This window comes from Metapseudomonas boanensis (genome assembly GCF_018704125.1).
In the GTDB taxonomy this organism is placed as follows: domain Bacteria; phylum Pseudomonadota; class Gammaproteobacteria; order Pseudomonadales; family Pseudomonadaceae; genus Metapseudomonas; species Metapseudomonas boanensis.
The window spans coordinates 112,878-867,456 of the sequence record NZ_JAGTIS010000001.1; the positions used below are offsets into that span (position 1 = coordinate 112,878).

The window sequence follows — 754,579 nt, forward strand, 5'->3', positions numbered from 1 at the left end:
GGCGTTTACCTGACTGTAGTTGGAGCCACCCAGCTGATTCTGGTGAACCTGGGCCGGCTCAGCCTGGCCCCTGCCGCGAGCGAGGATATTCATTGATGGAGGCGCTGTTCGCCATAACCCTCGGGCTACTGGCTGCCAGTGGCGTCTACCTGTTGCTGCGTGCCCAGACTTTCCCGGTGGTGCTGGGGCTCACCCTGATTTCCTACGCGGTGAACCTCTTCCTGTTTGCCATGGGCCGGCTCACGGGCGATGCGGCAGTGCTCGGTAGCGGGGCAACCTACGCCGACCCTGTGCCGCAGGCACTGGTGCTGACAGCCATCGTCATCGGTTTCGCCATGACCGCCTTTGTCGTCGTGCTGGCATTGCGAGGTGTTGGCGACCTTGGCAGCGACCATGTCGACGGACGTGCCACGGAGGAGCAGACGCCATGAGTCACCTGCCGATCCTGCCTGTTCTGATTCCGCTCTTCGCCGGCGGATTGCTGTTGATGTTGCCCTCCCACGAGCGCTTGAAGCGGTCCTTATCCCTGCTCGCGACCCTTGCGCTGGTGCCGCTGGCCCTGCTGCTGATGGCAGAGGCGGATGATGGCCAGCTCCGGGTGTACGCCCTTGGTGGCTGGCAGCCACCGTTTGGCATCGTGTTGGTGCTGGACCGCCTGGCCGCGCTGATGTTGCTCGCCACCGCAGTCCTGGCTAGTGCGGCCGTGCTTTATGCCATGCGCGGGGACGATCGTTCAGGGCCTCGCTTCCACGCGCTGTTCCAGTTCCAGTTGCTGGGCATCAATGGTGCTTTCCTAACGGGCGACCTGTTCAACCTGTTCGTGTTCTTCGAGATCCTGCTGATCGCGTCCTACGCGCTGCTGCTGCATGGCGGCGGAGCGGAGCGGGTGAGGGCGGGCTTGCACTACGTGATCCTCAATCTGGCGGGCTCGGCGCTGTTTCTGCTTGCCCTGGGGACGCTTTACGGCATCAGCGGCACCTTGAACATGGCCGACATGGCGCGCTTCGTCGCGGCGGCTGATGCAGACAAGGCGCCGATCCTGGGTGCGGCCGGGCTGCTCCTGCTGCTGGTGTTCGCACTCAAGGCCGCGCTGCTGCCCCTGTACTTCTGGCTGCCGCGGGCCTATTCCGCGGCAAGCGCGCCGGTCGCAGCCTTGTTCGCAATCATGACCAAAGTCGGGATCTATTCCATCCTGCGTGTCCATAGTCTGGTATTCGGCCCAGGGGCGGGCGAGTTGGCTAATCTGGCCCAGGCCTGGCTCTGGCCGCTGGCGCTACTGACGGTCCTGCTCGGAGCGCTGGGTGCCCTGGCGGCACGGAGCCTCCAGGCACTGCTGGCTTACCTGGTGGTGGTCTCCGCTGGTACGTTGCTCGCCGCCATTGCCTTGGGAGGGCCAGGGGCACAGGCAGCGGCCCTGTTCTATGTGCTCCACAGCACCTGGGTTGCCGGGGCCTTGTTCCTGCTTGCCGACCTGGTCAGCCGGCAGCGCGGCGATAAGCATTGCCAGCTGGTCCAGGGGCCAGCCTTGATGAATCCACGCATCCTGGGGGCTGCGTTCTTCTTCGGTGCCATTGCGGTGGCCGGGCTTCCGCCGTTGTCCGGATTCTTCGCCAAGTTACTGCTGCTCCAGGCCGCATCTGAAGGTCAGGCGACGCTGGCGCTGTGGAGCGTGCTGCTGATTGGGGGCTTCTTTGTGCTCGTGGCCCTTAGCCGTGCCGGCAGCACCTTGTTTTGGCGCACCGGCCAGACCCAACTGGGCAGTGCCGAGCTGGACGGTGGTCGACTGTTCGCGACTCTCTTGCTGCTGGCCTGTAGCGTAGCCCTCGTGGTGTTCGCCCAGCCGTTGCTGGAGTACGCCCAGGCAAGCGCTGCACAGTTGAACGATCTGCAGCTTTACCGCGTGATCGTCGAGGAGAGCGGAACATGATTCGTCGTCTGTTACCGCATCCAGCCGAGAGCTTTTTGTTATTGGTTGTCTGGCTGTTGCTTGTGGGCTCGGTGAGCTTTGGCCATCTGTTGCTTGGAGCCTTCCTCAGTATCGTGATTCCGTTGCTCGTGCAGCCCTTGCTGATTGAGCGTCCGTATCGCTGGCATCCGCTCAGGTTGTTGCGCTTCCTGCTGATGGTGATGGGGGACATCCTGGTTGCCAACTTCCAGGTGGCGCGTCTGACCTTGGGGCCGGTCGAGCGCCTGCAGCCAGCGTTCGTCGAAGTGCCCATCGAGTTGGACAATGAATTGGCGATCAGCGTACTGGTGAGCGTGGTGTCCCTGACGCCCGGGTCGCTCTCAGCCGACTTGAGCACGGACCGCCGAACATTGCTGGTTCATGGCCTTCACGTCGAGGACAAGGTGGCCATGGTGGCCGAGATCAAGGACCGCTACGAGGCCCGGTTGAAGGAGATCTTCGAATGCTCGCCTACGTGATTCCCTTGTGCCTGATTTTTCTCGGCCTTGCGCTGCTGCTGACCCTGGCGCGCCTGATCAAGGGGCCGTGTCTGCCGGATCGAGCCCTGGCACTGGATACCCTCTACGTTAATGCGATCGCGCTGCTGACCCTCTTCGGTATCTGGAAGGGCAGCGCGCTGTACTTCGAGGTGGCTCTGCTGATCGCAGTTCTGGGCTTCGTCGGGACGGTGGCGGTGGCCAAATACATGTTGCGTGGAGACATCATTGAATGAGTGCCCAACCCATGGCCCTATGGCTGGAAATCATCGTCTCGCTGCTGCTCATCCTCGGTAGCCTGTTCGTGCTGATTGGCGCCTTCGGCCTCTATCGCTTGCCAGACTTCTTCATGCGACTGCATGGCCCGACCAAGGCGACCACGCTGGGTGTGGGCTCCATGGTGGTTGCATCGCTGGTGTTCTTCTGCGCGGTAGGAGATGGACTCAGCCTGCATGAGTTGCTGATCAGCCTGTTCCTGTTCATCAGCGCACCGGTCAGCGCCTACATGCTGGCCAAGGCTGCGGTACAGCAGCGCCTGCCCCTGGCCCCCAAGACCCGCGGCAAGCCCTGGGAGCAGTGAGACGCTGCAGCGTCACAGTTTCCACATGCCGCTGTGTCTGTTGATGACATCATCTGCTACCTAAAATCCGATTTTTTCGGAGATGAGCGATGGCACAGCATGGACGCCTGGTGGCGGTATTCTGCCTGGTGCTAGCCATGGCGATCTGGGGCAGCTCCTTTATCGCCTTGAAACTGGCTTTTCTCGAAGTGGCTCCGCATTGGGTGATCTTCGCTCGGATGGCGCTGGGTAGTGTGGTCTTCCTCCTGGCCTGGCGCTGGCGTGGCCGTATCGATGCCCGCCCCGGCGATTGGAAATACCTGCTTGGCCTCGCGGCTTGCGAACCTTGTCTCTACTTCATATTCGAGGCGCTTGCGTTGCAGCACACCAGCGCTTCCCAGGCTGGGATGATCACGGCCTTGCTGCCGATGCTGGTGGCAGTCGGCGCCTTTGCCTTTCTCAAGGAACGCATCAGCCGCAGCACGCTGGCCGGGTTCCTGCTGGCCTTTGTCGGTGCCATATGGCTCAGCCTGGCCAGCGAATCCGACCGCCATGCGCCGGAGCCGCTGCTGGGCAACTTCTACGAGTTGTTGGCGATGCTCTGTGCTACTGGCTACACGCTGTTGCTCAAGCACCTGTCGGCCCGTTACTCGGTATTCTTCCTGACCGCTTTGCAGGCCTTCGTCGGCAGCTTGTTCTTCCTGCCCCTGGCGTGGCTGGCTTCGCCGTTGCCTCCGGCTGTCAGCCCTCAGGGCTTGGGCGCCATGGTTTATCTGGGCATCGCGGTCACGGTGGGGGCTTATGGGCTCTACAACTTTGGCGTTTCGCGCTTGCCGGCCAGCCAGGCGACCGGGTTCATCAACCTGATTCCGGTCTTCACCTTGGTGTTCGCGATGATCTTCCTGGGTGAACGCCTGGCCCCCATGCAGTTGCTGGCCGCGGCGCTGGTATTCACCGGCGTTGCACTCAGCCAATGGGGTAGCACCGCGCCCGCTCCGGCCGGTGTGCTGGATTAGCCGCTCAATGAGCTGAGCCTGCCCAATGCTCTCGGGCACGCTGCGCATGCCCTGTTGGGCTTCGCAGGCTCAGCGCCAACCTTGTATCTACGGGGTCAGCCAGGCCAGCACTACGTCCAGCATGCGGTTGGCAAAGGCCCATTCGTTGTCATACCAGGCCAGCACCTTGACCAGCTCGCCCTGTACGCGGGTGTGGTTGAGATCAACTACGCAGGATACCGGGTAGCCATTGAAGTCCCGGGATACCAAGGGGAGCGCACTGCACTCCATCACCCCAGTCGGAAGCTCGCGGGCACCGGTTTCGATCAGGGCGTTGAGGGCGTCCCGGCTGACGGGGAGCCCGGCGACGACGGTCAGGTCGAGTAGCGACACGTTGGGCGTCGGAACCCGAATGGCCAAGCCGTCCAGACGGCCGGCCAGGTCCGGCAGGACCAATCCGATGGTCTTGGCCGCGCCGGTACTGGTGGGAATCATCGACAGCGTGGCGGCGCGGGCGCGGTAGAGGTCGTTGTGGCTCCTGTCCAGCAGGCTCTGGTCATTGGTGTAGGCGTGCACGGTGGTCACCAGGCCGCTGCGGATGCCCACGGCCCGGTGCAGCACCATGGCCAGCGGGGCCAGGCAGTTGGTGGTGCAGGAGGCATTGGAGACGATCTGTTGGTTGCCGAGCAGTTCATGATTCACCCCGTAGACCACGGTCAGGTCGGCGCTGTCCAGCGGGTGCGAGAGCAACACCCGCGGAGCCCCAGCGGTGAGGTGCTGCTCCACCTGGCCGCGCTCTTTCATCTTGCCAGAACACTCCAGAACGAGATCCACGCCGAGCTGGTCCCAGGGCAGGTTGACCGGATCACGCTCGCGTAGCAGGCGAATGGTCTGGCCGTTGATCTGCAGGTGGTCGTCGTGCAGGGCGACGTGGCCCGGAAAACGGCCGAAGGTGGAATCGAAGCGGGTCAGGTGGGCCCGCGAGTCGAAATCATCCAGATCGTTGATGGCTTCTATGCGCAGGCGCTGATCCAGGCCTCGCTCGAACAGTGCTCGGACCAGGGCGCGTCCGATACGCCCGTATCCATTGAGGGCGATTCGCAGCATGGCGGTCTCCTTCCTGTTGTCCTGTCTTCAGCTTAGCGAGGTACGGACGGAAGGAGAGGATCCAAGGCGGCGGGGCGGCCGGATCAGTCCGCGCGTGCACCGCCGAAATAGGCACAGCCGCGTTGCAGTTGGCCATTCAGGCGAAGTTCGGCGCTGAGATGCTGAACGGCTCCACTCATGCTGTCGATGCAGCGCTGTGGTGCAATCCAGAGTTCCAAGCGCTGGCCATTGGCCTCGCTGGTGAGATTGAAACGGCCTTCCGGCAGCTGCTCTTCCATGTAAGGCAGGGGTAGGGGCGGTTGGCCCGGTCGGTCGAGCACCAGGCCCTTGTCGCTGACATTCAAGCTCCAGTCCGGCTCGTGGCCGCTGGCGTGCAGCAGCAGTTGCTTGAAGTTCACGTCCTGGCAACCATGGCCTTCGCGCTGCAGTCGATAGAGTTTCTGGACATCCAGCTGGCCATCGCTGCCATTGGCCTGATGAGCGCCGAGGTTACCGGCGAGGTCGGCGAACAGGTTGCCGGGGCCGTCGGCCGAGAGATTGGCCGACTCGGGCGCCAGCCCCGTACCGCCGTGGTCGACAACGGTAAAACGACGTTGCTCGCCACAGGGGCGGAACATGATCTGGCCAGCGTCTACGCTGAGTTCACCCTGCAGGCGCACCAGATGGGTGACGGGTGCCTCCTTCGAAGGGCCGGCCAACATCTGGCAGGCGCCAAACAACGGCAACAAACTGAACAGCAGTGGGCGGGCAAGGCGCATCAAACGTCTCCTGGTGGGAGCGGCAACGTTACCGGGGCGTGGCGCCCAGCTCAAGTGGAGGTTGGGGACATGATCCAATGCAAACGTGTCTATGACGCGGTGGAGGAGGGGGATGGCCAGCGCGTCCTTGTCGACCGGCTATGGCCGCGCGGATGCCGCAGGGAATCGCTGCAACTGGCTGATTGGTTGCGCGACTTGGCGCCTTCGGACAGGTTACGCAAGGATTTCTGCCACGATCCGGCCCTGTTCGACGAGTTCCGCTTGCTCTATCGGACCGAGTTGGCCGCCCACCCGGAGCATTGGCAAGGGCTGCTGGACATTGCTCGCCGAGGCACACTAACCCTGCTTTACGCCGCCCGTCAGGAGCACTACAACAATGCGCGGGTGTTGGCGGAGTTCCTTGAGGAGGAGCTGGATCGCCAGGGCCCGTCCAGCTCGCCAGTGTGTTATGCCGACGAGCTGTAGCCGAGGGGCTGTTACCAGACGCGATAGACCTGACCGGTCTGCGCGCCTTCTGTGCTCTTGGCGTAGGCCAGCGCCGCCAGGGCCGCCGGTACTGCCTTGTAGCCACGGAAGTAGGGGGCGTAGGCGGGCAGGGCTTCTTCGATTACCGTCGGACTTACGCTGTTGATGCGCATTGCGCGGGGCAGCTCGAGGGCCGCACTGCGCACGAACGCATCGATCGCGCCATTGACCATGCTGGCTGAGGCGCCGTAGCGGATTGGGTCGTCGCTGAGCACGCCGGAGGTCAGGGTGAATGATGCGCCGTCGTTGGCGAACTCACGGCCAATCAGCACCAGGTTCACCTGTCCCATCAGCTTGTCCTTCAGTCCCACTGCGAACTCCGCCTCGCTCATCTCGGCCAGCGCACCGAAATGGACCTTGCCGACGGCGCTGATCAGGGCGTCGAAAGGGCCAGCTTGCTCGAACATGCTGCGTATGGACACCGAGTCGGTGATGTTCACGCGCAACTCACCGCTCTTGTGGCCAACGCGGATTATTTCGTGGCGTGCTTTCAGCTCGTTGTCGATCGCTCTGCCGATGGTGCCGCTGGCACCGATAAGAAGGATTTTCATGGCCTGACTCCTGGGTTATGGGGAGATACCCGGTCAGTGTAGAGTGACCTTTGTGGTCGATAATCCAGGCAATTGGAAAACGTTGGTTTTCAAATGGAAACAATCAAAGCATGAGCGAGATGGCGGATCTGGCAGCCTTTGCAGCATTGCTGGAGGCGGGTAGCTTCACCCGTGCGGCGGAGCGCCTGGGTTGTAGCAAGGGGCAGCTTTCCAAGCGGATTCGCGCGTTGGAGCAGGATCTCGGTGCCGCCTTACTGCACCGCACCACGCGCCGGCTCAACCTGACGGCAGCGGGGGCGGCCCTGCTGCCTGAGGCGCAGGCGTTGGTGGCTCAGGGTGAACGTGCGCGCCAAGCGGTACAGCGGCTGCAGGAGGAGCTGGCGGGCTGCGTGCGGCTTACCGTGCCGGTGTCCCTTGGCGAGACCTTCTTCGATGCGCTGTTGCTGGACTTCACTCGCCGCTACCCACAATTACGTGTCGAACTGGATCTACATAATGGCTATCGCGACCTGGTAGCGGATGGCTTCGACTTGGGTATCCGCTCGGGCATCGATCTGGACGAGCGACTGGTCGCCAAGCCGCTGTTCTCCTTGCAGGAGATAACCTGTGCCACTCCTGCGTATCTCCAGGCCCACGGCGAGCCCCTGCATCCCGCCGACCTCGCGGTGCACCAATGCCTGCTGAATACTCATTACAGCGGATTTGAGGAGTGGCTCTACCACCGCCAGCACCAATTGGAGCGGGTCAAGGTCGCAGGGGCGCTGGCAAGCAATCACTACAGCCTACTGAAGAAGGCTGCATTGGCTGGGGCCGGAATCGCTCGACTGCCGTCCTACATGGTGTATGACGAACTGGCCGATGGGCGGCTGATCTGGTTGCTCCGTGACTACCAGACACGCCAGGTGCCGGTATTCCTGATCCACCCCTGGCAGGGCGGATTGCCCAAGCGCACCCAGGTCCTGGCGGATTACCTGCTGGACTGGTTCGAGCGTAGCCGGCGGATGTTGGACGAGATTGCGATGGGGCGTGATGACGACGAGCGTTTCTAACCCGGCTCTGGTCGGGTGGAGGAGGCAGGGCTCCGAGGGCAAACCGCTGGTCTGTACTGCCAATGAACTCGCACCCACAAGAAAACGGCCCCATGAGGGGCCGTTTTCATTAGGAGTAGCGTCAGCCGCCGAGGTAGGCGTCGCGCACCTTCGGGTCGTTGAGCAGGGCATCACCGCTGCCTTGCATGACGATCCGCCCGTTTTCCAGCACGTAGCCGCGGTCGGCCAGCTTGAGCGCCTGGTTGGCGTTCTGCTCGACCAGAAAAACGGTCACACCATCACGACGCAGCTGTTCGATGATATCGAAGATCTGCTGGATGATGATGGGCGCCAGGCCAAGCGAAGGCTCGTCTAGCAGCAGCAACTTGGGCTTGCTCATCAGCGCACGGCCGATGGCGAGCATCTGCTGCTCGCCGCCGGACATGGTGCCTGCGCGTTGCTCGAAACGCTCCTTCAGGCGCGGGAACAAGTGCAGGACCTTGTCCATCTGTTCCTGATAGTCGCCCTTGGCGGTGAAGAAGCCGCCCATGGCCAGGTTCTCTTCGACAGTCAGGCGCGCGAACACGCGACGACCTTCCGGCACGACGGCGATGCTCTTGCGCATGATGTCGCAGGATTCCTGCCCCACCAGCTCCTCGCCCTCATAGCGAATGCTGCCGCTGGCCGCCCGCGGCGAGCCGCAGAGGGTCATCAGCAGGGTCGACTTGCCGGCGCCGTTGGCACCGATAAGGGTGACGATCTCGCCTTTCTTCACTTCCATGCTGACGCCGTGCAGCGCCTGGATCTTGCCGTAGAAAGTGGAAACCTTGTCGAAACTAAGCATGGCTCAGGCCTCCCCCAGATAGGCTTTGATCACGTCGGGGTTGCTGCGGATTTGCTCCGGCGTGCCGTCGGCCAGGGGGGTGCCCTGGTTGATCACATAGATGTGGTCGGAAATGCTCATCACCAGCTTCATGTCGTGCTCGATCAGCAGCACGGTCACGTTGTGCTCATTGCGCAGCATGGCGATCAGCGCCTTGAGGTCGTCGGTCTCACGCGGGTTGAGGCCGGCGGCCGGCTCGTCGAGCATGAGGATGCGCGGGCGCGTCATCATGCAGCGGGCGATCTCCAGGCGACGTTGCTGACCATAGGCCAGGGTGCCGGCGGGACGATTGGCGACCTCGGTGAGGTTGACCTTCTCCAGCCAGTGGGCGGCATAGTCCATGGCCTCGCGCTCACTCTTGCGGAAGCCCGGAGTCTTCAGCAGGCCGGCGAGGAAGTTGGTGTTGAGGTGGCGGTGCTGGGCGACCAGCAGGTTTTCCACCGCGGTCATTTCCTTGAACAGGCGGACGTTCTGGAAGGTCCTCACCACACCCTTGTGAGCGATCTTGTGGCCCGGCAGGGCCTCAATCTGCTCGCCATCCAGGCGGATGCTGCCGGAGGTCGGCTGGTAGAAGCCGGTCAGGCAGTTGAAGACGGTGGTCTTGCCGGCGCCATTCGGGCCGATCATGGAGACCACTTGTTTTTCTTGCACGGTCAGACTCACACCGTTGACGGCCAGCAGGCCGCCGAAGCGCATGGTGAGACCGCTTACTTCAAGAATCGCGCGGCTCATCGTTTCAGCTCCAGGTGGGGACGTTGCATCGGCAGCAGGCCTTGCGGGCGCCAGATCATCATCAGCACCATCAGGGCGCCGAACATCAGCATGCGGTACTCGCTGAACTCACGCATGAGTTCCGGCAGCAGGATCATCACCACTGCAGCGAGGATCACGCCCAACTGGGAACCCAGGCCACCCAGCACGACGATGGCGAGGATGGTCGCCGATTCGATGAAGGTGAAGGACTCGGGCGTTACCAGGCCCTGGCGCGCGGCGAAGAAGCTGCCGGCGAAGCCCGCGAAGCAGGCGCCCAGGGTGAAGGCGGAGAGCTTGATGATGGTCGGGTTGAGACCCAGCGCGCGGCAGGCGATCTCGTCCTCGCGCAGGGCTTCCCAGGCGCGACCCAGGGGCATGCGCAGCAGTCGGTTGATCACGAAGAGGGCGAGAAGGGCCAGGAGCAGGGCGACCAGGTAGAGGAAGATCACCTTGTTCACCGAGTTGTAGGCAAAGCCGAAGTACTCGTGGAAGGTCTGCAGGCCCTCTTCGGCGCGGCGCTCGAAGGACAGGCCGAACAGGGTCGGCTTGTCTATGTTGCTGATGCCATTAGGGCCGCCGGTGAGCCAGGTGAGGTTACGCAGCAGGATGCGGATGATCTCGCCGAAGCCCAGGGTCACGATAGCCAGATAGTCACCGCGCAGGCGCAGCACCGGGAAACCGAGGATGAAGCCGAAGAATGCCGCCATCAGGCCAGCGATCGGCAAGCACACCCAGAAACCCAGGCCGTAGTAGTGCGAGAGCAGGGCATAGCTGTAGGCGCCGACGGCATAGAAGCCGACGTAACCCAGGTCCAGCAGGCCCGCCAGGCCGACCACGATGTTCAGGCCGAGGCCGAGCAGCACGTAGATCAGGATCAGGGTGGCGATGTCCACGGCGCCGCGGGAGCCGAAGAATGGCCAGACCAGAGCGACCATGATCAGGCCGAGGATGGCCCAGCGCTGGGTGGACGGCAGGGTGAGGAAGTTGCTGGTCTTCTTCGACATGCCCGGCAGCTTGGGCGCGGCAGCCCAGGCGCCCTGGACTTTTTCACGCATCAGTTGCCAGAAGAACATGGCCACGGCGCAGGCCATGATGGCCAGCAGGGTGGGGGTATCGGCACCGGTGACTACCAGGCCCACGCCGACGACGCTGAGTTTGAGGCCGAGGATGGGGTAGGCGACGGCCAGTACCAGGAGGGCGCTGAAAAACGCCGTTTTGAGTCGAGTATTCATACCTTCTCCACCTCCGGACGGCCAAGGATGCCGGTCGGGCGGAACAGCAGGACCAGGACCAGCAGGCTGAAAGCCACGACGTCCTTGTACTGGTCACCGAAGATGTCGGCACCGAAGGCTTCGGCGACGCCCAGCACCAGGCCGCCGAGCATGGCGCCCGGAATGCTGCCGATGCCGCCCAGCACCGCGGCAGTGAACGCCTTGATGCCGGCAAGGAAACCGATATGCGGGTTTATCACGCCGTATTGCATACCCAGCAACACCGCGGCCACTGCGGCAAGTGTGGCGCCGATGACGAAGGTCAGGGCGATGATGTTGTTGGTGTTGATACCCAGCAGGTTGGCCATGCGGATATCTTCAGCACAAGCGCGGCAGGCACGGCCCAGGCGCGAGCGGGAGATGAACAGCGTGAGGCCGTACATGACCAGGAACGTGACCACGAAGATCAGGATCTGCATGTAGGAGATCACCACGCCGTTCATGGTGCTCTCGCCGAACACGAGGTTGCCCGGAATCAGGTTGGGGATCGCCTTGTCCTTGGAGTCCTGAGTCAGCAGTACTTCGTTCTGCAGGAAGATCGACATGCCGATCGCGGAGATCAGCGGGATGAGCCGGTTGCTGCCGCGAAGGGGGCGGTAGGCGACCCGTTCGATGCTGTAACCGTAGGCACTGGCGACGATGATGCTGGCGGCGAATGCCGCGACGATAACGATCGGCAGGCTTTCCAGGCCGAGCATGGTGAGCCCGGCGATTACGATGAAGGCTACGTACGAGCCAATCATGTAAACCTCGCCATGGGCGAAGTTGATCATGCCGATGATGCCGTAGACCATGGTGTAGCCGATGGCGATCAGGGCATAGGTGCTGCCAACGGTAAGCCCGTTAACCAGCTGTTGCAGGTAGTGATAGAGATCAGGCATTCCCTAACTCCTCGGGCATCACGAAAAGCGGCGCTTGTGGCGCAGCGGAGCCCGTAAAACACGGATAAACAAAGCCCACTGCTTGTGCAGTGGGCTTTGCGTTCAGGCGGGAAGCTTATTTAGCTTCGGTCTTGGTGCCGTCTTTGTGCCACTCGTACACCACGAAGCTGAAGTCCTTCAGGTCGCCCTTGTCGTCGAAGGCCAGGGTGCCGGTCGGAGTTTCGAAGCTGTTGGCGCGCAGTGCGGCAGCAACCTTGCTGGTGTCGTCTTCGCCGGCTTTCTTGATGCCTTCGGCGATGACTTGTACTGCGGCGTAGGCCGGGAACACGAACGGACCAGTCGGGTCTTCGTTCTTGGCCTTGAAGGCCGCTACCAGGGCCTGGTTCTTCGGATCCTGGTCGAACGACTTCGGCAGGGTAACCAGCAGGCCTTCGGAAGCCGGGCCAGCGATGGCGGACAGCTCTTTGTTGCCTACGCCTTCCGGCCCCATGAAGCGAACTTTCAGACCTTTCTCAGCAGATTGGCGCAGCAGCAGGCCAAGTTCCGGGTGGTAGCCGCCGTAGTAGACGAAGTCCACGCCAGCTTGCTTCAACTTGGAAACGATGGTGGAGAAGTCCTTGTCGCCGGCGTTGATGCCTTCGAACAGGGCCACTTTCACGCCTTTGCTTTCCAGGGTCTGCTTCACTGCAGTTGCGATACCTTCGCCGTACTGCTGCTTGTCGTGGATGACAGCAACGGTCTTCGGCTTGATCTTGTCTGCGATGAAGTTGCCGGCGGTCGGGCCTTGCAGGCTGTCCAGACCGATGGTGCGGAATACCAGCTGGTAGCCACGGGAGGTGATGTCCGGGCTGGTGGAGGCCGCGGTGATCATCAGGATGCCTTCGTCTTCGTAGATGTCGGACGCGGGCTGGGTGGAGCTGGAGCAGAGGTGACCAACGACGTAATGGACGCCGTCGTTGACGATCTTGTTGGCTACGGCAACGGCCTGTTTCGGATCGCAAGCGTCGTCGTAAACCACGCCTTCGAGCTGGGCGCCGTTGACGCCACCCGCCTTGTTGATCTGCTCGATCGCCATCTTGGCGCCAATGAACTGCATCTCACCGTACTGGGCAACCGCACCGGTCACCGGGCCAGCCAAGGCGATCTTGATGGTGTCGGCAGCTACGGAGTAGCTGGCAACACCGGCGAGAGCCATGGCGGCGAACAGTTTGGAAATCTGCTTGGTAGCCTTATTCATAGTGCTCCACTCTTATGTTTTTCGTTGTTTTTGTCCTGGGTTGCCGAAGCGGCAGGGCAGGAAATTGCATCCCGTCAAGACCCGCCGGCAACTGTACCGGAACAGTGTAGATTGCTGGTTTACGGCTTGAAAAGTCGGCTAGTGATAGCGGAATGATCTTGTGTCGCTTATCTGAAACAAACGTATAGAAAAACGGCGTGCCTTGCGTGCGGTTATAAACGTCAGGCCGGGCTTGTATGAATGTTGACCGACGCTATCATTGCGCCCCCAATCCATTCGTTACCAACCAACACAAAACAAGCCATGAACGAAGACGTTAGCACCCTCTATGCCAAGCTGCTTGGTGAAACCGCGGAAATCACCTGGCAGGAATTGCAGCCCTTCTTCGCCAGGGGGGCATTGCTTTGGGTCGAAGGTGACGAGGACCTCGTGGCGATTGCATTGGCCGTTGCCGAGGACGACAAGGCCAAGGTGGCCGAATTGCTCGCTGCCGGCAAACTGAGCAAAGTGGAGTCGGAGCGCGCCGAAGACCTGCTGGCACGCGACCCGCAACTTTGGGCCGTGGTGGTGGCGCCTTGGGTGCTGATCCAGGAGCGAGCTCAGGCCCCCGCATTGCACTGACAGAGCGCAACGGCAAACGCGAAAAGGCGAACTAGACTCAGCCTATTTGGTTCCCAGCGATCATTTGGAGGGTCACCATGTTCGAGCCAGGTCACGTCCATCGCGCCAATGTGCCCGGTATTCCGGGAATGCAGGAGTTCTCCATTGATGTCTACTACGAAGCGCGGCCCAATGCCACGGAAGGGACCATGCTGCACGTCCGCATGGTTGGCGAGATCGAGGGTAGGCATTTCGAAGAGGAGTTCGAAATGCATCGAGATACTGCCTTCAACTTTGCCAGCGTGATATCCAAGGTTGCGGTCAAGAATGGCTTGAGCGCCAACAGCACGCTGATCATGCGCAACCACAAGGAATACGACCTGATGTTCGAGGATATCCGTCGAATCCTGGGGGCCAAGCCGGGCGAGCAAGTCAACTTCGATCACCTGGACAAGGACGGCTTCTAGTTTCTTGCAGCACAGGTTGGGATGAGCCGCAGGCGAGGCCCAACAATGCCGGTTTCTCCGAGAGGTGCGGGTTCGTTAGCCCGGTCGTTGGGCTACGTTCCGCACCAACGTGGATTACCTGCACTGTCTCATGCGCTGACCCAGCGTTGTCGCATCCAACCGCTCAATGCATCCACGCCCAGCACCAGGATCAGCATGGCCAGGATCACGCTGGCCGCTTGTGCTTCCTGGAACAGGCTGAGGCTGACGTAGAGCATCTGCCCCAAACCGCCGGCGCCGACGAAGCCCAGTACGCTGGCCATGCGGATGTTGTTTTCCCAACGATACAGAGAATAGGCCACCAGTTGCGGCCAGACGCCCGGCAAGGTGCCGTAGCAGAAGGCGGTGACCCGTCCTCCGCCGCTCAGGCGGATCGCGTCGGCAGGTTCGGCCGGCGTATTTTCCAGGGCCTCGGCGAACAGCCGGCCCAGCACGCCGGCGGTGTGTAGCGCGAGGGCCAAGGTGCCGGCATTCGGTCCAAGGCCCGCAGCCAGCACCATCAGGGCCGCCCAGACCAGTTCCGGCACGGCACGCAGGGTGTTGAGCAACAGGCGTGCTGCGCCTTGTGCCACAACCCCGAAACGACCGGCAGCAGGAAGTGCGAAGAGCATCCCGAGCAGGGCTGCCAACAGTGTCCCGAGCGCTGACATGGCCAGCGTCTCCAGGGTGCCTTGGCCGATGGCCTGCAAATGCTGGAAGGAAAGGTCCGGCTTGAGGAAGCGCGTGGCGTACCTCGCCATCTGTTCCAGGCTATCTCCGGCGAGCAGCGCTCCCAGATCGATACCGAGCCAGAGGAAAGAAGTCGCGACTGCTGCCAGGAGACCGAGCAGCAACGCCAGATTACCCAGCCGTCTCACGCAAACCTCCCCCGCAGCAGGCGGCTGATCTGGTCCGCGAACAGCACGAGAATCAGGAACGTCAGCAGCATGCTGGCGACCTCGCCCCCGGCGAACATGCGCATCGACAGGTCGATCTGCTGGCCAAGGCCTCCCGCGCCGACAAAGCCCATCACCACTGAAGCGCGTATTGCGCACTCCCAGCGATAGACGGTGTAGGAGAGCATCTCCGCTGCCGCATTAGGCAATACGCCGTAGGCGAAGGCCGCCAGCCTCGGGCTGCCGCCGGCGATCAGGGCTCTTGCTGGCCGCGCATCCACCGACTCGAAAATTTCCGCATAGACCTTTCCGAGCATGCCACTGTAGGTGATGGCAATAGCCAGCACACCGGCGGTAGGGCCAAGCCCGACGGCACGGACGAACAGCAGTGCCCAGACAATCTCCGGAACGCTGCGCAAGAAAATCAGCAGGCCACGCACTGGCCAGCGTAGAGCTTGTGCCCACCAGGCTGGACGGCCGCCACGGGGCAGGGCGGAGATCGACAGTGCTCGACTGGCCCAGAGTGCCGCAGGCATGGCGATCAGCAGCGCCAGGCTCATGCCGGCGGTGGCGATAGCCAGCGTTTCCAGAGTGGCGTGCCCCAGCAGCAGGAGAAACTCCTCGCTGTGCTCGGGCGGCCAGAAGGCATCGAGGAACTGGCCCATGGTACGTGCGTTGTCGCTGTGCAACAGCACGCCGGGATTCAACTCGCTGAGTTTGAGCCCAGGCCAAAGCAACGCCAGCGCCAACAGGGTCAACAGCAAGCGCGGCAGCGCGGCGGGGTCGCGCGCAGAGGCTTTCAGCATCGCGGGATGTGCAGGATATGAGCGGGCACAGGCGGGGAGAGAGGCGCGCTGGCGTTCAGTTGTTCGTTGGCGTATAGCGCGTCCAGGTCCGCCTGGCTGACGTCGGTCGTTTGCCGGTCGAATGCGATCTGGCCATCGCGCACGCCGACTATGCGGGAAAAATGCGCCAAGGCCAGTTCCACCGCGTGGAGGCTCGCCAGCAGCGTGACGCCACGGGCACTGGCATCGGCACAGAGCACGTTCAGTGTGTGGTCGGCGAGCACCGGGTCCATGGCTGAAACCGGCTCATCGGCAAGGACCAGTTCCGGGGCCTGGTACAGTACCCGTGCAATACCGACCCGCTGCAGTTGCCCACCGGAGAGCTCGTCACAGCGTTGGAACAGCTTGTCGGTGAGGTCGAGCCGCGCCAGAGCCTCGGTCGCCCCGTCCAGGTCCGTCGGGTGCAGCAGGCTCGCCAGACTTTTCAGCAGAGACCACTGGCCCAGTCGGCCGGCCAGCACGGCGGTGACCACGCGCTGGCGGGGCGGTAAGGGCGGTGCCTGGTGGACCAGGCCAATGCGCGCACGTAGACGCTGTCGGGCGCTGCCGGGCAGCGACCAGGGCGATTCGCCGAGCAGTTCAAGGCTCCCCTTGGTGGGCTTCAGGCTGGTGGCCAGCAGCCGTAGCAGGCTGGTCTTGCCCGCGCCGGACGGGCCGATGATGGCGACCCGCTCGCCGCGCACAACGTGCAGATCGATCGAGCGGAGCGCGACCAAGCCATTGGCGTGGACCAGGTCCACGCCTTGTAGGCTTACGGTCACTTCAACAGGCCAGCGGAGCGAGCGGCTTCCTCGATGCCCTTGTAGTTTTCCGGCTTGGTCTCGATGAAACGACTGGCTGCCTGGAGGTCGAGAATCGCCTTGTGCTCGGGATTGGCTGGATCAAGGGCGAGGAAGGCCTTCTTGATCTTCTCGGCCAGGGCCGGGTCCAGGGTTCCGCGCACAGTCCAGTTGTAGTCGTAATAGGTCGGGGTTGTGGCGAAAACCTTGACCTTGGCAGTGTCAACCTTGCCTGCATCCACCAGCTTCTGCCAGACGCTGGCATTGAGCACGCCTCCGTCGACCTTGCCGGCCTGCACCCACGCCACCGTTGCATCGTGGGCACCGGAGTAGGCAACGCGGGAGAAGAACTGCTCAGGCACGATGCCGTCCTTCTGCATGAAGTAACGCGGCATCAGGCTGCCGGACGTCGACGACACCGAGCCGAAGGCGAAGGTCTTGCCCTTCAGGTCTTGCAGCGACTTCACCGCCGGGTCGGCACTGATGAACTTGCTGGTGAACTTCTCGTCCTGCTCGCGCTGCACCAGAGGAATTGCATTGCCGGTCTTCAGGCGCGTCTGCACGAAGGTGAAACCACCCAGCCAGGCCATGTCCAGACGGTCGGCGGCCAGCGATTCGACAACGGCCGCGTAGTCGGCCACGGGCACGAACTCCACCTTCATACCCAGTTCTTTCTCCAGGTAAGCGCCGAGTGGCTTGAACTTGCGCAGCAGTTCGGTGGGGGCTTCATCGGGAATGGCCGATACTTTCAGGGTTTCGGCAGCTTGGGAAATAACGGCGGACAGCGACAGGGCAATGCCGGCCGCGAAGGCCAGGGAGCGTTTGAACATGGGATTCTCCGGTTCAATAGCGGAAAAGGCACGCGGATTATAGTGGCCGCGCGATTGCATGGAAGCGCTATATGCATGACCTGAGGTTAATATGCGGCTTCGACCAACTGCCCAGGAGTCCCGGGATGACCGCTACGCTGCCTTCCATTGCATTTGCCGGCATCGGCCTGATGGGCCTGCCCATGACCCGTCGCCTGCTGGCCGCCGGCTACCCGCTCACGGTGTGGAACCGTTCCCCCGAGAAATGCGCCCCGCTGGTAGCACTGGGGGCACGCCGCGTGAACACCCCGGCTGAGCTGTGCGCCGAGGCAGACATTGTCATGCTTTGCCTGGCCGATACCCGGGTGGTGCGCAAGGTCGTATTCGGTGAGGGAGGTGTAATGGAGGGCGCCAAGCCGGGCCAGTTGCTGGTTGATTTTTCCAGCCTGGAACCGGACGCCACCCGCGAGATGGCGGCCGACCTGGAAGCGCGCAGCGGCATGCGCTGGGTCGATGCACCGGTTTCCGGTGGCACGCTTGGCGCCGAGTCCGGCATCTTGACAATCATGGCTGGCGGGCATGAGTCCGATGTCGAGCATGTACGCCCCATCCTCATGAACCTGGGCCAACGCCTCACGCGCATGGGTGGCGTGGGGGCTGGGCAGGTGACCAAGGTGTGCAACCAGATGATCGTGGCCTGCAATGCCCTGGTGATTGCCGAGGTCGTGGCCCTGGCGGAGAAAGCCGGGGTTGATGCCCGTCTGATCGCACCGGCCCTGGCGGGCGGGTTCGCCGACTCCAAGCCCTTGCAGATCCTGGGGCCGCAAATGGCCGACAGCCACTTCGAACCCATCAAGTGGCATGTGCGTACCTTGCTCAAGGACCTGGATACCGCAGTGCGCCTCTCCCGCGAACATGATTCAGCCACCCCCCTTAGCGGCCTTGCCGCCCAGTTGATGCGTTTGCACGGCAGCCAGGGCAACCTGGAGCGCGATCCGGCTACGCTGGTGGAGATGTTCCGGGAGAATTCACGATGAAGATTGCCGCCAACCTGTCCATGTTGTTCACCGATCGCCCATTGATAGAGCGGGTGATCGCCGCCCGCGTTGCAGGTTTCGATGGGGTCGAGATTCAGTTTCCCTATGAACTGCCAGCGATTCGCCTGAAGGAAGTACTGGAGGCTGCCGGGTTGCCGTTGTTGCTGATCAACCTGCCTGCAGGCGACTTGATGAGCGGCGGGCCAGGTCTTGCTGCCGTGCCGGAGCGACAGGAAGAGTTCGATGTCGGCCTGGAGCAAGCCCTCAGTTATGCCGCAATGACCCGGCCGCGCTTCGTCAATGTGTTGGCGGGCCGACTGGCGGATGGCGTCCCGCGCGATCGGGCGATGGCGTGTCTGGTGAATAATCTGCGCAAGGTCGCGGAGGCGTTCGCCGTGCTGCGGATCGGTGTCCTCTGCGAAGCGATCAATCCCCTGGATATGCCAGGCTTCCTGATCAGCACCCCCGAGCAATTGAGCGACCTGCTGCACCGAGTCGATCACCCCAACCTGCAGGCGCAGTACGACCTCTACCACATGGCTCGTCAGGGCGTTGATCTGGCGGCGGGGGCACGGCTGTTGGCTGGCCGTATTGGCCATGTTCAGTTTGCCGATTGCCCGGGCCGCGGTGAGCCGGGCACTGGGACCCTGGATTTTGCCTCGGCGATCCGCGCCCTGCGGGACAATGGTTACGAAGGTTGGCTAGGTGCCGAGTACAAGCCCACGGCACCGACCGCGGAAACCCTGGGATGGCTCGCCCAGTGGCGCAGTATGTAGGAGCGAAATCATTCGATAAGGGACGCAGCGCCCCGGAGCCAGTGTTTGGGCCTGGTTGGTAGAGGATTCGCCCCCACAGCAATTCGTGGGTGAGGTCTCGACGGAGGAACCGACGGGGCATTCCTGCAGGCGCCGCCACCTTTGATAGAATCCGCGACCTGTCGAAATTCCTAGTGAGTGAGCCATGAGCGAACCCATCCGCCTGACCCAGTACAGCCACGGCGCTGGCTGCGGCTGCAAGATTTCCCCCAAGGTGCTGGACGTGATCCTCGCTGGGAGTGGCGCGCAGAACCTCGACCCGCGACTGTGGGTAGGCAATGCGTCGCGTGACGATGCAGCCGTCTATGCCCTGGACAACGAGTGGGGCGTGGTATCGACCACCGATTTCTTCATGCCGATCGTCGACGACCCCTTCGACTTCGGCCGGATCGCCGCGACCAACGCCATCAGCGATATCTACGCCATGGGCGGCGACCCGCTGATGGCCATCGCCATCCTTGGCTGGCCGGTCAATGTGCTGCCGCCGGAGGTGGCGCGCGAAGTGGTGCGGGGTGGTCGCTCTATCTGCGACGAGGCGGGCATTCCTTTGGCTGGCGGGCACTCGATCGATGCCCCGGAACCCATCTTCGGTCTGGCCGTTACCGGTGTCGTGCAGAAGCGCCACATGAAGCGCAATGACACCGCCACGGTCGGCTGCAAGCTCTATCTGACCAAGCCGCTAGGCATCGGCATCCTCACCACCGCAGAGAAGAAGAGCAAGCTGCGCGCCGGCGACGTGGGCCTGGCCCGCGACTGGATGTGCACACTGAACAAGCCCGGCAGCCGATTCGGCAAGCTGGAAGGCGTAAAGGCCATGACGGACGTCACCGGCTTCGGCTTGCTTGGCCACCTGGTGGAAATGGCCGACGGTAGCGGCCTGACGGCGCGCATCGACTACGCCAAAGTGCCCAGCCTGCCCGGCGTCGAGTATTACCTGGAGCAGGGCTGCGTGCCAGGTGGCACGCAGCGCAATTTCGAGAGCTACGGTGAGCGCATCGCTCCGTTGCCGGAAGTGCAGAAGCTATTGCTTTGCGATCCTCAGACCAGCGGCGGGCTGCTGGTTGCGGTCACCCCGGAAGGCGAGGCGGAGTTCCTTGCAGTGGCCGACGAACTGAAGCTGCAGCTGGCTCCCATTGGTCAGCTGTTCGAGCGACAGAGCCACGCGGTCGAGGTGGCCTGATGCGCAGTGACACCGCGAACTACCGCGAAATCTTCCTCAACGACCTGCCGATGATGGACGCACGCGCGCCCGTCGAGTTCGCCAAGGGCGCATTCCCGTACACGGTAAACCTTCCGCTGATGACTGACATCGAGCGGCAGAAAGTCGGCACTTGCTACAAACAGCATGGCCAGGAAGCTGCCATTGCACTCGGCCACCAGCTGGTCAGTGGTGACGTCAAGGCCGCGCGGGTCGAGGCTTGGGTCGCATTCGCCCAGGCCAATCCGCAGGGATACCTCTACTGTTTTCGTGGTGGCCTGCGTTCGCAGATCGTCCAGCAATGGTTGAAGGAAGCCGGCATCGACTACCCGCGGGTCAAGGGTGGTTACAAGGCGATGCGGACATTTCTCATGGAAACGACCCAGGACGCGGTGGCTCAGTGCGACTTCGTCCTGGTCGGTGGCCTGACCGGTACCGGTAAGACCGAGGTGATCGCTGCGCTGGCCAACAGCCTCGACCTTGAGGGGCATGCCAATCACCGTGGCTCAAGCTTCGGCAAACGGGCCACGCCGCAACCACCACAGATCGAGTTCGAGAATCGTCTGGCCATCGACATCCTGAAGAAGCGCGCTGCTGGTTTCGATCAGTTCGTGCTCGAGGACGAGGGGCGCATCGTCGGAAGCTGCTCGGTACCGCTGGAGCTTTACCAGGGGATGCAGCAGTACCCGCTGGTGTGGCTGGAAGACAGCTTCGAGAGTCGCGTCGAGCGCATCCGGCGCGATTACGTGGTCGACCTGTGTGCCGAGTTCATCGTCACCCACGGCGAGGAGCAGGGCTTCCCGCTGTTTGCCGAGCGCCTGCGCCAGAGTTTGTCGAACATCGTCAAGCGCCTGGGCGGGGAGCGCTATCAGCGCATGGCCGCCTTGCTGGACCAGGCGCTCGATGAACAGGCCCGCAGCGGCGCCGTGGACCTTCATCGGGAGTGGATCAGCGGCCTGCTCAGCGAGTACTACGACCCGATGTACGCCTTCCAGCGCGACAGCAAGGCGGAGCGTGTGGAGTTCGCTGGCGACCAGGCGGCCGTGCTGCAGTACCTGCACGAACGTCGGTCGGCGCAGCGCTAGGCCGAGCCGGCAGGAAGTTTGAGCAAGGTGCTAGCCGCGTCATGTCGACGGAAGAAGGTAAACAGCGGCACCGTTGCCAGGCTCGATCCGAGTGCAATCGCTACCGATAAGAGGAAGTGAGCCGGCTCGTAGTAAATCGTTGCCTCGCTTCTCATGGCGGCGACGCCGAGGTCCTGCATGGCCGTGAGGCCAATGACAATGGCCAGCGTGGACGAAACGAAATGATTGAGCCGCAGGCGTGGGGTGGCGAGGGGCAGCATGCCCAGGAGGGAGGTAGCCGGGACCACTAGCAGGGATAGCGCCGTGGTCGGGACCTCATAGCTGATTTTTGGTTCATCGCGGAATCTGGGGGAGATGCGAGTTGACAGCCGGATAGCCGGTACTCTCTCTGTAGGAGCCAGCTTGCTGGCGAACATGCGCCATTCGCCAGCAAGCTGGCTCCTACAAGGTTTCGCGCGCCTTCGATTCACTCCGCCCGACAAGTCCGCCAAGGAGGTGTTGCAGGCTGCTTTCCGGGGAAGGCGGGAAGCCGGCGCCAGACAGTCGATCCGCTCGGATACGCGTCCGCAGTACAGGCAGTCGACGCGACGCACCGGCAGTTGCAGCAGGACGCGCTGATCCTGCAGGTCACGATCCCGCACCTGGCGGATGTGCTGCTGCTCGTGGATCAACAGGTTGGGTTTGGCACGCGGCTGCAAATCGGTAAGCGCTCGGCTTGGGGCTCAAGACTGATCAGCAGGGTGTCGTGAGTGGATTGGCGACAGGCGACGACCTCGTAGCCTGGCCAGAAAGGGGCAAGATCAATAGGATGCACGGCGACAGCAGGGGGTGGGGGTTGGGATGTTTGGCGATTGCCAATTTACCCACTTCCCCGACTGTCAACTCGCTCTTCCCCCAGACTCTGCGAAGAACCTGATTTTAATGGGGGCCTCGAAAGCCAGCATGGCGATGAAGTGCATCGCCCAGACTCCACCGCCCAGGCAACAAGCGCTCAGCCAGCACCAACGCCAACGAGTCTCGCGTCGGCGTGAGCCCGCTATCCGCTCTGCCATGTCGAACGCGCAATAGCCGGCGTCTGAAGCTACCAGGTAGGCCACGAGGATCAGCCAGGTGTTGTGCGTGCATGTCAGGAGGAGAAATCCGTCGCCCGCAGGCGGTTCGGCAGCAAAGCGCAAGCCCAGCCAGCCCATACGACATCCCCAGATAGTCGGATCAACTCCGCAGAAGGGTGGATGGCACTATGAGATCGGTACAGTCGATCGCACACAATAATTGGCACCATGGTGCCTGGCATCCCGGTGACCATACAGAAGGGATAGTCGGACGGTCCCTGGCGCTTTTGCAGCATCGGGTTACATAAACGCCGCGAATCTTCGCAGACAGTCACATACCGCTGGCCATAAATTGCGCCACTATCAGTCTGGCGCGTGGTCCGCCGGGTGCCGCATAACAAAAATGAGACCGATCCATGCAACATTCCCCTCAAGCCGCAAATGCCTGGCGAGTCCTGTTCCTGCTGTTTCTGGCCAACCTGTTCAACTTCTTCGACCGGACCATTCCGGCGATCATCATCGAGCCAGTTCGCCATGAGTGGAGTCTCAGCGACTTCCAGCTGGGACTGATCGGGACCGCCTTCACCCTGGTCTATGCGATTGCCGGTGTCCCCTTGGGGCGCATGGCGGATACCGGCGCACGGCGGAAGATCATGGGCTGGGGCCTGGCTGTGTGGAGCGGGCTGACGGCGGTCAATGGCCTGGCTTGGAACTTCTGGAGCTTCCTGCTGGTGCGCATGGGCGTCGGTATTGGCGAAGCCAGTTACGCACCAGCAGCCAACTCGCTGATCGGTGACCTGTTTCCGGCCCACAAGCGCGCCCGCGCCATGGGGATCTTCATGCTCGGTCTGCCGCTCGGGCTGTTGCTGGCCTTCTTCACCATCGGCTCCATGGTCAAGGCGTTCGACAGCTGGCGCGCGCCATTCTTCATCGCGGCGATTCCCGGCCTGATCCTGGCGCTGTTCATGTTCTTCATCAAGGAGCCGGCTCGGGGCGCGGCGGAGAGCGTCAAGATCCAGACCACACCGCTGGACCGCCCGTTGCGTAGGGTCCTGTCGATTCGCACCTTCTGGTGGCTGACCGTGGCCGGGCTGACCTACAACTTCGCTACCTATGCCTGCAACTCGTTCATGGTGCCTATGCTCCAGCGTTATTTCCTGCTGCCGCTGGAGCAAGCCGCCATCGCCACCGGGGTCATCACTGGCCTTACCGGCTTGGTTGGTTTGACCCTGGGAGGTTGGCTGGCGGACCGTGCTCATCAGAAGTCCGAACGCGGTCGTTTGCTGCTGGCATCCTTCAGCATGCTGATGGCTGCCTTGTGCACGGGCTATGCATTGCTTTCTGGAAAGCTCGAGGTCGGCGTTTTCGTAGCGGTGTTCAGTGTGGGTTGGCTATTCGCCTACAACTTCTACCCCTGCGTCTACACCGCAATCCAGGATGTGGTGGAGCCACGTCTACGCGCCACGGCGATGGCACTATTCTTCGCCGGCCTCTACCTGCTGGGAGGTGGCCTTGGTCCGGTAGTGGTGGGAATCCTTTCCGACCATTATTCCCAGATGGCGATGCTGGCCGCAGGGGCGAGTGAGATGACCGAGGCGTTCAAGGCAGTAGGCTTGCACAACGCCATGTACCTGATTCCTGCGGCCCTGACCCTGACCATGCTGGCGCTGTTCCAGGCCGCACGTTGTTTCGTTCGTGATGCAACGACCATGCGCGAGGGGATGTTGGCGGCGGCGGTTTGAGTCGAACGCCGGATACGACAAGGCCCGCATTAGCGGGCCTTGTTTCTGTAGCTTGGGCTTTGCTCCGCCCAACCTTCCGGGAGCCCCGTCAGCCGGCTACCAGCACCCGGATCGACTCCAGGCGCAGGGCCGCTTTCTCCAGTAGTGCCAGGCCTTCCTCGCGCTGATGGCGCAGAGCCTCCAACTCGCTGTCACGCACACTTGGGTTCACGGCTTTCAACGCGGTCATGCGGGCCAGTTCCTCATCCAGTTCCGCAACCAGGCGGCGCTGGGCTTCGGCTACGCGTTCGGCATGGCGCGGCGCGATCTTGGCCTCGGCGGCGTTGATCTGGGCCGAGAGCACATCGCGCTGGGCCTGCACGAACTTGTTGGCGCTGCCACGCGGGACGCTTTCCAGCTGGTCGTTGAGGGTGTCGAACCCGACCTTCGAGGCCAGGTCGTTGCCATTGGCGTCCAGCAGGCAACGCAATGCCTTTGGCGGCAGGAAGCGGCCGAGTTGCAGGGCACGCGGTGCCACTACCTCACTCACATAGAGCAATTCCAGCAGAACCGTACCGGGTTTGAGCGCCTTGTTCTTGATCAGCGCCACGGCAGTGTTGCCCATGGAACCGGACAGCACCAGGTCCATACCGCCTTGCACCATGGGGTGTTCCCAGGTGAGGAATTGCATGTCCTCGCGGGCCAGTGCCTGGTTGCGGTCGTAGGTGACGGTCACGCCTTCGTCGTCGCCCAGTGGGAAGCCGGCATCCAGCATCTTCTCGCCAGGCTTGAGCACCAGGGCATTTTCCGAGTGGTCCTCGCTGTCGATGCCGAACGCTTCGAACAGGGCTTCCATGTAGATCGGCAGGGCGAACTGGTCATCCTGCTCGACGATTTCCTCGACAAGGCGCTCACCTTCGCCAGCGCCACCGGAGTTGAGCTCCAGCAAGCGGTCGCGGCCGCTGTGGAGTTCACCTTCCAGGCGTTTGCGCTCGCTCTCGGCCTCGGCGACCAGCGTTTCCCAAGCACCATCATTGCCGGCTTCCAGCAACGGAAGCAGGCGCGGGCCAAACTGATGCTGCAGGGCGTTGCCGGTGGGGCAGGTGGCCAGGAACGAATTGAGCGCTTGGTGGTACCACTGGAACAGGCGTTCCTGTGGGCTGCCTTCCAGGTAGGGCACATGCAGCTGGATGGTGTGCTTCTGGCCGATCCGGTCGAGACGTCCGATACGCTGTTCCAGCAGGTCCGGGTGGGCCGGCAGGTCGAACAGCACCAGGTGGTGGGCAAACTGGAAGTTACGGCCTTCACTGCCGATTTCCGAGCAGATCAGCACCTGGGCACCGAACTCTTCGTCGGCGAAGTAGGCGGCCGCGCGGTCACGCTCGAGAATGCTCATGCCTTCGTGGAACACCGTGGCCGGAATGCCAGAGCGCACGCGCAGCGCGTCTTCCAGGTCCAGTGCGGTTTCCGCGTGGGCGCAAATTACCAGCACCTTGAACTTCTTGAGCATCTTCAGGGTGTCGATCAGCCAGTCGACGCGCGGGTCGAAACGCCACCAGCGCTCGGCCTCGTCGCCGTCTTCCTGTTGCGACTGGAAGCTGACTTCCGGGTACAGGTCAGGATGATCGCCAATGGGCAGCTCCATGTACTCCGAAGGGTTCGGCAGCGGGTACGGATGCAGTTGGCGCTCTGGGAAGCCTTGAACGGCTGCACGGGTATTGCGGAACAGCACGCGACCGGTACCGTGGCGGTCCAGCAGTTCACGGACCAGCCGCGGAGACGCCTCGGCGTCGCCGGCGTCGAGGGCATCGAGCAGACTTTCGCCTTCGTCGCCCAGGAAGCCCTTGATGGTTTTCTGCGCGGTCGCGCTCAAACGGCCCTGATCCAGCAGCTCCTGCACCGCTTCGGCAACAGGGCGGTAGTTGGCACTTTCGGCACGGAAGGCGTCCAGGTCATGGAAGCGGCTCGGGTCGAGTAGGCGCAGGCGGGCGAAGTGGCTTTCCAGACCCAACTGCTCCGGGGTCGCGGTCAGCAGAAGCACGCCGGGGATGACCTCGGCCAGCTGCTCGACGAGTTGGTATTCAGGGCTCGCCTGTTCCGGGTGCCAGACCAGGTGGTGGGCTTCGTCCACCACCAGCAAGTCCCAGCCGGCGGCAAAGGCTGCGTCCTGCGCACGTTCGCTGCTCTTCAGCCATTCCAGGGACACCAGCGCCAACTGGCTATCCTCGAAGGGGTTGTCGGCATCGCTCTCGAGGAAGCGCTCGGCGTCGAACAGGGCCACCTGCAGGTTGAAGCGGCGGCGCATTTCTACCAGCCACTGATGCTGGAGGTTCTCCGGAACCAGGATGAGCACGCGGCTGGCACGGCCGGACAGCAGTTGGCGGTGGATCACCAGGCCCGCCTCGATGGTTTTGCCCAGGCCCACTTCGTCGGCCAGCAACACGCGTGGCGCAACACGGTCGGCGACTTCGCGGGCAATGTGCAACTGGTGCGCGATCGGTTGCGCACGCGCGCCACCCAGCCCCCAGAGCGGCGCTTGCAGCAGGCGCGAACGATGCTCCAAGCTGTGGTAGCGCAGGGCGAACCAGTTCAGCGGGTCGATCTGGCCGGCGAACAGCCGATCACTGGCCAGGCGGAACTGGATGAAGTTGGACAGCTGGGTTTCCGGGACGGTGCGCGGCTCGTTCTGGGCGGTGATGCCGTGATAGACCAGCAGTCCGTCGATATCCTCGACTTCCTGCACGCTCAGCTTCCAGCCGTCGAAGTGAGTGATCTCGTCCCCTGGGGCGAAGCGCACCCGCGTCAGCGGGGCATTGCGCAGCGCGTACTGGCGAGTATCGCCAGTGGCCGGGTAGAGCACAGTGAGCAGGCGCCCATCCGTTGCCAGGATGGTTCCGAGCCCAAGCTCCGCTTCGCTGTCACTGATCCAGCGTTGCCCCGGTTGATACTGCTGCGCCATGCGTGTCTCCCCTGCTGTGAAAAAAGCCGACTATGTTAACGGAACGCCGAGCGCAGGGCGACGAGCCTGCGGGCCGTATGTCCGCAAAAGTTTAGCGAGCGACTTTAAAGTCGCTGCCGGAACAGCCGACAGACTGACCAAAGGAGGGCGCCGAATGTTGCCACCGATTCCCCAAGGCCTGGTGCAGGTCACTGCCCAGCAGGATGTGGTCAAGTCGCGCCTGGACATTCCCCCGGTCACCCCGGTGCAGGAAGGTGCCAGGGAAAGCGAGGTCGGCCTCGACCGGCGGCACCCCCAGGAGGCGGAAGAGATGTTGCGTGAGGAGCAGCGGCGCCGCCAGCGGCGTGGCTACACGCCCCAGGAGCTGGCTGATTTGTCGGTGAATGAGGAGGACCAGGCTGAACTTCGGGATCTGCCCCGTCAGGGGCTCTGGGTGGATGTGAAGGTCTGAGGCGAGCAGAATGGGCCGTCCCCTTTATCGAGTCACATCGCGGTGGATCTGTTCAGCGATATTCCCTTGACCCTGCCTGACGCTGAGTTGCGCTACGAGCCGAACTTCCTGTCGCCCGAAGAGGCCAACGGCTGGATGGAGCGCTTGTGCGCGGAAACGCCCTGGGAGCAACCGCAGGTGTTTTTGCATGGCCGCTATTATCCGGTGCCGCGCCTGGTGACCTGGTACGGGGACCCTGAGGCCAGCTACTGTTATTCCGGACTGACTCACCAGCCGCTGCCCTGGACCCCGCTGCTGGTGCTGGTGCGCGATAGGGTGCAGGGAGCCGTCGGACAGCCGTTCAATGGTGTGCTGCTCAACTATTACCGCGATGGCCAGGACTCCATGGGCTGGCACAGCGACGATGAGCCTGAATTGGGGCCAAACCCTGTGGTTGCCTCGTTGAACCTCGGGGGCACGCGCCGCTTCGACCTTCGCCGCAAGGGCTCCACCCGCATCGAACACTCCCTGGACCTCGCCAACGGCTCGCTGCTGGTCATGGCCGGGCCGACGCAGCATTATTGGCAGCATCAGGTGGCGAAGATCCGAAGTGTCTGCGCGCCACGCCTCAACCTCACTTTCCGTTGGATACGTCAATGAGCAATGACGAGAATTTGATCGACTTCGGTGCCGAGCGCGACAAACGCATCCACGATCTGCATGAGCGCCGCCTCAACGACGTACGCAAGGCTTTCGAGCAGGCGATGCCGCTGACCAAGGGCAAGAAAAAGTCGGCCAAGAAGCCGAAGAAGCGCTGACGGTCATCTGACCCCTTATCCCCATGAAGGGGCGGACGGGGGAGGTCGGGCAGTTCTGTGGCTTGCTGGGCCAATGAATTTGCCTCACAAGTCCTGCGCCATTGTCGAGATTGATCGCCCATAGGTTGTGCAGGGCCGAGTGGCGAAGCCCAACAATTGCTGTTTCCGAAGCCCGGGTCGTTGGGCTCCATTGCATTCAGCCCAACTGCTGATCGCCGCGAATGTACTCGCACCTCCCAGCTCTCGAGCCCCCATAAAAATTGACCTGCGTCAGTGTCTTGGCGGCCTTCGCCGTGGCGCTCTGCGGCCATTGACCCAGATCAATTTCCCATCGCTGCCGCGCGGCTAACTTGAACCCATCGAAGCAACAACGCTGAAGCAGGAGGCAGGTCATGTTCGTCGATGCAGTGGTTCTCGCCGGTATTGGCACCGTCGGTCTCATGGTCGCCTTCTTCGTAGGCGTCGGTTACTTCATCTGGAAAGACTCGCATAAGCGCAAGCCGCGCTGAGTCCACCAGGTTTACAGGCACGCAAGGCACCTCGGGCGACTTCGGTCGCCCTTTTTTTCTTGATTTCTCGTCTTCCAGCATCCCCGCCACACTCGTCACAAGCAGGTTTCAGTCCAGTCGTTTGTGCACTCTTGCCACGGCAAAGCCCAGCATCACCAAAGTAAACACACCCAGCACCACCAGTTCCAGCCAGAGGTCGGCCAGCCCGGCGCTGCGCAGCATGATGCCGCGTGTCAGGCGGAGAAAGTGCGTCAGCGGCAGGATTTCAGCGACCCATTGGGCCGCCTTTGGCATGCCGGCGAACGGAAACATGAAGCCCGAGAGCAGGATCTGCGGCAGAAAGGTGAAGAAGGCCATCTGCATGGCCTGGAACTGGCTGCGCGCCAGGGTCGAGATGAATACGCCCAGAGTCAGGCTGGCGAGAATGAACAGTAGTGCTGCGGCATAGAGCGCCCAGAGGGAACCGCGTACGGGAACTTCAAACAAGAGCCGGCCTACCAGTAGCACTACTGTCACCTGAACCAGGCCGATCCCGACGAAGGGCAGAACCTTGCCCAGGGTTAGTTCCCAAGGGGAAAGCGGTGTGGTGATCAGCATTTCCATATTGCCGCGCTCGCGTTCACGTACCAAGGCGATGGCGGTGAACAGCACCATCGTCATGGTCAGGATCACTCCGATCAACCCTGGGACGGTATTGACCGGCGCGAGGCGCTCCGGGTTATAGAAGTTCACCAGCTGGATGCCGGTCAGGTGCGGCCAGCCCGGCAGAGGGTAGGTCGCCAACTGGCGGGCGGATGCCTGTATCACCTGGTCTGAGCCGTCTACCACCAGCTGCAATGGCGGGCGGTCACGTCGCTGGAGCCGTGCTTCGAAGTCCGGCGGTATCACCAGAGCCGCGCTGATTCTGCCTTCACGCAGCAGGCGGTCGAGCTCCTGGGGGCTGGCCAGGTGGTAGCGGAAGTCCAGTACCTGGCTGGCGCCGATCTCTGCCACGACTTCGCGGGACTGGGCCGTGTTCGCCTGGTCCAGCACGGCGGCGTGCAGGCCGCGCACGTCCATGTTGATGGCGTAGCCAAACAGCACCAACTGCATGACCGGGATGCCGACGATCATCGCGAAGGTCAGGCGGTCGCGGCGAAGTTGGCGCAGCTCCTTGAGCACGATGGCGCCGAGGCGTCGCAGGTTCATGCGTGGGCTCCGGCATGCGTTTGAGGGTGGTGGGTCACGGCGACGAAGACATCCTCCAGATTGGCCTCGGTCTCTTGCACGTGCGCCTCGATGCCTTGGGTGGCCAGCCGCCGAGAGATGCGCTCGCGGGCGTCAGCCACTGCGCTGAGCACGCGCAACGAGTTGCCGATCTGGGCCATGGCGATTACCTCTTCGGCACCTTGCAGGGCGCGCTGCGCGTTGCGTGGTTGGAGACATTCCACCAGTAGCGGGCGGCCGGGCAGGGCGGCCATCAGCTCTGCCGGGCTGCCGTCGGCCACCAGCCTCCCGGCATCGAGGATGCCCAGGCGCGTGCAGCGTTCGGCCTCATCCATATAGTGGGTAGAAACCAGCAGGGTGGTTCCGGCCTCGGCCAGCTCGAACAGCGAGTCCCAGAACTCCCGTCGTGATTGCGGATCGACAGCGCTGGTGGGCTCATCCAACAACAGCAGGTCTGGTTTGTGTAGCACGGCTCCGGCCAGCGCCAGGCGTTGCTTCTGGCCGCCGCTCAGGGTGCCGGCCAGCTGCGTGCGGCGGTCCGTCAGCCAGTAGCGCTCCAGCAGCTCCTCGATGCGTTGGCGCCCATAGCGCTGGGGGAGTCCCTGAACGGTGGCGAGAAAGTCCAGGTTTTCGCCTACGGTCAGGTCTTCATAGAGGGAGAACTTCTGCGTCATGTAGCCGATCCGCCGCTTCAGCGCTTCGGCATCGCGGGGTATCTGGCAACCGAGTACTTCGATCTCCCCGGCGCTGGGCAGCAGTAATCCGCAGAGCATGCGGATGGTGGTGGACTTGCCACAGCCATTGGGCCCCAGGAAGCCAAATACTTCGGCACGATCAACTCGCAGGTCCAGCCTGTCGACGGCGGTGAGCTGACCAAAGCGCTTGGTCAGCCCTCGGGCCAGGATGACCGGCTCAGCGCTGTTCATTTTCGGGAACCATGGCTTGAACCGGCAGGCCGGCGGGGAGTTGCCGGGCCGCTTCACCTTCCAGCAACAGTTCGGCGCGGTAGACCAGGCGGCTGGCGTCATCGCCAGTCAGGGCGAAGTACGGGGTGAAACTGGACTCGCTGGCGATGCTGCGAATCCGTGCGTCGAAAGCGTCGCCCACGCCTTCAACCTGCACACGCAAGCGATCACCGATGGTGAAGTGCGGCCGCACCGAGGCGGGGATGTAGACCCGCGCATAGGGTGCCTCTCCCACCAGCAGGCTGACCAGTTCGGCATTCTGCGGCGGTTGGTCACCGGGTTTGAACGGTAAGGCGTCCACCCTGCCGGTACGCGGCGCGCGCAGGCTCAGGTGTTCGCGGCTGACTTCCAGTTGCGCTAAGCGGCCCTGGCTGGCTTGGAGCAGGGCGGTCGCCTGCTCGATCTGCTCAGGGCGTGTCCCGTTGGTCAGTTCTCGCAGTTGCGCGTCGGTGTTGCTGACTGCCGCCCGGGCTTGATCGCGGGTGGCGCGGGCGCGATCCAGTTCGGCAATGGCGACCTGTCGGCGCTGGTAGAGAGCTTCGATGCGCTGATAAGTGCGTTCGGCATCGACGAGTGCGGCTCGATTTCGATTGAGGGAGGCCCGCGCTGCATCCACGGTTTCGGTCCGTGCGCCGTTGTTGAGTTCTTCCAGGCGTGCCTGGACCTGGGCGACATCGCCCTTGGCCTCGAGGAGGCGCGCATCGAGTCGGCGCGGATCCAGTTCCAGCAGCAACTGCCCGGCCTGGACCCGATCGCCCTCGTTCACGCGCCAGGCGAGGATGGTTTCCGAAGCTTCAGCCGGCAGGCCGATGCGGTCCCACTCCAGAGTGCCGAGCAGCGGAGCCTGGCTCGTGTCATCACAACCTGCGAGCAAGGCGAACAACAGCAGGAAGGGCAGGGGGCGAATACTCATGGTTTGGCCTCCAGGCCGCGCTCGATCAGGGCCAGCGTGTGTCGGAGCATGGCTTCGTCGCCGAGCTCCGGGTTAGCAAAAATGCCGCGCCAGATGGGCGCGGCAGCGTAGGGCAGCATGGTCATGCCAATCAGGGACACCACCAGCAGCCGCGGGTCCAGATCGGGATTGAGTTGGCCGGCGGACTGGGCCTCGGCGAAGCGTTGAGCGAGTTGCATTGGCACCATCGGAGCAAAGCGGGTAGTCAGTTGGTCGCGCAGGGCGCCACCCTCGCATAGCACCTCGCGCACCCAGAGCGGCGGTAGCCAGGGATTGCGTCGGAGGTTGGCGCTCAGGGCCGTCACGAAGCCCGTAACCAGTTCGCGCGGATCGTTGCCAATCTGCTGAAGTTGCTCAGCGATGCCCCGGAATAGCGGCAGCAGGCGCTCCTCCACCAGGGCCTCGACAAGCCGTTCCTTATTGCCGAAGTAGTAATTGACCAGTGCCGGGGTCACACCTGCTTGCTGAGCGATGCTGCGCAGGCTGGCGGCCTGGATACCCTGATGGGCGAAGGCGTCGACAGCGGCATCCAGCAGGCGCTCCCGTTGCAACGGGGAATCGCCGGTCGGTCTGCCGGGGGAACGGTTGTGAGTCACTGCGGCACTCCCTGACTTCAAGTGAGCGATACGCAAAATTTAAATATGTATTTAATTAATTTTCAATTCTCAGCCGACAAGCGAGCAACCCTCTGGACGGCAATAAGATAGCTAGCTAATAATCAGCTTCGCTCATTGCCTGCCTTTTCCGGCACGCTATCTTCAGATGAAATTCTTACGGACTCCGTCAGTGCGCGACTCATTGCGTGCCTTCCTGGCGCCCGACATTCCGGCGCTGCAATTTGCCATCAAGACGCTGCTCGGCGGCGGCCTGGCGCTTTGGTGCGCCATGCGCTTTGGGCTCGAGCAACCGCAGTGGGCCTTGATGACAGCCTTCATCGTCGCGCAACCGCTGTCCGGCATGGTTATCCAGAAGGGCATGGCGCGCCTGCTCGGCACCTTCGTTGGTACGGCCATGTCGGTCGTCTTCATGGGGATGTTCGCTCAGGCGCCCTGGCTGTTCCTGCTCGCCTTGGGAGCTTGGCTTGGGCTCTGCACCGCCTCGTCGACCTTGCTGCGCAGCGCCTGGTCCTACTCGTTCGTGCTGGCGGGCTACACGGTGGCGATCATCGGCCTGCCGGCCATCGCTCACCCGCTCACGGTATTCGACCAGGCGGTGGCGCGCTGCACTGAGATATCCCTCGGAATCATCTGCGCCACCTTCACCAGCGCCCTACTCTGGCCGCAGCGAGTCGAGCGCCAGCTTGCCAGGCAGGCGAAGGATGCCTGGGAATTCGGCATCCAGACGGCACGTTCGGCACTTAAAGGCGGGCGGCAGGAACGCCAAGGCCTGGTAGGCGTGTTGGGGCGCATCGTTGCGGTGGATGCCCAGCGCGAGCATGCCTGGTTCGAGGGCAACCGCGGGCGGCAAAGGGCGGTGGCTTTGCGGGTGTTGAGTCATGACCTGCTCAGCTTGTTGCGCCTGGCACGAGGGGTGGCCAGGCAATGGCGCCAGCTGAGCGAGGATGAGGTGCATCAGTTAGCGCCTCGGTTGAGTCAGGTCGATCAGGCGTTGGCCGACCCCAATTCCCAGCGACTGGCCGAGTTGCTCGATCAATTGATCGAGGCTTCGGCCTCGGAAGACCTTTCGGCGGTACAGCAGTATTGCCTGGCGCGCCTGGCCGTCCTGGTGCGCCAGGCGGGGGCGGCACTGGGCTCGCTGCAGGCAGTAGAGCGGGGGCAGGCGCCAGGCGTCGCGCCATCGGCGCTGTCCTGGCATCGAGACCTGCAGACGGCCACTATTTATGGGCTGCGCAGCGCGTTGGCGTTCCTCGCCCTGTCCGCGTTCTGGCTGGCGACTGGATGGACGGCCGCCGCTGGTGCGCTGACCCTGACCTGCGTGGTGTGCAGCCTGTTTGCCAGTCGAGAGAACGCTGATCAGATCGGCTTCATGTTCCTGCGCGGAATCTTCTACGCCTTGCCTGTGGCGTTCTTCGTCGGGCAGGTACTGCTGCCGCAGCTCAGCGGCTTTCCCATGCTTTGCCTGGCGCTCGGGACGCCCTTGTTCTTCGGGGCCCTAGGCATGGCCAAGCCTGCACTGGGCGCCACCGCTACTTCTTTCTGCCTGCATTTCATCGTGCTGTGCGCCCCGCAGAACGCCATGCGTTATGACGTTGCGTTCTTTCTCAACGAGGCCATCGCCATGGTCCTGGGTGTTGGATTTGCCGTTCTGGCATTTCGCCTTATCGTGGTTCGCAATCCGGCATGGCTCAGTCGGCGCCTGCTCAAGGCTACGCTGGTCGACCTCTCACGCCTGACCAGGCAACCCTTGGCCAGTGCGGAAAACTGGTTCGGTGGACGCATGGCGGACCGCATCCTCCAACTCGCGCGCCATGCCCCGGTATTGCCGGAGCCGGTCCGCTCTCATTGGGCCGATGGCCTGGCCAGCCTGGATCTGGGCGATGAGCTCCTGCACTTGCGGCGCTGCCTGGCCGCCGGTGACAAGCCTGTGGGGCGTTCTGAGCAACAATTTCTGCGCCGCCTGGAAAAGGTTTTCCTGCAAGGCCCCGCGCCGCTTCATAGCCAGGCTCTGGATGAGCCGGTCGATGAATTGTTGAAGGCATTGCGCGCAGCCGGGAGCAGTATCGACAGGCGTTTGGCCCAGGCAGCTGTGCTGCAGTTGCAGCACAGCTGGCGGCAATGGTGCGAACAACAGGAGGCGAGCCATGAGCTTGCGTGAGTGGTCCCTGGGCGGCGTATTGCTCAGCCCATTTCTGATTTATGCATTGCTGGCGCTGTTGGTGACCGGTGTGCTGCGGCTTGGCCTGGAGCGCGTCGGCATGGCGCGCTGGATCTGGCATGAGGCGCTGTTCGATTGTGCGTTGTATGTTTGCGTGCTGGCTGCCCTAGTGGCGCTGACCGGGCACTGGTGAAGGAGAAGAAGATGCGTTCGATGTTGCGTGTGGCGGTCACGTTGTTGCTGGTGGTGGCGGCTTTGATCGCCGGCTATGGCCTCTGGCTGCACTACATGCTTTCACCCTGGACCCGTGATGCTCGAATTCGCGCCGACGTGGTGGTCATCGCTCCGGACGTGTCGGGCTGGGTCACGGATCTCAAGGTTCGCGACAACCAGCAAGTGAAGGCGGGGGATCAGCTCCTGGAAATCGACCGCGAACGTTATCAGGCTGCGCTGGAAAAGGCTCGGGCGGTTGCTGATACCCGCCAGCAGCAATTGCGACTGCGTGAGCACGAGGCGTCCCGGCGTGCCAGTCTGGGTCCGCAGGCGATCAGTGCCGAGCTGCGTGAGAACGCTCAGATCAATGCCGATATAGCCCGCGGTGAGTCCCGCGAAGCTCAGGCCGACGTCAAGGTCGCCGAACTGAACCTGGCGCGTAGCGAGCTACGGGCCCCGCGCGGTGGCCAGATCACCAACCTGCGCCTGGCCCAGGGCAATTTCGTGAGTGCTGGCGAACCGGTGATGGCGCTGGTGGATGACAGTTCGTTCTATGTGCAGGCCTATTTTGAAGAGACCAAGTTGCCGCGCATCAAGGTAGGCGCTCCGGCGGAGGTCTGGTTGATGAGCGCGGGACAACCGTTGCGCGGGACGGTGGAAAGCATCAGTCGCGGGATCACCGATCGTAATGCCAATCCGGATGCGCAGTTGCTGGCGAATGTGGAGCCCACGTTCAACTGGGTGCGATTGGCTCAGCGGATTCCGGTGCGGATCAGGCTGGACCAGGTGCCGGAGGATGTTCAGCTGAGTGCCGGGATGACGGCGAGTGTGACGGTGGAGGAGGAGTGAGGGGCTAGGTCTCACCCCAGGTTGCCTGTCTGATGTGAGCAGCCATCAGCCCGACTATCCCCGCACGAACAAAAAGCCCGGATCCAATCCGTAATGCTGTTCACTTAGGCATTGGCGGCAGCGCATATGAGGAGGGGCGTGATCGGCCTTCGGAGCAGTCTGCCACCTCAAGCCCGATTTCATGAAGGGTCCGTAGGAACGAGCTCTGCTCGCGAAGGAGGCGGGCTCGCGAGCAGAGCTCGCTCCTACGAGAGATACCTGCCCAACAGAAACAACTTCGTGATGATGTAAAACCAAAAACGCCGCCCTCCTGCTGAAGGAAAAGCGGCGTTTTTCTTATGTGAACAGCTTTACGGATCCAATCCGTGCTGTTCGCTTCAGTCGCAGACCTCGTCTCAGCCGATGGTGATCGGCGGCAGCTCCGGCAGTTCGACGGACAGCTGTTGCTTGGGCGCCAGCACCTCGGCTTCGCCATCCACCACTTGCTCGGCATTCTGGTTGAACACACGAGTCGCAATGCGCACACGATTCTTCGGCAGCTTCTCGAGGATCTCCAGCTCGACGGTCAGGCTGTCGCCCAGCTTCACCGGGCGGGTGAAGCGCAGTTGCTGGCCGAGGTAGATGGAGCCCGGGCCTGGCATTTCGCAGGCAATGGCCGCACTGATCAGGGCGCCGGTGAACATGCCGTGGGCGATGCGTTCCTTGAACATCGTGCCAGCGGCGTACTCGGCGTCCAGGTGCACGGGGTTGCGGTCGCCGGATACGGCGGCGAAGAGTTGGATGTCACGCTCTTCGACAGTCTTGGCAAAGCTGGCTTTCTGTCCAACTTCGAGGGCGTCGTAGGGGATGTTAGTGACCTGGCTCATGCGGTCTCCTTGGCTTGCGGTTGAAGGGAGCGACGGTGGGCAAGCGCTTGCTCCAGCCAGTCGATCAAGAATGCGGTCACCTCGTTACGATTGCTCTCGTTGAGCAGTTCGTGACGGGCGCCCGGATAAAGTTTCAATTGCACGTTCCTGATTCCGGCCAGGCGCAAGGCGTCAGCCAGGTCCTGCAGACGCCGGCCCTCACTGACCGGGTCGCGCTCGCCGCCGATCACCAGCAACGGCAGGTCGGGGTCGATCTGGGCCAATTGGCTGGGCGGTGTGATGCTCTGAAGCCCGCCCAGCAGGTCGAGCCACAATTGATTGGTGCAGCGGAAGCCGCAAAGCGGATCGCTGACGTATTTGTCGACTTCCTGCGGGTCGCGGCTCAACCAGTCGAAGGTTGTGCGATTGGGCTTGAAGGCCTTGTTGAACGAGCCGAAAGACAGAAAATCGATCAATGCACTGCGGCCTTCAAGGCCTTGTCGCCAGCGCTCGAAGCGGGCCACGAAGCTGGCCACGCGATACAGTGCGACGGGTTGGTAGTTGGAGCCGGAAAGGATGGCGCCCTGCAGGCTGCAGCTATGTCGCATCAGGTACGCCTGGCCGATGTAGCTGCCCATGCTGTGGCCCAGCAGGAAGATCGGGGCCTGTGGGTGCTGCTGGCGGATATGGTGGTTCAGGCTTGCCAGATCGTCCACCACTTTGGCCCAGCCATCCTGTTCGGCATATAGACCGAGAGTGCCGTGCTCGGCGCTCCTGCCATGGCCCCGTTGGTCGTGCGCATAGAGTTCGAAGCCGGCTGCCACCAATGCTTCGCCAAGGCGCGCATAGCGCCCGCTGTGTTCGGCCATGCCGTGGCTGAGCATGATCACCGCCCTTGGCGGAGCTTCGCCAGCCCAGTGGTTGACGTACAGGGGGACTGCATCGCTGGCGTCGAGCCAGAAGGCGTCATGGCGCATGGCTGATCCTTATGCCGGGGAGTCGGCGCATTGTGCACGGGTGGCCCGCCGGCGCAAAGTCCGGCGGCGGCCACTGGCGAGCGGTAATACGTGAGGGGCAAGATTCACCTGGTCAATGACAGTGCTCAAGTATTTGCGTGATGCCAGGGAGCTGCTAATTTCCGGGCAGCCCCGCAGCGCGGGCCAGACACTTTCAGGGCAGAGAGGACAAGAACAAATGCAACCTGATTTCTGGAGCGACAAACGCCCGGCCGGCGTCCCCAATACTGTCGATCTGACTGCCTACAAGTCGGTGATCGAAGTATTCGAGCGGTCCTGCAAAAAATTCGCTGACCGCCCGGCCTTCAGCAACCTGGGCGTGACCCTGACTTACGCCGAGCTGGATCGCCATTCCGCTGCTTTTGCTGCCTATCTGCAGAAACACACCGACCTCAATCCCGGCGACCGCATTGCCGTGCAGATGCCCAACGTCCTGCAGTACCCCATCGCGGTATTTGGCGCCTTGCGGGCCGGGCTCATCGTGGTGAACACCAACCCGCTGTATACGGCTCGCGAGATGCGTCACCAGTTCAAGGACGCCGGCGTGCGCGCACTGGTGTACATCAACCTGTTTGGCAAGCTGGTCGAGGAGGTGTTGCCGGACACGGAGATCGAATACCTGATCGAGGCGCGCATGGGAGACATGCTGCCAAGCCTCAAGGGGTGGCTGGTCAATGCCCTGGTGAAGAAGGTGAAGAAGATGGTTCCCGACTTCCATCTGCCCCAGGCGGTGTCCTTCAAGGATGCGCTCAAGCATGGCCAAGGGCACGCGCTGCGGCCGGTCAGGGTCGGCCTCGACGATATCGCCGTGTTGCAGTACACCGGCGGCACGACGGGAGTGGCCAAGGGCGCAATGCTCACCCACGGCAACCTGGTGGCGAACATGCAGCAGGTGGATGCCTGCCTGTCGCAGCTCGGGCCAAATGGGGCGCCGCTGATGAAGCAGGGCCAGGAGATCATGATCGCGCCGCTGCCGCTTTACCACATCTATGCTTTCACGGCGAATTGCATGTGCATGATGGTAAACGGCAACCACAACATCCTCATCACCAACCCGCGAGATATCCCCGGTTTCATCAAGGAACTCAAGAAGTGGCGCTTCTCGGCGCTTCTTGGCCTCAACACGCTGTTTGTCGCGCTGATGGACCATCCGGAATTCAAGAATCTGGACTTCTCCAATCTCAAGGTCACCAACTCGGGCGGCACTGCCCTGGTCAAGGCCACGGCCGAACGCTGGCAGGCGATGACCGGTTGCTCGGTCGTCGAGGGCTACGGTCTTACCGAAACCTCTCCCGTGGCCAGCACCAACCCATACGGCGACCAGGCGCGCCTGGGTACCGTGGGCATCCCGGTGCCGGGTACGGCATTCAAAACCATCGATGACAATGGCAGCGAACTGCCGTTGGGCGAGCGCGGGGAGCTGTGCATCAGGGGGCCGCAGGTGATGAAGGGTTACTGGCAGCGCCCGGAGGCCACGGCTGAAGTGCTCGACGATGATGGCTGGCTGCGTACCGGCGATATCGCGGTGATCGACCCGGACGGCTATGTGCGCATCGTCGATCGCAAGAAGGACCTGATCATCGTTTCCGGTTTCAACGTCTACCCGAACGAGATCGAAGACGTGGTCATGGCCCATCCAATGGTGGCCAGCTGCGCGGCTATCGGCGTGCCGGACGACAAGTCCGGCGAGGCAGTGAAACTGTTCGTGGTGCCGCGCGAGGGGGGGGTCAGCGTCGAGGAGCTTAAGGCCTACTGCAAGGAGAATTTCACCGGCTACAAGGTGCCCAAGCACATCGTGCTCAAGACGGCCCTGCCGATGACTCCAGTCGGCAAGATCCTGCGTCGCGAGCTGCGCGATATCGCTTGAGGAAAACGGGCAGGGCGGACAATCCGCCCTGCCGTGGCGGCATGCTCCCTAACTTGGCAACCGTGCCTTGCGCGCAGGATTTCCACCTTACGTCCCACGGCGATTTGGGTTGGAGCGGCTCTGAGGCCCCGGTTTGCGCCGTTTATCGGCAACTTAGAGTTAGAACTCCAAAAATGACCAACATATAAATGGTGGTCATTAATGTGACTGGCTGGGGCAGGTTTGGTACTAGTGAGGCTCTGGCAAAGCTGCTACTCTCGGCGCGCTTTTTGCCCTGCCTGGGGCGAAAAGTCGCATACAACACAACAAACAACTGCCTGAGGGCAGTGAAGATCAGCTGTTGCTTAGGAGTGGGCCTCCATGACCGAAAACTTCTGGAAGGACAAATATCCAGCAGGCGTTCCTGCTGAGATCAATGCCGATCAGTACGCCAATATCCAGGCGGTATTGAAACTGTCCTGCCAACGCTTTGCCGACAAGCCCGCTTTCAGCAACCTGGGCAAGACCCTGACCTACGGCGAGCTGTACGAGCTCTCCGGGGCCTTCGCCGCCTTTCTGCAGAACCATACCGATCTCAAGCCAGGCGATCGCATCGCCGTGCAGATGCCGAACATCCTGCAGTATCCGGTCGTCGTGTTCGGCGCCATGCGCGCCGGCCTGATCGTGGTCAATACCAACCCGCTGTACACCGCGCGGGAGATGGAGCACCAGTTCAATGATTCCGGTGCCAAGGCCCTGGTGTGCCTGGCCAACATGGCCCACCTGGCCCAGGAAGTCCTGCCCAAGACGGGCATCCGCCACGTGATCGTCACTGAAGTCGGCGACCTGCTGCCGACCTTCAAGCGCCTGCTGGTCAATGCCGTGATCAAGCACGTGAAGAAGATGGTCCCGCCCTATAGCCTGCCCCAGGCGGTCAAGCTCAACGATGCCCTGGCCAAGGGGCGCGGCCGCGCTTTCACCGAGGCCAGCCCGCAGAGCGGCGATATTGCCGTGCTGCAGTACACCGGTGGCACCACTGGCGTGGCCAAGGGCGCCATGCTGACCCACCGCAACCTGGTGGCCAACATGCTCCAGGTCAAGGCGCTGATGGGGGCCAATATGAGCGATGGCAGGGAGATTCTCATCGCTCCGCTGCCGCTCTATCACATTTATGCTTTTACCTTCCATTGCATGGCGATGATGCTGATCGGGGGCCACAACATTCTGATCACCAACCCTCGCGATCTGCCGAGCATGGTCAAGGAGCTTTCCCAGTGGAAGTTCACCGGCTTCGTGGGGCTCAACACTCTGTTCGTCGCCCTGTGCAACAACGAGGAGTTCCGCAAGCTGGACTTCTCTTCCCTCAAGGCGACCTTCTCGGGTGGCATGGCCTTACAACAGGCTACCGCAGAACGCTGGAATGACGTCACTGGCTGTGCCATCTGCGAAGGCTTCGGCATGACCGAAACCAGCCCCGTTGTGTCGGTGAACACCTTCGAGAAGAACGAGATTGGCACTATCGGCATCCCCGTCCCCTCGACCTTGTGCAAGGTAATCGACGATGCCGGCAACGAGTTGCCCCTGGGCTCCGTGGGCGAGCTGTGCGTCAAGGGTCCGCAAGTCATGAAGGGCTACTGGCAGCGCCAGGAAGCCACCGACGAAATCCTCGACGCTGATGGTTGGCTGAAGACCGGCGACATCGCAGTGATCCAGGAAGATGGCTACATGCGTATTGTCGACCGCAAGAAGGACATGATCCTGGTGTCCGGTTTCAACGTGTATCCGAACGAGTTGGAAGACGTCCTCGCCACCCTGCCAGGCGTGCTGCAATGTGCGGCCATTGGCATCCCGGATGAGAAGTCCGGCGAAGCGATCAAGATCTTCGTGGTCGCCAAGCCGGGTGCGAGCCTGACCAAGGACCAGGTGATGGAGCACATGCGCAGCAACGTCACTGGTTACAAGATGCCCAAGGCCGTCGAGTTCCGTGATGCGCTGCCGACCACCAACGTAGGCAAGATACTGCGCCGCGAGCTGCGTGATGAAGAGCTGAAAAAGCTTACCGCGAAGAAGGAGCAGGTCAAGGCCTGATACCTTTGTGCGGTGCACCCAAGGCCCCGCAATGCGGGGCCTTGTCGTTTGACGGGGAGTCATTTGCGCAGCGCTGCAGGCTGGCAGCTACAGGGTAGGTCGCGCTCCACCAAGCCACTGTCGACACCGCGTTTGGTTGCGATGATGGAGGTAAAAAGCGTCATCCAACCTTGTGCGCGACGGGGCGCCGCCATTGGGCGAAATCTGCGACAATCCCGCCCTTGCCGAACAGACCTGCCAGACCGAACGGACCCGATGACCGCGCAATCCCCTAGCCCCGAACAACTCCTGCAGCGCCTTGACCTGGTCATGTGTGGTGATCGCCATCGCCTGCGCCGACAACTCCACGAACTGCGCAAGCACCCGGACGAGGCGAAGCTGGCGCAGTGGGTGGAGCGCTTCCAGGCATCCGCGGCGAGGGTTGAGGCGCGGCGCACCAGTGTCCCGAAGATGCGCTATGACGATGCTCTGCCCATTGCTGCCAAGCGCGACGAGATCAAGGCGGCGCTGGAAAAGCATCAGGTTCTGGTGATCGCGGGTGAAACCGGCTCGGGCAAGACCACCCAGTTGCCGAAAATCTGCCTGGAGATCGGCCGCGGCACCCACGGCCTGATCGGACACACCCAGCCGCGTCGGCTGGCTGCTCGCAGCGTGGCGACCCGCGTGGCCGAGGAAATTGGCAGCCCTCTGGGCGAACTGGTGGGCTACCAGGTGCGCTTCGAGGACCAGTCCAACGAGCGCAGCCTGATCAAGCTGATGACCGACGGCATCTTGCTGGCCGAAACCCAACATGACCGCTACCTCGAGCGCTACGACACGATCATCGTCGACGAGGCCCACGAACGAAGCCTCAATATCGACTTCCTCCTCGGCTACCTGAAGACGCTACTGCCGCGCCGGCCAGACCTCAAGCTGATCATCACCTCCGCCACCATCGACCTGGAGCGCTTCTCCAAACACTTCAGTGATGCCCCTATCATCGAGGTGTCCGGGCGCACCTACCCGGTGGACACCTGGTACCACCCGCTTGCGGCCGAGGTGGATGAGGACGGCGAGGCGCTGTTCGACGACCTGTCCGTCGACCAGGGCATTCTCCGCGCACTCGACGAGATCGCCAGCCATGAACGCGAGGTGGGCAAGCGCCCCGGCGACGTGCTGGTGTTCCTGCCGGGCGAGCGGGAGATCCGCGACTGCGCTGAGGTGCTACGCAAGGCCAACTTGCGGCACACAGAAGTGCTGCCGCTCTATGCTCGGCTGACCCCGGCCGAACAGCAGAAAATCTTCCAGCCGATGCCGGGCCGCAAGATCGTCCTGGCCACCAACGTGGCGGAAACCTCGCTCACGGTGCCTGGCATCCGCTATGTGATCGACAGCGGCACCGCGCGGATCAGCCGCTACAGCTACCGCGCCAAGGTTCAGCGCCTGCCAGTGGAGGCCGTCTCGCAAGCCAGTGCCAATCAACGCAAGGGCCGCTGCGGCCGGGTCGAGCCCGGCATCTGCATACGCCTGTACAGTGAAGAAGACTTCCTCTCCCGCCCGGCCTTTACCGACCCTGAGATCCTGCGCACCAACCTGGCGGCGGTTATCCTTCAGATGCTCCACTTGCGACTGGGCGATATCGAGGCCTTCCCCTTCATTGAGCCGCCGGACAGCAAGGCCATCAAGGACGGCTTCACCCTGCTGCAGGAACTTTCGGCCGTAAACCGCGAGGGCCAGCTGACGCCGATTGGCCGACAACTCGCACGGTTGCCCATCGATCCGCGTCTTGGTCGCATGGTCCTGGAAGGCGTACGCCAGGGCAGCCTCGACGAAGTGTTGATCGTTGCCAGCGCGCTGTCCGTGCAGGACCCGCGCGAGCGTCCGATGGACCGCCAGCAGGCCGCCGACCAGGCCCATGCGCAATGGAAGGATGTCGATTCCGACTTCGCCGCACTGATCAATCTCTGGCGCGGCTTCGAAGAGCAACGCCAGGCGCTGGGCTCCAACGCCCTGCGCACCTGGTGCCGGAAGAGCTTCCTCAACTACCTGCGCCTGCGCGAATGGCGCGATGCGCATCGCCAGTTGGTGTTGATCTGCCGAGAGTTGAAACTGTTCCCGGAAAGCTCCCCACGTAGGAGCGAGCTTGCTCGCGAAGCAGGCTCCTCGGCGCAGAAGGTCGTCAGCGGCAGAGAAGTTCGCCAGCAGGCTGACTCCGGTAAGGGAGGGGAGATTCCCGGGCGCACTATCGACTACGCCAAGGTCCACAAGGCCATCCTCTGTGGTCTGCTCAGCCAGATCGGCCAGAAGAGCGAGGAGGGTGACTACCTCGGCGCACGCCAGCGACGTTTCTGGATTCACCCCGGCACGGCCATCGCCAAGAAGCGCCCGCAATGGATCATGGCGGCCGAACTGGTGGAGACCACCAAACTGTTCGCGCGCATGGTGGCCAAGATCGAACCCGACTGGCTGGAGCCACTGGCCGGCCACCTGGTGAAGAAGAATCATCTGGAGCCGCATTGGGAAAAACGCCGTGGCCAGGTGGTGGCCTACGAGCAGGTCACGCTCTACGGACTGATCATTGTCGGCCATCGAGCGGTGCACTACGGCCCAATTGACCCGGAAGTCTCCCGCGAGCTGTTCATCCGCGAGGGCCTGGTGCGTGGTGAAATCCACAGCAAGGCCAAATGCCTGTCGGCCAACCGTCAGCTGTTGGAAAAGCTCGACGAACTGGAGGCCAAGGCTCGTCGCCGCGATATCCTGGCCGACGAGGAAACCCTGTTCGGCTATTACGCGGCGCGCTTGCCGGCGGACATCTACCAGACTGCCAGCTTCGAGAAGTGGTACGAACGCGAGCGGGCCGGCAACCCCCAGCTGTTGATCATGCGCGAGGAAGACGTGCTGGCTCGGGAGGCCAGTGAAGTCACCGCTGCGCAGTACCCGGATAAGCTGCGCCTGGGCGAGTTGGAACTGCCGCTGAGCTATCACTTCGAGCCCGGCCATGTGCGCGATGGCGTGACCCTGCGTGTACCCGCGCCGCTGCTACCGCAACTGCCACCCGAGCGGCTGGAGTGGCTGGTGCCTGGCCTGCTGGAGGCCAAGTGCGTGGCCTTGGTGCGCAACCTGCCCAAATCGATTCGCAAGAACTTCGTGCCGGTGCCGGATTTCGTCAAGGCGGCCCTGGCCAAGCTGGTGTTCGCTCAGGGCTCGTTACCTGAGGCGCTGGGCCGTGAGCTGCAGCGCATGACTGGCGCCCGCGTGCCGGAGGATGCCTGGCCGGAAGCAACGGCACAGTTGGACAGCCACCTGAAGATGAACCTGGAAGTGGTTGACGCTCGGGGCAAGTTCCTCGGCGAGGGCCGTGACCTGGTGGAAATCACCGCACGCTTTGCCGAGGCCAGCCAGGCTGCGCTCGCTATCCCGCAGACGCAGAAGGAACAGAAACCGGTCGAGGCCAAGGGATTTACCGCATTGGCAGAAAAAGCCCAGCAGAAGGTCGCGGGCCTGTCCATGACCGTTTACCCGGCGCTGGTTGAGGAGGGTGGTACGGTCAAGGAGGGGCGGTTCCCGACCCAGGCCGAAGCAGAATGGCAGCACCGTCGTGCTCTGCAGCGCCTGCTCCTGCAGCAGTTGGCGGAAACGGCCAAGTTCCTGCGCGGCAAGTTGCCGGGCCTGACCGAGCTGGGCCTGCTTTATCGCGACATGGGGCGCGTCGATGCGCTAGTGGAAGACATCCTCCTGGCCAGCCTCGATACCTGCATCCTCGAAGGCGAAGCCGGGCTGCCGCGCGATGGTGCGGCCCTAGCCTCCCTGGCGGAAAAGAAGCGCGGTGCCTGGGCTGAGCATGCCGAGCGACTTGCCCGGCTTACCCTGGACATCCTCAAACTCTGGCACGGCCTGCAAAAGCGCTTCAAGGGCCGTATAGACCTGGCCCAGGCTGTGGCCTTGAACGATATCAAGGCGCAACTCGGCAACCTGGTCTATCCGGGTTTCGTTCGCGAAACGCCGGCGGAGTGGCTCAAGGAAATCCCGCGCTACCTCAAGGCCATCGAGCAGCGCTTCGACAAGATCGCTGCGCAATTGCAGCGCGACCGAGTCTGGTCCGGCGAACTGGCTGGCTATTGGGAGCAGTACAAGGCTCGCCTGGCCAAGCATGCGCAGGAGGGCAAGCGTGATCCCAACCTGGTGCTCTATCGCTGGATGCTGGAGGAGTACCGCGTGTCCCTGTTTGCCCAGCAACTGGGAACCAAGCTGCCAGTCTCGGACAAGCGCCTGTCCAAGCATTGGACGACGGTAGAGCCCTGATCCGGATGTGAGTGCGGATTCATTTGGACTTGTGAAATCACGTTCTTAGGGGCATCAGTCACTGGCTCTGCCTGTGACGATTGAAATGTTCCGACTAGCAGGATGAAGTCGGGATTCTGTGTAGGAGCGAGCTTGCTCGCGAAAGATCGAGCTCGGGCTGCTCGCGAGCAAGAACTCCCCGTCCCCCTTGCTCCTACAAGTTCAGCTGTGAGTCTGAGCGCGAAGATTGGTTCCGACCCCCTTCCAAGGGGCAAAAAGCAAGTTCATGTTCCAGGAGGGTGGATGTTTACTCGCAAAGCAGGCCCACGGCCGTAGGTCGGGTGGAGCGAAGCGATACCCAAAAGAGGTGGTGCAGGTGCCGGAAATCCCTCACCCCCGGTCTGTCTCCCAGCGAGCGAGGGAGATCAGTGCTCCACCTGCCACCAACTGGGCAACAGCCGCCGCACTTCCGGCCGGGAAAAACGGTCGTCCATCAGATGCACCACGCCTTGGTCCTCGGTGGTGCGAATGACCCGACCCGCCGCCTGCACCACTTTCTGCAGGCCGGGGTAAAGGTACGTGTAGTCGTAGCCGGCGCCAAAGAGCATGGCCATACGCTGGCGTATCTGCTCGTTTACCGGATTCAGCTGCGGTAGGCCGAGGGTGGCGACGAAAGCACCGATCAGGCGTTCGCCCGGTAGGTCGATCCCCTCACCGAATGCGCCGCCGAGCACGGCGAAACCAATGCCCTGGCTGCCGGTTTCGAAGCGCTGGATAAAGGTCTGCCGCTCGGTTTCATCCATCTGCCGTGCCTGGAGCCACGTTGGTACTTGCGGATGCTCACGGCCGAACAGAGCGGCCACTTGCTGCAGGTAGTCGTAGCTGCTGAAAAAGGCGAGGTAATTACCTGGCCGCCCGGCGTATTGCCGCGCCATCAGCTCGACGATGGCGGCGAGCGAGCGGGCTCGATGCTGAAAGCGGGTGGAAATGCCTTGAGCGACATGCACCTGTAGCTGCTGGGCGCTGAAGGGCGAGTCCACTTCCAGCCAGGGCGTGTTTGGGGCCAGGCCCAGGAGGTCACTGTAGTAATGACGAGGGTTCAGCGTGGCGGAGAACAGCACGGTAGAACGGCTGGTGGCAAAGCGTGGGGCGAGGAAGGGCGCTGGCACCAGGTTGCGCAGGCAGATGCGCGACAGGCTGCGCCCGGTCTTGGTGGGGCGCTTGGCGATGTCGAACAACGAGTGCCGGTCGAACTGCTCGGCCATCCGGCCGAATTGCAGGGCCTGGAAATAGAACTCCTGCAAGGTGCTGTCGACCGCAGCCGGATTGTCGGTGAGATAGTCGGTGATGGCTGAGACCGCATTCTGCAAGGCGCCGAGCAGCTTCAGCGGTGGCTCGTCGTGGGCCGCGTAGTCTTCGTCCTGTTCCTTGTTCAGGGCATTCCAGCAACGCTCGATGCGATCCAACGGTTTCTTCAGCACGGCGGGGGCGCTTTTGCGCAGCGCCTTGAACCCGAACTGGTCGAGTTCGACCGAGTACATCTTGCGTGCCCGTTCCACCAGGTTGTGGGCTTCGTCCACCAGCACGGCCACGCGCCATTGATTGGCGCTCGCCAGGCCATGGAGCAGGGCGCTGGAGTCGAAGTAGTAGTTGTAGTCACCGACGGCTACGTCGCTCCAGCGCGCCAGTTCCTGGGCGAGGTAGTAGGGGCAAACCTGGTGCGCCAAGGCAACTTCACGCAGGGCTTGGCGGTCCAGCCAGCGTTGCTCGACGGCAGCGTGGCGGGCGGCGGGCAGGCGGTCGTAGAACCCCATCGCGAGAGGGCAGGACTCGCCGTGGCAGGCTTTGTCCGGGTGTTCGCAGGCCTTGTCGCGGGCGACCAGTTCGAGCACCCGCAGCGGAATGGGTGACTCGGCCGGGCTCAGCTTGCGCAGCGAATCCAGCGCCAGTTGGCGGCCAGGGGTCTTGGCGGCGAGGAAGAACAGCTTATCCAGCTGCTGGCGCTCGAAGGCCTTGAGCAGCGGGAAGAGGGTGCCGAGGGTCTTGCCGATTCCTGTGGGCGCCTGGGCCAAGAGGCAGCAGCCGGTACTCACGGCCTTGTAGGCGGCTTCGGCGAGCTGGCGCTGGCCATGTCGGAATGTCGGGTGTGGGAATACGAGGGCATCCAGGGCAGCGCTGCGTTCGCCCGCGTGGGTGAGTTCCTGCTCGGCCCAGGCGAGAAAGCGCTGGCAGTGTTCCTCAAAGAAAGCGCGGAGACTGCAGGCCGTGTGGCGTTCGGCGAACAGGGTTTCCTGTTGGCTGCTGATATCGAAGTACACCAGCGCCAGTTCGATATCGCTCAACCCCTCCTTCTGGCAGAGCAGCCAGCCGTAGATCTTCACCTGCGCCCAGTGCAGTTCGCGGTGGTTGGCCGGCTGGCGCTGCAGGTCGCCCCGGTAGGTTTTCACTTCCTCCAGGCGGTTCATTGCCGGGTTATAGCCGTCTGCGCGTCCGCGTACCTGCAAGGGGCCGAACTCTCCGCTCAGCGCGACTTCGGCCAGGTAACCGTCGCCACGGCGAGCGGCTACCTGCGTGTGTCCGGCGATGCCTTCCTGGGCGGTGGGGGCGGGGGTGAAGCGCAGGTCCAGGTCGCCGCGCTTGGCGGTGAACTCGCAGAGCGCACGTACGGCAATGCGGTAGGCCATGCTCAGGCGTCCGCCCATTGCACGTAGCAGACTTCCACGGGGATGCCGTGCTGGGTGCAGTAATCCAGCCAGCGCAGTTGATTGTCCTGCAGGCGATCGCCCGGGCCTTTCACCTCGATCAGGCGATAGCGCTGCTCGTCTGGCCAGAACTGGATCAGGTCCGGCAGGCCGGCTCGGTTTGCCTTGATGTGGGCCAGGATGCGCAGGAAGCAGGCCTTGAGGTGCGCTGCCGGCAGGCAAGCCAGGGCCTGTTCCAGCAGCTCGTCGCTGAGGTTTCCCCAATAGACAAAGGGCGATAGCAGGCCCATCTTGGCGACATAGGTGCGACGGATGCTGGCTTTGTATTCGCCGCTGTCCAGTTGCGCCAGGCGGGCAGCGAACAGCTCCGCCCGGCGCAGGGCGAAGTCCGGGCTAAGCAGGTCTGCGGGGCCACTTTGGAAGGGGTGGAAGAACGCCCCGGGCAGGGTGCTGAAGATCACGTCCCAGCACAACAAGCCAAACAGCGAGTTGAGCAGAGTGTTCTCGACGTAATGCACGGGCGCTCGCTCTTCCTGTAAGTGCAGCAGCACGGCGTGCTCGACGGATGGCGGCTCCGGTGGCAGAGGTAGGGTCAGGTCCAGGCGCCGGACTGGCGAGCTCTCGGCCGGCGGTGTCCTGGGCAACCCGAGCTTGCGGCGCAGGCGCAGGAGGATGCGCGCGAGTTGCTGCTGCTCCTCCTCGCTCTCCGGCTGCTCGCTGGCGGCCTGCGCCAGGTCGAAGGCATCGGCGTATGCCGCGTACCTCTCCAGTACGCGAATGTGGCGTACCCGTGCGCCGGCGTACTCGCAGGTCGAATAAAGCTCCAGGGCCAGCCCGAACTGTCCGCCGCGTTCACAGTGCTGAGCGATCTGAAACAACAGCTTGCGCCGTCGGGCATCCAGCCAGGGGTTGGTGTGGGACTTGCGGGGGATGGCGGCCAGCACTTCGTCCAGATCGTCCCCAGTCTCGAAGCGTTCACGGCAACGGTGGAGGTGCAGGTAGTACTCGAGGTCGGCACGTTCGCGGAAGCCGCGCGCGGTGGCGTCGATCTCGACCTTTTCGTACTGGTAGATGCCCAGGTCGGCCAGGACGAACTCCGACCAGTCCTGATAGAGGTTGCCGAAGAACATCAGGCGCAGCCGGTCGCAGAGGTCCATCAGCGTCAGGGCGTAAACGCGATCGCGGCTGGCTGGCGCCCAATCGGCGAAGGTGCGCGGTTGCGGATGTTGATCCCGCAGGGCTTCGAGGCGCTCGGCCTTGCGCCCCTGAGCCTTGCCGAAGCAGGCATCCACTTCGGCCAGGGTCAGCAGCCCGAAGAGTTGTGGCAGTTCAAGCTGCGGTGCTTCATCGACCCAGCCGAGTTCCGCCAGCGGTGCTACGGCTTTGAGAGTGTCGCCAATTTCCGCGTAATTCAGCTTGCTGGCGCGAAACAGCGTGCCCTTGCGCATCACCATGCGCACCAGCAGCGCCTGGGAGCTACGAGGCAGGGCGGAAAAACATTCGATGAAGCTTTGCTCCTCGACGTCGAGCAGGTCGCTGTAGCGCTCGCTGATCCAGCCCAGAAGGGTGTGGAAGTTGTTCAGGTAGTAGAAAGGATCGTCGAGGGCGGCGGGCATGGTCGGGTTGAAGGCCGAATATCACTGTTGATCCATACAGATATCAGGCCTGCCCCTGAGGCGGCAAATGGAATTCGATGAGAGGGTTTAGCCCACTCGGCGCTCGGTCCTCACTTGCTTGCGCGCGGCGAGCAGATAGCAATCGGTATCGAGGCCGCCTTCCTGGCAGCATTGGCCGACCGGGGTGGTGCCGATGCGCAGGTTGCCGGAGCACAGGATGGGCGTGCGCTCGAGGCTGAGGTGGCCGGCTGGGCCATCGGTACTGGGATTCAGAGCAGTGGCAGGCGCATTTATCTCACGAATTCACTTCGCGGCAGGAAAATGAGACCGATTCTGCGGGCGCCGTGAGGTTCGAGAAATTATTTAATTTGTCGCGCCTGAAACTAAAAAACCTTTATTCAAAGCCTTCTGCCACGCGGGCCCCGTGCTTTCCGTGCGGGCAGCTTTTTCCTAGCCAGCGACTACAAAAATCATAATTTCGCGAATCCTTCGCTCTGAACAGAATGCGGCCAACACCCCCACAGTTATCCGCAACAGTAGAACAACACTGATCAGAATCAGAGGAGGCAAGCCATGACCGACCTGAATCAAACCGCGTTTCAGAAATACGCGGACAGGGCCGTTGAAAACATAGAAATAGATACGCTTGTCGTTGGCGCCGGTCAGGCCGGCGTGGCCATGAGTGAGCACCTGACCAAACTCGGGGTACCGCACCTCGTCCTGGAGCGCAATCGTATTGCCGAAGCTTGGCGCACGGGGCGCTGGGATTCGCTGGTTGCCAATGGTCCGGCCTGGCACGATCGTTTCCCAGGCCTGGAATTCGACGGTCTCGACCCCGACGCCTTTGCGCCAAAAGAGCAGGTTGCGGCTTACTTCGAGGCCTACGCCAAGAAGTTCAACGCCCCCGTTCGCACGGGCGTGGAAGTGAAGAAGGTGGTCCGCAATGCTGACCGTCCCGGTTTCACCATTGAAACCTCCGAGGGAGTGATCCAGGCCAACCGAGTGGTTTCTGCAACCGGACCTTTCCAGCGGCCAATTATCCCGCCGATCGCTCCTAAGGATGAGACGCTCACACAGATCCACTCTGCCGAGTACCGTAATCCGGGGCAATTGCCCGAAGGTGCTGTTCTGGTAGTGGGCGCCGGGTCGTCGGGGGTACAGATTGCCGATGAACTGCAACGTGCCGGCAAGAAGGTTTACCTCTCGGTTGGACCGCACGATCGTCCCCCGCGTGCCTATCGCAACCGTGATTTCTGCTGGTGGCTGGGCGTGCTGGGCGAATGGGATGCGGAGGCCGCCAGGCCCGGCAAGGAGCACGTCACCATTGCAGTGAGCGGTGCTCGTGGCGGTCATACCGTGGACTTCCGTGGCTTGGCGCATCAGGGGATCACGCTCGTTGGTCTGACGAAGTCGTTCGATGACGGTGTCGTGACCTTTCAATCGGATCTTGCAGACAACCTTGCTCGCGGCGATGAGAACTATCTGTCACTGCTTGATGCTGCTGACGCCTATATCGCCCGCAATGGTCTTGATCTGCCGGAAGAGCCTGAAGCCCGCGCTACGTTCCCGGATCCGGAGTGTGTGACCACTCCCATTCTTGAGCTCGATCTGGCCGAAGCTGGGGTGACCTCAATCGTCTGGGCAACCGGTTATGCAGTTGATTTCAGCTGGCTGAACGTCAACGCCTTCGACGCAAACGGTAAGCCGCAGCACCAGCGCGGCGTTTCCACCGAGCCTGGCGTTTATTTCCTGGGCCTGCCGTGGTTGTCGCGCCGTGGCTCTACGTTCATCTGGGGCGTTTGGCACGATGCCAAGCACATTGCTGACCATATCGCCACGCAGCGCAAGTACCTCGACTATCGCGACTCCTCGCAACGCCGCTCAGCAGACTGATCGACAGAAAGGTCCTGATGGCACGTGCCCTGATTCGCAGGTTCAAAAAGTCAGAATAATGGAAGCAAGTTGATGCCTACTCATACCCGCATTCGCATGTTCAATACCAAAGATACGTATCCAAACCAGACGCTGGACAACGACCTCTGCCAGGCTGTGCGCGCCGGCAACACCGTCTATGTTCGCGGCCAGGTCGGCACCGACTTCGAAGGCCGCCTGGTCGGGCTCGGCGACCCGCGCGCCCAGACCGAACAGGCAATGAAGAACGTCAAGCAGCTGCTGGAAGAGGCTGGTAGCGACCTGTCGCACATCGTGAAAACCACCACTTACTTGATCGACCCACGCTATCGCGAGCCGGTTTACCAGGAGGTCGGCAAGTGGCTCAAGGGTGTGTTCCCGATCTCCACCGGCCTGGTGGTGTCTGCCCTGGGGCAGCCACAGTGGCTGATGGAGATCGATGTGATCGCGGTGATCCCGGACGACTGGAAGTCGGCGCAGGCATAAGGAGCAGGGCATGACATTCTCCATCGTTGGTCGTTGCCCGGAAACGGGGCAGCTCGGCATTGCCATCAGCTCCTCCAGTATCGCCGTCGGTGCCCGCTGCCCCTGGCTGCGGGCAGGGGTTGGTGCGGTAGCGACCCAGAACGTGACCTTGCCGGCGCTGGGGCCGCAGATCCTCGATCTGCTCGACGGCCAACAGATGGAGCCGGCTGCAGCCCTCGAGCGTGCCCTGAGCAGCAATGGCTGGAGCCAGTATCGCCAGGTGACCGTGATCGACGGCCAGGGTCGCTCTGCTCTGTTCAGCGGTAGCGAGGCGCTTGGTCTCCATAACGCCGTGGCCGGAGAGCAGTGCGTGGCGGCTGGCAACTTGTTGTCCAGTCCCCAGGTCATCGAGGCCATGGTGCATGCTTTCGAAGCGGCGCCAGGTCAATTGGCTGACCGTTTGCTGGCTGCCATGCAGGCGGCGATGGCGGCCGGCGGGGAGGCCGGGCCGGTGCACTCGGCAGCATTGAAAGTGGTCGGGGATCTGATCTGGCCGATCGTCGACCTGCGTGTCGACTGGGCTGATGAGGACCCGATCGGCCAGTTGGGCGATCTCTGGCAGGCCTACAAGCCGCAAATGCAGGACTACTTGACCCGCGCGCTGGACCCGACGGCTGCTCCCAGCTACGGAGTGCCCGGCGATGAGTGAGCCGCGCAGCCAGGCCTTGCTGGCGCGTCTGGTGGGCTTTGCCACGGTCAGCCGGGATTCCAATCTGGAGCTGATCGAGTTCATTCGCGACTACCTGGCCGGTTTGGGGGTGGCGAGCGAGCTGTTCTATAACGCCGAGCGCACCAAGGCCAACCTGTTCGCCACCCTCGGTCCGAGTGACCGGGGTGGCATTGTTCTGTCCGGGCATACGGACGTGGTGCCGGTGGACGGGCAGGCCTGGACCGTGGATCCATTCAACCTGACGGAAAGGGACGGGCGGCTATACGGGCGTGGCACAGCCGATATGAAGGGCTTCATCGCATCGGTCCTGGCGGCGGTGCCGAGCTTGCTCGCCAAACCGTTGCGCATGCCGGTGCACCTGGCTTTCTCCTATGACGAGGAAGTGGGTTGCCTGGGTGTCAGGCCCATGCTGGCCGAGTTGGAAAAAAGACCGAACAAGCCACGCCTGTGCCTGATCGGCGAGCCGACTGAGCTCAAGCCGGTCCTTGGCCACAAGGGAAAACTCGCGATGCGCTGTCAGGTCCAGGGTGCCGCTTGCCATTCGGCTTACGCACCCTACGGCGTCAACGCCATCGAGTACGCGGCGCGGTTGATCGGCAAGCTGGGCGAAATAGGGGCCGAGCTGGCGAGGCCCGAGCGGCACGATGAACGTTTCGATCCGCCTTTCTCCACGGTGCAAGCCGGCACTATCAAGGGGGGGAGGGCGCTGAATATCGTGCCAGCCGAGTGCGAGTTCGATTTTGAAGTGCGCGCCTTGCCTGACTTCGACGCCCAGCAGGTGGCGGAAGAATTGCAGCGCTTCGCCGAGCATGAACTGCTGCCGCGAATGCAGAGCGTACAGCCCGACACGGGTATTCGCCTGCGACCGCTGAGCGCCTATCCTGGCTTGGCAACAGGCCCGGACAGTGAGGCGGCGCAGCTGCTGGCTCACCTGAGCGGTTCGACGGAGTTCGGTACAGTGGCATACGGAACCGAAGGCGGGCTGTTCGATCAGGCCGGTATTCCCGCAGTGGTGTGTGGCCCGGGGAGCATGGACCAGGGGCACAAGCCGGACGAGTTCGTCAGCTGCGAACAACTGGCTGGCTGCGATGCCATGCTGGACCGCCTTGCTACCTTCCTTCAGGTATCAGCCGACCGGTCGTCAGAATGCCCCTGAACGGCTTGGCGCATCCCTGTACGCAATTGACGCAGCATGCCCCGGTTGCTACCATTCCAGCCCTTATATTGGCTCGATTCCTTCGTTAAGAAGGCTGTAAGCCAATGTCAACGCCGCAATTTTGCGTCGCTGTCGGTAAGTTCCGGCAGCGGTGTTGATGGAGTTACGCAGAATACCAGCTTCGATTCTGCGTGCTTCTTTTGATGACTTGACCGCATTGGCTGGTAATGCGGAATCGGGCCGCTACTGGCCTTTGACTACAGGTATGAACATGAGCGAAAGCTTTGCAGAACTTTTTGAAGAAAGCCTGAAATCCCTCGACATGCAGCCGGGTGCGATCATCACCGGCATCGTTGTCGACATCGATGGTGACTGGGTCACCGTCCATGCCGGCCTGAAATCCGAGGGCGTCATCCCGGTCGAGCAGTTCTACAACGAACAAGGCGAGCTGACCATCAAGGTGGGTGACGAGGTCCACGTAGCGCTCGACGCGGTGGAAGACGGCTTCGGTGAAACCAAGCTGTCCCGCGAGAAAGCCAAGCGTGCCGAATCCTGGCTGGTTCTGGAAGCTGCTTTCAACGCCGAAGAAGTGGTCAAGGGCGTTATCAACGGCAAGGTCAAAGGCGGCTTCACCGTCGACGTCAGCGGCATCCGCGCGTTCCTGCCGGGCTCCCTGGTGGATGTGCGCCCTGTGCGCGACACCACTCACCTGGAAGGCAAGGAACTCGAGTTCAAGGTCATCAAGCTGGACCAGAAGCGCAACAACGTTGTCGTTTCCCGTCGCAGTGTCCTGGAAGCCGAGAACAGCGCCGAGCGCGAAGCTCTGCTGGAATCCCTGCAGGAAGGCCAGCAAGTCAAAGGTATCGTCAAGAACCTCACCGATTACGGTGCGTTCGTTGACCTGGGCGGCGTAGACGGCCTCCTGCACATCACCGACATGGCTTGGAAGCGCATCAAGCATCCGTCCGAGATCGTCAACGTTGGCGACGAGATCGACGTGAAGGTCCTGAAGTTCGACCGCGAGCGCAACCGCGTCTCCCTGGGTCTGAAGCAGCTGGGCGAAGACCCATGGGTTGCCATCAAAGCGCGCTACCCGGAAGGCACTCGCGTTACTGCTCGCGTTACCAATCTCACCGACTACGGCTGCTTCGCCGAGCTGGAAGAGGGCGTGGAAGGCCTGGTACACGTTTCCGAAATGGACTGGACCAACAAGAACATCCATCCGTCGAAAGTCGTTCAGGTTGGCGACGAAGTGGAAGTTCAGGTTCTGGACATCGACGAAGAGCGTCGTCGTATCTCCCTGGGCATCAAGCAGTGCAAATCCAACCCGTGGGAGGACTTCTCCGGCCGCTTCAATAAGGGCGACAAGATCTCCGGCACCATCAAGTCGATCACCGATTTCGGTATCTTCATCGGCCTGGAAGGTGGCATCGACGGTCTGGTTCACCTGTCCGACATCTCCTGGAACGAAGTTGGCGAAGAAGCCGTTCGCCGCTTCAAGAAGGGCGATGAGCTGGAAACTGTCATCCTCTCCGTCGATCCGGAGCGCGAGCGCATTTCCTTGGGCATCAAGCAGCTGGAAGACGATCCGTTCTCCAACTACGCTTCCATGCACGAGAAAGGCAGCATCGTTCGCGGCATCGTGAAGGAAGTTGATGCCAAAGGCGCTGTAATCAGCCTGGGCGACGAGATCGAAGGCGTACTGAAGGCCTCTGAAATCAGCCGTGACCGCGTTGAAGACGCGCGCAACGTGCTGAAAGAAGGCGATGAAGTCGAAGCCAAGATCATCAGCATCGACCGTAAGAGCCGTGTTATCAGCCTGTCCGTTAAGTCCAAGGACGTTGATGACGAGAAAGACGCCATGAAGGAACTGCGCAAGCAGGAAGTCGAGTCCACAGGCCCGACCACTATTGGTGATCTGATTCGTGCTCAGATGGAGAATCAGGGCTAATAACCCTGCTTCGCCAAGCAAAAAGGGTGGCCTAGGCCACCCTTTTTGTTGTCTGCGATCCTTGTCCGGGCTTTGGGCTGTTCAAAGACCTGTGGTCATGCTAAAACCTTTTAGAGCTGATCTAGCCGCTTGATATAGAAGGGAAAACCATGACCAAGTCGGAGTTGATCGAACGAATTGTTACTCATCAGGGGCAGCTGTCGTCCAAGGACGTTGAGCTTGCAATCAAGACGATGCTCGAGCAGATGTCCCAGGCGTTGGCGACAGGGGATCGCATCGAGATTCGTGGCTTTGGTAGCTTTTCCCTTCACTTCCGCGCGCCTCGAGTGGGGCGAAATCCTAAGACAGGCGAGTCTGTGAGGCTGGACGGGAAGTTTGTGCCGCATTTCAAGCCGGGAAAGGAATTGCGGGATCGCGTAAACGATTAGCGTTTAGCTCGGGTTCCCTGCAGGTGTGATCATTAGTCTGCTGTGAATATTGGCAATTCTGTTTTATGAGTATCTATGGGGATTGTCGTGGTCTCCTCGAGCTGGATGTGCGTAGGTCTGGGTTGGATGTATCGATGGGCGATGCTTGCAATCTCCTGAGCACTTGGCAGAATGTGCGGGCTTTCGCTTTCTAGCTTCGTGGGTGCAGCTAAGGCTGTGGCGAGCTATCTATATAAACAATTCAGAATAGAGATGGGTTTGTAGTGAACGATAGCGTTAGTCCCGCAAGTGTCCGGCAATATAATGAAATCGATCTTATCGAACTTGTTCAGTCGATCTGGAAGAATAAGTTTGTAATAGCTTTGGCTGCAATAGTTGGCGGTCTTTGTGGTGGCGGATATGCGTTTTTTAGTTCGCCAGTATATGAGGCTAAGGTTTCTTTTCTGCCTCCGTCTTTGAGCGATATCGCCTCCTTGAGTGCGGGGCGTAATGAAATGGGGTTGACTCCTTTTACTGTTGATGATGTGTATTCGGTATTTACCCGAAACCTCGAGTCCGACGACTCGCTCCGGAAGTTTTTCGAGTCGGTTTACTTGCCGTCACTGGGCCAGTCAGAGCGCGACGGGGTTTCGCGTGGGAAGCTCTATCGGCGCTTTATTAAAGAGTTCAGGGTGGTAGCTCCTGATCGGCTTCACCCTGATCGTTATTCCTTGATGGCGGAGGGTAAGGACCCTGGTCAATTAGTCCGGTGGATCACGGTCTACGTCGATCAGGTGGCGTCACGTTCGCTGGAACAAGCGACTGAGAATGCTCGGCGAGAAGTGGATGTCGTAGCTAATAATCTCCAGCAGCAGATCGCCTCGAGGCGGACGACAGCCAAGAATCGGCGCCAGGACCGCATCGTTCAGCTGAAAGAAGCCCTCCGGGTCGCGGAGGCTGTAGGGCTCAGTAATCCACCTGTATTCAGTGGTCAGACCAGCGATCAGCTTACGGCTGTGATGGAGGGTGACCTGATGTACATGCGAGGCTCCAAGGCTTTGAGGGCTGAATTGAACGCTCTTGAGTCTCGGGTGTCAGATGATGCCTTCATCCCCGGTCTTCGCACCTTGGAAGAAAAGCACGAGCTTTACGCCAGTATCAGGGCTGCCGACCTGAAAGTCGGGGTGTTCCGGCAGGATGGCGATGTTGTGATACCTGATGAACCGATCCGGCCCAAGAGGTCGCTGATCATTTTCCTGGGCGTAGCTTTGGGGGGATTGCTTGGCGGCCTATTCGCTGTCGTCAGGGCGGTACAGAAGAGACGGGCTTCTTATGCCTGATTACCCTTCTGGCGGCGAAGAATGACACACTTGGCTGAGATAGCGTTTTTTCCTGTCTGCAAGGCCTGTGCTGGTGTGGTTCCGAGTTTGTTGGAGTCAGATGCTGTTTCAGTCGGCAATATCTGTTCTGATCTTGAATTCTAATGTTCTGGAGTTTTACCTGATGTCGGGCATCAAGCAGGAAAGTGTCGCAAGATTTAAGAAAAAAGAAGCTGTTATTGGCATTGTCGGCCTTGGCTATGTAGGTCTTCCGCTAATGCTTCGTTATAACGCAATCGGCTTTCGGGTCTTGGGAATCGATATAGACGAAAGCAAGGTCGTCAAGTTGAATGCCGGGCAGAGCTATATTGAGCACATTCCTGGCGAAAAGATCGCCCTTGCTCGAAAGACAGGCTTCGAGGCGACTTCTGATTTTTCCCGAGCGTCCGAATGTGATGCCCTGATTCTCTGTGTGCCGACGCCTCTGAACAAGTATCGGGAGCCGGACATGAGTTTCGTGATCAATACCACGGATGCGATCAAGCCCTACCTGCGCAAGGGACAGGTCGTTTCCCTGGAAAGCACGACCTATCCCGGCACGACCGAAGAAGAATTGCTTCCCCGCGTTCAGGAAGGTGGCTTGCAAGTCGGCGAGGATATCTTCCTTGTCTACTCTCCGGAGCGCGAAGATCCGGGCAACCCCAACTTCGAAACTCGCACCATTCCGAAGGTAATTGGCGGTCACACACCGAATTGCCTGGAGGTTGGCGTCGCGCTCTATGAGCAGGCGATTGATCAGGTCGTTTGCGTGAGTTCTACCAAAGCGGCCGAAATGACCAAGCTGCTGGAGAACATCCATCGTGCCGTGAACATCGGCCTGGTCAATGAAATGAAGGTCGTGGCCGACCGAATGGGCATCGACATCTTCGAGGTGGTGGACGCAGCGGCGACCAAGCCGTTCGGCTTCACGCCCTATTACCCTGGACCTGGTCTGGGCGGCCACTGCATCCCGATCGACCCCTTCTACCTCACATGGAAGGCGCGTGAGTATGGCCTGCACACCCGCTTCATCGAGCTGTCGGGTGAGGTCAACCAGGCAATGCCAGAATACGTGGTCAGCAAACTGATGGATGGCCTGAATGAGCGCGGTCGCGCGCTGAAGGGTAGCCGCGTGCTGGTCCTGGGCATTGCCTACAAGAAGAATGTCGACGACATGCGCGAGTCGCCGTCGGTGGAGATCATGGAGTTGATCCAGGCCAAGGGCGGCATCGTCGCCTACAGCGATCCGCATGTGCCGGTCTTCCCGAAAATGCGCGAGCACCACTTCGAACTGTCCAGCGAGCCGCTGACCCCGGAGAGCCTCGCCAGCTTCGATGCTGTGGTCCTGGCCACCGACCACGACCGCTTCGACTACGACGCGATCAGCCAGCACTCCAGCCTGCTGGTCGATAGTCGCGGCAAGTATCGCGCGCCCCAGGCGCACATCATCAAGGCCTGATTTGCCTGGAGAATCGAATTTGAAACGTTTTGCCCTGATTGGTGCTGCCGGTTACATTGCTCCCCGGCACATGCGTGCGATCAAGGACACTGGCAACGAGCTGGTCTCCGCTTATGACATCAACGACTCCGTCGGCATCATCGACAGCATTTCACCGCAGAGTGAGTTCTTCACCGAATTCGAGCGCTTTTATGAGCACGCCTGGCGCCTGAAGCGCCAGCCGGAAACAGCGCTGGACTACGTTGCTATATGCTCACCCAATTACCTGCACCAGCCCCATATCGCGGCCGGCCTGCGTCTGGGTTGCGACGTGATTTGCGAGAAGCCGCTGGTGCCGACCCCCGAGGCCCTGGACGAACTGGCACTGGTGGAGCGCGAAACCGGTCGGCGGCTCTACAATATCCTGCAGCTTCGCCATCATCAGGCCATCCTCGCCCTCAAGGAAAAGGTGAGCAGCGCCCGCAGCGAGCACAAGTACGACGTCGAACTGACCTACATCACCTCCCGTGGCAAATGGTACATGGAGAGCTGGAAAGGCGATCCACGCAAATCCTTCGGTGTGGCGACCAACATCGGCGTTCATTTCTACGACATGCTGCACTTCATCTTCGGCAAGCTTCAGCGCAACGTTGTGCATTACACCGATGCCTACAAGGCCGCGGGCTACCTGGAGTACGAAAAGGCACGGGTGCGCTGGTTCCTGTCGATCGATGCTCACGACCTGCCGGATGCGGTGAAGGGCAAGAAGCCCACCTACCGTTCCATCACCGTGAACGGCGAGGAAATCGAGTTCTCCGAGGGCTTCACCGACCTACACACCGTCAGCTACCAGGAAATCCTCGCAGGGCGTGGCTTCGGTATCGCGGATGCCCGTCACTGTGTCGAGACGGTCAACACCATCCGTTCGGCAGCCCTGAGCACTCCCCAGAATGACGAGGGGCACCCGTTCCTCAAGACTCTTTCCCGCTGAGATCGCCATGAACTATCAGGTACATTCCAGCGCCATCGTTGATGATGGCGCGGTGATTGGCGAGGGCTCCCGGGTCTGGCATTTCGTGCACGTTTGCGCTGGAGCGCGGATCGGGCGCGAGTGCTCGCTTGGCCAGAACGTTTTCGTCGGCAACAAGGTCGTGATCGGCGACAAGGTCAAGATCCAGAACAACGTGTCCGTCTACGACAACGTCACCCTCGAGGATGGGGTGTTCTGCGGGCCGAGCATGGTCTTCACCAATGTCTACAACCCCCGATCGCTGATCGAGCGCAAGAGCGAATACCGCAACACACTGGTCAAGCGTGGTGCGACCCTGGGGGCCAATTGCACGGTCGTCTGTGGGGTCACCATTGGCGAGTATGCGTTTGTCGGCGCGGGCGCAGTAGTCAACAAAGACGTCCCCGCCTATGCGCTGGTAGTAGGGGTGCCGGCACGCCAGATAGGCTGGATGAGCGAGTTTGGCGAGCAACTGGAATTGCCTGTGGCGGGTGAAGGCGAAGCCCGCTGCCAGCACACCGGCGCCCGCTACCTCCTCAAGGGACAGCAAGTCAGCAAACTGGATGCATGAGACATGATTGAATTCATCGACCTGAAGGCCCAGCAGGCCCGTATCAAGGACAAGATAGACGCCGGTATCCAGCGGGTCCTGGCCCATGGGCAGTACATCCTCGGCCCCGAAGTGGCCGAGCTGGAAGAACGGCTGGCGGCCTTCGTCGGCGCCAAACACTGTATTTCCTGCGCCAATGGTACCGACGCGCTGCAGATCGCCCAGATGGCGCTGGGAATAGGCCCAGGCGATGAAGTTATCACTCCGGGCTTCACCTACATCGCCACGGCGGAAACCGTGGCGCTGCTGGGTGCCAAGCCGGTCTACGTCGACGTCGACCCTCGCACCTATAATCTCGATCCGCAATTGCTCGAGGCGGCCATCACTCCGCAGACCAAGGCGATCGTTCCGGTCTCGCTGTATGGGCAGTGCGCAGATTTCGACGCGATCAACGCCATTGCAGCCAAGCACGGAATTCCAGTGATAGAGGATGCGGCGCAGAGCTTCGGGGCCAGCTACAAGGGTCGTCGCTCCTGCAACCTTAGTACCATCGCCTGCACCAGCTTCTTCCCGAGCAAGCCGCTGGGCTGCTACGGCGACGGCGGCGCGATCTTCACCAACGACGACGAGCTGGCCAAGGTCATCCGCCAGATCGCCCGTCATGGGCAGGATCGCCGCTACCACCACATCCGTGTAGGCGTGAACAGCCGCCTGGATACCCTGCAGGCCGCGATCCTGTTGCCGAAGCTAGAGATCTTCGAAGAGGAGATCGCCCTGCGCCAGAAGGTTGCCCGTCAGTACGACGTGCAACTGGGCGCCGCCGGAGTGACCACCACGCCATTCATCGAGGCGCACAACATCAGCGCCTTCGCCCAGTACACCGTGCGTGTGCAGGATCGCCCCGCCGTGCAGGAGCGCCTGAAAGCGCTGGGCGTACCGACAGCCGTGCACTATCCCATACCTCTGAACAAGCAGCCTGCCGTGGCTGACGCCCGGGTTCATTTGCCGGTGGGCGATGCCGTGGCCGAGCAGGTCATCAGCCTGCCAATGCACCCGTACCTCAACGACGAGGATATACGCCTCGTGGTCAGCGGGTTCATTGGTAATGAGGGATGAGTCTGACCCGTTTGAAGGAGCGGTTGGCCAACAACCGCTTTCTGACGGGGGTTTTGACCCTCGCATCGGCAACGGCGGCTGGCCAGCTCATTCTCGTGCTGGCCACACCCCTGCTGACACGTCTCTACACGCCCGAAGAGTTCGGCCTGCTGGCCGTGTTCATGGCAGTCATGGCGGTGGTCCTGGTGGTCTCGAGCCTGCGTTACGAGTTCGCGATTCCACTGCCGCGCAATGCGGGTAGCGCTCGCCAGCTGCTTTATCTCGCCTTGGCCATCAACCTCGCGATGGCGGTGCTGTCGCTTCTGGCGGTGGTGCTGTTTCGGGACGATATTGCACGTTTGGTGAAGGCACCGCAGCTTTCCACCTACCTGTGGCTGCTGCCGCTGGGGATTCTGTTCGCGGGTACCTATAAGGCGTTGAGTTACTGGGCGATCCGGAACAAGGACTACCCGGTGATTGCCCGGACCAAGATCGTGCAGAGTCTGGCGAACGTCGCGACGCAGGTGCTGGCAGGGCTCGCGGGCCTCGGCGCGTTCGGCTTGATGCTCGGGCAGGTGGTCGGTCAGACCGCGGGGGCCGCGCGCCTGGCCACCGGCGCGCGCCTGCGTGGCGTGTTCTCGCTGGAGCGGTTGAACAGCCTTCGTTCGAGGGCTATGCTGCGGCGCCACCGGCATTTTCCCAAGTATGACGCGCCGGCCGCCACGGTCGACGTTTTGAGCGTGCAGTTGCCCAACCTGATGTTGGCGGGTCTGTTCAGCCCTATGGTGGCTGGCCTCTACATGCTGGCCGAGAGGGTCCTGTCGGCACCGATGGGATTGCTGGGACAAGCAGTAGGGCAGGTATTGTTCGGAAGCAGCCGAGACGCCATCCAGCAGGGTACCCTGGATCGACTGGCGATCAGGATCATCGCCAGTCTGTCGGCGATGATCCTGTTGCCGGCCATTGCTGTCTTCTTCTGGGCTGGCGACCTGTTCGCCTGGATCTTCGGCGATGTGTGGCGAGAGGCGGGCTTGTACGCCAGCTGGATGATTCTGGGGCTGTCGGTGCAGTTCCTCTATTCGCCTATTTCGATGGTGCTGATGGCGACCAACGGACAGAAGATCAACCTGTTCATTCATCTGTTCATGCTCCTGGCCAAGGCTGGCGCCGTCATCTTCGGTTACTACCTAGGTAGCCCGCTTGCAGCGGTCATCGGCTTCTCCGTGGTAGGGGTGGTCGGTTATGCCGGCGCGATACTCATAATCCTGGCGCATGCACGGAAGTACCGCGTCAGTTCCTGATTCTTATTGGATTTGTTGGGTCAATTATGTGCGGGATCGTCGGTGGCTTCTGGAAAGGAGCCGAGCAGGGCTTGGAGGGACGGCTGGAGGCAGCGCTACTGGCCATGCGTCATCGTGGGCCTGATGACAAAGGATTTGAGCTGACCCAGGTGTCTGGCGGCGTGGTCGCGCTTGGTCACACTCGGCTGTCCATCATTGATCTGAGCGCCGGCGGGCACCAGCCGATGTACTCGCCCGACGGTCGCTATGCGTTGGTGTTCAACGGCGAAATCTACAACTACCGGGAATTGCGCACGCAACTCCAGGCCAAAGGGATCCAGTTCCGGTCGGACTCCGATACCGAGGTCCTGCTGCATGCCTGGATCACCTGGGGGCAGAGTTGCCTGGAACGGTTCCAGGGCATGTTCGCCTTCGTCCTTCACGATCGCCAGGCCGAGACCCTGACCTGCGCGCGTGATGCCTTTGGCATCAAGCCGTTCTTCTACAGCTTCCAGGCCGGCCGCTTCGCCTTTGCGTCGGAGCTTCCGGCGCTGAAGGCCATGCAGCCTGGCAAGCCGCGTGTGGACTGGCAGCGCAGTTACGACTATCTGGTCAACGCAGACTACGACAGCCAGCCGCGCACTTTCATCGAGGGCATCCTGCACCTGCCGCCCGCTCACTGGATGGTGGTCGATCTCAAGGCCGGCACGCTGAGCGCGCCCAGTCCCTGGTGGAGGCCACGGGTGCGCGAGGACGCTCCAGTCAGTTTTGCGCAGGCGGTGGAGGCCGTTCGCGAGCAGTTCCTGGACAACATCCGACTGCATCTGCGCAGTGACGTGCCCTTGGGCGCAGCGCTGTCCGGCGGTATCGATTCTTCGGCGGTGGTCTGCGCCATGCGCTATGTGGATCGTGAAAGTCCGATTCACACATTCAGCTTCATCGCAGCCGGCAGCCCTCTTTCGGAGGAGCACTGGGTCGACCAGGTGAATGCCCATGTTGGGGCGACTGCGCACAAGTTCGTGGCATCAGGCGAAGAGTTGGCGCGTGACCTCGATGACATGATCCGGGTGCAGGGTGAGCCGTTCGGCAGCACCAGCATCTACGCCCAGTACCGTGTTTTTCAGCAGGCCAAGGAAGCGGGCATCACAGTGACCCTGGACGGGCAGGGGGCTGATGAGCTGTTGGCGGGTTACAGCGGTTACCCTGGGTTGCGCCTGAAGAGTCTGGTGGAGCGAGGCCAAATCCTCCAGGCGCTCCAGTTCGCGCGCAATTGGAGCCAATGGCCAGGCCGTAGCCAGCGTCATGCCTGGATGCATCTGGCGCAGCTGATGATCCCAGGCTCCCTGAACGAGGTGGCCAAGCGTGCCATTGGTCGCGAGACGACCCCGGCTTGGCTGAAGGCTGACGTCCTGAGCGATGCCGGCGTGACCTTCAAGGAGTTCGTGCACCCGATGACTACGGAAGGCTGTGGTCGCAGGGTTGTCGAGCGCCTGGGAAGCTCCTTGCAGTCGCGTGGTTTGCCGGAACTGCTGCGGCACGCGGACCGCAACTCCATGCGCTTCTCCGTCGAGAGTCGCGTGCCGTTCCTCACTTTGCCCATGGCTGACCTGCTGCTCGGCCTACCCGAAGATTACCTGATTTCTCCCAAGGGCGAGACCAAGAGTGTGTTCCGTGCTGCAATGCGTGGAATCGTTCCGGATCACATTCTGGATCGCAAGGACAAGATTGGCTTCGCCACCCCCGAGCGCGAGTGGCTGGTTGATATCGCGCCGAAGCTCCGTGAATGGCTGCAGGAGAGTGAAGAGATTCCATTCTTGCATAGTGACCGGTTGCTGCAGAGCTTTGATGAGGCGATGACCGGCAAGCGCCCATTCTCCTGGCAGGTGTGGCGTTGGGTCAACTTCTGCCGTTGGTACCGAATGATGGGGTAGGGCCCGATGCGGGTGATTCAAGTCCAGAGACGCAAAGAGGTTTGATGTCCACCAGTACGCTGTTCAAGTACGTTCGCGCCCAGTACGCCGCGCTTCTTTTCGCCTTGGCCCTTCTTGCGGGCTACGGCGGCATGGGCTTGGTCGGCTATTATGAAAGCGGTAACGCCTATTACCTCGATCTGGCGTTTCTGGCGTTGCTCGCGTCCGGTACTGTGCTTGCCTTTTCGCAGATATCGTTGATTCGCGAGACCATCATCACGCCAAGGGTCGTGATCGGTGTTGGTGTATTGTTCTTCATAGTGTTCGGTGTTTTCGCTTGTTTCGCGCTATTGGTACTCGCCACCGCCGAGGCTATCCCCTTGCTGGCATGGGTCAGTGGAGCAGACCCGGAAACCCTCGTCCTGCTGCGGGAAAAATTCCTAAAGGCCCGGGAGGGATGGCAGGCGGTCTTTCCCTACATCAATGGCTTGTTCACCGGTGCCTTGATCCCGTACTGCCTGGCCTACTTCTTCCTCGAGCGCTATCGCTGGCGCTGGCTCGCCTTTGGTGCGTTCCTGCTGTACTGCATCGTTTTCATCGAGAAGGTGTTCTTCCTCAAGGCCATGCTGCCGCTGCTGTATGTAGCATTCTGCGTGCGGGAAGGTCGAGCATCGACCTTTCTGTTGGTGATCGGGCTGTGTCTGGGGATCCTGTTCTTCCTGGGGGTCGTTTCGGGGTTTGGAACCAGTGTGGTCGAAACCAGCGTACCGTTCTTTTCCAATGAGTATCGTCCCTCCGGTACCTTCAATTTTCTGGCGTGGCGAGCAATCGCGGTGCCCGTATTCACGGCTGCGGATGCATTGGCCTACTTTGCCGAGGGCCTCCATTCGAACCATCTGATGGGGGCCACGAGCTCCCTCCTGGCGGCATTGTTCGGCCTGGAGCGTGTGGATTTCGAGCGTCTGGTGTTCGCCTACCAGTGGGGACAGACGGAAACGGGGACCGGGTCCGCCAACTCGGTGTACTTCGTGGATGCCTATGTCAATTTCGGTATCTGGGGTGTCATTTTTTTCTCGGCCATCATTGGTGTGCTGTTCCGAATGATTGCCCGGAGTCGTGATCAGGCATTGCACGCAATCTGGCCGCTGTTCGCTTTTGGCCTCTATGTTTCGGGGCTGGTGGGCAATCTGGCGAGTAACGGATTCCTGCTGGTTTTTGTCTTTTGTGGCATGACGCAAATTCGAAGTGCCATCAAGGCCAAATCGCCCGGTGCAGAGGCCGCGCATAATTCCGCCTCTTGCGAGGATGCAACGGGTTTTCCGGGGCGAAGTTGATTACTGTCGCCGGCGAGTCGGGCTCCTTGCTCATCGCCGGCATTGGAAATTGTCTTATTTAAAGGTTTGCCGAGGTACATGTGAAAATCCTGACCATCGTTGGGGCCCGTCCCCAGTTCATCAAGGCGGCTACCGTCAGCCGGGTCATCAGTCGGACCGAGGACCTTGCCGAGGTCATGGTTCACACTGGCCAGCATTTCGATGCGAATATGTCCGATGTGTTCTTTCACGAGCTGGACATCCCGCCCCCCGCTTACAACCTGGGCGTAGGCGGCGGCACCCATGGGCAGAACACTGGGCGCATGTTGGAGGGGATCGAGGCCGTGATGCTGAAGGAGCACCCGGATGCGATCCTGGTCTATGGCGATACCGACTCGACCTTGGCCGGCGCCCTGGCTGCGGCGAAGATCCATATCCCGGTCGTGCATGTCGAGGCCGGTCTGCGCTCGTTCAACAGGCGCATGCCGGAGGAGGTCAACCGCCAACTGACCGACCACATCAGTGCGCTCCTGTTGACACCCAACGATGTAGCGGTGGCGAACCTGGCCAAAGAGGGTATCCAAGGCGAGCAGGTTCAGAACGTGGGGGATGTCATGTACGACGCCGCCCTGTTCTTCGGTCAGAAAGCCGAGGAAACCAGCCAGATCCTGTCGCGCCTGGCGCTTGACTCGAAGGGCTACGTGCTGGCCACTGTCCATCGCCAGGAGAATACCGACGATCCCAAACGCCTTCAGCGCATTCTCGATGGCTTCTCGCGCCTGGCGCGCCCCGTTGTGCTCCCGTTGCACCCGCGGACCCGTCAGCGCATCGCGTCCTTCGGCTTCACGATTCCGGCCAATGTGCAGATCGTTGATCCGCTGGGCTACATCGACATGGTGATGCTGGAGAAACACGCCTGCCTGGTCGCCACCGACTCCGGCGGTGTGCAGAAGGAGGCCTATTTCCATGGCGTACCCTGCCTGACCCTGCGGGACGAGACCGAGTGGGTGGAGCTGGTGCAATTGGGCTGGAACACTCTGCTGTCGCCAGCTGACGAGGATTTCCTCGATAAGATCGCTGTCGTGCCAGCGCCCGGCGTAACCGGGCAGTTCCCGTACGGTAACGGCAAAGCGGCTGAACAGGTGATCGATGCCATCGTCAAGGCCTTTGGTTGATCACCGCCTGCAAGGAAGATCGCGCTTAATGAATATCCTCGTTATTTCGAGTTATTTCGGGCCAGAAACCTCGGTTGGGGTCCTCCGGATCAACGCTTTTGTCAAGTACTGGTCCAGGCTCGGCCATCAGGTGCACGTGGTGACCATGCCCTACGCGGGTGAGCTGCCGACTGGTCTGCGGGACAACCCGAATGTGACTGTGCATCAGGTAGCTCCTTTCCTGATCGGTGGTCGTCAGTCTGGGGGCGTCCAGGGGTACTCGAAAGGAGCCAAGGGGAAGCTCAGGAAGCTCATCAACTTCCAGTACTGGATCAAACGCAAGTTCCTGTCCAATTACCTGGACCCCCGCGTCCTCTGGTGGCCGCGCGCAGCGAACTTCGTCTGCAAGCAGCTCACACCGTCGATCAAGTTCGACTTCTTGATCTCCACCGTGCCGTCCTACACGGCCCATTCTGCAGCTGCGGCCGTGAAGTTCTTCAACAAGGACATTCGCTGGGTGGCCGATTATCGCGACCTGTGGTCCGGCAACCCGATTTTTCCGGGGTGCGGTCCTGTACGCGTGTTCGAGCGTGCTCACGAGCGCCTCGTGTTGAGTCAGGCGGATTTGATTGTTTCGATCAACGAGCCCCTGATCTCCGAGCTGACCGTGTTGCATGGTCGCAACCGTCGCTACCTGACTGTCCCGAACGGCTTCGACGATGGTGAAGTGGATGTGTTCCGCGCTATTGAGGTTCAGCGTCAGGACGACGAGGTGAGCATTGTCTACGCCGGAAGCATCCTGCCGGGTCTCCAGGATCCGACCCCGTTGCTGCAGGCCTTCAAAGAGTTGGCGATGGAAGGGAAGATCAAGCCAGGCGATCTGTCGCTTCGCTTTTACGGGGATTATTCGGCCCTCGAGAACTTCCCGCTAGCCTCAGATCCGGTGGTCCAGGACTACGTGAAACTATGTGGCAAGGTTCCACGGCAGGAAATCTTGCAGGTCCAGCGCAACGCCGATTTTCTGCTATTTCTCGGCTCCAAGCCGGTGGCGAGCAACGTAGGTTCCACCACTGGCGTGGTGAGCGGGAAGATCTTCGAATACCTGATTTCCGGTACCGAGGTCATGGCGGTAGGTGTCACCGATGACATGCTGGTCGCCGAGATGCTGCAGAAATCCGCCTCGGGCGCCCACTATGGTTTCGATGTCGCCAAGTTGAAGCAACGCCTTCTCGACTCAATGGCGTCGGGGGGGGAGAAGGTGGAGCCGAATATGAGCTATCTCGATCAGTTCCGCCGTAGTGTCCAGGCTGAGAGCCTGATCAACCAAGTCAAGAACCTGATGTAGTGGGTCAACGTGAAGCTATTGCTCGTATCCCAGTACTTCTGGCCGGAAACTTTCATCATCAATGACCTCGTGCGCAAGTTGTCGGAGCAGGGACATGAGGTGGTGGTGGCGACCGGAAAGCCCAATTACCCGGGGGGGGATGTCTTCGACGGCTACACGGCTGGCGGTGTGCAGCGTGAGCATTTCGCCGGCGATGTCGAGGTGATCCGCGTCCCGCTATGGCCGCGAGGGCAGGGCGGTGCCCGTAACTTGATCCTGAACTACCTCTCCTTCGTCACCACGGGCCTTGCACTATTGCCGTGGCTGCTCCGGGGTCGCAAGTTCGATGCGATCCTGGTGTTCGCGCCATCGCCGATCACGCAGGTCATTCCGGCCATCCTTTTGAAATGGCTGAAGCGCTCTCACCTGGCGGTCTGGGTGCAGGACCTCTGGCCGGAAAGCCTGGCCGCGACGGGTTTTGTGCGCGATCCTCGCCTTCTTCGCATGGTGGGCTGGATGGTGCGCGGGATCTACGCTTGCTGCGACACGCTTCTTCTTCAATCGCGCGCGTTTGCTGATCCGGTCGCGCGCTATGCTAGCCGCGGCAAGTTGGTCTATTACCCCAACTCCATCGCGTTGCCGGCCGAGACGACAGCGCCGATCAAGGTACCGTCAGAACTCCTCGATGAGATGGAGCGCAATTTCAGCCTGGTGTTCGCCGGCAATATCGGCACTGCCCAGGCCATTGAAACTGTGGTCGAAGCGGCAGGGCAGCTGAAGCACGAGCCCGGCCTCAAGCTCGTGCTGGTCGGCAGTGGTAGCCGGCTCGACTGGGTGCGCGAGCGCAAGGAGGCGCTGGGACTGGACAACCTGATCCTGGCGGGGCGCTTTCCGATGGAGGCGATGCCGCAGATATTCGAGCGCTCGTCGGCCCTGCTGGTCTCGCTAAAGGACGAAGAGATCTTCGCCTATACCATTCCCAGTAAGGTGCAGGCCTACCTGGCCGCAGGGAAACCGGTCATCGCCTCGTTGCGAGGAGAGGGCGCTCGCGTTGTCGAAGAGGCCGGAGCTGGGAAAAGCTGTGAGCCAGAGAACGCAGAGGCGCTTGTGGCGAGCATCCTTGCCCTCAAGGGAATGTCACCCGCTGAACGCGAGGAGGCAGGTGCCGCCGGTCGGCGTTATTTCAGTGAACATTTCGACATGGACCGCCAGGTGGATCGCCTAGTGGATATCCTTGAGTCGAGAGCCAAGAAAAAAGGGGGTGTTTGAGCGATGCGGGTATTGATTTTGGGTGTGACCGGCATGCTTGGGCATGACGTTTTCAAAGTACTGAGCGCGTCCACCACGCTGGAAGTTTGGGGTACGCTGCGCAGCCCAGCGGGGCTGCGCCATTTCAGTGATGACCAGCAGGCGCGTCTGCTCGCGGGGGTCGATGTGCTCGACCAGGACGCGCTGACCGCTGCCCTGGCGCGCGTACGCCCCGATGTGGTGGTCAACTGCGTGGGCCTGATCAAGCAGCTTGCCGATGCCAACGATCCGCTGGCCGCGCTGCCGATCAATGCCATGCTGCCGCATCGCTTGGCCAACCTCTGCGCGCTGGGCGGGGCGCGCCTGATTCACGTCAGCACCGACTGCGTGTTCTCCGGCAGCAAGGGGCTCTATGTAGAGTCGGACCTGTCCGATGCCGAGGACCTTTACGGCAAGTCGAAGTACATTGGCGAACTGCACGATTTGCCGCATGCGATCACGCTGCGAACGTCGATCATTGGTCACGAACTGGGTAGCAACTACGCTCTGGTGGATTGGTTCCTGTCCCAGGAGGGGCGCGTCAAGGGCTATCGCAAGGCAATTTTCTCTGGCCTGCCGACCGTCGAGTTGGCTCGGGTGATCCGTGACCATGTGATTCCTGCACCGGAACTGCACGGTCTCTACCATCTATCGGTCGATCCCATCGACAAGTACACCCTGCTCAGCCTGGTGGCAGAGGTCTATGGCAAGGACATCGAGATCGTTCCGGACGATCAGATGGTGATCGACCGGTCACTCGACTCCAGCCGCTTCCGTCGCGACGCCGGCTACACGCCGCCAACCTGGCGAGCACTCATTGAGCAGATGCGCGATCAGCGCTGAACGATCCCAAATTTGAAACTGGTGGCAAATATGTTTGATGACAAGGTCCTGATGATTACCGGTGGTACCGGATCGTTTGGCAATACCGTGCTGAAGCGTTTCCTGGATACCAACGTCAAGGAAATCCGTGTTTTCAGTCGCGACGAGAAGAAGCAGGAAGACATGCGCATCGCGCTGGCCAACGATAAGGTTAAATTCTTCATCGGCGATGTGCGTGACTACGACAGCCTGTCCAACGCCATGGTCGGCGTCGACTACATCTTCCATGCAGCGGCCTTGAAGCAGGTGCCGTCCTGCGAGTTCTATCCGATGGAAGCGGTAAAGACCAATGTCATCGGAACCGAGAACGTGCTCAATGCGGCCATTGCTGCGGGTGTGAAGCGCGTGGTCGTGCTCTCCACCGACAAGGCCGTCTACCCGATCAACGCCATGGGTATCTCCAAGGCAATGGCCGAAAAGCTCATGGTCGCCAAGTCCCGCCTCATTCCCGAGAGCGGCCCGGTGATCTGTGCGACCCGGTACGGCAACGTGATGGCCTCGCGGGGCTCGGTGATCCCGCTGTTCATCGATCAGCTCAAGGGCGGCGAGCCTCTGACCGTCACTGACCCGAACATGACCCGCTTCCTGATGTCTCTGGAAGACTCGGTTGATCTGGTGCTGCATGCCTTCGAGCACGCCGAGCAGGGCGACATCTTCGTCCAGAAGGCACCGGCCTCCACCGTGGCCGATCTTGCCCAGGCGCTCAAGGAGCTGTTCGTGCGTGACAACCTGGTCAAGGTGATCGGCACTCGCCATGGCGAGAAACTCTACGAATCGCTGATCTCCCGCGAGGAGATGGCCAAGGCCGAGGATATGGGCCGCTACTACCGCATTCCAGCGGACAATCGCGACCTCAATTACAAGAAGTATTTCGTCGAAGGGGAGACCCATATCTCCGAACTTGACGACTACACCTCGCACAATACCGAGCGCCTGGATGTCCCTGGCATCAAGGAACTGCTGCTGAAGCTGGATTACATCCAGGGAGAACTCAATGCTTAAGGTGATGACCCTGGTCGGTACCCGGCCCGAGCTGATCAAGATGAGCCGCGTAATTGTCGAGCTCGACAAGCAGGTCAACCATGTCCTGGTCCACTCGGGCCAGAACTACGACTATGAACTAAATCAGGTCTTCTTCGATGACCTGGAGATCCGCAAGCCCGACCATTTCCTGGGGGCAGCTGGTGAGACCGCTGCCAAAACCATCGCCGAAGTGATCTCCAAGGCCGACGAGGTGCTGGACCTGGAGAAACCCGATGCGCTGCTACTGTACGGCGATACCAACACCTGCCTCGCCGTGATCGCCGCCAAACGCCGCAAGATCCCGGTCTTCCACATGGAAGCCGGCAACCGCTGCTTCGACCAGCGTGTGCCCGAAGAGCTCAATCGCAAGGTGCTGGACCATTTGAGCGACATCAACATGGTGTTGACCGAGCATGCGCGCCGATACCTGATAGCCGAAGGCATCCGCCCTGAGACAATTATCAAGACTGGCTCGCACATGGAGGAAGTACTCGACTACTACATGCCGCGTATCCAGGCCTCGACTGTGTTGTCCAGAGAAAGGCTCGAGGAAGGCAAATTCTTCATCGTCAGCACCCACCGCGAAGAGAACGTGGACACCCCGGAGAATCTGCGGGACCTCTTGGCAACTTTGCGAGCGCTGGCTGATACCTACCAGTACCCGATCATAGTCTCGACGCATCCGCGAACTCGCAAGCGCCTGGAGGCGTTGGGTGAGTCGCTGGACCATCCGTTGATCCGTTTCGTCAAACCCTTTGGGTTGCTTGATTACATAAAGCTCCAGATGTCGGCGTTCTGCGTGCTGTCAGATAGCGGCACCATTACCGAAGAGGCTTCGCTGTTGAATCTGCCGGCCATTACAATCCGCAACGCCCACGAGCGACCGGAAGGTATGGATGAGGGGACACTGATCATGAGCGGCCTGAAAGCCGAGCGGGTTCTGGATGCGGTGCGAGTTATAACCAGCCAGCACGATCGCCACGCGCGGGTCATTCCGGTGGTCAGGGACTATCAAGCGGGGCCGGTCTCCAAGCAGGTAGTCAGGGTTGTCTTGAGTTATACCGACTATATCAACCGCACGGTCTGGTCCAAGGGCTCGCTGTAGAGGTGCTCGAATGCGTGTTTTGTTGACCGGCGCGACGGGTTTTGTCGGGCGCGCGGTTCTGGAACGACTGGCCAGGGCACAAGATGTCCATCTCGTTGCTGCCTTGCGGCGGTCGGTTCCAGGTCTGCCCGGCGTTGTTTCTACCGCGACGATAGCAGGAATAGATGGCAATACGGATTGGCGCCATGTCCTCGACGGCGTGAGTGTTGTCATTCACGCGGCCGCGCGCGTCCATGTCATGAACGAGATTGCGGCTGATCCGATAAACGAGTTTCGCAAGGTCAACGTCGAGGGAACCCTCACCCTCGCTCGACAGGCGGCGGAAGCCGGCGTTCGCCGCTTCATCTTTATCAGTTCGATCAAGGTCAATGGTGAAGGTACGTCTCCATCCAGGCCCTACCAAGCTGATGACCAACCTGCACCGGCGGATCCTTACGGTGTCTCCAAACTCGAGGCTGAGATCCAGCTCAAATCGCTGGCGGAGGCAACGGGCATGGAGGTAGTTATCATTCGCCCGCCGCTTGTGTACGGACCCGGCGTCAGGGCCAATTTCCTGAGCATGATGCGATGGTTGCAGAAAGGCATTCCATTGCCTCTTGGAGCTATTAATAACCGACGTAGTCTTGTTGCGCTGGACAACCTCGTTGATCTGATTGTGACTTGCATCGATCACCCGGGCGCGGCGAACGAGATATTTCTCGTGAGTGACGGAGAAGACCTCTCTACCAGTGAACTCCTTCGACGCATGGGCAAGGCGATGGGAAAATCTGCCAGGTTGCTGCCGGTGCCGGTCTGGGTGCTTGAATTGGGAGCAGCAGCTTTGGGGAAGCGAGCGTTTTCCCACCGGCTCTGTGGCTCTTTGCAGGTCGATATCTACAAAGCGCGCGCTCTTCTGGGGTGGACTCCGCCATTTGGTGTCGATGAGTCCCTCCAGAAGGCCGCTCAGCATTTCTTGGAACATCAAGCGAAATGACAATTTGGTGGTTACTGCCCGCCGTAATTCTCGCCTCTCTCATCTTGACTGGCGGACTGCGTCGCTACGCTTTGGCCCGACGTTTAATGGACGTCCCCAACTCACGTAGTTCACATTCCGTCCCGACGCCCAGAGGTGGGGGCGTAGCAATTGTGGTCTGCTTTCTTGTTTCCCTGCCGCTGCTTTTCCTGACTCAGGGGCTGAGTGGCGCAGCGATGTGGGCACTGCTGGGGGGCGGGGCTTGGGTTGCTCTGGTCGGTTTTCTGGATGACCATGGACACATCGCTGCTCGTTGGCGACTACTGGCGCATTTCATCGGTGCCGGATGGGTGCTCTGGCTAGTGGGAGGCATTCCGGAACTGCAGTTTTTCGGAGTTGTTTTAGATCTGGGTCTGTTCGGCTACCTATTGGGTGCCCTTTTTCTCGTATGGCTGTTGAACCTTTACAACTTCATGGATGGTATTGACGGCATTGCTAGTGTGGAGGCGATCTCTGTCTGCCTGGGGGGGGCGTTGCTTTACTACCTTCTTGGGCAGTCGCATCTCATGTTGCTCCCGTTGTTACTAGGGGCTGCTGTCTGTGGCTTCTTGTTCTGGAACTTCCCTCCAGCAAAGATTTTCATGGGCGATGCCGGAAGCGGCTTTCTGGGCATTACCCTGGGTGCGCTTTCCCTGCAGGCAGCCTGGGTAGATCCTCAGTTGCTTTGGTGCTGGCTAATCTTGTTGGGTGTTTTCATCGTGGACGCCACATGGACACTCTTACGTCGCCTATTGCGAGGGGATAAGGTGTACGAAGCTCATCGTAGTCATGCCTATCAATATGCTTCGCGGTTGTTTGGACGCCATCTGCCGGTGACGCTGGTTGTGGGGGCTATCAACATATTCTGGCTGGTGCCTTTGGCCTGCTGGGTAGCGGTGGGCGGTATCGATGGTGTGCTGGGACTTCTGTTGGCCTACGCTCCGTTGGCGATGTTGGCAATCAGGTTCAATGCGGGTAAGCAAGAGATTCCGGCATAGCGGTTCCGAGCATTCGTTTGAATATTGAGTGCTGTTTTTTATATCAATGCGCCAGAGATGCAGTGTTGAATTGCCTCGTTTTTGAGGCTTGTTCATTGAGAGGCCCAGGTTGGTCTAGATGAATTTGGGATAAGGAACCCTGAAGATGTTGCGCGAGTGGTTGTTGCGGCTTCCGCGTCGATACAAGCGGCTTTTGCAAGTTGCAGTCGACGTGTTCCTCGTCTGGGGTGCGCTGTGGTTCGCTTTTGTCGTCCGTTTGGGGGGCGATGAACTAGTCCATCCCTTCGGCGGGCACTCTTGGTTGTTCATCGTCGCCCCTCTGCTGTCGATTCCGCTCTTCATTCGATTCGGAATGTATAGGGCTGTAATGCGATATTTCGGCAATGATGCCCTGATAGCGATCGCAAAGGCTGTAACCTTGTCCGCGCTTCTTCTGGCGCTGGCTATTTATTGGTACCGAGATGCGCCGGAAGTGATTCCTCGGTCTCTGGTTTTCAATTACTGGTGGTTGAGCCTGGTGATGGTAGGCGGGCTTCGTCTGGTGATGCGTCAGTATTTTCTGGGCGATTGGTTCTCAGCAACACTCCAGGCGCCGTTTGTCAGCGCGGCCGATGGGTTCCCGCGTGTCGCTATCTACGGCGCAGGGGCTGCTGGTAATCAACTGGTTGCTGCGTTGCGCATGGGGCGTTCAATGCGGCCGGTGGCATTCATCGACGATGACAGCAATATTGCCACGCGCATTATCGCCGGCTTGCAAGTCTACAAGCCCAAGCACATTCAGCAGATGATTGAGCAAACCGGGGCCCAGGAAGTCCTGCTGGCAGTTCCCTCCGCTTCCCGGGAGCGTCGTAGGGAAATTCTGGCTGAACTGGAGCGCTACCCGCTGCACGTTCGCAGCATCCCTGGATTCATGGACCTCGCCAGCGGTAGAGTCAAGGTGGACGATATCCAGGAGGTCGACATTGCTGACCTGCTGGGGCGCGACGCTGTCCCTCCACGTAAAGAGCTTTTCGAACGTTGCATCCGTGGCAAAGTGGTCATGGTGACTGGTGCCGGTGGTTCGATTGGTTCTGAGCTGTGCCGCCAGATTTTAGGAAGCGGACCCAGGACCTTGCTGTTGTTCGAGCACAGCGAGTTCAACCTGTACAACATACAGATCGAGCTTGAGCAGAGAATGTCCCGTGAGGCGCACAGCGTGCATCTTGTACCCATTCTCGGGTCGGTCCGGAACATGTCCAGGTTGCAGGATGTAATGCGTACGTGGAACGTCGACACGGTCTACCATGCTGCGGCTTACAAGCATGTGCCAATCGTTGAGCACAATATCGCCGAGGGTGTCGTCAACAACGTGATGGGGACGCTTTATACGGCGCAAGCAGCTATTCAGGCGGGGGTTGATAACTTTGTATTGATCTCCACTGACAAGGCTGTCCGCCCTACCAACGTCATGGGCGGTACGAAGCGTCTCTCGGAGATGGTGCTGCAAGCGCTCAGTCTGGAGTCTGCTCCAGTGCTGATGGGGGATGACCCTTCGTTGCATCGGGTCAACAAGACCCGTTTTACCATGGTCCGATTTGGCAACGTCCTTGGTTCCTCTGGTTCGGTGATTCCACTTTTCCGCGAGCAAATCAAGCGTGGTGGGCCGGTCACGGTAACGCATCCGAACATCACCCGTTATTTCATGACCATTCCTGAGGCCGCACAGTTGGTCATTCAGGCTGGCTCGATGGGGCAGGGCGGTGACGTTTTCGTTCTAGACATGGGGCAGCCAGTAAAGATCGCCGAGCTGGCAGAGAAGATGGTTCACCTGTCTGGCCTTACTGTTCGTTCCGCGAGTAACCCCAAGGGGGATATCGCGATTGAGTTCAGCGGCCTGCGTCCAGGGGAGAAACTCTACGAGGAACTCCTCATTGGAGATAACGTCAGTCCTACCGAGCACCCGATGATTATGCGGGCTAACGAGGAGCACTTGGCTTGGGATGTCTTCAAGCACGTGCTTGCGGACTTGTTCAACGCAGTCGAGGCTGATGATTACCTGAAGGTGCGTCAAATCCTACGAGAAACTGTCAACGGCTACACGCCAGAAGAAGAAATTGTTGACTGGATTCATCAGCAACGTCGCATTGAGGCTTCAAGCTCCCGAAGCTAGCTTGTGGAGCGGCGGCATAGGCCGTTCTTCCACTGTTAGACAAGGAGCGTTTGAGATGTTGCGTATCAGGATTGCTTCGCTGGTTTTCTCGTTGGCAGCGATGTTCGCAGGTGTGGTACCTGCAGCAATGGCCGCCAAGGAACCGGTTGCGGAGGTGGCGGTTGCGACTGCCGCTGAGTCGGCCCGAATCAACCTCAACTCGGCAGATGCTGCTGCGTTGCAGGCAGGGCTCATAGGGATTGGGGAGACGAAAGCTAAGGCGATTGTTCAGTATCGCGATGAAAATGGCCCTTTTGCCTCGGTGGACGACTTGCTGGAAGTTAAGGGGATCGGAGCGAAGACACTGGAGAAGAACCGCGACAGACTGCGCATCGATTAATAATACGTGCACGGAAAAGCCGGCCTTTGAGGCCGGCTTTTTTTGTTTGCAGCACCGTTTTGGGCTGGGACTGATTCCGCCGGTATCGATGGTGCAGGCCGAGCGCGGCAGTGTGGCCCAAGGAGTCCCTGGTGAGAGTCCCAGAGCTCCAAATAAAAAGCCCCCAGCAAATGCTGAGGGCTTTCTAATTTGGCTCCGCGACCTGGACTCGAACCAGGGACCCAATGATTAACAGTCATTTGCTCTACCGACTGAGCTATCGCGGATCTGATGCGCGTATCTTACTGATTAGAAAGGAGAAGTCAAGCGCCTGGCTTGAGCTTCTCCTCGCTTTTTTCAGAGCACCTGGGCGATGGCGCGAGTGACGCTTTCCAGGTTGTTGTTGTTCAGCGCGGCGACACAGATACGACCGGTGCTGACAGCGTAGATACCGAACTCGTTCTTGAGGCGCTCAACCTGCTCGGCGGTGAGGCCGGAGTAGGAAAACATGCCGCGTTGGCGGGCGACGAAGCTGAAATCGCGTTTGGCACCGTTGGTGGCAAGTTGCTCGACCATGGCCAGGCGCATACTGTGGATGCGATGGCGCATTTCACCCAGCTCTTCCTCCCACATGGCGCGCAGTTCCGGGCTGTTCAGCACGGAAGCAACCACGGTGGCACCGTGGGTCGGCGGGTTGGAGTAGTTGGTGCGGATGACGCGCTTGACCTGGGACAGCACGCGGCCAGCTTCTTCCTTCGAGCCAGTGACCACGGACAGCGCGCCGACGCGCTCACCGTAGAGCGAGAAGGACTTGGAGAAGGAACTGGAGACGAAGAAGGGCAGGCCGGACTGCGCGAACAGGCGAACGGCTTCGGCGTCCTGGTCAATGCCAGCACCGAAACCCTGGTAGGCGATATCGAGGAACGGAACGTGCTCGCGCTCTCGCAGGACTTCCAGGACAGCTTTCCAGTCGTCCATGGTCAGGTCGACACCGGTCGGGTTGTGGCAGCAGGCGTGCAGAACCACGACGGAGCGTGCCGGCAGGTTCTTCAGATCCTCCAGCAGGCCGGCACGGTTCACGCCATTGGTCACGGCATCGTAGTAGCGATAGTTCTGGACCGGGAAACCAGCAGCTTCGAACAGTGCACGGTGGTTTTCCCAGCTCGGGTCGCTGATGGCGACAACGGCGTTGGGCAGCAGGCGCTTGAGGAAGTCGGCGCCGCTTTTCAGCGCGCCGGTGCCACCGATGGCCTGGGTGGTGACGACTCGGCCCTGGGCCAGCAATTCGGAGTCAGCACCGAACAGCAGTTTCTGTACCGCCTGGTCATAGGCCGCGATACCCTCGATTGGCAGATAGCCACGCGGAGCGTGGGCCTCGATGCGGGCCTTCTCGGCTTCAGCTACAGCGCGCAGCAGCGGAATGCGGCCCTGCTCGTTGTAGTAGACGCCCACACCCAGGTTGACCTTGGTCGTCCGGGTATCGGCGTTGAATGCTTCGTTAAGGCCCAGGATGGGATCGCGCGGAGCCATTTCGACGGCAGAAAAGAGACTCATGATGCGGCAGCTCGGAGGAGAAAAGTGAGGTAGGAATGCAGCCCCGAGCGAAGTGCGCTAGGGGTTGCGCAATCGGGCCGGTATTATAGCGGCCCAGGTCGCCTGCGGCGATAACGCTTGCAAGCTTTTCGCTAGGTATGACGCTGGTTGCGCGCAGGTGTCACATCCAATTGTCGAGGTCAGCATGTCGGAGTTCCAACTGGTCACCCGCTTCCAGCCTGCTGGCGACCAACCTGAGGCCATCCGTCAGATGGTGGAAGGACTTGAGGCAGGTCTGTCACACCAGACCCTGCTGGGTGTGACGGGGTCGGGCAAGACCTTCAGCATTGCCAATGTCATCTCCCAGGTTCAGCGCCCCACGTTGGTGCTGGCACCGAATAAAACGCTGGCTGCGCAGCTGTATGGAGAGTTCCGTTCTTTCTTCCCGAACAACTCGGTCGAGTACTTTGTTTCGTACTACGACTACTACCAGCCAGAAGCTTACGTACCTTCTTCTGATACCTATATCGAGAAGGACGCGTCGATCAACGACCATATCGAGCAGATGCGACTCTCGGCGACCAAGGCGCTCCTGGAGCGGCCTGATGCCATCATCGTCGCCACTGTTTCTTCCATTTACGGCCTTGGCGACCCCGCTTCCTACCTGAAGATGGTGTTGCATCTGGATCGCGGCGATCGCATCGATCAGCGGACGCTGCTGCGTCGCCTTGCCGAACTGCAGTACACCCGCAATGACATGGACTTCGCTCGTGCAACCTTCCGAGTGCGGGGGGATGTGATCGACATCTTTCCTGCTGAATCCGACCTCGAGGCCATACGTGTCGAGTTGTTCGACGACGAAGTGGAGAACCTTGCGGCGTTTGATCCACTTACCGGGGAAGTCATACGCAAGCTGCCCCGTTTCACCTTCTATCCAAAGAGCCACTACGTAACTCCTCGTGAAGTCCTGCTGGAGGCGGTCGAGAAGATCAAGGATGAGCTCAAGGATCGCCTCGAGCAGCTGCGTAATGCCAACAAACTGGTGGAGGCACAGCGCCTGGAGCAGCGCACGCGGTTCGATCTGGAGATGATTCTGGAGCTGGGGTACTGCAATGGGATCGAGAACTACTCGCGCTACTTGTCCGGCCGTGAGGCAGGTGCACCGCCGCCGACCTTGTACGACTACCTGCCGGCCAATTCCCTGCTCGTCATCGATGAGTCTCACGTCACGGTTCCCCAGGTGGGCGCCATGTTCAAGGGCGACCGTTCCCGTAAGGAGACGTTGGTGGAGTACGGCTTCCGGCTTCCGTCAGCGTTGGATAACCGGCCGTTGCGTTTTGATGAGTGGGAGGCGATCAGTCCGCAAACCATCTTCGTTTCGGCGACGCCTGGCCCTTACGAAGCCGAGCACGCTGGGCGGGTAATCGAGCAGGTGGTACGGCCGACGGGCCTGGTGGACCCGGAGGTGGAGGTACGGCCGGCGATTACGCAGGTGGACGACCTGTTGTCCGAGATTCGCAAACGCGTTGCTATGCAAGAGCGGGTTCTGGTCACGACCCTCACCAAGCGAATGGCCGAGGACCTGACGGATTACCTGGCTGACCACGACGTCAAAGTGCGCTATCTGCACTCTGACATTGATACCGTCGAGCGGGTCGAGATCATTCGGGATCTGCGCGTTGGGGCTTTCGATGTGCTGGTTGGAATCAACCTGCTGCGCGAAGGCCTGGATATGCCCGAGGTATCCCTAGTGGCGATTCTGGATGCCGACAAGGAGGGCTTCCTGCGCTCCGAGCGCTCCCTGATCCAGACCATTGGCCGAGCGGCGCGCAACCTGAACGGCAGGGCAATCCTGTATGCGGACAATGTCACAGGATCGATGCAGAGGGCCCTCGACGAGACCGAGCGGCGGAGGATCAAGCAGGTAGCCTTCAATGAAGCCCACGGCATCGTGCCGAAAGGGGTAAAGAAGGACATCCAGGACATCCTCGAGGGCGCCACCGTTCCCGGTTCGCGCAGCAACAAGCGCAAGGCCATGGCCAAGGCGGCAGAAGAAAGCGCACGCTACGAAAACGAGTTGCGCTCGCCGAGCGAGATCACCAAGCGCATTCGCCAGATGGAAGAGAAGATGTTCCAACTGGCGCGCGATCTGGAGTTCGAGGCGGCTGCGCAGTTGCGAGACGAGATTCAGAAGCTGCGTGAGCGGCTATTGAAGGTCTGACGCATGCACGTTCCCGGCGGGACAAGCAGCGTTCTTCTTGCGTGGGTAGCATTCCCGCAGGAGCCAGCTTGCTGGCGAAGATGTCCGCATTCGCCAGCAAGCCGGCTCCTGCAAAAAAAACACTGCCTCTCGTCCCCGCGAGGGATGCGCGCCTCGGATAACTCGTGTTTGATGGCGCAAAAACCCAGACGCCGCGATCTTCAGATGTGAATGGCATTCCCGTAGGCGCCAGCTGTTCAGTGCGCGGCGGCGCTGGCGTTGGCGGAGTTGCTGGCCGGCAGGGAGCGGGTGAGCAGCACAGCAAGCATGCTTATGCCGAGGGCGATGCCAATAAAGTGGAAGGCGTCGTTGTAGGCCATGATACTGGCTTGTTGATGTGTCATCTCGCTGAGCTTGCCTAAGGCTGCCTGCTCGCTGCCAAGTTTTTCGGTCAGCAATGCCAGGCGTTCGGCCACCTGCGGATTACTCGGTACCAAGGACTCGCGCAGGTAGTCGAGGTAGATCTTGGCGCGGCTGTCGAGCAGGGTGGCGAGCAGCGCGATGCCGATTGCGCCGCCCAGGTTTCGCAGGATGTTGAACAGACTCGAGGCGGAACCGGCGTCCTGTGGCTGTATGTAGGCAGTGGCGATCAGCGAGATGGTCACCATCACCAGCGGCTGGCCCAGGGCGCGAATGATCTGGATCTGATTGAACTGCGGGCCGGCGAAGTCGGGGTTGAGCACTCCGGATGCGAAGCTGGCATAGCCGAACAGGCCGAAACCCAGGGCGCATAGAAGTTTGGGCGGCACCACTTTCATCAGCCTGGGCACTAGCGGAATGAGAAAGAGCTGGGGAATGCCCATCCACATGATGACTTCGCCAATCTGCAGCGCGTTGTACCCCTGAATCTGCGCCAGATAGAGCGGAAGCACATAGATCGAGCCATAGAGCCCCATCCCCAGTCCGATGCTGGAAATGCTCGACAGGCCGAAGTTGCGGTTACGCAGTATCCCCAGGTTGATCAGCGGGTTGGGGCGCGATACCTGCAGGATGACAAACAGGATCAGGCTGACCAGCGCAACACTGCCGAGCCCAACGATCAGCGATGACTCCAGCCAGTCCTTTCGGTGCCCCTCTTCGAGGAAAACCTGAAGGCAGCCAAGTCCCAGGCCGAGGGTGACGATCCCGGCGTAGTCAGTGCGTTTCAGCAATTCCCAGTGCGGTGCCTTTTTCTCGAGTCCGTACACCAGCCCGGCGATCATCAGCAGGCCCGGGGGCACGTTGATGTAGAAGATGTATTCCCAGCCGAAATTCTCGGTCAGCCAGCCGCCGAGCGTAGGGCCGATAGACGGGGCGAAGGTGGCGGTGATGGCAAATAGCGCCATGCCCTTTGCTCGATGGTGCTCTGGTAGCTTGATCAGAGTCAGGGTGAACGCCAGGGGAATCAGCGCGCCACCGGTGAAGCCTTGCATGGCGCGGAATACGATCATGCTTTCCAGGCTCCAGGCCAGGGAGCAAAGCAGGGAAGAGGCAAGGAAACCTATGGACACCCAGACCGCCAGGCGCCGCGCCGAGAGTAGCTGCACCAGCCATGCGGTGAGGGGAATCATGATTATTTCCGCCACCAGATAGGAGGTGGAAATCCACGAGCCTTCCTCCAGGGTCGCGGATAGAGCTCCTTGGATGTCCTTGAGCGAGGAGTTGGTAATCTGGATATCCAGCACTGCCATGAAGGCGCCGAGCATGGCACTCATCACGGCGATCCAGTCGCGTCGGCTCGGCTCACCGGTCGCGCGGATCAGGGCATCAGCCGCCATGGGTTTCGGCCTTGAGGCTCACCTTGACCGTGACGGACATGCCTGGGCGAATGCGGCCCTTGAGCGGGTTATCGGCGGCGAATGTCAGCTTAACCGGGATGCGCTGGACCACTTTGGTGAAGTTGCCGGTGGCGTTATCTGGTGGCAGCAGGCTGAACTGGGCGCCGGATGCAGCAAAGAGGCTATCCACGCGGCCTTCGATCGGGGTGTCAGGGAAGCTGTCGAAGATCAGTTCAGCCTTCTGGCCTTCCTGCATATGGCTGATCTGAGTTTCCTTGAAGTTGGCCTGGACCCAGATGTCTTCATTTGGCACCAGCGACAGGAGATAAGCGCCAACTTGTATATATTGGCCGTTTCGGGCAGCACGTTGACCCACACGAGCATCGATTGGTGAGCGGATTTCGGTGCGGGCCAGGTTCAGCGCTGCCTGAGCCACGTCCGTGCGCGCGTTGGCGATCTGCGCCTGCAGGCGCTTGACCTCGGCATTCAACGCGTCCACCTGCTGACGTTGTGCCTTGAGGTCTGCTTCGGCCTTGGCGACTTGCGAGCGGGCCACGCGGGAGTCGGCGGAGAGGGTGGTAACGCGCTCCTCGGAAACGAATCCCGGCTTGCGCAAGGCCTGGGCGCGAGACAGATCGATCTGGGCGCGCCCCAGCGTGGCCTGACTGGCAGCGACATCAGCTTGGCTGGCGGCGATGGTGCTGGCTTGCTGTACCAGCTTGCTCTGCGCTTGGGCCAGTTCCGCCTCGCGGGTGGCGAGCAGCGCGCGGGCACGCTCCAGGGCCAGTTTGAAGTCGTCGGCTTCCAGTCGGACCAGCAGGTCGCCTTCCTTGACCGTCTGATTGTCGCTCACCAGGACTTGGTCGATGCGCGCGCCGAGCTGGCTGGAGATGCGGGTGATTTCGCCCTGCACGTAGGCGTTGTCAGTGCTCTCGACAAAACGACCGATCAACAACCAGTGGAGGAAGAGGCCGGTAGCGACCATCGTCACCAATGCCATGAAGATGAACAAGCGGCGTTGCAATTTGGCGGGCATGGCGAAATCAGGCTCGAACTCTTTTCAGAATGTTGCGAATCTAGCAGTGTTCCTTGCTCGCAAGTAGCCAGTACACTTCGGAAACTTTGTTGCTTATGGGGAACAATAATGGGGCTTGATGATGCGCTGATCTTCACCCGTGTGGTGGAGTGCCACAGCTTCACCCTGGCAGCGCAGAGCTTGGGCATGCAGAAATCCACCGTGAGCCGGCGCATCGCCCTGCTTGAGGAGCGCCTGGGCGTTCGCCTGCTCAATCGGACTACCCGCAAGTTGCGCCTGACTGAAGTGGGGCAGGCCTATTACGAGCGCTGTCGGCAGATCATGCTCGACTTTGCCGAGGCCGAGCAGGCAGTGATGCAGTTGCAGCAGGAACCTTCAGGTCTGTTGCGGGTGACGGCGCCGATCGAGTTCGGCCAGTTGTTCCTGGGCAAGGTGCTGGGCACCTTCATGCGCCAGTACCCGCAGATCACGGCAGAGGTGGAGATCACCTCCCGTAACGTAGATCCGCTGGAGGAGGGCGTGGATATTGCCATCATGATCGGGCAGCCGCAGGACTCAACGCTGATTGCGCGCAAGCTATTCGAGAGCGGGCGCCGGCTTTGCGCCAGCCCCGCATATCTGACTGCCCATGGCACGCCGCGCACAGTGGAAGCCCTCGCGGGTCACCGTGCTGTGTTGCTGCCGCAGGACTCGCAGCGCTACTGGTCCATTCAGGGCGTCAGCGTGCCGTGCCAGCGCGTGCTGTTCTGCAACAACATCACCTTCGCCCGTGAGGCGGTGCTGGCAGGGGCCGGGATTGCGGCGCTGCCGCTGATGTTCACCGACTCTGCCGTGCAGCGTGGGGAGTTGGTCGAGTTACTTCCCGAAGCCCGCTTACCTAGCGGCGAAGTCTATGCTGTGTACCCGTCCAGACGCTTTCAGGCGATGAAGGTCAAGGCCTTCCTCGACTTCCTCATGCGCAGTCTGCCCGTCCAGGAAGGCCACTTGCTGGAGCCGGAAGCGGCCAGCCTGATAAGATCGCGCCTTTGATCGATCCTCAGTTTCGAGAGTAACCATGACCACCGTCCGTACCCGTATCGCGCCGTCGCCCACCGGCGATCCGCACGTGGGCACCGCCTACATCGCTTTGTTCAACCTGTGTTTCGCGCGCCAGCACGGCGGTCAATTCATCCTGCGGATCGAAGATACCGACCAGCTGCGCTCCACCCGTGAGTCGGAGCAGCAGATTTATGATGCCTTGCGCTGGCTCGGGATAGAGTGGGATGAAGGCCCGGACGTCGGTGGCCCGCACGGGCCTTACCGGCAGAGCGAGCGCGGCGAAATCTACAAACAGTACTCCAAGGAGCTGGTCGACAAGGGCCACGCCTTCCATTGCTTCTGCACGCCTGAGCGCCTTGACAAGCTGCGCGCCGAGCAGACTGAGCGCAAGGAGACTCCGCGCTACGACGGCCACTGCATGCATCTGCCGCAAACTGAGGTCGAGCAGCGCATTGCCGCTGGTGAGCCCAATGTTGTGCGCATGAAAGTGCCCAGCGAAGGTGTCTGTGTGGTGCCGGACATGCTTCGTGGCGATGTCGAGATCCCATGGGACCGCATGGACATGCAGGTGCTGATGAAGACCGATGGCCTGCCTACCTACTTCCTCGCCAACGTGGTCGACGACCATCTGATGGGCATCACCCATGTGTTGCGTGGTGAAGAGTGGCTGCCGTCCGCTCCCAAGCTGATCAAGCTCTATGAATACTTTGGCTGGGAGCAGCCCAAGCTTTGCTACATGCCGCTGCTGCGTAACCCGGACAAGAGCAAGCTGTCCAAGCGCAAGAACCCGACCTCGATCACGTTCTACGAGCGTATGGGCTATCTACCGGAAGCCATGCTCAACTACCTGGGCCGGATGGGCTGGTCGATGCCCGATGAGCGCGAGAAGTTCTCCCTGGCGGAGATGGTCGAGCACTTCGACCTGTCGCGTGTGTCGCTGGGCGGGCCGATCTTCGATCTTGAGAAGCTCTCCTGGCTCAATGGCCAATGGCTGCGTGAGCTGCCGGTAGAGCGCTTTGCTGCGCAAGTGCAGAAGTGGGCGCTCAACCCCGAGTACCTGATGAAGATTGCACCCCACGTGCAGGGGAGGGTGGAAACCTTCAGTCAGATCGCTCCGCTGGCTGGGTTCTTTTTCTCCGGCGGCGTTCAACTGGATGCGAAATTGTTCGAGCACAAGAAGCTCAGCCCTGACCAGGTACGCCAGGTCATGCAGTTGGTGCTCTGGAAGCTCGAGTCGCTGCGTCAGTGGGAAAAGGACCGCATCACTGGGTGCATCCAGGCTGTTGCCGAACATCTGGAGCTCAAGCTGCGTGACGTCATGCCGCTGATGTTTCCGGCCATTACTGGACAGGCGAACTCGGTTTCCGTGTTGGATGCGATGGAAATCCTCGGTGCCGACCTCAGTCGCTTCCGTCTGCGCCAGGCCATCGAGCTGCTGGGTGGCGTTTCGAAGAAGGAAACCAAGGAGTGGGAGAAGCTGCTCGCTTCGATCGCCTGATGGTTGTGCGGCCGGGGTGTTAAGGCCTCGTTCCGGTCGCAGTGGGTAAGTGGTTGTTCTTTCAAATAAAAAAGTTCGACCTGTAGGAAAAATATTGTTGACAGCGGGATGGGGCGCCCCTAATATGCGCCCCGTCCTCGTGACGGGGCTATAGCTCAGCTGGGAGAGCGCTTGCATGGCATGCAAGAGGTCGACGGTTCGATCCCGTCTAGCTCCACCACTCCTTCAAGGAGTGGGTCACGAAAAGGCATGAAGGTTTCGTCCCCTTCGTCTAGTGGCCTAGGACACCGCCCTTTCACGGCGGTAACAGGGGTTCGAGTCCCCTAGGGGACGCCATATTCCAGCAGTGCAGACTTAGGTCTGTGCAGTCGAAGCGATTCGGGGCTATAGCTCAGCTGGGAGAGCGCTTGCATGGCATGCAAGAGGTCGACGGTTCGATCCCGTCTAGCTCCACCAAACACGATGCGCCACGCATCACAAGGGGCCAGCCGAGTGCTGGCCCTGTTGTTCGAAGGTTTCGTCCCCTTCGTCTAGTGGCCTAGGACACCGCCCTTTCACGGCGGTAACAGGGGTTCGAGTCCCCTAGGGGACGCCATATTCCAGCAGCACGGACTCTGTTCTGTGCAGCCGAAGCAATTCGGGGCTATAGCTCAGCTGGGAGAGCGCTTGCATGGCATGCAAGAGGTCGACGGTTCGATCCCGTCTAGCTCCACCAAATTTGATGCGCCACGCATCACAATGGGCCGGCTAAGTGCTGCACCTGTTGTTAGAAGGTTTCGTCCCCTTCGTCTAGTGGCCTAGGACACCGCCCTTTCACGGCGGTAACAGGGGTTCGAGTCCCCTAGGGGACGCCATATTCTGATTTCCCGCACTGCGGGCTTTTTAAGGGTCATTCCGTCATGGGGTGGCCCTTTTGTTTATCCCCTGCTTTTTCTATTCGGTTCCGATTGTCGGTTGGCGACGGGCGGTTGCCATATGCCTTGTCAATTTGTATTACGTGCGTAATATTATTGTCGTAATGCTAATGGGCATGATCATGAACGATAAGAAAGCTCTGACGCGTGAACGAATATTCCAGGCCGCAGCTTCTGCGCTGCTACGACGGGGGCCGCAACAGCCTGGCGTCGCAGAGGTCATGGATGCTGCCGGCCTTACCGTGGGTGGCTTCTACGCTCACTTCACGAGCCGGGATGCGCTGATGCTGGAGGTTTTCGACCAGCTCCTGCGTAAGCGTCGCGACCTGATGGCACTTATCGACCCGGCCCTGTCCGGATCCGAGCGCCGCTCCTTGGCCGCCAGCTTCTACCTGTCGCGCAAGCACCGTGATGCCACTGATGCGGGTTGTCCGTTGCCCAGCACCCTGGGCGTCTTGCCACAGCTGTCGGATACCTACCGAGCCTTGTTGGCTGAGCACCTCGAAATACTGAGCGCGCAGATGTGCGACCGGCCCGAGGATGCCGACAAGGCCTTGGCAGATCTTGCCCTGATGGTAGGGGGATTGGCCCTGGCCCGGGCCCTGGGGGCGGGCGATTTGTCTGATCGAGTGCTGCGTGCCGCCAAGTTGGCGGTCATCTGAGGAGCAAAGTGATGAATAGTCTGAGTCTGGTGAGAGGGGTCAATGCCACGTTGGGACGCTTGGCGCCGCAAGTCATTGCTCGGCGCATGCGCCGCCAGTTCATGACGCCGCGAAACTTTCCACCCAAGGACTGGGAGGCACCCTGGTTGGGCAGCGCGGAGCGCATCACGCTGCGCTTCGGTCTCTCGGCTTTGCGGTGGGGGAGCGGACCTACGGTTCTGCTGATGCATGGATGGGAGGGGCGACCGACCCAGTTTGCCAGGCTGATCGAGGCGCTGGTGGAGGCAGGATACGGCGTGGTAGCGCTGGATGGCCCAGCCCATGGTCGGTCGCCAGGGCAAGAGGCCAATGTCGTGCTCTTTGCTCGGGCATTGCTTGAGGCTGCGGCGGAGCTGCCACCCTTGCAGGCGGTGATTGGTCACTCGATGGGAGGAGCCAGTGCGTTGCTGGCAACTCAAATGGGATTGCGCACCAGGGCTCTGGTCACCATTTCGGCGCCGAGCCGTATCCTTGGCCCTTTGCGCAGCTTCGCCAACTTCATGGGGCTTCCTGCTCGTGCTCGAGCCCATTTCATCAGTCTGGTCGAGCGCCGGGCAGGAATTCCGGCTGCCCATCTCGATGTCCAGCGTTATGAGCTGGCGGTCCCCGGTCTGGTGGTGCATGCCGCGGACGACGCCGTTGTGCCGGCCAGCGAGGCGAAGGTGATACACGAGGCCTGGTTCGACAGTCAGTTGCTGCACCTTGACGCGGGTGGCCATCAGCGCCTGCTCGCCGATCCGCGCCTGATTGAGGCGGTCCTTTCCATGCTGTCCGATGTCCGGGCGCCAGCCTGTCTGGGTTAAGAGCCCGAAGCGAGCCGCGCTCCAGTTTGAGCCTGGGAACGATATGCTCTCGCTCCTTGCGACTATGCCTGCATTTTAGAGACGATATGCGCCGCCTTTATCGGTCGCGTCACCTTGCTGGAGGGCAGGCCTACGACGGTAACTCGCTGCCGGGTGATTTGGCGTGGATGGCTCGCTTCCAAGTCCGACAGGTCTCCGATGCGAGTTCGATTGTCGTACAGGAAAGGATTGCGAGACGCGGGTAGCTTGGATTGGGAGAGCTGATATGAGCCTGACGATGGACGTGGTATTGGAGCGGGCGCGACCGGTGTTGCCCGTGCTGGTGATTGAGGATACCGGGCTCGCTCTGGACTTGGCGGGGGCGCTGCACGCCGGCGGCGTGGAAGTGCTTGAGGTAACTCTGCGCACTCCGCGCGCTCTGGACGCCCTGGCGGTGATCCGCAAGACGTTCCCCGATCTGTTGGTTGGCGCAGGAACGCTCATTCATACCGAGCAGTTCCTGGAGGCGCGTGACGCCGGGGCACACTTTGCGGTCAGTCCGGGCTGCACCGAGCGTCTTGCAGCGGCGGCTGAAGACTCCGGCCTGCCCTATCTGCCTGGGGTCATGACCCCTTCTGAAGTGCTGCTCGCGCTGGAGTACGGCTACCGATCGCTGAAGCTATTCCCGGCCAATGGCAATGCGAGCGTGAAGATGCTCAAGAGCCTGAAGGGGCCGTTCACTGGCATCCGCTTCTGCCCGACGGGTGGCGTGACTCCGGATAATCTGCTGAGCTTTTTGCGCCTGCCTAATGTCGCCTGCGTCGGAGGGACCTGGATTGCCCCGTCCAGTCTGATCCGTGCTCGCGCCTGGGACCAGATCACCCAATTGGCCAGCGAAGCGTGCGAGCTGGCCAGCAGCCTGGAGCCTCATTCATGAGCTGGGATCTACCGACTCCCTTCGTCATCGACCTTCGCGTAGAAGCTGATGATATCGATGGGCTGGGCCACGCCAATAATGCCGTCTACGTCAGTTGGCTGGAGCGCTGCGCCTGGAGGCACTCCCAAAGCCTGGGCCTGGACCTGGCCGAGTATCGCCGCCTGGATCGTGCCATGGCGGTTCTGCGCCATGAAGTCGATTACCTGGCCGCCGCCTATGAAGGTCAGGAATTGCAGGTTGGCACGTGGATTGTCGAGTCTGATCAACGCCTCAAGATGGAGCGGCGTTTCCAGCTGGTGCGACCCGAGGACGGCACCACCTTGCTGCGCGCCAAGACCATTTTCGTCTGCATCGAACTGTCGAGCGGCAAGCCCAGGCGCATGCCGGTCGAGTTCGTAGAGGGGTATGGAAGGGCTCTGCAGGAGCCTTTTCCTTTGGAGCTCTAGCCGCGGCTCAATCTACCGACGGGGCGAGGAGCACTTCGCCCTGTCCCTGCACGACCCGCAGGTGGCGGACTTCGCCAGGTGCAATGGTGGCTGACTGGTTGGCAAACACTTTGTGTTTGCAGCGTTCCGAGCCGTACTGAACCAATCGAAATTCGATCTTGCCGGCAGGCACTTGAATGTTCACGGATTGCCCCGGGGCAATTTGGGTGACCTCTTCGCTCTGGATGTAGAGCGCAATATCGCAGGTGTTTCGGGCGTCCTCATCACGACTGATCTGGACTTCACCGATAGTGCCGGTCGGATACGGCGGTGGGGCAACAAAGGGCTCACTTGTGGCGACGGCGTTTGTGCTTGAGGTTGTCAGAAGAGCGAGCACCACGTAAGGCAGCTTCATCTCAGGTACCTCGTTTCATACCCTTGTACTGCTTTGACTGCTGGGCTTGGTCGTTGCTCCCTGTGTAAGTTCGTCGTTTGCTTTCATGTTCGGGCTGCTAGCTGCGTAAAATGCGCGCCTTTGTCCATGTGAGCCTTTGATCCATGCAAATCGCTCTGGCCCCGATGGAGGGGCTGGTCGACGAAATCCTTCGCGATGTCCTGACCCAGGTGGGGGGCATTGACTGGTGCGTGACCGAATTCATCCGTGTCTGTGACCGCCTGCTGGCGGCCAGCACTTTCCAGAAGCTGGCGCCTGAGTTGGAGCTCGGAGCGCGCACCCGCGCCGGCACGCCTGTGCGTGTGCAGTTGCTCGGGTCCGATCCGGTCTGCCTGGCCGAGAACGCTGCCTTTGCCTGTGAACTGGGCGCCCCGGTGATCGATCTCAACTTCGGTTGTCCGGCCAAAACAGTGAACCGCTCGCGAGGCGGGGCAGTGCTGCTCAAGGAGCCAGAGCTCCTGCATTCGATCCTGAGCGAGGTTCGTCGTGCGGTGCCGGCAGCCATTCCCGTGACGGCGAAAATGCGACTGGGCTTCGATAGCCCGGATAGCGCCCTGGATTGCGCACGTGCGCTGGCGGACGGCGGCGCGGAGCAGATCGTGGTGCATGCGCGGACCAAGGTGGAAGGTTACAAACCGCCCGCTCACTGGGAGTGGGTGGCGCTTGTTCAGGAGGCGGTGAAGGTGCCCGTGTTCGCCAATGGCGAGGTGTGGACGCTCGATGACTGGCGCCGCTGCCGGGAGGTCAGTGGAGTAGAGGACATCATGCTTGGGCGTGGCTTGGTGTCTCGGCCTGACCTGGCTCGGCAGATAGCCGCGGCTCGCGCTGGTCGGCAGGTGCAGGAAATGGGTTGGAGCGAGTTCCTTCCGCTGCTGCAGGACTTCTGGATCCAGGCTCGGCGCAAGCTAGCGCCGCGTTACGCGCCGGGGCGGCTCAAGCAATGGCTGGCCATGCTGACCCGCAGTTATCCCGAGGCTGTGGTGCTGTTCGCGGAGATCCGGCGGGAGGGCGACTGCGGACGCATTGATGCGTTGCTTGGTGTGCCAAGGCTGGAGCGAGAGTGGGCGGCGGCCGTTTAGTTGAGGGGGGCGTGTTCAGGCTTCAACTCCGCTTCCAGTCACTCTAGGTCTTGAAAAGCTTTCGACTGTCCCTATCTAGGGTTCTGCGGGATGCCGAAGTCGGGTCCCGCACGCGAAACACTTGCTGAATTTCAGGAGAACACCATGAGTACTGCATTTTCCCTCGCACCACTGTTCCGTCATTCCGTAGGCTTTGACCGCTTCAATGATCTGTTCGAGTCTGCTCTGCGCAACGAGAGCGGCAGCTCCTACCCGCCCTACAACGTCGAGAAGCATGGTGACGATTCCTACCGCATCGTGATCGCGGTGGCCGGCTTCCAAGAGGATGACCTGGACCTGCAAGTCGAGCGTGGCGTGCTGACGGTCAGCGGCGGCAAGCGCGAACGAAGTGACGAAAGTATCACCTTCCTGCATCAGGGGATTGCCCAGCGCGCGTTCAAGCTGTCATTCCGTCTGGCCGACCATATCGAGGTCAGGAACGCTGGTCTGCAGAATGGCTTGCTGAACATCGATCTGGTGCGCATCGTGCCGGAAGAGGCAAAGGCCAAGCGGATCCCGATCAATGGGCAGCGCGCCGCACTGGAAAACTGATTTCCCGGCCATGCCGGTCGAAGAGGGCGCCTACGGGCGCCCTTTGCTTTTCAAGATGGTCATTGCTGGGCCAGTTCAGTGCGTTGCCGACTGTTGGCGAGCAGGGTGCGGAACTCGGCCGAAGGCAGTGGCTTGCTGAATAGATAGCCTTGGTACAGGTGACAGCCCTGCTGTTCGAGGAAAACAAGTTGGTCGCTTCGCTCCACGCCCTCGGCAATCGTCTCCAATCCAAGGCTACGAGCGATGGCCACGATTGCGCGAATGATCTCGGCATCGTTCGAGTCATGGGTCGCTTCGCGAACGAAGGACTGGTCGATCTTCAGTGCGTCCACCGGGAGGCGTTTGAGGTAGGTCAGCGAGGAGTAACCAGTTCCGAAGTCGTCCATTGCGAAGCTGACACCCAGTTTCTTGAGGCGGCGCATCTTGCCGATGGTGTCGTCGAGGTTCTGGATCACAATGCCCTCGGTGATTTCCAGCTTCAGCATGGAGGCTGGTAGCCGACTATCGCTGAGCGTACGGGTCACGCGTTCGACAAAGTCACTCTGGCGGAACTGCCGGGGGCTGATGTTTACGCAGAGGCTGAACTGTTCCGCACTGACGAGGCCATCGCCAAGCAAGGATTTGCAAGCTCGGCAAGACTCGGCCAGGGCCCAGCCTCCCACCTCGAGGATAAGTCCGCTCTCTTCCAGTACCTGGATGAACTCCCCGGGGGACTGCGGCCCAAGAGTTGGGTGCTGCCAGCGCAGCAAGGCTTCAGCTCCAACCACGCGGCTGTCGCGTGCATCCACCTGGGGTTGGAAGTTCAGTTCGAACTCGCCGCGTGAAAGCGCCAGGCGCAGATCGTTTTCCAGTCGCAGGCGCTCGCTGGCAGCATCCTGCATGGTGCGGCGAAACATCTGGATTGCGTTGCGCCCGGAGTCTTTGGCTCGGTAGAGCGCAATATCGACGCGCTTGAGCAGGTCGGCCGGAGTTTCCCCGTGGTCCGGTATCAAGGCGATGCCAATGCTCGGGGTGACCTGGAGCCGATGACCGTCGAGTTGCATCGGCTCGGCCAGCAGGTTGCGTAGCTTTTCGGCAATCTGTCGGACCTGCCGGGTGACCTCCGCGCGTGTACCGTCGAGGCTGGTCAACAGCACGACGAACTCGTCACCACCAAGGCGGGCGACGGTATCTTCCAGTCGCACACTGGCTTCCAGGCGCGCGGTGACCATCTTCAGCACGGCGTCGCCGACGGGGTGGCCGAGCGAGTCGTTGATGTGTTTGAAATGATCCAGGTCGAGGAACAGCAGCGCACCGCGTAGCCCATGGCGCTTGAGCAGGGCAATCTGCTGGTGCAGGCGGTCCATCAGTAACGCCCGGTTAGGCAGATTGGTAAGCGAGTCGTGGTAAGCCAGGTGCTGGATCTGAGCCTGGGCGTCCTTCAGTGCACTGATATCGCGCGCAGTCAGTAGCAGACAAGGGACATTGTTGAGCTCGATCTGCTCCACGGATACTTCGACCGTCTTGCGGTTGCCGTCGCGGTGCTGGCCCAGCATTTCCAGATGGTGGACCCGACCATCGCGTCTGAGCATGTCGAGCATCTGCTGGCGCTCAGCCGGATCGGCCCAGATGTTCATCTCATGAGAAGTGCGCCCAATGACTTCGTCGGCCCGGTAGCCGGTGAGGCGGCAGAACCCGTCGTTTACTTCGATGTAACGGCCGGTGTCGCGCTCCGTGATGGTGATGGCGTCGGGGCTGGAGTGGAACGCCTTGGCGAACTTCTCCTGGCTGGCCTTGAGGGCCGCTTCTGCCTGCAGGCGGGTGGTGACATCACGGAAGGTGGTGGTGATGCAGAGTTGGCGCTCGACGCGGATGAACCGGCTGGCAATCACGCAGGTCAATGGCTGTCCATCCTGCCTGTTGAAGCAGGCCTCGGCGTTGTCGAGGCCCTGGTCGCGCATCAACTCGGCGAACAGGCGAGAGCGCTGTGCCTGATCTGCCCAGAAGCCGACGTCCTGGGCATTTCGGCCGACGATCTGCTCCGGTTGCCAGCCGAACACCTCGCTGAAGCTTGGGTTGACCTCGATGAATACGCCGTCGCGAATGCGCGAGACGCAAATCGGATCGGGGCTGGCCTGGAAGAGGGTGACGAATTTCTCTTCGGAGGCCGCCAGGCGCTGCTCGCGGCGTACCCGTTCACTGATGTCGATGACGATGCCCGTCATGCGTTGCGGACTGCCATCTTCAGTGCGGTAGAGCTTGGCCGTGCTTTCCAGGTAATGTAATTCGCCGTCGCTGAAGCGCGAGCGGTAGGTGACCTGATATTCCTGTGTACGACCTTCCACAAGGTCGCGGAAGGCTTGGCGCATGCCCTGTTGGTCCTCTTCAGGGACACAGAGGAATAAATCGTCGAAGTTGCCATGGAATGGTTCTGCGGCCAGGCCATGCAGCTTCGAGGTGCGGGCGGAGCAGTAGAGCGTCCCGGAGGGAATGTGCCAGTCCCAAGTGCCAAGATGGGCGGATTCCAGCGCCAGGCTCAAACGCTCCTGGCTTTCTTCAAGAGCCTTTGCCTGGGCGTGTTGCTGGGTTACGTCGCGAACCACGCCGACCATTCGGCGACGACCATCGGGCCAAGGCTGCAGGCTGCCGGTGATTTCCAGCCAGTGCAGGCTGCCATCCGGCCAGATCACTCGGTGGCGAAGCACGCGTTCCTCGAACTGCCCGGTGAGCGCCTCGTGTAACAGGCGCACAACCCGCTCCCTGTCGGCTTCGAAAATGAGGTCGAAGTAATCGAGCCGCTCCGGCATGGGGTGGCTCAGTGCGATGCCGAACAAGGCTCTGGCTCCACGCGACCAGCTGACCTTGCCGCTGTCGATGTCCCAAGACCAGGCACCCAGGTGCGCACCGTTCAAGGCCGCCAGGAGACTTGGCGCGTCTTGCCAGGACTGCTCGAACTCTACCGGGTCGAGGGCGGGAATATGCGGCGATGGAGCATTCGATTCGCTGTCTCTGCGCATGCTCGCCCCTGCCGGCAGATGGAAAATGCTGGGGGGGCGCTGACTCGCAGTTCCTTCACCACCCCTTTTGCTGTTGTCCGAGCAACTGTGCCTTCGCCGATCGACCTAGGCAAGGCCGTCGCGCTGGGCGTCGAGGAGCGCCATGAATGCTTTCGCTGCGTTCGACAAGGTCCGCTCGGTATGCAGGATGTAACCCAGGTTACGGGTGAGTTGAATGTCCTGGAGGGGCAGCCGCACGACCTGGTCATCGAGCATGGTGCGCGGCAGCACGCTCCAGGCGATGCCGATCGATACCATCATCTTGATGGTCTCCAGGTAGTTCGTGCTCATGGCGATGTTTGGCGTCAGCCCTTCGGCCTCGAACAAGCGCCGAACGATGTGGTGGGTAAAGGTGTTGCCGCCGGGAAATACCGCCGGATGTCGAGCCACGTCGGCGAGGAAGATGGTCCTGTCCCGAGCCAGCGGGTGTTCCGGTGCGGCGACGAAGTCCAGCGGGTCGTTCCAGACTGGGACAGCCTGTACCGGTAGGGCGGTTTCCGGTGCCAGGGTTATCACCGCCAGTTCCACGCGGCCATGGAGGATTTCCTCGTACGCCACTTCGGAGTCAAGGAATTGAATATCCAGCGCCACTTGCGGGTAAGCGCGGGTGAAAGCACGCAACAACGGCGGCAGACGATGCAGACCGATATGGTGGCTGGTGGCCAGAGTCAGGCGGCCGGTGATGTCGCCGGAGAGATTACTCAAAGCCCGGCGGGTATCGTCGAGCACGTTAAGAATCTGGTACGCCCGCGGCAGCAAGGCCCTGCCAGCTTCGGTCAGGCTGACTTCGCGGCCCAGCCGGTCGAACAGGCGGACGCTCAGCTGCTGTTCCAGCGAAGCAATGCGCTTGCTGACGGCGGGCTGAGTCAGGTGCAGGCGCTCTCCCGCCTCCGAGAAGCTGCCGGTTTCAGCGATAGCGATAAAGGCGTTGAGGCTGGCCAGGTCCATGATCAGGCTCCGAGGGTTGGACGGGCAGAATAGCACCGCATTCCTAGGTGGAATGCTTTAAATAAAAAATATGAATTTGAGTTATTCATGGCAAGCCCCTACGATCGTCCTCACAAGCAAAAGGGGCATTCGCCGTGATCGACCCCTGCGCATGGAAACACGCTGATGAGGACACACTGATGGCCGGCAAGACGCTCTACGACAAGCTCTGGGATGCACACGAGGTGAAGCGCCGCGACGATGGTTCGTCGTTGATCTACATCGACCGTCACATCCTCCATGAAGTGACCTCGCCGCAGGCCTTCGAAGGGCTGCGCCTGGCCGGACGCAAACCCTGGCGCATCGATGCCAACATCGCCACGCCTGACCATAACGTGCCAACCACTCGCGCCGAGCGTCAGGGTGGCCTCGAAGCGATCGCCGACGAAGTGTCGCGCATCCAGGTCAAGACCCTGGACGAAAACTGCGACGACTTCGGCATCCTCGAGTTCAAGATGAACGACGTTCGCCAGGGAATCGTCCATGTCGTAGGCCCGGAGCAGGGCGCCACCCTGCCGGGAATGACCGTCGTCTGTGGTGACTCGCACACGTCCACCCACGGTGCTTTTGGTGCCCTGGCCCATGGCATCGGCACTTCTGAAGTCGAGCACGTGCTGGCAACCCAGTGCCTGGTGGCGAAGAAGATGAAGAACATGCAGGTTCGCGTCGAAGGCCAATTGCCGGCCGGCGTGACTGCCAAGGACATCGTGCTGGCCATCATCGGCAAGATCGGCACTGCAGGCGGCAACGGCCATGCCCTCGAGTTCGCCGGTAGTGCCATCCGTGACCTTTCCATGGAAGGCCGCATGACCATCTGCAACATGGCCATCGAGGCCGGTGCCCGCGTCGGCCTGGTGGCGGTCGATGAGAAAACCGTCGAGTACGTCAAGGGGCGTCCCTTTGCGCCCAAGGCCGCTGACTGGGACAAGGCTGTTGCCGTCTGGGCCGACCTGGTGTCCGACGCCGATGCGCACTTCGATACCGTGGTCGAACTCAAGGCAGAAGACATCAAGCCGCAGGTCAGCTGGGGCACCTCGCCAGAAATGGTGCTGGCCGTCGATCAGCGCGTACCGGACCCAGCCGCCGAAGCCGACCCGGTCAAGCGTGGCTCCATCGAACGAGCCTTGAAGTACATGGGCCTGGCCGCCAATCAGGCGATCACCGATATCCAGCTCGATCGTGTGTTCATCGGCTCCTGCACCAACTCGCGGATCGAAGACCTGCGCGCCGCCGCCGAGGTTGCCAAGGGCCGAAAGGTTGCAGCCACCGTCAAGCAGGCGCTGGTGGTGCCGGGTTCGGGTCTGGTCAAGCAGCAGGCCGAGCAGGAAGGGTTGGACAAGATCTTCATCGAAGCCGGCTTCGAATGGCGTGAACCAGGCTGCTCCATGTGTCTGGCGATGAATCCGGACCGCCTGGAGAGTGGTGAGCACTGTGCCTCTACCTCCAACCGCAACTTCGAAGGACGCCAGGGGGCTGGTGGCCGTACCCATCTGGTCAGTCCGGCAATGGCTGCCGCTGCTGCGGTGACCGGTCGCTTCGTCGATGTTCGCGAGTTGCTCAAGTAAGGAGATTCGAGATGAAAGCCTTTACCCAACACACCGGTCTCGTCGCTCCGCTGGATCGCGCCAACGTCGATACGGACCAGATCATTCCCAAGCAATTCCTCAAGTCGATCAAGCGCACCGGCTTCGGCCCCAACCTGTTCGACGAGTGGCGCTACCTGGATGTCGGCCAGCCGAACCAGGACAACTCCAAGCGTCCGCTGAACAAGGACTTCGTGCTGAACTTCCCCCGTTACCAGGGTGCCAGTGTGCTCCTGGCGCGTGAGAACTTCGGCTGCGGCTCCAGCCGCGAGCATGCGCCCTGGGCGCTGGACGAATATGGCTTCCGTGCAGTAATCGCTCCGAGCTATGCCGACATCTTCTTCAACAACAGCTTCAAGAACGGCTTGCTGCCGATCATCCTGAAAGAAGAGGAAGTCGATGAACTGTTCCAACAGGTCGAGACGACTGAGGGCTATCAGCTCACCGTCGACCTGGCGGCCCAGACCGTCACTCGTCCTGACGGCAAGCAGTACAGCTTCGAGGTGGATGCCTTCCGCAAACACTGCCTCCTCAACGGCCTCGACGATATCGGCCTGACCCTGCAGGATGCGGAGGCGATTCGCACCTTCGAAGCGGGTTACCGTCAGCGCCAGCCGTGGCTGTTTCGGGACGCCTGAAGGCGTCCATCGGAGGATGTGATGAGCGACAAAGCCCATGAGCAAGTGGTCCAGCGCCAGTTCGGCGAGCAGGCCAATGCCTACCTGAGCAGTGCGGTGCACGCCCAGGGAGTCGAGTTCGCGCTGTTGCAGGCGGCGGTGCAAGGGAAAGGTGCTGCCCGTGCACTCGATCTCGGTTGCGGCGCGGGGCATGTCAGCTTCCATATCGCCCCGTTGGTCGGTGAAGTGGTGGCCTACGATCTTTCCGAGCAGATGCTCGATGTCGTGGCCAGCGCTGCCGACCAGCGCGGCTTGACCAACGTGCGCACTGAGCGCGGAGCGGCAGAGCGGTTGCCCTTTGCCGATGCGAGTTTCGACTACGTTTTCAGTCGCTATTCTGCGCATCACTGGAGCGACCTCGGGCTGGCATTGCGGGAAGTCCGCCGGGTCTTGAAACCCGGTGGCGTGGCGGCGTTCATCGACGTGGCCTCGCCCGGTAGTCCATTACTCGATACCTACCTGCAAGCGGTGGAAGTGCTACGCGATACCAGCCATGTGCGCGATTATTCCGTGGGCGAGTGGCTGCGGCAGGTCAGCGAGGCGGGGTTGTTCGTCAACAGTCATACGCGCCAGCGTCTGCGCCTGGAGTTTGCCTCCTGGATCGAGCGTATGCGCACGCCGGAGGTTTTCCGTGACGCGATCCTTGCCCTGCAGCAGGCAGTGGGCGAGGAGGTTCGCGAGTATTTTGAAGTTGCTGCAGACGGCTCGTTCAGCACCGATGTGCTGGTGCTCTGGGCCGAGCGTTGAGAATGTGCATGGCGCCTCTGGCGCCTAACGAGAGGAAAGCATGAGCAAGCAGATTCTGATTCTACCGGGCGACGGTATTGGCCCGGAAATCATGGCCGAAGCCGTCAAGGTGCTGCAGGTGGCCAACGACAAGTACCAATTGGGCTTCGAGCTGACCGAAGACGTCATCGGTGGTGCCGCCATCGACAAGCATGGCGTGCCGCTGGCCGACGAGACCTTGGAACGTGCGCGCAAGGCCGATGCCGTGTTGCTAGGCGCTGTTGGCGGCCCCAAGTGGGACAAGCTTGAGCGTGACATTCGCCCAGAGCGCGGGCTGCTGAAGATCCGTTCGCAACTCGGCCTCTTCGCCAACCTGCGCCCGGCCATCCTCTACCCGCAGCTGGCCGATGCCTCCAGCCTCAAGCCAGAAATCGTCGCGGGGTTGGATATCCTTATCGTCCGTGAGCTGACGGGCGGTATCTACTTCGGCGCGCCGCGTGGCACCCGTACGCTGGAAAATGGCGAACGGCAGGCCTATGACACGCTGCCCTACAGCGAGAGCGAAATTCGCCGCATCGCCCGTGTCGGTTTCGACATGGCCCGCGTGCGTGGCAAGAAGCTATGTTCGGTAGACAAGGCCAACGTGCTGGCCTCCAGCCAGCTCTGGCGCGAAGTAGTGGAAGAGGTCGCCAAGGATTATCCGGACGTCGAGCTCAGCCACATGTACGTCGACAACGCTTCCATGCAGCTGGTGCGTGCGCCGAAGCAGTTCGATGTGATGGTGACCGACAACATGTTCGGCGACATCCTGTCGGATGAGGCTTCCATGCTTACCGGTTCCATCGGCATGCTGCCTTCGGCCTCGCTGGACGCCAACAACAAGGGCATGTACGAGCCGTGCCACGGCTCGGCGCCGGACATCGCGGGGCAGGGGATTGCCAACCCGCTGGCGACCATACTGTCCGTATCGATGATGCTGCGTTACAGCTTCAACCAGACCGTCGCCGCGGACGCCATCGAGCAGGCTGTCAGCCTGGTTCTCGATCAGGGATTGCGCACGGGCGACATCTTCTCTGCAGGGGCTACCAGGGTCGGTACCCGCGAGATGGGCGATGCAGTGGTCGCGGCCCTGCGGAATCTGTAATCTGAAGGGCTCGCTGGTACGCCAGCGACCCACTTTTTCTTGAAAGGTGTAGTTGTCATGAAGCGTGTAGGTCTGATCGGTTGGCGCGGCATGGTGGGTTCCGTGCTCATGCAGCGAATGCTGGAAGAGCGGGATTTCGACCTGATCGAGCCGGTGTTCTTCACTACTTCCAATGTGGGTGGCCAAGGGCCTGCGGTCGGCAAGGAGATTGCCCCGCTGAAGGATGCCTACAGCATCGAGGAGCTGAAGACCCTCGATGTGATCCTGACTTGCCAGGGCGGCGACTACACCAACGAGGTGTTCCCCAAGCTGCGCGAAGCCGGCTGGAACGGCTACTGGATCGATGCGGCCTCCAGCCTGCGCATGCAGGATGACGCTGTCATTGTCCTCGACCCGGTGAACCGCAAGGTGATCGACCAGTCGCTGGAAGGCGGCGTGAAGAATTACATCGGCGGTAACTGCACGGTCAGCCTGATGCTGATGGCCCTGGGCGGCCTGTTCGAGGCTGGTCTGGTCGAGTGGATGAGCGCCATGACCTATCAGGCGGCATCCGGCGCAGGCGCGCAGAACATGCGCGAGTTGATCAAGCAGATGGGCGCGATCAACGGTGCCGTCGCTGACGATCTGGCCAATCCGGCCAGTGCAATCCTCGACATCGATCGCAAGGTCGCCGAGGCCATGCGTAGCGAAGACTTCCCCACCGAGAACTTCGGAGTACCGCTGTCTGGTAGCCTGATTCCGTGGATCGACAAGGAGCTGCCGAACGGCCAGAGCCGCGAAGAGTGGAAAGGCCAGGCCGAAACCAACAAGATCCTCGGCCGGTTCAAGAGCCCGATCCCGGTGGATGGCATCTGCGTGCGCATCGGCGCCATGCGTTGCCACAGCCAGGCGCTGACCATCAAGCTGAACAAGGATGTGCCGATCGCCGATATCGAAGGCATGATCAGCCAGCACAATCCCTGGGTGAAGCTGGTGCCGAACCAGCGCGAAATCAGCATGCGCGAACTGACGCCGACTGCCGTGACCGGTACTCTCAGCGTTCCGGTCGGCCGTCTGCGCAAGCTCAATATGGGGTCGCAATACCTGGGGGCCTTCACCGTCGGTGACCAGCTCCTGTGGGGTGCTGCCGAGCCCTTGCGCCGGATGCTGCGCATCCTGCTGGAACGTTGATGGCCGGGGGTACCGATGAGGCTCGTCGGTACCCTGCGGTCCTTGATTGCCTGCATGCGGGGCGGCGGTTAAAGTGCCGCTCCCCGCAGCGCCAGAGGTAATCCCCCATGAGCCAGTCCTTTGATATCGCCGTAATCGGCGCCACCGGCACCGTCGGCGAGACCCTCGTCCAGCTCCTCGAAGAGCGGGATTTTCCAGTCGATAGTCTTTATCTGCTTGCCAGCAGCGAGTCTGCCGGCAGTTCCCTGCCGTTCAAAGGGCGTAACCTGCGTGTGCGGGATGTCGCTGATTTCGATTTTTCACAGGTGACGTTGGCGTTCTTCGCTGCCGGCGAAGCGGTCACCCGCAGCTTTGCGGAGCGCGCACAGGTCGCAGGCTGCTCGCTGATCGATCTGTCAGGTGCGCTGACCCTGGACAAGGCGCCCTGCCTGGTGCCCGAAGCCAATGCGGGCGCGCTTCAAGGGCTAACCCGGCCCTATTCGCTGACCAGCCCCTCTGCGTCTGCTGTGGCACTCGCTTGTGTTCTGGCCCCGCTAGCAAACCAGTTGGGTTTGCGACATGTCACGGTCACTGCCTGTCTGGCGGTTTCCAGTCTTGGCCGGCAGGGTGTGAAAGAGCTGGCTCGTCAAACGGCTGAGTTGCTTAATGCGCGCCCGCTGGTGTCCCGTTTCTTTGATCGGCAGATTGCTTTCAACCTGCTGGCGCAGTCCGGTGATCCAGATTCCGAGGGGCACGCTGCGCTTGAGCGGCGCATGGCTGCTGAAATCAAGCAACTGCTGGGGCAGCCCGCCTTGTCGGTTGCTGCGACTTGCGCATTGGCACCCGTGTTTTTTGGCGATAGCTTCAGCGTTTCATTGCAGGTCGAGGGTGATGTGGACCTGCCGGCAGTGCTGGAACTTCTGCGCACGGCCCCCGGTGTCGAGTTGGTCGAAGAGGGCGATTATCCGACGGCGGTTGGTGATGCTGTTGGCCAGGATGCGATCTATGTCGGAAGAGTGCGGAGAGGGATCGATGGTCCGCGCGAGCTCAATTTGTGGATTGCTTCAGATAATGTGAGAAAAGGCGCTGCACTCAATGCCGTGCAGTCTGCCGAGTTGTTGATAAAACACTATCTGTAAAAGATACTTACCTGAAAGTTTGAAGAACTATTCTAGCTTGCTAATACTGGCTTGGCTTTGTCGTTGATGGGGAATCGCCGTCCGGGCGCATACAGGCAGCGACTTAAGACCTTCCTCCCGCAACGCGGGAAAAAGAAAATACAAGGGAATCACTCTATGGTTCGGGTTCGCAAACTGGTGCTGGCAATTGCGGCTGCATCCGCGCTGACTTCCGGTATGGCACATGCGCTTGGGCTCGGGGAGGTTACCCTGCGGTCCTCGCTGAATCAGCCGCTGGTCGCGGAAATCGAGCTGTTGGAAGTTCGTGACCTCGCTTCCGCAGAGGTCAAGCCAGGCCTGGCACCGGCCGAGGAGTTCTCCAAGGCAGGTGTGGACCGCCAGTATTTTCTGTCCGATCTCAAGTTCACGCCGGTGATCAAGCCTAACGGCCGAAGCGTTATCCGGGTGACGTCCACGAAGCCGGTGCGCGAGCCTTATTTGAACTTCCTCGTCGAGGTGCTCTGGCCCAATGGCCGGCTGCTCCGCGAATACACCCTGCTGCTGGATCCGCCGCTGTACTCGCCACAGACTGCTGTTGCTGCGGCTCCGCAAATTCCGGTAGCCGCTGCTGCTCCCGCGCCTCGCCCTGTGGTAGAGGCGGCGCCGGTAAGGACTGCACCGGTGGCACCTGCCGCACCGCGCCCAGCCGCGCCTGCGCCGGTAGCTCCTCCAGCAAGAAAGGCCGAGGCCGACCAGTACCGCACTACCTCGCGTGACACCCTTTGGGATATCGCGCAGCGCACACGCTCCGGCGGTTCCGTGCATCAGGCAATGCTCGCCATTCAGGACCTCAATCCGGATGCCTTCATCGGTGGCAACATCAATCGACTGAAGAGTGGTCAGGTGCTTCGACTGCCTGATGACCAACAGATCGCTAGCCGTTCGCAGGCAGAGGCCATTGCTCAGGTTGCCGCGCAGAATACCTCCTGGCGGGAAAGCCGCAGTCTGGCAGGCGAGGGCAAGCGTCAAGTGGATGCAACCAAGCGTGCAAGCGCCGGTGATGCGCCGTCCGAGGTAGAAAATAAAGACAGCCTGCGCCTGGTTTCTGCCGAAAGTGGCAAAGCTTCAAGCGGCAGTGACAAAGGTGGAGACGCTGAAAGCAAGGCGCTCAACGACAAGCTGGCTGTTACCCAGGAAAGCCTCGATTCCAGTCGTCGCGAAAACGATGAGCTGAAGAGTCGCGTCAGCGACTTGCAGAGCCAGATGGACAAGCTGCAGCGGCTTATTCAGCTCAAGGACGACCAGCTGGCGAAGCTGCAGGCCGATATGTCGGCCGTTGGCAGTCAGGCGCCTGCACCGACATCCGCGGCGGCGCCAGTTGCTGGTGAGGCCAAGCCACAAGTAGTAGAGGATCCGGTTGAACCGCCTGTAGATGCTCCTGCCGCAGTTCCAGAGGCGGCGTCACAACAACCGGCCGACCTGGAGGCTCAGGCACAGATGCCGATTGCCTCCGAGCCGTCTCAGTCAGTTGCACCGGCTGCCCCGGTAGTGTCGGAGCCGCCCGTGCAAGCCACTCCCGCAGCGGCTCCGGCACCTGCCTCGGCGCCTGTGGAGGAGCAGGGCGGTAACCTGTTCGACGATCTGCTGGCCAATCCGATGCTTCTGGGGATTGCCGGTGGGAGCGCGCTGGTCGCGCTTCTTGTATTGCTGATGATTCTTTCCCGTCGCAATGCCCTTAAGGAAAGTGAACTGCAGAGCAGCCTTGCGGCCCAGGACGACGAGAGCATCTTCGACACCGATCTGGACCTGAAAGACGATAGCTTCGCGGCATTTGCTGGCGCCGAGCTGGAGTCAGCAGTGGTCGAAACGCCTCCGACGAGCACCCCCAAGACCGAGGACAAAATCACGGCCCAGACGAGCGATGTGATCAGTGAGGCGGATATCTACATCGCCTACGGTCGCTTCAATCAGGCAGCCGAGCTGCTGCAAGGTGCCATCAATGAGGAGCCTCAGCGCGCCGACCTGCGCCTCAAGCTGATGGAAGTCTATGCTGAGCTGGGGGATCGAGAGGGCTTTGCTCGCCAGGAGCGCGAGTTGAACGAGATCGGGCGCTCGGCCGCGGAGATTGATCAGCTCAAGGCCAAGTATCCGGCAATCGTCATGGCAGCCGCGGGAGCGGTTGGTCTGGCCGCGATCGACGACATCGACAGTTTCAGCCTGGATAACCTAATGCTCGATGAGGTCGCACCGGCAGCGACCGTTGCGCCAGGGGAGGACCTTGACGACGCGTTCGATCTTAGTCTGGATGACCTTGATTCTGACCTGGAAATCGAGTTGGCAGGCGACAAGCCAGTTCGGACCGAGTCGGCCGAGCCAAGCCTGGAGTTGTCGGATACAGTCGAACTCGACGCGCCTGCCAAGCCGGTCAGTGACCTTGACTTCGATCTGAGCTTCAGTGCTGACGACAAGGCACTGCCGCAGGGTGAAGGTGCTATCGACCTGAGTGACGAGCTGGCTGACTTCAGCCTCGACCTTGAGTCGCCCGCCCAGTCGCTCGCGGACGAAGATGACTTCCTGCTCAGTCTCGACGAGGATCTGGACGTTCCGGCTGTTGCAGTCGAAGGGGTGGCCCCCTCTGTTGCCGGGCTTCCGGACGTCGGAGTCCAGGACATGCCGGCGGACTTCGATCTGTCACTGGCCAACGAACTCGGGATAGAGCCGCTTGCCGACAACGACAGTTTCGCAGCCCAGCTAGACGAAGTGAGCGCCGATCTGGATCAGTTGTCCGAGCGCTTGCAGCAGCAGGATGTTTTGACCGCTCGTGAGCCAGCAGCGCCTGCGCTGGCCGAAATGGCGCCGGAGGAGGATGACGATTTCGACTTCCTCTCGGGCACCGATGAAACCGCGACCAAACTGGACTTGGCTCGTGCCTATATCGATATGGGTGACACTGAAGGTGCTCGCGACATCCTCGACGAGGTTCTGTCCGAGGGCAGTGATACCCAGCAAGAGGAAGCGCGCGAACTGATCGCCCGTCTCAGCTGACAGATGACCCAAGCAGTACCCGCAGCGGCAGCCCCTTCGGCTGCCGCTGGCATTTACAGAATCGCGCTCGGCGTCGAGTACAAAGGCTCGCGCTATAGGGGCTTCCAGCGTCAACGGGCAGGTGTTCCGTCGATCCAGGAATCCTTGGAAAAGGCTCTTGCCAAAGTCGCTGGTGGCGCCCCGGTGGCTCTCAGTTGTGCGGGGCGTACTGATGCCATGGTGCATGCCAGTGGCCAGGTGGTGCACTTCGATACGCCGGTAGTCCGCACCATGCATTCCTGGGTCATGGGCGCCAACATGAACCTGCCGGGTGATATTAGCGTGACCTGGGCGCAAGAGATGCCCAAGCATTTCGACGCGCGCTTCAGTGCCATGGCGCGGCGTTACCGCTATGTGATCTACAACGATTCCATCAGGCCTGCCCACCTGGCTGAAGAAGTGACCTGGAACCATCGCCCGCTGGATATCGAGCGCATGCGTGAAGCGGCTCGGTGCCTGGTCGGCACCCATGATTTCAACGCATTTCGCGCAAGCCAATGCCAGGCCAAGTCTCCGATCAAGACCGTTCACCACCTGCAGGTCATCGAGCAGGGGCGTTTCATCGTACTGGACGTTCGCGCCAATGCTTTCCTCCACCACATGGTGCGGAACATTGCCGGTGTGCTGATGACTATCGGTGCCGGGGAGCGGCCGGTGGAGTGGGCGCAGCAGGTGCTTGAGGCGCGCAGTCGGCACGAGGGGGGCGTCACCGCTCATCCGTATGGGCTGTATCTGGTGCGCGTCGAATATCCGGAGGAGTTCCAGCTACCCGAGCGCTACCTCGGTCCGCACTTCCTTTCCGGTCTTGTGGATGTCGCCGGCTGACGCTGTCGTGGTCCTTTGCTAACATCCTTGGCCTTTATCTTGAAGGTGCCAGCATCTTGTCAGCTGTTCGCGTCAAAATCTGCGGAATCACCCGTGTCGAGGACGCCTTGGTCGCCGCTGCCGCTGGCGCGGATGCCATCGGCCTGGTGTTCTACGCCAAGAGTCCTCGGGCCGTGAGCGTCGAGCAAGCCAAGGCGATCATCGCTGCGCTGCCGCCCTTCGTGACCAGCGTCGGCCTCTTCGTTGACATGCCACGGTCAGAATTGCAACGCATCCTTGCCGAGGTGCCGCTGGACCTGTTGCAGTTCCACGGCAACGAAAGTCCGGAGGATTGTGTCGGTTATGGGCGGCCCTTCATCAAGGCCTTGAGGGTCAGGCCGGGAGACGATATCACTGCTGCGGTCGCGCGCTACCCGAATGCTTCGGGCGTGCTGCTGGATACTTATGTCCCAGGCATTCCCGGGGGGACCGGAGAGGCTTTCGACTGGGATCTGGTGCCGCACGATCTTTCAAAGCCGGTGGTGCTGGCAGGTGGCTTGACCCCCGCGAACGTCGCTGCGGCAGTTCGCCAGGTCAATCCTTATGCCGTTGATGTCAGTGGTGGGGTGGAAGCGAGCAAGGGAATCAAGGATGCCGACAAGGTGCGTGCCTTCGTTGGCCAGGCACGACTCGGTGCTTCGGGCTTATAGGTCGATTGGCAGGATCCCCTTCTGGCGCGTTGCCTGCATATGTGACGGACGGCTGCCCACTGCCGTCCATAAGCGAGTTGCCCGAGTAGGCACGGCCCGCGGGGCACGCAGCGTGGCTGCGTCGAGCGGGTCTGGATTGTTCGAGAGACGGCCCTGGTCGATATGACGCTGGTGCACGCTGCGCCAGATTGGGTCGCAACATTGAATTCGCTCAAGGGCATGCGCGGGGCTGGATTGACGGCGCGTGCCCGGGCCTGAAAGCTGTGGAGAACTAGAGCATGAGCAACTGGCTGGTAGACAAGCTGATCCCTTCGATCATGCGTTCCGAGGTGAAGAAAAGCTCGGTGCCCGAAGGCCTCTGGCACAAGTGCCCGTCCTGCGAGGCGGTGCTGTACAAGCCGGAGCTCGAAAAGACGCTGGACGTTTGCCCCAAGTGCAACCATCACATGCGCATCAATGCGCGTACTCGCCTGAACATCTTCCTTGACCCTGAAGGGCGCGAGGAACTGGGTGCTGACCTGGAACCAGTTGATCGCCTCAAATTCCGTGACAGCAAGAAGTACAAGGATCGCCTCGCCGCCGCGCAGAAGGATACCGGTGAGAAGGATGCCCTGATCGCGATGCGCGGCACTCTGCACAAGATGCCAGTGGTGGCCTGTGCGTTCGAGTTCTCTTTCATGGGCGGCTCGATGGGCGCTATCGTGGGTGAGCGCTTCGTTCGCGCCGCCAATGCAGCCCTTGAGCAGCGTTGTCCGCTGGTCTGCTTCTCTGCTTCCGGCGGTGCGCGTATGCAGGAAGCGCTGATTTCGCTGATGCAGATGGCCAAGACCTCGGCAGCGCTGGCGCGCCTGCGTGAGGAAGGCATTCCGTTCATCTCTGTGCTGACCGACCCGGTCTACGGTGGCGTTTCCGCCAGTCTGGCGATGCTGGGCGATGTGATCGTTGGCGAGCCGCGTGCCCTGATCGGCTTTGCAGGACCGCGAGTGATTGAGCAGACTGTTCGCGAAAAACTGCCGGAAGGCTTTCAGCGCAGCGAGTTTCTGCTTGAGCATGGCGCCATCGATATGATCATTCCGCGTGCCGAACTGCGTGACCGCCTGGGGCGCTTGCTCGCCCAGATGACACGCCAGTCTTCGCCGGTTGTCGCATGACGCAGAGAACCCTTGCCGACTGGCTCGCCTATCTCGAGCGGCTCCATCCCACCGCAATCGACATGGGGCTGGATCGCAGTCGCGTGGTTGCGGCCAGGCTTGGTCTTGGCAAGCCGGCGCCGAAAGTGGTCACGGTCACGGGCACAAATGGCAAGGGTTCGACCTGCGCCTTCCTCGCCTCGTTGCTGCGTGCCCAAGGCAAGAAGGTCGGCGTCTACAGTTCGCCTCACCTGCTGCGCTACAACGAGCGGGTCAATCTCGATGGTCGGGAAGCCGATGACCAGTCGCTCTGCGATGCGTTCGCCGCTGTCGAGACCGCGCGCGGCGAGATTTCGCTGACGTACTTCGAGATGGGGACGCTGGCAGCGTTCTGGTTGTTCCAGCGGTCGAATCTCGATGTCGTGGTTCTGGAAGTCGGCCTGGGTGGCCGGCTGGATGCCGTCAATCTGGTCGACGCCGACCTGGCGCTGGTCACCAGCATCGGCCTGGACCATGCCGACTGGCTGGGTGACACCCGGGAGAGCGTGGCGTTCGAGAAGGCAGGGATCTTCCGGCACGGTGTGCCGGCCCTTTGCGGGGATCTTGATCCGCCTCGGCCGCTGCTCGAGCAGGCCGGGAACTTGCAGGCACCGCTGTTCCTCCGGGGGCGGGATTTTGATCTGGCGCTTGGCGAATCGACCTGGCACTGGCGTGGTCTGGATAGCGCCGGCAAGGTGCTTGAGCTTCACGACCTGCCTTTGCTTGATCTGCCGATGGAAAACGCCGCCCTGGCCCTGCAGGCTTATGCATTGCTTGGCTTGCCGTGGCAGCCAGCGGCTCTGCAGGATGCGTTGGCAGCCACGCGTGTGACCGGGCGCCTGGATCGCCGTAGTGCCATGTGGCATGGCAGGCCAGTCACCCTCCTGCTGGATGTTGGCCATAACCCCCACGCGGCGGAGTATTTGGCGCAGCGCCTGATGAGCCGTCCTATCGCAGGGCGTCGTCTTGCCGTGTTCGGCTTGCTGGCCGACAAGGACCTCGTTGGCGTTTTGCGTCCGTTGCAAGCGCAGCTGGCGCATTGGAATGTTGCTCCGCTGCCCACTCCGCGCACTCGACCCGCTGGCGAGCTGCATGCGGCATTGACGAATCTTCACGCAAGCGTCAGTGTCCACGAAAATATCGCCGAGGCACTCGACGCCGCGTGTGAGCATGCTGCAGCCGACGATGAGATCCTGGTGTTCGGTTCGTTTTATTGCGTGGCGGAAGCCCTGAGCTGGCTGGAGCGCCTCGCAGAGGGGGAGTAAAGGGGAATGGCTGTGCTGGACAAGGGACTCAAGCAACGCATCGTTGGTGCGCTGGTGCTCGTAGCACTGGCTGTGATCTTCTTGCCCATGCTTTTCAGTCGTGAGGATGAGTTGCGCCAGGTAGTCGTCGAGGCGCCACCTATGCCGAAAGCGCCGGAGATGCCGCCGGTTGAGCTTGAGCAGGTGCAGGTCCCCGAGCCCCAGGCGCTCCCGCAGGAGCCTGTCCCGCCGCTGGATCCGGTTACGGGTGACCAGGCCGTGACACCCGATGCTGCTCCGGTGCCTGAGTCAGCACCGGCTCCTGCCCAGCCGGCTCCATCCGCTGCCCCCGGTGCTCCGGTCGAGCAGCCGGTGGCCCCTCCGGCACCCGCTCCGGCCGTGCAGACGCCGCCGCCCGCGGTGGCGAAAGTGGAAGAGAAGCGCCTGGATGCCAATGGCCTGCCGGTCAGTTGGTCCATCCAGTTGGCCAGCCTGTCCAGCCGGGCGAGTGCAGAAAACCTACAGAAAACTCTGCGCGGTCAGGGCTACAACGCTTATATCCGCAGTGTGGAAGGCATGAATCGTGTGTTCGTCGGCCCGGTCATCGAGCGGGCAGAAGCGAATCGCCTGCGTGACCAGCTGAGCCGTCAGCAGAAGCTGAATGGTTTCGTCGTCCGCTTTCAGCCGGAAAAGGGCTGATCGGAAAGGATTATTGGGACCTTTCTGATCCGCGGGTTACCGGAGTTGAAGGGCTCTGCTAAAATGCAGCGCCTTTTCAGTTTGTGGGCTGCACTGTGGCATTTACCTGGGTCGATTGGGCGATCATCGCCATCATCGCCATTTCCAGTCTGGTCAGTTTGAAACGCGGCTTCGTCAAGGAAGCGCTTTCGCTGCTCACCTGGATAGTCGCAGGCATCGTTGCCTGGACCTTCGGCGGCGCCCTGTCGCTGCACCTTAGCGAATTCATCGAAATGCCATCGGCCCGAATCATTGCGGCCTGCGCCATTCTTTTCGTCGCCACCCTGCTGGTGGGGGCCTTGATCAATTTCCTGATCGGCGAGCTGGTCAGGGTTACCGGTATGGACGGCACTGACCGTGTCCTCGGCATGGCCTTCGGCGCAGCGCGCGGGGCTTTGCTGGTGGTGTTGCTGGTCGGCCTGCTCAGCCTGGCGCCGGTACAACAGGATCCTTGGTGGCAGCAATCGACATTGCTGCCGCATTTTCTCATGGTCGCGGACTGGTCGAAGAACCTCATTCTGGGCTTCACCAGCCAGTGGCTTGCAAGCGGCATCAGTTCACCCAGCTGATGCGTAGCACCCAGAAGCGTGCCCTCTGCCGGTCCAACCGGGCGGGGAGGGCATTCGGAATTAGCCTGAACTACTAGCAGGGGTTGCGTCACATGTGTGGCATCGTCGGTATCGTCGGTAAGTCGAACGTCAATCAGGCGCTGTATGACGCGCTTACCGTCCTTCAGCATCGCGGCCAGGACGCTGCCGGTATCGTGACCAGCCATGACGGCCGGTTGTTCCTGCGCAAGGATAATGGCCTGGTCCGCGACGTCTTCCAGCAGCGTCACATGCAGCGCCTGGTGGGCAGCATGGGCATCGGCCACGTGCGCTATCCCACCGCAGGCTCGTCCAGCTCTGCCGAGGCCCAGCCGTTCTACGTCAACTCGCCTTACGGCATCACCCTGGCACACAATGGCAACCTGACCAACGTCGAACAGCTGGCCAAGGAAATCTACGAGTCCGACCTGCGTCATGTGAACACCAATTCCGATTCGGAAGTGCTGCTCAACGTGTTTGCCCACGAGCTGGCCCATCGCGGCAAGCTGCAGCCCACCGAGGAAGACGTCTTCGCTGCCGTTTCCGGTGTGCACCAGCGCTGCCGTGGCGGTTATGCGGTAGTGGCGATGATCACCGGGTACGGCATTGTTGGCTTCCGCGATCCGCACGCGATTCGCCCGATCGTCTTCGGCCAGCGCCACACCGATGAAGGCGTGGAGTACATGATTGCCTCCGAGAGTGTTGCTCTGGACGTGCTCGGCTTCACCCTGATCCGTGACCTGGCTCCCGGCGAAGCGGTGTACATCACCGAGGAAGGCAAGCTGTTCACCCGCCAGTGCGCCACCAACCCGGAATACTCACCGTGCATCTTCGAGCACGTCTACCTGGCCCGTCCGGACTCGATCATGGACGGCATTTCGGTCTACAAGGCTCGCCTGCGCATGGGTGAGAAGCTGGCCGAAAAGATCCAGCGCGAACGTCCGAACCATGACATCGACGTGGTCATCCCTATCCCGGACACCAGCCGCACCGCAGCACTGGAGCTGGCTAACCACCTGGGCGTGAAGTTCCGCGAAGGCTTCGTGAAGAACCGCTACATCGGTCGTACCTTCATCATGCCGGGCCAGGCGGCACGCAAGAAATCCGTACGCCAGAAGCTCAATGCCATCGAGCTGGAGTTCCGCGGCAAGAACGTGATGCTGGTGGACGACTCCATCGTGCGCGGTACCACCTGCAAGCAGATCATCCAGATGGCCCGTGAAGCCGGCGCGAAGAACGTCTACTTCTGCTCGGCCGCACCGGCGGTGCGCTACCCCAACGTCTACGGCATTGACATGCCCAGCGCCCATGAGCTGATTGCCCACAACCGGACCACCGAAGAAGTGGCTGAGTTGATCGGTGCCGACTGGTTGGTGTACCAGGACCTGCCGGACCTGATCGACGCTGTTGGCGGCGGAAAAGTGAAGATCGACCACTTCGACTGCGCGGTGTTCGACGGCAAATACATCACCGGCGACGTCGATGAGGTCTACCTGAACAGGATCGAGCAGGCGCGTAACGATGCGTCCAAGGCCAAGGCCCACGCGGTCAGCGCCATCATCGATCTGTACAACAACTAAGCGGCCAGCGGTAAGCGACCGGTTGCTCGCGGGCGGCCGAGTGGAGAGTGCGAGATGACACAAGAATGGGACGCCGGAAGGCTGGACAGTGACCTGGAAGGCGTAGCCTTCGACACCCTGGCGGTACGTGCTGGCCAGCGCCGCACGCCGGAAGGCGAGCACGGCGAGGCGATGTTCCTGACCTCCAGCTATGTGTTCCGCACTGCCGCCGATGCCGCCGCGCGATTTGCCGGCGAGGTGCCGGGTAATGTCTACTCGCGCTACACCAACCCGACCGTGCGCACATTCGAGGAGCGCATTGCCGCCCTCGAGGGTGCGGAGCAAGCCGTGGCGACGGCCTCCGGCATGTCGGCAATCCTCGCTATCGCCATGAGTCTGTGCAGCGCGGGCGACCATGTCCTGGTGTCGCGCAGCGTGTTCGGCTCGACGATCAGTCTGTTCGAGAAGTACCTGAAGCGCTTCGGCGTCGAGGTGGACTACCCGGCATTGTCTGACCTGGCCAGCTGGGAGGCGGCGATCAAGCCCAACACCAAGTTGCTGTTCGTCGAGTCCCCGTCCAATCCGCTGGCTGAGCTCGTAGACATCGCCGCGCTGGCAGAGATTGCGCACGCCAAGGGCCCGCTGCTGGTGGTGGACAACTGCTTCTGCACCCCGGCTCTGCAACAACCGTTGAAGCTGGGCGCAGACATCGTGATGCATTCGGCCACCAAGTTCATCGATGGTCAGGGCCGCACGATGGGCGGTGTGGTTGCCGGCCGTTCCGAGCACATGAAGGAAGTGGTCGGGTTCCTGCGGACTGCCGGGCCGACCCTCAGCCCTTTCAATGCCTGGATGTTCCTCAAGGGGCTGGAGACCTTGCGCATACGCATGCAGGCGCATTGCGCCAGTGCGCTGGAACTGGCCCAGTGGCTCGAAGGTCAGCCAGGCGTGGAACGTGTCTATTACGCTGGTTTGCCGAGCCATCCTCAGCATGAACTGGCGCGTCGCCAGCAGAGTGCTTTTGGCGCCGTGGTCAGTTTCGAGGTGAAAGGTGGCAAGGAGGCGGCCTGGCGGTTCATCGATGCCACGCGAATGATCTCGATCACAACCAACCTGGGCGACACCAAGACCACCATCGCCCATCCGGCCACTACGTCCCATGGCCGTCTTTCGCCCCAGGAGCGGGCGAATGCCGGTATCAGCGATAGCCTGGTTCGCCTGGCGGTCGGGTTGGAAGACGTGGCCGACATCAAGGCAGACCTGGAACGCGGACTCGCTGCATTGTGATCGAGTGGGGCCCGCAGACGCGTGATGCCAACAATGGCAAGGTCGCGTTGGTGACCGGAGCGGCCCGTGGAATCGGCCTTGGCGTTGCCGCCTGGCTGATTGCCGAGGGTTGGCAGGTAGTGTTGGCTGATATCGATCGTGCCCGCGGCTCCAAGGTGGCCAAGGCGTTGGGCAACAACGCCTGGTTTGTCGGCATGGACGTGGCCCACGAGAGCCAGGTTGCAGTCGGTGTGGCCGAAGTGCTCGGGCAATTCGGCCGCCTGGACGCACTGGTCAGCAACGCGGCGGTTGCAGAGCCCCACAACCCGCCCCTGGAAAGTCTCGATCTGGCGTACTGGAATCGCATTCTGGCGGTCAACCTGACCGGCACCATGTTGCTGGTCAAGCATTGCGCGCCCTATCTGCGCGCTCACCATGGCGCCATTGTTACCATCGCCTCAACCCGTGCGCACCAGTCTGAGCCGGATAGCGAGGCCTATGCCGCCAGCAAAGGTGGGCTGCTGTCGCTGACGCATGCGTTGGCGATGAGCCTGGCGCCAGAGATCCGCGTAAATGCAGTCACTCCAGGCTGGATCGACGCACGTGACCCCTCTGCGCGCCTTGAGGCGCCGCTCACCGAGTTGGACCATGATCAGCACCCGCTAGGGCGTGTCGGCCTGGTGGAGGATGTTGCGGCGCAGGTCGCCTGGCTGCTTTCCGAGAATGCCAGCTTCGTCACCGGCCAGGAGCTCCTGGTCGATGGTGGCATGACCCGGAAGTTGATCTACCTGGACTAGCCTGTGGCTCAGGGGATGGAACGCCGCTTGGCGGACTTTCCATCCTTCAGTTCCCGAACTGTCTGATTCGTCAATGGTGTGGCGGACAACACTCTACGTATCCACCGTTCCGCTATGCGGCATTCAGGTTCAAGGCTTGCGCAAGTCGATGGCTGGGGCTTTCTGGCCGTCGAACAATTCGACCGGCTCGCGCGGCAAGATGCTTGGGCGACCTTCCTTGTCATGCTCGCCGATGATGCGGATGTCGTTATATTTCTTGCCCGAAAGTGCCGCTATGCCTGCTCGGTCACGCACCACGGTAGGCCGCAGGAACACCATGAGGTTACGCTTTACATGGGTGTCCTTGGTCGAGCGGAACAGCCGCCCCAGTATCGGGATATCACCGAGCAGCGGGACCTTCGAGTCGGTCTTGGTGATGTCATCCTGGATCAGCCCTCCCAGCACAATCACCTGGCCGTCCTCGGCCAGGATGGTGCTCTTGATCGAGCGCTTGTTGGTGATCAGGTCCACCGCCTGGGCCGTCAGCGTGGCGCTGGGCGCGATGGAAGAGATTTCCTGTTCGATTTCCAGACGCAGGGTCGCACCTTCGTTGATATGCGGGGTGACCTTGAGCGTCACACCGATATCCTGACGCTCGATGGTGGTGAACGGATTGTTGGCGCCGGAGGCGTCGGTGGTGAAGGTGCCGGTTTGGAAGGGCACGTTCTGGCCGACCAGGATCTCCGCTTTCTGGTTGTCGAGGGTCAGCAGGCTTGGGGTAGACAGCAGGTTGCTCTTGCTGTTGGCTGAAAGTGCCGTAATCAGGGCAGCGAAGTGATCCGTACCGATGCCGATGATGGCACCGTCCGGCAGCGTGTCGGGAATTTCGTCATCGCGTATGGCGTTGAGCACCGTTCCCACGGAGAGCCCGGTATTACCGAAATTGACTCCGCCGAGCCCGCCGGTGCTGCCGCGGGCATCGACAGCCCACTGCACGCCAAGGGCGTCGGTGATATCGCCAGAGATTTCGACTATGGCGGCCTCGACCATCACCTGCGCACGCGGAACGTCGAGCTGGCGGACAATGTCCTCCATGGCATTGACCACATCGGGCTCTGCCAGCAGCACCAGGGCATTCAGGCTTTCATCTGCGCGAATCAGGATGTTCTGCTGCGGTCGGCTGGTGGCTGTAGCGGCTGGTTCTCCGCCTTCTTGCGGTTGCAAGCCTTCTGATAGCTCGCCGAGGGTCTCGGCCAGGCTCTTGGCATCGTTGTGGCGCAGGCGGATGACACGGGTGTTGGCCGAGCGAGCGGTCGGGGTGTCCAGGGACTGCGCCAGGGCGGCCAGCTTCGCCCGAGCGGCGGGTGGGCCGAGCAGGATCAGGCGGTTGGTACGGGCGTCGGCGATGACCTGGGTGCCCGAGGTTCCCTTCGACTGGCCGCGATTGATTGAACTGTTCAGCACTTCGGCGGCGTCCATGACCCAGGCGTTCTTCAGGTTCAGCACGGTGTAGTCGCGATCACCCTTCTGATCGAGTTGGCGCATCAGGTCCTCGATGCGGGCAATGTTCGCGCTACGGTCGCTGATGATCAGGGCGTTGGCCGAGGGTACTGCGGCCAGGTGGCCATACTGGGGAACCAGGGGACGAATCAGCGGGATCAGTTCGGTAACGGCGCTGTGCTGCACCTGGATCACGCGGGTTTCCAGGCGGTCGCCTGCTGACCGGCTACTGGTGGCCTCTGACTTGGCTTCGGCGTTAGGAATGATGCGTGCCTGGTCGCCTTGTGCGACCACGCTGAAACCATGAGTGGCCATCACGGAGAGAAACAGCTGATAGACCTCGTTCAGGCCCAGCGGGGCCTTGGATACTACGCTCACCTGGCCTTTCACCCTGGGATCGACGATGAAGGTCTCTCCAGTGATGTCAGCGATCTGGTCGATGAACTCGCGGATGTCGGCATCCTTGAGGTTGATGGTCCAGCCATCCTGCTGCTGCGCCGCGCTTTCCGGATTCGCAGCTGGGGCCGACAGCAGTGGCAGTGGTGTGGCCAGCAGGCCAGCGGCGAGCAGGGCGAAAGTGAGGCGCGAGAAAGTCATGGTCATCGTGTCATTCGCTTTCAAGAGGCTGTTCGGCTGTATCGTCGGCAGGCAGGCTACCGGACTCTTCCATTTCCTGGCGCAGTTTTTCCATTCGCTCGCGAAGTTCTGCCGCGTTGTCTTCCTGCAGGCCGCTGAGGTCATCGATCACGTTGCTGGCCGGTTGTCCCGGCGAGGCACTGCCGCTGGCCTGGATTCGCGAACGGGGGGGAGGGAAGCTCAGACTCTCCCGGCGACCGGCGCGTTCAAGTTCAACCCGGTCACGGTAGACGGCGTGAAGCCTGACGCCCGTGGTGATTTCTTCGCCGGCACGGAAACGGCGGGGCTTTCCGCCTTCGTACTGGATGATGGCGATGGAGTGTTCGGGCGTCTCGTGCACGAAGCTGCCGAGCAGCGTCAGGCGCAGGTTGGTACTGGGTGGCGGCGTGTTGTCCGATATGACCTGGACTGGCCCGAATAGCGGTTCGAGGTTGCTCAAGGGCTGTGCGTTGAACGTCTGGGCGGGCCCGCTTGGGCTTGAGTCGCTTCCTGTTTCCAGCAGGTGTGCCCATTCGATTGCCTGCCAGGCGAAGCTGGCGCACATCGCCACGGCGATCGATATGCCGACCAGCGCAGGTGCGCGATGATGCAGCCATTGCAAGGAGAACGGTCCGTGCAAGAGGGTTTTACTCCCGGTCTGAACTGATTCTAGTTATAGGAACTGGCGAATCTGTTTTGATCATAGCAGTTGCCTTACCTGCCATCGTCGCGCCAGGGAATGATGTAGGGCAAGTGACGATGTGCTAAAGATACCGTCGATTTTTTACGACCTTAGGTCGCCTTGTTCACAACGATCATGAGAAACCTGAGCCTCGGCTGCACAATCGTCAGATTGCGCTGCAATACTTGACTGGAGGTTGTCGGGAAAAGGCGTGCGCAGATGAACCCCCCACTTGTAGATGCACCTCTGCGGCGACTGCCGTTCGGTTTTGCCAGACGCCATGGCGTCCTGCTGATGGACGCCCCGGCATCGTGCCTGGCTCATCGGCCGGGGGTCGAGTTGGCGGCATTGGCTGAAGCGCGCCGTTTCGCCGGACGCAGCCTGCCGCTCAAACCCTTGACGATGGAGGCGTTCGAGCAGGCGCTTGCGGCGGTCTATCAGCATGACTCCTCAGCCGCCATGCAACTGGCTGAAGACCTGGGTGGCAGCCTGGACCTGGCCGCGCTGGCGGAGCAGATACCCGAAACCGAAGATTTGCTCGAGCAGGAGGATGATGCTCCGATCATCCGCCTGATCAATGCCATCCTCGGCGAGGCCATCAAGGAAAACGCTTCCGATATCCACCTCGAAACCTTCGAAAAGCGCCTGGTGGTGCGTTTTCGCGTGGATGGCATCCTGCGTGAAGTGCTCGAGCCCAAGCGCGAGCTGGCGGCATTGCTGGTGTCGCGGATCAAGGTCATGGCGCGGCTGGATATCGCCGAGAAACGCATCCCGCAGGACGGGCGCATCTCCCTGCGGGTGGCCGGGCGCGAGGTGGACATCCGTGTTTCCACCCTGCCGTCCGCCAATGGAGAACGGGTGGTGCTGCGCTTGCTGGACAAGCAGGCCGGCCGCCTCACGCTGCAGCACCTGGGCATGAGCGATCGCGACCGTCTCCTGCTCGAAGAAACGGTACGCCGTCCCCACGGCATCCTCCTGGTGACTGGACCCACGGGTTCCGGCAAGACGACGACGCTCTACGCCAGCCTGGTGACCCTTAACGATCGCACGCGCAACATTCTCACGGTCGAGGACCCCATCGAGTACCACATCGAGGGGATCGGCCAGACCCAGGTCAATCCCAAAGTGGACATGACCTTCGCCCGTGGCCTGCGCGCTATCCTGCGGCAGGACCCGGATGTGGTGATGGTTGGCGAAATCCGCGACCAGGAAACCGCCGAGATTGCCGTACAGGCCTCGCTCACCGGGCACCTGGTGCTGTCCACCTTGCACACCAACAGCGCCATAGGCGCCATCACTCGCCTCGTGGACATGGGGGTCGAGCCATTCCTGCTGTCGTCCTCCCTGCTTGGCGTGCTCGCCCAGCGTTTGGTGCGGGTGCTGTGCCCGCATTGCAAGGAGCCGTACCAGGCGGATGCAGCAGAGTGCGATTTGCTGGGCGTGGCGCCAGCCGCTGCGCCGATGCTCTATCGCGCGCGCGGCTGCGGTGAGTGCCACCAGCAGGGCTACCGCGGGCGAACCGGCATCTACGAGCTGGTGGTGTTCGACGACCATATGCGCAGCCTCATCCATAGCGTTGCCTCCGAGCAGGAGATGATCCGTCGTGCGCGCCTTTCCAGCGCGAGCATCCGTGACGACGGTCGGCGCAAGGTCATGGAGGGCGTGACCACCGTGGAAGAAGTGCTGCGCGTAACCCAGGAAGAGTAAATGGCCGCTTTCGAATACCTTGCCCTGGATGCCAGGGGCCGTCAGCAAAAGGGCGTCCTCGAGGCCGACAGCGCGCGCCAAGTGCGCCAGTTATTGCGCGAGCGACAGTTGGCGCCGCTGGAGGTCAAGGCCACTCGAACGCGGGAGCAGGCGGCTGGAGGGCGCTTCAGCCTCAGCCGAGGCCTGTCTGCGCGGGACCTGGCGCTGATCACCCGCCAACTGGCGACGTTGGTCCAGGCCGCATTGCCTATCGAAGAGGCGCTGCGTGCCGCTGCCGCGCAGTCCAGCAATTCGCGCATCCAGTCGATGCTGCTCGCCGTGCGCGCGCGGGTTCTGGAAGGCCAGAGCCTCGCCAGCAGCCTGCGTGAGTTCCCGGCGGCGTTTCCGGATCTCTATCGCGCTACGGTCGCCGCCGGCGAACATGCCGGGCACCTGGGGCCGGTTCTCGAGCAGTTGGCCGATTACACCGAGCAACGTCAGCAGTCTCGGCAGAAGATCCAGCTTGCGTTGCTCTATCCGCTGATTCTGATGTGCGCGTCGCTTGCCATCGTCACCTTCCTGCTGGGGTTCGTGGTGCCCGATGTGGTGAGAGTCTTCATCGATTCCGGCCAGCCGCTGCCGTTACTGACTCGTGGTTTGATCGCGCTCAGCGACTTTGTCAAACACTGGGGATGGTTGGTGTTGTCGCTCCTGCTGGGCGCGGTGCTTGGGGGGCGCTGGGCGCTGCGCGATGCCTCGGTGCGCCAGCGTTGGCACGGCGTGGTGCTGCGCGTGCCGCTGCTTGGGCACCTTTTGCGCGCCACCGATACCGCGCGTTTCGCCTCTACCTTGGCAATTCTCACCCGCAGTGGTGTACCGCTGGTGGAGGCCCTTGGCATTGGAGCGGAGGTGATTGCCAATCGGGTGATCCGCAACCACGTCGTGCAGGTGGCGCAGAAGGTCCGCGAAGGTGGGAGCCTGACTCGAGCATTGGAAGGTAGCGGGCAGTTCCCGCCGATGATGCTGCATATGATTGCCAGCGGAGAGCGCTCCGGCGAGCTGGACCAGATGCTTGCCCGCACCGCGCGTAACCAGGAAAACGACCTGGCGGCGCAGATTGCCTTGCTGGTCGGTCTGTTCGAGCCCTTCATGCTGATATTCATGGGCGCCGTTGTGCTGGTGATCGTCCTGGCGATCCTGCTGCCGATTCTTTCTCTTAACCAACTCGTGGGGTAATCGCGTGAATCTGCGCCATAAACACTCGGGCTTTACGCTCATTGAAATCATGGTGGTGGTGGTGATCCTGGGCATACTTGCAGCCTTGGTAGTGCCGCAAGTGATGAACCGTCCGGATCAGGCAAAGGTCACAGTCACCAAAGGCGATATCAAGGCCATCGGCGCCGCGCTGGACATGTACAAGCTGGATAACTTCAGCTACCCGAGTACGCAACAGGGGCTGGAGGCACTGGTCAGCCGGCCGTCCGGCAATCCCCCAGCGAAGAACTGGAACAAGGATGGCTACCTGAAGAGGCTTCCGATTGATCCGTGGGGCAATGAATACCAATACCTCTCTCCGGGCAGCAAAGGTGCCTACGATCTTTATTCTCTGGGGGCGGATGGCAAGGAAGGCGGTAGCGATAACGACGCCGACCTAGGCAACTGGGATAACTGATGGACAGCGGTCGACGTAGCCTGCAGTCGGGTGGTCTAAGCCGCCCCGGCTGCGTCGCGCCATGCTTGTGTGCCTCCCGTGGCTTCACGCTCATTGAATTGCTGGTGGTCATGGTGATCATCGCCTGCCTCGCGGGGCTGGCGGTAATCAGCACGGGCGTCGCCGGTCCGTCCCGTGAACTGAACAATGAGGCCGAACGCTTAGCAGGGCTCATCGGCGTCCTGGCTGACGAGGCTGTGCTGGATAATCGGGAATACGGCCTGCGCCTGGAGCGTGACCGATACCAGGTGCTGTTCTACGACGAGGGTCGAGGCCGGTGGCAGCCGCTGGATGACGGCTCCCGTCAGCTCCCCGAGTGGGCGCAGCTCGATTTCGAGCTGGAGGGCGAGCCGTTGGTGTTACCCAGCTCTGGGGACGGGAGGGAAGAAGGCGAGGAAAACCCTGCGCCGCAGTTGTTGATCCTGTCCAGCGGCGAACTCAGTCCGTTCCGGTTGGAGCTGGGCGAGCGACGCAAGGATGGTTTGAAACTGCAATTGAGCAGCGACGGCTTTCGCTTGCCGAGGGTCGAGGTGCTCGTCGGCAAGAGGCCTGGACGATGAAGCACGCTTGTGGCTTCACGCTGCTCGAGGTGTTGGTGGCCTTGGCAATCTTCGCAGTGGTCGCCGCCAGTGTGCTCACGGCCAGCGCCCGCAGTTTGCAGACGGCGTCTCGGCTCGAGGACAAGACCCTGGCGATGTGGATCGCCGATAACCGCCTGACTGATCTCCAGTTGCGCGAGGCTGCTCCGAGCAGTGGGCGCGAGCAAGGAGAGCTGGACTACGCTGGTCGTCGCTGGGAATGGCTCAGCGAGATCGAGGCAACCAGCGACCCCGCGTTGCGTCGCGTCACACTTTGGGTGGCCCCGCGACAACAGCGGAGCAAGGGCAAGCTGGAGGAGCGCGCCGTGGTCCGGCTTGTGGGCTTCCTGGGGGGGACGCCATGAAGCGCATGGCGGGCTTCACGCTGCTGGAGCTGTTAATTGCCATTGCTATCTTCGCAGTGCTCGCATTGGGCACCTGGCGAATGCTTGATGCCGTTCTGGATGCCGACGCCGCCACCCGCGTTCAGGAGCAGCAAGTGCGCGAGCTGGTCAGGGCCATGGCCGCCTTCGAGCGGGATGTGGCGCAGCTGGTGCCGCGCCCTGTCCGCGACGCCTATGACGACCCGCGCGCGGCGCTTCTGGGGGAGCATGGCGGCGAGAGCGACAGCCTCGAGTTGACTCGCAGTGGCTGGAGAAACCCCACAGGAGTGCAGCGCTCGCGCTTGCAACGTGTACGCTGGCAATTGTCGGGCGAGCGGCTGGAGCGGCGCTACTGGAGCGTCCTGGACCAGGCCCAGGACAGCCTGCCCCAGGTCCAGCAAGCCCTGGATGGCGTCACCCGGTTGCAGCTACGTTACCTGGATGACGCTGGTAGCTGGCAGGAGGTCTGGCCGCCCGCCGGGCTCGCCGAGGAGGAACGTCTAGAGCGGCTTCCCCGGGCTCTCGAACTGATCGTTGAACATCGTCGCTACGGCGAATTGCGACGTGTGCTGCGTCTGGTGGACACGCCTCCCAAGGACCTCCAGACCAGCGGAGGAGCGCCAAAGGATGAGCAGCAGGCTAAGCCCGATGAGGTCTCGGGCGATCAGGAGGTGACGCCATGAAGCGGCAGCATGGCGTTGCGCTGATCACCGTGCTGCTGGTAGTGGCCCTAGTCACCGTTGTGTGTGCTGGCCTCATCGCGCGCCAGCAGCTTGCAATCCGTTCCAGCGCCAATCAGCTCCATGTGCGTCAGGCCATGCAGTACGCCCTGGGTGGCGAGGCCCTTGCCCAGGCGATCCTTGTCCGCGATTTGCGTCAGGGTGACCCGCGCACGCCCATCGACCACTTGGGTGAAGCCTGGGCACGCCCGGTGAGCAACTTCCCCCTGGATGACGGCGGGCTCTTGAGCGTGCGAATCGAGGATCCCAGTGGCCGCTTCAATCTCAATAGCGTGGTTCGCCAGGCGCAAGTGAACGAGCCGGCGCTGCGGCAGTTCCGCCGTCTTTTGCTGCGCTTGCAGATCGAGGCTCCTTACGCGGATCGCCTGGTCGACTGGGTGGATACCGATCAGGAGCCTTCCGGCGCCAATGGCGCAGAGGACAACCAGTATCTACTGGGGCAGCCGCCTTACCGTGCGGCCAACCGATCAATCAGCGATCTCTCCGAGCTGCGGTTGGTGTTGGGCATGAGCGAGGTGGACTACCGCAAGTTGTTGCCTTTCGTCAGTGCGCTGCCCGAGGGCGCGGACCTCAATGTCAACACGGCAGGGGCAATGGTGTTGTCTACCTTGTCCGATTCGCTCGACCCAGAAGGGGCAGCCCTGTTGGTCGCAGCTCGAGGTGATAGCGGTTATCGCAGCCTGGATGCCTTCCTGGCTCAGCCCGCATTGGCCGGTATGGGGCTGGAGGCGGAAGGTTTGGCGGTCGGTAGTCAGTTCTTTCTGGTGACCAGTGAGGTTAGGCTCGCGGGGCGCCGACAGGTTTTGGTGAGTACCTTGCAGCGCGGCAGCGATGGCAAGGTACGGGTTATCTCACGTGATCTCGGGCAGAGCGGTTTGCCGCCAGAGCCCATTAAGGAGCCGCAGTCATGACTCAGGCCTGCATCTTCCTTCCGGTCGCGGCGTGCGGCGGGGCCGATGCCGAGTTGGAGGTAGTGCTTTGGCAGGACGGTAGTGCCCGCCACTTGCCGTTTGCCAGGGCCGTGGAGGAGGTCGCTTCGCCCTGGCGGATGATCCTTCCGGTCGAGGCGGTCACCTGTTGTGCCGTGCGCCTGCCGACCCGCAAGGCGCGCTGGTTGCGCCAGGCGCTGCCCTTTGCCGTCGAAGAGATGCTCGCTGAGGAGGTGGAGAAGTTGCATCTCGCAGTCGGCGATGTGTTGACGGACGGTCGGCACCGGGTCTTCGCCGTGCGGCGTAGCTGGTTGGTTGCCTGGCTTGAGTTGGCTCGGCAAAGGGGTTTGGCGCCGGTCTCCATCGAAGTGGATGCCGATCTGCTGCCCGGCGAGGGGACTCAACTGCTCTGGCTCGGCGAACGCTGGCTGCTGGGCGGTCAGGGGAACAGCCGCCTCAGTTTCCATGATGAGGATTGGCCGCACCTGCTGGCTGCGTGCCCGGTGCCTCGCTCAGGGCACGCTCCTGTTGAGAAACAGGTACTTGAGAGTGTGGACGCCTGGCGCATGGAGACGGACGGCTACGGCTGGTTGGCGATGCGTCGGGGCAGCGACCTGGCGCAGGGCGAGTTCGCCTTCCGGGAGGAACGACAGGATTGGTTGCGATGGAAGCCAGTGCTTGGGTTGGTGGGCGTCTGGTTGATGCTGCAGTTCGGCTTCAACCTTGTACAAGCGTGGCAGTTGCGCCATCAGGGCGATGCCTATGCCAGTACCAATGAAGCGCTCTATCGCGAGTTATTTCCTCAGGACAGCAAGCTAGTGAATTTGCGGGTGCAATTCGACCAGCACTTGGCGCAGGGCGAGCGTTCCGGTCAGGGGCGTCTCCTGGGTTTGTTGGGGCAGGCCGCGCAGGCACTGATCGCAGAAGGCGCCCAGGTAAGGGTCCAGCAGCTGGATTTCAGCGAGAGCCGTGGTGACCTGGCCCTGCAAGTGCTGGCGCCTGGTTTCGATGAGCTTGAACGACTGCGCGAACGCTTGATCGGTGCCGGCCTTGCCGTGCAGATGGGCTCAGCCAGTCGTGACGAGGCAGGCGTCAGTGCGCGCCTGGTAATAGGAGGATGATCATGCTCGACTCGATCAGGACGCCTTTGCAGGCTCAGTGGCAGTCCTCCGGACTTGCGGCCCGCTGGCGTGGGCTGCCGCAGCGTGATCGGCTGGCATTGCTGGTACTCGGCTTGTTCCTGTCATTTGTGCTGCTCTATCTCAGCCTATGGCTGCCTGCGGAACGCCGGCTTGAGGAGGCGCGCCAGCATTACCTGTCGCAGCGCGATCTGTATGCCTATCTGCAGCAACGGGCCCCTGAGGCCCGGGCGGTCCGCGTTCGGCCCCAGGTCCGAATCGAGCCGGAGCGGCTGCAGGGAATGGTCACAGCAACAGCGGCAGAACAAGGCTTGGCGGTGGAGCGAATCGACAGCGAAGCGCCCGGTGTGTTGCAGGTGAGCCTGCAACCGGCCGCGTTTGCCAGCCTGCTGCGCTGGTTTGCCGTGCTGGAAGGGCAGGGTGCGCGGATCGATGAGGCAGGCCTTGATCGCAGTGAGAACGGCCAGGTGACCGCTCGTGTGACGCTCCGGGTCGAGTGACGTTCGATCGGGTACGTTACTCGTTTCTGTTTCTCGGTGGTGCTTGCTGAGCGACGGTCGCTCCGAGTTGGTGCATCGTGGGTCGACCTCAATGTCCCAGTATGTTGCGGCGAGTGCGGTAAGCATTTGATTGCTGCGTGTCTTGGGGCGACCCTCCCAAGGATTGGATCCTAGGATCCAAATGACCTTTTTTGAAGAAAAATTCCATACGGGGTGTTGACTTAGCGAGGCTGTCTGCGTAAATTGCGCGCCTCGCAAGGCGAAGGGTGATTAGCTCAGCCGGGAGAGCATCTGCCTTACAAGCAGAGGGTCGGCGGTTCGATCCCGTCATCACCCACCATCCTTGTGAGATTTCGGACGTAAGTCCGGCCGACGCGCAGCGGTAGTTCAGTCGGTTAGAATACCGGCCTGTCACGCCGGGGGTCGCGGGTTCGAGTCCCGTCCGCTGCGCCATATTTCCATGTTCGAGTTAATCGGGCATGAGGCAGTAAGAGCCTTCGCGCTTGATCCTGCCAGACGTTCAAAAGGTTTCACCGGACGCAAGTCCAACCGACGCGCAGCGGTAGTTCAGTCGGTTAGAATACCGGCCTGTCACGCCGGGGGTCGCGGGTTCGAGTCCCGTCCGCTGCGCCATATACGAAAGCCCTCAGGTAGCGATACCTGGGGGCTTTTTCTATGGTCTCGAAATGTGCTCCATTGCCTTGTCTTCGCCTGCGGGGCGAAGGAGGGCCCGCCTGGTGGGTTCATTTCCCCCCCCCCCCCCCCCACGCACAGGTCTTGTGCGTCTGACATCCTTTTCGTTGCCTTGGATTAATGAATTGTTCATCTCGAACCACTAGTGTTCTGGCATGGTCTTTGTCTACAAGAACATATCGAACCCAGGAGAGCTGATGATGGACGATTACCAGGACGAAATTCTCGATTCCCGTGCTTCCGAACGGGACTATCTCGAGCCGGCGGACGACGCCACCGAGATGTGATCAGCCGGCGTGGCGCTGGTTGCGTCGGAACTCCCCTGGGGTGCTTCCACTCCAGCGCTTGAAGGCGCGCTGGAAGGCTTCGGCCGAGGCAAACCCGAGCAAGTACGCGATCTCCCCGAAGACCAGGTCGGTATCGCGGATGTAGGCCATCGCCAAGTCGCGACGGGTTTCATTGAGGATGGTGCGGAACTGCGTGCCTTCCTCGGCGAGTTTGCGCCGTAGTGTCCAGCTGGGCAGCTGCAGGCGCGCAGCCACTTCTTCCAGATCAGGTTCGCGACCGTGTAGCAATGGCCCCAGCAGTTGGATGATCCGCTCACGCAAGCTGCGCGTCCGCGTCAGTTGCTGCAACTCCCGCTCGCAAATCTCCAGGAGCTGCCTCCAGGTGCTGGGGCAGTGCTCCTTTCCTCGAAATGCCAGCGTTTCCTGCGTCAGGCGTATCTGGTTGCCGCTGGCGCCGAACTCCACGGGGCAGCCGAACGCGTCGCTGTAGCGTTCGGCATAGGCCGGTGCGGGAAACTCGATCTCGACCTTTTCCACGCTGATCTCGGTGCCGGCCAATTGGCTCAGGTAGCTCTTCCAGCCAGCGAGCACGGAATCCACGACAAAGCGGTTGTAGGCGTTATAGGGGCTGATCGAGTAGAAGCGCAGCCAGGCGCCGCGGCGGTCTTCGTGGAAGCTCGATTGCCCGCGATAGTTGCTGGCGTAGAGGCGTTCGAACCGGATCAGGCAGCGTGCGGCCTCGCGAAGGTTGGGTGCCTGGGCGGCACATACACCCGCTAGCCCCAATTGGCTCAAGCGGCTGAGCCGGCCCATAGCTAGTCCCATGGCTGGATTGCCACTCAACTGAATGGCCGCATGCCCGAGGCGCATATAGCGTGGAATCGATAGGCGCGCCTGGGGTTCGGCAAGGCGTGCGGCGTCCAGTCCGAATCGCTGTAGCAGGTCTGTGGCGGGGTGCCCTGATTCCTCGACGGCGGCTGCGAGGCTATGGACGAAGCCCACGGAGAGGTCGCCGAGCTTGACCCGCTGGCCTTTCATGGTGCATCCAGCCAGACATTGAGCAGATGAGCGCCTGGGGCATTGTTGGCCTGGGCGATGTCGGGGGGAGTCAGTGCACTACCGCTTGGCGCACCCTGCAAGGACCACAGGCGACCGCGAAGGAAAGTCGGCAGGCTCGCCGAGCCATTCGAGTTGGCGACGGTCACGTCATTCTGGGGGAAGCCTTGTGCCCAGCTGCGTTTGATCGTGATCTGCAATACGCCGGTATCGAGGTGCTGCAGCGTCACCTCCTGACTGCTTTCAGGCCAGGGCTGGCGGTAGGGTTTGCCCAGCACCTTGCCATCGGGGGAGAACGCCAGGGCAAGGTTGTAAAGCTCGCCGTGACCGCTGCGGAGCTTGCCTTCCTTGAAGTAGGGCGTGGGTAATACGATGGAGCCGGCCAGCAGGGTCACGCCGTATTCCCTGGCCAGGCCGCTGAAGAGCTTCTGGTAGTCCCGCGCCATTCGCTTCGCCTTAGTGCGCAGCAGGGCTTCTTCCACGCCCTGTCCTTGAAGGAACAGGCGGCCGATCAACGTTGGGTGGCTCAGTTTGAGCAGCGTATCGGCTTCGTCCAGCGAGCGGGCCTGATAAAGGCTCTGTTTCTCGCCGCGAAGCAGCAGCCAGGTGCCGATCTGGTCTGGCAGGGCAACCACAGTGTTCTTGTTAAGCAAGCCTGCGGTGCGGGCTGCATCCAGGCTCGCTGCCAGTTTGAGGCGCAGGAAGGCGGGGTCGCGGTAGTCGCTTGGATAGAGCGATGGGCGGATGACCAGCAGGTTTCCGCTCTCGGTGGCCCGGCCGTGATCACTAGCGACGCTGGCGCGAAGGTCCGAAAGGTAATGTGCGCGCGGGCGCTCGCCGGTCCATACCGCATAGGCAGTCAGGCAGGCAACGAGGACGGCGGCAAGAAGAGGCGTCAGGAGCTTGCGCATGGCGATCGACGGCAGTGTGTGTGCAGGTCAGGGTAGGTGAGCGGGACCGGATTGCCAAGTGGTGCTGTTAGTTACGGTCAGTAACTTGTCAGTTTCGATCATTGAGGCGAGGCGGACTGCTCTTTATCGTCTGGACCATAACCGACCCTGGCCCGCCGCAGGCTGGGGCATACCGTGAACAGCAATGCCTGTTATGGAGGAACCATGACCGACGCCCATTACCCGAACCTGCTCGCTCCGCTCGATCTGGGCTTTACCACCTTGCGCAACCGTACCTTGATGGGCTCGATGCACACTGGGCTGGAAGAGAAGCCCAATGGCTTTGAGCGCATGGCGGTCTACTTTGCCGAGCGTGCGCGTGGCGGCGTCGGCCTGATGGTGACCGGCGGTATTGGCCCGAATGCCGAAGGCGGTGTCTACGCCGGTGCAGCCAAGCTGACCACTCGTGAAGAGGCCGACAAGCACCGGATCGTGACCCGTGCGGTGCATGAGGCGGGGGGCAAGATCTGCATGCAGATCCTTCACGCCGGTCGTTATGCCTATAACCCGAAGCTTGTGGCGCCGAGCGCGATCCAGGCGCCGATCAATCCTTTCAAGCCCAATGAACTGAACGAAGATGGCATCGAGAAGCAGATTCAGGACTTCGTGACTTGCGCACAGCTCGCTCAAGAGGCGGAGTACGACGGGGTTGAGGTCATGGGCTCCGAAGGCTACTTCATCAACCAGTTCCTCGTTGCTCACACCAACCAACGTACCGACCGTTGGGGTGGCTGCTATGAGAACCGTATGCGCCTGCCGGTCGAGATCGTCCGTCGGGTGCGCGAAGCCGTAGGGCCGAACTTCATCATCATCTACCGCCTGTCCATGCTGGACCTCGTGGAAGGTGGCAGTACGTGGGACGAGATCGTCACCTTGGCCAAGGCCATCGAAGCCGCCGGTGCCACGCTCATCAACACCGGTATCGGCTGGCATGAGGCGCGCATCCCGACTATCGCCACCAAGGTGCCGCGTGCCGCGTTCACCAAGGTCACCGCCAAATTGCGCGGCGAGATCAGGATTCCGCTGATCACCACCAACCGCATCAATACGCCGGAAGTAGCCGAGCAGGTGCTGGCCGAGGGGGATGCCGACATGGTGAGCATGGCGCGGCCCTTCCTGGCTGACCCGGACTTCGTCAACAAGGCGGCTGAAGGCCGTGCTGACGAGATCAACACCTGCATCGGCTGCAACCAGGCCTGCCTTGACCACACTTTCGGCGGCAAGCTGACCAGTTGCCTGGTCAACCCGCGTGCCTGCCACGAAACCGAGCTGAACTACATCCCGACCACCCAGATCAAGAAGATCGCGGTCGTTGGCGCCGGGCCGGCAGGCTTGTCTGCCGCCACCGTGGCTGCCGAGCGCGGCCACCAGGTCACGCTGTTCGATGCCTCCGCCGAAATCGGTGGGCAGTTCAACGTTGCCAAGCGCGTGCCAGGCAAGGAGGAGTTCTATGAGACCTTGCGCTACTTCAAGCGCAAGCTCGAAATTACCGGCGTCGACGTGCGCCTGAACACCCGCGTGAGTGCTGAGGACCTGGCCAGGGGCGGCTTCGACGAGGTGATTCTGGCCACCGGTATTGCCCCACGTACTCCGGCGATTCCGGGCATCGAGCATCCGAAAGTCATCGGTTACCTGGATGCGATTCTCGAGCGCAAGCCGGTTGGACAGAAAGTGGCGGTCATCGGTGCGGGCGGCATCGGCTTCGATGTGTCCGAGTTCGTCACCCACCAAGGCGAGTCCAGTAGCCTGGACCGCGAAGTGTTCTGGAGGGAGTGGGGGATCGACCGCAATCTGGAGGCGCGTGGTGGTGTTGCCGGAGTCCAGGCTGAACCCCATGCGGCTGCGCGCCAGGTATTCCTCCTGCAGCGCAAGAAGTCGAAAGTGGGCGACGGTCTCGGCAAGACCACGGGGTGGATCCACCGTACCGGCCTGAAGAACAAGCAGGTGCAGATGCTCAACTCGGTGGAATACCTCAAGGTCGATGACGAGGGGTTGCACATTCGCATTGCCGAAGGTGAGTCGCAGGTTCTACCGGTCGATACAGTGATTGTCTGCGCCGGCCAGGATCCCCTACGGGAATTGCATCAGGGCTTGCTCGATGCTGGCCAGAACGTACACCTGATCGGCGGCGCTGATGTCGCCGCCGAACTGGATGCAAAACGTGCCATCAACCAGGGTTCGCGCCTCGCTGCCGAACTCTGATTCAGGACCCCGCCCGGGGGAGGTTCCCCGGGCGGCCAATCCATGTGGGGCCGCCCAAACCAGGTCACATTTCCATCTCGCCGCTTGTCTGTCGGGGCACGTTCACCAGGCGTCTGCCAACCCAGTCACATTGCTCGCGCGTTATTATCCCCTAGACTTGGCCGAAATCTGGACGAACGCACCCATTCCAGGAGCGGCCGTAGTCCAAGGAACGCCCCGTCCCGCCGGGACCCACCGTGTTGGCCTCGAGGTAGAGTGATGAGCATGCAGAAAAAGGCGCAGTTGGTAGAAGCCGTCGTCTTCTTCAGCGAGCACGGCGTTAGTAAGCAAATGCTCTATCCAGAGTTCGAGGCCATGCTCGATGGGGTGGTCGGGCTGCCTGAATTCGCGGACCAGCAGGTGCGGCTGGTTTATGTATTGTTAAATACCCGTTTGCAGGCGCGCTCTGCGGTTTTCTTCTACTTGGACTTCGATGAGAACGGTCGCGCCGACACGGGCTGGAACCTGCCGCTGCGGCAGCTTGCCGAGCGGGCCGGGCGTGGACCTGACCTTGGCGCCGGCCCCATCCGCCTAGCCTGTCGAAGCCAGTGCCCGGTGCCATGGCAGCAAATGCACCTCTGGGATCCCAATCTCGGGCCGGAAGGCAACGACCTGGTGCTGTTGCGCGACGCGCTCAAGGTCAACAGCCTGGGCTTGTTGCTCGAGGACGAGGCTACGCAGGCCCTGGATGCCGAGCGATTGCAAATTGCATCTGAAGACAGCTGGTATGCGCCGCCCGAACCCACCAAGGAGATGGCTGAGCAGCTTGCCGAGAAGATGGAGAAAGAGCACCGCCTGAAGGCGGCACAACTGGTTCGCCAGCAGCGCTTGCGGCTCGAGGCGATTAACCAGCAGAACGAGGAGGCCATGGCCAGGTTGCGTCAGGCCGCAGAGGCTAGTCGCATCGCTCTGCAGGAGCAGATCCATGACTTGCAGCATGCGCTGCGCCAGGAGCAGGACCTCAATGCGGGGCTGCAGGCTCAGCTGGCATCTGAAGTCGAGCGGTACCAGGCCAGCCGTGAGGAAATGACGCAGCAGCTCAGGGCCCTTGAGCGCCACGGACGGACCGAGGCCGACATCCTGCGTACCCAGTTCGAGGGCGAAGTCGAGGCGCGAGTCGCAGCGGTGGTCGCTGAGTACCGTGAGCAGATCGCGGTTCGGGATGTCGAGCTTGCCTGCCGCAACCAGTTGGACATGCAGTTCCAGGCGGAAATTGATCGCTTGCGGGTGGAGTGTCAGGCGCTAGCCGATCAGTCCGGTCAGGCCATGCTGGAACGTCTGGCGGAGTTGGGCGTGGTGTTCGTGGTGTATCACCCGGGCGCTGGCCACCTGACCATCCCGCTGCATGATCTCGTGCGTTACCAGGATAATCCCGAGGCTTATGCCGCAGCCAAGTGCTTCGTCTCGGAAACCCAGTACCGTCACTGGTTGGCCCATTACCAGCAGCCCAGTTGCGAGGCTAGCCTGCCTAATGGCGAACGTTGTGCGATGCCTATTGATCGAGTCGAAGCACCTAGTCGCTTCATCATCGGTGAATCGAACTGCTGCCCGCGCCACAAGGCCGGGGGGCGCCTGCGCACAGCTGGCTAGGGTACCTGCCGCTGGATCGACTGCGGTATCCTGCCTCGCTTGAATCGGATACCTCGGTCTCGAAATTGCCCCTGCATCTGCCTGATTGGAAACCCCGCGCTGAACTCAGAGCCTTGCCGCTCTCCTGGCTGGATGCGGCTGGGGTCGAGGTGGCCATGTTGCACCTCGAGGAAATCGACGCGCTGATCTCTGGCAACAAGTGGTTCAAGTTGGCGCCCCACCTCGAGCGTGCCTGGCAGGACGGTGCCGATGGCGTTGTCAGTCTGGGCGGTGCCCATTCGAACCACCTGCATGCCTTGGCTGCTGCCGGTAAACGTTTTGGTTTCCCTACCGTGGGCTTGCTCCGTGGCGAGCCTCAGGACACAGAGACTGCGCAGGAGCTGCAAGCCTTTGGTATGCAGCTCCATTGGCTGGGTTATGGCGCTTATCGGAGCCGGCATCAGGCCGGGTTCTGGGCCCCCTGGCTGCAGCGGTATCCAGGCTACGTCGCAGTTCCGGAAGGTGGCGGGGGCCTGGAGGGGGCTCGTGGTTGCATGGGGCTGGTGATGATGATCCGCGAGCAGCTCGAGTCGATCGGCTGGAAGGATTATGACGCGCTCTGGCTGGCCGCTGGTACCGGTACGACGTTGGCCGGCCTGGTGCTGGGTGAAGTAGGGCGGCACCCGGTCTATGGTGCATTGGCGGTTCCGCCGGGCCATGGTGTGGACAAGCAGGTGCGAGCCATCCTCCAACAGGCTGGCGTGCCAGATGAGGGCTACCACCTGGTGGATGCCAGTCGCGGGGGATTTGCGCGACTGGATGTGGCTGTGGCGCGTTGCCTGCTGGAAACCGAACAAGAAGCCGGAGTGACGCTTGAGCCGCTGTACACCGCAAAGGCCTTGCTGGCCTTGCGAGAGCAGGTAGAGGCCGGGGGTATTCCGCGTGGCTCCCGCCTGGTGGTGCTGCACACCGGCGGGCTGCAAGGACGTCGGTCCCTCGAGCTGCGTCTGCAGCAACTGGCTTCAGCGCCTGACCCGCGCTAGGGGTTCAGTGGCCAGCGGTCGCTGACTACGAAGGCTCGCTCGGCTTCAAGCCAATCTGCGTCCTCGCCTGGCACCATGCGCACCAACAGTTGGGCAGGCGCATCTTCAGGTAATTGCTCCAGCCAGTCCTGCAACCTTTCTGCCGGCCAGATCGCTGCATGTTCGCAACGCGCGGGCGCCAGCCAGGCATGGCGTGGCAAGGCCTGCCAATGGCCCTCAGCGCTTTGCTGGAAAAAATCCGATAGTGCGCTGCGGCGCAACCAGTGCCCGCGCAGGTGCGCCGGGTTGGCGCCGTGGGGCGCTGTGCAACCGCCGGGCCACGGGTAGAAGAGATAACCGCCCAGCCAGAGCTCCGCGCTGACCGGCTGGCTGCTGAACTGGGTGAGCGCCGGTTGGCTTTCGGGGCTGGCAGACAGCGGTAGCTGGTGCAGGCTCAGGTGCTCCAGCTTGCGGTCGAGCCGGTCGTGGCTGCCGGGGCCGAGCCATTCGGAGGGGCTGCTGCCATCGCCATGGCGCGGTCCGAGGTAAAGCTTGATCGCCAATTCGAGGTGGTGCACGCCTTCTTCATCTCGCAGCAGCAGGTCGAGTTCGCCGAGGGTGTGCCCGCCCAGGCGGATTGGCAGGTTGGCTGCCAGCAACTCGACGCCGGGCGCCTGGTCCAGGGCGAACTGCCAAAGGCGTTCGTAGTACAGCCCCAGGCGCCGGTTGGCGCTTTGTGCCAGCCAGGCATCGAGCGGCGCGCTATCCCGGTCCAGGCATCGCAGCCAGGCTTCCAGTCGCTCAGGCGCACGAGCCCAGTCGCTGGCGCTCAGCGGATGGCGCTGGCGCCACGGGGCCTGGCTGAGCAGGGGCGGGGACAGCAACGCCCAGGCCAGGTCGCGAACGCTGGGCTGGCGAAGGTGACGGGGCAGGTCGAGCATCGAGTCGAAAGCGTGCATGCTGCGAGCATAGCCGAGGGCGGTTTGCCGCTGCTTGGACCTTTCCCCCATAATTCCGCTATTCCTCCCGTTGCAGAGCCGTCCTGGAGCCCCATGGAGCAATTCCGCAATATCGGCATCATCGGTCGCCTGGGCAGCCCCCACGTGCTCGACACCATCCGCCGCCTGAAAAGATTCCTGCTGGATCGCCATCTCCATGTGATCCTTGAGGACACTATTGCCGAAGTACTGCCGGGCCACGGCCTGCAAACGTCGACCCGCAAGATCCTGGGTGAAGTATGCGACCTGGTAATTGTCGTCGGCGGCGATGGCAGCATGCTCGGCGCTGCTCGCGCCCTGTCACGGCAGAACGTGCCGGTACTTGGGGTCAACCGTGGCAGTCTCGGCTTTCTCACCGACATCCTCCCCGACGAGCTGGAGGTGAAGGTTGCCGAGGTGCTCGACGGCCACTACAGCGTCGAAAGCCGCTTCCTGCTGGAGGCGGAGGTGCGCCGCCATGGCGAAGCGATCGGTCAGGGCGATGCGCTCAACGATGTGGTGTTGCACCCGGGCAAGTCAACGAAGATGATCGAGTTCGAGTTGCACATCGACGGCCAATTCGTCTGCAGCCAAAAGGCCGACGGTCTGATCATTGCCACGCCCACCGGCTCAACGGCCTACGCGTTGTCGGCGGGCGGGCCGATCATGCATCCCAAGCTGGATGCCATTGTCGTCGTGCCGATGTACCCGCACACGCTGTCCAGCCGCCCGATCGTGGTCGACAGCAACAGTGAGCTGAAGATCGTGGTTTCGCCGAACTTGCAGATTTATCCGCTGGTGTCCTGCGACGGCCAGAACCACTTCACCTGCGCCCCAGGCGATACCATTACAGTCGCCAAGAAACCCCAGAAGCTGCGCCTGATCCACCCGCTGGATCACAACTATTACCAGGTCTGCCGGACCAAGCTGGGGTGGGGCAGCCGGCTCGGCGGAGGCGACTGATGAACCTCGATCCCAGTCGTGGCTACGACCTGATTGGCGACGTTCACGGTTGCGCGCTTAGCCTGGAGCGGTTGCTCGACCTGCTTGGCTATTGCAAGCGGGGCGATGTCTGGCAGCACCCGCAGCGCATGGCACTGTTCCTGGGTGACATCATCGATCGTGGTCCGCGGATTCGTGAGGCGTTGCATCTGGTGCACGCCATGGTCGAGGCGGGGCAGGCGCTGTGCATCATGGGTAACCATGAATACAACGCACTGGGTTGGAGCACGCTGGCACCCCCTGGCAGCGGGCGCCAGTTCGTCCGTGAGCACACCCCGAGGCACGCCAGGCTGATCAAGGAAACACTCGACCAGTTCGAAGGCCATCCGGCGGACTGGCACGACTTCCTCCGTTGGTTCTACGAGCTGCCGCTGTTCATCGATACCGGCCACTTCCGCATGGTGCACGCCTGCTGGGACGCCGACACGGTCGAGGCGCTGCGAACCCGATATGGCGACGGCCGCATAGACGAGGCGTTCCTGCAGGCCGCCGCCGATCCTCGGAGCTTCTCCAGCCAGGTGTTCGACCGGCTCCTGCGGGGCACCGATCTGCCTCTGCCGGGCGGTATGACCCTCACCGGCAGCGACGGCTTCACCCGCTCCGTGTTTCGCACCAAGTTCTGGGCTGACGATCCGCAGACCTATGGTGACGTGGTGTTCCAACCCGACGCCCTGCCTGAGCAGGTTGCCAGCCAGCCGTTGTCCCGGGCGCACAAGTCGCGGCTTCTCAGTTATGGCGCTGAAGAGCCCTTGCTCTTCATTGGCCACTACTGGCGACGGGGCCGCCCGGCGCCGATCCGGCCGAATCTGGCTTGCCTGGATTACAGCGCGGTGATGTACGGCAAGCTGGTCGCTTACCGGCTCGACCAGGAGCATCGCCTGGACCCGGATAAGTTCGTCTGGGTCGAAGTGGAGCGCCCCGAGGATCCCCAATGAGTGCGATTGAAGTATTACGTTTGCCCCTCTCGGTGGACCTGAGCGGTTTCATCGAGTTATTGCGGCGCCTGGATGTGCCGTTTCGGGTTAGCGAGGAATCCGGCGAACAGGTGTTGTGGGTGCCGGGGCCGCAGCTGGCGGAGCAGGTTCGCGGGCTTTACCAGCGATTTCCCGAGGGCGACCCGCAGTTCCAATTGCCGGGGCAAGCACCGCATGAGGAGCCGCGTGCCGGCCTGCTCAGTCAGTTGAAGGCCAGCCGCTTGACCAGCTTGATGCTGCTCTTGACGCTGATCGTGGCCGGGGCGACCGGCCTGGGCGACAACTTCTCGATAATCCGCTGGCTGAGCTTTCAAGACTTCCAGATCCACGGCGACTACGTCTACTTCGCCTCGCTGGCGGAAATGCTGGAGTCGGGGCAGTGGTGGCGCCTGGTGACGCCCATGCTGATCCACTTCGGCATCCTTCATCTTGCGATGAATGCGATGTGGTACTGGGAGCTGGGGCGACGCATCGAGTCTCGCCAGGGTGGTTTCATGTTGTTCGGTCTGACCATCGGTTTCAGCCTGGTGTCCAATTTTGCCCAGTACCTGACCAGCGGGCCATCGCTGTTCGGCGGCTTGTCCGGCGTACTTTACGGCCTGCTCGGCCATTGCTGGGTGTTCCAGCGCCTGGCTCCGTGCCCTGCTTACAGGCTCCCGCCAGGCGTCATGGTGATGATGCTGGTGTGGCTGCTGGTATGCCTGTCGGGTCTGATCACTGCGCTGGGGTTTGGCGCCATCGCCAACGCGGCGCATGTCGGCGGTTTGGTGGTGGGTTGTGCCACGGGGCTGCTAGGCGGTGCATTGGCGCGCGCTCGCCGTTAGAATGCGCAGTCTGTCTCAAACGCCCCCGTGAGCTGCCCATGTCGTCTTTCGCCCAACTGATCAGCAACATCACCCAGGATGTCTACGAGAGCCTCAAGCTCGCCGTGGAGATCGGCAAGTGGCCGGATGGCCGCAAGTTGACCCAGGAGCAGAAGGAGCTGTCTTTGCAGGCCGTCATCGCCTGGGAACTGAAGAACCTGCCCGAGGAAGAGCGCACCGGCTACATGGGGCCGCAGGAGTGCAGCTCCAAGTCCGAGCCGATTCCCAACCTCCTCTTCAAATCGAATACGGTCCACTGATGCAGGAACTCGGACGCGGCGCCCTGAGCAAGATGTCAGCGCGCCTTGAGGCTCCTGTGCAATACGGGTTTCGCCTGGATGACACGGAAATTGCTGCCAATCCGCTGATAGGCCAGATGTTGCGCCTGGAATACCTTGGCGCCATCCATTGCTGCCACTGCGGGCGCAAGACCAAGAAAAGCTTCAGCCAGGGCTATTGCTACCCCTGCTTTACCAAACTGGCGCAATGCGACAGCTGCATCATGAGCCCGGAGAAGTGCCACTACGACCAGGGCACCTGCCGCGAGCCGGAGTGGGGCGAGCGCTTCTGCATGACCGAACACCTGGTCTATCTGGCCAACTCATCGGGCATCAAGGTTGGCATCACCCGCGGCAGCCAGGTTCCCGTTCGGTGGATCGACCAAGGTGCCAGCCAGGCATTGCCCATCCTGCGCGTCGCCACCCGACAGCAGTCCGGGTTCGTCGAGGACCTGCTGCGCAGCCAGGTTGCCGACCGCACCAACTGGCGCGCGATGCTCAAGGGCGAGGCGCCGCCGCTGGACCTTGCCGCCACACGTGACCAGTTGTTCGACACTTGCGGCGAAGGCCTGCAGATGCTGCAGGAGCGCTTCGGCTTGCAGGCGATTCAACTCCTCACCGACAGCCAGCCGATCGAGATCAGCTATCCCGTGGATGCCTATCCGACCAAGGTCGTCAGCTTCGATCTGGACAAGACGCCGGTGGTCGAAGGTACCCTGCGGGGCATCAAGGGCCAGTACCTGATCCTCGACACGGGCGTGATCAACCTACGCAAATTCACGGCCTACCAGGTCGCCATCAGCACCTGACCCCCTGGCTTGTCATCCAGGTCGGCATGGATTCGTCCATACTCCGACCTTGGACCCAATCACCCCGCGCGGCCCAAGGTTCGGCGCCGCTGCTCAATCGAAGAGACGACCATGCGCACCGAGCAACCGAAAGTCATTTACCTCAAGGACTATCAGGCGCCTGAGTACCTGATCGACGAGACCAACCTGACCTTCGAGCTGTACGAGGATCACAGCCTGGTGCATGCCCAGCTGGTGATCCGCCGCAACCCCGAGCGTGCCGCCGGCGATTCGGGGGCGGGCTTGCCGCCGCTGGTGCTGGATGGGCAACAGTTGGAGCTACTGTCGCTGGCGATGGACGACCGCGTGCTGGGTGAAGGCGACTACCAACTGGACGATAGCCACCTGACCCTGCAGCCTGTCTCCAGCCAGTTCACCCTCGACAGCACCGTGCGCATCCATCCAGAGAGCAATACCGCGCTGGAAGGCCTGTACAAATCCGGCACCATGTTCTGCACCCAGTGCGAGGCCGAGGGCTTCCGCAAGATCACCTATTATCTCGACCGCCCGGATGTGATGAGCACCTTCACTACCACCATCACCGCCGAGCAGCATCGTTATCCGGTCCTGCTGTCCAATGGCAACCCAATGGCCAGCGGGGCGGAGGAGGGCGGCCGACACTGGGCGACCTGGCAGGATCCGTTCAAGAAGCCAGCCTACCTGTTTGCCCTCGTGGCGGGCGACCTCTGGTGTGTGGAAGACACCTTCACCACCATGAACCAGCGCGAAGTGGCGCTGCGCATCTATGTCGAGCCGGAGAACATCGACAAGGTCCAGCACGCCATGGACAGCCTGAAGAAGTCCATGCGTTGGGATGAAGAGGTCTATGGTCGCGAGTACGACCTCGACATCTTCATGATCGTTGCCGTCAACGACTTCAACATGGGGGCCATGGAGAACAAGGGGCTCAATATCTTCAACTCCAGCTGCGTGCTGGCCAAGGCCGAGACCGCCACCGATGCCGCCCATCAGCGCGTCGAGGCGGTGGTGGCCCACGAGTATTTCCATAACTGGTCGGGTAACCGCGTCACCTGCCGCGACTGGTTCCAGCTTTCGCTCAAGGAAGGCTTTACCGTTTTCCGTGATGCAGAGTTCTCCGCGGACATGAACTCGCGGACGGTCAAGCGCATCGAGGACGTTGCCTTTCTGCGTACCAACCAGTTTGCCGAGGATGCCGGCCCGATGGCTCACCCGGTGCGCCCGGACTCCTTTATGGAAATATCCAACTTCTACACCCTGACCGTGTACGAGAAGGGCGCGGAAGTGGTGCGCATGATTCACACCCTGCTGGGTGCCGAAGGTTTCCGCAAGGGGACGGACCTCTACTTCGAGCGCCATGATGGCCAGGCGGTGACCTGCGACGACTTCGTCAAGGCCATGGAGGATGCCAACGGCGTCGAGCTGACCCAGTTCAAGCGTTGGTATAGCCAGTCCGGTACGCCGCGCCTGCAGGTGGAGGAAAGCTACGATGCCCAGGCGAAGACCTACAGCCTGACCTTCCGCCAGAGTTGCCCGGCGACTCCTGGCCAGAAGGAAAAAGCGCCTTTCGTCATTCCGCTGGCCCTGGGCCTGCTGGACGGCAAGGGCAACGAGCTACCGCTGCGCCTGCAAGGCGAGGGAGCGGCTCAGGGTGTCGGCCGCGTGTTGGCGCTGACCGAGGCGGAGCAGTGCTTCACCTTTGTCGATATCCCCGAGCGACCATTGCCGTCCCTGCTGCGTGGGTTTTCCGCACCGGTGAAGCTGAGCTTCCCCTATAGTCGCGACCAGCTGATGTTTCTGATGCAACACGACAGCGATGGTTTCAACCGCTGGGAGGCTGGCCAGCAGCTCTCTGTCCAGGTCCTCCAGGAACTGATCGCCCAGCACCAGAAGGGTGAGCCGCTGGTGCTGGATTCTCGCCTGGTCAAGGCGTTCGACACCCTTTTGGGTGATGAGTCGCTGGATCAGGCGATGGTTGCCGAGATGCTATCGCTGCCGAGTGAGGCCTATCTCACCGAGATCAGCGAAGTCGCCGACGTAGAGGCGATCCATGCGGCCCGTGAGTTTGCCCGTGTGACCATCGGCGAGGCACTGTACCAGCCGCTGCTGGCTCGCTACCGCGCGAATCGAGCGCTTTCTCGCGAGACCGGCTATATCGCGGAGGCGGCGCACATCGCTCGGCGCACATTGCAGAACATCGCCCTGTCCTACCTGATGCAGAGTGGGAAGGCCGAGGCGCTGGAGGCTTGCCTGGAGCAATTCAATGACTGCGACAACATGACCGAACGCCTGTCAGCGCTCGCAGTGCTGGTTAATTCCGCCTTTGAACAAGCCAAGGCCGACGCCCTCCAGCGCTTTGCCGAGTACTTCAAGGACGATCCGCTGGTGATGGACCAGTGGTTCAGCGTTCAGGCTGGCTGCGGCCTGCCAGGCGGGCTGGAGCGGGTGCAGGAATTGATGAAACACCCGGCCTTCACCCTGAAGAACCCGAACAAGGTCCGCGCGCTGATTGGCGCATTTGCCAACCAGAACCTGGTCAACTTCCATCGCGCAGATGGTGCGGGATATCGCTTCCTCGCCGATCACGTCATCGCACTGAACGCGCTCAACCCGCAGATCGCCTCCCGCCAGCTGACGCCGCTGACCCGTTGGCGCAAGTACGATACCAGCCGCCAGCAACTGATGAAGGCCGAACTGGAGCGCATCCTCGCCTCCGGTGAACTTTCCAGCGACGTTTATGAAATCGTGAGCAAAAGCCTGGCCTGACCTGCCTCGACAGCCCACCTTCCAAGGTGGGTTGCCCCTCTTTAGGTCCCCCTCCTGTAAGTGTTACCGGTTAGCCCCGGTAACACTTTTTTGTTACCTGATGAAATAACTGCACTTCCCATCAGACGATTTTCGTCTGAAAAGCCCACAAAGCGCTTGACTAGAGCGTTTTTGGCATGGTCGTACAAGAACTTCAAGTGTGATCTTGAGTGACAAATCGAGCCAGATCGTCCGACAAGATCGGACACTTTTCTCGGGATTGATCAGTGGATGATCAGTCACTTGTTTGACTTAATTCTGTCGCCAGACTCTCGAAGGTTTTCTGACGCCTTCTGTCGAGTTGGCACCATGGTTGCAATCACCGCCTACCGTTTGGCCCCATTTCAGTGCATTCGCAATGGGGCGCGCTCTGCGCTGGGGAGTTCCTGGTGCACCAAGAAAAAGGCCGTCAAAACGGCTCAATAGCGGACCTGCCTGACGGGCCGCCCATAACAAAATGAATCGTCCACGGAGTAAGACTCGATGGAACTCAAGTCCCGCAAGCCCGTACTGCGTTTTGCGCCGGCCAAGGCAGGTTTTGCCTTTGCCGGCATCCTGCCGCTTCTGGTCGCTGCCCACGCCCAGGCGGTGGAATTCAGCTTCGCCAATAACGAGATCTCCGGTTCTCTCGACACCACCGTCTCCTATGGCCAGCTGTGGCGCGTGCAGGGGCAGGACAAGACCAACGACGACATCAACACCAACGACGGCAACCGCAACTTCGACACCGGGCTGGTCTCCGAGGTCTACAAGATCACTTCCGACCTGGAGGCGACTTACAAGAACTACGGCATGTTCGTTCGTGGTACTGCGTTCTATGACACTCAGATCATGGATAAGCGCAATGACTACCTGGACAACAACAATCCGATTCAGCCCAGCCAGAACTTCCCGAACGACGACAGCTTCACCTATCAGACCCGCCACAAGGCCGGCCGTGATGCGCAGATTCTCGATGCGTACCTCTATGGCAACTGGGACGTGGCCGACATGCCGGTTACCGGCCGTATCGGCAAGCAGGTATTCAACTGGGGTGAAGGCATCTTCTACCGTGGCGGCGTGAACACTACCAACCCGGTCGATGCCGCCAAGTTCCGCCTGCCGGGCTCGGAACTCAAAGAAGTGCTGGTGCCGGTCGAAGCCCTGAGCTTCAACCTCGGGCTGACCGAGAACCTGTCGATGGAGACTTTCTACCAGTGGAACTGGAAAGAGTCGGCCATTGACCCGGTTGGCACCTACTACTCCGAGACCGATCTCTTTGCCGAAGGTGGCAATACCGCCTACTCGACCCAGCGTGCACTGCTGCCGGTCGCTGGCCTTTACTCGGGCCTGAGCCGCTTCGGCGTCGGTGGGCTGCAGGGCGGCCGCACCGTCGATGCCAGCGGCAACATCAAGGTCGCCTCCATCGGTCCGGACATCAATGCCAAGAACGACGGCCAGTTCGGTGTTGCCTTCCGCTACATTGCTGAAGAACTGAACTCCACCGAGTTTGGTTTCTACTTCGTCAACTATCACGCCAAAGAGCCGACCATTGCCGCCAACCTGGGCGATTATGCAGGCTTGAACCTGGCCCAGATCGCTGGCCAGGCCGCAACCGCAATTGCGCCCCAGGTACAGCAAGCGGTGGCTGCTGGGGCGGGTATTTCCGTTGCCCAGCTGCAAGCGGTCCTTGCCAATCCGGCCTTGAACCCCGCCCTGGCACGTGCTTACTCCAATGCCCTGACAACGGCGGCCACCAGCGCTGCGGGCGGCGTGGCGACCATCGACGTGGCCAACCAGGTGAACGCCCAGCGCGAGTACGCCGAAGACATCCGCATGTACGGGCTGAGCTTCAACACCACTATCGGCGAAGCCTCAGTCTTCGGTGAGCTGGCCTACCGTCCCAACCTGCCGATCGGCATCGCCACCACCAACGACCTGCTGGGCGACCTGCTGCGTCAGGCTCCGCAGCTGGCCTCCAACCGTGTGGTCAATATTGGCGGGCAGCAAGTCCAGCTGGGTGACGAAATCCATAACTACGAGCGTGTCGAGGCCTTCAACACCTCGCTGGGCACTATCTACAACTTCGGCCCATCGCTGTCGTTCGACTCGCTGGTTGGCGTCGCTGAGCTGGCGTCCGAGCACCTGCGCGGCAGCGACCTCCAGTACACCGATTTCACCGGCCAGAACCGCTACTACTCTGGCCGTGGCAACAACTCCTATGTTTCCGGTGGCGATCGTGATGACCAGGTCAACAAGAATGCCTACGGCTACACGCTGTTGATGTCCGGTACCTGGAACGACGTATACGCTGGCGTGAACATTTCGCCGTACGTGGTCTACAAGGACGACTTCGAGGGTAACTCCTACCAGACCGGCAACTTCATCGAGGGTCGCAAGGCTTACACCCTTGGTGTCAAGGCCAGCTACCTGAACAGCCTGGAAGCCGAGCTGCAATACACCGAGTTCTTCGGCGGTGGCCAGAACAACTCGGTTCGTGACCGCGACAACGTCGGGGTCAATGTCAAGTACTCCTTCTAAGCCATCACACAACAAGGCGGGCGTCCATGGGCGCCCGACACAGACCCATCACGGAGAACCCTCATGCTGAAGAAGCTTTCGCTGATCGGCGCAGCCGTCGGCCTCGCGCTTTCCGCCAGTGGCTCGCTGGCGTCGGTTTCGGCTCTGGATGCCGCCAAGCTCGGCACCAGCCTTACCCCCTTCGGTGCTGAAAAGGCAGGCAACGCTGCCGGCACTATTCCGGCCTGGACTGGCGGCATTACCCAGGCTCCGGCCGGCTACAAGTCAGGCCAGCATCACCTGGACCCGTTCCCGCAGGACAAGCCGCTGTTCACTATCACCAAGGCGAATCTGGATCAGTACAAGGCGAACCTGACCCCGGGTCAGATCGCCATGTTCAATGCCTATCCGGACAGCTTCCAGATGCCGGTCTACACGACTCGTCGCTCGGGCTCGGCGCCGCAGTGGGTGTATGACAACAGCATCAAGAACGCCAGTACTGCCAAGTTGCTCGATGGTGGCAACGGCTTCGCCGATGCTTATGGCGGTATCCCGTTCCCAATTCCGCAGAGCGGGGTCGAGGCGCTGTGGAACCATATCGTTCGCTACCGTGGTTCCAACATCGTGCGTCGTGCCTCGGAAGTGGCAGTGCAGCGCAACGGCGACTATGCACTGGTGACTTCGCAGCAGGAAGCGCTGTTCAAGTACTACAACCCGAAAGGTAGCTATGCGGACCTGAACAACGTCCTGTTCTACTACCTGTCCTTCACCAAGAGCCCGGCACGCTTGGCGGGCGGTGCGACCCTGGTCCACGAGACCATGGATCAGGTCAAGGACCCGCGTCAGGCCTGGGCCTACAACGCCGGTCAGCGTCGCGTACGTCGTGCGCCGAACCTGGCGTACGACACTCCAATCGCTGCCGCCGACGGCCTGCGCACAGCCGACGACACTGACATGTTCAACGGCGCGCCGGATCGCTACGACTGGAAGCTGGTAGGTAAGAAGGAGATTTACATCCCCTACAACAACTACAAGGTTTCCAGCCCCGAGGTTAAGTACAAGGACTTGCTGCAGCCGGGTCACTTGAACCCTGCGGTTACCCGTAACGAACTGCATCGCGTGTGGGTCGTAGAGGGCAAGCTGAAGCCGGGTGCCCGCCACATCTATTCCAAGCGCACCCTGTTCCTCGACGAGGACAGCTGGCAAGCCGCTGTGGTTGACCAGTACGACGGCCGTGGCGAGCTGTGGCGTGTGTCCGTCGCCTACCTCAAGAACTACTACGACCTACCGACCACTTGGTCTGCGCTGGACGTGTTCCACGATCTGCAGGCCCGCCGCTACCACGTTCAGAACCTGGACAACGAAGAGCCGAACACCATCGACTTCACCCAGGCGATTCCGGATGACGGCTACTTCAAGCCTTCCGCCTTGCGCCGCCGCGGTACTCGTTGATCACGTGGTCTGGCCTGTCCTGATGCAGGATTACCCCGATCAGTCCTGATTCCAGGACTTCATAACGCCCGATGCAGTGCATCGGGCGTTTTGTATTTCGGGGTTTGGTTCGGGCGCTTCTGGCTTTGGATCTCAATAGCCTTGCGCACCATGCGACGGGCCTCCGCCAGGTTCTGGGGGCGCGGGGTCAGCAGAATGCTGGCCCCTCCTGAACAAGGGTCTTGCATACCAGGACTGGGCAGTAGCGAAAATCAGTCGCCTCGATATTCGCAACCGCTGGTGCAAGTCTCATGGATGCGGACTCTGGATAGCTCGGGCAACAGGGGCTTGAGTTGCTGCCAGATCCACTTGGCCAGGACCTCGCTGGTCGGATTTTCCAGGCCAGGGATCTCGTTCAGGTAGTTGTGGTCCAGCTGCTCGTAGAACGGCTTGAAGATTGCCTTGATCTCTGAGAAGTCTCTGATCCAGCCGGTGTAGGGATCAACTTCGCCTTCTATGTAGATGGCGACTCGAAAGGAGTGACCATGCAACCGACCACACTTGTGCCCTGCAGGCACGTGGGGGAGTCGATGGGCAGCTTCGAACATGAATTCTTTGAACAGTTCCACTCTATTGCGCTCTGAGGATGACGGCCAGGGTGCTGGCCAAAGCAGGCTTAGAGTTTACCAGCTATCCCCTGTCTTGACTCGAAGGACAAGCTCCTGGGGGGCGCTACTCTGGCTCGTCTCTGGAGCTGGTGTGCAATGTTGCAGCAGCTCACCTAGCTGCTTTGCCAGGTAAGTTTGAAAGCGACCATCACGCCAGTATTCGAGGTGGCTGAGAGGCGTATGCCGCTTGTACCAGAGGCCCACGGGCATGGGGACGTCTTCTCGAACGATGTCGGCGTAACCCCGGGCGGGCCGCAATGGATAGCCATGGAGGATCGCGGTGGCGAGTTGCATCCAAATCCTCCTTGATTTCCAGCGCTGCAATCTGCTGCACTGAATGACGGCTCTTCAGTTCACAGAGGTTGCAAGTACTTGCTGAGTTGGCCGCTATCCGCCAGCTCGAGAAACTCATCGCCCATTCGCTGGCTCTCGTTCATTGCTTTGCGCCAGTAACGCTCCCGTGCGTCGTCGTCCCCCAGGTAGCGCTTGAAGTCGTTCCGATCGGGTAGTTTTCCGTGGGGGAGGGTAGCCAGGTATTGGCGGGAGGGGGCTAGTAGCAACACGTCCTGCAGACGGTCTGCGTCGCCTTTTCGCCAGGGCAAGCTCTTATCGAACCAGCCTGGGATTACCTTGTCGGTAAAGTGCGGATAAAGAACGATATCGTTGCCGCGATAGGGCAGGTCCAGATGATAGTCGAGCAGGCCACCGTCTCGATATGTACCCGGTCCAACACCAGGTATGTCACGCACGCCTTGCATCACCATCGGAATGGAGCCGGAGGCAAGCAAGGCATGGCGCAGATTGTCGACCCCCAGCAGGTGGTAATGGGAGGGGAGGTCATCGAGGGCATGCAGGGGTGGTTGCTGTCGTGGGTCATGAAGAATGACCCGCTCGAAATGCCGGCTCAACCTGACTCGGCCAAGCAGGTTGTTGCCGATCACTGACGAAAGTCCAAGCCCCAGGGCTCCTTTGTGATCCTGAGCAAGCAGGCCATGGCTTTTGACCACCATCACATTGAGGCGGTAGAGCGAGTTTTCGAGTATTTGCGCATCCTGACCTTGCAAGAGGTCTTCCAGCATCAGGCCACATAGTCGGCTGACTTCCGCCATTGAAACGCCCTTGGGAAAGCGCTGCGCGGTATACAGGTCGCCAAGGCGGCGAAGACCGGCAACCGGGTCCGGCAGGCAGGCACTTGCAAAGCGCCAGGAACCGATGGATGCACCTATCAGGGCACGCTCGCGCGGAGCGCGTGGTAGCCAGTCCCCGAACAGCGCCAGGTCCAGGCCCTGAATGCCAAGGGCCTTGGGGCCGCCAGCCGCGCCCGGCAGTACGCCAACGTCAGCTGGCTTCAGGCCTTCTTCACGTATGCGTGAGAGCGCGCGCTTTCCTGCACGTAGGGTGAGGGATGGGAACTTGATCTGAACGGCGCTCATGCAGGCCTCCGAGATACGAGATGGCGATTATAGTGCCGCACGTATCGACACCAAGTCGCTTCACCGGCTGAATGATGCTTTCCGCGTTTGCTATGGTTTATCGATTGCGTTTAAGCAAATTCAGCTTCAATTAAGTGGCTCCAGGTAACTTGGCTCCATCGAAATCTGACAGTCCACTAGGAGCTGAGCCATGAAGAAACTCGCTACTCTGTTCGCCGCCACCGCTGTTCTTGCCGCTGCCGGTATGGCTCAAGCTCGTGATCTTGGCCCGGACGAGGCCCTCAAGCTGCGTGATGCAGGGACCATTCAATCCTTTGAGAAACTGAATGCGGCAGCGCTTGCCAAGCACCCTGGCGGAGCCATCAATGAGACCGAGCTTGAAGAGGAATACGGGCGCTACATCTACCAGGTGGAGTTGCGCGATGCCCAAAGCGTGCAATGGGATCTTGAGCTTGACGCTACCAGTGGCCAGATCCTCAAGGATCACCAGGACGACTGATGCGCTGGGTTTTGCGCTACAGCGGAATCATCGCCCTGATCCTGGCCTGCTTCGCTCTTGAGGCGATCGCGCGGGACCTGGATCAGGACGAAGCGCTGAAACTCCGCGAAGAGGGTGTCATTCTTCCCCTTGACCAGCTCATGCGCAGCGCCCTGGGGCAATACCCGGGGGCGCGCCTCCTTGAGGCCGAGCTGGAAGAGGAGGATGACGTCTACATTTACGAGGTGGAATTGCTGACCGCCGACGGTACAGTGCGCGAACTGGAACTGGATGCTCGGGACGGGCGCATCCTGAAGGATGAGGAAGACGACTGATGCGCTTGTTGTTGGTGGAAGACCATGTGCCACTGGCGGATGAGCTGACCAGTAATCTGGGACGGCAGGGATATGCCGTGGACTGGCTCACGGATGGCCGTGACGCGTCGCATCAGGGAGCCAGTGAACCTTATGACTTGATCATCCTTGACCTTGGGTTGCCGGGAAAGCCGGGGCTGGATGTGCTGCGAGAGTGGCGCGCAGGTGGTGTCACGACTCCGGTGCTGGTGTTGACGGCCCGCGGCTCATGGGCTGAGCGAATCGAGGGGCTCAAGGCAGGGGCCGACGACTACCTGACCAAACCATTCCACCCCGAAGAGCTGGCCTTGCGCATCCAGGCCTTGCTCCGCCGCGCTCATGGGCTGGCCAACCAGGCACAGCTGGAGGCTGCTGGCTTGCAGTTGGATGAAAGCCGCCAATGCGTGAGTCGACATGGTGAGGAAGTTCAGCTCACCGCGGCTGAGTTTCGCTTGCTACGTTACTTCATGCTTCATTCTGGTCAATTGCTCTCCAAGAGCCACCTGGCCGAGCACCTTTACGATGGTGAAACGGAGCGTGACTCCAATGTCATCGAGGTCCATGTGAACCACCTGCGGCGCAAGCTGGGGCGGGAGGTCATCGAGACGCGAAGGGGGCAAGGCTACCGTTTCACCGGTGGGAACCAATGAGTTCGATCCAGCGTCGGCTGAGTCTTGGCCTGATCGGCACCTTGCTGCTTGTCGGGCTGGTGCTGGCGCAGACGAGTCTCTGGTTGTTCGACCTGGGCTTGCGGCGTTACCTCGCCAAGGGACTGCAGAGCGAAGCTGAATTGCTGCTGGGATCGCTCGTCCGGGGGGCCAGCGGTCTCCAACTGGACGAGCAGCGTCTCAATCCTGCTCACCAGCAGCCGTATTCCGGTCGCTATTTCATTATTCAGTTGGACGATCATCCGTGGCGTTCCCGCTCACTCTGGGACAGCGAGCTGGCGATGCCTGCCCAGGTAGGCCTTGCTTCAGGGTTGCTGAAAGGGCCAGGGGGGCAGGAGCTACTTGCTTGGCGTGGTGATTATCGCCGCTTTGGTCGTCAGGTCCGGATTGCCGTGGCGCAGGACTACACCCCGGTGCTGGAAAGCTTCCGCAGGATCCAGTGGACGGGCATGGCGCTTGGGGTCGCAGGGTTGGCGCTCATTCTCGCCTTGCAGCGCATTACTGTGCGCCGGGCCTTGCGACCCCTGGAGGACGTGCGTCACCAGATCGCCCAGTTGCAGCAGGGGCAACGCAGCGAGCTCGACCAGCGGGTGCCGCTTGAGCTGGAACCGCTGGTGGCCCAGATCAACCACCTATTGGCGCATACGGAAGGTACATTGATGCGCTCGCGCAATGCCCTCGGCAACCTGGGGCATGCACTGAAAACCCCCTTGGCGGTGTTGATGAGCCTGACTGAGCGCGACGAGATTCGAGCTATGCCAGAGCTACGTGCGAGGCTGCGTGACCAGTTGGAGCAAATCGAGCAGCGCTTAGGGCGTGAGCTGGGGCGCGCGAGGATGGCCGGTGAGGCGCTGCCGGGCGCGCATTTCGATTGTGCAGCAGAGTTGCCGAGCTTGCTTGCAACCTTGACCATGGTTCATGGCTCCGGTCTTGATCTGGTCTGGCAAGCGCCAGAGGGGCTGCGCTTGCCGTGGGACCGCGAGGATCTTCTGGAACTGCTAGGCAATCTCCTGGACAACGCCTGCAAGTGGGCCGACAGCAAGGTGAGCCTGACCATCTCAGCGGAGAAGGAGGGATACAGCTTGTGTGTAGACGACGATGGCCCCGGCATTGCAGAGGGGAAGCGTGAAGAGGTGCTCAGTCGTGGAACCCGTCTGGATGAGCAGGTGGCTGGGCATGGGCTCGGCCTTGGCATCGTGCGTGACATTGTCGATGCCTGGGGCGGGCGCATGAGTCTTCTCGACAGCCCCTTGGGCGGTTTGCGCGTTCGCGTTGATTTGCCCCCGCGAAGCCCGGCAGGCAAGCCCGCTTGACCTGCCTCAGCGCAGGAATCGCGGGCGCTGATACGCTTCAATCAATCGATATTGAACAGGAAGGCAATATGCATCCCTTCGACTCGCCGCAGCCGCCACGCCTGGCAGTGCTTCTAGGTTATGCGGGGCTCTTGCCCTTCGCAAGCGGTGCCTTGGGCATCTGGTTCACCCCTGTAGGTTGGCGGCCGTTGGTGTTGGCGGCTCTGCTGGACTACGCAGCGGTGATCCTGGGATTCATGGGGGCTATTCATTGGGGATTGGCGATGCGGGCCCATGAGGAGAGCGAGGCCGCCCGTTTGCAGTTGGGGCTTTCAGTGATACCGGCATTGCTCGGTTGGTTCGCTGTAGCGGCGGTGTTGCCGGTATTGTTGGCTATAGGGTTGTTGCTGGTGGCCTATATCGGCCTTTACCTGGCCGATCTGCATGCGGTGCGCCTTGGATTGGCGCCGGCATGGTACGGACCGTTGCGTCGTCCACTGACGTTTGCGGTGGTCGTTTGCCTACTGGTTACCTGGTGCGGGTTACTGCTTGCCTAACCAGCGTTCCAACCAGTCGAGGGCTTGATGGCGTCGCTCCTTCCAGGAGCCTTCGAGTACGAGGTACGGTCGCTGATGTTGGTCCAGCCAGTCTCGGCAGTCATTGAAGAACGCTTTGCGGTCAGCCAGTTGTGGCTGGCACCGCTGGCCGTCGTCGATCCACTCCATTTGCTCGGGGTTCAGCAGGAAATGAAAGTCGTATCGCCGGGCCAGCAGTTCGGACTCCAGCCAGCCGGGGCAGGTCCCAAACAGCCTTTGGCTCCAGAGCAGGTTGCTCAGCAGATGGGTGTCGAGGATCAGCAGGGGCGGACGTTCGGCGCGCGCGGCATCCTCCCAGGCAAGCTGGCCACGGGCGATGGTGGGAATGTCGGTATAGCAGGTGTCACGCTGTTCCTGATCGATGAAGTGGCGGACGTACTCCCCGACGATGAGCCCGCCAGCCGCTGCCTGGATCTCGTTGGCCAAGGCGCTCTTGCCGCTGGATTCCGGCCCCGTCAGAGCCAATATCTTCATGTCGCCGCTAGGACCGGGTCGCGACGCCATGCATTCCAGCCTTGCACGGCGAGCAAAGTGAAAAGCGCATAAAGGGCTGCTGTGAGGTACAGGCCCTTGTCGAGGAACAGCACGACAAAAAGCACGTCCAAGGCAATCCAGAGTAGCCAGCACTCCACGCGCTTCTGAGCCATCCACCACTGGGCTACCAAGCTGAATGCAGTCAGGGCTGCGTCCATCCAGGGGGCTGCTGCATCGGTCCAGTTCGCCATGGCATAGCCAAGGGCCACGCTGCCCGCAGTGCCGGCCAGCATGCCGATACCCAGCTGTGCAGAGGTCAATCGGCTTACCTGGCGGCCACCTTGAGCAGCGCTGCTGCGGGTCCATTGTCGCCAGCCATAAAGTTGCAGGGCGGCATAGACCAGTTGCAGGAGCATGTCCGAATAGAGCTTCACTTCGAAGAATATCCAGCTGTACATCAGCACCATGACGAGGCCGATCGGCCAGCACCAGGGATTTTGTCGGGTGGTGAGCCAAACGGCCAGGACCCCAAGGGCAGCGGCGGAGAGTTCAAGCGGCGACACGAGAAGGCCTCAAAGCGTGGACGGGCAATTGTACCGACTTGCTCGTCCAGGTGCCGCGAAACGCATGGGCTTTCGGCCTCACTTTGGCTCGTCATCTCTGTTAGGATTTCGCCCGCCGTGGATGGGCATGCGTGACAGCCCGTCGTTTCGGAACCAGTGCCAATGGCTCTCGGTCTATCACGGCCAGCCTCACTGGGCTTACAGCTATCCGCACACTCAGCATGGGCCACCTTTAAGGCGAGCCTCGGGGGAATGTTTTGATGGATTTCATGACGGCCATGCAGGCCATCATTCTAGGGATTGTCGAGGGACTGACAGAGTTCCTTCCGATATCCAGTACTGGGCACCAGATCGTTGTTGCCGACTTGCTGGGCTTTACTGGTGAGCGTGCCATTGCCTTCAACATCATCATCCAGCTTGCGGCCATCCTGGCCGTGGTCTGGGAGTATCGGAACAAGATCATCGAAGTGGTAGTTGGGCTGCCAACCCAGCAAAAGGCGCAGCGTTTCACTGTTAACCTGCTGGTCGCCTTCCTGCCCGCCGTTGTGCTGGGCGTCTCGTTTGCCGACCTTATCCACCACTACTTGTTCAACCCGATCACTGTGGCGAGCGCACTGGTGGTCGGAGGTGTCGTGATGCTTTGGGCCGAGCAGCGCACTCACCGAATCCAGGCGGAAACAGTCGATGACATGTCCTGGAAGCATGCCTTGAAGGTCGGTTGTGCTCAGTGCCTGGCACTGATCCCGGGTACGTCCCGATCCGGCGCAACGATCATCGGCGGCCTTCTGTTCGGTCTTTCCCGCAAGGCGGCTACAGAGTTTTCCTTCTTCCTCGCAATGCCCACCATGGTCGGCGCTGCGGTTTACTCCGGATACAAGTACCGCGACCTGTTCCAGCCAGGCGACCTGCCGGTCTTCGCGCTGGGCTTCGTGGTGTCGTTCATCTTCGCAATGATCGCCGTGCGCGGGCTGCTGAAGTTCATTGGCAGCCACAGCTATGCCGCCTTTGCCTGGTACCGTATCGGCTTCGGTCTGTTGATCCTGGCGACCTGGCAATTCGGCATGATCGACTGGTCGACTGCCCAAGGCTGAGGCCTGTTCCAGAATCGTGGATCAAGGCGTGCTCCGGGCACGCCTTGATCGTTTCCGGGGGGGGCTAAAACCCAGTCGGAAACTGAATGATGAAGCGCGTCCAGCCGTCCGCTGATTCGCAGCGGATCTCGCCGCCATGGGCCTGTATGATAGAGCGAGTAATGGCCAGCCCCAGGCCAGCGTGCTCTCCGCCTTCCCGCCGAGCCGGATCAGCACGGACGAATCGGTCAAAAAGCCTTGGAATAAGCTCGGCAGCGATGACCGGCCCTGTGTTGGCAACGGTCAGGCGCAGGCCACGCGCATCGTGTTCCAGTTTCAGGTCGATGGCGCCTCCAGCAGGCGTGAAGCGCAGGGCGTTATCCAGCAGGTTGGAAAGCGCACGTTGAAGCATGCTTTGGTCAGCACTGACGCGCGCTTCGCCGGTGCGGCTGATCTGCACCTCGCTTTCTTCGGTCAGCGGGCTATAGAACTCGATCAGGGCATCCAGTTCTGCTGCCAGGTCGAGTGGCTCACGGCGAGCGGTGATCAGGCCGTGCTCCGCCTTGGCCAGAAACAGCATGTCGCTCACCATCTGCGCCAGCCGCTGCAGCTCTTCCAGATTCGAATGCAGCGTTTCGCGGTAATCATCTGCGCGCCGGGGATGGCTTAGGGTGACTTGGGTCTGTGTTAGCAGGTTCGACAGTGGTGTGCGAAGCTCGTGGGCGATGTCTGCCGAGAATGCGGACAGCCGTTGGAAACCGTCGTCCAGGCGTGCGAGCATGGCATTGAAGGCCCCCGTCAGCTCCACCAGTTCCTGCGGCACGCCATCCTCGGTGAGGCGGGTGGTGAGCGAACTGGCGGACACTCCGGCGGCAACGTTGGCCATCTGATGCAGGGGCCGCAGGCCCTGGCGTGCGACCCAAGCACCGAGAAGTGCCGTCGCCAGCGCGGAAAGCCCGACTGTAAGCCAGATCAGTGCCTGCATCCGTTCGAGAAAGTGCTGGTGATGGGTAATGTCCAGCAGCAGCGTGATGTCTGCGGAGCTCGGCCCGTCAAGCCGTAAAGGCGCGCGGAGCACCCGGTAGTCGATGCCGCCTTCGCGCCAGCGTTGCAGGCCTGGCTGGGGCGGGGGAGAGGTGCTCTGCCCCGTCAGCGTATTGAACCAGATTCGCCCATCGTTGCCGTCGAGGCGTAGGTCAAGGTCTGGGTGTTGGGTCAGCACTTGCCGCAAGGCGGGTAAGCTCCCGGGAAGTGCCGCCGCTGTGTCGACCTGCCTTAACGCGCTTCGGAACAGCTCAAGACGGCCTTCGAGCAGCTGCTGGTCGAGCTCAATGAAGTGCGCTTCGCTGGCTCGACTGAAGAGAGCGCCCGCGACCAGCGACACCGTTGCCGTGCAGGCGGCGAAGAGCAGGCTCATTCGGGCGGTGAGGGAAAGCCTGCGCATCATGGTTCGCGGCCCTCAAGGACATAGCCGATGCCGCGTATGGTGTGGATCAGCTTGGGTTGGAAGGCGTCATCCACCTTCGCGCGCAAGCGGCGGATAGCGACTTCGATGACATTGGTTTCGCTGTCGAAGTTGATGCCCCAGACCCGTGAAGCGATCAGTGCTTTTGGCAGCACTTCACCCTGGCTGCGGAGCAGGAGCTCCAGTAGGGCGAACTCCTTGGACGTCAGGTCAATTCGCTGGCCGTTGCGCTCCACGCGACGACTGAGCAAGTCCAGGCGCAGGTTGGCGGCTTCGAGGCTGGTGTCCTGCGGCATGGGACTGCCGCGGCGCAGCAGGGTACGAACTCGCGCAAGCAACTCGGCAAAGGCGAAGGGCTTCACCAAGTAATCGTCGGCCCCTAGCTCAAGCCCTTGCACCCGGTCCTCGATGGCGTCTCGGGCCGTCAGGAACAAAACTGGTTGTTGCAGGCCTGCCTCACGCATGGCTGCCAATACCTGCCAACCGTCGCGGCCTGGGAGCATCACGTCCAGGATCACCAGGTCGTGCTCACCGCTCACGGCGCGCGTTTGGCCGCTGAGCCCATCGGTGGCGAGTTCGACGAGAAATCCAGCCTCGGTCAGGCCCTGTCGCAGGGACTGGCCAGTCTTGGGTTCGTCTTCAACAATCAATAATTTCATGGCGTACTCATGCTGAATCTCGCTGCCTTATACCGTTACTACCGGGGAAGAGGCGCAAACTGACAAAGATGTAACACTTGAGGTCTGGCTTGCATTCGATTTTTCAGCAGTCGCCAGGATGTATACAATTGGCCAGATTCAATCCTCAGGTCCGCCCTATGCAACACCCTGCCGAACAATCGCCGCTGGGCAAGTCCAGCGAATATGTCAGCACCTACAGCCCTTCACTGCTGTTCCCCATCTCCAGGGCCACCAAGTGGAACGAGTTGGGGTTGACTGCCAGTAATCTGCCTTATGTGGGCGTGGATTACTGGAATTGCTATGAGCTGTCCTGGCTGACCGCATCAGGTAAACCCGTCGTGGCTATTGGTGAGTTCGCCATCCCTGCGGACTCGCCGAACATCATTGAGTCAAAATCCTTCAAGCTCTACCTGAACTCCTTGAATCAATCCGTGTTCAGCAGTGCGACTGAGTTGGAACGCGTTCTGGAGCAGGACCTCTCTGCGACCGCAGGTGCTCCGGTAAAGGTGCGCGTACGAACCCTGGTTGAGGTAGAGGCCGAGGGTGTGGCCAAGCTACCCGGAACCTGCATTGATGATCTCGATGTGAACATCAGCAATTATGAGCAGCCGCAGCCCGGTTTGCTGCGTGCCGATGCTGGCCACTTGGTCGAGGAAAGCCTGCACAGCCATCTGCTCAAGTCCAATTGCCCTGTCACCGGGCAGCCGGACTGGGGCACCTTGGTGGTGCAGTACAAGGGTTTGAAGCTCGATCATGCGAGTTTCCTCGCTTACCTGGTGAGCTTCCGCCAGCATGCGGATTTCCACGAGCAGTGTGTCGAGCGGATCTTCCTCGATCTACAGAAGCTGCTGCAGCCGGAGCTGCTGACGGTCTATGCCCGCTACGTGCGTCGTGGTGGCCTGGATATCAACCCATACCGCAGCACCCACGAGCAGGCTGTCGACAACTGTCGCCTCGTACGTCAGTGAATGAAAACCCCTGCACCTGAGGCCGGGGTTTTGCATCTGTGTGCTGGGTCAGATGCCCATGTTCGCCAAGCTTTGCAGGATGTTGCGCAGGGTGACGGTGAGAGTTGGATGGCGTGTTTCAAAACGCTCTACGGCCAGATTGACGCCATCTACCAGCGACGCGTCCGGAGCACTGGCGGCATCACGCGCCAGGCGCAACTCGATCTCTTGCATCAGTTCGATGAGTGATGCGCGCTCATCGTCATCCAGCGGCGGGTCCTCGGCCAGTTGATCGCGTAGGTCTTGCAGTTGCTGCTGCAGGCGTTCAGGCATGTTGTGCTTCCTCTTCCAATGACACTGGAGTGGACCTTCGCTCATTACCAAAGGTCCCGCATGCCTACAGATTAATCCAGCCAGGGCTGGCCTGCCTGATACGGGTCAAATGGGACACGTTGTCCAGATGTTGGCTTTACGGTTTTTCGCCCTTTTGCCGACGGACTGCAAGATCGACGAGGCATGGCCCGAGCTCACCGAGGTGGTCAATCACTGAATGTGCGCCCAGTCGGTAGAGCTCCAGGGTCGCCACTGCGCGAAGGCGATCGCGCTCTGTACTGTCGAGCGCGTGCCAGTCGGACGGAGCCTTGCCGCAGAGCACCCCGCTCGTGGCCAGTCCGATGGTCCAGAGCCCCGCATTCAGGCCTGCCTGCAGCAGGCGGGGGGATGCGCTGACCACGACACAGCCGGCCAGCCTGTCAACACCCAGGCTGCTCAATGCTTGCCAGCATTGGTCGGGCGCCGGCCAGGGGCGGCCAGCGACGGGGCTGCTGCCAGGCAGCCAGGCGGGTAGGGGGGTAGCGAGGTTCGCGCAGGTCTTCGGCGGCAGCTCGTCGAGCCAAGCGCAAGGGACCCCCTGAAACGCCTTGGGTTCGGCTAACTGCTCCAGATCTGTAACGGTTTCGGAGTGTTCAAGCGCAGCCTGTTGCAGGTGCTGCTCGAAGAGCTCTCGCTGCGCAGTGGTGGCTGGCGCAGCCAGGGCGTGAGCAAGCGCTGCGTCCGCTGGAAGAGCGCAAGCTTCCGCCAGCCTTCCTGCTGGACAGTTGGGCAGCAGTCGGCCGAGTGCCACGGGCAGGGTTCGGGCGCCGAAGTCGACCAGGCAGCCAGAGAGACCAAAGAGGATTGCGTTGAAGCGAGGCAGTGGGTTGCGTGGCATGGGACGTCATCCTGACGATATCGCCACAGGTTAATTGCCAGAAGTGACGCTTATGTGACGTCTTGAAGTCAGCGGCTTTGCGTCAATAGACGGCGAAGGGTATCTGGCACGGGAATTGGTCTGTTGCTGTCGTGATCGATCCAGACCAGTTTGCAATGCCCTTCGCCATAGGGTGTGTCGGGGGTCTCGAGTGTGCCGAGGCGATGCTCGACGACCAGGCTGCTTCTCCCCAAGGCACCGGCGTATAGCTGGATCACTACCGTTGCCGGGTGTACCACTGGCCTGAGGTATGTGTGCAGCGTCTGCAGCACCACTGGCCCATGGGGTACGTTGTTCATGGCGATGCCGAGGCTCTCGAACCACGCAACGCGAGCTTCTTCCAGATACTGGATGTAGAGCGTGTTGTTGACGTGGCCGTAGCTATCCATATCGCCCCAGCGAACTGGGATATGGGCAGTATGAAGTAACGTTTTTTCCTGCATCGACGCTGTCCGCTATGCTGGCTGGGCGGGGGAATGCCTTATACTGCGCGCCCTGCACAGGCGGTTGCGCGCCGCCACACTACGTTTCTCAAGGAGAGTCTGCAATGTATTTGAACGGTGCTCGGTGGGTCGATCGCCTTGGTCGCCTGGTTGCCTGCCTTGGCCTGACACTGCTCCCCGTGTTCGTCAGCGCGTCCGAAGATGATCCGTGGGAAGGCGTCAACCGGGCGATCTTTCGATTCAATGACACCCTCGACATCTACGCGCTCAAGCCGGTTGCCAAGGGATACCAGGCCGTCACTCCGCAGTTTCTGGAGGACGGTGTTCACAACATCTTCGGCAACATTGGCGATGTGCGTAACCTGGCCAACGACCTGTTTCAGGCCAAATTCCACGCTGCGGGAGTCGACACGAGTCGGCTGATCTTCAACACCAGCTTCGGTCTGCTGGGTTTCTTCGATGTTGCGACCAAGATGGGCCTGCAGCGCAATGATGAGGATTTCGGTCAGACCCTCGGTTACTGGGGCGTTTCCAGCGGCCCCTACGTCGTGTTGCCGCTCCTCGGTCCAAGCACCGTACGGGATGCGGGTGGCAAGATCCCCGATACGTTCGCTTCGCCGTACAGATACATTGATCACGTACCGACCCGTAACGTGACCCGTGCCGTGGACGTCGTAGATACGCGCGCCAACCTGCTTTCTGCAGAGAAGATGATCACGGGTGACAAGTACATCTTCATTCGTAACGCCTTCCTGCAGAACCGCGAATTCAAGGTCAAGGATGGCGAGGTGGTGGACGACTTCTAAGTCATAACCAATGCACGAAAGGCGGCCACTTGGCCTAATGCCAGTCAGCTAAGCATTTAGCCCAGCCCAGTAAACGGGAGAAGGGACCGAAAGCCTTGTCTGATTGGCATTGGCTACTTGGCCGCCTTTTTGTTTCCATTCTTTGCCGGGGATCAGCAGATCTGAATGACGGCGAAGCAGCGCCGCGCGGTCGTTGTTGGAGAGGTCTGGGCATGAGGTGGGGTATTGCCTGCCTCGATGCTCAATAACGGCCTTGTTGAGCGACTGCATCCTGATGAAACGGAGCGTCTCGCTCTCGTGGCGGTCATCCAGCTCCACGCTTATTCTCTTTTCTGATCGCTGAATCTCAATGAGCCTCTTATAACTTCCGGCGATTTCTGATGTAAAGGCGGGGCCTGGCCAGCTTGACTGGCTTGAATCGCCCAGCGGATGGGAGTACCGTCTGCGCCTTGAAGCGAACCCCCGTAATCGTACTCGGGCCTTAGGTCGGGTGCTTAGGTCAACCCATCCCTGGCGCCGTTTGCCTGGATACTCCATGCACAATCCCAGTGCCAAGCTGCTGATTATTGATGATGACGAGGTAGTGCGCGCGAGTCTCGCCGCCTACTTGGAAGACAGTGGGTTCAGCGTTCGACAGGCCAGCAACGGCCTGCAGGGGCTGCAGGACTTCGAGCGGGAGCGCCCGGACGTAGTGATCTGCGACCTGCGCATGCCCCAAGTCGATGGCCTGGAACTGATCCGCCGTATCTCGGAGTTGGAAGCTGAAACCCCGGTAATCGTGGTATCCGGCGCCGGCGTCATGAGTGATGCCGTCGAGGCCTTGCGCCTGGGCGCTGCGGACTACCTGATCAAACCCCTGGAAGATCTGGCTGTGCTCGAGCACTCGGTGCGTCGCGCGCTTGACCGTGCCGCATTACGGCTGGAGAACCGTCGCTATCGCGAGAAGCTGGAGACCGCCAATCGCGAGCTTCAGGCCAGCCTACATCTGCTGCAGGAAGACCAGAACGCGGGGCGTCAGGTGCAGATGAACATGCTGCCGGTGACGCCTTGGGAGGTCGATGGCCTCAAGTTCGCGCACCAGATCATTCCGTCGCTCTATCTCTCCGGGGATTTCGTCGACTATTTTCGCGTCGACGAGCGCCGCGTTGCGTTCTACCTGGCCGACGTTTCCGGCCATGGAGCTTCTTCGGCATTCGTTACGGTGTTGCTCAAGTTCATGACCACTCGCCTGCTCTATGAGTCCCGGCGCAACGGTACGCTGCCCGAGTTCAAGCCTTCCGAGGTGCTTGGGCATATCAACCGTGGCCTGATCAACTGCAAGTTGGGCAAGCATGTGACGATGTTGGGCGGCGTAATCGACGAAGATAGTGGAAAACTGACCTACAGCATTGGTGGGCATCTGCCTCTACCCGTGATGTTCAGTGAAGGTAAGGCCAGTTATCTGCCTGGCAAGGGCTTGCCGGTGGGGCTGTTCGAGGAGGCGAGCTATGATGATCAAGTCATCGATCTGCCGTCGTCCTTCAGTCTGACCTTGCTTTCTGACGGTATTCTGGACCTTTTGCCCGGCGATACCCTCAAAGAGAAAGAAGCAGCGTTGCCGGACATGGTATGTGCTGCTGGTGGCAGTCTGGATGGCTTGCGAAAAGTATTTGGGCTGGCCAGCCTGGGCGAGATGCCGGATGATATTGCCTTGCTGGTGTTGAGCAGGAACGTTGCATGAGTACCGGTAAAATTCAGTTCGCCGAAATGGACGGTACCTTCGTCCTCAAGTTTGTCGGAGAAATCCGACTGACCTTGTGTTCGGCCCTGGATTCCACCATCGAAAAGATCTTCACGGCGCTGAACTTCTCGGCGATCGTCATCGACCTCACGGAGACCCGGAGCATTGACAGCACTACGCTGGGCCTGTTGGCCAAGCTGTCCATCCTTTCGCGGCAGAAAGTAGGGTTGTTGCCGACTGTGGTGACCACTCACCCCGATATCACTCGGCTGCTCCAGTCCATGGGCTTCGACCAGGTATTCAATATCGTCGGTAATCCGGTGCCATGTCCGGAGTGCCTGGAAGACTTGCCGCCGCAGGACCAGACCGAAGAGATCGTCCGTACCAAGGTGCTCGAAGCGCACCGCATCCTGATGGGGCTCAACGAGTCCAACCGCGAAGCCTTCCACGACCTTGTCAGCGCGCTCGAGCGTAGCTGATTCCGGATTTACCAAACGTTGATTGAAGCGCACAGCCACACGGCTGTGCGCGGTTGGTGATTAGCGTCGGGCGGCCAGCAGGGCCTCCAGCTTCTCCTGGTCCCGGGCGAACAGGCGGATACCCTCTGCCAGCTTCTCGGTTGCCATAGCGTCGTCGTTCAACTGCCAGCGGAAATGCGCTTCGTCGAGCACTAGGCGCTCTTCACCTTGTGCGCCAGGGCTGAGCTTGCGATCCAACGGGGCTTGGTCGTCCGCCAATTGCTGAAGGAGTTCCGGGCTGATGGTCAGGCGGTCACAACCGGCCAAGGCCTCGATCTGCCCCAGATTTCGGAAGCTGGCGCCCATCACTACGGTCTTGTAACCATTGGCCTTGTAGTAACGATAAATGCGTGAAACCGATTGCACGCCAGGGTCGTCTGCACCGCAGAAATCGCGACCCTCAGCCTTCTTGTACCAGTCGTAGATGCGACCGACGAACGGGGAAATGAGGAATACTCCTGCATCGGCGCAGGCTGCCGCCTGAGCGAAATTGAAGAGCAGGGTCAGGTTGGTCTGAACGCCGGCGCGCTCCAGTTGTTCAGCTGCGCGGATGCCTTCCCAGGTGGACGCGATCTTGATGAGCACTCGCTCGCGCCCAATGCCCGCCTGCTCATAGAGGCCGATCAGGCGCTCGGCGCGACGCAACGTAGCGTTGGTGTCAAATGACAGACGTGCATCGACTTCCGTGGAGATTCGCCCTGGGATCACCTTCAGTATTTCTTGGCCAACCGCAACGCCGAAGCGGTCGCACGCCAGCCCAAGATCGCCCTGGCTGCCTGCGACGGCGCCGTCCAGCAGCTCCGCGTAACGTGGCATGGCGGCGGCCTTGAGGAGCAGGGAAGGGTTGGTCGTGGCATCCACCGGCTTGAGACGGACGATGGCGTCCAGATCACCGGTATCGGCGACCACGGTGGTGTACTGCTTGAGTTGGTCCAGCTTGGAGGTCATGGCAAAACCTTGTCGTGGTGGATGGGGTGACCTTACCCGAGCCGCTATGGCGGCTCAACGGGGGCGTAAGGCCTTTTTACAGGCTTCACGAGCTGACCCGCAGACCGTGCGACGAAGTTCCCTTGAAAGGACGAAGCGCATCGTTTGGCCACGACAAGCCTGCGATCAAACAGAAGGTGGGGATGCCGAAAGGCGGGCTGCCCGCCCGCAGGCCGAACCAGTCAGTGTCCGCGCAGTAGCTCCGCTGCTTGATCGAGCAGCGCCAGGGGGGCGTTCGTTTTGTGCACGTCCACCGACAGCAGTTGACGGAAACGCCGGGCGCCAGGGAAACCCTGGGCCAGGCCCAGGACATGGCGGGTGATGTGGTGCATTACCCCGCCTTCCTGCAGGTGGCGCTCGATGTACGGGCGCATGGCCGCCAGCGCCTCGGCACGGCTGGGCTGGGCGATGGTGCTGCCGAACAGCGCAGCATCGACTTCTGCCAGCAGGTACGGGTTGTGGTACGCCTCCCGCCCCAGCATCACGCCATCGAAGGTCTGCAGGTGCTCCAGGCATTCGGCCACGGTCTTGATCCCGCCATTGAGGATGACCTCCAGGTCCGGGAAATCCCGTTTTAGCTGGGCCGCGACGTCATAGCGCAGGGGGGGGATTTCGCGGTTTTCCTTGGGCGAAAGCCCTTCGAGAATGGCGATGCGCGCATGCACGGTGAAACTCCGGCAACCGGTCTCGCGTACCTGGCCCACAAAATCGCAGAGCTCTGCGTAGCTGTCACGGCCGTTGATGCCGATTCGATGCTTGACCGTTACCGGAATCTCCACGGCATCCAGCATGGCTTTCACGCAATCGGCCACCAGCCTCGGGTGGCCCATCAGGCAGGCGCCGATCATGTTGTTCTGCACCCGGTCGCTGGGGCAGCCGACGTTCAGGTTGACTTCATCGTAGCCAGCTTCCTGGGCCATCCGTGCGCACGCCGCCAAGTCTGCTGGCACGCTGCCGCCCAACTGCAGGGCAAGCGGGTGCTCGCTTTCGTCATGCCGCAGAAAGCGCGCCCGATCGCCATGCAGCAGCGCACCGGTCGTGACCATCTCGGTATAAAGCAGCGCGTGACTGGAGAGCTGGCGCAGGAAAAATCGACAGTGGCGGTCAGTCCAATCCATCATGGGTGCAACAGAAAACCTCCTGTTTACCGCTGGCCTTGATGTTTCGGGCCTTGTGGCTTGATTTATGAGGGTTTCTGCTGTGTTCATTTGCTTCCGTTTACGCTCGTTTTCGCTTGTTTTTGACCATGGGTTGCTACAATGTAGCAAATCGAATCGGGCGTGTAGCAAATCCATGGGAACTATCACTCTCCGCAAGCGCAAGGACGGCTCTGCACGGTATACCGCGCAGATCAGGATCATGCGTCAGGGCGCTACAGTTTATCAGGAAAGCCAGACGTTCGATCGGAAGGCCACTGCGCAGGCCTGGATCAAGCGGCGAGAAACGGAGTTGGCTGAGCCCGGTGCTATTGCAAAGGCCAATCGTAAGGGCGTGACGGTCAAAGAAATGATCGAGCGCTACCTTGATGAGTACGAAAAGATCAGGCCGCTGGGTAAGACCAAGCGTGCAACGCTCAAGGCGATTAGTGAAACATGGCTTGGCGAGCTTGAAGACACGCAAATCACTAGCCAGCAGCTGGTCGAGTACGGCAATCGACGAATGCAGGAGGACGGCATTCAGGCGCAAACGCTCGGGAATGACCTGGCCCATTTAGGGGCCGTATTGTCCGTCGTAAGACCGGCATGGGGGTTCGACATTGACCCGATGGCCATGCCTGATGCGCGTCGTGTGCTGCGCAACATGGGGGCTGTGACTAAGAGTAGAGAGAGGAGCCGCCGGCCAACGCTTGCCGAGTTGGACAGGTTACTGACCTACTTTTCCGAAATGCGCGAACGCCGCAAGCAGCAGATTGATATGGTGCGGGTGATTTTGTTTGCGCTGTTTTCGACGCGCCGCCAAGAGGAGATAACACGTATTCGCTGGGATGCCGTGGATGAGGTAGGGCAGCGCGTGTTGATCACCGACATGAAGAATCCGGGCCAGAAGTACGGGAATGATGTGTGGTGCCTGGTTCCAGATGAAGCGTGGCGACTGATCCAGTCAATGCCCCGCATTGCCGCGGAGGTGTTCCCCTATAACTGTCGGTCCGTGTCGGCATCGTTTACGCGTGCCTGCAGCTTCCTGGAGATAGGCGACCTGCATTTTCACGATTTGCGCCATGAGGGTGTTAGTCGGCTATTTGAGATGGGGTGGGATATTCCCAAGGTGGCCAGCGTGTCGGGACATCGGGATTGGAACTCGATGCGGCGCTATACGCACCTGCGGGGGAATGGTGATCCCTGTGATCCTTACAAGGATTGGCCATGGCTGGAAAGGGCAGTAAGCGGCCCAGTAGTAGGGGCTATGTCGGGTTAGGAGGCGCGGCTTACGCCGCGCCCCATCAACTTATTGTGTTCGGCTTTAGCTTTGCTGTGCTGGGCGTCGAGGTACGCAGCCAGGTCGTTAAGATGGACCCCCCGCGCCGATTTCTGGCTGCTCTCGATCGGCACCAGAGTGAGGTCAATCTGGCCTGAGGCGATCTTGAGCTTCATCTTCTCCGGCGTCAGGTGGCTGAAATAGTCGGCGCAGACCTTCTCAAGTGGGATGATTGCCAGCCCGTTGTACTGGGCCATCAGCAGAAAAATGGTATTCATACAGCGCTCCCGCAACCCAGCTTGTCGATGTCCACGTCCTTTTCCTTCAGTTCCTTCAGCGACAGGAAGAGCATTGGTCGTCCGTCGGCCATGCCGGCATATGGCTCGTACTTAACAAAGTAGGGTTCCTCCTGGATCAATTTGACGAACTGCGTGTCGCTGTCGATCACCGGTACGCAGCGCTGCTCGGCGTTGCAGAAGTGGATGTATTTGGCGTGCGCCAATACTGGGTCGAGGATCAAATACTCGGAAGTCACCGCGTAGTGCAGACCGGCGTGCAGGTAAACTTGGCCCACCGTGGCTGCCTCGCTGCTACGCGAAACAGCGATGATCACCATGAGCTTTTGCAAGACCAGATCAGTCTCACTTTGTACGGAGCTGTCGCGGTCATTGGCAAAACACTCGGTCACCGCCTTGATCACCGGCTTGAGGGCCTCTAGCGTCTTTTCCAGGTGCAACTGAAAACAGATTTCCTGGAGCTTCCACAAGCCGACCAGGCAGACCTGCAGTGAGTGGCGCGGGCGGTCATCCATCAGCTCGGTGACCATTTCCGACGCTTTGTCCATCAGCTGCTCAATCTCGTCGATCGAGGTGGTCAAGGCGCGGACCATAAGCGCCTTGCCCAGGCGGCGCAGCTGCATGCGGTGCTTCTTCGCGTCATTGAACTCGTCGCGATATGGGCCGCGCTTCTTCTTGGTAAGGTGGACACGGACGGCGCGTTCCTGGATCGCGGGAATCTCGATTTCCTGCTCGGAGATCACGATGCATGGGGCCGACGCTGGGATTGCTACCGCCTCGGCGCCGAAGCGGTTTAGGCTGCGCGCGTTCGGTCGTCCCTTCAGCGTAGCCTCGCCGTTCCAGGTCGCCTTGATCCGCTCGCCCACCTCGGCGTACTTGGCGGCGGTCATCTTCGACTTGTTGTATTCCTCGACGATGCGCGGCACGGTCGTGGTGCCGGCGAGGTACTCGAGCATGCCGTAGTGTGAGGTAGACGGCGCGCTGACCCCGTGGTCCTGCTGCATGTAGTCGGTGCCGTTCAGCCAGGTGATCAGGCCGGCGGTCATGCTCTTCCCGGAGCCGGCGCTGCCCCACAGCGAGAGCACCGGGAACTGGCTGAAGAGGTGCATCAGATGGGTGCGGAAGTGCGCTGCGACACACCAGCCGATCATCAACCCGACCTCGTACTTGCTGTTGATCCGTAGGAGGTTGGCCATGGCGTGATCCACCTCCAGGTCACCCTTCTCGGCCATGGTGCAGTGCGCGAAGTACGGACGGGCCTGCAGGGTGCCGAAGAACTGGTGGGTGCCGCGCACCTTGACGCTGTTCACGCTCATGTCCGGCTCGACGTAGGTGAACAGCGGGATGTCGTCTACGAAATCGAGGTGTATCCCGCAGGTGTGCACTCGGTAAACCTCGCCCACGACCTGATCCTCCTGGTTAAAAATAGCGGTCATGATTCGCTGTACGTCTAAGTCGGTGCCTTGGAAGGTCACGTCCATGCCGCTGAATTCACGGCTAAAGGCGTTGCGGCTGAGGAAGGAGTCTTCCTTGAACAATATCGTGCCCAGCTCGACGCCGCCCTTTATTACCGCCATGCGGGTGGCCACGCGGCGCGGACTGGAGCCGTCCTGTGGCACGTCGATAAACACGTCCTGCGGCTGCAGCAGGAAGTTGGTCAGGCGCCGCTTGGCCTCACCCGACCGTATGTAGTAGCCGTCGGCCAGCGCCTCGGCCTTCAAGTCGAGGTCGTTGTCGTCCGCGTTGCTGCTCCCTTTGGCGATGGGGCAGCCTTCACAGGGGCGCTTGCTCAGCAGGGCGCGGATCGCGTTGCAGCCGAAGCTGAAGCTCGGGGTGTGCTCGACGTAGCGCGCCTGCGCCTCGATGTGGTCGCGGCGCGCCTTGGGCGTGGTGAACTTGCTCGACTTGCCGTTGCTCGCCAGCCGTGAGGCCAAGCTGTCGGCGACGGTCTGCGGCACGCCGGCGCGGACGATGTAGGTGGCGAGCTGGGTGGCCTGCTGGTTGAAGCTGGCGTCGCCCTTCACGTCCTTGTTGTCGCAGAACGCCTGGATGCAGGCCGGCACCGGCTCGCGGATTTTCTCCATGTCCGACGAGCTGGCGATGATCACCACCTTGGGCTTGGCGTTGACGCGCTTCTTGGCCTCTTCAAACATGGCCTTCAGCTCGTGGACCACGAGGCCTTGCGGGTCATCGAACTCGGCGGCGCGCGGGCCTTTCACCCATTCGCGGTAGGTCGCCTCGTCCAGCCCCTCCAGCTCGTCGACGGTCACCGGCACGCGGTAATTGCCGTCGGCGCGCTGCAGGTTGGCGATGCGGAAACTGTTGCCCCGGCCGCCGCTGTAGACGGCGAAGTCGAGGCCGAGGACGAACAGCTCGCGGGCCATCTCCTTGTAGATTTCCGGCAGGCGCAGCATGAACCGGCGACTGGTGAACAGGCTTTCCGGGACCAGCACGTGCAGGCCCTTGGAGCCGGACAGGAAGACCTGGATCACGTACTTCGGCACACCCATCCTGACCAGCTTGCCGACCAGTTCCTTGCCGCTGGCGATGGCCAGCGGCAGGTTGTCCTTGCAGTCGATGTCGAAGTACAGCGGCCCCCGGTAGGCCAGCTTGTCGCGGTTACGCGGCACCTCGGGATCGGTGCCGTCGGAGACTATCTGGTCCACTGCCAGGATCGTGAGTTTCTTTGCGCCACTGGCCTTTGCCATTTCCACTGGGTTATCCCCGGATTTGAACGACAGAACAGTCCACGCATCTTTCTCAGAGCGCTGAATGTAGTGATACATATTATCCCCTTGTCGACTTTATGACTTCGGTGTGTCTCGTAAATAACTCCAGAGGAAGGCGTTCTCTTGCCCGGTTGATTCCTTTCGGTCGAAAACCGAGGAGTAATTGACGAGCCGGTCGAATACGGCGTTGTCTATGTGGTCAGCGAAATTGGTGAGGTACAATTAGGTCGCGAAGAAGTTTCTGGCATGCGGAGCGTATATGCCTGGCGTCCCTTGGTGGCGTTTGGAGTGCATGTTTGGAGTTGTTGTTATTTATATTTATCGAGCGCGCAGAAAATCCCTGTGATTTGAAGTTTGTGTAGTTGAGAGGGTTGGGGCTGAAGCCCCCGATGAGCTGAGGTGGAACTCGAGTTGCGGGGCTTTATTTCTTGTATTCAGCCTTCGCTTCGTAGGTTAATGAGTTTCTGGATTTTTTCCCAGGACTGCTAAGCAGGCTAAGGGCTTACTGGGTTTTCAGGTTGTGCAAAGTTGTAAGTGGTACCGCGTTGCTCGGCCTCCTTAGCCACATGTTCAGCAAGAGCAGTGAATGGCTGAACAGTGCGCATTTGTTTGGCCGTAATCCGTTGCAAGACCAGGGGGCGCTTGTTCCGGGGGTAGCGACGGCCATGCTCGTCGAACGTAGGGCGAAACAAGCGGTAGTCTTCTTCCTGGAGACCGCGAGTCTCGATGGTCTTGCGGAGATTGCTGGCGGTCGGGCGATTTGGCAGCGATACCACCAGCAGACTCCCCGGCGTCATCTGGCTGTACGCCAAGGCCAAGGAGTCGTAGATAACGGTGGATTGGCTGAACTGCTGGCCTCGGCCGCTAGCCTCGCTCGTCATGCGGGCGTAGCCGGGGGTGTCGGTCTCGATGACCTTGTATGCGATTTCGTCAGTAGTCCAGGCCGGTTTTGCAGAGGTGCCGTCCTTGATCCCCATGTACTTAACTCCTTTCGGTTATGGCTACGTGCGTCTACTGCCTGCTTCGAGTATGAACACACATCTGCAGATCTGCCGACAGAAGGCCTGGATTCATCGCGCTTTCCCGGGGAATGTTGCTCGGAATTCCAAGCAAGAGTGGTCGGAGCCCCATAACCCGTAAGCCCTGTGCTTGATCGCTTTGATGCGGTTATCCACAGCCGTCAGGGGGGGATGGCTAAAATTTTTAGATTTTTTTTTTCGCGCATTTCCGGAGAAATAGGCTATGGGTAGCTCTCCTTGATGCGCTTGCTCACGCCCTCCAAGACCCTGTTATGCACGGGAACTCACCACCACCAGCCGCTGATCTCAAAGGCTCTGACTGTCGCGACCAGGCGACGCTTGTCGAGCGTCTTAGAAGGAGTGCCAGTGCAGATTGGTCAGGCGCCTGACATGGCAGATGGGGTGCGGTTGGAGTAAGCCTTCAAGCTGGATTCGCAGGCGCTGGATCCGGCGGGGTAACAGCTCCAGGCAGTCGATCCATTCGGTCACTCTCCCACCACGCAGTCAGCCGACGTGGCGTAGCGGCAGACGGAGCGGAGCACGCTGGTCGAACAGGTTGGCCGCGATCGCGCGGGCGAGGTGCGCCCGAATCCTGTTGAATCCCAGGTTTTTCCCATTTGACGCCCTGAGAGGTGGCGGGAAAACCGCGCTGACTCGCCCAACAGTTCGGCGGTTGCTTCAAACAACTGCATAGCTCAACAACCGACTAAGAGGCTTAGGACGCGTTCGGCCATTCTCTTGGGCGTAGTTTCTCGCAGGAAAATTATTTTGGGAGGTTGAGTTTTAGAAAGCGTAGGTGACCTAAGGCAATGTGATTGTTAGGTAGATTTGATTATTCAGAAATATATCGCTCGGGGAGAGGTGAGTTGTGTGTTGGTTATGTAGATGCCTCAGGATGGATTGGTCCTTCCCAGTGATTTTGTACTGAGTACCGACGGTTTTTATTGAGTGGGAAATATGGCGAGGAGCTCTGGCTTGAGTTGTGTGGGAGTGTGTTTTTAAAAAAGGTGTGGGCGGGGTGGATTAATTTTTTGTAGGAATTTTATTGGGGCATCGCTGCGGATATTCAAAAATAATCTTGCTGATTTAGTGATTGGTTTGGTGTGTTGTTATATATCTGTATACGGATTTATATGTCTGTATTTGTCTTTGGGTTTTCAGTAATCCAGGTTGGGAGGTTTTAGGTGGTCTCCCAATAGGGCTGGCTCATGTGAATGCAGGAAAGTCCCGGCCTAAACCTCCCATATAAGTAGGTTTTGCTTTTTGAGAGGTGGGCTGTCACAGCATCTAGAACGTATATGGGAGAAGAACGATGGATATTGGTTATGCCCGCACCTCAACCATTGAGCAAGAGGCTGGTTTTGAGGCCCAGCTGCGTGAACTGGAACTATGCGGTTGTGAAAAAATATTCAAGGAGCAGGTGTCATCCGTTGCTCATCGTGCCCAGTTAGATGCGGCGATTGAGTTTTCCCGCGAGGGGGACACCTTCGTTGTCACCAAGCTTGACCGGTTGGCCCGTTCGATCGGGGACTTGCTCCAGATACTGCGCCGACTGGAGCTGAAGTTGGTTGAGGTGCGGATCCTCAATCTGGGCCTGGATACCAGCACACCCACCGGCAAGCTGATTTTGACCGTATTGGGCGGTGTGGCCGAGTGGGAGCGAACCATGATGCTCGAGCGGCAGCGCGAGGGGATTGCCAAAGCGAAGAAGGCTGGCAAGTACAAGGGGCGCAAGCCCATCCATGAGGACAAGCGGGCCGCCATTGTCAGCTTAGCGCGCGAAGGTGTGCCCAAAGCCAGGATTGCCCAGCAGGTAGGTGTTGGCCAGGCCACTGTTTACCGTGCGTTGGCGGCCAGTCGGGCGGCCGGCGCCAGCGATTAGCCGGGGCACGCATGACGCAGCGGGGCGTTGCGTGGGCTTCAAGGGATCAAGAGGGAAAAGGCTGCAGGTAAATGAAAAGGCCGTCCCTTAGACGCGGACCTGCACGCCCGGATCAAGCTGTGCTTGGAAGTAGGCATGTCGATCAGAAGTGCAAACCATTGTTTGCCAGTGCGCCAATTCCTCGGGACAGAAGAGGGTACAGGCACTCCTTGTCCTTGAGTGTGAACTATGAACGGGACAAATCCCTCTTCGAAAACTAGGCCTGAATTCGTCCCAAATTTCCCGCCAGGCAGCCCAGCCCCTTCGAGATAGTGGCCCTCACAGCAGGTGACGAAGCTAGAGCTTCATGTTCTGCTTTGTTAGTGGATTCTGCTTGGGGATTCATAGGATTACCCACCCTGTGCCAGCCGGCATAGGTCAGCGAGCCCTCTGCGATTGGTAGGGCGGCAGCATCCCCAACGCGCAGCATGCTTAGCGCAGGTTAGGAAGCGCACCTTCATATAGCTGAACTGGCGCCTGCTCAGTGTCACGGCGCGATGCGATCTGCCTGATCACTCATGCCCTGCCCGCTGGATGCGCTTTTCGCCCACAGGTAACCCGCATCGGTATTGACCACGTTCCCTCGCCGTGCGGCAGCCAGTCGTGCTGCCTGACATCAGCTCCGTTGGCTAGCGTGCAGACGACGCTGTGCCCCTGGGGTGCTTAACGTCCTGGTATTTGCTGAACCCGACGCATGAAGTCTTGTGCAGGGGGGGGCGGCCGTAAGGAGCCGGCAGGAAGGGGGCGGGGCTCCCGCAGGGTGGAGTATTGTCCTTCTACCTTTCCTTATTCTTATGTATATATATTTTATATTTAATAAATATTTATATTATTAGATGAGGAGGTCTGAAAAGAAAGGCAAGGTGCCGCGGTGAAAATTACCTAATCGGACAACCCTCAGAAATTAAGTCGCTAAGTCATCATGCTTGACACAGGGACTTGTTGGCTGTGTAGCCTGCTTGGGTTGGTGTTTTGCTTGTTTTTTGTTTTTTACAATAAAATCAATATGTTGTGATTTTCATCTGGATACTGTGTTTTGAGCGAAAAATCGTCATTAGCGCTACGCGCTCTACTGATTCTGGTGAAAATTGAAATTGCAAGAAAATAATCGTTAAAGTATCTGGGAAATGGTGAGTACGAAAGCGTAGAACTCAGAAACTCAATTTATGGTCAAAAAGTCGCTACGCGAAGATTGTTGCTTCATTTTCCGTGCAACTGCCACCGTTTCGCCTGCACATCGGTTCGGTGAACACAATCGCCGCCCCGCGTGAACTGGACATCACGATGCCCGCTGCCCGCTGCCCGCTGCCCGCTGCCCGCTGCCCGCTGCCCGGGTCGAGGGTCTACGCGAGACCGGACACCTGATCACGGCGCAGCGCCTCACCCAGCAGGACGAAAGCGGCCGAGCCCATCACGACGTGGCGCTGTACTGCCTGGGACGCCCCTGTCCGATCTAGAGGGCGCAGCCACCGAGTCGAGGATCACGAGCCGTTCATCCTCGCCACTCTGCTGCCACAGATCCTCGGCTAGGCCAGCCGCACTGGCCATCCAGCAGAGGTGGTCGCGCTGGTAGTGTGCACGGTCCTCGCGACCATTCTGCAGCCTCTGGGACTGGGCCGTGAAGCACTGATCCAGTAAATCTACGCCGCGCATCTGCACACCCACGAAGCTCCGGCAGGGTAGCGCTGATGGCCCTTGCGCTCCCCTCCCGCTGGAGCTATGGTTCGCCTGTCACGGTCAATCCCGTGACCGGGTTTGGCGACTCGAATATCAAGTTGGCGCTCAGGCGCCCCAAGACCATTGCTGGCGCTTTTTTTGTGCCTGCAATGCAGTGTCATGGTGGCTGTGCGTGGGAGACCGAAAGGTCTGCCGGGTGCCAACTTGCCCGGTTCGCCAACCCGCGCACAGCTGCCTCCCCTAATCGTTTGGCGACGATTCGTGGCAGCTCCATTTTTCAAGTTGGAGCGTCACCCATGACCACTGGCAATCCGTCTGCACACGCCTCCGCCTGGAGGGCTCGTGCCCTCGCTATCCTGCGCGGCATCTCCTCCCTGTCCGTCCGCCTGGCCCGCTACAACGCCGCTATGGCCCATGCCCGCGCCCCAGGAGCCGCCTTTTCAGCAAGCTGCAGGGGGCGTGCAATGAACGCGCCTCGCCCGGCGACCTCCAGCGCCAATGATGTCCTCGAGCTGGTCCGCGCCAGCCCTGAGCAGGTCGCCATGCTCGCTGCGCTACTGAAGGCCATTCGGATGGAGGTCATTGCGGACACACCCGCTCACCGCTTGGCCGCCCGCAGCTGGCAATCTGCTAATGATTGGGCGGAAGGCCTGGACGGTATGACCAAGGATCTCCAGCGGCAGTTGGACGCTATAGGAGGTGAGCAATGAGTAAGCTTGCCCGTATTGCCGGTCAGCACGGCAATCGCATGGTTGTCGCCGGCTGTGCCCTCAACACCATCGCCGACCTGCTCGGTTGTGATGGGGTGGAACACCACCTGAGCGCCCAGCAAGTCAACGGCCTGCACCATGCCGTCAAGGCGCTCGCCGGCTTGATACAGATCGCCGGCTTTGAGCTGTGCGAACACGCCGAACAGGAGGGGAAGCACTGATCAAGGCCAACTGGAACGATCTCCTCCCCACCACCGAGCAGATCCAGGCGTTGCCGCTGGATCTGCTGGCGCAGCCGGCCGTGCCTGCTCGGAGTGCCGCGTTACCCCAGGCTATGGTTATGGCGTTACCTCCATCGGGTATCTGCTCGTCGGCACAGTAGCCAGCGACGCCGGTTTGAGCCGCGTGGCGGCTGTAAAGCGCTGCTGGCGGCTGGAGGCCCTGGGCGAGTTGTCCGCCCGCTTGGTTGATCCCGGACTGGAAATCGCCGACCGGAGCGCGACCTGAGAGGGACTGACCGTGACGAACGGTAAGCGTCCAGCCAAGTCACCTTCCGAACTCCAGCATTAAGGGCGATGGTGTCCGCGTATTTTTAAGCGGACGCGATAGCCCTTATCGCCGGGATTGCCATGCGCCAACGAAGCTCTTACCCCAAATCGTTCAAGGCCCAGGTTGTTCAGGAGTGCCTGCAACCCGGTGCGACTGTCTCCAGCGTTGCCATCAGCCACGGCATCTACGCCAACGTCATTCGCAAGTGGCTACCGCTTTACCGAGATCAGCCACCAGCGGTGTTGCCAGCGTTCGTTCCATTGAGGGCCACGCCTAAACGGCCGGTTGAAGCATCGGCAATTATTGAGCTGCCGCTTGGCGAGCAATCGATCACGGTGAAATGGCCCGCCTCCGATCCTGAAGGCTGCGCCCGCTTTGTCCGTGGGCTCGCCCAGTGATCCGCATCGATACCATCTGGCTCGCTATCGAGCCGATGGACATGCGTGCCGGCACTGAAACCGCGCTGGCCCGCGTGATCGCGGTGTTCGGCGCGGCGAAGCCGCACTGCGCCTATCTCTTCGCCAATCGCCGCGCCAACCGCATGAAAGTCCTGGTGCATGACGGCGTGGGTATCTGGCTGGCCGAGCGGCGATTGAACCAGGGCAAGTTTCACTGGCCAGGCATCCGGCACGGCTCGGAAGTCGAACTCGACACCGAGCAACTTCAGGCTTTGGTACTGGGGTTGCCCTGGCAGCGGGTCGGTGCAGCCGGCGCGATCACAGTGCTGTAGCACCTGCCATTAGCCCATCGGTTTATCTCCGCTGACCGCCTGCTCTGGCACAATCAGCGGCATGACTTCCCCGCCCAATCTCGACCAACTGACACCTGACCAGCTGCGCGCTCTGGCCGCGCAGTTGCTGTCGCAAGTCGACACGATGGGCAAGAAGATCCAGCGCATCGAAACGGTCAACGAACAACTCGCCCACGAAATCGCGTTGCTCAAACGGCACAAGTTCGCCAAGCGCAGCGAGCAACTGAGCCCTGACCAGGGCAGACTGCTTGATGACCTGCTCGACACCGACATCGCCGCCATCGAGGCGGAGTTGAAAGCCGTCAATCCCCCGGTTGCCCCAGCCGAACCACGCCAACAGCCCAAGCGCACACCGCTGCCACCGCAGTTTCCGCGCACCGTGATCCGTCACGAGCCGGAGAACACCCAGTGCGCCTGCGGCTGCCAGCTGCAACGCATCGGCGAAGACGTCAGCGAAAAGTTTGATTACACGCCGGGCGTGTTCACTGTCGAACAGCACGTGTGTGGGAAATGGGCCTGCCGCCAGTGCGAAACACTGATCCAGGCACCAGTGCCGGCCCAGGTGATCGATAAGGGCATCCCCACCGCCGGCCTCCTGGCTCACGTGATGGTGACCAAATTCGCCGACCACCTGCCGCTGTACCGACAAGAGAAAAACTTTGGCCGTGCCGGCCTGGCCATCGCCCGCTCGACGTTGGCGCAGTGGGTCGGGCAAACCGGCGTGCAGCTCCAGCCGCTGGTCGATGCCCTGCGCGAAGCCGTGTTGGCCCAACGCGTGATCCACGCCGATGAAACCCCGGTGCAAATGCTCGCGCCGGGCGAGAAGAAAACCCATCGGGCTTACGTCTGGGCCTACAGCACCACGCCGTTTTCGGTACTCAAGGCCGTGGTGTACGACTTCAGCCCCAGCCGTGCCGGCGAGCATGCGCGCAACTTTCTTGGTCAGTGGAATGGCAAGCTTGTCTGCGACGACTTCGCTGGCTGCAAGGCCAGCTTCGAGCAAGGCATCACCGAAATTGGCTGCATGGCCCACGCCCGGCGCAAGTTCTTTGATCTTCACGCGGCGAACAAAAGCCAACTGGCTGAACAAGCGCTGCACTCTATCGCTGGGCTGTACGAAGTCGAACGCCAAGTGCGCGACATGAGCGATGAAGAACGCTGGCGAATACGGCAGGAAAAGGCTTCACCGATCCTCGACGCGCTGCATGACTGGATGCTGGCCCAGCGTGATCTGGTGCCCAACGGATCAGCCACGGCGAAAGCCTTGGATTACAGCCTCAAACGCTGGCTGCCACTGACTCGCTATGTCGAGGATGGTGCGGTACCCATCGACAATAACCAGGTCGAGAACCAGATCTGGCCATGGGCCCTTGGTCGCTCGAACTGGTTGTTCGCCGGGTCACTGCGCAGCGGCAAACGGGCAGCGGCGATCATGAGCTTGATCCAGTCGGCCCGCATGAACGGACATGATCCGTATGCCTATCTCAAAGATGTGCTGACGCGCCAACCGACGCAGAAGGCCAGCGCTCTGGCCGAGCTGCTGCCGCACAACTGGGTATCCGCCGGCAAGGTGTGATGCCCGTTCGCTTACGACGAACGTTCAACGCTGCCTGATGGTGGCGACGGGATCGGCTTGCGCGGAGAAAGGCTGAATCTTTGCTGGCGCTGGGAACCGTGGAGGAGGTGCCGCAAGCGCTCCGTTAGCGTCTCGATCAGCTATTACGTCAGCGTATTGAGGCAGCCCGAGCGCAAGCACGAACCAAGGTGCATTGGCTAAGGACATCGACTTGCTCTTGTCCGGCTTGGTGTTGCTGTCACCACCGGCGCCGATCGATGAGCTGGCGCTTGTCAGCAACATGCCGCTGGTCCAGGTCGAAAGCTTCGCGGCCTCTGCTGGAGCGCACGCTCCACGGCTTGATGTTCCGTGACGAGCCGACGTAAGACGTAATCCGTCGTATCCATGCCACCGACGGGGCCGCCCGCGCCGCGATAGTCGAAGCACTCTTCGCCTGTCAAGACGCCACGAACTATGCAGTCCGCGCTCCCATCTCTGCTGGGCCGCTAGGCTTTCGGCGTGTCTTCCTGGGGGAAGGCACGCCCCTTGGTGAGCGGCGCCCCGAAAACCTCCATGTCGCGTCGACCATGATCGAGCGTGGCATCCGCCTGGCTGGCAACGTCGGGTGACGCTCGGTGCCGTCTATAAAAGCGCTCGCCATCCCGACTGATGGCTGCTAGCTCCGCCGCTTGACGGATTTTCTCGCGCTGCTCTGTCCATACGATTTTGAGTTGATGGCGGTCGCCCTCCCGGACGATGTGTTCCCATAGGTCACGATGCTCCACCCGCTTTTTATCTTTCCTTCTCCAGCCTCGGAGTATCCACTTGGCAAGGTGGGTGCTGAAGCCCGGCAATGTATTGGACATCGATGTGCCTTCCGCGTCGATCTAGTGTTGGCACAGGTCACGTCGTACACCGAGACGGCGCTCAAATGCGGGTGTGCCGGTCCGCTCCGGGCCCAACGCGCCGTTTCCGGCGTGCCATCCACCAGGATGGCGAAGTCCGCGGAAGGCGGCCGGGGCGGAGCTGCTGCCTCAAAGGCGTTGGGCAGGTCCTCCACGCGATGCCGGGCCTTGCAGGCATTCTTGAGGACACGGGCATAGCCGGATTTACCTGCACCATTGTGGCCGAAAAGGATGGTCATGCCCTCCGGCACCAGGTCAAAGGCGCGACCGGACGGGAAACCGTTGACCTGATCCAGCCCGGATACTCCAGCCAGTCTGGCCGTGGCGCCACTGCCGGCGCCCGGGACGTCATCGATGCTGACCGGTCTGCTGGCGGTAGCGGCCGTGCCATCGTCTTCCTGCTCGCGGATCATCTGCAGGATGGCGTCGAGGTCGGCCTGAGAAATCTCGGGCCGCGCAAAGATGCGACGAAGTGCCTCTTGCTGCCAGGCTCTCAGTCCACCGGTCCACGCGATGATCTCGCCCAACAATGACATAGCAATCTCCTTTGCCGGGGCAGTCGATTAAAGGCGGTGGAGATGGGGATGGCAAGTGGCGAAGCGGGATGAGCTGGTGTCCTTCTGAGGGTACACCACGGGGCTATAGTCCTCTGTATAGCCGGCTCGCTTCCCGGGAAAGCCTATTGCCTTTAACCAGCGCCAGTCAGCTGGTTCACAGCGACAACAGCTGGAGGTGTGCGATGACCTGCTCCATGTACAGCACCAAGGCCTGGGCCGGGAGGTACTTTGACCGCTCGGGATGTAGCCGAGCCTTCTGGTTGGTGCTGTGCCTTGTCCTGATTCCTGCCGGGCCGTTGGTCCGGGGGGCCGAAGAATCATCCGAGACGAGCACACAAGCTGGACTGCTCATCTGGCTCGAACCCCGACCGGTGGAGGACGTCCGTTTCGTCGATGGTGAGGGGAAGCCGCGCAGCCTGGCTGACTTCCGGGGCAAGGTGGTCCTGCTCAACCTCTGGGCGACCTGGTGCGTCCCCTGCCGTCAGGAAATGCCGACCTTGGATCGCCTCCAGGCAAAGCTGGGGGGCAACGACTTCCAGGTGGTAGCGCTCTCGCTTGATCAAGGCGGGCTGCAGGTGGTACAGGACTTCTACCGGGAGATCGGCATCCAGCACCTCCAGATCTACCTCGATGAGCAGATGCAAACCATCCAAAGCCTCGGTGCCTTCGGCTTGCCGGTCACCCTGCTGCTGGACCGCGAGGGCCGAGAACTCGGCCGTAAAGCCGGTGCGGCCGAGTGGGACAGCCCGGAGGTCATTGAGTTTGTGCAGGAAGTGATGGCCTCCACAGCAAGGAAATAGTCTGCGATGAGCCTTAGCGACATCGGCATTCTCAGCGCATTTGCCGCGGGCATGATCTCGTTCCTGTCGCCCTGTGTGCTGCCCTTGGTACCTGGCTATGTGTCCTTCATCGCCGGCCGCTCGGTGGACGAACTGCAGGTCCTAGAAAGCCGTCGGGAGCGGATTGCAGTGATCGGCATGAGCTTGAGCTTCGTGCTGGGCTTTTCCACCATCTTCATTGCGCTGGGGGCCAGCGCCACTGCCATCAGCCGGCTGCTGATCGCCTATCGGCAGGAAACCAACCTGGTTGGCGGCATCATCGTGATTGCCTTCGGCCTGTTCATCACCGGTCTAATCAACCCGCGTTGGCTGAATATGGACGTGCGCTTCGTCCACCAACTCAAGTCCAGCGGAGGACCGCTGGCGGCCTATGTATTGGGAATCGCTTTCGCCTTTGGCTGGACGCCCTGTATCGGCCCCATCCTGGGCAGCATTCTGACGCTGAGCGCTGCCACCGGCCGCACGGGCGCCAGTGGCGTTGCATTGCTGTCGATCTACTCGCTTGGCCTGGGGCTCCCATTCCTGCTGACGGCTTGGTTCACCAATCATTTTCTCGCCCACATGAAGCGTCTTCGCCGTTGGAGTCGGGCCATCCATATAGGGGCTGGTGTCATTTTGGTAGGCATGGGTGGGGCCATGGTGACAGGCCAATTGACCGACTTTGCCTGGTGGTTGCTGGAGGTGCTTCCTGTCCTGGGCAGGATTGGTTAGCGCGATACACCCCACGAGAAATGGTGCGTTAGGCTACCCAGAATTGTGTGGTGGTTCAATTTCCTCGGACACCTCGATAGGTGGAAAATCCACTGAAAGAGGAGTCATTCATGAGTCGTAAACGCAGGGCATTCGATGCCAGCTTCAAGCTCCAAGTCGTCCAGATGATCAAGGAGCAGGGTCTGAGCGTCACACAGGTCTGTCCTGATCTGGATTTGGGGGAAACGGCAGTGCGCCGTTGGCTGCAACAGTACGAGGCGGAGCTCTCGGGACAACCCGGGATTGGTAAACCACTGACCCCGGAGCAGCAGCGGATTCGCCAACTCGAGGCCGAACTTCGCCAACTGAAGCAGGACAACGAACTGCTAAAAAACCGCCTCCCCGGCGTTCCGCGGCCCATTGGGTTAGAAACACGCCCGCTACACTGACTCGGCTGGACAGTGGTCGTCTGCTTTTTGGAGGCACCGTCCCCGTCAAAAAACCTGACCCAGGGGAAGCTGCGGACCCGTGAGTGGTGGCGCGTTTCGTGACCCCGTTTAGGAATGTGATCTGATCCGAGTCCCCGTCCAGCACTTCCGGTGAGTGGAGGGTTCTCATGAAGACGTCCAGTTCGCAGCGTCATGGCCTGCCGGTCATTCACGACCGGGCAGCCGGCATCGACATCGGTTCGCGCTTCCATGTGGTGGCAGTACCCGTCGATCTCGCCGAAGAGTCGGTGCAAATGTTCAAGGCGTTTACCGCCGACCTGGAGCGCATGGCCAATTGGCTGGTCGATCTCGGGATCACCACGGTGGCGATGGAGTCGACCGGGGTGTATTGGATTCCGGTCTACGAGATTCTCGAGAGCCATGGCCTGCAGGTCGTGCTGGCCAATGCGCGGGATGCTCGTGCGGTGCCTGGGCGCAAGACCGACGTCAACGACGCCCAATGGATCCAGCGCTTGTATGCCTGTGGTTTGCTACGGGCGAGCTTCCATCCCGAGCGCGAGATCGCGGCGTTACGCAGTTATCTGCGCTTGCGCGAGCGCCACCTCGATTACGCCGCCGCGCATATCCAGCACATGCAGAAGGCGCTCACCCACATGAACCTGCAATTGCAGCATGTGGTCACCGACATTACCGGGGCCACGGGTATGCGCATCCTTCGGGCCATTGTTGCCGGCGAGCGCGATGCACTAGCCTTGGCCAGGATGCGTGACACCCGCTGCAAGTCGAGTCTTGAGATCATCCGAAGTGCCTTGGTCGGCAACTATCAACCGGAGCATATCTTCGCCCTGGCGCAGGCGCTGGCCATGTACGACGCCTACCAGATACAGCTTGAGCGGTGCGACTAGCAGATTGCCCAGAGTCTGCAGCGACTCGCCCGGCAACGGCCTCGCCCCAGTGAGCCACTTCCCAAACCGCGGCACCGTACGCGACAGCCGAATGCGCTCAACTTCGATGTGCGCGCCATGCTCTATCAACTGGTCGGCGTCGATCTGACCCAGATCCACGGCATCGGCCCCTACTTGGCACTGCGGCTAATCGCCGAGTGCGGCACCGATCTGAGCCGCTGGCGTACCGCGCAGCACTTCACCGCCTGGCTGACCCTGGCGCCGGGGTGCCGGATCAGTGGCGGCAAAGTGCTGTCCGCCCACGCGCGCAAGACCAAGAATCGGGTCACCGCGCATCTGCGCCTGGCTGCGGTGACCATTGGCAGAACGAACACGGCGTTGGGCGCTTTTTATCGACGCTTGTCGGCGCGCATTGGCAAGGCCAAGGCGGTGACCGTCACGGCACGCAAGATCGCCATCCTGTTCTACAACGCGATGCGCTTCGGCATGGCCTATCAGGATCCCGGTGCCGACCACTACGAGCAAAAATATCGCGAGCGCGTGGTCAAAGGCTTGCACCGGCGGGCTGCTGAGTTTGGCTTCACCCTGCAGGCTGTAGAAGGTGTTTCTTAGGAAGGCATCGGCCTTCTTTGCCCGGGAGCTGAAGTGATTTACCGGTTGATCGCTCAGGAGCAGGGAAAGAAGGCCTCTATCGCACGACTCTGCCGGCTATTCGGGGCAAGTCGTTCGGGGTTCTACGCCTCCCTGTGTCGTGACCCTGGCTCGGCAATGCATTGCCCGGTTATAGCCCCCCTGAAGGCTTCATTCCTGGCCAGCGGACGCGCCTACGGAAGTCGCCGCCTGCAAGCCACTCTGAATGCCCAGGGCGTGGCTGTGGGGCGCCACCGCATTCGCAGGCTGATGAAGGAGCACCGGCTTCGACCAGTGTGGCGACGCAAGTTCGTCCACACCACCGACAGCAAACATGACCTGCCAGTGGCCGCGAATGTCCTGGAACGCCAGTTCGATCCTGCCGCAGCAAACCGGGCCTGGGCTGCGGATATCACCTACATCCGCACGCGCAGCGGCTGGTTGTACCTGGCCGCGGTGATGGACCTGTACTCACGCAAGATCTGGGCTGGGTCATGGCGCCGAACATGCCGGCAGAGCTGGTCTGCTCGGCGCTGCAAATGGCCATTGCCCAACGCCAGCCGCAACCTGGGCTGGTGGTGCATTCGGATCGGGGCAGCCAGTGAGGCTCATCGCAACCTGCTCGCCCGACACGGCCTAGTCATGAGCATGAGCCGCAAGGGCAACTGCTGGGACAACGCGGTGATGGAACGTTTCTTCCTGAACCTGAAGATGGAGCGGGTCTGGCACCGTGACTATGCCAATCATGCCGAGGCGATGACCGACATCGCCGACTACATCGTGGGTTTCTACAACGCTGTGCGCCTGCACTCCAGGCTCGGCTACCTGTCTCCCAACCGCTATGAGCGACAAGCAGCAACACACCCTATCGAAGTGTCCGAAATCATTTGACCACTACATTGTGCCCGGCCGTGATCGTTGACGGCGATCAAGAGTTCCTTCGCGTTTGACGCTTAGCTTCAGCATAGGTCCAGGCGTTTCTGGTTCAAATACCATGCCCCTCGTTGGAGAAAACATGATGAAAGCTAAGCGGTTTACTTCCTTGGCCTTGGGGCTATCCCTGCTGACCCACCTGGGCCTGGCCATGGCAAACCCGACTGGCAGCGTCTACACGGCCAACGAGCGAGCGGCGTCCATAAGCCAGGTAGATCTCGATACAGGCGTGATAAGCACGGTCGCCTTGCCCATCTCCCCGCATAATGTCCAGGTTTCGCCCGACGGCAGGATGCTTTTGGTTGTCGGTATGTCCGGACATACCGGTCATTCGAGTGGCGAAAAAGCCGGCGGGCAGTTGCTGGTTTTCAGCACCACTGCGTTGGACAGCCCTCTGTTCAGCCTTCCGGCAGGCAATCACCCGGCTCATGTGGTCACCGACTCTACTGGGCTGCGCGCCTTTGTTACCGATTCTGCCGCCAACCGGGTGCGTGTCTTCGACCTCAAGCAGCGCGTCGAGCTATCGAGTATTCCGACCGGGCTCTACCCGCATGGCTTGCGCTTAAGTCCGGATGGCCAAACGCTCTACGTCGCCAATATGCGAAGCGACAGCGTCTCGCTCATTGACGTTGCCACGCTCAAGGAGACGGTCCAAGTACCCGTGGGTAAAGGGCCTGTCCAGGTCGGTTTTGCTCCCGACGGACGCCTGGCGTTCGTGTCGCTCAGTGCCGCGAACCAGCTTGGCATCATCGACACAGCCGCGCGCAAGGTAATCGGCAAGGTTGGTGTGGGCCGTACCCCGATCCAAATGATGGCCACCGTTGACGGTCGTCAGGTCTACGTCGCAAACCAGGGCAGTGCTCGGAACCCGGATGATCGAGTCACCATCGTCGATCCCCAAACGCGCAGCAGCATTGGCACCGTGACCACCGGTAAGGGCGCCCATGGCGTGGCCATCAGCACAGATGGCGCATACGTGTTTGTCAGCAACATTGAAGCAGGGACCGTATCCGTCATTGATACGACCAGCCGCAAAGTGGTTGGTACACACAAGGTCGGCGCCGGGCCAAACGGGATCAGCTACAAGCCACCGAGAGCCAATTAGTCTCTCAACTCGCTGGTGGTCATATGTCGAGGATCAGCAAAGCTGTGAGAGCTGACGGTTGGGCCAGTGCTGGAATCTGCGCCTTCACACCACTGGTCCTGTGATCACAGCACTGCGATTCCCGACGGGCGTACTGAGTTCAGAGTATAAAATCGAAAAGGCGCTGGTGAGCGCCTTTTCGGCGGCTGTGGAGTTGGTTAGCGCGGCTGCCTATTCATTTGGTATTGGTGCTGCATCAGTTGGTCGATCATCATCTGCTGCATACCCATGTATCTATCCATCATGTATTGGTGCTGCTTCATCTGCTCCGGGGTCATCGTTGAGTACCGATCCCTCATATCCTTCCAGCCCATCATCCCGCTTTTCATCATTTGACGCCCCGTCATCCCTCTGCCCCACAAGTCACCCATCATGCCCATGCCGCGTTGCATCAATGCCTGATGCTCCTGCAAGAGATTTTGACGTTCCTTGGGGTCTTTGGTTTGCTGGATTTCGGTCATAAGCCCCGCCATCTTCTTCAGGTGCTCTTGAGCCTGCGCTATGTGCTTATCGAATTCTTCGACGTTAACGGCGGGTTGAAGGGCCTGGGGGGCAGGGCTTCCTTCCGCTCCTTGGGCGGCCAATGCCCAGGCTGGGGTGAGTGATACGGCAATCAGAAACGTGGCTAGCTTTATCGATTTCATATCATGTATCCGTTCATTGGGAAGGCGCAATTTGACCGCTCTGCGCAAGGGAGCAACACAATCCAAAATATAGCTCCGGATCGCCTATTTGGTTGATCTTGATCAAGAAGTCTGAATGCCTCTGATTTGAAGATGGCAATTAGGTTTCGGTGGTCTGGTCAAGGACTCTTAGAGGCCCTTATTTAGGTCTGAAAATAACTTTTCTGTAAGCTAAACGTAAGAGTTTACTTTAAGCGCTTTTTTGCTATACCCAAACATCCGTATGTACTACGGGGTTGAGATAAAATGCGAGGGGTTCTAAACGGCGCTAAAATGTCGGGCTATGCTTCATGCATGCATCGATGATTTGTAAAATATTCGAAATGCTATAGGGCTTTAACCATATTTTGAGGAGTGGATTATGCAGCACGAAGGGTCCGCTTATGGCTTGTGGGGATTGGTGATCATCAACTCACTGGTGTTCATAATTTTTGCATTCAGCTTTTTCAAACCTAAATCAGCTCGAGACTGGCGCAGTTTCGGTGCTTTTAGTGCGTTCCTGGTTGCTCTCTTTACTGAAATGTACGGATTTCCGCTAACTATTTACCTGTTGTCAGGTTGGCTCAGTAGCCGATTTCCAGGTGTCGATTTTCTTTCGCACGATGCTGGACATTTGCTAGAGGTCTTATTCGGCTGGAAATCGAACCCTCATTTCGGACCATTCCATATTGCTAGCGGCATTGTCCTGGTTTCCGGCTTCTGGTTGTTGGCGGCCGCTTGGCGGGTTCTATACAACGCACAGCGTGCTGGAGAGGTCGCGACTACGGGGCCTTATGCAAAAATTCGCCATCCCCAATACATCGGATTCGTGCTGATCATGTTCAGTTTCCTATTGCAGTGGCCGACACTTATTACGCTCGCTATGTTTCCGATCTTGGTATTCATGTATGCGCGATTGGCAAAAGCCGAAGAACGCGACTCACTCGTGCAGTTTGGTGACGCTTACCGAAATTACATGAATGACGTTCCTGCTTTTATACCTCGTTTCGGAGAGCAAAAGCCGGCCGTAAAATCCTAAGATTTCGTCGGCGCGAGATGCGAGATGGTTTGAGAGAGGAGAGAGTAATTATTTTTATGACTATAAAATGGCAGTTGAGCGAGATCGGAGCCACACTCTTGTGCTCCTTTTTACTGGTGTGTGGCGGGGCGATATATGTAAAAAATGCGTATGGTAAGCGGAAGTAATTATGTCGGATATTGGTCAGTCGGGTCGTTGCGAAGAGGTAAGGATTAACTTTATGTTGAACGATTAAAATTCCTGCTAGTGATGGGTGATGGGTAGGAGCATAGGCAGAGAGAGGCAAGCATGGGCATTCTGTTTATTTTTTCGGTGCGCAATTTCCTGGCTGGGTTCGTGATTTTGCTCTTACTGCAAGTCTATCGTCGTAGCCGCGGTGTGGCCGTCCTGCTGAGTGGCGAGTCGGCATTGCTGCTTAATGTGACTGAAGGTTTCACCGATTGCGTGAACTGTGGACAGCGGCTTCGTCGCGAGTCGTCGCAGATACAGTTTGTCGGTAGCCGCGGCCGGCTCAGGGAGGGGCTATGAAAACTGATATTGATCCTGTCTGCGGCATGACTGTGGAGCTCGCAAAAACGACGGCCAACCAAGAGTATCAGGGGCGCCGCTTCTGGTTCTGTTCGAGTAGTTGTCAGGACAGATTCACCCAGGCACCTGAGCGCTACATCTCCAGCGCGGTGCAGGAAAATGTTCGCCATGAGCACCGGCATCAAGGGACTTCAGAGGGCAGCTCGGAAACGGCGCTGCGTGCAGCTTCCGGGGAAAAAAACATCTCGCACGAAAAAGCTAAAGATCCCATCTGCGGAATGATGGTGGATAAGGCTACGGCACTTAAAAGCGAGCGCGGCGGACGCACTTATTATTTCTGCAGCGAGACCTGCCAGCGCACTTTCGAGTCACCTGAAACCGAACTAAAACGGATGAAAACCAGAGTGACCATTGCGCTGACCGGCGTAGTTGCGCTTGCCATCCTGCGTGCCGGCGCCTTCCTAGGTCTAGCTACCGGCGCCACCATCCTGACCTGGGTGCCTTTCGATGCACTGCCCTTTTTCACTTGGGGAGTATGGCTGTTCCTGTTGGTTACTCCCGTGCAATTCGTCGGCGGATGGGGTTTCTACAAGGGGGCATGGAACGCTATCCGCACCCGCAGCATAAACATGGATTTCCTGATCGCACTTGGCACCACGGTCGCTTACTTCTACAGCGTTGCGGTGCTGTTCTTTCCAGACGTCCTACCAGTCAAGGTCGAAGAGCGTGATGTCTATTTTGAGGTGTCGGCAGTAATTATCGCCTTTGTGCTGCTGGGTAAGTACATGGAGGAAATAATCAAGAAAAAATCCTCGGCTGCCGTCCGGCGGCTATTGGATCTGAAACCAGCCACGGCTCATGTGTTGCGGGACGGCAAGGAGGAGGAGATTCCAGCCGAAAGCATCATGGTCGGCGAAATAGTGGTCGTGAAGCCGGGTGAGAAAATTCCTACTGATGGTCAAGTTATCGACGGCGAAACAAGCATCGATGAGTCGATGCTGACTGGTGAGTCGATGCCGGTAGAGAAGAAGGTGGGAGCTGATGTGATCGGCGGCACACTCAACCGTTCTGGACTGTTCCGCTTCAAGGCCACAAAGATTGGCGCTGAGACCGCTTTGGCACAAATCATCAAGATGGTGGAGGACGCACAGGCAAGCACGGCGCAGATTCAGCGCCTGGCGGACAAGGTAACCGGCTATTTCGTTCCGGCGGTGGTGCTGGTCGCTACGCTCGCTTTCTTTGGCTGGTGGGCGTTTGGGAATTTTCCTCAGGGACTGCTTGCATTCATCGCCGTGCTGATCATTTCCTGCCCTTGCGCGCTCGGTGTTGCTACCCCGGCGGCATTGATGGTCGGAGTCGGCAAAGGGGCCGATATGGGCATTTTGATCCGCGGCGGTGAGATTCTGGAGCGGGCGGAAAAACTTACTACGGTGGTATTCGATAAGACCGGCACCATCACACGTGGCGAGCCGAATGTCACCGATGTAATTCCGCTGAAGGACTTGAGTGAGGCAGGAGTTCTAGCTCTGGCTGCTGCAGTCGAAATTGGCTCCGAGCATCCGCTCGGAGAGGCCATGGTACGGGCGGCTCAGCACCGCGGCTTAGCCCTCGAGGCAGCTCGCAATATTAAGGGCATTGCAGGTCATGGAATCCGCGGCGAGTTGAACGACGCCACAGTTTGGCTCGGGAACCGCCGTTTGTTTCAGAAGCAGGGCATTGTCATAACTCAAGCCGAGCAGGCCATGACGCAGTTGGAGGCGGAAGGGAAAACCGCAATGCTGGTCGGTCAAGGCAGTGATTTGTTAGGCATTATCGCGGTTGCCGACACGCTCAAGCCGGAGGCCGCCGAAGCCATCGTTTCACTCAAAGCACGTGGTATCCAGGTCGCGCTCTTGACTGGAGACAATCAGCGTACAGCCGATGCCATTGCCCGGCAGGTCGGCATTGAGCGCGTCATCGCAGAAGTGCTGCCTGAAGATAAGGTCGCGGTGATCCAGAAGCTTCAGCAAGAAGGTCAGGTAGTCGCCATGGTTGGCGATGGCGTTAACGATGCCCCGGCACTTGCCACCGCTGATATTGGGATCGCCATCGGCTCTGGCTCCGATGTGGCCAAGGAAACCGGCGGCATCATCCTCATCAAGAACGATGTGCGCGATGTCGTTGCCGCAATCCAGCTTTCGCGCGCGACCATGCTCAAGATCAAACAGAACCTATTCTGGGCTTTCATTTACAACACGATCGGCATCCCTATCGCCGCGTTCGGGCTGCTAAACCCCATCATTGCCGCCGCCGCCATGGCACTCAGTTCCCTGTCGGTGATCGTCAACTCCGCGCTACTCAAGCGATCTCGCATTGGAGTAAGTCAGGAGCCTATGTCATGAAACGCAGTGTTTTGACCGTCTGCATTTTAATAAGTACGGTCGGAATCGGTACGGTCTTTTACATGTTTGGGATGACATTTAAATCGCTAGTCGTCGCCGTGATCTTCGTGCTGTGTCCTGCTCTGGTTCTAGTGCAGACCATTCGGGGAATGCGCCAGTTCGATAGCGACATGACAGAGGCCCTTAAGCAACTGCAAAGGAAGAATCGGTTATGAAATTTTATGCGCTTTGTCACCCAGGTTCTCTGGCGCTATGGACACCTAAACTACTGCCTTGGCTCGCCGTGCTGTCGCTTCTGCTTGCGTTCTCGGCTGCCTACGCGGATCTCCCAGAACAACCGCTACGCAAGGATGGACTCGTTATCTACTACGGAGTGTTGCCGGCGAAACTGATGGCGCCGGGTGACCTGGCCGTAGGGGATACGCATATGTCGCCGAGCGGTACGCGCGGCGTCGCTACTCACCATGTCGTGATCGCCCTTTTTGATGAAGCGACCGGCAAACGTCTGCCTGATGCGACTGTGCGGGCAAGCGTCCAGCCCTTGGGCGGAGCAACCGAGGAAAAGACCTTGGAGCCCATGGAGATTGCCGGCACCGTGACCTTCGGCAACTTCTTCCGCATGGACGCCGATATGCCCTATGCCATCCATTTGCGTATCCGCCGCTCCGGTGGTGCCTCTTCGGAAGTGGAGGTGACCTTGCCATACCACCATCCGTCCCGTTAACCACCAAGGAGCACCGCCATGAGAACCCATGAGAACCCTCAGCGCAGCGCCGGACGTGTCAACTGGTTCTTCCTCGGCTTCATTGCCATTGCCGGCTACTTCCTGTTGACCGAGCACCGGGCCCACGTCGTTCCCTACCTGCCATTTCTGCTATTGCTGGCGTGTCCCCTCATGCATCTGTTTATGCATCATGGACACGGGGGGCATGGTGGACATGAACAGGCTAATCGCGGTGAACATGATGCGCATGGTGGGGGCTGCTGTGGCCATCAGGACAGCGACGAACACGCTGGCCATGCGTCCAAACCTAACGGGCAGCTGGGCGACACCACGCAGCGCCCAGACCGTCCAGCATGAGGGCCGTTCCATTTGCTGCATGCGACCCTGGCCGCATGCAGTGATGAGGAAACCAGCATGGCGAGCAAGTCCTGGATTGCGGCACTGGCGGTTCTGACAGCCGCCGCCGTCGGTTCTTACCTTGGCTTCCGCGCCTTGCAGCCGGCGCCGTTGCCGGAAGGCTTCGTATACGGCAACGGACATATCGAAGGCACCGAGATTCGCGTGTCCGCGGAACTTCCGGGACGCGTTATTGAAAATCGTATGGAAGAAGGCCAATTGGTACGCAAGGGCGATGCCCTCATAACCTTGGATGCTTTACCGACCTCAGAATCCCTTCGAATGATGAAAGCCGAGCGGCAGGTGCTGGCTGCGGAACTGGCTGCGCTGCAGCCTCAGCTGGTGAGCTGGCGACATCATCTGGAGAACGCGTCTCGTGAGTTTCAGCGTCTACAGGAGCTAAAAGGGCGAGGGTTCTCTACTCCGCAGCAACTGGATGTGGCAACCAACGCGCTGACTGAGGCCAAGAGCCATGTCAGCCACCTCAGCGCTAGCATGGCCAGTCTGCGGGCCAAGCAAGCGGTTGCGGAGGCGGCAGTGGTACTGGCGGAGGATCGAAACCAAAAGGTTACGGTGCGGGCTCCTCAGGATGGCACGTTGTTGGTCAAGGCTGTCGAGGTTGGGGAGCAGCTGCAAATCGGCCAGACAGTGGCGATGCTAGTGGATATCAATCGACTGGAGCTCAAGGTCTACGTCAGCGAACACGATCTCGGCCGTCTCGCGCTCGGCAACTCTGCGCGCGTTCGCGTCGATGCCTTTCCGGACACCTACCTCGAAGCTCGCCTGATGCGCATCGATGCCCATGCCCAATTCACCCCGCGGGACATCCATCTACCAGACGAACGCGCACGCATGGTGTATGGCGTGACTTTGGCGCTCGACAACCCGCAAGGTCGGCTCAAGCTGGGCATGCCCGCCGATGCCTGGTTGCGTTGGCAGGATGGCGCGGCCTGGCCCGCGACACTGCCAGTGCCGGCGGAGTAGGCCATGGACACGCCGGTGATCGCCGTAAAGGGCATAGGCCGGCTCTTCGGAAGTTTCCGGCCACTCGCCGATGTTGCGCTCTCGGTCGCGCCGGGGCAGCTGCTGGCTGTAGTTGGGCCAGACGGTGCCGGCAAGACCACGCTCCTGCAGATTCTTGCCGGGATCCTGCCGCTGAGTGAGGGCGAAGGACAGGTCCTGGGCTGGAACCTGCGCACCCAGCCAGAGCGCGTCGCTGCCCATGTTGGGTACATGTCCCAGGGATTCACCCTGTACGACCGCTTGACCGTGGCTGAGAACATCGCATTCGCTGCCGGAATCCGCAGTGTGCCGACCACCGTCTGGCAAGCGCGGGCACTGCGGCTCTTGGACATGGCGGGCTTGCAGCACTTCACAACCCGCCGCGCTGGCGCGCTGTCCGGCGGCATGCGCAAGAAACTGTCGCTGGTCTGCAACTTGATCCATGAGCCGAGCCTGTTGTTGCTTGACGAGCCCGGGCTCGGTGTCGATCCACTATCGCGGCGCGAACTCTGGCGTATTTTGCTGGAGTTCCGCGCGCAAGGCACAGCAGTAGTCGTTGCGACCTCGTATATGGACGAGGCCGAACGCAGCGACCGTATCCTGCTGTTGCATGAAGGTCGGCCAGTAGCGCTCGACAGCCCGGACGCGCTGAAGGCGAGCTGTGCTGGACGGGTCTACGAGTGGCCGTCGACGAGCGAGACGTCACTCGAGCGGCTTCCGATACGCAGCCAAAAGCAGCTGGCCGACCGGGTGCACGTGGTGCTGGAAAAGGCTGCGGTCGTGGGTTTGCCGGGCGATGCCCGTCCGGTGACGCCGAGCTTGGAGGATGTGTTCGTCGATCGCACCTCGACTGGAGTTGCGACAGTCGCTGTGCCCCTCTCCGTGAACGCGGAATCAAGGCCCTCGGAGGAAGCGATCGACACCCAGGGGCTGACCATCCAATTTGGAGATTTCGTCGCCGTAGATCACGTGAGCGTTCGTGTCGGCGCCGGCGAAGTTGTTGCGTTCCTGGGACCGAACGGCGCAGGTAAGACCACTCTGATTCGCAGTCTGTGTGGTTTGCTGAAGCCGAGTGCGGGCTCCGCCCATGTTGCCGGAGCTGACGTTGCCACTGAACGGCGACGGGTGCGCGGCCGTATCGGTTACATGTCCCAGCACTTTTCGCTCTATCCGGATCTGACCGGGGGCGAGAATCTAGCGTTCTTTGCCAGCGTTTACGGCTTGGACCGCAAAACGGCTGCCTCCGCGATCGTATGGGCCTCTGCCGTGGCCGGGCTCGTCGCCGATAACCGTTGGGTGTATGAATTATCTGGAGCTACGCGCCAGCGTCTCGCCTTGGCATGCAGCCTGTTGCACCGGCCACACATCCTCTTTCTGGACGAGCCCACCTCGGGCGTTGACCCTGCCTCTCGCTATCGTTTTTGGACCGTGATCCAGCAGTTGGCAGCAACTGGGATCGCGGTTGTCGTCAGCACCCACTATCTGGCCGAAGCCGAGTACTGCCATCGACTCTGCCTGATGCACAACGGCCGATTGTTTGCCCAGGGCAGCCTCGCCAGCTTGCGCACCCACTATGGTTTGGCGCCGGATAGCTCAGTCGAGGATGTTTTTATCGCCGGGATCGCAGCCCAGAACGCGTTAGGGGGGGAAGCATGAAACTCCTGCGCGTCATGGCAGTAGTTCTGAAAGAGAGTCGGGAGCTGATCCGCGATCCGATAACGATCTGGCTGTGCTTCTTGATGCCGCTGGTGATGCTGTTCCTGTTCGGTTACGCGGTCACGCTCGACGTGGAGAATATTCGCCTGGGCGTGCTCGACGAGGACCAGTCGCCGGTTAGCCGCGAGTTGGTGGAACGCTTTACCGCTAGCCATTACTTCCTGCAGGTGCGCAATTTTCCGCATCAGCACGCCATAACGGATAGCCTACAGCGTGGCGAAGTTAGCCTGGTGTTGGTCATCCCCCACGGTACCCAGCGCCAACTGTCGCGCGGTGCCGCGACTCCGGTTCAACTGATCGTCGACGGCAGTTACGCTGCCACCTCGCTGCTCGCCGCAGGCTACGCCGAAGCCATCGTCGACCAGTTCGTACCTCCTCCTCGTCCGGTGCTCGAGCCTGCCATCCGAGTCTGGTACAACCCTTCGCTCAGGAGCGTGAATTACATCGTGCCGGGGCTGTTTGGTGTGATTTTGATGGCGTTTCCACCCATGCTCACGGCGCTCGCCATCGTTCGCGAAAAAGAGAGTGGCACGATCCAGCAGATCTACGCTTCGCCCTTGACCGCACGCGAGTTCATGCTCGGCAAGTTACTGCCCTATGGGATCGTCGCGTTTCTGCAAATGGTGATGATCGTCGGACTCGGTTACGCCTGGTTCGACGTACCCTTCGCCGGCAGCGCGACCCAGTTGTTTGCCGTGTCTTTCCTTTATGTCCTGATCACGGTTGGGATCGGGCTCTTGGTCTCCACTATTGCGCGCACCCAAGTTATAGCCATGCTGATCGCGCTGATCATTGCGCTGATGCCGTCTTTCCTGTTTTCCGGTTTTCTTTTCCCAGTGTTCAGCATGCCGATGATGATGCAGGTCTACGCGCGTGCCTTTCCGACGAGTTATTTCATCGACTTCGCCCGTGGGGTCGTGCTCAAGGGCGTCGGCATCGAGGTGCTGTGGTTTAACGTATTGTGGTTACTCGCCTATACCGTTGGCGTTTTCCTGCTGGCCACGTGGCTACTCAAGAAGCGGGTGGCATGATGAACACGCGAGTCTTGAGCGGCCTGCTACGCAAGGAGTTTGCCCAGTTTTTCCGTGACAAGGTCATGATGTTCATCGTGCTTTGGCTGTACACGGTAGAGATCGTCATCTGCCCGCTGGCGCTGACCTTCGACGTGAAAAACTCGCCGCTGGCTATTGTCGATCATGATCGGACGCCCGCATCCCGTGAGCTCGTGCAACGATTCACAGCTACAGAAGCCTTTGATTTCGTCGCCGCGTTGGATCAGGAGTCTTCCGCCGAAGACTGGCTCGATCGGGGCGAAGCGAGCCTCGTGCTTGTCCTGCCGTCCGGCTTACAAAGGGCCTTGGTACGCGGTGAACGGGCGAGCTACCAAGTCTTGATCGACGGGAGCAATTCCAACGTTGCCGCCAACGTCAAAGCCTACGTTCATGCGATCAATGCCCTATATCTGCGCGACCGTTTTGCTAAGGAACCCGCTGCCATAAACGGGCTGCAAGCGGTCACCCGTGTTTGGTACAACCCGGAGCAGTCGAGCACGCTGTTCATGGCCCTGTCCATGATCGCGCTGGCCGGCATGATGGTGGGCACGGCCCTACCAGCAGCTTCCCTTGTGCGCGAGAAAGAGCAAGGCACCATCGAGCAGCTGTTGGTGACACCAATCCGTACCTGGCAGCTGTTTCTCGCGAAGACCCTGCCGCCGCTCATCATGTGCTTGCTCGCGATCTTTCCCGGCGTGTTGCTCGCGACCTGGTTGTTCGACGTGCCGATGCGCGGCAACTTCGGCTTCTTCCTGTTGCAAAGTGCGATTTTTCTCGAAAGTGCCATCGCCCTCGGGGTCTTCATCGGCGTTTACAGCCAGACCTTGCAGCAGGCGCTATTGCTGTCTTTCTTCGGGTTGTTTCCCATCCTGTTCCTGTCCGGCACGGTGACGCCCATCGACTCCATGCCTCCCGTTCTGCAAGCCCTCTCACTGTTCAGTCCGCTGCGTTACTACATGGACATTCTGCTCGGGGTGTTTCTCAAGGGCGCCGGTTGGCGCGAGTTGTGGCCCCAGACCCTGGCACTCGCGCTGATCGCCATGGCGCTGTTTGGTAGCGCGCTTTTCACCTTCAAGCGCCGGTACATCTAGTGGTAGGAGCCGCCTCACCAAGCGCATGCCGACGCGACCATTTGCACGGTGAACATACAACGAGGAGAAGCATCATGTTGGATCCGAAAGACGGTGCCTTCATCAGCGAACCGACCTGCTGCGAGATGCCGCCGAGAGGAGCGTGATCATGCCGATGCACAGTGTTCTTGAATTACGCGTCCGCCGGCTCGGCATCGATACCCACCAGCAGGCGGTGGCGTTCATGCCGCGGGATTGTCATGTCTGCCGCTCGGAAGGATTTTCCGCCTTGTCACGCATCGAACTGGTCAAAGGCACGCATCGCGTGATTGCGACGCTGATGGTGGTGGATGGGCGGTGGGTAGCCGGCGGCGAGGTGGGGCTATCGGAGTCGGCCTGGCTGTTACTCGGTGCGCAGGAGGGCGAAAGCGTTGCCGTGCATCATCCGGCGCCGGTGGAGTCGATGAGCGCCGTGCGCGGCAAGATCTATGGAAGTGCGCTGTCGCGGGAGGCGCTGGCCGCCATCGTGAACGACATCGATGCAGGCCGTTTCAGCGACGTAGAGCTGGCGGCTTTTCTAACCGGCTGCGCCGGCAACCAACTGTCGCTCACCGAGATCGGCTATCTGACCGAGGCCATGGTGGCGGTCGGCGAGCGCCTGCGCTGGGACCGACCGCTGGTTCTGGACAAGCACTGCGTCGGCGGCCTGCCGGGGAATCGGACCACGCCCATCGTGGTGGCCATCGTTGCGGCCAACGGCTTGTGCATGCCCAAGACCTCCTCGCGCGCCATTACCTCGCCGGCGGGCACGGCCGACGCCATGGAGACCCTGGCCCCGGTCGCTCTCGATTTGCCGGCAATGCGTAGCGTGGTAGAGCAAGAAGGCGGTTGCGTCGTCTGGGGCGGGGCCGTGAAGCTGAGCCCGACCGATGATGTCCTGATCCAGGTCGAACGGGCCCTGGACTTGGACAGCGAAGGCCAGTTAGTGGCCTCGGTGTTGTCGAAGAAACTGGCGGCCGGTGCCAGTCATGTGTTGATCGACATCCCGGTCGGCGCTACCGCGAAGGTGCGCGATCTGCCGGCGGCGATGCAACTGCAAAGGTTGTTGGTCGAAGTCGGCAGCCGGCTTGGCCTCAACGTCCTGGTGCATGTCTCGAACGGCGATGGCCCCGTGGGGCGGGGCATCGGGCCGGCGCTGGAAGCGCGCGATGTGCTGGCGGTGCTGCGTGGCAAAGCGCAAGCACCGCAGGATTTGCGTGAGCGCGCCCTCGACCTCGCGGGCCTGTTACTGGAAATGGCCGGCAAGGCGCCGACCGGTCGTGGCTATGCGCTCGCCGACGCAACCTTGGCGAGCGGCAGCGCCTGGCGGAAATTCCAGGCCATCGCGAACGCCCAAGGCGGGCTGCGCGACCCGCCGGAGGCGCGCTATCGGCACCCGGTCCTGGCCCGACATGGCGGCCGTGTTCGCCGCATCGACAATCGCGTGCTGTCGCGCATCGGGAAATTGGCCGGGGCGCCGGCGGCCCCCGCAGCCGGGCTCGTACTCGGTACCTCGCTAGGACTACGGGTCGAGGCCGATCAGCCGCTCTATACCGTGCATGCCGAAACCCCGGGCGAACTGGCCTATGCGCTGGAGTATGCGCAGCAGCACCCGGAACTCTTCCTCATAGAGGAGTACGCACCATGAAACCACTGCTGTTCTGTCTCGATGGCAACCTGGCCTTGCAGGCCGGGCTCGCGGCCCGTGCGCGGCTGCAACCCGCCGCCTGCCAACTGCGGCAGTTTCCCGACGAGGAAAGCTACGTGCGCGTGTTGAGCGACGTGCAGGGTCGCGACTCGGTGGTCCTGTGCAGCCTGCACCGTCCGAACAGCCTGTTCATACCGCTGTGCTTCCTCATGGAAAACCTGCGCGAACTGGGTAGCCGCTCCGTGGGCCTGGTCGCTCCCTATTTGGCCTATATGCGCCAGGACCAGCGCTTTCATCCGGGAGAAGTCATCAGCGCGCGCCTGTTCGCCGCCCTGTTGGCTCCGCACATCGACTGGTTGGTGACGGTGGATCCACACCTGCACCGTATCCATGATCTAGGCACCCTCTACCCGCTACCGCAGCGAGTGGTACATGCCGCGCCGGCACTGGCAACCTGGATCGCCAGCGAGATCGCCCGGCCGTTGTTGATCGGTCCCGACAGCGAAAGCGAGCAATGGGTCTCGGAGGTCGCCCGGCTGGCAAAAGCGCCATTCGTCGTGCTGCAGAAAGTGCGACTCGGTGATCGGCAGGTTGCGGTCTCCGTGCCCGATATCGAGCGTTGGCGTGAACACACCCCGGTGCTGATCGACGACATTATTTCGACGGGGCATACCCTGCTCAAAACCGCAGAGCACCTGCAGCAATCAGGCATGCGCCCACCTGTGGCGTTGGCGGTGCACGGCGTGTTTGCAGAACATGCCCAACGCGAACTGCAAGCGGCCGGCATTCAGGCCATCACCAGCAACAGCATCTCGCACGCCAGCAACGCCATCGACCTGTCGGAACTGCTTGCACACGCCATCGAGGAGCTTGCCCCATGACTTCCGCACTCGCTCATCACGAGCAGCACCATCTCGCCGCCCGTGCCGAAAGCTACCGCCACCACGATGTGCAGTTCGCCCAGTGGGCGGCAGGCTTCGGCGTGATCCGCCACCGCGACGACACCCAGGTGCGCGTCTTCGACATGGCGGTGGAGCTGGAACAGCGCGGGCTGGTCGCGAGCCGCGCCGCCGTGTACGAGATGCTGAGCGGACTCGATCGGATAAGCGCCATGGGCCTATGGCTGGTCGTGCATATGACTTATGCGCAGCGGGTCTACCGTGACGGCCGCGCATTGAACCCCGAGGATTTCAAACCGGATCCCCAGGGCCACACCGGTGGCGCCCTCAACATGGTACCTGCCTACGCGGGCTATCTCGCGATTAACGCGCTGACTGACATCACTCGCGGCTGGGTGATGGGACAGGGCCACTGCGTCGCGGCCATCGACGCCCTGAACTTGCTGCTCGGCAATCTGTCGCCGGCCCATGCCGAGCGCTACGCCCTGGACGACGCTGGTCTCTCGCGCTTCGTGCAAGACTTCTACAGCTATGCCATCACGTCGGAGGGGCGTCCGGCCTCGCCGCTCGGCAGTCATGTGAACGTGCACACCGCAGGTGGGATCAGTGAGGGTGGTTACCTGGGGTTTGCCGAGCTGCAGTATGTGCACATGCCGCTGCCGGGCGAGCGCCTGGTCGCCTTCCTCAGCGACGGCGCCTTCGAAGAGCAGCGCGGCAGCGACTGGGCGCCGCGTTGGTGGCGCGCCGAGGACAGCGGAATGGTGGCGCCGATCATGATCGCCAACGGACGACGCATCGAACAGCGTTCGACGCTAGAGCAGCAGGGCGGGGCTGACTGGCTGCAGAAGCATTTGCGCTTGAACGGCTTCGATCCCCTGCTCATCGATGGTACCGATCCGGCGGCTTTCGCCTGGGCCATCTGGGAGATGGAAGAGCGCTTGTCGGCTTGTACCCGGGCCGTGCTCGAAGGCCATGCCCAGTATCCCGTACCCCTGCACTATGCGATTGCCGAGGCCCCCAAGGGCTATGGCTTTCCTGGCGCTGGCACCAACCGGGCGCACAATCTGCCGCTCGAGGGCAATCCGGTGCGGGACGAAGTCGCCCGGGGCCAGTTCAACGATGCAGTGCGCTCACTGTTCGTGCCGGCCGACGAACTGACCCTCAGCCTAAGCCGGCTCAATAACCACGCCGAGCGGCGGCGAGTGCGGGAGCGCGATCATGCCATGACGCGCCAGACCGTGCCCGCCATCAACCGTGTTGTCCCGGCCTGGCGACCGACTGGCGACCGAGAGTCGCCGATGGCGGCCTTGGACACGCTGTTTTGCGAGATCGCTGAGTGCAATCCAGAGCACCGGGTGCGCGTCGGCAATCCCGATGAGCTGGCCAGCAACCGCATGAGCGCGACGCTGGCGCGCTGCCGGCATCGCGTATTCGTAACGGAAGCGGGGCTGCAGGAGGCGGTAGACGGCCAAGTCATCACGGCGTTGAACGAGGAAGCGATCGCCGGTGCGGCCTTGGGCAACAAGGGCGGGCTGAACCTCATCGTCAGCTACGAGGCGTTCGCGATGAAGATGCTCGGCACGCTGCGCCAGGAGCTCCTGTTCGCCCGCCATCAGAAGGAGGCGGGGCGACCGGCGCAATGGCTTGGCGTGCCGCTGCTGCTCAGCTCCCACACCTGGGAGAACGGCAAGAACGAACAATCGCACCAGGACCCGAGCTTTGCTGAATCCCTGCTCGGAGAAATGTCCGATGTCGCCGTGGTGCGTTTTCCCGCCGATGCCAACAGCGCCATGGCCTGTTTGGTCGATGCCTACCAACGGCGTGGCGAACTGCATGCCTTGGTGGTGCCGAAGAGCGAGCTGCCGGTGGTCTTATCGGCTGAGCAATCCGAGCGATTGGTCACCGACGGCGTGCTTTGCATCGCCGGTTCGGCTGGGGCGCCAGTCCAACTCATTGCCGTCGGTGCCTTCCAGTTGCAGGAATGTTTGAAGGCTTGGCGGCGCCTCAATGTCCGTGGAGTGGATGCATCGGTCTGTTACCTGCTCGAACCCGGCCGCTTCCGCCAGGGGCGTGACACCCTCGAATCGACCTACCTGTCGCTGGCAACCCAAACGCTGTTCGCCAATCCGGAGGCCGTCCGGGTCGTCGTCAGCCATACCCGGCCGGAGCCCATGCTCGGCGTGCTGCGCCCGCTCGACACGGGCCGCAAAACCCGTGGGCTCGGCTACTGCAACCGCGGCGGTACGTTGAACCTGGCGGGCATGCTCTTCGCCAACCGTTGCACTTGGTTGCACATCCTGAGCGCGGTGGCGGAACTCGTCGCGACAATGCCTGGGGAGTGGCTAAACCCATCGGAGTTGACCGCCATGGCCGGAGCGGGCGATGTCTTGTCGATTGTCACGTCCGGCCCGTGTGAAATCTGACCAACTCGGTTCCCGAACTGCCGGTGCATGCCCTGTACTGACTCGTATAAACCCAGGAGAAAGAATCATGAAACTACAGTTTCTAGGCGCCACCGGTACGGTGACCGGCTCCCGTTACCTCGTCACCGAAGGGAAGACGCGTATCCTGGTCGATTGCGGGCTGTTCCAGGGCGTAAAGGCCTTGCGCCTGCGCAATTGGAAGTCCTTTCCGATCGAGCCCGCCGACATCGACGCGGTCGTGCTGACCCACGCCCATCTCGACCACAGCGGCTATCTGCCGCGGTTGATCCGCGACGGCTTCGTCGGCCCGGTGTACTGCACGCCCGCCACCCGCGCCTTGGCCGAGATCCTGTTGCCTGACAGCGGCAAGCTGCAGGAGGAGGACGCGGAGCGCGCCAACCGCTACGGCTACAGCAAGCACCACCCGGCCGATCCCCTGTATACGGAGCTGCAAGCCGAACGCGCCCTCAAGGCGTTCGAAACGCGCGATTTCCACGACGTTTTCGAGATCGGCAACCTGCGCGTTCACTTCACCCCGGCCGGGCACATCCTCGGCGCCGCGTGTGTGCATGTTGAGAACCTCGAGCGTAAGTTGAGTTTCAGCGGCGATCTCGGCCGCCCGAACGATCCGGTGATGCAGCCGCCGATGCCGGTCGGCCGCGCCGACTATCTGGTGCTTGAGTCCACTTATGGCGACCGCCGCCACCCGGTGGTCGATGTCGCCGAGCAGCTGGCGACTATCGTCAACACCACCGTCGGCCGCGGTGGCACGGTCATGTTGCCGGCTTTTGCCGTCGGGCGGGCGCAGGCACTGCTACACCTGCTGATCCAGTTGCGCGCCACGGGGCGCATCCCGGCTGTGCCGTTCTACCTGGACAGTCCCATGGCCATCGACGTGACGGAGGTGTTTTGCCGATTCCGTGCCGAGCATCGGCTCACCGAAGCCGAGTGCCACGCCTTGTGCGAAGGCGTGACTTACGTGCACACGGGGCAGGATTCGCAGGCGCTCAGCGCCGATTCGTATCCGAAGGTCATCATCGCCGGCGCCGGCATGCTCACGGGGGGGCGTATCCTGCACCACCTCAAGGCTCTTGGCGGCAATCATCGCAATACCTTGCTGATCGCCGGCTACCAGGCCGAGGGCACGCGAGGCCATGCGTTGCTCCACGGCGCGCGCAGCCTGAAGATTTACGGGGACTACGTGCCGATCAACTGCCAAATCGAGGAAATCGACAGCCTATCCGCGCACGCCGACTATGCCGAGATCGGCGATTGGCTGACTCACTTCGAGCAGGCCCCCCGCCAAGTGTTCCTGACCCACGGCGAAGCACTTGCCGCTGACAGCCAGCGCCGTTACCTGGAAGACCACCTGGGGTGGAACGTCTTGGTTCCGGAAATGTTCGACGAGTTCGTTCTGGATTGATCGGGAGCGCGCGGATGGACATGGCTCGAATTTACGAAAACCACAAGGCCAGAGGCCTGCAAGCTATGCTCAATTCCGCCGGAGTTTGCCTCGACGGCAGTCGACCCTGGGACTTAGGGGGCACGATTCGAGTCTGTTCGGACGCCTGCGCCGACAGGGCAGCCCCGGTCTCGGCGAAGCGTACATGGACGAATGGTGGGACTGCGAGCAACCGGACGAGTTCGCCGCGCGCCAATTGCGCGCGGTCCGATCTCCAACTCGTCGGCAGTTTACCCGGACTCTGGTACGAATGGCGGGCGCGACTGCTCAACCTCCAGTCGCGTTGCCATGCCTGGATCGTCGGCAAGCGATACTACGACCTCGGCTACGAGCTGTTTGCATGCATGCTTGATCGCCGCATGACCTACGCCTGCGGCTACTGGCAGGACGCGGTCAGCTTAGAGGAGGTGCAGGAAAGGAAACTGGCGCGGATGTGCTGGAAACTCGGCCCGATGGTGGGGGCCCGGGTGCTTGAAATCGGCTGCGGCTGGGGCAGTTTCGCCGAGGATGCCGCTTCCCGTTATCGCGCTCAGGTAGTCGGCATCACTATTTCCCAGAACCAGACGGTTTACGCCGCCGCACGCTGCCGCGGACTGCCGGCGGATATACGCCTTCAGGATTACTGCGACGTGAACGGTCGCTTCGATCACCTCGTGTCCCTAGGCATGTTCGAATATGTCGGCGTAAAGAATTACTGCACGTACATGACGACCGCGCACCGTCTGCTGCGCGACGATGGCTTGTTTCTGCTGCATACCATCGGCAGCAACACGTCGGTGCATACGACCGGTTCCTGGATCGGCGAATACATTTTCCTGAACGGCATGCTACCTTCGATTGCGCAAATTGCCCCAGGCCATCGAAGCACGTTTCGTGATGGAGGACTGGCACAACTTCGGCGCCGATTACGACCAAACGCTAATGGCTTGGTACGCAAACTTCGAACGCCACTGGCCAGAGTTGGTAGGGCACCACTATCAGCGCTTTTTTCGCATCTGGCGTTACTACCTGTTGACCTGCACCGGATCGTTCCGCACGCGCAAGAACCAATTGTGGCAAATCGTGTTGAGCAAACATCGAGTCACGAACGGCTACTGCTGCCTGCGCTGAAATATCGACTAAGCCAGTAATCATGGTGACTCATGGTCAGTTCCATTACTTCACGGATGGGGCATGCAACTTCTAGGTCGAAGCCCTTCCAACCAAATACAACTGGAAAGGCGTTCATTTTTGCAACGCCTCTGAGAGCCGCACAGCGCGCGAGGCCTTCGCCAATTGGCCGTGCATCGCCCAGATTTCAAGATTATGGCGATACCACGTACCGGCTGAAAAAAGAGCGTGCTCGGTAGCGGCGGGGCGTGGTTGAGGAAACATCATGTCCGGTTTGAGAAGACTGCTCCAGGTCACCTACACCATCGGTTCCTATCTGTTCTGGTGGCTGTTGGTGCGTCTCCACCTGCGACGTGTCACGATGACGCCCGCGCAACGGTTGCGTTGCACCCTCGAGCGACTGGGCACCGCGTTCGTCAAGCTCGGTCAAGGTTTGAGTCTGCACCGCGATCTGCTGCCAGAGGAATACATCCACGAGCTGCAAAACCTGCAGGATCGGGTCGGGCCGTTTGCCAACGATGTTGCAGCTCGCGAAGTGGAGACCGCCTTAGGCAAGCCTATAGCCGAACTGTTTGCCGAATTCGAACTACGTCCACTGGCGGCAGCCTCGATTGCGCAGGTGCATAAGGCAAGGATGTGCGACGGCCGTTGGGTCATCGTAAAAATCCGGCGACCTGGCATCAAGACTGAGATCGATCGCGACATGCGATTGCTGCGGACGGTGATGCAGGTGCTGCTCACACTTTCACCGTGGCTGCGACGCTATGAGCCACTCACGATCATCGACGAGATCTGGACCAACCTGCGAAAGGAGACGGACTTTCGCAAGGAGGCGCACCAGATCGAGCATTTCGTCGGAGCCTTCCAGGACTCCGCCACCGTGCACGTGCCAGCCCTGATCGACGGACTCTATTCAGAGTCGGTATTGGTGCAGGAAATGAGTAGCGGGCGGCGTGTGGACGATCCAACGATCGGGGAAGACGGCGCACGGCTGGCGCAGGCGTTCGTGGAGGCTTATCTCCAGCAGGTATTCGTCATGGGTGTGTTTCATGGCGATCCACATCCGGGCAATTTGTTCGTCATGGAGAGCGGGAAACTCTGCTTTCACGACTTTGGCATCGTCGGGGTGCTGAATCCGCGGATACGACGCCATCTCGCAGCGTTCCTGCTGGCCTTCGTGCATCAAGACGGCGAATGGCTGCTTGATGCTGCCGTGGAACTGGGGTTGCTCGAGGGCGATTTGAAACGCGAGGAATTCCGCCAGGGCCTGCAGGAGATAATCGAAGAATATGCCGGGCTGCCGCTCAAGGAGTGGTCGCTCGCGGAAGTGTTCTTGCGCGTCGCACGCCTTGGGCAGGGGCGCCATATGCGTCTCCCGCACAATTTGCTGGTCCTGATGCGCGCAATGGCACTGATGGAGAACGCTGTGCGCAGCCTCGATCCGGAGTTCAATCTGTTGGGAGGCTTGCTCGCCAAGGCCGAGGCCGTGCTCAAAGCCACCGCCGCCGTCGGCGCCGAAACCGGATGGAGCCGGTTGCGCTTCGAAATGGCCTCCGGCGCGCAGGAACTGCCAGCCGAGCTCGGCGCCTTGATCCATCGCCTACGCGCCAATGGTCTTGAGATTCGGCTGCAGCATCATGGAATGGAGCACCTCGAAGGACATATCGATCGCGCCAGCAACCGCGTGGCCTTGGCGCTCGTGACGCTAGGTCTCTATATCGCCGCTTCGCTGTTGATGCTGAATTCCATCGGACCACGGCTTGGGGAGATACCGTTGCTCGCGGCGGCGGGCTATGCGTTGGCGTTGTGGTTCACCCTGCGCCTGGCGCGTGGAATATCCCGTTCAGGGAGACTCTGACGGAGATTCATAACCGCCGAGAGCCGTTGCATATCAGCCCTCGCGGCTAACCCACAATGGTTGACGCACAGGAGAGGTCATGAACGACATGGAGTTGGTGATCACTAAGCACGAATCGTTTCAAGCGCGCGCGTTCGAGATGTGCGAACACAAGGGCATCGGTCATCCGGATAGCTTGTGTGATGGTGTCGCGGAGGCTGTGTCGCTGGCTCTCAACCGAGCGTATCTGCAAGCCTTTGGACACATCCTGCATTACAACGTCGACAAGGCCTTGTTGATTGGCGGCCAAAGCCTGCCGCGCTTTGGCGGCGGACAGGTGCTGAAACCGATGCGCCTGATCATAAGCGGTCGAGCCAGTCCCTTGCCTGATACTTGGCTGTCTGAGCTGGTAAGGGACGTCGCATACCGCTATCTGTCTCAAAACGTGCGCTGTGATCCGGCGTTATTCGAAATCGAATGTGCGGTGCGTACTGGGAGCCCTAATCTGCAGCAGGCTTTCGTGCGCGGGACGTCCCGCGCCCTTGCTAACGACACCTCATTCGGAGTCGGTTTCGCTCCCTACTCGACCCTCGAAAAAAATGTGCTGCAACTTGGGACGCTATTGCACTCGGCAGCGTTTCAAGTGCGATTTCCGGCGGCGGGCGACGACTACAAGGTCATGGCAGCACGGGTTGGCGGAAGGTTGGCGTTCACCGTCGCGTTGGCACTCGTCGACCGGGAGATTCCCGATGCAGCAGGGTACTTCGCAGTCAAGGAGGCTATCAGGGAGCATTTACTCTCGACCCTGACGAGCCCTTGTGATCTTGCCATTAATACGCTCGACGATGCGCATGCGAGCACCGTGGATGGGATTTACCTGACCGTTTCCGGGTTAAGTTCAGAGCAGGGTGACGACGGCGAGGTCGGCCGAGGCAACCGCATGAACGGGCTGATCACCCCTTGCCGCAGCATGTCACTTGAGGCAGTGGCAGGGAAAAATCCGGTGTCCCATGTCGGCAAGCTGTACAACGCACTCGCATGGGAAATAGCACGCGCCGTCATTGCCGAGATCGAGGGCGTGGAAGAGGCCACGGTGCAACTACTATCGCGCATTGGCCAGCCGGTTGAGCGCCCAGCGCTGGTTGCGATCGAACTGGCGTGCCGCGGGCGCTTGACCTTGGCCATGCGCCAAGCGGTACAGAGTCTTGTACATGCACGGCTCTCGGACATCGAGTGTACTTCCTCACGTTTGGTACGTGGCGAGCTACCTGCCTTCTGATCCACAAGCCAGACCTGATCGGCGAGACCTGGAGCCGGGGGGGGGGGCGGCGCAACCTATGACAGAATCACTAGGCGGTTGGGTAGCTCGTTACGTTCATGCGTGGCTGGTAGGTGCTCTTTGAGTAGTACGCCGCACGTCTCGATGCAGGTGAGGAACCCCTGCAGTGTCTCACCACGCTTCACTTGGTTGGTGAAAGTCTCAACAATGGCCTGCCAGGTGGAATCATCCAGACGGCTGGAAATCCCCCGGTCCACCAGAATCTCCACATAGCGCTCGGCTTCCGAAACGAAGATCAACATGCCGCTCTCCGCCTCTGTGTTATGCAGGTTAAGTTCAATAAACTGCCGCCGAGCCAGGTTGCTGGCACGCCAATAACGTACTGAGCGAGGGATTAGCCGGGTTGTGATAGCGGGCACGCGAAACAGCAAGCCACAGCTAATGAAGGTTGCCCATTGCACTAACAGCAGATTTCCCGCGTTCAGCCAACCTCCAACGATGTTTACTGAGCCGGGCAGCAGCAAGGCGATCAGTCCGGCCCAGAGCAAGGGGATATAGGCATAGTCATCAGCCTGCGCCGCCAACACAGTTACAAGTTCGGCGTCGGTATCACGCTCGATCCGCTGAATCGCCGCAGCCACCTGCTGCTGCTCACTTTCAGTCAGTAGTTTCATTAATTCTCCGCAGAGTCACCAACCACCGGAGGCTCCACCGCCACCAAAACCTCCGCCTCTCCCACCAAAACCCCCTCGGCCCCTGCCATGTCGCATGCCGCCGAGCAGCGCACCCGCTAGCAAAGCACTGCGGCCATGCCCTCTTCGGATGAAGGTCAAGATGATGACGAACAGAATGACTAACAACGCCGGCAACGGCTCCTCGCCATCTTGGTTATCAGCGATTAAACCCTGTTCGCCTTGCAGTGGTTTGCCACCGAGCACCCAGATCATCGCTGCAGCCCCCTCGTTGATGCCTCGGGCAAAATCACCCTGTTTGAAGGCTGGCTTGATGATGTTGTTGATGATTAGCGATGACTGGGCATCGGTCAGGCGGCCTTCCAGGCCATAGCCAACCTCAATGCGAATCTGGCGCTCGTCCCGCGCGACGATTAGCAGTGCGCCATTGTCCTTCCCCTTCTGACCAATGCCCCAGCGGCGCCCCAATTCGACGCCGAAATCTTCGATGCTGCGCCTTTGAAGATCTGGAACAGTAACCACCACTACTTGATCGCTGGTTGCCTGCTCATGGGCCGCCAGCATCCGTGCCAGGCTGAGCTCGGCCTGGTTATCGAGCAATTCGGCACGGTCTACGACCCGGCCACTCAGTGCTGGAAATCCCACCTCTTCTGCCAGCATGCCAAGGGGGAAAGTGCAGAGAAAAACCCATGGGAGAAGCCTTGTCGCCCGCCACATCAGAACTTCACTTGCGGAGCCTGTTCCGCATCCTTCGCCGTGGACTCGAAGCTCTCGCGGAGCTGCAAGTCGCTGTAAAGCAGGCTATGCCAGATGCGCCCGGGGAATGTCCGAATTTCCGTGTTGTAGCGCTCAACTGCCGCAATAAAGTCACGACGCGCTACAGCGATACGATTTTCTGTACCTTCCAGTTGGGACTGCAGGGCAAGGAAGTTCTGGTTGGACTTCAGGTCCGGATAGCGCTCCGACACCACCAGCAGCCGGCTCAGCGCGCCGCTCAACTGATCCTGCGCCTGCTGGAACTGCTTGAGCTTCTGCGGATCATCCACCGTGCTTGCATCTACCTGGATGGAGGCTGCCTTGGCGCGTGCCTCAATCACAGCAGTAAGGGTTTCTCGCTCTTGCTGTGCGTAGCCCTTGACCGTTTCTACCAAGTTGGGAATCAAGTCAGCACGCCGTTGATATTGGTTCTCCACCTGCGCCCAAGCAGCCTTCACTTGCTCATCATAGGATGGGATGTTGTTGATGCCGCAGCCGGTGAGCAGCCACGACATGAGCAGGACCGTGGCTACGCGCCAGTTGAGCCAGTAGCGGTGCTTGGAATAGGTCATGCGCTTGTCCCATTTTGCGGATTGATTGGGCTTGGCACCGTCGGTTACGCCAGTTTTCCATTCTGAGTCTAGAGACTCTCAGCCACCGTGCTTGAGGCTCACTTGGCCGGCGCAGATGGCATACGGTCCAGCATCATCTGCATCATGGACTCCATCATGTCCATACGCTTTTCCATCATTTGCTGGCGCGCGACCATACCGCCACTCATGTCATTGTCACCTTGCATCCCCCCCATCCCCTGCATGCCACTGCCCATCATCTTCATCATGGCCATGCCGTCGTTCATCAGCTTCATGTGCTCGGCCATCAAGGCCTGACGCTCCGCCGGCGTCTTCGCTGCCGCCATCTTTTCATGCATGGTTTGCATGGCCTTCATGTGCTCGTCCATCGAGGCCATCATCTCGTTGCCCATGGGCTTGGCTGTGGCCCCCTTCTCAGCAGTCGCAGCTGCAGGTGCGCCGGCCGGGTGATGTGTCTCATGCTCGTCTGCGCTTTGTGCCACCGCCCCCAACGAGGCAACAGCCATACCCATCCCGATCAGCGCATTGCGAAGGTTCGACATGATGGTTTCCTTTCAAAAGTTGAATGATGACCGTTGTTACTCGTCTGTCGAGCCAGCACACGGCCTTAATGTTGGGCAGGGTCGCTATGCCTAGAAAACGTCTGCATGCGACCTGTTTTGTGTTCTCGCTCTTAGAAACATCGGTGTATTCGGAGTAGGAGTGCTCACCATGTCTGTAGCCAAACAAGCGCATCGACGGACACAGCAGCAGGAAAAGGCGATGCCTGTAGCAGGTGTTCGTAATGTTTGCGGACCACGTAGAAAATGCCGATTTCGGCCGGCATGATCGGTGAACTGCCAATCCTGCTCCTCCAGAAGAGCGGCTCGGCGCCCGCTTTGACGACTGGACTGATCCATGATTCGAACCTCGAGTGGAATAGAGTGCAACTGAGAACATTGAATCAGCTTAGGCGTCTTTGGCCCTATTAAGGCTTGATGCGTATCAAGAAAGGGGACGACCCGAGTTCACTTCTCCGGCCCACCCCGATCCATAGTTGCTCTGGGCGCTAAACGCGAACGAGGGGTGGTCGCTTGATGGTCACTCATCACGTGACAATCAAGTGCACAACTCATAAGTCATGCTTGCACCCTAGACAGCGTTTCCTGACAGGAACCTGAAGCCAAGATTACATTTTTGTAAGCTTGTGGTTGGGTAGGGCATTTGGTTGCACACTCAGGTTCCTAGCAATCGGAACATGCCCGTATGAAACTCCTGGTCGCTGAAGAGGAACCTAAATCAGGCACGTACATACAACTGGGCCTCACTGCAGCTGGATTCGATGTAGACCGAGTCATGACAGGTACCGACGCGCTTCAGCATGCGTTGAGCGAATCATATGACCTGTTAATTCTGGACGTGATGATACCCGTCCTTGATGGCTGGGAAGTCCTGCGAATGGTGCGAGCGACAGGTAACGACATTCCGGTGCTTCTTCTGGCATCACATGACGGTGAGGACGACCAGGGGAAAAGATTGGAACCGGTGGCGGACGATTACCTATGCAAGCCATTCACCTTTTCCGAATTGCTGGCCCGAGTCAGAACATTGCTCCGCCGCCGAAACCGCTCCCCCATACAAGCAATTGTGAAAATTGCCGACCTTGAAGTCGATCTGCTGAAGCGTCGGACAGCACGCGGCGGAAAACGGATTGATCTGACCGCTAAAGAGTTTTCATTGCTCGAGTTACTGCTACGCCGGCGGGGCGAAGTACTCCCCAAATCGTTGATCGCCTCCCAAGTCTGGGACATGAATTTCTACAATGACACCAACGTCATCGAAGTTACGATCCGAAGATTGCGAGCGAAAATTGACGACGAATTTGGGCTCAAGCTGATTCATACCGTCCGAGGCATGGGCTACATGCTCGACGCGCCGGAGTCCGAGTGACTAGTGTTTTCTGACCACACGTATGAGTCTGGGGCTCAGACTCCCCGATTTGGATTTCCTTCCTTGCAAAATCGTAATTGTTCGCTCTCGGAGCACGGACTAAACTGCCTCGCATGAACCGCTACCTGCGACTGTGTCTGCTCGTCCTGCTCAGCTTCGCGCTTCCCTTTAGCGGGATGGCGGGCGTTCAGTCGACGTCAGAGCCGTGCCCGATGAAAACGGCAGGCATGGCGAAGATGGTGGATATGGATCAGGACTGCTGCCACGACATGGGCGCACCTTCCGACCATGGAAAACCCTGCAAGCCTGGTCTGGAATGCAAGACCGTCAGCATCCTGCAGGTGAGATTCCTGAAGCCTGTTGTGGACCTGGCTTTCCCCGTAGCAACGACCTCTAGCAGTGATTTCCTGCCTGAGCGAACGCCATCCAGCATCTGGCATCCCCCCCGAGTTTGATTCCTGTTCCCTACTGACTGCCACGCCACTCACGCGGCGCAGCTAATTTCCGTTCGTGCCGCACGCCGCGCAGCGGAGCTTCACAGGAATCGTGACGATGAACCCCACACGCTATTGCACCGGTTGGCCAATCGCCGCCGTGTTGGCATCTGTAATTGGCGTACCCAGCCACGCCGCCGACTTGACCCTCGACGAAGCCTTGCGGCTGGCCGAGGACAACGCTCCATCTCTCGCCGCCCAGACGTACAAACTGCAAGCCGCCAGCAGTGCTGCCATCCCTGCCGGTGAACTGCCGGACCCAAAATTGATCCTCGGCGTGCAGAACTACCCCGTCGGCGGCCCCGACCGCTGGACCCTCAAGGAAGACTTCATGACCATGCAGATGGTTGGGGTCATGCAAGAAATGCCCAACGGCGACAAGCGTCGGGCCCGCAGTGAGGTCGCCAATGCGGCCGTCGATCGCGCGGCTGCGGATGGCCGCATCGAGCGTCTGAAGGTTCGCCAGGGCACAGCTGAAGCCTGGATCACCCGTTATTCGGTGGAGCGCAAGCAAGCGCTCTTTGGCGAGTTGTTCCGGGAGAATCGGCTCCTGGTCACCACGGTGAACGCGCAAATTGCCGGGGGACGTGCCCAGGCAGCGGATGCGGTGACCGCTAAACAAGAGGCGGCCCAACTCGCCGAGCAGGAGGATGAATTGGTTCGTCAGCAGACCGCGGCACGCGCTGCACTGCGCCGCTGGATCGGCACGGCCGCGGACGAGCCTTTGGTCGGCGAACTGCCAGTCTGGCCGATTGCGGCCTCGGAATATGCCGGCAAGCTGGAGCGCAATCCTGAGCTGGCGGCTTATGCGCACATCACCGGCGAGGCGGAAGCCAAAGTGCGAGAGGCAGAGGCGGAGAAGAAGCCCGACTGGAGCTGGGAGGTCGATTACCAACGCCGGGCCCGTGAGTTTGGCGACATGGTGAGCGTGGAGTTCACCTTCGACCTACCGCTGTTTTCAGGGGCCCGGCAGAACCCCACGATCGCTGCCCGCCGTGCCGAGCTCAACCAACTGGAGGCCGAGCGCGAAGTTCGTACGCGGGAAAGCGCCCAGCAACTGGAAGCGGACCTTGCTGAATACGAGCGCCTGAACCGCTCGGTCCGTCGCAGCCAGGACAGCCTGCTGCCGCTGGCGAAAGAGAAGGTCGACCTGACCACGGCCAGCTACCGCGCTGGCACAGGTGACCTGTCTTCCGTTATTGCGGCGCGCCGCGAGCTGATTGAGGCACGTCTGAATCACATCGACGTCGAGGGACAGCTTGCCCTGACCGGCGCCAGGCTCCATTTCACCTACGGGGAGAGTCACCAATGAGCGCACAATTCTGGAAAGGTGCGCTGCTGAGCGGCCTCTCGATCGCCTTGGGGTTAGCAGGCGGTTACTGGTACGCCTCCTCCGGCATGGACGACGCTTCCAACGCGACAGCCGAGCACGCCACTGCCGCTCAGGACGGACGAAAGGTGCTGTACTGGTACGACCCCATGAGCCCGCAGCAGAAGTTCGACAAGCCGGGTAAGTCGCCCTTCATGGACATGGAATTGATGCCCAAGTATGCCGACGAAGCCGCCGACAGTACCGCCATTAGCATCGACCCCAGGCTGACGCAGAACCTGGGCCTGCGACTGGCCACCGTCACTCGCGGCCCCCTTGCCAATAGCCTGGATGTGGTCGGTGTGCTGGCCCTAAACGAACGTGAGGTTGCGGTGGTCCAGGCACGTGCTGGCGGCTTCGTCGAGCGGGTCTACGCCAGGGCGCCAGGGGATGTACTCAAGGCCGGGGCTCCGCTGGTGGACCTGCTGATCCCGGACTGGGCCGCCGCCCAGGAAGAGTTCCGTGCGCTGAAACACAGTGGCGATGCCGCCCTGTTGGCAGCAGCACGTCAGCGCCTGCAACTCCTGGGCATGCCGGCGGCACTGATCAGCCAGGTCGAACGCAGCGGCAAGTCCCGACCGATTCTGACGTTGAGCAGTCCGATTAGTGGCGTCATCCAGGAACTGGATGTGCGCACCGGCATGACGGTGGCGGCCGGCACCAATCTGGCCCGGATCAACGGTCTGAGCAGCGTCTGGCTGAGCCTTGCCGTCCCGGAATCAGATGCTGGCTCGATTGCGCAAGGCCAGTCGGTTGAAGCACGCCTGCCGGCCTTTCCTGGCGAAGTGCTCGCCGGGACAGTCGATGCGATTCTGCCGGAAACCAACCCGGACAGCCGCACGCTGCGGGTACGGGTTGAATTGCCCAATCCCGATGGCCGCCTGCGCCCCGGCCTGACGGCACAGGTCCGTTTGAATCGTTCCACCGCGCAGAGCGTCCTGTGGGTATCCAGCGAAGCTGTCATGCGCACGGGCCGCCGCGCTTTGGTCATGCTCGCCGAGGACGGCGGGCGCTACCGGCCGGTGGAGGTCCGGCTGGGGCCGGAGAGCGCCGGCCGCATCGTGGTGACCCAAGGGCTCACGGAGGGCCAGCAGGTGGTCGCTTCCGGGCAATTCCTGCTTGATTCCGAGGCTAGCCTCAAGGGCCTGACCGCGCCCACCGAAAGCAAACCAACTTCCACTGCCGACCCCGTGCGGGACGAAGCCGAAGCGCAGGTCATGGCGATCGACGCTGCCAGCATTACCCTGGCCCATGGGCCATTCGAGACAGTGGGCATGCCGGGCATGACCATGGCCTACCCGCTGGCCGATCCCACCCTGATGGTTGGCATCAAGGCTGGTGACAAGGTCCGTGTTACGGTGCACCAGACCGACAGTGGTCTGGTGGTCGAGCGCGTGGAGAAGCTCGGAGGCCAGCCATGATTGCCGCGCTGATTCGGTGGTCGGTCGCCAACCGCTTCCTGGTCATACTGGCCACCCTGTTCGCCACCGCTTGGGGCGTCTGGTCGGTGCAGAACATACCGATGGATGCGCTGCCCGACCTCTCCGACGTCCAGGTGATCATCCGCACACCTTATCCGGGCCAGGCGCCACAAATTGTCGAGAACCAGGTCACCTATCCGCTAGCGACCACCATGCTTTCGGTCCCGGGGGCGAAAACGGTGCGGGGCTATTCTTTCTTCGGGGACAGCTTCGTTTATGTGATTTTCGAGGATGGCACCGACTTGTACTGGGCCCGTTCCCGCGTGTTGGAATACCTCAGCCAGATCCAGAGCCGCCTGCCGGCCACTGCGAAACCTGCGCTGGGTCCGGATGCCACTGGGGTTGGTTGGATCTTCCAGTACGCCCTGGTGGACCGAAGCGGCAGGCACGACCTGGCGCAATTGCGCGCTTTGCAGGACTGGTTCCTCAAGTTTGAACTGAAGACCCTGTCCAACGTCGCTGAGGTGGCCACTGTGGGTGGCATGGTCAAGCAATACCAGGTGGTGCTCGACCCTGTGCGTCTGGCCAGTCAGGGCATCACCCAGGATGCAGTGATCGAGGCCATCGGCAAGGCCAACCAGGAAACCGGGGGCGCCGTGCTGACCCTGGCTGAAGCCGAATACATGGTGCGCGCCACCGGCTACCTGAAATCGCTGGACGATTTCCGCGCCGTGCCGCTCAAACTCGTCAACGGCAGTGTACCGGTCACCCTCGGAGACGTGGCAACCATTCAGCAAGGGCCGGAGATGCGTCGCGGAATTACCGAGTTGGATGGCCAGGGCGAGACGGTCGGCGGCGTGGTTATCTTGCGCAGTGGTAAGAACGCTCGCGAGACCATCTCAGCAGTGAAATCCAAGTTGGACGAGCTTCGGAAAAGCCTGCCGGCCGGCGTGGAAATCGTGACTACCTACGACCGTAGCCTGTTGATTGATCGCGCGGTGACAAACCTCAGCCACAAGCTGCTGCTGGAGTTCATCGTGGTCGCTTTGGTCTGTGCAGTGTTCCTCTGGCACCTGCGCTCCTCGCTGGTGGCGATCATCTCTCTACCGATCGGCGTGCTCATCGCCTTCATCATCATGCAGAAGCAAGGGATCAACGCCGACATCATGTCCCTGGGCGGGATCGCCATTGCCATCGGCGCCATGGTGGACGCCGCGGTGGTGATGATTGAGAACGCCCACAAGAAGATTGAGGCGTGGCATGCCAAACACCCAGGCGAGGAGCTCAAGGGCCAGCATCACTGGCACGTGATGACCGATGCCGCCGCCGAGGTCGGGCCGGCGCTGTTCTTCTGCCTGCTGATCATCACCCTGTCCTTTATCCCGGTGTTCACCCTGGAGGCGCAGGAGGGCCGCCTGTTCGGACCATTGGCCTTCACCAAGACCTACGCCATGGCGACAGCTGCCGGGCTGTCGGTGACCTTGGTTCCGGTGCTGATGGGCTATTGGATTCGTGGGCGCATTCCCAAGGAAGAGCAGAACCCGCTGAACCGCTGGCTGATCCGAATTTACGAGCCCGCACTGGAGTGGGTGCTACGCAATCCTAAACTGACCTTGGCGGTGGCTGCAGTGGTCTTTGTCAGCGCCTTGTGGCCGATCTCGCGGTTGGGCGGTGAGTTCCTCCCACCGCTGGACGAAGGCGACTTGCTCTACATGCCCTCGGCACTGCCGGGCCTGTCCGCACAGAAGGCCAGTCAGTTGCTGCAGGTGACCGATCGCTTGATCAAGACCGTACCGGAAGTCAAACACGTCTTTGGCAAGGCGGGCCGTGCCGAGACGGCCACCGACCCGGCGCCATTGGAGATGTTCGAGACCACTATCCAGTTCAAGCCGCGCGAAGAATGGCGCGCTGGCATGACTCCGGAAAAGCTGGTGGAAGAACTGGACCGGGTGGTGAAAGTACCGGGACTGACCAACATCTGGATTCCACCGATCCGCAACCGTATCGACATGCTCGCCACCGGGATCAAGAGCCCGATTGGGGTTAAGGTTGCCGGGCCCAACCTGGCGCACATCGATGCTGTTACCCAGGCGGTGGAACAGGTCGCCAAGACGGTACCAGGTGTCAGCTCGGCGCTGGCCGAGCGCCTCACCGGCGGACGTTACGTCGATGTCGACATCGACCGCCAGGCCGCCGCGCGCTATGGACTAAACATCGCTGACGTCCAGTCCATCGTGGCCAGTGCCATCGGCGGCGAGAACATCGGCGAAACCATCGAAGGTCTGGCGCGCTTCCCGATCAGCGTGCGCTACCCACGGGAGTGGCGGGATTCGCCAGAGGCTCTGGAGAAGCTGCCGATCTTCACTCCGCAGGGCCTGCAAATCACCCTGGGCATGGTGGCCAGGATCAAGACCACCGACGGTCCACCCATGCTGAAAAGCGAAAATGCCCGGCCCTCCGGCTGGGTGTATATCGACGTGCGTGGTCGGGATATCGCCTCGGTGGTGGCCGACCTGCGCAAGGTCGTCAGCGAACAGGTCGAGCTGAAACCGAGGATGAGCCTCACCTACTCGGGGCAGTTTGAGTTTCTCGAACGGGCCAATGCCCGGCTCAAGCTGGTGGTGCCGGCCACACTGGCGATCATCTTCGTCCTGCTTTACCTGACATTTGCCCGGTTCGACGAGGCCTTGCTGATCATGGCCACCTTGCCCTTCGCCCTGACCGGAGGGATGTGGTTCCTCTACGTGCTTGGCTACAACCTATCGGTGGCCACCGGTGTTGGATTCATTGCTCTGGCCGGCGTCGCCGCCGAGTTCGGCGTGATCATGCTGCTCTACCTGAAGAATGCCTGGGCCGAACGCGAAGATGCCGGAGAAGTTACTGAGGAGGGTCTGCTCGCGGCGATTCGCGAAGGCGCCGTGCAGCGTGTGCGACCGAAGGCCATGACGGTGGCGGTGATCATCGCCGGCCTGCTGCCGATCCTCTGGGGCAGCGGCACCGGCAGTGAGATCATGAGCCGTATCGCCGCGCCGATGGTCGGCGGCATGGTAACTGCACCTTTGCTGTCGTTGTTCGCCCTACCGGCCGCCTACTGCCTGATGCGGCGTCGGCACCTACGCCTTCACCTGAACAATTGGCAAGCAGTTTCTGTACAACCTTAAGTGAGGGAACACAACTGCAGGAGGGAGTAGCTCCCCCTGCAGTTCTAGTTCTAATTTTATTTCGATTTACTTCCAATTTTGATCGAGTTGCAATCTGCCGCCTCCAAGAAGGGTAAGTATCCCTGCGGATTGCCGCTAAGTCCCGGCATCTGCCTATTTCTGACATGGCACTTACCAAAATGTAATTTTCGTCTCAGCTTGATGATAGGTAGATTTTCTACCCTTCCAGTGGGTATGCCGGCATTAAGGTGAGCGGAATGAAAACAATCCAAACAGTTATGGCGATATCGCTTCTGGCAGTTTCCTCCTTCGCAATGGCTGAAGGCGGTGCCGACCGGGTATTTGGCAGAATGCTCCAGTCCAATGAGAAGGCCATGGCGCAGTATGCTGAAACGCAAGGCAAAGCGGAACCGGCAGTAAACCACTACAAGTATGGGATGAAATTGGACATCGCCAAGGTGGTCAGCGTCACGCCCAGCAGCAGTGCCTGCGGCGTAGTGCCAGCGCGCATGACTTATGATGCCCCCCCCAAGGCGAATTGCACACCATTGAGTATCGCGTCCAAGGCTTTGGCTGTCCCCATGGCGGCTGATAAATGAATAACATCGAGATACTTTGAGCTTGGCTTTCTGGCTTTCTGGCTTTTTGCTGACAGAAAATTAATTTTGAAGTCATCCTCGTCTTAGTTGGCGTGTGGAACTATGGCCGTGGTGCGTATCAGCGGAGTTAGCGCACCACCTGTTCTTAATAAGAATCCAGTAACAGAAGAACTGCCAATCACGCCAGGAGTACAAATGAACAACAAGAGCCTTGGCCTATCGCTCATTGCGTTGGGTATCGGCGTTGGGCACGGCGCAATGGCCGATGAGCCAAAACCAGAAGGCTTCATTGAGGGCAGCAGCCTCACCATCCTCAACCGCAACCTTTACTTCAATCGCGATTTCCGCAAAGGACAGTCGAGTCGCACCGGTAACGGCTTTTCCGAAGAGTGGGCCCACGGGATCATCGGACGGTTCGAGTCCGGCTTCACCGAGGGCACCGTGGGGCTGGGGTTGATGCCTTCGCCATGCTGGGGATCAAGCTCGACTCGGGTGACGGCCGATCCGGTGCCGGCGGTTTGGTTGAAGTCATGCCCTACAACAGCGCTGGTCAGCCCGAGGATGATTACTCCAAGGTCGGGGGTGCGGTTAAGGCCCGCTACATGGATACCGTCATCAAAGCCGGTGATGTGTTCCCGGTGACGCCAGTGGTGCAATACGGCGATTCGCGCCTGCTCTCGGAAAGCTTCCGGGGGATCACCCTGGCCAACACCAGCATCGATGGACTGACCCTGCAGGGGGGGGCGCCTGCATGCGATGAGGCAGCCCAACTCCAGCAGCATGCGGGATGGTTTTGCGACCTTCTACGCCGGCGCGGTGGACTCGCCGTGGATTGCCTACTTCGGCGGTGATTACACAGTAAATGACAACGTTGCCGTCAGCCTCTACACCAGTCGCCTCAAGGATGCCTGGAACCAGTATTACTTCGGCAGTGCGACCTGAAAGTCGCATGGATTTCTGTTCCACAGGTTAACGCCCGACGGAACCGATTGTTCCACCACTCGTTCCCTACCCAGACAGGCGTGGCCGGTAACAGCTGGGTCTGAAGCTCTGGGGACAATGTAACCGCCGATACCTCGGTAGGTCGAACCGCGAGGCCAGACCGAATCTGCCAGCATCAAGGCGGAGAGGGGCTAGGGATGAACGGGTACGGCTAACACACGTGAACCTCATATAAACGTCGTCATAATAGCCAAGCCAAAGATGCTGACAGGCTTGTACCAAAAAGGTGTGCGGCCAGGCAGGGGCTCTTACCGATAGCCCCTCGTGGATGTGGTGCCGTCGGCGAAGTCGAGGAGCCCGACCCGTTCGGAAATCCATGCGGAACAGGGTAGGCCCGTAGCGTTGCCGATTTCGGCAGGTGCGCTGTAAAGCAAGCTGTTGATGCTGCGGGTAAAGGAATGTGGAAAAAGCGAAGGTCGCCCTGTAATGGGGTGAATACAGGTTGAAAGATCACTTGGCGCGAAAGCGAGCAGACTTCCACGCGGTCTTCCATGGCGAAATAACCTGATCAACCGTTGTATGGAGGGAAGCAGATGACAGTGTTCCTACCCCATGCTCTGGCAGCGGGTAGCACTGGTGCACCTTCGAACTTCGCATCAGCCTGGCCCCACTGCTGGAGCCAGATCGAGGCGCAAGTGAAACGACTCCAGGTACGTATCGCCAAGGCAACACGAGAAGGCAGGTGGGGCAAGGTGCAAGCCTTGCAGCGACTGCTGACTCGCTCGTACAGCGGCAAGATGTTGGCCGTGAAACGAGTGACGGAGAATAGAGGCAAGAGAACACCGGGTGTTGACGGCCAGATATGGTCAACGCCAGAAGCCAAATTCAAGGGAGCACACGCGTTACAGCATCGGGGCTACCGTCCCCAACCGCTGAGGCGCATCTACATACCCAAAAGCAATGGCAAGCAGCGTCCGCTGGGAATTCCGACGATGCAGGATCGTGCCATGCAGGCACTATGGAAACTGGCTATTGAGCCTGTTGCCGAAACGCGTGCAGACCCCAACTCATATGGATTCCGACCGCACCGGTCAACGGCCGACGCCATCGCTTATTGCTTCGACGTTCTGGCGAAACGCAGCTCAGCGCATTGGGTGCTCGAAGGAGATATTCGCGGCCGTTTCGACAACATCAGCCACGACTGGCTGCTCACCAACGTGCCCATGGATAAATCGATTCTGCGTAAATGGCTTCGAGCGGGGTATGTCGATCAGGGAGCCTTGTTCGCAACGGAGGCGGGAACCCCGCAAGGGGGAATCATCTCTCCGGTACTGGCGAACTGGACGTTGGATGGACTGGAAGAGGTCGTCTACGCAAGCGTGGCTGCAACAGCACGCCAGCGTCAGCCATTCAAAATACACATTGTACGGTATGCGGATGTTTTCATCATGACCGGCGCCACGCAAGCTGTACTGCAACATCAGGTTCGCCCCGCCATCGAGGCCTTCCTGAAACAGCGTGGCCTGGAACTCTCAGATGAAAAGACTCACATCACGCATATCTCACAAGGCTTCGATTTTCTCGGCCAGAACGTACGCAAGTACGCCGGCAAGCTGCTCATCACTCCGGCTCGCAAGAGTGTGAAAGCGCTGTTGGATAAGGTTCGGGAAATCACGAACGGAAACAAGGCGGCGACGCAGGCGAACCTGATCTTGACCCTCAACCCGGTGATCCGGGGATGGGCTATGTATCATCGTCATTTGGTCGCGGCTAAGCGCTTCGCGTGGATCGACCATCGAATTTGGCAGGTGTTATGGCGCTGGGCTGTCCGCCGGCACCCTATGAAAAGTGCCCATTGGGTGAAACAGCGATACTTTCGTACCGTGGGTCAACGGCACTGGTTTTTTGCTTCCAAGGAAAAAACACGCGGCATGAACCAACCGGTTTGGCTTTTTGCCGCCGCCAGTGTTCCGATTGTGCGGCATATCAAGATACGCAGCGCAGCGAACCCGTTTGATCCGGCATGGACGTTTTACCTTGAGCGCCGAAGAGCGCGTCGTCTGGTAGCCCGGTCTTATTCAGGCTGTTGGAAGGCTTGAGCCGTATGAGGGGAGACTCTCAAGTACGGTTCTCAGGGGAGGCAGGGGTGGTAACACCCCTGCTTTACCCGACCCTCGTTGAGCCATGCACTGGCCGATAATGTGGCGCTGATCGGTGGCTTCAATTACTACAAGGCTGTCGATGAGGGCAAACAGCTCCTCGGCAGCTTCAACAACAACATCTAAAGCGGCTATGCGCAGGGCTGGGACGCGGATGACACCAACGCTAACGCCGTCTACATGCGCCGGGATGCCAATGGCGATCCGTTCACCAATCAGAAACGCTGGGAACGGAATATCGAGGCCAAGTATGTAGTCCAAAGTGGCTCGCTCAAGGACCTGTCCTTCCGTATCCGCCAAGCCACCACGCGAGCAACCGACTTTGAGTCGGACTTGGATGAGTTCCGGCTGATCGTCGAATACCCGCTTGAAGTGCTGTAAGCGGCACTTGGGTGAACGGCTCGCAAGGTGTTCATCCAGATCCATCACCATTATGTCCATTGTGCTCCCTTGGAGGTAATCCTCGGTGCCGGCGGGCGCCTCTTTTTTGTCCGTCCGAAAGCTCAGCTGGAGCGACGACGGTCTAAACCCTGTTGCGCCACGGACCTGCTCATACGGCCACGTTGAACGACGCAACAAGCTCACTGCCGAATGCCCTGCGGGCGGTTGGTCCTCTACGTTGCCTGAGGCTCAAAGAGCCTGCATCCGCCGATCAAGGCCATCCCGAAAATCACATGAGTCAGCCAGGTGTCCCGGCCCCGCGCTTGCGTGAACCAGGGATAGAGTTCGGTAAATGCATGCAAGTTGAGGCCGTACAGCAGTACGCCATAGAGTCCGCCTACCACAAGGGCGACTGGAGTGGCGGGGCGGTAGGCGAAGAGCATGGCGATGGCGGCGTAGAGGATGGACAGGCCGAAATGAATCAGTGTCGCGACCGTCAGGATGTCCCAGCGCCACGCGGGAACGGTCGCCAGAATCGAAGGGCCCAGGACGATCGCTGCGGTTAGCTGGGCATCTCGTAGCAGCGTCGGTAGCATCGACGTGCCACCCATCCACCACAAGAGCATTTGCACTGCGGTCGCCAAAGTGCCTGCAGTAATGCCCGTCAACCCCGCGACCACGTGCGATGGTTGCGCATGCAGAGGACCACGCAGGCTGAGGGGCTTCATCTTCCGACCGCCACCACGCCCCAGCCCGCCAGTTGCATGGTGGGACCGTGTGGCCGACGTTTGCAGTCGCGTATGCAGGTGTTTGGCCAGGCCTATGCCGCCTTTGCACATGATGGCGTCGTGGTTCCAGCGAAAGATGGGTTCGGCCATCGGGCTGAGCAGGTTCATCCAACGTTCGGTGGTACGCACCTGCCAGTCGAAACACACTGTGGTTAATCCAGCTTCTTGGCTGAAATGCCAGCAGCCGATTCCTTCGAGGTCTCCTTCAACCCGCCCCTCCAGCAGGCGCAGACGTTCCACCCGGGTCACCCGGGTGACAAAGGCCAAACGGTAAGGCAGCGCGCTTTGCCATACAAAGCGCTGCCGAGCCCCCAGGCCGTCAGCATCGCCGCGGTCCAGGGTCTCAACGCACTGAACACCTGGCCACCAGGTCGGCCAAGCTTCGGCGTTGTAGATCGCATCCCACACGGATTCGAGGGGGGCATTGAGCTGCCATCGCGTGACCAGGTGGTAGTGATAACAATCCCGTCCGCCCATGCTCAATCCGCCCGTTCAAGGGGTGAAAAAGTTCTCGGAGAATCGGATGCCGATCGCCACGTCGGTCAGGTCAACGGTCTCCATCAGCTTGTTCTCTGCGTCAAAGCTCTTGACCCTTAGCGGGAACAAACTGTCGTGTGCCAGCCAGACTTGAAAGCGATGAACGCCGGCAACGCTGATAGAGGCTGCGCCGACAATCTCGATGCCAACTGCAGGATGCCCAGACACGTCGGCAGCGCCCAGGGCGACTACGTTGCCACGTGCACGTAACGCGACGAGAGTGTCCAGCAAGGCGCCCACATCGGAGCGATCGACCCGGTGGCCGCGGGGGCTACGCATCAAGGGATTGTCCGGGGCCAGGGGGAGCACCAAGGCATGATTCAGGCCGAATGGCCAGAGGCGGATACGGCGCGCCTCGGGATCGTAGATCAGTACGACGCCCCTGTGGGGTTCAGCGAACTCCATCCTGACCCACCCGGGCTTACGGAAGAAATACCGGATGACCTGCCGCTCGCCGTCAGCCGCCATCGAGCGCACAGTGGCTTTATAGGTGCTCAGCTCCTGGAAGCGAATGACCGCGTCGGCAAGTGGGTCAGCCATGGCTTCACCGATAAGTAGCGCAATGAGCAGAACACTCCATCGCACTGGCTACTCCTTGACCTCAAGCACTCCGGCCATACCGCGCTCGCGATGACTCTTGAAGAACAGCAGCCGATTGGGGCATTGGAACAGGTATTTCCCTGCCGGCAATTCAAAGCGCAGAACCTTCGTCGTCTCATTAATCGGCACATCCGCCAGGGATCCTCCGTCGGCGGTTTCCAAGACGAACCGGTGCGGGATGATGCCGGCTTCCACCCGCACGGCCAGCTCTAAGGGGCGGCCCGCTTTGACAACGACATGGTCAGGCTGGAAGAAATAGCTGCCACCGACGATAGCCACCCGTTGCAGGTCATCAGCAGCTGCACGCGCTGGCGAGATGCTGTCTGTCGCCCCGGTAGCCAGCGCGGAAGGCGAAAGCAAGGCGACGACCATGACACCCTGAAGCAACTTGGCTGGTGTTCTCGAGGCCAACTGGCTCCCTTGGTCGTGCATGCGAAAAGATCTGCCGTAGAGGACACGGAGCCAGCGTCCTGAAGCCTGAACCAGGGCTGCACTATCGTTCTCTGAGCAACGGAACACTGGCTGCGACATTGGCTGCAGAGCCTCTGAGACAATGTTGTTGCTGTGCCGATCTTCCGCTGAATCCTGAACTCATCATGGAACATCGAGCACTCCACTTAGAGTCTAGAACAGCGCTGCCGCGGGGCGATGGGGAGCAAAAAAGGAAACGCCGGCCAACCTGATGGCTGGCCGGACGTGCCGCTCGGATTTGAAGTTACTTGGCGGGGTAGTCGGCGATTACCTGGTCGGTGCCGGCCTGGGTCAAACCAATGACCTGGTAGGCGTCTTGTTTCCCGCCCACTTCCATTCCGGGAGAACCAGCCGGCATCCCCGGTACGGCAATGCCTCGCAGATCAGAGCGCTTGCTGAGTTCGACGACTTGCGCAGTCGGGACATGACCCTCGATGAATTTACCATCGATCACCGCCGTATGGCAGGACGCCAGCCGTGGAGCAACGCCGAGGCGCTGCTTGACCGAGGCCATATCCGACTCGACATGATCAATCACCTTGAAGCCGTTGGCTTCCAGGTGTTCCACCCATTTCTTGCAGCAGCCGCAACTGGCGCTGCGGTGGACATCAACCGTCAAAGCTTCCGCTGCTTGGGCGGCGGAAACCATGAACAGAGAGGCCAGCGCGACGAATCGCAACACTCGATGAGACCTAGCTTTCATGGACGTGCTCTTTGCCATCGGCATGGGTGTGGGTTTTCGGCGCCGGCGCTGCGTCGCCTTGCGCCTGCTCCATCTTGCGGCGGTTAGCCTCGCCTTCTTCGTCACCATGGTGACCGGTACCACCCTGGGCGGTCGGTTCAGCCGCATGATGATCCGCTTGCTGGCTGGCCGACTCACCGGCGTGGTGATCTTCAGCAGCCTGTCCAGTGCCATGGTGATCATTGCCTGCCTGGCTCGCCGCCTCACCGCCATGATGATCTTTGCCCGCGCCATCATGATGGCTGCCACCCGCGGACACGTTGTCGCCGTGCTGGCCTTCGTGGTTGTGCATCTGGGTTTCGCCGCCACCGTGCTGATGGCCAGCGCTGCTGGCCACTAGCGTGCGGTACTGCTCTGCGTCCAGGGAAGGAAGCTTCTGAAGGAACGCAACCATGCCCCAGATGTATTGGTCACCCATGCTCTTACCCCAGGCCGGCATGCCCGTGGCTTTGATGCCATGCTTGATGATCCAGAACGTACTTTGTGGGCTACCGTCAATGCCGACCTTGGTCAGGTTCGGCGGTGCTGGATAGAGACTCTGGCTCAACTCGGTCTGAGCCACGCCGGGAGCAAGGTGGCAACCGATGCACATGGAGTTGTAGTTGCCGGCGCCGGCGCGAATCAGCGCGTCGTCCTCCAGATTCGGCACTTCGAGATCCCGCGCCCGCACTTCGATCGAACGCTCCCGGGCCATAGTCAGAAAGGCGTGAACAGGAGCGAGATGCGGATCATCGGCGCCAACATTGACCAGGCCGAAATACGCCACGCCCATGATTCCAACAAAACCCACAGTGCTCGCAATGGCTAACGTCTTAATTGTTCTTTTCATGTCAGGTTCTCAAAACCACATCCGGATACCGGCAACAAAGCGTGCCTCTTCTACGTCCTCACCATCGTCGCGCAGCATGTCGGCGGTGTTGCCGTAGGAACGGCTCCACGTGACACCGATATACGGAGCAAACTCGCGGACAATTTCGTAGCGCAGGCGCAGACCGACTTCGGTGTTGGCCAGGCCTGAGCCAACGCCACGCTCGTGATCGTTCTTGCCGTAGAAATTTGCTTCTGCGGTCGGCTGCAGGATCAGCCGATTGGTCAGCAGAATGTCGTAGTCGCCTTCCAGTCGCGCGGCGGTCTGGCCATTTTCGCCAACGAAGGCGGTAGCTTCGGCCTCGAACGCGTAGAGCGCCATGCCTTGGAGGCCGAAGGCACCCCAGGTTTGTGGCGACCCGGGTTTGAAGTCCTGTCGAATACCGGTGACGACATCCCACCACGGGCCAATGGAGTGCCCCCAGAGCGCCTGAACTTCGGCCTCTTCAGTCACTCCGTTAGTACGCTCACCTTCCGACCGCAGCCATAGGCGATCGATGTCTCCACCAATCCAGCCAGAAGCATCCCAACTGAGCACGCTGCCCTCGTCGGCGTCCTGATACTCCAATTGGTCGAGCAGGAAGAAGGTGTTGGCCTTGCTGTCATGAATGCCGTGTCCCGGCAGCGGTGGGAAGGCCGCCTCACGATCGGCATCGGTCAGGACTGGAATAGGCGTCCGGCTGGTCGTGGTGGGGACCGTCTCCGCCGAACCCTGGTTCATCTTGCTGTGATCCATGCCCTGCATCTGGCCATGGCTCATCTTGCTGTGATCCATTTCCTCGGCCGCGCTCGCCAGGCCGGCATTCAGGGCGCTGAACGAGACCAGCAGCGCTAGGGCGGATGGAGCTGAAACCCTACTGATCATGGTCCTGGCTCGCTTTAGCCTTGTTCGCGTTGTACTCGTGCTTCATCGAGCCGTGGTCCTTCATCTGGCTGTGATCCATGCCTTGCATCTGGTCATGGTTCATCCTGCTGTGGTCCATGCCTTGCATCTGGCTATGGTCCATCTGCGCCTGGGCTGCCTGACCTTTCTGCTGGTGGGCATAGTCTTCACCAGCCAGGGCTGCCGGAACCATCAACGCGGCGGTCAGACCAACGGCCAACGCACTGCCCATTAACGTCTTGCACTTCATAATTTCGTTCATTGAAAGTTCCCTCATTCGTCCACACGGACTTCGCGGAACATGCCCATTTCCATGTGGAACAGCAGGTGGCAGTGGTAAGCCCAGCGGCCCAGAGCGTCCGCGGTCACGCGGTAGCTGCGTTTGGAGCCTGGGGGCATGTCGATGGTGTGCTTGCGCACCATGAAGTTACCGTTCTCATCCTCCAGGTCACTCCACATGCCGTGAAGGTGAATGGGGTGAGTCATCATGGTGTCGTTCACCAGGGTGATGCGGACACGCTCGCCATACTTGAGGCGCAACGGTTCGGCATCGGAGAACTTGATGCCGTCGAAGGACCAGGCGAATTTCTCCATGTGGCCCGTGAGGTGCAGTTCAACGGTGCGCCCGGGCTCGCGGCCATCCGGATCGATGAAAGTGCTTCGCAGGTCGGAATAGGTGAGTACACGGCGGCCGTTGTTGCGCAAGCCAATGCCTGGATCGTCCAGCTTGTGGGTCGGGGTCATGGTCTGCATGTCGACCAACGGGCTGTTGGTCTCGGATGCCGGGTGGGCCTGCATCTGACCACCCATGCTGCCATGGTCCATTCCGGCCATATCGCCCTGCATCCCGCTGTGGTCCATGCCAGCCATCTTGCTGTGATCCATGCCAGCCATATCGCCTTGCATGGCGCTGTGATCCATGCCTTGCATCTGGCTATGGTCCATGCCGGCCATGTCGTCCTGCATGCCGCTGTGGTCCATCCCTGCCATGCTGCCGTGATCCATGCCGGCCATGCTGCCATGGTCCATGCCCATGTCACCCATGCCGATCAAGGGACGGGGATCGATCTCAGGCACTGCAGCGCTCAGGCCCTCACGCACGGCCAGGGTACCACGGGCATAGCCAGTCCGATCCATGGACTGAGCGAAAATGGTGTAAGCCTGTTCGCTGGTCGGTTCGACGATGACGTCGTAAGTCTCCGCCACGGCGATACGGAATTCGTCGACGCTCACCGGCTTGACGTACTGGCCGTCGGCGGCCACCACGGTCATCTTCAGCCCAGGGATGCGCACGTCGAAGTAACTCATGCCTGAGCCGTTGATGAAGCGCAGACGAATCTTTTCGCCCGGTTTGAACAGGCCGGTCCAGTTGCCATCCGGCGCCTGGCCGTTCATCAGGTAGGTGTAGGTGTAGCCACTGACGTCGGCGAGATCAGTGGGGCTCATCTTCATTTCAGCCCACATCTTTCGGTCCGCCACGGTGGCAGCCCAGCCTTTCTCGCTCACATCGTTGATGAAGTCGCCAACGGTGCGCTTGTGGAAGTTGTAGTAGTCCGACTGTTTCTTCAGTTTGGCCAGGACGCGTGCCGGATTTTCGTCGGTCCAGTCACTCAGCATCACCACATAGTCGCGGTCGTACTGGAAGGATTCGGGTTCCTTCGGTTCGATCACGATGGGGCCGTAGACGCCGATCTGCTCCTGAAACCCGGAGTGACTGTGGTACCAGTAGGTGCCGTTCTGGTGGACCTTGAACTTGTACTCATACATCCCATCCGGGGCGATGCCATGGAAGCTCAAGCCCGGCACACCGTCCATGTTGGCCGGCAGGATGATGCCGTGCCAGTGAATGGAGGTGTCTTCGCTCAGGCGGTTGCGCACGCGCAGAGTGACGGTATCGCCTTCGCGCCAACGCAGAATCGGACCAGGAATGGTGCCATTGATCGTCATGGCCGTACGCGCGGAGCCCGTGATGTTCACTGGGCTTTCACCAATGAACAGGTCGAATTCGGTGCCGCTCAGCACAGTGGGCTGACCAGGGCTGGTCACCGCCCAGACAGGAGTACGCCAAAGGCCCAGCCCGCCCAGAATGCCGCCGGCGGCCAGGCCCTTGACGAAGGTGCGCCTTGAGGTTTTGCAATGCATGCCGTGTATATCCAATGAGTCAAAGGAGCCAGCGCTGAAAAACCAACGCGTTGAGGCTGCCGCACCAGGTGACTCCTACACCCTAGAGGGCTTGCCCGCGGTCGCCATCCTTGAGGCACGCCGCCGCGAGCATACAAACTGCCATATCCTAACTTTTCAGTTGATTACATTTCTGTAAGGTTGGCCAACGCGACCCGACTTAGCAGTTGGCATGCTCAACCGATTTGGCTTTCTCAGCGACCGACGACTCGGCCTTTTGCTGCTCCAAACGGTAGGTTTCCATCGACGCCTGCGCGAGCTTGTCAGCACGAGCCACGGTCCGATCACCACCACCAGCGGCCACGGCGAAGGACGAAGCAGTCAGGGCGGCAACAACGAACAAGGCTTTCATGGATTTCATAAGTGCATCCTCGAATATGGAAGGGGTAGCCCAGCAAACGTGCGGGCTGAGTGTCAGACTCGATGTCACCTTAGCTAGCGGGTCCTGTCATAAACCTGAGCTGAACATTACAGTTCTGTAAGGTTGGCATTTCCTTCTTGTAGAGCCTCCCGCTTGCTCTGTAGTGTCCAGGCCTGGCCGGGTAGGGACACTTCTTAGCGCTCTCTGGCCGGCTTGCCAGGTCCTGTACTTGCCGCACGCTACGCGAGCAACGAAAACCCGGCCGGACTCCGATCATCACCATGAGAGATAGCCTTATGTCGACCCAAACTACCGCCGCGACTGGCGCCGCGCTGGCCCTCGTTGCTGCAAGCCTGTTCGCGGCCCTACCTGCACAAGCCGCTCAAGATGCCAAAACTGCTGACGTGAAGTGCTTCGGGGTGAATGCCTGCAAAGGCCAGAACGATTGCATGACCGCCAAAAACTCCTGCCAGGGGCAAGGCGCCTGCAAAGGCCAGGGCTTCAAGTTGATGCCCAAGGCCAAATGCGATGAGGCTGGTGGCCGGACCAGCGAGTGATGTCTTTCCGTGGGGAGTGCTCGTCACTCCCCCTCGGGAGCTTTGAATGAACGAGCGCAGCACTCTTGGGTTTGGACTGGGGCTCCGTAGCGAGTACTACCACCAGATACTGGAGCAAGACCCCGCCATCGACTGGTTCGAGATCATCTCGGAAAACTACCTGGTCGGCGGTGGCAAGGCGCTCTACTTCCTGGATGCCATCCGGGAGCGGTACCCGCTGGTCATGCATGGCGTTTCGCTGTCGATTGGCGGTCCCCACACCATTGATCACGACTACCTGCGCCAACTGAAACTGCTCGCGGAACGGGTAAACCCCCTCTGGATCTCTGATCACCTGTGCTGGAGTCGTGGCAACGCGCATCACCTTCATGACTTGTTGCCGCTGCCGTTCACTCGGGAAAGTCTGCTGCACGTTGCAGCCCGGGTTCACTTGGTACAGGACGTCATCCAGCGTCCCCTGGTGTTGGAGAATGTTTCGGCCTACGTGCAATGGGCAGAGTCGACGATGAGTGAAGCCACATTCCTCCGCGAACTGAGTGAACTGACTGGCTGCGAGCTGCTCCTCGACGTCAACAATGTCTATGTGAGCGCCCGCAACCAGGGGTTTGACGCCTGGCAGTTCATCCAGGAGCTGCCCCCAGAGCGCATTCGCCAGATCCATCTGGCCGGTCACAGTGACTATGGCCACTACCTGATCGATACCCACGACCAACCGATCGCCGATCCGGTCTGGGACATTTATGCGCGGACGATCGAGCACCTAGGCCCCCGGGCGACCTTGATTGAGCGCGACGACCTCTTTCCCCCGCTGAACGAGCTGCTGACCGAGCTGGAGAAAGCCCGGACGGTCGCGGCCAGACGGTTGGTGGCTGCGCCATGCGCCTGATTACCATGCAGCAGGCGTTCGAGCGCTACCTACTGGATGGCGACAGCAGTGCGCCCGCTGAGCTATTGCAACAGCTGCGCGGGAGCGAGGTGCTCTCAGCCGAGGATGGCCTGCGGGTATACCACCATGCTTACCGGGCTCGACTGCTGTCCGTGCTACGCGAAGACTTTCCCGTCATCCACTACTGGCTAGGCACCGAGGCCTTCGAACAGCTGGCCCAAGCCTACATTGACGCCTGGCCGCCGCGGCATTTTAGCCTGCGCTGGCTGGGCGAGCAGTTTCCCGGGTTCATCAGCGGCTTCCTCGTCGAACCCCAGGCATCCCAGCTGCGAGAGCTGGCCGAGCTAGAGTGGGCCTTCACGCTGGCCTTTGATGCGGTTGACGAAATGCCTTTATCGCTCCAGGACATGGCCACCTTCGGGCCGGAGGACTGGACCGGCCTGACGGTGCGGCTACACCCCAGCGTCTGCTGGCTCAATTTGAGTTCAAATGCGCTGGAGATCTGGAAAGCGGCCAAGGCCGAAACCGCTATTCCCGAATGCCAGAAGTTGGAGCAAACGCTGACGTGCCTGGTCTGGCGACACGGACTGACCTGCCAATTTCGGACGCTCGACCCGCTGGAGGCCGCAGCGCTGCAGTTGATGGTGCGGGACCAGCTGCCGTTTGCCGATCTGTGCGTCGCGCTGTTCGAGACAGCTGGGGAACAGGCTCCCAGGCAGGCCGCTACCTGGCTCAAGCAGTGGATTTCCGAGGAGCTGCTGCTCAGGACAACCGGTGTTACAGCGCAGCCCGAAAGAGCTGCAGAATCGCCAAGTGTCCGGGATAAAACAGGTACCCCCAGCGCCGGACTGGTCAAATAGTGGGGGCAAATGCCTGACGTAGCAGCCAAAATCCCGCCATCGGCGTAGCAAATGCGGTGATGAGGGGGCCAGCGTCGCTACCGTGAGTCCGGTATGGGGCAACCACGCCCACCAGCAAGTCACCGTTACCCTGCGAGCCCAGGGGCGACTGCCTCAGTTGCAAGCGTTTGAACCTCGGTAAGCACCGGCCCCTTTCGGGACCGGCCTGATATCAGGGCCACTAGGCACTGACCCTGGTGGGATAGCCCAATGCCTGTACCAGTTCACTCACTCGCTCGGCTGCGACGGCACTTTCAACACTCACCTTCCCGGTATCGCGATCGACCATGACCTTGGCCTCCGAATCTGCTGCCTGAATGGCCTTGGTGATCTTGCTGACACAACTGCCACACCCCATACCGGAAACTTCCAAGACGAACTTAACGGATCCCTCATGCTGAAACGGCATCTCTTGCCGCACATGCAGCTTCGACCTTGACACGATGGCAAGGTCAAGCCCGCAAAGCATTCATCTCGGCCCCATGATGTCTACCAGCCCCTGCGCGGGCGGCAGACCTTGCTGCATCTTCAGGCGACCGCTGTCATCCCGGTAGAAGATCGCTGGCGTAGCAACCGCCCCGAGCTCACTCATTAGCGCCAGGTTGGCGTCAAGCTTTTTTTGGATGTCCGCGGGAATGTTTTGCAGCGCGCGGAGCTTGCTGTCGTTGCCGGCGGCTTCATGCTCTTTCAGAGCGACTTCCGGCTGCTTGGCTGTCAACAGGGCGGCGGCTTTGCCCACGCTATCGGGACTGAGCAACCCAACCATGATGTGACGCAGCTGGACCTTGCCGGACTCAACCCAAGGCCGCGCCTGGTGCCAGAACGCGTTGCAATATGGGCAGTTCGGATCGTCGAACAGATAGACAATTCGGGTGGCATTCTTGCTGCCATCGGCAATCCAGGTGCTGCCTTCCATGCGCGCCCACATCTCCTTGGCCATCGGCTCATAAACCAGTCGGTTCAGTGGTGCGCTCGTCAGGTCTTGGCCCTGGGCATCGAACAGGGTGCCGATCAGGACGTGCTGGCCATCGGCCGTGAGGTAGAGGGCAAGTCCCTGGCCGCTGTAGCGCGCGGCATAGCCACGCAGGCCGCCAGGCGCAGTGAACTCGCCCACGATGGTGGCTCCGCGAGCCTCAATCGCCTTTATTGGCGCTGGCAGCTCCTCGGCCTGCGTAACCGGAACAAGCAGTGAGCTGGCAAGGGTGAATAATAGGAAAAGGTACTTGTGGCGCATCATGGCTGAGGTCTCTCTCGGGTATTCGCCAGGGCCCCCACGAGTATCGTGGGGGGATCTTACCGACCAGGTACGATCTGGCGACTGGTCACACCAAGTATCTTCGCGCCGCTTGTACTAGCTTGGTAGCTGGCTGATTTAGCCAATGTCCGTGCGTCTCAGGCGCAGCGCGTTAAAGACTACCGATGCAGAGCTCACGCTCATGGCCAGCGCCGCAATCATTGGCGACAGCAGATGACCGGTGAGGGGATAGAGCACGCCGGCCGCTAGCGGTATGCCCATCGCGTTGTAAAGGAAGGCAAACCCCAAGTTCTGGCGCATGTTCTTCACCGTGGCCACGGACAACGTCCGAGCGCGCAGGATGCCAATCAGGTCGCCCTTCACCAGGGTCACTTGAGCACTGTTCATCGCAACGTCGGTGCCAGTCCCCGTTGCAATGCCGACATCGGCACGCGCCAGTGCGGGGGCGTCGATGATACCATCGCCCGCCATTGCGACTCGACGGCCGTATCCCTGCAGGTCAGCCACCAGCTCCTCCTTGTCCTGTGGCTTGACTTCGCCGTGGACTTCCTCGATACCCAGCTGGTTCGCGACCGCGCGCGCCGTGGTAACGTCATCACCAGTGGTCATGATGACGTTGACATCTACATTCTGAAGCTTGGTCACCGCCTCCTTGGAGCTCGGTTTGATCGAGTCGGACACTACCAGAATTCCGGCCAGCACCCCATCAACAGCCAGATACATAACGCTTACGCCATCAAGACGGAGCAGCTCGGCCCGGTCTCTGAGCGGGGATACATCCAAGCCGGCTTCTTCCATCATGGCGGTGTTGCCGAGTTGAAGCTGCTTGCCTTCCACTTGACCACGAACGCCAATGCCTGAGCCGGACTCGAAGGCATGTGGCTTACTCAGGACAATTCCGGCTGCCCGCGCATGGTCGACAATCGCATGGGCCAATGGGTGCACACTGCCCTGGTGCAGGCTGGCTGCTAGGCGTAGTACTTCCGACGGCGCGAACCGTCCTGTCCCCACGACGCGGTTAAACACAGGGCGGCCTTCAGTCAGTGTGCCGGTCTTATTCACGATCAACGTGTCGATCTTGCAAAGGTTTTCGATGGCGCCGGCGTCCCTGAACAACACGCCGCTACCAGCAGCCTTGCCGGTAGCCACCATGATCGACATCGGCGTCGCGAGGCCCAGCGCGCATGGAGAGGCGATGATGAGCACCGCTACCGCATTGATCAGGCCAAATACCCAACTAGGCTCTGGCCCGAGGAGCCCCCAACCGAAGAACGTCAGGATCGCAATCAGGACCACGCCCACTACGAAGTAGCCGCTGACGGCATCGGCCATTCGCTGCATCGGCGCTTTCGAGTGTTGAACTCGTGCCAGCATCTGCACGATTTGCGACAGCACGGTTTCCGCACCGACTTTTTGCGCTTCCATCACCAGGCTGCCATGGGTATTCAGCGTGGCCCCGATGAGGATCTCACCGGCCTTTTTCATCACTGGCACGCGCTCGCCGGTCAGCATGGATTCATCGACGGCACTCTCGCCTTCCAGCACGACCCCATCGACCGGGACCTTCTCTCCTGGGCGGACCCGCAGGTGGTCCCCCGTGTGAACGTGGGTCAGGGGAATGTCTTCCTCAACGCCACCGGCGTTGATACGCCGCGCGGTCTTGGGTGCGAGCCGTAGGAGTGCCTTGATGGCGGCTGAAGTCTGCGAGCGCACCTTCAGCTCAAGCATCTGCCCTAACAGGGTCAGCGAGATGATGACCGCGGCCGCTTCGAAGTAAACGCCGATGCGGCCGCCCTGCATGAAGGTCGCTGGAAAGGCTTGAGGGACCAAGGTCGCGGCCACGCTGTAGAGGTAGGCGGCTGCCGTCCCTAGGCCAATAAGTGTCCACATGTTGGGGCTGCGGTGACGGATCGAAGCGACCCCGCGCACGACGAAGGGCCAGCCAGCCCACAGGGTTACCGGCGTCGCCAGAACGAGTTCCACCCAGTTCTGAGCCGTGCCATGGAGCAACTGCATCTGGTGCGCGGTCATGGCCAGCAAGGTCACGATTACGCTCAAGGGCAGGGTCCACCAGAACCGTCGGGTGAAGTCCTTGAGCTCCGGATTTCCCTCCTCTTCCAGCTCTGGGATTACCGGTTCCAAGGCCATGCCGCAGATCGGACAGCTGCCGGGACCCGACTGGCGGATCTGCGGGTGCATCGGACAGGTGTATTCGGCAGCTCCTGCACTGGGTAGCTTTGCGACGGCAGGCTGGTCATGGTTGGCGTGCCCGTGGCCCGCATGTGCATGGCCGCCGGTTGAACCGATGTATCGCGCAGGTTCAGCCTGGAACTTGGTCAGGCACTTCTCGCTGCAGAAGCGATAGGTTTGCCCCTGGTACTGCTCGCGAAAGTTACTGTCCGGCGCTACTGCCATGCCGCACACCGGATCGTGCTGACTTCCATCCGGTTGCTCATGCTGGTGTGAGTGATCATGGTCGTGCTGGCACGATGCCGTGGGCATGGACTAGTTCCCTCTGTTGTCCGTCTTGGTCGAGTCTTCGCGGCTCTGGTGAGAGTGCCCACCGTGGTTATGCCCGAAGAGGTGCATCAGCGGGCAGAGCAGCAGGATCAAGTAGGGCAATGACTGGGAAAGGTGGCCGTAGTACTCCCGAGCCACATAGAACAAGCCGATCACAACCAGCATGATCAGCGCAATTTCCTCTTTACTCCGCCAGAGGGGCGTTGCCAGTTCGGGGTCATGGCAATGGGACTCCGTCATGATTCAACTCCAGCTGAGGTGGGGATGTCGTGTGCTGCCGCGTTCCTCAGCCAAGACGAAGCTCCTCGTTCCCCACTTGAGGCCAATCAGCATCGGTTACTTCACGTTGACCAGACCAACCATGCCGAGCTGATAGTGACCGGGCACGTTGCAGGCAAACTGCAAGCCGGTGGTTTTGCTGAAGGTCCAGATCAGCTCTTGGGTGGTCCCAGGTTCGACCAGCGTGCTGTTGGGGGCGTTGTGCTCCATGCCGACCATCTTCATGCCGCCCATCGTATGATCCATTGCCTGCATGTCGTGATTGCGCCCCGTCGGGCTGAGCGTGCCGTTCCGAAACATGGCTGCCATTTCTTTCTGGTGCGCGGCATGGGCGGCCGCTTTACCCAAGTTGAACTCGTGCAGCATTGCACCGTCGTTCTTCAGCACGAAGCGGATGGTTTCGCCGTCTTTGACATCGATGCTTTCCGGCGCAAAGTAGACATCGCCCATCTTCACCTCGATGGTGCGTTCAACTTCTGCCAAGGTGCCGGGGCGCCCTACATCATCCTTCGTGGGGCCATCATCGGCCTGGGCGATAGCACCGGTGAGCAGGGGGACAATGGCAATCAGGGAAGAAGCGAGCTTGGTGTTATTCATTTTGAACCTCGCAAGATGGTGTGGTTTGAAACGCCTCTGATGCTAGCCAGGCGGAGCTGCCGGCAGACTTACGCGAAAACTACAGATCTGTAAGGTTCGGCGAGGCCGCATGCCCCCGATAAGTGGCGCCGGGGGCATGGGTCGTCGACTCAACGCAAAACAAAGTCGCCCACCATTCCGGCCTGGTAGTGCCCCGGCAGGGTGCAGGCGAAGTTCAGGTTGGTGGCGTCGGTGAAAGTTCAGACGAATTCCTTGGTCGTACCGGGCTCAACCAGCACGGCATTCGGATCGTTGTGCTTCGCCTCTACAATTTCCGGATACCCGGGCGGGCTGGAGTCGCCAGGGCCCGTGTTGCGTTCTCGCCACACGATCGACTGCGCCTTGCCCGTTGGGGTCAGCGTGCCATCCTTGAGCGGGGCGGTCATCTCGCGTTGATGGTCGAGCTGGGATGCGCGTTGGCCGATGTTGAACTCGTGAATCAATGCGCCCTCGTTCTTCAGCACAAAACGGACGGTCTCGCCCGGCATCACATCGATCGACTTTGTGCCGTAACTGATGTCATCCAGCTTGATGAAGACGGTACGGGTGGCGGGTGTGGCCGCGGATTGCCGAGGAGCACTGGAATCAGTGCCAGCCGAGTCGGCAAATACGTGAGGCGTGCTGGCCAGCAGCAGCGCCGCGATCAGTGTCTTGGGACGGGAGCATTTCATGATGAGACCTCGCTGGGATGGTTGAAAATCTCATGCAATTGCCCACTTCCTGTCGGGCGGCTTACCCCAAACTACAAATGCGTCAGCAATAAAAAGTGCGGCGCCAAAGAGGCGCCGCTAGGCCAAAGGAGCAATCACGAAAGGCCTGGAAGATGGGGAAATTCTTTACGGATGACATTCTTTATCGGCCATCATCAGCTTGTGCTCGCGCATCATCTGCCCCAGGACGTCATCCACCAGCTTGTCATGCTGCTCCATCCAGGCGAGGTGCTCATCGGCCGTAATGCCGAGCTTGGGATGCTCGCTGTGGAGCTGGGTCATGATGTCGTCCAGCATCTTCATGTGCTCTTTCATGTGCACATGCCGCTCGCCTGCAGGTGCCTTTTCCGCCTGAATTAGCACGGCCTCAGCCTTGTCACGCATCTGCTGGATACGTTCGAACGCACGCTCACTTCCGCCTTCTGCCCAGACGGCAGAGGACAACAGTAGAGAACCAACCAGCAGCAGGGGTTTCAGTGATTTCATCGGGCAGTCTCCTTACAGGAAGCGGTGGCCGGCGCCTCTACGTCATCTCAGCGAGAGCCGGGGGAACGTTTATGGAGCGCTCATGCTTGCACCCTAGACAACGCTCCCTGACAGATGCCTGAAGCGAGGATTACATTTTCGTAAGGTTGTGGTTGGGGACCATCTTTGCCTGCAAACTCACGACACCTGACTTTTTTGGATATGCCGCGCATGAAACTCCTGGTCGCTGAAGACGAACCCAAAACCGGTATCTACCTGCAACAGGGCCTTAGCGAGGCTGGCTTCAATGTGGACCGGGTCATGACGGGCACCGATGCCCTTCAGCATGCGCTCAGTGAGTCCTATGACCTGTTGATCCTGGACGTGATGATGCCGGGGCTGGATGGGTGGGAAGTGCTGCGGATGGTTCGCGCCGCCGGGAAAGACGTTCCCGTACTGTTCCTGACCGCCCGGGACGGGGTCGATGACCGGGTGAAAGGGCTTGAGTTGGGCGCCGATGACTACCTAATCAAGCCCTTTGCGTTTTCCGAGCTCCTGGCGCGGGTCAGGACCCTTCTGCGCCGGGGCAACAGCGCACCGACCCAGGCGATCCTGCGAATTGCGGACCTGGAAATGGACCTGCTGAAGCGCCGCGCCATTCGCGGTGGCAAACGCATCGAGCTAACCGCCAAGGAATTCTCCTTGCTCGAACTGCTGATGCGCCGGCGCGGTGAGGTGCTGCCGAAATCGCTGATCGCCTCGCAGGTCTGGGATATGAACTTCGACAGCGATACCAATGTGATCGAGGTGGCTGTCCGCCGCCTGCGAGCGAAGATCGATGATGACTTCGCGGTGAAGCTGATCCATACCGCCCGCGGCATGGGTTACATGCTTGATGGGCCGGACCCAGAATGAGGCATCTCTCCCTGACGGCGCGAATGAGCCTGATGTTCATGCTCGCTGTCACTGCCGTGTTGACGGTGGCCGGTCTTAGTTTCAACCACTTGAGCCAGCGCCATTTCAAGTCGCTGGATCGCCAGATCCTGGTGGAAAAACTGGAGTCGGCGCAAAGCATCCTGCAGGGGCTACCCAGCGTGACAGACTTCACCGAGCTGAAGCCGCAGCTCAGTGCGTTGCTGGGTGCCCACCGGGACCTTGCGGCGATCATTCTGGACAGCCATGGCAAGGTGCTGTTCGCGGAGCCGGCTATGGTGAATGTTCCCCAAGGTCTCCGCGTCAGGTCAGCCCCCACCATGTGGGAGTGGGAAGATCAGGAGTTCATGTATCGCGGCTTGACGGCTGAGCTCAACGTCCCGGGTCTGACGGCCCCATTGACCCTGTTGTTAGTGCTGGACGTGACCCACCACATGGCCTTTTTTGAGGCCTTGCAGCGCTGGTTCATTATCGGCTTGATCATCAGCGCGCTGGTTAGCGCCGGACTGGGTTGGGTCGTCGCCCGCAGTGGCCTTCGCCCACTGCGACAAGTGACCCAGATGGCCGCATCGATGTCGGCCAGATCCCTCAAGGAACGCATTCCAATGGAGCCAGTGCCATTGGAACTGCAACAGTTGATGGCATCGTTCAACGCAATGTTGGCCCGGCTGGATGAGGCATTCATGCGACTCTCGAACTTCTCCGCGGATATCGCACACGAGCTGCGAACTCCGGTCAGCAACTTGATGACCCATACGGAAGTCGTGCTTTCCCGCAAACGCGACATCGGAGCGTATGAGGAAAACCTCTATTCGAACCTCGACGACCTCAAGCGCATGTCACGGATGATCGACGACATGCTGTTCCTGGCTAAGGCGGACAATGGTTTGATCGTTCCGCAGCGTGAGCGGATCGGTCTGGAGAAGATCGTCGGCAAGCTCTTCGAGTACTACCAGCTGATGGCGGATGAGCGGGAGATCACGCTCAAGCTTTCCGGATCGGGCAGTGCCCGCGGTGATGCGTTGATGTTGGATCGCGCCATTTCGAACTTGCTCTCCAATGCGCTGCGCTACACACCGCCGGGCAATGCCATTTCGGTGACGATCACCCAGACCAGCGCGACGACCACCCTGAGTGTCGAGAACCCGGGCGACACCATTCCCGCCGAGCATCTCAAGCTTCTCTTTGACCGGTTCTATCGGGCTGACCCTGCGCGCCGCGAGGGCGCCCCCAGCAATGCCGGCTTGGGGTTGGCGATCACCCGGTCGATCGTCGAAGCGCACCGGGGGTGGATTTGGTGCACCTCGGCGAACGGGCGTACGGCCTTTCACATGGAGTTTCCTCGGTCAGATGAGCCATAAGGAGTCAGAATGACCAAAGAGCAACTGAGACCTGAACTGGAGGAGCAGGCTCGCAGCTTTGTGGAACGGGACTGTGCTGAGGTGGTGCTGTATGCCGCCCAGCGTAGGACTGATCAGCAACCCTGGCGAAAGAAGCCCAGCTTGCTCGATGAAGCGTTCCAAGCGGAGGTGCGGAAAAATTGCGAATCAGCAGGACGCGGCAAACTGAGGCGTCTTCGGAGTGAACGCCACGCAGGGTATCGGCTGGCGTGGCAAGGCCTGGATCTCACCAGGACTTGGCGTTTTTCTCGGGCAGGCGGGTAGCCAAGATTGGCATTGCCACATGGCCCACCAGATCACCATCGGGTTAACCACCAATCTGACCGTTAGCACACCGGATATGAGCGTCACCGCACGTGCCGTCTGCATTCGAGCCGGCGTAGCTCATCGGGTCGAAGCGGTGGAGGTCATGTCGATCTACCTCGATGCGCTGTCCGCGGAGGCCCGTGCCCTTCATGCCGGAGCGGACCTCGCGGCCGTCGAGGTGCAAGACGTCGCCGCCCTGCAGGCCTTGCTGGAAACACCGGACCTCACTGCCCAAGACGTGCAGCAGTTGGTTTGCCATGTCCTTAACCTGAGCGTCACACCGGCCATTGATCCGCGGTTGCAGACGGTCCTCGTGGCCTTGCGCGCGTCGATGCATGGTCGACAGTACCTGGCCAGGCTGGTCCACCTTTCGCCGACCCGGTTTTCTCATTGGTTCGTTGAGCAGACCGGTTTGCCGCTGCGCAGCTACCGGAAATGGAGTCGCCTGGTCGCAGCACTGCAACACATTGCGGCTGGACGCAGCTTGACCGAAGCCGCCCATGCCGCCGGCTTCGCTGATGCCGCGCACTTTTCGCGGACCTTCCGCAATCTGTTTGGCCTCGATCCGACTTCGGCCCTGGGCCACGTCAGCCTGAGCAGCTGAAGTCAGCTTTTTCGTTCAAGCGTGTCCCTGGCCGAGCGGTGCAGAGTGATAGTCACCGCATGGAGGGCTTCACGATGGACAACTTCCTCAGGTTCATGATTCGTTGGTTCAGCTACCCGATCGCCTTTGGCGGCACTGCGGGTTGGATGATCTGGCTGCTTTACGGCGGCGTGCCTTACTGGCCCGCCACGCCCCTCATTGCCGCAGTGGGGATTGCTTTAGTGGCCATGCTGGAGCGCCTGCAGCCCTTTAGGGAACAGTGGCTAGAAGATCACCAGGACACCCTGACCGACCTGCTGCATATGCTCGTAAACCTGTCCGTCATCCAATTCACCGCCACGGTGCTGGCTCGGCTGGGCGATTGGGTGCCTGACGCAGTCCGCGTCTTTCCAACGGACCTGCCGCTGTGGTGCCAACTGCTTATCGTTGCGGCGATCCTGGACCTCAGTTTCTATGCCATGCACCGGCTTAGCCATCACGTGCCGTGGCTGTGGCGGCTGCATGCACCCCACCACAGTGCCGAACGACTCTACTGGATGAATGGCGAACGCCGTCATCCGCTGCATGCAGCGATCATGGCAGGGCCGGGGCTACTCGTACTGTTCGCGATGGGGACACCGTCCGTGCTGGCGGCGACCTGGTTTGGCATCCTCACCGTGCATCTGGCCTTCCAGCACTCCAACCTCGACTACTCACTAGGCCGGCTGCGCAATGTGATTGGGGTGGCGGATACGCACCGCTGGCACCACAAACGTGAGTTCGAGGATGCGCAGGTCAACTTTGGCGAGTTTTTCCTGGTCTGGGATCACCTGTTCGGGACATTCTACGACAGCGCCGGCAGGCTCGGCGATGCTGAGGTAGGGCTGCGAGAGCGAGATTATCCGACAGGGTATCGGGCTCAGCTGGCTGTCCCGTTCAGGCGCAGGAAGCAAGCGCAGGCGTGCCGCGCCAGTCGAACCGCCAGCTAGTCCCACCCGTCAGAGTTCCAGGCGTGGAACTCACCGTCGCGCCATTTGTCGCTAGACTCACGACAAATGGCGCGACACAGGAGTTTCAGATGTCCACCAGCACGCTAGGACGGGAAAAAAGTGCCATCGCGGAAGAACCTCTGCAGATCCTCCTCAAGGGGCAGGTCTCCCAAGACGACCGCATCGGTATCTTCGAGCTGACGGAGAAGGGCTTTTCGATCGAAGACGTAGTAAGGCTTGTCGAATCGGTCGGGCTGTTCAAGAGCCAGGCTCGGCTCAACCCGCCGAGTTAAATGGCCACCGCGACTGCCATCGGTTCCAGAGACACGCCGGAATGGCGGCCTGTGCAGGCGCTCCAAAATCACGATGATGCCCCTGACCTGATCGGCGGCAGATTAGGAAGGCTAGGGGCTGCTGCCGTTTCACATGGGTAACCAGAGGAAGGCACCAGCCATGGCCACCACACTTTCTTCATTTTTCTTGAGCTTGTCGAATCGCGATGCTACTGCCCGGTAGTGCTTCAACCGGGCGAAGGCGTTCTCCACCAGGTGCCAATTGCGGCAAAGCCTTCTATCCAGATCCGCGTTGCCTTTCACGGAATTACGCTTTCTCGGGATTACGGCCTTGGCACCTTGTCGTTCCACCTGCTCCCGTATTTTCGCGCTGTCATGGCCCTTATCCGCGACGATGGTTTCTGCCGCCGGCAGCTTCGCAATCAAGGCGGAGGGCCTGGGTGCAGTCATTGATCTGTCCACCCGTGATTTCAAACTCGAGGGGCAGACCCTGAGCTTCCACCGCGAGGTGAATCTTGCTGGTATTGCCAGCTTGACTTTTCCGATCGCTTCATCGTTGCCACTGGCAGCACCTGCACTGTGCTGGTGAGCCTTGGCATAGCTGCCATCAAGGAAAGCCCATTCCAGGTCGGGCTCAACCACTAGCCTCTTGAAGACCTTGAGCCATGTGCCGGAAACCGACCATGCATTGAAGCGCTTGTAGACCTTGTTCCAGTTTCCGAACGCCTTGGGTAAGTCTCTCCAGGGGCACCCCGTCCGCATGCGATACAGCATGCCTTCCACGGTCATGCGTAGGTGACGCTAGCTGTAGATAGCTTTGTGCAGCAGAATTCCCCGCAGCTTCGACCAGAGCTCGTCACTGAGCAGTAATCGGGGCATTGCAAACTCGTGTTGTTACGGTGTGAGAGCTTGAACAATACGAATTTTCTATTTTATATCAATGGGTTAGCGCGAAAAGGCAGCAGTCCCTAGCCGCTGCGCTTATGAAACTGCGGTGAATCGAGCGCTCTTCACGATGGCGCCAACGTACTGCACGGCGGCCACCTCATCCTCATGGATAAAGATTGGGTCGCAGTCGGCGTTGACGCTGTCGAATCGGTACTGCCCATCGCGGTAATAGATGAACTCCTTGATCATGGCCCGGCCCTTGGTGGTCTTCACCAGGACCTCGTCGCCAGCGACATAGTTCTTGCTGGGCTCGACCAGGACGAACTCGTTGTTCTTGATCCTGGGATTCATGCTGTTGCCGACGACCCTCAGCCCGTAGGCATCCGGATCCGAGCTGTAGATGTTCAGGAACCCCACACTGTGCTCGACGGGGGACTCCATCGCCTCGAAGTAGCCTTCCGGGCCGAGCACGGCCTTGCCCACTACGGGAACGCTCCCTGTCATCACCGGTATCGGATTGCAGGAGTCGTTACTCTCTGGCTGGAGTGGTGTCGCTGGGGTGGGGCCTTCTCGCTCTGGCCCAGTTCCATTCGCTAGCCACTCAGCGCGAAAGCCGGTGGCCTTGGCCAGCGCAAACACGTTTTCCGCTTTCAAGGCTTTGGTATCGCCATTTATCCACTGAGTAATCGCGGACGGAGCGACTCCGCACTCGTCGGCAATCTCCCGCTTCCGCTTGCCTGAGAGCTGAATCGCCCGGCTGATTCGTTCGTTCTGGTGCATATCCATAGCTTAAGCGAGCTTAATTTAAGCGTGCTGAATTGGCTATTCGTTCACTTGCGAGATTAATTTAAGTATGCTGAAATTTCGTTGTGTCCCAGAGGAGCTCTCCATGCGCACTCAAGATGCCGCCGACTACTTTGGCAATAAGAAAAAACTGGCGGAGGCCCTGCACATACAGCCGAGCGCCGTTACCCAGTGGGGCGAGGAAGTCCCGTGGGCGCGCCAGTACCAGATCGAAGTCCTGACCAGTGGAGCCCTGAAGGCGGGCCCGCAGCCCAAGACAGCCATGGATGATGCGCAGTGACAGCCACTGCGCCTGATGCCCCCAATATTTGCCGCCAGTACGGCGAGTCAACGTGAGTAAGAATGACGAACAAGAAGTCAGGCGACCGAGTTTTCACCTCGGCGACCCATAGCCCGGTAATTGCAGGGTTTCAGCAGCTCGTGAAGATCAAGGATGGAACATTCCCCTGGACGCAGATGGTGAGCCCCCGGGAAATGTACTTCGTGTACGACATGCTGGCGGCGGCTGAGGCCGACAAGGACTTCACCCTGACCCCGGCGCAGGGGCGGTTCGGCTTGAGAATTATCCACAAGCTGGAGTTGTCCCAAAGCCACTGGGCTGCTGATTCGGCGGCAGGACCCAAGACGGGCTCTGCATCGTCGAAGAAGGGCAAGGGGCTGTCGTCTCGTGCAGACGCAGTAGCCCGCCGGCAGGCTAAAAACCAGCTGAAGCGCGCGGGGGTGACGTGGACCAAGTCGACTCCTTCCGACCTTGATCTGGTCGAGATGCTGTGTTCGATTGGGGCAATCGAGCAGTCCGTGCCGCGAGCGAAAGCTCGGGAGGCACTGATTGCTTGGAGCCAGTCCGCATCGGCGGCCATCAAGAAGGGGTTAGTTGCACAGTGAACAATTGGGCGGGGCTATGCCGGCGATCTCCAGTGGGGCAGCGGGTTGTTGCCTCTCTCGCAGCAGCCTATGCGTCCGCGAGTGGTTCGCCACAGGCAATAAGCCGTTCTCACGCGTCATTAGGGAGGAGTGCCACAGTCACTCAGGTGGATCCGGGATGTTCATTGGCGCTGCCTTGGTATGACTGGCCAGTCCAACAATGAAACTGAACATTTATCGTCCGGGCCGGAGAGTTGGGTAAGCCGTGGCAATCAAACTGAAAATTTCTTCCGCCGATCCCGAAGAGGCCCGGCTGATTGAGCGGTACTGGGCGCAGGATGAAATTGGTGGATTCGTCGAAAAGGTCAATGCGCTCTTGCCGTTTCGAAATATAACAAAAAGCGCCATGTTAGCCGGTTTTATCAGGCAACACTGTCAGGCCGTAGATGAAAATCAACGCTGCCCGCAGTGTGGTGAAGGTATCGTCATCAACAGCCGTTCAGAGGCGAAAAAGTTTCCCCTGATAGCGACCAAACCGTGTGCGGCTTGCCAGTATGCGCTCGACGAAGCTAAGCGTGCGGCGCAGGCCAAAATGGAAGCCGAGCTTCAACGCCAATTGCGAATACGTACTGCGGCAGTGGCGTCCTGGACCGTCGACTATGGGGCCATTCCCGATGACATGGCATTACTGTTACGGGCCTTGGACCGAGCGATCGAACCGCGCTTGAGCAACGGCACGTTCACACGTGGTGACTGTCGCGGCCTTTCGCCGTACTACGTGGATAATTTTATCGATCAGCTTTGGCAGGCGGGCGTGATTCTTGATGATCCTGGCAGGTCGCCGCCGAACGCTTATTTCCTGAGGAATGAAGAGCTGCTGTTGCAAAGCAACCTTGCCACCTACTTTTTAGTCCCTGATGGGGGAGGGGGGGCAGGGGAACATGTCCTCGAAAAATTGCTGGGAAGAACGTATGGCGATCATTCCAGCCTGCTGCCGCTTTGGTTGGATTATGCGGTGGCTGATTGCATGGCTTACTTCTTTGGTCAGTGTGATCTGTATGGTCTGAGCATCTCCGCGGACGATGAAGGCGAAATAAAAAGCATCATCAGGGTAGCGTTGCGGACTTACAGCATTTCGCAGGTCTGGTCGCTGGCGTGGAAAGTGATCAAGGATGTCTCCAGTCTGGCCAGTCGTGAGTATTACAACAAACAAAGAGCAGCAACGACGCTTCCGGGCAAGCTTCGGCGGCATTTGGAGTCGATCCGGAAAGACTTGAAACCCGTTAAACAGTGGGATCGGCCGGAACGTCAGCCTGCCGGTACGTTGGGGCAGCTCTTTTACGAACTCTTTGGCTTGGATGAGGACTCGCTCGGCTCAGATGTGATGGCTGTGTTTTCCCAGCGGGATGCGCTCCAGGCGACTGCCAGCGAGGTTGAGGCCAAGCTCGCTCAGCCGGTACGCCGTTTTATGAGGGAGGCCTTGTCCCACGATGTGGGCGCCAATGTGATGCTCAGATTCACCGAATTGGTCCGCAGCGGTTTCGATGTGGCCGACGCAATCGACGAGATCTTTGGTACCCATCCGGCTATGGCGGCCTTGAGGTTAATGTTGGATTAGTCGTCGAAGGCTGTCCTGTACAGCAGGGGCAAGTGCGGCGCTTGCGTAAGGAGTGTCGAGTTTTGCCGAGAGCTGCTCAGGGCTGGAAAGTGGGGGTAGCCGCGGGGGATCGGACGTTCCAGCGCATCACTCTTTATCGCCAAAGCCGATCTCACCTAACCTGGCAGTGCGAATTCAGGTGTTGCTTGAAATTTGCTTAAGCAATGGATTTTCTATTTATAAGATCTTGATTTTAAAAGGCTATTGCTTATCGTCTTTCCAATCCATCATCGGCGCCACACAGAAGCGGCGGGAGAGGGCAGGGCGCGTGGAGCTGGGGGCTTGTGCTGGGATCATCTGCAACTTCTGGATTACGACTGTCTTCGCATGCAGCTGAGCAGGGCTGCAATGGGAAGAGACACGGATGCGCAGCGATGGTGCGCGGAAACGTTACGCAGTTTATCAGGAAAGCCGCATGCGCCGCTGGCTTGGGCTGGTCGGCTGGTAGCGGGGCGGTTTGCAAGGTATGAACTCGGCGCACAAGGCAGGGCATAATTGGACTTTTCGCCAAGCTGGAGCCCATTCCATGCAGCTCGATTTTTCCCAGATATCTCCACTGGATGCCTATCGCTGGCTCGCCTCGACGGTCACGCCACGGCCAATTGCCTGGGTTTCCACGCTCTCTGCGGACGGTGTCAGCAATCTGGCGCCGTTCAGCTTCTTCCAGGTCATCAGTGATAATCCGCCGACGCTGATGGTCAACATCAGCACGCGGGATGACGGTGAATTGAAGGACACGCTGCGCAATATCCGTGAAACCGGCGAGCTGGTGATCCAGCTGGTACCTTTCGCCCAAGCGGAACTGATGAATGCCAGTGCAGCGCGGTTGCCCCATGGCATCAGCGAGTTCGAGCGCTGTGGGATCGACAGCGAGTCATCAGCGTTGGTGCGTGCGCCCAGGGTTTCTGGGGCGCCGGTAGCTTTCGAGTGTCGCCTGGTGGAGGTGCAGCCCTATCCGAAGGCCAATCCGAACTGCCATCTGGTATTTGCCCAAGTGCTCCTGGCGCATATCGACGACGCCGTGCTGACCGAAGCGGGCCGAGTGGACCCTCAGCGTATGGACCTGGTGGGGCGCCTTGGCGGCAGCCACTACACCCGCACCCAGGACACCTTCACCCTGATACGACCTGAGTGAGCCCGCTGCGACGGCCTCTCAACGGCGGGCGAGGTGACGGCGCCACAGCTTGTCGACTTCCACCACGGCACAAGTCGCCACGGCTGTGGCCAGGCACCAGCCCCAACCCAGAACGCTCTGGTCAGCGGTTCCAAACAGCGTCTGGAACGCTGGCACGTAGGTGAAGGCCAACTGCAAAACCACCATCAACGCGACCATGCCCCAGACCATGGGGTTATCGCGCACGCTGAAATGGGCAGGGCTGTTCACGCGGCGGCTGCTGAACAGGTAGCCGATTTCTCCGAACACTAAGGCGTTGACCGCCAGCGTGCGGCTGGCCTCCATACTCCACCCCAGTTGCTGCGTGTAGATGAACAAGCCGAGGCTGGCCAGGGTCAGCAGGACGGATACCAGGAGGATCAACCAGAGCAGCTCGGCCGAGAGCAGAGGCGCCTTCGGGTCGCGAGGCGGGCGCTGCATGAGGTCGTCCTCCGCCGGTTCGAATGCCAAGGCCAGGGCCAGGGTAACGGCGGTGATCATGTTCACCCAGAGTATCTGCAGCGGCGTGATGGGCAGCGTCAGTCCCAGGAGGATCGCCGTGAGCAAGACGAATGCCTGGGCGCCGTTGGTGGGCAGGATGAAGAGGATCGACTTGCGCAGGTTGTCGTAGACGGTCCGACCTTCTTCTACGGCATGGGCAATGGTGGCGAAGTTGTCGTCGGCCAACACCATTTGCGAGGCCTCCTTCGCCGCTTCTGTGCCTTTGATGCCCATGGCGATACCGATGTCGGCGCGCTTGAGGGCGGGGGAGTCGTTGACGCCGTCGCCGGTCATGGCCACCCGATCACCGCAGGCCTGGAGGCGCTCCACCAGGCGCAACTTGTGGCTTGGACTGGTGCGGGCAAACACACTGGTTTCGGCCAGGCGGGCGTCGAGCTCGCTGTCATTCAGTTCATCCAGGTCGGCGCCGGTCAGCGGCGTGCAGGCCGGGAGACCGAGGCGCTCGGCAATCGCCGCAGCGGTGGCAGCATGGTCGCCGGTGATCATCTTTACCTTGATGCCGGCGCTGTGGCACTGGGCAATGGCCCGGATCGCTTCTTCTCGCGGGGGGTCGAGCATGCCGACCAGGCCAAGCAACACGAAACCGCTCTCCAGGTCCGCATGGTCCAGATCATGGTGGGTGCTGGGGCTCTGGCGGCGAGCCAGGCCGATCATTCGCAGGCCTGAGGCGGCGCCTTCTTCGAGCACTTCGTCCCAGACACGCGGATCCAGCGGCTCGGCCCTCCCGTCTCGCCATTGCTGGTCGCAAACGTCCAGCAGACGTTCCGGGGCGCCGACCAGGTAGATCAGTCCGTTGCCATCGCTGTCGCGGTGCAGGCTGGCGAGATAGCGTCGTTCCGAGCTGAAGGGGATTGCATCGAGCCGGGGCAGTAGCTCTGTCTCCTGGTCTCCGTCTAGCCTAAGTTTGCCGGCCAGGGTGAGCAGGGCCGCCTCGGTGGGGTCGCCTGTGATGCACCACTGGCTGTCGACCTCGCAAAGGCTGGCGCTGTTGGCGAGCAAGCCTGCGCGGCCCAGTTCGCTCAGGTCGTCGGGCCATTGTTGCGCTGCTTGGCCGTCGGCATGCCGGATCGCGCCCAGGGGGGCGTAGCCAACACCTTCGACGTCGTAGCGGTGGGCGGCGGTGTATACACGCTGTACGGTCATTTCATTACGGGTCAGGGTTCCGGTCTTGTCGGAACAGATCACCGTCACCGCCCCCAGGCTTTCCACGGCTGGTAGACGGCGGATGATCGACTGGCGCCGGGCCATGCGCTGCACGCCCAAGGCAAGGATGATGGTCAGGACTGCCGGCAAGCCTTCGGGAATCGCGGCCACAGCCAATCCCACGGCGGCCATCAGCATGTCGTTGGCGCTGTAGTCGCGCAGCAGGTACCCGAAGGCGAAAGTGGCCGCGGCCAGGCCGAGAATGATCAGTGTGAGTTGCCGTGCGAAGCGCGTCATGTCAGCCAGCAGCGGGGTTTGCAGCTGTTCGACGCTGCCGAGCAGATGACTGATGCGGCCTAGCTCGGTATCGCCCGCCGTTTCCACCACGACGCCAATACCGCTGCCGGCACTGACCAGGGTGCCGGAGTACGCCATGCTGTGGCGGTCGCCGAGGCAGGCATCCGTAGTGACGGCTTCTCGGGTCTTGTCGCTGGGCACGGACTCGCCGGTCAGCGCAGCCTCTTCGATGCGCAAGTCACGGGTCTCCACAAGGCGTAGGTCGGCGGGTACGCGGTCGCCCGCTTCGAGCAGGACCAGATCGCCGGGTACCAGGTGCTCGGCAGGAATCTGGCGCACTTCGCCATCGCGCTTCACGCGGCTGTCCAGGGTGAGCAGTTTCTGAATGGCCCGCATGGCCTGCTCGGCCTTGCCTTCCTGGATGAAGCCGACGATGGCGTTGATCAGCACGACGCCGAAGATCACCGCGCTGTCGAGCAACTCGCCAAGGGCGAGGGTGACCAGGGTCGAGGCCAGCAGGACATAGATCAGCAGATTGTGGAACTGCATCAGGAAACGCTTGAACGGGCCTACGCCGGGCCGTTGCGGCAGGCGGTTGTGGCCGTGGGTGGCGAGGCGCCGCTGGGCTTCCTCGTCCGTCAGCCCAGCGGGTCCGCTGTCCAGCCTCTCCAGAGCGGTATCAGCGGATTGTGCGTGCCAAGGCGTTGGGATTGGCGCGTTCATCGTGTCCTCCGTGGCAATGTCTGGGGACAGAGCCTACTTCACTTCAGGCCAATCCATTGTTGGCCTGGGTCAGTTCTGACATTTCGGAAAGGAAAGCTGAAAACGATCCAAAAGCGACCTTCATGTAGTCAATAACAGCACCTGGTGCCTGGCTGGCAAGGTTGTGGCTTGTCGCCAGCATGGCGCTGCTCCAATGTTCGGCCTTCAAGGGACCGGGTAGCGGTGTCCCACGTCGACGTATCGCACGTCGTGTTCGTCGGGTAGTCACCTCGTACGGAGGTTGGGGCATGTGGAACGTCTTGCAGCAAGGGCTGGCGAGCCTGAGTACGGTCAAGAAGTTGATGCTGGGGTTCGGCGTTGTGCTGGCGTTGACTCTTGTAGTGGCAGGGACTGGCTTTACGGCCTTGCGCGCAGTCGATGAACGAGCACGTCTTCTGGAAGACGTGAGGGCGATCCGCAGCAATGTGCTGACCATTCGGCATACGGAAAAAGACTACGCCTTGAGTGCTGACACTCAGTTTGCCGAGGCGCTGCAGCAGCAGGCCGATGCCATTGCTGCGCGCAGCGAAGCCCTGGGCGGTCGCCTGGAAGGTCCCAGTCACGTGGCCTTGGGCGAGGTGGGCCAGGCGATGGCCGAGTACCGCGGGGCCTTTGACCGCTACGTGGAACTGACCGATAACCTGCGACTGTCGCTGGAAGCCGCAAACTGGCTGGTGGTCAGTGCCTCCAACAGCCTCGATGTCTTGCAGACTGGCTTGAACGAGGATGGCGTAGACCTTCTGAAAAGCTCGCAGGGCGCCGAAGGTGCGGCGCTGGTGACCCAGGGTGGGCAGATTGGCCGCATTTATCAGTTGCTATTGCAGGCGCTCAACCAGGCGCGGTTGCGCCTTGAGCAGAGCCGCAGTTCGGGCGAGGCTGGCACGTCGGATATCCAGGAGGCGGTGGAGGCGCAAAAACTTGCCGCCGAACTGCGCGATGCCATGCAGGACCCAGGATACGCTGCGGTACTGACCGAAGTGATTGGCAACGTCGACTCCTTCAATGAACGTCTCCGTGAATACACCGCGACCCTTGAGAAGCAGCGCCAGGAATACGCGCAGCTGGAGAAGCAGGCGAAACGTATCGTCGAGGCGGTCGATCAGGCTTATGCCCTGCAGAAGGCGGATATGCAGGCACAGCAGGATGCCAGTTCGATGCTGATCCTGATGGCTGCCGCCCTGGCCCTCGCGATAGGCCTGGCGGCTACGGCAGTCATCACCCTCCTGATTGTGAGGCCCTTGCAGCGCGTGATTGGCCTTGCCCGGCAGATCGCCGAGGGTGACCTGAGTGCCAGCATCGAGGTGCAGCGGCGAGATGAGATCGGCCAACTGATGGCTGCCATGCAAAGCATGTCCAACAACCTGCGTGAAATGGTGGGGCGTCTGCAGGGTGGTGTCACTCAGTTGTCCGTCTCCGCCCAGGCGCTGTCGGCAGTCACCGAGCAGACTCGCATTGGCGTCAACGGCCAGAAAGAGGAAACCGACCAGGTGGCCACGGCCATGAGCCAGATGGCTGCGACCGTCCAGGAGGTGGCACGCAATGCCGAAGCGGCGGCGGCCTCAACCGAGTCGGCGGACAGCCGGGTCAATACGGGCAGCCAGGTGGTGCGCCAGACCCTTGATCGGGTCAACCAGCTTGCCCGTGCCATGGAAGAAGCCACCAGCAGCATCCAGCAGCTCAGCCAGGATACGCAGAGCATCGGCACGGTGCTGGACGTGATCAAGAACGTGGCCGAGCAGACCAACCTGCTGGCGCTCAATGCCGCGATCGAAGCGGCCCGAGCCGGTGAGCAGGGGCGCGGGTTTGCGGTGGTGGCCGACGAAGTGCGGGCCCTGGCGCGGCGCACGCAGCAATCCACCGCAGAGATTGAGCGGCTGATCGCCACCCTGCGTGAGGGTGTGCGCAATTCGGTCATTCATATGCAACAGAGCGGCAGCTTGGTAGAGATGACAGTGCAGGACGCCAACTTGACGGAGGACGCGCTGGCCGGCATTGCCGAGGCGGTAACGCTCATCCATCAGATGAATCAGCAGATCGCCGCAGCCGCCGAGCAGCAGAGCGCCGTGGCCGAAGAGATCAATCGGAGCGTTACCAGCATCCGAGACATCGCCGACCAGTCCGCCAGCGCCATGGAGGAGACTGCATCGTCCAGCACGCAACTGGCGCGCCTGGGGCACGATCTGCAGGGCATGGCGGCGCATTTTCGTTTGTGAGTTCGTGGTCGGCCCCCGGACTGAAGTCTCGGCTAGCACAGCCCCCAGTGCCTAGGGGTGTTTCTGCTGCTTTCGTAAGACTTGTCCCACAGTTTTATGAGTTAAGTTTGCTGGGCGCTTTGCCATCGCCTGGGCAGCCAGTAGCATCGGCGCATTGCATTGGGGAGTGAAGAATGCGAGCGAAACTGGATGCCTGCCTGAATGCGGTGAACCAGGTGCTGTTGGGCAAGGATGCACAGGTACGCCTGGCGCTGACCTGCTTGCTGGCTCGTGGGCACCTGCTCATCGAGGACTTGCCAGGCATGGGCAAGACCACCCTCGGCCATGCTCTGGCAAGGGTCCTGGGGCTGAGTTTCCAGCGGATCCAGTTCACCTCCGACCTGTTGCCCGGCGATATTCTCGGCACCTCCGTGTTCGACAAGGATAGCGGCCAGTTCGTGTTCCACCCTGGGCCTGTGTTTGCCGAGCTGGTGCTGGCCGACGAAATCAACCGAGCCACCCCGAAAAGTCAGAGCGCATTGCTCGAGGCGATGGAGGAAGGGCAGGTGACCATTGAAGGTGCGACCCGGCCTCTCCCGGATCCTTTTTTTGTGATTGCTACGCAGAACCCGGCCAGCCAGGGCGGCACATTTGCGCTGCCGGAGTCGCAACTGGACCGTTTCCTGATGCGTCTGTCGCTGGGTTATCCCGCCAGGGCGGCGGAGAAGGCGCTGCTGCTGGGCGAGTCGCGGCGGGCGGTACTGCCGCGCCTGGAGCCGATTCTCGACCATGCCGAATTGGCATTGATCCAGGCTGATGTGGGCAAGGTGATGGTCAGTGATGCCTTGGTGGATTATGTGCTGCGCCTGGTGGGTGCCACCCGCAGCCAGCCGCATTTCGCTTTGGGGCTGTCACCGCGAGCCAGCCTGGCCTTGCTTGCCGCGGCAAGGGCTTGGGCGTTGCTGGCGGGGCGCGATTACGTCATCCCCGAGGACGTCCAGGCGGTGCTGCCAGCCGTGGCCGGCCATCGGTTGCGCGAGCGTGCCGACCCCTCTGGCCATGGCGGCGGCGCCCTGGTGCAATGGTTGCTGCGCGAAGTACCGACGCTTTGATGCTGGAAGGGCAGGTCAATGCGCACTGGGACCGCTGGTTGGCCAGGCGGATTCCACGGGCCAGCCAGGTGCGTTTGAACCAGCGACGCATCTTCATCATTCCCACTCGTGCCGGCATGGCTTTTGGGCTGGCGCTGGCACCGATGCTGCTGGTGGCGATCAACTACCAGAACAGTCTGGCTTATGCGCTGACTTTCCTGTTGCTGGCCGTTTTCCTGGTCGCCATTCTGCATACCTTTCGTAATCTCACCGGCCTGACACTGAAGGCGGCGGGCGGTGCACCGGTCTTCCTGGGGGAGCAAGCCCACTTTCGGGTGACCCTGGAAAGTGCCGGGCGCAGCCACCAGGCCATTGCGCTGGGGTGGCTGCCTGCGCCCCTGCAGGTGCAGGACGTACCGGCCCAAGGTGGTTGCGACGTGGAGCTGCACCTGCCGACGCAACGGCGAGGCTGGCTGCGCCCCGGGCGATTGCGGGTCGAAAGCCGCTTCCCACTGGGCCTGCTGGTGGCCTGGAGCTGGATCGACCTGGACCAGACCCTATTGGTCTACCCGCAGCCCGTGCCGGGCGATCTGGCACTGACTGATGGTGGCGCTGACGGCGACGGCGAGGAGGGGGTTCACGTGCTGGGCGCCGGCTCTGACGACTTTCAAGGGCTGCGCGCCTACCAGCCGGGCGATTCGCGCAGGCGCTTGCACTGGAAGGCCTATTCGCGCGGGCAGGGCCTGTTCGTCAAGGACTTTGCCACCCTTGCAGGTCGCGATCTGTGGCTTGACTTGGAGCGGGTCGACGGCGACCTGGAGCACCGCCTGGGGTTGCTCTGTCATTGGGTGTTGCAGTTCTCAGCGCGTGGCCAGCCCTTCGGATTGCACCTGGGGAACATATGCATCGAGCCGGATATCGGCGAAGCGCACCGAGACGCCTGTCTGCGGGCGCTGGCGCTGTTCGGGGGCTCGGTGTGAGCGTCTCCCGGCCTCTGACCCGGATCGGCCTGACCTGGTTGCTGGTCGCCCAGGTCCTGGTGATCCTGCCGCATCTTCAACATCTGCCGATCTGGATCATCGGCTTATGGCTGGGCTGTGCCGCGTGGCGCGTGCAGATATTTCGCATGCGCGTCACCTTCCCCAATGCCTGGGTCAAGGCAGCCCTGATCATTGGCGTGGGCGCCGGCGTGGTGCTTTCCCGCGGTACCTTGATGGGGCTGGATGCGGCAGTGGTTCTGCTGGTAGCAGTGTTCATCCTCAAGCTGGTGGAAATGCGCAGCCAGCGAGACGCCTTGGTGTTAATCCTGCTGGGGTTCTTTACCCAGGTCACTGCCTATCTGTTCAACGACGGCATGCTGGCCGCGCTGTACAGTCTCCTTCCGCTCAGCACGCTGCTGGCGGCCTTGGTGGGGTTGCAGCAAAGCCGATATGCCGAGCGGTCGCTGGTGCCGCTGACGGTTGCTGGCAGCCTGTTGTTGCAAGCCGTTCCCTTGATGCTCCTGCTGTTCCTGTTCTTCCCCCGGTTGGGACCGTTGTGGTCATTGCCGATGCCGAGCGACAAGGGCATCACCGGTTTGTCCGACAGCATGAGCCCTGCTGACGTCGCTGAGCTCAGCCAGTCCGGTGAGCTGGCCTTCCGGGCCAGCTTCGATGGGCCGGTTCCCGCCAGCAACCAGCTGTATTGGCGAGCGCTGACGCTGGAGCGTTTCGATGGCAGGCGCTGGTCACAAGCGTTGACCACTCGGTATGCCATAGGCGCGCACTGGGAAAAGCGCGGGGCTCCCCTGAGCTACAGCATCGTCATGCAGCCCAGCGGCAAGCCTTGGCTGTTTGCGCTGGACGTTGGCCAGACTGTGGAGCCCGGTACCCGCCAGATGTCCGATTTCCGGCTGGAGCGGCAGGGGCCGGTCGACCGCTCACTGCTTTATCAGGTCACTTCCTGGCCAGAGGCCGTGCGCGAGGCGCAGGGCGATTCGGCAGCATTGCGGCGCGCGCTGCAACTGCCCAAACAAGGCGATCCACGGACCCGCGCCTGGGCTCGTGAGTTGAAGCAACGCTATACGGATACCGCACAGTTGGTCGGCGCCGTACTCGAACATTTCCGTAGCCAATCCTATGTTTACACCCTGCGGCCACCGACCTTGGGAAGCGATAGCATCGACGCCTTCCTGTTCGACAGTCGTCGAGGCTTCTGCGCCCACTACGCCGGAGCCATGACCTTCATCCTGCGTGCGGCAGGCATCCCTGCACGGGTGGTGGCGGGCTATCAGGGTGGCGAGTTGAACCCGGCCGGCAACTACGTGCTGGTGCATCAGTTCGACGCCCACGCGTGGGTCGAGTACTGGGCGCCAGGGCGAGGCTGGGTCAGCGTCGATCCGACCTTCCAGGTGGCGCCGAATCGCATCGAGCTGGGCTTGGAGGAGGCTGTGGCCAGCGAGGAGAGTTTCCTCGAGGGGTCGCCTCTGTCGCCGCTGCGTTATCGTCAATTGGCCTGGCTGAACCAGGTCCGCCTCACCTGGGACAATCTCAACTACGGTTGGCAGCGCTGGGTGCTGGGTTATCAGGGCGAAGCACAGGGCAATCTGTTCCGGCGCTGGTTCGGAACGATCGATTACCAACTCCTCGGTGTTTCGCTGGTTGCGGCTGCGGCCTTGATTCTGGCCACCGTGGGGCTATTTCTGTTCCGCCCGTGGCGGCGTGAGCAGGATCCTCAAGTACGTTTGTTCCAGCACTTCGAACGCATACTGGCGCAGCAAGGCGTTCAGCGCAGCCCGGGAGAGGGGCCCCGTGCATACGCTGAGCGCGCGTGCCTCGCATTGCCGCAGCAAGCCCGGGAGATTCACGCCTTCCTCGATGCCTTCGAGGCCTGCCAATATGCCGGCCGTCCGACCGCCGACACGCAGCGCCTGCTGCGGGCAGTGCGCCGGGCCCTGCCTTGGCGCCTGCGCCGCCCGCGATGAGTCACGTTTTTTTTCGCTTGCCCTAAGCTGAGGGAAGCCCTTGGAGAGCCTGATAATGGCCAATCTACTGGATGACCTGATCGCCCAGGTCTTGCGACTCGACATCCGCCTGCATGCCTGTGTTGCTCGACTGGGCGCGCGTACCGATGGGGCCGCCTTGAGTGACTTGCGTGTGGCCCTGCAGCGATTGCGCGGGCTGATGCGTCCCCTGCGCGGCCTGCCCGTGGCGGACGTGCTGGACGAAGCCGTGACGGCCGTCGGGTCGCTCAGTGGTCCGCTGCGTGACCAGGAGCTGCTGCTGGCTGAACTGGAACAGCAGGGGCTTTTTCACCTGGCGAAGGCGCGTCGCAATGCACTCGAGGCAGGTTATGCGCAGCTTTTGCAGGCGCCAGGAATGGATCGATTGTTCCTGGTGCTCGATGCCTGGCCGCGCTTGATGCGCGTGTCGGAGCGCGAAGGCGTGCTGGCAAGGCTGCACAAGCGAATGGAACGCAGGTTGGCGCGAGACTGGAGGAGCTTGTGTCGTTCACTCAAAGCCTCCAGTCACGATCGTGATCGCCTTCGTCAGTTGATCGAGCGCGTGCGCCAGGAAGTGGAAGCTTATCCGGCCATGTGCCAGGCCTCACCCAGGACCTTGCGCCTGCTGATCGGTGCGCAGGTCGCACTTGGCGTCTGGCATGACCGTACGCAGTGGTTGCGGCGGGCCGAGCAGGAGGCTGAGCTGCGGCCGCAGGTTCGGGCGTGGCAGGTGGCGCTGCACGCGGCTGAGGTGCGCTCGGATAGGGTGCTGGACAAGCTGCTGGCCAGCTTGCGCTGAGAACTCACCCCATCAGTTTGGGCGATGTCCTGGCATTTCTCCCTCCCTGGTTGTCCCTGTAGTCCTGTCCGGTCGCTTTCGAGCGACAGGTGCGATCGCCTAAGATCGCGGGCTTGGGCGTTGAATCTTTAGGGATGCGAGATGATTTTTTCCGAGTTGATCCAAGCGGTTCGCGACAATCCGAATGGGGTGGTGGTGCCGGCCAGTTGGGGCCAGGGACGAGCTGTCTTTGGCGGCATGGTTGCGGCGCTGGCCTATGAGGCCATGCGCACCAAGGTGCACGCCGGTCGACCGGTGCGTTCGTTGGCGATCAGCTTCGTCGGACCGCTGGCGCCCGAGGTCCCAGCCAGTTTCGAGGCCGAGGTACTGCGTGAGGGCAAGGCGGTCAGCCAGATGTTTGCCCGAGTCGTGCAGAAGGGCCAGGTCGTCGCATTGGTGCAGGGCAGCTTTGGCGCCTCACGGGCCTCCAGCATCAACGTCGAGGCCGAGCCTGCTCCAGAGATGAAGGGGCCGGAGGCGTGTCAGGAGCTGCCTTTCATTCCGGGCGTGATGCCGGAATTCACCCGTCACCTGGCGATGCGTTGGGGGGTAGGTGGCATGCCCTTTACCGGTAGTCGCGAGCGCGATATGGGCGGCTGGGTACGTTTTCGTGGCGACGTGGAGCGCGAACTGGTTACCGAGGTGCATCTGCTGGCTCTGGTCGATGCCTGGCCTCCAGCAACCATGCCACAGTTGAGCGCCCCGGCGCCTGGCAGCACGCTGACTTGGACCATCGAATTCGTGCAGCCTGTGCCACAACTGGATACCCATGACTGGTGCAAGTATCGGGCTCGCGTCGAGCACGCGCGCGATGGCTATGGCCACGCTGCAGCGGCCCTGTGGACCCCCGCAGGCGAGTTGGTGGCGTTGAGCCGGCAGACCGTTGTTGCGTTCGGCTGACGCTGTTCGTGCCTAGGCTCTGTACGCAAAGTGCCTGCGCATCGGTGATGCTGCGTTGAATTCGCCCTCAGAATGCTCATTTACAACACGTAAATTCCGCTTCTTCGGGTAATTTCGCCTTGCCTGACCTTCGCTCGACGACTTTTCGTACAGAACCTAATGCCGCTTGCGCCAGTTGCGCCACCACTTTCCACTCAGGACAAAACGCGGGAAGGTGATGAATTGCTCCACCAGCAGACGGCTGATAGCGTCCTTGCGACTGGCAAACGGCTCGGGCGCTACCGCCTCCAGCTTGTGCCCTTGGGCTTGCAACACCAGGGAGGCGGCAATGCCTATCAACCCCAGCACCAGGGGGCGGAAACTGAAGCTGAACAAGCCGTAGACCAGAGTCAGTGCGGCGACGACGAACAAAGGTACTGCCAGCACATGCAGCAGGAGGTTGGTTGGATGCTTGTGGTTGTCGGCGTAGGTGCGCCACTGCCAGGCATGCAGGTTGGGAAGGCGTTTGCCCATGATGCGCTCCTTGGGTTCATGCAAGGAGGTTAGACCGGCCCTTGCAGGCCGGCGAATGGATTTGCCCAGAATGCAAATAGGGCTGGGATCTACAGCTTGAGCTGGTGGATGGCCTGTGACAATTCGCTCGCCAGCCCGGCCAGTTCCGAGCTGGTGGCTGCGGATTCAACCGTCTGGCTGACCGTCAGCTCGGTGACATCGCGGATTCCGACCACTGCGCGAGTCATTTCCTCTGCCACCTGGCTCTGTTGTTCAGCCGCCACTGCGATCTGAGTATTGCTCTCGCGCATCTGCGCAACAGCGCAGGTAATGGCGGCCAATGCTGCGCCGGCATCATGGGCCGCCTTGACGCAGTCGTCGGCCTTCATCGAGCTTTCCTGCATGAATTCGACCGCATCGCGCGTACCGGCCTGGAGTGCGCCGATCATGTTGGTGATCTCGTCCGTGGAGTCTTGTACGCGCCTGGCCAGATTGCGTACTTCGTCGGCAACCACTGCGAAGCCTCGGCCCATATCGCCGGCCCGCGCTGCCTCGATGGCCGCGTTCAGGGCCAGCAGATTGGTTTGCTCGGCGATGCCGTGGATGACGTTGACCACCCCGCTGATCCTGTGGCTGTCCTCGGCAAGGCGCTGAATCATCTCCGCGGTCTGCTGGACGCCGCTGGATAGGTCAGCGATGGACTTCTCTACGCGCTCGACGACCTGCTGACCTTCGCCGGCAAGCTGATCGGCGCTCTGCGACTGATCGCGGGTGTCCGCCGCGTGCTGGGCGATGTGGTGGACGGTGGCGGACATCTCATTGATGGCGGTGGCTGCCTGGTCGGTCTCACTCTGCTGGCCCAGCATGCCGTGGCGAACGTCGTCCATGCTGCCGGCGAGGCGCGCAGCGCCCTCGTCAAGGCGGGCGATGGCCTGGGCCACTGTAATCACCACGCGTTGGTAACCAGCCTGCATGGAGTTGAAAGCATTGGCCATCTGGCCGACCTCATCGCGGCTGTCGAGCGGCACACGGGCCGACAGGTCGCCACTGCGTTCGACGTGGAGCATGACGGCCTTGAGCGTGTTGAGGTGGCTGAGAAGGAAGCGAATCAGCAGTTGCGAGGCGGCTAGCAGGGCCATCATCAAGATGAAGACCGTCACCGCGTAATCGAAGCTGCGCATCCCCAGCACTTGCAGCAGGCTCGGGGCATGGGCCAGCACAGCCACACGCTGCCCGCCAGCGAGTTCGATGACTGCGGCCCCGACCAGTGCGTCGTTACCCAGCAGCCCGTCGTGTTCGAGATCTACCCAACCTTTGGCGTAAGTGAGGAGCAGCCCCTGTTGGCCCGGCAGCTGTGGCACGGCCCCTGAGCTGAATTGCTTCAACTGCGGGGATTTCGGCAGGGGCTGCTCAGCGGGCCAGTCTTCAAGCAGTCGTGCTTGGGCCTCGGCCGAGGCCCGGGCAGAATCCACGCGGGCTTGCTGTTCCAGATGAAGCGCATGAAGCACTAGCAGGAGGACGATGAGGAAGGCCACCGCGTTGACGGCCCAGAACTTGTATTTCAGGGAAAGATCGCGAATCCAGGTGGCCATGATGTACTTTTTCGAGTCTCGGTCGGTCAGTGGTTGGCAATATGCCAGCATTTTCCTGCGGCCGCTTCTCACGGGATTTGATCCGAATCAACGGGCTTCCGAATTGCTCGTACAGGCAAGGACCGGCAGGCCGAAGAAGGCGCGGGCACAGTCTGTGCTGTGCTGGGCCAAGTCCTCCTGGGTTTCGTCACGATGCAGGGCTACTTCTCGCAGTACCTCGAGTAGGTAGGCCGGCTCGTTGCGGCCGTTCTTGGGCTTGGGACGCAGGCTGCGTGGCAGCAGGTAGGGTGCGTCGCTTTCGAGCATCAGGCGGCCCCGGGGGATGTCGCGGACCAAGGCGTGCAGATGCGTGCCACGGCGTTCGTCGCAGATCCAGCCGGTGATGCCGATATGCAGGTCCAGGTCCAGGTAGCCGTAAAGGGCGCGCTTCTCGCCGGTGAAGCAATGCACAACGGCTGCGGGCAGCCGGTCGCGGAACTCGCGCACGATAGCCAGCAGGCGTTCATCCGCATCGCGTTCGTGCAGGAATACTGGTTTGCCCAGTTCGCAGGCCAGCGCCAGTTGCTCCTCAAGCGCTTTTTCCTGAAGCGGGCGGGGTGAGAAATCGCGATTGAAGTCCAATCCGCATTCACCAACGGCGCGAACCCGTGCCTCGCCCAGCAGGGCGCGCAATTGTTGGTGGCTCTCACCATCCCAGTTGCTGGCCTCATGGGGGTGTACACCTGCCGTGCAGAACAGCCGCTGGCCGCTGTCGTCCAGATCGGTGGCCAGCAGTAGGGCCAGTTCGCTGTCCTCCAGGCTGGTGCCGGTGAGTACCATTTGGCATACGCCAGCGGCTTGCGCGCGCTCCATGACGCCTTTCGGTTCGGAGGCAAAGCTGGGGTGGGTCAGATTGACGCCAATGTCGATGAGTTGCATGGTGCTACCTCGGGTTGCGACAGGGCAGCATACCAAAGCTCGAAATAAATCAATAAAGCCATCAATTACAGGAACTTAGCGCCGTATGTTGAAGTCGATACGTCCTCTTGACTGGCGTCAGGTGTGCTGCTGTGACACTCTCCGCACCCCACGCATGCCGTAGTCATCCAGTGGCGACCCGCCAAGGCAGGCCTGGGTGAGCACTGAAATCCCGTTCCGGCCCTGGAGACCCGATGACGCGAACGCTGCTGTTCCTGCTTTGCCTGCTGGCACTGGCGCCGCTACCGGCTCTCGCACGCCTGGCTGGCCCGCCGGAAGCCTGGCAGAAGCCGGTAGCGACGCGCGACCTGGCGCAGGTACGCAGGAGCGGCGTACTGACGGTGCTGGTGAACCAAAGCCGCAACAGTTCGGGTGAGGTCAAGGGGGAGCCCATTGGCGTCGAATATCACCGGATTCGTGCGTTCGAACAGTACCTCAACCGCAACGCCCGCGACGGGCGTGAAATCCGGCTCAAGATCATTCCTCTGGCCAAAGACCAATTGCTTGGAGCGTTGCAGCGCGGAGAGGGTGACCTGGTGGTGCCCGGTGAGCTGCTCAGCGCGCGCGGCATCGGCGGTGTCAGCGCCAGTGTGCCGCTGCGCAAGGATGTGCCGATGGTCTTGGTCAGCCGACAGGGCAATCGCCGCTATCTGCGCCTGGAGCAGCTTGCTGGCCGTAGCATTGCGTTGCCGGCGGGGAGCGCGGCGGCGGAGCCACTGCGCCTGGTGAACCGCAAATTGGCTGAGCGCAGGCTGGCGCCGATCATGGTCGAATGGGTGGACCCGAGCCTGGCGGTCGAGGATGTGCTGGAGATGGTGCAGGCGGGGATATTACCCGTTACGGCAGTGGAGCAACCCATTGCCGAACGCTGGGCCAAGGTGATGCCGAAGCTGCGCCTGGAAAAGCACCTGGTGCTGGACCAGCAAGGTGACATGACTTGGTTCGTCCGACGTGATGCCCCCATGTTGCGTGCCAGAGTCGATCGTTTCCTAGCGTCCTATCGGGTACCTGACGATCAGGACGCGGCTTTCCAGCGCGTTTATCGACGCCTGTACAAGGTGCATAACCCGCTGGCTCGCAGCGAGCGCCAGCGACTGGAGCGCGTGCGGCCGGTGTTACAGCGTTACGCCGAGCAGCATCGTTTCGATTGGTTGAATCTGGCGGCGCTCGCATTCAAGGAGTCCAGCCTGAACCCCGGCGCGCGGGGCGCCAGTGGGGCCACCGGGCTGATGCAGATCACGCCGGGTGCAGCGCGTAGCGTTGGTGTCGGCAACATTCAGAAGCTGGACAACAATGTCCAGGCTTCGGCGAAGTACCTGGCCATGCTGCGACGCAGTTTCTTCTCCAGTGCGCAGCTCAATGAGCGGGAGCGCATGGCCTTCATCCTGGCGGCCTATAACCTGGGGCCGCAGCGCGTCCAGGGGATGCGCGCAGAAGCGCGGCGGCGGGGACTGAACCCCAACCAGTGGTTCTTCCAGGTCGAGCGAGTCGCGGCCGAGCAGGTGGGTATGGGCGTCGTGAGTTACGTGAACAGCGTGAACAAGTACTACCTGGCTTATGAGCGCGAACGTTATCTATTGGAACCCGCCAAAAGCCGCGGTTCTTCGAAGAACTAATCAAATTGTTCGATAATAGTTTTGCGAATTTTGTGATTTTAATATCGAAATAATCTACTAAGCTGTTGCCTATCGACTCCCACATCAAAGGAACACACGATGAGCAACACGATCAAAGCCGTACTTTCTACTAACGCCGGCTACGGCATTACCCTGCTGCGCATCATCACGGGCCTCACCTTCGCTGCCCACGGTTCGCAGAAGTTGTTCGGGATGTTCGGTGGCTACGGCTTGGCGGGCACAGGGCAATGGATGGAGACCATTGGCCTGACGCCTGGTTACCTGATGGCGCTCATGGCCGGCAGCGCCGAGTTCTTTGGCGGATTGGCCCTGGTTGTCGGCTTGCTGGTTCGGCCGGCTGCTGCAGCGCTGGTCGTCGCGATGGTCGTGGCTATCTTCAGCGTCCACTGGGCCAGCGGTTTCTTCATCACCAACGGCGGTTACGAGTACGCGATGATTCTGGGGCTGATCAGTGCAACCTTGCTGATCGAAGGTGCCGGCAAGCTCTCTCTGGATCGCAACCTTTCAAGCTGATTCTGCTCGTTCCCGTCACCAGGCCCACGTATGTGGGCCTTTTGCATTTCAGTTGCTACTTGTTCGAGGTGGCCGGTTCGCTCGCCGCCCGCAGTCGCAACCGTTCTTGCGGAGTGAAGCGATCAGCCTCCAGTTGCTTGATCGCTCTGGCCTTGTCCCCCGCGCCCAAGCCCTCATTGCTTCTGATGCGGGCCTTCTCCGCGAGATATTCCTGTAGCCGGGCCTGCCAGTGCCGGCGTTGATCGTCGAGGGCCTCGAGGCGGGTAGTGGCCTCGAGGCCTACCAGTTGCTGGCGCATCTGCCGAATTTGCGCGGGCGTGCCTCCAGATGCCTGTAGCTTGGCGGTCTCGGTCCGCAGTTCGGTATGCAGTTGCGTGAGCGCGACGGCCTGCAACTCCTCGGGCAGGTTGCTGCGTAGCTGATCGATTGCCGCCGCTTTGGCCTCATCGCCGATTTCGCCATTTCGTTGGACGGCCAAGCGTTGCAGGGTAAAGGTGTTGTAGGCCTCCTCGCTGGCGAAGAATGCCTCGTGCACTTCCGCACTGAAAATCCGAGCGCGCAGGGCCTGTACGGCCGATTCGCGTTGGTGAAGCATGTCGAGACCTGCTTGTTGCGGAAGGTCGCGCTCCAGTTGTACCAATTCGCGCTTGTACACCAGGTATTGGCCCAACAGGTCCAAGGCTTGACCTTCCGCGGGCAGTTCCAGAGTGTCGGCGATATAGCTGCGCAGGCGCTCGACACTAGTGGCAAGCGGCTCTGCGCCCATGGCGCTGAGGAAATAGTCGAATAGGCGACGAACCTCCTCGTCTACCTGCAGGTTGCCGGCGCCATCGAGGCGGAAACCACCATCCACCTGAGTGCCCGTGAATGAAGCGGGGAGTGACTTGGGCGGTGTTTGTGGCGCATACGCCGCTGCTGAATGCGTAGAGGGGAGGGGCAAGGCAGCGGCGGGAAATGGGAGTGCTGGGGCAGCTTTCGGCTCCGGCACGTTGGTGCCCTGGGCGTCAGACTGCAGGTACACCGCCAGGCTGGTGGCTAGGGCAATGGGAAGCAGCAACAGATAATTCTTCACTGGGATTGCTCGGCACGCAGGGGGCGGGACCATTCGGCCCCGCTAGGGGGTTCAGAGCCCGTCGTTCTTCAGTCGGTTGGCGTGCTGGCGGTAGACGCTGACCGGGTCTGTTTCGAACAGGCTCGTGAGGCCTAGAGTCTGGTTGACTTCGTCAAGGTGGTTCATCCGGTAGTCGTCGCGGATGACCTTGCCCAGATGGGAGCTGCAGCGGCCCACCAGTCCATCGTTGGCTTCGCCGTTGAAGGGGAGCGATGAGGCACCCAGCAAGAGGTCGCTGACATCCAAGGCATTGGTCAGCGGGCTGGTACCACTCCAGGAGTAATAACGCACCCCGTTGACCTGATAGGCGCCCTCACCGCAAGCGCTGGTCGGGACACCTTGGGGGAAGCTGTCGTTGAACGCCGCCGCGCCCTGGCTGTTGAGCGATTCCAGCGAGCCCAGGGCGTTCTGCTCCAGTTCGCTGTCACTGCCTGAAAGGAAGTTGATCAACGCGCCCAGGCCATTGACGATTCCCGCCAGCAACGCCTCTCCAGCAGAGCCGGGCGGGACCTGGCGGATGAAGTCGGCGGTGGCCGAGCCTTTGTGCGGCGAGCCGACGCTGGTTACCGAGGCTACCAGGTCTGGACGTACGGCAGCCACGTAGCGAATGGTTGGGCCACCGTGGCTGTGGCCGATGAGATTGACCTTTGCTTTGCCGCTGATCGCGACGATTTCCTCGACCTGTTGCAGCAGCTCCTCTCCGCGCGCCTCGGAGGTGTTCAGCTGGCTTACCTCGGTCACGTAGACGCTGGCGCCGTCCTGCCGCAGGGCCGAGGGAATGCCGTACCAGTAATCGACGCCGAGGATGCTATCGAAGCCGAGCATGCCGTGGGTCAGCACTACCGGATACTTGGTCTGGGTATAGCCGCTGGAGCCGAACCAGAAGGCGTGGGTCTGTTCGGAGGCGGCGAGTCCGGCTGCAAGGCTGAGGGCGATCAGTGTCTTGTTCTTGTTCATGTGCTCTCTCGGCTGTTGTCCATATAGGGCCTGGCGGGCGGTTGCACCGCCATTTCAGGGCGTGCGCTGCAAGCAGTGCCGAGGGCAGGAAGCGTGCCACTTTCAAGATATTGGCCTGTGCCGCTCTATCGCGGCGGTTTTCAGGATGTTAACAACCGTTCACTGAAAGATGGCAGCCAGTTCACTGTTACGGGGCGAAACGTCAGGTTGTGGTGATCGGCAATAACGGCCAGCGTCCGAGCGCTTTGTAATGGGTGCCTTTTGCGGTGTTTTCCGAGGCGAACAGGGTGAATTCGCTGATCGGCCAATCGAAGGTTGGGGGTGGGATTGCTGGCAGTGAATGGCAGTGCCGGAAAAGCGTGAGGTGCGGGCGGAAAGCCCGGCTTTCCAGAGTGAACCCGGCTGCGAGCAGTGATTCCTTGAGGCGGTGCTCCAGTTCGGTGAGTTCAGTCGGTAGCTGGCTAGGGGCCAGGTAGAGGAGGCCGTTCTTCCAGCGGGCCAGGCGATCCAGGCAGAGAGTGAACGCCTGTGGCCGCAGGCTTGCCGCAATGGCCTCGAGAACCGGGACCTGGCCGCGCGGTTGTGCGCCAAGAAAGCTCAGCGTCATGTGTAGGTTGCTTTCTGCCACGGGCTTGCCGGCATGCGGGTATTGACTGCGCCAGGTGACGATCTGCGCCGCCAGTTCGGGGGAAAGGGGGAGGGCGAAGAAAAGGCGTAGGGGCGGGGTAGTCATGGGCGGCTCCGACTCTGGGTGGCTGCCTTGACAGTATTGTGCGGGCTTCTCTAGGATGTCGCCCCATGCGCCGATTTAGTCAGCTACTTGCGGGGCGCCGAAGTCTTCACGACATCGAAATACCGCTAAAACGCTGGTTCGGTGTCGCCTCTCACCGCTGCCCAGCGGGACCCGTACGAGGCGGAGACATGACACCATGACCTGTCCCCAACCCCTGATTCGCTTGGCACCCATCACCACTGGGCTGATCCAGCGCAATCCTCGCATTCTGCTCGGCGGTGCTCACCAGCCGACGCTGCTGCGTTATCTCGAAGGCTGGCCCAAGCGTTGGGGCGGTCCACGCAATTTCCTCATCCAGTTTGCCCGCGAAGGGGAGTCCCTGGCGCGCTTTGCCAGCAACAGCTTCGATCTTGCAGTGATCCAGGCTCCGGCAGCCGAGGACCTTCCCGCCGTCGTGGGTGAGCTTGTGCGCGTTGCACGCCAGGGTTTGATTACCCGTAGCTGAACGGGGTCAGGTGTACTCGATTTCTACCAGGAACCAGGTTTTCTCGCCGGTGGGCGTGTTGACCCGCACCTCTACGTCCAGCGCCTTGCCGAGCAGGGCGCGGGCAAGCGGTGAGTCGATACTGATCAGGCCTTGCTTCAAGTCGAGTTCATCCGGGCCAACGATGCGGTAGCGAGTCTGTTCGCCGTCGTCGTCTTCCAGGGTTACCCAGGCGCCGAAATAGACCTTGCCGGGATCGGCAGGTCGCTCGCGCACCACCTTGAGATTTTCCAGGCGCTTGGTAAGAAAGCGAACGCGGCTGTCGATCTCGCGCAGCATCTTCTTGCCATAGGTGTATTCGGCGTTTTCCGAGCGGTCACCCTGGGCGGCGGCCTCGCTGACGGCCTGGGTGACCTTCGGCCTGCGTACATGCCATAGGTCATGCAGCTCTTCACGCAGGCGGGCCTCGCCTTCCGGGGTGATCAATGGAGTTCCGGCGGAACGGGGCGGGCGATAGCGGCTCATGGCGATCCTGTGTCTACGAAGAGAGCGAAGCCTATCAAGCTTCCCGCAATACCGTCAGGGGGCTGGAGTTGAGTGCGCGGCGCGTGCCCAGGATTCCGGCTGCACCGATCACTAACGCACCAATCAATGGCAGTGTCAGTAGCCAGGGGTGTGGCTGCCAATCGAGGTCGAAGGCGAATCGGTAGAGCAGGGCGCTTACCAGTTCGCAGCCTAGCGCTGCGAGCAGGCCGCTACTGGCACCGAGCAGTGCGAATTCTGCCCTGCGCGCCTGCAGCAGCAAGGCCCTTTCGGCCCCAAGGGCGCGCAGCAGTGCGCCTTGTCGAATGCGCTCGTCCAGCGTCGCCTGTAGGCCGGCGAACAGCACCGTCATGCCGGCGGCCAGGACGAATAACAGGACGAACTCCACGGCCAGGGTGACTTGGGCCAGGATGCTGCGCAGCTGGGCGAGGATCGCTTCCACCTGCAACAGAGTTACCGATGGGAAGGAGCGTGCCAGCTCAACCAGCTCGCGATCATGTTGGGGGGGCAGGTAGAAGCTGGTGAGGTAGGTGGCTGGCAGGTCGGCCAGGGTGCCTGGGGCGAAGATCATATAGAAGTTCGGCTGGAAGTTATCCCAGTCGACCTCACGCAGGCTGGTGACCTGGGCGTCGCGCTGCAGGCCACCGACACTGAAGCTGAGTCGGTCGCCCAACTTCAGCCCGAGATTGTTGGCTAGCTTCGCCTCCACGGAAACGCCTGGTAGTCCGTCCTGGGGCTGCTCGCCCCACCAGCGACCGGCGACCAGGCGGTTATCGCTGGGGAGTTGGGCGGCCCAGGTCAGACTTAGGTCGCGCTGCACGGCGCGTTCGCCCTGGGAGTCTTTGCTGACCAGTTGCTTCACGGCCTCGCCGTTGATCGCCGTAAGCCGGCCGGGCACCACCGGATAAAGTGGTGCGGGGTGTGGCGACAAAGCTGCAAGGCGAATGGCAAAGGCTTCCTTCTCGGCAGGTAGGACGTTCAAGGCGAAATGGTTGGGGGCATCGGCTGGCAGCTGGCTTTGCCAGGTATCAAGCAGCTCTGCGCGGAGTAGGGCAATCAATGCCATGGCTAGCAGGATCAGGCCAAATGCCAGTGACTGGCCGGCCGCTGCCAGTGGATGGCGGAGCAGCTGGCCCAGGCCGAGCCGCCAGGGTAGCGTCGCACGTGCAAGCAGTCGGCGCAGGGTCTGAAGGCCGTACAGCAGCAGTCCGCCAAGGAGCAGTGCGGCGACCAGTCCGCCGCCCAATAGTGCCAGGGTGAGTTTCAGGTCGAGGCTCAGGCGCCACATGATCAACGCCAGTGCGATCAGGGCGGCACCATAGACCATCCAGGCGCTGGGTGGCAGCGGGAGCAGGTCGCGTCTTAGCACCCGCAGCGGAGGAACCCGGCCAAGTGCGGCCAACGGCGGCAGGGCGAACCCCGCGAGAGCGAGGAGGCCGGTGGCGATGCCGGCCAGCGCAGGGAGCAGGCCGGCAGCGGGAATCACGGGAGGTAGGAGGCCGTCAAGCAAATGAAACAAAACCGATTGGGTCAGCCAGCCCAGGCCTGCGCCAAGACCGCAGGCCACTATCCCCAGCATGCCTAGTTGTAGCGCATATAGAAATATCGTCTCGCGCCGCGACAGTCCAAGGCAGCGCAACAGGGCGCTGGCATCGAAACGCCGCGTGGCAAAGCGCGTCGCGGAGAGGGCGACGGCGACGCCGGAGAGTAGTACTGCGGCGAGGCTTGCAAGATTCAGATAGCGCTCCGCCCGGGCAAGCGCGCCCCCGATCTGACGATTGCCGTCGCGAGCGTCTTCCAGCCGTTGATTGGCCGCCAGGCCCGGCTCGATGCGGGCCCGGTATTCGGAGAGAGCCTCGCTGGAGCCGCTCCACAGCTCTCGGAAGCGCACCCGGCTGCCGGGCTGGACGATCCCGGTGGCGTCCAGGTCGGCAAGATTGATCAGCACGCGGGGCGTGAGGCTGTAGAAGTCCCCAGCCCGATCCGGCTCGAAGGTCAGTACTCGACTCAGGTGGAACGATTGCTGCCCGACATCGATCCGGTCGCCCGGCTTGAGGCCAAGCGCCGCGAAGAGTCGGGCTTCCGCCCAGGCTTCGCCCGCCTTGGGGCCGCCACCAGGCTGCTCTTCGGCATAGGGCTCTGCGGCACTCTTCAATTCCCCTCGCAAGGGATAGGCCGAATCCACCGCCTTCACGCTGGCCAGCTGGATGCCGGTATCGGCTGCAATGACGCTGGAGAACTCCACCGCTTGGGCGTGGCGCAGGCCCAGTCGCTCGCCGTGCTCAACCTGTTCACGGCTTGCTTGTGAGGTACCACTTAGTACCAGGTCGGCGCCCAGGAACTCGGTGGCCCGCAGCAGCATCGCTGCGTTCAGGCGAGCGCTGAAGTAGCCGATGGCGCTGCTGGCAGCCACGGCGACAAGCAGGGAAAAGAACAGTACCCGCAGCTCACCGCAGCGAACATCCCGCAGCAGTTGCCGTGTAGCCATTGCCACAAGGCGGGCCAGCGACAGGCGCCGCATCAGGGTTCCACAGCCTCGACCAGGCGGCCGGCTTCGAGGCGAATGAGGCGGTGGCATCGATGGGCGAGGCGCTCGTCGTGGGTAACCAGTACGAGGGTGGTCCCGCGCTCCAGATTGAGCTGGAACAGCAGATCGCTGATGCGCTCGCCGGTGTGGCTGTCGAGGTTGCCGGTGGGTTCGTCGGCGAACAGAATATCGGGGTCCGCAGCAAAGGCGCGGGCAATCGCTACCCGTTGCTGTTCACCGCCGGACAGTTGGCGCGGATAGTGGCTGAGGCGCTGGGCCAGGCCGACCCGATCGAGGAGGTCGCGTGCCTTCGAGCGGGCATCGCTGCGGCCCTCCAGCTCCAGCGGCAGCATGACGTTTTCCAGCGCGTTGAGGCTGTCGAGCAGTTGGAAGGACTGGAAAACGAACCCGACATGTTCGGCCCGAACGCGCGCGCGTTGGTCCTCGTCCAGGGTGGACAGAGGTCGACCGGCGAGGCTGATTTCCCCCGTGCTTGGCAGATCCAGCCCGGCGAGCAGACCAAGCAGGGTGGATTTGCCGGAACCGGAGCTGCCCACTATCGCCAGGCTGTCGCCTTTACCGAGGCTGAGAGTGAGGTCATGGAGGATGGTCAGCTCGCCTTCCGCGCTGGGAACCACTTTGCTAAGGTTCCGCGCATCGATAATGCTCGCGCTCATGGAGAATCCAATGCGTGCCTGGTTGTTGGGCGGTTGCCTGGCCCTGTTGCTGCTGGCGCAGGAGGCCATGGCGGGAACCTTGCTGGTAGTCGGCGATAGTATCAGCGCCGCTCTTGGGCTGGAAACCAGCCAGGGGTGGGTCTCCCTGCTGGAAAAGCGCCTTGCGGAGCAGGGGTATCAGCACCGTGTGATAAACGCCTCGATCAGCGGGGATACCAGTGCCGGCGGCCTGGCGCGGCTCCCGGCGCTGCTCGATGAGTACCAGCCGAGCCTGGTGATTATCGAGTTGGGGGGCAATGATGGACTGCGGGGCCAGTCGCCTGCGCAATTGCAACAGAATCTTGCGGGGATGATCGATGGCGTGCGAAGTCGCGGGGCATCAGTGCTGCTTCTGGGGGTGCGTTTGCCACCCAATTATGGGGCGCGCTACACCCGAGCCTTCAGCCAGGTCTACAGCACGTTGGCGGAAGAAAAGCAGGTTTCCCTGGTGCCATTCTTTCTCGAGGGTGTCGGGGGTGTGCCCGATATGATGCAGGCCGATGGCATTCATCCCCAGGCCAAGGCACAACCCAGGTTGCTCGACAACCTCTGGCCGACGCTCAAACCCATGCTTTGATGCTTTTCCCAATGGCGCCTTTCGGATAATGTTGCGCACCATTCCCGGAGTCCTCCATGCCGCGCCCTGCCTGGTCCCTCTTTGCCTATAAAGTGATCGAGCCTGACGAGCAGCTAGACCTGTTCGCCTGTCGCGAGGTGCGCTTGCACCTGGTTGCCCGACAACTAGCGCTCGGCGGGTTTGCTGATCGCACGCTCTGCGGAGGCTTGCTGCCGGCGCAGCCGCGATGGAGTAATCTGGAGCAGCAATCGCTTAGGGATCGACGCCTCTGCGTCAACTGCCGTTCGACCCTCGAAGCTCAACGCCACGGCCAATTGTCGGCCTGGCCTGAATCCTGAGGGCTCCCGGGGGCTGCGCCACCGGTGTACAATCCCGACTCTTTCAATCAGTGAATTTGCCAAGGATTCCCGGATGTTGCCGCGCTTTACTGCCGTCGCCCGCTCTCTGTCGTTAGCATCGCTGCTAGTGGCGGGCCCTGTCGCAGCCCTGGAGCTGCCCCTGCCGCCACCTGGTGAGGACGTCGTCGGCCAGGTCCAGGTGATCAAAGCCAAATACGAAGATACCTTTGCCGATATCGGCACGGCCAATGACCTGGGCTACCTGGAGATGGTGGCGGCCAACCCGGGTGTGGACCCCTGGTTGCCCGGCGCTGGTACCGAGGTGATCCTGCCGACGCGCTACATCCTGCCGCCAGGCCCGCGCGAGGGAATTGTCATCAACCTGGCCGAGTACCGTATGTACTACTTCCCGAAAGGGCAGAATGTGGTGCACACATTCCCGCTGGGTATCGGCCGCGAAGGCTGGGGCTCGCCTATCGCTGCCACCAAGATCACTGCAAAAACTCCGAATCCTGCTTGGTATCCGCCCAAGTCGATTCGTGAGGAACATGCAGCAGACGGCGATCCGCTTCCGACCGTGGTGCCTGCGGGGCCGGATAATCCGCTGGGGCCGTTCAAGTTCACCCTGGGCGTGCCGGGCTACCTGATCCACGGCTCGAACAAGAAGTTCGGCATTGGCATGCGTGTGAGCCATGGCTGCTTCCGCATGCTCAATAACAATGTGTTGGCCTTGGCCTCGATGGCGCCGGTAGGTACCTCGGTACGCATCATCAACGAGCCCTACAAGTTCGGTGTGAGTGGCGGCAAGGTCTACCTTGAAGCCCATGCGCCGCTGGATGATCAGGGCGATCCTTCTGTGGTCGACAAGCACACGGCGGTTATCAACACGCTGCTCAAGCGCGAAGAACTGGCCAACAGCGTTCACCTCGACTGGGAGGTGGTGCGTGAGGTAGTTGCTGCGGAAGATGGTTTGCCGGTCGAGATCGCCGAATCTAATGCCGCAATGTCTGCCAGTGTTCCGGAAACCGATCTCTAACGCGTCTTGTTCGGTGTTGAGAAAGCCCGCTGCCGCGACTGCGCCAGCGGGCTTTTCTTTGAGGCGAACGAAACTATTCCCGTCTGTGGAGATTCTCGTGCGAAGAGTTGGGCGGGGCTAAGTTCCCGGGGAGGCAACCTGACGACAGTGCCGAGGGCGGGGCGGCTGCGGAGGAGATTCTTCCGGCGCTGGGCCGGTCATTGGGCGTCTTGGAAAACTGGCATCAATAAAAAAGCCGATCCAGCTCGCTGGATCGGCTCCATAACCCAGAAGGGCTATTACTTGCGGCTGGCTTTTTCCAGCATACGCAGAGCGCGCTCGTTAGCCTCGTCAGCAGTTTGCTGGGCTTTCTGAGCGGCGGCCAGAGCTTCATCAGCCTTGCGGTAGGCTTCGTCAGCACGGGCTTGAGCGCGAGCAGCTGCGTCTTCGGTAGCAGTCAGACGGGCTTCGGTTTCTTTGGAGACGCTGCTGCAACCGGTGGCCAGAACGGCGGCCAGAGCCAGAGCAGAGAATTTCAGAGCGTTGTTCATCGTGATCCCCTTAAGGTGGACATTTCCATAAAGCAATCTCCCGCGGATGGGAAATTAGCCGGCGTACATACTACCCATAACTTGTAGTAAGTAAACTCACGCTACGCAAGGCAAGCACTTTTTTTTCAGTGTGTTGCGCAGTGTTCGCACAAGTTATAGGTGCACTGGTCAAAAAGCGATCAATCTGATCGTTCTTTGATCAGGCAAAGTTGCAAGTGTAGGCCAGGTCCGGCGATTGCGCCCAAGTAACATTGTGGCCCTTGGTCGCTTCCCTCCTGATGCTGGTGGCGTCTTGTAACTTTCCTATGACAATCGAGAAGTATCTCCGTCTATTCAAATTGCAGCCGTGGTTGCCCTTGCGATGCACTGATAAGCTTGCGCGGCCGTTGATTTCAGTCGCGGCGTGCAGACTTCAAGGACGTTTCTAATGTCGAAGATCCTCAAGTGGGGTGTGCTTTCGGCACTTGCCCTCGCATTGGCCATCAAGTTGTCGTTATGGTGGTCGGTCAGAACCGCCATGGATGACGCGATCAAGCAGCTGCCGCCGTTCATGAATATGAGCTATGGCGGCATAACTTCCTCCCTCGATGGGCGAGTTGGTCTCGAAGACCTCAGGCTCCAGTTCCCGACGCTGGGCGATGCTCTTCAGGTGAAGCATGCCGAACTGAAGTTCAATGGCTTGCGCGAGCTGCTGAGTTTCAGGGAGCGGATGGCTGAGGGTAAGTTTCCCGAGCAGATGGCAATCAGATTCCTGGGTATTACTCTGGATGTGCACGGTGCGCTGATGCAGCAGCTCTACAACGTACCGATTGAACGCAGCGCTTTCACTGCGATGAGCGAGGTTGCATGCGGTCCTGTGCGATTTATCGGGACGAGCGAGTTACTGGACATGGGTTATCGGACACTGGAGACCGATGCAGAGTTCTCCTATCTGTTCCAGCCGGGGGCGCAGAAGCTCAGTCTGAGCCTCATGTCCGACACGCGTGAGATGGGGGCGGTTCGCCTGACGATGTCACTCGCCAACCTGCCGGAAAAGCCGGAAGGGCTGCAAGTGACCCCGCCCCGGCTGTCCAGCCTCGTCCTTGAGTTGAATGACAACCAGTACCAGCGCAAGGTCCAGCAATACTGTGCGAACAAGCTGGGCCAGTCAGTTGGAGATTATCGGCAAACCGCTGTGGCTCAGTTCGATGCAGCGTTGCGTGGCCAAGGTATCGCCCTTGGCCAGCCGTTGTTGGATGCGTACGCCCGATACCTTGAGGAGCCGCGATCCCTGCGTATTGAGGTGTGGCCGACGGAGGGGCTGGAGTGGGATGGATTGCAGTTCTTCGAGGCCAGGGATGTGGTCGCTATGCTGCGGCCGGCCGTGCTGGTGAATCAGGAGGTCGTTCAGCCGATCGAGTTTACTTGGGGCGATTTGGGGGCGCGCAAAGAGCCTGACGCATTGGAGAAAGTCAGCGTTGTGGACGACAATCCACAGTTGCCGCGTGCCTCGCCCCAATATGAGTTCGTCAAAGTCTCTGACTTGCCGAGCTACGCTGGCAAGCGATTGCAGTTCATCACCTTCGATGGCACCTACTATCAGGGTGTATTACACAAGGTGGAGAACGGAAGGGCCTATCTCAGTGTCCAATTTGGTCCGGGATCGGCTGAGATGTTCCTTAGATTGGAAAAGATCGATAAGGTACGGGTAAGGTTTTGATTGTCTTAGAGGAGTTGCGATGAGCGAGGCATTGTCCATTCACCATGACCAGGCTGGCCACCAGTTCGAGACCACCGTGGATGGTCATCGCGCATACCTGGCCTACATGGACTTGGGTAAGCAGACTTTGGACATCTATCGCACCTTCGTGCCCAACGTCCTGCGTGGGCGCGGGATTGCGGCAGCCCTGACCGAGTCAGCCCTGGAGTACGCCGAGGATCATGGATACACCGTGATTCCGTCTTGCTCCTATGTTGAGCGCTACATTGAGCGTCGCCAACGCCAGGCAGAGCGCAACAGCTAAGCTGTGCATCGCGCCATAATGAAAACGCCGGGCAATGCCCGGCGTTTTCATTTTCACACCGGTTTCAGCTGCGCTGACGTTTGGGCAGTACATCCTTGAGCTTTGCATGCATGCTGCGCAGGGCTTTCTCGGTGGTGTCCCAATCGATGCACGCATCGGTAATCGAGACACCGTACTTGAGCTCGCAGAGATCTTTGGGTATGGACTGATTGCCCCAGCCCAGATGGCTTTCCACCATCAGGCCGACAATGGAGTTGTTGCCTTCGAGGATCTGGTTGGCCACGTTGTCCATGACCAGCGGCTGCAGTGCCGGGTCTTTGTTGGAATTGGCGTGGCTGCAGTCGACCATGATGTTTGGGCGAATGCCGGCCTTGGTCAGCTCCTGCTCACAGATGGCAACGCTGACGGAGTCGTAGTTGGGCTTGCCGTTGCCACCGCGCAGCACGACATGGCCGTACGGGTTGCCCTTGGTGGTGACGATGGAGACGCCACCTTCCTGGTTGATGCCCAGGAAACGGTGTGGGCTGGATACGGATTGCAGCGCGTTGATGGCGACAGTCAGGCTGCCGTCGGTACCGTTCTTGAAGCCGACCGCAGAGGACAGGCCGGAAGCCATTTCGCGGTGGGTCTGGGATTCGGTGGTGCGTGCGCCAATAGCCGACCAGCTGATCAGGTCCTGCAGATACTGCGGGGAGATCGGGTCAAGTGCCTCGGTCGCGGTGGGCAGACCTTTCTCGGCGAGGTCGCGCAGGAGTTGGCGACCGATGTGCAGGCCGTCCTGGATCTTGAAGGAGTCATCCAGATAGGGGTCGTTAATCAGGCCCTTCCAGCCAACGGTGGTACGCGGCTTTTCGAAGTACACGCGCATGACCAGGAACAGGGTGTCCGATAGCTCGGCGGCCAGACCTTTGAGGCGGTCGGCATATTCGTGAGCGGCCTTGATGTCGTGGATGGAGCAGGGGCCCACCACGACGAACAGGCGATGGTCCTTGCCGTCCAGGATGTTGCGGATCACCTGGCGACCGTTGGCCACCGTGCTCAGGGCGTCATCGGTCAGGGGGATTTCGCGTTTGAGCTGCTCCGGCGTAATGAGAGTGTCATTGGAGGCAACGTTCAGGTCGTCGATCTGTAAATCAGCCATCGTGCTTTTCATCGGTCCAGGGTCGTCAGGTCACGGGTGCCGGCCGCCAGCGATCCCCGTGTGGCGGAACGCAGCTGTTTGAACGCGGCGGGGAGGGGAACCTTACCGCTTTCCACGCAGGCTCCACAATGGTGAATGGTAGCGTAGACACGGAAATTGCCGGGCCTAGACGGGGAAGAAGTCCGACGCGTGCGCATCAACCCATTCGCGAGCGACAACCTCGACGGGCAAGGGGTGGCCCACCTCGGCCTCGCGCTGCTTGCGGTAATGCTCGATATGGCAGACCTGCTCCACCATGCGCGCGCGGAAAAAGCTCTCTTCGCTGGTGAAGCTGATGCCGATCAGATAGTCCTCCAACTGTTTTCGGCACCACGCCACGATGCCCGTCAGGTGCGCGTGATCCCCGAGCAGGGGGATCTGCAGTTCAATGGCCGTACCCCGGCGGAATGCCCGTGTGGAGTTGCATGCCACCCCGCCGAAGCTGATATCGTGCAGCCGCTGCAAAGGTTGGGAGCCGCGTTTGCTCCGGACCAGCTCTACCGGCATATCGGTGGGATGACGCAGGAATTGACGCATGTTCGCAAACCCCCGGTGCCATGAATCTGGCATCGCTGAGATCAGTATAGTGACCGAGCTGGAGCTGAGTGACCTGGATGCGGATCGTCACCTGCTTGACCTTCCGGGAGCGTCCTTGTTGATCTTTACCACTGTGGGGTGCGCCAGTTGCCGCTGGGCGCGCCGCGAATTGCCGCGTGCGTTACTGCCTGTCGAACGGTTGTGCTGGGTCGACGCAGGGATCAGTGGCGGCCTGGTGCAGCGGTATGAGGTATTCCATCTGCCCGCGATGTTTGTGGTGCGGGATGGCCAATTTCATGGCGCGTTGCGGTCGAGCCTGTACCGCGATGATTTAATTCAAGCGCTGGATCGGGTGCTGTCCCGGCCGGCAGAGGAGCTTCCTTGATGACTACAGGTAAACCGCGCATCGGCATCATTGGTACCGGTGCTATTGGCGGTTTTTATGGCTTGATGCTGGCGCGTGCCGGCTTTGATGTACATTTTCTGCTGCGAAGCGAGTTCCCCGCTGTCTCCGCCCGTGGCTTGCAGCTGAACAGCGCTGTGCATGGCGCACAAGTGTTGCATCCGGTGCAGGCCTATCGCAGTGCGGCCGACATGCCGCCTTGTGATTGGTTGCTGGTGGGGGCCAAGACCACCAGCAATACAGCCCTTGCGCCCGCTATCGTCGATGCTGCGGCTCCCGGCGCCAAAGTACTGTTGCTGCAGAACGGCCTGGCAGTAGAAGACGAATTGCGCCCGCTGCTGCCGGACTCACTGCATCTGCTCGGCGGCCTTTGCTTCATTTGTGCGCATCGTTCAGCCCCTGGTGTGATCGAGCATCAATCGCTCGGTGCGGTCAATCTGGGCTATCACTCCGGGCCGGCGCAAGGTGATGAGGCGCGTATGGCGTTGGTCGAGGAGGGCGCCTCGCTGTTCCGCGCAGCCGGCATCGATTCGTCCGCCGTGGCCAGCCTGGAGCAGGCGCGCTGGCAAAAGCTGGTCTGGAACGTGCCGTACAACGGTTTGGCGGTCCTGTTGAATGCCGGGACCACTGCGCTGATGGCCAATCCTGACAGCCGCGCGCTGATCCAGACGCTGATGCAGGAGGTCGTAGATGGCGCTGCGGCATGCGGCCATCGTGTTCCTGACAACTTCGCAGCCAAGTTGCTTGCGGGCACGGACCGGATGCCGGACTACCTGCCCAGCATGTATCACGATTTCATCCAGCATCGGCCTCTTGAGCTTCATGCCATCTACGAGGCACCGCTTGCTGCCGCGGCTGGCGTCGGGTTCGAGATGCCGCAGGTGCGAGCGCTGTACCAGGCGCTACGCTTCCTTGACGCACGTAACCACGACTGAGGGCAAATCCTATGGGCGCGGGATTGGGTGACAAGCTGGTGCTGGCAATCTCATCGCGGGCGCTGTTCGACCTCGATGAAAGTCATTCGATCTATGAATCGCAGGGCATAGCGGCCTATCGCCAGTATCAGATTGACCATGAGGAGGAGGTGCTTGCCCCCGGCGATGCCTTTCCCCTGGTCCAGAAGCTGCTGGCGATCAATGAGGCGCTCGAACAGCCCCGCGTCGAGGTCATCCTGGTATCGCGCAATAGCGCTGATACCGGGTTGCGCGCATTCAATTCGATCCAGCACTACGGGCTGGCAATTTCCCGGGCTGCCTTTGTCGGCGGGCGCAGCCCTGAGCCTTATCTGAGGGCCTTTGGTTGCCACCTGTTTCTCTCCACTCATGCCGATGATGTGCGTAATGCCCTGCAAAGTGGCTATGCCGCGGCGACCATCCTTTCGGGTGGCCCACGCCGTGCAGCCAGTAACGAGCTTCGCATCGCATTCGACGGAGATGCGGTGTTGTTTTCCGATCATTCGGAGCGTATCTATCAGCGTGGTGGTCTGGAGGCGTTTCAGGCTCATGAACGCGATGCCGCCCGCGCACCGCTGGATGGCGGGCCTTTCAAACCCTTCCTGGCCGCCCTCAATCGGCTCCAGCAGGAGTTCCCGCCGGAGGCGTGTCCCATTCGCACAGCTTTGGTGACGGCCCGGTCGGCCCCAGCCCACGAGCGGGTCATACGCACGTTGCGCGAATGGGACATCCGCCTGGATGAGTCCTTCTTCCTTGGTGGTCTGGAGAAAGCGGCCATTCTCGAGACGTTCGGTGCTGACGTTTTCTTCGACGATCAGGCAGGACATTGCGAAAAAGCCCGTGAAGTCGTCGCTACCGGGCATGTTCCTCATGGCGTGAGCAACGAGCCGCAGTTCTGACTAAGCTCTTTTGAGGCCCGCCAAGAAAGGCAGTAGGAGGCCTCATGATCCACTCGATTCTCTATGCGACGGACCTCGGTCTCTACGCCCCTTATGTTTTGCAACATGCGCTTCACATGGCCAGGGCTTTCAACGCCCAGCTCTACGTGGTCCACGCGGTCGAGCCCCTTGGCTTGTTCGCTGAGTCCGTCCTGCAGACCTATCTTGACGACGACACCCTGAAAGAGCTCCGTGCCAAGGGCTTGGGCACCGTCATGTCGAGCATCGAGCAGCGTGTGCTCGAAGGGTTTCGCGATGAGATGGGGGAAGCCTTGCAGGATCTTGACCTGATCCGTGCGGTTCGCGTGGTTCAGGGCGACCCGCCGCAGGTGATTCTGGAGGAAGTGCAGAAGCTTTCGGTCGATCTGCTGGTCGTTGGCAGTCACAGCCATGGTGCGGCGCTTGATACCCCCTTGGGGAGGACTGCTGCGCGGCTCGTGCAGCTTTCCGAAGTGCCGGTCTACCTTGTGCCGATGCTTCAGCACCGTGGTCGAGGCGAGTTCTGAAAGCCGTTTGGACGAATGGCGTGCAAAACAGAAAAAAACGTCTAGTTTTATTCTTCGAACCATTAATATGGTTATAAACGCCGCTGAACTCCTGCGTCGTCATTCGTTTTGAGGATCGCTTATGAAGCTCCAGCAACTGCGCTACATCTGGGAAGTGGCGCACCACGACCTGAACGTGTCCGCTACTGCGCAAAGTCTCTACACCTCGCAGCCGGGCATCAGCAAACAGATTCGCCTGCTGGAGGATGAACTCGGGGTCGAGGTGTTTGCACGCAGTGGCAAGCATCTCACCCGCGTGACTCCGGCAGGGGAACGCATCATCACGACGGCGGGAGAAATCCTGCGCAAGGTCGAAAGCATCAAGCAGATAGCCCAGGAGTTCTCCAATGAGAAGAAGGGCACCCTGTCCATCGCCACCACCCATACCCAGGCGCGCTATGCGCTACCGCCGGTGATTGGCAATTTCATCAAGCAGTATCCGGACGTCGCCCTGCACATGCATCAGGGTACGCCCATGCAGATTGCCGAGATGGCGGCTGACGGCACGGTCGACTTTGCGATCGCCACCGAGGCGCTGGAGCTGTTCGGTGACTTGGTGATGATGCCCTGCTATCGCTGGAATCGTTGTGTCATCGTGCCTCAGGGGCACCCGCTGGCCAAGCTGCCGAAGTTGACGCTCGAGGCGCTGGCCGAGTACCCCATCGTGACCTACGTGTTCGGTTTTACCGGGCGCTCGAAGCTGGACGAAGCATTCAGCCACCGCGGGCTGACCCCAAAAGTTGTATTCACCGCCGCCGACGCCGACGTGATCAAGACCTATGTACGCCTCGGCTTGGGAGTTGGGATCGTTGCCAAGATGGCGGTAGACACCAAGCTGGATAGCGACCTGGTGGTGCTGGATGCCAGTGAACTGTTCGAAGCCAGCGTGACCAAGATCGGTTTCCGCCGTGGCACCTTCCTGCGTGGCTTCATGTGTGACTTCATCGAGAAGTTCGCGCCGCACTTGACGCGTGAAATGCAGGCCAAGGCCATCCAGTGCCACAACAAGGCAGAGCTGGATGAGCTGTTTCACGATGTGAAGTTGCCGACCTACTGAACGCTGCTCCCCAGCACCTGAACATCCCGGCAGAAGCCGTAATGCTATTCACATAAGAAAAAACGCCGCTTGGCCCTCAGCGGGAAAGCGGCGTTATTGGGTTTGGCGCCATCAAGAACTCGGCGTCCCCACCCGCTCCTACGGGGGCCTTCAGCATCATCGTCGAAGCCTCAACAGCTGACGCAGACATCGCCTAAGTGAGCAGCGTTACGGCAGATGCCGAGCTTTTCGTTCAGGGCAGGTCCTGTCCGTCGCGTCCGGCCAACTGCTTGAACTGTTCACGCTCGGCATCGGCAGCCGGGGGCGAAGTTGGTTGCAGGACGTCGCGCACCAGGGCCAGGAAGACCGTGTAGATCTGCTCGCGGCCGTCGTCATGGCGTACCACGAAAAACGGTGCCGTATCCACACCGTAGTGTTGCGCGACCATCCAGCCGGGACTCGAAGGGTCGCGCTCATCCACCACCAGGATGCGGTCGATCCGTCCCGTATGACCGCCGCGCTCCAAGCGTTCCATCACGTCCCGGCACTTGCGGCAATCCTGGCCGTCGGCCAGGACCTTTTTCACCAAGGTGATCCGCACGGATCAGGCCTTGCTGATCAGGTTTCCGGCGTGCAGGCCGCACTCCTTCTGCGTGGCTTCTTCCCACCACCAGCGCCCTTCGCGTTCGTGCTGATTGGGCAGAACGGGGCGGGTGCAGGGTTCGCAGCCGATGCTGATGAAGCCGCGTTCATGCAGCGGGTTGTAGGGGATTTCCAGCATACGGATGTAGGCCCAGACTTCCTCGCTGCTCATTTGCGCGAGAGGGTTGAACTTGTACAGCGGCTTTTCCGGTGTCGAGAAGGCACCGTCCAGTTCCAGGGCGGCCACTTGGGAGCGGGTGCCCGGGCTCTGGTCGCGACGTTGTCCGGTCGCCCAGGCCTTTACCGTCGACAGCTTGCGCTTGAGCGGTTCGATCTTGCGGATGCCGCAGCATTCGCCGTGGCCATCCTTGTAGAAGCTGAACAGACCCTTTTCCTTGACGAAGGGTTCCAGCAGGCGCGGATCGGGTGATACCACCTCGATGGTGATGCCGTAGTGCTCGCGCACCTGTTCGATGAAACGGTAGGTCTCAGGATGCAGCCGGCCGGTATCGAGGCTGAAGACCTTGACGTTCTTGTTGAGTTTCCACGCCATGTCCACCAGGACCACGTCCTCGGCGCCGCTGAAGGAGATCCACAGGTCATCGCCAAAAGACTCGAAGGCGAGCTTCAAGATGTCCTGGGGCGACTTGTTGGCATAGGCCGCCGCGAGTTCGGCGACATCGAAGGTTTGGCTCATCAGGCTGGCTTCCTAGTTGTAATGGCGCGGGGCGCTCTATCGTCGGCATGTTAGCAAATAGGATTTATGCTCCTAAATAACTAACGGGAAGCACTACTGCGTGCTTTGGCTATAAGGCCCGCGTTGCGCCGGCCCGGGTGAGCAGATAGAGTGCCGCCTTCTCACAAAAATCAAACGGGGAATTGCTCGTGGAAATCGCCTGTCTCGACCTTGAAGGTGTTCTCGTTCCGGAAATCTGGATCGCTTTCGCGGAAAAAACCGGAATCGAAGCGCTCAAGGCGACCACCCGGGATATCCCGGACTACGACGTGCTGATGAAGCAGCGCCTGCGTATCCTCGACGAGCATGGCCTGAAACTGTCCGACATCCAGGAAGTCATCGCGACCCTCAAGCCTCTGGATGGCGCTGTGGAGTTCGTGGACTGGCTGCGTGAGCGCTTCCAGGTGGTGATTCTTTCCGACACTTTCTACGAGTTCTCGCAGCCGCTGATGCGGCAGCTCGGCTTTCCGACGTTGCTGTGCCATCGCCTGATCACCGACGAGACCGATCGCGTGGTGGGTTACCAGTTGCGCCAGAAGGACCCCAAACGTCAATCCGTGATCGCCTTCAAGAGTCTTTATTACCGCGTCATTGCGGCAGGTGACTCGTACAACGACACCACCATGCTCAGCGAGGCGCACAACGGGATCCTGTTCCACGCCCCTGAGAACGTGATTCGCGAGTTCCCGCAGTTCCCGGCAGTCCACACCTACGAAGACCTCAAGAGCGAGTTCATCAAAGCCTCCAGCCGCTCGCTGAGCCTCTGAGTGCCCGTCTGTGAAAAAGCCCGCGATAGCGGGCTTTTTCATTTCTGGCATGGACTGCCCATCGAGGTGTGGGGTGGGGCAGGTGCAGGCCTCAGGAACACGCTCTCAGGTGCGGCCCTCAGCCCTCCAGCGCTTCCAGCGTCTCCAGCAGGACCTTCACCTTGGTGATGGACTCCTGGTATTCCGCCTGCCAATCGGAGTCGGCAACGATGCCGCCGCCACCCCAGCAACTGGCCTGGCCGTCCTTGACCAGGACCGTGCGAATGGCAATCGAACTGTCGAGCTCGCCACGTACGTCCAGATAGAGCAGGGAACCGCAGTAGATCGAGCGGCGCGTCGGCTCCAGCTCATCGATGATCTGCATGGCCCGGATCTTTGGCGCGCCGGTGATGGAGCCGCCCGGGAAGCTGCCAGCGATCAGATCCAGCGCGTCCTTGCCGGGCGCCAGATGGCCGGTAACGCTGCTCACCAGATGATGCACGTTGGGGTAGCTCTCAAGGGCGAAGAGTTCTGGAACCCGAACCGATCCCGTGGCGCAACTGCGACCCAGATCGTTGCGCAGCAGGTCGACGATCATCAGGTTCTCGGCGCGGTCCTTGCGGCTGGCCAGCAGCTCGTCCGCTTGCGCCTGGTCTTCCTCTGGCATGAGCCCCCGAGGACGTGTGCCTTTGATTGGCCGGGTTTCCACCTGGCCCTGGCTGACCTTGAGGAAGCGCTCTGGTGACAGGCTGAGGATGGCGCCACCACCAGATAAGACCTGGTAGCCCGCGAATGGCGTGGGGCATGCCTGACGCAGGGCCTGGTAGGCCGTCCATGGATCCCCTTCGCAGGGCGCCTGGAAACGCTGGGTGAAGTTCACCTGGTAGCAGTCGCCTGCCTGGATATAGGCCTGCACGCGCTCGATCGCATTCCTGTATTGCGCTTCAGCCAGGTTCCTGGCGAATGGTGCCGTCAACCGGAACGGGCCAGTCGCTGAGGTGCAGGGTTCGCTGAATAGTGCGATCAACCGCTGGCGTTCGGCTTGGGCCAGGCTCGGGTGGAACACCAGCTGGCTGGTGCGTGCCTGGTGATCAGTGACCAAGGCCCAGGCATACAGCCCGATGCCTGCATCGGGCAGCAGGAGGTCGTCGCGGGACTGCTGAGGCAGCTGCTCAAGGCGACGACCGAAGTCGTAGGCCAGGTAGCCGATCAGTCCGCCGACGAACGGTAGCTCGACGCCATTGGGTGGCGATGCCTCCCCAAGGCCGGCCAGGGCCTCGCGCAGGCGCTGAATGAAGTCGTTGGCCGATTCATTAGGTAGTGGCGCTAACTCTGCCAATGGCCAGGCACTGAATAGGTCATAGCGTCCACGGCAGGCCACTGGACGGCCGGCATCCAGCAAGACGGCGCCGGGTGCCGAACGGAGCAGGGCAAAGCGTTCGCAGGGTGATTCGTGGTAGGGCAGGTAGTGAAGTTGGCAGTCAGGCATATAGGGACGCAGGCTGGACGCAAGAGCGAATTCTAGTCTGCCTCCAGTATTGATCCTAGAGCCTTTTCTCAAGTTTGCGCGGCAAATGCATTCTGATAGTTATGTACCAATCCGACGGAGAAGCACCTTCGTTCCAGAACGATAACGACATACGGATTCAGGCTTTGGACGCAGTCCTCAACCCCGTTGCAGGTAGCCTTCAGTATTCGAAACTCATAACTCCCCCGACTATTTGCCGAGACCGCAGGTCCAGGCTGCCTTGGCCGCTCATCCCCATGCGCGGCTGTTGTTGTTCTCCGCCCTCGCCGGTTTTGGCAAGAGCACTGCCCTGGCGGCCCTGGCCGAAGCGTGTCGGGTGGGCTTGCACTGCGGTAGCCGGACCCCCGGCATTTCTCGCTGGCTGTTGGCAGCTGCTCGCTGCTGCCGTTGAACTCCGCCACTTCGGGGGCCAAGGGCTGGCTTCTGGAGTTCGGTCGCGACGAGTTGCGTCTGTCCGTCAACGAGACCCGTGAGTACCTGGAGCGGATGGGCCGGCAATTGGATGATGCCGCACTGACCGCTTTGCATAGCCATACCGAAGGGTGGGTGATTGGTGGGCAGCAGGCCAGCCTCCGGCTCCGACACCAGCCCCATGCCGCTGAACAGATGGATCGCCTCGGCAGCGGTCAGAGACCCTTCAGCCAATACCTGCTCGCCAACGTCTTCGGGCAACTCTCCGCAGAGATGCAGGGTGTGCTGCTGGCCCTCGGGATTGCCAGCCAGTTGAGCGGTGACCTGGCCAACGCCTTGACCGGCCGCCGGGACGGTCAGGAGCTGTTGGAATGACCGAAATCCATGCAGCTGTTCCCGCTGTCGCTGGGCCGTGAGCGGCAGTGGTATTGCTTGCATCACCTGTTTGCCGAGTTCCTCCGTGGTCGCCTGAAAACCAGCGATCCGGAGCGCTTCAAACAACTCCACTTCAACGCCAGCCTGTGGTTCACCCATCACAATGGATGAAGATCACGGCTTGATCACTCTGGACAGCAAGCCGTCCAAGCGGTCCTTGCAGGGGGTGGCGCTGAGCGAGTCTGGGCTGCAGGTCCACGAGCATGCGGAGCAGGGCTCGATCGAGCAGGCGATCGTACGTTAAACACTGAATCTGCAGCCCTTGGGCAAGGGCTGCGACAGGCGTCCATCAGCGACGAATCTGCTTCAGGGTTTCGGCGATCAGGAAGGCCAGCTCCAGGGACTGGTCGGCGTTCAAGCGCGGGTCGCAATGGGTGTGGTAACGGTCGGAGAGGCCGTCTTCGGTAATCGGACGGGCGCCGCCGATGCACTCGGTGACGTTCTGCCCGGTCATCTCAATGTGGATGCCGCCGGCATGGCTGCCCTCGGCCTGGTGCACTTGGAAGAACTGCTTGACCTCTTCGAGGATGCTGGCGAAATCGCGAGTCTTGTAGCCGCTGGATGCCTTGATGGTGTTGCCGTGCATCGGGTCGGAGCTCCAGAGCACCTTGCGACCTTCGCCCTGGACGGTGCGGATCAGTCGCGGCAGGTGCTCGCCGACCTTCTCGGCACCCATGCGCACGATCAGGTTCAGGCGGCCGGGATCGTTGTCCGGGTTGAGGATATCGATCAGGCGGATCAGCTCGTCACTGTCCATGCTCGGACCGACCTTGACCCCAATGGGGTTGCCGACGCCGCGCAAGAACTCGACATGAGCGCCGTCCAGCTGGCGCGTGCGGTCGCCGATCCACAGCATATGCGCGGAGCAGTCGTACCAGTCGCCGGTGAGGCTGTCACGGCGCACGAAGGCCTGTTCGTAGTTCAGCAGGAGGGCTTCGTGGGCGGTGAAGAAGCTCGCTTCACGTAGTTGCGGTGCGCTGTCCAGACCGCAGGCGCGCATGAAGGCCAGGCTCTCATCGATGCGGTCGGCCAGCTGGCTGTACTTTTCGGTCAGCGCCGAGTTGGCGATGAAGTCGAGGTTCCACTGGTGGACCTGGTGCACGTCAGCGAAGCCGCCCTGGGCGAAGGCGCGCAGCAGGTTGAGGGTGGCCGTGGCCTGGTGATAGGCGTGCAGCAAGCGTTCTGGATCGGGCACCCGGCTGACCGGGTCGAAGCCGATACCGTTGACGATATCGCCACGGTAGGCGGGCAGGGTGACCTCCCCCTGGGTCTCGTTGCCAGAGGATCGCGGCTTGGCGAACTGGCCGGCCATACGCCCGACTTTCACCACTGGGCAGCCGGCGGCGAAGGTCATGACAATCGCCATCTGCAGCAGCACCTTGAAGGTGTCGCGAATCTTCGCAGCGGAGAACTCGGCGAAGCTTTCCGCGCAGTCGCCACCTTGCAGCAGGAAGGCCCGGCCTTCGGTGACTTCGGCGAACTGCCGACGAAGCTCCCGCGCCTCACCCGCGAACACCAGCGGCGGGTAGCTCGCCAGGGTCTGCTCGACATGCGCCAGTTTGTCGGCATCCGGGTATTCGGGCTGCTGCTGGATGGGTTTGTCCCTCCAGCTCTCGGGGCTCCAGTCTTGGCTGTTCATCAGGGTCTCGATACGGCTGCTTGCGGGGAATGCGCCATGTTAACCGATTGACCTGGGCCACGTGGGGCTGCGAGTGTCGCTGCGGCGTAGGTGAGCGCATACCTGCTGGAGATGTCCTTGGCGCTGGTATCCTATTCGGGCTTTCTTCAGGCAGCTGTGGCTGACTGGGTGATGGCGGGACTAAGCCGGCAGCGATGATTCTGGCTTCAATGGCAATTGGCGCCTGATATGGCGCCGCGCTGGTGCTCGCTAGCGGCATCGGCCTTGAGTGGGATGGAATTGTGATGTCCGAGGAGCGTCTGCTCGCGGAAGTGCGCGATGATTTCGGTGTGATCCGGGTATTCGAGGTGGGCGATTATCGCGTCCTCGAGTTCGGCGAGGCCGTGGAGCAGAGTTGTGTGTTTACGGCTGATCCCAGCTGGCTCGAATACGACTACACCCGCGCGATGCTTATTGGCGCGCTGTGCCACGAGGCGCCAGAGACGGCGCTGTTCCTTGGCCTGGGGGCCGGGACCCTGACCCAGGCCTGCCTCAAGTTTCTGCCGCTCGACGACGTCGAGGTCATCGAACTGCGCCCGGACGTGCCCCGCCTGGCCATGGAGTACATGGGCCTGACGGATGATCCGCGCCTGTACCTGCGAATCGGTGATGCCCTCGAACTATTACCCAGCGCTGAGCCGGCCGACCTGATCTTCGTTGATCTCTATACCGACCATGGGCCTGGGGTAGGGCATCTGGCCTGGGATTTCCTCGGTGCTTGCCAGAAACGCCTCAGCCCCGGAGGCTGGCTGGTGATCAACCAATGGGCCGCAGATGACGGCAAACCCCTCGGCGCGGCCCTGCTACGGGGACTGTTCCATCGGCATTACTGGGAGTGCCCGGTGAAGGAAGGCAACGTCATCCTCATCGTGCCGGCCGATCTTGATCAGCAACTGGATCGTGAGGCCCTGAATGCAAGGGCAGAAGCCCTGGCGCCAAGGCTGGGCTACTCCCTGCAGCCCTTGCTGGACGTGCTGCGCGAGGCGAGCTGAGGCTTGGCGGACTGTGCTGTGGGTGCGGACTCATTCGCAAGGGGCTGCGCAGCAGCCCCCAGTCTTGAAAGGCATTCCTTCGGACTGCTTGGCGAATGACTTCGCCCCGCAAGAAAGCTGCCGGTATGCCCGGTGCGTTAATCTACCTGCCTTTGAAATGCCCGGCGCGTTGTTCCTGCTGGGCGCGCAGACCTTCTTTGGCGTCATCGCTGGCCAACAACTGTTGTGCAACAAGTGCCAACGCTGCCGCAGCGGCTTCTTCGCCTTCGTTGACAGTCTGTCGAGCCGACGCCAGGGTAGCCTTGATCCCCAACGGCGCTTGCGCCGCCACTCGCTCGGCCAGCCAGATGGCGCGTGGCAGGAGGTCTTCACTGGCCAGCACCTCTTGCACCAGGCCCAGGCGATAGGCCTCGTGGGCATCGAACTCGTCACCGGTCAGCAGCCAGCGCATGGCATTGCCCCAGCCAGCCACTTGGTGCAGCCGCAGTGTGGCGCCGGCGAAGGGGAAGATGCCGCGCTGTACTTCCAGTTGAGCAAAGCGTGTATTGCTAGCGCACAGGTTGATATCGGCCGCCAGCATCAGCTCGATGCCGATCGTGTAACAGTAGCCCTGCACGGCCACCAGCAGGGGCTTGGACAGGCGCTGGCCGCCGAAGGTGCCCCAGGCGTCGATTGCGCCTGCCGGCAGCCGCCACCCGGTGCGGAAGGTTTCGCCGACATTGGCGAGGTCCAGCCCAGCAGTGAAGTGGTCGCCGTGAGCGAACACCAGCGCGCAGCGCGCGTCGTCGTCCCGTTCATACTCACCCAGGGCCAGAACCAGATCGTCCAGCATGGCTTGGTCGAAGGCATTGCGCTTGGCCACGCGATCAAGGCCGATGAGCATGATGTGGCCGCGCTTTTCACGGCTGACGCGACCGACAGAGCTTGAAGACATGGTGGTTTCCTCGTGCGAGTGGCGGGGGCGCACGAGGGGTATAGTCGTCGAGTATTTCCTTGTCCATTGCGTTGACCGTCCGACGGGGTACAAAGAGGTGGCACAGAAAAACCTGCACGGCAAGAATGTTTTTCCTGTATGATGCGCGCCGGCCTGCAAACGGCCCCGTTCAGGAACTGCGTTTTATCCGAGGCCTTGTGCCTTCGGCTGCAAGTCCGCGTCGCGGACTACCCTTGACGATTCATCCATTCCTAAAAAAGCGTACTCGCAAATTCTCTACCAGGCTGCCAGGGTGACCCACAAGGTCCTTCACGGCATATGCAGCCATGGAACAAGGGTCTTTGCGGATGCACATTGAGGCAGACCCATGACCCAGGAACTCGGCACCTTCGCCGCGCTCGGCCTTCATCCCAATGTTCTCGCCGCAATCTCTGCGGTTGGCTATGAAGAACCGTCCCCCATCCAGGCCCAGTCGATTCCGGTGATCCTCGCCGGTCACGACATGATTGGCCAGGCCCAGACCGGTACCGGCAAGACTGCAGCCTTCGCGCTGCCGATCCTGTCGCGCATCGATCCGGCCAAACGAGAGCCGCAGGCGCTGATCCTGGCACCGACCCGCGAGCTCGCACTGCAAGTTGCAACCGCCTTCGAAACCTACGCCAAGCAGATGCCCGGCCTGAACGTGGTCGCTGTCTACGGTGGCGCACCCATGGGCCCGCAACTCAAGGCCCTGCGCCAAGGAGCCCAGGTTATCGTGGCAACCCCCGGTCGTCTCTGCGACCACCTGCGTCGTGACGAGAAGCTGCTTGCCACCGTGCAACAGCTGGTGCTCGACGAGGCGGACGAGATGCTCAAGCTCGGCTTCATGGACGACCTCGAAGTGATCTTCGAGGCCCTTCCTGAGAGCCGTCAGAGCGTCCTGTTCTCGGCTACCCTGCCGCCGTCGATCCGCTCGATCGCCGAGCGTCACCTGCGTAACCCGCAGCACGTCAAGATCGCCGCCAAAACCCAGACTGTGGCTCGTATCGAACAAGCCCACCTGATGGTCCATGCCGACCAGAAGACCGGCGCCGTTCTGCGTCTGCTGGAAGTCGAAGAGTTCGACGCGCTGATCGCTTTCGTGCGCACCAAGCAGGCCACTCTGGACCTGGCCAGTGCCCTCGAAGCCAAAGGCTACAAAGCTGCTGCGCTGAACGGCGACATCGCCCAGAACCAGCGTGAGCGCGTGATCGAGTCCCTCAAGGACGGTCGTCTGGACATCGTGGTCGCTACGGACGTAGCCGCCCGTGGTATCGACGTACCGCGCATCACCCACGTATTCAACGTGGATATGCCGTATGACCCCGAGTCCTACGTACACCGTATCGGTCGTACCGGCCGTGCGGGTCGTGATGGTCGTGCACTGCTGCTGGTAACTCCGCGTGAGCGTCGCATGCTGCAGGTGATCGAGCGTGTCACCGGCCAGAAAGTGGCCGAAGTGCGCCTGCCCAACGCCCAGCAAGTGCTGGACGCCCGCATCAAGAAGCTGACTGCCAGCCTCACTCCGCTGGTGGCCGAAGCCGAAGCCAGCCATGGCGAACTGCTGGACCGCCTGATTTCCGACATCGGCTGCAGCCCACGTGCCCTGGCCTCGGCGCTGCTGCGCAAGGCCACCAATGGCCAGGCGCTGAATCTGGCGGATGTCGAACGCGAACAGCCGCTGGTGCCGAGCTCCCAGCCGCGCGAGCGTCGCGAGCGTGATGGCGAGCGCAGTGAGCGTGGCGAGTACCGCGAGCGTCGCGCCCCGGTTCCGCTGGCCGAAGGCCGCGTACGTTGTCGCACTGCCTTGGGGACGCGCGACGGTATTGCCGCGAAGAACCTGCTGGGCGCCATCCTCAACGAGGGCGGCATTGCGCGTGAAGCGATCGGTCGAATCCAGATCCGCGAGACCTTCAGCTTGGTCGAGCTGCCGGAAGAAGGCCTGGATCGCCTGCTGGGCAAGCTGAAGGACACCCGTGTGGCCGGTAAGCAGTTGAAGCTGCGCCGCTACCGCGAAGACTGAAGCACCTGGCTATAAATGAAAAAGCCCCGCATTGCGGGGCTTTTTTATGTGTGGTGCGTGGAGGGAATGAATCGCCCCATGCACAGAAAGCAGGCGGCGCGGCTAATCGAACCGGTAGATATCCATTCCCAGTGCCCCTAGGGTGAAGCCGCTGTGTACCACTTCGAAGCAGCTGCCTGCGCCACGGGCGAAGTACAGCGGCAGCAGGTGTTCATCACTGGGATGATTTCGTACGGCATGTGGCGCGAGTTTGCGATAGTCGTGGAGCGCACCTTCGTCATCGGTCTTCAAATGGGCCACCATCCAGTCGCGAAACTCGCGAGCCCAGGGACTAATGACGTCAGGGCCGGCGCGCCAGTCCAGTTCGCCCAAATTGTGGGTGATGCTTCCCGAGCCGATCAGCAGGATGCCCTGCTCGCGCAGCGTTGCCAGTGCACGGCCAACGCGGGTCAGGAATGCCGGGCCAAGTCGGCTTGGCAGCGAAAGCTGTACGACCGGGATATCTGCGTCCGGGTACATCAGCGACAGGGGCACCCAGGTCCCGTGGTCGAAGGGGCGCTCGGGGTCGATTGAGGCTGGCAGGCCAGCCTGGTTCAGTTGTACAGCGACAGTTTTAGCCAGCCCGGGGGCGCCGGGTGCAGGATACTGCACGGCGTAGAGGGCCTGCGGAAAGCCATGGAAATCATGCCAGGTGGTGGGCTGGGCGGCACCAGAGAGCAGCAGGCGATCGCTCTCCCAGTGCGCGGAAACCACAAGAATGGCGCGAGGCCTCGGTAACGAGTCGGCCAGTTTTTTCAAGGCAGGGCCACTGGCGCCGGGTTCCAGCGCAAGCATCGGCGAGCCGTGGGAAATGAACAGGCTGGGTAGCATTTCGGAATTCCTCGGGTAGGATGCCGGCATCATCAGGGCTGGATATATCGATTTCCAGTATAAATTGTTGAACTTATCAATCGAATTGTTGGAGGCGTCATGGACGAAGCATTCTGGCTCGCGCGCTGGGAGCAGGACCAGATCGGGTTCCACCTGCGCGAGGTCAATCCTTACCTGCAGCGTTATTGGCCGAGCCTGGGTTTGGCGCGGGGTAGTCAGGTGCTGGTGCCGCTCTGTGGCAAGACCCTGGACATGGCCTGGCTCGCGGGGCAGGGGTATCGGGTTCTAGGCGTGGAGTTGGCACAGCGAGCGGTGGAGGACTTCTTCACCGAGCAAGGGCTGGAGCCGGACGTTCGCCAGGAGGGTGCGTTGCAGCGCTACAGCGCGGGCGCTGTCGAGATCCTGCAGGGTGATTTCTTCGCTGTGGCGCCCGAGCAGGTAGCTGATTGCAAGGCACTGTATGACCGGGCCGCCCTGATCGCCTTGCCGCCGGCTATGCGCGAGGACTACGTGGCGCATCTGTCGCGCCTGCTGGCGCCCGGCAGTTGCGGTTTGATGGTGACGCTCGACTATCAGCAATCGCGCCTTGATGGGCCGCCGTTCGCAGTCCCGGAGGCAGAGGTGCGCGAGCGCTTCGGCGGTGGCTGGCAGTTGGAGCTGCTGGAGCGTTGCGATGTGCTGGAGAAGAACTGGAAGTTTGCGTCGCGTGGATTGGATAGCTTGCACGAGCCGGTATTCCGGCTGCATCGGGTGGCAGCGGAGTAAGGAGAGGCGGATCCTGGGCTCACTTGGCGAATGAATTGGCTCTGTCCCAGTGAAGTGTTGTCACTGGCTGGCTCCCTTGTAGGAGCCAGCTTGCTGGCGAACGGGCGCATTTCGCGAGCAAGAACTCGGCGTCCCCCTCGCTCCTACAGGGCTCTCAGCCCGACCTTTGATGGCTAGCAACAGCTAACGCCGACAGAGCCAATGAATGTGCCGCTACAGGAGAAGCCGTAGGCAAAAAAGAGGGCGGCCATGGCCGCCCTTAGTCAGTGTGAGTCGTTTCAGCCGCGACGGCGCAGGGCTTCGATGCGCTCTTCCAGCGGCGGATGGCTCATCAGCAGGCCGGCCAGTCCGTGCTTCAGGCCGCCGTTGATGCCGAAGGCAGCCAGGCTGTCGGGCATCTGGACCGGGACGCCTTGCTCGGCGCGCAGGCGCTGCAGGGCACCGATCATGGCGTTGGTGCCGGCCAGGCTGGCGCCGGCTTCGTCAGCTTTGAACTCGCGACGGCGCGAGAACCACATGACGATGATGCTGGCCAGAATGCCAAGGACCAGCTCGGCGAAGATGGTCGCGATGAAGTAACCGATGCCCGGACCCTCTTCATTCTTCAGGATGACCTTGTCGACGAAGTTGCCGAAGATCCGCGCGAAGAACATGACGAAGGTGTTCACCACGCCCTGGATCAGTGCGAGCGTCACCATGTCGCCGTTGGCCACATGGCCGATCTCGTGGGCCAGCACGGCGCGCACTTCATCGGGCGAAAAACGCTCCAGCAGACCCTGGCTCACGGCCACCAGTGCGTCGTTCTTGTTCCAGCCCGTTGCAAAGGCGTTGGCCTCGTAGGCGGGGAAAATGCCGACTTCCGGCATCTTGATTCCGGCCTCGCGGGACAGTTGTTCGACGGTTTGCAGCAGCCACTGCTCGTGGCGTGTACGCGGCTGGGTGATGATCTCGGTACCAGTGCTCATCTTCGCCATCCACTTGGAGATGAACAGCGATACCAGCGAACCGGCAAAACCGAACACGGCGCAGAAGACCAGCAAGCTGCCATAGTTCTGGCCGGTAAAGCGGTCCACCCCGAGCAGTTTCAGCGTGATGCTGGCGATTACCAGCACTGCAAGGTTGGTGGCCAGGAACAACAGGATGCGCATCATGGTTGGATCAGTCTCCTCACGGGGAAAACGTTCGTTACTGCGGGGTATATAAGGGGCAGCCCTGGCGTATTCAACCAGGGACTATTTCAAACTGTGTCGCTTGGGGCCTGGGGATTGGCCCTGTCATCGAAGATTAGCCTAGCCAGGCGTGCCAGGCGTTCGCCGTCGGCGCCGCGCAGGGCCTCACGAAGTTGCTGGGCAAGGCTCGCGCGAACGCGCAGCAAACTGGGCGGGAGTGGCTGATCCAATTGCGCATCATGCGGGACTACGCGGGACATTCGCAGGAAGCCTTTTTCGCTCAGCACGGCCTGGTCCAGCGCTTCGAAGTGGAGGGTACTGTCGTAACGCAGGTAGCCTTCTTCAGCGAGCCAGAGAAGGGCGGCGAGACAGCTCTCGTGCCGTTTGCTCGGTAGGCCGAACTCGTCCGGCTGCTCGGGGCCAATAAGGTCCTCCACGTACAACGCAATACGTCGTGGAAACGCCTGGTAGAGCTGGAGCAGGCCGGCGGCGCAGTCCTTGTAGAAATCGTCGATCTGCAGGTCCATGGGCTAGCCTGGCAGGCGCTGGCTGCACCGCCGTGGTTGGGCCACGGCGGCGCGGCCTTTACTGGTGATAGGACTTGAGGAAGCTGCCGATGCGTCCGATGGCTTGCTCCAGGTCGTCGACGCGGGGCAGGGTGACCACGCGGAAATGGTCCGGCCACGGCCAGTTGAAGGCGGTTCCCTGGACGATCAGCAGCTTCTCGGAGAGCAGCAGGTCGAGGACGAACTTCTCGTCGTTATGGATCGGGCAGACCTTGGGGTCAATCTTCGGGAAGGCGTAGAGCGCGCCCATGGGTTTGACGCAGCTGACGCCGGGGATGTCGTTGAGCAGTTCCCAGGCGCGGTTGCGCTGCTCCAGCAGGCGGCCGTTAGGCAGGACCAGGTCATTGATGCTCTGGTAGCCGCCGAGGGCGGTCTGGATGGCGTGCTGGCTCGGCACATTGGCACATAGGCGCATGTTGGCCAGGATGTCGATGCCTTCGATGTAGCTCTGGGCCTTCTGCTTCGGGCCGGAGATGGCCACCCAGCCGGAGCGGAAACCTGCCACGCGGTAGGACTTGGACAGGCCGTTGAAGGTCAGGCACAGCACGTCCGGTGCCAGCGAGGCCGTGGAGATGTGGATGGCGCCATCATAGAGGATCTTGTCGTAGATCTCGTCGGAGAAGAGCACCAGATTGTGCTGGCGGGCCAGCTCGACCATGCCTTCCAGCACTTCCTTGGAGTACACGGCGCCGGTTGGATTGTTCGGGTTGATGATCACCATGGCCTTGGTGTTCGGGGTGATCTTGGCCTTGATGTCCTCGAGGTCCGGCCACCAGTTGGCCTGCTCGTCGCACAGGTAATGCACGGGCTTGCCGCCGGCGAGGCTGACCGAGGCGGTCCAGAGTGGGTAGTCCGGCGCCGGGATCAGCACTTCGTCACCGTTGTTGAGCAGCGCCTGCATGCACATCACGATCAGTTCGGACACGCCGTTGCCGAGGTAGATGTCTTCGATGCCGATGCCTTCCACCTGCTTCTGCTGGTAGTACTGCATGACAGCCTTGCGGGCGCTGAACAGACCCTTGGAGTCGCTGTAACCCTGCGCGGTCGGGAGGTTGCGGATCACGTCCTGGAGGATTTCTTCCGGGGCTTCGAAACCGAACGGCGCCGGGTTGCCGATGTTCAGCTTGAGGATGCGATGGCCTTCCTCTTCCAGGCGCTTGGCGTGCTTGAGCACCGGGCCGCGGATGTCATAGCAGACGTTGGCGAGCTTGTTCGATTTGCTGACCTGCATGATGCTGGATGTCCCGAGGTGGAAAGCGCCGCAGCGGGCGGCGACTGGCTGGTATCTGTGCGCCTTGGCAGGGTGTAACGCGGCTGCCAGACTGGCGTCTTATGAAGCGCGCATGATACGTGCGGCCTGATGGCCCGAAAAGGCCGGGCCAGGCTTTTTTCCACTGCCGAGGACTGCCATGGACAAGCTAGACAAACCCCTGGAAAGCTGGCGCGAAGAGCTTTCCGAAGCCCAGTTCCACGTCTGTCGCCTGGGAGGCACCGAGCGTGCCTTTAGCGGCGAGTACTATGCCACCAAGACCCCTGGAATCTACCGCTGCGCCTGTTGCGGCACGGCGCTGTTCGACTCCGATGCCAAGTACGACTCCGGCAGTGGCTGGCCGAGCTACTTCCAGCCGGTCAGTAACGAGGCCATCGCTGAACACGAGGACAACACCCATGGCATGCATCGCATCGAAGTCCGTTGCGCCCGTTGCGATGCGCACCTGGGGCATGTGTTCCCCGACGGCCCGCGTCCCACCGGCTTGCGATACTGCATCAACTCGTTGTCGCTGAAGCTCGAGCCACGCTGAGATTGGTTGTCCCCCCATTGGGCCATGGGTTGCGTCCCTTGTAGGAGCGAGCGTGAGTGCGAATTGGGGAGTGGGCTTTCGCGAGCAAGCTCGCTCCTACAACAAGGATTTCCGCTCGGCGGCTGTACCTGACTCGGAGTTGGCCTTGAGTCGGATGCGGGCTCTCTGTATCTGGAAATAAATTGCGTGCAATTTAATTGCTCGCTATTTTGGTCAGGCCACTTACTTTTCAGCAGGTTTCCATCATGAGCACCGCCCTTTTCGATATCCCGGTCACGACCATCAAAGGCGAGCAGAAAACCCTCTCTGATTTCGGCGGCAAGGCGCTTCTGGTGGTCAATACCGCCAGCAAGTGTGGCTTTACCCCGCAGTATCAAGGGCTGGAGAACCTCTGGCAGCGGTACAAGGACAAGGGGCTGGTGGTGCTGGGTTTTCCCTGCAATCAGTTCGGTAAGCAGGAGCCGGGCGACGAAGGGGCGATCAGTGAATTCTGCGAGTTGAACTTCGGCGTCAGCTTTCCTTTGTTCAAGAAAATCGAGGTCAACGGTTCCGGCGCCCATCCCCTCTATGTGCAGCTGAAGAAGCGTGCACCAGGCCTGTTGGGCAGCCAGGGCATCAAATGGAACTTCACCAAGTTCCTGATCAGCCAGGACGGCAAACTGATCAAGCGTTTCGCGCCGACCACCAAGCCGGAGGATCTGGGCGCCGAGATCGAAGCCCTGTTGAAATGAACGCTTCAGGCTCCATGAATCCAGAACTGCTGCTCGACAACCAGCTCTGCTTCAAGCTCTACGCTGCTTCCCGCGCGATCATCCGTGGTTATCGCCCGCTGCTGGAGAAGCTGGGTCTGACCTACCCGCAGTACCTGGTCATGCTGGTGCTGTGGGAGTGGCGGGCGAAGCCGCCTGAACTACCAACGGTGAAAGCGCTGGGGGAGCGATTGATGCTGGACTCCGGGACCCTGACGCCCTTGCTCAAGCGGCTCGACCAGCTCGGCTTGGTGCAGCGTCGACGCGCTGCGCACGACGAGCGAGAGGTCCACTTGGCCCTGACACCGCAAGGGGTGGAGCTGCGCGGCCAGGTGATACCTCTGCGCGCCGAGCTGATTTGCAAGAGTGGCTTTGACCTCAGTGAGATGGGCGCTCTCCGAGGGGCGCTCGATCAGCTTCTGGGACAGCTCACGGCGCAGCCTGAGTAGCGGGCAGCCACGTATCGAGCAGCGTCTCCAGTTCTTCGCGCCGGAATGGTTTGGCCAGGTAATCGTTCATGCCTGCGGCGTGACAGCGTTCGCGCTCGTCAGGCAGGGCGTTGGCGGTCAGGGCGATCACCGGCAGGTCTGGCCAGCGTCCACTCTGTCGAATCCTTCGGGTTGCCTCGTAGCCGTCCATCACGGGCATGTTGCAGTCCATCAACACCAGGTCGACGGCGTGCTGTTCCAGTCGGCTGAGCGCTTCGCCGCCATGACCGGCAAGCAACACCTCGCAACCGAGCTTGGCCAGCATGCCTTTGGCCACCAACTGATTAACGGCGTTGTCCTCTACCAGCAGCACCTTTGCATGGTGCCTCCTGGGCAGGGGAGCCTCGATGGTCTGCGTCGGTTGTTCTTCGGGCTGTCTCAGGAGCACCCGTTGCAGGGCCTGGTAGAGCGGTGTTCGGGCCAGCGGGCGGGCAAGTTGCTGCAAGGGGGCCAGTGCGTTGGTCTGGGCTGCAGACAGGAAACTGGCGTAGCCGGTAACCAGGAGGATTGGTGCGCCTGAGGCTTTGCGCAGGCTCTCCAGGCGTTCGGGGTGGTCGCTGATCAATAGGTCCGCTTCCAGTCCAGCGGGATCTGCTTCGGGATCTTTTCGCTCGTAGTCAAGGTTCCAGGCCGGTAGCCAGGTCTGCAGCAGTTCTCCCAAGCCGCCGCCCTCACTGCAGAAGGCTGCTACCCGGCCCATCAAGGGAGCTTTGTGTTCCGCGGGTGCCTGCTCGACCAGCGGCAGCTCGGCGCTGAACAGGCTGCCCACCCCCTCTTGTGACCTGACTTCGAGCTGGCCCTGCATCGCTTCGCAGAGGTGGCGGGTCAGAGCCAGGCCAAGGCCGGTGCCGCCGAACTGACGAGTAATGCCTGCGGTGGCTTGTGAGAACGGCTGGAACAGCTTGGGCAATGACTCGCTGGAAATGCCGATCCCAGTGTCTCGTACGCTGATGAGAACACCTCCTTCGCAAGGGGCGACGCGCAAATCGACGCGACCATGCCGGGTGAACTTGAGTGCGTTGGACAGCAGGTTGCTGATCACCTGCCGCACCCGGGTCGGATCTCCGGTGACCAGCGCAGGAAGGCTGGGGGCGATGATGCAGGTGAGTTCGACACCTGGGGCGGCATTCTGGGAAAGCAGGTTGGCGGTGTCTTCGGCCAGCGTGCCGAGGTCGAACGGAATCCGCTCCAGTTCCAACTGGCCGGCCTCGAACTTGGACAGGTCGAGAATATCGTTGAGCAACTCCACCAGCACGGTTCCCGAGTCGCGGGCGATCTGAAGCTGACGGCGCTGTTCGCTGCCCAACGGCGCATCCAGCGCCAGGTCGAGCATCCCGAGCAGGCCGTTGAGCGGTGTGCGGATCTCATGGCTCATGTTGGCAAGGAACGCCGCGCGTGCCTTGGCCATCTCCAGTGCGGTACTGCGAGCGGCTTCCAGTTCCTGGTTGTAGCGGCTGAGCCGGCTATTGGCGGCTTTCAGCTCGGCGGTTCGGGCCGACACGATGTCTTCCAGTTCGCTCAGGTACTGGTTCAAGCGTTGGTCGGCTACGCGACGTTGCTGCATTTCGGTCGCCAGGTTGGCCAGGTGGCGATTGGTTACCTCCACCAATACGCCGATTTCGTCCTGTTCATGACCGGGAGGGCAGGGCAGCTTGGCATCCGGTTCCCTGCCAGGGCTGCCTTCACTGAGTGAGCGGATCAATCCCACCAGCGGCTTGGTCAGCATGCTGTAGAACAACACCAGCAGGATCAACGACAGCAACAGGCTGCGCACGAAGCCGCTGAGCAGCGTAAGCATGGCGCGTCGAAGGAAATCACTGCCGAAGGCATAGGTATCGACCTCGAGGCGCAGGACGCCAAGCACTTCATTGGGTGCGTGGACGATATAAAGCGGATCTTCGAAGTCGCGGCGCTCGCCGAAGAGAAAGTCGCTGAGCATTCGAAAGTCGCTTTCAGTGCGCGCCCGGTTGACGCTCGCCAGCACTGCGCCGTTGTTGTCGATGATCTCGGCGCGAATGACAGCAGGTGAGCGCAGCAGGCCGGTGACCAGCTCCTGGGCCAGTTCGGCGTCGATGTTGTAGGCGATGCGGGCCGCGGGGCTGTGGCTGATCTGCAGCAGTGCCTGGATCTCGCGGTCGATCGAGGCATCTTCGTTGATGTAGTCGTTCGCGACCTGGATGATGCTGAGGACCGTTCCGAGGATGAACGCCACCAGCACCGTGAGGCTGGCCTGCTTGAACGACAGCCGTTGAGTCAGCGGAATGTCCATGGGGGCGGGGGGTGGCCTTGTTCCGTGAGCTTGCCAAGCATAGCCTATCCGGTCTTCCCGCAGTGCCTGGTGACTGCGGCTGAGCCAAGGAGTTGACCGTGGATTCCCGTTTGAATGCCTTTCTCGAGCGCGCCGATGCTGTTCTCGCGCGCCTGGAACCCCTGCTGCCGGCAACCCGGCCTGATATCGACTGGCAGCAATGCCTGGCGGCGCGTTGGCACCGTGAAGGTCGCGGCGGTTACCTGCAGCCGCTGCAGGTGAGTCTGGACCTGGATCTGAGCGACCTGATTGGTGTCGATAACCAGCGTGAGCAGCTCGCTCGCAACACGCGCCAGTTCGTCGATGGGTTGCCTGCCAACCACGCGCTGCTCTGGGGTGCCCGTGGTACCGGTAAATCGTCCCTGGTGCGCGCCTTGTTGGCGGAGCACGCGGGGGCCGGGCTGCGGCTGATTGAGATCGAGCGTGACCACCTGGCGGACTTGCCGCGGGTGGTCGAGCAGATCGCCGGGGTTGCCCAGCGCTTCGTGCTGTTCTGCGATGACCTCTCGTTCGAGGCGGGCGAGGGGGACTACCGGGTGCTCAAGAGCGTGCTGGACGGCTCCCTCGAGCGTGCGCCGGAAAATGTCCTGCTCTATGCCACCTCCAACCGCCGTCACCTGGTGCCGGAGAAACAGAGTGACAACGAGCATTGGCAGATGGTCGATGGCGAACTGCACCCCAACGAGGCGGTCGAGGACAAGATCGCCCTGTCGGATCGTTTCGGTCTCTGGCTGTCGTTCTATCCCTTCACGCAGGAGCATTTCCTGGCCGTGGTGCGCCACTGGGTCGGCGTGCTCGCCAAGTCGGCGGGGTTGGAATGGGAATGGAGCGAGGATCTGGAAAAACTGGCGATTCGCTGGGCCCTGGGACGGGGCAATCGCAATGGCCGTTGTGCCTATCAATTCGCCCGTCAGTGGGTCGGGCTGGCGCTGCTGGAGCAAGGTAAATGATCGATCTGCAGCAGGCCGGTAGCGGGCTTGCCGGCTACGCGCTGCTGGCGGCCCAACTGGAATCGCTGCTGGCGGATGAGCGTGATTTCATTGCCAACAGCGCCCAGTTCGCGGCTTTCCTCTACAGCGAGCTGCCCGATTTGAACTGGGCCGGCTTCTATCTGAATCGCAACGAACAGTTGGTGCTGGGGCCATTCCAGGGCAAGGTCGCCTGCGTGCGCATTCCCTTCAGCAAGGGCGTCTGCGGCGTGGCGGCCAGCACGCGGCAGACCCAGCGTGTCGACGATGTGCATGCGTTTCCAGGGCATATTGCCTGCGACAGCGCCTCCAATAGCGAATTGGTGGTGCCGCTGGTGAAGGACGGGCGATTGATCGGCGTGCTGGACCTGGACAGTCCGGAATTGTCGCGTTTCAGCGCAGAGGACCAGCTTGGGATCGAGCAGTTAGCGTTAATTTTCCTGCGCCTGACGGACTGCAGTGGTCTTTGAGTGACAAGTAGCCCGGACTCAGTCCGGGCTACCGCTCGAATGAATGCCGTGTGGAAGGGCAGGCTGCGCACCAGTCGGGCATCGATCGCTTCCTCCCCCGATTGAAATGCCTGAGTTGGTGCGCATGGCGCACCCTACGGTCGGCATTCGCAGTTGCGGTAGATTTCAGGCTCTGCCACTGAGCTTGGCCAGCATCTTCTGCTCGCCGGGGAGCACCGCTTGCACGGATTCACGTGCCTTCATCCGTCCGTAATGGGCAGCCAGCCTGGGCCAGCGCTCGGCGTCCAGTTGTTCGCCGCCATGCTCCATGTTGATCAACTGGCTGGCAAAGGCGATGTCGGCCATGGTCAGGCGCTCGCCCACGAAGAATTCCGCACCGCTCAGGGTCTTTTCCAGGTAGTTGAAGTGCTGCGGCAGCTTGTCAGTCAGTGCTGCCTGCACAGCCGCTTCGTCGCAGTGCTGGCCCATGGTGGGCTTGAGCGCGCGGTTACGAAACACCGTGAAGGTGCTTAGCGGTGCCAGTTCGTAGTCCGCGTACTTTTCCAGCCAGCGCACCTGGGCGCGCTCGTTGGTATCGCGTCCATAGAGCGGCGCGAGTTCACTGTGCTTGTCCTCCAGGTACTGGCAGATCACGCTGGAGTCGGCGAGGCTGAAATCGCCGTCGCGCAGCGCGGGTACCCTGCCCAGAGGGCTCAACTCGCGGTACCACGCTGGCTGCGCAAAAGGCGAGACGATCTCCAGTCGGTAATCCAGGCCTTTCTCCAGCAGATAAAGGCGTACTTTGCGGACAAATGGGGAGAGTGGGGCGCCGTAGAGGGTAAGACTCATCAAGGGTGTCCTTGTCTGATTGGATCAGCGTGAAGGTCAGTCGTAGATGTTCTTCTTTTTCCAAAGATCATCGTCATCCAGTGACTTCAGACCTTCGGTCAGCTCGCTCGGTTCGTTGGTTTGCGGTTGTGCTGTCTCCAGAACCAATGCGTTGGCGCGGGCGAGGTGGGCCTGCAGTTGTTGCTTCTGGTTCTGGTAGCGTGCCGGGTCGGGTTGCTTTTGCAGGTACTGCACGCCTCGCTCGAACGCCAGCCGCGCTTGTCGAGGCTGTTCCTCCTGCACCGCTTGCAGGCCGAGGTTGGTGAAGAACTCAACATGCAGTTGGACCAGCAGGTCGCGAATTTCCTTGACCCAGTTCTTGGCGTCGTTAGCCGCCAGCAGTCCCTCCTGGGCAGCGCGACCGATCTGGCCGTGTAACCCTTCGAGCTGAAAGCGGACTTCCTTTGCCTTGGCTTCGCTGAGGATCTTTTGTGGCGCGTTGGTGACGGGGATGGCTTCGCCCAGGTTGGCCAGTACACGGAGCTCCTCGAGCCTGGCCTTCAGGCGGGCATCCTGTTTGTCCAGCTGCTGCAGGCTTTCGCCGAGTTGAAGCTGCAGTCGGGTCAGGAGGAGTTTCAGGGCAGGGGAGACCATTTGCCCGGGCATCGTTTCGGAGAGATCGCCGCAGCGGCGGATCCGGTCGGTCAGATCGGCTTTCTTGCGGGCTTTTTCCAGCTTGGTGTTTTCCACCATGTGATTGATGTAGCCAATGACGATCAGAATCACGATACCGACGACGATCAACAGGGTGATCACGAGTGGCGACATCTGAAAGGCTCCCGCGCACTTATAGGAATTGCGCCGGAGTGTAGAGGCTTGGTTGCCATGCTCATAGAGGTGGTTCAAAAATTGAGCAGAAGTCGTTGATTTTAAAAAGTATTTCAAGGAGGGTTGACGGGTGTTGAAAGGCTCCCTAGAATGCGCGCCACTTCGACGCGATGCCCGACGGGTAAAGCGAAGAAGCCGGAAAATGCTGAAAGCTGTTGTAAGTTCCGGGCCGCGTCCCCTTCGTCTAGTGGCCTAGGACACCGCCCTTTCACGGCGGTAACAGGGGTTCGAGTCCCCTAGGGGACGCCAGTTTCAAAGTTGCATGCGGGAATAGCTCAGTTGGTAGAGCACGACCTTGCCAAGGTCGGGGTCGCGAGTTCGAGTCTCGTTTCCCGCTCCAGATTTGCAAGCAATGCTTGTTGAGCCTTGTTTGTCCCCTTCGTCTAGTGGCCTAGGACACCGCCCTTTCACGGCGGTAACAGGGGTTCGAGTCCCCTAGGGGACGCCAGTTTCAAAGTTGCACGCGGGAATAGCTCAGTTGGTAGAGCACGACCTTGCCAAGGTCGGGGTCGCGAGTTCGAGTCTCGTTTCCCGCTCCAAATTATGATCTACAGATGTCCACTGAACTCTGTAAGTCATTGAAAAAGGGCCGTAAGGCCCTTTTTTCGTTCCAGCAAAATCTACTGGAATCCTCCCCCGGCCAGGACTTTTAAGTCCATTTTTGAGTCCATCTTTACGAGGGGTGGTTGCCGAATTGTTGCTGGAGGAGTGCGGTCTGCGAGACAAGCATCTAGTCCTGACTTCTGTTCAGGAACTCGCTCGTGGCGCCCGCTGCGACAAGTTGGCCGGAAGCTTTGCCGCGATGGCCACACTGGCTTGCACGCTGCGCTGCCTACGGCAGTACTAATGGGATGGTCGCCCCCACACCCTACCAGGGGTTAGGCTCTGGCTGGGGGCATTCACGGAGACCATCATCATGAGCGCAGTCGCACTGGTAGGCATTGATCTCGGCAAGCACAACTTCCATCTGCATGGGCAGCACAAGTCTGGGCGAGAGGTTTTCCGCAAGAAGGCGACGCGTCTACGGACGATGCGATTCTTGGGCAACCTGCCAAGCTGCACCGTGGCGATGGAGGCTTGTGCCGGATCGCATTTCGTGGCCCGCCAACTGATAGCGTGAGGCGAAGCTGATCTCATCGCAGTTCGTGCGGCCCTTCGTCAAGGCTAACAAGAACGACTTCGTGGATGCCGAGGCGATCTGCGAAGCGGCTTCGCGACCGGCAATGCGCTTCGTGACGCCCAAGACCGAGGCGCAGCAAACCCTGTCTGTGCTGCATCGAATCCGTGACTCTCTGGTGCGCGATCGCACCAAAACCACCAACCAGGTCCACAGGCTTCCTGTTGGAGTTCAGTATCAGCCTGCCGAAAGGGCTGTCGCTGCTCAGGCGTTTGCCGAACACACTGGCCGAGCATGAGCTGCCGCCTCGGTTGATCATGCTGCTAACACGTCTAAACCAACACTTCTGCTACCTGGATGAACAGATCAGGGAGTTGGACAAGGACATGGCCAGCCAGTTTGCCGAAGACGACCTCGGAACTCTCCTGTTGACCATACCGTGTGTGGGGCCGATCACGGCCAGCTTGCTGTTGGCCGAGATGGGCGATGGTAAACAGTATGGCGGCAGTCGTGATTTCGCGGCTTCGGTGGGACTGGTTCCTCGCCAGTACAGCACGGGAGGCCGAGCCAACAACCTGGTACGAAAAGAGGCTTTCGAAGCCGCAGTGCTTTTAAGGATCGCTAGGTGCGACTCTCATCGTGGCGCGGGGCAGGGCCCACACTGACGCCGGATAGATTTAGGCAAGCCAAACACTCATCGTTGATCGGCATTGCAGAAACGGGGGTGACCATAGATTTTCGTACAAAACCTAAGAGCGGAACTTTTGCCCATAGCAGGGCGTTATGCCGGACATGCCTCTCTGATATTGGTCGCATGCGGTTAAGGCCCAATAAAGTGCATCGGTTCACTGGCGCACGTGGTCGGCGGCGCGCCTCGGTCTCCAATAAAAAGAAGGATGTTCCCCATGCTTGTCCGACGCCCTGCCCGGGTCTTGCTGGCGCTCACGTTGCTGGCCCAGTCCATTACCGCTTCCGCTGCACCCTCCGCTAAGGACGCAACCGAAATGACCCGGGCTTCCAACCTGCAATGGTTGCAGCGCTTACCCTTCGCCGATCGAGCTGACTTCGAGGCCGCACAGCGTGGCTTACTGGAGCGCTTCGATGGCATGGTGGACAACGGCAAAGGGCAGGCCGTGTGGGATCGCGGCACCTACGCCTTTCTCGATGGTCGCGAAGCCCCGGCGACGGTGAACCCGAGCCTCTGGCGTATCGCCCAGCTGAATAACATGGCCGGGCTGTTCCAGGTCACCGAGGGTGTCTATCAGGTGCGCGGCCTCGATCTTGCCAACATGACCCTGATCGAGGGCGAGAAGGGGCTGATCGTCATGGACCCGTTGCTCACGGTGGAAACCGCCCGGGCGGGCCTGGAGCTCTATTTCAAACATCGGCCACGTCGGCCCGTGGTGGCGGTGATCTACACCCATTCCCACATCGACCACTTCGGCGGCGTGCGTGGCGTGGTAGACGAGGCGGATGTCAAAGCAGGCAAGGTGCAGGTCATTGCGCCAAGTGGCTTCTTCGAGCATGCGGTCAGCGAGAACGTGCTGGCCGGCCCGGCCATGAAGCGCCGGGCGCAATACATGTATGGCTCGCTGCTGTCCCGAGGCGAACGCGGGCAGGTAGACGCGGGCCTGGGCAAGGGCGTGCCGACTGGTGGTACGGTGAGCTTGATAGCGCCTACCGTGGAGATCGCCCAGCAATTGGAGACACGCACCATCGACGGCGTCGAGATCGAGTTTCAGCTAACCCCGGGCACCGAGGCGCCGGCGGAGATGAACCTCTATTTTCCGCGCTTCAAGACCCTGTGCATGGCGGAGAACGCCACCCATGTGCAGCACAACGTGCTGACCCTGCGCGGCGCCCTGGTGCGTGACCCGAAGATATGGGCGCAGTACCTGGACGAGGCGCTGGTTCGCTATGGCGACAAGGCCGAGGTGCTGTTCGCCCAGCATCATTGGCCCACCTGGGGCCAGCAGGAAATCCGGGAATACCTGGCCGATCAGCGCGACATGTACGCTTTCATCGACAGCCAGACGCTGCGCCTGATCAATCAGGGCCTGACCCCGACCGAAATCGCCCAGCGCCTCGATTCGCTGCCGCCCCGGCTGGCGAGCAAGTGGTATAGCCGCGACTATTACGGCTCCCTGAGTCACAACGTGCGTGCGGTCTACCAGCGCTACATGGGCTTCTACGACGGCAATCCGGCCAACCTGAATCCCTTGCCCCCGGAAGATGCCGGCAAGCGCTACGTCGAAGTGATGGGTGGTGCCGACCAGGTCCTTGCCAACGCGCGGAAGGCGTTCGCCGCGGGCGACTATCGCTGGGTGGCCCAACTCACCAATCACTTGGTCTTCGCCCAGCCTGACAATGCCGAGGCCCGGGACCTTCAGGCCGACGCGCTGGAGCAGCTGGGCTACCAGAGCGAGAACGCGACCTGGCGTAACGCCTATCTGAGTGGCGCCCAGGAACTGCGCCAGGGCGTGGCCCTGGCCAAGGGCGGCAATGGTGCGCCGGACCTGGTCCGGGCGCTGACACCGTCGATGTTCTTTGACTACCTGGCCGTACGCATAGATGCGATGAAGTCGGCCGACGAAGACCTGCGGATAAACTGGCGTTTCACTGACCTCAATGAGGACTACGCGCTGACCCTGCGCAATGGCGTGCTGACACACCGCAATGGCGCCCGGCATGCCGCGCCGGAGATCAGCGTAGCCATGACCAAGGCGCTGCTGGACCGCATCGCCCTCAAGGAAACCGGCTTCCTCAAGGAGTCGACCATTGGTGGCATCACTATCGAGGGTGGGCGTCTGAAGCTGCTCAAACTGCTGGGTGGGCTGGATGAGCCTAACGGGCAGTTCAATCTGGTCACCCCCTGAATCTGGTGGGTGAGGCCCCGAGCGAGACACGTCGCGCGGGACCCCGATTCGGGGCAGGAATCTGCCCCGACGGTCACTGGGTGACCTGGATCACCGGCGGCAACCAACGCTTTTCGAGCACCTCGGGTTTGGGCCAGTAGAGGCGCAGAAACAGGTTGAACTGACCTTCCGGGGCGGGCAGCCAGTTGCTGTGCTGGGCCACTTCGGCTGGTGGTTCGTGTTGAATGAAAAGATCCAGCGAGCCGTCGTCGTTGTAGTGCAGATCATCACGGTCACCCAGTGCGTAACGGTCCAGAGGGTTGGCCGAGAGCAACTGCTGGGCGTTGTACAGGGTCAGCGACCAGAAAGCGCGGGCAGGCGGCAGTTGGTCTCTGCTGAAGTGCAGGACATAGCGCTGGTCGCCGCCCAGTGGCCGGCCCTGTGGATCCTTGTGCAGGTTGGGGTAGAGGGCGTCATCCGGAGTGTTGGCGCCGAAGCCGAGTTTCGCGACCAAGGCGCGTTGCTGGTAGCGAGCGCCATACTCGCCCAGGTCGTAGCCAATGCGCCAACCGTTGTAGGTGTCTCGTTGCTCCAGCAATTGCTGGCTGTCATTCAGCAGCCCGACCACCTTGCGATAGCCGATTCGCGAGCCGAGGCGCTGCAGCGGCGACTGGTTGACATCGCAGTCGTCGTTGATCAGACCGATGGCCTGGATGCGCGCCAGTATGGGCGCGTCTTCCGTGCGTGGAGGGTTGTGGTGCAACAGCTGGCAGAAGGCGGCGAAAAACTGGTCCTGGTTCCAGTTGGCCAGCTGTCGGTCCGGAGCCTGGCTCAGGTCCAGCGGTGGCAGCTCTGCCATATCGGCTGGCGTTGCGGCCACGGGATGGCCTTGCCAGACGCTCAGCGGCATGAGTTGGAAACGCTGCTGCAACTGGTGGATCTCGGCGTAGTCCTCAGGGCCGCTGCTCTTTATTCGGCCGATCATCCAGGCCATCTGGGTGGGTATCCGGATTACGTCCATTCCAGCCGGAGCCGTGCCATTCCAGGTCGGTCCTGCGACGAGGAAGGTCTTGGGCTCGGTGCCAATGGTACGGGTGCCGGGGCTGGTCACCACGTTCGACCAGGCGTCCATGATCGGCATCATGTAGTAGTAGCCGTTGGTGTCGGGGATGCTCATCACCACCGGCTCCTGGCGCAGATCAAAGTGGGTGATGCTGTACAGCGTGTCGACGTTGGGCGACACCACGCTGTTGAAGCTGGCGTCGGGAAAGCGAAGGCTATGGCGAAAGCCGTTGATGGCCGTGGTGCCGAGCAGTTCCTGGTGCTGCTTGGTCAACTCCATGAGTACCAGCGGGTAGCCGAATAGGTAGGCTTGGGCCGTTTCCCGGGCCTGGTTCACCACGCTGAAAGCGGAGGCCGTCAGGCCGGCGGCGACCAGGGTCGTAGCACCGAGGCCCAGCCCCCAGCGCATTTTCCTGCTCAGTGCCATGTGCTGCCCTCCCTTGGCGCCTGGTTGACGGAGCCTGCCACTGCTACCGGGAGCGAGTTGGGCGCTAGCGGGCGCGCGCGGATTGTCCTGCTGGTGGATAGCTGAATCTGTGTTGTCATTGTTGTTTTCTCGGCTATGAGTTCCAGGCTGTTGTGCAGTCCCTGTCTGTTTCAGATCGATCGAATAGTTAGGTCAGGCGTGCTCCAGGGGTGAGAAGGAAATGTCGGACCCTGTGCCGTGCTGAAAGGTGCCGGCATAAGCTTTTCGCCAGCGTCTTCGGTGGTGTCGCGCACGGCGTTGAGCATTGCGAGCAGCGCCATGGTCACCAGCGCCAAGCCGGTGAAGACAACCTTTCCCAGACTCGCCCGGCCGCGCTCGTCGCGCAGCATTGCCAGGCTGCGCTGATAGCGTCGCCCCTGGCGCTCCCCCAGGATGCCGGCCGTACTCAGCGCAATCAGCACAACCCACGGGGCTTGCCCGCGCAGGGCCAGGCAGGCAATCACCAGCAGCGATACCTGTGTCCGGCGCCAGGCCAGTTCGGTGCGTTCGGCCTGCAGGCCGTTGTCGGTCGACACTTCAGCCGCCCCAGCGCGGCCAGAACAGGCCGATCATGATCAGCGCAGCCATGCAGCAGCCGAGCGCCAGCAGCGGCACCAGACCTGGCAGCGGCAATGCATGGCGGTGACGAAGGGCGCGCTCCACCGACAGCCAGCGCAGGCAGGCGCCGACGCTGACCAGGATGCTCAGTGACAGCAGGCTCAAGGTGATGATCAGCCGCAGTAGCGGCTCGAAGGCCTGGCTGGCGAACGTCTCGACGGCGATGCCGCCGCCAAGCAATGCCAACGCGGTTCGGATCCAGGCCAGGAAGGTGCGCTCGTTGGCCAGTGTGAAACGAGGGTCCGGCTCCTCGCCGCCCAATAGCGACAGAGAGAGTGTTTTGCGTGGCAGGTTGCGGTGATCTGGAGTGCTCATGCAAGACTCTGAATGCAAATCTGCCGCCGGCCCGGGAGGGGCCAGCGGCGTGGGGTGGGCTCAGCGCAGGACCTTGCTGCGCAGGGCGCGCGGCAAGTAGTCGGAGGCACTGAATCAGCAATTGAAGTTGAGCGGCTGACGCTGTTCATTTGTGAGGCCTGCGGCGGTGTGACGGCCTGTGTTCAGGTCGTAGGTCGCGTCCATGGCTTCAAAGGCCGCTATAGCGGTGGGTCTGGGCATCAGTTCCGGATCGTGGTCGGTGCCAACAACTCTGGGCCCAGGAAGCAGCGCCACGCTCGGTTGATTTCCGGTTTCTCCGAGCTGGAAGCCCACGGCCGAGGCGGTTCCGACCAGGCAACTCAGGATCAGCAAGAGGAGCGGCTGGCAGAAGCTGCCGCGCAGTATCGAGGTCATCACTCTTGTCCTCTTTATTTTCCTTATTGCAGAGTGAGAAGTTGTATTGGGAGGAAATTAAGTGCCTTTCTTCGGGTAATGATTTTCCCGACGTTTAAGTTTGAATTATCTAATTTAGCGAGTAGACGAAACTTGAAGTTTTAAGAGCCACTTGATTGCGTGGAAGAGTGTTCGGCAATGTCGTCGTGAGGTTATGTTGCTCCCTTCTGACGTGTTTTCAGCGATACTAGGCATCGGCCGGAGACCTCACAAATAGCGTCTTCAGATAGTTGCCATAACGCTTCGGCATAGCCAGAGATACGCCATGACCCTCAAGCAGCTCCGTTATCTGATCGCCATTGCCGAAGCCGGCAGTTTCTCCGCTGCCGCGCGCCGGGCGTATATCGCCCAGCCGGCCCTGAGTCGGCAGATCGGTTTGCTGGAAAGCGAACTGGACATGCAACTGCTGGAGCGCCAGCACGACGGCATCGCCCTGACCGATGCCGGGCGGCGGCTCTACGAGGTGGCCCGCTCCGTGGTGCAGAAGCTGGATTCGGTGAAGGACGAGCTCAAGTCCACCCGCGGCGATCCCCGTGGCCACGTAGCCATTTCGATTCCCGCCACCGCTTCGGCGCTGCTGCTGCCGGCCATCATCTCCAGGGCAGCGGAGAAGTTTCCTGGCATCGCTCTCACGGTGTGCGACGGCCTGACACGCGAGGGCGGGCAGGCGATCGAGCTAGGCAAGGTGGATTTCGGTGTTGTTCCCAATGCCGAGGAACTGGAGAACGTGGCCGCCGAGCCGATCCTGATTGAGGAACTCTACTGGGTAGGGCAACCGGATGCGCCGAGCGATGCCATCACCATCACCCTGGCCGAGGCGGCTGCCACGCGGCTGGTGATGCCGCCGCGCTCGCTGCACTTGCGCCGGCGCATCGAGCAGGCGGCCATGGAGGCCGGCGTCACGCTGAACTCGGTCTATGAGCAGCAGTCCGCCCCTGGCATTGCCAGTCTGGTGCGCAGTGGGTTGGCTACCACCATCAGCAACTGGCCGCCGTTGGAGGAACTGCTGGAGCCAACGGCAGCGCGGCTGATCGTCGAGCCGAAGATCACCCGTACTGTGTCCATCGCCCATTCGGTGCACAAACCGCTGTCATTCGCCGCGTCCTGCATGCGTGACTTGGTGCGTGTGCTGCTGGTAGAGGCGGTTCAGGCTGGCCGCTGGCGCGGCAGCCTGATTGAGCGCAGTTTCGAGCAGACGCCTCAGGCCTGGGAGCACGCCGACAGCGAGGCGCCCTGACGCAGGCGCTCGCGGGAGCGTTCCGGGTTGAGGAGGCGCAGGCCGATCAAGCCCGCCACCACCATTACCGCGCCGCACACCAGGAAGCCTTGGGCGTAGCCGTCAGGATGGTCGGCGCCGGCTCCATGCACCAGCAGGCCCGTGACCACCGGTGCGGACAGTCCGGCCAGAGAGGCGATGGCATTGCCGATGGCGAGGATGCCACCGCGCTGGCCGCTGGGGGTGAATTCCGCGAGCATGGCCGGTCCCACCGAGTACATCACCAGGGCTAGGCCACCGCTCAGGGTCAGGCAGGTGATGCGCGCGACTACCGAGATATCCGACAGGATCAGCGACGCGGAGAGCAGCCCGCCAGCGATCAGGCACAGGGAAACGAATACGCCCCGCGACAACCGCGAAGGAACACCTCGGCTCAGCAGGCGCTGGGACAGCCAGGCCATGAACAGGCTGAGCGGGGTGGTTACCACTACGAACAGCACGAACATTCGACCGGTATTGATCGGGTCGATGCCCAGGCCGGTTTCCAAGTAGCTGGGCACCCAGGTCAGGGTCAGGGCCAGGGACCAGTTGGCGGCGAAGTGGCAGATATAGTTGCCCAGCACACTGCCATCGGTGAGCAGTCGACGGTAGGGCACCCGGTGGGAGTCCAGTTTCACCTGCCCGGCACGCAGGTTATCGAGGGTGCCTTCGCGACCCAGCAGTAGCCAAAGCGCACACCAGACCAGGCCGATGGCGGCAAGCACGGCGAAGTTTGTGCGCCAGCCGTAGTTCAGGCTGATCCACGGGATCATCGCGCCAGCAACCAATAGTCCCATGGCGCTGCCGGAGTGGAGCAGGGCCACTGGCAGGTTGCGGCGGTCGTTGGGAAACCATTTGTACAGCGCATGGGTCGCCACCGGTGAGGCCGGACCCTCGCCGATGCCCAACAGCACCCGGCAGGCAACAATCATCCACAGCGAGCTGACGAACAGCATCGGTAATTGGATCAGTGCCCAGAACAGGCCCATGCCCAGCAGCAGGGTTCGGGTCGGGCGCCGGTTGGCGAGGAAGCCGCCGACCACGGCGGAAATGGAGAACAGCCAGTGCAGGGCGCCGCCGATCAGGCCGAACTCGGTCGGGGTCAGGCCCAGTTCCTGGGTCATGGGAACGGCGACCAGGCCGATGACGACCTTGTCCAGGAAGTTCACCAGCATCATGAAGGCCAGCAGGATGGCGATCATCCAGGCCGTGGCTGGGCGGAAGGCAGCGTCGTCGCGAGTCATGGGGTTCATCTCTGATCTTGTTTTTATCGAAAAAAGCCCGTCCCGCGTGGAAGACGGGCTTGCGCACGCGCCCTAGCTGGGCATCAGCACGCCCTTGGCGATGGTGTTGCGCTGGATCTCGCTGGTACCCGTGAGGATGCGCATCATACGGGTCGCGCGGAAGATCCATTCGACTGGATGTCCCTTTATCAGCCCGGCGCCGCCGTGGATCTGCACCGCCTTGTCGGCAATGCGGAAGGCGGTTTCCGAGGCGAACAGTTTGCACATGGGCGCCTGAACCTTGATGTCACCGCCGGCATCGTTCGACTGCGCCGTGGCGAACATCATGCTGCGTGCGGCGTACAGCTCGGTGGCCATGTCGGCGATCATGTGGTTCACCGCCTGGAACATCGCGATGGGTTGGCCGAACTGCTTGCGGGTGCGGGCGTGGTCGACGGTCAGGTTCAGTGCTAGGCCGGCCATGCCCAGCAGGGTGGGGCAGTGCAGTAGACGATTGAGGGTGATACGGCCCATGGCCAGCTTGAAGCCCGCGCCTTCGTCGCCGATGCGGTTCTCTACCGGCACTCGTACCTCGTCCAGAAGGATGTCGCCGTGGCTGCCGCCCCCGGACATCACCGCGTAGTCGGTCTCCACACGCACGCCAGGGGCCTTGAGGTCGACGAAGAACGCGGAGATGCCCTGGGCACCGCGTCCCGGTCCGGTCACGGCGAGCAGTACCGCGATGTCGGCATAGGGCGCACCGGAAATGTAGCGCTTGCCACCGCTGAGAACGTAGTGATCACCCTCGCGGCGGGCCTGGGTCTGGATGGCCGAGGCGTCCGAGCCTGCTTCTGCTTCAGTGAGGGCGAAGCAGACCGTCTGCTCGGCGCGGCACACCGGCTGCAGGAAGGATTCGATCTGGTAGGCGCTCGCCACCTTGAACAGATGGCCGATGCGTGGCGGGCCGGACAGTTCTCCCAGTACGTGCGGGGCCAGCATCGATCCGGTGAGAACGGTGGCCTCCTTCACTGCGCAGAGGTCGGCGCTGCTCAGTCCGGCGCCGCCCAGGGTTTCGGGCAGCATGATGTTGTAGAAGCCCAGTTCGCAGGAGCGCTTCCAGACTTCCCGCAGCAGCGGCCGGGGATGGGGCTCCCCCCAGGACAGGCCTTCACGGCGTTCAAGGGGCAGGATCTCGTCGCGGATGAAACTGTCGATGGCCTCGATGATCGCCTTGGCCTTGTTGCTTGGTTGGTACATGTTGGACTCTCCCGTGCTCAGATCCGGCGCTCGCTGTTCTGCCAGTACGCCTCGCGGATCAGGCGACGTACTACCTTGCCGTTCGGGTTCTTCGGTAGCTCCTTGACGAAGTCCACCGCGCGCGGCTTCTTGAAGCCGGCCAGGGTACGGCCGCAATGCTCGATGATGGCCTCGGCACTAAGGGTCTCGCCCGGCTTGAGCACCACCACGGCGCGCACCGCTTCGCCCCACTGTTCGTCAGGCACGCCGACAACCGCGGCCTCGAAAACCTGCGGCAGGCTGTAGAGCACCTGCTCCACTTCGGTGGGATAGATGTTGAAGCCGCCAGAAATGATCATTTCCTTCTTGCGGTCGACAATGAACACGTAGCCATGCTCATCCACGATGGCCAAGTCGCCGGTGAGGTAGTAGCCGTCGCGCATCACCTCAGCGGTCAACTCTGGCGCCTGCCAGTAGCCCTGCATGATGTCCGGGCCTTTGACGACGATCTCGCCGATTTCGCCGGGGCGAACGTCCTTGAACACCTCGTTGACCACCCGCAGGTCGGTCTCGAAGTAGCAGCGTCCGCAGGAGGCCAGGCGCCGGTAGTCGCCGTCTTCCACTAGGTGGTCTTGCTCGGTGAGCACGGTGACCAGCGAGCAGGTCTCGCCAGCGCCGTAGCCCTGGGCCAGGATCGGCCCGAATACCCCGATGGCGCGTTTGACCAGGGCCGGTGCCATCGGTGCAGCGCCGTACATAACCAGGCGAAGGCTCGACAGGTCGAAGCGTTCCACCTCCGGGAAGTTCACCAAACGGTTGATCATGGCCGGTACCAGGAACAGGCGGGTGACCCGCTCGCGCTCGATGGTCTCCAGCAGCAGGCGGTCGTCGTAGCGCTCCAGCAGCAGGTTGCAGGCGCCCACCGCCAGCAGCGGCATGATCTGCATGCCGCTGGCATGGGTGATGGGGCCAACGTGGGCCATCACGTCACCAGGCGCGGCGCGGCGGGTCGGGCTGGCGATGCTCTTGCGGATCAACGCCTTGCGGTTGCCAAAGCTGAGCATGGCCGCCTTCAGCACACCGGAGCTGCCGGAGGTGTAGTGCAGCACGGCCAGATCGTCGTCGGCAGGGTCGCAGCACGCGTGGGTCGTGCTGCCCCGCTCGAGCAGGGCGGGATAGGTGATGTCACCGGCCCCGCCGTCGAGAGAGATGATCCAGCGCAGTTGTGGCAGGTCGGCGCGGTGGCTGGCGAGTGCTTCGGCGAAGCGCCCGTCGGTGATGACGGCAACGCTGCGCGAGTCTTCCAATACCTGGATCACCTCATCGACCGAGAGGCGGGCGTTTACCGGCACTTTCACCATGGCGCTCTTGTATAAGGCGATTTCCGCTTCCACAAGTTCCACGCGGTTCATCGCCAGAATGGCGACATGTTCACCACGCGCGATCCCGAGTGCGTTCATGGCAGACGCGAGTTTATTGGTGCGAAGTTCAAGTTCGGCAAATGTCAGACGTGTTCTGGAGTCGATAACAGCTTCTTTATCGGGCCAGTAAAGTGCACTTCTACTGATGATTTTCCCAAGGTTCACGTTGTTTTTCTCATGGGGGGAGACAGGACTTCGATCCTATCCAGAGACCATTGGCCGCAACTAATACAACTGTTCGATGCAGGCCATATCGTTATTAGATGGATGTGTCGGGTAAAGTCTTGTGCTGGCTACAAAGTTCGATATGCGTTTTTTGCGGCAAGCTGAATGGCATTCGCGCAGGCATCCATGGTGGATGGCCTGCGCGAATTGGGAGGCATTACTTGCCGAGGCGTTTGAGCTGCGCCGGAGTGAACTCGGCCTTGGACACCATCTCGCCGAACTGCGCCTTGCTGGTGACTTCGTTGCTCAGGTAGTTCACCGCATAGCGCCCGGAAATCAGGTCATAGGTAGCCTCGGCGACAGTCAGCGGCAACTGGATGTCGTGCAGCATGGCCAGGTGGGATTCGTAGTTGCGCCACAGTTCGCCGCGGTTGTCGTAGATGTCCGCAGCCATGATCTGCCAGGTGTCCTCGTCAATATAGAAGCGGCGCTTGCCATAGACGTGACGGCTACCTGGTTTAAGGGTGGCTTCCACCACCCAGACGCGGTGCTTCTCATAACGGGCGTGTTCGGGGTTTAGGTAGCCGGGCTTGAGCAGGTCGCTGTACTTGGTCTGCTTGCTGGCCATGCGGTAGGCGTTGTACGCGACCAGCATTTCCCGCTTGCCCTGCAGTTTCCAGTCGTAGCGATCGGGCGCGCCGTTATAGCCGTCGACACTGTCCGCCACTACCTGGCCGAAGCTGTAGCGTGCACTGCTGTCATAGGCGACGGTCGGTGCCCGTCGCACACGCCGCTGTCCAGGATTGTACTGCCAGGCCGAACGGGGTCCCGACACTTGGTTGATCGGCTCATGCACCAGGGTCACCTCGCCTGCGTAGCGCGACGGAGCGGTGGTCCTGACCCGGTTGAAGAACAGGACGTTCTCTTCCGTGCCAAGGTCGCTGACTCGCTCGCGGAAGGCCGTCAGGCCATCGGAGTTCACCAGGGTGTAGTCACCTTTTTCCTGCACGGTCGCTGAGGCGAACTGGCGGCGGATCGAGCCGCCACGATAACGGGTGAGGTGATTCCATATCACCTCCAGGGCTTCTGTTGGCTGGGGAAATGGCACCCCGAAGTTGTAGCCGGCCAAGCTATATCCGTTGTCCGTCAAAGTGACCTTGGTCAGGTTGGCCCGGCTTTCGTCCAGGTAGGCCTTTGGCAGGGCGGCGCTGCGATGGCCCGGGTACACGGACATCTGGTACTCGGGGTAGCGGGCAAACATCGCCTGCTGGCCAGGGCTGAGCTGATCCTTGTACTGGGCGAGGTTGGACTTGGTGATCACGTACAGTGGCTTCTCGCTGGCGAATGGGTCGGTGTAGTTGCCGTTGGCGCTGACCGCCGCAGCGCCGGATCGCATGCCACCCTCCCAGCTCGGGATACTGCCATCAGCATTGGCGGCGCGCTCGGCGCCCACCGGGGTGAGCTCGGTATCGAACCGGGAGGGGTCGTTGCTTTTAGCCAGCGTCAGGGAGCAGGCGGTCAGCAGGGTGAGGGCGAGGGGAAGGGTCTTCAGGGCAGAGGTCATGGTCAGAAGCTCGCTTTGAGGGTGACCGAGGCGTAGTCGCGGTCATCGATGAGGGAAAACTCGTTCGAACCGAAGAAACTGTTGTAGGCCAGTTCGAGCGAGTAATCGTTGCGGTAGTCGAAGGTCAGGGCGAGGCCAACGGCCTGCTGGCCTTCCTGGAAGTTAGGGCCGTAGCCCTCGACGTCGTGACGCCAGTTGATGGAGGGGGTCACCACCGTGGCAGGCAGCAGATCCTCGTAGTTCAAGGCCATGCGTAGGCGATAGCCCCAGGAGAATGGAGTCATCACGCCGTGAGTGTTGCAGTGGGTCGCGGCGGCCAGCTCTTCATCGGTCAGGCCAGCGGTGTTCCGCGCTGAAGGCGTCGAGCAGGGTGTGCCATCGGAGGTCGGTGTGCGACCGAAAGCGCCTGCGCGACCGAGGCGTTCATCTTGCGGTTCCAGGCCGCCGATCCAGTTGGCGCCCAGTTCCGCGGCCCATGCCAGGCGCTGGGCACCGAGCACGTTGGACCAGGTGTTGGTGGCGCCGAGGCTGAACTGCCACACCTCCTTGCGGGTGTAGCCATCCACTCGGCTGCCCCGGGCGGCGGCCAGTTCAGCGGGAGTCATTGGCATGATCCAGGTATTGGACTGGCCAGCGAGCAGGTTGATGAGATCCGCCGGGTTGTAGCCCAGCGGCATGTTGGGGCGATAGCTCAGTTCGCCGAAAACGGCGGTACTGCCCGCTACCCCACTGATGCTGGCGCCGTACAGGCGGATGTTCTCGGGGTAGGCGGTCAGGTAATCGCCAGTATTGAGGTTGGCTCCCGGATTGCCGCCGGCGTTAGGTGCCTGACGGGCGATCACGCCGGAAAGAAACGGCGTACGACTGTGATAGTTGAGGTAGTAAAGTCCGAGGTCCGCGTTATTGAGCGATTCGATCAGGTAGTGCGTGGCCAGGCCGTACTGGCCGGTATCGCTGGGCCAGTCGGTGGCCGTGCGTTGGAGATAGCGTTCAGCAGCCGGCCGCAGCGCTGCCGGAACGTCGAGGACGTTTGCGACGCTGGAGGCATCGGTGGTGGAGATGCCGCCGGCGATCAGCTTGTTGAACTTGCAGCCTTCCTGGAGCGAGTCGTTGGTGCTGAAGAACGTGCCGCAACCCTCGAGAACCGAAGGACGGAAGTTGTACTGCCAGAAACCTTCAACGCTGACGGCATCCGTCAGGTCGAAGTTGAAGGAAATCATCTCCACCGGCAGTAGCCCTTCCTTCAGTTCCGTACCGGGGCGGTTGAAGGCGGAGACGTCCAGCGGGTTGATCGCGTTGACACCGTTTTGCAGGAACAGTGCCTCGCCCCAGCTCAGCACATGCTTGCCGAACTTCACGCTGACGGGGCGCTCGGCCAGCTCGAAGTCCTTCCAGACATAGGCGTCCAGGACCTCGAAGCCCTTGAATTTGGCCAGGTCCTGCCAGCCCGAGTCGTCGAACTTTCGGAAGTCGCCGTTGCCTGTCTCCATTGCGTCGTCGTACCAGTACTTGAAGCGGATGAAGGCGCCTTGTGAACCATTGTTCAGATCAAAATCGGTCAGTCCTTTGAACAGGGTCGAGATGGTGTCGCCCCTTTCGAAATTGAGCTTGCCGTCGTCACCGTTGTAGTTGGTGCCGGTACCCACCTTGCCGATGCTGGCGGCGTCCGCCTTGTTCAACAGGTCTTTGTCTGCGTTCTGCAGTGCCCAGCTGGTGCCAAGGGACAGGGTGGTGTTGCTGGTCAGGCTCCAGTCGTCGTTCAGCTGCCAGGTGGCGGCCTGGGACAACGGGCTGGCGGCGCCCAGGGCGACGCCCAGGGCCAGGACCGTTGGGCGGAATCCGCGACGGATGCGGGCGCGGTGGGGCGAGGTCGAGCTGTTCATGAAACCCTCTCGTTGTTGTTGTCGGGTCGGTGGCTGGCCTGGGCGGTTTCGCGGGCAAAGCGCCGCCCGGGCCGCGCAGTCGCCTGCGCAGCCGTTTCCCTGGCTGGGTTGGGTGTCGCTAGTGCGGTAGCTGGACCAGCAGTGCGCTGACCAGGTTGCTGAAGGTGGCCGCCGAATCCATGGCGCGGGTGCCGGCGCGGTCCTCGCCGCCAGCGCTGCTGGCGCGCCGGGCCTCGTCGGGGGTGGACGCCAGCTTGACGATCACCAGCTCGCGTCCGGGGTTGATGTAGATCTTCTGGCCGAAGCGACCGCTGGCCTCGATGGAGTTGTCACCATCGTTCTTCTGGAACCAGTAATTGCGGTAGGCGTAGCCTGGGCGTCCCGGCGCCAGGTTGCCGCGGGCGAAGACCGCCGCGTCGCCGGGCTCGAAGAGGCTGCGTACCGCCTGGTTGAAGCTGTCGTCCGAAGCCTCGCGGGCCAGTTCGCGACGCACCAGCTCAGCGAAGCGCGCGGTGTCCCGCAGGTTGCCGCTCATCCCGCCGCTGGCCATCTCGGCACCGAGCTGGTCCACCTGGACGTAGGCGTCCTCCTCGGCGAAGCGCGACCAGATGCGTTCTTCCACCAGTTCCGCCCAGGTCTTCCCGGAGATGCGTCGCAGGGCCCAGGCCAGGGCTTCGGGTGAGCCGTTCTGGTAGAAGAACGGCGGCTTCTCGGTGCCGTCGCCACCCGGCTGGGCCAGCTTGAGGAAGGTGTAGATGTCCTCCGGCATGCCCGGCTGCCTGGGGATCAGGCCGGTGGCGGCGAAGAGGCCCAGGTCAGGCGGCACCTTCTCCGGGTAGGCCACCGCCACCCGCATGTCGAGGTTGGCGCGCACGCTGCTCTCGCCGAAGGGCGTGCCTTCCAGCTCCGGCACGTAGCTGGCCAGCCGGGCCTCCGGGTCGAGCTTGCCCTCGGCGATGAACTGCGCGGCTAGCAGGCCTGTGACCGACTTGGTCATGGAGGCCCAGATGTGCGGCTGGCGGTCGCCGAAGCCATCCAGGTAACGCTCGTAGACCACCCGCCCGCGGTGCAGGACGATCAGCCCGTCGGTCACGGTTTGCCGCAGGTAGCGGTCGAGGCTGAGAGATTCGTCACCGGCCTTGAAGGTCAGCGCGCCCAACTCCAGCGGCTGGCCGCTGGGCAGGGGCAGCGGGGTCCGAGCCCGGGCCAGGTTGCGGGTGGGCGACACCTCGCGGGCATGGGTCATGGACCAGCGCAGGTACGGCGGCAGGAAGGCGTTGGCTTTGTTCACGCGGAGCTCCGGGGCAGGGGGAAAGCCTTGCATGACGCCGGTGCTGGGCGCGACAGCGGCCGCCTGCGCGGGCAGCAGGGCAGAGGCGAGCAGGAAGGTGGCGCCCAGCAGCAGGCCGGGGGCTTGCCGCCGGCGCAATGGAGCGGCCGGGGCAGGGGAGGTGCATGGGGTCATTGTTGTTATCCCATTGGGCAGGTTCGGGCCGGGGGCCTTTTTTCGGATGCTATGCGGGGCCTGGCATAGATACAATGAACCACTTTGGCAAAAGTCATAACCAGGAGGAATGCCCCCTTGGATACCCGCGATCTCGAATATGTCATCTGCGTCCGCCAAAGCGGCTCCATTGGCAAGGCAGCGGAGATGTTAGGGATATCCCAGCCCGCCCTGACTAAAGCTGTAAGACGAGTTGAAGAGCAATTGGGATTGCAGCTTTTCGAGCGGGTTCCCCAGGGCATGCGGCCAACGCATGCAGGTGAGCTTTTTCTGAAACGTGCGCAGAAACTGCATCGCGACTTTGATGACGCCATGGCGGAAGTACGTTGTCTGCGGACGGGGGAGCAAGGCGTCGTGCGTATAGGCTATTCGCTTACCTTCCCCGATGAGCTGTTGCATGCCGCCTGCAGGCGCCTGATACGCGAGCGCCCGTCGGCCAAGCTCAAGCTCTGCTGCAGGATGGCTCAGGAACTGCTGAGCGCTTTGCGCGCCGGTGAGCTGGACATTGTGTTCGTGCCTATTCGGGCAACCGAACCGGAACTGGACATCCAGCCGCTGTACCGGGACCGGCTGGTCGTCGCAGCTGACGCGGCCCATCCGCTCTGCCAGAGGAAGGGGCTGCATCTGGAGGACCTCAAGGGCGAAGACTGGGCGCTTCCCGCAGGGCATATCACGGTGCGGGTGATGCTCGAGGAGGCGTTCCGCCAGCGAGGGTTGCCAGCGCCATCTGTTCGCGTCGAGGCGGACTTCAGCAGCTCCAACTCTTACCAACTGATCGCTGGCAGTCGGATTCTGACCCTCGCCCGATTTAGCCGTGAGTTTTTGGCAACTGGGCTGGCCGCACTGGACCTGGCTCCCGGCGAGCTTGATTTGAATCGCAACGTGGGAATGGTCACCCGTACCAACGGATTCCTGTCACCTGTGTGTTGCCGGGTAATCGAGCTGTTCAAGGAAGAGATCGCCAAGGGGCACTTTGGGCTGGACGCGACTTCTCGGATGTAACCCGCGTGCCAGCGGAAACTTCCCTGGCAGGATCGGTAATCCGCTCACATAAAGGAGAGGCGGCTCTCTCTGAGCCGCCCTTTCGGGACTTGGTGCTTGCCTGCTCGCCTTGTGCAGAACTTCGGCAAGCGATACGTCAGAGCACTTCGAACAGGCCGGCGGCACCCATGCCGCCGCCCACACACATGGTCACCACCACGTATTTCACGCCGCGACGCTTGCCCTCCAGGAGGGCATGGCCGACCATGCGCGCGCCGCTCATGCCGTAGGGGTGGCCGATGGCGATGGCGCCGCCGTTGACGTTGAGCCGGGCAGGGTCAATGTCGAGCCGCTCGGCGCTGTAGAGCACCTGGCAGGCAAAGGCTTCGTTGAGTTCCCAGAGGCCAATGTCATCCACCCCCAGGCCATGCTGGCGGAGCAGCTTGGGTATGGCGAACACCGGGCCTATGCCCATTTCCTCGGGCGCCAGCCCCGCGACGGCGATGCCGCGATACAGGCCCAGTGGTGTGATGCCGCGAGCGGCGGCCAGGGAGCCGTTCATCAGCACGCAGGCACTCGCGCCATCGGAGAGTTGGCTGGCGTTACCGGCGGTGATGCTGCCGCCCTCGACCACCGGCTTGAGCCGGGTCAGGTCTTCCAGCACCGTCTGCGGCCGGTTGCCCTCGTCGCGGGATAGGGTCACCTCCTCGTAGCTCACCGCGCCGCTGTCCTTGTCGACCAGTTTCTTGCGCGCGCTGACCGGTACGATCTCACCGTCGAACAGGCCCGCGGCCTGGGCTTCGGCGGTACGCTGCTGTGACTGCAGGGCATAGGCGTCCTGCGCTTCGCGGCTGATGCCGTAACGTCGGGCGACTAGCTCGGCGGTCTGCAGCATCGGCATGTAAGCGTGCTCGGCCTGACGCACCACATTGGCGTCGTAGTCGCTGGCTGCCCATTGCACATGGGCATTCTGCACCAGGCTGATCTGCTCTTGGCCGGCGCCGACGGTGACCTGCATGCCGTCGACCATGATCTGTTTGGCGGCGATGGAGATCGCCATCAGGCCGGAGGCGCACTGGCGGTCGATGGTCTGGCCGCTGACCGTCAGCGGCAGGCCGGCGGCCAACAGCGACAGGCGCGCCAGGTTGGTGGAGGCGGTTCCGCCCTGCATGGCGGTGCCCATCACCACGTCGTCGATCTCGCCCGTCTCGATTCCGGCGCGTTGCACGGCGGCGCGGATGGCGATGGCGCCCATCGAGGGTGACTTGAGCTCGTTGAACGCGCCGCGGAAGGCCTTGGCGATTGGCGTGCGTGCGGTGGAAACGATCACGGCATCTTGCATGTCGAACTCCTTGTGGGTCAGTTGTGCAGCAGACGGGCCAGAGCCGCGCGCTGTGCCATTGGAATGGGAATCGGGCGCTGGTCGACCCGGTCGACGAATACGTGGACGAAATGCCCGACGGCGCAGGCGTTGCGCTCACCGGCCTTGAAGATGGCCAGCTCGTAGTGCACCGAGCTGTTGCCGAGCCGGGCCACGCGCAGGCCCACCTCGATGTGCTCGGGGAAGGCGATGGAGTTGAAGTAGTCGCAGGATGAGCTGACGACGAAGGCGATGGTTTCGCCCTCATGGATGTCTAGGCGACCCTGTTCGATCAGGTAGGTATTCACCGCGCTGTCGAAGTAGCTGTAATAGACGACGTTGTTGACGTGGCCGTAGATATCGTTGTCGTGCCAGCGGGTGCCGAGTGTCTGGAACCAGGCGTAATCGGCACGCTGGTGTTGTGCGGGTTGCATGGTGGCTCCTGGCGTCCACCCCTGCTGGGCGGATGGTGTTGGGGTTCAGTAGGCGGCCTGGTAGATGGCGAGGGCGTCGGCCTCGCTCACCTCGCGCGGGTTGTTGACCAGCAGGCGTTGCTGGTGCAGGGCATCGCGCGCCAAGGTCGGCAGTGCCGCTTCCGGGACGCCGGCATCGCGCAGCCGGCTGGGCAGGCCACAACGTGGACCGAGCGCGGCCAGCTCGGCAATGAACTGCTCGCAGAGCGATGCCGCATCGCCGGGCCGCAGGCGTGCCCCGAGCAGTAGGGGGGCCAAATCGGCATACAGTGGCATTGCAAGCGGAGCATTGAAGCGCGCCACCTCGGGCAGTACCAAGGAATTGGACAGCCCATGGGGTATGTGGAAGTGCCCGCCCAGCGGGTAGGCCAGGGCATGCACCGCCGCCACTGGCGCGTTGGCGAAGGCCTGTCCGGCCAGGCAGGCGCCGAGCAGCATGGCCTGGCGGGCCCGCACGTCGCCGCCGTTGTGCACCGCTTCGTCCAGGTTGCCGGCCAGCAGGCGGAGGGCCTCGCGGGCCAGTAGGTCGGACAGCGGGTTTTTCTTCAGGCGGCTGGTGTAGGCCTCGATGGCATGCACCATGGCATCAATGCCGGTTGCAGCGGTGACCGTTGGCGGCAGGCCGAGGATCAGTCCGGCGTCGAGCAGGGCCAGGTCCGGCAGCAGCACGGGCGACACCACACCCAGCTTGGTGGACTCGCCAGTGGAAACAATGGCGATGGGCGTCACCTCCGAGCCTGTGCCGGCGGTGGTCGGCACCTGGATCAGCGGCAGGCGCGGACCGCGGGCTTGGCCGACGCCGTACAGCTCGCCGAGCGATTGGCCGCAGCCTGGATGGGCGAGCAGCGCCACCAGCTTGGCCACATCCAGCGAACTGCCGCCGCCGAAGCCAACGACCAGTTCGGCCTCCAGCTCGCGGGCGCGTTCCACTGCCGCCTGCACGATGATTTCAGGAGGATCGGCGATCACCTGGTCGAATACCTGCACGCTCAGTCCGGCGCTGGCGAAGCCTGGCAGTACATCGTCGAGCAGGCCGAAACGGGCGATGCCGAGGTCGGTGACAATCAGTACCCGGCGAGCGCCGCGCTCGCGGCACAGTTCGGCCAGGCGTGTGCTGGCGCCGGATTCGCAGAGAATCTGCGCAGTCGTGGCGAAACTGAACGGCTGCATGAAGCTTCCTCGTGTTGTTGTGCGCTGGTGAGCGGCCCGGACACGCCGGGCCGGGGGCGGGTCAGAAGGCAAAGTGCTCGGCCCGCAGCGCCATCAGGCAGTCAGCTCCACCAAGCAGCGCCAGGCGGTGACTGCTAGCGCGGGGCAGCAGGCGCTTGACGAAGAAGTCGGCGCTGGCGAGTTTGGCGCGGTAGAAATCGCCCTCGGCGCTGCCTGCATCCAGGGACCGCTGCGCGCAGAGCGCGGCCTGCACCCAGAAGCCAGCGAGCAGCACGTAGGCGCTGTAGTGGAGGAAATCCACCGAGGCTGCGCCGATTTCCTGCGCGTCGTGCTGGCAACGCGCGATGACTTCGGCGGCCAGCCCGTGCCATTCGTCCAGGCGCGCTTGGACAACCCGTGCCAAACCGGAAAGTGCCGGCTGGCCCAAGGCCTCGTTGCACACTGAGCGTAACTCCTCCTGTAGTGCGGCCAATTCGGCGCCGCCATCGGCCAACAGCTTGCGGCGAATCAGGTCAAGCGCCTGGATGCCGTTGGTGCCCTCGTAGAGCTGGGTGATGCGGCTATCGCGCATCAGTTGTTCCATCCCCCATTCGCGGATGTAACCGTGGCCGCCATACACCTGCACGGCGTGGCTGGCGACTTCCTGGCCCAAGTCGGTGAGGAAGGCCTTGACGATAGGGATCAGCAGAGCGGCGCGCTTGCTGGCCGCCTTTCGTGCCTCGGTGCTCTCGGCGCCATGCTCCAGGTCGAGCTGGCGGGCGGTGTAGGCGGCCAGCATGCGGCCGCCCTCGACCAAGGTCTTCTGGATCAGCAACATGCGCCGCACGTCCGGGTGGACGATGATCGGATCGGCGACTTTATCCGTGGCCACCGGGCCAGTCAGACCGCGCGACTGCAGGCGCTCCCTGGCGTAGCGCAGTGCGCCCTGGAAGGCCGCCTCGCCAATGCCGAGTCCCTGCAGGCCGACCTGGAAGCGCGCGTCGTTCATCATGGTGAACATGCAGGCCAGGCCCTGGTTGGCTTCACCGACCAGATAAGCCGTGGCACCGTCGAAGTTCATCACGCAGGTCGAGGCGCCTTTGATGCCCATCTTGTGCTCTATGGCACCGCAGGACAGCGCGTTGCGCCGGCCCGGCGCGCCGTCGGCATCGGTGAGGAACTTCGGCACAAGGAACAGCGAAATGCCCTTCACTCCGACCGGCGCGTCCGGCAGCCGTGCCAGCACCAGGTGAATGATGTTCTCGGAAAAGTCCTGTTCGCCGCCGCTGATGAAGATCTTGCTGCCAGTGATCTGGAAACTGCCGTCCGCCTGGGGCTCGGCGCGGCTGCGCAGCAGGGCCAGGTCAGTGCCGGCCTGTGGCTCGGTCAGGCACATGGTGCCCGTCCATTGCCCGCTGACCATCTTCGCCAGGTAGCCTGCCTTCAGCTCTGCACTTCCGTGTTTGTGCAGCGCCAGCACTGCGCCTTCGGTGAGCCCCGAGTAGACACGGAAGGACAGCGAGGCGCTCATCAGCATTTCGTGGAAGGCGAAAGCCACCAACTGAGGGAAGCCCTGGCCGCCGAACTCCACCGGGCCGGTCATGCTCGCCCAGCCGTTGTCCACGTACTGCCGGTAGGCGGCGCGGAAGCCTCGCGGGGTGCTCACCTGGCCGTTCTCCAGGCGGCAGCCTTCCTCATCGCTGTTGCGGTTGAGCGGGGCAATCTCGTTGGCCGTGAAGGCAGCCGCTTCTTCCAGTACGCCATCAATCAGCTCGCGGTCGAGGCCAGTGCCGAGCTGCGCACAGTGCGCACTAGCGTCGAACAGCTCATGAAGCACGAAGCGCATGTCGCGCAGGGGGGCCTGGTAGCTCATGCCTGGCCCTCCTGTACGGCAGCAAAGCACTGGCCGGCGGCGGCCAGCCGTTCGATTAGCGGTGCCGGTCGCCATCTGGCGCCGTGCCGCGCTTCCAGGGTGCGCAGGCGATCGAGGATTGCCGGCACACCTTCGCTGTCGGCCCAGGCCATCGGACCGGCCTTGTCGGCGGGGAAGCCGTAGCCATTCAGGTACACGAGGTCGATGTCGTGGCTGCTGGCGGCGATATTCCCTTCGAGGATCTTCGCACCTTCGTTGATCAGGGCCAGCAGGCAGCGCGTCTGGATTTCCGCGTTGCTCACCGGTCGTCGAACGAAGCCGAGACGGGTGGACTCCACCTCGACCAGGCGATCGACTTCAGCATCCGACTGCGCCTCGCGGCTGCCCGACGCGTAGCGGTAGTAGCCCATCCCGGACTTCTGGCCGAATCGGCCGAGTTCGCAGAGACGGTTGTCAACCTGCACCGTGGGTTCGTCCTGGCCTTTGCCGGCCAGTCCGCGAGTGCGCCACTCCAGATCGATGCCCACCACGTCGTACATGCGGAACGGTCCCATGGCGAAGCCGAAGGTCTGGAGCGCGCCGTCAACCTGGGCTGGCAGGGCACCTTCGAGCAGCATTAGCCGCGCTTCCTTCACATAGGTGCGCAACATGCGGTTGCCGATGAAGCCTTCGCAGTTGCCGGCGACCACGCAGACCTTGCCGATACGTTCGCCCAGGGCCCGGGCTGCCTGCAGCACGGCGGGTGCGGTATGGGCGCCGCGCACGATCTCCAGCAGCTTCATGATGTGTGCTGGGCTGAAGAAGTGCAGGCCCAGCACTTGCTCGGGCCGCGCGGTGACGGCTGCGATGGCGTCGATGTCCAGTGCCGAGGTGTTGCTGGCGAGGATCGCCGAGGGTTTCAGAGTGGCATCCAGGGTTCGGAAGATCTGCTGCTTGAGCTCGAGGTTTTCGTACACCGCCTCGATCACAAGATCCGCCGCGGCCAGCGCCGCATAGTCGCTGACCGGTTTCACATAGGCCCTGCGCCGGTTGACCTCGTCCGCTCCGATGCGGCCCTTGGTTATGTCATGCGCCCAGGTGTCCTCGATCATGCGCAGGCCTTGTTCGAGCATCTGCGGGTTGTTGTCTAGCCACAGCACGGGAATCCCGGCGTTAGCCAAGCTGATGACGATGCCCCGGCCCATGGTGCCGGCGCCGATGACGGCGGCCTGCTGCAGGTTGAACGCATTGCTCATGCCAGCTCTCCTGAAATCGGTGATGAAGGGTCGCCAACACCCTAAAGATCTAAGTACTATTTGAGAAATGGCATGTTGTGATGCCTGGTATTCATAAGATGAATTCATCGAGCTTTGACCTCAACCTGCTGCGGGTGCTCGACGCCCTGCTGCGAGAGCAGAACGTCTCGCGCGCCGCTGAGCGCCTGGCCCTGAGCCAGCCGGCGGTGAGCAACGCCCTGGCACGGCTGCGCGAGTTGCTGGATGATCCGCTGCTGGTACGCATCGGCCGGCGCATGCAGCCCACGCCTCGCGCCCTGGCCCTGGAGGGGCCAATTCGTGCTGCTCTGCAACAGATCGAGCAGACCCTGAGTGGCGCCGAGGCGTTCGATCCGGGGCAGAGCCGCCAGCAGTTCCGCATTGCCCTGACCGACTATGTCGAGCAGCTGTGCATGCCCGGCCTGCTCGCGCGTCTGGGTGACATGGCACCGGGATTGCGCATCGATGTGGCACACCTGAGTCCGAGCCTGCCAATCGAGGAACTGGACCGGGGCGCGCTGGACCTGGTGCTAGGCCGCTTCGATGAGATCCCGGCGCGCTTCGTGCGCCATCCCTGGCGCATCGAGACGCTCCAGGTAGCGGTGCGCAAAGGTCACCCACTGCTGGCTGGCGACCTCGACATGGAGAAATTCCTGCGCCTGCGCCACGTCTGGGTGCACGGTGGCCAGACGCGTGGCATGGTCGACCAGTGGCTGGCCGGACGAGGGCTGTCGCGGCAGATCGTCTACACTACGCCGAACTACCTGCAGGCGGCGCACATCGTCGCAGGCTCGGACTTGGGTGTGGTCCTGCCAACCCAACTGGCGCGCCAGTTCGCCGCTTTGCTGCCCATCCAGTTGTTCGACCTGCCCTTCGAGCTTGGCCCCTTCCACCTTGAACTTGTCTGCCTGGCGCAGAAGAGTCGCTTACCGGCATTCGCCTGGCTTATCGAGCAGATATTGCTGATTGGCAAGGGCTGAGCATGGTCGGAGTGGATATTGCGTGGCTTCGTCTGCGCCAGAGCGCTTGGGGCATACCTCACGAGCGGCGCCTCCGTCTGGTGCGTGACCGTGACCTGCTGGATCAGCGCGCCCTGCTCCAACTAAAGGTCACAACGGGGTTGTCCTGCACGTAGAGCTGCACGATCCAGGGGCTGTCATCCAACTCGTCAAACGAGTCCTGCAGCACGTTCTCCTGGGTGTCACGCACCTGCAGCAACCAGGCGGGTTCGCGCACCTTCGGTGCCGATCGGTGTCAGCTCGAAGAAGGCGGCCACGGGCTGGCCGTTGTCCAGCAGCATGCACTTGGTGTCGGGCAGGTATGCCACCCAGGGCAGCAGGTCGGCGAACGATGGCGCAACTCCCTGGAATGCCTGCTCGTCGGCCAGGGTGGCGGGCCGGCGCCGGGGCTGCGTGGTGCCAGGCTCGGGAATGCCCAGGGCGTGCAACGTGGCGACATGGTGGGTCCAGGCGTCCTTGGGCGGCATGGCTTCCTCGGCGGGGGGATGGGGCGGGTGCGTTCCGCGTCGCCGCGAGGCCATCAGTAGTCCTCGACCCGCTCGCCAGGTAGCACGTACTGCACACGCTAATACAAGGGGACCACCGTCGTGTAGCTGGGGAGCGGCACCGGATCATTGCCGGCCAGGTGCGGGAACACATACATCACCAGTGGCGCCAGAACTGCCGGTAGATCTCGGTGGCCGCGGTGCGCGTATAACGGGTCTGCACGCCCGGCGCAGCTTGTGTGTAGGCCTCGGTCAACGTCCGCCGGCACCGCTGCGCGAGCGCTCGGAGCTCTCCACCAGTACTGCTTCTGCAAGCCGGTTGAGGCGTTGCCATAGGGCGGGGGAGATCTCCGTTCCATTCTCCAGAGCCTGCTCGCGGGCCAGGGCGAAGTCCGCCGGGGTGATACATCGTTCCTCTCGGGCGTCCTCGATCTCCACTGCAGGTTGCGAGTGCGCTGGCGTACCGAGGAGCAGTGTCAGCGACTGCCGCTTCTCCTGGGGGGCATGTTCGGGGAGGCGGTATTCCTGGTAGGTGGGGTAGGCGGCACCGGCGTCGATCCGGGCCAGGTGACGGCGCACCGGGTCGTGGCCGTTGTCCCACTGTGCGCGAGCCCACAGGCCCTGCCGCGCACAGTCTGCCAGAACCTTGAGGATGAACTTGCGGTTGTGGCAATGGTGGACTTCGAGGCCTATCGACCCCTGCTCCAGCGCCTGCACGCAGGCCAGTTCCAGCAGCGCCGGTAAACAGTTCAGGGCGCTGCGACCATGGCACTCGGCGATCAGCGTGGCCGGCCCCTCGACGACCAGCTCCGCTGGCGGGCGTTCGCGGTCGGCCACCAAGTCCAGCGCCCGTTCAAGTTCGCCAAGACCGTCTTCACGGTGCAGTTGCAGCCAGCTGACCAGGGCTGCGGCGTCCTCATAGTGGCCCGGGGTATAGCCCATGCCCTCGAAAACTCGTTTAAGCAGGGCGTTCAGTTCGTTGGCGGAAATCAACATCAAGGCTTCTCCGGGGTAGGGGCGAGCGGCAGGAACCAGTCATCGTCGAAGGGTTGGCCGATATCCTCCAACAGGGGGGCGCCCTGGAACATGGTGTTGCGCACCCACAAGCGCGAGCGCGGGTCGAACTTGCTCACGCCGAAGAACGACAGCTTGCAGCGCAACAGATGCATGGGCAGCACGTCACGGTCCAGCAGGTTGGCGCGGATCTCACCGTAGTGGGTGCGGGCCATGGTCTGGATGCGGCGGACCATGCCGCGCTGCCCAGGATGGCGGAGCAGGAAGTGCGCGACCTTGTGTTCCGGGTGTTCCACCAGGTAGGCACCGAGCTGTCGATGGCACTGCTGCACCAGGTAGCCGATACCGAGCGGCATCTGCTTGTCGCGGCCGTCGTCCAGGTTGCAGTTGCCCAGGCGCGGCTCCTGCTTCTCCTCGGAGCGGTACCAGAAAGTCTCCTGGGCGCCGTCGATGGCGAAGTCGATGGCCAGTGCCCAGTCGTAGCGGGTCTCGATCAGGTGCTTGAGTTCGGAAACGGGCATCTCGGGGTGCAGGTCGGACTGCTCGGGCAGGGCCAGGTGCTCTTCCAGTTCGTCCACCAGATCCGGGTGCAGTTCCAGGAGGATGCAGTTGATCAGCTCCTGCCCCTGCAGGCTGGCGCGCTGCTGAGACCAGTTCTGCAGAGACTGCCAGGCTTGCAGCGGTTGCAGGTCGAGCCCGGCGCGCAGGGCCAGCAGGTCGGCCAGCACACGTTGGTTGTGGCCGGCCTGCCATTCGTCTTCGGTAAAGGTTTCCTCGATATGGCGGATGGCACGCTCCAGCAGTTGCGGCAGGCGTTCCAGCTGCGCGGCCGTCGGGATGCCGGCGAGGATGCGGGCCAGGGCCAGTTCGCGCATTTCGATCCAGCGACTGATCAGTTGCGGATGGTTGATCAGGTAGGGCGCCATGCCAAGGCCGGTGGAGTTGCCGATGCCGAAGTAGCGCTTGAGGGCCGGGGTGAAGGGCACGGCGGTTTCCGGTGAGCGGCGCCGGGCGATGTGCTCGGCCTGCTGCAAGCTGAAATTGCGCAGCATGAAACAGGTGAACATTTCGGCGGCAAACGGGCGGGCGAAGTCGGGGTGCTTGCGGCTGACTTTCTCCCAGTCGGCCATGCCCAGCTTGCCGCTGCCGTAGACGGCCGTGGTGCGGTAAAGGTAGCCGACCCGGGCGATCTGTGCGACGTCGGGCTGGAGCCCCTGGCTCAGGGCCTCCACCACGCTGTCGAAGTTGCGCACGCTGCGATTGGCGCGGGACAGCACCATCACCTTGGCGTCGAGCCGGCCCGCCTCCTGCAGCGGCACGTTCTGGCGCAGGTAGTCGACATAGGCGTCGTCCACCTCACCTTCGCAGAGGGCCATGGTCAGGTCCCACTCGCTGGCGATGACCCGGTCGTTGCGCTTTTCCGGTGCCAGGTACTGGGAAAACAGCACGAAGCTGAACAGGTCACTGCGAGTGCGGATGCGATAGATCACCGTGCCGTAGCCGTCAGCATCCAGTTCGAATCGGGGTGCGTCGATCTGCCATTGCTCGCGCATGATTCGGCGGACCAGGCTGCGCATGAAGCTCAGACGGCTCTGGTGCAGGCTGCCGAGCCGCTCCAGGTCCATGACCAGGTGGGCGGGGCGCATGTACGGAATCGCAGCCTCAGGTAGGCTGGATTCCATGATTGAAGGGGTGCTCATTCTGGGGCCCTCAACTGGCGTTCACCGCGCACCGTTGCCTGCTGGCTTTCGGGCGGCGGCTTGTTATTGATCTGCCGCCGATGGTGGGACAGCAGGCCCCGCGGAGCAATTCAGATCGCCCTATCATTTGATAAGTAACCCTTATTCAAATGGCTTTGTCGATCAGTCGGGTTATCGCCACTCGGCTGGGTCCAGTTCGTTGTCGCGCAGGATGAACTCGAACAGGGCCTGGGCGGCCACCGGCAGGGAGCGGTTGGCCTGGCGCACGATGCCGATATCGCGGGTCACCAGCGGATCGGCTAGGGGGATGAAGCGCAACTGCCCGGCCTCGGCCGGGAAGGCGAAGCGGGGCAGGGTAGTGATGCCCATGCCGGCCTCGATCATGGCCAGCAGGGAAATCATGTTGGAGATATAGAACTGCGAGTCGCTGACCAACTCTTCGGCGCGGGTGCCGGCCAGCAGGCGCGAGGTGCCGTTGGCGATCAGGCGCTCACCGCGCAGTTGCTGCCAGCCGAGCTGCGCTTCGCCGGCCAGCGGGTGGTTCTGGTGGCAGACCACGCCGATGCTGTCTTCCCAGATGGGAATGAAGCGGATGTCACTCTCGGCTTCCCAGAGGCTGGAGATGCCGAAGTCCACCTGTTGGTTCTCCACCATGTTCAGCACCGCTTCGGAGTTGTCGTCGAACAGGCTGACGTGCAGGTCCGTCGCATCGCCAATGAAGCGCGTGAGGATATCCGGCAGCAAGCGGCTGGCGATGGAGGGCACCGAGGCGATGCGCAGGTGCCCGGACTTGTACTGGGCTATCAGGTTCATGTCGCGGACCACGCGGTCGTGGTGCTCGATCAGCTCCTTGGCATAAGCCAGGAACTGCACACCGAAGGGAGTCAGCTCGGGCTTGGTGACCCGCGCGTTGCGCTTCTCGAACAGGGCCTGACCCAACTTGCCTTCCAGATCGCGGATGGACAGCGAGATGGCCGGCTGGGTGCGGTGCGCGCGCTCCGCCGCGGCATGGAAGCCCTGCAGCTCGGCAACCCAGACGAAGTGGCGCAACTGGACGATCTTCAGGTCCGGCAGCATGGTAAGTTTTCCTTATCAATCAATATTTACAACTAATTTTAGTTTATCTGAGACGGCACCTACCATGCGCTCAAAGCGAGAACGGAGGTGCACATGCCCAGCAAGATCTTCAACAACTACATCGGTGGTGCCTGGGTCGAAGGTGCCTCGAGTGCTGCCAACCGCAGCCCCGCCAACGTCGAAGACGTGATAGGCCTCTACACCCAGGCCAATGCCCTTCAGGTGGATCAGGCAATTGCCATCGCCACCGCCGCCCAGACCATCTGGGCCCGCAGTGGCCTGGAGGAGCGCTACCAGGTTCTTATGGCCATCGGCAACGAACTCATCGCCCGCAAGGCAGAGCTCGGTGAGCAACTGTCGCGGGAAGAGGGCAAGACCCTGGCCGAGGGAATCGGCGAGGTCTATCGCTCCGGGCAGTTCTTCCATTACTACGCTGCCGAAGTCCTGCGGCAGATGGGCGAGACGGCCGATTCGGTGCGTCCCGGCGTGGAGATCGAAGTCCGTCGCGAGCCGGTCGGAGTGGTCGCCATCATCACCCCGTGGAACTTCCCAATGGCCACCGCCGCCTGGAAGATCGCCCCGGCCCTGGCCTTCGGTAATGCCGTGGTATTCAAACCGGCCAATGCCGTGCCGGCGAGTGCCTGGGCACTGACCGAGATCATTTCCCGGCAGCCCCTCCCTGCCGGCACCTTCAACCTGGTGATGGGCAGCGGTGCCGAGGTCGGCGAGCGACTGATCCACTCCAGCGGGATCAATGCCCTGAGCTTCACCGGCTCGGTTGAAACCGGACGCCGGGTCGCCACCGCGACGGCCGCCAACTTCGTCCGTTGCCAACTGGAAATGGGCAGCAAGAACGCCCTGGTGGTGCTCGATGACGCGGACCTGGAGCTGGCGGTGGAATGCGCAGTGAACGGTGCCTTCTTTGGTACCGGGCAGAAGTGCACGGCGTCGTCCCGCCTGATCGTCACCGAGGGCATTCACGACCGCTTCGTCGAGGCGCTAATCAAGCGCATTAAACAGCTCAAGGTCGGCCACCCGCTGCGCGAGGGCGTGCAGATCGGCCCGGTGATCGACGAGCGCCAGCTGGCGCAGAACCTGCGCTACATCGAAGGCGCCAAGGCCGAAGGCGCGCGCCTGGTCTACGGCGGCGAGCGCATCGTTGAGGAACACGAGGGCTTCTACATGCGCCCGGCGCTCTTCGTCGACACCCGCAACGACATGCGTATCAACCGCGACGAGGTATTCGGGCCCATCGCTTGCGTCATCAAGGCGAAGGACTACGAAGAGGCCCTGGACATCCTCAACGACACGCGCTTCGGCCTGACCGCCGGGATCATGACCCAGTCGCTGAAACACGCTAGCGACTTCAAGCGCCGGGCCAATACCGGCTGCGTGATGGTCAACCTGCCCACCGCCGGCACCGACTATCACGTGCCTTTCGGTGGCCGCAAGGACTCCAGTTTCGGCCCGCGCGAGCAGGGGCAGTACGCCCGCGACTTCTACACGGTGGTCAAGACCGTCTACGTGCGTCCCTGAGGGAGAGAGCGCCATGCAAGAGCTTCTGATGATCGACGGCCTGCAGTACTCCAACTGGAGCCCTGAGCTGTTCCGGCAGATGCAGGAAGGTGGCCTGAGTGCCGTCCACGCCACCATCGCCTACCACGAAACCGCCCGCGAGACGCTGTCGCGCATCGGCGAATGGAACCGCCGCTTCGAGGCCTTTCCCGAGCTGATCCGCCCCGTTCGCCAGGCCTCGGACATTCGCCTGGCACAGCAGGAAGGACGGGTGGGGATCTTCTTCGGCTTCCAGAACTGCTCGCCCATCGAGGACGACATCGACCTGGTGGAAGTTTTCCGCCAGCTCGGGGTCTTCATCATGCAACTGACCTACAACAACCAGAGCCTGCTGGCTTCCGGTTGCTACGAGCGCGAGGACAACGGCATCAGTCGTTTCGGCCGCCAGGTGATCGAAGAGATGAACCGCGTCGGCATGCTTATCGACATGTCCCACAGCGCCGAGCGCAGCACCCTGGAAGCCATCGAGCTGTCGAGCCGGCCGGTGATCATCTCCCACGCCAACCCCACCAGCTTCCATGCGGCCAAGCGCAACAAGTCCGATGCGGTGCTGCGCGGCATCGCCGAGTCCGGCGGGCTGCTCGGTTTCAGCACCTATCCCTTCCACTTGCGCGGAGGGTCGGCCTGCCAGCTCGATGAGTTCTGCGACATGGTTGCGCGCACCGCGGACCTGATGGGCATTGACCACATCGGCATCGGTACCGACCTCTGCCAGCAGCAGCCGTTGCAAGTGCTGGAGTGGATGCGCAATGGCCGTTGGAGCAAGGCCAAGGATTACGGCGAAGGTTCGGCGGACAACGCCGATTGGCCGGCCCCACTGCACTGGTTCCGTGACAGCCGCGACTTCCCCGTCATCGCCCAGGGTCTGCGCCAGCGCGGCTTCGCGGAGGACGAGGTGCGCAAGATCATGGGCCTGAACTGGCTGAACCTGCTGGAACGCGGCACCACGCCGCAGAACTGATCTACCCACCCCGTGAGGACGCCATGAACAAAAACAAGAACAGAGCCTCGTCCAACTCCCACCGTGGAGCTGGCCTGTGCCCACCCGCACAACACCATCAGACGCTGCCTCCAGGGGGCCCGCGCGACATGCGCCCCTTGCGTTGACGAAACGACCCCTCGTCGTTTCGAACCCCTGGTCATTCGCCCCGCGCGTGCCGCATGCCGGCGGGGCCTACGCTACAACCTGGAGGCATCATGAAAGTGTTCCCGACCCAGACCATAGGCAGCACGCCGATGAAGCACCCGGCACTGCAAGGCATCGATTGGCCGCTGTTCGTCATCAGCGGCGGCTTCCTGCTCAGTTTCCTGGTGGCGGCGCTGGTGGACATCGACGCCGTCTCGGCGCTGGTCAACACGCTGTTCGCCTGGTCGACGAAAGTCTTCGGACTCTACTGGCAGGTGCTGATGCTGGCGACCTTCCTGGTCAGCCTGGGCATCTGCTTCAGCAAGTGCGGCCGCGTGCGCCTGGGTGGCGTCGACCGGCAGCCGGAAACCAGCACCTTCAACTGGATCGCCGTGATCATGTGCGCACTGCTGGCCGGGGGCGGCGCCTTCTGGGCGGCTGCCGAGCCGCTGATGCACTTCGCCAGTCCGCCGCCGCTGTTCCCCGGCGTGCAGCCGAACACCGAGCTGGCCGGCCATCTGGCCCTGGCCCAGTCGTTCGTGCACTGGGGCTTCCTCGCCTGGGCAGTACTCGGCAGCCTGCTGGCGATCGTGCTGATGCACCTGCACTACGACAAGGGCTTACCGCTGGCGCCGCGTACGCTGCTGTATCCGCTGCTGGGCGAGCGCGCACTCAAGGGACCCATCGGCAACCTCGCCGATGCTTCCTCGATCATCGCGGTGGTCGCCGGCACCATCGGCCCGATCGGCTTCCTCGGCCTGCAGATCAGCAATGCGCTGCAAGCCGTGTGGGGCCTGCCCAATGACCTGCTGACCCAGTCCATCACCATCATCCTGGTGACGGCCATGTACACCACGTCCTGCCTGGTAGGCCTGAACGGCATCCGTTTCGTCAGCGAGATCAACGTGTGGCTGATGATCGGCCTGGCACTGTTCATGATCGTGGCCGGCCCGACCCTGTTCATCCTCTCGGGCTTCCCAGTGGCGTTCGGCATGCAACTGGAAAACTTCCTGCCGATGACCCTGTACCGCGCCGATCCCAAGTGGCTCGACTGGTGGACGGTATTCTACTGGGGCTGGTTCATCGGCTACGCCCCCATGATGGGCCTGTACGTGGCCAAGATTTCCCGGGGCCGCAGCATTCGCCAGATCATCATGACCCTGTCGATCGTCGCGCCGCTGGTCACCATGTTCTGGTTCACCGTGGTCGGCGGCACCGGCATCGGCCTGGAACTGGAGAACCCCGGCATCGTAACCGCCCACGGCACTCAGCCCGAGGCCATGTTGCTGGGCGTGACCCAGAGCCTGCCACTGGCGGGGCTGGTGTCGGCGCTGTTCCTGTTCCTCAGCTTCATCTCGGTAGCCACCAACGGTGATGCCATGGCCTACACCGTGGCCATGGCGATGTCCGGCAACGACTCGCCGAAGAAGTGGCTGCGTGCCTTCTGGTGCATCGGCATGGGGCTGGCTGCGGTGGTGCTGATCACCATCGGCTCGGGTGGGGTCACAGCGTTGCAGTCCTTCATCGTCATCACCGCCGTGCCGGTGTCTCTGCTGATCCTCCCAGCGTTGTGGAACGCCCCACAGATAGCCCGCCGCCTGGCGCGCGAGCAGCAGGTCTAGTCCCTTGGGAGGGCTTGTCCCTCCTTTTTCTTCCCTCCTGGAGAGTTCAATGAAACAGGCAGTCAGCACCCGTTTGTACCCGTCCAAGGCCCCGCTGGAGTGGGCCGTGATCGGTAACGGGACCTTGTACACGGCGCAGATCCCTATCGATGTCGAAGGGCGTGTGGTCGAAGGGGGCATCGAGGCGCAGACGCGACAGACCCTGGACAACCTCAAGCACACCCTGGACTGCGCCGGGCTGGGCCTGGACGCGGTGACCCAGGTGCTCATCTACGTCACTGACCGCAGCTACCTGGCCACGGTGAATGCGGTCTACGCCGAATACTTCGCCGCTCCCTTCCCGAACCGCGCTGCCGTGGTCGTGGCGGGCCTTGCCCGCGAGGAGATGCTGGTGGAACTGGTGGTTTACGCGGCGGCCTGACCGGGCCCCATCCTGGCCCGGCCGGTGATCCCGGAAGGGCCGGTCTTTCGCTCGCCGATTCTTCCGGCAGCGACTTTACCTATGCGGGGTGCAAGCGCTTTTCCGCCACAAGCGGGCCGGCGCTTGCGCCACTTCCGGCCTCCTGGCCAGATTTGCTTTGGAGTGTGAAATGGAAGGGCTGTTGCACCCGGAGATCTGGGTCGCCTTCTTCACCCTGACCGCCCTGGAAATCGTCCTCGGCATCGACAACATCATCATGATCGCCATCCTCGTGGCCCGCATGCCGCCACACCTGCAGGCGCGCACGCGTTTCTTCGGCCTGGCGCTGGCGATGGTCACCCGCATCCTGCTGCTGCTGTCGATCACCTGGATCATGCGGCTCACCGCCGACCTGTTCAACGTGTTCGACCAGGGCATCTCCGGTCGTGATCTGATCCTCTTCTTCGGTGGCCTGTTCCTCCTGTGGAAGAGCAGCACCGAGATGTATCACAGCCTGGAAGGCGAAGATGAAACCGAGGACTCCCCCAAGGGCGGGGCCGGTGGCTTCATCGGTACCATCATCCAGATCGCCATCATCGACATCGTCTTCTCCCTGGACTCGGTGATCACCGCCGTCGGCATGGTCTCCCACGTGCCGGTCATGGTCGCCGCGATCATCGTCGCCGTGCTGGTGATGATGCTGGCCGCCGGCACCATCAGCTCGTTCATCGACAAGCACCCGAGCCTGAAGATGCTGGCGCTGTCCTTCCTGGTCGTGGTCGGTACCGTGCTGATCGCCGAGTCCTTCGAAGTCCACGTGCCGAAGGGCTACGTCTACTTCGCCATGGCCTTTTCCCTGGCCGTGGAGGCGCTGAACATCCGCATGCGCATTGCCTGGGCCCGCCAGGAGGGTGAACCGGTGAAACTGCGTAAAGCACCAGTGGGTGATTGATCGAGTGAGGTCCGCTTCTAACCGATCCTCTCCGGCCGCATCAGTGCGGTTCATGGGCCAAGTCACATAGTTAGAGGTTTTGTCCGAGTCCCGTTTCCCGCTCCAGATATACAAAAACGCCGCTCATTCGAGCGGCGTTTTTGTATCTGCGTTCCGAGTTCAAGCCGGGTCCCGTTGGCGGATCAGCGTCTGCTCAATGACTCGCTCCGCCATCTCTTTCAGTTGTTTCATCGATTCGACCGATTCGCGGTCTATCTTGCGGCGCATTACCAGCAGGTTGGCCAGGCGCATCAGCCGGCCGGAGAAGCGGTACTCAAGGGTTCGGACGAAACGGGTGCCGGTGTCAATCTTCTCGCATTCATAGGTCAGCAGCAGTTCCAGGCCGTGGGTGCCGTGGGCGGACGCGCACCAGTGCCGGCCGGAGCTGTGCTCGGTTACGTCCCAGCTGAGGTGTCCGGCGCGCCCGCCGGCGTGGATGTCTTCTTCGAAATGGCTGCCGGCCGGAAGCGGGCCGCTGGGGCCGTCCACCCGCAGGGAGGAGGGGTGCCATTCCGGCCAGCGGGTGGCCGTGCTGGCATAGGCAAGGACCTGGTCCGGGTTGCGGGTGATTTCCACTTCGTGCTGCATTCGGGTCATGGAACTCTCCTGCTCCAGAGGTTCCCAGTACAGGCTGCCCCGCAGCCAGTCCATCAGTGGGAAGACCAGGTTGAAGTTGTGGGTTTGCATCAGGTCGCGCCGATGGTGCAGCTCGTGCAGCCGTCGCATATGGCGAATCCAGGGCAGGCGTGAGATCGGGTGGCTGGCGGGCAGGTGTTCGCAGGCGTGGAAGACCTCATAGCTCAGGTAACCCGCCAGCATCGTAGTCGAGAAGAGGGCAGCGGTATTGGCGTTAAGGAAGGAAAGCAACCACCACGCGACGAACAGGCCAAGGCTGAAGAGGACGATCAGCCACGCCGGGAAGAGAATCACCCTCCAGTCTCGCGTCGATTCGTAAGTCATCTGCCCGGCGACGAAGAAGCTGTGGTGATCACCTGTATGGCGCTTGTAGAACATTGCCCCAAGACGAGTCTTTTTGTGGCCCAGGTTTTTGTGGATGGCGTACTCGCCCCAGCTGAAGAACATCAGTGCCAGCGGTACCACCAGCCATTCCAGCGGCTTCACGTTCTCCAGGCCACTGATGAAGAACACAAGACAGGCCGCGCCGTAGGCCAGCACGAATCCACCGTGCAGCCAGGCGTTGTAGAGAGGGTGGATGCCCGCGCGGTAACGTGCACGAAATGCTCGGGTGTCAGGGCTCATTTGCTGCTCCGGCAGTCTTGTTGACATGCCGTCGAGTCTAGTGATGAATGCTTTATTCCGGTAATGGATATTCGAAATGAGCATTATTCATGAGTCTGAATTTGCGCTGTATCGATCTGAACCTGTTGCTGGTGTTCGACGCCCTGATGCAGGAGCAGAACCTGTCGCGGGCCGCCACACGCCTGCACATGAGCCAGCCGGCGGTGAGCAATGCCTTGGCGCGCCTGCGTAGCCAACTGGGTGAGCCGCTGTTCAAGCGCACCGCTCGCGGCATGTCGCCCACCGCCCATGCCCAGGTGCTCTACGGTCCCGTGCGCCAGGCACTGAATCTGCTGCAGTTGGGGCTAGGGGCCCAGGGGGAGTTCGACCCCCAGGCCGAGCACAGCTTCCGGCTATCGATGAACGACTATGCCCTCATCATGCTGCTACCGGCCCTGTTGGAACAGTTAAAGGCAGAAGCGCCGCGGGTCGTGCTGGAGGTGCAGGACGACGAGGCGAAAAGCCTGATCGCGCGGCTGGCCAGCGGCGACCTCGATCTGGCCATCGACTACCTCTACTTCGATAGCCCCGATCTCTGCTATCAGCCCTTCATGGAAGAGGAGTTGGTAGTGATCGGACGGTCCGGACACCCTGCCTTCGAGGGTGGGCTGACCCGGGCCGGCTACCAGCGGAGCCAGCATGTACTGATACTGCCGCGCGCTGGTCGCGGTTCACCGCTGGAGATCGTCTTGGGTTCGGCAAAGATCCGGCGCCAGGCCGGACTGCAGGTTCCCCACTATCTGACCATCCCGCCCATCGTGGCCCGCTCTGACTTGTTGGGCACGGTGCCGCGCCGGCTCGCCGAGCATTTTTCCGCCATTTATTCGCTGCAGGTGGCGCCGCTGCCGGTGGAGACGCCGCCGGTGCAGGTGAGCCTGATCTGGCACCGCCAGCAGGAACTGTCGCCTGGCCTGCGCTGGTTGCGGGAGCGGATCGTCCGGCTGAGCGCCGATGGGTTGCTGGGAGGCTGAAACGACAAAGGCCCGCATCGCGGGCCTTTGTCACGTCCGGGGCAGGCGCCCTCAGTGCTTGCTGCCGTCTTCCGGCATGGCCAGCAGCTGCTTCTCCTGGTTCCAGTCGAACGGCTCGCCATTCTGTTCGGCTTCGTAACGGCGTTCATCGAGACGCTGGAACAACTCAATCTCTTCGTCGGGCATGAAGTGCAGGCAGTCGCCGCCGAAGAACCACAGCAGGTCGCGTGGGATCAGGTGGGCGATTTGCGGGTAGCGGTGGAAGACCTGGCTGATCAGGTCCTGGCCAAGGTACAGGCTGCGTTCCGGGTCACGAGGCAGTTCGCTCATGAGATCATCGAAACGTTCGACGAACAGGGCATGGTTCTCCTCCGGAACCTGTTCGGCCTCGCCCAAGGCGACCAGGATGCCACGCAGGTGGGCGAGCAGGGCGAGGTGATGGTCGAGGTAGGGATTGGCCATGGCGGAGCTTCCTGAAGCGTGATCGGGCGCGGGAGTATAAGGCTCTGGCGACCCGCTGTCCCGCATGCGGGTATCAATGGTGCCTGTGGCGCCAGGGGCGGCGAGCTTGGCAGGATCGTCGTGCCGCTGCCGGTCGCTTCGTTGATAGCGATCATCCCCTGGTGATCGAGTTTGCCGAAAGCCGGTGTGGTGCCACGCGCGATCCCCGAGAACAGGCGGTCAACCTTTATTACGCCGTGCGAGACGAAATTCGCTACAACCCTTATGTTTTCAACCGCGACCCGCAGACGCTGAAGGCAAGCCACGCGCTTGCGGCCGGCGAGTCCTACTGCGTGCCCAAGGCATTGCTGCTAGCTGCTTGTGCCAGGCATTGCGGCATCCCCTCGCGCATCGGCCTGGCTGACGTGCGCAACCACTTGGCGACGCCACGTCTGCTGGAGCTGCTCAAGAGCGAGGTGTTCGCCATGCATGGCTACACCGAACTGTATCTCGACGGGCGCTGGGTCAAGGCGACCCCCGCTTCAACCTGGCCCTCTGTCGCCTGTTCGATGTGGCACCGTTGGAGTTCGACGGCCTGAGCGACAGCGTGTTTCATCCTTTCAATCGCCAGGGCGAACGCTATATGGAGTACTTGGCCAACCATGGCCAGTTCGCCTACCTGCCGGAGGCACTGTTCTTCGAGCATCTGGCAGCCAGTTATCCGCATCTGTTCCGCGACGTTGCCCCGTTCATGGGGGGTGACCTGCATGCCGAGGCGTTAGTCCTGGGCGAATGAATTGGCTCTATCCCGGTCATGCGCTGCGACTGGATGGATCTCTTGCAGGAGCGAGCTTGCTCGCGAACCGGACCTTTTCGCGAGCAAGAACTCGGTGTCTCCCTCGATCCTGCAAGGCGCTCCGCCCGGCCGTTGATTACTAGCAACAGCTAACCCAGACAGAGCCAGTGAATTCGCCGCGACAACAGAATGTGATACCGAGACAAGCCCTGAGCAGGGGTTGCTGGAAGCGCCACCCCGGTCCGGTCGATAACGGCTATCAACGCAAATCCTTGGCCATCGATGGGGGGATTGCCTCTAGAATTGCCGTTCTGCCAGGAGCTGAGGAAGATTCACATGCTGAAGATCTGGGGCCGGAAGAATTCCTCCAATGTGAGAAAAGCCCTCTGGGCTGCCGAAGAGGTCGGGGTCGACTACGAGGCGATCGATGCCGGCGGTGCTTTCGGCCTGGTCAACGAGCCGGAGTATCGAGCGCTGAATCCCAACGGCCTGGTCCCGATGATCGAGGACGACGGCTTGGTGCTCTGGGAGTCCAATGCCATCGTCCGCTACCTGGCTGCACGCTACGCTGCCGGCAGCCTCTATCCTGAGGACCCGGCCGAGCGTGCCCGTGGCGACAAATGGATGGACTGGACCACCTCGGCCTTCGCCCCGGTCTTCCGTGACTTGTTCTGGGGCACCTTGCGCACGCCAGCGGCAGAGCGCAACGAGGCCCTGATCGACACCGCACGGACCCGTTGCGGCCAATTGCTGGAGATGCCCGAACGGGCGCTGGCCGGGCAGCCCTATCTTTCCGGCAAGCGTCTGGCCATGGGTGACATCCCCTTGGGTAGCTTCATCTACGCCTGGTTCGAGATGCCCATCGAACGCCCAGATCTGCCGGCCCTGGCGGCCTGGTACGCACGGCTCCAGGAACGACCGGCTTACTGCAAGGCAGTGATGACCGCCCTGACCTGATGCTAGGCTAAATCCATCAAGAGGCTTGATGGTTGTGTTTGCTGCCATCAACCTTATTCAGTCCCCATTTGCAAAAGGCTTGTTTACCGTCATGAGTTCCGCCCTGTCCATCCGGCAGTTGACCAAGACCTACGCCAATGGCTTCCAGGCCCTCAAGGGCATTGACCTGGAAGTGGCCGAAGGCGATTTTTTCGCATTGCTCGGCCCCAATGGCGCGGGCAAATCCACCACCATCGGCATCCTGTCCACCCTGGTGAACAAGACCAGCGGCACCGTTAGCGTCTTCGGCAATGACCTGGACAAGTCGCCCTATGCGCTCAAGCGCTGCTTGGGAGTGGTGCCGCAGGAGTTCAACTTCAACCAGTTCGAGAAGGTCTTCGACATCGTCGTGACCCAGGCGGGTTACTACGGTATCCCGGCGAAGATCGCCAAGGAGCGTGCCGAGCAGTACCTGACACAGCTCGGCCTCTGGGAGAAACGCAACTCCGCTTCCCGCGAGCTGTCCGGCGGCATGAAGCGCCGGCTGATGATTGCCCGGGCGCTGATCCATGAGCCGCGTCTGCTGATCCTCGACGAGCCCACCGCCGGCGTCGATATCGAGCTGCGCCGTTCCATGTGGAGCTTCCTTACCGAGCTGAACGAAAAGGGCATCACCATCATCCTGACCACCCATTACCTCGAAGAGGCCGAGCAGCTCTGTCGCAACATCGGCATCATCGATCACGGGCGGATCATCGAGAACACCAGCATGAAGGAGCTGCTGAAAAAGCTGCACGTCGAAACCTTCCTGCTGGACCTGAAGGAGTCGCTGGAAGTGGTCCCGCAGCTCAACGGCTACCCGGCCTCGCTGGTGGACGACCACACCCTGGAAGTGCAGGTCGAGAAGACTCAGGGCATGACCGAGCTGTTCCGCCAGTTGGCGGCACTGAACATCGACGTGCTGAGCATGCGTAACAAGTCCAATCGCCTTGAGGAGCTGTTTGTGTCTCTGGTGGAGAAAAACCTGGCGAAGGTGGCTGTATGAGTTCGGAACTGCGGGCCAACCTGATTGCCCTCAACACCATCGTCACCCGCGAAGTCCGCCGCTTCACTCGTATCTGGCCGCAGACGCTGCTGCCGCCGGCGATCACGATGGCGCTGTACTTCGTCATCTTCGGCAACCTGATCGGCCGGCAGATCGGTGACATGGGCGGTTTCAGCTACATGGACTACATCGTGCCCGGCCTGATCATGATGTCGGTCATTACCAACTCCTACAGCAACGTGGTGTCGAGCTTCTTCGGCAGCAAGTTCCAGCGCTCGGTGGAGGAGTTGCTGGTTTCGCCGGTTTCGCCGCACACCATCCTGCTTGGCTACACCATCGGCGGAGTACTGCGTGGGCTGGCCGTAGGCGTAATCGTGACCTTCCTGTCGCTGTTCTTCACCAAGCTCCAGGTCCATCACATCGGGGTGACCGCGCTGGTGGTGCTGTTGACTGCGACGGTGTTCTCCCTGGGCGGCTTCATCAACGCCGTCTATGCGCGGAATTTCGACGATATCTCGATCATCCCGACTTTCGTGCTGACGCCCCTGACCTACCTCGGCGGGGTGTTCTACTCGATCAACATGCTGCCGCAGTTCTGGCAGACCGTGTCGCTCGCCAACCCGATCCTGCACATGGTCAACGCCTTCCGCTATGGCATCCTCGGGGTGTCCGACATCAACATCGGCGTTGCCATCGCGCTGATGCTGCTGACGACAGCCATCCTTTATGCCGCGTGCATCCACCTGCTGGTCAGTGGACGTGGTATGCGCCAGTAAGGTGCTACAAAGCGACATAGACTGACATCATCCCCTGCTGCCCCTGAGGCCCGTCTGCCGATAGAGTCGGCAGACGCTTCAGGCCAGAACCCGCAAACAGTCTGTTGGAAAAGAGGCATTCGATGATCGTCAGTCGCACCGCAGGGATGCTGCTTTCTTTCCTCATGTCGGTTTACGCCCTGGCTGCCCCGCCGCCCTTGGTGGAAGTGTCCGAGCCGCAGCGAGGGCTGGTACGCGATGAGCTGATCACGTTTGGTTCCTTGCGTTCGGACGAGTCGGTAATGATCCGTCCGGAAATCGAAGGGCGCCTGGCCGCGCTGCATTTTCGCGAGGGGCAGGCGGTCAAGGGGGGCGACTTGCTGGTCAGTCTCGACGGCGCCATCGTCCGCGCCGAACTGGCCCAGGCCCGCGCCAACCTTGATCTGGCGGAGAAAAGCTACGAGCGGGCCAAGCTGTTGTTCGCACGCGGCGCCAGTAACGCCCAGGCCCAGGACGAGGCGCTGTCGCAACAGCAGGCTGCCCGCGCGAGCCTGGAGCTGGCCCAGGCCAGGCTGGAGAAAACGCAGATCCGTGCACCCTACGATGGCACCCTCGGCCTGCGCCAGGTGAGCGTCGGCGATTACCTCAGCGCCGGCCAGGACATGGTCAACCTTGAGGTGCTGGACCCGCTGAAGGTTGATTTTCGCATTCCACAAAAGGCGGTCAGCCAGGTCGGGATTGGTCAGTCGGTGGAGATCAGCCTGGATGCTTACCCCGGCGAGCAGTTCCGCGGCGAGATCATCGCGCTGAACCCACGTCTGGACGAAGTCGGCCGCAGCCAGGCGATCCGGGCGCAGATCGGCAATCGGGACCACCGCCTCAAGCCCGGCCAGTTCGTCAAGGTTTCAGTGATCCTGGCCGAGCGCCCGCAGGCCCTGCTGATTCCTGAGGAGGCGGTGATGCCCCTGGGCCAGCTGCTATTCGTCAACCTGGTCGTGGACGGCAAGGTGGAGCGGCGGCAGATCAAGATCGGCCAGCGCCTGCGCGGCAAGGCCGAGGTACGCGAAGGCTTGCAGGGCAATGAGCAGGTCATCACCGCGGGCTGGCAGAAGGTCAGCCCAGGGCTGGAGGTCCGCACCGTAGCGCGGGGTGGGGCATGACGCTCTCCGATGTGTGCATCCGCAGGCCGGTGTTCGCCACCGTCCTCTCGCTGATCATCGTCCTGCTCGGCCTTTTGGCTTATGAGCGCCTCTCGGTGCGGGAGTACCCGAACATCGACGTGCCGATCGTCACGGTCAACGTCATCTACCCGGGGGCCAGCCCGGAGATCATGGAGTCCCAGGTGGCGCAGCCCATCGAGGACGTGTTGTCGGGTATCGAGGGGCTGGACTTCGTGGCTTCCATCAGCCGCTCGGAAAACACCCAGATCACTGCCCAGTTCCGCCTTGGCACCAACGCCGACGAGGCGGCCAACGATGTGCGGGACCGTATTGGGCGCGTGCGTGGCCTGCTGCCCGACGAGATCAACGAGCCCATCGTGCAGAAGGTCGAGGCTGACGCCCAGCCAGTGATCTGGCTTGCGTTCTACAGCGAGAGGCACTCGGCCATGGAGATCACCGACGTACTCGAACGAGTCGTGCGTGATCGCCTGCAGACCATCCCGGGTGTATCCGAGGTGCAGATTCGCGGCGCGCGGCGCTTCGCCATGCGCATCTGGCTGGACCCGGAAAAGCTGGCCGCCCACGACCTCACGGTGCAGGACGTGGAAGATGCCATACGCAGGCAGAATGTGGAGATTCCAGCCGGGCGCATCGAGTCGGTGCAGCGCGAGTTCAGCGTGCTTTCGGAAACCGACCTGCGCACGCCTGAGGAATTCAACGACCTGATCCTCAATGACCAGCGCGGCTATCTGCTGCGCCTGTCTGACGTTGGCCACGCCGAGGTCGGTGCAGCGGATGTGCGTAGCGTGGTGCGCTTCAATGGCCGCTCCGCCGTGGCCCTTGGGCTGGTCAAACAGGCCACGGCCAACCCGCTGGAAATCTCTGATGGGCTGAATGAAGCGTTGCCGGAAGTCAGCGCGTTGTTACCCGATGGGATGAAGATGGCCGTCGCCAACGACAACTCATTGTTCATTCGTGAGTCGATCGACAACGTCTACACCACTATCTGGGAAGCCGTGGTGCTGGTGATCCTGATCATCTTCCTGTTCCTGCGCTCGTTGCGCGCCACGCTGATCCCGCTGGTGACCATCCCGGTGTCGCTGATCGGCGCGTTTGCGCTGATGGCGCTGATGGGCTTCTCCATCAACACGCTGACGCTGCTGGCAATGGTGCTGGCCATCGGCCTGGTGGTGGACGATGCCATCGTGGTGCTGGAGAACATCCATCGGCATATCGAGGAGGGCATGTCGCCGCTCCAGGCGGCCTACAAGGGCAGTCGGGAGATTGCCTTCGCGGTGGTCGCCATGACCCTGACACTGGCTGCGGTTTACGCGCCCATCGGCTTCATGCAGGGCACCAGCGGTAAGCTCTTCACTGAATTCTCCTGGACGCTGGCCGGAGCCGTACTGGTCTCTGGCTTCGTGGCCCTGAGCCTGTCGCCGATGATGTGCGGGCGCCTGCTCAAGGCCCATGTTCCGCAGGAGCGGCACAGCCGCATCTACAACCTGGTCGAGGCCTTCCTCCATGGCCTGACCCACAGCTACCGCTACCTGCTGGAGCGGGTGCTGCACGCTTGGGTGCTGATTATCAGCGTGCTGGTGGTCATTCTTGTCTTGTGTCTGGTGCTGTTCAGTGGCCTGCGCAGCGAGCTGGCACCCACCGAGGACACCGGCACCATCGTCGGCTCGATCAATGGCCCGGATGGCGCCACCATCGAGTACACCAGCCGCTACGCGAAGATGCTCGAAGACGCCTACAGGTCGATTCCGGAAACCAATCGCTTCATGGTGGTGGTGGGCTTCCCGACCGTGGCCCAGGGTCTTTCGTTCCTCAAACTGGAGCCCTGGGATGACCGTGAGCGCAGCCAGTTCGAGATCCGCGACGAGCTGCTGCCCAAGCTGCAGGACATCCCCGGCGTGCGCGCCTTCCCGATCAATCGTCCGCCGCTGGGGCAGAGCGCGCGCAACCAGCCGGTGAACTTCGTGATTCGCTCTTCGCTGGAGTTCGATGAGCTGCAGCAGTACGTGGAGCAGTTGCTGGCGCGCGTACGTGACTATCCCGGCCTGGAAAGCCTCGACAGCGACCTCAAGCTGAATACGCCGCAGCTGAAGGTCACGGTTAACCGTGAGCAGGCGGTAGCCGTGGGAACCGACGTGGCAGCCATCGGCCGCAGCCTGGAAAGCCTGTTCGGCAGCCGCCAGGTCACGCGCTTCAAACAGAGCGGCGAGCAGTACGACGTGCTGGTGCAATTGGCCAACGTCGACCGCAGCAATCCGGAGGACCTCAACCGAGTCTACGTGCGCGGCCGCAATGACAGCATGGTGCAACTGGCCAACCTCATCGACATTCGCGAGACCGTAGCCCCGCGCGAGCTGAACCACTTCAACCAGTTGCGCGCGGTCACCATCACCGCAAACGTAGGTTCCGGCTATACCCTGGGCGAGGCCCTGGACCATCTGGAGCAGGCCGCGCGCGAGGTGTTCCCGCCTGATACGCAGTTCGATTACACCGGCACCTCGCGGGAATTCAAGGATGCCAGTACGGGGGTGGCGCTGATCTTCGCCCTGGCGCTGGTATTCATCTACCTGGTGTTGGCGGCGCAGTTCGAGAGCTTTGTCGATCCGCTGATCATCCTCTTCAGCGTTCCGCTTTCCATGGCCGGAGCACTGCTGGCGCTGACTTTCTTCGGCGGCACGCTGAACATCTACTCACAGGTGGGCATGGTGACCTTGATCGGCCTGATCACCAAACACGGCATCCTCATCGTCGAGTTCGCCAACCAGTTGCTACGCCAGGGCATGGACCTGCACGAGGCGGTGCTGGAAGCCTCGGTGAAACGCCTGCGGCCGATCCTTATGACCACTGGCGCCATGGTGCTGGGGTCGGTGCCCCTGGCCATCGCCAGCGGTGCCGGGGCCGAGAGCCGTCAGCAGATCGGCATGGTGATTGTTGGCGGGTTGCTGGTGGGGACTTTCTTCACACTGTTCGTGGTGCCGACGCTCTACCAGCAACTGCGGCGCTGGCGGCCGATTCGTCAGCAAGAGCCTGCGCTGGCCTGAGGCCGATCACCTCATGGCGCCGTTTGCGCTGAAGGTGACCGTTTGCGTGGATTGGCCCCCTCTCCCATTTGTGGAGAGCGTTGGGGAGAGGGGCACCTCGCCTCACTGCCGCTGGAAAAACCTTGGATAGCGCTCCACCAGGCCATCGTTACCCAATGTCAGCACGGCTTCGAAACCACTGCCATCAAGGTTCTGGTAGAGGTAGTGGTGCTGGTCAAGGCGTGTATAGGCCTGACGCATCCGTCTGATGCTGAGTTGCGGCGCCTCGATGAATACCGCTTCGATTTCGCGGCATTCGCCCAGGGCCAGGTAGAGGCGCCAGATGCTCGGGCTGTTGGTGAAGGGGGTTGGCCAGAGGTCGAGGTCCAGGCAGCCGGATAGCTCAAGGAGTTTGTTGCCCTCACCATCGCTCCAGTCGAGGTGGTTGTCACGCTTCAGGGCCAGCGTGCGCGAACCGTGTGCGTCCCGTACGCGGGCGCTGAAGGTCCGTGGCTCCCAGCCCTTTTCGAACTCCAGGCTGTAGTGCAGGCGATAGGGTTGGCCCGCATCATCGAAAGCCAGTACCCAGCCATCCGCGCGCCGGCCGTCCAGGCGAAAGTCCTCAAGGCCGGAGGTTGGGGCCTTGAGGTTCCAGAGGTGGGTCCAGAGGGCGTTGGTTCTCATCGGCTCAGGCCTTTTCAGCTCGGGGCATTGGACAGCTTAGAGCAGGAGCCCCACCTGGCGGATCTTCGGTAGTCGGGCCACTACCAATTGGTGGGAACGGGTCAGCAGCTGACGCAGCTCCTCATCGCCGAACGGGAACGGCGTCGCCATGCTGATCCAGTAGGCCCGGGCCAGGTAGGGCGCAGGCCGGACGCCTGGACGATCGACGTAGCCCAGGAACAGATCGTGATCGACCTTGAAGGCCAGGCCATCGCCAAGGAAATCGAGGATGGCGAACATCTTGTTGCCGGCGATCGAGAACACTCGGTTACTGCCCCATTTGATGTCCTCTCGGGCACCCGGCAATTGCAGGCAAAAGGCGGCGACTTGATCGGGGCTCATGGGTTCCTCCTGATCCTTCAGGTACTACTGGTGCTGCGCAGCAGCCAGAGGCTCAACAGCACGCCGGCCAGCGCCATGCTCGCCGCTACCAGGAAAATCATGGCAAAGCCGGCGGCGCCGGCAATGGCGCCCATCAGCGGGCCCGCGATGCCCAGGGCGAGGTCGAAGAATACGGCATAGGCGCCCAGTGCAGAACTGCGACTGGCCGCTGGAATTCGCGAAACCGCTTCCACGCCCAGCGCAGGGTAGACCAGCGACAGGCCAAGGCCAGTCAGCGCTGCGCCGGCCAGGCTCAGCCAGGGCGTTGGAGCGATCCATAACAGCAGCAGGCCCAGGCTTTCTACGCTCAATGACAGGATCGCGACCCGATAGCCGCCCAAGTGCCTGATGCTGTTGACGAACAGCAGCCGCGCTCCAATGAAGGCGCAGCCGAATGCAGTCAGGCAGTAGGCTGCGCCGTCCCAGCCCTGGCTCGCGTAATACAGGGTGATGAAGGTGGCCAGGGTGCCGAAGCCGATTGAGCCAAGCGCTAGCGCCGTGCCGTTGGGGGCGATGCGCAGGAAGACGTTGTGGAAGGGCAGCCGTTCGCCGTGCACGATCGGCGCCGGCGGTTTGTTCCAGGCCATCAGCAGCGCCAGGGTGCAGAGCAGGGCCATCAGCGCGCCGATGCTCCACAGACCCAGATGCGCGGCCATCACCACACCCAGTGGGGCGCCCACGGCGATAGCACCGTAGGACGCAATCCCATTCCACGAAATGACCCGGGCCATGTTCTCGGCGCCCACCCGGCCAACGCCCCAGCTGATCGAGCCCGTTCCGACAAGCCCCTGGCCGATCCCGAGCGCCACGCGTCCTGCCAGCAGGAGCACCAGGCTGGGCAGCGGCCATGCCTGTAGGGTCGTGGAGAGTAAGGTGAGTATCCCGCTGAGGCCGCAGAAGGCCATGCCGTAGAGGACGGCGCGTTTGGCACCGAGGCGGTCCGCCAGGCTGCCAGACATCGGCCGGGAAAGCAGGGTGGCCAGGTACTGCGAGCTGATCACGATCCCCGCCATGATCGAGCCATAGCCCATGTTGTCGTGTACGTAGCCCGGCAACACGGCAATGGGCAGGCCAACACAGAAGAAACTGATGAAGGTGAAGAAAACGACGGAGATGATCTGCAAGGTAGTGGAGGACGCAGACAGCTGGGGCGTGCTCATGGCAGAACCTGGAAGAAGAGGGGAGGGGGCGGTGCTCATGATCGCCGAGTCCGATTGGGAAAGGAAGCGTGCTAACGATTGAGCGCGTCATTCACTCACCGAGATTTGCCGGGCTATTTCAACGCCGCAAAGCAGTACTTTCCTTCCCCGAGTCTGGAGGCTTACACCGGGGGGTGCAGCCCATGGTGGAAAGCCTCTACCAGATGTTCGATCCAGGCGCGCACGGCTGGCAGCATCCCACGTCTATGGGTGTAGACGGCCTGCAGGAAACCGCCGGGTAGCCGCCAGTCCGGCAGTAGGCGTACCAGGCTACCGTCGCGGAGTTCCGCTTCGCAGTTCATTTGCGGCAGCATGCTGAAACCGAGCCCCAGGAGCGCCGCGCGCTTGCGCATCTCGAAGTCTTCCGTGCCCAGGCGCGCGTCCATTACCACTTCCTGTCGGTCGCCGAGGCTGTTTCGCAACTGGTAGTGCAAACGCCGGTCCGCCTCTGGAGCCCCTAGTGCCGGTAATTGCTGCAGGTCTTCCGGCCGGGTGATGGTCTTTCCCTGCAGCAACCTGGGGGATGCCACCAGCAAACTCACCGCCGGGCTGAGCTGGCGTGCGATCAGCGTTGGGTCTTCATCTCCTTCTTCGCGTACTCGCAAGGCCACATCCACGCCTTCTTCTCGCAGATCGACCCTGCGATTGGTCAGGATCAGGTCCAGTTGCACGAGCGGGTGCTGCTCAATGAACTCCAGGGTGATGGGGCGCAGTTGTGTGCGGCCCAACTCGACGGGACAGGATACCCGCAAGCGACCGCGCGGCTCGGCGGTCAGGCTGGCCACCACCTCGTCTGCCTGCTCGGCCTCTGCCAGCATCGCCTGGCAGTGCCGCAAGTAGCGCTCGCCGACGTCGGTCAACGCCAGCTTGCGTGTAGTGCGTTGCAGTAGGCGAACTCCCAGGCGCTCTTCCAGTTCTGCGATGCGCCGCGACAGGCGAGATTTCGGAATGCCCAGCAGACGACCGGCGGTCGCGAACCCACCGTGTTCGACCACCTTGGCGAAGTAGAAAAGATCGTTGAGGTCCTGCATGGTTTTGTCCTGCGTGTGGGACGAAATATGACATTTTCGGCTAGTTTGACGCGATTGATTTGTTCCGTGGAACATTGGTTCGCGGAATTGCCGCGGCGCTCGACAAGGGCTATACCTGATCGACTTTCCCCACCCGAAACGGAGCAAGCACCATGTCCTTGTCCATGTACGAGGCTTCAATACCGGTGTTCGTGCGCATGCTGGGCAACTTGTCGACGATTCTCGCCAAAGCCCAGGCCAATGCGGAAGCACGGAGTATCGAGCCCAAGGTTTTCATCGAGGCGCGGCTGGCGCCGGATATGTTCCCGCTGGCTCGCCAGGTGCAGATCGCCAGCGATACGGCCAAGGGCTGCGCGGCCCGTCTCGCGGGCGTCGAGGTGCCGAGCTACCCCGATACCGAGTCAAGCTTCGCAGAACTCCAGGAGCGGATCGCCAAGACGGTGGAGTTCGTCCAGGGCATCCAGGCGGCCCAGCTGGAGGGCAGTGAAACCCGCATCGTCACCCTGAAGATGCGCACCGGTGACCTGACATTCCCTGGCCAGGCGTACCTGCTGCACTTCGCTTTGCCGAACCTCTACTTCCACGTCACCACGGCCTACGCCATCCTCCGCCACAATGGCGTGGACGTGGGCAAGATGGACTTCCTCGGCGGCGTCTGAACCGTCGTTGGCGCTGAGCGCAGCGAAGCCCAACGATTCTTTTGTTGGAACCTTGTCGGGTTTCGCAGGGCTCAGCCCAACCAAAGCAGATTCGTCCCATGAGTGGGACGCTGAGTCACGAAATTGCCGGCTAATCAACCTTTGTGCTCATCAGTAGGATTACCCCATCCCGATCAGCAGTCGCCGATCGATCAATTGAGGAAACCTACATGAAACTTCTGCACCTTGATTCCAGCATCCTCGGCGACGCATCCGCCTCCCGTCAGCTGAGCCGCTCCGTGGTTGAAGCCTGGCAGGCCGCCGAACCCGCCACCCAAGTCACCTACCGTGACCTGGCCAGTGATGCCCTGAGTCACCTGTCTGCCCTGAGCCTGGTGGCAGGTGGAACACCTGCCGAGCTGCGCGACGCTGCCCAGAAGTACGAGGCTGAACTCGGCGAAACCACCTTGAAGGAATTCCTGGCTGCCGACGCCATTGTCATCGGCGCGCCGATGTACAACTTCGCCGTGCCGACCCAGCTCAAGGCCTGGATCGACCGTATCGCTGTCGCAGGCAAGACCTTCACCTACACGGAAGCCGGCCCGCAGGGCCTGGCGGGTGGCAAGAAGGTGGTGATCGTCTCCACCGCCGGTGGTGTCCACAACGGTCAGCCCAGTGGCAGCGCCCATGAAGATTACCTGCGCTTCGTACTTGGCTTCCTCGGCATCACCGATATCGAGATCATCCGCGCGCAGGGCCTGGCCTACGGCGAAGAGCCGCGCGCCAATGCCATCAGCGCTGCCCAGGAGCAGATCGGCGAGCTGTTCGCCACGGCCTGATCCGGTTGCCTGAAACGACCAAGCCCCGCTAATGCGGGGCTTGGTCGTTTCAGGCTTCTAATGCTTCGGAGGAAACGTGTAGGGGAGAATTCATTCCTCCCTACAAGCCCTCAGCTTGTCCCGGCAGGTTAGACGATCACGCCCTGGCTGCGCAGGTAGTCGTCGTAGGTGCCGCTGAAGTCGGTCACGCTGGTTTCCGACAACTCGATGATGCGGGTGGCCAGGGAGCCGACGAACTCGCGGTCATGACTGACGAAGATCAGCGTGCCCGGGTAGTTTTCCAGCGCCAGGTTCAGCGCTTCGATCGATTCCATGTCCAGGTGGTTGGTCGGCTCGTCCATCACCAGCACGTTGGGACGCTTCAGGATCAGCTTGCCGAACAGCATGCGGCCTTGCTCGCCGCCGGAAATCACCTTGACCGACTTCTTGATCTCATCGTTGGAGAACAGCATGCGGCCGAGGGTACCCCGCACCAGTTGCTCGCCGCCCTGGGTCCACTGGCCCATCCAGTCGAACAGGGTCACGTCGTCGGCGAAGTCTTCGGCATGATCCTGGGCGAAATAGCCGACATCGGCGCTTTCGGTCCATTTGACTTCACCGGCATCCGGCGTGAGTTCACCTACCAGACAGCGCAGCAGAGTGGTCTTGCCGATACCGTTGGGGCCGATGATGGCGACACGCTCGCCGGCTTCGATCTGCAGGTTCAGGCCCTTGAACAGTGGCTTGTCCTCGAAACCCTTGGCCAGCTTCTCCAAGGTCACCGCCTGGCGGTGCAGCTTCTTGTGCTGCTCGAAACGGATGAAGGGGCTGACGCGGCTAGATGGTTTGACCTCTTCCAGCTGGATCTTGTCGATCTGCCGTGCACGGCTGGTGGCCTGCTTGGCCTTGGAGGCGTTGGCCGAGAAGCGGCTGACAAAGGTCTGCAGTTCGGCGATCTGTGCCTTCTTCTTGGCGTTGTCCGAGAGCAGGCGTTCGCGGGCCTGGGTGGCCGCGGTCATGTACTCGTCATAGTTACCTGGGAAGAGGCGCAGCTCGCCGTAGTCCAGGTCGGCCATGTGGGTGCAGACGCTGTTCAGGAAGTGACGGTCGTGGGAAATGATGATCATGGTGCTGTTGCGCTCGCGCAGCACGCTTTCCAGCCAGCGGATGGTGTTGATGTCCAGGTGGTTGGTCGGTTCGTCCAGCAGCAGCACGTCTGGATCGGAGAACAGCGCCTGCGCCAGCAGCACGCGCAGTTTCCAGCCGGGGGAAACAGCGCTCATCGGGCCGAAGTGTTGGTCCAGCGGGATGCCGACGCCGAGAAGCAGTTCGCCGGCGCGGGATTCGGCGGTGTAGCCGTCCATCTCGGCGAAGTGCACTTCCAGCTCGGCCACGGCCATGCCGTCCTCTTCGCTCATCTCCGGCAGCGAGTAGATGCGGTCGCGCTCGGCCTTCACCGCCCAGAGCTCGGTGTGGCCCATGATCACCGTGTCGATCACGCTGAAGTTTTCGTAGGCGAACTGGTCCTGGCGCAGTTTGCCCAGGCGCACGTTGGGCTCCAGCATCACCTGGCCGGCCGACGGTTCCAGGTCGCCGCCAAGGATCTTCATGAAGGTCGACTTACCGCAGCCGTTGGCCCCGATCAGGCCGTAGCGGTTACCGTTGCCGAATTTAACGGAAACGTTCTCGAACAGCGGCTTGGCGCCGAACTGCATGGTGATATTTGCGGTGGAGATCAAGGGTTTTACCTATCAATAACTTACAAGTGGCCGCTTTCGGCTGATAGCGATTTGATATCAATGTTCAGCTTTTCAAGCTCGTGCCAGTCGGAGCACAAGTTGATCCAGCAGGCGTACGTCGACAGCAACATCTGCATGCGGAGGCCGAGTTGCTGGGAGATGAAAGCGGGATTGATGCCGGATATCCGGCAGATTGTCGCATAGGTGTGCCAGTAATTGCATGGCGAGCGGTTTCTGATCCCCGGCGCCATCGTGGTAGGGCGCTACCGGTGGTGGATGCAGAAGGCCTCTTGCATGTGCCCTCGGCTCTTGGAGGTCGCGACAATCCAGGGTCCACGCACGTGACCTTCAACCCCGTCTTTCCGACATTTGGTATGCGCCTGGGCCACCTTCCTGCAGAGGTTTACGCGATGCGAGTCGGAGTACGAATCGTTCCAGCGCCGCAGCATCGTCATGATCCGGTCGACCCGGCAGCATCCAATCAAGGTTCAGCGCAAGCTGGTGGTTGAGTTGGGTCAATTCACGCTGGCACTGGCGCCAAGTGAGCAGCAGCCTAGAGTTGGTACTTGGTTGAGAGAAAAATCAGGCGTAAGCCAAGTCTCAAAAAGGACTCTTGATGGTCGAATTGCGGCGCGCTTGCTTTGGCACGGGATGTTCCTCTTCCTGCTCGGACTTGGCGTGGGCCTCGTCGAGCCGCAGTTCAGCAACCCGCGTATGGGCCTTGCCGCTCATCTAGAGGGCGTCATGAACGGCACTTTCCTGCTGGCGATCGGGGCGGCCTGGACAGAGGTCCGTCTCGGCGCACGAACAAGGGCTGTTGCGTACTGGACTGTACTTTACGGAACCTATGCCAACTGGGCCTTCACGACGTTGGCTGCGGTTTTCGGTACGGCAGCCATGTCACCCATCACTGCAGCCGGGTATAGCGGAGCACCTTGGCAGGAAAGCCTGGTGACGCTCGGCTTTGTTTCGGTCGGACTCTCTATCGTTGTCGCCTCGTTGCTCTTGCTCTGGGGGTTTTCCCGCGGCGCGAAGGTCTGACCGGGCAGGTTCTACCCACGTTGAGGTTTGCGATGGGCATGGTGGTGTTCTGCCGAGCTATATTGCCAGCAGGCGCTGACAAGGAGGTTGGTATGGCAAGGGACTATACGGATGGTCGTTATAAGGTTTACCTGGGCCGAACCGCAGGCGCTCCCAGGGTGGGGCGCATCGACGGTGACGAATTCGTCAGGAGCGACAGCAACCAGTTGCTCTACCGCCTCGAAGGCAAAGATGTTTATGACATGAGTGGCGAACATGTCGGCGAGATCATGGATGCCGGCGATTTCGCCATGGTTGTGAAGCGCAGCCCTACGAGTATCGACTGCATACTCGTCTTCGTGCCTGAGTAACCGGTCCCGATACACCCGATTTCATAGAGTGCGGGACATTGGTGAGCCACGGAATGGCAATAACCTGCCGAAAGGACAAGGGCCGCCACGGTCCCGGGACAAAGATTGGTACTACCCCGTGGCGGCAATAGGAAACGCCCAAAAGAACAACTCCAGCGTAGCAATTTGATCGCACACGGCCAGCGCCACTCGTTCGGCCAATTGGTGCGTTCGGCTGCGTTGGAAGTCATCGTTGCCATGAGCTGCGATGCATTGAGCGCCGCTTATGCAGGGCTGCAGTGGATGCGTCCTCATACGACAAAGCCCGCGCAAGGCGTAATGCTGTTCACATACGAAAGAACGCCGCTTTTCCTTCAGCAGGAGGGCGGCGCTTTTGGTTTTACATCATCACGAAGTTGTTTCTGTTGGGCAGGTATCTCTCGTAGGAGCGAGCTCTGCTCGCGAACCCGCCTCCTTCGCGAGCAGAGCTCGCTCCTACGGGGCCTTCAGCTTGGTAGCCCGGATGAAATCGGGGGAAAAGTCCAACCGCTGCCCCCGGATTCATCCGGGCTACGAGATGGCAGACTGCTCCGAAGGCCGGTCACGCCCCCTCCTCATACGTGCTGACGCCTGCCTAAGTGAACAGCATTACGCGCAAGGCGGGCTTTGTCGTTGGGGGCTGATCTTTCAGCAGTCCAGGGAGCTGAACACTGGCCTGCCGGATTCGTCCACGCGAAGCAGCTTATCGAGGGCGTCATCCGCCGCTTGAATTGCATCGGATCGGCGGGTGAAGTGTGTACGGTCGTAGACCTGATGGAGGAGCGGTTCTGCGTAAGATCCGTGCGGTCTGATTGCAACAAACGCTAAAGCATGATCACCGTTGAGTCGGGCTTCGCTCCAGGCGGCGTGCCCTGGGAAGTCTCGTCTGTTCATGGCGGCCTCCAGCAGGTTGCGTCTTAGAAGATGGACTTCAAATATGGACCAGGAATCCTCATTTGGTAGGGCGACCTGACGAAGGGATGGGTGATAAAGAGAAGTTCGCCCAGGGTCGGCTGGATCTTTGAAGTTGATCTACCGGTGATGAGGGCTGCTGCCTGTCTCAGATTCCCTTCCAGAACTCGTACATCGCATAGATCACCCCGATGGCCAGCATCCAGCGAACCAGCCCGAGTAATTCCTTGCGGGTCATGACCCACCAGGCCACCAGAGCGATCATCACGGCCAATCCCAGCTGTTGCGCTTTGCTTTCTACTGTCTGCGAGTACGCGATATAAAAACCCATTGCCAGTGATCCGAGCCCGACGACCACCTTCATCGGATCACTCATTGTGTGGGTTGTCTCGTTCCTTTTGACCGCTCCCGACCCCTTGCAGGAGGAGCAGGACTCGAACTTGGTGACTCCGTTCTCAAAATGAGTTTTCCTGCCTGTTCCGTTGCAGTTGGTGCACATCGACGTAGCCATAGGCGAGTTCTCCGTAGATCTTTTTCCTCGCCTACTGCTACCCGAATACGTCCATCGAAAGGTCTGGCGTGCTGATGCTGGTGTTATAGCCAACGCAGCCTGTCGTCGGCGTGCGCTCTGGCAGGAAAATGAGGGGCTTGGTCGGCGGTATGGCAAGGGCTGAAGGCGGGGGGAGTAACAGGGTCGCAATCCGTTGCGAATGCAGAGGATGGGGAATGAAACAGGAGGAACGCACGCGGGCTGATACCAATCGCGATACCAGCCCGCAGGTTTTGATGATTGGTCGTGCCGATAACTCGCTGAGGTGAGAAGCGCGCAAAAGTGCGCGCTTTTAGCAATTTAGCGCCGCTTCGGGGATCGGCCGTCGTTTCAGTCGCGGAAGAACACCTGCACCAGGTGGTAGCCAAACTGGCTTTTCACAGGGCCGTGGATGGTACGGACGGGCTTCTTGAAAATCACTTGGTCGATCACCCGCACCATCTGGCCTGGGCGGACTTCGCCGAGGTCGCCGCCGCGCTTGGCGGAAGGGCAGATGGAGTGCTTCTTGGCCAGGGTGGCGAAATCCTCGCCATTGGCCAGGCGCTTTTTCAGTTGTTCGGCTTCCGCCTCGGTCTTGACCAGGATGTGGCGGGCAAGGGCCTTGGCCATGGGAATTCCTCGTGGACTGTGGAGCCGTTCATTGTGCCCGACCGGGCGTCGGTCATACAGTTGCCTCTTTTCGATCCGCTGTGCGGATGCGTTGACCCTCCACTGGATTACGGACGCCCCATGGACCTTTCCTCGATGTTGAAAATCCTGGCCACCCAGGACGGTTCCGACCTTTACCTCTCTACTGGCGCGCCGCCCTGCGCCAAGTTCAATGGCGTGCTCAAACCGCTAAGCAGCGAGCCGTTGCGCGCCGGCGACGTGGCAAAGATCGCGGATTCGGTCATGGATGCCGAGCAGCGCGCTGAATTCGAGCGTGAGCTGGAGATGAACCTGGCCATTTCGCTGCCCAATATCGGCCGCTTTCGCATCAATATCTTCAAACAGCGCAACGAGGTATCCATCGTCGCGCGGAACATCAAGCTCGATATCCCGAAATTCGAGGACCTCAAACTGCCGGAAGTGCTGCTCAAGATGGTCATGGAGAAGCGCGGCCTGGTGCTGTTCGTCGGCGGTACCGGCTCGGGCAAGTCCACCTCTCTGGCCGCACTGATCGACTACCGCAACCGCAATAGCGGCGGGCACATCATCACCATCGAAGACCCGGTGGAGTATGTGCATCGGCACAAGAAATCCATCATCAACCAGCGTGAAGTGGGCGTGGACACCCGCAGCTTCCATGCAGCGTTGAAGAACACCCTGCGCCAGGCGCCGGACGTGATCCTGATCGGTGAGATCCGCGACCGCGAAACCATGGAGCACGCCCTGGCCTTCGCCGACACCGGCCACCTGGCGATTTCCACATTGCATGCCAACAACGCCAACCAGGCGCTGGACCGCATCATCAACTTCTTCCCCGAGGAGCGTCGGCCGCAGCTGCTCAATGACCTGGGCAACAACCTCAAGGCCTTCGTTTCCCAGCGTCTGGTGCGTACCCAGGATGGCAAACGCCGTGCGGCGGTTGAGGTGCTGCTCGGGACTTCGACCATCAGCGACCTGATCAAGCGCGGTGAATTCCACTCCATCAAGGAAATCATGGAAAAGTCCCGTGGCCTGGGCATGCAGACCTTCGACCAGGCGTTGTTCGACCTGGTGGTGGAGGGCGCCATCAGCGAGGACGAGGCGATCAAGAACGCCGACTCGGCCAACAATCTGCGCCTGAAGCTCAAGCTTTATCGCGAGGGCCCCAATGGACCGGCCGCGCAGGAGAGCACCTCGACGGCAGCGCCTGCTGGAGGCGAGAGAGCTGCCAACTGGGGGCTCGAGCTGAAGTTGGAGGAGTTGGAGGAAGATGAGCCGGAGGAGCCGGGGGCAGGGCCGAGGTAGGCTCCCGGGGCATTGCTGGTGTGGCTTTCGTCCGCTTCCCCCTCACAACCTGTACGGTCAAATTTAATTGCTGCTGTACTTAGCGCTTGTGCCGTGGCCCGCATAGATTCGCTCCATGCACTGATCTGCCACGGGAGGCCGCCATGCGTATCGCCGTACTGACGTTCGAGGGTTTCAACGAGCTGGATTCGTTTGTCGCCGCCGGGCTGCTCAACCGCATGCGTGGCCACGGCTGGCAGGCTGAGATCACCTCGCCCACGGAATGGGTTACCTCGATGAACGGGGTGAAGATCCAGGCGCAGCAGCCGCTGGAGTTCGCTAACGCGGCGGACGTGGTGCTGTTCGGCAGTGGCATGCAGACCCGCGCCATCGCCGAGGACCGCACCATCCTCGACCGCCTGCGGCTGGACCCGCAGCGCCAGTTGATCGGTTCGCAATGCTCCGGCGCCTTGCTGATGGCCCGCCTCGGGCTGTTAGGCAGCCTGCCGGCCTGCACCGATCTCACCACCAAGCCCTGGGTGATCGAGGCGGGCGTGCAGGTGCTGGACCAGCCGTTTTATGCCAAGGGCAACCTGGCTACGGCCGGTGGGTGCCTGTCAGCGCCTTATCTGGCGACCTGGGCGATTGCCAAGCTGGCGGGAGAGGATGCTTGCGCCACGGTGTTGCACTACGTAGCCCCGGTGGGAGAGAAGGAGGCCTTCGTCGAACGGGCCCTCGGGGTGGTTAGGCCATATCTTTGACACGCAGGAATGGCTGCTCTTCTGGGGGCGGGTAAACATCTACGTTCGTAGAGCTGCGACTGGCTCATCGCAGGACTTGTAGGCGCATGGGGGGCGCCGCGTTCTTGCTCGCGGACAGCCCGAGCGCGATCTTTCGCGAGCAAGCTCACTCCTACAGAAAATCCCGACTTGATTAAGCACATGGTTCCCCATCTTCAAATGGATTTGCACCCACAGAAAAGGTGCCTGGAGATCAGCTCTGTAGCTCCGGCAAATCTCTGAACAGCTCCAGGGCCTGCGGATTGGCCAGGGCATCGGTGTTCTTCACCGGCTTCCCGTGTACGACGTTGCGTACGGCCAGTTCGACAATCTTGCCGCTGATGGTGCGTGGAATGTCGGTCACGGCGATGATCCTGGCCGGTACATGGCGCGGGGTGGCGTTGGCGCGGATCACCTGGCGGATGCGAGTTTGTAGCGCTTCATCCAGCACCACACCCTCACGCAAACGCACGAACAGCACCACGCGCACGTCGCTGTCCCAATCCTGGCCGATGGCGATGGATTCCAACACTTCTTCGACTTTTTCCACCTGGCGGTAGATCTCCGCCGTGCCGATGCGTACGCCGCCAGGGTTGAGCACGGCGTCTGAGCGGCCGTGAATGACCAGACCGCCGCGCAGGGTCTCCTCGGCGTAGTCGCCATGGGCCCAGACGCCGGGGAAGGTTTCGAAGTAGGCCGCTTTGAACTTTGCCCCTTCGGGGTCGTTCCAGAAACACACCGGCATGGAGGGGAAGTGCCGGGCGCAGACCAGTTCGCCTTTTTCGCCCACCACCGGCTTGCCGTCCTCGTTCCACACCTGCACGTCCATGCCCAGCCCCTTGCACTGCAACTCGCCGCGCCACACCGGAAGCACCGGGTTGCCCAGGGCGAAGCAGGATACGATATCGGTGCCGCCGGAAATCGATGACAGACAGAGGTCGGCCTTGATGTCGCGATAGACGTACTCGAAGCTCTCGTGGGACAGCGGAGAGCCAGTTGATAGCAACGCCTTGAGCCGCGTCAGTTGGTGGCTCTGGCCGGGCTTCTCGCCGGCCTTCTCCAGCGCTGCGAGGTACTTGGCGCTGGTGCCGAAGATGCTGATGCCCTCGGCGTCGATCAGGTCGATCAGGCGTTCCGCGCCGGGATGGAAGGGTGAGCCGTCGAATAGCACCAGGGTGGCGCCGAGGGCCAGCCCGGAGACCAGCCAGTTCCACATCATCCAGCCGCAGGTGGTGTAGTAGAACAGCGTGTCGTCGGTCCTCAGGTCCGTGTGCAGCCCATGCTCCTTCACATGCTGCAGCAAGGTGCCGCCGACGCCGTGGACGATGCACTTGGGCACGCCCGTGGTGCCGCTGGAGTAGAGAATGTAAAGCGGTTGGTCGAACGGCACCTGGGTGAACGCGGGCTCGCCGCCGGGGGTGTAGAAGTCACGCCAGAGCGTGACCTTGGCGTGGGTGGTGAAGTCGCCAGGGGTGGCCTCAGGGCGTGCGAAGGGCACCACCACCAGCTGTTCGAGCGACGGCATGCGCTCGAGTATTTCATTGAGCTTGGTGGTCAGGTCCAGCACCTTGCCGGCGTAGCGGTAACCGGCGGCGGCGATCAGCACCCTGGGTTCGATCTGGCCGAAGCGGTCGATCACACCTTGTGTGCCAAAGTCCGGTGAGCAGGACGACCAGGTGGCGCCCAGACTGGTGGCGGCCAGCATGCCGACCACCGTCTGCCAGGTATTGGGCATGAAGGCGGCGACGCGGTCGCCGACACCCACTCCGGCAGCTTGCAGGCTGCGTTGCAGGCCGGCGACCTGAAAAGCCAGCTCGGCATAGGTCAGTTGTTCGCGGCCGCCGTCTTCGGCAATCGCGATCAGCGCCGGGTGGTCATCACGGCGGCGTAGCAGGTGCTCGGCGAAGTTCAGTGTGGCGCCGGGAAACCAGTGGGCGCTCGGCATCGCCGGGCCTTCTTCCAGCACTGCCTGTGGCGCGCTGGAGAAGCGAATATCGAAGAACTCGACGATGGCCTGCCAGAAGGCCTCGCGATTGGCCACGCTCCAGGCGTGCAGGGCAGGGTAGTCGGCCAGGTCCAGGCCGTGACGCTGGTTGACCTGGCGGCGGAAGGCGTCCATCCGGGTGGCAGCGATGCGGGCTGGGCTGGGACTCCAGAGAGGTTGGTTCATCTGTGCGTCCATCGTGTCGGGCGGATGCTCTTCATAATGGCACGGGTTGGCGGCTCAGGTTGGGGCCTCGGGGAGGTCCAGGGTGTTCCAGTCGGTGACGTGCAACAGCACGTCGCACAGGGCCTGGGCCGCCGTGGAGAGCTTGTGCTCGGCGAGCCGGATCAATCCGACCCGCCGGGCCACCTCCGGGCTGTGCAGGGCGATGCAGCGGGCGCCCAGCTCCTGCATCTGCTGGATGCACAGGCTGGGGACGACGCTGACGCCCAGCCCCTGGGCGACCATGCGGCCGATCGTGCCCAGTTGGTGACTCTCGAAGGCCACCGGCAATTTGCCGTGTTGCGCGGCGACCGTCTCTTCCAGCAGCAGTCTCACGGCGGAAGGCCGTTGCAGGGTGATGAAGTTCTCCCGCAGCAGCTCCGCCCAGCTCACGTCCTGGCGACTAGCCAGTTCGCAGTCGGTGGGAACTACGGCAACGAATCGGTCGGTATAGAAGGGCGTGAAATCCAGACCGTCGAGCGAGTCCGGCTCGAACGCGATGCCCAGCTCGACACGGCGGTTGCGCACCATATCCAGTACTTGCTCGTTGATCACATCATGCACGGCCACGTTGACCTTCGGGTGGCGATTGCGGAAGGCCTTGAGCGCCACCGGCAATAGGTTGCCGGCAAACGAGGGCATGGCGGCAATGGAAACCTTGCCCAATTGCAGGGTGAAGTGCTGGCGCAGCAGCTCTTCGGCATTGTCCCAGTCTGCCAGCAGGCGGCGGGCAATGGGCAGCAGTGTCTCGCCTTCTGGCGTCAGGCTGACGCTGCGGGTGGTGCGCACCAGCAACGGGCCGCCGAGGGACTCTTCCAGGCTTTTGATCGCCAGGCTCAACGCAGGCTGGGAAAGGTGCAGCCGTTCGCACGCCTGGGCGAAGCTCAGGCTCTGGGCAACGGCAAGGAAGGCGCGCAATTGCTTGACAGTCATTTATTTGCCTTTGTGATTAATGCAAAGGAAAAACAAACTTAACAAATCAGTCTGGAGGGGAGAAGCTCTGCCTCACTCACCGGCGACGACTGCCGGCCATGAACAACGACAAGAGGCGCAATCGCATGAGCGGACTCGACAAACGTGTGAACTCCTATGAAGAGGCCCTGGCCGGCCTGACCGACGACATGACTGTCCTGTCCGGCGGCTTCGGCATCTGCGGTATTCCGGAGAACTTGATCAACGAGATCCGCCGCCGTGGCGTCAAGGGCCTGACCGTGGTCTCCAACAACTGCGGCATCGACGGCTTTGGCCTGGGCGTGCTGCTGGAAGACCGGCAGATCCGCAAGATGATCGCGTCCTACGTCGGCGAGAACGCCCTGTTCGAGCAACAGCTGCTCAGCGGCGAGCTGGAAGTCGAACTGACCCCGCAAGGCACCCTGGCCGAGAAACTGCGCGCAGGCGGTGCCGGCATCCCGGCCTTCTACACGGCCACTGGCTACGGCACCCCGGTCGCCGAAGGCAAGGAAGCTCGCGAGTTCAACGGCCGCCATTACATCCTCGAGCCGGCGATCACCGGTGACTTCGCTATCGTCAAAGGCTGGAAAGCCGACCACTTCGGCAACGTCATCTACCGCCACACTGCACAGAACTTCAACCCGGTGGTCGCCACCGCCGGCCGCATCACCGTGGTCGAGGTGGAGGAAATCGTCGAGCCGGGCGAACTGGACCCGGCCCAGATCCACACCCCTGGCATCTACGTGGACCGCATCATCCAGGGCAGCTTCGAGAAACGCATCGAGAAGCGCACCGTCCGCTCCTGAGCCTGACCACAACAAGAAGAATCCGAGGATACCGACATGGCACTTACCCGCGAACAGATGGCCCAGCGCGTGGCTCGCGAACTGAAGGACGGCTACTACGTGAACCTGGGGATCGGTATTCCGACCCTGGTGGCCAACTACGTGCCGGAAGGCATGGATGTGATGCTGCAGTCCGAGAATGGCCTGCTCGGCATGGGCGCATTCCCGACCGAGGATGAAGTGGACGCCGACATGATCAACGCCGGCAAGCAGACCGTCACCGCCCGCTCGGGTGCAGCGATCTTCTCGTCCGCCGAGTCCTTCGCGATGATCCGTGGCGGCCACGTGGACCTGACCGTGCTGGGCGCCTTCGAAGTGGATGTCCAGGGCAACATTGCGTCCTGGATGATCCCCGGCAAGCTGGTCAAGGGCATGGGCGGCGCGATGGACCTGGTGGCCGGTGCCGACAACATCATCGTCACCATGACTCACGCCTCCAAGGACGGCGAATCCAAGTTGCTCAAGCACTGCAGCCTGCCGCTCACCGGCTGCCGCTGCATTCGCAAGGTACTCACCGACCTGGCGTACCTGGAGATCGAGAACGGCACCTTCATCCTGCGCGAGCGCGCGCCGGGCGTGAGCATCGAAGAAATCGTCGCCAAGACCGCCGGCCCGCTGATCGTGCCGGATGACGTCATCGAAATGACGTTCTGAGTACCTCACCGCATTGAAGGGAGCCGCCACGCACGGCTTCCTTCAATGCGTTTTTTCGTTTTATCACCACCGACCCTGCTTCTTGATCGGGAGAAACCAATGCAAGACGTCGTAATCGTCGCCGCTACCCGCACTGCCATCGGCAGCTTCCAAGGCGCTCTCGCCGGTATCCCCGCCCATGAACTGGGTGCCGCGGTGATTCGCCAGCTGCTGGCCCTGACCGGCCTGGATGTCGCCGAGGTGGATGAAGTGATCCTCGGCCAGGTGCTGACCGCAGGTTCGGGCCAGAACCCGGCGCGGCAGGCGGCAGTCCTCGCAGGCCTGCCCTTCACGGTCCCGGCCATGACCCTCAACAAGCTCTGTGGTTCCGGCCTCAAGGCCCTGCATTTGGGCGTACAGGCCATCCGCTGCGGTGACGCAGACGTGGTCATCGCTGGCGGCCAGGAGAACATGAGCTTGGCCCCCTACATCCTGCCTGGCGCCCGTACCGGCCTGCGCATGGGCCATGCGAAGATCGTCGACACCATGATCCACGACGGCCTGACCGATGCCTTCAACGACTACCACATGGGCGTCACGGCCGAGAACCTGGTGGAGAAATACGGCATCAGCCGCGAGGCCCAGGACCGCTTTGCCGCCGCTTCGCAGGAGAAGGCCGTGGCTGCCATCGAAGGTGGGCGCTTCGTTGATGAGATCACGCCGATCCTGATCCCGCAGCGCAAGGGCGATCCCGTTGCCTTCGCCACTGATGAGCAGCCGCGCGCCAGCACGACCTTCGATGCCTTGTCCAAGCTCAAACCGGCCTTCAAGAAGGATGGCAGCGTCACCGCTGGCAATGCCTCCAGCCTCAACGACGGCGCTGCTGCGGTGCTGCTGATGAGCGCTGAAAAGGCCAAGGCGCTGGGCCTGCCGGTGCTCGCGCGAGTCGCCGGTTACGCCAATTCCGGCGTTGACCCGGCGATCATGGGCATCGGCCCGGTAACCGCGACTCGCCGTTGCCTGGAAAAAGCGGGCTGGAGCCTCGAGCAACTGGACTTGATCGAAGCCAACGAAGCCTTTGCCGCCCAGTCGCTGTCTGTGGGCCAGGAGCTGGGTTGGGACATGGCCAAGGTCAACGTCAACGGCGGCGCCATCGCCCTTGGTCACCCGATCGGTGCATCGGGCTGCCGCGTGCTGGTGACTCTGCTGCACGAGATGATCAAGCGTGATGCCAAGAAGGGTTTGGCGACCCTGTGCATCGGTGGGGGGCAGGGCGTGGCGCTGGCGATCGAGCGTTGATTGCGACGTGGTAAGGAAAGCGCCGGCCTCAGGGTCGGCGTTTTTGTTTGGAGGGTGCGCCGTGCGCACCCTACGATCAAGCCCGTAGGATGTGGTGGAGCGAAGCGATACCCATCAGCGGGAATCGATGGGTATCGCAGGCTCAACCCATCCTGCCGAGCCGAGTCGGGTTCAACTCCGCGCCAGCCGGCTGACGCAACAAGCTTCAGCCGCGAGTCACTCCTCTCAGCTTCAGGGAGAGGGGCCGGGGGAGAGGGCGGCGGATACAAGCAATAAAAAGGCCGCGATCCCGAAGCATCGCGGCCAAGAGGGGAACCTCAATCGAGCTTCAGCTCGAACTCGCCAGCCTGGCGCGCGCTACCCGCGAGCCATTCTCCTTGCCCAGCACCGCGCAGATGCGCTGGCCAGCCGCAATGAGCTTATCCATGTCGATGCCTGTCTCGATGCCCAACCCGTTCAGCAGGTAGAGCACATCTTCGGTGGCGACGTTGCCGGTGGCACCCTTGGCGTAGGGGCAGCCACCGAGGCCGGCGACCGAGCTGTCGAACACCGCGATGCCTTCCAGCAGGCCGGCGTAAACGTTCGCCACGGCCTGGCCATAGGTGTCGTGGAAGTGGCCGGCGAGCTTGTCACGGGGAACCTTGGCGCCGACGACTTCGAACATATGGCGGGTAGCGCCTGCGGTGCCAGTACCGATGGTGTCGCCGAGGGAGACTTCATAGCAGCCCATGGCGTATAGCTCGGCAGCCACGCTGGCCACTTGCTCGGCGGGGACAGTGCCCTCGTAGGGGCAGCCCAGCACACAGGAAACATAGCCGCGCACGCTGATGCCCTGGGCTCGTGCCGCGTCCATGACCGGCACGAAACGTTCCAGGCTTTCGGCGATGGAGCAGTTGATGTTCTTTTGCGAGAAGGATTCGGAAGCGGCGGCGAACACGGCCACTTCCTTCACCCCGGCTTCCAGGGCGGCCTCGAAGCCCTTCAGGTTTGGTGCCAGGGCGGCGTAGGTGACCCCGGCCTTGCGCTGGATCTGCGCGAAGACCTCGGCCGAACCGGCCATCTGCGGCACCCACTTGGGCGAGACGAAGCTGCCCACCTCGACATAGCCGAGGCCGGCGGCGGTCAGGTCGTCCACCAGGGTCACCTTGTCGGCGACGCTGATGGGTTGTTTCTCGTTCTGCAGGCCGTCGCGCGGGCCGACTTCGACCAGGCGGACCTTGCTTGGAATATTCATTGCGTCATCTCTCAATGCACCGGAGTTCAGTACCGTAGGATGGGACGGGTAGCGTTCGGCTGAACCCGACTCATCCTACGAGGTGTCACTGCGGACCTCAGGCCTCTTCCAACTCGACGAGGGCGGTGCCTTCGTTGACCAGCTCGCCTTCGCCGCAATACAGCGCCTTGATCACGCCGTCGTGAGGCGCGCGGATGCTGTGTTCCATTTTCATGGCTTCCAGCACCACCAGGGCGGTACCCGCTTCGACTTTCTGGCCAGCTTCCACCAGCACGCGCACGATACTGCCGTTCATCGGCGCCGTCAGCCCGCCGTGATGGCTGTGGCTGGCTTCCACTTCCTCGATCGGGTCGACGCGCGTGACGCTGCGCAGTTCGCCGTCCCACTCCAGGTAGAGCGTTTCGCCTCGGCGGATCGCCAGGTGCTGGCGACGCAGGCCGTCCTGCTCGACGGTGATGTGCTCGCCGGACAGGCAGATCGGGCTGGCGGTCGCGCCGCGCAGACGCACCACATGGCGTTCGCTACCGGCAATCAGGTGCTGGTCGATTTCGCTGGGCAGACCGGCGCGCCAGCCGTTGTGCTGGCTCCAGGGCGAGTAGGGATCATCACTGCGCATGCGCTGTGCTTCGCTCTGGCGGAAGGTTTCGCCGGCCAGTTGCCAGAAGGTCTCGGGCAGTGCGGTGGGGGTGGGCAGCAGTTGTTCCTGGTAGCGGCCGATGAAGCCGGTATCCAGCTCGGCGGCGGCAAAGGCCGGGTGGGCCAGTACGCGGCGCAGGAACGCCAGGTTGGTCTTGAAGCCGCCCACAGCGGTTTCGTCGAGCATGGCCAGCAAGCGCTGACGGGCTTCCTCGCGGGTTTCACCCCAGGCGATCAGCTTGGCCAGCATTGGGTCGTAGAAGGGGGATACTTCATCGCCTTCGGCCACGCCACTGTCCACCCGACGGCCCGGGCCTGCTGCGGCTTCGCGGTAGAGGGCCAGGCGACCGCTGGCGGGCAGGAAGTCCTGCTCCGGGTCTTCGGCGTAGAGGCGCACTTCGATGGCGTGGCCGAGCAGCGGCACCTGTTCCTGGGTGATCGGCAGGGCCTCGCCACGGGCAACGCGGATTTGCCAGGCCACCAGGTCGAGGCCGGTGATGGCTTCGGTGACCGGGTGTTCCACCTGCAGGCGGGTGTTCATCTCCATGAAGAAGAAGTCGCCGCGCTCATCCAGCAGGAACTCCACGGTGCCAGCGCCGACATACCCGATGGCCTGGGCCGCGCGCACGGCGGCTTCGCCCATGGCGCGGCGCAGTTCGGCGGAGAGGCCGGGGGCCGGTGCTTCCTCCACGACCTTCTGGTGGCGGCGCTGGATCGAGCAGTCGCGCTCGTTGAGATACAGGCAGTTGCCGTGGCTGTCGGCGAATACCTGGATCTCCACGTGGCGCGGCTTGAGGACGTACTTCTCCACCAGCATGCGCGAGTCGCCAAAGGCCGACTGCGCCTCACGCTGGGCGGAGGCGAGGGCCTCGGCCAGCTCGCTTTCGCGCTCGACCACCTTCATGCCCTTGCCGCCACCGCCGGCAGCGGCCTTCAGCAGCACCGGGTAGCCGATGCGCTCGGACGCGGCGCGGAAGGTTTCCAGGTCCTGGGCCTCGCCGTGGTAGCCGGGCACCAGGGGCACACCGGCGGCCTCCATCAGCGCCTTGGCGGCAGACTTGCTGCCCATGGCGTCGATGGCGCTGGCTGGTGGGCCGAGGAAGATCAGGCCAGCCTCGGCGATGGCTCGGGCGAAGCCGGCGTTCTCCGAGAGGAAGCCGTAGCCCGGGTGGATGGCCTGGGCGCCGCTGGTCTTGGCGGCGGCGATCAGCTTGTCCACCAGCAAGTAGCTTTCGGCGGGTTTGGCGCCGCCCAGGTCGACGGCGATGTCCGCCTCGCGCACGTGGCGGGCATTACGGTCGATGGCGCTGTGCACGGCCACGGTACGAATGCCGAGGGCCTTGGCAGTGCGCATGACACGGCAGGCGATTTCGCCACGGTTGGCGATCAGCAGGGTGGTGATCATTGTTGTGGCTCCTGCCAGGACGGTTTGCGTTTCTCCAGGAAAGCACGCAGGCCCTCCTGGCCTTCGGGGCTCACGCGGATGCGAGCGATGGCGCTTTCGGTGTAGCGGCGCAGGCCTGGGCTGAGGGCACCACTGGCGACCTCGCGGAGCAGGTCCTTGGTCGCGCTCATGGCTTGCGGGCTGTTCTGCAGCAGGTTGGTGGTCCAGTCATTGACCGCCTCGTCCAGCGCATCGATCGGGTAGCACTCGGCGAGCAGGCCGAGCTCACGGGCTGTTTCTCCGCTGAAACGCTCGGCGGTCAGGGCGTAGCGGCGCGCCGCGCGTTCCCCGATGGCCTGTACCACGAAGGGGCTGATCACCGCCGGGGCCAGGCCGATACGCACTTCGGAGAGGGAGAACTGCGCGTCCTTGGCGCCGATGGCCATGTCGCAGCAGCTGATCAGGCCCAGCGCACCACCAAAGGCCGCACCTTGCACTACAGCCAGGGTCGGCACCTTGAGGTGGTAAAGGTTGTACATCAGCTCGGCCAGCTCGCGGGCATCGTCCAGGTTGGAGTTGTAGTCGAGCTTGGCGGATTCCTGCATCCAGGCCAGGTCCGCGCCGGCGGAGAAGTGCCGGCCACGGCCGCGCAGGATCAGGAAACGTACGTTGGGGGCGGCCTTGACGGCGTCGAGGGCGAGGATCAGCTCGCGGATCATCCCGGCGTTGAAGGCGTTGTTCTTTTCCGGACGATTCAGCCAGAGCGTGGCAACGCCGTTGCTGGTGATGTCCAGTTGCAGGGTGGTGAAGTCGGTCATCGTTCTCTCCTGTAGGAGCGAGCTTGCTCGCGATCAACGGTGGTGCCCGGGTTCGCCAGCAAGCTGGCTCCTACGTTGGTCCCACCACTCGCAAGCAGGATTTACATGCGGAACACGCCGAAGGTGGTCCGCTCGATCGGGGCATTGAGGCTGGCGGACAGCGCCAGCCCCAGCACGTCGCGGGTTTGGGCCGGGTCGATGACGCCGTCATCCCAGAGCCGCGCGCTGGAGTAGTACGGATGCCCCTGGCGCTCGTACTGCTCGAGGATCGGCTGCTTGATCTTCGCTTCTTCTTCGGCACTCAGGCTGTGACCGGCGCGTTCGCTCTGTTCGCGCTTGACCTGGGCCAGTACGCCGGCGGCCTGCTCGGCGCCCATTACGCCGATCCGCGCGTTGGGCCACATCCACAGGAAACGCGGGTCATAGGCGCGGCCGCACATGCCGTAGTTACCGGCGCCGAAGCTGCCACCGATGATCACGGTGAACTTCGGCACCTTGGCGCAAGCCACCGCCGTCACCAGCTTGGCACCATGCTTGGCGATGCCGCCGGCTTCGTACTTCTGGCCGACCATGAAGCCGGTGATGTTCTGCAGGAACAGCAGCGGAATGCCGCGCTGGCAGGCCAGTTCGATGAAGTGTGCACCTTTCTGCGCGGCTTCCGCGAAGAGGATGCCGTTGTTCGCCAGGATGGCGATGGGGTAGCCGTGCAGGTGAGCGAAACCGCAGACGAGGGTGGTGCCGAACAGGGCCTTGAACTCATCGAATTCGGAGTCGTCGACCAGGCGCCCGATGACTTCGCGTACGTCGAACGGCTGCTTGGCATCGGCCGGGATCACGCCGTACAGCTCTTCGGCCGGATGGCGCGGCAGGAGCGGCTCGCGGCGATTCAGTTCACCCTGCTTGCGCCAGTTGAGGTTGGCGATGCTGCGGCGGGCGAGGGCAAGAGCGTGCTCGTCGCTCTCGGCGTAGTGGTCGGCCACGCCCGAAGTCTTGCAGTGGACGTCGGCGCCTCCCAGGTCTTCGGCGCTCACCACCTCGCCGGTGGCGGCCTTCACCAGCGGCGGGCCGGCAAGGAAGATCGTGGCCTGGTTGCGCACCATGATGGTTTCGTCGCTCATGGCCGGCACGTAGGCGCCGCCTGCGGTGCAGGAGCCCATTACCACGGCGATCTGCGGGATGCCTTGGGCGCTCATGTTGGCCTGGTTGAAGAAGATGCGGCCGAAATGCTCGCGGTCGGGGAACACTTCGTCCTGGCGCGGCAGGTTGGCGCCGCCGGAGTCCACCAGGTAGATGCAGGGCAAGCGGTTCTGCTGGGCGATGGCCTGGGCGCGCAAGTGCTTCTTCACCGTCAGCGGGTAGTAGGAGCCGCCTTTCACCGTGGCGTCGTTGGCCACGATCATGCATTCCACGCCTTCCACGCGGCCGATGCCGGCAACCACGCCCGCGGCGGGAACGTCCTCGCCATAGACCTCATGGGCTGCCAGCTGGCCGATCTCCAGGAAGGGCGAGCCCGGGTCCAGCAGGCGGTTGATGCGTTCGCGCGGCAGCAGCTTGCCGCGTGAGGTGTGGCGCTCCTGGGCTTTGGCGCCGCCGCCTTCATGGATACGGCCGAGCAGCCCGTGCAGGGCCGTGACCTGTTCGAGCATGGCCGCGCTGTTGCGGGCGAATTCGGGGGTGCGGGTGTTGATCTGGGTGTGCAGGATGGCCATCTGGCGCGCTCCGTCGAATGTTGTGCCGCCTCTTTCCTGTAGGAGCCCGCTTGCTGGCGAAGGCTTGTTCGCGAGCAAGCTCGCTCCTACAGGGGCGCGGTGTTGGCGATCAGCGAGTCTCGTTGAACAGCTCACGGCCGATCAGCATGCGGCGGATCTCGCTGGTGCCGGCGCCGATCTCGTAGAGCTTGGCGTCGCGCAGCAGGCGGCCGGTGGGGAACTCGTTGATGTAGCCGTTGCCACCAAGGATCTGGATGGCTTCCAGCGCCATCTGGGTAGCGCGCTCGGCCGTGTAGAGGATCACGCCGGCGGCGTCCTTGCGGGTGGTCTCGCCACGGTCGCAGGCCTGGGCCACGGCATAGAGGTAGGCGCGGCTGGCGGCGAGCTGGCTGTACATGTCAGCCACCTTGCCCTGGATGAACTGGAACTCGCCGATGCTCTGACCGAACTGCTTGCGGTCGTGGATGTAGGGCACCACGACGTCCATGCAGGCCTGCATGATGCCGACCGGGCCACCGGACAGCACCACGCGCTCATAGTCCAGGCCGCTCATCAGGACTTTCACGCCACCGTTGACCACGCCCAGGACGTTCTCTTCCGGCACTTCCACGTCGTCGAAGAACAGCTCACAGGTGTTGGAGCCGCGCATGCCGAGCTTGTCGAACTTGTTGCTGCGCGAGAAGCCTTTCCAGTCGCGCTCGACGATGAACGCGGTGATGCCGTGGGGGCCCTTGTCCAGGTCGGTCTTTGCGTAGATCACATAGGTGTTGGCGTCCGGACCGTTGGTGATCCAGGTCTTGCTGCCGTTGAGGACGAAGCGGTCGCCCTTCTTGTCGGCGCGCAGCTTCATGGAGACCACGTCGGAGCCGGCGTTCGGCTCGCTCATGGCCAGGGCGCCGACATGCTCGCCGCTGACCAGCTTGGGCAGGTACTTGGCCTTCTGTTCGGCATTGCCGTTGCGCTTGATCTGGTTGACGCAGAGGTTGGAGTGGGCGCCGTAGGAGAGGGCGACCGAGGCCGAGCCACGGCTGATTTCTTCCATGGCGATCACGTGGGCCAGATAGCCGAGGCCAGAGCCGCCGTACTCTTCTTCAACGGTGACACCGAGCAGGCCCATGTCGCCGAACTTGCGCCACATGTCCATGGGGAACGCGTTTTCCTGGTCGATCTCGGCGGCGCGTGGCGCCAGTTCAGCGGCAACGAAGGCCTGGACCTGTTCGCGCAGCATGTCGATGGTGTCGCCGAGGGCGAAGTTCAGGCTCGAGTAAGTCATGGTTCCACCTGTGCTTGTCATTGTCGGGGGAGGGAAGAAGTCAGGCGTTGGCGCCTTGTTTCTGCTTGGTTTCGGCGAGGGCAGCGAGGCAGCGCTCCTCGGCGGTATCCAGTTCCAGCTGCATCTGCTGGATGTCCAGCAGCTGCTGTTCGAGTTGGGCGCGGCGCGCGGCGATCTTGCCCATGAAGGTCTCCAGCTGCTTGCGGTTGCCACTGCTGGGGTCGTAGAGGTCGATCAGCTCCTTGCACTCGGCCAGGGAAAAGCCGATGCGCTTGCCACGCAGGATCAGCTTCAGGGCCACGAGGTCCTTCGGGCTGTAGATGCGCTCCTGGCCGCGACGCTCGGGGCTGAGCATGCCCTGCTCTTCATAGAAGCGGATGGCGCGGGTGGTGACATCCAGTTCGCGGGCCAGGTCGGAAATACTATAGGTCGTGGACATGGTCAGGGCTCGTAGCTGTGTTTACCTTTACGTTAACGTAAACCTGTGCCAACCTGACTGTCAACTCCGCCGTATCAGACTCCCGCAGGTGCCAGCAGTAGCTCGTTGCTTGCCTCCTGCGGGGCTCCGCTCTTTACGGACGAGGGCGGCAGGTGTAGACATTCAGAGCGTGCGACGACCCAGGCGCGCTGGAGCGAGAGATGGCGCAAGACATTCGAATAACAATGGCAGCCGACCCCCTTCACGAATCCCGACAGGCTCGATTGAAGCTGCTCAATGAGGGTGAGTTGCCCCAGGGAATGCTGCGCGAGGAAATCGACGCTTCGTGGCGGCGCAGCCTCGGCTACGGGCTGAACTGCCTCGAGGGCGAGCAGATTGGCCTGCAGCAGGACCCGGACCTGCAGCTGTTGCTGGCGAGCAACCGCCTGCTGATCGATGCTGCGACCCCGGAGCTCGAATACCTGGTCAGCCAGCAGGGCAAGGGCGGGCTGGTGATCCTCGGCGACGCACAGGCCAACGTGCTGGCGGTCGAGGGCCAGACCGAACACCTCAATACCTTTGGTCTGCGCGACCTCAAGCCCGGCACTTGCTGGAGCGAATCCCTGCGCGGCACCAATGCCATTGGCACTGCAGTGGTGGAAGGGCGTCCGACCCTGATCAATTGCGGTGAGCATTACCTGGATCGGCTCAGCCGCTTTTCCTGCACCTCGGTGCCGATCAAAGACCCGCAGGGACGAGTCATCGGCGTCCTCGACCTGACCCGTGACGGCGTCATGGCCCAGCCCCAGGACAACCTGGCAACGCTGATGCTTGCCGCCAGCAACATCGAGAGTCGTCTGTTCGCACTGTGCTATCCCGACGATCTGGTGCTGGCTTTCCATCACCGCCCTCAATACCTCGGCTCTGCCTGGCACGGGTTGCTGGCGCTGAGCCTCGATGGCGAGGTGGTGGCGGCCAACGAGCAGGCCTGCTGCCTGTTGCAGGTGTCGCGCCAGGCGCTGGTCGGGCGCCGTAGCAGCGACCTGCTGGGCAGCCGATCCCCGCAGTTCATGGCGCGCTTGATGCAGGGCGGCCTGAGCAGTGTACAGACCGCCAAGGGCGAGTATTTTTTCCGTGCTTTACAGGTGCCTCGTCATACCAGCATCGGTGGCACTGTCTCGGCATCCAAGACTCCTGCGGCCAAGCCACAGGTGCTGGAGGAGCTGGCCGGCCGTGACAGCCGCTTTGCCCGGTCCCTGCGCATGGCGCGGCAGGGCCTGGCTGGCGATTTGCCGGTGCTGCTGCTGGGCGAGACCGGCACCGGCAAGGAAGTCGTGGCACGCGCCCTGCACCAGGCCAGTGCGCGGGCTGACAAGCCCTTCGTGGCGGTCAACTGTGCGGCGATTCCTGAGGGGTTGATCGAGTCCGAGCTCTTTGGCTATCGCGAGGGGGCCTTCACTGGCTCGCGCAAGGGCGGCATGGTCGGCCGGTTGATGCAGGCCCACGGCGGCACACTGTTCCTCGATGAAATTGGCGATATGCCGCTCAGCCTCCAGGCACGCCTGCTGCGTGTATTGCAGGAGCGCAAGGTGGCACCACTAGGTGCCGGGGAAGAGCAGGAGATCGACGTGGCGGTGATCTGCGCCACCCACCGCGACCTCAAACGATTGGTCCAGGAAAAACACTTCCGCGAAGACCTTTACTACCGCGTCAACGGCGTCAGCCTGCGCCTACCGGCCCTGCGCGAACGCGAGGACCTGGCGGCCATGATCAACGGCGTGCTGGACAAGCTCGGCGCGGCCCAGGTCACCCTCGACAAGGACCTGACCGAGTTGCTGTCGGGCTACGACTGGCCAGGCAACATCCGTCAGTTGGAGATGGTCCTGCGTTCGGCGCTGGCCATGCGCGAGGATGGCGAGACCGTGCTGGGCCTCGACCATCTCACCGACAGCCTGCTGGACGAACTGACCGCCAGCTGCCGCCAGCCCGGTAGCATCCGCGAGAACGAGCTGGAGCTGATCCGCAGCTCGCTGGAGCGGCACCAGGGCAATGTCTCGGCGGCGGCCGACTCCCTAGGCATCAGCCGCGCCACTCTTTACCGCAAGCTGAAGCAGCTGCGCGGATGAGTCGGCCGCATTGCCAATGTGGGGCGGGAGCCCTGTGGGGGCGAATTCCTTCGCCAAGCAGACCGCAGGTCTGCCCTGCAAGGCCCAAGGGGGCTGTGTTGCAGCCCATAGCGAATGAATTCGCCCCCACAATGAACCTGCAATCCCTGGCCATTACCCGATGACCCGCTTCTTCCTCAAACTCGTCGAAACCAGCGACCCCGAACTGCTGCGCCGCGCCATGGAGTGGCTCTACGGCTTCGTGCGTCCGCACCTGCGAGCCATCCTGTTACTACTCGGCCTCTCCTTCGGCGCCTCCCTGCTGGTACTGGCGCAACCCTGGCTGACCAAGACTCTGATCGACGATGGCCTCCTGGCCAAGGACTTCGGCAAGTTGGTGCAGGTGGCCGTGGCGATGATCGCGGTCGGCATCCTTGGGACTGTGCTCTCTGGCATTAACCGCTACCTGCACACGCGGCTTTCCGGGCGCATCCTGTTTGCCCTGCGTGACGACCTGTATCGGCATCTGCAACAACTTTCGCCGGCCTTCTACGGCCGCCGACGCATCGGTGACTTGTTATCGCGGCTGGATGGCGACGTCGCGGAGATCCAGCGCTTCGCCGTCGACTCGCTGTTTTCGGCGGTTTCCAGCGTCATCGGCCTGATCGGTGCGGTGACCCTGATGCTGCTGCTGTCCTGGCAGTTGTCGTTGCTGCTGGCGCTGCTGATTCCCATCGAAGTCCTCTGGCTGCGCTGGATGCGGCGCAAAGTGGAGCGCGAGGTGCGCAGCCTGCGCGAACGTTCGGCGGACGTGTCATCCTTCCTGGTCGAGACGCTCCCGGCGATGAAATTCATCCAGGCGGCCGGCCAGCAACAACGTGAATCCCGCCGCCTGGAGCACTTGGGCCAGGGGTATATGAGCCAGCTGCTGAAGCTGCAGGTCACCGAATTCTTCACCCATGCGGTGCCCGGCACGCTCACGTCGCTGTCCCGCGCCTGTGCCTTCCTCATAGGCGGCTACTGGGTGGTGCAGGGCACCTGGCAGCTTGGCGCGCTGATTGCGTTCTCCACCTACCTCGGGATGGCCGTGGGGCCGGTGCAGAGTCTGCTCGGGCTCTACGTCGCCCTGCAACGCATGACGGTGAGCCTTGGACGGGTGATGGAACTGCAACAGGAGCCGGTGCCGGTGCGCCAGCCCGATTCGCCACGCTCGATGCCGGACGGCCCAGGCGAGCTGCGTCTGGAAGCGGTGCGCTTTGCCCATGACCAACGCAACGAGGCAATATTGCGTGGCGTCGATGCCAGCATTCCCGGCGGCTTGAAGGTGGCCATCAGCGGCGCTTCAGGTGTTGGCAAGTCGACCCTTATCGATCTGCTGCAACGGTTCTACGACCCGGACGAAGGCCGCATCCTGCTGGATGGCATCGACCTGCGGGAGCTGGACCTGCAGGCCCTGCGCCGGCGCATTGCCGTGGTCAGCCAGGACATCGTGCTGTTTCGCGGCAGTCTCGCGGACAATCTGGCTTACGCCGCACCGGATGCCAGCCGCGAGGCCCTGGAGCAGGTGGCTCGCCTGGCGCGGCTCGACAGTCTGATCGAATCACTGCCCCAGGGACTGGACAGTCAGCTCGGCGAGCGCGGCCAACAGCTTTCCGGGGGGCAGAAACAGCGCATCGCCATTGCCCGCGCGCTCCTGCAAGACCCGCTGATCCTGGTGCTGGACGAAGCTACCTCGGCGGTCGACGAAGCCACCGAACGCGAGGTGATTGCAGCCATCGACCAGCTGTTTGCTGGGCGCACGCGCATCCTCATCAGCCACCGCCCTTCGACCCTGGCGCAGGCCGACCTGGAGCTGCGTTTGGAGAATGGCCTGCTGCGGCAATTGGAGGTTGAGCATCATGGCCGCTGAATTGCGTGTTGGAATCATCGACAGCGGATACGCGCCGAGCCAGGCCAATCAGGTGCTGGCGGCGAGGCGCTTCTGGTTATCGGAGGACGGGCTTGCCGATGGCGAGGCATTGCCGGATGCGCTGGGGCACGGCAGTGCGATCCTCGATACCTTGACCCGCCAGGCGGGGCCACTGGAGCTGTATGTCGCCCAGGTGTTCGGCGACCGTTGGCAGACGAGCCCACTACAGATCGCTGGCGCCTTGCACTGGTTGATCGAGCAGGATGTGGCGCTGGTCAATCTTAGCCTCGGCTTGCGCAACGACCGACCCGTGCTGCGCGAAGCCTGTGCCCTGGCGCAGGTCGCCGGCATCCTGCTCTGCGCTTCCAGCCCGGCCCAGGGCGAGCCGGTTTATCCGGCCAGCTACCCAGGCGTGATCCGTGTGACGGGCGATGCGCGCTGTGCGGCAGGGCAATGGTCCTGGCTGAACAGCCCGCAGGCAGACTTTGGTGCGCCGGTTGCAGCCGTCAACGGCGTGGCGGGTGCCAGCGTGGGTTGTGCGGCGCTCTGCGGGATGATCGCCGGTAACCTTCAACGGCATCCGGGCGCCGGGCGGGATGCGGTGCTGGCCTGGCTGCGGGATGGCGCCGCCTTTGTCGGCCCTGAGCGAAGAGGGCGGCGCGATGACTGAGCTGTCGATTGCCGTGCTTGGCGCGGGTCCAGCTGGAGCTGCCGTCGCCCTGGGCTTGCGTCGTCTGGGTTACCAAACCTGTGTTGTCAGCGAGTGGCGACGCTTCGCTGCGGTGGAAGGCGTTTCCCAGCGAGTGCTGGACGGGCTGCGCCAGGCCGGATTGGAAAGGGCCCTGGCCAGCGCCGACGCACCGACGCCGCGAAAGGTGTTGTGGAATGGCGACGGTCAATCGATCAACCAGGAATGCCTGCTCGATCGTCCGCGCTTCGACGCGGCGATTCGCGAAGACTTGTACGCCGCGGGTGTGGCCGTGATCGAGGCGCGGGTGCTGCGGGTGGAGAGCAGTGCCGACGGGCACCTGATCCACCTCGACTCCGGGGAGCCGCTCAGGGCTGATTTCCTGGTCGAGGCGCGCGGCCGCCAGGCACCGCTGGCCGGTGGCCGGCTGCGCGGGCCGGAAACCTTGAGTCTGCTGAACCAGTGGCAAGAGTCGCCGGGTCGGCCCGGTTCAGCTGTGGAGAGCCTGGCTGATGGCTGGTCGTGGATGGCACGCCTGGCTGATGGCCGCTGCTATTGGCAGGTCACCCTGGACGCCAACAGCGGCGAACTGCCGGCCAAGGATGAACTTTCTGCCTACTGCGCCAGGCGTCGCGGCGACTCGGTGCTGGTGCGCAGGCTGTTCGGTGATGTGGCCTTGCAGCCCGCCAGCCTGCATGCACGCAGCAGCACGGCCATCCTGTTCCATGAAGCTGGCGGCCCGAACTGGCTGCGCGTGGGGGATGCAGCGATGGCGGTGGACCCACTGTCCGGCAATGGCATCTTCCAGTCGCTGTCGTCGGCCCTGCAAGCACCGGCGGTGATCAACACCCTGCTGCAATGCCCGGAACGCGCGGACCTGGCGCAGCGTTTCCACCAGCAACGGGTGGAACAGCTGTTCCTGCGCTTTGCTCGCACCGGGCGGGATTTCTATGCCATGGAACAGCGTTGGTCGGAGCAGCCCTTCTGGCGCGACCGGCGTCAGTGGCCGGATGCTGAGCCGCTGCATACGCCACCGGATTTCGGCCAGGTGCGGGTCCAGCGCCTGCCGGTGATTCGCGGTGACCTGATTGACGAGGCCGAGGTGGTGGTGACGGCGGACCAGCCGCTGGGCATCTGGCACCTGCAAGGCATCGAGCTGGCGCCCATTGTGCGAAGCGCGCTGCGTGGGGAGCTTGAGCCAGTGCTCGTGGCTCTGCCGGTCGAACAGCGGCGGATGGTGCAGGGGTGGTTGCTGGGGCAGGGCTACAGGCCCTGAGTGGGCATAAAAATGACCACAACACAAACATGGGCCGCGGGCACCTGCCGTGTTGTGGTCACCGGAGCCTCGACGGCTCCTAAAGCTGCTTCACCATCTCATCGAGGTGAACGAATTCCATATGGTGGGCGGCAGCAACGCTGGCATTGGTCAGTCGCCCCTTGGCCACGTTGAGACCATGGCGCAGATGCAGGTCGTCCTCCAGTGCCTTGCGCGTGCCCTTGTGGGCGAGGGCGATGACGAAGGGCAGCGTGGCGTTGTTCAGGGCCAGCGTCGAGGTGCGTGCCACCGCGCCGGGCATGTTCGCCACGCAGTAATGCACGACGTCGTCGACGATGTAGATCGGGTCGGCATGGGTGGTGGCACGGGAGGTTTCCGCGCATCCGCCCTGGTCGATGGCGACATCCACCAGGACAGCCCCCTCCTGCATCCTGGCGACCATTTCGGCGGTGATCAGTTTGGGCGCGGCCGCGCCGGGGATGAGCACGCCGCCGATCACCAGGTCCGCCGCCAGCACCTGCTCGCGCACGGCGCTATGGGTGGAGTAGAGCGTGGTGATGCGATTGCCGTATTGCGCGTCCAGACGCCGCAGCGCGTCGACACTCTTGTCCAGCACCGTGACGTCGGCACCCAGGCCGACGGCCATCGCCAATGCGTGGGTACCCACGACCCCGCCGCCGAGCACCACTACCTTGCCGGGGGCTACGCCCGGCACACCGCCGAGCAGGACGCCGCGACCACCTCGGGCCTTCTCAAGGCAGTTGGCGCCGGCCTGGATCGACATGCGTCCGGCCACTTCCGACATGGGCGCCAGCAATGGCAAGCGCCCATGGCTGTCGGTTACGGTTTCGTAGGCGATGCAGGTGGCGCCGGAGGCCAGCAGCTCATCGGTTTGCGGCCGATCGGGTGCAAGATGGAGGTAGGTGAAGAGGGTCTGGTCCGGCCGCAGGCGCGCGCGCTCCTGGGTCAGCGGCTCCTTCACCTTGACGATCAATTGGGCGCCTTCGAAGACGTCTCCGGCGCTGGCAGCGATAGATGCGCCAGCGGCCCGGTAGTCCTCGTCGCTGAAACCAATGGCCGCGCCGGCCTTGGTTTCCACCAGGACTTCATGCCCCAGCCGGGTCAGCTCGGCCACTGACTGGGGTGTCAGGCCTACCCGGTATTCATGGTTCTTGATTTCCTTTGGCACTCCGACTCGCATTGCAACCTCCCGGGTTGTTTCGCGCTGCCCTGTCTTCAGTGTAGGAAGCCGCTCGCTCCAACCCCGCCGAATAGCAGGGCATTTTCAGGGGAAATCCCTGAAAACCTAGGGGAAAGTAGTGGCCTGAGCCATTCATCTCAGCCTTTTTCGCCTCGTCCTGATCCCTCACTCATCCCACCAAGCAGGTCCACCGGCAGTGGGAAGACGATGGTGTTGGTCTTGTCGTTGGCGATCGCGTTCAGGGTCTGCATGTAGCGCAATTGCATGGCGCCGGGCTGGCGGCCGAGCATTTCCGCAGCCTGCATCAGCTTCTCGGAGGCCTGCAGCTCACCTTCGGCATGGATCACCTTGGCCCGCCGCTCGCGCTCGGCCTCGGCTTGGCGGGCGATGGCGCGGACCATGGTCTCGTTGAGGTCGACGTGCTTGATCTCCACGTTGGAGACCTTGATGCCCCAGGCATCGGTCTGGGCATCGAGTGCCTGCTGGATGTCGGCATTGAGGCGTTCGCGTTCGGCCAGCATCTCGTCCAGCTCATGCTTGCCCAGCACCGAGCGCAGGGTGGTCTGGGACAGCTGGCTGGTAGCCATGAGGAAGTTCTCCACCTGGATGATTGCCCGTTGCGGGTCTATGACGCGGAAGTAGACCACCGCGTTGACCTTCACCGAGACGTTGTCGCGGGAGATCACATCCTGCGGCGGCACGTCCATTACCACGGTGCGCAAATCCACCCGGACCATCTGTTGGATCGCCGGGATGATCAGCACCAGGCCCGGGCCCTTGACCCTCCAGAAGCGGCCGAGCTGGAACACCACGCCGCGCTCGTATTCGCGCAGGACACGGATCGCCGACGCCGCCAGCACGATGATCAGGAACAGGACAATGGCGAAACTGATAGGAAAACCCATGTTTACGCTCCTTTGGACGAACTGTCGTCCGCCTCTACGTCCAGCAGCAAGCCCTTGCGGGCGACGACCCGTACCCGTTGCCCGGCTCGTAGTGGCGCCGAGCTGCGCACCTGCCAGCGCTCACCTTGCAGCTGCACCCAACCGCCGTGTGGGTCGCTTGTCTCGAGGTCGAGCAGGATGGCCGCACTGCCGACGAGCCCCGCGTCGCCGCTGACTACAGCCTGGCGCCTGGACTTCAGCGCCATGCCGATGATGGCGAAGATGAGCACCGCGCTGGCCAGTGCGATGGTGACGATCACGGGCAAGGGGATGCCGAAGCCGGGCACCTCGGTGTCGATCAGGATCACGGCACCGACGACGAAGGCGGCAATGCCACCAAAACCGATCACGCCGAAGCTGGGCATGAAGGCCTCCGCGGCCATGAACAGAATGCCCAGCAGGATCAGGGCGATGCCGGCGAAGTTCACTGGTAGCAGTTGCAGGGCGTAGAGCGCGAGGATCAGGCAGATGCCACCGATCACGCCGCCGACCCCGGAGCCGGGGTTGGAGAACTCGAAGATCAGGCCGTAGACACCGATCATCATCAGGATCAATGCCACACTCGGGTTGGTGATGACTGCCAGCAACTGCGCGCGCCAGTCCGGCTCGCGCTGGATCAGTGGTGCACCGGCAGTGGTCAGCTTGAGCTGCTGTCCTGCAACCACCACGGTCTTGCCGTCCAGCTGACGCAACAGATCGTTGACGTCGTTGGCCAGGTAGTCCACCACTTTCTGCTTCATAGCATCGCTGGATGACAGGCTTACCGATTCGCGCACGGCACGCTCGGCCCATTCGGCGTTGCGCCCGCGCATTTGCGCCAGGCCACGGATGTAGGCGGCGGCATCATTCACCTGCTTGCGCGTCAGCGTCTCCTCATTGCCCGCAGGCGCAGCCTGCTCGCCCTTGTCCTCCTTGCCCGCCTCGTCCTGCTTGCGCGGTTTGTCTGGCTCCGGCTGGCCGGGCATGCCGCCAATCTGCACCGGGGTGGCGGCGCCGAGGTTGGTGCCGGGTGCCATGGCAGCGATATGACTGGCGTAGAGGATGTAGGTGCCGGCACTCGCCGCCCTGGCGCCACTGGGGGCAACGAAGCTGGCCACTGGCACCGGGCTGGCCAGGATCGCCTTGATGATGCTGCGCATCGATGTGTCGAGGCCTCCGGGGGTATCGATCTGCACCACCACCAGCTGTGCTTTGTCCTCCTCCGCGCGTTCGATGCCTCGGGTGAGGTAGTCAGCCGTTGCCGGACCTATTGCACCGTCCACCGTCAGCACGGTCACGCTACCGTCAGCCAGCAGGATGCACGGCAGCAGCGAGGCCAGCAGCAGGAGCCTGCGGATCAACCGGCGGATCATGGGGGGACCTCCACCTGGGCGCTGTTTACCTACAGCATAGTTGAGGGCTTTGGTCGGATTTATGCGAGGGCGGCTCGTTCGCTGTAGGGGCAAATTCATTCGCCAAGGACTGCGCAGCAGCCCCTCAAGCTTGAAGGCCAGGCCGATGAGGCCTGCTTGGCGAATGAATTCGCCCCCATTCGGAGCTACAAGACTGCCCTGAACAATGGCTTGCACACCTTGGCGATCTGTTCGATGTGCCGGTGGTCGGTCCCGCAGCAGCCGCCCATGACATTGAGGTTCGGCAAGCACTGGCGCAGCTGTGCATACAGGGAGGCCAGCTCCTCGGGGTCGCCGCTGTCCAGCGTGGTGGCTTCGTTCAGCTCGGCGTGGCTCTTGCGCGAGGCATTGGCGCGCAGGCCATGTATCCGGCTGACCCATGGGGCGCCGGCTTCGAGCACATGGGCAAAGTGGCTCGGGTGAGCACAGTTGATCATGAAGTAGGCGGGGTAGCCGACTGTTTCGGCATCGACCTGCTCGATCGCATCGCATAGGCGCTGACCGGTCGGCAGGTTGCCATCGGTTTCCACGGTAAAGGAAATCGCCACCGGCATTCCGGCCTCACGGGCCGCCAGTGCAATGCCCAGCGCCTCGTCCACGTAGTTCATAGTGATCGCGGTCACCATGTCGGCAGCGGTGTCGGCGAAGATACCGACTTGCTCGCTGTGGTAGCGCTCGGCCTGGTGTGCATCCATGGCCTTGTCAGGGACGTAGCCATCGCCACGGGGGCCGATGCAGCCGCTGATGACCACGGGGGTGCGCCCACTCTCGACCTCGGCGCGCAGCTCTTCCAGCAGCACGATCGCCTGGCGGTTTATCTCGGCCAAGCCCTGGGGGGTGAAGCCGAGATGGTTGGCCCAGTCCGGATTGGCCCGCCAGGTGGCGCTCTCGAGGATCAGGCCGGTGCCATAGTGGCTGGCGATGTCGCAGTACGCGCGGTAGTACTTGCGCAGGGCGGCTTGGCCATCAGGGTAATTGAGCAGGACGAATGCAGCGAAGTCGGGGAGGGCGATGCCTTCATGGAAGACCAGGGTGGTTTCGATGCCGCCGTCGGTGAGAAACAGTTCATTCTCCATCTGCGGCAAGGCACTTCGATACTGAGCCATGGTGATGACTCCGGGACCTGTGGACGTTCGCTGTCCGAAACAGGCTTCGGGTCGAAGGTGATGCGGACAGCCTGAGTGGCCTCGGGCGGGTTCCGCATTGGGACGGGCTTGGCCCGGGGCCGCGTAGGGGCTTGCGTGTTGCCCGTACGCAAGAGGAAAGGCTAGCACCGGTGGCAGGGGGGGCTTGCGTTGGCTGATGGATGGGCGGCCCTTTACCTGAAGAGGAGAAATGCTTTGGCGGAGATTGCTTGCGGGCTCGGATCGACGCGGAACCAGCAGCTGCCGCTCAGAACCATCACTCTTGCGTCACCCCTCTCCGCTTCAGGGAGAGGGGCTGGAGGAGAGGGCGGTGCCCGCTTCGTTACGCTGATGCCGATAAGCACTCACTGCCTCGTACACCGCCTTGCGCAAGCGATTGATGCCACCAATGGGGCGATGCTCGGGCAAACCGTGCCAAGGGTTGAACGAAAGGTTGTCGCAGAAGAGGTTCTGCTCGCGACTGTCGAAGTCCTGGGCGGGAACCTTGATGCTGGCAACTGTCACGAAGGGGGAAATGTCCTCGTCCCATTCGACGCTGGTGTCTTCGAGGGGCATGTAGTGGGCGGGGTTCTGCTTCTGTACCTGGAGGGCGAAGCAGGCCGGTACGCGGTCCAGCGAGAGCTGCTGGTAAAGCGCGCTGCGTAGAAAGTTGGGCAGGGCCGTGTTCTGTTCAGGGCGCTCGTAGGGCGGGCAGCTCTGCGGGTCCGGTATGACACGGTACTTGATGTTGGCCTCGCCCAGTTTGTACGGGGAGATGGAGCTGTAGGTGGTATTCACCGGGCTGTCCGGCGCCGGTGCCAGGGTTTTCAGGGCGATGAACAAGTGGCGGACCTCCCAGGTGCGCGGGTCCAGGCTCGGGAAAAAGGCGCCGACCTTGTCGCCGTTGGCCTGGGCGGCGAAGTTCTGCCGGTATTCGGCCACATCGCGAACGAAGAACACCGGGTGGTTGAACATCACGAAGTCCTGTTCGCCTAGGTGCGCGGGGCTGCGCATCAGCTTCTCGCCGGGCACGTCGAGCAGCTTGACGGCCATGCCCCTAGCGTCACGGACACGGTCGAACTGCGGGTAGGCGTTGCCGTTGGACAGGCGCATCCAGGCTTGCCAGGTCTTGCCTGGCTCGCTGAAAACGCCTGCGCGCAGGTCGTTGTTAATGTCTGGCAGGACCGTCACTTCCGCCTTCACGCAGCCATGGGCCTTGGCGTGAGCATCACGCAGCACGCGCGTGTTATCGCGGTGCTGTTCGACGATACGGACGGCATCTTCGATGATGGCCTGGGTGTAACGCGCCTCGGCAGCAGGAATTTCCTCTTCGGTCGCCACCGGACCGGAGAACTTCCATCCGTAATAGGCTTCGCCCATGCTCCAGCCAAGCAGCCCAACCGCCAGGATGAGCAGGAGCAGTTTGCCGAGCGCGCCACCGAGCCAAAGCCAGAAACGTTTGAACATGTGGTTTTCCTTGTTATGGGAGCGTCAGCCTTCGCAGCTCGGGCCGGGGTTCCAGGGCTTGGGTGCGACGTGGCTCAACTGGCTTTCCAATGTTGGGTTGCCCAGCACCTTGAGGTACTCGATCAGGGCGAGGCGTTCGTCCGGCGGCAGAAAGCGTCCAATCACGCCGCCCTTGCGGCAGCCGTCGCGGAACTCATGACCCTGGTTTCCGTTACCGACAATGGAGGTATCGAGCAGGAAGCTACCGGGAAAGGCATCGGTTCTGAAGCCGACGAATTTGGGGTCGTACTCGAAGCTGCCGACATGGAACTGCTTGGCTCGCTCTGAGGCCGGTGACAGCACCTGGAACAGTGTGGGTACGGAGCCGTTATGCAGGAAGGGCGGTGTAGCCCAGATGCCATCCAGGGGACGGGCTTTGTACCCGCGCTTCTCCTGTACGCCGATGGGGAGGTCGAAACCGTCCAGACGGGCACGTTCCTCACCGCTGATGCCGGCCTGCTTGTAAGCCTGGTTTTCGACGAATGCGGTGATGTAGGCCAGACCCTTGGCGCTGGAAATATTGCTGAAATCCACCTGGTCCGGGCTTGAGCCAATCAGTTTGACGTCCAGCCTGGCCAGCTGTTCGTGGGTCCAACCGAGCTTGCTGATGTCGTAGCGGTGGTCGGCAATGTTATCGGCTGCGGTGGGGTCAGTGCCCACGATGTCGGTGGGTACGATCCGCAGGTGCCACTCGGGGTCGCGACCGGGCGCAAGGCGCCGTTCCGGCGGTACGGCGTTGACGGCGTGGCAGTAGGCGCAATTCTCTGTGAAGAGTGCGCGTCCTTTGCTGGCCAGGGACAGGTCCACCTTGCCGAATACCGACTCCGGCCAGGTGGGTGGGGCCAGTCGCTTGAGGGTTTCCTCCAAGGTGTGGAGGTCACGCACACGGACGCTGGACGCATAGCGTTCGGCCTCGGGTACCGGGCCGCCATTGGTTTGGAACAGGCGCAGGGTCGCGCCAACGCCCAAGGCTTCGCCGATGTTGCGGGCCATGGGCTGCATGGCTGAGCCGTTCCATTGGACCCAGTCGAATTTCCAGATATCCCACAGGTGCGGGTAACTGACCGGGGCATTGGCGACGCGATAGTTGTCGGGGCTGATGGCGTCGCCATAGACACTGTTGGCGATGCGGCCGAAGGCGTCGGTGCGGCCGAAGCCCTCTTCGGTCGGGTAGAGGCCCCGGTGGGTGTCGTTCCACGCGGTTCCAAGCAGGCGGTCGAGTACGCGCTTGAAGTCGCTGCGCAGTTGCTTCTTGCCCTTGGGGTACTGCTCGCCCAGCACCTGCTCGGCGAATCGATTGAACTTCAACGGGTTGTAGTAGGTGAAGGCCATGCTCATGCCCAGGGCCTGGCCGAAGCTGCCTCCGCGTAGCGTCGGCACGGTGGAGGCGAGGGAGTGCAGGGCGGCGCCGCCGTCGATTCGCACGGCCTGGCCGTTATAGCGAAGCTCGCCGGTATGACACGCTGAGCACGTGATATCGAGAAACTGCTCCCCGGTTTCCGTGTTCTGGTGCCGGGTAAGGCCTACGGGTAGGTTGCCAGGATTTTGCGCGGAGGCCTTCTGCTGTGGGTCGATGAGGAAGCCGAATCGGGCGAGGTATTCCGGCCGGGCGAACTTGTCGCGGGAGAACGGCAGCTCGAGGGCGGTGAACCAGTCGTAACGCAGACCTTTAACCTGGGTGCCCTGCGGGGTGTAGTAAAAGGCTTGGCGTTCGCTCTCGCTCCACTGGCCCAGGTAGTGCAATTTCTTCGGCGCCTGGAAGTTGGGTAGGTTTGGATTGGCGACGTAATAGAGGACGACGCCCAGGCCAGCAAGAAACGCCAGCACCAACAGTGTCAGTCCACGGCGTAGGACACGCATGGAGTACTTCCTTGTTGCTCTGAAATTTGGCCTACGTTATGCCAATCGTGTCGGATATTGGCAAGTTGCTATTACCCCATGGCCCGTACTGCCGTGATGGTAACCGGCGCTGAGCTGCGAATGCGCCGGGCGCCGAGGTAGGCAATTTTGAGGCGGGACCGGGCGGTATATAGCGTCTCCGGGGCAAAGTTCGAAGCGAGATTGGTCTTATAGAGAAACGTTCCATAGCGCGCAGAAGTTCTTGCTAGCGTTACAGAAACCGGCTTCAAACTGTTGTTTTTATTGGAGAAGCAACTTATTGACGTCAAGGATCGAACACCTTGGAAGATCTGGCATCCGTACCGCACCGCATTCTCCTGGTGGACCCTTGTGATCAATGCAGGGCGATGGTGCCGCGCTTGCAGGATGTCGGCTGGCTGGTTACCAGTCAGACCCTTGATCAGGCCCCGGCTGCAACCTACGACCTCGGTCTCTTGCGGCTGCGCGCACAACATCTGTTGCATCCAGAAGCCATCAAGCAGCTGATCAGCCAGAGCGGTACAGAATGGATTGCCCTGGTCGCCCCGGATTGCCTGGCGGTGCCAGGCCTGGATGAGTTCGTCAGCGAGTGGTTCTTCGACACGCTACCGCTGCCCACAGACCTGCCCCGTTTGCGCAACCTGCTCGGTCGGGCCTTCGGGATTGCTCGTCTGCGCGGGATAGATAGCCATCAGGGGAATGAGCACGAACTGCTGGGGCAGAGCCGGCCGCTCCGCGAACTGCGCAAACAACTCGGACGTCTTGGCCCGGTTGACAAGCCTGTGCTGATCGTAGGCGAGAGCGGCACCGGCAAGGAGTTGGTGGCGCGCACCCTGCATCGGATGTCACGACGGGTCGCCGGCCCCTTCATTGGCTTCAACTGCGGTGTGTTTGCTGAGCCTGAAACCTGCGCTGTGCTGTTCGGGTATCAAGGCAAGCTCGAGTCTGCCAATGGGGGCACGCTCTTTCTCGAAGCCATCCATGAGCTGCCGCTAGTGCTGCAGAAGCGCCTCCTGGAGTGCCTGCGCAACAAAGTGCTGTATCACGCCGATGGTGGCATGCTGCCTTTGGATATACGGTTACTGGCCTCGACCAGCGAGGATCTGATGAGTTGTGAGCAGCGGGGGACCTTCGACCCGGGACTGCGACAATGGCTGGAGGCCAGTCGGCTGCTGGTGACCCCGCTGCGCAAACGGCAGGGGGACATTGCCCTGCTTGCGACCTATTTTGCGGAGCTCTATAGCGTCGAGGCGGGGCGTCGAGCCAGTCATTTCAGTGAAGAAGCCCTGGCGGCGATGGCGCGCCACCGTTGGCCGGGCAATGTGCGCGAACTGGCCAGCCGGGTGCGGCGTGGCTATGCGCTGGCAGGGAGCGGCACCATCGAGCCGGAGGACCTCGGTCTGCAGCACTCGGCCGGAGATGGCGTCCACCTCAGCACCTTGGAAGACTACAAGCGGCGAGCAGAGTACCAGGCCCTGTGTGATGCCCTGGCGCATTACAGCAACAACCTCAGCCATGCGGCACGGGCGTTGGGGGTGTCGCGTCCGACCTTCTATCGACTGTTGCACAAGCATCAGTTGTTGTAAGGGGGGAGGCGGCACACCTCGCCCCCAGAGGCTCACATCCCGTTGGTGAACGCGGGGATGCTCATGTCGATCGCCTCACGCACAGGTTTGAGCGCGACGGCGTAGCGGGCCAGAATGTCCAGTCCGTAGTCCAGGCGGGCGCGGATGCGTTGGTCGTCTTCGCTGATCGCGTCGGCACCGTTCAGTACTTTCTCTACGCCGCGAACGATCAGGTGCTCCGGCAGGTAGCAGAGGCGGCAGTTCTTGTAGCTGGAGGCCCGCAGTTCGGCAATCGGGTAGCTGCCGCCGATTCCGGAGGAAACACCCACCAGCAGGCCCGGTTTGTGACCCAACTCGGCCTTGCTCGCATAGATGAAGAAATTCTTGATGGCCGGGCAGGCCATGCCGTTCCATTCGGGGGCGATGATGACGACGGCATCAGCCGCTTGCAGCAGCTGCTTGTACTCGGCCCAGGGGCCCGTGTCGTCGGTCGGCCACAAGGGCAGTGGTCCCTGGCCAAGGTCGATGACAGTGCAGGAGCTGGGACTAGCCAGGTCGAGATCGAGCAGACGTTCGCGGGTGAAACGGGCAACCTTGCCCGACTGGCTGTTGTCGCGGCTGGAGCCAGCGACCAGGACAATATTCAGCATCTTGGAGTTTCCTTGCTAAGACGGTGGGCAGGCTAGCTGGGGCGGGGCGGTGGGGCAAGTATGTTGATCCCACGGCGCCGACCTTCCCTCACCCCCGCCCCCTCTCTTTTTGGGAGAGGGGGCGGGGGTGAGGGAGCTGATCATTGGCTCGGCTTTCCAGGCGTCACGAATGATTTCGCTCCCGCCGGGATTACACCCGGAACTGATCCATCAGCCCCTGCTGGTGGTTGGCCAGGCGGTTCAGCGCCTGGCTCACCTGTGCCGATTCCTCGGCCTGGCCGGAGAGCGATTCGGTGACGTCGCGGATCGCCGCTACGTTGCGATTGATCTCCTCGGCCACGGCACTCTGCTCTTCGGCGGCGCTGGCGATCTGCAGGTTCATGTCGGTGATCACGGTCACCGCCTCGCCGATGCGTTGCAGCGCGGCCACCGCCTGTTCCACCTGCTCGACGCTGCCCTGGGCCTGGCGGTGGCTGCTGTGCATCGAACCCACGACTTCGCGGGTGCCGTGCTGCAGGCCTTCGATTACCAAGCGGATCTCCTCCACTGAGTCCTGGGTGCGCTTGGCCAGGTTGCGCACTTCGTCCGCCACCACCGCGAAGCCGCGTCCGGCCTCGCCAGCGCGGGCGGCTTCGATGGCGGCGTTGAGCGCTAGCAGGTTGGTCTGCTCGGCGATGGCTCGGATCACTTCCAGCACCGAGCCGATCTGCTCGCTGCTGGTCGCCAGATTCTGCACCTCGTCCATCGCCGCGCTCATTTCGCTGGCCAGTTGCTCGATGGCGCTGGTGGTCCTGCCGATCACGCCGAGGCCCTCGCGGGTGGCGTGGTCGGCACCTCGGGCGGCTTCCGCGGCCTGGGCGGCGCTGCGGGCAACGTCCTGGGCGGTGGCACTCATCTCGTTGGACGCGGTGGCCACCTGGTCCACTTCGCGGTATTGCTGCTGCATCCCGGAGCTGGTCTGACTGGCAATGGCGGCGGATTGGTCGGCGGTACCGCGGGCGTCCTGCACCGTGCGTTTCACATCGGCGATCACCGGTTGCAGCTTGTCGAGGAAGCGGTTGAACCAGCCAGCCAGTTCGCCCAATTCGTCCTGGCGGACATAGTCGAGGCGGCGGGTCAGGTCGCCTTCGCCGGTGGCGATGTCTTTCAACATGGCAGCGACCTTGAGGATAGGCCGGGTCACGCCGCGCGCGGTCAGCCCGATCAGCAGCAGGCCAGCGATGGCAGCCACCAGGCCAAGCAGCAGGCTGACCAGGTTTCCAGCGTGGTTCTGCTGGTTGAGTTGGCTCTTCAACTCCAGGGCAGGCGCGAGCAGCACTTGCTCCGGTACTTCGAGCAGGACGCTCCAGGGCACGGCTGTGGGGATGGGTTTGAAGGGGTGCATCACGCGCAGCATGCCGGCGTCATGGAGTTCGGCACTCTTGCCCGCGGAGAGGTGCGTGCCCAGTTCGCTGGCGTGCTGGCCAAAGGCTTTGTCCAGCTTGGCGCTGAGCAGGCTGGCATCGCGGCTGTGACCGGCGAGCAGGCCCGCTGGGCTGATGATGCTGACATGACCGCTGCCATCGAACAGCTCCTTGTTACCGGCAAGGCTGAGCTGTTGCAGGCTGGTGAGGCTGATATCCAGTCCCATGACGCCGACCACCTTGCCGTTCAAGTGGAGCGGGAAGGCAATACTGGTCATTAGCGTCTGTTGGCCGCTGACGTTGTCGAAATAGGGGTCGAGCACGCAGGCGTCGCCGGTCTTGAGCGGGCAGGTGTACCAGGTGTTGTAGGGGGATCCGCTGGCGCCGATGCTGGCGTCGGCCAGCATCTCTTCGGTGATCGCCTCCGATTCCAGCTTGCCGGGGCTGGGTTGGGCCCAGTACAGGGCGAAGCGGCCCTTGTCGTTACTGCCCAGCTCGGCTTGGTCGACGAAGAGTTCGTCCTTACCGTCGAGGGCGTTGGGTTCGAACACCAGATAAAGGCCAAGGATATCCGGGTTGGCTTCCAGGCTGGTGCGAACCTGACGGCTAAGGTCTTCGCGCAGGTCGAAGGCGTCGAGAAAGCGCTTTTCTGCCTGCTCCTTCAGGAACAGCACCTGCCTTGAGAACCCCTTGCCGTATTGATAGTTGTCCATGAAGTAGCGCTGGACGCGCATGGCCTGCAGCTCGGCGCGGGCCTGCAAGCGGAGACGGGCGCTGTTGTCGAGCATCTGGCTGCTGGCAGCGTTGACCAGATCGGCACTGCGCTTGGACTGGAATATCGAGACACCGACGAGCAGCGTCACGATAGCGAGCAGGCAAAGACCGGCAAGCAGAGTGATCTTCCACTGGATGGACAGGCGACTGAACGGCATGAGGGTTCCTTATTGTTCGTCGGACTTCTAGCCCGCTATCGGCGAGCCCCCGGGTTTCTTGACCCGATCAGGGGCGTTTCCGACAACAGGCTGCGCACGGAAAGCACGGAGGCGCAATTTGCAGGCAAGAATTATGCACAGTCCGCTCAATATTCCGCACGGATTTTGACAGGCCCTGTCTCTTTCGGCAGAGTACGCCCCTTTTTTTTGCAGCAAGGCCACGGCTGGCGTGGCGTACAGCCTCAGGAGGCGGAATGAACGCGGTAGTTGCGGCGGTGGGGATCATGCTGATTCTCAGCTTGTGCCGAGTGCATGTGGTGGTGGCGCTGATCGTCGGCGCATTGACGGGGGGGGTGGTGGGAGGGCTCGGTATCGAGGGTTCACTGGCAGCCTTCAACAAAGGACTTGGTGGCGGCGCTACCGTAGCGCTTTCCTACGCGTTGCTGGGGGCTTTTGCAGTCGCCATCGCCCGCTCCGGTCTGGCGCATGCGCTTGCCGATAAGGCTTTGGCGCTGGTCGGACGGCAGGAGGTCAATGGCAGTGGCGCCCTGAAATGGGTGTTGGTTGCGCTGTTGCTGTGCGTGGCGGTGTCGTCGCAGAACATCCTGCCGATCCACATTGCCTTCATCCCGCTGCTGGTCCCGCCGTTGCTCTATGTGCTTACCCGGCTGCAGATCGATCGCAGGCTGATCGCCTGCGTGATCACCTTCGGCCTGATCACGCCTTATATGTTCCTGCCGGTGGGTTTCGGCAACATCTTCCTCAACGAGATCCTGCTGGGCAATGTGACGAAAAGTGGCGCAGACGTTACCGGTGTGAATGTCACCGAGGCCATGTTGATACCGGCTGCCGGGATGGTCGTCGGCCTGCTGATTGCGGTGTTCGTCAGCTACCGCAAGAAGCGCGTTTATGACCTGGAGAAGATCGCCCAGGCCGAACAAGTGCGCGTCAGCTACAACGCGTTGAGTCTAGCAGTAGCCGGTGTGGCGATCCTGGCTGCGTTCGTCGTGCAGTTGTGGCTGGACTCGATGATCATCGGCGCGCTACTCGGCTTCGTGATCTTCTCGGTGTCTGGCGTGGTGCGCTGGAGGGAGGCTGATGACCTGTTCACCGAGGGCATGAAGATGATGGCCATGATTGGCTTCATCATGATCGCCGCAGCCGGCTTTGCCGAGGTGATGCGCGAGACCGGACAGGTCCGCACACTAGTGGAAGCTTCTGCAGGGTGGATCGGTCACAGCAAGGCGATTGGAGCGCTGCTGATGTTGCTGGTGGGCCTGCTGGTGACCATGGGTATAGGCTCCTCCTTTTCCACAGTACCGATCATCGCCGCGATCTTCGTACCGCTATGTCTTCAGCTGGGTTTCAGCCCGCTGGCCATCGTCAGTATTGTTGGCACCGCCGGCGCCCTGGGCGATGCAGGTTCGCCAGCCTCTGACTCGACCCTGGGGCCAACTTCGGGCCTGAACGTTGACGGTCAACACAACCATATCTGGGACACCGTGGTGCCCACCTTTCTGCATTACAACCTGCCGCTGCTGGCCTTCGGCTGGGTGGCTGCCATGGTGCTCTAGGACTCGCCATCCCAGGAGGGCGGGCGGTGCTCAACCCCGCCTGCCTCGCGCACAAAAAAACGGCGCAAGGCCGTAATGCTGTTCACTTAGGCATTGGCGGCAGCACGTATGAGGAGGGGGCGTGACCGGCCTTCGGAGCAGTCTGCCATCTCGTAGCCCGGATGAATCCGGGGGCAGCGGTTGGACTTTTCCCCCGATTTCATCCGGGCTACCAAGCTGAAGGCCCCGTAGGAGCGAGCTCTGCTCGCGAAGGAGGCGGGTTCGCGAGCAGAGCTCGCTCCTACGAGAGATACCTGCCCAGCAGAAACGACTTCGTGATGATGTAAAACCAAAAACGCCGCCCTCCTGCTGAAGGAAAAGCGGCGTTTTTTTATGTGAACAGCTTTACGGCACAAGGCCGGGTTCTTTGGTTCTGGCAGTTGGCTCAGTTAGCCAGGGCCACCAGGCCGGAGTGCTGCACCAGATCCAGCAGAGGCTGCGGGTAGACGCCGAGGAAGAAGGCCAGCAGAGCCACGAACAGCAGCATGATGCCGCCGGCGCGCTGGGCCCAGTGCATGTCGGCATCGTGACGGCGCAGGTTCGGCTCGACCAGGAACAACGTGACCATGACGCGCAGGTAGTAGAACACGCCGATCGCGCTGCCCAGGACCATGGCGCCGAGCAGCCACCAGAGACCAGACTCGACGCCCGCGGCGATCACGAAGAACTTGCCGATGAAGCCAGCAGTCAGCGGAATCCCGGCCAACGACAACATCATCACGGTCATTACGGCGGTCAGGTATGGGCGGCGCCAGAACAGGCCGCGGTATTCATACAGCGCATCGCAATCACGACCGCTGTAAGGCGTGGACATCAGGGTCACCACTCCGAAGGCGCCGAGGCTGGTCAGGACGTAGGTGGCCAGGTAGACGCCGATGGCTTCCACGGCCAGGCCCTTGCTCGCGATCAGCGCCACCAGCAGGTAGCCGAAGTGGGCGATCGAGGAGTAGCCGAGCAGACGTTTGATGTTGTTCTGTACCAGGGCCAGCAGGTTACCGAACAGGATCGATGCGATAGCAATGACGGTCAGCAGTTCGTTCAGCCAGCCGCCGGCGGTAGCCGGGGAAAGCTGGTACAGGCGCAGCAGTACGGCGAACACTGCAACCTTGCTGGCGGTGGCGAGGAAGGCCGCAACAGGTGCCGGGGCACCTTCGTACACGTCCGGAGTCCAGAGGTGGAAGGGCACCAGGGACAGTTTGAAGGCGAGGCCGACCAGCATCATGCCGATGCCCAGTTGCGACAGCACGCTCGGCGCGCTGGTGGCCGCCAGGTGGGTGCCGATGCCGCTGAAGCTCATGCTGCCGGCATCCGCGTATAGCAGCGCCATGCCGAACAACAGGAAGGCAGAGCCTGCAGCCGAGAGCACCATGTACTTGATGCCGGCTTCCAGCGAGCGCCGATTGAAGAAGGCATACGCCACCAGACCGTAGACCGGCACCGAGAGAAGTTCCAGGCCGATGAACAGGCCGACCAGGTTCTGCGCGGTGACCAGTACCAGGCCGCCGGCGGCGGCCAGTAGGATCAGCAGGTACATCTCTTCGCGGTTGCCCGGATAACCCTTGCCCGACTCACCGCCCAGATAGGCGTGGATCAGCGTGACGCAGGCGAGGGTAGCCGCCAGCACCAGGGCCATGTAGTAGCAGCCGAAGGTGTCGACCATCAGCAGCGGGGTGACTTCCATCGGGACGACCTTGAGGGTCGGCAGGATGGACAGCAGGGCCAGGTTGAGACCGATGACCGAGAGGCCGAAGGTCCAGGAGTGGTGGCGCTTCCAGGCGATGGCCAGCATGACCACGACGATCGTGGCGCAGGTGACCAGCAGCGGCAGCAGGGCGATGAAGTGTTGAGTCGTGAATTCCATAACCTGGTTACCGGGCAACGAGTTGATTGACGGCGGAATCCAACCACTGATGCACGCCATGCATGCTCGCAGCGGAGGTATCCAGCACCGGTTGCGGGTAAACGCCGAGCAGGATCAGCAGACCGGCAAGACCCAGGACCATGATCAGCTCGCGGGAACGCAGACCTTCGTAGACGGCCTCGCTCTTCGCCGGGCCGAAGTAGGCGCGGTGGATCATGATCAGCGAATAGACCGAGCCGAATACCAGGCCGGTGGCGGCCAGGACGCTGATCCAGGGAATGTTCTTGAAGGCGCCGACCAGGATCAGGAACTCACCGACGAAGTTGCCGGTGCCGGGCAGGCCCAGCGCGGCGGCGGCGAAGAACAGGCTGACACCGGGCAGATACGGCATACGGGCCCAGATACCACCCATCTCACGCATGTCGCGAGTGTGCAGGCGCTCGTAGAGCTGGCCGCACAGGATAAAGAGTGCAGCAGCGGAAAGGCCGTGGGCGATCATCTGCACCACCGCGCCTTGCATGGCGATCTGGCTGCCAGAGTAGATGGCGATCAGAACAAAACCCATGTGCGAGACGCTGGAGTAGGCCACCAAGCGCTTGATGTCGGTCTGGGCGAACGACAGCAGCGCACCGTAGACGATGGCGAACACGCCGAGCCAGTGGGCAATCGGTGCGAATTCGGCCGAAGCATTGGGGAACAGCGGCAGGGCGAAGCGGATCATGCCGTAGGCCGCCGTCTTCAGCAGAATGCCTGCCAGGTCAACGGAACCGGCGGTCGGTGCCTGGGCGTGTGCGTCCGGCAGCCAGGAGTGCACCGGCACCACCGGGAACTTCACCGCGAAGGCGGCGAAGAAGCCGAGCATCAGCAGGTATTCGGTACCGGGCGCCAGCTCGGCCTTCAGCAGGTCGGCATAGTTGAACGTCAGTACGCCGGTGTTGCTGTAGTTCACCAGCACCAGGGCGAGGATCGCCACCAGCATGATCAGGCCGCTGGCCTGGGTGAAGATGAAGAACTTGGTGGCGGCGGTGATGCGGGTCTTGCCCTTGCTGCCGCTGTGACCCCAGAGCGCGATGAGGAAGTACATCGGCACCAGCATCATTTCCCAGAAGAAGAAGAACAGGAACAGGTCGATGGCGAGGAATACGCCGACCACACCGCCAAGGATCCACATCAGGTTGAGGTGGAAGAAGCCCACACGGTTCTGGATCTCGCGCCAGGAGCAAAGCACGGACAGCACGCCGAGCAGGCCGGTGAGGACGATCATCAGGATCGACAGGCCGTCCAGGGCCAGGTGGATGGTGACGCCGAAGCGCTCGATCCACTGCACCTTGAACTCCTCCGCCCACACCGGATCAGTGCCGGGGGCCGGGGCCAGGGTGAAGTCGCCGGTCGCCCACAGCCAGAGGCCGAGGCCGAACAGCAGGGACATGGTCAGCAGCGCGATCCAGCGGGGCAGGGTGGAGCTGAAACGCTCACCTTGCCAGCAGAGCAGGCCGCCGATGAAGGGAATCAGGATTAGCCAGGGCAGAATCATGACGGGCTCAATTCCTTAAGAAGATTCAGGTCAGCAGCACGGCGCCGAGCACGAGCACGGCCCCGCCGACTATGGATACGGCGTACCAGCGCAGCTGGCCGGTCTGGCTACGGCTGAGCGCGCTGTTACCACTACGCACCACACGCGGGATCAGCCCGATGCTGCCGTCGATTGGGTCGCGGCCGAGCAGGCGGCAAACCAGCAGGTACGGTTTGACGAACAGCAGGTCATAGAGCCAGTCGAAGCCCCAGGCGGCGAACCACCAGGCACCGAGGAAGCGGCCCGGCGCACTCTGGGCGACGGCGCTGACGAAGCGGCGCTTGCCGAGGAAGAGCAGGGCTGCCAGCAGGATACCCGCCAGGGCGATGGCGCCCGAAGCAATCTCCAGGCTGTGTTTCGCTTCGCCCCCGGCATGGCCGACGCTTTCCGGCAGCACACCGGCGAGCGGCGGGGTGATCAGAGCACCGATGAAGGTGGAGAGCACCAGCAGCACCACCAGCGGCAGGCTATGGGCGATGCCGTGGCCGGCATGGGCGTCGGTCTTGGCCTCGCCATGGAAGGCGATGAAGATCAGGCGGAAGGTGTAGATCGAAGTCAGGAAGGCACCGGCCAGACCCGCGTACAGCAGCCACTGATGGCCGCTGGCGAAGGCTTCCCAGAGAATCTCGTCCTTGGAGTAGAAACCGGCGGTCACCAGCGGCAGGGCGGCCAGAGCGGCACCACCGACGATGAAGCAGGCGTAGGCCAGCGGCAGTTTCTTCCACAGGCCGCCCATCTTGAAGATGTTCTGCTCGTGGTGGCAGGCGTTGATGACCGCACCGGAAGCGAGGAACAGCAGGGCCTTGAAGAAGGCATGGGTCATCAGGTGGAAGATCGCTGCGTCCCATGCGCCCACGCCGAGGGCGAGGAACATGTAGCCGATCTGGCTCATGGTGGAGTAGGCGAGGATGCGCTTGATGTCGGTCTGCACCAGGGCAGCGAAGCCAGCCAGGACCAGGGTCACGCCGCCGACGATGCCGACCAGTTCGAGGATCTCCGGGGTCAGCAGGAACAGGCCGTGGGTACGGGCGATCAGGTAGACGCCCGCGGTCACCATGGTGGCCGCGTGGATCAGCGCGGAAACCGGAGTCGGGCCGGCCATGGCGTCGGCCAGCCAGGTCTGCAGCGGCAGCTGGGCGGACTTGCCCACGGCGCCGCCAAGCAGCATCAGGGTGGCGACCCAGAGCCAGGTGTCCCCGGCAGCGTACTTCTGCGGGGCCAGCACCATCAGCTCCTGGATGTTCAGGGTGCCGAGGTTGGCGAACAGGATGAACAGGCCGATGGCCATGAACACGTCGCCGACGCGGGTGACGATGAAGGCCTTCAGGGCGGCGTTGCCGTTGGGTACGTGCTTGAAGTAGAAGCCGATCAGCAGGTACGAGCACAGACCCACGCCTTCCCAACCGAAGTAGAGGAACAGCAGGTTATCGCCCAGCACCAGGAACAGCATGCTGGCGATGAACAGGTTGGTGTAGGCGAAAAAGCGCGAATAGCCCTCTTCCCCACGCATGTACCAGGAGGCGAACAGGTGGATCAGGAAGCCGACACCGGTCACCACGCCGAGCATGGTCAGGGACAGACCGTCCAGATAGAGGGTGAAGCTGGGCGCGAAGCCCGCCACGCTCATCCACTGCCACAACGTCTGGGTGTAGACGCCGCCTTCCGGCGGGGCAACGTTGAACTGCCAGATGATCCAGGCGGCAACCAGGGCGGAGAGGCCGACCGAGCCGACACCGATGACGGCGGAGGTGTTTTCGGAGAAACGCCCGCGGGAGAAGGCCAGGATGAACCAGCCGAGCAGCGGGAACAGGCAAGTGAGGAATAGAAGGTTCATCCGCGCATCTCGCTGGCAGCGTCGATATCGAGGGTATGGAAGCGGCGGTACAGCTGCAGCAGGATCGCCAGGCCGATACTGGCCTCGGCGGCTGCCAGGCTGATCACCAGCACGAACATGATCTGGCCGTCCGGCTGAGCCCAGCGGGCGCCAGCGACCACGAAGGCCAGGGCGGCCGAGTTCATCATGACTTCCAGGCTCATGAGCACGAACAGGATGTTGCGGCGCACCATCAGGCCGGTGAGGCCCAGGCAGAAGAGAATGCCGGCCACCGCCAGGCCATGTTCCAGGGGGATTGCGTTCATGGCGTTATTCCTTAGCTTCGTGGCGGCCGAGGTGGAAGGCGGCGACCAGGGCTGCCAGGAGCAGCATGGAAGCCAGTTCCACGGCCAGCAGGTACGGGCCGAAGAGGCTGATGCCGACTGCCTTGGCATCCACGGTGGTGTGGCCGATGGCGGCGCCGCTGGCATTGCCGAACAGCACGTAGAGCAGTTCGGCCAGCAGGATCAGGGAGAGCAGGGCAGGGCCGGTCCAGATGCCAGGCTTGAGCCACTTCTTCTCCTGTTCGGCAATCGCCGGTCCAAGGTTCAGCATCATCACCACGAAGACGAACAGCACCATGATGGCACCGGCGTAGACGATGATTTCCAGGGCACCCGCAAACGGCGCGCCAAGGGCGAAGAAGCACATCGACACCGCCAGCAGCGAGACGATGAGATAGAGCAGTGCATGCACAGGGTTGGTGTTGGTGATCACCCGCAGGGTGGAGACCACCGCCGCGCCGGCAGCGAAATAGAAAGCGAATTCCACGCGCGTCTCCTTAGGGCAGCAGGCTCTTCACGTTGATCGGTTCGGCTTCGTTCTGCGCGGCGCCTTTCGGCTTGCCGGCAATGGCCATGCCTGCCACGCGATAGAAGTTGTAGTCCGGGTATTTGCCAGGGCCGGAGATCAGCAGGTCTTCCTTCTCGTACACCAGATCCTGGCGCTTGAACTCGCCCATCTCGAAATCCGGGGTCAGCTGGATTGCGGTGGTCGGGCAGGCCTCTTCGCATAGCCCGCAGAAGATGCAGCGCGAGAAGTTGATGCGGAAGAACTCGGGGTACCAGCGGCCATCTTCGGTTTCAGCCTTCTGCAGCGAGATGCAGCCAACCGGGCAGGCTACCGCACAGAGGTTGCAGGCAACGCAGCGCTCCTCGCCATCGGGATCACGGGTGAGGACGATGCGGCCGCGATAACGCGGCGGCAGGTACACCGGCTCTTCCGGGTATTGCAGCGTGTCACGCTTGCGGAAGGCATGGCCGAAGATCATCACCAGGCTTCGCAGCTGGGTGTAGGTACCATGCAGGACGTTAATGATTTCTTTGATCATGGTGTTTCTCCTTACTGGGCCGAGGCCAGCACGAGCGCGCCGGTCACCAGCAGGTTGATCAGGGTCAGCGGCAGGCAGACCTTCCAGCTGAAAGCCATCACCTGGTCATAGCGTGGGCGCGGGATGGAGGCGCGCAGCAGGATGAACAGCATGATGAAGAAGGCAGTCTTGAGCGCGAACCAGATGAAGGGGATCTGCGGCAGGATGCCGAACGGGCCATGCCAGCCACCGAAGAATAGAGTCACGAGCAGCGCGGAGATCAGCACGATGCCGATGTACTCGCCGACGAAGAACATGCCCCATTTCATACCGGCGTATTCGATGTGGTAGCCGTCGGCCAGTTCCTGTTCCGCTTCCGGCTGGTCGAAAGGGTGACGGTGCGTCACGGCCACGCCGGCGATGAAGAAGGTACAGAAGCCGAAGAACTGCGGAATGATGAACCACAGGTGCTGTGCCTGGTACTCAACGATATCGCGCATGTTGAAGGAGCCGACCTGGGCCACGATGCCCATCAGCGACAGTGCCAGGAACACCTCGTAGGAGATGGTCTGGGCCGAGGCGCGCAGGCTGCCGAGCAGGGCGAACTTGTTGTTGCTCGCCCAGCCGGCGAAGAGCACCGCATATACGGTGATGCCGGCCATGGCGAAGAAGAACAGGATGCCGATGTTCAGGTCGGCCACACCCCAGGTGGGGGTGACCGGGATCACTGCGAACGCGACCAGCAGGGCGCTCATGGCGATGATGGGCGCCAGAGTGAAGATCAGCTTGTCGGCGAATGGCGGGGTCCAGTCTTCCTTGAAGAACATCTTGATCATGTCCGCGCCCAGTTGGAAGGCACCGAAAGGGCCTACCCGGTTCGGACCGTAGCGATCCTGCCAGAGCCCCAGCAGGCGACGTTCCACCCAGGAGAGCAGGGCACCGCTAACCACCACGGCCAGCAGGATGACGATGGCCTTGACGACGGCGATGACGATATCGATCAGTTCGGGCGTCAGCCAGCTCATTGCACGACCTCCTGTACGGCAGTGACGACAGCTCCGGCGATGGTGGCCGGGATGCCCGGCAGACCGGCCGGCAGACCGATCAGGCCAATGCCTAACTCTTCCTTGACCTGCAGCGGCAGGCGCAGGGCCTGGCCGTTGATGGTCAGGCTGAGCAGGGCACCGTCATTGACGCCGAGGCGATCGGCCTCGTCTTTCGCCAGGGCCACGTAAGGCTGCGGAATGCGCTCCTGCACCGGGGTGGCGCGGGAACTGGTCTCCTCGCTGCCGAACAGGTGGTGCAGTGGCACGGCCTGCCAAGTGCCCTGGGCCGGATTGAAGGCGGCGTTGACGCTGAACCACGGGAGGGGCTGACCTTTCGCTTCGATCAGGCGCACGCCCGGGTCACCGGCGCGCAGGTGGCCGCCGACTTCGTCCTGAAACTTGTTCCAGGCCTGCGGCGAGTTCCAGCCCGGTGACCAGGCGAAGGGGATCTGCTGGCGGGGCTCGACACTGCCGGCGTAGCCTTCCATGGAGAAGGCGAAAGCCGAGTCCTTGTCCTGCGGCTGACGCGGCTCGTGCACGCTGATATTGGCGCGCATGGCAGTGCGGCCACTGTAGCGGTGCGGTTCACGGGCGAGCTTCATGCCCTTGATGCGGAACGAGGCGCTCGGTGCGGCATCGCGGATGGCAGCCAGCAGCGGGCTGCTGTCGGCACAGGCGGCAGTGACGTGGTCGAGTTGCGTCCAGTCCACGGCTTTGCCCAGCAGGTCGCTGTGCAGCGCGTGCAGCCAGCGCCAGCCTTCACGGACGAGGATGTTGGCATCGTAGTAGACCGGATCGAAGACCTGGAAGAAGCGCTGGGCGCGGCCTTCCATGCTGACCAGGGTGCCGTCGCCTTCGGCGAAGCTGGCAGCCGGCAGGACCAGATGAGCACGCTCGGTGGTGGCGGTCTGCTGGTGGTCGGCAACGATGACGACCTTGGCGGCGGCCAGGGCGGCGTCCACCTTGGCTGCGTCGGCGCGGCGGTAGAGATCGTTCTCCAGAACGACAACGGCGTCGGCCTTGCCGGACGTCAGGGCTTCCAGCGCGGCGTCAACGGATTCGCCGCCGAACAGGGCCAGGCCCATGCTGTTGGCTTCCGGTACCACCAGGCTCAGGGAGCCATTCTTCTCGCGGTTTTTCAGCGCACTGGCAATGTTTGCGGCGGCTTCGATCAGCGTCTTGCTACCCAGGGAAGCACCGGAAATGACCAGCGGACGCTTGGCCGCGAGCAGGGCCTCGGCGATTCGTTTGACCAGTTCGGCGGCCTCGCTTTCCAGACCGTCCACGGCCGGCGCGCTCGGGTCGATGGCGTGGGCCACGGCGAAACCGATACGGGCCAGATCGGCTGGCGCGGCGTGCACGCTCTCGGCAGCCACGTCATCCAGGCGGGTGCTGGCGACGCTGGCGATGAACAGCGGGTTCAGCGCGTCCTGGGCGACGTTCTGCACGGCGGCCATGTGCCAATCCTGGATCTTCATCGAGGCGGCGATGTCAGTGGCCTTGCCCTTGACGGCTTGGCGCAGCGCGAGGGCCATGCGGGCGGCTGTCTGGGTCAGGTCTTCGCCGAGGACGAAGACTGCGTCATGCTTCTCGACGTCACGCAGGGTGGGGACCGGCAGGGGGCCGTCCTGCAGGATGTCGCGGATCAAGCGCAGGTTTTCCAGTTCATGGGCAGCGATGCCGGAGTAATAATTCTCGGCGCCGACCAGTTCACGCAGGGCGAAGTTGCTTTCCAGGCTGGCGCGCGGCGAACCGATGCCGATCACGCGCTTGCCCTTGAGCAGTTCGGCGGCCTTGTCGAGCGCGCCGTCGAGCGAGAGCTTCTGGCTGCCCAGCAGCGGATGGCGCGGGCGGTCTTCGCGGTTGACGTAGCCATAGCCGAAACGGCCACGGTCACAGAGGAAGTACTGGTTCACCGAGCCATTGAAGCGGTTCTCGATGCGACGGATCTCGCCATAGCGCTCGCCGGGGCTGACGTTGCAGCCGCTGGAGCATCCGTGGCAGATGCTCGGGGAGAACTGCATGTCCCACTTGCGGTTGTAGCGCTCGGAGTGGGTCTTGTCGGTAAACACACCGGTCGGGCAGACCTCGACCAGGTTGCCGGAGAATTCGCTCTCCAGCACACCATCCTCGACGCGGCCGAAGTAGACATTGTCGTGGGCGCCGTAGACGCCGAGGTCGGTGCCGCCCGCGTAGTCCTTGTAGTAGCGCACGCAGCGGTAGCAGGCGATACAGCGGTTCATCTCGTGGGCGATGAACGGGCCGAGTTCCTGGTTCTGGTGGGTACGCTTGGTGAAGCGGTAGCGACGGGCATTGTGGCCGGTCATCACCGTCATGTCCTGCAGGTGGCAGTGGCCACCTTCCTCGCACACTGGGCAGTCGTGCGGGTGGTTGGTCATCAGCCATTCGACGACGCTGGCGCGGAACTGCTTGGCCTCTTCGTCGTCAATGGAAATCCAGGTGTTGTCGGTGGCTGGGGTCATGCAGGACATGACGAGGCGGCCGCGTTTGTCGTTCTCGTCGGTGTACTGCTTGACCGCGCATTGGCGGCAGGCGCCGACGCTACCGAGCGCCGGGTGCCAGCAGAAGTAGGGGATGTCGAGTCCGAGGGAGAGACAGGCCTGCAGGAGGTTGTCTGCACCATCGACTTCGAGCGTCTTGCCGTCTACGTGGATAGTGGCCATGGTTCAGTCTTCATCTGCCCGTTTGACCGGGCTTGGCTAATGGAATCAGCGTGCGCGCGGGGCCGGGTAGCGGCCGCCGCTGCGCGAATTCTTCTTGGAGCCTGCTCACGATCTGCTGCGAGTCGGCTAAATGGTGTTGAAAACGGCCTCGGATGCTCATTTACCAATCGTAAACTCCGCTTCCTCGAACATCTGCGCCACCCTTGATCTCTAGCTCGCGAAATCGTGAGCAGACTCCTAGGCGCCGACGGGGATCGGTCGCGCTGCCGGGATCTGGCGGGTGATACCTGCTTCGAACTCCGGACGGAAATACTTCATCGCACTGCCCAGTGGCTCTACGGCGCCCGGTGCGTGGGCGCAGAAGGTCTTGCCTGGGCCGAGGAAGCTGACGAGCTGTTCGAGTGTCTCCAGGTCTCCGGGCTGACCTTCGCCGCGCTCCAGGGCACGCAGGAGCTTGACGCTCCACGGCAGGCCGTCACGACATGGGGTACACCAGCCGCAGGACTCGCGGGCGAAGAACTCTTCCATGTTGCGCAGCAGGGAGACCATGTTGATGCTGTCGTCCACGGCCAGGGCCAGGCCGGTACCCATACGGGTGCCGACTTTGGCAATACCGGCGGCGTACATGGGGGCATCCAGGTGCTCGGGGAGCAGGAAGCCGGTGCCGGCGCCGCCCGGCTGCCAGGCTTTGAGCTTGAAGCCGTCGCGCATGCCGCCGGCATAGTCCTCGAAGAGTTCGCGAGCCGGGATGCCGAAGGGCAGTTCCCAGAGGCCGGGATTCTTCACCTTGCCGGAGAAACCCATGAGCTTGGTGCCCATGTCTTCGCTGCCCGGGAGCGCCAGGGACTTGTACCAGTCGACGCCGTTGGCGACGATTGCCGGCACGTTGCACAGGGTCTCGACGTTGTTGACACAGGTGGGCTTGCCCCAGACGCCGACAGCAGCGGGGAAGGGGGGCTTGGAGCGTGGATTGGCGCGGCGGCCTTCCAGCGAGTTGATCAGTGCGGTCTCTTCGCCGCAGATGTAGCGGCCGGCGCCAGTGTGCACGAACAACTCGAAGTCGAAGCCCGAGCCCAGGATGTTCTTGCCGAGCAGGCCGGCGGCCTTGGCTTCGTCGATGGCGCGGTTGAGGTTGCGCGCCGCGTCGACGTACTCGCCGCGCAGGAAGATGTAACCGCGATAGGCCTTGAGGGCGCGGGCGCTGATCAGCATGCCTTCCACCAGCAGGTGGGGCAGCTGCTCCATCAGCATGCGGTCCTTCCAGGTGTTGGGTTCCATTTCATCCGCGTTGCACAGCAGGTAGCGGATGTTCATGGATTCGTCGGCCGGCATCAGGCCCCACTTCACGCCAGTGGGGAAGCCCGCACCGCCGCGGCCCTTGAGGCCGGAGTCCTTGACCTGCTGCACGATATCGGCCTGGGCCATTTCGGTCAGGGCCTTGCGTGCAGCGGCGTAGCCGTTCTTCTGCTGGTATTCGTCAAGCCATACCGGTTGCGCGTCTTCGCGCAGACGCCAGGTCAGCGGATGGGTTTGCTCACTGCGCGCGATGCGGTTGGCCGGGCCGATGGAGGTCAGGGTCTTCATTTATAGGCCTCCAGCAGCTGGGCAACGCCGTTGGGTTGGACGTCGCCGAAGGTGTCGTCGTCGATCATCACCGCCGGGGCCTTGTCGCAGTTGCCCAGGCAGCAGACCGGCAGCAGGGTGAAACGGTTGTCGGCGGTGGTCTGGCCGAGGCCGATGCCAAGTTGCTTCTGCATTTCGGCAACCACGGACTCATGGCCGCCGACGTAGCAGGTCATGCTGTCGCAGACGCGGATCACATGCCGGCCGACCGGCTGACGGAATATCTGACTATAGAAGGTAGCCACACCTTCGACGTCGCTGGCGGGGATGCCGAGGATCTCGCCGATGGCATCGGCGGCGCCGTCAGGGACCCAGCCGCGCTCTTTCTGGACGATCTTCAGGGCTTCGATGGACGCCGCGCGCGGGTCCTCGTAGTGGTGCATTTCATGCTCGATGGCCGAGCGCTCGGTTTCGCTGAGGACGAAACGGTCGGTCTTGATAAGGGTGTTCATGTCAGCGGTCCACGTCAGCCATAACGAAGTCGATACTGCCCAGGTAGGCGATCAGGTCCGCCACCATGCTGCCGCGGATCACTGAAGGGATCTGCTGCAGGTGGGGGAAGCTGGGCGTCCGGATCCGGGTGCGGTAGCTCATGGTGCTGCCGTCGCTGGTCAGGTAGTAGCTATTGATACCCTTGGTCGCTTCGATCATCTGGAAGGCTTCGTTGGCCGGCATGACGGGGCCCCAGGAAACCTGCAGGAAGTGGGTGATCAGGGTCTCGATGTGCTGCAGCGTGCGCTCTTTCGGTGGCGGCGTGGTCAGCGGGTGATCTGCCTTGTACGGGCCTTCCGGCATGTTCTTCAGGCACTGGTCGATGATGCGGATGCTCTGGCGCATCTCTTCGACACGAACCATGCAGCGGTCGTAGGCATCGCCGTTGTGGGCCAGCGGTACTTCGAACTCGAAGTTCTCATAACCGGAGTACGGGCGCGCCTTGCGCAGGTCAAAATCGCAACCAGTGGAACGAAGTCCAGCACCGGTGACGCCCCATTCCAGGGCTTCCTTGGTGTTGTACTGTGCTACGCCGATGGTACGGCCTCGCAGGATGCTGTTCTGCAGGGCAGCCTTCTCGTATTCGTCCAGGCGCTTGGGCAGCCACTCGACGAACTCTTTCACCAGGCCATCCCAGCCGCGTGGCAGGTCGTGAGCCACGCCACCGATGCGGTACCAGGCCGGGTGCAGGCGGAAGCCGGTCACGGCTTCGATTACTTTGTAGGCACGCTGGCGGTCGGTGAAGGTGAAGAACACCGGAGTCATGGCGCCAACGTCCTGGATGTAGGTGCCCAGGAACAGCAGGTGGCTGGTGATACGGAAGAACTCGGCCATCATGACGCGGATGAAGTCGACTCGCTGCGGCACCTTGATACCGGCGAGCTTCTCGACCGCGAGTACGTACGGCAAGTTGTTCATCACACCGCCGAGGTAATCGATACGGTCGGTGTAGGGGATGAAGCTGTGCCAGGACTGACGCTCGGCCATTTTCTCGGCGCCACGGTGGTGGTAGCCGACTTCCGGTACGCAGTCGACGATCTCTTCACCATCGAGTTGCAGGATGATGCGGAAAGCACCGTGGGCAGACGGGTGGTTCGGGCCGAGGTTGAGGAACATGTAGTCCTCGTTCTCGCCGTGGCGCTTCATGCCCCAGTCTTCTGGGCGGAAACGCGCGGCCTCTTCCTCCAGTTGGTGCTTGGCCAGGGTCAGGCTGAACGGGTCGAATTCGGTGGCGCGCGCTGGGTAGTCCTTGCGCAGCGGGTGACCTTCCCAGGTGTTGGGCATCATGATCCGGGAGAGGTGCGGATGCCCGGTGAAGGTGATGCCGTACATGTCCCAGACTTCCCGCTCGTACCAGTTGGCATTGGGCCAGATACCGGTGGCGGTGGGCAGGTTGAGGTCGCCCTCGGACAAGGCAACCTTGATCATCACGTCACTATTACGTTCCAGCGACATCAGGTGGTAGAACACCGTGAAGTCGGCGCCCGGCAGGCCGCGGCGCTGGGTGCGCAGGCGCTCGTCAACGCCATGCAGGTCGTACAACATGACGAAGGGGCGCGGCAGGTTGCGCAGGAACTTGAGGACGTCAATCAGCTTGTCACGGCCGACCCAGATAACCGGCATGCCGGTACGGGTGCTCTGCACGGTGAAGCTTTCGGCGCCAAAGCGGGAGTTGAGCTCTACGACGACTTCTTGGTCGTCAGCCTTGTAAGGCGGAATAGACAGAACGGTGTCTGCGGTCATGGTCTCGGTCGCTATCAGTCAACGTAAAGAATGAGCCTGGGGTCTTCGGGTAGAAGACCAGGCTCAGACTTCGTCGGGGCTGCGCAGGTTGGTAACCTGAATACGTTGTTCGCGGCGCTGTTCCCGCTGCGAGGGCATGTCGGCACGATAGATGCCTTGGTCCCCCACGACCCAGGATAGCGGGCGACGCTCCTGGCCGATGGATTCCTGAAGCAGCATCAAGCCTTGCAGGAACGCCTCGGGACGGGGCGGGCAGCCGGGAATGTAGACGTCCACGGGGAGGAACTTGTCCACGCCCTGAACGACCGAGTAGATGTCGTACATGCCACCAGAATTCGCGCACGAACCCATGGAGATGACCCACTTGGGCTCCAGCATCTGCTCATAGAGGCGCTGGATGACGGGCGCCATCTTGATGAAGCAGGTGCCGGCAATGACCATGAAGTCCGCCTGGCGCGGTGATGCACGAATGACTTCCGCGCCGAAGCGAGCGATGTCGTGCGGCGCGGTGAAAGCGGTGGTCATCTCCACATAGCAGCAGGAGAGGCCGAAGTTATAGGGCCACAGGGAGTTCTTGCGACCCCAGTTGACTGCACCGTTGAGAACATCCTCGAGCTTGCCGAGGAAGATGTTCTTGTGAACCTGATCTTCTAGCAGCGGGTCGGAAACGGTCTCCCGTTGGCCGATCGGATACTCCTCGTAGGTTGCATCCGGATCGATCCGAGTAAGTTTGTATTGCATCGCCAAAGCCTCATTGTTTTAGCTTCGCCTGCCGCTTGCGACGACCTTCGGGAGCCCAATCGAGCGCCCCGATGCGCCAAAGGTAGACAAGACCCGCCAACAGAATTGCTATGAAAATGGTTGCTTCGATGAAGCCGGCCCAGCCGCTTTCGCGCACTGAAACAGCCCAAGCAAAGAGGAAGAGGGCTTCGACGTCGAAGATCACGAAGAGCATCGCGACCAGATAAAATTTGGCGGAGAGGCGCAGGCGGGCTGTGCCGGTTGGGAGCATGCCGGACTCAAACGGGTCATTCTTGCTGCGCCCAACGGCCTTGCTGCCCAGCAGGCTGGACACTCCGATCATGAAGGCGCAGAGGCCGACGACCCCAAGCAGGAAAATTGCAAAACCCCAGTTGTGGGACATGATGGCAGTAGCTTCCGACATGCCGGAACTCCCTGGACAAGGAACGGCGTTCACTCGTGTTGAAAGGGTTAATGCCGAGTTCTGATCATGCCCCGGCAATCTATTCGGCCAATTTTATGCCTGACCGGGTGTGCAAGTAAATTTTTCAGGCCAAAAATTTCCCAGGCAAGCCTGGTTTTTGGGCTTATCCTCGGCTGTAGCCCTTGAGTGGTGGGGGTTTCAGCTTTTAATTAGGCCTTTGTCGGATTGCGTCCTTATGTCGCATCCGGACGGATTGCTGGCGAGTCAATGATAAGCAGTCGCATTTGTCTGATGCTTAAATAATCACATTGTCGAAAGTACGACAGATAAGTACGAAATCTCCGGCTTTATTTGCTCAGCGCCTGGAAAGTTACTGCTGGGCGAGACTTTCATATTTGCGACAGTTTCTAATGTTTTCTTGGTATTGGGGCCAATGAGTGAGCAAAGGAGCCGGCCCTGAAAGGCCGGCCCGGGGTGATCAGAGCAGTCGTCGACCGTCGTCGCGTGTGATGATCACCGTGGCGGAGCGAGGGCGTTTGCCTGGGCCGTCGGGCCAGGTGCTGAGGAGGTTGGTCGCAGTCGATCCCTCACCTGGGTGCTGGATGTTGATGAACAGCGTCTTGAAGTCCGGGGTTGCCGTGATGCCGGTCACTTCGGCACCAAGGGGGCCGACCAGGAAGCGTTTGACCTCGCCGCTGCGCGGGTCAGCGACGAGCATCTGGTTGTTGCCGAAGGGGCCGCTGCTGAGCTGGCTGCCGCTCATGTCGGTCTGGATCCACAGGCGTCCTTCGTCGTCGAACCAGAGGCCGTCTGGGCTGGCGAGGATGTTCTGTTCGCTTAGTGGCTGGCCCTTGGGGTCGCGGCTGTCGCCATTGGGGCCGGCGAGCAGGAAAATGTTCCAGTCGAAGCGAAGGCCCGTGTGGTCACGACTGTTTTCGCGCCAGCGGATTATGTGGCCGTAGGCGTTGGCTATGCGTGGGTTGGCAGCGTCCGTTGTGGTGCGAGCGGTGTTGTTGGTGAGGGTGAAATAGACCTCGCCGTTATCAGGATTCACCGCGCCCCATTCCGGGCGGTCCATGCGCGTAGCTCCGACGATGTCGGCGGCCAGGCGGGTGTTGATCAGCACTTCGCCCTGGTTGGCGAAGGTGACTCCAGCGGTCTCGCAGGCGCTGCGGAAACGACGGTCGTTGATGTCCAGGGGCAACCAGTCTCCGCTGCCATCGGCATTGAAGCGCGCGACGTAGAGGGTGCCTTCGTCGAGTAGCCGGCCATCGCTGTTGCCGGGACGGTACTTGTCGCGGCTGACGTACTTGTAGATGTACTCGTTCTGAGAATCGTCGCCGGAGTAGCAGACCACCGGGCGGCCGCCTTGGACCGGGGCGAATATCAGACCTTCGTGGGCGAAGCGGCCAAGGGCCGTGCGTTTTACCGGGGTCGAGCTCGGGTCGAACGGGTCGATCTCGACGATCCAGCCGAAATGGTTGGGTTCATTGCGGTAGTCACCTTGGGCATCCGTGGTTTTGCGGGTGGCGTCGAAGCGCTCGAACTCATCGCCCGGTAATGTTTCCCAGCCGAAGCGGCTACTGCTGCGCAGGCCGTAGCGTTTGAGTTCGCGGGATACGTCCGAATCGCGGGTGGCGAAGTAGCCGGCCCAGTTCTCTTCGCAGGTGAGGTAGGTGCCCCAAGGCGTGAAACCGTTGGAGCAATTATTCTGGGTGCCACGGGTGGCGGTGCCGTCCGGGCTGTAGCGGGTCTGCAGGAGCGGATTGCCTCGCGCCGGGCCGCGGATCTCCATCGGCGTGGCGGCGGTGATGCGGCGATTGCGCGGGCTCGGCACTACTTCCCATTCACCTCGTACGTTGCGTCGGATTTCGACGACCGAAACACCGTGGCCATTTATTTCCTTCCGGACTTCTTCGGCACTGGCGCGCTTGCCGTTCACCAGGGTTGGACCGTTGGGGTGAATCAGAGGTGCGTCGATGTACTCGTGGTTGAGAACCAGCAGGCCATGGTCCGAGCTCTTCGCTGAGCCACGACGTGCGTCGATGGGGAAATAGTGCATGCCATCGTGGTGCATGCCGACCTGCTCGGCCTGGTCCTGGGCGCTGTTGCTTGCGTCATCGAGGAACGCCGGATAACGGCCGGTGATCGGGGTGCCCCATGGGATGAAGGGCGTGGCCTTGTAGCCCGTCGGGACACTTATGCCATCTGTGCGGCTGATCGGAATGGCGTCGAACGGCAGGCGCGAGCGCAGTTTGAAGGGCTGCCCCTTCGCTTGGGGCTCTGCCGCGAGGGCGTCGCCGGGAATGGCGGCGCCAAGGAAGGCGAGGGTGCCGAGGGCGGCGCCGCCGGCGAGCAGTTGTCGGCGGTTGAGGCCGCCGATCAGATCGCGGATGTGCGGGTTGTTCGAGTTGTTGCTCGGAACTTCATCGCCGTTGCCAAAAAGCACGGCGTTGTCATTGTGCTGGTTCAAGGCGGAGTCTCCATACAGGCGAATCGACGGAGCCCTGACGCTATAGGGGCAATGCGACGAGAAAATTACAGGTTCATCGCGGAATCTGGGGGAGATGCGAGTTGACAGCCGGATAGCCGGTACTCTCTCTGTAGGAGCCAGCTTGCTGGCCAACATGCGCCATTCGCCAGCAAGCTGGCTCCTACAAGGTTTCGCGCGCCTTCGATTCACTCCGCCCGACAAGTCCGCCAAGGAGGTGTTGCAGGCTGCTTTCCGGGGAAGGCGGGAAGCCGGCGCCAGACAGTCGATCCGCTCGGATACGCGTCCGCAGTACAGGCAGTCGACGCGACGCACCGGCAGTTGTAGCAGGACGCGCTGATCCTGCAGGTCACGATCCCGCACCTGGCGGATGTGCTGCTGCTCGTGGATCAACAGGTTGGGTTTGGCACGCGGCTGCAAATCGGGAAGCGCTCGGTTTGCGGTTCAAGACTGATCAGCAGGGTGTCGTGAGTGGATTGGCGACAGGCGACGACCTCGTAGCCTGGCCAGAAAGGGGCCAGATCAATAGGATGCACGGCGACAGCAGGGGGTGGGGGTTGGGATGTTTGGCGATTGCCAATTTACCCACTTCCCCGACTGTCAACTCGCTCTTCCCCCCGATTCCGCAAAGAACCAAATTACAGGGAGATCCGGATTTCGCTGCGGTAAGGGGGGTGAGTTCAGTTGCTGGCCAGTGCGGCTGGATCCTGCCGGATGGCGAAGATCATGGCGCCGCCGGAAAGTTGCTCGATGACCTGGTCGCGATCCTGGCTGGCGAGCACCAGGCAGCCGTGGCTGCGTCCGGGCAGACCGTGGCGGCGAATGAAAGTTTCTTCCATGTAGGTGTTCGCGTGGATCACGATGGCGCGCTCTTCGGCCTGGCTATTGCCTGGACTCAGGCCGATGAGTCGCATCGAGCGGCCGTGACCGGGTTCGTCGCTGTCGAACACCTGGGCTGTGCGATACAGGCCGAGTGACGAGGCGCGGCTGCCCGGGTCATTCGAGAAGTGGTCGGCCAGGCCGTCGTGGTCGGGGTCCGAGCCCTTGCCGTGGGCAACCCGGTAACTGCCCAGCAGGGCATGAGTACGACGATCGAAAAGGTAGAAGCGCGGGAGTGTGGAAGGGCGGCCGTAGTCGACGACGGCGAAGTGGTCATGCCGGCTTCCCTTCAGTTGCTCCAGGATGCCGCTGAGTTCGGGGCGAGCGATCAGCAGTTCCAAGTCTGCCGCGTGCAAGGTGGGTGCGGCCAGGATCAGCAGAAGGAGAAAGATTCTCGGCACGGCGATCTCGCTCAGAATTTTTAAGCGAGATTTAAAGCATTGGCAGCGGCTGCGCAAGCAGCGGCAAGTGCAGGCAAGTGCAAGTAGGTGCAGGATCGTAAGATAGGTTGGCCGATTTCCAGCGTGAGGTGCAGAGGGGTATCGCTGCGCGTGATCCATCTGCAGTCTCAAAATAGAAAACCCCGGTGCGGGCACCGGGGTTCCGTGATCCACCATGTCCGACTGGTTCGTGGTCAGTCGGCGGCAGTTCCTTAGTGGAACTGGTTCATGGTGTTGTCTTTACCGCTGGCCTTCAGAGCAGCTTCGCCAGCGAAGTACTCTTTGTGGTTGTCGCCGATGTCGGAGCCAGCCATGTTCTGGTGCTTGACGCAGGCGATGCCCTGGCGCAGTTCTTGACGCTGAACGCCTTTCACGTAAGCCAGCATGCCCTGGTCGGCGAAGTAGCCCTTGGCCAGGTTGTCGGTGGACAGCGCGGCAGTGTGGTAGGTCGGCAGGGTGATCAGGTGATGGAAGATGCCGGCGTGGGCCGAACCGTCGCGCTGGAAGGTGCGAATCTTCTCGTCGGCGATCTGGGCCAGTTCGGTTTCGTCGTATTCCACGCTCATCAGCTTGGCGCGGTCGTAGGCGGATACATCCTTGCCTTCGGCAACCATGGCGTCGAACACTTGCTGACGGAAGTTCAAGGTCCAGTTGAAGGACGGGCTGTTGTTGTAGACCAGCTTGGCATTCGGGATGACCTGGCGGATGCGGTCAACCATGCCTTTGATCTGGCCAACGTGCGGCTTCTCGGTCTCGATCCACAGCAGGTCGGCGCCATTCTGCAGCGAGGTGATGCAGTCCAGGACGCAGCGGTCTTCGCCGGTGCCCTTGCGGAACTGGAACAGGTTGGAAGCCAGGCGCTTGGGACGCAGCAGCTTGCCGCCGCGGTTGATCACCACGTCGCCATTGTTCAGGTCGGCAGCGGAGACTTCTTCGCAGTCCAGGAAGGAGTTGTACTGGTCGCCCAGGTCGCCCGGTTGCTTGGTGACGGCGATCTGCTTGGTCAGGCCGGCGCCCAGGGAGTCGGTACGGGCAACGATCACGCCGTCGTCAACACCCAGTTCGAGGAAGGCGTAGCGAACCGCGTTGATCTTGGCCAGGAAGTCTTCGTGCGGAACGGTTACTTTGCCGTCTTGGTGGCCGCACTGCTTCTCGTCGGAAACCTGGTTCTCGATCTGGATGCAGCAAGCACCGGCTTCGATCATTTTCTTGGCCAGCAGGTAGGTCGCTTCCGGGTTGCCGAAGCCGGCGTCGATGTCGGCGATGATCGGTACTACGTGGGTTTCGTAGTTGTCGATCTGGGCCTGGATCTCGTCCTGCTTGGCCTTGTCGCCTTCAGCGCGGGCCGCGTCCAGGGCGGTGAACAGCAGGTCCAGTTCGCGGGCATCAGCCTGGCGCAGGAAGGTGTACAGCTCTTCGATCAGGCCGGAAACGGCGGTTTTCTCGTGCATCGACTGGTCCGGCAGCGGGCCGAACTCGGAGCGCAGGGCGGCGACCATCCAGCCGGACAGGTAGAGGTAGCGCTTGTTGGTGGTCTTCAGGTGCTTCTTGATGGAGATCAGCTTCTGCTGACCGATGAAGCCGTGCCAGCAGCCCAGGGACTGGGTGTAGACGGAGGAGTCGGCGTCGTATTCGGCCATGTCTTTGCGCATGATGGCAGCCGTGTACTTGGCGATATCCAGACCGGTCTTGAAGCGGTTCTGGGCGCGCATGCGAGCGACGGATTCCGGGTTGATAGCGCTCCAGCTGTTACCGTTCACTTCTTTCAGTGCGGCAATGGCCTTGATGTCGTTTTGATAAGCGGACATGGTCAATCCTTCAAAGTGTATATGTGGTTGAGCACCGACTTACCCACTCAAAAACCTGCGTTCTGAAGGTTATTGCGGGTTGCTCACCGCAGCGCGTCGAAGGATCGGCTGATACGAGGATGTGTCTGAGGAGGGGTGACGAATTGAACAGTCTGCTCGATCGATGGGTGGTTTTGCGCTCGGTTCGCCATTTGCCGGCTCGTGGTTGCCTGCAGACGATGGTCGGGCACTGCCTTCGATCTTGCGGATGTTACTGACGCTTCCCCGTCCCTCAGGACAACTTCGTTCCAGTCGCAACCTCGTCGCACTGCCTTATGGGCTGTTACAACACGGATCGGCTCGGCTGGTTGGCTGGGAGCGCGATCCGGAGGCCCTATTCAGGGCCCCTGGCTAGCGGGAGCGAGGCCATCATGCTCTGCAAAAAAGTGTTCGTCAAACGTTTTGTAGTGTTTTTTTAGGACTACTACATAAGACTTTCGGATAAGACTGGGCGGTCGAAAAGCGCTTGCCTGGTCAGGCCGCGTCAGCACGACCTCAAGGCCTTTGCGGGGGAGAAACAGGCAGCAGGTCGTCGCGATCGGGGCGGCCTGCTGGTGGCACGAACTGGTTCAGGTCGAGCGGTCACTCGACGACATCGACCTTAAGTCGCATCGTCATGTCCTCGCGGCCCTGGGTACTGTTGCGGCGCAGGAAGCCTTGCTGGTCGACCTGGCTGTCTTCGCTGACGGCGCCAATGGTGATCCACTCGCCCAGTCGGCCGCTGACTCGGCTGTCCGTACTTTGTACGTCGATGAGGCCAGGCTGGCTACTGTTCAGGCGATCGCGGTTGCTGCTGATGCTGACGTGCACCAGTTCGCCGCTGAGGCTGGCAGTGACGTAGAAGCCGCGGGTGACGTTGCGGTACTCGGTGTTGCTGTAGGCCTCGCCGTAAGGTCCGGAGCTGGTCGTGGTAATGGGGACGCTCTGGCCGACCTGAATAAGCGCAGGATAGCCCTCGGTGGTTTGCACCTGCTGTACGCCGGCTCCCCGGCTGTTGGTACTGCGTCGGATGATGCGGACCTGGTCGCTGCCATGGACTTCGCCCCGGCCGGACTGGACCTCGACACTGCCGGCGCTGATGGAGCCATTCACCGCATAGCCTCGATCGTTCTGGGAGCTGCTGTCGCTTGTGTCGACGCTGATCAAAAGGCGCTTGGGCCGGGTGTCGAGTTGGTCGAGGAGGGTGCGCAATTCGGCAATCTTGGCCGGGGAAGCGTTGACGATCAGCTGGTTGCCATAGGCGTTTACGCGCCCTTCGTTGCCCAGCACGGATTGCGCCACGGGCAGCATCTCATCCGCGCTGCGGTACTTCAGTGCAATCAGCTCAGTTGCGGCCTGTACAGACAGGCAAAGCAGCATGAGCACGGCAGCTAGCATGGCGCGAGGCGTCATAGGAGAAAACTCTGTAAGTTCGGATCGCTGATGCTGAGGTCCCAGGCCTGGTCGAATCGCACCTGCTGCAGGCGAGTCCGTCCGGGGTCGTCATACAGGGCGTAACCGGCGAACTGGTCGGGCTCGGGCCGCAGGAGCAGTCCGCGGTCGTCGGCCAGCAGGTAGGCCCGTTCTTCGGAAGGGTGGTTGGGATTCAGCCGGCGGATATGAAGGTTGCTCGAGAGTCGGCGGCTCAGATGGAGCAGCCTGTGTCCTTCCTTCGTGGCGCGGCTGGGGTCGCGTACGAGGATGCGCATCTGGTTCTTCGGATCGGCCAGCAGGAATCGCGTGCAGGCGTCTTGGATGCTGCTGTTGTGGTACAGCCAGGGCTCGAGATCGGGGGTATACAGGCATAGGCTCCGGCGGGCTTGCTGCAGCAGCGCCAGGGCGTGGGCGCGAGCTTGTTCAGGGGTGCTGAATCGCTCCATTGCCCGATGTTCGCCGAGGACGTGGGGGGCCGGTTCCCAGCCCTGGGAGTCAGGCTGGCTCGGGGAGGGGTTGTAGACAGTGAAACGCCCCGGCGACTGGAATTCGATGGACGCTGATTCGACGTCGTTTTCCTCAGTTTCCGGGGCGTTCTTCTTCATTTCGACCTCTAGTCGCTTTCCCGCAGCATGTCTACGTGGGGGATGCCGGCTTCCAGGAACTCGCTGCTGACGATCTTGAAGCCGTGGCGTTCGTAGAATGCCGTTGCGTGGACCTGTGCCGTGAGCATCTGGCGCTTCAGGCCACGGCGTTCCGCTTCGGCAATTGCCGCTTGCAGCAGCCTGTCGCCCACTCTCAAACCGCGCCAGTCCTTGAGCACCGACACCCGGCCGATATGACCATCCGTCAGCAGGCGCGCAGTGCCGATAGCATAGTCCCGCTCGAAGGCGAGGAAGTGGACGGCATCAGCATCTTCGCCATCCCATTCCAGTTCAGGGGCTACGGACTGCTCGGCAATGAATACAGCTTCGCGGATACGTCGCAGATCTGCATTGTCCTTCTGCCAGTCGGCAATGCGGACATGTATTTCACTCATCGGCAAACTCCAGACTTCCTTGCTTGATCAGTTCCCACAAAAGCTTACGCCCCTCGTCATCCGCCAGCCATTGGCCGAGATTCTCAAGATGCAGGGCTTCTGCAGCACAGATCAGCTTGAGCAGCTCACGCAAGCTGCCCGGTAGCAGGCGGCTCTGGCCGCTGGCGAACAGCACCAGGTCCTCATCCACTTCGGACCATGCGAGGCGCGCGCTTGGGTTGCGAACCAGTACGGCCCCGCCCTCGATGGCGTCGAGGAAGTCCTCCTCTGCCACTTCGGCTCCAGCGACCAGCTCGGGATAGCGGGGCTCGGTCATGAACTGGCCGAACCAGGTCAGCAGCAGTCGTTCGTCACCCATATGCTCCTGGAGCAGGGCTTTGAGGCGATCCAGGGCGTCATGCTGAATCTGGTGGGGGTCGCTGGCCGGCAGGGTCCCGGCATCGCTGTAGCGCTCTTCGTCCGGCAGGAACTGGGCGAGGAAGTCGGTGAAGTGGGTCAGTACCTCTGCTGCACTGGGGGCGCGGAAGCCGACCGAGTAGGTCATGCAGTCGTCTTCGGCAATGCCGTAGTGAGCCAGACGTGGCGGCAGGTAGAGCATGTCGCCGGGCTCGAGGACCCACTCGTCGGTCTCCTGGAAGTCAGCGAGGATGCGCAGGTCTGCATGGGGCAGTAGGGGGCTGTCGGCGTCGCACATCTGACCGAGCTTCCAGCGTCGACGACCATGGCCCTGGAGCAGGAAAACGTCGTAGTTGTCGAAGTGCGGGCCCACACCGCCGCCTGGTGCGGCGAAGCTGATCATGACATCGTCGATGCGCCAGCTTGGCAGGAAGCGAAAGTGCTCGAGCAGGTTGGCGACGTCCGGGACGAATTGGTCAACTGCCTGGACCAGCAGGGTCCAGTCGCGCTCCGGCAGGTTTTGGTAGGTGTCTTCTGCGAAGGGGCCGCGGCGCAGCTCCCAGGGGCGCTCGCCGTGTTCGAGGACCAGGCGGGACTCCACTTCCTCTTCCAGGGAAAGGCCAGCCAGTTCGTCCGGCGAGATGGGGCTTTCGAAATCGGGCAGCGCCTGGCGGATCAGCAGCGGTTTGCGCTGCCAGTAATCACGCAGGAATTCGCGCGCGGTCAGGCCGCCCAGGAGTTGAAGAGGAATATCAGGATTCATATCTAAGCCCTTGAAATAAAAACGCCCGGCGCAGCCGGGCGTGCACGGGTGCAAATTCGATCAGATGCGCTTGGCCTGGGCTACGGCATTGCCGATGTAGCCTGCTGGGGTCAGTTTGCGCAGCTCGGCCTTGGCCTCGGCCGGAATGGCCAGATCGTCGATGAAAGTCTGCAGGGCTTCGGGACTGATGCCCTTGCCACGGGTCAGTTCCTTGAGCTTCTCATAGGGATTTTCGACCCCGTAGCGACGCATGACGGTTTGCACCGGCTCGGCCAGGACTTCCCAGCAGGCGTCCAGGTCTTCCGCAATACGTTGAGCATTCAGCTCGAGCTTGCTGATGCCTTTGAGGGAAGCTTCGTACGCGATGACGCTGTGGGCGAAGCCGACACCCAGGTTGCGCAGTACGGTGGAATCGGTCAGGTCACGCTGCCAGCGGGAGATCGGCAGTTTGCTGGCCAGGTGCTGGAACAGTGCATTGGCGATGCCCAGGTTGCCTTCGGAGTTTTCGAAGTCGATCGGGTTGACCTTGTGCGGCATGGTCGAGGAGCCGATCTCGCCGGCAATGGTCTTCTGTTTGAAGTAGCCGAGGGAGATGTAGCCCCATACGTCGCGGTCGAAGTCGATGAGGATCGTGTTGAAGCGCGCGATGGCGTCGAACAGTTCGGCGATGTAGTCGTGCGGCTCGATCTGGGTGGTGTAGGGGTTGAACGCCAGACCCAGGTCGCCTTCGATGAATTCGCGGGCATTGGCTTCCCAGTCCACCTTCGGGTAAGCGGAGAGGTGCGCGTTGTAGTTGCCTACGGCGCCGTTGATCTTACCCAGCAGCGGCACGGCCGCCACTTGGGCGATCTGGCGCTCCAGGCGGTAGACGACGTTGGCCATTTCCTTGCCGAGGGTGGTCGGCGAGGCCGGCTGGCCGTGGGTTCGGGAGAGCATGGGGACGTCGGCGAAACGCACGGCCAGATCGCGGATAGCGTCGGCAACCTGACGCATCAGCGGCAGGATCACCTGGTCACGGCCTTCGCGCAGCATCAGGGCGTGGGACAGGTTGTTGATGTCCTCGCTGGTGCAGGCGAAGTGAATGAACTCGCTGATTTTGGCCAGTTCCGGCAGCTTGGCAGCCTGTTCCTTGAGCAGGTATTCGACTGCTTTGACGTCGTGGTTGGTGGTGCGCTCGATTTCCTTGATGCGCTCGGCATGCTCCAGCTGGAAGTCTTCTGCCAGCTGATTCAGCAGAGCATTGGCTTCGGCGGAGAAAGGCGCGACTTCCGGAATGCCAGCGTGGGCGGCGAGGCGTTGCAGCCAGCGAACCTCCACCTGGACACGGCAACGGATCAGGCCGTATTCACTGAAGATCGGGCGCAGGGCGCTGGTTTTGCCGGCGTAGCGGCCGTCTACGGGGGAAACCGCGGTGAGCGACGAAAGCTGCATGAGGGCGTTCTCGGACATCGGTCAACGAAAAGGGGCGCACATCATACACGGATTTGATCCTGCTCGCCGCTACCGCGCGATGGCCATTCGGCGCGAAGTTTGTCGGGCGGCCCGGCCGGTGCTGCCGGACTGCGGTTCAGCCGCGCAGCAGGGGGTAGAGTTCGCGGAGTAGCTTCCGGCGACTGAAGAGCAATTGCCAGCGGTTGCCACCGAGCTGACGCCAAAGGCGCGCGGCACGGATGCCAGTCAGCAGCAGGGCGCGAATTTTCGCTGCATTGCTGGGTTGTTGCAGGTGACGCATGTCGCCATGCACCTGAATCCGCTGCCGGAAGGTGCTCAAGGTGTCTTGATACAGGCCGGCGCATGAGGCGATGACGTTGTCGTGGACCAGGCCGAAGTGCTGCACTTGCTGCTGGATCTGGTCCAGGCGGGTGCCGATGGTGTCCAGCATGTCGTCGCGCTTGGCCAGTTGGCGTTCCAGGGTAAGGAGGGCAAGGGCATAGCGGAGCGGTTCGCGCTGCAGGCTGGCGGGTTCGCGCTCGAGAGCGCTTGCCAGGGCCTTGTAGCCGTCGCGCAGGTTGAGGTCGTCGCCGCCGTAGACTTCAAGGGTCGACTTGGGGTCGCGTACCAGCAAGCTACCGAGCATACAGCCCAACGGTGGCTCGCTGATCTGGCCTGTCTTGGCAATTCGGTCGACCAGGGAAGCGGCTTCGAAAACCGCACCCAGCGCTATCAGTTGTTCCTGCGTCTGGTTCATGGGCGCTGGACTCCGTCGTCCCAGGGGTCGGCAGCTTCGATCACGCCGCCGCCGAGGCAGACTTCGCCATCGTAGAACACCACGGACTGGCCCGGTGTTACGGCGCGTTGCGGCTCGTCGAATGTGGCGCGATAGCCGTTGGCGGTTTTTTCCAGGGTGCAGGGTTGGTCGCTCTGGCGATAGCGCACCTTGGCCTTGAGGGCGCGGGGCTGGTCGAGGTCGATCGGGTTGACCCAGTAGATCTCGGAGGCGTGCAGGGAGCGCGAGAACAGCCAGGGATGTTCGTTGCCCTGGCCAACGACCAGGACGTTGCGCTTGAGGTCTTTGGCGAGCACGTACCAGGGGTCGTCACTGGCGTCCTTCATGCCGCCGATGCCCAGACCCTGGCGCTGGCCGATGGTGTGGTACATCAGGCCGTGATGGCGGCCGATGACATCACCTTCGACGGTCTCGATGTTGCCCGGCTGCGCCGGCAAGTACTGCTTGAGGAAGTCGGTGAAGCGCCGCTCGCCGATGAAGCAGATGCCAGTGGAGTCTTTCTTCTTGGCCGTGGCCAAGCCGTACTTCTCGGCGATCGCACGCACTTCCGGCTTTTCCAGTTCTCCCACCGGGAACAGGGTGCGGGCAATCTGTTCACCGCCCACCGCATGCAGGAAGTAGCTCTGGTCCTTGTTCGGGTCCAGGCCCTTGAGCAGTTCGGTGCGGCCGTCGAGGTCGCGGCGGCGGACGTAGTGGCCGGTCGCGATCAGGTCGGCGCCCAGGGAGAGTGCGTAGTCGAGGAAGGCTTTGAACTTGATCTCTCGGTTGCAGAGTATGTCCGGATTCGGGGTGCGTCCGGCCTTGTATTCGGCGAGGAAGTGCTCGAACACGTTGTCCCAATATTCGGCTGCGAAGTTCGCGGTGTGCAGCTTGATACCGATGCGGTCGCAGACGGCCTGGGCATCAGCCAGGTCCACCTTTGCGGTGCAGTATTCGGTGCCGTCGTCCTCGTCCCAGTTCTTCATGAACAGGCCTTCCACCTGATAGCCCTGCTCGAGGAGCAGGAGGGCGGAAACCGAGGAATCGACGCCGCCGGACATGCCGACTATGACGCGGGTATTGGCTGGATCACGCATGGGAATCTGCACTGGCTGGTGAGCAAAAGCGGAATTCTAACAGGGCAAGGGGTGGTCAGGCGACGCGGATCAGGCTGAGGGGGAAGCGTTCGCCTTTCAGGTAGTCGTCGATACAGCGCGCTACCAGGTGACTGCGCCAGTGCGCCGACTGGGCCTCCAGTTCTTCGCGCGTCAGCCAGCGTGCGCCGATGATGCCGTCGTCCAGTGCGCGCGTGGGGTGATGGCGGAGGGGGCGGGCGGCGAAGCAGACGCGCTGGTAAGTCACGCCGTTGCTGGGGGCGGTATAGAGGTAGATACCGGTTACGGCAGTGAGCTCGACTTCCCAGCCGGTTTCTTCAAGGGTTTCGCGCAGGGCGGCTTCGAGCAGAGTCTCGTCGGGCTCGAGATGGCCGGCGGGCTGATTGAGGACGTTGCGGCCGTCGGCACGCTCTTCCACCAGCAGGAAGCGGCCCAGGTCTTCGACGATGGTTGCGACGGTGATGTGGGGTTGCCAGCTCATCAGGGGGCTCCTGGAAAAATCGACATGACATGGCGTTGTCGACTCAAAAAAGAAACCCCGGGCCTTGGCCCGGGGTTTCCTGCTACGACGCGTGGCGATCAGGCCAGGCTGTCGACTGCGGTGTTGAAAGTGGTGCTGGGACGCATCACCTGGCTGGTCAGCTCCGGATTCGAGCGGTAGTAGCCGCCGATGTCCACCGGCTTGCCTTGGGCGCCGTTCAGCTCAGCGACAATCGCCGCTTCCTGCTCGGTAAGGGTCTTGGCCAGTGGAGCGAAGTGCGCCTTCAGCTCGGCGTCTTCGTCCTGGGCAGCCAGGGCCTGGGCCCAGTATAGCGCCAAGTAGAAGTGGCTACCGCGGTTGTCCAGCTCACCGACCTTGCGCGACGGCGACTTGTTGTTGTCGAGCAGTTTGCCGGTGGCTTCGTCCAGGGTTTTGCCCAGCAGCTTGGCCTTGGCATTGCCGGTCTTGATGCCGGTCTCTTCCAGGGACACCGCCAGAGCCAGGAATTCGCCGAGGGAGTCCCAGCGCAGGTAGTTCTCTTCCACCAGCTGCTGCACGTGTTTCGGTGCCGAACCGCCGGCGCCGGTTTCGTACATGCCGCCGCCCGCCATCAGTGGGACGATGGACAGCATTTTGGCCGAGGTGCCCAGTTCCATGATCGGGAACAGGTCGGTCAGGTAGTCACGCAGCACGTTGCCGGTCACCGAGATGGTGTCCAGGCCACGGATCTGGCGCTCCATGCTGGTACGGATGGCTTCGTTGTAACCCTTGATGCTGATGTCCAGGCCGGTCAGGTCGTGGTCCTGCAGGTAGATCTCGACCTTTTTCTGCAGTTCGCGGTCGTGGGCGCGTTCCGGGTCCAGCCAGAAGATCGCCGGCGTGTTGGATTGGCGGGCGCGGGTGACGGCCAGCTTGACCCAGTCGCGGATCGGCGCGTCCTTGGTCTGGCAGGCGCGCCAGATGTCGCCGGCTTCCACTTCGTGCTGCATCAGCACGGTGCCATCGGCCAGGACCACACGCATGCTGCCGTCGGCGGTCATTTCGAAGGTCTTGTCGTGGGAACCGTATTCCTCGGCCTTCTGTGCCATCAGGCCGACGTTCGGCACGGTGCCCATGGTGGTCGGGTCGAAGGCGCCGTTGGTCTTGCAGAAGTTGATCATCTCCTGGTAGATGCGGGCATAGGTGCTTTCCGGCATCACTGCCTTGGTGTCTTTCTGCTTGCCGTCCTTGCCCCACATCTGGCCGGAGTTACGGATCATGGCGGGCATCGAGGCGTCGACGATCACGTCGCTCGGGATGTGCAGGTTGGTGATGCCCTTCACGGAATCGACCATGGCCATTTCCGGACGGTGGCTGTACACCTCGTGGATATCGTGGAGGATTTCTTCCTGCTGGGAAGCCGGTAGGGTCTTGATCTTGTCGTAGACGCTGCTGATACCGTTGTTCGGGTTGACGCCCAGTTCCTTGAACAGCTCGCCGTATTTGTCGAACACGTCCTTGTAATAGACGCTGACGGCGTGGCCGAAGACGATCGGGTGGGACACCTTCATCATGGTCGCCTTGACGTGCAGGGACCACATCACACCGCTTTCCTTGCAGTCCTGCAGGGTCTTCTCGAAGAAGTCGCGCAGTTTGCGGCAGCTCATGAACATGCTGTCGAAGACTTCGCCCTCTTGCAGGCTCAGCTGCTTCTTCACCTCGACCTTGCCGTCCTTGCCGACGAACTCGATGCGGACGTCACCGGCCTTGTCCATGGTGATGGACTGCTCGCTGGAGAAGAAGTCGCCGCCGCGCATGTAGTCGGCGTGAGAGCGCGAGGACATGCTCCACTTGCCCATGGAGTGAGGGTGCTTGCGGGCGTAGGCCTTGACTGCGGCCGGGGCGCGGCGATCGGAGTTGCCTTCGCGCAGGACCGGGTTGACAGCGCTGCCCAGGATCTTGGCGTAGCGTGCGCGGACGTCCTTCTCTTCGTCGGACTGCGGATCTTCCGGGAAATCAGGCACGCCATAGCCTTTGGCCTGCAGCTCGGCGATGGCGCCTTTGAGTTGCGGAACGGAGGCGCTGATGTTCGGGAGCTTGATGATATTGGCATCTGGCGAAGTTGCCAGATCCGCCAGGTAGGCCAGATCGTCGTCGATGCGCTTTTCGGTTTCAAGCTTGTCAGCGAAGGTGGCGAGGATGCGTCCTGCAAGAGAGATGTCGCGGGTTTCGACGTCGATGCCCGCCGAGGCGGCGAAGGCTTTGACGATGGGGAGGAGCGAGTAGGTGGCGAGCGCTGGGGCTTCGTCGGTGAAGGTGTAGGTAATCTTCGGACGATTAGACATTAACGTTTAACTCTCTTCTTTTCTGGGCGCGCACAGAGTCTCGAAGCGTGTTGGTAGACGCATCCGCTCAACGTCGACTTTGAGCTGAACTCGAGAATTGCCGCGGGGGTATTGGAGCGCCAGTAGAGCGTTGCACGGCCGCGCCATGGTGGTGGCTTGGCCGCTGCGAGGGGAGTCAGTCTGGTCCCAGGCTGCTCGAACCTCGATGACTGTTAAGTCACGGCACGTAGTATATCACCCCATTCGATAGGGTGACGCTAACGCTCGATTTCGACTAAGGAACATGTAGTTTCGGGCGGCCCAACTGGGGTACGCTTTCGAGCTGCAAGAGGGTTCAACCACAACACGGAGCTCAGCATGGGATACCAAAAGATCCAGGTGCCGGCAGTCGGTGACAAAATCACCGTCAATGCGGACATGTCCTTGAACGTACCGAACAACCCGATCATCCCCTTCATTGAAGGCGACGGCATTGGCGTCGACATCAGCCCGGTCATGATCAAAGTGGTGGATGCTGCCGTTGCCAAGGCATACGCCGGGGCTCGCAAGATTTCCTGGATGGAAGTCTATGCCGGTGAAAAGGCCACTCAGGTCTACGACCAGGACACCTGGCTGCCGAAAGAGACCCTGGAAGCTGTCCGTGATTACGTCGTGTCCATCAAAGGCCCGCTGACCACTCCGGTCGGTGGTGGCATTCGCTCCCTGAACGTTGCCCTGCGCCAGGAGCTGGATCTGTACGTTTGCCTGCGCCCTGTGCGTTGGTTCGAAGGCGTTCCAAGCCCGGTGAAGAAACCAGGCGACGTCGACATGGTGATCTTCCGCGAGAACTCCGAAGACATCTATGCAGGCGTGGAGTGGAAAGCTGGCAGCCCTGAGGCAGAGAAAGTCATCAAGTTCCTCACCGAGGAAATGGGCGTCAAGAAAATCCGCTTTACCGAGAACTGCGGCATCGGCATCAAGCCGGTTTCCCTGGAGGGCACCAAACGCCTGGTTCGCAAGGCCCTGCAATACGCCGTGGACAACGATCGCAGCTCCGTAACCATCGTCCACAAAGGCAACATCATGAAGTTCACCGAAGGTGCCTTCAAAGAGTGGGGCTACGAAGTAGCGCGTGACGAATTTGGCGCCGAACTGCTGGACGGTGGCCCGTGGATGCAGTTCAAGAACCCGAGCACCGGCAAGAACATCGTGGTCAAGGATGCGATCGCCGACGCCATGCTGCAGCAGATCCTGCTACGTCCGGCCGAATACGACGTTATCGCGACCCTGAACCTGAATGGTGACTACCTGTCCGACGCTCTGGCGGCCGAAGTAGGTGGTATTGGTATCGCTCCCGGCGCCAACCTTTCCGACACCGTTGCCATGTTCGAAGCCACTCACGGCACTGCGCCGAAGTACGCTGGCCAGGACAAGGTCAACCCGGGTTCGGTCATCCTCTCTGCTGAGATGATGCTGCGCCACATGGGGTGGGGCGAAGCTGCCGACCTGATCATCAAGGGTACCAACGGTGCCATCGCTGCGAGGACCGTGACCTACGACTTCGAGCGTCTGATGGAGGGTGCCAAGCTGCTGTCCTGCTCGCAGTTCGGCGACGCCATCATCGCTCACATGTGAGTCGGGGGGCGAAAACAAAAAGGCCGGTCATCTGACCGGCCTTTTTTATGCCTAAATATTACTGGGCTCAAACTTCAATCGTGCTGCCCTGTGGGAGGCTGGCAGTTGCGGGGGCTTCGGAGTCTGCCGTGACCGGCCGGATATTTACGGCGTGCAGCCCTTTCGGGCCCTGGATGATATCGAAGCTTACCGGCTGGCCAGCTTTCAACGTTTTGTAACCATCCATCTGGATGGCCGAATAATGGGCGAACAGGTCCTCATCTCGGCCTTCGGCGAGGATGAATCCGTAGCCTTTGGCGTTGTTGAACCACTTGACCTTACCGCTAAGCATGCTGACATCCCTCTGCAAAGGACTCCATCACTGGAGTATCATCCACTTCGACCCCGCACCAATGGCACCTAAAGCTGCAAGGCGCGGAACCCCTCATACCCGAAGACGGGTATTTAGTGGTTGTAACACCGTTTTGCCGTTAGTCAAGGTATTGCCAATACCCGCTGAGAAGCGGATCAAAGTCTTTCCAACGGCCTCTTTCATTCAATCAATGACCTTTATTTCCAGCATGCATGCAAGCAGCCAGATTCGACTAACATTCAATCAGGACGGTCCGCAGCATCATGAGGACGACTCCACCGGCCTGGCGGTGCAGGAGGCCAAGCCGGCCCTGCAGGCACCACCCATGTATAAGGTGGTGATGTTTAACGATGACTACACCCCTATGGATTTCGTGGTCGAGGTGCTCGAAGTGTTCTTCGGTCTGAACCGGGAGCTGGCCACCAAGATCATGCTGACTGTGCATACGGAGGGGCGGGCAGTTTGTGGTGTGTTCACGCGCGACATCGCCGAAACCAAGGCCATGCAAGTCAATCAATATGCGAGAGAGAGCCAGCATCCGCTGCTCTGTGAGATCGAGAAGGACGGTTAACGCCGACCGCTTGGGTATGAGGTGAAGCCATGTTAAACCGCGAGCTCGAAGTCACCCTCAATCTGGCCTTCAAGGAGGCACGCGCCAAGCGTCACGAATTCATGACGGTCGAGCACTTGCTGCTCGCCCTGCTGGATAATGAAGCGGCCGCTGCAGTGTTGCGCGCCTGCGGCGCTAATATGGACAAGTTGCGGCATGACCTGCAGGAATTCATCGACTCCACCACACCACTGATACCGCAGCACGATGAAGATCGCGAAACGCAGCCGACGCTGGGCTTTCAGCGGGTGCTTCAGCGCGCGGTGTTCCATGTGCAGAGTTCCGGGAAGCGTGAAGTGACTGGCGCCAACGTGCTTGTTGCGATCTTCAGTGAGCAGGAAAGCCAGGCGGTTTTCCTGTTGAAGCAGCAAAGCGTTGCGCGTATCGATGTCGTGAACTACATCGCTCATGGCATTTCCAAGGTGCCAGGCCATGGTGAGCAGCACGACAATGAGCAGGAAATGCAGGACGATGAGGGCGGCGAATCCTCTGCTTCCGGCCATCCTCTGGATGCGTACGCCAGCAATTTGAACGATTTGGCGCGCCTGGGGCGTATCGATCCGCTGGTGGGGCGTGAGCCGGAGGTGGAGCGCGTGGCGCAGATCCTGGCGCGGCGTCGCAAGAACAACCCCTTGCTGGTTGGCGAGGCGGGTGTCGGCAAGACCGCCATCGCCGAAGGCCTTGCCAAGCGCATCGTCGACAACCAGGTGCCTGATCTGCTGGCCGACAGTGTGGTCTATTCCCTGGACCTCGGCGCTCTGCTGGCAGGCACCAAGTACCGTGGTGATTTCGAGAAGCGCTTCAAGGCACTGCTCAATGAGCTGCGCAAGCGTCCTCATGCCATTCTCTTTATCGACGAGATCCATACCATCATCGGTGCCGGTGCCGCCTCTGGCGGAGTGATGGATGCGTCCAACCTGCTCAAGCCGTTGCTGTCGTCCGGCGAGATTCGCTGCATTGGCTCGACCACCTTCCAGGAGTTCCGCGGGATCTTCGAGAAAGATCGTGCCCTGGCGCGGCGTTTCCAGAAGGTTGATGTGACGGAGCCTTCGGTCGAGGACACCGTGGGAATCCTCAAGGGTCTCAAGGCGCGTTTCGAACAGCATCACCATATCGAATACAGTGATGAGGCTCTGCGTGCTGCGGCTGAATTGGCGGCCCGCTATATCAACGATCGCCACATGCCGGACAAGGCCATTGATGTGATCGATGAGGCGGGGGCGTATCAGCGCCTGCAGCCTGAAGAGAAGCGTGCGAAGCGGATCGAGGTTGCCCAGGTAGAAGACATCGTCGCGAAAATCGCGCGAATTCCACCTAAGCACGTCACCAGCTCTGATAAGGAGCTGCTGCGTAATCTGGAGCGCGACCTCAAGTTGACGGTTTTCGGTCAGGATGCGGCGATCGACTCGCTCTCCACTGCCATCAAGCTATCTCGGGCAGGGCTCAAGGCTCCCGACAAGCCGGTAGGTTCCTTCTTGTTCGCTGGGCCGACGGGTGTCGGCAAGACCGAGGTGGCGCGTCAGCTGGCCAAGGCGATGGGTATCGAGTTGGTGCGCTTCGACATGTCGGAATACATGGAGCGTCACACTGTGTCGAGGTTGATCGGTGCACCTCCTGGCTACGTGGGCTTCGATCAGGGTGGCTTGCTCACCGAAGCCATTACCAAAACACCGCACTGCGTGTTGCTGCTCGATGAGATCGAAAAGGCGCATCCCGAGGTTTTCAACCTGCTTTTGCAGGTCATGGACCATGGCACCCTGACCGATAACAACGGCCGCAAGGCGGACTTCCGCAATGTGATCCTGATCATGACCACTAACGCGGGTGCTGAGACCGCCGCGCGTGCGTCAATTGGCTTCACCATGCAAGACCACTCGTCCGATGCCATGGAAGTCATCCGCAAGAGCTTCACGCCGGAGTTCCGCAACCGCCTGGACACTATCATCCAGTTTGGTCGCCTGAGCCATGAAGTGATCAAGAACGTGGTGGACAAGTTCCTCACCGAACTTCAGGCCCAGTTGGAAGACAAGCGTGTGCAGCTGGTTGTCAGCGATGAGGCGCGTGGCTGGCTGGCTGAGCGTGGTTACGATGCGCAGATGGGGGCTCGCCCCATGGCTCGTCTGATCCAGGACAAGATCAAGCGACCGTTGGCGGAGGAGATTCTCTTCGGCGAGCTGGCCGAGCATGGTGGAGTGGTGCACGTCGACGTCAAGGATAACGAGTTGTTCTTCGAGTTCGAGACGACGGTGGAGATGGCCTGAGACGCAGGCCACAAAAAAGCCCGGCTTGGCCGGGCTTTTTTATGACTGAGCGATCAGCGGGCGCGGTAGGTAATGCGGCCTTTGCTCAGGTCGTAGGGCGTCAGCTCGACACGAACCTTGTCGCCGGTCAGGATGCGGATGTAGTTCTTGCGCATCTTGCCGGAGATGTGCGCGGTGACGACGTGCCCATTTTCCAACTCCACACGGAACATGGTGTTGGGCAGGGTGTCGATGACAGTGCCTTCCATTTCGAAGCTGTCTTCTTTCGACATGCAGTAAAGCCCTCGGTATTCAATGATGGGCCCTGCCACGATTGGCGGCGGGCAAAAACGGCGTGCATTGTGCCCGAAAACAGCACTGCTCGCCAAGGGCCTCAGGTAAGGGCGACCCACCGCTGGTTAACGAAGAGCTCGATGGGGCGGTACTGAGTCTTGTAATTCATCTTGCGGCAGTTTTTGATCCAGTAGCCGAGATAGACCGCCTGCAGCCCCAGTCGGGCGGTTTCGCCGATCTGCCAGAGGATGGCGTAGCGGCCCAAGCTTCGACGCTCTTCGTCCGGGTCATAGAAGGTGTAGACGGCTGAAAGGCCGTTGGGCAGAAGATCGGTGACAGCCAGGGCCATCAGTTGGTTGTTCAGTCGGAACTCATAAAAGCGCGAAAACGGCAGGTCGCGCACCAGGAAGGTGGAAAACTGGTCGCGGCTCGGTGGATACATGTCTCCATCGGCATGGCGTTGCTCGATGTAACGGACATAGAGCGCGTAATACTCCTCGCTGAAGGCAGGTCTGGCGGCGGTGACGGTCAGGTCGCTGTTGCGCTTGAGGATGCGTTTTTGTTGGCGGTTAGGGATGAACTGATCAGCGGGAATGCGTGCGGGTACGCATGCATTGCAGCGCTGGCAGTGGGGGCGGTAGAGATGGTCGCCACTGCGGCGAAAGCCCATCTCTGAGAGCTCGGCATAAACATCTACATCCATGGGCTGGCTGGGGTCGAGGAACAGCGTAGTCGCCTGCTCCTCGGGCAGATAGCTGCAAGGATGCGGTTGAGTGGCATAAAACTTCAGGCGAGCCAGCTCGGTCATGATCAATCCCCGGGAAAACCCTTCAGCAAGTGTAAGCCAGCCTGCTGGGCTCGCCTAGGCAATCCAGTCCGCACTATTGGGTTGGTCGAGGTAAAGCTGCAGGTTGCGGGAGAATGCTGCCCGACTGATGGTTCTGGCGCCGAAACTTTGTAGGTGCTGGGTCGGCATCTGGCAGTCGATCAGCGCAAAACCCCACTTGCCAAGGTACTGGGCCAGCGTGGCGAAACCTACCTTCGACGCGTTATCGATGCGGCTGAACATGGACTCGCCAAAGAACAGCTTGCCCATGGCAAGGCCGTAAAGGCCGCCGACCAGTTCGCCTTCGAGCCAGACTTCTACCGAGTGGGCGACCCCGATGCGATGCAATTCGATGTATGCGGCCTGCATCGCCGGCGTGATCCAGGTTCCATCGGCATAGCTGCGCGGGCCGGCGCAGCCGCGTATCACTCCGGCGAAGTCATGGTCGAAGGTGACCTGAAATCGTTGCTGGCGCATCAGTTTGGCGAGGCTGCGGGAGATGTGGATTTCGTTCGGTGGTAGCACGGTACGTGGGTCCGGCGACCACCATAGGATGGGCTGACCCTCTTGATACCATGGAAAGCAACCGTGGCGATAAGCTTGGATCAGGCGCTCGGAAGAGAGGTCGCCGCCAGCGGCAAGCAGCCCGTTGGGCTCGCGCAGGGCGCGTTCCAAGGGGGGGAATTCGAGAGATTCGCGTTGCAGCCAGGTGAGCATGAGGGAGGGCAGGGCGGGTCGGTGGCCCGCCACTGCAGAGCCTGTCAGTTGTCGTCGAGGAACTTTTCGGCGTCCAGGGCGGCCATGCAGCCCGAGCCTGCCGAGGTGATGGCTTGGCGGTAGATGTGATCTGCTACGTCGCCGGCAGCAAACACGCCCGGGATGCTCGTTGCCGTGGCGTTGCCTTCGGAGCCGCCCTTGACCAGTAAGTAACCGTCGCGCATTTCCAGTTGGCCGTGGAACAGGTCGGTGTTCGGCTTGTGGCCGATGGCGATGAACACGCCGGCAAGCGCCAATTCCTTGGTTGCACCGTCTGCGGTGCTCTTCAGTCGGACGCCGGTCACGCCGCTGGCATCGCCCAGCACCTCGTCGAGGGTGTGGTTCCAATGCAGGCGGATGTTACCGTTTTCAGCCTTTTCGAACAGCTTGTCCTGAAGGATCTTCTCGGAGCGCAGCTTGTCGCGACGATGGATTAGATGGACTTCCTTGGCGATGTTTGCCAGGTAGAGTGCCTCCTCGACCGCGGTGTTGCCGCCGCCGATCACGCAGACCACTTGGTTGCGATAGAAGAAGCCATCACAGGTCGCGCAGGCGGAAACGCCTTTGCCGGCAAAGGCCTCTTCGGATGGCAGGCCGAGGTATTGGGCTGATGCGCCAGTAGCGAGGATCAGAGCGTCGCAGCTATAGGTGCCGCTGTCGCCCTTCAGGACGAACGGGCGGGTCTGCAACTCTGCCGTATGGATGTGGTCGTAGACAATCTCGGTGTCGAAGCGCTCGGCATGCTTTTGCATGCGCTCCATAAGTGCAGGGCCAGTGAGTCCTTCGACGTCACCGGGCCAGTTGTCAACTTCAGTAGTGGTGGTCAGTTGGCCGCCGGGCTGGATGCCAGTAATGACGACAGGCTTGAGGTTGGCGCGCGCAGCATAGACGGCAGCGCTGTATCCAGCCGGGCCGGAGCCCAGGATGATCAATCGGGAATGCTTGACTTCGCTCATAAAAAGGCCTCATAAGTCTTTGTCACGAAAGAGAATGCATGCTCCAATTGAGCATCACACAAATCGTTGCCGGCTATGCTACACCGAAGCATGAGACAGCGGCAAAACGCTGCGGCCATTGCCCGGCGTGCGTGGCATCGCGCGGCCAAACCCGTACAATGGGCGGCATTTGCGGCCGGCATGATGCCCTCACCGACTCTTGAACGCGCCCAGGGCGCAGGAAAAGACGCGTTTTGAAGAACTCCACGACCAGAGCCCAGACGCCCGTCTGGCGCCAGCAATTGCATTATCGCCTCAAGGAAGGTGCGTTGATCGCGCTGGGCGCACTGTGCCTCTACCTCTGGATGGCACTGCTGACCTACGACTCTTCCGACCCGGGCTGGACGCACACCAGCAACGTTGAGCAAGTGCAAAACGCGGCTGGACGCCTCGGGGCCTGGTTCGCAGACATCCTGTTTATGGCTCTGGGCTATTTCGCCTATGTGTTTCCGCTGCTCCTGGCCGTCAAGACGCTCCAGGTGTTCCAGCATCGCCACGAGCCGATCGACTGGAGCGGCTGGTTGTTCTCCTGGCGGCTCATAGGCCTGGTTTTCCTGGTGCTTTCCGGGGCGGCGCTCGCGGATATCCATTTCCAGGATCATGCAGGGTTGCCAGCCTCGGCAGGCGGTGCGTTAGGCGAAAGCCTCAGCCACCTTGCAGTCGCGGCGCTCAATGTGCAGGGCAGCACATTGCTGTTTTTTGCCTTGTTCCTTTTTGGCCTGACCGTATTCACCGACCTGTCGTGGTTCAAGGTGATGGACCTTACGGGCAAGATTACCCTCGACCTCTTCGAGTTGATCCAGAGCGCGGTGAACCGCTGGTGGAGTGCCCGTGCCGAACGCAAGCAGCTGGTGGCCAAGTTGCGTGAGGTGGAAGATCGGGTAAGTGAGGTCGCAGCTCCGGTGATCGCGGACCGTCGCGAGCAGGCCAAGGTCAAGGAGCGCTTGATCGAGCGAGAGGAGGCGCTGACCAAGCACATGACCGAGCGCGAGAAACGCCCGGCTCCTGTGATCGCTGCGCCGCCACCGCCCAAGCCCACCGAGCCAAGCAAGCGGGTGCAGAAAGAAAAGCAGGCTCCGCTGTTCATCGACTCGGCCGTGGAAGGCACGCTTCCGCCGATTTCCCTGCTGGATGTGGCTGAGAAAAAGCAGAAGAGCTACTCGCCCGAGTCCCTGGAGGCGATGTCCCGCCTGCTTGAGATCAAATTGAAGGAATTCGGCGTTGAGGTTCTGGTGGAGTCGGTTCATCCGGGACCGGTGATCACCCGCTTCGAAATCCAGCCGGCGGCCGGGGTCAAGGTCAGTCGCATTTCCAACCTGGCTAAGGACCTTGCGCGCTCTCTGGCAGTGATCAGCGTGCGCGTGGTGGAAGTGATTCCTGGGAAGACCACCGTGGGGATAGAGATCCCCAATGAGGACCGCCAGATCGTTCGCTTCTCCGAAGTGCTGTCTTCGACCGAGTACGACGATGCCAAGTCCCCCGTCACTCTGGCCCTTGGTCATGATATTGGTGGCAAACCGATCATCACCGACCTGGCGAGAATGCCTCACCTACTGGTGGCTGGTACGACCGGTTCTGGTAAGTCGGTGGGGGTCAACGCCATGATCCTGTCGATCCTGTTCAAGTCCACGCCCGAGCAGGCGCGGATGATCATGATCGATCCGAAGATGTTGGAGCTCTCCATCTACGAAGGCATTCCGCACCTGCTTTGTCCGGTGGTCACTGACATGAAGGAGGCCGCCAACGCGCTGCGCTGGAGCGTGGCCGAGATGGAGCGGCGCTACAAGCTGATGGCCGCCATGGGGGTGCGAAACCTCGCCGGCTTCAACCGCAAGGTCAAGGATGCCGAAGAGGCGGGCACACCGCTGACCGATCCCCTTTACCGTCGCGAAAGCATGGACGACGAGGCGCCGTTGCTGAAGACGCTGCCCACCATCGTCGTTGTAGTCGACGAGTTTGCCGACATGATGATGATCGTCGGCAAGAAGGTTGAGGAACTGATCGCGCGTATCGCCCAGAAGGCTCGTGCAGCCGGCATCCATCTGATCCTGGCGACCCAGCGACCCTCCGTTGACGTGATCACGGGCCTGATCAAGGCCAACATCCCGACCCGGATGGCTTTCCAGGTTTCGAGCAAGATCGACTCGCGCACCATCCTCGACCAGGGTGGTGCCGAGCAGCTGTTGGGCCATGGCGACATGCTCTACCTGCCGCCGGGTACCGGCCTGCCGATTCGCGTGCATGGAGCCTTTGTGTCCGATGACGAGGTGCATCGTGTGGTCGAGGCCTGGAAGCTGCGCGGCGCGCCCGACTACATCGAGGATATTCTGGCTGGCGTGGAGGAGGGTGGTAGCGGCTTCTCCGGCAGCGGCGAAGGTGGCGAAGGCGGTAGTGAAGGCAGCGAGGACGACCCGCTGTATGACGAAGCTGTGCGCTTCGTGGTCGAAAGCCGTCGCGCTTCGATTTCTGCCGTGCAGCGCAAGCTGAAGATCGGCTACAACCGGGCCGCACGCATGATCGAGGCGATGGAGATGGCCGGCGTCGTGAGCGCTATGAACGGCAACGGTTCGCGCGAGGTTATCGCGCCAGCTCCGATGCGCGATTGATTCGAAACCGATTTCTTGACGAGGATTTCCATGCGACTGATCCGCATGCTGCTGGTAGCTGTGTTGGGCCTTGGCGCCCTGCAGGTGCAGGCCGATGACAAGGTGGCCATCAGCCGCCTGACCGAAATGCTGAACAATGCCCAGACCATTACCGGGCGTTTTTCCCAGCTGACCCTGGACGGCTCCGGGACCCAGCTGCAGGAAACCTCTGGCGAACTCTCACTCAAGCGTCCGGGCCTGTTCCGCTGGCACACCGACGCGCCGATGGAGCAGTTGCTGGTTTCCAACGGTGAGAAGGTCTGGCTCTACGATCCGGATCTGGAGCAAGTCACCATCCAGGCCCTCGACCAGCGTTTGACCCATACTCCGGCATTGCTGCTTTCCGGTGATGTCTCGAAGATCAGTGAGAACTTCGACATCACTCACAAAGAGGGTGGCGATGTGGTTGACTTCATCCTGAAGCCCAAGGCCAAGGACACACTGTTCGACACTCTTCGCCTCTCGTTCCGCAATGGCGTGATCAATGACATGCAGCTGATTGACAGCGTCGGCCAGCGCACCAACATTCTGTTCCTCGGGATCAAGATGAATCAGGCGATCGACACCGCCCAGTTCAACTTCAAGGTGCCTGAGGGCGCCGACGTCATTCAGGAATAAGCTGCTTTGCCCATGGACCTGTTCCGCTCCGAACCTATCGCTCAGCCCCTGGCCGCGCGTTTGCGCGCGGCCAGTCTTGACGAGTACGTCGGGCAGGAGCACCTGTTGGCGCCCGGTAAGCCGCTGCGCGAGGCCCTGGAACAGGGGGCGCTTCACTCGATGATTTTCTGGGGGCCTCCAGGTGTCGGCAAAACCACCCTGGCCAAGCTCCTGGCGCAGGTCACCGATGCGCATTTCGAGACTATTTCCGCGGTGCTCTCCGGTGTCAAGGAAATCCGCCAATCGGTGGAGATGGCCAAGCAGCAGGCAGCTCAGTACGGCCGCCGCACCATCCTCTTCGTTGACGAAGTCCATCGATTCAACAAGTCGCAGCAGGATGCGTTCCTGCCGTACGTCGAGGACGGCACGCTTATCTTCATCGGCGCCACGACCGAGAACCCATCGTTCGAGCTGAACAACGCGTTGTTGTCCCGGGCCCGCGTCTATGTGCTCAAAAGCCTGGACGAGCCTGCCCTGCGCAAGCTGGTGGCGCGCGCGCTCAACGAGGACAGGGGGCTCGGCAAGCGGCACCTCAGACTGCCCGAAGAGAGCTTTGCCATCCTGATGGCAGCTGCCGATGGCGATGGTCGTCGCCTGCTCAACCTGCTGGAGAACGCCGCGGACCTGGCCGAGGACGGCGGCGAGATGGGCGTCGAGCTGCTGCAGAACCTTCTGGGTGACAGCCGGCGTCGATTCGACAAGGGTGGTGAGGCGTTTTACGACCAGATATCGGCTCTGCACAAATCGGTTCGGGGCTCTGACCCAGATGCGGCGCTCTACTGGTTTGCGCGAATGCTCGATGGTGGATGCGACCCGCTGTATATCGCCCGCCGGGTGGTGCGCATGGCCAGTGAGGATATCGGTAACGCTGACCCGCGGGCCTTGAGCCTGTGCCTGTCGGCCTGGGATGTCCAGGAGCGCCTGGGCAGTCCCGAGGGCGAGCTTGCAGTGGCCCAAGCCATCGTTTACCTGGCCTGTGCACCAAAGAGCAATGCCGTGTACATGGCTTTCAAGGCTGCAATGCGCGACGCTGCGGAGAACGGTTCGCAGGAGGTCCCGCTGCACCTGCGCAATGCGCCGACCCGGCTGATGAAGGAGCTTGGCTATGGCGAAGAGTACCGCTATGCCCACGATGAGCCCGAGGCCTATGCAGCCGGTGAGGATTACTTCCCCGAGCACCTGGAACCACGTCGTTACTATCAGCCCGTGCCGCGAGGCCTGGAGCTGAAAATTCGTGACAAGCTGCAACACCTGGACGCGCTGAATCGGGCCAGCCCGTGGCAAAGGAGAAAGCCTTGATCGGGCTCATCCTGACAGTTGCTGCCGGCGGCGTAGCCGGAACCCTGTTGCGTTTCGCCACCGGCAATCTCATCGCTGCCTACTGGCCACGTTACTTCTACGCCGGTACCCTTGCCGTCAATATCGTCGGCTGCCTTCTGATCGGTTACCTCTATGGGCTGTTCCTGGTGCGCCCGGACGTGCCTGTGGAGATCCGCTCCGGGCTCATGGTCGGATTCCTGGGTGGCCTGACGACTTTTTCATCCTTTTCCCTCGATACGCTGCGTTTGCTGGAAAGCGGCCAGATGCCTTTGGCAATGAGCTACGTGACGCTGAGCGTATTGGGCGGTCTGCTCGCCACCTGGGCAGGCTTGATACTGACGAAAATCTGATAGACGAGAACCTGACATGCTCGATGCCAAACTGGTCCGTACCCAGACTCGGGAAATCGCGGAACGCCTCGCCACCCGTGGCTTTGAACTGGATGTAGCGCGCCTGGAAGCGTTGGAGAACCAGCGCAAGACCGTGCAGACTCGCACTGAACAGCTGCAGGCTGAGCGCAATGCCCGTTCCAAGTCCATCGGTCAGGCCAAGCAGCGCGGCGAAGACATTGCGCCGCTGCTGGCCGACGTGGATCGCATGGGCAGCGAGCTGGACGAGGGCAAGCGAGAGCTGGAGAACATCCAGGCCGAGCTGGACAACTTGCTGCTGAACATCCCGAACCTGCCGCACGAGTCGGTGCCGGTTGGCGAAGATGAAGGCGCGAACGTCGAGATTCGTCGCTGGGGTACTCCGCGCAGTTTCGACTTCGAGATCAAGGACCATGTGAGCCTGGGCGAGCAGCACGGCTGGCTGGACTTCGAGACCGCTGCCAAGCTCTCTGGCGCTCGCTTTGCCTTGTTACGGGGCCCCATCGCTCGCCTGCATCGTGCCCTGGCGCAGTTCATGATCAACCTGCACACCGCCGAGCATGGCTACGAAGAGGCTTATACCCCCTACCTGGTGCAGGCGCCTGCACTGCAGGGTACAGGCCAGCTGCCGAAGTTCGAGGAGGACCTGTTCAAGATCTCCCGCGAAAACGAAGCCGATTTCTACCTGATTCCCACGGCGGAAGTCTCGCTGACCAACATCGTGGCCGGTGAAATCCTTGAGGCCAAGCAACTGCCGCTGAAGTTCGTTGCGCATACCCCGTGCTTCCGCAGCGAAGCTGGTGCATCTGGCCGCGATACTCGCGGAATGATCCGCCAACACCAGTTCGACAAGGTCGAGATGGTGCAGATCGTCGAGCCGTCCAAGTCCTATGAAGCGCTGGAAAGCCTGACCGGTAACGCCGAGCGCGTACTGCAGTTGCTTGAGCTGCCTTACCGCGTGCTGGCCCTGTGCACTGGTGACATGGGCTTCGGTGCCACCAAGACCTATGACCTGGAGGTCTGGGTGCCGAGCCAGGACAAGTACCGCGAGATTTCGTCTTGCTCCAACTGCGGTGACTTCCAGGCGCGCCGCATGCAGGCGCGCTACCGCAATCCGGAAACCGGCAAGCCGGAGCTGGTGCATACCCTGAATGGCTCGGGCTTGGCAGTTGGCCGGACCCTGGTGGCGGTGCTGGAAAACTATCAGCAAGCAGACGGCAGCATCCGTGTGCCGGAAGCGCTTAAACCCTACATGGGTGGCATCGAAGTCATCGGCTGAGTGCCGGAGCCCCACATTGTGTGAGGCTGATGGAAAGGATCTCCGCCCGCGTTGCGACCTGGTTGCCTGCGGGCGGTTATCGTTGAACTCGCCCTAAACCTGTTAACGCAAGAAGGCCTGTCTATGGATTTCCTACCGCTGTTCCACAATCTACAGGGGCGCCAAGTGCTTGTGGTCGGTGGTGGCGAGGTCGCGCTTCGCAAAGCGCGGCTATTGGCTGATGCAGGAGCCCGATTGCAAGTGGTGGCGCTCGAACTTGACGAGCAGCTCGTGGAGATGGCCATTGCGAGTGGCGGTCAATGTCACCAGCGTGGCTACGATATAGTGGACCTCGATGGCTGCGGCCTGGCTATAGCTGCAAGCGATGACGAGGCCTTGAATGCACAGGTCTCGGCCCACGCCCAGGCGCGTGGCATTCCGGTCAACGTGGTGGATGCGCCGAGGCTCTGCAGCGTGATTTTCCCGGCCATCGTCGACCGCTCCCCACTGATCGTGGCGGTATCCAGCGCGGGCGACGCGCCGGTGCTCGCCCGACTGATCCGGGCCAAGATCGAGACCTGGATTCCTGCCACCTATGGTCAGCTCGCCGGGTTGGCAAAGAAGTTCCGGGACCAGGTGAAGGCATTGCTCCCGAATGTGCAGCAGCGCCGGGTGTTCTGGGAGGAGGTATTCCAGGGGCCCATTGCGGATCGGATGCTATCTGGCCAGGCCGCAGAGGCCGAACGCTTGCTCGCCGAGAAAGTGGCCGGCGGAGCGCCAAAAGCGCTAGGCGAGGTCTATCTGGTTGGCGCTGGCCCAGGGGATCCCGATCTGCTCACGTTCCGCGCACTGCGTCTGATGCAGCAAGCTGACGTGGTGCTCTATGACCGCTTGGTGGCGGCGCCAATAATCGAACTCTGCCGGCGTGATGCGGAGCGGATCTACGTCGGCAAGCGCCGCGCTGATCATGCAGTACCTCAGGACGAGATCAACCGGCTTTTGATTGAACAGGCGAAGCTCGGCAAGCGCGTGCTTCGCCTTAAGGGCGGTGACCCGTTCATTTTCGGCCGTGGCGGCGAAGAAATCGAAGAACTGGCGGCCAATGGCATTCCTTTCCAGGTGGTCCCGGGGATCACGGCGGCGTCCGGTTGCTCGGCCTATGCTGGGATACCACTGACCCATCGCGACTATGCCCAGTCCGTTCGCTTTGTCACCGGTCACCTGAAGGATGGCAGTTGCGATCTGCCATGGGCCGATCTCACCGCCCCGGGCCAGACGCTGGTGTTCTACATGGGGCTGGTCGGGTTGCCGATGATCTGCGAGCAGCTGGTCAAGCATGGACGCTCGGTGGATACGCCCGCCGCACTCGTCCAGCAGGGCACCACCAGCAAGCAGCGAGTCTTCACCGGCACCTTGGCCAATCTGCCGAAGCTGGTGGCTGAGCATGAGGTCCATGCCCCGACCCTGGTGATTGTCGGCGAGGTGGTGACATTACGCGACAAGCTGGCCTGGTTCGAGGGCGCTCAGGGCCATGCCTGAGCTTGACTCAGCGCCGGCCGCACTCTGAGCCCTGGCGGCAGATGATCGCGATCATGCGGAGCCTCGAACGTCTGTGCGGGCCCCAAAGGGATCACGCCGGTCGGGTTGATGGTGCGATGGCTCGCGTAGTAGTGGCCTTTGATATGGACGAAATCCACCGTCTCTGCCACGCCTGGCCATTGGTACAGCTCTCGAAGCCAACCTGACAGGTAGCGATAGTCAGCGATCCGCTTCAGGTTGCACTTGAAGTGGCCGTGATATACAGCGTCGAAGCGGATCAGAGTAGTGAACAATCGCCAGTCTGCTTCAGTGATGTGCTCGCCTGCCAAGTAGCGTCGACGTTCCAATAAGGCGTCCAAATAGTCGAGCTCCTCGAACAGTGTCTGGAATGCCTCCGCATAGGCCGCTTGTGTCGTGGCGAAGCCTGCGCGGTAGACACCGTTGTTCACTGCCGGGTAGATCCGCTCGTTCAGGGCATCGATCTCGCCCCGAATTGACTCGGGGTAGAAATCCAGCCGGTTGCCGGTGAGGTGGTCGAAGGCACCGTTGAACATGCGGATGATTTCAGACGACTCGTTGCTGACGATACGACCCGACTGTTTGTCCCAAAGCAAAGGCACCGTGACACGGCCGCTGTACTCGGGGCTATCCAGGGTGTAGCGCTGGTGGAGGAAGCCCAGTCCATCCAGCTTGTCGCCCGTTGAGCCGAAGTCCTGGTCGAAGGTCCAGCCATTTTCCAGCATCAGCCAGCTGACGACTGAGACATCAATGAGTGACTCCAGGCCTTTGAGCTTGCGGAATATCAGGGTTCGATGGGCCCAGGGGCAGGCCAGTGATACATAGAGGTGGTAACGACCAGCTTCGGCCGGAAATCCGCCGATACCTGAAGGTCCAGGTTCACCGTGAGGGGTTATCCAGTTACGCCGACGGGCGCTTTCTCGCTGGAAGCGTCCATCCCTGGCGGTGTCGTACCACTTGTCATGCCATTTACCGTCAACGAGCAGGCCCATGAGCTGTCTCCGAAATTGTGTTCGGTCTCAGTCTATCGGGCGCTGCTCGATGAAAAAGCGCAAATAACCGGGCTTAACTATCGATCAGACTGATCTCTTGCGGGTATCCCAGCGACGCTGGGCTTCCTCGAAGGCCTGTTCGCGTTCGTAGCCTAGGCCGCGCAGGGCAAGCGCCATGGTGGAGATGACAGCAAGACGGCCGTAATGGTCTTCGGCCTCACCATTCCATACGGTTACCAATTGCGCGGCGTCCAAGCGCTCTGGTTTGACGTGACGTTGGGGGGAGAGTGCCGGCCATTCCTCATCCCAGGCCTCGCCAGCGGTGGTGCCGTAAAGGTGGCACGTACCGTCGGGATTGACCTCGATCTCGCCGCCTTCGCCCTTGATGACAATGGCGTGGTCACCTAGCAGTTGGCTAGCTTCGCGATGGACCGCCTGGTAGCCGGGGTGGAAGATGCTCTGCAGCCCGCAGCGAGCCTGGAGCGGATTGAGGATGCGCGCCAATGAGTGAATCGGTGAGCGGAGCCCGAGCGTGTTGCGCAGGTCGATCATCCGCTGAAATTGGGGCGCCCAGGCGCTGAGTGGTATGAAGGCCAGTCGACGTTCGTCCAGGGCTTCGGCGACCTCCGTCCAGTCCATGCACAGTGGTATATCCAGCAAGTCCAGCAGCTGCTCGCTGTAGAGGCGCCCTGCGGTGTGGGCTCCGCCGCCGTGGAGCAGGATGCGAACTCCGGACTCAGCCAAAGCCCTCGCGGCGAGCAGGTACCAGGGCAGGTGGCGTTTCTTGCCGGCGTAGGTGGGCCAGTCGAGGTCCACGGCAATTTCGGGTGCTGAGTTGCGTTGGCGGAAGGCTTCAGTGAAGCCGGCCAGTTCCTCCGCATTTTCTTCCTTGTGCCGCAGCAACATCAGGAAGGCGCCGAGCTGCGTATCTTCAACCGCGCCATCGAGCAGCATGCCCATGGATTCGCGGGCTTCTTCGCGGGTCATGTTGCGGGCGCCGCGCTTGCCCTTGCCGAGGATGCGCACGAATTGGGCGAAGGGATGTTCTGGAGGAGTGACGAGGTTCATAGGCAATTGGTCGGTTTCGGCAGGCCGGCGAGCTTGGCGGCAAGCTTGGCCGGGGCGCCCTTGAAGAGGCGGTTTAGGTGGAGGCTGTTGCCCTTTTCCGGGCCGAGCTTTTGCGCGACGTATTTGACCAGCGGGCGGTTGGCCGGCGAGAGCTGGAACTCCGCATAGAACCTGCGCAATAGCTCGATAATCTCCCAATGCTCCGGCTGCAGCTCCAGCTCTTCTCGTTCAGCCAAAGCGCTGGCGACAGCTGGGTTCCAGTCCCCGAGTTCCTGCAGGTAACCGTCCTTGTCCAGCGCGATGCTATGGCCGTCGATCAATAGTTCGTTCATAGCCAGCTGTTGACCTTGTCGTAGTGGCAGCAGAGGTCGACGAAGGCGGGGTAATCCAGAACTTGCAGGCGTGTCGGCAGATCCCGAATGGCGCGTGCTTCGAGGTCTTCAGCCAATGCATGCAAGGCAATGTGGTCGGGCATCAGCTCCAGGGCCTGGCGGGGGTTGCTGCCAGGCTGCAGGGCATAGACGGCATCGCCGGTAAGCAGCAGAGCATCCTGTGGCCCCAGCAGGCGCAGGCAGCTGCCTAGTCGGCCGTCAGTGAACGGGGAGTGAGAAAGCATGTGCAGGGTGGCCATCAGAGTGTGATCACCTGGTCGTAGCGGTCGATAAGGGCGGTGAGTGCACTGTCGTCCAGCACGTCCACCGCAAGGTTCAAGGTGGCCGCATCGAGTCCACGCTCTTGCAGGCTCTGTGCCGATACGTAGAGCGACTCTACACCGAAAAGCGGCAGCGCCTGGAGGTTGGCGGTAAGGTCTTTCTGCTGCAGGGAACCTGGCTGTTGGCTGGCCACCAGCTGGAAGACGCCATCATCGAGGAACAGCATGCCCAGCGGCAGGTCGAAGGCGCCGCCGGCCAGGGCGATGTCCAGGGTCTCGCGAGCGCCAGGCCCGGTCCAGGGGGCCTGGCGGGTAATGATCAGCATCGACTTCATTTCAATTGCCCCCGAAGCAGACCAGGCGGTCCGCCAGTTGCGCTGCCTCGTGCAACTGGCCGAGGCCGGACAACTCCCAGCCCTCGGCCAGATTGGCGGCGGGTCTGTCGTAGCGTTGCGCCTCTTTGGAGTTGAGTACGCCCCGACGTAGCGCTGCAGCAATGCAGACGATGCCATCGAGTTGGTGCTCGCGGACGAAACGGCTCCACTCCGAGGAAAAGTCCAGCTCGTCCTGCGATGAAACCACGTTGGCTGACGCGCTGTGCACGCCTTCCTGGTAGAAGAACAGGCGCACGATTTCGTGACCTCCCTCCAGCGCTGCCTGGGCAAAGCGCAGGGCGCGCCGGGAGGAGGGCGCGTGGGGCGGAGCGAAGAGGGCAATGGCGAATTTCATGGACGCTTCGAAAGTACGATTGGGAACAAATGGAATGATACGGCAGACGTTGCCATTTGCCGTTGCAGAGACAGAAAAAAGCCCGCCGAAGCGGGCTTTTCTGCTTGCGCTGTCGATCAGTCGTCGCTGCTGAATACACCAATCAACTGCAACAGACTGATGAACAGGTTGTAGATCGACACATACAGACTGATGGTGGCCATGATGTAGTTACGCTCGCCACCGTGGATGATCGCGCTGGTCTGGAACAGGATGCAGACCGAGGAGAAGACCACGAAGCCTGCGCTGATCGCCAGCTGCAAGCCGCTGATGTTGAAGAACAGGCTCACCAGCGTTGCTCCAATCAGGACGAAGAAGCCCGCGGTGATGAATCCACCCAGGAAACTCATGTCCTTGCGGGTGGTCAGCACATACGCGGACAGGCCGAAGAACACCAGCGCTGTCATGGCGAATGCGGAGCTGACGACCTCGCCACCATTGGGCATGCCCAGGTACATGTTGAGGATTGGGCCAAGGGTGTAACCCATGAAACCGGTCAGGGCGAAGGTCGAAACCAGGCCCCAGGCGGAATCACGCAGCTTAACCGTCAGGAAGAACAGGCCATAGAAACCGATCAGCACCACGAAGATGCTTGGGTACGGTACGCGCATCTGTTGAGCGACGTAGGCAACCAGACCGCTGAAGGCGAGCGTCAGGGCCAGAAGACCGTAGGTATTGCGCAGGACGCGGCTGACCTCCAGCTGTTCGGCCTGGGCCTGGTTGAGGGCGTAGTTCTGTTGGTTCATCGCGACACTCCCGAAATTGGATTTCCGTGACCTCAGTCAGGGAATGAGCATAACAGAGAGCCTTGAATGTTGAATTGCAAGAGTTTGACAGCGTGTTGCGTTCCGGTACTATGGCGGCCCGCGCAAGCGGAGGTTTCAAAGCAGCGATGTTGAGAGCCTCTGTACGACGCATTTGGAAGCGTGGCCGAGTGGTTTAAGGCAGCGGTCTTGAAAACCGCCGACGGGCAACTGTCCTAGAGTTCGAATCTCTACGCTTCCGCCATATTTTGACGTCAAAAGCCCCGTAGATAGGGGCTTTTGCGTTTCTGGGCTGCTGGTAGCCATCTCGCTCCTTTGCCTGGTTCCTGATCATGTCGAAGCCTAACCACTTAACCGCTGGTTCGCTCAGTGCGCCGGTGCGGCGCATCGATTCGACCACCTCCTTCAGTCGGCCGGCAAATTCTGCTCGCCGGGTTCGATTGCCGCTGCCTGGGGTGCCCGGTACAACGGTTTGCCGACAACTTTGAACAGCGCGCCCTGTTTGGCAGATCCATGATCATTGGCAGGTAATTGATAGCAGCGTTCATCTCCTCGCCGTCCCCATCCTCCCGCGCGGCGAAGGCGTCATTCGTCTCCGGGGCTGTGATCACCAGTGGGAGGTCGATCAGGTAGGCGACTGGTTCCGTGCCAGTTGATGCTCGAAGCATGGCCCTGTGCCTGAGCGCCATCGTTGGTTTTACTCAGCACGAGGCTGTCGGCGAGTTATCTTCGCGTCGACATTTCTGGCATCTGCGGGACGTCAAATAGCTGGCAGAGCCGGTCGCGTTCCGAGCCTTGTTTTCTGGTTTGCGGGTTCAGACATGTTTCCTGGAAACGCTTGCCTGAGATCTGGGCGTCGAGTCAGCCTCGTTACACCTCCAGGTCGATTGAAATACGTCTATTTAGCGGCTTTCAGGTCTGTCCGACAGACGAGCCAAAACGCCGACGGCTGATGATTTACATTTTGATACAAATGCATTTAAGTCGTGTTATTGACGTTTTGCGGCGCTAATCCAACGAGCAAACGCTCAATTGGCCGAAATTATCACTGGTGCAGCTGTTCCCAGAAGCGCCGAATATGGTGCCACCTCCAGTGCTGAGCGGCAGCTAGTGGAGATTGTCATGAAACGCCTTGAGAGCGAGCACGCGACGAATCGCCTGGAGGATTCGGTCGGGAGGGAGGAGAGAAGGACATTCTTGAAACTGACGGCAGCGACGATGGCGGCGCCGCTACTGTTGAGTGGTCGACAGGCTCGTGCGGTGATCGTGCCCATTATTCCGCCCAGTCCGCCCACGGTGCCTTGGGCTCATGAGCTGCCCAAGCAGGTGAGTCCTGCCTCACACGTTGCAGCACTCAATCCGGCACCAACTGAGACGGCAAATATTGCAGCCGGCGAAGCGGGGCGTAATCCGCACCAGCGTTGGGCTCAGTTCGCTCCCTATGCGGAATATTACGAGATCAGCGCAACTGAGCGGACCGATTGGGTTTACAGCCCTTCCTATCCGCCGCAAAGGATCTGGGGTTATCAGGCGAATATCCCGGACATGACCATGCCGAGTGCGACTTTTCACGGACACTACGGGCGCCCCATCCTGTGCCGCATCTACAACAAGTTGCCGCAGAATCACGTGGGCTTTGGCACTCCTGAGATCTCTACGCACTTGCACAACTTGCATACCGGATCAGAGAGCGATGGCTTTCCCGGCGACTATTACAGCCCCAACAAGGCTGGACCGACGCTGACTGCCAAAGGAAAGTTCAAGGATCACCTGTATTCGAATGTGTGTGCGGGCTTCGAAGCGCGGCAGGACCTGAAGGGGGACTACAGGGAGGCCTTGGGCACGCTCTTTTATCATGACCATACCTTGGACTTTACAGCGCCCAATTTGTATCTCGGGTTGGCGGGGTTCTATCTCCTGTTCGACGATTTGGATTCTGGTAACGAGGCTGATCCGAGCCCTACTGCGCTTCGCTTGCCGAGTCATCCCTACGACTATCCGTTGAACTTCAATGATCGACGCTTCGATGCATCCGGCAAGCTGTACTACGACCAGGTAAATCCCGAGGGCGTGCTCGGAGACAAGGTGCTGGTCAATGGTCGCATTGAGCCGGTGCTACGAGTGGCCGCCAGGCGCTATCGTTTCCGCTTGCTGAATACTGGACCAAGTCGCTTCTATGAACTCTTCCTGGTTTCGCCGAATGACGTGGTTCAGAAGTTCACCCATATCGGTAACGACGGCAACCTCTTCTCAGCACCGCTGTTAAACCAAACCAGCATCCGCCTGGGCGTTGCCGAGCGTGCCGACATCGTGGTCGACTTCTCCCGCTACCTGATCGGGACCCAGCTCTACCTGGTCAATCGGCTGCGCCAAGAGGAGACCAGGGGGCCGAAGGATGTGAAGGAACCCGGCGTCCGCGTTCTGAAAATCATCGTCGACCGTTACCCGCCGTCCCAGGATCTCAGTCGCGTCCCTAGCGTGTTGCGCCCGTATCCGCCGATCACTCAGGCGGAGATCGACTCAGCTCCTGTTAGGCGCTGGATCTTCGAAAGATCGAACGGGATGTGGGCGATCAATGGCAAGTTCGTCGATGTGACCAATCCTCGAGCACAGATCCCCAAGGGGGCCAGCGAGATCTGGGAACTGGTCAATCCCGAGGATGGCTGGTCGCACCCGATCCACATCCACTTCGAAGAAGGTCGAATCCTCAGCAAGACGATCAACGGTGTAAACGTGCCGTTAACGCCCCATGACCAGGGGCGCAAGGACGTTTATGTCCTTGAGCCTTTCGCGACGCTACGGGTGTTCCTCCGGTTCCGTGACTACAAGGGCAAGTACGTCATGCACTGCCACAACCTGATCCACGAAGACCACGCCATGATGCTGCGGTGGGACATCGTCTAGAGCATATCGCGGAACTTTCCCATTTAGCGGGAGGAAACATCATGAGTACGCGGAGAAATCTATTAGCAGGGCTGGGGAGTTCTGCCGCCGTTTTTGTGGGTTGGGCAGCGATGCAGAGCGGTGCGGAGGAGAGCGGCAGCGATTCGGTTGTCATGCGGGGTGGTGGGGTGTTTCCGAACGTCACACTGGTCACCCATGAAGGGCGAAAGGTGAGGTTTTACGACGACCTCATTCGCGGCAAGGTGGTCGCCTTCAACATGATGTACACGGAGTGTTCGGGCAAATGCCCGACCATGACGGCCAACCTGCGCCGACTTCAGCAACTCTTGGGCGATCGTGCGGGGTGCAGTGTCTTCATGTACTCAATCACCTTGCAGCCGCTGATGGACACCCCTGAGGTACTTCAGGCTTACGTTGAGAAGCACCATATCGGCGTGGGTTGGCAGTTCCTGACCGGTGAGCCGGAAGCAGTTGAGGCGGTGCGTTTCAGTCTGGGGTTCTATGACATCAATCCGGAGGTGGATCGGAACTTGAGCAGTCATACCGGTTTGATCAGGGTGGGGAATGACAGCCTTGAGCGATGGACCATGGCCCCGGCTCTGACTGAACCCATGCACATACTGTCGACGCTCAATCACGTTGATCCGTCTGAAATACTGACGGTTTGATCCGACGGGGAGATCGGCCCGTTCTGAGCTGTGACGGGCCGGTCGTTATCATGGCTGGTTTGTCGGGGCGGCGTCTGGCGGGTCGCGCGCGCTCATGATGAAAAAATGCTTTTATAATCGTTGATAATTCGGCATCAGAATCAATTTTGCAGGAATGATGCAGGACATCTTGTTCGATATTTTGACGCTTGTGGTTTGACGGGCAAGCAATGGGCTCTAGGTGTAACTCGTGTCATTTGCTAATGTGGCGAACATTCAAACAAGCTTGCTGCCACTGCGGCGCGCGATGCACTGAAGAGGTGTCGCTTGATAAGGGTACTGGTGGTCGATGACCACGATCTGGTTAGAGCGGGGATAAGTCGCATGCTGGCCGATGTAGACGGCTTGCAGGTGGTGGGCCAGGCCGAAAGCGGCGAAGAAGCGATCCAAAAGGCGCGTGAACTCAAGCCTGATGTAGTGCTGATGGACGTCAAGATGCCTGGTATTGGCGGTCTGGAAGCCACGCGCAAACTCTTGCGTAGCCACACAGACCTGAAAGTCGTGGCGGTGACGGCCTGTGAAGAAGATCCCTTCCCGACGCGTCTCCTTCAGGCCGGCGCGGCGGGCTACCTGACGAAGGGCGCTGGGCTGGACGAAATGATCCAGGCGATCCGCCAGGTATTCGCCGGTCAACGCTTCATCAGCCCGCAGATCGCCCAGCAGCTCGCGCTTAAGTCGTTCCAACCGCAAGCTGGGAACTCGCCTTTTGACCTACTCTCGGAGCGGGAGATTCAGATTGCCCTGATGATCGCCAACTGTCAGAAGGTCCAGAGCATCTCCGACAAACTTTGCTTGTCGCCCAAGACGGTGAATACCTATCGCTATCGCATCTTCGACAAGCTGTCGATTTCAAGCGATGTGGAGCTGGCGTTGTTGGCGGTGCGGCACGGCATGGTTGATGCCGTCAGTTAAGATGTCCGAATCATTTGATGCCAGCGCATTTCTTGCCGCATGCAGCGGTCGTCCGGGGGTTTACCGGATGCTCGATGCAAGCGGCAAGTTGCTTTATGTAGGCAAGGCAAAAAACCTCAAGAAGCGCCTCTCCAGCTATTTCCGCAAGTCCGGGCTCGCGCCGAAGACAGCTGCACTGGTGGCTCGGATCGAACAAGTCGAAACGACCATCACCGCCAACGAAACCGAGGCGCTGCTGCTGGAGCAGACGCTGATCAAGGAGTGGAGGCCGCCCTACAACATCCTGTTGCGGGACGATAAGTCCTACCCCTATGTGCTTCTGAGCGATGGCGAATTTCCGCGTCTGAGCATTCATCGTGGCGCAAAGAAGCCGAAGGGACGCTATTTCGGGCCGTATCCCAGCGCTGGTGCCATACGGGAAAGCCTGGGCTTGCTACAGAAGGCGTTTCTGGTTCGCCAGTGTGAGGACAGCTACTACAAGAACCGCACCCGGCCTTGTCTGCAGTATCAGATCAAACGTTGCAAAGCCCCCTGTGTCGGCCTGGTCGAGCCAAGTGAGTATGCAAACGATGTTCGACACTCAGTGATGTTCCTCGAGGGGCGCAGCAATGCCCTGGCCCAAGAGCTGTCCAGTGGAATGGAACAGGCAGCTCAGCGACTGGACTTTGAGCGGGCAGCCGAGCTGCGTGACCAGGTCGCCCTGCTGCGACGGGTCCAGGATAAGCAGAGCATGGAGGGCGGCAATGGCGATATCGATGTCGTGGCAGCGATCGCCTCGGCTGGAGGCGCTTGCGTCCATCTGATCAGTGTTCGGGGCGGCCGGGTTCTGGGCAGCAAGAACTTCTTCCCCCAGGTTGCCATCGAAGAAGAGGCGGGCGATGTGCTTGTCGCCTTCCTGGCCCAGTACTACCTGAGCAACCATGAGCGCGACTTGCCTGGCGAGTTGATCGTCAATGCCGTTCATGAAGACTTTCCGACGCTGATTGCTGCCCTCGCCGAGCTGAAGGGGCGGGAGGTCGAGATCAGCCATCGCGTAAGAGGTACCCGTGCACGTTGGCAGCAACTCGCGGTTACCAATGCCGAGCAGGCATTGTCTGCTCGTCTGGCCAATCGCCAGCACCTGGCTGCGCGTTTCGATGCCCTGGCCGAGGCGCTGAGCCTGGACGAGACGCCTCAGCGCCTGGAGTGTTACGACATCAGCCACTCCAGCGGCGAAGCGACAGTTGCCTCTTGCGTGGTATTCGGCCCGGAAGGGCCGCTCAAGTCGGACTACCGGCGCTACAACATCGAGGGCGTAACCGCTGGCGACGACTACGCAGCCATGCACCAGGCCTTGTCCCGCCGCTTCAGCAAGTTGAAGGAAGGCGAGGGCAAGCTGCCCGACATTCTGCTGGTGGATGGCGGCAAGGGCCAGATGGCCATGGCGCGTGAAGTGCTTCAGGAACTGGCCGTCCCCGAGCTGATTTTGCTGGGCGTTGCAAAGGGCGTTACCCGCAAGCCAGGCTTCGAGACGCTTTACCTCAATGACGCTGCCCATGAGTTCACCTTGCCGGCTGACTCGCCTGCGCTGCATTTGATCCAGCAGATCCGCGACGAGGCGCATCGATTTGCTATCACCGGCCACCGTGCGCGGCGTGGAAAGGCCAGGCGTACTTCGAGTCTGGAGGAGGTGGCGGGGGTCGGGCCGAAGCGGCGTCGAGAGCTTCTCAAGCATTTTGGCGGGCTGCAGGAGCTGACTCGTGCGAGCGTCGAGGAAATCGCTAAAGCGCCGGGTATCAGCAAAAAGCTGGCCGAGTCGATTTATGCAGCCTTGCACAGCGAGTAGAATGCGGCCTTCCTTCGGAATCAGCCGTAACGATGAATATTCCTAATCTGCTCACCGTTCTACGCGTCCTGCTCATACCTGTCTTCATCCTGCTGTTCTATCTGCCGTTCTCCTGGAGCTACCTGGCAGCTAGTGCGGTATTCGCAATCGCCGCCGTGACGGATTGGTTCGACGGTTACTTGGCTCGTCGTTGGCAGCAGAGCACCCCCTTTGGTGCTTTCCTCGATCCGGTCGCGGACAAGTTGATGGTGGCGGTAGCCCTTGTGCTACTGGTGGAAGAGCACCACACGCTGTGGCTGACTCTGCCGGCAGCGATCATCATCGGTCGGGAAATCGTGGTTTCGGCCCTGCGTGAGTGGATGGCCGAACTTGGCGCGCGGGCACATGTAGCGGTTTCCAACTTGGGTAAATGGAAAACTGCGGCACAGATGGCAGCCCTCGTGATTCTGCTAGGCAACCCACCGCAGTTCACCATGTGGGTCCTGGGTGGTTACTTGCTGCTTATCCTTGCGGCCGCTCTGACCCTCTGGTCCATGCTGCAGTATCTCTTGGCTGCCTGGCCGCACCTCAGCACTGACCCGAAGGGAAAATAAAACTTTTTTGAATCAAGGGGTTGACGGGCAGGTACGATCCTATAGAATGGCGCCCGTCACCAAGACAAAGCGGGAATAGCTCAGTTGGTAGAGCACGACCTTGCCAAGGTCGGGGTCGCGAGTTCGAGTCTCGTTTCCCGCTCCAGATTGTAAAGTTGACGCCGCCAAAAGCGGCGTCTTCGTTTAAGGCCGGATGGCAGAGTGGTCATGCAGCGGATTGCAAATCCGTGTACGCCGGTTCGATTCCGACTTCGGCCTCCATCATAGAAAAGCCCCGTAGATCTTTGATTTACGGGGCTTTTTCTTAAGCTTTGATACTTGGCCTCACGTTCTTGCGATAAGAGGGGGGGACTGTTTATAGTCCCGCCTTCGATCGGCGCCCCCAAGGGGGGACCGTTTTCTGCCCTGGCAGAGCAGCGCTACCGCCCGGATGGCGAAATTGGTAGACGCAAGGGACTTAAAATCCCTCGCTGGTAACAGCGTGCCGGTTCGACCCCGGCTCCGGGCACCACTAACTACGCGGGTTTCAGTGACCTGACCCGCGTGTCAGTTTTCCGCAATTCCTGAGCTTTTCCGCAATTCCTGTCATTTGGTTGGGCTGACCTTCTTCCCTTTGCGGTCCCGGATGTACTGCTCCGTCATGGCGACGGTAGTATGTCCGAGCTGGTCGCGAGCCTCCCGAATGTTCCCCGCCGCCTCCCTCGCCGCATCAAACCGCCCCCTGAGCATGCTGTAGGTCATCGCCTGGCCGTTCTCGACCACCACCAAGCGGGTGGAGCGAACCTTGTAGCCGGTCTTGCCTTGGCGCACATAGAGCAACCCATCCTTGATGTCCCGGTCGTCCATCTTCAGGGTATCAGCCACACGCTGGCCGGCCAGGTAGGCCAGGTCCATCGCATCGCGCAGCGGATGGCCTCAAGCTTCGAGTGTCCCTCGCTGACTCGTCGATCGATATAGGCCTTTGTGCGCGGATCCGTCCGCAGTCGGCCGATCGCAAATAGTATGCAAGGCACTGTTGGCAGCCCGGTCTCTACCTCGATTCAGGCGATGACGAGTGACTTTTCCTGAGGATGCAGGAACCGGGCTGAGGCCACACAAGGCAGCGAAGCTGGCTTCGGATCGGAGTCGATTGCCGTTGTCGCCGGCAGTCAGTAGCAGCTGTGACGCAGACTCGTAGCCAATGCAGTTTCGCGAAATGAGGTCGGGGGCAAGCTCATCGACCAGGGCCGCGATCATGACGTCGAGATCGGCGATCTCATCGTGCAACTCCAGATAACGGCGTCCCAAGGACTTCAGGGCAATTCGGTACGCCGAAGTGAGACTCCGATAGTCGGAGAGATCCGGACGCCATGCCGCCAACGTACGGATGAGCTGCATGCGGGTCATCACGCGTAGCGATTCGCGTAGTTCGTCCGGTGCGCAGACGATGGTGTTATGGATCAGTTGCAGCGCTACGCGGCGCGCAGTCATGGCGGTTTTGCGACAGACTTTTAGCACCCGCAAAGATTCGATCATACCGTCACGGGTTTTGGGTGTGACCGTACGGATACCAGCGTAGGCCGCGTGCGCGGCATTCTGGGCATCGAGCGTATCGTCCTTGCCGCGCTTGCGCCGGTCGCTTTTGTCCGGAGTAGCGACCTCGAGCACCGTCACGCCAGCCTGCTGCAGGTAGCGCAGAAGTCCTGCGCCATAGGTTCCGGTGCACTCGATGCCGACGCGGGTAAGCTCGCCGAATGAACGCATCCATATCAGCATCTGCTTGTAGCCATGCCGGGTGCTTGGGAAGCATTCGCTGCCCAACACGCGATCGTGGGAGTCAACAACAGCCGCGACGTGCAGGTCCTTGTGGGTATCAACACCGCCCACGACCCCACAACGCTCGGTAGTAGCCTGTCCTTCATTCATGCGGTTGCTCCGGTTAGCAATGGGAGGGGGCGATTTCACCGCAACCGGATACCTGGACAAGACAGTAACGCGACAGGGCGTCAGGCCCTTCTTGGGTCACATGTATCGGCGAGGTGAAACCTCGCCGTTCGGTGTCCTGGAGGGCCGACAGGTCCGAGGAAAGACAACAGGTCTTGTCGATCAGAGTGTGGGTCAGGTCATCCGGAACACTTCACGGCACCAGATTCTTCATGACCGGTCTATCGCTGTGAGGGTCAGGCCGCTCCGGAACAACTGGCACAGATATTCTTACTGTCGCTGTGATGAATCAGTCCACCGGCACGGTGTGGCTGGCGGGCATACAGGGCTTGCTCCAGGGCATCCAGTACGAAGTCGGTCTTCATGCTGGTACTGACTCGCCAGCCGACGATCCGCCGCGCAAGCACGTCAATCACGAAGGCCACATACAGCCAGCCCTGCCAGGTCGACACATACGTGAAGTCCGACACCCACAGCTGATTTGGGCGGTCGGCATGGAACTGGCGCTGCACGCGATCCAGCGGGCAGAGCGACTTGTCGCCGGCCACCGTTGTGCGCAGGATCTGGCCGCGCCTTATGCCCTGCAATCCAGCCAGACGCATCAATCGCTCTACCGTGCATCTGGCAGCCTCGATGCCTTCTCGCCGCAGCTGCTTCCAGACCTTCACCGCGCCATAGCACTGCATGTTGTCGTCCCATACGCGCTGGACCTCCAGGCTCAACGCATCATCGCGTTGCGCACGGCAACAACGCAGTGCCGGGTTGCGTTGCTGCGCCGCGTGCTTGCGGTAACCGGACGGGGCGATCTGCAAGACCCGGCAGATCGACTCGACCTCGAGACGGTCACGATGCTGATCGACAAAGGCCCTCAGGACTTGGTGCGGCGGTCGAGCTCCGCCTGGGCAAAATACGCGCTGGCCAGTCGCAGAATTTCGTTGGCCTTGCGCAGTTCGCGGTTCTCGCGCTCCAGGGCCTTGATGCGCTCATGCTCTTCGCTGGTCGGCCCCGGACGCTGACCGGCGTCGGTCTGATGGCGACGAATCCAGCCATGCAGGGTTTGCGCTGCACAGCCGATCTTCGGGGCAATGGCCTCAATGGCCGCCCACTCGGAGGGGTAGTCGTTCAGGTGCTCCAGAACCATGCGCACGGCACGTTCACGGACTTCAGGGGGAGTAGGTGGTTGTCTTTCTCATGGCCTCATCTTCCCAAGAGTTGAGGCCTCCACGAAACCCGGGGCGATTCACCACTGGCAAAATCGCACGCTCACGACAGCCCAAACCTAACGGCGTGAGCGCACATGCCTTTGCGCCGGGGCAACAATCGTGGTGCGCGTTATCACCTCCGCCGCTTGCGCTTATGCAGGTGCTTGATGGAAATGCCGAAGCATGCGCATCTGCGCTCGAATCTCGCTGTCTTCTGCAGGAACAAGGCAGTAAGCCAGCCCGATGCGACTGATCAACGCGATGATGTTCTCTAGAGATGCAGGGGGTGGGCCATACAGGTCAACATAACGGCGGTACGGCCCTTCCAGCACGCTGTGCCACATGGGGGCGATGTTCTCAAGAATGTAGGAGAACACCTCTGAGGACACATTTCTCGCCAGGTAGTTATGGTGGAAACCGCCATGGTGGCGGTCGCGGTATCGGATTGAAAAGCACACGCACTCCTCGAGGTAGGCTTCAAAGTCATCCTCGAACTCACGCAAGCTGCGCTGCATCTCGTCAAAAAATGCGCCGTTCTCGACGCTGATTACCGCCTGGATCAGCTCTTTCTTCCCTCCGTAGTACCGGTAGAGGGTCCGCCGGGAGATGTTGGCTCGCTGTGCGACGTCGTCGATCGAGAAGCCATCGACCCCCTGTTCGATCATCGCGTCCAGCGCTGAGCGCAAGATCAAGGCTCGCCCTTCGTTGGCGCTATCCATTCGGCTGGCATCACCCCAGCGAAATTGTCGACTCATACAAACCTCTGCCACTTCGTTCTGGGCGTCTTGGCCCGCCCCAGGGTTGAACTCTATCAAGCATGATTCTCTCACGGAATGACACAAATCAGAAAATACGTGCCATGATATGACACATATTGCAATTATGTGTCATAGCCGCTTGGCCAGAACCAGGAAGCTCAGTCGAAGATCGAGCTGTGGAGCGAGCCAAAAATCACTTGTTTGAGCGAGATCGGAAACTGATTCCGGACACCGTCTAACACTGGCAGGAGAGACAATTCATGGCTGATTCCAGCACGATTCTCGGCGGGAATTCCGTTCACAAGATCCAGGCTGCGCCTATCGCCGAGCGATATGCACGTGGCTGGCACTGCCTGGGGCTTGCCGACGAGTACAAGGATGGCAAACCGCATGGTCTGTCGATTTTCGGCACCCGCCTGGTGGTGTTCCAGGGCGAAAATGAGCGCTTGCATATCCTCGATGGCTATTGCCCACACATGGGCGCCGACCTAAGTCAGGGATGCATCGAGGGGAACACGGTGGTTTGCCCGTTCCACCGCTGGTCCTGGGGAAGCGATGGTGTGTGCGCAAGCATTCCCTATGCGAAACGGGTGCCGCCCAAGGCTCGCATCAAAGCGTGGCCGATCGTCGAGCAGAACAAACTACTGTTCGTCTGGCACGATCCTGAAGGAAACCCTCCTGACCCAGCCGTGGAGATCCCGCGCATCAATGCGTGTTTCTCCGATGCCTGGAGCGACTGGGCGATCGCCAAGTGGGTCATCAACACGAACTGCCGCGAACTGATCGACAACCACTCCGACATGGCGCATTTCGGTCCTGTCCATGGTGCTCCAATCGACTACTTCTGCAACACGTTCGCCGGCCCCATTGCCTATCAGAAGCTGCGTGGAGGCAGTGCGCGGCTTGCTGGCAACGGTGGGCTGACATCGGATTCCGCGTACTTCGGCCCGGCCTATCACGTCACGTTGATGACTGGAGAGGCGCAGGGCCAGCCGATCAACTCGATCCTGCTCAACTGCCACGTCCCCATCGACACGCACAGTTTCGAGCTGCGTTTCGGCGTCATGGTCGAGAAGAATCCAGCGCTTACAGATGAGCAGAACCGCGCGATGGTGGATGGCTACGTCCAGGCTGCACAGGCTGCTTTCCGGGAGGATGTGGCGATCTGGGACCACAAGACGCGTGTCGACAACCCACTACTGTGTGATGGCGATGGCCCCATCTACCGGCTGCGGCAGTGGTACCAGCAGTTCTACACGGATATCGCCGAGCTGCCCTCGCAGAACTCAGCACCCGAGGTCTTTGAATACCGGCATGAGGACGAGCGCTGGTGCAAGCGCAATGAAGTGCCAGCAGAGGCGCTCAGCCGCCTCTCGACTATCTAGAGGGCCAATCCATGAATAGCAATCATCAGATCCTGCACTGGGATGACGCGTACGACGTGGTGGTCGTCGGATCAGGCGCGGGTGCCATGACTGCAGCACTTCGTGCCCACGATCATGGTTTGTCGGTCCTCGTGCTTGAAAAGAGCGAGGTGTTTGGAGGTACGACGGCTGTTTCCGGCGGTGGAATCTGGATTCCCTGCAACGACCAGATCTCAGCACTCGGTGGCTCCGACTCTTACGAAGAAGCGATCACCTACTTGCAGGACGTTGTGGGCGAGGACTTCGATCGCAGCAAGATTGACGCCTATCTCGAAAATGGCCCCAAGATGGTTCGGTATCTAGCGATGCAGGCGACGACCCACTTCCATGCGGTGCCACGCTACCCCGACTACTACCCCGACCGCGAAGGCGGCAAACCGGGTTACCGGACTATGGAGCCCGCATCATTTGACGCCGAGCGACTCGGTGAACTCTTTGACCAGCTGCGTGAACCATCGCCGGCCACATTGATTGGCGGGCGTATCGCAATGACACAGGTCGAAGCGCATACGATTGTCGCGAAAGAGCCAGGATGGCTCTGGTTGGTCATGCGACTTGCGCTGCGCTATGCGATGGACTTTGCCTGGCGCCGGCGCACCCGCCGCGATCGTCGTTTGACACTTGGTAACGCGCTGGTTGCAAGCCTGCGTGCTGCGCTCGCCCAACGGTCGATTCCTGTGTGGATGGAGTCCGGCTTGCGCTCCCTGCACACCATTGATGAACGCGTGGTAGGTGTGTGTGTGGAGCAACAGGGTAGGACATATCGCATCCAAGCGAGGCGAGGCGTCGTGTTGGCCTGTGGTGGCTTCGAGGCAAACCAAGCCATGCGCGAGGAATATTTGCCCACTCCCACTAACGCAGCGTGGACCGCTGCACCACCCATCAACACAGGAGACGGGATTCGTGCCGGCCTCGAGATCGGTGCAGACGTCGCGCTGATGGGGCATACCTGGGGCGCGCCGACGGTATACATGCCGGGTGAGGAAAAACAGCGCACGCTATTCGTCGAGCGCGCCGCGCCGCGCTGCGTGATGGTCAACGCGCTGGGACGACGCTTCGTCAATGAAGCAGCGCCCTATACCGACATCATTTACGCAATGTACGAGGACCATGCACGCACGCAGGCGAACGTTCCAGCATGGATGGTGTTCGACGCGGAGTACCGCAAACGTTATCCGTGCGGCGTGCTGCTGCCAGGCAGCGTGCAGCCGGACAGCAAGATTCCCGCCGGCTGGCTCGATAGCGTGATTTTTCGCGCCGATACGCTCACCGAACTGGCTGCGAAGATCGGCGTTGATGCACAGGGGTTGGCCGAGACCGTCCAGCGAATGAACTCGTATGCGGCCAGCGGCGTCGATCTGGAGTTCGGCAAGGGAAACAACAATTTCGACCGTTACTACGGCGATACGACATGCGAGCCAAATCCGTGCCTGGGGCCGATCGAGAGGGCACCGTTCTACGCATTGCGAATCGACCCTGGCGAGCTAGGCACCAAGGGCGGCTTGCGCACCGACGCGTCTGCGCGGGTGTTGCGCCCCGATGGAAGCATCATCGCGGGATGCTACGCCGTCGGCAACACATCCGCAGCCGTGATGGGCAAGACCTATCCCGGTCCCGGTTCAACCATTGGACCGGCCATGACTTTCGCCTACATCGCCGCCAATCACATCGCGGTTGAACCTGTTACCCCTTAAGCAGGAGTGAACCATGCAAAGCCGCAGTTTTGGCTCAATTCGGCACATCGGATTCCTCGTGGAGAGACCTTAGGAGTAGACAGACGGTGAAACAAGCAAGACTCCATGGCCCCCGGGCTTTGCAGGTCGACGAAGTTCCCTACCCGACGATGGGTGAAAATGACGTCCTGGTCGACGTAGTCGCATGCGGCATCTGTGGCAGCGACCTCGGCTTTTATGAGCATGGCAGCATACGCAGTGACGGGGCGCCAATGCCATTGGGGCACGAATTCTCGGGGGTGATTCGCGCCGTTGGTGCGGCTGTCGAGCATTACGCTCCTGGCATGAGGGTGGTCGTCAATCCAATGGCCAATGGCGCAATGATCGGAGTCGGAAGCAATGACGGTGCGCTCGCGCCCACAGTCTGTGTGCGAAACGTGGATAGAGGCCCGATTCTGCACGAGATCCCGGCGCATGTTCCCACTGACGTCGCCGCATTAGTTGAGCCCCTGGCGGTGGCCCTGCATGCGGTCAACCGGTCGCGTGCAGCGCCAGGAGAGTCAGCGCTTGTGTTAGGCGCAGGTGCTATTGGCCTAGGTATCGTTGCCTGCCTGAGCGCGCGTGGGGTCTCGCAAATTGTTGTGGCGGACCTGTCCGCGAAACGTCTTGAAATTGCCGCCAAGCTTGGCGCAAGCGTGATCATCAACCCTGCACAGGAGGACCTGTGGCTGGTGCTCGCGCAGGCACATGGGACTGTACCGACGTTCCTGGCCCAGAGTGCACCGGCGACCCGACTGATCTTTGAGAGTTCTGGGGCAAGTGCCGTTCTCCACGACGCGATCGCCCACGCCCGCGACGGTGCACGCATTACGGTGGCGAGCGTCTACAAACAGCCACAGTCGTTCGACTTCTCGATTCTACAAGTCAAGGAACTCGAGCTGATCGGAACGATGTGCTACCCGACAGAGTTTGGCGAGGCGCTGGATCTGCTGGGCTCCGACGCGTTCGAAGCCGCTGCAATGATCAGCCACCGCTTTGTGCTGGACGACGTCGAACACGCCTATCAAGCCGCGGCGGACCCACACATTTCGGCGAAGGTCATCATCACGCCGTAGAAATCCGGAGCGTGGATGCTCCTGATCCTTGGCCGGCACCGCCGGCTAGTTCTCTCCTGTGCACCGCCATTCGTCATTGAAACACTCCCGTTGAACAGCCCATTTTTCTGAGGAGTCGACATGCATACTTCCTGGCTGGGCCCCATCCGGCAGATCAGCTTTACGACCGATAACCTGGACCACTTACTTGTTTTCTGGGAGACACAGATGGGCGTCAGGCCATGGAGCGTTTTCCGTGGGCTGACGCTGAGCATGATGTATGAGGGCCGCGCTGTGTCGCTGCCTGCACATGTCGCATTGAGCATGCACGGGGACACCCTCATCGAACTCATACAAGTTTTGGGGGACGGCCCTTCACCGTTCCACGATTCGCTCAATCGCCCGATTATCGGCCTGCAAAGGCTGGCGTCCTTCAGCAGCGACATCGAGCGTGACGTGCAAACTGCCGTCGAAAAGGGTATGGAACACTTTGCCCACGGCCAGGATGCCACGGGACAGCGATACAGCTATTTCCGCTCCCCTGCAGCGCCAGGCATTCTACTCGAGCTGCTCGAGGCGACACCGTCCTTCAACAAGTTTGTCGACCTTCTTGAGGCTCGTGTTCGAAGCTACGGTGCGACACCGACTGTGAGTAGTACAGGCGAGAAGTCCGACAAGGATGATGCAGACACTCGAAATGGTCTGATGCGAGCGGTGCATCTCCATGAGTATGGTGATCCAGATAGCTTCGTCATCGAAACCGTGGCTGAGCCAGAACCAGGACCCGGCGAAATCCGGGTGCGTGTAGCAGGCGTTGCGGTCAACCCAGTCGACGTCAAGGCGAGAAAGGGGTGGCTGAAAGAATGGATGCCGCTTACGTTTCCTGCCCGCCTTGGCGGCGACGTGGCAGGTGTTGTCGATGCCCTTGGCGAAGGCGTTACGGGCTTCAAGCTGGGTGACCACGTCATGGGTATGGTAAATCCGCTGTGCAATGGCGGGTACGCGGAAAAGATCGTCTTTCACGCTGCCGCGTTTGTGCCCGTGCCAGTCGGCCTGGACCTGGTTGAGGCGGCCGCATTGCCAACCGGCGTCCTTACCGGCACCCAGTTGATCGAAGCGGGTATCTGTCCGGCGCATGGTGCGAAGGGGCTGGTGATCGGGGCAGGTGGTTCGACAGGGCGCGCGGCGATCATTGCGGCGCTCGACGCCGGCGTGCAGGTCTATGCAGGTGTACGCCCCTCAAGCCGAAGCGCCGTGGCGGACCTGCCCGTCACCGGTGTCATCGACATCACAGACGATGAAGCACTGGCCGCTGCGGGGCCCTTCGATTTCCTGGCCGACACGGTTGGCGGCCAGGTTGCTGAAGCGCTTTTTGCGTACGTGAAGCCTGACGGTGTAATCGCCTCCACCGCCTTTCCTCCACCCACGCCGCCAGCCGGATCGACACAACGGTTCGTGTCCCTGGTGGTGCGTTTTGACGGGCCGCGCCTAGAGCGTTTCTCGCGCGAGATGTCGGGCAAACTCAAAATGCCGGTAGCACACAAACTGCCACTGGCCGAGGTGGCGGAGGCGCACAGGCTCATGGAGCAAGGTGGCGTCGGTGGGAAGATTGTTCTGGTGCCTTGAGTGACACCTCCGGTGCAAGAATGCTTCGCGAGTGTTCCCATCGACCTCTGATCATACGGGCGATCAAGCCTTAATCGATTTCGAGCAAGCGAAAGTATCGGGCTCAGGCAGCTGAGCCCGATATGTGGAGCGGGATAGGTGAGGTGTTGTGTATTGCCCGGCAATCTGTCCAGCTGAGCGTACTCGTGCGTACTTCAGCACACTTGCGCCCAACAGCACCGAGTGCGAGCACGAGCGAGCGGCTGCCCTTTGGACAAAGTGTGAAACCGCAGGCTGTGAGTTCTGCAGGCGAAAAAAACGGCTCATTCGAGCCGTTTTTTTGAGCGTTAACGCGGCAATGCCGCACTAACTGAAGGTGCTACCTGCGAGCATGCCCCCATCCACAATGAATTCCGCACCGGTGCAGTACGTGGACTCTTCGGAGGCAAGGAACAACACCAGGTTGGCCACTTCCTCAGGGCGACCAATACGAGGGATCGGTAGGCCGCGATAGATCGACGCCGAGTCGAAATTAGCAAACTCCGGTGGTCGAGCCATAGCCGTGTCGATACCGCCCGGGTGCACGGAGTTGACTCGGATGTTATAGCCGCCGAGTTCGAGTGCAGCGGCTTTGGTCATGCCACGCACGGCGAACTTGCTGGCAACGTAGGCCGTGCCGCTTGCAACCCCTTCCATGCCCGCGGTCGACGAGACGTTCACAATCGAGCCCCGACCCGCTTCCTTCATCGCCGGCAGCACCGCTTTCATACCCAGCCAACATCCCACCTGATTCACCTCGATGACCTTGCGGTAGTCCTCGAGAGAACACGTCTCAATGGGCGCAAGCTTGAGGATGGCGGCGTTGTTGACTAGCACGTCGAGCTTGCCGAAGCGCGCCTGTGCCGCACTCACGGCTGCGCTCCAATCCTCGGGACGCGTCACGTCCAGGCGCTGGAACATCGCTGCCTCGCCCAGTTCGGACGCCACACGCTGGCCGTCTGCGTCCAGCACGTCGGCAATCACCACTCGAGCTCCCTCGGCCACGAACAGGCGCGCTTCCGCTTCACCCTGGCCGCGGGCGGCCCCCGTAATCAGTGCTACTTTCCCTTCCAAACGTTTCACTGCAGTGCTCCTTGATGAGGAAGCTGTTCTCCACCCGCGGCGCCGTAGATTTCTGCCATTGAGGGGTTGCGTCGCAAGGTCTGGCCACCACTCACATGGATAACCTGGCCCGTCACGAAGCTTGATTCATCGCTCGCGAGCCAAAGCGCAGCATCTGCGATATCCGCCGAAACACCGCTACGCCGGAGCGGAATCTCACGCCCGTAGAGTGCAGCGATACCGGGATGCACGAGTCCGCCGCCTGACATCGGTGCGTCCGCCACTCCACCCGGCGCAATCGAGTTAGCGCGGATGCCGTGATGGCCGAACTCGTTGGCAATGCAGCGGATGACATGGTCGATGCCCGCCTTGGTGCCCATATAGGCCGCATGATTCTCGAACATGATCGTCGCAGTGACCGACGATATCTGGATGATCGAGCCGCCTGATGTCATGTTCCGCAGCAGCGCTTGGAAGTACTGGAAAGGCCCGGTGAACTGGATCGCGTTCATCATTTCCAGATCTGAGCGACTGTGCTCAAGAATGGGCTTCAGGAGCCCCCAACCCGTGGCGTTTACTCCAACGTCGAGACCGCCAAGCCGTTTCACACTTTCCGCAACCAATCCGTCAACCTCGGCTTGTGACGTGATATCGCAAGACAGCCAGTCGACGCCAAGTGCAGCTGCCACCGACGATACCGCTTCGCTGCGGCGTCCCGAGATCAGCACCCGCGCGCCATGCTCGACATAGCGCCGGGCGATGGCTTCACCGATGTTGCCGGGCGCTACGCCCAGTACCAGTGCCGATTTGCCTTTCAGTCGATTCGACATGTGTTCCTCACATCGCAGCATCGATGGTTTGAATCGGATTGGTACCGTCCCAAGACCTGGTGGCAGCAATACCGTGTTGGATCAGCTCGCGCATCCCGGCACCCTGGATAACTTCATAGAGAACGCCTGGTTCACCTGCGTCTTCCAGATAAGCGACCCGTGTTGTCTGGTTCCCCGCATCGAACGCGACCTTCAACCCGTTACCGGTCAAGCGCGCAACGGCGACGTCGATATCGTCAACAACCCAGGCGACATGGTGGATTCCCAGGATTGGTTTTCCTGCCAAATCGCGATAAGGCGAAGCCGCATCGTTGGTAACTTTGATCAGCTCGATCTGGATATCGCCCTGGTAGGCGAGCGCCACGTCCATCGTCACCGTAACGGGCTCTCCCCGATATAGCCCTTCCAGGCTTACGTTCCTAAAGATGGTCCACGGTCCTACCCCGAGACGCTGCCGCCAGCGATCGATACTTTGTTCCAAGTCCTCGACCAAATAGCCGATCTGATTGATGGGCCCGAGTAATGCCATGCTCATGATGTCCCCCTGCTTCAATTGAGTGTGCCGGCCGCATGACGGCCTGCGCGCCTGCCGAAAAACGATGCCTCGCCGAGGCAGGTGCCCGACGCGTAGCCGTTGCTGTCCTGAGCGATGTTCGACGCGCATGCACCGGCCGCGTAAAGCCCTGGGACGGCCTGGCCTCGCTCGGTCAGCACCTCGGCATCGGACGAGACCTTCAGCCCGCCCAATGTGAAGCCGGTGTACACGGCCCTTCCAAACGAGAGGTCGAACGCCGCATAGGGCCCCTCGGTCAATGGCTGGAGCCATTTAGGATGTTTGTGGAACGTCGGATCCTCACCGTCTGCGGCGTGCACGTTGTAAGCTTCCATGGTCCCCTGCAGCGTCCCAGCCCGAATGCCAAGCCCCGCTTCCATCTCGGCAATCGTCTCGAAGCCGTCGATTAGGCTCTGCTTCGTCAGCGCGGCGAAGTGCGGATAGGCGAAGGTCCGTGAGTCCACGATCAGGTAGACGATGCCTTCTGGTTGCTGGGTTGCATAGATACTCGAACGACTGTGGTACGAGTCCTCGGCAACAAATCGCTGGCCGTCGCAATTGACGAGGATGCCTTTGAGAAGGTTCTCCGGTGGATAGAAGGGTGACGTCAGAAAAGGCTGCCCCATGTGGATGGCGACACCGCCTGCCGCCACGCCCATCTGAATTCCCAATCCATCGTCATATGGGCTGCCCTGGACGTAGGCGGATGCGAGGATGGGGACATGCTCAGCGACCATCGCCGGGTTCTGGCCGAAGCCACCTGCGGCCAAGATGACCCCCTTGTTCGCACGCAGATGGATCGCCTCGCCGAATCGCCTTACACGCACACCGACGATTCGCCCGTTCTCGCGAACGAGCGCCTCGACTTTACTGTCGGGATAGACCTGGGCGTCTGCCTCCACAGCACGGTCGGAGAGGATACGAAGCGCCAGTGCCCCACCGCCTTCTTCGCCCTCGAAGGCGACCTTGTGCCCACGTGGGGCAGGCTTTGCCATCTCGCGATACGGCCAGACCTGTTCGTTACCAGTCCAGATCAGGCACTCCTTGCCGGGCTGAATAACGTTCTTGTGTGGATAGTAGCTGCGCTCAAAAGGAATGCCTTGGTCCTCGAGCCAGTTGAAATGGGCGACACTGCCTTCGCAATACAAACGAATCTTGTCGCGGTCCGGCTCAAGTGCAACCGCTTCAAGATACTTAGCCATGTCTTCCGGATCGTCTTCATACCCGCAAGCCAGTTGCACCGGTGTGCCACCGCCCAAGTAAAAATGCCCAGACGCGGCCGACGTGGTGCCGGTGCATCCACTGGTTCGTTCGACAATTAGAACGGAAGCACCGGTCTTGCATGCCTCGATTGCAGCGCACGCGCCTGCCATACCAAAGCCAACGATGAGGACATCGACCGTAGCGGCCCACTCGCTGACGGTTTCACGCTCGACCAGGTAGGCGGTTCTCGCCATAGGATCACCAGTATTCGAGTGCATGATGCCCCCTCCTTCCCACACTGTTCGTCTATTGAGGATGTGTGTCGGTTTCGATCGAGTCGTTTGCGTTTTGTGCCTCAAGCGACGGTAGAACGAAGCAACCGGACCTTGAGGCGTACGCTGACGACTACGGCACACCAGAAGTTGTTTGTGCCACAATAGTGACACATCAGCAACTTTTTGTGACATTCCAAGACAAAATATCTTCTCTGCGGTCCGGGGCTGCCCGGATCGGCGGCTCGTGCGTATGGCGTTCGTCAGCGCCAACCAAGTCCAACCTTTCTCTCCGATCAGCCCGGGACAGACCAGCTGCCCAAGTCAGCTTGTGTGACTCTGGCAGGTGTCCATTGATGTGGCAGCAGTTGGCCGATCTCACCCGCCCGCTGCGTAGGCAGCCGCGTGAGCACATCCTTCAAATAGGCATACGGGTCATGTCCGTTGAGGCGGGCTGACTGGATCAGACTCATGATCGCAGCCGCGCGCTTGCCGCTACGCAGCGACCCGGCCCCGCTCCACCATCTTGCGGGAGTAGCGTGCGTCGTCGTTCGTCCGATCAAGATTCAGATGGCCTCGCCACCTGAACTGCAACGCTTCGCGCTCAGCCTTACGCTTGTCCTGCCCTCGCGTACGTACAGCAAGCCAACCCTTGATGTCGTGGTTGTCCAACTTCCGGGTGAAGGCTATCCCCTTGCCCGCCAAGTAGACCAGTCCTGTGGCTGCAAGGCCACGCTGGCAGCTTCAATGCTGCTACTCATCAATCCGCAGATGTGGTCATTCATGCTTGATCCAGATCGAGCGATGCCGGGCCAATGGTGCAGCTGACCAGTGGGATGGGGCGCCAAGGCTTACTTGTTAAGCGTGAAGTTTGTCCATGGAGGGAAGCAAAAGTGCTTGGCCGGTTGTCTGAGGTTCCGCTGGGCCAGGTGCTGTTCGGAAAGCACGCTGACGCGCCGGCTTTCTCTTGGCATCTCGGAATCGAGGTTTTGGAATGAAGGTAGGACCGTTGCTGGGCATGTTTCTCGTACTTGCCGCTGTTGGCGCCACTGCGGGGGATGCCCTGGCCGATCATCGGCGGGATCGAGGTGACGGCGATTGGGCTGACGAATACAGGGACGGTCCTTGCCGGGTCAGGGAGGTGTCCAATGATGGTTACTACAGGAAAGTGATCAAGTGTCCGCACGGCCGCGGCAAGACTTGGCGGCGTGGCGAATGGCACCGCGATTTCCGGGATGGTCCGTGCCGGGTGAGTATCGACGCCTCGCGCGAGGTGTACAGGAAAGAGGTGAGATGCAGAGGGCGTGATTACGATTGACGGGCCGCATCGGGTTTGTGACGTTCAGTTCAGGCTTCGGCGAACCAGGCTGTTCTCGGCTTCCCTCGCGGTAACCCCTCTCCCGGAGGGGGAGAGGCTTTTATGCCAAGGGCCGCAAGGCGGCCCTCAATGCCCGTTACTCATTTGCCGTCAGAGCACCTGTCGCAGGAAGCTCTGCGCGCGCGGGTCTTGGGGCTGGGCGAAGAATTGCGCGGGCGGCGCGTCTTCCAGGAGCTTGCCGTGGTCGAAGAACAGCACGCGGTCGGCCACTTCACGGGCGAAGCCCATTTCGTGGGTGACGCAGACCATGGTCATGCCTTCCTGAGCCAGGGTCTTCATGACGTCGAGCACCTCGCCGACCATTTCCGGGTCCAACGCCGAAGTGGGCTCGTCGAACAGCATCACCTTCGGTTCCATGCACAGGGCTCGGGCGATGGCCACGCGCTGCTGCTGGCCGCCAGAGAGGCGCGAGGGGTACTCGTTGGCCTTCTGCGCAATGCCGACCTTGGCCAGCAGCGCGCGGGCCTTGTCCTCACGCTCGGCCTTGCCGCGCTTGCGCACCACCTTCTGGGCCAGGCAGAGGTTTTCCAGCACGGTCATGTGCGGGAACAGGTTGAAGTGCTGGAACACCATGCCCACCTCACGGCGGTAGGCGTTCACGTCGGTCTTCGGGTCGGCCAGGTCGACACCGTCGATGATCACCGAGCCGGAGTCCAGCTCCTCCAGGCCGTTCAGGCAGCGCAGGAACGTGGACTTGCCGGAGCCGGATGGCCCCAGCACGACCAGCACTTCACCCTTGGCCACCGAGGTGCCAACGTTGTCCACCGCGCGGACCAACTGGCCGCGGGCATTGAAGGTTTTTACCAGGTTATGGACTTCAATCACTTTGCGCGAGCCTCCGCTCCAGACGATTGGCGATTTGCGACAGGGGCAGGTTGATGAGCAAGTAGAGCGCGGCGACGCAGAACCAGATCTCGAAGGTCGAGAAGGAGGTAGTGATTGCCTCGCGACCGCTTTTGGTCAGTTCGGTAATGGCGATCACCGAGACCAGCGAGGTGTCCTTGACCAGGCTGATGAACTGCCCGGCCAGCGGCGGCAGCACGCGCTTGAGCGCCTGCGGCAGGATCACATGGCGCATCGACTGCCCGGCGGTGAGGCCCAAGGACCGTGCGGCCTCGTTCTGCCCGCGGGCGATGGACTGCACGCCGGCGCGGATGATTTCGCCGACGTAGGCACCGGTGAACAGTGCCAGCGCCGCCACCCCGGCGAACTCGCGGGACAGGTTCAGCACCGTGCCGATGAAGAAGTAGAAAATGAAGATCTGCACCAGCAGCGGCGTGCCACGCACCAATTCGACATAGACAGTGGACAGGTCACGCAGGGTCGGGTTTTTCGACAGGCGGCAGAGGCCGGTGAACAGGCCGATCATCAGGCCCAAAGCGCCGGATAGCACGGAAATCCAAAGGGTCGTCCAGAGCCCCCAGAACAATGGTCCGGCGGCCCAGTGGCGGGTCACACCTACCACATCACCCTCGGAGACATCGTCGCCCTGTGAAACCTGAAGGCTGTCATGCGCAACCAACAGTACCTGCTTGGCTCCCTCATCCCCGACCAGTGTTACGCGGGCATTAGTGCCTTGTTTCTCGATCGCTTCGACCCGAGCGTAGCCGGCGGCGCGCTGGGAGTCCTGGGCCTCGTAGGCGAAATACTGCGGTACGCGGTTCCAGCGCCACTCGTAGGACATTAGGGAGGTGGAGTACCAGAGCCCGTAGGCCAGTGCGATCAGGATCAGACCTGTCAGAAGGTGCCATGGCAGCGAGCTGGTTCCTTGTGAACCTATCCCCGTGGTGCGTTTTGTGAGCGCTTGCCAAGGCAATTGGAGTCTTTTTTGCGTATTCATGGAGAGATCTCAGCCTCAGGCTTCAAGGTTGCAATCGGCTGGGACCTGACATTGATGCGGCCCCGCCGAGTGCCGTGCTTCTTATTCCATTTCCTTGAGCCAGTCCGTGCTCTTGAACCACTTGGCATGGATGCGCGCATAGCTGCCGTCTTCCTTGGCCTGGCGCAGGTAGTTATTGATCCAGTTGAGGCTGTCGTAATCAGCTTTCTTCAGGCCGAAGGCCAGGGGCTCGTAGGTGAAGGGCTCTTCGAGGAACGCCAGCTTGCCGGCGCCGGCCTTGTTCACCGCCACCACGTTGTAGGGCGCGTCGTAGATGAAGGCGTCCGCCTTGCCGTTGACCACGTCCATCACCGCTTCCTGCTCGTTTTCGAAGCCGTGGTACTGGGCCTTGGCGATCAGTTTCTTGGCGACCATTTCGCCGGTGGTGCCAATCTTCGAGGTGATGCGGTACTGGGCGTCGTTGAGGTCCTTGTAGGACTTGATCTTGCCTTGCAGCTCCTTGCGGATCAGCAGGGTCTGGCCGACCACGATGAAGGGCTCGGAGAAGTTGATGCGCAGGTTGCGCTCCTGGGTCAGGGTCATGCCGGAGCCGATCATGTCGAACTTGTCGGTCAGCAGCGCCGGAATGATGCCGTCGTAGCTGGTGGACACCAGCTCCAGCTTCACGCCCATCGACTTGGCCATGGCCTTCAGCAGGTCGACTTCGAAGCCGATGATCTCACCGCGCTTGTTGGTCATCTCGAAGGGCATGTAGGTGGGGTCCATGCCGACCCGCAAAGTGCCGCGCTTGACCGCATCGTCGATGGCGCCAGCGTGTGCCAAACCGGTGAGCGCGCAGGCTGAAAGCAAAAGCATCGAGAAGATTTTTCTCATGGGCATCTCTTCTTGTTGTACAGGTAGGGTATTTGTGCGGACACGTCAGTAAATGACAGGACCTGTATATACAATGCAAGGCGCGGACCAATTCTGCGTGCCATGCTGGAACCCTTACTCATACGGGGCGGCGGCGAATACTGGTGGTAACTTCCTGGTGTTGGAAACCACAGCTTGCTACTTGGCGTTACTGCTGATGGGTATTTTTTTCTCGCTCGGCATATCTCCGCCCATGGATTGCTACCGCCCGGCAGAGGTGCCTGGTACGAATCGCTAGGCGTTCGGTGGCCTCAAGCTCCTTCATGGCTTGAGACGGTGGCCTGCTTTGAAGAAAACAATCTAATAATCGCCTGGCGAGGACGAGGGGGGTTGCTATCTTTAATTTAGTAGGTGGGTACGCAGACTGATGCGCAAGTGGATAGCAAGGAAACGTGGGGCGCGTTCCCAAGGGTACACGGTTAGAAAGATCTCCAAGATGAGACCCAGCCCTTACGCCGTGTGAAGCAGAAGAGGTCAAATCTTTTCTGTCAGAGTCCTGATAAACCTTGCAAGCCGGAGACCAGCGCCGGCCACCTACTATCAACGACCCAAAGCCCGCCGCGCGCGGGCTTTTCTTTGTCGGATGCCGGGCCATCATGATGTGAATTGATTGGGCGAGGGGGAGGCGTCGGCAAGTCACTCCCGGCAGTGTCATGGCGAGTGTCCCTACTGGACGGCGCGGTTAAAGCTTCCGGCTAACCGGCGAGGCAGGTAGCATAGCGCTTCTGTCTGGCCTTTCATGCAGGATTGTATGTCGGGTCTGAAGCCGCAGTGCGGTTGTTCTGTATTATTGGTTGGATAGTTCAGCCATGGAGGGACCTGAGTTACTCAGGGGAATGAGATGAGTCGAATGGAATCGAAAGAACAGCAACTCGTGCGTTTGCTGAGCCTGGCAACCCGCAGTCTTACGCACCTCACTGCAGCAATGAGCGAAATGTCGTTCGAGATGATGCGCAGTGAGGACCCGGCTGTGAAAAGTGCAGGAAGCCGGATGATCGATCATCTGTCGGCCATTGGCGCGGGGCTCGACCAGCATTGGTCGATGCTCGCTGCTTACAGTGACAAGCCGCTTCCCTACGAAAACAACGAGGCTCTGGTCGAGGTCGAGCTCACGGATGTGGTGGCCTTACCCTGAGCCGGGGTCCCGATCCTCTGCTGCCACCCCTGAATTTTTCGCGCTTCTTGCTTCTGTCATCTGGCTGCCACCGCCTGGTCATCTGGAATATCTGCAATACCTGGATCCACCTGCCCAGGCTGGAGGATTTGGCGGTGCGCCTGAGCGTGATCGGTGCCAGGTATCGGGTGGGAGCAGTTCCGCCAGCCGAACTTCGAGCCAATCCGTGGTCTTATGCGCATGCCCGCGATCTTCCATGGACGCAACCTTTTCGAGCCGGCGTATGCGGCTGGATGGGGTTTCAGCTATCGGGGCTTTGAACGGCCCACAAGTGGGCATTGTAAGGCGTGTGCCGCGTGATTAGACTGCGCGGCAATTTGCCAACCCTTCAACATTTCAAGGTACGAAATGATCAAGAAATGCCTGTTCCCCGCTGCTGGTTACGGTACTCGCTTCCTGCCAGCAACCAAGGCGATGCCCAAGGAAATGCTGCCAGTGGTAAACAAACCACTGATCCAGTACGGCGTTGAAGAGGCCCTCGACGCTGGTCTCAATGAGATTTCCATCGTTACCGGTCGTGGCAAGCGTGCGCTCGAAGACCATTTTGACATCAGCTACGAGCTGGAACATCAGATTCGCGGTACCGACAAGGAGAAATACCTGGTTGGCATCCGTCGCCTGATCGACGAGTGCAGCTTCTCCTACACCCGCCAGGTCGAAATGAAGGGCCTGGGCCACGCCATCCTCAGCGGTCGCCCACTGATTGGTGATGAGCCGTTCGCCGTGGTGCTGGCCGATGACCTGTGCCTGAACCTCGGCGGCGATGGCGTACTGACCCAGATGGTGAAGCTGTACAACCAGTTCCGTTGCTCCATCGTCGCCATTCAGGAAGTGCCGCCGGAGGAAACCTCCAAGTACGGCGTGATCTCCGGCGAGATGATCCGTGACGACATCTACCGTGTGAACAGCATGGTCGAGAAGCCCAAGCCGGAAGATGCCCCGTCCAACCTGGCAATCATCGGTCGTTACATCCTCACTCCCGACATTTTCCAACTGATCGAGGAAACCGAGCCGGGCAAAGGCGGTGAAATCCAGATCACCGACGCGCTGATGAAGCAGGCCCAGGACGGTTGCGTATTGGCTTACAAATTCAAGGGCAAGCGCTTCGACTGCGGTGGTGCGGAAGGCTATATCGACGCCACCAACTACTGCTTCGAGAACCTCTACAAGACCGGCAAGGCTTACTGATCGATCTTGTCGATGAATGAAAGAGCCCCGCAATGCGGGGCTCTTTCATTTGAAGGGGCTGGGGTAATCGTTTTGCCCGCCATTGCTGCGAAAGCGTGTGGATGCGAACTCGTTCGTAAAGCAGGCCGCCGGTCTGCCCATCAACCTTTATTGGGGCTGCTGCCCGATTCCGCTCAGGGTATCGGCAATGCTTCCGAGCCTGGGCCCAGCGGCTGGCCGTAGCTGAACTCCACGTAGTTCCCGGCCGGATCACGCAGGCCGCAGTAGTAACCGACGGGGTAAGGCTCATCCCGGGGGGGCCAAATCAGGCAGCCGGCGGCCTCGGCCTGTGCGGCGATGGAGTCGACGCTCTCGCGGCTTTCGACGGCGAAGCCGAAGTGGCTGTAGTCGTCTGTTGCCAGGTGCCGGTCCTGGCCGCCCGGCATCATCACCAGGATGAACTGGTGTTCCTTGCCCGGCTCGGCCATCCAGACAATCCTCGACCCTTTGCCGGCGCGCTCGTGGATGACACGCATTCCGCAGAACGTCGCATAGAAGTCGATGCAGGGCTGCAGCTGTGGAACGTGCAGCGCGATATGGGTCAGGGTGGGGCGCATGGGCAGTCCTCCTTCGATGATCCAAGGATAGGCTCGGCAACTGGCCAGAGACAGATCTTCCGGTATGCTGGCAACCTGTTTCTGGAGACTTTTCATGGCTTACGACTTCGACCTTTTCGTCATTGGTGCTGGTTCCGGCGGTGTTCGTGCTGCGCGATTCGCGGCCGGTTTTGGTGCCCGAGTGGCCGTCGCCGAGAGCCGCTATCTGGGCGGCACTTGCGTCAACGTCGGCTGTGTGCCGAAGAAGCTGCTGGTCTATGGCGCTCATTTCGCCGAAGACTTCGAGCAGGCCAAGGGATTCGGCTGGTCGCTGGCAGAGGCTGGTTTCGATTGGCCAACCTTGATCGCTAACAAGAACCGAGAAATCCATCGGCTCAATGGCATTTATCGAAATCTGCTGGTCAACAGTGGTGTCACGCTGTTGGAGGGCCATGCCCGCCTGGTCGATCCGCACACGGTAGAGGTCGATGGCCAGCGCTGCACTGCCCGTAACATCCTCATTGCCACCGGTGGCTGGCCGCAGATTCCCGACATCCCGGGGCGCGAGCATGCCATCAGCTCCAATGAAGCTTTCTTCCTCGAACGCTTGCCCAAGCGTGTGCTGGTAGTGGGTGGCGGCTACATCGCTGTCGAGTTCGCTTCGATTTTCCACGGCCTGGGTGCACAGACTTCATTGCTCTATCGCAAAGAGCTGTTCCTGCGTGGCTTCGATGATGCGGTGCGCCATCACCTGCGCGATGAGCTGGGCAAGAAGGGCCTCAACCTGCAATTCAACACCGACATCACCCATATCGAGAGGCAGCCCGACGGCAGCTTGCTGGTGACGCTCAAGGATGGCCGACACCTGGAAACCGATTGTGTGTTCTACGCCACGGGGCGCCGGCCCATGCTCGACAATCTGGGCCTGGAAAACACGAGTGTCGAACTGGACCCCCGCGGATTCATCAAGGTCGATGAGCAATATCAGACCACAGAGCCGTCGATCCTGGCATTGGGCGATGTGATCGGTCGCGTGCAGCTCACCCCGGTGGCCCTGGCGGAAGGGATGGCCGTTGCCCGTCGGTTGTTCAAGCCGGAGGAATATCGCCCGGTGGACTACGCCATGATTCCGACCGCCGTGTTCAGCCTTCCGAATATCGGCACGGTTGGCTTGACCGAGGATCAGGCACGCTCACAGGGCTACAAGGTGAAGGTTTTCGAAAGCCGCTTCCGGCCGATGAAACTGACGCTCACCGAGTGCCAGGAGCGTACCCTGATGAAGCTGGTGGTGGATGTCGACAGCGACCGCGTTCTCGGTTGCCACATGGTCGGGCCGGAGGCCGGCGAGATCGTCCAGGGCTTGGCCGTTGCGCTCAAGGCAGGCGCCACCAAGCAGATCTTCGACGAGACCATTGGCGTGCATCCAACGGCAGCCGAAGAGTTCGTGACCATGCGTTCGCCAGTGGGGGCCTGAGCAGAGCATGGGCCCGCTTTTCTATTTCTCCGACCTCTTCGGTGTGGCAGTTTTCGCCATTACCGGTGCGCTGATGGCCGGTCGGAAGTCCATGGACCTGTTCGGCGTCCTGGTCATCGCCATCATCACGGCGCTGGGTGGTGGCACCCTGCGCGATGTGATCCTCGGCAACCATCCGGTGAGCTGGATCCGTGACGACACCTACATCCTGATCGCGTCCCTGGCGGCGGTAGGTACCGTGCTGTGGGTGCGCCTGACTCGGCCCATCAATGAAACCGGGCTGCTGCTGGCGGATGCCTTCGGCCTGGCGGTGTTCACGGTCTATGGCACCGAGGTAGCCCTGCAGCACCACCTGCAACCGGGCACGGCGGTGATCATGGGCGTGATCACCGCGGTTGCGGGTGGGGTGATGCGCGACATCATCTGCAACGAGATTCCGCTGATCTTCCAGAAAGAGATCTACGCCATCGCCTGTATTGCCGGCTCATTGGCCTTCATCGGCCTGCGTGAGCTGATCTTGCCCGCCTGGCTGGTAACCCTGCTGGCGATGTCGGTGGTTCTGCTGATCCGTCTGGCGGCAATTCACTGGCGGCTGTCGCTGCCGCGTTTTCATCTGTTGGACAGGGACTGAACCCATGCTGGAGCGAATCGATCATCTGGTGCTCACCGTGGAAGACATCCCGCGCACCGTGGATTTCTATCAGCGTGTGCTGGGCATGCGTCATGAAACCTTTGGCAATGGACGCAGTGCGCTGGTGTTCGGCCAGCAGAAGTTCAACCTGCACCAGGTGGGCAGAGAGTTCGAACCCAAGGCCACACGCCCGGTACCCGGCGCAATCGATCTCTGCCTGATCACGCGCTGGCCGCTGGAGCGAGTGCTGGATCACCTGGCGGAGCAGGGTGTCGATGTCGAGGAGGGACCCGTAGCGCGTACCGGAGCTCTTGGACCAATCGAATCGGTGTATTTTCGTGATCCCGACGGCAACCTCATCGAGGTCGGCCGTTACCCGGACTGATTGCCCGGCTCGCTCTGAAACCAACCGTGTAGTCCAGACTTCAGTCCGGGCTACGCGGCTGGTCACTGCCGTTTGCTCGCCTGGAGGGGCAGACTGGGCTCCGAGTTGGCATTCCGTATTCATCTACTAGAGTTTCGAGATACGACAACTTCCGCAGGTGTTGCGGCATGTTCGACGCCATACGGGCCTACGTAAGGGCAGTGGAGTGGTTCAATCGCCTGATTGGGCGGTTCGCCATGTACCTGATCTTCGTGATGCTGGGCGTACTGTTGTACTCCTCCGTCTCAAAGACGTTCTTCCAGCCCTCCATCTGGACCCTGGAGTCCGCGCAGTTCCTCATGGTCGCCTATTTCCTGCTTGGCGGCGCCTATTCCATGCAGCTGGACGCCCATGTGCGCATGGACCTGCTTTACAGCCACCTGAAGCCCCGGACCCGGGCGATCCTCGATGCGCTGACCGTGGTCTTCCTCCTCTTCTACCTGGTGATGCTGTTATACGGCGGGGTCTCCTCGAGCCAGTACGCGCTCGAATACAAGGAAACCAGCTATTCCTCCTGGTCGCCGCAGATGGCGCCGATCAAGCTGATCATGACCTTTGGCATCCTGCTCATGCTGCTACAGGCTACCGCCACTTTCTTCCGGGACCTCGCCATCGCCCTCGGCAGGGAGCTGCCATGAGTTATGAGCTGATCGCCCTGCTCATGTTCAGCTCGATGATGTTGCTGCTCCTCACCGGCAAGCGGGTATTTGGTGCCATCGGATTCGTTGCGGCTGCCGCTTCGATGCTGCTCTGGGGGGACGGGGGATCGGAGATGGCCTTCAGCGCGGCCATGAAGCTGATGAAGTGGTATCCGCTCCTGACCCTGCCGATGTTCGTCTTCATGGGCTACATGCTGTCGGAATCGCGCATCGCGGATGATCTCTACCGCATGTTCCACGTCTGGATGGGGCCTTTGCATGGTGGCCTGGCTATCGGCACGATCCTGCTGATGGTCGTCATCGCTGCCATGAATGGCCTCAGCGTTGCCGGCATGGCCATTGGTGCCACCATCGCCATGCCTGAGCTGCTGCGACGAGGCTACGACAAGATCATGGTCACCGGCGTGATCCAGGCGGGCAGCACCCTGGGCATCCTCATCCCGCCCAGTGTGGTGCTGGTGCTCTACGGCATGATTGCGCGTCAACCTGTCGGTCAGCTCTGGCTCGCGGGTGTTTTCCCGGGTCTGATGATGGCCGCGATGTTCATCGTTTACATCGTGATTCGCTGCCGCCTGCAGCCGCAGCTGGGGCCTCCGCTGCCCCTGGAGGAGCGGCAGCAGATCAGCTGGGGCGAAAAGCTGCGCCTGCTGCGCGCGGGGCTCGTGCCCCTGATCATCTTCCTGACCATGACTGGCCTGTTCCTGCTCGGTTACACCAGCCTGGTGGAAAGTTCCGCCGTAGGGGCCTTGGCGGCCACCCTGGCGGCGCTGTTCCAGGGGCGCCTGACCGCCAAGGTGATGGAGGAAACCCTGCGCAAGACACTCGGCATCAGCTGCATGTTCATGTGGATCATCCTCGCCGCCCTGTGCTTTGGCGCCGTCTTCGACGGGCTGGGTGCGGTGAAGGCCATCGAAGGGCTCTTCGTACAGCAAATGGGCCTTGGCCCCTGGGAGATCCTTATCCTGATGCAGCTGTCGTTCATCCTGATGGGCATGTTCCTCGATGACACCGCGATGCTGGTGATCGTCGCCCCTCTATACGTGCCCCTGGTGGGGGCGCTGGGTTTCGACCTCATCTGGTATGGCGTGCTCTACACCATCACCTGCCAGATGGCCTACATGACGCCACCCTTCGGCTACAACCTGTTCCTCATGCGCGCGATGGCGCCACCCGAGGTCACGCTGAGAGACATCTACGTCTCGGTCACCCCCTTTGTGATCATCATGGCAATTGCCCTGGCCGTGGTGATGATCTTTCCGCAGATCGCCCTGTGGTTGCCCCAGTGGCACTACGGGCGTTGACCATGAAACTTCAGGACCGGCAGCACGTCAGGCGGCAGTTCCATGCGTGACAGTCAAGGTGAAACAGAGAGGGGCCATTTGCCGACCTGAGAAAACTGCTCCGCCGCGGGTGGGGCAGGGTTGTGCGGGTGCATCGCACCCCCATCCACACGCCTGGAGGTTAACCGCATGAGTACAAGACGCACGTTCCTCAAATCCGCCGCCGTCGCGACCAGCGCGGTCGGTGCTACGACCCTGGGCGCACCTTTCGTGCATGCCCAGTCGACCAAGAAGATCACCTGGCGCCTGCAGACCTATGCCGGGCCGGCGCTGGCCGAGCATGTAATCAAACCTTCTATCGATGCCTTCAACAAGGCCGCCAATGGCGAGATGGAAATCCAGCTCTACTTCGCTGACCAACTGGTGCCCACTGGCGAGCTGTTCCGCGCCATGCAGAAGGGCACCATCGATGCGGTGCAGAGCGATGACGACTCCATCGCCGCACCCGTCGATGTGGCCGTGTTCGGGGGCTACTTCCCCTTCGCCACGCGTTACAGCCTGGATGTGCCGACGCTGTTCCACCAATGGGGCCTGAACAAGATCTGGGAAGAGGCCTATGCAGAGGTCAAGGGCGTTACCTGGCTGGGCGCAGGTTCCTGGGACCCCTGTAACTTCGCCACCGTCCAGCCTATCCGCAGTCTGGCGGACCTCAAGGGCAAGCGCGTCTTCACCTTCCCCACGGCGGGCAAGTTCCTCGCCCGGTTCGGCGTCATTCCAGTGACCCTGCCCTGGGAAGACGTTGAGGTTGCGGTCCAGACCGGAGAGCTGGACGGCATCGCCTGGTCGGGCATCACCGAGGACTACACCGTAGGCTGGGCTAACGTCACCAAGTACTTCCTCACCAACAACATCTCCGGCGCCTGGATCGGCTCCTACTTTGCCAACTCGGAGAAATGGGCGCAGGTGCCTGAGCACCTGAAGACCCTGTTCCGGCTCTGCATGGACAGCTCCCACTACTACCGCCAGCACTGGTACTGGGGTGGCGAGGCGAAGCTGCGGGTTGAGGGCACCAAGCTGCAGCTCACCTCGATTCCGGCCGAAGAATGGAAGACCGTGGAAGACGAAGCGCTGAAGTTCTGGGACGAGATCGCCAAGACCAGTCCTCGCTGCGCCAAGGTCATCGAGATCTTCAAGCAATACAACGCGCTGATGACCAAGGCAGGCCCACCTTACCGCTACTGAAACCGGGCGCCACCGCCGGGCCTGATTGCCTGGTGGTGGCGTTGTCCTTTGCTGGATAGGGAGACACACCATGAGGACGCGATTGCACTGCATCTCACCCATCGATGGCTCGGTCTACGTCGAGCGGCCGTTGGCCTCGGCGGCGGAGATCGCCCGCGCTCTGGAGCGCGCTGAACGCGCCCAGCACGAATGGCGGAGGACGCCGTTGGCTGAGCGTGTCAGCGTTACCCGTCAGGCGCTGGACATCTTTGCCGGGCGTGAGGATCAGTTGGCCGAGGAGCTCTGCTGGATGATGGGCAGGCCGATTCGCTATGCGCCCGGGGAGATTCGCGGCTTTGTCGAACGCGCCAGCTACATGGCGGATATCGCCAGCGAGGCCCTGGCGGATATTCATTTACCTGAGAAGCCTGGCTTCACCCGGCTGATCCGTCGCGAGCCACTTGGCCTGGCGCTCGTTATCGCCCCCTGGAATTACCCCTACCTGACAGCCGTCAACGCCGTGGTTCCGGCACTCCTGGCCGGCAATGGCGTGTTGCTCAAACACTCGGCTCAGACGCCCCTGTGCGCCGAGCGCATGGTCGAGGCCTTTGTCGAGGCGGGGCTGCCGGAAGGGGTGTTCCAGTTCCTGCATCTGAGCCACGCGGACACCGAGTTGCTGATCCAGTCACCGGCCATTCACCACGTTGCCTTCACCGGTTCCGTGGCAGGAGGTGCCATGGTCGAACGCGCAGCCGCCGGCCGCTTCATCAGCACCGGCCTGGAGCTTGGCGGCAAGGACCCGGCCTACGTGCGTGCCGATGCCGATCTGGCCCAGGCCGTTGCAACGGCCATCGACGGCGCCTTCTTCAACTCCGGACAGTCTTGCTGCGGCATCGAGCGCATCTATGTGCACGCAGACCTCTTCGAAGACTTTGTCGAGCAGTCGGTGGCGCTTGTGCGGCAATATCGGTTGGGCCGTTCGGATGACCCGGAAACCACCCTGGGCCCGCTGGTACGAGCCGATGTGGCGGACTTCGTCCGCGGACAGGTGGCCGAAGCGGTCGGGCAGGGCGCTCGTGCCCACATTGACCCTGCCGAGTTCGACCTGGACCGTGCCGGCAGTGCCTACCTCGCTCCTCAAGTGCTGACCGATGTGAATCACAGCATGCGGGTGATGACCGAAGAATCCTTCGGCCCCGTGGTGGGCATACAGAAAGTCCAGGATGACGAAGAGGCCCTGGCGCTGATGAACGACAGTCAGTATGGGCTGACCGCCGCCATCTTCAGCCGCGATGCCGAAGTCGCCATGGCATTGGCCGATCGCGTGGAAACCGGCACCGTTTTCCTCAACCGCTGCGACTATCTTGACCCGGCCCTGGCCTGGACCGGCATAAAGCAATCCGGACGGGGCTGCACCTTGTCGCGCGTGGGCTACGAGCACCTGACCCGCCCCAAGTCTTTCCACTTCAAGACCCAGTTGTGAGGTCCGCCATGGACATGAGCCCGTTCCGCATGAACTGGAACTACCCCACCTCGATCCGCGTCGGTGCGGGCCGTATCGCCGATCTGGCCAGCGCCTGCCGAGAGCTTGGCATGAGTGCTCCGTTGCTTGTTACCGACCCGGGCCTGGCCAGTTTGCCCATGATCGAACAGGCCCTGCGCCTGTGCCGGGATGATGGGTTGAACGCTGGACTGTTCTTCCAGATCAAGGGCAACCCCACAGGGCCCAACGTGATGGATGGCGTGGCGGCGTTCAAGGCGGATAGTCATGACGGCGTCATCGCCTTTGGTGGCGGCTCGGCACTGGACGCTGGCAAGGCCATCGCCTTGATGGTGGGGCAAAGCCGCCCGCTCTGGGACTTCGAAGACGTCGGCGACAATGCCAGCCGGGTGAATGTCGCCGCCATGGCGCCAGTGGTAGCGGTGCCGACCACCGCTGGAACCGGTTCCGAAGTCGGGCGAGCGGCGGTGATCACCGATGACGAGGCCAAGGTCAAACGCATCATCTTCCATGCGCGGATGTTGCCGGCCGTGGTGATCCTCGACCCGGAGCTGACTCTCGGTCTGCCGCCCAGAATTACCGCCGCCACTGGAATGGACGCGCTGTCCCATAGCCTGGAAGCGTTCTGCTCGCCGCTCTATCACCCGCTGGCCGAGGGGATTGCCCTCGAAGGCATGCGTCTGGTTCGCCACTACCTGCCGCGTGCGACTGCCAACGGCAACGACGTCGAAGCGCGGCTGCAGATGCTGGTGGCCTCCAGCATGGGCGCTACGGCGTTCCAGCGTGGCCTGGGCGCCATGCATGCATTGGCACACCCCCTGGGCGCCCTTTATGACGCCCACCACGGTCTGCTCAATGCTGTGCTCATGCCCTACGTGCTCCAGGCCAATCGCAGCCATATCGAGCCGCAGATGGAGCGCGTCGGGCGTTACCTCGACCTGCCGAAGGCAGGCTTCGACGGCGTGCTGGAATGGGTCCTGCAACTGCGCGGTGATCTGGGTATCCCGCACAGCCTGGGTGAGATCGGCATCGACGACCAGCAGGTCGAACGGGTCGGGCGCATGGCGGAGATCGACCCATCCGCCGGTACCAACCCCGTCGCTTACAGCGCTGAGCAGTACAGTCGGCTGTTCGACAAGGCGCTACGCGGAGAACTTTGAGCCAGCTTCGTTTGCATTGACTAATCTGAAACATGCAGCGGTGAGGTTTCCCTGATCCGTGCCTGCGCGGGCCCTGGCCCGCTCCGGGGGCAATGCCCCGGCGTTCTTCCAACTCCCGCAGACCAGGCTCCTCACCGGTGCACACAGGTCATGGCCGGCCTGTGCAGGAACCCAACCTGTTCAAGGGAGAGCGGACATGACCGAGTCATTCAAGGCCGTCGGCGGTTGCCGTTGCGACCAGAACCCCGTGCGTTATGAGTACACATCCCGCCCCGCGGAAGTGCATTACTGCCTGTGCACGGACTGCACCGACATCTGCGGTGGCGCGCTGGCGTTGATCGCCGTGGTCGACAGGAGTTCGTTCAAGATCACCGCCAATGCCAACAAGCTGAAATGCTTCCACTCCAAGGCCACGTGCCACCGTTATTTCTGCTCGGAGTGTGGCTGTCACATGTACCTGCACGTCGACAGTTTCCCGGACTTCGAGCTGGTGCACATTCCCACTCTGGACCGCGAGTGCGACCCCGGCGGAAAACCGGATCGTTGGGTCTTCGTGCGTTCAAAACACCCGCTCCTGACCCTGCCGGACGATGGGTTGCCACGCCACCAGGGCTGGGCCAACAGCGGTGAGCCGGTAGCCTGACCGGACCAACAGGCGGATGGTCTCAAGGCTTTCCAGGCTGCGCAGCGAGAGATAGATTGCCCGGATTGCAACCCAGGACGGAGTGGCTGCGCCATGAAAAATCGCATCACGGACCTGCTCAGCATCGAGCATCCCATCATCCAGGCGCCGATGGTCGGCGTCTCGACGCCGAAACTGGCGGCGGCGGTGTCCAACGCTGGAGGGCTGGGCTCCATCGGTATTGGCGCCAGCACGCCGGCCCAGGCCCGCATCCTGATCACCGAGACGCGTGCACTGACCGCCCGACCGTTCAACGTCAATCTCTTCTGCCACCGCCCCGCGCAGGCCGATCCTTGCCGCGAGGCTGCGTGGCTGGAACACCTGCGACCACTGTTCGCAGAGTTCGACGCCGAGCCGCCAGGCGCCATCCGCGAAATTTACAAAAGCTTCCTCGCCGACCTTGAAATGCTCGACGTGCTGCTGGCGGAGCGGCCGGCAGTGGTCAGCTTTCACTTCGGCCTGCCGGAACAGGGCTGGATTGATGCACTGAAACGTGCCGGCATTCGCCTGCTGGCCAGTGCCACGACGCTCGAAGAGGCCGAGCAGGTGGAGCGCGCCGGCGTTGATGCAGTGGTTGCCCAAGGCATCGAGGCCGGCGGTCACCGCGGCGTGTTCGAACCGGAAAAGGGCGATGCCGGCATCGGCACCTTTGCGCTGGTGCGCCTGGTCGCACGGCATTCCCGCCTGCCAGTGATCGCCGCGGGCGGCATCATGGACGGGCAAGGCATTGCGGCAGCGTTGGCGCTGGGCGCCGAAGGGGCGCAGTTGGGTACGGCCTTCGTGCCGTGCCCGGAGTCGTCTGCCAACGCCGCCTACCGGCAAGCACTGAAAGGCGAGCGTGCTGCGCATACCCAGATCACGGCTGCCATCTCCGGCCGCCCGGCGCGCGGGCTGGTCAATCGCCTCTTCACGGACGTAGGCGCCGCCGGTGCGCCCACGCTGCCGGACTATCCGATCACCTATGACGTTGCCAAGGCCCTGCATGCGGCCGCCAGCGCCAAGGGCTGCAATGACTTCGCCGTGCAATGGGCCGGGCAGGGCGCCGTGCTAGCAAGGGGGATGCCAGCCGGGGAACTGGTGAAACTGTTGGTGAAAGAGATGCAAGGCAGTTAGCCACGTAAGTTGGGCCGGGCGGCGCTCCCCAGAGCATCGCGAAGTCCAACCTACAGGTGACTTTCTGGTTGACGTCCTAGACGATCGGTCTAAAATCACTCGCCATGAACGAAACCCTGCAGAAGCCACGCCGTGGCCGGCCGCCCAAGGTTACCCGCGAGTTTCCCGACACTCGCGCGGCGCTGGTGCGTTGCGGTATGGAAATCCTCACGGAACAAGGTTTCGTGGCCACCGGCATCGATGCGGTGGTCAAGCGTACTGGCGTGCCCAAGGGCTCCTTTTATCACTACTTCGCGAGCAAGGAAGCCTTTGGCCAAGCAGTGCTGGAAAGCTATGCCGGATACTTCGCGCACAAGCTGGACCGCTGGTTCCTGCAAAAGTCCGTTCCGCCGCTACAACGCTTGCGCAACTTCGTCGAGGATGCCAAATCCGGGATGATCCGCTACCAGTTCCGTCGCGGCTGCCTGGTCGGCAACCTCGGCCAGGAGGTGGCAGTATTGCCGGAAAGTTTCCCCGAGCAGCTGGAATCAACCTTGCGCAGTTGGGAGCAACGCCTGGCCACCTGCCTGCGCGATGCCCAGGGCGCGGGCGAGTTGGCGCCGGATGCCGATTGCGAAGGGCTGGCGGCGTTCTTCTGGATCGGCTGGGAGGGTGCCGTACAGCGTGCGCGGCTGGTACAGCGCTGCACGCCGCTGGATGTTTTCATCGAAGGTTATCTCGCCGGACTGCCCCGCTAGTTTTGTTCGGCCCATTTCTAGACGACTGGTCTAAAAGGAGCGATCCCCATGTTCGACGCAATCCTGATCGAAAAAGACGACGCGGGTTACCGCGCCCGCCGCACGCAACTGGACGAATCCCAACTGCCGGAAGGCGATGTGACCGTGCGCGTGGCCTACAGCACCCTGAACTACAAGGACGGCCTGGCGATTACCGGCAAGAGCCCGGTGGTGCGGCAGTTTCCCATGGTACCGGGCATCGATCTGGCGGGAACTGTGGAGGCTAGCAGCCACGCCGACTACAAGGTCGGCGACAGCGTATTGCTCAACGGCTGGGGCGTTGGCGAGACCCACTGGGGCGGTCTGGCGCAAAAGGCGCGGCTCAAGGGCGACTGGCTGATCCCGTTGCCCAAGGCCTTCAGTGCGCGCCAGGCGATGGCCATCGGCACCGCCGGCTACACCGCGATGCTCTGCCTGCTGGCGCTGGAGCGCCACGGCCTGAAACCCGGCCAGGGCGACGTGCTGGTGACCGGCGCCAACGGCGGCGTGGGCAGCTTCGCGATCACGTTGCTGGCCAGCCTTGGCTACCGCGTGGTGGCGTCCACCGGCCGTCCGGAAGAGTCGGATTACCTGAAGCGACTAGGGGCTGCCGAGATCATCGACCGCAAGGAACTCTCCGAGCCTGGCCGCCCGCTGGGCAAGGAGCGCTGGGTTGCCGCCATCGATTCGGTGGGCAGCCACACCCTGGCCAACGTTTGTGCGGGTTTGCGCCAGGACGGCGCCGTGGCCGCCTGCGGCTTGGCCCAGGGTATGGACTTCCCGGCGACGGTCGCGCCGTTCATCCTGCGCGGCGTGAGCTTGTTGGGTATCAACAGCGTGACCCGACCGCGCGCCGAACGCATCGAGGCTTGGGACCGTCTGGCCCATGATCTGAACCTGGCACAGTTGGACACGATTACCCGCGAAATCGGCCTGGATGATGTGATCCAGGTGGCGGGCGAACTGCTCGAGGGCAAGGTGCGTGGCCGCGTGGTGGTCAAGGTCGACGCATAGCCTTGAGCGCGCCTGCGCTAACCGGCGTAGGCGCGTGTCAACTCGGCGATATCCAGCTTTTTCATCTGCAGCATGGCGGCGAAGGTGCGCTGCACCTTGGCGGGGTCCGGGTCCTGCAACATCGATAGTCGGTGGATTGCGGCCATACAGTGGTCGTTTATCGGGACCGGAAATCGACATTCAGGCAGCGTCTGGCTATTCAGCCCAGCCTTCAGAGGAACAAAACCGGTCTAAGCCCAGAGCATCCCCGGGATTCCGTGATGAACCAAAAAGGTTCTTTGCAGAATCTGGGGGAAGAGCGAGTTGACAGTCGGGGAAGCGGGTAAATTGGCAATCGCCAAACATCCCAACCCCCACCCCCTGCTGTCGCCGTGCATCCTATTGATCTTGCCCCTTTCTGGCCGGGCTACGAGGTCGTCGCCTGTCGCCAATCCACTCACGACACCCTGCTGATCAGTCTTGAGCCCCAAGCCGAGCGCTTACCGATTTGCGGCCGCTGTGCCAAACCCAACCTGTTGACCCACGAGCAGCAGCACATCCGCCAGGTGCGGGATCGTGACCTGCAGGATCAGCGCGTCCTGCTACAACTGCCGGTGCGTCGCGTCGACTGCCTGTACTGCGGACGCGTATCCGAGCGGATCGACTGTCTGGCGCCGGCTACCCGCCTTCCCCGGAAAGCAGCCTGCAACACCTCCTTGGCGAACTTGTCGGGCGGAGTGAATCGAAGGCGCGCGAAACCTTGTAGGAGCCAGCTTGCTGGCGAATGGCGCATGTTCGCCAGCAAGCTGGCTCCTACAGAGAGAGTACCGGCTATCCGGCTGTCAACTCGCATCTCCCCCAGATTCCGCGATGAACCAAAAAAAGCCCTGCGGCCGGAGCACCAGCCGCAGGGCGAGATGGCCGGCCGTGGAGAGCCGGACCGGGAGGAGAGGGTCAGGCCTGGGGCTGCCAACCACCGCCGAGGGCTTTGTAGATGGCAACGATGCCGCGATACAGCTCGACTTCCGCCTGGGCCTGGGCGTCTTCGGCGGCCAGGCGCTCACGCTCCGCATCCAGCAGCACGAGGAAATCCACCGTGCCTTCGCGGTAACGGGTGGCGGCCTGCTCGGCGGCGGCGCGGGTGGCTTCCGACTGACGTACCAGAGACACCAGCCGCTGCTGGCGCTTGCCGTAGTCGCTGAAGGCGTTCTCCGATTCTTCCAGAGCCAGCAGTACCTGCTGCTCGTAGCTGGCCAGCGCGCCTTCGGCGTCGGCTTCGGCACCACGCAGGCGGGCGCGCACGCTACCGAGGTCGAAGGCCGCCCAGGAAATGGTTGGTGCTACGGCCCAGGCTCGCGCAGCAGATGAACCGATCTGCGAGCCACGCCCGGCCGTGAAGCCAAGGAATCCGGACAGGCTCACCCTTGGAAAGAGGTCGGCAGTGGCCACACCCACATCGGCCGTGGCCGCTGCCAGTTGGCGCTCGGCGGAGTGCACGTCGGGACGGCGGCGCAGCAGTTCGGCCGGGTCGCCGATGGGCAGAGCCTTGGCGATCACCGGCAGCGGACGCGGCGACAGGTCCACACTCAATTGTTCTGGGCGTTGACCGAGGAGGGTGGCAATGCGGTGCTTGGCGCGTGCTTCCTCAGCTTGCAGCTGTGGCAGGCTGGCTTCGGTGGCAGCAAGGCGGCCGTCGGCGCGCAGCACGTCAAGCTCGCTGCCGACGCCGGCGTCGCGCAGTTGCTCGGTGAGGCCGCGGGATTCCTGCTGGTTCTTCAGGTTTTCGCGGGCGATCCGTTCGCGCAATTGGGCGCCGCGCAGGTTGCCGTAGGCGTCTACCAGCTCGGCGATCAGGCTGACCTGTAACTGTTGCAGTTCCGCCTCGGCGACGCCGATCCCGGCGTCGTTGGCTTCGATCTGACGCTGGATGCGGCCGAACAGGTCCAACTCCCAGGCCATGTCCAGGCCCAGATCATAGCGCTCGGCATTCACCCGCTCCTCGGTGACTCCGGGCTGCTGGCCCTTGCCGATCTCGGCGCTGGCACCGGCGGTGACCACCGGCAGCTGGTCGTTGCCAACGTCGTCACGGATGGCGCGAGCGGCCTTGAGACGGGCGAAGGCCACGCGTAGTTCGCGGTTTTCCTTGAGCGACTGCTGCACCAGCTGGTTCAGGGTCGGGTCGTCGAACTGCTGCCACCAGAGGCTTTCGAAACGGGCGCGGTCATAGGTTTCTGCATCCGCCGAGGCCAGCCGCGCGGGCTCGCTCTGCGGGGCTTTGTAGTCCGGGCCCACTGCGCAGGCGCTCAAGGCCAGTGCCAGCAGGGCGGGGGCGAAAGCCTTGTTCATCATGCGTGTACTTCCTTCAATTGCTGGGCCTTCGCGGCATTGCGTGCTTCACGCTTCTCCACCATGCCGCGGATCAGGACATAGAACACCGGAGTCAGCAGAAGGCCGAAGAAGGTCACGCCGATCATCCCGGAGAACACTGCCACGCCCATGGCATGGCGCATTTCCGCACCGGCACCGGAGGAGTACACCAGCGGCACCACGCCCATGATGAAGGCGATGGAAGTCATCAGGATCGGCCGCAGACGCAGGCGGCAAGCTTCCAGCACCGCCGAGACGCGATCCAGGCCTTCTTCCTGCTTCTCCTTGGCGAACTCGACGATGAGGATGGCGTTCTTGCATGCAAGCCCCACCAGTACGATCAGGCCGATCTGGGTGAAGATGTTGTTGTCGCCACCGGTCAGGATCACGCCGGTGATAGCTGACAGCAGCACCGTCGGCACGATCAGGATCACCGCCAGGGGCAGGCTCCAGCTCTCGTACTGGGCGGCCAGTACCAGGAAGGCCAGCAGTACGCACAGCGGGAAGACGAAGATTGCGGTGTTGCCGGCGAGAATCTGCTGATAGGTCAGCTCGGTCCACTCGTAGGTCATGCCGTTGGGCAACTCTTCCTTCAACAGGCGCTCCATGGCGGCTTCGGCCTGCCCGGAGCTGTAGCCCGGTGCGGCGGCACCGTTGATCTCGGCAGTGATGAAGCCGTTGTAGTGCATTACCCGGTCGGGGCCGGAGCTGTTGCTGACCTTGACGAAGGTCGACAGCGGCACCATCTCGCCACGGTTGTTGCGCACCTTGAGCTGACCGATCTGCTCGGGATCGAGGCGGAACTGCTGGTCGGCCTGGACGTTCACCTGATAGGTGCGGCCAAAGCGGTTGAAGTCGTTGGCATAGAGCGAACCCAGGTAGACCTGCATGGTGTCGAAGATATCGCTGATCGCCACACCATGGGTCTTGGCCTTCTCGCGGTCGATATCCGCATCGATCTGCGGCACGTTGATCTGGTAGCTGGAGAACAGGCCGGCCAGTTCCGGCACATTCCGGCTCTGGGCAATGACGTTCTGTACCTGCTTGAACAGCTCCTCGTAGCCCAGGTCCCCACGGACCTCCACCTGCACGCGGAAGCCGCCGATGGTGCCGAGGCCCATCACAGGCGGCGGCGGGAAGATGGCGATGTAGGCATCCTGGATATCGGCAAACTTCGCGTTCAGTGCCGCCGCAATGGCCGCGGCGGACTGGCTCGGATCCGTACGCTCATCGAAGGGTTTCAGCGGGGTGAACACGATCCCGCTGTTCGGGCTGTTGGTGAATCCGTTGATCGACAGGCCCGGGAAGGCTACCGAGTCAGCCACGCCGGGTTGTTCCAGTGCGATGGCGGACATCTTCTTGATGACTTCTTCGGTGCGGTCGAGGCTGGCGGCGTCCGGCAATTGGGCGAAGGCCACCAGGTACTGCTTGTCCTGTTGCGGTACGAAACCGCCCGGGGTGGTGGAGAAGCCCAGATAGGTCAGGCCCATCAGCCCGGCATAGACAAACAGCGCGACGGAGCTGCCACGCAGCACGCGTTTCACCGTACCGACGTAGCCGTGGCTACCGCGATCGAACAGCCGGTTGAACGGACGGAACAGCCAGCCGCCGAGCAACTTGTCGAGCAGGCGCGAGAAGCGGTCCTTCGGCGCGTGGTGGTCTTTCAGCAGCACGGCGGCCAGGGCCGGCGACAGGGTCAGCGAGTTGAACGCCGAGATGATGGTGGAGATCGCGATGGTCAGCGCGAACTGCTGGTAGAACTGCCCGGTAAGGCCGGAAATGAAGGCGGTCGGCACAAACACGGCGCAGAGCACCAGGGCGGTCGCGATGATCGGCCCGGTCACCTCCTTCATGGCCTGCTTGGTGGCTTCCACCGGCGACTTGCCGAGGCCGATGTTCCGCTCGACGTTCTCCACGACCACGATGGCGTCGTCGACCACGATGCCGATAGCCAGCACCAGGCCGAACAGCGACAGTGCGTTGAGTGAGAAACCGAACATGTGCATCACCGCGAAGGTGCCAATCAGCGAGACCGGCACGGCGGCCAGCGGGATGATCGAAGCGCGCCAGGTCTGCAGGAACAGGATCACCACCAGAACCACGAGCACGATGGCTTCGAGCAGGGTGTGTACCACCGCCTCGATGGAACCGCGCACGAAGATGGTCGGGTCATAGACGATCTGATAGTCGACGCCCTCGGGGAAGCCTTTCTTCAGCTCCTCCATGCGATTACGCACCTTGTCGGAGATGTCGATGGCGTTGGAGCCCGGCAGCTGGAAGATCGGAATGGCCACGGCCGGCTGGTTGTTCAGCAGGGAGCGCAGGGCGTACTGGCTGGAACCCAGTTCGATGCGGGCGATGTCCTTCAGGCGGGTGATTTCACCGTCTTCGCCGGCACGGATGATGATGTTCTCGAACTCATCCTCGGTGACCAGGCGGCCCTGGGTATTGATCGACAGCTGGAAATCCGTGGCGCCGGGTGCGGGAGGTGCACCGAGGGAGCCGGCGGCGACCTGCCGATTCTGTTCGCGGATGGCGGTGACCACGTCGGTCGCGGTGAGGTTGCGCGAGGCGACCTTGTTCGGGTCGAGCCACACGCGCAGGGAATAGTTGCCCATGCCGAACAGCTGCACGTCACCCACGCCGTCCAGTCGCGCCAGCTCGTCCTTGACGTTGAGGACGGCATAGTTGGACAGGTAGAGCATGTCGTAGCGCTTATCCGGCGAGGTCAGGTGAACCACCATGGTCAGGGTGGGCGAGGCTTTGTCGACGGTCACGCCGAGCCGCTGCACTTCAGTCGGCAGGGTGGGCATGGTCCGGGTGACGCGGTTCTGCACCTGCACCTGGGCCGTGTCCAGGTTGGTGCCGAGAGCGAAGGTGATGGTCAGCGTCATCTTGCCGTCGGCAGTGGCCTGGGAGGACATGTAGAGCATGTTCTCGACGCCGGTGATGGCCTGCTCCAAGGGCGCGGCAACGGTCTCACCGATCACCTTGGGGTTGGCTCCGGGGAAGTTGGCGCGGACCACCACGGTGGGCGGCACCACTTCCGGGTACTCGCTGATCGGCAGCTGGAACAGCGAGATGGCCCCGCCGATCAGGATGATCAGCGAGAGCACGGCGGCGAAGATCGGCCGCTGGATGAAGAATTGCGAGAAGTTCATCGATCTGGCCTCTTAACCGCGCGATGCCGGGATCGGCTGCACATTCTTGACGGCGACTTGCGGTGCCTTGTGTCCGGCCACAGCTTCACGCTGGCGCGCCAGGGCCGCCAGGGTGTCTGCGTCGGCCATCGGCACGCCCTGCGGTTCCACTGGCATACCGGGGCGGGCGCGCTGCAGGCCGTTGACCACGATCTTCTCGCCCTTGGCCAGGCCGTTGCGGACGATGCGCAGGCCTTCCAGCTTCGGGCCGAGCTCGATGGCGCGGTAGGCAACCTTGTTGTCATTGCCCAGCACCAGCACGAACTTCTTGCCGAGGTCGGTGCCGACGGCCACGTCCTTGATCAGAGTGGCGGAGTAAGTTTCGCTGCCCACCAGTTTGAGGCGCGCATAGAGGCCGGGGGTGAAACGGCCATCCCGGTTGTCGAACACGGCCCGGCCACGGATGGTGCCGGTGCGCGGGTTGACCTGGTTGTCGAGGAAGTCCAGCTGGCCCAGGTGCGGGTTGCCATCCTCGCTGGACAGGCCCATGTACACCGGGCTGGCGGCACGAGTGTCGGCACCGGCCTTGCGGGCCAGTTCAACGTACTTGAGGAAGGTGCGCTCGTCGGCATCGAAATAGGCGTAGACCTTATCGGTGGAGACCACCGAGGTCAGCAGCGATTGGCCGGCGTTGACGAGGTTGCCCTCGGTGATCTCGGCGCGGCTGACACGGCCGTCGATGGGCGCGGTGACGCGGGTGAAGCTGAGGTTGAGCCTGGCGTTGTCCAGTTGGGCCTGGATGGCGGCGACGGCGGCCTGGGCTTCCTGCGCGGCGCTGGCGCGGGCATCGGCCAGTTCGGCGGAGATGGCGTTGCTCTGTCGCAGGCGCTCGCCGCGACGGGCTTCGTTGACGGCGCGGGTCTGCCCGGCGCGGGCTTGTTGCAGCTGGGCTTCCAGTCGCTTGACCTCGGCCTCGAAGGGGCGAGGGTCGATCTGGAACAGCAGGTCGCCCTTCTTCACCAGACTGCCTTCATCGAAGGCGACGCGGTCAATGTAGCCGGACACGCGCGGCCGGATATCGACGGATTCCGGCGCCTCCAGGCGGCCGGTGAACTCGTCCCATTCGTTGAGCGGCTGTTCGATCACTTCGGCAACGCTGACCTTGGGGGCAGCGGTCGAAAGGTTGGCTTCCGGTGCCTTGCCGCACGCAACCAGCACCACCGCCGCCGCCAGGGTCAGGGGGTAACGCCAGAATTTATTGTGTGATGCTTCCATGAGACAGCTCCGCCAATTGCTTTTCTGAATGGGCGGAGTCTGCGGCGGGGCTCTACATGAGACGAATCGAACGGCCTAAAGGTGAATATCATCAGGAGTGATGTAAGCGATATTGGCCGAGCTGAAGTAATGGCTGGTCAGCGCAGGAGGCTGGGCCCATGCTTTTGCGTGGGTAAACGAGGACGCTGACAATATGCAACGAATTTCCCGGTTTGGTGTGGTGGAAGGCCTGGATGCCGAGCGACGCCTGCTCGATCAGGTCCAACGCGGGGAGGTGGGCTGCGGGTTGCTGTTCTGGCGGCCGGTCGAAGTCGCGCTGGTGATGCCACAGCGGATGAGCCGGCATGCTGGGTTCGACGAGGCCCAGGCGCGCTGTGCAGCATTGGGCTGGCCGGTTGCACTGCGCGACACGGGAGGCGAACCGGTCCCGCAGTCGCCCGCCGTGCTGAACGTGGCACTTGCCTATGCGCTGCCACCGAGGGAAGCCGAGCTTACGCGAATCGAAAGGGCGTACCTGCGGCTGTGCCAGCCGATGCTGGACTGGCTGACTCAACTGGGGCTGGATGCCGGGTTGGGGGAGGTGGATGGTGCCTTCTGCGACGGCCGATACAACGTCAACATCGAACAGCGGAAGCTGGTCGGTACCGCCCAACGCTGGCGCCGCCGACGTGAGGACGGCTGCCACGTGGTGCTGGCCCACGGTGCCGTGCTGATGGAGAACCAGCGCGAGTCGATGGTAGACGTGGTGAATGCCTTTTACGAGACGTGCGGCCTGCCAGACCGCTGTCGTGCCACGAGTCATATCGCGCTGGATGAGCGGATTGCCGATACCTGGGCAGTGGTCGACAGGCTGTGGGATGACTATCGAGTGGCGTTGGCCGAAGCGGGGCTGGCACTGGAATGAGGGGGGCGAGCCTCAGGCTCGAAAGTTTCGAGAATACGCTTGACTATAAAATGAGAAGCATTATTATTCGCATCACTGGCTTCGCGGCCAGCTGGATAAACTGACAGGCCCAGTTTGGACTCATCAGATTATCTCCTCATCAGGCTAATCACGGTTTTTGACCCGGCTACGCGCCGGGTCTTTTTTTGCTTGTGATTTCGTCGGGTATGGCACGAATACCTCCCTTTCCTTCGGGGCGGGGGTGAGGGCGGCCGTCTGCACGGACCTGCGGTCTTCCACTCGCTTTTGAATTCACTCCTGCAGGGCTGGGCCCGGTCGCAGAGGAGGATGTGAACAGCGACACCTACCCGACATCCAGGGGGTGTCACCCGATCAATGCCCCTTGGCCTTCCTGATGCGCAAGAAGATGCCACCGAGGATCAACGCAGCCACCGGCGCCAGGACGAGCATGGCGGTCCTGGCCGAAATGTCCACGCCAACGCCATGCAGGCCTTCATAGAACAGCTTGAACAGGCTCAGCAGGTAATAGCTGATGGCGATGATCGAGAGGCCCTCGACCGCTTTCTGGATCTTGATCTGTGTATCGGCGCGCGCATTCAGGCTGCGGAGGATCTCCGAGTTCTGCTCCTCCACTTCCACCTGCACCCGCGCCTGCAGCAGGTCGCCCAGGTTGGCCACGCTCTGGCTCAGCCGCACGAGGCGCTGGTCGGTGGCGGCGCAATAACGCACGGTGGGCTTGAAGCGCCGCTCGATGAATACTCCCAGCCGCTGGCAGTCGCCGACATGGGCTTCGCGCAGCTCGGTAATCCGCTCGAACACGATCTGCGAATAGGCCTCGGTGGCGCTGAAACGTTTACGAGTACGCGCTGTGCTGCGGACGATGCGCGCGGAGAGCGAGGCGATGTCGGCAGACAGCGCCTTGGCGCTGCTGGTACCTTCGGCGTTGCGGTCGGAGAGGGCCGCCAGCTCCTTGTCGTATTCCTTGAGCTGCAGGCTCACGGCTTGGGCCACTGGCAGCGTCAGCGAGGCCATCATGCGGTAGGTCTCGATTTCCAGCAGCCGGCGGATCATTCGTCCCAGGCGATACGCATTGAGCCGGCGGTTGACCAGCAGGATGCGGTTGATGCCGTCCTCGGTCAGGCGGAAGTCGGACCAGGCGATGGCATCGCCGCCACCCAACGTCGAACCGGACGGATCCTTGAAACCGTAGTGGGCGTGATCACCGCTCCAGTCCTGCTCGGATTCCACCAGCACCTGGTCGGCGTTGATCAGCAGGTGCCTGTGGTCGGCGACCAACTGGCCGAGCGCTTCTGGCAGGGGGGGCCAGGGTTCGTCGCCAGGAGCCTTGGGCACCACCAAGGTGAGGGTGAAGAACTCGGTGTGGCGTTCCCATTTCAGGGTGTTTTCGCCGAGGCGGAGCAGGCCTTGCGAACCATTGCTGGCGAGTGAGGCGTCGGCGGCCTGATTCAGTCGGTCGACCAGGGCATCGCAGACGTCATCGGCATCGGCGAAGGCAAAATGATAGACATGCGCCGGATCACGAAAGTAGATCGACGGCCGCGAATGCAGTTCGTTGTGCAGGGCTTTGCGAAGTGGGTGCATGAAAACTTCTGCAGGCTAGGAGGTTGTTTTTCTGGATGACGCAAACTCCCGGGTAGGCAGTCACAGGTTCCGACCGATTTCGCGGTGGTGTGCCGCCGACCAGTTGGGGCGGGTAGCCCCTCAGGCCGACGGCGACGGGATTGGCAGACGGGCTGCCGGTGAGACGCGCCCATGTCTTGTGAACTTCAGGCGCGGAACTGCTTCATCAAGCCTTGCTGATGGTTGGCCAACTCGTTGAGGCGGTGACTGACCTCGGCCGACCGTCCGGCCTGGCCGGAAAGCGATTCGGTCACATCGCGGATCGCCTCGACGTTTCGGTTGATTTCTTCTGCGACGCTGCTTTGCTCTTCCGCGGCACTGGCAATTTGCAAATTCATCTCGGTAATCAGATTGACGGCCTCGCCAATGCGCTGCAGCGCGTCCACGGCCTGCTGCACTTGGACGACGTTTTCCTGGGCCAGGCCATGGCTGCTGTGCATGGCGTGGCTCACATCCCGGGTGCCGGATTGGAGGTCGTCGATGACCTGGCGGATTTCCTCCACCGGGTCCTGGGTGCGCTGGGCCAAGCTGCGCACTTCGTCGGCCACCACGGCAAAACCGCGACCGGCATCCCCGGCACGCGCCGCCTCGATGGCTGCATTGAGTGCCAGCAGGTTGGTCTGCCCGGCGATCGCGCAGATCACTTCCAGCACCGAGCCGATCTGTTCGCTGCTCTGGGCCAGCGCCTGGAGTTGCTGCATGGCCTGGTTCATGTCACGGGCCAGGGCCTGGATGGCCTCGGTGGTGCGGGTAATCACGCCCAGCCCCTCGCGGCTGGCCAGGTCGGCATTGCGGGCAGCATCGACAGCCTGTGCAGCGCTTTGTGCCGAGGCGTTGGCGGTGGCGGACATCTCATGCAGGGCAGTGGCCACCTGGTCGATTTCACGGAACTGCTGCTGCATGCCTTCGCTGGTCTGCTGTGAAATGAGCGCGGACTGATCGGCGGTTTGCCGGGCATCGCGCACGGTGCCCTGGACCTTGGCAATGACCGGTTGCAGCTTGTCCAGAAAGCGATTGAAGGCGAGGGCGAGCCGGCCCAGTTCGTCGCAGCGCGGATAATCCAGGCGTCGGGTCAGGTCGCCTTCGCCCTCGGCGATGTCCTCTAGCATGGCCGCCAGGCGCAGCACCGGGCGGGTGACGCCACGTGCCGCCAGCCAGATCAGGGCGATTCCGAGCAATGCAGCCAGCAAGCCAAGGGTGAACTCCAGAGCCGAGCTTTGCAGGTGCTCGTGGTCCAGTTGATCCTTCAGTTTCTGAGCCGGCGCGAGCAATACCTGATGCGGCACCCTCAGCAGCACACTCCAGGGCTTGGCGCCGCCGATGGGCTCCAGCGGCTCGAGCACGCTGATCTGGGTTGGATCATCGAAGCTGTGGGGCTCGGAGCGGCTCTGGTAGTCGAGCAGCGTGGTAGCCTGCTCCGGCAGCAGTTCCCGGAGGCGTTTCCCCAGCTGGGTCGCATCCTCGCTGTTGGCGGCGATGACTCCGGATGGGCTGATGATACTGACGTGGCCGTTGCCCTCGAAGAGTTCCCGGCTGCTGGCCAGACTGCTTTGCTGGAGGCTGTCGAGGCTGATGTCCAGACCGATCACGGCGATGGTGCGGTCGTTCTCCAACAACGGAAAAGCCACGCTGGTGACCAGCTTCGGGGTCCCCGACGATGCATCGAAGTAGGGTTCCAGGACGCAAATCTGAAGACTGTCCCGAGGGCAGGTGAAGAACGCGTTGAAGGGGGCGCCGCTGGGACCAGGCGAGGTGTCGGCCAGCAGCTTCTCATCGCCGGGCACGGCCTGTAGTTCACCGGGGTTGGCTTGCAACCAATAGAGGGCGAAGCGCCCCGTGTCATTGCTGCCGACGTCACCTCGGCCACGAAAGTCGGCATCCCGGCCGTCCAGGGCGTTGGGTTCGAAGATCAGGAACAGGCCCAATAATTCGGACCGTTGCTGCACGGCTTGGCGCAGGGCTTCGGTCAGGGCTTCGCGCAGCGCCAGGGAGCTGATCTCGCCTTTGGCGGCCCGTTCGCGCAGGTAGAGCAGATGCCGCGCCAGGCCAACGCCAAAGTCGTGGGTGCGGTTGAAGGTGCGCTGTATCTGTAGCGCCTGCACCTTGCCCTGGGCCTGGAGGTTGAGGCGGGCGGCCTCGGCCAGCATGGCGCTGCTGGAGTCCTTGACCCGTTCCGTGCTGGCGCGGGTCTGGTACAGCGAAAGCCCTACCAGCAAGGCTACGACCAGGATCAGGCAGAGGCTGGCGAGCAGGGTGATCTTGCTTTGGATGCTGAGGATGCTATTGGGCATGCGGGGCGGGCCGAGTTCAAAAGGCCGGGGCGCTGCCGCCCCGGATATGATCAGAAAGTGGTGAAGAACACCAATTGGCTGTAGAGGTTGCGGTCGTCGTTACCCAGCTGGGTGCCGCCTTCGGCCGCGCTCTTGTCCGGCTGGTAGAGGCCGACCAAAGGCATGACCACCAGGCTCTCGCTCACGGCCCATTCCGCATAAAGGTCCAGTTCGCGGCCGTCGAAGTTGCCGAGGTCAGTATCCAGGGTGTTGAAGTCGAACCACAGGGCGCCCACGCTCAGGTTCTCCAGCGGGCTGGCCTTCAGGGCGACGTGGTGGACCGCAGTGTTGCTGTTGAAGGGACCGGCGTAGTTGCCGGCAACCTCACCCTGGAACCAGGTGCCGAAGCCGCGGCTGAGGCCAAAGAACAGTGGATCGAAGGCTTCCGAGAAGCGGCTGTAGCGGTAGCTGACGCTGGGGTTCCAGGGGGTGTCGGCAAAAGTCCAGCCGGCTTCCAGGTACCAGGCGTCTTCGTTGCCGCTTTGCTTCTTGTCCTGCCAGGCGTATTCGCCGGAGAGGAACAGGTTTTCCACGCCGGCATTGCCCTGGCCACGCAGGCTGTAGGTTTTCAGTCCGGCGCGCTCGGCCTGGAAGGGCGAAGCGTATTGTTCGTCGATGTCACGGATGTCGATGGCGGTGAGGCCGATCATGCCGGCGTCCGCTACATGTTCCAGGGTACCGACGAGCATTTCCGGCTTGGCCTGGGCGCGGTTGTCGGACTTCAACCACATCAGGTCGCTGCGCCAGCCGGTCTGGCCTCCAAGGCGCAGGACGGCGGTCTGGTCAAAGTTCTTGCGGGCGGCCAGGTAATAAGCGCCGCCGCGGTCGAACTCGCCATCGGCCAAGCCTTCACCCAAGTTCAGCGCATCGCCATTGATCAGGAAACCGTCGCCGACAACGATCATCTGGCGGCCGAAGGAGAGGTCCACGCCGTCTTCGCCCAGCGCTTCGAACAGCTTGCCGGAGCGCCAGCCGAGGTAGGCATCTTCGATCTTGGTAGTGCGCTCGGAACCATCAGTGAAACCAGCGGCATCACCATCGCCCCAGGTGCCGGAGCTGAGCAGACCAAAGGCGCCATAGCCGGTGCCGGCCCCACTCAGCCCCTGGTCGAAGCTCAGGCCGTACTTGGCGTAACCCTCGCGCCAGGACGAAGAGCCTTCGTCTTTGGTGCCCGTGATGGCGTAATTCTCCTGGCTGTGGAAGAGGCCGAACATGGCCTCCAGGTTGGCGTTCAGGTGGGTGTCGTCATCGGCGTATAGCTCGTAGGCGCCGACCTGCGCGGTGGCGCCAATGAGCAGAGCAAGGGTTGAAAGACGAAACAGGGGGGACCGGACCATGCGTGGCTTCCTTCTTGTAGGTATTGGTAGGGGAGCGTTTCTGGACCGGGATACTAAGGAGTTGGTAGTCACTGGCCTTGTGCCTGCTTGCCAAGCGTTTGACGCTGCGTGCCAGATTCCATCCGGGCTGCGGAGCGTAGGCTCGGCCGAGTCCTGCGAAGTCCGGCGTCTTTGCGGTGTCTGCACGGACCGTTCCCTCTCCTTTTCAGGGAGAGGGTTGGGGAGGGGGCGTGGAAGTCTGAGCGGATTCTAAATTGGGCCGGGCATCCCGCACCCCCGGCCCCTCTACCGGAGGGATATGGGAGTAAAAACCAAAAAAAACCGGCCCATGGGACCGGTCGAAAATTCACGCTGCAAGTTCGGTCAGGCTTGTTCCGGGCGCTTCAGCACCAGGGTGAGGATGTCGTAGCTGGCGACCAGCTCGCCGTTCTGGTTGGTGACTTCCACGTCCCACGCCACCACGCCTTGCGGTTCGCCTTTGGGGCTCTTCTTGCCCTGGTCGATCTTGCGTTTGCAGGTCAGGCGGGCCTGGATGGTATCGCCGATGCCAACCGGGTTGATGAAGCGCAGGGTGTCCAGACCGTAGTTGGCCAGCACCGGGCCGGGTGCCGGGGAGACGAACAGGCCGGCGGCTGCCGAGAGCACGAAGTAGCCGTGGGCGATACGCTTGCCGAATTGGGATTCCTTGGCAGCGATTTCGTCGAAGTGCATGTAAAAGTGGTCGCCCGAGAGGCAGCCGAAGTTCACCAGGTCGGCTTCGGTGACGGTGCGGCGGTGGGTCAGTAGGGACTCGCCGATCTGCAGCTCGTCGAAGTAGCGACGGAACGGGTGAACCTCGGATTCGATCACCTTGGCGCCGCGCACGTGTTCGCGGGTCACGGCGGCCAGCATGGTGGGCGAACCCTGGACGGCTGCGCGTTGCAGGTAGTGCGTCACGGCGCGCAGGCCACCCAGTTCTTCGCCACCACCGGCGCGACCGGGGCCACCGTGCTTGAGCACCGGCAGCGGCGAACCGTGACCGGTGGACTCGGCGGCGCACTCGCGGTCGAGGATATGCAGGCGGCCGTGCAGGGCAGCGGCTTGCGGCACTACCTTGGCGGCTACCAGTGGGTCTTTGGTCACCAGGCTGGCGACCAGGCTACCCTTGCCGCGTGCGGCCAGGGCTATGGCTTCGTCGAGGTCGTCGTAGGCCATCAGGGTGCTGACCGGGCCAAAGGCCTCGATGTCATGGGCGCCGCCTTCAGCGTGCGGATCACGGGCCAGCAGCAGGGTGGGGGCGAAGAAAGCGCCTTCATTTACACCTTCGCCACGCGGGGCGAAGCCGTCGCGGGCGCCGAACAGCAGGTCGCTGCTGGCCAGCAGGGCGTCCAGACGCTCGGCTACGTCGGCTTGCTGGGCGTGGGATGCCAAGGCGCCCATGCGTACGCCTTCCACGGCCGGGTCACCGATCACCACCTGGGCCAGTCGCTCGCGCAGTTTGCTGGCAACGGCGTCGACATGTTTGGCGGGGACGATGGCACGGCGGATGGCGGTGCATTTCTGCCCGGCCTTGACCGTCATCTCACGAGCGACTTCCTTGACGAAGAGGTCGAACTCCGGATCACCCGGGGTGATCTCCGGTGCGAGGATGGCGCAGTTCAGCGAATCCGCCTCGGCGTTGAAGGGGATGGAGTTGCGCACGAGGTTGGGGTTTACGCGCAGCTTGGCGGCGGTATCTGCGGAGCCGGTGAAGGTCACCACGTCCTGGCCTTGCAGGCGGTCGAGCAGGTCACCGGTGCCGCCGATGATCAGCTGCAGGCTGCCCTCGGGCAGCAGGCCGGAGGCATGCATCAGGCGTACGGCGGCTTCGGTGAGGTAGCTGGTGGCGGTGGCCGGTTTGATGATGCAGGGCATGCCGGCGAGGAAGCTCGGCGCGAACTTCTCCAGCATCCCCCAGATCGGGAAGTTGAAGGCGTTGATGTGCACGGCCAGGCCGCCGCGCGGCACCAGGATGTGGGTGCCGGCGAAGGTGCCCTGCTTGCCCAGCGGCATGGCGGGGCCTTCGTGGACGATATTGCCGGACGGCAGCTCGCGGGCGCCGACGCCGGCGTAGCTGAACAGGGTGCTGGCGCCGCCCTCGATGTCGATCCAGCTGTCGGCGCGGGTGGCGCCGCTGTGGCGGGACAGAGTGTAGAGCTGTTCCTTGTGCTCGGTCAGGTACAGGGCGAGGGCCTTGAGGCGCGCCGCGCGCTGCTGGAAGTCCAGGGCCATAAGGCTGGCGATGCCACGCTTGCGACCGTGCTCGATGGCCTCACTGAAGTCCAGGGCTTCCTCGTGGGTGCGGGCGATGGCCTGGCCGTCGATAGCGCTGCGCAGGGCCTGGGCGCCTTGCTGGCCGATCCAGCGACCGCCGATGAAGCTTTGCAGCGTGGGGGCGTTACTCATGAGGATTTCTCCGTGAACTGGCCGGAGCGAAGGGCTCCGATGTGGTTTCGTTTGGTAGGAGCGAGCTCTGCTCGCGAATGGGCTGGCTCGGAGCTGATTCGCGAGCAGAGCTCGCTCCTACGGGTTTTTGTGCCTTACCAGAGGGCCAGCGTGTAGCCGAGGATCAGGCGGTTTTCGTCGACATCGGTGGTGAGCCCGTTGCCGGAGCGGAAGGTCACGTTACGCCAGCGCAGGCTCAGGCCCTTGAGGCCGCCGCTCTGCACTACGTAGGCGAGGTCGGTATCGCGTTCCCATTCCTCACCGTCGTCGGTGGTGGTCGTTTTGACATTGCGACCGTCGACATAGCGGGTCATGAAGGTCAGGCCGGGAACGCCCAGGCTGGCGAAGTCGAAGTCGTAGCGCAGTTGCCAGGCATCTTCCTCGGCGCGGGTGAAGGTGTTGAAGGTCACCAGGTTGACCACGTACGGGTCGCCGCCATTGAGAAAGGGGAAGGCACTGTCGCCGGACATGCTCTGGAAGGCCGCGCTGAGGCGGTGCGGCCCGTGGATCAGGCTGAACATGCCGTTGAGGTTGCGGTTATCGATCTCTCCCGCCCGCTCGTTGCCATCACCGCGACTGTCGAAGTAGCGAATGTCACTGCGCAGGGTGAAGCCGGCCGGCAGCGGCTGGGTGTGCAGCAGACCGGCAAACTGCTGGCGATAGATGTCGTCCAGCGTGCCGTAGTAGTAACTGAGCGCCAACTGCGGGTTGATAGCGTAGGTGCCGCCGGCGAAGTCGAAGGCATCGCTGCTGGCTGCACCGTAGCCGATGTCGTCGCGGCTGGAGGAGTCTCGCAGGTTAGTGCGGGTCAGGCGGCCGCCGTTGAAGGTCAGGCCCTCCAGTTCCTGGGAAGTCAGCATGCCGCCCTGGAAGGTAGAGGAAAGCAGCCGGGTGTCGTTGTAGGTGGCTACCGGCAGCAACGGTTGCAGGGTGCCCAGGCGCAGCACGCTTTTGGAGGCCCGCAGCTTAGCGGTCAGGCCCAGTTCGCTGTAGTCATCCACCGGCTCCTTGTCGGTGGGGCCGAAGGGCAGCAGGCCGGTGCCACGACGGTCGCGGCTGGAGTCCAGCTTCACGCCCAGCTCACCAAGGGCGTCCAGGCCCACCCCCACGGTGCCTTCGGTAAAGCCGGATTCAAGGCGTGCGGTAAAGCCCTGGCCCCATTCGGCGGCTTTGGACTGCACCGCGCCCTCCTGGCGGAAGTCGCGGTTCAGGTAGTGGTTGCGCAGTTCCAGGGTGCCTTTGCTTTCTTCGACGAAGCCTGCCAGGGCCGACGCGGCAAAGGGCAGGGTGAGCGCCGCCAGCAGCAGCGCAGAAATGCGGGTGTGGGTCATTGTTCTTATATCCATCATCCGGTTCGACTGGGCTCAGTGGCGGCTGGCAGCGGCTGCGCCGATGCCGGTCATGGAGCGAATGAATTGCGCCAGGTAACGGCCGCGTTCCTCGCGGGCACGCTCTGAACTGTCGGTCACCGAGAGCAGCCAGGCACTGAAGAAGGCCAGCCCCATGGAGAACAGCGCTGGGTTGGAGTAGGGGAACAGGGCTTTGTCGTGATGCAGCACGTTCACCCAGACCGCCGGGCTGAGTACCAGCAGGACGATGGCCGAGAGCAGGCCGGCAACGCTGCCCGCAACGGCGCCACGGGTGGTCAGGCCTTTCCAGAACATGGAGAGGAACAGCACCGGGAAGTTGACCGAGGCGGCGATGGCCAGCACCAGGCCGGAGAGGAAGGCGATGTTCTGCGACTCGAACAGCAGGCCAAGGATCACCGCCAGCACGCCAATACACAGGGTGGCGATGCGGGAGACGCGCATTTCTTCGCGCTCGGTCGCCTTGCCCTTGCGAATCACGCAGGCATAGAGGTCGTGGGAGATCGCCGACGCACCGGAGAGCGCCAGGCCCGCAACCACGGCGAGGATGGTGGCGAAGGCCACGGCCGAGATGAAGCCGAGAAACAGGCTGCCGCCCACAGCATGGGACAGGTGCACTGCAACCATATTGCCGCCGCCGATGATGGCACCCGCTGCATCACGGAACTCGGGGTTGGTGCCGACCATGACGATGGAGCCGAAGCCGACCACGATCAGCAGCAGGTAGAAGTAGCCGATGAAGCCAGTGGCGTAGAACACGCTCTTGCGCGCTTCCTTGGCGCTGCCAACGGTGAAGAAGCGCATGAGGATATGCGGCAGGCCGGCGGTGCCGAACATCATGCCGAGACCCAGGGAGATGGCGTCGATTGGGTTCGACAGCAAGCCGCCGGGCGCCATGATCGCGGTGCCTTTGGCATGCACGGAGGTCGCGGCGGCGAACATGGCTTCGGTGCTGAAGCCGAAGTGCTTGAGGACCATGAAGGCCATGAAGCTGGTGCCCGAGAGCAGCAGAACCGCCTTGATGATTTGTACCCAGGTGGTGGCCAGCATGCCGCCGAATGTCACGTAGCAAACCATCAGCACGCCCACCAGCAGCACCGCTTGCAGGTAGGAAAGGCCAAACAGCAGTTCGATCAGCTTGCCGGCGCCGACCATCTGCGCCACCAGGTACATCAGCGCCACGGTCAGGGTGCCAAAGGCGGCTGTGATACGGATCGGGCTCTGATCCAGACGATAGGAAACCACGTCAGCGAAGGTGTACTTGCCCAGGTTGCGCAGGCGTTCGGCGATCAGGAACAGGATGATCGGCCAGCCGGCGAGTACGCCCAGGGCGTAGAGCAGACCGTCGTAGCCATTCATGAACATCATCGCGGAAATGCCCAGGAAGGACGCCGCACTGATCATGTCACCGGCGATCGCCAGGCCGTTCTGGAAGCCGGTGAGGCCGCCGCCGGCGGTGTAGAAATCGGCGGTCGAGTGGGTGCGCAGGGCGGCCCAGCGGGTAATGCCGAGGGTGAAGAGGACGAACAGCAGGAACATGCCAATGGCGTTCCAGTTCAACGGACGCGCGGCGGTTTCCGCGGCGAGGGCGTTGTCGGCAATCAGGATGCCGCCGGCGAGCAACAGGCTGTGCAGGGCTTTCATTGGGCGCACTCCTGCTTCAGCTTGTCGTTCAGCGGGTCCAGTATGGCGTTGGTGCGCTGCACGTAGATGCCGGTCAGGGCGAAGGAGAGAATGACGATGACCACGCCCACCAACATGCCAACGGTAGTGACCCCGCCGCTGAGGGATTGGCCGAGGACGCCGGGGGCGAAGGCCACCAGCAGCACGAAGCCGTAATAGATCACCAGCATGGCCGCGGTCAGCGACCAGGTCAGGCGCTGCTTGCGGCGAACCAGTTGAAGGAAATCTGGATGCTGACGGATTCGATCAAGGTCTTGCGGGGTCATGGTTGCTCTCTCTTGTTGTGATTGTGAGGCGGTGCTTTGAGGGGCCGACGGCAAGGCCCGGGTATTGCTCTGGTTCTTGTAGGAGCCAGCTTGCTGGCGAAGCTCTTTGGAGCTCCGCTTTCGCGAGCAAGGACTCGGCGTCCCTCTCGCTCCTACAGATCGTTTGCCCTTAGTCAGAGCTGGTCGAAGTCGAGGACTACCTTGTCGCTGATCGGGAAGGTCTGGCAGGACAGGACATAGCCCGCTGCCACCTCGTAGTCCTCCAGGGCGAAGTTGCTGTCCATTTCCACCTCGCCCTCGACCACCTTGCACTTGCAGGTCGAGCACACGCCGGCCTTGCAGGAGTAGGGCAGTTCGGCACCCTGGGCGTTGCCGGCGTCGAGGACGCTGACACTGTTGCGCGGCAGTTCGAAGGACAGCTCGCGGCCATCGCTGATGACAGTGATCTGGCTCACTGCGCCATCGGTGGCACGGGCGGCCTCGCGGGCTTCGCGCTTCTCGCTGCTGCCGGCGGCGGCGAACAACTCGAAGTGGATGCGCTCGGCCGGCATGCCGTTGCCCTTTAGCTGGTCGCGGACGGTTTCGGTCATGGCCTGCGGGCCGCAGATGAAGGCGGCGTCCAGGGCCTTGACGTCAATCCAGCGGGAGAACAGTTGGCCGCATTTGTCGGCGTCGATACGGCCGTTGTAGAGGTCAACATCCTGCTGTTCCCGGCTGAACACGAAGATCAGGTTGAGGCGCTGCAGGTAGCGGTTCTTCAGGTCCTCCAGTTGCTCGCGGAACAGCGCCGAGCCGCTGGAGCGGTTGCCGTAGAGCAGGGTCACGCGGCTGTGGGGCTCGGCTTCCAGAGTGGTCTTGATGATCGACAGGATCGGCGTAATGCCGCTGCCGGCAGCCACCGCCAGGTAGTTGCCATGGCGCGCGGTATCCAGCGGGACGAAGAAGTGCCCCGAGGGCGGCATCACTTCCAGGCTCTGGCCGGCCTTGAGTTGTTCGTTGGCATAGGCGGAAAAGCGGCCGCCGGGCATGCGCTTGATCGCCACGCGCAGTTCGCCGTCATTGACGCCGGTGCAGATGGAGTAGGAGCGACGCACTTCTTCACCGTCGAGCTGGGTGCGCATCACCAGGTGCTGACCTTGGGTGAAGCGGAAGCTGTCGGCCAGATCGGCAGGAACGTCGAAGGCGATGGACACCGCGTCGCGGGTTTCCGGGCGCACTTCCTTGATCGTCAGGCTATGGAATTTGCTCATTGTTCTTCTCCGACGGCGGCGCCGTTCAGATGCACTTGAAGTAGTCGAAAGGCTCCAGACAGTCCTTGCAGCGATAAAGCGCTTTGCAGGCGGTGGAGCCGAACTCGCTGAGGCGCTCGGTATGGGCGCTGCCGCATTGCGGGCAGCACACTTCCGGCGTCTTGCCCAGCAGGCTGAGCTTGCTGGAGCTGCCCACTGGTGGGGCGATGCCATATACGCGTAGGCGTTCGCGGCCTTCTGCGCTGATCCAGTCCGTTGTCCAGGCCGGTGTCAGGCAGCGCTCCAGGCGCGGGGCGAAGCCCGCGCCCAGCAGCGCCTGCTCGATGTCACGCTCGATGACCTCGGTGGCCGGGCACCCGGAGTAGGTGGGAGTCACCACCACGTGCAACTCGCCGTCCTGCTCGTCGACTGCGCGGACGATGCCGAGGTCGACGACGCTGACCACCGGGACTTCCGGGTCCATGACCGCGCCCAGCACATGCCAGGCGCGGCTCAGGTCCTCGGTGCCGAGCGGCCCGCGGACGCGGTCGCTGGCGATCAGCTCACCAGGTCGCATCGGGGTAGGCTCGCTGAAGGAACTGCATTTCGGCCAGCAGCAGCCCGAGGTGCTCGGTGTGCAGGCCACGCTTGCCGCTCAGGTAGAAGTAGCTGGCCGGCTCCGGCAGGGGCAGGGTGGCGCTGGCGAACACGTCGGCGACCTTGGCCTTCCAGGCGGCAGCCAGTTCGGCAGGGTTCGGTGCGATTCCGGCTTCGAACAGGCGTTGCTCGATTTCGTCGCCATTCACCAGTTCCACAGTGAAGCGCCAGACCTCGGGGATAGCCGCCAGCATGCGCTTGTGGCTTTCCTCGGTACCGTCACCCAGGCGCTCGACCCATTCGGCGGAGCGGCGCAGGTGGTAGGTGACTTCTTTTAGGGCCTTGGCGGCAATGCCGGCCACGCGCTCGTCGCTGGAGCCAGTCAGGCCGTGCAGGACCTGGAAATGCCAGGCGTCAAACAGGAATTGCTTGGTGATGGTCACGGCATAATCGCCGTTAGGCTGCTCCACCAGCAGCAGATTGCGGTAGGCGCGCTCGTCTCGGCGGAATGCCAGGTGGTCGGCGTCGCGGCCGTCGCTCAGCAACTCGGCGGCATATTCCAGCCAGTTGCGCGCCTGGCCTACCAGGTCGAGGCCGACGTTCATCAGCGCCAACTCTTCTTCCAGCGCCGGAGCACGGCCGCACCATTCGCAGAGGCGCTGGCCCTGGACCAAGGCGCTGTCGCCAAGGCGCAGCAGGTATTCGATCAGGTCGGTGTTCGGGTTCATGGCGCGCGCCTCACATGTGGCCGACTTCGGGCGGCAGCTCGTAGAAGCTGGCGTGGCGGTAGACCTTGTCCTGCGCCGGATCGAACAGCGGCTCCTTCTCGTCCGGGGAGGAAGCGGTGATCAGCGCGGACGGCACCACCCACAGGCTCACGCCTTCGTTACGGCGGGTGTACAGCTCGCGGGCGTTCTCGATGGCCATGGGCGCGTCGGCGGCATGCACGCTGCCCACGTGTTTGTGGTTGAGGCCGTGCTTGCTGCGCACGAAGACTTCGAAAAGGGTCCATTCGGACATGGCAGGAATCTCCAGATCAGGGGCAGGTCAAGCGGCGTCCGCTTTGTGTTGTTGTTTGCGGGCGTGGGCGACCGCGGCTTCGCGGACCCAGGCGCCGTCTTCGATGGCTTTACGGCGGGTACTGACGCGCTCGTGATTGCACGGGCCGTTGCCCTTGAGCACTTCGTAGAACTCGTCCCACTGGATTTCGCCGAAGTCGTAGTGGCCGCGTGCCTCGTTCCACTTCAGATCCGGGTCCGGGGCGGTGCAGCCGAGCAACTCCAGTTGCGGCACGGTCTGGTCTATGAAGCGTTGGCGCAGTTCGTCGTTGCTCTGGCGCTTGATCTTCCAGGCCATCGACTGGGCGCTGTTGGGGGAATGTTCGTCGCTGGGGCCGAACATCATCAGGGCCGGCCACCAGAGGCGGTTGATGGCGTCCTGGACCATGTCCTTCTGGGCCTGGGTGCCGTGGCGCATCATCGTCAGGAGGATTTCGTAACCCTGGCGCTGGTGGAAGCTCTCCTCCTTGCAGATACGGATCATCGCGCGGGAGTAGGGGCCGTAGGAGGTGCGCTGCAGCACCACCTGGTTGACGATGGCTGCGCCATCCACCAGCCAGCCCACCGCGCCCATATCCGCCCAGTTCAAGGTCGGGTAGTTGAAGATGCTCGAGTACTTGGCGCGGCCGCTGTGCAGCTTGGCGACTTCTTCGTCACGATCGGCGCCCAGGGTTTCCATGGCGCTGTAGAGGTACAGGCCGTGGCCAGCCTCGTCCTGGATCTTGGCCATCAGCTGCAGCTTGCGCTTGAGCGTCGGGGCGCGGGTTACCCAGTTGCCTTCAGGCAGCATGCCGACGATTTCGGAGTGGGCGTGCTGGGAAATCTGGCGGATCAGGGTCTGCCGGTAAGCATCCGGCATCCAGTTCTTCGCTTCGATCTTGATTTCCGCATCGATCTTTTCCTGGAAGGCGCGTTCTTCGGAGGTCATCTCCTCCAGCGCCTTCACGCGCTTCACGCCGGTTTCAACCAATTGTGCGTACATGCCGTTCTCCAGCCATGCAGGGTTCGTGGGGTGGCCTGGGCCATGGCGCTATTTTTAAATGATACAAAAACAAATATCAAACACTAAAACGTGTGTCGTAATTGTTTTTTGTATCGGATTGACGAGCGGCAAGAGGTCGAGCCCGCATAAGGCCCTGGGGAAGCGCGCGGTTATTAGGCTAGTGGACCTATGTCAGTGGGTTGCGGCTTACGGCTGGGAAGGGCCGCGACGATCTGGCGGGGCGACTTCCGCCGTCATTCGTTCTGCAGTCGATCGCTGAAATGATACGTCGTTATGGATTTATCCTCTGTTTGGTGTTCTATTTTTGCTTGCGGGACGTTGCTAGCAATTGGCGGTGCGCCGACCGGGACGGCACAAAGAACACCCTCCTCGTCGCTCAAGGCTGATTGCGTCGTCCATCTTGGATCGAGTGCAGTGTTGGCAATGTCGACCGCCAGTTTCAGCGGTGGAAATCGGAATCCGTAAACATCCGTGAGCGCTGCTCGTGGAAGCGGATCACGATCCCGTTGCTACGGTCGTGAATGCCATGGAAGTGGTGGAAGTGGCGATGCCCATCGAAACGCGGGTCGTCCACGAAGAACATCCCGTGGCGCTTGTGGAACATGCCGAACCGGTGCGAATGGCCCATGAACCCGTGATTGAACCCATGGGCATGACCGTTGAATCCGTGGTGGTGTCTTATGGGGCCATGGAAATGCCGGTGTCCGAACCCCTTGGAGTGACCGCCCCTGAAGTGACCACCCTTGAAGTGGCCGCCTCCGGCCAGTGTCATGGCGCCGCTGGTGTCGTTGGTAGGCCAGGGTGACTCCGCCATCACCTGGCCCCCGCCGAGGCAGGCGAGAACCATTAGCAGAAGCTCGAGGATACGCATGGCGAACCCTCCCGGATCACATCCTCCCCGAGGATATTGCCCCCATAACGAACTGTATGCTTTTTGATCAATCGTGTCTTGGACGGGATGGTTCTTGGCCTATGCCGCCTCGGGCGGGGACCATACTTGACGGGGCGAGCACCCGCTCCTGAAGGGCCGGCCCGATCCGCCGCCGGCTGCCGCAAGCGGGGGGGGAGGTGGCAATGCGATTCGATGCGTTTTCCTTCGGCACCATCACCATCGATGGGGTCACCTATCCCCATGACGTGGTGATCGCCAACGGTCAGGTCCGCAAACGCAGTAAGAAGCCCTCGAAGAAGTTCCGCGATGCTTACGGTCACACCCCGCTGTCGATCGAGGAGGAGATTCCCTGGGATTGCCGGCGCCTTGTGATCGGGACCGGCGGCGGGGCCTTGCCGGTCATGCCGGAAGTCAGGCGCGAAGCCGAGCGTCGGGGTATCGAGCTGATTGTGAGGCCCACTGCGGAGGCCATCGATCTACTGCAAGAACAGCACAAGCACACCAACGCGATCCTGCATCTCACCTGCTAGTTAGCCCCGTCCGGGAAATGGCCCCGGCCGGGCTCTGGTTTCTCTGTGGGGGCGAATTCATTCGCTAAGGGCAGCGCAGCCGCCCCCGTCGAAGCCGGAGGGCGAACCTGCGGTCCGCTAAGCGATTGAAATCGCCCCCACAGTGATCGTGCCACTGCAGGGTACGACTCAGGCACTCACGATCACCTCGAACCCGCCATAGATCATCCGCTGGCCATCGAAGGGCATATTGCTCGGGTTGGGTTGCATCCGGGGGTCTTCCATCGCCTTCTTCATGCCCGCATCCCGTACCTGCTTCGAGGGCCAGGTGATCCAGGAAAACACGACGGTCTCATCTTCCTTGCGCTTCACCGCCATCGGGAAAGACGTCACCTTGCCCTCGGGCACATCGTCGCCCCAGCACTCGACGACGCTCAGGGCGCCGCATTCCTTGAAAACCCCCGCAGCCATCTCGGCCACCTTGCGGTAGGTCTCGCGGTTGGCGGTGGGGACGGGCACTACGAAGCCATCTACATAGGTCATGATCGATCTCCTGTCTGGATGCCGTTCTGTCGATGAGCGCCGACCAAGCTAACCGTCTGGCCGTCTTACCTAAGAGTCGATTCAGATAGCCGCCATTCGACGGATCTGCCCGTGCTCTGGAGTCCAGCCCGACCGACGGTCGTCGGACCCCACCGTCGCGCGATCATAGGATGGGGCGTGCGGCGTTCGGCCAGAACAGCGATACCCATCTAAGGCGGGGTTCCGTGCTAGCTCAAGCTGCCCGCGAAACTTAGGATAGAGCCCCCTCAATCGGCTTTTCGGTAATTGAAATGCTCATTGTCTTCAGCGGGCTGCCTGGCACAGGGAAAACAACGATTGCGCGTCGGTTGGCGTCCCGAGTGGATGCGACCTACCTGAGAGTGGATGCCATCGAGCAGGCGCTACGTGATGCCGAGGTCCTTGCCCATGATGTGGGGCGAAGCGGATATTTGGTCGCTATCGCCCTGGCTCAGTCGAATCTTGGTCTGGGCCGTATGGTGATCGTCGACTGCGTCAATCCGGTGGCTGAAAGTCGCGAGGCGTGGCGAGAAATTGCCTCACGGGCTGGCGTGCGCTTGCTGGATATCGAGGTGTTTTGCTCTGACACGCGAGTGCATCAACTCAGGGTGGAAACTCGCACTGTCGATGTGCCCGGCCTGAAACCCCCGACCTGGCAATCGGTTCTGGAACATGACTATGAAGCATGGGGCAAAGGGCCGTTGCGGCTCGATTCCGCCGTGATCTCACCGGATGAGGCGGTGGAGGCAATCATGGAGCGCATGTCCAGCTCTACCTTCTAGCCAATTTCCCTGCCCATGACAAAGCCCCGCACAAGCGGGGCTTTTTTGATGCGGCGCGGGCCTTACTTGTTGCGGTTGTCGTAGACGTGGCAGGCCTTGCCTTCGGAGCGTTTCAGCGAGTAGCTGGGACGCAGGACGACGCGCGAGCTGATGCCGATGTAGGTCTTGATGTGCTTGCCGAGTTCGTTGCACACCGCTTGTTGCTGCGCCTCGCTAAGGCCTTCGTGCTCGTGCTTGAGCTCGACGTGGACTTCGATGCTGTCCAGGTTGCCGTTGCGGAACAAGTGGATCTCGTAGTTCTCGGAGAGCTGCTTGATCTTCAGTACCTGCTCTTCGATCTGCGTCGGGAACACGTTCACGCCACGGATGATCAGCATGTCGTCGCTGCGGCCGGTGATCTTGTCGATGCGTCGCATGGGGCGTGCGGTGCCTGGCAGCAGGCGCGTCAGGTCGCGGGTGCGATAGCGGATCATCGGCAGGGCTTCCTTGGACAGCGAGGTGAACACCAGCTCGCCCATCTGCCCATCCGGCAGCACTTGGCCGGTCACCGGGTCGATGATTTCGGGGTAGAAGTGGTCTTCCCAGATGGTCGGACCGTCTTTGGTTTCCGCGCACTCCATGGCGACGCCCGGGCCCATGATTTCCGACAGGCCGTAGATGTCCAGGGCGGTGATACCCATGCGCTCCTCGATGGCGCGGCGCAGTTCGGCGGTCCAGGGCTCGGCGCCGAAGATGCCGAGGCGCAGGGCCAGTTTGTGCGGATCTATGCCTTGGCGCTCGATTTCGTCGGCGAGGTTCAACATGTAGGACGGAGTGACCATGATGATGTCCGGCTGGAAGTCGCGGATCAGCTGGACCTGCTTCTCGGTCTGGCCGCCGGACATCGGGATCACGGTGCAACCCAGGCGCTCGGCGCCGTAGTGGGCACCCAGGCCGCCGGTGAACAGGCCGTAGCCATAGGAGATGTGCACCTTGTCGCCCTTGCGACCGCCGGCGGCGCGGATCGAGCGCGCCACCACATTGGCCCAGGTGTCGATGTCGTTCTGGGTGTAGCCGACCACGGTGGGCTTGCCGGTGGTGCCGCTGGACGCGTGGATGCGCACGATCTCGCTCTGCGGCACGGCGAACATGCCGAAGGGATAGTTGTCGCGCAGGTCGTTCTTGCCGGTGAAGGGGAACTTGGCCAGGTCCTCGAGGGATTTCAGGTCATCCGGGTGCACGCCTTTCTCATCGAAGCGCTGGCGGTACAGGGGGACGTTCTCGTAGGCGTGCTTGAGGCTCCAGCGCAGGCGCTCCATCTGGTGCTGGCGCAGCTCGTCGACGCTGGCGGTTTCCATCGGGTCAAGCAAGGCGGTATTGGCAATCATGTTCATGGTTTCACTCAAATTGTTTTTGTCGTCGACAGCCAGCGTCAGAGGCTGTGAGTGCTGGGGAAGAGAATACTCCTCCCCGTTTTTTCCGATCTCGGTTCTTGCGTTTCAGAGCCTTTCAATGATCAGTGCGATGCCCTGGCCCACGCCGATGCACATGGTGCAGAGGGCGTAGCGGCCTTGGCGTTCTTCCAGTTCGTGCAGGGCGGTGGTGACCAGGCGCGCGCCGCTCATGCCCAGGGGGTGGCCGAGGGCGATGGCGCCGCCATTGGGGTTCACGCGGGGATCGTCGTCGGCGAGGCCCAGTTCGCGCAGTACCGCGAGGCCCTGGGCGGCGAAGGCTTCGTTCAGTTCGATCACGTCCATGTCCGCCAGGGACAGGCCGGTCAGCTCCAGCACCTTGCGGGTGGCCGGCACCGGGCCGATGCCCATGATGCGAGGCTCGACGCCGGCAGTGGCCATGCCGACCACCCGGCCGCGGGCCTTGAGGCCATGGAGCTTCGCGGCGGCGCTGCTGGCCAGCAGCAGGGCGCAAGCGCCGTCGTTGACGCCCGAGGCGTTGCCGGCGGTGACGCTGCCACCCTGGCGGAAGGGCGTGCCCAGCTTGGCCAGCTGTTCGAGGGTGGTGTCGCCACGGGGATGCTCATCCTGGGAGACCGCCTTGGGCGGGCCTTTGCGCTGGGGGATCTCTACCGGGACGATTTCCTTCGCCAGGCGGCCGTTGGCCTGGGCTGCGGCGGCGCGCTGCTGGCTGCGCAGGGCGAACGCGTCCTGGTCCTCGCGGGAGATGTTGAACTGTTCGGCGACGTTTTCTGCGGTTTCCGGCATGGAGTCGATGCCGAACTGGGCTTTCATCAGCGGATTGACGAAGCGCCAGCCGATGGTGGTGTCGAAGATTTCCGCCTGACGGGAGAAGGCGGTTTCCGCCTTGCCCATGACGAGCGGGGCACGGGACATGGATTCCACGCCGCCGGCGATCATCAGCCCGGCCTCGCCGCAGCGCAGGGCGCGGGCAGCGTTGCCGATGGCGTCCAGGCCGGAGCCGCACAGGCGGTTCAGGGTGGTGCCTGGCACGCTGACCGGCAGGCCGGCCAGCAGGGCGGACATGCGGGCGACGTTGCGGTTGTCTTCGCCGGCCTGGTTGGCGCAGCCGTAGATCACGTCGTCGATGGCGCTCCAGTTCAGTTCCGGGTGGCGCTGGATCAGGGCGCGCAGGGGTACGGCGCCGAGGTCGTCGGCGCGCACGGCGGACAGGGCGCCGGCGTAGCGGCCAATGGGCGTGCGCACGGCGTCAATGATCAGGGCGTCATTCATTGGGGGTCTCCTGCGCGAGTACCGGGCCGCGCACTTTGTAGGACTTGCCGTGGAAGAGGGCGATCAGTTGCCCATTCTGGTTCTCGATGCGCACGTCGTAGTTGCCGGTGCGCCCGCTGCGGCTCTGCTCGGTGGCCTGGGCGGTGAGGGTGTCGCCCAGGCGCGCCGGCGCCACGTAGTCGATGCTGCAGCCGATGGCCACGGTGGCTTCGTTGTAGCTGTTGCAGGCGAAGGCGAAGGCCGAGTCGGCCAGGGCGAACAGGTAGCCGCCGTGGCAGGTGCCGTGGCCCTGGACCATGTCATCTCGCACGCTCATGCCGACCCGGGCCTGGCCGGGTGCGACGGAGAGCAGGCGCATGCCCATGGCCTGGCTGGCGGCGTCACGCTCGAACAGCGCGCTGCCGCAGGCTTCGGCCAGCGACAGAGCTTCATGGTTGGTCATCGGAAGTTTCTCCCCTCGGCCACCTGGCGGCGCAGCAGCAGGGAAGGGCGGTAGCGCTCTTCGCCATAGGCGGCCTGCAGGTTCTCCAGAGTGCGCAGCACGACCGCCAGGCCGATGGCGTCGGCCCAGGCCAGCGGGCCTTGCGGGTAATTCACCCCGGCGCGCATGGCCAGGTCGATGTCGGCGGCGGTGCCCACGCCCTGGAGCACGGCATCGGCCCCTTCATTGGCCAGCATGGCCACGGTGCGCAGCACGGCGAGGCCGGGAATGTCGGCGAGCTGGCTGACTTTGAGGCCGGCGCGTTGCAGCAGGGCCACGGCCTGGTCGCGGGCGGCTTCGCTGGTAGCGGCGGCGCAACTGATGCCGAGGCGAGCGGCCTTGGCATAGTCCAGCGCGAGATCGATCAGCACCAGGTTGGCCAGGCCGTCCTCGCGGGCGCGCTGGCTGGCCAGGCGGCCGTCGGACAGGGCGAGTACCGCGTCGCCCACGCGCAGCAGGCCAGTGCCGTCGCGACGCACCACATTCACGCCGGCTTCACGCAGGCGCTGCACCAGGGGTTCGGCCACGCCCAGGCTGCCTTCCACCACGCAGGATTCCACGCTGGCGTCGCTGGCAAGTTCCGCCGGATGAGGGCGTTCGGCGCCCTCGGCGTAGTCATAGAAGCCGCGTCCGCTCTTGCGGCCGAGACGGCCGGCGTCGACCAGTTCCTTCTGGATCAGCGAGGGCTGAAAGCGGAAATCGCCGTAATAGGCGTCGAACACGGAGCAAGTCACAGCGTAGTTGACGTCATGGCCAATAAGGTCGGTCAGCTCGAACGCGCCCATGCGGAAGCCACCGGCGTCGCGCATCAGCGCGTCGAGGGTGGCGCAATCGGCGGCGCCTTCCTGCAGCAGCCGCAGGCTTTCGGCATAGAAGGGACGTGCCACGCGGTTGACGATGAAGCCCGGCGTGGACTTCGTGTGCACCGGCTGTTTGCCCCAGGCCTTGGCGGTTTCATACAGGCATTGGGCAAGGGCGGGATCGCTGGCCAGGCCCGAGACGATTTCCACCAGTGCCATCAGCGGCGCTGGGTTGAAGAAGTGCATGCCGAGCACCCGGCCTGGATGCTGGAGGCCGGCGGCCAGGCTGGTGATGGACAGCGAGGAGGTGTTGCTGGCGAGGATGCAGTCGGCGCTGCACAGTGCCTCCAGCTGGCGCAGTAGGCCGCGCTTGACCTCGAGGTTCTCGACGATGGCTTCGATCACCAGGCTGGCATCGGCCAGGGCCTCGATGGCCTCAGCTGGTTGCAGGCGAGCGACGATGGCGCTGCGGGCCTCGGCATCGAGCTTGCCTTTCTCGACCAGGCGGCCTAGCTGGCGGTCGATGCCGTCAATGGCTTGGGCGGCGGCGCCGGCGCGATTGTCATAAAGCCGGACCGGGTGACCGGCCTGCGCGGCAACCTGGGCGATGCCGGCGCCCATGGCGCCGGCGCCGATGACGACGACAGTAGCGGAAGCGTTCAGGGCAGGCATGGGCTCAGCGTCCTTTAAAGCTGGGGGTGCGCTTTTCCATGAAGGCACTGACGCCTTCGCGGTAGTCCTCGCTGCGGCCGGCAAGACGTTGCAGGTCGCGTTCGAGGTCCAACTGCTCGTCGAAGCTGTTGTTCAGGCTGGCGTTTAGGCTGCGCTTGATCAGCGCGAGGCCATAGGTGGGCTGGGTGGCCAGGTGGCGGGCCAGCTTCAGGGATTCCTCGCGCAGAGCAGCGTCGTCCACGACCCGGTAGATCAGGCCCCATTGTTCGGCTTGTTCGGCGGTCAGGCGATCACCCAGCAGGGTCAGCGCCTTGGCGCGGGCCATGCCGACCAAGCGGGGCAGCGTCCAGGTGCCGCCGGAATCCGGGATCAGGCCGATCTTGCAGAATGCCTGGATGAAGCTGGCAGAGCGGGCGGCCAGGACCAGGTCGCAGGCCAGTGGGATGTTGGCGCCGGCACCGGCGGCCACGCCGTTCACTGCGCAGATCACCGGCAGCGGCAGGTCGCGCAGCGCACGGATCAGCGGGTTGTAGAACTTCTCGATGGATTCGCCCAGATCGGGCGCGGCAGAACCGGGAGCGACGTTACGGTCGCCCAGGTCCTGGCCTGCGCAGAAGCCGCGGCCTTCACCCGTCAGCAGCAGCACGCGAACTTCAGGGTTTTGCCTGACTTGTTTCAGCGCTTCGCGTACTTCGCCATGCATTTGGGCATTGAAGCTGTTCAGCTGTTCGGGGCGATTGAGGCTGAGGGTCGCGACGCCCGCCTCGATGGAAAAGAGGATGTGCTCGAAGTTCATGGGCAAGGGCGCTCCAGGTCTGTCGAAGAGGTCGGTCGGCCAGTGGTTACTGGCCGGTGAATTCGGGGCGGCGTTTTTCCTGGAAGGCGCGAATGCCTTCCTCTCGGTCCTGGGTGCCGGCCAGCAGGGTGAAGGCATGGCGCTCGAAGCGCAGGCCGCTGGCGAGGTCGGTGTCCTCTGCCTTGAGCAGTGCCTCCTTGGCCAGGCGCACGGCCAAAGGCGCTTTCTGGGCAATGACGCGAGCGATGGCGATGGCCCGTTCGACGGTGAATTCCGGCTGGGTCACTTCGCTGACCAGGCCTGCGCGCAGAGCATGGCGGGCATCGATGGCTTCGCCTGTGAGCACCATCTGCATGGCCAGGGACTTGCCCACGGCGCGTAGCAGGCGCTGGGTGCCGCCGGCGCCGGGCATGATCCCGAGGTTGATTTCCGGTTGGCCGAAGCGGGCGTCTTCGCCGGCGATGAGAATGTCTGCATGCATGGCCAGTTCGCAGCCGCCACCGAAGGCAAAGCCGTTCACGGCGGCGATCAGCGGTTTCTTGAAGGCGGTGATGCGTTGCCAGTGGGCCAGGCGCGGGTCATTGAGGATGCCCACCAGGTCACGCTCGGCCATTTCCTTGATATCGGCGCCAGCGGCAAAGGCCTTGCGGCCGCCGGTGATGACCACGGCACGGGTATCGGCATCCTGTTCGGCGCTTTCCAGCTCAAAGGCCAGCTCGCCCAGCAGCTCGGTATTGAGCGCATTCAGTGCCTCGGGGCGCTGCAGGGTGATCAGGCGGACACCCTGCTCGGGAGGCCGGACGGTAAGGGTACGAGGCATGACGACTGTCCTCAGGCTGCACGCGCGGCATTGCCGCTCTTATTAGTGGGTCAGGGAAGGCCCTTTCCTGTGCTGCCGAGGCGAGGGGCGAGGCAGCTTTTGCCGGAGTATACGCATAAAGCGATACAAAACAACATGTAAAAATATCAATTATGTGTCTTAAAGTTGGCTTTCTTGTGGGCGCGGTCAAGTGTCCTATCAAGTGGGGCCTGGCTGTATGCAGCGTAAATGCTGGGCCTTATAACGCGAAGAAGTGGTTTGAAAGTGCCGATTGACCGGTCGTCATCTGATACAGAGAGGCTGGCTTTCATGTGCTGGAATGATGTGATACAAAATGAAGTAGATTTTGAATCGCTTTGTGCCGCCTTGCGTAACACCCATCCAGATTTAATTGAGGACGTCTCCATGTCGACCACCGCCCGCACCGCTGCCCTTGAACTGTTCGCGCATCACCAGGAGACGCTTGATCGCGCGGTCCAGGCGATAGCCGAGCGGGGTTATTGGTCGCCCTATCCGGAAAGCCTGAAGCAATACCCGGAAGAGTCGGTCAAAGGCGCCCAGTCGGCCTTCGAAGCTCAACTCAATCGCCATTTCTCGCTGGTTGGGTCCCAGTCGGTGGGACGTGCAGGTTCTGAACGCTCGCCTTACGGTTTCGATCTGGGAGTGACCTATGACCAATACGATGCGGATGCTCTGCTGGGGCGTATGCAGCAGGCGCTGCCCGCGTGGCGTGATGCCGGCCCTGCGGCGCGGGTGGGCACTTGCCTGGAAATCCTGCAGCGGCTCAATGCATTGAGCCCGACCCTGGCCCATGCCGTCATGCATACCAGCGGGCAGGCCTACATGATGGCTTTCCAAGCGGGCGGACCTCACGCCCAGGATCGCGGCCTGGAGGCGCTGGCCTACGCCTGGCGTGCCATGTCGGAAGTGCCGGAGGCGGCGCGCTGGATCAAGCCCCAAGGTAAACAGGAGCCACTGGTGCTCGACAAGCGCTGGCACATTGTGCCGCGCGGCCTGTCCCTGGTGATCGGCTGTTCCACCTTCCCGACCTGGAATACCTATCCGGGCCTGTTCGCCAGCCTGGCCACCGGCAACCCCGTACTGGTCAAGGCGCATCCAGGCGCGATCCTGCCGGTGGCCATGAGCGTCAAGGTCGCCCAAGACGTGCTGGGCGAGCTGGGCTTCGATCCGGCGCTGGTCAGTCTGGTGGTAGACACCCCAGACGCCCCAGTGAGCCAGCACCTGGCTCTGGACCCAAGGGTCAAGCTGGTGGACTTCACCGGCTCCAACGCCTTCGGCAACTGGCTGGAGGCCAATGCCACCCAGGCCCAGGTGTTCACCGAGAAGGCCGGGATCAATACCGTGATCATCGACAGCGTGCGCGACCTCAAGGCCGTGGCGCGCAACCTGGCTTTCTCCCTCAGTCTTTATTCCGGACAGATGTGCACCACGACCCAGGCCATCTACGTGCCGCGTGGCGGTATCCGCAATGGGGAGGAGTGCCTGAGTTTCGAGGAGGTGGGCCAGACCCTGGCTGGCGCCGTTCGCAGCTTCCTTGCCGACAATGAGCGCGCCTGCGCGGTGATCGGGGCCATCCAGTCCGAGGCCACGGCCCAGCGCATCCAGGCTTGCCGCGAGTTGGGCGAGGTGCTGCTGGACAGCGAAGCGCGCGAGCATCCGCAGTTCCCCGGTGCGCGCATCCATACGCCGCTGCTGCTGAAAGTGGATGCGGCCGACCGCGCGGCCTATGCCGAGGAGCGCTTCGGCCCCATCGCATTCGTCATCGCCACCGACGACACGGAGCACAGCCTGCGCCTGGCTGCCGAGGTGATCGGCGAGAAGGGGGCTCTGACGCTTGGCATCTACTCCACGGACGAAGCCGTGCTGGACCGCGCCGAGCAGTTGTCGATGGAGGTGGCGGTTGCACTGTCGGTGAACTTCGATGGCGGTATCTTCGTCAACCAGTCCGCCGCGTTCAGCGACTTCCATGCCAGCGGCGGTAATGCCGCGGCCAATGCCTCGATCACCGACGGTGCCTTTGTCGCGCGTCGGTTCGTCACGGTGCAAAGCCGCCGACACGCGGTCCCATAACAAGAAGGAGCACTGAATGACCTGCTATAGCCTTGACGGCCTGACTCCCGTGGTCGATCCGACCGCCTACGTACACCCCTCCGCCGTGCTGATCGGCGACGTGATCATCGGCCCGGGTTGCTACGTCGGCCCGTTGGCCAGCCTGCGGGGTGACTTCGGCAGGATCATCCTGGAGGAGGGCGCCAACATCCAGGACACGTGCGTGATGCATGGCTTCCCTGACAGCGATACGGTGGTCGAGCGCAATGGCCATATCGGGCATGGCGCTGTCCTGCACGGCTGCCGTATCGGCGCGGACGTGCTGGTGGGCATGAATGCGGTGGTCATGGACGGCTCCCAGATCGGTGCGCGCTCCTTCGTTTCCGCCGCCGCCTTCGTCAAGGCCGGGTTCAGTTGCCCCGAGCAGTCCCTGGTGATGGGCGCTCCAGCCAGCATCAAACGCTCGCTCAGCGATGAAGAGGTGGCCTGGAAGCAGGCCGGTACCCGCGAGTACCAGATGCTCGCCCAGCGCTGCCTGCAGAACATGGTGGCGTGCGAGCCCCTGGCCGAAGTCGAGGCGGGGCGCCAACGCATTGCCGATCGTGGCCTGCGTCCGAAGGGGAGTGGGCCACAATGAGGGCGGTCTTCGCACAGCGGGCACGTAACCTGATGGTCATGCCGTTGAGCCTGCGGGTATATTCGGCTCTTTTTCCGCACCCAGAATGTCCATGACCACGCTTGCGCCCTTGGATCACCTCGTCACTCGCTTTCAGGAGCAGACACCTATCCGTGCCAGTTCACTGATCATCACCCTCTACGGCGATGCCATCGAACCGCATGGTGGCACTGTCTGGCTGGGCAGCCTGATCCAGCTGCTGGAGCCGATGGGCATCAATGAACGGCTGATCCGCACTTCCATCTTCCGTCTGACCAAGGAAGGTTGGCTTAGCGCGGAGAAAGTGGGCCGACGCAGCTACTACAGCCTGACCGGCGCAGGCCGGCGGCGGTTCGAAAAGGCGTTCAAGCGGGTGTACAGCTCCAGCGTGCCGTCCTGGGACGGTGCCTGGTGCCTGGTGATGCTGTCGCAGCTGCCGCAGGACAAGCGCAAGCAGGTGCGTGAAGAGCTGGAATGGCAAGGTTTTGGTGCAATTTCCCCGACCGTGCTGGCCAATCCGCGCTGCGATCGGGTGGATGTTGCCGCGACCCTGCAGGAACTCGACGCCCTTGAGGACAGCATCATTTTCGACACCCGTCCCCAGGACGTGCTGGCTTCCAGGGCACTGCGCATGCAGGTGCGAGAGAGCTGGAATATCGATGAGCTGGGCACCCACTACAGCGAATTCATCCAGTTGTTCCGCCCGTTGTGGCAAGGGCTGCGCGAGCAGGAGCAACTGCAGCCGGCGGACTGCTTCCTGGCCCGGACCTTGCTGATCCACGAATACCGCAAGCTCCTGCTGCGCGACCCCCAACTACCCGACGAACTCCTGCCGGGCGATTGGGAAGGCCGCGCCGCCCGCCAGTTGTGCCGTAACATCTACCGGCTGATCTACGCCAAGGCCGAAGAGTGGTTGAATGCTGCATTGGAAACCGCCGACGGGCCACTGCCTGATGCTGGCGAGAGCTTCTATCAGCGTTTCGGCGGATTGAGGTAAGGCGCGCCTGCTGGATGGTACGCTGATTGCGGTAGGGAAAGACCCGGCCTGTTGCTGCGCCCGGCCGGATAACTATAAGAACAGACGCTTGCATGAGGCTTAGAAAGCCATGACCACTGCACATGCACAGAAGGCAGACCGCTTCGATGAGTGGCTGCAAGGCATCAACCAGGTTTGCGGTCGCTTCGGCGCCAAGGTCCTGGGATCCGACTTCTCCGGCTCGATCCGCGAACACAAGGCCGGCGCCATCAAGCTGAGCGTTGTCGACGTGACCCAGGCGAAGCTGTTCCGCACCGAGCGGGAGGTGGCGCAAAGCGATGGCCAGCACTTCTACCTGGCCTTGCAGCTGGAAGGGCACGCCGGCATGGAGCAGGGCGGCAACGGCATCGCGCTCGCGCCCGGCGACATCACGCTGATCGACTCCACGCTGCCCAGCAACTTCGTCTACAGCGACAATTCCCGCCAATTGTCCTTGATCCTCCCTCGTGACCTGGTGGAAAAGAGTCTGCGCTTCGCGGGCGTTCGCTGCGGCCAGCGTATCCCCGCATCCTCGCCGGTCGCGATCCTGGCCAACCGCTTGATTCTGGAGTCCACCCACCAGCAGTACCTCAGCCTGCCGGAGAGCGAAGCGATGTTGGAGGCAGTGGTCAGTTTGCTGCGTCCGGCCATCAGCAGCAGCGAGGCCGAGTTGGACGTGCATGAGCGCCTGTTTCGCAAGACACAGCGCTTTATCGACGAGAACATCCGAGCGGAAGAACTGAGCCCGGAAACCATTGCCCGCGAGGTAGGCGTTTCGGTGCGTGGCCTGTATCGGATGTTCTCGAAGAAGGGCCTGGTGGTCGCCCAGTACATCAAGAACCGGCGCCTGGACTTCTGTGCCGAGAGCCTGCGCAACGGCGGTGGCGAGCAGAAGCTTTCCGCCCTTGGCTACGGTTGGGGCTTCACCGATTCCAGCTACTTCTCGACAGCCTTCAAGGCCCGTTTCGGCGTGTCGCCCAGCGAGTACCGCAAGCGCTACAGCCAGAGTTGAATCCGATCTGGGGGTGTATCAATCCCACAGGAACCTTTCGCCTAGTCCTTGGCAGCCCTGCCAACACGATTGGCATAGAGAAACAAACCTCCATCGCTCCCGACGTCGACAATCCGTGAAGCATTCGGGCGTGCGCCCCGTCTAGAGAGGATCGAGAATGAGCAAGGTTGAAATCCTGCCGCAGGTGGCGGCATTCCTGGAGCGCCGACACGGTTGCTTCATCGACGGCCAGTGGGTGCTGCCGGAAGGGCCGACCACGCCAGTACTCAACCCTGCCACGGGCAAGGCTATTTCGGCGGTGCCGGATGTGCCGCTGGAGTACCTGGAGCGCGCGGTGCAGTCCGCGCACAAGGCATTCAAGTCGCGCGTGTGGTCGGGGCTGCGACCTGCCGATCGCGAGCGCATCCTGCTGCGTTTCACGGCGCTGGTGGAGGAGCACGCAGAGGAACTGGCTCAGCTGGAAACCCTGAGCCAGGGTAAGTCGATCAACATCTCGCGCATGCTGGATGTCGGCGCCACCGTGGAGTTCATGCGCTACATGTCCGGCTGGGCCACCAAGATTGAAGGCCAGACCCTGGATGTGTCGATTCCGATTCCGCCAGGCTCTCGCTTTACTGCGTTCGCACGTCGTGAGCCGGTGGGCGTGGTGGCGGGTATCGTGCCATGGAACTTCCCGCTAATGATTGCCACCTGGAAGCTGATGCCGGCCCTGGCCTGCGGCTGCACGGTGGTGATCAAGCCGGCCAGCGAAACCCCGCTGACCTGCCTGCGCCTGGCCGAGCTGGCCTTCGAGGCGGGTATTCCGGCCGGTGTGTTCAACGTCATCACTGGTGGTGGCAGCACCGTCGGCAATGCGCTGGCCTCTCATCCGCTGATCAACAAGGTGTCCTTCACCGGTTCCACCGCAGTTGGCAAGAGCGTCGGCGTGGCGTGCATGGAGAACATGACCCGCTTCGCCCTGGAGCTGGGTGGCAAGAACCCGATGATCCTGTTGGAGGACGCCGACGTCGAGAAGGCGATCCAGGGCGCATTGCTCGGCGGCCTGCTCAACCAGGGCCAGGTGTGTGCTGCGGCGTCGCGCTTCTACGTACACCAGTCACGCTATGGTGAATTCGTCGAGGGCTTGGCCGCTGCGGTCAAGGGCCTGTCGATCGGGCCGGGTATGGACCAGGAGGCCGCCATCAACCCGCTGGTGTCGCGCAAGCAGCAACTGGGCGTGCTCAAGCACATCGAGGTTGCCCGCCAGGAAGGGGCGCGCGTTGTGGCGGGCGGGCAGCCTATCGAGGGAGATGGCTTCTTCGTCCAGCCGACGGTGCTGGCCGACGTCAACCATTCGATGGCGGTGGCCCGTGAAGAAGTGTTCGGCCCGGTGCTGTCGGTGATCCCGTTCACCGATGAAGATGCCATGATTGAGCTGGCCAACGACAGCCCTTATGGCTTGGCGGCCAGCCTCTGGACCAACGACCTGGGCAAGGCGATGAACCTGGTGCCGCGCATCGAGGCCGGCACCGTCTGGGTCAACGCCCATGTGCTGCTGGACCCCAATATGCCCTTTGGAGGGGTCAAGCAGTCGGGGATGGGCCGTGAGTTCGGCCGTGCAGTGATCGAGGCGTATACCGAGCTGAAGTCTGTCTGCATCGCCCACTGAGCAAGACCCTCGATTTCCGGCAGGCGTCTTGCGTCTGCCGGTTTTTTTGGGGGGGCCTGTGGGGCACATTTGCTGCGGGTGCGATTTCACTTGCGAACGGTCGCTACCCCCGAACTGACTGGCAGTCCTGCAGCCTGCTGCTCGCGAATGAATTCGCGCTCACAAGAAGCAGCACGTCAGGTAGCCCTGCACTGCTCAGGTGCACGGAAAGGTTGCAGGTTCCACGGCTGGGCTAAGCTTTCGGCAGTTCCCGGACAGTAAGGACTGCCCCGATGAGCGAGCCTCTTCTCAGCTTCGATGCACTCAAGCAAGCCGTTGCCGACGGCGAGATCGACACCGTGCTGGCGTGCATGGTGGACATGCAGGGGCGGCTGGTCGGCAAGCGCTTCCAGGCGGAGTTCTTCATCGACAGCGCCTTTGAAGAAACCCATTGTTGCAACTACCTGCTGGCCGACGATATCGACATGGAGCCGGTGCCAGGGTATGCCGCTGCCAGCTGGAGCCAGGGCTACGGCGACTTCGTGTTGAAACCGGACATGAGCACGCTACGCCGCGTGCCTTGGCTGGAATGCACGGCACTAGTGCTTTGCGATGTGCTCGACCACCAACACCGTGACCTGCCTCACAGTCCCCGGGCCATTCTCAAGAAGCAGGTGGCACGCCTCACCGAGCGTGGCTATGCCGGCATGTTCGCTTCCGAGTTGGAGTTCTACCTGTTCGATGAGAGCTACGGCGCAATCCACAAGCGCAATTACCAGAACCCGAAGACCGCTTCGCACTATATCGAGGACTACAGCATCCTACAGACCACCCGTGAGGAGCCGGTAGTGCGAGCGATCCGCAAGCACTTGCAGGCCTGCGGCGTGCCGGTGGAGAACTCCAAGGGTGAATGGGGGCCGGGGCAGGAAGAGATCAACGTTCGCTACAGCGATACGCTGACCATGGCCGACCGCCACGTCATCATCAAGCACGCGTGCAAGGAGATCGCCTACCAACAGGGCAAGTCGATCACCTTCATGGCCAAGTGGCGCTACGACCTGGCCGGATCCAGCGGCCACATTCACAGTTCGCTGTGGGACCTGGCCAACGGAGGGCCGCTGTTCCTCGACCCGGCAGCTGAATTCGGCATGTCGAAGCTGATGCGTGGCTGGGTCGGCGGCTTGCTCAAGTATGCCAATGACATCACCTATTTCCTGGCGCCCTACATCAACTCCTACAAGCGTTTCCAGGCGGGAACCTTCGCACCGACGCGTGCGGTGTGGAGCCGCGACAACCGCACGGCTGGGTTCCGCCTGTGCGGCGAGGGCAGCAAGGCGGTGCGTATCGAGTGCCGGGTGGGTGGTGCTGACCTGAATCCATACCTGGCTTTTGCGGCGCTGATCGCTGCGGGCCTGGCTGGGATCGACGAGCAACTGGACCCGGGGGCTCCATTTGGCGGGGATGCCTACCTCGGCGAACAGCTGCCGGAGGTTCCCAAGACGCTGCGGGATGCGACCAACGCACTGAAAGCTTCGGCCATGCTCGGCCAGGCGTTCGGCGAGGAGGTAATCCAGCATTACGTGCATACCGCCGAGTGGGAGCAGCGGGAATACGACCGCCGCATCACCGATTGGGAACTGCAGCGGGGGTTCGAAAGGTACTGATGCGCCTGACCGAGTCGGGCCGGTATTCAGAAGATCCGGCCCAGGTTCAGGTACAGGGCTCGTTCCGCCTCATCGTTCAACCCATAGCTGAAATCCAGCGGGCCAAGCGGTGTATCGAAACTGATGAAGACGCTGGCGGCGTTGATGTAGCCGCTGTCGAAACTGTTGTCGTTGTTCCAGACGCGGCCTCGCTCCAGGCTGGCACCTAGGTAAAGCGGGAAGTCCAATGGCAGGAAGGAGCGCTGGGTCATTCGGCGGTAATAGACCATCCGGCCGAGGCTGACGTTCTGCCCGGACACCGAGTCCTGGCGGAAGCCAGACAGCTGGCGGGCACCGCCGAGCAGGAAGCTGGAGGTCACGACCTCGGCATCGTCCAGGGTGCGGCCGTAGCGGCCCCCTAGAACGAAGGTGTCCGGCCCTTTGCCAAAGGCCTTGTCGAGGATCAGCTCCCATTGCCGGTAGCGCTCGTCCGAGCCCAGTTGCGGGTCGTATTGGCGCAGGCTGAGCCCGATGGCTTCGCCCTGGTGCGGGTAGTCGACGTTGTCCAGGGTGTCGAAGGAGTACTTCAACTCGTAGTAGCCCTCGGTGAAGCTGAAGCTTGGCAGGTCTTGGTCGCCGACGCGTACATCGGCTTCGCCCCAGGCCTGGCCGACGCCGAAGCGGATCTCGCCGTTGTTGGCGATCTGTCGACCGAGGTTGAGGCCAAGGCCGTAGCGCTCCAAGCGATATTCGGCGATGGGGTCGTTGTCGAGAATTGCCTCGACATTCTGTGCCTCGCCGAACAGGTAGGGGGCGACGAAGTAGCGCGAGCCGGCATCCAGCGGTTGGTAAAACTCGCTGTAGAGCTCCTGATGATCACCGAGTTGCACGCGGCTCAACCATTCGGCGCCCAGTTCGTTGATGCCATTCTTGCGATAGCTGGCGCCCAGGTTGTATGCGCTGTCGCCACGCATGTCGTCGGACAGGTTGAGCCCCAGGCGCAGGTAGTCGGTGCCGGCGCGCTTGCCACGGGCATTGATCACCAGCGCATTGCCGTCCTGGCGGCGGACCACGCGGTAGTGCACCTGCTCGAAGTAGTCGAGACCGTACAGGGTACTCATGTCCGACTGCAGGCGTTCCAGGTCCAGCGGCTGCCCGAGGGGTTGGCGGATGTACCGGCGGATCACTGCATCGCTGATCTTCGAGTCGTTCTCCACCTTGATACTGCTGATGACCGGTGTGCGTTCGCTCGGCAGGCGGGCGCTGTCTAGCGGGCGAGCCTGGCTGCTATCAGGCGAGCGAAGGATGGCCAGGCGGCTGTCGAGGATGGTGGTGGCGCGGTAGCCGGCATCGATCATCTCCTTCGCCTTTCCGAAGTCCGTCGATCCATATCCAGCCAGGGGTGGCTGGATCAGGACGTCCGCCGGCTTGAGGGTGGCGAGCTGGGCCTCCGAGTTGGTGCGGGTCATCAGGGTGATGGACTGGTTGAGCACGTCCACCACCGTACCCAGCTCCTTGCGCGGCTGCAGCGGGTTGCCGATATCGACCACGATGACCAGGTCGACCCCCATGCTTCGCGCCACGTCCACGGGGATGTTATCGACCATGCCGCCATCTACCAGCAGCCGGCCGTCCACTTCCACTGGGGCGAAAACTGCCGGAATCGACATGCTGGCGCGGATCGCCCGAGGCAGGTGGCCGCGTTGGAACACGACCTTTTCGCCAGTGGCGATATCGGTGGCAACGGCGCGGAAGGGAATGGCCAGGCGATCGAAATCCCGCGTGTCGTTGGTGTGAACCAGCAGGCTCTCCAGCAACAAGGCGAGGTTCTGGCCCTGGATCACGCCGAGCGGCAGGCCCAAGCTGCCGTCATCGCGGAAACTCAGGCGCTGCTTGACCAGGAAGTCGCGGTCGTCCTGCTTGCGGCGGAACGGGACGTCCTGGCGCGGTGGGGCGTCGGAAAGGGCCAATTGCCAGTCCAGGTGGGTGGCCAGCCGTTCCAGTTCATCGACCCGGTAGCCCGCCGCATACAGCCCTCCGATCACCGCTCCCATGCTGGTGCCGGCGATGGCGTCGACGCGGATGCTTTGTTCCTCCAAAGCCTTGAGCACGCCGATATGGGCGAGACCACGTGCCGCGCCGCCGGACAGCACCAGGCCGATCTTCGGGGGCGTGGCCTGGGCAAGGCAGAGGAGGGGAAACAGCAGCAGGATAAACAGCAGACGGCGCATAACGCATCCCTGGTCAGGCGGAGTGTAGGCGGGAGTGAGCGGCGGCCGTTTGCGGTTGCCAGTGGCGTTCTCAATGGCCTGCCGAAGCTCGCTATTATAGGGACCTCATGATCGAGCGAGCCCTGCCATGTCGACGTCCAAGCCCGAAATTGTCATTACCTATTGCACCCAGTGCCAATGGTTGCTGCGTGCTGCCTGGCTCGCACAGGAGTTGCTCAGCACTTTTACCGACGACCTCGGCCGGGTCTGCCTGGAGCCGGGTACCGGCGGTATATTCCGGATCACCTGCGACGGTGTGGAGATCTGGGAGCGCAAGGCCGATGGTGGTTTCCCAGAGGCCAAGGTTCTCAAACAGCGGGTTCGCGACCAGATCGACCCCGCGCGTGATCTCGGGCATAACGACCGAAGCTGATTCGCACTGTCTCAGAGCTCTGCAGGCTTTGGATGGCTTCCGGTTTTCAGGGGCCGTTCCCCTCACCCCAATCCCTCTCCGCGACGAGGAGATGAAAGGGGGCTGCTCCGAGCCGGGCTGGCTCCTGGGGGATGAGGGTGTTGCTCAGGCCGTAGCAGGCTTTGGTTCTGCGACAGCCCCTTTCCTTGCTGAAAGTGCAATGGCGAAGATGATCAGCACGCCGCCCGCCAGCATGCGCAAGCTCGGCTGCTCGTCGAACAACCACCAGGCGAAGGCGATCCCATAGACTGGTTCCAGGGCGAAGATGACCGCCGTGGTCCGGGCCTTGAGAACCTTCAGACTCGCCACAAACAGGCTGTGGGCGAGGCCGGTGCAGAAGACCCCGAGCAAGCCGATCCAGAGCCAGTCGATGAGCCTGACGTCGGCCAGCAGCGGCCAGCTGAAGGGAGCCAGGCAGAAGACAATGGTCAGGTTCTGGCAAAGGGCTGCCTTCACTGGGTCCAGCCCTTTTACGCTGATCCGGTTAAGCAGCGACAGCAGCGAGAACAGCAGCCCCGAGAGGACAGCGGAGAGCAGCCCCTGGGTCGCTTCGCTGGCCCAGTCGAAGCTGGGCGTCACCAGCACCAGGCCGAGGGACACCAGGCCCACGATGATGATCTCCTGAAGCCGGATGCGCTCGCGGAACAAGAGGCCTTCGAGCAACAGGGTGAAAGCGGGGAAGCTGGCGAAGCCCAATGTGGCAATGGCTACCCCGGCGACCTGTACGGCATGGAAGAAGGTGATCCAGTGGGCACCCAGCAGCACCCCGCCCAAGCCCAGCAGAGCCAGCTGCCGCAGGTTCGGACCAGCGCCCCGGTTGCCCGCGATCAGCTGCGCAAACAGGGCCAGGGCGATGACCGCGAAAACCCCACGACCGAAGGTGGTGACCATCGGCGCGGTGGCGGCAAGCTTGCCGAAAATGCCGGAAAGCCCGAACAGCAGGGCGCCCAGGTGGATGGCCAGCAGCGCATTGCGCTCTTTCATGCCAGGCGCGCTCCATTGGGCAGGGGCATGTCGAAACTGGCCAGGACGACCTTGCCCTCGACGTCATGGACGCCAGTCACCAGCACCTCCGAGCGGACGCCGGCAATCCGTTTGGGCGCAAAATTGCACACACAAAGCACTTGCCGACCGACTAGCACCTCTGCGTCGTAATGGGCAGTGATCTGGGCGCTGGAGGTTTTGACCCCGAGTTCGCCAAGGTCCACTTCCAGCACATAGGCGGGCTTGATCGCCTTGGTATTGGGGCCAGCGGAAAGAATGGTGCCGACACGCAGTTCGACACGTTGGAAATCGTCCCATTCAATGGTCGACATGAGGTTCTCCCTGTTCACGATCGACGCAGTCTAGAGCGGGCCGTGACCTTTGTCTGTCGCCAGGCTCGCGAGCTTTGTCGCGTTACTCGCGGGAACTGCGCAGGGTCCGCGGCGTTACGCCAAACTCGCGGGAAAGAGCGGCGGTAAAGGCGCTTTGCGAGCTGTAGCCGACGCGGGCGGCGATTTCTCCCACCGCCAGGTGGCTCTCCAACAGCAATTGCCGCCCCAGGCGCAAGCGCCGGGAGCGCACGTAGTCCATGGGTGTCTGGCCGATTTTGGCCAGGAAGCGGGCGTGGAAGCGCGCGACCGAGAGACCGCACAGGCGCGCCAGATCGGCAACTTGCAGGGGGCGAGCGGCGTGCTGGTCGATATGGGCGTCGAGCGCGGCCAGCGGCAGGGCCGTGTCGATTGCCTGCTGCGCGGGAGCGACCAGACTGGCCAGCAGCAGTCCAGCGGACTGGGTGGCGATGACGTCGTCGGTCAGTGGGCTGGCGGCGATCCAGCTCACCAGTTGGCTCTGTGCCGGGTTGAGCGACAGCGCGCCGGGCTCTTCCAGCAGGCGGCGGCCTGAGTCGAAGTGGCGCCCAAGGGTCTGCCTGAGCCAGTTTTCGTCCGGCACGTCTACCACCAGACAAAGGCTGCCATTGGGGCTGCCGCAGGCGTGTTGCGCGTCGGGCGGGACCACGGCCAGTGTCTGCCGCTCGACGCGCGCGCCCAGGCCATCCACTTCGAACTCCAGGCGGCCGGTCAGCCCGAACACCAACTGGGCGTGGTGGTGGCTGTGGACGAGCAGGTCGTGGGTGTACTGGCGCAGGGACAGGATCGAGCTCATGGCGGCTTCCTCGATGTAGGTCGCCAGTTTACCTGTTGTCGGTGCGTTTGCCCTGTCATCGGTCTGCAATCAGCTGGTCATCTGCATATCACCCTTAGCACGCACCATCGAAAAAACTCCGCAGGAGGCCGCTCATGAGCAGTGTCGAACGCCTGGACCCGAACAACAAAGGCAAAGCCCGCAAACAGCGCGTGCGAACCCTGTGGATCTCTGATGTCCACCTGGGAACCCGTGATTGCCAGGCCGAGCACCTGTCCCAGTTCCTCAAACACTTCCACGCCGACCGCGTCTACCTGGTAGGCGACATCATCGACGGCTGGAAGCTCAGGGGCGGCATCTACTGGCCGCAGGCGCATACCAATGTGATCCGCCGGCTGTTGACCATGAGCAAGCGCGGGACCGAGGTCATCTACGTCACCGGTAACCACGACGAGTTCCTGCGCCGCTATTCGGCCCTGATGCTGGGCAATATCCAGCTGGTGGATGAGGCGATCCACGAAACGGCCGACGGCCGTAAGCTGCTGGTGATCCATGGCGACCAGTTCGACGTGATCACCCGCTATCACAAGTGGCTGGCCTTCCTGGGCGACTCGGCCTACGAGTTAACCCTGACCCTCAACCGGTGGTTGAATCACTGGCGCGGGCATTGGGGATACGGCTACTGGTCGCTGTCGGCCTACCTGAAGCACAAGGTGAAGAGCGCGGTGAACTTCATCAGTGACTTTGAGGAGGCTATCGCCCATGAATGCGTGAAACGGGGCCTGGATGGGGTCGTCTGCGGGCACATCCACCATGCCGAGATTCGCAAGGTGGGTGCCGTGGATTACCTGAACTGTGGCGATTGGGTGGAGTCTTGCACGGCGCTCATCGAGCACTGGGATGGCACCATCGAGCTCTATCGATTGGCCGATGACCAGGCCCGACAGGTGGAAGCACGCGCAGCCGAGCTTATCGAGCCGGCGGCATGAGGATTCTGATCGTCACCGATGCGTGGGCACCGCAAGTCAATGGCGTAGTCACCAGCCTGCAGGCGCTGACGGCCGAGCTGAAGGCGCTGGGTCACGAAGTCTTGCTGCTGACGCCACAGGCGTTTCGCTGCCTTCCCTGCCCGAGCTACCCGGAAATCCCCCTGGCCTGGGACCTTTGGCGCGTCGGCCCGATGATCCGTGCGTTCCAGCCGGACTGCGTTCACCTGGCCACCGAAGGCCCCCTCGGCTGGGCGGCACGATGCTGGCTGGAGAAGCGCGGCATGGCATTCTCCAGTGCCATCCATACGCGCTTTCCAGAGTATGTGAATGGCCGTTGGCCGTGGGTGCCGCTCCGCTGGGGATATGCCTTCCTTCGGGCGTTCCACCGTCCAAGCCAGGCGGTGCTGGTCACCACCGAGCGGATGCGCGATGCCTTCTCGTCGCATGGATTCGCCCACCTCATGCTGTGGCGCAAGGGCGTAGATACCGACTTGTTTCATCCGCGCCGCGAGCTATCCAGGCCGCCTGTGGCGGTGTTTCTTTATGTGGGGCGCTTGGCTGCGGAGAAGAACGTCGCGGCATTCCTGGACCTGGACTTGCCGGGTGAGAAGCGGGTGGTTGGCGACGGCCCGCTGCGTGGAGAGTTGGAGCGCCGCTATCCCGGGGCCCGATTCCTCGGTTACCGAAAAGGCGACACTCTGGCGCAGTGCTACGCCCAAGCCAGCGTGCTGGTGTTTCCTTCGCTGACCGATACCTACGGGCTGGTGATGCTGGAGGCGCTGGCTTGTGGGACTCCGGTGGCCGCGTTCCCGGTGACGGGGCCGTTGGATGTGCTGGTAGAGGGCATCACCGGCTGCCTGGATGCCGATCTGAAACATGCCTGTCTGGCTGCGCTGGAGCTGGATCGTGGACGCTGCGCCGAAGAGGCTGGGCGCCTGTCCTGGCGAGCGTCAGCACTGGAATTCCTGGCCCGACAGCCCTTGCTGGATGGGGGGCCTTGCAATGAGGTGGCTCCCGCCACGCCTTAAGTCTGCAGGGGCGAATGAATTGGCTCTGTCGGCGTTAGCTGTTGCTAGCCATCAACGGTCGGGCTGAGAGCCGTGTAGGAGCGAGGGGGACGCCGAGTTCTTGCTCGCGAAATGCGCCCGTTCGCCAGCAAGCTGGCTCCTACAAGGGAGCCAGCCAGTGACAACAGTTCACTGGGACAGAGCCAATGAATTCGCCAGTGCAAATCAGTTACGTGTGGCACAGGACGTCAGGGAATGATCTTGTCGCGCAGTTTTTCTGCTGCATGCTGCAAGGCCTGGATCACTTTCTCCTTGTCGTAGTTCTGGATGCCGTTGGTGTCCAGGTACATGGAGAAACCGGGTAGTTCGTGTTCGACGTAGCTTGAGGCGGCGCCCAGGTCGCGGCGGAAGTCCACCACCTGGTAGATCTGCACGGGGCGGCTGAAACCCTTGACGTTGATCTGGCCCTTGTCGCGACACATGATCACGTCCTTGACCAGCGAATAGGTCTCGTGGGAGATCAGGATCTCGCCGGCGTCGGAGGCATTTTCCAGCCGGCTCGCCAGGTTCACTTCCCGGCCGATGATGGTGTAGTCCATGCGCGTGTCCGCGCCGAAGTTACCCACCGTGCAGTAGCCGGTATTAATGCCCATGCGGATTTCCAGCGGCTTGGTGATGCCCTGGGCGCGCCATTGCTGGCGCAGCACTTTCATGTGCTTGCGCATGGCGACCGCCATGGATACTGCCGCTACCGCATCCTTCTTGGCGCCTTGGGTGCTCGGGTCGCCGAAGAAGACCATGACGCTGTCGCCAACGAACTTGTCGATGGTGCCGCCATACTTGAGGGCGATCTTCGACATATCGTTGAGGTAGGTGTTGAGCAGGTCCGTGAGGGCTTCGGCTTCCAGTTCCTCGGACAGTTCGGTGAAGCCTTTGATGTCGGAGAAGAACACGCTGAGCTTCTTGCGCTGGGTTTCCAATCGCACGCTTTTCTTGCCGCTGAAGATCGACTCCCAGACTTGCGGCGACAGGTATTTGGCGAGATTTCGCGCCAGGCGAGCGGCCTTTTCCTGCTCGCGTTTGATCTCGCTGCGCACCTGCGCCAGGCGCAAGCCCTGCTGGTGCACGAAAAACGCGGTGATGCAGATGTAGGCCGTGGTGAAGAGGATGCTGACCAGGGATACCAGGACGGGGGGGCCGTCCTTGAAGGCTGGCTGAAGTAGCAGCCCGACCAGCGTCACGCTGACGGTTGCCGCAATCAGTACAAGCAGCATCTGGCTCAGCCCGCCAAGGATCATGGCACTGAAGCAGAGTGTCAGCAGGACCATCAGGCTGGGCACTACCGAGAAACCGAGCAGCGCGGCAGCGGCTCCGGCATGCAGGGCATCGATGCCGAGCAGAATGGTGTCGGTGCGGCGCATGTTTTCCGGCTTGACCCGCAGGCTCAGTTGCTGGGCCAGGTGCGGGTAGAGCAGGGCATAGGGAACCATCCAGAGGATGTCGATGCTGAAGTACTGGACGTAGGTGCCTGCCGCAATGCTGGCGGCGGTCGCCATGTACGCGAGCACTCTGGAGTAATACTCGCGCAGCGGCGGCGTCGCCGTAAGGGGATCGAGTGTTGTTGGCTTCATTGGCTTGATTCTGTCCCTGATGCTTTATTGACGCCGGTTGCGAGCACACTACGCGCGCTGCAATTCCTAAGCCATGAGTGTAGCGGGGGAAGGATCATAACCGCGTGCTGCGTCGTCGGCCAGCCAGCCAGCCGGGCAGGCTGCCTTCGATGTGATACAGCCTAGTGGATCGAATGCCTGGGCCGGCCCCGGCCGTGCTTTGCGCCTACCCGGGATGCAGCAGCCTGGTTGCTTTGCGGGACTCAGAAGCGGATTCGGCCGGTGAAGGCATCCTTGAGCATCACCCAGTCTCCCATAAAGCTATAGAGCGGGTACTTGAACGTGGCGGGCTTGTTCTTCTCGAAGACGAAATGGCCAACCCAGGCGAAACCGTAGCCGGCGAGTGGCAGTGTCATTAGCCACAGCCACTGCTGGGTGGCCAGCGCATAGCCGAGGATGAACAGGACCAGCAGGCTGCCCACGTAGTGAAGCCGTCGGCAGGTGTCATTGCTGTGCTCCAGCAGGTAGTAGGGATAGAACTCGGCGAAGCTGTTGAAACGCTGTGTGGAATCGATGGCCATGGCCCACCTCCGGCTCTTGTTGTCTTGAGAAAGTGTAGGACGGGTGCCCTTCCGAACCAGTGGCAAAGGGGGCCAGATTAGTATCCTTGCGCTCCACCAGTCCGTGGCCCTGCAAAGGGGTGTCCGGCGGTCAGCTCACTTTCGGATTTTCCAGGTCACTGAAACCTGGGGGAAATATTCTTGATTTAGCGTGGCTGCACGTTTTCCTGAGGATCATCGTGTGAGTCGTGCAGCAAGAAACCTTCGAAAGACCCTGGACGCTGTGGCCATCAACAATGAGGCGGCCGCGATAGCCGTGATGCGGGCGGCCGATCGAATCGGCGATGAACTGCTGAGGCAGCAATTGTTCAATGTGGTCCGGCGGATGAACCAGGACGCGGCCGAGTTACGGGTTGCCCGGGAGAAGGTTTCGGGTACGGGAGCCTGGATGGCTTGATCTGAGCGGGACGGGGCGTCGTGGCACGCGTGTGCGCCCTGCTGCGTCCCTTCTAGCTCTGGCTCGGTCTCTGTTTGCTGGCTAACTATCTGAATCCTTGACACATTCTTGGATTGGATGTTTCGCCACGGTTGGCTTGATGTTAGAGTGCCATCGGTCGCCAAGGAAGGCGCCCATCTCAGCCGCTTGTCTCGGCATTCGCCGCACCTCCCCATTCGATCCCTTGCAAGAACCGTCGCGTGACTCGACGAACCCGCGCGGATGCCTCTCACTGATGGCCCGGTATTTCGACCTGGGACGGGCTGGATATGCCGCGACCAGGGTGAGTATCCTTGGTCGCCAACTCGCCTCGACGCGAGTTGTCCTGAACCCATCATAAGAAGGCGTCATGAGCGAACGCACCACCTCTTCGAGCTGGGCCCTTGGCATTGTGCAGGCCCTGGAAATGGGCGGAGTCGATTGCCATAGCCTGTTTCCCGAACTCGGCCTTGACTACCAGGCGCTTAGCGACCCCGATGCGCGTTTCCCGCAGGATGGCATGACGCGCTTGTGGCTGCGTGCGGTCGAGCTGTCGGGGAATCCGGCCATTGGCCTGAACATGGCGAAAGTGGTACGCCCGGCTTCTTTCCATGTGGTTGGGTATGCGTTGATGTCCAGCCGGACCTTGAAGGAAGGCTTCGCTCGCCTGGTGCGATACCAGCGGATCATTGCCGAGGGGGCTGACCTGAGCTTCGACTCAACGACCGAAGGTTATGCCCTCAGTCTGGCGGTGCATGGCGATCGCCTGCCACCGGCACGGCAAAGTGCGGAAGCATCGATGGCCTATTGCCTGGCGTTCTGCCGTTGGATGACGGGGCGGCCGATCAATCCCCTGGAGATTCGTTTCCAGGGCGGGCCGCCGGCGAATCTGGAGCCTTATCGGCAGGTGTTTCAGGCACCATTGCGCTTCAACGCCGAGCAGTGTTCGCTGCTGTTCAGCCGCGCTGACATGGAAGCCAAGTTGCCGACCGCCAACGAGTCCCTGGCACAGTTGCATGACCGGTTCGCGGGTGACTTCCTGGCACGGTTCTCTGGTAGTCGGGTTACCCACCAGGCGCGGCAGGTACTTTGCCGGCTGCTGCCTCAGGGGGAGCCGAAACGCGAGGTGGTGGCACGCACCTTGTGCCTGTCTGAGCGCACCTTGCAGCGTCGCCTGCAGGAGGAGGGAACGAGCTTCCAGCAGTTGCTCGATGACACCCGTCGCGAGCTGGCCGAGCAGTACCTTGCACAGCCGAGCCTGACGCTGCTGGAAATTGCCTACCTGCTGGGCTTTGCCGATCCCAGCAATTTCTTCCGGGCCTTCCGTCGCTGGTTCGATAGCACGCCCGGTGAGTACCGCGCACGCCTCGAGTGATCCACTGGCGGCCTCAGTGTCGCCAGAAGTAGGGAGTGCAAAGCACCAGCACGGTAAGGATCTCCAGCCGACCCAGGAGCATGCCGAGGGTGAGCAACCATTTGGCGCCGTCGGGTAGGCTGGAGAAGTTGCCGGCTGGGCCGATGATCTCGCCCAGGCCCGGCCCCACGCCTGAGACGGTGGCCGCTGCGCCGGTTAGCGACGTGATCCAGTCCAGCCCCATCAGCGAGAGGCCCAGGGCTATAACGCAGATGATGATGGTGAAAAAAAAGGAGAACGTCAGAATCGAACGGACGATATCCTCGTCCAGGCGATGGCCGTTGTACTGCTGCTTGATTACCGCGCGAGGGTGGATCAGCTGATAGAGGTTGGCCTTGAGCAGGATATAGGCCACCTGGAAGCGGAAGATCTTGATGCCGCCTGCCGTGGAGCCGGAGCAGCCGCCTACGAATCCCAGATAGAAGAACAGCATCAGCGAGAAATTGCCCCACAGGCTGTAATCGCCAAGGGCGAAGCCGGTAGTGGTAAGAATGGACGTGGTGTTCACCGCGACGTGGCGCAGGGCGTCGAGCCAGTGCAGTTCGGTGGTCAGCCAGTACCAGGTGCCCAACACCGCCCAGATGCCCAGTAGCATCCCCAGAAAACCGCGCACTTGCTGGTCTCTGAGCAAGGCATTGCGATTTCCGCGCAGGACGGAAACGTACAGCATGAACGGCAGACTGCCGAGGATCATCACCACCACCGCAACCCAGTGAACGGCAGGTTGGTCCCACTTCGCCAGTGACTGGTCCGACGTGGAGAAACCGCCGGTGGCGATGGCCGACATGGCGTGGTTGACCGCGTCGAAGCCGTTCATGCCGGCCATCCAGAAGGCCAGGGTGCCCAATATGGTGAAGCCGACATACACCACCACAATGTACTTGGCCACCATGTGCGAGCGGGGCATGACCTTTTCCGAGCGGTCGGAGGACTCCGTCTGGAACAGCCGCATTCCGCCGATGCGCAGTAGCGGCAGGATCGCTACTGCCATGCCGATGAAGCCGATACCACCCAGCCAGTGCAGCAGTGAGCGCCACATCAGGATGCCCGGAGACATTGTGTCCAGGCCGCTGAGCACGGTGGCACCAGTGGCGGTGATCCCGGACATGCTCTCGAAATAGGCATCGGTGAAACTCAGATGCTGGGTAAAGAGGAAGGGCAGGGACGCGAAGGTCCCGACAACGATCCAACTGCTTACCGTGAGCAGATACATGTCCCTGGGGCGCAGATGCACCTGCTCCGGGCGACCTGGGATGACCAGCCCGAGGCCTGCAATGAAGGTAATCAGGCTCGACCAGATAAAGGCATTGATGTCCTGGGTGCGCTCGTAGGCCACCAGTATCGAGGCGGGAATCGCCATGCTCACAGCCAGGGTGATGAGAAAGATGCCGATTAGGAAGCCGATGATGCGCAGAGTCGGCAGGGCCATTGGGTGTGCGTTCCTGGAAGCTGGGCGAAAGGCGCAATTCTAGCTGCGCCAAGCATCGGGTTAAACGGTGATCTCAGTGTTTCCAGAAGGCCGGGGTGAGCAACACCAGCACTGTCAGGATTTCCAGTCGGCCTAGGAGCATACCGACGGTAAGCAGCCACTTGGCGGAGTCTGGGAGGGTCGAGAAGTTGCCTACCGGTCCGATGATCGGTCCCAGTCCGGGGCCAACGTTGCAGACGGCAGTGGCGGCGCCGGTCAACGCGGTGACCCAGTCGAGCCCGATCAGGCAGAGGCCCAGGGCAATCACGCCGATGGTGATGGTGAAGAAGAAGGAAAAGGTGATCAGCGAGCGGACGATGTCGTCGTCCAGGTTGTGGCCGTTGTACTGTTGTTTGATCACCGCGCGAGGATGCACCAATTGCTGGAGGTTGGCCTTGAGCAACTGGTAGGCCACCTGGAAGCGGAAGATTTTCAGGCCGCCGGCCGTGGAGCCCGAACAACCGCCGACGAAGGTGAGATAGAAGAACAGCATGACCGAGAAGCTGCCCCAGAGCGTGTAGTCGCCCAAGGCGAAGCCTGTCGTGGTCACAACGGAGGTGATGTTGACGGCAACGATTCGGACCGCGTCCATCCAGTTATTCTCGGAGTTGGCCCACAGCCAGGTGCCAACAACCAGCCAGGAGGCCACCAGGAAGCCGACGAACCCGCGAACCTGGTGATCCTTGAGGAGCGCTTTGCGGTGACCGCGAAAGGTCGCCACGTAGAGGGTAAATGGCAGGCTACCGAGCATCATCAGAATCACCGCTACCCAGTGCACGGCGGGTTGTTTCCAGTTGGCCAACGACGAGTCCGACGTGGAGAAACCACCCGTGGAGATTGCTGCCATCGAGTGGTTGATCGACTCGAATGGGGTCATGCCGGCAGCCCAGAACGCAAAGGCGCCAATTACTGTCAGGCTTGTGTAAACGAGCAAGATGAATTTGGCCACCATGTGCGAGCGGGGCATCACCTTCTCACCCCAGTCGGATGACTCGGTCTGGAACAGGCGCATGCCACCGACCCGCAGCAACGGCAGGATCGCCACCGCCATGCCGATAAAACCGATACCGCCCAGCCAGTGCAGCATCGAGCGCCAGATCAGCAGTCCTGGGGATGCGCTGTCGAGGCCGGTCAGGACCGTCGAGCCGGTGGTGGTGATGCCGGACATGGTCTCGAAGAAGGAGTCGGTGTAGCTGATGTGCTGGATCAGCACCATTGGCAAGGCGGCGAAGCAGCACACCACCACCCAGCTGGCGGTGGTCAGCATGTACATGTCCCGCGGGCGCAGGTGAACGTGTTCGGGGCGCCCGGGCAGGACCACCGCCAGCCCCGCGACAAAGGTGACCAGGCTCGACCACAGGAAGGCATCCAGGTCGTCGGTGCGCTCGAACATCAACAGGGTGAGCATGGGAAAGATCATGCTGACGGCCAGGGTGATGAGAAAGAGGCCGATGATGAAGCCGATCATGCGCAGGGTCGGGAGAGACATGGAGTCCTCTTGGACTGGGATTCAGGCGCGCCATTCTACGCATCTGCTCGGGCCGAAGGAACGAGCACAAGGGGGCTTCACAAGCTTATTGCGCTGGATAGAATAGCCAGCCAGGCGCCGGCCCTTGCCGGTTTCTGAGATCTGTTCATCATCATGTCCGAATCCAATCCATGCTTGGCGTGCGGCGCCTGTTGCGCGCATTTTCGTGTGTCTTTCTTTTGGGGTGAGTGCCAGTCCGCCGGCGGTATCGTGCCGGATGATCGGGTAGTCCAGATCAGCCCCCATCTGGTTGCTATGCAGGGGACCGAGAGCAAGCCCGTGCGTTGCGTCGGCCTACTCGGCGAGGTGGGTTGCGGCGTACGCTGTGCCTTGTACGAGCACCGCTCCAGCACCTGTCGGGAATTCGAGGCGTCCTGGTCCAATGGTGAGCACAACCCCCATTGCGATACAGCGCGAGCAGCCTACGGCATGCCGCCTTTGACACCGCCCTTGCAACCGCACCAGGTGCCGGAGCGGGTGGCCTGACGATCTCCATCAGATAGAATGCCGGCTCTTTGGAATCTGGAGGTGGCCAATGGAGGCTCTCGACGCTCTGCTTAATCGTGTATCCCTGGCCCGCCTTCAGGAGCCTGCACCTGATGCAGCCCAGCGCGAGCTCTTGTTCCGGGCGGCATTGCGGGCGCCGGATCATGGTTATCTGCGGCCGTGGCGTTTCCTGACCGTTGAGGGCGCGGCGCGTGACAAGCTCGGCGAACTGTTCGCCTCTGCGCTGCTGAGCAAGGACCCAGAGGCGTCTGAGCAAGCCATCGCCAAGGCGCGTGCCATGCCGCTGCGCGCCCCGCTCCTGGTGGTGGTTATCGCCACGTTGCAGGCAGGTCACAAGGTGCCGGAGAGCGAGCAACTGCTGTCTGCCGGTTGTGCCGCTCACGGCATACTGCTTGCCGCCCATGCCCAAGGCCTAGGAGCCATGTGGCGCACAGGAGAGATGAGCTATAACCGCCAGGTGGCCGCCGGACTCGGCCTGAGTGAGCAGGAGCGCATCGTTGGTTTCCTCTACCTGGGCAGCGTTGCGGGCGAGCGACGCAATCCACCAGAGCTGCAGCCAGCGGACTTCGTCAAGGCCTGGGCCTGATCAGAATTCAGGGGATAACGGAAGCTCCAGAGTGGCGGCGAAGCCCCCATCGGGGTGATTCTCCAGCTTCAAGGTACCGCCATGGCGCTCCGCCGCGCGGCGGGCGATGGCCAGGCCAAGACCGTGACCTGCCGCGGCCTGGTTGGGCGCGCGGTAGAACGGCTCACCCAGTCGTGTCAGGTGCTCCGAGGCGACTCCAGGCCCGTGGTCGCGCACGCGGATCAGTAACCGATCCGCTTCCTGGTGTGCCGCGATCTCGATGGGCTGCCCGGGCGAGTTGAAGCGCAGGGCGTTGCGCAGGAGGTTGTCCAATGCGCGTTCCAGCATGTCGCGCCAGCCGTCCAGCCGGACTCCGCTTTCACATTCGACTCGCAGGTCCTGTTCCGGATCCAGCAGCTTGGCATCGTCGACCAGTTCGTCCAGTAGCGGGCGTAGCTGGATCGGTTGGCGGGCGCCTGGCTCTGCATCCAGGCGTGCCAGTGCGAGAATTTCGCTGATCAAGGCTTCAAGTCGGTCGCATTCTTGGCTGAGTCGGGGCCAGAGACGATCGCGCTGCTCTGGGGTGGCACGCTCAGCCAGGGCAAGGGCGACCCGCAGACGGGCGAGTGGCGAGCGCAGTTCATGGGAGACATCACGCAGCAATTGGCGTTGACTGCCAATCAGCCCCTGGAGTCGTTGTCCCATGCGGTTGAAATCACCCGCAAGTACGCCAAGCTCGTCGCGGCGGCGGGCCAGCCTGGACAGGCTGTCCTGCTGGTAGGCGGTTTGCCCCAGGTCGTGGACAGCACGACGTAGGCGGTTAAGCGGTCGGGTAATGGACAGGGTCAGCGCCAGGCTGAACAGGGTCAGCACCACCAATGCAATGACCAGGGCACTGATTGGCCACAGAAGGCTCCCACGGTGCCAGGCATCGAGTTCCGGGTAGGGAATGCGGTAGATCAGCAGGTAGGACTCGTTGCTGGCGGGGCTGGTGTACTCCTCGGTCAGTCGGCGCCAGGGCAGCCGGCGCTTGTTGGGGTGGCGCGCCTCGAAAGCCGCGGCGCGTGGCGGGAAGGTGCCTTCCACCACCGGATGTCCGGTGTCGTTAAGTATCTGCACGTCGATCCGGGCGCGGTGCCGGAAGCGCTCGAGGTAGCTCTGGGTGTCGCTTGGGCCCTGGGATTCATAGCGCTGGACCAACTGCTCGGCGAGTCCTTGCAGGGCGGGATGACGGCTGAGGATCCAGGCGTCCTGATTCAGGGCGCGGCCAAGCAGGATCGACAGACCGGCTACGATAGCCAGGGCCAGCCACAGGGTTGCGAGAATCCGCCAGAACAGTGAGCGCACTCGAATACTCCTGAACAGCAAAGCCCACCAGGCCGGCTGGCCTGATGGGCAGGGTAGTGGGCCGTCGGCACGGGGCCGCGGGTGTTACTGGGCCTTTTTGTCCTTCTCAGCCTTCCAGGCCTCGAACTCGGCGCGTTCGGCACGGCGCTCTTCCAGCTTCTTCTGCAGGTCGTCGAAGGCTTTCTGCTGCTCGGGTTTGAGCTGCGCGCGGATCGCGTCGCGATTCTTGGTTTCAGCGGCTTTCAGCTCGTCCTGCATGGCCTTCTGCTCGGCGGCGGGCAGTTTGTCCAGGTAGCGCTGGGTGATCTCGTGGCGGCTTTTCATCTGCTCGCGCATCAGTTTGCCGATTTCCTGGCGCTGCTCGCGGGTAAGGTCCAGCTCTTTGAACATGTGCGCGCCACCGTAACCGTGTTCGTGGCGCGGGCCGCCTTCAGGCATGGCCATGGCCACAGTAGGCAGTGCGGCGGCGAGCAGCAGGGCGGTGAGTGTCTTGCGCATGGTGGTTCTCCTCGTTTCGATTCCGGCCGGTTGCCGGATGTGCCCAGTCTAGGGATGGCAAGGTCAAGGGCAGTCAGCCGAGGGTAAAGCCTGAGTAAAGAGGTGCCTGTCAGGCTGAGCGTCTGTAGGAGCGAACTCATTCGCGAAACGCTGTGTAGCCTCACCGATGGGGCTACCGCTGTCAGGCGCTGTAGTAGTAGCCGCGGCTACGCAGCGCCAGGATGCGCGGGCGGCCGTCGGCATGCAGACCGAGCTTCTTGCGCAGGTTGCTGACGTGCATGTCGAGGCTGCGGTCGTACAGGGTGAGCTTGCGTCCCAGCGCCAGTTGCGCCAGCTGTTGCTTATCAAGGGGCTCACCGGGCTGGCGCAGCAGGGCTTCCAGGATCCGGCCTTCGGACAGGGTCAGGCTGATCTCGTGGTCACCGATGGTCACGACGCCGCGCACCGGGCTGTAGCAAAGGTCACCCAGTTCCAGTTGGCTGGACTGCTGGGGCGGCAGTGTGCGGCGCAGCACGGCGCGCAGGCGGGCCGTGAGCTCGCGTGGGTCGCAGGGTTTGGCCAGGTAGTCATCGGCGCCCAGCTCCAGGCCGAGGATCCGGTCCAGGGGCTCGCCACGTGCCGAGAGCATCAGTACCGGCAATTCCGGGTGGTCGCTGCGTAGTTGCTTGAGTAGTTCCAGGCCGCTGCCGTCGGGCAGCATGACATCGAGCACCACGGCGGCGGGTGTCTGTTCGGCGAGGGCGAGGCGGGCCGAGCGGCCATCGTGGCACGCGCGCGCGCTGAAGCCTTCCTGGCCAAGCCAACTGATCAGGAGCTCGCAGAGCTCCTGGTCGTCGTCGATAAGCAGCAGTTCGCTCATGGGGTAGGGGTATCGGTCAATTGATCCATTGGCGGCGATGTCGTTGCCCACCGCGAGCGGGCATGCCGCTCTCCTGGGATAGGACGGGATGCCACCACCCATGGCGAGCCGGGTTGCGGCTCGCTGACGAGGACGGTGAGCGCAGTTATCTCAGGGGTAGACCTGCTTGAACGGTTTTACCAGCACGTCCGCGTAGACGCCGGCTGCGCGGTAGGGGTCTGCGTCCGCCCAGGCCTGTGCTGCGGCCAGGGACTCGAACTCGGCGACGATCAGGCTGCCAGTGAAACCCGCGCTACCCGGGTCGTTGCTGTCTACGGCGGGGTGCGGGCCGGCCAGCACGAGGCGGCCTTCGGCCTTCAGTTGCTCCAGACGGGCGAGGTGTGCGGGGCGGCTGGCGAGGCGGTTCTCCAGGGAGTTGGCAACGTCGCTAGCAATGATGGCGTAGAGCATGGCGGTCCTTATTGGTGAGGTTTCTGGGTTTCGCCGTCATGGATGTGACGGGCGAGGAAGATGCCCTGTCCGACCAGGAACAGTACGGTCATGCCCAAGCTGCCGAAGACTTTGAAGTCGACCCAGAACTCGTGGAAGGTGAAGGCCACGAACAGGTTGGCGAAGCCGCAGACCAGGAAGAACATGATCCACGCCACGTTCAGGCGGACCCAGATGGGCTGGGGCAGGTTGACCGCGTGACCCATGATGCGCTGGATCAGTGGCCTGTCACCGATGAAGTGGCTGGCGGCAAAGCCCAGGGCGAACAACCAGTTCACGACCGGTGCCTTCCATTTGAGGAAGGTCTCGCTGTGGAAGGCCAGGGTCATGCCGCCGAATACCAGGCACGCCACCAGGGTCAGCCATTGGCCTTTTTCCAGCCGACGCTGGAGCAGGAACAGGGTGCCGTAGACGATCAGCGAACTGATGATCAAAACGGCGGTAGCGCTGAAAATTCCGCCTAGCATATAGGTATGCCCGGCAAGGTCGACGGCGCGAGGATCCAGTTTGTAGACGATGAAGAAGAGGATAAGCGGGATGAAGTCGATGAATTGTTTCACGGCGGCAGCCAGAAGCGGGATGTGGCGGCATAATAACAAACCATTCCCTTAGCGAAAGCCGACCCCATGCAGATTGACCTGCACTGCCACAGTACAGCCTCCGATGGCGCCCTGGCCCCCGCCGCCCTGGTTGCGCGCGCGCGCGAACGCGGTGTACAGGTCCTGGCGCTGACCGACCACGACACCCTGGAGGGGTTGGATGAGGCCCGCGAAGCGGCCAAGTCGCTGGATATGCAACTGATAAACGGCATCGAGCTGTCTTGCACTTGGGGTGGCGCGACTATCCACGTCCTGGGCTATGCGTTCGACACGGATGCGCCGGCGCTGGTCGCGGCGATTGCCTCGCTGCGCGAGGGGCGTTGGGCCCGTGCAGAAGAAATCTCACGTCGCTTGGCCGCCAAGGGTATGCCCGGCGCCCTGGAAGGCGCTCGAGCCGTACAGCAGCAGTTGGGAGACAGCGGAAACGCCCCGGCACGGCCGCATTTTGCCGAGTTTCTCGTGCGCGAAGGCCATGTCAGCGATCGTTCCGACGCGTTCCGAAAATGGCTGGGCGCGGGGAAGCTTGGCGATGTGAAGCAGCATTGGCCAACCCTGGAAGAGGCAGTTGGTACGCTACGTGCTGCGGGCGCCTGGATCAGCTTGGCGCACCCCTGGCAATACAATTTCACTGGCGCCAAGCGACGCAAGCTGGTGGCCGACTTCATCAAGGCTGGAGGCCATGCGCTCGAAGTCGCCAATGGCCTACAGCCCGCTGACCAGGTAGGTTGCTTGGCCGGTTTGGCGCGCGAGTTCGGCATGTTGGTGAGTGCCGGAAGCGATTTTCATGCACCCTGCGAATGGTCGGAGCTGGGCATGTACCGACCGTTGCCGGACGATTTGCCGCCAATCTGGGCGCGCTTCCGCCATGCACACAGCCATATTGCTGCCCTCTGAACAGGGAGAAGTCGTGAGTCAATTTTTCCAGGTACACCCGGAAAACCCCCAGCCGCGCCTGATAAAACAGGCAGTGGAGATCATCAAGGCCGGTGGCGTGATCGTCTATCCGACGGACTCATCTTACGCGCTGGGTTGCCTGATCGGCGACAAGGGGGCGGTGGAGCGAATCCGCCGGCTGCGTCGTCTGGATGAAAAGCACAATTTCACCCTGGTGTGTCGAGACCTGTCGGAATTGGGCGTGTTCGCCAAGGTCGATACCGCGGCGTTCCGACTGCTGAAGGGGCATACCCCGGGTCCGTATACGTTCATCCTCAGTGCGACCCGAGAGGTCCCGCGCATGCTCATGCATCCAAAACGGCGGACCATTGGGCTACGCGTGCCGAACCATCCCATCGCCTTGGCGCTGCTGGAGCAACTGGGGGCGCCGCTGATGAGCACCAGTCTGATTCTGCCGGGCGAAACGCTACCGATGAGCGACCCCTACGAAATGCGCCGGATCCTCGAGCATCAGGTCGACCTTATCATCGATGGCGGCCCCGGCGGGATGGAGGCCTCCACCGTGATCAACCTGTCCGAAGGCGAGCCCGAGGTGGTGCGCGTAGGCTGTGGCGACCCTGAGCCTTTCCTGAGCGAGGAATAACCTCGGCCTCGCATCGACTCAGAGCAGGATTGCCACCACGATCACGATCAGCAGAATGAGCAGGAAATCCGTCCCGCTCAGGGCTCCGCCTGCCGGCAGCGAGTCGATGCGCTGCGATAATTGAGCAGCTTCCTCCGCCGTCAGGGCTTTTACGCGGGCCCGGGCTGTGGCCGGATCGACACCCAATGACTGCATTTCGTCCGCGACGGTGGCTTGCGAGAGAAATGCTTCGATCTTGGCGTGATCATCCTGGATTTGCTGAGTCGCTATCGCCTCTTGCGTGCTGATGAGACCAGCCTGGGCAGTCGCGGCGGGCAGCAGAGCGAGGCAGATGAGGATCAAGGCGGTGCTGGACATCAGGGTCAGTCGTTTCATGGCATCCTCCCGAGTTTCCGCTTGAGACATCCGTGGACTGGTTCGTGCTTTGTAAGTCTGGCACAGAGTGATACTTTCAGCGCTTTCCTGCTGACGGGTAACGTCAGCGCCCCAGGCCTGATGAGAGGATCCCATGCAAGACACGCCGCCAATCGAGGCTGGCGAGGACCAGGCCAGTGCCCAGCAGGAGTTGCCTTTTGCACTGGTCTACGGCCAGGCGATCACCGAGTTGCCGCAGGACCTTTACATCCCGCCGGACGCGCTGGAGATCTTCCTCGAGGCCTTCGAAGGTCCGCTCGACTTGCTGCTCTACCTGATTCGCAAGCAGAACATCGACATTCTCGATATCCCGGTCGCCGCGATCACTCATCAGTACATGGCCTATGTGGAGCTGATGAAATCGGTACGACTGGAACTCGCGGCCGAATACCTGGTGATGGCTGCCATGCTCGCCGAGATCAAGTCCCGCATGCTCCTGCCGCGCTCGAACGAGATTGAAACCGAGGAAGAAGACCCTCGCGCAGAGCTGATTCGTCGCCTGCAGGAGTACGAGCGCTTCAAGCAGGCGGCAGAAGGCATCGATGAGCTGCCCCGCGTAGGCCGCGACCTGACGGTGCCGCGGCTGGACGCCCCGCAGGCGCGTGCGCGCAAGCTGCTGCCGGACGTCTGCCTGGAAGAACTGCTGCTTTCGATGGCTGAGGTGTTGCGCCGTGCTGATCTATTCGAAAGCCACCAGATCACCCGCGAGGCGCTGTCTACCCGCGAGCGCATGAGCGAAGTGCTGGAGAAGCTCAAGGGCGGCGCTTTCGTCCCGTTCGTCGCCCTTTTCACGGCGGAGGAAGGGCGCCTCGGCGTGGTGGTGACCTTCATGGCCGTGTTGGAGCTGATCAAGGAATCCCTGGTCGAACTGGTGCAAAATGAGCCCTTCGCCCCGATCCACGTGCGTGCCCGAGCCGAATAGATGAACCTGAACGACCCCAAGGAACTCGCCTTTCTGCTGGAAGCCTTTCTGCTGGCCTCTGGCAAGCCACTGTCGCTTGAGCGTTTGGCTGAGCTCTTTGAGGAGGGCGAGCGTCCGGAGTTGTCGTTGATCCGTTCAGCCCTAGCGATCCTGGCGAAAAGTTGCGAGGGCAGGGCGTTCGAGCTCAACGAGGTAGCATCCGGCTATCGCCTGCAGGTGCGTGAATGCTATTCGCCTTGGGTGGGCCGTCTTTGGGAGGAGCGCCCCCAGCGTTATTCGCGGGCGATGCTGGAAACCCTGGCGCTGATTGCCTATCGGCAGCCCATCACGCGCGGCGAGATCGAAGACGTTCGTGGTGTAGCGGTCAACAGCCAGACCATCAAGACTTTGCTCGAGCGTGAGTGGATTCGGATCGTTGGATACCGCGACGTCCCTGGCAAGCCAGCGATGTTTGCCACCACCAGGGCATTTCTCGACCATTTCAACCTGAAGAGCCTGGAAGAGCTGCCACCACTGGCCGCGCTACGTGAGCTGGAGCCGGAACCGGTGCTGGGTCTGGATGAAGACGACGTACCCGTACCGGAGGGATTGCAGGCCCGTGCTGATGCGCAGGTGTCCGCCGAGCCTCGCGAGGAGACCAGCTTCCGCTCGCTGCTGGCAGAGCTCGATGACATGGAGCAGGGCTTGAAGACCGACTTCGATGATCTGCTGCAGGATGCGGACGAAGACGAGGCCGTGATGGCCGAAGATGATGACGAGCCGCTGTCCGATGAAGTGCTTAATTGATCGCAGTCTGGCCGCTGGTCGGCGGATGGGCTGACGCGGAGGCACGACTCAACTAGCCTGAGCTCCGTCGGCCGCGTATGATGCGCGGCCTTTTTATCTGCTACACCGGGAGGTGCCCAGATGAGTGAAATCGAATACAGCCCCGCAGGGGAAAAGCTGCAGAAGGTCCTGGCCCGTATGGGGCTGGCCTCGCGCCGCGATATTGAGGCCTGGATCAGCGAAGGCCGTGTCAAGGTCAATGGCGAGGTTGCCAGCCTGGGCCAACGCGTTGACACCCATGACGCCATCAGCGTCGATGGTCGTCTGCTCAAACGGGAAGAAGCGATTGAGAGCGTTCGCCGCGTACTGATCTACAACAAGCCAGATGGTGAAGTCTGCACCCGTGACGATCCGGAGGGCCGCCCCACTGTTTTCGAACGTCTGCCGCGCCTGAAGGCGGGTCGCTGGATCAACATCGGCCGCCTCGACATCAATACGACCGGCCTGCTGCTGTTCACCACTGATGGTGAGTTGGCCAATCGCCTGATGCACCCCTCATATGAAATGGACCGCGAGTACGCCGTGCGCGTGCGGGGTGAAGTCACTGAAGAAATTCTCGCGAACCTCAAGCAGGGCGTGATGCTGGATGATGGCCCGGCCAAGTTCACCGATATCCAGGAAGCACCTGGCGGCGAAGGACTCAATCATTGGTACCACTGCGTGGTGATGGAAGGCCGTAACCGCGAAGTGCGTCGTCTCTGGGAGTCCCAGGGGCTGGTGGTCAGCCGTCTGAAGCGGGTGCGTTTCGGTCCGGTGTTCATGACCTCCGACCTGACGATGGGGCGCTGGCGCGAGATGAGCCAAGGCGAAGTCGACATTCTGAGTGCCGAAGTTGGCCTGAAGCCGGTGGCTTTACCTGCCATGAAGGGCAAGTCCCGCGAAAAGCTGGACCGTCTGCAGCGTAAGTCGGCGAAGCCGGTTCCTGCCCGCGCACCGCGTCGTGACGACCTCGAGCGCCCGGTCCGCGGGCCGCGCAGCGATTCGAGTGAGCGTCCTGCTCGTAGCCCGCGCAGCGATTCGAGCGAGCGTCCGGCACGTGGACCACGCAGTGAATCGGGTGAGCGTCCTGCTCGTGGCCCGCACAGTGATTCGAGCGAGCGTCCGGCACGTGGCCCACGCAGTGAATCAGGTGAGCGTCCAGCCCGTGGGCCGCGGAATGAGTCGAGCGATCGTCCGGCTCGTGCACCCCGTCCGGCCGCTCGCGGTGGTGAAGGTCGTGGCACGCCGGTGGCTGAGCGTCCTCGCGACGTCAACAAGAAGCGTCCGGGCAAGCCGCAACACGAGCGTCCGGCGGTCGAGTTGGCTGATCGTCCTGCGCGCAAACCCAAGCCGCAGCGCCCAGAGAACAAGCGCAGCGGCCCGCCGGCTAGCGAGGGGCAGCGTCCTGGTTTTGGCCGCCGCCGCTGATCGCTTCAGCCAGTGAATGCACAAGGGGCCCAAGGGGGCCCTTTGTTCATTCGGGATGTTGTGAGCTGGTGTTTCCAGCGAGGTGCCGAGATCAGCTCAATGCGCTCAGGTAGCGCACGACATCGGTGGCACCCACCAGGCGTAACCCTTCGCCCAATGCCGTGGCCTCGACATGGTCTTTAGGCAGCATGAGGAACTCGGGGGCACCGACATTGCGCAGGAGCTTCAGGCGGGAATAGGGAATGCCGGTGTCCAGCAGAAGTCCCATGAAGGCCGGATCGCTCCAGGCTTGCGTGGGCATTGCCAGCACGTGGTAGCGCATATCCAGCTGCGCCAGTCCTTCCGGCCTGAGCTGGTAATGGGTCACCTCGGCGGGCAGCGTGGTTTCCAGTTGGCGCAGTCGCGCATAGGAGATGGCAGCAGCAAATGCCTCGGTGTGTTGCTCGCCGCACCAGAACATTCGGCTGCCGTGCCAGCTGGCCCGATAGAGGTTGATGGGGTCGCCGGCGAGGAATCTCGGCAATGGCAGGCTAATGGCCTTGATGAAGTCCTTGTAGCTGATGATTTTGACGGACCGGATGTGCAGGCTGGCCAGGTAATCCTCGAAGCTGGGCGTCGGGGGCAGCTCCACATTGCCATTGTTCAGCCCGTCGACCTGGCGCAGGTCAATGCTGGGCAGCTGATGCTGTTTCCGTTCCACCAGGCGAATCAAAACAGCGTGAGCGTCAGCCTTGTGCTCCTGAACGGGGCCAGACAGTGCTCCTCGTGGCAGTTCGACCAGCCGCTGCAGGGGTGGGCCGGCCTGCCACCAGATGCTGGGCTCGATTTTGGGTAGGGGCGCAAACGGAAGTCGGAGCTGGCAGGCTTTTTCGAAGATCCGCCGCGGCGCCTGATTGCCAAGGCCAAAACGCTGGGCCAATGCAGCCAAGCGGGCGGTCAGCGTATTGGGCAGCAGCATGCTCATGGCCTGTTGGATACTCCCGGGTCACGACTGGCAGTGTGGCAGAAGGTTGTTGCCGTCGCACAATCAACCGTGGCCAATTCCGCTTGGCGGAAGCCGGGTGTATACAAACGGTTTGGCATAATCATCGTGGTCATTTTCGAGGATGCCTCCGTGCCCAGTCTCGTGCTGGATATTTCCCTGTCTGCCGAAGCGTTCCTGGCAGTCTACCAAGGTCGTGCAAATCGCATATTACTGAAAAGCCGAAATGGTCGCAGGGTGAGCCTGCCGGTCCATCACCTGCGGCCCTATATTGGCCATCAGGGCGTATGCGGTTGCTTCCAGTTGGAGTTCAGTGGAGATGGCTGCCTGTTGAGTCTGCATCGCCTCGCGTGATGGGGGTTGCGCAGCTATAATCGCCGGCCCACATCGCCGATCGATATCCGACCATGTACTCCCTGGCCCGCGAACTGCTGTTCTCGCTCTCTCCTGAAACCTCCCATGAACTGTCCATCGACCTGATTGGTGCGGGTGGTCGCCTGGGCCTCAATCGCCTGCTGACCAAGGCACCGGCCAGTTTACCGGTCAAGGTAATGGGGCTTGAGTTCCCTAATCCGGTGGGACTTGCGGCTGGCCTGGACAAGAACGGTGATGCCATCGACGGCTTCGCCCAATTGGGTTTTGGCTTCATCGAAATCGGCACCGTGACACCGCGCCCGCAGCCGGGTAATCCGAAGCCGCGGCTGTTCCGGCTGCCGGAAGCCGAGGCCATCATCAACCGTATGGGCTTCAACAACCACGGCGTCGACCACTTGCTTGCCCGTGTGCGCGCGGCAAAGTACAAGGGCGTGCTGGGTATCAACATCGGTAAGAACTTCGACACCCCGGTCGAGCGCGCCGTGGATGATTACCTGGCCTGCCTGGACAAGGTTTACGCCCATGCCAGCTATGTCACGGTGAACGTCAGTTCGCCCAACACCCCAGGCTTGCGCAGCCTGCAGTTTGGCGACTCGCTCAAGCAGTTGCTCGAGGCCCTTCGGGCCCGTCAGGAAAGCCTGGTCAAGGTGCATGGCAAGTACGTACCGCTGGCAATCAAGATCGCTCCTGACATGAGTGATGCAGAAACTGCCCTGGTCGCGCAGGCCTTGTTGGAGTCCGGCATGGACGCAGTCATCGCCACCAACACCACCCTCGGCCGCGAAGGTGTGGAAGGGTTGCCGCACGGGGACGAAGCTGGCGGTCTGTCAGGAGCACCCGTGCGGGAGAAGAGCACGCACACGGTCAAGGTGCTGGCGGACGAGTTGGGTGGGCGCCTGCCGATCATTGCCGTTGGTGGGATCACCGAGGGCCGCCATGCCGCAGAGAAAATTGCGGCTGGGGCCAGCCTGGTGCAGATCTACTCGGGTTTCATCTACAAGGGCCCGGCGCTGATTCGCGAGTCCGTGGATGCGATTGCCGCGTTGCCGAAGAGTTGAGGGAAATAAAAAGGGCTCCCTTGAAGGGAGCCCCTGGGCTTGCGCCCGCCGCCCGGATGGGGCGTGCTTGATGAAGTCGGTGTGATCCTGGGTCAGCCGACGGCGTGGAGTTCGTTGAGGCGGTGAATACCGGCGGTGCCGGTCAAGCCATCCCAGTTATCGCCACGGCCTTCTCGCCAGCCGTTGATCCAGGCTTGCCGTGTGGTGGGATGGGTGAAAGGACAAAGGTCGCGGGATTTGCCATTGATGCCGTGCTGATAGCCGCGCAAGAATGCTCGCTCCATCGGATCACGCTTAAGTCTTCTCATAGGGTGTAGCCCTCATTTGTTGACTGTTATGTCCCAATGGCCCCAGGTGGGACCTGGCAGAAATCCTCTGCCTTCAGATGCCCGTTGCCGGCGTGACGGGTCTCCCGCCGTCACCCTTGCGGCGACGGCATAGACTGATTTCTAACGAATGCACCCAGGCCTGTGAATGATCAATTTGTCATAAGGGCGTAACCGAAATAGGGTTACGGCCATAAGCTGTAGGAAGGATTTTTCGCTCCTTCCTGGCCAAAGCCGCGGGTTACGTGGGCTGGCTGAATGCGTGCTGTCGATCTGCTAGTTCGCCAGCGAAGCGAGATTAGGAATTTTCATTTCCGACGAAGGGCCATTCTGCGGCCATACGTCACACTATTTTTCACCGCACAGTCCTGTTTCTGTGCCGCTGATCGCCCGAGGTTCTGGAAACGCCCATGTCGGACCAATACGAACTTTTTCTCACTTGCCCGAAAAGCCTTGAAGGACTTCTGGCCGAAGAGGCCACTCGCCTGGGATTACAGGATGTCCGTGAGCAGGTGGCTGCAGTGCGGGGGCAGGGCGACCTGGAAACCGCCTATCGTTTGTGCTTGTGGTCCCGGTTGGCAAACCGCGTCCTGCTGGTGCTCAAGCGCTTCAAGCTGGAGAACGCCGAGGAGCTGTACCAAGGTGTCCACGATGTGGACTGGGAAGAGCATCTGGACCCAGCCGGCAGCCTCGCGGTGGAATTCAGCGGGCACGGCTCAGGCATCGACAACACACATTTCGGTGCCCTCAAGGTGAAGGATGCCATCGTCGATCGGTTGCGGACGGCTGAAGGCATTCGTCCGAAGGTCGACAAGGTGAATCCCGACCTGCGCGTGCACTTGCGCCTCGAGCGGGGGGAGGCGATTCTTTCCCTCGACCTGTCCGGCCACAGCCTGCATCAGCGAGGCTACCGACTGCAGCAGGGCGCCGCACCGCTGAAGGAGAACCTCGCAGCGGCGATCCTGCTGCGCGCGGGCTGGCCACGTATTGCCGCCGAGGGCGGTGCGCTGGCCGATCCGATGTGCGGTGTCGGCACGTTCCTGGTCGAAGCAGCCATGATGGCTGCCGATATCGCACCAAACCTCAAGCGCGAACGTTGGGGCTTCTCAGCCTGGCTGGGCCATGTTCCGGCGATCTGGAAGAAACTGGCCGAAGAGGCCGAAGCCCGCGCTGAAACGGGACTCAGCCAGCCGCCGCTTTGGATTCGTGGTTACGAAGCCGATCCTCGGCTGATCCAGCCTGCGCGCAACAACATCGAGAGAGCCGGGCTGGGCGAGTGGGTGAAAATCTATCAGGGCGAGCTCGCAACCTTCGAGCCACGCCCGGATCGTAGCCAGAAGGGCCTGGTGATCAGCAACCCGCCTTATGGCGAGCGCCTGGGTGATGAGGCCAGCCTTCTCTACCTCTACCAGAACCTTGGTGAGCGCCTGCGTCAGGCGTGCCTGGGCTGGGAAGCTGCGGTGTTCACCGGCGCGCCCGAGCTTGGCAAACGTATGGGGATTCGCAGCCACAAGCAGTACGCGTTCTGGAACGGCGCACTGCCCTGCAAGCTGTTGCTGCTCAAGGTACTGCCCGAGCAGTTCGTGACCGGTGCCCGCCGCGCCGATGGCGCCAGCTCCAGCGATAGCAGCGTGTCCACGCAAAGCGAGCCGGCCCGCCTCAGTGAGGGTGGCCAGATGTTTGCCAACCGATTGCAGAAGAACCTGAAGCAGTTGGGCAAGTGGGCCAAGCGTGAGGGCATCGACTGCTACCGGTTGTATGACGCAGATATGCCGGAATATGCACTCGCTGTAGATCTCTATGGAGATTGGGTGCATGTCCAAGAGTACGCACCGCCACGCTCCATCGATCCGGAGAAGGCCCAGGGGCGTCTGCTCGATGCCCTGGCGGCAATCCCCCAGGCACTCGGCATTGATCCTTCGCGGGTGGTGGTCAAACGCCGCGAACGTCAGACCGGTACCCGGCAGTACGAACGCCAAGGCAGTGAAGGGCGCTTCATGGAGGTCAGTGAGGGCGGCGTGAAGCTGCTCGTGAACCTCACGGATTACCTGGATACCGGGCTGTTCCTCGACCATCGGCCGATGCGCCTGCGCATCCAGCGGGAGTCTTCCGGCAAGCGCTTCCTCAATCTGTTCTGCTACACCGCCACGGCGAGCGTCCATGCTGCCAAAGGGGGGGCGCGCAGCACGACCAGTGTCGACCTGTCGAAAACCTACCTGGATTGGGCCCGTCGTAACCTGGCGTTGAATGGTTTCTCCGACAAGCACAAGCTGCAACAGGGCGACGTCATGGCCTGGCTGACCGAGGACCGTGGCGAGTACGACCTGATCTTCATCGATCCGCCGACCTTCTCGAACTCCAAGCGGATGGAGGGCGTGTTCGACGTTCAGCGTGACCACGTCCAATTGCTCGATCTTGCGATGGCACGCCTGGCGCCCGGCGGCGTGTTGTACTTCTCCAACAACTTCCGCAAGTTCCAGTTAGACGAGGGCTTGTCCTTGCGTTATTCGGTAACCGACATCAGTGCCCAGACGCTCGATGCGGACTTCGCCCGCAACGCAAAGATCCACCGGGCGTGGCGCTTTACAACGCGCTGACAGCGGTACTCGGATGACCGCTCGGTCCGGTCGTCCGGCAACTGGGTGGCAGCGGTGTTACGCCGCTGTTTCTCCTAGGCAAAGTGCCACCACCTAGCTATGTTGATGCTCACAGGGACGGTCTTTCCACCCCCAGATCCGAGAAGTGAGCATGCGGTTGCTTGCGAAGGAAATACTGAACCTGTCGGCACGTTTTTCCGGCCGCCCGCTGGCATGGCTGGCGTGCCTGCTGGCCGTGCTGGGGGGGCTGGGCCTGACCTTGCTGGTCAGCGAGGCGGTCAGACGTTCCGAGGCGACGCAGTTACGCGAGCGCTTCACGCTTGCTGCCAGCGAACGCATCAGCCGCATCGAGGAGCGCCTGGACGGCCAGCTCTCAGAGCTCAATGCCGTACAACGCTTCTTCAGTAACGCCCGCGATGTGAAACGCGACGAATTCCAGAGCTTTGTCGGGCCAATGCTGGGCGACACCCTGGCGTATTCCTGGGTGCCACGAATCATCCACGCCGAGCGGGCTCGCTTCGAGCTGATGGCGCGTGCCGAGGGGCTCACCGACTTCAGCATTCGTGATGTCGATAGCCGAGGTGACCTGGGTGTCAGCCCTCAGCGGGCGGAGTACTTCCCGGTTTATTTCAGTGTGTCGACGCGCATCGGCAAGCCGCCGCTGGGCATGGACCTGTACTCCATTCCTGCCCGGCGCGGCGTGTTGCAGAAGGCTCGGCAAAGTCGCAGCACTGCCGTCAGTGAGCGGGTTCAGGTGTTCGGTGTGCAGGATCAAGAGGCAAACGGCCTTGTCCTGGTAGCCCCGGTCTTCTATCCCCCGGCGGACTCCGAGAGCAATTTGCGTGGCTACGTGGTCGCCGTGCTAAGCCTGCGCCTTGAGATGGAGGCCGAGATCGCCCCGAGCAGCCTGGAAAGGCTGGTGATGCGAGTGAGTGACGTCAGCCGCGATGCTGGCGAGCAATGGCTGTACTCGAGCGGAACGGCTGCGCAGAGCGGGTTACGGGAGTATCGGGTGATTGCCTTTGCTGACCGGAAGTACCTGCTGGAGGTTATGCCAAGTCAATCCTTCCTGGATTCGAGCCCTTTTTCGACCGCGCGCCTGGTCGCGTTCAGTGGGTTGGCCTTCAGCCTGTTACTGGCCGGATATCTGTTCCTGCTCATCAACCAGCGGCAGCGTGCACTGCTGGAAGTTGCCGAACGAACCCATGCATTGCGTGAGCGTGAGCAGGAGTTGCAACTCAGCGAGGAGCGCTGGGGCTTCGCCCTGGATGGCGCGGGCCATGGTGTCTGGGATTGGGATACCCGGGCCGGGAGGGTTTTCTACTCGCGTGCCTGGAAGTCGATGCTGGGCTATGGCGAAGAAGACATTGACGATACGCTCGATGCGCGGACGCGCCTGATCCACCCACAGGACCAGCCCCAGGCGCGGTTGGAGTTGGAGCGACATCTGCGGGGGGCTTGCAGCGTCTACCAGAGTCAGCACCGGATGCGGCACAGGGATGGTCACTGGGTCTGGGTGCTCGATCGTGGCAAAGTCATGGAGTGGGGCAACGATGGCGCTCCGCGCCGGATGATTGGTACCCAGACCGATATCAGCTCCAGCAAGGCGGTGGAGTTGCAACTGGCGGTGGCCAATGGTCAGCTGCGCGGCCTGCTCAACGCTGCGACCCAGGTGGCGATCATCGCAACTGATCTCAATGGCAACGTGCTCCAGTTCAATGTCGGTGCCGAGCGCATGTTCGGCTATTTGGCGTTGGAGATGCTGGGCAAGAACCCTGAACACTTGCATCTGGCCGCCGAAGTCGAGCAACGTTGCCGGGAACTGGGGCGACGCTTGGGCAAGCCCGTCGATAGCATGCTCGACTTTGTGGCAGCGGTGACAGCCGAAGACCGATATGACGAGCGCGAGTGGACATTTCTGCGGCGTGATGGGAGCGAGCTGACCGCCAGCCTGATCCTGACGGGCGTGCGGGATGAGCGAAACGAGCGTGTGGGTTACCTTGGCATTGCCATCGATGTGACGGAGCGCAAGCGCGTCCAGCAGGCGCTGGAGGCTCGTGACCGGTTGCTGGAGAAGCTCAGTGCGCGTGTACCGGGCGTTCTCTATCAGTGCCGGATGAAGGCGGATGGCTCGGCCTGCTTCCCTTACACCAGTGCGGGAATCCGGGAAGTATTCGAAGTCGAGCCGGAGGATGTGCGCAATGATGCGCGGCGCTTGATGGAGCGCATCCACCCGGACGATAACGAGCGGGTTCAGGAGTCGATCCGCCGCTCTGCCAATGACCTGACCCCATGGCGCGAGGATTTCCGTGTCTTGTTGCCACGTCAGGGGATGCGCTGGTTGCGGGGAGAGTCGGTGCCCGAGCGCAACGATGACGGCACGACACTCTGGCATGGCTATCTCACCGACATCACCGGTCTGAAGCTGGTCGAGCAGGAACTGCGGGCACTGTCGGTGACCGACGCCTTGACTGGCGTCTACAACCGGCGTTACTTCCAGGAGCGTCTGGATACAGAGATCGCACGCGCTCAGCGTCGTGAGGGGCCGTTGGCGCTGGTGATGCTGGATGTCGACCACTTCAAGCAAGTGAACGACCGCTTCGGACATGAAGTGGGGGATCGGGTACTGAAGGTGATTTGCCAGAGGATTGGTGAGCGTCTGCGACGTATCGACGTGTTATGCCGCTTTGGCGGAGAAGAGTTCGTGGTGCTTTGCCCGGATACCAACGCCGAGCAGGCAGCGTCATTGGCACAGGCGTTGTGGCAGACGCTGGAGCGGGAGGAGGTAGCAGGCGTCGGTCGGGTCACCGCCAGCTTCGGCTGTGCCAGTTGGCGTGAGGGGGAGGGCGCCAATGCCCTGTTGCGACGGGTGGATTCAGCCGTCTATGCGGCCAAGAAGGCCGGGCGCAATACGATCCGCATTGCCGAGTGATGCAGCGGTCGCTCGGTGGTCTCCAAGCAACCGCAGAGCCATCAGGGGTTGCTGGTGGCGACGCTCTTGGGTTGGCGATGGAGATCCACCAGTACCTGGTCGAGGATCGCCGAGGCACCCCACGGGCGCTGGTCGTTGAGGATCGCCACCACTGCCCAGGTGTTGCCATTGTTGTCGCGACTGTAGCCGGCGATAGCGCGAACCGTGTTCAAGGTGCCAGTCTTGATGTGTGCTTCCCCTTCCAGTGCGGTGTGGCGCAGGCGTTTGCGCATGGTGCCATCCATAGCCACCAGGGGTAGTGAGGCAATGAACTCGGCGGCGTAGGGGCTCTGCCAGGCGGCCTGCAGGATTGTGGCCATTTCCCGTGCGCTGACTCGCTCCTGACGCGACAAACCGGAACCGTTCTCCATCACCAGATGCGGTGCGGTGATGCCCTTGCGTGCCAGCCAGCTACGGATGACCCGCTGGGCTGCCTTGGCGTCGTCCCCATCGGTCTGAGTGCGGAACTGGGCACCAATGCTGAGGAACAGCTGCTGCGCCATGGTGTTGTTACTGTACTTGTTGATGTCCCGGATGATCTCGACGAGATCGGGAGAGAACGCGCGAGCCAGCAACTTGCCCTCTTTGGGCACTTCGCCAACGCGATCCTTGCCAAGAATGCTGCCGCCGAGTTCCTTCCAGATCGCGCGCACTGCGCCAGCGGCGTAGCCCGCATGGTCGAGGAGCGACAGGTACGTCTGGGCACTGCAGCCTTCGGGCAGCTTGCCTGTGGCAATCACAGTGGTGCCGTCGAATTCGGTCACGGGGTTGTAGCGCACGTCGGGCCAGGACGGGCACTTGCCGGCCTTGAGGACCTTGACGCGATTGTCGATGCGGACGCTCTCGATCGGTGGCTCCATGGCCAGGTTTACCCGGCCGCCTTCTGCACGGGCGATGAAGCGCAAGGCCTTGAGGTTGACCAGCAGTGAGTCGGGACCGACCAGGAATGGTTTGTTCTCGTCGCCACCATCGTCGTTGAAACTGGGCAACTGCGGGTGGACGAAGTGGCTGCGGTCCAGCACCAGATCGCCGGTGACCTTCAGGACACCATTGGCGCGAAGATCACGCATCAGGAGCCAGAGCTTTTCCATGTTCAGCTTGGGATCGCCGCCACCCTTTAGATACAGGTTGCCGTTGAGCACGCCATCGCGGACCGAACCATCGGTATAGAACTCGGTTCTCCACTGATGGGTGGGGCCCAGCAGTTCCAGCGCGGCATAGGTGGTGATCAGCTTCATGGTGGACGCCGGGTTCACCGAAAGATCGGCATTGACCAGCGTCTGCGTGCCTGGGCCGGTGAGCGGCAAGGTCACCAGGGACAGGGAATTCGTGGAAATCTTGTTGGCCTGGAGGGCCTTCTGCACCTTGGCTGGCAGGCTGGTATTGACCTGCGCCGCGTGGGCAGGCAGGGCACAGGGAATGATCAGGGCAGCGAATGCCAGGGTACGAATGGTCTTGAACATCAAATATGGCCCTCCCGGCAAGGGCGGGTGACAGAGAAGAATGACATGGCAAATGTTCCCATGGTGGTTCGGGAATTCAGCGCGCATTATGCCGCAACCCTGCGGACGCTGCTTTAGGTCTCGACACAGTGCGTATTCATTTCTTTCAGCTGTCCTGATGGCAGGACGCTCTGGGGCGGGCAAGTCTCGGCGGAAACTGCTAGAGTGCCGCCCGTCAAAAACTCCGAGGACTGCCTCATGGCTACCAACCGTTCCCGCCGCCTGCGCAAGAAGCTTTGCGTCGAAGAATTCCAGGAGCTGGGTTTCGAGCTCCACCTGAACTACAAGGAAGGTATGTCCGCTGATGCGGCAATGGCGTTCTTCGAGCGTTTCCTCGTTGAGGCTATCGAGGCCAATGGCCTCGGTTTCGTCGGCGTTCATGACTATGGTTTCGTTTGCCTTGGCAAGCGTGGCTCAGTTAGCGACGTGCAGCGTAGCGAGGTTGAATCCTGGCTCCAGAAGGGCCACGACGAAGTGGCCAGCTTCAACCTGAGTCCGCTGATGGACGTCTGGTACCCGGAAACTCCGGTCAACGCGTAAGCGTGCAGACACATGAAAGGGGCGCCGCGGCGCCCCTTTTTCATGTGCGCGACTTATTATCCGTTTGCCGAGTCCAGGCCGGCTGTGACCAGGACTGCCTGGTGGTCCACGTTGTCGATCTGCTCGGGCAGCAGGAAACGCGTCGCGTAATCCAGGTAGATGCCGGAGCGGACGAACAACCCGAACAGGTCGGGGTCTATGTGAGCGCCCTTGCACATGCCGGTCATGATGTTCAAAGCCTCGGACAGCGTCTTGCCTTTCTTGTAGGGACGGTCGACCGCAGTGAGTGCTTCGAAGATGTCGGCGATCGCCATCATCCTGGCGGGCAGGCTCATTTCGTCCCGCCGCAAACGCTTCGGATAGCCCGTGCCGTCCATCTTTTCATGATGGCCGCCGGCAATTTCTGCCACGTTTTGAAGGTGCGGCGGGAAGGGCAGGTGGTTGAGCATCAGGATCGTTTGCACAATGTGGTGATTGATGATGTAGCGCTCCTCGTCGGTCAGGGTGCCGCGGCCGATCGATAGGTTGTAGAGCTCTCCCCGGTTGAACTTGTACGCTGGGACCTGGAGTTTGAATCCCCATGGGTTGTCTGACGGTATCAGCTCGGTAGGGGGGCGCTCCATCAGGTGGTCCGGTCGATCGGCTAGCAACGGCTCTTCCACCGGAAGGGGCGTTGCCGACTCCCGTCCCATACGCTGGGCTTCTTCCCAGGAGACACCCAGTCGATTGTCCAACGTGCGCGACCAGGTTCGGGACGCGATCGCCTTGAGCCGCTCAAGATCGTTTTCCGCCATGGCTTCGCCGCCCAGATTGCAACGGGCGATGAAGGCGAACTCCTCATCCAGGGTTGTGAGCAGCTCGTTGCGCAGTCTGGCCTGGCTGCTTTCATCCGCCCCTCCAGCAATTGCCTTCCAATAGGTGATCCAGGCATCGCGCTTGAGTACCTCGAAGCGGGTGCGGATTTCATGGATACGGTCAGTCAAGGTTTCGAGCTTGGTGGCCTTGTCCACGACATATTCCGGGGTAGTGACCTTGCCACAGTCATGGAGCCACGCCGCGATGTGCAAAGCCTCCCATTCCTCATCACTGGGGTTGTAGTCGCGAAAGGCCGGGGCATCACTGGCAGCGGCAGCGCGCGCCAGCATCATGGTGATCTCTGGGACCCGTTGGCAGTGGCCGCCGGTGTAGGGGCTCTTGGCGTCGATGGCTCCTGCGATCAGCTGGATGAAGGCATCCAGAAGTTGTTTCTGCTTTTCCAGCAACCGCTGGCTTTCGATACAGAGTGCGGCGACACCCGATATCGCCTCAATGAACGCAATGCGTTCGGGTTTGAGGATCGTAGGATTCGCTTCTTCGCCCGTATCACAGTGCAGCAGCACCAACACGCCAACGGTGGCACCCTGGCGGTTGTGCAGGCCGGTGCAGACCAGGTGGACGCGAGGGCTCTCCAGCGTTCGCAGCAACGGCTGAAGGGCTCCGGCCTGGTCGAATCCGATGGACTGCACTGTGCTCTTGCCTCCTGTGGCGGGTTGGCGGAGCCAGTCAGGCAGCGTCGGGTCATCGATGGCATGGGCATGGATCCCGTGCTCGGCCAGGTCCTGTTTGCGCTCGGCGATGAGTAACTCTTGCGGCTCAAGGTGGCCTGTCTGGCTATCGCACAGGTAGATGAGGCCGCCGGAGGCCTCGCTAATTCCGATAGTCTCGCTCAGCACCCGACGTAGTAGCGGCTCGAAACGGTTTTCCGCAGACAGGCTGGCGGCGATCTCGTGGAATCGGGCGATGGTTTCCTTCATCCGGGCCATGGCCACGGCCAGCAGATCTACCTCCAATACCGGGGAGCGCCCCGGGGCAGGGTGCGTGAAGTCGAAGCTACGGATCGCCTTGGCCTCGTCGACCAGTGCTTTCAAAGGCTTGACCAGGACTCGAGAGAGCAGCCAGCCAATCGGGATGCACAGCAGCAGGATTGCCAGCGTCAGTACCGCGCCTTGCCAGCGAATCCGGTAGGCATCGACCAGCAGTTCGTCTTCAGGGGCGAGGATGGCCAGGTAGAGACCTTCCGGGCCGCCTTGACGGAAGCGCTTCTGGGACACGACCCAGCGGCGGTCGGCCAGTTCGAGGCTGGTCTGCAGATCATCGCTTGCTTTCAGACCGACCAGTGCGGCCAGGGGAGCGCTGAGGTCGCGAACGGCTCCTAGTCTCGGGGTTCCATCGGTCTGCTGCACCAGTTTAGTGCTATCGGGGTAGGCGACGGCGTTGCCATCGGGTTGGTACAGCACGACTTCGGTGGACGGGGTGACCTTGTGTCGTGCGAGAGTCGCCGACAGGTCGTCCAGCGTCAGGTCGGCTGCGACGACGGCATCCTCACCAGCGGCTAGGGCCAGAGTGGTTCCAACTGCGCCGCTGGAAAAGAAGACATAGGGGGCAGTGGTGATTGTCCCTTCGCTTTCCAGCGCGGTATAGAACCATGGGCGGCCCCGTGGGTCGAAGCGCTCCTGGGGCGACTGTCGGCGAGCGATCAGGTTCAGGTCCGCATCGTAGAGCAGCGTTTGTGACTGGGCTTGTGCGTGGTTGTCACGCTCGATACTCCAGACTTGGTAGGCCGCATTGGGTGGCGCATCGAACGCTTTCTTCAGTGTGTCGCTGCGCAATGGGCGAACCATGAAGAAGTCGCCATCATCGTAGCCCAGGTAGAGCGAGGCGAGTTTTAGATTGTCGTGCAGGGCTTGGGCGAGGGGGGGCAGCAGGCGTTCCAGGCGTTCGGAGGTGTCCAGTTGCTGATTGGTGCCATTGAGCGCAAGAAGGTTCAGCAGGTGATGGATCGGTGTGTAGGTGTCACGCAAATCGGTTTCGACCTCACCGCTGATCTTCTCGAACAACTTGTCACTGCTGGAAAGGATGATTTTGCTGGTCTGTTGGTAGTTGAACAGACCCAGGACGATCCCAGCGAGCAGCAGCAGCAGGGTGAATAGAGCGCTGATGTGGACGTGCAGGGGATAACGGTGCTCCGTGAGCTTTTGCGGCATGGGGAACGCTCCTGAAACCCTTCCCTCGAGGGTAACGGAAGGAGCATAGATGGCCGGTCGTCCGATTGTCGTGGCTTTGCCAGCAAAATCGATGCAGGGCCGCTTCAGCCGAGGAGTTGCGCGGTCAGTGCCTTGAACTGGTTAAGATCGAGCGGCTTGGGAAGGCAGGCCAGGAGCGGCAGGCGACGGCTTTTAGCCCGGTCGGCGAGCTGATCCAGTTCGTCATCCGTGGCGCTGCTCAGAATGATGCCGTGGTGTATATGGCCGTGGCAGAAAAGCTCTTCCAACAGCTCCAAGCCGTACGAGTCTGGAAGTCGCTGGTCGCAGAGCAGCAAATCGAAGGGCGCCTGATGTTCTCGGCAGGCCTGGCGCGCCTCGTGGGCGTTCATGGCTTGCGTCAGGCGGATGTCCCCGGGCTGATTGAGCAGCATCTCGACGGCAATTAACTGAAAGGGATGGTCCTCGACCACGAGAACTTCCAGCTTGACCACACGATCGCTCTTGGCAGCGGGCATCTGCCTAACCCTCCAGCGATTGGGTGGGGCCGTTTTGCTCTTGGAGCCAGCGGACGAAGTCGTTGGCCGGCATCGGGCGGCCGAACAGGTAGCCCTGGCCCTGGGGATAACCGAGGGCGCGCAGATAATGGAGCTGGGACTCGTTTTCGATGCCCTCGGCGACCACATTCAAGTTGAGCGAACGCGCGAGCATCAGGGTACTGCTGAGAACGGCTTTGCTGCGGAGGTTATGGTCCATGGATTGGACGAACGATGCGTCCAATTTGATCTCGTTGCAGGGTATTTGGCAAAAGCGCTGGAGTGATGAGGTGCCGGTGCCGAAGTCGTCAATGGATACAGAGCATCCCATGAGGCGCAGCTTCAGCAGGTTTTCCAGGCCGGTGGCGGGCGCTTCGGCCAATCCGTTCTCGGTGATCTCTATATTCAGTGTCGAGGCTGGAAGGCCAAAGTAGTCCAAACGCTGCTTCAGGTGCGATGGCAGGTCAGGGTCATCCAACAGTCGGGGATTGAAGTTGATTGCCAGCGGCAACCTTCGGGTGGGCTCCTGCGACTGCACAAATGTGAGCACCGAGTCCAGCAAACGATACGTCAACGCTGGCATCTCGCCGCCGCGTTCAATCAAGGGCAGGAAACTGGAGGGGGCTAGTAGACCCAGGCCAGGGTGTCGCCAGCGCACCAAGACTTCTGCGCCAACCGGACTCAAGGTGTGCAGATCGACCTTCGGTTGGTAATAAGGCACGAATTGATCCTCGGCCAAGCCGCGCTTTGCTTCATTCAACGAGGGTATTCCGGCAGCGGGGACGGCTGGCGTTGGCACATGCCTAGCTTCGTATCGGCCGAGCATCCTGCGCAATCCGTCCAGTGCCAGTGGTTTTCCCAGATCGCCCAGAACCTGCACACCGAGCAGTTCGGCAAGCTGCCAAACTGAGTGGCGAAGATCAGGGGCCAGCTCACCAAGCAGGGCCACGGCACGGATTGCGCCTATTTCCGCTGCCTTGCATAGAAAGCTCAATCCGTCCATGCCCGGCTTCTGGATGTCGCAGAGGGCGATGTCGACGGATCCGTGCCGGGCCAGGCTGGCTAGCGCCGAATTACCATCAACCGCGCAAATCGGCTGAGGGTGGCCAAGGGCTCTCAACTGTTGCGCCGCGACCTGTAGCTGGAATGGATGGTCCTCCAGGACCAGGATGCGAAGCGATGACATGGAAGGTCATTCTGGGGCTAGGAAGTGGAGGGCGTATTCTCGGGGGCATCCTGATTTGGTGCAGTAGGGTGAATCTGACGGAGGAGTGCGAACGGTCTTTGCATTGTTCTTTCTGGTCCGATTTCTCGAGTGCAAGACTAACGGCAGAGCAGTACTTATCTCTCACGTCAGGATGTGGCTTGAGTCGTTAATGAAGGCACTCCTGTAGGCGTATCCCTAAGATTGGGTAGGGCTATTCCTGAAAGCGTCAGGCGGCGCCTCCGGGCACTCGACAGCGTCACCTGCATCTCTATCTTGGCAGGCTTCAATCGCGAGCCAAGGGAGAGCTGCCGTGAGCAAACTGGTCAATCTGGATGATTTTCTCGAGCAAGGAGGCGAAACCGTCAGCAAGATCGTGATCGTCGATGATCACCCTGTCATCCGGCTCGCCGTACGCCTGCTGCTGAATCGCGAGGGTTATGACGTCGTCGCGGAGACGGACAACGGTGTCGATGCCATTGCCTTGGCTCGGGAACACCTGCCGGATCTGGTAGTGCTGGACATCGGCATTCCAAAACTGGGTGGGCTGGATGTCATCTCGCGGCTGAGTTCTCTGGAAATGCCGGTGCGCGTTCTGGTGTTGACTGGGCAGAACCCTGCCCATTACGCCACCCGCTGCATGCAGTCCGGCGCTGCTGGTTTCGTCTGCAAGGAGGGTGATCTCGCGGAACTGACCTCCGCCGTCCGGGCCGTGCTTTCCGGCTACAGCTACTTTCCAAGCGATGTGATCAAGTCCGGTAAGCGCCAGATGGGACTGCCTAATGAGACGGATCTCATCGGAAGGCTGTCCGATCGAGAGCTGGTCGTTCTCAAGTTCCTCGCCAACGGCTATAGCAACAAGGAAATTGCCGAGGAAATGTTCATCAGCAACAAGACGGTCAGCACCTACAAGACGCGTTTGCTACTCAAGCTCAATGCTCGCACATTGATCGAGCTGGTGGAGTTCGCCAATCGCAACGCGTTGGCCTGACTAAGTCGATGCGTTATGCACACTTGATTGGAGGGCTGATCTGCTGTTTCTGCCTCTTCGGTACATCGTACGGCGCGGCTGGGGACATTTCACTGAAGCTGCTCGGTCGCTCCGATCTGCCCGACCTCTCGGTTCAGTTAGATGATTATGATTTCCAGTGGCTGCGCGGCAAGGGCGCGCTGCGAATAGGCGTCGTCGAACCGGACCTGCCCCCATTCGACATTACCGCCAGTGGTCAGCAGTATGAGGGGCTGACCGCCGACTATCTGCAGCTCATCAGTCGTGCATTGTCCCTGAGGCCCGAGATAGTGCGCTTTCCTGATCGCGAGTCTGCACGTAACGCGCTTCGCTCAGGGCGTATCGATGTACTCGGTAGCAGTCTCGAGGGGGATGCCGCCAGTCCCGGGCTAATCCAGACCGTGCCTTATGTTCAGCATCAGCCGGTCATGGTGATGCGCATCGACGACCGGCTTGCCGCTGGTGAACAGCGTGCTGGCATGCGCCTGGCCGTTTCAGAAGATGGAGCGAATCTCGATGAACTCCACCGGCTTTACCCGGATGCCGAGGTCATCGTGTATGGGTCTGTCCGCGCGGCCCTACAATCGGTGGCCTTCGATCGGAGTGACGTATTCATCGGTGACGCGATCACCGCCAACTATTTGATCAGCCAGGGCTATCTGGTGAGCGTGCGAATGACGAACTTCGCCGGATACGATGGCAAGGGTGTCAGCTTCTCGCTTGCAGCCGGCAACCATCGCCTCAAACGCATCCTTGATCTCACCATTGAGGCAATTCCCGAGGTTGAGCATGCAGGGATCCTGCGCCGATGGGGAGGAGCGACCAGCATGTCGCTGGAGGACGCGAGTTTGCAGCTCTCCAAGCGCGAGGTCGAATGGATTGAGCACAATGGACCTGCGCGCCTGGTGGTGGATAGCTCCTTCGCACCGTTGACCTTTTTCAATGCCGATAAACGCTTTCGCGGGATAGTCGCTGATTTGCTGGAACTGGTTCGTCTGCGGACCGGGCTGGAAGTTGAAGTGGTCGAAAGTGCCAGCCTGGTCGATATGCTTGGCAGTCTGCGCGAGGGCAGTAGTGACTTTTCCGCAACCTTGGTTTCCACGACCTCGCGCAGCGAGTTTCTCGCGGTAACACGCCCCTATTTCAGCAGCAGTACGGTGTTGGTCGTACGTAATGCGGACACGAATACCAGAAGCCTGGACCAGCTTCGGGGGCATGTTCTGGCTATTCCGAAGGGACACGCACTCGTCGAATTCCTGAGAGAGAAGCACCCGCAAATACGGCTGCTCGAGGTCGACACCGGAATCCAGGCGCTTTCCCGTGTGGCGGATGGCAGGGCGGATGCCGCGATACACTCGATGGTTTCTGCGACCTTTCTGATCAGTCGGTATTACCCGGAGAAGCTGCGCATCGCCGATACGATCGGTCGTGATCCTGCCCGATACGTGTTTTCCGTGGTGCGCGACAAGCCTGAACTGCAAAGTATCCTGGACAAGGCGCTGCTCTCCATCTCACCTGATGAGATCGGCAACATCGTCAATCGCTGGTACACGAGCGCCGAAGTAGCCGAGAGCACATGGGCCGAATACGAAACGCGCTTCTACTGGTTGGTCGTCGCCTGTGCGCTGCTGTCATTGCTGTTCGTCATATGGGCCTATCGCCTGCGTCGGCAGGTGGTTCGGCGGGAGCGCAATGCTCGCCACTTGAATGATCAGCTGGAGTTCAAGAGGGCGCTGATTGACGGCATTCCGTATCCGCTGCTGGTGCGTGACCTTGAGGGGCGAACAGTTACCTGCAACCTGAGTTTTGCCGAGGCTCTTGGCCTGCCGCGGGAGCGTTTGCTAGGCAAGACGCTGGGTGAGTTTTCTGGGCTGGGTGATGGGGCTCTGGCGCAACTGGGGGACCTCGATCGCAGGGCGCTGCTGGGCGGCACGGCGATGTTTGGTGACGGGGTACTGCAGGTCGGATCGCAGACTCGGCACGTCTCGTACTGGGCTATTCCTTATCGAACCTCGCAGCAGGATCCTCGTGGGCTCATTTGCGGCTGGGTCGATATCACCGAGCGCCATCGATTGATGGCGGAGCTGCAAAAGGCAAAGGACCAGGCTGAGTCCGCCAATGTGGCGAAGAGCCGATTCCTCGCCACCATGAGCCACGAGATACGTACGCCACTAAATGCCATTACCGGGATGCTCGAGTTGGCTCTGATGCGAGAGCGTGGTCTTGATCGGGAGGCGATCCTGGTGGCTCAGGAAGCAGCTCATTCCTTGCTGGCCTTGATCGGCGACATTCTCGATATCGCTAAGATTGAATCCGGGCGCATGGTGCTTGATCCCAAGGCAACTTCTCCAAGGGCAGTGGTCGAGTTCGTGGTTCGGGTTTTCGAAGGGCTGGCTCAGCAGAAGGGCCTGGAGCTGGACCTGTGGCTCGAGCACGACTGCAAGGATGATGTCTTGCTCGATCCGCTCTGCTTCAAGCAAATCCTCTCGAACCTGATCAGCAATGCCATCAAGTTCACCGAACGAGGTGGTGTCTCGGTGAGTTCCCACGTCGAGGCTCTGGACGAGCGGCGGGTAAGCTTGATCGTTGCAGTAGAAGACAGCGGTATCGGGATCTCACCGGAAGACCAGAAGCGCCTGTTCCAGCCATTCACCCAGTTAGCAGACGGTATGACTGCGGACCAGGGCGGTACCGGCCTCGGCCTGAGCATCTGTCGCAGGCTTGTGGAGATGATGAATGGTCGGCTGGTCCTGCACAGCACGCCAGGAGTCGGGACGCGAATTTCCGTTCAGCTCGAGCTCCCGCGGCTGAACCCGACATCCGCAGCTGTGCCTGCTGCGGAGTCCGAAGCGGCTAGCCAGAAACCGTTGCGGATACTGGTTGTCGATGACCATCCGGCCAACCGACTTCTGTTGCTCCAGCAACTGGAGTTTCTCGGCCATGTAACCGAGCAGGCCGGGAATGGCCAGGAAGCAGCACAGCGCTGGCAGCCCGGTGCATTCGATCTGGTGATCACCGACTGCAATATGCCTGTGAAGAACGGATATGAACTGGCTCGTCTGATTCGCGAACGTGAGACTCGGAGCGGTGTGACGCCTTGCCAGGTCGTAGGGTTGACCGCTAATGCGCAGCCAGAGGAGCGGGAGCGTTGTCGGGAAGCCGGAATGAATGACTGTCTGTTCAAACCGATTGGGCTGGACACGCTTCGCCGCTTCCTGCAGGACCATTCGCAGGCCGAGCTGCCGGATTTTCCGAAAGCAGAAAATTTCAGTATCGATCTGGCACTATTGGATAGCGTGACTGGTGGTTCGGCCGAGTTGGCCAGAACACTGCTCAGCGAACTGCATCGGACCAACGAAGCCGATGCTGCGTTGTTCGATGCACTATTGCTGGCCGGTGACTGGGCCGGGCTGGAGCAACTCGTTCACCGGATCAAAGGGGCTGTCCAGCTGATTGCGGCCCAGCCCCTGATCGATCTCTGCATCGGCTACAGCCAGGCACACACCCTGAATGCAGGAGAGGACGAGTTGCGGAGGCTGGGCGAGGCCGTTCGCGAAACGCTGGCGGCTCTGCAAGTGGCTCTCCTGGCGCGTCTCGAAATCTAAGTCAGTTACTTGCCTGCTCACTGCGCGAAGGATTTGGCATACCCCATCGTTGCTGCGTCTTATGGGCCAGGAAGGACACCAGCAAGGCCAATGCGGCTCCCAGGAGTGTGTTGTATAGACGCAATTCGGGCAGGTCCCAATCCTGCGCAAGGCTTTCGGCCAGCAATACGAAGCAGACGGTCGTCTGCACCACGAAAAGGCCATAGTGCTGGGCAATGAAAGCACGACTCAGGATGATCAGCGGCAGCATGAAGGCCACTAGCATGCCCGGGGTTTGAAGCCATTGCCCCAGCCCGATCAGCATCACTGCGCCGATCAGGCTGCCGCAACAACGCTGGATGCCGCGCACAAGGCTCATCGAGTGGTTCATCTGCAATGTACTCAGCACGGTTAGCGTCAACCAATAACCGCGCGGTAGGTCGGACAGGCTCACTGCAAGCCCGGCCATCGCTCCTGCCAGGCTGCAGGCCAGGGCGTGGATCAGCCATAGGCGTTGGGATTGGCGGTGGATATGTCGGCTCAAGACCTTGGTAAGGCCGCGCAGGCGAGGCAGCAATGGCCACAGTCGCAGGCCGTGGGAGGCGCGCAGGGTGAAAGCCAGGAGCATGACCAGCAGGCCACCGATTGCAAACAACGCCCCGACTGCCAGGCCGTTGTGCAGATTGCCGATGCCCGCCTGGCCCTGACCCAGGCAGAGGCAGGCAGCCAGGCCCGCCCCCAGTTTGCCGAATTCATTGCCCAGGCGTTGCAGTAGCGCGAGCAGCAGGCCGAACGTCGCGAAGGTCACCAGACTGAGGACAGGGTGGCTTGCAGACCAGTAGCCGATCCCGGCGCTAGTTGCTCCCAGGCTCGTCAGCAGCAGCATGCGCAACATCCCAAGGCGATGCAGGGGATTGGCCAGGGAGGCCTGAAAGGCGCCAGTGGCGACCCAGAGAAATCCGCTATGGCTGGTGAAAAGCCCTAGCAACAAGGGCAGTCCGCAGCCCATACCTGCGATCAAGGCAGCGCCCCAGGCCGGTGGGCCGGCATGCCAGTGCAGGCTTTGTCTGATCAGGTTTCTCATCAGCAATGACTTCCTACCGTAGCGGCTTGCATCAGAAAGGACTCGAGCGTCCGGTCATTTCCCGAGCCATTTCGGTAGCGTAGCTGTCGGTCATCCCGGCGATGAAATCGATCATCCGCACGAAGGACGTGTACAACGGCCAGCCTGGGTCGGGTGCATTGTTGCCGAGGAGGTCGAGAATCCGCTGGTGCTTGAACGAGGGCGTACGTCCACCATGCTGCTCCAATGCGGCTCCGCAGAAAGCGTTGAGGAGTACCTCCAGGGTCGTGTAGGCGCCGATCTCGTGGAGGGTCTTGCGTTTGTCCTGGAAGATCTTTTCGCGGGCGATGGCCTTGGCTTTGAGGACGCAGTGTTTTGCCGGGCCATGCATGTGCTCAACCAGGTCGCCCGGCAGGCTGCCGTCCAGAAGCGCGGACTGCTGCTCTACGAATGCACGTGCAGCGGCATTGGTCAGGTGTTCAATGGCCTTGCCGCGGAGGATTGCGAGCCTGCGCCGGCGCGAGTCCTTCGGGCCGAGCTGGCGGTAGGTCTCTGGCAGGTCGTCACCGACCAGACCGAGTAGCAGTGCCTCCACTTCCGCGTAGTCCAGCAGGCCCATCTCCAGGCCGTCCTCAAGGTCGATCAGGCCATAGCAGATGTCGTCAGCGGCCTCCATCAGATAGACCAGTGGATGCCGTGCCCAGCGTTGTTCGACGAGGCGCGGTAGGCCCAGCTTGTTGGCGATCTGCTCAAGCAGCGGGAGTTCGCTCTGGTAGCAGCCGAATTTGTGCTTCTTGTAGCCAAGGGCCTCAGCGTGACGGGAGGTCCAGGGGTACTTCAGGTAGGTGCCGAGCGTTGCGTAGGTAAGGCGCATTCCGCCGTCGAATTGGTGGTACTCCAACTGAGTGAGGACGCGCAACCCTTGCGCATTACCCTCGAAACTGAGGAAGTCGGCGCGCTCCGCCTCGCTCATGGCGTCGAGCCAGCCACGCCCGGCGGCCTGTTGGAACCAATGACGAATGGCATCCTCGCCGGAATGGCCGAAGGGCGGATTGCCGATGTCGTGGGCCAGGCAGGCGGATTGCACGATGACGCCGAGGTCTGACGGAGCGCACCAGTCCGGCAGTGTGTCGCGCAGGACTTCACCCACGCGCATCCCCAGCGAGCGACCTACGCAGCTGACCTCCAGCGAGTGGGTCAGGCGCGTGTGGATGTGGTCGTTGCTGGAGACCGGGTGGACCTGGGTCTTGCGGCCCAGGCGGCGAAAGGCGCCGGAGAAGATGATGCGGTCATGATCTTTGTGGAAGGGGCTGCGGCCCAGCTCATCGGTACTGTGCACCGGTTTGCCGAGACGTTCGCGAGTGAGCAGTGTCTGCCAGTCCAAGGCCGTTCCTCGCCGTTCAGTGGCTGAAGACCCTACTGTAACCCAAGCCCCGTGCGTGCAGCTCAGTCGGCTGCTAGGGCAGCTGCGTCAACATCCACCAACAGCAGGCGACGGCCGTCGTCGATGAATTGGCCCGCCGTCAGGCAGTACTGGTTGGTGGTGGCATCGCGATAGGTGCTTGATAGCATGAGGCGGCGCTCTTCCCAGCCTTCGGCAAGGAGTTGGTAGAAGTACGGGCGCCACGACCAATTGTGGCCCAGGTAGCGACTGTCCTCTCGCCACGTGTCTTTTTGCCAGTGCAGGTTGGGGGTCAACTGGGTGCCGTGCCTATCGCATTGGTAGACGCGCAACAGCCAGGGGTAGGCGGCTGGCGCGGCCAGGTCAGTGCTGGGGGCGTTGCACTCGGCCCAATGGCGTAGCATGCCCATCAGTTCATTGAGGCTCTTGCGCAGCGCCATGAGGTTGGCACGTTCGGCCAGCTTGCGTTGCACGTAGCGATCGCGCAGGTGCGCGAAGCGCTGGACGAAGGCATCGGCTGCGAAGAACTCCCGCTGCGGCCCCGCGAACAGGAAGCCCTGGACATAACGAGCGCCACATTCCAGGGCGAAATCAAGTTCGGCTTCTGTCTCAACCCCTTCGGCAATGATCCAGCAGCCGGTTTTCTCGGCCATTTGCGCTAGCGCTTTCACCACCTCACTGCTCGGGCCGCCGCGAGCAGCTGCTTGGAACAAGCGCATGTCGAGCTTGAGGATGTCCGGCCGCAGCGCCAGTACTCGATCCAGCTGGGAGTATCCGGCGCCGAAATCATCGATGGCGACTCTCGCTCCGGCTTCGCGATAACGTGAAACCACGTCGACCAGGCGCTGGATGTCGCCGCCCAGCTCGGTGATTTCAAACAGGATGCGCTGGGCGGAAATGCCACTGCGCTCAAGCTGCTGGAGGCTGGGAAGTTTTTGCCCGGGGCGCAGGCGGCTGATCCAGAGTGGGGAAATGTTCAGGCCCAGAAACCAGTCATCTGGCGCTAGGTGCAGGCGCTCCAAGGCATCGTCGCGTAGCTGTCGGTCTAGCCTGCGCAACGCCGAGGGCGAAAGCCTGGCCCCGCTGAACAAAGGGCCCACTGATTCCAGCCGGCCATCGGACTGGCGCAGCCGACCCAGGGCTTCTACGCCGGCGATGAGTCCCGTGGCGGTATCGATGAAGGGCTGGAAACAGGCCAATGGCTGCCCATCGATCACGTTGACTCCTTAGTGAATGGCAATGGCGAGCTGCAAGGGGAGCAGGGGAAAGTGCCCGGCAACGGGCCGCACTCCTGTAGCAAGAATGTGGCCAGTCGCCAGAGGCTTAAGCCTGGTCTAGTCCTGCCGACCCGTTGGTGCCTTGCTGAGGAGGGCTGCGAGCAAAGGAATCAGGGCGCCCCCCAGGCTCAGTCCTCGCTTCAGACTGCCTTTGCGTGCCGCCAGAAAGCCCAGAGCGGCCACGGCCGCCATGCCCCATAGCGGTGCATGGGGAAGGTCGAGCTTGTGGGTGAAGTCGCGAACCTGGCGTAGCGGCTGGGTCAGCTTCAACGACTCGTGGCGCAATTCCTGTCGATGCAACTCCAGGCGCAGCCGCACCAGAGCCTTGCGCATCTCGCGACGGGATGCGTTACGTGGCAGTTCCGGGATACTCATGGCAGCAGGCGCTCCCGGTCATTGGCCAACTCTTCCAGGGTTGCGCTGAACGGCGAGGATTCGTCGTCGACCGAAGCCTTCAGGCGCAGCCCGCAGTAGAGGGTGGCGATTGCAAAGACCAGGCAGAGGCCGACCAGTGCCTCCAGACGCCAGGTGTCCCAGGCCAACACCAGAACCAGTGCGGAAGCGCCAATCAGCAGCAACAGCGTGAAGATCAGCGTCAGGCCGGCAAACAGCAGTAATTTGACCGTGTTGGCCTTCTGTTCCTGCAGCTCGATGCCGAACAGCTCCACGTGGCCATGCAGCAAGCCAAGAAGCGCGCCGGATAAACGCCCTGGCGAGGGCGCGCGCCCCGTCGCCTGGGCGGATTCGGTACCTTCGCTCATGTTCAGCGCCGGGCGGCCAGCAGGCCGAGCAGAAAGCCAATTCCTGCCGATATCCCGATGCTTTGCCACGGGTGTTCCTGCACATAACCTTCGGTGGCGTCTACCGCAGCCTTGCCTCGTTCGCGCAGGGCGCCTTCCGCGTCACGCAGGGTTTCGCGCGCTCGTTTGAGGCTCTCGTGGATTTGCAGGCGCAGTTGGTCTGCCTGGTCGCCGGCGAGGCCGGCGGTATGTTGCAGGAGCTTCTCGGTATCGCTTACCAGGGCCTGGAATTCGGTCAGCAGGTCATCCTGGACTTGGTTTGTGGTCTTACGTTCCATGGCAAATCTCCTTGTAGGACTCAGGTTTATGAGTGTAGGAGTTTCGCCTGGGTTCACTTTGATTTTCGTCAGTTCAACTGGTACAGCGCTTGCATCGCCCTGGTGCGCGATTAGCTGAATGTGCGCTTGATTGGGGCGTTGGATGCGGCCTGAAAGCCGGAGCATTTTCAGTCTAGTCAATTGAAAAATATAGAAAAAAGCAGTTTTTAACTGTCGTTCCGCAAGTGATGCTGCACCAGTATGGCCAAGGCGGTGGAGGCTTTCTGGTGTGGTATTGCTTCAGGATGGTGCGTGAATGGCTCGATTCGAACTGCTTTGGTGCTTTTTTCCGCTGCCGGAGAAGTCTTCATCAATGGAAAACCTCAATAGTGCCGTAGCCACGCTGATGCATGGCTCCAACACTCTGTTCATCCTGATCGGCGCCGTGATGGTGCTGGCGATGCACGCCGGATTCGCCTTTCTCGAAGTCGGCACGGTTCGTCAGAAGAACCAGGTCAATGCGCTGTCGAAAATCCTCTCCGACTTTGCTGTATCGACGCTGGCCTATTTCTTTGTCGGTTACTGGATCGCCTACGGCGTAACCTTCCTCGAGCCTGCCTCGGTACTGAGCGCCGATCATGGCTATGCACTGGTCAAGTTCTTTTTCCTGCTCACATTCGCGGCGGCCATCCCGGCCATCATCTCGGGGGGGATCGCGGAACGCGCGAAGTTCTATCCGCAGCTCGGCGCCACCTTGCTGATCGTCGCGTTCGTCTATCCCTTCTTCGAGGGCATGATCTGGAACGGCAATTACGGGGTACAGGAATGGCTTACCGCCCAGTTCGGCGCGAACTTCCATGACTTTGCCGGTTCCGTGGTCGTGCATGCCGTTGGTGGCTGGTTGGCATTCGCAGCCGTCGTCCTCCTCGGTCACCGCAATGGTCGCTACCGCGAAGGGCGTCTGGTGGCCTTCGCGCCGTCGAACATCCCGTTTCTCGCGCTAGGCTCCTGGATCCTGATCGTGGGCTGGTTCGGCTTCAATGTGATGAGTGCCCAGACGCTGCAGGGCGTCAGTGGCCTGGTGGCGGTCAACTCGTTGATGGCGATGGTCGGGGGCACGGTGGCGGCCCTGGTGGTGGGGCGCAATGACCCGGGCTTCCTGCACAATGGCCCACTGGCTGGTTTGGTTGCGGTCTGTGCGGGTTCCGACCTGATGCACCCGGTGGGAGCGCTGGTCACGGGCGCAATTGCTGGGGGGTTGTTTGTTTGGGCGTTCACCGCCACTCAGGTGAAGTGGAAGCTTGACGATGTGCTGGGTGTCTGGCCTTTACATGGCCTGTGCGGTGTTTGGGGCGGCATCGCCTGCGGCATCTTCGGTCAGCAGGCTCTGGGTGGAATTGGCGGAGTAAGCCTGGCCAGCCAGCTTATTGGCACTGCGATGGGAGTGTTGGTGGCGCTGGTAGGCGGCTTTGCCGTATATGGCCTGCTCAAGGCGCTTGTTGGTATTCGCCTGAGCCAGGAGGAGGAGTACTACGGCGCGGACGTGTCGATCCACAAGATTGGTGCAACGTCTCAGGATTGAGGAGGTATGAGGCGAATGCGCGATCATTGATTCCGTGCTTCGCACCACACTTTAGCCATGAAAAGCCCGCCATACGGCGGGCGGCAAGTTTACCAGAGCGGCAGCACGTAGCTGACGATCAGGCGGTTTTCATCCAGGTCGTTGCCGAAGTTGGTCGAGCGAACCGTCGCGTTACGCCATTTGAGGCCGAGGTTCTTCATTGGGCCGTCCTGGAACACATAGGCGATGTCGGTGTTGCGCTCCCATTCCTTGCCTTCCGGCTTGGCGGCGCCGAGGTCGATGTTGTCCCCGGAGAGGTAGCGGGTCATGAAGGTCAGGCCGGGAATGCCGATGCTGGCGAAGTTGTAGTCGTAGCGGGCCTGCCAGGATTTCTCGTCCTTGTTGGCAAAGTCGCCGATCTGCACGTAGTTCACCAGGAATGGGTCGGTGCCGTTGATGTAGGCGTATCCGGTGTCGCCGCTCATGCTCTGGTAGCCGAGACCGAAGGCATGGCCACCGAGGGCGTAGGTGAACATGGCGCCGAAGGCCTTGTTGTCGATGTTGCTGGTGCCTTCGTCGGTGGAGCGCGCGTAGCGCAGATCGCTCTTCAGCGATTGTTTGTCGCCCAGCGGCAGGGTGTGCAGGACGGTGAAGATGTGCTGCTTGTAGAACTCGTCCAGATTGCCGTAGTTGTAGCCAGTGGCCAGGCTGTCGCTCCACTTGTAGGTGGCGCCGGCGAAGTTGAATTCATCGCTGGTCTGTCCGCCTCGGACGGTGATGCCCCGGGCCCCGCCGTTGGTGGTGGTCATGTCCTCGTAGTTCGAGGAATCGCGCTGATTGACCTGCTTGAGCTGGCCGGCATCGACAGTCAGGCCATCGATCTCCATGGAGTTCAGATGACCGCCCTGGAAGGTCTGGGGCAGGAGGCGCGAGTCGTTGTACTGCACGGTGGGCACTTTGGGCAGCAGGGTGCCGACCTTCAGGACGCTCTTGGAGGCGCGCAGCTTGGCGGTGACGCCGACTTCTCCGTACTCGTCCTGGGCGCGCTTGGGCGCTTCGTTGTCGCGCTGGAGCAGCCCTGTGCCGGCACGGTCCGGGCTGGAGTCGAGCTTGACGCCGAGCAGGCCTATGGCATCGACGCCTAAGCCCACGGTGCCCTCGGTGAAGCCGGATTCGTAGCGCAGGAGAAAGCCCTGGGCCCATTCCTCGGCCTTGGACTGGGAGGCGTTGTCCTGACGGAAGTCGCGGTTGAAGTAGAAGTTGCGCAGTTCCAGGCTCGTTTTGCTGTCCTTGATGAACTCGGCCTGGGCAATGGTCGGAAGGGTGAGGCTGGCCCCAAGCGTGGCCAGCGCCACGGCTTGGGAGAGCGACGTCTTGCTCATTCTTATTAGATCCTCGTGGTTGTAGGTCGGTCGGGTCGTCCTGTTACAACGAGGTGACTAAATCATTTCGTTTCCCATTTTTCCCTTAGACCATCGTCTGCCAGTCACTCAACCCAGTTCGGGTAATAGCCGAGCTTGTCGTGCACTTTCGCATCATGTGCCGGGACTACGGTCAGCTTGGGTTCGCGTTGCAGCAGCTCATGGACTTTCCGCAGCTGTGCGTGGGTGGCTTCGCGGTCATTGTCGACCATCAGGCGGCTGAGCCAGAACTTCTCATGGGGGCCGGTGAAGCCTTCCAGGCGCCAGCTGGTATCGCCGCTGAAAAAGAAACGGCGGCCGTCGTCCAGCGTCAGGAACAGGCCGACCGAGCCAGGCGTATGACCGCTGAGCGGCACCAGCACAAGACTGCGGTCGCCGAACAAGTCGAGGCTCTCTTCAAAGCCCATGAAAGGGGCCGGCAGGAAAGTGAACGGATGCCACTTCACCGGGTGCGCAAACTGACTGGGCAACACAGCCGGCGGGGCTGAAATCTGGGCAAACTCGATCTCTTCGTAGGGCGCCCAGATCGGCACTTCCGGGAAGTCCACCAGGGCCGAAGCATGGTCCCAGTGGGCATGGCTGAGCAGGATACGGTCGATGCGGATGCCATTCCGGTCCAGTTGGTCGCGTGCCGGGCTGACCTGGCCGTATTGCAGCAGGGGTTTGTCCCACCAGGGCATTTCGCTGTCGAACTGTTGGTCTACCTGGCGCCCGAGTCCGGTATCGAACAACAAAGTGGCGGCATGGTGCTCGATGAGCACGGCAACATGGTTGGCCGTAGCCTTTTTCGTCCAGCTGCCGCCGGAGACCGTGAAGGCGTCCAGCGCCTCAGTCTCCGAGGTTTTGACGAGGGCGAAGCGCAAGCCGGCGGCGTCGGCCGCAAGGCTGCAGAGACCGAGGAGGACAAGCATGAGCATGGAAGACGGGCGCATGAGTCAGAGTCCTTGTGGCAGGAAAGGTGAGGGCTGTGCGGAGTCGAATGCCAGCGGCAGCCGGCCGCGACGCAGGCGCCAGCGCCCCGGCCTCAGGGCTATCAGGCGTTCCGCGCCTGGTAGGGTCGGCAGGCCGAGTGATTCGCCTGGCCAGTGAATCGTCGCGTGGGCCTCCACCTGCAACAGGTCGCCCGTAGTGAAGTCCACCCAGAGCAGGCCGCAACGTGGCTCAAGTAGCAGGTTGCCGAGGGTGTTGAACATCAGGTTGCCGCTGTAGTCGGGTAACCACAGCTGTCCATCGTTCGACAGCCTGACAAAACCGGCCGGGCCACCGCGGTGGGAGACATCCACTCCGCCGACGAGGGGGTCGCTGTGCTGGCTCGCGATGAAGAGGGTGTCGCTGCGGCTGACCAGGTCCAGCCAGCGCTGGTCGAGGCCTTTGCCTTGTTCCTTCGGGCCCGACGATCGCTGCTCGGGACGCCATTCGCGCGCCTGGATGTACTTGGGGCAGTTGCCGAAGGACTGGTGCACGGCGACGGTGAAGCCGCCATCATCATTCTCCACTACCGGACCGTTCATGCGATTGCGGCGCCGAGTTGGCAGTTCGAGACCGAGCAGGCCAAGCCGGCTATCGGGTTCAAGGTTTCCATCCAGAGGGTCATCAGCTTCAGGGCGGGCGTTGATCCTGAGCAAGGTGGCTTCAGGCGACCGAACGAATCCTGGCGCGCCCCACAGCACCGAGGCATGGGGCTGGCCGGATTCGTCCACGCTGCCAACCAGCAGCCAGGGCAGCAGGCCGAAGAATTCTCGGTGTTGTTCCAGCATGTGATCACGTATCACCCGGCTACCGAAATCCTCGACTTTTTCACGTACGCCCGAGCGAGCTTGCAGGGAATGTTCGCCGGGATGAAATGGGCTATTCATGGTGGGCTCCATGCCGCTCAGCGGCCGGGTAGCTCAAGGTAGCCAGGCAGGGCGCGAATGCGGGCGAACCAGGCGTTCAGATGGGCGTAAGGCGTCAGGTCCAGGCCGCCTTCATTGGCCATGGCCAGGTAGGGGTAGACGGCAACGTCTGCAATGCTCGGATGTTCGCTGCCTACCAACCAAGTCTTACTCTGGAGATGGCTGTCGACCAGTTCCAACACGCGGCGCCCGCGTTCCTGTGCTGCGGCGAGGTCGACTGTCCGGCCGAACTTCAGGCCAACCCGCGCCAGGGCAGGGCCATGGTGAACTTCGTTTGCGGTAAAACTGAGCCAGTTAGCGATTTGGCCTTGGGTCAGGGCATCCAGCGGGTACCAGGTTGTATCGGCATAGCGTCGTGCCAAATAGACAAGGATCGCCTGGGAGTCGCCAAGAGATTCGCCATCGTCGACCAGCACCGGCACCTGTCCACGAGGGTTGAGCGCGAGGAACGGCGGTTGCTTGTGGGCGCCTGCCATCAGGTCGACTGGCAGCAGTTCGCAGGGGCTACCGATCAGGCTAATGAAGAGTCGGACTTTGTAGCAGTTTCCGGAGAGATGGAAGTCATGGAGCTGCATGGCGGGTTCCCTGCGTGGTTGTTGTGGATTAGATAATAGACAGACAGATCTGTCTATTTCAAGCAACAATGAACACTTCATGGCCAACCGCTTTGAGCCAAGCGTGGTGGATGCGCATAATGCGCCGGTCAGGAGGCAGCAGATGACATCGAGCAAACGCGATCAACTGGTCAATACCGCCCTCGAACTCTTCTATCGGGAGGGTTTCCATGCGACCGGGATCGACCGCATCCTGGCTGAATCCGGGGTGGCGAAAATGACCTTGTACAAGCATTTCAAATCCAAGGACGAGCTGATCCTTGCCGCGCTGGATTCGCGAATGCGACCAGCTGCCGAGCAAATGGCCAAGGCACTCGAACGCCTGCCGCCGCGCGACGCCATCCTGCGCGTGTTCGACGGGTTGCATGCATTACTGAACGAGAAAGAGTTCTTCGGCTGCGCCTTCATCAACGCCGCAGCGGAGTTCCATGAGCGCGACCACCCGATCCACCGTCTTGCTGCCACGCACAAGGCCAACGTGCTGGCGCACTTCCGCACCGCATTGGAGCGCTTGCAGGCGTCAGATCCCGAGCGGCTAGCCAGGCAAATTCAGTACTTGATGGAAGGAGCGATCAGCATCGCCCATATCCAGGGGCCGGGCAGCCAGGCGATGGAGGCCAGGGCCGCCGTCGATACCTTGCTGCGCGCCGAGGGGCTCTGATCAGTCCTGGCCCGCCAGAAGTCTGGACTCACCTGCCTCGATGGCCGCCAGCGTCCCCGAAATCAGCACTGCATCTCCCACCATCAAGCTCAGGCTGTGCGCCAGCGGAACCTCCTGGCCATCCCGACGCACACCCTGAAGTTCCAGTTCCAGATCCTCCAGCGCCAGTTCCTCAAGCGTCCGACCGCAAGCGAATGCATCCTCATTGAGGTTGACCGCATGCAACAGGCGCCTCGGTTGCTCGCCGGCATCGAGGAGGTTGGCCTGGGCGCCATGGTAGTAACCATGTAGAAGCCGATAGCGGTTGCGACGAACTTCATCCAGATGCGTTTTCACCCGGCCGTGGGACAGACCCAGTAGAAGCAGGGCGTGGGAGGCGAGCATCAGGCTGGATTCCAGCACTTCGGGGACCACTTCGCTGGCGCCGGCCTGCTGAAGCTCCTCGAGTCGGCTATCGTCCCGGGTTCGAACCAGAATCGGCAGTGACTCGTGAAGGTGGCGTGCCTGCTCGACGATGCTCAAGGCAGAGTCCGTATCGTTCACGGCCACCACCAGCAGCTTGGCGCGTGCGGTACCCACGGCTTCAAGCAGGTCAGCGCGGCGCGAGTCACCGAAGTGCACATTGCTTTCGCCTGCAGTGGCCTCTTGCACCCTGACCGGATCGTCGTCGAGCGCGACGAAGGGAATTTCCTCACGGCGCAGAATACGTCCGATCGACTGGCCAACCCGGCCGTAGCCGCAGATCACCACATGATGCTCGAGGCTGGCGCTACTCGCGGCGACATCATCTACCCGATAATGCTCTCGATTTTTACGCCGCAAGTGGGCTGCCAGACGTGGTGCACTGCGCAGCAGCAGCGGCGTGATAGCCATGGAGCAAAAGGTCGCGGTCAGCAGGAGGCTACCAATCGAGCCGGCCAGCAGCGAACTCTTTTGCGCCTGGGCCACCAGGGCGAAGCAGAACTCACCGCCTTGGGCCAGGGCGAGACCTGTACGCCAAGCGCCTTCGAAGTCATCGCCTCGCAGCTTGGCCAGCAGCGCCACCACCGTACCCTTGATCGTCAGCAGCAGTAGAGTCAGGCCGAGAATCAGCCAGCCCTCGTCGACGAACTGCCGCAGGTCGATCAGCATGCCGACGCTGACGAAAAAGAGGCCCAGCAGAATGTCGCGGAATGGTCGGATATCTGCCTCGATCTGATGGCGGTAATGGCTTTCACCGAGCAACATGCCCGCGAGGAAGGCGCCCAAGGCCATCGATAGACCCAAAAGGTGGGTGAGCCAGGCGGTCAGCAGCACGATGACCAGTGCCAGCATCACGAAGAGCTCGGCGGAATGGGCCTGAGCGACCTCATGGAACAGGCGTGGCAGCAGCCAGCGACTGACAACCAGCAAGCCGGCGAACAACAAGCCGGTCTTGGCCAGCGTGATCGGCAATGCCCAGTACCACGGTTGCTCGCCCTGGCCGGCGAGGGCGGGCAACATGGTCAGTAGTAGCACGGCTACGAGATCCTGGAAGATCAGCACGCCAATCGCATTCTGGCCGTGAGTCGAGAACACCTCACCGAGGCTGCTCAGTTCCTTGCCAACGATAGCAGTGGAGGAAAGCGCGAGGCTCGCGCCCAGCATGACAGCCGCAATTGGCCCGAGACCCAGCCAGAGCATCAGGCCGGCGAGTGGGATGCCACAGCAGATCACCTGCAAACTGCCCAGGCCGAATACCACACGGCGCAAGGCAATCATTCTGGCCAGTGAGAATTCCAGGCCCAAGGTAAAGAGCAGGAACACCACGCCCATCTCCGCCAGCTGCGGCAGATTCTGATCGTAGTTCACCCAGTTCAGGGCCGAGGGACCCAGCATCAGGCCAACGCAGAGGTAACCGAGCACCGGTGGCAGGCTCATGCGGCGGAAGAGGGCGATGACCAGCAGCGAAGCCGCCAGGATGATCAGCAGGTTGGCAGACAAAGCGATAACTCCCTTCGCATCGCGATGGTGGGTTGAGCTATTTATAGTGCCAGCCTGCCAAGGCGTGCGCTGCAAAGGCTTGCGCTAGCGCAGTAGTGTGGCCATGAATGGGGGGCGTAATACTCTCGACGCGCGGGTTACCCGACCGGCTGTAGCCCCTGCCGGACAAGGCCTCGCAGCGATCCAGATGGCGCATCGTGCTAGACTTTTCTCCTCGCAGGTCTTCGAGATAGGTTTCCATGCTTCCTGAATGCCAACTCTTCGGCACCCTTGGCTGTCACTTGTGTGAGGTCGCTGAAGGTGTGCTCATGCCATTCGTAGAGCGTGGCCTGTTGGTTGAGCTGGTGGATATCGCTGAGCGTGAGGAGTGGGTCGACCTATACGGCATGCGTATCCCGGTGCTGCGTCGTTGCGACAGTGGCGCGGAAATGGGCTGGCCTTTCGATGCTTGCCAGATAGCCGCCTTCCTTTCCAGCTGAGTAGGTCATTGACCAGCTTCCCGAAGGGGAGGGGGCACCATCAAAAATCGCAGGCAATAAAAAACCCGCCTTTTAGGCGGGTTTTTCGGGATTTGGTCGGAGCGACTGGATTCGAACCAGCGACCTTCTCGTCCCGAACGAGACGCGCTACCAAGCTGCGCTACGCTCCGTTGTGTGCCGCGCATTCTACAGAAAACTTTATGGTGTACAAGGGGTTAGCTGAAATTTTTTTAAGCTGCCGCTTGATGTGGAGCGTTGCAATGTTTCAGCGCGGTCTGGACCGCATGGTTAGCGGGCGGGCGAGGGTGGGACGGTTGGGGAGGCCCGCCCCTCGGCATGGGCGGGGCGGGCTCGAGGGTCAGAGTTCCTTGATGGTACGTACCTGATCCTTGTTCACCTTGGCTTGCTTACCGTCGAGTTCTTCGAACTCGTAGAAGCCTGTGTCTTCGTCATAGTCGGGTTTGTCCACGGCCTGAAACTCGCGCCCGTCATTCAGGGTGATCACGGTTGGCGAAGAGCAGCCAGCCAGAGTGAAAAAGCCCAGTGCGAGCAGGAAGGCGGGAACTGTCCGCTGGTTCATCGTCAATCTCCTTGAGGATTACGCTAGGTGTACGAGCGTTCTGACGTGAATCTTCCTGGCAAGTTCCGGAAATAATACGGGCTGTATCTGGGCGCGCGTGGAAATGCTTGGCGTGCCGAAGATCCTGTAAGGACAGCTGTGCCCTGCTGCGCCTTCAGTGCTGCGCTTGGGTAGCGTCGAGCAATTCCGGCGTATTCAGATTGGCCAGTCGTGGGTCATTGGGAGGGCAGTAGACTGCCACGGGGTCGAGCTGGCGCAGGACGCGTTGGGGGCTTCGCTCACCCGCTTGCCAGGCACGTTCGATCCGCGGCAGCAAGGATCGTGGCAGGACGCTGAACAGCGGCTCCCAGAAGTCACCCTGGCGCAGCATGACCGGCCGCTCCCCCGCCGCGTTCAGCAGTGCGTCCAGGAGCTCTCGATCGAGCAAAGGGGCGTCGCAGGGCAATATCAGGAGGTGGTCATGACGGGCGGCGGCCAAACCAGCGCGTATTCCCGCCAGTGGGCCGGGGAAGTCCGGGCTGTCATCCTGCACCAATTGATCCGCCCAAGCACAGTAGCGGTCGGCGTTGCGATTGCAGGAGATGATCAGGTCATCGGTGAGTGGCCGCACGCGCTCATGCAGCCAGGCAATCAGCGGCCGGCCTTGCCACTCGATCAGGCCCTTGTCGCGGCCACCCATGCGCTGCCCGCGTCCGCCGGAAAGCAACAGGATTGAGCAGGGCGGAAAAGGCGTGTCGGACATGGCAGTTCTCCAGTGCGGGGCTGTGATATAACACCGGCCATTCACTCTAACAACTGGAAGCCAGCCATGAGTCACAAGGCCGAGGCGGTGTTCGTGCCGCTGAATATTGCTGTTCTCACCGTTAGCGATACCCGCACCCTGGAAACCGATACCTCCGGACAACTGTTCGTCGATCGTCTGACCGCCGCGGGCCACAACCTGGCGGCCCGGGTGCTGTTGAAGGACGATCTATACAAGATCCGCGCCCAGGTAGCGACCTGGATCGCCGATGACAGTGTGCAGGTGGTGCTGATTACCGGCGGTACGGGGTTTACCGGTCGTGATAGTACGCCGGAAGCGGTGACCTGCCTGCTGGATAAACAGGTGGAAGGTTTCGGCGAATACTTCCGGCAGATTTCCGTGGCTGACATCGGCACTTCGACCATGCAATCCCGCGCCCTGGCGGGGCTGGCAAACGGCACCCTGGTGTGCTGCCTGCCGGGCTCCACCAACGCCTGTCGCACCGCCTGGGACGGCATCCTGGGTGAACAGCTGGACAACCGTCATCGCCCCTGCAACTTCGTGCCGCACCTGAAGCAGGTTGGGGCGTGCGAGAGCCGCGGATGAATGGCTGTGACCATCCCGGCCTGCTGCCGGTAGAGGAGGCACTTGCCCGTCTGCTGGCGCTGGCGGAGTCCGCCCCAATTGCAGGCGATGAGCAAGTGGTCCTCGCCGAGGCTGATGGTCGCGTCCTCGCTGTGCCCCTGGTGGCCGGGCTTGACCTGCCGCCCTGGGCCAACAGCGCGATGGACGGTTATGCCCTGCGCCTGGCGGACTGGACTGGCGAGCCCCTGGTCGTGAGTCAGCGGATTCTGGCCGGCAGCGCGCCGCAGCCGCTACAACCGGGCACCTGCGCGCGCATCTTTACCGGTGCACCCCTACCCGAAGGGGCCGACACAGTGGAGATGCAGGAGAACGCTGATGTCGAGTCCGATGGCCGAGTGGCCTTCAGTGAGCCGCTGAGGCAAGGCCAGAACGTCCGCCCCCAAGGGCAGGAGACGCGCCGGGGCGAAACGGTACTGCCAGCCGGCACTCGCATGGGCCCGATCGAGATGGGGCTTGCCGCATCCCTCGGTGCAGCTGAGCTGACTGTGCGACGCCGGCCTCGGGTGGCCGTTGTGTCTACGGGGGATGAGTTGGTGCCGCCGGGCCAGCCGCTGGGGCCGGGACAGATTTATAACAGCAACCGCGCCCTGCTGATTGCCTGGTTGAAGCGCCTGGGTTGCGCCGTGGTGGATGCCGGTATCCTCGCCGACGACCTGGAGCTGACGCGTGCCGCGTTGACGGGGTTGTCGGATGTGGACTTGATTCTTTCTACGGGCGGCGTTTCCGTCGGCGAGGCGGACTTTCTCGGCCATGCATTGCGTGAGGAGGGCGAACTGGCTCTCTGGAAGCTGGCGATCAAACCAGGAAAACCGCTGACCTTTGGGCATTTTCGTGGTGTACCGGTGATTGGCTTACCCGGGAACCCAGCCTCGACGCTGGTGACCTTCGGATTGCTGGCGCGGCCTTACCTGCTGCGTCGTCTTGGGGTTCAGGAGGTCGAGCCGCTGGGCTTCACGGTGGCCGCCGGTTTCGTCTGGAAGAAGCCGGGCAATCGTCGCGAATACTTGCGTGCGCGCCTGGAGCATGGTCGCGCGGTCATTTACCCGAACCAGAGTTCAGGCGTGCTGCGCAGCGCGGCCTGGGCTGAGGGGCTTGTGGAGGTGCTGGAGGGCACCACGCTGGCTGAGGGTGACAGCGTGCGTTTTATTCCGCTGAGCGAAATTCAGGCGTAGCACTGGGGCTAGCATGCACTAACCCTGTGGGGGAATTCACTCGCCCAGCGTGCCATTGGCCTGCCCTTCAAGGGCCATGGGGCCGCTTTGCGACCCTTCGCGAATGAATTTGCCCCTACAGAAAGTGATCAGCCCCCAGCTCGCCGTTTCGCCTCGCGGTATTCCCCTGGTGTCTGCCCGGTCCAGGCCTTGAAGCTGCGATGGAAGGAGCGCGATTCGGTGAAGCCGAGGTAGCTGGCGATGTCCTGGATCGGCAGGTCGCTGCGCAGCAGATAGTGTTCGGCCAGGTCCTGGCGCAGCTCATCGAGGATTTGCTGGTAGCTGGTGCCGGCCTGCTGCAGATGGCGTTGCAGAGTGCGCACCGTCATGTGGAATTTCTCCGCCACGCGCTCCTTGCGCGGTAGTCCGTCTTTCATCAACAAACGCAGCGCGTTCTTCACGCGCTGTGGCAGCGGCTCGTCGTCGTCCAGCCCGGCCATCAGGGCCAGGGCGTGTTCTTCCAGGGTGCGCAGCAGGTTAGCGTCGGCCTGGCGTAGCGGGACGCTCAGGTACTCGAGCGGTACCAGCAGGGCGTTGCAAGGCTGCTCGAAGCGTACCGGGCAACCGAAGACTTCTTCGTAATCCTCCAGGCGAGTGTCTATCGGCTGCGTGTGCTCGAACCAGACTTCGCGCGGGGAGCGCCGCATGTCGGCGATCCAGCGCGCATAGAGCAGCCAGGAGGCGAGCACGTTCTCCACCATGTGACGGCGGATGGCCGGGTCCTGGTGACGGCAGCTCCAGATCATCCGCACTAGGTCGTCTTCAGCTTCGATGCGGCTGGTGCCCATGTCACCCACGAGCTTTTCGTAGGGCGCAATACGGCTCATGGCTTCGCCCAGGGTGGCGCAATTCATGGTGATGTAGCCCAGCACGCTCCAGGACCCCGGCTGCACGAAGCGCGCCGAGTGCAAGCCGAAGAGCGAATCGCCAGACATCTGGATAAAGTGCTTTAGCAGGCGTTCGTGGGTTTCGCTGGGCAAGCGTTTGCCATTGTCGGCCAGGTCCTGAGCGCTGAGGCCTGCGGCCTGCAGCGCGACACTCTGGTCGAGGCCAAGCTGTTCGGCGTGGCGAAGGTATTTGAGAAGGGCGGGGACTGAGGTATAGCCAAGCGATTGCATGTGAGTTCTTGTTCTGGGTTGTCCTGATTGGCGAGGGTCGCTGTCCCGATCCGACAGTGACGTCCTTGCGCGGCTGGCTAGTATAGGCAGCCATTGAAAAGCTCCGAAACAACTCGAACAAGGAGAGCGGCATGCGACGTTGGAATGGCTGGGGAGATGAGGCAACAGTGGTGGAACTGCCCTCCAATGGGCAGGCGTTCCTGGCTGCCCGCATCGGCGCCGGCCAGCCTTTGGCCGATGCAAGCCTGGCGCAGGTGCTGGCACAGGTGCCGGCTTCGCGCCTCGCCGCTCACCCGTTGGTCAGCCTGGATGCCGAGGTGCGCGTGCGCCACGCCCGTGGCCAGAGCCTGCCGGATTGGCTGGCAATGCGCGAAGGCACCTTTGGTTGCTTTCCCGATGGAGTGGCCTTCCCCGAGACAGCAGAACAGGTTCGCCAGTTGCTGGCCTGGGCTGCCGAGCAGGATGTCCTGTTGATTCCCTACGGCGGCGGAACGTCGGTAGCCGGGCATATCAACCCCCAGGCCGGCGCCAGACCTGTGCTGACCCTGTCGCTGGCGCGCATGAATCGCCTGCTGGAACTGGACGAGGCTAGCCAGATTGCAACCTTCGGGCCGGGGGCCAACGGGCCGCAGGTGGAGAGCCAGCTGCGCGCGCGGGGCTTTACCCTTGGGCATTTCCCGCAATCCTGGGAGCTTTCGACCCTCGGCGGCTGGGTGGCCAGTCGTTCCAGTGGCCAGCAGTCGCTGCGTTATGGGCGCATCGAGCAACTCTTCGCTGGTGGCACCCTGGAAACCTTCGCCGGCCCGTTGGAGTTACCGACCTTCCCGGCCTCGTCGGCGGGGCCTGATCTGCGTGAGTTGGTGCTAGGTTCGGAAGGGCGTTTCGGTGTCATCTCCGAGGTCAAGGTGCGGGCCAGTCGGTTGGCGGAGGATGAGGCGTTCTACGCTGTGTTCATGCCCAGTTGGGAGCAGGCCTTGCAAGGCATCCGCACCTTGGCGCAAGCGCGGGTGCCGCTGTCCATGCTGCGGCTGTCCAACGCGATTGAGACCGAAACCCAGCTCGCTCTGGCAGGACATCCGGGGCAGATCTCATTGTTGGAGAAGTACCTGGCGCTGCGTGGCGCCGGTATCGGCAAGTGCATGCTGACCTTTGGCGTCACCGGCAGTCGGGCGCAGAACGCCTCCTCGTTGAAGCAGGCAAAACAGCTGCTCAAAAGGTTCGGCGGCGTGTTCACAGGCACCGTGCTTGGGAAGAAATGGGCCGCGAACCGCTTCCGCTTCCCTTATCTGCGTCATGCGCTGTGGGCGGCGGGCTATGTAGTGGACACCCTGGAAACCGCGACCGACTGGGTGAACGTCGACCACCTGCTTGATCTGATCGAGGGCGGCTTGCGCAATGGCCTGGCGGAGGAGGGCGAGCAGGTGCATGTCTTTACCCACCTCTCCCATGTCTATGGTGAGGGTTCGAGCATCTATACCACCTACGTCTACCGTCCCGGTGGCAGCTACGCACAGGCCCTGCGGCGCTGGCGCAAGCTGAAGACGGCGGCCTGCGAAGCCATAGCCCACAATCGCGGCACCATCAGCCATCAGCATGGCGTGGGACGCGATCATGCCCCCTGGTTAGCGTTGGAGAAGGGGCCTCAGGGCATGGCGGCATTGCGGGCGATTGCGGCGCATTTCGACCCCGAGCGACGCCTGGCTCCAGGCGTGCTGATCGAGGATTGACCATGGTCGCCTGGAATGCCGAGTGGCGCGCCCAATGTCTAGCCGAGCTGGCCGCGCAGGAGTGGGACCTGATCGTGGTCGGCGGCGGTATCTGCGGCGCCGGAATTCTCCGCGAAGCGGCCCGGCTTGGTTGGAAGTGCCTGCTGCTGGAGCAGCGCGACTTCGCCTGGGGCACCTCCAGCCGCTCCTCGAAAATGGTGCACGGTGGGCTGCGCTACATCGCCACAGGTCAGCTCGCGTTGACGCGTGCCTCGGTGCGCGAGCGCCAGCGCCTGCTTGCGGAGGCGCCGGGGCTGGTCGAACCGCTGAGCTTCGTCATGCCTCATCGCGGCGGTTTTCCTGGGCCCAAGGTCTTTGGCGGTCTGCTGACGCTCTACGATGCGCTGGCCGGCCGGCGAAACCACAGCTACTTCCCGTTGCAACAATTGCGTTACCTGGTACCAGGTTTGAAAGAAGAAGAGCTGCAGGGCGGCACGCGATTCTTCGATGCGGTCACCGATGATGCGCGGCTGGTGATGCGGGTGCTCAGCGAAGCTCGGAGCGAAGGCGGCGAAGCCTTGAACGGCATGCGGGTGCTGGAGCTGACGCGAGCCAACGGGCAGGTGTCCGGCCTGCAGGCCGAGGACGTGGAAAGCGGGCGGCGCTTGGACATCCGTGCCCGGGCCGTGGCGCTGGCCACTGGTGCCTGGGCGGATCGTCTGCGTCCTGCCGGAAGTTCCGAGCGGATTCGTCCATTGCGTGGCAGCCACTTGCTATTGCCCGGCTGGCGCTTGCCGTTGGCTCACGCGATCAGCTTCATGCATCCGGCCGATGGGCGGCCGGTGTTCGTCTTTCCCTGGGAAGGTGCCACGGTGATCGGTACGACCGATCTTGATCATGCCGACAACCTGGACCAGGACGCGCGCATCAGTTCGGAGGAGGTCGACTATCTCCTGGCGGCCTGTGCCGCGCAGTTTCCTGCCGCAGCGATTTCACGAGGCGATGTGCTATCTACCTGGTCGGGCGTTCGCCCGGTGGTCAGCGACGGCGAGGCACGGGTCAAGCCTTCTGCCGAAAAGCGCGAGCATGCGATTTGGGTTGAACCGGGCTGCGTGACCCTGGCGGGCGGCAAACTGACGACTTTTCGCCTGCTGGCCCTGGAGGTGCTGCAGGCGTGCAGCGGCTTTGTCGGCCGCCCCTTGGGCGATAGCGACGCCGAGGTCTTCGCGCCCTCTGCCGCCCCGGCGTTATCCGGCCTCTCGCCGGCCCGGCAGCGGCGGCTGGCCGGTCGCTATGGGCGTGCGCTACCTGAGCTCGCGCGCTGGGTCGAACGCTTGGGCGCCGAGCGCGTAGGTGTAACCGACACGCTCTGGGCGGAGTTGGCCTGGGCGGCTCAAGGCGAATTGGTCCTGCATCTCGATGACCTGTTGCTGCGACGGACGCGTCTGGGCCTGTTGCTGCCGGCTGGCGCGCAGGCAGAGCTCCAGCGGATCCGGACCCTGTGTCAGCCGTTGCTGGGCTGGGACGATGAGCGTTGGTCGAGTGAAGTCCAGCAGTACCAGGCGCTATGGCAGCGTTGCTACAGCTTGCCTGAATAACAAGAACAAGGACCGTACCGTGAGCGAAAAGAGTTACCTGCTGGCCATCGACAACGGCACCCAGAGCGTACGCGCCCTATTGTTCGACCTGGATGGCAACCTGGTGGGCAAGGGCAAGGTGCCACTGGAGGCCTATTTTTCCAGCCAGCCGGGCTGGGCCGAGCAGGACCCAGAATATTACTGGGCCAGTCTGGGGGAGGCGTGCCAGCGCCTCTGGGCTTCGGTAGACATCGACAAGCGATTGATCCGTGGTGTCTCGCTCACCACGCAGCGCGGCACGGTGATCAATGTTGATCAGCAGGGTGCGCCTTTGCGCCCGGCAATCCTCTGGCTCGATCAGCGTCAGGCCGAGGTGCGGGATCGCATCAAGGGGCCTTGGGGGTGGCTGTTCAAGCTGATAGGTGAAGAAGCCACGGTGGACTATTTTCGTGCCCAGGCCGAAGCCAACTGGGTGGCGCAGAACCAGCCTGAGGTGTGGTCGCGCACCCACAAGGTCCTGCTCCTATCGGGTTTTCTCACCCATCGCCTGTGCGGTCGCTTCGTGGATTCGGTGGCCTGCCAGGTTGCCTATCTGCCGTTCGACTACAAGCGCTTGCAGTGGGCCGCCCCGCGTGACTGGAAGTGGCAGTCCATGCCAGTACGCCGCGAGCAGTTACCGGAGCTCTGCAAACCGGGTGAGCGCTTGGGCAGCATCAGCGCGACGGCCAGCCGACACACAGGCATCCCCGAAGGCCTGCCGCTGATCGCCGCTGGTGCTGACAAGGCCTGCGAAGTGCTCGGGGCGGGTGGGGTGGAGCCGAGTATTGCGTGCCTTTCCTACGGCACCACCGCGACGATCAACACCACGCGGAACAAGTACCTCGAGACGATTGCGCTGATACCGCCGTATCCGGCGGCGATCCCGGATCAGTTCAATACCGAGGTGATGATCTACCGGGGTTTCTGGATGGTCAGCTGGTTCAAGCAAGAGTTCGGCTTGCATGAGATGCAGCGAGCCGGGGAGCTGGGGGTCGAGCCAGAAGACTTGTTCGACGAGCTGGTGAACAGCGTACCAGCGGGCTCCATGGGGTTGATGTTGCAGCCGTACTGGTCGCCGGGCATCCGCGAGCCGGGCCTGGACGCCAAGGGCTCGATCATTGGTTTTGGTGATGTGCATACGCGTGCTCATCTCTACCGCGCCATTCTCGAGGGGCTGGCCTACGCCCTGCGCCAGGGCAAGGAGCGCATTGAAAAGCGCTCGGGAACGCGGATCAGCCGGCTGCGGGTATCCGGTGGCGGTTCGCAGAGCGATGCGGCGATGCAGATCACCGCCGATATCTTTGGGCTGCCGGCGGAAAGGCCGCATGTCTACGAGACCTCAGGGCTGGGTGCCGCCATCGACTGCGCGGTGGGGCTGGGGTTGTATCCCGACTTCCCCAGCGCAATCAGCGCCATGACGCGGGTCGGTCAGGTATTCCACCCAAACCCGCAGGCGCAGGGTATCTATGAGCGACTGTATCGTGAGGTCTATCAGGAGATGTACCAGCAGCTGCGGCCGCTGTATCGGAAGATTCGCGAGATCACAGGATATCCGGCCTGACGTGTTTGGGCGGCGCTGCTGCCCGTCACCCTGTGGGAGAGGGGCAGCAGTTGTATCAGGCCACATCCACCAGGACGATTTCACTGTCTTCGCTGGCGGTGAAACTGAGGACCTCGACGTCGCTCACCGCAACACCGTCGCGCGCTTCGGCGGGAACGCCGTTGACCTCATAGCGGCCCGTGGCGGCGACCAGGTAGGCCTTGCGGCCTTTTTCCAAGCGGTACTCGGCAGTCTGCCCAGCCTTGATCGTTGCCGCCACCAGGCGGGCATTGGCGCGGATAGGCAGGGCGTCGCCACCTTCATCGATGCCGCTCGCCAGGGTTACGAAGCTGCCGGAGCGCTCCCCCTTGGGAAACGGGCGTGTACCCCAGGACGGCGCGGTGCCGTACCGCGTTGGCATGATCCAGATCTGGAAGATCCGGGTGGTCTCATCTTCCAGGTTGTACTCGCTGTGGGCAATGCCGGTACCGGCGCTCATCACCTGCACATCGCCCGCCTCGGTGCGGCCCTTGTTGCCCAGGTTGTCCTGGTGGGTAATCGCGCCATCTCGGACGTAAGTGATGATTTCCATATCCTGGTGCGGGTGCGGCGGGAAGCCTGAATGCGGTGCGATCTCGTCATCGTTCCAGACCCGTAGCTGGCCCCAGTTCATGCGCTGGCTGTCGTAGTAGCCGGCGAATGAGAAATGGTGGCGGGCATTCAGCCAGCCGTGGTGGGCGCCGCCCAGTTCGGCAAAGGGGCGTACTTCGATCATGGTCGGATCTCCTCTCTGATCGTGGGGCTGCTTCCCCGCGATGGATGGCCGGCATGTTCTATCAACTTACTATCGATAAAAAGCGCAAATAGTCGGGATTTCCAATCTAATAAATGAATATATCTTGAGTGATTAGGCATTCGCTGAAGAGAAGGGGGCTTGCTTTTGCCGGCCTATACTCCGGCGATTGAACCCTTCCGGAGCGGTTGATGAGTGAGCGCAAGGCGTTGCTGATCCTGCATGGCAAGCAGGCGATCAATGAAGAGGTGCGGGCCGCCGTGCAGCGACGACGCAAGGCAGGCTGGGGGCTGGCTGTGCGAGTGACCTGGGAGGCCGGCGATGCCCAGCGGTTGGTGAACGAGGCGCTGGCTGCCGGCTACTCGACCCTGATCGCGGGTGGTGGTGATGGCCTGGTCAGGGAAGTAGCGGAGGCCATGGCGCTTGCCCGAGCCGATGCCAGCCTGGTGTTAATGCCCCTCGGCACTGCCAATGACTTTGCGCGTGCGGCAGGCGTGCCGCTGCTTCCGAACGAAGCGCTGGCAATGCTGGATGTGCAGGCGCGTCCCGTTGATCTGGGGGAAGCCGATGGCCACCTGTTCCTCAATATGGCCACTGGCGGTTTCGGCTCGAAGATCACCGCCAATACCCCGGAAGAGCTGAAAAAGGTGCTGGGTGGTGCAGCTTACCTGCTCACCGGATTGAGTCACTTTTCCGAAGTCCATTCTGCTTACGGTCGATTCCGCGGGCCGAATTTCAAGTGGAAAGGTGAGTTTCTTGCCCTGGGTATTGGCAATGGCCGCCAGGCCGGGGGCGGTCATGTGCTTTGCCCTCAGGCTGAAATCGATGACGGATTGCTTGATCTTTGCATCGTCCCCGCTCCTCAGGATGTTGTGGGCACTCTAGCGACGCTGCTCTCCGGTGGTGTGCTGGGACTCGAGTCCGTGTCCATCAGTGCGCGTTTGCCCTGGGTCGAAGTGGAGGCGCCTGAAGGTCTGGACATCAATCTCGATGGCGAGCCGTTGGAGAGTCGTGGTTTGCGATTCAGCGCACGCTCCGGTGCCGTGCGTATTCACCTGCCGCCAGACTCGCCTTTGCTCGGGGCCCGATGAATGCCCTGGGCTGGTGTCAGGGTATTGGCTTTGGCATGACAGCGCGGTGCTGTAGGGCTTCAGTTTTTCCGGCTGCTGCCGATGACTTGCCATAGCTACCCGTACCCATCGCAGCAGAGGAGGTTTCAATGGCCGGCATTCTCGACACCGTCGATCAACGCACTCAACTGGTGGGCGAGAACCGACTGGAAATTCTCATGTTCCGCCTCAGCGGCCGCCAGCTTTTCGCCATCAACGTGTTCAAGGTGCAGGAGGTGCTGCAGCTGCCGAAGATGACGCTGATTCCGCAGCGTCACCCGGTGGTTTGTGGTGTGGTCAACCTGCGCGGCCAGACGTTGCCGGTGATCGATCTTTCCCAGGCCATCGGCATGCGCCCGCTGGTGCCGGATGAGCGCAGCACGATCATCGTCACCGAGTACAATCGTTCGGTGCAGGCATTCCTGGTCGGAGGGGTGGATCGAATCCTCAACCTCAACTGGGAATCCATCATGCCGCCGCCGGGCGGAGCAGGGCGGCAGCATTATCTGACCGCCATCACCAAGGTCGACGAGCAGATCGTTGAAGTCATCGACGTCGAGAAGGTGCTGGCCGAAATCGTGCCCATGAGCACTCGCGTTTCCAACGAGCGCCTCGGCGAGCCGCTCCTGCAACAGGCCGTAGGCCGTGAGGTGCTGCTGGTGGACGACTCCAGTGTCGCCCTGACGCAGTTGCGGGAGACGCTTTCCCAACTGGGCATGCGCATGCACATGGCCAGCGATGGCTTGAAGGCCCTTAACCTGCTCAAGAAATGGGCCGACAGCGGCGAGGACATGACCGACAAGCTGCTGATGGTGTTCACCGATGCGGAAATGCCGGAAATGGACGGCTATCGCCTGACCACGGAGATTCGCAACGACCCGCGCCTGCGCGACCTCTACGTGGTCATGCACACGTCCCTGTCCGGCAGCTTCAACGACGCCATGGTGAAGAAGGTCGGATGTGACAACTTCCTCTCGAAGTTCCAACCGGACCGCCTGGTGGACGTGGTGCTGGATCGCTTGCGCCGCGAGTAGGAGCGAGTTTGCTCGCGAATGGATCGTGGGCCGGATCCGTCAACAAACTCGTATCGACAGCGTTTGAAAGGGTTGGACTGTGCACGCAGCTTCCGTATAACAGCTGTTTCGCTGTTTAGCCGAACAGGACGCTGGCCGATGTTGCGACTCTCCGAGATCTATCGTTACCCCATGAAATCTGCCATCGGTGAAGCGCTGCAAAGCGCTCGTATCGATGCGCTGGGCCTGGCAGGCGACCGACGCTGGATGCTGGTGGATGCCGAGAATGGCCGTTTCCTCACCCAGCGGGCCTACCCGGTCATGTCGCAGCTGATGGCCCGCTGGAATGCCGCAGGCGGTCTGAGGCTAAGCGCAGAAGGCCTCGCGACCCTGGAAGTTGCTTTGCCGGATGCCGATGCGAATCTGCGTGGCGCTTTCGTCTGGGGCTCATCCATGCATGTGCCGGACGCTGGCGATGAGGCGGCGGAATGGCTCAGCGGCTTCCTCGGCAAGGCTTGTCGTCTGGTGCATGTGCCGGATCACCGGGCACGAGACATTCCGGGAAGCCTCCTGCCAGAGGAGAAAGTGGGGTTCGCCGATGGCTTTCCGCTGCTGCTGATCGGCCAGGCTTCACTGGATGATCTCAGTGAACGAGTAGGACGCCCGCTGGAGATGCTGCGCTTCCGACCGAACCTGGTGGTGGAGGGAAGCGCGCCTTATGCCGAAGACGGGTGGAAGCGTATTTGCATCGGTGGCATCGAATTCAGCGTGGCCAAGGGCTGCAGCCGATGCATCCTCACCACCATCGATCCGAAGACCGGGGAGCGAAGTGCAGACCGGGAACCGCTGACTACGCTCAAGACTTATCGCGAGCGTGAGGGGGAGGTGTACTTCGGGCAGAACCTGATCAACAGGGGTTCCGGGGTTCTCGACGTGGGGATGCAAGTTGAGGTGCTGGAATAGATTCCAGCCCCTAAGAAGAAGGGCGCCATCCGGCGCCCTTCTTCATGTCTCACTGATCGTCAAAGTACCGCTCGTGCCAGTCCACCAGAGGCTGCGGCGCGTTGAGCTTGTGCCCATAGATCACCGAGTAGGACAGTACGTTCTGCACGTACTGCCGGGTTTCGTCGAATGGAATGGTTTCCACCCAGACGTCGAACGACAGGTGGTTGGCCCCGCGCAGCCACTGGCGTACGCGACCAGGGCCGGCGTTGTAGGCGGCGGATGCCAGCACGCGGTTGCCGTTGAACTGGCCATGCACTTGGCTCAGGTAGGCGGCACCCAGCTGAATGTTCACGTCGGGGTTGAACGCCTGTTTCGGCGAGCCCAGGGGAATACCGAACTTGCGCGCGGTTTCCTTGGCCGTGGCAGGCATCAGTTGCATCAGGCCCATGGCGCCGACTCCTGAGCGCGCATCGGCCATGAAGGCGCTTTCCTGACGGGTGATCGCGAAGACCCAGCTGGAGTGGAGGCCGCGGACCTTGGCTTGCTGGGTGAGAGCGGAGCGGTGTGCCATCGGGAAGCGGATATCCAGGTCGTCCCAGTACTGCGCCTGGCTGATGGTGCGAATAGCCGGGAAGTACCACTGCATGTCGTAGGCCAGTTTTGCTTGCGCCACCAGTTCGTCGCGGTTGAACAGGCGACTGACGTGGTACCACTCGCGGCGGCCGTCGACGATCTGACCGCGAGCATGGAACTCAAGGGCGCGGCGTATGCCTGCAGTGTTGCGAACCTTCTGCACGACCTTGGGGTCGAGCGCCAGCGGCTTGTTATTGAGCTGGTATGGCGCCTGGATGCGGTCAGCGGCGAGGAAACCGTAGAAATCGCGCTCGCGGGCCACCGGCTGGTATAGCGGGACTGGCTGCTGGCTCTGGGGCTGGGCCAGTTGCAGGCTGCGAGCCTGCCAGTAGCGCCAGCGGTTGGTCTTGGACAATTCCTCGGGCATGCGCTGGGTCAGCTGGTAGGCGTCCTGCCATTGGCCCAGGCGCAGCATCAAGCGGGCACGCCACTCACTGACGGTGTTGTCGCGCAGTTCGGGGTCGTACTGGGCCATCACCTTTAGGGCGCGGGAGTCGAAGCGTTTGGCGAGTGTCAGTCCGACTTCGCGGGCGATGGCCACCTTTTCCTCCTTGGAGAAGGGTAGGCGGGCGGAATAGGTTTCCAGCAGGTCCAGGGCCTTTTCCGGATCCTGGCGGGCCAGACGACGCAGACCGAGACCGACAACGTCCGCCATATGCCGGTCAGCAGGGACGAATCGCCCAGGTTGGGTGAGCATCAGCGGTTTCTGTGCGACTTCCACCAGCAGTTTGCCCTGCGTGCCCAAGCGGGGCATGGTCTTCACCAGGTGACTGGCCAGGCCATAGTTGCGAGCCTCGGCGGCCAGCTTCGCCCGTTTCCAGCGCATTTCCTCGGTCAGCTGGCCGGTCGCGCTCCACATGCCGAACAGCACGTCACAGGCCTCAGGCTGCGACTTGCCCACCAGCCAGAGCTTCTGCGCAGTGGCGCTGCCTTCGGCTTTCATGCCGTGCTTGAGCTGGTATTGGCCGTACAGGCAGTCCAATTCGGTGAAATTGAGCTTGGGGTCGTAGTAATTGACGAACGTCTGCCAATCGCCGCGTTCAGCCTGCCAGCGCAGCCAGCGCAGCTTCATCCATCCGGACTGGGGCAGGTCGCCGTGTTCGGCCAGGAACTTCTCGATCTCATCATTGCTTGCCCATTTCAGACGGGCGGTCAGCTCGTCATAGGCGAGGTAGGGCTCCAATGGATAGTCGCGCAGGGCATTGGCGTAACGCTGGTAGGGGCCTGAGTCTCCTTTGGCGAGCGCACGCTTGGCTTCGTCATACATCAGGCGCTGTTGCGCGAGAGATGCTGACGCAGCCTCCAGGCTGATAGTGGAGAGAAGCAAGCAGGAAAACAGGCTGAGCAGACGACCGCGCATGACACTTCCGGGTAGTTGAATCGTTGTGAATGCCTGTTTCCAAGCACCTGATGTGACTAGCTTAGCTGTTAGCCAGAAGTGGTGAAAGCATCGTGCCAGCGCACAGTGGTGACGAAAAATGCAGGCGAGCAGCCGCCGCAAGTCAGGTAGAATGCGCCCCCTGATTCAGGAGGCCCTCATGACGTTGCTCAAGTTCACCGATGTATCCCTCGCCTACGGCGCCATGCCGCTGCTGGACCATGTGTCCTGGCAGATTGCCCGTGGCGAGCGGGTCTGCATCATCGGGCGCAATGGTACGGGGAAATCCAGCCTGCTGCGCCTGGTCAAGGGCGACCAGTTTGCCGATGACGGCGAGATCTGGCGCGCGCCAGGGCTGAAGATTGGCGAGTTGCCCCAGGAATTGCCGCGTGCCGACGAACGCACGGTTTTCGATGTGGTCGCCGAAGGGCTGGCCGGGGTTGGCGCCCTGCTGGCCGAGTATCACCACCTGAGCCAGAACATCCACACCGATGCCGACCTGGCCAAGCTCACCCATGTCCAGCAGGAGCTGGAAGCGCGTGACGGCTGGAGACTCCAGCAATTGGTGGACAGCACCTTGAGCCGCCTGCAGCTGCCGGCAGACAAGACCCTGGCCGAACTGTCCGGTGGCTGGCGTCGTCGTGTGTTGCTGGCCCAGGCCCTGGTTGCCGAGCCTGACCTGCTGTTGCTGGACGAGCCGACCAACCATCTGGACATCGGTGCCATTGCCTGGCTGGAGGAGGCCTTGCTGGGCTTCAGCGGCGCCGTGTTGTTCATCACGCACGACCGCTCCTTCCTGCAGAACCTGGCGACCCGCATCCTCGAGCTGGATCGCGGCCACCTGATCGACTGGAACGGCGACTACGCCAGCTTCCTGGTGCACAAGGAGCAGCAGCTGGCGGCAGAGGAAACGGCCAACGCCCTGTTCGACAAGCGTCTGGCCCAGGAAGAAGTCTGGATTCGCCAGGGCATCAAGGCACGCCGTACCCGTAACGAAGGGCGCGTGCGGGCGCTCAAGGCGATGCGCGCCGAGCGTTCGGAGCGACGCGAGCGTCAAGGTAAGGCCAGCATCCAGCTGGAAGCAGCGGACAAATCGGGCAAACAGGTGATGGTTGTTGAGAACGTCACCTTCGCCCATCCTGGCGGCGAGCCACTGATCCGTGACTTCTCCATGGTCTTGCAGCGCTCGGACCGGATTGGCCTGCTGGGTGCCAATGGTACCGGCAAGACAACGCTGCTCAAGCTGCTGCTGGGTGATCTGCAGCCCACCAGCGGCAAGGTCGAAGTCGGTACCCGCCTGGAAGTCGCGTATTTCGACCAGCTGCGCCACCAGCTCGAGCTCGAGAAGACCGTGATCGACAACCTCGCTGAGGGCCGTGAGTTCATCACCATCGATGGCCAGAATCGTCACGTACTGAGCTATCTCGGCGACTTCCTGTTCAGCCCTCAGCGGGCGCGCACACCGGTCAAGGCGCTCTCTGGTGGCGAGCGGGCGCGACTGCTCCTGGCCAAGCTGTTCAGCAAACCGGCAAACCTGCTGGTACTGGACGAACCGACCAACGACCTCGACGTGGAAACCCTGGAGCTGCTGGAGGAAGTGTTGTTGAGCTTCCCGGGCACCGTGCTGATGGTCAGCCACGACCGGGCTTTCCTCGACAACGTCGTCACCAGCACGCTGGTGTTCGAAGGTCAGGGGCGCGTCCGTGAGTACGTCGGTGGTTACCAGGACTGGCTGCGCCAGGGTGGCTCGCCGCGTCTGCTCGGCGTAGGGGAGTCTCGCGAGACCAGGGCAGCAGCACCGAAAGCAGCTGAGACTGCTCCGGTAACAGCGGCACCAGTCGAGATGGCCAAGAAAAAGCTGAGCTACAAGTTGCAGCGGGAGCTTGAGGCCATCCCGGGGCAGATCGAGGCCCTGGAGGAAGAGCAGGTGGGGTTGCAGGAGCAGATCTCCGATCCGGCCTTCTACCAGCGTCCGGCCGAACAGACGCACCAGGTGCTGGAGCGCTTGGATACCCTGCAAAAGGAACTGGATCAGCTGATCGAGCGTTGGGCTGAACTGGAAGACAGCTAAGGGATTGGGGCGCAGCGCCTATGACCATCGAATACCAAATCAGCCTGGATGAACTGCACGAGTTCAACTATCGCATTGAGCTCGAGCGTGGTTACGACCTTGCGCAGGCAGAAAGGGCGCCCAAATGGACGCGGCTGGAACACCACCAGTGCAGCAATTGTCCATTGAGCCAGACTGTGCACAGCCACTGCCCGGCGGCAGTCGACCTGCATCGTGTAATCGAGGACTTCCAGGGGTTGCCTGCGTTCAAGAAAGCGCAGGTCCGCGTACTTACGCCGGAGCGCGAATACGTCAAAGTGGTGGGGCTGGAGGAGGGCTTGCGAGCCCTGCTGGGTGTGATCATGGCGACCAGCGCCTGTCCGGTATTGGGCAGGCTGAGGCCAATGGCGCATCAGCACCTGCCTTTTGCCAGTAACCAGGAGTTCATCCTGCGCGCTGTTTCGCTTTACCTCGCGCGGCAATACTTCAACTTCCGTGAAGGGCGCCATGCGGATTGGGAGCTGAAGGGGCTGGTGCGTCTGTTCCAGCAACTCCAGTTGGTCAATCAGGCGTTCTGGCAGCGGATCCACGATACCTGTGAAGGGGACTCCAACCTCAAGGCATTCCTGACGTTCTTCTCGATGGCGTCGAGCATGACCTACTCGCTGGAGACCCAGTTGCAGAAGATCCGGCCGTTGGTGATGAGCGCCGGCGAAGGCTTCGAGTAAAGCCTGCGCCGATGCGTTTCGGACGGAATCAGGCGGGCTTCTTCAGTCGTACCGCGAGCACGTCGCAAGGCGCGCCGTGAAGCACGTCGTTCGCAGTGGAACCCAGTAGCAACGCCAGGCCGTGCCGGCCGTGGCTACCGACGACGATCAGGTCGCAGCCCTGTTCTTCGGCGAGTCGATGGATCTCCTGGCGCGGCTGGCCATAAGCCAAGTGGCGCTGGTCGGCAAGCAGTTCGGGGTAGCTGCCAGCGAAGGTGTTCAGCCTTTCTCTCGCCTGGTCGAACTGCTGCTGCTGGAGCATCGACAGGTCCATGGGGACGTCGCCGCCGAAGGCCATGGCCATCGGTTCGACGATATGCACCAGCGACAGCTTGGCGTTGCTGGCTTGGGCCAGCGCTTGGGCACGGCGTACCACGGGGTGGCATTCATCGGTCAAGTCGACGGCGACCAATATGTGCTGGTAGGGCATGGATGACTCCTCCTTAAGGTGCTGCATGATCACAAGTATGGCTGCCTGGAACGTTTAACACAGGCTTTTACGTAGGGATAACTGTTATGACCTTCTGGATTGTCCTGTTGCTCCTGCTGGCGGTGCTTAGCCCGCTGGTTTGGCTGCTGCCATCCAAGCGCTTGCGTGGGCGCATGGAGCTGCGCCTGGAGGCTCGTCGCATGGGGCTTGCGATGCAGTTGTCGCGCCAGGAGTGGCCGCATTGGTTGAAAGAGGAGCCGCCAGGGTCCTGTGCCCAATACCACCGTGCACGGCTGCGCGGGCGTGACAGTTGGTGCTATTGGCAGGATGGGCCAGGAGCCTGGGTCAATCAGTGGCGCGAGCCCTGCGTCGATGCGCGGCTGCTGGCGCATCTGGCGGGGTTGCCAGCGGATGTCTACAAAGTCGAGGCCAGCGCGCAGATGATCGCCCTGTGGTGGGGGGAGCGGGGTACCGTCGAAAACCTGCAGCAGATCGCCGAAGCGCTCAAGGCGCTGGCCTGAGATGCAGGCGCGGCAAGCGGGAGGGGCTCATCGCGCTGGTACTGTATGGCTCAGAGCTGAACCTCCGCGTAGCGCGCAGAAACGTCCTCCAAGCCTTCAGTGATCCGGTCTGAATACTTGTTCACCAGGAAGGGCACGCTTTTTTCGTTGTAGTTCTTCAACGACTTCTCGATATACCGCCATTTGGTGCCGATCTCGCCCAGGGCTTCCCTGATCTGCGGGGTGTTCTGCGGCGCGCCCTGCAGGTCTGCCAACTGGCTGGTGAATTCGCCAGCCAGTTGGTCGATGGCTTTGCTGCCATTGGCGCCGATAAAGCTACCGCCCACCGATGCACTACGTGACGCATAGTCGACCGCTATGGTCTGCATCAGCAGGCTTTGTTCGCGGCTGCGCTGGGTCAAGGGGGGAACAACAGTCGCACCTTCCTGCTGGATCGTGCTGTAGAGCTCACTGCTCAGCGCTAGCAGGCGCTGATTGCGGACGGTGAGGTCGGCTACGGGCTGCAGGTCAGTGAAGCCTTGCTGCTTGAGTGCGGCCATCAAATTTGCCAAGTCCTTGGCGTAGGCCTTCCACTCCTGCTCCAGCTGCTGGCGCAGGGCACTGGAGGCTTCTCCGGGCATCCCGGTCAGTTCCTTCAGTCGAGCGTCGGCGAGCTGTACCGATACGTCGATCATCCGCGCATAGCGCTGATCACCCTCCATCCCGTTGTACATATAGAAGTCACCCAGACTGCGCTGCGCAGCCAGGCGCATCTGGTGCAACTTGAGGAGACTGGTGGCTGGATCTGCAGCGTGTGCGGATGAAGTCCAGGCGGGAAGGATGAAAAGGGCGCATAGCAGAATGGCAAGCAAACGGCTCGTCATGGTGCTTCTCCGTGGGCCGTCAGGCCTCGATTGTTGTTGTTCTGGTGGCTTGGAGGCATTGCACCGACCAGGCTGGGGCGAATGTACCGTTGGCCGAGGCCATTTGCCAACCGCCCGATTGATCGGGACTCCGGCCGGAGTCATGGATCTTGATGGCGCCTCATCGCGCTCATGAATGTGGATGAGGCCGTACCAGTCACGCTCGTCTAAATGCAGCCTCATGGAGTTCTGGCTGTGGCCGACTGGTCACGTTATGGAATTGACAAGCGCCGACTTTTCCCTGAATCTCCGCTCACCCAAATCAAACGGGCGTATGAATCAAGCGTTTGTCTTGCCAGGCACGTCTGATCCAGCCCGAATATCGCGTCGGCGGGTATGCCATACCGATTGGGACTATGCTCCGACGGCTGCGCCGCGGACGAGTCCGCCGGTTGGCTCCGATGTGTACAGTCCAGTTTCCAAACCGTGGAGATCAGTTGATGATTTACGAAGGTAAAGCCATCACGGTTAAGGCTCTTGAGGGCGGTATCGTCGAACTGAAATTCGACCTCAAGGGTGAGTCCGTCAATAAATTCAACCGTCTCACCCTGAATGAGCTGCGTGGCGCAGTCGAAGCCATCAAGGCCGACGCTTCGGTCAAGGGCATTATCGTCAGCAGCGGCAAGGACGTATTTATCGTCGGCGCCGATATCACCGAATTCGTCGACAACTTCCAGCTGTCCGACGAAGAACTGATGGCCGGCAATCTCGAAGCCAACAAGATCTTCAGCGCATTCGAGGACCTCGAAGTCCCCACAGTCGCCGCGATCAATGGCATCGCCCTGGGTGGGGGGCTGGAAATGTGCCTGGCCGCCGACTACCGCGTCATGAGCGTCAACGCCAAGATAGGCCTGCCGGAAGTCAAACTGGGCATCTACCCAGGCTTTGGCGGCACCGTGCGCCTGCCGCGCATCATCGGTACCGACAATGCCATCGAATGGATCGCCTCCGGCAAGGAAAACAATGCCGAGGACGCGCTGAAAGTCGGCGCTGTCGACGCCGTCGTTGCGCCTGAGTTGCTGCAGGCCGGCGCCCTGGACCTGGTCAAGCGTGCCATCGCCGGCGAGCTGGACTTCAAGGCCAAGCGCAAGCCCAAGCTGGAGAAGCTGAAGCTCAACGCCATCGAGCAGATGATGGCCTTCGAGACCGCCAAGGGTTTCGTCGCTGGCCAGGCCGGACCGAACTACCCGGCACCGGTCGAAGCTATCAAGACCATCCAGAAAGCGGCCAACTTCGGTCGCGACAAGGCGCTGGAAGTCGAGGCCGCTGGTTTCGTCAAGCTGGCCAAGACCCCGGTCGCTGCCAGCCTGATCGGACTGTTCCTGAATGACCAGGAACTGAAGAAGAAAGCCAAGTACTACGACGAGGCTGCCAAGGACGTGAAACTGGCTGCCGTGCTCGGCGCCGGTATCATGGGTGGCGGTATCGCCTACCAGTCCGCGGTGAAGGGCACTCCGATCCTGATGAAGGACATCCGCGAGGAAGCCATCCAGCTCGGCCTGAACGAGGCCAGCAAGCTGCTGGACAAGCGTGTCTCCCGTGGCAAGCTGCCGGCCGCCAAGATGGCCCAGGCGCTCAACGCCATTCGCCCGACCCTGTCCTATGGTGATTTCGCCAATGTCGACATCGTGGTCGAGGCCGTGGTTGAGAACCCGAAGGTCAAACAAGCCGTACTGGCTGAAGTGGAAGGCGTGGTGAAAGAGGACGCAATCCTGACCTCCAACACCTCCACCATTTCGATCAGCCTGCTGGCCAAGGCGCTGAAGCGTCCGGAAAACTTCTGCGGCATGCACTTCTTCAACCCGGTACACATGATGCCGCTGGTGGAAGTGATTCGTGGCGAGAAATCCGGCGAAACTGCAATCGCCACCACCGTCGCCTACGCCAAGAAGATGGGCAAGACCCCGATCGTGGTCAATGACTGCCCTGGCTTCCTGGTCAACCGCGTGTTGTTCCCGTACTTCGGTGGCTTCTCCAAGCTGCTGGGCTTCGGTGTCGACTTCGTGCGCATCGACAAGGTGATGGAGAAGTTCGGCTGGCCCATGGGCCCGGCCTACCTGTCCGACGTCGTCGGCATCGATACCGGCCACCACGGCCGCGACGTGATGGCCGAAGGCTTCCCGGATCGTATGGCGGTTGAGGGCAAGACTGCCGTTGACGCCATGTACGAGGCTAACCGCCTGGGCCAGAAGAACGGTAAGGGCTTCTACTCCTACGAGATGGACAAGCGTGGCAAGCCGAAGAAAGTCACCGACCCGGCGGCCTATGAAGTGCTCAAGCCGATCATCATCGAGCAGCGTGAAGTCACGGACGAAGACATCATCAATTTCATGATGATCCCGCTGTGCCTGGAAACCGTTCGCTGCCTGGAAGACGGCATCGTCGCCACCGCTGCCGAGGCCGATATGGGCCTGATCTACGGCATCGGCTTCCCACCCTTCCGCGGTGGTGCGCTGCGCTACATCGATAGCATCGGCGTGGCTGAGTTCGTAGCCCTGGCCGACAAGTATGCCGACCTGGGCGCGCTGTATCACCCGACCGCCAAGCTTCGCGAAATGGCCAAGAACGGCCAGAAGTTTTTCGGCTAATTGAGCGAGAGTGAAGAATATGAGCCTGAATCCTAGAGATGCAGTCATTGTCGACTTCGGCCGCACCCCGATGGGTCGCTCCAAGGGTGGCATGCACCGCAATACCCGCGCCGAGGACATGTCCGCGCACCTGATCAGCAAGCTGCTGGAGCGCAACACCAAGGTCGATCCGGCCGAAGTGGAAGATGTGATCTGGGGCTGCGTGAACCAGACCCTGGAGCAGGGCTGGAATATCGCGCGCATGGCGTCGCTGATGACTCAGATCCCCCACTCCAGCGCTGGACAGACCGTCAGCCGTCTGTGCGGTTCCTCCATGAGCGCCTTGCACACTGCCGTGCAGGCTATCCAGACCGGCAACGGCGACGTATTCGTGGTCGGTGGCGTGGAACACATGGGGCACGTTGGCATGATGCATGGCGTCGACCCGAACCCGCACCTGTCCCTGTACGCGGCCAAGGCCTCGGGCATGATGGGCCTGACTGCCGAGATGCTAGGCAAGATGCACGGCATCAGCCGCGAAGCCCAGGACCAGTTCGGTCTGCGTTCGCATCAGTTGGCGCACAAGGCTACTGTCGAAGGCAAGTTCAAGGATGAAATCATCCCGATGCAAGGCTTCGACGAGAATGGCTTCCTGAAGGTGTTCGACTTCGACGAGACCATCCGTCCAGAGACTACCCTGGAAAGCTTGGCTGCCCTGAAGCCGGCGTTCAACCCGAAAGGCGGCACTGTGACTGCGGGTACTTCGTCGCAGATCACCGACGGCGCTTCCTGCATGATCGTCATGTCCGCCCAGCGTGCCCAGGGCCTGGGTATCCAGCCGATGGCTGTCGTGCGCGCAATGGCGGTGGCAGGTGTTGACCCGGCGATCATGGGTTACGGCCCTGTGCCGTCGACCCAGAAGGCGCTCAAGCGTGCCGGCCTGACTATCGACGACATCGACTTCCTCGAGCTTAACGAAGCCTTCGCCGCCCAGGCTCTGCCGGTGCTGAAGGACCTCAAGCTGCTCGACAAGATGGAGCAAAAGGTCAACCTGCATGGTGGCGCCATCGCCCTGGGTCACCCGTTCGGCTGCTCCGGTGCGCGTATCTCTGGCACTTTGCTGAATGTGATGAAGCAGAACGGCGGTACCCTCGGCGTGTCGACCATGTGTGTCGGCCTTGGTCAGGGCATCACCACCATCTTCGAGCGCATCTAAGCACTAAGAAGATGAAAAAACCGGGGCCTTGTGCCCCGGTTTTTGCTTTATTGAGGAAAATGCGTCGAAAAGGCTGGCCTGCGAACGCCTGAATCGGCACCATGCGCAACTTTTGCGGCTTAGGCCATCGTTATCACTTCGAGGGAACCATGAGCTTGCAGCCAGGACTTTATCGTCATTACAAGGGGCAGGAGTATCGCGTCATCGGTACTGCCCGGCACTCGGAAACCGAGGAAGAGCTGGTGGTCTACCAGGCCCTGTATGGTGAGTTCGGGCTTTGGGTGCGGCCATTGAGCATGTTTACCGAAACGGTGCAGGTGGACGGCGAACAGATTGCGCGCTTCGCTTTGGTGAGCGCTGAAGCCGATCTCTTTCCGCGGCCCTGAGGGCTGCACGGTTCGAGGTGCGCTTGACCGGGCCTCGCTGGCCACTATATATAGCGGTGCCGCGACAGGCGGCTGCCGCCTTTTACTTTTTACATTCAGGAACAAACCGATCAATGGGCAAATCGCTGGTCATCGTGGAATCCCCGGCCAAGGCCAAGACCATCAACAAGTACCTGGGCAACCAGTACGTGGTGAAGTCGAGCATCGGCCATATCCGTGACCTGCCTACCAGTGGTTCGGCCAGTGCGAGCAAGGAGCCTGCCAAGCGCGGCAAGGCTGCGGCCGAGGCGCCGGCACTTTCTCCCAAGGAGAAGGCCAAGCGGCAGTTGGTCGCGCGAATGGGCGTAGACCCCGAGCACGGCTGGAAGGCCAAGTACGAGATCCTGCCTGGCAAGGAAAAGGTGATCGAGGAGCTGCGGCGCCTCGCCAAGGATGCTGACACAATCTATCTCGCAACCGACTTGGACCGCGAAGGGGAGGCCATCGCCTGGCACCTGCGGGAATCCATCGGCGGTGAAGACAGCCGCTACAAGCGCGTGGTGTTCAACGAAATTACCAAGAAGGCGATCCAGGAGGCGTTCTCCCGGCCCGGGGAGCTGGACATCAACCGTGTCAACGCCCAGCAGGCGCGTCGTTTCCTCGATCGCGTAGTCGGCTATATGGTTTCGCCCCTGCTTTGGCAGAAGATTGCCCGTGGCCTGTCCGCCGGCCGAGTGCAGTCGGTCGCGGTCAAGCTCGTTGTGGAACGCGAGCGCGAGATCCGCGCCTTCGTCCCGGAAGAATACTGGGAAGTGCATGCCGATCTCGGCACTGCCAAGGGCGCCAAGGTGCGTTTCGAAGTGGCGCGGGAGAATGGCGAGGCCTTCAAACCGGTCAACGAAGCCCAGGCCATGGCGGCCCTTGAGAAGCTCAAGGCTTCCTCGTACAGCGTCACCAAGCGCGAAGATAAGCCGACCTCCAGTCGTCCGTCCGCGCCGTTCATCACGTCCACCCTTCAGCAGGCAGCGAGCAACCGCCTGGGCTTTGGCGTGAAGAAGACCATGATGATGGCCCAGCGCCTCTACGAGGCCGGCTACATCACCTATATGCGTACCGACTCGACCAACCTCTCGGCCGACGCCATCGGGATGGTCCGTGGCTTCATCGAGGGCGAGTTCGGGCAGAAATATCTGCCGGCCAAACCAAACGTATACTCCAGCAAGGAAGGCGCCCAGGAGGCCCACGAGGCGATCCGGCCTTCTGACGTGAACCTGCGTCCGACGCAACTTTCCGGCATGGAGCGAGATGCCGAGCGTCTCTACGACCTGATCTGGCGCCAATTCGTCGCCTGCCAGATGCCACCGGCGGAATACCTGTCCACCAGCGTCAGCGTTTCAGCTGGCAAATTCGAGCTGCGTGCCAAGGGCCGCATCCTCAAGTTCGACGGTTACACCCGCGTCCTGCCACAACAGAGCAAGCCGGGCGAAGACGATGTGCTGCCGGAGATGAGCGAAGGCGAACTGCTCGAATTGCTGAAGCTGGACCCCAGTCAGCACTTCACCAAGCCGCCGGCGCGTTACTCCGAAGCCAGTTTGGTAAAGGAGCTGGAAAAGCGCGGCATTGGCCGTCCGTCTACTTACGCCGCGATCATTTCGACCATCCAGGAGCGTGGCTACGTCACGGTGCATAACCGCCGTTTCTATGCCGAGAAGATGGGCGATATCGTCACCGAACGGCTCAATGAAAGCTTCGCGAACCTGATGGACTACGGCTTTACCGCCGGGATGGAAGAGCATCTGGACGACGTGGCCCAGGGGGAGCGTGACTGGAAGCACCTGCTCGATGAGTTCTATGGTGACTTCAGGACGAAGCTGGAGCTCGCCGAGGGCGCGGAAAAAGGTATGCGCGCCAACCAGCCAACCCTGACCGACATTCCCTGCCGCGATTGCGGTCGGCCGATGATGATTCGCACGGCCTCAACCGGTGTGTTCCTGGGTTGCTCCGGCTACAGCCTGCCGCCGAAGGAGCGCTGCAAGGCTACCGTCAATCTGGTGCCGGGCGACGAGATCGCTGCTGATGACGAGGGTGAGTCCGAGTCCCGCGTTCTGCGCGGCAAGCATCGCTGCCCAATCTGTTCGACTGCGATGGATGCCTACTTGCTGGACGAGACCCGCAAGCTGCACATCTGCGGCAACAACCCGGATTGCTCGGGCTACGAGATTGAGCAGGGCCAGTACCGCATCAAGGGCTATGAAGGTCCAAGCCTTGAGTGTGACAAGTGCGGCAGCGAGATGCAGCTCAAGACGGGTCGTTTCGGTAAGTTCTTCGGTTGCACCAATGCCAGTTGCAAGAACACGCGAAAGCTCCTCAAGAGCGGTGAGGCAGCTCCGCCGAAGATCGATCCGATCCGCATGCCGGAGCTGAAGTGCGAGAAGGTCGACGACATCTATGTTCTGCGTGACGGAGCTTCCGGCCTGTTCCTGGCGGCCAGTCAGTTCCCGAAAAACCGCGAGACCCGCGCTCCGCTGGTGATGGAGCTGATCCCCCATAAGGACGAACTGGATGCGAAGTACCATTACTTGCTGGATGCGCCGAAGAAGGATCCCGAAGGGCGCCCTGCGGTGATCCGCTTTAGTCGCAAGACCAAGGAGCAGTACGTGCAAACCGAGGTCGAGGGTAAGCCTACCGGCTGGCGCGCCTTCTACGACGGCGGCAAGTGGAAGGTCGAAGACAAGCGTTGATCGGTTGTTGCGCGCCCGGCACAGCCTTGCTGGGCGCGCATATACTGCTTGAGTTCCCTTTGGAGGGCGCCGTCATGGCCCACGAACGTTATACTCGCACGAATCAGAAACTGTTCTTTGCCGGCCTGTCCCTGGAAGCTTGGCGCAAGGCCGAAGAGGCGCGGGCAATGAATGCCCAGGCCGTGGTTCAGGCAGAGCGGGAAGCTGCGCTGTTCCATCTTTACGGTGCTTTGCTCGGGCTCTGTCATGAGATTGCCGGTTACTACCGGTTGTCCGAAGCTGATGAACCAAGGGTCGAGTCGCTGCTCAAGCCCGAAGTGCTGGCGGCAGCCCCTTGCCCTGAGCTGAGTGAGTTGCTTGAGCTTGCCCAGAACCCTGAAACCTGGCTTGCCCAGTTGCTTGATTCTTACGCTGCGCTGTTCCAGCCGCCGCAGGCCCCTAAGGTTGCAAAGGTCGACCCGACGTTACCCCTCATTCCGACTGTGAAGGCCGAGGACGCGGCTGATGCTGCGCCTTTGAGCCCTGCAACGCTTGAAGAATGGCGGCAGAGCCTGAAGGGCCTTGCGCTTCGCTTCCGGGAAAGCCTCAGCGAATGCTGATTTGATCGGCGGGCTAGGGCGCGAGAGTGGCTGGCTGTTACAATAGCCACCTTTCGTGGAGATCAAATCTTATGCCTACGTCCTTTCTGGAAATCGTCGAGTTGCCCGACGGGCGCATTATCCTGCGTCGGGCTGAGGACGAGGAGGCGCTTGTAACGCTGGACTTTTCCTCTGACGCCAAAGCCTTCCTCCAGGGGCACCATCTGGAGATTGCGAAAGCCATGCTCAATGTCGGTGTTCAAATGGCCGGTCGTCTGGCTGAAGGCGAAATGGACCACGAAGAGGGTCCGCGCGTCCTTCACTGACACCGTGCTTGATCCGGCAGCAGGTTGATCATTAGTGGAGCTGGTTACAGCTTGATGTCAGCCGGGCGCAGCAGAACGCTTTTGACACGCTTATCCCAGCAAGATGTTCAGGCTTTGTGCGCTGCCTTGGCGCGCGGCGTGAGCAAGTTGCTGTCGAGCCTTTGCGCTCAAGCGAATCCAGCTGACTACAGTATGGCTGCGGCCCAGGCGTAGGGCTTCGCAGGCCAGTTCCAGTGCGCTCTGCTCTCCACGAGACTGCAGGAGCAGGATGCGTTCGCGATTCAGGCCCGATTCGCGCAGCCAGGCCTGGGTCAGGCTAGGTGGGGCGTCGATCAGGGTCAGCCAGCGAGCATCCAGCTCCTCGCTCAGCTCGCGGAGTATAGAGGCCAGCAAGTGCCGGCAGTGGCCGGAAGCGCCTCTAAGCGACAATTCGCTGAAGGCTTCTGGCTCGTTCTGAGGCGGACTGCTCTCAATCTCTGTCAGGATCGGGGCAGCAGGATTGGCTAGGATGGCATCGTGGAACAGTGGAAGCTGAGACCGGCCGAGCGACTGCGGGAACTGCATGGAGCCTCCTTTAGCGGCGAATTACGCCGACACTCAAACCTTCGATCACCAGATCCTGTTGATCCAGATCTACCTCGATGGGGGCAAACTCGGCATTTTCTGCGATCAGCCAGACCTTGTCGCCATCGCGCCTGAAGCGCTTGACCGTTACCTCGTCATTCAGCCGTGCCACGACAACCTGGCCGTTGCGGACCTCGCGAGTGCTATGGACTGCCAGGAGGTCTCCATCAAGAATGCCGATGTCCTTCATGCTCATGCCGTGGACACGAAGCAGGTAGTCGGCGCGAGGATGGAAGAAGCCCGGGTTGATACGGCAAGATTCTTCGATGTTCTGTTGCGCCAGGATAGGGGCGCCTGCCGCTACGCGACCCACCACGGGAAGTCCGTCTTCTTCGTTGTTTCCAGGCTCGAAGCCGGGGATGCGGATCCCGCGTGATGCGCCGGGCGTCATCTCGATGGCGCCCTTGCGAGCCAGCGCCTTGAGGTGTTCCTCGGCAGCATTGGGGGATTTGAAGCCGAGTTCCTGAGCGATTTCCGCTCGGGTCGGTGGGAAGCCGTTGTCTTCAAGGCAGCGCTTGATGAATGCGAGAATCTCGGCTTGGCGGGGCGTCAGTTTCAGCATGGCGGCGCTCTGTTTTTTTATACAGTGACTGGAATTATATACAGTGCTTGGCGCTTGGCAATGCTTCTTTCTTCGATTGTTGCGCGGGGCTCTCTGAGTGTGGACGAAAGAGGTGTACCGTCCGCGGCATTCCGGGCGTCTTTTACGGGCGGTGCCAGCCTTGTATGACCATTGCGTCAGATACTGAAGGGTCCGACTTGACAAGTGGCGGTTATGAAACGTATGTTTCAAACAAGTGTTTGTCAGGCGGAGGAGCCATGGCCCAGTCGGAAACCGTCGAACGCATCCTTGATGCTGCGGAACAGCTGTTCGCGGAGAAAGGCTTCGCCGAAACCTCGCTGCGCCTGATCACCAGCAAAGCCGGGGTCAACCTGGCTGCAGTGAATTACCACTTCGGTTCGAAGAAGGCCCTTATCCAGGCAGTATTCTCGCGTTTCCTCGGTCCTTTCTGCCAAAGTTTGGAGCGCGAACTAGACCGTCGCCAGGCCAAGCCTGAGAACAAGGCGAGCCTTGAAGAGTTGCTGGAGATGCTGGTCGAGCAGGCGCTTGCGGTCAAGCCTCGAAGTGGAAACGACCTATCGATCTTCATGCGCCTGCTGGGCTTGGCATTCAGTCAGAGCCAAGGTCACCTGCGCAAGTACCTTGAAGAAGTCTATGGAAAGGTTTTCCGTCGTTACATGCTGCTGGTGAACGAGTCCGCGCCAAAAGTTCCACCGCTGGAGCTTTTCTGGCGGGTGCATTTCATGCTCGGCGCTGCTGCCTTCAGCATGTCCGGTATCAAGGCGCTCCGTGCCATGGCAGAGAACGATTTCGGGGTCAACACCTCGATCGAGCAGGTCATGCGTTTGATGGTGCCGTTCCTTGCGGCTGGCATGCGTGCCGAGACTGGGGTGTCTGACGAGGCGCTGGCCAAGGCAGTGCTCAAACCGCGCAACAAGACTGCGACCACGCCTGTAAAGGTCTGAGGCTATGGGCGCGGGAGGTCTGATCGGCTAAGCTTGCGGCCCATGCGCCAGCTAGATCTCCTGTACATATCACTTGCCGACCAACAGCTGTACGGATTCTCTGCCGGACAGCTTCTAATTCGCCTGCCTGTTTCCACTGCGCTTAACGGCCCGGGGGAGCTCAATGGCTCCGGTTGTACTCCGCGCGGCCTTCACCAGATAAGAGCCAAGATTGGCACCGGGCTGCCCTTGGCGGCTGTGCTGCGCGGGCGGCGCTGGACCGGGGAGGTCTGGAGTGCGGAGTTGCACGGGCAGTTTCCGGGGCGTGACTGGATACTCACCCGAATTCTCTGGCTGAGTGGTTGCGAGCCTGGTCAGAATCGCCTGGGCAACGTCGACAGCTTCCGGCGATACATCTACCTTCATGGCACCCCGGACAGTGAGCCGATGGGCGTGCCACGATCCCACGGCTGCATTCGCTTACGCAATGCCGATATGTTGGAACTCTTTGACCTTGTACCCGTCCACTGTGCGGTACGCATCGATGAAGCGCCGTGTCCGGATTGGGCGGCGGCCACACTCTCCTAAGGATTTTCCATGCAAGGTTCCTTGATGCTGGATATCGGCGGCACTTGGCTGACCGCTGAAGATCGCCAGATCCTGCGTCAGCCGGAAGTCGCCGGCTTGATCATCTTCGCCCGCAATATTGAACATCCTCGCCAGGTTCGTGAATTGTGCGCTTCTATTCGTGCGATTCGCCCTGACCTCATCCTGGCGGTCGATCAGGAAGGTGGTCGCGTGCAGCGGCTGCGACAGGGTTTCTTGCGGTTGCCGGCGATGCGCGCATTGGCCGACAACCCGAATGCTGAGCAGCTTGCCGAACAGTGCGGCTGGTTGATGGCTACCGAGGTATTGGCTGCCGGACTCGATATCAGCTTTGCGCCGGTGCTTGACCTGGATCATCAGCGAAGCGCAGTGGTCGGGAGTCGAGCGTTCGAATCAGATCCGGGCCGTGTGACGCGCCTGGCGGCTGCCTTTATCTGTGGCCTGCGTAGCGCTGGCATGGCGGCAACTGGAAAGCACTTCCCTGGACATGGCTGGGCCGAGGCCGACTCTCACGTGGATATTCCGACTGACGAGCGCAGCCTTGAGCAAATTCGGCAATGCGACCTGGTTCCCTTCGCGCGCTTGGCCTCGAAGCTGGACGGCATGATGCCGGCCCACGTCATCTATCCTCAGGTCGATTTGCAGCCTGCCGGTTTCTCTAGGAGGTGGCTGCAGGACATCCTGCGCGGTGAGCTTAAATTCTCTGGTGTCATTTTCAGCGATGATTTGTCCATGGCCGGCGCCCATGTGGTGGGTGATGCAGCTGCACGTATCGAGGCGGCGCTGTCCGCTGGCTGCGACATGGGGCTGGTGTGCAATGACCGTGGCGCTGCTGAGCTGGCGCTTTCGCGTCTGCAGCAGCTTGGCGTCAAGCCCGCGCCAAGTCTGGTACGGATGCGCCGCCGGGCCTTCCCGGGCACCGAATATCGCCAAGACCCGCGCTGGCTGCAGGCCGCTGCAGCATTGCGTGAAGCCCAGTTGATCGATTGAGGAACCAACATGACCGTCTACGCCATCATTGGTGGTACTGGGCTGACCCAGCTCGAAGGCCTGAGCATGAAAGCCTTGCTCAACCCGGAAACGCCTTATGGCGCGCCCTCTGCGGGTATCGTTCATGGCGAGTACGCCGGGCGTGATGTGCTGTTCCTGGCTCGCCATGGCCATCCTCACCGGATTCCGCCGCACCAGGTCAATTATCGGGCCAACCTCTGGGCGCTGAAGCAGGCCGGTGCACAGGCCGTCATTGCGGTGAATGCTGTAGGTGGGATTCATCCGGCCATGGGTAGCGGGCATTTGGCTGTGCCGCATCAGGTGATCGATTACACCCACGGTCGCATCGGGACCTTTTTCGAAGGTGATCTTGACCATGTCACTCACATCGATTTCAGTCACCCCTACGATGAGGCGCTGCGCCGCAAGCTACTGGCGGCGCTGAATGCGTGCGATTACCCGCACAGTGATTTCGGGGTATATGGCTGCACCCAAGGTCCGCGCCTGGAAACAGTGGCGGAGATCGTTCGTCTTGAACGTGATGGTTGTGACCTCGTCGGCATGACCGGTATGCCCGAGGCGGCGCTGGCTCGTGAGCTGAATCTGCCATATGCCTGCTTGTCGCTGGTGGTCAACCCGGCTGCGGGCAAGTCTGATGGCATCATTACCATGGAAGAGATCGAGGCAGCCCTGGCCGAGGGCATTGACAAGGTGCGCAACGTCCTGGCGTATCTGCTCAAGGGCTGAGAGTTGTAGGGTGGGATGGGCATTGGGGGATGCCCGTCAGCTGCTTGTGGTTGTTGCTTGCAGTCGGTTTGGGCGGTCGCCCCATGCTGCGCGGCTGCTGGGGGCCAGGCTCAATTGAGACGGGGCAGGGGGGCCAGCAGGGCTTCGATGTCGTCCTCCTGAAGCCGCCAGTCCTCCTGGCCGCGTCCGTCTAGGACGCCCTGGGCCAGCGCGGCTTTTTGCGCCTGCAGTTGCTGGATCTTCTCTTCCACGGTTCCCCTCGAAATCATCCGGTAGACGAATACCGGCTTTTCCTGGCCGATCCGGTAGGCGCGATCCGTGGCTTGCCGTTCGACGGCGGGATTCCACCAGGGATCGTAGTGGATCACGGTGTCTGCTGCGGTCAGGTTCAGGCCCGTACCGCCGGCTTTCAAACTGATCAAGAACAGTGGTACTTCACCGCTCTGGAAGCGTTTGACCGGGTTCCGCCTGTCCCGGGTATCGCCTGCGATCCGCACATAGTCTATGCCGCGTTTGTGCAGTTCTGCCTCGATCAGTGCGAGCATGCTGGTGAACTGGGAGAACAGCAGCACGCGGCGACCTTCGTCGAGCAATTCCTGCAGCATCTCCAGTAGGCTATCCAGCTTGCCCGAGCTGCTGCCCCGAGTCCTGGCACCAGGTTCTTCGATCAGTCGAGTGTCGCAGCAGACCTGTCGCAGCTTGAGCAGGGCCTCGAGGATGATGATCTGGCTGCGGGCCAGACCTTTGCGGCCGATTTCGTCGCGGACCTTGGTGTCCATCGCGAGTCTCACGGTTTCGTACAAATCGCGCTGGCGGTCGCTAAGCTCGACCCATTGGGTTATTTCGGTCTTGGCAGGCAATTCCGTTGCGACGGATTCCTTACTGCGCCTGAGCAGGAATGGCTTGATGCGGGCGGTGAGGTGGCTCAGTCGTGCGCTGTCACCGTGCTTTTCGATTGGTATGCGGTAGTTGTGATTGAAGTGTTTGCTGTCGCCCAGCCAGCCGGGCATCAGGAAGTGAAAGAGCGACCAGAGCTCGCCCAGATGATTTTCCAGGGGTGTACCGGTTAGGCACAGGCGCTGACGGGCTTCCAGCTGGCGCACGGCCTGTGCGGCCTTGCTGTTCGGGTTCTTGATGTATTGCGCTTCATCGAGGATGAGTACATGTAGCGGGAGCGCTTTGAGCTGCTCCAGGTCGCGGGGCAGTATTGCGTAGGTGGTCAGCAGCAAGTCGTGTTCTGCCAGTTGATCGAAAAGCTTCTTCCTGCCGGGCCCGTGCAATGCCAGTACGCTTAGGCTCGGAGCGAATCGCGCGGCCTCGTCCTGCCAGTTGGGGATCAGGCTGGTCGGCATGACGACTAGTGCAGGGCGCTCCAGGCGTCCCGCTTCCTTCTCCGTGAGCAGGTGGGCGAGTGTCTGGAGCGTTTTGCCCAGACCCATGTCGTCGCCCAGGATACCGCCTGCCTCGACCTCCCGGAGGGTCTGCAGCCAGGCCAGTCCTTCTTGCTGGTAGTGGCGAAGCTCAGCCTTGAGTCCCGCTGGTGGTCGAATCGGAGTTGTGTTGCTGTCACGCAGTCTGGCTGCAAACTGGCGCAGCTGTTCTCCGCCTTGCCACTGGAGATCAAGAGACTCCAGCAGGCTCAGTCGTGCGGCGTCAGGTCGGCCGAGACGAATCGCCTGGCTGGGTTCCTGATCGCGCAGGTAAAGCTCGCCCAGCGTCGCCAGCAGTGGCTTGAGTCGGGCAAATGGCAGCATCACCTGCAGCGGACGGCCGTCGGATTCCCGGAGTGCATCGAGTTGCAGGCGTAGCTGCTCGTCGTCCTTGTGTTTCTGGAGGTGGTTTGGGTCCAGCAGTTCCGGATTGCGCTGGATAAGCCTGAGCAAGACCGGGAGCAAGCTGATTCGACGTCCTTCGACGACGATGCCGAGCTCCAGGTCGAACCAGTCGTGGCTGGGTGTTTCGTCAACCTCGGCGTACCAACCTTCGACCTGGCTGAGATCGAACTGGAATCCGGGGCGGATCTCGATCTGCCAACCAGCTTCCCGCAGCGCTGGGAGTCGATGCCTCATGAAGTCCAACCAATGCTCGTCGCTGGGCAGCTCGAACATCTCGCCGCTGTTGGCCGGCAGCGCCTGGCTCTGTCGCAGGGATTCCTTGAAGCCCAGCTGGCGGAGGTTGTCGCGCAACTGCTGTTCGACCTTGGATTGGCGGGCGATGGCGATGCGCTCGCCGTTGATTCGATGCTTGAGGCGTTCGGGCTTGGTGGTCTTTCCGTGGGTCTGCAGGCCTGCGTAATCGAATGTCAGGCCGGCACGGTGCTGTTGGCTGCCCACCATGCGTCCACTGCGCAGGTCGTATTGGCTCTGGGCGTGGCTGCCCAGGGTCAGGTGGGGAGTTGGCATGATGTCGTCCACTTGGCGCACTTCCATGGGGGCTGGACTTGCAGCGGGGAGTGCGTCCTCTGGAAGCGAAAGCAGGTAGGTGAGGGTGGCGACACAGTGTTTGCAGTTGTAGCTGACTGGGCAGCTGCAGCGGCCGACTACGCCCAGCCCGCGCGGGGCGAGGCGTATCAGCTGCGTATAGCGCTTGCCGGCCGAGCCTTCACAGCTGCTCTCGACGGTCGTCTCGCCAAGGCTCAGCAGGCGAACCCGGTCCTGTCGGGCGTAGTCCAGGCCGCGGCTCAGGGCGCCTTGGTCGAAATCAAGGCGCCAGTCCAGCTGCCGCAGTTGGTCGAGCAGGGCGCTCATGACGCCTTAGAGCGGGCTGACGCGGATCAGGATGCCGAGGCTGGAGTGGTCCAGATAGGTCAGCTCGCCATTCTTCAGACGGGTGGTCTGGTGGATGCGCTCGCTACCGCTGAGCAGGCCGTCGGCGTCGAACTGATTGACCCAGAAATCGGTGCGGGCCTCGATATTGCGGTCAATGCTCAGGATCAGGGTACCTTCCACCGGGAAGTGGCCCAGTTGCTGGTTGCCCGAGGTCACGGATACAGTGCTTGGAGCGGTGGAGATGTTCTGTGACCAAGCCTTGTGGAGCAATACCTGGTAGCCCTTGGATGGGTCGAGTTTGGCAGCCTCCCCGTCCAGCGCCGTTCCGCGCTCGCTGCCTTCGATACTCTGGCTGCCATTTGCCCAGTCATCGGGGGCGGGTTGGCTGGATGGAATGGGCTCGCCGGCCTGGCGGAACAGGATCATTTCGACTTGGTAGAGGCCGTCGGCAAAGGCTGCGGGCGCGAACAGGGCGATCAGTAGGGCGAAGTAACGGATGGCACGCATGGATTGTTCCTTGTAATGACTATGTTTCCGGAGGCTACTGCTGTTGGGGCGCCAGACGTTCGAACAGCGCCTCCAGTGTATTGAAGCGTTCGTCAAGGCGTTCCATGGGGGCCTGGAACTTGAACAGGGTGGCTCCTTCGAACTTGTAACGCTTGGGTTGGCCCTGGATCAGCTTGATCAGCACCAGGGGATCGACGCAGGTATCGGCGGCGAACTCGATGCGTCCGCCTTGGGGGCCGGCGTCGACCTTGCGGATGCCAAGCTTCTCGGCCTGGAGCTTGAGTTGGGTCAGGCGAACCAGGTTCTTGGTGGGTTCTGGAAGCAGGCCGAAGCGGTCGATCATCTCCACTTGAAGTTCTTTCAGACCCTCTTCGTCCGCTGCCGAAGCAATGCGCTTGTACAGGATCAGGCGGGCGTGGACATCCGGGAGGTAGTCCTCTGGGATCAGCGCTGGCAGGCGCAGGTTGATCTCGGGGCCGCCGCTGAGCGGCTGCTCCAGGTTGGGTTGTTCGCCCTTTCGGATGGCCTTGACGGCGCGTTCGAGCATTTCCATGTAGAGGGTGAAACCCACCGCCTGGATCTGGCCGCTCTGGCCTTCGCCCAGCAATTCGCCGGCGCCGCGGATCTCCAGGTCGTGGGTGGCGAGGACGAATCCGGCACCGAGATCCTGGGCATTGGCGATGGCCTCGAGGCGCTTCTGGGCATCGTCAGTCATCTGCTTGCGCGGTGGTGTCAGCAAGTAGGCATAGGCCTGGTGGTGACTGCGCCCGACCCGACCGCGCAGCTGGTGTAGCTGAGCCAGGCCGAATTTGTCGGCTCGCTCGATGATGATGGTGTTGGCGCTGGGGACGTCGATGCCGGTTTCGATGATGGTCGAGGCTACAAGCACATTGAAGCGCTTGTGGTAGAAGTCGCTCATCACTTGCTCCAGCTCGCGTTCGCGCATCTGGCCGTGACCGACGGCGATGCGTGCTTCGGGCACCAGCTCAGCCAGTTCGGCGGCGCACTTCTCGATACTCGCCACTTCGTTGTGCAAGTAATACACCTGGCCACCACGCAGCAGTTCGCGCAGCAGCGCCTCTTTCACGACAGGCTGCTGGCGCTCCATGACAAAAGTGCGCACGGACAGGCGGCGGGCCGGCGGTGTGGCGATGATGGAGAGGTCGCGCATGCCGGCGACGGCCATGTTCAGGGTGCGTGGTATCGGTGTGGCGGTGAGGGTGAGGATGTCTACTTCGCTGCGCAGTGCCTTGAGCTGTTCTTTCTGGCGTACGCCGAACCGGTGCTCTTCGTCGATGATCACCAGCCCGAGGTTCTTGAACTTGACATCGCCCTGCAGCAGCTTATGGGTGCCGATGACGATGTCCACCTTGCCTTCTGCCAGTTGCTGCACGGCACCGTCGACTTCCTTGGCCGACTTGAAGCGGCTCATGACCTCGACGGTCACGGGCCAATCGGCAAAGCGATCACGGAAGCTGTTGTAGTGCTGCTGGGCGAGCAGGGTAGTAGGGACCAGGACGGCAACCTGCCTGCCGCTATGCACGGCAACGAACGCCGCGCGCATGGCAACTTCCGTCTTGCCGAAGCCAACGTCGCCGCAGACCAGGCGGTCCATTGGCTTGGGTGCAAGCATGTCCGCCACCACGGCTTCGATGGCCGTCTGCTGGTCTGGGGTTTCTTCGAAGGGGAAGCCGGCGGCGAACGTGGCGTAGTCGGCCTTAGGGTCGGTGAAGGCAAAGCCTTCGCGGGCAGCACGACGGGCATAGATGTCGAGCAGTTCGGCAGCGACATCGCGAACCTGCTCGGCGGCCTTGCGCTTGGCCTTCTGCCAGGTTTCCGAGCCCAGGCGGTGCAGGGGCGCGAGGGCGTCGTCGCTGCCTGTGTAGCGGGCGATCAGGTGCAGGCTGGCGACAGGCACGTAGAGTTTGGCGTCCTCGGCATACTGGAGCGCGAGGAATTCTGCGGCCTGGCCTTCGATTTCCAGCGTGATGAGTCCCAGGTAGCGGCCGACACCGTGGTCGATGTGTACCACGGGTGCACCCTCGCGCAGTTCGGCGAGGTTCTTGATGACGTTGTCGCCGGCATCGCCCCGACGTTCGCGGCGGCGGCGCTGCATCACGCGCTGGCCAAACAGCGGGCTTTCGGCGATCAGGGCCAAGCCTGGATCGTCGAGCAGCAGGCCTTCGTCCAGCGGTGCGATGGTAATGGCGAAACGTTCGTCACTGGCGACGAAGGTGGACCAGCCATCGACTTCCTGAGGGCGCAGCTTGATGCGTGCGAGCAACTCGAGCAGGACTTCGCGGCGCCCCGCAGACTCTGCACTGAAGAGGACGCGGCCGGGGAAGTCGTCGAGGAAGCGGCGCAGGGCCGCGAGGGGTTCCGTGGCCTTGGCCTGGATCGCCAAGTCGGGCAGGGCGCGGGCGGAGAAACGTTCGCGGCCAACACCGGGCTCGATGTCGTCCTGGCTGAGCACCAGGCGTGGGGAGCCTTTCAGGCGGGCGAAACAGTCTTCCACCGGCAGGAATAGCTCTGCTGGCGGGACCAGTGGGCGTTCGGGGTCGACCCGGCGATCTTCGTAACGGTTACGAACATCATTCCAGAATTGCTCCGCAGCCTGCTCGATGCCCGGCAGGGAAAAGACCTGGGTGTCCTGCGGCAGATAGTCGAAGAGGGTCGCAGACTCTTCGAAGAACAGCGGCAGATAATACTCGATACCGGCAGGGGTGATGCCGCTGGCCAGGTCCTGGTAGATGGGGCAGCGACGGAAGTCGACGTCGAAACGTTCACGGAAGCGACCGCGAAAATCAGTGACAGCCTTCTTGTCCAGTGGGAATTCCCGAGCCGGTAGCAGGCGGATTGATTGGACCTTGTCGATGGAGCGCTGTGTTTCGGGATCGAAGGTGCGCAGCGTCTCGATTTCGTCATCGAACAGGTCGATGCGGTAAGGTTGTTCGCTACCCATCGGGAATAGGTCGATCAGGGCGCCGCGTACTGCGAACTCGCCATGTTCATAGACCGTGTCCACGCAGCGGTAGCCGGCTGCCTCGAGGCGCAGGCGCATCTCGTCCACGGCCAGCTTCTGGCCCACGTCCAGTACCAGGCTCGAGCCCAGCAGGAAGCGTGTTGGCGCTAGCCGGTGCAGGGCGGTGGTGATCGGGACCACCAGCACGCCGCGCTTGACGCCCGGCAGCCTGTAAAGGGTGTCGACACGCTGGGAGATGATGTCCTGGTGCGGCGAGAACTGGTCGTAGGGCAGGGTTTCCCAGTCCGGGAAGTGCAATACGGCGAGGTCTGGGGCGAAGAAGCCGAGCTCCTGCTCCAGGCGCTCAGCACTCTGGCTGTCGGCGGTGAGCAGCAGGGTGAACCGCTGGGTGGCACTGGCGGCTTCGGCGATCGCCAGGCTGAGTGTGGCACCGGGCAAGTTGCCCCATTGCTGTTTGCCAGCGGCAGCTGGGAGGGGCGGTAGACGCAATACGGACACGGGCAAGATGGCTCCGGTCGGAAAAAGGATCAGCGGATTGTAACTATCCCGACTAGCGGATGTCAGTCTTCAAGCCGCTGCTGATTGCCGACGCCTGCATGCGCCGTCATAATGTAGCCCCTTTTTTCATCCCCTACATGTGGAAGGTACTGCCCGTGACTCAGAAGCCCGACCAGTGTCTCGGTGAATGGATCGATCGTGAAGCCCTCGCGGAAGCCATGATTCCGATGATTGGCCAGCTCTATCGCAACAACAACGTTGTGACTTCGATCTATGGCCGTGGCCTGATCAACCGCTCCGTGATTGCCATCCTCAAGGCTCACCGCTTCGCGCGCCACCGTCTGGCTGAAGAAGCCGGGCTGTCCGTGCACGAAACCTTCCCGATCCTCAAGACTATGAGCGAGCTCAAGCTGGGCGCCGCTTCGGTCGATCTTGGCAAGATGGTTGCCAAGTTCAAGGAAGAAGGTAACGGCCGCAGCATCGAGCAGTTCACCAAAGACGAGCTGGCCGATGTGGTTGGCAAGCAGAACGGGGCCGCCCGCGAGGGTACCGACGTTGTGCTCTACGGCTTCGGTCGTATCGGTCGCCTGCTGGCTCGCATCCTGATCGAGAAGACTGGCGGTGGCGATGGTCTTCGCCTGCGCGCAATCGTTGTTCGCAAAGGCGCGGAAAACGATCTGGTCAAACGCGCCAGCCTGCTGCGTCGCGATTCGGTGCACGGCCCGTTCGATGGCACCATCGTCATCGATGAAGAGAACAACACGCTGACTGCCAACGGCAACCTGATCCAGGTGATCTACTCCAACGACCCGGCGTCCATCGACTACACCCAGTACGGCATCAAGAATGCCCTGCTGGTGGACAACACTGGCAAGTGGCGCGATGCGGAAGGGCTGGGTCAGCACCTCAAGTGCCCAGGCATCGATCGCGTTGTCCTGACCGCTCCGGGTAAAGGCGCGCTGAAGAACATCGTTCACGGCATCAACCATGGCGACATCTCCGCCGATGACAAGATCATCTCCGCGGCTTCCTGCACCACCAACGCCATCGTGCCGGTGCTGAAGGCGGTGAACGACCAGTACGGCATCATCAATGGCCACGTCGAAACCGTTCACTCGTATACCAATGACCAGAACCTGATCGACAACTTCCATAAAGGCAGCCGCCGTGGTCGCAGCGCTCCGCTGAACATGGTGATCACCGAGACGGGGGCAGCCACCGCAGCCGCCAAGGCCCTGCCGGTGTTGAAGGGCAAACTGACCGGAAATGCCATTCGCGTTCCGACGCCGAACGTCTCCATGGCCATTCTCAACCTGAACCTGGAGAAGGCCACCACCCGCGACGAAATCAACGAATACCTGCGCCAGATGGCCATGCATTCGGATCTGCACAAGCAGATCGATTACGTCAGCTCGCAGGAAGTGGTGTCCTCTGACTTCGTCGGTTCCCGTCACGCTGGCGTGGTGGACGCCGAGGCAACTATCTGCAACGACAACCGGGTTGTCCTCTACGTCTGGTACGACAACGAGTTCGGCTACAGCTGCCAGGTCGTACGCGTGATGGAGGACATGGCTGGTGTCAACCCGCCGTCTTTTCCGCGCTGAGCTGCAGTAAAAGAAAAACGGGAGCTCTCGGGCTCCCGTTTTTTATTTTTGGGTCTGTAATCGGTTAACACGTATCTCGATTGGGAACTCCCTGATGGAAGGACATCACCTGCACACCGGTCCGCTCAAGCGTGGACTTAAGAACCGCCACATCCAGCTGATCGCGCTCGGTGGCGCCATCGGTACCGGCCTGTTCCTCGGCTCTGCTGGCGTGCTCAAGTCGGCCGGCCCTTCGATGATCCTTGGTTATGCAATTGCAGGCTTCTTTGCTTTCCTGATCATGCGCCAACTGGGCGAAATGATCGTGGAGGAACCGGTTGCTGGTTCGTTCAGTCATTTTGCGCACAAGTACTGGGGCGGCTATGCGGGCTTCCTTTCCGGCTGGAACTACTGGGTGCTTTATGTGCTGGTGGGCATGGCCGAACTGACGGCCGTGGGCAAGTACATCCAGTTCTGGTGGCCGGAAGTGCCAACCTGGGCGACGGCTGCGGCTTTCTTCGTGCTTATCAATCTGATCAACCTGGCCAATGTGAAGGCATTCGGCGAGACCGAGTTCTGGTTCGCCCTGATCAAGGTGGTGGCCATCATCGGCATGATTGTGCTCGGCGTCTACCTGCTGGTCAGTGGTGAGGGTGGGCCCCAGGCCGCGGTCAGCAACCTCTGGAGCCATGGCGGCTTCTTCCCCAATGGTCTTGAAGGCCTGGTGATGGTGCTGGCGATCATCATGTTTTCATTCGGGGGCTTGGAGTTGATCGGTATCACTGCCGCTGAGGCGAGCGAGCCGAAGAAAGTGATCCCTAAAGCGATCAATCAGGTCATCTATCGCATCCTGATCTTCTACATTGGTGCCCTCAGCGTGTTGCTGATGCTCTATCCGTGGGACAAGCTGCTGGAGACCCTGGGTGCTGCCGGTGACCCCTATAGTGGCAGCCCTTTCGTGCAGATCTTCTCCCTGATCGGCAGCGATCTGGCGGCGCACATCCTCAACTTCGTGGTGCTCACTGCGGCTCTGTCCGTCTATAACAGCGGTGTCTACTGCAACAGCCGGATGCTTTACGGCCTGGCCGAGCAGGGTGATGCCCCGAAAGCGCTGATGAAGGTCGACTCGCGTGGTGTGCCGGTTCTGGCGATCGGTCTATCGGCGCTGGTCACGCTCCTGTGCGTGGTGGTCAACTATCTGGCTCCGCAGAAAGCACTGGAACTGCTGATGGCCTTGGTGGTGGCGGCCCTGGTAATCAACTGGGCAATGATCAGTCTGTCGCACTTGATGTTCCGGAAGGCCTTGCAGGCCAGAGGTGTCGAGCCTTTCTTCAAGTCTCTGTGGTATCCGGTCAGCAACTACCTGTGCCTGGCATTCGTTGCGCTGATCCTTGCCGTGATGCTGATGATTCCGGGCATCAACGTTTCGGTTTATGCCATTCCCTTCTGGCTTGGGTTCATTGCTATCTGCTACTTCTTCAAGCGTTCAGCGAAAGGTACGGTTGCGCAGCGATGAAGAAACGGGGGCTTTCGCTCCCGTTTTTTTTGAGTGGTTCTGCGGTGGGTTTGCGATGGTTGGACAGTCGTTAAAGGACCAGGCATGCTCATTTGTTACTTAATATCCGGGAAAACAATGGCTTGGCTGGCCATGCAGGTAATCCGCTCTCTATAATCTCTCGCCTAATTCGCCCAGATCCCGATTTGTACGTCGCGCCTACCCAATGGTCGGCGCGATCTGTTCTATTTTTGCCTGCGGGTGAAAAGCGATCTCTGGGCAGTCATTCAGTGTCAGGCGAAACCTATGATTAGAGTCAAAAGAGGATTGAACCTGCCGATAGCAGGGGAGCCGACGCAGCGGGTCGAGGATGCTCGCCCGGTTCGCAGCGTTGCCGTCATCGGCTTCGATTATCACGGCATGAAGCCCACAATGGAGGTCCAGGTAGGCGATCGAGTCAAGCTCGGTCAGCCACTGTTCTCCGACAAGAAGACGCCCGGTGTGGTCTTTACTGCTCCCGGAGCAGGCGTTATCAGCGCAATCCATCGTGGCGAGAAGCGAGTCCTGCAGTCGGTGGTCATCGACCTCGCGGGGGACGACGAGGTCCACTTCAACCAGTTCAGCATCGGCCAGCTGGACTCGCTGGATGCCCAGCAGGTGCGCGATAATCTGGTCCGATCCGGGCTCTGGACTGCGCTGCGTACCCGGCCCTTCAGCCTTATACCTGCAATCGATTCGACGCCCAGTTCTATCTTTGTGACCGCCATCGACACACATCCGCTGGCTGCGGATCCGCGGGTGGTAATCGGTGAGCATGCCGCTGACTTCGAGCATGGCTTGAAGGTCCTCTCGCGCCTTGCGCGGGTGTTTCTCTGCAAGGCCGAAGGCGCGAGCCTGCCGGGTGAGGGGTTGGCCCAGGTCCAGGTTGAAAGCTTCTCTGGACCACATCCGGCTGGTTTGCCGGGCACCCACATCCACTTCCTGGATCCGGTCAGCGCGAGCAAGTGCGTCTGGCACATCGGCCATCAGGACGTCATCGCCATAGGCAAGCTGTTCACTACCGGTCGCCTCTGGGTCGAGCGCGTGGTGGCCTTGGCCGGTCCCGCAGTCAATCAACCGCGCCTGTTGCGTAGCCGCCTGGGCGCGAGCCTGGAAGAGCTCACCGCTGGCGAGCTTGGGTCCGGTAACAACCGCGTCGTATCAGGTTCCCTGCTGGGTGGCCGTACCGCACATGGTCCCTTCGCCTTCCTGGGGCGCTATCACCTGCAGGTGTCTTGCCTGGGCGAGGGCAACGACCGTGAGTTCCTGCACTACCTGCGTGCAGGCGTGAACAAGCATTCGATCCTGAATATCTTCGTGTCCAGGCTGATGGGGGCTCGCAAGTTCGCTTTCAGCACGTCCACCAATGGCAGCCCGCGCGCCATGGTGCCGGTAGGTAACTACGAGGCGGTCATGCCGTTGGACATCCTGCCCACCCAGCTGCTGCGCTATCTGATCGTCGGTGATACCGAGATGGCGCAGAAGCTAGGCTGCCTGGAGCTCGACGAAGAAGATCTGGCGCTGTGCAGCTATGTCTGCGCGGGCAAGTACGAGTACGGCCCGATCCTGCGGGATAACCTCAGTCGTATCGAGAAGGAGGGCTAGGCCCATGAGCCTGCGGAAATTCCTCGACAAGATCGAACACAACTTCGATCAGGGCGGCCGCTATGAAAAGTGGTACGCCCTCTATGAAGCGATCGACACATTCTTCTACCGCCCGGGCAGCGTGACCCGGACGACCGCTCATGTGCGCGACGGCATCGACCTCAAGCGGATGATGATTACCGTCTGGCTGTGCACCTTTCCGGCGATGTTCTTCGGCATGTGGAACGTCGGCTATCAGGCCAACCTGGTCTTCGACCAGAGTCCTGATCTGCTGGCGGCCCAGGAAGGTTGGCGTATTGCCTTGACCGGCGCGCTGGCGGGGTTCGATCCCAACAGCATTTGGGACAACTTCGTCCAGGGTGCTGCCTGGTTTCTGCCGATCTACGCGGTGACGTTCATCGTCGGCGGCTTCTGGGAGGTGCTCTTCGCCTCTATTCGGCGCCATGAAGTGAACGAAGGCTTCTTCGTTACCTCGGTGCTGTTCGCCCTCACGCTTCCGCCGAGCATCCCACTCTGGCAGGTGGCGTTAGGCATCAGCTTCGGCGTTGTGCTGGGCAAGGAAGTCTTTGGCGGCACTGGCAAGAATTTCCTCAACCCGGCCCTCGCGGGTCGCGCTTTCCTGTTTTTTGCCTACCCGGCACAGATATCCGGCGATGCCGTGTGGACCGCGGTGGACGGCTTCGCCGGCGCCACTTCGCTGAGCCTGGGCGCGGCTGGTGGCGTCGAGAATATCCTCGGTCACGGCATCACCTGGATGGATGCCTTCCTCGGCACCATTCATGGCTCCATTGGTGAAACCAGCACCCTGGCCATCTTGATCGGTGGTGGCGTGCTGCTCCTGACTCGCATCGCCGCCTGGCGCATCGTGGCCGGCGTGATGCTGGGCATGATCGCCATGAGTTACCTGTTCAACGCCATTGGTTCGGCCACCAACCCGATGTTCGCCATGCCGTGGCATTGGCATCTGGTGCTGGGTGGTTTTGCGTTCGGCATGATGTTCATGGCCACTGACCCGGTTTCGGCGTCCATGACCAACACCGGCAAGTGGCTGTTCGGCGCACTGATCGGTGTGATGGTCGTACTGATCCGCGTCGTCAACCCGGCTTTCCCGGAAGGCATGATGCTGGCGATCCTGTTCGCCAACCTGTTCGCTCCGCTGATCGATCACTTCGTCGTTCAGGCCAACATCAAGCGGAGGCTGGCACGCAATGTCTAGTCAGAAAGAATCCACCGTCCGCACGCTGCTGGTGGCCCTCGTGGTCTGCCTGGTGTGCTCGATTTTCGTCGCCGGCGCGGCCGTGGCGCTAAAGCCGGTGCAGGTCGAGAACCGTGAGCTGGACAAGCAGCGCAGCATCCTGACCATTGCCGGGCTTGCGCAGCCGGATATGTCGGCCGGGGAGATCCAGGAGCTCTACGCCAACCGCATCACGGCCAAGGTCGTTGACCTGGCCAGTGGCAAGTTCAGTGATGACGTCCAGGCTGCCGGCTATGACTCGCTCAAAGCCGCAAAGGACCCCAAGCTCTCCGACGCGCTTTCCGGTGCGCAGGACATCGCCTCGATCAAGCGTCGCGAGCGCCTGAGCACTGTCTATCTCGTGGAGACCGACGGTAAATTGGACACCCTGATCCTGCCGGTGCGGGGCTACGGCCTTTGGTCGACCCTCTATGGCTTCTTGGCGCTCAAGGGTGATCTGAGCACCGTGGTTGGCCTGGGCTTCTACCAGCATGGCGAAACACCCGGTTTGGGCGGTGAGGTTGACAACCCGAAGTGGAAAGCACTGTGGAACGGCAAGAACCTGTTCGACGAACAGGGTCAACTCGCCATCGAGATCATCAAAGGCAGCGTCGACCCGCAGTCGGCCAGCGCGAAGCACCAGGTCGACGGTCTGGCCGGCGCCACTCTGACCAGCAAAGGCGTGAATAACCTGCTGCATTTCTGGCTGGGCGAGAACGGCTTCGGCCCCTTCCTGGCCAACTTGAACAAAGGGGAGGCATGAACATGGCGCAGCCCACTATCCGTCAGGTCCTGCTGGACCCGATCCTGCACAACAACCCCATCGGTCTGCAGATCCTCGGGATCTGCTCGGCGCTGGCGGTGACCTCCAACCTCAAGACCGCGCTGGTGATGTCTGCCGCGCTGACCTTGGTCACCGGCTTCTCCAACCTGTTCATCTCGATGATCCGCAGCCAGATCCCCAGCTCGATCCGCATGATCGTGCAGATGGTGATCATCGCCTCCTTGGTGATCGTGGTCGATCAGGTGTTGAAGGCCTATGCCTTCAGCCTGTCCAAACAGCTGTCGGTGTTCGTCGGCCTGATTATCACCAACTGCATCGTGATGGGGCGTGCCGAAGCCTTCGCCATGGCTAACCCGCCGGTGCTGTCGTTTTTCGACGGCATCGGCAACGGCCTGGGCTACAGTGCCATGCTGATCGTCCTGGGCATCATTCGTGAGCTGTTCGGCGCCGGGAAGCTGCTGGGCTTCGAGGTGCTGCCAGTGATCAACGATGGTGGCTGGTATCAACCCAACGGGCTCCTGCTGCTGCCGCCCTCGGCCTTCTTCCTGATCGGCCTGATCATCTGGGCGCTGCGTAGCTGGAAGACCGAACAGAAAGAGGCCCCGGCCTTCAAGATTGCCCCGCAGGTATCCAACAAGGAGGCCTACTGATGGAGCACTACGTCAGCCTGTTCGTGAAGGCCGTGTTCGTCGAGAACATGGCGCTGGCCTTCTTCCTCGGCATGTGCACCTTCATCGCCATCTCCAAGAAGGTGGAAACCGCCATCGGTCTGGGTGTCGCGGTGATCGTGGTGCAGGCCATTACCGTCCCGGCCAACAACCTTTTGTACTCCTTGTTGCTCAAGGACGGCGCGCTGGCTTGGGCCGGCCTGCCGGACGTCGACCTGAGCTTCCTCGGCCTGCTCAGCTACATCGGTGTGATCGCGGCTATCGTGCAGATCCTCGAGATGCTGCTCGACAAGTATGTGCCGTCGCTCTACAACGCCCTCGGCGTGTTCCTGCCGCTGATCACGGTGAACTGCGCCATCATGGCCGGCTCGCTGTTCATGGTGGAGCGCGACTACAACCTCGGCGAGAGCGTGGTCTATGGCGTCGGCTCAGGCTTTTCCTGGGCCCTGGCCATCGCGCTGCTGGCGGGTATCCGCGAGAAGCTCAAGTACAGCGATGTGCCGGAAGGCCTGCAGGGCTTGGGTATCACCTTCATCACCATCGGTCTGATGTCGTTGGGCTTCATGTCCTTCTCGGGCGTCCAGTTGTAAGGAGAGGACATGCTGAGCTTTGAGATTTTCCTGGCAATTGGCATGTTCACCGCCATCGTCCTGGGGCTGGTGGTGATCATCCTCGCCGCACGCGCCAAGCTGGTTTCCAGCGGTGACGTGAACATCGTCATCAACGGCGAGAAGACCATCACGGTCCCAGCAGGCGGCAAGCTGCTGCAGACCCTGGCGGCACAGAATATCTTCCTCTCGTCCGCCTGTGGTGGCGGCGGCACCTGCGCCCAGTGCAAGTGCATCGTCGAGAGCGGGGGTGGCGAGATGCTGCCCACTGAGGAGTCGCATTTCACCCGGCGCCAGGCGAAGGAAGGCTGGCGACTCTCCTGCCAGACCCCGGTCAAGCAAGACATGCAGATCGAGGTGTCGGAAGAAGTCTTCGGCGTCAAGAAGTGGGAGTGCACGGTGGAGTCCAACCCCAATGTCGCCACCTTCATCAAGGAGCTGACCTTGCGCCTGCCAGAAGGTGAGAGCGTCGACTTTCGCGCCGGCGGTTACGTGCAGCTCGAGTGCCCGCCCCACGTGGTCAATTACAAGGACTTCGACATCCAGCCCGAATACCGGGGCGATTGGGACAAGTTCAACCAGTGGAAGTATGTGTCCAAGGTCGATGAGACGGTGATTCGCGCCTACTCGATGGCCAACTACCCGGACGAAAAGGGCATCGTCAAATTCAATATCCGCATCGCCTCGCCACCGCCTGGCAAGGACCACCTGCCGCCTGGGCAGATGTCGTCCTGGGTGTTCAATCTCAAGCCAGGTGACAAGGTCACGGTGTACGGGCCGTTCGGCGAGTTCTTTGCCAAGGACACCGATGCCGAGATGATCTTCATTGGCGGTGGTGCGGGTATGGCGCCGATGCGTTCGCACATCTTCGATCAACTCAAGCGCCTCAAGTCCAGGCGCAAGATCAGCTTCTGGTACGGCGCGCGCTCCCTGCGCGAAGCCTTCTATACCGAAGAGTACGATCAGCTCCAAGCGGAAAACCCGAACTTCGAATGGCACCTGGCGCTGTCCGATCCGCAGCCGGAAGACAACTGGACGGGGCTCAAGGGCTTCATCCACAACGTGCTATACGAGAACTACCTCAAGGACCACCCGGCCCCTGAGGATTGCGAGTTCTACATGTGCGGCCCGCCGATGATGAATGCCGCGGTGATCAAGATGCTCACCGACCTGGGCGTGGAGCGTGAGAACATCCTGCTGGACGATTTCGGTGGCTAGAGCGCTGTCATTGCTGCTGTCGGCCAGCATGCTGCTGGCAGGTTGCAGTGAGCGAGTCGAGGAGTTCGGTGGCCCGACCATGGGCAGCACCTACTCGGTGAAGTATGTGCGAAGTGCGTCCGCTCCTTCGGTGGAGCAGGCTCGCGGCGAAGTGGAAGCGATTCTCGGCGAAGTCGACCGGCAGATGTCCAGCTACCGGGCCGACTCCGATGTCGAGCGTTTCAACGCATTGCCTGCTGGCAGTTGCATGGCCTTGCCTGCCCCGATGCTGGAGTTGGTGGGGTTCGCGTCTGCCTTGTCCAGAGACAGCGATGGCGCCTTCGACATGACACTTGAACCCCTGCTCAATCTCTGGGGCTTTGGACCCAAGGGGCGAGGTGGGTATGTGCCGAGTGCCGAAGCCGTCGCCCGGGTACGTGCAGATGTTGGTCATCAGCATCTATCCATCCGTGGCCAGGAACTGTGCAAGGATGCGGCCGTGCAGCTCGATTTCAACAGTATCGCGGCTGGCTATGCGGTAGATCGAGTCAGTGCGCGGCTGACCGGATTGGGCGCTACCAGTTCTCTGGTGGAGATTACCGGCGAACTGAAGGCGGTTGGCCGCAAGCCAGATGGGTCGCCTTGGCGCATCGCGATCGAAGCCCCGCAGGATGATCGCCAGGTGGCGCAGAAAATTATCAGCCTGGACGGGCTCGCCGTTTCGACGTCCGGCGACTACCGCAACTATTTTGAAGAGAACGGCAAGCGTTACTCGCATACCCTGAACCCCAGGACCGGTGCGCCCATCACCCACAACCTCGCTTCGGTGACGGTGGTGGATGAGTCGGCTCTGCAGGCTGATGGGTTGTCCACGCTGCTGATGGTTCTGGGGCCAGAGGCCGGCGGTGCTTATGCCGAAGCACGTGGGATCGCCGCGTTCTTCGTGGTTCGCAAAGGCGAGGGTTTTGTGAGCCGAGGCAGCAGTCGGTTCGAGCAGCTATTCGCTGCGAAGGAGGATTGAGATGACCTGGTTACTGGTGTTCGTGATCATGCTGTTGGTGGTACTGGGCATGGCCGTTGGGGTGATCATGGGACGCAAGCCTATCGCCGGCTCGTGCGGCGGCATCGCCAACCTCGGCATCGAGAAGGAATGCTCGATCTGTGGCGGCAATCGACAAAAGTGCGAGGAGGTGCAGCGCGGCGGTGATGTAGTGGACGCAAAGCTCGCCTACGACGCGACCAAGCGCTAATGTGCAGCGCCAACTGACTTGGTTAAGCTGCACGCCAGTTCTGAAATGCTGCGGTGATGGGTTCCGCAGTCTTGCCGGGGGCGCCAATGGGCGCCCCGGCCCGTTATGAGGAGTAAGCATGGCTGTCTACAACTACGACGTAGTGGTGCTGGGTTCCGGTCCGGCGGGGGAAGGTGCGGCGATGAATGCCGCCAAGGCCGGGTGCAAGGTGGCGGTGGTCGATAGCCGCCGCGAGGTCGGTGGCAACTGCACCCACCTGGGCACCATCCCGTCAAAGGCGCTGCGTCACTCGGTGCGGCAGATCATGCAGTTCAACACCAACCCGATGTTCCGCCAGATTGGCGAGCCGCGTTGGTTCTCCTTCCCTGACGTGCTGAAAAGTGCAGAGAAGGTAATCGCGAAGCAAGTCGCATCTCGCACCGGTTACTACGCGCGCAACCGTATCGACACCTTCTTTGGTACCGGCAGCTTCGCCGACGAGCAGACCATCGAAGTGGTCTGCCAGAACGGCGTTGTGGAGCGCCTGGTGGCCAAGCAGATCATCATCGCCACCGGTTCTCGTCCGTATCGTCCGGACGATGTCGACTTCAGTCACCCGCGGGTTTACGACAGCGACACCATCCTCAACCTGAGCCACACGCCGCGCCGCCTGATCATCTACGGAGCCGGTGTAATTGGCAGCGAATACGCTTCCATCTTCAGTGGCCTGGGGGTGCTGGTGGACCTGATCGACAACCGCGATCAGCTGCTCAGCTTCCTCGACGACGAGATTTCCGACGCGCTTAGCTACCACTTGCGCAATAACAACGTACTGATTCGCCACAACGAGGAGTACGAGCGCATCGAGGGACTGGACAACGGCGTGATCCTGCACCTGAAATCCGGTAAGAAGATCAAGGCCGACGCCTTGCTCTGGTGCAACGGCCGTACTGGTAACACCGACAAGCTGGGTCTGGAAAACATTGGCATCAAGGTCAATAGCCGTGGCCAGATCGAAGTCGACCAGAACTACCGCACCTCCATCTCGAACATTTACGCAGCGGGCGATGTGATTGGCTGGCCGAGTCTGGCGAGCGCCGCCTATGACCAGGGCCGCTCGGCTGCCGGCAATATCGTCGACAATGACAGCTGGCGTTTCGTGGATGATGTGCCGACCGGCATTTACACCATCCCGGAGATCAGCTCCATCGGCAAGAACGAGAAGGAACTGACCCAGGCCAAGATTCCCTATGAAGTGGGCAAGGCGTTCTTCAAGGGTATGGCGCGGGCGCAGATCGCTGTAGAACCGGTCGGCATGCTGAAAATCCTCTTCCATCGCGAGACGCTGGAGGTTCTGGGTGTGCACTGCTTTGGCTACCAGGCCTCGGAGATCGTGCATATCGGTCAGGCGATCATGAACCAGAAGGGCGAGGCGAATACCATCAAGTACTTCGTCAATACCACCTTCAACTACCCGACCATGGCGGAGGCCTATCGGGTAGCTGCGTTCGACGGCCTGAACCGGCTTTTTTGAGCGGCTCCGACCGGTGGCCTGAACCGGTCGGGGTAGATCCGTTCAGCAATTCCCAAGGGTGGCGCTGGCCAAACCGGGAAAGTCTGTAATCAGGCTGTCCGCGCCAAAGTCAGCGAGCCGGCGCATCAGTGCCGGTTCGTTGACCGTCCATACCGACACATGCAAGCCTTCCTTCTGGGCGCGCAAGAGTCGCTCCGGGGTGCACAGCGTCCAGTTCAGGGCGAGCAGGTTGCAGCCGTGATGCTTGGCGACCTTCAGTGGATCGAGCCAGGCATATTCGGCCACCAGCCCGCGTGAAAGCCTGGGCGTCAGTCGGTTCAGTGCCCGCAGCACTTCGCGGGAGCTGGAGGTCACCGTGACTTTGTCCACCACGTCGTACCGTTCGGCCAGTTCCTGGATGGCCAGGACTGTGCGTGCCGCGCGGACCCGAGAGGCGCTTTTCACCTCCAGTTGCCAGTGCTCGAAGTCGCAATGTTCGAATAGTTCGGCAAGCCGGGGAATAGGGCAGGGCTTTGGCCAATGCGGTCCGCTCATCCGAGCGTCGTATGTCACCAGTTCGTTGGCGTCGTGTTCCGCCACTTTGCCGCGGCGTCCAGTGGTTCGTTTTAGCGTTGGGTCGTGAATTACCATCAGCTCGCCGTCACGGGACAGGTGCAGGTCCAGTTCGCAGCGTTGCACGCCATGGGACAGGCATTGCTGGAAACTGGCCAGGGTATTTTCCGGGCATTCGCCCTTGGCGCCTCGATGGCCGTAGATCAGGGTCACTTGTATTCCCTTGGTGCTCTGGGTTGGTGGTGGCGGACGCTGTCGATCACTCGCCCGCTTTCGAAATAGACCGAGAACTCGCGATAGTCCCAGCGACTGATTGGCGGGTTGCCGATAGCTGGTCGCTGTTCGTTCGGAGGGCCAAACCGCTTGAGTACAGCGTCTTGGGTTTGGCCGCGTAAAGGCAGGGGCAGAGTCGCGTCACCTTGTTGCCCGAGCGGTACTTCGAGGGTTTCGGCGCTCGTGGGCAGGGCGAGCACAAGGCCAAGCAGCAAGGCGGCGCGCAACATACGGTGGCCTCAGTCGGATGTGGATGGGCGTTGGCGTGCCTGGCGACGCTCCGACGCTTGCCTCTGCAGGATATGCTTGGCCAGCAATTGGCGCTGGGCATCGGTCAGTGCTTCGAACTCCGCGCCAATCTCGAACTCGTCTTCCCCCTGGGCTTGGCTATGCACGACTACGGCACGCAGCTGTAAACCGAGCGCCTGCGGCATCAGTACCATCTTCACTGCGAGGCGGGTGCCAGGTTCGAAGGGTGTTCGATTGCTGAAGTTGATGCCGGCTTCCGATAACGTCACCTGACGGGCCGGGCCGATATCGTGCAACAGGCTTCGGGCAAGGGCCTGGCCAATCAGGTCGATACGCTTGTTGATGACCTTCAGGTAGCTTGCCAGTGGGCGATCTCGTTCATGAATATGCCGCAGCAGGTGCTGTGACTCGAAATCCATCAGGTGCAATTCGCTGAGGAGGCTGAAAAGCTGGGAGGCATCCTCCGGATCGCCATCCACACTGGTTTCGCCAGATTTCAAAGGGCTGATTTCCAGTGCGATCGTATCTTCGATGCGGTAGTATTCGCGACGGTCTTCCGCGTCTCGTGTCGACATGGCGAACCCATGGCAGCAGTGGTGGTCTGAGTGTAAACGCTGCTTGCCGAGCCCCGCCACAAGGACGTCCCTTCTTTCGCCAGCGAACTTCATTTCCATGTTCAGACCGCTGTCTCTGTATATAGGCGCACGCTACACGCGCGCCAAGCGTCGCAATTATTTCGTCTCCTTCATATCTCTCACTTCGATGATCGGGCTGGCCTTGGGCGTCCTCGTGATGATCCTGGTGTTGTCGGTCATGAATGGTTTCGACCATGAGATGCGCACTCGCGTATTGGGCATGGTGCCCCATGCCACGGTGGAGTCAGCCGTTCCCATCGATGACTGGCGCAAGCTGGCCGAGGGGGTGGTGCGGCATCCGGAGGTCAAAGCCGTAGCACCTTACACGCAGGTTCAGGGGCTGCTGACCGCCGCCGGAAAAGTGCAGAAAGTGCTGGTCAACGCAGTGGACCCACAGGAAGAGGCCAAGGTCTCGATCATCGAGGACTTCTTTCGGGAGGGGAGCCTCGCAAGCCTCGCCCCAGGTGAGTTCGGCATGGTGATCGGCGACCGGGCCGCGACCAAGCTTGGCGTCCGTATCGGCGACAAAGTCACCTTCGTCCTGCCCGAAGTCGCGGTAACGCCAGCAGGCGTGTTCCCGCGCATGAAGCGTTTCACCGTGGTTGGCATCTTCCATGTCGGGGCCGGTGAGCTCGATGGCTACCTGGCCCTTGCAAACATTGCTGATGTTGCCCGCCTGAAACGTTGGCAGCCCCACCAGGTGCAAGGCCTGCGGCTCAAGCTCGACGACCTGTTCAAGGCGCCGCAACTGGCTTGGCAGATTGCCGGCGAGTTGAAGGGCGAGGACTTCTATGCTCGTGACTGGACGCGCTCCCACGGTAACCTCTATCAGGCGATCAAGATGGAGAAGGCCATGATCGGCCTGCTTCTGCTTCTCATCGTCGCGGTGGCTGCGTTCAACATCATTTCCACCCTGGTGATGGTGGTGACTGATAAGCGCGGTGACATTGCCATCCTGCGTACCCTTGGCGCGACACCGCGCCAGATCATGGGCATCTTCATGGTTCAGGGCACGGTCATCGGGGTGGTCGGCACATTGATTGGAGGCCTGCTTGGGATCCTCGCTGCACTCAAGGTGAGCGATGCCATCGGCTGGCTCGAGCGGCTGCTGGGGCTCAAGTTCCTCAATGCCGATGTCTATTTCATCGACTATCTGCCGTCGCAGCTAATGGTCGAGGATGTGGTGCTGGTCTGCTCGGCCGCGCTGATCCTGAGTTTCCTTGCCACCCTTTATCCTGCCTGGCGTGCTTCGCGCACCCAGCCTGCGGAGGCTTTGCGTTATGAGTGATAAGGCTGTCCTGAGTTGCCGCAACCTCGGCAAGAGCTACGAGGAGGGCCCGCAGTCCGTTGTCGTGCTGTCAGGTGTCGAGTTGGAACTGCATCCAGGCGAGCGAGTGGCCATCGTCGGCAGTTCCGGTTCTGGCAAGAGTACCTTGCTGAATATGCTGGGTGGTCTGGATACACCCAGTAATGGCAGCGTCTGGTTGGCGGGTGAGGAGCTTTCCGCCCTCAGCGAGACCGCCCGTGGCCTGTTGCGTAACCGTGCGCTGGGGTTCGTCTATCAGTTCCATCACCTGCTGCCGGAGTTCACGGCTCTTGAGAACGCCTGCATGCCCTTGCTGATTGGCCGCACACCGATCGCCGAGGCCCGTCAACGGGCTACGGCGCTGCTGGAGCGGGTAGGACTGGGCCATCGCTTGTCGCACAAGCCGGCAGAATTGTCGGGTGGCGAACGTCAGCGCGTGGCCATCGCCCGGGCGCTGGTCAACCAGCCGGCCCTTGTGCTGCTCGATGAGCCTACGGGTAACCTGGACCAGCACACAGCCCACGGTATTCAGGAGCTGATGCTGGAGCTGAGCCGCTCCCTGAAAACAGCCTTCCTGATCGTGACTCACGACCTGCAGTTGGCCCACCAGATGGATAGGGTACTGCGCCTGGAAGACGGACGTTTGGTGGCTGCCTGAGATGTTCAGACCCCTGTCGATATTCATTGGCGCCCGCTATACGCGCGCCAAGCGTCGCAACCATTTCATCTCGTTCATTTCGCTGACCTCAATGATCGGCCTGGCCTTGGGCGTGCTGGCCATGATCGTGGTGCTCTCGGTCATGAACGGCTTCCAGAAGGAAATGCGCTCGCGCATCCTGGGCATGGTTCCTCACGCCACGTTGAGCGCCGAGCAGCCTCTGGACGACTGGCGCAAGGTTGCTGACAGTGCGATGAAGCATCCCGAGGTGGTCGGCGCAGTGCCTTTCGCCGAGTTGGAGGGGATGCTCTCCTACAAGGGCATGATGCAGCCGGTGCAGATCAACGGCATCGATCCGCGTGAAGAGTCCAAGGTTTCCATCATTGGAAAACACATGGTCCAGGGCGATCTGGACGCGCTTGTGCCCGGCGAGTTCGGCGTCGTCATCGGCGAAATCTCGGCACGTCGCTTTCGTCTCAATGTTGGCGACAAGCTGACGCTGATCGTTCCCGAGGTAAGCAGCGCGCCTGGCGGTATAACGCCACGCATGCAGCGCTTGACCGTCGTTGGCGTATTCAAGGTGGGCGCAGAACTGGACGGCTCGCTGGCGCTGATCAATGTTGTCGATGCCTCGGCGATCCAGCGTCTGAAGGACGGCCAGGTGCAAGGCGTCCGAATTGCCCTGAAGGATCTGTTCATGGCGCCCGAAGTGTCGCGGCAGATCGTGGCCGAGCTCGGACAGGACTACCGCACCGATGACTGGACTCACACCCAGGGCAGCCTTTTCAGCGCAATGAAAATGGAAAAGACCATGATCGGTCTGCTCCTGCTGCTGATCGTGGCCGTGGCGGCGTTCAACATCATCGCTACCCTGATCATGGTGGTGGCCGACAAACGTGCCGACATTGCGATCTTGCGTACGCTGGGCGCCACGCCGCGGCAGATCATGGCGATCTTCATGGTGCAGGGTTCGGTGATTGGCACGGTTGGTACGCTGATCGGCACCGTGCTCGGGACGATCACCGCGCTTAACGTGAGTCAGTGGATTGCCGCTCTGGAGCGTGCGAGCGGTCGGCAGATCTTCAGCTCGGATGTCTACTTCGTAAGCTACCTGCCGTCCGAGTTGCAGGTCGGGGATGTGCTATTGATCTGTGCTGCTGCGCTGTCGCTGAGCTTCCTCGCCACGCTTTACCCGGCATGGCGCGCGGCCCAGACTCAACCGGCTGAGGCGTTGCGCTACGAGTGATGGCGCTGCGGTTCTTGCCCGCTAAACGAAAAACGCCGCACTGATGCGGCGTTTTTCGTTTCAGCGACTTTTCCGGCGAGCTTTCTGGCGTTTGCGCCAGCTATGGGCCACCCACCAGCGCCAGTAGAGCATCGTCAGCACATAGCCCAGGATGCCTGTCAGCACGCCGCAGACTACCGAGCCAAGCAGGAAAGGTTGCCAGAGGCTGCTGAGTTCCTGAGTGATCCAGTTCCAGGTCAGTTCATCGGGCAGCACGCGTGGCGGTACTTGCATCAGCCAGGCGCCGAGCTTGTAGGTGCAGTAGAACACGGGCGGCATGGTGATCGGGTTGGTCAGCCAGACCAGGCCCACCGAGATCGGCAGGTTGGCGCGGACCATAATGGCCAGGCCTGCGGCGAGGAGCATCTGCATCGGAATGGGGATGAAGGCGGCGAACAGACCCATGGCCATCGCGCGCGCGACCGAGTGACGGTTGAGGTGCCAGAGATTGGGGTCGTGGATGAGCGAGCCGAGAAAGCGCAGGGACTTGTGTTCCCTGATGGTGTCCGGGTGGGGCATGTAGCGCTTGAAGATACGACGCGGCATGGGGACTCTCTGGCGATTGAAGCGCCGGTATTATGCACACAAAGAAGTGACACTGCCGGTTCAGTTTGTGTCGGCGGATTAATGTGGTGGGTCGTCGCTTCCCCAGCAAAAGCCGACAACGCAGGCCGATCTCCGGACTGCCAATCCCAGGGAAGGGGGGTATATGTCGTTGCATTCAGGGCTGGCTGCGTTTGCAGCAGGTCTCCTGCTGTTGCGGGCGCTGCCAATGCTCCCACCTGTCTGGTGGTTGTGGCCGCAACTCCTGCTCGGTGTGCTGCTGCTAGCAGGAAGAGGCTGGCGACTGGGTTTTTTTCTTGTCGGATTGTCCTGGGCGAGCCTGGCAGCCCAATGGGCGCTCGACGACCGACTGGAGCCCGGGCTTGATGGGCAGACGCGCTGGCTTGAAGGACGGGTGGTTGGTCTGCCTCAGCGCAATGATGGTGTGGCCCGATTCGAGCTGACGGATCTGACCTCGCGTCGCGCTCGCCTACCTGGCCGTTTGCGGTTGGCGTGGCACGGTGGGCCGGAAATCCACGCCGGCGACCGCTGGCGCCTCGCCGTTACCCTCAAGCAGCCTAGGGGGTTGGTCAATCCGGCGACCTTCGATTACGAAGCCTGGCTTCTGGGTCGGCATATCGGCGGTACGGGCTCTGTGAAAGCCGGGGAGCGCCTCGAGCCAGCGGAAGGACCTGCCGCTTGGCGCGACCAGTTGCGTCAGCGTCTTCTACAGGTCGACGCCCATGGGCGCCAGGGTGGGCTTGCCGCGCTGGTTATGGGGGACGGTTCGGGGCTGGATTCGAAGGACTGGCGCATCTTGCAGGATACCGGCACGACCCACCTGATGGTGATCTCTGGGCAGCACATTACACTGCTGGCAAGCGTGCTTTATGGGTTCGTCGCGTTGCTCGCGCGGTTTGGGTTTTGGCCTGGTCGCGTGCCGTGGCTACCGGCGGCCTGCGCTGCTGCGTTCGCAGGAGCATTGGGATACGGGTTTCTTGCAGGGTTCGATGTGCCGGTCCGACGGGCTTGCGTGATGATCGCGGTGGTATTGCTGTGGCGCTTGCGCTTTCGTTACCTGGGCATCGTCACGCCGCTGTTGTTGGCGTTGTGCCTGGTGCTGCTGACTGACCCCCTCGTGGTCCTGCAGCCAGGATTCTGGCTGTCGTTTGGTGCCGTTGCACTGCTTCTGTTGGTATTCGGTGGGCGTCTAGGCGCATGGATATGGTGGCAGGCGTGGTGGCGCGCGCAGTGGACCATGGCGCTGGGGCTGGCACCCCTGATGGTGGCGCTGGCCCTTCCGATCAGTATCAGCGGGCCTCTGGCGAACCTGGTGGCTGTGCCGTGGGTCAGTCTTATTGTGCTTCCGCTGGGCTTGCTCGGGACCTTGTCGTTGCCTGTGCCCGTCATTGGCGAGGGTCTTTTGTGGTTGGCGGGCGGAGCTTTGGACTGGTTGTTCATTCTTCTGGCCTGGATTGCCGGGCAATGGCCTGCCTGGATACCTGAGGTGGTATCGCTGTGGGGATGGGCGTTGGGCGCATTGGGGGTGATTCTCCTGCTCCTGCCTGCCGGTATCCCCCTGCGGGCTCTCGGTGCGATGCTCTTGCTTCCGGCTCTGTTCCCCCCATCTCCACGTCCGTTGGTGGGGCATGCGGACATCTGGCTACTCGATGTGGGTCAGGGGCTCTCGGTCCTCGTGCGGACTCGCGAACATGCGCTGCTCTACGATGCAGGACCACGAAGGGGAGACTTCGATCTTGGTGAGCGAATCGTCGTGCCGGTACTGAGAGGGTTGGGTGTGGATCGTCTCGACCTGATGCTGCTAAGCCACGCGGACTCGGACCATGCCGGCGGCGCCTCGGCTGTGCAGCGAGGGCTGGCTGTCGAAGGGGTGGTCAGCGGCGAACCTGATCGCCTGCCAGCAGAGCTCGCGGCGAGTGGCTGCAAGGCGGGTGACGAATGGAGTTGGGATGGGGTCAGGTTCGCAACCTGGCAATGGCCTGGCGCCCAGGACAGTAACGACAAGTCCTGCGTACTCAGCGTCGAGGCCAGGGGCGAGCGCATGCTCTTGAGCGGTGATCTCGGTGCGCGTGGTGAGGCTGCCTGGGTCGCCGGTACCCAAGACCTGCGAGCGCGTTGGCTGGTGGCTGGCCATCACGGTAGCCGGACATCATCTTCACCAATACTTCTGCGGGCCGTAGCCCCGGAGCGCGTGCTGATTTCACGTGGGGCGCATAATCCTTATGGGCATCCGCACCCGCTGGTGGTTTCACGCATTATGGGTCTGCCGGCAGCTATCCTGGATACGGCAGAGCGTGGGGCACTCCTTATCCGGCTTGGCCACTATGTCGAGGCAGAAGCCTATCGCGACAAGCCCGTGTTCTGGAGGGAAAAATGAGAACAGCGGCGGTCGGCGAGGGCTTGCCCCTATGCTAGAGTGGCGCCAATTTTCCGAAGGGGATTTCCTACCGTGTGGGAGCTGGTCAAAGCCGGCGGCTGGATGATGCTGCCGATTATTCTGTGTTCCATCGCCGCCACCGCCATCATCGCTGAGCGTCTATGGACATTGCGTATAAGCCGTGTATCTCCACCTCACCTGCTCGGGCAGGTCTGGCGTCAGATCAAGGACAAACAACTGAATGTCCAGAGGCTCAAGGAGTTGCGGGCATCGTCCCCGCTTGGCGAGGTGCTGGCTGCGGGGCTGGCTAACTCCAAGCATGGCCGCGAAATCATGAAAGAGTGCATCGAAGAGGCGGCCAGCCGAGTCATCCATGAACTGGAACGCTATCTCAACGCTCTGGGGACCATCGCCGCCATGGCTCCGCTGCTGGGCCTCCTGGGCACAGTGTTCGGCATGATCGAGATTTTCAGTGGCTTCATGGAAAACGGCATGGCCAATGCCCCCATCCTGGCGGGCGGTATTGCCAAGGCTCTGGTGACAACTGCTGCAGGCCTCATCGTTGCGATTCCTGCGGTGTTCTTCCACCGCTATCTGCTGCGTCGGGTCGATGAACTGGTGGTGGCCATGGAGCAGGAAGCGATCAAGCTGGTGGAAGTCGTACAGGGCGACCGTGAAGTGGATTTCGCAGAGGAAACCAAAGCGTGAAGTTCCGCCGCCGGGCGGGCAACGTTGCCCGTGAAGAGGTCTTCCTCAACCTGACTTCGCTGATCGACGTGATCTTCGTGCTTCTCCTGTTCTTCGTGGTGACCACGACCTTCAGCAAGCCCAGTCAGTTGAAGATCGAGTTGCCCGAGGCGGTCAGCGGTACGCCGCCGCAGGAAACCGAACTCAAGACGCTCGAGCTGAGCATTGCCGCCGATGGTCAATATTCGCTCAACGGCCAGATCCTGATGAAGAGCGACCTGGCGACCCTTATCAGCGCCTTGGGCCGCGAATCCGAGGGCGACAACAGCCTGCCCCTGGTCATCTCGGCAGACGCACGCACCACCCACCAATCGGTTGTCACCGCGATGGACGCCGCCGGCAAGCTGGGCTTCAGCCACCTGCGGATGACGACCGTCGAGGCGGATGCGGCCAAACCCTGATGGATTTCTCCGATCGCCTGCTGGATGCCTGGTACAAAGGGCATCCCGCGCTCGCCCTGCTGGGCCCGCTCGAGTCGCTTTATCGACGAGTGGCGGAACGCAAGCGTGCTGCTTTCCTCGCGGGGCAGGCCGATACCTATCGTCCACCAGTTCCCTTGGTCGTCGTTGGCAACATCACAGTTGGCGGTACCGGAAAGACGCCGCTGATTCTCTGGCTGATCGAACACTGTCGTGCCCGTGGGTTGCGGGTCGGCGTGGTCAGTCGCGGTTATGGTGCCAAGCCGCCGCAACTTCCCTGGCGAGTCACCGCAGAGCAGGGTGCTGAGCAGGTGGGCGATGAGCCATTGCTGATCGTCCAGCGCAGCGGCGTGCCTCTGGTGATCGACCCGGACCGGTCGCGTGCGGTGCGTGCGCTGCTGGAAGTCGACAAGTTGGACCTCATTCTCAGTGACGACGGACTGCAGCACTACCGTCTTGCGCGTGACTTGGAGCTGGTACTGATCGACGCCGCTCGTGGCCTTGGTAACCGGCGTTGTCTTCCAGCTGGCCCGTTGCGCGAGCCCGCCGAGCGTTTGCAAAGCGTTGATGCCGTGTTGTGCAATGGAGCCGCCTTTGACAGCAATGATGGCTATGGAATGCAATTGCGGCCTACTGCGTTGGTCAATGTTCGCTCCGGGGACCGCGTCGGGCTGGGGCACTTTTTGCCAGAGCAGGCGGTACACGCGGTCGCCGGTATCGGCAATCCGCAGCGTTTCTTCAAGACCCTGGAGGCGTTAAACTGGCGCCCGATTCCGCATGCCTTTGCTGATCATGCTGTCTATAGCGCTGAGGCGCTGAATTTCACGCCGCACTTGCCGCTGCTGATGACGGAAAAGGATGCGGTGAAGTGCCGGGCCTTTGCTGCTGCCGACTGGTGGTACCTGGCGGTCGACGCCGTACCCTCGGAGGCCTTCGTCGCCTGGTTCGACGTGCAACTGGCCCGCTTGCTGCCGAACCGCTTCTAACTCCAGGTAGCCCTGCGGCTGCCGACTCAAGGAATTCCCCATGGACCCGAAACTGCTCGACATCCTCGCCTGTCCCCTGTGCAAGGGCCCGTTGAAATTGGCCGACGACAAGAGCGAACTGATCTGCAAGGCTGATGCCTTGGCCTTTCCTGTGCGCGATGGCATCCCAGTGATGTTGGAAGGTGAGGCCCGTCCCCTCAGCGTTGACGAGCGGCTGGACAAATGAGCCAGGCTTTCACCGTCGTTATCCCTGCTCGTTTCGCCTCCACTCGCCTGCCGGGCAAGCCGCTGCAAGACATTGCTGGCAAGCCCATGATCCAGCACGTCTGGGAGCAGGCTCGTCGCAGCGGGGCACAGCGCGTGGTGGTGGCCACTGACGATGCGCGTATTGTCGACGTTTGCCAGGGATTCGGCGCTGAAGTGCTGTTGACTCGGGCCGATCATAATTCCGGCACTGACCGTCTGGCTGAGGTTGCCACGCAGCTGGGCCTCACCGACGATGCGATCGTGGTCAATGTGCAGGGCGACGAGCCCTTGATCCCTCCTGCAATCATCGACCAGGTTGCGGCAAACCTGGCTGCGCATCCTGAGGCGGGCATTGCGACCCTGGCTGAGCCAATCCATGAGGCGCAAGCGCTGTTCAATCCCAATGTGGTGAAAGTCGCTACCGACCTGAATGGCCTGGCGCTGACCTTCAGCCGCGCCCCTCTGCCATGGGCTCGGGATGCCTTTGCCGCGAATCCTGACCAACTCCCGAATGATGTCCCGTATCGGCGCCATATCGGCATATACGCCTATCGGGTTGGGTTCCTTCATGACTTCGTGGCCTGGGGGCCGTGTTGGCTGGAAAACACCGAGTCTCTGGAGCAGCTGCGCGCGCTCTGGCATGGCGTGCGCATCCACGTAGCTGATGCCCTTGACGCACCGCCGGCAGGTGTCGACACCCCGGAAGACCTTGAGCGCGTCCGGCGCCTGCTAGGTGCCTGATGAAGGTTCTTTTCGTTTGCCTGGGCAATATCTGTCGCTCCCCGACTGCTGAGGGCGTCCTGCGCCACAAGCTGTGGGAAGCTGGCCTTATTGAGCAGGTGCAGGTCGACTCGGCCGGCACCGGGGATTGGCACGTCGGCAAGGCGCCCGATGCCCGTACCCGTGTCGCGGCCCAGCGCCGTGGCTATGACTTGTCGCAACTGCGCGCACGTCAGGTGGAGGCTGCTGACTTCGGTCGCTTCGACCTGATTCTCGCCATGGACAAGAGCAACCTGGCCAACTTGCAGCGGCTTCGTTCTGGAGCGGGCGCCGAGCTTGACCTTCTTCTGCAGCGCTATGAGCTTGCCCTGGATGAAGTGCCCGACCCCTACTACGGCGGAGAGGATGGCTTCGAGACGGTGCTGGACCTGATCGAGCAGGCTTGCGATGCGCTGATCGATGAAATCAAGGGGCGCCTGTGAGCTTGAATCTGCGCGAGAACGTTTCTCTCAAACCTTTCAATACCTTCGGAGTCGATGTCACGGCACGCCTTTTCGCTGAGGCTCATAACGAAGCCGAGGTGCGTCAGGCGCTTCAGGTGGCTGCCGATCGCGGCCTGCCGCTGTTGGTCATCGGCGGTGGCAGCAACTTGCTGTTGACCCGAGACGTGGATGCATTAGTGCTGCGCATGGCCAGTCGGGGGATCCGAATCCTTGCTGACGACGGCATCCGTGTGACGGTGGAAGCCGAAGCAGGGGAAGCCTGGCATCCCTTCGTGCTCTGGAGTCTTGATGAGGGATTGGGAGGGTTGGAAAACCTCAGTCTGATCCCTGGCACTGTTGGTGCTGCCCCGATGCAGAACATTGGGGCCTATGGTGTCGAGCTGAAGGATGTTTTCGCCGGTCTGTCGGCCCTGGACCGGGAGAGCGGCGAGATCCGCGATTTCGATCTCGAGGAATGCGAGTTCGCCTATCGTGACAGTCTATTCAAGCGCGAAGCCGGCCGCTGGCTGATCTTGCAGGTTCGTTTCAGGCTGAGTCGTTTACCGGAATTGCATCTGGATTATGGCCCTGTGCGGCAGTGGCTTCAGGCTGAAGGTATAGAGGCACCGGCGCCGCGCGATGTCAGTCGTGCCATCTGTGCGATCCGCAGTGAGAAGCTGCCGGATCCTGCGCAGTTGGGCAACGCCGGGAGTTTCTTCAAGAACCCCCTGGTCAGTGCTGAGCTGGCGCAGCGCCTGCGTGCGGAGTGTGCCGATCTGGTCGCCTATCCGCAGGCAAACGGGCAGGTAAAGCTGGCGGCGGGTTGGTTGATCGAGCGGGCGGGCTGGAAAGGCTTCCGCGAAGGCGATGCGGGCGTTCATCGCTTGCAGGCCTTGGTGCTGGTCAACTATGGAGCTGCCACCGGACCGCAGTTGCATGCGCTGGCGCAGCGCATCCAGACTGACATTGCCGTGCGTTTTGGCGTGGAGCTTGAGATGGAGCCGAACGTGATCTGACCAGGCCTGTCGCTGCCTGCGTACGCCAGCAGTCTTCTATTGGGCGCCTGCCCACAAAATAACCGGCCTGAAGGCCGGTTACTTATCGATCAGCGCAACTCAGCGGTATTCGCACAGGTACGCAGTGTCCTGGGCAACCTTGAGCTGGAACTTGCTGTTGGCCGGAACGGTGAACTGGCTGCCGGCAGCGAAGGTTTCCCAGCTGTCGCTGCCTGGCAGTTTGACGGTCAGGGCGCCAGCGATGACGTGCATCACTTCCAGTTGGCTGGTACCGAATTCATATTCGCCGGCAGCCATGACGCCGATGGTGGCCGGGCCGTCGTTCATGCCGAAGGCGATGGATTTAACGGTGCCGTCGAAGTACTCGTTGACCTTGAACATGCGGGGATCCTGGATAGGGGCTGAAATGGGCCGACAGTATGCCCAACGCGGTTCCCAGCGTCACTAGCCCTGTCGATGGGCTGGAAGGACTAGCGGCAGCAGTCGTGCGGTATTACGTGCGTCTTCAAGGGCTCGGTGCTGTTGGCCCTGGAAGTTCAGGCCGGCAAGCTGCAACGCGGTATTCAAGCCTACTGCGCGCTTCAACTGGCGGGCCTCGGCGAAGCGTTGCTTGAGGTTCAAGTGAGGGACCCCGGCCAGCAGGCTGTTGAGTTCGTGGCGGCGCCAGTCCTGCTCCAGCTGCTTGCGGTCATAGTCGCCCCAGCTGGCCCAACCTGCCAGGCGGGAACGGTGCTTGCCGAGCCAGCGCTCGAACACCGGCCAGACCTGGGGCAGGGGAGCGGCGCTGTCCACATCAGCCTGGGATATGTGCGTAAGCGCACGACAGAACTGGGTCAGGCAGGGGCGCCGTTGCGGTCGGACAAAGCGCTGGAAGTGGTCAAGCTCATGTCCGTCGGCGGCCACCAGGGTGGCACCGATTTCGATGATTTCCATCTCTTCTAGGGGCCAGCCCCCTTCCTCTGTGGTGGCTTCCAGGTCAATTACCAGCCAGTGCGGCATGCAGGTCTCCTTGGCAGTACGGCGCTATCGCCGGCCTGAGGCGAGTATGGAAGCGCTTTCGCGGCGTCGCAAACCACGTGTTAGTCTTCAAGCAGACCGACGATGGAGGTGAGAGATGGCTGATGTAGCGTTTATCGGGCTGGGCGTGATGGGATTCCACATGGCTGGTCACCTGGCCTGCGAAGGGCATTCGGTGCGCGTCTTCAACCGCTCTCCGGCGAAGGCCGAGTTGTGGTGCGATGAGTTTGGCGGTGATGCCTTCCCGACCCCGCGTGAGGCCGCGCAGGGAGCTGACCTCGTCATGGTTTGCGTAGGCAATGATGATGATCTTCGTGCGGTGGTATTGGGGGCGGATGGTGCATTTGCGGGCATGTCGCCAGGCGCAATCCTCGTCGATCACACCACTGCATCGGCTGGCGTCGCTCGCGAGTTGGCTGTGCTGGCGGCAGAGCGTGAACTCGGTTTCCTCGATGCGCCGGTCTCTGGGGGCCAGGCTGGTGCCGAGAGCGGAATGCTGTCAGTGATGGTCGGGGGCGAACAGGTCTTCTACGATCGTGCCGCGCCGGTGCTCGAAAGCTACGCGAAGATGGTTCGCCTCATGGGGCCGGTCGGTAGCGGCCAGTTGACCAAGATGGTCAATCAGATATGCGTCGGTGGCCTGCTGCAGGGCCTGGCCGAAGCCTTGCATTTCGCACAGTGCGCCGGGCTGGATGCCCATGGTGCGATGGCAGTGATCAGCAAGGGCGCGGCACAGTCGTGGCAGCTGGAGCATCGACACCAGACCATGCTTGAAGGGGCGTTCGACTTCGGTTTTGCTGTGGACTGGATGCGTAAAGACCTTTCCATCGTCCTGACGGAGGCCGAGCGCAATGGAGCGCAACTGCCGGTTACTGCATTGGTTGATCAGTTCTATGCCGAAGTCCAGGCCATGGGAGGAGGGCGCTGGGATACGTCCAGCCTGATTGCCCGGCTCAAGACTCCTCGTTAGCTGGTGCCTGTCTCAGGCGCGGAAAATGAAGTGAACCGCGCCTAGCATGCAAAGTCCTGCCCACAGTTAGTCGAGCTTCAGTGGCTGCTGCATGTAGAGGACGCTGAAGGGTACGAACACGGCAAGGGTGATCACTTCCTGCATGATCTTCAACTGGCCTACCTGCATCTCGGTGTAACCGATGCGGTCGGCCGGAACCATGATCATGCACTCGGACAAGGCGATTCCCAGCTGATCAATGCAGCAATCACCCAAGGCTTGGTGTTGAGGGTTTTCAGGTGGTCGTACCAGGCAAAGGTCATGAAGTTATTGGACAGCGCGAGCAGGGCGGCGGTCTGTATCCATACCGGCATGCTGGTTCGCTCCATGGAATGATGGCGCAATAACCTACTGGTCGTTGGAATGGGTGAAAAGGGGCTGTTGATGCGTTTTTGGCGGATTGCTGCTTTTTTGGCCTTGGTTGGGTTGGGGGCTGTAATCATGGCTATGCGCATCCAGAACGCGTGGAATAACAGGCCTTTGGTGGTAGAACTGGTCGTGCCGCCTGCCTTCGCTGTTCCCCGAGGCTTCGATTTTGGTCGGTATCGGCTCAGTTGGCTGGGGCATGGCTTTTCGATACATGCTCAAGGGCAGCCGGCCCAAGTTCTATGGGCGGTGCAGGGTGGTTTCGTTGGCGCCGGTAACGGCCATCGTCGTGAGCGCGAAGGGTATTGGCAGTCGCGTCTGGTCGAGCGGCGAGACCTGCTGTGTCTGGAGCAGAGCCTGGAAAGCTTTGAGCGTCAGGGGGACAGGTTGATCCTGCGCGGGCATCTGCGGTGCGGCAATGGCATGGTGAGCCCTTACAGGGTCACTTTTTCGGATGATCATTGGCAGGGGGTAAGACTCTCGGTTGAGGTAACTGATTCGCGACTGAATCGTCTCTATCTCAGCTGGAGTCGGGAGCTTGGGGAGCGCTTCCTGGAGCCGGCCAAAGTGGTTTCGAGGGCGGATGCTGCCGATGGCCGCGCCGTTTTTGCAGAACCGGGAGAGGGCGGTCGAGATGCAGGCTGTCTGGTGTCTACCTTGCGTACTTTCTGCGCCGCATCCGAGAGCTTCCAATGGATTGATCTTGTGAGTCAGACCGACGTGCGGCTTGAGGTCCGCGATCGTCAACTGGTCGCATATCTATCCGGCAACGCAGGTGGGGCTATGCCATTGCATCAGGTGCCCAAGTAAAATAAGCATCCCTTCAAGCTTCCTCGTGGTTCCTGAGGTCTCGACACCATGAAATGCCGTGCCGGATGCGGCGCCTGCTGCATCGCCCCATCAATCAGTTCGCCAATACCGGGAATGCCGCAAGGCAAGCCTGCAGGCGAGCGCTGCCTGCATCTTTCCATCGATAATCTTTGCCAGCTCTTCGGCGATCCTCGCCGTCCAGCTGTATGTGCGGCCTTTGAAGCAGATCCCGATGTCTGCGGTGAAAGCCGGGAAGAGGCAATCCGGCTGCTCGGCTGGCTTGAGTCTGCGACGTCGGTGATGCAGCCTGTCGGGCAGGCTGTGGCTGGGCCTAACTGATCACGGGGGCATGGGGATTTTGAATAGGGTAACCGTGCTTTGCTTCCTTGGATTGCTTGCGGCTGGGGCTGCTGAAGCTGAGGAATGGAAGCTGGTCAAGGATGAGGACGGTATCAAGGTCTATCTCAGCGAAGTGCCTGGTTCTCGGTACAAGGCTTATCGTGGAGTTACGGTCATGAAAACCGATATTGCGACGCTGCGCCGCCTCCAAGAGGATGTGGTGGGCTCTTGTGCCTGGATTCACGAATGCCGGGAGCAGAGGCTATTGAAGAGCGAAGGCGCTCAAAGCTGGACTTATGCCCGTTTCAATACGCCATGGCCGGTCACGCCGCGGGACTCGGTCCTGCATGTCACCTCGCAACTGGGAGCGGATGGTAGTGTGACGCGGTTGTTGGAGGCTGCGCCGGATTATCTTCCGAAGTCCAAGGGCTTCGTGAGAGTTAATCGCGTTGACGGCTTATGGAAGCTGGTGCCGAAAGGAGTGGGGGAGGTCGAGGTCACCTATCAGGCGCATACCGAGCCGGGAGGTAGCGTGCCTTCCTGGCTGGCCAATAGCTTCGTTGTCGATGCGCCGTTCAACACTCTGAAGGCGATGCGTGAGCGTGCTGAGAAGCATTGATGTGAATGAAAAGTAAAAAAGGCTGCCATTGGCAGCCTTTTTTCGTTGCGATTGCGTTATCTGCGAGCGTCCAGTTGCACGAAATCGCGCTGCTCGTATCCGGTGTACAGCTGGCGCGGGCGGCCGATCTTGTACGGGCTGGAGAGCATTTCCTTCCAGTGGGAGATCCAGCCGACAGTGCGTGCCAGGGCGAAGATCACGGTGAACATGCTGGTTGGGATGCCAATGGCCTTCAGGATGATGCCCGAGTAGAAGTCCACGTTCGGGTAGAGGTTGCGCTCCTTGAAGTAAGGATCGTTACGTGCAATCTCTTCCAGCTTCATTGCCAGTTCCAGCTGTGGATCGTTGATGCCGAGTTCAGCAAGAACTTCGTCGCAGGTCTGTTTCATGACCTTGGCGCGGGGGTCAAAGTTCTTGTAGACGCGGTGGCCGAAGCCCATCAGCTTGAACGGGTCGTTCTTGTCCTTGGCCTTCGCCACGAACTTCTCGATATTGGAGACGTCACCGATCTCGTCCAGCATGGTCAGCACGGCTTCGTTGGCACCACCGTGAGCCGGACCCCAGAGCGCAGCGATGCCGGCGGCGATACAGGCGAAGGGGTTGGCGCCAGAGGAGCCGGCCAGTCGTACGGTGGAGGTGGATGCGTTCTGCTCATGGTCGGCGTGCAGGATGAAGATACGATCCATTGCGCGAGCCAGCACCGGGCTGATCGGTTTGATCTCGGCCGGGGTGTTGAACATCATGTGCAGGAAGTTTTCTGCGTAATTCAGGTCGTTACGCGGATACATCATCGGCTGGCCCATGGAGTACTTGTAGGCCATGGCGGCGATGGTCGGCATCTTGGCGACCAGGCGCATCGCCGATACTTCGCGGTGCTGCGGATTATTGATGTCCAGGGAGTCGTGGTAGAAGGCTGAGAGCGCGCCTACTACACCGCACATGATCGCCATGGGGTGGGCGTCACGACGGAAGCCGTTGAAGAAGCTCTTCAGCTGCTCGTGAACCATGGTGTGGTTCTTGATGGTGCCTACGAACTGGGCCTTCTGGTCTGCGTTCGGCAGTTCGCCGTTCAGCAGCAGATAGCAGGTTTCCAGGTAGTCGGACTTCTCCGCGAGCTGCTCGATCGGGTAGCCGCGGTGGAGCAATACGCCCTTGTCGCCGTCGATGTAGGTGATTTTCGACTCGCAAGAGGCGGTCGACATAAAGCCAGGATCAAAGGTGAAGCAGCCCGTGGCGGTAAGGCCCCGCACATCGACTACATCGGGACCCACGGTACCGGACAGAACGGGCAGCTCGACGGGGGCTGCGCCCTCGATGATCAACTGCGCTTTTTTGTCAGCCATAGCGGCCTCCTAGTTATGCTTGAAATCATCAGACAGCCCCCCACGCAGGGCCCGGAACACTATAGAGAGATAAATTTGAATGTCAATTTGAAGAAACCCATATAGCAGAGGGGTTTGCGCGGGTTTTTTGTGGAAAAAAGCGGGCTATTTACGCCTTTTGTATAGGCAGCGCAATCCGCTTTTAGGGGCAGGACTTCGCATTGTCATTAGTCTGCTAACTGTCTATACTCAGCGCCCGATCGCCAGGGGCCCTGGGCCCATATTCTGGAGGTCGGCACTCCCTTTGGTGAGGGGTACCTGATCAGTGCACTTCCCGACAACTTGCCCTGTTTGTTAGGGGCCTCAGTGTGAAAAAAAGCCGTGAATAGCCAACGACCTGTAAACCTAGATCTCAGGACCATCAAACTCCCCATCACTGCTTACACGTCCATCCTGCATCGTATTTCTGGCGTCATTCTCTTTGTCGGCATTGCCGTGCTGCTTTATGCGCTCGACAAATCGCTGGGCTCTGAGGAAGGCTTCGAGCAGGTGAAGGCGTGTTTGACCAGCGCGCTGGCCAAGTTTGTGATTTGGGGCCTCCTGTCCGCACTTCTTTATCACCTGGTTGCCGGTGTGCGCCACCTGGTAATGGATGCGGGCGTCGGCGAGACGCTCGAGGGCGGCAAGCTGGGCTCGAAAATCGTCATCGCCGTTTCCGCGGTGCTGATCGTGCTGCTGGGGGTGTGGGTATGGTAACCAATGTCACGAACTTCTCGCGTTCTGGCCTCTATGACTGGATGGCTCAGCGCGTTTCCGCTGTCGTTCTCGCGGCTTTCTTTCTCTTCCTGCTGGGCTATCTGGTATTCAATCCAGGTCTGACCTATGCCGAATGGCATGGCCTGTTCTCCCACACCTGGATGCGTATCTTCAGTCTGCTGGCCCTTGTTGCACTCAGCGTTCACGCGTGGGTCGGCATGTGGACCATCTCCACTGACTACCTGACGCCTATGGCGCTGGGTAAGGCGGCGACTGTCGTGCGTTTCCTCTTCCAGGCGGTATGCGGCATGGCAATGTTCGCGTTCTTCGTCTGGGGTGTGCAGATTCTCTGGGGTGTCTGATCCATGGCTAGCATTCGTACTCTCTCTTTTGACGCCATCATCGTAGGTGGTGGTGGTGCCGGCATGCGCGCGGCACTGCAACTGGCGCAGGGCGGCCACAAGACTGCTGTGGTCACCAAGGTTTTCCCGACCCGTTCCCACACTGTTTCCGCCCAGGGCGGGATCACTTGTGCCATTGCTTCGGCCGACCCGAATGATGATTGGCGCTGGCATATGTACGACACCGTCAAGGGCTCCGACTACATCGGTGACCAGGATGCCATCGAATATATGTGCTCCGTTGGCCCGGAAGCCGTGTTCGAGCTGGAACACATGGGGCTGCCTTTCTCCCGCACAGAACAGGGTCGTATCTACCAGCGTCCATTCGGCGGTCAGTCCAAGGACTTTGGCAAGGGTGGTCAGGCCGCCCGTACCTGTGCTGCGGCCGACCGTACCGGTCACGCCCTGCTGCATACGCTGTATCAGGCCAACCTGAAGAGCGGCACTTCGTTCCTCAATGAGTGGTATGCCGTTGATCTGGTGAAAAACCAGGATGGCGCCATCGTCGGCATCATCGCGATCTGCCTTGAGACCGGTGAAACCGTCTACATCCGCTCCAAAGCCGTGGTCTTGGCCACCGGTGGCGCTGGCCGCATTTATGCGTCCACCACCAACGCCCTGATCAACACTGGTGATGGCGTGGGCATGGCCCTGCGTGCTGGTGTTCCGGTGCAGGACATCGAAATGTGGCAGTTCCACCCCACCGGCATCGCCGGTGCTGGCGTGCTGGTGACCGAAGGCTGCCGTGGCGAGGGTGGCTACCTGATCAACAAGCATGGTGAGCGCTTCATGGAGCGTTATGCTCCGAACGCCAAGGACCTGGCTGGTCGTGACGTTGTCGCGCGCTCCATGGTCAAGGAAGTCATCGCCGGCAACGGCTGTGGCCCGGATGGTGATCATGTGCTGCTGAAGCTGGATCACTTGGGTGAGGATGTGCTGCACAGTCGTCTGCCGGGCATCTGCGAACTGTCCAAGACCTTCGCGCACGTCGACCCTGTTGTTGCGCCGATCCCGGTTATCCCGACCTGCCACTACATGATGGGCGGCGTTGCCACCAACATTCATGGTCAGGCCATCACCCAGGATGCCAATGGCAACGACAAGATCGTTGAAGGCCTGTTTGCCGTGGGTGAAGTGGCTTGCGTTTCGGTCCATGGCGCCAACCGCCTGGGCGGCAACTCGCTGCTCGACCTGGTGGTATTTGGTCGCGCTGCAGGCCTGCACTTGGAGAAAGCCCTCAAGGAAGGTATCGAGCACCGCGGTGCCAGCGAAACCGACCTGGAGCTGTCGCTCAAGCGCCTTTCCGGTGTGAACGAGCGCACCAGTGGCGAAGACGTCGCGCCGCTGCGTAAAGAGCTGCAAAACTGCATGCAGAACTACTTCGGCGTGTTCCGCACCGGCGAATACATGCAGAAGGGCATTGCCCAGCTGGCCGAGCTGCGCGAGCGAATCGCCAAGGTGAAGATCGCCGACAAGAGCCAGGCTTTCAACACCGCGCGCATCGAGGCGCTGGAACTGCAAAACCTGCTCGAAGTGGCCGAGGCTACCGCCGTCGCCGCCGAGGTCCGCAAAGAGTCCCGCGGTGCTCACGCCCGCGAAGACTTCGAAGATCGCGACGACGAGAACTGGCTGTGCCACACCCTGTACTTCCCGGGTGAGAAGCGCGTTACCAAGCGCTCCGTCAATTTCACGCCGAAGACCGTTCCGGCGTTCGAACCCAAAGTACGTACTTATTAAGGGTGGCCGATATGTCGCAAGCCAACATTCTCACTGTCAGCGTTTATCGCTACAACCCTGATCAGGACGCTGCGCCGTTCATGCAGGACTTCCAGGTCGATACCGCCGGCAAGGACATCATGGTCCTCGACGTGCTAGCGCTGATCAAAGAGCAGGACGAGGGCTTCTCCTACCGTCGCTCCTGCCGTGAAGGTGTCTGCGGTTCCGATGGTATGAACATCAACGGCAAGAACGGTCTCGCCTGCATCACTCCGCTGACTGCTGCCGGGCTGCGTGGCGGCAAGCTGGTGATCCGCCCGCTGCCGGGGCTGCCGGTCATTCGTGACCTGGTGGTCGATATGAGCATCTTCTACAAGCAGTACGAGAAGGTGAAGCCTTTCCTGCAGAACGATACGCCCGCTCCGGCGATCGAGCGTCTGCAGTCGCCGGAGCAACGAGAGAAGCTGGACGGTCTGTACGAGTGCATCCTGTGTGCTTGCTGCTCGACTTCCTGCCCGTCGTTCTGGTGGAACCCGGACAAGTTCCTCGGTCCAGCTGCACTGCTGCAAGCCTACCGTTTCCTGGCTGACAGCCGTGACACCAAGACTGAAGAGCGTCTGGCTGCGCTGGACGATCCGTTCAGTGTGTTCCGCTGCCGCGGCATCATGAACTGCGTCAACGTCTGCCCCAAGGGTCTGAACCCGACCAAGGCAATCGGTCACGTACGTAACATGCTGCTGCAGAGCGGTACCTGATCGACTGTTATACCCGTAAGACCTGCGATACCGGTTTGTTGCCGGTATCGCAGTAAAACCAGGAGCGCAGCTCACAAAGCCGTGCTCCTTATTTGAAAAATATATAGATGACCAGCAGGGGCAACCGGGCTGGTGCCCGGACTATCTGCGGGATCCTCGGTGGCTTTACCGAAGTCGCTATGCCAGGACTTCAAAGCCCGATGCGGTTTCCACGCCGGTGGTGTCCCCTTATCGAGGGTGACCAAGCATGCAAGAAAGCGAAATGCAGCGCATGTGGAACAGCGCCCACCTATCCGGTGGTAACGCTGCCTATGTGGAAGAGCTCTATGAGCTCTACCTGCACGATCCCAACGCTGTGCCAGAAGAGTGGCGCACTTACTTCCAGAAGTTGCCGGCTGACGGCAGCCTCGCCACTGACGTCTCGCATTCTACTGTACGCGATCATTTCGTCCTGCTCGCCAAGAACCAGCGCCGTGCTCAGCCGGTCTCCGCTGGTACTGTAAGCAGCGAGCATGAGAAGAAGCAGGTCGAAGTCCTTCGCCTGATCCAGGCATTCCGCATGCGGGGCCATCAGGCTTCTGCGCTCGATCCGCTTGGTCTCTGGAAGCGTCCGGCGCCTGCCGACCTTTCCATTCGTCACTACGGCCTGACCGATGCTGACCTCGACACCACCTTCCGCACCGGTGAGCTCTACATCGGCAAGGAGGAGGCGACCCTACGCGAGATTCAGCAAACGCTCAATGATACATATTGCCGCACCATCGGCGCCGAGTTCACCCACATCGTCGATTCCGAGCAGCGCAAGTGGTTCCAGCAGCGCCTGGAAAGCGTGCGTGGGCGTCCGATGTTTTCGGCAGACGTACAGGGGCACCTGCTGGAGCGTCTGACTGCTGCCGAGGGCCTCGAGAAGTACCTGGGTACCAAGTACCCGGGCACCAAGCGTTTCGGCCTCGAGGGTGGTGAGAGCCTGATCCCGCTGCTGGACGAGATCATCCAGCGCTCCGGCTCCTACGGCCTGCAGGAAATCGTCATCGGCATGGCCCACCGAGGTCGTCTGAATGTCCTGGTCAATACCTTCGGCAAGAACCCGCGCGACCTATTCGACGAGTTCGAAGGCAAGAAGACCGAGGGCCTGAGCTCCGGTGACGTGAAGTACCACCAGGGCTTCTCCTCCAACGTCATGACTCCGGGTGGTGAAGTGCACCTGGCGCTGGCGTTCAACCCGTCCCACCTGGAAATCGTCTCTCCGGTAGTGGAAGGCTCCGTACGTGCCCGTCAGGATCGCCGCCAGGACAAGACTGGCGACAAGGTGCTGCCGATCTCCATCCATGGCGACGCGGCCTTTGCCGGCCAAGGCGTGGTCATGGAAACCTTCCAGATGTCGCAGACCCGGGGTTACAAGACGGGCGGCACCATCCACATCGTCATCAACAACCAGGTAGGCTTCACCACCAGCCGTCCAGAGGACTCGCGTTCCACTGAGTACTGCACCGACGTGGCGAAGATGATCCAAGCGCCGATCCTGCACGTGAACGGCGATGATCCGGAAGCGGTCCTGTTCGTGACCCAGCTGGCCGTCGACTATCGCATGCAGTTCAAGCGTGACGTGGTCATCGACTTGGTTTGCTACCGTCGTCGCGGCCACAACGAGGCCGACGAGCCGAGTGGTACTCAGCCATTGATGTATCAGCAAATCTCCAAGCAGCGCACGACCCGTGAGCTCTACGCTGATGCGCTGACCCAGTCGAAAGTCCTCGACACGGCTGCTGTGCAGGCCAAGATCGATGAATATCGTGCTGCCCTGGATAACGGTCAGCATGTCGTCAAGAGCCTGGTCAAGGAGCCCAACAAGGAGCTGTTCGTCGATTGGCGCCCCTACCTCGGCCATGCCTGGACCGCTCGTCACGACACCAGCTTCGATCTCAAGACCCTGCAGGATCTCTCTACCAAGCTGCTGGAAATCCCGGAAGGCTTCGTGGTCCAGCGCCAGGTTGCGAAGATCCTCGAAGACCGCCAGAAGATGGGCGCGGGCGCTATGCCGATCAACTGGGGCTATGCCGAGACAATGGCCTACGCCACCTTGTTGTTCGAGGGCCATCCGGTTCGCATCACCGGCCAGGACGTTGGTCGCGGCACCTTCTCGCACCGCCACGCTGCGTTGCACAACCAGAAGGACGCCGGTACCTACCTGCCGTTACAGCACCTGTACGACGCCCAGCCGAAGTTCGATCTTTACGACTCCTACCTTTCGGAAGAGGCCGTACTGGCGTTCGAATACGGTTATTCGACCACCATGCCTAATGCACTGGTGATCTGGGAAGCCCAGTTCGGTGATTTCGCCAACGGTGCCCAGGTGGTGGTCGACCAGTTCATCACCAGTGGTGAGCACAAGTGGGGGCGTCTCTGCGGCCTGACCATGCTGCTGCCGCACGGCTACGAAGGGCAGGGCCCGGAGCACTCCTCTGCGCGCCTGGAGCGCTACCTGCAACTGTGCGCCGAACACAACATCCAAGTGTGTGTTCCGACGACTCCGGCCCAGGTCTACCACATGCTGCGCCGCCAGGTAATCCGCCCGCTGCGCAAGCCGCTGGTGGCCCTGACGCCCAAGTCGCTGCTGCGCCACAAGCTGGCGATCTCCACGCTGGAAGATCTGGCAGAAGGCTCGTTCCAGACCGTCATTGACGAGATCGACCCGATTGAGCCGAAGAAGGTCGAGCGCCTCGTCCTGTGCAGCGGCAAGGTCTACTACGACCTGCTGGAGAAGCGTCGTGCCGAAGGTCGCGAAGACATCGCCATCGTGCGGATCGAACAGCTTTATCCGTTCCCTGAAGACGACCTGGCCGAGGTACTTGCCCAGTACAAGAACCTCAAGCACATCGTGTGGTGCCAGGAAGAGCCGATGAACCAGGGCGCCTGGTACTGCAGTCAGCATCACATGCGTCGTGTCGCCAGCGCCCACAAGAAAGGCCTGTTCCTCGAGTACGCCGGCCGTGAAGGTTCGGCAGCTCCGGCCTGCGGTTACGCCTCGATGCACGCCGAGCAGCAGGAAAAACTGCTGCAGGATGCCTTTACTGTTTAACGCTTCGCGCAGAAGAAACCGAATCAGATAGGAAACTCACAGAATGGCTATCGAGATCAAAGCCCCAACCTTCCCGGAATCGGTCGCTGACGGCACCGTTGCCACCTGGCACAAGAAGCCGGGCGATGCGGTCAAGCGCGACGAACTGATCGTCGACATCGAAACCGACAAAGTCGTGATGGAAGTGTTGGCCGAGGCCGACGGCGTGTTGACCGAAATCGTCAAGAATGAGGGTGACACTGTCCTCAGTGGCGAATTGCTCGGCAAACTGAACGCTGGTGGCGCCGCTGCTGCAGCACCTGCCGCTGCAGCCCAGGCAGCCGCACCTGCTGCTCCGGCCGTCGCTGCCGTAGCCGCCGATGATGCGATCCTTTCGCCAGCCGCGCGCAAGCTCGCCGAAGAGAATGGTATCGACCCGAACAGCATCGCTGGCACCGGTAAAGGTGGTCGTGTGACCAAGGAAGACGTCGTCGCCGCCGTTGAAGCCAAGAAATCCGCCCCGGCAGCGCCGGCTGCCAAGCCGGCCGCTCCGGCCAGCGAAGCCCCGATCTTTGCAGCTGGTGACCGCGTCGAGAAGCGCGTGCCAATGACCCGCCTGCGTGCCAAGGTCGCTGAGCGTCTGGTTGAAGCCCAGTCCACCATGGCCATGCTGACGACCTACAACGAAGTCAACATGAAGCCGGTCATGGACCTGCGCGCCAAGTACAAGGATCTGTTCGAGAAGAAGCATAACGGAGTTCGCCTTGGCTTCATGTCCTTCTTCGTGAAGGCTGCCACCGAGGCACTGAAGCGCTTCCCGGGTGTCAATGCTTCCATTGACGGCAACGACATCGTTTACCACGGCTACCAAGACATCGGTGTTGCGGTATCCAGCGACCGTGGCCTGGTGGTACCGGTGCTGCGCAACGCCGAGTTCATGAGCCTGGCCGAGATCGAAGGCGGCATCGCCGACTTCGGCAAGAAGGCCAAGGCCGGCAAGCTGACCATCGAAGAGATGACGGGTGGCACCTTCACCATCTCCAACGGTGGGGTGTTCGGTTCGCTGCTCTCCAGTCCGATCGTCAATCCGCCGCAAACTGCGATCCTTGGCATGCACAAGATCCAGGAGCGCCCGATGGCTGTGAATGGCCAGGTCGTTATCCTGCCGATGATGTACCTTGCGCTGTCCTACGATCACCGCCTGATCGATGGCAAGGAAGCTGTAAGCTTCCTGGTTACCATCAAGGACCTGCTGGAAGACCCGGCTCGTCTGCTGCTCGACATCTGATCGGCAGTCTCTCCAACGGCGGCTCCCCATACAGGGGCCGTCCGGTTTCATACGAGAAGGAATGAGTTATGACCCAGAAATTCGACGTGGTAGTGATTGGTGCGGGCCCAGGTGGCTACGTGGCAGCCATCAAGGCAGCTCAGCTCGGTCTCAAGACCGCCTGCATCGAGAAGTACCAGGACAAGGATGGCAAGACCGCGCTGGGCGGCACCTGCCTGAACGTCGGCTGCATTCCGTCGAAGGCGCTGCTGGACAGCTCCTACAAGTATCACGAGGCCCATGAAGGCTTCAAAGTTCACGGTATAGAAGCCAAGGGCGTCACCATCGACGTACCGGCGATGATCGGTCGTAAGAACACCATCGTCAAAAACCTGACTGGCGGCGTGGCCACCCTGTTCAAGGCCAACGGCGTGACCCTGCTGGAAGGCCACGGCAAGCTGCTGGCCAACAAGCAAGTGGAAGTGACCGGTTCCGATGGCAAGGTGCAGATCGTCGAAGCCGAGAACGTGATCCTCGCCTCTGGCTCCAAGCCGGTCGACATTCCGCCGGCGCCGGTAGACCAGGACGTGATCGTCGACTCCACCGGCGCCCTGGAATTCCAGTCCGTGCCGAAGAAGCTGGGCGTTATCGGCGCTGGTGTCATTGGCCTTGAGCTGGGCTCGGTATGGGCACGTCTGGGCGCTGAAGTGACCGTCATCGAAGCCTTGGACAAGTTTCTCCCGGCTGCCGACGATCAGATCGCCAAGGAAGCCCTGAAAATCCTCACCAAGCAGGGTCTGCAGATTCGTCTGGGTGCTCGCGTGACCGGCTCAGAAGTCAAGAAGAAGCAGGTTACCGTTAACTTCACTGACGCCCAAGGCGAGCAGAAGCTGACCTTCGACAAGCTGATCGTTGCTGTCGGCCGTCGCCCAGTGACCACCGACCTCCTGGCTGCAGACAGCGGCGTAACCATGGACGAGCGTGGCTTCATCTACGTCGACGACTTCTGCGCGACCAGCGTTCCGGGCGTTTACGCCATCGGTGACGTCGTTCGTGGCGCGATGCTGGCCCACAAGGCGTCGGAAGAGGGCATCATGGTCGCCGAGCGTATCGCTGGCCACAAAGCCCAGATGAACTACGACCTGATCCCGTCTGTCATCTACACCCACCCGGAAATCGCATGGGTTGGCAAGACCGAACAGGCGCTGAAGGCCGAAGGCGTTGAAGTCAACGTCGGTACCTTCCCGTTCGCGGCCAGCGGCCGTGCCATGGCGGCCAACGATACCGCCGGCCTGGTCAAGGTCATCGCAGACGCCAAGACCGACCGTGTCCTGGGCGTTCATGTGATCGGCCCGAGCGCTGCTGAGCTGGTCCAGCAAGGGGCCATCGGTATGGAGTTCGGCACCAGTGCCGAAGACCTCGGCATGATGGTCTTCTCCCACCCGACGCTCTCCGAAGCTCTGCACGAAGCGGCGCTTGCTGTTAACGGCCACGCGATTCACATCGCCAACCGCAAGAAGCGCTAAGCAGTATCCCCCAGCGTCGGCCGCGCGCGTGTCTTCGCTGGGATGAAGAACCACGGTGGGCTGCCCGTCGTGAGCCTTCGGGCTCGCCGCGGAAAGCCCGCCGGATTGCCTTCACTGGCAGTCACAGGTGGCGCGGCACCACGAATGCAGCGCCGAATGCGCAATACCTAAACGAAGACGGTAGACAAGCATGAATCTCCACGAGTATCAGGGTAAGCAGCTGTTCGCTGAATACGGCCTGCCCGTATCCAAGGGCTTTGCCGTAGACACCCCGGAAGAAGCCGCAGAAGCCTGCGATAAAATCGGTGGCAGCGAATGGGTTGTGAAGGCCCAGGTCCACGCAGGCGGCCGCGGTAAAGCGGGCGGCGTGAAACTGGTCAAGAGCAAGGAAGATGCCAAGGCCTTCGCAGCCAACTGGCTGGGCAAGCGCCTGGTGACCTATCAGACTGACGCCAATGGTCAGCCGGTCAGCAAAATCCTGGTCGAATCCTGCACCGACATCGCCAAGGAACTGTACCTCGGCGCCGTGGTAGATCGTTCCAGCCGCCGTATCGTGTTCATGGCTTCCACCGAGGGTGGCGTGGACATCGAGAAAGTTGCCCACGAGACTCCCGAGAAGATCCTCAAGGCCACCATTGACCCGCTGGTCGGCGCTCAGCCCTACCAGGGCCGCGAGCTGGCATTCCAGCTGGGCCTGGAAGGCGACCAGATCAAGCAGTTCACCCACATCTTCGTTGGCCTGGCCAAGCTGTTCCAGGACTACGACCTGGCCCTGCTGGAAGTGAACCCGCTGGTGATCAAGGCTGACGGCAACCTGCATTGCCTGGACGCCAAGATCAACATCGACAGCAACGCCATGTACCGTCAGCCCAAGCTGCGTGCCATGCACGACCCGTCCCAGGATGACGCTCGTGAAGCCCATGCGCAGAAGTGGGAACTGAACTACGTAGCGTTGGAAGGCAACATCGGTTGCATGGTCAACGGTGCTGGCCTGGCCATGGGTACCATGGACATTGTCAACCTCCACGGCGGCAAGCCGGCCAACTTCCTCGACGTTGGCGGCGGTGCAACCAAGGAGCGCGTAACCGAAGCGTTCAAGATCATCCTCTCCGACAGCAACGTGAAAGCCGTTCTGGTGAACATCTTCGGCGGCATCGTTCGCTGCGACATGATCGCCGAAGGCATCATCGGTGCCGTGAAGGAAGTTGGCGTCAAGGTTCCGGTCGTCGTCCGTCTGGAAGGCAACAACGCTGAACTCGGCGCCAAAGTGCTGGCCGAGAGCGGTTTGAACATCATCGCGGCGACCAGCCTGACCGACGCTGCACAGCAGGTCGTCAAGGCCGCGGAGGGCAAGTAATGAGCGTCCTGATCAATAAAGACACCAAAGTCATCTGCCAAGGCTTCACCGGTAGCCAGGGTACTTTCCACTCCGAACAAGCCATCGCCTACGGCACCAAGATGGTCGGCGGCGTGACTCCCGGCAAGGGCGGTACCACCCACCTGGGCCTGCCGGTGTTCAACACCGTCAAGGAAGCCGTTGAGGCTACCGGTGCAGACGCTTCGGTGATCTACGTTCCTGCTCCGTTCTGCAAGGACTCCATCCTTGAAGCGGCCAACGGCGGCATCAAGCTGATCGTCTGCATCACCGAAGGCATCCCGACCATTGACATGCTGGAAGCCAAGGTCAAGTGCGACGAGCTGGGCGTACGCCTGATCGGCCCGAACTGCCCGGGCGTGATCACTCCCGGCGAGTGCAAGATCGGCATCATGCCGGGTCACATCCACCTGCCGGGCAAGGTAGGCATCGTGTCGCGTTCCGGCACCCTGACCTACGAAGCCGTGAAGCAGACCACCGATGCCGGCTTCGGCCAGTCCACCTGCGTGGGCATCGGCGGTGACCCGATCCCGGGCTCCAACTTCATCGACATCCTGAAACTGTTCCAGGAAGACCCGAAGACCGAAGCGATCGTCATGATCGGTGAGATCGGTGGTTCCGCCGAGGAAGAGGCTGCTGCGTTCATCAAGGCCAACGTGACCAAGCCGGTGGTGTCGTACATCGCCGGTGTGACTGCCCCTCCGGGCAAACGCATGGGCCACGCCGGCGCCATCATCTCCGGTGGCAAAGGCACTGCGGACGAGAAGTTCGCCGCACTGCAGGACGCAGGTGTGAAAACCGTGCGTTCCCTGGCCGACATCGGCAAGGCCCTGGCCGAGCTGACTGGCTGGGAAGTCAAGAACGCCTAAGGCATTCTGACTCGAGCAAAGGCCACCCCTTGGGGTGGCCTTTGCTTTTCTGGTGCAACCATTCGTTGCGCAAGGGAAACCGTTTGTCAGCTGAGCGACAGAAAAGGTTGCTATGCCGACAACCTGATCCACGTCAGGTGCAACTCGAAGTAAAATCATCAACCTTGCAATTCCCTTGCTCGCCACGCTCCAAAAGAGCGCAGGCGGGGCACCAGCGATCAATCCCAAACGGATGGATGACGTTTCCCCAACTCCACGGGAAACCCTTCGGAACTTATGAATTTCTGCCAGCGGTATTCCCTTTTATGACTCGATTGAAAGGTCTGGACCTTCTAGCCCTTGGCTTCATGACATTTGCGCTTTTCCTGGGCGCAGGAAACATCATCTTTCCGCCAAGTGCGGGCTTGGCAGCAGGCGAGAACGTTTGGCGTGCGGCTGCGGGTTTCCTGCTCACGGGCGTCGGTCTGCCGCTGTTGACGGTGATCGCGCTGGCCCGCGTGGGCGGCGGTATGGATCGCCTGACGGCTCCCTTGGGCCGGCGCGCGGGTCTGCTGTTTGCCGTGGCCGTATATCTGGCTATTGGCCCGCTTTTCGCCACGCCCCGTACTGCCGTGGTGTCCTTTGAAATGGGGGTCGCCCCATTCACCGGAGAAAGCAGCCTGGCGCTGTTCCTCTACAGTGCGGCCTATTTCGCTGCAGTGCTCTTCCTGGCCTTGAATCCAGGAAAGCTGGTCGATAGCGTCGGCAAATTAATTACACCGGTGTTGCTTTCGGCGCTGCTTGTGTTGGGTGGTGCTGCATTGTTCGCACCTGCTGGCGCCATTGGCAGCAGTTCCGCCGAGTACCAGGCCGCTCCGCTGGTTGAGGGTTTCCTACAGGGCTACCTCACCATGGATACGCTGGGCGCGCTGGTTTTTGGCATTGTCATCGCGACTGCCATTCGCGACCACGGCGTCAAGGACTCGAGCCTGGTAACCCGCTATTCGGTGATTGCCGGGGCTATCGCCGCCTTGGGCCTATGTCTGGTCTACCTGGCGCTATTCTACCTTGGCGCAACCAGCCAGGGGATTGCCGGTGAAGCGCAGAACGGGGTGCAGATCCTTACCGCCTATGTGCAGCACACCTTTGGGGTGGCGGGTAGCCTGCTGTTGGCTGTGGTCATTACCCTGGCGTGCCTGACTACTGCGGTTGGTCTGCTGACTGCCTGTGGTGAATTCTTCAGCGGAATGCTGCCGCTGTCTTACCGCACTGTCGTTATCGTATTCGGTCTGTTCAGCCTGGGAGTGGCCAACCAGGGCCTGACCCAGTTGATAAGCCTCTCGGTACCCGTCCTTGTTGGCTTGTATCCGCTGGCCATCGTACTGGTGGCTTTGAGTCTTATGGACCGTTTTTGGCTCGACCCACGCCGTGTCTTTGTACCAACCATGGCGGTAGCGCTGTTGTTCGGTTTGGTGGATGGGCTGACGGCAGCCGGTTTTGCTGGTCTGGTTCCGGCAATGTTTGCTGGCTTGCCACTGGCTGGCCAGAGCCTGGGCTGGCTGATGCCAGTTCTGATGACGCTCACTGTCGCGGTGCTGGTCGATCGTTTGATGGGGCGGAGGTTGCCAGCACCTGCCTGAGCACGATTCTGTCAGCCAAAAAGGCCACCCACCGGGTGGCCTTTTTCTTGGCGCCCGGAGTGGCTTCTCACGGTTATAATTCGCGCCGCTTTTACAAGGAATCCGCATGTCGACCATTCTGCGCAACCTACCGCACTTGCTAGCCATCCTCTGGTTCATCGCCTGCTGGGTTGGCTACACCCGTTACGCGATCTGGAAGGCCAAGGACACAGCCTGCCTGGCCTCGGTCCTGCACCTGTATCGCGAAGACTGGATGCGCCGGGTATTGCTGCGTGACAACCGCATTGCCGATGCCAGCGTGATTGGCAATCTGGAGCGCAATGCTTCGTTCTTCGCATCAAGCACCCTAATCATCCTGGCTGGCATCCTCACAGTACTCGGCTCAACGGATCGCGCGGTGTCGGTGCTGGCTGATCTGCCATTCGTGCAGACCGCCAGCCGAGGAATCTCCGAACTGAAGCTGTTGGGGCTGGCAGTGGTGTTCGTGTATGCCTTCTTCACCTTCAGTTGGTGTATGCGTCAGTACAACTTCGCAGCAGTATTGGTGGGCTCGGCGCCGATGGTTGGTGAGAAACACATTACCGAACAGGAGCGCAAGGCGTTTGCCGAGCGGGCGGCGCGTGTAGTGTCGCTGGCCGCCAACCAGTTCAACTTCGGATTGCGCAGCTACTATTTCGGTTTGGCGATGTTGGCTTGGTTTATCAACCCTTGGTTTTTCATGATTGCGACCACGGGTGTAGTGCTCGTGCTGTATCGCCGTGAGTTTCACTCTGATGTGTTGGAAGTAATGGTCTACACCCCCACGCAGCCGCTGGATGTTCCGAAGGAGAAGATGGAGTGAGTATCCCGTTCTGGTGCCTGTTCATCGCCGCCTTGCTGATTTACGTGGCAAGGGCGCCGGTTGCCAAGGCGATGCAGGAGGAGGGTGGTTACGATAATCGCAACCCGCGAGCTCAGCAGGCACAGCTCAAGGGCTTCGGTGCCAGGGCATTGGCTGCACACCAGAACAGCATCGAAATATTTCCGTTGTTCGCCGCTGGGGTCCTGATGGCCCACGTAACCCAGACCCAGGGTTATTTCGTCGACCTGCTGGCGGTCGTCTTCATCCTTTCACGGATTCTCTACCTGTTTTTTTACTGGCGCGATCTGGCTACGGCGCGCAGTACTACCTGGGTAGTTGGATTAGTCTGCTGCCTGTTGTTGATGCTCAGTCCTGCGCTCTAAATGACAAGGCCCGCATAAGCGGGCCTTGTCGTTCCAGGAGGCAGGACCCTTACTGGGCTTCCTCTTCCGGAGCGGCTGGAGCAGTGCTCGGAGCTGCCGGGGCAGGCTCGCTGGCGGGCGGCGTGGCGGCCTCAGGTGCAGCCGGAGCGCTCGGCTGGGTTTCGGTTGCCGGTGCAGCCGGTGCCTGGGCCTCTTCCTTCTTATCGCAGGCCGCAAGACCAAGGCTGGCAGCCAGCAGCAGAGCGAGAGACAGGGTTTTTTTCATCGTTGAGCCTCCATGTAGGGCTTTCCTCGTAGATAGCCCTTTGAGTTTCGGTTCTGCTTCTAAGTTCAATAAATCTTTTCGGACTGATCAGTCTGATCGTTTGTCCACGGCAAGGAGGTAAGGGGCAGGGTATGATTCGAATCTTTGCCTATTCTCCGCCCAGGTTACTGTCATGACGGAAAACACCCTTATCGAACAGGCTCGGCGCTTTCTCTCGGCACTGCGCCATTGCCAGGTGCTCGGTCTCAGTGTTCAGGATGCGACGCCGCAAGGCCTTACCCTGCGCTTGCCTTACAGTGATTCCATCATAGGAAATCCGGAAACCGGTGTGATCCACGGTGGAGCCATCACTACCTTGATGGATACCACCTGCGGTATTTCGACTGTTTGCGTGCTGCCTGAGTTCGAAATCTGCCCGACTCTCGATCTGCGTATCGACTATATGCACCCGGCTGAGCCAAACAAGGATGTTTTCGGATTCGCTGAGTGCTACCGGGTCACGCCGAACGTCATTTTCACTCGGGGCTACGCTTATCAGGACGACCCCGAGCAGCCGATTGCCCACGTGGTGGGCGCATTCATGCGAATGGGCAAAGCCGTCCAGGGCGGTATCAAATTGCACAGTGAAGCCAATCGGGGGGCTGCTCAATGAGCCTCGATCTCAACGCATTGGTGCGCGAAGCCCACGAGAATAACAACTACGATTCGCTGGTCAGCCTTATTCCCTATGCCCGCTTGATCGGTATCGAGTGCCTGCGCTTGGGCGAGGACGTGGTTTTTCGCCTACCGGCGAACAAGGACAACATCGGCAACCCCACTTTGCCTGCCATTCATGGCGGTGTAATAGCAGGCTTCATGGAGCATGCAGCAATGCTTCACCTGTTGATGTTCATGGGCGCCCCCCATATGCCGAAAATCATCGACTTCTCGATAGATTACCTGCGTGCTGGTCATTATCGTGACACTTATGCTCAATGCCTGGTGTGGCGCCAGGGTCGTCGGGTGGCCAATGTCGCGATCACTGCTTGGCAGACGACTCAGACCGAACCGATCGCGACGGCCCGCGCCCATTTCAAAGTCGATGAACCTTGAGATAACCCGGCAGTGGCGGTCGTTATCCTGTCCTAGGAATGCTTGATGGTTGCGTTATTGATACTTGGAGGCCTGCTGCTGATCATCACGGGCCTGGTCTGGCTCGTGATGCTGGCCTTTGGTACCAGCCTGCTCTGGGGGATTGGCAGCCTGATCCCGCCAATCAACCTCGCCTATGCTCTGCGTCACTGGCGCATCGCGCGAAAGGCCGTAGTGCTTGGCAGCATGGGGGCCATCCCCCTGGTGGTCGGTGTGACCATGCTGGCCGCCCAGGACCCGGGGCGATTGCAGGCCATCCTCAGTTTGCGTTGGATGGGAGGCGACGAGCCCCAGCAGGCTGAGTTGGACGTCCGTCTGCGTGGCGAACTCAATGGTCAGCGTTTCCTGCCGCAGCATGCCGAACTGATCGACGGGGTCCTGACTCTGCGTGAGGGGCAGGACTTCTATGCACGCCGCGAGCTCGTCATTCGTCTGGGCGAGCAACCTCAGGGGGCGCTGCGTTTAGACGTGCTGCCACAAGATGCCGGCAAGCAGCCAGAAGTAGAGATCAGTTGGGTGCTGCCGGACCATGAACTGCCAGAGGCGCGCCGCATTGCTCGTGGCTACACGCTGCATCTTGATCTGCAGCCGGTAGCGCCGAACAAGTTGGCGGGCGAGTTTCATCTGGTCCTGCCGCCACGATTCGCCACCACCCTCACTGGAAGGTTGGAGCTGTTCATGGACCAGCTTCGCTATCGCGATGGGCGGGTGGACACGACCTACGACTCCCGGGATACCCTGGCCCACGTGATTCGTGAATACCTGCAACGCCGCTTCTCAACCCGTGAGGTGGATTTGCGTCCATTGCCAGCCTTGAGCCTGCCGGCGCGCGAGCTGGAAGTGCAGGTTGGGGCGCGTATTGCGGGCCAGCCGCAGGATTTGCTGCTGCAGCTGTTCAAGAATGACGCCAGTGGCTGGCGTGTTCGCAACGATCGCTATCCGCCTCTTGCGCCGGTCGTTCCACAGCCTGCAACCGCGACCCTGGTGGTAGCCCGGGACGCGGTGGGCAGCATTTCAACGTCTCTGCCGGTCGATCGGCGTGAGCACTTTTCGCTCCAGCAGCTCCTGACTAATCCCCGGGATTATCAAAACCTCGAGCTACGTGTAGCCACGCTCCGTGGCAGCATGGCGCAAGGTCGCTTTGCCGGTCTCGATCGGGACGGGCGGCTGGTGATCCGGCGCAGCCTGGGAGGGTCAGGGGAGGCCAGTTTCAGTGTTGGTGCCGAGGAGATCGAACGGATCGAACTCCTCGAGCCTTGAAGGTCGATCATTGTGCAGGCGAGCGAGCGTTGGCTAAGCACTTGAAATCCTTGCCGATGCCCCCATCTGGATGACATCCGCCGCTGTTGCGGCCTAAGCCATCCAAGTGGAGTTAGAAGACCATGAGTGTGGAGACTCAAAAAGAAACCCTGGGCTTCCAGACAGAAGTGAAGCAACTGCTTCACCTGATGATCCATTCCCTGTACTCGAACAAGGAAATCTTTCTCCGCGAACTGATTTCCAACGCATCCGATGCGGCAGACAAGCTGCGATTCGAGGCGCTGGCCAAGCCGGAGCTGCTGGAAGGTGGCGCCGAGCTGAAGATCCGTGTCAGCTTCGACAAGGATGCCAAGACCATCACCCTCGAAGACAACGGCATCGGCATGAGCCGTGACGAGGTGATTGCGCACCTGGGCACCATCGCCAAGTCCGGTACCGCCGACTTCCTGAAGAATCTCTCGGGCGACCAAAGAAAAGATTCGCACCTGATCGGTCAGTTTGGTGTGGGCTTCTACTCGGCCTTCATCGTTGCCGACAAGGTTGACGTTTTCAGCCGCCGTGCAGGCCTTTCGGCCAGCGCGGGTGTGCATTGGTCGAGCAAGGGGGAGGGCCAATTCGAAGTCGCGACGATCGACAAGGCTGAGCGTGGCACCCGCATCGTCCTGCACCTGAAGGCTGGCGAAGAGGAATTCGCCGATGGCTGGCGTCTTCGCAACGTCATCAAGAAGTACTCTGACCACATCGCCCTGCCCATCGAGCTGCCAAAAGAACACCATGGCGAAGATGCGCCGACCGAGCAGGAGTGGGAAACCGTCAACCGCGCCAGTGCCCTCTGGACCCGTCCGCGCACGGAGGTCAAGGACGAGGAATACCAGGAGTTCTACAAGCACGTAGCTCACGATTTCGAGAACCCGCTGACCTGGAGTCACAACAAGGTGGAGGGCAAGCTGGAGTACAGTTCGCTACTCTACGTCCCGGCCCGCGCGCCCTTCGACCTGTACCACCGCGAAGCCCCGCGCGGATTGAAGCTCTATGTCCAGCGTGTTTTCATCATGGACCAGGCCGACCAGTTCCTGCCGCTCTACCTGCGCTTCATCAAGGGTGTGGTGGACTCCAACGACCTGTCGCTGAACGTTTCCCGCGAGATCCTCCAGAAAGATCCGGTGATCGACTCCATGAAGTCGGCCCTGACCAAGCGTGTGCTGGACATGCTTGAGAAGTTGGCAAAGAACGAACCCGAACAGTACAAGGGCTTCTGGAAGAACTTCGGCCAGGTGCTGAAGGAAGGCCCGGCCGAAGACTTCGCCAACAAGGAGAAGATCGCCGGCCTGCTGCGCTTTGCCTCCACCAGCGATGATTCCGGGGAGCAGAGCGTTGCCCTTGCCGATTACATCGCCCGAATGAAAGAAGGCCAGGACAAGATTTACTACCTCACCGGCGAGAGTTACTCGCAGGTCAAGAACAGCCCGCACCTGGAAGTCTTCCGCAAGAAAGGCATCGAAGTGCTGTTGCTGACCGACCGCATCGACGAGTGGCTGATGAGCTACCTCAGCGACTTCGAAGGCAAGGCCTTCGTCGACGTGGCGCGTGGTGACCTCGACCTCGGCAAACTGGACTCGGAAGAGGACAAGAAGGCCCAGGAGGAAGTGGCCAAGGCCAAGGAAGGACTCATCGAGCGGCTCAAGCAATCGCTGCAGGAGCAGGTCAGCGAGGTGCGTGTGTCGCACCGCCTCACCGACTCGCCGGCAATTCTCGCCATTGGCGAGGAGGACCTCGGCCTGCAGATGCGTCAGATCCTCGAGGCAAGCGGCCAAAAAGTGCCTGAGTCCAAGCCGATCTTCGAGATCAACCCAGCTCACCCGCTGATCGAGAAGCTCGACGGCGAGCAGGATGAAGACCGCTTCGGCGAGCTGTCGCACATCCTCTTCGACCAGGCTGCCCTGGCAGCTGGCGATAGTCTGAAAGACCCCGCTGCTTACGTGCGTCGTCTCAACAAACTACTGGTCGAGCTTTCTGCCTGACGTTTGTCTGGAAACGCCAAAGGCCCGCAATGCGGGCCTTTTTCATGCTCCTTTTTCATGATCGTCCTGCGCGCTTGCCTGGCAGGCGAAGCACGCTGCAAGGCCGAGTGGCATCTAGCAAACCTGATGACCCAGCCTGCGTGGCAGGTCTAACCTTATTAGTCCCACTGCCAGGCAGAGGACCGTTCCCATGAACAAATTGCTGCTTTCCCCGTTCCTGCTCGCTTTTTGTACTTCGGCAGCGGCTGAGATGGTCAGCCGGCCCGTGCCATACGAGATAGACGGCAAGCCCTTCGAGGGGGCCCTGGTTTATGACGATACGCAGAAGTCACAGCGCCCCGGCCTGGTCATGGTGCCCAACTGGCTCGGTGTATCCCCGGCCGCTACGGAGCAGGCCAAGCTCATTGCCGGCCAGCGTTATGTCATCTTCATCGCCGACATGTACGGCAAGGACATCCGTCCCAGCAATCCCGATGAAGCGAAGGCGGCTGCAACGGCCGTGCGGGGAGACCGGGCGTTGATGCGCAAACGGGCGCAGGCAGCAGTCGATGTCCTTAAGGCACAAGATGGGCAGGTGGCCTTGGCGCCCGGCAAGCTGGGTGCAATCGGCTTCTGCTTTGGTGGCGGCAGTATCCTTGAGCTGGCCCGCTCAGGGTCGCCGCTCAAAGGCTTCGTCTCTTTCCACGGCAACCTGGATACGCCTGATCCTGCCGACGCTCGCCAGATCAAGGCGCCGATTCTGGTCCTGCATGGCGCGGACGACCCGTCAGTACCCAAGGCTCAGGTCGACGCTTTCCAGGCTGAGATGACCGCTGCCAAGGTGGATTGGCAACTGGTCAGCTATGGCGGGGCGGTGCATTCATTCACTGACCCGGATGCCAATGTTCCTGGGCGCAACCAATACCACCCGGCTGTTACCTTGCGTGCCTACAAGGCCATGAACGACTTGTTCGATGAGGTGTTTGCGCAACCCTGACGAGCCCCCGGCACGGCTTCGGCACTAGTCTGGCAGCTCGATGCGGGTAGACTCGCCTGGGACTTTCGGCCAATCGCCGGCTGCCCAGCGGCTGCGCGCCTGCTCGATCAACTCCGGGGTGCTGGCGACGAAGTTCCAGTTCATCCGCCTGGGGCCGTCCAGCGGTTCCCCGCCAATCATCGCCAAGCGGCAGGCGCCGCAAGCACTCAGTACGAACTCAACTCCTTCAGGCAGTACTACGAGGGAGTTTGGTTCGAGCGGCTGGTCGTCCAGCAGCGCCTCACCGTCGAGCAGATAGAGCGCACGCTGCGGGTGCTCGCAGGGGATGGCTAGGGTGGCGCCAGCCTCCAGTTGCAGATCGACGTAGAGAGTAGGGGAGAGCACGGGCACCGGCGAGGTCAGGCAGAAGCCCGTGCCTGCAATCATCCGGATGCGTACGCCAAGGGACTCCTGTTCCGGCAGGGCGCTGGCCGGGTGATGGCTGTAGCTCGGTGCGCAGCTCTCGAGCTCGCGAGGCAGGGCCAGCCAGACTTGCAGGCCGTGAATGCGAGAACCGCTGCTTACCAGATCTGCCGGCGTGCGTTCGACGTGGGCGACGCCGCTACCGGCAGTCATCCAGCTGACGTCTCCGGGCTTTACCCGCTGGTCCGATCCCAGGCTGTCCTTGTGCTGCAACTCGCCCTCGAACAGGTAGGTGAGGGTCGATAGCCCGATATGCGGGTGCTGGCGAACGTCCAGGCCTCGACCAGGCTCATAGGCGCTCGGCAGCATGTGATCGAAGAAGACGAAGGGCCCGACGCTGCGGCACTGTGCCGACGGCAGTGGGCGCAGGATAGGCTGTCCGGCCACCTCTTCGGCGCGCGGTCGGATGTTCAGGGGGGCAGAGATGGTCATGTCGCTTCTCCTGCGGACGAATGCCATGAAGCTGGATGATCGGGAGCGTGGCGCCAAATTACCGTCATTGACCGAAATCTTCTTCGGCCAGACGAGTCTCGATGGTTACCTCCACTTGTGTCATCAGTTTATGGACTGGGCACTTGTCGGCAATGCGCAGCAGGGTCGCGCGCTGCTCATCGTTCAGCGGCCCGCGCAAAGTGAGTTTGACGTTCAGGCGGTAGTTCCCTTTGCGCTCTTCGCTGTCATCGCGGGTGACCTCTACGCCGATTCCCGTCAGTGGAATGTTGTTCTTTCGTGCGTAATAGGTGACGGTGAGCGCCTTGCAGCTGCCCAGGGCAACGTCGAAATAGTCGTGGGGTTCAGGGGCGGAGCCCTCTCCGCCCAGGTCTTCTGGCAGATCGGTGAACAGCGGTACCTGGCCTTCCAGTTCGATGCGTTGGCGATAACCGCTGTCGGATTCGCTGTTCAGGGTGATGATCATGGAAGGGCCTCCTGGCCGGTAGCGGGAAACAAGTCCCGCAAGGCTAGACGAATGTGGGCTTGCTGGCACCCGTAGCCAGCCCGGGAACGGCCGGCTGAACCCCGATCAAGGCGCGCCGGTCTATAGTCCCCGAGACGTCAGGAGGATTGACCTTGCCAAATGCCCGTTCATGCCTTGTCGCGTTGCTTGCCCTGACTGCCTTGCAATGCCAGGCGAGAGACTACCGCTACAGCGACGCGCACCTGCACTACGTGGATTTCTTCCAGGAAAGCGAAGGCATGCAGCGGCTGGTCAAGGAGATGGATGCTGGCGGCATCGACCATGTGATGATTTCGGGCATCCCGGTGGCGAAGAAATGGCACGAGGATGAGCCCAAGCGTCCTCGCTACTATGCCGGTGATGATGCGGGGGCTTACTGGTTCAGCGCAACCGATGTGTTCGTCGCCGCTGCGGTGAAAGCACTACCCGCCGAGCAGCGTCAGCGCTTCCACCCTTTCCTGACCGGCTTCAACCCCAACGACAAGAATGCAGATGCCCACATCCGCCAGATGCTGGAACTGGACCCGGGGCTTTGGCAGGGCCTGGGCGAGGTATTTACCCGCCACGACGATCTCACCGCGCTGACCTACGGTGAAACGCCACGCGCCAACAACGAGGCGATGACACGCATCTACCACTTGGCTGCCGAGTATGATCTGCCGGTGATGCTGCATGCCAACATCACTTCCAAACGTGAGAAGAACCCCTTGTACCTGGGCGAAATCGAGGAAGCGCTACGTAATCACCCCCATGTGCGCTTTATCTGGGCCCATGCCGGTACCAGCATGGAGATCCATCGGCACCAGGAAAAACTGGACTTTCTGCTTCCGACCTTGACCCGGATGCTGCACGACTACCCGAATCTCTACATCGATCTTTCCTGGACGGTGCTGCGACCCTATCTGCTCGACGCCAAGGGCATTCCGGACCCGAAGTGGCTGGCGCTGGTCGAGAAACATCCAGACCGCTTCATGCTCGGCTCCGACGTGGTGGGCCGCTTCGACGACCTGGGCAAGTACCTGGCATCTTTTCGCCCGTTCCTGGACGCCCTGTCAGACGACGTGGCGAAGAAAGTCGCTCGTGACAACTTCCTCGCAGTACTGCCGCGCAAAGGCGCTGGCGTAGCGCCTTGAAGCTGTAATCAGCCTGTCATGCCCATGTCATAGCCTCGCGCCACCGCAAACAAGGAGCGCGACATGACTCTCTCCCGACTGAGCACGCTGATCGCACTGGGCCTGGTTTCCAGTGTTGCCACTGCCGACGTGCGCCTCGAAGGCCCGATCGAGTTCGGCATCTTCGAAACCCAGTACAAGGATCACCAACCCGGTGAGCGCGTACTGACCCGCAGTGACCAGAATATCCTCGCTACTGACCAGGTGCCGGCCAAACTGGGAACCAAGTTCGGCATGCGCTACTCCCTCTCGGGCAAACGCGAAAACGATACGCCGCTGACCCTGCTGTATCTCACTCCTGGAGTCACTACCCCGGACGGCAAGCGTCATGACAAGTTCGAAGTGGTCCAGAAACTGGTGCCTGGTGTACCGCTGGACGTCATGGCCTTCGAATTCACCGAAACTCACGAAGTGGCACCCGGCGAATGGCGCTTCATGGTCTTTCAGGGTGATCGCCTGCTGGCCGAGCAACGCTTTCACGTGAACTGAATCGCCGATGAGTTGCGGGGCTGCCGGGGCACCCACGAGCTATAGTCCGAAGGATTGAAAATAGCGAAAGGCGGGCCCCATGGCCGAACAAACCAGCATCCTGGTGGTGGATGACGACGCCGAGATTCGCGAACTATTGCTCGACTACCTTGGTGGACTGGGATACCAGGTCTGCGCTGTGGCGGACAGCGAGCAGTTGCGGGCGCGCCTGGCCGAGGCGTTGCCTGATCTGGTGTTGCTGGACGTCGGCCTGCCAGGGGAGGACGGCCTGAGCCTAGCGCGTTACCTGCGCGAGCATCACGACCTCCCGGTGATCATGGTGTCCGGTGCTGGCAGTTCGCTGGACCGCATCATCGGCCTGGAAGTGGGCGCCGATGATTACCTGGCCAAGCCCTTTGACCCTCGGGAGCTACTGGCGCGGGTCAAGACCGTCCTGCGTCGGTACCGTCGGCCAGCGGCGACCGTGGACGTCCCGCGAAGCGAGCCAGGGGCCGATTGCTTGCGTCTGGGGCAATGCCGGCTGGACCTGCAAAGTCGCCAGCTGTTCGATGCGGCAGGCCAGGAAATCCCCCTGACAGCGATGGAATTCGATCTGCTGCAGGCCTTCGCCCAGCGTCCCAATCGGCCACTCTCTCGCGATCAGCTGCTCAATCTCACCCAGCATCGTGATTGGAGCCCCTTCGACCGGTCCATCGATATCCGCATCGCGCGGTTGCGGCGCAAGCTCGAACAGGATCCGGACAAGCCACAGATCATTCGTACCGTGCGTGGCGTCGGCTACATGTTCGTTCCGGGCGGTGTTGCATAGCGCGGCTCTCAATAGAGCAATCTGTGCAAGGTCGAGTGCGATGGGAGCCATCACTTGGTGGGGCCGAAGCCGAGTGACGCCAGCCCCCTGTGGTTACCGCAGGCCCGCCACCGCAACGCATTGTTTCAATTGTTTCAATACGTCCTGGGCCCTGCCGGGCCGGCACGGGCTGTCTCTATACTCAGGCTGTCCACCCAGCCCGGAGGGTCGCCAGGTGAGCCAGAGCCTGACCAGCAGTTTTGTCGCCGTGAGCGCTGAAGAGCACCAACTCCGGCAGATTGTCGACAACAGCAGCGCAGTGATCTATGTGAAGGACCTGGATGGTCGCCTGCGATTGGTCAACCGTGCCTTCGAGCAGCTGTTCAAGGTCAATTCGGATCGGGTGATCGGCCGTACCGACCACGACTTCTTCCCCAAGGAGATGGCCGACGTCCTGCGTGCCAACGACCTGCGCGTGGCACAACTCGGGCATGAGCTGGAGTTCGAGGAGCAGGTGCCCCTTGGCGGTGGCGTTCGCACCTATCTGTCGACCAAGTTTCCGCTGTTCGACAGCGGAGGCCGGGTAACAGCCGTCTGCGGCATTTCCACGGACATCAGCTCGCGCAAGAGCCTGGAGGAGGTGTTGCGCTTCGTGGCTCTCGGGGTCTCCGCTGCTACCGGCAATGAAGTTTTCGAAGCCATCGCGCGTTACATGGTGCGCTCCCTGCAGGCCGACTTCGCCTTCGTCAGCCGCATTAGCGATGTCGGTCCGCATTGCCTGACGACTCTTGCGCTTTATTACGGAGGCAAACTGCACAGCAATGCCACTTATGAGCTGGTCGGGACGCCCTGCGCCGAGGTGTTCGGTGGAAGCTTCCACTTCATTCCTCGTGACCTGCAGCAGATTTATCCGAGCGATTCGGTGTTTGCCGAGTTCGGAGTGGACAGCTACGCGGGCTATCCGCTTTTCGCCAGCGATGGCCGCCCACTTGGCCTGATCGCGGCCGGGCGCTGTGGTCCGATGAGCGACCGTGACCGGGCGGAGTCGGTTTTGCGCATCTTCTCCGTAAGGGCTGCTGCCGAGATCGAGCGTCTGGAGGCCGAGGCGAGTTACCGGGCGATTTTCGAAACGTCGGAAGATGCGATCTTCGTCCATGACATCGGGACTGGTGCCTTGGTGGACGTCAATCCCAAGGCTTGTCGGGCCTACGGCTACAGCTACGACGAGATGCTGAAGCTGGACATGGATGCCTTCAGTGCCGGCTACTCGCCTTATACCGGCAAGGAGGCGGCGGGTCATCTTGCGCGGGCAGCGGCCGGTGAGGTCCAGCGCTTCGAATGGCATCGGCGCAACCGCGATGGCAGCCTGCATTGGGACGAGGTGCTGCTCAAGCGTGTAACCATTGGCGGGATCGACCGCATCCTCGCCATCACCCGTGAAATTACCCAGCGCAAGGAGGCCGAACAGGCCCTGCGTGCCAGTGAACTCCAGTACCGGGCGATCACCAACACCGCCCTGGATTGCTTCATCAGCATGGATGAGGCGGGCCGTGTGCTGGCCTTCAATCCGGCTGCCGAGCAGTGTTTCGGGTTGAGCCATGCTCAGGTGCTGGGGCATCCCTTGCTCAAGCTGATTATCCCGCCACGATTTCGTGAAGCCTATGAACGGGGTTTCGAACATTACCTGGAGACCGGCCACGGTGCCTTCCTCGGCAAACGGATGGAGGTGGTGGCGCAGCGCTCGGACGGTGAAGAGTTCCTCGCGGAACTGGCGCTGACGCAGGTGCCAGGTGACGAGGGGCCTCGTTTCATCTGCTATTTGCGTGACATAACCGAGCGCCAGCGGGCCGAGGAGGAGCGGGTACGGCTAGAGCAGCAGCTGCGCCAGGCGCAGCGCATGGAGGCCATCGGCCATCTGACCGGCGGGATTGCCCATGACTTCAACAACCTGCTGACCAGCATGCTGGGGTATACCGTCATGGCCCGGGAGCTGGCCGAACAGCAGTACGACGAGCGCCTGGGTAAGTACCTGGCGCGCGTACAGCGCTCGGCGGAGAAGGCGCGTGACCTCATCCAGCAGATGCTCACCTTCAGTCGCGGAAGTCGCGGCAAGCCGCAGGAAGTGGCGCTGGATCGCCTGCTCGGCGACTTCATCCGGCTGGTGGAGTCGACGTTGCCCGCCACCGTAGAGCTGCACACCCGGTTGGATCACGATCTGCCCAGCGTCCTGGTCGACCCCGTGCAACTAGAGCAGGTGCTGATGAACCTGTGTATCAACGCACGGGATGCCATGGGTAGCGTTGGCTATTTACGCGTCAGTCTAGGACAGGAGCATCTGGAAACGGTCTGCGCCTCTTGCCAGCAACCCATCAACGGGGCTTTTGTCACGTTGACCGTGAGCGACAGCGGCCCGGGTATCGAGCCGGCGCTGAGAGCACAGATATTCGAACCGTTCTTTTCCACCAAAGCCAGCGGTCAGGGCAGTGGCATGGGGCTGTCGATGGTGCATGGCATTGTCCATGAATACGGTGGCCACATTCACCTGGATAGCCCGCCTGGGCAGGGCGCAACCTTCCGCATCCTCTTGCCGCCTCATCGCGAGGGTTGTGTTGCGGCAAGTCCGGCCGAGGAGTCTGGCCTGTATCGTGCGCCGCTGCGCTCGTCGCTCTCAGGCCGGGTGGCAGTGGTCGACGATGATGATGAGGTTGCTGAGTTCATGGGCGAACTGCTGGAGGGTTGGGGGCTGGAACCGACGATCTTCTGTGATGCCGAGCAGGCCAGCCAGCAGCTCTGTGCAGAGCCCTACGGATGGGATTTCGTCATCCTCGACCAGAGTATGCCGCGGCTCAGTGGTATGCAGCTGGCGCGGCGCTTGCTCGCCTCCAGGTCCGACTTGCCAATCGTGATCTATACGGGTTTCAGCGATGCCCTGGTGGAGAGTGAGGTGCAGCAGCAGGGAGTCAGGGCTCTGCTGACCAAACCGTTGGATCAGCAACGCTTGCATCGTTTGTTGCAGGCATCGTTGGGCACCCCGAGGGAGGGATACAAAACGGAAACAAATTGAGTGCGATCAGCCATCGGCTTGATACAGGCCGGGGTGAAGCTGAGTTCGACGCCAGCCATTGGCCGTCGACCAGCAACCCAGGCAGGAGCGCATCATGTTCGACTATTTCAAGCGCAGTTCGATCTTTCTTTATGGCGTGATCAGTTACCTGATTTTCTTCGCTACCTTCGTATATTCCATCGGCTTCATCGCCAATCTGCCCTTCGCCCCGCGTACGCTGGACGGGGAGCCACGGCTGCCGTTCTGGGCCGCGTTGGGGATTGATGCCCTCCTGCTGGGGATTTTCGCGGTACAGCACAGCCTCATGGCCCGGCCAGCCTTCAAGGCCTGGTGGACTAAATGGATTCCGCCGGAAGCCGAGCGCAGTACTTATGTGCTGTTCTCCAGCCTGGCCTTGCTGATGCTGTATAGCTTCTGGCAACCACTGGGGGGCGAGATCTGGACCATCGAGAACCGTTCGGGTCGCCTGGTGTTGGGCGCTACCTTCGCGTTCGGCTGGGCGCTGGTGTTTTACAGCACGCTGCTGATCAACCACTTCGATCTGTTCGGCTTGCGCCAGGTCTGGCTCAACCTGCTGGGCAAACCCTATACCTCGCTGCAGTTCAAGACGCCGGGGGCCTACAAGCTGGTTCGCCACCCGCTGTATCTGGGCTGGTTCCTGTGCTTCTGGGCAACGCCGACAATGACCGCTACGCACCTGCTGTTCGCCGTGATGACCAGCATTTATATCCTTGCTGCGATCCAGCTGGAGGAGCGGGACTTGATGCGGGCACACCCGGAATATGCGGATTATCGTCGGCAGGTGCCCATGCTGCTGCCACGCTTTGGTCGCCGTAGCAAGGTAGAACGCGAGCGTGAAGCGGCCTGAACGTCGACCTGACGTAGAAAGGGCGCCTGATGGCGCCCTTGTCTTGTCTGGGATGTCGCTGCTATGGGGTGCTGGTTCGCGCTGAGCCGAAGGTGAAGCCTAACATTTCCGGGTGGAGGTTCGGCCTGGCGCACGGAGTGCCCGCAAACGAAAAAGCCCGTATCGAACGATACGGGCTTTTTCGTCAACTGCAGGACTGGATCAGCCCTTGAAGCGCTTCAGGACGAGGGTGGCGTTGGTGCCGCCGAAGCCGAAGCTGTTGGACATGACGGTGTCGACCTTGGCGTTTTCACGGGTCTCGCGCAGGATCGGCATGTCGGCTACTTCCGGGTCCAGCTCGTCGATATTGGCCGAGCCAGCCATGAAGTTGCCTTCCATCATCAGCAGGCAGTAGATCGCTTCCTGTACGCCGGCAGCGCCCAGGGAGTGGCCGGACAGGCTCTTGGTGGAGCTGATGGCCGGCGCCTTGTCACCGAACACCGCGCGTACGCCGCGGATTTCCGCTACGTCGCCCACAGGAGTCGAAGTGCCGTGGGTGTTCAGGTAATCGATCGGCGTGTCGACGGTGGACAGTGCCTGCTGCATGCAGCGGATTGCGCCTTCGCCGCTCGGGGCAACCATGTCGTAGCCGTCGGAGGTCGCGCCGTAGCCGACGATTTCAGCGTAAATCTTGGCGCCACGCTTGAGGGCGTGCTCAAGCTCCTCTACGACGACCATGCCGCCGCCACCGGCGATGACAAAACCGTCACGCTTGGCGTCGTAGGCGCGGGAGGCCTTCTCGGGGGTGTCGTTGTACTGGGTCGATAGCGCGCCCATGGCGTCGAACAGGCAGCTCTGGCTCCAATGCTCTTCTTCGCCACCACCGGCAAAGACCATGTCCTGCTTGCCCAGCTGGATCTGCTCCATAGCCTGGCCGATGCAGTGCGCACTGGTTGCGCAAGCCGAGGAAATAGAGAAATTCACGCCCTTGATCTGGAAGGGGGTGGCCAGGCACGCGGAAACAGTGCTGCCCATGGTGCGGGTAACGCGGTATGGGCCGATGCGCTTGACGCCTTTCTCGCGCAGGGTGTCGATGGCTTCCATCTGGTTGACAGTGGAGGCACCGCCGGAACCTGCAATCAGGCCCACGCGCGGGTTGGAGATTTGCTCGGCGGTCAGGCCGGCATCCTCGATGGCCTGCTGCATGGACAGGTAGGCATAGGCAGCGGCATCACCCATGAAGCGGAAGATCTTGCGGTCGATCAGCTCTTCAAGGTTCAGGTCTACCGAGCCGGAAACCTGGCTGCGCAGGCCCATTTCGGCGTACGAGGGGTTGTAGCGGATACCGGCACGGCCAGCGCGCAGGTTGGCGGAGACGGTGGCTTTGTCATTGCCCAGGCAGGAGACGATGCCCAGACCGGTAATCACGACGCGACGCATGCGGATGTCCTTCAGAAGCTGTCGGTAGAGGTGAAGAGGCCGACGCGCAGGCCTTCGGCGCTGTAAATCTCGCGGCCATCGACGCTGACGGTGCCGTCGGCAATGCCGAGGATCAGCGATCGGTTAATAGTGCGCTTGATGTGAATGTTGTAGGTGATCTTTTTCGCGGACGGCAAGATCTGGCCGAAGAACTTGACTTCGCCAGAGCCCAGCGCACGACCACGGCCGGGGTTGCCCTGCCAGCCGAGGAAGAAACCAACCAGCTGCCACATTGCATCGAGGCCGAGGCAGCCGGGCATGACCGGGTCGCCTTCGAAGTGGCAGGCGAAGAACCACAGGTCGGGGTTGATGTCGAGCTCTGCGACGATTTCACCTTTGCCGTACTTTCCGCCGGTTTCGCTGATATGAACGATGCGATCGATCATCAGCATGTTGGGGGCGGGCAGTTGCGCATTACCTGGGCCGAACAGCTCGCCGCGACTGCAGCGCAGCAGGTCTTCCCGGGAATAGGCGTTTTGTTTGGTCATGCGAGCTCCTCAATGGTCCCCGTGTGGTACAGGGCTTGGCATTTCATCCTGCTGCCGATCACGCACAGGGCGACCGTCGACAGACTAGTCATAGACTATTGCGTTGTAGTGAAAGTCACAGGGTGAAGAGAACAGTCGTTCACCCAATGGGTTTAAACGGTCGCAAGGGGCGTGCCAAAGGCATCCCGCTTGCCAAGCGTGCTGCACTTTAACACTCCTGGCCACTCTCCGAATGTCTGGAAACGGCACTCGCTCGTCAGCTTGGCGGATTTTGCAGCCAACGCTGCATGACTCGATGCAGGTCGGCACGCTTGAAGGGCTTGGCGAGGTAGTCGTTCATGCCGGCCGCAAGGCAAGCCTCACGGTCGCCCTGCAGGGCATTGGCGGTGAGGGCAATAATCGGTATCGCTGAGCAGCCATTCATCCGACGAATCTGCCGGGTGGCCTCATAACCGTCCAGCACCGGCAGTCGGCAATCCATGAGAATCGCGGAGTATTGGTTACGCGAAGCGGAGTGCACGGCCTGGGCGCCATCGCCCACCAGGCTGACCTGGAAGCCGAGGCTGCGCAGCATGGCTTCGATCACCGTCTGGTTGACCGGGTTGTCCTCCACCAGCAATACGGTCAGGCCATTGGCTTCAGCTGTGTTCTGGATCCGACTATAGGCGACCGGTCCGATTTGCCGACGGAAGGGCAGGGGAATTTCCAGGGTAAAGACCGAACCGGTGCCCTCGTGGCTCTCCGCGCGCAGTGTGCCGCCCATGCGCTCGGCCAGGGTCCGGGCGATGGGCAGGCCCAGGCCGGTGCCGCCGTAGCGCCGGGAAATCGAGTTGTCCGCCTGTTGGAAGGCATTGAACATATGTTCGAGCCGTTCCGGCGAGATACCGATGCCGCTGTCGTGGACGGCGCAAGTGAGCCAGAGTACTTCGCTATCCAGCGCCTGCCAGCGTGTTTCTACGCGGATGCTGCCATCTTCGGTGAACTTGAGCGCGTTACCCACCAGATTGACCAGGATTTGCCTGATACGCGTAGGGTCACCCTGAACCTCCACGCCTTCCAGCCCGTCCTGGGTGTCCAGGCATAGGGCGAGGCCGCGTTGCTGTGCACTGTGCTGGAACACCTGCACCGAGCCGAGGATCAGTTCGAGCAGGTTGAAGGGAATCCGTTCGAGTTCGAGGGCTCCACGCTCTATGCGAGAGAAATCGAGGATGTCGTTGATGACCTTGAGCAGGTGTTCGGTGGATTCGGTAGCGAGCGCTGTATATTCCGCCTGCTCCTCGTTCATTTCAGTGGTTTCCAGCAACTGCAGCATTCCAAGTACGCCATTCATCGGTGTACGCAGTTCGTGGCTCATCATTGCGAGGAAGTCCGACTTGGCCCGGTTGGCGCTCTCCGCTTCCTCCCGCGCCTTGATCAGCTGGCTCATGGCTTGTTGCTGCTCGGCGCTGGCCTTGTCGAGGCCGCTGGCAAGGTCGTTGATGTGGCGAGCCAGAATGCCCAACTCGCTTTCGTCCACTACCGGCAGGCTAGTGTTGTAGTTGCCGGCCTGAATGGCCTTGACTGCCCCGCCCATGTCGATGATCGGTTGTGATAACCGGGTGGCCAGGCGGCGGGCCAGCAGGAACGTCAGGAAGAGCGCAGCGAATGCCAGGACCGTAGCCTTGAGGAGGATCTCCTGCTGGCGATTGCTGAAGGCATCGTTGGACATACCGACCACGACCCGGCCGAGGTAGCCCTTGTCGTTGCGACCACGGACTTCAGCCGGCACCGCCGGGCTGCCCGTCGATACCTGCTGGCGAAAGATGGGCGCATGAAATACTTCCACCTGCGGGCTGCTTTGTTCCAGTCTGGCGGCTTGCTCGAGGTAGACCAGAATGTTGTCCGCCCGGTCGCGGATTTCGAGGAAACGGACATGGGGTGTGCCGAGGCTGGCGTGCAGGAGGTTTTCCAATACCTCCAGCTTGCCGGATACCACCCCATACTCTGCTGCCGGCGCCAACTGGTTGGCGATCAATTGACCGGTATGGTTGAGCTCCTGGCGCAGGTCCTGCAGGCGAGCGAAGGTGAAGAAACCAGTGAGTAGCAGGGTGAGCAGGAGTGCCGGCCCAAGGCTGATCAGCTGGGTGCGGGTGTGGATGTCCCAGTGATGCCTAAAGGTCATTGACCGAGCCCTGTCGTCACGCAGATCGGGGGCTTGCAGAACGGTCTGGTCGCCGGTGGCGATTCGGGCGGCTGGGTCAGGGGATAGCATCGGCACTTCATCCTTAGGCCTCATCACAACGTCGTCCGTGGAGAAGGCAGGTCTATGCTGGAACTCTAGCCTTGTTATGTCCCCGGTACTGGGGATTTTCGACAGTATCAGGATTGTGCCGGACGTTGGTTCCGTTTTGGTGCATCCAGGAGGTGGCACCTTGCCGGATCGGGCCTGTCAAAACTTGACGACATCTTAACCGAGGCGCGCTGCTTTGCCAGCGGCAACGGGCGAGATAGAGGCTGCCCGGCAGGCGGTGCCTCCGTATAATGCGCGCAACCGCCACTTCGATGGCTCTACATGGACCCGTTATGACTGAACAGCAACCCATTGCGGTGCTCGGTGGCGGCAGCTTCGGCACTGCCATTGCCAACCTGATGGCCGAGAATGGCCAGCGCGTGCGCCAGTGGATGCGCGACCCTGAACAGGCCGAGGCGATCCGCACCCAGCGTGAGAATCCGCGCTACCTGAGGGGTGTGAAGATTCACCCGGGGGTTGAGCCTGATACCGATCTGTCCACCGTGCTCCAGGCGTGCGAGTTGGTCTTTGTCGCGATCCCGTCCGGCGCGCTGCGCAAGGTACTGGAGCCGGTGGCCGGTCTCCTGGCCGGCAAGCTCCTTGTCAGCACCACCAAGGGAATCGAGGCACAGAGCTTCAAGCTGATGAGCCAGATTCTCGAAGAAATTGCGCCAGCTGCGCGCATCGGTGTGATCTCCGGCCCCAACCTGGCCAAGGAAGTCGCCGACCATGCGCTGACCGCGACCGTAGTCGCCAGTGAGGATGCCGAACTCTGCACGCGCGTCCAGCACGCTCTCCACGGCCGCACATTCCGCGTTTATGCGAGCCAGGACCGCTTTGGGGTCGAACTGGGCGGTGCCCTGAAGAACGTCTACGCGATCATTGCTGGGATGGCAGCTGCCCTTGACATGGGCGAGAACACCAAAAGCATGCTGATTACCCGTGCCCTGGCGGAGATGACTCGTTTTGCCGTCAAACTCGGCGCAAACCCCATGACCTTCCTGGGTCTGGCCGGCGTCGGCGATCTGATCGTCACCTGCTCTTCGCCCAAGAGCCGCAACTACCAGGTCGGTTTTGCCCTGGGAGAGGGGCTCAGCCTGGAGGATGCGGTGGCGCGCCTCGGTGAAGTTGCCGAAGGGGTGAATACCCTCAAGGTGCTCAAGACCCGCTCAGAGGAATTGCAGGTGTACATGCCGTTGGTCGCAGGTTTGCATGCGATCCTCTTCGAAGGGCGCACGCTGGCCCAGGTGATCGAAGTACTGATGCGCGGCGAGCCCAAGACCGACGTAGACTTCATTCCAACCACTGGCTTCTGAATACGAACCGCATACCCGGACAAGGAGAATCCCCATGAGTGAAGAACGTGACGACCTGCAGCGTGAATCGATCCTGCTGCGCATCGTCTGGATGCTCATTTTCGTCGTCGTCTGGCAGCTTGCCGAAATCGTTCTCGGCGCTGTAGTGCTGCTGCAACTCGGCTACCGCGTGTTCTACGGAGCACCTAGCGCCAGCTTGCTGGCTTTCGGCGACAGCCTCAGTCAGTACCTGGCGCAGATCGGTCGCTTCGGCACCTTCAACAGTGAAGAAAAGCCCTGGCCCTTTGCCGATTGGCCCGAAGCCCAGGCTCCGCAAGGAGAGGCTGCATATCAGGTACCGGCAGCGGCCCATCCCGTTCGCGACGAAGAGCCGAAGCTGTGAGGCTTTGGCTATTGCGCCACGGCGAGGCGGAGGCTCATGCGTCCACCGATGCCGAGAGGGAGCTGACGCGGCATGGTCGTAAGGATGTGCTCCACGCAGCAGCGCAGCTGGCTGGCAGGCATCTGGACGCGATCCTTGCCAGCCCGTATGTGCGGGCGCAGCAGACTGCCGAGCTGGTTCGCGAGGCGTTGGGATTCAGGGGCGCGGTTGGTACCGCGCCTTGGCTCACGCCCGATAGCGACCCGCGCGAAGCCTTGAATTTCCTTGCTGAACGAAGCGAAGGGGACCTGCTGTTGGTTACTCATAATCCCTTCGTCAGTGAGCTTGCCGGGCTGCTCATCAATGGCCACCGCCAGGAACCGTTACCCATGAGCACGGCCAGCCTGGCGGAGCTGGAAGGCGATCTGCTGGTGCCTGGCCTGATGTCCTTGCGTGCGGTGCATCACGTCCGTCATCACTGACGGGCATGCAACATTTCTTAACTTGCGCCACCTCCAGACGCGTGGAATAGTCAGCCAAGCAAGTGCTTGGTTGTCCCCACAAAAAGAATAAAGGAGGAGGCCCTGTGGCTGATGCAGTCCGTTTGCCGCTTGAGAAGTTCTTTGAGCGTGAAGCTCGTCATCCGAACAAACGCTACCTGGTCCAGCCCATGGAGGGAGGTCGGCTCGAAGAGCTGACCTGGGCTGAAGTAGGGGACCAGGCAAGACGCGCCGCCAGTTGGTTGCGCGGACGCGACCTGCCCCAGAGCAGCCGCATCGCGATCATTTCCAAGAACTGTGCTCACTGGATCATCGCCGACCTGGCAATCTGGATGGCCGGTCACGTTTCCGTTCCGCTCTACCCCAATCTGACTGCCGATTCGGTGCGCCAGGTGCTGGAACACTCCGAATCTGTCCTGGCGTTCGTCGGCAAGCTGGACGATTGGCCGTCCATGGCCGACGGTGTGCCGGCCGGCGTACCCGTCGTGGCGTTGCCGATCCACCCGAAAAGCGAGTTCAACTACCACTGGAAGGACCTGCAGGCTACTCCGCCGATCCGCGATGACCCCAAGGGTCAGCCCGACCAGCTCGCCACCATCATCTACACCTCCGGGACCACTGGCACGCCGAAGGGCGTAATGCACAACTTCAGCAACCTGGCCTTTGCCGCCAGCCACGGCGTGGAGCTTTTCAGTACCAGCGAGGATGATCGGCTGCTCTCCTACCTGCCGCTATGCCATGTGGCCGAGCGCATGTTCGTCGAGATGGCATCCATCTATGCCGGACAGACGGTGTTCTTCGCCGAAAGCCTGGAAACCTTCCTCGAGGACCTGCGCCGGGCCCGGCCTACGGCGATCTTCGGCGTGCCGCGGATCTGGACCAAGTTCCAGATGGGGGTCTACGCGAAGATGCCGGCGCAGAAGCTCGATCGCCTGCTCAGGTTGCCCATCATCGGACGCATGGTCGGGCGCAAGGTGCTGGCGGGCCTTGGCCTCGATGCCGTGCGCATTGCATTGTGCGGCGCCGCTCCAGTTCCCGAGGCGCTGCTCGACTGGTACAAGCGCCTGGGCCTCGACGTGCTGGAGGTCTACGGCATGACCGAGAACTGCGGCTACTCCCACGTCTGCCGTGCCGGGAAGCAGAAACCCGGCTGGATCGGCCAGAACAGCCCAGGTGTCGACGTGCGCATCAGCGAGGAGGGCGAGGTGCTGGTACACAGTGGTGCCACCATGCAGGGTTACTACAAGGACCCGGCCAAGACTGCCGAGACCCTGACCGTCGACGGCTACCTGCGCACCGGTGATAAAGGCGAACAGGACGCCGAGGGCAACCTGCGGCTGACCGGGCGCATCAAGGAAATCTTCAAGACCAGCAAGGGCAAGTATGTCGCGCCGGCCCCCATCGAGAATCGCCTGGCGGTGCATCCGCGCATCGAACAGGTGTGCGTCGTCGGCGATGGTTTACCGCAACCCATGGCGCTTTGCGTGCTGTCTGAGGTGGGGCGCCAGGAGGCTGCCAATAGTGCTCGTCCTGAACTGGAACTCAGCCTTCGGGAGCTGCTCGAGGAGGTCAATGGCGTGCTCGACAAGCACGAGCGCTTGCAGGGGCTAGTGCTGGTCAAGGAAATCTGGGCCGTGGACAACGGTTTCCTCACTCCGACGCTGAAGATCAAGCGCAATCAGGTGGAAGATGCCTACGGCAAGCGTTTCCCCGAATGGATCGAGCGCGGCGAGACAGTGCTTTGGCACGAATGAGTCCAGCACGCCAGGAGTATCCCCCTCCGGCATCACGACAAGGAGCGAATATGTGCTTGTGGAAACGACAGCCTGATCTGAAGCACCTCAACGAAACCCTGAGCAACACCATCGGCGAGCAACTGGATATTCGCTTCGAAGCCTTCGATGATGAGTCCCTCACGGCCAGCATGGTGGTCGACAGTCGCACCCATCAACCGTACGGCCTTCTGCATGGCGGTGCCTCGGTCGTGCTCGCGGAGACCTTGGGTTCCACCGCCAGCTACCTGTGCATCGATACCAGTCGCTTCTACTGCGTTGGCCTGGAGGTGAATGCCAACCACCTGCGCGGATTGCGCAGTGGACGTGTCACCGCTGTGGCGCGACCGGTTCACCTGGGCCGTACCACCCATGTCTGGGATATCCGCCTCCGCGGCGAAGATGGCAAACCCAGCTGCATATCCCGCCTGACCATGGCCATCGTGCCGCTTGATGCTGAGCCACCGAGGGGCTGACAGGGGAGCGAAGCAGGAAGGTCCAGGTGAAACACCGCCCGTTCTCCCTCCGGGAGAGGGGCTGGGGTGTGAGAGCTCGGGAGGCTGCTAGGACGCCCAAGGGCAGGCCTGCGGTCTGCTTGGCGAATGAGTTGGCTCTGTGTGCATCGAGTGTTGCAAGTGGCGGCATTTCTTGTAGGCGCGAGCTTGCTCGCGAAAGGGTCCGGTTCGCGAGCAGGAACTCGGCGTTCCCCCGCTCCTGCAAGGCTCTCGGCCCGGCCATTGATTCCTAGTAACAGCCAACGCAGGCATAGCCAATGAGTTCACCCTTTCAAAGCCCAGCCCCACGTCCCCAACCCTGCAATTTTGTCCAAGATGCTGCCTTCGCTACGGAGTAGAGTGGCGTCCATGGAACAGATCAGTCACATCCTAAGCAGCTTGCCCGGCGTCCGCCTGATCGACGCCGAGCACCACAGCTTCCGTTGCCCCCGGCACTTCCATCTGGAATACCACCTGGGACTGTTGGTGCATGGTCGGCAGCGCTATCTGCACCAGGGCGAGAAGTGCCAGGCGGATGCTCGGTGTTGGTCGCCAGGGAGCTCTTAGGCTGACTAGGTCGGTGCTGCGGCCTGGTATTCCTGCTGGTCGCGCTGGCCATCGTCACCCGGCTGCGGGCACCCGGAGTTTGGCATTAGCGCCATCATCACTGGCGGTTACGGTCATTGCCGAACTCGTGGGCCTGCCGGAGAATTCCGGCATCTCCTGAAGAGCTGGCATTACGATGTCGCAATCAATCTTTTTCGCTCATGCCAACGGGTTTCCCTCGGCGACCTACGGCAAGCTATTCGCTGCTCTGGCACCGGACTTCCGTGTCGAGCACCTGGATCAGCATGGCCACGACCCGCGTTTCCCGGTCAACGACAACTGGGAAAACCTGGTCGACGAACTGATTCACCATCTGGAAGTAATTGACGAGCCCGTTTGGGGCTTGGGCCACTCCCTCGGCGGCGTGCTGCATTACCACGCCGCCCTGCGCCGTCCAGACCTTTATCGAGGCGTGGTGATGCTCGACTCGCCGGTGCTGACCCTGGCCGACCGCATTGTCATTCGGGCGGCCAAGCGCTTTGGCTTCATCGACCGGATCACTCCTGCGGGTCGTACCCTTGGACGACGGGAAGAGTTCGCCGACTTCAGCGAGGCGCGTGACTATTTCGCCGGCAAGGCCTTGTTCCGCCGCTTCGACCCGGAGTGTCTGGACGCCTATGTCCGCCACGGCCTGGCCCAAGGTGGTAGCGCCTTGCGACTGAAGTTCGACCCGGCGACCGAAATCAGTATCTACCGCAGCGTGCCGCACAGTACGCCTGGGCGGCCGCAGCAGCTCGAAGTGCCGCTGGCGTTGGTGCGTGGGCGCCACAGCCGCGTGGTGCTGCCGCACCATGCACGGCTCGTGAAGCGGGTACCCAAAGGGGAATACCTGTCGGTGCCGGGCGGCCATATGTTCCCCCTGGAGCGACCCAAGGAAACGGCCGACCTGCTGAGATCGGTCTTCAATCGTTGGAACGAACGCCATGAAGGCGAACAGGTGATCGCATGAGCGCCCACGTCGAAGAGATTCGCCTCAACCTTCCGCATATCGAACTGGCTGCACATCTCTACGGACCTGAAGATGGCCAGCCGGTTATCGCCCTGCATGGCTGGCTCGACAATGCAGCCAGCTTTGCTCGCCTGGCCCCGCGCCTACCGGGGCTGCGCATCGTCGCCCTGGATTTCGCCGGTCACGGCCATTCGGCTCACCGGGCGCCCGGCGCCGGCTACCTGCTCTGGGACTATGCCCTTGACGTTCTGCTGGTGGCCGAGCAACTGGGATGGGACCGTTTTGCTCTGCTTGGCCACTCCATGGGGGCGATCGTCTCGGTGATGCTGGCGGGCGCCATGCCGGACCGGGTAAGCCGGCTGGCCCTGATCGATGGCCTGATGCCTTACACCGGCGAAGCTGACCAGGCGCCCACCAAGCTTGGCGAGGCGCTACTGGCGCAGCTAGCCCTGGCCGCCAAGCGCAAGCCGGTTTATGCCGCGATCGATCGTGCTGTCGAAGCGCGCATGAAAGGGGTTGGGGCCGTCAGTCGCGAGGCTGCGGAGCTACTGGCCCAACGCGGGCTGATGCCGGTCGCAGGAGGCTATACCTGGCGCACCGACAGCCGCCTGACACTGCCCTCTCCGCTGCGCTTGACTCGCGCCCACGCCCTGGCCTTCGCCCGCAGCCTGAAGTGTCCAGCCCTGCTGGTGCTGGCTGAGCATGGGCTGCTGCAGACCGAGCCGAAGTTCGTAGAGTTGTTGGATGGTCTGCCCCTGGATGTGCGCAGGTTGCCGGGCAAACACCACCTGCACCTCGACGATGAAGCCGGAGCCCAGGCGGTAGCAGACTGTTTCAATCCCTTCTTCGCTGCTCCTTGACTTGCGCTGACCAACTGGGGACGCTGGCGGCTTTCGATCAAGGAGAATCGGCATGATCGACCTCTACACCGCCGCTACCCCCAACGGTCACAAGGTTTCGATTGCCCTGGAGGAACTGGGGTTGGCCTACCGGGCTCATGCACTGTCCTTCGACAAGAAGGAGCAGAAGCGCCCCGGGTTCCTGCGGATCAACCCCAATGGCCGTATTCCGGCCATCGTCGATCGGGACAACGACGACTTCGCCGTGTTCGAGTCCGGCGCCATCCTGATCTACCTTGCCGAGAAGACCGGTCAGCTCATGCCCACGGACGTCAAAGGGCGCTCGCGGGTCATCCAGTGGCTGATGTTCCAGATGGGTGGGATCGGGCCGATGCAAGGCCAGGCCAACGCCTTCTTCCGCTATTTCCCGGAGAAGATCCAGCCCGCCATCGACCGCTACCAGCACGAGACGCGGCGCCTCTACGAGGTGCTCGATGGGCGGCTGGGTGAAGCCGAGTTCCTGGCCGGCGACTACAGCATTGCCGACATCGCCACCTTTCCCTGGGTACGCATCCATGATTGGGCCGGCGTGCCGGTCGACGGGCTCGCGCATCTACAGCGCTGGCTCGCCGCAATCGAAGCGCGGCCAGCCGTGCAGCGGGGACTGGCGGTTCCAAAGCGCCAGGAAAACACCGACAAGATGGTCCAAACTGCTCAATCCATGTTGATTCGCTAAGGATGCGCATGCGTCTGATGATCCTTGCCGGTGTGTTGCTGGCGGTCGCTGCTCAGGCTGCCGACCTGCCTGACAGCCACGACCTCGCGGCACTTCCGCGCTTCCCCCATGCTGAGATCGTCGATTTTCGTGATGTACCTGATCAGGAGCGCACCTATCCGCAGGCGTCCATCCGCCGGATCAGCAACCAGTTGCGCATGGAGCGCAAGATCGAAGTCGAGGGGCGGCAGACGGCCGTGACCTATCGCTTGCCCAGCGACCACAGTTCCACCGAGGCATTCGACCGTGCGCGCAAGGACCTGTTGGCAGGCGGCGCTGAGCTGCTCTACTGGTGCCAGGGCCGAGACTGCGGCTCCAGCAACCTCTGGGCCAATGCCATCTTTGGCAACTCGAAACTCTACGGACCGGACGAGCAGCAGGCTTATCTGCTGCTGCGCCTGGCTGAGCCTCAGCAGGACAGCGTGCTGGCGATCTACAGCGTCACCCGTGGCAACCGTCGTGGCTACCTGCATGCCGAGCAACTGGACGCGGCAAAGCCTCTGGGCGAGTTACTGCCGACCCCTGATACCTTGATGCGTGAACTCAAGAGCAGCGGTATCCTGCGCCTGGCACGTCTGCCGGCCGAGCCCTCTGAGGCCTGGGCTACGCTGCTGGCACGCTGCCTCAATCTCGACAGCACCTTGCGCGTCAGCCTTGTGGGCGAGGGCGCCGGTGCCTGGCGCGTGGCGCTGGTAAGCCAGGGTGTCCGTGCTTCACGCCTGGAGTTGGGGGAGGGCGTCGAGCCCGGCCTGCGACTGAACCTCCTACGCTGAGCGCTGGTCTTCAAACCGCCACCACTATCTGGCTCTATGCTTGTGCTTGCCGGCCGTTTCCGATGCGTTGGCTCGCGTTACCTTTTCTGTTCGCCGGAGTACTACAGGGATGCTCAATAACGATCGGCTGCTCGTGCAGATACTTCTGCTTGGCTTACTCGGTGCCAGCCTTTGGGTTCTTGCACCCTTCTGGTCAGCATTGTTCTGGGCTGGCGTGTTGGCGTTCGCCAGTTGGCCGTTGATGCGCGTGCTGAGCGGCCTGCTGAATGGTCGCGAGTCCATGGCTGCAGCGCTGCTCACCGCTGGGTGGGTCCTGCTGGTGGCTCTGCCGCTGGCATGGCTCGTATCCAATCTGGCCGAGCACATTCGCGATGCGACCGAACTGGTCAAGAGCGTGCAGCTGCAAGGACTACCCGCTGCGCCGGACTGGCTGCGGCAGATTCCATTGGTGGGCGAGCGACTAGTTCGTCTGTGGCAGACCGTCGATGCCCAAGGCGGCGCGTTCTTCGCCGGCCTGAAACCCTATATGGGCGAGGCGGGGAACTGGCTCCTAGCGCGCAGTGCCCAGGTTGGCGGTGGCTTGGTGGAGTTGGTGCTGAGCCTGGTGCTGGTGTTCTTCTTCTATCGCGATGGCCCGCGCATGGCGATGTTTGCAGAGCGAGCCCTGGAGCGATTGATCGGTGATCGCGCCGAGCACTATCTGGAACTCGTCGCAGGCACTGTGCAGCGTGTTGTGAATGGTGTGATAGGCACTGCTGCCGCCCAAGCGCTGCTGGCGCTGATCGGCTTCTGGATTGCTGGAATTCCAGGGGCGCTGGTGCTCGGCATCGTCACGTTCGCCTTCAGCCTGATTCCCATGGGGCCACCCCTGGTCTGGGTGCCGGCGACGGCGTGGCTGGTGTGGCATGGCGATTATGGCTATGCGGTGTTCCTGGGTATCTGGGGCATGTTCGTCATCAGCGGCGTGGACAACGTGCTCAAGCCCTATCTGATCAGCCGTGGCGGTAACCTGCCGCTGGTGGTGGTGCTGCTTGGTGTGTTCGGGGGCATTCTGGCGTTCGGCTTCATGGGCCTGTTCCTCGGCCCAACCCTGCTGGCTGTGGCCTATAGCCTGATTTCCGACTGGATAGATCAACCTGTGCCGAAACTTCCGGAGCAGGCCAGCATCGAGGAAGAGCCCCGGCCTTCCTGAACAATGGCCGGGGGCTTTCGGGTCGACAGATTCAATTGGCTGTTACCACCGCTTGAGCCGCGTCGCTAGCTGCTGTCCATGACGTTGCTCGTTGCTGATGGTGGTGCTGCATCGGTTTGCTTGCAGGAGACGTCCTCCATACTGTAGCCGGACAGCTATCGGCGCGAGGGCTCGCTTGTGCGGGGCTCGGGACCATGTCGGCTTTGTATCGGTGTTGGTACAAAGCTTGTGCGGCTTGCGCCCCTCACCCCCGGCCCCGCTCCAGAGGGGCGAGGTCGGATATCACATGGCCCGCCAGGGCACGGAGAGCTCCCTCTACCTGGGCCACCAGGCCCACTTCTTTACGCATTCTTTATGCCCCACGCCCCCCGTGGGTCTCGTTCCTTTACGCACCCCTTTCCGACAATGGCTCCACAGCGGCCCAGACCGCATCAAGGAGCAGAAGCAATGAGCATTCTCGACGGGGCGTCCCTGGTTCTCGCCACGGGGCTTTTCATCTATTTGCTGGTGGCGCTGCTGCGCGCCGAGCGCGGCTAGGAGGCGGCATGCACGTTCAAGACTATGGCCTGATCCTGGCTTTCTTCGTGCTGGTGCTGGTGCCAGCACCGTTTCTCGGGCGCTTCTTCTATCGGGTGATGGAGGGTGAACGCACTTTCCTGGCCCCGATATTCGCGCCGGTGGAGCGGCTCAGCTATCGCCTCTCCGGCGTCGACCCCAACCGTGAACAGGACTGGAAAACCTATGCACGAGCCTTGGTGGCCTTCTCCCTGACCAGCCTGGTGGCACTGTTCGCCATCCTCATGCTGCAGGGTATGCTTCCGCTAAACCCGCAGAAGCAGCCGGGCCTGGAGTGGACCCTGGCGTTCAACACCGCGGTCAGCTTCATGACCAACACCAACTGGCAGGCCTACAGCGGTGAGGCCACCCTGAGCTACTTCAGCCAGATGGTCGGCCTTGGCGTGCAGAACTTCGTCAGCCCTGCCGTCGGCCTGGCCGTATTGGTGGTGTTCTGTCGCGGCATCGCCCGTCGCTCGACTGACAGTGTGGGCAACTTCTGGGTCGACCTGACCCGCGCAACGCTCTATGTCCTGCTACCGCTGTGCGTGCTGCTGGCGCTGTTCCTGGTTTGGCAGGGTGTACCGCAGACTTTCCTCGGATACGCCCATGCCGTGACTCTGCAGGGTGCTGACCAGAGCATTCCGCTCGGTCCGGCAGCCAGCCAGATTGCCATCAAGCAACTGGGCACCAATGGCGGCGGCTTCTTCGGCGTCAACTCAGCGCATCCGTTCGAGAACCCGACTGCCTGGAGCAACTTGCTGGAGATGGCCTCCATCATCCTGGTCCCTGCGGCGCTGGTGTTCACCTTCGGCCACTACGTCAAGGACCTGCGCCAGAGCCGTGCACTGTTGGTGTGCATGCTTGTGCTCTTCATCATCGGCCTGGGCGTGACCCTGTGGAGCGAGTACCAGCCGAACCCGGCGCTGGCTTCCCTGCCGGTCGAGCAGACGGGTTCGCTGGAAGGCAAGGAAAGCCGATTCGGCATAGCCGGTTCGGCGCTCTGGGCGGTCACCACCACGGCGGCGTCCAACGGCTCGGTCAATGCCATGCATGACAGCTTCAGCGCCATTGGCGGCATGATCCCGATGTTCAACATGATGCTCGGCGAGATCATCTTCGGCGGTGTTGGCGCGGGCCTCTACGGCATGCTGGTGTTCGTCCTGATCGCCGTGTTCCTCGCCGGCCTGATGATCGGCCGCACCCCGGAATACCTCGGCAAGAAGCTGGAAGCCCGCGAAGTGCGCCTGCTGGTGGCAACCCTGCTGGTGATGCCGATCGGCGTGCTGGTGTTCTGTGGCCTGGCCATCAGCCTGGAAGGCCCGGCTGCGTCCATCACCAACTCCGGTGCGCATGGCTTCAGCCAGGCGCTCTATGCCTACACCTCAGGTACCGCCAACAACGGTTCGGCCTTTGCCGGCTTTAGTGCCAACACGCCGTTCCACAACCTGATGATTGGCCTGGCCATGCTCCTCGGTCGCTTCGGCTACATCCTTCCGGTGCTGGCCATTGCCGGCAGTCTGGCCGCCAAGAGGCGCGCGCCGCTGGGTGCCAACAGCTTCCCGACCCATGGTCCGCTGTTCGTCACGCTGCTGACCCTGACCATCCTCCTGGTCGGCGGGTTGACCTTCCTGCCGGCGCTGGCCCTTGGGCCGATCGCCGAACACTTTGCGCTGATCCAGGGCTTCTAAGGGAGATCACAATGAATGCCCCCATACAGGCGCACAAAAGCGCCAAAGTCCAACCCAAGACCACCTTCGATGCACTGTGGAAGCAAGCGTTGATCCAGGCTTTCGTCAAGCTGGACCCGCGCCAGCTGGTTCGCTCGCCGGTGATCCTGGTCGTTGAGTTAACCGCTGTTCTGACGACGATCCTCTGTGCCATCCCGAGCCCTGCGGTGAGCACAGGTCTGGCAGTGCAAATCGCACTCTGGCTGTGGTTTACCGTGCTCTTCGCCAACTTCGCCGAGGCATTGGCCGAGGGCCGTGGCAAGGCCCGCGCAGACAGCCTGCGAGCCGGCAGCCAGGGGCTGAACGCGCGTCGGCAGAAGAGCGGCGGCCAGTTCGAAACCGTCCCTGCCAGCACCTTGCGCAAGGGCGATATCGTCCGTGTCGAAGCTGGCGAGCTGATCCCCGGCGACGGCGAAGTAATCCAAGGGATCGCCGCCGTCAACGAAGCAGCGATTACCGGCGAGTCTGCGCCGGTTATCCGTGAGTCCGGCGGTGACCGCTCCGCTGTCACCGGCAACACCCGCATCGTCTCCGACTGGCTGCTGGTGAAGATCACCGCCAACCCGGGCGAGTCGACCCTCGACCGCATGATTGCCCTGGTGGAAGGCGCCAAACGCCAGAAGACGCCCAACGAGGTGGCGCTGGACATCCTGCTGATCGGCCTGACACTGATCTTCCTCCTTGTGGTGGCCAGCCTGCAGCCGTTCGCCCGCTTTGCCGGTGGTGACCTGCCGCTGGTGTATCTGTTGGCCCTGCTGGTGACGCTGATTCCGACCACCATCGGTGGCCTGCTCTCGGCCATCGGCATTGCTGGTATGGACCGCCTGGTGCGCCTGAATGTGATCGCCAAGTCTGGCCGGGCGGTAGAAGCGGCCGGTGACGTGCATGTGTTGCTGCTAGACAAGACTGGCACCATCACCTTCGGCAACCGCCGTTGCAGCGCGATGATCAAGGCACCGGGCGTGTCTAGCAACGAGCTGGCCGAAGCTGCCCTGCTGGCCTCGCTGGCCGACGAAACCCCCGAAGGCAAATCGATTGTCGAATACCTGCGTAACCTGCACTCGTTACAGGCGCCGGAGCGCGAGCAGATCGAGGTCATCCCGTTTACCGCTGAAACTCGTCTGTCCGGCGCCGACTGGGCTGGCCACAGCTACCGCAAGGGCGCGGTGGATGCGGTGCTGGACTGGGTTGGCGTCAGCCGCAGCGACGTGCCGGCACCTCTGGCCCGTGAGATCGAGAAGATCGCCCAGAGCGGTGGCACGCCGCTGCTGGTCTCTGCCGACAATAAGCTGCTCGGCGCCATTCACCTCAAGGACGTGGTCAAGCCGGGCATCCGCGACCGTTTCGCCGAACTGCGGCAGATGGGCATTCGTACCGTGATGGTCACCGGTGACAACCCGCTGACCGCCGCCGCCATTGCTGCCGAGGCCGGCGTGGACGACGTGATCGCCGAGGCCACGCCGGAGAAGAAGCTCGCCCGCATCCGCCAGGAACAGGGCGAGGGCAAGATGGTCGCCATGTGCGGTGATGGCGCCAACGACGCGCCGGCGCTGGCCCAGGCTGACGTCGGCCTGGCCATGAACGATGGCACCCAGGCTGCCCGCGAAGCCGCCAACCTGGTGGACCTGGATTCCGATCCGACCAAGCTGCTGGACGTGGTGCAGGTGGGCAAGGAGCTGCTGGTGACCCGCGGTGCGCTGACTACCTTCTCGGTAGCCAACGATGTGGCCAAGTACTTCGCCATCCTCCCGGCGCTGTTCGCGGGCATCCATCCGCAACTGGGCGTACTCAACATCATGCACCTGGCCAGCCCGCAGAGCGCGATCCTCTCGGCCATCGTGTTCAACGCACTGGTCATCATCGCGCTGGTCCCGCTGGCCCTGCGTGGGGTTCGCGTACAGGCCACCGACGCGGCCCACCTGCTGCGTCGCAACCTGTTGATCTACGGCCTGGGCGGCATCGTTGCTCCCTTCGTGTGCATCAAGGTGATCGATGTGCTGCTGACCGCCGTCGGCCTGGTGTGATGGATCGCCCCTCTCCCGCTTATGGGGGAGGGGCAGGTGGGAGGACCTGACTTGTCCCGCCTGAACTTAGATTTCTGTAGAGGAACTGAATATGCTTACGCAACTTCGCCCGGCCCTGAGCATACTGGCTTTGATGACCCTGATCACTGGTGTTGCCTACCCGCTGGCCGTAACCGGCATTGCCCAAGTCGTTTTTCCGGAGCAGGCCAATGGCAGTCTGGTGCGCGATGCCAAGGGCGCGATTCGTGGCAGCGCGCTGGTGGCGCAGAGTTTCGAGGGCCCTGAGTGGTTCCAGCCCCGGCCTTCGGCGGCGTCCTTCGCCACTGTGGCCAGTGGTGCCAGCAACCTTGCGCCGAGCAACCCAGCCCTGGCCGACCGTATCGGCAAGGATGCTGCGCGGCTGGCAACGGAAGGCCAGGGCAAGGTGCCTATGGCCCTGGTCACCACCTCGGGCAGTGGTCTGGACCCACATCTGCCAACGGCTGCGGCGCGCTACCAGATCCCGCGCATCGCCGCCGAACGCGGCGTTCCAGCCGAAGCCCTGGCCCGCCTGGTTGACCTCAACACCGAGCGCCCGTTGGTGGGGCCCGCGGTGGTCAACGTACTGGCCCTGAACATCCAGTTGAATGAGATGCCTCGATGAGTGATGCCCTCCGCGCCGATGCACTGCTGGCCGAAATGCCCCGGGAGGGGCGCGGCCGACTGAAAGTATTCCTCGGCGCGGCACCGGGTGTAGGCAAGACCTTCGCCATGCTCCAGGCCGCCCAGGCGCAACTGCGGCAGGGCGTGAATCTGCGCGTTGGCGTGGTGGAAACCCATGGCCGCGCGGAAACCGAATCCATGCTCGCCGGCCTGCCGCAGCAGCCGCTGCGTCGCCTGGACTACCGTGGCATGGCCATGACCGAGATGGACCTCGATGGTTTGCTCGCGCAGCGGCCGAAACTGGCGCTGGTGGACGAGTTGGCCCACACCAATGCGCCAGGTAGTCGCCACGCCAAGCGCTGGCAGGATGTGCAGGAACTTCTGGATACCGGCATTGACGTCTACACCACGGTCAACGTCCAGCACCTCGAAGCCCTCAACGACCAGGTACGTGACATCACGGGCGTGCAGGTGCGCGAGACGCTGCCCGACTGGGTGTTGCAGGAGGCCGACGAGATTCTCCTGGTGGATCTGCCTCCACGGGAGCTGCTCGAGCGCTTGCGCGAGGGCAAGGTCTATGTGCCGGAGCAGGCCCGTGCCGCCATCGACGCCTTCTTCAGCCAGACCAACCTCACTGCCTTGCGAGAGCTGGCCATGCAGACGGCCGCCGCACGTGTCGATGCGGATCTCAATCGCCGTTATCGCCAGCGTGGCCAGGAAGCACCGGCCGTGCGTGGACGCCTGCTAGTGGGCATTGACGGCGACCATCAGGCCGAGCGCCTGGTGCGCCATGCCTGCCGGGTCGCCGAGCGCCGCCACCTGCCGTGGTCGGTGGTCCACGTGGATACCGGCATTGGGCGCTCGGAAGAGGCACGCGTGCAGCTGCAAGGCGCCCAGCAGCTGGCTGAGCGGTTGGGCGGCGAGGTAGTCACGCTGCGTGGCGAATCGGTGGCCAAGGCTTTGGTGGAGCATGCCGATGAGAGACGTGCCAGCCTGCTGCTGGTTGGCAGGAGCCGACAGCGCTTGCGTCGTCACTGGCTGGGTCGGGGACTGGCCGAGCGGCTCCTGCGCCAGGCCAATGGCCTGGAGATCAGCGTGATCGACACCGAAGTCGACCGGCGTCCGGCCACGGCCAGGGCCCGTCAGCCGGTGCGTCTGCTCGATTACGGTGTGGCGATGGTCGCAGCAGTAGCCGCCACGGGGCTGGCCTGGGTGGTGTCGCACACGCTGGCGCTGCCGAACATCTCCCTGGTGTTTCTCGCCGCAGTGCTGCTGGTCGCCGTCCGCAGCAGCCTGGGACCAGCGCTGGCCTGCGCCGCGCTGTCCTTCCTGGCCTATGACTTTCTCTTCATACCGCCCACCTTCTCGTTCACCATCGCCCGCCAGGAGGATGTGCTCACCTTGCTGTTCTTCCTGCTCATGGCGGGGTTGACCGGCAACCTGGCCTCACGCCAGCGACGCCAGCTCGATGCTTTGCGCGATACCCAGACGGAAACCACCGTCTTGCTCGACCTGTCGCGCAAGCTCACCGCAGCCACTGACCGCCAGGCGGTGCTGAATGTCGCCGTGCAGCAGTTCTCCGCCTGGACCGACGTGGAGGTCTGCCTGCTGGCCCGTGGCAAGGATGGTGTGTGGAAGGTGGAAGCTGGCGTCCAGCGCTTGCTGGCCGACCAGGAGCGCGCCGCCGCCGAGTGGTCCTGGCAGCATGACCAGCCTGCGGGCCTGGGCACTGATACCCTGCCAGGCGGGCGCTGGTGGTGGCTTCCGCTATCGGGCGAGGAGGGGCCGCTGGTGCTGCTGGGTGTCAGCCCGCGCGACGAAGCCCCGCTGCCGGCCCCGCGTCGACGCTTGATCGCCGCCCTCGGGCAGCCTTTGGCCCAAGCCCTGGCCCGCGCCCAACTGGCCGAGGATCTGGAGGCCGCGCGCCTGCATGGCGAAACCGAACAGCTGCGTAGTGCCTTGCTCGCGTCCGTCTCCCACGACCTTCGTACCCCGCTCACGGCCATGCGCGGCTCCATCGACAGTCTGTTGGCGCTGGGCGAGGCCATTCCCCTGGGGGACCGACTCGAACTGCTCGAAGGCACCCGCGATGAGGCCGAGCGGCTCGATCGCTACATCCAGAACCTGCTGGACATGACCCGCCTCGGCCATGGCGGCTTGAAGCTCGCACGCGACTGGGTGGCGCCCGTGGATATCGTCGCCAGCGCGCTGCAGCGCTTGCGACCCGTGCTGGCGCCGTTGCAGGTGGAAACCCTGATTCCCAAAGAGCTACCGCTGCTCTACGTACATGCCGCATTGATCGAGCAGGCCCTGGTCAATGTGCTGGAGAACGCGGCACGTTTCTCTCCCAGCCAAGGCCGCCTGCGGATCAGCGTGGAGGCAGATGACGTCGAGCTGCGCTTCGCCGTCAGCGATCAGGGTCCGGGTATCCCGCTTGAAGAACGCGACAAGATCTTCGACATGTTCTATACCGCTGCCCGTGGCGATCGGGGCGGGCAGGGTACCGGACTGGGCCTCGCTATCTGCCAGGGCATGGTCGGTGCCCATGGCGGCAGGGTTTCGGTGGGTGATGGCATCGATGGCCAGGGCACGACCCTGACCCTGCACCTGCCTCTGCACCCGCAGCCGCAGCTGGAAGAAGAGTGAATGGCCGGTCATACGAGTGGGTTTCCGGGGATGCTTGTTCTGTGGGGGCAAATTCAGTGGCTATGTCCCAGTTAGGTATTGCAACTGGCCGCATTCCCTGTAGAAGCGAGCTTGCTCGCGAATCGGACCCTTTCGCGTGCATGAGCTCGGCGTCTCCCCATTCCTACAAGACTCTTCGCTCGGCGGTCTATTCCTGGCAACAGCTAGCGCAGACAGAGCCAATTCATTCGCCACGCAGACCACAAGTCTGCCGGGGGGCGCAATCGGGGTAGCTTTGCCACCCTTGGCGAATGAGTTCGCACCCAAAGAAAAAGATCGGCCCTTGCCACTGACGGATTGATGAACGGAACGATGACAATCAACCAGCCGACCATCCTGGTCATTGACGACGAAGCGCAGATTCGCAAGTTCCTGCGTATCAGCCTCACAGCCCAGGGCTATCGGGTGCAGGAGGGCGCCAACGGCCGTGAAGGACTCGCTCAGGCAGCGCTTGGCAAACCGGATCTGGTAGTGCTCGATCTCGGGTTACCGGATCTGGATGGAAAGGACGTGCTGCGCGAACTCAGGGAGTGGTCCCAGATCCCCGTGTTGGTGCTCTCGGTGCGAGCCAGCGAGGGCGAGAAGGTGCTGGCGCTGGATGGGGGCGCCAACGACTACGTGACCAAGCCGTTCAGCATCCAGGAATTCCTCGCTCGCGTCCGCGTGCTGCTGCGCCAGGGCGCGCCTGGCGAGCAACAGGTCGCCCATGTCGCCAGTGGCCCGCTGGTAGTGGATTTTGCTTACCGAAAGGTCATGCTCGATGGCGCCGAGGTTGGGCTGACGCGCAAGGAGTACGCCGTGCTTGCCCAACTCGCCCGACATCTGGGCCGCGTGGTCACCCAACAGCAATTGCTCAAGGACATCTGGGGCCCAACCCATGTGGAAGACACGCACTACCTGCGCGTGGTGGTAGGGCACCTGCGGCAGAAGCTTGGCGACGACCCGGCCAATCCGCGTTTCATCGTCACCGAGGCAGGCGTCGGCTACCGGCTTCTGGAGGGGTGACAGGACTCCATTAGCCCGGACCTCAGCCCGCTCTGCGTGAAGTTTGCTGCGCTTGTGCTGCGAGGCGGGAAATAGGCGTCTAGCGCATATCAAGCCTGAAACCCGTACTGCTGGAAAGAAAGCATGCAGCAATTGCTGAACGAGATTCTCGACGAGATCCGCCCCCTGATCGGCCAGGGCAAAGTCGCCGACTACATTCCCGCGCTGTCTCACGTCGCACCCAACCAGTTGGGTATCGCGGTCTACAGCAACGAAGGAGAACTCTACTCCGCCGGTGACGGCCTGACGCCATTTTCGATCCAGAGCATTTCCAAAGTGTTCAGCCTGGTTCAGGCTATCCAGCACTCGGGAGAGGACATCTGGCAGCGCCTGGGGCACGAGCCCTCGGGGCAGCCGTTCAACTCGCTGGTGCAACTGGAGTTCGAACGCGGGGTACCGCGTAATCCCTTCATCAATGCCGGGGCCTTGGTGATCTGCGACATCAACCAGTCGCGATTTGCTGCACCAACCCTATCCATGCGGGATTTCGTTCGCCGCCTGAGCGGCAACCAGTTAGTGGCGTCCGACGACGTGGTGGCCCGATCGGAGTACCAGCATCGGGCGCGCAACGCGGCGATGGCCTACCTGATGCAAGCGTTCGGAAACTTCCATAACGATGTCGAGGCGGTGCTGCACAGCTACTTCCATCACTGCGCCATTCGCATGAGTTGTGCCGACCTCGCGCTTGCCTTCAGCTTCCTCGCCAACCAGGGTGTCAGCCCGCATAGTGGCGAACGGGTGCTGACGCCGCGTCAGACCAAGCAGGTCAACGCCATCATGGCCACCAGCGGCCTGTACGACGAAGCGGGCAACTTCGCCTATCGGGTCGGCCTGCCCGGCAAGAGCGGAGTAGGCGGCGGTATCGTCGCTGTGGTGCCGGAGCGCTTCACGGTGTGTGTCTGGTCGCCCGAACTGAACCCGGCTGGCAATTCCCTGGCAGGCATGGCAGCGCTGGAATTACTCTCCGAGCGAATCGGCTGGTCGATTTTCTGATCGTGCTGTCCCGCTCCCAAGGAGAGAACAGTCAGGGCGGGCTCTAGCCCGCCCGTGAGTTCGCCCCTTGGCTGACGCGGAGCGCCGCCCGGCCTACCCTACAGGCTGCCCGACATCCTTCACTCCAAGGGGAGGGGTATTGGTCAGTTGCCCTGTTCGTAGCGGTCCAGGGTGTCGCGGGCAACCAGGCGGCCGAGTTGGATCAACTCCGGCGCCTTGTAGAACTCGAAGAAGCGGCAGACCTTCTTCGGTACGTTGATCAGGATGTCTGGCGGATAGCCGGCGATCTTGTATTGCGCCAGCGACGTCTGCATCACCTCGAAACTCTGGTTGATCAACTCCAGCAGCGAAGCGGCTCCGACACTGGCAACGACCTCGGAACCGGCAGCCGACTTCGGCGCTCCGGAGCTTTCCGGGGCGGCTGGTGGCTGCTGGGGCGCGGCGCGCTCCAGCCAGGGGTTGCCACCTGGCAGGCTTTCCGGGTCCAGCAGGCCAGCTTCATCTTCCGGTGCACGTTTCAGGAAGGGTAGGCGTGAACCAAGGGAAAACATCAACTGGTCGATGCGGCTCTTGATAGCCGGCGGCCGTTCAATAACGGGCAGTTGGTATTGCAATTGGCTGGTGGCGTTGAGGTTCACGGCGATGATCAGGTCGCAGTGGCTGGATACCACCGGAATGATCGGCAGGGGGTTCAGCAGGCCGCCATCCACCAGCATGCGATGACCTTGCAGTACTGGGGTGAACAGGCTCGGAATGGCGGCTGAGGCACGCATGGCCTGGTGCAGGCAGCCTTCCTGGAACCAGATTTCCTGCTGGTTGGTCAGGTCCGTGGCGACTGCCGTGTAGGGAATCGACAGGTCTTCGATATTGATCTCCCCCACGATGTCGCGAATGCGGCCAAAGACCTTCTCGCCACGGATTGCGCCGAGGCGGAAACTCACATCCAGCAAGCGCAGCACATCAAGATAGTCGAGGCTTTCCGTCCACTCGCGGTACTGGTGCAGTTTTCCTGCCGCATAGATACCCCCTACGACAGCGCCCATTGAACAGCCCGCGATACAGGCGATCTGGTAACCACGTGCCTCGATTTCCTCGATCACGCCAATATGCGCGTAACCTCGTGCGCCCCCCGAACCCAACACCAGCGCTACTCGCTTGCTCATCCGTTCACCCCTACAACCAGTGGTTTGACGATACGCTGCAACCAGGGTGGCGCCAAGGCATGCCATGACCATCCTCCGTCCGGTCGTCGGTGGCCCGGTCCAGACGTATGCCATGCAGCGCACAGAGTTGAATCTTGGTGTTTTCGCAGCGTCTATTCAGGCACTAGACTTTCGCCATCTCGACCATAAGGAGCTTCATCGATGAAAGCCTGGATCAGCCTGCCCCTGATCGCACTCATGCTTGTTGGCTGTGCTGGCAAGACGGCCTATCGCAGCAGTTGCGCTGCCGAACTTGACGCCGCCTGGCAGGAACTGGACCTGGCCAAGGCCGAAGGTTTCTCCGGTACGGTCAGTTATTCCAAGGCTCTTAGCCTGCTTACCGCTGCCAAGACTCAACAACAGTTCGAGGCCTTCGAAGGTTGCGCCAACAAGGCGGAGAAGGCTCGTTTCTACATTCGTGAATCGCGCGCTGGGCGGTAGAGTGCCCTTGCAGCCCTCACTCCCAACCCCCAAGGGTGGGGGAGAGGGCGCGTTCCCGGCGATAACGTCCCGGTGTCACTCCCTTCCAGCGCGTGAACGCATGCAGGAAGTTGGACACTTCTCCATACCCTAGCCGCTCGGCAATTTCCTCCAGGCTCAATCCCGTTGAGGCCAGCAGCTCCTCGGCCAGCGTCTGGCGCACTTCCTCCAGCAGCCCCCTGAAGCTGGTGCCCTCCGCCTCAAGCCGGCGGCGCAAGGTGCGCGACGTCATGTGCAGTTCGCTCGCCAGCTGTTCCATATCAGCCCCTTGCCCTGGTCGCGCGAGCAGTCGGTCGCGAACTCGCCCGGAGAGTCCGCCGCGCTCCCGTCGGCGCGCCAGGAGGATGCGACACTGCTCTTCGCAATGCAGGGCAACCTGTGGGTTGGCGCCGGGCAGGGGCAGGTCAAGCAGGCGGCGGGGGATGATGATGCGGTTGTCCGCGGCGTGGAATTCCGGGGTCAGGCCCAGTAAATCGCGATAAGGCGCGAGATCGGTTGGTGCCGGGATACGGAAGCGGGCTCCAAGCAGCGGAAGTTTGGCGTTGGTCAGGTCGCGCTGCACGCTCAGGGCGCCGGCAACGTCGCGTTCGAGCGTGAAGGTGCGCAGGTCTCCCGGCACGTCCTCATCGTCGAACACCAGGTGGGCCTCGTCGCCGTCTTCATCCAGGCGCATGCGGTGGAACGCGTATCGCTGGCAGGCAAGCGCGTGGCGGTGATCGGCACCGGCGCCAGCGCCATCCAATTCGTTCCGCAGATCGCCCCAGAGGTCGCTCGACTGCACCTGTTCCAGCGCTCGGCGCCTTATGTGATCCACTCGATCATCTACATGCTCGAAAGCCAGTATCCCTACGTGCTGGACGGCATCAAGGCATTGGGTGTGCCGGGCCTGCGTTATCTGGACCTGAAACCGGACGTGCAGAAGGACTACAACCAGGAGCTACAGCGTCAGGTGCGCCACACCATTGGGGAGCAGGGGTGCAAAAAGCTGGTACAAGACCGCCGAGGGCAAGAACACCAACAACTGGCCGGGCTTCACCTTCACCTACCGCCAACAGACCCGCCGCCTGGAGCTGGACAACTATGAATGCGCCCGCTGAGTTCACTGCGTCCTCTCCTGGCCAGCCATTCAGACGTGCGTTATTACGCAGTGCCTCGCGCCTGCTGTTCCGTGGCCTGATGCGACCGCCGACGCCTGTGCCGATTCAGCGTGCGGTATTGCGGTCACTCACGGCCAGCACGCTGGCATCGAGGGGCGTTCGACGCGAGGTCGGTGAGCTGGCCGGCGTTCCGTGCGAGTGGCAGATTCCTGCAGGCGGTGGCCATGGTGTGCTGCTCTACCTGCATGGCGGGGCCTTCATGACTGGCTCGCCGGCGACCCACCGAGCCATCACCGCCAGCCTCGCCAAGCGTACTGGCCTGACTGTGTGCGCATTGGATTACCGGCTGGCGCCGGAGCATCCCTTTCCCGCCGCACGGGATGATGCCTTGGCTGCCTATCAGGCGTTGCTCGCCGCCGGGTATACGGCGTCGCGCATCGTCATGGGGGCGACTCGGCCGGAGGGAACCTGACTCTCGCTACAGCTCTTAAGCTCAAGCGCGAAGGACTTCCGCTACCGGCGGGCTTGATCTGTTTATCGCCGGTCACGGAGTTGGGTGGAGCGCATCGGCATCGGCCGGCGGCGGGCGACCCGCTGATCCATCCGGCCTGGGCCGAACAGGCGGCCAGCTTGTATTGCCCGCCTGGAATGGACTGCTGTAGCCCAGGCCTCTCGCCCGTCTATGCCGACCTCACCGGTCTGCCGCCGCTGTTGATCCAGGTTGCGGAGGACGAGGTGCTGCGCAACGACAGCCTGCGCTTGGCTGCCCGAGCAAGAGCGGCTGGAGTGTGGGTGCGGCTGGAAGGTGTGGCTGATCGACTTGAATCGGCAGTCTCTCGAAACCCAAGCGGTGGCCTTGGGTGGAGCCTGGTTCCGTTCCCTCGACGTCACTGACCTGGCGGCGTTGCAGGAAGCGCTGGCAGACTTCTGCAACCGCTACGACGGCCAGTTGCGTCTGTTGTTCAACTGCGCGGGCGTGTTGCGCTTCGGCCATTTCGAGGAGATCGAGATGGCCGAGCACGCGCGTATCCTCAACATCAACGTACTCGGGCTGGTCGAGGCGACTCACGCGGCCTTTCCCTACCTCAAGGCAACCCGCGGCGCCCAGGTGATCAACATGGGGTCGGCCTCGGGGCTCTATGGCACGCCGGAGATGGCTAGCTACTCCGGCTCGAAATTCGCCGTTCGTGGCTGCACCGAGGTGCTGGAACTGGAGTGGCGCCGTCATGGCATCCGCGTAGGTGACCTGATGCCCCCTTTCGTGCATACGCCGATGGTCAGCAGCCAGCGCTTCGAGCGCCCATACTGCGCCGCCTGGGAGTCAAGCTGACGGCTGAGGACATCGCCTTGGCGGCCTGGCAGCAGGTCCATGGCGCAGCCGTGCATCGGCCAGTGAGCGGGCTGTTCAAGCTGATGTATTGGTCAGGGCAGGTCTCGCCCGCCTGGGTCAGCAGGGCGATCATGGGATTCCTGAGCCGGGCATGAAGTCAGTTTACTGGCGCAGCAGCCTTGGGCACCGCCTGTCGCCAGATTTGTGACAATTTGTCCTGTCATACGGCAGACCTCGCTCAGCAGCGCTACCCTGCAAGTTGATATTGTCATTCACGCTTCACGAGCGGGTGACTGGCCAAGTCCGCGCGGGATGTGGCCAGGGGTCGTACCTGTGTTATCAGGCGACGACCCGGGGCGGCACTGCATGGTGCCGTGAGGTCGATGTCATCGGCCTCGGGGATTAAGCGAAACATTATCCATCGCCAAGAGGAGGTCGTTTCATGAGCACAGCCTTCCACGATGATGTCAGCAGTGATCTCCTTCATCGGATGAAAGAGGGCGGTTTCGATTTTGCCCGGGTCCATCCGATCGAGTTCTACGCCATCTTCCCCGATGAGGACCGGGCGCGATTGGCGGCACGTAATTTCCGTGGCGAATCCTTGAATGCCCAGGTGTCCGCCCGAGCAGATGGGGCTTGGCACCTGCAGGTGAGCAAGGTGATGTATGCGACCCATGCCGGAATCGGCGATTTCGAGCATGACCTGGAAGCCCTGGTGGTGCCCCTGGGTGGGGTGCTGGATGGTTGGGGCGTCACACAGGAAATCTCTCCAACGCACCCTTGACCAGATGTCCGGGGGCGCGCCGGCCAGCCTCCTGGGCTGGCTGGTGGGTGGTGCGAAGGTATTCCGGGCAATTGATCAGGCGGTTCTGCATCCCCTTGCAATGACACGTATTCCACGAAAGCACCTATGTTTCCTTCGCTCGACCGCGACATGCCCTTTGCCTCAGACTCCGCCAACGGAGGCAAACCATGACCGATATCCTGATTCTTACCCACGCTGATTTCTGCTCCCCTGGCCACCTCGGTGTCGTGCTCGATCGCGCCCAGCGCGAATTCACCGTGCTGCGCGTCGACCAGGGCGAGCTGGACGATTACGACCTTGATCGGCCCAAGGCAGTCGCCATCATGGGTGGTCCCATGAGCGTCAACGATCCGATGCCCTGGATCGGGCAGGAGATCGACGCGATTCGATACTGGGTCGACCGTGATGTCCCGATGATCGGTCACTGTCTGGGTGGGCAGCTGATCGCCCGTGCCCTGGGTGCCTCGGTGCACCGCATGCCCTACACGGAAATTGGCTGGCAGCCGCTGGCGAAGCGTGCGCAGGCAGCCGATAACCCCTGGCTGGCGCACCTGCCGCAAGAGTTCGCCATCTACCAATGGCACAGCGATACCTTCGAGCTGCCGGAGGGCGCCGAGGGGCTGATGGGCAGTCCCTGGTGCCCAAACCAGGGTTTTGCCTGGGGGGACAAGGTGCTTGGGCTGCAGGGCCACCCGGAAATGACCGAGGATCTGGTGCGCCTCTGGTTGACCGACTGGGCGCACCTGCTGGATGAAACCCAGGCCAGCCAGCAGGGCAGGGCACAAATGCTGGAGGACCTGCCGGCCAAGGTGACGGCGCTGAACCAGGTGGCGGAAGGGTTCTACCAGCGCTGGCTGAGCTTGGCATTTGCCTGAAAACGCATGCTGGGTGAAGTGAGCGGCTCTGTGAGGGCGAAGGATTTCGCCCTCACAAGGACCGGGCCTTCAATGCCGGATCATCACGTGGCGTATCACGGTGTAATCCTCCAGGCCATACATCGACAGGTCCTTGCCGTAGCCGGATTGCTTGAAGCCGCCATGAGGCATTTCGTTGGTCAGCATGAAGTGGGTGTTGATCCAGGTGCAGCCGTATTGCAGGCGTGAGGCGACCGCTGCGGCGCGGCCGATGTCGCGGGTCCAGACGGACGAGGCCAGGCCATAGTCGGAATCGTTGGCCCAGCGCACGGCTTCATCCACGTCGCTGAAGGGCGTGACGGTCACAACGGGGCCGAATACCTCTCGCTGCACGATCTCATCGTCCTGCCGGGCATGGGCTACCACCGTGGGTTCATAGAAAAAGCCGCTGCCGGCGACGGGCTTGCCGCCCGTGGCGATCTGGATATGCGGCACGGCACGGGCGCGGTCGACGAAGCCAGCCACGCGTTCACGCTGGCTCTGGGTGATCAATGGGCCCAGTTCGGTGGCCGGGTCGTCCTGCAGTCCAGTCTTGAGGCTGGACACCGCACCGGCCAGGTCGGCGACGAAATTGTCGTAGATCTTCTTGCCGGCGTAGATGCGGCAGGCCGCCGTGCAGTCCTGCCCGGCGTTGTAGAAGCCGAACGTGCGGATGCCAGCCACCACGTCGGCCAGGTCGGCGTCATCGAACACCAGCACCGGGGCCTTGCCGCCCAGTTCCATGTGCGTGCGTTTCACGCTCTCGGCGGCGCTGCGAATGATCGCTTTGCCGGTGCCGACCGAGCCGGTCAGCGACACCATGCGCACCAACGGGTGTGAAACCAGGGGACTGCCCACAGTCGGGCCACGGCCGAGGACGATATTGACCACTCCGGGCGGCAACAGCTCGGCGATGAACTCGGCCAGGCGCAGGGCGGTCAGCGGGGTCTGCTCGGAGGGCTTCAGCACAACGGTATTGCCGGCGGCGAGCGCCGGGCCGAGCTTCCAGGCGGCCATCATCAGTGGGTAGTTCCACGGTGCGATGGAGGCGATGACGCCTATCGGGTCGCGGCGGATCATCGAGGTGAAGCCCGGCAGGTATTCCCCGGCAGCAGAGCCGGTCAGGCAGCGGCTGGCACCGGCGAAAAAGCGGAACACGTCGGCGATGGCCGGGATCTCGTCGTTCAGCGCTGCGGAATAGGGCTTGCCGCAGTTGTTCGACTCCAGCCTGGCCAACTCGTCGGCGTGGGTCTCGATACGGTCCGCCAGCTTCAGCAGCAGGGTGGCGCGCTCGCGTGGGGCGGTGCGGGCCCAGCCTTCGAAGGCAGCATCGGCAGCGCGCACAGCCGCGTCCACTTGGGCTTCATTGGCTTCGGGGATTTTTACCAGCACCGCTCCGGTGGCCGGGTTGAATACGTCCAGTGCTTCGCCTTCACCTTGGACGAACTGGCCGTTGATCAGCAATTTGGTTTGCATGGGGCATCCTCGTGTCAGGTGCTAGCCCCTCTCTTGGAAGGAGAGGGGAAAAGACTATTTCCCACCGCCCGCCACCGCTTCGGTACCCCGCGTCAGGTAGTAAGCGCCGAGGATTGGCAGCATGGTGACGAGCATCACCAGCAGGGCGACCACGTTGGTCACAGGTACGTCTCGTGGGCGGCTGAGCTGGCTCAGCAGCCAGAGCGGCAGCGTCTGCTCGTGGCCAGCAGTGAAGGTGGTAACGATGATTTCGTCGAAGGACAGCGCAAAGGCCAGCATGCCGCCAGCGAGCAGCGCGGTCGCAATGTTGGGCAGAATGATGTAGCGAAAGGTCTGCCAGCCGTCGGCGCCCAGGTCCATCGAGGCTTCGATGAGGCTTTGGGAGGTGCGGCGGAAGCGCGCAATCACGTTGTTGTAGACGATCACCACGCAGAAGGTGGCATGGCCAACCACGATGGTGAAGATGCCGGGCTCTATCCCCAAGGTCTTGAACGCTGCAAGCAGGGCAATGCCAGTGATGATGCCGGGCAGCGCGATGGGCAGGATCAGCATCAGGGTGATGCTTTCCTTGCCGAAGAAGTCGCGGCGGTACAGCGCGGCGGCGGCCAGCGTGCCGAGCACCATGGCCAGGACGGTGGCCATGCAGGCGACCTTCACCGAAAGGATGATGGCCTGGAGCACGTCCTCGCGGCCCAGGACCACGCCGAACCATTCGAGGGTGAAACCCTGCAACGGAAAACTGTAGGCCGACTCTTCGGTATTGAATGCATAGAGCAGGATGATCAGGATCGGGAAGTGCAGGAAAACCAGCCCGCCCCACGCGGCCAGTCTCAGTCCCCAGGAGGCTCGCTCAGAGTGCATCGAAGGCCCCCAACCGTTTGGCGATGGAGAGGTAGATAGCGATCAGCACGATGGGTACCAGGGTGAAGGCGGCAGCCAGGGGGATATTGCCCACCGAGCCTTGCTGCACATAGACCATGGTGCCGATGAATAAACCGCTGGGCCCCACCAGTTGCGGGATGATGAAGTCCCCCAAGGTGAGGCTGAAAGTGAAGATGGACCCGGCCACCACGCCCGGAAAGGACAGCGGCAGGATCACCTGCACGAAGGTCTGGCGGGGTCGTGCGCCGAGATCGGCCGAGGCTTGCAGCAGTGACGGGGGCAGGCGTTCCAGCGAGGCCTGGATCGGCAGGATCATGAACGGCAGCCAGATGTAGGTAAACACCAGGAAGCGCCCCAGGTGGGAAGTGGACAGCGTGTTGCCACCCACCGTGGGGACTGTCAGCAAGGCACCCAGCAAACCGTCCAGGTGCAGTTGCTGGATGAGCCAGTAGAGAATGCCGCCCTTGGCCAGGATCACCGTCCAGGCATAGGCCTTGACGATGTAACTGGCCCACATGGGCAGCATCACCGCGATGTAGAAGAACGCCTTCTCCTTGGGCGTGGCAAAGCGCGCCATGTAGTAGGCGATGGGGAACGCGAGCACGGCACTGGCCACGCTGACCGCGATGGCCATGGTCAACGTTCGCAGGATGATGTCGTAGTTGGCCGGGTTGAACAGGGCGCCGTAGTTGGCCAGGGTCAGCTCCGGCGTCACGGCCATCGTGAAGTCGTCGAAGGTGTAGAAACTCTGCCAGAGCAGGGCGAACAGCGAGCCGACATAGACCACGCCGAACCACAGCAAGGGTGGCGTCAGCAGCAACAGCAGGTACAGCGTACTGCGGCGGTAGAGCAGGTTGGAGAGACTGCGCAATGGGCCGCTGTGCGGACGTTGAAGCACGGCGGCCATGGCCGCTACTCGCTGAGCGCGATCATCGCGCTGCGGGCCCAGCAGACCTGCACCTGCTGGCCGGGTTGCGGGCGATTGGCGTCCAGTAGCTCGCCATTTGGCAGACTGACCGCCAAGCGACCGCCATCGTCCAGGATCAGTTCGTAACGGCTGCTGGCTCCCAGGTATTGCACATCGTGGACGGTGCCGCCGAGTTGCAGCTCGCCCTCTCCGGCATTGCCAAATCGCACATGCTCGGGCCGCAGGGAAAAACTGCCGCTGGCGCCGGTCAGACGTTGGGCCTGCTCGCCGTGGAGCACGTTGGCGGTGCCGACGAACTCGGCCACAAAGCGGGTTCGCGGCTGGCGATAGAGGTTTTGCGGACTGTCTACCTGCTCGATACGGCCCTTGTTGAACACGGCCACGCGGTCGGACATCGACAGCGCTTCGCCCTGGTCGTGGGTTACGAAGATGAAGGTGATGCCGAGCTGACGTTGCAGCTTCTTAAGCTCGACCTGCATCTGCTCGCGCAATTTGAGGTCCAGCGCGCCGAGCGGCTCATCCAGCAACAGCACACGCGGGCGGTTGATCAGCGCGCGGGCCAGGGCAACGCGCTGGCGCTGGCCGCCGGAGAGCTGTGCAGGTTTGCGCTCGCCATAGCCGCCCAAGGCGACCATGGCCAGTGCTTCTTCCGCGCGGGTATGGCGCTCGGCCTTGGCCACGCCTTTGACCTTGAGGCCGTAGGCAACGTTGTCGCGCACGTCCATGTGTGGGAACAGGGCGTAGTCCTGGAATACCGTGTTGACGTCACGCTCGTAGGGCGGCAAGCCGGCAGCCTCCGAACCGTGGATGCGGATGGAGCCGGAAGTGGGCTGCTCGAAGCCGGCGATCAGGCGCAGGCAGGTGGTCTTGCCGGAGCCCGACGGGCCGAGCATGGAGAAGAATTCGCCGTCCCGGATCTCGATGGACACCCGATCCACGGCCTTCACGTCGCCATAGTGTCGGCAGACATCGGTGAACTGAACGGCTGTGGTCATGGCAAGTAACTCCGCGGGCCCCTCTCCCCAAGGGAGAGGGGGAAGTTGGGTCCTACCTGCCACCCATGATCGCGATGTAATCCTGGGTCCAGCGGCTGTAGGGCACGAACTTGCCGCCCTGGGCCTCCGGGGTTTTCCAGAAGGCGATCTTGTCGAACTGGTCGTAGCCGTTGGTGGTGCAACCGCCGGGGCCCAGCAGCTCGCTACTGGTGCAGCCTTTGGCAACGACGGGCAGTGAGCCGAACCAGGCGGCGAGGTCGCCTTGGAGCTTCGGCTCCAGCGACCAGTTCATCCACTTGTAGGCACAGTTCGGGTGCTTGGCGTCGACATGCAGCATGGTGGTATCCGCCCACCCGGTGACGCCTTCCTTCGGCACGACCGTGGCCACTGGCTGCTTCTCGGCCTGCAGGGTGTTGGCCATGTAGCCCCAGGTGCTCGCCGCAGCCACGCCTTCGTTCTTGAAGTCGCTCATTTGCACGGTCGCGTCATGCCAGTAGCGGTGCACCAGGCTGTGCTGCTTGCGCAGCAACTCGAGCGCGGCAGCGTATTGCGCTTCCGTCAGCTGATAAGGGTCCTGGATACCCAGTTCCGGCTTGGCGGACTTCAAATAAAGGGCGGCGTCCGCGATGTAGATCGGGCCATCGTAGGCCTGCACGCGGCCCTTGTTGCTCTTGCCGTCAGCCAGCGTGGTTTCCTCGAATACGACGCTCCAGCTATCCGGGGCCTGCTTGAACAGCTTGGTGTTGTACATCAGCAGGTTCGGACCCCATTGATAGGGTGTACCGAAGTGCTGGCCATTCACTGTATGCCAGGGCGCATCGGTGAGCCGCTCGTCCAGGTTCTTCCAGTTGGGGATCAGGTCCGGGTTGATCGGTTGTACACGCTTGCCAAAGATCAGTCGTAGCGATGCGTCGCCCGAGGCTGTGACCAGGTCGTAGCCGCCCTTGGCCATCAGGCTGACCATTTCATCGGAGGTGGCTGCGGTCTTCACGTTGACCTTGCAGCCGGTGTCTTTCTCGAACTGGGTCACCCAGTCGTAATTCTTGTCCGTTTCGCCGCGCTCGATGTAGCCGGGCCAGGCAATGATGTCCAGGGCGCCTTCAGTCGGACCCAGTTGTTTGGGAGGGTCCGCAGCTTGCGCAGAGGCGACGAGGCACATACAGCTGACAGCAAAGGACAGGCAGGTGGGTTTGAGCGAAAAAGACATGGTCGACTCCTGAGGTACGGAACGTTGGGAGCCGTTGCGGCGAAAGTACAGGCCGATGGCGGCGTGCTGGAAGCAGCCGGAAAATTTGCTGCTACTCGCTCTGAGCAGCGTAGTTCGGGGCTTTTGGGCTGACAAGGAATCGCCCGCGCAGCCCTTGCCGCCGAAGTGACCAGGTTCAGAAGCGGATGGTGGGTTCGCCCTTGTGCCAGTTGCAGGGACAGAGCTCATCGGATTGCAGAGCATCGAGCAGGCGCAAGGTTTCCTGGGGATTGCGTCCCACGGAGTGGTCATTGACCGATACGTGCCGAATCAGATTGGCAGGGTCGACGATGAAGGTGGCACGCAGCGCCACCCCCTCACGGCGATCGAGAATGCCGAGGGCGCTGGCGAGTTCACGCTTGATATCGGCCAGCCAGGGAAAGCTCAGACCCTTGAGGTCCTGGTGGTCGCGACGCCAGGCAAGGTGTACGAACTCGCCATCCGTAGAGGCGCCGATCAGCTGGGTGTCGCGCTCATTGAATGCCTCGAGAAGGTCGCCGTAGCCCCTGATCTCGGTCGGGCAGACGAAGGTGAAGTCCTTCGGCCAGAAGAACAGCACCTTCCATTTGTCGGGGAAACTGTCCTGGTTCACGCGCTTGAATGCCTGGTCGGGTTGCGCGGCCAGTTCCGAGTCGCTGTCCACGGCCAGTAGATCGAAGGATGGCAACTTGTCTCCGACGGTGAGCATGGCAGAGCCTCTCCAAAAGGGGCGGGCGAATTGCCCGAGGAATATGGAAAGCCTCGGTGAACCGGGGAAATGCATTCCGACTATATCGCCGATAACTCTGGCTCTCGTCACCGCCCAGCGAAGATTTTAGGCCGGATAGTTATAGGTGAAATTCCAAATCGCAACATATGCATAGAACAATCGGGCGCAACCCGCTCTGCAATGCTGGCCTAGACTGAAGTTCTCGTGTGTCGCGGCGCTCAACCGACTGGCCATGGCAGAGTCCCTGCCAGTCCGACTCACTCCAAAATTACGGCGCCGCCTAATAGGGCGAGGCTGCTGGTTCCGCCCTTCGGGCTGCACCAGACTGGAGCGTGATGGTTGTGTGGGGCTTGCAAGTTATTGAATTGCATTGAGTTGTTGCGATGGCACGAGGCTTGCGAATGAGCATTTGCCCGTGGCGACAAGGAGTACGGCATGTCCCGCACCTTTTATGACGAGATGTATGACGCGAGTGGCCAGTGCCGTCCGCATTATCAGGAATTTGCGCGCTGGCTGGCGGATGCCCCGCCGGAAATGCTCGCCCAGCGCCGGCGTGAGGCTGACCTGCTGTTTCACAGGGCCGGCATCACCTTCACCCTTTATGGCGACGAGCAGGGCACCGAGCGACTGATTCCCTTCGACACCATTCCGCGTGCCATCCCGATGAGCGAGTGGCGGGTGGTGGAGAGTGGTTGCATCCAGCGTGTGAAGGCGCTGAACCTGTTCCTCGCTGACCTCTACCACAACCAGCGCATCATCAAGGCCGGAATCATTCCCGCTGAACAAGTACTGGCCAACGAGGGTTACCAGATCGCGATGCAGGGGTTGGACCTGCATCGCGACATCTACGCCCATATCGCCGGCGTGGACCTGGTGCGCGACGGTGATGGCAGCTATTACGTGCTGGAGGACAACTTGCGCACGCCAAGCGGCGTCAGCTACATGCTGGAAGACCGCAAGATGATGATGCGGTTGTTCCCCGAACTCTTCTCCGCGCAACGCATCGCGGCCATCGACCACTACCCGAACCTGCTGCTCGATACCCTGAAAAGCTCCAGCCCGCTGGACAACCCCAGTGTGGTGGTGCTCACGCCAGGGCGGTTCAACAGCGCCTATTTCGAGCACGCCTTCCTCGCCCGTGAGATGGGCGTGGAGCTGGTGGAAGGGGCCGACCTCTTCGTGCGCGACGACCGTGTATTCATGCGCACCACCTCCGGCCCGCAAGCGGTGGATGTGATCTACCGGCGTCTCGACGATGCCTTCCTCGACCCGCTGGCCTTCAACCCCGAGTCCATGCTCGGCGTACCGGGCCTATTAGCGGCCTACCGTTCCGGCAACGTCGTGCTGGCCAACGCCATCGGCACTGGGGTCGCGGACGACAAGTCGATCTATCCCTATGTCGGCGAGATGATTCGCTTCTACCTGGACGAGGAGCCGATCCTGAAGAACGTGCCTACCTGGCAGTGCCGCAAACCCGAAGAGCTGTCCCATGTGTTGGCGCACCTACCGGAACTGGTGGTCAAGGAAACCCAGGGCTCGGGCGGCTACGGCATGCTCGTGGGCCCGGCGGCCAGCGCCAGGGAGATCGAGGATTTCCGTGCGCGTCTCAAGGCCCGTCCAGAGGCCTACATCGCCCAGCCGACGCTGTGCCTGTCCACTTGCCCGACCTTCGTCGAGCAGGGTATCGCCCCGCGTCATATAGACCTGCGCCCCTTCGTGCTTTCTGGCCGCGAAACCCGTTTGGTGCCGGGAGGCCTCACTCGGGTGGCACTGCGTGAGGGCTCGCTGGTGGTGAATTCGTCGCAGGGCGGCGGCACCAAGGACACCTGGATAGTGGAAGACTGATCATGCTGAGTAGAACTGCCTCCGAACTCTATTGGATGTCCCGCTACCTGGAGCGTGCGGAGAACCTCGCACGCATGCTCGACGTCAGCTACTCGCTGTCGCTGATGCCACAGCACGGTCGGGGCGATGGCCTGGAGGAGCTGGCCATGTCGCTGCTCAGTACCGGCACCCTGGATCTGTACCAGGAGCGCCACGGTGAACTGAACGCCGCGCGCATGCTGCACTTCTTCGCCCTCGACGCCGACAATCAGGCCAGCATCTTCAGCTGCCTGCGCGCGGCACGCATCAACGCCCATGCCGTGCGTGGGCGGATCACTGCGGACATATGGGAGAACATCAACGCCACTTGGCTGGAGGTGCTGAGCATCGCCAACGAGGGGCTCGGCCGTTACGGCATCAGCCGCTTCTGCGAGTGGGTGAAGGAGCGCTCGCACCTGTTCCGTGGAGCGACCTACGGCACCATCATGCGCGGCGAGGCCTATCGCTTCATCCGCCTGGGCACCTTCATCGAGCGGGCGGACAACACCTTGCGCCTGCTCGATGCGCGCTATGAGATGTTCGGCGAGGAGTCGGAGGAGGTCAGCGATCTGTCCGCCCGCGGTTACTACCAGTGGAGCGCCTTGCTTCGCGCCCTGTCGTCGTTCGAGGCCTATACCGAGGTCTACGGGGGGTCCCCCAACGCCCGCCAGGCCTCCGAACTGCTGCTCCTGCGTGCGGACGTGCCGCGTTCGCTGCGGGCCTGCATGGAGGAGCTCAACCTCATCCTGGCCAGCCTGCCGGGCGACAATGGCCGCCCGGCTCAGCGCCTGGCAGCCGAGCTGGATGCGCGGCTGCGCTACACCGCCATCGACGAAATCCTCGACGAGGGCCTGCATACCTGGCTGACGGACTTCATCCTGTTGGTTCGCCAGCTGGCCAGGGCCATCCACAGTTCCTATCTGGAGGCTGTATGAGACTGTCCATTCGCCATGACACTACCTACCGCTACGACGACCAGGTCCGCGCGAGCATCCAGTACCTGCGCCTTACTCCGCAGAAGAGCGAACGGCAGCATGTGCTCAGCTGGCAGCTGAGCCTGCCGCGCCCGGCGCGTGCGCAAATCGACCCTTTCGGCAACGTGCTCCACGTGCTGACCCTGGACGAGCCGCACGAGGCCATCGTCATTGGCGCTCGCGGCCAGGTGGAAATCGATGAGAAGCGCGAAGCCGAGCACGATAAGCAGTCAGCGTTGCCCTTCCTGCGTTTCACGCGTCTGACCACCGCCGACGATGCGTTGCGGGAGTTCGCCGCGCTCCAATGCGGTACGCGGCGAGACCGCACCGGGCTGATCGACCTGATGGAGGCGCTGCATGCGCAAATGCCGTTCAAGCCTGGTGCCACCTGTGTGGACAGCACTGCCGCGGAGGCCTTCGCCGGGCGCGCCGGAGTCTGTCAGGACCACACCCATGCCTTTCTCGCCTGCGCGCGGAGCCTGGGCATCCCGGCACGCTTTGTCTCTGGCTACCTCTACCAGGGCAACGAACAGAACCTGGCCAGCCACGCCTGGGCCGAGGCCTGGATCGGCGATGCCTGGTACAGCTTCGACGTGACCAACCAGCTGGCCAAGCCCGAACGTCATCTGAAACTGGCGGTCGGCCTGGACTACCTGGATGCCTGCCCGGTTCGCGGCATGCGCCGTGGCGGCGGGGGCGAGCAGATGCACGCCAAGGTCGATGCGCCGCCGATGCTGCTGGTGCAGGAGCAGTAAGGCACCACACAAGCTTCATGCCGCGCCGGCAAGCTGTTTCCTGTCTGGCCCGTTATTCCGGACGGGCCCGGCTTGCCGGCACCGAAGCGTGTGCGGGGAACGCATGGAGTCACTAAAAGGAGAAAGCGGCATGACGTACTGCGTAGCCATGCACCTGGCCGAGGGCCTGGTGTTCGTGTCCGACTCGCGAACCAACGCGGGCATCGACCACATTGCCACCTTTCGCAAGCTGTTCACTTTCGGCGTTACCGGTGAACGCCTGATCGTCCTGCAGACCGCAGGTAACCTTGCCACCTCACAATCGGTGGTCAACCTGCTCAAGCAGCGACTCGACGGCCAGCAGCCCAACCTGCACAACGTACCTACGTTGTACGACGCCACGGCCCTGGTGGCGGAAACCATACGCGAGGTCATCGCGCGTGACGGTGTGTCACTGGCCGGCAATACAGACCTGACCTGTTCCTTTCTGGTGGGCGGGCAGATTGCCGGCAGCCTGCCGGACCTTTACAGCATCTATCCGCAGGGGAACTTCATCCAGGCAACCGAGGACACCCCGTTCCTGCAGTTGGGGGAGAGCAAGTACGGCAAGCCGATCCTCGACCGCAACCTGGAGTTCGACACCGATCTGGAGGAGGCCCTGCGCTGCGCTCTGGTGTCCTTTGACTCCACCATCCGCAGTAACCTCTCGGTGGGCATGCCGCTGGATCTGCTGGTCTATCACCGCGACAGCCTGATCATCCCCGCCGGGTATCGAGTCACCGAAGAAGACCCCTATTTCGCCGGTATTCGCCGTCGTTGGGCCGCAGGGCTGCATGACCTGTTGGGCGAGCTGCCGTCCCCTCCGGTGGAGTACAACGTGTAGGCAGGGCTTCCCTTTTCCCACAGGACTCGGACTGCTTCCTCTCCCTCCGTGAGAGGGTTGGGGGGGGAGGGATGCCTGGCAGACCTGCAATCATCCATCGTGATTGAATGCGCTCACAGGGTTTGGCATGGGTTTGGCGTCGGGGAGGGGCGGGCTGCGGTTTCCGTGGCGAATGAATCCGGCCCTGCATTGCCAGGGTGCTCCACGGCAGTTCACTGGAAGGGGCGAGCGGCACTCCATTGAACGGGGCGATACCCAGCGAACCCTTCGCGCACGAATTCGTAACTACAGCATCAGGCCCAGCGGTTCGCCAACCGTCAGGGCGTCACCTTCCTATCTGCCATATGTCGCAGGTAGCCAATCAACTGCCCCAGCTCGGCATCGCTGATCACCTCCCTGGAGAAGCCCGGCATCTTGCCCTGGGGCCAGCGGCGCAGGCTCTGCGGGTCGCGGATGTAGCGCGGCAGGAAGTCGCCTGCGAGATACTCAGTCGGGTTGTGGGGAATGTTCAGGTCGGGCCCGAACTGAGCGTCGCCAGCACCGTTGAGGCGGTGGCAGGCCAGGCAGTTCTTCTGGAACAGGGCAAAACCCGCCACCACCGCCGGGCTGGCATTGCCGGCAGGGCGCAGCGCGGGGAAGCGTTCAGCCGCTGAAGGCAGGGTGCGGATCTTCGCCACTTGGAATGGCCACTGCTCCGGCCCGATGTCGGCGGCTTGTGGATCGGTCCATACCAGATAGAACGGCCCGGCGCTGGGCTTGCCTTTGGCGAGTGGTGGCCAGGGCTTGGACGGATCTTCCACGGCCAACCAGGCCCGCGATCCACGGCGGTTGAGCAATGGCGCGGCGGGCAGTTCTGCGGCAAAACCGTCCAGGGCGACGGCCTGCAGGTGCTGATCGGGGGTTACACCTTCGAGCAACGCGGCCAGCGGGACTGCACGGTAGTGCATGGTCGTCTTGTAGGTCACGTCTGCCGTGATCGCCACGTCCCTCGCCTGGGGATGGGCGAGCAGGGTGTCGGTATCCCAGATGCGGGGGCCGCCGGGGAGATCCAGGGTCAGCTCGGCGGCATGGAGCGGGGTCAGGGCGAACAGCAGGGTGAGTAACGCGCGGCGCATCGTCAGTCCTTTTCGAGAGCGGTTTTCAGGTCGTCATAGCCGCCGCCGTTGATTACCTGGCGATAGCCGAGGCCTTTGAGGTTGTCCTGGGCGATGCCGGCCCTGCGACCACTCTGGCAGTAGAGCACGATGGGTGTGTCTTTGTTCGGGGCGACCTCGGCGATATGTGCAGCGATTTTATCGTACTCGATGAACTTGGCGCCGGAGATGGCTCCCACGGCTATCTCCTTGGGCGTACGGACATCGATCAGCACTGTGTCGGAACGTTCGAGCGCTGCGAGAGCAGCTGCCTCATCGATATCGCCGGCCAGCGCCGGCAAGCTGAGCGAAAGGGCGAGAACGGCAAGCAGTGTACGCATGATGGCGTCTCCCTCAGCAGGGTGTTCTGGCACCCTAACACAGTTGCCCAGCGCTGTTATCGCCCGCTAGGATCGCGTTTTTTCGTCATAACCAAAGCGTTTTTCAAGGCCCTTGGGCGGACGAAAAGGCTTTTAAGGAGCAGGCCATGCTGGCCGAGTTGTTCGCCGTGATGGCGCCGGTGTTGATCGTTGCCGGCATCGGCTATGGCTGGGCCCGCTCAGGCCAGTCCTACCCCACGGAATTCATCGCCCGACTGGTTCTGAATATCGGTACGCCGAGTCTGGTGCTTTCCACACTGAGCCGAACCGAGATCGATCGCCACGCCTTCGGCCAGGTGGCCATCGCCTGCCTGGTAGTGATGCTGTTGATGGGACTCATCGGCGCCGGGCTGAGCCGGGCGTTCAAGCAGGACTGGCGCATCCTGGTGCCGGCCTATCTGTTTCCCAACTCCGGCAACATGGGCCTGCCCATCGTCCTCTATGCCTTTGGCGAGAAAGGCCTGGCGCTGGCAGTGGCCTTCTTTCTGGTGCTTTCGGTGGGGCACTTCAGCCTGGGGTTACTGCTATCAGGTACTGAACGCTCGCCCAAGCGGTTGTTGGCAAACCCCATCATCATCAGCCTGGCGCTGGCTTTGCCGATCGTCCTGCTGGATCTCGAACTGCCGCGCTGGCTGGCCAACACCATCGGGTTGCTGGGCGGCATGACCATCCCGCTGATGCTACTCACTCTTGGAGTTTCGCTGGCTAGCATTCGCGTACGTCATCTGGGAAACGGGTTATTGCTGGGCGGCCTGCGGATTCTCTGCGGGGCAAGCGTGGCCTGGGTGATCGGTGTCGCGCTGGGGCTACCACCCTTGGCCCAAGGCGTACTGGTGATGCAATCGGCTATGCCGGTAGCGGTGTTCAACTATCTGTTTGCGGTGCGTGCGGGGCGCTCGCCGGAAGAGGTGGCGAGCCTGGTGATGTGTTCGACGTTGCTTTCGTTTGGTTTGATTCCGCTGCTGCTGGCGTGGTGGTTACCCGCGCTGCGTTGACCGCCTTGAGCGGTGCGCAGCACAGGACGACCACGTAACGACGATCAGCTGATCAGTCGAGTCAGGTTGGGCAAAATGAGGACGACGGTCGTGGCAAAGACGATAAGACTCGCTTGCCGCATCTTCGGCTGCTTGAACATGGCCAGTTGCCTTTGTTGTTGTTGGAGGATCCTTGCACCAAGCTCCCTACGGCCGGCTTGGATGCCCGAATTCCTCCGTGGCGACGACTAAAAAACCGCTCCGGAAAAACCCGGCAGCGGCCCTTGCATTTCCAACTCTAGGGCTCGGATCACAGCTGCCTTATATCAGTTGGTCACTTCTGTTGTGTTCTTAGGAGCTTCAGGTTATTGGCGCCTGCCAGGTCGAACCGGGCAGGCCTGAGGCCAGACGCATCGCTGATGTCTTTGCTGCCAGTAGGCCACCATTCAACCGTTCGTCTGAGCGCAGTGGTCAATGGGCCTGAGCATTTCCGTCATTGAACCCATGGCCTATAGCGATAAGGTAACCGCACCCTGCCGGGGTGTTGGCAAGGCCACTTACAAGAACAACGGGCACCCCGCGTGCCGACCAGCTGCCTCAAGAGGACGCCATGACCGAAGCATTCATTTTCGACGCGGTGCGCACGCCCCGCGGCAAGGGCAAGAAGGACGGTGCACTGCACAGCGTCAAGCCGGTCAACTTGATCGCCGGGCTGCTCAGGGCCCTCGTCGAACGTAATGATCTGGACACCAGTCAGGTGGATGACATCGTCCTTGGCTGCGTGACTCCCGTAGGCGACCAGGGCGCCGACATCGCCAAGACCGCCGCGCTGGTGGCCGATTGGGACGAGTCAGTCGCCGGCCAGCAGATCAACCGCTTCTGCGCATCCGGCTTGGAGGCGGTGAACCTGGCGGCGATGAAAGTACGCTCGGGCTTCGAGGACCTGGTGGTTGCGGGAGGTGTGGAGTCCATGTCGCGCGTGCCCATGGGGTCGGACGGTGGTGCCTGGGCGATGGACCCGGAAACCAACTTCCACACCAACTTCGTGCCGCAGGGCATTGGCGCCGATCTGATTGCCACCCTGGAAGGCTTCAGTCGAGAAGATGTCGACGCCTTCGCCCTGCGCTCGCAGCAGAAAGCTGCCCGGGCCAGTGCCGAGGGTGCGTTCAAGAAGTCCCTGGTACCGGTCACCGACCAGAACGGCATCGTGCTGCTCGATCATGACGAATTCATTCGCGCTGACTCCACGCCCGCCGGCCTTGCTGCGCTCAAACCGAGCTTCGAGATGATGGGGCAGATGGGCTTCGACGCCACCGCCCTGCGCAAGTACAGCCATGTGGAGCGCATCAACCACGTACACACGCCGGGCAACAGTTCCGGCATCGTCGATGGCGCCGCCGCCATGCTCATCGGCTCTGCCGCCAAGGGCAAGGAGTTGGGGCTCAAGCCACGCGCGCGCATCGTCGCGACGGCGGTGACCAGCACGGACCCGACCATCATGCTCACCGGCCCGGCGCCGGCCACCCGCAAGGCCCTGGCCAAGGCAGGCCTGACCGTGGCCGACATCGACCTGTTCGAGGTCAACGAAGCATTTGCCTCGGTGGTAATGAAGTTCATGAAGGACATGGGCGTCCCCGAGGAGAAGGTCAACGTCAATGGCGGCTCCATCGCCATGGGCCACCCGCTGGGGGCCACCGGTTGCGCCATCCTCGGCACCCTGCTGGACGAGCTGGAGGCGCGCAACCTGCGCTACGGCCTGGCCACGCTCTGCGTGGGCGGCGGAATGGGTATCGCAACCATCATCGAACGAATCTGAAATGTAGGAGCGAGCTTGCTCGCGAATGACGCCAAGGATTCGCGGGCAAGCTCGCTCCTACGGTTTCCCCATCGGGATGAGAACAAGAACATGACAGACGCCATTCGTTACGAAAAAGGCCAGGACAATATCGTCGTACTGACCATGGACATGCCCGGCCAGAGCGCCAACACCATGAACGCCGCCTATCGCCAAGCCATGAGCGAGACCGTTGCGCGCCTCGAGGCGGAGAAGGACAGCATCGCTGGAGTGATCATCACCTCCGGCAAGAAGACCTTTTTCGCTGGCGGCGACCTGAACGAGCTGGTCAAGGTCACCAAGGCCGAGGCCAACGAGTTTTACCAGATGGTCCTGGGCACCAAGGGCCAGCTACGCCGCCTGGAGACCCTTGGCAAGCCAGTGGTGGCCGCGATCAATGGTGCGGCCCTCGGCGGTGGCTGGGAAATTTGCCTGGCCTGCCATCACCGCATTGCCCTCAATGACAATGCCGTGCAGTTGGGGCTGCCGGAAGTCACACTCGGCCTGCTTCCCGGCGGTGGCGGTGTGGTGCGCATGGTGCGTCTGCTAGGGATCGAAAAGGCGCTTGCGTACTTGGCAGAAGGCAAGAAGGTGCGCCCCGAGCAGGCGCTCAAGGCCGGCCTGATCCACGATATCGCCCAGACCCCGGATGAGATGCTGGCCAAGGCCCGTGCCTGGATCGCTGCCAATCCGACTGCTGTGCAACCCTGGGACGTGAAAGGCTACAAGGTCCCCGGCGGCACTCCGTCCAGCCCCAACGTGGCGCAGATGCTCGCCATCGCCCCTTCGGTGTTGCGCGACAAGACCAAGGGCTGCTTCCCGGCGCCGGAGAAGATCATGTGTGCGGCCGTCGAGGGTGCCCAAGTGGATTTCGACGTCGCCCAACTCATCGAGACCCGCTACTTCACCGAGCTGACCACTGGCCAGGTGGCGAAGAACATGATCGGGACGTTCTGGTTCCAATTGAACGGAATCAATGCCGGCAGCTCGCGTCCGAAAGGCCCGGCGCCTTATGTGACGAAGAAGGTCGGCGTGCTCGGCGCGGGCATGATGGGCGCGGGTATTGCCTATGTCTCGGCTATTTCCGGCATCGAGGTGGTGCTCAAGGATGTGTCCGTCGAGGCAGCAGAGAGGGGCAAGGCCTACTCCAAGGGGCTGCTGGATCAACTGGTGAGTCGTGGGCACATGAGCGCCGAGAAACGCGATGGACTGCTCGCCCGCATCAAGGCGACCGATCAGGATGCTGACCTCGAAGGCTGCGACCTGATCATCGAGGCCGTATTCGAGAACCGCGAGCTCAAGGCCAAGGTCAGCTCCTCTGCCGAAGCGGTTGCGTTGCCGGATGCAGTGATCGCCTCCAACACCTCGACGCTGCCCATCACTGGCCTGGCGAAGGCCGTGACCAAGCCCGAGAAGTTCATCGGCTTGCACTTCTTCAGCCCGGTGGACCGTATGCCTCTTGTGGAAATCATCAAGGGCGAGAAGACCTCGGATGAAACCCTGGCGCGGGCATTCGACTACGTCCTGCAGATCAAGAAAACGCCGATCGTGGTCAACGACAGCCGGGGCTTCTTCACCTCGCGGGTGTTCGGCACCTTCACCAATGAAGGCATTGCCATGCTGGGCGAAGGTGTTTCGGCGTCGATGATCGAGAACGAAGCGCGCAAGGCCGGCATGCCGGTAGGGCCGCTGGCGATCTCCGATGAAGTGTCGATGAGCCTGATGACGCACATTCGTAACCAGACCGCCGAGGACCTCAAGGCAGAAGGCAAGAGCATGCCGCAGCATCCGGCTTTTGCGGTGATCGACCTGATGGCCAACGAGTTCAAACGGCCGGGCAAAGCCGCAGGAGGCGGGTTCTACGATTACCCCGCCGGTGGCCGGAAAACGCTCTGGCCGGAGCTCAAGGCGCGCTTCGAAAAGGCTGATCGGCAGATCCCGCAGGAGGACGTGCGTGACCGCATCCTCTTCATCCAGGCCATCGAGACTGTGCGTTGCGTGGAGGAGGGCGTCCTGCGCTCGACGGCGGACGCCAACATCGGTTCGGTGTTCGGTATTGGTTTTGCCGCCTGGACCGGCGGCGCGCTGCAGTTCATCAACCAGTACGGCATCCAGGACTTCGTCGCTCGGGCGCGTTACCTGGCCGAGCAGTACGGCGATCGCTTCGAGCCGCCAGCGTTGTTGCTGGACAAGGCGGCCAAGGGCGAGCGCTTCTAAACGCCAGGCCTGAACAATAAAACCGGCTCTCATGGAGCCGGTTTTTTGTGTCGCTCGTCTTGCAGCTGGCCGCGGTCGGGACCTATGCCTGGGGGAAGCGGCTTTCCAGGTAGCGGATGATGTCGTTGGACTCGTACATCCAGCGGCTTTCGCCGCTCCCTTCGATCCGCAGGCAGGGCACCTTGATCTTGCCGCCGCCGGCCAGGAGGTCGGCGCGGTGGGCTTCGTCGTTCTTTGCATCGCGAAGGGCAATCGGCAGGTTCAGCCGGTGCATGGCTCGGCGGGTCTTTACGCAGAAGGGGCAGGCGTTGAATTGGTAGAGCGCGAGGCTTGCCGCTTCCTCCGCGATCCTGGCTTGCTCTTCAGCGCTGCGACGTAGCTTGCGCGGGCGGGTAATGAAGTCGATGAAGATGATCAGCTGGCCCAGGCCGACTCGTAATGCCTTGATGAACACTGTTGCGCACCCTTGGGTGAAAAAGCGGGGCAGCAGTTTACCCGAACTCGCTGGGCGCGGCCGCCTTTCACGCCAGGTGGCTATGGCAGCACACCAGCGAGCTCATATCGAACGCAGCGGGCAGTTGCAACTCGCGGCCGGTCGGAGGGTTGCCGGAGAGGCTCTTCAGGGCTCGGTCGGTCAGGATGCTGCGACCGATGTTGTGATTGCACTCGATGTTCTTGGCGACAGCGCCAACCGAGCCGTGGCCATATCCGAGCAGCGAGAAGCCATTGGTCAGGATCGCCAGGGCAGTAAGGATGAAGAGTCGGGTACGTTGGTTTTTCATGATGCGCATTGCCTGTGTTGGAGCATCAGCCTTGATGCCCGGCGCTACTGCTCTTCCGACTTGCCAGGGCTGCTGGAATGGCCTGGCTGAGGGATTGGTAGAAGGTCATCGAGGCATCGACCGGGCTGGCGCCGACACGACCGCGTTCATACCCGAAACTCACGGCGAGCAGCACCATTACTGCGATGAAATACAGCCCGAGGGAGGCAAGGGCGCCGTTACGTGCGTACTTTAGGGGCAGGTTGCTCATGGGGTGATCCGTATCCGGGAGTTGGGATGGGCGTAGCTTCATGGAAATCGGTTCGATGAAAAAGCGCCGATTCCGCATGGTAAATATCGACAGAACCAATAGTTTCATCTGGCGCGTAAAATTTTATTGACGAGTTGAGCGGGGCAGGGAACTCACAGGCAAGTCCCCAATTCATGCGGGCTTGAGGCGGTCAACCAAGGCTGGTGCCGGCGGGGTGGTAAAGTGGGCCGGAATTATGGGTGAAAAGTGGTATTTCCTTCGTTCGGTCAGTGTGTTAAATAAATTTCACATTTTGGCCGAGCGCCCTCTACGCTTCAGGAAAAGTTACTCATGCCGCTTCGTATCTGCATTCTGGAAACCGATATCCTCCGCCCAGAACTGGTTGACCAGTACAAAGGCTACGGCCTGATGTTCGAACAACTGTTCGCCAAGCAGCCGATCCCGGCGGAATTCAGCGTGTACAACGTCGTGGAAGGCCACTACCCCCCAGAAGGGGAGAAGTTCGATGCCTACTTGGTGACGGGTAGCAAATTCGACTCTTTCGGCGATGATCCGTGGATCCAGAAACTGAAGAAGTTCCTGCTGGAGCGATACGAAAACGGCGACAAGCTGCTGGGCGTGTGTTTTGGTCACCAGTTGCTGGCCTTGCTGTTGGGTGGCAAGACTGAACGTGCCACGCAAGGTTGGGGCGTGGGCACCCATAGCTATCAGCTGACCCAGAAGCCCGAATGGATGACCCCGGCACTGGATGAGCTGACCTTGCTCATCAGCCACCAGGACCAGGTCACCCAGCTGCCAGAGAACGCCACACTGCTGGCTTCCAGCGACTTCTGCCCAAATGCCGCATACACCATCAAGGACCAGGTACTGTGCTTCCAGGGCCACCCGGAGTTCGTCCATGACTATTCCCGCGCCATATTGGAACTCCGCCAGGACTACCTGGGCGAACAGGTCTACAACCAGGGCGTGAGCAGCTTGGACCGCGACCATCAAGGTGCTGCCGTGGCGGAGTGGATGATGCGCTTCGTCGCGCGCGACCACGCGCCGGAGTCGAGCTGATCGCAGCCACCAAGAAGAAGCCCGCCATCAGGCGGGCTTCTTCATTTCTGGGCCGTCGGCAGTTCAGAGCCAGCCGTAATGCTTGAAGCTGGCGTACAGGCCAGTGCAGCCAGCCGCAATGAATCCCAATACGCCGAAGTACCCGTAGTGCCAGGTCAGCTCCGGCATATTCTGGAAGTTCATTCCATAGATGCCCGCCACTGCGGTGGGAAAGGCGAGAATGGCCGCCCAGGCGGCAAACTTGCGCTGCACGACGCTCTGTCGGGATGACTCCAGCAGGAGACCGACTTCGATCGCGTGATCAGCCATTTCCCGCAAGCCGGTGAGGTCCTCCAGCAAACGGCTCACGTGAATGCCGATGTCGCGGAAGTAAGGGCGCATGTGCTTGTCGATGAAGGGGAAGTCCAGGCGCTGCAGCTCCTGGCAGATTTCCGCCATGGGGCCAATGTAACGGCGCAGTCGTAGCAGGTCACGCCGCAGACACTGGACGCGCTCCACATCCGCCTGAGTGAGCGGGCGTTTGAGGACATCCTGTTCGATCTCCTCCAGTTCGGCGTGGTAGCTATCCATCAGCGGCCGGTAGTTCTCCATCACGAAGCTGAGCAGCGCATAGAGCACAAAGTCTTCGCCGTGCTCCAATAGCAGCGGACGTGCCTCGCATCGTTGGCGCACCCGGGAGTAGGGTGCGGACTCGCCATAGCGAGCGCTGATCACATAGCCCTTGCCGGCGAAAAGCTGCGTCTCGATGAACTGCAACTCGCCCTTCTCCTCGACGGGCGAGTAGACCACCAGGAACAGAGCGTCTCCGAAGGTTTCCAACTTGGGCCTGGTATGGCGCGTAAGGGCATCCTCGAGGGCGAGCTCATGCAGATCGAACTGTCGTTGCAAGTTGCTCAGCTCCTCGGCGCCCGGATCATGCAGGCCAATCCAAACGAAATGGCCGGGTTTGCTGGCCCATTCCAAGCCTTCATCGAGGGTGATGTCGGTGACTCTCTTGCCCTTGGAATAGACTGCGGCAGCAACGACTCGACCCATGGTTTCAATGTTCCTTGCGGTGACGTTGTTCTACGAAATTATTGCGCCGAGCTTAGCGCGCCTGAAGTTATGAGTCTCGTCGCGCGCCTTGAGTTCGCGCGCGGCAGCATTCCCGGCAGCCTTTATTGGAAGTTTGAGTGCTGTGCCGTCGGTCGAGCGCCATGAAACATCATGTTACGTCTACTAGCGTTAAGTGGTGTCTACCAGCTTGAAAAGGAGGCCTGACATGTCGCTCAGAAAATGTCTGCTGGCGATTGCCATCTGCTCGGCAATGGGGGGCTCGCTGGCGTTGCTGTCTGGCGACCTGTCCAGCCTTTCTGGCGCCTATGCCAAGGAGGGGGGCAGTGGCGGTGGGGGAGGTGGCGGTCACGGTGGCGGAGGCAGTGGAAGCGGCGGACACGGTGGCGATGGAGGTGGTGGCCATGGAGGTGGCGGAAGCAGTGGTCACGGCGGCGATGGTGGCGGGAGTGGTCACAGCGGTGAAAGCGATGGAGGCCATGGCGGCAACAGAGGCCCGGGTAGCGCGAACAGCGGACGTAGCGGGGACGACGGAGCTGGCCATGACGTTGGCGATGACCATGGTGCTCGCCAGGGCGCCGATGATGGGCCGGATCATGACGTAGGCGATGACCATGGTGTTCATGCCGGCGGCGAGCCAGGGGACGACAAGGGCGGCACGATGTAGACCTCCCTGCATGAAACAGCCCCGCGCTGCGGGGCTGTTTGTCGGCCAGTTCAGACCAGGTGTTGCTTGTCCATTTCGATGGCCGCGTCCAGGGTATCGAGCAGCGTCTTGCGTACCTTGAGCTTGGTGTTCTTGTGCGCGGTCATGTTGATCTTCTTCAGCTGTTGCGCTGCAGCGAGCGCCGCTGCGGGAAGTTGCTCGGCAGGCACCACTTTGTCGAGGAATCCAGCATCCACGGCGCCCTGCGGGTTGAACATCTCGCCATTGATGACCGAGCGTTGGAAGGCGGATTTACGCAGGCGATCACGCGCCAGCTCGATGCCCACGTGGTGCATGGTCATGCCGATCTGAACCTCGTTCAGGCCGATATTGAAAGAGCCTTCCACGCCAATGCGGTAATCCGCCGACAACAGGATGAATGCGCCTTTGGCAACTGCATGACCCGGGCAGGCCACGATGATGGGGTAGGGGTGGGCCAGCATCCGACGGGCCAATGTGGAACCCGCTGCCACCAGCGCAACGGCATTCTGCGGGCCGGAAGTCATCACCTTCAGGTCGTAGCCGCCGGAAAGGATGCCTGGTTGCCCGGTAATGATCACCACTGCACGGTCCTGCTCGGCGCGATCCAGCGCCGCGTTGAACGCCGCAATTACATCCGGGGAAATGGCGTTGACCTTCCCATTGCACAGGGTCAGCGTGGCAATGCCATCTTCGAGTTGGTAGGAGATCAGCTCACTCATGGCGGGTTCCTTATGAAGAAGTGGGGCAGACGTTACTCAGCGGCACCCGCCAGGTAAAGCGCTTTGACTGACTGGTGAGTCAGGCGCAGCGGGCCTTTCAGCCTTTTCGAACCCCATCCGATGCGCCCCTTGAGGCCCGGCTGTTGCGCTTTCCAGCGCCTCTTCGCCCCGCTTCAGCCCTCTTGACAGGGCAAAGGGAAGTTGGCAGCGCTAAACAAAATTCATAAACGCATGAAAATTATGAAAAAAGTGTTTGCATTCCGGAAAACACTCCACTAAATTAGCGCACCTCGACGGGGCCAACGCTTCGAAGAGATTCCGGTGAGGTGTCCGAGCGGTTGAAGGAGCACGCCTGGAAAGTGTGTATACGGGAAACCGTATCGAGGGTTCGAATCCCTCCCTCACCGCCACTTTCCGTATAGATAAGCCCCTGATTTCTAACGAGATCAGGGGCTTTTTCTGTGCCTGCGAAAAAGTGGGTGTCGAAATAGTGTCGAAGCTGTCGCAGCCACCCCTTCCAGCCTCAGCTCATCCTGGACAAGAATGCCCAATCGCTCTGGAAGACAGAGCCGTGCAGGATGCGCACGAACGACGTTCTCATCGACTACGAAAGCGTCCAGTCCCTCGAGCTGCAGCAGCCTCACTTCAATATTCGGGTCTTTCTCGGCCCGAACAACACCAAGCTTCCCACTGACTTGGTCGTCTGCACCGCTTCCATGACCGCTCGGAGTACGTCCAGCCCGATACGCCCGGCACCAACGAGTTGTATCTCGGGGGGGCGCGTATTCGATCTTGATGTTGGCTTCTTTACTGAAGGGAATAAACAACTGGGGGCAGATTTGATTTCTGGTTCCTTGATTGCTTCGGAGCAGCGGCTGCCGGCCGCAAATGGCTGGAGCAGATATATAGGAGTCGTTGATTACCCATCGGCGAGGACGACTATTGATCATCAGGACTGGAAGGAGTGTGTCAGCCGCTATGGTCCGGAGCGCGTGAGAAGAACGGGATATTTTTCTCGGCCCGCTACGGAAGGTGGCGGCGTCTGCGCGGTTGAACGGGGGAGGGACGGGGCGCGGCCGTTGGACGGCGTTTTCCATTGTCGGTGTTTGGCAGGAAGCCTGGTCGGCACTCACAGGGTGCTGGCAGATGCCTGGGGGGAACTTCAGGGTGGTAGTCAAGGTCGGAGATCACCGCCATGCCAGCCCTTCGCCCACGCGTGCGACTCCGGGCCACGGCGCGATATTCGATAACAGACAAGTTCCACTACCCGCCGTCCTGGATCAGGTGAGAATGCATCCGATGCAATCAAAGCGCTTTATGTCGATCCTGATCCTGGCCATCTGCACGGTCGCTTCGTTGCCTGCGTTGGCGGCCCAGCAAAGCAATAGCGCGTCGGCTGCGATGTTGGAGGCTGCGTCGCTGCAACTGGAGTTTGGTGAGGTAGAGCAGGCCGGCGACACCCTGGAGCGCGCCTTGCGCATCGAGCCGAACAACCCCGCCACCTTGCATTATCTGGGGCAGGTCCGCCTACAGCAGGGGCAGTATGAGCAGGCCGTAGCCCTGGCAACGAAATCCAATGCGCGCGCTCGCAACAATACCGAGTTGCACAACCGCAATCTCCAGCTGATTCAGGCGGCCCGGCAGGCCATGGGGCCGGGTGTGTCGACTGGTTCGGCCGTGGAGGTGGAGGTGGATGAGCTGGCTGAGGTCCAGGTGGGCTTGGATCAGGAGGTGGAGCGGCAGCGTGCGGCGGGTATCGCAGCTGCCTCGGCAGAAGATGGGGAGCAGTTCACCTCACTCGCCCCGACGCAGGAAGAGTTCGTAACGGAGCCGCAGTCAGTGGGGGGGCAACCGCGTGACGAAGGAGGCCTGCGGGCTGCCTCTTTCGAGACACACCCAGCTTATGAAGAACTGCGTATCCCCCGTGGGCATATGCCGCCGCGTGGCAAGTGCCGAATCTGGTTTCCTGATCGCCCCGCAGGACGCCAGCCAGCGCCCGGGAAATGCAAAAAGCTGCAGCATCGGGTCCCGCAAGGCGCCTATCTTGTGCGGGGTTGAGGCCTGAGCCTTCATTCGTCCTGGTTCATGGTGATTTAACTGGTAACGCTACGTAAGGCCGCGGGCGGCTCCGCCCTCGAAGAAGTGAGTGCGGGTTTCCGAGCGGTTCTCGATCACCCAGGGGCCATAGATGTGCTCGGAGGATCGGTAAGGCAACCGGTTGGACGGAGCAACTCGCCCGCCAGGCGCCGGTGATGTAGCGCTGGGTAACCGGGGAGGTTGCGATCCGTATGGTCTGGTTTTCTGCGGGCTTGTGGGGTCGTTTGCCGCACGAAGTGGCTACAGTTAAACACTGGGTGCGGAGGATGGGCGATATGAAATGCGTGAACTGCTCAGGCGAGGCGCAGCAGGTTGATTCTGAGCTCGATGGGATTGAGATCAACTGTCCCAGCTGCGGGCATTTCGGCGTCTCTGCGAGCGTGCTGAGGCAGAGGTCTGGACGAACTTTTGACGTCGAGAAAACCAGGGTATTTCTCCATAACGAGCGTGACATCAATCCTGGGCGTGTCCCCGTGATCGATAGCGAGAACGTGATCTGGGAATAGACGGGTTCGTGCGTTTGCCTGTTGCCTGATTGGCGCCTGTGTCCCCATTCCCGTTTATTCGAGCTATGGACACAGCGATCCAATAGATCACCATTCAAGACAAGGAAACACAGTGACGGTCTCGTTCAAGGAGCGAGCATCGACGTTGGTCTTTGCGGTGAAGCTGAAGGATCGCGTAGATGCGCTGCACTGGATCCCGCAGGATGTACTGAGGTGCTGGGCCGATGAGCACACTAGGATACAGGGGGCGAGCGATCCGCCTGGCTGGGTCCGGTGGCGTGTCAAGTTTAGCGGAGGGCTGATGATGGCTTGCTTGATTTGTGGCGGTACTGCTCAGGTCTGGGAATACGACAGGGGTGGGCTTTCTGTTGATTGCGTTGATTGCGGCCGGTACGACGTTGCTGGATCAGTTATGGAAATTCGCGCCAAGAACGGATTCAGTTTCGATGTTGGCCAAACCAAGCTGTGGCTGGACGCTCAGCGCCTCACAGGCCGCCATGCCCCTCTTATTGATACCGGAACTGTGAAATGGAGCGCTCGCTGAGCTGAATTGCTGCAAGCCCTTGTCCCTATTTTGAGCTCGCTTATCTGTTGGATCAGGGCGGCATCGCGGTTCTCTGGGGCAGGGTTCTGGTTGCTATCGGGGAACAGCGAGGTGTCGCGGCTCCAGGCATGTCGACCTACTGGCTGATGCTCTACGATCGGTGGTGCCTGGACTTGCCGCCCCCTGCGGGGACCGCTGCCCTGGCCAGCAGCGGGGTAGGGAAGGATGCTTGGCTTGTCGGCACCAAGGGCCAGCGTAGCGAGCTGGGAGGAAGGGGCCTGTGCCGAGGGCTTACCCCGGATGCATCTGGCCTGACCGCGCGAGCCTCACGATTCGTCTGCCGAAATGGATCAGGTCCGCGGAGGAGTGCTGACTTCCCACTTTCGCAGTCTGATGGCTTTCGGCGCTGCAATGCCCAGGACAGCCTTATCACCAATGGCTGCCATGATCCGGACGGTGACGTTGTGGTTAATGCGGATCGTTTCGCCGACGTGACGGGTGAGAACCAGCATATCGATCTCCTGTCCGCTGATTGGCGGGGAGCGGGCTGGCGCCGCGCTTTCCCTGTCCTGGGAGCAGCCTTGCAGCCTCAGTGTTCCTTGGCTCCTGGCGGCTTTGCGCGGCGCCAGCCTCACTACAGTTGATCTTGGTGCTGGCGCTGCGGTTCCATGGAGAGCGGCCATCAGTCGTTGCCCCTGATCGCCATGGCGAAGCGGTCCACTCGTGTCATGCCTTGCGCGGTGGCGTCCCGTGTCGATTCGGGAATTCAGTCGACGCTAATGTTGCAGCCGCCAGGATTCTTGATCGTCAGGACCAGCCGCTTCTGGAGTTCACCGATGGTCCAGATGGTGGCCAGAATGGCGTGCTCGCGGCAGCTGGTGTTCTAGGTCTCGAAGCCCCCAACCAAAACTTCGCCATTAGTGATCGTGGCCTAGCCCGTTCCCGTAGCTCTTCCTCTCTCAGCCGCTTGTACTTTGCAGCGGCATCTTTAACTGACACTTCTTGTGTCGTGACCTTCCTCCAGTGATGTTCAGGTCGCCCCGCGTTCCAGTAGGCGGGCGTAGCGGGATGCTTCCTGGTAGCTCTGGCGGAAGCCCAGTACGCGGCCGGTATCAGCATCGATGAGTTGAATCGGAGCGCGGCCGGCGATCACCAGTTGAACCGCGCGGGGCGTTGGCAGCGAGGCGTGCTTCTGGTTGGGGCTGATGCTATGGAGGGCGAGTCGCTTTGCGAGTACGGAGAGGCTTTCCTTGGCCATCAGCAGTGGTTTCATCGCGCGTACCTCGTCAAACTGCCGCCGGCATGGCCAGTGGCTGGGTGGGTTAGGCAAAAGGGCTTTGTCGCCAGCGGCGCCGCTACCCCCGTGGGGGAGGACTTCCGAATTTCAGCGTAGACGCTTGCTCTGGGTTTACTCGGACTTGAGCGTGCTTTTGTGGAGTCGCGCTAACGCTGATGCGTGCCGATCTGCCCCAACAAATCGCCGCTCCCCAACTACAGATGCCCCTGCGATTCGTACATAATTCAGGCGTTTCTGCTTTTCGGCGATCCCTGCCTAGGACCGAATGATGGACGAAGATTTTGATTTGCACGAACCCGAGCACGATCACCTGCTCGACAATGACGATGATCTGGACGAGTTCCTCGACGATGAGGAAGCGTACCCGCTCGACTCGCCGGAAGGGGCGTGCGATTACTGCGGTGACATCACCGGCCGAACTGATCCCCGTGGAAACTTTGTTTGCGAAGACTGTGCCGACTGAGGTTTGAGTCTCTCACTGCGGCGGGAGCTTCGCTCTCTGTTACAGCGTAAAAATGTCATTTTCCAGAGCTAGGATCAGTGCGCTTCCACGGCACTTTCTACTGGATCCCCATTCGATGGCCAACTTGATCAGTTGGTCATTTTTTTCCTGCCGTGAAATTGGGGTCGTCTTCGGCCCAGGCTCATTCAGCAGGGGGCTCCCATGGATATCTCGATCCAGCAAGTTACAAACCAGGGCTTCGAGTCGTGGCAAGTTGAGGTCTTTGGTGTGACCGTCAGCTTCAAGGATCGAGCCTCTGCCCTGGCTTTCGCGGTGAAGCTGCAGGAGCGGGTAGATGCGCCGCATCAGATTTCGGAGGAAACGCTCCGGCGCTGGGAGGCGGAGCACGCTAGTCTGCAGGCAGATGGCTGAAATGTTCTCGAGTCGGGATTCTCAGTCCGGCTTGTTCAACCCGCAGGAGGTGGCAGGTGAGGGCGGTTCAGTTCATAAGCGCAGCAGCCCTGCAGGCATGTACGTTTGTTGCGATGGCAGGAGATTGGCCAGCCGGCGGCAGCGAGAAGTTCAACAAGGAGTGCTTTGCCGGTGCGTCCGTGCAAGTGCCAGCCAAGCAAGCCCTCGCTTACTGTGAGTGTTCCAATGAGATGATGAGAGAGGTGTTCTCAACTCAGCAGCTGGCCGCCATTGCCGGCGGCAAGAAGCCATCGGAGGACGAGGTTTCGGTGCTGGTGGATATCTCGCGAAACTGTGCGCGCGAAACGCTGAAGTGATGCCGTGATCCGCCATTTCAGCAGCGACGGCCCGTCTGGTCCAGACTCAGTGCCTCGGCGAGCCATTCTTTTTCCTGGTCATCGATCCCGGCCACGCGCCATGTCCTGATCCCGCCGACGTCGACGTGGATGAAGCCTTTCGACGAATAGAAGCCCACACCGCCGGCACCGATTGCCCTCACGAGCTTGCCCAGTCGTTCGACGCTGACACCGGGAATCCGAATGTCGGCAGCCATCCCCCGGACATGCAAAGAGTGCCGTGCCGCGCCTTCGAGCGAAGCGTTATGTTGCAGGGTCCGGTAGCCGCTGTTGATGATGATTCGATTGGGCAGTCTGTTGGCTCGGAGCCAAGCCTGAATGAGGAACAACAGGTCCAGCAGCTTGGGATTGATCTTCACGGTAGCCTTGTACTTCACGTCCCGCAGGATGCGGCAAGCCTGTCTGTAGCCGGTGAGGTCCCAGCCCTTGCCTTTTCGGAAGTAACAGAAGCTTGCCTTTTCGCCGCTGGCCGGTCGTTCAAGCCGCAGGTAACGGTCACGGTTGAGGATCACTGCCCGCCAGTCACGTCGGCGTCGGGTTGTCGTGAGGGTTGCGGCGAATGTGCTGCCGGTAGCAAGCAGCAGAAGTGCGGCTGCCAGTGCCTTGAGCAGTTGCCTGCGGGACACGCCAGAGTTCGAAGTAGCCATGGAGCGATCGGCCTTCTCGAGCCGGGGTTAACAATATACACCCCCGCTATCACTCAAATCGAAGCCCCGTCCACAAAACGCTGGATCAGCTTGGAGACGCTAGAGAGGACGTCCTGGGTGCAGGCCGCACATCAACGTGACCTCAGCGATGCCGTCCCTTCCTGTGGTCTCGGTCAGAACGATCATCATCATCCCAGTCATGGTTTTGGTGGGAGTCTCGATAGCCGCCCCAGTAACGATCATGGTCGTGGTCGTGATGGTGGTACACACAGCCAGCGCTCGAAAGCAGGGTAACCAGCAAGGTGAGTTTGACGACTTGGGCAAGCATGGTCTCTACCTCTCACTTCAACGGGAGCCGATAGCCCTTACAGCCATCTGACAGCGTGCTTGCGTAAAGGGTCGTCAGTGAGTGGTGGAGCCTTTATCTGGTGGATGCGGCGGCGGGCTAGGGTTTTGCTCCATTGGCCAGCTCCAGCCGCTTGGCAATGCTTTCCAGCAAGATGAGGTCGCTCTGATTGAGCCGGCCCTCACGTGCCGCCTGTTCGATGGCGGACAGGGCTTCGCGAGAACGGGCGGTGAGGTTGCTGCCAATGGAGCAGGCGGCGCTTTGAGGTTCTGCAATTCGCAAAGCGGCTCGATTGGACGGCAGCAGGTCGCCGAGTTGCAGGCCGAGTGCATTGGCCATCCGGTCGAGGTCATCGAGCGAGGGTTCCCTTGAGCCCCTTTCGTAGTTGCCGACGCGCGATTGCGAAGGCCAGCCGCAAGCGGTCGCGAGTTTTCTCTGGGAGAGTCCTTTCTGCTTCCTGAAGTGTGCAATGCGCGAGCCAAGCGTTTTCATACCGCTGATCCTGATTGTTGAGTGAAACCGCTGATAATCACGAAATGTGCTTTTCTGGTCACGAATGGTGATTAGGATGGTGCTTGTCCTAAGTATTCCCATCAACACTTTCGAATCATCGGCGAGGACAACCTGACATGGCCACCAGGCATCTGCTCGCGCCAAGGTTAACCGGAGACGGCAAGTCGTTGCGCAATCAGCACGTTAGCCAGCCCGGAACCGTTGGTACTGCACGTCGCGAGGCAGGGGAGCGGAATAGCCAGTCCAGCCGCGGGTGGCGCGGCTCAATGGCAGCCGGGCCGCCATGACGGCGAGCAGGGGCTCGCATCGTTGACCTGGGTTTGAACCAGTCTGTGGGTGTCGGTGGAGGTTGCGTCCATACCGTCGGCCCGCGTCGACGTCTCTTGAACAGGTGGTCAGCCCGGGCCGGGTGAGGAATGGCGAAGTGCCCCCTGCCAATTGGCGATACGTATGAGCACTATCGAAACGGTTGATTTCTATTGGTTGCATGCGCGACTTAGTCTCTCTTCAACGCAAGTTGATGGAGGTGGCCATGTCCCACGTCGATGTCGTATCCCTGATCGGTACCGCTGTTCCAGAGTCGCTCAGGTCTGAAGGGCACATGGCCTGCTGGTTTGTTGCAGTGGACGGCGTGATGCGCTCCGGCCCCTTCGTCTCGCGTGACGCTGCTGGTGCCAGCAAGTCCATCTGGCTGCTCGAGTTGGCCAGGCGCCAACGTGATTCCAACCAATTCCTGGCCTGAGGGTTATCTCAGCCAAACCTGTTCTGCTCCATGCTCCCAACCTTGGCCCGCCTATATGGCGGGCATTTTGTTTCAAGTGCCGGAGCCGGTTCGTTGAATCGGCTCACGGCGGTCGACGTGGGGATTTCCTGCTGCTGGGTGCCGGGACTGGTTACACTTCACTTTTTCCCGGAAGCCCTGAATCGTGAAGTGGGACATTTTCTGCAACGTTGTCGATAACTTTGGCGATATCGGCGTGACCTGGCGACTGGCCCGGCAGTTGGTGGCCGATCATGGGCAGTCGGTTCGACTGTGGGTGGACGAGCCCGCTGTGTTTGCACCGCTTTGCCCAGGGGCCGATCCCATGGCCGAGTCGCAGTGGCAGCAGGGGGTTGAGATCCGGCATTGGCGCAAGGAGTGGCCAGGTGCCGAGCCTGCGGATGTGGTGATCGAAGCGTTCGCCTGCCAGTTGCCGGCGCCCTACCTCGCCGAGATGGCCGCCAGAGAACTCCGGCCGCACTGGCTCAACCTGGAATACCTGAGCGCCGAGGAGTGGGTAGCCGGTTGTCACGGGCTGCCTTCGTTCCAATCCAATGGGTTGCTGAAATATTTCTATTTCCCCGGATTCACGCCCGACACCGGCGGCCTGTTGCGCGAGGCGGGGCTGATTGAACGGCGCTGCGCGTTCCAGGCTGATCCGGCTGCTCGGCGGGAATTCCTGCAATCACTGGGCGTGCCTCTGCAGGAGGGGGCCCAGCTGATCTCTCTGTTCGCCTATGAGAACCCGGCATTGTCGGGCTGGCTGGATCAGCTGGCGTCCGGCCAGCGTCCCGTGCAGTTGCTGGTGCCCGTTGGTCGCGTACTGGGGGACGTTGCAAGTTGGCTCGGAGAGAATTCACTGGTAGCTGGCGCACATTTGCGCCGCGGTAGCGTAAGCATCCATGTGCTGCCTTTCGTCAGCCAGGACGATTACGACCGATTGCTTTGGAGCTGCGAGTTGAACGCTGTGCGCGGAGAAGATTCGTTCGTTCGCGCACAATGGGCCGGGCGACCATTCCTGTGGCACATTTACCAGCAGGAGGCGGACGCCCATTGGGAAAAGCTGGAAGCGTTTCTCGACCTCTACCTGCAGGAGCTGTCGCCCAGCGCAGGGCTGGCGCTGGCTGAAGCCTGGAGAGCCTGGAATGGCGGCGAGGGCATGGCTGAAGCCTGGGCTGCGCTGGCCGTCCAATGGCCAGAGCTGCAGCGGCATGCCGAGCAATGGTGCACTGTTCAGGCTGGCCAAACCGACCTGGCGACAGGTCTGGTGCAGTTTTGTACAAATTCGCTATGATACGCGGCCTGTTTTTTGTCACTCATCCAAATCGGATATTCGTATGAAAACCGCTCAAGAGTTCCGCGCCGGCCAAGTCGCCAACATCAATGGCGCTCCCTGGGTCATCCAGAAGGCCGAGTTCAACAAGTCCGGCCGTAACAGCGCAGTCGTCAAGATGAAGCTGAAAAACCTGCTGACCGGCGCCGGCACTGAAACCGTGTTCAAGGCCGACGACAAGCTGGAGCCGGTCATCCTCGAACGCAAGGAAGTGACCTACTCCTACTTCGCCGATCCCCTGTACGTCTTCATGGACACCGAGTTCAACCAGTACGAGATCGAGAAAGCTGACCTGGAAGGCGTCATGACCTTCATCGAAGACGGCATGACCGATGTCTGCGAAGCCGTTTTCTACAACGATCGCGTGATCTCCGTCGAACTGCCGACCACCATCGTTCGCGAAATCGCCTACACCGAACCGTCCGTCCGTGGTGACACCTCCGGCAAGGTGATGAAGACTGCCCGCCTGCACAACGGTGCCGAGCTGCAGGTTTCCGCCTTCTGCGAAATCGGTGACTCCATCGAGATCGATACCCGCACTGGCGAGTACAAGTCCCGCGTGAAGGCCTAAGCCTTTTGCGAGACAAGAAAAAGCCCGGCTGACGCCGGGCTTTTTCGTTTTTTGCGCTGTTTGCTTACTGCAGGTGTTTCTTCAGCTCTTCGGAGGCTTGTTGCATGGCCGAACGGGTGCCGGGCACGTTGGCCAGAACGTTGAGCAGGCCAAAGTCATGGATCATCCCGTTGTAGCGCACTGACGTCACCGGCACGCCGGCGGCGTCCAGCTTGCGGGCGTAGGCTTCGCCTTCGTCACGTAGCACGTCGAACTCCGCAGTCTGCACCAGGGCCGGTGGCAAGCCTTTCAGTTGCTCCACCGATGCTTGCAGCGGTGAGGCATAGATCTCGGCGCGCTGGCGCGGATCGGTGGTGTAGTTATTCCAGAACCATTGCATCAGGCTCTTGCTGAGGAAGTGGCCGTCGGCGAACTGGTTGTACGACGCGTTGTTGAAGTTGGCGTCGGTCACCGGCCAGAGCAGTGCCTGGAAGCGGATCTTCGGCGTGCCCTTGTCCTTGGCCATCAGGCTGACCACTGCCGCCATATTGCCGCCCACGCTGTTGCCAGCCACGGCCAGGCGCTTGCCGTCGACACCGATCTCCTGACCGTGCTCGGCCACCCACTTGGTCGCTGCATAGGCCTGGTTGATGGCCGTCGGATACTTGGCCTCGGGGGAGGGCGTGTAGTTGACGTACACCGCCACCGCACCGGATCCGGCCACCAGGTCACGAATCAGGCGTTCGTGGGTCGGGTAGTCACCCAGTACCCAGCCACCACCGTGGAAGAACATGAAGACCGGCAAGGTACCTTTGGCGCCTGCGGGGCGGACGATGGTCAGGTCGATTTGCTGGCCATCGGCGGTGATGGCCTTCTGGCTGACATCGGCCTTGGGCAGTTCCAGCTTGACGCCTGCCTGGGCACCCACCAGCACGGCACGGGCGTCCTTCGGCGCCAGGGTCTCCAGCGGCTTCCCGCCGCCTGCGGCCAGGGCCTCGAGGAAAGCCTGGGTGTTGCGTTCGACGCCTGGGCTACCGGCGGCGAAAGCGCTGCCCACGGAAAGAGCGAGCAGGCTACCGGCGAGAATCGTGCTGATCGGTTTCATCTTCATGTTCCTCCAGTTGGGTGGGCTGGGTTCAGACGGTGACGTTCAGACGGACGTCGATGTTGCCGCGAGTGGCGTTCGAGTACGGACAGACCTGGTGAGCGGCGGCTACCAGTTCTTCCGCGGCGGCGCGGTCAAGGCCCGGCAAGTCTATGTTGAGTTCCACTTCCAGGCCGAATCCGCCGGGGATCTGGCCGATTCCGACCTTGCCGGTGATGGAGGCGTCGGCCGGGATCTGGCGCTTGTTCTGACTGGCAACGAACTTCAGGGCACCGATGAAGCAGGCTGAATAGCCGGCTGCGAACAGTTGCTCGGGGTTGGTGGCTTCACCGCCCAGGCCGCCGAGTTCGCGGGGGGTGGTCAGTTTCACGTCGAGGAATCCATCGGAAGAAATAGCCCGTCCGTCACGGCCGCCGGTGGCAGTCGCGGTGGCGGTGTACAGCGCTTTGATGGTTTGCATGTCGAAGTCTCCAGGTGGTTTGCTTGATAAAAACTTGTGCGCTAAGTAAATGCGTTAACGTAAATTAGTGCGAATAAACTTAGTGCGCAAGATAAAATTTAGAGAATTTCGAAATAAGCCTATGCAGATTCTGGAATGAGTAGGTCAGACGGCCTTTTGCAGGCTGTTACGCAGGGCGACGAGTTCGGATTTGAGGCTGCCAAGCTCATCCAGGCCCAGCTCCGTTGCCGTCAGGATGCACGCGGGAACGCGCTTCGCCTGCTCCTGCATGGCCCGGCCCTTGTCGGTCAGACGCAGTTCCACCACGCGCTCGTCCTTGGTGCTGCGGGTGCGCGTGAGCAGTCCCTCGGCTTCCAGGCGCTTGAGCAGGGGCGTAAGCGAGCCGGGGTCGGTGAGCAATCGGGTGCTGATTTCGCCAACGGTAATGCCGTCACGTTCCCAGAGCACCATCATCGCGAGGTATTGCGGGTAGGTCAGGCCGAGTTCCTGAAGCAACGGCTTGTAGACCTTGGTCATCATCAGCGACGTGGAATACAGGGCGAAGCACAGCTGGTTGTCGAGCAGCAGTTCTTTACAGGTTTCGTTGGTGGCCATGGCTGTCTCCGGGCAGTGGAATGTCACTAATTTAGCGCGCAAGTCTTTCGCGGGCAAAATTCATGAGGGGCAGTGGCCGGCTGGGGCAACCGGCCAGCTGGAGGCTTTCTTGCGAGAGGCGCCGAACAAGCCACACTTGCAAGACCGATAACAGCACGGAGAGCAGCATGGAAAATCTGGAGAACCCCTATCAGGCTCCTCAGGCGGAGCTGACGCTGAGCACAGCCGAACCATTGCTGGCGAGTCGCGGGACGCGCTTGGGGGCAGCGTTGATCGATGGTTTGATCATGAGCCTGACGACCCTGCCAGTCGCTTTTTTCAGTGGTGCCTTCGAGGCGGCCAAGCAAGGTCTCGAACCGACGCTCGGCCAGCAGTTGTTGGGGTTGGTTGTGGGACTCGTCGCGTTTGTGCTGATCAATGGCCACTTCCTGAATCAGTATGGGCAGACGGTCGGCAAGCGCGTACTGAAAATCGCCATCATCGGCTTGCAGGGGGAGAAGCCCGAGCTGGCCGGGTTGATCGTCAAGCGTTACCTGATCTGGTGGCTGGTGGCATACATCCCATTGGTGGGCGCTTTGCTGGTGCTGGTGAACTACCTGTTCATCTTCCGCGGTGACCGGCGCTGCCTGCACGACCTCACGGCGGGGACGCGGGTCGTACAGCTACCGGGTTGATCAACCTCGACCCAGGCCGCTCTGCAGAGCCAGGTCCCAGGGCGGCACGGGGCCGAAACGGCTCTTCAGGAACTCCAGCAACAAACGGCTGCGCGAACTGGCCTCACCTTCCAGACGCAAGGCATAGATGCCGCTGGGTTCCGGAGGGGGCAGGCCGTTCTCGCAGAACAGCGGCACCAACTCGCCACGTACCAGGTAGTCGCTGATCAACCAGGTGGGCAGGTGAGCGATGCCGAGGCCAGCGAGGGCGCTGAACAGCAGCGTTTCGGCGTTGTTTGCGGTCATGCGCATGCGTCCGGGGCGTATCGATTGGAGGCGCCCATCCACCTCGAAGCGCCATGCGTACGGCGGCGCCAGGGCGTCCCAGTCCAGCCCGTCGTGCTCGGGCAGTTCGCGCACACTGCGGGGAATGCCGCGCCGCTTGAGGTAGTCCGGGCTAGCGCAGAGTACGCGCACCAGAGGCGCCAGTGGCGTGGCCACCAGGCGGGTATCCGCCAGCGGTCCGATGCGCAACACCAGATCCACCTGCCCAAGGTGCTCGCCTTCCATGTCGATGAAGCTGTCGATCAGCCGCAACTGCACATCCAGGCCGGGGTAGGTCACCAGGAACTCGGCAATGGCCGGAGCCAAGTGGCGGCGGCCGAACGGGGCCGGCGCATCTATGCGGATCAAACCTTCTGGCGCGCTGCTGAGTGACACCGCCTCGGCGCGGGCCAGGCGCAGTTCGGCGAGAATGCGCCTGGCCCGCTCGGCAAAAGCCAGGCCGGCGGGTGTTGCCCGTACCGCGTGGGTACTGCGGACGAACAGGCTGCTGCCCAGGGCCCGTTCCAAGGAGTCGATCCGTCGTGCCACTGCGGAAGGTGTTAGTGGATGGCGGCGTGCGGCGGCGGAAAAGCTGCCAGCGTCCATCACATCAAGGAACAGTGCCAGCTGCTCGGTAAGGGCATCGGGATTCATAGGCTTGCCTTTGCGATATGTGCACAGCCATTTTGCGCCGCTGTGCGTTTCCGTGCCAGCCGGGGCTGCGTAGCATGCGCGGCAGCTCAATGGAGGCGTTATGGATTTGCTGGCGATCGTGTTCAACCTGGTGCTTGGTGCGGCCCTCGGTACCCTGGGCGGGCTTTTTGGCATTGGCGGTGGGTTGATTGCCATTCCGGCGCTGGGCGTGCTGTTCGGCCTTGACCAGCAATTGGCCCAGGGAACCGCGCTGGTGATGGTGGTGCCGAATGTGCTGCTGGCGCTCTGGCGCTACCACCAACGCAACCGCATCGATGCGCGCTACGCGGGGCTGCTGGCAGCGACCGGCTTCGCCTGTGCCTGGCTGGCCTCGCTGTTTGCCGTACGCGTCGACGCGTCCAGTATGCGCCTGGCGTTCGTCGCCTTCCTGCTGGTGCTGGCTGCCTACAACGTTGCCAGGATGTTCATGGCCAAGACCGCAGCCAGCAGCGAATTGCGTCACCCCTGGCCCTGGCTGGGTGTGCTGGGCGGTGCGGCCGGTGCTGCGGGAGGATTGTTCGGCGTGGGCGGTGCGGTGATTGCCACTCCGGTGCTGACCAGCGTGTTCGGTACCACACAGGTGGCGGCCCAAGGCCTTTCGCTGGCTCTGGCGGCCCCTAGTACCGCCGTGACCCTGGCGACTTATGGGCTGCACGATCATGTGAGCTGGGCAATGGGACTGCCCCTGGCAGCGGGTGGCCTGCTCAGCATCAGCTGGGGTGTGCGCCTGGCCCACGCCTTGCCGGAACGGGTGCTGCGCTCGCTGTTCTGTGCATTCCTGGTGCTGTGTGCGGCGTTGCTGTTGATGAAGCAGGCCGGGCCGTAGGCAGGTTGGTGCTGAGCTTGCGAAGCCCAACATCCCGCACCAACCTGCGGAGAGATCGCAGTTAGATCCTGAAACCTTCGACGATGTGCTCGGCAAGGGTTTCGGTGACCGGCGACTGGCTGCTCTGGTTGCGGACCAGCACGATGCTGCACATCGGTAGCTGGGGCAGGCCTTCGGCTTCGCCAAGGATGCGCTGGTCGGGCGTGATCAGGCTTTGTAGTTGGGCTGTCACGGCGAGGCCTGCACTGACTACCGCCATGATCGCCGACAGGCTGGGGCTGGAGTAAGCGACCCGGTATTCGCGCTCGATGGCGTCCAGCGCATTGCAAGCCCAGGCACGACAGAAGCAATCGGTGTTGAACATGGCCAAGGGCATGGGGCGTTGCTCGTGGGGGCTGAAGCCGATCGCCTCGGCCCAGACGAAGCGTTCCTGGCGCAGCAGCTCGCCGATTTCGTTGCCCGGCTTGCGGGTGACGATGGTGAGGTCCAGGTCCTGGCGTTGCAGCAATTGCGACGAGGATTCGCAATGCACTTCCACCTGCACCAGCGGGTAGGACTGGGCGAAGCGCGAGAGGATGCCGGGCAGAAAACGCATCACGTAGTCATCCGGCGTGCCGATGCGCACCGAGCCGACCATATGTGGCTGGCGCAGGGTGTTCATCACCTCGCCGTGCAGCTTCAGGATGCGCCGAGCGTAGCCCAGCAGGATCTGGCCCTCCGCGGTCAGTCGCACCTGGCGTCCGTCGCGCTCGAACACCGTGCGCTGCAGCACGTCTTCCTCCAGGCGCTTCATCTGCATGCTCACCGCCGATTGGGTGCGGTTGACCGCCTCGGCCGCGCGGGTGAAACCGCCGTTGTCGGCGATGGCGACGAAGGTGCGGAGCAGTTCGGTATCGATGGCGGGGTAACTCATACATCAAATCCTGAGATGCAGTGCATCAGAAACATTCGTTGGATTGATCATAGGCCGGGCCTGAAACTAGCGCCATCCCCGAACGGAGGGTTGCACGATGAAAGGTCAATACGGTTTTGTCGGTACGCTGCATCAAGGTCAGGCCCTGGGTTCACCCAGCCGCGACAATCTGATCGAGCGGGCATGGAAGCAGGTCAAGCGCTGGAACCAATTGGCGCGGGAGCGCTATCAGCTGGCAACCTTGAGCGATGAAATGCTCAAGGACATCGGCCTGACCCATAGCGATGTCATGCAAGAGAGCGAGCGGCCTTTCTGGGACGATCCGCTGAAGAAATGAACCGCCAACCCAACTCAAGGACAACAGGGAGTATCCGATGTCGCAACACTATGAACTGGCCCAGGTGAACATCGCCTGGATGAAGGCGCCGCTGGACACGCCACAGATGGCCGATTTCGTCGCCAATCTGGAGCCCGTCAACGCCTTGGCCGAGGCTGCGGCGGGCTTCGTCTGGAGGTTGCAAGACGAAGGGGGCGATGCCACTGCCATTCGGCCATTTGGCGAGGATGTGCTAGTCAATCTCTCGGTATGGAGGGATGTCGCCAGCCTCACCGAGTTCGTCTACAAGTCGGCCCACATCGAGATGCTCAAGCGGCGCAAGGAGTGGTTCGAACGGACTGCCCATGCTCACCAGGTGCTTTGGTGGGTGCCACAGGGGCATCGTCCAGACGTGGCCGAGGCTGCCCACAAACTGGCTTTGCTGCGTGAGGCAGGGCCCACGCCCGAAGCCTTCACCTTCCGCCAGACCTTCCTGGCTCCCGATCAATGGATGCCCGCCGGGCCCTTTTCGGCCAGTGGCGACTCAACCGGAAGTTGATGCTACTTTGCTGTGAAGTGTCGGTATTTCACGGCAGGGAGCCCGCATGACGCCATCGCTTTCCCAGGCAGAGGCCCGCCGCTTGACGCTCAGCGCCCAGGGTTTCGCCCGCATACCCCGTGGCATTGTCCGCCACCGTCAATTGCGGGCGCAGCTCGATGCATTGGGCGTTGTGCAGATCGACTCCGTTAACGCCCTGGTGCGTTCGCACTACTTGCCGGCCTTTTCGCGCCTGGGTCATTACGACCGAGACTTGCTGGATGACCTGGCCTGGGGCAAGGTCAGACACCGCGCGCTGTTCGAATACTGGGGGCACGAAGCGTCATTGCTGCCTCTGGATCTGTATCCACTGATGCGCTGGCGCATGGCACGCGCGGCCAATGGCCAGGGTATCTACCAGCAACTGGCGCGCTTCGGTTTCGAACAGCAGGGCGTGATTCAGCGTGTGCTGCAGGCTGTGCGCGAGCAGGGCGCCCTCGGTGCCGGGGCCTTGAGCACCCGCGCCGAGCGTGCCGGCCCCTGGTGGGACTGGAGCGCGGAAAAACATGCGCTGGAATGGCTGTTCGCTGCGGGTGAAGTCACGGTAGCGGGGCGACGGGGTTTCGAGCGCCTCTACGACCTGCCGGAGCGGGTAATCCCGAGCGAGTGGCTGAACCAACCCGAATTGCCCGAGGCCGAGGCTCAACGCCGCCTGTTGTTGCGCTCGGCCACGGCCCTTGGTGTGGCCACCGAGCGCGACCTACGCGACTACTATCGCCTGGAGACCGCGGATTGCCAGGCGCGGTTGGCCGAATTGGTGGAAGCGGGCGAGTTGCAGCAGGTTGAGGTGCAAGGATGGAGGCAGCCGGGTTATTGCCCTGGCGAGCTGAAGATCCCGCGCAAGGTGAAGGCCAGTGCCTTGCTCTCGCCGTTCGACTCGCTAATCTGGGAACGCGCGCGGACCGAGCGCCTGTTTGACTTCCACTATCGCCTGGAAATCTACACCCCTCAGCATAAGCGCCAGTTCGGCTACTACGTGTTGCCATTCCTGCATGACGAGCGCCTGGCGGCTCGCGTCGACCTGCGTGCCGAGCGCGCCCAGGATCGCCTGGCGGTGCATGCCTTGCACGAAGAAGAACAGGGGCTGGGCGAGGGCGGCCTGCTGGCCCTGGCGGAAAATCTGCGAAAGCTGGCGGATTGGCTTGGCCTGGCGGAAGTGGCGATCACTTGTCGCCGCCCGGGCACTGTTCGCCTGCATGCTGCGCTGGGGCGCGTGGCGAACGGCTGATCCGTCGCCACGTGTTCACAGCTCTCAGAGTGTCAGTTTCAGCTTGCTGGTCAACGCCCCCGGCAGCAGCGTCGACCAGGTCTGGCGCTCGCCATAGGTGGCGTTGGAGAGGCGCAACTGCTGCTCCTGGGTCAGGGCCTCCAGATGCTCGCCGAGGAAACTGTAGAGACTGTCGTCGAAGCGCATGGTGCTGACCGGTGCCTGGATGCGTCCGTCCTCCACCCAGAACGTGGCGAAGCGGGTCATCCCGGTCATGCGCGCGGCGGGTACGTCGGACCAGTTCAGGTACCACAGGTTGCCGATGTAAAGGCCGGTGCCGAGAGCGTCCAGCGCCTGTTCCAGAGGGAGGGTGCCGGGAGCCACGGCCAGCGACTGAGGTGCCTCGTTGGCGTCGGCGCAGTTGACCGTCAAGCCGTACTCGCTTGCGCTGCGTGGGTAGACCAGCTGGCCCGTCAGGCGACCTTCGCGCAGCAGTGCAACGTCACTGCGCGGCGTGCCTTCCGGGCCGAATGCCGGGGCCATCGCGCCGGCCACCCGCTCATCCAGGTCGAGTAGCGGGCTGAGTTGGGCACTGCCTTCCTGCAAGCGTTGCAGCGGACTTTCCTTGTTGGCCAGAGCGCGGGCGGAAAAACCGCCCCAGGCGAGCATACCGAGCACTTCATCGAGGGCTGCCGGAGCGAGGTAGGCACGGTACTCGCCGGGTTCCAGGGTGCGCAGCGGCTTGCCGAGGTGGTCCAGTTGCTGGCGAGCATCATTGACGCGGCGGGCGAACTCGTCCGGGCTCCACTCGGCACCCGCATAATCGGCTTTGACAGCCTGGCCGTTGGCGTGGAACAGGCTCCAGTCGAAGTTGAAGTTATGCGCAACGTGCCAGCCAAAGGCGCCAAAGCTGTTGGCAAAGCCCCGATAGAGCGGGCCAGCGGCGTAGATGCCGACCAGGTCCAGCCCGTTCGCCAAGGATTCCATTTGCGCCAGTACGTCGGTGCTGTCGGGCAACCGGGCTTCACCGAGAGTGCGACGCTGCCAGGCTGATCGTTCCAGTTGCAGGTAAGGATCCGGCGGCAGCTCGCTGACGGCCACTCGCAGTTGCACCAGGCCGTCGGCAAGCCGCTGGTGATCGGTGTCCAGATCGCCAGCGAGGGTAATGGCGAGTTCCGCGTGGCGCCCATCGCGGATCAGCTTCAAGCGGGCAACGGCCTGACGCACCCGGCCGGCCTGGCGCACTTGCGCGTGGTTGAGGCGGATGAATTCGGACTCCTCGGCGCTGTACCAGAGGGTGAAGTCTTCGCCGGCCTGCAACTGGGGGCCCAGGCTTCCGGCGAGGACGGTGAACAGGGATTCTGCGTGGCTCATCAGGCTGCACCTCCGAATACGTCGACCTGGCTGAACACGCAGGCAGGTGACGCATGGCCGACCCGCACCACCTGGTTCGGCTCGCCCTTGCCGCAATAGGGCGTGCCATGGACTTCCAAGGTGCTGGCATCGCCGACGGCAGCAAGGTTGCGCCAGAACTGCGAGGACACGCCCCGGTAGTTGGGATTCTTCACCACACCCTTGAGCTCGCCGTTCTCGATCAATCGGCCCCACTCGCAGCCGAACTGGAACTTGTTGCGCGCATCGTCGATGGACCAGGAGCGGTTGGTGGACATCAACACCCCGTGCTCGATGCCAGCGATCAACTGGGCCAGGCTCTGGTCGCCCGGTTCCAGGTTGAGGTTGGCCATGCGGTCGATGGGCGCACGGTTCCAGCTACTGGCGCGGCTGTTGGCCACTCCGGGCAAACCGCTACGCAGTTGCGACAGGGTGCCACCGAGGGGGCGCAGCAGCAGGCCATCTCGGATCAACAACTCCTTGCGTGCCGGGTGGCCGTCATCGTCGTGGCTGTAGCTGGCCAGTTCTTCGGGGATGCCAGGGTCGAAGGTGACATTCAGCAACCTGGATCCGTACTGGTAGCGGCCGAAATCCGCAAGATCGATGAAGCTGGTGCCGGCGTAGTTGCGCTCGTCGCCAAGGATGCGGTCCAGTTCCAGCGGGTGGCCAATGGATTCGTGGATCTGCAGCATCATCTGGTCGGGCATCAGCAAGAGGTCGGTGCGGCCGCTCGGGGTATTGGAAGCCAGCAGCAGCTGCAGGGCTTCGTCCGCAACTCGCGCTGAGGCACCGACGAATCCCAGGCGCTGAAGTATCTCGGCTCCGCCTTGCTGGCCACTGCCGTAACCGCCGAAAGTGCGGGTCTGGCTGTCACTGCCGTCGAATGCGGTCACGCTGATGCCTGGATAGACGAAGCGCAGCGCCTGCCATTGCTCGGCGCCTGCGCTATTGAGGTAGAGCTGTTCGTGCCGCTGGCAGTCGAGATAAAGGTTCCAGTTCACCAGGCGCGGGTCGCTGGGAACGCGCGCGGACTCTTCGGCCAGCAGCTCGAAGCGTTCGACAAGGCCCGGGAAGGGGAGGTGCAGACTGGGCGACTCGTAATGCGCCTGGCCTTTCGGTGTTGGCGGTTCACCCGGCGGCACCAGGGCATGGCGACTGATCAGCTGGGCCTGCCGTTCGGCGGCTTCGAGGGCACGCTGCAGCCCGGCAAGACTCAGGTCGCTGGTAGCAGCATAGGCCTCCACGCCGGCGATGCGCACGCTGAGCATCGCACCGAGGTCGTCGGTGAAAGCCGGCGGCTCGGGAACATTGCGTCGCAGGCTGCAGTGTTCGCCCGTTTGCCGGACGATGCGCAGGGCGTGGAACTCGGCATGAGTGGTCAGCGCAGCGAAGTGCTGCTTCAAGCGTTCGAACACGGGGTTCCCCCTACACCTGAGAATTCGCAGGCTTCATGGTGAGCGCGCCTCGAGCCGCGTTCAAGGGCTCAAGGACGATGTAATGGCTTGGTAAATAGCCGGTAAAGAGGCTATGCCTGGCGGCTACAACTGCTTATCGTTCAGGCTCTCGCACAGCTTGACCCGAATCATGTCCCCAAATCCTCAAAAAACCCCGCACGCACGCACCCTTCGTCATTGGATGACCATCGCCTTCGGTCTGCTCGCCTTGCTCGCGCTGATCTGGTGGCTGTGGCCGGAAACGGCCGCCCAACCCGCCGGCAAAAGCGGTCGAGGAGGGCCAGGACGCCCGGGCTTCGGCGCGTTCTCCGGACCGGTCCCGGTGCGTGTGGCAACCGTGACGCGAGCCGACTTCCCTGTGTACCTCAAAGCGTTGGGCACGGTGACCGCGCTGAACACGGTGAACGTGCGCGGCCGCGTCGACGGCGAGCTAGTCAAATTGCAGTTCGAAGAAGGTCAGCAGGTCAAAGCCGGCGACCTGCTGGCAGTGATTGATCCGCGTCCCTACGAGGTCGCCTTGCAACAGGCCCAGGGCACTTTGCTGCAGAATCAGGCGCAGCTCAAGAATGCCGAGATCGACCTGGCGCGCTACAAGGGCCTGTATGCCGAAGACAGCATCGCCAAGCAGACCCTGGATACCCAGGCGGCACTGGTGAACCAGTACAAAGGCACCCTCAAGGCCAACGAGGGTGCTGTGGCCGAGGCCAGGCTGAACCTTGAATTCACCCAGGTCCGTGCGCCGATTTCCGGCCGCCTCGGCCTGCGCCAGGTGGATCTTGGCAACCTGGTCACCAGTGGCGACACCACGCCGCTGGTGGTGATCACCCAGACCAAACCGATCAGCGTGGCCTTCACCCTGCCGGAGGGCCAGCTGCCCACCGTGGTTTCGCGCTTCCGCAACGGTCAGCCGCTGGTAGTCGAAGCCTGGGACCGCGCTGACACGGTCAAGCAGGCCGAAGGTGTGTTGCAGAGCCTGGACAATCAGATCGACACCACCACCGGCACGCTGAAGCTCAAGGCCCGGTTCGCCAACGACGACGAGATGCTGTTCCCCAACCAGTTCGTGAATGTGCGCCTGCGCGCCGACCTGATCCCGCAAGCGGTGCTGATCCCCTCGGCCGCTGTGCAGTTCGGCAGCCAGGGCACTTTTGCCTACGTGATGGACGGCGAGAAGAAGGTCAAGGTCAGGCAGCTCGAAACCGGCCCCGGCGATGGTGAACTGACTGTGGTCAGCAAAGGCCTGGAGCCGGGCGACAAGGTAGTGCTGGAAGGCACCGACCGCCTGCGCGATGGCAGCGAAGTGGAAGTGGTGCACGACAAGAGCGAGGTACCGGCCGGGCCCAGCGAGCAATTGCAGGGGGCCAAACCTGAAGGCCAGGACGCGAAAGGCGGCGTATGAACCTCTCGCGTCTGTTCATCCTGCGTCCGGTCGCCACCACCCTGAGCATGCTGGCGATCCTCCTCGCCGGCCTGATCGCCTACCGCTTGCTGCCGGTTTCCGCCCTGCCAGAGGTGGATTACCCGACCATCCGCGTCATGACCCTCTATCCGGGCGCCAGCCCGGACGTGATGACCAGTGCCGTGACCGCGCCGCTGGAGCGCCAGTTCGGGCAGATGCCGGGGCTGACGCAGATGTCCTCCACCAGTTCCGGTGGCGCCTCTGTGATCACCTTGCGCTTCAGCCTGGAAGTCCAGCTGGACGTGGCCGAGCAGGAGGTGCAAGCAGCGATCAATGCGGCCACCAACCTGTTGCCCAACGACTTGCCGGCTCCGCCCGTCTACAACAAGGTCAACCCGGCGGACACGCCCGTCCTGACCCTGGCGGTCAGCTCCAAGACCATGCCGCTGCCCAAGCTGCATAACCTGGTCGACACGCGCATGGCCCAGAAGCTGGCGCAGATCAGTGGCGTCGGCATGGTCAGCATTGCGGGTGGCCAGCGCCAGGCCGTGCGCATTCGCGTCAACCCGGAAGCCCTGGCGGCCAACGGCTTGAACCTGTCGGATGTGCGCAGCCTGGTCGGTGCGTCGAACGTCAACCAGCCCAAGGGTAACTTCGACGGCCCGACGCGCGTGTCGATGCTGGACGCCAACGATCAGCTCAAGTCGGCTGAGGAATACGCCAACCTGATCCTTGCCTACCAGAACGGTGCGGCGCTGCGCCTGAAAGATGTGGCCGACATCGTCGACGGTGCCGAGAACGAACGCCTCGCCGCCTGGGCCAACCAGAACGAAGCGGTGCTGTTGAACATCCAGCGCCAACCTGGCGCGAATGTTATCGAGGTGGTCGACCGCATCCAGGCGCTGCTGCCTTCCATCACCGCCAACCTGCCGGCGGGCCTGGACGTGGTGGTGCTCACCGACCGCACCCAGACCATCCGCGCAGCCATCACTGACGTGAAGCATGAGCTGTTCCTCGCCATCGCCCTGGTGGTGATGGTGACCTTCCTGTTCCTGCGTCGCCTCAGCGCCACCATTATTCCGTCGATTGCCGTGCCTTTGTCGCTGGTGGGCACCTTCGCGGTGATGTACCTGGCCGGCTTCTCCATCAACAACCTGACACTGATGGCGCTGACCATCGCCACCGGTTTCGTGGTCGACGACGCCATCGTCATGCTGGAGAACATCGCGCGGCACCTGGAGGAGGGCGCCACGCCGCTGGAGGCGGCGCTCAAAGGAGCCAGGCAGATCGGCTTCACGCTGATCTCGCTGACCTTCTCGCTGATCGCGGTGCTGATCCCGCTGCTGTTCATGGCCGACGTGGTGGGGCGCCTGTTCCGCGAGTTCGCCATCACCCTGGCGGTAGCCATCCTCATCTCCCTGGTCGTGTCCCTGACCCTGACACCGATGATGTGCGCACGCCTGCTCAAGCGCGAAACCAAGGAAGAGGAGGGCGGCTTCTACAAGGCCAGCGGCGCCCTCATCGACGGCATGATCGCGAGCTACGGCCGCGGCCTGACCTGGGTGCTCAAACACCAGGGGCTGACGCTGCTGGTGGCGGTGGGCACGCTGGTGCTGACCGTGCTGCTTTATCTGGCCGTGCCCAAGGGCTTCTTCCCGGTGCAGGACACCGGTGTCATCCAGGGCATCACCGAGGCGCCGCAGTCCGTCTCGTTCCGCTCCATGAGCGAGCGTCAGCAGCATGCCGCTGCGCTGATCCTCAAGGACCCTGCGGTAGAAAGCCTGACTTCCTACATCGGCGTGGATGGCGATAACGTCACGCTCAACAGTGGGCGCCTGCTGATCAACCTCAAGCCCCATGCCGAGCGTGACCTGACCGCCAGCGAAGTGATCCAGCGCCTGCAACCGGAGCTGGAACGCCAGAGCGAGATCCGCGTCTACCTGCAGCCGGTGCAGGATCTGACCATCGAAGACCGGGTCAGCCGCACCCAGTTCCAGTTCAGCCTGGAGTCACCGGACGCCGACCTGCTCAACGAGTGGACCGGCAAGCTGGTCGACGCCTTGCGCCAGCAGCCGGAGCTCTCGGACGTGGCCAGCGACCTGCAGGACAAGGGGCTGCAGGTGTACCTGAACATCGACCGCGACATGGCCGGACGACTCGGCGTGGAAATATCCAGCATCACCGATGCGCTGTACGACGCCTTCGGCCAGCGGCAGATTTCAACCATCTTCACCCAGGCCAGCCAATACCGCGTGGTGCTGGAGTCCGCCCCGGGCGAGCAGATCGGGCCGCAGGCGCTGCAGCAGATCCACGTTGCCACCAGCGCCGGCAGCCAGGTGCCGCTAACCGCGCTGGCGAAGGTGGAGGAGCGCCAGGCGCAACTGGCCATCAACCACATCGGCCAATTCCCGGCGGTGACGCTGTCATTCAACCTCGCGCCGGACGTGGCACTGGGCGAAGCCGTGGCGGTGATCGAGCGGGTGCAGCAGGAAATCGGCATGCCGGAAGGCATCCAGATTCGCTTCCAGGGTGCAGCGGCAGCCTTCCAGGCCTCGCTGTCGAGCACGCTGCTGCTGATCCTCGCGGCCGTAGTGACCATGTACATCGTTCTGGGTGTGCTCTACGAGAGCTACATCCACCCGGTGACCATACTCTCCACGCTGCCCTCGGCGGGTGTGGGTGCCTTGCTGGGGCTGCTGCTGACCGGCAATGACCTGGGCCTGATCGCCATCATCGGCATCATCCTGCTGATCGGCATCGTGAAGAAGAACGCGATCATGATGATCGACTTCGCCCTGGAGGCCGAACGGCAGCAGGGCATGTCGCCTGAGGCGGCCATCTACCAGGCGGCGCTGCTGCGCTTCCGGCCGATCCTGATGACTACCCTGGCGGCCCTGTTCGGCGCCATACCGTTGATGCTCGCCACCGGCTCTGGCGCTGAACTGCGCCAGCCCCTGGGGCTGGTGATGGTCGGTGGTCTGCTGCTGAGCCAGGTGTTGACGCTGTTCACCACGCCGGTGATTTACCTCGCGTTCGACCGCCTGGCACGCCGCTTCACCGGCCGCAGCGCGGCGGGAGTGGCGGTATGAGCCGCTTTTGTTCCCTCTCCTGCTTGCGGAAGAGGGTTGGGGTGAGGGTGGTTGAGGCCGGCTCGGTATTCAGCAGCGCCCACCATCCCTCATCCGACCCTTCGGGCCACCTTCCCCCAGCGGGAGAAGGGATATGAACCTCTCAGCCCCTTTCATCCGCCGCCCAGTGGCCACCATGCTGCTGAGCCTGGCGATCCTGCTGCTGGGCAGCGTCAGCTTCGGCCTGTTGCCGGTGTCGCCGCTGCCGCAGATGGATTTCCCGGTGATCACTGTGCAGGCCAGCCTGAGCGGTGCCAGCCCGGAAATCATGGCGTCCAGCGTCACCACGCCACTGGAGCGGTCCCTTGGCACCATCGCCGGGGTGAACCAGATGACCAGTCGCACTGGCCAGGGCTCGACGCGGATCATCCTCCAGTTCGACCTTGACCGTGACATCAACGGCGCCGCCCGTGATGTTCAGGCGGCCATCAATGCCTCTCGCAACCTGTTGCCCAGTGGCATGCGCAGCATGCCCACCTACAAGAAGGTCAACCCGTCGCAGGCGCCGATCATGGTGCTGTCGCTGACTTCCGACGTCCTGCAGAAGGGCCAGCTCTACGACCTGGCCTCGACCATCCTGGCGCAGAGTCTGTCGCAGGTGAAAGGCGTCGGCGAGGTGCAGATTGGCGGCAGCTCGCTGCCGGCGGTACGGGTGGAACTGGAGCCGCAGCTGCTCAACCAGTACGGCATCGCCCTGGACGATGTGCGCAGCACCATCGACGCCGCCAACCAGCGCCGGCCCAAGGGCGCTGTGGAGGATGCCGGCCGCCACTGGCAGGTGGGTGCCAATGACCAGTTGGAAAAGGCTGCCGACTATGCACCGCTGATCATCCGCTACCTGGATGGCGCCGCCCTGCGCTTGGGCGACGTAGCCAAAGTCCGCGACGCAGTGGAAGACCGCTACAACAGCGGCTTCTTCAACGACAATTCGGCGGTGCTGCTGGTGATCAATCGCCAGGCCGGCGCCAACATCATCGAGACCATCGAAAGCATCAAGACGCAGCTGCCAGCGTTGCAGGCGGTGTTGCCGGCCAGCGTCAAGCTGGACCTGGCCATGGACCGCTCGCCGGTGATCCGCGCCACCCTGCACGAAGCCGAGCGCACGCTGCTGATTGCCGTGGCGCTGGTGATCCTGGTGGTTTTCCTGTTCCTCGGTAACCTGCGCGCTTCGCTCATCCCCGCGCTGGCGGTGCCGGTATCGCTGGTGGGTACCTTCGCGGTGATGTACCTGATGGGCTTCTCGCTCAACGTGCTGTCGCTGATGGCGCTGATCCTCGCTGCCGGATTGGTGGTGGACGACGCCATCGTGGTGCTGGAGAACATCTCGCGGCATATCAACGATGGCATGGCACCCTTCAAGGCCGCGTTGCAGGGCACCCGTGAAGTGGGCTTCACGCTGCTGTCGATGAACCTCTCGCTGGTGGCAGTGTTCGTCTCCATCCTGTTCATGGGCGGCATCATCGACCGGTTGTTCCGCGAGTTCTCCCTGACCCTGGCGGTGGCCATCCTGGTGTCGCTGCTGGTTTCGCTGACGCTGACACCGATGCTCTGTGCGCGCTGGCTCAAGCCCCACGTGCCGGACCAGGACAGCCGCATCCAGCGTTGGAGCGAGGCCATCCACCAGCGCATGGTCGATGTCTATGGCCGTAGCCTCGGCTGGGCCTTGCGCCACCCGCGCCTGACCCTGGCCAGCCTGCTGGTGACCATCGCCTGTAACGTCGGGCTGTACGTGGTGGTACCCAAGACCTTCCTGCCACAGCAGGACACCGGCCAGTTGATCGGCTTCATTCGTGGCGATGACGGCCTGTCCTTCAGTGTGATGCAGCCGAAGATGGAGATTTTCCGCCGCGCCGTCCTGAAGGACCCGGCGGTGGAAAGTGTGGCCGGCTTCATTGGCGGCAGTGGTGGGATCAACAATGCCTTCATGATCGTGCGCCTGAAACCCATCGCCGAGCGCAATTTGTCGGCGCAGAAGGTCATCGAACGGCTGCGTGAGCACCTGCCCAAAGTGCCCGGCGGGCGCCTGATGCTGATGGCCGACCAGGACCTGCAATTTGGTGGCGGCCGCGAGCAACGCAGCTCGCAGTACGAATACGTGTTGCAGTCCGGCGAGTTGGCAGATCTGCGCACCTGGGGGCCGAAGGTCACCGCTGCGCTCAAGGCATTGCCGGAGCTGACCGCCATCGACGCCAACGAGGGCGATGGCGCCCAGCAGGTTACGCTGGTCGTGGACCGAGACACTGCCAAGCGCCTGGGCATCGACATGGCCATGGTCACGTCGGTACTGAACAACGCCTACAGCCAGCGGCAGATATCCACCATCTACGACAGCCTGAACCAGTACAAGGTGGTGATGGAGGTCAATCCGAAGTACGCCCAGGATCCGGAAACCCTCAAGCAGGTGCAGTTGATCACCGCCGACGGTTTACGTGTGCCGCTGTCCAGCTTCGCCCGTTACCAGCGCAGCCTGGAGGAGGACCGCGTCACTCACGAAGGGCAGTTCGCCTCGGAGAGCATCGCCTTCGACCTGGCGCCCGGCGTCAGCCTCGACCAGGCGACGCTCGCCATCGAGAAGGCGGTGGCCGCCATCGGTCTGCCCAGCTCGGTGATTGCCCGTCTGGGCGGCAGCGCCGATGCCTTCGCCAGCACCCAGCAGAACCAGCCCTGGATGATCCTGGCGGCGCTGGGCCTCGTGTACCTCGTGCTGGGCATACTCTACGAGAGCTACATCCACCCGTTGACCATCCTCTCGACGCTGCCGTCGGCAGGGGTGGGCGCGCTGCTGGCGATCCTCGCCATCGGCGGCGAGTTCAGCCTGATCTCGCTGCTCGGCCTGTTCCTGCTGATTGGTGTGGTGAAGAAGAACGCCATCATGATGATCGACCTGGCCCTGCAGTTGGAGCGCCACGACGGGCTGTCGCCGGACGAATCCATCCGTCGCGCCTGCCTGCTGCGCCTGCGTCCGATCCTGATGACCACGCTGGCGGCGATCCTCGGCGCCGTACCGTTGCTGATCGGCGGCACCGAGGGGGCGGAAATGCGTCAGCCGCTGGGCGTGGCCATTATTGGCGGCCTGGTGCTGAGCCAGATCCTCACCCTCTATACCACGCCCGTGGTTTACCTCTACCTCGACCGCCTGCGCCATCGCTTCAATCGTTGGCGCGGCGTGCGTACCGATGCCGCATTGGAAACACCGCTATGAAAACCCCGCTTCCGACCCCGAAACCGCTGTGCCGCGCCGTTGCTTTGGCCTTCGCTGGGCTGCTGCTGGCCGGCTGTGCCATCGGCCCGGATTACAAACGTCCCGAGCATGTGCTGCCCGCACAGTTCAAGCACGCCGAAGGCTGGAAGTTGGCCACCCCGGCTGACCTGGAACACCGTGGCCGTTGGTGGGAGCTGTACGGCGACACCACGCTGAGCGATCTGCAGCAGCGCCTGGGGGCCTCCAATCAGACACTGGCCCAGTCCGTTGCCCAGTACCGCCAGGCCCAGGCATTGGCCCGCGGTGCTCGTGCGTCGTTCTTCCCGTCGGTTTCCGCAAACGTCGGCAAGACCCGTTCGGGGCAGGGCGGTGGCAGCAGCACGGTGCGCCTGGCCGACGGCTCCACCGTGACCAGTTCCGGGAGCAGTGGTGTATCCAAGAGCTACGATGCCAATCTCGGGGTGAACTGGGAACTGGACCTGTGGGGTAAGCTGCGTAGGCAACTGGAGTCCGACACCGCGAGCATGCAGGCCAGTGCTGCCGATCTCGCCGCTGCCCGCCTGAGCCTGCAATCGGAGCTGGCGCAGAACTATCTGCAACTGCGTGTTCTCGATGCGCAGAGGCGATTGCTGGATGCCACGGTCGCCGCTTATCAGCGTTCGCTGACCCTGACGGAAAACCAGTACAAGGCCGGCATCGTCACCAAGGCGGACGTAGCCCAGGCCACCACCCAGCTAAAAGGCACCCAGGCCCAGGCTATCGACTTGAAGTACCAGCGCGCCCAACTCGAGAACGCCATCGCCGTGCTGGTTGGCGTTCCGCCAGCGGAGTTCAGCCTGACCGAGGTGGACAGCGTGCCGGGCTTGCCGCAAGTGCCGGCGCTGCTGCCCTCGCAACTGCTGGAACGCCGCCCTGATGTTGCCGCTGCCGAACGCGACGTCATGGCCGCCAACGCACAGATCGGTGTCGCCAAGTCCGCTTATTTCCCGAGCCTGAGTCTCACGGCGGCGGGTGGCTATCGTGGTGACAGCCTGAGCGACTGGATCAGCACGCCGAACCGCTTCTGGTCGATTGGGCCAGAGTTCGCCATTACGCTGTTCGACGGTGGGCTGATCCGCTCCCAGGTGGCCCAGACCGAAGCCAGCTACGACCAGACCGTGGCCTTCTACCGCCAGACCGTGCTCGACAGCTTCCGCGAGGTGGAGGACTACATGGTCCAGTTGGATGTACTGGAAGAGGAGAGCGGGGTGCAGCAGGAAGCCCTGGACGCCGCCCGTGAGGCTCTGCGCCTGACCACCAATCAGTACAAGGCTGGTACCGTCGATTTCAACAGCGTGGTGACCACCCAGACCACCGCGCTCAGCAACGAACGCAGTGTGTTGACCCTGCTTGGCAGCCGTCTCACCACCAGCGTCCAACTCGTCGCCGCCCTGGGCGGCGGTTGGGAGCAGGCGCAGTTGGAGAAGGCGGATTCGGACGCGGAAGAGCTGCCCTAATGGACATCCGCAGGGCAGGCCTTCGGTCTGCTTGGCGAATGAATTGGCTCTGTCGGCGTTAGCTGTTGCTAGCCATCAACGGTCGGGCTGAGAGCCCTGTAGGAGCGAGGGGGACGCCGAGTTCTTGCTCGCGAAATGCGCCCGTTCGCCAGCAAGCTGAACTGGCTTAATGATTTTGGACACCTCACTCGGGCGCTATGATGGCCCAAATCTGAGGTATGTCGGAATGCGTAAGTCCTACTCGAATGAATTCAAACTCAAGGCTGCCAGCATGGTTCTGGACG

At 61.6% G+C, this 754,579-nt stretch carries 682 protein-coding genes, 20 tRNA genes, 26 pseudogenes and 1 other annotated feature (1 of these 729 running past the window's edge); of the genes and pseudogenes, 422 read left to right on the forward strand and 306 right to left on the reverse strand.

Annotated elements, in window-relative coordinates:
- From J7302_RS00485 to J7302_RS00515, 7 genes are all read left to right on the forward strand, one after another.
- Window positions 1-96: the 3' portion of a monovalent cation/H+ antiporter subunit A gene (locus tag J7302_RS00485; RefSeq protein ID WP_215368621.1), read on the forward strand. 2,700 nt of this gene lie to the left of the window's left edge; the window shows 96 of its 2,796 coding nt (coding positions 2,701-2,796); its start codon lies beyond the left edge, outside the window; it ends in the stop codon at window positions 94-96.
- The gene (locus J7302_RS00490; RefSeq protein WP_215368622.1) at window positions 96-431 is read left to right on the forward strand and encodes a Na+/H+ antiporter subunit C; all 336 of its coding nucleotides are present in this window, start codon (window positions 96-98) and stop codon (window positions 429-431) included. The genes J7302_RS00485 and J7302_RS00490 overlap by 1 nt, the downstream gene beginning before the upstream one ends.
- Window positions 428-1,927 carry a monovalent cation/H+ antiporter subunit D gene (locus J7302_RS00495; protein ID WP_215368623.1) on the forward strand — a complete coding sequence of 500 codons (1,500 nt, stop codon included), beginning with the start codon at window positions 428-430 and terminating at the stop codon, window positions 1,925-1,927. Before J7302_RS00490 ends, J7302_RS00495 begins: the two co-directional genes overlap by 4 nt.
- Window positions 1,924-2,424, forward strand: a complete 501-nt coding sequence (locus tag J7302_RS00500; protein ID WP_215368624.1) for a Na+/H+ antiporter subunit E — start codon at window positions 1,924-1,926, stop codon at window positions 2,422-2,424. The genes J7302_RS00495 and J7302_RS00500 overlap by 4 nt, the downstream gene beginning before the upstream one ends.
- Complete coding sequence (locus tag J7302_RS00505) at window positions 2,409-2,678, forward strand: K+/H+ antiporter subunit F (RefSeq protein ID WP_215368626.1); 270 nt, start codon at window positions 2,409-2,411, stop codon at window positions 2,676-2,678. Before J7302_RS00500 ends, J7302_RS00505 begins: the two co-directional genes overlap by 16 nt.
- On the forward strand, window positions 2,675-3,022 hold the full coding sequence (locus tag J7302_RS00510) for a Na+/H+ antiporter subunit G (RefSeq protein ID WP_215368629.1): 348 nt from the start codon (window positions 2,675-2,677) through the stop codon (window positions 3,020-3,022). The genes J7302_RS00505 and J7302_RS00510 overlap by 4 nt, the downstream gene beginning before the upstream one ends.
- Before the next feature lie 89 nt (window positions 3,023-3,111).
- Window positions 3,112-4,017 carry a DMT family transporter gene (locus J7302_RS00515; RefSeq protein ID WP_215368631.1) on the forward strand — a complete coding sequence of 302 codons (906 nt, stop codon included), beginning with the start codon at window positions 3,112-3,114 and terminating at the stop codon, window positions 4,015-4,017.
- An 87-nt stretch (window positions 4,018-4,104) separates the two neighbouring features.
- Here the strand turns inward: J7302_RS00515 and J7302_RS00520 are convergent, their stop codons facing one another.
- Both J7302_RS00520 and J7302_RS00525 read right to left on the reverse strand, forming a co-directional pair.
- Entirely contained in the window at window positions 4,105-5,103 is a 999-nt protein-coding gene (locus J7302_RS00520; RefSeq protein ID WP_215368635.1) for a type I glyceraldehyde-3-phosphate dehydrogenase, read from the reverse strand.
- An 83-nt stretch (window positions 5,104-5,186) separates the two neighbouring features.
- Entirely contained in the window at window positions 5,187-5,861 is a 675-nt protein-coding gene (locus J7302_RS00525; protein ID WP_215368636.1) for a COG3650 family protein, read from the reverse strand.
- Window positions 5,862-5,930: 69 nt separating this feature from the next.
- On the opposite strand from J7302_RS00525, the gene J7302_RS00530 reads away from it, so the two are divergent.
- Complete coding sequence (locus J7302_RS00530; protein ID WP_215368637.1) at window positions 5,931-6,326, forward strand: DUF488 domain-containing protein; 396 nt, start codon at window positions 5,931-5,933, stop codon at window positions 6,324-6,326.
- Between the two features lie 11 nt (window positions 6,327-6,337).
- On the opposite strand, the gene J7302_RS00535 is transcribed toward J7302_RS00530, so the two are convergent.
- Window positions 6,338-6,937 (reverse strand): short chain dehydrogenase, encoded by a 600-nt coding sequence (locus J7302_RS00535; protein ID WP_215368639.1) that lies wholly within the window; start codon window positions 6,935-6,937, stop codon window positions 6,338-6,340.
- A 110-nt stretch (window positions 6,938-7,047) separates the two neighbouring features.
- Here J7302_RS00535 and J7302_RS00540 point away from each other — a divergent pair, with 110 nt between their 5' ends.
- Window positions 7,048-7,986 carry a LysR family transcriptional regulator gene (locus J7302_RS00540; protein ID WP_215368640.1) on the forward strand — a complete coding sequence of 313 codons (939 nt, stop codon included), beginning with the start codon at window positions 7,048-7,050 and terminating at the stop codon, window positions 7,984-7,986.
- Between the two features lie 121 nt (window positions 7,987-8,107).
- On the opposite strand, the gene J7302_RS00545 is transcribed toward J7302_RS00540, so the two are convergent.
- From J7302_RS00545 to J7302_RS00565, 5 genes are all read right to left on the reverse strand, one after another.
- Entirely contained in the window at window positions 8,108-8,809 is a 702-nt protein-coding gene (locus J7302_RS00545) for an ABC transporter ATP-binding protein (protein WP_215368641.1), read from the reverse strand.
- A 3-nt stretch (window positions 8,810-8,812) separates the two neighbouring features.
- A complete protein-coding gene (gene livG / locus J7302_RS00550; protein ID WP_215368646.1) occupies window positions 8,813-9,580 on the reverse strand; it encodes a high-affinity branched-chain amino acid ABC transporter ATP-binding protein LivG in 768 nt (255 codons plus the stop codon).
- A complete protein-coding gene (locus J7302_RS00555; protein WP_215368648.1) occupies window positions 9,577-10,833 on the reverse strand; it encodes a high-affinity branched-chain amino acid ABC transporter permease LivM in 1,257 nt (418 codons plus the stop codon). The genes livG and J7302_RS00555 overlap by 4 nt, the downstream gene beginning before the upstream one ends.
- On the reverse strand, window positions 10,830-11,753 hold the full coding sequence (gene livH / locus J7302_RS00560) for a high-affinity branched-chain amino acid ABC transporter permease LivH (RefSeq protein WP_215368650.1): 924 nt from the start codon (window positions 11,751-11,753) through the stop codon (window positions 10,830-10,832). The genes J7302_RS00555 and livH overlap by 4 nt, the downstream gene beginning before the upstream one ends.
- Window positions 11,754-11,868: 115 nt before the next feature.
- Window positions 11,869-12,990 carry a branched-chain amino acid ABC transporter substrate-binding protein gene (locus J7302_RS00565; RefSeq protein WP_215368651.1) on the reverse strand — a complete coding sequence of 374 codons (1,122 nt, stop codon included), beginning with the start codon at window positions 12,988-12,990 and terminating at the stop codon, window positions 11,869-11,871.
- A 303-nt stretch (window positions 12,991-13,293) separates the two neighbouring features.
- On the opposite strand from J7302_RS00565, the gene J7302_RS00570 reads away from it, so the two are divergent.
- The gene (locus tag J7302_RS00570; RefSeq protein ID WP_215368653.1) at window positions 13,294-13,611 is read left to right on the forward strand and encodes a DUF2288 domain-containing protein; all 318 of its coding nucleotides are present in this window, start codon (window positions 13,294-13,296) and stop codon (window positions 13,609-13,611) included.
- A 77-nt stretch (window positions 13,612-13,688) separates the two neighbouring features.
- A complete protein-coding gene (locus tag J7302_RS00575; RefSeq protein ID WP_215368654.1) occupies window positions 13,689-14,057 on the forward strand; it encodes a DUF5064 family protein in 369 nt (122 codons plus the stop codon).
- 128 nt (window positions 14,058-14,185) lie between these two features.
- On the opposite strand, the gene phnE is transcribed toward J7302_RS00575, so the two are convergent.
- Genes phnE through J7302_RS00595 form a run of 4 tightly spaced genes read right to left on the reverse strand, consistent with a single transcriptional unit; the run spans window position 14,186 to window position 17,425 of the window.
- Window positions 14,186-14,953 (reverse strand): phosphonate ABC transporter, permease protein PhnE, encoded by a 768-nt coding sequence (gene phnE / locus J7302_RS00580; RefSeq protein ID WP_215368656.1) that lies wholly within the window; start codon window positions 14,951-14,953, stop codon window positions 14,186-14,188.
- Window positions 14,950-15,777 carry a PhnE/PtxC family ABC transporter permease gene (locus J7302_RS00585; protein ID WP_215368658.1) on the reverse strand — a complete coding sequence of 276 codons (828 nt, stop codon included), beginning with the start codon at window positions 15,775-15,777 and terminating at the stop codon, window positions 14,950-14,952. Before J7302_RS00585 ends, phnE begins: the two co-directional genes overlap by 4 nt.
- A complete protein-coding gene (locus tag J7302_RS00590; RefSeq protein WP_215368659.1) occupies window positions 15,771-16,577 on the reverse strand; it encodes a phosphonate ABC transporter ATP-binding protein in 807 nt (268 codons plus the stop codon). Before J7302_RS00590 ends, J7302_RS00585 begins: the two co-directional genes overlap by 7 nt.
- Complete coding sequence (locus tag J7302_RS00595; RefSeq protein WP_215368660.1) at window positions 16,574-17,425, reverse strand: putative selenate ABC transporter substrate-binding protein; 852 nt, start codon at window positions 17,423-17,425, stop codon at window positions 16,574-16,576. Before J7302_RS00595 ends, J7302_RS00590 begins: the two co-directional genes overlap by 4 nt.
- 125 nt (window positions 17,426-17,550) lie before the next feature.
- Here J7302_RS00595 and J7302_RS00600 point away from each other — a divergent pair, with 125 nt between their 5' ends.
- From J7302_RS00600 to mnmH, 4 genes are all read left to right on the forward strand, one after another.
- Window positions 17,551-18,441, forward strand: a complete 891-nt coding sequence (locus J7302_RS00600; protein WP_215368662.1) for an NAD(P)-dependent oxidoreductase — start codon at window positions 17,551-17,553, stop codon at window positions 18,439-18,441.
- The gene (locus tag J7302_RS00605; protein WP_215368665.1) at window positions 18,438-19,217 is read left to right on the forward strand and encodes a hydroxypyruvate isomerase family protein; all 780 of its coding nucleotides are present in this window, start codon (window positions 18,438-18,440) and stop codon (window positions 19,215-19,217) included. Before J7302_RS00600 ends, J7302_RS00605 begins: the two co-directional genes overlap by 4 nt.
- Before the next feature lie 184 nt (window positions 19,218-19,401).
- The gene (gene selD / locus J7302_RS00610) at window positions 19,402-20,436 is read left to right on the forward strand and encodes a selenide, water dikinase SelD (RefSeq protein ID WP_215368668.1); all 1,035 of its coding nucleotides are present in this window, start codon (window positions 19,402-19,404) and stop codon (window positions 20,434-20,436) included.
- Window positions 20,436-21,539, forward strand: a complete 1,104-nt coding sequence (gene mnmH, locus J7302_RS00615) for a tRNA 2-selenouridine(34) synthase MnmH (protein ID WP_215368671.1) — start codon at window positions 20,436-20,438, stop codon at window positions 21,537-21,539. Before selD ends, mnmH begins: the two co-directional genes overlap by 1 nt.
- Here the strand turns inward: mnmH and J7302_RS27065 are convergent.
- The 3 genes and pseudogenes from J7302_RS27065 to J7302_RS26910 all read right to left on the reverse strand — a co-directional run bounded on the left by J7302_RS27065 (window position 21,536) and on the right by J7302_RS26910 (window position 22,729).
- Entirely contained in the window at window positions 21,536-21,955 is a 420-nt protein-coding gene (locus tag J7302_RS27065; RefSeq protein WP_215370691.1) for an MHYT domain-containing protein, read from the reverse strand. The two genes, mnmH and J7302_RS27065, sit on opposite strands and share 4 nt — an antisense overlap.
- Before the next feature lie 93 nt (window positions 21,956-22,048).
- Window positions 22,049-22,353 (reverse strand): annotated as a pseudogene (locus tag J7302_RS27070) (ISL3 family transposase); the annotation flags it as partial.
- A 64-nt stretch (window positions 22,354-22,417) separates the two neighbouring features.
- Complete coding sequence (locus J7302_RS26910; RefSeq protein ID WP_215368674.1) at window positions 22,418-22,729, reverse strand: MHYT domain-containing protein; 312 nt, start codon at window positions 22,727-22,729, stop codon at window positions 22,418-22,420.
- A 278-nt stretch (window positions 22,730-23,007) separates the two neighbouring features.
- Here J7302_RS26910 and J7302_RS00635 point away from each other — a divergent pair, with 278 nt between their 5' ends.
- The gene (locus tag J7302_RS00635; protein WP_215368677.1) at window positions 23,008-24,333 is read left to right on the forward strand and encodes a spinster family MFS transporter; all 1,326 of its coding nucleotides are present in this window, start codon (window positions 23,008-23,010) and stop codon (window positions 24,331-24,333) included.
- Window positions 24,334-24,421: 88 nt separating this feature from the next.
- Here the strand turns inward: J7302_RS00635 and rapA are convergent, their stop codons facing one another.
- Window positions 24,422-27,271: an RNA polymerase-associated protein RapA gene (rapA, locus tag J7302_RS00640; protein ID WP_215368680.1), complete on the reverse strand. Its 2,850-nt coding sequence runs from the start codon at window positions 27,269-27,271 to the stop codon at window positions 24,422-24,424.
- A 154-nt stretch (window positions 27,272-27,425) separates the two neighbouring features.
- Between rapA and J7302_RS00645 the strand changes: the two genes are divergently transcribed.
- From J7302_RS00645 to ccoM, 4 genes are all read left to right on the forward strand, one after another.
- Complete coding sequence (locus tag J7302_RS00645; RefSeq protein ID WP_215368683.1) at window positions 27,426-27,722, forward strand: aspartate-semialdehyde dehydrogenase; 297 nt, start codon at window positions 27,426-27,428, stop codon at window positions 27,720-27,722.
- 42 nt (window positions 27,723-27,764) lie between these two features.
- Window positions 27,765-28,361: an alpha-ketoglutarate-dependent dioxygenase AlkB family protein gene (locus J7302_RS00650; protein WP_215368686.1), complete on the forward strand. Its 597-nt coding sequence runs from the start codon at window positions 27,765-27,767 to the stop codon at window positions 28,359-28,361.
- A complete protein-coding gene (locus tag J7302_RS00655) occupies window positions 28,358-28,519 on the forward strand; it encodes a hypothetical protein (protein WP_215368689.1) in 162 nt (53 codons plus the stop codon). Before J7302_RS00650 ends, J7302_RS00655 begins: the two co-directional genes overlap by 4 nt.
- Before the next feature lie 392 nt (window positions 28,520-28,911).
- On the forward strand, window positions 28,912-29,028 hold the full coding sequence (gene ccoM, locus J7302_RS26755; protein WP_285899516.1) for a cytochrome c oxidase subunit CcoM: 117 nt from the start codon (window positions 28,912-28,914) through the stop codon (window positions 29,026-29,028).
- A 108-nt stretch (window positions 29,029-29,136) separates the two neighbouring features.
- Here ccoM and J7302_RS00660 read toward each other — a convergent pair whose 3' ends face one another.
- Genes J7302_RS00660 through J7302_RS00675 form a run of 4 tightly spaced genes read right to left on the reverse strand, consistent with a single transcriptional unit; the run spans window position 29,137 to window position 32,747 of the window.
- Window positions 29,137-30,216: an ABC transporter permease gene (locus tag J7302_RS00660; protein WP_215368702.1), complete on the reverse strand. Its 1,080-nt coding sequence runs from the start codon at window positions 30,214-30,216 to the stop codon at window positions 29,137-29,139.
- A complete protein-coding gene (locus tag J7302_RS00665) occupies window positions 30,213-31,160 on the reverse strand; it encodes an ABC transporter ATP-binding protein (RefSeq protein ID WP_215368705.1) in 948 nt (315 codons plus the stop codon). The genes J7302_RS00660 and J7302_RS00665 overlap by 4 nt, the downstream gene beginning before the upstream one ends.
- The gene (locus J7302_RS00670) at window positions 31,147-32,112 is read right to left on the reverse strand and encodes an HlyD family secretion protein (RefSeq protein ID WP_215368718.1); all 966 of its coding nucleotides are present in this window, start codon (window positions 32,110-32,112) and stop codon (window positions 31,147-31,149) included. The genes J7302_RS00665 and J7302_RS00670 overlap by 14 nt, the downstream gene beginning before the upstream one ends.
- The gene (locus J7302_RS00675; RefSeq protein WP_215368722.1) at window positions 32,109-32,747 is read right to left on the reverse strand and encodes a TetR/AcrR family transcriptional regulator; all 639 of its coding nucleotides are present in this window, start codon (window positions 32,745-32,747) and stop codon (window positions 32,109-32,111) included. Before J7302_RS00675 ends, J7302_RS00670 begins: the two co-directional genes overlap by 4 nt.
- Before the next feature lie 190 nt (window positions 32,748-32,937).
- Between J7302_RS00675 and J7302_RS00680 the strand changes: the two genes are divergently transcribed.
- The 3 genes from J7302_RS00680 to J7302_RS00690 are packed head-to-tail and all read left to right on the forward strand — an operon-like array spanning window position 32,938 to window position 35,988.
- Window positions 32,938-34,926, forward strand: coding sequence for an FUSC family protein (locus J7302_RS00680; RefSeq protein WP_215368729.1), 1,989 nt, complete (start codon window positions 32,938-32,940; stop codon window positions 34,924-34,926).
- Window positions 34,913-35,119 carry a DUF1656 domain-containing protein gene (locus J7302_RS00685; protein ID WP_215368732.1) on the forward strand — a complete coding sequence of 69 codons (207 nt, stop codon included), beginning with the start codon at window positions 34,913-34,915 and terminating at the stop codon, window positions 35,117-35,119. Before J7302_RS00680 ends, J7302_RS00685 begins: the two co-directional genes overlap by 14 nt.
- An 11-nt stretch (window positions 35,120-35,130) precedes the next feature.
- Window positions 35,131-35,988, forward strand: coding sequence for an efflux RND transporter periplasmic adaptor subunit (locus J7302_RS00690; RefSeq protein WP_215368735.1), 858 nt, complete (start codon window positions 35,131-35,133; stop codon window positions 35,986-35,988).
- A gap of 395 nt (window positions 35,989-36,383) precedes the next feature.
- On the opposite strand, the gene J7302_RS00695 is transcribed toward J7302_RS00690, so the two are convergent.
- A complete protein-coding gene (locus tag J7302_RS00695; RefSeq protein ID WP_215368739.1) occupies window positions 36,384-36,854 on the reverse strand; it encodes a MaoC family dehydratase in 471 nt (156 codons plus the stop codon).
- A complete protein-coding gene (locus J7302_RS00700; protein WP_215368744.1) occupies window positions 36,851-37,810 on the reverse strand; it encodes an alpha/beta hydrolase in 960 nt (319 codons plus the stop codon). Before J7302_RS00700 ends, J7302_RS00695 begins: the two co-directional genes overlap by 4 nt.
- A 217-nt stretch (window positions 37,811-38,027) precedes the next feature.
- On the opposite strand from J7302_RS00700, the gene fadD2 reads away from it, so the two are divergent.
- The 3 genes from fadD2 to hrpA all read left to right on the forward strand — a co-directional run bounded on the left by fadD2 (window position 38,028) and on the right by hrpA (window position 46,064).
- Entirely contained in the window at window positions 38,028-39,716 is a 1,689-nt protein-coding gene (gene fadD2, locus J7302_RS00705; RefSeq protein WP_215368749.1) for a long-chain-fatty-acid--CoA ligase FadD2, read from the forward strand.
- A gap of 360 nt (window positions 39,717-40,076) precedes the next feature.
- Window positions 40,077-41,783, forward strand: a complete 1,707-nt coding sequence (fadD1, locus tag J7302_RS00710) for a long-chain-fatty-acid--CoA ligase FadD1 (protein ID WP_215368775.1) — start codon at window positions 40,077-40,079, stop codon at window positions 41,781-41,783.
- Window positions 41,784-42,038: 255 nt separating this feature from the next.
- Window positions 42,039-46,064: an ATP-dependent RNA helicase HrpA gene (gene hrpA / locus J7302_RS00715; protein ID WP_215368782.1), complete on the forward strand. Its 4,026-nt coding sequence runs from the start codon at window positions 42,039-42,041 to the stop codon at window positions 46,062-46,064.
- Window positions 46,065-46,468: 404 nt separating this feature from the next.
- Here the strand turns inward: hrpA and J7302_RS00720 are convergent, their stop codons facing one another.
- Together J7302_RS00720 and J7302_RS00725 are read right to left on the reverse strand one after the other, a co-directional pair.
- Window positions 46,469-48,727, reverse strand: a complete 2,259-nt coding sequence (locus tag J7302_RS00720; RefSeq protein ID WP_215368791.1) for an ATP-dependent DNA helicase — start codon at window positions 48,725-48,727, stop codon at window positions 46,469-46,471.
- Between the two features lie 2 nt (window positions 48,728-48,729).
- Complete coding sequence (locus tag J7302_RS00725; RefSeq protein ID WP_215368801.1) at window positions 48,730-50,361, reverse strand: VRR-NUC domain-containing protein; 1,632 nt, start codon at window positions 50,359-50,361, stop codon at window positions 48,730-48,732.
- A gap of 573 nt (window positions 50,362-50,934) precedes the next feature.
- Here J7302_RS00725 and J7302_RS00730 point away from each other — a divergent pair.
- From J7302_RS00730 to J7302_RS00845, 24 genes are all read left to right on the forward strand, one after another.
- Window positions 50,935-52,254, forward strand: coding sequence for a flavin-containing monooxygenase (locus tag J7302_RS00730; RefSeq protein WP_215368803.1), 1,320 nt, complete (start codon window positions 50,935-50,937; stop codon window positions 52,252-52,254).
- Between the two features lie 72 nt (window positions 52,255-52,326).
- A complete protein-coding gene (locus tag J7302_RS00735) occupies window positions 52,327-52,758 on the forward strand; it encodes a RidA family protein (RefSeq protein WP_215368805.1) in 432 nt (143 codons plus the stop codon).
- 10 nt (window positions 52,759-52,768) lie between these two features.
- Complete coding sequence (locus J7302_RS00740) at window positions 52,769-53,446, forward strand: DUF1028 domain-containing protein (protein WP_215368808.1); 678 nt, start codon at window positions 52,769-52,771, stop codon at window positions 53,444-53,446.
- Window positions 53,439-54,623, forward strand: coding sequence for an acetylornithine deacetylase (gene argE / locus J7302_RS00745; RefSeq protein WP_215368810.1), 1,185 nt, complete (start codon window positions 53,439-53,441; stop codon window positions 54,621-54,623). Before J7302_RS00740 ends, argE begins: the two co-directional genes overlap by 8 nt.
- 271 nt (window positions 54,624-54,894) lie before the next feature.
- A complete protein-coding gene (gene rpsA / locus J7302_RS00750; RefSeq protein ID WP_215368814.1) occupies window positions 54,895-56,574 on the forward strand; it encodes a 30S ribosomal protein S1 in 1,680 nt (559 codons plus the stop codon).
- Window positions 56,575-56,723: 149 nt separating this feature from the next.
- Complete coding sequence (ihfB, locus tag J7302_RS00755; RefSeq protein ID WP_165674937.1) at window positions 56,724-57,002, forward strand: integration host factor subunit beta; 279 nt, start codon at window positions 56,724-56,726, stop codon at window positions 57,000-57,002.
- A 263-nt stretch (window positions 57,003-57,265) separates the two neighbouring features.
- Window positions 57,266-58,321 carry an LPS O-antigen chain length determinant protein WzzB gene (locus J7302_RS00760; protein WP_215368816.1) on the forward strand — a complete coding sequence of 352 codons (1,056 nt, stop codon included), beginning with the start codon at window positions 57,266-57,268 and terminating at the stop codon, window positions 58,319-58,321.
- A gap of 163 nt (window positions 58,322-58,484) precedes the next feature.
- Window positions 58,485-59,798, forward strand: a complete 1,314-nt coding sequence (wbpA, locus tag J7302_RS00765; RefSeq protein ID WP_215370694.1) for a UDP-N-acetyl-D-glucosamine 6-dehydrogenase — start codon at window positions 58,485-58,487, stop codon at window positions 59,796-59,798.
- A gap of 19 nt (window positions 59,799-59,817) precedes the next feature.
- Complete coding sequence (wbpB, locus tag J7302_RS00770; RefSeq protein ID WP_215368828.1) at window positions 59,818-60,768, forward strand: UDP-N-acetyl-2-amino-2-deoxy-D-glucuronate oxidase; 951 nt, start codon at window positions 59,818-59,820, stop codon at window positions 60,766-60,768.
- A 7-nt stretch (window positions 60,769-60,775) separates the two neighbouring features.
- Complete coding sequence (gene wbpD / locus J7302_RS00775; RefSeq protein WP_215368832.1) at window positions 60,776-61,357, forward strand: UDP-2-acetamido-3-amino-2,3-dideoxy-D-glucuronate N-acetyltransferase; 582 nt, start codon at window positions 60,776-60,778, stop codon at window positions 61,355-61,357.
- Between the two features lie 3 nt (window positions 61,358-61,360).
- Window positions 61,361-62,452 (forward strand): DegT/DnrJ/EryC1/StrS family aminotransferase, encoded by a 1,092-nt coding sequence (locus J7302_RS00780; RefSeq protein ID WP_215368835.1) that lies wholly within the window; start codon window positions 61,361-61,363, stop codon window positions 62,450-62,452.
- A gap of 23 nt (window positions 62,453-62,475) precedes the next feature.
- Entirely contained in the window at window positions 62,476-63,732 is a 1,257-nt protein-coding gene (locus J7302_RS00785; protein ID WP_215368838.1) for a lipopolysaccharide biosynthesis protein, read from the forward strand.
- Window positions 63,733-63,758: 26 nt separating this feature from the next.
- Window positions 63,759-65,642: an asparagine synthase (glutamine-hydrolyzing) gene (asnB, locus tag J7302_RS00790; RefSeq protein WP_215368851.1), complete on the forward strand. Its 1,884-nt coding sequence runs from the start codon at window positions 63,759-63,761 to the stop codon at window positions 65,640-65,642.
- Window positions 65,643-65,686: 44 nt separating this feature from the next.
- Complete coding sequence (locus J7302_RS00795) at window positions 65,687-66,955, forward strand: O-antigen polymerase (RefSeq protein ID WP_215368853.1); 1,269 nt, start codon at window positions 65,687-65,689, stop codon at window positions 66,953-66,955.
- Window positions 66,956-67,035: 80 nt separating this feature from the next.
- Entirely contained in the window at window positions 67,036-68,109 is a 1,074-nt protein-coding gene (gene wecB / locus J7302_RS00800; RefSeq protein ID WP_215368864.1) for a non-hydrolyzing UDP-N-acetylglucosamine 2-epimerase, read from the forward strand.
- Entirely contained in the window at window positions 68,084-69,433 is a 1,350-nt protein-coding gene (locus J7302_RS00805) for a glycosyltransferase (protein WP_215368867.1), read from the forward strand. The genes wecB (J7302_RS00800) and J7302_RS00805 overlap by 26 nt, the downstream gene beginning before the upstream one ends.
- 9 nt (window positions 69,434-69,442) lie before the next feature.
- Complete coding sequence (locus J7302_RS00810) at window positions 69,443-70,681, forward strand: glycosyltransferase family 4 protein (protein WP_215368870.1); 1,239 nt, start codon at window positions 69,443-69,445, stop codon at window positions 70,679-70,681.
- Window positions 70,682-70,684: 3 nt separating this feature from the next.
- On the forward strand, window positions 70,685-71,542 hold the full coding sequence (locus J7302_RS00815; RefSeq protein ID WP_215368878.1) for a dTDP-4-dehydrorhamnose reductase family protein: 858 nt from the start codon (window positions 70,685-70,687) through the stop codon (window positions 71,540-71,542).
- A 30-nt stretch (window positions 71,543-71,572) separates the two neighbouring features.
- Window positions 71,573-72,583 carry a polysaccharide biosynthesis protein gene (locus J7302_RS00820; RefSeq protein ID WP_215368881.1) on the forward strand — a complete coding sequence of 337 codons (1,011 nt, stop codon included), beginning with the start codon at window positions 71,573-71,575 and terminating at the stop codon, window positions 72,581-72,583.
- Entirely contained in the window at window positions 72,576-73,709 is a 1,134-nt protein-coding gene (gene wecB / locus J7302_RS00825; RefSeq protein ID WP_215368882.1) for a non-hydrolyzing UDP-N-acetylglucosamine 2-epimerase, read from the forward strand. Before J7302_RS00820 ends, wecB (J7302_RS00825) begins: the two co-directional genes overlap by 8 nt.
- Before the next feature lie 10 nt (window positions 73,710-73,719).
- Window positions 73,720-74,682, forward strand: coding sequence for a UDP-glucose 4-epimerase family protein (locus tag J7302_RS00830; protein WP_215368885.1), 963 nt, complete (start codon window positions 73,720-73,722; stop codon window positions 74,680-74,682).
- Window positions 74,679-75,698 (forward strand): MraY family glycosyltransferase, encoded by a 1,020-nt coding sequence (locus J7302_RS00835; RefSeq protein ID WP_215368888.1) that lies wholly within the window; start codon window positions 74,679-74,681, stop codon window positions 75,696-75,698. Before J7302_RS00830 ends, J7302_RS00835 begins: the two co-directional genes overlap by 4 nt.
- Window positions 75,699-75,843: 145 nt before the next feature.
- The gene (locus J7302_RS00840) at window positions 75,844-77,847 is read left to right on the forward strand and encodes a polysaccharide biosynthesis protein (RefSeq protein ID WP_215368902.1); all 2,004 of its coding nucleotides are present in this window, start codon (window positions 75,844-75,846) and stop codon (window positions 77,845-77,847) included.
- 55 nt (window positions 77,848-77,902) lie between these two features.
- Window positions 77,903-78,226, forward strand: a complete 324-nt coding sequence (locus J7302_RS00845) for a ComEA family DNA-binding protein (protein ID WP_215368904.1) — start codon at window positions 77,903-77,905, stop codon at window positions 78,224-78,226.
- 190 nt (window positions 78,227-78,416) lie between these two features.
- Here J7302_RS00845 and J7302_RS00850 read toward each other — a convergent pair.
- Both J7302_RS00850 and J7302_RS00855 read right to left on the reverse strand, forming a co-directional pair.
- Window positions 78,417-78,492, reverse strand: a tRNA-Asn gene (locus J7302_RS00850).
- A 70-nt stretch (window positions 78,493-78,562) separates the two neighbouring features.
- Window positions 78,563-79,759, reverse strand: coding sequence for an amino acid aminotransferase (locus tag J7302_RS00855; protein WP_215368906.1), 1,197 nt, complete (start codon window positions 79,757-79,759; stop codon window positions 78,563-78,565).
- A gap of 184 nt (window positions 79,760-79,943) precedes the next feature.
- Here J7302_RS00855 and uvrB point away from each other — a divergent pair, with 184 nt between their 5' ends.
- Entirely contained in the window at window positions 79,944-81,959 is a 2,016-nt protein-coding gene (uvrB, locus tag J7302_RS00860) for an excinuclease ABC subunit UvrB (RefSeq protein ID WP_215368908.1), read from the forward strand.
- A 236-nt stretch (window positions 81,960-82,195) separates the two neighbouring features.
- Here uvrB and J7302_RS00865 read toward each other — a convergent pair whose 3' ends face one another.
- The gene (locus J7302_RS00865; RefSeq protein ID WP_251701801.1) at window positions 82,196-83,755 is read right to left on the reverse strand and encodes an MDR family MFS transporter; all 1,560 of its coding nucleotides are present in this window, start codon (window positions 83,753-83,755) and stop codon (window positions 82,196-82,198) included.
- Entirely contained in the window at window positions 83,745-84,791 is a 1,047-nt protein-coding gene (locus J7302_RS00870) for an HlyD family secretion protein (protein WP_215368920.1), read from the reverse strand. Before J7302_RS00870 ends, J7302_RS00865 begins: the two co-directional genes overlap by 11 nt.
- A gap of 108 nt (window positions 84,792-84,899) precedes the next feature.
- On the opposite strand from J7302_RS00870, the gene J7302_RS00875 reads away from it, so the two are divergent.
- The 12 genes from J7302_RS00875 to J7302_RS00930 all read left to right on the forward strand — a co-directional run bounded on the left by J7302_RS00875 (window position 84,900) and on the right by J7302_RS00930 (window position 91,107).
- Window positions 84,900-85,820: a LysR family transcriptional regulator gene (locus tag J7302_RS00875; protein ID WP_215368923.1), complete on the forward strand. Its 921-nt coding sequence runs from the start codon at window positions 84,900-84,902 to the stop codon at window positions 85,818-85,820.
- A gap of 25 nt (window positions 85,821-85,845) precedes the next feature.
- Complete coding sequence (gene gltX, locus J7302_RS00880; RefSeq protein WP_215368926.1) at window positions 85,846-87,327, forward strand: glutamate--tRNA ligase; 1,482 nt, start codon at window positions 85,846-85,848, stop codon at window positions 87,325-87,327.
- Window positions 87,328-87,471: 144 nt separating this feature from the next.
- A tRNA-Ala gene (locus tag J7302_RS00885) sits at window positions 87,472-87,547 on the forward strand.
- Window positions 87,548-87,587: 40 nt separating this feature from the next.
- Window positions 87,588-87,663 (forward strand) — tRNA-Glu (locus J7302_RS00890).
- A gap of 44 nt (window positions 87,664-87,707) precedes the next feature.
- A tRNA-Ala gene (locus J7302_RS00895) sits at window positions 87,708-87,783 on the forward strand.
- Window positions 87,784-87,846: 63 nt separating this feature from the next.
- Window positions 87,847-87,922 (forward strand) — tRNA-Glu (locus J7302_RS00900).
- Between the two features lie 44 nt (window positions 87,923-87,966).
- Window positions 87,967-88,042: transfer RNA gene (locus tag J7302_RS00905), tRNA-Ala, on the forward strand.
- Window positions 88,043-88,105: 63 nt separating this feature from the next.
- Window positions 88,106-88,181: transfer RNA gene (locus J7302_RS00910), tRNA-Glu, on the forward strand.
- A gap of 182 nt (window positions 88,182-88,363) precedes the next feature.
- Entirely contained in the window at window positions 88,364-88,903 is a 540-nt protein-coding gene (locus J7302_RS00915; protein ID WP_215368929.1) for a TetR/AcrR family transcriptional regulator, read from the forward strand.
- A gap of 11 nt (window positions 88,904-88,914) precedes the next feature.
- Window positions 88,915-89,745: an alpha/beta hydrolase gene (locus J7302_RS00920; RefSeq protein WP_215368931.1), complete on the forward strand. Its 831-nt coding sequence runs from the start codon at window positions 88,915-88,917 to the stop codon at window positions 89,743-89,745.
- A 265-nt stretch (window positions 89,746-90,010) separates the two neighbouring features.
- Window positions 90,011-90,661, forward strand: coding sequence for a bifunctional 4-hydroxy-2-oxoglutarate aldolase/2-dehydro-3-deoxy-phosphogluconate aldolase (locus tag J7302_RS00925; protein WP_215368933.1), 651 nt, complete (start codon window positions 90,011-90,013; stop codon window positions 90,659-90,661).
- Complete coding sequence (locus J7302_RS00930) at window positions 90,658-91,107, forward strand: acyl-CoA thioesterase (protein WP_215368935.1); 450 nt, start codon at window positions 90,658-90,660, stop codon at window positions 91,105-91,107. The genes J7302_RS00925 and J7302_RS00930 overlap by 4 nt, the downstream gene beginning before the upstream one ends.
- A gap of 7 nt (window positions 91,108-91,114) precedes the next feature.
- Here the strand turns inward: J7302_RS00930 and J7302_RS00935 are convergent, their stop codons facing one another.
- A complete protein-coding gene (locus J7302_RS00935) occupies window positions 91,115-91,501 on the reverse strand; it encodes a hypothetical protein (RefSeq protein WP_215368937.1) in 387 nt (128 codons plus the stop codon).
- A 143-nt stretch (window positions 91,502-91,644) separates the two neighbouring features.
- Here J7302_RS00935 and J7302_RS00940 point away from each other — a divergent pair, with 143 nt between their 5' ends.
- Window positions 91,645-92,619 (forward strand): tRNA dihydrouridine synthase, encoded by a 975-nt coding sequence (locus J7302_RS00940; RefSeq protein ID WP_215368946.1) that lies wholly within the window; start codon window positions 91,645-91,647, stop codon window positions 92,617-92,619.
- 144 nt (window positions 92,620-92,763) lie between these two features.
- Window positions 92,764-93,210 (forward strand): Hsp20 family protein, encoded by a 447-nt coding sequence (locus J7302_RS00945; protein ID WP_215368949.1) that lies wholly within the window; start codon window positions 92,764-92,766, stop codon window positions 93,208-93,210.
- 59 nt (window positions 93,211-93,269) lie between these two features.
- On the opposite strand, the gene J7302_RS00950 is transcribed toward J7302_RS00945, so the two are convergent.
- Complete coding sequence (locus J7302_RS00950) at window positions 93,270-96,206, reverse strand: sensor domain-containing protein (RefSeq protein WP_215368951.1); 2,937 nt, start codon at window positions 96,204-96,206, stop codon at window positions 93,270-93,272.
- 105 nt (window positions 96,207-96,311) lie between these two features.
- Complete coding sequence (locus J7302_RS00955; protein WP_215368960.1) at window positions 96,312-97,193, reverse strand: LysR family transcriptional regulator; 882 nt, start codon at window positions 97,191-97,193, stop codon at window positions 96,312-96,314.
- 179 nt (window positions 97,194-97,372) lie between these two features.
- On the opposite strand from J7302_RS00955, the gene leuC reads away from it, so the two are divergent.
- The 16 genes from leuC to J7302_RS01035 all read left to right on the forward strand — a co-directional run bounded on the left by leuC (window position 97,373) and on the right by J7302_RS01035 (window position 115,587).
- Window positions 97,373-98,797: a 3-isopropylmalate dehydratase large subunit gene (gene leuC, locus J7302_RS00960; protein WP_215370700.1), complete on the forward strand. Its 1,425-nt coding sequence runs from the start codon at window positions 97,373-97,375 to the stop codon at window positions 98,795-98,797.
- Window positions 98,798-98,808: 11 nt separating this feature from the next.
- Window positions 98,809-99,453 (forward strand): 3-isopropylmalate dehydratase small subunit, encoded by a 645-nt coding sequence (gene leuD, locus J7302_RS00965; protein WP_215368962.1) that lies wholly within the window; start codon window positions 98,809-98,811, stop codon window positions 99,451-99,453.
- Window positions 99,454-99,474: 21 nt separating this feature from the next.
- Window positions 99,475-100,239: a class I SAM-dependent methyltransferase gene (locus tag J7302_RS00970; protein WP_215368973.1), complete on the forward strand. Its 765-nt coding sequence runs from the start codon at window positions 99,475-99,477 to the stop codon at window positions 100,237-100,239.
- A 40-nt stretch (window positions 100,240-100,279) separates the two neighbouring features.
- Entirely contained in the window at window positions 100,280-101,362 is a 1,083-nt protein-coding gene (gene leuB / locus J7302_RS00975; protein ID WP_215368976.1) for a 3-isopropylmalate dehydrogenase, read from the forward strand.
- Between the two features lie 57 nt (window positions 101,363-101,419).
- Window positions 101,420-102,532, forward strand: coding sequence for an aspartate-semialdehyde dehydrogenase (gene asd, locus J7302_RS00980; protein WP_215368979.1), 1,113 nt, complete (start codon window positions 101,420-101,422; stop codon window positions 102,530-102,532).
- A gap of 107 nt (window positions 102,533-102,639) precedes the next feature.
- Window positions 102,640-103,650 carry an aspartate-semialdehyde dehydrogenase gene (locus J7302_RS00985; protein WP_215368982.1) on the forward strand — a complete coding sequence of 337 codons (1,011 nt, stop codon included), beginning with the start codon at window positions 102,640-102,642 and terminating at the stop codon, window positions 103,648-103,650.
- Between the two features lie 156 nt (window positions 103,651-103,806).
- On the forward strand, window positions 103,807-106,674 hold the full coding sequence (locus J7302_RS00990; protein WP_215368984.1) for a FimV/HubP family polar landmark protein: 2,868 nt from the start codon (window positions 103,807-103,809) through the stop codon (window positions 106,672-106,674).
- A gap of 3 nt (window positions 106,675-106,677) precedes the next feature.
- Window positions 106,678-107,538 (forward strand): tRNA pseudouridine(38-40) synthase TruA, encoded by an 861-nt coding sequence (truA, locus tag J7302_RS00995; RefSeq protein WP_215368997.1) that lies wholly within the window; start codon window positions 106,678-106,680, stop codon window positions 107,536-107,538.
- A gap of 56 nt (window positions 107,539-107,594) precedes the next feature.
- Window positions 107,595-108,227 (forward strand): phosphoribosylanthranilate isomerase, encoded by a 633-nt coding sequence (locus J7302_RS01000; protein WP_215368999.1) that lies wholly within the window; start codon window positions 107,595-107,597, stop codon window positions 108,225-108,227.
- A 278-nt stretch (window positions 108,228-108,505) separates the two neighbouring features.
- Window positions 108,506-109,378: an acetyl-CoA carboxylase, carboxyltransferase subunit beta gene (accD, locus tag J7302_RS01005; protein ID WP_215369002.1), complete on the forward strand. Its 873-nt coding sequence runs from the start codon at window positions 108,506-108,508 to the stop codon at window positions 109,376-109,378.
- Window positions 109,375-110,661, forward strand: a complete 1,287-nt coding sequence (gene folC, locus J7302_RS01010) for a bifunctional tetrahydrofolate synthase/dihydrofolate synthase (protein ID WP_215369004.1) — start codon at window positions 109,375-109,377, stop codon at window positions 110,659-110,661. The genes accD and folC overlap by 4 nt, the downstream gene beginning before the upstream one ends.
- Window positions 110,662-110,667: 6 nt before the next feature.
- Window positions 110,668-111,339: an SPOR domain-containing protein gene (locus J7302_RS01015; protein ID WP_215369007.1), complete on the forward strand. Its 672-nt coding sequence runs from the start codon at window positions 110,668-110,670 to the stop codon at window positions 111,337-111,339.
- A gap of 95 nt (window positions 111,340-111,434) precedes the next feature.
- The gene (locus tag J7302_RS01020; RefSeq protein WP_215369009.1) at window positions 111,435-111,947 is read left to right on the forward strand and encodes a CvpA family protein; all 513 of its coding nucleotides are present in this window, start codon (window positions 111,435-111,437) and stop codon (window positions 111,945-111,947) included.
- Window positions 111,948-112,039: 92 nt separating this feature from the next.
- Window positions 112,040-113,545: an amidophosphoribosyltransferase gene (gene purF, locus J7302_RS01025; RefSeq protein WP_215369013.1), complete on the forward strand. Its 1,506-nt coding sequence runs from the start codon at window positions 112,040-112,042 to the stop codon at window positions 113,543-113,545.
- 54 nt (window positions 113,546-113,599) lie between these two features.
- The gene (locus J7302_RS01030) at window positions 113,600-114,811 is read left to right on the forward strand and encodes an O-succinylhomoserine sulfhydrylase (RefSeq protein ID WP_215369016.1); all 1,212 of its coding nucleotides are present in this window, start codon (window positions 113,600-113,602) and stop codon (window positions 114,809-114,811) included.
- Window positions 114,811-115,587 carry an SDR family oxidoreductase gene (locus J7302_RS01035; RefSeq protein ID WP_394359065.1) on the forward strand — a complete coding sequence of 259 codons (777 nt, stop codon included), beginning with the start codon at window positions 114,811-114,813 and terminating at the stop codon, window positions 115,585-115,587. Before J7302_RS01030 ends, J7302_RS01035 begins: the two co-directional genes overlap by 1 nt.
- 129 nt (window positions 115,588-115,716) lie before the next feature.
- Here J7302_RS01035 and gspD read toward each other — a convergent pair whose 3' ends face one another.
- Together gspD and J7302_RS01045 are read right to left on the reverse strand one after the other, a co-directional pair.
- On the reverse strand, window positions 115,717-117,669 hold the full coding sequence (gene gspD / locus J7302_RS01040) for a type II secretion system secretin GspD (protein WP_215369027.1): 1,953 nt from the start codon (window positions 117,667-117,669) through the stop codon (window positions 115,717-115,719).
- 4 nt (window positions 117,670-117,673) lie between these two features.
- A complete protein-coding gene (locus J7302_RS01045) occupies window positions 117,674-118,303 on the reverse strand; it encodes a type II secretion system protein N (protein ID WP_251701802.1) in 630 nt (209 codons plus the stop codon).
- A gap of 279 nt (window positions 118,304-118,582) precedes the next feature.
- On the opposite strand from J7302_RS01045, the gene gspE reads away from it, so the two are divergent.
- From gspE to J7302_RS01105, 12 genes are all read left to right on the forward strand, one after another.
- On the forward strand, window positions 118,583-120,070 hold the full coding sequence (gene gspE, locus J7302_RS01050) for a type II secretion system ATPase GspE (protein ID WP_215369032.1): 1,488 nt from the start codon (window positions 118,583-118,585) through the stop codon (window positions 120,068-120,070).
- The gene (gene xcpS / locus J7302_RS01055; protein WP_215369045.1) at window positions 120,071-121,285 is read left to right on the forward strand and encodes a GspF family T2SS innner membrane protein variant XcpS; all 1,215 of its coding nucleotides are present in this window, start codon (window positions 120,071-120,073) and stop codon (window positions 121,283-121,285) included. It abuts the gene before it with no gap.
- Window positions 121,286-121,289: 4 nt separating this feature from the next.
- Window positions 121,290-121,721, forward strand: coding sequence for a type II secretion system major pseudopilin GspG (gspG, locus tag J7302_RS01060; RefSeq protein WP_349814413.1), 432 nt, complete (start codon window positions 121,290-121,292; stop codon window positions 121,719-121,721).
- Between the two features lie 65 nt (window positions 121,722-121,786).
- Window positions 121,787-122,320: a type II secretion system minor pseudopilin GspH gene (gene gspH / locus J7302_RS01065; RefSeq protein WP_215370710.1), complete on the forward strand. Its 534-nt coding sequence runs from the start codon at window positions 121,787-121,789 to the stop codon at window positions 122,318-122,320.
- Window positions 122,317-122,703, forward strand: coding sequence for a type II secretion system minor pseudopilin GspI (gene gspI / locus J7302_RS01070; RefSeq protein ID WP_215369064.1), 387 nt, complete (start codon window positions 122,317-122,319; stop codon window positions 122,701-122,703). The genes gspH and gspI overlap by 4 nt, the downstream gene beginning before the upstream one ends.
- A complete protein-coding gene (gene gspJ / locus J7302_RS01075) occupies window positions 122,700-123,404 on the forward strand; it encodes a type II secretion system minor pseudopilin GspJ (protein ID WP_215369067.1) in 705 nt (234 codons plus the stop codon). Before gspI ends, gspJ begins: the two co-directional genes overlap by 4 nt.
- Complete coding sequence (gspK, locus tag J7302_RS01080) at window positions 123,401-124,372, forward strand: type II secretion system minor pseudopilin GspK (RefSeq protein ID WP_215369069.1); 972 nt, start codon at window positions 123,401-123,403, stop codon at window positions 124,370-124,372. Before gspJ ends, gspK begins: the two co-directional genes overlap by 4 nt.
- On the forward strand, window positions 124,369-125,511 hold the full coding sequence (gene gspL / locus J7302_RS01085) for a type II secretion system protein GspL (RefSeq protein ID WP_215369071.1): 1,143 nt from the start codon (window positions 124,369-124,371) through the stop codon (window positions 125,509-125,511). The genes gspK and gspL overlap by 4 nt, the downstream gene beginning before the upstream one ends.
- A gap of 2 nt (window positions 125,512-125,513) precedes the next feature.
- Window positions 125,514-126,029 carry a type II secretion system protein M gene (locus tag J7302_RS01090; protein ID WP_215369073.1) on the forward strand — a complete coding sequence of 172 codons (516 nt, stop codon included), beginning with the start codon at window positions 125,514-125,516 and terminating at the stop codon, window positions 126,027-126,029.
- A gap of 264 nt (window positions 126,030-126,293) precedes the next feature.
- Window positions 126,294-126,369, forward strand: a tRNA-Val gene (locus tag J7302_RS01095).
- A 36-nt stretch (window positions 126,370-126,405) separates the two neighbouring features.
- A tRNA-Asp gene (locus J7302_RS01100) sits at window positions 126,406-126,482 on the forward strand.
- Between the two features lie 103 nt (window positions 126,483-126,585).
- Window positions 126,586-126,662, forward strand: a tRNA-Asp gene (locus J7302_RS01105).
- 347 nt (window positions 126,663-127,009) lie between these two features.
- Here J7302_RS01105 and J7302_RS01110 read toward each other — a convergent pair.
- On the reverse strand, window positions 127,010-128,047 hold the full coding sequence (locus tag J7302_RS01110) for an AraC family transcriptional regulator (RefSeq protein WP_215369075.1): 1,038 nt from the start codon (window positions 128,045-128,047) through the stop codon (window positions 127,010-127,012).
- On the reverse strand, window positions 128,044-128,976 hold the full coding sequence (locus tag J7302_RS01115) for a carbon-nitrogen hydrolase family protein (RefSeq protein ID WP_215369077.1): 933 nt from the start codon (window positions 128,974-128,976) through the stop codon (window positions 128,044-128,046). The genes J7302_RS01110 and J7302_RS01115 overlap by 4 nt, the downstream gene beginning before the upstream one ends.
- Window positions 128,977-129,180: 204 nt before the next feature.
- On the opposite strand from J7302_RS01115, the gene J7302_RS01120 reads away from it, so the two are divergent.
- From J7302_RS01120 to J7302_RS01130, 3 genes are all read left to right on the forward strand, one after another.
- On the forward strand, window positions 129,181-131,217 hold the full coding sequence (locus J7302_RS01120; RefSeq protein ID WP_215369080.1) for an NADPH-dependent 2,4-dienoyl-CoA reductase: 2,037 nt from the start codon (window positions 129,181-129,183) through the stop codon (window positions 131,215-131,217).
- A 258-nt stretch (window positions 131,218-131,475) separates the two neighbouring features.
- Window positions 131,476-132,846, forward strand: coding sequence for a coiled-coil domain-containing protein (locus tag J7302_RS01125; protein ID WP_215369082.1), 1,371 nt, complete (start codon window positions 131,476-131,478; stop codon window positions 132,844-132,846).
- Between the two features lie 71 nt (window positions 132,847-132,917).
- A complete protein-coding gene (locus J7302_RS01130) occupies window positions 132,918-133,868 on the forward strand; it encodes a 1-aminocyclopropane-1-carboxylate deaminase/D-cysteine desulfhydrase (protein WP_394359066.1) in 951 nt (316 codons plus the stop codon).
- Here the strand turns inward: J7302_RS01130 and J7302_RS01135 are convergent.
- On the reverse strand, window positions 133,865-134,806 hold the full coding sequence (locus tag J7302_RS01135; RefSeq protein WP_215370713.1) for a DUF1853 family protein: 942 nt from the start codon (window positions 134,804-134,806) through the stop codon (window positions 133,865-133,867). The two genes, J7302_RS01130 and J7302_RS01135, sit on opposite strands and share 4 nt — an antisense overlap.
- A 93-nt stretch (window positions 134,807-134,899) precedes the next feature.
- Here J7302_RS01135 and J7302_RS01140 point away from each other — a divergent pair, with 93 nt between their 5' ends.
- The 8 genes from J7302_RS01140 to J7302_RS01175 all read left to right on the forward strand — a co-directional run bounded on the left by J7302_RS01140 (window position 134,900) and on the right by J7302_RS01175 (window position 145,524).
- Window positions 134,900-135,787: an NAD(+) kinase gene (locus tag J7302_RS01140; RefSeq protein ID WP_215369100.1), complete on the forward strand. Its 888-nt coding sequence runs from the start codon at window positions 134,900-134,902 to the stop codon at window positions 135,785-135,787.
- Window positions 135,787-136,761, forward strand: coding sequence for a metallophosphoesterase (locus J7302_RS01145; RefSeq protein ID WP_215369102.1), 975 nt, complete (start codon window positions 135,787-135,789; stop codon window positions 136,759-136,761). The genes J7302_RS01140 and J7302_RS01145 overlap by 1 nt, the downstream gene beginning before the upstream one ends.
- Window positions 136,758-137,624 (forward strand): rhomboid family intramembrane serine protease, encoded by an 867-nt coding sequence (locus J7302_RS01150; RefSeq protein WP_215369107.1) that lies wholly within the window; start codon window positions 136,758-136,760, stop codon window positions 137,622-137,624. The genes J7302_RS01145 and J7302_RS01150 overlap by 4 nt, the downstream gene beginning before the upstream one ends.
- A 38-nt stretch (window positions 137,625-137,662) precedes the next feature.
- Window positions 137,663-137,923: a YeaC family protein gene (locus J7302_RS01155; RefSeq protein WP_215369109.1), complete on the forward strand. Its 261-nt coding sequence runs from the start codon at window positions 137,663-137,665 to the stop codon at window positions 137,921-137,923.
- Window positions 137,923-138,750: a DUF2797 domain-containing protein gene (locus J7302_RS01160; protein WP_215369113.1), complete on the forward strand. Its 828-nt coding sequence runs from the start codon at window positions 137,923-137,925 to the stop codon at window positions 138,748-138,750. Before J7302_RS01155 ends, J7302_RS01160 begins: the two co-directional genes overlap by 1 nt.
- A gap of 111 nt (window positions 138,751-138,861) precedes the next feature.
- A complete protein-coding gene (gene pepN, locus J7302_RS01165) occupies window positions 138,862-141,534 on the forward strand; it encodes an aminopeptidase N (protein WP_215369115.1) in 2,673 nt (890 codons plus the stop codon).
- 522 nt (window positions 141,535-142,056) lie between these two features.
- Window positions 142,057-144,093 carry a DUF1302 domain-containing protein gene (locus J7302_RS01170; RefSeq protein ID WP_251701803.1) on the forward strand — a complete coding sequence of 679 codons (2,037 nt, stop codon included), beginning with the start codon at window positions 142,057-142,059 and terminating at the stop codon, window positions 144,091-144,093.
- Between the two features lie 63 nt (window positions 144,094-144,156).
- Window positions 144,157-145,524 carry a DUF1329 domain-containing protein gene (locus J7302_RS01175; protein ID WP_215369124.1) on the forward strand — a complete coding sequence of 456 codons (1,368 nt, stop codon included), beginning with the start codon at window positions 144,157-144,159 and terminating at the stop codon, window positions 145,522-145,524.
- 251 nt (window positions 145,525-145,775) lie between these two features.
- Here the strand turns inward: J7302_RS01175 and queD are convergent, their stop codons facing one another.
- Window positions 145,776-146,132 carry a 6-carboxytetrahydropterin synthase QueD gene (gene queD / locus J7302_RS01180; protein ID WP_215369126.1) on the reverse strand — a complete coding sequence of 119 codons (357 nt, stop codon included), beginning with the start codon at window positions 146,130-146,132 and terminating at the stop codon, window positions 145,776-145,778.
- 392 nt (window positions 146,133-146,524) lie between these two features.
- Window positions 146,525-147,604, reverse strand: coding sequence for a patatin-like phospholipase family protein (locus tag J7302_RS01185; RefSeq protein ID WP_215369130.1), 1,080 nt, complete (start codon window positions 147,602-147,604; stop codon window positions 146,525-146,527).
- A 190-nt stretch (window positions 147,605-147,794) separates the two neighbouring features.
- Between J7302_RS01185 and J7302_RS01190 the strand changes: the two genes are divergently transcribed.
- The 5 genes from J7302_RS01190 (at window position 147,795) to J7302_RS01210 (ending at window position 150,952) form a co-directional block, all read left to right on the forward strand.
- Window positions 147,795-148,103 (forward strand): PepSY domain-containing protein, encoded by a 309-nt coding sequence (locus J7302_RS01190; protein WP_215369133.1) that lies wholly within the window; start codon window positions 147,795-147,797, stop codon window positions 148,101-148,103.
- Window positions 148,103-148,417, forward strand: a complete 315-nt coding sequence (locus J7302_RS01195) for a PepSY domain-containing protein (RefSeq protein ID WP_215369141.1) — start codon at window positions 148,103-148,105, stop codon at window positions 148,415-148,417. Before J7302_RS01190 ends, J7302_RS01195 begins: the two co-directional genes overlap by 1 nt.
- The gene (locus J7302_RS01200; RefSeq protein WP_215369143.1) at window positions 148,417-149,085 is read left to right on the forward strand and encodes a response regulator transcription factor; all 669 of its coding nucleotides are present in this window, start codon (window positions 148,417-148,419) and stop codon (window positions 149,083-149,085) included. Before J7302_RS01195 ends, J7302_RS01200 begins: the two co-directional genes overlap by 1 nt.
- Complete coding sequence (locus J7302_RS01205; protein ID WP_215369147.1) at window positions 149,082-150,416, forward strand: ATP-binding protein; 1,335 nt, start codon at window positions 149,082-149,084, stop codon at window positions 150,414-150,416. Before J7302_RS01200 ends, J7302_RS01205 begins: the two co-directional genes overlap by 4 nt.
- Before the next feature lie 68 nt (window positions 150,417-150,484).
- Window positions 150,485-150,952: a DUF3429 domain-containing protein gene (locus J7302_RS01210; protein ID WP_215369151.1), complete on the forward strand. Its 468-nt coding sequence runs from the start codon at window positions 150,485-150,487 to the stop codon at window positions 150,950-150,952.
- Here J7302_RS01210 and J7302_RS01215 read toward each other — a convergent pair.
- Together J7302_RS01215 and pnuC are read right to left on the reverse strand one after the other, a co-directional pair.
- Window positions 150,938-151,465 (reverse strand): AAA family ATPase, encoded by a 528-nt coding sequence (locus J7302_RS01215; protein ID WP_215369155.1) that lies wholly within the window; start codon window positions 151,463-151,465, stop codon window positions 150,938-150,940. The two genes, J7302_RS01210 and J7302_RS01215, sit on opposite strands and share 15 nt — an antisense overlap.
- Entirely contained in the window at window positions 151,462-152,028 is a 567-nt protein-coding gene (gene pnuC / locus J7302_RS01220) for a nicotinamide riboside transporter PnuC (RefSeq protein WP_215369165.1), read from the reverse strand. Before pnuC ends, J7302_RS01215 begins: the two co-directional genes overlap by 4 nt.
- Window positions 152,029-152,288: 260 nt before the next feature.
- On the opposite strand from pnuC, the gene J7302_RS01225 reads away from it, so the two are divergent.
- Window positions 152,289-153,119: an undecaprenyl-diphosphate phosphatase gene (locus tag J7302_RS01225; protein WP_215369169.1), complete on the forward strand. Its 831-nt coding sequence runs from the start codon at window positions 152,289-152,291 to the stop codon at window positions 153,117-153,119.
- Window positions 153,120-153,183: 64 nt separating this feature from the next.
- On the opposite strand, the gene J7302_RS01230 is transcribed toward J7302_RS01225, so the two are convergent.
- Both J7302_RS01230 and J7302_RS01235 read right to left on the reverse strand, forming a co-directional pair.
- Window positions 153,184-154,542 (reverse strand): heavy metal sensor histidine kinase, encoded by a 1,359-nt coding sequence (locus J7302_RS01230; protein ID WP_285899522.1) that lies wholly within the window; start codon window positions 154,540-154,542, stop codon window positions 153,184-153,186.
- Window positions 154,542-155,222, reverse strand: coding sequence for a heavy metal response regulator transcription factor (locus J7302_RS01235; RefSeq protein ID WP_215369173.1), 681 nt, complete (start codon window positions 155,220-155,222; stop codon window positions 154,542-154,544). The genes J7302_RS01230 and J7302_RS01235 overlap by 1 nt, the downstream gene beginning before the upstream one ends.
- A gap of 158 nt (window positions 155,223-155,380) precedes the next feature.
- Between J7302_RS01235 and queF the strand changes: the two genes are divergently transcribed.
- Window positions 155,381-156,211, forward strand: a complete 831-nt coding sequence (gene queF / locus J7302_RS01240; RefSeq protein WP_215369177.1) for an NADPH-dependent 7-cyano-7-deazaguanine reductase QueF — start codon at window positions 155,381-155,383, stop codon at window positions 156,209-156,211.
- Between the two features lie 48 nt (window positions 156,212-156,259).
- On the opposite strand, the gene J7302_RS01245 is transcribed toward queF, so the two are convergent.
- From J7302_RS01245 to J7302_RS01255, 3 genes are all read right to left on the reverse strand, one after another.
- Window positions 156,260-156,523, reverse strand: a complete 264-nt coding sequence (locus J7302_RS01245) for a DUF4404 family protein (protein WP_215369180.1) — start codon at window positions 156,521-156,523, stop codon at window positions 156,260-156,262.
- A gap of 136 nt (window positions 156,524-156,659) precedes the next feature.
- Window positions 156,660-157,400, reverse strand: a complete 741-nt coding sequence (locus J7302_RS01250) for an HAD family phosphatase (RefSeq protein WP_215369182.1) — start codon at window positions 157,398-157,400, stop codon at window positions 156,660-156,662.
- A gap of 68 nt (window positions 157,401-157,468) precedes the next feature.
- Window positions 157,469-157,882: an acyl-CoA thioesterase gene (locus tag J7302_RS01255; protein WP_215369194.1), complete on the reverse strand. Its 414-nt coding sequence runs from the start codon at window positions 157,880-157,882 to the stop codon at window positions 157,469-157,471.
- A gap of 104 nt (window positions 157,883-157,986) precedes the next feature.
- Here J7302_RS01255 and J7302_RS01260 point away from each other — a divergent pair, with 104 nt between their 5' ends.
- Window positions 157,987-158,688 (forward strand): MlaA family lipoprotein, encoded by a 702-nt coding sequence (locus J7302_RS01260; protein ID WP_215369196.1) that lies wholly within the window; start codon window positions 157,987-157,989, stop codon window positions 158,686-158,688.
- Between the two features lie 48 nt (window positions 158,689-158,736).
- Here the strand turns inward: J7302_RS01260 and J7302_RS01265 are convergent, their stop codons facing one another.
- Window positions 158,737-159,006 carry a hypothetical protein gene (locus J7302_RS01265; RefSeq protein WP_215369204.1) on the reverse strand — a complete coding sequence of 90 codons (270 nt, stop codon included), beginning with the start codon at window positions 159,004-159,006 and terminating at the stop codon, window positions 158,737-158,739.
- A gap of 217 nt (window positions 159,007-159,223) precedes the next feature.
- On the opposite strand from J7302_RS01265, the gene rssB reads away from it, so the two are divergent.
- Both rssB and rssC read left to right on the forward strand, forming a co-directional pair.
- Complete coding sequence (gene rssB / locus J7302_RS01270) at window positions 159,224-160,408, forward strand: two-component system response regulator RssB (RefSeq protein WP_215369213.1); 1,185 nt, start codon at window positions 159,224-159,226, stop codon at window positions 160,406-160,408.
- A complete protein-coding gene (gene rssC / locus J7302_RS01275; protein WP_215369215.1) occupies window positions 160,405-160,887 on the forward strand; it encodes an anti-sigma factor antagonist RssC in 483 nt (160 codons plus the stop codon). Before rssB ends, rssC begins: the two co-directional genes overlap by 4 nt.
- A 60-nt stretch (window positions 160,888-160,947) precedes the next feature.
- Here rssC and tal read toward each other — a convergent pair whose 3' ends face one another.
- Both tal and dusA read right to left on the reverse strand, forming a co-directional pair.
- Window positions 160,948-161,874, reverse strand: a complete 927-nt coding sequence (gene tal / locus J7302_RS01280; RefSeq protein ID WP_215369217.1) for a transaldolase — start codon at window positions 161,872-161,874, stop codon at window positions 160,948-160,950.
- Between the two features lie 221 nt (window positions 161,875-162,095).
- Window positions 162,096-163,121, reverse strand: coding sequence for a tRNA dihydrouridine(20/20a) synthase DusA (gene dusA / locus J7302_RS01285; RefSeq protein WP_215369221.1), 1,026 nt, complete (start codon window positions 163,119-163,121; stop codon window positions 162,096-162,098).
- Window positions 163,122-163,206: 85 nt separating this feature from the next.
- Here dusA and J7302_RS01290 point away from each other — a divergent pair, with 85 nt between their 5' ends.
- Window positions 163,207-164,328, forward strand: coding sequence for a tyrosine-type recombinase/integrase (locus J7302_RS01290; protein ID WP_215369225.1), 1,122 nt, complete (start codon window positions 163,207-163,209; stop codon window positions 164,326-164,328).
- Here J7302_RS01290 and J7302_RS01295 read toward each other — a convergent pair.
- From J7302_RS01295 to J7302_RS01305, 3 genes are all read right to left on the reverse strand, one after another.
- Complete coding sequence (locus J7302_RS01295) at window positions 164,325-164,606, reverse strand: pyocin activator PrtN family protein (RefSeq protein WP_215369228.1); 282 nt, start codon at window positions 164,604-164,606, stop codon at window positions 164,325-164,327. The genes J7302_RS01290 and J7302_RS01295 overlap by 4 nt on opposite strands.
- Window positions 164,603-167,338, reverse strand: coding sequence for a hypothetical protein (locus tag J7302_RS01300; RefSeq protein ID WP_215369231.1), 2,736 nt, complete (start codon window positions 167,336-167,338; stop codon window positions 164,603-164,605). The genes J7302_RS01295 and J7302_RS01300 overlap by 4 nt, the downstream gene beginning before the upstream one ends.
- Window positions 167,339-167,847: 509 nt before the next feature.
- Window positions 167,848-168,330: a hypothetical protein gene (locus tag J7302_RS01305; protein ID WP_215369234.1), complete on the reverse strand. Its 483-nt coding sequence runs from the start codon at window positions 168,328-168,330 to the stop codon at window positions 167,848-167,850.
- Between the two features lie 1,354 nt (window positions 168,331-169,684).
- On the opposite strand from J7302_RS01305, the gene J7302_RS01310 reads away from it, so the two are divergent.
- From J7302_RS01310 to tnpC, 7 genes are all read left to right on the forward strand, one after another.
- On the forward strand, window positions 169,685-170,254 hold the full coding sequence (locus J7302_RS01310; protein WP_215369236.1) for a recombinase family protein: 570 nt from the start codon (window positions 169,685-169,687) through the stop codon (window positions 170,252-170,254).
- A gap of 1,358 nt (window positions 170,255-171,612) precedes the next feature.
- The gene (locus tag J7302_RS26915; protein ID WP_349814420.1) at window positions 171,613-171,750 is read left to right on the forward strand and encodes a helix-turn-helix domain-containing protein; all 138 of its coding nucleotides are present in this window, start codon (window positions 171,613-171,615) and stop codon (window positions 171,748-171,750) included.
- A gap of 684 nt (window positions 171,751-172,434) precedes the next feature.
- Entirely contained in the window at window positions 172,435-172,680 is a 246-nt protein-coding gene (locus J7302_RS01320; RefSeq protein WP_215369238.1) for a hypothetical protein, read from the forward strand.
- Window positions 172,677-172,901: a hypothetical protein gene (locus J7302_RS01325; RefSeq protein ID WP_215369242.1), complete on the forward strand. Its 225-nt coding sequence runs from the start codon at window positions 172,677-172,679 to the stop codon at window positions 172,899-172,901. Before J7302_RS01320 ends, J7302_RS01325 begins: the two co-directional genes overlap by 4 nt.
- 408 nt (window positions 172,902-173,309) lie before the next feature.
- Window positions 173,310-173,627 (forward strand): IS66-like element accessory protein TnpA, encoded by a 318-nt coding sequence (tnpA, locus tag J7302_RS01330; protein ID WP_215369252.1) that lies wholly within the window; start codon window positions 173,310-173,312, stop codon window positions 173,625-173,627.
- Complete coding sequence (gene tnpB / locus J7302_RS26330) at window positions 173,624-173,959, forward strand: IS66 family insertion sequence element accessory protein TnpB (RefSeq protein ID WP_349814414.1); 336 nt, start codon at window positions 173,624-173,626, stop codon at window positions 173,957-173,959. The genes tnpA and tnpB overlap by 4 nt, the downstream gene beginning before the upstream one ends.
- A 61-nt stretch (window positions 173,960-174,020) precedes the next feature.
- Window positions 174,021-175,556, forward strand: a complete 1,536-nt coding sequence (gene tnpC, locus J7302_RS01340) for an IS66 family transposase (protein WP_215369257.1) — start codon at window positions 174,021-174,023, stop codon at window positions 175,554-175,556.
- Window positions 175,557-176,041: 485 nt separating this feature from the next.
- Here tnpC and J7302_RS01345 read toward each other — a convergent pair whose 3' ends face one another.
- Window positions 176,042-176,401: a ribonuclease H family protein gene (locus tag J7302_RS01345; RefSeq protein ID WP_215369260.1), complete on the reverse strand. Its 360-nt coding sequence runs from the start codon at window positions 176,399-176,401 to the stop codon at window positions 176,042-176,044.
- A gap of 197 nt (window positions 176,402-176,598) precedes the next feature.
- Here J7302_RS01345 and J7302_RS01350 point away from each other — a divergent pair, with 197 nt between their 5' ends.
- The 7 genes and pseudogenes from J7302_RS01350 (at window position 176,599) to J7302_RS01380 (ending at window position 182,548) form a co-directional block, all read left to right on the forward strand.
- Window positions 176,599-176,973: a hypothetical protein gene (locus tag J7302_RS01350; protein ID WP_215369262.1), complete on the forward strand. Its 375-nt coding sequence runs from the start codon at window positions 176,599-176,601 to the stop codon at window positions 176,971-176,973.
- Between the two features lie 206 nt (window positions 176,974-177,179).
- Window positions 177,180-177,797, forward strand: a complete 618-nt coding sequence (locus tag J7302_RS01355; protein WP_251701804.1) for a TlpA family protein disulfide reductase — start codon at window positions 177,180-177,182, stop codon at window positions 177,795-177,797.
- 6 nt (window positions 177,798-177,803) lie between these two features.
- Entirely contained in the window at window positions 177,804-178,547 is a 744-nt protein-coding gene (locus J7302_RS01360; protein WP_215369264.1) for a cytochrome c biogenesis CcdA family protein, read from the forward strand.
- Between the two features lie 110 nt (window positions 178,548-178,657).
- Window positions 178,658-178,918: pseudogene (locus J7302_RS01365) on the forward strand (transposase); the annotation flags it as partial.
- A gap of 224 nt (window positions 178,919-179,142) precedes the next feature.
- Window positions 179,143-180,492, forward strand: a pseudogene (locus J7302_RS27075) (IS110 family RNA-guided transposase).
- Window positions 180,493-180,525: 33 nt separating this feature from the next.
- Window positions 180,526-181,401 (forward strand): IS3 family transposase, encoded by an 876-nt coding sequence (locus J7302_RS01375; protein ID WP_215369276.1) that lies wholly within the window; start codon window positions 180,526-180,528, stop codon window positions 181,399-181,401.
- A 124-nt stretch (window positions 181,402-181,525) separates the two neighbouring features.
- Entirely contained in the window at window positions 181,526-182,548 is a 1,023-nt protein-coding gene (locus J7302_RS01380) for a YVTN family beta-propeller repeat protein (protein WP_215369279.1), read from the forward strand.
- A gap of 197 nt (window positions 182,549-182,745) precedes the next feature.
- Here the strand turns inward: J7302_RS01380 and J7302_RS01385 are convergent, their stop codons facing one another.
- Entirely contained in the window at window positions 182,746-183,231 is a 486-nt protein-coding gene (locus J7302_RS01385) for a hypothetical protein (protein WP_215369282.1), read from the reverse strand.
- A 400-nt stretch (window positions 183,232-183,631) separates the two neighbouring features.
- On the opposite strand from J7302_RS01385, the gene J7302_RS01390 reads away from it, so the two are divergent.
- From J7302_RS01390 to J7302_RS01470, 17 genes and pseudogenes are all read left to right on the forward strand, one after another.
- Window positions 183,632-184,288, forward strand: coding sequence for a methyltransferase family protein (locus J7302_RS01390; protein ID WP_215369285.1), 657 nt, complete (start codon window positions 183,632-183,634; stop codon window positions 184,286-184,288).
- 288 nt (window positions 184,289-184,576) lie between these two features.
- The gene (locus J7302_RS01395) at window positions 184,577-184,816 is read left to right on the forward strand and encodes a hypothetical protein (RefSeq protein WP_215369289.1); all 240 of its coding nucleotides are present in this window, start codon (window positions 184,577-184,579) and stop codon (window positions 184,814-184,816) included.
- The gene (locus tag J7302_RS01400; RefSeq protein WP_251701807.1) at window positions 184,813-187,197 is read left to right on the forward strand and encodes a heavy metal translocating P-type ATPase; all 2,385 of its coding nucleotides are present in this window, start codon (window positions 184,813-184,815) and stop codon (window positions 187,195-187,197) included. The genes J7302_RS01395 and J7302_RS01400 overlap by 4 nt, the downstream gene beginning before the upstream one ends.
- Window positions 187,194-187,412 carry a hypothetical protein gene (locus J7302_RS01405; RefSeq protein WP_215369292.1) on the forward strand — a complete coding sequence of 73 codons (219 nt, stop codon included), beginning with the start codon at window positions 187,194-187,196 and terminating at the stop codon, window positions 187,410-187,412. Before J7302_RS01400 ends, J7302_RS01405 begins: the two co-directional genes overlap by 4 nt.
- Entirely contained in the window at window positions 187,409-187,921 is a 513-nt protein-coding gene (locus tag J7302_RS01410; RefSeq protein ID WP_215369295.1) for a hypothetical protein, read from the forward strand. The genes J7302_RS01405 and J7302_RS01410 overlap by 4 nt, the downstream gene beginning before the upstream one ends.
- 18 nt (window positions 187,922-187,939) lie before the next feature.
- Window positions 187,940-188,152, forward strand: a pseudogene (locus J7302_RS27080) (DUF2933 domain-containing protein); the annotation flags it as partial.
- A 183-nt stretch (window positions 188,153-188,335) separates the two neighbouring features.
- Window positions 188,336-189,301, forward strand: coding sequence for an HlyD family secretion protein (locus J7302_RS01420; RefSeq protein ID WP_215369304.1), 966 nt, complete (start codon window positions 188,336-188,338; stop codon window positions 189,299-189,301).
- A gap of 3 nt (window positions 189,302-189,304) precedes the next feature.
- Window positions 189,305-190,975, forward strand: a complete 1,671-nt coding sequence (locus tag J7302_RS01425) for an ATP-binding cassette domain-containing protein (protein ID WP_215369307.1) — start codon at window positions 189,305-189,307, stop codon at window positions 190,973-190,975.
- Window positions 190,972-192,066 carry an ABC transporter permease gene (locus J7302_RS01430; protein ID WP_215369311.1) on the forward strand — a complete coding sequence of 365 codons (1,095 nt, stop codon included), beginning with the start codon at window positions 190,972-190,974 and terminating at the stop codon, window positions 192,064-192,066. Before J7302_RS01425 ends, J7302_RS01430 begins: the two co-directional genes overlap by 4 nt.
- Complete coding sequence (locus J7302_RS01435; RefSeq protein ID WP_215369318.1) at window positions 192,063-193,178, forward strand: ABC transporter permease; 1,116 nt, start codon at window positions 192,063-192,065, stop codon at window positions 193,176-193,178. Before J7302_RS01430 ends, J7302_RS01435 begins: the two co-directional genes overlap by 4 nt.
- A gap of 148 nt (window positions 193,179-193,326) precedes the next feature.
- Complete coding sequence (locus J7302_RS01440) at window positions 193,327-194,844, forward strand: thymidine phosphorylase family protein (protein WP_215369320.1); 1,518 nt, start codon at window positions 193,327-193,329, stop codon at window positions 194,842-194,844.
- Window positions 194,841-195,725, forward strand: coding sequence for a ribose-phosphate pyrophosphokinase (locus J7302_RS01445; protein WP_215369323.1), 885 nt, complete (start codon window positions 194,841-194,843; stop codon window positions 195,723-195,725). The genes J7302_RS01440 and J7302_RS01445 overlap by 4 nt, the downstream gene beginning before the upstream one ends.
- Window positions 195,722-198,166 carry a phosphoketolase family protein gene (locus J7302_RS01450; protein WP_215369326.1) on the forward strand — a complete coding sequence of 815 codons (2,445 nt, stop codon included), beginning with the start codon at window positions 195,722-195,724 and terminating at the stop codon, window positions 198,164-198,166. Before J7302_RS01445 ends, J7302_RS01450 begins: the two co-directional genes overlap by 4 nt.
- Before the next feature lie 67 nt (window positions 198,167-198,233).
- Window positions 198,234-199,589 (forward strand): MBL fold metallo-hydrolase RNA specificity domain-containing protein, encoded by a 1,356-nt coding sequence (locus J7302_RS01455; RefSeq protein WP_215369329.1) that lies wholly within the window; start codon window positions 198,234-198,236, stop codon window positions 199,587-199,589.
- A 14-nt stretch (window positions 199,590-199,603) separates the two neighbouring features.
- Window positions 199,604-200,758: a class I SAM-dependent methyltransferase gene (locus J7302_RS27085; protein WP_455429743.1), complete on the forward strand. Its 1,155-nt coding sequence runs from the start codon at window positions 199,604-199,606 to the stop codon at window positions 200,756-200,758.
- A gap of 245 nt (window positions 200,759-201,003) precedes the next feature.
- On the forward strand, window positions 201,004-202,596 hold the full coding sequence (locus J7302_RS01465) for an ABC1 kinase family protein (protein WP_215369338.1): 1,593 nt from the start codon (window positions 201,004-201,006) through the stop codon (window positions 202,594-202,596).
- A 79-nt stretch (window positions 202,597-202,675) separates the two neighbouring features.
- On the forward strand, window positions 202,676-203,854 hold the full coding sequence (locus tag J7302_RS01470) for a methionine adenosyltransferase (RefSeq protein ID WP_215369346.1): 1,179 nt from the start codon (window positions 202,676-202,678) through the stop codon (window positions 203,852-203,854).
- Window positions 203,855-203,910: 56 nt separating this feature from the next.
- Here the strand turns inward: J7302_RS01470 and J7302_RS01475 are convergent, their stop codons facing one another.
- The 4 genes from J7302_RS01475 to J7302_RS01490 all read right to left on the reverse strand — a co-directional run bounded on the left by J7302_RS01475 (window position 203,911) and on the right by J7302_RS01490 (window position 206,437).
- On the reverse strand, window positions 203,911-204,528 hold the full coding sequence (locus J7302_RS01475) for a TPM domain-containing protein (protein WP_215369364.1): 618 nt from the start codon (window positions 204,526-204,528) through the stop codon (window positions 203,911-203,913).
- A gap of 15 nt (window positions 204,529-204,543) precedes the next feature.
- Window positions 204,544-205,206, reverse strand: a complete 663-nt coding sequence (locus J7302_RS01480) for a TPM domain-containing protein (protein WP_394359062.1) — start codon at window positions 205,204-205,206, stop codon at window positions 204,544-204,546.
- 56 nt (window positions 205,207-205,262) lie between these two features.
- Window positions 205,263-205,874, reverse strand: a complete 612-nt coding sequence (locus tag J7302_RS01485) for a LemA family protein (protein ID WP_215369369.1) — start codon at window positions 205,872-205,874, stop codon at window positions 205,263-205,265.
- A 98-nt stretch (window positions 205,875-205,972) separates the two neighbouring features.
- A complete protein-coding gene (locus tag J7302_RS01490; protein ID WP_215369371.1) occupies window positions 205,973-206,437 on the reverse strand; it encodes a hypothetical protein in 465 nt (154 codons plus the stop codon).
- Between the two features lie 703 nt (window positions 206,438-207,140).
- On the opposite strand from J7302_RS01490, the gene J7302_RS01495 reads away from it, so the two are divergent.
- The 9 genes and pseudogenes from J7302_RS01495 to J7302_RS26760 form a co-directional block, all read left to right on the forward strand.
- The gene (locus tag J7302_RS01495; protein WP_215369379.1) at window positions 207,141-207,824 is read left to right on the forward strand and encodes a heavy metal response regulator transcription factor; all 684 of its coding nucleotides are present in this window, start codon (window positions 207,141-207,143) and stop codon (window positions 207,822-207,824) included.
- A gap of 113 nt (window positions 207,825-207,937) precedes the next feature.
- The gene (locus tag J7302_RS01500; RefSeq protein ID WP_215369381.1) at window positions 207,938-208,279 is read left to right on the forward strand and encodes a hypothetical protein; all 342 of its coding nucleotides are present in this window, start codon (window positions 207,938-207,940) and stop codon (window positions 208,277-208,279) included.
- Window positions 208,280-208,376: 97 nt separating this feature from the next.
- A complete protein-coding gene (locus tag J7302_RS01505; protein WP_215369384.1) occupies window positions 208,377-209,630 on the forward strand; it encodes a TolC family protein in 1,254 nt (417 codons plus the stop codon).
- A complete protein-coding gene (locus tag J7302_RS01510) occupies window positions 209,627-211,108 on the forward strand; it encodes an efflux RND transporter periplasmic adaptor subunit (protein WP_215369388.1) in 1,482 nt (493 codons plus the stop codon). Before J7302_RS01505 ends, J7302_RS01510 begins: the two co-directional genes overlap by 4 nt.
- A complete protein-coding gene (locus J7302_RS01515) occupies window positions 211,105-214,269 on the forward strand; it encodes an efflux RND transporter permease subunit (protein WP_215369391.1) in 3,165 nt (1,054 codons plus the stop codon). The genes J7302_RS01510 and J7302_RS01515 overlap by 4 nt, the downstream gene beginning before the upstream one ends.
- 257 nt (window positions 214,270-214,526) lie before the next feature.
- A pseudogene (locus J7302_RS01520) lies at window positions 214,527-214,861 on the forward strand (DUF2790 domain-containing protein).
- A gap of 202 nt (window positions 214,862-215,063) precedes the next feature.
- Window positions 215,064-215,804, forward strand: a pseudogene (locus J7302_RS01525) (OprD family outer membrane porin); the annotation flags it as partial.
- Between the two features lie 599 nt (window positions 215,805-216,403).
- On the forward strand, window positions 216,404-217,909 hold the full coding sequence (ltrA, locus tag J7302_RS01530) for a group II intron reverse transcriptase/maturase (protein ID WP_215369394.1): 1,506 nt from the start codon (window positions 216,404-216,406) through the stop codon (window positions 217,907-217,909).
- A 75-nt stretch (window positions 217,910-217,984) separates the two neighbouring features.
- A pseudogene (locus J7302_RS26760) lies at window positions 217,985-218,350 on the forward strand (OprD family outer membrane porin); the annotation flags it as partial.
- 233 nt (window positions 218,351-218,583) lie between these two features.
- On the opposite strand, the gene J7302_RS01540 reads toward J7302_RS26760, so the two are convergent.
- The 9 genes from J7302_RS01540 to J7302_RS01580 form a co-directional block, all read right to left on the reverse strand.
- Window positions 218,584-219,615 carry an SRPBCC family protein gene (locus J7302_RS01540; RefSeq protein ID WP_215369397.1) on the reverse strand — a complete coding sequence of 344 codons (1,032 nt, stop codon included), beginning with the start codon at window positions 219,613-219,615 and terminating at the stop codon, window positions 218,584-218,586.
- Between the two features lie 15 nt (window positions 219,616-219,630).
- Window positions 219,631-220,260: a LolA family protein gene (locus J7302_RS01545; protein WP_349814415.1), complete on the reverse strand. Its 630-nt coding sequence runs from the start codon at window positions 220,258-220,260 to the stop codon at window positions 219,631-219,633.
- 3 nt (window positions 220,261-220,263) lie between these two features.
- Window positions 220,264-220,707: a cupredoxin domain-containing protein gene (locus J7302_RS01550; protein ID WP_215369408.1), complete on the reverse strand. Its 444-nt coding sequence runs from the start codon at window positions 220,705-220,707 to the stop codon at window positions 220,264-220,266.
- A gap of 283 nt (window positions 220,708-220,990) precedes the next feature.
- On the reverse strand, window positions 220,991-221,395 hold the full coding sequence (locus J7302_RS01555) for a DUF411 domain-containing protein (RefSeq protein ID WP_394359067.1): 405 nt from the start codon (window positions 221,393-221,395) through the stop codon (window positions 220,991-220,993).
- A 43-nt stretch (window positions 221,396-221,438) separates the two neighbouring features.
- Window positions 221,439-222,317 carry a c-type cytochrome gene (locus J7302_RS01560; RefSeq protein ID WP_215369411.1) on the reverse strand — a complete coding sequence of 293 codons (879 nt, stop codon included), beginning with the start codon at window positions 222,315-222,317 and terminating at the stop codon, window positions 221,439-221,441.
- 9 nt (window positions 222,318-222,326) lie between these two features.
- A complete protein-coding gene (locus J7302_RS01565) occupies window positions 222,327-223,220 on the reverse strand; it encodes a copper resistance protein B (RefSeq protein ID WP_215369414.1) in 894 nt (297 codons plus the stop codon).
- Window positions 223,210-223,500 carry a hypothetical protein gene (locus J7302_RS01570; protein WP_215369416.1) on the reverse strand — a complete coding sequence of 97 codons (291 nt, stop codon included), beginning with the start codon at window positions 223,498-223,500 and terminating at the stop codon, window positions 223,210-223,212. Before J7302_RS01570 ends, J7302_RS01565 begins: the two co-directional genes overlap by 11 nt.
- Before the next feature lie 11 nt (window positions 223,501-223,511).
- Window positions 223,512-225,380, reverse strand: a complete 1,869-nt coding sequence (locus tag J7302_RS01575; RefSeq protein ID WP_215369419.1) for a copper resistance system multicopper oxidase — start codon at window positions 225,378-225,380, stop codon at window positions 223,512-223,514.
- A 199-nt stretch (window positions 225,381-225,579) separates the two neighbouring features.
- Window positions 225,580-225,780 carry a co-regulatory protein PtrA N-terminal domain-containing protein gene (locus tag J7302_RS01580; protein WP_215369428.1) on the reverse strand — a complete coding sequence of 67 codons (201 nt, stop codon included), beginning with the start codon at window positions 225,778-225,780 and terminating at the stop codon, window positions 225,580-225,582.
- A 296-nt stretch (window positions 225,781-226,076) separates the two neighbouring features.
- Here J7302_RS01580 and bufA2 point away from each other — a divergent pair, with 296 nt between their 5' ends.
- Genes bufA2 through J7302_RS01595 form a run of 3 tightly spaced genes read left to right on the forward strand, consistent with a single transcriptional unit; the run spans window position 226,077 to window position 228,083 of the window.
- Window positions 226,077-226,337, forward strand: coding sequence for a BufA2 family periplasmic bufferin-type metallophore (bufA2, locus tag J7302_RS01585; protein ID WP_215369431.1), 261 nt, complete (start codon window positions 226,077-226,079; stop codon window positions 226,335-226,337).
- A 46-nt stretch (window positions 226,338-226,383) separates the two neighbouring features.
- Window positions 226,384-227,223, forward strand: coding sequence for an MNIO family bufferin maturase (gene bufB / locus J7302_RS01590; protein WP_215369434.1), 840 nt, complete (start codon window positions 226,384-226,386; stop codon window positions 227,221-227,223).
- Entirely contained in the window at window positions 227,214-228,083 is an 870-nt protein-coding gene (locus J7302_RS01595) for an HvfC/BufC N-terminal domain-containing protein (RefSeq protein WP_215369436.1), read from the forward strand. The genes bufB and J7302_RS01595 overlap by 10 nt, the downstream gene beginning before the upstream one ends.
- Window positions 228,084-228,303: 220 nt before the next feature.
- Here the strand turns inward: J7302_RS01595 and J7302_RS01600 are convergent, their stop codons facing one another.
- From J7302_RS01600 to J7302_RS01630, 7 genes and pseudogenes are all read right to left on the reverse strand, one after another.
- Entirely contained in the window at window positions 228,304-228,531 is a 228-nt protein-coding gene (locus J7302_RS01600; protein WP_251701811.1) for a heavy-metal-associated domain-containing protein, read from the reverse strand.
- A 60-nt stretch (window positions 228,532-228,591) separates the two neighbouring features.
- Window positions 228,592-229,359, reverse strand: a complete 768-nt coding sequence (gene dsbG / locus J7302_RS01605; RefSeq protein ID WP_215369438.1) for a thiol:disulfide interchange protein DsbG — start codon at window positions 229,357-229,359, stop codon at window positions 228,592-228,594.
- A 135-nt stretch (window positions 229,360-229,494) separates the two neighbouring features.
- Window positions 229,495-231,879 (reverse strand): heavy metal translocating P-type ATPase, encoded by a 2,385-nt coding sequence (locus J7302_RS01610; protein WP_215369440.1) that lies wholly within the window; start codon window positions 231,877-231,879, stop codon window positions 229,495-229,497.
- 3 nt (window positions 231,880-231,882) lie between these two features.
- Complete coding sequence (locus J7302_RS01615; protein ID WP_215369442.1) at window positions 231,883-232,137, reverse strand: DUF2933 domain-containing protein; 255 nt, start codon at window positions 232,135-232,137, stop codon at window positions 231,883-231,885.
- A gap of 96 nt (window positions 232,138-232,233) precedes the next feature.
- Window positions 232,234-232,773: a cupredoxin domain-containing protein gene (locus J7302_RS01620; RefSeq protein ID WP_215369445.1), complete on the reverse strand. Its 540-nt coding sequence runs from the start codon at window positions 232,771-232,773 to the stop codon at window positions 232,234-232,236.
- A 149-nt stretch (window positions 232,774-232,922) separates the two neighbouring features.
- Window positions 232,923-233,483, reverse strand: a pseudogene (locus J7302_RS01625) (cupredoxin domain-containing protein).
- Window positions 233,484-233,648: 165 nt separating this feature from the next.
- Window positions 233,649-234,008, reverse strand: coding sequence for a co-regulatory protein PtrA N-terminal domain-containing protein (locus J7302_RS01630; RefSeq protein ID WP_215369446.1), 360 nt, complete (start codon window positions 234,006-234,008; stop codon window positions 233,649-233,651).
- Window positions 234,009-234,218: 210 nt separating this feature from the next.
- Between J7302_RS01630 and J7302_RS01635 the strand changes: the two genes are divergently transcribed.
- The 5 genes from J7302_RS01635 (at window position 234,219) to J7302_RS01655 (ending at window position 238,491) form a co-directional block, all read left to right on the forward strand.
- Complete coding sequence (locus J7302_RS01635; protein ID WP_215369452.1) at window positions 234,219-234,902, forward strand: heavy metal response regulator transcription factor; 684 nt, start codon at window positions 234,219-234,221, stop codon at window positions 234,900-234,902.
- Window positions 234,899-236,281 carry a heavy metal sensor histidine kinase gene (locus tag J7302_RS01640; RefSeq protein ID WP_215369454.1) on the forward strand — a complete coding sequence of 461 codons (1,383 nt, stop codon included), beginning with the start codon at window positions 234,899-234,901 and terminating at the stop codon, window positions 236,279-236,281. The genes J7302_RS01635 and J7302_RS01640 overlap by 4 nt, the downstream gene beginning before the upstream one ends.
- A 322-nt stretch (window positions 236,282-236,603) precedes the next feature.
- Entirely contained in the window at window positions 236,604-237,230 is a 627-nt protein-coding gene (locus tag J7302_RS01645) for a helix-turn-helix domain-containing protein (protein WP_251701812.1), read from the forward strand.
- A gap of 74 nt (window positions 237,231-237,304) precedes the next feature.
- On the forward strand, window positions 237,305-238,198 hold the full coding sequence (locus J7302_RS01650; RefSeq protein ID WP_215369458.1) for a sterol desaturase family protein: 894 nt from the start codon (window positions 237,305-237,307) through the stop codon (window positions 238,196-238,198).
- Between the two features lie 89 nt (window positions 238,199-238,287).
- Window positions 238,288-238,491 (forward strand): hypothetical protein, encoded by a 204-nt coding sequence (locus J7302_RS01655; RefSeq protein WP_215369466.1) that lies wholly within the window; start codon window positions 238,288-238,290, stop codon window positions 238,489-238,491.
- A gap of 129 nt (window positions 238,492-238,620) precedes the next feature.
- On the opposite strand, the gene J7302_RS01660 is transcribed toward J7302_RS01655, so the two are convergent.
- The 3 genes and pseudogenes from J7302_RS01660 to J7302_RS26365 form a co-directional block, all read right to left on the reverse strand.
- Window positions 238,621-239,280: an IS5 family transposase gene (locus J7302_RS01660; RefSeq protein ID WP_251701813.1), complete on the reverse strand. Its 660-nt coding sequence runs from the start codon at window positions 239,278-239,280 to the stop codon at window positions 238,621-238,623.
- 192 nt (window positions 239,281-239,472) lie between these two features.
- On the reverse strand, window positions 239,473-239,883 hold the full coding sequence (locus J7302_RS01665; protein WP_215370741.1) for a S24 family peptidase: 411 nt from the start codon (window positions 239,881-239,883) through the stop codon (window positions 239,473-239,475).
- A gap of 132 nt (window positions 239,884-240,015) precedes the next feature.
- Window positions 240,016-240,165: pseudogene (locus tag J7302_RS26365) on the reverse strand (helix-turn-helix domain-containing protein); the annotation flags it as partial.
- 103 nt (window positions 240,166-240,268) lie between these two features.
- On the opposite strand from J7302_RS26365, the gene J7302_RS01675 reads away from it, so the two are divergent.
- The 4 genes from J7302_RS01675 (at window position 240,269) to J7302_RS01690 (ending at window position 243,839) form a co-directional block, all read left to right on the forward strand.
- Window positions 240,269-240,463, forward strand: a complete 195-nt coding sequence (locus J7302_RS01675; protein ID WP_215369469.1) for a Cro/CI family transcriptional regulator — start codon at window positions 240,269-240,271, stop codon at window positions 240,461-240,463.
- A 62-nt stretch (window positions 240,464-240,525) separates the two neighbouring features.
- Window positions 240,526-241,068 carry a hypothetical protein gene (locus tag J7302_RS01680; RefSeq protein WP_215369471.1) on the forward strand — a complete coding sequence of 181 codons (543 nt, stop codon included), beginning with the start codon at window positions 240,526-240,528 and terminating at the stop codon, window positions 241,066-241,068.
- 244 nt (window positions 241,069-241,312) lie between these two features.
- Window positions 241,313-242,665, forward strand: coding sequence for a Rossmann-fold NAD(P)-binding domain-containing protein (locus tag J7302_RS01685; protein ID WP_215369473.1), 1,353 nt, complete (start codon window positions 241,313-241,315; stop codon window positions 242,663-242,665).
- A 565-nt stretch (window positions 242,666-243,230) separates the two neighbouring features.
- Complete coding sequence (locus J7302_RS01690) at window positions 243,231-243,839, forward strand: flavin reductase family protein (RefSeq protein ID WP_215369475.1); 609 nt, start codon at window positions 243,231-243,233, stop codon at window positions 243,837-243,839.
- Window positions 243,840-243,857: 18 nt separating this feature from the next.
- Here J7302_RS01690 and J7302_RS01695 read toward each other — a convergent pair whose 3' ends face one another.
- Window positions 243,858-246,542: a cation-transporting P-type ATPase gene (locus tag J7302_RS01695; RefSeq protein ID WP_215369477.1), complete on the reverse strand. Its 2,685-nt coding sequence runs from the start codon at window positions 246,540-246,542 to the stop codon at window positions 243,858-243,860.
- 43 nt (window positions 246,543-246,585) lie between these two features.
- Window positions 246,586-246,723 carry a hypothetical protein gene (locus J7302_RS01700; protein ID WP_215369479.1) on the reverse strand — a complete coding sequence of 46 codons (138 nt, stop codon included), beginning with the start codon at window positions 246,721-246,723 and terminating at the stop codon, window positions 246,586-246,588.
- A gap of 106 nt (window positions 246,724-246,829) precedes the next feature.
- On the opposite strand from J7302_RS01700, the gene J7302_RS01705 reads away from it, so the two are divergent.
- The 6 genes from J7302_RS01705 to J7302_RS01730 all read left to right on the forward strand — a co-directional run bounded on the left by J7302_RS01705 (window position 246,830) and on the right by J7302_RS01730 (window position 254,582).
- Complete coding sequence (locus tag J7302_RS01705; protein ID WP_215369482.1) at window positions 246,830-248,794, forward strand: HAMP domain-containing methyl-accepting chemotaxis protein; 1,965 nt, start codon at window positions 246,830-246,832, stop codon at window positions 248,792-248,794.
- Window positions 248,795-248,967: 173 nt separating this feature from the next.
- Complete coding sequence (locus tag J7302_RS01710; protein WP_215369484.1) at window positions 248,968-249,885, forward strand: AAA family ATPase; 918 nt, start codon at window positions 248,968-248,970, stop codon at window positions 249,883-249,885.
- Complete coding sequence (locus tag J7302_RS01715) at window positions 249,885-250,844, forward strand: DUF58 domain-containing protein (protein WP_215369486.1); 960 nt, start codon at window positions 249,885-249,887, stop codon at window positions 250,842-250,844. Before J7302_RS01710 ends, J7302_RS01715 begins: the two co-directional genes overlap by 1 nt.
- Window positions 250,841-252,826 (forward strand): transglutaminase TgpA family protein, encoded by a 1,986-nt coding sequence (locus J7302_RS01720; RefSeq protein WP_349814416.1) that lies wholly within the window; start codon window positions 250,841-250,843, stop codon window positions 252,824-252,826. Before J7302_RS01715 ends, J7302_RS01720 begins: the two co-directional genes overlap by 4 nt.
- 55 nt (window positions 252,827-252,881) lie before the next feature.
- Complete coding sequence (locus J7302_RS01725; RefSeq protein ID WP_215369490.1) at window positions 252,882-253,643, forward strand: CHAD domain-containing protein; 762 nt, start codon at window positions 252,882-252,884, stop codon at window positions 253,641-253,643.
- 141 nt (window positions 253,644-253,784) lie between these two features.
- Window positions 253,785-254,582 (forward strand): acyl-CoA thioesterase, encoded by a 798-nt coding sequence (locus J7302_RS01730; RefSeq protein WP_215369492.1) that lies wholly within the window; start codon window positions 253,785-253,787, stop codon window positions 254,580-254,582.
- A gap of 156 nt (window positions 254,583-254,738) precedes the next feature.
- Here the strand turns inward: J7302_RS01730 and J7302_RS01735 are convergent, their stop codons facing one another.
- From J7302_RS01735 to J7302_RS01745, 3 genes are all read right to left on the reverse strand, one after another.
- Window positions 254,739-255,095: a DUF962 domain-containing protein gene (locus tag J7302_RS01735; RefSeq protein ID WP_215369494.1), complete on the reverse strand. Its 357-nt coding sequence runs from the start codon at window positions 255,093-255,095 to the stop codon at window positions 254,739-254,741.
- 89 nt (window positions 255,096-255,184) lie between these two features.
- Window positions 255,185-256,666, reverse strand: a complete 1,482-nt coding sequence (locus J7302_RS01740) for a methyl-accepting chemotaxis protein (RefSeq protein WP_215369496.1) — start codon at window positions 256,664-256,666, stop codon at window positions 255,185-255,187.
- A gap of 87 nt (window positions 256,667-256,753) precedes the next feature.
- Complete coding sequence (locus tag J7302_RS01745) at window positions 256,754-257,584, reverse strand: TatD family hydrolase (protein ID WP_215369498.1); 831 nt, start codon at window positions 257,582-257,584, stop codon at window positions 256,754-256,756.
- A gap of 233 nt (window positions 257,585-257,817) precedes the next feature.
- On the opposite strand from J7302_RS01745, the gene J7302_RS01750 reads away from it, so the two are divergent.
- A complete protein-coding gene (locus J7302_RS01750) occupies window positions 257,818-259,239 on the forward strand; it encodes an MltF family protein (protein ID WP_215369500.1) in 1,422 nt (473 codons plus the stop codon).
- 99 nt (window positions 259,240-259,338) lie between these two features.
- Window positions 259,339-259,773, forward strand: coding sequence for a DoxX family protein (locus J7302_RS01755; protein ID WP_215369503.1), 435 nt, complete (start codon window positions 259,339-259,341; stop codon window positions 259,771-259,773).
- 55 nt (window positions 259,774-259,828) lie between these two features.
- On the opposite strand, the gene J7302_RS01760 is transcribed toward J7302_RS01755, so the two are convergent.
- From J7302_RS01760 to thpR, 3 genes are all read right to left on the reverse strand, one after another.
- Entirely contained in the window at window positions 259,829-260,845 is a 1,017-nt protein-coding gene (locus J7302_RS01760) for a lipase secretion chaperone (protein ID WP_349814417.1), read from the reverse strand.
- Between the two features lie 51 nt (window positions 260,846-260,896).
- Window positions 260,897-261,841 carry a triacylglycerol lipase gene (locus tag J7302_RS01765; RefSeq protein ID WP_215369508.1) on the reverse strand — a complete coding sequence of 315 codons (945 nt, stop codon included), beginning with the start codon at window positions 261,839-261,841 and terminating at the stop codon, window positions 260,897-260,899.
- A 202-nt stretch (window positions 261,842-262,043) separates the two neighbouring features.
- On the reverse strand, window positions 262,044-262,574 hold the full coding sequence (gene thpR, locus J7302_RS01770; protein WP_215369510.1) for an RNA 2',3'-cyclic phosphodiesterase: 531 nt from the start codon (window positions 262,572-262,574) through the stop codon (window positions 262,044-262,046).
- Between the two features lie 196 nt (window positions 262,575-262,770).
- On the opposite strand from thpR, the gene J7302_RS01775 reads away from it, so the two are divergent.
- Entirely contained in the window at window positions 262,771-263,079 is a 309-nt protein-coding gene (locus tag J7302_RS01775) for a class I SAM-dependent methyltransferase (RefSeq protein WP_215369512.1), read from the forward strand.
- A 6-nt stretch (window positions 263,080-263,085) separates the two neighbouring features.
- On the opposite strand, the gene greB is transcribed toward J7302_RS01775, so the two are convergent.
- The 3 genes from greB to J7302_RS01790 are packed head-to-tail and all read right to left on the reverse strand — an operon-like array spanning window position 263,086 to window position 266,805.
- Window positions 263,086-263,583 (reverse strand): transcription elongation factor GreB, encoded by a 498-nt coding sequence (gene greB / locus J7302_RS01780; protein ID WP_215369514.1) that lies wholly within the window; start codon window positions 263,581-263,583, stop codon window positions 263,086-263,088.
- 34 nt (window positions 263,584-263,617) lie between these two features.
- Window positions 263,618-266,122: an ABC transporter permease gene (locus J7302_RS01785; RefSeq protein ID WP_215369516.1), complete on the reverse strand. Its 2,505-nt coding sequence runs from the start codon at window positions 266,120-266,122 to the stop codon at window positions 263,618-263,620.
- Complete coding sequence (locus tag J7302_RS01790) at window positions 266,122-266,805, reverse strand: ABC transporter ATP-binding protein (RefSeq protein ID WP_215369525.1); 684 nt, start codon at window positions 266,803-266,805, stop codon at window positions 266,122-266,124. Before J7302_RS01790 ends, J7302_RS01785 begins: the two co-directional genes overlap by 1 nt.
- Window positions 266,806-266,815: 10 nt before the next feature.
- On the opposite strand from J7302_RS01790, the gene J7302_RS01795 reads away from it, so the two are divergent.
- The 3 genes from J7302_RS01795 to J7302_RS01805 all read left to right on the forward strand — a co-directional run bounded on the left by J7302_RS01795 (window position 266,816) and on the right by J7302_RS01805 (window position 268,795).
- On the forward strand, window positions 266,816-267,421 hold the full coding sequence (locus tag J7302_RS01795; protein ID WP_215369528.1) for an arylesterase: 606 nt from the start codon (window positions 266,816-266,818) through the stop codon (window positions 267,419-267,421).
- 56 nt (window positions 267,422-267,477) lie between these two features.
- Window positions 267,478-267,759 (forward strand): hypothetical protein, encoded by a 282-nt coding sequence (locus tag J7302_RS01800; protein WP_215369530.1) that lies wholly within the window; start codon window positions 267,478-267,480, stop codon window positions 267,757-267,759.
- 73 nt (window positions 267,760-267,832) lie between these two features.
- A complete protein-coding gene (locus J7302_RS01805) occupies window positions 267,833-268,795 on the forward strand; it encodes a L,D-transpeptidase family protein (RefSeq protein WP_215369533.1) in 963 nt (320 codons plus the stop codon).
- A 278-nt stretch (window positions 268,796-269,073) separates the two neighbouring features.
- On the opposite strand, the gene oprI is transcribed toward J7302_RS01805, so the two are convergent.
- Window positions 269,074-269,325 (reverse strand): outer membrane lipoprotei OprI, encoded by a 252-nt coding sequence (oprI, locus tag J7302_RS01810; protein WP_215369536.1) that lies wholly within the window; start codon window positions 269,323-269,325, stop codon window positions 269,074-269,076.
- A gap of 427 nt (window positions 269,326-269,752) precedes the next feature.
- Here oprI and J7302_RS01815 point away from each other — a divergent pair, with 427 nt between their 5' ends.
- Window positions 269,753-271,024: a hypothetical protein gene (locus J7302_RS01815; protein WP_215369539.1), complete on the forward strand. Its 1,272-nt coding sequence runs from the start codon at window positions 269,753-269,755 to the stop codon at window positions 271,022-271,024.
- A gap of 19 nt (window positions 271,025-271,043) precedes the next feature.
- Entirely contained in the window at window positions 271,044-271,328 is a 285-nt protein-coding gene (locus J7302_RS01820; protein ID WP_215369542.1) for a GNAT family N-acetyltransferase, read from the forward strand.
- A 64-nt stretch (window positions 271,329-271,392) separates the two neighbouring features.
- Here the strand turns inward: J7302_RS01820 and J7302_RS01825 are convergent, their stop codons facing one another.
- Together J7302_RS01825 and J7302_RS01830 are read right to left on the reverse strand one after the other, a co-directional pair.
- On the reverse strand, window positions 271,393-272,469 hold the full coding sequence (locus J7302_RS01825; RefSeq protein WP_215369545.1) for a 3-deoxy-7-phosphoheptulonate synthase: 1,077 nt from the start codon (window positions 272,467-272,469) through the stop codon (window positions 271,393-271,395).
- Between the two features lie 165 nt (window positions 272,470-272,634).
- Entirely contained in the window at window positions 272,635-273,045 is a 411-nt protein-coding gene (locus J7302_RS01830; protein ID WP_215369547.1) for a PilZ domain-containing protein, read from the reverse strand.
- Here J7302_RS01830 and J7302_RS01835 point away from each other — a divergent pair.
- From J7302_RS01835 to cysB, 5 genes are all read left to right on the forward strand, one after another.
- Entirely contained in the window at window positions 273,044-273,430 is a 387-nt protein-coding gene (locus J7302_RS01835; RefSeq protein WP_215369551.1) for a YbbN family protein, read from the forward strand. The two genes, J7302_RS01830 and J7302_RS01835, sit on opposite strands and share 2 nt — an antisense overlap.
- Complete coding sequence (locus tag J7302_RS01840; RefSeq protein WP_215369553.1) at window positions 273,430-274,383, forward strand: putative 2-dehydropantoate 2-reductase; 954 nt, start codon at window positions 273,430-273,432, stop codon at window positions 274,381-274,383. The genes J7302_RS01835 and J7302_RS01840 overlap by 1 nt, the downstream gene beginning before the upstream one ends.
- A gap of 11 nt (window positions 274,384-274,394) precedes the next feature.
- On the forward strand, window positions 274,395-275,300 hold the full coding sequence (locus tag J7302_RS01845; protein WP_215369555.1) for a 5'-nucleotidase: 906 nt from the start codon (window positions 274,395-274,397) through the stop codon (window positions 275,298-275,300).
- Between the two features lie 44 nt (window positions 275,301-275,344).
- On the forward strand, window positions 275,345-275,845 hold the full coding sequence (locus J7302_RS01850; RefSeq protein WP_215369558.1) for a universal stress protein: 501 nt from the start codon (window positions 275,345-275,347) through the stop codon (window positions 275,843-275,845).
- 121 nt (window positions 275,846-275,966) lie between these two features.
- Window positions 275,967-276,941: an HTH-type transcriptional regulator CysB gene (gene cysB / locus J7302_RS01855; protein ID WP_215369560.1), complete on the forward strand. Its 975-nt coding sequence runs from the start codon at window positions 275,967-275,969 to the stop codon at window positions 276,939-276,941.
- A gap of 232 nt (window positions 276,942-277,173) precedes the next feature.
- Here cysB and J7302_RS01860 read toward each other — a convergent pair whose 3' ends face one another.
- A complete protein-coding gene (locus J7302_RS01860; protein ID WP_215369562.1) occupies window positions 277,174-277,521 on the reverse strand; it encodes a hypothetical protein in 348 nt (115 codons plus the stop codon).
- 3 nt (window positions 277,522-277,524) lie between these two features.
- Window positions 277,525-278,259, reverse strand: coding sequence for a phosphoadenylyl-sulfate reductase (locus tag J7302_RS01865; RefSeq protein WP_215369564.1), 735 nt, complete (start codon window positions 278,257-278,259; stop codon window positions 277,525-277,527).
- Window positions 278,260-278,447: 188 nt separating this feature from the next.
- Here J7302_RS01865 and thrH point away from each other — a divergent pair, with 188 nt between their 5' ends.
- Window positions 278,448-279,065, forward strand: coding sequence for a bifunctional phosphoserine phosphatase/homoserine phosphotransferase ThrH (thrH, locus tag J7302_RS01870; RefSeq protein WP_215369566.1), 618 nt, complete (start codon window positions 278,448-278,450; stop codon window positions 279,063-279,065).
- 118 nt (window positions 279,066-279,183) lie between these two features.
- Here thrH and pabB read toward each other — a convergent pair whose 3' ends face one another.
- Complete coding sequence (gene pabB, locus J7302_RS01875; RefSeq protein ID WP_215369568.1) at window positions 279,184-280,533, reverse strand: aminodeoxychorismate synthase component I; 1,350 nt, start codon at window positions 280,531-280,533, stop codon at window positions 279,184-279,186.
- Window positions 280,534-280,959: 426 nt separating this feature from the next.
- Between pabB and J7302_RS01880 the strand changes: the two genes are divergently transcribed.
- Window positions 280,960-281,358, forward strand: a complete 399-nt coding sequence (locus J7302_RS01880) for a hypothetical protein (RefSeq protein WP_215369569.1) — start codon at window positions 280,960-280,962, stop codon at window positions 281,356-281,358.
- A gap of 9 nt (window positions 281,359-281,367) precedes the next feature.
- Window positions 281,368-281,529: a hypothetical protein gene (locus J7302_RS01885; RefSeq protein WP_215369570.1), complete on the forward strand. Its 162-nt coding sequence runs from the start codon at window positions 281,368-281,370 to the stop codon at window positions 281,527-281,529.
- A 178-nt stretch (window positions 281,530-281,707) separates the two neighbouring features.
- Here the strand turns inward: J7302_RS01885 and J7302_RS01890 are convergent, their stop codons facing one another.
- Entirely contained in the window at window positions 281,708-283,057 is a 1,350-nt protein-coding gene (locus J7302_RS01890; RefSeq protein WP_215369571.1) for a class II 3-deoxy-7-phosphoheptulonate synthase, read from the reverse strand.
- Window positions 283,058-283,341: 284 nt separating this feature from the next.
- Here J7302_RS01890 and J7302_RS01895 point away from each other — a divergent pair, with 284 nt between their 5' ends.
- On the forward strand, window positions 283,342-284,088 hold the full coding sequence (locus J7302_RS01895) for a spermidine synthase (protein WP_215369572.1): 747 nt from the start codon (window positions 283,342-283,344) through the stop codon (window positions 284,086-284,088).
- A 142-nt stretch (window positions 284,089-284,230) separates the two neighbouring features.
- On the opposite strand, the gene J7302_RS01900 is transcribed toward J7302_RS01895, so the two are convergent.
- A complete protein-coding gene (locus tag J7302_RS01900) occupies window positions 284,231-285,022 on the reverse strand; it encodes a crotonase/enoyl-CoA hydratase family protein (protein WP_215369573.1) in 792 nt (263 codons plus the stop codon).
- Between the two features lie 367 nt (window positions 285,023-285,389).
- Between J7302_RS01900 and J7302_RS01905 the strand changes: the two genes are divergently transcribed.
- Window positions 285,390-287,063, forward strand: coding sequence for a DEAD/DEAH box helicase (locus J7302_RS01905; protein WP_215369574.1), 1,674 nt, complete (start codon window positions 285,390-285,392; stop codon window positions 287,061-287,063).
- 102 nt (window positions 287,064-287,165) lie between these two features.
- On the opposite strand, the gene J7302_RS01910 is transcribed toward J7302_RS01905, so the two are convergent.
- Complete coding sequence (locus tag J7302_RS01910; RefSeq protein ID WP_215369575.1) at window positions 287,166-287,933, reverse strand: dioxygenase family protein; 768 nt, start codon at window positions 287,931-287,933, stop codon at window positions 287,166-287,168.
- Between the two features lie 99 nt (window positions 287,934-288,032).
- Here J7302_RS01910 and J7302_RS01915 point away from each other — a divergent pair, with 99 nt between their 5' ends.
- Complete coding sequence (locus J7302_RS01915) at window positions 288,033-288,698, forward strand: thiopurine S-methyltransferase (protein ID WP_215369576.1); 666 nt, start codon at window positions 288,033-288,035, stop codon at window positions 288,696-288,698.
- Window positions 288,699-288,976: 278 nt separating this feature from the next.
- Here J7302_RS01915 and htpX read toward each other — a convergent pair whose 3' ends face one another.
- The 3 genes from htpX to J7302_RS01930 form a co-directional block, all read right to left on the reverse strand.
- Window positions 288,977-289,849, reverse strand: coding sequence for a protease HtpX (gene htpX, locus J7302_RS01920; protein WP_215369577.1), 873 nt, complete (start codon window positions 289,847-289,849; stop codon window positions 288,977-288,979).
- Window positions 289,850-289,935: 86 nt separating this feature from the next.
- Window positions 289,936-290,394, reverse strand: coding sequence for a hypothetical protein (locus tag J7302_RS01925; protein ID WP_215369578.1), 459 nt, complete (start codon window positions 290,392-290,394; stop codon window positions 289,936-289,938).
- Between the two features lie 58 nt (window positions 290,395-290,452).
- On the reverse strand, window positions 290,453-291,664 hold the full coding sequence (locus J7302_RS01930; RefSeq protein WP_215369579.1) for a pyridoxal phosphate-dependent aminotransferase: 1,212 nt from the start codon (window positions 291,662-291,664) through the stop codon (window positions 290,453-290,455).
- A 178-nt stretch (window positions 291,665-291,842) separates the two neighbouring features.
- Between J7302_RS01930 and msrB the strand changes: the two genes are divergently transcribed.
- The 3 genes from msrB to J7302_RS01945 all read left to right on the forward strand — a co-directional run bounded on the left by msrB (window position 291,843) and on the right by J7302_RS01945 (window position 293,433).
- The gene (gene msrB / locus J7302_RS01935; RefSeq protein ID WP_215369580.1) at window positions 291,843-292,235 is read left to right on the forward strand and encodes a peptide-methionine (R)-S-oxide reductase MsrB; all 393 of its coding nucleotides are present in this window, start codon (window positions 291,843-291,845) and stop codon (window positions 292,233-292,235) included.
- Between the two features lie 245 nt (window positions 292,236-292,480).
- Window positions 292,481-292,966, forward strand: coding sequence for a glutathione peroxidase (locus tag J7302_RS01940; protein ID WP_215369581.1), 486 nt, complete (start codon window positions 292,481-292,483; stop codon window positions 292,964-292,966).
- Window positions 292,963-293,433 (forward strand): MarR family winged helix-turn-helix transcriptional regulator, encoded by a 471-nt coding sequence (locus J7302_RS01945; RefSeq protein ID WP_215369583.1) that lies wholly within the window; start codon window positions 292,963-292,965, stop codon window positions 293,431-293,433. The genes J7302_RS01940 and J7302_RS01945 overlap by 4 nt, the downstream gene beginning before the upstream one ends.
- On the opposite strand, the gene J7302_RS01950 is transcribed toward J7302_RS01945, so the two are convergent.
- Entirely contained in the window at window positions 293,414-295,741 is a 2,328-nt protein-coding gene (locus J7302_RS01950) for a hybrid sensor histidine kinase/response regulator (RefSeq protein ID WP_215369585.1), read from the reverse strand. The two genes, J7302_RS01945 and J7302_RS01950, sit on opposite strands and share 20 nt — an antisense overlap.
- 98 nt (window positions 295,742-295,839) lie before the next feature.
- On the opposite strand from J7302_RS01950, the gene J7302_RS01955 reads away from it, so the two are divergent.
- Both J7302_RS01955 and J7302_RS01960 read left to right on the forward strand, forming a co-directional pair.
- Entirely contained in the window at window positions 295,840-296,730 is an 891-nt protein-coding gene (locus J7302_RS01955) for an ATP-binding protein (RefSeq protein WP_215369587.1), read from the forward strand.
- On the forward strand, window positions 296,727-297,218 hold the full coding sequence (locus J7302_RS01960; RefSeq protein ID WP_215369589.1) for a GAF domain-containing protein: 492 nt from the start codon (window positions 296,727-296,729) through the stop codon (window positions 297,216-297,218). The genes J7302_RS01955 and J7302_RS01960 overlap by 4 nt, the downstream gene beginning before the upstream one ends.
- Window positions 297,219-297,383: 165 nt before the next feature.
- Here the strand turns inward: J7302_RS01960 and J7302_RS01965 are convergent, their stop codons facing one another.
- Both J7302_RS01965 and J7302_RS01970 read right to left on the reverse strand, forming a co-directional pair.
- Window positions 297,384-298,046: a glutathione S-transferase family protein gene (locus tag J7302_RS01965; RefSeq protein WP_215369591.1), complete on the reverse strand. Its 663-nt coding sequence runs from the start codon at window positions 298,044-298,046 to the stop codon at window positions 297,384-297,386.
- A gap of 36 nt (window positions 298,047-298,082) precedes the next feature.
- Complete coding sequence (locus J7302_RS01970; protein WP_215369593.1) at window positions 298,083-298,853, reverse strand: hypothetical protein; 771 nt, start codon at window positions 298,851-298,853, stop codon at window positions 298,083-298,085.
- A gap of 233 nt (window positions 298,854-299,086) precedes the next feature.
- On the opposite strand from J7302_RS01970, the gene J7302_RS01975 reads away from it, so the two are divergent.
- From J7302_RS01975 to J7302_RS02000, 6 genes and pseudogenes are all read left to right on the forward strand, one after another.
- Window positions 299,087-299,162 (forward strand) — tRNA-Glu (locus J7302_RS01975).
- Window positions 299,163-299,177: 15 nt separating this feature from the next.
- A tRNA-Gly gene (locus tag J7302_RS01980) sits at window positions 299,178-299,253 on the forward strand.
- Window positions 299,254-299,285: 32 nt separating this feature from the next.
- Window positions 299,286-299,361, forward strand: a tRNA-Glu gene (locus J7302_RS01985).
- 15 nt (window positions 299,362-299,376) lie between these two features.
- Window positions 299,377-299,452 (forward strand) — tRNA-Gly (locus J7302_RS01990).
- Between the two features lie 377 nt (window positions 299,453-299,829).
- Window positions 299,830-300,608: pseudogene (locus tag J7302_RS01995) on the forward strand (IS110 family RNA-guided transposase); the annotation flags it as partial.
- A gap of 327 nt (window positions 300,609-300,935) precedes the next feature.
- Window positions 300,936-302,906, forward strand: a complete 1,971-nt coding sequence (locus tag J7302_RS02000) for an alkyl/aryl-sulfatase (protein ID WP_215369596.1) — start codon at window positions 300,936-300,938, stop codon at window positions 302,904-302,906.
- A gap of 73 nt (window positions 302,907-302,979) precedes the next feature.
- On the opposite strand, the gene J7302_RS02005 is transcribed toward J7302_RS02000, so the two are convergent.
- The 4 genes from J7302_RS02005 to J7302_RS02020 form a co-directional block, all read right to left on the reverse strand.
- Window positions 302,980-304,374 carry a DUF1254 domain-containing protein gene (locus tag J7302_RS02005; RefSeq protein ID WP_215369598.1) on the reverse strand — a complete coding sequence of 465 codons (1,395 nt, stop codon included), beginning with the start codon at window positions 304,372-304,374 and terminating at the stop codon, window positions 302,980-302,982.
- 170 nt (window positions 304,375-304,544) lie between these two features.
- The gene (locus J7302_RS26920) at window positions 304,545-304,949 is read right to left on the reverse strand and encodes a DUF202 domain-containing protein (protein ID WP_215369601.1); all 405 of its coding nucleotides are present in this window, start codon (window positions 304,947-304,949) and stop codon (window positions 304,545-304,547) included.
- Between the two features lies 1 nt (window position 304,950).
- Entirely contained in the window at window positions 304,951-305,346 is a 396-nt protein-coding gene (locus J7302_RS02015) for a YidH family protein (RefSeq protein ID WP_215369604.1), read from the reverse strand.
- A gap of 114 nt (window positions 305,347-305,460) precedes the next feature.
- Entirely contained in the window at window positions 305,461-305,760 is a 300-nt protein-coding gene (locus tag J7302_RS02020; RefSeq protein ID WP_215369606.1) for a hypothetical protein, read from the reverse strand.
- 304 nt (window positions 305,761-306,064) lie between these two features.
- Here J7302_RS02020 and J7302_RS02025 point away from each other — a divergent pair, with 304 nt between their 5' ends.
- Window positions 306,065-307,036 (forward strand): LysR family transcriptional regulator, encoded by a 972-nt coding sequence (locus J7302_RS02025; protein ID WP_215369608.1) that lies wholly within the window; start codon window positions 306,065-306,067, stop codon window positions 307,034-307,036.
- On the opposite strand, the gene J7302_RS02030 is transcribed toward J7302_RS02025, so the two are convergent.
- The 6 genes from J7302_RS02030 to J7302_RS02055 form a co-directional block, all read right to left on the reverse strand.
- Window positions 307,000-308,256 carry an MFS transporter gene (locus tag J7302_RS02030; protein ID WP_215370744.1) on the reverse strand — a complete coding sequence of 419 codons (1,257 nt, stop codon included), beginning with the start codon at window positions 308,254-308,256 and terminating at the stop codon, window positions 307,000-307,002. The two genes, J7302_RS02025 and J7302_RS02030, sit on opposite strands and share 37 nt — an antisense overlap.
- 114 nt (window positions 308,257-308,370) lie before the next feature.
- On the reverse strand, window positions 308,371-309,534 hold the full coding sequence (locus J7302_RS02035; RefSeq protein ID WP_215369611.1) for an acyl-CoA dehydrogenase family protein: 1,164 nt from the start codon (window positions 309,532-309,534) through the stop codon (window positions 308,371-308,373).
- A 17-nt stretch (window positions 309,535-309,551) separates the two neighbouring features.
- A complete protein-coding gene (locus tag J7302_RS02040) occupies window positions 309,552-311,099 on the reverse strand; it encodes an AMP-binding protein (protein WP_215369614.1) in 1,548 nt (515 codons plus the stop codon).
- 217 nt (window positions 311,100-311,316) lie between these two features.
- Window positions 311,317-312,663 (reverse strand): DUF1329 domain-containing protein, encoded by a 1,347-nt coding sequence (locus tag J7302_RS02045; protein WP_215369617.1) that lies wholly within the window; start codon window positions 312,661-312,663, stop codon window positions 311,317-311,319.
- A gap of 2 nt (window positions 312,664-312,665) precedes the next feature.
- On the reverse strand, window positions 312,666-314,546 hold the full coding sequence (locus J7302_RS02050; protein WP_215369620.1) for a DUF1302 domain-containing protein: 1,881 nt from the start codon (window positions 314,544-314,546) through the stop codon (window positions 312,666-312,668).
- Between the two features lie 118 nt (window positions 314,547-314,664).
- A complete protein-coding gene (locus tag J7302_RS02055) occupies window positions 314,665-316,011 on the reverse strand; it encodes a serine hydrolase domain-containing protein (protein WP_215369623.1) in 1,347 nt (448 codons plus the stop codon).
- Between the two features lie 117 nt (window positions 316,012-316,128).
- Between J7302_RS02055 and J7302_RS02060 the strand changes: the two genes are divergently transcribed.
- On the forward strand, window positions 316,129-317,052 hold the full coding sequence (locus J7302_RS02060; protein WP_215369626.1) for a LysR family transcriptional regulator: 924 nt from the start codon (window positions 316,129-316,131) through the stop codon (window positions 317,050-317,052).
- Between the two features lie 136 nt (window positions 317,053-317,188).
- Here J7302_RS02060 and J7302_RS02065 read toward each other — a convergent pair whose 3' ends face one another.
- From J7302_RS02065 to J7302_RS02085, 5 genes are all read right to left on the reverse strand, one after another.
- The gene (locus J7302_RS02065) at window positions 317,189-318,373 is read right to left on the reverse strand and encodes an acetyl-CoA C-acyltransferase (protein WP_215369628.1); all 1,185 of its coding nucleotides are present in this window, start codon (window positions 318,371-318,373) and stop codon (window positions 317,189-317,191) included.
- Between the two features lie 17 nt (window positions 318,374-318,390).
- Entirely contained in the window at window positions 318,391-318,825 is a 435-nt protein-coding gene (locus J7302_RS02070; RefSeq protein WP_215369631.1) for an acyl-CoA thioesterase, read from the reverse strand.
- Between the two features lie 45 nt (window positions 318,826-318,870).
- Entirely contained in the window at window positions 318,871-320,034 is a 1,164-nt protein-coding gene (locus J7302_RS02075) for an iron-containing alcohol dehydrogenase (protein ID WP_215369633.1), read from the reverse strand.
- 61 nt (window positions 320,035-320,095) lie between these two features.
- Window positions 320,096-321,886 carry an acyl-CoA dehydrogenase C-terminal domain-containing protein gene (locus J7302_RS02080; RefSeq protein WP_215369635.1) on the reverse strand — a complete coding sequence of 597 codons (1,791 nt, stop codon included), beginning with the start codon at window positions 321,884-321,886 and terminating at the stop codon, window positions 320,096-320,098.
- Window positions 321,883-323,121 (reverse strand): 3-hydroxyacyl-CoA dehydrogenase, encoded by a 1,239-nt coding sequence (locus tag J7302_RS02085; RefSeq protein ID WP_215369638.1) that lies wholly within the window; start codon window positions 323,119-323,121, stop codon window positions 321,883-321,885. The genes J7302_RS02080 and J7302_RS02085 overlap by 4 nt, the downstream gene beginning before the upstream one ends.
- Before the next feature lie 98 nt (window positions 323,122-323,219).
- Here J7302_RS02085 and J7302_RS02090 point away from each other — a divergent pair, with 98 nt between their 5' ends.
- Complete coding sequence (locus J7302_RS02090; protein ID WP_215369640.1) at window positions 323,220-324,119, forward strand: LysR family transcriptional regulator; 900 nt, start codon at window positions 323,220-323,222, stop codon at window positions 324,117-324,119.
- 136 nt (window positions 324,120-324,255) lie between these two features.
- On the opposite strand, the pseudogene J7302_RS02095 reads toward J7302_RS02090, so the two are convergent.
- From J7302_RS02095 to J7302_RS02115, 5 genes and pseudogenes are all read right to left on the reverse strand, one after another.
- A pseudogene (locus J7302_RS02095) lies at window positions 324,256-324,625 on the reverse strand (TraC family protein); the annotation flags it as partial.
- A 98-nt stretch (window positions 324,626-324,723) separates the two neighbouring features.
- Window positions 324,724-324,854 (reverse strand): annotated as a pseudogene (locus tag J7302_RS02100) (TIGR03751 family conjugal transfer lipoprotein); the annotation flags it as partial.
- Between the two features lie 41 nt (window positions 324,855-324,895).
- Window positions 324,896-325,639 carry a DUF3726 domain-containing protein gene (locus J7302_RS02105; protein ID WP_215369642.1) on the reverse strand — a complete coding sequence of 248 codons (744 nt, stop codon included), beginning with the start codon at window positions 325,637-325,639 and terminating at the stop codon, window positions 324,896-324,898.
- The gene (locus J7302_RS02110; protein ID WP_215370747.1) at window positions 325,639-327,339 is read right to left on the reverse strand and encodes a hypothetical protein; all 1,701 of its coding nucleotides are present in this window, start codon (window positions 327,337-327,339) and stop codon (window positions 325,639-325,641) included. The genes J7302_RS02105 and J7302_RS02110 overlap by 1 nt, the downstream gene beginning before the upstream one ends.
- Window positions 327,340-327,528: 189 nt before the next feature.
- The gene (locus tag J7302_RS02115) at window positions 327,529-328,434 is read right to left on the reverse strand and encodes a LysR family transcriptional regulator (protein WP_215369644.1); all 906 of its coding nucleotides are present in this window, start codon (window positions 328,432-328,434) and stop codon (window positions 327,529-327,531) included.
- 93 nt (window positions 328,435-328,527) lie between these two features.
- Between J7302_RS02115 and J7302_RS02120 the strand changes: the two genes are divergently transcribed.
- From J7302_RS02120 to J7302_RS02140, 5 genes are all read left to right on the forward strand, one after another.
- Window positions 328,528-329,970 (forward strand): aldehyde dehydrogenase family protein, encoded by a 1,443-nt coding sequence (locus J7302_RS02120; protein ID WP_215369646.1) that lies wholly within the window; start codon window positions 328,528-328,530, stop codon window positions 329,968-329,970.
- Between the two features lie 13 nt (window positions 329,971-329,983).
- Window positions 329,984-330,970 (forward strand): dipeptidase, encoded by a 987-nt coding sequence (locus J7302_RS02125; RefSeq protein ID WP_215369648.1) that lies wholly within the window; start codon window positions 329,984-329,986, stop codon window positions 330,968-330,970.
- A gap of 236 nt (window positions 330,971-331,206) precedes the next feature.
- Window positions 331,207-332,757 carry a BCCT family transporter gene (locus tag J7302_RS02130; RefSeq protein ID WP_215369650.1) on the forward strand — a complete coding sequence of 517 codons (1,551 nt, stop codon included), beginning with the start codon at window positions 331,207-331,209 and terminating at the stop codon, window positions 332,755-332,757.
- A 49-nt stretch (window positions 332,758-332,806) separates the two neighbouring features.
- Window positions 332,807-333,178, forward strand: coding sequence for a RidA family protein (locus J7302_RS02135; RefSeq protein ID WP_215369652.1), 372 nt, complete (start codon window positions 332,807-332,809; stop codon window positions 333,176-333,178).
- A 169-nt stretch (window positions 333,179-333,347) separates the two neighbouring features.
- Complete coding sequence (locus J7302_RS02140; RefSeq protein WP_215369655.1) at window positions 333,348-334,109, forward strand: TerC family protein; 762 nt, start codon at window positions 333,348-333,350, stop codon at window positions 334,107-334,109.
- A gap of 159 nt (window positions 334,110-334,268) precedes the next feature.
- Here the strand turns inward: J7302_RS02140 and J7302_RS02145 are convergent, their stop codons facing one another.
- Window positions 334,269-335,408 carry a sterol desaturase/SRPBCC family protein gene (locus tag J7302_RS02145; protein WP_215369657.1) on the reverse strand — a complete coding sequence of 380 codons (1,140 nt, stop codon included), beginning with the start codon at window positions 335,406-335,408 and terminating at the stop codon, window positions 334,269-334,271.
- Window positions 335,409-335,497: 89 nt separating this feature from the next.
- Here J7302_RS02145 and bsrA point away from each other — a divergent pair, with 89 nt between their 5' ends.
- A complete protein-coding gene (gene bsrA / locus J7302_RS02150) occupies window positions 335,498-336,418 on the forward strand; it encodes a LysR family transcriptional regulator BsrA (RefSeq protein WP_215369660.1) in 921 nt (306 codons plus the stop codon).
- Window positions 336,419-336,469: 51 nt separating this feature from the next.
- Here the strand turns inward: bsrA and J7302_RS02155 are convergent, their stop codons facing one another.
- On the reverse strand, window positions 336,470-336,880 hold the full coding sequence (locus J7302_RS02155) for a PA2817 family protein (protein ID WP_215369663.1): 411 nt from the start codon (window positions 336,878-336,880) through the stop codon (window positions 336,470-336,472).
- A gap of 83 nt (window positions 336,881-336,963) precedes the next feature.
- Between J7302_RS02155 and J7302_RS02160 the strand changes: the two are divergent.
- The 6 genes and pseudogenes from J7302_RS02160 (at window position 336,964) to J7302_RS02185 (ending at window position 344,610) form a co-directional block, all read left to right on the forward strand.
- A pseudogene (locus J7302_RS02160) lies at window positions 336,964-337,655 on the forward strand (transglutaminase-like domain-containing protein).
- 336 nt (window positions 337,656-337,991) lie between these two features.
- Window positions 337,992-338,612 carry a glutathione S-transferase family protein gene (locus J7302_RS02165; RefSeq protein ID WP_215369666.1) on the forward strand — a complete coding sequence of 207 codons (621 nt, stop codon included), beginning with the start codon at window positions 337,992-337,994 and terminating at the stop codon, window positions 338,610-338,612.
- Between the two features lie 91 nt (window positions 338,613-338,703).
- Window positions 338,704-339,636 (forward strand): ABC transporter ATP-binding protein, encoded by a 933-nt coding sequence (locus J7302_RS02170; protein WP_215369668.1) that lies wholly within the window; start codon window positions 338,704-338,706, stop codon window positions 339,634-339,636.
- Window positions 339,633-340,412, forward strand: a complete 780-nt coding sequence (locus J7302_RS02175; protein WP_215369671.1) for an ABC transporter permease — start codon at window positions 339,633-339,635, stop codon at window positions 340,410-340,412. The genes J7302_RS02170 and J7302_RS02175 overlap by 4 nt, the downstream gene beginning before the upstream one ends.
- 122 nt (window positions 340,413-340,534) lie before the next feature.
- Complete coding sequence (locus J7302_RS02180) at window positions 340,535-341,551, forward strand: efflux RND transporter periplasmic adaptor subunit (protein WP_215369673.1); 1,017 nt, start codon at window positions 340,535-340,537, stop codon at window positions 341,549-341,551.
- Window positions 341,548-344,610, forward strand: a complete 3,063-nt coding sequence (locus J7302_RS02185) for an efflux RND transporter permease subunit (protein ID WP_215369676.1) — start codon at window positions 341,548-341,550, stop codon at window positions 344,608-344,610. Before J7302_RS02180 ends, J7302_RS02185 begins: the two co-directional genes overlap by 4 nt.
- 102 nt (window positions 344,611-344,712) lie before the next feature.
- Here J7302_RS02185 and J7302_RS02190 read toward each other — a convergent pair whose 3' ends face one another.
- The 4 genes from J7302_RS02190 to J7302_RS02205 form a co-directional block, all read right to left on the reverse strand.
- Entirely contained in the window at window positions 344,713-345,273 is a 561-nt protein-coding gene (locus J7302_RS02190; protein WP_215369679.1) for a putative glycolipid-binding domain-containing protein, read from the reverse strand.
- 36 nt (window positions 345,274-345,309) lie between these two features.
- Window positions 345,310-345,654 (reverse strand): MmcQ/YjbR family DNA-binding protein, encoded by a 345-nt coding sequence (locus tag J7302_RS02195; RefSeq protein ID WP_215369681.1) that lies wholly within the window; start codon window positions 345,652-345,654, stop codon window positions 345,310-345,312.
- Between the two features lie 17 nt (window positions 345,655-345,671).
- The gene (locus J7302_RS02200; RefSeq protein ID WP_215369684.1) at window positions 345,672-346,853 is read right to left on the reverse strand and encodes an MFS transporter; all 1,182 of its coding nucleotides are present in this window, start codon (window positions 346,851-346,853) and stop codon (window positions 345,672-345,674) included.
- A gap of 161 nt (window positions 346,854-347,014) precedes the next feature.
- Window positions 347,015-347,923 carry a LysR substrate-binding domain-containing protein gene (locus J7302_RS02205; RefSeq protein WP_215369686.1) on the reverse strand — a complete coding sequence of 303 codons (909 nt, stop codon included), beginning with the start codon at window positions 347,921-347,923 and terminating at the stop codon, window positions 347,015-347,017.
- Window positions 347,924-348,075: 152 nt separating this feature from the next.
- Here J7302_RS02205 and J7302_RS02210 point away from each other — a divergent pair, with 152 nt between their 5' ends.
- Together J7302_RS02210 and J7302_RS02215 are read left to right on the forward strand one after the other, a co-directional pair.
- Complete coding sequence (locus tag J7302_RS02210) at window positions 348,076-348,582, forward strand: DUF1993 domain-containing protein (RefSeq protein ID WP_215369688.1); 507 nt, start codon at window positions 348,076-348,078, stop codon at window positions 348,580-348,582.
- 209 nt (window positions 348,583-348,791) lie between these two features.
- A complete protein-coding gene (locus tag J7302_RS02215) occupies window positions 348,792-349,400 on the forward strand; it encodes an FMN-dependent NADH-azoreductase (RefSeq protein ID WP_215369690.1) in 609 nt (202 codons plus the stop codon).
- Between the two features lie 128 nt (window positions 349,401-349,528).
- Here the strand turns inward: J7302_RS02215 and J7302_RS02220 are convergent, their stop codons facing one another.
- Window positions 349,529-351,118: an ABC-F family ATPase gene (locus tag J7302_RS02220; protein WP_215369693.1), complete on the reverse strand. Its 1,590-nt coding sequence runs from the start codon at window positions 351,116-351,118 to the stop codon at window positions 349,529-349,531.
- A gap of 453 nt (window positions 351,119-351,571) precedes the next feature.
- On the opposite strand from J7302_RS02220, the gene J7302_RS02225 reads away from it, so the two are divergent.
- Window positions 351,572-352,159: a hypothetical protein gene (locus tag J7302_RS02225; RefSeq protein ID WP_251701816.1), complete on the forward strand. Its 588-nt coding sequence runs from the start codon at window positions 351,572-351,574 to the stop codon at window positions 352,157-352,159.
- A gap of 92 nt (window positions 352,160-352,251) precedes the next feature.
- Complete coding sequence (locus J7302_RS02230; RefSeq protein ID WP_215369695.1) at window positions 352,252-352,509, forward strand: PRC-barrel domain-containing protein; 258 nt, start codon at window positions 352,252-352,254, stop codon at window positions 352,507-352,509.
- Between the two features lie 1,078 nt (window positions 352,510-353,587).
- Here the strand turns inward: J7302_RS02230 and J7302_RS02235 are convergent.
- The gene (locus tag J7302_RS02235; RefSeq protein WP_215369697.1) at window positions 353,588-353,803 is read right to left on the reverse strand and encodes a hypothetical protein; all 216 of its coding nucleotides are present in this window, start codon (window positions 353,801-353,803) and stop codon (window positions 353,588-353,590) included.
- 516 nt (window positions 353,804-354,319) lie between these two features.
- A complete protein-coding gene (locus J7302_RS02240) occupies window positions 354,320-354,598 on the reverse strand; it encodes a peptidylprolyl isomerase (protein WP_215369699.1) in 279 nt (92 codons plus the stop codon).
- A 120-nt stretch (window positions 354,599-354,718) separates the two neighbouring features.
- Here J7302_RS02240 and J7302_RS02245 point away from each other — a divergent pair, with 120 nt between their 5' ends.
- Together J7302_RS02245 and J7302_RS02250 are read left to right on the forward strand one after the other, a co-directional pair.
- Window positions 354,719-355,921, forward strand: a complete 1,203-nt coding sequence (locus tag J7302_RS02245) for a PilT/PilU family type 4a pilus ATPase (protein WP_215369701.1) — start codon at window positions 354,719-354,721, stop codon at window positions 355,919-355,921.
- Window positions 355,922-356,064: 143 nt separating this feature from the next.
- Window positions 356,065-356,661: a DJ-1/PfpI family protein gene (locus tag J7302_RS02250; protein ID WP_215369703.1), complete on the forward strand. Its 597-nt coding sequence runs from the start codon at window positions 356,065-356,067 to the stop codon at window positions 356,659-356,661.
- A 232-nt stretch (window positions 356,662-356,893) separates the two neighbouring features.
- Here the strand turns inward: J7302_RS02250 and J7302_RS02255 are convergent, their stop codons facing one another.
- Together J7302_RS02255 and J7302_RS02260 are read right to left on the reverse strand one after the other, a co-directional pair.
- Complete coding sequence (locus J7302_RS02255) at window positions 356,894-358,849, reverse strand: acetoacetate--CoA ligase (RefSeq protein ID WP_215369705.1); 1,956 nt, start codon at window positions 358,847-358,849, stop codon at window positions 356,894-356,896.
- A 54-nt stretch (window positions 358,850-358,903) separates the two neighbouring features.
- A complete protein-coding gene (locus tag J7302_RS02260; protein ID WP_215369707.1) occupies window positions 358,904-359,818 on the reverse strand; it encodes a LysR family transcriptional regulator in 915 nt (304 codons plus the stop codon).
- 125 nt (window positions 359,819-359,943) lie between these two features.
- On the opposite strand from J7302_RS02260, the gene J7302_RS02265 reads away from it, so the two are divergent.
- The 3 genes from J7302_RS02265 to J7302_RS02275 all read left to right on the forward strand — a co-directional run bounded on the left by J7302_RS02265 (window position 359,944) and on the right by J7302_RS02275 (window position 362,613).
- Window positions 359,944-360,642: a CoA transferase subunit A gene (locus J7302_RS02265; protein WP_215370753.1), complete on the forward strand. Its 699-nt coding sequence runs from the start codon at window positions 359,944-359,946 to the stop codon at window positions 360,640-360,642.
- Between the two features lie 36 nt (window positions 360,643-360,678).
- A complete protein-coding gene (locus J7302_RS02270; RefSeq protein WP_215369709.1) occupies window positions 360,679-361,335 on the forward strand; it encodes a CoA transferase subunit B in 657 nt (218 codons plus the stop codon).
- 99 nt (window positions 361,336-361,434) lie between these two features.
- Entirely contained in the window at window positions 361,435-362,613 is a 1,179-nt protein-coding gene (locus tag J7302_RS02275; protein WP_215369712.1) for an acetyl-CoA C-acetyltransferase, read from the forward strand.
- A gap of 328 nt (window positions 362,614-362,941) precedes the next feature.
- Here the strand turns inward: J7302_RS02275 and J7302_RS02280 are convergent, their stop codons facing one another.
- The 6 genes from J7302_RS02280 to J7302_RS02305 all read right to left on the reverse strand — a co-directional run bounded on the left by J7302_RS02280 (window position 362,942) and on the right by J7302_RS02305 (window position 370,106).
- Window positions 362,942-363,847 carry a hydroxymethylglutaryl-CoA lyase gene (locus tag J7302_RS02280; RefSeq protein ID WP_215369715.1) on the reverse strand — a complete coding sequence of 302 codons (906 nt, stop codon included), beginning with the start codon at window positions 363,845-363,847 and terminating at the stop codon, window positions 362,942-362,944.
- Window positions 363,848-363,944: 97 nt separating this feature from the next.
- On the reverse strand, window positions 363,945-365,888 hold the full coding sequence (locus J7302_RS02285) for an acetyl-CoA carboxylase biotin carboxylase subunit (protein WP_215369717.1): 1,944 nt from the start codon (window positions 365,886-365,888) through the stop codon (window positions 363,945-363,947).
- Complete coding sequence (locus J7302_RS02290) at window positions 365,885-366,685, reverse strand: gamma-carboxygeranoyl-CoA hydratase (RefSeq protein WP_215369719.1); 801 nt, start codon at window positions 366,683-366,685, stop codon at window positions 365,885-365,887. The genes J7302_RS02285 and J7302_RS02290 overlap by 4 nt, the downstream gene beginning before the upstream one ends.
- Window positions 366,686-366,786: 101 nt before the next feature.
- Window positions 366,787-368,394 carry a carboxyl transferase domain-containing protein gene (locus J7302_RS02295; RefSeq protein WP_215369721.1) on the reverse strand — a complete coding sequence of 536 codons (1,608 nt, stop codon included), beginning with the start codon at window positions 368,392-368,394 and terminating at the stop codon, window positions 366,787-366,789.
- A 109-nt stretch (window positions 368,395-368,503) separates the two neighbouring features.
- The gene (locus tag J7302_RS02300; protein WP_215369723.1) at window positions 368,504-369,667 is read right to left on the reverse strand and encodes an isovaleryl-CoA dehydrogenase; all 1,164 of its coding nucleotides are present in this window, start codon (window positions 369,665-369,667) and stop codon (window positions 368,504-368,506) included.
- Window positions 369,668-369,707: 40 nt separating this feature from the next.
- Window positions 369,708-370,106 (reverse strand): MerR family transcriptional regulator, encoded by a 399-nt coding sequence (locus tag J7302_RS02305; RefSeq protein WP_215369725.1) that lies wholly within the window; start codon window positions 370,104-370,106, stop codon window positions 369,708-369,710.
- A 200-nt stretch (window positions 370,107-370,306) separates the two neighbouring features.
- On the opposite strand from J7302_RS02305, the gene J7302_RS02310 reads away from it, so the two are divergent.
- From J7302_RS02310 to qhpG, 4 genes are all read left to right on the forward strand, one after another.
- Window positions 370,307-372,211 (forward strand): sigma-54-dependent Fis family transcriptional regulator, encoded by a 1,905-nt coding sequence (locus J7302_RS02310; protein WP_215369728.1) that lies wholly within the window; start codon window positions 370,307-370,309, stop codon window positions 372,209-372,211.
- Between the two features lie 160 nt (window positions 372,212-372,371).
- A complete protein-coding gene (locus J7302_RS02315) occupies window positions 372,372-374,099 on the forward strand; it encodes an ABC transporter ATP-binding protein (protein ID WP_215369730.1) in 1,728 nt (575 codons plus the stop codon).
- Window positions 374,089-374,769 (forward strand): subtilisin-like serine protease QhpE, encoded by a 681-nt coding sequence (qhpE, locus tag J7302_RS02320; RefSeq protein ID WP_215369732.1) that lies wholly within the window; start codon window positions 374,089-374,091, stop codon window positions 374,767-374,769. The genes J7302_RS02315 and qhpE overlap by 11 nt, the downstream gene beginning before the upstream one ends.
- A complete protein-coding gene (gene qhpG, locus J7302_RS02325) occupies window positions 374,762-376,063 on the forward strand; it encodes a flavin-dependent monooxygenase QhpG (protein ID WP_215369734.1) in 1,302 nt (433 codons plus the stop codon). Before qhpE ends, qhpG begins: the two co-directional genes overlap by 8 nt.
- A 79-nt stretch (window positions 376,064-376,142) precedes the next feature.
- Here the strand turns inward: qhpG and ald are convergent, their stop codons facing one another.
- From ald to J7302_RS02355, 6 genes are all read right to left on the reverse strand, one after another.
- A complete protein-coding gene (ald, locus tag J7302_RS02330) occupies window positions 376,143-377,264 on the reverse strand; it encodes an alanine dehydrogenase (protein WP_215369737.1) in 1,122 nt (373 codons plus the stop codon).
- 137 nt (window positions 377,265-377,401) lie between these two features.
- The gene (locus tag J7302_RS02335) at window positions 377,402-378,169 is read right to left on the reverse strand and encodes a slipin family protein (RefSeq protein ID WP_215369739.1); all 768 of its coding nucleotides are present in this window, start codon (window positions 378,167-378,169) and stop codon (window positions 377,402-377,404) included.
- Window positions 378,170-378,171: 2 nt separating this feature from the next.
- Complete coding sequence (locus J7302_RS02340; protein ID WP_215369741.1) at window positions 378,172-379,560, reverse strand: NfeD family protein; 1,389 nt, start codon at window positions 379,558-379,560, stop codon at window positions 378,172-378,174.
- Between the two features lie 185 nt (window positions 379,561-379,745).
- Window positions 379,746-380,705 (reverse strand): homocysteine S-methyltransferase family protein, encoded by a 960-nt coding sequence (locus J7302_RS02345; RefSeq protein WP_215369743.1) that lies wholly within the window; start codon window positions 380,703-380,705, stop codon window positions 379,746-379,748.
- Between the two features lie 321 nt (window positions 380,706-381,026).
- Complete coding sequence (locus tag J7302_RS02350) at window positions 381,027-382,190, reverse strand: catalase family protein (protein ID WP_215369745.1); 1,164 nt, start codon at window positions 382,188-382,190, stop codon at window positions 381,027-381,029.
- A 24-nt stretch (window positions 382,191-382,214) separates the two neighbouring features.
- A complete protein-coding gene (locus J7302_RS02355; protein WP_215369747.1) occupies window positions 382,215-384,089 on the reverse strand; it encodes a di-heme-cytochrome C peroxidase in 1,875 nt (624 codons plus the stop codon).
- A gap of 320 nt (window positions 384,090-384,409) precedes the next feature.
- Here J7302_RS02355 and J7302_RS02360 point away from each other — a divergent pair, with 320 nt between their 5' ends.
- Window positions 384,410-385,693 (forward strand): sigma-54-dependent transcriptional regulator, encoded by a 1,284-nt coding sequence (locus tag J7302_RS02360; protein WP_251701817.1) that lies wholly within the window; start codon window positions 384,410-384,412, stop codon window positions 385,691-385,693.
- Between the two features lie 32 nt (window positions 385,694-385,725).
- Here J7302_RS02360 and J7302_RS02365 read toward each other — a convergent pair whose 3' ends face one another.
- Together J7302_RS02365 and J7302_RS02370 are read right to left on the reverse strand one after the other, a co-directional pair.
- Window positions 385,726-386,322 carry an NADPH-dependent FMN reductase gene (locus J7302_RS02365; RefSeq protein WP_215369749.1) on the reverse strand — a complete coding sequence of 199 codons (597 nt, stop codon included), beginning with the start codon at window positions 386,320-386,322 and terminating at the stop codon, window positions 385,726-385,728.
- Window positions 386,323-386,512: 190 nt separating this feature from the next.
- Window positions 386,513-388,657, reverse strand: coding sequence for a methyl-accepting chemotaxis protein (locus J7302_RS02370; RefSeq protein ID WP_215369751.1), 2,145 nt, complete (start codon window positions 388,655-388,657; stop codon window positions 386,513-386,515).
- 254 nt (window positions 388,658-388,911) lie between these two features.
- Here J7302_RS02370 and J7302_RS02375 point away from each other — a divergent pair, with 254 nt between their 5' ends.
- A complete protein-coding gene (locus J7302_RS02375) occupies window positions 388,912-390,231 on the forward strand; it encodes a Na+/H+ antiporter family protein (protein ID WP_215369753.1) in 1,320 nt (439 codons plus the stop codon).
- A gap of 424 nt (window positions 390,232-390,655) precedes the next feature.
- On the opposite strand, the gene nuoN is transcribed toward J7302_RS02375, so the two are convergent.
- From nuoN to J7302_RS02500, 26 genes and pseudogenes are all read right to left on the reverse strand, one after another.
- On the reverse strand, window positions 390,656-392,131 hold the full coding sequence (gene nuoN, locus J7302_RS02380; RefSeq protein WP_215369755.1) for an NADH-quinone oxidoreductase subunit NuoN: 1,476 nt from the start codon (window positions 392,129-392,131) through the stop codon (window positions 390,656-390,658).
- Between the two features lie 7 nt (window positions 392,132-392,138).
- The gene (gene nuoM, locus J7302_RS02385; protein ID WP_215369758.1) at window positions 392,139-393,665 is read right to left on the reverse strand and encodes an NADH-quinone oxidoreductase subunit M; all 1,527 of its coding nucleotides are present in this window, start codon (window positions 393,663-393,665) and stop codon (window positions 392,139-392,141) included.
- 25 nt (window positions 393,666-393,690) lie between these two features.
- The gene (gene nuoL, locus J7302_RS02390; RefSeq protein WP_215369760.1) at window positions 393,691-395,538 is read right to left on the reverse strand and encodes an NADH-quinone oxidoreductase subunit L; all 1,848 of its coding nucleotides are present in this window, start codon (window positions 395,536-395,538) and stop codon (window positions 393,691-393,693) included.
- The gene (nuoK, locus tag J7302_RS02395) at window positions 395,535-395,843 is read right to left on the reverse strand and encodes an NADH-quinone oxidoreductase subunit NuoK (RefSeq protein ID WP_215369762.1); all 309 of its coding nucleotides are present in this window, start codon (window positions 395,841-395,843) and stop codon (window positions 395,535-395,537) included. The genes nuoL and nuoK overlap by 4 nt, the downstream gene beginning before the upstream one ends.
- A gap of 4 nt (window positions 395,844-395,847) precedes the next feature.
- Window positions 395,848-396,348: an NADH-quinone oxidoreductase subunit J gene (gene nuoJ / locus J7302_RS02400; RefSeq protein WP_215369764.1), complete on the reverse strand. Its 501-nt coding sequence runs from the start codon at window positions 396,346-396,348 to the stop codon at window positions 395,848-395,850.
- A gap of 10 nt (window positions 396,349-396,358) precedes the next feature.
- Complete coding sequence (gene nuoI, locus J7302_RS02405) at window positions 396,359-396,907, reverse strand: NADH-quinone oxidoreductase subunit NuoI (RefSeq protein ID WP_215369766.1); 549 nt, start codon at window positions 396,905-396,907, stop codon at window positions 396,359-396,361.
- Window positions 396,908-396,918: 11 nt separating this feature from the next.
- Entirely contained in the window at window positions 396,919-397,911 is a 993-nt protein-coding gene (gene nuoH / locus J7302_RS02410) for an NADH-quinone oxidoreductase subunit NuoH (RefSeq protein WP_215369768.1), read from the reverse strand.
- On the reverse strand, window positions 397,908-400,616 hold the full coding sequence (gene nuoG, locus J7302_RS02415; RefSeq protein ID WP_215369771.1) for an NADH-quinone oxidoreductase subunit NuoG: 2,709 nt from the start codon (window positions 400,614-400,616) through the stop codon (window positions 397,908-397,910). Before nuoG ends, nuoH begins: the two co-directional genes overlap by 4 nt.
- A gap of 237 nt (window positions 400,617-400,853) precedes the next feature.
- Window positions 400,854-402,200, reverse strand: coding sequence for an NADH-quinone oxidoreductase subunit NuoF (nuoF, locus tag J7302_RS02420; protein WP_215369773.1), 1,347 nt, complete (start codon window positions 402,198-402,200; stop codon window positions 400,854-400,856).
- On the reverse strand, window positions 402,197-402,691 hold the full coding sequence (gene nuoE, locus J7302_RS02425; RefSeq protein ID WP_215369775.1) for an NADH-quinone oxidoreductase subunit NuoE: 495 nt from the start codon (window positions 402,689-402,691) through the stop codon (window positions 402,197-402,199). Before nuoE ends, nuoF begins: the two co-directional genes overlap by 4 nt.
- Before the next feature lies 1 nt (window position 402,692).
- Window positions 402,693-404,474 carry an NADH-quinone oxidoreductase subunit C/D gene (gene nuoC / locus J7302_RS02430; RefSeq protein WP_215369778.1) on the reverse strand — a complete coding sequence of 594 codons (1,782 nt, stop codon included), beginning with the start codon at window positions 404,472-404,474 and terminating at the stop codon, window positions 402,693-402,695.
- 63 nt (window positions 404,475-404,537) lie between these two features.
- The gene (locus J7302_RS02435) at window positions 404,538-405,215 is read right to left on the reverse strand and encodes a NuoB/complex I 20 kDa subunit family protein (protein ID WP_215369780.1); all 678 of its coding nucleotides are present in this window, start codon (window positions 405,213-405,215) and stop codon (window positions 404,538-404,540) included.
- A 10-nt stretch (window positions 405,216-405,225) separates the two neighbouring features.
- A complete protein-coding gene (locus tag J7302_RS02440) occupies window positions 405,226-405,639 on the reverse strand; it encodes an NADH-quinone oxidoreductase subunit A (protein ID WP_215369782.1) in 414 nt (137 codons plus the stop codon).
- Between the two features lie 478 nt (window positions 405,640-406,117).
- Entirely contained in the window at window positions 406,118-408,112 is a 1,995-nt protein-coding gene (locus tag J7302_RS02445) for a PhoX family protein (protein ID WP_251701818.1), read from the reverse strand.
- Between the two features lie 249 nt (window positions 408,113-408,361).
- Window positions 408,362-408,666: pseudogene (locus J7302_RS27090) on the reverse strand (ISL3 family transposase); the annotation flags it as partial.
- A gap of 144 nt (window positions 408,667-408,810) precedes the next feature.
- A complete protein-coding gene (locus J7302_RS02450; RefSeq protein ID WP_215369786.1) occupies window positions 408,811-409,410 on the reverse strand; it encodes a murein L,D-transpeptidase catalytic domain family protein in 600 nt (199 codons plus the stop codon).
- 251 nt (window positions 409,411-409,661) lie between these two features.
- Complete coding sequence (locus tag J7302_RS02455) at window positions 409,662-411,257, reverse strand: isocitrate lyase (protein WP_215369788.1); 1,596 nt, start codon at window positions 411,255-411,257, stop codon at window positions 409,662-409,664.
- 621 nt (window positions 411,258-411,878) lie between these two features.
- A complete protein-coding gene (locus J7302_RS02460; protein ID WP_215369791.1) occupies window positions 411,879-412,688 on the reverse strand; it encodes a secretin N-terminal domain-containing protein in 810 nt (269 codons plus the stop codon).
- Window positions 412,685-413,314 (reverse strand): DUF7931 domain-containing protein, encoded by a 630-nt coding sequence (locus J7302_RS02465; protein WP_215369793.1) that lies wholly within the window; start codon window positions 413,312-413,314, stop codon window positions 412,685-412,687. Before J7302_RS02465 ends, J7302_RS02460 begins: the two co-directional genes overlap by 4 nt.
- Before the next feature lie 8 nt (window positions 413,315-413,322).
- Entirely contained in the window at window positions 413,323-413,748 is a 426-nt protein-coding gene (locus J7302_RS02470) for a GNAT family N-acetyltransferase (protein ID WP_215369794.1), read from the reverse strand.
- Complete coding sequence (locus J7302_RS02475) at window positions 413,741-414,907, reverse strand: ribosomal protein uL16 3-hydroxylase (RefSeq protein ID WP_215369797.1); 1,167 nt, start codon at window positions 414,905-414,907, stop codon at window positions 413,741-413,743. The genes J7302_RS02470 and J7302_RS02475 overlap by 8 nt, the downstream gene beginning before the upstream one ends.
- A 60-nt stretch (window positions 414,908-414,967) precedes the next feature.
- The gene (gene purB, locus J7302_RS02480; RefSeq protein ID WP_215369799.1) at window positions 414,968-416,338 is read right to left on the reverse strand and encodes an adenylosuccinate lyase; all 1,371 of its coding nucleotides are present in this window, start codon (window positions 416,336-416,338) and stop codon (window positions 414,968-414,970) included.
- Between the two features lie 136 nt (window positions 416,339-416,474).
- Window positions 416,475-417,095 carry a high frequency lysogenization protein HflD gene (hflD, locus tag J7302_RS02485; protein WP_215369801.1) on the reverse strand — a complete coding sequence of 207 codons (621 nt, stop codon included), beginning with the start codon at window positions 417,093-417,095 and terminating at the stop codon, window positions 416,475-416,477.
- Window positions 417,092-418,210, reverse strand: a complete 1,119-nt coding sequence (gene mnmA, locus J7302_RS02490) for a tRNA 2-thiouridine(34) synthase MnmA (RefSeq protein WP_215369803.1) — start codon at window positions 418,208-418,210, stop codon at window positions 417,092-417,094. Before mnmA ends, hflD begins: the two co-directional genes overlap by 4 nt.
- A gap of 55 nt (window positions 418,211-418,265) precedes the next feature.
- Window positions 418,266-418,709, reverse strand: coding sequence for an NUDIX hydrolase (locus tag J7302_RS02495; protein WP_215369805.1), 444 nt, complete (start codon window positions 418,707-418,709; stop codon window positions 418,266-418,268).
- A 98-nt stretch (window positions 418,710-418,807) separates the two neighbouring features.
- Window positions 418,808-421,033, reverse strand: a complete 2,226-nt coding sequence (locus J7302_RS02500) for an NADP-dependent isocitrate dehydrogenase (RefSeq protein WP_215369807.1) — start codon at window positions 421,031-421,033, stop codon at window positions 418,808-418,810.
- Window positions 421,034-421,390: 357 nt separating this feature from the next.
- Between J7302_RS02500 and icd the strand changes: the two genes are divergently transcribed.
- Window positions 421,391-422,647, forward strand: coding sequence for an NADP-dependent isocitrate dehydrogenase (gene icd, locus J7302_RS02505; protein WP_215369809.1), 1,257 nt, complete (start codon window positions 421,391-421,393; stop codon window positions 422,645-422,647).
- 67 nt (window positions 422,648-422,714) lie between these two features.
- On the opposite strand, the gene cspD is transcribed toward icd, so the two are convergent.
- Window positions 422,715-422,978, reverse strand: a complete 264-nt coding sequence (gene cspD / locus J7302_RS02510) for a cold shock domain-containing protein CspD (protein WP_215369811.1) — start codon at window positions 422,976-422,978, stop codon at window positions 422,715-422,717.
- Window positions 422,979-423,207: 229 nt separating this feature from the next.
- Here cspD and clpS point away from each other — a divergent pair, with 229 nt between their 5' ends.
- Both clpS and clpA read left to right on the forward strand, forming a co-directional pair.
- Entirely contained in the window at window positions 423,208-423,570 is a 363-nt protein-coding gene (clpS, locus tag J7302_RS02515) for an ATP-dependent Clp protease adapter ClpS (protein WP_069086497.1), read from the forward strand.
- Window positions 423,571-423,599: 29 nt separating this feature from the next.
- Window positions 423,600-425,870: an ATP-dependent Clp protease ATP-binding subunit ClpA gene (clpA, locus tag J7302_RS02520; protein ID WP_215369813.1), complete on the forward strand. Its 2,271-nt coding sequence runs from the start codon at window positions 423,600-423,602 to the stop codon at window positions 425,868-425,870.
- Window positions 425,871-425,923: 53 nt separating this feature from the next.
- Here the strand turns inward: clpA and infA are convergent, their stop codons facing one another.
- The 4 genes from infA to trxB all read right to left on the reverse strand — a co-directional run bounded on the left by infA (window position 425,924) and on the right by trxB (window position 428,681).
- Complete coding sequence (infA, locus tag J7302_RS02525; protein WP_016492441.1) at window positions 425,924-426,142, reverse strand: translation initiation factor IF-1; 219 nt, start codon at window positions 426,140-426,142, stop codon at window positions 425,924-425,926.
- A 101-nt stretch (window positions 426,143-426,243) separates the two neighbouring features.
- The gene (locus tag J7302_RS02530) at window positions 426,244-426,951 is read right to left on the reverse strand and encodes an arginyltransferase (RefSeq protein ID WP_215369815.1); all 708 of its coding nucleotides are present in this window, start codon (window positions 426,949-426,951) and stop codon (window positions 426,244-426,246) included.
- A 54-nt stretch (window positions 426,952-427,005) separates the two neighbouring features.
- Entirely contained in the window at window positions 427,006-427,686 is a 681-nt protein-coding gene (aat, locus tag J7302_RS02535) for a leucyl/phenylalanyl-tRNA--protein transferase (RefSeq protein WP_215369817.1), read from the reverse strand.
- A 44-nt stretch (window positions 427,687-427,730) separates the two neighbouring features.
- Entirely contained in the window at window positions 427,731-428,681 is a 951-nt protein-coding gene (gene trxB, locus J7302_RS02540) for a thioredoxin-disulfide reductase (RefSeq protein WP_215369820.1), read from the reverse strand.
- Window positions 428,682-428,914: 233 nt separating this feature from the next.
- Between trxB and ftsK the strand changes: the two genes are divergently transcribed.
- The 6 genes from ftsK (at window position 428,915) to cysG (ending at window position 436,507) form a co-directional block, all read left to right on the forward strand.
- A complete protein-coding gene (gene ftsK / locus J7302_RS02545; protein WP_215369822.1) occupies window positions 428,915-431,326 on the forward strand; it encodes a DNA translocase FtsK in 2,412 nt (803 codons plus the stop codon).
- A 30-nt stretch (window positions 431,327-431,356) separates the two neighbouring features.
- A complete protein-coding gene (lolA, locus tag J7302_RS02550; RefSeq protein ID WP_215369825.1) occupies window positions 431,357-431,983 on the forward strand; it encodes an outer membrane lipoprotein chaperone LolA in 627 nt (208 codons plus the stop codon).
- A gap of 12 nt (window positions 431,984-431,995) precedes the next feature.
- Entirely contained in the window at window positions 431,996-433,321 is a 1,326-nt protein-coding gene (locus J7302_RS02555) for a replication-associated recombination protein A (RefSeq protein WP_215369828.1), read from the forward strand.
- The gene (crcB, locus tag J7302_RS02560) at window positions 433,318-433,692 is read left to right on the forward strand and encodes a fluoride efflux transporter CrcB (RefSeq protein ID WP_215369831.1); all 375 of its coding nucleotides are present in this window, start codon (window positions 433,318-433,320) and stop codon (window positions 433,690-433,692) included. The genes J7302_RS02555 and crcB overlap by 4 nt, the downstream gene beginning before the upstream one ends.
- Before the next feature lie 16 nt (window positions 433,693-433,708).
- Window positions 433,709-434,989 (forward strand): serine--tRNA ligase, encoded by a 1,281-nt coding sequence (gene serS / locus J7302_RS02565; RefSeq protein ID WP_215369833.1) that lies wholly within the window; start codon window positions 433,709-433,711, stop codon window positions 434,987-434,989.
- 123 nt (window positions 434,990-435,112) lie between these two features.
- Entirely contained in the window at window positions 435,113-436,507 is a 1,395-nt protein-coding gene (gene cysG, locus J7302_RS02570; protein ID WP_215369836.1) for a siroheme synthase CysG, read from the forward strand.
- Here cysG and J7302_RS02575 read toward each other — a convergent pair.
- The 7 genes from J7302_RS02575 to J7302_RS02605 form a co-directional block, all read right to left on the reverse strand.
- Window positions 436,492-437,517, reverse strand: a complete 1,026-nt coding sequence (locus J7302_RS02575; RefSeq protein ID WP_215369838.1) for a glutathione S-transferase family protein — start codon at window positions 437,515-437,517, stop codon at window positions 436,492-436,494. The genes cysG and J7302_RS02575 overlap by 16 nt on opposite strands.
- A gap of 84 nt (window positions 437,518-437,601) precedes the next feature.
- The gene (locus J7302_RS02580) at window positions 437,602-438,585 is read right to left on the reverse strand and encodes a glycosyl transferase family protein (RefSeq protein WP_215369841.1); all 984 of its coding nucleotides are present in this window, start codon (window positions 438,583-438,585) and stop codon (window positions 437,602-437,604) included.
- Window positions 438,582-438,917 carry a TusE/DsrC/DsvC family sulfur relay protein gene (locus J7302_RS02585; RefSeq protein WP_215369843.1) on the reverse strand — a complete coding sequence of 112 codons (336 nt, stop codon included), beginning with the start codon at window positions 438,915-438,917 and terminating at the stop codon, window positions 438,582-438,584. Before J7302_RS02585 ends, J7302_RS02580 begins: the two co-directional genes overlap by 4 nt.
- A complete protein-coding gene (gene tusB, locus J7302_RS02590) occupies window positions 438,914-439,216 on the reverse strand; it encodes a sulfurtransferase complex subunit TusB (RefSeq protein WP_215369845.1) in 303 nt (100 codons plus the stop codon). The genes J7302_RS02585 and tusB overlap by 4 nt, the downstream gene beginning before the upstream one ends.
- Complete coding sequence (tusC, locus tag J7302_RS02595) at window positions 439,216-439,572, reverse strand: sulfurtransferase complex subunit TusC (RefSeq protein ID WP_215369847.1); 357 nt, start codon at window positions 439,570-439,572, stop codon at window positions 439,216-439,218. Before tusC ends, tusB begins: the two co-directional genes overlap by 1 nt.
- Before the next feature lies 1 nt (window position 439,573).
- A complete protein-coding gene (gene tusD, locus J7302_RS02600; protein ID WP_215369849.1) occupies window positions 439,574-439,966 on the reverse strand; it encodes a sulfurtransferase complex subunit TusD in 393 nt (130 codons plus the stop codon).
- Window positions 439,967-440,082: 116 nt separating this feature from the next.
- A complete protein-coding gene (locus J7302_RS02605) occupies window positions 440,083-440,751 on the reverse strand; it encodes a Bax inhibitor-1/YccA family protein (protein WP_215369851.1) in 669 nt (222 codons plus the stop codon).
- A gap of 174 nt (window positions 440,752-440,925) precedes the next feature.
- Between J7302_RS02605 and J7302_RS02610 the strand changes: the two genes are divergently transcribed.
- The 9 genes from J7302_RS02610 (at window position 440,926) to J7302_RS02650 (ending at window position 448,221) form a co-directional block, all read left to right on the forward strand.
- Window positions 440,926-441,013, forward strand: a tRNA-Ser gene (locus J7302_RS02610).
- Window positions 441,014-441,891: 878 nt separating this feature from the next.
- A complete protein-coding gene (locus tag J7302_RS02615; RefSeq protein ID WP_251701819.1) occupies window positions 441,892-443,673 on the forward strand; it encodes a multicopper oxidase family protein in 1,782 nt (593 codons plus the stop codon).
- A gap of 41 nt (window positions 443,674-443,714) precedes the next feature.
- Window positions 443,715-444,341: an SCO family protein gene (locus J7302_RS02620; protein ID WP_215369853.1), complete on the forward strand. Its 627-nt coding sequence runs from the start codon at window positions 443,715-443,717 to the stop codon at window positions 444,339-444,341.
- A gap of 306 nt (window positions 444,342-444,647) precedes the next feature.
- Entirely contained in the window at window positions 444,648-445,292 is a 645-nt protein-coding gene (gacA, locus tag J7302_RS02625) for a response regulator transcription factor GacA (protein WP_215369855.1), read from the forward strand.
- A 1-nt stretch (window position 445,293) separates the two neighbouring features.
- Window positions 445,294-447,117, forward strand: coding sequence for an excinuclease ABC subunit UvrC (gene uvrC, locus J7302_RS02630; protein ID WP_215369857.1), 1,824 nt, complete (start codon window positions 445,294-445,296; stop codon window positions 447,115-447,117).
- A gap of 32 nt (window positions 447,118-447,149) precedes the next feature.
- Entirely contained in the window at window positions 447,150-447,710 is a 561-nt protein-coding gene (gene pgsA / locus J7302_RS02635; RefSeq protein WP_215369859.1) for a CDP-diacylglycerol--glycerol-3-phosphate 3-phosphatidyltransferase, read from the forward strand.
- A 69-nt stretch (window positions 447,711-447,779) separates the two neighbouring features.
- Window positions 447,780-447,855, forward strand: a tRNA-Gly gene (locus J7302_RS02640).
- A gap of 42 nt (window positions 447,856-447,897) precedes the next feature.
- A tRNA-Cys gene (locus tag J7302_RS02645) sits at window positions 447,898-447,971 on the forward strand.
- Window positions 447,972-448,134: 163 nt separating this feature from the next.
- Window positions 448,135-448,221, forward strand: a tRNA-Leu gene (locus tag J7302_RS02650).
- Between the two features lie 74 nt (window positions 448,222-448,295).
- On the opposite strand, the pseudogene J7302_RS02655 reads toward J7302_RS02650, so the two are convergent.
- The 4 genes and pseudogenes from J7302_RS02655 to J7302_RS02670 all read right to left on the reverse strand — a co-directional run.
- Window positions 448,296-448,619 (reverse strand): annotated as a pseudogene (locus tag J7302_RS02655) (integrase); the annotation flags it as partial.
- Window positions 448,601-449,615, reverse strand: a pseudogene (locus J7302_RS02660) (IS110 family RNA-guided transposase); the annotation flags it as partial. The pseudogenes J7302_RS02655 and J7302_RS02660, both read right to left, overlap by 19 nt.
- Window positions 449,616-449,908: 293 nt before the next feature.
- Window positions 449,909-450,826, reverse strand: a pseudogene (locus J7302_RS02665) (IS3 family transposase); the annotation flags it as partial.
- Window positions 450,431-450,547 (reverse strand) — a sequence feature (AL1L pseudoknot). It overlaps the preceding pseudogene by 117 nt.
- 161 nt (window positions 450,827-450,987) lie before the next feature.
- On the reverse strand, window positions 450,988-451,554 hold the full coding sequence (locus tag J7302_RS02670; protein WP_215369862.1) for a TetR/AcrR family transcriptional regulator: 567 nt from the start codon (window positions 451,552-451,554) through the stop codon (window positions 450,988-450,990).
- A 299-nt stretch (window positions 451,555-451,853) separates the two neighbouring features.
- Here J7302_RS02670 and J7302_RS02675 point away from each other — a divergent pair, with 299 nt between their 5' ends.
- The 4 genes from J7302_RS02675 to J7302_RS02690 all read left to right on the forward strand — a co-directional run bounded on the left by J7302_RS02675 (window position 451,854) and on the right by J7302_RS02690 (window position 457,410).
- Window positions 451,854-452,978, forward strand: coding sequence for a Rieske 2Fe-2S domain-containing protein (locus J7302_RS02675; protein ID WP_215369865.1), 1,125 nt, complete (start codon window positions 451,854-451,856; stop codon window positions 452,976-452,978).
- A gap of 11 nt (window positions 452,979-452,989) precedes the next feature.
- Window positions 452,990-454,711 carry an FAD-dependent oxidoreductase gene (locus J7302_RS02680; protein WP_215369867.1) on the forward strand — a complete coding sequence of 574 codons (1,722 nt, stop codon included), beginning with the start codon at window positions 452,990-452,992 and terminating at the stop codon, window positions 454,709-454,711.
- 86 nt (window positions 454,712-454,797) lie between these two features.
- On the forward strand, window positions 454,798-455,805 hold the full coding sequence (locus J7302_RS02685) for a zinc-dependent alcohol dehydrogenase (protein WP_215369869.1): 1,008 nt from the start codon (window positions 454,798-454,800) through the stop codon (window positions 455,803-455,805).
- 120 nt (window positions 455,806-455,925) lie between these two features.
- Window positions 455,926-457,410, forward strand: coding sequence for an alcohol dehydrogenase catalytic domain-containing protein (locus J7302_RS02690; RefSeq protein ID WP_215369872.1), 1,485 nt, complete (start codon window positions 455,926-455,928; stop codon window positions 457,408-457,410).
- 345 nt (window positions 457,411-457,755) lie between these two features.
- Here the strand turns inward: J7302_RS02690 and J7302_RS02695 are convergent, their stop codons facing one another.
- The 5 genes and pseudogenes from J7302_RS02695 to J7302_RS02715 form a co-directional block, all read right to left on the reverse strand.
- Window positions 457,756-458,511, reverse strand: a complete 756-nt coding sequence (locus J7302_RS02695; protein ID WP_215369874.1) for a glucose 1-dehydrogenase — start codon at window positions 458,509-458,511, stop codon at window positions 457,756-457,758.
- Window positions 458,508-459,320, reverse strand: coding sequence for an SDR family NAD(P)-dependent oxidoreductase (locus J7302_RS02700; protein ID WP_215369876.1), 813 nt, complete (start codon window positions 459,318-459,320; stop codon window positions 458,508-458,510). The genes J7302_RS02695 and J7302_RS02700 overlap by 4 nt, the downstream gene beginning before the upstream one ends.
- Window positions 459,321-459,327: 7 nt before the next feature.
- Window positions 459,328-459,855 carry a VOC family protein gene (locus J7302_RS02705; RefSeq protein ID WP_215369878.1) on the reverse strand — a complete coding sequence of 176 codons (528 nt, stop codon included), beginning with the start codon at window positions 459,853-459,855 and terminating at the stop codon, window positions 459,328-459,330.
- Between the two features lie 14 nt (window positions 459,856-459,869).
- Window positions 459,870-461,354 carry an FAD-binding protein gene (locus tag J7302_RS02710; protein ID WP_215369880.1) on the reverse strand — a complete coding sequence of 495 codons (1,485 nt, stop codon included), beginning with the start codon at window positions 461,352-461,354 and terminating at the stop codon, window positions 459,870-459,872.
- 290 nt (window positions 461,355-461,644) lie between these two features.
- A pseudogene (locus J7302_RS02715) lies at window positions 461,645-461,869 on the reverse strand (transposase domain-containing protein); the annotation flags it as partial.
- On the opposite strand from J7302_RS02715, the gene J7302_RS02720 reads away from it, so the two are divergent.
- Window positions 461,820-462,176: a hypothetical protein gene (locus J7302_RS02720; protein ID WP_215370827.1), complete on the forward strand. Its 357-nt coding sequence runs from the start codon at window positions 461,820-461,822 to the stop codon at window positions 462,174-462,176. The pseudogene J7302_RS02715 and the gene J7302_RS02720 sit on opposite strands and share 50 nt — an antisense overlap.
- 640 nt (window positions 462,177-462,816) lie before the next feature.
- Here the strand turns inward: J7302_RS02720 and J7302_RS02725 are convergent.
- From J7302_RS02725 to J7302_RS02735, 3 genes are all read right to left on the reverse strand, one after another.
- On the reverse strand, window positions 462,817-463,551 hold the full coding sequence (locus tag J7302_RS02725) for an amino acid ABC transporter ATP-binding protein (RefSeq protein ID WP_215369882.1): 735 nt from the start codon (window positions 463,549-463,551) through the stop codon (window positions 462,817-462,819).
- On the reverse strand, window positions 463,544-464,566 hold the full coding sequence (locus J7302_RS02730; protein ID WP_215369884.1) for an amino acid ABC transporter permease: 1,023 nt from the start codon (window positions 464,564-464,566) through the stop codon (window positions 463,544-463,546). Before J7302_RS02730 ends, J7302_RS02725 begins: the two co-directional genes overlap by 8 nt.
- An 81-nt stretch (window positions 464,567-464,647) precedes the next feature.
- The gene (locus J7302_RS02735; protein ID WP_215369886.1) at window positions 464,648-465,439 is read right to left on the reverse strand and encodes a transporter substrate-binding domain-containing protein; all 792 of its coding nucleotides are present in this window, start codon (window positions 465,437-465,439) and stop codon (window positions 464,648-464,650) included.
- A gap of 889 nt (window positions 465,440-466,328) precedes the next feature.
- Between J7302_RS02735 and J7302_RS02740 the strand changes: the two genes are divergently transcribed.
- Both J7302_RS02740 and galU read left to right on the forward strand, forming a co-directional pair.
- Window positions 466,329-466,613 (forward strand): hypothetical protein, encoded by a 285-nt coding sequence (locus tag J7302_RS02740; protein ID WP_215369888.1) that lies wholly within the window; start codon window positions 466,329-466,331, stop codon window positions 466,611-466,613.
- A gap of 387 nt (window positions 466,614-467,000) precedes the next feature.
- Window positions 467,001-467,840 (forward strand): UTP--glucose-1-phosphate uridylyltransferase GalU, encoded by an 840-nt coding sequence (galU, locus tag J7302_RS02745; RefSeq protein ID WP_215369890.1) that lies wholly within the window; start codon window positions 467,001-467,003, stop codon window positions 467,838-467,840.
- A 173-nt stretch (window positions 467,841-468,013) separates the two neighbouring features.
- On the opposite strand, the gene J7302_RS02750 is transcribed toward galU, so the two are convergent.
- Complete coding sequence (locus tag J7302_RS02750) at window positions 468,014-468,436, reverse strand: VOC family protein (RefSeq protein ID WP_215369892.1); 423 nt, start codon at window positions 468,434-468,436, stop codon at window positions 468,014-468,016.
- A gap of 94 nt (window positions 468,437-468,530) precedes the next feature.
- On the opposite strand from J7302_RS02750, the gene gorA reads away from it, so the two are divergent.
- From gorA to acuI, 12 genes are all read left to right on the forward strand, one after another.
- The gene (gorA, locus tag J7302_RS02755) at window positions 468,531-469,889 is read left to right on the forward strand and encodes a glutathione-disulfide reductase (RefSeq protein ID WP_215369894.1); all 1,359 of its coding nucleotides are present in this window, start codon (window positions 468,531-468,533) and stop codon (window positions 469,887-469,889) included.
- Window positions 469,890-469,896: 7 nt separating this feature from the next.
- Window positions 469,897-470,520: a trimeric intracellular cation channel family protein gene (locus tag J7302_RS02760; protein ID WP_215369897.1), complete on the forward strand. Its 624-nt coding sequence runs from the start codon at window positions 469,897-469,899 to the stop codon at window positions 470,518-470,520.
- A 4-nt stretch (window positions 470,521-470,524) separates the two neighbouring features.
- The gene (locus J7302_RS02765; RefSeq protein WP_215369899.1) at window positions 470,525-470,905 is read left to right on the forward strand and encodes a VOC family protein; all 381 of its coding nucleotides are present in this window, start codon (window positions 470,525-470,527) and stop codon (window positions 470,903-470,905) included.
- Window positions 470,906-471,072: 167 nt separating this feature from the next.
- On the forward strand, window positions 471,073-471,582 hold the full coding sequence (locus J7302_RS02770; protein ID WP_215369902.1) for a TRAP transporter small permease subunit: 510 nt from the start codon (window positions 471,073-471,075) through the stop codon (window positions 471,580-471,582).
- A complete protein-coding gene (locus J7302_RS02775) occupies window positions 471,579-472,904 on the forward strand; it encodes a TRAP transporter large permease (protein ID WP_215369904.1) in 1,326 nt (441 codons plus the stop codon). Before J7302_RS02770 ends, J7302_RS02775 begins: the two co-directional genes overlap by 4 nt.
- A 168-nt stretch (window positions 472,905-473,072) precedes the next feature.
- Window positions 473,073-474,125, forward strand: coding sequence for a TRAP transporter substrate-binding protein (locus J7302_RS02780; RefSeq protein WP_215369906.1), 1,053 nt, complete (start codon window positions 473,073-473,075; stop codon window positions 474,123-474,125).
- 70 nt (window positions 474,126-474,195) lie between these two features.
- Window positions 474,196-475,587 (forward strand): aldehyde dehydrogenase family protein, encoded by a 1,392-nt coding sequence (locus tag J7302_RS02785; protein WP_215369909.1) that lies wholly within the window; start codon window positions 474,196-474,198, stop codon window positions 475,585-475,587.
- 8 nt (window positions 475,588-475,595) lie between these two features.
- Window positions 475,596-476,765: an iron-containing alcohol dehydrogenase gene (locus tag J7302_RS02790; protein WP_215369911.1), complete on the forward strand. Its 1,170-nt coding sequence runs from the start codon at window positions 475,596-475,598 to the stop codon at window positions 476,763-476,765.
- A 196-nt stretch (window positions 476,766-476,961) separates the two neighbouring features.
- Window positions 476,962-477,408, forward strand: a complete 447-nt coding sequence (locus J7302_RS02795) for a GFA family protein (RefSeq protein ID WP_215369913.1) — start codon at window positions 476,962-476,964, stop codon at window positions 477,406-477,408.
- A 93-nt stretch (window positions 477,409-477,501) separates the two neighbouring features.
- Window positions 477,502-478,560 carry an NAD(P)H-dependent flavin oxidoreductase gene (locus J7302_RS02800; protein ID WP_215369915.1) on the forward strand — a complete coding sequence of 353 codons (1,059 nt, stop codon included), beginning with the start codon at window positions 477,502-477,504 and terminating at the stop codon, window positions 478,558-478,560.
- Between the two features lie 104 nt (window positions 478,561-478,664).
- Complete coding sequence (gene acuR / locus J7302_RS02805) at window positions 478,665-479,297, forward strand: acrylate utilization transcriptional regulator AcuR (RefSeq protein WP_215369917.1); 633 nt, start codon at window positions 478,665-478,667, stop codon at window positions 479,295-479,297.
- A gap of 48 nt (window positions 479,298-479,345) precedes the next feature.
- Complete coding sequence (gene acuI / locus J7302_RS02810) at window positions 479,346-480,329, forward strand: acrylyl-CoA reductase (NADPH) (protein WP_215369919.1); 984 nt, start codon at window positions 479,346-479,348, stop codon at window positions 480,327-480,329.
- 17 nt (window positions 480,330-480,346) lie between these two features.
- On the opposite strand, the pseudogene J7302_RS26765 reads toward acuI, so the two are convergent.
- Window positions 480,347-480,457: pseudogene (locus tag J7302_RS26765) on the reverse strand (VOC family protein); the annotation flags it as partial.
- 243 nt (window positions 480,458-480,700) lie between these two features.
- Between J7302_RS26765 and J7302_RS27095 the strand changes: the two are divergent.
- A pseudogene (locus J7302_RS27095) lies at window positions 480,701-481,006 on the forward strand (ISL3 family transposase); the annotation flags it as partial.
- Window positions 481,007-481,262: 256 nt separating this feature from the next.
- Here J7302_RS27095 and J7302_RS02815 read toward each other — a convergent pair.
- The 3 genes from J7302_RS02815 to mexE are packed head-to-tail and all read right to left on the reverse strand — an operon-like array spanning window position 481,263 to window position 487,090.
- Complete coding sequence (locus J7302_RS02815) at window positions 481,263-482,657, reverse strand: efflux transporter outer membrane subunit (RefSeq protein WP_215369921.1); 1,395 nt, start codon at window positions 482,655-482,657, stop codon at window positions 481,263-481,265.
- Window positions 482,654-485,836: an efflux RND transporter permease subunit gene (locus J7302_RS02820; protein ID WP_215369923.1), complete on the reverse strand. Its 3,183-nt coding sequence runs from the start codon at window positions 485,834-485,836 to the stop codon at window positions 482,654-482,656. The genes J7302_RS02815 and J7302_RS02820 overlap by 4 nt, the downstream gene beginning before the upstream one ends.
- Before the next feature lie 12 nt (window positions 485,837-485,848).
- A complete protein-coding gene (mexE, locus tag J7302_RS02825; RefSeq protein WP_215369925.1) occupies window positions 485,849-487,090 on the reverse strand; it encodes a multidrug efflux RND transporter periplasmic adaptor subunit MexE in 1,242 nt (413 codons plus the stop codon).
- A gap of 193 nt (window positions 487,091-487,283) precedes the next feature.
- On the opposite strand from mexE, the gene J7302_RS02830 reads away from it, so the two are divergent.
- Window positions 487,284-487,994 carry a lipoate--protein ligase family protein gene (locus J7302_RS02830; RefSeq protein ID WP_215369927.1) on the forward strand — a complete coding sequence of 237 codons (711 nt, stop codon included), beginning with the start codon at window positions 487,284-487,286 and terminating at the stop codon, window positions 487,992-487,994.
- A gap of 372 nt (window positions 487,995-488,366) precedes the next feature.
- On the opposite strand, the gene J7302_RS02835 is transcribed toward J7302_RS02830, so the two are convergent.
- The 13 genes from J7302_RS02835 to J7302_RS02895 form a co-directional block, all read right to left on the reverse strand.
- Window positions 488,367-489,596 carry a DUF3422 domain-containing protein gene (locus J7302_RS02835; protein WP_215369929.1) on the reverse strand — a complete coding sequence of 410 codons (1,230 nt, stop codon included), beginning with the start codon at window positions 489,594-489,596 and terminating at the stop codon, window positions 488,367-488,369.
- A gap of 185 nt (window positions 489,597-489,781) precedes the next feature.
- Window positions 489,782-491,926 (reverse strand): methyl-accepting chemotaxis protein, encoded by a 2,145-nt coding sequence (locus J7302_RS02840; protein ID WP_215369931.1) that lies wholly within the window; start codon window positions 491,924-491,926, stop codon window positions 489,782-489,784.
- A gap of 50 nt (window positions 491,927-491,976) precedes the next feature.
- On the reverse strand, window positions 491,977-493,302 hold the full coding sequence (locus J7302_RS02845; RefSeq protein WP_215369933.1) for an alginate export family protein: 1,326 nt from the start codon (window positions 493,300-493,302) through the stop codon (window positions 491,977-491,979).
- Window positions 493,303-493,665: 363 nt separating this feature from the next.
- Window positions 493,666-495,726 (reverse strand): phenylacetic acid degradation bifunctional protein PaaZ, encoded by a 2,061-nt coding sequence (gene paaZ / locus J7302_RS02850; protein WP_215369935.1) that lies wholly within the window; start codon window positions 495,724-495,726, stop codon window positions 493,666-493,668.
- Window positions 495,727-495,860: 134 nt separating this feature from the next.
- Window positions 495,861-497,096, reverse strand: a complete 1,236-nt coding sequence (locus J7302_RS02855) for an OprD family porin (protein ID WP_215369938.1) — start codon at window positions 497,094-497,096, stop codon at window positions 495,861-495,863.
- Window positions 497,097-497,129: 33 nt separating this feature from the next.
- Window positions 497,130-498,776: a cation acetate symporter gene (locus J7302_RS02860; protein WP_215369940.1), complete on the reverse strand. Its 1,647-nt coding sequence runs from the start codon at window positions 498,774-498,776 to the stop codon at window positions 497,130-497,132.
- A complete protein-coding gene (locus J7302_RS02865) occupies window positions 498,773-499,081 on the reverse strand; it encodes a DUF485 domain-containing protein (RefSeq protein ID WP_215369943.1) in 309 nt (102 codons plus the stop codon). Before J7302_RS02865 ends, J7302_RS02860 begins: the two co-directional genes overlap by 4 nt.
- Before the next feature lie 173 nt (window positions 499,082-499,254).
- Complete coding sequence (paaE, locus tag J7302_RS02870; RefSeq protein ID WP_215369945.1) at window positions 499,255-500,331, reverse strand: 1,2-phenylacetyl-CoA epoxidase subunit PaaE; 1,077 nt, start codon at window positions 500,329-500,331, stop codon at window positions 499,255-499,257.
- A 25-nt stretch (window positions 500,332-500,356) separates the two neighbouring features.
- Window positions 500,357-500,887 carry a 1,2-phenylacetyl-CoA epoxidase subunit PaaD gene (paaD, locus tag J7302_RS02875; RefSeq protein WP_215369947.1) on the reverse strand — a complete coding sequence of 177 codons (531 nt, stop codon included), beginning with the start codon at window positions 500,885-500,887 and terminating at the stop codon, window positions 500,357-500,359.
- Entirely contained in the window at window positions 500,874-501,635 is a 762-nt protein-coding gene (paaC, locus tag J7302_RS02880) for a 1,2-phenylacetyl-CoA epoxidase subunit PaaC (RefSeq protein WP_215369949.1), read from the reverse strand. The genes paaD and paaC overlap by 14 nt, the downstream gene beginning before the upstream one ends.
- Window positions 501,636-501,645: 10 nt before the next feature.
- A complete protein-coding gene (gene paaB / locus J7302_RS02885; protein ID WP_215369951.1) occupies window positions 501,646-501,927 on the reverse strand; it encodes a 1,2-phenylacetyl-CoA epoxidase subunit PaaB in 282 nt (93 codons plus the stop codon).
- Window positions 501,928-501,954: 27 nt separating this feature from the next.
- Entirely contained in the window at window positions 501,955-502,947 is a 993-nt protein-coding gene (gene paaA, locus J7302_RS02890; RefSeq protein ID WP_215369953.1) for a 1,2-phenylacetyl-CoA epoxidase subunit PaaA, read from the reverse strand.
- 460 nt (window positions 502,948-503,407) lie between these two features.
- Window positions 503,408-503,839 carry a hypothetical protein gene (locus tag J7302_RS02895; RefSeq protein WP_215369956.1) on the reverse strand — a complete coding sequence of 144 codons (432 nt, stop codon included), beginning with the start codon at window positions 503,837-503,839 and terminating at the stop codon, window positions 503,408-503,410.
- Between the two features lie 203 nt (window positions 503,840-504,042).
- On the opposite strand from J7302_RS02895, the gene J7302_RS02900 reads away from it, so the two are divergent.
- Window positions 504,043-504,390 carry an MTH938/NDUFAF3 family protein gene (locus J7302_RS02900; protein ID WP_215369958.1) on the forward strand — a complete coding sequence of 116 codons (348 nt, stop codon included), beginning with the start codon at window positions 504,043-504,045 and terminating at the stop codon, window positions 504,388-504,390.
- 168 nt (window positions 504,391-504,558) lie between these two features.
- Here the strand turns inward: J7302_RS02900 and J7302_RS02905 are convergent, their stop codons facing one another.
- Window positions 504,559-504,912 (reverse strand): DUF1428 domain-containing protein, encoded by a 354-nt coding sequence (locus tag J7302_RS02905; protein WP_215369960.1) that lies wholly within the window; start codon window positions 504,910-504,912, stop codon window positions 504,559-504,561.
- A 290-nt stretch (window positions 504,913-505,202) separates the two neighbouring features.
- On the opposite strand from J7302_RS02905, the gene J7302_RS02910 reads away from it, so the two are divergent.
- Window positions 505,203-505,712 (forward strand): AAA family ATPase, encoded by a 510-nt coding sequence (locus J7302_RS02910; RefSeq protein WP_215369962.1) that lies wholly within the window; start codon window positions 505,203-505,205, stop codon window positions 505,710-505,712.
- Window positions 505,713-505,774: 62 nt separating this feature from the next.
- Here J7302_RS02910 and paaK read toward each other — a convergent pair whose 3' ends face one another.
- The 6 genes from paaK to paaF all read right to left on the reverse strand — a co-directional run bounded on the left by paaK (window position 505,775) and on the right by paaF (window position 511,965).
- Window positions 505,775-507,085, reverse strand: coding sequence for a phenylacetate--CoA ligase PaaK (paaK, locus tag J7302_RS02915; protein ID WP_215369964.1), 1,311 nt, complete (start codon window positions 507,083-507,085; stop codon window positions 505,775-505,777).
- A 105-nt stretch (window positions 507,086-507,190) separates the two neighbouring features.
- A complete protein-coding gene (gene pcaF / locus J7302_RS02920; RefSeq protein WP_215369967.1) occupies window positions 507,191-508,396 on the reverse strand; it encodes a 3-oxoadipyl-CoA thiolase in 1,206 nt (401 codons plus the stop codon).
- On the reverse strand, window positions 508,389-508,838 hold the full coding sequence (gene paaI / locus J7302_RS02925) for a hydroxyphenylacetyl-CoA thioesterase PaaI (protein ID WP_215369969.1): 450 nt from the start codon (window positions 508,836-508,838) through the stop codon (window positions 508,389-508,391). Before paaI ends, pcaF begins: the two co-directional genes overlap by 8 nt.
- On the reverse strand, window positions 508,835-510,349 hold the full coding sequence (gene paaH / locus J7302_RS02930) for a 3-hydroxyacyl-CoA dehydrogenase PaaH (protein ID WP_215369971.1): 1,515 nt from the start codon (window positions 510,347-510,349) through the stop codon (window positions 508,835-508,837). Before paaH ends, paaI begins: the two co-directional genes overlap by 4 nt.
- 4 nt (window positions 510,350-510,353) lie before the next feature.
- On the reverse strand, window positions 510,354-511,145 hold the full coding sequence (gene paaG, locus J7302_RS02935) for a 2-(1,2-epoxy-1,2-dihydrophenyl)acetyl-CoA isomerase PaaG (RefSeq protein WP_215369973.1): 792 nt from the start codon (window positions 511,143-511,145) through the stop codon (window positions 510,354-510,356).
- Window positions 511,146-511,191: 46 nt separating this feature from the next.
- Window positions 511,192-511,965 (reverse strand): 2,3-dehydroadipyl-CoA hydratase PaaF, encoded by a 774-nt coding sequence (paaF, locus tag J7302_RS02940; RefSeq protein ID WP_215369975.1) that lies wholly within the window; start codon window positions 511,963-511,965, stop codon window positions 511,192-511,194.
- A 405-nt stretch (window positions 511,966-512,370) separates the two neighbouring features.
- Here paaF and paaN point away from each other — a divergent pair, with 405 nt between their 5' ends.
- The 6 genes from paaN (at window position 512,371) to J7302_RS02970 (ending at window position 520,008) form a co-directional block, all read left to right on the forward strand.
- The gene (gene paaN / locus J7302_RS02945; protein WP_215369977.1) at window positions 512,371-514,056 is read left to right on the forward strand and encodes a phenylacetic acid degradation protein PaaN; all 1,686 of its coding nucleotides are present in this window, start codon (window positions 512,371-512,373) and stop codon (window positions 514,054-514,056) included.
- A gap of 16 nt (window positions 514,057-514,072) precedes the next feature.
- Window positions 514,073-514,672 (forward strand): phenylacetic acid degradation protein PaaY, encoded by a 600-nt coding sequence (paaY, locus tag J7302_RS02950; RefSeq protein WP_215369979.1) that lies wholly within the window; start codon window positions 514,073-514,075, stop codon window positions 514,670-514,672.
- A 91-nt stretch (window positions 514,673-514,763) separates the two neighbouring features.
- Window positions 514,764-515,687 (forward strand): phenylacetic acid degradation operon negative regulatory protein PaaX, encoded by a 924-nt coding sequence (paaX, locus tag J7302_RS02955; protein ID WP_215369981.1) that lies wholly within the window; start codon window positions 514,764-514,766, stop codon window positions 515,685-515,687.
- A gap of 109 nt (window positions 515,688-515,796) precedes the next feature.
- Window positions 515,797-516,717: a transcriptional regulator FeaR gene (gene feaR / locus J7302_RS02960; protein WP_215369983.1), complete on the forward strand. Its 921-nt coding sequence runs from the start codon at window positions 515,797-515,799 to the stop codon at window positions 516,715-516,717.
- Between the two features lie 157 nt (window positions 516,718-516,874).
- On the forward strand, window positions 516,875-518,365 hold the full coding sequence (locus J7302_RS02965) for an aldehyde dehydrogenase family protein (RefSeq protein ID WP_215369985.1): 1,491 nt from the start codon (window positions 516,875-516,877) through the stop codon (window positions 518,363-518,365).
- A gap of 272 nt (window positions 518,366-518,637) precedes the next feature.
- Window positions 518,638-520,008: a glutamine synthetase family protein gene (locus tag J7302_RS02970; protein WP_215369987.1), complete on the forward strand. Its 1,371-nt coding sequence runs from the start codon at window positions 518,638-518,640 to the stop codon at window positions 520,006-520,008.
- Between the two features lie 26 nt (window positions 520,009-520,034).
- Here the strand turns inward: J7302_RS02970 and J7302_RS02975 are convergent, their stop codons facing one another.
- Window positions 520,035-522,218 (reverse strand): patatin-like phospholipase family protein, encoded by a 2,184-nt coding sequence (locus tag J7302_RS02975; RefSeq protein ID WP_215369989.1) that lies wholly within the window; start codon window positions 522,216-522,218, stop codon window positions 520,035-520,037.
- Window positions 522,219-522,345: 127 nt separating this feature from the next.
- Here J7302_RS02975 and J7302_RS02980 point away from each other — a divergent pair, with 127 nt between their 5' ends.
- On the forward strand, window positions 522,346-522,630 hold the full coding sequence (locus J7302_RS02980; RefSeq protein ID WP_215369992.1) for a SelT/SelW/SelH family protein: 285 nt from the start codon (window positions 522,346-522,348) through the stop codon (window positions 522,628-522,630).
- A gap of 144 nt (window positions 522,631-522,774) precedes the next feature.
- Here J7302_RS02980 and J7302_RS02985 read toward each other — a convergent pair whose 3' ends face one another.
- The 3 genes from J7302_RS02985 to J7302_RS02995 form a co-directional block, all read right to left on the reverse strand.
- A complete protein-coding gene (locus tag J7302_RS02985; protein ID WP_215369994.1) occupies window positions 522,775-523,653 on the reverse strand; it encodes a DMT family transporter in 879 nt (292 codons plus the stop codon).
- Entirely contained in the window at window positions 523,650-523,985 is a 336-nt protein-coding gene (locus tag J7302_RS02990; protein ID WP_215369996.1) for a tRNA-binding protein, read from the reverse strand. Before J7302_RS02990 ends, J7302_RS02985 begins: the two co-directional genes overlap by 4 nt.
- 82 nt (window positions 523,986-524,067) lie before the next feature.
- Window positions 524,068-524,817 carry an AraC family transcriptional regulator gene (locus tag J7302_RS02995; RefSeq protein WP_215369999.1) on the reverse strand — a complete coding sequence of 250 codons (750 nt, stop codon included), beginning with the start codon at window positions 524,815-524,817 and terminating at the stop codon, window positions 524,068-524,070.
- Between the two features lie 134 nt (window positions 524,818-524,951).
- Between J7302_RS02995 and J7302_RS03000 the strand changes: the two genes are divergently transcribed.
- Together J7302_RS03000 and J7302_RS03005 are read left to right on the forward strand one after the other, a co-directional pair.
- Entirely contained in the window at window positions 524,952-525,785 is an 834-nt protein-coding gene (locus J7302_RS03000; RefSeq protein ID WP_215370002.1) for a UDP-2,3-diacylglucosamine diphosphatase, read from the forward strand.
- On the forward strand, window positions 525,782-526,813 hold the full coding sequence (locus J7302_RS03005) for a glycosyltransferase family 4 protein (RefSeq protein ID WP_215370004.1): 1,032 nt from the start codon (window positions 525,782-525,784) through the stop codon (window positions 526,811-526,813). The genes J7302_RS03000 and J7302_RS03005 overlap by 4 nt, the downstream gene beginning before the upstream one ends.
- Window positions 526,814-527,040: 227 nt before the next feature.
- On the opposite strand, the gene J7302_RS03010 is transcribed toward J7302_RS03005, so the two are convergent.
- Both J7302_RS03010 and J7302_RS03015 read right to left on the reverse strand, forming a co-directional pair.
- The gene (locus tag J7302_RS03010) at window positions 527,041-528,423 is read right to left on the reverse strand and encodes an adenylate/guanylate cyclase domain-containing protein (protein WP_215370006.1); all 1,383 of its coding nucleotides are present in this window, start codon (window positions 528,421-528,423) and stop codon (window positions 527,041-527,043) included.
- Between the two features lie 242 nt (window positions 528,424-528,665).
- Window positions 528,666-528,983 carry an Mpo1-like protein gene (locus J7302_RS03015; protein WP_215370008.1) on the reverse strand — a complete coding sequence of 106 codons (318 nt, stop codon included), beginning with the start codon at window positions 528,981-528,983 and terminating at the stop codon, window positions 528,666-528,668.
- 220 nt (window positions 528,984-529,203) lie between these two features.
- On the opposite strand from J7302_RS03015, the gene J7302_RS03020 reads away from it, so the two are divergent.
- Both J7302_RS03020 and J7302_RS03025 read left to right on the forward strand, forming a co-directional pair.
- Complete coding sequence (locus J7302_RS03020; RefSeq protein WP_215370010.1) at window positions 529,204-529,419, forward strand: hypothetical protein; 216 nt, start codon at window positions 529,204-529,206, stop codon at window positions 529,417-529,419.
- Window positions 529,420-529,807: 388 nt separating this feature from the next.
- Window positions 529,808-530,812 (forward strand): AraC family transcriptional regulator, encoded by a 1,005-nt coding sequence (locus J7302_RS03025; protein WP_215370012.1) that lies wholly within the window; start codon window positions 529,808-529,810, stop codon window positions 530,810-530,812.
- A 13-nt stretch (window positions 530,813-530,825) separates the two neighbouring features.
- On the opposite strand, the gene J7302_RS03030 is transcribed toward J7302_RS03025, so the two are convergent.
- Together J7302_RS03030 and J7302_RS03035 are read right to left on the reverse strand one after the other, a co-directional pair.
- Complete coding sequence (locus J7302_RS03030; RefSeq protein ID WP_215370015.1) at window positions 530,826-532,280, reverse strand: TrkH family potassium uptake protein; 1,455 nt, start codon at window positions 532,278-532,280, stop codon at window positions 530,826-530,828.
- Between the two features lie 73 nt (window positions 532,281-532,353).
- Entirely contained in the window at window positions 532,354-533,808 is a 1,455-nt protein-coding gene (locus J7302_RS03035; protein WP_215370017.1) for a TrkH family potassium uptake protein, read from the reverse strand.
- Window positions 533,809-533,961: 153 nt separating this feature from the next.
- Between J7302_RS03035 and J7302_RS03040 the strand changes: the two genes are divergently transcribed.
- Together J7302_RS03040 and J7302_RS03045 are read left to right on the forward strand one after the other, a co-directional pair.
- Window positions 533,962-534,333: a YkgJ family cysteine cluster protein gene (locus tag J7302_RS03040; RefSeq protein WP_215370019.1), complete on the forward strand. Its 372-nt coding sequence runs from the start codon at window positions 533,962-533,964 to the stop codon at window positions 534,331-534,333.
- Between the two features lie 49 nt (window positions 534,334-534,382).
- Window positions 534,383-534,940 carry a nitroreductase family protein gene (locus J7302_RS03045; protein WP_215370021.1) on the forward strand — a complete coding sequence of 186 codons (558 nt, stop codon included), beginning with the start codon at window positions 534,383-534,385 and terminating at the stop codon, window positions 534,938-534,940.
- Here the strand turns inward: J7302_RS03045 and J7302_RS03050 are convergent, their stop codons facing one another.
- The 5 genes from J7302_RS03050 to J7302_RS03070 form a co-directional block, all read right to left on the reverse strand.
- A complete protein-coding gene (locus J7302_RS03050; protein WP_215370023.1) occupies window positions 534,941-536,266 on the reverse strand; it encodes a sensor histidine kinase in 1,326 nt (441 codons plus the stop codon). It abuts the gene before it with no gap.
- Between the two features lie 84 nt (window positions 536,267-536,350).
- Window positions 536,351-536,764, reverse strand: coding sequence for a Spy/CpxP family protein refolding chaperone (locus tag J7302_RS03055; protein WP_215370025.1), 414 nt, complete (start codon window positions 536,762-536,764; stop codon window positions 536,351-536,353).
- A 181-nt stretch (window positions 536,765-536,945) separates the two neighbouring features.
- Entirely contained in the window at window positions 536,946-537,623 is a 678-nt protein-coding gene (locus J7302_RS03060) for a response regulator transcription factor (RefSeq protein WP_215370027.1), read from the reverse strand.
- Between the two features lie 150 nt (window positions 537,624-537,773).
- Window positions 537,774-538,073: a YciI family protein gene (locus J7302_RS03065; RefSeq protein ID WP_215370029.1), complete on the reverse strand. Its 300-nt coding sequence runs from the start codon at window positions 538,071-538,073 to the stop codon at window positions 537,774-537,776.
- Window positions 538,074-538,081: 8 nt separating this feature from the next.
- Entirely contained in the window at window positions 538,082-538,672 is a 591-nt protein-coding gene (locus J7302_RS03070; protein ID WP_215370031.1) for a septation protein A, read from the reverse strand.
- A 66-nt stretch (window positions 538,673-538,738) separates the two neighbouring features.
- Here J7302_RS03070 and J7302_RS03075 point away from each other — a divergent pair, with 66 nt between their 5' ends.
- Together J7302_RS03075 and J7302_RS03080 are read left to right on the forward strand one after the other, a co-directional pair.
- The gene (locus tag J7302_RS03075) at window positions 538,739-539,605 is read left to right on the forward strand and encodes a PHP domain-containing protein (RefSeq protein ID WP_215370034.1); all 867 of its coding nucleotides are present in this window, start codon (window positions 538,739-538,741) and stop codon (window positions 539,603-539,605) included.
- 13 nt (window positions 539,606-539,618) lie between these two features.
- Complete coding sequence (locus J7302_RS03080; RefSeq protein ID WP_215370036.1) at window positions 539,619-540,248, forward strand: L-threonylcarbamoyladenylate synthase; 630 nt, start codon at window positions 539,619-539,621, stop codon at window positions 540,246-540,248.
- An 18-nt stretch (window positions 540,249-540,266) separates the two neighbouring features.
- Here J7302_RS03080 and J7302_RS03085 read toward each other — a convergent pair whose 3' ends face one another.
- Complete coding sequence (locus J7302_RS03085; protein WP_215370038.1) at window positions 540,267-540,623, reverse strand: PA2779 family protein; 357 nt, start codon at window positions 540,621-540,623, stop codon at window positions 540,267-540,269.
- A 133-nt stretch (window positions 540,624-540,756) separates the two neighbouring features.
- Here J7302_RS03085 and J7302_RS03090 point away from each other — a divergent pair, with 133 nt between their 5' ends.
- The 3 genes from J7302_RS03090 (at window position 540,757) to rluB (ending at window position 543,816) form a co-directional block, all read left to right on the forward strand.
- Complete coding sequence (locus J7302_RS03090) at window positions 540,757-541,584, forward strand: segregation and condensation protein A (protein WP_394359063.1); 828 nt, start codon at window positions 540,757-540,759, stop codon at window positions 541,582-541,584.
- Window positions 541,585-542,370, forward strand: coding sequence for an SMC-Scp complex subunit ScpB (gene scpB, locus J7302_RS03095; RefSeq protein ID WP_215370040.1), 786 nt, complete (start codon window positions 541,585-541,587; stop codon window positions 542,368-542,370).
- Between the two features lie 120 nt (window positions 542,371-542,490).
- Complete coding sequence (gene rluB, locus J7302_RS03100) at window positions 542,491-543,816, forward strand: 23S rRNA pseudouridine(2605) synthase RluB (protein ID WP_215370042.1); 1,326 nt, start codon at window positions 542,491-542,493, stop codon at window positions 543,814-543,816.
- Window positions 543,817-543,907: 91 nt separating this feature from the next.
- Here the strand turns inward: rluB and J7302_RS03105 are convergent, their stop codons facing one another.
- A complete protein-coding gene (locus tag J7302_RS03105) occupies window positions 543,908-544,780 on the reverse strand; it encodes a DUF6685 family protein (RefSeq protein WP_215370044.1) in 873 nt (290 codons plus the stop codon).
- 150 nt (window positions 544,781-544,930) lie between these two features.
- Between J7302_RS03105 and J7302_RS03110 the strand changes: the two genes are divergently transcribed.
- Both J7302_RS03110 and J7302_RS03115 read left to right on the forward strand, forming a co-directional pair.
- Window positions 544,931-545,152: a DUF2835 domain-containing protein gene (locus J7302_RS03110; protein WP_215370771.1), complete on the forward strand. Its 222-nt coding sequence runs from the start codon at window positions 544,931-544,933 to the stop codon at window positions 545,150-545,152.
- A gap of 53 nt (window positions 545,153-545,205) precedes the next feature.
- On the forward strand, window positions 545,206-546,231 hold the full coding sequence (locus J7302_RS03115; RefSeq protein WP_215370047.1) for a quinone-dependent dihydroorotate dehydrogenase: 1,026 nt from the start codon (window positions 545,206-545,208) through the stop codon (window positions 546,229-546,231).
- Between the two features lie 92 nt (window positions 546,232-546,323).
- Here the strand turns inward: J7302_RS03115 and rmf are convergent, their stop codons facing one another.
- The gene (rmf, locus tag J7302_RS03120; RefSeq protein WP_016491998.1) at window positions 546,324-546,539 is read right to left on the reverse strand and encodes a ribosome modulation factor; all 216 of its coding nucleotides are present in this window, start codon (window positions 546,537-546,539) and stop codon (window positions 546,324-546,326) included.
- 428 nt (window positions 546,540-546,967) lie between these two features.
- On the opposite strand from rmf, the gene rlmKL reads away from it, so the two are divergent.
- Together rlmKL and J7302_RS03130 are read left to right on the forward strand one after the other, a co-directional pair.
- A complete protein-coding gene (gene rlmKL / locus J7302_RS03125) occupies window positions 546,968-549,154 on the forward strand; it encodes a bifunctional 23S rRNA (guanine(2069)-N(7))-methyltransferase RlmK/23S rRNA (guanine(2445)-N(2))-methyltransferase RlmL (RefSeq protein WP_215370049.1) in 2,187 nt (728 codons plus the stop codon).
- Between the two features lie 151 nt (window positions 549,155-549,305).
- On the forward strand, window positions 549,306-552,086 hold the full coding sequence (locus tag J7302_RS03130) for a sensor domain-containing diguanylate cyclase (protein ID WP_215370051.1): 2,781 nt from the start codon (window positions 549,306-549,308) through the stop codon (window positions 552,084-552,086).
- 41 nt (window positions 552,087-552,127) lie between these two features.
- Here J7302_RS03130 and dacB read toward each other — a convergent pair whose 3' ends face one another.
- A complete protein-coding gene (gene dacB / locus J7302_RS03135) occupies window positions 552,128-553,588 on the reverse strand; it encodes a D-alanyl-D-alanine carboxypeptidase/D-alanyl-D-alanine endopeptidase (RefSeq protein WP_215370054.1) in 1,461 nt (486 codons plus the stop codon).
- 237 nt (window positions 553,589-553,825) lie between these two features.
- Between dacB and J7302_RS03140 the strand changes: the two genes are divergently transcribed.
- Entirely contained in the window at window positions 553,826-554,167 is a 342-nt protein-coding gene (locus J7302_RS03140; RefSeq protein WP_215370058.1) for a YggL 50S ribosome-binding family protein, read from the forward strand.
- A 56-nt stretch (window positions 554,168-554,223) separates the two neighbouring features.
- Here the strand turns inward: J7302_RS03140 and J7302_RS03145 are convergent, their stop codons facing one another.
- The 3 genes from J7302_RS03145 to J7302_RS03155 all read right to left on the reverse strand — a co-directional run bounded on the left by J7302_RS03145 (window position 554,224) and on the right by J7302_RS03155 (window position 558,909).
- Window positions 554,224-557,190, reverse strand: a complete 2,967-nt coding sequence (locus J7302_RS03145) for an HD domain-containing phosphohydrolase (RefSeq protein WP_215370062.1) — start codon at window positions 557,188-557,190, stop codon at window positions 554,224-554,226.
- A gap of 104 nt (window positions 557,191-557,294) precedes the next feature.
- A complete protein-coding gene (locus tag J7302_RS03150; RefSeq protein ID WP_349814418.1) occupies window positions 557,295-557,681 on the reverse strand; it encodes a response regulator in 387 nt (128 codons plus the stop codon).
- Between the two features lie 28 nt (window positions 557,682-557,709).
- Window positions 557,710-558,909 (reverse strand): EAL domain-containing response regulator, encoded by a 1,200-nt coding sequence (locus J7302_RS03155; RefSeq protein WP_215370073.1) that lies wholly within the window; start codon window positions 558,907-558,909, stop codon window positions 557,710-557,712.
- 340 nt (window positions 558,910-559,249) lie between these two features.
- Here J7302_RS03155 and J7302_RS03160 point away from each other — a divergent pair, with 340 nt between their 5' ends.
- Both J7302_RS03160 and J7302_RS03165 read left to right on the forward strand, forming a co-directional pair.
- A complete protein-coding gene (locus J7302_RS03160) occupies window positions 559,250-559,918 on the forward strand; it encodes a response regulator transcription factor (protein ID WP_251701861.1) in 669 nt (222 codons plus the stop codon).
- Between the two features lie 8 nt (window positions 559,919-559,926).
- On the forward strand, window positions 559,927-563,541 hold the full coding sequence (locus J7302_RS03165; RefSeq protein WP_215370080.1) for an ATP-binding protein: 3,615 nt from the start codon (window positions 559,927-559,929) through the stop codon (window positions 563,539-563,541).
- 1 nt (window position 563,542) lies between these two features.
- On the opposite strand, the gene J7302_RS03170 is transcribed toward J7302_RS03165, so the two are convergent.
- The 6 genes from J7302_RS03170 to J7302_RS03195 all read right to left on the reverse strand — a co-directional run bounded on the left by J7302_RS03170 (window position 563,543) and on the right by J7302_RS03195 (window position 568,340).
- Window positions 563,543-564,604 carry an FUSC family protein gene (locus J7302_RS03170; protein WP_215370083.1) on the reverse strand — a complete coding sequence of 354 codons (1,062 nt, stop codon included), beginning with the start codon at window positions 564,602-564,604 and terminating at the stop codon, window positions 563,543-563,545.
- Window positions 564,605-564,635: 31 nt separating this feature from the next.
- Complete coding sequence (locus tag J7302_RS03175; protein WP_215370085.1) at window positions 564,636-565,967, reverse strand: deoxyguanosinetriphosphate triphosphohydrolase; 1,332 nt, start codon at window positions 565,965-565,967, stop codon at window positions 564,636-564,638.
- A 62-nt stretch (window positions 565,968-566,029) separates the two neighbouring features.
- A complete protein-coding gene (locus J7302_RS03180; RefSeq protein ID WP_215370088.1) occupies window positions 566,030-567,202 on the reverse strand; it encodes an EAL domain-containing protein in 1,173 nt (390 codons plus the stop codon).
- Between the two features lie 117 nt (window positions 567,203-567,319).
- A complete protein-coding gene (locus J7302_RS03185; protein ID WP_215370091.1) occupies window positions 567,320-567,637 on the reverse strand; it encodes a hypothetical protein in 318 nt (105 codons plus the stop codon).
- Complete coding sequence (locus J7302_RS03190) at window positions 567,634-568,023, reverse strand: phage holin family protein (RefSeq protein WP_215370094.1); 390 nt, start codon at window positions 568,021-568,023, stop codon at window positions 567,634-567,636. Before J7302_RS03190 ends, J7302_RS03185 begins: the two co-directional genes overlap by 4 nt.
- A gap of 2 nt (window positions 568,024-568,025) precedes the next feature.
- The gene (locus J7302_RS03195; RefSeq protein ID WP_215370098.1) at window positions 568,026-568,340 is read right to left on the reverse strand and encodes a DUF883 family protein; all 315 of its coding nucleotides are present in this window, start codon (window positions 568,338-568,340) and stop codon (window positions 568,026-568,028) included.
- A gap of 352 nt (window positions 568,341-568,692) precedes the next feature.
- Here J7302_RS03195 and J7302_RS03200 point away from each other — a divergent pair, with 352 nt between their 5' ends.
- A complete protein-coding gene (locus tag J7302_RS03200) occupies window positions 568,693-569,901 on the forward strand; it encodes an ammonium transporter (protein WP_215370101.1) in 1,209 nt (402 codons plus the stop codon).
- An 89-nt stretch (window positions 569,902-569,990) separates the two neighbouring features.
- Here J7302_RS03200 and J7302_RS03205 read toward each other — a convergent pair whose 3' ends face one another.
- From J7302_RS03205 to J7302_RS03220, 4 genes are all read right to left on the reverse strand, one after another.
- The gene (locus J7302_RS03205) at window positions 569,991-571,262 is read right to left on the reverse strand and encodes an OprD family porin (RefSeq protein ID WP_215370104.1); all 1,272 of its coding nucleotides are present in this window, start codon (window positions 571,260-571,262) and stop codon (window positions 569,991-569,993) included.
- Between the two features lie 104 nt (window positions 571,263-571,366).
- A complete protein-coding gene (locus J7302_RS03210) occupies window positions 571,367-572,233 on the reverse strand; it encodes an MBL fold metallo-hydrolase (protein ID WP_215370107.1) in 867 nt (288 codons plus the stop codon).
- A 3-nt stretch (window positions 572,234-572,236) separates the two neighbouring features.
- Window positions 572,237-573,157, reverse strand: coding sequence for a pyridoxamine 5'-phosphate oxidase family protein (locus J7302_RS03215; RefSeq protein ID WP_215370110.1), 921 nt, complete (start codon window positions 573,155-573,157; stop codon window positions 572,237-572,239).
- Window positions 573,158-573,174: 17 nt separating this feature from the next.
- The gene (locus tag J7302_RS03220; RefSeq protein WP_215370113.1) at window positions 573,175-573,771 is read right to left on the reverse strand and encodes a glutathione S-transferase family protein; all 597 of its coding nucleotides are present in this window, start codon (window positions 573,769-573,771) and stop codon (window positions 573,175-573,177) included.
- Window positions 573,772-573,913: 142 nt separating this feature from the next.
- Here J7302_RS03220 and J7302_RS03225 point away from each other — a divergent pair, with 142 nt between their 5' ends.
- Window positions 573,914-574,471, forward strand: a complete 558-nt coding sequence (locus J7302_RS03225; RefSeq protein ID WP_215370776.1) for a TetR/AcrR family transcriptional regulator — start codon at window positions 573,914-573,916, stop codon at window positions 574,469-574,471.
- Here the strand turns inward: J7302_RS03225 and J7302_RS03230 are convergent, their stop codons facing one another.
- Window positions 574,472-576,433, reverse strand: coding sequence for a cation:proton antiporter (locus tag J7302_RS03230; protein WP_215370116.1), 1,962 nt, complete (start codon window positions 576,431-576,433; stop codon window positions 574,472-574,474).
- Window positions 576,434-576,672: 239 nt separating this feature from the next.
- Here J7302_RS03230 and J7302_RS03235 point away from each other — a divergent pair, with 239 nt between their 5' ends.
- Window positions 576,673-576,912, forward strand: a complete 240-nt coding sequence (locus J7302_RS03235) for a glutaredoxin family protein (protein ID WP_215370119.1) — start codon at window positions 576,673-576,675, stop codon at window positions 576,910-576,912.
- Between the two features lie 93 nt (window positions 576,913-577,005).
- Here the strand turns inward: J7302_RS03235 and J7302_RS03240 are convergent.
- The 3 genes from J7302_RS03240 to mobA all read right to left on the reverse strand — a co-directional run bounded on the left by J7302_RS03240 (window position 577,006) and on the right by mobA (window position 578,234).
- A tRNA-Pro gene (locus tag J7302_RS03240) sits at window positions 577,006-577,082 on the reverse strand.
- Window positions 577,083-577,270: 188 nt separating this feature from the next.
- Window positions 577,271-577,492, reverse strand: coding sequence for a YgdI/YgdR family lipoprotein (locus J7302_RS03245; protein WP_215370122.1), 222 nt, complete (start codon window positions 577,490-577,492; stop codon window positions 577,271-577,273).
- Between the two features lie 154 nt (window positions 577,493-577,646).
- Window positions 577,647-578,234, reverse strand: a complete 588-nt coding sequence (mobA, locus tag J7302_RS03250; RefSeq protein WP_215370125.1) for a molybdenum cofactor guanylyltransferase MobA — start codon at window positions 578,232-578,234, stop codon at window positions 577,647-577,649.
- 66 nt (window positions 578,235-578,300) lie between these two features.
- Between mobA and moaB the strand changes: the two genes are divergently transcribed.
- Together moaB and J7302_RS03260 are read left to right on the forward strand one after the other, a co-directional pair.
- Window positions 578,301-578,840, forward strand: coding sequence for a molybdenum cofactor biosynthesis protein B (gene moaB, locus J7302_RS03255; protein WP_215370128.1), 540 nt, complete (start codon window positions 578,301-578,303; stop codon window positions 578,838-578,840).
- The gene (locus J7302_RS03260) at window positions 578,837-580,051 is read left to right on the forward strand and encodes a molybdopterin molybdotransferase MoeA (protein WP_215370131.1); all 1,215 of its coding nucleotides are present in this window, start codon (window positions 578,837-578,839) and stop codon (window positions 580,049-580,051) included. The genes moaB and J7302_RS03260 overlap by 4 nt, the downstream gene beginning before the upstream one ends.
- Before the next feature lie 128 nt (window positions 580,052-580,179).
- Here the strand turns inward: J7302_RS03260 and gliR are convergent, their stop codons facing one another.
- The gene (gene gliR, locus J7302_RS03265; RefSeq protein ID WP_215370134.1) at window positions 580,180-581,208 is read right to left on the reverse strand and encodes an AraC family transcriptional regulator GliR; all 1,029 of its coding nucleotides are present in this window, start codon (window positions 581,206-581,208) and stop codon (window positions 580,180-580,182) included.
- 131 nt (window positions 581,209-581,339) lie between these two features.
- Between gliR and J7302_RS03270 the strand changes: the two genes are divergently transcribed.
- Genes J7302_RS03270 through J7302_RS03280 form a run of 3 tightly spaced genes read left to right on the forward strand, consistent with a single transcriptional unit; the run spans window position 581,340 to window position 586,091 of the window.
- Window positions 581,340-582,935: an FAD-binding oxidoreductase gene (locus J7302_RS03270; protein WP_215370137.1), complete on the forward strand. Its 1,596-nt coding sequence runs from the start codon at window positions 581,340-581,342 to the stop codon at window positions 582,933-582,935.
- 2 nt (window positions 582,936-582,937) lie between these two features.
- Window positions 582,938-584,512 (forward strand): glycerol-3-phosphate dehydrogenase/oxidase, encoded by a 1,575-nt coding sequence (locus tag J7302_RS03275; RefSeq protein ID WP_215370140.1) that lies wholly within the window; start codon window positions 582,938-582,940, stop codon window positions 584,510-584,512.
- 19 nt (window positions 584,513-584,531) lie between these two features.
- Complete coding sequence (locus J7302_RS03280; RefSeq protein WP_215370143.1) at window positions 584,532-586,091, forward strand: FGGY-family carbohydrate kinase; 1,560 nt, start codon at window positions 584,532-584,534, stop codon at window positions 586,089-586,091.
- 55 nt (window positions 586,092-586,146) lie between these two features.
- On the opposite strand, the gene J7302_RS03285 is transcribed toward J7302_RS03280, so the two are convergent.
- Window positions 586,147-586,845: a pirin family protein gene (locus J7302_RS03285; RefSeq protein WP_215370146.1), complete on the reverse strand. Its 699-nt coding sequence runs from the start codon at window positions 586,843-586,845 to the stop codon at window positions 586,147-586,149.
- A 209-nt stretch (window positions 586,846-587,054) separates the two neighbouring features.
- Between J7302_RS03285 and yegS the strand changes: the two genes are divergently transcribed.
- The 3 genes from yegS to J7302_RS03300 all read left to right on the forward strand — a co-directional run bounded on the left by yegS (window position 587,055) and on the right by J7302_RS03300 (window position 589,948).
- Window positions 587,055-587,954 carry a lipid kinase YegS gene (gene yegS / locus J7302_RS03290; protein ID WP_215370151.1) on the forward strand — a complete coding sequence of 300 codons (900 nt, stop codon included), beginning with the start codon at window positions 587,055-587,057 and terminating at the stop codon, window positions 587,952-587,954.
- A gap of 128 nt (window positions 587,955-588,082) precedes the next feature.
- Window positions 588,083-589,006 (forward strand): chemotaxis protein CheV, encoded by a 924-nt coding sequence (locus tag J7302_RS03295; protein WP_215370158.1) that lies wholly within the window; start codon window positions 588,083-588,085, stop codon window positions 589,004-589,006.
- A 138-nt stretch (window positions 589,007-589,144) separates the two neighbouring features.
- Window positions 589,145-589,948 carry an MOSC domain-containing protein gene (locus J7302_RS03300; RefSeq protein ID WP_215370162.1) on the forward strand — a complete coding sequence of 268 codons (804 nt, stop codon included), beginning with the start codon at window positions 589,145-589,147 and terminating at the stop codon, window positions 589,946-589,948.
- Between the two features lie 49 nt (window positions 589,949-589,997).
- On the opposite strand, the gene J7302_RS03305 is transcribed toward J7302_RS03300, so the two are convergent.
- Entirely contained in the window at window positions 589,998-591,923 is a 1,926-nt protein-coding gene (locus tag J7302_RS03305; protein ID WP_215370165.1) for a transglycosylase SLT domain-containing protein, read from the reverse strand.
- A gap of 178 nt (window positions 591,924-592,101) precedes the next feature.
- Here J7302_RS03305 and J7302_RS03310 point away from each other — a divergent pair, with 178 nt between their 5' ends.
- Both J7302_RS03310 and J7302_RS03315 read left to right on the forward strand, forming a co-directional pair.
- Window positions 592,102-594,012 carry an ATP-binding cassette domain-containing protein gene (locus J7302_RS03310; protein ID WP_215370169.1) on the forward strand — a complete coding sequence of 637 codons (1,911 nt, stop codon included), beginning with the start codon at window positions 592,102-592,104 and terminating at the stop codon, window positions 594,010-594,012.
- Window positions 594,013-594,032: 20 nt separating this feature from the next.
- Window positions 594,033-594,719 carry a DUF6901 family protein gene (locus J7302_RS03315; RefSeq protein WP_215370174.1) on the forward strand — a complete coding sequence of 229 codons (687 nt, stop codon included), beginning with the start codon at window positions 594,033-594,035 and terminating at the stop codon, window positions 594,717-594,719.
- Window positions 594,720-594,747: 28 nt separating this feature from the next.
- On the opposite strand, the gene J7302_RS03320 is transcribed toward J7302_RS03315, so the two are convergent.
- Complete coding sequence (locus J7302_RS03320; protein WP_215370180.1) at window positions 594,748-595,188, reverse strand: universal stress protein; 441 nt, start codon at window positions 595,186-595,188, stop codon at window positions 594,748-594,750.
- An 86-nt stretch (window positions 595,189-595,274) separates the two neighbouring features.
- Here J7302_RS03320 and J7302_RS03325 point away from each other — a divergent pair, with 86 nt between their 5' ends.
- Window positions 595,275-595,709 carry a hypothetical protein gene (locus tag J7302_RS03325; protein WP_215370183.1) on the forward strand — a complete coding sequence of 145 codons (435 nt, stop codon included), beginning with the start codon at window positions 595,275-595,277 and terminating at the stop codon, window positions 595,707-595,709.
- 50 nt (window positions 595,710-595,759) lie between these two features.
- Here the strand turns inward: J7302_RS03325 and J7302_RS03330 are convergent, their stop codons facing one another.
- Window positions 595,760-596,572, reverse strand: coding sequence for a hypothetical protein (locus J7302_RS03330; RefSeq protein ID WP_215370186.1), 813 nt, complete (start codon window positions 596,570-596,572; stop codon window positions 595,760-595,762).
- 479 nt (window positions 596,573-597,051) lie between these two features.
- On the opposite strand from J7302_RS03330, the gene fadB reads away from it, so the two are divergent.
- The 6 genes from fadB (at window position 597,052) to J7302_RS03360 (ending at window position 604,404) form a co-directional block, all read left to right on the forward strand.
- Window positions 597,052-599,199, forward strand: a complete 2,148-nt coding sequence (fadB, locus tag J7302_RS03335) for a fatty acid oxidation complex subunit alpha FadB (protein ID WP_215370189.1) — start codon at window positions 597,052-597,054, stop codon at window positions 599,197-599,199.
- Between the two features lie 19 nt (window positions 599,200-599,218).
- Window positions 599,219-600,394, forward strand: a complete 1,176-nt coding sequence (gene fadA, locus J7302_RS03340; RefSeq protein WP_215370192.1) for an acetyl-CoA C-acyltransferase FadA — start codon at window positions 599,219-599,221, stop codon at window positions 600,392-600,394.
- A 149-nt stretch (window positions 600,395-600,543) separates the two neighbouring features.
- Complete coding sequence (locus J7302_RS03345) at window positions 600,544-600,780, forward strand: DUF1653 domain-containing protein (protein ID WP_215370780.1); 237 nt, start codon at window positions 600,544-600,546, stop codon at window positions 600,778-600,780.
- Between the two features lie 113 nt (window positions 600,781-600,893).
- Entirely contained in the window at window positions 600,894-603,500 is a 2,607-nt protein-coding gene (gene topA, locus J7302_RS03350) for a type I DNA topoisomerase (RefSeq protein WP_215370195.1), read from the forward strand.
- 74 nt (window positions 603,501-603,574) lie between these two features.
- Window positions 603,575-604,099, forward strand: a complete 525-nt coding sequence (locus J7302_RS03355) for a DUF6586 family protein (RefSeq protein ID WP_215370198.1) — start codon at window positions 603,575-603,577, stop codon at window positions 604,097-604,099.
- A 71-nt stretch (window positions 604,100-604,170) separates the two neighbouring features.
- Complete coding sequence (locus J7302_RS03360; protein WP_215370202.1) at window positions 604,171-604,404, forward strand: hypothetical protein; 234 nt, start codon at window positions 604,171-604,173, stop codon at window positions 604,402-604,404.
- Window positions 604,405-604,494: 90 nt separating this feature from the next.
- Here J7302_RS03360 and sulA read toward each other — a convergent pair whose 3' ends face one another.
- Entirely contained in the window at window positions 604,495-604,968 is a 474-nt protein-coding gene (gene sulA, locus J7302_RS03365) for an SOS-induced cell division inhibitor SulA (RefSeq protein ID WP_215370205.1), read from the reverse strand.
- A 10-nt stretch (window positions 604,969-604,978) separates the two neighbouring features.
- Window positions 604,979-605,590, reverse strand: coding sequence for a transcriptional repressor LexA (lexA, locus tag J7302_RS03370; protein WP_215370208.1), 612 nt, complete (start codon window positions 605,588-605,590; stop codon window positions 604,979-604,981).
- A 257-nt stretch (window positions 605,591-605,847) separates the two neighbouring features.
- On the opposite strand from lexA, the gene J7302_RS03375 reads away from it, so the two are divergent.
- From J7302_RS03375 to J7302_RS03390, 4 genes are read left to right on the forward strand one after another with little or no spacing between them, the layout of a single operon-like run.
- Entirely contained in the window at window positions 605,848-606,555 is a 708-nt protein-coding gene (locus tag J7302_RS03375; RefSeq protein WP_215370212.1) for a TetR/AcrR family transcriptional regulator, read from the forward strand.
- A gap of 42 nt (window positions 606,556-606,597) precedes the next feature.
- Window positions 606,598-607,122: a L,D-transpeptidase gene (locus J7302_RS03380; RefSeq protein WP_215370215.1), complete on the forward strand. Its 525-nt coding sequence runs from the start codon at window positions 606,598-606,600 to the stop codon at window positions 607,120-607,122.
- A 9-nt stretch (window positions 607,123-607,131) separates the two neighbouring features.
- Window positions 607,132-608,130 (forward strand): beta-N-acetylhexosaminidase, encoded by a 999-nt coding sequence (gene nagZ / locus J7302_RS03385; protein ID WP_215370218.1) that lies wholly within the window; start codon window positions 607,132-607,134, stop codon window positions 608,128-608,130.
- Window positions 608,131-608,139: 9 nt separating this feature from the next.
- On the forward strand, window positions 608,140-608,877 hold the full coding sequence (locus J7302_RS03390) for an S-methyl-5'-thioinosine phosphorylase (RefSeq protein ID WP_215370221.1): 738 nt from the start codon (window positions 608,140-608,142) through the stop codon (window positions 608,875-608,877).
- 110 nt (window positions 608,878-608,987) lie between these two features.
- Here J7302_RS03390 and J7302_RS03395 read toward each other — a convergent pair whose 3' ends face one another.
- Genes J7302_RS03395 through mfd form a run of 3 tightly spaced genes read right to left on the reverse strand, consistent with a single transcriptional unit; the run spans window position 608,988 to window position 615,633 of the window.
- Window positions 608,988-611,624 (reverse strand): DEAD/DEAH box helicase, encoded by a 2,637-nt coding sequence (locus J7302_RS03395; protein ID WP_215370223.1) that lies wholly within the window; start codon window positions 611,622-611,624, stop codon window positions 608,988-608,990.
- A gap of 6 nt (window positions 611,625-611,630) precedes the next feature.
- On the reverse strand, window positions 611,631-612,152 hold the full coding sequence (locus J7302_RS03400; RefSeq protein WP_215370226.1) for a CsiV family protein: 522 nt from the start codon (window positions 612,150-612,152) through the stop codon (window positions 611,631-611,633).
- Between the two features lie 34 nt (window positions 612,153-612,186).
- The gene (mfd, locus tag J7302_RS03405) at window positions 612,187-615,633 is read right to left on the reverse strand and encodes a transcription-repair coupling factor (protein ID WP_215370784.1); all 3,447 of its coding nucleotides are present in this window, start codon (window positions 615,631-615,633) and stop codon (window positions 612,187-612,189) included.
- A gap of 137 nt (window positions 615,634-615,770) precedes the next feature.
- On the opposite strand from mfd, the gene J7302_RS03410 reads away from it, so the two are divergent.
- The 11 genes from J7302_RS03410 (at window position 615,771) to sthA (ending at window position 627,609) form a co-directional block, all read left to right on the forward strand.
- Window positions 615,771-617,237, forward strand: a complete 1,467-nt coding sequence (locus J7302_RS03410; RefSeq protein ID WP_215370787.1) for a glyceraldehyde-3-phosphate dehydrogenase — start codon at window positions 615,771-615,773, stop codon at window positions 617,235-617,237.
- A gap of 94 nt (window positions 617,238-617,331) precedes the next feature.
- Window positions 617,332-618,732, forward strand: a complete 1,401-nt coding sequence (locus J7302_RS03415; RefSeq protein ID WP_215370229.1) for an amino acid permease — start codon at window positions 617,332-617,334, stop codon at window positions 618,730-618,732.
- A gap of 285 nt (window positions 618,733-619,017) precedes the next feature.
- Window positions 619,018-620,355: a Na(+)-translocating NADH-quinone reductase subunit A gene (locus J7302_RS03420; protein WP_215370233.1), complete on the forward strand. Its 1,338-nt coding sequence runs from the start codon at window positions 619,018-619,020 to the stop codon at window positions 620,353-620,355.
- 4 nt (window positions 620,356-620,359) lie between these two features.
- On the forward strand, window positions 620,360-621,571 hold the full coding sequence (locus J7302_RS03425; protein WP_215370236.1) for an NADH:ubiquinone reductase (Na(+)-transporting) subunit B: 1,212 nt from the start codon (window positions 620,360-620,362) through the stop codon (window positions 621,569-621,571).
- Window positions 621,564-622,352 (forward strand): Na(+)-translocating NADH-quinone reductase subunit C, encoded by a 789-nt coding sequence (locus J7302_RS03430; protein ID WP_215370239.1) that lies wholly within the window; start codon window positions 621,564-621,566, stop codon window positions 622,350-622,352. Before J7302_RS03425 ends, J7302_RS03430 begins: the two co-directional genes overlap by 8 nt.
- A complete protein-coding gene (locus tag J7302_RS03435) occupies window positions 622,349-623,023 on the forward strand; it encodes an NADH:ubiquinone reductase (Na(+)-transporting) subunit D (RefSeq protein ID WP_215370242.1) in 675 nt (224 codons plus the stop codon). The genes J7302_RS03430 and J7302_RS03435 overlap by 4 nt, the downstream gene beginning before the upstream one ends.
- Entirely contained in the window at window positions 623,023-623,631 is a 609-nt protein-coding gene (nqrE, locus tag J7302_RS03440; protein ID WP_215370246.1) for an NADH:ubiquinone reductase (Na(+)-transporting) subunit E, read from the forward strand. Before J7302_RS03435 ends, nqrE begins: the two co-directional genes overlap by 1 nt.
- Before the next feature lie 9 nt (window positions 623,632-623,640).
- On the forward strand, window positions 623,641-624,867 hold the full coding sequence (gene nqrF / locus J7302_RS03445; RefSeq protein WP_215370249.1) for an NADH:ubiquinone reductase (Na(+)-transporting) subunit F: 1,227 nt from the start codon (window positions 623,641-623,643) through the stop codon (window positions 624,865-624,867).
- Between the two features lie 28 nt (window positions 624,868-624,895).
- Window positions 624,896-625,867: an FAD:protein FMN transferase gene (locus tag J7302_RS03450; RefSeq protein WP_215370790.1), complete on the forward strand. Its 972-nt coding sequence runs from the start codon at window positions 624,896-624,898 to the stop codon at window positions 625,865-625,867.
- A 1-nt stretch (window position 625,868) separates the two neighbouring features.
- Window positions 625,869-626,096 (forward strand): (Na+)-NQR maturation NqrM, encoded by a 228-nt coding sequence (gene nqrM / locus J7302_RS03455; RefSeq protein ID WP_215370252.1) that lies wholly within the window; start codon window positions 625,869-625,871, stop codon window positions 626,094-626,096.
- A 118-nt stretch (window positions 626,097-626,214) separates the two neighbouring features.
- Window positions 626,215-627,609 carry a Si-specific NAD(P)(+) transhydrogenase gene (gene sthA / locus J7302_RS03460; protein ID WP_215370255.1) on the forward strand — a complete coding sequence of 465 codons (1,395 nt, stop codon included), beginning with the start codon at window positions 626,215-626,217 and terminating at the stop codon, window positions 627,607-627,609.
- A 42-nt stretch (window positions 627,610-627,651) separates the two neighbouring features.
- On the opposite strand, the gene J7302_RS03465 is transcribed toward sthA, so the two are convergent.
- The 3 genes from J7302_RS03465 to J7302_RS03475 are packed head-to-tail and all read right to left on the reverse strand — an operon-like array spanning window position 627,652 to window position 629,258.
- Complete coding sequence (locus J7302_RS03465) at window positions 627,652-628,374, reverse strand: glycerophosphodiester phosphodiesterase (RefSeq protein ID WP_215370258.1); 723 nt, start codon at window positions 628,372-628,374, stop codon at window positions 627,652-627,654.
- A complete protein-coding gene (locus J7302_RS03470; RefSeq protein WP_215370261.1) occupies window positions 628,371-628,664 on the reverse strand; it encodes a phosphodiesterase in 294 nt (97 codons plus the stop codon). Before J7302_RS03470 ends, J7302_RS03465 begins: the two co-directional genes overlap by 4 nt.
- A 9-nt stretch (window positions 628,665-628,673) precedes the next feature.
- Window positions 628,674-629,258 carry a PilZ domain-containing protein gene (locus J7302_RS03475; protein WP_215370796.1) on the reverse strand — a complete coding sequence of 195 codons (585 nt, stop codon included), beginning with the start codon at window positions 629,256-629,258 and terminating at the stop codon, window positions 628,674-628,676.
- 97 nt (window positions 629,259-629,355) lie between these two features.
- On the opposite strand from J7302_RS03475, the gene J7302_RS03480 reads away from it, so the two are divergent.
- From J7302_RS03480 to J7302_RS03490, 3 genes are read left to right on the forward strand one after another with little or no spacing between them, the layout of a single operon-like run.
- Complete coding sequence (locus J7302_RS03480) at window positions 629,356-630,606, forward strand: lipoprotein-releasing ABC transporter permease subunit (RefSeq protein WP_215370264.1); 1,251 nt, start codon at window positions 629,356-629,358, stop codon at window positions 630,604-630,606.
- Complete coding sequence (lolD, locus tag J7302_RS03485; protein WP_215370267.1) at window positions 630,599-631,282, forward strand: lipoprotein-releasing ABC transporter ATP-binding protein LolD; 684 nt, start codon at window positions 630,599-630,601, stop codon at window positions 631,280-631,282. Before J7302_RS03480 ends, lolD begins: the two co-directional genes overlap by 8 nt.
- Before the next feature lies 1 nt (window position 631,283).
- Window positions 631,284-632,528 carry a lipoprotein-releasing ABC transporter permease subunit gene (locus J7302_RS03490; protein ID WP_215370270.1) on the forward strand — a complete coding sequence of 415 codons (1,245 nt, stop codon included), beginning with the start codon at window positions 631,284-631,286 and terminating at the stop codon, window positions 632,526-632,528.
- 60 nt (window positions 632,529-632,588) lie between these two features.
- On the opposite strand, the gene J7302_RS03495 is transcribed toward J7302_RS03490, so the two are convergent.
- Complete coding sequence (locus J7302_RS03495) at window positions 632,589-633,113, reverse strand: DUF2062 domain-containing protein (RefSeq protein WP_215370273.1); 525 nt, start codon at window positions 633,111-633,113, stop codon at window positions 632,589-632,591.
- A 163-nt stretch (window positions 633,114-633,276) separates the two neighbouring features.
- Between J7302_RS03495 and J7302_RS03500 the strand changes: the two genes are divergently transcribed.
- The 8 genes from J7302_RS03500 to murB all read left to right on the forward strand — a co-directional run bounded on the left by J7302_RS03500 (window position 633,277) and on the right by murB (window position 640,124).
- On the forward strand, window positions 633,277-635,508 hold the full coding sequence (locus J7302_RS03500) for a DNA internalization-related competence protein ComEC/Rec2 (protein WP_215370276.1): 2,232 nt from the start codon (window positions 633,277-633,279) through the stop codon (window positions 635,506-635,508).
- Window positions 635,509-635,580: 72 nt separating this feature from the next.
- Window positions 635,581-636,216, forward strand: coding sequence for a MotA/TolQ/ExbB proton channel family protein (locus J7302_RS03505; RefSeq protein WP_215370278.1), 636 nt, complete (start codon window positions 635,581-635,583; stop codon window positions 636,214-636,216).
- A complete protein-coding gene (locus J7302_RS03510) occupies window positions 636,213-636,656 on the forward strand; it encodes an ExbD/TolR family protein (RefSeq protein WP_215370281.1) in 444 nt (147 codons plus the stop codon). Before J7302_RS03505 ends, J7302_RS03510 begins: the two co-directional genes overlap by 4 nt.
- Window positions 636,656-637,660, forward strand: coding sequence for a tetraacyldisaccharide 4'-kinase (lpxK, locus tag J7302_RS03515; protein WP_215370284.1), 1,005 nt, complete (start codon window positions 636,656-636,658; stop codon window positions 637,658-637,660). Before J7302_RS03510 ends, lpxK begins: the two co-directional genes overlap by 1 nt.
- A gap of 40 nt (window positions 637,661-637,700) precedes the next feature.
- A complete protein-coding gene (locus tag J7302_RS03520; protein ID WP_215370287.1) occupies window positions 637,701-637,886 on the forward strand; it encodes a Trm112 family protein in 186 nt (61 codons plus the stop codon).
- Entirely contained in the window at window positions 637,883-638,647 is a 765-nt protein-coding gene (gene kdsB / locus J7302_RS03525; RefSeq protein ID WP_215370290.1) for a 3-deoxy-manno-octulosonate cytidylyltransferase, read from the forward strand. Before J7302_RS03520 ends, kdsB begins: the two co-directional genes overlap by 4 nt.
- Window positions 638,647-639,108 carry a low molecular weight protein-tyrosine-phosphatase gene (locus J7302_RS03530; RefSeq protein ID WP_215370294.1) on the forward strand — a complete coding sequence of 154 codons (462 nt, stop codon included), beginning with the start codon at window positions 638,647-638,649 and terminating at the stop codon, window positions 639,106-639,108. The genes kdsB and J7302_RS03530 overlap by 1 nt, the downstream gene beginning before the upstream one ends.
- Entirely contained in the window at window positions 639,105-640,124 is a 1,020-nt protein-coding gene (gene murB / locus J7302_RS03535) for a UDP-N-acetylmuramate dehydrogenase (protein ID WP_215370297.1), read from the forward strand. The genes J7302_RS03530 and murB overlap by 4 nt, the downstream gene beginning before the upstream one ends.
- 99 nt (window positions 640,125-640,223) lie before the next feature.
- Here murB and ppnP read toward each other — a convergent pair whose 3' ends face one another.
- A complete protein-coding gene (gene ppnP, locus J7302_RS03540; protein WP_215370301.1) occupies window positions 640,224-640,505 on the reverse strand; it encodes a pyrimidine/purine nucleoside phosphorylase in 282 nt (93 codons plus the stop codon).
- A gap of 63 nt (window positions 640,506-640,568) precedes the next feature.
- Window positions 640,569-641,123, reverse strand: a complete 555-nt coding sequence (locus tag J7302_RS03545) for an exonuclease domain-containing protein (protein WP_215370304.1) — start codon at window positions 641,121-641,123, stop codon at window positions 640,569-640,571.
- Window positions 641,124-641,238: 115 nt separating this feature from the next.
- On the opposite strand from J7302_RS03545, the gene J7302_RS03550 reads away from it, so the two are divergent.
- A complete protein-coding gene (locus J7302_RS03550; protein WP_215370307.1) occupies window positions 641,239-642,111 on the forward strand; it encodes an NAD(P)-dependent oxidoreductase in 873 nt (290 codons plus the stop codon).
- 66 nt (window positions 642,112-642,177) lie between these two features.
- Here J7302_RS03550 and J7302_RS03555 read toward each other — a convergent pair.
- Window positions 642,178-642,464: pseudogene (locus J7302_RS03555) on the reverse strand (DMT family protein).
- Window positions 642,465-642,513: 49 nt separating this feature from the next.
- Between J7302_RS03555 and J7302_RS03560 the strand changes: the two are divergent.
- The 3 genes from J7302_RS03560 to J7302_RS03570 are packed head-to-tail and all read left to right on the forward strand — an operon-like array spanning window position 642,514 to window position 644,284.
- Entirely contained in the window at window positions 642,514-643,326 is an 813-nt protein-coding gene (locus tag J7302_RS03560) for a hypothetical protein (RefSeq protein WP_215370350.1), read from the forward strand.
- A gap of 48 nt (window positions 643,327-643,374) precedes the next feature.
- Window positions 643,375-643,665, forward strand: a complete 291-nt coding sequence (locus tag J7302_RS03565; RefSeq protein WP_215370353.1) for a YkgJ family cysteine cluster protein — start codon at window positions 643,375-643,377, stop codon at window positions 643,663-643,665.
- 10 nt (window positions 643,666-643,675) lie between these two features.
- Complete coding sequence (locus J7302_RS03570) at window positions 643,676-644,284, forward strand: START domain-containing protein (RefSeq protein ID WP_215370358.1); 609 nt, start codon at window positions 643,676-643,678, stop codon at window positions 644,282-644,284.
- 56 nt (window positions 644,285-644,340) lie between these two features.
- Here the strand turns inward: J7302_RS03570 and gltA are convergent, their stop codons facing one another.
- Complete coding sequence (gene gltA / locus J7302_RS03575; protein ID WP_215370361.1) at window positions 644,341-645,627, reverse strand: citrate synthase; 1,287 nt, start codon at window positions 645,625-645,627, stop codon at window positions 644,341-644,343.
- Window positions 645,628-645,987: 360 nt separating this feature from the next.
- Between gltA and sdhC the strand changes: the two genes are divergently transcribed.
- From sdhC to J7302_RS03635, 12 genes are all read left to right on the forward strand, one after another.
- Complete coding sequence (gene sdhC / locus J7302_RS03580) at window positions 645,988-646,362, forward strand: succinate dehydrogenase, cytochrome b556 subunit (protein ID WP_215370365.1); 375 nt, start codon at window positions 645,988-645,990, stop codon at window positions 646,360-646,362.
- The gene (sdhD, locus tag J7302_RS03585; protein ID WP_215370368.1) at window positions 646,356-646,724 is read left to right on the forward strand and encodes a succinate dehydrogenase, hydrophobic membrane anchor protein; all 369 of its coding nucleotides are present in this window, start codon (window positions 646,356-646,358) and stop codon (window positions 646,722-646,724) included. The genes sdhC and sdhD overlap by 7 nt, the downstream gene beginning before the upstream one ends.
- A gap of 3 nt (window positions 646,725-646,727) precedes the next feature.
- Window positions 646,728-648,500: a succinate dehydrogenase flavoprotein subunit gene (gene sdhA, locus J7302_RS03590; protein ID WP_215370371.1), complete on the forward strand. Its 1,773-nt coding sequence runs from the start codon at window positions 646,728-646,730 to the stop codon at window positions 648,498-648,500.
- 26 nt (window positions 648,501-648,526) lie between these two features.
- The gene (locus J7302_RS03595) at window positions 648,527-649,234 is read left to right on the forward strand and encodes a succinate dehydrogenase iron-sulfur subunit (RefSeq protein ID WP_215370801.1); all 708 of its coding nucleotides are present in this window, start codon (window positions 648,527-648,529) and stop codon (window positions 649,232-649,234) included.
- Between the two features lie 247 nt (window positions 649,235-649,481).
- Window positions 649,482-652,313 (forward strand): 2-oxoglutarate dehydrogenase E1 component, encoded by a 2,832-nt coding sequence (locus J7302_RS03600; RefSeq protein ID WP_215370375.1) that lies wholly within the window; start codon window positions 649,482-649,484, stop codon window positions 652,311-652,313.
- A gap of 43 nt (window positions 652,314-652,356) precedes the next feature.
- A complete protein-coding gene (odhB, locus tag J7302_RS03605) occupies window positions 652,357-653,580 on the forward strand; it encodes a 2-oxoglutarate dehydrogenase complex dihydrolipoyllysine-residue succinyltransferase (protein WP_215370378.1) in 1,224 nt (407 codons plus the stop codon).
- A gap of 68 nt (window positions 653,581-653,648) precedes the next feature.
- Complete coding sequence (gene lpdA / locus J7302_RS03610; protein ID WP_215370382.1) at window positions 653,649-655,085, forward strand: dihydrolipoyl dehydrogenase; 1,437 nt, start codon at window positions 653,649-653,651, stop codon at window positions 655,083-655,085.
- A 190-nt stretch (window positions 655,086-655,275) separates the two neighbouring features.
- Window positions 655,276-656,442, forward strand: coding sequence for an ADP-forming succinate--CoA ligase subunit beta (gene sucC, locus J7302_RS03615; RefSeq protein WP_215370385.1), 1,167 nt, complete (start codon window positions 655,276-655,278; stop codon window positions 656,440-656,442).
- The gene (sucD, locus tag J7302_RS03620; RefSeq protein WP_215370388.1) at window positions 656,442-657,329 is read left to right on the forward strand and encodes a succinate--CoA ligase subunit alpha; all 888 of its coding nucleotides are present in this window, start codon (window positions 656,442-656,444) and stop codon (window positions 657,327-657,329) included. Before sucC ends, sucD begins: the two co-directional genes overlap by 1 nt.
- 305 nt (window positions 657,330-657,634) lie before the next feature.
- The gene (brnQ, locus tag J7302_RS03625) at window positions 657,635-658,948 is read left to right on the forward strand and encodes a branched-chain amino acid transport system II carrier protein (protein WP_215370806.1); all 1,314 of its coding nucleotides are present in this window, start codon (window positions 657,635-657,637) and stop codon (window positions 658,946-658,948) included.
- 106 nt (window positions 658,949-659,054) lie between these two features.
- Window positions 659,055-659,789: a DUF599 domain-containing protein gene (locus tag J7302_RS03630; RefSeq protein WP_215370391.1), complete on the forward strand. Its 735-nt coding sequence runs from the start codon at window positions 659,055-659,057 to the stop codon at window positions 659,787-659,789.
- The gene (locus J7302_RS03635; protein ID WP_215370394.1) at window positions 659,786-660,172 is read left to right on the forward strand and encodes an MAPEG family protein; all 387 of its coding nucleotides are present in this window, start codon (window positions 659,786-659,788) and stop codon (window positions 660,170-660,172) included. The genes J7302_RS03630 and J7302_RS03635 overlap by 4 nt, the downstream gene beginning before the upstream one ends.
- Window positions 660,173-660,221: 49 nt before the next feature.
- Here the strand turns inward: J7302_RS03635 and J7302_RS03640 are convergent, their stop codons facing one another.
- A complete protein-coding gene (locus J7302_RS03640) occupies window positions 660,222-660,437 on the reverse strand; it encodes a hypothetical protein (protein ID WP_215370396.1) in 216 nt (71 codons plus the stop codon).
- Window positions 660,438-660,609: 172 nt separating this feature from the next.
- Here J7302_RS03640 and J7302_RS03645 point away from each other — a divergent pair, with 172 nt between their 5' ends.
- From J7302_RS03645 to J7302_RS03665, 5 genes are all read left to right on the forward strand, one after another.
- Window positions 660,610-661,089, forward strand: a complete 480-nt coding sequence (locus tag J7302_RS03645; protein ID WP_215370402.1) for a PaaI family thioesterase — start codon at window positions 660,610-660,612, stop codon at window positions 661,087-661,089.
- Entirely contained in the window at window positions 661,086-661,529 is a 444-nt protein-coding gene (locus J7302_RS03650; protein WP_215370406.1) for a PaaI family thioesterase, read from the forward strand. The genes J7302_RS03645 and J7302_RS03650 overlap by 4 nt, the downstream gene beginning before the upstream one ends.
- Window positions 661,530-661,574: 45 nt before the next feature.
- A complete protein-coding gene (locus tag J7302_RS03655; protein ID WP_215370409.1) occupies window positions 661,575-662,828 on the forward strand; it encodes an MFS transporter in 1,254 nt (417 codons plus the stop codon).
- A 122-nt stretch (window positions 662,829-662,950) separates the two neighbouring features.
- Window positions 662,951-664,849, forward strand: a complete 1,899-nt coding sequence (htpG, locus tag J7302_RS03660) for a molecular chaperone HtpG (protein WP_215370413.1) — start codon at window positions 662,951-662,953, stop codon at window positions 664,847-664,849.
- 190 nt (window positions 664,850-665,039) lie between these two features.
- Window positions 665,040-665,825 (forward strand): dienelactone hydrolase family protein, encoded by a 786-nt coding sequence (locus tag J7302_RS03665; RefSeq protein ID WP_215370417.1) that lies wholly within the window; start codon window positions 665,040-665,042, stop codon window positions 665,823-665,825.
- A gap of 24 nt (window positions 665,826-665,849) precedes the next feature.
- Here J7302_RS03665 and J7302_RS03670 read toward each other — a convergent pair whose 3' ends face one another.
- Both J7302_RS03670 and J7302_RS03675 read right to left on the reverse strand, forming a co-directional pair.
- Window positions 665,850-666,713, reverse strand: coding sequence for a pirin family protein (locus tag J7302_RS03670; RefSeq protein ID WP_215370811.1), 864 nt, complete (start codon window positions 666,711-666,713; stop codon window positions 665,850-665,852).
- A 70-nt stretch (window positions 666,714-666,783) separates the two neighbouring features.
- Window positions 666,784-667,203, reverse strand: coding sequence for an OsmC family protein (locus tag J7302_RS03675; protein ID WP_215370419.1), 420 nt, complete (start codon window positions 667,201-667,203; stop codon window positions 666,784-666,786).
- 152 nt (window positions 667,204-667,355) lie between these two features.
- Between J7302_RS03675 and J7302_RS03680 the strand changes: the two genes are divergently transcribed.
- The 5 genes from J7302_RS03680 to mddA all read left to right on the forward strand — a co-directional run bounded on the left by J7302_RS03680 (window position 667,356) and on the right by mddA (window position 673,622).
- Window positions 667,356-668,375 carry an amidohydrolase family protein gene (locus J7302_RS03680; RefSeq protein ID WP_215370422.1) on the forward strand — a complete coding sequence of 340 codons (1,020 nt, stop codon included), beginning with the start codon at window positions 667,356-667,358 and terminating at the stop codon, window positions 668,373-668,375.
- Between the two features lie 63 nt (window positions 668,376-668,438).
- Window positions 668,439-668,903 (forward strand): DUF3859 domain-containing protein, encoded by a 465-nt coding sequence (locus tag J7302_RS03685; RefSeq protein ID WP_215370425.1) that lies wholly within the window; start codon window positions 668,439-668,441, stop codon window positions 668,901-668,903.
- A gap of 79 nt (window positions 668,904-668,982) precedes the next feature.
- Window positions 668,983-669,711, forward strand: a complete 729-nt coding sequence (locus J7302_RS03690; RefSeq protein WP_215370428.1) for a response regulator — start codon at window positions 668,983-668,985, stop codon at window positions 669,709-669,711.
- Between the two features lie 214 nt (window positions 669,712-669,925).
- A complete protein-coding gene (locus tag J7302_RS03695) occupies window positions 669,926-672,754 on the forward strand; it encodes a PAS domain S-box protein (protein WP_215370431.1) in 2,829 nt (942 codons plus the stop codon).
- Window positions 672,755-672,848: 94 nt separating this feature from the next.
- A complete protein-coding gene (mddA, locus tag J7302_RS03700) occupies window positions 672,849-673,622 on the forward strand; it encodes a methanethiol S-methyltransferase (protein ID WP_215370434.1) in 774 nt (257 codons plus the stop codon).
- 201 nt (window positions 673,623-673,823) lie between these two features.
- On the opposite strand, the gene fabB is transcribed toward mddA, so the two are convergent.
- The 3 genes from fabB to J7302_RS03715 all read right to left on the reverse strand — a co-directional run bounded on the left by fabB (window position 673,824) and on the right by J7302_RS03715 (window position 677,729).
- Window positions 673,824-675,041: a beta-ketoacyl-ACP synthase I gene (gene fabB, locus J7302_RS03705; protein WP_215370437.1), complete on the reverse strand. Its 1,218-nt coding sequence runs from the start codon at window positions 675,039-675,041 to the stop codon at window positions 673,824-673,826.
- A gap of 11 nt (window positions 675,042-675,052) precedes the next feature.
- Entirely contained in the window at window positions 675,053-675,568 is a 516-nt protein-coding gene (gene fabA / locus J7302_RS03710; protein ID WP_215370440.1) for a 3-hydroxyacyl-[acyl-carrier-protein] dehydratase FabA, read from the reverse strand.
- 256 nt (window positions 675,569-675,824) lie between these two features.
- Complete coding sequence (locus J7302_RS03715) at window positions 675,825-677,729, reverse strand: ATP-binding protein (protein WP_215370815.1); 1,905 nt, start codon at window positions 677,727-677,729, stop codon at window positions 675,825-675,827.
- Between the two features lie 401 nt (window positions 677,730-678,130).
- Between J7302_RS03715 and J7302_RS03720 the strand changes: the two genes are divergently transcribed.
- The 18 genes and pseudogenes from J7302_RS03720 (at window position 678,131) to glsB (ending at window position 697,087) form a co-directional block, all read left to right on the forward strand.
- Window positions 678,131-679,153, forward strand: coding sequence for an NAD(P)H-dependent glycerol-3-phosphate dehydrogenase (locus J7302_RS03720; protein WP_215370444.1), 1,023 nt, complete (start codon window positions 678,131-678,133; stop codon window positions 679,151-679,153).
- Window positions 679,154-679,187: 34 nt separating this feature from the next.
- Window positions 679,188-679,535: a DUF4389 domain-containing protein gene (locus tag J7302_RS03725; RefSeq protein ID WP_215370447.1), complete on the forward strand. Its 348-nt coding sequence runs from the start codon at window positions 679,188-679,190 to the stop codon at window positions 679,533-679,535.
- Window positions 679,532-679,996 (forward strand): phosphohistidine phosphatase SixA, encoded by a 465-nt coding sequence (sixA, locus tag J7302_RS03730; RefSeq protein WP_215370450.1) that lies wholly within the window; start codon window positions 679,532-679,534, stop codon window positions 679,994-679,996. Before J7302_RS03725 ends, sixA begins: the two co-directional genes overlap by 4 nt.
- 104 nt (window positions 679,997-680,100) lie before the next feature.
- Window positions 680,101-681,768: an AMP-binding protein gene (locus tag J7302_RS03735; protein WP_215370453.1), complete on the forward strand. Its 1,668-nt coding sequence runs from the start codon at window positions 680,101-680,103 to the stop codon at window positions 681,766-681,768.
- Between the two features lie 50 nt (window positions 681,769-681,818).
- Window positions 681,819-682,262 carry a hotdog fold thioesterase gene (locus tag J7302_RS03740; protein ID WP_215370456.1) on the forward strand — a complete coding sequence of 148 codons (444 nt, stop codon included), beginning with the start codon at window positions 681,819-681,821 and terminating at the stop codon, window positions 682,260-682,262.
- Window positions 682,263-682,649: 387 nt separating this feature from the next.
- Window positions 682,650-682,817, forward strand: a pseudogene (locus J7302_RS03745) (AraC family ligand binding domain-containing protein); the annotation flags it as partial.
- 205 nt (window positions 682,818-683,022) lie between these two features.
- The gene (locus J7302_RS03750; protein ID WP_215370462.1) at window positions 683,023-683,835 is read left to right on the forward strand and encodes an alpha/beta fold hydrolase; all 813 of its coding nucleotides are present in this window, start codon (window positions 683,023-683,025) and stop codon (window positions 683,833-683,835) included.
- Entirely contained in the window at window positions 683,832-684,695 is an 864-nt protein-coding gene (locus tag J7302_RS03755) for an alpha/beta fold hydrolase (RefSeq protein ID WP_215370466.1), read from the forward strand. The genes J7302_RS03750 and J7302_RS03755 overlap by 4 nt, the downstream gene beginning before the upstream one ends.
- Before the next feature lie 52 nt (window positions 684,696-684,747).
- The gene (locus tag J7302_RS03760) at window positions 684,748-685,410 is read left to right on the forward strand and encodes a glutathione S-transferase family protein (RefSeq protein ID WP_215370469.1); all 663 of its coding nucleotides are present in this window, start codon (window positions 684,748-684,750) and stop codon (window positions 685,408-685,410) included.
- An 8-nt stretch (window positions 685,411-685,418) separates the two neighbouring features.
- The gene (locus J7302_RS03765; protein ID WP_215370472.1) at window positions 685,419-686,222 is read left to right on the forward strand and encodes a DUF4892 domain-containing protein; all 804 of its coding nucleotides are present in this window, start codon (window positions 685,419-685,421) and stop codon (window positions 686,220-686,222) included.
- A gap of 109 nt (window positions 686,223-686,331) precedes the next feature.
- Window positions 686,332-687,414, forward strand: a complete 1,083-nt coding sequence (locus J7302_RS03770) for an AI-2E family transporter (RefSeq protein ID WP_215370476.1) — start codon at window positions 686,332-686,334, stop codon at window positions 687,412-687,414.
- 447 nt (window positions 687,415-687,861) lie between these two features.
- Window positions 687,862-687,951, forward strand: coding sequence for a K(+)-transporting ATPase subunit F (gene kdpF, locus J7302_RS03775; RefSeq protein ID WP_215370479.1), 90 nt, complete (start codon window positions 687,862-687,864; stop codon window positions 687,949-687,951).
- Window positions 687,952-687,959: 8 nt separating this feature from the next.
- Window positions 687,960-689,660 (forward strand): potassium-transporting ATPase subunit KdpA, encoded by a 1,701-nt coding sequence (kdpA, locus tag J7302_RS03780; RefSeq protein WP_215370481.1) that lies wholly within the window; start codon window positions 687,960-687,962, stop codon window positions 689,658-689,660.
- 11 nt (window positions 689,661-689,671) lie between these two features.
- Window positions 689,672-691,723 (forward strand): potassium-transporting ATPase subunit KdpB, encoded by a 2,052-nt coding sequence (gene kdpB, locus J7302_RS03785; RefSeq protein ID WP_215370484.1) that lies wholly within the window; start codon window positions 689,672-689,674, stop codon window positions 691,721-691,723.
- Window positions 691,724-691,814: 91 nt separating this feature from the next.
- A complete protein-coding gene (kdpC, locus tag J7302_RS03790) occupies window positions 691,815-692,366 on the forward strand; it encodes a potassium-transporting ATPase subunit KdpC (RefSeq protein WP_215370487.1) in 552 nt (183 codons plus the stop codon).
- Entirely contained in the window at window positions 692,363-695,011 is a 2,649-nt protein-coding gene (locus J7302_RS03795) for a sensor histidine kinase (RefSeq protein WP_215370490.1), read from the forward strand. Before kdpC ends, J7302_RS03795 begins: the two co-directional genes overlap by 4 nt.
- A 351-nt stretch (window positions 695,012-695,362) precedes the next feature.
- Window positions 695,363-696,055 carry a response regulator gene (locus J7302_RS03800; RefSeq protein ID WP_215370493.1) on the forward strand — a complete coding sequence of 231 codons (693 nt, stop codon included), beginning with the start codon at window positions 695,363-695,365 and terminating at the stop codon, window positions 696,053-696,055.
- A 123-nt stretch (window positions 696,056-696,178) separates the two neighbouring features.
- Entirely contained in the window at window positions 696,179-697,087 is a 909-nt protein-coding gene (gene glsB / locus J7302_RS03805) for a glutaminase B (protein ID WP_215370498.1), read from the forward strand.
- Window positions 697,088-697,230: 143 nt separating this feature from the next.
- Here glsB and J7302_RS03810 read toward each other — a convergent pair whose 3' ends face one another.
- Window positions 697,231-698,250 carry a patatin-like phospholipase family protein gene (locus J7302_RS03810; protein WP_215370501.1) on the reverse strand — a complete coding sequence of 340 codons (1,020 nt, stop codon included), beginning with the start codon at window positions 698,248-698,250 and terminating at the stop codon, window positions 697,231-697,233.
- A 201-nt stretch (window positions 698,251-698,451) separates the two neighbouring features.
- On the opposite strand from J7302_RS03810, the gene J7302_RS03815 reads away from it, so the two are divergent.
- Window positions 698,452-698,730: a hypothetical protein gene (locus J7302_RS03815; RefSeq protein WP_215370504.1), complete on the forward strand. Its 279-nt coding sequence runs from the start codon at window positions 698,452-698,454 to the stop codon at window positions 698,728-698,730.
- 16 nt (window positions 698,731-698,746) lie between these two features.
- Here J7302_RS03815 and J7302_RS03820 read toward each other — a convergent pair.
- Window positions 698,747-699,457, reverse strand: a pseudogene (locus tag J7302_RS03820) (helix-turn-helix domain-containing protein); the annotation flags it as partial.
- Window positions 699,458-699,580: 123 nt separating this feature from the next.
- On the opposite strand from J7302_RS03820, the pseudogene J7302_RS03825 reads away from it, so the two are divergent.
- From J7302_RS03825 to J7302_RS03845, 5 genes and pseudogenes are all read left to right on the forward strand, one after another.
- Window positions 699,581-699,866, forward strand: a pseudogene (locus J7302_RS03825) (4-hydroxyacetophenone monooxygenase); the annotation flags it as partial.
- A pseudogene (locus J7302_RS03830) lies at window positions 699,850-700,670 on the forward strand (alpha/beta hydrolase); the annotation flags it as partial. The pseudogenes J7302_RS03825 and J7302_RS03830, both read left to right, overlap by 17 nt.
- Window positions 700,663-701,351 (forward strand): annotated as a pseudogene (locus J7302_RS03835) (SDR family oxidoreductase); the annotation flags it as partial. The pseudogenes J7302_RS03830 and J7302_RS03835, both read left to right, overlap by 8 nt.
- Window positions 701,352-701,638: 287 nt before the next feature.
- Window positions 701,639-701,980, forward strand: a complete 342-nt coding sequence (locus J7302_RS03840) for a ribonuclease E inhibitor RraB (protein WP_215370511.1) — start codon at window positions 701,639-701,641, stop codon at window positions 701,978-701,980.
- A 188-nt stretch (window positions 701,981-702,168) separates the two neighbouring features.
- Entirely contained in the window at window positions 702,169-702,876 is a 708-nt protein-coding gene (locus tag J7302_RS03845) for a type 1 glutamine amidotransferase (RefSeq protein WP_215370514.1), read from the forward strand.
- A gap of 69 nt (window positions 702,877-702,945) precedes the next feature.
- On the opposite strand, the gene J7302_RS03850 is transcribed toward J7302_RS03845, so the two are convergent.
- From J7302_RS03850 to J7302_RS03875, 6 genes are all read right to left on the reverse strand, one after another.
- Complete coding sequence (locus tag J7302_RS03850; RefSeq protein WP_215370517.1) at window positions 702,946-704,370, reverse strand: gamma-aminobutyraldehyde dehydrogenase; 1,425 nt, start codon at window positions 704,368-704,370, stop codon at window positions 702,946-702,948.
- A 54-nt stretch (window positions 704,371-704,424) separates the two neighbouring features.
- Window positions 704,425-705,231, reverse strand: coding sequence for an ABC transporter permease (locus tag J7302_RS03855; protein WP_215370520.1), 807 nt, complete (start codon window positions 705,229-705,231; stop codon window positions 704,425-704,427).
- On the reverse strand, window positions 705,221-706,159 hold the full coding sequence (locus J7302_RS03860; RefSeq protein ID WP_215370523.1) for an ABC transporter permease: 939 nt from the start codon (window positions 706,157-706,159) through the stop codon (window positions 705,221-705,223). The genes J7302_RS03855 and J7302_RS03860 overlap by 11 nt, the downstream gene beginning before the upstream one ends.
- Before the next feature lie 5 nt (window positions 706,160-706,164).
- Window positions 706,165-707,175 (reverse strand): ABC transporter ATP-binding protein, encoded by a 1,011-nt coding sequence (locus tag J7302_RS03865; protein WP_215370526.1) that lies wholly within the window; start codon window positions 707,173-707,175, stop codon window positions 706,165-706,167.
- Window positions 707,176-707,227: 52 nt separating this feature from the next.
- Window positions 707,228-708,382: a putative ABC transporter substrate-binding protein YdcS gene (ydcS, locus tag J7302_RS03870; RefSeq protein WP_215370531.1), complete on the reverse strand. Its 1,155-nt coding sequence runs from the start codon at window positions 708,380-708,382 to the stop codon at window positions 707,228-707,230.
- A 175-nt stretch (window positions 708,383-708,557) separates the two neighbouring features.
- Complete coding sequence (locus J7302_RS03875; RefSeq protein ID WP_215370534.1) at window positions 708,558-709,109, reverse strand: peroxiredoxin; 552 nt, start codon at window positions 709,107-709,109, stop codon at window positions 708,558-708,560.
- A gap of 456 nt (window positions 709,110-709,565) precedes the next feature.
- On the opposite strand from J7302_RS03875, the gene J7302_RS03880 reads away from it, so the two are divergent.
- The 4 genes from J7302_RS03880 (at window position 709,566) to J7302_RS03895 (ending at window position 713,584) form a co-directional block, all read left to right on the forward strand.
- Window positions 709,566-710,975 carry a circularly permuted type 2 ATP-grasp protein gene (locus J7302_RS03880; RefSeq protein WP_215370537.1) on the forward strand — a complete coding sequence of 470 codons (1,410 nt, stop codon included), beginning with the start codon at window positions 709,566-709,568 and terminating at the stop codon, window positions 710,973-710,975.
- 2 nt (window positions 710,976-710,977) lie between these two features.
- Window positions 710,978-711,928: an alpha-E domain-containing protein gene (locus tag J7302_RS03885; RefSeq protein ID WP_215370540.1), complete on the forward strand. Its 951-nt coding sequence runs from the start codon at window positions 710,978-710,980 to the stop codon at window positions 711,926-711,928.
- Window positions 711,925-712,722, forward strand: a complete 798-nt coding sequence (locus tag J7302_RS03890) for a transglutaminase family protein (RefSeq protein ID WP_215370543.1) — start codon at window positions 711,925-711,927, stop codon at window positions 712,720-712,722. The genes J7302_RS03885 and J7302_RS03890 overlap by 4 nt, the downstream gene beginning before the upstream one ends.
- A 130-nt stretch (window positions 712,723-712,852) precedes the next feature.
- Window positions 712,853-713,584, forward strand: coding sequence for a proteasome-type protease (locus tag J7302_RS03895; protein WP_215370546.1), 732 nt, complete (start codon window positions 712,853-712,855; stop codon window positions 713,582-713,584).
- A gap of 317 nt (window positions 713,585-713,901) precedes the next feature.
- Here J7302_RS03895 and J7302_RS03900 read toward each other — a convergent pair whose 3' ends face one another.
- Window positions 713,902-714,699 carry a cytochrome c gene (locus J7302_RS03900; protein WP_215370549.1) on the reverse strand — a complete coding sequence of 266 codons (798 nt, stop codon included), beginning with the start codon at window positions 714,697-714,699 and terminating at the stop codon, window positions 713,902-713,904.
- Between the two features lie 2 nt (window positions 714,700-714,701).
- Complete coding sequence (locus tag J7302_RS03905) at window positions 714,702-715,058, reverse strand: rhodanese-like domain-containing protein (RefSeq protein ID WP_215370552.1); 357 nt, start codon at window positions 715,056-715,058, stop codon at window positions 714,702-714,704.
- Window positions 715,059-715,204: 146 nt separating this feature from the next.
- On the opposite strand from J7302_RS03905, the gene J7302_RS03910 reads away from it, so the two are divergent.
- From J7302_RS03910 to J7302_RS03920, 3 genes are all read left to right on the forward strand, one after another.
- Window positions 715,205-716,092: an AEC family transporter gene (locus tag J7302_RS03910; protein WP_215370555.1), complete on the forward strand. Its 888-nt coding sequence runs from the start codon at window positions 715,205-715,207 to the stop codon at window positions 716,090-716,092.
- Between the two features lie 589 nt (window positions 716,093-716,681).
- Window positions 716,682-717,887: an acetyl-CoA C-acetyltransferase gene (locus tag J7302_RS03915; RefSeq protein ID WP_215370558.1), complete on the forward strand. Its 1,206-nt coding sequence runs from the start codon at window positions 716,682-716,684 to the stop codon at window positions 717,885-717,887.
- Between the two features lie 90 nt (window positions 717,888-717,977).
- On the forward strand, window positions 717,978-720,122 hold the full coding sequence (locus tag J7302_RS03920; protein ID WP_215370562.1) for a 3-hydroxyacyl-CoA dehydrogenase NAD-binding domain-containing protein: 2,145 nt from the start codon (window positions 717,978-717,980) through the stop codon (window positions 720,120-720,122).
- Window positions 720,123-720,204: 82 nt separating this feature from the next.
- Here J7302_RS03920 and J7302_RS03925 read toward each other — a convergent pair whose 3' ends face one another.
- The 3 genes from J7302_RS03925 to J7302_RS03935 all read right to left on the reverse strand — a co-directional run bounded on the left by J7302_RS03925 (window position 720,205) and on the right by J7302_RS03935 (window position 721,154).
- Window positions 720,205-720,576 (reverse strand): glutaredoxin family protein, encoded by a 372-nt coding sequence (locus tag J7302_RS03925; RefSeq protein WP_215370566.1) that lies wholly within the window; start codon window positions 720,574-720,576, stop codon window positions 720,205-720,207.
- 67 nt (window positions 720,577-720,643) lie between these two features.
- Window positions 720,644-720,904 carry a hypothetical protein gene (locus tag J7302_RS03930; protein WP_215370569.1) on the reverse strand — a complete coding sequence of 87 codons (261 nt, stop codon included), beginning with the start codon at window positions 720,902-720,904 and terminating at the stop codon, window positions 720,644-720,646.
- Between the two features lie 25 nt (window positions 720,905-720,929).
- A complete protein-coding gene (locus tag J7302_RS03935) occupies window positions 720,930-721,154 on the reverse strand; it encodes a hypothetical protein (RefSeq protein ID WP_215370572.1) in 225 nt (74 codons plus the stop codon).
- Between the two features lie 330 nt (window positions 721,155-721,484).
- Here J7302_RS03935 and J7302_RS03940 point away from each other — a divergent pair, with 330 nt between their 5' ends.
- Window positions 721,485-722,213 carry an amidotransferase gene (locus J7302_RS03940; protein WP_215370577.1) on the forward strand — a complete coding sequence of 243 codons (729 nt, stop codon included), beginning with the start codon at window positions 721,485-721,487 and terminating at the stop codon, window positions 722,211-722,213.
- 63 nt (window positions 722,214-722,276) lie between these two features.
- Here the strand turns inward: J7302_RS03940 and J7302_RS03945 are convergent, their stop codons facing one another.
- Entirely contained in the window at window positions 722,277-723,248 is a 972-nt protein-coding gene (locus tag J7302_RS03945) for a magnesium and cobalt transport protein CorA (RefSeq protein WP_215370580.1), read from the reverse strand.
- Window positions 723,249-723,474: 226 nt separating this feature from the next.
- On the opposite strand from J7302_RS03945, the gene J7302_RS26380 reads away from it, so the two are divergent.
- Complete coding sequence (locus J7302_RS26380) at window positions 723,475-723,933, forward strand: hypothetical protein (RefSeq protein ID WP_251701824.1); 459 nt, start codon at window positions 723,475-723,477, stop codon at window positions 723,931-723,933.
- Window positions 723,934-723,983: 50 nt separating this feature from the next.
- Here J7302_RS26380 and J7302_RS03955 read toward each other — a convergent pair whose 3' ends face one another.
- Window positions 723,984-724,673 (reverse strand): crotonase/enoyl-CoA hydratase family protein, encoded by a 690-nt coding sequence (locus J7302_RS03955; protein ID WP_215370583.1) that lies wholly within the window; start codon window positions 724,671-724,673, stop codon window positions 723,984-723,986.
- A 320-nt stretch (window positions 724,674-724,993) separates the two neighbouring features.
- On the opposite strand from J7302_RS03955, the gene J7302_RS03960 reads away from it, so the two are divergent.
- The 3 genes from J7302_RS03960 to J7302_RS03970 all read left to right on the forward strand — a co-directional run bounded on the left by J7302_RS03960 (window position 724,994) and on the right by J7302_RS03970 (window position 727,820).
- A tRNA-Ser gene (locus tag J7302_RS03960) sits at window positions 724,994-725,083 on the forward strand.
- 907 nt (window positions 725,084-725,990) lie between these two features.
- Window positions 725,991-726,731, forward strand: a complete 741-nt coding sequence (locus tag J7302_RS03965) for a tetratricopeptide repeat protein (RefSeq protein WP_349814419.1) — start codon at window positions 725,991-725,993, stop codon at window positions 726,729-726,731.
- A gap of 657 nt (window positions 726,732-727,388) precedes the next feature.
- Entirely contained in the window at window positions 727,389-727,820 is a 432-nt protein-coding gene (locus tag J7302_RS03970; RefSeq protein WP_215370586.1) for a hypothetical protein, read from the forward strand.
- A 350-nt stretch (window positions 727,821-728,170) separates the two neighbouring features.
- On the opposite strand, the gene J7302_RS03975 is transcribed toward J7302_RS03970, so the two are convergent.
- Together J7302_RS03975 and J7302_RS03980 are read right to left on the reverse strand one after the other, a co-directional pair.
- The gene (locus J7302_RS03975; protein ID WP_215370589.1) at window positions 728,171-728,332 is read right to left on the reverse strand and encodes a carbon storage regulator; all 162 of its coding nucleotides are present in this window, start codon (window positions 728,330-728,332) and stop codon (window positions 728,171-728,173) included.
- 518 nt (window positions 728,333-728,850) lie between these two features.
- The gene (locus J7302_RS03980) at window positions 728,851-729,093 is read right to left on the reverse strand and encodes a hypothetical protein (RefSeq protein WP_215370594.1); all 243 of its coding nucleotides are present in this window, start codon (window positions 729,091-729,093) and stop codon (window positions 728,851-728,853) included.
- A 289-nt stretch (window positions 729,094-729,382) separates the two neighbouring features.
- Here J7302_RS03980 and J7302_RS03985 point away from each other — a divergent pair, with 289 nt between their 5' ends.
- The 3 genes from J7302_RS03985 (at window position 729,383) to J7302_RS03995 (ending at window position 730,347) form a co-directional block, all read left to right on the forward strand.
- On the forward strand, window positions 729,383-729,580 hold the full coding sequence (locus J7302_RS03985; RefSeq protein WP_394359064.1) for a hypothetical protein: 198 nt from the start codon (window positions 729,383-729,385) through the stop codon (window positions 729,578-729,580).
- Window positions 729,581-729,781: 201 nt separating this feature from the next.
- A complete protein-coding gene (locus tag J7302_RS03990; RefSeq protein ID WP_215370600.1) occupies window positions 729,782-729,991 on the forward strand; it encodes a hypothetical protein in 210 nt (69 codons plus the stop codon).
- Window positions 729,992-730,047: 56 nt separating this feature from the next.
- Entirely contained in the window at window positions 730,048-730,347 is a 300-nt protein-coding gene (locus J7302_RS03995; RefSeq protein ID WP_215370604.1) for a hypothetical protein, read from the forward strand.
- A 17-nt stretch (window positions 730,348-730,364) separates the two neighbouring features.
- On the opposite strand, the gene J7302_RS04000 is transcribed toward J7302_RS03995, so the two are convergent.
- Window positions 730,365-731,033, reverse strand: coding sequence for a YcbK family protein (locus J7302_RS04000; RefSeq protein ID WP_215370608.1), 669 nt, complete (start codon window positions 731,031-731,033; stop codon window positions 730,365-730,367).
- A gap of 445 nt (window positions 731,034-731,478) precedes the next feature.
- Window positions 731,479-731,871, reverse strand: a complete 393-nt coding sequence (locus tag J7302_RS04005; protein ID WP_215370611.1) for a helix-turn-helix domain-containing protein — start codon at window positions 731,869-731,871, stop codon at window positions 731,479-731,481.
- A 553-nt stretch (window positions 731,872-732,424) separates the two neighbouring features.
- Between J7302_RS04005 and J7302_RS04010 the strand changes: the two genes are divergently transcribed.
- The 3 genes from J7302_RS04010 (at window position 732,425) to efp (ending at window position 734,556) form a co-directional block, all read left to right on the forward strand.
- Window positions 732,425-732,634 (forward strand): hypothetical protein, encoded by a 210-nt coding sequence (locus J7302_RS04010; protein WP_215370614.1) that lies wholly within the window; start codon window positions 732,425-732,427, stop codon window positions 732,632-732,634.
- Between the two features lie 181 nt (window positions 732,635-732,815).
- Window positions 732,816-733,946: an elongation factor P maturation arginine rhamnosyltransferase EarP gene (gene earP, locus J7302_RS04015; RefSeq protein WP_394359068.1), complete on the forward strand. Its 1,131-nt coding sequence runs from the start codon at window positions 732,816-732,818 to the stop codon at window positions 733,944-733,946.
- Between the two features lie 43 nt (window positions 733,947-733,989).
- A complete protein-coding gene (gene efp, locus J7302_RS04020) occupies window positions 733,990-734,556 on the forward strand; it encodes an elongation factor P (RefSeq protein WP_215370620.1) in 567 nt (188 codons plus the stop codon).
- Window positions 734,557-734,620: 64 nt separating this feature from the next.
- On the opposite strand, the gene J7302_RS04025 is transcribed toward efp, so the two are convergent.
- The 3 genes from J7302_RS04025 to J7302_RS04035 all read right to left on the reverse strand — a co-directional run bounded on the left by J7302_RS04025 (window position 734,621) and on the right by J7302_RS04035 (window position 736,694).
- Window positions 734,621-735,640, reverse strand: coding sequence for an alpha/beta hydrolase (locus tag J7302_RS04025; RefSeq protein WP_215370623.1), 1,020 nt, complete (start codon window positions 735,638-735,640; stop codon window positions 734,621-734,623).
- Window positions 735,641-735,671: 31 nt separating this feature from the next.
- The gene (locus J7302_RS04030) at window positions 735,672-736,100 is read right to left on the reverse strand and encodes an organic hydroperoxide resistance protein (protein WP_215370626.1); all 429 of its coding nucleotides are present in this window, start codon (window positions 736,098-736,100) and stop codon (window positions 735,672-735,674) included.
- A gap of 144 nt (window positions 736,101-736,244) precedes the next feature.
- Window positions 736,245-736,694: a MarR family winged helix-turn-helix transcriptional regulator gene (locus tag J7302_RS04035; RefSeq protein WP_215370629.1), complete on the reverse strand. Its 450-nt coding sequence runs from the start codon at window positions 736,692-736,694 to the stop codon at window positions 736,245-736,247.
- Between the two features lie 167 nt (window positions 736,695-736,861).
- Here J7302_RS04035 and J7302_RS04040 point away from each other — a divergent pair, with 167 nt between their 5' ends.
- A complete protein-coding gene (locus J7302_RS04040; protein ID WP_215370632.1) occupies window positions 736,862-737,368 on the forward strand; it encodes an RDD family protein in 507 nt (168 codons plus the stop codon).
- Here J7302_RS04040 and J7302_RS04045 read toward each other — a convergent pair whose 3' ends face one another.
- The gene (locus J7302_RS04045) at window positions 737,369-738,325 is read right to left on the reverse strand and encodes a LysR family transcriptional regulator (protein ID WP_215370635.1); all 957 of its coding nucleotides are present in this window, start codon (window positions 738,323-738,325) and stop codon (window positions 737,369-737,371) included.
- Between the two features lie 100 nt (window positions 738,326-738,425).
- Here J7302_RS04045 and J7302_RS04050 point away from each other — a divergent pair, with 100 nt between their 5' ends.
- Window positions 738,426-739,190 carry a sulfite exporter TauE/SafE family protein gene (locus J7302_RS04050; RefSeq protein ID WP_215370638.1) on the forward strand — a complete coding sequence of 255 codons (765 nt, stop codon included), beginning with the start codon at window positions 738,426-738,428 and terminating at the stop codon, window positions 739,188-739,190.
- Between the two features lie 61 nt (window positions 739,191-739,251).
- On the opposite strand, the gene J7302_RS04055 is transcribed toward J7302_RS04050, so the two are convergent.
- Window positions 739,252-740,103: a LysR substrate-binding domain-containing protein gene (locus J7302_RS04055; protein WP_215370642.1), complete on the reverse strand. Its 852-nt coding sequence runs from the start codon at window positions 740,101-740,103 to the stop codon at window positions 739,252-739,254.
- Between the two features lie 97 nt (window positions 740,104-740,200).
- Between J7302_RS04055 and J7302_RS04060 the strand changes: the two genes are divergently transcribed.
- Genes J7302_RS04060 through J7302_RS04070 form a run of 3 tightly spaced genes read left to right on the forward strand, consistent with a single transcriptional unit; the run spans window position 740,201 to window position 742,245 of the window.
- Entirely contained in the window at window positions 740,201-740,440 is a 240-nt protein-coding gene (locus J7302_RS04060) for a DUF1127 domain-containing protein (RefSeq protein WP_215370646.1), read from the forward strand.
- A gap of 37 nt (window positions 740,441-740,477) precedes the next feature.
- Window positions 740,478-740,978: a DUF3291 domain-containing protein gene (locus J7302_RS04065; RefSeq protein ID WP_215370649.1), complete on the forward strand. Its 501-nt coding sequence runs from the start codon at window positions 740,478-740,480 to the stop codon at window positions 740,976-740,978.
- A gap of 46 nt (window positions 740,979-741,024) precedes the next feature.
- Entirely contained in the window at window positions 741,025-742,245 is a 1,221-nt protein-coding gene (locus J7302_RS04070) for a winged helix-turn-helix domain-containing protein (protein WP_215370652.1), read from the forward strand.
- Window positions 742,246-742,269: 24 nt separating this feature from the next.
- Here the strand turns inward: J7302_RS04070 and J7302_RS04075 are convergent, their stop codons facing one another.
- Together J7302_RS04075 and J7302_RS04080 are read right to left on the reverse strand one after the other, a co-directional pair.
- Window positions 742,270-743,598 carry a TldD/PmbA family protein gene (locus J7302_RS04075; RefSeq protein ID WP_215370655.1) on the reverse strand — a complete coding sequence of 443 codons (1,329 nt, stop codon included), beginning with the start codon at window positions 743,596-743,598 and terminating at the stop codon, window positions 742,270-742,272.
- Entirely contained in the window at window positions 743,598-745,031 is a 1,434-nt protein-coding gene (locus J7302_RS04080; RefSeq protein WP_215370659.1) for a TldD/PmbA family protein, read from the reverse strand. The genes J7302_RS04075 and J7302_RS04080 overlap by 1 nt, the downstream gene beginning before the upstream one ends.
- A 169-nt stretch (window positions 745,032-745,200) precedes the next feature.
- On the opposite strand from J7302_RS04080, the gene J7302_RS04085 reads away from it, so the two are divergent.
- From J7302_RS04085 to J7302_RS04100, 4 genes are all read left to right on the forward strand, one after another.
- Entirely contained in the window at window positions 745,201-746,469 is a 1,269-nt protein-coding gene (locus J7302_RS04085) for an MdtA/MuxA family multidrug efflux RND transporter periplasmic adaptor subunit (RefSeq protein ID WP_215370662.1), read from the forward strand.
- Window positions 746,466-749,558, forward strand: a complete 3,093-nt coding sequence (locus tag J7302_RS04090; RefSeq protein ID WP_215370665.1) for an MdtB/MuxB family multidrug efflux RND transporter permease subunit — start codon at window positions 746,466-746,468, stop codon at window positions 749,556-749,558. The genes J7302_RS04085 and J7302_RS04090 overlap by 4 nt, the downstream gene beginning before the upstream one ends.
- A 133-nt stretch (window positions 749,559-749,691) precedes the next feature.
- Window positions 749,692-752,799, forward strand: coding sequence for an efflux RND transporter permease subunit (locus J7302_RS04095; protein ID WP_215370669.1), 3,108 nt, complete (start codon window positions 749,692-749,694; stop codon window positions 752,797-752,799).
- Window positions 752,796-754,295 (forward strand): efflux transporter outer membrane subunit, encoded by a 1,500-nt coding sequence (locus tag J7302_RS04100; protein WP_215370672.1) that lies wholly within the window; start codon window positions 752,796-752,798, stop codon window positions 754,293-754,295. The genes J7302_RS04095 and J7302_RS04100 overlap by 4 nt, the downstream gene beginning before the upstream one ends.
- Window positions 754,296-754,579 lie beyond the last annotated feature (284 nt).

Bases quoted from the DNA above. Each gene is read 5' to 3' on its own strand.
- J7302_RS00490 (WP_215368622.1), top strand. From the start codon at position 96: ATGGAGGCGCTGTTCGCCATAACCCTCGGGCTACTGGCTGCCAGTGGC.
- J7302_RS00495 (WP_215368623.1), top strand. From the start codon at position 428: ATGAGTCACCTGCCGATCCTGCCTGTTCTGATTCCGCTCTTCGCCGGC.
- J7302_RS00500 (WP_215368624.1), top strand. From the start codon at position 1,924: ATGATTCGTCGTCTGTTACCGCATCCAGCCGAGAGCTTTTTGTTATTG.
- J7302_RS00505 (WP_215368626.1), top strand. From the start codon at position 2,409: ATGCTCGCCTACGTGATTCCCTTGTGCCTGATTTTTCTCGGCCTTGCG.
- J7302_RS00510 (WP_215368629.1), top strand. From the start codon at position 2,675: ATGAGTGCCCAACCCATGGCCCTATGGCTGGAAATCATCGTCTCGCTG.
- J7302_RS00515 (WP_215368631.1), top strand. From the start codon at position 3,112: ATGGCACAGCATGGACGCCTGGTGGCGGTATTCTGCCTGGTGCTAGCC.
- J7302_RS00520 (WP_215368635.1), bottom strand. From the start codon at position 5,103: ATGCTGCGAATCGCCCTCAATGGATACGGGCGTATCGGACGCGCCCTG.
- J7302_RS00525 (WP_215368636.1), bottom strand. From the start codon at position 5,861: ATGCGCCTTGCCCGCCCACTGCTGTTCAGTTTGTTGCCGTTGTTTGGC.
- J7302_RS00530 (WP_215368637.1), top strand. From the start codon at position 5,931: ATGATCCAATGCAAACGTGTCTATGACGCGGTGGAGGAGGGGGATGGC.
- J7302_RS00535 (WP_215368639.1), bottom strand. From the start codon at position 6,937: ATGAAAATCCTTCTTATCGGTGCCAGCGGCACCATCGGCAGAGCGATC.
- J7302_RS00540 (WP_215368640.1), top strand. From the start codon at position 7,048: ATGAGCGAGATGGCGGATCTGGCAGCCTTTGCAGCATTGCTGGAGGCG.
- J7302_RS00545 (WP_215368641.1), bottom strand. From the start codon at position 8,809: ATGCTTAGTTTCGACAAGGTTTCCACTTTCTACGGCAAGATCCAGGCG.
- livG (WP_215368646.1), bottom strand. From the start codon at position 9,580: ATGAGCCGCGCGATTCTTGAAGTAAGCGGTCTCACCATGCGCTTCGGC.
- J7302_RS00555 (WP_215368648.1), bottom strand. From the start codon at position 10,833: ATGAATACTCGACTCAAAACGGCGTTTTTCAGCGCCCTCCTGGTACTG.
- livH (WP_215368650.1), bottom strand. From the start codon at position 11,753: ATGCCTGATCTCTATCACTACCTGCAACAGCTGGTTAACGGGCTTACC.
- J7302_RS00565 (WP_215368651.1), bottom strand. From the start codon at position 12,990: ATGAATAAGGCTACCAAGCAGATTTCCAAACTGTTCGCCGCCATGGCT.
- J7302_RS00570 (WP_215368653.1), top strand. From the start codon at position 13,294: ATGAACGAAGACGTTAGCACCCTCTATGCCAAGCTGCTTGGTGAAACC.
- J7302_RS00575 (WP_215368654.1), top strand. From the start codon at position 13,689: ATGTTCGAGCCAGGTCACGTCCATCGCGCCAATGTGCCCGGTATTCCG.
- J7302_RS00585 (WP_215368658.1), bottom strand. From the start codon at position 15,777: ATGCTGAAAGCCTCTGCGCGCGACCCCGCCGCGCTGCCGCGCTTGCTG.
- J7302_RS00595 (WP_215368660.1), bottom strand. From the start codon at position 17,425: ATGTTCAAACGCTCCCTGGCCTTCGCGGCCGGCATTGCCCTGTCGCTG.
- J7302_RS00600 (WP_215368662.1), top strand. From the start codon at position 17,551: ATGACCGCTACGCTGCCTTCCATTGCATTTGCCGGCATCGGCCTGATG.
- J7302_RS00605 (WP_215368665.1), top strand. From the start codon at position 18,438: ATGAAGATTGCCGCCAACCTGTCCATGTTGTTCACCGATCGCCCATTG.
- selD (WP_215368668.1), top strand. From the start codon at position 19,402: ATGAGCGAACCCATCCGCCTGACCCAGTACAGCCACGGCGCTGGCTGC.
- mnmH (WP_215368671.1), top strand. From the start codon at position 20,436: ATGCGCAGTGACACCGCGAACTACCGCGAAATCTTCCTCAACGACCTG.
- J7302_RS27065 (WP_215370691.1), bottom strand. From the start codon at position 21,955: ATGTTCGCCAGCAAGCTGGCTCCTACAGAGAGAGTACCGGCTATCCGG.
- J7302_RS26910 (WP_215368674.1), bottom strand. From the start codon at position 22,729: ATGGGCTGGCTGGGCTTGCGCTTTGCTGCCGAACCGCCTGCGGGCGAC.
- J7302_RS00635 (WP_215368677.1), top strand. From the start codon at position 23,008: ATGCAACATTCCCCTCAAGCCGCAAATGCCTGGCGAGTCCTGTTCCTG.
- rapA (WP_215368680.1), bottom strand. From the start codon at position 27,271: ATGGCGCAGCAGTATCAACCGGGGCAACGCTGGATCAGTGACAGCGAA.
- J7302_RS00645 (WP_215368683.1), top strand. From the start codon at position 27,426: ATGTTGCCACCGATTCCCCAAGGCCTGGTGCAGGTCACTGCCCAGCAG.
- J7302_RS00655 (WP_215368689.1), top strand. From the start codon at position 28,358: ATGAGCAATGACGAGAATTTGATCGACTTCGGTGCCGAGCGCGACAAA.
- ccoM (WP_285899516.1), top strand. From the start codon at position 28,912: ATGTTCGTCGATGCAGTGGTTCTCGCCGGTATTGGCACCGTCGGTCTC.
- J7302_RS00660 (WP_215368702.1), bottom strand. From the start codon at position 30,216: ATGAACCTGCGACGCCTCGGCGCCATCGTGCTCAAGGAGCTGCGCCAA.
- J7302_RS00665 (WP_215368705.1), bottom strand. From the start codon at position 31,160: ATGAACAGCGCTGAGCCGGTCATCCTGGCCCGAGGGCTGACCAAGCGC.
- J7302_RS00670 (WP_215368718.1), bottom strand. From the start codon at position 32,112: ATGAGTATTCGCCCCCTGCCCTTCCTGCTGTTGTTCGCCTTGCTCGCA.
- J7302_RS00685 (WP_215368732.1), top strand. From the start codon at position 34,913: ATGAGCTTGCGTGAGTGGTCCCTGGGCGGCGTATTGCTCAGCCCATTT.
- J7302_RS00690 (WP_215368735.1), top strand. From the start codon at position 35,131: ATGCGTTCGATGTTGCGTGTGGCGGTCACGTTGTTGCTGGTGGTGGCG.
- J7302_RS00695 (WP_215368739.1), bottom strand. From the start codon at position 36,854: ATGAGCCAGGTCACTAACATCCCCTACGACGCCCTCGAAGTTGGACAG.
- J7302_RS00700 (WP_215368744.1), bottom strand. From the start codon at position 37,810: ATGCGCCATGACGCCTTCTGGCTCGACGCCAGCGATGCAGTCCCCCTG.
- fadD2 (WP_215368749.1), top strand. From the start codon at position 38,028: ATGCAACCTGATTTCTGGAGCGACAAACGCCCGGCCGGCGTCCCCAAT.
- fadD1 (WP_215368775.1), top strand. From the start codon at position 40,077: ATGACCGAAAACTTCTGGAAGGACAAATATCCAGCAGGCGTTCCTGCT.
- hrpA (WP_215368782.1), top strand. From the start codon at position 42,039: ATGACCGCGCAATCCCCTAGCCCCGAACAACTCCTGCAGCGCCTTGAC.
- J7302_RS00720 (WP_215368791.1), bottom strand. From the start codon at position 48,727: ATGGCCTACCGCATTGCCGTACGTGCGCTCTGCGAGTTCACCGCCAAG.
- J7302_RS00725 (WP_215368801.1), bottom strand. From the start codon at position 50,361: ATGCCCGCCGCCCTCGACGATCCTTTCTACTACCTGAACAACTTCCAC.
- J7302_RS00730 (WP_215368803.1), top strand. From the start codon at position 50,935: ATGACCGACCTGAATCAAACCGCGTTTCAGAAATACGCGGACAGGGCC.
- J7302_RS00735 (WP_215368805.1), top strand. From the start codon at position 52,327: ATGCCTACTCATACCCGCATTCGCATGTTCAATACCAAAGATACGTAT.
- J7302_RS00740 (WP_215368808.1), top strand. From the start codon at position 52,769: ATGACATTCTCCATCGTTGGTCGTTGCCCGGAAACGGGGCAGCTCGGC.
- argE (WP_215368810.1), top strand. From the start codon at position 53,439: ATGAGTGAGCCGCGCAGCCAGGCCTTGCTGGCGCGTCTGGTGGGCTTT.
- rpsA (WP_215368814.1), top strand. From the start codon at position 54,895: ATGAGCGAAAGCTTTGCAGAACTTTTTGAAGAAAGCCTGAAATCCCTC.
- ihfB (WP_165674937.1), top strand. From the start codon at position 56,724: ATGACCAAGTCGGAGTTGATCGAACGAATTGTTACTCATCAGGGGCAG.
- wbpA (WP_215370694.1), top strand. From the start codon at position 58,485: ATGTCGGGCATCAAGCAGGAAAGTGTCGCAAGATTTAAGAAAAAAGAA.
- wbpD (WP_215368832.1), top strand. From the start codon at position 60,776: ATGAACTATCAGGTACATTCCAGCGCCATCGTTGATGATGGCGCGGTG.
- J7302_RS00780 (WP_215368835.1), top strand. From the start codon at position 61,361: ATGATTGAATTCATCGACCTGAAGGCCCAGCAGGCCCGTATCAAGGAC.
- asnB (WP_215368851.1), top strand. From the start codon at position 63,759: ATGTGCGGGATCGTCGGTGGCTTCTGGAAAGGAGCCGAGCAGGGCTTG.
- J7302_RS00795 (WP_215368853.1), top strand. From the start codon at position 65,687: ATGTCCACCAGTACGCTGTTCAAGTACGTTCGCGCCCAGTACGCCGCG.
- J7302_RS00805 (WP_215368867.1), top strand. From the start codon at position 68,084: ATGCCATCGTCAAGGCCTTTGGTTGATCACCGCCTGCAAGGAAGATCG.
- J7302_RS00815 (WP_215368878.1), top strand. From the start codon at position 70,685: ATGCGGGTATTGATTTTGGGTGTGACCGGCATGCTTGGGCATGACGTT.
- J7302_RS00820 (WP_215368881.1), top strand. From the start codon at position 71,573: ATGTTTGATGACAAGGTCCTGATGATTACCGGTGGTACCGGATCGTTT.
- wecB (WP_215368882.1), top strand. From the start codon at position 72,576: ATGCTTAAGGTGATGACCCTGGTCGGTACCCGGCCCGAGCTGATCAAG.
- J7302_RS00830 (WP_215368885.1), top strand. From the start codon at position 73,720: ATGCGTGTTTTGTTGACCGGCGCGACGGGTTTTGTCGGGCGCGCGGTT.
- J7302_RS00835 (WP_215368888.1), top strand. From the start codon at position 74,679: ATGACAATTTGGTGGTTACTGCCCGCCGTAATTCTCGCCTCTCTCATC.
- J7302_RS00840 (WP_215368902.1), top strand. From the start codon at position 75,844: ATGTTGCGCGAGTGGTTGTTGCGGCTTCCGCGTCGATACAAGCGGCTT.
- J7302_RS00845 (WP_215368904.1), top strand. From the start codon at position 77,903: ATGTTGCGTATCAGGATTGCTTCGCTGGTTTTCTCGTTGGCAGCGATG.
- J7302_RS00855 (WP_215368906.1), bottom strand. From the start codon at position 79,759: ATGAGTCTCTTTTCTGCCGTCGAAATGGCTCCGCGCGATCCCATCCTG.
- uvrB (WP_215368908.1), top strand. From the start codon at position 79,944: ATGTCGGAGTTCCAACTGGTCACCCGCTTCCAGCCTGCTGGCGACCAA.
- J7302_RS00865 (WP_251701801.1), bottom strand. From the start codon at position 83,755: ATGGCGGCTGATGCCCTGATCCGCGCGACCGGTGAGCCGAGCCGACGC.
- J7302_RS00870 (WP_215368920.1), bottom strand. From the start codon at position 84,791: ATGCCCGCCAAATTGCAACGCCGCTTGTTCATCTTCATGGCATTGGTG.
- J7302_RS00875 (WP_215368923.1), top strand. From the start codon at position 84,900: ATGGGGCTTGATGATGCGCTGATCTTCACCCGTGTGGTGGAGTGCCAC.
- gltX (WP_215368926.1), top strand. From the start codon at position 85,846: ATGACCACCGTCCGTACCCGTATCGCGCCGTCGCCCACCGGCGATCCG.
- J7302_RS00915 (WP_215368929.1), top strand. From the start codon at position 88,364: ATGAACGATAAGAAAGCTCTGACGCGTGAACGAATATTCCAGGCCGCA.
- J7302_RS00920 (WP_215368931.1), top strand. From the start codon at position 88,915: ATGAATAGTCTGAGTCTGGTGAGAGGGGTCAATGCCACGTTGGGACGC.
- J7302_RS00925 (WP_215368933.1), top strand. From the start codon at position 90,011: ATGAGCCTGACGATGGACGTGGTATTGGAGCGGGCGCGACCGGTGTTG.
- J7302_RS00930 (WP_215368935.1), top strand. From the start codon at position 90,658: ATGAGCTGGGATCTACCGACTCCCTTCGTCATCGACCTTCGCGTAGAA.
- J7302_RS00935 (WP_215368937.1), bottom strand. From the start codon at position 91,501: ATGAAGCTGCCTTACGTGGTGCTCGCTCTTCTGACAACCTCAAGCACA.
- J7302_RS00940 (WP_215368946.1), top strand. From the start codon at position 91,645: ATGCAAATCGCTCTGGCCCCGATGGAGGGGCTGGTCGACGAAATCCTT.
- J7302_RS00945 (WP_215368949.1), top strand. From the start codon at position 92,764: ATGAGTACTGCATTTTCCCTCGCACCACTGTTCCGTCATTCCGTAGGC.
- J7302_RS00950 (WP_215368951.1), bottom strand. From the start codon at position 96,206: ATGCGCAGAGACAGCGAATCGAATGCTCCATCGCCGCATATTCCCGCC.
- J7302_RS00955 (WP_215368960.1), bottom strand. From the start codon at position 97,193: ATGGACCTGGCCAGCCTCAACGCCTTTATCGCTATCGCTGAAACCGGC.
- leuC (WP_215370700.1), top strand. From the start codon at position 97,373: ATGGCCGGCAAGACGCTCTACGACAAGCTCTGGGATGCACACGAGGTG.
- leuD (WP_215368962.1), top strand. From the start codon at position 98,809: ATGAAAGCCTTTACCCAACACACCGGTCTCGTCGCTCCGCTGGATCGC.
- J7302_RS00970 (WP_215368973.1), top strand. From the start codon at position 99,475: ATGAGCGACAAAGCCCATGAGCAAGTGGTCCAGCGCCAGTTCGGCGAG.
- leuB (WP_215368976.1), top strand. From the start codon at position 100,280: ATGAGCAAGCAGATTCTGATTCTACCGGGCGACGGTATTGGCCCGGAA.
- asd (WP_215368979.1), top strand. From the start codon at position 101,420: ATGAAGCGTGTAGGTCTGATCGGTTGGCGCGGCATGGTGGGTTCCGTG.
- J7302_RS00985 (WP_215368982.1), top strand. From the start codon at position 102,640: ATGAGCCAGTCCTTTGATATCGCCGTAATCGGCGCCACCGGCACCGTC.
- J7302_RS00990 (WP_215368984.1), top strand. From the start codon at position 103,807: ATGGTTCGGGTTCGCAAACTGGTGCTGGCAATTGCGGCTGCATCCGCG.
- truA (WP_215368997.1), top strand. From the start codon at position 106,678: ATGACCCAAGCAGTACCCGCAGCGGCAGCCCCTTCGGCTGCCGCTGGC.
- accD (WP_215369002.1), top strand. From the start codon at position 108,506: ATGAGCAACTGGCTGGTAGACAAGCTGATCCCTTCGATCATGCGTTCC.
- folC (WP_215369004.1), top strand. From the start codon at position 109,375: ATGACGCAGAGAACCCTTGCCGACTGGCTCGCCTATCTCGAGCGGCTC.
- J7302_RS01015 (WP_215369007.1), top strand. From the start codon at position 110,668: ATGGCTGTGCTGGACAAGGGACTCAAGCAACGCATCGTTGGTGCGCTG.
- purF (WP_215369013.1), top strand. From the start codon at position 112,040: ATGTGTGGCATCGTCGGTATCGTCGGTAAGTCGAACGTCAATCAGGCG.
- J7302_RS01030 (WP_215369016.1), top strand. From the start codon at position 113,600: ATGACACAAGAATGGGACGCCGGAAGGCTGGACAGTGACCTGGAAGGC.
- gspD (WP_215369027.1), bottom strand. From the start codon at position 117,669: ATGACCATGACTTTCTCGCGCCTCACTTTCGCCCTGCTCGCCGCTGGC.
- gspE (WP_215369032.1), top strand. From the start codon at position 118,583: ATGAACCCCCCACTTGTAGATGCACCTCTGCGGCGACTGCCGTTCGGT.
- xcpS (WP_215369045.1), top strand. From the start codon at position 120,071: ATGGCCGCTTTCGAATACCTTGCCCTGGATGCCAGGGGCCGTCAGCAA.
- gspI (WP_215369064.1), top strand. From the start codon at position 122,317: ATGAAGCACGCTTGTGGCTTCACGCTGCTCGAGGTGTTGGTGGCCTTG.
- gspJ (WP_215369067.1), top strand. From the start codon at position 122,700: ATGAAGCGCATGGCGGGCTTCACGCTGCTGGAGCTGTTAATTGCCATT.
- gspK (WP_215369069.1), top strand. From the start codon at position 123,401: ATGAAGCGGCAGCATGGCGTTGCGCTGATCACCGTGCTGCTGGTAGTG.
- gspL (WP_215369071.1), top strand. From the start codon at position 124,369: ATGACTCAGGCCTGCATCTTCCTTCCGGTCGCGGCGTGCGGCGGGGCC.
- J7302_RS01090 (WP_215369073.1), top strand. From the start codon at position 125,514: ATGCTCGACTCGATCAGGACGCCTTTGCAGGCTCAGTGGCAGTCCTCC.
- J7302_RS01110 (WP_215369075.1), bottom strand. From the start codon at position 128,047: ATGAAAGGCCAGCGGGTCAAGCTCGGCGACCTCTCCGTGGGCTTCGTC.
- J7302_RS01115 (WP_215369077.1), bottom strand. From the start codon at position 128,976: ATGCGCAAGCTCCTGACGCCTCTTCTTGCCGCCGTCCTCGTTGCCTGC.
- J7302_RS01120 (WP_215369080.1), top strand. From the start codon at position 129,181: ATGACCGACGCCCATTACCCGAACCTGCTCGCTCCGCTCGATCTGGGC.
- J7302_RS01125 (WP_215369082.1), top strand. From the start codon at position 131,476: ATGAGCATGCAGAAAAAGGCGCAGTTGGTAGAAGCCGTCGTCTTCTTC.
- J7302_RS01135 (WP_215370713.1), bottom strand. From the start codon at position 134,806: ATGCACGCTTTCGACTCGATGCTCGACCTGCCCCGTCACCTTCGCCAG.
- J7302_RS01140 (WP_215369100.1), top strand. From the start codon at position 134,900: ATGGAGCAATTCCGCAATATCGGCATCATCGGTCGCCTGGGCAGCCCC.
- J7302_RS01145 (WP_215369102.1), top strand. From the start codon at position 135,787: ATGAACCTCGATCCCAGTCGTGGCTACGACCTGATTGGCGACGTTCAC.
- J7302_RS01150 (WP_215369107.1), top strand. From the start codon at position 136,758: ATGAGTGCGATTGAAGTATTACGTTTGCCCCTCTCGGTGGACCTGAGC.
- J7302_RS01155 (WP_215369109.1), top strand. From the start codon at position 137,663: ATGTCGTCTTTCGCCCAACTGATCAGCAACATCACCCAGGATGTCTAC.
- J7302_RS01160 (WP_215369113.1), top strand. From the start codon at position 137,923: ATGCAGGAACTCGGACGCGGCGCCCTGAGCAAGATGTCAGCGCGCCTT.
- pepN (WP_215369115.1), top strand. From the start codon at position 138,862: ATGCGCACCGAGCAACCGAAAGTCATTTACCTCAAGGACTATCAGGCG.
- J7302_RS01170 (WP_251701803.1), top strand. From the start codon at position 142,057: ATGGAACTCAAGTCCCGCAAGCCCGTACTGCGTTTTGCGCCGGCCAAG.
- J7302_RS01175 (WP_215369124.1), top strand. From the start codon at position 144,157: ATGCTGAAGAAGCTTTCGCTGATCGGCGCAGCCGTCGGCCTCGCGCTT.
- J7302_RS01185 (WP_215369130.1), bottom strand. From the start codon at position 147,604: ATGAGCGCCGTTCAGATCAAGTTCCCATCCCTCACCCTACGTGCAGGA.
- J7302_RS01190 (WP_215369133.1), top strand. From the start codon at position 147,795: ATGAAGAAACTCGCTACTCTGTTCGCCGCCACCGCTGTTCTTGCCGCT.
- J7302_RS01195 (WP_215369141.1), top strand. From the start codon at position 148,103: ATGCGCTGGGTTTTGCGCTACAGCGGAATCATCGCCCTGATCCTGGCC.
- J7302_RS01200 (WP_215369143.1), top strand. From the start codon at position 148,417: ATGCGCTTGTTGTTGGTGGAAGACCATGTGCCACTGGCGGATGAGCTG.
- J7302_RS01205 (WP_215369147.1), top strand. From the start codon at position 149,082: ATGAGTTCGATCCAGCGTCGGCTGAGTCTTGGCCTGATCGGCACCTTG.
- J7302_RS01210 (WP_215369151.1), top strand. From the start codon at position 150,485: ATGCATCCCTTCGACTCGCCGCAGCCGCCACGCCTGGCAGTGCTTCTA.
- J7302_RS01215 (WP_215369155.1), bottom strand. From the start codon at position 151,465: ATGAAGATATTGGCTCTGACGGGGCCGGAATCCAGCGGCAAGAGCGCC.
- J7302_RS01225 (WP_215369169.1), top strand. From the start codon at position 152,289: ATGGATTTCATGACGGCCATGCAGGCCATCATTCTAGGGATTGTCGAG.
- J7302_RS01230 (WP_285899522.1), bottom strand. From the start codon at position 154,542: ATGCGCAGGCTTTCCCTCACCGCCCGAATGAGCCTGCTCTTCGCCGCC.
- J7302_RS01235 (WP_215369173.1), bottom strand. From the start codon at position 155,222: ATGAAATTATTGATTGTTGAAGACGAACCCAAGACTGGCCAGTCCCTG.
- queF (WP_215369177.1), top strand. From the start codon at position 155,381: ATGCAACACCCTGCCGAACAATCGCCGCTGGGCAAGTCCAGCGAATAT.
- J7302_RS01245 (WP_215369180.1), bottom strand. From the start codon at position 156,523: ATGCCTGAACGCCTGCAGCAGCAACTGCAAGACCTACGCGATCAACTG.
- J7302_RS01250 (WP_215369182.1), bottom strand. From the start codon at position 157,400: ATGCCACGCAACCCACTGCCTCGCTTCAACGCAATCCTCTTTGGTCTC.
- J7302_RS01255 (WP_215369194.1), bottom strand. From the start codon at position 157,882: ATGCAGGAAAAAACGTTACTTCATACTGCCCATATCCCAGTTCGCTGG.
- J7302_RS01260 (WP_215369196.1), top strand. From the start codon at position 157,987: ATGTATTTGAACGGTGCTCGGTGGGTCGATCGCCTTGGTCGCCTGGTT.
- rssB (WP_215369213.1), top strand. From the start codon at position 159,224: ATGCACAATCCCAGTGCCAAGCTGCTGATTATTGATGATGACGAGGTA.
- rssC (WP_215369215.1), top strand. From the start codon at position 160,405: ATGAGTACCGGTAAAATTCAGTTCGCCGAAATGGACGGTACCTTCGTC.
- tal (WP_215369217.1), bottom strand. From the start codon at position 161,874: ATGACCTCCAAGCTGGACCAACTCAAGCAGTACACCACCGTGGTCGCC.
- dusA (WP_215369221.1), bottom strand. From the start codon at position 163,121: ATGAACACAGCAGAAACCCTCATAAATCAAGCCACAAGGCCCGAAACA.
- J7302_RS01290 (WP_215369225.1), top strand. From the start codon at position 163,207: ATGGGAACTATCACTCTCCGCAAGCGCAAGGACGGCTCTGCACGGTAT.
- J7302_RS01295 (WP_215369228.1), bottom strand. From the start codon at position 164,606: ATGAATACCATTTTTCTGCTGATGGCCCAGTACAACGGGCTGGCAATC.
- J7302_RS01305 (WP_215369234.1), bottom strand. From the start codon at position 168,330: ATGGGGATCAAGGACGGCACCTCTGCAAAACCGGCCTGGACTACTGAC.
- J7302_RS01310 (WP_215369236.1), top strand. From the start codon at position 169,685: ATGGATATTGGTTATGCCCGCACCTCAACCATTGAGCAAGAGGCTGGT.
- J7302_RS01320 (WP_215369238.1), top strand. From the start codon at position 172,435: ATGAACGCGCCTCGCCCGGCGACCTCCAGCGCCAATGATGTCCTCGAG.
- J7302_RS01325 (WP_215369242.1), top strand. From the start codon at position 172,677: ATGAGTAAGCTTGCCCGTATTGCCGGTCAGCACGGCAATCGCATGGTT.
- tnpA (WP_215369252.1), top strand. From the start codon at position 173,310: ATGCGCCAACGAAGCTCTTACCCCAAATCGTTCAAGGCCCAGGTTGTT.
- tnpC (WP_215369257.1), top strand. From the start codon at position 174,021: ATGACTTCCCCGCCCAATCTCGACCAACTGACACCTGACCAGCTGCGC.
- J7302_RS01345 (WP_215369260.1), bottom strand. From the start codon at position 176,401: ATGTCCAATACATTGCCGGGCTTCAGCACCCACCTTGCCAAGTGGATA.
- J7302_RS01350 (WP_215369262.1), top strand. From the start codon at position 176,599: ATGCCGGGCCTTGCAGGCATTCTTGAGGACACGGGCATAGCCGGATTT.
- J7302_RS01355 (WP_251701804.1), top strand. From the start codon at position 177,180: ATGACCTGCTCCATGTACAGCACCAAGGCCTGGGCCGGGAGGTACTTT.
- J7302_RS01360 (WP_215369264.1), top strand. From the start codon at position 177,804: ATGAGCCTTAGCGACATCGGCATTCTCAGCGCATTTGCCGCGGGCATG.
- J7302_RS01380 (WP_215369279.1), top strand. From the start codon at position 181,526: ATGATGAAAGCTAAGCGGTTTACTTCCTTGGCCTTGGGGCTATCCCTG.
- J7302_RS01385 (WP_215369282.1), bottom strand. From the start codon at position 183,231: ATGAAATCGATAAAGCTAGCCACGTTTCTGATTGCCGTATCACTCACC.
- J7302_RS01390 (WP_215369285.1), top strand. From the start codon at position 183,632: ATGCAGCACGAAGGGTCCGCTTATGGCTTGTGGGGATTGGTGATCATC.
- J7302_RS01395 (WP_215369289.1), top strand. From the start codon at position 184,577: ATGGGCATTCTGTTTATTTTTTCGGTGCGCAATTTCCTGGCTGGGTTC.
- J7302_RS01400 (WP_251701807.1), top strand. From the start codon at position 184,813: ATGAAAACTGATATTGATCCTGTCTGCGGCATGACTGTGGAGCTCGCA.
- J7302_RS01405 (WP_215369292.1), top strand. From the start codon at position 187,194: ATGAAACGCAGTGTTTTGACCGTCTGCATTTTAATAAGTACGGTCGGA.
- J7302_RS01410 (WP_215369295.1), top strand. From the start codon at position 187,409: ATGAAATTTTATGCGCTTTGTCACCCAGGTTCTCTGGCGCTATGGACA.
- J7302_RS01420 (WP_215369304.1), top strand. From the start codon at position 188,336: ATGGCGAGCAAGTCCTGGATTGCGGCACTGGCGGTTCTGACAGCCGCC.
- J7302_RS01425 (WP_215369307.1), top strand. From the start codon at position 189,305: ATGGACACGCCGGTGATCGCCGTAAAGGGCATAGGCCGGCTCTTCGGA.
- J7302_RS01430 (WP_215369311.1), top strand. From the start codon at position 190,972: ATGAAACTCCTGCGCGTCATGGCAGTAGTTCTGAAAGAGAGTCGGGAG.
- J7302_RS01435 (WP_215369318.1), top strand. From the start codon at position 192,063: ATGATGAACACGCGAGTCTTGAGCGGCCTGCTACGCAAGGAGTTTGCC.
- J7302_RS01440 (WP_215369320.1), top strand. From the start codon at position 193,327: ATGCCGATGCACAGTGTTCTTGAATTACGCGTCCGCCGGCTCGGCATC.
- J7302_RS01445 (WP_215369323.1), top strand. From the start codon at position 194,841: ATGAAACCACTGCTGTTCTGTCTCGATGGCAACCTGGCCTTGCAGGCC.
- J7302_RS01450 (WP_215369326.1), top strand. From the start codon at position 195,722: ATGACTTCCGCACTCGCTCATCACGAGCAGCACCATCTCGCCGCCCGT.
- J7302_RS01455 (WP_215369329.1), top strand. From the start codon at position 198,234: ATGAAACTACAGTTTCTAGGCGCCACCGGTACGGTGACCGGCTCCCGT.
- J7302_RS27085 (WP_455429743.1), top strand. From the start codon at position 199,604: ATGGACATGGCTCGAATTTACGAAAACCACAAGGCCAGAGGCCTGCAA.
- J7302_RS01465 (WP_215369338.1), top strand. From the start codon at position 201,004: ATGTCCGGTTTGAGAAGACTGCTCCAGGTCACCTACACCATCGGTTCC.
- J7302_RS01470 (WP_215369346.1), top strand. From the start codon at position 202,676: ATGAACGACATGGAGTTGGTGATCACTAAGCACGAATCGTTTCAAGCG.
- J7302_RS01475 (WP_215369364.1), bottom strand. From the start codon at position 204,528: ATGAAACTACTGACTGAAAGTGAGCAGCAGCAGGTGGCTGCGGCGATT.
- J7302_RS01480 (WP_394359062.1), bottom strand. From the start codon at position 205,206: ATGCTGGCAGAAGAGGTGGGATTTCCAGCACTGAGTGGCCGGGTCGTA.
- J7302_RS01485 (WP_215369369.1), bottom strand. From the start codon at position 205,874: ATGACCTATTCCAAGCACCGCTACTGGCTCAACTGGCGCGTAGCCACG.
- J7302_RS01490 (WP_215369371.1), bottom strand. From the start codon at position 206,437: ATGTCGAACCTTCGCAATGCGCTGATCGGGATGGGTATGGCTGTTGCC.
- J7302_RS01495 (WP_215369379.1), top strand. From the start codon at position 207,141: ATGAAACTCCTGGTCGCTGAAGAGGAACCTAAATCAGGCACGTACATA.
- J7302_RS01500 (WP_215369381.1), top strand. From the start codon at position 207,938: ATGAACCGCTACCTGCGACTGTGTCTGCTCGTCCTGCTCAGCTTCGCG.
- J7302_RS01505 (WP_215369384.1), top strand. From the start codon at position 208,377: ATGAACCCCACACGCTATTGCACCGGTTGGCCAATCGCCGCCGTGTTG.
- J7302_RS01510 (WP_215369388.1), top strand. From the start codon at position 209,627: ATGAGCGCACAATTCTGGAAAGGTGCGCTGCTGAGCGGCCTCTCGATC.
- J7302_RS01515 (WP_215369391.1), top strand. From the start codon at position 211,105: ATGATTGCCGCGCTGATTCGGTGGTCGGTCGCCAACCGCTTCCTGGTC.
- ltrA (WP_215369394.1), top strand. From the start codon at position 216,404: ATGACAGTGTTCCTACCCCATGCTCTGGCAGCGGGTAGCACTGGTGCA.
- J7302_RS01540 (WP_215369397.1), bottom strand. From the start codon at position 219,615: ATGGGCGGACGGGATTGTTATCACTACCACCTGGTCACGCGATGGCAG.
- J7302_RS01550 (WP_215369408.1), bottom strand. From the start codon at position 220,707: ATGCACGACCAAGGGAGCCAGTTGGCCTCGAGAACACCAGCCAAGTTG.
- J7302_RS01555 (WP_394359067.1), bottom strand. From the start codon at position 221,395: ATGGTTTCCGCCGCCCAAGCAGCGGAAGCTTTGACGGTTGATGTCCAC.
- J7302_RS01560 (WP_215369411.1), bottom strand. From the start codon at position 222,317: ATGAAAAGAACAATTAAGACGTTAGCCATTGCGAGCACTGTGGGTTTT.
- J7302_RS01565 (WP_215369414.1), bottom strand. From the start codon at position 223,220: ATGATCAGTAGGGTTTCAGCTCCATCCGCCCTAGCGCTGCTGGTCTCG.
- J7302_RS01570 (WP_215369416.1), bottom strand. From the start codon at position 223,500: ATGAACGAAATTATGAAGTGCAAGACGTTAATGGGCAGTGCGTTGGCC.
- J7302_RS01575 (WP_215369419.1), bottom strand. From the start codon at position 225,380: ATGCATTGCAAAACCTCAAGGCGCACCTTCGTCAAGGGCCTGGCCGCC.
- J7302_RS01580 (WP_215369428.1), bottom strand. From the start codon at position 225,780: ATGAAATCCATGAAAGCCTTGTTCGTTGTTGCCGCCCTGACTGCTTCG.
- bufA2 (WP_215369431.1), top strand. From the start codon at position 226,077: ATGTCGACCCAAACTACCGCCGCGACTGGCGCCGCGCTGGCCCTCGTT.
- bufB (WP_215369434.1), top strand. From the start codon at position 226,384: ATGAACGAGCGCAGCACTCTTGGGTTTGGACTGGGGCTCCGTAGCGAG.
- J7302_RS01595 (WP_215369436.1), top strand. From the start codon at position 227,214: ATGCGCCTGATTACCATGCAGCAGGCGTTCGAGCGCTACCTACTGGAT.
- J7302_RS01600 (WP_251701811.1), bottom strand. From the start codon at position 228,531: ATGCCGTTTCAGCATGAGGGATCCGTTAAGTTCGTCTTGGAAGTTTCC.
- dsbG (WP_215369438.1), bottom strand. From the start codon at position 229,359: ATGATGCGCCACAAGTACCTTTTCCTATTATTCACCCTTGCCAGCTCA.
- J7302_RS01610 (WP_215369440.1), bottom strand. From the start codon at position 231,879: ATGCCCACGGCATCGTGCCAGCACGACCATGATCACTCACACCAGCAT.
- J7302_RS01615 (WP_215369442.1), bottom strand. From the start codon at position 232,137: ATGACGGAGTCCCATTGCCATGACCCCGAACTGGCAACGCCCCTCTGG.
- J7302_RS01620 (WP_215369445.1), bottom strand. From the start codon at position 232,773: ATGAATAACACCAAGCTCGCTTCTTCCCTGATTGCCATTGTCCCCCTG.
- J7302_RS01630 (WP_215369446.1), bottom strand. From the start codon at position 234,008: ATGAAATCACTGAAACCCCTGCTGCTGGTTGGTTCTCTACTGTTGTCC.
- J7302_RS01635 (WP_215369452.1), top strand. From the start codon at position 234,219: ATGAAACTCCTGGTCGCTGAAGACGAACCCAAAACCGGTATCTACCTG.
- J7302_RS01640 (WP_215369454.1), top strand. From the start codon at position 234,899: ATGAGGCATCTCTCCCTGACGGCGCGAATGAGCCTGATGTTCATGCTC.
- J7302_RS01645 (WP_251701812.1), top strand. From the start codon at position 236,604: ATGGCCCACCAGATCACCATCGGGTTAACCACCAATCTGACCGTTAGC.
- J7302_RS01650 (WP_215369458.1), top strand. From the start codon at position 237,305: ATGGACAACTTCCTCAGGTTCATGATTCGTTGGTTCAGCTACCCGATC.
- J7302_RS01655 (WP_215369466.1), top strand. From the start codon at position 238,288: ATGTCCACCAGCACGCTAGGACGGGAAAAAAGTGCCATCGCGGAAGAA.
- J7302_RS01660 (WP_251701813.1), bottom strand. From the start codon at position 239,280: ATGACCGTGGAAGGCATGCTGTATCGCATGCGGACGGGGTGCCCCTGG.
- J7302_RS01665 (WP_215370741.1), bottom strand. From the start codon at position 239,883: ATGACAGGGAGCGTTCCCGTAGTGGGCAAGGCCGTGCTCGGCCCGGAA.
- J7302_RS01675 (WP_215369469.1), top strand. From the start codon at position 240,269: ATGCGCACTCAAGATGCCGCCGACTACTTTGGCAATAAGAAAAAACTG.
- J7302_RS01680 (WP_215369471.1), top strand. From the start codon at position 240,526: ATGACGAACAAGAAGTCAGGCGACCGAGTTTTCACCTCGGCGACCCAT.
- J7302_RS01690 (WP_215369475.1), top strand. From the start codon at position 243,231: ATGCAGCTCGATTTTTCCCAGATATCTCCACTGGATGCCTATCGCTGG.
- J7302_RS01695 (WP_215369477.1), bottom strand. From the start codon at position 246,542: ATGAACGCGCCAATCCCAACGCCTTGGCACGCACAATCCGCTGATACC.
- J7302_RS01700 (WP_215369479.1), bottom strand. From the start codon at position 246,723: ATGCTGGCGACAAGCCACAACCTTGCCAGCCAGGCACCAGGTGCTGTT.
- J7302_RS01705 (WP_215369482.1), top strand. From the start codon at position 246,830: ATGTGGAACGTCTTGCAGCAAGGGCTGGCGAGCCTGAGTACGGTCAAG.
- J7302_RS01710 (WP_215369484.1), top strand. From the start codon at position 248,968: ATGCGAGCGAAACTGGATGCCTGCCTGAATGCGGTGAACCAGGTGCTG.
- J7302_RS01715 (WP_215369486.1), top strand. From the start codon at position 249,885: ATGCTGGAAGGGCAGGTCAATGCGCACTGGGACCGCTGGTTGGCCAGG.
- J7302_RS01725 (WP_215369490.1), top strand. From the start codon at position 252,882: ATGGCCAATCTACTGGATGACCTGATCGCCCAGGTCTTGCGACTCGAC.
- J7302_RS01730 (WP_215369492.1), top strand. From the start codon at position 253,785: ATGATTTTTTCCGAGTTGATCCAAGCGGTTCGCGACAATCCGAATGGG.
- J7302_RS01735 (WP_215369494.1), bottom strand. From the start codon at position 255,095: ATGGGCAAACGCCTTCCCAACCTGCATGCCTGGCAGTGGCGCACCTAC.
- J7302_RS01740 (WP_215369496.1), bottom strand. From the start codon at position 256,666: ATGGCCACCTGGATTCGCGATCTTTCCCTGAAATACAAGTTCTGGGCC.
- J7302_RS01745 (WP_215369498.1), bottom strand. From the start codon at position 257,584: ATGCAACTCATCGACATTGGCGTCAATCTGACCCACCCCAGCTTTGCC.
- J7302_RS01750 (WP_215369500.1), top strand. From the start codon at position 257,818: ATGACGCGAACGCTGCTGTTCCTGCTTTGCCTGCTGGCACTGGCGCCG.
- J7302_RS01755 (WP_215369503.1), top strand. From the start codon at position 259,339: ATGAGCAACACGATCAAAGCCGTACTTTCTACTAACGCCGGCTACGGC.
- J7302_RS01765 (WP_215369508.1), bottom strand. From the start codon at position 261,841: ATGAACAAGAACAAGACACTGATCGCCCTCAGCCTTGCAGCCGGACTC.
- thpR (WP_215369510.1), bottom strand. From the start codon at position 262,574: ATGACTACCCCGCCCCTACGCCTTTTCTTCGCCCTCCCCCTTTCCCCC.
- J7302_RS01775 (WP_215369512.1), top strand. From the start codon at position 262,771: ATGACCTGTCCCCAACCCCTGATTCGCTTGGCACCCATCACCACTGGG.
- greB (WP_215369514.1), bottom strand. From the start codon at position 263,583: ATGAGCCGCTATCGCCCGCCCCGTTCCGCCGGAACTCCATTGATCACC.
- J7302_RS01785 (WP_215369516.1), bottom strand. From the start codon at position 266,122: ATGCGGCGCCTGTCGCTGGCCCGCCTTGTGGCAATGGCTACACGGCAA.
- J7302_RS01790 (WP_215369525.1), bottom strand. From the start codon at position 266,805: ATGAGCGCGAGCATTATCGATGCGCGGAACCTTAGCAAAGTGGTTCCC.
- J7302_RS01795 (WP_215369528.1), top strand. From the start codon at position 266,816: ATGCGTGCCTGGTTGTTGGGCGGTTGCCTGGCCCTGTTGCTGCTGGCG.
- J7302_RS01800 (WP_215369530.1), top strand. From the start codon at position 267,478: ATGCCGCGCCCTGCCTGGTCCCTCTTTGCCTATAAAGTGATCGAGCCT.
- J7302_RS01805 (WP_215369533.1), top strand. From the start codon at position 267,833: ATGTTGCCGCGCTTTACTGCCGTCGCCCGCTCTCTGTCGTTAGCATCG.
- oprI (WP_215369536.1), bottom strand. From the start codon at position 269,325: ATGAACAACGCTCTGAAATTCTCTGCTCTGGCTCTGGCCGCCGTTCTG.
- J7302_RS01815 (WP_215369539.1), top strand. From the start codon at position 269,753: ATGTCGAAGATCCTCAAGTGGGGTGTGCTTTCGGCACTTGCCCTCGCA.
- J7302_RS01820 (WP_215369542.1), top strand. From the start codon at position 271,044: ATGAGCGAGGCATTGTCCATTCACCATGACCAGGCTGGCCACCAGTTC.
- J7302_RS01825 (WP_215369545.1), bottom strand. From the start codon at position 272,469: ATGGCTGATTTACAGATCGACGACCTGAACGTTGCCTCCAATGACACT.
- J7302_RS01835 (WP_215369551.1), top strand. From the start codon at position 273,044: ATGTTCGCAAACCCCCGGTGCCATGAATCTGGCATCGCTGAGATCAGT.
- J7302_RS01830 (WP_215369547.1), bottom strand. From the start codon at position 273,045: ATGCGTCAATTCCTGCGTCATCCCACCGATATGCCGGTAGAGCTGGTC.
- J7302_RS01840 (WP_215369553.1), top strand. From the start codon at position 273,430: ATGACTACAGGTAAACCGCGCATCGGCATCATTGGTACCGGTGCTATT.
- J7302_RS01845 (WP_215369555.1), top strand. From the start codon at position 274,395: ATGGGCGCGGGATTGGGTGACAAGCTGGTGCTGGCAATCTCATCGCGG.
- J7302_RS01850 (WP_215369558.1), top strand. From the start codon at position 275,345: ATGATCCACTCGATTCTCTATGCGACGGACCTCGGTCTCTACGCCCCT.
- cysB (WP_215369560.1), top strand. From the start codon at position 275,967: ATGAAGCTCCAGCAACTGCGCTACATCTGGGAAGTGGCGCACCACGAC.
- J7302_RS01865 (WP_215369564.1), bottom strand. From the start codon at position 278,259: ATGAGCCAAACCTTCGATGTCGCCGAACTCGCGGCGGCCTATGCCAAC.
- pabB (WP_215369568.1), bottom strand. From the start codon at position 280,533: ATGCCTGACTGCCAACTTCACTACCTGCCCTACCACGAATCACCCTGC.
- J7302_RS01885 (WP_215369570.1), top strand. From the start codon at position 281,368: ATGCAGCTGTTCCCGCTGTCGCTGGGCCGTGAGCGGCAGTGGTATTGC.
- J7302_RS01890 (WP_215369571.1), bottom strand. From the start codon at position 283,057: ATGAACAGCCAAGACTGGAGCCCCGAGAGCTGGAGGGACAAACCCATC.
- J7302_RS01895 (WP_215369572.1), top strand. From the start codon at position 283,342: ATGTCCGAGGAGCGTCTGCTCGCGGAAGTGCGCGATGATTTCGGTGTG.
- J7302_RS01900 (WP_215369573.1), bottom strand. From the start codon at position 285,022: ATGTCTTCAAGCTCTGTCGGTCGCGTCAGCCGTGAAAAGCGCGGCCAC.
- J7302_RS01905 (WP_215369574.1), top strand. From the start codon at position 285,390: ATGACCCAGGAACTCGGCACCTTCGCCGCGCTCGGCCTTCATCCCAAT.
- J7302_RS01910 (WP_215369575.1), bottom strand. From the start codon at position 287,933: ATGCTACCCAGCCTGTTCATTTCCCACGGCTCGCCGATGCTTGCGCTG.
- J7302_RS01915 (WP_215369576.1), top strand. From the start codon at position 288,033: ATGGACGAAGCATTCTGGCTCGCGCGCTGGGAGCAGGACCAGATCGGG.
- htpX (WP_215369577.1), bottom strand. From the start codon at position 289,849: ATGATGCGCATCCTGTTGTTCCTGGCCACCAACCTTGCAGTGCTGGTA.
- J7302_RS01925 (WP_215369578.1), bottom strand. From the start codon at position 290,394: ATGGACCTGCAGATCGACGATTTCTACAAGGACTGCGCCGCCGGCCTG.
- J7302_RS01930 (WP_215369579.1), bottom strand. From the start codon at position 291,664: ATGCAGGTCAGCAAATCGAACAAGCTCGCCAACGTCTGCTATGACATC.
- msrB (WP_215369580.1), top strand. From the start codon at position 291,843: ATGGACAAGCTAGACAAACCCCTGGAAAGCTGGCGCGAAGAGCTTTCC.
- J7302_RS01940 (WP_215369581.1), top strand. From the start codon at position 292,481: ATGAGCACCGCCCTTTTCGATATCCCGGTCACGACCATCAAAGGCGAG.
- J7302_RS01945 (WP_215369583.1), top strand. From the start codon at position 292,963: ATGAACGCTTCAGGCTCCATGAATCCAGAACTGCTGCTCGACAACCAG.
- J7302_RS01950 (WP_215369585.1), bottom strand. From the start codon at position 295,741: ATGGACATTCCGCTGACTCAACGGCTGTCGTTCAAGCAGGCCAGCCTC.
- J7302_RS01960 (WP_215369589.1), top strand. From the start codon at position 296,727: ATGATCGATCTGCAGCAGGCCGGTAGCGGGCTTGCCGGCTACGCGCTG.
- J7302_RS01965 (WP_215369591.1), bottom strand. From the start codon at position 298,046: ATGAGTCTTACCCTCTACGGCGCCCCACTCTCCCCATTTGTCCGCAAA.
- J7302_RS01970 (WP_215369593.1), bottom strand. From the start codon at position 298,853: ATGTCGCCACTCGTGATCACCCTGTTGATCGTCGTCGGTATCGTGATT.
- J7302_RS02000 (WP_215369596.1), top strand. From the start codon at position 300,936: ATGCTTGTCCGACGCCCTGCCCGGGTCTTGCTGGCGCTCACGTTGCTG.
- J7302_RS02005 (WP_215369598.1), bottom strand. From the start codon at position 304,374: ATGGCACTGAGCAGGAAAATGCGCTGGGGGCTGGGCCTCGGTGCTACG.
- J7302_RS02015 (WP_215369604.1), bottom strand. From the start codon at position 305,346: ATGAGCACTCCAGATCACCGCAACCTGCCACGCAAAACACTCTCTCTG.
- J7302_RS02020 (WP_215369606.1), bottom strand. From the start codon at position 305,760: ATGACCTCGATACTGCGCGGCAGCTTCTGCCAGCCGCTCCTCTTGCTG.
- J7302_RS02025 (WP_215369608.1), top strand. From the start codon at position 306,065: ATGACCCTCAAGCAGCTCCGTTATCTGATCGCCATTGCCGAAGCCGGC.
- J7302_RS02030 (WP_215370744.1), bottom strand. From the start codon at position 308,256: ATGATCGCCATCCTGCTGGCCTTCATGATGCTGGTGAACTTCCTGGAC.
- J7302_RS02035 (WP_215369611.1), bottom strand. From the start codon at position 309,534: ATGTACCAACCAAGCAACAAGGCCAAGGCGATCATCGAGGCCATCGAC.
- J7302_RS02045 (WP_215369617.1), bottom strand. From the start codon at position 312,663: ATGACCTCTGCCCTGAAGACCCTTCCCCTCGCCCTCACCCTGCTGACC.
- J7302_RS02050 (WP_215369620.1), bottom strand. From the start codon at position 314,546: ATGAACAGCTCGACCTCGCCCCACCGCGCCCGCATCCGTCGCGGATTC.
- J7302_RS02055 (WP_215369623.1), bottom strand. From the start codon at position 316,011: ATGACCCCATGCACCTCCCCTGCCCCGGCCGCTCCATTGCGCCGGCGG.
- J7302_RS02065 (WP_215369628.1), bottom strand. From the start codon at position 318,373: ATGCAAGATGCCGTGATCGTTTCCACCGCACGCACGCCAATCGCCAAG.
- J7302_RS02070 (WP_215369631.1), bottom strand. From the start codon at position 318,825: ATGCAACCCGCACAACACCAGCGTGCCGATTACGCCTGGTTCCAGACA.
- J7302_RS02075 (WP_215369633.1), bottom strand. From the start codon at position 320,034: ATGCAGCCGTTCAGTTTCGCCACGACTGCGCAGATTCTCTGCGAATCC.
- J7302_RS02080 (WP_215369635.1), bottom strand. From the start codon at position 321,886: ATGAGCTACCAGGCCCCCCTGCGCGACATGCGCTTCGTGCTTCATGAG.
- J7302_RS02085 (WP_215369638.1), bottom strand. From the start codon at position 323,121: ATGAGCAATGCGTTCAACCTGCAGCAGGCCGCCGTCATCGGCGCCGGC.
- J7302_RS02090 (WP_215369640.1), top strand. From the start codon at position 323,220: ATGAATTCATCGAGCTTTGACCTCAACCTGCTGCGGGTGCTCGACGCC.
- J7302_RS02105 (WP_215369642.1), bottom strand. From the start codon at position 325,639: ATGTTGATTTCCGCCAACGAACTGAACGCCCTGCTTAAACGAGTTTTC.
- J7302_RS02110 (WP_215370747.1), bottom strand. From the start codon at position 327,339: ATGGAATCCAGCCTACCTGAGGCTGCGATTCCGTACATGCGCCCCGCC.
- J7302_RS02115 (WP_215369644.1), bottom strand. From the start codon at position 328,434: ATGCTGCCGGACCTGAAGATCGTCCAGTTGCGCCACTTCGTCTGGGTT.
- J7302_RS02120 (WP_215369646.1), top strand. From the start codon at position 328,528: ATGCCCAGCAAGATCTTCAACAACTACATCGGTGGTGCCTGGGTCGAA.
- J7302_RS02125 (WP_215369648.1), top strand. From the start codon at position 329,984: ATGCAAGAGCTTCTGATGATCGACGGCCTGCAGTACTCCAACTGGAGC.
- J7302_RS02130 (WP_215369650.1), top strand. From the start codon at position 331,207: ATGAAAGTGTTCCCGACCCAGACCATAGGCAGCACGCCGATGAAGCAC.
- J7302_RS02135 (WP_215369652.1), top strand. From the start codon at position 332,807: ATGAAACAGGCAGTCAGCACCCGTTTGTACCCGTCCAAGGCCCCGCTG.
- J7302_RS02140 (WP_215369655.1), top strand. From the start codon at position 333,348: ATGGAAGGGCTGTTGCACCCGGAGATCTGGGTCGCCTTCTTCACCCTG.
- J7302_RS02145 (WP_215369657.1), bottom strand. From the start codon at position 335,408: ATGAGCCCTGACACCCGAGCATTTCGTGCACGTTACCGCGCGGGCATC.
- bsrA (WP_215369660.1), top strand. From the start codon at position 335,498: ATGAGTCTGAATTTGCGCTGTATCGATCTGAACCTGTTGCTGGTGTTC.
- J7302_RS02155 (WP_215369663.1), bottom strand. From the start codon at position 336,880: ATGGCCAATCCCTACCTCGACCATCACCTCGCCCTGCTCGCCCACCTG.
- J7302_RS02165 (WP_215369666.1), top strand. From the start codon at position 337,992: ATGCTGAAGATCTGGGGCCGGAAGAATTCCTCCAATGTGAGAAAAGCC.
- J7302_RS02170 (WP_215369668.1), top strand. From the start codon at position 338,704: ATGAGTTCCGCCCTGTCCATCCGGCAGTTGACCAAGACCTACGCCAAT.
- J7302_RS02175 (WP_215369671.1), top strand. From the start codon at position 339,633: ATGAGTTCGGAACTGCGGGCCAACCTGATTGCCCTCAACACCATCGTC.
- J7302_RS02180 (WP_215369673.1), top strand. From the start codon at position 340,535: ATGATCGTCAGTCGCACCGCAGGGATGCTGCTTTCTTTCCTCATGTCG.
- J7302_RS02185 (WP_215369676.1), top strand. From the start codon at position 341,548: ATGACGCTCTCCGATGTGTGCATCCGCAGGCCGGTGTTCGCCACCGTC.
- J7302_RS02190 (WP_215369679.1), bottom strand. From the start codon at position 345,273: ATGAGAACCAACGCCCTCTGGACCCACCTCTGGAACCTCAAGGCCCCA.
- J7302_RS02195 (WP_215369681.1), bottom strand. From the start codon at position 345,654: ATGAGCCCCGATCAAGTCGCCGCCTTTTGCCTGCAATTGCCGGGTGCC.
- J7302_RS02200 (WP_215369684.1), bottom strand. From the start codon at position 346,853: ATGAGCACGCCCCAGCTGTCTGCGTCCTCCACTACCTTGCAGATCATC.
- J7302_RS02205 (WP_215369686.1), bottom strand. From the start codon at position 347,923: ATGCAGGACCTCAACGATCTTTTCTACTTCGCCAAGGTGGTCGAACAC.
- J7302_RS02210 (WP_215369688.1), top strand. From the start codon at position 348,076: ATGTCCTTGTCCATGTACGAGGCTTCAATACCGGTGTTCGTGCGCATG.
- J7302_RS02215 (WP_215369690.1), top strand. From the start codon at position 348,792: ATGAAACTTCTGCACCTTGATTCCAGCATCCTCGGCGACGCATCCGCC.
- J7302_RS02225 (WP_251701816.1), top strand. From the start codon at position 351,572: ATGATCCGGTCGACCCGGCAGCATCCAATCAAGGTTCAGCGCAAGCTG.
- J7302_RS02230 (WP_215369695.1), top strand. From the start codon at position 352,252: ATGGCAAGGGACTATACGGATGGTCGTTATAAGGTTTACCTGGGCCGA.
- J7302_RS02235 (WP_215369697.1), bottom strand. From the start codon at position 353,803: ATGAAGGTGGTCGTCGGGCTCGGATCACTGGCAATGGGTTTTTATATC.
- J7302_RS02240 (WP_215369699.1), bottom strand. From the start codon at position 354,598: ATGGCCAAGGCCCTTGCCCGCCACATCCTGGTCAAGACCGAGGCGGAA.
- J7302_RS02245 (WP_215369701.1), top strand. From the start codon at position 354,719: ATGGACCTTTCCTCGATGTTGAAAATCCTGGCCACCCAGGACGGTTCC.
- J7302_RS02250 (WP_215369703.1), top strand. From the start codon at position 356,065: ATGCGTATCGCCGTACTGACGTTCGAGGGTTTCAACGAGCTGGATTCG.
- J7302_RS02255 (WP_215369705.1), bottom strand. From the start codon at position 358,849: ATGAACCAACCTCTCTGGAGTCCCAGCCCAGCCCGCATCGCTGCCACC.
- J7302_RS02260 (WP_215369707.1), bottom strand. From the start codon at position 359,818: ATGACTGTCAAGCAATTGCGCGCCTTCCTTGCCGTTGCCCAGAGCCTG.
- J7302_RS02265 (WP_215370753.1), top strand. From the start codon at position 359,944: ATGAGCGGACTCGACAAACGTGTGAACTCCTATGAAGAGGCCCTGGCC.
- J7302_RS02270 (WP_215369709.1), top strand. From the start codon at position 360,679: ATGGCACTTACCCGCGAACAGATGGCCCAGCGCGTGGCTCGCGAACTG.
- J7302_RS02275 (WP_215369712.1), top strand. From the start codon at position 361,435: ATGCAAGACGTCGTAATCGTCGCCGCTACCCGCACTGCCATCGGCAGC.
- J7302_RS02280 (WP_215369715.1), bottom strand. From the start codon at position 363,847: ATGAATATTCCAAGCAAGGTCCGCCTGGTCGAAGTCGGCCCGCGCGAC.
- J7302_RS02285 (WP_215369717.1), bottom strand. From the start codon at position 365,888: ATGATCACCACCCTGCTGATCGCCAACCGTGGCGAAATCGCCTGCCGT.
- J7302_RS02290 (WP_215369719.1), bottom strand. From the start codon at position 366,685: ATGACCGACTTCACCACCCTGCAACTGGACATCACCAGCAACGGCGTT.
- J7302_RS02295 (WP_215369721.1), bottom strand. From the start codon at position 368,394: ATGGCCATCCTGCACACCCAGATCAACACCCGCACCCCCGAATTCGCC.
- J7302_RS02300 (WP_215369723.1), bottom strand. From the start codon at position 369,667: ATGACTTACTCGAGCCTGAACTTCGCCCTCGGCGACACCATCGACATG.
- J7302_RS02305 (WP_215369725.1), bottom strand. From the start codon at position 370,106: ATGTCCACGACCTATAGTATTTCCGACCTGGCCCGCGAACTGGATGTC.
- J7302_RS02310 (WP_215369728.1), top strand. From the start codon at position 370,307: ATGGCGCAAGACATTCGAATAACAATGGCAGCCGACCCCCTTCACGAA.
- J7302_RS02315 (WP_215369730.1), top strand. From the start codon at position 372,372: ATGACCCGCTTCTTCCTCAAACTCGTCGAAACCAGCGACCCCGAACTG.
- qhpE (WP_215369732.1), top strand. From the start codon at position 374,089: ATGGCCGCTGAATTGCGTGTTGGAATCATCGACAGCGGATACGCGCCG.
- qhpG (WP_215369734.1), top strand. From the start codon at position 374,762: ATGACTGAGCTGTCGATTGCCGTGCTTGGCGCGGGTCCAGCTGGAGCT.
- ald (WP_215369737.1), bottom strand. From the start codon at position 377,264: ATGCGAGTCGGAGTGCCAAAGGAAATCAAGAACCATGAATACCGGGTA.
- J7302_RS02335 (WP_215369739.1), bottom strand. From the start codon at position 378,169: ATGGGTTTTCCTATCAGTTTCGCCATTGTCCTGTTCCTGATCATCGTG.
- J7302_RS02340 (WP_215369741.1), bottom strand. From the start codon at position 379,560: ATGATCCGCCGGTTGATCCGCAGGCTCCTGCTGCTGGCCTCGCTGCTG.
- J7302_RS02345 (WP_215369743.1), bottom strand. From the start codon at position 380,705: ATGGCTCAGTATCGAAGTGCCTTGCCGCAGATGGAGAATGAACTGTTT.
- J7302_RS02350 (WP_215369745.1), bottom strand. From the start codon at position 382,190: ATGTTCAAACGTTTCTGGCTTTGGCTCGGTGGCGCGCTCGGCAAACTG.
- J7302_RS02355 (WP_215369747.1), bottom strand. From the start codon at position 384,089: ATGCGTGTCCTACGCCGTGGACTGACACTGTTGGTGCTGGCGTTTCTT.
- J7302_RS02365 (WP_215369749.1), bottom strand. From the start codon at position 386,322: ATGCTGAATATTGTCCTGGTCGCTGGCTCCAGCCGCGACAACAGCCAG.
- J7302_RS02370 (WP_215369751.1), bottom strand. From the start codon at position 388,657: ATGCCGTTCAGTCGCCTGTCCATCCAGTGGAAGATCACTCTGCTTGCC.
- J7302_RS02375 (WP_215369753.1), top strand. From the start codon at position 388,912: ATGAACGCGGTAGTTGCGGCGGTGGGGATCATGCTGATTCTCAGCTTG.
- nuoN (WP_215369755.1), bottom strand. From the start codon at position 392,131: ATGGAATTCACGACTCAACACTTCATCGCCCTGCTGCCGCTGCTGGTC.
- nuoM (WP_215369758.1), bottom strand. From the start codon at position 393,665: ATGATTCTGCCCTGGCTAATCCTGATTCCCTTCATCGGCGGCCTGCTC.
- nuoL (WP_215369760.1), bottom strand. From the start codon at position 395,538: ATGAACCTTCTATTCCTCACTTGCCTGTTCCCGCTGCTCGGCTGGTTC.
- nuoK (WP_215369762.1), bottom strand. From the start codon at position 395,843: ATGAACGCAATCCCCCTGGAACATGGCCTGGCGGTGGCCGGCATTCTC.
- nuoI (WP_215369766.1), bottom strand. From the start codon at position 396,907: ATGATCAAAGAAATCATTAACGTCCTGCATGGTACCTACACCCAGCTG.
- nuoH (WP_215369768.1), bottom strand. From the start codon at position 397,911: ATGAGCTGGCTGACGCCCGAACTGATCGATATCGTCATCGCCGTCGTC.
- nuoG (WP_215369771.1), bottom strand. From the start codon at position 400,616: ATGGCCACTATCCACGTAGACGGCAAGACGCTCGAAGTCGATGGTGCA.
- nuoF (WP_215369773.1), bottom strand. From the start codon at position 402,200: ATGAAGACCCTGACCTCCATCGGCCCGGCCAACCGCATCGCGCGCAGT.
- nuoE (WP_215369775.1), bottom strand. From the start codon at position 402,691: ATGAACACCCTTATCAAGACCGACCGTTTCGTCCTCAGCGAAACCGAG.
- nuoC (WP_215369778.1), bottom strand. From the start codon at position 404,474: ATGACCGCAGACACCGTTCTGTCTATTCCGCCTTACAAGGCTGACGAC.
- J7302_RS02435 (WP_215369780.1), bottom strand. From the start codon at position 405,215: ATGCAATACAAACTTACTCGGATCGATCCGGATGCAACCTACGAGGAG.
- J7302_RS02440 (WP_215369782.1), bottom strand. From the start codon at position 405,639: ATGTCGGAAGCTACTGCCATCATGTCCCACAACTGGGGTTTTGCAATT.
- J7302_RS02455 (WP_215369788.1), bottom strand. From the start codon at position 411,257: ATGTCCGCTTATCAAAACGACATCAAGGCCATTGCCGCACTGAAAGAA.
- J7302_RS02460 (WP_215369791.1), bottom strand. From the start codon at position 412,688: ATGACGCCTCGCGCCATGCTAGCTGCCGTGCTCATGCTGCTTTGCCTG.
- J7302_RS02465 (WP_215369793.1), bottom strand. From the start codon at position 413,314: ATGAAGAAGAACGCCCCGGAAACTGAGGAAAACGACGTCGAATCAGCG.
- J7302_RS02470 (WP_215369794.1), bottom strand. From the start codon at position 413,748: ATGAGTGAAATACATGTCCGCATTGCCGACTGGCAGAAGGACAATGCA.
- J7302_RS02475 (WP_215369797.1), bottom strand. From the start codon at position 414,907: ATGAATCCTGATATTCCTCTTCAACTCCTGGGCGGCCTGACCGCGCGC.
- purB (WP_215369799.1), bottom strand. From the start codon at position 416,338: ATGCAGCTTTCGTCGCTCACCGCGGTTTCCCCCGTAGACGGCCGCTAC.
- hflD (WP_215369801.1), bottom strand. From the start codon at position 417,095: ATGAACCAGACGCAGGAACAACTGATAGCGCTGGGTGCGGTTTTCGAA.
- mnmA (WP_215369803.1), bottom strand. From the start codon at position 418,210: ATGCGTGATCCAGCCAATACCCGCGTCATAGTCGGCATGTCCGGCGGC.
- J7302_RS02495 (WP_215369805.1), bottom strand. From the start codon at position 418,709: ATGAGCTGGCAACCCCACATCACCGTCGCAACCATCGTCGAAGACCTG.
- J7302_RS02500 (WP_215369807.1), bottom strand. From the start codon at position 421,033: ATGTCTAATCGTCCGAAGATTACCTACACCTTCACCGACGAAGCCCCA.
- icd (WP_215369809.1), top strand. From the start codon at position 421,391: ATGGGATACCAAAAGATCCAGGTGCCGGCAGTCGGTGACAAAATCACC.
- cspD (WP_215369811.1), bottom strand. From the start codon at position 422,978: ATGCTTAGCGGTAAGGTCAAGTGGTTCAACAACGCCAAAGGCTACGGA.
- clpS (WP_069086497.1), top strand. From the start codon at position 423,208: ATGCATGCAAGCAGCCAGATTCGACTAACATTCAATCAGGACGGTCCG.
- clpA (WP_215369813.1), top strand. From the start codon at position 423,600: ATGTTAAACCGCGAGCTCGAAGTCACCCTCAATCTGGCCTTCAAGGAG.
- infA (WP_016492441.1), bottom strand. From the start codon at position 426,142: ATGTCGAAAGAAGACAGCTTCGAAATGGAAGGCACTGTCATCGACACC.
- J7302_RS02530 (WP_215369815.1), bottom strand. From the start codon at position 426,951: ATGACCGAGCTGGCTCGCCTGAAGTTTTATGCCACTCAACCGCATCCT.
- aat (WP_215369817.1), bottom strand. From the start codon at position 427,686: ATGCTCACCTGGCTGCAACGCGAATCTCTCGAATTCCCCCCCTTGGAA.
- trxB (WP_215369820.1), bottom strand. From the start codon at position 428,681: ATGAGCGAAGTCAAGCATTCCCGATTGATCATCCTGGGCTCCGGCCCG.
- lolA (WP_215369825.1), top strand. From the start codon at position 431,357: ATGCGACTGATCCGCATGCTGCTGGTAGCTGTGTTGGGCCTTGGCGCC.
- J7302_RS02555 (WP_215369828.1), top strand. From the start codon at position 431,996: ATGGACCTGTTCCGCTCCGAACCTATCGCTCAGCCCCTGGCCGCGCGT.
- serS (WP_215369833.1), top strand. From the start codon at position 433,709: ATGCTCGATGCCAAACTGGTCCGTACCCAGACTCGGGAAATCGCGGAA.
- cysG (WP_215369836.1), top strand. From the start codon at position 435,113: ATGGATTTCCTACCGCTGTTCCACAATCTACAGGGGCGCCAAGTGCTT.
- J7302_RS02575 (WP_215369838.1), bottom strand. From the start codon at position 437,517: ATGGGCCTGCTCGTTGACGGTAAATGGCATGACAAGTGGTACGACACC.
- J7302_RS02580 (WP_215369841.1), bottom strand. From the start codon at position 438,585: ATGAACCTCGTCACTCCTCCAGAACATCCCTTCGCCCAATTCGTGCGC.
- J7302_RS02585 (WP_215369843.1), bottom strand. From the start codon at position 438,917: ATGAACGAACTATTGATCGACGGCCATAGCATCGCGCTGGACAAGGAC.
- tusB (WP_215369845.1), bottom strand. From the start codon at position 439,216: ATGGCCACCCTGCACATGCTTTCTCACTCCCCGTTCACTGACGGCCGA.
- tusC (WP_215369847.1), bottom strand. From the start codon at position 439,572: ATGAAGTCGATGCTGATCATTACCCGCCAGGCCCCCTGGACCGGGCCT.
- tusD (WP_215369849.1), bottom strand. From the start codon at position 439,966: ATGAAATTCGCCATTGCCCTCTTCGCTCCGCCCCACGCGCCCTCCTCC.
- J7302_RS02605 (WP_215369851.1), bottom strand. From the start codon at position 440,751: ATGAACCAACAGAACTACGCCCTCAACCAGGCCCAGGCCGAACAGCTG.
- J7302_RS02615 (WP_251701819.1), top strand. From the start codon at position 441,892: ATGAAACGCCTTGAGAGCGAGCACGCGACGAATCGCCTGGAGGATTCG.
- J7302_RS02620 (WP_215369853.1), top strand. From the start codon at position 443,715: ATGAGTACGCGGAGAAATCTATTAGCAGGGCTGGGGAGTTCTGCCGCC.
- uvrC (WP_215369857.1), top strand. From the start codon at position 445,294: ATGTCCGAATCATTTGATGCCAGCGCATTTCTTGCCGCATGCAGCGGT.
- pgsA (WP_215369859.1), top strand. From the start codon at position 447,150: ATGAATATTCCTAATCTGCTCACCGTTCTACGCGTCCTGCTCATACCT.
- J7302_RS02670 (WP_215369862.1), bottom strand. From the start codon at position 451,554: ATGGATAGCGCCAACGAAGGGCGAGCCTTGATCTTGCGCTCAGCGCTG.
- J7302_RS02675 (WP_215369865.1), top strand. From the start codon at position 451,854: ATGGCTGATTCCAGCACGATTCTCGGCGGGAATTCCGTTCACAAGATC.
- J7302_RS02680 (WP_215369867.1), top strand. From the start codon at position 452,990: ATGAATAGCAATCATCAGATCCTGCACTGGGATGACGCGTACGACGTG.
- J7302_RS02690 (WP_215369872.1), top strand. From the start codon at position 455,926: ATGCATACTTCCTGGCTGGGCCCCATCCGGCAGATCAGCTTTACGACC.
- J7302_RS02700 (WP_215369876.1), bottom strand. From the start codon at position 459,320: ATGTCGAATCGACTGAAAGGCAAATCGGCACTGGTACTGGGCGTAGCG.
- J7302_RS02705 (WP_215369878.1), bottom strand. From the start codon at position 459,855: ATGAGCATGGCATTACTCGGGCCCATCAATCAGATCGGCTATTTGGTC.
- J7302_RS02710 (WP_215369880.1), bottom strand. From the start codon at position 461,354: ATGCACTCGAATACTGGTGATCCTATGGCGAGAACCGCCTACCTGGTC.
- J7302_RS02720 (WP_215370827.1), top strand. From the start codon at position 461,820: ATGATCGCAGCCGCGCGCTTGCCGCTACGCAGCGACCCGGCCCCGCTC.
- J7302_RS02730 (WP_215369884.1), bottom strand. From the start codon at position 464,566: ATGAATACGCAAAAAAGACTCCAATTGCCTTGGCAAGCGCTCACAAAA.
- J7302_RS02735 (WP_215369886.1), bottom strand. From the start codon at position 465,439: ATGAGAAAAATCTTCTCGATGCTTTTGCTTTCAGCCTGCGCGCTCACC.
- J7302_RS02740 (WP_215369888.1), top strand. From the start codon at position 466,329: ATGGAATCGAAAGAACAGCAACTCGTGCGTTTGCTGAGCCTGGCAACC.
- galU (WP_215369890.1), top strand. From the start codon at position 467,001: ATGATCAAGAAATGCCTGTTCCCCGCTGCTGGTTACGGTACTCGCTTC.
- J7302_RS02750 (WP_215369892.1), bottom strand. From the start codon at position 468,436: ATGCGCCCCACCCTGACCCATATCGCGCTGCACGTTCCACAGCTGCAG.
- gorA (WP_215369894.1), top strand. From the start codon at position 468,531: ATGGCTTACGACTTCGACCTTTTCGTCATTGGTGCTGGTTCCGGCGGT.
- J7302_RS02760 (WP_215369897.1), top strand. From the start codon at position 469,897: ATGGGCCCGCTTTTCTATTTCTCCGACCTCTTCGGTGTGGCAGTTTTC.
- J7302_RS02765 (WP_215369899.1), top strand. From the start codon at position 470,525: ATGCTGGAGCGAATCGATCATCTGGTGCTCACCGTGGAAGACATCCCG.
- J7302_RS02770 (WP_215369902.1), top strand. From the start codon at position 471,073: ATGTTCGACGCCATACGGGCCTACGTAAGGGCAGTGGAGTGGTTCAAT.
- J7302_RS02775 (WP_215369904.1), top strand. From the start codon at position 471,579: ATGAGTTATGAGCTGATCGCCCTGCTCATGTTCAGCTCGATGATGTTG.
- J7302_RS02780 (WP_215369906.1), top strand. From the start codon at position 473,073: ATGAGTACAAGACGCACGTTCCTCAAATCCGCCGCCGTCGCGACCAGC.
- J7302_RS02785 (WP_215369909.1), top strand. From the start codon at position 474,196: ATGAGGACGCGATTGCACTGCATCTCACCCATCGATGGCTCGGTCTAC.
- J7302_RS02790 (WP_215369911.1), top strand. From the start codon at position 475,596: ATGGACATGAGCCCGTTCCGCATGAACTGGAACTACCCCACCTCGATC.
- J7302_RS02795 (WP_215369913.1), top strand. From the start codon at position 476,962: ATGACCGAGTCATTCAAGGCCGTCGGCGGTTGCCGTTGCGACCAGAAC.
- J7302_RS02800 (WP_215369915.1), top strand. From the start codon at position 477,502: ATGAAAAATCGCATCACGGACCTGCTCAGCATCGAGCATCCCATCATC.
- acuR (WP_215369917.1), top strand. From the start codon at position 478,665: ATGAACGAAACCCTGCAGAAGCCACGCCGTGGCCGGCCGCCCAAGGTT.
- acuI (WP_215369919.1), top strand. From the start codon at position 479,346: ATGTTCGACGCAATCCTGATCGAAAAAGACGACGCGGGTTACCGCGCC.
- J7302_RS02815 (WP_215369921.1), bottom strand. From the start codon at position 482,657: ATGATGAACAAGGCTTTCGCCCCCGCCCTGCTGGCACTGGCCTTGAGC.
- J7302_RS02820 (WP_215369923.1), bottom strand. From the start codon at position 485,836: ATGAACTTCTCGCAATTCTTCATCCAGCGGCCGATCTTCGCCGCCGTG.
- mexE (WP_215369925.1), bottom strand. From the start codon at position 487,090: ATGGAAGCATCACACAATAAATTCTGGCGTTACCCCCTGACCCTGGCG.
- J7302_RS02830 (WP_215369927.1), top strand. From the start codon at position 487,284: ATGCAACGAATTTCCCGGTTTGGTGTGGTGGAAGGCCTGGATGCCGAG.
- J7302_RS02835 (WP_215369929.1), bottom strand. From the start codon at position 489,596: ATGCACCCACTTCGCAAAGCCCTGCACAACGAACTGCATTCGCGGCCG.
- J7302_RS02840 (WP_215369931.1), bottom strand. From the start codon at position 491,926: ATGCCCAATAGCATCCTCAGCATCCAAAGCAAGATCACCCTGCTCGCC.
- J7302_RS02845 (WP_215369933.1), bottom strand. From the start codon at position 493,302: ATGGTCCGGTCCCCCCTGTTTCGTCTTTCAACCCTTGCTCTGCTCATT.
- paaZ (WP_215369935.1), bottom strand. From the start codon at position 495,726: ATGAGTAACGCCCCCACGCTGCAAAGCTTCATCGGCGGTCGCTGGATC.
- J7302_RS02855 (WP_215369938.1), bottom strand. From the start codon at position 497,096: ATGACCCACACCCGCATTTCTGCGCTGCTGCTGGCGGCGCTCACCCTG.
- J7302_RS02860 (WP_215369940.1), bottom strand. From the start codon at position 498,776: ATGAAAGCCCTGCACAGCCTGTTGCTCGCCGGCGGCATCCTGATTGCC.
- J7302_RS02865 (WP_215369943.1), bottom strand. From the start codon at position 499,081: ATGACCCCGCAAGACCTTGATCGAATCCGTCAGCATCCAGATTTCCTT.
- paaE (WP_215369945.1), bottom strand. From the start codon at position 500,331: ATGAGCAAATTCCATAGCCTGACGATCAAGGAAGTGCGCCCGGAAACC.
- paaD (WP_215369947.1), bottom strand. From the start codon at position 500,887: ATGCGACCTGGTGAGCTGATCGCCAGCGACCGCGTCCGCGGGCCGCTC.
- paaC (WP_215369949.1), bottom strand. From the start codon at position 501,635: ATGAACCCGAACACCGACCTGATCGAATACCTGCTGCGCCTTGGCGAC.
- paaB (WP_215369951.1), bottom strand. From the start codon at position 501,927: ATGTCCGAATGGACCCTTTTCGAAGTCTTCGTGCGCAGCAAGCACGGC.
- paaA (WP_215369953.1), bottom strand. From the start codon at position 502,947: ATGTACGCACAATTGGTTGAAACCGGCGTGAAGCGCGTGAAGGCGCTG.
- J7302_RS02895 (WP_215369956.1), bottom strand. From the start codon at position 503,839: ATGCGTATCCTCGAGCTTCTGCTAATGGTTCTCGCCTGCCTCGGCGGG.
- J7302_RS02900 (WP_215369958.1), top strand. From the start codon at position 504,043: ATGCGATTCGATGCGTTTTCCTTCGGCACCATCACCATCGATGGGGTC.
- J7302_RS02905 (WP_215369960.1), bottom strand. From the start codon at position 504,912: ATGACCTATGTAGATGGCTTCGTAGTGCCCGTCCCCACCGCCAACCGC.
- J7302_RS02910 (WP_215369962.1), top strand. From the start codon at position 505,203: ATGCTCATTGTCTTCAGCGGGCTGCCTGGCACAGGGAAAACAACGATT.
- paaK (WP_215369964.1), bottom strand. From the start codon at position 507,085: ATGAACATGATTGCCAATACCGCCTTGCTTGACCCGATGGAAACCGCC.
- pcaF (WP_215369967.1), bottom strand. From the start codon at position 508,396: ATGAATGACGCCCTGATCATTGACGCCGTGCGCACGCCCATTGGCCGC.
- paaI (WP_215369969.1), bottom strand. From the start codon at position 508,838: ATGACCAACCATGAAGCTCTGTCGCTGGCCGAAGCCTGCGGCAGCGCG.
- paaH (WP_215369971.1), bottom strand. From the start codon at position 510,349: ATGCCTGCCCTGAACGCTTCCGCTACTGTCGTCGTCATCGGCGCCGGC.
- paaG (WP_215369973.1), bottom strand. From the start codon at position 511,145: ATGAACTTCGAGCACATCCTCTTTTCCATCGAGGCGGGCGTCGCGACC.
- paaF (WP_215369975.1), bottom strand. From the start codon at position 511,965: ATGCCTCGTACCCTTACCGTCCGGCCTCCCGAGCAGGGTGTCCGCCTG.
- paaN (WP_215369977.1), top strand. From the start codon at position 512,371: ATGTCGACCACCGCCCGCACCGCTGCCCTTGAACTGTTCGCGCATCAC.
- paaY (WP_215369979.1), top strand. From the start codon at position 514,073: ATGACCTGCTATAGCCTTGACGGCCTGACTCCCGTGGTCGATCCGACC.
- paaX (WP_215369981.1), top strand. From the start codon at position 514,764: ATGACCACGCTTGCGCCCTTGGATCACCTCGTCACTCGCTTTCAGGAG.
- feaR (WP_215369983.1), top strand. From the start codon at position 515,797: ATGACCACTGCACATGCACAGAAGGCAGACCGCTTCGATGAGTGGCTG.
- J7302_RS02965 (WP_215369985.1), top strand. From the start codon at position 516,875: ATGAGCAAGGTTGAAATCCTGCCGCAGGTGGCGGCATTCCTGGAGCGC.
- J7302_RS02970 (WP_215369987.1), top strand. From the start codon at position 518,638: ATGAGCGAGCCTCTTCTCAGCTTCGATGCACTCAAGCAAGCCGTTGCC.
- J7302_RS02975 (WP_215369989.1), bottom strand. From the start codon at position 522,218: ATGCGCCGTCTGCTGTTTATCCTGCTGCTGTTTCCCCTCCTCTGCCTT.
- J7302_RS02980 (WP_215369992.1), top strand. From the start codon at position 522,346: ATGTCGACGTCCAAGCCCGAAATTGTCATTACCTATTGCACCCAGTGC.
- J7302_RS02985 (WP_215369994.1), bottom strand. From the start codon at position 523,653: ATGAAAGAGCGCAATGCGCTGCTGGCCATCCACCTGGGCGCCCTGCTG.
- J7302_RS02990 (WP_215369996.1), bottom strand. From the start codon at position 523,985: ATGTCGACCATTGAATGGGACGATTTCCAACGTGTCGAACTGCGTGTC.
- J7302_RS02995 (WP_215369999.1), bottom strand. From the start codon at position 524,817: ATGAGCTCGATCCTGTCCCTGCGCCAGTACACCCACGACCTGCTCGTC.
- J7302_RS03000 (WP_215370002.1), top strand. From the start codon at position 524,952: ATGAGCAGTGTCGAACGCCTGGACCCGAACAACAAAGGCAAAGCCCGC.
- J7302_RS03005 (WP_215370004.1), top strand. From the start codon at position 525,782: ATGAGGATTCTGATCGTCACCGATGCGTGGGCACCGCAAGTCAATGGC.
- J7302_RS03010 (WP_215370006.1), bottom strand. From the start codon at position 528,423: ATGAAGCCAACAACACTCGATCCCCTTACGGCGACGCCGCCGCTGCGC.
- J7302_RS03015 (WP_215370008.1), bottom strand. From the start codon at position 528,983: ATGGCCATCGATTCCACACAGCGTTTCAACAGCTTCGCCGAGTTCTAT.
- J7302_RS03025 (WP_215370012.1), top strand. From the start codon at position 529,808: ATGAGCGAACGCACCACCTCTTCGAGCTGGGCCCTTGGCATTGTGCAG.
- J7302_RS03030 (WP_215370015.1), bottom strand. From the start codon at position 532,280: ATGGCCCTGCCGACTCTGCGCATCATCGGCTTCCTAATCGGCATCTTT.
- J7302_RS03035 (WP_215370017.1), bottom strand. From the start codon at position 533,808: ATGTCTCTCCCGACCCTGCGCATGATCGGCTTCATCATCGGCCTCTTT.
- J7302_RS03040 (WP_215370019.1), top strand. From the start codon at position 533,962: ATGTCCGAATCCAATCCATGCTTGGCGTGCGGCGCCTGTTGCGCGCAT.
- J7302_RS03045 (WP_215370021.1), top strand. From the start codon at position 534,383: ATGGAGGCTCTCGACGCTCTGCTTAATCGTGTATCCCTGGCCCGCCTT.
- J7302_RS03055 (WP_215370025.1), bottom strand. From the start codon at position 536,764: ATGCGCAAGACACTCACCGCCCTGCTGCTCGCCGCCGCACTGCCTACT.
- J7302_RS03060 (WP_215370027.1), bottom strand. From the start codon at position 537,623: ATGAGCGAACTGCTGCTTATCGACGACGACCAGGAGCTCTGCGAGCTC.
- J7302_RS03065 (WP_215370029.1), bottom strand. From the start codon at position 538,073: ATGCTCTACGCCATCATTGCTAGCGACGTTGCCAACTCCCTGGAGAAC.
- J7302_RS03075 (WP_215370034.1), top strand. From the start codon at position 538,739: ATGCAGATTGACCTGCACTGCCACAGTACAGCCTCCGATGGCGCCCTG.
- J7302_RS03085 (WP_215370038.1), bottom strand. From the start codon at position 540,623: ATGAAACGACTGACCCTGATGTCCAGCACCGCCTTGATCCTCATCTGC.
- J7302_RS03090 (WP_394359063.1), top strand. From the start codon at position 540,757: ATGCAAGACACGCCGCCAATCGAGGCTGGCGAGGACCAGGCCAGTGCC.
- scpB (WP_215370040.1), top strand. From the start codon at position 541,585: ATGAACCTGAACGACCCCAAGGAACTCGCCTTTCTGCTGGAAGCCTTT.
- rluB (WP_215370042.1), top strand. From the start codon at position 542,491: ATGAGTGAAATCGAATACAGCCCCGCAGGGGAAAAGCTGCAGAAGGTC.
- J7302_RS03105 (WP_215370044.1), bottom strand. From the start codon at position 544,780: ATGAGCATGCTGCTGCCCAATACGCTGACCGCCCGCTTGGCTGCATTG.
- J7302_RS03115 (WP_215370047.1), top strand. From the start codon at position 545,206: ATGTACTCCCTGGCCCGCGAACTGCTGTTCTCGCTCTCTCCTGAAACC.
- rmf (WP_016491998.1), bottom strand. From the start codon at position 546,539: ATGAGAAGACTTAAGCGTGATCCGATGGAGCGAGCATTCTTGCGCGGC.
- rlmKL (WP_215370049.1), top strand. From the start codon at position 546,968: ATGTCGGACCAATACGAACTTTTTCTCACTTGCCCGAAAAGCCTTGAA.
- J7302_RS03130 (WP_215370051.1), top strand. From the start codon at position 549,306: ATGCGGTTGCTTGCGAAGGAAATACTGAACCTGTCGGCACGTTTTTCC.
- dacB (WP_215370054.1), bottom strand. From the start codon at position 553,588: ATGTTCAAGACCATTCGTACCCTGGCATTCGCTGCCCTGATCATTCCC.
- J7302_RS03140 (WP_215370058.1), top strand. From the start codon at position 553,826: ATGGCTACCAACCGTTCCCGCCGCCTGCGCAAGAAGCTTTGCGTCGAA.
- J7302_RS03145 (WP_215370062.1), bottom strand. From the start codon at position 557,190: ATGCCGCAAAAGCTCACGGAGCACCGTTATCCCCTGCACGTCCACATC.
- J7302_RS03155 (WP_215370073.1), bottom strand. From the start codon at position 558,909: ATGTCATCGCTTCGCATCCTGGTCCTGGAGGACCATCCATTCCAGCTA.
- J7302_RS03165 (WP_215370080.1), top strand. From the start codon at position 559,927: ATGCGTTATGCACACTTGATTGGAGGGCTGATCTGCTGTTTCTGCCTC.
- J7302_RS03170 (WP_215370083.1), bottom strand. From the start codon at position 564,604: ATGAGAAACCTGATCAGACAAAGCCTGCACTGGCATGCCGGCCCACCG.
- J7302_RS03185 (WP_215370091.1), bottom strand. From the start codon at position 567,637: ATGAGTATCCCGGAACTGCCACGTAACGCATCCCGTCGCGAGATGCGC.
- J7302_RS03190 (WP_215370094.1), bottom strand. From the start codon at position 568,023: ATGAGCGAAGGTACCGAATCCGCCCAGGCGACGGGGCGCGCGCCCTCG.
- J7302_RS03195 (WP_215370098.1), bottom strand. From the start codon at position 568,340: ATGGAACGTAAGACCACAAACCAAGTCCAGGATGACCTGCTGACCGAA.
- J7302_RS03200 (WP_215370101.1), top strand. From the start codon at position 568,693: ATGGAAAACCTCAATAGTGCCGTAGCCACGCTGATGCATGGCTCCAAC.
- J7302_RS03205 (WP_215370104.1), bottom strand. From the start codon at position 571,262: ATGAGCAAGACGTCGCTCTCCCAAGCCGTGGCGCTGGCCACGCTTGGG.
- J7302_RS03210 (WP_215370107.1), bottom strand. From the start codon at position 572,233: ATGCGCCCGTCTTCCATGCTCATGCTTGTCCTCCTCGGTCTCTGCAGC.
- J7302_RS03215 (WP_215370110.1), bottom strand. From the start codon at position 573,157: ATGAATAGCCCATTTCATCCCGGCGAACATTCCCTGCAAGCTCGCTCG.
- J7302_RS03220 (WP_215370113.1), bottom strand. From the start codon at position 573,771: ATGCAGCTCCATGACTTCCATCTCTCCGGAAACTGCTACAAAGTCCGA.
- J7302_RS03225 (WP_215370776.1), top strand. From the start codon at position 573,914: ATGACATCGAGCAAACGCGATCAACTGGTCAATACCGCCCTCGAACTC.
- J7302_RS03235 (WP_215370119.1), top strand. From the start codon at position 576,673: ATGCTTCCTGAATGCCAACTCTTCGGCACCCTTGGCTGTCACTTGTGT.
- J7302_RS03245 (WP_215370122.1), bottom strand. From the start codon at position 577,492: ATGAACCAGCGGACAGTTCCCGCCTTCCTGCTCGCACTGGGCTTTTTC.
- mobA (WP_215370125.1), bottom strand. From the start codon at position 578,234: ATGTCCGACACGCCTTTTCCGCCCTGCTCAATCCTGTTGCTTTCCGGC.
- moaB (WP_215370128.1), top strand. From the start codon at position 578,301: ATGAGTCACAAGGCCGAGGCGGTGTTCGTGCCGCTGAATATTGCTGTT.
- J7302_RS03260 (WP_215370131.1), top strand. From the start codon at position 578,837: ATGAATGGCTGTGACCATCCCGGCCTGCTGCCGGTAGAGGAGGCACTT.
- gliR (WP_215370134.1), bottom strand. From the start codon at position 581,208: ATGCAATCGCTTGGCTATACCTCAGTCCCCGCCCTTCTCAAATACCTT.
- J7302_RS03270 (WP_215370137.1), top strand. From the start codon at position 581,340: ATGCGACGTTGGAATGGCTGGGGAGATGAGGCAACAGTGGTGGAACTG.
- J7302_RS03275 (WP_215370140.1), top strand. From the start codon at position 582,938: ATGGTCGCCTGGAATGCCGAGTGGCGCGCCCAATGTCTAGCCGAGCTG.
- J7302_RS03285 (WP_215370146.1), bottom strand. From the start codon at position 586,845: ATGATCGAAGTACGCCCCTTTGCCGAACTGGGCGGCGCCCACCACGGC.
- yegS (WP_215370151.1), top strand. From the start codon at position 587,055: ATGAGTGAGCGCAAGGCGTTGCTGATCCTGCATGGCAAGCAGGCGATC.
- J7302_RS03295 (WP_215370158.1), top strand. From the start codon at position 588,083: ATGGCCGGCATTCTCGACACCGTCGATCAACGCACTCAACTGGTGGGC.
- J7302_RS03300 (WP_215370162.1), top strand. From the start codon at position 589,145: ATGTTGCGACTCTCCGAGATCTATCGTTACCCCATGAAATCTGCCATC.
- J7302_RS03305 (WP_215370165.1), bottom strand. From the start codon at position 591,923: ATGCGCGGTCGTCTGCTCAGCCTGTTTTCCTGCTTGCTTCTCTCCACT.
- J7302_RS03310 (WP_215370169.1), top strand. From the start codon at position 592,102: ATGACGTTGCTCAAGTTCACCGATGTATCCCTCGCCTACGGCGCCATG.
- J7302_RS03315 (WP_215370174.1), top strand. From the start codon at position 594,033: ATGACCATCGAATACCAAATCAGCCTGGATGAACTGCACGAGTTCAAC.
- J7302_RS03320 (WP_215370180.1), bottom strand. From the start codon at position 595,188: ATGCCCTACCAGCACATATTGGTCGCCGTCGACTTGACCGATGAATGC.
- J7302_RS03325 (WP_215370183.1), top strand. From the start codon at position 595,275: ATGACCTTCTGGATTGTCCTGTTGCTCCTGCTGGCGGTGCTTAGCCCG.
- J7302_RS03330 (WP_215370186.1), bottom strand. From the start codon at position 596,572: ATGACGAGCCGTTTGCTTGCCATTCTGCTATGCGCCCTTTTCATCCTT.
- fadB (WP_215370189.1), top strand. From the start codon at position 597,052: ATGATTTACGAAGGTAAAGCCATCACGGTTAAGGCTCTTGAGGGCGGT.
- fadA (WP_215370192.1), top strand. From the start codon at position 599,219: ATGAGCCTGAATCCTAGAGATGCAGTCATTGTCGACTTCGGCCGCACC.
- J7302_RS03345 (WP_215370780.1), top strand. From the start codon at position 600,544: ATGAGCTTGCAGCCAGGACTTTATCGTCATTACAAGGGGCAGGAGTAT.
- topA (WP_215370195.1), top strand. From the start codon at position 600,894: ATGGGCAAATCGCTGGTCATCGTGGAATCCCCGGCCAAGGCCAAGACC.
- J7302_RS03355 (WP_215370198.1), top strand. From the start codon at position 603,575: ATGGCCCACGAACGTTATACTCGCACGAATCAGAAACTGTTCTTTGCC.
- J7302_RS03360 (WP_215370202.1), top strand. From the start codon at position 604,171: ATGCCTACGTCCTTTCTGGAAATCGTCGAGTTGCCCGACGGGCGCATT.
- sulA (WP_215370205.1), bottom strand. From the start codon at position 604,968: ATGCAGTTCCCGCAGTCGCTCGGCCGGTCTCAGCTTCCACTGTTCCAC.
- lexA (WP_215370208.1), bottom strand. From the start codon at position 605,590: ATGCTGAAACTGACGCCCCGCCAAGCCGAGATTCTCGCATTCATCAAG.
- J7302_RS03375 (WP_215370212.1), top strand. From the start codon at position 605,848: ATGGCCCAGTCGGAAACCGTCGAACGCATCCTTGATGCTGCGGAACAG.
- J7302_RS03380 (WP_215370215.1), top strand. From the start codon at position 606,598: ATGCGCCAGCTAGATCTCCTGTACATATCACTTGCCGACCAACAGCTG.
- nagZ (WP_215370218.1), top strand. From the start codon at position 607,132: ATGCAAGGTTCCTTGATGCTGGATATCGGCGGCACTTGGCTGACCGCT.
- J7302_RS03390 (WP_215370221.1), top strand. From the start codon at position 608,140: ATGACCGTCTACGCCATCATTGGTGGTACTGGGCTGACCCAGCTCGAA.
- J7302_RS03395 (WP_215370223.1), bottom strand. From the start codon at position 611,624: ATGAGCGCCCTGCTCGACCAACTGCGGCAGCTGGACTGGCGCCTTGAT.
- J7302_RS03400 (WP_215370226.1), bottom strand. From the start codon at position 612,152: ATGCGTGCCATCCGTTACTTCGCCCTACTGATCGCCCTGTTCGCGCCC.
- J7302_RS03410 (WP_215370787.1), top strand. From the start codon at position 615,771: ATGTGGAAGGTACTGCCCGTGACTCAGAAGCCCGACCAGTGTCTCGGT.
- J7302_RS03415 (WP_215370229.1), top strand. From the start codon at position 617,332: ATGGAAGGACATCACCTGCACACCGGTCCGCTCAAGCGTGGACTTAAG.
- J7302_RS03420 (WP_215370233.1), top strand. From the start codon at position 619,018: ATGATTAGAGTCAAAAGAGGATTGAACCTGCCGATAGCAGGGGAGCCG.
- J7302_RS03425 (WP_215370236.1), top strand. From the start codon at position 620,360: ATGAGCCTGCGGAAATTCCTCGACAAGATCGAACACAACTTCGATCAG.
- J7302_RS03430 (WP_215370239.1), top strand. From the start codon at position 621,564: ATGTCTAGTCAGAAAGAATCCACCGTCCGCACGCTGCTGGTGGCCCTC.
- J7302_RS03435 (WP_215370242.1), top strand. From the start codon at position 622,349: ATGAACATGGCGCAGCCCACTATCCGTCAGGTCCTGCTGGACCCGATC.
- nqrE (WP_215370246.1), top strand. From the start codon at position 623,023: ATGGAGCACTACGTCAGCCTGTTCGTGAAGGCCGTGTTCGTCGAGAAC.
- nqrF (WP_215370249.1), top strand. From the start codon at position 623,641: ATGCTGAGCTTTGAGATTTTCCTGGCAATTGGCATGTTCACCGCCATC.
- J7302_RS03450 (WP_215370790.1), top strand. From the start codon at position 624,896: ATGCTGCTGGCAGGTTGCAGTGAGCGAGTCGAGGAGTTCGGTGGCCCG.
- nqrM (WP_215370252.1), top strand. From the start codon at position 625,869: ATGACCTGGTTACTGGTGTTCGTGATCATGCTGTTGGTGGTACTGGGC.
- sthA (WP_215370255.1), top strand. From the start codon at position 626,215: ATGGCTGTCTACAACTACGACGTAGTGGTGCTGGGTTCCGGTCCGGCG.
- J7302_RS03470 (WP_215370261.1), bottom strand. From the start codon at position 628,664: ATGTTGCGCGCCGCCTTGCTGCTTGGCCTTGTGCTCGCCCTGCCCACG.
- J7302_RS03475 (WP_215370796.1), bottom strand. From the start codon at position 629,258: ATGTCGACACGAGACGCGGAAGACCGTCGCGAATACTACCGCATCGAA.
- J7302_RS03480 (WP_215370264.1), top strand. From the start codon at position 629,356: ATGTTCAGACCGCTGTCTCTGTATATAGGCGCACGCTACACGCGCGCC.
- lolD (WP_215370267.1), top strand. From the start codon at position 630,599: ATGAGTGATAAGGCTGTCCTGAGTTGCCGCAACCTCGGCAAGAGCTAC.
- J7302_RS03490 (WP_215370270.1), top strand. From the start codon at position 631,284: ATGTTCAGACCCCTGTCGATATTCATTGGCGCCCGCTATACGCGCGCC.
- J7302_RS03495 (WP_215370273.1), bottom strand. From the start codon at position 633,113: ATGCCGCGTCGTATCTTCAAGCGCTACATGCCCCACCCGGACACCATC.
- J7302_RS03500 (WP_215370276.1), top strand. From the start codon at position 633,277: ATGTCGTTGCATTCAGGGCTGGCTGCGTTTGCAGCAGGTCTCCTGCTG.
- lpxK (WP_215370284.1), top strand. From the start codon at position 636,656: ATGGATTTCTCCGATCGCCTGCTGGATGCCTGGTACAAAGGGCATCCC.
- J7302_RS03520 (WP_215370287.1), top strand. From the start codon at position 637,701: ATGGACCCGAAACTGCTCGACATCCTCGCCTGTCCCCTGTGCAAGGGC.
- kdsB (WP_215370290.1), top strand. From the start codon at position 637,883: ATGAGCCAGGCTTTCACCGTCGTTATCCCTGCTCGTTTCGCCTCCACT.
- J7302_RS03530 (WP_215370294.1), top strand. From the start codon at position 638,647: ATGAAGGTTCTTTTCGTTTGCCTGGGCAATATCTGTCGCTCCCCGACT.
- ppnP (WP_215370301.1), bottom strand. From the start codon at position 640,505: ATGTTCAAGGTCAACGAGTACTTCGACGGCACCGTTAAATCCATCGCC.
- J7302_RS03545 (WP_215370304.1), bottom strand. From the start codon at position 641,123: ATGCCGCACTGGCTGGTAATTGACCTGGAAGCCACCACAGAGGAAGGG.
- J7302_RS03550 (WP_215370307.1), top strand. From the start codon at position 641,239: ATGGCTGATGTAGCGTTTATCGGGCTGGGCGTGATGGGATTCCACATG.
- J7302_RS03560 (WP_215370350.1), top strand. From the start codon at position 642,514: ATGGGTGAAAAGGGGCTGTTGATGCGTTTTTGGCGGATTGCTGCTTTT.
- J7302_RS03565 (WP_215370353.1), top strand. From the start codon at position 643,375: ATGAAATGCCGTGCCGGATGCGGCGCCTGCTGCATCGCCCCATCAATC.
- J7302_RS03570 (WP_215370358.1), top strand. From the start codon at position 643,676: ATGGGGATTTTGAATAGGGTAACCGTGCTTTGCTTCCTTGGATTGCTT.
- gltA (WP_215370361.1), bottom strand. From the start codon at position 645,627: ATGGCTGACAAAAAAGCGCAGTTGATCATCGAGGGCGCAGCCCCCGTC.
- sdhD (WP_215370368.1), top strand. From the start codon at position 646,356: ATGGTAACCAATGTCACGAACTTCTCGCGTTCTGGCCTCTATGACTGG.
- sdhA (WP_215370371.1), top strand. From the start codon at position 646,728: ATGGCTAGCATTCGTACTCTCTCTTTTGACGCCATCATCGTAGGTGGT.
- J7302_RS03600 (WP_215370375.1), top strand. From the start codon at position 649,482: ATGCAAGAAAGCGAAATGCAGCGCATGTGGAACAGCGCCCACCTATCC.
- odhB (WP_215370378.1), top strand. From the start codon at position 652,357: ATGGCTATCGAGATCAAAGCCCCAACCTTCCCGGAATCGGTCGCTGAC.
- lpdA (WP_215370382.1), top strand. From the start codon at position 653,649: ATGACCCAGAAATTCGACGTGGTAGTGATTGGTGCGGGCCCAGGTGGC.
- sucC (WP_215370385.1), top strand. From the start codon at position 655,276: ATGAATCTCCACGAGTATCAGGGTAAGCAGCTGTTCGCTGAATACGGC.
- sucD (WP_215370388.1), top strand. From the start codon at position 656,442: ATGAGCGTCCTGATCAATAAAGACACCAAAGTCATCTGCCAAGGCTTC.
- brnQ (WP_215370806.1), top strand. From the start codon at position 657,635: ATGACTCGATTGAAAGGTCTGGACCTTCTAGCCCTTGGCTTCATGACA.
- J7302_RS03630 (WP_215370391.1), top strand. From the start codon at position 659,055: ATGTCGACCATTCTGCGCAACCTACCGCACTTGCTAGCCATCCTCTGG.
- J7302_RS03640 (WP_215370396.1), bottom strand. From the start codon at position 660,437: ATGAAAAAAACCCTGTCTCTCGCTCTGCTGCTGGCTGCCAGCCTTGGT.
- J7302_RS03645 (WP_215370402.1), top strand. From the start codon at position 660,610: ATGACGGAAAACACCCTTATCGAACAGGCTCGGCGCTTTCTCTCGGCA.
- J7302_RS03650 (WP_215370406.1), top strand. From the start codon at position 661,086: ATGAGCCTCGATCTCAACGCATTGGTGCGCGAAGCCCACGAGAATAAC.
- J7302_RS03655 (WP_215370409.1), top strand. From the start codon at position 661,575: ATGGTTGCGTTATTGATACTTGGAGGCCTGCTGCTGATCATCACGGGC.
- htpG (WP_215370413.1), top strand. From the start codon at position 662,951: ATGAGTGTGGAGACTCAAAAAGAAACCCTGGGCTTCCAGACAGAAGTG.
- J7302_RS03665 (WP_215370417.1), top strand. From the start codon at position 665,040: ATGAACAAATTGCTGCTTTCCCCGTTCCTGCTCGCTTTTTGTACTTCG.
- J7302_RS03675 (WP_215370419.1), bottom strand. From the start codon at position 667,203: ATGATCATCACCCTGAACAGCGAATCCGACAGCGGTTATCGCCAACGC.
- J7302_RS03685 (WP_215370425.1), top strand. From the start codon at position 668,439: ATGACTCTCTCCCGACTGAGCACGCTGATCGCACTGGGCCTGGTTTCC.
- J7302_RS03690 (WP_215370428.1), top strand. From the start codon at position 668,983: ATGGCCGAACAAACCAGCATCCTGGTGGTGGATGACGACGCCGAGATT.
- mddA (WP_215370434.1), top strand. From the start codon at position 672,849: ATGTTCGACTATTTCAAGCGCAGTTCGATCTTTCTTTATGGCGTGATC.
- fabB (WP_215370437.1), bottom strand. From the start codon at position 675,041: ATGCGTCGCGTCGTGATTACCGGTCTGGGCATCGTCTCCTGCCTGGGC.
- fabA (WP_215370440.1), bottom strand. From the start codon at position 675,568: ATGACCAAACAAAACGCCTATTCCCGGGAAGACCTGCTGCGCTGCAGT.
- J7302_RS03715 (WP_215370815.1), bottom strand. From the start codon at position 677,729: ATGACCTTTAGGCATCACTGGGACATCCACACCCGCACCCAGCTGATC.
- J7302_RS03720 (WP_215370444.1), top strand. From the start codon at position 678,131: ATGACTGAACAGCAACCCATTGCGGTGCTCGGTGGCGGCAGCTTCGGC.
- J7302_RS03725 (WP_215370447.1), top strand. From the start codon at position 679,188: ATGAGTGAAGAACGTGACGACCTGCAGCGTGAATCGATCCTGCTGCGC.
- J7302_RS03740 (WP_215370456.1), top strand. From the start codon at position 681,819: ATGTGCTTGTGGAAACGACAGCCTGATCTGAAGCACCTCAACGAAACC.
- J7302_RS03750 (WP_215370462.1), top strand. From the start codon at position 683,023: ATGTCGCAATCAATCTTTTTCGCTCATGCCAACGGGTTTCCCTCGGCG.
- J7302_RS03755 (WP_215370466.1), top strand. From the start codon at position 683,832: ATGAGCGCCCACGTCGAAGAGATTCGCCTCAACCTTCCGCATATCGAA.
- J7302_RS03760 (WP_215370469.1), top strand. From the start codon at position 684,748: ATGATCGACCTCTACACCGCCGCTACCCCCAACGGTCACAAGGTTTCG.
- J7302_RS03765 (WP_215370472.1), top strand. From the start codon at position 685,419: ATGCGTCTGATGATCCTTGCCGGTGTGTTGCTGGCGGTCGCTGCTCAG.
- J7302_RS03770 (WP_215370476.1), top strand. From the start codon at position 686,332: ATGCTCAATAACGATCGGCTGCTCGTGCAGATACTTCTGCTTGGCTTA.
- kdpF (WP_215370479.1), top strand. From the start codon at position 687,862: ATGAGCATTCTCGACGGGGCGTCCCTGGTTCTCGCCACGGGGCTTTTC.
- kdpA (WP_215370481.1), top strand. From the start codon at position 687,960: ATGCACGTTCAAGACTATGGCCTGATCCTGGCTTTCTTCGTGCTGGTG.
- kdpB (WP_215370484.1), top strand. From the start codon at position 689,672: ATGAATGCCCCCATACAGGCGCACAAAAGCGCCAAAGTCCAACCCAAG.
- kdpC (WP_215370487.1), top strand. From the start codon at position 691,815: ATGCTTACGCAACTTCGCCCGGCCCTGAGCATACTGGCTTTGATGACC.
- J7302_RS03795 (WP_215370490.1), top strand. From the start codon at position 692,363: ATGAGTGATGCCCTCCGCGCCGATGCACTGCTGGCCGAAATGCCCCGG.
- J7302_RS03800 (WP_215370493.1), top strand. From the start codon at position 695,363: ATGACAATCAACCAGCCGACCATCCTGGTCATTGACGACGAAGCGCAG.
- glsB (WP_215370498.1), top strand. From the start codon at position 696,179: ATGCAGCAATTGCTGAACGAGATTCTCGACGAGATCCGCCCCCTGATC.
- J7302_RS03810 (WP_215370501.1), bottom strand. From the start codon at position 698,250: ATGAGCAAGCGAGTAGCGCTGGTGTTGGGTTCGGGGGGCGCACGAGGT.
- J7302_RS03815 (WP_215370504.1), top strand. From the start codon at position 698,452: ATGAAAGCCTGGATCAGCCTGCCCCTGATCGCACTCATGCTTGTTGGC.
- J7302_RS03840 (WP_215370511.1), top strand. From the start codon at position 701,639: ATGAGCACAGCCTTCCACGATGATGTCAGCAGTGATCTCCTTCATCGG.
- J7302_RS03845 (WP_215370514.1), top strand. From the start codon at position 702,169: ATGACCGATATCCTGATTCTTACCCACGCTGATTTCTGCTCCCCTGGC.
- J7302_RS03850 (WP_215370517.1), bottom strand. From the start codon at position 704,370: ATGCAAACCAAATTGCTGATCAACGGCCAGTTCGTCCAAGGTGAAGGC.
- J7302_RS03855 (WP_215370520.1), bottom strand. From the start codon at position 705,231: ATGCACTCTGAGCGAGCCTCCTGGGGACTGAGACTGGCCGCGTGGGGC.
- J7302_RS03860 (WP_215370523.1), bottom strand. From the start codon at position 706,159: ATGGCCGCCGTGCTTCAACGTCCGCACAGCGGCCCATTGCGCAGTCTC.
- J7302_RS03865 (WP_215370526.1), bottom strand. From the start codon at position 707,175: ATGACCACAGCCGTTCAGTTCACCGATGTCTGCCGACACTATGGCGAC.
- ydcS (WP_215370531.1), bottom strand. From the start codon at position 708,382: ATGTCTTTTTCGCTCAAACCCACCTGCCTGTCCTTTGCTGTCAGCTGT.
- J7302_RS03875 (WP_215370534.1), bottom strand. From the start codon at position 709,109: ATGCTCACCGTCGGAGACAAGTTGCCATCCTTCGATCTACTGGCCGTG.
- J7302_RS03880 (WP_215370537.1), top strand. From the start codon at position 709,566: ATGTCCCGCACCTTTTATGACGAGATGTATGACGCGAGTGGCCAGTGC.
- J7302_RS03885 (WP_215370540.1), top strand. From the start codon at position 710,978: ATGCTGAGTAGAACTGCCTCCGAACTCTATTGGATGTCCCGCTACCTG.
- J7302_RS03890 (WP_215370543.1), top strand. From the start codon at position 711,925: ATGAGACTGTCCATTCGCCATGACACTACCTACCGCTACGACGACCAG.
- J7302_RS03895 (WP_215370546.1), top strand. From the start codon at position 712,853: ATGACGTACTGCGTAGCCATGCACCTGGCCGAGGGCCTGGTGTTCGTG.
- J7302_RS03900 (WP_215370549.1), bottom strand. From the start codon at position 714,699: ATGCGCCGCGCGTTACTCACCCTGCTGTTCGCCCTGACCCCGCTCCAT.
- J7302_RS03905 (WP_215370552.1), bottom strand. From the start codon at position 715,058: ATGCGTACACTGCTTGCCGTTCTCGCCCTTTCGCTCAGCTTGCCGGCG.
- J7302_RS03910 (WP_215370555.1), top strand. From the start codon at position 715,205: ATGCTGGCCGAGTTGTTCGCCGTGATGGCGCCGGTGTTGATCGTTGCC.
- J7302_RS03915 (WP_215370558.1), top strand. From the start codon at position 716,682: ATGACCGAAGCATTCATTTTCGACGCGGTGCGCACGCCCCGCGGCAAG.
- J7302_RS03920 (WP_215370562.1), top strand. From the start codon at position 717,978: ATGACAGACGCCATTCGTTACGAAAAAGGCCAGGACAATATCGTCGTA.
- J7302_RS03930 (WP_215370569.1), bottom strand. From the start codon at position 720,904: ATGAAAAACCAACGTACCCGACTCTTCATCCTTACTGCCCTGGCGATC.
- J7302_RS03935 (WP_215370572.1), bottom strand. From the start codon at position 721,154: ATGAGCAACCTGCCCCTAAAGTACGCACGTAACGGCGCCCTTGCCTCC.
- J7302_RS03940 (WP_215370577.1), top strand. From the start codon at position 721,485: ATGCCGCTTCGTATCTGCATTCTGGAAACCGATATCCTCCGCCCAGAA.
- J7302_RS03945 (WP_215370580.1), bottom strand. From the start codon at position 723,248: ATGGGTCGAGTCGTTGCTGCCGCAGTCTATTCCAAGGGCAAGAGAGTC.
- J7302_RS26380 (WP_251701824.1), top strand. From the start codon at position 723,475: ATGTCGCTCAGAAAATGTCTGCTGGCGATTGCCATCTGCTCGGCAATG.
- J7302_RS03955 (WP_215370583.1), bottom strand. From the start codon at position 724,673: ATGAGTGAGCTGATCTCCTACCAACTCGAAGATGGCATTGCCACGCTG.
- J7302_RS03965 (WP_349814419.1), top strand. From the start codon at position 725,991: ATGTCGATCCTGATCCTGGCCATCTGCACGGTCGCTTCGTTGCCTGCG.
- J7302_RS03975 (WP_215370589.1), bottom strand. From the start codon at position 728,332: ATGCTGGTTCTCACCCGTCACGTCGGCGAAACGATCCGCATTAACCAC.
- J7302_RS03980 (WP_215370594.1), bottom strand. From the start codon at position 729,093: ATGAAACCACTGCTGATGGCCAAGGAAAGCCTCTCCGTACTCGCAAAG.
- J7302_RS03985 (WP_394359064.1), top strand. From the start codon at position 729,383: ATGATGGACGAAGATTTTGATTTGCACGAACCCGAGCACGATCACCTG.
- J7302_RS03990 (WP_215370600.1), top strand. From the start codon at position 729,782: ATGGATATCTCGATCCAGCAAGTTACAAACCAGGGCTTCGAGTCGTGG.
- J7302_RS04000 (WP_215370608.1), bottom strand. From the start codon at position 731,033: ATGGCTACTTCGAACTCTGGCGTGTCCCGCAGGCAACTGCTCAAGGCA.
- J7302_RS04005 (WP_215370611.1), bottom strand. From the start codon at position 731,871: ATGAAAACGCTTGGCTCGCGCATTGCACACTTCAGGAAGCAGAAAGGA.
- J7302_RS04010 (WP_215370614.1), top strand. From the start codon at position 732,425: ATGTCCCACGTCGATGTCGTATCCCTGATCGGTACCGCTGTTCCAGAG.
- efp (WP_215370620.1), top strand. From the start codon at position 733,990: ATGAAAACCGCTCAAGAGTTCCGCGCCGGCCAAGTCGCCAACATCAAT.
- J7302_RS04025 (WP_215370623.1), bottom strand. From the start codon at position 735,640: ATGAAACCGATCAGCACGATTCTCGCCGGTAGCCTGCTCGCTCTTTCC.
- J7302_RS04030 (WP_215370626.1), bottom strand. From the start codon at position 736,100: ATGCAAACCATCAAAGCGCTGTACACCGCCACCGCGACTGCCACCGGC.
- J7302_RS04035 (WP_215370629.1), bottom strand. From the start codon at position 736,694: ATGGCCACCAACGAAACCTGTAAAGAACTGCTGCTCGACAACCAGCTG.
- J7302_RS04040 (WP_215370632.1), top strand. From the start codon at position 736,862: ATGGAAAATCTGGAGAACCCCTATCAGGCTCCTCAGGCGGAGCTGACG.
- J7302_RS04045 (WP_215370635.1), bottom strand. From the start codon at position 738,325: ATGAATCCCGATGCCCTTACCGAGCAGCTGGCACTGTTCCTTGATGTG.
- J7302_RS04050 (WP_215370638.1), top strand. From the start codon at position 738,426: ATGGATTTGCTGGCGATCGTGTTCAACCTGGTGCTTGGTGCGGCCCTC.
- J7302_RS04055 (WP_215370642.1), bottom strand. From the start codon at position 740,103: ATGAGTTACCCCGCCATCGATACCGAACTGCTCCGCACCTTCGTCGCC.
- J7302_RS04060 (WP_215370646.1), top strand. From the start codon at position 740,201: ATGAAAGGTCAATACGGTTTTGTCGGTACGCTGCATCAAGGTCAGGCC.
- J7302_RS04065 (WP_215370649.1), top strand. From the start codon at position 740,478: ATGTCGCAACACTATGAACTGGCCCAGGTGAACATCGCCTGGATGAAG.
- J7302_RS04070 (WP_215370652.1), top strand. From the start codon at position 741,025: ATGACGCCATCGCTTTCCCAGGCAGAGGCCCGCCGCTTGACGCTCAGC.
- J7302_RS04075 (WP_215370655.1), bottom strand. From the start codon at position 743,598: ATGAGCCACGCAGAATCCCTGTTCACCGTCCTCGCCGGAAGCCTGGGC.
- J7302_RS04085 (WP_215370662.1), top strand. From the start codon at position 745,201: ATGTCCCCAAATCCTCAAAAAACCCCGCACGCACGCACCCTTCGTCAT.
- J7302_RS04090 (WP_215370665.1), top strand. From the start codon at position 746,466: ATGAACCTCTCGCGTCTGTTCATCCTGCGTCCGGTCGCCACCACCCTG.
- J7302_RS04095 (WP_215370669.1), top strand. From the start codon at position 749,692: ATGAACCTCTCAGCCCCTTTCATCCGCCGCCCAGTGGCCACCATGCTG.
- J7302_RS04100 (WP_215370672.1), top strand. From the start codon at position 752,796: ATGAAAACCCCGCTTCCGACCCCGAAACCGCTGTGCCGCGCCGTTGCT.